The organism is Amphritea atlantica (assembly GCA_024397875.1).
Lineage (GTDB): Bacteria > Pseudomonadota > Gammaproteobacteria > Pseudomonadales > Balneatricaceae > Amphritea > Amphritea atlantica_B.
The window spans coordinates 1,520,760-2,443,505 of the sequence record CP073344.1 but is presented as its reverse complement, the minus strand read 5'-3'; the positions used below and the strand labels follow the sequence as shown (position 1 = coordinate 2,443,505).

The 922,746-nt window shown below is 50.3% G+C and carries 878 protein-coding genes, 19 tRNA genes and 2 pseudogenes (1 of these 899 cut by a window edge); 489 read left to right on the top strand and 410 right to left on the bottom strand.

Features of this window, described 5'->3' with window-relative positions; genetic code table 11:
* Positions 1-2 precede the first annotated feature (2 nt).
* The 6 genes from arsJ (at position 3) to KDX31_11300 (ending at position 5,722) form a co-directional block, all read left to right on the top strand.
* Positions 3-1,211 (top strand): organoarsenical effux MFS transporter ArsJ, encoded by a 1,209-nt coding sequence (gene arsJ / locus KDX31_11325; protein UTW05376.1) that lies wholly within the window; start codon positions 3-5, stop codon positions 1,209-1,211.
* Positions 1,212-1,381: 170 nt separating this feature from the next.
* Positions 1,382-1,903, top strand: coding sequence for a hypothetical protein (locus KDX31_11320; GenBank protein ID UTW01953.1), 522 nt, complete (start codon positions 1,382-1,384; stop codon positions 1,901-1,903).
* Positions 1,903-2,871, top strand: a complete 969-nt coding sequence (locus tag KDX31_11315; GenBank protein ID UTW01952.1) for an oxidoreductase — start codon at positions 1,903-1,905, stop codon at positions 2,869-2,871. The genes KDX31_11320 and KDX31_11315 overlap by 1 nt, the downstream gene beginning before the upstream one ends.
* A 12-nt stretch (positions 2,872-2,883) precedes the next feature.
* Positions 2,884-3,903 (top strand): DUF3445 domain-containing protein, encoded by a 1,020-nt coding sequence (locus KDX31_11310; GenBank protein ID UTW01951.1) that lies wholly within the window; start codon positions 2,884-2,886, stop codon positions 3,901-3,903.
* A 78-nt stretch (positions 3,904-3,981) separates the two neighbouring features.
* Positions 3,982-4,296, top strand: a complete 315-nt coding sequence (locus tag KDX31_11305; protein UTW01950.1) for a multidrug efflux SMR transporter — start codon at positions 3,982-3,984, stop codon at positions 4,294-4,296.
* Positions 4,297-4,591: 295 nt separating this feature from the next.
* Positions 4,592-5,722 (top strand): aminomethyltransferase family protein, encoded by a 1,131-nt coding sequence (locus KDX31_11300; protein UTW01949.1) that lies wholly within the window; start codon positions 4,592-4,594, stop codon positions 5,720-5,722.
* 310 nt (positions 5,723-6,032) lie between these two features.
* On the opposite strand, the gene KDX31_11295 is transcribed toward KDX31_11300, so the two are convergent.
* The 6 genes from KDX31_11295 to KDX31_11270 form a co-directional block, all read right to left on the bottom strand.
* Positions 6,033-6,527: a fasciclin domain-containing protein gene (locus tag KDX31_11295; protein UTW01948.1), complete on the bottom strand. Its 495-nt coding sequence runs from the start codon at positions 6,525-6,527 to the stop codon at positions 6,033-6,035.
* Positions 6,528-6,789: 262 nt separating this feature from the next.
* Positions 6,790-7,140 (bottom strand): DUF861 domain-containing protein, encoded by a 351-nt coding sequence (locus KDX31_11290; protein UTW01947.1) that lies wholly within the window; start codon positions 7,138-7,140, stop codon positions 6,790-6,792.
* Between the two features lie 54 nt (positions 7,141-7,194).
* Complete coding sequence (locus KDX31_11285) at positions 7,195-8,562, bottom strand: NAD(P)/FAD-dependent oxidoreductase (protein UTW01946.1); 1,368 nt, start codon at positions 8,560-8,562, stop codon at positions 7,195-7,197.
* Between the two features lie 99 nt (positions 8,563-8,661).
* Positions 8,662-9,447, bottom strand: a complete 786-nt coding sequence (locus KDX31_11280; protein ID UTW01945.1) for a PAS domain-containing protein — start codon at positions 9,445-9,447, stop codon at positions 8,662-8,664.
* Entirely contained in the window at positions 9,444-10,181 is a 738-nt protein-coding gene (locus KDX31_11275; GenBank protein UTW01944.1) for a response regulator transcription factor, read from the bottom strand. Before KDX31_11275 ends, KDX31_11280 begins: the two co-directional genes overlap by 4 nt.
* 42 nt (positions 10,182-10,223) lie before the next feature.
* Positions 10,224-11,378: a hypothetical protein gene (locus tag KDX31_11270; GenBank protein ID UTW01943.1), complete on the bottom strand. Its 1,155-nt coding sequence runs from the start codon at positions 11,376-11,378 to the stop codon at positions 10,224-10,226.
* 347 nt (positions 11,379-11,725) lie between these two features.
* On the opposite strand from KDX31_11270, the gene KDX31_11265 reads away from it, so the two are divergent.
* From KDX31_11265 to KDX31_11215, 11 genes are all read left to right on the top strand, one after another.
* Positions 11,726-14,044, top strand: a complete 2,319-nt coding sequence (locus tag KDX31_11265; GenBank protein UTW01942.1) for an aminomethyltransferase family protein — start codon at positions 11,726-11,728, stop codon at positions 14,042-14,044.
* A gap of 300 nt (positions 14,045-14,344) precedes the next feature.
* Complete coding sequence (locus KDX31_11260; GenBank protein ID UTW01941.1) at positions 14,345-15,697, top strand: ammonium transporter; 1,353 nt, start codon at positions 14,345-14,347, stop codon at positions 15,695-15,697.
* 11 nt (positions 15,698-15,708) lie between these two features.
* A complete protein-coding gene (locus KDX31_11255; GenBank protein ID UTW01940.1) occupies positions 15,709-15,876 on the top strand; it encodes a hypothetical protein in 168 nt (55 codons plus the stop codon).
* A gap of 103 nt (positions 15,877-15,979) precedes the next feature.
* A complete protein-coding gene (locus KDX31_11250) occupies positions 15,980-17,362 on the top strand; it encodes an ethanolamine ammonia-lyase subunit EutB (GenBank protein UTW01939.1) in 1,383 nt (460 codons plus the stop codon).
* A gap of 22 nt (positions 17,363-17,384) precedes the next feature.
* Positions 17,385-18,200, top strand: a complete 816-nt coding sequence (gene eutC / locus KDX31_11245) for an ethanolamine ammonia-lyase subunit EutC (GenBank protein ID UTW01938.1) — start codon at positions 17,385-17,387, stop codon at positions 18,198-18,200.
* A 288-nt stretch (positions 18,201-18,488) separates the two neighbouring features.
* Positions 18,489-18,827, top strand: a complete 339-nt coding sequence (locus KDX31_11240) for a P-II family nitrogen regulator (GenBank protein UTW01937.1) — start codon at positions 18,489-18,491, stop codon at positions 18,825-18,827.
* A 9-nt stretch (positions 18,828-18,836) separates the two neighbouring features.
* Entirely contained in the window at positions 18,837-20,090 is a 1,254-nt protein-coding gene (locus KDX31_11235; protein UTW01936.1) for an ammonium transporter, read from the top strand.
* A gap of 271 nt (positions 20,091-20,361) precedes the next feature.
* Positions 20,362-21,075, top strand: a complete 714-nt coding sequence (locus KDX31_11230) for a peptidase (protein ID UTW01935.1) — start codon at positions 20,362-20,364, stop codon at positions 21,073-21,075.
* A gap of 187 nt (positions 21,076-21,262) precedes the next feature.
* Complete coding sequence (locus KDX31_11225; protein ID UTW01934.1) at positions 21,263-21,673, top strand: hypothetical protein; 411 nt, start codon at positions 21,263-21,265, stop codon at positions 21,671-21,673.
* A gap of 408 nt (positions 21,674-22,081) precedes the next feature.
* A complete protein-coding gene (locus KDX31_11220; GenBank protein ID UTW01933.1) occupies positions 22,082-22,933 on the top strand; it encodes an NAD(P)-binding domain-containing protein in 852 nt (283 codons plus the stop codon).
* A gap of 28 nt (positions 22,934-22,961) precedes the next feature.
* Complete coding sequence (locus tag KDX31_11215; protein UTW01932.1) at positions 22,962-23,240, top strand: DksA/TraR family C4-type zinc finger protein; 279 nt, start codon at positions 22,962-22,964, stop codon at positions 23,238-23,240.
* Between the two features lie 79 nt (positions 23,241-23,319).
* On the opposite strand, the gene KDX31_11210 is transcribed toward KDX31_11215, so the two are convergent.
* On the bottom strand, positions 23,320-25,368 hold the full coding sequence (locus tag KDX31_11210; GenBank protein ID UTW01931.1) for an NADH:flavin oxidoreductase: 2,049 nt from the start codon (positions 25,366-25,368) through the stop codon (positions 23,320-23,322).
* Between the two features lie 243 nt (positions 25,369-25,611).
* On the opposite strand from KDX31_11210, the gene KDX31_11205 reads away from it, so the two are divergent.
* Positions 25,612-26,268 carry a TetR/AcrR family transcriptional regulator gene (locus tag KDX31_11205; protein UTW01930.1) on the top strand — a complete coding sequence of 219 codons (657 nt, stop codon included), beginning with the start codon at positions 25,612-25,614 and terminating at the stop codon, positions 26,266-26,268.
* A gap of 20 nt (positions 26,269-26,288) precedes the next feature.
* Here KDX31_11205 and KDX31_11200 read toward each other — a convergent pair whose 3' ends face one another.
* Entirely contained in the window at positions 26,289-26,864 is a 576-nt protein-coding gene (locus tag KDX31_11200) for a TetR/AcrR family transcriptional regulator (GenBank protein UTW01929.1), read from the bottom strand.
* Between the two features lie 92 nt (positions 26,865-26,956).
* Here KDX31_11200 and KDX31_11195 point away from each other — a divergent pair, with 92 nt between their 5' ends.
* Entirely contained in the window at positions 26,957-27,358 is a 402-nt protein-coding gene (locus KDX31_11195) for an MAPEG family protein (GenBank protein ID UTW01928.1), read from the top strand.
* 48 nt (positions 27,359-27,406) lie between these two features.
* Here the strand turns inward: KDX31_11195 and KDX31_11190 are convergent, their stop codons facing one another.
* Positions 27,407-28,291, bottom strand: a complete 885-nt coding sequence (locus KDX31_11190) for a LysR family transcriptional regulator (protein ID UTW01927.1) — start codon at positions 28,289-28,291, stop codon at positions 27,407-27,409.
* A gap of 109 nt (positions 28,292-28,400) precedes the next feature.
* Between KDX31_11190 and KDX31_11185 the strand changes: the two genes are divergently transcribed.
* Both KDX31_11185 and KDX31_11180 read left to right on the top strand, forming a co-directional pair.
* Positions 28,401-29,570, top strand: coding sequence for an FAD-dependent oxidoreductase (locus tag KDX31_11185; protein ID UTW01926.1), 1,170 nt, complete (start codon positions 28,401-28,403; stop codon positions 29,568-29,570).
* Between the two features lie 72 nt (positions 29,571-29,642).
* The gene (locus tag KDX31_11180; GenBank protein UTW01925.1) at positions 29,643-30,341 is read left to right on the top strand and encodes a hypothetical protein; all 699 of its coding nucleotides are present in this window, start codon (positions 29,643-29,645) and stop codon (positions 30,339-30,341) included.
* A 109-nt stretch (positions 30,342-30,450) separates the two neighbouring features.
* On the opposite strand, the gene yjeH is transcribed toward KDX31_11180, so the two are convergent.
* From yjeH to KDX31_11165, 3 genes are all read right to left on the bottom strand, one after another.
* Positions 30,451-31,725: an L-methionine/branched-chain amino acid transporter gene (gene yjeH / locus KDX31_11175; protein UTW01924.1), complete on the bottom strand. Its 1,275-nt coding sequence runs from the start codon at positions 31,723-31,725 to the stop codon at positions 30,451-30,453.
* Between the two features lie 256 nt (positions 31,726-31,981).
* Positions 31,982-32,398 carry a VOC family protein gene (locus KDX31_11170; GenBank protein ID UTW01923.1) on the bottom strand — a complete coding sequence of 139 codons (417 nt, stop codon included), beginning with the start codon at positions 32,396-32,398 and terminating at the stop codon, positions 31,982-31,984.
* A gap of 70 nt (positions 32,399-32,468) precedes the next feature.
* The gene (locus tag KDX31_11165) at positions 32,469-33,386 is read right to left on the bottom strand and encodes an AraC family transcriptional regulator (protein ID UTW01922.1); all 918 of its coding nucleotides are present in this window, start codon (positions 33,384-33,386) and stop codon (positions 32,469-32,471) included.
* A 229-nt stretch (positions 33,387-33,615) separates the two neighbouring features.
* Here KDX31_11165 and KDX31_11160 point away from each other — a divergent pair, with 229 nt between their 5' ends.
* From KDX31_11160 to KDX31_11085, 16 genes are all read left to right on the top strand, one after another.
* Entirely contained in the window at positions 33,616-35,109 is a 1,494-nt protein-coding gene (locus KDX31_11160; GenBank protein ID UTW01921.1) for a CoA-acylating methylmalonate-semialdehyde dehydrogenase, read from the top strand.
* 276 nt (positions 35,110-35,385) lie between these two features.
* Positions 35,386-36,543, top strand: a complete 1,158-nt coding sequence (locus tag KDX31_11155) for an acyl-CoA dehydrogenase family protein (GenBank protein UTW01920.1) — start codon at positions 35,386-35,388, stop codon at positions 36,541-36,543.
* Between the two features lie 79 nt (positions 36,544-36,622).
* Complete coding sequence (locus KDX31_11150; GenBank protein ID UTW01919.1) at positions 36,623-37,399, top strand: enoyl-CoA hydratase; 777 nt, start codon at positions 36,623-36,625, stop codon at positions 37,397-37,399.
* A gap of 21 nt (positions 37,400-37,420) precedes the next feature.
* Entirely contained in the window at positions 37,421-38,518 is a 1,098-nt protein-coding gene (locus tag KDX31_11145) for an enoyl-CoA hydratase/isomerase family protein (protein UTW01918.1), read from the top strand.
* Between the two features lie 50 nt (positions 38,519-38,568).
* Positions 38,569-39,459, top strand: coding sequence for a 3-hydroxyisobutyrate dehydrogenase (gene mmsB / locus KDX31_11140; protein UTW01917.1), 891 nt, complete (start codon positions 38,569-38,571; stop codon positions 39,457-39,459).
* A gap of 87 nt (positions 39,460-39,546) precedes the next feature.
* Positions 39,547-41,439: a propionyl-CoA synthetase gene (locus KDX31_11135; GenBank protein ID UTW01916.1), complete on the top strand. Its 1,893-nt coding sequence runs from the start codon at positions 39,547-39,549 to the stop codon at positions 41,437-41,439.
* Positions 41,440-41,809: 370 nt separating this feature from the next.
* On the top strand, positions 41,810-42,559 hold the full coding sequence (locus KDX31_11130; protein ID UTW01915.1) for an electron transfer flavoprotein subunit beta/FixA family protein: 750 nt from the start codon (positions 41,810-41,812) through the stop codon (positions 42,557-42,559).
* The gene (locus tag KDX31_11125) at positions 42,559-43,488 is read left to right on the top strand and encodes an FAD-binding protein (protein UTW01914.1); all 930 of its coding nucleotides are present in this window, start codon (positions 42,559-42,561) and stop codon (positions 43,486-43,488) included. Before KDX31_11130 ends, KDX31_11125 begins: the two co-directional genes overlap by 1 nt.
* Positions 43,489-43,748: 260 nt before the next feature.
* Entirely contained in the window at positions 43,749-44,942 is a 1,194-nt protein-coding gene (locus KDX31_11120) for a trans-2-enoyl-CoA reductase family protein (GenBank protein ID UTW01913.1), read from the top strand.
* 189 nt (positions 44,943-45,131) lie between these two features.
* A complete protein-coding gene (locus KDX31_11115; GenBank protein ID UTW01912.1) occupies positions 45,132-46,799 on the top strand; it encodes a methyl-accepting chemotaxis protein in 1,668 nt (555 codons plus the stop codon).
* Positions 46,800-47,308: 509 nt separating this feature from the next.
* Positions 47,309-48,805: a malate dehydrogenase (quinone) gene (mqo, locus tag KDX31_11110; protein ID UTW01911.1), complete on the top strand. Its 1,497-nt coding sequence runs from the start codon at positions 47,309-47,311 to the stop codon at positions 48,803-48,805.
* Positions 48,806-48,924: 119 nt separating this feature from the next.
* Positions 48,925-49,941, top strand: coding sequence for an IS110 family transposase (locus KDX31_11105; GenBank protein UTW01910.1), 1,017 nt, complete (start codon positions 48,925-48,927; stop codon positions 49,939-49,941).
* Between the two features lie 321 nt (positions 49,942-50,262).
* On the top strand, positions 50,263-50,847 hold the full coding sequence (locus tag KDX31_11100) for a sulfurtransferase (protein UTW01909.1): 585 nt from the start codon (positions 50,263-50,265) through the stop codon (positions 50,845-50,847).
* A gap of 27 nt (positions 50,848-50,874) precedes the next feature.
* A complete protein-coding gene (locus KDX31_11095) occupies positions 50,875-51,306 on the top strand; it encodes a DsrE family protein (GenBank protein ID UTW01908.1) in 432 nt (143 codons plus the stop codon).
* A gap of 106 nt (positions 51,307-51,412) precedes the next feature.
* The gene (locus KDX31_11090) at positions 51,413-51,979 is read left to right on the top strand and encodes an LON peptidase substrate-binding domain-containing protein (GenBank protein UTW01907.1); all 567 of its coding nucleotides are present in this window, start codon (positions 51,413-51,415) and stop codon (positions 51,977-51,979) included.
* Entirely contained in the window at positions 51,979-52,977 is a 999-nt protein-coding gene (locus KDX31_11085) for a class I SAM-dependent methyltransferase (protein ID UTW01906.1), read from the top strand. Before KDX31_11090 ends, KDX31_11085 begins: the two co-directional genes overlap by 1 nt.
* Here the strand turns inward: KDX31_11085 and KDX31_11080 are convergent.
* From KDX31_11080 to KDX31_11070, 3 genes are all read right to left on the bottom strand, one after another.
* Entirely contained in the window at positions 52,963-53,976 is a 1,014-nt protein-coding gene (locus KDX31_11080) for a diguanylate cyclase (protein ID UTW01905.1), read from the bottom strand. The two genes, KDX31_11085 and KDX31_11080, sit on opposite strands and share 15 nt — an antisense overlap.
* Positions 53,977-54,086: 110 nt before the next feature.
* Positions 54,087-54,404: a DUF3301 domain-containing protein gene (locus KDX31_11075; GenBank protein UTW05375.1), complete on the bottom strand. Its 318-nt coding sequence runs from the start codon at positions 54,402-54,404 to the stop codon at positions 54,087-54,089.
* Positions 54,404-55,204 carry a DMT family transporter gene (locus tag KDX31_11070; protein ID UTW05374.1) on the bottom strand — a complete coding sequence of 267 codons (801 nt, stop codon included), beginning with the start codon at positions 55,202-55,204 and terminating at the stop codon, positions 54,404-54,406. Before KDX31_11070 ends, KDX31_11075 begins: the two co-directional genes overlap by 1 nt.
* Positions 55,205-55,327: 123 nt before the next feature.
* On the opposite strand from KDX31_11070, the gene KDX31_11065 reads away from it, so the two are divergent.
* From KDX31_11065 to KDX31_11045, 5 genes are all read left to right on the top strand, one after another.
* On the top strand, positions 55,328-56,038 hold the full coding sequence (locus KDX31_11065) for a DUF599 domain-containing protein (GenBank protein ID UTW01904.1): 711 nt from the start codon (positions 55,328-55,330) through the stop codon (positions 56,036-56,038).
* Between the two features lie 117 nt (positions 56,039-56,155).
* Positions 56,156-58,063: a molecular chaperone HtpG gene (gene htpG / locus KDX31_11060; GenBank protein UTW01903.1), complete on the top strand. Its 1,908-nt coding sequence runs from the start codon at positions 56,156-56,158 to the stop codon at positions 58,061-58,063.
* Between the two features lie 142 nt (positions 58,064-58,205).
* The gene (locus KDX31_11055; GenBank protein ID UTW01902.1) at positions 58,206-59,369 is read left to right on the top strand and encodes an iron-containing alcohol dehydrogenase; all 1,164 of its coding nucleotides are present in this window, start codon (positions 58,206-58,208) and stop codon (positions 59,367-59,369) included.
* A complete protein-coding gene (locus tag KDX31_11050; protein UTW01901.1) occupies positions 59,353-61,134 on the top strand; it encodes a PAS domain S-box protein in 1,782 nt (593 codons plus the stop codon). The genes KDX31_11055 and KDX31_11050 overlap by 17 nt, the downstream gene beginning before the upstream one ends.
* Positions 61,124-61,477 (top strand): TraR/DksA family transcriptional regulator, encoded by a 354-nt coding sequence (locus tag KDX31_11045; GenBank protein ID UTW01900.1) that lies wholly within the window; start codon positions 61,124-61,126, stop codon positions 61,475-61,477. Before KDX31_11050 ends, KDX31_11045 begins: the two co-directional genes overlap by 11 nt.
* A 168-nt stretch (positions 61,478-61,645) precedes the next feature.
* On the opposite strand, the gene cobA is transcribed toward KDX31_11045, so the two are convergent.
* Positions 61,646-62,395 (bottom strand): uroporphyrinogen-III C-methyltransferase, encoded by a 750-nt coding sequence (gene cobA / locus KDX31_11040; protein ID UTW05373.1) that lies wholly within the window; start codon positions 62,393-62,395, stop codon positions 61,646-61,648.
* A gap of 335 nt (positions 62,396-62,730) precedes the next feature.
* Between cobA and KDX31_11035 the strand changes: the two genes are divergently transcribed.
* Positions 62,731-63,972: a nitrate- and nitrite sensing domain-containing protein gene (locus tag KDX31_11035; protein ID UTW01899.1), complete on the top strand. Its 1,242-nt coding sequence runs from the start codon at positions 62,731-62,733 to the stop codon at positions 63,970-63,972.
* A gap of 130 nt (positions 63,973-64,102) precedes the next feature.
* On the opposite strand, the gene KDX31_11030 is transcribed toward KDX31_11035, so the two are convergent.
* Complete coding sequence (locus tag KDX31_11030) at positions 64,103-65,431, bottom strand: hypothetical protein (protein UTW01898.1); 1,329 nt, start codon at positions 65,429-65,431, stop codon at positions 64,103-64,105.
* 171 nt (positions 65,432-65,602) lie between these two features.
* Here KDX31_11030 and hpaH point away from each other — a divergent pair, with 171 nt between their 5' ends.
* The 7 genes from hpaH (at position 65,603) to KDX31_10995 (ending at position 72,276) form a co-directional block, all read left to right on the top strand.
* Entirely contained in the window at positions 65,603-66,406 is an 804-nt protein-coding gene (hpaH, locus tag KDX31_11025) for a 2-oxo-hepta-3-ene-1,7-dioic acid hydratase (protein ID UTW01897.1), read from the top strand.
* Positions 66,407-66,415: 9 nt separating this feature from the next.
* On the top strand, positions 66,416-67,231 hold the full coding sequence (gene hpaI / locus KDX31_11020) for a 4-hydroxy-2-oxoheptanedioate aldolase (protein UTW01896.1): 816 nt from the start codon (positions 66,416-66,418) through the stop codon (positions 67,229-67,231).
* Between the two features lie 30 nt (positions 67,232-67,261).
* Entirely contained in the window at positions 67,262-67,915 is a 654-nt protein-coding gene (locus tag KDX31_11015) for a fumarylacetoacetate hydrolase family protein (GenBank protein UTW01895.1), read from the top strand.
* A gap of 14 nt (positions 67,916-67,929) precedes the next feature.
* Positions 67,930-68,703: a fumarylacetoacetate hydrolase family protein gene (locus KDX31_11010; protein ID UTW01894.1), complete on the top strand. Its 774-nt coding sequence runs from the start codon at positions 67,930-67,932 to the stop codon at positions 68,701-68,703.
* Between the two features lie 11 nt (positions 68,704-68,714).
* Positions 68,715-70,235 (top strand): 5-carboxymethyl-2-hydroxymuconate semialdehyde dehydrogenase, encoded by a 1,521-nt coding sequence (gene hpaE, locus KDX31_11005; GenBank protein UTW01893.1) that lies wholly within the window; start codon positions 68,715-68,717, stop codon positions 70,233-70,235.
* A gap of 363 nt (positions 70,236-70,598) precedes the next feature.
* Positions 70,599-70,988 carry a 5-carboxymethyl-2-hydroxymuconate Delta-isomerase gene (locus KDX31_11000; GenBank protein UTW01892.1) on the top strand — a complete coding sequence of 130 codons (390 nt, stop codon included), beginning with the start codon at positions 70,599-70,601 and terminating at the stop codon, positions 70,986-70,988.
* 556 nt (positions 70,989-71,544) lie between these two features.
* On the top strand, positions 71,545-72,276 hold the full coding sequence (locus KDX31_10995) for a divalent cation transporter (protein ID UTW01891.1): 732 nt from the start codon (positions 71,545-71,547) through the stop codon (positions 72,274-72,276).
* Between the two features lie 73 nt (positions 72,277-72,349).
* Here the strand turns inward: KDX31_10995 and KDX31_10990 are convergent, their stop codons facing one another.
* Together KDX31_10990 and KDX31_10985 are read right to left on the bottom strand one after the other, a co-directional pair.
* Positions 72,350-73,012, bottom strand: a complete 663-nt coding sequence (locus tag KDX31_10990) for a urate hydroxylase PuuD (GenBank protein ID UTW01890.1) — start codon at positions 73,010-73,012, stop codon at positions 72,350-72,352.
* Between the two features lie 264 nt (positions 73,013-73,276).
* Entirely contained in the window at positions 73,277-74,464 is a 1,188-nt protein-coding gene (locus tag KDX31_10985; GenBank protein UTW01889.1) for an FAD-dependent oxidoreductase, read from the bottom strand.
* 283 nt (positions 74,465-74,747) lie between these two features.
* Between KDX31_10985 and KDX31_10980 the strand changes: the two genes are divergently transcribed.
* The 6 genes from KDX31_10980 (at position 74,748) to KDX31_10955 (ending at position 79,162) form a co-directional block, all read left to right on the top strand.
* Entirely contained in the window at positions 74,748-75,230 is a 483-nt protein-coding gene (locus KDX31_10980; GenBank protein UTW01888.1) for a GNAT family N-acetyltransferase, read from the top strand.
* 417 nt (positions 75,231-75,647) lie between these two features.
* Entirely contained in the window at positions 75,648-77,195 is a 1,548-nt protein-coding gene (locus KDX31_10975; protein UTW01887.1) for a DASS family sodium-coupled anion symporter, read from the top strand.
* 103 nt (positions 77,196-77,298) lie between these two features.
* Positions 77,299-77,631, top strand: a complete 333-nt coding sequence (locus KDX31_10970; GenBank protein ID UTW01886.1) for a YnfA family protein — start codon at positions 77,299-77,301, stop codon at positions 77,629-77,631.
* 26 nt (positions 77,632-77,657) lie between these two features.
* Entirely contained in the window at positions 77,658-78,377 is a 720-nt protein-coding gene (locus KDX31_10965; protein ID UTW01885.1) for an SIMPL domain-containing protein, read from the top strand.
* A gap of 27 nt (positions 78,378-78,404) precedes the next feature.
* A complete protein-coding gene (locus KDX31_10960; GenBank protein ID UTW01884.1) occupies positions 78,405-78,788 on the top strand; it encodes a VOC family protein in 384 nt (127 codons plus the stop codon).
* A gap of 65 nt (positions 78,789-78,853) precedes the next feature.
* Positions 78,854-79,162: a DUF1272 domain-containing protein gene (locus tag KDX31_10955; protein UTW01883.1), complete on the top strand. Its 309-nt coding sequence runs from the start codon at positions 78,854-78,856 to the stop codon at positions 79,160-79,162.
* Positions 79,163-79,228: 66 nt separating this feature from the next.
* Here the strand turns inward: KDX31_10955 and KDX31_10950 are convergent, their stop codons facing one another.
* The 10 genes from KDX31_10950 to KDX31_10905 all read right to left on the bottom strand — a co-directional run bounded on the left by KDX31_10950 (position 79,229) and on the right by KDX31_10905 (position 91,168).
* A complete protein-coding gene (locus KDX31_10950; GenBank protein ID UTW01882.1) occupies positions 79,229-80,425 on the bottom strand; it encodes a multidrug effflux MFS transporter in 1,197 nt (398 codons plus the stop codon).
* A gap of 104 nt (positions 80,426-80,529) precedes the next feature.
* Entirely contained in the window at positions 80,530-81,870 is a 1,341-nt protein-coding gene (locus tag KDX31_10945) for an aspartate aminotransferase family protein (GenBank protein ID UTW01881.1), read from the bottom strand.
* A 202-nt stretch (positions 81,871-82,072) separates the two neighbouring features.
* Positions 82,073-82,783, bottom strand: coding sequence for a response regulator transcription factor (locus tag KDX31_10940; GenBank protein ID UTW01880.1), 711 nt, complete (start codon positions 82,781-82,783; stop codon positions 82,073-82,075).
* Positions 82,784-82,940: 157 nt separating this feature from the next.
* Positions 82,941-84,416 carry a tripartite tricarboxylate transporter permease gene (locus KDX31_10935; protein UTW01879.1) on the bottom strand — a complete coding sequence of 492 codons (1,476 nt, stop codon included), beginning with the start codon at positions 84,414-84,416 and terminating at the stop codon, positions 82,941-82,943.
* Positions 84,417-84,430: 14 nt separating this feature from the next.
* Positions 84,431-84,949 carry a hypothetical protein gene (locus KDX31_10930; protein UTW05372.1) on the bottom strand — a complete coding sequence of 173 codons (519 nt, stop codon included), beginning with the start codon at positions 84,947-84,949 and terminating at the stop codon, positions 84,431-84,433.
* Positions 84,950-85,079: 130 nt separating this feature from the next.
* Complete coding sequence (locus KDX31_10925; GenBank protein UTW01878.1) at positions 85,080-86,027, bottom strand: tripartite tricarboxylate transporter substrate binding protein; 948 nt, start codon at positions 86,025-86,027, stop codon at positions 85,080-85,082.
* Between the two features lie 28 nt (positions 86,028-86,055).
* Positions 86,056-86,538 carry a universal stress protein gene (locus KDX31_10920; GenBank protein UTW01877.1) on the bottom strand — a complete coding sequence of 161 codons (483 nt, stop codon included), beginning with the start codon at positions 86,536-86,538 and terminating at the stop codon, positions 86,056-86,058.
* 489 nt (positions 86,539-87,027) lie between these two features.
* Entirely contained in the window at positions 87,028-88,335 is a 1,308-nt protein-coding gene (tyrS, locus tag KDX31_10915) for a tyrosine--tRNA ligase (GenBank protein UTW05371.1), read from the bottom strand.
* Between the two features lie 77 nt (positions 88,336-88,412).
* Positions 88,413-89,825 carry an aldehyde dehydrogenase family protein gene (locus tag KDX31_10910; protein UTW01876.1) on the bottom strand — a complete coding sequence of 471 codons (1,413 nt, stop codon included), beginning with the start codon at positions 89,823-89,825 and terminating at the stop codon, positions 88,413-88,415.
* Positions 89,826-89,899: 74 nt separating this feature from the next.
* The gene (locus KDX31_10905) at positions 89,900-91,168 is read right to left on the bottom strand and encodes a hypothetical protein (protein ID UTW01875.1); all 1,269 of its coding nucleotides are present in this window, start codon (positions 91,166-91,168) and stop codon (positions 89,900-89,902) included.
* 213 nt (positions 91,169-91,381) lie between these two features.
* Here KDX31_10905 and KDX31_10900 point away from each other — a divergent pair, with 213 nt between their 5' ends.
* From KDX31_10900 to KDX31_10880, 5 genes are all read left to right on the top strand, one after another.
* Positions 91,382-92,086 (top strand): response regulator transcription factor, encoded by a 705-nt coding sequence (locus KDX31_10900; protein UTW01874.1) that lies wholly within the window; start codon positions 91,382-91,384, stop codon positions 92,084-92,086.
* 131 nt (positions 92,087-92,217) lie between these two features.
* Positions 92,218-93,525: an aminotransferase class III-fold pyridoxal phosphate-dependent enzyme gene (locus KDX31_10895; GenBank protein ID UTW01873.1), complete on the top strand. Its 1,308-nt coding sequence runs from the start codon at positions 92,218-92,220 to the stop codon at positions 93,523-93,525.
* Positions 93,522-94,544, top strand: a complete 1,023-nt coding sequence (locus KDX31_10890) for a phosphotransferase (GenBank protein UTW01872.1) — start codon at positions 93,522-93,524, stop codon at positions 94,542-94,544. The genes KDX31_10895 and KDX31_10890 overlap by 4 nt, the downstream gene beginning before the upstream one ends.
* Positions 94,545-94,677: 133 nt before the next feature.
* Positions 94,678-95,478: an SDR family oxidoreductase gene (locus tag KDX31_10885; GenBank protein ID UTW01871.1), complete on the top strand. Its 801-nt coding sequence runs from the start codon at positions 94,678-94,680 to the stop codon at positions 95,476-95,478.
* Positions 95,479-95,601: 123 nt separating this feature from the next.
* A complete protein-coding gene (locus tag KDX31_10880) occupies positions 95,602-97,065 on the top strand; it encodes an NAD-dependent succinate-semialdehyde dehydrogenase (protein ID UTW01870.1) in 1,464 nt (487 codons plus the stop codon).
* 115 nt (positions 97,066-97,180) lie between these two features.
* Here KDX31_10880 and hpaR read toward each other — a convergent pair whose 3' ends face one another.
* The gene (gene hpaR, locus KDX31_10875; protein ID UTW01869.1) at positions 97,181-97,603 is read right to left on the bottom strand and encodes a homoprotocatechuate degradation operon regulator HpaR; all 423 of its coding nucleotides are present in this window, start codon (positions 97,601-97,603) and stop codon (positions 97,181-97,183) included.
* 89 nt (positions 97,604-97,692) lie between these two features.
* Positions 97,693-98,535: an EamA family transporter gene (locus tag KDX31_10870; protein ID UTW01868.1), complete on the bottom strand. Its 843-nt coding sequence runs from the start codon at positions 98,533-98,535 to the stop codon at positions 97,693-97,695.
* A 179-nt stretch (positions 98,536-98,714) separates the two neighbouring features.
* Between KDX31_10870 and KDX31_10865 the strand changes: the two genes are divergently transcribed.
* Positions 98,715-99,278, top strand: coding sequence for a hypothetical protein (locus KDX31_10865; protein ID UTW01867.1), 564 nt, complete (start codon positions 98,715-98,717; stop codon positions 99,276-99,278).
* Between the two features lie 64 nt (positions 99,279-99,342).
* Positions 99,343-100,329, top strand: a complete 987-nt coding sequence (rlmF, locus tag KDX31_10860; protein UTW01866.1) for a 23S rRNA (adenine(1618)-N(6))-methyltransferase RlmF — start codon at positions 99,343-99,345, stop codon at positions 100,327-100,329.
* Positions 100,330-100,390: 61 nt separating this feature from the next.
* Here rlmF and KDX31_10855 read toward each other — a convergent pair whose 3' ends face one another.
* Both KDX31_10855 and KDX31_10850 read right to left on the bottom strand, forming a co-directional pair.
* On the bottom strand, positions 100,391-100,603 hold the full coding sequence (locus KDX31_10855; GenBank protein UTW01865.1) for a hypothetical protein: 213 nt from the start codon (positions 100,601-100,603) through the stop codon (positions 100,391-100,393).
* A gap of 147 nt (positions 100,604-100,750) precedes the next feature.
* The gene (locus KDX31_10850) at positions 100,751-102,184 is read right to left on the bottom strand and encodes a PLP-dependent aminotransferase family protein (GenBank protein ID UTW01864.1); all 1,434 of its coding nucleotides are present in this window, start codon (positions 102,182-102,184) and stop codon (positions 100,751-100,753) included.
* A 163-nt stretch (positions 102,185-102,347) separates the two neighbouring features.
* Here KDX31_10850 and KDX31_10845 point away from each other — a divergent pair, with 163 nt between their 5' ends.
* The 4 genes from KDX31_10845 (at position 102,348) to KDX31_10830 (ending at position 105,648) form a co-directional block, all read left to right on the top strand.
* Entirely contained in the window at positions 102,348-102,605 is a 258-nt protein-coding gene (locus tag KDX31_10845; GenBank protein ID UTW01863.1) for a DUF1127 domain-containing protein, read from the top strand.
* A gap of 86 nt (positions 102,606-102,691) precedes the next feature.
* Positions 102,692-103,300, top strand: coding sequence for a CBS domain-containing protein (locus KDX31_10840; GenBank protein UTW01862.1), 609 nt, complete (start codon positions 102,692-102,694; stop codon positions 103,298-103,300).
* Between the two features lie 136 nt (positions 103,301-103,436).
* Positions 103,437-104,600, top strand: a complete 1,164-nt coding sequence (locus KDX31_10835; GenBank protein ID UTW05370.1) for a type III PLP-dependent enzyme — start codon at positions 103,437-103,439, stop codon at positions 104,598-104,600.
* 142 nt (positions 104,601-104,742) lie between these two features.
* Positions 104,743-105,648, top strand: coding sequence for a GGDEF domain-containing protein (locus KDX31_10830; protein ID UTW01861.1), 906 nt, complete (start codon positions 104,743-104,745; stop codon positions 105,646-105,648).
* 165 nt (positions 105,649-105,813) lie between these two features.
* On the opposite strand, the gene KDX31_10825 is transcribed toward KDX31_10830, so the two are convergent.
* The 11 genes from KDX31_10825 to KDX31_10775 form a co-directional block, all read right to left on the bottom strand.
* Complete coding sequence (locus tag KDX31_10825) at positions 105,814-107,256, bottom strand: amidase (GenBank protein UTW01860.1); 1,443 nt, start codon at positions 107,254-107,256, stop codon at positions 105,814-105,816.
* A 175-nt stretch (positions 107,257-107,431) separates the two neighbouring features.
* Complete coding sequence (locus KDX31_10820; protein UTW01859.1) at positions 107,432-108,655, bottom strand: MFS transporter; 1,224 nt, start codon at positions 108,653-108,655, stop codon at positions 107,432-107,434.
* Positions 108,656-108,666: 11 nt separating this feature from the next.
* The gene (locus KDX31_10815; GenBank protein ID UTW01858.1) at positions 108,667-109,602 is read right to left on the bottom strand and encodes a transporter; all 936 of its coding nucleotides are present in this window, start codon (positions 109,600-109,602) and stop codon (positions 108,667-108,669) included.
* A gap of 94 nt (positions 109,603-109,696) precedes the next feature.
* Positions 109,697-110,665, bottom strand: a complete 969-nt coding sequence (locus tag KDX31_10810) for a helix-turn-helix domain-containing protein (protein ID UTW01857.1) — start codon at positions 110,663-110,665, stop codon at positions 109,697-109,699.
* A 118-nt stretch (positions 110,666-110,783) separates the two neighbouring features.
* Positions 110,784-110,924 (bottom strand): hypothetical protein, encoded by a 141-nt coding sequence (locus KDX31_10805; GenBank protein ID UTW01856.1) that lies wholly within the window; start codon positions 110,922-110,924, stop codon positions 110,784-110,786.
* A 382-nt stretch (positions 110,925-111,306) separates the two neighbouring features.
* A complete protein-coding gene (locus tag KDX31_10800) occupies positions 111,307-112,368 on the bottom strand; it encodes a histidinol-phosphate transaminase (GenBank protein ID UTW05369.1) in 1,062 nt (353 codons plus the stop codon).
* 569 nt (positions 112,369-112,937) lie between these two features.
* Positions 112,938-113,372, bottom strand: a complete 435-nt coding sequence (locus KDX31_10795; protein UTW01855.1) for a hemerythrin family protein — start codon at positions 113,370-113,372, stop codon at positions 112,938-112,940.
* A 278-nt stretch (positions 113,373-113,650) separates the two neighbouring features.
* Positions 113,651-113,956, bottom strand: a complete 306-nt coding sequence (locus KDX31_10790; GenBank protein UTW01854.1) for a hypothetical protein — start codon at positions 113,954-113,956, stop codon at positions 113,651-113,653.
* A 192-nt stretch (positions 113,957-114,148) separates the two neighbouring features.
* The gene (locus KDX31_10785) at positions 114,149-114,457 is read right to left on the bottom strand and encodes a hypothetical protein (protein UTW01853.1); all 309 of its coding nucleotides are present in this window, start codon (positions 114,455-114,457) and stop codon (positions 114,149-114,151) included.
* Between the two features lie 242 nt (positions 114,458-114,699).
* Complete coding sequence (locus KDX31_10780; GenBank protein ID UTW01852.1) at positions 114,700-115,767, bottom strand: nucleoid-associated protein; 1,068 nt, start codon at positions 115,765-115,767, stop codon at positions 114,700-114,702.
* Positions 115,768-115,866: 99 nt separating this feature from the next.
* On the bottom strand, positions 115,867-116,127 hold the full coding sequence (locus KDX31_10775) for a YkgJ family cysteine cluster protein (GenBank protein ID UTW01851.1): 261 nt from the start codon (positions 116,125-116,127) through the stop codon (positions 115,867-115,869).
* Positions 116,128-116,206: 79 nt separating this feature from the next.
* On the opposite strand from KDX31_10775, the gene KDX31_10770 reads away from it, so the two are divergent.
* A complete protein-coding gene (locus tag KDX31_10770; GenBank protein UTW01850.1) occupies positions 116,207-116,740 on the top strand; it encodes a YaeQ family protein in 534 nt (177 codons plus the stop codon).
* Between the two features lie 279 nt (positions 116,741-117,019).
* Here KDX31_10770 and KDX31_10765 read toward each other — a convergent pair whose 3' ends face one another.
* The 4 genes from KDX31_10765 to KDX31_10750 all read right to left on the bottom strand — a co-directional run bounded on the left by KDX31_10765 (position 117,020) and on the right by KDX31_10750 (position 120,284).
* A complete protein-coding gene (locus tag KDX31_10765; protein ID UTW05368.1) occupies positions 117,020-117,847 on the bottom strand; it encodes a ferritin-like domain-containing protein in 828 nt (275 codons plus the stop codon).
* A 683-nt stretch (positions 117,848-118,530) separates the two neighbouring features.
* The gene (locus tag KDX31_10760; protein UTW01849.1) at positions 118,531-119,502 is read right to left on the bottom strand and encodes a hypothetical protein; all 972 of its coding nucleotides are present in this window, start codon (positions 119,500-119,502) and stop codon (positions 118,531-118,533) included.
* A 77-nt stretch (positions 119,503-119,579) separates the two neighbouring features.
* On the bottom strand, positions 119,580-120,068 hold the full coding sequence (locus KDX31_10755; protein UTW01848.1) for a thioesterase family protein: 489 nt from the start codon (positions 120,066-120,068) through the stop codon (positions 119,580-119,582).
* Positions 120,069-120,080: 12 nt separating this feature from the next.
* Positions 120,081-120,284: a hypothetical protein gene (locus KDX31_10750; GenBank protein UTW01847.1), complete on the bottom strand. Its 204-nt coding sequence runs from the start codon at positions 120,282-120,284 to the stop codon at positions 120,081-120,083.
* A 167-nt stretch (positions 120,285-120,451) separates the two neighbouring features.
* Between KDX31_10750 and KDX31_10745 the strand changes: the two genes are divergently transcribed.
* Complete coding sequence (locus KDX31_10745) at positions 120,452-122,707, top strand: YgiQ family radical SAM protein (protein UTW01846.1); 2,256 nt, start codon at positions 120,452-120,454, stop codon at positions 122,705-122,707.
* 31 nt (positions 122,708-122,738) lie between these two features.
* On the opposite strand, the gene KDX31_10740 is transcribed toward KDX31_10745, so the two are convergent.
* The 3 genes from KDX31_10740 to htpX all read right to left on the bottom strand — a co-directional run bounded on the left by KDX31_10740 (position 122,739) and on the right by htpX (position 124,600).
* Positions 122,739-122,933 (bottom strand): hypothetical protein, encoded by a 195-nt coding sequence (locus tag KDX31_10740; protein UTW01845.1) that lies wholly within the window; start codon positions 122,931-122,933, stop codon positions 122,739-122,741.
* A gap of 243 nt (positions 122,934-123,176) precedes the next feature.
* The gene (locus KDX31_10735; GenBank protein UTW01844.1) at positions 123,177-123,362 is read right to left on the bottom strand and encodes a hypothetical protein; all 186 of its coding nucleotides are present in this window, start codon (positions 123,360-123,362) and stop codon (positions 123,177-123,179) included.
* A 341-nt stretch (positions 123,363-123,703) separates the two neighbouring features.
* Positions 123,704-124,600 (bottom strand): protease HtpX, encoded by an 897-nt coding sequence (gene htpX / locus KDX31_10730; protein ID UTW01843.1) that lies wholly within the window; start codon positions 124,598-124,600, stop codon positions 123,704-123,706.
* A gap of 162 nt (positions 124,601-124,762) precedes the next feature.
* Here htpX and KDX31_10725 point away from each other — a divergent pair, with 162 nt between their 5' ends.
* Both KDX31_10725 and KDX31_10720 read left to right on the top strand, forming a co-directional pair.
* A complete protein-coding gene (locus KDX31_10725; GenBank protein UTW01842.1) occupies positions 124,763-125,686 on the top strand; it encodes a class I SAM-dependent methyltransferase in 924 nt (307 codons plus the stop codon).
* Between the two features lie 39 nt (positions 125,687-125,725).
* The gene (locus KDX31_10720; GenBank protein UTW01841.1) at positions 125,726-126,202 is read left to right on the top strand and encodes a hypothetical protein; all 477 of its coding nucleotides are present in this window, start codon (positions 125,726-125,728) and stop codon (positions 126,200-126,202) included.
* A gap of 103 nt (positions 126,203-126,305) precedes the next feature.
* On the opposite strand, the gene KDX31_10715 is transcribed toward KDX31_10720, so the two are convergent.
* The 3 genes from KDX31_10715 to KDX31_10705 all read right to left on the bottom strand — a co-directional run bounded on the left by KDX31_10715 (position 126,306) and on the right by KDX31_10705 (position 129,114).
* Entirely contained in the window at positions 126,306-127,130 is an 825-nt protein-coding gene (locus tag KDX31_10715; GenBank protein ID UTW01840.1) for an HDOD domain-containing protein, read from the bottom strand.
* Positions 127,131-127,302: 172 nt separating this feature from the next.
* Positions 127,303-127,671: a hypothetical protein gene (locus KDX31_10710; protein UTW01839.1), complete on the bottom strand. Its 369-nt coding sequence runs from the start codon at positions 127,669-127,671 to the stop codon at positions 127,303-127,305.
* A gap of 225 nt (positions 127,672-127,896) precedes the next feature.
* Positions 127,897-129,114: a pyridoxal phosphate-dependent aminotransferase gene (locus KDX31_10705; protein UTW01838.1), complete on the bottom strand. Its 1,218-nt coding sequence runs from the start codon at positions 129,112-129,114 to the stop codon at positions 127,897-127,899.
* Positions 129,115-129,279: 165 nt separating this feature from the next.
* On the opposite strand from KDX31_10705, the gene msrB reads away from it, so the two are divergent.
* Positions 129,280-129,690, top strand: coding sequence for a peptide-methionine (R)-S-oxide reductase MsrB (gene msrB / locus KDX31_10700; protein UTW01837.1), 411 nt, complete (start codon positions 129,280-129,282; stop codon positions 129,688-129,690).
* Between the two features lie 3 nt (positions 129,691-129,693).
* The gene (locus tag KDX31_10695) at positions 129,694-130,362 is read left to right on the top strand and encodes a DNA-3-methyladenine glycosylase I (protein UTW01836.1); all 669 of its coding nucleotides are present in this window, start codon (positions 129,694-129,696) and stop codon (positions 130,360-130,362) included.
* A gap of 8 nt (positions 130,363-130,370) precedes the next feature.
* On the opposite strand, the gene KDX31_10690 is transcribed toward KDX31_10695, so the two are convergent.
* Together KDX31_10690 and syd are read right to left on the bottom strand one after the other, a co-directional pair.
* The gene (locus tag KDX31_10690; GenBank protein UTW01835.1) at positions 130,371-130,943 is read right to left on the bottom strand and encodes a hypothetical protein; all 573 of its coding nucleotides are present in this window, start codon (positions 130,941-130,943) and stop codon (positions 130,371-130,373) included.
* A 5-nt stretch (positions 130,944-130,948) separates the two neighbouring features.
* Positions 130,949-131,533, bottom strand: a complete 585-nt coding sequence (gene syd / locus KDX31_10685) for a SecY-interacting protein (protein ID UTW01834.1) — start codon at positions 131,531-131,533, stop codon at positions 130,949-130,951.
* 208 nt (positions 131,534-131,741) lie between these two features.
* Between syd and KDX31_10680 the strand changes: the two genes are divergently transcribed.
* From KDX31_10680 to KDX31_10575, 22 genes are all read left to right on the top strand, one after another.
* Positions 131,742-131,817: transfer RNA gene (locus KDX31_10680), tRNA-Val, on the top strand.
* A gap of 78 nt (positions 131,818-131,895) precedes the next feature.
* Positions 131,896-131,972: transfer RNA gene (locus KDX31_10675), tRNA-Asp, on the top strand.
* A gap of 139 nt (positions 131,973-132,111) precedes the next feature.
* Positions 132,112-132,187, top strand: a tRNA-Val gene (locus KDX31_10670).
* Between the two features lie 112 nt (positions 132,188-132,299).
* A tRNA-Asp gene (locus KDX31_10665) sits at positions 132,300-132,376 on the top strand.
* A gap of 139 nt (positions 132,377-132,515) precedes the next feature.
* Positions 132,516-132,591 (top strand) — tRNA-Val (locus tag KDX31_10660).
* A 112-nt stretch (positions 132,592-132,703) separates the two neighbouring features.
* Positions 132,704-132,780: transfer RNA gene (locus tag KDX31_10655), tRNA-Asp, on the top strand.
* A 139-nt stretch (positions 132,781-132,919) separates the two neighbouring features.
* Positions 132,920-132,995: transfer RNA gene (locus tag KDX31_10650), tRNA-Val, on the top strand.
* A gap of 112 nt (positions 132,996-133,107) precedes the next feature.
* Positions 133,108-133,184: transfer RNA gene (locus KDX31_10645), tRNA-Asp, on the top strand.
* Positions 133,185-133,323: 139 nt separating this feature from the next.
* A tRNA-Val gene (locus KDX31_10640) sits at positions 133,324-133,399 on the top strand.
* Between the two features lie 112 nt (positions 133,400-133,511).
* Positions 133,512-133,588 (top strand) — tRNA-Asp (locus tag KDX31_10635).
* A 437-nt stretch (positions 133,589-134,025) separates the two neighbouring features.
* A complete protein-coding gene (locus KDX31_10630; GenBank protein ID UTW01833.1) occupies positions 134,026-134,934 on the top strand; it encodes a sensor domain-containing diguanylate cyclase in 909 nt (302 codons plus the stop codon).
* Positions 134,935-135,122: 188 nt separating this feature from the next.
* Complete coding sequence (locus tag KDX31_10625) at positions 135,123-136,061, top strand: pyridoxal-phosphate dependent enzyme (GenBank protein UTW01832.1); 939 nt, start codon at positions 135,123-135,125, stop codon at positions 136,059-136,061.
* Positions 136,062-136,192: 131 nt separating this feature from the next.
* Positions 136,193-137,074, top strand: coding sequence for an NAD(+) kinase (locus KDX31_10620; GenBank protein UTW01831.1), 882 nt, complete (start codon positions 136,193-136,195; stop codon positions 137,072-137,074).
* An 11-nt stretch (positions 137,075-137,085) separates the two neighbouring features.
* Complete coding sequence (locus tag KDX31_10615) at positions 137,086-138,060, top strand: metallophosphoesterase (GenBank protein UTW01830.1); 975 nt, start codon at positions 137,086-137,088, stop codon at positions 138,058-138,060.
* Between the two features lie 27 nt (positions 138,061-138,087).
* Positions 138,088-138,927, top strand: coding sequence for a rhomboid family intramembrane serine protease (locus KDX31_10610; GenBank protein ID UTW01829.1), 840 nt, complete (start codon positions 138,088-138,090; stop codon positions 138,925-138,927).
* Positions 138,928-139,003: 76 nt separating this feature from the next.
* A complete protein-coding gene (locus KDX31_10605; GenBank protein UTW01828.1) occupies positions 139,004-139,270 on the top strand; it encodes a DUF1315 family protein in 267 nt (88 codons plus the stop codon).
* Positions 139,270-140,097 carry a DUF2797 domain-containing protein gene (locus KDX31_10600; GenBank protein UTW01827.1) on the top strand — a complete coding sequence of 276 codons (828 nt, stop codon included), beginning with the start codon at positions 139,270-139,272 and terminating at the stop codon, positions 140,095-140,097. Before KDX31_10605 ends, KDX31_10600 begins: the two co-directional genes overlap by 1 nt.
* Positions 140,098-140,201: 104 nt before the next feature.
* Positions 140,202-142,847 carry an aminopeptidase N gene (gene pepN / locus KDX31_10595; GenBank protein ID UTW01826.1) on the top strand — a complete coding sequence of 882 codons (2,646 nt, stop codon included), beginning with the start codon at positions 140,202-140,204 and terminating at the stop codon, positions 142,845-142,847.
* Between the two features lie 40 nt (positions 142,848-142,887).
* On the top strand, positions 142,888-143,274 hold the full coding sequence (locus KDX31_10590; GenBank protein ID UTW01825.1) for a hypothetical protein: 387 nt from the start codon (positions 142,888-142,890) through the stop codon (positions 143,272-143,274).
* A 12-nt stretch (positions 143,275-143,286) separates the two neighbouring features.
* Positions 143,287-144,102 (top strand): putative DNA binding domain-containing protein, encoded by an 816-nt coding sequence (locus KDX31_10585; protein UTW01824.1) that lies wholly within the window; start codon positions 143,287-143,289, stop codon positions 144,100-144,102.
* Positions 144,099-144,701 carry an HAD family hydrolase gene (locus KDX31_10580; GenBank protein ID UTW01823.1) on the top strand — a complete coding sequence of 201 codons (603 nt, stop codon included), beginning with the start codon at positions 144,099-144,101 and terminating at the stop codon, positions 144,699-144,701. The genes KDX31_10585 and KDX31_10580 overlap by 4 nt, the downstream gene beginning before the upstream one ends.
* A 76-nt stretch (positions 144,702-144,777) precedes the next feature.
* The gene (locus KDX31_10575) at positions 144,778-145,326 is read left to right on the top strand and encodes a hemerythrin domain-containing protein (GenBank protein ID UTW01822.1); all 549 of its coding nucleotides are present in this window, start codon (positions 144,778-144,780) and stop codon (positions 145,324-145,326) included.
* A 17-nt stretch (positions 145,327-145,343) separates the two neighbouring features.
* Here the strand turns inward: KDX31_10575 and KDX31_10570 are convergent, their stop codons facing one another.
* Both KDX31_10570 and KDX31_10565 read right to left on the bottom strand, forming a co-directional pair.
* Positions 145,344-146,486, bottom strand: coding sequence for a sensor domain-containing diguanylate cyclase (locus tag KDX31_10570; protein UTW01821.1), 1,143 nt, complete (start codon positions 146,484-146,486; stop codon positions 145,344-145,346).
* A 206-nt stretch (positions 146,487-146,692) separates the two neighbouring features.
* Positions 146,693-146,974, bottom strand: coding sequence for a hypothetical protein (locus KDX31_10565; GenBank protein UTW01820.1), 282 nt, complete (start codon positions 146,972-146,974; stop codon positions 146,693-146,695).
* Positions 146,975-147,290: 316 nt separating this feature from the next.
* Here KDX31_10565 and KDX31_10560 point away from each other — a divergent pair, with 316 nt between their 5' ends.
* Complete coding sequence (locus KDX31_10560) at positions 147,291-147,905, top strand: flavin reductase family protein (GenBank protein UTW01819.1); 615 nt, start codon at positions 147,291-147,293, stop codon at positions 147,903-147,905.
* Positions 147,906-147,930: 25 nt separating this feature from the next.
* On the opposite strand, the gene KDX31_10555 is transcribed toward KDX31_10560, so the two are convergent.
* Entirely contained in the window at positions 147,931-149,097 is a 1,167-nt protein-coding gene (locus tag KDX31_10555) for an N-acetyltransferase (GenBank protein UTW01818.1), read from the bottom strand.
* A 140-nt stretch (positions 149,098-149,237) separates the two neighbouring features.
* Here KDX31_10555 and KDX31_10550 point away from each other — a divergent pair, with 140 nt between their 5' ends.
* From KDX31_10550 to nadA, 15 genes are all read left to right on the top strand, one after another.
* Complete coding sequence (locus tag KDX31_10550; protein ID UTW01817.1) at positions 149,238-149,693, top strand: HIT domain-containing protein; 456 nt, start codon at positions 149,238-149,240, stop codon at positions 149,691-149,693.
* Between the two features lie 168 nt (positions 149,694-149,861).
* Entirely contained in the window at positions 149,862-150,089 is a 228-nt protein-coding gene (locus KDX31_10545) for a zinc ribbon domain-containing protein (GenBank protein UTW01816.1), read from the top strand.
* Between the two features lie 58 nt (positions 150,090-150,147).
* The gene (aspS, locus tag KDX31_10540; GenBank protein UTW01815.1) at positions 150,148-151,911 is read left to right on the top strand and encodes an aspartate--tRNA ligase; all 1,764 of its coding nucleotides are present in this window, start codon (positions 150,148-150,150) and stop codon (positions 151,909-151,911) included.
* Positions 151,912-152,023: 112 nt separating this feature from the next.
* Complete coding sequence (ruvC, locus tag KDX31_10535; GenBank protein UTW01814.1) at positions 152,024-152,539, top strand: crossover junction endodeoxyribonuclease RuvC; 516 nt, start codon at positions 152,024-152,026, stop codon at positions 152,537-152,539.
* A gap of 118 nt (positions 152,540-152,657) precedes the next feature.
* Positions 152,658-153,284 (top strand): Holliday junction branch migration protein RuvA, encoded by a 627-nt coding sequence (gene ruvA / locus KDX31_10530; GenBank protein ID UTW01813.1) that lies wholly within the window; start codon positions 152,658-152,660, stop codon positions 153,282-153,284.
* 30 nt (positions 153,285-153,314) lie between these two features.
* On the top strand, positions 153,315-154,331 hold the full coding sequence (gene ruvB, locus KDX31_10525) for a Holliday junction branch migration DNA helicase RuvB (protein UTW01812.1): 1,017 nt from the start codon (positions 153,315-153,317) through the stop codon (positions 154,329-154,331).
* Between the two features lie 107 nt (positions 154,332-154,438).
* Complete coding sequence (locus KDX31_10520) at positions 154,439-154,849, top strand: TraR/DksA C4-type zinc finger protein (protein ID UTW01811.1); 411 nt, start codon at positions 154,439-154,441, stop codon at positions 154,847-154,849.
* Positions 154,850-155,101: 252 nt separating this feature from the next.
* Positions 155,102-155,782, top strand: a complete 681-nt coding sequence (gene tolQ / locus KDX31_10515) for a protein TolQ (GenBank protein ID UTW01810.1) — start codon at positions 155,102-155,104, stop codon at positions 155,780-155,782.
* A gap of 19 nt (positions 155,783-155,801) precedes the next feature.
* Positions 155,802-156,218, top strand: a complete 417-nt coding sequence (gene tolR / locus KDX31_10510) for a protein TolR (GenBank protein ID UTW01809.1) — start codon at positions 155,802-155,804, stop codon at positions 156,216-156,218.
* Between the two features lie 7 nt (positions 156,219-156,225).
* A complete protein-coding gene (gene tolA / locus KDX31_10505; protein ID UTW01808.1) occupies positions 156,226-157,176 on the top strand; it encodes a cell envelope integrity protein TolA in 951 nt (316 codons plus the stop codon).
* 6 nt (positions 157,177-157,182) lie between these two features.
* On the top strand, positions 157,183-158,466 hold the full coding sequence (tolB, locus tag KDX31_10500) for a Tol-Pal system protein TolB (protein UTW01807.1): 1,284 nt from the start codon (positions 157,183-157,185) through the stop codon (positions 158,464-158,466).
* 196 nt (positions 158,467-158,662) lie between these two features.
* Entirely contained in the window at positions 158,663-159,169 is a 507-nt protein-coding gene (gene pal, locus KDX31_10495; GenBank protein ID UTW01806.1) for a peptidoglycan-associated lipoprotein Pal, read from the top strand.
* A gap of 24 nt (positions 159,170-159,193) precedes the next feature.
* Positions 159,194-159,976 (top strand): tol-pal system protein YbgF, encoded by a 783-nt coding sequence (ybgF, locus tag KDX31_10490; GenBank protein ID UTW01805.1) that lies wholly within the window; start codon positions 159,194-159,196, stop codon positions 159,974-159,976.
* 26 nt (positions 159,977-160,002) lie between these two features.
* The gene (gene queC, locus KDX31_10485) at positions 160,003-160,692 is read left to right on the top strand and encodes a 7-cyano-7-deazaguanine synthase QueC (protein UTW01804.1); all 690 of its coding nucleotides are present in this window, start codon (positions 160,003-160,005) and stop codon (positions 160,690-160,692) included.
* 190 nt (positions 160,693-160,882) lie between these two features.
* Positions 160,883-161,932, top strand: a complete 1,050-nt coding sequence (gene nadA, locus KDX31_10480; GenBank protein ID UTW01803.1) for a quinolinate synthase NadA — start codon at positions 160,883-160,885, stop codon at positions 161,930-161,932.
* Positions 161,933-162,028: 96 nt separating this feature from the next.
* On the opposite strand, the gene KDX31_10475 is transcribed toward nadA, so the two are convergent.
* Positions 162,029-162,460: a MaoC family dehydratase gene (locus KDX31_10475; GenBank protein ID UTW01802.1), complete on the bottom strand. Its 432-nt coding sequence runs from the start codon at positions 162,458-162,460 to the stop codon at positions 162,029-162,031.
* A gap of 392 nt (positions 162,461-162,852) precedes the next feature.
* On the opposite strand from KDX31_10475, the gene KDX31_10470 reads away from it, so the two are divergent.
* From KDX31_10470 to recD, 7 genes are all read left to right on the top strand, one after another.
* Positions 162,853-163,227: a hypothetical protein gene (locus KDX31_10470; GenBank protein ID UTW01801.1), complete on the top strand. Its 375-nt coding sequence runs from the start codon at positions 162,853-162,855 to the stop codon at positions 163,225-163,227.
* 170 nt (positions 163,228-163,397) lie between these two features.
* A complete protein-coding gene (locus tag KDX31_10465; GenBank protein ID UTW01800.1) occupies positions 163,398-164,003 on the top strand; it encodes a hypothetical protein in 606 nt (201 codons plus the stop codon).
* 156 nt (positions 164,004-164,159) lie between these two features.
* Positions 164,160-165,338, top strand: coding sequence for an MFS transporter (locus KDX31_10460; protein ID UTW01799.1), 1,179 nt, complete (start codon positions 164,160-164,162; stop codon positions 165,336-165,338).
* 364 nt (positions 165,339-165,702) lie between these two features.
* Entirely contained in the window at positions 165,703-165,969 is a 267-nt protein-coding gene (locus KDX31_10455; protein UTW01798.1) for a hypothetical protein, read from the top strand.
* 82 nt (positions 165,970-166,051) lie between these two features.
* Entirely contained in the window at positions 166,052-169,339 is a 3,288-nt protein-coding gene (recC, locus tag KDX31_10450) for an exodeoxyribonuclease V subunit gamma (GenBank protein UTW01797.1), read from the top strand.
* Positions 169,332-172,874: an exodeoxyribonuclease V subunit beta gene (recB, locus tag KDX31_10445; GenBank protein UTW01796.1), complete on the top strand. Its 3,543-nt coding sequence runs from the start codon at positions 169,332-169,334 to the stop codon at positions 172,872-172,874. The genes recC and recB overlap by 8 nt, the downstream gene beginning before the upstream one ends.
* Positions 172,874-174,757: an exodeoxyribonuclease V subunit alpha gene (recD, locus tag KDX31_10440; GenBank protein ID UTW01795.1), complete on the top strand. Its 1,884-nt coding sequence runs from the start codon at positions 172,874-172,876 to the stop codon at positions 174,755-174,757. The genes recB and recD overlap by 1 nt, the downstream gene beginning before the upstream one ends.
* Positions 174,758-174,768: 11 nt before the next feature.
* On the opposite strand, the gene KDX31_10435 is transcribed toward recD, so the two are convergent.
* Positions 174,769-175,017, bottom strand: coding sequence for a GrxA family glutaredoxin (locus KDX31_10435; GenBank protein ID UTW01794.1), 249 nt, complete (start codon positions 175,015-175,017; stop codon positions 174,769-174,771).
* 152 nt (positions 175,018-175,169) lie between these two features.
* Between KDX31_10435 and KDX31_10430 the strand changes: the two genes are divergently transcribed.
* Positions 175,170-175,649, top strand: coding sequence for a Crp/Fnr family transcriptional regulator (locus KDX31_10430; protein UTW01793.1), 480 nt, complete (start codon positions 175,170-175,172; stop codon positions 175,647-175,649).
* Positions 175,650-175,763: 114 nt separating this feature from the next.
* Here KDX31_10430 and KDX31_10425 read toward each other — a convergent pair whose 3' ends face one another.
* Positions 175,764-176,354: a TIGR04211 family SH3 domain-containing protein gene (locus KDX31_10425; protein UTW01792.1), complete on the bottom strand. Its 591-nt coding sequence runs from the start codon at positions 176,352-176,354 to the stop codon at positions 175,764-175,766.
* Positions 176,355-176,607: 253 nt separating this feature from the next.
* Here KDX31_10425 and KDX31_10420 point away from each other — a divergent pair, with 253 nt between their 5' ends.
* From KDX31_10420 to KDX31_10410, 3 genes are all read left to right on the top strand, one after another.
* A complete protein-coding gene (locus KDX31_10420) occupies positions 176,608-176,994 on the top strand; it encodes a glutathione S-transferase N-terminal domain-containing protein (GenBank protein UTW01791.1) in 387 nt (128 codons plus the stop codon).
* Between the two features lie 84 nt (positions 176,995-177,078).
* A complete protein-coding gene (locus KDX31_10415) occupies positions 177,079-179,067 on the top strand; it encodes a DNA topoisomerase III (protein UTW01790.1) in 1,989 nt (662 codons plus the stop codon).
* 240 nt (positions 179,068-179,307) lie between these two features.
* Positions 179,308-179,853, top strand: coding sequence for a cytochrome P460 family protein (locus KDX31_10410; protein ID UTW01789.1), 546 nt, complete (start codon positions 179,308-179,310; stop codon positions 179,851-179,853).
* A 69-nt stretch (positions 179,854-179,922) separates the two neighbouring features.
* On the opposite strand, the gene KDX31_10405 is transcribed toward KDX31_10410, so the two are convergent.
* Positions 179,923-180,393 carry a nucleoside triphosphate pyrophosphohydrolase family protein gene (locus tag KDX31_10405; protein ID UTW01788.1) on the bottom strand — a complete coding sequence of 157 codons (471 nt, stop codon included), beginning with the start codon at positions 180,391-180,393 and terminating at the stop codon, positions 179,923-179,925.
* Between the two features lie 225 nt (positions 180,394-180,618).
* Between KDX31_10405 and hutC the strand changes: the two genes are divergently transcribed.
* The 6 genes from hutC to KDX31_10375 all read left to right on the top strand — a co-directional run bounded on the left by hutC (position 180,619) and on the right by KDX31_10375 (position 188,888).
* Entirely contained in the window at positions 180,619-181,329 is a 711-nt protein-coding gene (hutC, locus tag KDX31_10400) for a histidine utilization repressor (protein UTW01787.1), read from the top strand.
* A gap of 677 nt (positions 181,330-182,006) precedes the next feature.
* Entirely contained in the window at positions 182,007-183,215 is a 1,209-nt protein-coding gene (hutI, locus tag KDX31_10395; protein ID UTW05367.1) for an imidazolonepropionase, read from the top strand.
* A complete protein-coding gene (locus KDX31_10390) occupies positions 183,208-184,188 on the top strand; it encodes a formimidoylglutamase (protein UTW01786.1) in 981 nt (326 codons plus the stop codon). The genes hutI and KDX31_10390 overlap by 8 nt, the downstream gene beginning before the upstream one ends.
* A 5-nt stretch (positions 184,189-184,193) precedes the next feature.
* On the top strand, positions 184,194-185,867 hold the full coding sequence (gene hutU, locus KDX31_10385; GenBank protein UTW01785.1) for a urocanate hydratase: 1,674 nt from the start codon (positions 184,194-184,196) through the stop codon (positions 185,865-185,867).
* A 97-nt stretch (positions 185,868-185,964) separates the two neighbouring features.
* Positions 185,965-187,497 (top strand): histidine ammonia-lyase, encoded by a 1,533-nt coding sequence (hutH, locus tag KDX31_10380; protein ID UTW01784.1) that lies wholly within the window; start codon positions 185,965-185,967, stop codon positions 187,495-187,497.
* A 434-nt stretch (positions 187,498-187,931) separates the two neighbouring features.
* A complete protein-coding gene (locus KDX31_10375) occupies positions 187,932-188,888 on the top strand; it encodes an AraC family transcriptional regulator (protein ID UTW01783.1) in 957 nt (318 codons plus the stop codon).
* Between the two features lie 83 nt (positions 188,889-188,971).
* Here the strand turns inward: KDX31_10375 and KDX31_10370 are convergent, their stop codons facing one another.
* The 6 genes from KDX31_10370 to KDX31_10345 form a co-directional block, all read right to left on the bottom strand.
* Positions 188,972-189,775, bottom strand: coding sequence for an IclR family transcriptional regulator (locus tag KDX31_10370; protein ID UTW01782.1), 804 nt, complete (start codon positions 189,773-189,775; stop codon positions 188,972-188,974).
* Between the two features lie 62 nt (positions 189,776-189,837).
* A complete protein-coding gene (locus tag KDX31_10365) occupies positions 189,838-190,548 on the bottom strand; it encodes an ABC transporter ATP-binding protein (GenBank protein UTW01781.1) in 711 nt (236 codons plus the stop codon).
* Between the two features lie 2 nt (positions 190,549-190,550).
* On the bottom strand, positions 190,551-191,309 hold the full coding sequence (locus KDX31_10360; protein UTW01780.1) for an ABC transporter ATP-binding protein: 759 nt from the start codon (positions 191,307-191,309) through the stop codon (positions 190,551-190,553).
* A complete protein-coding gene (locus KDX31_10355) occupies positions 191,309-192,274 on the bottom strand; it encodes a branched-chain amino acid ABC transporter permease (protein ID UTW01779.1) in 966 nt (321 codons plus the stop codon). The genes KDX31_10360 and KDX31_10355 overlap by 1 nt, the downstream gene beginning before the upstream one ends.
* Positions 192,275-192,285: 11 nt before the next feature.
* Positions 192,286-193,149, bottom strand: a complete 864-nt coding sequence (locus KDX31_10350) for a branched-chain amino acid ABC transporter permease (GenBank protein UTW01778.1) — start codon at positions 193,147-193,149, stop codon at positions 192,286-192,288.
* Positions 193,150-193,230: 81 nt separating this feature from the next.
* A complete protein-coding gene (locus tag KDX31_10345) occupies positions 193,231-194,415 on the bottom strand; it encodes an ABC transporter substrate-binding protein (protein ID UTW01777.1) in 1,185 nt (394 codons plus the stop codon).
* Between the two features lie 354 nt (positions 194,416-194,769).
* Between KDX31_10345 and KDX31_10340 the strand changes: the two genes are divergently transcribed.
* The 15 genes from KDX31_10340 (at position 194,770) to KDX31_10270 (ending at position 208,127) form a co-directional block, all read left to right on the top strand.
* Complete coding sequence (locus KDX31_10340) at positions 194,770-195,681, top strand: acetaldehyde dehydrogenase (acetylating) (GenBank protein UTW01776.1); 912 nt, start codon at positions 194,770-194,772, stop codon at positions 195,679-195,681.
* Between the two features lie 15 nt (positions 195,682-195,696).
* Positions 195,697-196,740, top strand: coding sequence for a 4-hydroxy-2-oxovalerate aldolase (gene dmpG / locus KDX31_10335; GenBank protein ID UTW01775.1), 1,044 nt, complete (start codon positions 195,697-195,699; stop codon positions 196,738-196,740).
* On the top strand, positions 196,740-197,546 hold the full coding sequence (dmpH, locus tag KDX31_10330; GenBank protein ID UTW01774.1) for a 2-oxo-3-hexenedioate decarboxylase: 807 nt from the start codon (positions 196,740-196,742) through the stop codon (positions 197,544-197,546). Before dmpG ends, dmpH begins: the two co-directional genes overlap by 1 nt.
* 23 nt (positions 197,547-197,569) lie before the next feature.
* A complete protein-coding gene (locus tag KDX31_10325; protein ID UTW01773.1) occupies positions 197,570-197,761 on the top strand; it encodes a 4-oxalocrotonate tautomerase in 192 nt (63 codons plus the stop codon).
* Between the two features lie 23 nt (positions 197,762-197,784).
* The gene (locus KDX31_10320) at positions 197,785-198,096 is read left to right on the top strand and encodes a 2Fe-2S iron-sulfur cluster binding domain-containing protein (protein UTW01772.1); all 312 of its coding nucleotides are present in this window, start codon (positions 197,785-197,787) and stop codon (positions 198,094-198,096) included.
* 18 nt (positions 198,097-198,114) lie between these two features.
* Positions 198,115-199,038 (top strand): catechol 2,3-dioxygenase, encoded by a 924-nt coding sequence (locus tag KDX31_10315; GenBank protein UTW01771.1) that lies wholly within the window; start codon positions 198,115-198,117, stop codon positions 199,036-199,038.
* Positions 199,039-199,133: 95 nt separating this feature from the next.
* The gene (locus tag KDX31_10310; GenBank protein ID UTW01770.1) at positions 199,134-200,594 is read left to right on the top strand and encodes a 2-hydroxymuconic semialdehyde dehydrogenase; all 1,461 of its coding nucleotides are present in this window, start codon (positions 199,134-199,136) and stop codon (positions 200,592-200,594) included.
* Between the two features lie 36 nt (positions 200,595-200,630).
* Positions 200,631-201,416 (top strand): 2-oxopent-4-enoate hydratase, encoded by a 786-nt coding sequence (gene dmpE / locus KDX31_10305; protein UTW05366.1) that lies wholly within the window; start codon positions 200,631-200,633, stop codon positions 201,414-201,416.
* A 745-nt stretch (positions 201,417-202,161) separates the two neighbouring features.
* Entirely contained in the window at positions 202,162-203,499 is a 1,338-nt protein-coding gene (gene benA / locus KDX31_10300) for a benzoate 1,2-dioxygenase large subunit (protein UTW01769.1), read from the top strand.
* A gap of 2 nt (positions 203,500-203,501) precedes the next feature.
* On the top strand, positions 203,502-203,993 hold the full coding sequence (gene benB / locus KDX31_10295; protein UTW01768.1) for a benzoate 1,2-dioxygenase small subunit: 492 nt from the start codon (positions 203,502-203,504) through the stop codon (positions 203,991-203,993).
* Positions 203,994-204,038: 45 nt separating this feature from the next.
* Positions 204,039-205,040, top strand: a complete 1,002-nt coding sequence (locus KDX31_10290; GenBank protein ID UTW01767.1) for a ring-hydroxylating dioxygenase ferredoxin reductase family protein — start codon at positions 204,039-204,041, stop codon at positions 205,038-205,040.
* A gap of 10 nt (positions 205,041-205,050) precedes the next feature.
* On the top strand, positions 205,051-205,836 hold the full coding sequence (locus tag KDX31_10285; GenBank protein ID UTW01766.1) for a 1,6-dihydroxycyclohexa-2,4-diene-1-carboxylate dehydrogenase: 786 nt from the start codon (positions 205,051-205,053) through the stop codon (positions 205,834-205,836).
* Between the two features lie 454 nt (positions 205,837-206,290).
* Positions 206,291-206,842, top strand: a complete 552-nt coding sequence (locus KDX31_10280) for a hypothetical protein (GenBank protein ID UTW01765.1) — start codon at positions 206,291-206,293, stop codon at positions 206,840-206,842.
* Positions 206,843-206,877: 35 nt separating this feature from the next.
* Positions 206,878-207,300, top strand: a complete 423-nt coding sequence (locus tag KDX31_10275; GenBank protein ID UTW01764.1) for a hypothetical protein — start codon at positions 206,878-206,880, stop codon at positions 207,298-207,300.
* Between the two features lie 77 nt (positions 207,301-207,377).
* On the top strand, positions 207,378-208,127 hold the full coding sequence (locus KDX31_10270) for a hypothetical protein (protein UTW01763.1): 750 nt from the start codon (positions 207,378-207,380) through the stop codon (positions 208,125-208,127).
* A gap of 213 nt (positions 208,128-208,340) precedes the next feature.
* On the opposite strand, the gene KDX31_10265 is transcribed toward KDX31_10270, so the two are convergent.
* From KDX31_10265 to KDX31_10255, 3 genes are all read right to left on the bottom strand, one after another.
* Entirely contained in the window at positions 208,341-209,180 is an 840-nt protein-coding gene (locus tag KDX31_10265; GenBank protein ID UTW01762.1) for a protocatechuate 3,4-dioxygenase, read from the bottom strand.
* A gap of 2 nt (positions 209,181-209,182) precedes the next feature.
* Positions 209,183-209,587: a protocatechuate 4,5-dioxygenase subunit alpha gene (gene ligA, locus KDX31_10260; GenBank protein UTW01761.1), complete on the bottom strand. Its 405-nt coding sequence runs from the start codon at positions 209,585-209,587 to the stop codon at positions 209,183-209,185.
* 242 nt (positions 209,588-209,829) lie between these two features.
* Entirely contained in the window at positions 209,830-211,017 is a 1,188-nt protein-coding gene (locus KDX31_10255; protein UTW01760.1) for a benzoate/H(+) symporter BenE family transporter, read from the bottom strand.
* 145 nt (positions 211,018-211,162) lie between these two features.
* On the opposite strand from KDX31_10255, the gene KDX31_10250 reads away from it, so the two are divergent.
* The 6 genes from KDX31_10250 to KDX31_10225 all read left to right on the top strand — a co-directional run bounded on the left by KDX31_10250 (position 211,163) and on the right by KDX31_10225 (position 219,202).
* Positions 211,163-212,047: a LysR family transcriptional regulator gene (locus KDX31_10250; GenBank protein ID UTW01759.1), complete on the top strand. Its 885-nt coding sequence runs from the start codon at positions 211,163-211,165 to the stop codon at positions 212,045-212,047.
* A 310-nt stretch (positions 212,048-212,357) separates the two neighbouring features.
* A complete protein-coding gene (locus tag KDX31_10245) occupies positions 212,358-213,254 on the top strand; it encodes a transporter (GenBank protein UTW01758.1) in 897 nt (298 codons plus the stop codon).
* Between the two features lie 15 nt (positions 213,255-213,269).
* Positions 213,270-213,818, top strand: a complete 549-nt coding sequence (locus KDX31_10240; protein UTW01757.1) for a twin-arginine translocation signal domain-containing protein — start codon at positions 213,270-213,272, stop codon at positions 213,816-213,818.
* Positions 213,819-213,837: 19 nt separating this feature from the next.
* The gene (locus tag KDX31_10235; GenBank protein ID UTW01756.1) at positions 213,838-215,385 is read left to right on the top strand and encodes a GMC family oxidoreductase; all 1,548 of its coding nucleotides are present in this window, start codon (positions 213,838-213,840) and stop codon (positions 215,383-215,385) included.
* Between the two features lie 14 nt (positions 215,386-215,399).
* Positions 215,400-216,854 carry an aldehyde dehydrogenase family protein gene (locus tag KDX31_10230; protein ID UTW01755.1) on the top strand — a complete coding sequence of 485 codons (1,455 nt, stop codon included), beginning with the start codon at positions 215,400-215,402 and terminating at the stop codon, positions 216,852-216,854.
* 365 nt (positions 216,855-217,219) lie between these two features.
* A complete protein-coding gene (locus tag KDX31_10225; protein ID UTW01754.1) occupies positions 217,220-219,202 on the top strand; it encodes a sigma-54-dependent Fis family transcriptional regulator in 1,983 nt (660 codons plus the stop codon).
* Positions 219,203-219,246: 44 nt separating this feature from the next.
* Here the strand turns inward: KDX31_10225 and trpB (KDX31_10220) are convergent, their stop codons facing one another.
* Both trpB (KDX31_10220) and KDX31_10215 read right to left on the bottom strand, forming a co-directional pair.
* Positions 219,247-220,449: a tryptophan synthase subunit beta gene (gene trpB, locus KDX31_10220; protein ID UTW01753.1), complete on the bottom strand. Its 1,203-nt coding sequence runs from the start codon at positions 220,447-220,449 to the stop codon at positions 219,247-219,249.
* A 158-nt stretch (positions 220,450-220,607) separates the two neighbouring features.
* Entirely contained in the window at positions 220,608-220,856 is a 249-nt protein-coding gene (locus tag KDX31_10215; protein ID UTW01752.1) for a hypothetical protein, read from the bottom strand.
* A gap of 110 nt (positions 220,857-220,966) precedes the next feature.
* Between KDX31_10215 and pdxB the strand changes: the two genes are divergently transcribed.
* From pdxB to KDX31_10185, 6 genes are all read left to right on the top strand, one after another.
* Positions 220,967-222,112 (top strand): 4-phosphoerythronate dehydrogenase PdxB, encoded by a 1,146-nt coding sequence (pdxB, locus tag KDX31_10210; GenBank protein ID UTW01751.1) that lies wholly within the window; start codon positions 220,967-220,969, stop codon positions 222,110-222,112.
* 107 nt (positions 222,113-222,219) lie between these two features.
* Positions 222,220-222,942 carry a flagellar brake protein gene (locus KDX31_10205; GenBank protein UTW01750.1) on the top strand — a complete coding sequence of 241 codons (723 nt, stop codon included), beginning with the start codon at positions 222,220-222,222 and terminating at the stop codon, positions 222,940-222,942.
* Entirely contained in the window at positions 222,943-224,055 is a 1,113-nt protein-coding gene (locus tag KDX31_10200; GenBank protein UTW01749.1) for an ATP-NAD kinase family protein, read from the top strand.
* A gap of 97 nt (positions 224,056-224,152) precedes the next feature.
* A complete protein-coding gene (locus tag KDX31_10195; protein ID UTW01748.1) occupies positions 224,153-224,404 on the top strand; it encodes a hypothetical protein in 252 nt (83 codons plus the stop codon).
* A 195-nt stretch (positions 224,405-224,599) separates the two neighbouring features.
* On the top strand, positions 224,600-225,166 hold the full coding sequence (locus KDX31_10190; protein ID UTW01747.1) for a hypothetical protein: 567 nt from the start codon (positions 224,600-224,602) through the stop codon (positions 225,164-225,166).
* Between the two features lie 463 nt (positions 225,167-225,629).
* Complete coding sequence (locus tag KDX31_10185) at positions 225,630-228,365, top strand: bifunctional acetate--CoA ligase family protein/GNAT family N-acetyltransferase (protein ID UTW01746.1); 2,736 nt, start codon at positions 225,630-225,632, stop codon at positions 228,363-228,365.
* A gap of 48 nt (positions 228,366-228,413) precedes the next feature.
* Here KDX31_10185 and KDX31_10180 read toward each other — a convergent pair whose 3' ends face one another.
* Complete coding sequence (locus KDX31_10180; GenBank protein ID UTW05365.1) at positions 228,414-228,722, bottom strand: winged helix-turn-helix transcriptional regulator; 309 nt, start codon at positions 228,720-228,722, stop codon at positions 228,414-228,416.
* 209 nt (positions 228,723-228,931) lie between these two features.
* On the opposite strand from KDX31_10180, the gene KDX31_10175 reads away from it, so the two are divergent.
* From KDX31_10175 to KDX31_10165, 3 genes are read left to right on the top strand one after another with little or no spacing between them, the layout of a single operon-like run.
* A complete protein-coding gene (locus KDX31_10175; GenBank protein ID UTW01745.1) occupies positions 228,932-231,490 on the top strand; it encodes an MMPL family transporter in 2,559 nt (852 codons plus the stop codon).
* Positions 231,483-232,289 (top strand): outer membrane lipoprotein-sorting protein, encoded by an 807-nt coding sequence (locus tag KDX31_10170; GenBank protein UTW01744.1) that lies wholly within the window; start codon positions 231,483-231,485, stop codon positions 232,287-232,289. The genes KDX31_10175 and KDX31_10170 overlap by 8 nt, the downstream gene beginning before the upstream one ends.
* A gap of 5 nt (positions 232,290-232,294) precedes the next feature.
* Positions 232,295-233,659: a hypothetical protein gene (locus tag KDX31_10165; GenBank protein UTW01743.1), complete on the top strand. Its 1,365-nt coding sequence runs from the start codon at positions 232,295-232,297 to the stop codon at positions 233,657-233,659.
* An 83-nt stretch (positions 233,660-233,742) separates the two neighbouring features.
* Here KDX31_10165 and KDX31_10160 read toward each other — a convergent pair whose 3' ends face one another.
* The 3 genes from KDX31_10160 to KDX31_10150 form a co-directional block, all read right to left on the bottom strand.
* Positions 233,743-234,303 (bottom strand): DUF5610 domain-containing protein, encoded by a 561-nt coding sequence (locus tag KDX31_10160; protein ID UTW01742.1) that lies wholly within the window; start codon positions 234,301-234,303, stop codon positions 233,743-233,745.
* 101 nt (positions 234,304-234,404) lie between these two features.
* On the bottom strand, positions 234,405-235,649 hold the full coding sequence (locus tag KDX31_10155; GenBank protein ID UTW01741.1) for a GGDEF domain-containing protein: 1,245 nt from the start codon (positions 235,647-235,649) through the stop codon (positions 234,405-234,407).
* A gap of 220 nt (positions 235,650-235,869) precedes the next feature.
* Entirely contained in the window at positions 235,870-236,274 is a 405-nt protein-coding gene (locus KDX31_10150) for a DUF2892 domain-containing protein (protein UTW01740.1), read from the bottom strand.
* Between the two features lie 251 nt (positions 236,275-236,525).
* On the opposite strand from KDX31_10150, the gene KDX31_10145 reads away from it, so the two are divergent.
* Positions 236,526-237,461: a universal stress protein gene (locus KDX31_10145; protein UTW01739.1), complete on the top strand. Its 936-nt coding sequence runs from the start codon at positions 236,526-236,528 to the stop codon at positions 237,459-237,461.
* 80 nt (positions 237,462-237,541) lie between these two features.
* Here the strand turns inward: KDX31_10145 and xthA are convergent, their stop codons facing one another.
* Positions 237,542-238,351 (bottom strand): exodeoxyribonuclease III, encoded by an 810-nt coding sequence (gene xthA, locus KDX31_10140; protein ID UTW01738.1) that lies wholly within the window; start codon positions 238,349-238,351, stop codon positions 237,542-237,544.
* A 230-nt stretch (positions 238,352-238,581) separates the two neighbouring features.
* On the opposite strand from xthA, the gene gorA reads away from it, so the two are divergent.
* Complete coding sequence (gorA, locus tag KDX31_10135) at positions 238,582-239,937, top strand: glutathione-disulfide reductase (protein ID UTW01737.1); 1,356 nt, start codon at positions 238,582-238,584, stop codon at positions 239,935-239,937.
* Positions 239,938-240,036: 99 nt separating this feature from the next.
* Here gorA and KDX31_10130 read toward each other — a convergent pair whose 3' ends face one another.
* Complete coding sequence (locus KDX31_10130; GenBank protein ID UTW01736.1) at positions 240,037-241,050, bottom strand: GGDEF domain-containing protein; 1,014 nt, start codon at positions 241,048-241,050, stop codon at positions 240,037-240,039.
* A 263-nt stretch (positions 241,051-241,313) separates the two neighbouring features.
* Here KDX31_10130 and KDX31_10125 point away from each other — a divergent pair, with 263 nt between their 5' ends.
* Complete coding sequence (locus tag KDX31_10125; protein ID UTW01735.1) at positions 241,314-242,972, top strand: SulP family inorganic anion transporter; 1,659 nt, start codon at positions 241,314-241,316, stop codon at positions 242,970-242,972.
* Here the strand turns inward: KDX31_10125 and KDX31_10120 are convergent.
* Positions 242,965-243,567, bottom strand: coding sequence for a YigZ family protein (locus KDX31_10120; protein ID UTW01734.1), 603 nt, complete (start codon positions 243,565-243,567; stop codon positions 242,965-242,967). The two genes, KDX31_10125 and KDX31_10120, sit on opposite strands and share 8 nt — an antisense overlap.
* Positions 243,568-243,592: 25 nt before the next feature.
* Complete coding sequence (locus tag KDX31_10115; GenBank protein ID UTW01733.1) at positions 243,593-244,756, bottom strand: cation transporter; 1,164 nt, start codon at positions 244,754-244,756, stop codon at positions 243,593-243,595.
* 415 nt (positions 244,757-245,171) lie between these two features.
* Here KDX31_10115 and KDX31_10110 point away from each other — a divergent pair, with 415 nt between their 5' ends.
* Positions 245,172-246,077, top strand: a complete 906-nt coding sequence (locus KDX31_10110) for a bile acid:sodium symporter family protein (GenBank protein ID UTW01732.1) — start codon at positions 245,172-245,174, stop codon at positions 246,075-246,077.
* Here the strand turns inward: KDX31_10110 and queE are convergent.
* The 14 genes from queE to ccoN form a co-directional block, all read right to left on the bottom strand.
* The gene (gene queE / locus KDX31_10105; GenBank protein ID UTW05364.1) at positions 246,060-246,683 is read right to left on the bottom strand and encodes a 7-carboxy-7-deazaguanine synthase; all 624 of its coding nucleotides are present in this window, start codon (positions 246,681-246,683) and stop codon (positions 246,060-246,062) included. The two genes, KDX31_10110 and queE, sit on opposite strands and share 18 nt — an antisense overlap.
* Before the next feature lie 205 nt (positions 246,684-246,888).
* Positions 246,889-247,803: a recombination-associated protein RdgC gene (gene rdgC / locus KDX31_10100; GenBank protein UTW01731.1), complete on the bottom strand. Its 915-nt coding sequence runs from the start codon at positions 247,801-247,803 to the stop codon at positions 246,889-246,891.
* 144 nt (positions 247,804-247,947) lie between these two features.
* Entirely contained in the window at positions 247,948-248,490 is a 543-nt protein-coding gene (locus tag KDX31_10095; GenBank protein ID UTW01730.1) for an adenine phosphoribosyltransferase, read from the bottom strand.
* 76 nt (positions 248,491-248,566) lie between these two features.
* Positions 248,567-249,346, bottom strand: coding sequence for a fumarate/nitrate reduction transcriptional regulator Fnr (fnr, locus tag KDX31_10090; GenBank protein UTW01729.1), 780 nt, complete (start codon positions 249,344-249,346; stop codon positions 248,567-248,569).
* Between the two features lie 87 nt (positions 249,347-249,433).
* The gene (gene hemN / locus KDX31_10085; protein ID UTW01728.1) at positions 249,434-250,825 is read right to left on the bottom strand and encodes an oxygen-independent coproporphyrinogen III oxidase; all 1,392 of its coding nucleotides are present in this window, start codon (positions 250,823-250,825) and stop codon (positions 249,434-249,436) included.
* 67 nt (positions 250,826-250,892) lie between these two features.
* Positions 250,893-251,567 carry a sulfite exporter TauE/SafE family protein gene (locus KDX31_10080; GenBank protein UTW01727.1) on the bottom strand — a complete coding sequence of 225 codons (675 nt, stop codon included), beginning with the start codon at positions 251,565-251,567 and terminating at the stop codon, positions 250,893-250,895.
* A complete protein-coding gene (gene ccoS / locus KDX31_10075) occupies positions 251,567-251,758 on the bottom strand; it encodes a cbb3-type cytochrome oxidase assembly protein CcoS (GenBank protein ID UTW01726.1) in 192 nt (63 codons plus the stop codon). Before ccoS ends, KDX31_10080 begins: the two co-directional genes overlap by 1 nt.
* Positions 251,759-251,785: 27 nt before the next feature.
* Entirely contained in the window at positions 251,786-254,254 is a 2,469-nt protein-coding gene (locus KDX31_10070; protein ID UTW01725.1) for a heavy metal translocating P-type ATPase, read from the bottom strand.
* Between the two features lie 6 nt (positions 254,255-254,260).
* Complete coding sequence (locus tag KDX31_10065; protein UTW01724.1) at positions 254,261-254,767, bottom strand: FixH family protein; 507 nt, start codon at positions 254,765-254,767, stop codon at positions 254,261-254,263.
* Positions 254,768-254,852: 85 nt separating this feature from the next.
* Positions 254,853-256,268, bottom strand: a complete 1,416-nt coding sequence (ccoG, locus tag KDX31_10060; GenBank protein UTW01723.1) for a cytochrome c oxidase accessory protein CcoG — start codon at positions 256,266-256,268, stop codon at positions 254,853-254,855.
* Positions 256,269-256,434: 166 nt separating this feature from the next.
* Complete coding sequence (gene ccoP, locus KDX31_10055) at positions 256,435-257,319, bottom strand: cytochrome-c oxidase, cbb3-type subunit III (protein UTW01722.1); 885 nt, start codon at positions 257,317-257,319, stop codon at positions 256,435-256,437.
* A complete protein-coding gene (locus tag KDX31_10050; GenBank protein UTW01721.1) occupies positions 257,316-257,504 on the bottom strand; it encodes a cbb3-type cytochrome c oxidase subunit 3 in 189 nt (62 codons plus the stop codon). Before KDX31_10050 ends, ccoP begins: the two co-directional genes overlap by 4 nt.
* Before the next feature lie 5 nt (positions 257,505-257,509).
* Positions 257,510-258,127, bottom strand: a complete 618-nt coding sequence (ccoO, locus tag KDX31_10045; GenBank protein UTW05363.1) for a cytochrome-c oxidase, cbb3-type subunit II — start codon at positions 258,125-258,127, stop codon at positions 257,510-257,512.
* Positions 258,128-258,150: 23 nt separating this feature from the next.
* Positions 258,151-259,581, bottom strand: a complete 1,431-nt coding sequence (gene ccoN, locus KDX31_10040) for a cytochrome-c oxidase, cbb3-type subunit I (GenBank protein ID UTW01720.1) — start codon at positions 259,579-259,581, stop codon at positions 258,151-258,153.
* Positions 259,582-259,955: 374 nt separating this feature from the next.
* Here ccoN and KDX31_10035 point away from each other — a divergent pair, with 374 nt between their 5' ends.
* Positions 259,956-260,567 carry an alpha/beta fold hydrolase gene (locus tag KDX31_10035; GenBank protein UTW01719.1) on the top strand — a complete coding sequence of 204 codons (612 nt, stop codon included), beginning with the start codon at positions 259,956-259,958 and terminating at the stop codon, positions 260,565-260,567.
* Positions 260,568-260,578: 11 nt separating this feature from the next.
* Positions 260,579-261,643, top strand: coding sequence for a 23S rRNA (cytidine(2498)-2'-O)-methyltransferase RlmM (gene rlmM / locus KDX31_10030; GenBank protein ID UTW01718.1), 1,065 nt, complete (start codon positions 260,579-260,581; stop codon positions 261,641-261,643).
* 67 nt (positions 261,644-261,710) lie between these two features.
* Here the strand turns inward: rlmM and KDX31_10025 are convergent, their stop codons facing one another.
* Positions 261,711-261,992: an antibiotic biosynthesis monooxygenase gene (locus KDX31_10025; protein ID UTW01717.1), complete on the bottom strand. Its 282-nt coding sequence runs from the start codon at positions 261,990-261,992 to the stop codon at positions 261,711-261,713.
* 154 nt (positions 261,993-262,146) lie between these two features.
* On the opposite strand from KDX31_10025, the gene tusA reads away from it, so the two are divergent.
* Positions 262,147-262,386, top strand: a complete 240-nt coding sequence (gene tusA / locus KDX31_10020) for a sulfurtransferase TusA (GenBank protein ID UTW01716.1) — start codon at positions 262,147-262,149, stop codon at positions 262,384-262,386.
* An 80-nt stretch (positions 262,387-262,466) separates the two neighbouring features.
* Entirely contained in the window at positions 262,467-262,916 is a 450-nt protein-coding gene (locus KDX31_10015) for a ProQ/FinO family protein (GenBank protein ID UTW01715.1), read from the top strand.
* A 72-nt stretch (positions 262,917-262,988) separates the two neighbouring features.
* Here the strand turns inward: KDX31_10015 and KDX31_10010 are convergent, their stop codons facing one another.
* The 5 genes from KDX31_10010 to phaC (KDX31_09990) form a co-directional block, all read right to left on the bottom strand.
* Positions 262,989-264,923 carry an EAL domain-containing protein gene (locus KDX31_10010; protein UTW01714.1) on the bottom strand — a complete coding sequence of 645 codons (1,935 nt, stop codon included), beginning with the start codon at positions 264,921-264,923 and terminating at the stop codon, positions 262,989-262,991.
* Positions 264,924-264,953: 30 nt separating this feature from the next.
* Positions 264,954-265,526: a transglutaminase-like cysteine peptidase gene (locus KDX31_10005; protein ID UTW05362.1), complete on the bottom strand. Its 573-nt coding sequence runs from the start codon at positions 265,524-265,526 to the stop codon at positions 264,954-264,956.
* Between the two features lie 228 nt (positions 265,527-265,754).
* Positions 265,755-266,837 carry a DUF3080 family protein gene (locus tag KDX31_10000; GenBank protein UTW01713.1) on the bottom strand — a complete coding sequence of 361 codons (1,083 nt, stop codon included), beginning with the start codon at positions 266,835-266,837 and terminating at the stop codon, positions 265,755-265,757.
* Complete coding sequence (locus tag KDX31_09995) at positions 266,813-268,180, bottom strand: MATE family efflux transporter (GenBank protein UTW01712.1); 1,368 nt, start codon at positions 268,178-268,180, stop codon at positions 266,813-266,815. Before KDX31_09995 ends, KDX31_10000 begins: the two co-directional genes overlap by 25 nt.
* 84 nt (positions 268,181-268,264) lie before the next feature.
* Positions 268,265-270,007, bottom strand: coding sequence for a class I poly(R)-hydroxyalkanoic acid synthase (phaC, locus tag KDX31_09990; GenBank protein UTW01711.1), 1,743 nt, complete (start codon positions 270,005-270,007; stop codon positions 268,265-268,267).
* Positions 270,008-270,440: 433 nt separating this feature from the next.
* Between phaC (KDX31_09990) and KDX31_09985 the strand changes: the two genes are divergently transcribed.
* Positions 270,441-270,698 (top strand): glutaredoxin family protein, encoded by a 258-nt coding sequence (locus tag KDX31_09985; protein UTW01710.1) that lies wholly within the window; start codon positions 270,441-270,443, stop codon positions 270,696-270,698.
* Here KDX31_09985 and KDX31_09980 read toward each other — a convergent pair.
* Positions 270,667-271,494 (bottom strand): TatD family hydrolase, encoded by an 828-nt coding sequence (locus KDX31_09980; GenBank protein ID UTW01709.1) that lies wholly within the window; start codon positions 271,492-271,494, stop codon positions 270,667-270,669. The two genes, KDX31_09985 and KDX31_09980, sit on opposite strands and share 32 nt — an antisense overlap.
* Positions 271,495-271,508: 14 nt before the next feature.
* Positions 271,509-273,560 (bottom strand): transglycosylase SLT domain-containing protein, encoded by a 2,052-nt coding sequence (locus KDX31_09975; GenBank protein ID UTW01708.1) that lies wholly within the window; start codon positions 273,558-273,560, stop codon positions 271,509-271,511.
* A 224-nt stretch (positions 273,561-273,784) separates the two neighbouring features.
* On the opposite strand from KDX31_09975, the gene KDX31_09970 reads away from it, so the two are divergent.
* Positions 273,785-275,671: an ATP-binding cassette domain-containing protein gene (locus KDX31_09970; protein UTW01707.1), complete on the top strand. Its 1,887-nt coding sequence runs from the start codon at positions 273,785-273,787 to the stop codon at positions 275,669-275,671.
* Positions 275,672-275,708: 37 nt separating this feature from the next.
* Here KDX31_09970 and KDX31_09965 read toward each other — a convergent pair whose 3' ends face one another.
* On the bottom strand, positions 275,709-276,149 hold the full coding sequence (locus KDX31_09965; GenBank protein UTW01706.1) for a universal stress protein: 441 nt from the start codon (positions 276,147-276,149) through the stop codon (positions 275,709-275,711).
* A gap of 96 nt (positions 276,150-276,245) precedes the next feature.
* Here KDX31_09965 and KDX31_09960 point away from each other — a divergent pair, with 96 nt between their 5' ends.
* Entirely contained in the window at positions 276,246-276,752 is a 507-nt protein-coding gene (locus KDX31_09960; protein UTW01705.1) for a hypothetical protein, read from the top strand.
* 18 nt (positions 276,753-276,770) lie between these two features.
* On the top strand, positions 276,771-276,998 hold the full coding sequence (locus tag KDX31_09955) for a DUF1653 domain-containing protein (protein UTW01704.1): 228 nt from the start codon (positions 276,771-276,773) through the stop codon (positions 276,996-276,998).
* Here KDX31_09955 and KDX31_09950 read toward each other — a convergent pair.
* Complete coding sequence (locus KDX31_09950; GenBank protein ID UTW01703.1) at positions 276,995-277,726, bottom strand: DNA topoisomerase I; 732 nt, start codon at positions 277,724-277,726, stop codon at positions 276,995-276,997. The two genes, KDX31_09955 and KDX31_09950, sit on opposite strands and share 4 nt — an antisense overlap.
* A 205-nt stretch (positions 277,727-277,931) precedes the next feature.
* On the opposite strand from KDX31_09950, the gene topA reads away from it, so the two are divergent.
* From topA to KDX31_09935, 3 genes are all read left to right on the top strand, one after another.
* Complete coding sequence (gene topA / locus KDX31_09945; GenBank protein ID UTW01702.1) at positions 277,932-280,586, top strand: type I DNA topoisomerase; 2,655 nt, start codon at positions 277,932-277,934, stop codon at positions 280,584-280,586.
* A 13-nt stretch (positions 280,587-280,599) separates the two neighbouring features.
* Complete coding sequence (locus KDX31_09940; protein ID UTW01701.1) at positions 280,600-281,124, top strand: hypothetical protein; 525 nt, start codon at positions 280,600-280,602, stop codon at positions 281,122-281,124.
* 150 nt (positions 281,125-281,274) lie between these two features.
* Positions 281,275-281,547: a hypothetical protein gene (locus KDX31_09935; GenBank protein UTW01700.1), complete on the top strand. Its 273-nt coding sequence runs from the start codon at positions 281,275-281,277 to the stop codon at positions 281,545-281,547.
* A gap of 102 nt (positions 281,548-281,649) precedes the next feature.
* Here KDX31_09935 and KDX31_09930 read toward each other — a convergent pair whose 3' ends face one another.
* Together KDX31_09930 and lexA are read right to left on the bottom strand one after the other, a co-directional pair.
* Positions 281,650-282,105 carry a cell division inhibitor gene (locus tag KDX31_09930; GenBank protein UTW01699.1) on the bottom strand — a complete coding sequence of 152 codons (456 nt, stop codon included), beginning with the start codon at positions 282,103-282,105 and terminating at the stop codon, positions 281,650-281,652.
* A 2-nt stretch (positions 282,106-282,107) separates the two neighbouring features.
* Positions 282,108-282,713 (bottom strand): transcriptional repressor LexA, encoded by a 606-nt coding sequence (gene lexA / locus KDX31_09925; GenBank protein UTW05361.1) that lies wholly within the window; start codon positions 282,711-282,713, stop codon positions 282,108-282,110.
* Positions 282,714-282,840: 127 nt separating this feature from the next.
* Here lexA and dinG point away from each other — a divergent pair, with 127 nt between their 5' ends.
* The 6 genes from dinG (at position 282,841) to sixA (ending at position 289,764) form a co-directional block, all read left to right on the top strand.
* Entirely contained in the window at positions 282,841-284,961 is a 2,121-nt protein-coding gene (gene dinG / locus KDX31_09920; protein ID UTW05360.1) for an ATP-dependent DNA helicase DinG, read from the top strand.
* 23 nt (positions 284,962-284,984) lie between these two features.
* On the top strand, positions 284,985-286,427 hold the full coding sequence (gene rhlB, locus KDX31_09915; protein ID UTW05359.1) for an ATP-dependent RNA helicase RhlB: 1,443 nt from the start codon (positions 284,985-284,987) through the stop codon (positions 286,425-286,427).
* An 18-nt stretch (positions 286,428-286,445) separates the two neighbouring features.
* Positions 286,446-287,885, top strand: a complete 1,440-nt coding sequence (locus KDX31_09910) for a YdiU family protein (GenBank protein ID UTW01698.1) — start codon at positions 286,446-286,448, stop codon at positions 287,883-287,885.
* A 98-nt stretch (positions 287,886-287,983) separates the two neighbouring features.
* Positions 287,984-288,211, top strand: a complete 228-nt coding sequence (locus KDX31_09905; protein ID UTW01697.1) for a hypothetical protein — start codon at positions 287,984-287,986, stop codon at positions 288,209-288,211.
* Positions 288,212-288,283: 72 nt separating this feature from the next.
* Positions 288,284-289,312: an NAD(P)H-dependent glycerol-3-phosphate dehydrogenase gene (locus KDX31_09900; GenBank protein ID UTW01696.1), complete on the top strand. Its 1,029-nt coding sequence runs from the start codon at positions 288,284-288,286 to the stop codon at positions 289,310-289,312.
* Complete coding sequence (gene sixA, locus KDX31_09895) at positions 289,312-289,764, top strand: phosphohistidine phosphatase SixA (protein UTW01695.1); 453 nt, start codon at positions 289,312-289,314, stop codon at positions 289,762-289,764. The genes KDX31_09900 and sixA overlap by 1 nt, the downstream gene beginning before the upstream one ends.
* On the opposite strand, the gene KDX31_09890 is transcribed toward sixA, so the two are convergent.
* Positions 289,706-291,553: an O-antigen ligase C-terminal domain-containing protein gene (locus tag KDX31_09890; GenBank protein UTW01694.1), complete on the bottom strand. Its 1,848-nt coding sequence runs from the start codon at positions 291,551-291,553 to the stop codon at positions 289,706-289,708. The genes sixA and KDX31_09890 overlap by 59 nt on opposite strands.
* A gap of 162 nt (positions 291,554-291,715) precedes the next feature.
* On the opposite strand from KDX31_09890, the gene KDX31_09885 reads away from it, so the two are divergent.
* The 4 genes from KDX31_09885 (at position 291,716) to KDX31_09870 (ending at position 295,493) form a co-directional block, all read left to right on the top strand.
* Positions 291,716-292,570, top strand: a complete 855-nt coding sequence (locus KDX31_09885) for an alpha/beta hydrolase (GenBank protein UTW01693.1) — start codon at positions 291,716-291,718, stop codon at positions 292,568-292,570.
* A gap of 28 nt (positions 292,571-292,598) precedes the next feature.
* Positions 292,599-293,447, top strand: coding sequence for a DUF4892 domain-containing protein (locus tag KDX31_09880; GenBank protein ID UTW01692.1), 849 nt, complete (start codon positions 292,599-292,601; stop codon positions 293,445-293,447).
* A gap of 53 nt (positions 293,448-293,500) precedes the next feature.
* Positions 293,501-294,406, top strand: a complete 906-nt coding sequence (locus KDX31_09875) for a patatin-like phospholipase family protein (GenBank protein UTW01691.1) — start codon at positions 293,501-293,503, stop codon at positions 294,404-294,406.
* Between the two features lie 175 nt (positions 294,407-294,581).
* Positions 294,582-295,493: a DMT family transporter gene (locus KDX31_09870; GenBank protein ID UTW01690.1), complete on the top strand. Its 912-nt coding sequence runs from the start codon at positions 294,582-294,584 to the stop codon at positions 295,491-295,493.
* Between the two features lie 97 nt (positions 295,494-295,590).
* Here the strand turns inward: KDX31_09870 and folE are convergent, their stop codons facing one another.
* Together folE and KDX31_09860 are read right to left on the bottom strand one after the other, a co-directional pair.
* Complete coding sequence (gene folE, locus KDX31_09865; GenBank protein ID UTW01689.1) at positions 295,591-296,130, bottom strand: GTP cyclohydrolase I FolE; 540 nt, start codon at positions 296,128-296,130, stop codon at positions 295,591-295,593.
* Positions 296,131-296,301: 171 nt separating this feature from the next.
* Positions 296,302-296,883, bottom strand: a complete 582-nt coding sequence (locus KDX31_09860; GenBank protein ID UTW01688.1) for a Smr/MutS family protein — start codon at positions 296,881-296,883, stop codon at positions 296,302-296,304.
* Between the two features lie 79 nt (positions 296,884-296,962).
* Here KDX31_09860 and prmB point away from each other — a divergent pair, with 79 nt between their 5' ends.
* The 6 genes from prmB to phaR all read left to right on the top strand — a co-directional run bounded on the left by prmB (position 296,963) and on the right by phaR (position 302,297).
* Positions 296,963-297,880 carry a 50S ribosomal protein L3 N(5)-glutamine methyltransferase gene (gene prmB, locus KDX31_09855; GenBank protein UTW01687.1) on the top strand — a complete coding sequence of 306 codons (918 nt, stop codon included), beginning with the start codon at positions 296,963-296,965 and terminating at the stop codon, positions 297,878-297,880.
* A gap of 52 nt (positions 297,881-297,932) precedes the next feature.
* The gene (aroC, locus tag KDX31_09850) at positions 297,933-299,021 is read left to right on the top strand and encodes a chorismate synthase (protein UTW01686.1); all 1,089 of its coding nucleotides are present in this window, start codon (positions 297,933-297,935) and stop codon (positions 299,019-299,021) included.
* Positions 299,022-299,140: 119 nt separating this feature from the next.
* Entirely contained in the window at positions 299,141-299,992 is an 852-nt protein-coding gene (speE, locus tag KDX31_09845) for a polyamine aminopropyltransferase (protein ID UTW01685.1), read from the top strand.
* A 187-nt stretch (positions 299,993-300,179) separates the two neighbouring features.
* On the top strand, positions 300,180-301,337 hold the full coding sequence (locus KDX31_09840; GenBank protein UTW01684.1) for an MFS transporter: 1,158 nt from the start codon (positions 300,180-300,182) through the stop codon (positions 301,335-301,337).
* A gap of 143 nt (positions 301,338-301,480) precedes the next feature.
* A complete protein-coding gene (locus KDX31_09835) occupies positions 301,481-301,744 on the top strand; it encodes a hypothetical protein (protein UTW01683.1) in 264 nt (87 codons plus the stop codon).
* Positions 301,745-301,811: 67 nt separating this feature from the next.
* Positions 301,812-302,297 (top strand): polyhydroxyalkanoate synthesis repressor PhaR, encoded by a 486-nt coding sequence (phaR, locus tag KDX31_09830; GenBank protein UTW01682.1) that lies wholly within the window; start codon positions 301,812-301,814, stop codon positions 302,295-302,297.
* Between the two features lie 54 nt (positions 302,298-302,351).
* Here phaR and KDX31_09825 read toward each other — a convergent pair whose 3' ends face one another.
* From KDX31_09825 to KDX31_09790, 8 genes are all read right to left on the bottom strand, one after another.
* Positions 302,352-302,702 (bottom strand): ribbon-helix-helix domain-containing protein, encoded by a 351-nt coding sequence (locus KDX31_09825; protein UTW01681.1) that lies wholly within the window; start codon positions 302,700-302,702, stop codon positions 302,352-302,354.
* Between the two features lie 161 nt (positions 302,703-302,863).
* Positions 302,864-303,430: a DJ-1/PfpI family protein gene (locus KDX31_09820; GenBank protein UTW01680.1), complete on the bottom strand. Its 567-nt coding sequence runs from the start codon at positions 303,428-303,430 to the stop codon at positions 302,864-302,866.
* Between the two features lie 255 nt (positions 303,431-303,685).
* The gene (locus tag KDX31_09815) at positions 303,686-306,145 is read right to left on the bottom strand and encodes an arsenate reductase (azurin) large subunit (GenBank protein UTW01679.1); all 2,460 of its coding nucleotides are present in this window, start codon (positions 306,143-306,145) and stop codon (positions 303,686-303,688) included.
* A gap of 17 nt (positions 306,146-306,162) precedes the next feature.
* Positions 306,163-306,681, bottom strand: a complete 519-nt coding sequence (locus KDX31_09810; protein ID UTW01678.1) for an arsenate reductase (azurin) small subunit — start codon at positions 306,679-306,681, stop codon at positions 306,163-306,165.
* Between the two features lie 477 nt (positions 306,682-307,158).
* Positions 307,159-307,974: an adenosylmethionine decarboxylase gene (gene speD, locus KDX31_09805; GenBank protein UTW01677.1), complete on the bottom strand. Its 816-nt coding sequence runs from the start codon at positions 307,972-307,974 to the stop codon at positions 307,159-307,161.
* Between the two features lie 122 nt (positions 307,975-308,096).
* Positions 308,097-309,170: a class III poly(R)-hydroxyalkanoic acid synthase subunit PhaC gene (gene phaC, locus KDX31_09800; GenBank protein ID UTW01676.1), complete on the bottom strand. Its 1,074-nt coding sequence runs from the start codon at positions 309,168-309,170 to the stop codon at positions 308,097-308,099.
* Between the two features lie 6 nt (positions 309,171-309,176).
* Positions 309,177-310,100, bottom strand: a complete 924-nt coding sequence (locus KDX31_09795; GenBank protein ID UTW01675.1) for a hypothetical protein — start codon at positions 310,098-310,100, stop codon at positions 309,177-309,179.
* A 53-nt stretch (positions 310,101-310,153) separates the two neighbouring features.
* Entirely contained in the window at positions 310,154-311,035 is an 882-nt protein-coding gene (locus KDX31_09790) for a LysR family transcriptional regulator (protein ID UTW01674.1), read from the bottom strand.
* Positions 311,036-311,202: 167 nt separating this feature from the next.
* Between KDX31_09790 and leuC the strand changes: the two genes are divergently transcribed.
* From leuC to KDX31_09715, 15 genes are all read left to right on the top strand, one after another.
* Positions 311,203-312,618 carry a 3-isopropylmalate dehydratase large subunit gene (gene leuC / locus KDX31_09785; GenBank protein UTW01673.1) on the top strand — a complete coding sequence of 472 codons (1,416 nt, stop codon included), beginning with the start codon at positions 311,203-311,205 and terminating at the stop codon, positions 312,616-312,618.
* A 20-nt stretch (positions 312,619-312,638) separates the two neighbouring features.
* Positions 312,639-313,286, top strand: a complete 648-nt coding sequence (leuD, locus tag KDX31_09780; protein ID UTW01672.1) for a 3-isopropylmalate dehydratase small subunit — start codon at positions 312,639-312,641, stop codon at positions 313,284-313,286.
* Positions 313,287-313,361: 75 nt separating this feature from the next.
* The gene (gene leuB / locus KDX31_09775) at positions 313,362-314,444 is read left to right on the top strand and encodes a 3-isopropylmalate dehydrogenase (GenBank protein ID UTW01671.1); all 1,083 of its coding nucleotides are present in this window, start codon (positions 313,362-313,364) and stop codon (positions 314,442-314,444) included.
* Positions 314,445-314,636: 192 nt separating this feature from the next.
* On the top strand, positions 314,637-315,752 hold the full coding sequence (gene asd / locus KDX31_09770) for an aspartate-semialdehyde dehydrogenase (protein UTW01670.1): 1,116 nt from the start codon (positions 314,637-314,639) through the stop codon (positions 315,750-315,752).
* Positions 315,753-316,187: 435 nt separating this feature from the next.
* The gene (locus tag KDX31_09765; GenBank protein ID UTW01669.1) at positions 316,188-318,833 is read left to right on the top strand and encodes a hypothetical protein; all 2,646 of its coding nucleotides are present in this window, start codon (positions 316,188-316,190) and stop codon (positions 318,831-318,833) included.
* A gap of 82 nt (positions 318,834-318,915) precedes the next feature.
* Complete coding sequence (gene truA / locus KDX31_09760) at positions 318,916-319,857, top strand: tRNA pseudouridine(38-40) synthase TruA (protein UTW05245.1); 942 nt, start codon at positions 318,916-318,918, stop codon at positions 319,855-319,857.
* A gap of 57 nt (positions 319,858-319,914) precedes the next feature.
* Positions 319,915-320,535 (top strand): phosphoribosylanthranilate isomerase, encoded by a 621-nt coding sequence (locus tag KDX31_09755; protein UTW05244.1) that lies wholly within the window; start codon positions 319,915-319,917, stop codon positions 320,533-320,535.
* A 25-nt stretch (positions 320,536-320,560) separates the two neighbouring features.
* Positions 320,561-321,748, top strand: coding sequence for a tryptophan synthase subunit beta (gene trpB / locus KDX31_09750; GenBank protein UTW05358.1), 1,188 nt, complete (start codon positions 320,561-320,563; stop codon positions 321,746-321,748).
* A 23-nt stretch (positions 321,749-321,771) separates the two neighbouring features.
* Positions 321,772-322,575 carry a tryptophan synthase subunit alpha gene (trpA, locus tag KDX31_09745; protein ID UTW05243.1) on the top strand — a complete coding sequence of 268 codons (804 nt, stop codon included), beginning with the start codon at positions 321,772-321,774 and terminating at the stop codon, positions 322,573-322,575.
* 30 nt (positions 322,576-322,605) lie between these two features.
* A complete protein-coding gene (locus KDX31_09740) occupies positions 322,606-323,502 on the top strand; it encodes an acetyl-CoA carboxylase carboxyltransferase subunit beta (protein UTW05242.1) in 897 nt (298 codons plus the stop codon).
* A 71-nt stretch (positions 323,503-323,573) separates the two neighbouring features.
* Positions 323,574-324,869: a bifunctional tetrahydrofolate synthase/dihydrofolate synthase gene (gene folC, locus KDX31_09735; protein UTW05241.1), complete on the top strand. Its 1,296-nt coding sequence runs from the start codon at positions 323,574-323,576 to the stop codon at positions 324,867-324,869.
* The gene (locus KDX31_09730; protein UTW05240.1) at positions 324,869-325,420 is read left to right on the top strand and encodes an SPOR domain-containing protein; all 552 of its coding nucleotides are present in this window, start codon (positions 324,869-324,871) and stop codon (positions 325,418-325,420) included. Before folC ends, KDX31_09730 begins: the two co-directional genes overlap by 1 nt.
* A gap of 68 nt (positions 325,421-325,488) precedes the next feature.
* Positions 325,489-325,998: a CvpA family protein gene (locus tag KDX31_09725; protein ID UTW05239.1), complete on the top strand. Its 510-nt coding sequence runs from the start codon at positions 325,489-325,491 to the stop codon at positions 325,996-325,998.
* Positions 325,999-326,052: 54 nt separating this feature from the next.
* The gene (gene purF, locus KDX31_09720) at positions 326,053-327,570 is read left to right on the top strand and encodes an amidophosphoribosyltransferase (GenBank protein UTW05238.1); all 1,518 of its coding nucleotides are present in this window, start codon (positions 326,053-326,055) and stop codon (positions 327,568-327,570) included.
* A 78-nt stretch (positions 327,571-327,648) separates the two neighbouring features.
* Positions 327,649-328,866, top strand: a complete 1,218-nt coding sequence (locus KDX31_09715; protein UTW05237.1) for an O-succinylhomoserine sulfhydrylase — start codon at positions 327,649-327,651, stop codon at positions 328,864-328,866.
* Between the two features lie 56 nt (positions 328,867-328,922).
* On the opposite strand, the gene thpR is transcribed toward KDX31_09715, so the two are convergent.
* Entirely contained in the window at positions 328,923-329,444 is a 522-nt protein-coding gene (thpR, locus tag KDX31_09710; GenBank protein UTW05236.1) for an RNA 2',3'-cyclic phosphodiesterase, read from the bottom strand.
* A gap of 47 nt (positions 329,445-329,491) precedes the next feature.
* Here thpR and KDX31_09705 point away from each other — a divergent pair, with 47 nt between their 5' ends.
* The 4 genes from KDX31_09705 (at position 329,492) to KDX31_09690 (ending at position 332,464) form a co-directional block, all read left to right on the top strand.
* Positions 329,492-330,427, top strand: a complete 936-nt coding sequence (locus KDX31_09705; protein UTW05357.1) for a tRNA-dihydrouridine synthase — start codon at positions 329,492-329,494, stop codon at positions 330,425-330,427.
* A 190-nt stretch (positions 330,428-330,617) separates the two neighbouring features.
* Positions 330,618-331,397 carry an AmmeMemoRadiSam system protein B gene (gene amrB, locus KDX31_09700; protein UTW05235.1) on the top strand — a complete coding sequence of 260 codons (780 nt, stop codon included), beginning with the start codon at positions 330,618-330,620 and terminating at the stop codon, positions 331,395-331,397.
* On the top strand, positions 331,384-331,974 hold the full coding sequence (gene amrA, locus KDX31_09695) for an AmmeMemoRadiSam system protein A (GenBank protein UTW05234.1): 591 nt from the start codon (positions 331,384-331,386) through the stop codon (positions 331,972-331,974). Before amrB ends, amrA begins: the two co-directional genes overlap by 14 nt.
* On the top strand, positions 331,961-332,464 hold the full coding sequence (locus KDX31_09690; GenBank protein UTW05233.1) for an O-acetyl-ADP-ribose deacetylase: 504 nt from the start codon (positions 331,961-331,963) through the stop codon (positions 332,462-332,464). The genes amrA and KDX31_09690 overlap by 14 nt, the downstream gene beginning before the upstream one ends.
* A 96-nt stretch (positions 332,465-332,560) precedes the next feature.
* Here KDX31_09690 and KDX31_09685 read toward each other — a convergent pair whose 3' ends face one another.
* The 4 genes from KDX31_09685 to hpaA form a co-directional block, all read right to left on the bottom strand.
* Positions 332,561-332,980, bottom strand: coding sequence for an Hsp20 family protein (locus KDX31_09685; protein UTW05232.1), 420 nt, complete (start codon positions 332,978-332,980; stop codon positions 332,561-332,563).
* A gap of 168 nt (positions 332,981-333,148) precedes the next feature.
* The gene (locus KDX31_09680) at positions 333,149-333,556 is read right to left on the bottom strand and encodes a DUF2185 domain-containing protein (GenBank protein ID UTW05231.1); all 408 of its coding nucleotides are present in this window, start codon (positions 333,554-333,556) and stop codon (positions 333,149-333,151) included.
* A gap of 189 nt (positions 333,557-333,745) precedes the next feature.
* Positions 333,746-334,690 carry a flavin reductase gene (locus tag KDX31_09675; GenBank protein ID UTW05230.1) on the bottom strand — a complete coding sequence of 315 codons (945 nt, stop codon included), beginning with the start codon at positions 334,688-334,690 and terminating at the stop codon, positions 333,746-333,748.
* Between the two features lie 219 nt (positions 334,691-334,909).
* Positions 334,910-335,836: a 4-hydroxyphenylacetate catabolism regulatory protein HpaA gene (hpaA, locus tag KDX31_09670; GenBank protein ID UTW05229.1), complete on the bottom strand. Its 927-nt coding sequence runs from the start codon at positions 335,834-335,836 to the stop codon at positions 334,910-334,912.
* A 385-nt stretch (positions 335,837-336,221) separates the two neighbouring features.
* On the opposite strand from hpaA, the gene KDX31_09665 reads away from it, so the two are divergent.
* Both KDX31_09665 and KDX31_09660 read left to right on the top strand, forming a co-directional pair.
* Positions 336,222-337,397, top strand: coding sequence for a flavin-dependent monooxygenase (locus tag KDX31_09665; protein ID UTW05228.1), 1,176 nt, complete (start codon positions 336,222-336,224; stop codon positions 337,395-337,397).
* Positions 337,398-337,562: 165 nt separating this feature from the next.
* A complete protein-coding gene (locus KDX31_09660) occupies positions 337,563-338,417 on the top strand; it encodes a serine protein kinase RIO (protein UTW05227.1) in 855 nt (284 codons plus the stop codon).
* 110 nt (positions 338,418-338,527) lie between these two features.
* On the opposite strand, the gene acnA is transcribed toward KDX31_09660, so the two are convergent.
* Positions 338,528-341,245, bottom strand: coding sequence for an aconitate hydratase AcnA (acnA, locus tag KDX31_09655; protein ID UTW05226.1), 2,718 nt, complete (start codon positions 341,243-341,245; stop codon positions 338,528-338,530).
* Positions 341,246-342,122: 877 nt separating this feature from the next.
* Between acnA and KDX31_09650 the strand changes: the two genes are divergently transcribed.
* On the top strand, positions 342,123-344,918 hold the full coding sequence (locus tag KDX31_09650) for a bifunctional aconitate hydratase 2/2-methylisocitrate dehydratase (protein ID UTW05225.1): 2,796 nt from the start codon (positions 342,123-342,125) through the stop codon (positions 344,916-344,918).
* An 803-nt stretch (positions 344,919-345,721) separates the two neighbouring features.
* Here the strand turns inward: KDX31_09650 and acnB are convergent.
* Positions 345,722-348,316: a bifunctional aconitate hydratase 2/2-methylisocitrate dehydratase gene (gene acnB / locus KDX31_09645; protein ID UTW05224.1), complete on the bottom strand. Its 2,595-nt coding sequence runs from the start codon at positions 348,314-348,316 to the stop codon at positions 345,722-345,724.
* Positions 348,317-348,742: 426 nt separating this feature from the next.
* On the opposite strand from acnB, the gene KDX31_09640 reads away from it, so the two are divergent.
* The 6 genes from KDX31_09640 (at position 348,743) to KDX31_09615 (ending at position 352,987) form a co-directional block, all read left to right on the top strand.
* Positions 348,743-349,195, top strand: coding sequence for a hypothetical protein (locus KDX31_09640; protein UTW05223.1), 453 nt, complete (start codon positions 348,743-348,745; stop codon positions 349,193-349,195).
* A gap of 42 nt (positions 349,196-349,237) precedes the next feature.
* On the top strand, positions 349,238-350,539 hold the full coding sequence (locus KDX31_09635; protein UTW05222.1) for a hypothetical protein: 1,302 nt from the start codon (positions 349,238-349,240) through the stop codon (positions 350,537-350,539).
* Between the two features lie 94 nt (positions 350,540-350,633).
* Complete coding sequence (locus KDX31_09630; GenBank protein ID UTW05221.1) at positions 350,634-351,269, top strand: hypothetical protein; 636 nt, start codon at positions 350,634-350,636, stop codon at positions 351,267-351,269.
* 53 nt (positions 351,270-351,322) lie between these two features.
* Complete coding sequence (locus KDX31_09625; GenBank protein ID UTW05220.1) at positions 351,323-351,685, top strand: roadblock/LC7 domain-containing protein; 363 nt, start codon at positions 351,323-351,325, stop codon at positions 351,683-351,685.
* 79 nt (positions 351,686-351,764) lie between these two features.
* Positions 351,765-352,235, top strand: a complete 471-nt coding sequence (locus KDX31_09620) for a PAS domain-containing protein (GenBank protein UTW05219.1) — start codon at positions 351,765-351,767, stop codon at positions 352,233-352,235.
* A 5-nt stretch (positions 352,236-352,240) separates the two neighbouring features.
* A complete protein-coding gene (locus KDX31_09615) occupies positions 352,241-352,987 on the top strand; it encodes a phosphate/phosphite/phosphonate ABC transporter substrate-binding protein (GenBank protein UTW05218.1) in 747 nt (248 codons plus the stop codon).
* Between the two features lie 62 nt (positions 352,988-353,049).
* On the opposite strand, the gene KDX31_09610 is transcribed toward KDX31_09615, so the two are convergent.
* From KDX31_09610 to KDX31_09600, 3 genes are all read right to left on the bottom strand, one after another.
* The gene (locus tag KDX31_09610) at positions 353,050-353,247 is read right to left on the bottom strand and encodes a hypothetical protein (protein UTW05217.1); all 198 of its coding nucleotides are present in this window, start codon (positions 353,245-353,247) and stop codon (positions 353,050-353,052) included.
* An 86-nt stretch (positions 353,248-353,333) separates the two neighbouring features.
* The gene (locus KDX31_09605) at positions 353,334-353,570 is read right to left on the bottom strand and encodes a hypothetical protein (protein UTW05356.1); all 237 of its coding nucleotides are present in this window, start codon (positions 353,568-353,570) and stop codon (positions 353,334-353,336) included.
* Positions 353,571-354,007: 437 nt separating this feature from the next.
* Positions 354,008-355,033 carry a TRAP transporter substrate-binding protein gene (locus tag KDX31_09600; GenBank protein UTW05216.1) on the bottom strand — a complete coding sequence of 342 codons (1,026 nt, stop codon included), beginning with the start codon at positions 355,031-355,033 and terminating at the stop codon, positions 354,008-354,010.
* Positions 355,034-355,492: 459 nt separating this feature from the next.
* Here KDX31_09600 and KDX31_09595 point away from each other — a divergent pair, with 459 nt between their 5' ends.
* Complete coding sequence (locus tag KDX31_09595) at positions 355,493-356,218, top strand: GntR family transcriptional regulator (protein ID UTW05215.1); 726 nt, start codon at positions 355,493-355,495, stop codon at positions 356,216-356,218.
* 54 nt (positions 356,219-356,272) lie between these two features.
* On the opposite strand, the gene KDX31_09590 is transcribed toward KDX31_09595, so the two are convergent.
* Positions 356,273-360,154, bottom strand: a complete 3,882-nt coding sequence (locus tag KDX31_09590; protein ID UTW05214.1) for a translocation/assembly module TamB domain-containing protein — start codon at positions 360,152-360,154, stop codon at positions 356,273-356,275.
* Positions 360,151-361,884 carry an outer membrane protein assembly factor gene (locus KDX31_09585; GenBank protein UTW05213.1) on the bottom strand — a complete coding sequence of 578 codons (1,734 nt, stop codon included), beginning with the start codon at positions 361,882-361,884 and terminating at the stop codon, positions 360,151-360,153. Before KDX31_09585 ends, KDX31_09590 begins: the two co-directional genes overlap by 4 nt.
* A gap of 401 nt (positions 361,885-362,285) precedes the next feature.
* On the opposite strand from KDX31_09585, the gene KDX31_09580 reads away from it, so the two are divergent.
* From KDX31_09580 to KDX31_09570, 3 genes are read left to right on the top strand one after another with little or no spacing between them, the layout of a single operon-like run.
* Positions 362,286-362,738: an ATP-dependent zinc protease gene (locus KDX31_09580; protein ID UTW05212.1), complete on the top strand. Its 453-nt coding sequence runs from the start codon at positions 362,286-362,288 to the stop codon at positions 362,736-362,738.
* 13 nt (positions 362,739-362,751) lie between these two features.
* Positions 362,752-363,669 (top strand): 30S ribosomal protein S6--L-glutamate ligase, encoded by a 918-nt coding sequence (gene rimK, locus KDX31_09575; GenBank protein ID UTW05211.1) that lies wholly within the window; start codon positions 362,752-362,754, stop codon positions 363,667-363,669.
* Positions 363,670-363,675: 6 nt separating this feature from the next.
* Positions 363,676-364,731 (top strand): succinylglutamate desuccinylase/aspartoacylase family protein, encoded by a 1,056-nt coding sequence (locus tag KDX31_09570; protein UTW05210.1) that lies wholly within the window; start codon positions 363,676-363,678, stop codon positions 364,729-364,731.
* A 79-nt stretch (positions 364,732-364,810) separates the two neighbouring features.
* Here the strand turns inward: KDX31_09570 and KDX31_09565 are convergent, their stop codons facing one another.
* Entirely contained in the window at positions 364,811-365,713 is a 903-nt protein-coding gene (locus KDX31_09565; GenBank protein ID UTW05209.1) for a helix-turn-helix domain-containing protein, read from the bottom strand.
* Positions 365,714-365,871: 158 nt separating this feature from the next.
* Between KDX31_09565 and KDX31_09560 the strand changes: the two genes are divergently transcribed.
* Both KDX31_09560 and KDX31_09555 read left to right on the top strand, forming a co-directional pair.
* Positions 365,872-366,273: a protocatechuate 3,4-dioxygenase gene (locus tag KDX31_09560; GenBank protein UTW05208.1), complete on the top strand. Its 402-nt coding sequence runs from the start codon at positions 365,872-365,874 to the stop codon at positions 366,271-366,273.
* Positions 366,266-367,111, top strand: a complete 846-nt coding sequence (locus tag KDX31_09555; protein ID UTW05207.1) for a protocatechuate 3,4-dioxygenase — start codon at positions 366,266-366,268, stop codon at positions 367,109-367,111. The genes KDX31_09560 and KDX31_09555 overlap by 8 nt, the downstream gene beginning before the upstream one ends.
* A 104-nt stretch (positions 367,112-367,215) precedes the next feature.
* Here the strand turns inward: KDX31_09555 and KDX31_09550 are convergent, their stop codons facing one another.
* Together KDX31_09550 and KDX31_09545 are read right to left on the bottom strand one after the other, a co-directional pair.
* Complete coding sequence (locus KDX31_09550; GenBank protein ID UTW05206.1) at positions 367,216-367,701, bottom strand: cyclic nucleotide-binding domain-containing protein; 486 nt, start codon at positions 367,699-367,701, stop codon at positions 367,216-367,218.
* A 68-nt stretch (positions 367,702-367,769) separates the two neighbouring features.
* Positions 367,770-368,111, bottom strand: a complete 342-nt coding sequence (locus KDX31_09545; protein UTW05205.1) for a DOPA 4,5-dioxygenase family protein — start codon at positions 368,109-368,111, stop codon at positions 367,770-367,772.
* A gap of 193 nt (positions 368,112-368,304) precedes the next feature.
* On the opposite strand from KDX31_09545, the gene KDX31_09540 reads away from it, so the two are divergent.
* Together KDX31_09540 and KDX31_09535 are read left to right on the top strand one after the other, a co-directional pair.
* Complete coding sequence (locus KDX31_09540) at positions 368,305-368,736, top strand: heme-binding protein (GenBank protein ID UTW05204.1); 432 nt, start codon at positions 368,305-368,307, stop codon at positions 368,734-368,736.
* Between the two features lie 14 nt (positions 368,737-368,750).
* A complete protein-coding gene (locus KDX31_09535; protein UTW05203.1) occupies positions 368,751-369,134 on the top strand; it encodes a hypothetical protein in 384 nt (127 codons plus the stop codon).
* Positions 369,135-369,149: 15 nt separating this feature from the next.
* On the opposite strand, the gene KDX31_09530 is transcribed toward KDX31_09535, so the two are convergent.
* Entirely contained in the window at positions 369,150-369,332 is a 183-nt protein-coding gene (locus KDX31_09530; GenBank protein UTW05202.1) for a hypothetical protein, read from the bottom strand.
* Positions 369,333-369,611: 279 nt separating this feature from the next.
* Here KDX31_09530 and KDX31_09525 point away from each other — a divergent pair, with 279 nt between their 5' ends.
* On the top strand, positions 369,612-370,787 hold the full coding sequence (locus KDX31_09525) for an MFS transporter (protein UTW05201.1): 1,176 nt from the start codon (positions 369,612-369,614) through the stop codon (positions 370,785-370,787).
* Between the two features lie 434 nt (positions 370,788-371,221).
* Here KDX31_09525 and KDX31_09520 read toward each other — a convergent pair whose 3' ends face one another.
* From KDX31_09520 to KDX31_09505, 4 genes are all read right to left on the bottom strand, one after another.
* Entirely contained in the window at positions 371,222-372,094 is an 873-nt protein-coding gene (locus KDX31_09520) for an amidohydrolase family protein (GenBank protein ID UTW05200.1), read from the bottom strand.
* A 61-nt stretch (positions 372,095-372,155) separates the two neighbouring features.
* A complete protein-coding gene (locus KDX31_09515; protein UTW05199.1) occupies positions 372,156-373,214 on the bottom strand; it encodes a 4-oxalomesaconate tautomerase in 1,059 nt (352 codons plus the stop codon).
* The gene (locus tag KDX31_09510; GenBank protein UTW05198.1) at positions 373,207-373,884 is read right to left on the bottom strand and encodes a 4-carboxy-4-hydroxy-2-oxoadipate aldolase/oxaloacetate decarboxylase; all 678 of its coding nucleotides are present in this window, start codon (positions 373,882-373,884) and stop codon (positions 373,207-373,209) included. The genes KDX31_09515 and KDX31_09510 overlap by 8 nt, the downstream gene beginning before the upstream one ends.
* A gap of 44 nt (positions 373,885-373,928) precedes the next feature.
* A complete protein-coding gene (locus KDX31_09505) occupies positions 373,929-374,945 on the bottom strand; it encodes an amidohydrolase (protein ID UTW05197.1) in 1,017 nt (338 codons plus the stop codon).
* 162 nt (positions 374,946-375,107) lie between these two features.
* Between KDX31_09505 and KDX31_09500 the strand changes: the two genes are divergently transcribed.
* The 7 genes from KDX31_09500 to KDX31_09470 all read left to right on the top strand — a co-directional run bounded on the left by KDX31_09500 (position 375,108) and on the right by KDX31_09470 (position 382,023).
* On the top strand, positions 375,108-376,388 hold the full coding sequence (locus KDX31_09500; GenBank protein UTW05196.1) for a LysR family transcriptional regulator: 1,281 nt from the start codon (positions 375,108-375,110) through the stop codon (positions 376,386-376,388).
* A gap of 201 nt (positions 376,389-376,589) precedes the next feature.
* Complete coding sequence (locus KDX31_09495) at positions 376,590-377,546, top strand: Gfo/Idh/MocA family oxidoreductase (protein ID UTW05195.1); 957 nt, start codon at positions 376,590-376,592, stop codon at positions 377,544-377,546.
* 36 nt (positions 377,547-377,582) lie between these two features.
* Positions 377,583-378,575 (top strand): aldo/keto reductase, encoded by a 993-nt coding sequence (locus KDX31_09490; GenBank protein UTW05194.1) that lies wholly within the window; start codon positions 377,583-377,585, stop codon positions 378,573-378,575.
* A gap of 96 nt (positions 378,576-378,671) precedes the next feature.
* Positions 378,672-379,694, top strand: coding sequence for a TRAP transporter substrate-binding protein (locus KDX31_09485; GenBank protein UTW05193.1), 1,023 nt, complete (start codon positions 378,672-378,674; stop codon positions 379,692-379,694).
* Between the two features lie 104 nt (positions 379,695-379,798).
* Positions 379,799-380,314, top strand: coding sequence for a TRAP transporter small permease (locus tag KDX31_09480; protein UTW05192.1), 516 nt, complete (start codon positions 379,799-379,801; stop codon positions 380,312-380,314).
* Positions 380,311-381,597, top strand: coding sequence for a TRAP transporter large permease (locus KDX31_09475; protein ID UTW05191.1), 1,287 nt, complete (start codon positions 380,311-380,313; stop codon positions 381,595-381,597). Before KDX31_09480 ends, KDX31_09475 begins: the two co-directional genes overlap by 4 nt.
* Before the next feature lie 12 nt (positions 381,598-381,609).
* Positions 381,610-382,023, top strand: a complete 414-nt coding sequence (locus tag KDX31_09470; protein ID UTW05190.1) for a hemerythrin family protein — start codon at positions 381,610-381,612, stop codon at positions 382,021-382,023.
* 561 nt (positions 382,024-382,584) lie between these two features.
* On the opposite strand, the gene KDX31_09465 is transcribed toward KDX31_09470, so the two are convergent.
* On the bottom strand, positions 382,585-384,180 hold the full coding sequence (locus KDX31_09465; GenBank protein UTW05189.1) for an isocitrate lyase: 1,596 nt from the start codon (positions 384,178-384,180) through the stop codon (positions 382,585-382,587).
* 174 nt (positions 384,181-384,354) lie between these two features.
* On the opposite strand from KDX31_09465, the gene KDX31_09460 reads away from it, so the two are divergent.
* The 9 genes from KDX31_09460 to KDX31_09420 all read left to right on the top strand — a co-directional run bounded on the left by KDX31_09460 (position 384,355) and on the right by KDX31_09420 (position 391,142).
* Positions 384,355-385,287 (top strand): LysR family transcriptional regulator, encoded by a 933-nt coding sequence (locus KDX31_09460; GenBank protein ID UTW05188.1) that lies wholly within the window; start codon positions 384,355-384,357, stop codon positions 385,285-385,287.
* A gap of 204 nt (positions 385,288-385,491) precedes the next feature.
* The gene (locus KDX31_09455; protein ID UTW05187.1) at positions 385,492-385,806 is read left to right on the top strand and encodes a YbjQ family protein; all 315 of its coding nucleotides are present in this window, start codon (positions 385,492-385,494) and stop codon (positions 385,804-385,806) included.
* Positions 385,807-385,814: 8 nt separating this feature from the next.
* Positions 385,815-386,282: a YbjQ family protein gene (locus KDX31_09450; protein UTW05355.1), complete on the top strand. Its 468-nt coding sequence runs from the start codon at positions 385,815-385,817 to the stop codon at positions 386,280-386,282.
* The gene (locus tag KDX31_09445) at positions 386,272-387,144 is read left to right on the top strand and encodes a M48 family metallopeptidase (GenBank protein UTW05186.1); all 873 of its coding nucleotides are present in this window, start codon (positions 386,272-386,274) and stop codon (positions 387,142-387,144) included. Before KDX31_09450 ends, KDX31_09445 begins: the two co-directional genes overlap by 11 nt.
* Positions 387,145-387,570: 426 nt before the next feature.
* Positions 387,571-387,867 carry an excalibur calcium-binding domain-containing protein gene (locus KDX31_09440; GenBank protein ID UTW05185.1) on the top strand — a complete coding sequence of 99 codons (297 nt, stop codon included), beginning with the start codon at positions 387,571-387,573 and terminating at the stop codon, positions 387,865-387,867.
* Positions 387,868-387,958: 91 nt separating this feature from the next.
* Complete coding sequence (locus KDX31_09435; GenBank protein ID UTW05184.1) at positions 387,959-388,345, top strand: tautomerase family protein; 387 nt, start codon at positions 387,959-387,961, stop codon at positions 388,343-388,345.
* A 631-nt stretch (positions 388,346-388,976) separates the two neighbouring features.
* Entirely contained in the window at positions 388,977-389,327 is a 351-nt protein-coding gene (locus KDX31_09430) for a hypothetical protein (GenBank protein UTW05183.1), read from the top strand.
* Between the two features lie 12 nt (positions 389,328-389,339).
* The gene (locus tag KDX31_09425) at positions 389,340-390,266 is read left to right on the top strand and encodes a hypothetical protein (protein ID UTW05354.1); all 927 of its coding nucleotides are present in this window, start codon (positions 389,340-389,342) and stop codon (positions 390,264-390,266) included.
* Between the two features lie 225 nt (positions 390,267-390,491).
* A complete protein-coding gene (locus tag KDX31_09420) occupies positions 390,492-391,142 on the top strand; it encodes a hypothetical protein (protein ID UTW05182.1) in 651 nt (216 codons plus the stop codon).
* Positions 391,143-391,335: 193 nt separating this feature from the next.
* On the opposite strand, the gene katG is transcribed toward KDX31_09420, so the two are convergent.
* On the bottom strand, positions 391,336-393,546 hold the full coding sequence (katG, locus tag KDX31_09415) for a catalase/peroxidase HPI (protein ID UTW05181.1): 2,211 nt from the start codon (positions 393,544-393,546) through the stop codon (positions 391,336-391,338).
* Between the two features lie 565 nt (positions 393,547-394,111).
* Positions 394,112-394,978: an SMP-30/gluconolactonase/LRE family protein gene (locus KDX31_09410; GenBank protein ID UTW05180.1), complete on the bottom strand. Its 867-nt coding sequence runs from the start codon at positions 394,976-394,978 to the stop codon at positions 394,112-394,114.
* Positions 394,979-395,091: 113 nt separating this feature from the next.
* On the opposite strand from KDX31_09410, the gene KDX31_09405 reads away from it, so the two are divergent.
* Positions 395,092-395,883: a helix-turn-helix transcriptional regulator gene (locus KDX31_09405; GenBank protein ID UTW05179.1), complete on the top strand. Its 792-nt coding sequence runs from the start codon at positions 395,092-395,094 to the stop codon at positions 395,881-395,883.
* Positions 395,884-395,935: 52 nt separating this feature from the next.
* Here the strand turns inward: KDX31_09405 and KDX31_09400 are convergent, their stop codons facing one another.
* The 3 genes from KDX31_09400 to KDX31_09390 form a co-directional block, all read right to left on the bottom strand.
* Positions 395,936-397,159 (bottom strand): FAD-dependent oxidoreductase, encoded by a 1,224-nt coding sequence (locus KDX31_09400; protein ID UTW05178.1) that lies wholly within the window; start codon positions 397,157-397,159, stop codon positions 395,936-395,938.
* Positions 397,159-397,482: a 2Fe-2S iron-sulfur cluster binding domain-containing protein gene (locus KDX31_09395; GenBank protein ID UTW05177.1), complete on the bottom strand. Its 324-nt coding sequence runs from the start codon at positions 397,480-397,482 to the stop codon at positions 397,159-397,161. The genes KDX31_09400 and KDX31_09395 overlap by 1 nt, the downstream gene beginning before the upstream one ends.
* A 71-nt stretch (positions 397,483-397,553) precedes the next feature.
* Positions 397,554-398,714 carry a cytochrome P450 gene (locus KDX31_09390; GenBank protein ID UTW05176.1) on the bottom strand — a complete coding sequence of 387 codons (1,161 nt, stop codon included), beginning with the start codon at positions 398,712-398,714 and terminating at the stop codon, positions 397,554-397,556.
* Between the two features lie 151 nt (positions 398,715-398,865).
* On the opposite strand from KDX31_09390, the gene KDX31_09385 reads away from it, so the two are divergent.
* Entirely contained in the window at positions 398,866-399,777 is a 912-nt protein-coding gene (locus tag KDX31_09385) for a helix-turn-helix domain-containing protein (GenBank protein UTW05175.1), read from the top strand.
* 37 nt (positions 399,778-399,814) lie between these two features.
* Here the strand turns inward: KDX31_09385 and nhaD are convergent, their stop codons facing one another.
* Positions 399,815-401,050: a sodium:proton antiporter NhaD gene (nhaD, locus tag KDX31_09380; GenBank protein UTW05174.1), complete on the bottom strand. Its 1,236-nt coding sequence runs from the start codon at positions 401,048-401,050 to the stop codon at positions 399,815-399,817.
* A gap of 468 nt (positions 401,051-401,518) precedes the next feature.
* On the opposite strand from nhaD, the gene KDX31_09375 reads away from it, so the two are divergent.
* Positions 401,519-402,952 carry an aldehyde dehydrogenase family protein gene (locus KDX31_09375; protein ID UTW05173.1) on the top strand — a complete coding sequence of 478 codons (1,434 nt, stop codon included), beginning with the start codon at positions 401,519-401,521 and terminating at the stop codon, positions 402,950-402,952.
* 106 nt (positions 402,953-403,058) lie between these two features.
* On the opposite strand, the gene KDX31_09370 is transcribed toward KDX31_09375, so the two are convergent.
* A complete protein-coding gene (locus KDX31_09370) occupies positions 403,059-403,964 on the bottom strand; it encodes an FUSC family protein (GenBank protein ID UTW05353.1) in 906 nt (301 codons plus the stop codon).
* A gap of 476 nt (positions 403,965-404,440) precedes the next feature.
* On the opposite strand from KDX31_09370, the gene KDX31_09365 reads away from it, so the two are divergent.
* On the top strand, positions 404,441-405,283 hold the full coding sequence (locus tag KDX31_09365) for a mechanosensitive ion channel (GenBank protein UTW05172.1): 843 nt from the start codon (positions 404,441-404,443) through the stop codon (positions 405,281-405,283).
* A 104-nt stretch (positions 405,284-405,387) separates the two neighbouring features.
* Here KDX31_09365 and KDX31_09360 read toward each other — a convergent pair whose 3' ends face one another.
* Together KDX31_09360 and folD are read right to left on the bottom strand one after the other, a co-directional pair.
* Complete coding sequence (locus KDX31_09360) at positions 405,388-407,523, bottom strand: FAD-dependent oxidoreductase (GenBank protein ID UTW05171.1); 2,136 nt, start codon at positions 407,521-407,523, stop codon at positions 405,388-405,390.
* A gap of 370 nt (positions 407,524-407,893) precedes the next feature.
* The gene (gene folD / locus KDX31_09355; GenBank protein ID UTW05352.1) at positions 407,894-408,745 is read right to left on the bottom strand and encodes a bifunctional methylenetetrahydrofolate dehydrogenase/methenyltetrahydrofolate cyclohydrolase FolD; all 852 of its coding nucleotides are present in this window, start codon (positions 408,743-408,745) and stop codon (positions 407,894-407,896) included.
* A 332-nt stretch (positions 408,746-409,077) separates the two neighbouring features.
* On the opposite strand from folD, the gene KDX31_09350 reads away from it, so the two are divergent.
* The 8 genes from KDX31_09350 to KDX31_09315 all read left to right on the top strand — a co-directional run bounded on the left by KDX31_09350 (position 409,078) and on the right by KDX31_09315 (position 414,176).
* Positions 409,078-409,153, top strand: a tRNA-Arg gene (locus KDX31_09350).
* Between the two features lie 30 nt (positions 409,154-409,183).
* A tRNA-His gene (locus KDX31_09345) sits at positions 409,184-409,259 on the top strand.
* A 59-nt stretch (positions 409,260-409,318) separates the two neighbouring features.
* Positions 409,319-409,403, top strand: a tRNA-Leu gene (locus tag KDX31_09340).
* 26 nt (positions 409,404-409,429) lie between these two features.
* Positions 409,430-409,505 (top strand) — tRNA-His (locus KDX31_09335).
* A 246-nt stretch (positions 409,506-409,751) separates the two neighbouring features.
* On the top strand, positions 409,752-411,083 hold the full coding sequence (tig, locus tag KDX31_09330) for a trigger factor (protein ID UTW05170.1): 1,332 nt from the start codon (positions 409,752-409,754) through the stop codon (positions 411,081-411,083).
* A 160-nt stretch (positions 411,084-411,243) separates the two neighbouring features.
* Positions 411,244-411,819, top strand: coding sequence for an ATP-dependent Clp endopeptidase proteolytic subunit ClpP (gene clpP / locus KDX31_09325; GenBank protein UTW05351.1), 576 nt, complete (start codon positions 411,244-411,246; stop codon positions 411,817-411,819).
* A gap of 165 nt (positions 411,820-411,984) precedes the next feature.
* Complete coding sequence (gene clpX, locus KDX31_09320) at positions 411,985-413,280, top strand: ATP-dependent protease ATP-binding subunit ClpX (GenBank protein ID UTW05169.1); 1,296 nt, start codon at positions 411,985-411,987, stop codon at positions 413,278-413,280.
* Between the two features lie 170 nt (positions 413,281-413,450).
* A complete protein-coding gene (locus KDX31_09315; protein ID UTW05168.1) occupies positions 413,451-414,176 on the top strand; it encodes a YebC/PmpR family DNA-binding transcriptional regulator in 726 nt (241 codons plus the stop codon).
* A gap of 281 nt (positions 414,177-414,457) precedes the next feature.
* Here KDX31_09315 and KDX31_09310 read toward each other — a convergent pair whose 3' ends face one another.
* A complete protein-coding gene (locus tag KDX31_09310) occupies positions 414,458-415,399 on the bottom strand; it encodes an integron integrase (GenBank protein ID UTW05350.1) in 942 nt (313 codons plus the stop codon).
* 388 nt (positions 415,400-415,787) lie between these two features.
* Between KDX31_09310 and KDX31_09305 the strand changes: the two genes are divergently transcribed.
* From KDX31_09305 to KDX31_09260, 10 genes are all read left to right on the top strand, one after another.
* Positions 415,788-416,120: a hypothetical protein gene (locus KDX31_09305; GenBank protein ID UTW05167.1), complete on the top strand. Its 333-nt coding sequence runs from the start codon at positions 415,788-415,790 to the stop codon at positions 416,118-416,120.
* Positions 416,121-416,211: 91 nt separating this feature from the next.
* Positions 416,212-416,724: a hypothetical protein gene (locus KDX31_09300; protein ID UTW05166.1), complete on the top strand. Its 513-nt coding sequence runs from the start codon at positions 416,212-416,214 to the stop codon at positions 416,722-416,724.
* 83 nt (positions 416,725-416,807) lie between these two features.
* Positions 416,808-417,110, top strand: coding sequence for a hypothetical protein (locus KDX31_09295; GenBank protein UTW05165.1), 303 nt, complete (start codon positions 416,808-416,810; stop codon positions 417,108-417,110).
* 92 nt (positions 417,111-417,202) lie between these two features.
* Complete coding sequence (locus KDX31_09290; GenBank protein ID UTW05164.1) at positions 417,203-417,508, top strand: hypothetical protein; 306 nt, start codon at positions 417,203-417,205, stop codon at positions 417,506-417,508.
* Positions 417,509-417,655: 147 nt separating this feature from the next.
* A complete protein-coding gene (locus KDX31_09285; protein ID UTW05163.1) occupies positions 417,656-417,892 on the top strand; it encodes a hypothetical protein in 237 nt (78 codons plus the stop codon).
* Positions 417,893-418,020: 128 nt separating this feature from the next.
* Positions 418,021-418,647, top strand: a complete 627-nt coding sequence (locus KDX31_09280) for a hypothetical protein (protein ID UTW05162.1) — start codon at positions 418,021-418,023, stop codon at positions 418,645-418,647.
* Positions 418,648-418,757: 110 nt separating this feature from the next.
* Positions 418,758-419,573 carry a hypothetical protein gene (locus KDX31_09275; GenBank protein UTW05161.1) on the top strand — a complete coding sequence of 272 codons (816 nt, stop codon included), beginning with the start codon at positions 418,758-418,760 and terminating at the stop codon, positions 419,571-419,573.
* A 479-nt stretch (positions 419,574-420,052) separates the two neighbouring features.
* The gene (locus KDX31_09270; GenBank protein UTW05160.1) at positions 420,053-420,469 is read left to right on the top strand and encodes a hypothetical protein; all 417 of its coding nucleotides are present in this window, start codon (positions 420,053-420,055) and stop codon (positions 420,467-420,469) included.
* Between the two features lie 144 nt (positions 420,470-420,613).
* Positions 420,614-421,861: a DUF4935 domain-containing protein gene (locus KDX31_09265; GenBank protein ID UTW05159.1), complete on the top strand. Its 1,248-nt coding sequence runs from the start codon at positions 420,614-420,616 to the stop codon at positions 421,859-421,861.
* Between the two features lie 161 nt (positions 421,862-422,022).
* Positions 422,023-423,120: a DUF4241 domain-containing protein gene (locus tag KDX31_09260; protein ID UTW05158.1), complete on the top strand. Its 1,098-nt coding sequence runs from the start codon at positions 422,023-422,025 to the stop codon at positions 423,118-423,120.
* Between the two features lie 467 nt (positions 423,121-423,587).
* Here KDX31_09260 and KDX31_09255 read toward each other — a convergent pair whose 3' ends face one another.
* Entirely contained in the window at positions 423,588-424,631 is a 1,044-nt protein-coding gene (locus KDX31_09255) for an IS110 family transposase (GenBank protein UTW05157.1), read from the bottom strand.
* A gap of 200 nt (positions 424,632-424,831) precedes the next feature.
* Between KDX31_09255 and KDX31_09250 the strand changes: the two genes are divergently transcribed.
* From KDX31_09250 to KDX31_09240, 3 genes are all read left to right on the top strand, one after another.
* A complete protein-coding gene (locus KDX31_09250) occupies positions 424,832-425,617 on the top strand; it encodes a PhzF family phenazine biosynthesis protein (GenBank protein UTW05156.1) in 786 nt (261 codons plus the stop codon).
* A gap of 293 nt (positions 425,618-425,910) precedes the next feature.
* A complete protein-coding gene (locus tag KDX31_09245) occupies positions 425,911-426,393 on the top strand; it encodes a GFA family protein (protein ID UTW05155.1) in 483 nt (160 codons plus the stop codon).
* A gap of 18 nt (positions 426,394-426,411) precedes the next feature.
* Positions 426,412-426,837, top strand: a complete 426-nt coding sequence (locus KDX31_09240; GenBank protein UTW05154.1) for a GFA family protein — start codon at positions 426,412-426,414, stop codon at positions 426,835-426,837.
* Between the two features lie 11 nt (positions 426,838-426,848).
* Here the strand turns inward: KDX31_09240 and KDX31_09235 are convergent, their stop codons facing one another.
* Positions 426,849-427,460, bottom strand: coding sequence for a LysE family translocator (locus KDX31_09235; GenBank protein ID UTW05153.1), 612 nt, complete (start codon positions 427,458-427,460; stop codon positions 426,849-426,851).
* Between the two features lie 215 nt (positions 427,461-427,675).
* Between KDX31_09235 and KDX31_09230 the strand changes: the two genes are divergently transcribed.
* Positions 427,676-427,867, top strand: coding sequence for a CPXCG motif-containing cysteine-rich protein (locus KDX31_09230; GenBank protein UTW05152.1), 192 nt, complete (start codon positions 427,676-427,678; stop codon positions 427,865-427,867).
* Between the two features lie 57 nt (positions 427,868-427,924).
* On the opposite strand, the gene KDX31_09225 is transcribed toward KDX31_09230, so the two are convergent.
* Positions 427,925-429,028 (bottom strand): phosphoribosylaminoimidazolesuccinocarboxamide synthase, encoded by a 1,104-nt coding sequence (locus KDX31_09225; GenBank protein UTW05151.1) that lies wholly within the window; start codon positions 429,026-429,028, stop codon positions 427,925-427,927.
* A 345-nt stretch (positions 429,029-429,373) separates the two neighbouring features.
* Between KDX31_09225 and KDX31_09220 the strand changes: the two genes are divergently transcribed.
* Both KDX31_09220 and KDX31_09215 read left to right on the top strand, forming a co-directional pair.
* A complete protein-coding gene (locus KDX31_09220) occupies positions 429,374-430,120 on the top strand; it encodes an SDR family oxidoreductase (protein ID UTW05349.1) in 747 nt (248 codons plus the stop codon).
* An 89-nt stretch (positions 430,121-430,209) separates the two neighbouring features.
* Complete coding sequence (locus KDX31_09215; GenBank protein UTW05348.1) at positions 430,210-431,622, top strand: MFS transporter; 1,413 nt, start codon at positions 430,210-430,212, stop codon at positions 431,620-431,622.
* Here KDX31_09215 and KDX31_09210 read toward each other — a convergent pair.
* Positions 431,619-432,437, bottom strand: coding sequence for a kinase/pyrophosphorylase (locus tag KDX31_09210; GenBank protein UTW05150.1), 819 nt, complete (start codon positions 432,435-432,437; stop codon positions 431,619-431,621). The genes KDX31_09215 and KDX31_09210 overlap by 4 nt on opposite strands.
* Before the next feature lie 176 nt (positions 432,438-432,613).
* On the opposite strand from KDX31_09210, the gene ppsA reads away from it, so the two are divergent.
* Together ppsA and KDX31_09200 are read left to right on the top strand one after the other, a co-directional pair.
* Complete coding sequence (gene ppsA, locus KDX31_09205) at positions 432,614-434,989, top strand: phosphoenolpyruvate synthase (protein UTW05149.1); 2,376 nt, start codon at positions 432,614-432,616, stop codon at positions 434,987-434,989.
* Between the two features lie 90 nt (positions 434,990-435,079).
* A complete protein-coding gene (locus KDX31_09200) occupies positions 435,080-435,769 on the top strand; it encodes a pseudouridine synthase (protein UTW05148.1) in 690 nt (229 codons plus the stop codon).
* A gap of 19 nt (positions 435,770-435,788) precedes the next feature.
* Here KDX31_09200 and KDX31_09195 read toward each other — a convergent pair whose 3' ends face one another.
* Entirely contained in the window at positions 435,789-436,913 is a 1,125-nt protein-coding gene (locus tag KDX31_09195) for a glycosyltransferase family 2 protein (GenBank protein UTW05147.1), read from the bottom strand.
* Positions 436,914-437,152: 239 nt separating this feature from the next.
* On the opposite strand from KDX31_09195, the gene KDX31_09190 reads away from it, so the two are divergent.
* Complete coding sequence (locus tag KDX31_09190) at positions 437,153-438,301, top strand: DUF2029 domain-containing protein (GenBank protein ID UTW05146.1); 1,149 nt, start codon at positions 437,153-437,155, stop codon at positions 438,299-438,301.
* Here KDX31_09190 and rrtA read toward each other — a convergent pair.
* From rrtA to KDX31_09175, 3 genes are all read right to left on the bottom strand, one after another.
* On the bottom strand, positions 438,243-438,950 hold the full coding sequence (gene rrtA / locus KDX31_09185; protein UTW05145.1) for a rhombosortase: 708 nt from the start codon (positions 438,948-438,950) through the stop codon (positions 438,243-438,245). The two genes, KDX31_09190 and rrtA, sit on opposite strands and share 59 nt — an antisense overlap.
* Positions 438,951-438,957: 7 nt before the next feature.
* Positions 438,958-441,090 (bottom strand): VWA domain-containing protein, encoded by a 2,133-nt coding sequence (locus tag KDX31_09180; protein ID UTW05144.1) that lies wholly within the window; start codon positions 441,088-441,090, stop codon positions 438,958-438,960.
* A gap of 136 nt (positions 441,091-441,226) precedes the next feature.
* Entirely contained in the window at positions 441,227-441,961 is a 735-nt protein-coding gene (locus KDX31_09175) for a helix-turn-helix domain-containing protein (protein UTW05143.1), read from the bottom strand.
* 198 nt (positions 441,962-442,159) lie between these two features.
* Between KDX31_09175 and KDX31_09170 the strand changes: the two genes are divergently transcribed.
* Entirely contained in the window at positions 442,160-442,732 is a 573-nt protein-coding gene (locus KDX31_09170) for a GNAT family N-acetyltransferase (GenBank protein ID UTW05142.1), read from the top strand.
* Here KDX31_09170 and KDX31_09165 read toward each other — a convergent pair.
* Entirely contained in the window at positions 442,667-443,533 is an 867-nt protein-coding gene (locus KDX31_09165) for a DMT family transporter (protein ID UTW05347.1), read from the bottom strand. The genes KDX31_09170 and KDX31_09165 overlap by 66 nt on opposite strands.
* 210 nt (positions 443,534-443,743) lie before the next feature.
* On the opposite strand from KDX31_09165, the gene KDX31_09160 reads away from it, so the two are divergent.
* The 5 genes from KDX31_09160 (at position 443,744) to KDX31_09140 (ending at position 448,505) form a co-directional block, all read left to right on the top strand.
* Positions 443,744-444,166, top strand: a complete 423-nt coding sequence (locus KDX31_09160; protein ID UTW05346.1) for a DUF1499 domain-containing protein — start codon at positions 443,744-443,746, stop codon at positions 444,164-444,166.
* Complete coding sequence (locus tag KDX31_09155) at positions 444,163-444,675, top strand: M48 family metallopeptidase (GenBank protein ID UTW05141.1); 513 nt, start codon at positions 444,163-444,165, stop codon at positions 444,673-444,675. The genes KDX31_09160 and KDX31_09155 overlap by 4 nt, the downstream gene beginning before the upstream one ends.
* 12 nt (positions 444,676-444,687) lie before the next feature.
* Positions 444,688-445,062, top strand: coding sequence for a DUF393 domain-containing protein (locus KDX31_09150; GenBank protein ID UTW05140.1), 375 nt, complete (start codon positions 444,688-444,690; stop codon positions 445,060-445,062).
* Positions 445,063-445,330: 268 nt separating this feature from the next.
* Entirely contained in the window at positions 445,331-445,750 is a 420-nt protein-coding gene (locus tag KDX31_09145; GenBank protein UTW05139.1) for a hotdog fold thioesterase, read from the top strand.
* A 178-nt stretch (positions 445,751-445,928) separates the two neighbouring features.
* Complete coding sequence (locus KDX31_09140; GenBank protein ID UTW05138.1) at positions 445,929-448,505, top strand: MFS transporter; 2,577 nt, start codon at positions 445,929-445,931, stop codon at positions 448,503-448,505.
* Between the two features lie 81 nt (positions 448,506-448,586).
* On the opposite strand, the gene KDX31_09135 is transcribed toward KDX31_09140, so the two are convergent.
* Complete coding sequence (locus tag KDX31_09135) at positions 448,587-449,738, bottom strand: PLP-dependent aminotransferase family protein (protein ID UTW05137.1); 1,152 nt, start codon at positions 449,736-449,738, stop codon at positions 448,587-448,589.
* A gap of 184 nt (positions 449,739-449,922) precedes the next feature.
* On the opposite strand from KDX31_09135, the gene KDX31_09130 reads away from it, so the two are divergent.
* The 4 genes from KDX31_09130 to KDX31_09115 all read left to right on the top strand — a co-directional run bounded on the left by KDX31_09130 (position 449,923) and on the right by KDX31_09115 (position 452,898).
* The gene (locus tag KDX31_09130) at positions 449,923-450,792 is read left to right on the top strand and encodes an AraC family transcriptional regulator (protein UTW05136.1); all 870 of its coding nucleotides are present in this window, start codon (positions 449,923-449,925) and stop codon (positions 450,790-450,792) included.
* 28 nt (positions 450,793-450,820) lie between these two features.
* Positions 450,821-451,228: a GNAT family N-acetyltransferase gene (locus KDX31_09125; protein UTW05135.1), complete on the top strand. Its 408-nt coding sequence runs from the start codon at positions 450,821-450,823 to the stop codon at positions 451,226-451,228.
* A gap of 76 nt (positions 451,229-451,304) precedes the next feature.
* Positions 451,305-452,192: an EamA family transporter gene (locus KDX31_09120; protein UTW05134.1), complete on the top strand. Its 888-nt coding sequence runs from the start codon at positions 451,305-451,307 to the stop codon at positions 452,190-452,192.
* A gap of 145 nt (positions 452,193-452,337) precedes the next feature.
* Positions 452,338-452,898 carry an acyl-CoA thioesterase gene (locus KDX31_09115; protein ID UTW05133.1) on the top strand — a complete coding sequence of 187 codons (561 nt, stop codon included), beginning with the start codon at positions 452,338-452,340 and terminating at the stop codon, positions 452,896-452,898.
* Here KDX31_09115 and KDX31_09110 read toward each other — a convergent pair.
* Positions 452,889-453,851, bottom strand: coding sequence for a LysR family transcriptional regulator (locus tag KDX31_09110; protein UTW05132.1), 963 nt, complete (start codon positions 453,849-453,851; stop codon positions 452,889-452,891). The genes KDX31_09115 and KDX31_09110 overlap by 10 nt on opposite strands.
* Positions 453,852-453,957: 106 nt before the next feature.
* On the opposite strand from KDX31_09110, the gene KDX31_09105 reads away from it, so the two are divergent.
* Positions 453,958-457,017 (top strand): FAD-binding oxidoreductase, encoded by a 3,060-nt coding sequence (locus tag KDX31_09105; protein ID UTW05131.1) that lies wholly within the window; start codon positions 453,958-453,960, stop codon positions 457,015-457,017.
* Positions 457,018-457,053: 36 nt separating this feature from the next.
* Here the strand turns inward: KDX31_09105 and KDX31_09100 are convergent, their stop codons facing one another.
* Positions 457,054-457,287 (bottom strand): hypothetical protein, encoded by a 234-nt coding sequence (locus KDX31_09100; GenBank protein ID UTW05130.1) that lies wholly within the window; start codon positions 457,285-457,287, stop codon positions 457,054-457,056.
* A 90-nt stretch (positions 457,288-457,377) separates the two neighbouring features.
* Between KDX31_09100 and KDX31_09095 the strand changes: the two genes are divergently transcribed.
* Positions 457,378-457,932, top strand: a complete 555-nt coding sequence (locus KDX31_09095) for a methyltransferase domain-containing protein (protein UTW05129.1) — start codon at positions 457,378-457,380, stop codon at positions 457,930-457,932.
* Between the two features lie 92 nt (positions 457,933-458,024).
* A complete protein-coding gene (gene rraA, locus KDX31_09090) occupies positions 458,025-458,516 on the top strand; it encodes a ribonuclease E activity regulator RraA (GenBank protein ID UTW05128.1) in 492 nt (163 codons plus the stop codon).
* A 71-nt stretch (positions 458,517-458,587) separates the two neighbouring features.
* On the opposite strand, the gene paaI is transcribed toward rraA, so the two are convergent.
* The 4 genes from paaI to KDX31_09070 are packed head-to-tail and all read right to left on the bottom strand — an operon-like array spanning position 458,588 to position 462,137.
* The gene (gene paaI, locus KDX31_09085) at positions 458,588-459,031 is read right to left on the bottom strand and encodes a hydroxyphenylacetyl-CoA thioesterase PaaI (protein ID UTW05127.1); all 444 of its coding nucleotides are present in this window, start codon (positions 459,029-459,031) and stop codon (positions 458,588-458,590) included.
* A 1-nt stretch (position 459,032) separates the two neighbouring features.
* Positions 459,033-460,547, bottom strand: coding sequence for a 3-hydroxyacyl-CoA dehydrogenase PaaC (paaC, locus tag KDX31_09080; GenBank protein ID UTW05126.1), 1,515 nt, complete (start codon positions 460,545-460,547; stop codon positions 459,033-459,035).
* A 14-nt stretch (positions 460,548-460,561) separates the two neighbouring features.
* Positions 460,562-461,353 carry a 2-(1,2-epoxy-1,2-dihydrophenyl)acetyl-CoA isomerase gene (locus tag KDX31_09075; protein ID UTW05125.1) on the bottom strand — a complete coding sequence of 264 codons (792 nt, stop codon included), beginning with the start codon at positions 461,351-461,353 and terminating at the stop codon, positions 460,562-460,564.
* 4 nt (positions 461,354-461,357) lie between these two features.
* Positions 461,358-462,137, bottom strand: a complete 780-nt coding sequence (locus KDX31_09070) for a 2,3-dehydroadipyl-CoA hydratase (GenBank protein UTW05124.1) — start codon at positions 462,135-462,137, stop codon at positions 461,358-461,360.
* 468 nt (positions 462,138-462,605) lie between these two features.
* Here KDX31_09070 and paaN point away from each other — a divergent pair, with 468 nt between their 5' ends.
* The 10 genes from paaN (at position 462,606) to KDX31_09020 (ending at position 471,548) form a co-directional block, all read left to right on the top strand.
* Positions 462,606-464,285, top strand: coding sequence for a phenylacetic acid degradation protein PaaN (paaN, locus tag KDX31_09065; protein UTW05123.1), 1,680 nt, complete (start codon positions 462,606-462,608; stop codon positions 464,283-464,285).
* A 27-nt stretch (positions 464,286-464,312) separates the two neighbouring features.
* On the top strand, positions 464,313-465,098 hold the full coding sequence (locus tag KDX31_09060; protein UTW05122.1) for an enoyl-CoA hydratase/isomerase family protein: 786 nt from the start codon (positions 464,313-464,315) through the stop codon (positions 465,096-465,098).
* Between the two features lie 129 nt (positions 465,099-465,227).
* A complete protein-coding gene (locus tag KDX31_09055; GenBank protein UTW05121.1) occupies positions 465,228-465,974 on the top strand; it encodes an SDR family oxidoreductase in 747 nt (248 codons plus the stop codon).
* A gap of 102 nt (positions 465,975-466,076) precedes the next feature.
* Complete coding sequence (locus tag KDX31_09050) at positions 466,077-466,739, top strand: HAD-IA family hydrolase (GenBank protein UTW05120.1); 663 nt, start codon at positions 466,077-466,079, stop codon at positions 466,737-466,739.
* A gap of 137 nt (positions 466,740-466,876) precedes the next feature.
* On the top strand, positions 466,877-467,782 hold the full coding sequence (gene sppA, locus KDX31_09045) for a signal peptide peptidase SppA (protein UTW05345.1): 906 nt from the start codon (positions 466,877-466,879) through the stop codon (positions 467,780-467,782).
* Positions 467,783-468,204: 422 nt separating this feature from the next.
* A complete protein-coding gene (locus tag KDX31_09040) occupies positions 468,205-468,591 on the top strand; it encodes a hypothetical protein (protein ID UTW05119.1) in 387 nt (128 codons plus the stop codon).
* A gap of 583 nt (positions 468,592-469,174) precedes the next feature.
* Positions 469,175-469,456 carry a hypothetical protein gene (locus KDX31_09035; protein ID UTW05118.1) on the top strand — a complete coding sequence of 94 codons (282 nt, stop codon included), beginning with the start codon at positions 469,175-469,177 and terminating at the stop codon, positions 469,454-469,456.
* A 70-nt stretch (positions 469,457-469,526) separates the two neighbouring features.
* Positions 469,527-470,072, top strand: a complete 546-nt coding sequence (locus tag KDX31_09030) for a GNAT family N-acetyltransferase (GenBank protein ID UTW05117.1) — start codon at positions 469,527-469,529, stop codon at positions 470,070-470,072.
* A gap of 41 nt (positions 470,073-470,113) precedes the next feature.
* A complete protein-coding gene (locus KDX31_09025; GenBank protein ID UTW05116.1) occupies positions 470,114-470,521 on the top strand; it encodes a GFA family protein in 408 nt (135 codons plus the stop codon).
* A gap of 109 nt (positions 470,522-470,630) precedes the next feature.
* Positions 470,631-471,548, top strand: a complete 918-nt coding sequence (locus KDX31_09020; protein ID UTW05115.1) for a cation transporter — start codon at positions 470,631-470,633, stop codon at positions 471,546-471,548.
* A gap of 9 nt (positions 471,549-471,557) precedes the next feature.
* Here KDX31_09020 and KDX31_09015 read toward each other — a convergent pair whose 3' ends face one another.
* From KDX31_09015 to KDX31_09005, 3 genes are all read right to left on the bottom strand, one after another.
* Complete coding sequence (locus KDX31_09015; protein UTW05344.1) at positions 471,558-472,136, bottom strand: hypothetical protein; 579 nt, start codon at positions 472,134-472,136, stop codon at positions 471,558-471,560.
* Between the two features lie 46 nt (positions 472,137-472,182).
* On the bottom strand, positions 472,183-472,782 hold the full coding sequence (locus KDX31_09010) for a hypothetical protein (protein ID UTW05114.1): 600 nt from the start codon (positions 472,780-472,782) through the stop codon (positions 472,183-472,185).
* A 211-nt stretch (positions 472,783-472,993) separates the two neighbouring features.
* Positions 472,994-473,902, bottom strand: coding sequence for a homocysteine S-methyltransferase family protein (locus KDX31_09005; GenBank protein UTW05113.1), 909 nt, complete (start codon positions 473,900-473,902; stop codon positions 472,994-472,996).
* Positions 473,903-474,140: 238 nt separating this feature from the next.
* Here KDX31_09005 and KDX31_09000 point away from each other — a divergent pair, with 238 nt between their 5' ends.
* The 5 genes from KDX31_09000 to KDX31_08980 all read left to right on the top strand — a co-directional run bounded on the left by KDX31_09000 (position 474,141) and on the right by KDX31_08980 (position 479,143).
* Complete coding sequence (locus tag KDX31_09000) at positions 474,141-475,361, top strand: cystathionine gamma-synthase family protein (GenBank protein ID UTW05112.1); 1,221 nt, start codon at positions 474,141-474,143, stop codon at positions 475,359-475,361.
* Between the two features lie 159 nt (positions 475,362-475,520).
* Entirely contained in the window at positions 475,521-476,327 is an 807-nt protein-coding gene (locus KDX31_08995; protein UTW05111.1) for a transporter substrate-binding domain-containing protein, read from the top strand.
* A 136-nt stretch (positions 476,328-476,463) separates the two neighbouring features.
* On the top strand, positions 476,464-477,417 hold the full coding sequence (locus KDX31_08990) for an amino acid ABC transporter permease (protein UTW05110.1): 954 nt from the start codon (positions 476,464-476,466) through the stop codon (positions 477,415-477,417).
* Positions 477,418-477,436: 19 nt separating this feature from the next.
* The gene (locus KDX31_08985; protein ID UTW05343.1) at positions 477,437-478,156 is read left to right on the top strand and encodes an amino acid ABC transporter ATP-binding protein; all 720 of its coding nucleotides are present in this window, start codon (positions 477,437-477,439) and stop codon (positions 478,154-478,156) included.
* Between the two features lie 72 nt (positions 478,157-478,228).
* Complete coding sequence (locus KDX31_08980; protein ID UTW05109.1) at positions 478,229-479,143, top strand: LysR family transcriptional regulator; 915 nt, start codon at positions 478,229-478,231, stop codon at positions 479,141-479,143.
* A gap of 9 nt (positions 479,144-479,152) precedes the next feature.
* Here the strand turns inward: KDX31_08980 and KDX31_08975 are convergent, their stop codons facing one another.
* A complete protein-coding gene (locus KDX31_08975) occupies positions 479,153-480,058 on the bottom strand; it encodes a LysR family transcriptional regulator (GenBank protein UTW05108.1) in 906 nt (301 codons plus the stop codon).
* 129 nt (positions 480,059-480,187) lie between these two features.
* On the opposite strand from KDX31_08975, the gene KDX31_08970 reads away from it, so the two are divergent.
* From KDX31_08970 to KDX31_08930, 9 genes are all read left to right on the top strand, one after another.
* Positions 480,188-481,174 carry a 2Fe-2S iron-sulfur cluster binding domain-containing protein gene (locus KDX31_08970; protein UTW05107.1) on the top strand — a complete coding sequence of 329 codons (987 nt, stop codon included), beginning with the start codon at positions 480,188-480,190 and terminating at the stop codon, positions 481,172-481,174.
* 60 nt (positions 481,175-481,234) lie between these two features.
* Positions 481,235-482,491 (top strand): aromatic ring-hydroxylating dioxygenase subunit alpha, encoded by a 1,257-nt coding sequence (locus tag KDX31_08965; GenBank protein ID UTW05106.1) that lies wholly within the window; start codon positions 481,235-481,237, stop codon positions 482,489-482,491.
* A gap of 2 nt (positions 482,492-482,493) precedes the next feature.
* Positions 482,494-482,964: an aromatic-ring-hydroxylating dioxygenase subunit beta gene (locus tag KDX31_08960; GenBank protein UTW05342.1), complete on the top strand. Its 471-nt coding sequence runs from the start codon at positions 482,494-482,496 to the stop codon at positions 482,962-482,964.
* Between the two features lie 86 nt (positions 482,965-483,050).
* Positions 483,051-483,365 (top strand): non-heme iron oxygenase ferredoxin subunit, encoded by a 315-nt coding sequence (locus KDX31_08955; protein UTW05105.1) that lies wholly within the window; start codon positions 483,051-483,053, stop codon positions 483,363-483,365.
* Between the two features lie 50 nt (positions 483,366-483,415).
* On the top strand, positions 483,416-484,381 hold the full coding sequence (locus KDX31_08950) for a TAXI family TRAP transporter solute-binding subunit (protein ID UTW05104.1): 966 nt from the start codon (positions 483,416-483,418) through the stop codon (positions 484,379-484,381).
* A gap of 30 nt (positions 484,382-484,411) precedes the next feature.
* The gene (locus KDX31_08945; GenBank protein ID UTW05103.1) at positions 484,412-486,328 is read left to right on the top strand and encodes a TRAP transporter fused permease subunit; all 1,917 of its coding nucleotides are present in this window, start codon (positions 484,412-484,414) and stop codon (positions 486,326-486,328) included.
* 90 nt (positions 486,329-486,418) lie between these two features.
* Positions 486,419-487,060, top strand: coding sequence for a maleylacetoacetate isomerase (gene maiA / locus KDX31_08940; GenBank protein ID UTW05102.1), 642 nt, complete (start codon positions 486,419-486,421; stop codon positions 487,058-487,060).
* Positions 487,061-487,084: 24 nt separating this feature from the next.
* Positions 487,085-488,116, top strand: coding sequence for a cupin domain-containing protein (locus KDX31_08935; GenBank protein ID UTW05101.1), 1,032 nt, complete (start codon positions 487,085-487,087; stop codon positions 488,114-488,116).
* A 26-nt stretch (positions 488,117-488,142) separates the two neighbouring features.
* Positions 488,143-488,844: a fumarylacetoacetate hydrolase family protein gene (locus tag KDX31_08930; protein UTW05100.1), complete on the top strand. Its 702-nt coding sequence runs from the start codon at positions 488,143-488,145 to the stop codon at positions 488,842-488,844.
* Between the two features lie 123 nt (positions 488,845-488,967).
* On the opposite strand, the gene maf is transcribed toward KDX31_08930, so the two are convergent.
* Positions 488,968-489,546 carry a septum formation inhibitor Maf gene (gene maf, locus KDX31_08925; GenBank protein ID UTW05099.1) on the bottom strand — a complete coding sequence of 193 codons (579 nt, stop codon included), beginning with the start codon at positions 489,544-489,546 and terminating at the stop codon, positions 488,968-488,970.
* A gap of 121 nt (positions 489,547-489,667) precedes the next feature.
* Between maf and KDX31_08920 the strand changes: the two genes are divergently transcribed.
* From KDX31_08920 to nhaC, 17 genes are all read left to right on the top strand, one after another.
* Positions 489,668-490,183 carry a DUF177 domain-containing protein gene (locus tag KDX31_08920; GenBank protein UTW05098.1) on the top strand — a complete coding sequence of 172 codons (516 nt, stop codon included), beginning with the start codon at positions 489,668-489,670 and terminating at the stop codon, positions 490,181-490,183.
* Between the two features lie 18 nt (positions 490,184-490,201).
* Positions 490,202-490,384: a 50S ribosomal protein L32 gene (gene rpmF / locus KDX31_08915; protein UTW05097.1), complete on the top strand. Its 183-nt coding sequence runs from the start codon at positions 490,202-490,204 to the stop codon at positions 490,382-490,384.
* A gap of 2 nt (positions 490,385-490,386) precedes the next feature.
* The gene (plsX, locus tag KDX31_08910; protein ID UTW05096.1) at positions 490,387-491,418 is read left to right on the top strand and encodes a phosphate acyltransferase PlsX; all 1,032 of its coding nucleotides are present in this window, start codon (positions 490,387-490,389) and stop codon (positions 491,416-491,418) included.
* 107 nt (positions 491,419-491,525) lie between these two features.
* The gene (gene fabD / locus KDX31_08905) at positions 491,526-492,458 is read left to right on the top strand and encodes an ACP S-malonyltransferase (protein UTW05095.1); all 933 of its coding nucleotides are present in this window, start codon (positions 491,526-491,528) and stop codon (positions 492,456-492,458) included.
* Between the two features lie 23 nt (positions 492,459-492,481).
* Complete coding sequence (gene fabG, locus KDX31_08900) at positions 492,482-493,225, top strand: 3-oxoacyl-ACP reductase FabG (protein UTW05094.1); 744 nt, start codon at positions 492,482-492,484, stop codon at positions 493,223-493,225.
* A gap of 160 nt (positions 493,226-493,385) precedes the next feature.
* Positions 493,386-493,619, top strand: coding sequence for an acyl carrier protein (acpP, locus tag KDX31_08895; protein UTW05093.1), 234 nt, complete (start codon positions 493,386-493,388; stop codon positions 493,617-493,619).
* Positions 493,620-493,707: 88 nt separating this feature from the next.
* Positions 493,708-494,946: a beta-ketoacyl-ACP synthase II gene (gene fabF, locus KDX31_08890; GenBank protein UTW05092.1), complete on the top strand. Its 1,239-nt coding sequence runs from the start codon at positions 493,708-493,710 to the stop codon at positions 494,944-494,946.
* Between the two features lie 40 nt (positions 494,947-494,986).
* Complete coding sequence (pabC, locus tag KDX31_08885) at positions 494,987-495,844, top strand: aminodeoxychorismate lyase (GenBank protein ID UTW05091.1); 858 nt, start codon at positions 494,987-494,989, stop codon at positions 495,842-495,844.
* Positions 495,844-496,875 (top strand): endolytic transglycosylase MltG, encoded by a 1,032-nt coding sequence (mltG, locus tag KDX31_08880; protein UTW05090.1) that lies wholly within the window; start codon positions 495,844-495,846, stop codon positions 496,873-496,875. Before pabC ends, mltG begins: the two co-directional genes overlap by 1 nt.
* A gap of 45 nt (positions 496,876-496,920) precedes the next feature.
* Positions 496,921-497,559, top strand: coding sequence for a dTMP kinase (locus tag KDX31_08875; GenBank protein ID UTW05089.1), 639 nt, complete (start codon positions 496,921-496,923; stop codon positions 497,557-497,559).
* Positions 497,552-498,571 carry a DNA polymerase III subunit delta' gene (locus KDX31_08870; protein ID UTW05088.1) on the top strand — a complete coding sequence of 340 codons (1,020 nt, stop codon included), beginning with the start codon at positions 497,552-497,554 and terminating at the stop codon, positions 498,569-498,571. Before KDX31_08875 ends, KDX31_08870 begins: the two co-directional genes overlap by 8 nt.
* 95 nt (positions 498,572-498,666) lie before the next feature.
* Positions 498,667-499,017, top strand: coding sequence for a PilZ domain-containing protein (locus KDX31_08865; GenBank protein ID UTW05087.1), 351 nt, complete (start codon positions 498,667-498,669; stop codon positions 499,015-499,017).
* 14 nt (positions 499,018-499,031) lie between these two features.
* Entirely contained in the window at positions 499,032-499,814 is a 783-nt protein-coding gene (locus KDX31_08860) for a TatD family hydrolase (GenBank protein UTW05086.1), read from the top strand.
* Positions 499,815-499,816: 2 nt separating this feature from the next.
* Positions 499,817-500,725 (top strand): radical SAM protein, encoded by a 909-nt coding sequence (locus tag KDX31_08855; GenBank protein UTW05085.1) that lies wholly within the window; start codon positions 499,817-499,819, stop codon positions 500,723-500,725.
* Positions 500,726-501,196: 471 nt separating this feature from the next.
* Positions 501,197-502,297: a malate dehydrogenase gene (locus KDX31_08850; GenBank protein ID UTW05084.1), complete on the top strand. Its 1,101-nt coding sequence runs from the start codon at positions 501,197-501,199 to the stop codon at positions 502,295-502,297.
* An 81-nt stretch (positions 502,298-502,378) separates the two neighbouring features.
* Entirely contained in the window at positions 502,379-502,783 is a 405-nt protein-coding gene (locus KDX31_08845) for a secondary thiamine-phosphate synthase enzyme YjbQ (GenBank protein UTW05083.1), read from the top strand.
* A gap of 319 nt (positions 502,784-503,102) precedes the next feature.
* Positions 503,103-504,614 (top strand): Na+/H+ antiporter NhaC, encoded by a 1,512-nt coding sequence (gene nhaC / locus KDX31_08840; GenBank protein UTW05082.1) that lies wholly within the window; start codon positions 503,103-503,105, stop codon positions 504,612-504,614.
* Positions 504,615-504,725: 111 nt separating this feature from the next.
* Here the strand turns inward: nhaC and KDX31_08835 are convergent, their stop codons facing one another.
* The 8 genes from KDX31_08835 to KDX31_08800 all read right to left on the bottom strand — a co-directional run bounded on the left by KDX31_08835 (position 504,726) and on the right by KDX31_08800 (position 509,206).
* Positions 504,726-505,280, bottom strand: a complete 555-nt coding sequence (locus KDX31_08835) for a chemotaxis protein CheW (GenBank protein ID UTW05081.1) — start codon at positions 505,278-505,280, stop codon at positions 504,726-504,728.
* 11 nt (positions 505,281-505,291) lie between these two features.
* Positions 505,292-506,068 carry a hydroxypyruvate isomerase family protein gene (locus KDX31_08830; protein UTW05080.1) on the bottom strand — a complete coding sequence of 259 codons (777 nt, stop codon included), beginning with the start codon at positions 506,066-506,068 and terminating at the stop codon, positions 505,292-505,294.
* Between the two features lie 27 nt (positions 506,069-506,095).
* A complete protein-coding gene (locus tag KDX31_08825) occupies positions 506,096-507,016 on the bottom strand; it encodes an NAD(P)-dependent oxidoreductase (GenBank protein ID UTW05079.1) in 921 nt (306 codons plus the stop codon).
* A 13-nt stretch (positions 507,017-507,029) separates the two neighbouring features.
* A complete protein-coding gene (locus KDX31_08820) occupies positions 507,030-507,365 on the bottom strand; it encodes a TusE/DsrC/DsvC family sulfur relay protein (protein UTW05078.1) in 336 nt (111 codons plus the stop codon).
* Between the two features lies 1 nt (position 507,366).
* On the bottom strand, positions 507,367-507,660 hold the full coding sequence (gene tusB / locus KDX31_08815; protein ID UTW05077.1) for a sulfurtransferase complex subunit TusB: 294 nt from the start codon (positions 507,658-507,660) through the stop codon (positions 507,367-507,369).
* Between the two features lie 2 nt (positions 507,661-507,662).
* Positions 507,663-508,031: a sulfurtransferase complex subunit TusC gene (tusC, locus tag KDX31_08810; protein ID UTW05076.1), complete on the bottom strand. Its 369-nt coding sequence runs from the start codon at positions 508,029-508,031 to the stop codon at positions 507,663-507,665.
* Between the two features lie 2 nt (positions 508,032-508,033).
* Positions 508,034-508,426, bottom strand: a complete 393-nt coding sequence (gene tusD / locus KDX31_08805; protein ID UTW05075.1) for a sulfurtransferase complex subunit TusD — start codon at positions 508,424-508,426, stop codon at positions 508,034-508,036.
* A gap of 99 nt (positions 508,427-508,525) precedes the next feature.
* Positions 508,526-509,206 (bottom strand): Bax inhibitor-1/YccA family protein, encoded by a 681-nt coding sequence (locus KDX31_08800; protein ID UTW05074.1) that lies wholly within the window; start codon positions 509,204-509,206, stop codon positions 508,526-508,528.
* 215 nt (positions 509,207-509,421) lie between these two features.
* On the opposite strand from KDX31_08800, the gene KDX31_08795 reads away from it, so the two are divergent.
* From KDX31_08795 to KDX31_08785, 3 genes are all read left to right on the top strand, one after another.
* Positions 509,422-510,195 (top strand): tRNA pseudouridine(65) synthase TruC, encoded by a 774-nt coding sequence (locus KDX31_08795; protein UTW05073.1) that lies wholly within the window; start codon positions 509,422-509,424, stop codon positions 510,193-510,195.
* A gap of 197 nt (positions 510,196-510,392) precedes the next feature.
* The gene (gene mtnN, locus KDX31_08790) at positions 510,393-511,151 is read left to right on the top strand and encodes a 5'-methylthioadenosine/S-adenosylhomocysteine nucleosidase (protein ID UTW05072.1); all 759 of its coding nucleotides are present in this window, start codon (positions 510,393-510,395) and stop codon (positions 511,149-511,151) included.
* Between the two features lie 67 nt (positions 511,152-511,218).
* Positions 511,219-512,400 carry an alanine--glyoxylate aminotransferase family protein gene (locus KDX31_08785; protein UTW05071.1) on the top strand — a complete coding sequence of 394 codons (1,182 nt, stop codon included), beginning with the start codon at positions 511,219-511,221 and terminating at the stop codon, positions 512,398-512,400.
* A 100-nt stretch (positions 512,401-512,500) separates the two neighbouring features.
* Here KDX31_08785 and KDX31_08780 read toward each other — a convergent pair whose 3' ends face one another.
* Positions 512,501-513,097, bottom strand: coding sequence for a TlpA family protein disulfide reductase (locus KDX31_08780; GenBank protein ID UTW05070.1), 597 nt, complete (start codon positions 513,095-513,097; stop codon positions 512,501-512,503).
* A 35-nt stretch (positions 513,098-513,132) separates the two neighbouring features.
* Here KDX31_08780 and KDX31_08775 point away from each other — a divergent pair, with 35 nt between their 5' ends.
* Positions 513,133-513,996 carry an NAD(P)-dependent oxidoreductase gene (locus KDX31_08775; protein ID UTW05069.1) on the top strand — a complete coding sequence of 288 codons (864 nt, stop codon included), beginning with the start codon at positions 513,133-513,135 and terminating at the stop codon, positions 513,994-513,996.
* A gap of 164 nt (positions 513,997-514,160) precedes the next feature.
* Positions 514,161-514,304 (top strand): hypothetical protein, encoded by a 144-nt coding sequence (locus KDX31_08770; protein UTW05068.1) that lies wholly within the window; start codon positions 514,161-514,163, stop codon positions 514,302-514,304.
* 97 nt (positions 514,305-514,401) lie between these two features.
* On the opposite strand, the gene KDX31_08765 is transcribed toward KDX31_08770, so the two are convergent.
* The gene (locus tag KDX31_08765; protein UTW05067.1) at positions 514,402-515,361 is read right to left on the bottom strand and encodes a DUF1853 family protein; all 960 of its coding nucleotides are present in this window, start codon (positions 515,359-515,361) and stop codon (positions 514,402-514,404) included.
* Between the two features lie 82 nt (positions 515,362-515,443).
* On the opposite strand from KDX31_08765, the gene KDX31_08760 reads away from it, so the two are divergent.
* The 7 genes from KDX31_08760 to KDX31_08730 all read left to right on the top strand — a co-directional run bounded on the left by KDX31_08760 (position 515,444) and on the right by KDX31_08730 (position 518,830).
* Entirely contained in the window at positions 515,444-515,764 is a 321-nt protein-coding gene (locus KDX31_08760) for an excinuclease ABC subunit C (GenBank protein UTW05066.1), read from the top strand.
* Positions 515,765-515,855: 91 nt separating this feature from the next.
* Positions 515,856-517,706 carry an excinuclease ABC subunit UvrC gene (gene uvrC, locus KDX31_08755; protein UTW05341.1) on the top strand — a complete coding sequence of 617 codons (1,851 nt, stop codon included), beginning with the start codon at positions 515,856-515,858 and terminating at the stop codon, positions 517,704-517,706.
* A gap of 55 nt (positions 517,707-517,761) precedes the next feature.
* Positions 517,762-518,310, top strand: a complete 549-nt coding sequence (gene pgsA, locus KDX31_08750; GenBank protein ID UTW05065.1) for a CDP-diacylglycerol--glycerol-3-phosphate 3-phosphatidyltransferase — start codon at positions 517,762-517,764, stop codon at positions 518,308-518,310.
* A gap of 112 nt (positions 518,311-518,422) precedes the next feature.
* A tRNA-Gly gene (locus KDX31_08745) sits at positions 518,423-518,498 on the top strand.
* Positions 518,499-518,544: 46 nt separating this feature from the next.
* A tRNA-Cys gene (locus KDX31_08740) sits at positions 518,545-518,618 on the top strand.
* 10 nt (positions 518,619-518,628) lie between these two features.
* Positions 518,629-518,715, top strand: a tRNA-Leu gene (locus tag KDX31_08735).
* A gap of 39 nt (positions 518,716-518,754) precedes the next feature.
* A tRNA-Gly gene (locus tag KDX31_08730) sits at positions 518,755-518,830 on the top strand.
* Positions 518,831-518,876: 46 nt separating this feature from the next.
* Here the strand turns inward: KDX31_08730 and gap are convergent.
* Complete coding sequence (gap, locus tag KDX31_08725; GenBank protein ID UTW05064.1) at positions 518,877-519,887, bottom strand: type I glyceraldehyde-3-phosphate dehydrogenase; 1,011 nt, start codon at positions 519,885-519,887, stop codon at positions 518,877-518,879.
* A gap of 187 nt (positions 519,888-520,074) precedes the next feature.
* Between gap and KDX31_08720 the strand changes: the two genes are divergently transcribed.
* The 5 genes from KDX31_08720 (at position 520,075) to KDX31_08700 (ending at position 524,895) form a co-directional block, all read left to right on the top strand.
* Positions 520,075-520,947: a DNA-binding protein gene (locus tag KDX31_08720; GenBank protein UTW05063.1), complete on the top strand. Its 873-nt coding sequence runs from the start codon at positions 520,075-520,077 to the stop codon at positions 520,945-520,947.
* A gap of 20 nt (positions 520,948-520,967) precedes the next feature.
* A complete protein-coding gene (locus tag KDX31_08715; GenBank protein UTW05062.1) occupies positions 520,968-521,423 on the top strand; it encodes a response regulator in 456 nt (151 codons plus the stop codon).
* Positions 521,424-521,500: 77 nt separating this feature from the next.
* Positions 521,501-522,166 carry a response regulator gene (locus KDX31_08710; GenBank protein ID UTW05061.1) on the top strand — a complete coding sequence of 222 codons (666 nt, stop codon included), beginning with the start codon at positions 521,501-521,503 and terminating at the stop codon, positions 522,164-522,166.
* Between the two features lie 51 nt (positions 522,167-522,217).
* Positions 522,218-522,496, top strand: coding sequence for a hypothetical protein (locus KDX31_08705; GenBank protein UTW05060.1), 279 nt, complete (start codon positions 522,218-522,220; stop codon positions 522,494-522,496).
* 1,172 nt (positions 522,497-523,668) lie between these two features.
* Entirely contained in the window at positions 523,669-524,895 is a 1,227-nt protein-coding gene (locus KDX31_08700; protein ID UTW05059.1) for a site-specific integrase, read from the top strand.
* 151 nt (positions 524,896-525,046) lie between these two features.
* Here KDX31_08700 and KDX31_08695 read toward each other — a convergent pair whose 3' ends face one another.
* The 6 genes and pseudogenes from KDX31_08695 to KDX31_08670 form a co-directional block, all read right to left on the bottom strand.
* Complete coding sequence (locus KDX31_08695; protein UTW05058.1) at positions 525,047-525,271, bottom strand: hypothetical protein; 225 nt, start codon at positions 525,269-525,271, stop codon at positions 525,047-525,049.
* 182 nt (positions 525,272-525,453) lie between these two features.
* Complete coding sequence (locus tag KDX31_08690) at positions 525,454-525,999, bottom strand: hypothetical protein (GenBank protein UTW05057.1); 546 nt, start codon at positions 525,997-525,999, stop codon at positions 525,454-525,456.
* 54 nt (positions 526,000-526,053) lie between these two features.
* Positions 526,054-526,296: a hypothetical protein gene (locus tag KDX31_08685; GenBank protein ID UTW05056.1), complete on the bottom strand. Its 243-nt coding sequence runs from the start codon at positions 526,294-526,296 to the stop codon at positions 526,054-526,056.
* A gap of 28 nt (positions 526,297-526,324) precedes the next feature.
* Positions 526,325-528,709 carry a DUF2075 domain-containing protein gene (locus tag KDX31_08680; GenBank protein ID UTW05055.1) on the bottom strand — a complete coding sequence of 795 codons (2,385 nt, stop codon included), beginning with the start codon at positions 528,707-528,709 and terminating at the stop codon, positions 526,325-526,327.
* Between the two features lie 10 nt (positions 528,710-528,719).
* Positions 528,720-529,070, bottom strand: a complete 351-nt coding sequence (locus KDX31_08675) for a nucleotide pyrophosphohydrolase (protein ID UTW05054.1) — start codon at positions 529,068-529,070, stop codon at positions 528,720-528,722.
* A 224-nt stretch (positions 529,071-529,294) separates the two neighbouring features.
* Positions 529,295-529,429: pseudogene (locus KDX31_08670) on the bottom strand (type I restriction-modification system subunit M N-terminal domain-containing protein).
* A gap of 404 nt (positions 529,430-529,833) precedes the next feature.
* Between KDX31_08670 and KDX31_08665 the strand changes: the two are divergent.
* Positions 529,834-530,796 carry a hypothetical protein gene (locus KDX31_08665; protein UTW05053.1) on the top strand — a complete coding sequence of 321 codons (963 nt, stop codon included), beginning with the start codon at positions 529,834-529,836 and terminating at the stop codon, positions 530,794-530,796.
* A gap of 56 nt (positions 530,797-530,852) precedes the next feature.
* On the opposite strand, the gene KDX31_08660 is transcribed toward KDX31_08665, so the two are convergent.
* Positions 530,853-531,194, bottom strand: a complete 342-nt coding sequence (locus tag KDX31_08660) for a hypothetical protein (GenBank protein UTW05052.1) — start codon at positions 531,192-531,194, stop codon at positions 530,853-530,855.
* A 306-nt stretch (positions 531,195-531,500) separates the two neighbouring features.
* Positions 531,501-533,819 carry a diguanylate cyclase gene (locus KDX31_08655; protein UTW05051.1) on the bottom strand — a complete coding sequence of 773 codons (2,319 nt, stop codon included), beginning with the start codon at positions 533,817-533,819 and terminating at the stop codon, positions 531,501-531,503.
* 483 nt (positions 533,820-534,302) lie between these two features.
* Between KDX31_08655 and KDX31_08650 the strand changes: the two genes are divergently transcribed.
* Positions 534,303-535,115, top strand: a complete 813-nt coding sequence (locus tag KDX31_08650) for an ion transporter (GenBank protein UTW05050.1) — start codon at positions 534,303-534,305, stop codon at positions 535,113-535,115.
* A 119-nt stretch (positions 535,116-535,234) separates the two neighbouring features.
* Entirely contained in the window at positions 535,235-535,717 is a 483-nt protein-coding gene (locus tag KDX31_08645) for a DUF1294 domain-containing protein (protein ID UTW05049.1), read from the top strand.
* A 26-nt stretch (positions 535,718-535,743) separates the two neighbouring features.
* Here the strand turns inward: KDX31_08645 and KDX31_08640 are convergent, their stop codons facing one another.
* The 7 genes from KDX31_08640 to KDX31_08610 all read right to left on the bottom strand — a co-directional run bounded on the left by KDX31_08640 (position 535,744) and on the right by KDX31_08610 (position 544,445).
* Complete coding sequence (locus KDX31_08640; GenBank protein ID UTW05048.1) at positions 535,744-536,382, bottom strand: cytochrome c family protein; 639 nt, start codon at positions 536,380-536,382, stop codon at positions 535,744-535,746.
* A gap of 13 nt (positions 536,383-536,395) precedes the next feature.
* Complete coding sequence (locus tag KDX31_08635; protein UTW05047.1) at positions 536,396-537,706, bottom strand: sulfite oxidase; 1,311 nt, start codon at positions 537,704-537,706, stop codon at positions 536,396-536,398.
* Positions 537,707-537,867: 161 nt separating this feature from the next.
* The gene (locus tag KDX31_08630) at positions 537,868-539,508 is read right to left on the bottom strand and encodes a fatty acid--CoA ligase (GenBank protein ID UTW05046.1); all 1,641 of its coding nucleotides are present in this window, start codon (positions 539,506-539,508) and stop codon (positions 537,868-537,870) included.
* A gap of 652 nt (positions 539,509-540,160) precedes the next feature.
* Positions 540,161-540,940, bottom strand: coding sequence for a DUF3465 domain-containing protein (locus KDX31_08625; GenBank protein ID UTW05045.1), 780 nt, complete (start codon positions 540,938-540,940; stop codon positions 540,161-540,163).
* Positions 540,941-541,053: 113 nt separating this feature from the next.
* The gene (locus KDX31_08620; protein ID UTW05044.1) at positions 541,054-541,476 is read right to left on the bottom strand and encodes a hypothetical protein; all 423 of its coding nucleotides are present in this window, start codon (positions 541,474-541,476) and stop codon (positions 541,054-541,056) included.
* A gap of 354 nt (positions 541,477-541,830) precedes the next feature.
* A complete protein-coding gene (locus KDX31_08615) occupies positions 541,831-543,288 on the bottom strand; it encodes a PAS domain S-box protein (protein ID UTW05043.1) in 1,458 nt (485 codons plus the stop codon).
* A 215-nt stretch (positions 543,289-543,503) separates the two neighbouring features.
* Positions 543,504-544,445 carry a LysR family transcriptional regulator gene (locus tag KDX31_08610; protein UTW05042.1) on the bottom strand — a complete coding sequence of 314 codons (942 nt, stop codon included), beginning with the start codon at positions 544,443-544,445 and terminating at the stop codon, positions 543,504-543,506.
* A 138-nt stretch (positions 544,446-544,583) separates the two neighbouring features.
* Here KDX31_08610 and KDX31_08605 point away from each other — a divergent pair, with 138 nt between their 5' ends.
* The 3 genes from KDX31_08605 (at position 544,584) to KDX31_08595 (ending at position 548,680) form a co-directional block, all read left to right on the top strand.
* Complete coding sequence (locus KDX31_08605) at positions 544,584-545,999, top strand: acetyl-CoA carboxylase biotin carboxylase subunit (GenBank protein ID UTW05041.1); 1,416 nt, start codon at positions 544,584-544,586, stop codon at positions 545,997-545,999.
* A gap of 103 nt (positions 546,000-546,102) precedes the next feature.
* Positions 546,103-547,908 (top strand): sodium-extruding oxaloacetate decarboxylase subunit alpha, encoded by a 1,806-nt coding sequence (gene oadA / locus KDX31_08600; GenBank protein ID UTW05340.1) that lies wholly within the window; start codon positions 546,103-546,105, stop codon positions 547,906-547,908.
* Positions 547,909-548,017: 109 nt separating this feature from the next.
* Positions 548,018-548,680, top strand: coding sequence for a carbonic anhydrase (locus KDX31_08595; GenBank protein UTW05040.1), 663 nt, complete (start codon positions 548,018-548,020; stop codon positions 548,678-548,680).
* A gap of 75 nt (positions 548,681-548,755) precedes the next feature.
* Here KDX31_08595 and KDX31_08590 read toward each other — a convergent pair whose 3' ends face one another.
* The 4 genes from KDX31_08590 to KDX31_08575 form a co-directional block, all read right to left on the bottom strand.
* Entirely contained in the window at positions 548,756-549,997 is a 1,242-nt protein-coding gene (locus KDX31_08590) for an MFS transporter (GenBank protein ID UTW05039.1), read from the bottom strand.
* A 169-nt stretch (positions 549,998-550,166) separates the two neighbouring features.
* Positions 550,167-551,084: a pseudouridine synthase gene (locus KDX31_08585; GenBank protein UTW05339.1), complete on the bottom strand. Its 918-nt coding sequence runs from the start codon at positions 551,082-551,084 to the stop codon at positions 550,167-550,169.
* Positions 551,085-551,272: 188 nt separating this feature from the next.
* Positions 551,273-552,184, bottom strand: coding sequence for a dienelactone hydrolase family protein (locus KDX31_08580; GenBank protein UTW05038.1), 912 nt, complete (start codon positions 552,182-552,184; stop codon positions 551,273-551,275).
* Between the two features lie 138 nt (positions 552,185-552,322).
* Entirely contained in the window at positions 552,323-553,171 is an 849-nt protein-coding gene (locus KDX31_08575) for a DMT family transporter (protein UTW05037.1), read from the bottom strand.
* 580 nt (positions 553,172-553,751) lie between these two features.
* On the opposite strand from KDX31_08575, the gene KDX31_08570 reads away from it, so the two are divergent.
* Positions 553,752-554,911 (top strand): IS3 family transposase gene (locus KDX31_08570; GenBank protein UTW05036.1). Its coding sequence is split into 2 segments (ribosomal slippage): positions 553,752-554,016 and positions 554,016-554,911, totalling 1,161 coding nucleotides; the frame shifts between segments, so codons are not numbered across the junction.
* Positions 554,912-555,459: 548 nt separating this feature from the next.
* On the opposite strand, the gene KDX31_08565 is transcribed toward KDX31_08570, so the two are convergent.
* From KDX31_08565 to KDX31_08545, 5 genes are all read right to left on the bottom strand, one after another.
* Positions 555,460-556,614: a DUF560 domain-containing protein gene (locus KDX31_08565; GenBank protein UTW05035.1), complete on the bottom strand. Its 1,155-nt coding sequence runs from the start codon at positions 556,612-556,614 to the stop codon at positions 555,460-555,462.
* Positions 556,615-556,689: 75 nt separating this feature from the next.
* The gene (locus tag KDX31_08560; protein ID UTW05034.1) at positions 556,690-557,598 is read right to left on the bottom strand and encodes a transferrin-binding protein-like solute binding protein; all 909 of its coding nucleotides are present in this window, start codon (positions 557,596-557,598) and stop codon (positions 556,690-556,692) included.
* 744 nt (positions 557,599-558,342) lie between these two features.
* Positions 558,343-559,185: a hypothetical protein gene (locus KDX31_08555; protein ID UTW05033.1), complete on the bottom strand. Its 843-nt coding sequence runs from the start codon at positions 559,183-559,185 to the stop codon at positions 558,343-558,345.
* 595 nt (positions 559,186-559,780) lie between these two features.
* Positions 559,781-560,716, bottom strand: a complete 936-nt coding sequence (locus KDX31_08550) for a glycosyltransferase (GenBank protein UTW05032.1) — start codon at positions 560,714-560,716, stop codon at positions 559,781-559,783.
* Entirely contained in the window at positions 560,710-561,693 is a 984-nt protein-coding gene (locus tag KDX31_08545) for an NAD-dependent epimerase/dehydratase family protein (GenBank protein UTW05031.1), read from the bottom strand. The genes KDX31_08550 and KDX31_08545 overlap by 7 nt, the downstream gene beginning before the upstream one ends.
* A gap of 238 nt (positions 561,694-561,931) precedes the next feature.
* Here KDX31_08545 and umuD point away from each other — a divergent pair, with 238 nt between their 5' ends.
* The 5 genes from umuD to KDX31_08520 all read left to right on the top strand — a co-directional run bounded on the left by umuD (position 561,932) and on the right by KDX31_08520 (position 565,519).
* Entirely contained in the window at positions 561,932-562,369 is a 438-nt protein-coding gene (umuD, locus tag KDX31_08540; GenBank protein ID UTW05030.1) for a translesion error-prone DNA polymerase V autoproteolytic subunit, read from the top strand.
* An 8-nt stretch (positions 562,370-562,377) separates the two neighbouring features.
* On the top strand, positions 562,378-563,640 hold the full coding sequence (gene umuC / locus KDX31_08535) for a translesion error-prone DNA polymerase V subunit UmuC (GenBank protein ID UTW05029.1): 1,263 nt from the start codon (positions 562,378-562,380) through the stop codon (positions 563,638-563,640).
* Between the two features lie 238 nt (positions 563,641-563,878).
* Positions 563,879-564,568 carry a YafY family transcriptional regulator gene (locus tag KDX31_08530; protein UTW05028.1) on the top strand — a complete coding sequence of 230 codons (690 nt, stop codon included), beginning with the start codon at positions 563,879-563,881 and terminating at the stop codon, positions 564,566-564,568.
* 166 nt (positions 564,569-564,734) lie between these two features.
* Positions 564,735-565,106 carry a VOC family protein gene (locus tag KDX31_08525; protein ID UTW05027.1) on the top strand — a complete coding sequence of 124 codons (372 nt, stop codon included), beginning with the start codon at positions 564,735-564,737 and terminating at the stop codon, positions 565,104-565,106.
* Positions 565,103-565,519 carry an EVE domain-containing protein gene (locus KDX31_08520; GenBank protein ID UTW05026.1) on the top strand — a complete coding sequence of 139 codons (417 nt, stop codon included), beginning with the start codon at positions 565,103-565,105 and terminating at the stop codon, positions 565,517-565,519. Before KDX31_08525 ends, KDX31_08520 begins: the two co-directional genes overlap by 4 nt.
* Positions 565,520-565,608: 89 nt before the next feature.
* Here the strand turns inward: KDX31_08520 and KDX31_08515 are convergent, their stop codons facing one another.
* The 6 genes from KDX31_08515 to KDX31_08490 all read right to left on the bottom strand — a co-directional run bounded on the left by KDX31_08515 (position 565,609) and on the right by KDX31_08490 (position 575,016).
* Positions 565,609-567,228, bottom strand: coding sequence for a BCCT family transporter (locus KDX31_08515; protein UTW05025.1), 1,620 nt, complete (start codon positions 567,226-567,228; stop codon positions 565,609-565,611).
* Between the two features lie 39 nt (positions 567,229-567,267).
* Positions 567,268-567,681: a universal stress protein gene (locus KDX31_08510; protein UTW05024.1), complete on the bottom strand. Its 414-nt coding sequence runs from the start codon at positions 567,679-567,681 to the stop codon at positions 567,268-567,270.
* Positions 567,682-568,411: 730 nt separating this feature from the next.
* A complete protein-coding gene (locus tag KDX31_08505) occupies positions 568,412-569,086 on the bottom strand; it encodes a glutathione S-transferase (GenBank protein UTW05023.1) in 675 nt (224 codons plus the stop codon).
* A gap of 214 nt (positions 569,087-569,300) precedes the next feature.
* Complete coding sequence (gene fadB, locus KDX31_08500) at positions 569,301-571,430, bottom strand: fatty acid oxidation complex subunit alpha FadB (protein ID UTW05022.1); 2,130 nt, start codon at positions 571,428-571,430, stop codon at positions 569,301-569,303.
* Between the two features lie 198 nt (positions 571,431-571,628).
* Positions 571,629-572,813 carry a beta-ketothiolase BktB gene (gene bktB, locus KDX31_08495; GenBank protein ID UTW05021.1) on the bottom strand — a complete coding sequence of 395 codons (1,185 nt, stop codon included), beginning with the start codon at positions 572,811-572,813 and terminating at the stop codon, positions 571,629-571,631.
* Between the two features lie 565 nt (positions 572,814-573,378).
* Positions 573,379-575,016 (bottom strand): fatty acid--CoA ligase, encoded by a 1,638-nt coding sequence (locus KDX31_08490; protein UTW05020.1) that lies wholly within the window; start codon positions 575,014-575,016, stop codon positions 573,379-573,381.
* A gap of 558 nt (positions 575,017-575,574) precedes the next feature.
* On the opposite strand from KDX31_08490, the gene KDX31_08485 reads away from it, so the two are divergent.
* From KDX31_08485 to KDX31_08470, 4 genes are all read left to right on the top strand, one after another.
* Entirely contained in the window at positions 575,575-578,364 is a 2,790-nt protein-coding gene (locus KDX31_08485; protein ID UTW05019.1) for a cache domain-containing protein, read from the top strand.
* A gap of 47 nt (positions 578,365-578,411) precedes the next feature.
* Positions 578,412-579,125 (top strand): response regulator transcription factor, encoded by a 714-nt coding sequence (locus KDX31_08480; protein ID UTW05338.1) that lies wholly within the window; start codon positions 578,412-578,414, stop codon positions 579,123-579,125.
* Positions 579,126-579,368: 243 nt separating this feature from the next.
* Positions 579,369-580,457 (top strand): site-2 protease family protein, encoded by a 1,089-nt coding sequence (locus KDX31_08475; protein ID UTW05018.1) that lies wholly within the window; start codon positions 579,369-579,371, stop codon positions 580,455-580,457.
* Between the two features lie 45 nt (positions 580,458-580,502).
* On the top strand, positions 580,503-580,673 hold the full coding sequence (locus tag KDX31_08470) for a hypothetical protein (protein ID UTW05017.1): 171 nt from the start codon (positions 580,503-580,505) through the stop codon (positions 580,671-580,673).
* Positions 580,674-580,807: 134 nt separating this feature from the next.
* On the opposite strand, the gene fahA is transcribed toward KDX31_08470, so the two are convergent.
* Complete coding sequence (fahA, locus tag KDX31_08465; GenBank protein UTW05016.1) at positions 580,808-582,118, bottom strand: fumarylacetoacetase; 1,311 nt, start codon at positions 582,116-582,118, stop codon at positions 580,808-580,810.
* Positions 582,119-582,440: 322 nt separating this feature from the next.
* Here fahA and KDX31_08460 point away from each other — a divergent pair, with 322 nt between their 5' ends.
* Both KDX31_08460 and KDX31_08455 read left to right on the top strand, forming a co-directional pair.
* A complete protein-coding gene (locus tag KDX31_08460; GenBank protein ID UTW05015.1) occupies positions 582,441-585,704 on the top strand; it encodes an EAL domain-containing protein in 3,264 nt (1,087 codons plus the stop codon).
* Positions 585,705-585,759: 55 nt separating this feature from the next.
* Positions 585,760-586,602 (top strand): SDR family NAD(P)-dependent oxidoreductase, encoded by an 843-nt coding sequence (locus KDX31_08455; GenBank protein ID UTW05014.1) that lies wholly within the window; start codon positions 585,760-585,762, stop codon positions 586,600-586,602.
* Between the two features lie 232 nt (positions 586,603-586,834).
* Here the strand turns inward: KDX31_08455 and KDX31_08450 are convergent, their stop codons facing one another.
* Positions 586,835-588,598, bottom strand: coding sequence for a hypothetical protein (locus tag KDX31_08450; GenBank protein ID UTW05013.1), 1,764 nt, complete (start codon positions 588,596-588,598; stop codon positions 586,835-586,837).
* Positions 588,599-588,861: 263 nt separating this feature from the next.
* Between KDX31_08450 and KDX31_08445 the strand changes: the two genes are divergently transcribed.
* Positions 588,862-589,884 carry a deoxyribonuclease II family protein gene (locus KDX31_08445; GenBank protein ID UTW05012.1) on the top strand — a complete coding sequence of 341 codons (1,023 nt, stop codon included), beginning with the start codon at positions 588,862-588,864 and terminating at the stop codon, positions 589,882-589,884.
* Positions 589,885-589,954: 70 nt separating this feature from the next.
* Here the strand turns inward: KDX31_08445 and KDX31_08440 are convergent, their stop codons facing one another.
* The 7 genes from KDX31_08440 to KDX31_08410 form a co-directional block, all read right to left on the bottom strand.
* The gene (locus KDX31_08440; protein UTW05011.1) at positions 589,955-592,132 is read right to left on the bottom strand and encodes an alkaline phosphatase family protein; all 2,178 of its coding nucleotides are present in this window, start codon (positions 592,130-592,132) and stop codon (positions 589,955-589,957) included.
* A gap of 167 nt (positions 592,133-592,299) precedes the next feature.
* Entirely contained in the window at positions 592,300-592,533 is a 234-nt protein-coding gene (locus KDX31_08435) for a hypothetical protein (GenBank protein ID UTW05010.1), read from the bottom strand.
* 362 nt (positions 592,534-592,895) lie between these two features.
* The gene (locus KDX31_08430; protein UTW05009.1) at positions 592,896-593,492 is read right to left on the bottom strand and encodes a hypothetical protein; all 597 of its coding nucleotides are present in this window, start codon (positions 593,490-593,492) and stop codon (positions 592,896-592,898) included.
* A gap of 10 nt (positions 593,493-593,502) precedes the next feature.
* Positions 593,503-594,240 carry a HupE/UreJ family protein gene (locus tag KDX31_08425; protein UTW05008.1) on the bottom strand — a complete coding sequence of 246 codons (738 nt, stop codon included), beginning with the start codon at positions 594,238-594,240 and terminating at the stop codon, positions 593,503-593,505.
* 260 nt (positions 594,241-594,500) lie between these two features.
* Positions 594,501-594,989, bottom strand: coding sequence for a hypothetical protein (locus tag KDX31_08420; GenBank protein ID UTW05007.1), 489 nt, complete (start codon positions 594,987-594,989; stop codon positions 594,501-594,503).
* 211 nt (positions 594,990-595,200) lie between these two features.
* On the bottom strand, positions 595,201-597,090 hold the full coding sequence (locus tag KDX31_08415; protein ID UTW05006.1) for a propionyl-CoA synthetase: 1,890 nt from the start codon (positions 597,088-597,090) through the stop codon (positions 595,201-595,203).
* 335 nt (positions 597,091-597,425) lie between these two features.
* Positions 597,426-597,860: an aspartate 1-decarboxylase gene (locus KDX31_08410; GenBank protein ID UTW05005.1), complete on the bottom strand. Its 435-nt coding sequence runs from the start codon at positions 597,858-597,860 to the stop codon at positions 597,426-597,428.
* A gap of 505 nt (positions 597,861-598,365) precedes the next feature.
* On the opposite strand from KDX31_08410, the gene KDX31_08405 reads away from it, so the two are divergent.
* The 3 genes from KDX31_08405 (at position 598,366) to metH (ending at position 603,593) form a co-directional block, all read left to right on the top strand.
* The gene (locus KDX31_08405; protein ID UTW05004.1) at positions 598,366-598,686 is read left to right on the top strand and encodes a cupredoxin domain-containing protein; all 321 of its coding nucleotides are present in this window, start codon (positions 598,366-598,368) and stop codon (positions 598,684-598,686) included.
* A gap of 19 nt (positions 598,687-598,705) precedes the next feature.
* Positions 598,706-599,533, top strand: a complete 828-nt coding sequence (locus tag KDX31_08400; GenBank protein ID UTW05003.1) for an FTR1 family protein — start codon at positions 598,706-598,708, stop codon at positions 599,531-599,533.
* A gap of 343 nt (positions 599,534-599,876) precedes the next feature.
* A complete protein-coding gene (gene metH, locus KDX31_08395) occupies positions 599,877-603,593 on the top strand; it encodes a methionine synthase (GenBank protein ID UTW05002.1) in 3,717 nt (1,238 codons plus the stop codon).
* Positions 603,594-604,042: 449 nt separating this feature from the next.
* Here the strand turns inward: metH and KDX31_08390 are convergent, their stop codons facing one another.
* From KDX31_08390 to mtgA, 5 genes are all read right to left on the bottom strand, one after another.
* Entirely contained in the window at positions 604,043-604,930 is an 888-nt protein-coding gene (locus KDX31_08390; protein UTW05001.1) for a helix-turn-helix domain-containing protein, read from the bottom strand.
* A gap of 253 nt (positions 604,931-605,183) precedes the next feature.
* On the bottom strand, positions 605,184-605,522 hold the full coding sequence (locus tag KDX31_08385; GenBank protein ID UTW05000.1) for a hypothetical protein: 339 nt from the start codon (positions 605,520-605,522) through the stop codon (positions 605,184-605,186).
* 434 nt (positions 605,523-605,956) lie between these two features.
* Complete coding sequence (locus tag KDX31_08380; GenBank protein ID UTW04999.1) at positions 605,957-606,769, bottom strand: transglutaminase domain-containing protein; 813 nt, start codon at positions 606,767-606,769, stop codon at positions 605,957-605,959.
* Positions 606,770-606,775: 6 nt separating this feature from the next.
* Entirely contained in the window at positions 606,776-607,006 is a 231-nt protein-coding gene (locus KDX31_08375; GenBank protein UTW04998.1) for a DUF350 domain-containing protein, read from the bottom strand.
* A gap of 141 nt (positions 607,007-607,147) precedes the next feature.
* Positions 607,148-607,846, bottom strand: a complete 699-nt coding sequence (gene mtgA, locus KDX31_08370; GenBank protein ID UTW04997.1) for a monofunctional biosynthetic peptidoglycan transglycosylase — start codon at positions 607,844-607,846, stop codon at positions 607,148-607,150.
* A 153-nt stretch (positions 607,847-607,999) separates the two neighbouring features.
* Here mtgA and KDX31_08365 point away from each other — a divergent pair, with 153 nt between their 5' ends.
* Positions 608,000-608,947 (top strand): 5'-nucleotidase, encoded by a 948-nt coding sequence (locus KDX31_08365; GenBank protein UTW04996.1) that lies wholly within the window; start codon positions 608,000-608,002, stop codon positions 608,945-608,947.
* A gap of 3 nt (positions 608,948-608,950) precedes the next feature.
* Here the strand turns inward: KDX31_08365 and KDX31_08360 are convergent, their stop codons facing one another.
* The gene (locus KDX31_08360; protein ID UTW04995.1) at positions 608,951-609,835 is read right to left on the bottom strand and encodes a DMT family transporter; all 885 of its coding nucleotides are present in this window, start codon (positions 609,833-609,835) and stop codon (positions 608,951-608,953) included.
* A gap of 70 nt (positions 609,836-609,905) precedes the next feature.
* Positions 609,906-612,812 carry an insulinase family protein gene (locus KDX31_08355; GenBank protein ID UTW04994.1) on the bottom strand — a complete coding sequence of 969 codons (2,907 nt, stop codon included), beginning with the start codon at positions 612,810-612,812 and terminating at the stop codon, positions 609,906-609,908.
* A 363-nt stretch (positions 612,813-613,175) separates the two neighbouring features.
* Here KDX31_08355 and KDX31_08350 point away from each other — a divergent pair, with 363 nt between their 5' ends.
* Entirely contained in the window at positions 613,176-613,832 is a 657-nt protein-coding gene (locus KDX31_08350) for a phasin family protein (GenBank protein UTW04993.1), read from the top strand.
* Positions 613,833-613,936: 104 nt separating this feature from the next.
* Here the strand turns inward: KDX31_08350 and KDX31_08345 are convergent, their stop codons facing one another.
* From KDX31_08345 to KDX31_08320, 6 genes are all read right to left on the bottom strand, one after another.
* On the bottom strand, positions 613,937-615,160 hold the full coding sequence (locus KDX31_08345) for a UbiH/UbiF/VisC/COQ6 family ubiquinone biosynthesis hydroxylase (protein ID UTW04992.1): 1,224 nt from the start codon (positions 615,158-615,160) through the stop codon (positions 613,937-613,939).
* A 233-nt stretch (positions 615,161-615,393) separates the two neighbouring features.
* Positions 615,394-616,665, bottom strand: a complete 1,272-nt coding sequence (gene serS / locus KDX31_08340; protein ID UTW04991.1) for a serine--tRNA ligase — start codon at positions 616,663-616,665, stop codon at positions 615,394-615,396.
* Positions 616,666-616,687: 22 nt separating this feature from the next.
* A complete protein-coding gene (gene crcB / locus KDX31_08335; protein UTW04990.1) occupies positions 616,688-617,062 on the bottom strand; it encodes a fluoride efflux transporter CrcB in 375 nt (124 codons plus the stop codon).
* Between the two features lie 3 nt (positions 617,063-617,065).
* Positions 617,066-618,412 carry a replication-associated recombination protein A gene (locus KDX31_08330; GenBank protein UTW04989.1) on the bottom strand — a complete coding sequence of 449 codons (1,347 nt, stop codon included), beginning with the start codon at positions 618,410-618,412 and terminating at the stop codon, positions 617,066-617,068.
* Positions 618,412-619,065, bottom strand: coding sequence for an outer membrane lipoprotein chaperone LolA (lolA, locus tag KDX31_08325; protein UTW05337.1), 654 nt, complete (start codon positions 619,063-619,065; stop codon positions 618,412-618,414). The genes KDX31_08330 and lolA overlap by 1 nt, the downstream gene beginning before the upstream one ends.
* Positions 619,066-619,070: 5 nt before the next feature.
* The gene (locus KDX31_08320) at positions 619,071-621,830 is read right to left on the bottom strand and encodes a DNA translocase FtsK 4TM domain-containing protein (GenBank protein ID UTW04988.1); all 2,760 of its coding nucleotides are present in this window, start codon (positions 621,828-621,830) and stop codon (positions 619,071-619,073) included.
* Positions 621,831-622,074: 244 nt separating this feature from the next.
* Here KDX31_08320 and trxB point away from each other — a divergent pair, with 244 nt between their 5' ends.
* From trxB to infA, 4 genes are all read left to right on the top strand, one after another.
* A complete protein-coding gene (trxB, locus tag KDX31_08315; protein UTW04987.1) occupies positions 622,075-623,028 on the top strand; it encodes a thioredoxin-disulfide reductase in 954 nt (317 codons plus the stop codon).
* A gap of 11 nt (positions 623,029-623,039) precedes the next feature.
* Positions 623,040-623,753 (top strand): leucyl/phenylalanyl-tRNA--protein transferase, encoded by a 714-nt coding sequence (gene aat / locus KDX31_08310; GenBank protein ID UTW04986.1) that lies wholly within the window; start codon positions 623,040-623,042, stop codon positions 623,751-623,753.
* Entirely contained in the window at positions 623,750-624,460 is a 711-nt protein-coding gene (locus tag KDX31_08305) for an arginyltransferase (protein ID UTW04985.1), read from the top strand. The genes aat and KDX31_08305 overlap by 4 nt, the downstream gene beginning before the upstream one ends.
* Before the next feature lie 301 nt (positions 624,461-624,761).
* A complete protein-coding gene (infA, locus tag KDX31_08300; GenBank protein ID UTW04984.1) occupies positions 624,762-624,980 on the top strand; it encodes a translation initiation factor IF-1 in 219 nt (72 codons plus the stop codon).
* 54 nt (positions 624,981-625,034) lie between these two features.
* On the opposite strand, the gene clpA is transcribed toward infA, so the two are convergent.
* Complete coding sequence (gene clpA / locus KDX31_08295) at positions 625,035-627,293, bottom strand: ATP-dependent Clp protease ATP-binding subunit ClpA (GenBank protein ID UTW04983.1); 2,259 nt, start codon at positions 627,291-627,293, stop codon at positions 625,035-625,037.
* Positions 627,294-627,306: 13 nt separating this feature from the next.
* The gene (gene clpS, locus KDX31_08290; GenBank protein UTW05336.1) at positions 627,307-627,663 is read right to left on the bottom strand and encodes an ATP-dependent Clp protease adapter ClpS; all 357 of its coding nucleotides are present in this window, start codon (positions 627,661-627,663) and stop codon (positions 627,307-627,309) included.
* A 247-nt stretch (positions 627,664-627,910) separates the two neighbouring features.
* Between clpS and KDX31_08285 the strand changes: the two genes are divergently transcribed.
* Positions 627,911-628,141 (top strand): cold shock domain-containing protein, encoded by a 231-nt coding sequence (locus KDX31_08285; protein ID UTW04982.1) that lies wholly within the window; start codon positions 627,911-627,913, stop codon positions 628,139-628,141.
* A gap of 170 nt (positions 628,142-628,311) precedes the next feature.
* On the opposite strand, the gene icd is transcribed toward KDX31_08285, so the two are convergent.
* Positions 628,312-629,565 carry an NADP-dependent isocitrate dehydrogenase gene (gene icd, locus KDX31_08280; protein UTW04981.1) on the bottom strand — a complete coding sequence of 418 codons (1,254 nt, stop codon included), beginning with the start codon at positions 629,563-629,565 and terminating at the stop codon, positions 628,312-628,314.
* Between the two features lie 131 nt (positions 629,566-629,696).
* On the opposite strand from icd, the gene KDX31_08275 reads away from it, so the two are divergent.
* Positions 629,697-630,401 (top strand): rRNA large subunit pseudouridine synthase E, encoded by a 705-nt coding sequence (locus KDX31_08275; GenBank protein UTW04980.1) that lies wholly within the window; start codon positions 629,697-629,699, stop codon positions 630,399-630,401.
* A gap of 13 nt (positions 630,402-630,414) precedes the next feature.
* Here the strand turns inward: KDX31_08275 and moaE are convergent, their stop codons facing one another.
* Positions 630,415-630,870, bottom strand: a complete 456-nt coding sequence (gene moaE, locus KDX31_08270; protein UTW04979.1) for a molybdopterin synthase catalytic subunit MoaE — start codon at positions 630,868-630,870, stop codon at positions 630,415-630,417.
* Between the two features lie 143 nt (positions 630,871-631,013).
* Here moaE and KDX31_08265 point away from each other — a divergent pair, with 143 nt between their 5' ends.
* The 5 genes from KDX31_08265 (at position 631,014) to KDX31_08245 (ending at position 635,787) form a co-directional block, all read left to right on the top strand.
* Positions 631,014-631,472, top strand: coding sequence for an NUDIX hydrolase (locus KDX31_08265; protein ID UTW04978.1), 459 nt, complete (start codon positions 631,014-631,016; stop codon positions 631,470-631,472).
* Positions 631,473-631,544: 72 nt separating this feature from the next.
* A complete protein-coding gene (gene mnmA, locus KDX31_08260; GenBank protein UTW04977.1) occupies positions 631,545-632,687 on the top strand; it encodes a tRNA 2-thiouridine(34) synthase MnmA in 1,143 nt (380 codons plus the stop codon).
* 17 nt (positions 632,688-632,704) lie between these two features.
* Positions 632,705-633,376 carry a high frequency lysogenization protein HflD gene (hflD, locus tag KDX31_08255; protein ID UTW04976.1) on the top strand — a complete coding sequence of 224 codons (672 nt, stop codon included), beginning with the start codon at positions 632,705-632,707 and terminating at the stop codon, positions 633,374-633,376.
* Between the two features lie 126 nt (positions 633,377-633,502).
* Positions 633,503-634,867 carry an adenylosuccinate lyase gene (gene purB, locus KDX31_08250; protein ID UTW04975.1) on the top strand — a complete coding sequence of 455 codons (1,365 nt, stop codon included), beginning with the start codon at positions 633,503-633,505 and terminating at the stop codon, positions 634,865-634,867.
* Positions 634,868-634,947: 80 nt separating this feature from the next.
* On the top strand, positions 634,948-635,787 hold the full coding sequence (locus tag KDX31_08245) for an alpha/beta hydrolase (GenBank protein UTW04974.1): 840 nt from the start codon (positions 634,948-634,950) through the stop codon (positions 635,785-635,787).
* A gap of 46 nt (positions 635,788-635,833) precedes the next feature.
* Here the strand turns inward: KDX31_08245 and KDX31_08240 are convergent, their stop codons facing one another.
* Positions 635,834-636,874: an MBL fold metallo-hydrolase gene (locus KDX31_08240; GenBank protein UTW04973.1), complete on the bottom strand. Its 1,041-nt coding sequence runs from the start codon at positions 636,872-636,874 to the stop codon at positions 635,834-635,836.
* 569 nt (positions 636,875-637,443) lie between these two features.
* Between KDX31_08240 and KDX31_08235 the strand changes: the two genes are divergently transcribed.
* From KDX31_08235 to KDX31_08195, 9 genes are all read left to right on the top strand, one after another.
* A complete protein-coding gene (locus KDX31_08235) occupies positions 637,444-637,860 on the top strand; it encodes a rubrerythrin family protein (GenBank protein UTW04972.1) in 417 nt (138 codons plus the stop codon).
* 60 nt (positions 637,861-637,920) lie between these two features.
* Positions 637,921-639,276, top strand: a complete 1,356-nt coding sequence (locus KDX31_08230; protein ID UTW04971.1) for a Fe-S oxidoreductase — start codon at positions 637,921-637,923, stop codon at positions 639,274-639,276.
* Between the two features lie 25 nt (positions 639,277-639,301).
* Positions 639,302-639,922, top strand: a complete 621-nt coding sequence (locus KDX31_08225; protein UTW04970.1) for a DUF3501 family protein — start codon at positions 639,302-639,304, stop codon at positions 639,920-639,922.
* Between the two features lie 364 nt (positions 639,923-640,286).
* Positions 640,287-641,060 (top strand): tRNA (cytosine(32)/uridine(32)-2'-O)-methyltransferase TrmJ, encoded by a 774-nt coding sequence (gene trmJ, locus KDX31_08220; GenBank protein UTW04969.1) that lies wholly within the window; start codon positions 640,287-640,289, stop codon positions 641,058-641,060.
* Entirely contained in the window at positions 641,057-642,214 is a 1,158-nt protein-coding gene (locus KDX31_08215; protein ID UTW04968.1) for a cupin domain-containing protein, read from the top strand. The genes trmJ and KDX31_08215 overlap by 4 nt, the downstream gene beginning before the upstream one ends.
* 554 nt (positions 642,215-642,768) lie before the next feature.
* Positions 642,769-644,364 (top strand): isocitrate lyase, encoded by a 1,596-nt coding sequence (locus tag KDX31_08210; GenBank protein UTW04967.1) that lies wholly within the window; start codon positions 642,769-642,771, stop codon positions 644,362-644,364.
* Between the two features lie 258 nt (positions 644,365-644,622).
* Positions 644,623-645,237 carry an outer membrane beta-barrel protein gene (locus KDX31_08205; GenBank protein UTW04966.1) on the top strand — a complete coding sequence of 205 codons (615 nt, stop codon included), beginning with the start codon at positions 644,623-644,625 and terminating at the stop codon, positions 645,235-645,237.
* A gap of 152 nt (positions 645,238-645,389) precedes the next feature.
* Complete coding sequence (locus KDX31_08200) at positions 645,390-645,704, top strand: cupin domain-containing protein (GenBank protein UTW04965.1); 315 nt, start codon at positions 645,390-645,392, stop codon at positions 645,702-645,704.
* 104 nt (positions 645,705-645,808) lie between these two features.
* Positions 645,809-646,648, top strand: a complete 840-nt coding sequence (locus tag KDX31_08195; GenBank protein UTW04964.1) for an enoyl-CoA hydratase/isomerase family protein — start codon at positions 645,809-645,811, stop codon at positions 646,646-646,648.
* A 7-nt stretch (positions 646,649-646,655) separates the two neighbouring features.
* On the opposite strand, the gene KDX31_08190 is transcribed toward KDX31_08195, so the two are convergent.
* The 5 genes from KDX31_08190 to cysS all read right to left on the bottom strand — a co-directional run bounded on the left by KDX31_08190 (position 646,656) and on the right by cysS (position 652,309).
* On the bottom strand, positions 646,656-648,431 hold the full coding sequence (locus KDX31_08190; protein UTW04963.1) for an ATP-binding cassette domain-containing protein: 1,776 nt from the start codon (positions 648,429-648,431) through the stop codon (positions 646,656-646,658).
* Between the two features lie 73 nt (positions 648,432-648,504).
* Positions 648,505-649,203 carry a hypothetical protein gene (locus KDX31_08185; GenBank protein UTW04962.1) on the bottom strand — a complete coding sequence of 233 codons (699 nt, stop codon included), beginning with the start codon at positions 649,201-649,203 and terminating at the stop codon, positions 648,505-648,507.
* 59 nt (positions 649,204-649,262) lie between these two features.
* On the bottom strand, positions 649,263-650,174 hold the full coding sequence (locus KDX31_08180) for a radical SAM protein (GenBank protein UTW04961.1): 912 nt from the start codon (positions 650,172-650,174) through the stop codon (positions 649,263-649,265).
* 9 nt (positions 650,175-650,183) lie between these two features.
* Positions 650,184-650,852 carry a DUF2064 domain-containing protein gene (locus KDX31_08175; GenBank protein UTW04960.1) on the bottom strand — a complete coding sequence of 223 codons (669 nt, stop codon included), beginning with the start codon at positions 650,850-650,852 and terminating at the stop codon, positions 650,184-650,186.
* 71 nt (positions 650,853-650,923) lie between these two features.
* Positions 650,924-652,309 (bottom strand): cysteine--tRNA ligase, encoded by a 1,386-nt coding sequence (gene cysS / locus KDX31_08170; GenBank protein UTW05335.1) that lies wholly within the window; start codon positions 652,307-652,309, stop codon positions 650,924-650,926.
* A 303-nt stretch (positions 652,310-652,612) separates the two neighbouring features.
* On the opposite strand from cysS, the gene nifJ reads away from it, so the two are divergent.
* From nifJ to KDX31_08150, 4 genes are all read left to right on the top strand, one after another.
* Positions 652,613-656,194 (top strand): pyruvate:ferredoxin (flavodoxin) oxidoreductase, encoded by a 3,582-nt coding sequence (gene nifJ, locus KDX31_08165; protein ID UTW05334.1) that lies wholly within the window; start codon positions 652,613-652,615, stop codon positions 656,192-656,194.
* Between the two features lie 146 nt (positions 656,195-656,340).
* Entirely contained in the window at positions 656,341-656,508 is a 168-nt protein-coding gene (locus tag KDX31_08160) for a hypothetical protein (GenBank protein ID UTW04959.1), read from the top strand.
* Between the two features lie 30 nt (positions 656,509-656,538).
* Positions 656,539-657,066, top strand: coding sequence for a non-heme ferritin (ftnA, locus tag KDX31_08155; GenBank protein ID UTW04958.1), 528 nt, complete (start codon positions 656,539-656,541; stop codon positions 657,064-657,066).
* Between the two features lie 291 nt (positions 657,067-657,357).
* Positions 657,358-657,891, top strand: a complete 534-nt coding sequence (locus tag KDX31_08150; GenBank protein ID UTW04957.1) for a hemerythrin domain-containing protein — start codon at positions 657,358-657,360, stop codon at positions 657,889-657,891.
* An 88-nt stretch (positions 657,892-657,979) separates the two neighbouring features.
* Here the strand turns inward: KDX31_08150 and KDX31_08145 are convergent, their stop codons facing one another.
* Positions 657,980-659,662: a glutamine--tRNA ligase/YqeY domain fusion protein gene (locus tag KDX31_08145; GenBank protein ID UTW04956.1), complete on the bottom strand. Its 1,683-nt coding sequence runs from the start codon at positions 659,660-659,662 to the stop codon at positions 657,980-657,982.
* 204 nt (positions 659,663-659,866) lie between these two features.
* Here KDX31_08145 and KDX31_08140 point away from each other — a divergent pair, with 204 nt between their 5' ends.
* The 3 genes from KDX31_08140 to KDX31_08130 all read left to right on the top strand — a co-directional run bounded on the left by KDX31_08140 (position 659,867) and on the right by KDX31_08130 (position 662,996).
* Positions 659,867-660,376, top strand: coding sequence for a peptidylprolyl isomerase (locus KDX31_08140; protein ID UTW04955.1), 510 nt, complete (start codon positions 659,867-659,869; stop codon positions 660,374-660,376).
* On the top strand, positions 660,376-661,092 hold the full coding sequence (locus KDX31_08135) for a UDP-2,3-diacylglucosamine diphosphatase (protein ID UTW04954.1): 717 nt from the start codon (positions 660,376-660,378) through the stop codon (positions 661,090-661,092). Before KDX31_08140 ends, KDX31_08135 begins: the two co-directional genes overlap by 1 nt.
* 311 nt (positions 661,093-661,403) lie before the next feature.
* The gene (locus tag KDX31_08130; GenBank protein UTW04953.1) at positions 661,404-662,996 is read left to right on the top strand and encodes a cation:proton antiporter; all 1,593 of its coding nucleotides are present in this window, start codon (positions 661,404-661,406) and stop codon (positions 662,994-662,996) included.
* A 24-nt stretch (positions 662,997-663,020) separates the two neighbouring features.
* Here KDX31_08130 and KDX31_08125 read toward each other — a convergent pair whose 3' ends face one another.
* The 7 genes from KDX31_08125 to KDX31_08095 form a co-directional block, all read right to left on the bottom strand.
* Complete coding sequence (locus tag KDX31_08125; protein ID UTW04952.1) at positions 663,021-663,392, bottom strand: VOC family protein; 372 nt, start codon at positions 663,390-663,392, stop codon at positions 663,021-663,023.
* A gap of 406 nt (positions 663,393-663,798) precedes the next feature.
* Positions 663,799-664,980, bottom strand: coding sequence for a 2-methylaconitate cis-trans isomerase PrpF (gene prpF / locus KDX31_08120; protein ID UTW04951.1), 1,182 nt, complete (start codon positions 664,978-664,980; stop codon positions 663,799-663,801).
* A gap of 214 nt (positions 664,981-665,194) precedes the next feature.
* Positions 665,195-667,804, bottom strand: coding sequence for a Fe/S-dependent 2-methylisocitrate dehydratase AcnD (acnD, locus tag KDX31_08115; GenBank protein UTW04950.1), 2,610 nt, complete (start codon positions 667,802-667,804; stop codon positions 665,195-665,197).
* A 69-nt stretch (positions 667,805-667,873) separates the two neighbouring features.
* Positions 667,874-669,004, bottom strand: coding sequence for a 2-methylcitrate synthase (gene prpC, locus KDX31_08110; GenBank protein UTW04949.1), 1,131 nt, complete (start codon positions 669,002-669,004; stop codon positions 667,874-667,876).
* A gap of 233 nt (positions 669,005-669,237) precedes the next feature.
* A complete protein-coding gene (gene prpB / locus KDX31_08105; protein UTW04948.1) occupies positions 669,238-670,128 on the bottom strand; it encodes a methylisocitrate lyase in 891 nt (296 codons plus the stop codon).
* 3 nt (positions 670,129-670,131) lie between these two features.
* Positions 670,132-670,836, bottom strand: coding sequence for a GntR family transcriptional regulator (locus KDX31_08100; protein UTW04947.1), 705 nt, complete (start codon positions 670,834-670,836; stop codon positions 670,132-670,134).
* Between the two features lie 193 nt (positions 670,837-671,029).
* Positions 671,030-671,893 carry an alpha/beta hydrolase gene (locus KDX31_08095; GenBank protein ID UTW04946.1) on the bottom strand — a complete coding sequence of 288 codons (864 nt, stop codon included), beginning with the start codon at positions 671,891-671,893 and terminating at the stop codon, positions 671,030-671,032.
* A 258-nt stretch (positions 671,894-672,151) separates the two neighbouring features.
* On the opposite strand from KDX31_08095, the gene pabB reads away from it, so the two are divergent.
* A complete protein-coding gene (gene pabB / locus KDX31_08090; GenBank protein ID UTW04945.1) occupies positions 672,152-673,546 on the top strand; it encodes an aminodeoxychorismate synthase component I in 1,395 nt (464 codons plus the stop codon).
* A 198-nt stretch (positions 673,547-673,744) separates the two neighbouring features.
* Here the strand turns inward: pabB and KDX31_08085 are convergent, their stop codons facing one another.
* On the bottom strand, positions 673,745-674,629 hold the full coding sequence (locus tag KDX31_08085) for a LysR family transcriptional regulator (GenBank protein UTW05333.1): 885 nt from the start codon (positions 674,627-674,629) through the stop codon (positions 673,745-673,747).
* Positions 674,630-674,749: 120 nt separating this feature from the next.
* Here KDX31_08085 and KDX31_08080 point away from each other — a divergent pair, with 120 nt between their 5' ends.
* Both KDX31_08080 and KDX31_08075 read left to right on the top strand, forming a co-directional pair.
* Positions 674,750-675,397, top strand: a complete 648-nt coding sequence (locus tag KDX31_08080) for an NAD(P)H-dependent oxidoreductase (GenBank protein ID UTW04944.1) — start codon at positions 674,750-674,752, stop codon at positions 675,395-675,397.
* Positions 675,398-675,631: 234 nt separating this feature from the next.
* On the top strand, positions 675,632-675,886 hold the full coding sequence (locus KDX31_08075; protein UTW04943.1) for a hypothetical protein: 255 nt from the start codon (positions 675,632-675,634) through the stop codon (positions 675,884-675,886).
* Between the two features lie 213 nt (positions 675,887-676,099).
* Here the strand turns inward: KDX31_08075 and KDX31_08070 are convergent, their stop codons facing one another.
* The 10 genes from KDX31_08070 to KDX31_08025 all read right to left on the bottom strand — a co-directional run bounded on the left by KDX31_08070 (position 676,100) and on the right by KDX31_08025 (position 682,498).
* Positions 676,100-676,303, bottom strand: a complete 204-nt coding sequence (locus KDX31_08070; GenBank protein ID UTW04942.1) for a hypothetical protein — start codon at positions 676,301-676,303, stop codon at positions 676,100-676,102.
* Positions 676,304-676,364: 61 nt separating this feature from the next.
* Positions 676,365-676,646 carry a hypothetical protein gene (locus tag KDX31_08065; protein ID UTW04941.1) on the bottom strand — a complete coding sequence of 94 codons (282 nt, stop codon included), beginning with the start codon at positions 676,644-676,646 and terminating at the stop codon, positions 676,365-676,367.
* Positions 676,647-676,776: 130 nt separating this feature from the next.
* On the bottom strand, positions 676,777-677,703 hold the full coding sequence (locus KDX31_08060) for a hypothetical protein (protein UTW05332.1): 927 nt from the start codon (positions 677,701-677,703) through the stop codon (positions 676,777-676,779).
* Between the two features lie 12 nt (positions 677,704-677,715).
* Entirely contained in the window at positions 677,716-678,066 is a 351-nt protein-coding gene (locus tag KDX31_08055) for a hypothetical protein (GenBank protein ID UTW04940.1), read from the bottom strand.
* A 588-nt stretch (positions 678,067-678,654) separates the two neighbouring features.
* Positions 678,655-679,110: a GNAT family N-acetyltransferase gene (locus tag KDX31_08050; protein UTW04939.1), complete on the bottom strand. Its 456-nt coding sequence runs from the start codon at positions 679,108-679,110 to the stop codon at positions 678,655-678,657.
* A gap of 89 nt (positions 679,111-679,199) precedes the next feature.
* On the bottom strand, positions 679,200-679,520 hold the full coding sequence (locus tag KDX31_08045) for a zinc-ribbon domain containing protein (GenBank protein ID UTW04938.1): 321 nt from the start codon (positions 679,518-679,520) through the stop codon (positions 679,200-679,202).
* A 100-nt stretch (positions 679,521-679,620) separates the two neighbouring features.
* Complete coding sequence (locus KDX31_08040; GenBank protein UTW04937.1) at positions 679,621-680,037, bottom strand: hypothetical protein; 417 nt, start codon at positions 680,035-680,037, stop codon at positions 679,621-679,623.
* A gap of 92 nt (positions 680,038-680,129) precedes the next feature.
* The gene (locus KDX31_08035; GenBank protein ID UTW04936.1) at positions 680,130-680,450 is read right to left on the bottom strand and encodes a hypothetical protein; all 321 of its coding nucleotides are present in this window, start codon (positions 680,448-680,450) and stop codon (positions 680,130-680,132) included.
* Positions 680,451-680,515: 65 nt separating this feature from the next.
* Positions 680,516-681,199, bottom strand: coding sequence for a YafY family transcriptional regulator (locus tag KDX31_08030; protein UTW04935.1), 684 nt, complete (start codon positions 681,197-681,199; stop codon positions 680,516-680,518).
* A 561-nt stretch (positions 681,200-681,760) separates the two neighbouring features.
* The gene (locus KDX31_08025; GenBank protein UTW04934.1) at positions 681,761-682,498 is read right to left on the bottom strand and encodes a hypothetical protein; all 738 of its coding nucleotides are present in this window, start codon (positions 682,496-682,498) and stop codon (positions 681,761-681,763) included.
* Between the two features lie 444 nt (positions 682,499-682,942).
* Here KDX31_08025 and KDX31_08020 point away from each other — a divergent pair, with 444 nt between their 5' ends.
* Both KDX31_08020 and amrS read left to right on the top strand, forming a co-directional pair.
* Positions 682,943-683,266 carry a ferredoxin family protein gene (locus tag KDX31_08020; GenBank protein UTW04933.1) on the top strand — a complete coding sequence of 108 codons (324 nt, stop codon included), beginning with the start codon at positions 682,943-682,945 and terminating at the stop codon, positions 683,264-683,266.
* 92 nt (positions 683,267-683,358) lie between these two features.
* Positions 683,359-684,456, top strand: a complete 1,098-nt coding sequence (gene amrS, locus KDX31_08015; protein ID UTW04932.1) for an AmmeMemoRadiSam system radical SAM enzyme — start codon at positions 683,359-683,361, stop codon at positions 684,454-684,456.
* A 73-nt stretch (positions 684,457-684,529) separates the two neighbouring features.
* Here amrS and KDX31_08010 read toward each other — a convergent pair whose 3' ends face one another.
* On the bottom strand, positions 684,530-685,105 hold the full coding sequence (locus KDX31_08010) for a CPBP family intramembrane metalloprotease (protein UTW04931.1): 576 nt from the start codon (positions 685,103-685,105) through the stop codon (positions 684,530-684,532).
* A gap of 152 nt (positions 685,106-685,257) precedes the next feature.
* Here KDX31_08010 and KDX31_08005 point away from each other — a divergent pair, with 152 nt between their 5' ends.
* The 8 genes from KDX31_08005 to KDX31_07970 all read left to right on the top strand — a co-directional run bounded on the left by KDX31_08005 (position 685,258) and on the right by KDX31_07970 (position 692,244).
* Positions 685,258-685,728, top strand: coding sequence for an SUF system Fe-S cluster assembly regulator (locus tag KDX31_08005; protein ID UTW04930.1), 471 nt, complete (start codon positions 685,258-685,260; stop codon positions 685,726-685,728).
* Positions 685,729-685,768: 40 nt separating this feature from the next.
* The gene (gene sufB / locus KDX31_08000; GenBank protein ID UTW04929.1) at positions 685,769-687,217 is read left to right on the top strand and encodes a Fe-S cluster assembly protein SufB; all 1,449 of its coding nucleotides are present in this window, start codon (positions 685,769-685,771) and stop codon (positions 687,215-687,217) included.
* Between the two features lie 134 nt (positions 687,218-687,351).
* Entirely contained in the window at positions 687,352-688,131 is a 780-nt protein-coding gene (gene sufC, locus KDX31_07995; protein ID UTW04928.1) for a Fe-S cluster assembly ATPase SufC, read from the top strand.
* Positions 688,118-689,482: a Fe-S cluster assembly protein SufD gene (gene sufD / locus KDX31_07990; protein UTW04927.1), complete on the top strand. Its 1,365-nt coding sequence runs from the start codon at positions 688,118-688,120 to the stop codon at positions 689,480-689,482. The genes sufC and sufD overlap by 14 nt, the downstream gene beginning before the upstream one ends.
* Positions 689,483-689,487: 5 nt before the next feature.
* The gene (locus KDX31_07985) at positions 689,488-690,765 is read left to right on the top strand and encodes a cysteine desulfurase (GenBank protein ID UTW04926.1); all 1,278 of its coding nucleotides are present in this window, start codon (positions 689,488-689,490) and stop codon (positions 690,763-690,765) included.
* 71 nt (positions 690,766-690,836) lie between these two features.
* Positions 690,837-691,307 (top strand): SUF system NifU family Fe-S cluster assembly protein, encoded by a 471-nt coding sequence (locus KDX31_07980; GenBank protein UTW04925.1) that lies wholly within the window; start codon positions 690,837-690,839, stop codon positions 691,305-691,307.
* Positions 691,308-691,334: 27 nt separating this feature from the next.
* Complete coding sequence (gene sufT / locus KDX31_07975) at positions 691,335-691,889, top strand: putative Fe-S cluster assembly protein SufT (protein UTW04924.1); 555 nt, start codon at positions 691,335-691,337, stop codon at positions 691,887-691,889.
* Positions 691,890-691,926: 37 nt separating this feature from the next.
* A complete protein-coding gene (locus tag KDX31_07970) occupies positions 691,927-692,244 on the top strand; it encodes a Rieske 2Fe-2S domain-containing protein (protein UTW04923.1) in 318 nt (105 codons plus the stop codon).
* 540 nt (positions 692,245-692,784) lie between these two features.
* On the opposite strand, the gene KDX31_07965 is transcribed toward KDX31_07970, so the two are convergent.
* Together KDX31_07965 and KDX31_07960 are read right to left on the bottom strand one after the other, a co-directional pair.
* Positions 692,785-693,186, bottom strand: coding sequence for a GFA family protein (locus tag KDX31_07965; GenBank protein UTW04922.1), 402 nt, complete (start codon positions 693,184-693,186; stop codon positions 692,785-692,787).
* A 120-nt stretch (positions 693,187-693,306) separates the two neighbouring features.
* Positions 693,307-693,642, bottom strand: a complete 336-nt coding sequence (locus KDX31_07960) for a hypothetical protein (protein UTW04921.1) — start codon at positions 693,640-693,642, stop codon at positions 693,307-693,309.
* 471 nt (positions 693,643-694,113) lie between these two features.
* Between KDX31_07960 and KDX31_07955 the strand changes: the two genes are divergently transcribed.
* On the top strand, positions 694,114-695,451 hold the full coding sequence (locus KDX31_07955) for a DEAD/DEAH box helicase (protein UTW04920.1): 1,338 nt from the start codon (positions 694,114-694,116) through the stop codon (positions 695,449-695,451).
* Between the two features lie 263 nt (positions 695,452-695,714).
* On the opposite strand, the gene KDX31_07950 is transcribed toward KDX31_07955, so the two are convergent.
* Both KDX31_07950 and KDX31_07945 read right to left on the bottom strand, forming a co-directional pair.
* The gene (locus tag KDX31_07950) at positions 695,715-696,191 is read right to left on the bottom strand and encodes a DM13 domain-containing protein (GenBank protein UTW04919.1); all 477 of its coding nucleotides are present in this window, start codon (positions 696,189-696,191) and stop codon (positions 695,715-695,717) included.
* Between the two features lie 66 nt (positions 696,192-696,257).
* The gene (locus tag KDX31_07945) at positions 696,258-696,674 is read right to left on the bottom strand and encodes a hypothetical protein (protein ID UTW04918.1); all 417 of its coding nucleotides are present in this window, start codon (positions 696,672-696,674) and stop codon (positions 696,258-696,260) included.
* Positions 696,675-696,903: 229 nt separating this feature from the next.
* Between KDX31_07945 and cbpA the strand changes: the two genes are divergently transcribed.
* Positions 696,904-697,863 (top strand): curved DNA-binding protein, encoded by a 960-nt coding sequence (cbpA, locus tag KDX31_07940; GenBank protein ID UTW04917.1) that lies wholly within the window; start codon positions 696,904-696,906, stop codon positions 697,861-697,863.
* Positions 697,860-698,156 (top strand): chaperone modulatory protein CbpM, encoded by a 297-nt coding sequence (locus tag KDX31_07935; protein UTW04916.1) that lies wholly within the window; start codon positions 697,860-697,862, stop codon positions 698,154-698,156. The genes cbpA and KDX31_07935 overlap by 4 nt, the downstream gene beginning before the upstream one ends.
* 283 nt (positions 698,157-698,439) lie before the next feature.
* Here KDX31_07935 and KDX31_07930 read toward each other — a convergent pair whose 3' ends face one another.
* From KDX31_07930 to paaY, 6 genes are all read right to left on the bottom strand, one after another.
* Positions 698,440-699,225 carry a slipin family protein gene (locus tag KDX31_07930; protein UTW04915.1) on the bottom strand — a complete coding sequence of 262 codons (786 nt, stop codon included), beginning with the start codon at positions 699,223-699,225 and terminating at the stop codon, positions 698,440-698,442.
* A gap of 1 nt (position 699,226) precedes the next feature.
* Positions 699,227-700,636 carry a nodulation protein NfeD gene (locus KDX31_07925; protein ID UTW04914.1) on the bottom strand — a complete coding sequence of 470 codons (1,410 nt, stop codon included), beginning with the start codon at positions 700,634-700,636 and terminating at the stop codon, positions 699,227-699,229.
* Between the two features lie 303 nt (positions 700,637-700,939).
* On the bottom strand, positions 700,940-701,899 hold the full coding sequence (gene rho, locus KDX31_07920) for a transcription termination factor Rho (GenBank protein ID UTW04913.1): 960 nt from the start codon (positions 701,897-701,899) through the stop codon (positions 700,940-700,942).
* A 240-nt stretch (positions 701,900-702,139) separates the two neighbouring features.
* The gene (locus KDX31_07915; GenBank protein ID UTW04912.1) at positions 702,140-702,835 is read right to left on the bottom strand and encodes a pseudouridine synthase; all 696 of its coding nucleotides are present in this window, start codon (positions 702,833-702,835) and stop codon (positions 702,140-702,142) included.
* Between the two features lie 166 nt (positions 702,836-703,001).
* Positions 703,002-703,619: a bifunctional phosphoserine phosphatase/homoserine phosphotransferase ThrH gene (gene thrH, locus KDX31_07910; GenBank protein UTW04911.1), complete on the bottom strand. Its 618-nt coding sequence runs from the start codon at positions 703,617-703,619 to the stop codon at positions 703,002-703,004.
* A gap of 280 nt (positions 703,620-703,899) precedes the next feature.
* Positions 703,900-704,499 (bottom strand): phenylacetic acid degradation protein PaaY, encoded by a 600-nt coding sequence (gene paaY / locus KDX31_07905; GenBank protein UTW04910.1) that lies wholly within the window; start codon positions 704,497-704,499, stop codon positions 703,900-703,902.
* 214 nt (positions 704,500-704,713) lie between these two features.
* Between paaY and KDX31_07900 the strand changes: the two genes are divergently transcribed.
* A complete protein-coding gene (locus KDX31_07900; protein UTW04909.1) occupies positions 704,714-705,907 on the top strand; it encodes a Bcr/CflA family multidrug efflux MFS transporter in 1,194 nt (397 codons plus the stop codon).
* Between the two features lie 187 nt (positions 705,908-706,094).
* A complete protein-coding gene (locus KDX31_07895) occupies positions 706,095-706,640 on the top strand; it encodes a hydrolase (GenBank protein UTW04908.1) in 546 nt (181 codons plus the stop codon).
* A 40-nt stretch (positions 706,641-706,680) separates the two neighbouring features.
* Here the strand turns inward: KDX31_07895 and KDX31_07890 are convergent, their stop codons facing one another.
* Complete coding sequence (locus tag KDX31_07890) at positions 706,681-707,595, bottom strand: LysR family transcriptional regulator (protein UTW04907.1); 915 nt, start codon at positions 707,593-707,595, stop codon at positions 706,681-706,683.
* Between the two features lie 300 nt (positions 707,596-707,895).
* Here KDX31_07890 and KDX31_07885 point away from each other — a divergent pair, with 300 nt between their 5' ends.
* Both KDX31_07885 and KDX31_07880 read left to right on the top strand, forming a co-directional pair.
* A complete protein-coding gene (locus KDX31_07885; GenBank protein UTW04906.1) occupies positions 707,896-708,597 on the top strand; it encodes a CoA transferase subunit A in 702 nt (233 codons plus the stop codon).
* Between the two features lie 75 nt (positions 708,598-708,672).
* Entirely contained in the window at positions 708,673-709,332 is a 660-nt protein-coding gene (locus KDX31_07880) for a CoA transferase subunit B (protein UTW04905.1), read from the top strand.
* Positions 709,333-709,500: 168 nt separating this feature from the next.
* On the opposite strand, the gene dsbD is transcribed toward KDX31_07880, so the two are convergent.
* Entirely contained in the window at positions 709,501-711,405 is a 1,905-nt protein-coding gene (dsbD, locus tag KDX31_07875; GenBank protein ID UTW04904.1) for a protein-disulfide reductase DsbD, read from the bottom strand.
* A gap of 274 nt (positions 711,406-711,679) precedes the next feature.
* Here dsbD and KDX31_07870 point away from each other — a divergent pair, with 274 nt between their 5' ends.
* Positions 711,680-712,747, top strand: coding sequence for a 3-deoxy-7-phosphoheptulonate synthase (locus tag KDX31_07870; GenBank protein ID UTW04903.1), 1,068 nt, complete (start codon positions 711,680-711,682; stop codon positions 712,745-712,747).
* A 283-nt stretch (positions 712,748-713,030) separates the two neighbouring features.
* Positions 713,031-715,259 (top strand): NADP-dependent isocitrate dehydrogenase, encoded by a 2,229-nt coding sequence (locus KDX31_07865; GenBank protein UTW04902.1) that lies wholly within the window; start codon positions 713,031-713,033, stop codon positions 715,257-715,259.
* A gap of 114 nt (positions 715,260-715,373) precedes the next feature.
* On the opposite strand, the gene KDX31_07860 is transcribed toward KDX31_07865, so the two are convergent.
* The gene (locus tag KDX31_07860) at positions 715,374-716,663 is read right to left on the bottom strand and encodes an NAD(P)/FAD-dependent oxidoreductase (protein ID UTW04901.1); all 1,290 of its coding nucleotides are present in this window, start codon (positions 716,661-716,663) and stop codon (positions 715,374-715,376) included.
* A 564-nt stretch (positions 716,664-717,227) separates the two neighbouring features.
* On the opposite strand from KDX31_07860, the gene KDX31_07855 reads away from it, so the two are divergent.
* The 3 genes from KDX31_07855 to KDX31_07845 are packed head-to-tail and all read left to right on the top strand — an operon-like array spanning position 717,228 to position 718,970.
* Positions 717,228-717,635: a PilZ domain-containing protein gene (locus tag KDX31_07855; protein ID UTW04900.1), complete on the top strand. Its 408-nt coding sequence runs from the start codon at positions 717,228-717,230 to the stop codon at positions 717,633-717,635.
* Positions 717,628-717,945: a hypothetical protein gene (locus KDX31_07850; protein UTW04899.1), complete on the top strand. Its 318-nt coding sequence runs from the start codon at positions 717,628-717,630 to the stop codon at positions 717,943-717,945. Before KDX31_07855 ends, KDX31_07850 begins: the two co-directional genes overlap by 8 nt.
* A complete protein-coding gene (locus KDX31_07845) occupies positions 717,942-718,970 on the top strand; it encodes an AAA family ATPase (protein UTW04898.1) in 1,029 nt (342 codons plus the stop codon). Before KDX31_07850 ends, KDX31_07845 begins: the two co-directional genes overlap by 4 nt.
* A 151-nt stretch (positions 718,971-719,121) precedes the next feature.
* Here KDX31_07845 and KDX31_07840 read toward each other — a convergent pair whose 3' ends face one another.
* From KDX31_07840 to KDX31_07830, 3 genes are all read right to left on the bottom strand, one after another.
* The gene (locus KDX31_07840) at positions 719,122-721,314 is read right to left on the bottom strand and encodes an OsmC domain/YcaO domain-containing protein (protein ID UTW04897.1); all 2,193 of its coding nucleotides are present in this window, start codon (positions 721,312-721,314) and stop codon (positions 719,122-719,124) included.
* Positions 721,315-721,502: 188 nt separating this feature from the next.
* Positions 721,503-723,302 carry a methyl-accepting chemotaxis protein gene (locus tag KDX31_07835; protein ID UTW04896.1) on the bottom strand — a complete coding sequence of 600 codons (1,800 nt, stop codon included), beginning with the start codon at positions 723,300-723,302 and terminating at the stop codon, positions 721,503-721,505.
* Positions 723,303-723,985: 683 nt separating this feature from the next.
* Positions 723,986-724,573 (bottom strand): CGNR zinc finger domain-containing protein, encoded by a 588-nt coding sequence (locus KDX31_07830; protein UTW04895.1) that lies wholly within the window; start codon positions 724,571-724,573, stop codon positions 723,986-723,988.
* A gap of 92 nt (positions 724,574-724,665) precedes the next feature.
* Here KDX31_07830 and KDX31_07825 point away from each other — a divergent pair, with 92 nt between their 5' ends.
* Positions 724,666-725,469 (top strand): alpha/beta hydrolase, encoded by an 804-nt coding sequence (locus KDX31_07825; GenBank protein ID UTW04894.1) that lies wholly within the window; start codon positions 724,666-724,668, stop codon positions 725,467-725,469.
* Between the two features lie 321 nt (positions 725,470-725,790).
* On the opposite strand, the gene rsgA is transcribed toward KDX31_07825, so the two are convergent.
* A complete protein-coding gene (rsgA, locus tag KDX31_07820) occupies positions 725,791-726,834 on the bottom strand; it encodes a ribosome small subunit-dependent GTPase A (protein UTW04893.1) in 1,044 nt (347 codons plus the stop codon).
* A 252-nt stretch (positions 726,835-727,086) separates the two neighbouring features.
* Positions 727,087-728,205, bottom strand: a complete 1,119-nt coding sequence (locus KDX31_07815) for an FAD-dependent monooxygenase (GenBank protein UTW04892.1) — start codon at positions 728,203-728,205, stop codon at positions 727,087-727,089.
* A gap of 104 nt (positions 728,206-728,309) precedes the next feature.
* Here KDX31_07815 and KDX31_07810 point away from each other — a divergent pair, with 104 nt between their 5' ends.
* The gene (locus tag KDX31_07810) at positions 728,310-729,191 is read left to right on the top strand and encodes a LysR family transcriptional regulator (GenBank protein UTW04891.1); all 882 of its coding nucleotides are present in this window, start codon (positions 728,310-728,312) and stop codon (positions 729,189-729,191) included.
* A gap of 160 nt (positions 729,192-729,351) precedes the next feature.
* Entirely contained in the window at positions 729,352-731,010 is a 1,659-nt protein-coding gene (locus KDX31_07805; protein UTW04890.1) for a diguanylate cyclase, read from the top strand.
* 34 nt (positions 731,011-731,044) lie between these two features.
* Here the strand turns inward: KDX31_07805 and KDX31_07800 are convergent, their stop codons facing one another.
* The 4 genes from KDX31_07800 to ylqF form a co-directional block, all read right to left on the bottom strand.
* Positions 731,045-732,223 (bottom strand): NAD(P)/FAD-dependent oxidoreductase, encoded by a 1,179-nt coding sequence (locus tag KDX31_07800; GenBank protein UTW04889.1) that lies wholly within the window; start codon positions 732,221-732,223, stop codon positions 731,045-731,047.
* 64 nt (positions 732,224-732,287) lie between these two features.
* Positions 732,288-732,536 carry a CDGSH iron-sulfur domain-containing protein gene (locus KDX31_07795; GenBank protein UTW04888.1) on the bottom strand — a complete coding sequence of 83 codons (249 nt, stop codon included), beginning with the start codon at positions 732,534-732,536 and terminating at the stop codon, positions 732,288-732,290.
* A gap of 90 nt (positions 732,537-732,626) precedes the next feature.
* Entirely contained in the window at positions 732,627-732,902 is a 276-nt protein-coding gene (locus KDX31_07790; protein ID UTW04887.1) for a hypothetical protein, read from the bottom strand.
* Position 732,903: 1 nt separating this feature from the next.
* Positions 732,904-733,860 carry a ribosome biogenesis GTPase YlqF gene (gene ylqF, locus KDX31_07785; GenBank protein ID UTW04886.1) on the bottom strand — a complete coding sequence of 319 codons (957 nt, stop codon included), beginning with the start codon at positions 733,858-733,860 and terminating at the stop codon, positions 732,904-732,906.
* Positions 733,861-734,034: 174 nt separating this feature from the next.
* Between ylqF and KDX31_07780 the strand changes: the two genes are divergently transcribed.
* On the top strand, positions 734,035-735,258 hold the full coding sequence (locus KDX31_07780; protein ID UTW04885.1) for an HDOD domain-containing protein: 1,224 nt from the start codon (positions 734,035-734,037) through the stop codon (positions 735,256-735,258).
* 54 nt (positions 735,259-735,312) lie between these two features.
* On the opposite strand, the gene maiA (KDX31_07775) is transcribed toward KDX31_07780, so the two are convergent.
* The 7 genes from maiA (KDX31_07775) to KDX31_07745 all read right to left on the bottom strand — a co-directional run bounded on the left by maiA (KDX31_07775) (position 735,313) and on the right by KDX31_07745 (position 741,900).
* On the bottom strand, positions 735,313-735,945 hold the full coding sequence (gene maiA, locus KDX31_07775) for a maleylacetoacetate isomerase (protein UTW04884.1): 633 nt from the start codon (positions 735,943-735,945) through the stop codon (positions 735,313-735,315).
* A gap of 104 nt (positions 735,946-736,049) precedes the next feature.
* Complete coding sequence (locus KDX31_07770) at positions 736,050-736,976, bottom strand: LysR family transcriptional regulator (protein ID UTW04883.1); 927 nt, start codon at positions 736,974-736,976, stop codon at positions 736,050-736,052.
* 332 nt (positions 736,977-737,308) lie between these two features.
* On the bottom strand, positions 737,309-738,325 hold the full coding sequence (locus tag KDX31_07765) for an IS110 family transposase (GenBank protein UTW04882.1): 1,017 nt from the start codon (positions 738,323-738,325) through the stop codon (positions 737,309-737,311).
* Positions 738,326-738,440: 115 nt separating this feature from the next.
* Entirely contained in the window at positions 738,441-738,923 is a 483-nt protein-coding gene (locus tag KDX31_07760; GenBank protein UTW04881.1) for a universal stress protein, read from the bottom strand.
* Positions 738,924-738,971: 48 nt separating this feature from the next.
* A complete protein-coding gene (locus tag KDX31_07755) occupies positions 738,972-740,300 on the bottom strand; it encodes a TRAP transporter large permease (GenBank protein ID UTW04880.1) in 1,329 nt (442 codons plus the stop codon).
* Positions 740,301-740,351: 51 nt separating this feature from the next.
* The gene (locus KDX31_07750; GenBank protein ID UTW04879.1) at positions 740,352-740,867 is read right to left on the bottom strand and encodes a TRAP transporter small permease; all 516 of its coding nucleotides are present in this window, start codon (positions 740,865-740,867) and stop codon (positions 740,352-740,354) included.
* Between the two features lie 10 nt (positions 740,868-740,877).
* On the bottom strand, positions 740,878-741,900 hold the full coding sequence (locus tag KDX31_07745; protein ID UTW04878.1) for a TRAP transporter substrate-binding protein: 1,023 nt from the start codon (positions 741,898-741,900) through the stop codon (positions 740,878-740,880).
* Between the two features lie 495 nt (positions 741,901-742,395).
* Between KDX31_07745 and paaX the strand changes: the two genes are divergently transcribed.
* Positions 742,396-743,316 carry a phenylacetic acid degradation operon negative regulatory protein PaaX gene (gene paaX, locus KDX31_07740; protein UTW04877.1) on the top strand — a complete coding sequence of 307 codons (921 nt, stop codon included), beginning with the start codon at positions 742,396-742,398 and terminating at the stop codon, positions 743,314-743,316.
* Positions 743,317-743,437: 121 nt separating this feature from the next.
* Positions 743,438-744,016, top strand: coding sequence for a DUF2889 domain-containing protein (locus tag KDX31_07735; protein UTW04876.1), 579 nt, complete (start codon positions 743,438-743,440; stop codon positions 744,014-744,016).
* Here the strand turns inward: KDX31_07735 and KDX31_07730 are convergent.
* Positions 744,009-744,893 carry a LysR family transcriptional regulator gene (locus KDX31_07730; GenBank protein UTW04875.1) on the bottom strand — a complete coding sequence of 295 codons (885 nt, stop codon included), beginning with the start codon at positions 744,891-744,893 and terminating at the stop codon, positions 744,009-744,011. The two genes, KDX31_07735 and KDX31_07730, sit on opposite strands and share 8 nt — an antisense overlap.
* A 117-nt stretch (positions 744,894-745,010) precedes the next feature.
* Between KDX31_07730 and KDX31_07725 the strand changes: the two genes are divergently transcribed.
* The 3 genes from KDX31_07725 to KDX31_07715 are packed head-to-tail and all read left to right on the top strand — an operon-like array spanning position 745,011 to position 748,140.
* Complete coding sequence (locus KDX31_07725; GenBank protein UTW04874.1) at positions 745,011-746,717, top strand: sigma-54-dependent Fis family transcriptional regulator; 1,707 nt, start codon at positions 745,011-745,013, stop codon at positions 746,715-746,717.
* The gene (locus KDX31_07720) at positions 746,718-747,137 is read left to right on the top strand and encodes a heme-binding protein (GenBank protein ID UTW04873.1); all 420 of its coding nucleotides are present in this window, start codon (positions 746,718-746,720) and stop codon (positions 747,135-747,137) included. It begins immediately after the preceding gene.
* The gene (locus KDX31_07715; protein UTW04872.1) at positions 747,127-748,140 is read left to right on the top strand and encodes an LLM class flavin-dependent oxidoreductase; all 1,014 of its coding nucleotides are present in this window, start codon (positions 747,127-747,129) and stop codon (positions 748,138-748,140) included. The genes KDX31_07720 and KDX31_07715 overlap by 11 nt, the downstream gene beginning before the upstream one ends.
* A gap of 17 nt (positions 748,141-748,157) precedes the next feature.
* On the opposite strand, the gene KDX31_07710 is transcribed toward KDX31_07715, so the two are convergent.
* The 4 genes from KDX31_07710 to rluC form a co-directional block, all read right to left on the bottom strand.
* Complete coding sequence (locus KDX31_07710; GenBank protein ID UTW05331.1) at positions 748,158-749,069, bottom strand: RluA family pseudouridine synthase; 912 nt, start codon at positions 749,067-749,069, stop codon at positions 748,158-748,160.
* Positions 749,070-749,139: 70 nt separating this feature from the next.
* On the bottom strand, positions 749,140-750,114 hold the full coding sequence (cysB, locus tag KDX31_07705; GenBank protein ID UTW04871.1) for an HTH-type transcriptional regulator CysB: 975 nt from the start codon (positions 750,112-750,114) through the stop codon (positions 749,140-749,142).
* 134 nt (positions 750,115-750,248) lie between these two features.
* Positions 750,249-751,355: a hypothetical protein gene (locus KDX31_07700; GenBank protein UTW04870.1), complete on the bottom strand. Its 1,107-nt coding sequence runs from the start codon at positions 751,353-751,355 to the stop codon at positions 750,249-750,251.
* A gap of 22 nt (positions 751,356-751,377) precedes the next feature.
* Positions 751,378-752,346, bottom strand: coding sequence for a 23S rRNA pseudouridine(955/2504/2580) synthase RluC (rluC, locus tag KDX31_07695; protein ID UTW04869.1), 969 nt, complete (start codon positions 752,344-752,346; stop codon positions 751,378-751,380).
* Between the two features lie 510 nt (positions 752,347-752,856).
* Here rluC and rne point away from each other — a divergent pair.
* Entirely contained in the window at positions 752,857-755,913 is a 3,057-nt protein-coding gene (rne, locus tag KDX31_07690; GenBank protein UTW05330.1) for a ribonuclease E, read from the top strand.
* Positions 755,914-756,017: 104 nt separating this feature from the next.
* Here the strand turns inward: rne and murB are convergent, their stop codons facing one another.
* The 8 genes from murB to KDX31_07650 all read right to left on the bottom strand — a co-directional run bounded on the left by murB (position 756,018) and on the right by KDX31_07650 (position 763,200).
* Positions 756,018-757,043, bottom strand: a complete 1,026-nt coding sequence (murB, locus tag KDX31_07685; GenBank protein ID UTW04868.1) for a UDP-N-acetylmuramate dehydrogenase — start codon at positions 757,041-757,043, stop codon at positions 756,018-756,020.
* Positions 757,040-757,585: a low molecular weight phosphotyrosine protein phosphatase gene (locus KDX31_07680; GenBank protein UTW04867.1), complete on the bottom strand. Its 546-nt coding sequence runs from the start codon at positions 757,583-757,585 to the stop codon at positions 757,040-757,042. The genes murB and KDX31_07680 overlap by 4 nt, the downstream gene beginning before the upstream one ends.
* Before the next feature lie 206 nt (positions 757,586-757,791).
* Positions 757,792-758,553: a 3-deoxy-manno-octulosonate cytidylyltransferase gene (kdsB, locus tag KDX31_07675; protein UTW04866.1), complete on the bottom strand. Its 762-nt coding sequence runs from the start codon at positions 758,551-758,553 to the stop codon at positions 757,792-757,794.
* 8 nt (positions 758,554-758,561) lie between these two features.
* The gene (locus KDX31_07670; protein UTW04865.1) at positions 758,562-758,747 is read right to left on the bottom strand and encodes a Trm112 family protein; all 186 of its coding nucleotides are present in this window, start codon (positions 758,745-758,747) and stop codon (positions 758,562-758,564) included.
* A gap of 35 nt (positions 758,748-758,782) precedes the next feature.
* Positions 758,783-759,805, bottom strand: a complete 1,023-nt coding sequence (locus KDX31_07665; GenBank protein ID UTW04864.1) for a tetraacyldisaccharide 4'-kinase — start codon at positions 759,803-759,805, stop codon at positions 758,783-758,785.
* A gap of 2 nt (positions 759,806-759,807) precedes the next feature.
* Positions 759,808-760,227 carry a biopolymer transporter ExbD gene (locus KDX31_07660; protein UTW05329.1) on the bottom strand — a complete coding sequence of 140 codons (420 nt, stop codon included), beginning with the start codon at positions 760,225-760,227 and terminating at the stop codon, positions 759,808-759,810.
* Between the two features lie 12 nt (positions 760,228-760,239).
* Positions 760,240-760,860, bottom strand: coding sequence for a MotA/TolQ/ExbB proton channel family protein (locus tag KDX31_07655; GenBank protein UTW04863.1), 621 nt, complete (start codon positions 760,858-760,860; stop codon positions 760,240-760,242).
* Between the two features lie 60 nt (positions 760,861-760,920).
* Positions 760,921-763,200, bottom strand: coding sequence for a DNA internalization-related competence protein ComEC/Rec2 (locus tag KDX31_07650; GenBank protein UTW04862.1), 2,280 nt, complete (start codon positions 763,198-763,200; stop codon positions 760,921-760,923).
* Positions 763,201-763,279: 79 nt separating this feature from the next.
* Between KDX31_07650 and KDX31_07645 the strand changes: the two genes are divergently transcribed.
* Entirely contained in the window at positions 763,280-763,918 is a 639-nt protein-coding gene (locus KDX31_07645; protein UTW04861.1) for a DUF2062 domain-containing protein, read from the top strand.
* 43 nt (positions 763,919-763,961) lie between these two features.
* On the opposite strand, the gene lolD is transcribed toward KDX31_07645, so the two are convergent.
* Positions 763,962-764,648 carry a lipoprotein-releasing ABC transporter ATP-binding protein LolD gene (lolD, locus tag KDX31_07640; protein UTW04860.1) on the bottom strand — a complete coding sequence of 229 codons (687 nt, stop codon included), beginning with the start codon at positions 764,646-764,648 and terminating at the stop codon, positions 763,962-763,964.
* Entirely contained in the window at positions 764,641-765,885 is a 1,245-nt protein-coding gene (locus KDX31_07635) for a lipoprotein-releasing ABC transporter permease subunit (protein ID UTW04859.1), read from the bottom strand. Before KDX31_07635 ends, lolD begins: the two co-directional genes overlap by 8 nt.
* Before the next feature lie 97 nt (positions 765,886-765,982).
* Between KDX31_07635 and KDX31_07630 the strand changes: the two genes are divergently transcribed.
* The 3 genes from KDX31_07630 to KDX31_07620 are packed head-to-tail and all read left to right on the top strand — an operon-like array spanning position 765,983 to position 767,728.
* Positions 765,983-766,555, top strand: a complete 573-nt coding sequence (locus tag KDX31_07630) for a PilZ domain-containing protein (protein ID UTW04858.1) — start codon at positions 765,983-765,985, stop codon at positions 766,553-766,555.
* Positions 766,542-767,390 (top strand): DNA replication terminus site-binding protein, encoded by an 849-nt coding sequence (locus tag KDX31_07625; protein UTW04857.1) that lies wholly within the window; start codon positions 766,542-766,544, stop codon positions 767,388-767,390. The genes KDX31_07630 and KDX31_07625 overlap by 14 nt, the downstream gene beginning before the upstream one ends.
* Before the next feature lie 32 nt (positions 767,391-767,422).
* Positions 767,423-767,728 (top strand): hypothetical protein, encoded by a 306-nt coding sequence (locus KDX31_07620; protein UTW05328.1) that lies wholly within the window; start codon positions 767,423-767,425, stop codon positions 767,726-767,728.
* A gap of 55 nt (positions 767,729-767,783) precedes the next feature.
* Here the strand turns inward: KDX31_07620 and sthA are convergent, their stop codons facing one another.
* From sthA to KDX31_07570, 10 genes are all read right to left on the bottom strand, one after another.
* Positions 767,784-769,184, bottom strand: coding sequence for a Si-specific NAD(P)(+) transhydrogenase (sthA, locus tag KDX31_07615; GenBank protein ID UTW04856.1), 1,401 nt, complete (start codon positions 769,182-769,184; stop codon positions 767,784-767,786).
* A gap of 120 nt (positions 769,185-769,304) precedes the next feature.
* Positions 769,305-769,544 carry a (Na+)-NQR maturation NqrM gene (gene nqrM / locus KDX31_07610; GenBank protein ID UTW04855.1) on the bottom strand — a complete coding sequence of 80 codons (240 nt, stop codon included), beginning with the start codon at positions 769,542-769,544 and terminating at the stop codon, positions 769,305-769,307.
* 10 nt (positions 769,545-769,554) lie between these two features.
* On the bottom strand, positions 769,555-770,592 hold the full coding sequence (locus tag KDX31_07605; protein ID UTW04854.1) for an FAD:protein FMN transferase: 1,038 nt from the start codon (positions 770,590-770,592) through the stop codon (positions 769,555-769,557).
* A 6-nt stretch (positions 770,593-770,598) separates the two neighbouring features.
* Positions 770,599-771,825 (bottom strand): NADH:ubiquinone reductase (Na(+)-transporting) subunit F, encoded by a 1,227-nt coding sequence (nqrF, locus tag KDX31_07600; protein ID UTW04853.1) that lies wholly within the window; start codon positions 771,823-771,825, stop codon positions 770,599-770,601.
* Between the two features lie 37 nt (positions 771,826-771,862).
* Entirely contained in the window at positions 771,863-772,471 is a 609-nt protein-coding gene (nqrE, locus tag KDX31_07595) for an NADH:ubiquinone reductase (Na(+)-transporting) subunit E (protein UTW04852.1), read from the bottom strand.
* Positions 772,471-773,130 (bottom strand): NADH:ubiquinone reductase (Na(+)-transporting) subunit D, encoded by a 660-nt coding sequence (locus tag KDX31_07590; GenBank protein UTW04851.1) that lies wholly within the window; start codon positions 773,128-773,130, stop codon positions 772,471-772,473. Before KDX31_07590 ends, nqrE begins: the two co-directional genes overlap by 1 nt.
* Before the next feature lie 3 nt (positions 773,131-773,133).
* Complete coding sequence (locus KDX31_07585) at positions 773,134-773,922, bottom strand: Na(+)-translocating NADH-quinone reductase subunit C (GenBank protein UTW04850.1); 789 nt, start codon at positions 773,920-773,922, stop codon at positions 773,134-773,136.
* Positions 773,909-775,120, bottom strand: a complete 1,212-nt coding sequence (locus KDX31_07580; protein UTW04849.1) for an NADH:ubiquinone reductase (Na(+)-transporting) subunit B — start codon at positions 775,118-775,120, stop codon at positions 773,909-773,911. Before KDX31_07580 ends, KDX31_07585 begins: the two co-directional genes overlap by 14 nt.
* A gap of 2 nt (positions 775,121-775,122) precedes the next feature.
* The gene (locus KDX31_07575; protein ID UTW04848.1) at positions 775,123-776,460 is read right to left on the bottom strand and encodes a Na(+)-translocating NADH-quinone reductase subunit A; all 1,338 of its coding nucleotides are present in this window, start codon (positions 776,458-776,460) and stop codon (positions 775,123-775,125) included.
* A 327-nt stretch (positions 776,461-776,787) separates the two neighbouring features.
* Positions 776,788-778,224, bottom strand: a complete 1,437-nt coding sequence (locus tag KDX31_07570; GenBank protein ID UTW04847.1) for a glyceraldehyde-3-phosphate dehydrogenase — start codon at positions 778,222-778,224, stop codon at positions 776,788-776,790.
* Positions 778,225-778,498: 274 nt separating this feature from the next.
* On the opposite strand from KDX31_07570, the gene mfd reads away from it, so the two are divergent.
* Positions 778,499-781,945 carry a transcription-repair coupling factor gene (mfd, locus tag KDX31_07565; protein ID UTW04846.1) on the top strand — a complete coding sequence of 1,149 codons (3,447 nt, stop codon included), beginning with the start codon at positions 778,499-778,501 and terminating at the stop codon, positions 781,943-781,945.
* Positions 781,946-781,947: 2 nt separating this feature from the next.
* A complete protein-coding gene (locus tag KDX31_07560) occupies positions 781,948-782,691 on the top strand; it encodes a hypothetical protein (GenBank protein ID UTW04845.1) in 744 nt (247 codons plus the stop codon).
* Positions 782,692-782,771: 80 nt separating this feature from the next.
* Here KDX31_07560 and KDX31_07555 read toward each other — a convergent pair whose 3' ends face one another.
* From KDX31_07555 to sohB, 6 genes are all read right to left on the bottom strand, one after another.
* A complete protein-coding gene (locus tag KDX31_07555; GenBank protein ID UTW05327.1) occupies positions 782,772-783,176 on the bottom strand; it encodes a DUF2750 domain-containing protein in 405 nt (134 codons plus the stop codon).
* A 62-nt stretch (positions 783,177-783,238) separates the two neighbouring features.
* Positions 783,239-784,345, bottom strand: a complete 1,107-nt coding sequence (locus KDX31_07550) for a mechanosensitive ion channel family protein (protein ID UTW04844.1) — start codon at positions 784,343-784,345, stop codon at positions 783,239-783,241.
* A gap of 21 nt (positions 784,346-784,366) precedes the next feature.
* Complete coding sequence (gene nagZ, locus KDX31_07545; GenBank protein ID UTW04843.1) at positions 784,367-785,383, bottom strand: beta-N-acetylhexosaminidase; 1,017 nt, start codon at positions 785,381-785,383, stop codon at positions 784,367-784,369.
* Positions 785,384-785,407: 24 nt separating this feature from the next.
* The gene (locus tag KDX31_07540; protein UTW04842.1) at positions 785,408-785,884 is read right to left on the bottom strand and encodes a L,D-transpeptidase; all 477 of its coding nucleotides are present in this window, start codon (positions 785,882-785,884) and stop codon (positions 785,408-785,410) included.
* A gap of 20 nt (positions 785,885-785,904) precedes the next feature.
* Positions 785,905-786,564, bottom strand: a complete 660-nt coding sequence (locus KDX31_07535; protein ID UTW05326.1) for a TetR family transcriptional regulator — start codon at positions 786,562-786,564, stop codon at positions 785,905-785,907.
* Positions 786,565-786,697: 133 nt separating this feature from the next.
* Positions 786,698-787,774, bottom strand: coding sequence for a protease SohB (gene sohB, locus KDX31_07530; GenBank protein UTW04841.1), 1,077 nt, complete (start codon positions 787,772-787,774; stop codon positions 786,698-786,700).
* 124 nt (positions 787,775-787,898) lie between these two features.
* Between sohB and KDX31_07525 the strand changes: the two genes are divergently transcribed.
* Positions 787,899-788,234: an SCP2 sterol-binding domain-containing protein gene (locus KDX31_07525; GenBank protein UTW04840.1), complete on the top strand. Its 336-nt coding sequence runs from the start codon at positions 787,899-787,901 to the stop codon at positions 788,232-788,234.
* Here KDX31_07525 and nudC read toward each other — a convergent pair.
* Positions 788,231-789,004, bottom strand: coding sequence for an NAD(+) diphosphatase (nudC, locus tag KDX31_07520; GenBank protein ID UTW04839.1), 774 nt, complete (start codon positions 789,002-789,004; stop codon positions 788,231-788,233). The genes KDX31_07525 and nudC overlap by 4 nt on opposite strands.
* A 247-nt stretch (positions 789,005-789,251) precedes the next feature.
* Here nudC and nhaB point away from each other — a divergent pair, with 247 nt between their 5' ends.
* Positions 789,252-790,751 carry a sodium/proton antiporter NhaB gene (gene nhaB, locus KDX31_07515; GenBank protein ID UTW04838.1) on the top strand — a complete coding sequence of 500 codons (1,500 nt, stop codon included), beginning with the start codon at positions 789,252-789,254 and terminating at the stop codon, positions 790,749-790,751.
* Positions 790,752-790,830: 79 nt separating this feature from the next.
* Here nhaB and dnaQ read toward each other — a convergent pair whose 3' ends face one another.
* From dnaQ to KDX31_07500, 3 genes are read right to left on the bottom strand one after another with little or no spacing between them, the layout of a single operon-like run.
* Positions 790,831-791,550, bottom strand: a complete 720-nt coding sequence (dnaQ, locus tag KDX31_07510) for a DNA polymerase III subunit epsilon (GenBank protein ID UTW04837.1) — start codon at positions 791,548-791,550, stop codon at positions 790,831-790,833.
* Between the two features lie 15 nt (positions 791,551-791,565).
* Complete coding sequence (gene rnhA, locus KDX31_07505) at positions 791,566-792,012, bottom strand: ribonuclease HI (GenBank protein UTW04836.1); 447 nt, start codon at positions 792,010-792,012, stop codon at positions 791,566-791,568.
* Complete coding sequence (locus tag KDX31_07500; protein ID UTW04835.1) at positions 791,996-792,781, bottom strand: class I SAM-dependent methyltransferase; 786 nt, start codon at positions 792,779-792,781, stop codon at positions 791,996-791,998. The genes rnhA and KDX31_07500 overlap by 17 nt, the downstream gene beginning before the upstream one ends.
* A 128-nt stretch (positions 792,782-792,909) precedes the next feature.
* Between KDX31_07500 and gloB the strand changes: the two genes are divergently transcribed.
* The 7 genes from gloB (at position 792,910) to KDX31_07465 (ending at position 801,331) form a co-directional block, all read left to right on the top strand.
* Entirely contained in the window at positions 792,910-793,683 is a 774-nt protein-coding gene (gloB, locus tag KDX31_07495; GenBank protein ID UTW04834.1) for a hydroxyacylglutathione hydrolase, read from the top strand.
* 125 nt (positions 793,684-793,808) lie between these two features.
* Complete coding sequence (locus tag KDX31_07490) at positions 793,809-795,401, top strand: LysM peptidoglycan-binding domain-containing protein (protein UTW04833.1); 1,593 nt, start codon at positions 793,809-793,811, stop codon at positions 795,399-795,401.
* 23 nt (positions 795,402-795,424) lie between these two features.
* Positions 795,425-795,673: a hypothetical protein gene (locus tag KDX31_07485; protein UTW04832.1), complete on the top strand. Its 249-nt coding sequence runs from the start codon at positions 795,425-795,427 to the stop codon at positions 795,671-795,673.
* Positions 795,674-795,752: 79 nt separating this feature from the next.
* Positions 795,753-797,573: an ABC transporter substrate-binding protein gene (locus KDX31_07480; GenBank protein ID UTW04831.1), complete on the top strand. Its 1,821-nt coding sequence runs from the start codon at positions 795,753-795,755 to the stop codon at positions 797,571-797,573.
* 5 nt (positions 797,574-797,578) lie between these two features.
* Positions 797,579-798,682, top strand: a complete 1,104-nt coding sequence (locus tag KDX31_07475) for a microcin C ABC transporter permease YejB (GenBank protein UTW04830.1) — start codon at positions 797,579-797,581, stop codon at positions 798,680-798,682.
* A gap of 5 nt (positions 798,683-798,687) precedes the next feature.
* Positions 798,688-799,740 carry an ABC transporter permease gene (locus KDX31_07470; GenBank protein ID UTW04829.1) on the top strand — a complete coding sequence of 351 codons (1,053 nt, stop codon included), beginning with the start codon at positions 798,688-798,690 and terminating at the stop codon, positions 799,738-799,740.
* Complete coding sequence (locus tag KDX31_07465; GenBank protein ID UTW04828.1) at positions 799,733-801,331, top strand: ABC transporter ATP-binding protein; 1,599 nt, start codon at positions 799,733-799,735, stop codon at positions 801,329-801,331. Before KDX31_07470 ends, KDX31_07465 begins: the two co-directional genes overlap by 8 nt.
* Before the next feature lie 203 nt (positions 801,332-801,534).
* On the opposite strand, the gene KDX31_07460 is transcribed toward KDX31_07465, so the two are convergent.
* The 8 genes from KDX31_07460 to nfuA form a co-directional block, all read right to left on the bottom strand.
* The gene (locus tag KDX31_07460) at positions 801,535-802,659 is read right to left on the bottom strand and encodes a hypothetical protein (GenBank protein ID UTW04827.1); all 1,125 of its coding nucleotides are present in this window, start codon (positions 802,657-802,659) and stop codon (positions 801,535-801,537) included.
* A 4-nt stretch (positions 802,660-802,663) separates the two neighbouring features.
* Positions 802,664-803,401 carry a hypothetical protein gene (locus tag KDX31_07455; GenBank protein UTW04826.1) on the bottom strand — a complete coding sequence of 246 codons (738 nt, stop codon included), beginning with the start codon at positions 803,399-803,401 and terminating at the stop codon, positions 802,664-802,666.
* A gap of 66 nt (positions 803,402-803,467) precedes the next feature.
* Positions 803,468-804,535 carry a glycosyltransferase family 2 protein gene (locus tag KDX31_07450; GenBank protein ID UTW04825.1) on the bottom strand — a complete coding sequence of 356 codons (1,068 nt, stop codon included), beginning with the start codon at positions 804,533-804,535 and terminating at the stop codon, positions 803,468-803,470.
* Positions 804,536-805,033: 498 nt separating this feature from the next.
* Entirely contained in the window at positions 805,034-806,914 is a 1,881-nt protein-coding gene (locus KDX31_07445) for a SurA N-terminal domain-containing protein (GenBank protein UTW04824.1), read from the bottom strand.
* 150 nt (positions 806,915-807,064) lie between these two features.
* Positions 807,065-807,141, bottom strand: a tRNA-Asp gene (locus tag KDX31_07440).
* Positions 807,142-807,180: 39 nt separating this feature from the next.
* Entirely contained in the window at positions 807,181-807,456 is a 276-nt protein-coding gene (locus KDX31_07435) for an HU family DNA-binding protein (GenBank protein UTW04823.1), read from the bottom strand.
* 127 nt (positions 807,457-807,583) lie between these two features.
* Positions 807,584-810,013 carry an endopeptidase La gene (gene lon / locus KDX31_07430; GenBank protein ID UTW04822.1) on the bottom strand — a complete coding sequence of 810 codons (2,430 nt, stop codon included), beginning with the start codon at positions 810,011-810,013 and terminating at the stop codon, positions 807,584-807,586.
* A 268-nt stretch (positions 810,014-810,281) separates the two neighbouring features.
* Positions 810,282-810,875: a Fe-S biogenesis protein NfuA gene (gene nfuA, locus KDX31_07425; GenBank protein ID UTW04821.1), complete on the bottom strand. Its 594-nt coding sequence runs from the start codon at positions 810,873-810,875 to the stop codon at positions 810,282-810,284.
* Positions 810,876-811,074: 199 nt separating this feature from the next.
* On the opposite strand from nfuA, the gene KDX31_07420 reads away from it, so the two are divergent.
* Positions 811,075-812,403 (top strand): MATE family efflux transporter, encoded by a 1,329-nt coding sequence (locus KDX31_07420; GenBank protein ID UTW04820.1) that lies wholly within the window; start codon positions 811,075-811,077, stop codon positions 812,401-812,403.
* Positions 812,404-812,481: 78 nt separating this feature from the next.
* Positions 812,482-813,651 (top strand): cation:proton antiporter, encoded by a 1,170-nt coding sequence (locus tag KDX31_07415; protein ID UTW04819.1) that lies wholly within the window; start codon positions 812,482-812,484, stop codon positions 813,649-813,651.
* 135 nt (positions 813,652-813,786) lie between these two features.
* On the opposite strand, the gene KDX31_07410 is transcribed toward KDX31_07415, so the two are convergent.
* Entirely contained in the window at positions 813,787-814,770 is a 984-nt protein-coding gene (locus tag KDX31_07410; GenBank protein ID UTW04818.1) for a glycosyl transferase family protein, read from the bottom strand.
* 219 nt (positions 814,771-814,989) lie between these two features.
* Here KDX31_07410 and rlmD point away from each other — a divergent pair, with 219 nt between their 5' ends.
* Together rlmD and KDX31_07400 are read left to right on the top strand one after the other, a co-directional pair.
* Positions 814,990-816,384 (top strand): 23S rRNA (uracil(1939)-C(5))-methyltransferase RlmD, encoded by a 1,395-nt coding sequence (rlmD, locus tag KDX31_07405; protein UTW04817.1) that lies wholly within the window; start codon positions 814,990-814,992, stop codon positions 816,382-816,384.
* Position 816,385: 1 nt separating this feature from the next.
* Positions 816,386-817,024, top strand: a complete 639-nt coding sequence (locus KDX31_07400; GenBank protein ID UTW04816.1) for an RluA family pseudouridine synthase — start codon at positions 816,386-816,388, stop codon at positions 817,022-817,024.
* An 18-nt stretch (positions 817,025-817,042) separates the two neighbouring features.
* On the opposite strand, the gene KDX31_07395 is transcribed toward KDX31_07400, so the two are convergent.
* The 3 genes from KDX31_07395 to KDX31_07385 all read right to left on the bottom strand — a co-directional run bounded on the left by KDX31_07395 (position 817,043) and on the right by KDX31_07385 (position 820,418).
* A complete protein-coding gene (locus tag KDX31_07395; protein UTW04815.1) occupies positions 817,043-817,996 on the bottom strand; it encodes a 2-hydroxyacid dehydrogenase in 954 nt (317 codons plus the stop codon).
* 139 nt (positions 817,997-818,135) lie between these two features.
* Entirely contained in the window at positions 818,136-819,524 is a 1,389-nt protein-coding gene (gene bamC / locus KDX31_07390; protein UTW04814.1) for an outer membrane protein assembly factor BamC, read from the bottom strand.
* A gap of 18 nt (positions 819,525-819,542) precedes the next feature.
* A complete protein-coding gene (locus KDX31_07385) occupies positions 819,543-820,418 on the bottom strand; it encodes a 4-hydroxy-tetrahydrodipicolinate synthase (GenBank protein ID UTW04813.1) in 876 nt (291 codons plus the stop codon).
* 225 nt (positions 820,419-820,643) lie between these two features.
* Here KDX31_07385 and KDX31_07380 point away from each other — a divergent pair, with 225 nt between their 5' ends.
* On the top strand, positions 820,644-821,111 hold the full coding sequence (locus KDX31_07380) for a peroxiredoxin (GenBank protein ID UTW04812.1): 468 nt from the start codon (positions 820,644-820,646) through the stop codon (positions 821,109-821,111).
* Positions 821,112-821,173: 62 nt separating this feature from the next.
* On the opposite strand, the gene KDX31_07375 is transcribed toward KDX31_07380, so the two are convergent.
* Together KDX31_07375 and KDX31_07370 are read right to left on the bottom strand one after the other, a co-directional pair.
* Entirely contained in the window at positions 821,174-822,259 is a 1,086-nt protein-coding gene (locus KDX31_07375; protein UTW04811.1) for an AI-2E family transporter, read from the bottom strand.
* A 14-nt stretch (positions 822,260-822,273) separates the two neighbouring features.
* On the bottom strand, positions 822,274-822,510 hold the full coding sequence (locus tag KDX31_07370) for a sulfurtransferase TusA family protein (GenBank protein UTW04810.1): 237 nt from the start codon (positions 822,508-822,510) through the stop codon (positions 822,274-822,276).
* A gap of 121 nt (positions 822,511-822,631) precedes the next feature.
* Here KDX31_07370 and KDX31_07365 point away from each other — a divergent pair, with 121 nt between their 5' ends.
* Positions 822,632-824,062 carry a M48 family metallopeptidase gene (locus KDX31_07365; protein ID UTW04809.1) on the top strand — a complete coding sequence of 477 codons (1,431 nt, stop codon included), beginning with the start codon at positions 822,632-822,634 and terminating at the stop codon, positions 824,060-824,062.
* Positions 824,063-824,148: 86 nt separating this feature from the next.
* The gene (locus KDX31_07360) at positions 824,149-824,754 is read left to right on the top strand and encodes a CBS domain-containing protein (protein UTW04808.1); all 606 of its coding nucleotides are present in this window, start codon (positions 824,149-824,151) and stop codon (positions 824,752-824,754) included.
* 152 nt (positions 824,755-824,906) lie between these two features.
* Here the strand turns inward: KDX31_07360 and KDX31_07355 are convergent, their stop codons facing one another.
* The gene (locus tag KDX31_07355) at positions 824,907-826,538 is read right to left on the bottom strand and encodes an acyl-CoA synthetase (GenBank protein ID UTW04807.1); all 1,632 of its coding nucleotides are present in this window, start codon (positions 826,536-826,538) and stop codon (positions 824,907-824,909) included.
* 223 nt (positions 826,539-826,761) lie between these two features.
* On the opposite strand from KDX31_07355, the gene KDX31_07350 reads away from it, so the two are divergent.
* Together KDX31_07350 and KDX31_07345 are read left to right on the top strand one after the other, a co-directional pair.
* Positions 826,762-828,276, top strand: a complete 1,515-nt coding sequence (locus KDX31_07350; protein UTW04806.1) for a PAS domain S-box protein — start codon at positions 826,762-826,764, stop codon at positions 828,274-828,276.
* A gap of 11 nt (positions 828,277-828,287) precedes the next feature.
* A complete protein-coding gene (locus KDX31_07345; protein UTW04805.1) occupies positions 828,288-828,896 on the top strand; it encodes a response regulator transcription factor in 609 nt (202 codons plus the stop codon).
* A 245-nt stretch (positions 828,897-829,141) separates the two neighbouring features.
* Here the strand turns inward: KDX31_07345 and KDX31_07340 are convergent, their stop codons facing one another.
* The 5 genes from KDX31_07340 to KDX31_07320 all read right to left on the bottom strand — a co-directional run bounded on the left by KDX31_07340 (position 829,142) and on the right by KDX31_07320 (position 832,513).
* Positions 829,142-829,621: a GNAT family N-acetyltransferase gene (locus KDX31_07340; protein ID UTW04804.1), complete on the bottom strand. Its 480-nt coding sequence runs from the start codon at positions 829,619-829,621 to the stop codon at positions 829,142-829,144.
* A gap of 125 nt (positions 829,622-829,746) precedes the next feature.
* Positions 829,747-830,181, bottom strand: a complete 435-nt coding sequence (locus tag KDX31_07335; GenBank protein ID UTW04803.1) for a hypothetical protein — start codon at positions 830,179-830,181, stop codon at positions 829,747-829,749.
* 94 nt (positions 830,182-830,275) lie between these two features.
* Entirely contained in the window at positions 830,276-830,683 is a 408-nt protein-coding gene (locus KDX31_07330) for a DUF2007 domain-containing protein (protein UTW04802.1), read from the bottom strand.
* Positions 830,684-830,773: 90 nt separating this feature from the next.
* Complete coding sequence (locus KDX31_07325; protein ID UTW04801.1) at positions 830,774-831,175, bottom strand: MAPEG family protein; 402 nt, start codon at positions 831,173-831,175, stop codon at positions 830,774-830,776.
* A 375-nt stretch (positions 831,176-831,550) separates the two neighbouring features.
* Positions 831,551-832,513: an AraC family transcriptional regulator gene (locus KDX31_07320; GenBank protein ID UTW04800.1), complete on the bottom strand. Its 963-nt coding sequence runs from the start codon at positions 832,511-832,513 to the stop codon at positions 831,551-831,553.
* 172 nt (positions 832,514-832,685) lie between these two features.
* Here KDX31_07320 and KDX31_07315 point away from each other — a divergent pair, with 172 nt between their 5' ends.
* Together KDX31_07315 and KDX31_07310 are read left to right on the top strand one after the other, a co-directional pair.
* On the top strand, positions 832,686-833,525 hold the full coding sequence (locus KDX31_07315) for an NAD(P)H-binding protein (protein UTW04799.1): 840 nt from the start codon (positions 832,686-832,688) through the stop codon (positions 833,523-833,525).
* A gap of 76 nt (positions 833,526-833,601) precedes the next feature.
* The gene (locus tag KDX31_07310; protein UTW04798.1) at positions 833,602-834,075 is read left to right on the top strand and encodes a DUF1772 domain-containing protein; all 474 of its coding nucleotides are present in this window, start codon (positions 833,602-833,604) and stop codon (positions 834,073-834,075) included.
* Here KDX31_07310 and KDX31_07305 read toward each other — a convergent pair.
* The 6 genes from KDX31_07305 to KDX31_07280 all read right to left on the bottom strand — a co-directional run bounded on the left by KDX31_07305 (position 834,068) and on the right by KDX31_07280 (position 839,873).
* The gene (locus KDX31_07305) at positions 834,068-834,871 is read right to left on the bottom strand and encodes an alpha/beta hydrolase (protein ID UTW04797.1); all 804 of its coding nucleotides are present in this window, start codon (positions 834,869-834,871) and stop codon (positions 834,068-834,070) included. The two genes, KDX31_07310 and KDX31_07305, sit on opposite strands and share 8 nt — an antisense overlap.
* Before the next feature lie 2 nt (positions 834,872-834,873).
* Positions 834,874-835,305 (bottom strand): PaaI family thioesterase, encoded by a 432-nt coding sequence (locus tag KDX31_07300; GenBank protein UTW04796.1) that lies wholly within the window; start codon positions 835,303-835,305, stop codon positions 834,874-834,876.
* Positions 835,306-835,332: 27 nt separating this feature from the next.
* Complete coding sequence (locus KDX31_07295) at positions 835,333-835,806, bottom strand: PaaI family thioesterase (GenBank protein UTW04795.1); 474 nt, start codon at positions 835,804-835,806, stop codon at positions 835,333-835,335.
* A 2-nt stretch (positions 835,807-835,808) separates the two neighbouring features.
* A complete protein-coding gene (locus tag KDX31_07290; protein UTW04794.1) occupies positions 835,809-837,464 on the bottom strand; it encodes an AMP-binding protein in 1,656 nt (551 codons plus the stop codon).
* A gap of 103 nt (positions 837,465-837,567) precedes the next feature.
* Entirely contained in the window at positions 837,568-838,707 is a 1,140-nt protein-coding gene (locus KDX31_07285; GenBank protein UTW04793.1) for a CoA transferase, read from the bottom strand.
* A gap of 8 nt (positions 838,708-838,715) precedes the next feature.
* Positions 838,716-839,873 (bottom strand): acyl-CoA dehydrogenase family protein, encoded by a 1,158-nt coding sequence (locus KDX31_07280; protein ID UTW04792.1) that lies wholly within the window; start codon positions 839,871-839,873, stop codon positions 838,716-838,718.
* Positions 839,874-840,144: 271 nt separating this feature from the next.
* On the opposite strand from KDX31_07280, the gene KDX31_07275 reads away from it, so the two are divergent.
* From KDX31_07275 to KDX31_07265, 3 genes are read left to right on the top strand one after another with little or no spacing between them, the layout of a single operon-like run.
* Positions 840,145-840,654, top strand: coding sequence for a DUF523 domain-containing protein (locus tag KDX31_07275; GenBank protein UTW04791.1), 510 nt, complete (start codon positions 840,145-840,147; stop codon positions 840,652-840,654).
* A gap of 47 nt (positions 840,655-840,701) precedes the next feature.
* Entirely contained in the window at positions 840,702-841,553 is an 852-nt protein-coding gene (locus tag KDX31_07270; protein ID UTW04790.1) for a mechanosensitive ion channel, read from the top strand.
* A gap of 42 nt (positions 841,554-841,595) precedes the next feature.
* On the top strand, positions 841,596-842,042 hold the full coding sequence (locus KDX31_07265) for a GFA family protein (GenBank protein UTW04789.1): 447 nt from the start codon (positions 841,596-841,598) through the stop codon (positions 842,040-842,042).
* 76 nt (positions 842,043-842,118) lie between these two features.
* On the opposite strand, the gene KDX31_07260 is transcribed toward KDX31_07265, so the two are convergent.
* Positions 842,119-842,625 (bottom strand): DUF3087 family protein, encoded by a 507-nt coding sequence (locus KDX31_07260; GenBank protein UTW04788.1) that lies wholly within the window; start codon positions 842,623-842,625, stop codon positions 842,119-842,121.
* A 112-nt stretch (positions 842,626-842,737) separates the two neighbouring features.
* Here KDX31_07260 and KDX31_07255 point away from each other — a divergent pair, with 112 nt between their 5' ends.
* The 5 genes and pseudogenes from KDX31_07255 to KDX31_07235 all read left to right on the top strand — a co-directional run bounded on the left by KDX31_07255 (position 842,738) and on the right by KDX31_07235 (position 847,769).
* Positions 842,738-844,159 (top strand): hypothetical protein, encoded by a 1,422-nt coding sequence (locus KDX31_07255; protein UTW04787.1) that lies wholly within the window; start codon positions 842,738-842,740, stop codon positions 844,157-844,159.
* 106 nt (positions 844,160-844,265) lie between these two features.
* Positions 844,266-845,987 carry a proline--tRNA ligase gene (locus KDX31_07250; protein UTW04786.1) on the top strand — a complete coding sequence of 574 codons (1,722 nt, stop codon included), beginning with the start codon at positions 844,266-844,268 and terminating at the stop codon, positions 845,985-845,987.
* A 94-nt stretch (positions 845,988-846,081) separates the two neighbouring features.
* Positions 846,082-846,810 carry a hypothetical protein gene (locus KDX31_07245; GenBank protein UTW04785.1) on the top strand — a complete coding sequence of 243 codons (729 nt, stop codon included), beginning with the start codon at positions 846,082-846,084 and terminating at the stop codon, positions 846,808-846,810.
* A 35-nt stretch (positions 846,811-846,845) separates the two neighbouring features.
* A pseudogene (locus KDX31_07240) lies at positions 846,846-847,147 on the top strand (antibiotic biosynthesis monooxygenase).
* A gap of 40 nt (positions 847,148-847,187) precedes the next feature.
* Positions 847,188-847,769, top strand: coding sequence for a lytic transglycosylase domain-containing protein (locus KDX31_07235; protein ID UTW04784.1), 582 nt, complete (start codon positions 847,188-847,190; stop codon positions 847,767-847,769).
* Positions 847,770-847,817: 48 nt separating this feature from the next.
* Here KDX31_07235 and KDX31_07230 read toward each other — a convergent pair whose 3' ends face one another.
* Together KDX31_07230 and KDX31_07225 are read right to left on the bottom strand one after the other, a co-directional pair.
* The gene (locus KDX31_07230; protein UTW04783.1) at positions 847,818-848,087 is read right to left on the bottom strand and encodes an acylphosphatase; all 270 of its coding nucleotides are present in this window, start codon (positions 848,085-848,087) and stop codon (positions 847,818-847,820) included.
* A 130-nt stretch (positions 848,088-848,217) separates the two neighbouring features.
* The gene (locus KDX31_07225; protein ID UTW04782.1) at positions 848,218-849,453 is read right to left on the bottom strand and encodes a virulence factor BrkB family protein; all 1,236 of its coding nucleotides are present in this window, start codon (positions 849,451-849,453) and stop codon (positions 848,218-848,220) included.
* A 123-nt stretch (positions 849,454-849,576) separates the two neighbouring features.
* Here KDX31_07225 and arsC point away from each other — a divergent pair, with 123 nt between their 5' ends.
* From arsC to KDX31_07205, 4 genes are read left to right on the top strand one after another with little or no spacing between them, the layout of a single operon-like run.
* Positions 849,577-849,924 (top strand): arsenate reductase (glutaredoxin), encoded by a 348-nt coding sequence (gene arsC, locus KDX31_07220; GenBank protein ID UTW04781.1) that lies wholly within the window; start codon positions 849,577-849,579, stop codon positions 849,922-849,924.
* On the top strand, positions 849,925-850,521 hold the full coding sequence (gene wrbA / locus KDX31_07215) for an NAD(P)H:quinone oxidoreductase (protein UTW04780.1): 597 nt from the start codon (positions 849,925-849,927) through the stop codon (positions 850,519-850,521). It begins immediately after the preceding gene.
* Between the two features lie 17 nt (positions 850,522-850,538).
* Positions 850,539-850,946 carry a DUF2069 domain-containing protein gene (locus tag KDX31_07210; GenBank protein ID UTW04779.1) on the top strand — a complete coding sequence of 136 codons (408 nt, stop codon included), beginning with the start codon at positions 850,539-850,541 and terminating at the stop codon, positions 850,944-850,946.
* A 15-nt stretch (positions 850,947-850,961) separates the two neighbouring features.
* Positions 850,962-852,644, top strand: coding sequence for a SufS family cysteine desulfurase (locus KDX31_07205; protein UTW04778.1), 1,683 nt, complete (start codon positions 850,962-850,964; stop codon positions 852,642-852,644).
* Positions 852,645-852,761: 117 nt separating this feature from the next.
* On the opposite strand, the gene tcdA is transcribed toward KDX31_07205, so the two are convergent.
* The 7 genes from tcdA to KDX31_07170 all read right to left on the bottom strand — a co-directional run bounded on the left by tcdA (position 852,762) and on the right by KDX31_07170 (position 857,805).
* Positions 852,762-853,568: a tRNA cyclic N6-threonylcarbamoyladenosine(37) synthase TcdA gene (gene tcdA, locus KDX31_07200; GenBank protein UTW04777.1), complete on the bottom strand. Its 807-nt coding sequence runs from the start codon at positions 853,566-853,568 to the stop codon at positions 852,762-852,764.
* 14 nt (positions 853,569-853,582) lie between these two features.
* Positions 853,583-853,798 (bottom strand): hypothetical protein, encoded by a 216-nt coding sequence (locus KDX31_07195; GenBank protein UTW04776.1) that lies wholly within the window; start codon positions 853,796-853,798, stop codon positions 853,583-853,585.
* Between the two features lie 13 nt (positions 853,799-853,811).
* Positions 853,812-854,507 (bottom strand): TIGR01621 family pseudouridine synthase, encoded by a 696-nt coding sequence (locus KDX31_07190; GenBank protein UTW04775.1) that lies wholly within the window; start codon positions 854,505-854,507, stop codon positions 853,812-853,814.
* 15 nt (positions 854,508-854,522) lie between these two features.
* The gene (locus tag KDX31_07185) at positions 854,523-854,759 is read right to left on the bottom strand and encodes a hypothetical protein (protein UTW04774.1); all 237 of its coding nucleotides are present in this window, start codon (positions 854,757-854,759) and stop codon (positions 854,523-854,525) included.
* A gap of 19 nt (positions 854,760-854,778) precedes the next feature.
* Positions 854,779-855,483 (bottom strand): DnaA regulatory inactivator Hda, encoded by a 705-nt coding sequence (gene hda / locus KDX31_07180; GenBank protein UTW04773.1) that lies wholly within the window; start codon positions 855,481-855,483, stop codon positions 854,779-854,781.
* Positions 855,484-855,633: 150 nt separating this feature from the next.
* Entirely contained in the window at positions 855,634-856,686 is a 1,053-nt protein-coding gene (locus tag KDX31_07175; GenBank protein ID UTW04772.1) for an AI-2E family transporter, read from the bottom strand.
* 39 nt (positions 856,687-856,725) lie between these two features.
* Entirely contained in the window at positions 856,726-857,805 is a 1,080-nt protein-coding gene (locus KDX31_07170) for a DUF2066 domain-containing protein (GenBank protein UTW04771.1), read from the bottom strand.
* Positions 857,806-857,977: 172 nt separating this feature from the next.
* Between KDX31_07170 and purM the strand changes: the two genes are divergently transcribed.
* From purM to KDX31_07140, 6 genes are read left to right on the top strand one after another with little or no spacing between them, the layout of a single operon-like run.
* Positions 857,978-859,036, top strand: coding sequence for a phosphoribosylformylglycinamidine cyclo-ligase (purM, locus tag KDX31_07165; GenBank protein UTW04770.1), 1,059 nt, complete (start codon positions 857,978-857,980; stop codon positions 859,034-859,036).
* A gap of 2 nt (positions 859,037-859,038) precedes the next feature.
* Positions 859,039-859,692 carry a phosphoribosylglycinamide formyltransferase gene (gene purN / locus KDX31_07160; protein ID UTW04769.1) on the top strand — a complete coding sequence of 218 codons (654 nt, stop codon included), beginning with the start codon at positions 859,039-859,041 and terminating at the stop codon, positions 859,690-859,692.
* Between the two features lie 3 nt (positions 859,693-859,695).
* Positions 859,696-860,400, top strand: a complete 705-nt coding sequence (locus KDX31_07155) for a DUF3108 domain-containing protein (protein UTW04768.1) — start codon at positions 859,696-859,698, stop codon at positions 860,398-860,400.
* Positions 860,400-860,666, top strand: coding sequence for a YfcL family protein (locus KDX31_07150; protein ID UTW04767.1), 267 nt, complete (start codon positions 860,400-860,402; stop codon positions 860,664-860,666). Before KDX31_07155 ends, KDX31_07150 begins: the two co-directional genes overlap by 1 nt.
* Positions 860,663-861,058, top strand: coding sequence for an immunity 22 family protein (locus KDX31_07145; GenBank protein UTW04766.1), 396 nt, complete (start codon positions 860,663-860,665; stop codon positions 861,056-861,058). Before KDX31_07150 ends, KDX31_07145 begins: the two co-directional genes overlap by 4 nt.
* A 29-nt stretch (positions 861,059-861,087) precedes the next feature.
* Entirely contained in the window at positions 861,088-861,573 is a 486-nt protein-coding gene (locus tag KDX31_07140; GenBank protein ID UTW04765.1) for a two pore domain potassium channel family protein, read from the top strand.
* A gap of 33 nt (positions 861,574-861,606) precedes the next feature.
* Here the strand turns inward: KDX31_07140 and KDX31_07135 are convergent, their stop codons facing one another.
* Positions 861,607-861,906 carry an MGMT family protein gene (locus KDX31_07135; protein ID UTW05325.1) on the bottom strand — a complete coding sequence of 100 codons (300 nt, stop codon included), beginning with the start codon at positions 861,904-861,906 and terminating at the stop codon, positions 861,607-861,609.
* 442 nt (positions 861,907-862,348) lie between these two features.
* On the opposite strand from KDX31_07135, the gene KDX31_07130 reads away from it, so the two are divergent.
* From KDX31_07130 to KDX31_07110, 5 genes are all read left to right on the top strand, one after another.
* On the top strand, positions 862,349-863,032 hold the full coding sequence (locus tag KDX31_07130; protein ID UTW04764.1) for a DUF3047 domain-containing protein: 684 nt from the start codon (positions 862,349-862,351) through the stop codon (positions 863,030-863,032).
* A 75-nt stretch (positions 863,033-863,107) separates the two neighbouring features.
* A complete protein-coding gene (locus KDX31_07125) occupies positions 863,108-864,862 on the top strand; it encodes a DEAD/DEAH box helicase (protein UTW04763.1) in 1,755 nt (584 codons plus the stop codon).
* Positions 864,863-865,121: 259 nt separating this feature from the next.
* On the top strand, positions 865,122-865,514 hold the full coding sequence (locus KDX31_07120; protein UTW04762.1) for a hypothetical protein: 393 nt from the start codon (positions 865,122-865,124) through the stop codon (positions 865,512-865,514).
* A 104-nt stretch (positions 865,515-865,618) separates the two neighbouring features.
* Positions 865,619-866,989, top strand: a complete 1,371-nt coding sequence (gene nhaA / locus KDX31_07115; GenBank protein UTW04761.1) for a Na+/H+ antiporter NhaA — start codon at positions 865,619-865,621, stop codon at positions 866,987-866,989.
* 301 nt (positions 866,990-867,290) lie between these two features.
* Complete coding sequence (locus KDX31_07110) at positions 867,291-867,884, top strand: LysE family translocator (protein UTW04760.1); 594 nt, start codon at positions 867,291-867,293, stop codon at positions 867,882-867,884.
* On the opposite strand, the gene KDX31_07105 is transcribed toward KDX31_07110, so the two are convergent.
* The 13 genes from KDX31_07105 to sdhC all read right to left on the bottom strand — a co-directional run bounded on the left by KDX31_07105 (position 867,846) and on the right by sdhC (position 882,290).
* Entirely contained in the window at positions 867,846-868,700 is an 855-nt protein-coding gene (locus KDX31_07105) for an AraC family transcriptional regulator (GenBank protein UTW04759.1), read from the bottom strand. The two genes, KDX31_07110 and KDX31_07105, sit on opposite strands and share 39 nt — an antisense overlap.
* A gap of 70 nt (positions 868,701-868,770) precedes the next feature.
* Positions 868,771-869,271, bottom strand: a complete 501-nt coding sequence (locus KDX31_07100; GenBank protein ID UTW04758.1) for a sulfurase — start codon at positions 869,269-869,271, stop codon at positions 868,771-868,773.
* A 5-nt stretch (positions 869,272-869,276) separates the two neighbouring features.
* Positions 869,277-869,555 carry a hypothetical protein gene (locus tag KDX31_07095; GenBank protein ID UTW04757.1) on the bottom strand — a complete coding sequence of 93 codons (279 nt, stop codon included), beginning with the start codon at positions 869,553-869,555 and terminating at the stop codon, positions 869,277-869,279.
* Between the two features lie 293 nt (positions 869,556-869,848).
* On the bottom strand, positions 869,849-870,865 hold the full coding sequence (locus KDX31_07090; protein ID UTW04756.1) for an IS110 family transposase: 1,017 nt from the start codon (positions 870,863-870,865) through the stop codon (positions 869,849-869,851).
* A 143-nt stretch (positions 870,866-871,008) separates the two neighbouring features.
* Positions 871,009-871,884: a succinate--CoA ligase subunit alpha gene (sucD, locus tag KDX31_07085; protein UTW04755.1), complete on the bottom strand. Its 876-nt coding sequence runs from the start codon at positions 871,882-871,884 to the stop codon at positions 871,009-871,011.
* 2 nt (positions 871,885-871,886) lie between these two features.
* Positions 871,887-873,053, bottom strand: coding sequence for an ADP-forming succinate--CoA ligase subunit beta (gene sucC / locus KDX31_07080; GenBank protein UTW04754.1), 1,167 nt, complete (start codon positions 873,051-873,053; stop codon positions 871,887-871,889).
* 159 nt (positions 873,054-873,212) lie between these two features.
* Positions 873,213-874,646 (bottom strand): dihydrolipoyl dehydrogenase, encoded by a 1,434-nt coding sequence (lpdA, locus tag KDX31_07075; GenBank protein UTW04753.1) that lies wholly within the window; start codon positions 874,644-874,646, stop codon positions 873,213-873,215.
* A 40-nt stretch (positions 874,647-874,686) separates the two neighbouring features.
* Positions 874,687-875,904, bottom strand: coding sequence for a 2-oxoglutarate dehydrogenase complex dihydrolipoyllysine-residue succinyltransferase (odhB, locus tag KDX31_07070; protein UTW04752.1), 1,218 nt, complete (start codon positions 875,902-875,904; stop codon positions 874,687-874,689).
* A gap of 47 nt (positions 875,905-875,951) precedes the next feature.
* Positions 875,952-878,783 carry a 2-oxoglutarate dehydrogenase E1 component gene (locus KDX31_07065; protein ID UTW04751.1) on the bottom strand — a complete coding sequence of 944 codons (2,832 nt, stop codon included), beginning with the start codon at positions 878,781-878,783 and terminating at the stop codon, positions 875,952-875,954.
* Between the two features lie 294 nt (positions 878,784-879,077).
* Positions 879,078-879,782 (bottom strand): succinate dehydrogenase iron-sulfur subunit, encoded by a 705-nt coding sequence (locus KDX31_07060; GenBank protein UTW04750.1) that lies wholly within the window; start codon positions 879,780-879,782, stop codon positions 879,078-879,080.
* A 12-nt stretch (positions 879,783-879,794) separates the two neighbouring features.
* Positions 879,795-881,570 (bottom strand): succinate dehydrogenase flavoprotein subunit, encoded by a 1,776-nt coding sequence (locus KDX31_07055; protein UTW04749.1) that lies wholly within the window; start codon positions 881,568-881,570, stop codon positions 879,795-879,797.
* Position 881,571: 1 nt separating this feature from the next.
* Positions 881,572-881,919, bottom strand: a complete 348-nt coding sequence (gene sdhD / locus KDX31_07050; GenBank protein UTW04748.1) for a succinate dehydrogenase, hydrophobic membrane anchor protein — start codon at positions 881,917-881,919, stop codon at positions 881,572-881,574.
* Positions 881,913-882,290, bottom strand: coding sequence for a succinate dehydrogenase, cytochrome b556 subunit (gene sdhC, locus KDX31_07045; GenBank protein ID UTW04747.1), 378 nt, complete (start codon positions 882,288-882,290; stop codon positions 881,913-881,915). Before sdhC ends, sdhD begins: the two co-directional genes overlap by 7 nt.
* 523 nt (positions 882,291-882,813) lie before the next feature.
* Between sdhC and gltA the strand changes: the two genes are divergently transcribed.
* Both gltA and KDX31_07035 read left to right on the top strand, forming a co-directional pair.
* Positions 882,814-884,094, top strand: a complete 1,281-nt coding sequence (gene gltA, locus KDX31_07040; protein UTW04746.1) for a citrate (Si)-synthase — start codon at positions 882,814-882,816, stop codon at positions 884,092-884,094.
* A 185-nt stretch (positions 884,095-884,279) separates the two neighbouring features.
* Complete coding sequence (locus KDX31_07035) at positions 884,280-884,693, top strand: hypothetical protein (protein ID UTW04745.1); 414 nt, start codon at positions 884,280-884,282, stop codon at positions 884,691-884,693.
* 116 nt (positions 884,694-884,809) lie between these two features.
* Here KDX31_07035 and KDX31_07030 read toward each other — a convergent pair whose 3' ends face one another.
* The 3 genes from KDX31_07030 to rlmKL form a co-directional block, all read right to left on the bottom strand.
* Positions 884,810-886,018, bottom strand: a complete 1,209-nt coding sequence (locus tag KDX31_07030) for an ammonium transporter (protein ID UTW04744.1) — start codon at positions 886,016-886,018, stop codon at positions 884,810-884,812.
* Positions 886,005-886,169 carry a hypothetical protein gene (locus KDX31_07025; protein UTW04743.1) on the bottom strand — a complete coding sequence of 55 codons (165 nt, stop codon included), beginning with the start codon at positions 886,167-886,169 and terminating at the stop codon, positions 886,005-886,007. Before KDX31_07025 ends, KDX31_07030 begins: the two co-directional genes overlap by 14 nt.
* 148 nt (positions 886,170-886,317) lie before the next feature.
* On the bottom strand, positions 886,318-888,504 hold the full coding sequence (rlmKL, locus tag KDX31_07020) for a bifunctional 23S rRNA (guanine(2069)-N(7))-methyltransferase RlmK/23S rRNA (guanine(2445)-N(2))-methyltransferase RlmL (protein ID UTW04742.1): 2,187 nt from the start codon (positions 888,502-888,504) through the stop codon (positions 886,318-886,320).
* 445 nt (positions 888,505-888,949) lie between these two features.
* Here rlmKL and KDX31_07015 point away from each other — a divergent pair, with 445 nt between their 5' ends.
* Positions 888,950-889,156 (top strand): ribosome modulation factor, encoded by a 207-nt coding sequence (locus KDX31_07015; GenBank protein ID UTW04741.1) that lies wholly within the window; start codon positions 888,950-888,952, stop codon positions 889,154-889,156.
* A 118-nt stretch (positions 889,157-889,274) separates the two neighbouring features.
* Here the strand turns inward: KDX31_07015 and KDX31_07010 are convergent, their stop codons facing one another.
* Both KDX31_07010 and KDX31_07005 read right to left on the bottom strand, forming a co-directional pair.
* Complete coding sequence (locus KDX31_07010; GenBank protein UTW04740.1) at positions 889,275-890,306, bottom strand: quinone-dependent dihydroorotate dehydrogenase; 1,032 nt, start codon at positions 890,304-890,306, stop codon at positions 889,275-889,277.
* A 64-nt stretch (positions 890,307-890,370) separates the two neighbouring features.
* The gene (locus tag KDX31_07005; GenBank protein UTW04739.1) at positions 890,371-890,589 is read right to left on the bottom strand and encodes a DUF2835 domain-containing protein; all 219 of its coding nucleotides are present in this window, start codon (positions 890,587-890,589) and stop codon (positions 890,371-890,373) included.
* 358 nt (positions 890,590-890,947) lie between these two features.
* Here KDX31_07005 and KDX31_07000 point away from each other — a divergent pair, with 358 nt between their 5' ends.
* Complete coding sequence (locus KDX31_07000; GenBank protein ID UTW04738.1) at positions 890,948-892,657, top strand: BatD family protein; 1,710 nt, start codon at positions 890,948-890,950, stop codon at positions 892,655-892,657.
* A 42-nt stretch (positions 892,658-892,699) separates the two neighbouring features.
* Here the strand turns inward: KDX31_07000 and KDX31_06995 are convergent, their stop codons facing one another.
* Positions 892,700-893,605: a TIGR01777 family oxidoreductase gene (locus KDX31_06995; GenBank protein UTW04737.1), complete on the bottom strand. Its 906-nt coding sequence runs from the start codon at positions 893,603-893,605 to the stop codon at positions 892,700-892,702.
* 81 nt (positions 893,606-893,686) lie between these two features.
* Here KDX31_06995 and KDX31_06990 point away from each other — a divergent pair, with 81 nt between their 5' ends.
* From KDX31_06990 to KDX31_06975, 4 genes are all read left to right on the top strand, one after another.
* The gene (locus KDX31_06990) at positions 893,687-894,298 is read left to right on the top strand and encodes a riboflavin synthase subunit alpha (GenBank protein UTW04736.1); all 612 of its coding nucleotides are present in this window, start codon (positions 893,687-893,689) and stop codon (positions 894,296-894,298) included.
* Between the two features lie 297 nt (positions 894,299-894,595).
* Positions 894,596-896,458: an indolepyruvate ferredoxin oxidoreductase gene (locus KDX31_06985; GenBank protein UTW04735.1), complete on the top strand. Its 1,863-nt coding sequence runs from the start codon at positions 894,596-894,598 to the stop codon at positions 896,456-896,458.
* Complete coding sequence (locus tag KDX31_06980) at positions 896,458-897,105, top strand: indolepyruvate oxidoreductase subunit beta (protein UTW04734.1); 648 nt, start codon at positions 896,458-896,460, stop codon at positions 897,103-897,105. The genes KDX31_06985 and KDX31_06980 overlap by 1 nt, the downstream gene beginning before the upstream one ends.
* Before the next feature lie 102 nt (positions 897,106-897,207).
* Positions 897,208-898,119 (top strand): DMT family transporter, encoded by a 912-nt coding sequence (locus KDX31_06975; protein ID UTW04733.1) that lies wholly within the window; start codon positions 897,208-897,210, stop codon positions 898,117-898,119.
* A 3-nt stretch (positions 898,120-898,122) separates the two neighbouring features.
* On the opposite strand, the gene KDX31_06970 is transcribed toward KDX31_06975, so the two are convergent.
* The 25 genes from KDX31_06970 to KDX31_06850 form a co-directional block, all read right to left on the bottom strand.
* A complete protein-coding gene (locus KDX31_06970) occupies positions 898,123-899,427 on the bottom strand; it encodes a DUF58 domain-containing protein (protein ID UTW04732.1) in 1,305 nt (434 codons plus the stop codon).
* Positions 899,424-900,407, bottom strand: coding sequence for a MoxR family ATPase (locus tag KDX31_06965; protein ID UTW04731.1), 984 nt, complete (start codon positions 900,405-900,407; stop codon positions 899,424-899,426). Before KDX31_06965 ends, KDX31_06970 begins: the two co-directional genes overlap by 4 nt.
* Positions 900,404-901,603, bottom strand: a complete 1,200-nt coding sequence (locus KDX31_06960; protein UTW04730.1) for a hypothetical protein — start codon at positions 901,601-901,603, stop codon at positions 900,404-900,406. Before KDX31_06960 ends, KDX31_06965 begins: the two co-directional genes overlap by 4 nt.
* Positions 901,590-903,104, bottom strand: coding sequence for a DUF4129 domain-containing protein (locus tag KDX31_06955; protein ID UTW04729.1), 1,515 nt, complete (start codon positions 903,102-903,104; stop codon positions 901,590-901,592). The genes KDX31_06960 and KDX31_06955 overlap by 14 nt, the downstream gene beginning before the upstream one ends.
* Positions 903,091-904,077 (bottom strand): stage II sporulation protein M, encoded by a 987-nt coding sequence (locus tag KDX31_06950; protein ID UTW04728.1) that lies wholly within the window; start codon positions 904,075-904,077, stop codon positions 903,091-903,093. The genes KDX31_06955 and KDX31_06950 overlap by 14 nt, the downstream gene beginning before the upstream one ends.
* Positions 904,074-904,775: an RDD family protein gene (locus tag KDX31_06945; GenBank protein UTW04727.1), complete on the bottom strand. Its 702-nt coding sequence runs from the start codon at positions 904,773-904,775 to the stop codon at positions 904,074-904,076. Before KDX31_06945 ends, KDX31_06950 begins: the two co-directional genes overlap by 4 nt.
* A 17-nt stretch (positions 904,776-904,792) precedes the next feature.
* Complete coding sequence (locus tag KDX31_06940) at positions 904,793-906,010, bottom strand: hypothetical protein (GenBank protein ID UTW04726.1); 1,218 nt, start codon at positions 906,008-906,010, stop codon at positions 904,793-904,795.
* 167 nt (positions 906,011-906,177) lie between these two features.
* Entirely contained in the window at positions 906,178-906,507 is a 330-nt protein-coding gene (locus tag KDX31_06935) for a hypothetical protein (protein UTW05324.1), read from the bottom strand.
* A 115-nt stretch (positions 906,508-906,622) separates the two neighbouring features.
* Positions 906,623-907,204, bottom strand: coding sequence for a hypothetical protein (locus tag KDX31_06930; GenBank protein UTW05323.1), 582 nt, complete (start codon positions 907,202-907,204; stop codon positions 906,623-906,625).
* 438 nt (positions 907,205-907,642) lie between these two features.
* On the bottom strand, positions 907,643-908,032 hold the full coding sequence (locus KDX31_06925; GenBank protein ID UTW04725.1) for a GFA family protein: 390 nt from the start codon (positions 908,030-908,032) through the stop codon (positions 907,643-907,645).
* 63 nt (positions 908,033-908,095) lie between these two features.
* A complete protein-coding gene (locus tag KDX31_06920) occupies positions 908,096-908,899 on the bottom strand; it encodes a methyltransferase domain-containing protein (GenBank protein UTW04724.1) in 804 nt (267 codons plus the stop codon).
* A 237-nt stretch (positions 908,900-909,136) separates the two neighbouring features.
* Positions 909,137-909,619 carry a cupin domain-containing protein gene (locus KDX31_06915; protein UTW04723.1) on the bottom strand — a complete coding sequence of 161 codons (483 nt, stop codon included), beginning with the start codon at positions 909,617-909,619 and terminating at the stop codon, positions 909,137-909,139.
* 389 nt (positions 909,620-910,008) lie between these two features.
* Positions 910,009-910,503, bottom strand: coding sequence for a gamma-glutamylcyclotransferase (locus KDX31_06910; protein UTW05322.1), 495 nt, complete (start codon positions 910,501-910,503; stop codon positions 910,009-910,011).
* Positions 910,504-910,721: 218 nt separating this feature from the next.
* Positions 910,722-910,967, bottom strand: a complete 246-nt coding sequence (locus KDX31_06905; GenBank protein UTW04722.1) for a DUF2164 domain-containing protein — start codon at positions 910,965-910,967, stop codon at positions 910,722-910,724.
* A 296-nt stretch (positions 910,968-911,263) separates the two neighbouring features.
* Positions 911,264-911,845, bottom strand: coding sequence for a hypothetical protein (locus KDX31_06900; protein UTW04721.1), 582 nt, complete (start codon positions 911,843-911,845; stop codon positions 911,264-911,266).
* Between the two features lie 52 nt (positions 911,846-911,897).
* Entirely contained in the window at positions 911,898-912,359 is a 462-nt protein-coding gene (locus KDX31_06895) for an isoprenylcysteine carboxylmethyltransferase family protein (protein UTW04720.1), read from the bottom strand.
* A 118-nt stretch (positions 912,360-912,477) separates the two neighbouring features.
* Positions 912,478-913,497: a sodium:calcium antiporter gene (locus KDX31_06890; GenBank protein ID UTW04719.1), complete on the bottom strand. Its 1,020-nt coding sequence runs from the start codon at positions 913,495-913,497 to the stop codon at positions 912,478-912,480.
* 156 nt (positions 913,498-913,653) lie between these two features.
* On the bottom strand, positions 913,654-914,127 hold the full coding sequence (locus tag KDX31_06885; protein UTW04718.1) for an MAPEG family protein: 474 nt from the start codon (positions 914,125-914,127) through the stop codon (positions 913,654-913,656).
* Positions 914,128-914,480: 353 nt separating this feature from the next.
* Complete coding sequence (locus tag KDX31_06880) at positions 914,481-914,861, bottom strand: cupin domain-containing protein (GenBank protein UTW04717.1); 381 nt, start codon at positions 914,859-914,861, stop codon at positions 914,481-914,483.
* Between the two features lie 196 nt (positions 914,862-915,057).
* On the bottom strand, positions 915,058-915,348 hold the full coding sequence (locus KDX31_06875) for a DUF1330 domain-containing protein (protein ID UTW04716.1): 291 nt from the start codon (positions 915,346-915,348) through the stop codon (positions 915,058-915,060).
* A gap of 184 nt (positions 915,349-915,532) precedes the next feature.
* The gene (locus KDX31_06870) at positions 915,533-916,111 is read right to left on the bottom strand and encodes a DUF1963 domain-containing protein (GenBank protein UTW04715.1); all 579 of its coding nucleotides are present in this window, start codon (positions 916,109-916,111) and stop codon (positions 915,533-915,535) included.
* 100 nt (positions 916,112-916,211) lie between these two features.
* Entirely contained in the window at positions 916,212-916,556 is a 345-nt protein-coding gene (locus KDX31_06865; protein ID UTW04714.1) for a DUF2834 domain-containing protein, read from the bottom strand.
* Positions 916,557-916,731: 175 nt separating this feature from the next.
* A complete protein-coding gene (locus KDX31_06860; protein UTW04713.1) occupies positions 916,732-917,442 on the bottom strand; it encodes a divalent cation transporter in 711 nt (236 codons plus the stop codon).
* A gap of 462 nt (positions 917,443-917,904) precedes the next feature.
* Entirely contained in the window at positions 917,905-918,555 is a 651-nt protein-coding gene (locus KDX31_06855) for an SGNH/GDSL hydrolase family protein (protein UTW04712.1), read from the bottom strand.
* A 96-nt stretch (positions 918,556-918,651) separates the two neighbouring features.
* Positions 918,652-919,188 (bottom strand): hypothetical protein, encoded by a 537-nt coding sequence (locus KDX31_06850; protein UTW04711.1) that lies wholly within the window; start codon positions 919,186-919,188, stop codon positions 918,652-918,654.
* 463 nt (positions 919,189-919,651) lie between these two features.
* Here KDX31_06850 and KDX31_06845 point away from each other — a divergent pair.
* Positions 919,652-920,811 (top strand): IS3 family transposase gene (locus KDX31_06845; GenBank protein ID UTW04710.1). Its coding sequence is split into 2 segments (ribosomal slippage): positions 919,652-919,916 and positions 919,916-920,811, totalling 1,161 coding nucleotides; the frame shifts between segments, so codons are not numbered across the junction.
* On the opposite strand, the gene KDX31_06840 is transcribed toward KDX31_06845, so the two are convergent.
* A complete protein-coding gene (locus KDX31_06840) occupies positions 920,739-921,614 on the bottom strand; it encodes a hypothetical protein (protein UTW04709.1) in 876 nt (291 codons plus the stop codon). The genes KDX31_06845 and KDX31_06840 overlap by 73 nt on opposite strands.
* 284 nt (positions 921,615-921,898) lie before the next feature.
* On the opposite strand from KDX31_06840, the gene KDX31_06835 reads away from it, so the two are divergent.
* Positions 921,899-922,746, top strand: a protein-coding gene (locus KDX31_06835; protein UTW04708.1) for an IS3 family transposase whose coding sequence is annotated in 2 segments (ribosomal slippage) — positions 921,899-922,163 and positions 922,163-922,746 — 1,161 coding nt in all (it continues 312 nt past the right edge of the window). Because the reading frame shifts where the segments join, the coding sequence is not laid out codon by codon here.

Here is a 922,746-nt window from a genome sequence, read left to right as displayed (position 1 = left end):
TGATCGCTGTCTTATCCCGACTGACGCCGCAGTTGCGTCAGTACCTTATTGTGACCGGAAATTACTGGGCGTTCACGCTGACCGATGGGGCTCTGCGAATGCTGGTGGTGCTGCATTTCCACCAGCTTGGCTACAGCCCCTTAGAAATCGCGCTGCTGTTTCTGTTTTATGAGTTCTTCGGTGTTGTTACCAATTTGTTTGGCGGCTGGCTGGGTGCCCGTATCGGGTTAAACAAAACAATGAACATCGGCCTGGCACTGCAGGTGGTGGCGTTGGGTATGTTGTTAGTCCCGGCTGCCATGCTCACCGTTCCCTGGGTGATGCTGGCTCAGGCGCTTTCCGGTATTGCCAAAGATCTCAACAAGATGAGCGCCAAAAGCTCGGTTAAACAGCTGGTTCCTGCCAATGCTGAGGGCACGCTGTATAAGTGGGTGGCAATACTCACCGGCTCTAAGAATGCGCTGAAAGGCGCAGGTTTTTTCCTGGGCGGTGCTTTACTCACCCTGCTGGGCTTTCAGGGGGCAATACTGGTCATGGCGGTTGCGCTGGGCCTTGTCTGGTTGTTAAGCCTGCTGTTGTTGAAAGAGGATCTGGGCCGGGCAAAAAACAAGCCTAGGTTCAGTCAGATATTTTCCAAAAGTGGGGCGGTTAACTATCTGTCGGCGGCGCGGATGTTTCTGTTTGGCGCCCGGGATGTCTGGTTTGTGGTGGCGCTGCCGGTCTATCTGGCCAGCACTCTCGGCTGGGATCACTGGTCGGTAGGGGGCTTTCTGGCACTCTGGATAATCGGTTATGGCATTATTCAGTCAATTGCGCCTTACCTGACGGGTAAACGTTCTGGCCGGCTTCCCGGTGGACGAGAAGCGTTTTTGTGGGCCTCCGGGTTGCTGCTGTTGCCGGTATTGATTGCCCTGTCGCTGACAAACAATGTCTATCCGCATATCGTTTTACTGGCCGGGCTGTTAATTTTTGGCGGCGTGTTTGCCATTAACTCATCGCTTCACAGCTATCTGATTGTTAGCTATGCACGGGAAGATGGTGCGTCAATGGATGTTGGTTTTTACTACATGGCCAATGCAATGGGACGGTTAATCGGCACGGTGCTGTCCGGTTATCTGTTTCAAATTGCCGGCTTAACCGCCTGTCTCTGGGTTTCAGCGCTGTTTCTGGCAACTGCAGCTGTCATCTCCCTGCGCTTACCGCGCGCCTGACCTTCTTATAAGACCAGACCGGAAGCGTTGTTGCTTCCGGTGCTGGGATTACCTCCTTTAGAGTACCTCTTCGTGACAATTGAGGGTTCTGTCTGCCTCTCATAATATTCTTAACAGGAATTTTATTTGCACATCATGATGCTAACCGGACCTTATGCAGGAGGGCTCAGATGCAGACAGAGCAGTTTAACGGGGTTGTCAGTAAACCGGCCTATCAGCCGGTAGAGCTGAATCCTAAATCCAGTTTTCACCTGTTTATAGCAGAACAGAGCGTCACGCCTGCGATGCAGTCACTTTATGATCATTGTAGTAAGGATAAAGCAGTCGCTGTATATCCCGATGCCAGTGATCCTGAGTTGCTTAAATCGCTGGCGAGTTTTCCTTTGGTGGGCACACTCTATCTGGCGGGAACCGAGCCCTTTATATGGCGGGTGGCCAGTCAGGCCCGACAAGCTGGCCTGCGTCCCGATCAGATTCGCATGCTGACGCCTGTAACCCGTGAACGTCATCTGTTCTGCTGTCATTGTCATCAGATAACCGAAGGGGTGACCTACTCACCGTTCATCTGTGCCGGATGCGGTCTCAGCCTTGAAGTGACGGACCATTTTGCCCGGCTTCACAGTGCCTATTTTGGCTATCAGGCGAATGCCGAGGACAGTGCCGATATGCCTGAAAGAAGGGAGGTTAGCTGATGAGTAATATCGATCAGATTCCCGTCAGGGTGACCGCGATCAAGCAGGTCGCACCGCTGATTAAAGAGTTTACGCTCGAACCGCAGGATGGCCTGTTGACGCCATTTTCGCCAGGGGCTCACATCGTCGTAGAGATGGTCAGTACAGGTTCCGGCACTGATAAGCACAGCTATCGTAATGCCTACTCTCTGATGAGCGATCCGCTGGATAGCCGTCAGTATCGGATAGCGGTACGCCTGCAGGACGATTCCCGGGGTGGCTCTGTCTATATGCATCAACAGGTTGAGGTCGGTACACAGCTAAAGATCTCGCCTCCGGCGAACCTGTTTGCCCCCGAGTGGATGGCCAAGAAACATGTGTTGTTTGCGGGCGGAGTGGGTATTACGCCGTTCCTGTCCTATCTGCCAGAACTGCAGCAACGTCAGGCTGAGTTTGAGCTTCATTATATGTATCGCAGCAAACAGACCGGGGCTTACAGTGCTGAGCTGCAAGAAAACCTGGGATCGGGGTGCAGTTGTTACGACGCTGACCTGGGTAATCGCTGTGATATCGCTGCGGTGATGTCGGGTCAGCCATTGGGGACACACTTCTACATTTGCGGCCCTGAGGCCCTGATAGACGCGGTGCGGGCAACCGCTGATGGGATGGGGGTTCCTGCCAGTGCGATTCACTGGGAGGAGTTTGCCGGTGCCAAACCGGGCCTGCCTTTTGTCGTTGAACTCAGTCGCAGCGGCGCAGAACTGGCCGTAGCGGCCGACAGCAGTCTGCTGGAAACCCTGGAAAGTGCTGATATTAACGTCCCTAACCTGTGCCGTGCGGGTGTCTGTGGTCAGTGTGTCTGCGATGTAGCAGAGGGGGAAGTAGAACACCGTGACAGCTATCTCAGTGACCGTGAAAAACAATCGGGTCAGGTGATGATGCCCTGCGTATCAAGGGCTGCAGGTGATCGGCTGGTTTTAGATATTTAGGAGAGCAGAACAATGCGTGTAGCACCGAAAGATATACAGAGTTTTCGAGACGATTTTACCTATAGCAACAGTGCTGAAGCGATTGAGCGTTTTCCTTTCCCATTCGCCGAGGATGAATATCGTTATTCGGTCAATATGGAGCCTCATCTGCCGAAAGGTGGGGAGGGCTCGGCCTTTGAAAAGTTTCTCGATATCGATGAGCACTATCTGTCAGAGATGGCTGAGCGGCAGAAGGTATTAAATGATATGCCGCAGCGTTGTCTGGCGATGCCTCATATGGATCTGGCCTGCTGGGATATGGTTGAACGGATCATGCTCTCTCTGTCAGCAGATTACCCGGACTACTTCAGCCTCACTCGTGAGGGTGATCTGTGGAGCTGGGAGAATAAACTATTGAATATTAAGGATCAGTTTACCTTTGGCGACAGCAGTTCACTGCCGATGCCGCCACTGGACTATATCGGCCGGCAGGTGCAGGGTGATTTTGCGTTGCTGGATCAGCGCGAAGGCGACCTCTTTCTGGATGCCGGCATTATTACCTGCCCGGCAGACTGGTCACTGGCTTTTGATGCCGGTATGAGTTTCAAAGAGTGGCATGGTCCGGTACCGATGGCCCACAGCGAAGGTATCTTTGAGCGGGCGTTGAAATATCTGATCGCGATTCCGGTGGGTAAACCGGTGCGCCGCCTTAACTGGACCCTGACCGTGAATGCACGGATGGATACCTCGCCGGAGAAATATCATGAGTGGGGCCACGAACGCGCTTCTGTTACGCCTGAAAACGTCGGTGAAAAGGTTTATCTGCGGGTCGAAGTGCAGGTGCTGGACCGGATGCCGCGTAGTAATGCGATGATGTTCAGCATTCGCACCTATCTGCTGAGCCTGGAAGACCTGGTGACTAACAAAGAGTGGGCGGTACGGATGCACCGGGCGATGAAAACCCTGCCCGAACCCCTGATCAATTATAAAGGTTTAACCCGTTTTCACGGTACGGTGGTGGATTACCTGTCACAGTTTGATCCGCTGAACTGACCTGTTCCGGCGTCAGGCTGCACAGGGTGCCGTCCGGCGTATTTTCAACACGGCCTGTGAATATAGGGGGGATGCACAATGGGTTGGCTTTATCTCTGCATCGCAGGTGTATTGGAGTGTCTTTGGGCGCTTGGGTTGAAGTATAGCGATGGTTTTACCCGCTTATGGCCCTCGGTGATCAGTATTACTCTGATCGTGATCAGTCTGGGGTTGTTGTCTCTGGCGATGCGCACTATTCCGGTAGGCACCGCCTATGCGGTCTGGAGCGGTATCGGTGCAGCCATGTTGGCGACCTACGGCATAATGTTTCTCGATGAATCGGGCAGTCTGATAAGGATCAGCTGTATCTTGATGATTATCGCGGGTGGCATTGGCCTCAAAGTGTTTGCCTGAGGGGGACTTACGATCGTGGGGCTCACGATGGGGCGATTGCGCTGATTTTCAGTTGTACTGAACTGAATCAAGGACGCCGGTTCTTTCTGCAACGCAAAGCCACTGAGGCTGTATTTATCCTCAATTGAGACATTCATCAGATCATTATTTTGTTGCCAGCTGAGTCTGTCAGTTTATCTCGACCAGCGGCAACGATGGTTTAAAAAAACAGGGCGTGTGACACAACATTTTTTTTCATTCTGGAAAATATAATTTCCTAGTAGTTGTTTTTATAAATAGATAACAGGAGCTTAATATGGCAACTTCATGGCGTTATTCTGCATTGGCAGAGAGGCATCGCGCATTAGGTTCAAAGTTGGAAGACTGGAACGGTATGGGGACTCCCTGGAGCTACGATAGTGACCTGTCGCTTGCTCATGAGGCGATTCGTACTCAAGCCGGTCTGATGGATGTATCAGGCTTAAAAAAAGTACATTTCGTAGGCCCTCATGCTGAAAGCTTACTCGAGTATGCCTGCACCCGTGATATCTCAAAGCTGTATCCTGGAAAGTCAGTGTATGCCACGATTCTGAATGAGTCAGGCAAGTTTGTAGATGATTGTGTGATCTACAGAACCGGACCCAATGCTTTTATGGTGGTATTCGGCGCGGGTAATGGTTATGAAATGCTGGTTCGTTCGTCTCAGGGACGTCAGGTTTCTGTGCTTTTTGATGACGATCTGCATGATATCTCTTTACAGGGACCTAACGCCGTCGAATTTCTTTCTGAGTACGTTCCGGGTATTCGCGATCTGCCATATTTTCACCATATGCAGACCCGTTTGTTTGAGCGGCCGGTGATGATTTCACGCACCGGTTATACCGGTGAAAGAGGCTATGAGATCTTTTGCAAGGCTGCCGATGTTGTCGAGATCTGGGACCGCATTCTGGAGCTGGGTGGCGATTACGGCATTATTCCCTGTGCCTTTACCGCGCTGGATATGCTTCGCGTTGAGAGTTATCTGTTGTTTTATCCGTACGATAATTCCGAGATGTATCCTTTTGCCGATGAAGCCGCTGGCGATACCTTATGGGAGCTGGGTCTGGACTTTACCGTGTCGAAAGATAAGACCGAATTTCGGGGTGCAACAGAGCATTTCCGGCTCAAAGATCAGCAACGGTTCAAGATTTTTGGCGCTTTACTGGAAGGTCATCAGGCCGCTCAGGAGGGGGACACTGTATGGGCTGACGGTAAACAGGTGGGTGTGATTACCTGTGCAATGTATTCTCGATTAACTGAAAAGTCGATGGCACTGGTGCGCTTTGATACAGACTATGCTGTACAGGGTACTCCGCTTGAGGTGAAAGGGAGTCTTAATGTCGCGGCGATTGCTCATTCACTGCCTTTTGATGATCCGGAAAAGAAAAAGCGCACCGCTAAAGGGTGATAGCAAAGAGCCTCCTGATTGAAAAAGCATCAGTGTGAATTTATTAGCTAATGCTATTCAATCATTGTTTCTGGATAAGTGGTGTCACAAAGATCAGTGCTTCAGATGCAGAGGATATTATCTGATACGGTTCTATATAGTGGAGTTGTTATAGTGCAGAGAAACAACTATCACCGGCCATTGCAGAAAACGGATAGTTCGCTGTGCAATCTGTCTTAGTAGCGATGGTACTTTTAACAGTGAGTTAAAATCAGATAATAAGAAGAGCCCATGTGGGCTCTTCTTATTTTCGATAATCATCGATTGTCAGTTATAGAACTGAGGGTGGCAGGATTACGGTGTCTATCACATGAATGACGCCGTTTCGGGCATCGATGTCTGCCAAAATAACGCTTGCATCATTAATCATGACCTTCTTTCCATTCATGCTGATGTTGATCTTTTCGCCCTGAACAGTGGCTGCTTCAGACAGTGTCATTGCAGTGGCAGCATCGACCTTGCCGGAAACAACATGATAGGTAAGCACTGCTTGCAGTTGGGCTTTGTTTTCAGGTTTCAGCAGGTTTGCCAATGTGTCAGCAGGGATTTTACTGAAGGTTTCGTTGGTGGGGGCAAAGACGGTGAATGGACCATCTCCATCCAGAACAGAGACCAGATCAGCCGCTTTAAGTGCTGTTACCAGCGTTGAAAATGAATCATCACCTGCGGCGATACCGACAATGGTTGGTTTCTCTTTCATGCCACCGGCGTAAGCGATTACTGGGATCAGGAACACTGCGCAAACAATACTTTTTATACTTTTCATTTTGATCATCTCCAAAGTTTGTTGACTTCATTCATATCGTCGGACGGTTTAGCGACCAGATGATGTTGAATTTGGGGATTGTTACGGGGAGTATTTGAAGGTAGATCAAAAAATGATCAAATGTTTTTTAATCAAAACCTGAGACAGTTAGAAACTAGTTAACAAAAATACAGTGAGGCTGGCGTGTAATTATCTGATTTTAAAAGCGTTAGAAATTAAAAAGCAGCCCTGAAAGCTGCTTAATAAAATGACAACAGAGATGTTATTTTAATTTAATCGCAAAGTGTTTAAATACCGGTTGAATGATCTCCCAGGTGCCGGTAAATCCCGCATCGACCATAAATGCATCGCCGGGCAGCAGGGTGACCGGATCCTGGCCATCCTGAGTGATGATGACTTCGCCTTCGATCAGATGGATGAACTCCCAGCTGGCGTAGCTGGCGCGATAGATGCCGGGTGTAGCAGACCAGCAACCGGTGATCATCGACTCATCCGGGCTGGTGTATTCGATCCAGGTGGTCATGGTGGGATTGCCTTCGACCTTCTCCCAACCATCCAGATCGTCGGTGATCGGGGTGACCGTTTTATCGATAATTTTTGTGACCAGATTCATGCTTAACTCCGTTTGAAAAGACGCAGGCCGGTAACTACCGGCCCTGATTAAGGTTTAAACGGCTTGTTTAACTTCGCTTTCGTCAGACAGGTAAGCTTCCAGAGAATCGTCCAGTGCATCGATCCACGGGGTGTGATGCGGCGGTGACATGGTGCCGGTCATAAGGGAGCGGAAGGAGAAGTCGCGGAAGGTCATGATGTTTTCCTTCTTGTGATGTTTCCATTCGAGGAATGTCTGACGTACACCTTCGATATCGAAGGTCGGGTAGTCGGTGGCCTCAATCAGTTCAAGGATATAGTCACCCTGAAACGTGAACATCTCTTCGGCGGTTTCCAGTGTCAGCTCGCGTTCGCGCCATTCCATGCTGTTGGCAACCATCTCCTCTTTGGTTTCTGGCAGAGTGATGGTGCCCATGATGACATCCCGAACATACCAGGCCTGGGCATCAAACATGTTGAAGGTGTACCACTGATCCTGCATGCCCAGATAGAACATCTGGGTGTTATGTTCCCAGACGACCCCTTTATAGAGATCCATCGCCCACAGACGGTTATCGGTTTTAAGGCGCAGAGACTCATCAATGAAGGGGAAGTGGTGCAGATATCCGGTACAGAGAATAATGGCGTCGATCTTGCGACTGGTGCCATCGGCAAAATAGGCGGTATCGGTATCAACCCGTTGCAGCAGCGGTTTTTCTTCCCAGTTTTCCGGCCACTTGTAACCCATTGGCGCCGTGCGGTAGCAACTGACCAGACTGCGGGCACCATATTTATAACACTGTGAACCGATATCTTCAGCGGAGTAGCTGCTGCCAACCAGAAGAATATCTTTATCTTTGAATTCCAGTGCATCACGGAAGTCATGGGCGTGCAGAATGCGGCCGCCGAAGGTGCTGAAGCCTTCAAACTCCGGTACCCGGGGGGTGGAAAAGTGACCGGATGCGCAGACAACATGGTCAAACTCTTCTGAGTAGACGGTATCGGTATTGTGATCGTGTACGGTAACGGTAAAGAGCTTGGTGGTGTCATCGAAGGTGATATTGCGGACCGGGGTGTTGAAGCGGATATAATCGCGAACTCCGGCTTTCTCTACCCGGCCTTTAATGTAATCCCAGAGGACTTCACGGGGAGGGTAGGAGGCGATTGGTTTGCCGAAGTGTTCATCAAAACTGTAATCGGCAAACTCGAGACACTCTTTCGGTCCGTTGGACCAGAGATAGCGGTACATACTGCCGTGAACCGGTTCGCCATGCTCATCTAAACCGGTACGCCAGCTGTAGTTCCATAAGCCCCCCCAGTCGCTCTGCTTTTCAAAACAGACCAGTTCGGGTATCTCAGCCCCTTTTTCCTGAGCTGATTGAAAGGCCCGAAGTTGCGCCAGACCACTGGGGCCGGCACCGATTATCGCTACGCGTTTGGTCATCTGAAATCTCCTGATTATTGACGTTCTTTTCATCAGGTTATTCAGATATTGAGGTGTGATAAATTCCCCAGAGTGGATAAGTCAAAAGGGGTAACCGGATTACTCTGAAGGGGGGCTGATATTAAGAATAATCCCTTCTATACCCAGCACTGCACCCGTTGAGGAGTATATGCCCTGACCTTTCTCATACACCTGACGGTATTGTCCATCGGCATGGAGTATCTGGTAGTACAGTTCAAAGCAGCGGTGTTGCTGCAGCGCCTGTTGGACTGTTTCCCAGACTCTTACTGCATCGTTGGGGTGAATCAGCCCGCCGATAGAGAGTTGCGTCTGATTGAGCAGTTGATCACGGCTGTAGCCGGTCAGATCAAGACATCCCTCACTGATATACTCCATGGTCCAGCGGGTATCGTTGCGGCCCCGGTAGAGCATCCCCGGTATGCGGTTAACTAAACCGGAGAGGCTGCGATGGCTGGCTTTGCTGATTTCATCATTGCGTACTTGCGGGGTGATGTCACAAAGCGTGGCGGTCAGTGGGAAAGGGCGGTCAGATTTCAATGGCTGTAAACGAATCTCACACCAGCGGACTTCGCTATCCTTACGGATTAAACGGAACCAGATACACTGACTGTCCTGAGTGTGGCTTATCTGTTGCGTGATTTCGATCCAGTTTTTGAGATCTTCCGGATGGATATAGTCACTGAAGCTGCTATGGATTGCCTCTTTACTACTGTATCCGGTGAGGGTTTTCCAACAGGCGTTCACATACTTGATTTCCAGAAGACTGTTGAAGACTAAAACGGCATCGCCCAGACTATCAAGCAGTTCCGACAGGTCGGGTTGTTCTGTTTTCGCAGGACGTCGAAACAGGTTGAGTACTGTCACAGGCCATCCTCCGAATCGGAATAGTGGGTGTCAGGCAGACTTGTATGAAACATACCTTCCTGAGACATATTGGCCTGAGACATATTGGCGTGAACCCATGCGGCCAGTTCCAGGCGCGTGTTCACGTTCAGTTTGCGTAACAGGTTTTTAACATAGACTTTAACTGTGCCATCACTGATTCCCAGCTCCCGGGCGATCAGCTTGTTGCTCATTCCGCGGGTGATCAGCTCCAGAGTCTGTTGTTCCCGCTCGGTCAGATCGAAGTTATTGGCGGCGGGTGTTTCCTTTGCCTGAATATCGCCTTTACTCAGGTGGTGTGCCAGCATCGTCACGCCGGTATTATCCATGGCGATATTACCGAGCATTACCGCTTTAAGACCGCTGATAATCTCTTCAGGTGCGGCGTCTTTCAGCAGATAACCGTTGGCGCCAGAGGAGATCGCCTGAAACAGCTCCGAGCTGTCATCTGAAGCGGTGAGAAAGACCACCTTCTGCTCAGCGCCCTGTTGTTTAAGCTGCTGTAACAGCTCCAGTCCCGACAACGCAGGCATATGCATATCCAGCAACAGCAGGTCTGCCTGGAGTTCAGGGAGTGCATCGAGTAGTTGCTGTCCGCTCTCAAAGTCCGCCAGGACCCTGAACTCACCACTGTCATTCAGCAGCTCAACGACACCGCGCCGAAACAGTGGGTGGTCGTCAACAATAATGATGTTTGTGATCAGAGTTTCATTCATAAGGGGCTCGCTTATCGGATCTTTATTCATAGTGAGTGCCGCTCATACGCTAAGATCAGGGATAATCAGCTCTATACGGGTACCGCCTTGCCTAGGGGACAGGATAAACAGGTTTGCCTGAATCTTTTCCGCCCGTTCCTGCATGATCTTCATACCAAAACTATCCTGTCGGGTCTGATCAGCACAGATCCCTTTACCGTTATCTTCAACCCGGATACGGATAGACGAATCATTCTGACGCAGTAGCTGCACCCGTGCATGACTTGCATGAGAGTGGCGCACGATATTGTTGAGTGCTTCGCGAATGATAAAAATTGTCTGGGAATCATCTTTAGTGATCAGCTGCGATCCCACCCGGTTGTCCAGTTCAAAGACTACAGCGCTGCGCTGTTCAAATTCACCGATCGCCTGACTGATGGCATCGATCAATTGTCCCTGTTCGATGGACAGTCGTGAGCAGGCGATCAGTTCCCGGGTCTGTCGATAGGCACACTGGGCCTGGTGGCACAGGTCTTCACTTATTTCTGCCAGTTCAGGTTCTGCTTTGCGCTTGCACTGGTCGGCAAGCCGGGAGGCTTTAATTCGCATATAGCCGAGAATCTGGGCCATTGAGTCGTGCAGCTCGGCAGCATGGGCTGCTTTTTCTGACGAAATGGCGGCACTTATCCGGGATTGCTGACGGTACCAGCCTCCCAGGCCTGCGTTCAGCGCTTCAGCAACCGGACCCGATATCCGGTTAATCTGCTCACTTTCCGGAAGTCTCTCTTTGAAACACAGCACCATCCAGCAGGCCGGATGGTTGATATCAAAGGGTAGCTGCAAAGCGTGAACCGATAATGAACTGCCGGGTAGTTTATAACGCAGTTCATTGGCATCGTGCACGCTGTGTTCGGTGAGCTGATAGCGGAGTTGTCCCGCAAGCCCTATCGGAGGGGTTATTGTCGATGCGTGCAACAGCTGATCCCTGTGGGGTGATGGCACTCCGATAAGAAAGATGTCAGCGTCAAGATGGAAGCTGACATAACTTTGTAGTCGGTTGAGAGTCTGTTCCAGGCTTTGCCGGATATCATCACTACAGGCCAGATCAACCACCAGTTGAGTCAGGGCTGGCGCGCAGACAGTCTCTTTTTGTTTCGCCGGTTGCTCGCGCAATAACCATGGGAAATTGTGCATCCACAGTGGAATCGATACCGCCATTCTAACCTCCTTACAGCTCGTCTTCCTGTGAGGGAAGCGTTCAGTTACGCAATGCGCAGTTATGAAGTGCTCTGTTATCACGTGCTCTGTTATTAGGTAATTAGTAAGCAGCATCTGTGCCACAGATGGCCGGGTACTCACAATGGATTACTCCTTCCTGATGATTGCGCCTGAAATCACTATGAGTAAATATTTTTAACCATCAAGAAACAATGTTTTGGCATCTGGTCTGCCGCTTCATCGGTTTGTTGAGTGCACCAGAATGGTTCCGGTCAACTGCTGCTGCACTCTGATGACGCTGAACAGAGGGTGTAAATGCCTTGCTAAATAGTGAATGGGGAATCTGTATGACGATTCAGCAACAATGTGCTCAGGATGCATTAAACAAAAGTAGCTCCCCCCGGTGGTATCGGGTTGAGGGACAGGGGGCTCTGCGTCTTGATCTGCATGTTGGAGACAGCGTTTGTATCACCTCGGCGGACAGCAATCAGGGATGTGAACTGCTGTTTATTGATGCCCAGGGCCAGCCTCTGGACTCATATCTGGCGCAAAATGATCTTGTCAAAGTATGTGCCGATAAAGCAGAGGGGGCTCTGGCTCAGTTAGATCAGCAGAGTGATTCGGCGTTACGCTTAAATGAGCTGTTACTGGCATGGGGCATCGGCGAGCAGGCTTTACAGCAGGCATTCCGCTTTGAGGCGCAGGCACTGCCTGACTTTGAAGTAACGCAGGAGGCCACTCTGATTGTTCTCTGTTGTGGCAGGGATATGCAGGTAGCTGATCAGTCTCCGGTGACTGAACTGCAGGTCGCACACTATACGGTGGCCGAAAGCAGCCTGCCACAGCCACTGGCGAGCCCCCGTAGTGAGTTTCGTGTGCCTCGCTGCAGTGCGACGAGCTATGAAGTAAAAGCCGGCGAGTGGATTCAGATTATTGATGTTGAGGGCAAGCAGTGCAGTGACTTTATTGCTTTCGATGCCGTAGCGCTGAAGGAGGGGAGAGAGGAACCTCTGGATGGGGTAGCGACCCGCACTCTGAACGGTCTGACGCTGCCGCAACCGGGGTTGCACTCAAAATTTACCGATGCCCGGCAGCAAACCATGCTTGAGGTGGTGCAGGACACAGTTGGCCGTCACGACAGCTTTCTGTTTGCCTGTAACAGCAAATATTATGAAGACAGCGGTTATTTCGGTCATATCAACTGTACTGAAAACTTTAACCGCAGTCTGAGCCGTTACGATATCGCTCCCCGTGCAGGCTGGCCTGCAATCAACTTCTTTTTTAACACGAGTGCCGGAGATTGCGGCACCATTGGCTTTCAGGAGCCCTGGTCGCGAGCCGGTGACTACGTACTGTTAAGGGCTAGCCGCGATCTGATCTGTGCTTCATCCGCCTGTCCCGATGATATCGATCCGGCCAATGGCTGGAATCCGACCGATATTCATATTCGCATCTATCCCGCAACCTGTGAGTTTCCCCGTTCAGTGGGATACCGGATAACACCAGAGGAACAATCCCGTATGACTAAGCCGACCGGTTTCCATGGCCGAACCTCCGCCCTGACCAAGCACTTTACTGAGTACCGGGGCTACTGGGTGGCTGCAGAATATCAGAACTATGGTGCCAGAGCTGAATACCTGGCCTGTCGGGAGCGGGTTGCCGTCATTGACCTGACGCCGCTGCGAAAGTTTGAAGTGTTGGGACCTGATGCAGAAACGCTGCTGCAGTATGCCCTGACGCGTAATGTTTGTCGAATGGCGATTGGTGAGGTGGTGTACTCAGCCGTGTGTCACAGCACCGGCGGCATGATCGATGACGGTACCCTGTTCCGGCTGGGGCAGCACGCGTTTCGCTGGATCTGTGGTGATTCCTATTGCGGTATCTGGTTACGCCAGTTAGCAAAGGAAAAGGGATTGCAGGTGCAGGTGAGGGAATCAACGGATCAGATACATAACGTTGCAGTGCAGGGACCACAAAGCCGTAACCTGTTACAGCAAATTATCTGGAACGGAGAAGCCTGCACGCCCGTGTCTGAGTTGGGGTGGTTCCGCTTTATGACCGGTCGGCTGGATGGTCCGGATGGTATTCCGGTGATGATATCCCGTACCGGCTATACCGGGGAGCTGGGCTTTGAAGTCTGGTGTCATCCCGCGAAGGCCGAACAGGTGTGGGATCGTATCTGGGAAACCGGTGAGCCGTATGGCATCGCTCCGCTGGGATTTGATGCACTGGATATGCTGCGCATCGAAGCGGGTCTGATCTTTGCCGAGCATGAGTTTTGTACAGAAACCAACCCTTATGAGGCGGGTATCGGCTTTACGGTTCCCCTGAAAACGAAGACCGATGATTTTGTCGGGCGTGAAGCGATAGCCGCTCAGAACCCTGCCAGTCGTAAAAAGCTGGTGGGCTTAATTATCAATAGTCAGGAACCTGTCAGTCACGGTGATGCTGTCTTTAATGGTCGCTTTCCCGTCGGTGTTATCACCAGTTCAACCTATTCGCCAGCGACTAAAAATCAGATCGCTCTGTGTCGGATTGAGCCACAGTTTTCTGAGTCCGGTACGGCGTTGGAAGTCGGTCAGCTGGATGGCCAGCGTAAGCGGATACCGGTCAGCGTCACCTCATTACCTTTCTATGATCCGGAGCGAACCCGGGTCAGAAGTTAATACACCACGTTCACTAACCAGAGGAGTAAGTTCTGAATCACAAATAGCCGAAGGAGGTTTTGCCTGACCCTGAATGATGCACTGCACCAAACGAGAGCGATTTAAAGCAATTATTTAAAACCAATAAAATGCCTGATAAATTTTAATTAATTGATTTTAAAGATAAAAGTCTTCGTTTGGTATGAAAAATGCTTTTCTTTAAGGGAAATAAAGTTTACTGGTAATAAATGGCTTTACAGCTACAAAAGCTACAGTTCTAACTAAACACGAAGAAAATTTAACAGATGAGAGGTTTCAGCAATGGAGCAGACAGCCCCAACACTTGCAGAGTTACAAACTCTGATTGAGATGACGGGCACCATCAATATGGAAGTTTTCTATTGGTGGTGTACCGGCCTGATGGTAATTATCCATGCAGGTTTTCTGGCGTATGAGATGGGTGCATCCCGCCTGAAGAACGCACTGGCTTCCGGTGTGAAAAATATTCTGGCATTCGCCTTTATTATCCCCACCTTCTTTTTCTTTGGCTGGTGGATCTATCTGGCAATGTATAACGGTTTTACCCCGGATTATGAAGCGGCCGCAGCCGGTCTGCCCTGGTCCACTAATATGGGGCCTAACCTGGCCGATAATGCCAGCGGTATCTTCTGGGGAGCATTCGTACTGTTCGCTGCAACGACGGCATCGATTTTTTCGGGTGCGGTGATCGAGCGTATCCGCATGAGTTCCTTCCTGATTCTGGCGATTATTCTGGGGTCTGTTGTCTGGATTCTGGGGGCTTCCTGGGGCTGGCACCCAACCGGCTGGCTGACCGTTGAGTGGGGCTTCCATGACTTTGGTGCGGCAGGTTGCGTACACATGGTTGCTGGTTTCTTTGCGTTGGGTGTCACCATCAATCTGGGGCCACGTATTGGTCGTTTCCTGGCAGATGGCACTGTGGTCGATATTAAAGGTCACAGCATGCCGATGACTATTATCGGTCTGATGCTGATTATCGTGGGTTTCTTCGGTTTCCTCGGTGGTTGTATCATCTATGCAGGCAGCGCTCAGTGGACCACTATTTTCGGTACCCCGGTGACGCTGTCGGCGGTTAGCTTCAATACTCTGATGGCATTCTCCGGCGGTATTATCGGTGCTTATTTTGTGACCCGTCAGCCATTCTGGATGATGTCCGGGGCACTGGCCGGTATTTTCTCTGCGGCCCCGGGTCTGGATCTTTACTACCCACCTCTGGCATTCCTGCTGGGTATTACCGGCGGTGTTGTTGCACCTCTGGCGGATAAGTTCATCACTAAGACGTTCAAAGTGGATGATGCGGTCGGTGCTTTCGCGGTTCACGGTGTTGGTGGTCTGATCGGTATTGTCGGCCTGGGTATCTTTGCCAGTGGTTTCCCGAATGTAATCGATGGTGCGCCTGATGTTTCCTTCACCGGTCAGCTGATGAGTGCCGGGGTTATGGCGCTGCTGGGCTTTGTACCAGGCTTCGGACTGTCCTACGTGATGGCGAAGATGAACTTCCTGCGAGTTCCGCCTAAAGCTGAAGAGATGGGACTGGATATTGTTGAGGTGCCTCTGGAAGCGTATCCGGAATCGGTACCTGCATATTCTTCAGAGATTCCGGCAACTAAAGTGACAGTAACTGCAAGCGCTTAAGGAGAAAGAGTATGAATACAAGTCCGATTACGACCTGGGAAGGTGCTGAAGCATATTTTACCTTTGCTGACAGTCCAACCGCGATGGTGGTTATTCTGGGGCTGGCGGTGCTGGTCACTGCCGGTGCCATCGTTGCCAGTGTTCTTCATGAAAATCACACTTATATCGACTATAAGTAGTGTTATACCGTCCGGGGTCGCCTGAAGCGGCCCCGGACTTTTTTCGGTTATTCAATTTCAATTCCTGTTTATCTGAAAAATGCTTTGTGGAGACCGATCTGTCATGACAGGTTATTCAGCAACCGCAGGTCAGCAGCGCTGGCAGTTTACTGATCTTAAAGATCTTCTGGCTAAAGCAACGCCGCTGCGTTCGGGTGATTGTCTGGCGGGACTCGCTGCGGGCTCTTCACGCCAGCGAGTTGCTGCGCAGATGGCTCTGGCCGACCTTCCACTGAAGACTTTTTTAAATGAACAGGTTATCTCTCCCGAAACGGATGAAGTCAGCCAACTGATTATTGACAGCCATGATCCGCTGGCCTTTGCGCCAGTCTCTCATCTGACTGTCGGTGATTTCAGAAACTGGCTGTTGTCAGATCAGGCCGATAGCGTAACGCTGAAGCGGCTGACGATGGGGCTTACACCGGAAATGGTGGCAGCGGTATCCAAGCTGATGCGGGTGCAGGATCTGATTCTGGTGGCATCCAGGTGTCGCAACGAAACCGCCTTTCGTAACTCTCTTGGGGGTAAAGGGGTTTTATCGACCCGACTACAGCCGAACCATCCGGTGGATGATCCGGCAGGTGTGGCGGCCAGTATTCTTGATGGCCTGATGTATGGTAGCGGCGATGCGGTGATCGGCATCAATCCGGCCACGGATAACTATGCGGCGGTGACCGAACTGTTAAAAATGCTCGACGATATCATCGAACATTACGCCATTCCGACGCAGTCCTGCGTGCTGACCCATGTGACCAATCAGATCGAAGCGATTAACCGGGGTGTGCCGATAGATCTGGTATTCCAGTCGATCGCCGGCACTCAGGCGGCCAACGACAGTTTTGGTATTAATCTGTCGATGCTGGCCGAAGCGAATCAGGCAGCACGTGAGCTGAAGCGCGGCAGTGTCGGCAACAATGTGATGTACTTTGAAACCGGACAGGGCAGTGCACTATCGGCCAATGCCCATCACGGTGTCGATCAGCAGACCTGTGAAGTCCGCGCCTACGCTGTCGCCCGGCATTTTGATCCGTTGCTGGTGAATACGGTAGTGGGCTTTATCGGTCCTGAATATCTCTACGATGGGAAGCAGATTATCCGCGCGGGACTGGAGGATCATTTTTGCGGCAAGTTGCTGGGGCTGCCGATGGGTTGCGATATCTGTTACACCAATCATGCAGAGGCGGATCAGGATGATATGGATATGCTGCTGACCCAGATGGCGGTGGCCGGTATCAACTTCATTATGGGGATTCCGGGAGGCGATGACATTATGCTCAACTACCAGACCACATCCTTTCATGATGCATTGTATATTCGTGAGGTATTGGGTCTGCGTCCTGCACCGGAGTTTGACCGGTGGTTGCAGCAGGTCGGTATTACCCAGGCCTCCGGTCGACTGGCAGACACTATGCCGGAAACCTTTAGTGGCCTGCTGACGAAGCTATAGCGGTCGGTTAAGGAGCTGTGTGATGAATGAGATAACGAAAACGGAGCAACATTCGCCTGTTACTGAAAATCCCTGGCGTCAGCTACGTCGTTATACCGATGCCCGGATAGCTCAGGGGCGCAGCGGGGTGAGCCTGCCGACTAAGGCGCTGCTGGAATTTCAGATGGATCATGCCAGTGCCCGGGACGCGGTTCATATTGCGCTTAAAACCGAAGCGCTGGCTGAGCAACTGAAGTCTGCAGGGTATGATGCCATCACACTGCACAGCCGGGCTGCTGACAGAACTGAATACCTGCAGCGTCCCGATCTCGGAAGGCGGCTGGATCTGCGTTCCGTTGAACAGCTGGAGGAATACCGACAGCAGCATCCGGAAAGTGCCAGTGTCGCCGTTGTTATTGCCGATGGACTCTCCTCGATGGCAGTACAGAGCCATGCGATGGCGATGACTCAGGCAGTATTATCCCGTTTGGAAAACCGCGGGCTGAAAAGTGCACCGGTCACTATTGTTAGTCAGGGGCGGGTTGCGGTGGGTGATGAGGTCGGCGAGCTTCTCGGGGTTGAGCTGCTTATTCTGCTGGTGGGTGAGCGTCCCGGACTCAGTTCACCCGATAGCCTGGGAATCTACTTTACCTTCCGGCCTCAGGTGGGGTTAACCGATGCCCGGCGCAACTGTATCTCAAATGTTCGTCCTGCGGGTATGAGCATCGCAGCGGCAACCGATAAACTGATCTGGCTGATCGATGAATCTCAACGGTTACAGTGTTCCGGTGTTGGCCTGAAAGATCAGTCGGTTTCTGCAACTATTAAGCAAACCCATAAGAACTTCCTGCTGCCCTGATACATATTGTCAGGATGGCGGTTTAACATTTCACACCCCCAAAAACCAGTGACGTCCTCCTCCGATGTCGCTGGTTTTTCGTTTCTACTGCGAATCTATCAGGTCTCTGAATGGTGCATCTCGGCGTGCAGCGTGTTGTTGCAATGCCCTGAAATTGTGCGTCGTTGTTGGGGGGATGTTCTAAATATTCATATAAGTGCATGAATTTAAATAATAAAAATATGTTGGCATGAAAATTACATATTCCTGTTAAGAATATAATATTCTCTATAAAAGACGAGTGAAACGATGAAACTATTAACAGCCATTATCCGGCCGAACATTCTGCAAGAGGTGAGAGAGCCTTTGCTGGCCATTGGCGTGTGTGGCCTTACTGTCACCGAAGCCAGGGGATATGGGCGCCAGCAGGGTCACACCGAACTTTATCGGGGCGCAGAGTACCGTGTCAGTTTTGTACCCAAAATAAAGTTGGAAATCGCGCTTGACGATGCACTGCTGGATCAGGCAGTCGAGGTGATATCCGGGGTGGCCAAAACCGGGCGTTTTGGCGACGGCAAGCTGTTTATTGCAGAGCTTGATCAGGTTTTAAGACTTCGCACCGGTGAGTCCGGTGTATTCGCATTATAGGAGAAACAGATGAGTAATCTACCGATTGAACTGTCATACGCGCTCGACACATTCTACTTTCTGATGTGTACCGTGCTGGTGATGTGGATGGCCGCAGGCTTTGCCATGCTTGAAGCCGGCCTTGTCCGGAGCAAGAACACCGTTGAAATTCTGAATAAGAACGCTTTGCTTTATGGTATCGCCTGTATTGCCTATCTGTTGGTGGGTTACAACATTATGTATCCGGCTGATCCGATCAGCCCGTACATCCCCGGTCTGGAGTTCCTGCTGGGTACCGACAACACAACTGAAGCCGTGATTGCGGGTGGCGATGACGCCCCGTATTACTCCAGCATGGCCGACTTTATCTTCCAGGCGGTATTTGCTGCAGCAACCATGTCGATTGTTTCAGGTGCAGTGGCTGAGCGGATGCGCCTCTGGCCATTCCTGATTTTTGCGGTAATTATGGTCTCTGTTATCTACCCGGTAGAGGGATACTGGAAATGGGGTGGTGGCTTCCTGGATGAGCTGGGTTTCCAGGATTTTGCCGGATCAGTTGTCGTTCATATGGCGGGTGCCGCAGCAGCACTGGCGGCGGTAATCCTGGTGGGACCACGGAAAGGTAAGTATGGCCCTAACGGTGAAGTACGGGCAATTCCCGGTGCTAATCTGCCGATGGCGACGCTGGGTATGTTTATCCTGTGGATGGGGTGGTTCGGGTTCAATGGCGGTTCTGAACTCAAAATAGCGAATGTTGAAGAGGCCAACGCGGTTGCTAAAATATTCGTTAATACCAACGCAGCCGCTGCTGCAGGTATGGTGGTGGCAGCCCTGTTTGCCCGTGCTTTGTTCGGTAAGACCGACCTGACAATGACCATTAACGGTGCTTTGGCGGGGCTGGTTGCGATTACCGCAGAACCACTGCTGCCGGATGCGGGTACGGCTTCACTGATCGGTGCCGTGGGTGGCCTGGTTGTGGTGGCTTCAGTACTGGCACTGGATAAGCTCAAGCTGGATGATCCGGTTGGTGCAATTTCGGTGCATGGTGCTGCCGGTATCTGGGGGATTTTTGCGGTACTGATTAGTAATGCTGACGCAACCTTTATGGGCCAGTTGATTGGTACGGCAGTCACCTTTGCATGGATGTTCATCGCTTCTTTCATCGTGCTGCTGCTTATTAAAGCCGTCATTGGCCTGCGTGCCAGCGAGGAAGAGGAGATGGAAGGTATGGATGTCTACGAGTGTGGTATGGAAGCTTATCCGGAATTTACGTCAGGTAAATAACCTTATATAGGATTCAGTCACGCTTTTGAAAAGCCATCTGTTTGTCAGCAGGTGGCTTTTTTGTATCTGTGCGTTTCGATTTCTGGTGATTACGCCTGTTGCTGAATAAAGGCAGAGGCTTATATTTTTTCTCACAGATTAAATAAATAATATTTCTCCGCTATAAAACTCATATAATCATCAGCATCACCCAAGCCTGGTCACTGCGGTCAGGCGAATTTAAGCGGTGCAGCACTTTCGTCCGGTATAACAGGTTATTTAGGAGAAGATAGTGACCTATTGTGTGGGTATCAGAACAAACGAGGCAACCATAATGATTTCTGACTCCCGCACCAGTGCCGGGGTGGATAACATTAGTACCTATAGCAAAATGTGGCGCTATGGTATTCCCGGTGCGCGCCAGTTTGTCATCTGCAGCGCGGGAAATCTGGCCACCACCCAGGCGGTGATCACTGCGATTGAACGGGATATTAAGAACACAGCAGAAACCAGTTTGCTGACCGTTACTGATATGCATCAGGCGGCTGAATATATCGGAAACATCAGCGCTGTGGTTCAGGAAAAGGCCGGCGGCGGGGCTGTTTTTGAAGCGACTTTTCTGCTGGCCGGGGAAATTCTCGGGTCGGTCAGCGGTCTCTATATGATCTATGCGCGGGGGAACTTTATTGCCAGTTCGCGTCAGGTGCCGTATCTGCAAATCGGTGAAATAAAATATGGTAAACCTATTCTGGACCGGGTGATTCAGGAAAGCACCACGATTGACCGGGCGATTGTTTGCGGCCTGATATCGATGGATGCCACGTTGAAAAGTAATCTGACGGTGGGTCCTCCTATTGAACTGTATATTCTTCAGCATGGCAGCCTCTCTTTAGGACGTTACCGCTCATTCGGCGAGGAAGATGAATATATGCGTGACCTGCGTAAACTCTGGAATAAAGAGATGGAAAGCGCTGTGGATGCTATGCCGAGGTTAACGCTGAGTTGATAGCAGAACCCCTGTTACCGTCACAACAAAAAATGCAGCCACCGGGCTGCATTTTTTGTATCTGGAACGGCAAAACACTGCTTCAAGTCAGGGTTTTGCCGCAGAAGTTGAGTAAACTGAGTAGTTGTTTACAGAGGCAGACAGACGTTATTGCTATCAATGCAACCGTCCTGATTGAGGTATCCAGATGAAAATAGCAGTCGCCAGCAGAGATGGAATTTCGGTCGCCGGGAATATAAGTAAGTGTAAGAGTTGGATGATTTTTCAATCAGACGCTGTCGGGTTTGGGCTGATGGATCAGCGGCAGATAAAGCTGGTAGAGATGATCGTGTTACCCAGAGAACAGGTGTTCCAGTACTACCTGGATGATATGCCTCACCCGTTAGCGGACTGTGATGGGGTCGTTGGCGCCAGTGCCGATGATGGTTTTGTCAGCCGGATGGCTCTGCGGGGTATCAATGCCATGTTGACGACTGAAGCGGATCCGGTAAAAGCGGTTGCTGATTATCTGAATGAGCAGATGGCTCCGCCGAAGTCCCGACCGATTAGCGGGCGGGTGAATAACGTCCGTAGTACGCTCGCTTCACATAACGGTTAAGGGTTATCTGCGGCGGGAAGCCCTGAGTTTTACCATTCCGAGACTCTCTTTCCGGGCTGTTCCATAGCTTTGGCTGCTGCCGCGCTCTTTTTTCCGATCTATTTTTCAGAGCTATTTTTCCGAGTTATTATTAAGAGTAGCTTTTTCTGTTGCTCTTCTTTTAAGGCGCTTTATTTTAAGATGCCTTATTAAAAGTGCTTTGTTCAAAGTACTTTTTTTAAAGTTTCTTTCCTTAACTGTTGTTTTAAACCTTCAGTTAAAATACCTCAGTTTTACCCGGTCGCTAAGCGAAAAATATCGGTCGTAAAGACCGCTACCAATCAGTAAAGATACGCTAGAATGGAGGTTATCTCTTGCTGTAGCGATCGCTGCACCCGCTTTATGTAAATTGATGGAGAGTGAAGCGCTATGACCCCAGATTTTTGTATCGGTATTATTGGTGGCACTGGTCAGCTTGGCTCCGCTATTGCACATGGATTGCTTCGCAACCGGTTTATTGCACCCGAGCGGCTGTGGATCTCCAGTCGTTCGAATAATGTCACCGCTTTTGCGTCTGAGGAACCCACAACCGGGTCAGCCGAATCAGGTGCGGCAATTCAGTTTACGACCTGCAATCAGGATCTTATAGACCACTGTGATGTTGTGATTATTGCGGTACCGCCACCGCTGCTAGCGGCTCTGGATATCAACGTAGAGTCACACAACGGTGTGCTTATCTCCGTGATTGCGGGTGTCACCATTGCGCAGCTGCAGCACTACACCGGGGCTAAGCGGGTGATACGGGCGATGTCCAATCCGGCGGCGGGAAAAGGGCTGGCTTACTCTCCCTGGTGTGCCAGCAGTGAGGTGACTGCTGAAGATCGTCGGGCGACTCTGGCGTTGTTTAACGCGGTTGGGCAGACCGATGAAGTCACGAGTGAGGATCAGATTGATCAGTTCACCGCGCTGATCGGTCCGGTGCCGGGGTTTGTCGCCTATTATGCTGACTGTATGGTGGACTATGCCGTTAACGCCGGTATTGATCCGCTAATCGCGGAACGGGCGATACGTCAGCTTTTTCATGCCAGCGGTGTTGTGCTGGCTACCGCAGAGGCTTCGCCAGCGGAGCAGGTTAAGGCTATGATTGACTATGCAGGGACCACCGCAGCGGGGTTAAATGCGATGCAGGCTTCACCACTGGCCGATGCTATCGCAGAAGGGCTGGAAGCCGCTTACAAAAAAGCACAGGTCATTTCGTCTACTGATCAGTCTGGTCAGTAAAGCGGGCCGTTTTATATAAGGTATTTGTATGGCAGGTGGCTGGGCGCGTGATGGCGCCGTTCAGGATCAGATTGATGCCAGTGTTGAAGATGCAGTCGCACTGGCCCGTAGTCGCTTAAATGCGGGCGCCAGTGTGGCTGAAAGCTTAACCCACTGTGAAGAGTGCGATAACCCTATTCCAGAGAAACGTCGCGAGGCGATCCCCGGTATCCGCCTGTGTATCAAATGCCAGGCTGAAGCTGAAAAGCAGCAGCTTAGTTCGGGAAGTATTAATCGCCGGGGCAGTAAAGACAGCCAGTTAAGGTAGCCCGTCTGAATCCCTGAAACGTGTCTCTGAAATCGGGGCAGGTTTAACATCTCAGTGAATAACCTGCCCCTCTTTCGATTCAGAGATCTTTTACCAGCCGTAACGCATCGTAGATTGCCGCATGGGTATTGCGCGCCGATACGGCATCGCCGATACGGTATAAGCGGAATTTACCTTCGCTGTTTTTTTCCAGCGTCTGGGGGCTGCCAGCAATCAGGTCGCTATAGTTCACTTCGCCCAGATTAACGGAGTGGGGTTTTAGATCGAAATACAGGTCGTCCAGCGGCAGGGTGCCGTGGTTGATCACCACCTGATCGATCCGGCGGCTCTGACTGAAATCGCGGCTGCCGTCATCGTAGTCACTGCCGACGGTAGCCACCAGATCATTGCCGTCACGGGTCACCGAGTGCAGCCGGTAGGTGACCGTAAAGGTGACCTCCTTTTGCTGCAGGGTGCGCATATACGGTACCAGGTTCATCGCCATCACCTCTGGAGCAAAGCTGCGATCCGGCGTCATAATTTCGACTCTGGCGCCGCTGTTGGCGATGACCTCCGCCGCCTGCAGCGCCGCGTGGTCACCGGCATCATCGTACAGCAGCACATTGGTGCCGGGCTTGACGCTACGGGAGATAATATCCCAGGTCGAAACCACCAGTTCATTGCCGCTATTCAGTACTTCGGTATCAGGCAGACCACCGGTAGCGATAATCACTTCATCGGGATCTTCCGCTAATACGGTGTCGGCTTCGGCATAGGTATTGAAGTGGAAGCTGACGCCCATCGCTTCACACTGCTGCATACGCCAGTCGATAATACTGATCATCTCATGGCGGCGGGGGCTCTGGGAGGTCAGAAGAATCTGGCCACCGGCATCACTGGCGGCTTCAAAAACGACCACTTCATGGCCTCGTTCTGCGGCGACCCGCGCGGCTTCCAGGCCTCCGGGGCCGGCACCTACAATGACAATCTTTTTACGCTGCTGTGCTTTTTGAATCTCGTGCGGCATGCTGAGTTCACGGCCGGTGGCGGCGTTATGGATACAGAAGGCCGCACCGCCCTGATAGATCCGGTCAAGACAGTAGTTGGCGCCGACACAGGGGCGAATACTGTCCTCTTTGCCGGCGATGATCTTGCGCACGATATGGGGATCGGTCATATGCGCCCGGGTCATACCCACCATATCGACCTTGCCGCTGGCGATAGCATAACGTGCGGTGGCAACATCGGGAATCTTCGCCGCATGGAAGACCGGAAAGTCGGTTGCCGAGCGGATCTCACCGGCAAAATCCAGATGCGGTGAGTTACGCATCCCCTGAATCGGGATCACATCGGTCAGACCGGCATCGGTGTCGATGTGGCCACGCACGACGTTGAGAAAGTCGACCATGCCACTGTCTTTCAGGCGTTGAGAAATTGACAGACCGTCATCAGCGTTCAGACCTCCCGGCAGCATCTCATCGCCGGTATAGCGCAGGCCGACAATAAATTCATTACCCACTCTTTGGCGGATCGATTTCAGCAGATCGAAGGTAAACCTGAGACGGTTATCCAGGTCGCCTCCGTAAGGCCCCTCCAGGGTATTGGTCAGGGGGGACCAGAACTGATCCATCAGATGACCGTAAGCCTGCAATTCTATGCCATCCAGGCCAGCGGCATACATGCGTTCAGCGGCGTCGGTGTAGTCTTTGATGATGCGATCGATATCCCAGTCTTCAATCTTTTTCGGGAATGCTTTATGCGAGGGTTCACGGTGATGCGATGGCGATACTGCCGGTAACCACTCGCCTTTATCCCAGCGGGTACGGCGCCCCAGATGTGTCAGTTGAATCATCACTGCCGTGCCATGCTCATGACACTCGTCCGTCAGATCTTTCATCCAGGGCACAATTTCATCTTTATATACCAGCAGGTTATCGAATACCGGTGGACTATCCAGCGAAACTGCAGCAGAGCCGGCGGTCATTGTCAGCGCGACCCCCGCTTTGGCCCGTTCAACGTGATAGGCACGATAGCGTTTTGTCGGCATGCCGTTTTCTGAGTAGGCCGGCTCATGAGAGGTGATCATAATACGGTTACGCAGACGAAGATGTTTGAGTTGATAGGGTTGCAGTAGTGGATCGTTGGACATTTCAGCCCCTCCGGTTAAGTTCACAATGACTCAGTAGAGTAAAAAATAGCTATAATGTACATACATGTCAATTAATTGTTCATTGGTGTTTTTTGGCTGTATCTCTCTTGCAAAAATGATTCTGGCCAGAGAAAAAACGCGCATAAAAGTCGATTGGTTTACATCGCTTCGACACTTATGTACATTTCATCAGCGTGGCCGGGCTATCCGGCTGTGTCAGAACAGAGGAAATATCCGCACCCTATGAGTAGTGAAAATGAAACTAACAGTGCTGAAACGCCCGCAGCCAGCGGGTGGCGTGGCTCGGCGGACCTCTGGTTACAGGCTGCCTACGATACTGTGATCGAGACCGGGGTTGATGCTGTGCGTATTCAGCCGCTGGCTAAAAAGCTGAAGCTGTCCCGTACCAGTTTTTACTGGTTTTTTAAGGATCGTAATGAGCTGCTCAATGCCTTACTGACGATGTGGCGGGAAAAAAATACCGGTAATCTGGTGGCTCAGTCGGAGGCCTATGCTGAGACGATTGCCGAAGCCATTCTGAATGTATTTGATTGCTGGTTGAGTCAGGATCTGTTTGATTCCCAGTTTGAATTTGCTGTCCGCAGCTGGGCACTGCAATCCGCCGAGGTAGCTGAGCAGATCGGTCTGGCAGATGAGACCCGTCTGGAGGCATTGCGGCAGATGTTTATCCGCTTCGGTTTTGATCCTCAAAAAGCCGATGTTCGCGCGCGCACCATCTATCTGACCCAGATCGGTTATATCTCAATGAAATCCGATGAAGATATCTCTACCCGATTGCAGCGGATCTCTGACTATGTCGAGATCTTTACCGGGCAGACGCCTGAATCCCGCGAACTGGAGCGCTTCTATGCGCGACATAAACAGGCAGGGGACGACTGAACATCGGGTTCTGAGGGAGTTTATATCCCTCCTAAAATCAAACGCGCTTGCTGGCGGCAGGATGATAAAATCTGCTGTACCTGTTGTTTATCCTCAATGGTTCTCGAAACCGCTACAGCACCGATGATCATTGATGTGAGCGAGAGAACATCCTGCGCATCTTTAACGGCGTCTCTGCCTGCATAGTCCAGAATCAGTTGATTCATTCTGCTATATACCTGGGCATAGGTTTTATTGGTTTCTTTATCCCGGGAGACGATATCGGTTGCCAGAAAAGCCAAAGGGCAGGGTCTTTCTCCATACACATGTTCAATACTCAGATAGCCATCCAGCAATACGCTTAGCCACTCGCGGGATGATAGTCCTTCAGGTTTTATATCTGCGAGTTTGCTGTTTGACGCGGCAAACTTCAGCGCTTTTTTATACAGTTCTGATTTACTTCTGAAATGTCCGTAAAAAGCACCACGGGTTAATGAGCAGTCCTGCATCACCGTATCCACCGTAACGTTGTCAAAGCCTTTGGTTGAAAATAACCGGTAGGCGCTTTGCAGAATTTTCTCTCTGCTTTTCTGTTTATGTTCACGTGAGTAAGGCATGCCGAATTTAATCCATGGAAAGCTAAATATGATCTTTATCATATATAGATTGTTGTTAGCATCAAGGTTTTCATCTAAGGGATATCTGAACCATGATCTATGCCATGTTTGCAGTCACTGTGCTAACCATTTTAATCGGCTTCTGTGCGGTAAGAGCGAGAATTACAAGTGTGCGTAACGGCGCGGTTCCGGCGGGTTATTTCAAGCTGATGCAGGGCGAGGCCGTGCCTGAAGTGCTTATAAAAACCGGACGATGTTACAACAACATGTTTGAGGTTCCCTGTCTCTTTTACGTGGTGTGTACCCTGTATATCGTATCAGGAACAGAGAGTGTTGCCGGTCTGTTCTTCGCCTGGTTTTTTGTTATCCTCAGGTCAGCCCAGGCGTATGTTCACCTGACCAGCAATAAGGTCAGGTATCGCATGTATCTCTACGGCGGAGGAATTTTATGTGTATTGCTGTTATGGATAAATCTGCTTATTGAATGGGCATAGATAAGCGTGAAATGGTTGGGGACGTACATGTTTTCAGCAGAAAGTTTTTCATGCTGTCCCTTCAAACCGGTCTTTATCAGCTTCTGCGGCGAGAACTAAATAGTCAAACAGTGCTTTAACGCGTGCGTTTCTGCGCATATCTTCATGGGTCGCAACCCATAATTCGCCAACCGGTTTGGTTAATGGTGTCATTACCGGCCTAAGATTCCGCCATTGGGAACCCAGCAGGCATGGAAGAGGTACCAGTAGATCGCTTTGTGCTGCTAGTTCTGCATTTATTATAAGGCTACTGGAGCTGATACTTTCTATGCTATGGGGTATTACCTCATCAAACCATTTACTGGCGGGTCCTCCAATCCAGTTGACAAATCCAAGCCCGGACAGTGAGGCTAAATTCTGAATTTTACCAACAGACCTCGATGTTTCTTTGCTGGCATATATTCCCCAGCGGATAGTTGCAATCTTTCTTGCAACAAGGGTTTCTTCCTCTGGCCTTTTGGGACGCAGTGCAAGATCTGCTTCCCGGCCGGCGAGGCTTAATAAATGATCATCTGACAGGATTTCAACGTTTATGCGTGGGTGAACGGTATGAAATGCGGGCAGATGTCTGGCGAGGAAGCTAATAGCAAGCGCATCAGTTGCTGTGATTCGTAAAACACCGGTTAGCTTCTGGTCGCGACCAGAAATGATGCGATCAGCATTCAGTGCTTCATATTCCATTCGTTCGGCTGCGCGTATAAGTTCGACCCCGGTATCCGTAGGTTCATAGCTGCCTCGTAGCCGGTCAAATAATCGTGTTCCCAGTTTATCCTCAATTCGTTCAAGGCGACGAAATACTGTAGATAGTGTGACTTTCAGGTTAGCTGCTGCGCCGGGTAAACCGCGGGCACGTGCTATAGCTAATACAAGACGGTAATCATCCCAGGTTGTCATAAGCTTGCATTTTTGTAAGTTTGATTATCAATATTACAACTATACTTGCGTTAATGTAATTATTATCTTTGCAGGCACCTATTAAGTTATTGCCATTTAGGAGTCTGTAATGAAAGAAATTCACATTTTGGGCGGAGGTTTTGCGGGAGTCTGGGCTGCAATGAGTGCCGCTGCAGAACGTAATTCCGAGTCTGCTGAAATGATCAGCATCGAATTAGTCAGTAAGACGCCTGACCTGATCATTCGTCCTCGACTTTATCAGGGGGCAAGTCAGGCTTTGAGTGTGCCCTTAGCACCTCTGATGAAAGAGATTGGCGTTAATTTTCGAGTGGCTGAAGTTAGAAAAATTGATGCTGAAGTAGGTAGATATCGTTGCTCTGGTGGAGAGGAGCGTGAATATGATCGTCTTATTCTTGCAACAGGGAGCGAACTGAAACATTTGCCTATATCAGGTATGCAAGAGTACACCTGGTCAATAGATAACTTTGAAGATACTGAAAGGCTGGACTTCCATCTTGACCAGCTTACGTCTGACGACCCCGCTGAAAATACGATTGTGATTATTGGGGCAGGTTTTACCGGACTGGAGTTGGCTACCGAACTTCGCAGCCGTCTGGGAGATAAAAAACGGATTATTCTGGTCGATCAGGCAGTACGGGCAGGTAATGAGCTTGGTCCAGCATTTATTCCCTTTGTCGAAGAGGCGGTAGCTCAATGCGGTATTGAAACGCATTTGGGAACAACCGTAAGTTGTATCTGGCCGGGGGCCATTAAGCTGGAAAATGGGAAGTTGATTGAGAGTCGGACAGTCATTATGGCCACCGGGCTGGTTGCCAGTCCTCTGACGCGTAGTATTTCAGGTGAATATGATGCGCAGGGGAGGTTAAAAGTTACTCCCGATCTTAAAGTGCCAGGTGCGGAGTCAATTTTTGTAGCCGGAGATACTGCACATACTTTTGCAGATGACAATCATGCCACTTTGTTATCATGCCAGCATGCAACTGAATTGGGACGTTTTGCCGGATATAACGCAGTGCATGATCTGTTGGGTAATGAATTACAGGCATACCGTCAGCCGTTCTATGCCACTTGTCTCGATTTGGGAGCGTGGGGGGCTGTATTCAGTACCGGCTGGGAGCGCGAGGTAAAGAAAGTCCGTGAGGAGGGGAAAGCGATAAAAACTCAAATTAATAATGAGTGGATCATGCCTCCAAATCCAGAACTAGGAAAACTAAAGATATTTGAGCAGATTGCACTGACTGTTGAGGTTGAGGTATGACGCTACTTTCAACGGCCGCGTCTATCTGTAGAAACATACTCTTCCTGATGAGTGTATCTGAGGAAAGTAGCGATGAATGCAATTAATCATGCGGCGACTGCGCTACTTATTAATAGGAAATGGCCAGGTGTACCGATTATTCCGGTTTTTATTTCGGTTCAGGTCGTTGAGTTCTTATGGGTTGTGTTAAATATTGCAGGGGTGGAGATCACTAACACCGAGCCGGTTGTCAGGGCGGTTAGTGACATCCACCTGACTCATATGCCTTACTCCCACTCTGTAGCAACGACTGCATTGATTGCGCTTGCTGTATGGTGGGTGGTGTCAAAGCCCTTTAATAAACCCGTTTGGGGGGCCGCTCTTTCGGCAGGGGTGATTTCGCATATCATTCTTGATCTTGCGACCCATGTTCAGGATATAGCGATTAGTCCGTGGAATGATTCTATGAAGCTTGGTCTGGGTTTATATGACATACCTTCTTTGGCTTTGTTCGTAGAAACGCTTTATGGGGTTTGGTGCTGGTGGGTTTTTCGTGGAACCCGAAAACTGTTGGCACTCATTATTGTGATGAACCTGGCGACGCTTTCATTTTATTCACTCGCTTTGAACGGTCCGGAGCAATTCTTTGCCGGGCGTGCTCAGCTCTTTGCAGCGTTTGTTGGAGTGCACATTATGGTCGCTCTGGGAGGCGTTGGTCTGCTGGCCCATTCAAGCTGGAGGACATCGGGAAGCGCTAAGGTTTCGTCATATTTATTGACTGAAACTCGATGAATGCACTAAGCGGGGAGAGGAATATCTGTCCCCGCTTAAAGCGTGTATCGTTTAACTCAGAGTTTTTATTTGTTTTTGAATTGAGCCTGGGCGAGATATTGTGAATGTGTTATAGCCCGGTCCCCTCGCTAGTTGGATTATTCCGCTGCCAAATTTTCTGCCTCAATAATACCAGCGTTATGAGCAGTCCGAGCAATACCGGGTAGAGCATAGCGGTACCGAGACAGTAGATAAACAGTCCGCAGGCGAACAGGCTAATAACGATCGCGGGCCTGCAGCGACGATCAAGCAGTTTCCAGGCGGCCAGCATGGATGCGCTATATACCACGACAAATGACCCATTGACCCAGTGGGCCATGACGGTGAAATCCATTTTTGCAAAATAGCTGACAATCAGCATCAGAGCAGAAAGGACCATAAAGGTGATAAGCGCGGTTGCTGGAACCCTATGCTGGTTGAGCGCTCGCAGCGGGTGAGGCAGGATGCCATCGTTACTGAAACTCCAGGCCAGACGGGAGAGGCTGGCCAGGTAGATATTGATAGTCGCTATGCCGCTGATAAAGCCTAAGCCGCCGATAATCCAGCGACCGCTGTTACCAAACTGCATCTCAAACAGGCCGACCATCGCCAGCGGATGTTCGGGGGCCTGCATGGCGAGCCAGGTGCACCCGATATAGATCAGTCCCACAAGCGAGACGCCGATCAGGGTTGCCGGGATGTAATCTTTTTTGACATCTTTGAATTCGCCCGCCAGATGGGTGATCGCTTCTATGCCAAGAAAGCTCCAGATAGCCAGGCCGATAGCCTGCATAATACCGCTGTAATCGCCAGCAACGACAGGCTTATGCATGACGGGAACGGCAGCGGTAGCAGGTGTCTGAATCAGCGTCATCACCAGCATCAGTATAACTATAAACAGAATCGTCAGGGTCAGTCCCATCTGAATGCGACCCGATAGCTGTAAGCCGCGGCGATTGATATAAAACAGGAGTAAAAACACCAGCAGTTCGCCGCAGAGTTGTTGTTCTGCTGACAGCGTGACCACGGGGTTCAGGAATTTGAACGTCATGACCAGTGCAGCGGCGGCGCCGGTAGGCACCGAGAACAGAAACAACAGTCCGATAACCCTGCCGGCCAGTGGTCCGAACGCCCGGTCAACAAAGTAGGCGGGACCGGCTGCGTGGGTGAAGCGCCGTCCCAGCTCTGCAAATACCCAGGTCAGTGGCAGAAGGCCCAGCAGCAGAATAACCCAGGCCCAGATCGCCTGATCACCCGCTTCAGCGATGGTCAGTTGTGGCAGAATAAATACGCCGGTACCCAAAAGCGTGGTGGCAATCAGTCCCATCCCTTGCCAGCGGGTAATTGTTTGATTTAGCTTTGCCATCCTTGCCATCCTTGCCATCCTAGCTTCCAGATCCGCTATATTGCCTCAGTAGAGTGTGTGCTGATACGAAAATCGTTACGTCGCGGTTTAATGTCGATCTGCAGGTTTTTCATTATTTTACAGACGTTTTGCTTGCTAAGGCTAATCTATAAATCGTTTTTCGATACGGTATTGCCTCAGGGGGCAAAAATAGTCACCCCGTATGGTGTTGCAAGCCCGGGAGCAAAGCCTGTGACAATAGACAGGCAGGGTTACCTCAGTCGTCGACAGAGCGTTTTTTGCTTCTCAACTCTACCGTATTTCCTTCAGGGTCCTGGATATAAATGGAGTCTCCAAAGCCTTCGCTGCCATAGCGCTTAGCGAAGTCCCCGACAGACACTTTATGCTGCTTAAGGTGCTCAGTGAGTTGTTGAGGTGATATCGGCTCCAATAACAGACAGAAATGATCCATGTTGTTTTCCGTTGCGGTGGGAGGACCTCCTCCTGCGCGTCCCAGCTCACTGTCGACCGGGACGATATCGATCAGGGCTGTACCGGCACGTAGCTGCACCAGCCCTGTTTCCGGGGGGAGTTCTCTTTCCACATGACAGCCGAGTACGTCGCAGTAAAACCGGAGCATTTTCTCCAGTTGAGAGGTACGCAATACGATGTGATCAATACCGGCAATTACCATTGGCTTATTAAATCCCTGAAGAGTCTCTACGGCTAAGTTTAGACACTAGCAGTGATTTTTAATAAATACTTTAAATCGTGTCCGTTTTGAAACTTTTATACGACCATGCTCCCACCTGCAGTTTCCGGTATTGGGTGGGTGAGATACCCATCACTTTTCTGAAGATACGCGAGAAGTAATAAGCGTCTTCATAACCCACCATAAAAGCCACTTCTGCAATCGTTTTCGTGCTGATATCCAACAGATGGCAGGCTCGTTCAATTTTCAGCTGAATAAAATGGTTGATCGGGGTGGTGCCGGTGGCATCTTTATATTTCTTTATAAAGTGAAACTTGGACAGGTTGACGCTGGCGGCCATGGTGTCGATATCCAGCTGTTCATGAATACGGGCCTGCATCAGGCTGTGAATCTTCTCCAGATTGAAACTGTCGGCATCCTGATTGCGAACCAGTGGTTGCAGTAGCGCAATATGGGTGAGTATCTGCCGCAGCTGGTTGGCTGCATTGATAAAGGCGTTCAGGTGGTAGCTGCTGTGACGGGCTTCCAGTAGTGCATCAAACTCACTCACCAGACTGCTGTGCAGCCCTAAGCGAACCACTGGCTTCTGTTTTGGGATCTGCAGGTGATCGATAAAGTGATCGGCCAGCTCGCCTTCAAAGTGACACCAGTAGATTGTCCAGGGGTAATTCAGGCTGGAAGCATACTGGTGAGCCGTGCCCCTTGGCAGTACGATCAGGTCGCCGCTATTTACCGCAATATTCTTCTGGTTGACCCGTATTTTACCTTTACCATCAAGACAATAGATGAGCAGATTATCATCATGTTCGCGACGCTCCATACGGTGTCCTTCCGCTTGCTTATAGTAGCCTGCACCAAGCGGATAAAGATCCTTTGAAAGCCTGTTATGGGCGAGTTTTTCGATGATCTTGTGGGGGATCACGAAGCGGATGCTCTGGGGGGGAAGAGGCCAGTTTGAAGGAGTGCTCATGGGGGCTGCTCGACTAAGGTATTAAGGGGTTATTAGGGTATTCATGTATTCAATAGCAATATAGTCCATTAATATAGCAACATTATCAATCATCTGCTGCGGGATGCTGTGCTTTAATAAAACGCATATGAGAACACTCTGTATAACAACAGTCTGTCCCGTTTTTAGCCGGGACAAGAACAAACAAGAACTGAATTATAAAAACTGAACAATAAAAAAGGTGCAAAACATGACTCAGCAAGTCCCTCTACTGATCAATGGTGAACTGGTTCAGAGCCACAGTGAAAACTGGATTCCGGTGACAAACCCCGCAACTCAGGAAGTAATTGCCCAGGTGCCTTGTGCCACCGCGGATGAAGTGGATCAGGCAGTTGAAGCGGCTAAAGCCGCATTTGAATCCTGGAAAGAGACTCCTGTGGGAGAGCGTGCCCGTCTGATGCTGCGCTATCAGGCGTTGCTGAAAGAGAATCACGATCAGATTGCTGAGTTACTGTCACAGGAAACCGGCAAGACCTTTGAAGATGCCAAGGGTGATGTATGGCGTGGTATCGAGGTAGTGGAACATGCCTGCAATATTGCTTCCCTGAGCATGGGTGAGACCGTTGAGAACGTCGCCCGTAAGATCGACTGTTACAGCATCACCCAGCCGTTGGGTGTCTGTGTGGGGATTACCCCGTTTAACTTTCCGGCAATGATTCCCCTGTGGATGTTCCCGATGGCGATTGCCTGTGGTAACACCTTCGTCCTTAAACCCTCAGAGCAAGACCCGCTGACGCCGATGCGCCTTGCAGAACTGTTTAAAGAAGCGGGCGCTCCGGATGGTCTGCTGCAGGTTGTCCACGGCACGAAGGATGTTGTTGATCAGTTGCTGACCCACAAAGACACCCCTGCGATCTCTTTCGTCGGCTCGGTGGCTGTCGGTGAGCACATCTACCGTACCGGTACTGACAAAATGAAGCGGGTGCAGGCGTTTGCCGGTGCCAAGAACCATATGGTCATTATGCCGGATGCGGCAAAAAATCAGGTCGTTAACAGTATTGCCGGTGCCTCTGTTGGCGCAGCAGGGCAGCGCTGTATGGCAATTTCTGTTGCAGTATTCGTGGGTAATTCCCGGGAGTGGATCCCGGAAGTACGCGATGCCCTGGCTAAAGTCCGTCCTGGTGCCTGGAATGATCCTGAAGCGGGATATGGTCCGCAGATCAATCCTCAGGCTAAAGAGAAAGTGCTTGGCTTTATTCAGCAGGGTAAAGATGCCGGTGCTGACTGCATTCTGGATGGTTCAGATGTCGTGGTAGAGGGCTATCCGGATGGTAACTGGGTTGGCCCGACGATGTTCCGTAACGTGACTACTGATATGTCCATCTATCAGGAAGAGATCTTCGGACCGGTGCTGATCGCCCTGGAAGTGGATACCATTGAAGAAGCGATTGCGCTGATCAACGAAAATCCCTACGGTAACGGTACCTCAATCTTCACCTCATCCGGTGCCGCTGCCCGTAAGTATCAGCACGAGATCAAAGTGGGTCAGGTCGGTATCAACGTGCCGGTACCCGTGCCTCTGCCAATGTTCTCTTTCACCGGCTGGAGAAAGTCGTTCTACGGTGATCAGCATGCGTATGGCAAGCAGGCGGTGAAGTTCTACACCGAAACTAAGACCGTTACGGCGCGCTGGTTTGAGGATGATATTGATACGGGTGTTAACACAACCATCCATCTGAAGTAATTTTTGTCGCCTGAGCTATTGTGCTTGGTGACTCTGCGTTAAAAGCTGGCTTAAAGTGCTCAGCGGCAGTTAACTGCCACAACGTCCGAAGGGCGGCCCGTAAGGGTGAGCTTTGCGAATATTTACAACAGTAAACTCCGCCTTTGCGCCAGCTTTTGCCTTGATTCACCGGCGCTCATTACGCTCAGCCAACAAAAATGGGATTTGTCGTTAAATACACTCTGACTCTTCAGAGTAATAATAAGAATCTGCCAGTGTGTTAAGTACGGAGCATTTATGGATTTTGAACTGAATGAGGAACAGGTGGCGTTTGCTGATATGGCTCGCGCGTTTGCTCAGAATGAACTGGAACCCAATGCCGGTGAGTGGGATCTGCATCAGACCTTTCCTGTTGATGTGCTGAAAGCCGCGGGGGAGCTCGGCTTTTGCGGCCTGTATTCCCATGAGGATGTCGGCGGTCTGGGCCTGAGCCGGTTAGATTCCAGCATTATCTTTGAACAACTGGCGATGGGGTGCACTTCGACCACCGCCTTTATCACGATCCATAATATGGCCACCTGGATGATCTCCGAGTTTGGCGCAGAAGATGTGCGTCAGCAGTGGTGTCCGCAGCTGACCGCCGGTGAGAAGCTGGCCTCTTACTGTCTGACGGAACCCAATGCCGGTTCCGATGCCGGTTCATTGAAAACCTCTGCCCGCCGTGATGGTGATGACTATCTGTTGAATGGCAGCAAAATCTTTATCTCCGGTGCCGGTGCAACCGACTGTCTGGTGGTGATGGCGCGCACCGGAGCGGAGGGCGCAAAAGGGATCTCCGCCTTTGCGGTTGATGCCAAATTACCCGGCATCACTTATGGCCGTAAAGAGGAGAAGATGGGCTGGAATAGTCAGCCAACCCGGATGATTACCTTTGAGGATGTGCGTATTCCGGCTTCTGCAATTCTTGGTCAGGAAGGCGATGGCTTCAGGATCGCGATGCGGGGACTGGATGGCGGGCGTATCAATATTGCCACCTGTTCGGTAGGAACCGCCCAGCAGGCGTTGAATAAAGCCACCGAGTATATGCATGAGCGTAAGCAGTTTGGCCAGTCGCTGGCAAACTTTCAGGCGTTGCAGTTTAAGCTGGCCAACGCTGCCACCGAGCTGGTGGCTGCCCGGCAGATGGTGCGCATGGCGGCATCCCGTCTGGATAATAACCATCCGGATAAAACCACCTACTGTGCCATGGCGAAGCGTTTTGCCACTGATGTAGGCTATAACGTTGCCGATGAAGCACTGCAGATTTTTGGTGGTAATGGCTATATCAAAGAGTATCCGATGGAACGCTTCCTGCGGGATAACCGGGTGCACCGGATTCTTGAAGGCACCAACGAAATTATGAATGTCATTATTGCTCGCCGGTTGTTAATGCAGAATGCGTCCGAGCTGCTGTAAATCGCGGGCTAAGTTAAACCGAACCGGGATAGCCTGTTGCCCGGATAATGAATAGAGCTGAACAGAAAGGAAGATCGGAATGACTGAGAAGCTGATTGTTGAGAAGCGTGGCAATATCGCTTTATTAACCATGAATAATCCGCCCGCTAACACCTGGACCGAAGAGAGTCTGAAGGCCCTTAAAGCGCTGGTGGAAGAGCTGAATGCTGATCGTAATATTTATAGCCTGGTCATTACCGGTCAGGGAGAGAAGTTCTTTTCAGCCGGAGCTGACCTGAACCTGTTTGCTGACGGCGATCGCAGTGTCGCCCGGGATATGGCACGTTACTTTGGTGAAGCCTTTGAAACCCTCAGCCAGTTCCGGGGTGTTTCGATTGCTGCGATCAATGGTTTCGCCATGGGCGGCGGTCTGGAAGTCGCACTGGCCTGTGATATTCGTATTGCTGAAGAGCAGTCACAGATGGCACTGCCGGAAGCAAAAGTAGGATTGCTGCCCTGTGCCGGTGGTACCCAGAATCTCACCATGCTGGTGGGTGAGGGGTGGACCAAGCGGATGATCCTTTGCGGTGAACGCATTAAAGCGGTCAAAGCTCAGGAGATCGGTCTGGTGGAAGAGGTTGTGCCTCAGGGACGGGCGCTGGAAAAAGCGCTCGAGCTGGCGGCGAATGTGGCTCAACAAAGCCCGACGGCGGTGGCGTCCTGTAAGCAACTGATCCAGAACAACCGTACCCATCACTGGGATGCCGGTTATATTCTAGAACGGGAGCTGTTTGTCGATCTGTTCTTTACCGAAGATCAGAAAGAGGGGGTGAATGCCTTTCTTGGTAAACGTGCCCCCGAATGGAAAAACCGTTAAGCGGCAGACAGGAGAGAACCGATGAGCTGTGTATTGTTTAATGAATACCCGACCCGTGATGGCAAAAAGATTGTTGAGATCAGGCTGAACGTTGAGCGCACTCTGAATGCGCTGTCGCTGGATATGATCGACCTGATTCAGCCAAAGCTGGATCAGTGGAAAACCGATGATGCGGTAGTGGCTGTGCTTCTCGACAGCGCTGGAGAGAAAGCATTCTGTGCCGGTGGAGACGTAGTTAACCTCTACAAGTCGATGAGCGGCGAGGGGGATCCGGAATTTCCAACCGATTTCTTTACCCGGGAATATATTCTCGATTACACCATCCACACCTACCCTAAGCCGATTATCTGTTGGGGTCATGGCATCGTCATGGGCGGTGGTATGGGGCTGATGAACGGCTGTAGCCACCGTATCGTTACTGAAAAAACCCATATGGCAATGCCGGAGGTCACCATTGGCCTCTATCCGGATGTCGGAGGCAGCTGGTTTTTGAATCATATGCCGGGGCGCACCGGACTGTTTCTGGGCCTGACCGGTAATCCGATGAATGCCGCCGATGCGCTGTTCCTCGGTCTGGCGGATCGTTTTATCGCGGCAGAACTGCGTAGCCAGATGATTGAGGGGCTGCAGAGTGAAAACTGGGGCGGTTGCGCGTATGCGGCAACCAACCGGGTGCTACGGGAACTGGAGGATGCTTCACAGGAAGCGTTTAATCCGGATTCTCCGGTACAGAATCACTACGGGTTCATTCAGCAAATTACTGATACTGATTCTCTGCCGGAGCTGGTTGAAGGGCTGTTGGCAGTCGACAGCGATGACAAGTGGATCAAACGGGCACAGAAAGCGATCAGTCATGGCAGTCCGCTGGCGATTCATATCATTAAGCAGCAGATGGATGTGACTAAGCAGATGTCACTGAAGCAAGTGTTTGAAAGTGAAATGATTCTGTCAGTGCAGTGCTGTAAGCACCGTGAGTTTCCCGAAGGTGTACGGGCACTGTTAGTGGATAAAGATGGCGCCCCGCAATGGACCTATAAGACAGTCGACGAGGTTGATCCGGCATTTGTTGATCAGTTTTTCGTATCCCCGTGGGAGGTTAACCCACTGGCGTCACTCTAATTTAGCCGTTTAACAAAAACGTTAATAAGAATTAAAAGAGGCAAAGTGTTATGGCAACTATCGGATTTATCGGTCTGGGCAACATGGGCGGCCCCATGGCGATCAACCTGCTTAAAGCAGGTCATGAAGTAAAGGCGTTTGACCTGTCTCAGGCAGCAGTAGAGCACGTAGTATCAGAGGGCGGCATTGCCGCTGCATCAGCGGTTGATGCGGCCACCGGTGCTGATTGTGTTATCTCCATGCTGCCTGCCGGGGTGCATGTTGAGGGGCTTTACCTGACAGGGGAGGCACCGCTGCTGGATGTGGTCTCTGACAGTGCGCTGATTATTGATTCCTCAACCATTGATGCGGCGACCGCTCAGCGGGTGTCTGCGGCAGCGGCGGAACGGGGACTGAGCTTTATTGATGCACCGGTATCCGGTGGTGTCGGTGGCGCTATCGCGGGTACGCTGGCGTTTATGGTCGGCGCAACCGATGAGCAGTTTACTAAGGCAAAACCGATTCTGGAATGCATGGGTAAGAACATCTTTCATGCCGGTCAGAGCGGCGCAGGCCAGATAGCCAAAGCCTGCAATAATATGATGCTGTCGATTCTGATGGCGGGTACCAGTGAAGCCCTGAATATGGGCATGAAAAATGGCCTCGATCCGGCGGTACTCTCTGAAATCATGAAGCAGAGCTCAGGCAATAACTGGGCGCTGCAGGTCTATAACCCGGTCCCGGGGGTAATGGATGGAGTGCCTTCTTCAAATAACTATCAAGGCGGTTTTCAGGTCGATCTGATGTTTAAGGATCTGGGACTGGCGATGGAGCTGAGTCAGCAAAGTAACTCTCCGGTGCCGATGGGATCAGCCGCGCGCTCACTGTTCTCGCTGCATAAGTCAAAAGGCAATGGTGGCCTGGATTTCTCCAGTATTTTGAAGCTCTATCAGGACAGCTGATTTTCTCATGATTTAACATCAGCAACCAATACTGCCGGTAATGCCTGCCGGCAGACTCCCTCTATAAAAACAAAACCGGAGTAGGTCATGGGTTACAACGACGAATACCGGGCTGCACAGCAGAACCCCGAAGCATATTGGGCTGAGCAGGCTAAACGCATCAACTGGTTTAAACAACCTGAAACGATCCTCAAAAAAACGCCTAATGGCACCTTTTGCTGGTATCCGGATGGCGAACTGAACAGTTGTTATCTGGCGCTGGATCAGCATTTGGAAACCCGGGGTGATCAGGTGGCACTCTATTACGATTCACCGGCGACCAACAGTAAGCAACAGATTACCTACCGCGAACTGCATCAGAAAGTTGCACTGTTCGCCGGGAGTATGAAGCGCCTGGGTGTCAGCAAAGGAGACACCGTTGTTATCTATATGCCGATGATTCCGGAAGCAGCAGTGGCGATGCTCGCCTGCGCCCGGTTAGGCGCGGTGCACTCGGTGGTGTTCGGTGGCTTTGCTGCCAATGAGATGGCGATCCGTATCGACGATGCGAAACCCAAACTGATTCTGACCGCATCCTGCGGTATCGAATTTGATAAGAAAATTGCCTATAAACCCCTGGTCGATAAAGCCATTGATCTGGCAACCCATCAGCCTGAGTATACTATTGTCTGTCAGCGGCCTATGTTGCAGGCAGAGATGAATCCGGAACGTGACCTGGACTGGTATGCGTGCCAGCAAGGCGCTGAGCCTGCCGATTGTGTCCCGGTGAAAGGCAGTGATCCCCTCTATATACTCTATACGTCCGGCACCACCGGTGCGCCGAAAGGGATCGTGCGGGATAACGGTGGTCACGCAGTAGCGCTCAACTATGCCCTGCACAATGTTTATGGCATGAACCCTGGTGATGTCTGGTGGGGAGCGTCTGATATCGGTTGGGTGGTCGGTCACTCCTTTATTGTTTACGGTCCGCTGATGGGCGGTTGCAGTGCGATATTTTTTGAAGGCAAACCTATTAAAACGCCTGATGCCGGAACCTTCTGGCGGGTCATCGATGAGTATCGGGTTAACTCGATGTTTTGTGCCCCCACCGCATTCCGGGCGATCCGTAAGGAAGATCCGGAAGGCGCGCTGGCGAAAAAATATGATCTTTCCAGTCTCAACTGGGTGTTTGTTGCCGGTGAAAAACTGGACTCTTCAACCTACGGCTGGCTTGATGCTCTGCTGCAGGTGCCGGTGATCGATCACTGGTGGCAGACCGAGACCGGCTGGCCGATGACCGCACCGATGATGGGCTGGGATAATCCTTCAGCTGCCCGGCTGGGGTCAACCAATAAACCGATTCCCGGCTACGATATTCAGGTTGTCGATGGCGAAGGTCAGCGGGTCGGGCCGAATGAAACCGGCAATATCGTGGTGACCCTGCCGATGCCACCTGGTGTTGCCTGGGATATCTGGAATCAGCCGCAACGCTTTACTGATTCCTATCTCACTGCTTTTCCGGGCTACTATCATACCGGCGATGGTGGTTTTAAAGATGAAGATGGCTACGTGTACATTACCGGGCGTACCGATGACGTGATCAATGTGTCGGGGCATCGCCTTTCAACCGGTGAGATGGAGGAGGTGGTGTCTTCCCATCCGGCCGTTGCTGAGTGCGCCGTCATCGGTGTTAACGATCCTCTCAAAGGACAGGTGCCCGCCGGACTGATTGTATTGAAAGCCGGAGAAGAGGTGGATGAGTCACAGCTGGAGGCTGAGCTGGTACAGATGGTGCGCGATCAGGTCGGGGCTCTGGCCTGCTTTCGTCGGGCTATCGTGGTTCAGCGTCTGCCGAAAACCCGTTCGGGTAAAATACTGCGGGCAATCATCCGTAAAATTGCTGCGAACGATCAATATAAGATGCCGTCGACGATTGATGACGAGAGCATTCTCGCCGAGATTACGGAGATGATGGATCGCGCCGGGATGTTGCGATCCTGAGAGCCGGGAGCGGCTTGTTTAATTGCACGTCAGGGTTAATGTTCATTGGTGATCATTATATTGACATTGGTGTACATTAATCTTATGTTTTAAATCAACAGGCTGATCAGGGGCTGTGTAAGCTGTAACGGTAACGTGGTTTTCAGATGCAATTGATCTCTGGCATTGTTGAAAGCCCCCTACACTGTAAGGGAAGTATCTCTGCGGATAATCATTATCTGATTATTCCGGGCAGACCCCGGATGCCCTTATTGGGTTGTTGTATATGGGCATTGGGATTGTAGAATGTTTAAAATTCCTGGCCCGACGGGTAGGGAATTGATACACATTGAATTTAATAAACAAAAATAGATGCAAAGGCGGTAGACAGATGAAAGTGCTGGTAACTGTCAAACGTGTTATCGACTACAACGTAAAAGTGCGGGTTAAGTCGGATAACAGTGACGTTGATCTGAGTAATGTAAAAATGGCGATGAATCCCTTTTGTGAGATCGCCGTAGAGGAAGCCGTACGTCTGAAGGAAGCAGGTGTCGCATCTGAGGTTGTCGTGGTATCACTGGGACCGCAGGCTGCTCAGGAGCAGATTCGCACAGCGCTGGCGTTGGGCGCTGACCGGGGTATCCTGGTTCAGTCGGATGAAAATCTGGAATCACTGACGGTTGCAAAACTGCTGGCTAAGGTGATCGAAGAGGAGCAGCCAGGCCTTGTGATCATGGGTAAGCAGGCGATCGATACCGATAATAACCAGACCGGTCAGATGCTGGCTGCGCTGACTGGTATGCCTCAGGGTACCTTTGCATCTGAAGTGAAAGTGTCCGGTGATAAAGTTCAGGTAACCCGTGAAGTGGATGGTGGCCTGCAGACGGTAGAGCTGAATATGCCAGCGATCGTGACCACGGACCTGCGTCTCAATGAACCCCGCTATGCGTCTTTGCCCAATATCATGAAAGCCAAGCGCAAACCGCTGGATAGCAAAACACCTGAAGATCTGGGTGTAGCCGTTAAAGCGCATACTCAACTGCTGAAGGTTGAACCACCCGCAGAGCGTAAGGCGGGTATTAAGGTTGCCTCCGTTGAGGAGCTGGTGGATAAACTGAAGAATGAAGCGAAGGTGATCTGATGGCTATTCTGATTATTGCTGAACACGATAACCAGTCACTTAAAGGTGCAACTCTCAACGCTGTAACTGCAGCCACTCAGATTGGCGGGGATATCCATATCCTGGTTGCCGGTGCCGGATGTCAGGCGGTTGCTGATGAGGCGTCTGCTGTTGCGGGGGTGAGTAAAGTACTGCTGGCCGATAATGCGGCCTATGAGCATCAGCTGGCAGAAAATGTCAGCCTGCTGGTAGCAGAGCTGGGGCGTGATTACGGTCACGTTATTGCACCGGCCACCACTGCGGGTAAAAACCTGATGCCCCGGGTGGCAGCATTGCTGGATGTGGCTCAGCTTTCTGATGTTCTTCGTGTTGACAGTGAAGATACTTTTGCCCGTCCTATTTATGCCGGTAATGCCATTGCGACCGTTAAATCTCTGGATGCGATCAAGGTGATCACCATTCGCGGTACCGGATTTGATGCGGCTGCAGCTGAAGGCGGTTCAGCGGCCATTGAGGCGGTTGCTGCGGTCCATGATGCCGGTATCTCAAGCTTTATCGGTGAGGAGATGGCCAAGAGTGATCGCCCGGAGCTGACCGCTGCGGGGGTTATTGTGTCCGGTGGCCGCGGCATGGGCAATGGTGAAAACTTTGCCCTGCTGGAGTCCCTGGCGGATAAGCTGGGTGCCGCCGTGGGGGCTTCCCGTGCGGCAGTGGACGCAGGCTTCGTGCCGAATGACATGCAGGTAGGCCAGACCGGTAAAATTGTTGCGCCGGATCTGTACATAGCTGTCGGTATCTCCGGGGCGATTCAGCACCTGGCAGGGATGAAAGATTCCAAAGTGATTGTTGCCATTAATAAAGATGAAGAGGCGCCTATCTTCTCTGTCGCGGACTATGGTCTGGTGGCCGATCTGTTTGACGCGGTACCTGAACTGGACGCTAAGCTTTAACCGGATTGCTCTTTCTGTTCCGGGCCAGGTGCGTCACTTAAGGGTGACAAACCCGGCTTTTATGGAGTTAAGGCCCGCTTTTTTCAGTAAAAGCGGGCTTTTTTTATGACTGTTTATAACGCTTTAACTGTATTAGAAAGTGAAAATCGGGTATCTTTACCGGCTGTTTCAGACGTCGATTTCAAGAACGATATCAAAAATCTCTGCAGGGGTTGAGTAACACAACCGGACAGAGAGAATGACAAGTAAAGTGGATCCATATGATTATCAAACCGAAGATTCGTGGCTTTATCTGTACCACAACACATCCAACAGGTTGTGAACGCAATATTCAGGAACAGATCGATTACACCAAGGCGCAGGGGCCGATTGAGAACGGGCCTAAGCGGGTGTTGGTGATCGGTTCTTCCAGCGGTTATGGCATGTCGTCACGTATCTCCGCAGCATTTGGTTGTGGTGCAGCCACCATCGGTGTGTTTTTTGAAAAGCCTGCGACCGAAAGAAAAACCGGTACTGCAGGTTGGTATAACGCAGCCTTCTTTGATCAGAAAGCTCATGAGGCCGGTCTCTATGCCAAGAGCCTCAATGGTGATGCGTTCTCCAATGAAGCCAAGCAGAAAACCATTGATCTGATTAAAGAAGATCTTGGACAGATCGATCTGGTGGTGTACTCATTGGCATCTCCGGTACGCAAACTGCCTGACACCGGTGAAGTGATTCGCTCATGCCTGAAACCTATCGGTGAAACCTACCGTTCAACTGCGATTGATACGAACAAAGATGTGATTATCGAAGCGGAAGTTGAACCGGCAACCGAGCAGGAAGTGGCGGATACCGTCACTGTCATGGGCGGTCAGGACTGGGAACTGTGGGTCAATGCTCTGGATGAAGCCGGTGTGCTTGCTGAAGGCTGTAAGACGGTTGCCTATAGCTATATCGGAACTGATATCACCTGGCCTATCTACTGGGATGGCGCGCTGGGCCAGGCGAAGAAAGATGTTGATCGTGCCGCAGCAGAGCTGAACAGTAAGCTTGCTGAAAAGGGCGGCAGTGCCAATGTGGCGGTACTGAAATCTGTTGTGACACAAGCCAGTTCTGCAATCCCTGTGATGCCTCTGTACCTCTCGATGGTTTTCAAAATCATGCGTCAGGAAGGCGTTCATGAAGGTTGTATGGAGCAGGTATTCCGTCTGTTCAATACTGCGATCGCCGGCGATAGCGGTAAGATGGATGATGAAAACCGGATGCGCATGGATGACTGGGAACTGCGGGATGATATTCAGCAGAAATGTCGTGAAATGTGGCCAGCCATCACCACTGAAAACCTGTTTGAGATGACCGATTATCAGTTCTATAAAGACGAATTTCTGAAGCTGTTTGGTTTTGGTATCGAGGGTGTTGATTACGACGCGGATGTCAGTCCTCTGGTTGAGTTTGATGTGATCGATATCTGAGTGTGTGAATCTTTTTAAAAAAGCGGCTTATTGCCGCTTTTTTTGTTTTGCGCGCTCATGGTGTTGTGTTTGATGGGCCGACTGAATTATAAACCTGCAGATTTACCTCGGAATGGTGACTCCATTTTTGTAAAGAGCTGAGATTCAATATGTAATAAGCCTATCCAACCTATAAAGAGATTTCGCTAAATGGCTCTGTCGATCAGTAAGCGTCTTACAATCATGGGGGCTGCCCCCATCATTCTGTTGGCTATCATCCTGCTAATTCTTACCGTTTTTGAGAATAATGAATTGCGGCGTGAGCAACTTGAGATTACCAAAAGCAAGCTTTTAGAAACGAAGCGTGCAGAACTGAAATCATTAAATGATATGGCGTTTAGCACCATTAAGCATATCTATGACGATGGCGGTTCTCTGCAGGAGGCTCTGCCAATCCTGCGAGCACTTAAATTTGGTGAAAATGGATATTTCTTTGGCTATACCGATAAGGGTGATCGGGTGTTTATGGGAAATTCAGACAAGGATCTGGGTAAAAATTTCTCGAATTTACAGGACTCTAATGGTAACTATCTTATCCGGGAGTTAGTCAAAGCGGGTAAGCAGGGAGGTGGTTTTGTCAGCTACTATTTCCCTAAGCCGGGCCAGGAGGTCGCGGAAGAAAAACTCTCTTATGCAATCTATCTGGATCGCTGGAACCTGATGATTGGCGCGGGTTTCTATCTCGATGACGTTGATGCGATTCTGGCTGATATCGATTCTGCCTCCTTAAACAGTCTTGATACTTTGTTGATCTACTTCGCTCTGGCGAGCTTGGCTCTGGTTGTGCTGGCAATCATCTTCAGTTCCATCGTCAAAGGTTCGGTGATGAGGCCGCTACAAAGTATTAATGAGTCGATGAAATCGCTGTCTTCGGGAGAGGGGGATCTGACTTCCCGTCTTAAAGTGGATGGTGATCATGAGCTGGCTGACCTTGCCCATAATTTTAACCGTTTTATCGACACCCTGCAGAAGATGATCGGCGAAGTGGTTGTGCTTTCTGCCGGAGTAACTCAGCGCTCTTCTGCGATCAGCACACAGATGTTGCAGGTATCGGATCTGCTGAATCAGCAACAGGTGCAGATCGAGCATTCTGCCTCAGCTATGTCGCAGATGTCTGCAACGGCCCAGGATATTGCGCACAATACGGCGGAAACGGCCAGCTCTACCAATGAGTCCCGGGATAATTTGAATCAGGCTGAAGGCAGTGTGGTTGAACTGACCGGTGCTGTAAAAACACTGGCGGAAGATGTGGCGGGCTCGAATGAGGCAATCTCTACGCTGGAAAGTAACGTGCAGGATATTATATCTGTCGTCGGCGTAATCCAGGAGATCGCGGAACAAACCAATCTGTTAGCACTTAACGCCGCAATCGAAGCTGCCCGGGCGGGTGAGCAGGGGCGTGGGTTTGCGGTGGTAGCAGATGAAGTGCGTACCCTGGCAACCCGTACACAGGCGAGTACTTTACAGGTGCATGACAGTATAGAAAAACTCAAGCAGGCGTCTGGTGATGCAGTCAAAACGATGCAGCATAGCTTTAAGCAGTCGGATCTGGCCGTGACTCAGTCAGAGAAAGGCATGACTGAGTTGTCGAAAGTGTCGGGGCACATGGATCTTATTCAGGAGATGTCTGTCGTGATTGCCACGGCAGCAGAAGAGCAGAGTCAGGTGTGTGAAAATCTGAATCAGACCGTTACAGAGATTGCGGGCCATTCGGAAATGTCCTCCCAGATTGCCAGGGAGAATAATCAGGCGGTTAAGGATCTGGCACAGGAAGCCGATAAGCTGCAGAAGCTGGTTGGTCGCTTTAAAGTGGTGTAATCGACCAGGCGTTTGTTATTTCATCAAGGAGCCGGAGGCTCCTTTTTTGTTTCAGCCGCAGATTTATCTGCGTAATGCAGTTAAAAAACAAGTTGTTGCAATCTGAATAGTTCAATCGTTTTTCAGGATAGGGGGGGGCAGTGTAAATACATTTAATCATCTGCTTAATTAGGAGATCTTCCTGTTGTAGCCCCAAGAGTAGAAAATCAGCCAAACTTATACCACTTTAGGATGACAATAAGCCTAAGGGATTATGACAATTTACCGCAACGCACAAGATTTTTTCGCAGGAATGCGTATAATCATCGACACAGTTTCTGCCTGAGATATGAGTTGTTCTGGAGATATTGAAGCGGGCAACTTATCTATCAAGGCTAGCTAAGATAGTTTCAGACTTATCAATGAGTTATACCCTTGTTTATTGTATTGATATAAAACTGTCAGGCCACAAGCCCGCCCCTGAAATTACCTTAGCCTCCATTATTTATAATTGAATGGCGAAGATTAGTATGACCTCAAAATCTGTTGATGTACTGCTGGTTGGTGCAGGTGCGATGAGCACGACTCTGGGGGTTCTGCTTAAGCAGCTGGATCACTCTCTGACAATCACTATGGTCGAACGGCTGGACCATGTAGCTGAAGAAAGTACCGATGCAATGAATAATGCGGGTACTGGCCATGCAGCTTATTGTGAACTGAATTATACCTCTCAGAACGATGATGGCAGCATCAATACCGACAAAGCTTTTGCTATTAACGCCGCGTTTGAGAAAAGTTTACAGTTCTGGTCCTATCTGGTTGAGCAGGGTGAGCTTCCTGAACCGCATAACTTTATCAATACTGTGCCGCATCAGAGCTTTGTTATGGGTGAAGAGAATGTGGCATTCCTGCGTCAGCGGTTTGAAGCACTGAGTGCGACTCCCCAGTTTGCTGAGATGGAGTATTCCGAGGATCCGGAGGTGCTGCGTCAGTGGATGCCTCTGATCATGAAAAATCGTGACACGGCTGAACCGGTTGCCGCGACCCGTGTGCGTTATGGCTCAGATGTTAACTTTGGTGCTCTGGCGCGTAATATGGTCAAGAGCCTTCAGCAGCAGGATGGTTTTGAACTGTTGCTGAGCCACTCCGTTGAAGGCATGTCTCAATACAGCGATGGTGACTGGCGGGTCGAGCTTAAGAACGGCCATACTGGCCAAAAAGAGCATATCCGGACTAAATTTTTGTTTTTTGGTGCCGGTGGTGGTGCCTTGCCACTCCTGCAGATGTCCGGCATACCGGAAGGTGACGGATACGGCGGCTTTCCTGTCAGTGGTCAATGGCTGGTGTGTAAAAAGCCAGAGATTGTTGAGCAGCATATGGCCAAGGTATACGGACAGGCCCCGATCGGTGCACCGCCTATGTCTGTACCCCATCTGGACAGTCGTATTATTGATGGCGAACGTGCGCTTCTGTTTGGTCCCTTCGCAGGCTTTACCACTAAGTTCCTGAAAAAGGGGTCTGCGCTGGATATGCCCCTGAGTATGCGGTTGAACAATCTCAAGCCTATTATGCAGGTGGGTGCTAAAAATATGGATCTGACCCGATACCTGATTAGCGAAGTGATGCAGTCGCACTCCGATCGGGTGGATTCGCTGCGCCGGTTTTACCCGGAAGCAAAGGATGAAGACTGGGAGCTTTCTTATGCCGGGCAGCGTGTTCAGATCATCAAAAAGAATGACAAGGGTGAGGGCAAACTAGAGTTTGGTACCGAGGTTATATCGGCTGCGGACAAACGACTGGCGGCACTGCTGGGGGCGTCTCCGGGTGCTTCTACCGCGACCCCAACGATGATCAACGTGATTGAGCGTTGTTTCCCTGAGCGTCTGGCAACCCCTGAATGGCAGGCGAAGATGAAAGAGATGGTACCCTCATACGGGCAATCATTAATAGAAGATGGTCAGTTACTGCGTACGGTGCGTCAACGCACACTTTCCACACTGCAACTTGATCAGGACTATCAGGCCTGACCAGTAGCAAATAAAGCAGGCTAATAAACCACTCTCACGAGTGGTTTAATGAGATGGTTCCCCTCGCTTTTAACCAGCTATGCTGGAAAGGCGACGAAACCAACAAGGAGAACCATCTCATGTCTATCAAAGTCCTTGGAATCGATTTAGGCAAGTCTTCTTTTCATTTAATTGGTCGTGATTCTCACGATAAGCAAGTCTGCAAAAAGAAACTCTCTCGTCATCAGCTCATTACTTTTATAGCACAACTACCGCCATGCATTATTGCGTTTGAAGCATGCGGTGGCGCGCACTGGTTAGGCCGTCTCTGCATGAGTTATGGTCACGACGTCCGATTAATCCCGCCTCAATATGTTAAACCTTTTGTTAAAGGTAATAAAAACGACTTCATTGATGCGCAAGCGATTACTGAGGCGGCAGGTCGTCCGGATATGCGGTTTGTCGCAGTGAAGTCAGTTGACGCACAAAGTCAGGTAGTCGTACATCGAGTACGTGAAGGCTTCGTAGCGGAGCGCACAGCTTGTATGTCACGTATTGGCGCGCTGTTATTGGAATTCGGTTTATCCCTTCCACGTGGTCACTCAGCGATGAAAAAGCTGTTTTCATGGCTAAGCACACAAAAAGTTACACTATGCCCAGCCATCATAGGTGAGCTTCAAGTGATGCATGATCACTACCGCTACTTAAATGAGCAAATAGCCGAACAAGATATAAAAATCGTTAGGCAGGTTAAGCAAAGCAGTCGTTGCCAGCTACTAAAAACCGTTCCTGGTATTGGTGATATGACTGCAAGCCAATTAGCAGCAGAAGTGGGCAATGCTCATCAGTTTAAAAGCGGTCGAGAAATGGCTGCTTGGTTAGGGTTGGTGCCGCGGCAATATTCGACAGGAGGGAGGTCGAAGTTATTAGGTATTAGTAAGCGTGGAAATAAACGCCTTAGATGCTTATTAGTGCACGGAGCCAGAGCGATCCTATCACGATTGGATAACTATCGGGGGCCGATGTATGACTGGCTAAGAAAGCTGAGAGCAAGTAAATCATTTAATACGGTCTGTATTGCTCTGGCAAACAAGCTGTCACGAATAGCGTATGCTGTTTTAAGCAAGAATGAGCCTTACCAGTCACAGCAGGTTTAATCAGGTTTGCAATAACAGAGCGTGATGATGAAAAGGGTTGACCGTCCGGGTAGTAAACCTGTCACAAAAAACAGCTGTTATAAGCTGTCGGTTTTTTAAGGGCTATCTGGCGCGGATGCTCATCGTGGAGCAGGAATGAAACATTCCTAATTAAAGACTCCGAATACATTAGCGCAAAACCACCTCATGATCACAAATCTGTGTTGCAATCATGAGGGGAACCATACATTTTTTGTTCTTTACATTGAATAAGAGTTTTCTTTATTAGATATTTCTAATATATTGTGTTGCTGTAATGGCAATCAGCTAATGGAGAGCGTGATGAAAACAACGATACTGGCCGCAGGTCTGCTGAGCTGCATATGTGCAGTCACAGCGGGTGCCGCTGAGAAACCTGAAAAAGTATCTGCACAAACCAATCTTGATCTCTATGCTACGGCATCCGAAGCCTGGGAGATGTTACAAAAAGACAGCTCTGCAATACTGGTGGATGTGCGTGATCCGGTTGAAATCAAGTTTACCGGCTTTGCCAGCCCAACCGCTATTCATGTGCCCTGGATGATCGCAAACCCGCGCGGCTGGAGTGATAAGAAAGGTAGCTGGGCGATGGTAAAAAATCCTCAATTTGAAACTCAGCTAAGTGACAGACTTAGCCGGGCAGGGGTAACTAAAGATACCCCCATTATCATGATGTGCCGTTCGGGCTCATCCCGCAGTGCTCCAGCCGTCAATGTACTCGCGGCTCAGGGGTATCGAAATGTATGGACAGTAGTAGATGGTTTTGAGGGAAGCACACTGCAAGAGGGGCGGTCAAAAGGCGTTCGTGCTGTGAATGGCTGGCGCAATTCCGGTCTTCCCTGGAGCTATAAGGTCGATCCTGCAGTTGCCTGGCATCCGTCTAATTAATCTATCGCTATTAAGGACTTCTTAGTAATGAAAAAAATTATTATATCCACTTTGCTGGCTGCAGTACTGTTTTCTCCGATAATGGCCGGCGCATCGGAAAAGGTTGATAAAGTGCTGATCACGCTGACCAGTACAGAGCAGCAAACCCGTGGGATGGCGATGGTGCTGGGTAATATGATGCAGGCTCAAGGTGCCAGTGTTAGTGTTCTGCTGTGTGACAGTGCGGGTGACATGGCGCTTAAAGGGCATCAGTCTGAGCCGTTGAAACCTAAGAATGTTACCCCAGAGCAATTGATGCAGAAGCTGATTTCTGGCGGAGCAAAAGTAGAGGTTTGCGCGCTTTACCTGCCGAATAAAGGTGTCGGTATGGAGGCTCTATTGGATGGCATTGGTGCAGCTAAACCGCCCGTAATGGCGGCCGCTTTGATTGATACAGATACCCGGGTGTTCAATTTCTGAATCTCCTGAGCCCGGGGCTAAAGCGCACTTACTGTTTATAACAGAAGGCGCTTTTTTTATCGCCAGACGCATCGTCGATGGAGGTATAACTCTCTATACTGAGAGCATGAAAACTCTGCCGTTATTCCCGCTGCCCGTGGTGCTGTTCCCCGGAATCCTGTTACCGCTGCAAATATTTGAGCTGCGTTACCGGCGTATGGTGAAAGAGTGCCTGGCGAGCCAGGAGCCGTTGGTTATCCTTCAGGCCCGCAATCCAGCGGCCCCCGATATCGATTTTTACAGCACCGGGACAACCGGCACTATTCTCGATTGGCAACCGTTGCCAAACCAGATGATCGGTATTGAGCTTAAGGGAGAACAGAAGGTCAGGGTATCTGAGATTCAGAAGGAGAGTGATGGCTTGTTAGTGGGGGACGTGGAGTATCTTCGCTCCGGTGATTTGCCCAGTACAGCGGAGCAATCGGCAAGGCTGGCCGAGATTACTGCTCATCTTGTACAGCATCCTCTGTTATCATTCAGCCCTGCCCGGGTTAATGATGAAACGGCCGATGCTTTCAGTTACCAACTGGCAGCTCTGTTGCCCTTTTCAGGCGCAGACAAGCAGCGTTTACTGGAACTGAATAATCCCGTGGCGCGGCTGGAATTGATTTACACTCTTCTCAAGGAATACTGATGCTCGATCTGATTCAAGCGGCGCTGGTTAGTCGCAGCGCGTTACTGGAAACTCTGCACGCTGAAAACAGTGACTGCTATCGTTTGTTTCATGGTATCAATGAGGGCGTTCCCGGCCTGACGGTAGACCGCTATGGCCCTCAGTTATTGATTCAGACCTTTCATGAGCCGATCAGTGGTGGTGATTGTGAGTTGATACATAGCGCGGTTGAAGCGTTTCTCGGCTGCCCCCTGGAGGCTGTATATAACGACCGCAGCTCGGCAAACTCCCGCCGTAGTGATGATTACCGTGTCGATGAATGGGAAGGTGTTGCGCATGAGCTGGGAGTCCGTTATCGGGTCAAGGGCAAGCATGAGGGACAGGATCCATTGCTGTTTCTCGATATGCGGGTGGGGCGGCGCTGGATACAGAATAATGCGGCCGGTAAGTCGGTCTTGAACCTGTTCTCATACACCTGTGGTGTCGGCGTAGTGGCGGCTGTTGCCGGTGCCAGCCGGGTATTAAATGTAGATTTCTCTACCCGCTCACTGGATATCGGTCGGGAGAATGCCCGACTCAATAACCTGAATGATCAGCAGATAGCGTTTTTTCAGAGTGATTTTTTTACCGCAGCCAAGCAGCTGGCAGGCATTCCAGTGAAGCAGAGAGTGGGACGGGGGCGTAAACCGAAACCGTTTCCGAAGATTCAGGCGGAGACCTTTGATCTGGTATTTCTCGATCCTCCGCGCTGGGCCAAAAGTGCATTCGGCACGGTGGATCTGATCCGCGATTATCCCAGTGTCCTGAAACCGGCACTGCTGGCAACCAAGCCTGGCGGTCAGCTGGTGTGTGCGAATAATGTGGCCAGTGTCGATTATGATGAATGGCTGGCTATTGTGCTTCGTTGTGCTGATAAGGCCGGGCGTCCGGTGCAACAGGTGACCCGGCTTGAGCCGGAGAGTGATTTCCCCTCTCCCGATGGCCGGTTTCCACTTAAGTTGTTATTACTGCAACTCTGAAGTGACTAATGTACCGTAACGGGTCAGCATGGTTTGAAATTCAGTGTTGATCTCTCCCAGCGCGATGCGTCGGTCTGCTGCTGAAAAACGGTCTATATCAATATATGCGCTGCGGTTGCGCCCCATGTGTTTGGCAAGATAGAGGGCTTCGTCGGCCCGTTTGATAGAATGCTCAACATCGCAATCATTGCATAGCTGGGTGATACCGAATGATGCGGTAATGGTAATCTTTTCCTGGCACAGCTCCAGCGGCGTTGCAGCCAGTTTACGTCGCACCCGGTCTATGCTGGCGATTGCTCCCTCCAGACTTATGTCGGGTAATACGAACAGAAACTCTTCCCCGCCAAAACGGGCTACGGTATCGCTTTGGCGTGTACAGGAGTGCAGAACCGAGGCGACCTGAGCCAGCGCATGGTCTCCGATATCATGACCATAGATGTCATTAACCTTTTTAAAGTGATCAATATCAACCAGCGCGATACAGCAGTGACTGGTTTTATTGCGCGACATCCGGTATTTCTCGTACGCAAGCACGGCATTAACACTGCGTCGGTTCATCAGCCCGGTAATTGAATCAAACTGACTGTTCGTGACGACACTGAACTCGAATAGGGTAAGCAGTTGAGCCGAAAGCATTTGTTGCGTCTGAATAAGCTGTTTATACAGGTTAATATCGACCGGTTGCTGGCTGTTCAGGTTATTGATCAGCTGGTTTGCGATGCGATGAAAGTTTTTATGTTTCTCATCGAGTTCAACAAAGAAAGGGTGTTGAAAAGCGGGGTTGTCTAAGGTGTTGCGGATCCACTGGCCCAGGGGGCAGAGGGTATGGGAACAGCAGCAATAATCCTCTTCGGAAAGTGTGGACTCTCGTGTTATCAGTGCAAGATTGAGAGCGTTAAACCAGAGTTGGTGTTGATCGAATGCGGTACGGATATCGGTAGATAGTCGGACAAACTCTTTCTGGTCAATCTTTTCTAACAGGTCGTCTAATACTGGCATGACGCAGAGCCTATCGATTGTCTGTGTTATTCTCTCTATCCCATGTTGATTCAGTCTACTGGGTTAAGTCAATGATTTGAAGGGGATATTCGGAAAGGCTTTGAGGATTTCTAAATACGATGAGCATCCAGTGTAATCCCGGTAACCCGGGGGCCCAGCAGGATAACCCGGCCGCGGGCACGGTCTTCGCCGGTCGCGGTAAACTCAAACAGGTAGGAGCGCCAGATTCTGATTTTGCCGTTATCATCCCGCTTCAGCCAGAGCCCCCGCAGATAGACACTCTGGTCCAGCAGCTGGAGGTCCAGTTCGCGGCAATGGTTGCTGGCCGCTTTGAGAGCGATCTCTTTAACTTTCAGTGACTGCCACCAGTGCAGTAGAAGCAGCACAATCAGTGTCAGCCAGAACAGATCTCCCAGATCAAGATACATCAGTTTTTCTCCCTTCCTAGCCATACCGAACCGATACCACCACTGATCACCAGTGCTGCACCCATAATTGAGATCATATCAGGAACCTGCTGCCAGAAAAGCCAGCCGAGCAGTCCTGCAAACAGGACACCAAAATAACTGATCGGAGCAATCACGGTTGCCTTAGCATAACTGTAAGCTTTGGTGTAGAGCCACATAGTGCACCAGATTGACAGGCTGATAGCGATCATCAGGGGCACGCTGATCAGCGGTATCGGTTGCCAGTCGCTTACTGCCAGTGGCAGGGAGAACAGTGCGGAGAGCGCAAAATAGTAAAAAAGGATACGGTTAGTGGGTTCTGTCAGCGTCAGTACCCGGGTGGTCACGATCGAGACCGATAGCGAAATAGCGGAAGCAACAGCGGCAATGTGCCATGGGTTAAAGTGGCTTCCTTCGGGTTTGAGTACCAGTGCTATTCCGATAAAACCGACCATGACCGGCACCCAATTCAACAGCGGCATCCGGTATTTGAGCCAGATTAAAACCAGTAGTGGCACCATTAAGGGTGCCGCATTACGTAACAATGCGGCCTCACCCAGTGGAATCTCATTCAGTGCCAGATAGTAAGTATAGAAGCAGAGCCATCCGGACAGGCCACGGGCCAGATGTAACCAGGGCTTTTCGGTCTTGAGTGCCGTGAGACCTTTGCGTCCCAGCCAGGGCAGCATAATCACTGTGCAGATGACGTATTGCGCCAGCACAATCTGTTCGATAGACACAAATCCTGCAGTGTACTTGGTTGCGGCCGCCGCCAGACTCATCACCAGGGTTGTGGCCAGTGCAAATGCTGCACCCAGAAGAAGCTTAGAATATTGGCTGGGCAAGGTTGTCTATCCTGTTGTTTTATTTACAATGACAGTACGTTTTTTATTCCGGGAATACGCATGGAACAGCTGATCGGCTTTCTACACATAAACTGGCTTAACCTGTTGTCTCTGTGCTGGTTTCTGCTCTGTTTTAAGGGATATAACGCCTATACCCGCAAACGCGCCAGAGATACCCATTGTCTGGCCAGTGTCATGCACAACTATCGTCTCGAATGGATGACCCGGATGTTGCATCGGGAGGTTCGAATAGCCGATACGGCTGCGATTGCCAATCTGGAGCGTAGCGTATCATTTTTTGCCTCATCCACCATGCTTATTTTAGCGGGCCTGATGACAGTGCTGGGGTCAACAGACAAAGCGATCGATATTATCGGAGACATCCCCTTTGCCAGTCATGCAACCAAAGCAGAGTGGGAACTTAAACTGCTGGTGCTGATTGGTTTGTTTGTTTATGCGTTTCTGAAATTTACCTGGAGTCTGCGCCAGTATGGATTCACCTCTGTCATGATCGGCGGCGCGCCTCAGCCAGATGATGCGGCAGAGCCTGAACTGAAATCTCATGCGACGCGGCTGGCGATTATGAGTTCAATGGCGGCAAACAATTTTAATCTGGGGTTGCGCACCTACTATTTCAGTCTCTCTGTTCTGGCATGGTTTATTAACCCCTGGCTGTTTATGCTGATGACGACCGGAGTGGTTGTTATCCTCTATCGGCGGGAATTTAATTCCAGCACTCTGCGTCAGCTGGTGATCAGCCGGATGGAATAAATTGTCGGGCATTTCCATTAAAGCCCCTTGAAAAGGGAGGGGCTGTCCCCATCTTTAGTGTCAACGATTTTCGTTTTAACAGTAAATCTTTGTAACCGTAAGATTGGGAATTGATAGATGAGCACAGAAACTCAGCAGGAAACTCTTGGCTTTCAAACCGAAGTGAAGCAACTGCTTCACCTGATGATTCACTCTCTGTATTCAAATAAAGAGATTTTTCTTCGGGAGCTGATCTCCAACGCTTCCGATGCAGCGGATAAACTACGATTTGAAGCGCTGTCCAACGATGACCTTTATGAAGGTGATGGCGATCTGCGTATTCGCATCTCATTCGATGAGGCGGCTAAAACCATCACTATTGATGACAACGGGCTCGGTATGACCCGTCAGGATGTGATTGAACATCTGGGTACAATTGCTAAGTCCGGCACCTCTCAGTTCCTTTCTCAACTGAGTGGCGACCAGAAAAAAGACTCCCAGTTGATCGGCCAGTTTGGTGTCGGCTTCTACTCTGCATTCATCGTGGCTAAAGAGGTAGAAGTTATTACCCGTCGTGCAGGTCAGCCCGCCTCTGAAGGTGTGCATTGGGTGTCTCAGGGAGAGGGCGAGTTTACCGTAGGGGGCGTCGAAAAAGCGCAACGCGGTACCACCATTATTCTGCACCTGAAAGATGAGGAGCTCGAGTTTGCCAACAGCTTACGTCTGCGCAGCCTGGTACGTAAATACTCTGACCATATTTCTCTGCCGGTTATCATGGAGAAAGAAGCGGAACCCGTTGAAGAGGGTGAACAGCCAGCGGCCCCTGAAGATGAAACGGTAAACTCAGCAACTGCGCTCTGGACCTGCTCTAAAAGCGAGATCAGCGAAGACGAGTATAAAGAGTTCTACAAGCACGTTTCCCATGACTTCCAGGACCCAATGAAATGGAGTCACAACCGGGTTGAGGGTAAGCTGGATTACACCAGTCTGCTCTATGTTCCCGCGCACGCGCCTTATGATTTGTGGAATCGTGATACCCCGCGTGGACTGAAACTCTACGTGCAGCGGGTCTTTATTATGGATGAGGCCGATCAGTTCCTGCCGATGTACCTGCGCTTTATCAAAGGCGTGGTGGATACGAATGATCTGTCACTGAATGTTTCCCGAGAGATTCTGCAGAAAGATCCGGTGGTTGATAAGCTGAGAACACAGCTGACCAAGCGTGCACTGGATATGCTGGGTAAACTGGCTAAGAACGATCCTGAGCAATACGCTAAATTCTGGACTGAATTTGGTGAAGTGCTGAAAGAGGGACCGGCTGAGGATCACGCCAACAAAGACACAATTCTCAAACTGTTGCGGTTCGCCTCGACCCATAACGATTCTTCTGAGCAGAGTGTAGCGCTGGAAGATTATGTTTCCCGGATGCAGGAAGGTCAGGACAAAATCTATTATGCCGTGGCGGAGAATTACAATACCGCGAAGAACAGCCCGCACCTCGAGATCTTCCGTAAGAAGGGTATCGAAGTTCTGCTGATGTCAGACCGGGTTGATGAGTGGCTGATGAGTCAGTTGTTCGACTTCGACGGTAAGTCATTCCAGGATGTCAGCAAGGGTGAGCTGGACCTGGGTGAAACCGAGAATGAAGAGGAGAAGAAGGCTCAGGAAGAGACCGCCAAAGAATTGGAAGGTCTGGTTGAGCGCCTCAAAAGCAGTCTTGATGCTCAGGTTAGCGAAGTACGTATCACTCATCGTCTTACCGACTCTCCTGCCTGTGTAGTCCTGGGTGCCTACGATATGGGTATGCAGATGCGCAAGATTATGGAAGCGGCGGGTCAGGCTGTGCCTGAAAGCAAGCCGGTCTTCGAGATCAATCCAGAGCATCCGCTGATCAGTAAGCTGGATAATGAAACCGATGAAGATCGTTTCGGTGAGCTGGCACTGGTGGTGTTTGAACAGGCGCAACTGGCCGCAGGTGGTCAGCTGGATGATCCGGCAGCCTATGTGAGCCGTCTCAATAAGCTGCTGCTTAATCTGATCAGTTAATCTGAAACTGTGTAACTAAAGGCGACCTCTGGTCGCCTTTTTTATGTCTGTTACACTGATATAATCGGTAGGTTACGCATCAGGAGATGATGCGGCAAAACAACAATTATACGAATAACGGAACGCCTGGACTGGATCTGAAATGAGTGAAGATATCGCTAATCTGCGAAAATTTGTGGCCCCTGAAATCGTCTTTGGGGCCGGTGCCCGAAAAACGGTAGCCAATTTTGCCCGCTCCTTTGGTGCCCGTAAAATTCTGTTAGTGTCTGATCCCGGCGTTCAGGCCGCCGGCTGGGTTGCTGAGGTTGCTCAGGACTTGCAGATGGCTGGCTTTGAATATGAGATTTTTACCGCGGTCTCACCAAACCCTCGTGCTGAAGAAGTGATGCAGGGGGCTGCTATCTACACCGCTCAGGGCTGTAATCTGATCGTGGCTGTGGGTGGCGGTAGTCCGATGGACTGCGCAAAAGGGATTGGCATCGTTGCGACTCACAAACGTCATATTCTTGAGTTTCAGGGGGTCGATACCATTGAAGTGGCGATCCCACCGCTGATCTTTATTCCCACCACGGCCGGCACTTCAGCGGATGTTTCGCAGTTTGCCATTATAAATGATCAGCAGGAGAGGATGAAAATCTCCATAGTCAGCAAAGCTGTCGTCCCCGATGTATCCCTGATCGATCCGGAAACAACCGTCACTATGGACCCGTTTCTGACCGCCTGTACGGGGGTGGATGCGCTGGTGCATGCGATTGAAGCGTTTGTGTCTACCGGCTCTGGACCGCTCACCGATATGCATGCACTGGATGCCATTAAGCTGGTGAATGACAATCTGGTGGCGCTGGTGCAAGATCCCACCGATCTGAAGCTGCGGGAGCAGGTGATGCTGGGCAGCATGAAGGCGGGTCTGGCGTTTTCGAATGCCATCCTGGGGGCTGTTCATGCGATGTCACATAGCCTGGGAGGCTTTCTTGATCTGCCCCATGGGATGTGTAATGCGATGCTACTGGAACACGTCATTGGTTTTAATTTTAAATCGGCAGAAGATAAATTCCGTGTTGTCGCTGAAACCATGAGAATTGATACCCGGGGAATGACGAACCAGATGGTACACAAACAGTTACAGGAGCGGGTGATACAGCTGAAGCTTGACGTGGGGCTGGTTGACGGACTTGCCTCTCGGGGCGTGAATCTCAGTGATATCCCGCACCTGTCTTCCAAAGCGATTCAGGACCCCTGCATTCTGACTAATCCGCGCAAATCCAGTAAGCGGGATGTCGAGGTGGTGTATGAAGAAGCGCTCTGAGGCTGAGCACTCTTCCAGTGATAAGCTCACCATAGAACGTCTGATGGGGCTGGGAGGGCAGTCCGCCCGTAAAAGCCACTACCCCGAGTTGGTTGCAAAACTTGAGGAGCTGGAGGAAGAGCGTAATCGATATAAGTCGATTTTTGAACACGCCCAGCATGGCATTTTTCAGGCCCGCCTCGATAGCGGTCTGATTGCAGCGAATCCGGCACTGGCGAAAATTTGTGGTTATACCGACCCGCAGCAACTGTGTAACCGGGTTGATTCCTTTGCCAACGGTCTTCTGTTTGATCCTGATGAATATCCGCTGCTGCTGCAAAAACTAAAGCTGTACGGCAAGCTGTTTGGCTACGAAACCCGGTTATTACGTCAGGATGGCAGTGCTGTTGATGTGTCGTTAAACGTGCTGTTAAAGACTGATGATCAGGACAGCCTGATAGAGGCGTTTGTGGCCGATATCACCGAACGTAAGAAAGCTCAGAATAAACTGAAGAAACTCAATGAAGAACTGGAGCAACGGATTGAGGGGCGTACCGGTGAACTGGTCTCGCTTAATCAGAAGCTGGTCTGCGAGATCAACGAACGCAGTCTCATTGAGCAGGCGCTTAAAGTTGCACGGGATACCGCAGAACAGGCGAATAAGAGCAAAGATAAATACCTGGCTGCTGCCAGTCACGATCTGTTGCAGCCACTGAATGCCGCCCGGTTACTGGTTTCTACACTGCAGGAGCGGGAACTGGCGGAGGAAAATAACCATCTGGTGGAACGGATTCATATGGCGCTGGAGGGGGCCGAAGAGCTACTGAGCGACCTTCTGGATATCTCTCGCCTGGACCAGAAAGCGGTACAGCCTGATCTGACCAGTATCCCTCTGGACTATCTGTTCCGTATGTTACAGGTGGAATTTCAGCCGGTAGCAGAGCAGCGATCTGTGTCGCTGCGTGTTCTCAGCAGTAGTCTTAATATTCGCACTGATATGCGCTTGCTGATGCGTGTGCTGCGTAACTTTCTCAGTAACGCCTTTCGTTATACTCCGGCGGGGAGGGTTGTGTTGGGGACGCGTCGTCGGGGAGACTTCCTTGAACTACAGGTGTGGGATACCGGTCCCGGTATTCCGGAGGATAAACTTGAGGATATCTTCAGGGAGTTTCAGCAGATCGATCATCAGTACCAGACCGGTCGCAAGGGGGTCGGGCTGGGACTGGCGATTGTAGAACGGATTGCCGGAATGCTGGAACATCCGATCAGCGTCAGCTCGGAGCCGGGCAAAGGGACTATGTTCAGCGTATTGGTGCCCATCAGCACTGACCCGGTGCAGCCGATGTTGCAACCGCAGCGGCTGCCGCAGCAGGATCTGAGTGGCCACCCGATTCTGGTGATCGATAACGAACCAGATATTCTGGTGAGTATGCAAGCACTCCTGAAACAGTGGGATTGCGAGGTTTGTGTTGCCACCGATGCGGATGAGGCGATAGAAAGCTATCTCAGTAAAGGGGTAAAACCGCAACTGATTCTGGCGGATTTTCATCTGAATAACGGTATCACGGGTGTCGAAGCGGTTGATCAGGTGCGTCAGTATGCCGGCTATGATATCCCTGCCGCCATTATTACCGCAGACCGTTCCCCGGAGGGACGAAAGCTGTTTCGTGAGTGGCAGTTGCCGGTGCTGAATAAACCGGTTAAACCAGGCAAGCTACGGGCGTTGATCAGTCACCTGCTGCATCTATCCGAAAAAGCCGATGGCTCACGTACCGATGAATCGTGATCAGCTGCGGCAGTGTTACGAAGCGCTGGAGAAGCTTAAGCAGGAGTTGAGTGAAGAGATCGCCAGTCTGGAGCAAAGTGCCCGTCCGGTTCAGCTGGATCAGCAGGCGGTCGGCCGGGTTTCACGGGGGGATGCTATGCAACAGCAGAATATGGCGCTGGCAAATCTGGAGCAGTGTCGTCAGCGGATGCAGGAGGTGCTACATGCCGAACAGCGATTCAGCGAGGATGAGTATGGCTACTGTGAAAACTGCGATGCTGTGATCGCGCTGCCGCATCTGCTGGCACGCCCCGAAAGCCGTTATTGTCTCAGCTGTCAGTCTGCGTCAGAGCAGCAAAAGTGATCACTTGGTAGCTGGCTCTTGTAACAAGCCTTTTTAATAAGTCCTTTTAATAAGTTCTTTGATTTAAAATATTCCTAAGCTGGTTTTGATGTTTTTGCCATTGTTAAAAAACATTAATTAACTGTATTAGTGACCTTGGCTTTAATTATCTTCGTCTCCGGACCGGTTTCATACCGTTATCGCTTTTACTCCGCTCTGAGCCCGCTCCCGGGCACCGGTGACAACCTGGCCAACGTAGATTAAAGCGGGGGCTTTAACCTGATTAAGGTTGATCGCCTGAGTCATCTGACTAAGGGTTGTTTCGGTTGCCCGCTGTTCCTTGTGAGTACCATTTTCAACGATCAATACCGGGTAGTCTTCAGGTAACCCCGCTTTGATTAGCTCTTTGCTGATCATTGCCGCTTTCGATACTCCCATATAAAACACCAGCGTTTCGTCGGTTCTTGCCAGATTACACCAGTCGATCTCGCGGGTTTTACTGAACTGGGCTGTTATTAATCTCAGGCGGGTCGATTTTCCCCGCTCGGTCAGGGGGAATCCGAGACTGGCTGCGCAACCGGAGGCTGCGGTAATACCCGGAACAATACTGTAGGGGATATTTTCGCAGTGGAGGGCATCCAGCTCCTCACCCAGGCGGCCAAATACCAGAGGGTCTCCACCTTTAAGGCGCACCACATGCTTACCTTCTAATGCAAGGTGCACCATAATAGAGCATATTTCGTCCTGTGTTGCACTGTGATCGCCCATCCGCTTGCCAACATAGATCAGCTCAGGCTGACCGGTTATACCGTCCAGTAGCTCGCGGCTGACCAGGGCGTCATACACGATGGTGTCTGCCTCATTGATCAGTCGCCAGGCTTTCAGGGTTAATAGTTCAGGATCCCCGGGGCCTGCGCCAACCAGATCGACCCGCCCCATGGGTGATGGTTTAAGGCGGCTGCGAAGCTTGAATACCTTGCTACTGATCCCGTCTCTGCTACCGATCCACTCACGCAGGTAGCGCATATAATCCAGACTTAACATGGTTGTTCACTCCATTCGATAAACCAAAAAAAGCCCAAAGCTCATACGAGCTTTGGGCTTCATTACCCGACGAAAACAGTTTCGCCATCTGTGGTTTTAAAAAATTAATAGCTAAGAGCTTAGCAAGGAGTATGCCTGATCTGCATAGACGCCACGCCAGACAGGAGTGGCACTGTACTTGCTATACTTGTAGCACATATAGCTTAACTGTCAGGTAAACGCTTAAACTGATGAAAGACCTTACCGTTTCCCCCGAATCATTTTTTCTGGCTGCCAAACAGTCAGAGATTAATACCATCACGGAACTGAAATCGATGCTCGGGTGGGTGAATCTTATCTGTGAGTTTATCCATCAGCTGCAGCGTGAGCGTGGTCTGTCAAACCGGCTGTTAGTGGGGGGCGGGGAAAAAACCCGACAGCAGCGGATTGAACAGTTACGGCAGACGGACCAGGCCCGGGATGCGATGAATACAGGGCTGGCTGTTGTTCAGCAAGCGGCAGGTGAGAGCACCGTGAGTGCCAAGTTACTCAACCTGATTGCGTCTGCACTACTGGCATTAGAGGGGCTGGAAGCACTGCGTGCCGACGTGGAGAAAGCCCGGTTGCAACCGGTTGACGCAACGGCATGTTACAGCCGGCTCATCGAAAATCTGTTATTAATTGTTTTTGAAGTGGCGGATCATGCCACTGATCCGGATGTGACACAGGGACTGAGCACGCTGTTTCACCTGATTCAGGCTAAGGAGCTGGCGGGTCAGGAGCGCGCCTGGACCGTAGTCGGGTTTGCCCGGGGGGGCTTTTCAGCCAGGCTGCGTGACCGGCTCGACAGGGTTAATCAGCAACAGCTTGAAATTTTCTGCGGCTTTCAGCAAACCGCAGGCAGCGAGCTGATTGCCGCCCTGGACAGAATTGAGCACAGCGATCTGATCGCCGACTTTAAGCAGATGAGAGCGCTGCGGGATAAACTTTGCGAAGGTCAGCAGGTGAATCCGGATCTGGCAGATACCTGGTATGAGAAAGCTACACTGTATCTCGATCAGCTGCATGGATTGGAGATTCAGGCAACAGAGCAGATTTTAACGCTCTGTGATAACCGGGTGGACCTTGCCAAACGCAACCGCTCGGTGGCACAGGATCAGATTGCGCAACTGACCAGTTTCGAGGTCGATTCAGAGGAAGCGGTTGGCAGTGGTTTACTCAATGCAGCCAATCCGTCACACCCGATACAGGCGCTTATTTTAGAGCAGCGTAAGCAGATCCAGGCGCTGACGACCGATCTGCAGCAAGCTAAAGAGGCACTTGAAGCGAGAAAGCTGGTCGAGAGAGCCAAGGCTATTCTTAAAGAGAACCTTAATCTGGATGATGAAGAAGCCTATCGAACGCTACAGAAAAGTGCGATGGATCAGAATCAGCCTATTCAACAGGTTGCGCTGAAGATCATTGATGCATTTAAGAAAACAACCCGCCGCTGATTTTATCGTTCTGTTACCTTAGCCTGGAGTGCCTGAGCGGGATATCGAGCCCCCTCAGGTCGTTTCATCTGTTGAACGACCTGAGTATTTCACAGCCGCAGAAATAATCCATCTGTCTGACCAGTATCGCCTAGCGGATACCCATCGCTTCCATCAAAAAGATAACCCCACAGCCCACCGCGATCATCACCAGATTGTAGGGCAGCTGATTGCGGATGATCTCTGAGTCCGTCGCAATAAAGCGGGACTTCATTATAAAGTTCAGGCCGCTGAAGGTACTGCCGGACATCGCCAGCGCCGTACCCAGGATATAGCTGATCGCCATCAGGTTAGGGGTGGTGGTGATATCCGCCAGCAGGCCTGCAAAGATAGCCACCAGTGCCAGCTGATGAATACCCAGATAGGCAAGGCCGACGATCATCATCAGCACCAGAGAGGCGACCCCGGCATTGGTTTCCGTAAACGGCAGACTGATCAGGCCTGCAGTGATACAGGCTTTAACCCCGGCTGCCAGTACTCCGGCACTCATAAACAGGGTGATCTCTGCACGGCTTTCAGAGAGTTTCTCGGTCACATGCTGAGAGACTTTTTCAGCGGACTGGGCGATGCCGGTACGCAGTATCAGCAGACCGACAGGGACAACAATAGAAAGCAGTGATACCAGAAACACTGTCGGTAGTTCAGGCTGCTGCCAGCTGAGCAGCAGAATCATCCCGATCAGAATGAAAGGCATTGCCAGGGTTTCTCTTTTCAGGGGGTATCCGGCATAGCTTTGTAAAGCCGCGCTTGCCCGGAAACGGGCTTCAATCATACTGAGAAGCAGGCCGGTGACGGCAATAGTGAGCGAAAAAGGGTAGACCTGGGATAGCTCAACCCCGGGAACCTGCTCCAGTACCAGTGGCAAAAGACTGAGAAAGGGAGACCAGAGGACTGCCATACTGAAGCCCCGGCTGAGCACCAGTTGCGACAGCTGATCGATACCCTCTTTTTTCTTAATCTGATCGCCCACAACAACGACTGAAGAAAAGTTCGCCACCGAGGAGAAAAAGTGCATGCCCAACAGGGTGGTAATAAAACTGCGGGCGCCGGGTTTACTGACATCGCAGCCAATCTGGCTGGCCATCCCAATAAAGCTGATGGCGGTAAGCAGCATCGCCAGTTTCAGATGTTCGCCGAACAACGCTTGCAGGTTGATTGCTGCACCCTGACTCCAGGCAAGAATCGCAGCAGCCACACCCGCGGTAAACAGGATGATAATCTGTTTACGTTGTTTCGGTTTAAGACGGGGGGCTTCAATCACGATATAGAGCCATGCCAGCAGGGTAGCGACACCGGCCAATCCCAGCGGAGCGACAATATTCAGCAATGTCAGCAGGCACATCGTTAAAACAATAAAGCCTGCGATACGCGCTCCAGGCCAGCGATTGCTTACATTTTCGCTAATACTATGGGTTGTCATTTGAAAGCCTGTAAATAAAAACTGGAAATTACTTAATATATTAATTATATTGTCGGCATATGTTACCGTTTACCTGTTGAGAGGTAAATGACTACACGATAGACAACGCTATTTTTAAGCTTCACTTTTTTGATTGCTGAGCTCAGCGCTAGCGAGGACGGAAGGTCAGATATGTTAACAGAACAGCAGATTAAAACAGCCGCAGAGAAACTCTATCAGGCAGAGAAGGATTGCACACAGATTCCTGCCCTGACGCTTGAATACCCTGAGATGACCATGGATGACGCGTATGCTGTCCAGAAGACCTGGGTGGATCAGAAGATCGCCAACGGCGCTAAGGTCAAAGGCTATAAAATCGGCCTGACTTCCCGTGCTATGCAGATGGCAGTGAATATTGATCAGCCTGATTACGGCGTGTTGCTGGATGATATGTTCTTCGCCGATGGTGCTGAGATCAAAGCGTCTGATTTTCCGGATCCCCGTATCGAAGTAGAACTGGCCTTTGTACTTAAAGATCGTCTGGAAGGTGAAGATATCACCATCTTTGATGTGTTGAATGCGACCGACTATGTCATTCCATCGCTGGAGCTGATCGCCGCCCGTTGTCATCGCACCGATCCTGAGACCGGCTATACCCGCAAAGTGTATGACACGATTTCTGATAATGCGGCTAATGCAGGAATTATTCTCGGTGGTCGTCCGATCAAGCCGATGGATATGGACCTGCGCTGGGCCGGGGCTCTGCTATATTTGAACGGTCAGATTGAAGAAACCGGCGTTGCAGCAGGCGTACTGGGACATCCTGCCAATGGTATCTGCTGGGTATGTAAGCGTTTTGCTCCTCACGGCGTCGCGCTGGAACCGGGTCAGGTGATTCTGGCAGGTTCATTTACCCGTCCGGTGCCGGTAAAGGCCGGAGATACCGTACACGCTGATTACGGCCCTCTGGGCGGTATCTCTGTGAAGTTTGTATAAGAGGTGGCTATGGAACTGACCGTTAATAAATTCAAGCAGGGCCTGCAGGGCGACAAGCCTATGTGGGGGCTGTGGCTGGGTCTGCCTGATTCAACCTGTGCCGAGATCGTTGCCGGTGCCGGTTTTGACTGGCTGTTGATCGACAGTGAGCACGCGCCGTTCGAGCTGGACTCTACTATGCGCCATCTGCAGGCGATTGCACCCTACGGTGTGCCTGCCATTGTGCGTCCGGAAGAGGGCAGAACAGCACTGCTGAAACGCATTCTTGATATAGGTGCGCAGACCGTACTGGTGCCGATGTGTGACACCGCCGAGCAGGCACGAGAGCTGGTAAAAGCGGTGAAGTATCCGCCGCAGGGCATCCGTGGTCTGGGCAGTTCACTGGCCCGTGCAGCCAACTGGAATCGTATTCCGGGTTATCTGCAAAAAGCCAATGATGAGATCTGTCTGATCGTTCAGGCGGAGACTGTTACCGCGATGGCTAATCTCGAAGAGATCGCTGCGGTTGAAGGTGTGGATGCAGTGTTTATCGGCCCTTCTGACCTGTCAGCCTCGATGGGGCATATCGGTAATCCCGACCACCCTGATGTGGTCGCGGCGATTGAGAATGGCTTTAAAGTGATCAACGAAGCCGGTAAAGCGGCGGGTCTGCTCTGTATCAATCCGGCTAAAGCCCGGCACTATGTAGAGAAAGGTGCCAAATTTGTCGGTGTCGGTGTTGATACTTTGCTGCTTGGCAATGCTGCCAAACAACTGGCTGAAAGCTTCAGCTCAGACGTCACATCGCAGGGACCGTCAGAAGCATCTCAGTCCAGCGGATATTAATTTTCAGGTACAAGTTTAGGTACAAATTCAATGAGTAATAATCCAATCGTGAAAGGTAAGTTAGTCTGTGTTGCGCTGAACGACGCTGAACAGTTCAATGCGATGCAGGCCGAATTCGCTGAGGCACCTTATAAAGGCGCGCCGCAACAGCCGGTTCTGTATTTTAAACCCCATAACACCTGGAGCACCGATGGTGCCGTTGTTGAGTGGGCACAGGTTGACGGATCACCCGTTGAGCAGATGGTTGTCGGTGCTTCTCTGGCGGTCGTGTTTGGCAAAGAGTGCTGTCGTGTCAGCGAAGCTGAGGCACTGGACTATGTAGAGGGTTACACCCTGGTGCATGATTTCTCTCTGGTAGAGCAGAACTACTACCGTCCTGATATCAAAGGTAAGTGTCTGGATACCTCTGCGCCAATCGGTGCTGCGGTGGTATCGGTTGCCGATCCTCAGGCGCTGACTGTGGTGACTTCGGTTAACGGCACTGTGGTCAGTGAAATGCCTGTATCACAACTGGTGCGCGGTGTGGCTGAACTGATCAGCACGATCTCGTACATCATGACGTTGCAGCCGGGTGATGTGATTGCCGTTGGTTTCCCGGGTCAGCGGGCTGCGGTTGCTCAGGGCGACAACGTTCGCTCTGTGATTGACGGCGTTACTGAACTTAACAACACACTTGGCCAATAAGGAGAACATTCAGAATGAAACACGCACGCGTACTTTTTAATGGTTCTGAACTGGATGTAACCGTTGAGGCCGATGGCCAGCTGAAATCAAAAACCGATGGTCAGATAATCAATGAAACCGATGTGACCTGGCTGTGCCCGGTTAAAGAACCCGGCACGATCTTCGCTCTGGGTCTGAACTACGCAGACCATGCCGCTGAACTGGCCTTTGAGCCGCCGAAAGAGCCACTGGTATTCCTCAAGGGTGCTAACACCCTGACCGGTCACAAGCAGAACGCTTACCGTCCGGATAATATCGAGTTCCAACACTATGAGTGTGAGCTGGTGGCGGTCATCGGTAAAGAGGGTAAGAACATCTCCCGTGAAGATGCGATGGATTACATCGCCGGTTACACCGTTTGTAACGACTTCGCGATCCGTGACTATCTGGAAAACTACTACCGTCCGAATCTGCGGGTTAAGAGCCGTGATTCCCTCTGCCCGATCGGTCCGTGGCTGATCGACAAAGATGACGTGGGTGATATCACTGATCTGAAACTGACGACCCATGTGAATGGTGAGCTGACTCAGGAAGGTACCACGGCGGACATCATCTTCGATGTGCCGTTCCTGGTGGAATACCTGAGTAAAATTATGACCCTGAAACCGGGCGATATGATCGCCACAGGTACCCCTAAAGGTCTGAAAGATATGCAGCCAGGCGACACTGTTGTCTGTGAAATTGAGAAAGTAGGCGCTCTGACTACATATATCGTGTCCGAGCAAGCGTTCTACGGCGATAAGTATTGAGGTATAGATTGATGAGTACACAACTACAGGAAAATATTGGTAAAGCAGAAGGCTACCTGGCACGTTTTAAAGACAACACTCTGGGCCATTACATCAACGGTGAGTGGACCCTGGGCAGCGGTGAAACGTTTGACAATACGACGCCATTCGACCAGAGCTTTCTGGGTAAAGTGGCGGCGGCAACTGAAGACGATGTAAACGCCGCCTGTGAAGCGGCTCAGGCGGCAGCGGCTGGCTGGGCGGCTACACCGGGTGCTGAGCGCCGTAAAATTCTCCATCGTCTGGGTGATGAGCTGGAAAAGCGTGCTGAAGAGATCGCCATGGTTGAGTCGATGGACTGTGGCCAGGCGCTGCGCTTTATGCGTCAGGCGGCGGTGCGTGGCGCGGCTAACTTCCGTTTCTTCGCCGATCAGGCCCCGGAAGCGCGTAACGGTCTCTCGCTGCATCAGGCGGAACACACTAACTTCACCGTGCGCAGCCCGCTCGGTCCGGTGGCCGTGATCACCCCCTGGAATACGCCATTCATGCTGTCCACCTGGAAGATCGCTCCAGCCCTGGCCGCAGGCTGCACCGTGGTACATAAACCTGCTGAACTGAGTCCGCTGACCGCTTCTATTCTGGCGGAGTGTGCCGAAGCGGCCGGTCTGCCAAAAGGCGTGTGGAACATGGTGAATGGTTTCGGTACTGTTGCCGGTAAAGCACTGACACAACACCCGGCGATTAAAGCGGTGGCGCTGGTGGGTGATTCTGCCACGGGTAAGCTGATTCAGGCGCAGACGGCACAAACCCTGAAGCGTCTGCATCTGGAGCTGGGCGGCAAAAACCCGGTGATCGTGTTTGATGATGCCGACTTTGATCGTGCCCTCGATGCGGTTGTGTTCATGATCTACAGTCTCAACGGTCAGCGTTGCACCAGCTCCAGCCGTCTGCTGATTCAGAGCGGTATCAAGGATAAGTTCCTGACAGCACTGAAAGCGCGCGTTGCGAACATTAAAGTGGGTCATCCGCTTGATCCTGAAACTGAGGTGGGCCCTCTGGTTCATACCGGTCATTACGACAAGGTAACCAGCTACTTTGAGATCGCCAAGCAGGATGGTGCCACCATCGCAGTCGGCGGTAAGTCACTGCGTGACGAGATGGGGCCGGGTAACTTTGTCACTCCAACTCTGTTTGTCGATGCGAAGAACGATATGCGTATCGCTCAGGAAGAGATCTTTGGCCCGGTTCTGACCGCCATTGAATTCGATACGGAAGAAGACGCGATCAAACTGGCTAACGAGACGGTATACGGTCTGGCCGGCTATATCTGGACCAGCAATACCGGTCGTGCAATGCGTATGGCACATGCGGTAGAAGCGGGGATGTTGTGGGTTAACTCCGAAAACAACCGTAACCTGCCATCACCTTTCGGTGGTGTTAAAATGTCCGGTATCGGTCGTGACGGTGGTGACTGGAGCTTCGACTTCTACATGGAAACCAAGAACGTGTGTATTGCACATGATACCCACAAAGTCCCCGTCCTTGGCCGCTAACCGTCTAAGCTACTGCGCTTGATCATACGGCGTTGGAAGCAGGTTCAAAGTGCTCATTTAGCAGGCTAAACTGCGCGCTTTTCACCTGCTTCCGTCTTGTCTGATCTGCGCTCGTGACGCTTAGACAAGCTATTGCGTTTGGTCGTATGGTGTTGAGAGAAGGTTTAAAGTACTTATTTAGCAGGCTAGACTGCGCGCTTTTCACCTACTCCCGCCTTGTCTGATCTGCGCTCGTGACGCTTAGTTGTTTATGTGTTTGGCTATAGGGTGTTAAAAGCTGGCTTAGAGTAATCTTAGCCAGCTTATGGCGTTAACGGCTGAGCACAAAATGCTTAGATTTATAGATTCAACAGAGGAAACTTTATGCCTCATTTTATTATGGAATACTCAGCCAACCTGGATGATGATCTGGATATCCCGGCGTTGTTTGAGAAGTTAAACGCTACTGCGATTGCCACCGGGGTTTTCCCGATTGGTGGTATTCGCAGCCGGGCGATTCGCTGCGAGCATTTCCGCGTAGGCGAGGGTGATCCCGACAATACCTTTGTACACCTGACCGCAAAAGTGGGGTCTGGGCGTACGCCTGAAGTGCTGAAAGCGGCGTCAGATAAAATCTTTGAAACCTTCAGTGAATGTCTCAAGCCGGTGTTTGACCGTCGCTGGATGAGCGCCGGATTTGAGATGATTGAACTTCATCCTGAACGCAATTACCGGATGAACAACATTCACAAGAAACTCGCCGATCAAGCCTGATCATATTCGCTTTTCAGTGATAATCAGCAGCGATTGTTAAACCCCGTATTAACTCAGCGTCCTCTGTGCTGAAGGCTCTACAACTTTTTTAAAACAGGTCTCACCACAGAGGACACCGAGAACACAGAGGTTGTATTATCAACTGATTTTGGCAAACGCCTGCTCTGGCTATTCTCAAAATTACCGCACGGCTTAGGGGGCAAGTCTTAATGTTATTTGACTCCGTTCATCTGGTTAGATAAACGAAAAGATTATCTCCGTGCGCTCTGTGTCCTCTGTGGTAAAACGCACTACTCTCCCTGGAACGACACCAGGGAGGCTATTTGTGAGTCTGTATGCTATTTTCTGGCTATGTTTATAGTGCTACAAGCCGCATAATTATTGCTTCAATACGTCAAAGAGTCTTGCCTAAATTTCATCTAGCTGAATAATCGTCGCATAACAAGGCAGACAGCATCAGTCGCTACATTCTCTGGACAGAACTGTCACTCCCGGTTAATGATATATCAATCATCAACAAGCCTGCCGTTATTGGCAGCGTAAGGCGTAAATAGAGATGTCTGAAATTCTCACATTAATTCTTTTGACTGGCGCAGCAGGTGCGTGTATCCCATTAGGGGGGGCAGTTTCTAGTGTTGAGAATTTTCGGCCGAACTGGTTAGAAAAAGAGTTAAGGCATTTTGTAATTGCATTCGGTGGGGGGATATTGCTCGGTGCGGTATCAGTCGTATTGGTTCCACAAGGTTTGGTAAGCATGGAAAATTCCATGTTCGCGATACCTGTCATGCTGAGTGGTGCGGTTGTATTTTTCATTCTGGAAAGATTTCTTGGATTGAGGCGCAGGGAATCCCCTCAATTAATGGGAATGGTGCTCGATTACGTACCCGAAGCTGTAGCGCTGGGTGGATTGGTAGCTGTTGGTTCGCCCCTTTCTTCACTGCTGGCATTTTTGATTGGACTGCAGAATCTGCCGGAAGGGTTTAACGCCTTCCGGGAATTAGAAGAACAAAACCATGGTAGTACAAAGGACACACTACTCATCATGCTGTTGCTGGTGCCGCTGGGGCCGGTTGCAGGGTTATGTGGCTATTACTTTCTTTCAGGTCACGAAAGCATATTAGGAGGCATTATGCTATTTGCGTCTGGAGGAATTATTTATCTTATCTTTCAGGATATTGCTCCGCAATCCAGGCTGGAGAAGCATTGGGCTCCTCCAATCGGGGCTGTATTTGGGTTCTGTCTGGCGCTTTTCAGTGAAATGCTGGTAAATAACGCCTACCACGTATGAACTGCCCCGGGGGTATTAGGTTATAAGGCTTGTTGCTCTGGCCCTTGTCGGTGGCCAGGGCAAGCGGGGGAGCTTAAAATGCCTCCAGAATGAGATACAGCACCAGTGTCAGCAGGAGGCTGTAGCCGATAGCGCCTTTGACGCTGGTTATCGGGCCTGTTTTTCCCCAGAGCGCATTTGCCTGTAATGCCAGAATAACCACGATGGCGATCACCATCGCTACGCTGCTGGCACCGCTTGCAATGGTATAGGCGCCGTCAGGAGCCATGCCGGCTGGCAGGTGGGTTGATGCGCCCATGAAAAACAACATCGGGGCAGAAAACAACGTATTGGTTCGTGATGCGAGTCCGGCTGCCGCTCCTGCAGCCGCCGCATCTGCAGCGCCGGCAATGACTTTTTTCTGGTTTGGCCAGATGATCAGCCATACGTTGAGAAACATGAGAGTGCCGAGTAACGCGCCGGTATAGATGTACAGGTTGGCAGCGGCGGCTTTGAAAAACAGCAGCACCAGGCCACTGAGGAAGGTGAACATCGCGGCCCAGCGGAACCACCACAATGCGCGGGGGGCGAGTTTTTGTAACACATCCGCTTTGGCATCGGGGTCGGCTACCTTGAAATATTCGGTTTGCACGAAGTTGAAGTAATACAACAAACCGACCCAGGTGACGCCGAAAAGAAAATGTCCCCAGCGGAACAGGTATTCGAGCCCTGATGCACTTAAGAGTGAAATATCCATTGAATATTCCTCATTGTTATTAGTGATGATTAGAGTATAGCCAAACTGGCATATTAATTACGCCGCAGGTTCTCCCTACTGGGGACTCTGTTGTGCTATCGCTCTCGCGCAGGCATTGGGGGCTGTATCTCCGGCTGCCAATATACGCGGCTCTATTCGCAATAAGTGCATCACCGGATGCGGGTTATAAAATTTACCTGCAACGGCCTTATGATCGACAGGCCACGCTAATCAAGTGGGATATGAATGGGTCGTACGTGTGGTTTAATCAGGAATAAATTCGTCATCAGCAGGTGTTAGCTTTAATTGAGCGGTATCGGCCAGTGCCGTCCGGGAAGGCAGCACGCTCTGCAGCTGATCAATCACCCGTGCTGCTGTGAGTCGATAGCCCGTGAGCTTCCCCCCCAGTATTGTGACAAAGCGAGGATTTTTCGGGTCGTTGACAGAAATAACGGTTTCGCGGGGCCGGTTGAAAGGCGAAGAGGCGGTTTTTGGCAGTACACGCAGTCCTGCCCAGGCGTCCAGAACTGTTGCGTCGTGTTCGGGAAAATAGTGTTGATAAATCGTTTGCAGGTAATCAATTGATGCCTGTGTGGGGGTGAGTTGATCAGGGTCGCCATAATAGGGCGTCTCGGTCGTACCAATCAGGGTACGGGGACCCCAGGGCAGGATAAAAACGCCACGCCGGTCGGTAGGCGATTCGACATAATAGGCAGCAGAGAGATTGTTGCCCGGACATTCGATGTGTGTCCCTTCAATGCATTCAAAGGGGTAGTCGGGTAGTGGTGGCGTGGTCCGGTTGGCCAGGTTGATACCCCAGGCGCCCAGAGCGTTGACGATGGCCAGACACTTCACCCTTTTCTCAATATCGCCGACCTGGTATTTGACCTGACAATGGTCGCCAAGAATTTCTGCCGAGGTAAATGTGGCAGGACAGCACAGTTCGGCACCGAGTTGCCGGGCGGAGTGCATCACTGCCCGGGTCAGAGCGGTATCGTCTGTCTGTGCATCGGAATAGGAAAAAACAGCTTTCAATCCCAGGGTCTGCAATCCGGATAAGTCGTCCCAGTCTGATCTGGGAAGACGGAATGATGAAGGGGCTTTTGTAAAGCCAGCCAACAGATCATAGGCCCATAAACCGAGGCGAACACTCAGGGTGTGTCGCGAGGACGCTTCATAGAGGGGGATGTAGAAGGTTGTACGATGAACCAGATCCGGTGCCAGTTTAAGCAGCAGCTCCCGTTCCCTGAGGTTTTTATGCACCAGATGGATCTGTCCACTTTCGAGATAGCGTAAGCCACCATGAATAAGCTTGCTTGAGCGGGATGAGGTGCCCGCTGCCAGGGCTGTTTTCTCGAGCAACAGCACCCGATAACCCGCCGCGGCGGCGGCCTGTGCCACACCAACGCCATGGATGCCACCGCCGAGTACAACCAGTTCAGTCTCTTCCATACAGTATTCCGGTCATGTCATCGGTTTCAAGAAAGCCTATCACTTCTTTTTCTAACAGAATTTACGCTGGAAAACCCAGACGTTACAGGTCAACCGGGGGCTGTTGTGTATCCTGTCGGCCCGTGACGGTAGGCAATTCTGTACTCTGTTTGGCCACTCGCTTCATCCAATGAGTATAATCACAATTGCCCGGGTAAGGACTATTAAGTGCGGAATCTCTCTGATATAAAACGCTGTAAGGAGCGTGGGTGGCAATAAGAGCCGCTGTAAATTGGAGTATGAAATGGCAATTATAGATATTAAAGAAGCAACTATTGAAGACTCAGCTTTGATTCTCAGATTTATTAAAGAGCTGGCGCACTTTGAAAAAGCCGCAGAACAAGTCAAGGCTACTGAGTCTGATATTAAACGCTCACTGTTTGGGCGTGATTCAACCACGCACGCCGTGATCTGTAGTGTTAACAATGAGCCGGTTGGTTTTGCCGTATATTTTTTCAATTACTCCACCTGGCTTGGTCAGCACGGTCTATACCTTGAAGATCTATATATTTCTCCAGAGTACAGAAGCAATGGTGCTGGAAAGGCTCTCCTGAAGCATCTGGCAAACATTGCGACTACTCAGCAGTGTGGGCGCTTTGAATGGAGTGTGCTTGATTGGAATGAAACGGCGATCAGTTTTTACCAATCGATTGGTGCAAAACCGCAAGACGAATGGGTGGGATATCGTTTAAGTGGAAAAGCCCTTGAACATTTTGCCAATAGTTAAGCGTATATCACCCCTGACTTCGCTGGGGGCGATGTGCCAGCCATTTTTAAACAATGGAATGATAGAAAGCAGCCCTCAGTAAAAACAGTGATTAGAGATGAGTATCGGTTGTAGCAACAATGGCGGCTTCAAATAAGCACGGTCTCATACTGCTTTACTGCGCCTGGCTGGCTGTTGTTGGGTATCAGCCTGAGCAACCGTCTTTTCTTAAGTCTCAAGGCTTATCTACCTGAAGATTCTTGATTATTCTGCAACCGCCTGATTTCAGATCAGGTTAAATGATCTTGCTTTGTCCTAAATGTCTGTTTTTTCATGGGATTCAGATGAATTCATCTGGTCTTTTTATTATCCCGGCCTAAGATTACAGACAACGTAAAAACCGTTTGATACATCTGCCACTCAGAGAGATACAACCCGATGACCAACGACGACAAGACTGCTCATGCTCCTGACGAAGATTCTCTTTCTTCCGGAGACCGCCGTGATCCTGATTATAAGGATCGGGCAGAGCCTGCCGGATCACCGGTAACCGGTCTGAAACTTGCCGGACTTCTGGGAGGACCGATTGCTGCAGCGATCATTCTGATGACCAGCGCGCCTGCCGGTATGCCACCCGAGGCCTGGCGCCTTGTGGCGATGGCCTCCTGGATGGTGATCTGGTGGCTGAGTGAGGCTGTGCCGATTCCGGCGACGGCACTGCTGCCGATTGTACTGATGCCGTTGTTAGATATTGATAAGATTAAACCGGTGGCAGCGAATTATGGGCATCCGCTGATCTTCCTGTTTCTCGGCGGCTTCCTGCTGGCGGCAGCGATGCAACATGTCGGTTTACACCGTCGTATTGCATTGCAGATTGTCAGTCGGGTGGGGACCTCGCCGTCGCGGATTATTCTGGGTTTTATGCTGGCGACCGCTTTTTTGTCAATGTGGATCTCTAACACCGCCACGACCATCATGATGTTCGCGGTGGGGCTGTCGGTGATCGATTTTGTCGCTCAGCAAACCGATGATAAGCGGATGGTGCGTAATTTCGGTGTCGCGCTGATGCTGGCAATCGCCTACAGCGCTTCGATCGGTGGTGTCGGCACCCTGATCGGCACACCACCCAATGCGCTGCTGGCGAGCTTCCTGCAGAGCAACTACAATATCCAGATCAGTTTTTTCAACTGGATGTTGCTGGGGTTGCCGGTGGTTGTCATCATGCTGCCGATCAGTTGGTTGTTGTTGACGCGGTTGTTGTTTCCCTCCCATCAGATTGCTATTAAAGACCCAAGTGTGGTGGTGCTGCGTGAACTGAAGGGACTGGGGATCATGAGCCGGGGAGAAAAACTGGTCGGCATCGTCTTTCTGGGGGCGGCGTTTGGCTGGATTTTCCGTAAATTTATTGTGGATCTGACCGGACTGCCTCTGGACGATACCATGATTGCGCTACTTGCCGCGCTGGTGTTGTTTGCCGTGCCAATCTCCCGTGTAAAAGGGGAATTTGCCCTGGATTGGGAAGCCGCCCGTAATGTGCCCTGGGGGGTACTGCTGTTGTTTGGCGGAGGCCTGGCTCTGGCAGGCGGCTTTAAAGGGACCGGTCTGGCAGAGTGGATCGGTAATTCTGTTGCCGGGGTGGATGTCAGTACTCTGGTGCTGATACTGCTGGTGACAGTGGCGATTGTTTATCTCACCGAGATCACATCCAATACGGCGTCAACGGCAACCTTCCTGCCGATACTGGCTGCGGTTGCGGTAGGGCTTGGACTCGATCCGGTGTTGCTCTGTGTTCCGGTGGCGCTGGGGGCTTCAATGGCCTTTATGATGCCGGTTGCCACACCTCCCAATGCGATCGTATTCTCCTACGAGCTGATGGAGCTACGGGATATGGTGCGTGCCGGTTTTCTGCTGAATATAGTGGCTATCGGGGTGGCCTTCGGGCTCTTTATCTTGCTGGCAGATCTGGTCTTCGGCGTCAGCATCTGAGCCTCTATCCGGTCTGCGTTGTGCGCCGGCCGGACGCTTCGCGTCTATGGTAAGCTATGGCTGTTGTTTGCCACTCTTCTTTCAAATGGAATTCACACTGTTTATGTTTGAAGTCAAAACTATAGCGTTGTTTATGATCACCGCTGTTGCTGAAATTGTGGGATGCTATCTGCCCTATTTGTGGCTTAAACAGGATAAGAGTGTCTGGTTGCTGCTGCCAGCAGCGATGAGTCTGGCGCTGTTTGCCTGGCTATTGTCGCTTCATCCAACAGCGGCGGGGCGTGTCTATGCCGCCTATGGCGGCGTCTACGTCTTTGTTGCTTTGCTCTGGTTGTGGCTGGTGGATGGCATCAGGCCAACCACGTGGGATATGATTGGTGCGCTGGTGGCACTGACCGGCATGGCGATTATTATGTTTGCGCCAAGAACAGTATAACGGATTAGTGGAGAAGGGAGATTGGCATGTTGAAGGACAGCAGAGTGGGTTGGATATTTATCGGACTCAGTCTTTTTTTGGGTCTGAGTTCACTGGGTTACCTCTTGGGTGATGCCGCGATCAGATTCAAAGAGTATGAGCGTACGGTGACTGTTAAAGGTTTGTCTGAGCGGGAGTATAAAGCGGATATCGTTATCTGGCCGATTCAGTTCACCACGGCCGGTAATGACCTGGCTAAGGTCTACAGCTCTATTGACCAGAGTACTGAAAATATCACTGCGTTTCTTAAACATGCGGGTATTGATGAAACCGAGATCTCCTTTTCCTCTCCAGCCATTACCGATAAATCGGCTCAGCAGTATGGCGGTCAGTCCCAGCCGGAATTCCGGTATACCGCTTCGCAGAGTGTTACGGTTTATTCTGCTAATATCGACACTGTCCGGAAGCTTATGAAGCGGATGTCAGAACTGGGTAAGCAGGGTATAGTATTTACCGGCGACAGCTATCAGTCCCAGATCGAGTATCTGTTTACCCGCTTGAATGAAGTGAAGCCTGAGATGATTGAGGAAGCGACCCGAAAGGCACGGGAGGTGGCTGAGAAGTTTGCCGCAGACTCAAAAAGTAGTTTAGGAAAAATTCGTTCCGCTTCACAGGGACAGTTCAGTATCAGCGAACGAGATAAGAATAATCCCCATATCAAGAAAGTCCGGGTAGTCTCTACCGTTGCGTATTATCTGTCGGATTAAATCGATTTAACTTAAGCAGGATACCTTATGCTTTCAGGAATCCACCACGTCGCGATTATCTGCTCAGACTATCCTCGGTCGAAACATTTCTATGTTTCCGTGCTCGGCTTAGAGGTGATCGATGAACATTACCGGGCTGAAAGAGATTCCCATAAGCTTGATCTGAAACTTCCCGATGGAAGCCAGATTGAACTCTTTTCCTTCCCTGACCGTCCACCCAGGCCTAGCTATCCGGAAGCTCTGGGGTTGCGCCATCTGGCGTTTTCAGTGAACTCCATTGACGCGGCAGTTATGCATCTAAAGGCACATGGTATTGCTGTAGAACCTGTGCGTATTGATGAATATACCGGCAGACAGTTTACCTTTTTCAGTGATCCGGATGATCTGCCACTGGAACTTTACGAGATTTAGGCTCTGCGTTTTAATAATAAGTGCTTTAGTTTATGAGCTTTACCCTGATTCAGAAGGATCTCTATATGCTGGAACTACGTCCAAACTGCGAGTGTTGCGATAAAGACCTGCCACCGGATTCAACAGAGGCCTGTATCTGCAGTTATGAATGTACCTTTTGTCGCGACTGTGTTGATCTTCAGCTGAACAATGTTTGTCCTAACTGCGGTGGTGGATTCAGCCCGAGGCCGGTTCGGCCCGCAAAGGTGTACAGAGAGGGGGTAGGTTTACACTACCACCCAGCCTCAACTGTGCGTGTTCACACGCAATACAGTGCCACCGAACTAAGTGAGTTCAGCGATTCAATCAAAACGACCAAAGCTGAAAACCGATAGCTTAACGGGTTATTGGTATACCTGATCTTCTTAAGGAATTCTGGTCTGCAAATGGGATGCACACCTTTATTCACTCTGACTGCCTTTAATAGCACAGACCGATGCTATCAGTGCCAGCCCTACCAGAACGGCTGGCAGCATATGGAGACTGATTCCAATCAGCAGAGGTGTCACCTGAGCGACCAGTGAGCCGATTGTCAGCTGCATGAAACCCAGCATACCGGTTGCGGTGGCGACGGCGCCTGTTGTCGATGCAACGGCTGCTGCCTGAGCATTGGGCTGAATCAGCCCGCGACCAAACGTAAAGATGGCCATCGGTAAAAACAGTGCGGTAAAACTGAGTGGCTGCAGGGTAAACAGGGCCAGCATTAACAGCGCGCCACCGCCTGATATGCCACATCCGAATAGCATCATCCGCCGGGTGCCGATGGTCGCTGAAATTCTTCCGGCCACCAGACTGCCGAACCAGAAGCCACCGGCCACCATCAGAAACCAGTTACCATAATCGGCAGAGTTTCCCTTCAGTATGGCGTCAACGATAAAGGGGGAGCTGTTCATAAAAACGAAGAAGCCCGAGGCAGCCATCGTGGCCGACAACGCACAGTAGATATAGCTACGCGAAGACAGAACGCTTTTGTAGCGGGTGAAGCTACTGAGCAGGCTGCCAGTGTCTTTCTTATGTCCGGCTGTTTCCGGTAAGCGAAACAGTGCACCCAGCCAGACAACGGTACCCAGTAGCATTGAAACCCAGAATACCGATTGCCAGCCCACCGCCAGGTTGAGATAACCGCCAATGGTGGGTGCCACTGCCTGAGCGGTTGCGATTCCCATGGTGATATAACCCAGCATTCCGGCGGCTTTATCTTTACCGTGTTGATCAAGAATAATACTGCGAGCCAGCAGCATTCCGGTACAGCCACCGGCTGCCTGAAGTATACGGGCGAGCAACAGGTGCCACGCTTCGAAAGCAAAAATACCGATCAGCCCCCCAATAATATGCAGCAGAAACCCCCAGAAAAACACCGGGCGGCGGCCATAACGATCGGCCAGAGGACCACTGATCAGTTGTCCGATAGCCAGTGTCAGCAGGTAAAAGGTATAACCCAGCTGAATGGTAAAAGGAGTGGTGTTGAACTGTTCGGCAAGCACTGGCATGACAGGAGCGTATACATTCAGTGCCACTGGACTGGCAATGGCCATACCGGCTAAGAGGAGGACAGGGGTTTTTATCTGGACAGATGAAGTGTTGGTGGCTGTTGGCATAATCTGTAACTAAAAAATACTTAATAAGTTAACAGAATACATGAGGGTGAGAGGGACCGCCAGTTATACTGGCGATTCCCCTGGTGCTGTTAATACAGCCGTGCTTAGCGGTCGACTTCGGTAAAGCCCTGCAGTAGTGCTGCAACCATCTTATCGACTTCCTCTGTACCAATCGTCAGCGGCGGAGAGATGATGATTTTAGTGCCGACCGGACGGGCAATAACACCTTCACGCAGTGCGACGGCAGCGATCTGGTTGGCAAAGCCACTCATCGGATCGACAGGGGTGCGGCTTTTCTTGTCGGTTACCAGGTCGATAGCAACCATCAGGCCTTTACCACGTACTTCGCCTACGGATGGGAATTCGCTGATTGTATTTTGCAGCTTAGTTAACAGATCTGCACCCTGAACAGCAGCGTTACCCGGCAGGTCTTCATCCTGAACGATCTTCAAAGAAGCAAGCGCGGCGGCACAGGCGACCGGGTGACCCGAGTAGGTGTAACCGTGCATCACAGCACCGCTAAAGTTTTCACAGCTCTCAATCCCTTTAGCAACCCGTTCGTTAACGACAGTGGCACCCAGAGGGATGTAACCGGAGTTAATACCTTTGGCAAAGCACTGAATATCCGCGGCAACGCCCCAGCCACGAACACCAAACATGCTGCCGGAACGACCGAACCCGGTAACCACTTCATCTGCAATCAGCAGTACGCCGTACTTATCGCAGACTTCGCGAATCAGCGGCCAGTAGTTAGCAGGAGGAACGATAACACCACCCGCACCCTGGACGGGCTCAGCAATAAAGGCTGCAACGGTTTCTGGACCCTGGAAGATAATCTCGGCTTCCAGTTGCTTGGCACAGAGTTGGCCAAGCTCTTCAGGGTCTTCACAGTTCCAGGGGTTGCGGTACAACCATGGCGCATCGATATGGACGCAACCGGGCAGTACTGGCTCATAGTTGGTCCGGAATACGGTATTACCATTGACTGAAGCACCGCCGAAATGAACGCCGTGATAGCCCTGCTTGAGAGAGATAAACTTATAGCGTTGCGCCTGGCCAATCGCTTTCCAGTATTGACGGGAAATTTTCAGTGCCGTTTCTACTGCATCAGATCCACCGGAGCTATACATTACCCGGGCCATGCCTTCTGGTTTGGTCATATCGATGATCAGATCAGAAAGTTCTTTTACACGTGGATGGGTAACGCCGTCAAAGATCTGGAAATATTCCAGCTCGTCCAGCTGGGCTTTAATAGCGTCTTTAACTTCAGTCCGGTTATGTCCTACGTTAACGTTCCACAGGCCACCCACACCGTCAACCAGCCACTGACCTTCGCGGTTCTGAACATAGTTACCGTCACCTTTGATAATTTCAAGAGTGCTGTGTGATCCTGGGACGCCCGGGTGTACCATCGGGTTCCATAACGTTTTTGATTTTTCACTCATAACATAACTCCGGATGATTCTTTTATTAATTCCGTAGCGATTCAGGGGTAGTGCTGAATGGTTTATTCAGTGCTACGGGCTTGAGTTAAGTATGAATGGAACTGTTCATCAGGGTATCAACCAGAAGGTTGATATAGATCTTCAGAAGGTTGATATGAATGTTACAGGCAGGCGGGCTCATCCATGAGCCTGTCAGTTTACTTTAGTGCTGGTTATACAGCTGTGAGGTGATCTCGGTTTTACTGTTAACGCCGGTTTTAGCAAAGATATGTTGCAGATGGGTTTTGATGGTTGCCAGGCTGCAGTCCAGCTGAGTGGCGATCGTTTTATTCGGTAGCCCCTGGCTTACCAGCTCAACCACCATGCGCTCTTTTGGTGTCAGCTGAAAGTTGCTACAGAAATCGTCAAACTGGTTGTGTCTAGGGGTCACGAGCGTTTGCTCAAGCGAGAACTGCATGAACTTGTGCAGCTGTTGAGCTTTACGCAGGTCTTCACTCAACAGTTCCGGCTGTTGCTTGGAGATAAACAGCGCAAAACCTGCGACCAGTTTGTTATCGACACGAAGAAACAGTTCCACGATGTCCTGCACGCCCCAGGGAGAGATGAAATCTTTGTAATAGGGATGGTAATAGCGCTCCTGTGTGGAGACCATGTCGTTCATTTTTACAACGGTCGCGTCATTGTTCTCGATAAATCGGGTCGGGTGCAATGGGTCAATTTTATAATATTTTTCTAGGTACTCCCGATGCATAGCCGGTTGAAGATGCCAGGTTTTATAGCAGATAGGCTTGCGTTGGTTGTCGACTAAGTATGAGGCTGCTTTCGATACGTTAAGTACACCCTTGAGCAGACCCATGCATTCATCCTGAAAACTATAGAGACCGGCAGGGTAGATACTGTTAGTTGTTTTCATTTTATATCGCCCGGTTATTGAATGACCATTAATCGAGATTACTGCATATTTAAAATGAAAACAAATTAATATGTTAACTTTATTTCTCTGGTAACTCTCTGAACGCTACCAGTATCCTACAGGCAGGCCCTGCCGGAGCGACCGGGCCTGCAATTGTTCAGCCGAATCTGCGGTACTTACTCCAGAGGAAGACTGTGATTGATAGTACGATCAGGGACAGCAGTGTCAGGCTGATAGGGCGACTGATAAAAATACTCAGATCACCGCCCGCGACTCCCATCGCCTGACGGAAACGTGTCAGGAATACAGGACCCAGTACCAGTCCAAGTATGATTGGCACGGCAGGAATATCGTTTCTACGCAGCAGATAGCCAAAGATGGCAAAGCCCAGTGCGATCAGGGCATCAGAGAACTGATAATTCTGGCTATAGCTACCGATAAAGCCCAGCACCAGTATAAAGGCACCGATAAAGCGTCCCCGGATACGGGTCAGGTTAACGATCCATTTGGTTGCAAATGTCAGGTAGACGAATACCACAATGTTCATCAGAAACAGTGATATGTACAAACCAGAAATGAATTCAGGACGTTCGGCAAACAAAGCAGGACCAGGCACATAGTTATGTACCATAAAGACTGCCAGGAGCATCGCCATCAGCGCATCCGCAGGGATACCAAAGGCCAGCAGCGGAATCATGACTGATGCGGTTACCGCATTGTTTGAAGTTTCTGAGGCGATTAGTCCCTCCGGAGCCCCCTGGCCAAACTTTTCCGGTGTTTTTGAGAATTTCTGTGCCAGAGTGTAGGAGAAGAACTGAGAGCCAAACTCACCGACACCGGGCAGCAGCCCCATGACAACACCCAGTGCGGCTGAGCGGATCACCGTAATTTTGTGCTTTATCAGCACCATAAAACCGGAAAACATTCCGTCGCCTTCCAGTTTGGTTACACTGGAATCGTTCCCCCGGGCTGACAGCAGAACAAAGGCCTGAGACATCGCAAACAGACCAATAACGGCAGGCACCAAAGGGATCCCATTGAGCAGCCACTCCTGATCGAAGGTGTAGACCTGAGTGCTGAAAGAGCGGTCGATACCGATAGTGCCGAGAAAGATACCCAGCCCCAGCATCATCGCCGCTTCAATCACATGCTTTCGATGCGCCAGAACGACAAAGATCATCCCCAGGGCAGCCAGCATGGCGAATTCGGCGGAACCAAACAGTGTGGCGATCTGAGACAGTATAGGAGCCAGTAACACCAGTGACAGAACACTGATAATGCCGCCAACAAAGGAAGAGGTGTAGGCGATAGAGAGCGCTTTTTTACCCTCGCCCCGGAGCGTCATCGGATAGCCGTCGTAGGTGGTCAGCACCGCTACCGGGGTGCCTGGCGTATTCATGAGAATGGCAGGGATTGCGCCGCCGTACCAGGCACCACCATATACCCCTAATAGCAGTGATACACCGGCCAGAGGTTCCATTGAAAAGCTCAATGGCAACAGGATTGCAATGACACCCGCAGGTTCGAGGCCCGGTATTGAGCCGATAGTGACGCCGATCAGTGCGCCGATAATAATGGCCAGCATCACATTCAGTGTGCCAACTTCTTGTAAACCTAATAATAGGGTTTCCATAGCAAACTCACGTCTTACAAATATTGGTTAGCAAAGTCAGCCCAGTTGTCCGGCAGCAGGCTGTACAGCCATACATCGGGAAGCCAGAGACTAACGCCAACCCGGAAAATCAGCACCATCATGGTCAGGGTGCCCAGTGTTGCCAGGAACCAGGTTTTGTCCAGAAGTCGGCACAGCCACAGCAGAGTGGTAACAAAGAGCAGTGTGGAGAGCAGAAACCCCAGCACAGAAAGGCTATTGATATAGACAAAAAACAGTATTGACGATATCACTGCTGTACGGCAGCCGCTGATGGTTTCAATCAGCGCGTCCAGAGGTTTTAGCTGTTTCAGATAACCGTTGTTAATCGACTCAATGACTCTGACAGATGTAAAAATCGCTAGCACGATCAGGCCCACAGAAGAGCCAAACATCGGCTGTAAAAACCAACCACGGCTGGTATGCACTAAGGGTGCCTGGAATGGCAGCAGGCAGAGTAATATCAGGGTACCAGCGAGGATGCACCAGTAGATACCATAGTGGCGTCGCTCCATGAAATCTTCAGTATCATTGTCAGAGGAATGTTGCAGCTGACTACTCATGTGTAATACCACGGTTAATTTTGTTATTAGACGTCTGATAGATTACAGCGGCAGTAAGGCGGCCGCTGTAATCTGAGACGGGTTACTCTTTCATGAATTCCAGCAGTGTTTTAGCCGCTTCGTAATCATCAGCGATGACTTTCTCTGCGTCTTTACCGCCAACCCAGTAGACACCTGCGCCAGTGGTTTTACTGATCTCTTTAACGCGATCGGTTGACAGGGCTTTCTGGGCGATCTCAGCGATACGTGCTTTGACTGCTTCAGGTGTGCCTTTCTTCACAAACAGACCGTTCCAGGTCGTCTGACTGATACCGGTTTGTTCATTCAGTGTGGCAACGTCAGGCGCGATACTCAGGCGTTCACGGGTCAGGGAGGTCAGAAGTTTCACCTCGCCAGAGTTAAGACATGCCAGTATTTGCTGAGTGGTGGTGTTAATGACATCGGCATCGCCATTGGCAAGTGTAGAACAGTCATTCGAATCGAATGCAGCATTAGAAGAGAATTTTATACCCTCTTGCTCAGCCACTTTAAATGTAATTGCCGTTGGCAGTGCCTGATAGCCAAAGTGCCCCAGAGAGATATCGTGAGTCTGAGAGTATTTGGCCAGTTCATCAATGTTGTTATACTCAGAGTCAGCTTTAGTCGCCAGTACAAATGGATAATCGAGGAAGATACCAACAGGCTCAAAGGTATCTTTCTCGTATGGAGCATTACCTGACAGCAGGTGAGTTGTCAAAATGTCGATTACAAAAGATCCGATGGTCAGTCCATCTGCACGTGCGCGAGCGACATCAGAAGCGCCTACAATACCGGCACCGCCAGGTTTGTTTACGACGGTCGCAGGCTTACCCGTTTCTTTCGCCATATCCTCCGCAACCATGCGGGTCAGGATATCTTCAAGATCTCCCGGAGGCCATGGCACTACAAATTTTACCGGGCGATTAGGATAGTCGGACGCTTCCGCAACAGAACCCATAAATGGAGTTGCTGCAAGCGCAGTCAGAGCACATACCTTTATTATTTTCTTCATAGAGATTCCTCAGGGACGGATCTTAGTTTTATTTAGTGTGTTTTTTTAATGGAACAATCAAAACAGGTATTTCACTGTGATGAATAACTTTCTGAGCGGTTGAACCCAAAAATACTCTGGAAACGGAAGAGACTTCACGATCACCCATAACGATCATGCTGGCATTCAGCTTTGATGCCGCTTTCAGGATGACCTGGTCAGGTTTTCCGGGAGATACCTGAATGATGGGTGGGTAGGGCAGTTCGAAGTCTTCTTCGAGCTCACTTTTAAGAAACGCTTTAATGCGCATGCCAATGCGTATTTTGAAGCTTTCGATCAGTTGGATCTTGTGCTTGAGAGAGGCATTTTCCGGTAAAAAATCTTCGATAAAGTCATCCATGGGCTCAAGCGCATGAAGAAAGACGATCTGTGCGTTGTTATTGATCGCTTGTTTGATCGCCATACGAAACGCAGGTCTGCTGCCTTCACTGATATCACTTGCGTAAAGAATTGTGTTGATCTCAGGTAGCATCTTAATCTTCCCGTTGAATTCCTCTTACATCTCATTACAAAGGAAAACTTTGTGACTGAGTATCAACCATATGGTTGACCGGCTTATTGAGAGGTTTTAAAAAAAAAGCCTGCTTAGCAGGCTTGAAAAATGTGCTTCATTACGAAGCACGGCCGCATTAACCTTTGAACAGGTTGCTCTCTGTCTGAAAATATTGCCTGTCTTTATATAATGATAGATAAACCCATTTAAGCAGTTTTTAACGCTGGCATACTATCGACCAAAGGGTTGATCCTGCTTGTTGAGTTCCGGGTGAAAAAAAAGAGCTTACCGGAGTAAGCTCTGAAAGATCTTCATGAGAGAAGAAGATGAACCAACACTGCTGACGTGGCGGTTGACAGGTGCCGAGTGGGTGCTGGAACTAATCTGTTAAGCCAGTGTAACAGACCGCTTTATTAGGCCCGCATCATGACCAGAGCGGTATCAGCCAAAGGGTTGAGGTTGTTTGTTTTAACGATCAGTATGGACCTGTTTATCACCTTCCAGGTTGTTCTCATTCAGACAGCCAAGCGCGAAGTTTTTCTTCCCCCTGCGTAGCAGCAGAAACCGTTCATGCAGCACATTGTCCACATTGATTAAATGGTCGGGTTCTTTAACGGCTTTACCGTTTAGCTGTACTGCACCCGCTGCGATAAATTCCCGCGCCTGACGTCGGGAGGAGGCCAGGGCTGAGGTCACCAGAAGATCTGTGACGGTCATCTCCGGGGTTGCTTCGCAGGCAGGCAAACCATCCAGCTCAAGCTGCCTGAATTCATCATCGCTGAGCGCATCGGCACGCCCGCTGAACAATGCTTCAGAGATTCGCCGGGCCTGTACAAGTGAGTTTTCTCCGTGCACCAGACGGGTCATCTGCTCCGCAAGAATGCGCTGAGCCTGCGGTTTTGATCCGCTCAGTTGGTCGGTTTGCTCAATCTGCTCAATTTCTGTAAGCGGTAAAAAAGTGTAATAGCGCAAAAAGCGATATACATCGGCATCGGCGGTATTGATCCAGAATTGGTAAAAACTGTAGGGCGAGGTCTTTTTTGGGTCCAGCCAGACAGCGCCGGATTCGGTTTTACCAAACTTGGTACCGTCGGCTTTGGTTATCAGTGGCAGGGTCATCCCGAACACCTGAGTACTATTGAGTCGCCGGGTCAGGTCAATACCTGCCGTAATGTTGCCCCACTGGTCATTACCGCCGATTTGCAGAGAGCACTCATAGCTGCGGTTAAGCTCGGAAAAATCGTAAGACTGCAGCAAACTGTAGGAAAACTCAGTAAAGGAGATCCCCTGATCCGGGCGTTCAATACGCTGACGTACGGATTCCTTGTTAATCATTGCATTCACCGAGAAATGTTTGCCGATATCTCGCAGAAAACTCATGATATCCATGCTGCCCATCCAGTCACGATTATTCGCGATCATGGCTGATTCGGCGCCGCAGTCGAAGTCGATAAAGCGGGCGAGCTGATCACTTATGCTCTGAATCCACTGATCAACCGTTTCAACCGTATTCAGACTTCGCTCTGTGGCTTTAAAACTGGGGTCGCCAATCATTCCGGTTGCCCCACCAATCAGTGCTATAGGCCGGTGTCCCGCCAGTTGAAAACGTTTAAGCATTAACAAGGGCACCAGGTGGCCAATATGCAGGCTGTCTGCGGTTGGATCAAAACCACAATACAGCGTTCGTGTTTGTTTCAGATGTTCAGTCAGTTTTTCGGCATCGCCGCTTTGCTGGGCGATCAGTCCACGACCTTTAAGATCGTCAATAAGGTTTATATCGGTCATCGTTTTTGTGTCATAGATATAGGAAAAAGCGGGGGGTATCTGCCCCCGCATAACCTCTGGCTGAGGGACTATTTATTGATATTGATAACCTGCATGCTGGTATATTCCAGCATCCCCTCTTCGCCGAATTCGACACCGAAGCCCGACATCTTACAACCACCGAAAGGTGCGTGGGGAAGTACTTCAGCGTGTCCGTTAATCCAGGCGGTACCGCATTCAAGCTGGCAGGCTATCTGCGTGGCTTTCTCAATATTTGCGGACCATACTGATCCACCCAGGCCAACATTGGCTGAGTTCGCCCGGGCCAGAGCATCTTCCACGTCGGTAAAGCGAATAACAGGCAGTACCGGGCCAAACTGCTCTTCATCGACCAGGCGGACACCGTCCGTGATATCGGCAACAATGGTCGGCGGATAGAAATAGCCATTGCCTTCCAGTGGTTCACCTCCGCAGAGGATTCGTGCACCATTGGCTTTTGCATCGTCTACCAGTTCGCTGACGATTCTGAACTGGTTGGCGTTTTGTATCGGACCGAATGTGGTTCCAGCTTCAAGACCATTACCAACAACCTGTGCCTGAGCAATCTCAGTAAGCTTGTTACACAGCGCATCATAGATATCGTCATGCACATAAAGACGCTTCAGGGCAGCGCAGGTCTGGCCCATATTCAGGAATGCAGTCTGGAAGATTCCTTCGGCAATGGCATCTACATCGGCATCCGGCAGGACGATGGCGGCATCGTTACCCCCCAGTTCCAGTGTCAGTCGCTTCAGGTTTGTTGCGGCACTGCTCATGATCCGCTGTCCGGTGGGGGTTGATCCGGTAAAGACAATTTTACTGATACCTGGATGGCTACTGATCCTGCCACCGATTTCGGCTTGTCCGGTTACCACGTTGACCACGCCAGCAGGCAGGACTTCGTTGATCAGCTCAACCAGTCGCAGGGTGTTTAAGGGCGTATATTCTGATGGTTTGCAGATGACGGTATTACCGGTGCGTAGTGCAGGCATGATGTGCCAGATAGCGATCATCAGCGGCCAGTTCCACGGAGTGATAGAGGCAACAACCCCCAGCGGTTTGTGGTGAGCCTCAATCCGTTTGTGTTCACTGTCCTCGATAATTTTTACCGGAATATTCAGGTCTGCATTGTAGCGGGTCCAGGCGACCGCTCCACCGACTTCTGCCTGGGCCAGAAACATCGGCTTACCTTGCTCCAGAACAATGATTTCCGCCAGTTCATCGGCATTGGCTTCAATCAGATCGGCAATCTTATGCATCAGAGACTGACGTTGTTCATCCGGGGTATGCTGCCAGGTTTTAAACGCATTAGCTGCCGCTGTAACTGCCTGATCAAGCTGCTCGACAGAGGCTAGTGGAGCCACGGCCGCTACGGTTTCAGTTGCGGGGTTAATAACATCGAAGTTTCCGGAGGCTCCGGCTAGTTTTTCGCCATTAATGGTTAATGAAAATGAGGTCAGCATCTTGATTCTCCTGAAGACAAGTAAGCCCTGCATAAACAGGGCTCTTTTATAGTTATATAGATAAAGCCTGTTTTTTAGAAAGGAACGATAGCGATGATTTGAGCATAGACGTTATCGTCGTTGGTATTCTGTGTAGCATTATCGCTATCGGGGGAGTAAACACCGATTAGTGGGCTGATGATCAGGTGATCATTCACTACCCATTCAGCGTACAGATCTACTTCCTGGCCATCGGAGTTTGCGCCAAACGTGGTTGAGTTGCTGAAATCAAAGAACAGCGCGCCAACAGACAGCATCTCAGTCGGAGAGGCTTTCAGCGCAATATGCTGGATCTCGGCAGATGAACCAAATGGACCGGCGTAGTTGGCTGCAACCTCACCCTGGAACCAGGTGCCGTAGCCGCGATTAAATCCGTAAAACAGGGAGTCGAAGTTATCTTCATACTTGGTATAACGATAGGTTAGTTGTGGAGACCAGGCGACATCGGCAAAGGTCCAGCCTGCTTCGGCATACCATGCGTTTGCGTCAGCGGAGTCATCGCCCTGAGTCTGATCGGCATACTCGGCAGACAGGAACAGATTTTCAACACCGGCATTACCCTGAAAGCGAACACTGACCGTTTTCTGACCATCGCGTGTAGCATTGTCCACAGCGTCAAGGCCTTTGATGTATGTCGCACCGAAAGTGCCTTTCTCGGTAATATACTCAATGTTTGCACCGCCCAGCTCTACTTCACTCTGAGCCTTATTATCTGACCCAAGGTAGAACAGGTCACCGCGTAACCCGTCTTCACCGCCAATGCGGGCGATTGCGGTCTTGTCGAATGCTTTACGGGCTGCCAGCCAGTATGCGCCACCACGGTTAGAGTCTGGGAATACGCCTTCACCCAGGTTCAGGGCGTCGCCGTTGATAAGGAAACCATCACCTATAGAAAAATTCTGGCGCCCGAAAGAGAGATCGACCATGCCATTACGGAAACCTATATAAGCATCTTCCAGTGCGGTACGACGTTCACTACCGTCACTGTTAGCACCAGCATCACCGTCACCCCAGGTACCGGAAGATACAACGTTAATACCACCATAAACAGCGGCTGAGTCGTTAATGTCGTGGCTGCCACTGAAACCCGCTTTCAGGTAGGCTTCCTGCCAGTTGGAGCCGTCACCGCTTTTACCAAAGTAGTTTTCATCGCTGCTGAACGTACCAACTATCGCTTCGATATCCAGATTCAGTTCAGAGCCGTTTTCGCTATAGAGGTTATAAGCAGAGGCAGAGCCTGAAGCCAGGGCAATGGCTGAGCCCAGAGCTACGGCAGAGAGCTTTTGTTTAAAGTGCTGTGTCATCGACATGATCCTCCGGGGGATTCTTGGTATTTTTTTTATGGCAGCGGTGGTTACTGAAGGGGGTAGATAACCACATATGCTGCAGCTTTATTCGACCCGTTATCCGGTTTAAAAGTAATCAACCATATGGTTGATAAGCAGAGTTTGTATTCCCGTTCGGGTTCTGACAGGATGCGGAAAGGGTTATTTATGCAGGGGCGGGCAGGTTAGTGTATGACACAGCATAAGAATGTTTTTCCTAATGAATTTCAGCGTAAGGCGCTGGAGTTAATGAATGACCTGATACCCCTGAGTGAGTCTGTTTTTTTTCTGATGGAACCGGATATGCATCACCGCGGGGCAGTGGTATACAGCCGAAGCACCGGTATTGAAAAACAGTACGATACAACCTATGGCAAAATGGATCCGCTTAGTCCAGAGCGATTCAGTCATACAGATGACCGGGTGGTGACGCTGGATTCGCAGATGTCGCCGCATATCCTTAAGCAGACTATTTATTACCAGGAATTTATGGTGCCGAATAATCACCGTTATGTGGCGGATATGTTTTTTCGTCATGAGGGCCGGATTATCGCCGTGTTATCTATGTTGCGTGAGGAGGCGATGGGCAACTATAACGGGGAAGAGTTAGTACTATTGCGTAAGTTACAACCGTTTCTCGAATATAGTCTCAACGCTGTTTATCTGCCGCAGCGTCAGCAGGAACGTAGCTCTATCACTGATAAATACGGACTGACTGAGCGTGAGCTGGATGTTATTGAGTTGTTATTGAGCGGTGCCAGTAATAAAGAGATTGCGGTTGATCTCGGTCTGGGGCTGGCAACGGTCAAGACTCACCTGCATCACATATTTCAGAAAGTTTCAGTGCAGTCTCGCAGCGAGCTGGTTGCTAAAGTCCTGCTTGACTTACAAGCCTAGATTTTCTTATTCAATTATCGGCCTATTTTTTCGACTCCATCCAATGGTGGATGCCGCATGTCGTTTATTCCTTAGATACTGCCCTTCAATTACAAATAGGGTAAGCCCCTGCCGTACTACAGGACGATATTATGTCAGCCATTACTAATACCGAATTATTACAGCGTCGTTACAATGTTATGGGTAAAAGCTCCCCGCTTTTTTACGAGAAACCGTTGCACCTGGTGCGGGGAGAGGGGGTGTGGTTGTATGACAATGACGGCAGAAAATATCTGGATGTCTATAACAATGTGCCTCATGTGGGGCACTGCAATCCCCGGGTAGTTGAAGCGCTGTATAAGCAGGCGTCGACACTGAATATCCATACCCGCTATCTGCACGATAATATCGTTGAGTATATTGAGCGTCTGACCACAACCTTCGACGATGGCCTGAGTATGGCGATGCTCACCTGTACCGGCAGTGAAGCCAATGAATTGGCACTGCGGATGGCCCGGTTTTACACCGGTAATCAGGGCATCATCGTCACCGATTTTGCTTACCACGGCAACACCGAAGCGGTTGCCGAACTGGGTACCGGATTTATGCCGGAAGCGAAGCATACTAAACGGGTGAAATCCTTTTCCATCCCCGATTCCTATCGGGGGATCAGCGGTGTGGCTGAAAGTGATCTGGCGGATGCATATGCAGCACAAGTACAGCAGGCTATCGATGAATTTGAAGCCGAAGGGATCAATGTTGCCGGTATGTTAGTGTGTCCCGATTTTGCCAATGAAGGTCTGCTAACGGTGCCTAAGGGCTTCCTGGAGAAAGCCGTTGCGATGGTGCGTAAGGCGGGCGGTGTGATGATTGCCGATGAAGTGCAGGCGGGGTTTGGTCGCAGCGGTGCGCATTTCTGGGCGCACCAATGGTATGACCTGACGCCGGATATTGTCACCATGGGTAAGCCTATGGGGAATGGCCATCCGCTGGCAGGGGTGATCGCCCGTGCCGATATGATTGAGGCGTTCAGCAAGGAGGCGATGTATTTCAATACCTTTGGCGGAACACCGGTCTCTTGTGCCGTGGGTATGGCGGTGCTGGATGCGCTGCAGGAAGACCGTTTAATGGAAAATGCCGTGTCCACCGGTGCCTATGTTACGGCGGGTCTGCGTAAGTTACAGGATAAGTATCCTTTGATCGGCGATGTGCGCGATCTGGGAATGTTCTTTGGGGTTGAGCTGGTGACTGACCGGGCGACCAAAGTGCCTGCCATAATAGAGTCTCGCCGGATCATTAACCTGATGCGGGAGCGGGGCGTGCTGATCAGCACCATCGGCGTCACCGATTCGATCCTGAAACTGCGTCCGCCGATGCCTTTCCAGCCAGAACACGCGGATCTGTTGATTGCTACGCTCGATGACGTGCTTGAAATCGTTAGCCGGGAGATGGCTGGATGAATCGTTTTTATGAGATAAGTCCGGCGCAGCAGTGTGAACGACTGCAACAACTAGCGCAAAAAGCGCTGTGTCACTGGCAGTTGGATGCCCGCAGTATTGAACTGATCAAATATCGGGAAAACGCTGTATTTGAAGTGGTGACGACCGCTGGTGTTCGCTACGCGCTGCGTATGCATCGCCCTGGATACCACAGTGATACCGCTTTACGCTCAGAGCTTCAATGGATGGAGGCGTTGAATAACGTCGGTGTTCTGGTGCCTGAAGTGATCCCTACCGCAGCAGGCGAACTGCTCATCACTGAAGCGTTAGACAGCATTCCTGAACCGCGGCAGATCGATCTGTTTGCCTGGATTGAAGGTGAGCAGCTCGGTTCAGTAGAGCATGGGCTGGGCGATAATGCTGCGCAGATCTCCGCCCTCTATTTTGCTATCGGTGAAACAGCAGGCCGGCTGCATAACCAGTCTGGCGACTGGCAGTTGCCTGAGGGGTTTGAAAGGCACGCCTGGGACTGTGATGGTCTGGTGGGCGAACAGCCATTCTGGGGGCGTTTCTGGGAGCTGGAATTGCTGACGGTTGAGCAGAAAGCGCTGATTATTGAAGTCCGGGAAAAAATCCGGCTCAGGCTACAGCAGTTAGATAAGTCGTCGCAGAATTACAGCCTGATTCACGCCGATTTCGTGCCCGAAAACCTGATGGCCGATGGGGCCGGGGTTCGACTGCTGGACTTTGATGATGCCGGTTTTGGCTGGCATATGTTTGAGTTGGCAACCGCGCTCTATTTTATTATTGAAGAGGAATGCTATGACATCGCTAAGCAGGCACTGTTCGATGGCTATCGTCAGCAGCGGAACCTGAGTGAAGCGGATCAGGGATTGCTGGAGCTGTTCCTTACGGCCCGGGGTTTTACCTATCTTGGCTGGATTCGCAGCCGTCAGGAGACGAAAACGGCACAGGAACTGGCGCCTGAACTGATCCGAATGGCCTGCCAGCAGGCAAAGCGGTTTCTGTCGCAGTCCTGATATTGCCCGGGGTTGCTTTAGCGACGCTTTACGACAAGTCATCGTACGCGGTGGCTTGTTTTTCGGCATCGACGACAGAGACAGTGGCTCACAGAGTTTTCTTGGTAGCCTAAATATTATTCAGGAGTGGATTATGCATATCGATCTGAGCGGTAAAGTTGCCATTATTACGGGGGCCGGACAGGGCATCGGTGAGGGGCTTGCGTATGCTTTCTCGGCCGCCGGTGCAGCGGTCGTTGTGGCGACCCGCACTGCTGCAAACGGCCAGGAGACGGTCGATAATATAATCAAGGCGGGCGGTCAGGCTGCGTTGATTCAGTGTGATGTGGGCAGCCGCATTGAAAATGAGAGCCTGGTTGATAAAGCAATAGCGCTGTATGGTCGCCTCGATATCGTTATTCATAATGCAGCGGTCTATCCGATGCAGTCCATCGAGACCTTAACGGATGAACAGCTGGATATGACCCTGTCTGTTAATCTGAAGGCCGCCTTCTGGCTGACTCAGGCGGCCTTACCCTATCTGCGACAGGCACCATTCGGACGAATTATTTTTACCTCATCGGTGACCGGTCCCAAAGTTGTGATGCCGGAAACAGCACATTATGCGGCATCCAAGAGCGGTCTGAATGGATTTATCCGCAGCGCTGCGATGGAGTTTGCCCGGGAGAATATAACCGTCAATGGCGTTGAGCCGGGTTATATTCTGACACCGGCAATGGGGGCGCTGGTTGATGAAACCGGTTTGCAGGAGATGGCCAGCCAGATTCCAGCAGGGTATCTGGGGACACCGGCTGATATCGCCCATGCGATGTTGTTCCTTGCTTCGGAGCAGGCCGCGTATATTACCGGCCAGACAATCACGGTCGATGGGGGCTCAACATTGCCTGAAAGCCCGGTGTTGATGGAGCAGTTTTACCGCTCAAAATCATCATAGCAAGATGGCTGCTTGAGTCAGAAAAATATAAAAACTTAACATGTTAAGTAGTGTTGTGTATTATATCAACAAGAATTGATTCCACCGGGACGCAGCAGCCCGACAATGTTAAAAGAGATAACTATGAAATTAGAACTGAAAGATTCCTCGTTGGTTAAGACTCAGGCGTTTATTGGCGGGCAGTGGGTTGATGGTGATACGGGTGAGACCTTTAAGGTGTTGAACCCGGCTACCGGCGATGTTGTGGCTGAAGTGGCCAGTGTCGGACAAGCTGAGACAGCCCGTGCCATTGCTGCAGCCAATATAGCTATGGCTGATTGGAAAGCGCTGCCAGCGGGGCAGCGTTCAGAGATTCTGGAGCGCTGGCACGCTCTGATTCTTGAGAATATCGATGATCTGGCGGCCATCATGACTATCGAGCAGGGTAAACCTGTGTTTGAGTCTAAAGGTGAAGTGCTGTACGGCGCATCCTATCTGAAATGGTTTGCCGAAGAGGGCAAGCGGGTTTACGGCGACGTACTGCCTTCCGCTAATGACCGGCGCAGTATTGTGATTAAGCAGCCGGTCGGTGTGGTTGCCGCCATTACGCCGTGGAATTTTCCTAATGCGATGATCACCCGTAAGGCTGCGCCGGCACTGGCAGCGGGTTGTGCAATCGTTCTGAAACCGGCGGCCGAGACGCCGTTGTCGGCACTGGCGCTGGCTGAGCTGGCTAATCGTGCGGGTCTGCCTGCGGGTCTGTTCAGTGTGCTGCCGAGTGCGAATTCTTCGAAGGTGGGGGGGGAGATGACCTCTAATCCGGTGGTTAAGAAGCTGACTTTTACCGGCTCCACTCCGGTCGGCAAACTGCTGATGAAACAGTGCGCCGATACCGTTAAACGTACCTCAATGGAGTTGGGCGGCAACGCACCGGTGATTATCTTTGATGATGCGGATCTGGATCTGGCGGTCAAAGGTGCGCTGGTGTCTAAATACCGTAATTCCGGACAGACCTGTATCTGTGCCAACCGACTGCTGGTGCAGGAAGGGATCTACGATGCCTTCGTGGAAAAGTTTGCCGCAGCAGTCAAAGAGTTCCGGCTGGGTTATGGCTTTGATGCTGATACGACTCACGGTCCTGTTGTGTCGAAGAAAGCGCTGAGTGATATCGATGCTATCGTGCAGAATGCGGTGAAGCAGGGGGCCAGCGTAGTTACTGGTGGTCAGCCTTCAGCGTTGGGCAACTGTTTCTACGAGCCGACTGTACTGACCAATGTGAATGACAGCATGAGTATCTTCTCTAAAGAGATCTTTGGTCCGGTGGCGCCGGTGTTTAAGTTCAGCACCGAAGAGCAGGCGATTGCGATGGCCAACGATACTGAGTTCGGTCTGGCGGCGTATGTCTACACCGAGAATGTCGGTCGTATCTGGCGGGTGTCAGAAGGGATCGAGTATGGCATGGTGGGCGTGAATGAGACGGCTATCAGTTCTGAAGTGATTCCGTTTGGCGGCGTTAAAGAGTCGGGTCAGGGACGTGAAGGCTCTAAGTACGGTCTGGATGACTATCTGGAAACTAAGTATATCTGTATTGGTGGTTTACAGCGCTGATAGCGTGTGTTGACAGGAGTCGCTTTGATTCTGTTACAGAGGTGGCGCTTGCGCCACTTTTTCTGTTTATTTTTCTTCCTCAAACACCTGACTGGCCGAATCAGGTTTTGGCTGCTCAGGCTTCCAGTTCAGTCAACTCTTTGAGTAGCCGGGTTAGCTGCTCGAGTTTTTCTTCACCGTAGCGTTCACTAAACGCTTTGTAGCGTGAATCAACATCCGGGCTGAGACGCTGAAACAGATCCAGGGCTTTATCTGTCAGGCTTAACAGTGTGCGACGCTGATCCTCTTCTGATTTTTTCCGTTTTATATACCCCTGCTGCTCAAGGCGTTTGATAATACCTGTCAGGCTTGGGCTGAGAATACAGCAATGTTCTGCCAGTTGTTTTGATTCCAACTCCTCATAGGCTTTGAGCGCTCTTAGAACACGCCATTGCTGTTCAGTGATGTTGTTTTCCTGAAGCAGTGGGCGAAAATATGCCATTGTCGCTTCCCGGGCTTTGAGTAGTTGCAGTGGCAGTGAGTCTTCGAATTTACGCATATGAGATTCTTAATATCTAAACTAGTTATCTTATTCTTACGATTCAGGGGGGCTGATGCAAATGTTTTTTTAAACAGAGTGATGCACACTTATTTTTGCCAGCGGAGATAGCCATGGATTAACAGAGTAAGTATGACCAGTGCGCCGCCTTGCAGTGCTGCCAAACTGGGCTCTTCATCTATAAATAGCCAGACAAGCAGCGGGCCGCAGGCTGTTTCCAGTAGCATCAGCATACCCACTTCCGCCGCCGAGATCCGGGTGGGACCCAGGGTAATCAGTACAAAAGCGATCGGCACAACAATAACACACAATAACAGCATCCACCCCCAGTCTGTGCCCGATAGTGCCAGAGGTGAGGCAAAGAACAGACTGGTCAGGCTCACTAGCAGACCTGAAGTGATCAGTGCAGGGGTCATATTACGATGTTTTACGGCGCGGTCGTTAACAAACTTAGCCGCGAGAGCGATGCCACAAAAGAGTGCCATCAGGTCTCCTTCGAGGTTGGGGCTGGACCAGGAGTCTTTCATGACCCAGCCGATGCCCAGCATGGAGATCACTATCGCGATCCAGGTAATGGGGGCCGAGCGCTCACCAATAAACAGCCGCGCGATAATCGCCGCAAACAGTGGCTGGGCACTGATGATAACCAGAACATTGGCCACCGAGGTGTGATGAACCGCGGTGACAAACAGTATTGAACAGATGCTGTAAAACACTGCTGAGCGGATGTAGGCCCAGTCGCGATAAAACAGTGGTTTTCCCGGGTATCGGTAGCGACACCAGAGAGCGACCATCAGACCCAGCAGCAGGCCGCGCCAGAACAGCAGACTGAAGGGCTCTGCCTGAATCAGCCTGATTAGCAGGGCATCAAAACTCAATATCAGCACACCTAGCGAGGTTAGCAGAAATCCTTTCAGGTATTCAGTATTCATTAAATCCCTTTTGTAACCTCAGGTTATTTTTATTTATGACTGGCACTAAGCAAGGTCAGGCATTGTATCCATATTGAGCTGAAAGTTCAGCGTTGCGAAGTAATAAAACAGTACTGAAGTACCATAGTGCTTCCGCTTCAGCCTCCTAAACTTGAAGAACAATAGTCAGGAGCGCCGTGATGAATAAATTATTTGCTGGATTGATGCTGCTTGTTTCGCTGTTTTTCCTGGTGACACCGGTTGGCGCGGCCAGTTTAAGCGAGGGCGTCAAACAGATCCATCTGCAACAGAAAGATGGCAGTGAGCAACGTATTGGCGAGCTGATATTGACCGCTGGTGAGAATGGTCAGTTCAGTTATAAGATCACCCTGGACCATCACTTGTTTAAAGACTACTTCCTCTCCATGAAAGAGATGAAATGCCTCGAAGGACCAGAACTCTGGTGCTTTATCCCTTACCCTTATGAACAGCCGAGAACCATCAGTGCTGATGATCTCAGATGGCTGGAGCATGATCTGCTGTTTATGTTTAAGAAGCCGGAAGCTTTTGGTGCAAATTTCTGGAACGGTATCTACTACAAAATGGCGTTAACAGATAATGGGATTCATGGCACCGCACAGGCACTGGATCTGAATCTGCTGGCGTCCCCACCAGACGATCTCAGCCAGCCGCCGGTTGGTGAGTATGATATCGACAGGGCTGACCTCGAGAAACGCTGGCTGCCTTTTATTGAGATCCGCTAATCGCTCATTTTCTGCCTGACTTAGGATACAATGCGTACAATTCAACGCAGGGTTATTCCAGGTTATGGTTAAAGCACAGCATCGTGAAGGGAAACAGTCGCCCCGATTGCATCCCAGAAATCCCCATCAGGGACGGTATGATTTTGACAGGCTCTGTCAGCTTTACGCTGAACTCAGGCCTTATGTCTCAGTCAACCGGTTTGGCAGTCAGACAATCGACTTTCATGACCCTGATGCGGTTAAAGCTCTGAACCAGGCACTGCTGATGCAGTATTATGGTATTCGTTTCTGGGATATGCCTTCTGGATATCTGTGCCCGGCCATTCCGGGGCGTGCAGATTATATTCACCACCTGTCAGACCTGCTGGCCGGAGATAATGCCGGTGTAGTGCCGCAAGGCCGAAAAATAAAAGGGCTGGATATCGGGACGGGCGCAAACTGTATCTATCCTATTATTGGTTGTCGGACTTATGGCTGGCAGTTTGTCGGAACAGATATCGACCCGGTTGCGGTGAATACTGCTAATCTGATCACTGACGCAAACCCTTCCCTCAGGGGACTGATCGAGAGTCGCTTGCAAGCGGATGGCAGAAATATCTTCAGGGGCGTTATAAAACCATCGGACCGGTTTGACTTCACCCTGTGTAATCCTCCCTTTCACAGCTCCGCACAGGAGGCTGAAGCAGGCAGTCAGCGAAAACTTCGCAACCTGGGAAAGTCCGCTGAGAACGTAAAACTTAACTTCGGTGGCAAGAGTAATGAGCTGTGGTGTGACGGCGGGGAACTGGCTTTTCTTAAACGGATGATTTTACAGAGTCGGGAGTTTTCTCAGCAGTGCTATCTGTTCAGCGCTCTGGTCTCAAAACATGAAAATATTATCCAGCTGAAGCGGGCCTTAAAAAATGCCGGCGCCCGGCGGGTGACGGTCGTGAGTATGTCCCAGGGGATGAAAGTCAGCCGTTTGTTAGCCTGGACGTTTCTCTCTGAATCTGAACAGTTGTCATGGCGGGAGTTATACTGGGACGCTAACCCGGCTATGCCTCACGGGTGAGTGTTTGGCATATAACCGGGTTTAGCGATAAGGCTTAGATATTTAAAGAAAACGGTTGGAACTAGTGCTGCTTAAGAAGTTCTGCGGTGCTCTCTAACTCTTCCAGATAACTAAGCAAATCTTCTGTTTGTATATCGGGGTGCGCGTTAAGAAGGTGTCTGAGTGTTTCCAATGGCGCAGGTGAGCCCTGTTGTATATTGTTGGTTATTGCCAGAAGCAGAGAGGTGAGTACCTCGAGACTTTTTACCCGTGACTCCAGATTATATCCATTCACATTCTATACTCCTCGGATCACTATAAAAAATGACAACAGCCCCTCCAGGCTATTGCCTCTTGACGTATGAGTAAAGTTTAGTCAAAAATCGCAGCCATGGGAGTGTATAAGACGAGATTTTTTCAAGTGCGTTTTAGCTGTAATAGTCTACTCATGAGGCAGCAGTGTTTGTACCATCATCTCTTTGCTGAGTAGCCCCAATGTTGTGATCGCTTTTTCCAGTGCAGGATTGGAACTGTTTACACAACAGATGCGCATAAAGTTCCGGTATTTTCCTGAGGCGGAGAACAGTGTTCCGGGAGCGATACTGATGCCCTGTGCTTTAGCACGTTTGTTCAGTTCATTGGCATCAATGTGATCCGGTAATTCCACCCATAAAAGATAGCCCCCCTGAGGATAGCTGATGCGGGTGCCTTCCGGCATATCCCGTTTTAACCAGCCGATCACCGCGTCACGATCACGTTGGTAGTCCCGGCGCACCCGGCGCAGATGTTTTTCGTAATAGCCCTGTGCAATAAACTCGGCCACTGCCATCTGAGTCAGTTTCGGAGTCGAAAGACTGGAGAGATATTTAACCATCATTATATGCTCCCGATAGCGGCCGGGGGCGATCCAGCCGACCCGGATTCCAGGCGCGATTGATTTTGAAAATGAGGAGCAGAGAATCACCCGACCCTGGGTATCGAACGATTTGATCGTTCTCGGCCGGGGCAGGGTATAGCTCAGATCGCCGTAAACATCGTCCTCAATCAGCGGCACATCGTAGCGGTTAAGTAGTTCCAGCAGCCGGAGTTTGTTCTGGTCCGGCATAGAATAACCGAGCGGGTTATTGTTTGTCGGTGTCAGCAGGCAGGCTTTAATGGGCCATTGTTCGAACGCCATCTCCAGTGCTTCAAGGGATATACCCGTTTTGGGATTCGTGGGGATTTCCAGTGCTTTTACACCGTTGATCTTAATCGCCTGTACCGAGCCAAAAAAACTGGGTGAATCAACCACAACAATATCACCAGGTTCTGTGACTGCTCTCAGGCTGCAGGACAGTGCTTCCTGGCATCCCGACGTGATAATGATTTCTTCAGGGTGGACACGGCAACCAGAGTCCACCATCACCCGGGCGATTTGGTGACGCAACAGGTCAGAACCCGCTGCCTGTTCATAATCGAGCACATGGCTGTCAGTATTACGGCTGAGTTCAGCCATGAGTCGTGTTAACGGTTTCAGGGTAGAGGCATTAGTGTCCGGCAGTGCCAGACTCAGTTTGGTAGTTTCTTGGCTGCCATATTCATTGATCATGTGTTGCAGCTTTTGCCATTGAGCCACCACCAACGGTTGTGGTGCCGGGTTGCTGGTGGCGGGGAGTTCTGGTGGAGCCTGACGTAGCAAAACGTAATACCCCGACTTGGGGCGGGACTCAATGATCCCATCATCAATGAGCAGACCATAAGCTTCCTGTACTGTCGAGATACTGACGCCGTGTTCCTGACTTAACCCCCGTACCGAAGGCAGTTTATCCCCCTGGTGGTAATAACCAAGATCAATCCGGTCTTTCAGCGTTGTGGCGACTTGTTCATACAGTTTCATCAGAATGGTCCCGTTCAGTGTAGAAAGCAGTACAGGTTTTTATCTTTAAACCATTACAGATAGAGATTATTTCTATCTGTAATGGTTTGTATTTAATGTTTTTGAATCTGTAATGGTATCAGATAAATCCATAAACTGAAGCCCTATTATGGAGGGTTTCTAAATGTCTAAGATGCTTATACGGTTAAAACAATACCGGCAAACTTACTACAGCAGGCGTTTGCTCCGTCAACTTGATGCCCGGACGCTCAGCGATATAGGCGTGACCCGGGCGGAAGCACTGAGGGAGTCTCGCCGCCCTTTCTGGGATAGCAGAGCTTACCAGGATGATGCAGACAATGAATCTGTTCTGGTTGCTTACAGTGTTGTTTCACTGATGTTTGTTGCCGGACTGGGGCTGACCTTTTATCTGAGTTTTTAAGGGTTTAAGGATCAATATACTGGCAGAGCACCCCAAAACAGAACTATGCTGATAAAACATTATAAAAATAAGATTTGGAGGTGCCTGTGTTTCAGGAATTTTATCCTTTACGTTTGCTGGACAATTGTGAAGTTGAACATCTGCTCACCCCTGATGTGAATCAGGAGCCGGTCAGCCTGCGGAGTCCTGCCAGTGAAGTGATGACCGATTTCAGTCAGACAGTGCCGATCACTGTAACCGAAGGCGTATCGGTAGACGAAGCCCTTGAGCGGATGAAAAACCAGCATGTGCGAATGCTGTTTGTCATTACTCTGGCGGGCAAATTCGTGGGTGTGATCAGTGCGCAGGATATTGCTGGCAGCAAAGTGATTATTTATATGCAGAACCACGGCGTCACCCGGAGTGAGGTGGCGGTAGGGCATATTATGCTGCATAAACAGTATCTGCGTTCACTGACCTTTGATCAGATCCGTCATTCCAGAATCGGCGATATCATGCTGACACTGAAGAACTCGGGGGATCAGCACCTGCTGGTGGTCGATGAAACAGAGCTGGGGATCAGGCGTGTCAGGGGTATCATTTCTGCCAGCGATATCTCACGTAAACTCAAGGTTGGGTTTGAGGTCATGTACGAGGCCAAGTCCTTCGCTGAGATAGAAAAAATTATAACACAGGGGGGCGAAATGGTTGTTTGATTATAAGCGTGAAATATATTTTCATCGGCTTAAAAATTCACTTTACAGAGGGGGCGTTTTAACTATACTGCGCTTTTTCTAATGGAGCTAACCCTCCTCTTTTCCGCCGGAGAAACCGGCAGGAGTACAGGTAAAAATAGTGATGAAACTTCCGGATCATATCTCTTCTGAAAAATGGGCACGCCTTAAACAGGCGGCCGATCAGTATCAGACTCCGTTCCAATTGATTGACCTGCAAACGGTTGCAGAGAAATATCAGGAACTGAAGAGCGGATTTGACTTTGCATCTATCTACTACGCGGTTAAAGCGAATCCACATCCAGAAATTGTGGGGCTGCTTGCGGATCTGGGTTCCAGTTTTGATATCGCTTCCATATATGAGCTGGATCAGGTGTTGTCGCACAATGTAACACCTGACCGGATCAGTTACGGGAATACGATTAAGAAGCGTGAAGATATTCGCTATTTTTATGAAAAAGGTGTGCGTCTGTATGCCACCGACTCCGAAGCCGATCTTGAAAATATCGCGGAATACGCACCGGGGTCACGGGTCTATATCCGTATCCAGACAGAGGGTGCAGAGGGCGCGGACTGGCCGCTTTCCCGTAAGTTTGGTTGTAACCCTGATATGGCGCTCGATCTGGCGATTATGGCTAAAAAGCTGGGCCTCGAGCCTTATGGAATCTCATTTCATGTCGGCTCACAACAACGCCTGATCGATGTCTGGGATGCGGCTATCGCTAAGGTGAAGGTTATCTTCGAACGGCTTCGTAGCGAGTGTGGTATTGAGTTGCGCATGATCAACATGGGCGGCGGATTTCCGGCACAATACCTGACCAAAGCGAACGATTTTTCTGTCTACTGTGAAGAGATTACCCGCTATCTGATGGAAGACTTCGGTGATAACCCGCCACTGATTATTCTGGAGCCGGGACGTTCTTTGGTGGGCGACAGTGGTTTGCTGGTCAGTGAGGTTGTACTGATCTCCCGCAAATCTCATACGGCACTGAATCGATGGGTTTATACCGATGTAGGCCTGTTTAATGGTCTGATCGAAACCCTGGGTGAGGCGATTAAGTTTCCGCTTGAAACGGAGCGTGAAGGTGACTCTGAAGAGGTTGTGCTGGCCGGGCCGACCTGTGACAGCATGGATATTATGTACGAAAACTATAAGTATGAGCTGCCACTTTCATTAGAGATCGGCGATCGGCTCTACTGGTTTTCAACCGGGGCTTATACAACCAGTTACAGCTCGGTTGAATTTAACGGTTTCCCTCCTCTCAAGTGCTACTGTATCTGAGTATGAACTTTCAGAAACCCGCTTCGGCGGGTTTTTTTATTTTAAATTGATTTATCTACACAGAATGGTAACGGCTCCTTCTGATAGATCTCCAGCCTGTGTTATAAGTGAAGCTTAACACCAATTTGTCATGGAGTTACGAATGAAAAATGCCAATATTCTTCAATCCCGAATTGATGCTCTGCTCAATGTCCTTTCTGAAGATGTGCTGATTCTGAGCCAGCTTGGCACGATCATTTTTTCCTCACATAACGAATCACCAATCCCCTGGGGAGAGGCTGATGAACTGACCGGTAAAAATCTCAACGACATTTTTCCCGGCGATATCGCCTCGATGTTGCAGGGGATGATTGATAAGTCTCTGAGCCTGAATCAGCTGATGGTCAAAGAGGTTTTGTTTGACCCGACTGTAATCGTTTACCTGCAACAGAGGGGAATGGCGGAATCATGCTGGGTTGAGGTTCGCATGGCTCCCTCGGCCGGGGATGAGCCCAGTGTGGTCTGCCGGATAGAAGATATCAGTCGGCGCAAAATGGCTCAGCGGGAAACCTCTCAGATACAAAGAGATCTGCTGACCGGTATGTACAACCGCAGGGCGCTTATGCCGGTGCTTGCTCAGTCCATCGCTCAGGCACTTCGCTATGACTGGACCTGTAGTCTGATGCTGATTAATGTCGATAGCCTGAGGCTGATTAACGATCAGCGGGGCTGGGATGTCGGGGACCAGATTCTCAAGCGTCTGGCTGAGTCGCTCAACAGTCTCAAACGCACAGCCGACTTTCTCGCCCGTGTTGGCGAAGATGGTTTTGCTATACTCCTGCCTGAAACCAATGCTGAACAGGGTATTCTGGCAGCCAAGCGGGTAAGCAGTATGGTCTCTGATCTGTCGGCTCCCCATTCGGGTACCGATATCCATTTTACTGTCAGTATTGGTGTTGCCACGCTATCAGGGGAGGTGGACAGCGCTGAATCGATGTTTAGCCGGGCAGAGGATTGCCTGCAGCTTTCTAAACAGCAGGGCGGAAACCGTATAAGCGGCAGTGAGTAATTCCGTTAGACTTAACGGTAGGATTCAGCCGTGATGCCTGGCTTAGCATGCCCCCCAAAGTAGTGCTCACCTGCTGTTGATCTTCAATAGCGTTTTTCTTCAGTCAATAACCCCTCGGGATACCGAAGGGTTATTATGGTCCATATTTTTCAGTCTCATTATGCATTAACGCATACAGGCATTCACCGGGGGAACTCTCTGATTCCAGGGTTGAAGTTGTTCGAGTTGCCGGGCGAGTTTAAACAGAGTGGCCTCATCACCGAAGCGACCAACAAAATGCGAACCGATTGGCAAACCGTTATTACTCCAATACAGGGGGACCGACATGGCCGGTTGACCTGTGCCATTGAATACTGCGGTGTAGGGTGAGTAGCTATGTGACAGCTCGATAAACTGCTCGAGCGACATCGATTCATCCAATACGTGCAACTCGCCTATCTGAGGCGGCTCCCTGACCACCGTCGGCGTTAGTAGCAGGTCGAATTTTTGCAAGAAAGCAGCCATCTGACGGCCTAAAGCATGTATTTGCTCAATGGATCTGACATATTGTACCGCGCTTATAGTACCTTTTTCCCGAACGATAATACGGGTCGCGGGCTCCAGCTCTTCATTCTGTACAGGCGCGCCGCGCATATCGCCAAGCATATCGACATAGCTTTTAGTATTCGGGCCAATAATATTAAAAGCAGCTTCAAAAAAGCTCAGCAGGTCTACCGGAAATTTAACCACTTCAACATGATGACCCAGAGTGTTGCAGAGTTTAGCTGCGTGTCGAACGCTGTCCAGAGCCGCCGGGGATACTGGCCATGGACCGGCGTCCTCAATTAGCGCTATTCGCAGAGGTTTAAGGGGGTCGTCATTCAATGACGCAGCAAAAGGTTTATTGTCCGTTGGGCTGGCATAAGGTGCTCCAAGATCTGCCCCTGAGACAATATCAAGCAGGGCTGCGCTATCGCGTACCGATAGGGTGATTGCATGAGCCGTTCCCATGCCGCCCCAGCCTTCTCCCACCAGGGGGCCGCTGGGCACTCTGCCGCGGGATGGTTTGAGGCCAAAAACACCACAACAGGATGCCGGTACCCGCAACGAACCGCCACCATCGTTGCCATGCGCAAAAGGAACCACGCGCGAGGCTACAATCGCTGCTGCACCACCGCTGGAACCTCCGGCACTGTGCTGAAGATGCCAGGGGTTATGGGTTGCACCAAAACGCGTTGACTCTGTTGTGTAAGAGGTGCCGAATTCCGGCGCAGTGCTGGTGCCGATAAAACGAATACCGGACTCCCTTAAACGGCTGACAACGGAGTCATCCAGCTGCGGACGGGCTTCCCCCAGCGCGATAGATCCATTCGTCATTCGTGCTTCTTTTACGGGCGCAAACAGATCTTTTACCAGTGTTGGGATACCTTCAAATACGCCGGATGTTGGTTCCGCATCTCTGGCGCTCTGATATAATTCTTCAGCGACGGCATTGAGAGCAGGGTTTACCTTTTCCAGGCGTTCTATGCTGGCTTCTAATAACTCTGTTTTTTTTACCTCACCCTGCTTAATCAAGCCGGCTAATGCCGTCGCATCACATTCGTCCATGAGTTTATGGATATCTTTCATACCGCTCACCTTTAAACTGGTTATTTAAGTGTTTATTGAGTTAGTTCAGTTGCCTGAGACGTCAGTAGGGAGAACCGACACACTGTCTTCAGTCCGACTAAGCTGGCTAGCGGAAACAATATGCCGTATTCATTTTTTAAGCGGTTAAGCGTTATCAGTCGATGTGACTGATGTGCTAAGCCGCAGGCTTATCTGCCATCTCTGTCCTTTTGTTTCCCTTGAAAAAACTCACAATGAGCCAGATAGTTGCGATTGCTGCGCTGGCTATGGACAGGCGTATAATAGCGCCTGGCAGATCTGTACCGGAGGCGATCAGAATCCCAACAATTATCGGGCTGATGAACTGCCCCAGATACAGGCATGAAGTAAAACCACCGATACCGCGTCCACGCACAGGTGCGGGTAGCGCATTCATTATGGCGGCCATGATATTTGGCACCATCAGTCCGGCACCCACACCGTGAATGGCGACCGCGATGATCACTTTGTTATAGGAGTTAGCATTGGCAAGGAGCCATAGCGCCACACCAATCAGTGCCATTAGCAGAGCATTACAGCCGGCAATACCAAATGAACGCCGGAAAACAGGCCAGAGCAGCGAGCCTGCCAGGGTGGCCAGCAGGCTCAGCCCTGCCGACAGTCCAATTTTGGTGGTTGAAACTACCCCGATGGAAACCAGTAAGGCGGGTGCCTGGATCGGTACAATAAAGTTGAGCACCATACCAAACATGATCATCCCATACCCTACGATCAGAGGCACAGTGGCCACCCGTGAGGTCGTATCATTGACCTGTTGAGCCGCGTGATGCTTGGGCTCCCAGAGTACCCGCATAAAAAATGGGATCAGCAACAGTGGTAGCAGGTAGAGATAGAAGGGTAGCCGCCAGGATTGTTCGCCTAACACCCCGCCAATCACAAAGAAAGCGGATCCGACTAAGCCAATGGAGACTACCTGTAGATTAACGAATTTAAGTCGTTCCTCTGCATGCCAGTAATCGGCAATCAGAGCAGTACAACAGGTCATGATGGCCGCCTCAGCACAGCCAAACAGCAAACGGGAGATTACAATTCCGTCCAGACCATTCAGGAACGCCGGCAGTACACCCAGTAAGGCATACAACAGAGTGGCAATAATAAGCAGGTTTTTTCGTCCGGTACGGTCTGAAAGCCAACCCGCTAAGGGGGCGCACACCGCGATCGCCAGTGCAGGACCGGTAATTGCCAGTGGTAATAACATCTCCGCCTGAGGGTGGGTGGGGCCGAATTCCATGCCCATTTTCGGCAGCATAGGTGCTACCATCACCGATCCCATAATGGTCAGGCTACTGCCCAGGGCGATCAGAACACCCTCGCGTCTTCCTGTGGCTGTCCGGACAGAACTACTATTTTGATTATCCATTTTTTTCACCCTCAGAAGCTCATCGCTATACGTATCGCTATGTTGTAGCCCTCAGCGCGATTTTCAGCATCGAACTCTTTGTAGGCATGCAGCCAGACGGCAGGCTTTCCGGGTGAAAAATAGCTCAGTGCAGGACCCAGTGCGGTAACGGTTCCCTTGTTACCATCGATCACACCCGGCCCTTCATCATCGGTTAACTGACGGTAGTAATATCCCCCCAGCCCAACTGTCCATGGGCCTGTATGTTTGCCGATACCAAACTCATGTCGATACTCAACGCCATTGGTATAATGCGTATCTGGGTTCTCAGAGCTGATATCCAGCTGGAAACTTGAGGATACCTCATAGCCAGCATCGGAAATGTATGACACACCATAGTTAGGCGAAATAACCCAGTGATTCAGGCCAGGCGATACCAGTCTGTTCTTATCGTAGTCTCCGGTTGGCAGCTGAATCTGCAACTGGGTATTCATGGCCAGATTCGGCGCTAAATTCCATTGCAGGATCAGTGGAATAATCTGCATGTCTCCCTGCTTGAATAGATCTGCGTGATCTTCAAAGACAACACCGACATTGGGAACCGAAACCGATAAATCAGCGTTCATATAAAGGAAGGGGAGGATAGCGGAGTAACCATACTTGGCACCGAGTATCTCTTCATCGGTCATTTTCAAATAGACCGCAGAAATCGAAAACACATCCAGTGACAGATCCTGGCCCGCTATTTTTTTGCCGTGGCTATCAACTACTTTATCTGTACTGTAATAGGCTGCCCGGCTAGCGAAAGTTCCTGTGGGAGTTGCGGGAGGCATAAAGCCAGTGCCAAACTCGAAAACACCCATCGGTGTGGTTGGAGCACCATTTTCACTGGCGTGACCAGGCAGTGATGCAATGGCTAAGGCAACACAGGTGCTATAGCATAACCCTGATAGAACTGAATTTTTCATAAGTTGCTCTCGTTATAATATGTGATTGTTATCTTTGTTCACATATTTACAGTACAGCGACTTAATATTATGGGTTATCCAGAATTGGCAAAGTTTATTGTTTGTTTCTCAATGTTTCAGAAGGTAGCTCTTTAAATAGTGTTTTGTACTCCGAAGAAAAACGACTCAGATGTAAAAATCCCCATTTGGCCGCAATATCCTGAACCGAAGTTTCGTTATTTTGATTTAATAAGTCTCTATGAGCTGCATTCAGACGAATAAGCCGTAAAAATGTTACCGGATTAATGCCCAGTGTATCTTGAAAACAGTATTGTAATTTACGTCTGCTGGTACCAATTATATTACATAACTCAATAATTGAAGGAGGCGCTTCAAGGTTTGAAAGTACGTATTCACGCGCTTTGTCGACCACTTTCTTACGTGCTACCGGGCCTAAATACTGCGCCTGTTTACGGTCGACGATGTCAATCAGGTGTTGGGATAGGGTCTCTTTTACGTTTTTCTGGAGGCTCTCATATTTTATAAGGGTATTTATATTGTCTTCAGATAGTACCTCTCTTAAATAACGAAGAAGGTCAAAGTTGGGTTTGAATTTAGTAATATAGTGCCCGTCTGAATTGCTATCTAAGTAGAATTCTATGTTTTGCTGCCTTGCAGTATTTATCAGTGTTTCTGTATTTACGGTTATGCAGATAATATCTAAATTCTCGGGTGTTAATAATTCCGGTAAACAGTCGCCTTTAGCGATTAGTATGCTATCGGGGGACGATAGATTGCCATCACAATAGAAGTGCTCAGGCAATGGCCTATAGGGTACGCTGAAACTTAATGAGCCTTCCCAGGCTCTGCCTGTCTTGACGATAGCCCTGTTTGAGCGGTCACGTACCAGTTGTAAGTCTTTTAAATTAAGCTCTGTAATATGACCGCTGAACTGTCCAGCCGACACTTGATCGTAACTGACCTGCCAGCCGCTCATACCATTGGCGTGCTGTTCAATATCGAATGTTTCAAAGCTACGATACAGCGTTTTATCAGCATGCGCTGGCGAACTATCTATTTGCATACAGCCTCCTACATCTACTGCCAATTGATTAACAATCCACCAATTTCATCATTCTGTAAAGGTCTGGGCCTGAATGTTGCCAAAATAGGATAGTCATAAATCTTCTAAAGAGAGCGTTTTACTGCATATCCACCGTACAAAGCCCGAACTTACGGGCATAGCCCGGGATGGGGAATTTTCTCGCTGATAGCTGGATGGCCTTCGGGCTGATCTCTTTTTTCAGTTGTGTCAGCAGACTATGCTGAAGTACAGAGAGCATCTTATCTCAGTGCTCTCTGTGCCCTAAGGGTAAATACTTTTTAACAACGTTTACAGATTTCATCGGAGTCACAGACAATCGTTTTCTTTATAAAAGAAGCGGTTATTGATCTACTTTCCTCTATCTGATTTTTGCTACCGAAGTAGAAGTAATAGTTGTCCTGAAACTGAAGCAGCAGAGTAATTCAACAGTGATCATAGCGTTTGGTGGGATAGTGCTGCTGTCTGTCAGAGGATCTGTACTATTGAGGAGGCGCCTGAATAACCATCATTTTGCTGAATAGAGGCAAATGCAGGGAAAGATACGAGCAATAAAAAAGCAGCCGTTTCCGGCTGCTGTTTGACGAGTCTGCTTTAACGGTAGTTCAATCACCGTTATTCAATCAGATCTGCGGATGCCGTTTCAGGGTTTCAATGAGGGTATTCATCTCATCGGAAGTGCCAATGGTGATACGCAGGAAGTTCTCGATACCCGGTTTGCTGAAGTGTCTGACCAGTAGATTATTACTGCGCAGATATTGCATCAGCTCGGTGCCACTGATCGATTTATGACTGGTGAAGACAAAGTTGGTTTTAGAGGGGATTACCCTGAAACCCAGTTGCTCCAGTTGGGTCGTGGTCCACTCGCGGCAATCGATTATTTTCTGGTTGGTTGTATTGAAGTAATCAGTATCCTCAAGTGCTGCAACCGCGCCGGCAATTGCCAGACTATCCAGTGGGTAAGAGTTGAATGAGTTTTTAACCCGTTCCAGTCCGGCAATCAGGTCTGGGTGTCCCAGGGCAAAGCCAATCCTAAGGCCTGCCAGGCTGCGGGATTTAGAGAAGGTCTGAATCACCAGTACATTGTCATATTTGCGGGTCAGCTCAACCGCGGAGCTGCCGCCAAAATCGATATAGGCTTCATCAACGATGACCAGAGAACCGCTGTTTTTTTGCAGTAGCGTTTCTATCTGATCCAGTGGTGTTTCCTGACCAGTAGGGGCATTGGGGTTGGCGAAGATAATACCGCCGTTGGGCTGATCATAATCACTAAAATTGATTTCAAAATCGTTTGTCAGCGGGATTTGACGATACTCAATGTCATACAGGTGACAGTAGACATCGTAGAAACTATAGGTAGTTTCCGGCAACAGCAGCGGCTTCTCCTGACGGAAAAAAGCCATAAATGCCAGTGCCAGTACTTCATCGGAACCGTTACCCACAAAAATGTTGTTGTATTGCAGCTGAAAATGATTCGCCAGTGCATTTTTAAGCGCTGTGGCATCGGGATCGCAATAGAGGCGCAGACGCTCTTTCGGATAGTTATTTATCGCTTCAGCAACCCTGGGGGAGGGCGGGTAAGGGTTTTCATTGGTATTCAGTTTAATCAGGTTATCAACCTTTGGCTGTTCACCCGGAACATAGGGGGTCAGCTGGCTGATGGCCGGGCTCCAGTATCTACTCATGATGGATGGCGTATCGCTATATAAGGAGTTTTCAGAAAGTGTGCCGCAGGGAGGGGACCGCTTTTCCCGGGCAGCAACTGTTGCGCTTAGCATACCAAATAGCAGCTCGTTCTTGCTATACCGTTTCAGTGCGCTATAAAAAAATGACATAAAAAACTGCCCGGAGGGAAGGGGGCCTCCGGGCAGTTAGGGTTTTACATATTACGTTGATGTAAATATATAGAGAGCGAAGCTGTGAAAAAGTTCAGCAAAAAATAATGTTTTGATATGAGTGTAATGATCTGGATGGGTGAGATAGGGGTGTTATAAAAACTGTGACCTATAAAAAAACTGCCCGGAGGGAAGGGGTTCCCCCGGGCAGTTCCGGTCTTGCATAGTACGTTGATGTATAAAGTTAGAGACACCAGTTCAGGTAAAGTTCATCAAAAATGTATTTTTTTTTAATTTTTTTCAAAAATGTCTTTAACATTATGTTTTTAAAGAGGTGATTTTCGTTTTTTGAGGCCCGAAAGGATTCCTGAGTAGCATCTTCCGGGGGGTATTCCTGGCTTTAGTTCAATAATACCGGATCAGGCGACAGCGTGATCGTATCGGCCGACAAACATGGCGGTAACGCTGTCCATGGTTGAGATATGGTTTATCAGCCAGTGACACAGCGTTGTGTTGAGGAAGTCATCAAGCTGCTCAATATCCTGGTTGTTCTGCCACTGTAACAGTACCTGATTGAGCTCTTCCAGCACCCGTTCATGCTCACCTTTATGACATTCATAAGCCGGAAAATTCACCCGCACCATCTCCGCTTCCTCATGAGCAAAATGGTGCTCACTGTGCGCGTAGATCTCTTTCAGGAGCGGCTCGATCTGTTGCTGTGATTCTTTATCTCCTTGACGAGTCTGCCGGATTAACTGATCCAGCTGGTTTATCTGTTCGGCCGCTGCTTGGTGGTCGTGGTTCATGAAGTCGAGCCCTACCGTTGGAATCTGTTCACGTTTTAACAGTGTCATCTGGCTATCCCTCAATTAATGGCTGGTCTCGATAATACGCTAACCGGATTATTGCTCCTTGTCCGATATCAAGAATCTCATTACCGGGAACGGGTGCTTCAACAGGTTGTGGTGTAGTGTCTGCCGCTCATATACCGCTGTTGTATCGGGTGGAGATAGCAGGGAGTGCAGAAGCAGAAGCAGAAGCTCAGACGCTGACACCGGGGGAGTAAGACTACTTTGATAGGGTAAAAAAAAAGCCCTGCATCAGCAGGGCTTTAAAGGGAACTAAGTGATATTTACTTAGTTAATTTAGTGACTTCAGCCATTGCTTCTTCACTTGCTGATTTAGCCAGCTCAGTGAATGCTTCGCCCTGTGCTTTCAGCAGTTCGAACAGGCAAGTGTTAGCTTCAACGTTGAATTTAACAACGTCTTCAGGGGTTTTCAGTTCTTTCGCTTTTTCAGCTTCAGTCTTGAAGAAAGCCGCCAGGTCTTCACCCGCTTTTTTCTGCAGCTCAACAGACTTAGTGATAGTCGCAGCCTGCATCTCCATCAGAGATTTTACTGATTCGAAAGACTTGCTGAAATCGATTGTGTTGGTCATGGTAGTTCTCCAGTAATTTATGTTGCAGTGCAACAATGAAGTCTATTGTAGGGATCTGGGTGGGGAAGTCAAATCTTTTTTTGTGCAGTGCACAAGAGATCTGTTGGGCTGTGGTTGTGTGACCTGATTTGCCTGGCTATAAAAAAACCCGGTCGTTTTCACAACCGGGTTTTTCATAATCAGATCAGCTATTTAGCTAGCCAGTTTCTTGATTTCAGCCATCGTCTCTTCGCCTGACTCTTTAGCCAGAGAGGTGAAGGCTTCGCCCTGTGCTTTCAGTAGTTCGTACAGCGCTTTATTAGACTCAACGTTGAACTTTACAAACTCTTCAGGAGTCTTCAGATCTTTCGCTTTCTCGGCTTCGGTTTTGAAGAAAGCAGCCAGTTCTTCAGCAGACTTCTTCTGCAGTTCAACGGTTTTAGTGATTGTAGATGTTTGCAGGCCCATCAGAGCCTGAGCAGATTCGAAAGGCTTTTTGAAATCAAAAGTAGAGTTGATCATAGTAGTCTCCGTTAGGTTATGATGCAGTGCACAATAAAAACTATTCTAGTTAAAAAAATAACATGGTCAAGCGTTTTGTGCGATGCACAAAGCTATTTATTGATTGCAGATTAGCAGCATAAGATGACTGTTCTGTGACGAATGGAAAACAGCAGAGTGAAAGTTTTTCGCCCTGCTGTTTCTGTTGCTGACAGAGGTGACGGCAGGGCATGCTTTATGCAAAAGAATGCATTGCTGGAAGATTAGTCGCTCAGGTCGAGTGCCTGTTTAAGCTGCTCTATGACCTTGGTTGAAAGTCGGTTTATGCGTATAGAGTTCGTTTGCGGATCAAACTCAATCTCACTGTTACTGTTCGGATGGCCAAGAGAGCGGCGGGAAAAATCCAGCTGCCAGTTGTCCATTTTTGCTTTCACCTGAGTGTAAGCATTTATGGTGCTGGTATGGGGCTGAAATTCCTGACTCACCTGATAATTTTCGGAGTTGGCAAATTTACTGAAGCTGCCGGTCGCCTGTTCTGCCTGTTCGGGTGGTATATGGCTGTCAAAGATCTTTTCAACATCGGGTAGATAGGCGGACTGCTTATCATCTCTCTGACGGGAAAGGTAGCTGACCACGTCTTCAACAATCTCTTCCTGTTTCTCCTGCAGCTGATAGTGACGGCAGAAATCTTCGCTTGCCTTGATCAGGTCAGACGTTGATTTTTTGGCAGGGACGACATCGGTGCAGCCCAGGGCGTTGGAAAAGTAGTGGGTAATATCCCCTTTACGCCGGGTGCCGATAAAGCTCAGATAGCTGTCGCTACCCTCTTTATAGGTGGTGATATTGATTTTGGCTGCCTGATGCAGTTTTTCCAGGTCCACTTCGATCACTTTTGTGGGGGTGAGCTCCTGATCAAAAGCAACGCCGGTTTTATCGCCGACCAGGCCGACCAGCAGATAATCGAAGACATCAGATGAGTAGTAGATAAAGATTACATAGCCACCGGTGGCGGCCCGGGCAGAGGGTTGCTGAAGGGAGGCCGCCAGTTGGGCCAGAGCCTGGTCGCATAGGGTCAGAAAAGTTGTTTCGTCCGGGGTGTTATCGATAAACTTCTTGAATCCGGAGATAAACGGATAGCCCTCGCTGTTCTCATCATTAAAGGAACCGTGGGTCAGTGCAGCACGACGTCCATAAGCGGACACCAGGGCATTAAACAGTTGCTGTGCCATTGGATCTGTAATATCGATAGCGCCCCCCTTTTCACTGATGGTTGCAACGCTGTCGTCAGCTTCTTTTATCAGTTCACGGATAGCTAAAAATTTAAGATCCATTGAGGCAGTTTCCGATGTTTTTAATGTACTGGTAAACGTGAGAGTTTATTAGATGGTTACTTACAGAGGTTGGCTAGTGTAGCGTATTGACTGGCGTGGTCAAATGTCAGGCGCTGTTTCGCTTTCCATTCGGGTCAGAGTGATGAGTGCCTGATGTCTGTTTGCACCGCAATGCTCTTCATCCGCCTGAAATGCGCGACACAAGGATGGATAGTCAGCATGATTCCAGATCGTGCAGTTGAACGATTCATCCAGATTAACACAGGCAACACCCGCAGGCTTTCCGTTCGGCATATTGGGGATGGGGGTGCTTATCTGAGGAGCGATACAGCAGGCTCCACAGCCGTTACGACACTTCATATAGCGATATTATCCTGTGAGTAAACCGCTATAATAGCGCATCAGAGCAGATAATTGCCCCAATAAAAGGTTTAATCTTATGGCGCTTAAGCCAACCATCTATAAAGTTGAACTGCAGTTAAGCGATACTGATCGCCACTGCTATGAAACCTGTAACCTGACCCTGGCTCAGCACCCCTCCGAAACACTTCAGCGGATGATGGTGCGTCTGCTTGTATATGGCATAAATTACCACCAGGATCTGAGCTTTACCCGGGGGTTGTCCAGCACCGACGAGCCGGAGCTTTGGCAGGTTGGCCCTGATGGAATGGTGGAGCACTGGATTGAGCTGGGGCAGGTATCGCCTGAGCGGTTGCGTAAAGCGGTCAGTCGGGCGCCTAAGATTTCGCTGTATGCCTACGGCAGAGAGGTTGATATCTGGTGGGATAAACAGGGCAGGACAATTGCTGAGCTGCCCAAGGTGAAAGCCTGGCGCTTTCACGATAGTGATGTCACTCAGCTGGATGCGTTTGTCAGCCGTACCATGCAGCTTTCACTGACCATTAGCGATGGTGAGCTGTTTCTGAGTGATAACAGCAATCATCTGAGCTTAAGGGTCAATGCTTTAGACTAAGTCTGTGATTTTATAGTGTGCTGAAAAAGACAAGAAGGGGGGGATGAGGATCCGAGCCCGCCTTCTAAGGGTAAGGCTCTGCTGGAGAGAACCTGGTGTCGGTCAGAGAAGGGCCCGGATAAGACTCAGTTTATATTGCTTTCCCGGAGATTCAATTTTTTCAGATAAACTAAATTTGAGAAATTGCCCAAATTGGGTAGCGCAATTATCTATACATCCCCGCTTTAAACTGTGATCTTCAGACTATATTTCGATCAGGCACTGATTTTGACGAAGGTATCAGCACCTGCTTTCCATAGCCTCAATCATCTGCATTTCCTGTTGAGAAAACCCAGCTTTTAATCTTATTTCATGGTTAAAAGGGCCTTTAAGTGGGCCTTTCATATACTTCCAAAGCAGATCTATAAAGGTTTTATCCGGATCCAGTTGCCGTTGCTGGCACTGGTAGTGATACCAGCGGGTTCCTGAACTGACATGTCCGATCTCCTCATTGGCGATCATTGTGAGTATATCGACCATTTTCTTATCACCCAGCTGATCAAACCGCTGGATCGTTTTTGGCACTACATCCAGCGCCCTGGCTTCAAACACCCGGTGTACGATCCCCATTCTTTCCAGCATGTCATCTGCGGTGTCGACCGCCATACTCCAGAGCTCGCCATGGGCTTTAAAGCTGCCATAGTCATACCCCATCTCCCGCAGTCGTCCGCGCAGTGCAATAAAGTGGTTAGCCTCTTCGCCGGCGCACTGCATCCAGTCGGCATAAAACTCCTCAGGCATGCCCCGGTAACGGTAGACCGAATCCAACGCCAGATTAACGGCGGTGAGTTCGATATGGGCAAGCGCATGGATCAAGGCCGCACGACCTTCCTCTTTACCAAACTTGCGCTTATTTACTTCAGAAGGCGCGACGATTTCTGGCTTATCAGGCTGACCAGGCTGGTTCAGCAATTCCGGTTCGTCACCCTCCAGCCATTCCAGCTCACCCGCATTCCAGCGGCTCACGGTCTGTTGGGTCAGTTCGATCTTCAGATCAGGATCTGCTGTCAGGAACGCTTGTTTTGTGTGTGCGTATAGGTTTTGCACTTGGATTACCGCCCGGCTGATAAAAACGAGTGCAATTGTACCTTCTGTCGGCTTTGCAGTGGAGAGCAAACCGCTAATTCATGACCTGAGTCGTCACGCCTACCAGTTGCCATATGAACGCTGGTGGTGAAATCTTCGACCTTCATGTTGTCGATGATGGCGCTTGATGATTCTCCGTTGCGGTGCGCGACGCTCTGAGTGATACCTGTGACCCGGTTGAACATAGTGTCTGTGGTATCGGTCAGAGTAAATTCTGGTCGGATAGGATCTGAAATAAGCACCAGAATGGTATCCTTCAGAGCGGTGATGTTTTGACCTGTGATGTCTCGAGTGACCGTAATAATGATTAGTATAGATATAACCACTGAGATAACGGTCACTGATAGTGAGTCGTAGTCCCCCTGTCTCGATAGAGATTCCGCCATGGATGCGGATATTGCTATCGGCATGACTGCTGAGGGGCAGGGCAAGCAGAGACAAGGACAATATAAGAGCCGGTAATTTATTTAAGCTACACATAATTTAACCTCTTTCTATGGTTAAATTTTAGTGCATGAAAGCGGTACCTAAGCTGAATAGCCGGGCTGTTTTAGCGGATGATTTTTCAGCATAAATATCGGCTTGATTAAGCTTTTATTCATCTGTAAGGCTTCCCAGATACCCGGGCAGGTATCTGAAAGAGTCATCTACTGGGTCGTGCGCTTTTAAATTTCAGGCACAAAGCGGGCAGGCCAGCTGCCGCGAAATGCTGCAAAAATAAGCCGTCTCAGTTTGTACCAGTAGGTCCCAAACAGGACAATAAATATGCCAAAGCCAATGAAGATCATTAAGGGCAAATTGCTGCTGTCGAGTATATTGCTGCTAACAACTTTAAATATTGCGTAGATCGCATATGAAAGGCTGGATACCAGCATCGCCCGGCGGTCAACGAAGAGTGCGGTCAGCAGAAATAGTATGAAAAATAGTAATAGTGCAATTTCACGGCTGCTGCCTGCGTCCAGTACGCCGGCATTACTGAATAACAGCGTGGTCATCATGCCGTGGACCATCAGCGGAGATGCCAACAGATGCAGCCAGAATCCGCAATCACTGGCGCGTCGCTGCCGTTTACGGTCCCGTGCATCAAAACTCATTGCCACCAGAAAGACGGTTAATCCAAGGGCACTGAACACTAACTGATGTTTCAAGATATCCACCCCGATGCTGCTGATTACCGCCGCTACCAGTCCTGCGGCGACAGGCAGCAGGCTAAAGGGCATGCGGTAACGCAGGTAAAACAGGAGTGAACAACCGCTGAGTGTCAGAAACTGCAGGGTTGCTGTTTCAAACTGGGAGATGTCCAGCGCTTTGCTGAGGAAATAGAGCGTCGATATCAGGATAGCGATACCCGGGAGTGCCAGTCTGCGAACACGTACCAGCCATTCAGCTGCGCCAAGAAACAGGACTGCGGGCAGCAGCCACTGCAACTGACTCAGATCCATTGCGGCAACAGAAAAGGCGACAAACAGAACGCCTAAGGTGATAAATATATCGCCAAAGTTGCGGACAAATCGAAGTTGCTCTTCGCCAGCCGGCTCGTCGCTATCTTCCGTAGCACTGAAGACGATCAGTTCCTGAAGTTGTTGATGGGAGATGATACCGCGCTGAGCCGCTCTCTCCAGGGTCTCTCTGTCCACTGTGCCTCCATACGTAAATGGCAATAGCTTAGCGCTATTTTGTCGCCGGGGTAAGGGGAGGGTGGTGTGACAAAGGCTTAGCGGCGGCGTATCCCGATTTTACGACCAATATTCGCCGGTTGTGTCAGTTCTGCCTGCAGCTCAGCCATTGCGTTAATCTGTTCAGCCACCGCGGGAGGAAACTCACAATTACTGCGGCTGTTAAGGTCAACGCACATCGCCATCTGCTCCAGAGTGGAAGCAAGGTATTCAACGCCGCTTTCGGTATGAGCGTACATCTCAAAGTAGAGGTGCAGACGTTTGCTGTCATGGTCGATCAGCTGGCAGCGTATTTCAACAGGCTGATCGAGAACCACTTCGTTATTATAGGTAATGTGGTTTTCCAGCACCATCCAGGAGATCCCGGTTTCTGCAGTGACCGCTTCGCTTAACCCCAGCTGAGTTACCAGCTCGACGCCTGCCTGATCGAAAATCAGAACATAATAGGCAACATTCATATGATTGTTGTAATCAAGCCACTCAGGTTTGATTCGGGTACGGTAGATAACCGGGGCCTTTGTATTCATGAGTACAGATTCCTATTCGTTATGTTCTGTTGCAGCGGCGTGTTCTGCAGCCTTGCGGATCGCTTTCTGCTCTGCGTTCCAGATGTTCAGCTCTTCATAATAAGTGTCCCAGACACAGGGGGAACATCCACTTTCACAGCACTCATAGTCGGCGGGTGGCGTGGGTTTTTCCCAGGTCGTAACGGTTACGGGTTGTGTGGGGTTTTCCTGGCTCATAACAGTTTATGGTTTTCTGGTCGCTTTTGTTTAATCCTGACTATTTTACTATGTTTATCGTTCTGCGCCCATCCAACATAGGTTGGATGTGACTTTTTCACTATATGTCAGCGGTGCTTTCTGCGACAATAAGCCCCCCCGAAATAAGTTGTCTCGCTGATATCCCCATGAAAAAAACCGCTCCTGATCTGTTTTCTTATCCCCGTTACTGGGCTGAATGCTTTGGTGTCGCGCCCTTTTTGCCGACTACCCGCAAGGAGATGGACCTGCTTGGCTGGGACAGCTGCGATATCATCATTGTTACCGGTGATGCATACGTTGATCACCCCAGCTTCGGAATGGCGGTAATGGGGCGGCTCCTTGAGGCGCAGGGATTCCGTGTAGGCATTATTGCTCAGCCGGACTGGCGCAGCGCAGATGACTTTATGGCGCTGGGTAAGCCTAATCTCTATTTTGGTGTCACCGCCGGTAATATGGACTCGATGATCAACCGTTATACGGCGGATCTGCGTCTGCGTCATGATGATGCCTATACGGCAGGCGGGAAGGGCGGAAAACGGCCGGACCGGGCGGTAATTGTGTATAGCCAGCGTTGTAAAGAGGCCTGGAGTGATGTGCCGGTTGTACTGGGTGGGATTGAGGCCAGTCTGCGACGTATCGCTCAATATGATTATTGGAGCAACAAGGTCCGTCGTTCGGTGCTGCTGGATGCGACCGCTGATATCCTGCTGTACGGTAATGCAGAACGGGCTATTGTTGAGTTAAGTCATGGTTTTGCTGCCGGTAAGAGTGTTGATGATCTCTGGAACCTGAGGGGGACAGTGCACATTCGCCAGCAACCGCCGGCAGGATTTGTCGAGCTGGATTCAACCCGCATAGACTGGCCCGGGAATATCGATAAACTGCCAAACCCCTATGACTTTGGTAACGACCAGAACGGCGTGGATAAGCTGATAGATCCAACGACTAAACGTTGTGGTGCTGATCGTTCGGCAGCCGTTACCGATGCGCAGGCAGAGGAGGATGTTACCCCGATTCGCATTATTCCAATGCCGCTCAAACGCAAAGAAAAACTGAACCCTGAGACTACCTATATTCGGTTGCCATCGTTTGATAAAGTCGCGAAAGACTCTGCACTGTACGCTCACGCGTCACGGGTCTTGCATCAGGAATCCAACCCTCACAATGCCCGTGCACTGATACAGAAGCACGGCAACCGAGAGATCTGGGTTAATCCGCCGCCGATTCCACTGGAAACAGAGGAGATGGATGGCGTATTCGGGTTACCCTATCAGCGGATTCCGCACCCATGCTATGGAAAAGAGAAGATCCCTGCATACGATATGATCCGTTTCTCGATCAATATCATGCGCGGTTGTTTTGGTGGTTGTACCTTCTGTTCTATTACCGAGCATGAGGGGCGAATTATTCAGAGCCGTTCCCATGAGTCAATTCTGAACGAGATGGCTGAGATACGGGACAAGGTACCTGGTTTTACCGGATCTATATCCGACCTGGGTGGCCCCACCTCCAATATGTATTTCCTCAACTGCAATGATGATGAGATACAGTCCAATTGCAGAAAGCTTTCCTGTGTCTACCCGACTATCTGTAAAAATCTGGATACTGATCATAGCCGCACGACGCAGTTGTATCGTAAAGCCCGGAAGATGGAAGGGATCCACAATATCGCGATCGCTTCCGGTCTGCGCTATGACCTGGCAGTAAAAGACCCTGAGTATGTGCGCGAGCTGGTGACCTATCATGTCGGAGGCTATCTGAAAATCGCACCGGAGCATAGCGAGCAGAATACCCTGAGTAAGATGATGAAGCCGGGTATGGACACCTATTATGACTTTAAAAAGATGTTTGACCGGTTCTCGCAGGACGCGGGTAAAAAGCAGTATCTGATTCCCTATTTTATCGCAGCTCATCCGGGGTGCGAAGATGAGGATATGCTCAGTTTGTCACTGTGGCTGAAACAGAATGAGGTCAAGGTCGATCAGGTACAGAATTTTTATCCGTCGCCAATGTCGCTGGCGACAGCAATGTACCATTCAGAGAAAAACCCGCTTAAGCAGGTCACCTATAAGAGTGAGACATTATACATCCCCCGGGATAAGGATCAGCGCAAGGCACATAAAACCCTGCTGCGCTATCATGATCCTGAAAACTGGCCGGCGCTGCGTAGCAAGCTGAAGGCGATGGGACGTGAAGATCTGATTGGCAGTCGTCCTGGACAGCTGGTTGCAGCGGAAGAGGAGCCTAAGCGCCGGGATAGTGGCAGAGGGAAGGCCGCACACGTCGAGCGTTCACAGGCAGCTGCAAGGCCGCCAGTGAGGGGTAAAAAAAGCGCTGCTTCACGCCCCGTTAAAAAACGTAAAGGCGCGGGTCAAAGCAGCGTTAAGAAACAGCAGCGCTGATCACTGCTGCAGGGCTGGGTGAAGCTTAAACTCAGAAAAATTCGTAAGATTCAGTGAGGCGACGCTTCAGCGAGCGTTCTTCCATATAATCTTCAATCATCTGACGTTTACGGTTTTTACGCCCGGCTTTTTTTTGCCGTTCAGGCTCGGGGCTTTTGAAAAAGTCGTTGTCCATCTCATCAAGGGCTTCTGTTGACAGGTCGTCCAGACGAATCTTGCTGCTCATAGATACTTACCAGGGTTGCGTTTTTTGTGATGAGTAAATAAAACCCTTTGTGGATGACGGTAGGGTGACGTATCTATGAAGCTTTCGTGGCAGAAATGTTGCTGCGGAACCGGTGCGGGAGTTGATGTGACTTTTATGACTGGCGTTATGGCGAAAGTGAGTCGGCAGAATCGGATACAAACGTTGATATGAGCACGTATATCCGCAAGTTTAGAGAAACAAAAAGGGCAGCGGATGCTGCCCTTAATCGTCGTAAAACTCGCGAAGTTCCCGCTCCAGTCTGCGCTGCTCCATTAATAGCTCTATGCGCTTTCTTTTTTCCGCATCACAGCAAAATTTTTTCTCTTTTGCATCAATCTCTATCTCATCATCTTCCCAGTCATCTGCCAGATCGAGAAGTTCAGTGTCTTTTTTTTCTTTTTCTGTCATGGCTCCGCTCTTCACATGCAAATTGGCCATAGATATCTCTTATCAAAATTAGCCAATATTAAGGAATTACATGATCAAACCCGCCTGCCCTGCAGGTTCGCGTCTATCCAGATTATGGGACAAGATACGCAGGCGTAAAATGAATTTTTCTACGCTAAATGATTTTTTGTATGAATATTTTGAAAGTACAAAAAATGGCGAAAAATGTAAAAAATGCTAAAGGAAAGTTTGCTCTGGCTGGCTCGCGGACTGCCTGAGGTTACCGGAAAGAGGTGGGGGCAGATGTTACTGATGCAGTATAAAAAAACGCCCCGTCAGGGGCGTCTGTCAGGGACGTTTAATCACTTAGAGTGATGACCGTTTTGCAGCGCTGCAATCCGGTCATCCAGGGGCGGATGCGTTGCCAGTAAAGCCATCAGGCCGCCTTTGATATGGCTGCTGATACCAAACGCGGTGAGTGTTTCCGGCATTTGGTCAGGTACGTTGTATTCAGCTTTAAGGCGTTGCAGGGCTCCGATCATCGCGTGGGGGCTTGCCAGTCGAGCGCCCATTTCATCCGCCCGGAATTCTCTTCGACGGCTGAACCAGGCAACGATTGTTGAGGCGAGGATGCCCAGCACTATTTCAGCCACAATCGTGGTGATGAAATAGCCAATACCGTGACCCTGTTCGTTCTTCAGAATTGCCCGGTCAACGAAGTGGCCGATAATGCGGGCAAAGAACATTACAAAGGTGTTTACGACACCCTGAATCAGCGTCAGGGTGACCATATCACCATTGGCAACATGACCTATTTCATGCGCCAGAACGGCCCGGATCTCCTCCCGGCGAAAGCGTTGCAGCAATCCCAGGCTAACGGCAACAAGGGCGTCGTTTTTATTCCAGCCAGTGGCAAAGGCATTGGCTTGCTGGGCCGGAAATACTCCGACTTCAGGCATACCGATACCCGCCTGATCGGCCAGTTCTTTAACCGTATCCAGCAGCCATTGTTCATCCGCTGTACGAGCCTGGCTTATGATTTCGGTTCCGGTACCCTTTTTAGCCATAAACTTAGATAAAAACAGCGATACAAAGGAGCCGGCAAAACCAAAAACGGCACAGAAAACCAGCAGGTTTCCCAGATCCAGGTTTACACCATTTGCCTGTAGTATTGATCCCACACCGAACAGGCTGAGTGTGATACTGGCGAGTGCAATGACCGCAATGTTGGTTAACAGGAAAAGACCGATTCGCATCATGATTGAGTTAGCTCTTTGTAATGAAGTTGATGTTATAGATATAGGCAAACACAATGAGTTTCAAGCGCTGTGGTGATCAGGGAGATAAAAAACTGGCTCCGTGCCCGGTGGGTCTCTATAATCGCGACTTTTTATATAAAGAAGTACCTGAGCGGGTCTCATATGCAGGTTGTTTTTGATTCTATCTCCACACAGCTTGGTTTATCCTCGGGCGAGGTCAGACGGTTGTTTCATGGTCGTGGTCGATGTTATCCAGGCTATGAGCAGCTTATTATCGATCTGCTGCCCCCGGTAGCCATTATCCGGCTGTTCAGCGAACACCCGGCCGAACTGGTTGAGTCGCTGAATCACTATTTTCTGCAACTCGACAGCCCGTTTAAGCCCGATGCGCTGATAGTGCAGCACCGTTACCGGCGGGAAAACAGTATTGAAGTGCTTTGGAACAATGGTTGCGAAGATCTTAAACAGGCATTGTCAGTGACTGAGCTGGGCCTGAAATATAGTGTCCAGCCTTTAAAAAATCAGAACAGTGGTCTGTTTCTGGATATGCGCGAAGGGCGACGCTGGGTTAAACATAACAGTCAGGGGAAAAGGGTACTGAATCTGTTTTCCTATACCTGTGGTTTCTCTGTCGCGGCCATGGCGGGTGGTGCTGACAGCGTGGTAAACCTGGATATGAGTCGTGGCGCGCTCACGACCGGTCGGCAAAATCACCGGCTCAATCAGCAGTCGCTGGAGCGGGTTAAATTTTTAGGTCATGACCTGTTCCGCTCCTGGGGTAAGCTGAAGCGTGAAGGTCCGTATGATCTGGTGATCATTGATCCGCCTAGTTTTCAGCGAGGCAGTTTCGTTGCCACCGATGATTATCGCAAGGTGCTTAAGCGTCTGCCCGACCTGACCGCAGAAAGAGGAGAGGTGCTGCTATGCCTTAATTACCCTCAACTGGGTAGTGACTTCCTCATGCAGCTGGTTGAGGATTGTTGTCCTGAATTTATCTTTTGTGAACGCATTGCTAACCCGGTTGATTTTCCGGACCAGGATCCCGAGCAGGCGTTGAAAGTTCTGTTATTCAAAAGGGCTGACTGAACAGTCTGCAAGTAAAGTGTGTAGTTAAACAGGAATGTTATGAATTTGATCTGCCTGGATTTGGAAGCGAGTGGGCTGGGACCACACTCCTATCCAATTGAAGTTGCCTGGAAAAGTACCGCCGATGAGAGTGATACTTTTTTGATAAACCCCGATACAGTGCCAGGCTGGACTTTCTGGGATGATTTTGCCGAGGAGCTTCACAGTCTGTGTCGCACTGAGCTGCGTCAGAAGGGCGTGAGTGCTGAATCTGCCTGCAACCGGTTGAATGAAGCGTTGCAGGGGTGTGAGGTTCTCAGTGATGCCTGGGAGTTTGATTCTTTTTGGCTTAAGCGTTTGTTTACGGCCGCGGGTCAGAAGATGGCGTTTCGCTTAGTCGGATTGCGAGAGCTTCTTAGCCCTGAGGAGATGATTCAGTATCAATTCATCACTAAAGCGCAGTTGCGCCGCCATCGGGCGATGAGTGATGTCGATCATATATTGCAGGCTGTTCACAGTGTCCGCTTTGACGAATGAATGTTACGTTTATGCGTCGCTCGGTTGATTAAAAAAGGCAGCTTTTACAGCTGCCTTTTTTAATGGCTCAGCTAGTCATCCGTGATGTTTCAGGTAACCCGATTTATAGAAGTCCCTCAAGGCCTGATTGCAGTTGCATTGCTTCCCCGGCGGTCGATGCGATATTGGCTGGCAGTCCTGCAAGTTCTGCATCTGCAGCAGGAAACATGGCGATAGCATCCGTGATGGGCTGGTTTTTTTTGATGCAGGCATTTATATAGCAGGCGATATTGACTATTGCACTCAGTGGATCCGGGTTCTGCGCATCGAAAGGCTGCTTATGATAACGTACGGCTTCTCCGAGACTGGCCGGGAACTGCCAGTATCGTAATAACGCCTGACCGGCTTCTGCTGTGGTGAATCCGAGCCTTATCATCTCTGCCTCGGAGCGGTCGCAGTCCGTTTCATCAACCAGCGTCTGTATCGCTTCAGCCAGTTTTGGCTTTGTAAGGTGAAGCAGTAGCCGGCCAATGTTGTGAATCAGGCCGACAGTGAAAGCGGTATCGGGATCTGCACAGTTGCTTTTATCGGCAAACCATTTAGCGAGTGTGGCAACCTGGAATGAATCTGTCCAGAACTGCTTAAGATCGAGTCCCTCAACCTCTTTAACTGAACCGGCAAAACCTGAGGCGATGACCATCGTTTTAAGTTGCACCATACCCAGCATAATGATGGCTTCATTGATTGACGATATTTTTCGGCTCAGGCCAAAATGGGCAGAATTGACCAGTCGCAGAATTTTCAGTGAGAGGGTTTGGTCGTGAATAACTTTGTCAGCGATAACGGCGTAATCAGCTTTGGGATTATTGAGTTGCTGAATCAGTTCGCGTACAACATCGGGAACGTTTGGAAGTTTATGGGTTTGTTGTAATAGTTCGCTGACTTCCATTGGCTCATCCTTATAAGTTCAGGCTGGCAGGCTGTCCCTGAGGAGGGTATCGCGTGTGCGCCGATCTTTTCAGAATCAGATGAAAGCGACTGTTTTGCAACAATAATGAATCCCAGTCTGGGAGGTTGCCGATCCGGCAGCGCTCACTTTGCTGCCGGATGGTTCGTAGGGATCAGAGGTTGAGTACGTGCTTTTCGATATGGGCACGTAGCTCTTCGTATTGCCCCATCTCTTCGGGTTTAAAGTAGAACTTGTAGAAGTTACGCTCAATAATACTGCCTTTTGAATCGCCGATTTTTTCTTTAGTGCTGGAGTAGTTGTACGCCATTTGCAGATGGATAACGCGGGTGTGCGGCGGCACGGTTATCTGATGATTTTCAAGATCGAAACGGGTTTTGGTCTCTTTGATGGTGTAGAAAGAGATCTCAGCTGCATGACCCAGATTGATCAGAAAGTTGCTGGTGACGGGCATGATATGGTTTTTTTCCATGCCGTTGTGTTCCATGTAGATGCCACAATTTTTCTTGATCTTAATAAACATACGGATTCCGCGAGTGTGAGTTGATTGTTAAGGGCGGTGCGAAAAATTCATTCGTGCCTCTGTCCGATGGTAGCCGCACAGAATTAATTGAACTTAATATTTTCCTGATACCGGAAAGCTGCAACGCCGCCAGATTATATGTCTGTTTTATAACAGAAATATGACTAAGTATAGAGCTTGTTTCAGAAATAAAAAAAGCGATCAGATGATCGCTTTTTAAAAGTGCTATTCCTGTGAGTAATTTTTCAGGAATGCTGCAATGCGATCAATGGCTTCACAGAGCTCATCTTCCCTTGGCAGAAAAACCAGTCGGAAGTGCTGAGTGTCAGGTACGTTGAAGCCGCTGCCCTGGACTATCAGCACCTTTTGTTGCTGCAACAGATCCAGTGCCATCTTCTCATCGTTTTTGATTGGATAGACTTCCGGATCCAGTCTGGCAAACAGATAGAGTGCTCCCTGAGGTTTAACGCAGGATACTCCCGGGATTTCATTTAGCTTCCGCCAGGCCAGCTCGCACTGATCATGAAGGCGTCCACCGGGCACTGTCAGCTCATTGATACTCTGGTAGCCCCCCAGCGCTGTCTGGATTGCATGTTGTGCCGGCACGTTAGCACACAGGCGCATGCTGGCCAGCATCTCCAGACCTTCAATATAATCACGGGCATGATGTTTGGGACCGGTCATAACCATCCAGCCAGAACGGAAACCAGCCGCTCTGTATGTCTTGGACAGGCCGTTAAAAGTGATGCACAGGATATCATCACTCAGCGAAGCCAGAGGAATATGTCTGGCACCGTTGTAGGTGATTTTATCGTAGATCTCATCAGCAAAAACGATCAGACCAAACTCTTCTGCCAGGCTGATAATCTGACGCAGAACCGCTTCCGGATAGACGGCGCCGGTTGGGTTGTTGGGATTGATAACGACGATTCCCTTGGTGCGCTCAGTAATCTTACTGCGGATATCATCTACGTCCGGTGCCCAGCCTTTCTGTTCGTCGCAGAGGTAATGAACCGGGTTGCCGCCAGCGAGGCTTGCTGCTGCGGTCCACAGAGGGTAGTCGGGGGCCGGAATCAACAGTTCATCATTATCATTCAACAGGCCCTGAGTCGCCATGACGATCAGTTCGCTGACGCCGTTACCCAGATAGATATCTTCAATAGCAACGTTGCGGATACCATTCTTCTGGCACTCTTGCATCACCGCTTTGCGGGCGGAAAACAGCCCTTTAGAGTCACAATAGCCCTGCGCTGAGGGCAGGTTATATATAACGTCCTGAACTATCTCTTCCGGTGCATCAAAACCAAAAGGGGCGGGATTGCCAATGTTCAGTTTTATAATGCGTTGCCCCTCTTCCTCAAGACGTTTCGCTTCCTGAAGGACGGGACCACGGATGTCATAGCAGACGTTGATCAGTTTGTTCGATTTTCTGATAACGGACATGGATTAATCCTGTAGTGGTGTCCTGTAATATTCTATTATCGGTAAGAGGCATAAAATTATGCGTGATAACAGCTTGCCGAAGGCTCGGAATAATACGCTGTTTCACGGATATTGCACAGTAACAGATTGATCTTTTCGTTTTACCTATCTGTATTGGAGTTTGTTATGGCAGGTGATGATTTTAAAGTAAAAAAAACTGAATCGGAGTGGCGCGAGCAGCTGACTCCAGAGCAATACTATGTCTGTCGGCAGAAGGGTACTGAGGGGCCAGGAACGGGTCAGTATGATCAGTTTTTCAGAGACGGAAAGTATCATTGTATTGCCTGTGGCGAAGAGTTGTTCAGCAGTGATAGCAAGTTTGATGCGGGATGTGGCTGGCCGAGTTTTGATGCCCCTGCGGTGGCTGAGAATATAACCGAAAACCGGGATGCCTCCCACGGCATGATCCGCACCGAAGTGGTGTGCAGTAATTGTGGTGCACATCTGGGGCATCTATTCCCGGACGGGCCAACCGAAACAGGTATGCGTTACTGTATCAACTCAGTCTCTATCGATTTTCACTCAGAGGAGAGCTGACCCGTGAAATCGTTTAAATGGATCTATGAGCATGTGGCGGCCCATAAAGCGGGACAGGATGTCGAGGCCTTGCTGCCACAGGTAAAGTCAGCGGAAGCACTCAAGGCGACGGGGGATGATCGGTTACTGTCCCAGCTCTGTCTGCGGGTATTCCGTGCAGGGATCAAGCATTCGGTGGTCGATGCAAAGTGGCCGGCGTTTGAGCAGGCTTTCTATGGCTTTGATCCTGATAAGATTATTCTGATGAGCGATGATCAACTGGAGAATCTGATGCAGAATGATCAGATTATCCGTCACTGGGGTAAGATTAAATCGGTCCGCGCAAATGCGATGATGGTGACCGAACTGGCGGCACAGCATGGCAGTTTTGCTAATTTTATTGCGGACTGGCCGGTGACCGATATTACCGGGCTTTGGGCTCTGCTGAAAAAACAGGGGCAGCAACTGGGCGGTAAGTCAGGTGCTTACTTTTTGCGCCAGGTTGGTAAGGATACATTTATTCTCACCGATGACGTGGTGGCGGCGCTTAAGGCGCAGGATGTTATTGATAAGGCGCCTACGGCGCAGCGGGATCTGCGAAAGGTGCAGGACTGTTTTAATCAGTGGCAGGAGGAGTCGGGCCGGCCGATGGCACACATCAGCCGGCTGTTGTCTTACACGGTGGGTTGGTAACTCCGCGGTTACCTGGCGAGGAAATTGATCAGCTTGGCGTCATTAAAAGCCCGGCTGATTGTCAGCAGCAGGATCTCATTGACCATCTTCTGATTGTCCTCCAGAGAGGGGGTGGCTAGATGCTGATACTCTTTCTGGGTACTGTAGTTGCCGCTGAGAAACTTACTGTTTTTCTCTGCGGTCACTTTAATTGTGGCATTCAGGATGACTGATTGCAGCGCGCTCTGTGTGGCGCTGTATTCCAGATTTGACAGTTCAACCGTTAGTCTGGTGTTGGCTGATGGTGCCGGAATCGCTCCCAGCTTTATCACTGCGGCTCTGGTGCCCTGTATCAGTGCTTCAGTGGCGGGCAGGGGAAGGCTGACCTCTGCCCGGTCGCTGAAACGACTGATACGGTAACCAATAATATCGGAGCTGCGCATATCTTTGCTGTGCACCTCTATCTGAAGGTTCGCTGGCAGAGCGGACTGCGATGTAATCGTCGGATTCAGTGGTTCAACTGATATCTGATGTGGCTTAAACGTACTGCATCCTGACAGCAGGAAGATGCTGGTGAATACCGAAATTATGGCTTTGCGCATGTTTGTTACTCCATGTCGGGGATCGGTTTGGGGGTTAGTTTCCCCAGAAAGGCTTCCAGTGAATCTGCTAGCTTCATTATCGGTTTTTTGCCTGGTTGTTCCAGCCATACCTCTCCGGTCTGGTTGTCGATTGATAAAAATTTCTCGCCATCGGGTTCGGTGCAGGCAAAAAACAGGGTAGCAGGTTGTTTTTGCTTCTGCTTAGTCAGCAAGTGGCCTATCAGGTTCCCACGCAGACGTTCACAATCTTTTTCGCTCCACAGAAAAAGCAGGCTCAGATCGCCCCAGTCAGAGGTTGCCGGAAGTGGATCAGACCAGTAACGGCTGTACCAGGTGCGAAGATCCTGGTGGATGCTGTATCCCAATGCTGCTTCCAGGCGATCTAACATATCATGGCAGGAATTGTTGTCCGGTGACTGCAGGACTGGCTTCCAGGGTATTTGATGGCCAGATTCAGAGGGCTGCTGGAGACATTCTGAGGGCCACTCCGGGTCGTGAATGGTTAAGGGCAGTCGGCCTGTCTGACTGAGTTGCAGGCTAAGCGCTTGTTCAATAAATAGATCAATTTTTTCAATCAGGGTCTGGCGCATCTTTGTCTGGTCCGCTACCGCAGTGGTTGGTCTGTTGAGCCGTAAGGCCATGGAGTTGTTGAGTTTACCAGAGTAAATGAGGGTTGGTGTAAAACATCAATGCATCTGACCCTTGGCTGGCAGGGGCGGGCATGCATGATGATGAAAATATTTTAAGATAAACGTTTGACATGCCAAACAAAATCCTTACAATTCGGCTCTCGATTTGGGGCGTGTAGCTCAGTTGGGAGAGCGTCGCCCTTACAAGGCGAATGTCGGGAGTTCGAGCCTCTCCACGCCCACCAGATCGAATACGAAACGTAAGTTTCATTGGCCGGTAGCCCGTCTGTCGCTGTAAGGTAGATGTGGTGGTCGTGCAATGCGGAGTGGTAGTTCAGTTGGTTAGAATACCTGCCTGTCACGCAGGGGGTCGCGGGTTCGAGTCCCGTCCATTCCGCCACTATTTGAAGATGAAAGGTTAGAATCCCTGCCAGTCATTTTCCATAGTAACGGCTCGCGGTGAAGTTCGCCCGATCTGCTACTGTATGTTTCTTTCTTTTCGAAGTGCTGAAAAGATCGTAAAAAGCCAAATGCTTAGTGGGCGTGTAGCTCAGTTGGGAGAGCGTCGCCCTTACAAGGCGAATGTCGGGAGTTCGAGCCTCTCCACGCCCACCACTAAGCTGAAGCGAAAGCTTCAACCACTGTAAAGTGGTGTTTCAAATGGTTCGATTGCCGGTCTGTCACATGTGTGGGGATGGTGGTCGCGGGTTCGAGTCCCGTACAATGCGGAGTGGTAGTTCAGTTGGTTAGAATACCTGCCTGTCACGCAGGGGGTCGCGGGTTCGAGTCCCGTCCATTCCGCCACTATTTGAAGATGAAAGGTTAGAATTCCTGCCAGTCATTTTCCGTAGTAACGGTTCGCGGTGAAGTCCGCCCGATCTGCTGCTATATGTTTCTTTCTTTTCGAAGTGCTGAAGAGATCGTAATAAGCCAAATGCTTAGTGGGCGTGTAGCTCAGTTGGGAGAGCGTCGCCCTTACAAGGCGAATGTCGGGAGTTCGAGCCTCTCCACGCCCACCACTAAGCTGAAGCGAAAGCTTCAACCACTGTAAAGTGGTGTTTCAAATGGTTCGATTGCCGGTCTGTCACATGTGTGGGGATGGTGGTCGCGGGTTCGAGTCCCGTACAATGCGGAGTGGTAGTTCAGTTGGTTAGAATACCTGCCTGTCACGCAGGGGGTCGCGGGTTCGAGTCCCGTCCATTCCGCCACTATTTGAAGATGAAAGGTTAGAATTCCTGCCAGTCATTTTCCGTAGTAACGGTTCGCGGTGAAGTCCGCCCGATCTGCTGCTATATGTTTCTTTCTTTTCGAAGTGCTGAAGAGATCGTAATAAGCCAAATGCTTAGTGGGCGTGTAGCTCAGTTGGGAGAGCGTCGCCCTTACAAGGCGAATGTCGGGAGTTCGAGCCTCTCCACGCCCACCACTAAGCTGAAGCGAAAGCTTCAACCACTGTAAAGTGGTGTTTCAAATGGTTCGATTGCCGGTCTGTCACATGTGTGGGGATGGTGGTCGCGGGTTCGAGTCCCGTACAATGCGGAGTGGTAGTTCAGTTGGTTAGAATACCTGCCTGTCACGCAGGGGGTCGCGGGTTCGAGTCCCGTCCATTCCGCCACTATTTGAAGATGAAAGGTTAGAATTCCTGCCAGTCATTTTCCATAGTAACGGTTCGCGGTGAAGTCCGCCCGATCTGCTGCTATATGTTTCTTTCTTTTCGAAGTGCTGAAGAGATCGTAATAAGCCAAATGCTTAGTGGGCGTGTAGCTCAGTTGGGAGAGCGTCGCCCTTACAAGGCGAATGTCGGGAGTTCAAGCCTCTCCACGCCCACCACTAAGCTGAAGCGAAAGCTTCAACCACTGTAAAGTGGTGTTTCAAATGGTTCGATTGCCGGTCTGTCACATGTGTGGGGATGGTGGTCGCGGGTTCGAGTCCCGTACAATGCGGAGTGGTAGTTCAGTTGGTTAGAATACCTGCCTGTCACGCAGGGGGTCGCGGGTTCGAGTCCCGTCCATTCCGCCACTTTTTTTAAAAAGATGAAAGGTTGGATCGTCTTTATTTCATCTTTCATAGTCACGGTTCGTGGTGCAATTCACTCTGATCCGTGAATTATCCCTTTCAATGATAACTGCCTGTCAGATATCGTTGCTACGGCTGTCGAATCCCGGCTCTGGGGTCTTTTAATTCTGCGCCTTTCCTTTGAAGTATGCTTGTGGGTCAGTTGGCATTGTTCCAGGGCTTGGCTTCTGGTTTTCTAGTTTGTTGCTTTTGCCCAGAAAATCTCGGTTCTTCTTTTTCTCAGTATACGTCGATCTTTCTGCCATTTTGAGTAATCAGTGCAGGCGCTTATTGGCTTAACGTGATATAAATGCCAGTTATTTTTTCCTCTGCCTGATTTGTTCATTACAAAAACAGCCGTTCGGTTGAGGTTTATCATAGTGGCTGCAGGCCTGAATCAGATGCATGTTAATATTAATCAGGCGGAATTGGTTTCAATTTGTCCTGATCCGGTTATCGCAATCAACCGTCGCGGAGTTATCTCTGTGTTTAATCCTTCAGCTGAAAACTTGCTGAGGTATTCGGCTGATCAGGTAATTGGGAAAATGAGTATACGTCAGATCTATCCCAGTGATGCTGAGGCAAGGAAAATCATGCGGCTGATGATGGATGAGTCGTTTTATGGTGTCGGGCGCATAGAGGGATATGAAACCTATGTGCTTAATAGTGATCGGGACAGAGTTCCTATCCGTCTTTCGGCGGCTGTGCTGATGAAGCAGGGGGAGTATCGTGGAAGTGTGGGTTTTTTTCATGATATGACGCGCCAGAAAGCGCTGGAAACCACCTTATTAAAGCAGTCAATTACCGATGATCTGAGTGGTTTGTATAATCAGCGTCACTTCTATGTTCAGGTTTCCAGTGAGATGATGCGTGTCAAGCGCTATGGTGGAGAGCTGAGTCTGGTGTGCATTGATCTCGATGGTTTTAAGCAGGTTAATGATAAGCTTGGGCATCTTGAAGGCGATCAGATTGTGCGTCTGATTGGCCGTGTACTCCGGGATGGGTTAAGGGAGTCGGATCAGGCGTTCCGGTATGGGGGGGATGAATTTATGTTGTTGCTGCCGAACACCTCACGGGACGATGCCTGTCAGTTGGCTGATCGGGTGCGACAGTTGTTTAATCTGGAGTGTAGCTATTCGCCGGCTTCGTTTCATCATGATGCGGTTACTGTTTCAATGAGTCTGGGGGTTGCATCCTGTTCGGGAGCGGAACCGGTTGATTTTTTCGTTCAGAAGGCTGATATGGCGATGTATAGCGCGAAACAAGCAGGTGGTGACTGTGTAAGGCAGTTTGCGGCCAGCCAGAATTAAGCTTAATTATTTGCTTCTGGGTTTACATCTCCTCCCCGTCGTCATATTCGTTATCATCTTCAAACTCTTCGTTGAGTCTTTCCAGCAGAAGCTCTTCTGTGTACTCTTCCATTTTATTCCTCCTTTCTTCGTGGCAGCTATCCTATGCTGGTTTGATGATGAAAATGTGTCAGGTTCTTTAACGCTTTATGAAAATTCACCCGGCAGCGCTGCCGCAATATCCCAATGTTTCTGTTACAACGGTTGATCTGCCGGACTTTAACAAGGCAGGGGTTCAGCTTGATCTGTTGCGCCTCGATCTCGTTCATCCTCTTATCAGTGGTAATAAGTGGTTCAAGTTAAAGTACGCGGTTGAAGCGGTGCTGGCTTCTGGTTGTCACCGGGTGCTCAGCTTTGGTGGTGCCTGGTCAAACCATATTCATGCGCTGGCCTTTGCTGGATATGAGCAGGGGATTGAAACGATCGGAGTGATTCGTGGTGAGCGGCCGGCTCAGCTCTCGCAAACTTTAATTGATGCAGCTGGCTGGGGGATGAAACTGGAGTTTGTTTCCAGAGCTGAATATCGTAATAAGAATGATCAGCAGTTTGTTGCCCGGATGCATGACAAATATGGAGATTTTCACTATTTGCCGGAAGGTGGTTCAGGTGAATGGGTGGTTGCCGGGTGCCGTGAGATTCTCTCTTTGTTTAATGCGGCCGATTATCATCTGATCTGTTGTGCCTGCGGTACCGGGGGGACTCTGGCCGGGCTGATTGCAGATAAGCCGAAAGGTGTTGAGCTGCTGGGGGTGTCGGCGCTGAAAGGCGGAGCGTTTCTCTATGAGGATATTCGAGGTCTTTTAGCTCAGGCCTGCGTGAGTGACCCGGGAGGCTGGTCGTTGGCGCTTGATTGTCACGAGGGTGGGTATGCCAGGGTTTCTGTGGAGCTGGCGCTGGCGATGAAGTATTTTGCTGAGTGTAGTGGTGTCAGGCTGGAGCCGGTTTACAGTGGTAAGGCGTTTCTGGCGCTGCAGCGGAAACTGATGCGGGGTGAGTTGCTCCCGGGAACCCGGGTAATGCTGATTCATACAGGCGGTATGCAGGGGTTAAGGGGAATGGAGGGTCTCCTGAATAAAAAGTTACTTTAATGTTGTGGGTCAGAATCCTGAGTTAAAAGGGTTGATGCGGGCAGCTAAACAGCTAAAAATATGAGTATAATGTTTAAAAACAATCGGATAGGCGTGATTGCGTTGTAATCATCGGTTTCAGTGGAGTGGCAATGGATAACTTTCGTAATATTGGTTTGATAGGGCGTCTGGGTAGCACCAAGGTTATTGATACCCTGAAGCATCTGATCCGCTTTCTTGATGAGCAGGGTCTGACTCCGATTCTTGATGAAAAAATCGCTGCGGTGATGCCTGGTCATGGACAGCAAACCAGTTCTTCCCGTTTGATGGGGGAGGTCTGTGATCTGGTGGTGGTTGTCGGAGGCGATGGTAGTTTGTTGGGGGCTGCCCGCAATCTGGCGCAATCAAATGTGCCGGTGTTGGGGGTTAACCGGGGTAACCTTGGCTTCCTGACTGATATTTCGCCGGCAGAGATCGAAGAGAAAGTCGGTGAGGTGTTGAATGGTCAGTATACTGTTGATCGTCGCTTTCTGATCGATGTGCTGGTGAAGCGTAATGGTGAGCCTATCGGTGAGTCAACCGGGTTGAACGACTGTGTATTACACCCGGGGAAGTCTGCCAGAATGATTCAGTTTGAACTCTATATCGAAGGCCAGTTTGTTTACACGCAGCGATCTGATGGCCTGATTGTCGCCACGCCGACAGGTTCCACAGCGTATGCGTTGTCAGGTGGTGGGCCGATTATGCATCCGCGTCTTGATGCGTTGGTATTGGTGCCAATGTTCCCCCATACCCTATCCAGTCGGCCTATTGTGGTGGACGGCAACAGTGAGCTTAAATTGGTTATCAGTGATAATAATGAAACCTATCCGACGGTCAGTTGTGATGGGCAGAAGCATATTAACTGTGCTCCCGGAGATACTATTACTATTCATAAAAAACCGCATAAGCTGAAGCTACTGCATCCTCTCAGTCATAACTTCTATAAGACCTGTCGGGAAAAGCTTGGTTGGGCGACCAAGTTGGGAGAGTAGCCGGGGTGCCTATGGGGAATCGTTATCAAGGGTATGACCTGATCGGAGATGTACATGGCTGTGCATTATCGCTTCAGTTGTTATTAAAAAAACTGGGTTATAGCAAAAAAGCGGGTGTCTATCAGCATCCACAACGCCAGGCTGTTTTTCTGGGGGATATTGTCGACCGGGGGCCGCGTATTCGAGAGGCGCTGCATATTGTCCGGGATATGGTTGATGCCGGATATGCTCAGATAGTAATGGGCAATCATGAGTTTAATTACCTCTCTTATCTGACGCCCGGATTGCCGGGATCTGGTATGGAATATCTGAGGACTCACAATCGGCGACATCTGCGTATTCTGAATGAAACGCTTGAGCAGTTCGCAAACTACCCGCAGGAGCAGAAGGAGTTTCTGCAGTGGATCAAGGAGATGCCTCTGTTTCTGGAATATGAACAGTTCCGGGTGGTGCATGCCTGCTGGTCTCAGCAGCACATAGACCAGTTTTTGCAAACGCAGGGGGGGAATCGGATTGATGATGATTATCTGCACCGTTCTGCCCATCATGATACGCCCGAGTGGGAGACAATGGATCGTTTGTTGCGCGGTACTCATCTGCGGATGCCCAATAACGAAGTTATGGTGAGTAAAGATGGTTATAAACGCCGCTTTTTCCGCACCAAATTCTGGTCAGAAAAGCCCCACTATTATGTCGATGTCGTGTTTCAGCCAGACCCTTTACCTGAGCATGTGGCGCGTATGCCGCTGACGGATCAGGACTATCAGGATCTGTTGTACTACAGTACCGATGAGCCACTGCTTTTTATTGGTCACTACTGGTGTGACGGTGAGCCCAGACCTGTTGCGCCGAATGTTGCCTGCATCGATTATAGTGCTGTTAAGTTTGGTAAATTGGTGGCGTATCGGCTGGACCAGGAAACAGAGATTGATCCGAAGAAGTTTATCTGGGTTGATGTGCTGAAGGAGATCAGAGATGAATCCTGAATACCCTCTGTTACACATTGTGATCGTATGAATGAAGTATTTCGGGTTTCGCTCGATCAGGATCTGTCTGGTTTTACTGCCATACTATGGCAGCATAAAATTCCTCACCGGGTGCTGGAACAGGGTGAAGAGCAGCTGTTATTGGTTCCCTACAACGTTAATGCAGAGCAGATCGCTCAACTGTATCAGCTGTGGCAACAGGGCGCTGATCTTTCCGGCTTGCAGGTTCAGCTGAATGACAGGCCGGGTGGGCTGCAAGTTGTTTTCAAAACCTGGCTGAGTCTGCTGCTGATCGCGGTGAGTGTCATCATTACTATGATGGTCTCCCTGGGCGATAACATACAGGTGATGAGCTGGTTCACCATTGTCGAGTTTCATGTGCAGGGAAATAAGGTCTATTACTCAGACCTACTGACATCGGTTTCCGGTGGACAGGTATGGCGGTTATTCACACCGGCTTTTATGCATTTTAATCTGCCGCATATACTCTTTAATCTGCTTTGGGTCTGGGTCGTAGGACGGCGGATTGAGATCTGTCTGGGCTGGCCGGTACTGCTGGGGTTGTTTCTGTTTTCTGCGCTGGCTTCCAATATTGCTCAGTTCTGGGTGAGTGGTCCGATGTTTGGCGGAATGTCTGGCTTCGTGTTTGCATTGCTTGGGTTTGCCTGGTTCTGGGACCGGCTCAGGCCGGCACAGATGATCGGTATGCCTCCGGCCTTGATGGGCTTTATGCTGTTATGGCTGGTGCTGGGTTTTTCCGGCGCGCTGGACGCTCTGGGGCTTGGTTCTATTGCGAATACCGCGCATCTGGCCGGGCTGATAGCGGGGCTTGTGGTTGTGCCCTTGGTAAAGCTGATCAAACGATGAAAAATTCGACGCAGAGTGACATCGAACTGCTGCCAGACCCTGTGGTAATATATCAGCCCACTGTGGAGGCTAATGAATGAATTTTAAAAAGATGATTGAGGCGATGACGCCTGAGGTGTACCAGAGCCTGAAGCGGGCTGTAGAGCTGGGTAAGTGGCCTAATGGCGATCGTCTGACCGATGAGCAGCGAGAAACCAGCTTGCGGGCAGTGATAGCCTATGATGAAACCAAACTGCCTGAGCATGAGCGTACCGGGTTTATCGAACGGACCAAAAAAGATGGCAGTCAGCACGGTTCCGATCCACTGGAACCGCAGGTTCTGAAAATCCTGAACGATAATTGATGGACGTTATAGCACAGGGGGCGCTGGTTAAAATGCCAGCTGAGATCGGCCCTCAGATACGGTATCAGCTGAAACTGGATGATCAGTTGGTTGATTTAAACAGCTATCTTGGACAGCCTGTAAAATTCAGTTTTCTGGGGCAGATTAACTGTACTCATTGTGGCCGGAAAACGAGTAAAAGTTTTGCTCAGGGTTATTGCTACCCCTGCTTTAAAAAACTTCCTCAGTGTGACATTTGTATTATGAGCCCTGAAAAGTGCCATTATGATCAGGGGACCTGCAGGGATCCTTCCTGGGGTGAGCAGTTCTGTTTTCAGAGCCATTATGTCTATCTGGCAAACTCTTCAGGCGTCAAAGTGGGGATAACCCGGGGAACTCAGATTCCGACGCGCTGGATTGATCAGGGGGCGATTCAGGCGCTGCCAGTGCTGCGGGTCGATACCCGTTTTCAGTCTGGCCTTGCTGAACAGGTTTTTGCCGCGCATGTGACCGATAAAACCAACTGGCGGGCGATGCTTAAAGGTCAGGTAGACCCTATTGATCTCTATGCTGAGCGTGATCGCCTGATGGCGTTGTGTCAAACCGGCTTAACGGAGCTGGAAGATCGCTTTGGCTTACAGGCGATTCAGCGTCTTCCCGAGGCCGAAGTGCTGGAACTTAACTATCCGGTGCTCAACTTCCCGGCTAAAGTGACCAGTCTGAGTTTTGATAAAACGCCTGTCGTTGAGGGCGTCTTACAGGGGATCAAAGGGCAGTATCTGATTCTGGATACCGGGGTGATCAACCTCAGAAAGTTTACTGCCTATCAGGTTGAGTTCAGCGCCTGAGGTTAGGGAAACCTTTGAGTGGGTATCGCGGTCTGAATCTTATCAGGCCGTATTCGAAGGTGCGTTTCTAGTTAATTGTTTGATTGTTATTGCAGGGTGTGTGAATGAGTCAGTCAGCTACAGAGCAACCGAGTGTTATCTATTTAAAAGATTATGAGGTTCCCGCTTTTCTGGTGGAGCAAACCGAGTTGCGTTTTGAACTGGAAGAGGAGCAAACGCTGGTTCGTTCTCAGGTTCGCTACTCCCGCAACCCTGATTCTGCGAACCGTCAGCACCCTCTGGTACTGGATGGACATGAGACACTTGAATTACAGCGGCTGAGTATCGATGGTGAAGTGCTCAGCGAAAAGGATTACCGCCGGCTGGGTGAGCAGCTGAGTATCCCGAATCTGCCAGACACTTTCACCCTTGAATGTATTACACGTATCGAGCCGCAGAATAATACTGCGCTGGAAGGGCTCTATAAATCTGATGGTATGTTTTGCACACAGTGTGAAGCAGAAGGCTTCCGACGTATTACTTTTTATCCGGATCGCCCTGATGTAATGGCGCTGTTTGAAACCACGATTGTAGCGGATAAACAGCGCTATCCGGTGTTGTTGTCGAATGGCAATATGGTCGATGCGGGTGAAGAGGATGATGGCCGGCACTGGGTCAGATGGCAGGACCCGTTTCCCAAACCAGCGTATCTGTTTGCCCTTGTCGGCGGTGATCTTGAGTTTATCGAGGATCGTTATACCACCTGTTCAGGACGTCATGTCGTGCTGAAGATCTTTGCTGAAGAGAAGGATCTGGATAAGCTTGAGTATGCCATGACCTCTTTGAAACACTCGATGAAATGGGATGAAGAGGTCTATGGTCGAGAGTACGACCTGGATATCTTTATGATCGTCGCAGTCGACTTCTTTAATATGGGAGCGATGGAGAATAAAGGCCTTAACATTTTCAATACCTCCTGCGTGCTTGCGCATGCTGAAACGACCGTTGACGCAGGCTTTCAACGGGTAGAAGGGGTTGTGGCCCATGAGTATTTTCATAACTGGTCCGGTAACCGGGTAACCTGTCGGGACTGGTTCCAACTGAGCCTTAAAGAGGGCTTTACTGTTTTCCGTGATTCGCAGTTCTCAGCGGATATGAACTCCCAAACGGTCAAACGGATCGAGGATGTTACCCTGTTGCGCACGGCGCAGTTTGCGGAGGATGCCGGTCCGATGTCTCATCCGGTTCGTCCCGCTTCATTTATCGAGATCTCCAACTTTTATACGCTGACAGTGTATGAGAAAGGTTGTGAGGTGGTGCGTATGCTGCATACCCTGTTGGGGGCGGAGACCTTCCGTAAAGGTTCAGATCTCTATTTTAAACGTCATGATGGCCAGGCGGTGACGACCGATAACTTTGTTCAGGCGATGGCCGATGTCTCCGGTCGTGATATGAGCCGGTTTAAGCTCTGGTACAGTCAGTCAGGAACGCCGAAGGTTTCTGTGACCGGTGAGTATGATGCGCAAAATCAGCGCTATACGCTGCATATGCATCAGAGCTGCCCGGCAACCCCCGATATGGCGACAAAGCAGCCGTTTTTGATTCCCGTTGCCGTGGGTCTGCTCGATAGCCAGGGACAGGATATACCGCTGCAGGGCGGTGCAAACACTGAGGTGCTGGAGTTTATTGCCACTGAGCAGAGTTTTGTTTTTGATAATATCCCGGTAGAGCCGGTTCCTTCATTACTGCGGGGCTTCTCTGCACCGGTAAAGTTGACGTTCCCCTACAGCCGTGAGCAGTTGGTGTTTCTGATGCAGCATGACAGCGATGGGTTTAATCGCTGGGATGCCGCACAGCAGTTGGCGGTAGGTATTATGAATGAGTTGATTACCGATCATCAGCAAGGGCGGGAGCTGATACTTGATCCGGCGCTGGTTGATGCCTATGAGCAGGTGCTGAGTGACACCACGCTGGATAGGGCGATGGTTGCCAAAGTGCTGACACTGCCGTCAGAAGCCTACCTCAGCGAGTTGGCTGAGGTGATCGATGTTGATGCGATCTACCGGGTTCGTCGTTTTGTCAGGGATTCCATTGCCAATCAGCTCGAGCCACTGTTCCTCAGGGTTTATCAGGACAACAATACCGCAGACCCCTATAGCCCTGACGCCGCCTCTGTGGCTCGCCGAAGCCTGAAGAGCCTTGCGTTGTCTTACCTGATGGCTACTGAGAAGCAGGAATATCTCGAGCTGGCGCAGCAGCAGTTCCGTCAGGCCGACAATATGACTGACAGTCAGACGGCGCTCACGCTTATTGTTCACTCCGGGTTTAAGGCGCAGGCTGATGAGGCGTTGGAAACTTTCTATCAGCGCTGGAAAAATGAATCGCTGGTGGTTAATCAGTGGCTGGCGGTTCAGGCAAGTGATCCTAAAGAGGGGGCGCTGGCACGGGTGCAGACACTGCAACAGCATCCGGCTTACGATGGCGCTAACCCGAATAAGATACGCTCGCTGGTATCGGTCTTTTGCGCCCAGAATATGCTGAATTTCCATAATTCTGATGGTAGTGGCTACCGTTTTCTGGCGGATCAGATTATTGTATTAAATAAACAGAATCCCCAGATCGCATCACGGTTGCTGACACCGCTAACTCGCTGGAAGCGCTATCCGTCTCAGCGTAGTGCGTTGATGAAAGCTGAGCTGGAGCGGATCAACCGCAGTGGCGATCTGTCCCGGGATGTTTTTGAAGTATTGACTAAAAGTCTGGCTGAATAAGGTTTTTATAAACTAAGGCCTGTAGAAAAAGGGTAATAAAATGGAACGTACGATCCCGGAACAGGATAAATTTGAACTGCAGCAGAACTATCGTCGTTATCTGAAGTATCAGGATCAGTACGATGATGCGTTTACTAACTTAAAACAGTCCCGGGCCAGCCGGGTCTGGCTGGCAGGACTGGTGGCATTGCTATTCAGTCCGGGCTCCGATTTTTTTCTGGGCGCCGCTGCAGCACTGTTCGGACTCTATTTTTACCGTATAGGCTCTGCCTGGTATTCCAGCTTTCAGATCGATGAAGGCAGGGAGGAGGTGTTGCGCTGGTTTTCCTCTAAAGGCCTGACCTTTGAAGGACGTATCCTTTATTTTCGCGATGACCGGGTGCTGGCAAATCCCATCGATCCCTTCGCCGATGAAATTTATGGCTAAAGGGTTCGTCTGATGCCGGTTAAGCGCGAATACAAGCGGATCAGCCGGCGGGCAAAGAGCCTGCTGGCAAAGCCTGAGGGGGTCGATGTTGATTTCAAACGCGAAATTAATGGTATAAAAAGTCGCGACCTGGTTTCTTTTGCTAATTCACCTCAGGGTGGGGCTATTCTGGTTGGGGTTGATGAGTATACCAACATCGATGGTTTGCAGCGGGGACAGGTGGTCGGTTGTGATGTGGACGACAGTGCCCGGCTCAGTCTGATCAATAAGGCGACCGACTGCTATCCCATCGTTGATATTGAGCTGGTGGTCGAAAATATCAGCAACAAACCCTTTTTCCGAATTGAAATCCCCTCAGGCAGTAAGCGGCCCTACTGCACTCAGCGGGGTGAATATGCTATTCGGGCCGATGCCCGCTCCCGGGCGCTCTATCCCGAAGAGCTGCTGGCGATGTTTATGGATCGTGAAGGTGAACTGTTTCTCACCCGGTTTCGTGAAGCTGTCGCGCAGTTAGAGCAGCGACTGGGGCAGATGGATCATGCGTTTGGATCCGGAATGGAGCACTTGGTGATTCATCTCGAAGAGCTTGATAACCAGGTTCGCCGGACGCTTACCCGGGTTGATCAGATGACCGACAGCGCGAAAAAACGCTCGCGCAATATGCTGCAGGCTTTGCGGGACTCCCAGGACAGTATTGCCGGGCTGGAATCATTGCTGCTGGCACAGAATGGTAACCCCGCGGGCCGGCTTGAAATTATGCGGGATATTCGTACCCGGCTGGATCAGTTGACTGAAAACCTCAATCCGGCGGATGAACACAACGAATGATTGAGAGTATCCGCAAGGCGGGCTATTGGGTATTTGATCTGGATGGCACATTGACTCATCCAGTGCATGATTTTGAGCAGATTCGTTCAGAGCTGGGGCTGCCGGCGGGATGTGATATTCTGGCGACCATCGCTGAAAGGCCTGAATCTGAGCAGAGCGAGCTGAATCATCAGCTTGATCAATGGGAGTATTTCTATGCTGATCAGGTGAAGCCTGCCATCGGTGTTAATGAGTGTCTGGAATTTCTGAAATCGCAGGGTTGCCTGTTGGGGATTCTTACCCGCAATAAGCGTGAGGTGGCGCTGCACTGTCTTGAGGTTATCGGAGTAAGCCACCTGTTTAATTCTGCTGCAGTATTGGGGCGGGATGATGCGCTGGCAAAGCCAGACCCACAGGGGGTAAATCTGTTGCTGAGCCAGTGGGGGGGCCGTCCTGATGAGGCGGTGATGGTGGGCGACTTTCGTTATGACCTGGAAGTGGGGCGTGCGGCTGGTGTGACTACCATCCATGTTGACCAGAGACGCGACCGGGAGTGGCCTGAGTTGACCGACCTCAGGGTTGGTACGCTGGCTGAATTGAACCAGTTGCTTAGAGCGTGAAGGGTTTCTGTTTGATTCCCGTCAAGACCCTTTAACAAAGCTGAGGTATAGTGTCTTTATCTCACAGGAGGTCGTTATGACATTATTGAATGAATTGCACCAGGATCATGTCAACCTTAATAAGTTGCTGGCTGTGTTGGGAAATAAGCTGGAAAAGCTGAAGCAGGGGGAAATGCCCAACTTTGTATTGCTTGCAGATGCTGTTGATTACATCACCAGTTATGCGGATGCTTATCACCATCCCCTGGAAGATCAGATGTATGCTTTTTTCAAAGATTCAGGTTGTCCTGAATTGGATCAGGCGATATCCGAGTGTGTTGAAGAGCACCGACAGCTGAAAAAAAGCAGTCATGAGATTATCGAAGCGGTTGACTGTATTCTGAGTGACGCAGTGGTGCCGATGGATCAGTTTAGCGACAAGCTTGAGCATTTTATTAATGATCAGATTGAGCATCTTAATCTGGAAGAGGGAACGCTGTTTCCGTTATTAGATGAGGTCGCCACTGAGGAGCAGTGGAAAGCGCTTGAGCCTCATCTGCCGAAGCGGAGTGATCCACTGTTTGGTGAAAAGCAAAAGCAGCGCTACATTGATCTCTATTCTGAGCTATTACGGGATATTCAGTAGCACTGAGCAGTACCCTGTTAAACAGATCTCAGGTCGCTGTTTATATTGCTGAACAGTTCAGGTTTCATATCAGGCAGGGGGCGGTATTCAATCCGGTTTCTGCCTTTTTCTTTTGCCTGGTAGACCGCCTCATCTGCTGCTTTTAACAGTGCATGTGCCTGAGCGTCCAGGTTGTCGAAGGCAAAACTTCCGTAACAGCAGCTGGTGACGCCTATCGATGCGCTCACTCTGAAGGGCTCATTATCGTTGTTGTGAATGACCATGTGGAGAATTTTATTGCGTAACTGGTTGCCTATTTCAATTGCTTTTTCGGCATCGCAATTGGGTAGCAGGATGGCAAACTCCTCTCCACCATAACGGGCGACAAAGTCGGTCTTTCGAAGGTTTTGCTTTAACAGCAGGCCAACGGAGCGGAGCACTTTATCGCCGACCTGATGGCCGAAATTGTCGTTCACCAGCTTGAAGTAGTCCAGATCAATAAACAGACAGCTCAGGGGCGTTTTATGCCGGCTTGCTCTGGATAGCTCCCTGATTATCTCCTGATCGAATGCGCGCCGGTTATTAACCTTGGTGAGCATATCGATAATGCTGAGTCGCTTTAGATTCTGTTGATTAATACAGTTTTCAAAACAGACTGAGATAACTGAAGCCAGATGACCTATATAGTCATAATCAAAGTGTTCACTGTAGCGGGCGGAGTCGTTACTGCCCAGATGCAGGCTGCCAATCAGACAGTCATGGCGAATAAGTGGTAGCAGGGCGCTGCTGATTACATGGGGATTACTGGGAAAGGCGACGCTCTTTAGCTGAGGGCTCAGCTTTCCGATTCTTAATTTGGGGGAGGGAAACAGACTTTTAAGCAGTCGTTGATTGGTTACAAAGCGCAGGCTGTGTCCCGGTTCCGGCGGAGTATACTCTTCCAGCAGGGCGCGGGCTGCGTTCTCCGGATCGAGCAGGATAAGGTTGACAGCAGTCAGTTGGAAATGCTGTTTAAAGTCAATCAGGATAAGATTGAGCAGTTCTGCGAGGTTACTGCAACTGAGTAGCCTGAGTTCCATCTCAAAAAATGAGTGTAAGATCGCTTCATTCCGCTCAACTTTGCTGGCTAGCAGGTGAAGTGATCTGCGCAGATCTTTGTTCTCTTTATCGGTCGGATCCATGAAACGCCTGTTTTGCGCCCTGAGTATGAAAGAGTTATCGGCCATCAGTGATAACTATAAAGGAAAAGGTCGATTGTAATAATAAAAAAGGGGCGGAAATGTGCGTTTGACAGAGATAAAGAGCAGAGAGGTTACGATTGATAGGGGGAAGCTAAAAGAGCCTGCTACTCATATCGAGTATAGGCTCTTTGAAAGATCTGGGTAATTCAGCTGGCTCTGGTTATTTTGCCGATTTGTTCTGGGTGGGTACTGACAAAGTGTTCCAACACCTTCCGAAGAACCTTTTCATGTGCTGCATCACCTCTGCGTTGTGCTTTAGCGATATCATCCAGTATGATCTTCCGTACTTTGCTCTCGCCATCATGGCAGCATAGGTAATGACCTATCGCCATGGCGATTATCGGGTCTGTGTGCTCATGTTCTGCTATGGCCTCAACCTCATCCTGAGTGAGGCCACTAAGGTCAAGGCACTCTTGGTAGGTTAGCATGATCGTGTCCCCTTTTTATTGTAATGTTTTTAAGTCAGTCTAAGTCTGGAGGTCCATATGAAAATATGTACTACGGACCGGTACTAATATTCTAGGCAACAGAGTCTGTTTTCTCTAATTTAAACCGGGTATTTTTTATATAGCTTTATTCTTACTGATGAATTATTGATATATCTCAGGGTTATATGTAAAAGTCGTTTATTTTGTATCATAATTCGCGACAGTCCCGATGGAAATATAAGTCAAATACAGATATCGCGGTTATCGGAGAACAGGTCTGTTTCATTAATTTAATCTTCTGTTTTGTAAGGTTTAAATGGATATTACGTTCGATACTATTTCCCCCTCTGAGGCCTATTTTGCCCTGACGCAGACAGTCATGCCCCGTCCGGTGGCCTGGGTTCTATCTGAACATCAGAATGCTGAGTATAATCTTGCGCCGTTCTCATTTTTTTCAGTGGTTTGCAGTGACCCGCCGATCATCATGATTTCTGTGGGCCATAAGCCTGACGGTTCCCTAAAAGATACCTATCGGAATATCGTTGAACGCAAGAATTTTGTGGTGCATCTGGCGCATAGCGGCCAGGCGCAGAAGATGACTCAAACAGCTAAAACGTTGCCGGAAGGTGTCTCTGAAGTAAGGGAGGCAGAAATAGCCCTGACTCCTTTTAATAATTCACCATTGCCGCGGGTTGATGGTTGCCGGGTGGCGATGGATTGTGAGCTTTATGAAACCCGGGAGATTGGAAATTCACCACAGTTTCTGATTTTTGGCCGGGTGCGCAATATGTTTATCGATGACAGCATTGTAAGCGTGAGCGATACAGGGCGACTGAACGTTGATGCCAGGTTGTTAGACCCTCTGGGTCGTCTGGGAGGCGCCGACTATCTCTCATTTGGCGATATCATTTCAGTGCCGCGAGAGCCTTAACCTGTGTGGTGGTTGGCGGGCCTCGCTATTCAGCTTGCTTGAAGGGTAGCCGCTGACGGAGATATTCCATCTCCTGTCGTAACATCTGTTCCTCTTCTTCGGTAAACCGTTTCACCGCCTTATGAAACCCCGGGTGCGCAAGCCAGTGGGCTGACCAGGTCTCTATTGGTTCGAACCCCCGCTGGATTTTGTGTTCTCCCTGAGCTCCCGGATCGAAGCGCTGTAACTGATGGCGAATACAGTATTCAATACCCTGATAGTAGCAGGTTTCAAAATGCAGGCTGTCATATTCCGCCAGAGCGCCCCAATAACGGCCGTAGAGGTTCTTGCTGTCCTGCAGAAAGAGTGCGCCGGCAACCGCTTCGGTTTCGCTGTGATTCATATCATAGGCAAAACAGATGATAACCTGTTCTGCCAGGGTGTTTTTCAGCAGGTGAAAGAAATCTTCTTTAAGATATCCGCTGCGGCCGCGTTTCAGATAGGTGATCTGGTAGAACTGATAAAATTCTCTGAGCATCGCATCGGTGAGTTGTGCGCCGCTGACAAACCGATGTTGAATATTGTGTTCAGCAATTTTGCTGCGTTCCTTGCGCAGGTTTTTACGTTTACGCGAGCTGAAGGTTTCAAGAAACGCATCGAAATTCCGATAATTGCGATTAAACCAGTGGTATTGAGTTCCCAGTCGATAGTGCAGTTCAGGGTATTTGTCTTTATCAAGCAGGCGGGAATCCTGATCCAGAAACAGGCCGTGCCAGCCCGACGCGTTGTATTGTGATGCCAGTTGCTGCATGGCGGCCACAACCTGTTGAGTCAGGCGTTCCTGCTGATCATTATCGAGGCTGCGGTGAAACATCAGGCGTGGGCCATAGCAGGGGGTGAAGGGAATCGCGGTCAGCAGTTTCGGGTAGTATTCTATTCCGTTGCGTTGATAAGCGTCAGCCCAGCTCCAGTCAAAAACGTACTCACCATAGGAGTGGCTTTTGAGATACAGCGGCATCACTGCAATCGCCAGATCAGCTTCTGTCACCACAAGGTGGCAGGGTTGCCAGCCCGTCTCCGGGGTAACGCTACCTGACTGTTCCAGTGCAAAGAGGAATTCATAGCTGAGAAAAGGGTAGTCGCTGCTCCTCAGGCTATTCCAGCGTTCGGCTCCGATCTGTTCGATTGCGCTATAAAAATTGAATTGCGGCATATTGTCCTATACTGTTCAGAGCGGTATTTGTTATCTAACTATCCGATAATAAAGCATTATCTTTTGCTGATGGGCGGTCGTATCCTGCCTTTCAATTTGTATAATAAGTATGCATCTGTATTTACGCTAGGAGAATAAAAATGGATGAGCTGGAGTTAGAGTTTAAACTGGATTCCCGCCTGGCTGATGATTGTATTACTCTGGGGGATTTCCCTTTGTCCCGCTTGTTGCTGATGAATGATGCCAACTATCCCTGGTTTATTCTGGTGCCGCGACGTGCTGAAGCTAGCGAGATCTACCATTTGTCACCGGCTGATCAGGCTCAGTTGCTGCACGAATCCTCATTTTTGTCGGAAAACCTTCACGATGTATTTGATGGCGATAAGATGAATATTGCTGCCCTGGGAAATATAGTCAAACAGTTGCATATCCATCATGTGGTGCGTTTTGAAAGTGATGTTGCCTGGCCTGCGCCGGTCTGGGGAGTTGCTGCTGCGAAGCCCTATACTGAGGCCCAGATCCAGGAGATTCATCAGAAGTTACAGATGATGATGCCTCAGGAGGTAAATTTTGTTGCCAGAGATCTGATCAGCTGATTTCTCTTCTAAAATCCATTAATTGGCCCTGTCAGGAGCCAATAATTCAGGTATAATTCGCCGTTTTCTGAGCAAGGCGGCTGATGTTGTCAGCTTTTGTAAATACAGGACTGAAACGAATCTGGTTGCTTTGCGGTGTACTCTATTTTCTGGGGAAAGCTGCTAACTATGCCGATCTTCGATTTTGAATGCCGTCATTGTGGTCATGAATTTGAAAAACTGGTGCTGAAATCTGATGCGCCGGCACCCACCTGTGCTGGTTGTGATTCTGCTGATGTGGTTAAAAAAGTATCCGCAGCAGGATTCAGATTGTCCGGCACCGGCTGGTATGAGACTGATTTTAAAACCGGTAAGAAAAAGAATCTGGCGGGTGGCCAGAGTGAATCCGGTAACTGATTTTTAATTGTCTGAATAAACACCGATTCAGCTTGCTAAGTAACAGGAACATTTAACTATGCGCAGTCATTATTGCGGTGATCTCAGAAAAGAGCATATCGGCGAAGAAATTACTCTGACGGGGTGGATTCACCGTCGTCGCGATCACGGTGGGGTTATCTTTCTGGATCTTCGTGACCGTGAGGGTCTTACCCAGGTAGTTTTTGACCCTGATCGCGAAGAGAGCTTCGCACTGGCAGACAGCTGCCGTAATGAGTATGTTGTTGAAGTCAAAGGTATTGTTCGCGGTCGTCCGGACGGTACTGTAAACCCGGATATGCCTACTGGCGAGATCGAAGTTCTGGGTAAAGAACTGGTTATCCTGAATAAGTCAGAAACCCCTCCTTTTCAGCTGGATGAGCATCAGCAGGTGGGTGAAGAGGTGCGTCTGCGTCATCGTTACATCGATCTGCGTCGTCCTGAGATGCAGGAAAAGCTGCGCTTCCGTTCTAAGGTGACTAATGCGATCCGCAGTTATATGGACGAGCATGGCTTTCTGGATATTGAAACCCCGATACTGAACCGTGCAACACCTGAGGGAGCCCGTGACTACCTGGTACCGAGCCGGGTGCATGAGGGACACTTCTTTGCACTGCCTCAGTCTCCACAGCTGTTCAAGCAGCTGCTGATGGTTGCCGGTTTTGACCGTTACTATCAGGTTGCTAAGTGTTTCCGTGACGAAGACCTGCGGGCTGACCGTCAGCCAGAATTTACTCAGATCGATATTGAAACCTCATTTATGGATGAGGAAGAGATTATGGGGATCACTGAGAAGATGATCCGCAAGCTGTTTCTTGAGCTGAAAGGCGTTGATCTGGGTGACTTCCCGCGGATGCCTTACTCTGAGGCTATGCAACGGTTCGGTTCAGATAAGCCAGACCTGCGTTACCCGATGGAGCTGGTTGATGTTGCCGATCTGATGGCTGAGATTGAGTTTAAGGTGTTTGCCGGTCCGGCTAAAGACCCGAAAGGTCGTGTCGCCGCACTGAAAGTACCGGGTGGCGCTCAGCTGACCCGCAAGATCATTGATGAATACACTAAGTTTGTCGGTATCTACGGTGCCAAAGGTCTGGCCTGGATTAAGGTCAACGAGCTTGAGAAAGGTGTTGAAGGATTACAGTCTCCAATCGTTAAGTTCCTCGGTGATGAGGTTGCTATGGCGATTATGGAGCGTCTGGGTGCGCAAAACGGCGATATCGTGTTCTTCGGTGCTGATAAAGAGAAAATCGTTTCTGAAGCACTGGGTGCACTGCGTATCAAGGCAGGAGAAGATCTGCAGATGGCTCAGTGTGAATGGGCACCGTTGTGGGTTGTCGACTTCCCGATGTTCGAAGAGACCGATAATGCTGGATTGACCGCGTTACACCATCCGTTTACCGCACCGAGTTGCACTGCGGAAGAGCTGCAGGCGAATCCGCTTGAGGCCCTGTCCCGTGCCTACGATATGGTTCTGAATGGTTGTGAGCTGGGTGGCGGTTCGATCCGTATCCATAACCGGGAGATGCAGTCATCAGTGCTGGAAATTCTGGGTATCTCTGATGAAGAAGCGGATGACAAGTTCGGTTTCCTGCTAAACGCACTGAAATACGGTGCACCACCTCACGGTGGTCTGGCATTTGGTCTGGATCGTCTGATTATGCTGATGACCGGCACCGATTCGATTCGTGAAGTGATTGCCTTCCCTAAAACGCAGAGCTCTGCCTGTATGATGACTCAGGCTCCGGGTGAGGTCAGTGCAGCCCAGTTGCGTGAACTGAATATAAAGCTGCGTAAGACCCCTTAAGTTATTTTTTCAGTTAATCATCAAGCCGTGCTCTGCACGGCTTTTTTTATGGTGAAATCTGGGGTATTGTACTCTGTATAAATAAACAGTACTTTGAGTTGATGATACGGCTATGTTGATTTTGGGAATAGATCCGGGCTCCCGGATCACCGGTTACGGTATTATCAATTCCATTGGCGCAAAGAACGAATATGTTGCCAGTGGCTGTATCCGAATCAAGGGGGATGAGCTTGCCGAACGCCTGAAGCAGGTTTATGCCGGCGTCACCGAGATTATTGAACACTACTGTCCCCAGGAAATGGCGATAGAGCAGGTGTTTATGGCGCGCAATCCGGATTCCGCCCTGAAGCTGGGTCAGGCCCGTGGAGTGGCTATCGTCGCCGGCGCTAATCAGGGGCTGGAGGTGGCAGAGTATGCTGCCCGAAAAGTTAAACAGGCGGTGGTAGGAAATGGCTCTGCGGATAAATCCCAGGTGCAGCATATGGTTAAATCAATTCTTAAACTTCCGGGCCTGCCGCAGGCGGATGCGGCGGATGCGCTGGCAATCGCTTTGTGTCATTCACATACCCGCAGCAGTCTGATTATGATGGCAGGCGCAAAAAGTAGCCGGGGAGGGCGGTTGCGGTGATTGCGCTCCAATGCTCGCCTGATTTTAATCGTTAGCGGTTTATAACTGCTTTAATCTGAGATAAAACAACATAATTGTAAGCCCTGTGATTCAGGGGCTAATCTGGAGTAAAAGGGCCGTGATAGGACGACTGAGAGGCGAGTTACTGGAAAAACATCCGCCGCAGCTGGTTATTGATGTGAGCGGCGTCGGCTATGAAGTCGATGCTTCGATGAATACTTTTTACCAGTTACCCGAAGTCGGACGGCAGGTAACACTGTATACCCATATGGTGGTGCGGGAGGATGCTCAGCTTCTGTACGGTTTTTATGACCGAACCGAGCGCTCTCTGTTTCGTACCCTGATAAAGATCAATGGGGTGGGGCCTAAGCTGGCCCTGACTATATTGTCGGGTATCAGTGTGAATGAGTTTGTCCAGTCTGTGCAGCATCAGGATACTGCGGCGCTGGTGCGTTTGCCTGGTGTGGGTAAAAAAACTGCGGAAAGACTTATTGTCGAGATGAAGGATAAACTGCAGGATTTCCACTTTAGTGATATTGATGAGTTCACACTCACTGATGGGCTTGGGCCGGTCACCAGTGGTCCGGCAACTGATAACCGGGCAGAAGCGGAAAGTGCGCTGGTTGCGCTGGGGTATAAACCGGTGCAGGCAACCAAGTCGATTGCTCAGGCAGAAAAAGGCCAGCCGGGGGCATCCAGTGAAGAGCTTATTCGTGCGGCGCTGAAAAGTATGGTGCAGGGGTGATAACTGAATGAAAGTGATAGGGTACAGACTATGATCGAAGCGGATCGCTTTATCTCTCCTGTTGTCACTGCACCTCAGGAAGAGGTTCAGGATCGGGCTATCCGGCCAAAATCATTGCAGGATTATGTTGGTCAGCCGGTCGTAAAGGAACAGATGGAAATTTTCATCGGTGCTGCGAGAAAGCGACAGGAAGCGCTCGATCATACGCTGATCTTCGGACCACCCGGGCTGGGGAAAACCACCCTTGCCAATATTATTGCCCATGAGATGGGCTGTGATATAAAAACAACGTCTGGTCCGGTGCTTGAGAAAGCGGGAGATCTGGCGGCAATGCTGACCAATCTGGAACCAGGGGATGTGCTGTTTATCGATGAAATACATCGATTGAGTGCATCGGTGGAGGAGGTTCTCTATCCGGCGATGGAGGACTACCAGCTGGATATCATGATTGGTGAGGGGCCTGCGGCCCGTTCCATCAAACTCGAGCTGCCCCCCTTTACGCTGGTCGGGGCAACCACCCGGGCGGGGTTGTTGACCTCTCCGTTGCGTGATCGCTTTGGTATTGTTCAGCGGCTGGAGTTTTACAATATTGATGATCTTACTTCAATTGTGGAGCGCTCGGCACGATTGTCAGGAAGTGGTGTGGATCGTGAGGGCGCAATCGAGATTGCCCGCCGCTCCCGGGGAACCCCGCGGATAGCTAACCGGTTGCTGCGCCGGGCCAGGGATTATGCGGAAGTGAAAGGCGACGGACGGATATCGCTGGAGATGGCTGACCTTGCGTTGAATATGCTCAATGTCGATGAGCATGGTTTTGATCATATGGATCGCAGGCTTTTGCTGGCGATGATTGAAAAATTTGGCGGAGGACCGGTGGGCGTTGATAGTCTGGCGGCGGCGATTAGTGAGGAGCGGGATACCATCGAAGATGTGCTTGAGCCTTACCTCATTCAGCAGGGGTTTATGATGCGTACGCCAAGAGGGCGGGTAGTCACAGATAACGCATATCGACATTTTGGTATTGATTTGCCTGATCGGGATCAATAGAAAACTGATCAGCCACGCATAACTGACTTAAATCAAAGCAGAATTTTAATTATAGGTTTAACTTTTAGTCTGTAGACATAAAACAATAATGTTTAGGGCGCTAAAGTATGAACACTATGAAACTCTGTTGCCTGAATCAGTCGCAACTAAAAGGTCTCAAGAATGAATTGCTGATCCTCCATGAGCAGTTACAGGCGGATCTGCAAGCGGAACAGAGCGATCAACAAGAGGAGCTTCGCCAGCTAAACTGCACTGAGGTGCTGGATCGTTCTGAAGCTGCGGCAGTAACCGGTCATAATCTGACCAGCTTGTCGCATATAAAACAGCTGGAGGAAGAGATTCGTGAATGTCAGAATGCCCTGCAGCGGATTGAGAGCGGGCACTATGGATGCTGCGAACAATGCGGTGAAGTGATTGAGTTGAATCGTCTGATGGCTAACCCCGCAGCAGTTTTATGTGTTGGCTGTCAGTCGAGAGATGAGCTGCATCGGACCCGTGGCAGCGCATCCTGCTTCTGAGTTAATTTGGGTTTTTCTCAGCCGCCTTCTTCAGGCGGCTTTTTTGTTTCGCTTCGATCACTTTTGTTGAACTTTTATAGACTTCTGTCATCCAACCGTCGGCAGCTGTTCAGGTGCTGTTTATCAAGCTGTATATAAAGTATCGAATCCGGGGGAGAATATGATTTTTTGTCGGAAAAAGAGCAGATTTTGAACGCTGATCTCGCTACTATCAGAACCAGTTTTTAGTTTTTTACAGAAGAGGTTATAAACGTGCCGGATAAAATGTCGATCTGGAGTCTGGTGGTTAATGCCAGTTTTGTTGTCCAATTGGTAATGCTTTTGTTACTGCTGGCATCAGTGCTTTCCTGGGTTATGATTTTTCAGCGTCATTTTGTCTTGCGACAGGCGCAGCGTAAATTAAGGGCTTTTGAAGATCGCTTCTGGTCGGGTGTAGATCTCAGTCTGCTGTTCCGGGAGGTAAACGCTGATCCGGATAGTGGCAACGGAGCTGAAAATATTTTCCGCGCAGGACTTAAAGAGTTCAGTCGACTCAGTCAGCAGTCGGGCGCCGATCGGGATGCCATTATGGATGGTGCGCAGCGCAGTATGCGTGTAGCTCTGGCCCGTGAGGAGGAAAAGCTTGAGTTGCACCTGCCTTTTCTGGCGACGGTGGGTTCAACCAGTCCCTATGTAGGCCTGTTTGGTACCGTATGGGGGATAATGAACTCATTTCGTGGGCTGGCAAATGTGCATCAGGCAACACTGGCTTCGGTTGCGCCGGGTATTTCCGAAGCGCTGATTGCGACAGCAATCGGCCTGTTCGCCGCGATCCCTGCTGTCATTGCGTATAACCGTTTTTCGGCAAAGACAGAAACGCTGATGAATAGTTATGAAACCTTTGCAGATGAATTTTCCAGTGTATTACATCGTCGTGTACACACTTCAAACTGATCTGTAACAGGCTGGTATTATGATTCGCAGAGTGAAAAAAAAACGCAAGCTGAATGCTGAGATCAATGTAGTACCTTACATCGATGTGATGATGGTACTGCTGGTCATCTTCATGATTACTGCGCCGATGCTGACGCAAGGAGTTGATGTTCAGCTGCCCAAAGCGGGGTCTGATCCGGTTGATACTCAGGATAGTGAGCCGTTGATTGTTACCGTAGATAAAGAGGGGCACTACTATATTGATGTCGGTGGTGATCCACTCGAAGCGATTACCGGAGAGGTTGTAGCGGACCGGGTCACCAAAGTCCTGAATAGCAATCCGAAGAAGTTGCTATTGGTGCGGGGTGATAAGGGCGTTGACTATGACCATGTTATTCAGCTGATGACGTTGTTACAGCAGGCCGGTGCGGAAAGTGTCGGGCTGGTAACTGAGTAGTGTGATTGTGAATTTTCGAAGTTACCTGTTCCCGGCGCTACTGGCACTGATTCTCCATTCAGTCATTCTTAGTGCACTTTTTTATAGTTGGTTCGGTTATGCCGAAGACGAGAAGCATCTTGTGCCACGGCATGTAAAGGCGCAGATAGTTGATCTCAAGTCTCAGTTAAAGTCCCAGCAGCAGGAAAAGCAGGCTGAAGCGAAGCGTAAAGAGGAAGCGCGTAAACAGGCCGCGCGTAAAGAAGATGCGCTTAAAGAAAAAGCCCGTAAGGAAGAGGCTCGTAAGGAAGAAGCTCGTAAGCAAGAGGCCCTGAAGCAGGCTCAGGCCAAGAAGAAAGCGGAAGAGCGAAAGCAGGCTGATGCAAAGCGCAAAGCCGAGGCGAAAAAGAAGGCTGATATCCTTAAGAAAGAAGCGCTTAAGCAGGAAGCTCTGAAGAAAGAAGCCGCCCGGAAGAAGGCCGAGGCAGTCAAACAGGAAGCGTTGAAGAAAAAACAGCAGGAAGATGCCCGTCGTAAAGCCGAAGCTGAGAAACAAGCGGAACGTAAAAGGGAGGCGCAGCGTCTTGAGCGTGAACAGCAGGATCAGAAGCGTCGGGAGGCTGAGCTGGCGGCCGCACTGGCCGCTGAAGAGAGTGAGATGCAGGCACTGGCCGAGCAGCAGGCGACCGCAGGCTATCTGGAATATATCGCTTCCGAAATTGAGAATAACTGGAGCCGCCCTCCCAGCGCCCGTAATGGTATGAAAGTTGTCCTGTCACTTCATCTGCTGCCTACCGGTGAGGTTGATAATGTTTATGTGGTGCAAAGCAGTGGTGAGAGCCATTTTGATGATAGTGCTATCCGCGCGGTTAAGCGGGTTGGACAGTTCACTGAACTGCAAAAAATGGACCCGGTATTGTTTGACCGGAATTTTAGGAAGTTAACACTTGAATATAAACCGTCAGATCTTCGCAGGTAATCAGTAATGCAGCGTATTGTCTTGTTTGTTTGTTTGTTTGTTTTCAGTCTGATTGCCCGGGCTGAACTGACTGTTGAAATTACTCAGGGGGTCGATGAACCAACGCCCGTGGCGGTGGTTCCGTTTTCCTGGAGCGGCGTTCAGGCACTGCCAGAGGACGTTGCGAAGGTGGTCAGTGATGACCTTTATCGCAGTGGTATGTTTAAAATGATGCCGCGGGAAAACATGCTCAGTTTTCCCTCTGATCGCAGTTCTCTGTTCTTTCGTGACTGGCGCATCAGCGGCAGTGACTTTATTGTCATCGGTCGTATCAAAGAAACGGATGGCCAGTTAACCGTCGCCTTTGAGCTCTACGATATTCTCAAGGAGGAGCGGATACTGGGTGAGGAGATAAAAGCAAACCGTAATAACCTGCGGGCGGTTGGTCACTACATCAGTGATAAGGTATTTGAGGCTCTGACAGGCGTGCGGGGGGCTTTTTCAACCCGTATCGTTTACGTAACAGCTAAGCAGCTTTCGCCGCCTGAGTACCGTTATCGCCTGATGCTGGCGGATTCTGATGGTCATAATCCGCGCACTATTCTTGAGTCAAAAGAGCCAATAGTGTCTCCGGCCTGGTCCCGTGATGGCAGTAAGCTGGCCTATGTTTCATTTGAGTCAGGCCGTCCCGCCATCTATATCCAGTATCTTGCTACCGGTAAACGGGAAAAAGTGCAGTCATTCCGGGGCTTGAATGGTGCTCCTGCCTGGTCTCCTGATGGCCGGCAGCTGGCACTAGTGCTCTCTAAGGACGGTAACCCGGAAATCTATGTGCTGGACCTGCAGCAGCGCCGGCTGTCCCGTATTACTCATCATTTCGGTATCGATACCGAACCATCCTGGTCTCCGGATGGTCAGTCGCTGATCTTTACCTCTGATCGTGGTGGGCAGCCGCAGATCTATTCAATCTATCTTCCGACCCGGGATGTCACTCGTTTGACCTTTGAAGGGCGGTATAATGCCCGCGGCCGCCTAACTCAGGATGGACGTTTTCTGGCAATGGTGCATCAGACTAATGGTTCATTCCATATCGCGGTGCAGGATCTTCGTACCGGTCGGGTGGATCTGCTGACGGAAACCTTTATGGATGAGTCGCCGACCATTGCACCGAACGGCAGCATAATCCTTTACGCAACACAGGAAGGTGTGCGGGGGGTGTTGTCAGCAGTTTCGCTTGACGGTCGTGTTAAGTTCCGTTTGCCATCAACGGATGGCGATGTTCGTGAACCTGCCTGGTCGCCATTTCAGTAAGCGTTTTCTGGCTTTCTGCCGCGGGGTGACTGCTCTGAGTGACAAGTTGACTGCGCATGGGTACAAAGTTAAATCAATTAGTTAGAAAAGTCGTTGTATTGTCATACGGCTATTGCAATCAGGTCTGGCAAGCTTTACTTTAGGCAGGATTGAGGTTTAATTCGCACATTATTGGCTAAATAATTAGGAGTGTTCGATGCGTGCTATGAATATTGGCAAAGCGACTGCTTTGGCTCTGACCGTAGTTTGGGCTGCAGGCTGTAGTACAACAAATACAACAGATACTGATACCATGGGTGGTGATACTGCTCCAGCTACAACAACTCAGGCAGTTTCTGATTCTTCAATGTCCGGCACTTCTATGGCCGATGTTAAGAATCTGGCAACTATTTTCTATTTCGATTTCGACAAGTCTCAGGTTATGCCCGAGGCGGTTACTGCTCTGCGTGGCCATGCGAAATACCTGGTAGCTAACCCTTCCGCTTCTGTTGTTCTTGAAGGTCACGCCGATGAGCGTGGTACCCGTGAATACAACATGGCTCTGGGTGAGCGTCGTGCGCAGGCAGTTGCCCGTGTCCTGACGGTCAATGGTGTTTCAAGCAGTCAGATTGAGCTGGTTAGTTTTGGTGAAGAGAAGCCGGTGGTAATGGGTCATAACGAAAGTTCATGGGCTCAGAACCGTCGCGTAGAACTGAAATACTAATCACCAGTCAGGTTGTTAGTTTCAATGCGCAAAGCATATAGCCTTACCGCGGCACTGGTGCTATTCAGCACCGGTGCTCTGGCGGCAGATCCTGTTCCGGTGATTGAGCTGCAGATCGAAGATGGCTCTGCAAACCGTTCATCCGTTAATACTCCCTCTGGACAGTTTGGTGGCGGCAGCGGTGAAACGCTGATGTTGCTACAGCAGCTGCAGGATGAAGTGCGTTCTCTGCGAGGAATGGTCGAGCAGCAGCAATATCAGATTCGTCAGATGGAGCAGCAGCAACGTGATCGTTATCGCGACCTGGATCGGCGAATTTCCGCACTACAGGGTTCGGGCTCCGCTCAGCAGTCTTCCGCGGGTGGTTCTGATCAGCTTCCGGTCACACCGACCTCATCCCAGCGCTTGCCAGTGCCTTTACCGGCTGCAGACAGTACCGCAACTGATGCGCAGGCATATCAGCAGGCATTTGGTCTGGTACGGCAAAAGGATTTTTCAGCTGCCCTGGATGCTTTCGATAAATTTATTGAGCTTTATCCCGACAGTGCGAGATTACCGAACGCATATTACTGGGTGGGCGAAGTGAATCTGGCGGAGCAAAAGCTGGAGCCGGCTAAAGCGGCCTTTGAGAAAGTCCTTAAAACCTTTCCCGAACACCGAAAGGCTGCAGATGCCTCCTATAAGCTTGGCGTGATCTATCATCAGATGGGTGATCAGGCTAAAGCAAATGATATGTTTAATGACACTATCTCACGTTATCCTGACAGTTCAGCCGCCAGTCTGGCGCGTGATTACCTGAAAAGATAACGACTGAAATTCCTTAAGGTTTTACGATGAGTACTCCCTCCAACAATGCTGTTGTATTGTTATCCGGTGGTCTTGATTCCGCTACGGCGCTGGCGATGGCCGTTGAACGTGGTTTTAACTGCTATGTATTAAGCTTTGATTATGGTCAGCGATCACAAACTGAGCTGATAGCCGCGAAAAAAGTTGCCGAAGACCTGAAGGTTAAGGAGCACCGGGTGGTGCGACTTCATCTTGAGGATTTTGGTGGGTCTGCACTGACTGATAACAGCATTGACGTTCCCGACCACGAAGAGGAGGGGATTCCGGTTACCTATGTGCCTGCGCGTAATACCGTCTTTATGTCGCTGGCACTGGCCTGGGCCGAGGTGCTTCATGCGCAGCATATTTTTATCGGGGTCAATGCGGTCGATTACTCGGGATATCCCGATTGCCGGCCAGAGTATATTGCTGCTTTCGAGCAGATGGCAAACCTGGCGACTAAAACCGGTGTAGAGGGTGAGCGCCTGACGATTGAGACGCCGCTGATCGATCTGACTAAAGCAGAGATCATCAGGGAGGGGACTCGTCTGGGAGTCAGCTATGGTCTGACCGTTTCCTGTTATCAGGCAGATGATGACGGCCGGGCCTGTGGTGTGTGTGATAGCTGTCGATTAAGGGCTAAAGGCTTTGAGGATGCAGGGATTGCCGATCCAACCCGCTATATCACTGGCGGATAGCTCTGTTGATCCGGGTAGCGGTTCGTTCGCCCATAAGAAATAATTAAAAAAAGGAGCCTGACGGCTCCTTTTTTAGTTACTTTTACTTATGCGGTGCAGAGAATTCACATTTCTGGTTTGCAGTGATGGTATAATATATATGGGTTTAAAGCCCGTTACCGTTTAATTACCTTATTAAGAATATTTGTTAATGTTGAATAAACAAGAGCTTTCAGATCGTATTCTGGTTCAGGAACATTTTGCGAAAGAGCACCTCCCCGGAGCGCTGGATCTGCAAAAACAGGAAGAGTACAAGAACCGTATCAAGCAGCTTCTTCAAGAGAAGGATGCCTGTCTGGTGGCGCATTACTATACCGATGAAGTGTTGCAGCAGCTTGCAGATGAAACCGGTGGTTGTGTCTCTGATTCTCTTGAGATGGCCCGTTTTGGTAATAACCATCCGGCAACAACACTGATCGTTGCCGGCGTTAAGTTTATGGGGGAAACCGCTAAGATACTTAACCCTGAAAAGCGGGTGCTGATGCCAACACTTGAAGCAACCTGTTCTCTGGATATCGGTTGCCCGGCTGATGAGTTTACCGCCTTTTGCGATGCCCATCCCGATCATGAAGTGGTTGTTTATGCCAATACCTCGGCTGCCGTTAAAGCCCGGGCCGACTGGGTGGTTACCTCCGGCATCGCCCTGAAAGTTGTTGAGCATCTTGCTGATCAGGGTAAGAAGATTATCTGGGCCCCGGATAAGCATCTGGGTGAGTATGTGCAGAAGCAGACCGGTATAGAGATGCTCATGTGGGATGCGGCCTGTATTGTTCATGAAGAGTTTAAGGCGCAACGTCTGCTGGATCTTAAAAAAGTCTATCCAGATGCTGCCGTTCTGGTGCATCCTGAATCTCCGGATCCTGTGGTTGAGCTGGCGGATGTGGTTGGATCAACCACTCAGATCATCAACGCAGCCCGGGACCTGCCTAATAAGCAGTTTATTGTGGCCACCGATCGCGCTATTTTTTATAAGATGCGTCAGGCAGCGCCGGATAAAGAGTTTATTGAAGCGCCTACCGGTGGTTCGGGTGCGACTTGCCGAAGCTGCGCGCACTGTCCCTGGATGGCGATGAACGGCCTGGAAAATGTGCTGCAGGCATTAGAGCACGGAACCGATGAGGTTATTGTGGATGCGTCGCTGATCGATGATGCCCGACGACCACTTCAGCGGATGCTGGATTTCTCTGCGAATAATGGCTGAGGCTTCTCAAACAGATAAAAAAGCCTGCTATATTCAGCAGGCTTTTTTGTATCAGGGCTTTTGCATCAGTGTTTTGGCATTCGGCTGGGCTGAGGGTCAGACCTTGCGCTTATCAACCATGAAAATACCGTAGCCGGTCGCAACAAGCTTGTCACCAACATGAACATCGGTACGCATTTTGACCCGGCGGCGCCTTTGATCAATCTCTTCAATGGTGCCGGTTGCTTTAGCGGTGTCACCAATATAAACCGGAGCTTTGAACTGAATGGACTGGTCGATATAAATCGCTCCGGGGCCCGGTAGCCGGGTTCCCGCTACCGTTGAGATCAGCGCAGCTGAAAACATGCCGTGAACGATCCGGTTCTTAAACTGAGTGGTTGCCGCGTATTCACTGTTGATGTGGATCGGATTGTTGTCTCCGGAAATGCCTGCAAACATATAGACATCGGACTCGGAGATCGTTTTGGCGTACGAAGCACTCATTCCCACTTCCAGATCTTCCAGGTAATAACCGTGCAGTTCATCCATTAGTAATTCCTCTCTGTATTGCAATGGGTTATGCCGCCATTGCTGCTTATCGGGCAGTCGCATTAGCCCCAGGCTGATGCGGGGTCATGGTTGACCGGAATAGGCGTAAACCCTAACCTAGTCTGGGTGCTGTTTCAATGAAGTATTCGGACAGTCACTTAGTAAATCAGGTTTTTGTTGCAGTGCGAAGACATTATTTGCCGCTGGTGTTATACAATGCCCTGAAAGGGTTGAATCAGCAGGCTTTATTGGGAAGAGCTGTATGCTGCAGAACAGGGTTTTTGGCGCGCTATCATGGGCGCTTTTGTTAACCGCTGTGCTCTTTTTGTATTGCAGTTTAAGCCGGGCTATGGACAATGAGTCACCTTTGACGCACACAGGTTAACCTGACGATGGTAACAAAAGTATTGCTGACACTGCTGGTGATCGTGGTGGCATATCTATATCTGCAGCGCAGGGTGAGCGCCAATAAGTCACGGACCCGAGGAGCAGACACAGAGCGCAGCTCTGCCGGGACGCCGGTCAGGGCTATCGCGATAGTGTTTCTGCTGGTTTCGTTTACATTGACAGTGGGATTCTTTGTCTATCGCTGGGTTGATGGTAATCAACTGCTCAGGATAACGCTCAGTTCGCCCCAGAGTAGTGAGCCGGCTTATTATCAGGTGCATAAGTCGGAGTTACAGGAGCGTAGCTTTACCACGACGGATGGCCAGATTATCCGTATTGGGGCTCAGGACCGGTTGCAGATTGAAGTGATGCCGGACTGAGACGGCTTTCACTGATGCTTTTAAAACACTAGCCGCTATAATGGCAGCCATCACAGATCACACCTGTTTATAGCGTGCTTCTGTTTCCCCATTTGTTCAGAGTCAGGCACTCATCTCTGCTGAGTTTTTAACACGAAAGCCAGCTCTGATCGGTGTTACAGGAATTTTTTATGTTTCAGCGTACCAGTCTTCACAGTCATAAAGAATTACCTTCGAGCATCAATAGTGATGGTGCTAACCGGCTATTGGCCAGCTCAGGTTATCAGCTGCCTTTATGCTGGTTGATGTTGTTTATTGAGAGTGACCTTCAGCTGCAAAAAGTGTACAGCTATGAAGGTGAGCAAACCTGTGAATACACCACCCTGATCTGTGCTAAAGCGGAGGCGCTGCAGCATTATCGGAGCGTTGTTGAGCGATTTAAGAGTCTGCTGGGGAATCACTGGGCCAGCTACTTTGATTACTGGCAGCAGTATCTCGAATATAACGCTGATGAGTATCTGTATCTCGATGCTACAGCGCTCTGGATGACCGGAGATGAGCAGGCATATATCGATAATCTGCGCCTCAGCCTGAGTGGTATCAGCTGGATAGGCTCCGACAATTGTCGCTGGAAGCGAAGCCGTCTGGAGTCGCTGCCATTTCTGGGGCGGGCCTTTGACCCGCTTGAGGCGGCACTAAAGCATGAGGGTGTGCGCCATCTGTTGATTCAAAGCGGCGTGCTGGATGCCGACGGCGGTATCTATATCGATAAAGAGGTGTTGCAGGGCAGCATCTGATGTACTCAGCCGTAGCATAAGCCGCCTTAAACTGCTGTACCCGGGGACTTTGCTTTAAAGCAAGTTGTAAAGAGCGTTGCGATGCGTTTTGCATGCGAACTTGTTAGGCGGGTTTTTCAAACGAGCTTTACACGAATCAGGACGATCGGGCTAATTATGAATATCACAGTTATTTTGCTGTCTCTCTGTCAGGCGTTGCTGACAACCGGTAATGTGCTGCTTATTTCAGTCAATGCACTGATCGGTCAGCAACTGGCGCCATCGCCAGGGCTGATTACACTACCGGTTGCGATGCAGTTTGTCGGCCTGATGTGTGCGACGATTCCGGCTTCTCTGGTGATGTCCCGGATAGGTAGAAAAAACGGCTTCTATCTGGGAAACTGCGTCGGTATAGCGGGCGCCCTGTGCTGTATTTTTGCCCTGCAGCAGGGCTATTTTTCACTGTTTTGTGGCGGTACCTTTTTGTTGGGTATCGGTATTGGCTTCGGTACTCTGTATCGTTTTGCGGCGATCGAAGCCTGTCCTGATGAGCAGAAGAGCAGCGCTATCTCGCTGGTCATGGCTGGCGGTGTACTGGCTGCCGTCATCGGACCCAATCTGGCGATCAGTAGTCGCAACTGGGTGGATGACGGCGTCTTTACCGGGGCTTTTATCGGCTTGTTAATCCTCTATATCACCGCGCTGATACTGCTCACTTTTGTGCGTATACCGGTCCTGGGTGGTTCGGCCCAGCCCCAACAGAGCAGTCGGCCGGTTCTTGAAATAATGCTTCAGCCGGTATTTATTGTCGCCGCGACCATCGGCATGGTCAGCTATGCCGTGATGAATCTGATTATGACGGTTACGCCGGTGGCGATGGCACGCTGCGGCTTCGACTTCAATACATCTGCCTGGGTTATCGAGTGGCATGTGCTGGGAATGTTTCTGCCTTCGTTTATAACGCCCCGGCTAATCAGCCGGTTTGGGCTGCTGCCGGTGATGTTGCTTGGAGCGGTGCTGATGTTACTTTGTATCGCATTAAACCTGCATGGCGTTAGTCAGTGGCATTTCTGGGCGGCGTTAGCGTTGCTGGGGGTAGGCTGGAACTTTATGTTTATCGGTGCCACTCAACTGGTAACCTCGGCATACCTGCCTGCAGAAAAGGCAAAAAGTCAGGCGGCAAATGAGTTTTTAATCTTTGGCATGGTAACGGTTTCAGCGTTCAGCTCGGGTTGGCTCGAGTCGGCTCTGGGCTGGCAGATGCTAAATACGCTGATGATTCCGGTACTGGTTTGGGTGATGCTGGTCGTTTATGTCTACCGTAAGCCGGTTAGCAGGCATCTGGCAGCAATATAAGTTGCAAATTCGGAGTCTGTTTAGTAAAAAAAAGGGCCACAAACGCTTGTCTGTGGCCCAATATATTGATGAATAAATGTTGATGAATTTACACTACGTTACAGGGGAATCCCCACCGTTGAAACGCTCTACTTTCCAATAGTCTATCACAACAACTATCCTTATCTCGCTGCACAGATTAATAGATCAACCCGTGTTTTTGCTTTCTGAAGGTGTGCTTCATTAGCAGGGATTTTTAGTATTGGCCGGGATCTTAAATTCGTCAAGAAAATTTCTGGTTATTCCTTCAGATCGGTTCCCGGGACTTGTGTCAGATTGCAAAGTGTAGTGCAATGCTCCCCATAACAGATGTTGGAAAAAGTCGATGAAAAGTTACCTCTTTACTACTGAGACAGATCGCGGTGGTGTCATGCTTTGTGAAATTGATGACTTTGATACGGCGGTTAACTACCTTTGTGAGCGTTTTGATGGCGTGGTGAAAATCGAATCGGCCGAGCAGGTATGGCAACTGCCTGAAGCGGATAAACAGGCCTCAGCGCCCTCAATTACAGAAACACAGCCACAGGACTCTGCTGCCGGTATTACAACCGCGGACGCCGAGGGTGAATCATCAGCTGACCTGTTTGGTTAAGCGATAAAGCCGGTTCATCCCCGGACCGGCATCAGGTATTCTTATAGTCCGTAAAATCAAAGGATTACACAGGGCGGGCTGAATGTTTCAGATCTATCATTCCAATAAGCTTGATCTGCAAAAAGATCTGTTGGTACGGCTGATCAGCCGACACCCCTTGAGCGACCCCTTTCAGCCCGAAACGATTCTGGTGCAAAGCCCCGGCATGGCGCAATGGCTCAAACTGGAACTGGCTGACACGCTCGGGATTGCGGCGAATATCGATTTTCCCCTGCCAGCCAGCTTTCTCTGGAGCAGTTTCACTGCAGTACTTGAAGATGTCCCGGCTCGTTCCGCTTTTAATAAAGAGGCATTGACCTGGGGGTTGATGGAATTGCTGCCTCAGCAGCTCAGCCAAACAGAGTTTGCCCCGTTGCAGCGTTATCTGGAGCAGGATGAGGGACAGTACAAACTGTATCAGCTGTGTGGCAAGGTTGCGGATATTTTCGACCAGTATCTGGTGTACCGGCCTGAGTGGATCGCCAGCTGGGAAAGTGGTGATGATCTGCCGGATATCACCGCTTCGCAACCCTGGCAGCCGATTCTCTGGCGTACACTGCAGCAGCATATTCTCGGGCTGGGTTTATCTCACTGGCACCGGGGTAATATGTTTAATGGCTTTGTGGCGGCGCTGAATGCCGGTAAGTTTGATCACACTGAGCTTCCCGCGCGGTTGTTTGTCTTTGGTATCTCGGCACTACCGCAAAACTTTGTTGAGGCTTTGCAGGCGCTGGGTCAGCGGATTGATGTTCACCTGATGGTGTGTAATCCCTGCAAGTACTATTGGGGTGATATTGTTGATCCTAAATACCTTGCCCGGATCAATCAGCGCTGGTTATCCAAGCCCGGTATGAGTGTCGCTGCGCTGGCGGAAAGTTACCACAGTCACGGTAATCCGCTACTCTCATCAATGGGCAAACTGGGTCGTGATTACCTGCATCAGATACAGGACCTGGCGGCGCCTGAGATCGAACTGTTCGAGGATTGTGAACGTACATCGCTATTGCAATCGGTGCAGCAGGATATTCTGGAACTTGACGATCCCTCATCGGAGAGAGTGCTCGATGCTGAGCAGAAGAGGGTGTTGCCGGCGGAAGACCGGTCATTGCAGTTGCATAGTGCTCACAGCCCGTTGCGGGAAGTCGAGATACTCTATGACCAATTGCTGGCGATGCTGGACGAGCACGCGGATCTCTCCCCCCGGGATATTATCATCATGATGCCCGATGTGGCGGCCTATGCGCCCTATATTGAAGCGGTCTTTGGTAATGCGCCCTTTGATCGTTACATTCCGTTCTCCATTTCCGACCGGACATTGCAGCAGGAAAGTCCGCTGTTACAGAGTTTTCTGCGCTTGCTGGGTCTGCCAGAAAGCCGGGTAACGGTGTCTGAAGTACTGGAAATTCTTGAAGTACCCGCCGTATTGCGTCAGTTTAATCTGGACAGTGACCGGTTTGAGCGTATCTGCCGCTGGATTGAAGCCTGTCAGATCCGCTGGGGCATCGATGCGGATCAGCGCGTTCGGCAGGGCTTGCCCCCGTTTGAGCAGAATAGCTGGCGCTTTGGTTTACGCCGGATGCTGGCCGGGTTTGCCATGGGGCAGAGTGACTCTTTGTGGCATGGCATCGATCCCTACGCTGAAATTGAAGGGCTGGAGGCCGAGGACCTGGGCCAGCTGGCGGAGTTTGTCGAACTGCTGGAGTTCTGTTGTGAACGGTTGCAGCAGGAAAAGCCGGTGGCCGGCTGGTTTGAGGTGATCAACGATATTCTGCAGCGGGCCTATCAGCCCGACGAACAGGATGAGATTCTGCTCAGCCAGATTCGTCAGGTGCTGGAGCAGTTGCAGCAACAGCTCAGCGATAGCCATTATCAGCAACCACTCAGCTGGGCAATTATGCGTGATTATCTGACCGCGGAGTTGGGCAGTAGTCGTGCCAGTCAGCGGTTTATGGTTGGTGCAGTTAACTTCTGTACCCTGATGCCGATGCGCTCGATCCCCTTTCGGGTGGTCTGTTTACTGGGGATGAATGATGGAGTTTATCCCCGTGCCATACCGCCGATGGGGTTTGACCTGATGGCGGAGCATCCCCGTCGCGGAGATCGATCCCGGCGGGATGATGATCGCTATCTGTTTCTCGAAGCACTACTGTCCGCCCGGCAGACGCTGTATATCAGCTATATCGGTCGCAGTGTTCAGGATAACAGCCCTAAAGTGCCTTCGGTGCTGGTAAGCGAGCTGATGGAGTACTGTCAGCAGAATTACCGACTGGACAGCGATTCTGACAATGCTACGCTGCAACAGCAGCTGCTGACCGAACACCCGCTGCAACCCTTTAGTGATCGCTACTTTACCCCTGAATCGTCTCTGTTCAGTTATGCTGAGGAGTGGTTGCCGTTGCTCCGTCAGCAGGGCAATACAGAGCAAAGCTTTATGACCCGGCCGCTCGTGGCGGAGCCACTGGAGGATCTGGAACTGACAGATCTGCTCGCGTTCGCCCGCAACCCGGTGAAGCACTTCTTCCAGCGACGACTGAAAGTCTTTTTCAATAGCGCTGGGGTTGAGCTGCAGGATGAAGAGCCGTTCCAGCTTGACGGCCTGAGCCTCTATCAGTTGAAGCAGCAATTGCTGGATGCCTCTATCAATGAGCAACAGCATCAGTGTTTTGAGCGGATGGTTGCTTCAGGGCAATTGCCGGTGGGTATTGCCGCGGAGTTACAAACCCGCAAACTACGCCATGATTGTCAGGAAATGGCGGATAAGATCCGCCCCTATATTAATGCCCCTGAGCGTATAGAGTGCCAGCTTATTATCGCGGGGATTCCGCTGAATGGCTGGCTAACAGGGGTTTACCCGGGCGCACTGGTGCGTTATCGGGCAGCCAATGCCAAGGGACGGGATATGGTTCAGTTATGGCTCGAGCATCTGGTGCTGTGTGCCAGCGGTTACCGGTTGCAGTCATACTTTTTCGGGCTCAATGGCCGTCACTGGTTTGACCCTCTGGAACAGGGGCGGGCGCTGGATTATCTTCAGGAATGGCTCAACGCCTATCGGCAGGGGCTCTGTGAACCCCTCCCGCTTCCTGCGGATACCGCCTGGATACTGGAATCGAAAACACTGGAAAAAGATCAGGATAAGGCGGTGATGGAAGCGCAGAAGTGCTTTAACATCGATTCTTATACGCAGCTGGGCGAGTCCCGCGATCTCTATATTAACCGGGTCTATCCTGATTACAGTTCGCTGGGACCGCGTTTTGTGGCGCTGTCAGAGTTGCTGTACCGGCCGTTAGCCCTGGCGTTGCAGCAGGGTGACGGGGAGCCGGATGATGAGTAAGGTAAAGATCCTCGATCCGCTGCGTTTTCCGCTGTCCGGACGTCGTCTGATCGAAGCCAGTGCCGGTACCGGTAAAACCTATACGATTACCGCGTTGTATCTGCGTCTGTTGTTGGGCACCGATGAGCCGGAGTCTGCTCTGCGGGTCGATCAGATTCTGGTGGTGACGTTTACCGAAGCGGCAACAGAGGAGCTGCGGGACCGGATCCGCAGCCGTATACAGGATGCCTGTCTGGTGTTTCGCGGCGCTGCAACCAGTGATCCCTTTTTACAGCAACTGGCTGAGCGACAGGATGATCTGCAGCGTTCAGCCCGATTACTTGAGTATGCCAGCCGCCAGATGGATGAAGCGGCTATCTTCACCATTCATGGTTTCTGCCAGCGCATGCTGCGTCAGCATGCCTTTGAAAGCGGCAGCCTGTTCGAAACGGAACTGATCACTGACACCGGCCCGCTGTTACGTCAGGCATTACTGGATTGCTGGCGTGAGTTGATCTATCCCGCCGATAATGAGCTGAGTGAAGCGATTCAGCAGGTCTGGCAAGGGCCGGATAAACTGCAGACCGAACTCAAACCGCTGCTGGGCAGACCGGAGCTGCAACTGATTCCCCGACTTGATACGACTAATTTGCTGCAGCAGTGGCAGGAAAGTCAGGCGTGGTTGGAGGTTTTTCGACAACAGTGGCTGGATCATCTGGAGCGGGCTGAGATCGATCTTGCGGAATTGATTCAGGCCTCCGGGGTGAATAAAAACAGCTATCGCAAGACCTCTGTGCCTAACTGGCTGGAAGCGATCTACCGCTATGCCCGGGGGGAGAGCCGGACGCTGCCGGAAACCGAGATCGGTAAGTTTTGTCAGTCACTGTTGGCGGACAAAACGCCGGCCGGGAAAAAAGTGCCTGAGCACCCGTTATTCGAACTGTGTGAGGCGTTTTTTGAACATCGTCTGCCACTACGTGAACTGCTGCTGACCTATATCCGCGAGCGGGTAGAGCAGCGCTTTCATAAGTTCAAGCAGGATTACCGCCTGCTCTCATTTGATGATCTGCTCAGCCATCTGGATGCAGCGCTGCAGCAGGATCGTAGCGGGCTGCTGGCAAGCGCCATCAATAAACAGTTTCCGGTGGCGATGATTGATGAGTTTCAGGATACGGACCTGCTGCAGTACCGGATTTTCAGCACCCTCTATCCAGAGAACGCTGATAGCGGCCTGTTTATGATCGGTGATCCTAAGCAGGCGATCTACGGATTTCGCGGCGCGGATATTTTCACTTATATCAAAGCCCGCCGGGAAGTGACAGACCACTATACGCTGGAGATTAACTGGCGTTCATCAAAACAGATGATCGCCTCGGTTAACCGGCTGTTCAGTCACAGCGAAGCGCCATTTATCTATAACGATGACATCCCGTTTCTGCCGGTTAAGGAAGCGGGTAAGGCGGATAAAACCCCCTTTACACTGTATGGCCGGGAGCCGGCTGCGCTGCAGTTCTGGTATTCCGGTGAAGATTTTGTCAGCAGACAGGATTACCTGCAGCAGATGGCTCAGGGCTGTGCCTGTGATATCGATGGTAAGTTACGGGCGGCGTCTGAGGGCGCCGCCCTGATCGGCGAGCAGCCTTTGCAAGCCAGCGATATTGCCATCCTGGTGCGTAACCGGGGAGAGGCCGCCGCGGTGATGGAAGCGCTCTCAGACCGGGGCATCCACAGTGTCTATCTGAGTGGCCGGGACAGTGTCTTCAGCAGTCGCGAAGCGTTCGATCTGCTGCTGCTGTTACAGGCGGTGGCTGAGCCGCAGGATGAGAGCCGTTTGCGGGCCGCGCTGGCGACTTCGCTGCTGAACTATCCGGCCAGCTGGCTGGACCAGTTGAGCAGTGATGAACAGTTGTGGGAGCAGTTGATCGCCGAGTTCAGCGATTATCGCGACAAATGGTTGCAGCTGGGGGTGCTACCGATGCTGCGGCGTCTGATGCGTCAGCGTCAGCTTGCAGAAACCCTGCAGCAGCAACCCCAGGGGGAGCGCAGACTCACCGATCTGCTGCATCTGGGCGAGATCCTGCAGCGTGCCAGTATGGAGCAGGAGGGAGTCTCTGCGCTGTTGCGCTGGTATGGCGACCAGCTGCTTAACCCCAATGGCGAAAGTGATGAGCAGCGCCTGCGGCTGGAAAGCGACTCGGGACTGGTTACTGTGATAACCGTGCACAAAAGTAAGGGGCTTGAATACCCGTTGGTATATCTGCCCTTTGCCTGCAGCTTTAAGAAAGCCCGCGATCCGTTATTCCATGATCACAATGATCGGCTCTGTTTCCATCTGGATCGTAAAGATCCGGACAGTCTGGCGCAGGCTGAGACGGAGCGGCTGGCGGAAGATCTGCGGCTGCTCTATGTGGCGCTGACCCGTTCGGTGTATGGCTGCTATATCGGTCTGGCGAGTATTGCTGATGGACAGTCCCGTAAAAGTGGTTTGCACCGCACCGCTCTGGGTTATCTGCTACTCAAGGGAGCTGATAGCGATACCGGCCTTCAGGAGCGTCTGCAACAGCTTTGTGCTGATAAACGAATGACATTTACCCGACCGCCCGATGGCGATCAGCAGCGGGGGCTGTTCGATCTGCCTGAAGCGCCTTTGCCGCAGTGTGACGTCCGCAGTTTTAAACGCCGCCTCAAACGGGACTGGCGGATCTCCAGTTACTCTGCGCTGGTCAGTCATCACAGTACGGCGCCTCCGCTCCCGGGGCTGGATCTGGAGGTTATTGATGAGAAAAATGCGCCTGAGACTGAGCCTGTTGAAGCGGTCGATGATATTTTCAGTTTTCCCAAGGGGGCGCAGGCGGGAACCTTCCTCCATGAACTGTTTGAGTCGATCGATTTTACCGACCATCGCAACGGTCTAGAGGGATTATTAGAGCAGAAGTGTCAGATCGCGGGCTATGAAACACGCTGGATACCGGTGTTACATCAGCTGCTGGATGATGTGCTCTATACCCCGTTGACGGCAAAACGACCTGTGTCAGATCACCGCGCACCCTGTCTGGCGGATATTGGCAACAGGCAGCGGCTGGTGGAGATGGAGTTTATGCTGCCGGCCAAAGGACTGGATGCCGGCAGGCTGAACCAGATTATCAGCCAGTATGACGCACTGTCTCAACAGGCGGGGACGCTGGAGTTTGATACTCTCAGAGGTATGCTTAAAGGTTTTATCGACCTGGTGTTTGAATATCAGGGGCGTTATTACATTCTTGATTATAAATCCAACCATCTGGGAAACCGGCCGGAACTCTACAGCGGTGCGGCGTTAGACAGCGCTATGATCGATCACCGTTATGATCTGCAATACCAGCTCTATACGCTGGCGTTGCATCGCTTACTGCAGAGCCGGATACCCGACTACCAGTATGAGACGCATTTTGGCGGGGTGTTCTATCTGTTTCTGCGGGGCATGAGAGCGGGTTCTCCCGATAGTGGCGTGTTCCATTGTCGTCCCCCTGCGGAACTGATAGACCAGTTGGACCGGTTGTTCAGGGAGGGGCACTAATGGAATTATTGCAACAGTTACGTCAGCTGCAGTTGATAAGACCGCTGGATCTGCAGTTTGGTCGTTTTATTCGCCAGGAAGAGCTGCAGGATAATCCTGTTCACGATAGCAGTGAACAGCTGTCCCTGCTGGCTGCGCTGGTGAGCCTGCAGTTGGGGCGTGGTGAGGTGTGTTTACCCCTGAATAGCTATGCTGTGCTCACCGAAAACTGGCCCGGAGCGCTACGGAGTCAGGCAGAACAGCTGCTCGCAGGGATCTCTGATAGTTGTTTGCTGTCGTTTTCAGTGATCTCAGATGGAGCTGATGAAACTCCGCTGGTATACAGTAACGGCCGTCTCTACCTCTATCGGTACTGGCACTATGAAACTCAGGTGGCGGCAAGAATCGGAGCCCTCACCGCGCCGGTTGAATCAGATCGTGTTGCCATTCGGACAGGCTTAAAGCGACTGTTTAATCCCCCTGATGTTGGTGAGACCGACTGGCAGCAAGTGGCGGTTGCAGTGGCACTCAGCCGTCGTTTCAGCGTGATTAGTGGCGGTCCCGGAACCGGTAAAACCACGACGGTGGCACGTTTGCTGGGGCTTTATGCCGAACTGTTCAGCGAGCGGATGGGCTATGCACCGCTGATCCGTCTGGCTGCCCCCACCGGGAAAGCAGCAGCCCGGCTGAGCGAATCTCTGGGGCGTGCGCAGCAGGGATTACCGGTAACCGATGCGGTGCGAGCTATGATTCCCGATCAGGCGGTGACACTGCACCGGCTGCTGGGGCCACGTCCTGACAGCAAAAACTTCCGTCATAACCGGGATAATCCACTTCATCTTGATCTGCTGGTGGTTGATGAGGCCTCTATGATCGATCTGCCGATGATCTATCGTCTGCTCGATGCGCTGCCCGCGCATGCGCAGCTGGTTATGATCGGGGACCGGGATCAGCTGGCGTCGGTAGAAGCAGGCAGTGTGCTGGGTGATATCTGTGCCTGGCAGCAGCAGGAGCCTTCCGCTGAGCTTTGTTACAGTCCGGCGCAGCTGGACTATCTGCAACAGGTGTGTGAGCTGCCGGGGCCGCCCTCTGTGCCGGGGAATAATCCGGTGGCCGATGCCCTGGCGCTGCTGCGAAAAAGTTATCGCTTTGATGAGCATAGCGGTATTGGCCAGTTGGCAAGGGCGGTTAACCGGGGTGACGGAGCGCAGGCGGCCCGGTTGTTCAGTGAAAACTGGCGTGATATCGATTTTGTTCCTCTGTCTGAAACCGGTTATCAGCAGATGGTGGCTGAGGTTGCCAGAGGCTACTCCGCTTATCTGCAGCAAATGCATGATGGCGAATCGCCAGGGCAGTTGCTGCAAACGTTTAATCAGATTCAGCTTTTGGCGGTGGTACGTCAGGGGGTATACGGTGTTGAGGGGTTGAACCTGGCGATTGAGGAACAGTTGCAGCGGCAGAAACTGATCAGCGTGGCCGGTGTCTGGTACAGCGGCCGCCCGGTGATGATTACCCGTAATGACTACCAGTTAGGCCTTTATAATGGTGATATCGGCATCACCGTTGCGGATCAGGACGGTAAGTTGCGGGTCTGGTTTGAACTGCCCGATGGCAGCATGAAAGGCGTACTTCCCGGCCGCTTACCAGAACACGAAACGGTCTATGCCATGACGGTGCATAAGAGTCAGGGATCGGAGTTTGAACAGGTGGTGATGATACTGCCTGCGGAGGAGAGCCCATTGCTAACGCGGGAGCTGATCTATACGGGCATCACCAGAGCAAAAGCTAAGTTTGTGTTGCATGCCACAACGGACACGCTGATTAAAGGAAGTCGCCGGCGGACTGAACGGGCCAGCGGTTTAAGCTGGCGCCTGTGGCAGTCTGCCGGGACATACGGATGCTAAGAGAGGTCGTCTCAGACTGCTGCTTCCTGCTCGTCAAGGAAAGCCGCAAGCTCGGTGAAGCCGCCGATATGCTCCTGGCCGTGAAAGATCTGTGGCACGGTATCAACTGGTTTACCCACGGTTTTTTCCAGATCCTGCTTGGTGATACCCTCTTCGTGGATATCGATGTAGCGGTGGTCCAGATTTTTCATTTCGCATAGTTGTTTTGCACGGGTACAAAAGCCACAGCCTTTACGGCCAAATATAGTAATTCGTTGCATATCCTGCTCTCCTTAAATCTGTTTGAATGTATTGAAACAGTTTACCAGGCACAACACCAATTGCCTTTTTTAATGTTTTAGATAGACAAAGGTTATCGTAAGAGATTTCTTAGTTTAAAATGATAGACACAACGAGATAAACGGGTAGCACTGTGCCAGAAAATATTCCGATCCACCGGCTTAAAGATATGCCGGTATTTGGTGGATTGCGTGAAGACATCGTTAAGTTAATTCTTGAGGGTAGCAACTACGTTGAGCGTGAGGCAGGCGAACCGTTCTTTCTTGAAGGAGAGCGGGGCGATTCTTCATTTATCGTAGAGTCGGGTAGCGCGGCCCTGTTTAAGGTAGGTGAGTCAGGACAGCAGTATCAGATCCGCTCGTTTTTACCGGGAGAGTGTTTCGGCGCGATGGCCTTGCTGGGTGTTTATCCCCGTAGCGGTATAGTGAAAGCTCTGGAACCCTGCCGGACGGTTGAGGTTAAGGCCGATCAGCTGTTTTCGGTGTATCAGGCAGACCCTGAACAATATGTTCTGATTTTTATGAATATGGCCCGGGATCTCAGCCGGCGTCTGCGGGATACTGATGATCAGTTAGTCGCGTGTCTGGAAGAGCACCTGCATACAGAGTTATAGCGTTAAGCGTTGTAATCGCAAAAGATAAGGGTGGCCTGAAGCCACCCTTTTCAATACCTGATTTTTTGGATCGAATGGATCAACGCTGTTCTAAAACAGCTTGTTAATCATTGCTTACCAGGAATCATGGCGCTTTCTGCGTTTAGGCAGATAAGGGATCATCAGTCCCAGAAGTAACCCTCCGAATGCAACTAAGCCGCCATAGGTGAACCAGCGCATCAGATTGCTCTCATCCATGCCGTTAATAGTGCGGTTGAGGCTGACGATTTCCTCCTCAAGGGCAGCAACCTTACCCGCATTGCCGGCATTTTCACCCGACAGGATCTGATTCTGCTGTTTAAGCGCAGCGATCTCTTCGGACTGAGCTGTGAGGCTTGCCTCATTCTGCTTCAGTTGTTCCTCCAGCTTGGGGAAGCGCTCAGTCAGACTGGTACCTGCTGAGACCAGGTCGGAGCTGATCCAGCCTGTTTTACCGCCAGGCGTTCTGATCTGCAGATAATCAGTACTTTCGTTGCGCTTCAGAACTGTGACCGGTGTGCCGCTGCGTATCCCGCCGGTAATCCGGTATTGGTTGCCCGGGCCGCTGCGGTAAAAAGTAGTGACATCATCACTGATGTAATTTGCCCCTTGCGCCGTTGCTGTTAGCGACAGCGCAAGCAGGCAGCCAACTATTTGTTTACTCGGGAGTTGTTTTAACAAATTCATGTTTTTCCTGTTTATATAGACGTTCAGCTTTCCCCCCCCTAAAACCGAAACCTGGTTTTCAGGTAAAGCTGGACAGGGTAGACCTGTAAGCGAAAGATAAGTTCAGCGAATTGTAGCCATAAATGAGCATTATACAATCAAACAGCTGCAGTTTAAGCCCTGTTTTTTATAAGGAAATTATTTTGCCGGGTAGTGGTATACTGTCGCGCGAATTAACCGGTTGCTATCCGGTCTGAATTGAGGAGTTATTAAAGTGGCATTTATTCGTTGGTTTCTGGGCAGGATTATCCTGCTGCTGAACTTCATTTTCAGTCCCCGTGCGTTTAAGAGGGATCCTGAGCAACAGCGTGAGCTGGATCTTCGCACCACGCATCTGTCGCTTTATCAATATGAAGCCTGTCCTTTTTGCGTCAAGGTGCGCCGGGCTTTGCGCCGTAATGGCCTGAATATTGAGGTGCGTGATGCTAAAAAAGTAGAAGAGTATCGCACTGAGCTGCTGCAGGGTGGCGGTAAGCTGAAGGTGCCGTGCCTGCGTATTGATGAAGGGGAAGGCAACGTAAGCTGGATGTATGAGTCTTCGGATATTATCCACTACCTTGAACAGACCTATATTGAATCTAATCAACAAAAAGCAGCCTGAGGCTGCTTTTTTTCTCTCAGGATGCTGGTGTCCCGGAAGATATTAAGATAACGTATCTGTATATTTAACCAGTACTCTTCCGATATGATCCTATACATTGCTGAGAAGCCCAGCCTGGCCCGGGCTATTGCTGATGTCTTACCTAAACCCCATAAAAAAAATGATGGCTATATTGAGCTGGGAAATGGCGACTGTGTCAGCTGGTGTCTCGGACACCTGCTCGAACAGGCCGATCCCGCTGACTACAATCCTGATTTTAAACCCTGGCGTTTTGAGCATCTGCCGATTATCCCGGATGAGTGGAAATTAAAGCCCAGGAGTAAGACCCGCTCTCAACTCGCGGTGTTGCGTAAGCTGATCCGGCAGTCAAAGCAGCTGGTTCATGCGGGAGATCCGGATCGCGAAGGTCAGCTGCTGGTGGATGAGGTGATTAACTATCTGGGCGCCAGTGCGACCAAGAAAAGAACCGCGCAGCGGCTGTTAATCAGTGATCTCAACCCCAAAGCGGTCAGCGCTGCACTTAGTGGGCTTAAACAGAATTCAGAATTTATACCGTTATCTGTATCAGCGCTGGCGCGCTCGCGCGCGGACTGGATCTACGGCATCAATCTGACCCGGGCATACAGTATTCAGGGGCGAAAAGCCGGTTATAACGGCGTGCTGTCGGTTGGCCGGGTGCAGACACCCTTACTGGGTCTGGTGGTGCGTCGTGATAAAGAGATTGAGAACTTTGTTTCCAAACCGTTTTATGAGGTTCAGGCGTTGGTTGAGACCGAGGCTGGGGAAAGTTTTAAAGCCCGCTGGAAACCGAGCGAGAATTGTCAGCCCTATCAGGATGATGAGGGCCGGGTATTAAACCGAAAACTGGCCGAAAATGTGATCGTCCGGATTAAGGGACAACCGGCAGAACTGGTCAAACTTACCCAGAAACGTAAACGGGAAAATGCGCCACTGCCTTTTAATCTGTCAGCTCTGCAGATAGAAGCAGCAAAGCGTTTCGGTATGAGTGCTAAAGCGGTGCTTGATACCTGTCAGTCGCTTTATGAACGACATAAACTGCTGACCTATCCCCGTTCCGATTGTCGCTACCTGCCGGAGGGGCATTATGCACAGGCTGCCGAGGTGGTTAATGCTATTACCGGTAATCAGCAGACGCTGGCTGCGTTTCTGCCGCAGATTGATACGTCCCGTCGCTCATCGGCCTGGAACGATAAGAAGGTCAGTGCCCATCACGCCATCATACCGACCACCCGGCAGGCTAATTTTGCCTCTCTGAGTCAGCAGGAAAGCCAGCTATATGATCTGGTAAGCCGTTATTATCTGGCTCAGTTTATGGCGCCCTACGAGTATGACGATACCCGGGTTGAACTGACTATCGCTGGCGGTCAGTTTATCGCCACGGCTCACCAAACACTGAATTCCGGTTGGAAACAGCTGCTTTCCGCGTCGGAAGCAAAGCACAGCACACTTCCGGTCTTGGCTGAAGGTCAGGCGTTACTCTGCACGGACGGCCTGCTGGAAGAGAAAAATACTCAACCACCCAAGTATTTTACCGATGCCACACTGCTGGCGGCGATGACAGGGATCAGCCGGTATGTGACCGACCCCGAAGTTCGTAAGGTTTTGAAAGAGACCGATGGACTGGGAACAGACGCGACCCGGGCAGGCATCATCGAACTTCTGTTTACCCGCGGTTTTTTTGTCAGAGAGGGAAAAACGATTCGCTCTACCACCGTTGGCCGTGCCCTGATCGACTGTTTGCCGGAAGGTGCCACGACCCCGGATATGACAGCGCTCTGGGAGTCTGAACTGAGCAGAATAAGTCAGCAGGAAAGCAGCTACAGCAGTTTTATGCAGCCGCTGACCGATCGTCTTCACGCGCTGATCGCTCAGTCTGCAGACGTAGTGATTCCTGAAACACTCAAAGCCTTAAGTCCTGCGCCTAAGAAAAGGCGTGCCAGCCGCAGCCGCAGTGGTTCTTCAGCTAAAAGCTCTGTCGCTAAAAAGCCTGCCAGTGGGAAGAAAGGCGCATCCGTCAGAAATAAAAAAATGGATAACAGTTCTGCCAGATGATTCTCTTAGTCGGTATGGCTAGCGAAAAGCGGTATGTTGCTAAGTAAAAGACACAAGCCTGCCTGCTGCTCCATAAATGGGGCGAATTATAAAGCCCGGTTAAGCGTAATTACGTGATCGCGGTCAAAGCGCAAATTTTCAGTGATGTTTCATAAACCGTGACTACGCTTTGGCTACAACGTCCTGCTATGTGTGAAAAAGGACTGATTCAGACGCTTCATGTTCTACAGGAGCTTTGATATGAAATTCAGAAATAAGATAATTACGTTCTCTGCAGCGGTGGTGTTATTGGGTTGTACCGCCATTGCTGCAGCCCCGTTCGGCGGTGATGATTCAGTGGACTATGCCAAAGACCTGTGGGCCTTGATGGTAAAACATAACCTTGCCGGAAAGGATGCGATTATGACCCGTCCGTATACCGGCATGCCTCCCCATGGCATGATCCTCGAATTGCTGGAGCAGAAAGTAACTTTGCATGATGTCACCGGTGAGCTGGTGGTGAAACGCAACTACGGTGGCGATGGTCTGATGATCGGGGATGTCATTAATAGCCCGGATAAGTATTTGCAGGCGATCACGGTGATGTTTCGTCGGGAAGCGGGTTACGACAGTGACAACAATGATTGGTTTTACGCTAAATATGCGCCTGATGGATCGTTGATGAATAATCCCAAAGGGATGGCGTTAGCCGGTCGTGTAGCCAAAGGAATGCCGACCGGCTGTATCGCTTGTCATCAAGGCGCTGAAGGCGGTGACTTTATCTTTAATCATGATCGTTATAAATAATCTAAAGCGTATCCGGTAATAAAAAAACGGTGCTCCAGGGCACCGTTTTTTTATTACCGGACTGCTCAATCAGTCGAGTTTGGGTTCATGCCAGTTGATGCATTTAAGAAACTTATGGGCCGGGTAGAACTTGCCATCTTTACCGGTCTGATCTTCTGACGATTTGATAAAGGCTTTAGGCAGCTCGCCGCCGCTGTATACATCCAGGCCGATCTCTGTACGGTAATAGGTCAGGGTTGCTTCAATCTCAGCTTCCGTTTTACACAGCTTTGACAGGTTGCTTTGCTGAACCGCGGACATATCTTTATCCGCATCAATCCCCAGCACGTGGGCCATACCGTAGGTCACCACCAGAATATCGGCAACCGCATCCCGTACTTCAGACATATCTTTATTCTGAATACCCTCAACCAGTTCCGCCAGTTCCTCCTGAATCAGATGCAGTTGCTTACCTGCTTTTTCCCAGTCAGGATTATCTAAGCTACCCAGCTGATTGCCAAATACAGTGTTCAAAAAGGAAACGTCGGTGAAATTACTCATGGTTGTATGCATACCGTTAACAGTTAAAAACGGTGTATATGATGAACGTTTAGACGGTTAAGCGCAATTTGAAATCTGCTGATCGCAGTCCAGACGGTGTAGGGGATCAGCAATAGCGTATCAGGCGTATGCTGCCGGCCTCTGTTTTTCAGAAACCAAGTAAATCTGACAACGGAGGTTTGAACCGATACAATCAATTTTTTTTGCACCATGATGAGGGAGCTTGTGAGCAACAGACCACGCTACCAGCAGATCAAAGGCTATATTCTGGACGGCATCAAGCAGGGGACCTATACCTCTGGCAGTAAAATTCCTGCAGAAGTCGAGCTGGCGAAACAGTTTGAAGTCAGCCGGATGACGGTCAATAAAGCGATCAGGGATCTGGTACAGGAAAATCTGCTGGTTCGCTACCCGGGCATGGGTACCTTTGTCACCGATGCTAAAGCTGAATCACCGCTAGTGGATATCCGTAATATCGCCGAAGAGGTGGTGCAGCGGGGTCATCGTTACAGCTGTTCGGTCATCAAACTGCAGGAAGCGGTAGCGGATGAGGTGATCGCAATGCAGATGGGTGTTCCGGTGGGCACCTCTCTGTATCGCTCGGTGATTGTGCATCGCGAAAACGATCTGCCCATTCAACTGGAAAACCGTTTTGTTATCGCTCGCTTGCTGCCGGATTATCTGAATCAGGATTTCACCGCCGGTACGCCCCACGAATATTTGTCAAAAATGTATCCGGTGTCCAATGTCGAACATATCGTTGAGGCGATTTTGCCGGATCCGAATGTGCAGCAACTGCTGGATATCGACGCCAATACCCCCTGCCTGCTGGTGAACCGCCGAACCTGGTCCGATGATCGTCTGGTCAGCTTCGCCTGCCTGACCTATCCCGGCACCCGTTATAAATTACGTTCGTTTGCTTCACCGGGTGTATAGACTTTCTGGTTTTGCGCATATCTACCTTTTTTTTTTCTGATGGATTATGTCGTTAATAATGGCTGAAAGCCGCACCGGACAAGTGCATTTCAGGTTGTTGCGGCTTTGGGGGTGTGAGGTTAAAGCTTAGCCTTAGGCTTGCCCGGGTAGAGTACTCAGGTAAAAAGCATCATTCGTTAGACGCGACCATTACTTTTAAAAGCTCTTCCGGCTCCACTTAAGTCCTGATGTACCCATAAGCGTACCAATTCCCGTTCCTAACACTTACCCGCCTGAATTGCCGAATGCGGAGGACATTTACAGCAACTCCGCCCAACTACCCGGGTTAACGATAGTGTAAGCAGGCTTCTGTTAGCTACGAATTTCATATATGTATATACATATGTCTGATCTGTTCATCTATCTTTAGGATTAACTCAAGCAGCTTTCTCCTGCCACCGATTGAAATCGTGTGGACCTTGACGGAAATTTATCTGCTCTGTTTATTTGACTAATAGTTATTTTTTATTTCTGTTATTCAATAGGTTACTCGTTTGTTTTTAATCCTCTTAACTTCTATTCAGCTTAAGCTCCCGGAGTATTAGTAAAAATAATTTGGTTTCCGCAACCCTTGGTGGTATATATATGTATATACAAAGTGCTGTTGAGGTGTTTCTGTGTTTAAACGCTGTGAAAGGATCTGGATCAATGCCAACTGTGCAACGCTGGATCCGAATGTCGAGGCCCCCTATGGGGGTTTAAATGATCAGGCGATCGGGGTCCGGGACGGCCAGATCGTGGCCATTGCACCGATGTCTGAGCTTGATCTGACCACTGTGACTGCTGAGCTGATTGATGCCCGGGGTGGCTGGATGACGCCAGGCCTGATCGATGCTCATACTCATCTGGTGTTCGCCGGGAATCGCGCCGAAGAGTTTGAACAGCGCTTGCTGGGGGTCAGTTATGCAGAGATCGCCCGTCAGGGCGGCGGTATTTTAGCGACGGTTAACGCGACCCGTAAGGCTACGGTTGATCAGTTGGTGGAGCTGTCTCAGCCCCGCCTGCAAGCGTTGATGGCGGAAGGGGTGACGACGGTTGAGATTAAATCCGGCTACGGTCTCAGTGTTGCGGCTGAACTGAATATGCTGCGCGCCGCTAAACAGCTGGTTGAGCATAACCCGGTCAGGGTGTCGGCGACTTTGCTGGGTGCCCATGCGCTGCCACCGGAGTTTCGCGATGATGCCGAAGGCTATATCGATCTGGTGTGCAATGAACTGATTCCTGCGGCGGCCCGTGAAGGGCTGGCTGATGCGGTGGATGTATTCTGCGAGACTATCGCGTTTTCTCCGGCCCAGTGCGACCGGGTATTCCGGGCTGCCCGTGCGCACGGACTGGGCATTCATGCCCATGCTGAACAGTTAAGTAATCTGCACGGGGCGGAACTGGCCGCCAGTTATGGTGCCTGGTCGGCTGACCATCTGGAGTGGTTAGATGAGGCCGGCGTCAGGGCGATGGCCGAACAGGGCACCGTCGCAACATTGTTACCCGGCGCGTTCTATTTTCTGCGGGAAACCCAGCTGCCGCCGATCGAACTGCTGCGTAACTATCGGGTACCGATGGCCATTGCCACTGACCTGAATCCTGGATCTTCGCCGCTGGCATCCCTGCAACTGATGATGAATATGGCCTGCACCTTGTTTCGGATGACGCCTGAAGAGGCTCTCGCAGGTGTCACCCGTCATGCGGCTCAGGCACTCGGCTCTGCGCAGGCGATCGGTATGCTTCGCCAGGGTATGCAAGCCGATATGGTGCTCTGGGATATCGCTCATCCGGCTGAACTGGCCAGTCAGTTTGGCGTCAATCCGATCCGACAGCGAATCGTCGCTGGGAAGATAACCCATGTCTGAATACTCAACGGCGTTTAATGCTATCTGGAAGGGCCGTATCGATACGGATGAATTGCCTGAACTGGCCTGTCGTCTGCATCAGCAGATTCAGCCGCTGACTGCCGGGACTGCGGCTGAGACATCTGACAGTGTGGCGATTATCGGTTTTTGCAGCGATGCTGGTGTGCGCCGGAATCAGGGCCGGGTCGGCGCTCGTCGAGCGCCGGATCTGTTACGCCGTTCGCTGGCGAATCTGCCCTGGACACTCACCCGGCCGGTCTGGGATGCGGGTAATGTGGTGTGCGAGGGCGAACAGTTAGAAGCGGCCCATCAGGCACTGGCTGATCAGGTAAGCGAATGTCTCAGTGCCGGTCACTTTCCGTTTGTACTGGGCGGTGGTCATGAGGTCGCCTATGGCAGCTGGTTGGGGTTAAGCCACTACTTGCAGGCACAGAGCGCAGCATCCGGCAACCCGCCCAGAATTGGCATTATCAACTTTGATGCCCATTTCGATCTGCGTCCGGATAGTAATGGCGCCAGCTCAGGTACGCCGTTCTATCAGATTGCTCAGCAGTGTCAGGCTAATAACTGGCCGTTTCAATACTGCTGTCTTGGTGTCAGTGAAATGTCTAATACTGCGGCGCTGTTCCATCGGGCCGATCAGCTGGATGTCACTTATCGTAAAGACAGTGAGCTGGATATTACCCACCTGACTGAAACACAGGCGCTGCTACAACAGTTTATGGCTGACTGTGATCAGCTTTATCTGACCATTGATCTGGATGTGCTGCCGGCAGCAGTCGCTCCGGGTGTCAGTGCGCCCGCCGCCCGGGGAGTGGGACTGGAGATACTCGAGCCCCTGATCGCAACGGTAGTGGCGTCCGGCAAACTGAAACTGGCCGATGTTGCCGAGTACAACCCTGAATTTGATATCGATAACCGGACTGCACGGGTTGCTGCGCGTCTGTTCCACTGTATTGTTAAACGAGGATAAGAAAAATGAATCAAAATCGTCATGATGCCAGCCGGATTATTAAAGCGCCGACCGGAACCGAACTGAGCTGTAAGAGCTGGCTGACCGAAGCGCCGATGCGGATGCTGATGAATAATCTGCATCCGGACGTTGCCGAGAAGCCGGAAGATCTGGTGGTCTACGGTGGTATCGGTCGTGCAGCACGTAACTGGGCGTGCTATGACAAGATTATTGAGGTGCTGCAGCGGCTGGAAGAGGATGAAACCCTGCTGATTCAGTCCGGTAAACCGGTGGGGGTGTTTCAAACCCATGCGGATGCCCCACGGGTACTGATCGCCAACTCCAATCTGGTACCACACTGGGCTACCTGGGAACACTTCAATGAACTGGATAAGCAGGGTCTGATGATGTATGGCCAGATGACCGCCGGATCATGGGTGTATATCGGGTCGCAGGGAATTGTCCAGGGTACCTACGAGACCTTTGCCGCGATGGCCAAGAAGCACTTTGCCGGTGATGCCTCCGGCCGTTGGGTACTGACCGGTGGTCTGGGCGGCATGGGTGGTGCTCAGCCGCTGGCGGCAACCATGGCCGGTTTCTCCTGTATTACGGTTGAGTGTGATGAAACCCGCATCGATTTTCGTCTGCGAACCCGTTATGTCGATAAAAAAGCCTATACCCTGGATGAAGCACTGGGCATGATTGATGCCGCTAAAGCCCGTGGCGAAGTGGTCTCAGTGGGCTTGCTGGGCAACTGTGCGGATATCTTCCCGGAACTGGTTGAGCGGGGTATCACACCAGATGTGGTGACCGATCAGACCAGCGCCCATGATCCGCTCAACGGGTATCTGCCGAAGGGCTGGACTCTGGAGTACGCAGCCGATATGCGCCTGAAAGATGAAGCGGCGGTGGTCGATGCGGCAAAAGAGTCCATGGCGCTTCAGGTGCGGGCGATGCTGGCTCTGCAAAGCCAGGGTGCCGCGACCACGGACTATGGTAACAATATCCGTCAGATGGCCTTCGAAAAAGGGGTCGAGAACGCCTTTGACTTCCCCGGGTTTGTGCCAGCCTATATCCGTCCGCTGTTCTGCGAGGGTATCGGTCCCTTCCGCTGGGTGGCATTGTCCGGTGATCCGGAAGATATCTATAAAACCGATCAGAAAGTCAAAGAGTTGATTCCGGATGATCCGCATCTGCATAACTGGCTGGATATGGCCCGTGAAAGGATCGCTTTCCAGGGGCTACCGGCACGGATCTGTTGGGTCGGGCTGAAGGATCGTCAGCGACTGGCGCTGGCGTTTAACGAGATGGTCAGAAACGGTGAGCTGAAAGCACCGGTGGTTATCGGTCGTGACCATCTTGATTCGGGTTCGGTTGCCAGCCCCAACCGGGAAACGGAAGCGATGCTGGATGGTTCCGATGCGGTTTCAGACTGGCCGCTGCTGAATGCCCTGCTGAATACCGCCGGTGGTGCCACCTGGGTGTCACTGCATCACGGCGGTGGTGTGGGCATGGGCTTCAGTCAGCATGCGGGGGTGGTGATTGTTGCCGATGGTAGTGATGCTGCAGAGAAGCGTCTGGCGCGGGTACTGCACAATGATCCTGGGACGGGTGTGATGCGTCATGCCGATGCCGGTTATGATATAGCCATCGATTGCGCCCGGGAGCAGGGGCTGGATCTGCCGATGCTGAATAAATAGAAAATCAACTATAACGAATAGTGCATCGTTCAGCGGGCCTGATGATTGTCAGGCCCGATACGATGCAGGCGATAATCATTTTTTAGGAACTATCCTGATGTATCAACTTACTGTTAAACCAGGGCATCTCTCCCTGGCTGAATTACGCCGAATTAACCATGAACCGGTGACGCTGTCTCTCGACCCGGCCTGCCACGAAATGATTCATGCCAGTAGTGCAGCGGTTGAAAGGGTCATCGAAGCGGGGCGGGTCGTCTATGGTATCAACACCGGTTTTGGTCTGCTGGCCAACACCCGTATCGCCGTTGAAGACCTGGCGCTGCTGCAGCGTAGTATTGTCCTGTCCCATGCTGCTGGGGTGGGTGAACTGATGTCTGAATCGACGGTGCGGCTGATGATGACCCTGAAGATCAACTCGCTGGCACGCGGTTTTTCCGGGATTCGTCTGGAAATTATAGAAGCGCTGATCAAACTGGTGAACGCTGAAGTTTACCCCTGTGTACCGCAGAAAGGCTCGGTGGGGGCATCCGGCGATCTGGCGCCACTGGCGCATATGAGCACAGTGCTTCTGGGTGAAGGTGAGGTGACTTACAACGGTGAGCGCATGTCGGGCGCAGAGGGCCTGCGAATTGCCGGACTGGAGCCGATCGCTCTGGCACCTAAAGAGGGATTGGCGCTACTGAATGGTACGCAGGCCTCTACCGCATTTGCACTGCAGGGGCTGTTTGCTGCCGAAGATCTGTTTGCTGCGGCGATTATATCCGGATCGCTGTCCGTGGAAGCGGCACTGGGTAGCCGTCGGCCGTTTGATCCCCGGGTACATGAAGTGCGGGGTCAGCAGGGCCAGATCGATGCGGCTAACGCCTACCGCCATCTGCTGGGTGAGCGTTCCGAGATTGGTGACTCCCACGAAGGATGTGAGAAAGTTCAGGACCCGTATTCACTGCGTTGTCAGCCTCAGGTCATGGGGGCTTGTCTGCAACAGATCCGTCAGGCGTCAGAAGTCCTGCTGGTAGAAGCCAATGCGGTGTCTGATAATCCGTTGGTGTTTATCGAAACTGACGAGTTTATCTCCGCCGGTAACTTTCATGCCGAACCGGTCGCCATGGTAGCCGATAATCTGGCCCTGGCCATCGCTGAGATCGGCTCGTTATCTGAACGGCGCATGGCGCTATTGATCGACTCCAATCTGAGCAAATTACCGCCGTTTCTGGTTGATAATGGCGGCGTTAACTCTGGTTTCATGATCGCTCAGGTGACCGGTGCGGCCCTGGCGTCTGAGAACAAGTCACTGGCACATCCCGCCAGCGTTGACAGTCTGCCAACCTCGGCCAATCAGGAAGACCATGTATCGATGGCCACCTTCGCCGCTCGCCGGTTAAAGGATATGGCGGATAACACCGCGGGTATTCTGGCGGTGGAGTTGCTGGCGGCTTGTCAGGGGGTCGATTTCCGGGCGCCGCTGAAGTCTTCAGAGCGGGTTGAAGCAGCCAAAGCACAGCTGCGTGAAGTGGTGCCTTTCTACGATAAAGATCGTTACTTCTCACCGGATATCGAAAATGCCAAGCAGCTGATTCAGAGTGCTGCCTATAACAGCTACATGCCGCCGCAATTGCTACCGAGCGTGTAAGTCACACTACTGTTACAGACGTTGTTGCGACGCTATCGGGTGATTCCGGTGAGCGTCGTGGCACAATTGTTTCAGGTATTACCCCTCAGATGCGGCAACAGAACCGTCCCTTTTTTACTGCCTTTCTCACTGCTTTTCTGCTGGATTTGTCTTCCGGTTTGAACTCTGCCCACACGTCCACTGCGTAACCAGGACCTTCCTTATTTAACGACGCTGTTTATCTCCTCTGCCTGAGGGGCAGAATCCGGGGGGCTGACGGCCTGGATTTTTGCAATGCCATATTCGGGTCACCGCTATGTATGAGATGAGTGTTAGCGTCAGAGTTGCAACATGTAAATTATTCAGTTTAAAGTCACAGAAACAGCGGGTAAATTGACAGCTATTTGTTTATTATATATAAACTGATTTATAAATAATAAAAAAGAGACGCTGTGATGTTTAACGAAGTGCTGCAGGGGAGTGCCATATATCAGGCGCAGGATCCCCAGGTTATATCTGACTACGTCAATCAACATATTGGAACCCATAGAATCTCTGTTAAGGGTGAGTGCGAGCGGAAAGCGTCAATCTGGCATCGTAATTTTTCCGACGTTGCGCTTTCACGGATAACCTATGGTGGTAATGTCAGAGTACAGTCTGCGGATCTCGAAGATATCTATCATCTGCAGATAGTCACCCGTGGCGTATGCGACTGGAGTCTGGCGGATAAAGACTTAAGAGTCAGTGCCGGAGAGGTTCTGCTGCTTAACCCTAATGACAGGGTCGATCTCAACTACTCAGCTGATTGCGAGAAAGTGATTGTTAAGATCCCCAAAAGTGTAATGATCTCTGCGTTGGCCGAAAAAGTCGCCTATCTGCCGAAGGATGGGGTGAAGTTTGATCATGCAGTACGGAAAACCGCAGAGCACCGTTCCCTGATCCACCTGCTCGAACTGATCTTTATGGAAGCGGAAGCGGCGCAATCAGACTTCTCGCAACTGGCGCCCTACAGCAGCCTTCTGGCGGTGAAACTGCTGGACTGCTTTTCAAATAATATTCAGATCCCCGATGAGATTGAGGCGCCACACTGCTTTTCTGCAATCGACAGCTACATCGCAGACCACATCAAAGATGATCTTTCCATAGACGACCTGGCTACGCTTAGCCGGGTCAGTCAGCGTACCCTTTATAATATTTTCGCCCGGCATAAGTCAGTCACTCCGATGCACTATATAAAGCAGCAGAAGCTGATGCATGTACATAAAATGTTGCAGGATGGCGAGGGTGGATGTCGTAATGTCACCGAGGTCGCCCTGGATTTTGGCTTTATGCATCTGGGACGTTTTTCCAGTGAATATCGGAAGATGTTCGGCGAACTGCCCTCAGAAACGTTAAAAAAGAGAAGTCATTAACGGGTTTGCAAATCTCTGCGTCGTAGCGGTCAGGAGAATAAAGGCACCTAAGGGTGCCTTTTTTGATGCATTGGAATAAAGGCTCAGATATAGCCTCTTAACTGTTGTGTGGCCGTCTGACAGGCATGGAGCACAGCCTGCTCATAGATGCTGCCTTTATCGACCGGCGTGTCACTGGTTTGACCCAGCAGGTTGATGATAGAACTGATATTGTTATCAACATCAAAGATCGGTGCACTGACGACGTTTATATCCGGCAGATAGTCCTGCTTGAAGCGACAGACTTTTTCCTCCCTGATCTCCTCAAGCAGTTTTATAAACTCACTTTTGTTCAGTGGTTGCCCCATATGTCTGGGCAGGGCGGGAGGGTTGTCAAAAAATTCATCGACGATCTCCAGGCGTCTTTGTTCCGGCAGAAACGCCAGAAATATGCGGCCAGAGGCGGAGGTAAAAGGTGATAGCTGTGATCCGAGGCGGATATTAACGTTGAGAGAGCGGCTGGAATCCAGCCATTTAATCACCAGCGGACAATTACCGTTCCAGATCGCTACGGTTATGGTTCTGTCATATTCCCGGTGCAGCTTCTCTGCACAGAGGAAAGCGCTCTGGATCGGGTCGATCAGACGCAAAGCCGAGATGCCGATCTTCAGGCTGCTGGTGGCCAGGGTGTATTTCGAGTCACTTTGCTGACTGATGTACCCCAGTTTTACCAGACTGACCAGATATTTATGTAACCGGCTGGGAGACATCTCAGCAAGCTCAGCGAGCGCTTTCAGGGTAACTGGCTTGCCATATTCAGCGATGTGTTCCAGAATTTTTAGCCCTAGTTCTAATGAGCTGATACCCTGTTTGTGATCTTTGGGAATGGTAATCGTTGTGTCGATCATACAGTGCTTCGTTCCTTATAGCAGGAGACCTTCTATTCTCTGGCAGGCCTCTCGCTATCGTATTAGACTGCCAGGCTTTGTTCAATAAACTCTTTATTATCATCAAGTGATTGAGAGTCCCCCTGAAACATCACTTTGCCTTTCACGATCAGGATATGTTTCTCGCAGAGTTCATTCAGCACTTTAATGTTCTTATCAACGATAATCGTTGATACGCCGGAATGTTTAATCTGTCTGATTACCTGCCAGATCTCTTTCCGGATTAACGGTGCGAGTCCCTCGGTTGCCTCGTCAAGGATCAGCAGGTCAGGATTGGTCAGCAGTGCGCGGCCGATTGCCAGCATCTGCTGCTCGCCGCCGGACAGCTGCGTGCCTTTATTGGTCAGTCGTTCTGTCAGGCGGGGAAACACTTCAAGAACCTGCTCATAGGTCCAGTTGGCTTCACCCCGTGAATTTTTCCGGGCCGCCATCTGCAGATGTTCTTTCACTGACAGATTGTGGAACATACCCCGTCCCTCAGGGACATAGGCGATATCCTGACGCATCCGTTTCCAGGTGGGAAGGCGGGTTATATCTTCACCTTTATAAATCACAGAACCGCTACGCGGTGGTGCGATTCCCAGAATTGACTTAAGGGTAGTGGATTTTCCCATGCCGTTGCGGCCCATAATACTGACCGTTTGCCCCGCTTTAACATCGAAAGATACGCCATGGAGAATATGGCTTTCGCCGTACAGTGTTTGCAGGCCGTGAACTTCAAGAATATTCTGCATGATTAAAATACCTCGTCATCGTTGCCCAGATAAGCATCCTGAACCAACGGGTTGTTGCGGATATTATCAACCGTATCGGTTATTAAGTGCTGGCCATCGACCATCACCGTCATCAGATCTGATAGCTCGAAAACAGCATCCATATCGTGTTCTACGAGTACAATGCAGTAGCGCTTCTTCAACTTTTTTAACAGGCTGATGATCGTCTGTGATTCTTCGTGGCCCATCCCGGCCATTGGTTCATCCAGCAGCAGCACCTTAGGACTGGTGGCGAGTACCATGGCGATCTCCAGCTGGCGCTGTTCACCGTAGCTGACCTCTGCTGCGCGGATATCAGCCCGGGCGCTTAAGCCTGCCTGTTCAAGCGCTGACCGGGCTATCTCGGTAATCTGTCGGTTTTTACTGCGCTTTCTGAACAGGTTAAAGCTACCGCCGATGCGTTGCTGGGCAGCGATACAGCAGTTTTCCAGGCAGGTCGCGTTATGGAAAATATTTGTTTTCTGAAAGCTGCGGCCAATACCTGCACGGCAAAATTCATAACTTTTCAGGTTGGTGATCGGTTTGCCGTGATACAGGATAACGCCGCTGGTGGCCGGGTAGGCGCCACACAGGGTATTTAACAGCGTGCTTTTGCCTGCGCCATTGGGGCCGACAATGCTGTGCAGCTGGTTATCTTTAAACTGTATATTCAGCTCATTCAGGGCTTTCAGACCACCCCAGAATTTACACAGGTTTTCGGCCTCAAGAATTGTCTGACTCATTACCGTTTACCTCCGCTCAGATTGTTGAGAAACCCTGCCATACCGTGCTTGAGGGTCAGCACCAGCACAATAATCAGCGCTCCCATAAAGAACATCCAGTATTCGGTCAGGTGCTCAATGTAGTAGTGCAGACCTTCATACATGAAACTGCCGATAATGGCGCCATACACCGACCCCAGTCCTCCCAGCAACGTCATCACCAGGGCTGTTGCGGATATGTCCCAGGACATCATGCTGGGGTTAACGAAGCCAAACTGCAGGGCAAACAGATAGCCTGCATAGGCCGCCAGTGATGAGGACAGAACATAGGCAATCAGGCGGAAATGGAAAATGTTGTAACCCAGTGCTGTCGCCCGGTCTGGGTTCTCTTTCAGTGCATCGACCACCCGTCCGAATGAGGAATTCATAATGACTTTAAAGAACACGAAGCAGTTAAACAGTGAGAGCAGGCAGAGGTAGTAAAAGTGTGTCTCATTTTCCAGGTCGAGGAAACTCAGCCCGAAAATACTGGTTTCCGGTTTGATGTAGATAAACAGACCATCCTGTCCTCCGTATTCAACCGAGTCAGCAAAGAAGTAGAAGGTCATCTGAGCCAGCGCAAGGGTGATCATAATCATATAGATACCACTGGTACGCAGCACAATCAGACCTACGATCAGCGCGATACAGCCGCTGATCAGCATCACATAGAAAGTATAAACCCAGAAGTTCACCGCCTCATATTCAGGCGCCAGAATGGTAAAGATGTACCCACCCAGCCCGTAAAACATCGCGTGTCCTAAGGTGATCATGCCGGTACGTCCCACCAGATAATCCAGTGACATAACAAAAATCGCCAGGATGATGATGGTTGAGAATTTATTGATATAAAAGGTGTTCCCCTCGAGAAACAGAGGTATAAACAGCCCGATAGCGAAAAACAGATAGATAAAAATCTTTTCTGATTTGTTGGAAAAAATAGACATCGTTTTCACCCTCAGTTTTTAAACAAGCCCTGAGGCTTAGCTAAAAGGATCAGTGCCATAAGCAGATAGATCGACATACTGGAAACCTGAGGCAGCAGCACAGAGGCATAGGTATCGACGATGCCGACAATCAGCGCCGCGATAAAGGCACCTTTAATTGAACCCAGACCGCCAATCACAACCACCACAAAGCACGAAATAAGCACGTGTTCACCCATACCCGGTACCAGGCTGACGATAGGCGCTGAAACAATGCCCGCAAGTGAGGCGAGGAATACACCAATGGCAAACACAATGGTGAATAGCTTGCTGATATCGACCCCGAGGTTTTCGACCATGGCGCGATCCGATTCACCCGCGCGGATCATCATGCCCAGCCTGGTCTTGTTGATGGTGAAGTACATGGTTGCTGCTACCACCAGACAGAGCAGCGATATAAACAGGCGATAGACTGGATACTCGATGATATCCGTCAGCCCGATTGAGCCTGACAGAATTGCTGGCACTTCAACGCCGAGAGGATCATTGCCCCAGACAAAACTCTGGGTGGCATTAAATATAAAGATCAGACCCACCGTGAGCAGTACCTGATCCAGGTGATCCCGCTTATAGAGATGAATGATCAGGCACCTTTCTATGATGATGCCAATCACCAGTGCAATGGCGCCGCTGATAATGAAGGCCAGCAGAAAGCTGTCGGTCAGGGTCGTGAAATAGTAGGCAAGGTATGCCCCAATCATGTACATGGAACCATGCGCCAGATTGAGAATGCCCATTACACCAAACACCAGTGTGAGTCCCGAAGCTATCAGAAACAGTAATAGCCCGTACTGTACTCCGTTGAGGAGTTGTACCAGGAAAAGAGAAGTATCCATAATACCTGCCTAAAGAAGAATCTTAAAAAGTCTCATGAAGGGCCTCCGCGAAGGCCCTTGATTGAGCTCCTGATCAGAGCGTTACAGCTTGCAGCCGCGGGCAGGGTCTTCCAGACCTGCATATGAGGTTTTCACCACAGTGTTCTGGCCATCAACAACCTTACGCAGGTAGATGGTCTGGATCGGGTTATGTGCTTTTGAAAAGTGGAATGCACCGCGGGGGCTGTCTATTTCCAGTTTGCCCATCTGTTGAATCAGGGCGGCTTTATCGGCGGTGTTGCCGTTCGTTGCGGTAACCGCATCAACGATCAGCTGACCGGCGTCATATCCCTGTACTGCGAACAGGTCGGCGGGCTTACCGTAAAGGGTTTCATAGTCCTGACGGAAACTTTTGTTTTTAGGAATATCCAGGGCATCGGCGTAGTGCAGGGTGGTCATCACCCCTTCAGCCGCCGGACCCTGTGCTGTGGTTGTACCTTCGGTCAGGAAGCCTGAGCCCAGTAGCGGGATCTTGCCTTTCAGTCCCATCGCATCGTAGTCCTTGACAAATTTTACGGCACCACCGCCCGCGAAGAAGACAAAAACCGCATCAGGTTTGATTGACGCGATCTCGGTCAGATAGGACTGAAATTCTGTTTTCGGGAATGGCACCAGCATCTCTTTAATCACTTCACCGCCGGCCTTCGAAAAGGATTCATTGAATGCCTCCAGAGACTCTTTGCCGAAACCGTAGTTCCAGCTCATGGTAACGATCTTCTTATAACCCATGTCATAGGCTTCTTTACCCATAGGAAACGCGGTCTGCCATGAGGAGAAAGAGGTACGGAATACGTTTGGCTGACAGAATGCTCCGGTAGCGGCGTTAGCACCCGCATTCGGAATGATCATGATGGAGTCTTTACCTTTGATGGTTTTGATCATCCCCATCGCGACTCCGGAGTGTACCGGGCCGATGACGAAATCAGCTTTCTGGTTATCGACCAGAGAGGAGGTGATTTCGGGTGCCCGGGCCGGTTTGGCTTCGGTGTCCATTTCGATAAATTCAACCGCTCGTCCTGCGATTGTATTGCCTTTCTCTTTCAGCGCCTGCTTCAGACCATTACGGGTTGATTCACCCAGACCGGCATAGACGCCACTGAATGGCAGCATAACACCCACTTTAATCGGATCACTGTCTGCAGCCATTGAGCCTGAGCTCATAGCGATCATGCAGGCGGCAATAGTGGCTGGCAGAACTGACTGGCATATCTTCTTTTTATTGTTCATCACTAATTTCTCAAAGTTAGAGGATTAAGTCGACTCAGCCTATGTCTGAAAGGGCCTTTCCAATAGCCACTGATTGCAAGCTTTGTCCATCTAGCGCATTGCATTCTGTTCGCTGCAGAAAATGGATACAGAGTTTCGCTGAGCGGATTTTTTTCCCCGGTGGCTGCGGAGATAGTAGAGACGTTAGAGACGCTCCTGGCTGATTTTTTGAACGTTATGAACCAATTGGTCTGGTCAGATAAGGGCGCAATATTAAAGATCGTCACCAACTGGTGAAGGCTGTAATCGTATGCTGTAACGGCTTGTCGCACTGCATGTATTAGCCAGGCGTCGGGTATTTTGGGATAGGGTGATATGAATAAAAAACTAAAAGCAGTGATTATCGGGCCGGGCAATATCGGCACCGATTTGCTGATGAAGATGCAACGTTCCGAATGGATTGAGCCGGTATGGATGGTGGGTATCGATCCCGAATCTGATGGCCTCAAACGCGCCCGGGAGATGGGCATTAAAACTACCTCTGACGGTGTCGATGGTCTGCTGCCGCACGTGATCGAAGACGATATCCGTATCGCCTTCGATGCCACTTCTGCCTATGTGCATGCCGAGAACAGCCGCAAGCTGAATGAGCTGGGGGTGATCATGATCGATCTGACTCCGGCGGCGATCGGTCCCTTCTGTGTACCGCCGGTGAATCTGCGGGCCCATGCGCAGAACCTGGAGATGAACGTCAATATGGTCACCTGCGGTGGTCAGGCGACGATCCCGATGGTGGCAGCCGTGTCTCAGGTTCAGCCAGTAGAGTATGGCGAGATTATCGCCACGGTGTCCTCAAAATCTGCCGGTCCCGGCACCCGTAAAAACATCGATGAGTTTACCCGCACCACCGCCGGTGCCGTGGAAAAGGTCGGCGGCGCTAAAAAAGGTAAGGCGATTATCATTATCAACCCGGCTGAGCCACCGTTGATGATGCGTGACACCGTGCACTGTCTCACCGAAGGCGAGCCGGATCAGGCGGCGATTACCGCCTCCGTTCACGCGATGGTCAAAGAGGTGCAGAAATATGTGCCCGGCTACCACCTGGTAAACGGCCCGGTATTTGATGGCAACCGGGTCTCCATGTTTATGGAGGTGGAAGGTCTGGGGGATTACCTGCCGAAGTATGCCGGCAACCTGGACATCATGACCGCAGCCGGACTGCGCACCGCCGAGATGTTTGCCGAAGAAGCAACCAACGGCAACATTACCCTGCCGGCACGCGGCTAAGTGGAGGAGAAAGCAATGAATCTGAAAGGTAAAAAAGTAGTCCTCCACGACATGAGTCTGCGGGACGGTATGCACGCCAAGCGTCACCAGATCTCCCTGGAACAGATGGTCAACGTCGCCACTGCACTGGATGAGGCCGGTATGCCGCTGATCGAGGTCACCCACGGTGATGGTCTGGGGGGCACCTCGGTGAACTACGGCTTCCCCGCCCACAGCGATGAGGAGTATCTCGGCGCGGTGATTCCGAAACTGAAAAACGCCAAAGTCTCCGCGCTGCTGTTGCCCGGGATCGGCACGGTCGATCACCTGCGCATGGCGAAAGACTTAGGGGTCAACACCATTCGGGTTGCGTCGCACTGCACCGAAGCCGATGTCACCGAGCAGCATATCGGTCTGGCGGCCAAATTAGAGATGGATACCGTGGGCTTTCTGATGATGGCGCATATGGCCAGCCCGGAAAAGATTCTGGAACAGGCGAAACTGATGGTCTCTTACGGAGCCAACTGCATCTACTGCACCGACTCGGCCGGTTACATGCTGCCGGATGAGGTGACTGAAAAGATCGGTCTGTTGCGGGCCGAGCTGGACCCGTCTATCGAGATCGGTTTCCACGGCCATCACAACATGGGGATGGCGGTGGCCAACTCCCTGGCGGCGATCGATGCCGGTGCCGGCCGCATCGATGGTTCGGTAGCGGGCTTAGGCGCCGGTGCCGGCAACACGCCACTGGAAGTGCTGGTGGCCACCCTGGTACGGATGGAAGCGGACCACGGTATCGATCTGTACAAGATCATGGATGTCGCGGAAGACTTAGTGGTACCGATGATGGATCAGCCGATCCGGGTCGATCGCGATGCCCTGACTCTGGGCTTTGCCGGGGTGTACTCCTCGTTCCTGCTGTTTGCCAAACGGGCGGAAGCTAAGTACGGCATTCAGGCACGTGACCTGCTGGTAGAACTGGGCCGTCGCGGCACCGTCGGCGGACAGGAAGATATGATTGAAGACCTGGCATTGACTATGTTTAAAGAAAAGCAGGCGAAAGAGAAGGGGTTAATCTGATGGCTGAGAATCAAACAAATACACTCACGGCGTCACAGATCGAAGAGCTGGCGATCCATCTGGAAAATGCTGAGCTGGAAGCTTACGAAGTCACCAAGATTACCGATGACTTTCCAGAGATGACCTACAAGGATGCTTTCGATATCCAGTGGGAGATCCGTCGTCGCAAAGAGGCGCGGGGCAATAAGATTGTCGGCATGAAGATGGGCCTGACCTCCTGGGCGAAGATGGCGCAGATGGGGGTTGAACATCCCTGTTACGGTTTCCTGGCGGACTACTTCTCCGTGCCGGACGGCGGTGAGATCAGGCATGATGAGCTGATCCATCCGAAGATCGAAGCGGAACTGGCATTTGTCACTAAAGCACCGCTGAAAGGGCCGGGCATCCATATTGGTGATGTCTTGCGGGCCACCGACTTTGTTATGCCTGCTGTTGAAGTGATCGACTCCCGCTATAAAGATTTTAAGTTCGATCTGAAGTCAGTGATCGCGGATAACTCCTCATCCAGTCGTTTTATCACCGGTGGCCGTATGGCACCTCCGGCAGACCTTGATCTGAAGACGCTGGGGGTAGTGATGGAGATCAATGGCGAAGTGGTACAGACCGGCGCGGGCGCGGCGGTGCTGGGTCATCCGGCGTCTTCTGTGGCGATGCTGGCGAATATGCTGGGCGAACGTGGCGAAGAGATTCCGGCGGGCACCTTCATCATGATCGGCGCGATCACCGCGGCGGTACAGGTTAATAAAGGCGACAGCTTCAGCGTACGCTATCAGGACCTGGGCACCATCAGCGGCAAATTCATCTAGATGCTCAGTAGTAGGGAAAAATTATGCCGATTATTCATGTGAACATAATTGAAGGAAGAACGGATCAGCAGAAAGAGCTGCTGATTCATGAAATTACAGAGGCGGTTAATCGCGCCCTTGATGCACCCCGGGAATCCGTGAGGGTCCTGATCAGTGATGTCCCTGCGCAACATTGGGGAATAGGTGGCCAGTCGGCAAAAACGCTGGGCCGGTAAGCGGTTATTAAAGGTTGCTGTTTATGCCCACCATTACTGTCGAAAACGCCACGCCGTGTCGGGTATTTGAGATAACACCTGGCGAAAGCCTGCTGATCGGTTCTGAAAAATGTTTGAGCCGGGCGATACCTGTGGGTTGTCGGGGCGGTGGTTGCGGCGTGTGCAAAGTGCGGATTGTAGCGGGTAGCTATCACAGTAAGTGTATGAGCAAAGCGCATATCTGCGAAAGTCAGGCCGAAGCAGGATATGCACTGGCTTGTCGGGTTTACCCTCTGTCGGATATGCGGATAGAGGTTGTCAATCAGTCACAGGCTGAAAAGGCCTGCTTAAAATAACAATAGAGGATTACCAAAATGAAAAAGGGTGTAATGCGTCCCGGTCATGTGCAGCTCCGGGTTCTGGATATTGAAGAAGCCGTTACCCATTATCGGGACCTGCTAGGCCTGATCGAAGTTGAACGGGATAGTCAGGGACGTGCCTACCTGAAAGGCTGGACCGAAGTGGATAAGTTCTCTGTGGTGCTGCGTCAGGCGGATGAGCCGGGTATGGACTTTATGGCCTTTAAAGTGCTCAACAACACAGTGCTGGAGCAGCTGGAGAGCGATCTTAAGGCCTATGGCTGCGAAGTCGAGCATATTGCTGCGGGAGAACTGAGTGGCTGTGGTCGCCGGATCCGTTTTGAAGCGCCGACAGGCCATCGTTTTGAACTCTATGCGGAGAAGGAACAGACCGGTAAGTGGGGCGTATCTAACGTCAACCCGGAAGCCTGGCCGATGGATCTGAAAGGGATGAAAGCCACCCGGTTTGATCACTGTCTGCTGTACGGGCCGAATGTTGAAGCCACCTATGAACTATTCCGCGACGTGCTGGGCTTTGATCTGGCCGAGCAGGTGGTCGATCCGGAAGGCAATCGTGTCGCCGCGTTTCTGACGGCCAGCATGAAAGCTCACGATGTGGCGTTTATCGACTGTCCGGAGCCGGGTAAATTCCACCATGCATCGTTCTTTCTGGAAACCTGGGAATCGGTACTGCGTGCTGCGGATCTGATCTCCATGACCAATACCTCTATCGATATCGGTCCCACCCGTCACGGCCTGACCCATGGTCAGACGATCTACTTCTTTGATCCGTCGGGTAACCGTAATGAAGTATTCTGTGGCGGTGATTATCATTATCCCGATCATGAACCGGTGACCTGGAAAGCAGAGGATCTGGGCAAGGCGATTTTCTACCATGACCGTGTTCTGAATGAGCGCTTTCTGAGCGTTCTGACTTGAGTGTTCTGACCTGATTGGTTCGGATCGCTCTGTCGCCCGGGGCTGAATGCCGGGCGGCAACATCTGCTAATTTGCTATTCCCCTGAGGTTTCAGAATGAAACAGTTTCAAAACTTTATTAATGGTGAGTTTGTCACTACGGCCAGCGGTAAAACCTTCGAAAACCGTAACCCGGTCGATAACAGCCTGCTGGGTCTGGTCCATGAAGCGGGTCAGCCCGAGGTGGATGCCGCGGTGAAAGCCGCTAAAGCGGCGATGAAAGGTCCCTGGGGCAAGATGACTCAGGCACAACGGATTCAGTTGCTGGATAAAGTGGCTAATCGCATTAATGAGCGCTTCGATGAGTTTCTTGACGCCGAGTGTAAAGACACCGGTAAGCCGCACAAAATTGCCTCCCATATCGATATTCCAAGAGGCGCGGCCAACTTTAAGGCATTCTCTGAGACTCTGGCGAACCATCCGACAGAAGCCTTTAAGCTGGATACCCCGGATGGCCGTGGTGCACTCAACTATGGTCACCGTACTCCCAAAGGGGTGATCGCGGTGATCAGTCCCTGGAACCTGCCGTTGCTGCTGATGACCTGGAAAGTCGGGCCGGCATTGGCCTGCGGTAACACCGTGGTGGTCAAGCCTTCAGAGGAAACCCCGGCCACTGCCACCCTGCTGGGTGAGGTGATGAACGAGTGTGGCGTACCTAAAGGTGTCTATAACGTGGTACACGGTTTTGGCCCCGATTCTGCCGGTGCCTATCTGACCGAGCATCCTGATGTGAATGCGATCACCTTCACCGGCGAAACCCGCACCGGTGAGATCATTATGCGCGCCGCTTCGGTGGGCCTGCGCAATATCTCGCTGGAGTGTGGTGGTAAGAACCCCGGTATCGTGTTTGCTGACTGCGACATGGATAAAGCGATCGAGGGCACCATGCGTTCAGCGTTTGTGAACTGCGGACAGGTCTGTCTGGGAACCGAGCGGGTCTATGTCGAACGTCCTGTTTTCGACGAGTTTGTTCAGCGCCTGAAGGAGGGGGTTGAGAAACTCAGGCTGGGGGTGCCGGAAGATCCGGAAGTGGACTTTGGCCCGCTGGTGAGTCAGGAGCATAAAGAGAAGGTGTTGTCCTACTACCGTCTGGCGGTCGAAGAGGGGGCTACCGTGGTCACCGGTGGCGGCGTGCCCGAGATGGGCGAAGCGCTGAATGCCGGCGCCTGGGTCGAACCGACCATCTGGACCGGCCTGGCCGATGATGCCCGTGTCGTGCGGGAAGAGGTCTTTGGGCCCTGCTGTCATATCCGTCCGTTTGATACCGAAGACGAGGTGATCGAACTGGCGAACGATACCAAATATGGTCTGTCGGCGGCGATCTGGACAGAAAACTCTGCCCGGGCGTCGCGGGTTGCCGAAGCGATGGATGTCGGTATCGCCTGGGTCAACAGCTGGTTCCTGCGGGATCTGCGGACCGCCTTCGGTGGCGCGAAAGAGTCCGGTATCGGCCGCGAAGGCGGGGTACATGGACTGGAGTTTTATACCGAACTGAAAAATGTCTGCATCAAGCTTTAATTGCTGAATCACTGACGAATAGATATTGAGAAGATGATGAATACAGAACAGATAAAGTTACTCGGTGATGAGCTCTACCAGGCACTGTGTCAGCGGCAGCAGGTACAGCCGCTGACCTCACGTTTCGGGGATATTACCATCGAAGATTCCTACCATATCTCCTTGCAGTTGTTGCAACACCGCCTCGATGCGGGTGAACGGATTATCGGTAAAAAGATCGGCCTGACGTCTAATGCGGTTCAGAACATGCTTAAAGTTGATCAGCCGGATTTTGGCTATCTGACCGATAAAATGGCCTTCAGTCAGGGGCAGGAGATGCCGATCTCCCAACAGCTGATCCAGCCAAAAGCGGAAGGTGAGATCGCCTTCATTCTGAAGAAAGACTTGCTGGGACCAGGGATTACCGCTGCCGATGTGCTGGCGGCAACTGACTGCGTGATTCCCTGTTTTGAGGTGGTGGATTCGCGCATCGATAACTGGCAGATCAAAATTCAGGATACCGTGGCAGATAATGCCTCCTGTGGGTTGTTTGTGCTGGGTGACCAGGCAGTGGATCCGCGCAAAGTCGATCTGGCAACCTGTGGCATGGTGGTTGAAAAAAATGGCCAGTTACTGAGTACCGGCGCCGGTGCCGCAGCATTGGGTAGCCCGGTGAACTGTGTTGTCTGGCTGGCCAATAAGCTGGGCGAGTTTGGTATCCCGCTTAAAGCCGGTGAAGTGATTCTGTCGGGCTCTCTGGTGCCACTGGAGCCGGTTCAGGCCGGCGATTTTATGAGTGTTTCCATTGGCGGAATCGGGTCGGCCTCCGTGCTGTTTACCTGATCCTGTACTTTTGTTTCTTTGCTCCCTTTCGCAATGTGTTTGGCCTCCTTTTGGAGGCCTTTTTTTGGTTTATCGCATGTTATGGGAGATAAAGAAAACCCGCTGTCTTGAGTCTGGATGTTTGATGCTAGAAAGGTTTTTACCACAGAGCGCACAGAGAACACGGAGAAGTGCTGTTTAGCGGTTTCTCTGTGCGCTCTGTGTCCTCTGTGGTGAGTTTGCTTTAGATGATGTCTCGGTCTTTTATCACGACAGAAGCCGCTCCAAAACCCGCTGGCTTGAGTCTGGATGCTTAACGCTATAAAGGTTTTATCACAGAGAACACGGAGAAGTGCTGTTTAGCGGTTTCTCTGAGCTCTCAGTGTCCTCTGTGGTGAGTTTGCTTTAGATGATGTCTCGGTCTTTTATCACGACAGAAGCCGCTCCAAAACCCGCTGGCTTGAGTCTGGATGCTTAACGCTATCAAGGTTTTATCACAGAGAGCACGGAGAAGTTCTGTTTAGCGGTTTCTCTGTGCGCTCAGTGTCCTCTGTGGTGAGTCTGTTTAAGATTATGAGACCGCCATTTATCGCGGCAGACTGCCGTTCTATTAGTCTCTACCCCGATAGTCCTTTCTTTGTCCGCAAAGACGCATTATCCGGTTTCTGCACTGCAGGTGCATAAATAGGATACAGGTCGGCATAAAGCGGATATTGAGTCACCCCTCTGTTGAGTATCTTTGAATAAAACAATAGAGGTGGCCCGAATGAACACAGCACTGTTTAATAAAATTGATTCGATGATGGAAGAGAATCCTGAGAAGGGTATCTATCGCTGCAAGCGGGATATGTTTACCGATCCGGAACTGTTCGAACTCGAAATGAAGCATATCTTCGAAGGCAACTGGATCTATCTTGCCCACGAGAGCCAGATTCCCAATAAAAATGACTTCTTCACCTATACCATGGGTCGCCAGCCGATCTTCATCACCCGCAATAAAGACAACGAGCTGCAAGCCTTTATCAACGCCTGCAGTCACCGTGGCGCGATGCTGTGCCGGACGAAAAAGGGTAATCGCGCGGCACACACCTGTCCGTTCCATGGTTGGGTATTCAATAATGATGGCAAGCTGCTGAAAGTTAAAGACCCTGATGATGCGGGCTATCCGGAATCCTTCAACTGCAAGGGTTCGCACAACCTTAAAGCGGTGCCGCGTTTTGCCAACTATAAAGGCTTCCTGTTCGGCAGTCTGAATCCCGATGTTGTTTCCCTGGAGGAGTATCTGGGAGAGGCGGCCAAAATTATCGATATGATCGTAGATCAGTCACCGGAAGGCCTGGAAGTGCTGCGTGGCAGCTCGACCTACGTGTATGACGGCAACTGGAAAGTGCAGGCAGAGAACGGCGCTGATGGTTATCACGTCAGCGCGGTACACTGGAATTATGTGGCAACCACCGGCCGTCGGGATAAAGAAACCGATAAAACCAAAGCGATGGATGCCAGCACCTGGGCGAAACAGAAAGGTGGTTTCTACGCCTTTGATCACGGCCATATCTGTCTGTGGATGGAGTGGCCAAACCCTAAAGACCGTCCAATTTACCAGCGCCGCGATGAGCTGATTGCCAATAATGGAGAGGCGAAAGCGGACTGGATGATCGGTAATCTGCGTAACCTGTGTCTCTATCCGAACGTGTTCCTGATGGATCAGTTCAGCTCGCAGATCCGCCAGTTCCGCCCTATCGATGTGAATAAAACCGAAGTCACTATCTACTGCATCGCGCCTAAGGGCGAAAGTGCCGAGGCCCGTGCTCAGCGTATCCGCCAGTATGAAGATTTCTTCAATGCCAGCGGTATGGCAACCCCCGATGATCTGGAAGAGTTCCGTTCATGCCAGAAAGGTTTTATGGCCACCAATCTTGAGTGGAATGATATGTGTCGTGGTTCTGAACACTGGATTCAGGGGCCGGATGACGAGGCTAAAAAACTGGGCATGAACCCGATTATGAGTGGCGCTAAAACAGAAGATGAGGGTTTGTATACCGTTCAGCACCGTTACTGGGTTGATGTGATGAAGCAGGCTGCGACTGAACAGGAGGAAAAATAATCATGTCTATTTCAATTGAGCAGGTAAATAAATTTCTCTTTGAAGAAGCCCGTTATCTTGATGATAAAGAGTGGGATAGCTGGCTGGAGATGTATGCAGAAGATGCAACCTACTGGGTGCCCTCCTGGGATGACACTGGTGAGCTGACGGAAGACCCGCAGACTGAAATTTCGCTGATGTATTATGCCTCGCGCAGTGGTCTTGAAGACCGGGTATTCCGGATTAACACCGATAAATCAAGCGCGACCAGTTTGCCCCAGCCGCGGACTTCTCACAATCTGAGCAATATAGAGATTGTCGAAGCGTCTGATGAACAGTGCAAAGTTCGCTTTAACTGGGTCAACTATGCCTATCGCTATGAGCATGTGTACACCTACTTCGGTACCAGTTTCTATACCCTGGATACGTCCACTGATCGTCCGAAGATCAAAGATAAAAAAGTCGTCCTGAAAAACGACTATATCCATCATGTGGTCGATATCTATCATCTTTAATAATAACAATAAGGTCCCCCGGGATACCGGGGGCCGGGATCGATTATGTCTTATAAAATTGCATTAAACTTTGAAGACGGTGTGACTCGTTTTATCGAGTGCAACGAGGGTGAACTGGTGGCTGATGCGGCATATCGTCAGCGTGTCAATATTCCACTGGATTGCCGCGACGGTGCCTGTGGTACCTGTATGTGTCATGCCGAATCAGGCAAGTACATACTGGAAGATTACATCGAGGATGCGCTGTCTGACGAAGAGGCAGAGCAGGGACAGGTGCTTACCTGTCGCATGGTGCCAACCTCCGACTGTGTCGTGTCAGTGCCGGTATCTTCAAAGGTCTGTAAGACGGTGACCGAAACTTATACGGTTGAACTGTCCGCCATTAATCGTTATTCAGATACCGCTATCGGATTCTCTGTCAAAGGTGACAAGCTGGCGAATCTGCATTTTCTTCCGGGTCAGTATGTCAATATCAAAGTGCCGGGCAGTGATGAAACCCGGGCATACTCTTTCAGTTCTCTGGTCAGCGATGACAATGAAGTGTCTTTCCTGATTCGGGTGATTCCCGATGGCCGGATGAGCAGCTATATGCGGGATACTGCTCAGGTCGGTGAATCACTGGAGATCTCCGGACCGTTTGGCAGTTTCTATCTGCGGGATATGAACCGTCGGGCCCTGTTTCTTGCCGGCGGTACCGGTCTGGCACCGTTCACCGCGATGCTGGAGAAGATGGAGCGGGACGGCCTTGAACACCCGGTACACCTTATCTACGGCGTAACCAACGATATCGATCTGGTCGAGGTCGACCGGCTGGAGCGTCTGGCGGCTTCACTGCCACTGTTCAGCTTCGCCACCTGTGTTGCCAGCCCGGAAAGTTCTCATCCAACCAAAGGCTATGTCACTCACTATATTGAAGCCGAACACCTCTGTGATGGTGATGTTGATACCTATCTCTGCGGTCCGCCGCCGATGGTTGATGCGGTTAACCACTATTTTTCAGAAAAAGGCATAACGCCCGCCAGCTTCCATTACGAAAAATTTGCCTGAGGTTGCGTTTATGTCTACACGTCGTTTTGAGGAAAAGGTTGTGCTGGTCACAGGGGCTGCTCAGGGCATTGGTCGGGAAGTGGCACTCAGAGCTGCGGCTGAAGGTGCGCTGCTGGTGCTGGTTGATTTCTCGCCCCTGGTGGAGGAGGTGGCCGGTGAGATCACCGGGCAGGGCTTTGCTGCGCCACTGGTGGTGCTGGCCAACCTCGAGCAGTATGCAGAGTGCTGCAAGGTCATGGATGCTGCCGTAGCTAAATATGGGCGTATCGATAGCCTGATCAACAATGTCGGGGGCACTATCTGGGTTAAACCCTATGAACATTATGAAGAGGAACAGGTGGAAGCGGAGATACGTCGCTCACTGTTTCCGACACTCTGGTGTTGTCACGCAGTGCTGCCCTTTATGCAACAGCAAAACTCGGGTGCTATTGTTAATGTCTCATCCATCGCTACAAAAGGACTCAACCGGGTTCCCTATGCCGCAGCAAAGGGTGGGGTTAACGCCCTGACTGCCTGTCTGGCCTGGGAAAATGGCAACCGGGGCATTCGCGTTAATGCAGTGGCACCGGGTGGCACCGATGTGGGCGAACGAAAAATTCCGCGCAACACGCAGCCGATGAGCGCAGATGAAAAGATGTGGTATCAACAGATCGTAGATCAGACCATCGATTCTACGGTGATGGGACGTTACAGTCAGCCCAGTGAACAGGCTAGCGCGATCCTGTTTCTTGCCTCCGATGAGGCCTCTTATATCACCGGAACTATCCTGCCTGTGGGTGGGGGCGATCAGGGGTGATTTGAATTGCACTTAAAAGGCAGCCAGTTGGCTGCCTTTTTTTATGCAGAAAATAACGTGGCTCGAACGATGCTTCGCATCTTGCTCGTTGCTCGACGGAAACTTCGTTTCCTTGCTCGAAAAAGCGTTTGTAGTAATCTACGTGGTGAGTGGTTATAGTTAAATCCGGTGGGTAACTGGAGTACCCGTATCGTAGTCTGTGATTTTGATGGGTCTGTGTAGCTTGGTCAGGCACTTAAGACAGTTCAGGCGGATATTCAGGATGAATACCATTATCCTTTTTTCCTTTCTGGCAGTCCTTACCTTTGCATATTGAGTCACATATTCCTGATACTTACGGCTTCTGCGATACATCTTTTACCCGTCCCTAGATATAAATGTACCTTACAAGGTAGCAGAGCTTGCAAGCTTTCCAGCCTTACAAGGGCAGACTATTAAATTGTTGGGTGACAAGATGAGCAGTGCTGACAAACTCGCTGAAGCCAGCTTTTTTCTGGAGCTGTTGGATGCTCTAGAAAATAGAAAGCGCCCGCTTACTAGCGGTGCAACGCCAGCGATGGAAGTCTCCTACTTGCTCGGTGCTGTCCTCAACTCTCTTTATTCAGCTCTTGAGCAGGCAAAGCCAGTTGCGGGAGTTGAGGCAGTCAAGGCATACAAGGCCACCCACTCGGCGCTACTAGGTGGCCAGGGAGTTCGCAACATCACCATTCACGAGAAGCATGTCGGCATTGATCATTCTGACTACATTCCGCCACCGGGTAACGCGGTTAACTTCGACTTCCGCAAAACGCCACGTTTAATCCAAGAAGAGCGAGCTGCTTCAAAGGGTGTCGTATTGCATATGGGCGCCAACCACTATATCGAGCATGAGGGCAAGCTTACCGATGTCACTGAGCTTTGCTTTCGCCAGTTTTATGAGCTGCGTGCATTCCTTAGCTCTCGCGGCATTGTCACCCAACAAGACGTTCAAGCGGACAGCCCCGCCTCCGGCGGGCCTGCTGCTTAGCTTCGGCGTTTTATGTTTTCAAGGAGTAATTAGATATGCCTGATATTGGCGCAATTTCAGCAGGAATAAGTTCAATAAAAGTTGCAATAGATATTGCGAAAGAACTTAAAGGAGCAACATCAGCGATAAAAGATGCTGAGGTTAAGCTTAAAATAGCTGAGCTTCTTGAGGCTATGGCAGAAGTGAAAATTCAGCTTGTAGAAGCTCAAGATGAAAACCTTGAGTTGAAGCAAACCATCAAAGAGCTCAAGTCGGCACTTTCCAAGCAAGATGAAGTAGTTTTTCGAGATGGTTACTATTATTTATCTGAGCCTCAAGATGGAAAGCCAGACGGACCGTTTTGCTCAAATTGTTTCACAACTAAAAATTTGGTATCTCTTCTTACAGAGGTTACAGGCACCTTCCGTAGCTTTGGGAGATATAAGTGTCCTAGCTGTGAGCAGCGGTTTGGTAAATAAACATAACAAAACAGGCAATCGGACTCGCTAACGCTTGCTCGTTGCTGTTGGCGTTACATCCTTGCCTAGGAAGCCTCATGATTAAAGCACCTAAAAGACCGGAAAAAGATAAGGTAATTTGGCGCTACATGAGTTTAGAAAAGTACTTGGACTTTCTACTCACTAAGTCAATAAAATTTACTCAAGTGAGTATCGCTGCCGATCAGCTTGAAATATCGTTAATGCTCAATCGCCTCGAGAAAAATGGAAGTCTTGTTGGAAAGGAGCGCATTTTAAACGGAACGAATTTGCACATCGACCGGATGAAAAAATCTCACTATATCAGTTGTTGGGCTGGCAAAGAGCACGAGTGTCGTTCCCTATGGTTTTCTTATTTAGGCGGATCGCACCTGGGAGTTGCTGTCAAAACAACGGTTAGGCAGTTTTTGGAAAGCGTGAACTGGGATGTCTACGGATATGATTATAGGGAAGTAGTTTATCGAGATGATTTTGAAGACCCTGAAGAATTGCAGATTAATACTACTTTGCTAAATGCTAAGGCTCGTGCTTATTCTTCAGAAGACGAAATTCGCTTTTGCGTAAGTGAAGACCTCATTAAACTCCCAGAGGGGGAATTTTCCTCAGAAAACCCTCCCGTGACAATTGATCCGGAAACCTTGCCGAAGGTGATTCCTTTAGAATTAAACCTGGAATCCTTGGTCAACGAGCTTTGGATATCGCCTTACTGTGAGGATTGGCAAATTGATACTATCGGCGAAATCACATGTAAATTAGCTCCAGAACTGAGAGAAAGGATGAAAAGATCAGATTTAAACGAATGGATATAACAAGTGACTGTGGTGTTCTGTCAATAATATCTGTTTGTTTTGAAAACTAGATCTTCTAGCTCATTACATCCTCTGTGAGAATGCCTGTTATCTATCTCAAGCTAAGTGACCTTCGGCATCGTTGAAAGTCACAAATGCCACGGTAAAGTGCTCAGGCCATAACGACTATGGCCTGAGAACAACACGAAAGTGACGTGTTAACCGTGAGACCGGTTATTCTGGCTTTAATACCAGATGGCCCACTGCGGTGTTGGAACCCGGTACATGATAGTGACGGTGTAGCGGTTTAACATGGTCACCTAATGCGCCGCGCATAATCAGCCACATCACCAGTTCAATGCCTTCAGAGCCTGCTTCACGCAGATATTCGATGTGGGGCATCTCTCTTAAGCGTTGTGGGTTAGCAGTCAGATCATCCAGGTAGGCGTTATCGAACTCTTTGTTAATGAGTCCTGCCCGTGGGCCCTGTAGTTGATGGCTCATACCACCGGTTCCCCAGATCTGTACATTGAGGTCTTCAGGGAAACTTTCCACTGCGCGGGCAATCGCTTCACCCAGCATCCAGCAACGGTTGCCTGTGGGTGGTGGATATTGCACAACATTGACGGCAATCGGCACTACTTTAACCGGCCAGGCGTCAGGCTGACCAAACATCAGCGACATGGGCACGGTCAGACCATGGTCAACATCCATTTTGTTAATAATGGTCAGATCAAATTCATCCAGGATGCAGGACTGGGCAATGTGCCAGGCCAGATCCGGCTCGCCAACCACGGGTGGTACGGGTCTTGGGCCCCAGCCCTCATCTGCTGACTGATACTCTTCAGCACAACCAATCGCAAAGGTTGGGATAATATCCATCGAGAAGGCGGACGCATGATCGTTATAGACCAGAATAACGACATCGGGCTTCTCGTCTTTGATCCACTGTTTGGTCCACTCATAGCCTTCAAAAACAGGCTTCCAATAAGCCTCTTCGGTCTTGCCATTATCAATCGCTGCACCAATGGCGGGTACATGGCTACTGGCGATGGCTGCTGTAATTCGTGCCATGATTAGTTCCCATCCTTTATTGAACGCAGGCCCTCAGGAGAGCGGCCACCGGCTATCATCATTGCCTGATAATCTTCCGGCGTCATGCCGGTCATGGTTCCGACCGCTTGCAGGAAGCTCAGACCGTCCGTTGAAAACACTTTCGCCAGAAAATAGATATTGCCGCCTTCATCGAGCGCCGCATTATAGTCACGGTCAAGAATGGTCTGCTTCTGAGCTTCAGTCATTGGCCATTCATCGAGGTAGGCGCGCTCATCGGCTTTAAAACGTTCGCGGTTTTCCGGTTTCATCAGGCTCATGCAAAACTGGTTTAACCAGTAACCTTTTCTGCCCCGCTGGGCGGTATACACCCGGGTACCCGGAATATCTTCGAACTCGGCAAGATACTCATGAATAGATTGTTTCATTATATTTTTCTCATTTTTTCACAGCTATAGAACGTGCATCGTTTGCCCCGAACATGGTCATGATCGATCTGATCAACGGGTTCAATTATTAACCCGCTCACTCCAGAAGTGTTCCCCCGAAGTCAGCCACAGAGTTAAACGATGAATGGAAATAGTATAGGGTATCGATTGGACTAACCCAATCGACGGGAGGCCGTATACGGCCTGTCAATCATTCAATTTTTGCGTCTCGCTATAAGTAATCAGCTCCGCTTGAACCATCCCATCATATTTTCCCGTTTCTGATACAGCACAGCGTAGCTTAGCAAGCCGATAATCACACCCCAGAACGCCGCGCCAATGCCCAGGTAATTCATCCCTGAAGCGGTGACGACAAAGGTGATAAGCGAGGCTTCGAAGTGAAAAGTCTCCTGTGCAGCCCCTAGCAGATTGCTGGAGATTGCGCCCAGCAGCGCAAGCCCTGCCAGTACCTCGACAAAGTGTTCAGGCAGTGCGGTCAGCAGCGCAATGATGGTGCCTGAGAAGGTGGCGCCAATCAGATAGAACACGCCATTGGATACCCCGGCTATATAGCGTTTTGCCGGGTCCGGATGGGCATCTTCTCCGGTACAGAGTGCCGCCGTGATGGCGGCAATAACCGTGGTAATGCCGCCAAACAGGGCGGTAATCACCGATATGGCACCGGTACAGATGAATATTGGGCGGGCAGGGGTGTTGAACCCTGAGGCTTTGAGGATGGCAAAGCCGGGTAGAAACTGGCCGCTCAGACTGACAATAACCAGCGGCAGGGCAAGACTGAGTGTCGCGTTGAAGCTGAACTCTGGTGAGATGGATATCGGTGTTGTGAAACTTAATTCGACAGACTGAAGATGGGTCTCACCTAATAGAATCGCCCCTGCGAGACCGGCGATGAGCAGCAACAGCAGGCAGTATTTTGGCAGCAGGCGCCTGGATATCAGGTAGCTGACGATCATCAGAATACTCAGTTCAGGCATAAACTGGATCGCCAGAAACGCTTTAATCCCGAACTGAAACAGTATACCCGCCAGCATTGCATGGGCTATGCCTTTGGGGATGGCGCCCATAATGCGGTCAAAATAACCAGAGAACCCCAGCACAATCAGAATAATGGCCGCAGTGATATAGGCCCCGACCGCCTCATTCAACGAGAGTCCGGGAAACAGCGTGATCAGAAGTGCGGTGCCCGGCGCAGACCAGGCGGTAATGATGGGGGCTTTAAACCAGATACTCAGAAAAATACCGGAGAGCGCTGCACCGATAGAGATCGCCCAGACCCAGGAGGCCATCATCTCGTTGCTGACACTGGCACTTTGTGCTGCCTGATAGAAAATCACCAGTGGGCCGGAATAGGAGATCAGTACGGCCAGCAGTCCGGCGGTGATCGCCGATAATGAGAGATCTTTATGCATGATTGGGGCTATCCCGATTCAGTGGATTATTGTTTAGTATACCCAGTATATATTCTGGATATATCGAGATAATCAGCGGTTTTAGAGATAGACTGTTTAGAAAAGCTGAATAATAGATTGTTGTTGAAAAATAAAGGGGTGAGAATTGGACAGACTGTTTTCTATGCAGGTTTTTACCCGCATTGTCGATAGCGGCAGCTTTACCCAGGCGGCCAAGGAGATGAATATCTCCAGGGCTTCGGCAACATCGATGCTCAAACAGCTGGAAAAAAGTCTGGGCGTCAGGCTGCTACACCGGACGACCCGGCAAGTGAATCCTACGGGGGATGGCCGGTTTTATTATCAGCGCTGTCAGAAAATACTCGATCAGGTTTCTGAAACGGAGGAGATTTTGTCCCAGGTTGCTGCTATGCCAAGGGGACCGCTGAGAGTGGATCTGCCCAATAGCTTTTCCCGATTGGAAGTGATACCCCGGCTACCTGAGTTTTGCGCCAGCTATCCCGATGTCGAGTTGTTGCTGAGTGCCGGAGACCGGGTGATTAATCTGGTAGAAGAGTCGGTGGATTGCGCCATCAGGATTGGTAAGCTGGCAGATACCTCATCGGTTTCACGGTCACTTAAACCTTTGCCGCAGGTGACCTGCGCCAGTCAACGCTATCTGAGTCAATATGGCACCCCTGAAGGGCTGGATGATCTGACACAGCACCGCTGCGTTGAATACCGTTCCTCATCGTCTGGAGAAGTAGAGCCTTTAGCGTTCAGTGTCAGTGGCGAACTGCGTAAAGTGAATCTGCCGGTTACCGTGTCAGTGAGTAATGGTGACTCCTATGTTGCCGCGGCCGAAGCGGGAATGGGGATTATTCAGATCCCTGAATATCATATTCGCCGACAACTGGACGCCGGCACACTGATTGAGATTCTGCCTGATATCCGGCCACCCTCATTGACACTCTCAGTGCTCTATAGCCATCACTCGCATATGAAACCGGCTTTAAGAGTTTTTATAGACTGGATGGTTGAGCAGTTTTAACAGGTATTCACTTTTAACAGACATAGATTTTAGCATCCTGATTGTGAAAAGGATAAAGCACCTAACTGTCTTTGTAGAGTAAGCTTTTAATACTTTTCAAAAAGTCTATCTCCTTTATAAGAGCCACTCTTGAAACTGTCCCATTTCGGGACAATCGTGCTAAATGACTGTCCCGGAGTCGGACAAAAAACTGTCTCGGTAAATTTAAATGGTTTTATAACTTACTAATATTTAATAGTTTTTTTGTTGTGGCACAGTCGCTGCAAATTATTCTGTACCAATATTAAAAAACAACAAAAATGGTATAAAAATGAACAAAAGACATTTAACTGTTCTTGCTGCAACAGTCCTTGCTACGGGTGTTTCACTTATTCCATCGATTGCTCATTCAGCACAAGTTGCTACCGATCCGGGTGACTACAGTCCGCTTCCTGCGGGTATCGATCTGGGTATTCTTTATGTCCAGCATACTGAGCATCAGGATTATTACGCTTCAGGCAAAGAGATATCCAGTCTTGCTGGTATTAACGAGCTGAAAACTGATATCGGTCTGCTGCGCTGGGTTCATTATATTGAAGCGGGAGGATATATCCTCGATCCGCAGATCATCCTGCCTTTTGGTAAGGTTTCACTTGATACCACTGCGGGCACGACCAGCAGTTCCGGAGTAGGGGATCCGATTGTTGGCGGTACTATCTGGGTGTACAACAACACTGAGACAAAGCAGGCTTTCGGTTTAACCGCCCTTGCTTCATTGCCTCTGGGTGATTATGACGGCGCTAAAGGCCCGGTTAATATCGGCGAAAATCGTTGGAAAATGATTACCCAGGCAGGTTATGTCACTCCTCTGACTGAAACGCTTTCTCTTGATCTGATTGCCGAATATACCTTCTTTGGTGAGAACGATGATTTTGGCGGCGCACGAAAAGATCAGCAGGATCAATACGGTATTCAGGCGCATATCAGCAAAAGCTTTGGTCCCGCCACAAAAGCGACACTCAGTTACTACCATGACTTTGGCGGTGAAACGAGCCTTAATGGCGTTGACCAGGATGATGAACTTAACAACAGCAGCTGGAACGCAACCCTCAGTCATTTTGTTGCGCCTGATCTGCAGGTGATGGTTGAGTATGGTCGCAGCCTTGAGGTTGAAAATGGTTTCTTTGAGGAAGACCGTCTTAACCTCCGTTTTGTCAAAGTATTCTAAGCAGGATGAACTCCTATGAAAGATCTGATGATTAGCCGAAGACATTTCATTAAAAAGACGGCAATGATTGCCGCAGCCATAACGGCGTTACCTGTCGTCAATGCGGTCGCTGGTGTGCTGACTGATGAGTCGCGCATGGACGACCTGGAGCGTGCGGTGTTTGCCAAAATGTTGAAAATTGCCTTGCCCACTGAGGGTAGCACTCTGATAGATCCGGCAACACTACCCGTACTGCCAACCATTGAAGGTGCGTTGTTGGCTGGTATGGAGCCGCATATTCGCCAGGGGCTTCGCGGAGGGATCAATTACTTTAATGAGGGGGCCATCAAAGCGTTTGGTGATCGCTTTGTCAATCTGAGTGACGTCGATGCCGTCCGGTTTGTAGATCAATGGAGTGCTTCCGCGGCTCCGCCTGAACGCGCTCTGTCCATGGGACTCAAGAAGCTCACGGTGCTTGCCTACTGGGCTATTCCAAATACCTGGGGGCCGCTTGGTTACGACGGCCCGGTATCGGACAAATGGAACCTTCCTTCGCTGGGTAATACGCCCGAGCCTAAGATATAACGATGACAGGTAGTAATTTATGTCTACACAAAATAATAAACTGAATATTAAAACGGCAAAGGATATCCAGGACGCGTCGTTGATTATTGATGCGGATGTGGTGGTTATCGGTTCTGGTGCGGGTGGCGCAATCAATGCCTATGAACTGGCTAAGCAGGGGAAAAAAGTTGTCGTGCTGGAAGCGGGTCCTTATGTGCCTTCGTCCGAGTTTAAAGAGATGATGGCGGTTGCCATGGGGTCTCTGTATCAGGACGAAGGTGGTCAGTCCAACACCCATGGTGATGTGACAGTGTTGCAGGGCGCCTGTGTGGGCGGTTCCACCGTCGTTAACGCGGCACTCTGTTTCAGGACGCCGGATTACTTCCTCAACCTATGGAAAGCAGAGCACGGTTTGGTAAACCTGACCCCTGAGCTAATGTCCGGTTACTTTGATAAGGTTGAAAAGAATCTGAGTATCGAGCCAAACGCTAAACATGAGACCAGTATCGGAGCCAATCTTATTCTCAATGGCTTAAATAAACTGGCTATTGAACCAGGCGTTGCCAAACGTAATATTCGTGATTGTGCGATGAGTGGTTTCTGTTTTTCCGGCTGCAAAACGGATCGCAAACAGTCGATGCTGGTGACTTATCTGCCCTGGGCCTGTAATCATGGCGCAGAAATCTATGCGGATACCCGGGTGATCCGTATTAACACTGCAAATGGTCAGGCATCCGGGGTTCAGGCTGAGGTTGTCGATCCAAAAACTAAAGTGGTGAAAGCTCAGGTAACGGTTAATGCGCCGATAGTGGTGCTGGCTGCCGGGCCGATTCAGTCGCCCATTATTCTGCAAAAATCAGGAATCGCTAACTCCAGTGGTCAGGTGGGGAAAAACTTTGCTTGTCATCCAAGCCTCTCTGTTACGGCAATGTTTGATAAAGAGGTGAATGACTTTCACGGTGCTACGCACTCACTGTATGTCGATACTCACACGCTGCCGGAAGAGGGCGGCTATATCCTGCTGAATGCCGTTCAGGAACCGGTTGAAGCCAGCTTTCAGGCAGAGCCGGGAACCGGGAAAAACTATGTTGCTTATATGGAAAAATATCGCAACAGCATCCGTTTGATCACCCTTGTTCACGATGAAAACGTGGGGGAGGTACGCTTCAAAGATGGTGTTAAAGAGATCCTCTATGAAGTGGATGATCATGACTTTGAAGCGATGAAAGCGGGTCTTAAATTCAATGCAAGGATCCTTTTTGCCTCCGGTGCGAGCTTTCTTTATCTGCCCACCTCTGATCGAACCGTCATTAATAGCGTTGATGAGATCGATTCGGTGATTGATCAGCTAAAAAATGAACCGGCCCGCTACCGTTACACATCCTTCCATCCGCAGGGGACTTGTCGGATGGGGGCTGACCCGGCGAACTCTGTGGTTAACCCATATGGTGAAAGCCACGATGTGAAGAAACTCTACATCTCTGATGCCAGCCTATTGCCTACCTCTATCGGTTATAACCCATCGGAAACGGTGTATGCGCTGTCGAGCTATATAGCCGATGAGATTATTAAAGCTAACTTTAGCTGAGCGAGGAGAAGAGTATGAATTTTTCAGAGATCTATAATGATAGCTGCAACTTTTCGTTGGATATGATGTTTTCCGGTGAGTTAATCGATGTCACGGAACCTGCAACAGGGAATCGTCTAGGTTCTTTTGCAGCGGCGACACTAAGCGAGCTGGATAGACTGATAGAAACAACTAGGGAGGCACAGGAAGGTTGGGCAAACACTGACTTTGACTCCCGGGCGAAAGTGATCCGTCACTTCGCTGCTTTATTAGAAGACAATGCCACGCTGATTAATACCTGGAATGGACGAGAGTGTGGTTCTATTGAAGGCAAATCACAATGGGAGTTGCAGGCATGCATCGACCAGGCCTATATGTGCGCAGCGCTGCCGATGAATCCCTACGGTGATATCTATCCATCAAATATTCCCGGACGTGAAAATCATTGTATCCGTGTTCCACTTGGGCTTGTGGGGGTGATTTCACCCTGGAATTTTCCATTGCTGTTGAGTTTGCGCGCGGTTTTGCCAGCACTGGCGATGGGCAACAGTGTCATTATAAAGCCAGATATCAATAGCACTGTCGTCGGTGGCTACCTCATTGTTGAACTACTGAAACAAGCAGGACTGCCCGAAGGTGTCTGTACTCTGGCTCCAGGTGGAGTGACCGTTGGTCAGCGGCTGGTTGAGCATCCTCAGGTCGATATGATCGCGTTCACCGGATCGACAGCGGCTGGGCAACAGATAGGGCAGGTATGCGGAGGAATGTTTAAGAAAGTGGCGCTGGAGTTAGGCGGTAACAACGCATTTGTTGTGCTGGATGATGCCAATATAGACGGTGCATCCTCCTGCGCTGCCTGGGGCAGTTTCCTGCATCAGGGGCAGATCTGTATGCAATCAGGGCGGCATATCGTGCATGAGGCTGTTGCGGATGCCTATGTTGAAGCCCTGTGTGTCAGGGCGAACAATCTTGCGGTAGGTAACCCGAATAAAGAGCCGGTTCATCTGGGGCCAATTATCAATGAGCGCCAGGCAGATCGTATTATGCGTTTGATCGAAGATTCTGTTGCAATGGGGGCCAGGGTTGTCTGTGGTGGCAAGCGGGAAGGTGCTTTTATCTATCCAACGGTAATGACACAGGTCACACCCGATATGCCAATCTTTAAGGAGGAGATTTTTGGTCCGGTTGCACCGGTGGTGACGTTCGCTTCAGATAATGAGGCCATAGCGCTGGCCAATGATACTCCGTATGGACTTGCCGCGTCTGTTCAGGGTGCTGATATGTCCCGCGCTAAGCGAATAGCCAGCCGCATTGATGCGGGTATGGTGCATATTAATGATCAGACGGTAAATAACGAGTATCAGGTGCCGTTTGGGGGTATGAAATCATCCGGCAATAGCGGTCGTTTTGGTGGCCCGGCCAATCTGGAGGAGTTCACTGAAAGGAAGTGGATCAGCATACGGGACGAGGCGCTTATTTACCCCTTCTGATAAGTATTATAAGGAGCACTTTGCTGGCTTTCGCCTCACTTCGGTGGGGCTTTCTTGTAGTTTTTTTGCCTCTCTGTCAGGTAGCCGTTTTTTGGGTAATCAGTAAGTATCTGATTTTTAAACCGCAATACTTCCCTATAATCTCCGTGTTTGCAGGAACTGCATAGTAGTTGCGGGAACTGTATAGCGATTTTAAGTGCGCTCTGACAGGATACTTCTGTCTGCACGTTGAAAGAAGCTCCGTTATCTATCTGCTTTGGCAAGGCTCCCTTTTTAACCGGATGAACTTTGTTTCTAAGCGCTGTATAGTTTCCTGAGTTATATAGATATCTAAAGACCTCATAATAACAATAAGAGGGGACCCTATGCTTCCCAGCATGTCTGTGGTTCGTCGCGATTTTGAACGCGGTGAGCATGATCTGGCGCGTTTGCTTGATCAACCGATCTTTGAGTCATGGCAGCGCTGCTATGCCAATAACCTGCAGATGGCGGGCCATGTAGATTATGGTTTTTTAGCGCCTGATCAGTTTAAAGATATCTTCCTCTTTCAGAAGCCGTTACTTGACTGTTCACGTAAACATCTCGATGCACTGTACCAATCCCTGGGCGGGGCTGGCTGGTCAGTTCTACTGACTGATAATTATTGTCAGGTGCTGGATGTCCGTCGCTCAAAAAATATTGCCGAGCCGAAAATAATGGATGCGTTCAGGCAGGGAGCCGTACTCTCTGAAGAACTGATAGGTACCTCTGCGATGTCCTGTGCGCTCACATCTGAAACGTTCGTCAGCGTGTTTGGTCCGGAACATTACAAAGAGTTTCATAAAAGTTTTAATTGTGCAGCAGTGCCTGTATACGACCCGTTAGGTGTTGTTTGTGCCACTGTGGATATTACCAATGAAGCCCCCAACCGGGATGCGGCTGCTTTTTACCTTCTCGAAGCCTGCGCCAGGAGTATTCAAAACGAACTGATCATGTCGATTCCCAATGCGATTGTTATTGAACTTCAGTCGGGAACGGGGCAGTTTGGTGCCAATAATATTGTGCTGGCATTTTCGTATGAGCAGATGGTGATCGGTGCCAACATCGTTGCGGAACGCTTTTTTAAACTGGATCTGAAACGTCAGAGTATCCATTTTGAGGGGCTGTTTGATGAATCATTCTCTGTTTTGTTCGATCAGGGCTTATTGAAAAACCAGTCTTTCAATCTGAACCTGTCGGGAGGCATCTCTCTGCAGGGAAGAGTGCTTAACGTTCCCCGCAGTGAACAGGGACGGCTGTTTCAGAGCGGTGAGCTGAACCCCGCTGAACTTAGCGAGGAGGGAAAAGGCCTTGAAGAGAATAGCCTTGAAGGTAAAAACAGCTCGCTTAAAAAACTCAAAAATGACAAAACTGAGACTTCTATAGCGAAGCCTTATTTTGGTGATCAGCGAATTCATGCCGCGATAGACAACGGATTGAAGGCGATTGGTCGTCTGCCCGTATTGATCCTGGGGGAGTCGGGTGTCGGCAAAGAGGTCGTTGCCCGATACCTGCATCAATTCAGCCCTGCCAGTAAGGGGCAACTGGTGTCGCTTAATTGTGCTTCTATACCTGAATCACTGATAGAGAGTGAGCTTTTCGGTTATGAGGCGGGCACATTTACGGGGGCAAACCGGGAGGGGCGTGCCGGGAAAATACAGCAGGCCAATGGTGGAACCCTGTTCCTTGATGAGATTGGCGACATGCCGGTTGCGTTGCAAACAAGATTGTTACGTGTACTTGAAACCCGGGCAGTCGTGCGTCTTGGATCAGCGAAATCTGAAACGGTACAGTTTCAATTGATCTGTGCCACGCATAGAAATATCTCATCGGCTATAGAAGCCGGTGCGTTCCGTCGGGATCTGTTCTATCGGATCAGTGGCTTTGAAATTACTATTCCGCCCCTTAGGGAAAGAAACGATATCAGTGGAGTAAGCAAGCTAATATTAGCGGATGAGTCCGGCGGGCAGCGTCAGTTAAGTGATGAAACATTGCACTATATCAACCGCTATTCATGGCCGGGTAACGTGCGTGAGCTGCGCAATGCGTTGATCTATGCCGATACCCTGGCGGAGCCTGGCCGGCCTATTGAGCCTGGAGACCTGCCGGATATCGTTTGCCCTAATCGTTCAGTCAACAATGAAACGAACAGTAAATTTAAAACCAGTAAGATTAAAGCAACCTGCGATGATATGATTCTGGACGCGATCGAATGCTTCGATGGAAATCTGAGCCAGGCGGCGAAGTATCTTGGCATTGCCAGGTCAACGCTGTATCGCAAACTAGAAAAGATTCAGAGTGAAGTGCTGATAAAAAAAGGCCGATCTTAACTAAATAAGATCGGCCCTTTAGTTTTTAGACTTACACTCAGCGTTTACAGCCCCAGCTTATCCGCCACATAGTCGGCGTCTTTATCGCCCCGGCCGGACAGGTTGATCAGAATACTTTTATCCTTACCCAGCTTTGGTGCTTCACGCATCGCCCAGGCGACGGCGTGGGCGCTTTCCAGCGCCGGGATGATGCCTTCAACCTGAGACAGGGTCATAAAGGCGTTGAGGCATTCGTCGTCGGTGACCGACTGATACTCAACCCGCTCGATATCTTTCAGATAGCAGTGCTGCGGACCGACACCGGGGTAGTCCAGTCCAGAGGCGATGGAGTGAACCGGCAGGGGTTCGCCATTTTCATCCTGCAGGACGTAACATTTGAATCCGTGGATCGCGCCCGGTGTTCCCAGTGTCAGGGTGGCGGAATGGTCTTTGGTGTCGAGGCCTTTACCGGCCGGTTCTACACCGACAATCTTCACCTCTTCATCTTCCAGGAAAGCGGTGAACAGGCCCATGGCATTGGAACCGCCGCCGACACAGGCGGTGATGATGTCCGGGTTTTTACCATGCCGTTCGTTGAACTGCTGACGCGCCTCGCGGCCGATAATGCTCTGGAAGTCGCGTACCATTTTCGGGAACGGGTGCGGACCAACGACAGAACCGATGGCGTAGATGAACTCTTCAGGGTTTTTCAGATACTCTTCGAAGGCGCTGTCTACCGCGTCTTTCAGGGTAGCGGTGCCACGGGTGACCGGTACCAGTTTGCAGCCCAGGATCTTCATCTTGGTGACGTTAGGGTGTTCTTTCTCGATATCCACCTGACCCATATGGATCTCGCAGGGGATACCCACCAGCGCACAGGCGGTCGCCAGAGCAACGCCGTGCTGACCGGCACCGGTTTCTGCCAGGACTTTCTTCTTGCCCATAAACTTGGCTAGCAGCGCTTCACCGAGGCAGTGGTTAATCTTATGGGCGCCGGTGTGATTGAGGTCTTCCCGTTTCAGGTAGATCTGTGCGCCGCCGAGTTTTTCACTCAGGCGTTTGGCATGATAGATCGGGCTGGGGCGACCGACATAGTCCTGATTCAGCAGCATCAGTTCGTTCTGGAACGCTTCAGTATGGCGGATCTCTTCGTAAGCCTGATCGATATCGTCCATCACTTTTTTGAGTTCCGGCGGGATAATCTGGCCACCGTAGTTACCGAAATATCCCTCTTTGTCTGGCATCGGGGCAAAATCAAACTGACTCATAAAACCTCTCTTAGCTCATATTTGACGGCTAGTAATGTGATACCGTCGGGCACGATTATTTATAATATTTGTATTATGTAGAGAGGAATATATCGCTGTGGCGAGCAGATGCCAACTGTTGGGTTTAATAAATTACCGGCTGATTGAGGCAGGGCAGATTAGCCGAAGTCCAGTTCGATCTGCTGTTCTTTGGATACGGTTTTTTTGAAGCCGAGGTTTTTCTGACGTCGGCTGATCTCTCTCAGCTTGCTGCGGGCTTCATGATAGCAATGAAAGATGGTGTGGTTGACTGAATCTTTGTTATTCAGCGTATTGCCCCAGGACTCGCTCAGCACCCAGTCCCCCATCAGATCCTGATAGAGTCGGACTATGAAATAATCCTGTTGTCTGCGCCAGCGAATAATCAAAAAACTACCTGAGTAAATTTGTCCGGAAATGATGTCAAACCGTAAGGCGCGCCATTATAATCGGCGTTTCGCCCCTAAACCAGCTGATTTTATAACCTTTGGAGTGATCATTGAAATCAACCGGACTGAACATCGTTGCCGACGAAAATATTCCTGCACTGGAGCGCTTATTTGGCCATCTGGGAGAGATTCGCAAACTACCAGGCAGAACGATTCAGAACAGTGATCTGCAACACGCAGACCTGCTGCTGGTGCGCTCGGTGACCCGGGTCGATCAGACTTTGCTTGAAGATACCCCCGTCCGGTTTGTCGGCACCGCGACTATCGGTACGGATCATATCGATACCGACTGGCTTAAGCGTAATAACATCGGCTTTTCCAGCGCGCCGGGCTGTAACGCTGATGCGGTGGCCGAGTATGTTATCAGTAATCTGTTGCTGGTCGCTGGCGAGAACGATTTCAGGCTGACCGATAAAGTGGTTGGCATTGTCGGGGTGGGTAATGTGGGCCGGCGTTTACAACAGCGGCTGGCTAAGCTGGGCGTTAAACTGCTGTTGAATGATCCTCCCCGTGCGGATGCCGGAGAAAAAGGGTTTGTTGCGCTGTCGCAGCTGTTACAGCAAGCCGATATCATCTGTCTGCATACACCGTTGACAAAGAGTGGAAGCCACCCCAGTTTTCATCTGCTGAATGAAGATAACCTCGATCTTATTAAGCCCGGTGCGATATTGCTGAATGCCGGACGGGGGCCGGTGATAGATAACAAGGCGCTGTTAGACTGGCACTGTAAACGCAATGATGTCACGCTGCTGCTGGATGTTTGGGAAGCGGAGCCTGTGGTTGATGCTCATCTGGCACAACGGGTTCGCATTGGCACCCCGCATATTGCCGGTTATAGCCTTGATGGTAAAATTCGCGGCACCTGGATGCTCTATCGGGCATTTTGTCTGCAACAGAACATAGTCCCTCAGATTGAATTGTCTGATTGCCTCGCGGAAGCCGGGCCTGAACCCGAGGTTCAGCTGCAGGGAGGCGAGACACTTACCGATATCGTGCACGCTATTTATCAGCCAGAAGCGGATTTTAAACATTTTATGGACTCGCTGGTGGATGCTGAATCTCAGCCGCTGGCGTTTGATCTGCTCAGGAAAAACTATCCGGTACGGCGGGAGTTTGTGGCGGCAAAACTGTCCGGCGCTAAGCCATCTGCCGAACTGGCAGAGCAACTGAGCGCGGTTGGCTTTTGTCTGGACTGAGCATTTTGTCCGGCATGCTTTTTTTATAAGCTTACATTGATCAGGTCAGCAATCTGATTGATCTGTATACTGTTTCTTTACATAACCCTGAACACGAAAAGGATCTGATGGCTCTGAAACTGGAACCCATTCAAACAGAAAAAAAACTGGCTGATCTGCGTCTGCAGATTGGTGAGCCGGTTCGGGTTGAGATCCGTATTCCCAGAGCAAAATATACAGCTAAGCTATTGGGGTATGCGGAGAAAGGGGGCATCATGATCTCGGCGCCGTCGTCGAAAAGCGGTGTGCCGACACTGATTAACGAAGGGAATCTGGCTAGCCTTCGCCTGATCAGCGGTAATCGGATCTGCACCTTCACCAGCAAAATACTCAAGCAGCATGATCAGCCCTTCAGTTACTGGATACTGGAGTATCCCGAAACCATTGAGTTGAGGCGGATCAGGGAGCACAGCCGGATTCCGGTGAGCCTCAGTTGTTCTATTGATGACTATGATGAGATGGCGGAGAGTGACGGTCTTCCCGTCAATGCATTGTGTGTTGATATCAGCCGGGACGGCGTCTGTCTGCAGCTGCCCTATGCGCTGGGTAGCGTCGGCGAACGTTTTTATCTGACGACACGTTTACAGATCGGCGATATCGATCAGGTTTTACTGGTACCGGTTGAGTTGAGAAATATTCACAGCAGGCCGGCCGAGGTGAGCAGTTTGTATAATCATGGTTTTAAGTTTTTGGATCTGGATGAAGATACCCAACTGATTATTACCGCTTTTGTTTATCAGCAGTTCTTAGTGGAAACCGGTAATCTCGACTACACCGGACAGGAGTTATAGATGTTTCGTCTTGGATTGATTGTGAATCCCCTGGCAGGCGTGGGAGGCAGCGTTGGTCTGAAAGGCAGTGATGGTGAAGATACCGCGCTGAAAGCCCTGGCGATGGGCGCTGAACCGAAAGCCAACCTGCGTACTCAGCAGGCTCTGGAGCCGCTGGCGGGACTGGATATTGAACTGATTACCTATCCGGGGGAGATGGGCGAGGAGAGTGCCCGCATTGCCGGTTTCCAACCGCGTGTGATCGGTACTATCACTGCGGGCCACACGTGCGCGGATGATACCGAACGGGCCGCCCGGGAGATGGCTGAACAGGGCGTTGATCTGATTTTGTTTGCCGGTGGTGATGGCACGGCCCGCAATATCTGTCACGCGATCGGCGATTCCACCCCGGTACTGGGGATTCCGGCGGGGGTTAAAATCCATTCGGGGGTTTACACGGTTACCCCAAAAGCCGCCGGTGAAGTGGTCGCGATGCTGGTGCGCGGGGAGCTGGTAACGCTGGCGGATCAGGAGGTTCGGGATATTGATGAGGTTGCGTTCCGTGAGGGGCGTGTGCGGGCTAAGTATTATGGTGAGTTGCTGGTGCCTGAAGAGGGGCGTTTTCTCCAGCATGTAAAAAATGGCGGACGTGAAGTTGAAGAGCTGGTGCTGGACGATATTGCGGCCGACTTTGCTGAGAACATGCAGGATAACGTGCGCTATATCATGGGTTCCGGCTCGACAGTGCAGGCGCTGATGGATCATCTGGGGCTTGAAAATACCTTGCTGGGCGTTGATCTGATCGAAAACGGTCAACTGATTGGGCAGGATCTGACCGCACAGCAACTACTGGATCTGACCGGGGGATATGACACCCGGCTGGTCATTACCGTTATTGGTGGACAGGGACATATTATCGGTCGTGGGAACCAGCAACTCAGTGCTGAACTGTTAAAGCGTCTGGGTCGCGAGAATATTATTGTGGTCGCGACTAAAAGTAAGATTAAAGCGCTGGAAGGGCGCCCATTGATCGTCGACAGTGGTGATGCTGCGCTTAATCATCAGCTTTCAGGGTTGATCCGTATTGTGACCGGTTATCGGGATGCCATTCTCTACCGGGTGGCGGACTACTGATTCAAACCTCACCGTATTTCTTCAAAGTGACGTGTCGGACAGGCAAAATTTAGATTCTTTGATAAGCTTTAAGAACGGCTTTCGAGGGAGTATCACTATGGGGTTTGAATTAATACGGTTCTATCTGTTGCTGATGTTGCCGGAATGGATGCAGGTCACACAACCGGATGGCAGTCACTTCTTCCGGCGTAAGTTTACTGCTGCCTATAAAGCCCGGTTGCGCTGGGTTTACCGTATCTGGCTCGGTTCCGGGTTGCTGATGCTGGCAATTCCAGCCCCACCGGTGGTGATTGGTCTGGGGCTGTTCACTACCTTTGTCTCCTTTTCACTGCTGGATGAAACTGAGTGAGTGACGCGGTTAAGAGCCGAGATTACCGGCTGATTTAAAACAGTTTTGGGTCTCGATGACCTGACTCTGTTGCTGTCACGCAATAGCAATAATTTAGCAACCTTGCTGTCATATTCCCTGTTTACCCTTCGGGTGGAATATTTTAAGTCTGGCGATAGATCGTTTCAGGCAATCCACAGTAAACCGGGGAAAAACATGTCCTTTCTGAAAAAAGCTGCTGTCGCTGCAGCGATCGCAGGTGTAACACTGTCACTGACTGCATGCCAGTCCAATGAAGTTAAGCAGGAGATGGTTAAGGCGCCTGAGCTGAATAACCAGGACCTGTATGAAGTTGATCACGAAGGACGTCATTATGTATTTGATGACTTTGCTGTTTATCAGGAGTTCCTCAACGTGGGTGAAACCTCGTACCGTAAGGTGTTCATCGGTTCAGGCCCTCATGGGGAGTCTCTGGTATTCGGTCTGCGCAGTGAAGATAAAAAGATGTTAGACGGTCTGGCCGGTGTTGAAATGTACAACGGTAAGATGCCTGCAGCTGAGGATTTCTATGGTGAGATGCGTGCAGAAGATGGCCGTTTATATGTCTTCAATACCCTGGAGGATATGCAGGAGGTGCGCAAAAACGGCGAAGCCGCCTTCCGTCTGACTCAGATTGGTGCCGGTCCTCAGGGACAAAGCGTTGTCTTCGTGCTGAACGATAGCAACAAGAAAACCTACCCGGCTGAACTGGTCGCCCGTTTTAAAGCGATGAACTCGCTGTAAGGGATAAACCCCACAGGTTCTCGGCGGGACGGTCTGACTGCCAGTGTTGCCAGAACCCGCAGCTACCAATATCAATAAACCCGCTGTCAGCGGGTTTTCTTTTATCAGCAGGTGAGAGGTCCGGTTCAGACTCGATATTTATATATACATACTCAGGTGGGGCTAAAAAGCTATTAATCGTGGCGGTTTGTCAGTGGCGTTACTCAAGTGGTTAGCGACGGCTGGCGATGAAACCTCAGCAAGCGTGGGAGGAGTTGCTAAACTAAACGGATAACTTTCTGGCCAGTTCCGGTTAAAACTGAAATAGAGATGCGTTTTTACCCACTTTGGCAGGGCTTTATGACTTTGATCACGATTATTCGATCAATAATGTTTGTGCTGCACTTGCGTAATATGGAAGATATAGACTCAGTCGTTCGATCAGCGTTACTGATCAGTTCTGAAAGTCTGCGGAGTAAGTCTCTTGAGTACAAAATATCTCAAACGTTTTTTTAAGCCTAAATCGATTGCGGTGTTCGGAGCCTCTGAGAAACAGAACAGCATGGGCGGTGTCGTGCTGCAAAACCTGCTGGATAGTGGGTTTGAGGGCAAGCTGATGGCGGTTAACAAACGGGGTTATGACACTGTTTTCGGGGTCACCTGTTACAGCGGCTTGAGCCGCCTGCCAGAAATGCCTGATCTGGCCATTATCTGTTCGCCCCCCGAGAGTGTTGCCGGCCTGATCCGCAAACTGGGCGCTAATATGGTCAAGGCCGCGATGATTCTCACGGGCGGTCTGTCGATTGCCAGTGAGTCGCTGGGTAAAAGCATGCGGGATGAGATCATGGAGGCCGCCAGGCCCTATGGTATCCGTATACTGGGGCCGGATTGTATGGGGATGCTGGTGTCTGGCCATAAGATGAATGCCAGCTATTCACACCTGAATATCCGCAAGGGTAAAGTCAGTTATGTAGGGCAGTCTGGTCTGTTAGGCACGGCGATGATCGACTGGGCCAACGGTCAGGAGATCGGCTTCTCTCACTTCCTCACGCTAGGAGAGGGGGTTGATATCGATCTCCCATCCATTATCGACTATTTCGCTCAGGACCCTTATACCCAGTCGATCCTGATTCAGCTTGATCATCTGGTCGGGTCTTCCCGTAACCTGCTCAGTTCGCTGCGCTCCGCTTCGCGCAATAAACTGGTGCTGGTGCTCAAATCCAATATGATCTTTGATGAGGATAAGGAAAATCAGCCCGCCCTGGGCATCAGGGATGAAGACCTAGTGTACGATGCGGCGCTGCGCCGGGCCGGTGTGGTTCGCGTGGATACGGTCGATCAGCTGTATAACGCGCTGGAAACCCTGTCGCGGATGAAGCCGATGCGGGGTGAACGGCTGGCGCTGGTCTGTAACGGTATGGGGCCCAATGCTCTGGCGACGGATCAGCTGCTGCGTAAGGGGGGAGAGCTTTCCGAACTGTGTGCCGAGACGGTGACGGCCTTACGGGAGATAATGCCGGATCACTGGAATCTGAAAAACCCGGTCGATCTGCACGCTGATGCGACTCCGGAGCGCTTTGCCCAGGTAACCCGACTGTTGACCAAAGATCCCAATGTGGATGCTGTGCTGGTGATCCATGCTCCCACGCGGATGGCTCCCGGAGTGGCGACTGCTGAAGAGATTATTACGGTGGCGCGGAATACGCCGCGCAATATTCTCACCTGCTGGATGGGGCGAAGTACGGCGATCGAGTCAAGAAACCATTTTAACAGCGCCGGCGTAACCACCTTTATCACCCCTGAAGAGGCGGTCGATGCCTTTATGCATATGGTTGAGTTTCGCCGCAATCAGGAAGTGATGAAACAGACCCCGGCGCCCTTTGAAGATCCAAATGAACAAAATCATAAGCGGGCTAAAGCGCTGATTGCGAATGCGCTGGCCGAGGGACGCGACTATCTGACCCATAATGAAGCGACAGATCTGTTAGACCAGTACGATATTCCTGTGTCGCATACCCACTATGCCGATGATGTTGACGGGGTCGTTGAGATTGCTAAAAAGCTGGGCGGTGCCGTTGCGGTAAAAGTGATCCATCGCGAGAATATCTACCCGTTTAACTACGATAATAAAAGCCATCCCCGCTGGAAAGACCTGGCGCTGGATCTGTTTTCATGTAATGAGGTTAAGCAAGCGGCGACTCAATTGACCTATCGGGTCAGGGAACGGTTTCCCGAGGATGACATCAAGGGATTTTGTATTCAGCAGATGAAGCGGGGCTTCCAGTCACTTCAGATCAATATGGGGATCACCCGTGACCCGGTATTTGGCCCACTACTGGTGTTTGGTAAAGGGGGGTATTCTGTTGATGTGCTGGCTGACCGGCAAGTGATGTTGCCCCCGCTTAATCTCAGTCTGGCACGTCAGCTAATCAGTACTTCGCATATATTCTCGGTGCTCAGAGAGAGCAGTGAACAACTGGAAAGGGATCTTGAGCAGCTTAGTAGTCTGTTGATCAAGTTGTCGCAGATGGTCGTGGAGCTGCCCAACCTGAAGGGGCTGGAAATCAACCCGATGCTGATGAACCGACGGGGTGTGCTGGCGGTTGATGTGGCGGTCTCCTTAGGCGAACCTTCAGTATTAGCGATCTCGCCTTATCCTGAGTATCTGAGCGAGCATATCTCGTTGCGTAAATCCGGCCGGAAGGCGATGGTGAGAGCGATACGGGGAGAAGATGAGCCGAACCATCTGGAGTTTTATAACCAGTTGAGTCCTGAATCGATACGCCTGCGTTATTTTTATAGCCGTGGCATACCAACTCATCATGAACTGGCAAACTGGACCCAGATCGACTACGACCGCGAGATGGCGTTTATTGTGACTGCGCCAAGACAGGGAGCACCTGGCTGGGAAACACTGGGAGTCGTCAGAGCGGTGACCGATGCCGATAATGTCCGCGCTGAATTCTCGGTGGTGATCCGCGATGATCTGCAGGGCGAGGGACTGGGTGTGGTGTTGATGCAGAAGGTGATCGATTACTGTAAAGCCCGGGGAACGTTGCTGTTGATGGGGTCGACCTTGACATCAAACAAGGGGATGCAGGGGCTGGCACAGAAGCTTGGCTTTAAAAACCATTACAACATGGAGGAGGATGTTGTCGAGATGGAGATGATGCTGAACGAGCCAACCGAAGACTGGCAACGTTATCGGTTGCAAAACTGAAGTCTGACTGAGTCATAAAAAACCACCGTTGTCGGTGGTTTTTTTCGTTCAGGCGGTTGGACAAAACATCTCATGCAGGGTGTGAATTATCCGGGTTGCTGTATCGCCAGAGAGGGAGTAATAGATCGTCTGTGACTCACGCCGGGTGCTCACCAGACCGTCTTTACGCAAAACCGCCAGATGTTGTGACAGGGCTGACTGACTCAGATCGAGGCAGTTGTTCAGTTCGGTGACCGAAAGCTCTTTACCGTCCAGATAACAGAGGATGAGGAGGCGACTCTCGTTGCCCAGTGCTTTCATCAGTTGCGCCGCTTTCCTGGAATTTATTTTCATCATAGCCAGCGTTTCGGGCGTCATCTGTTGGGTCGCTGTATTCAATCGGTTCTCCGCGTTTTTATTATTTTGCAGGCCTTTAATACGTGCTCAGTGACCTACAATACAAGGAAGTATTCTACTTTAGCGATGGTTAAATCTCAATTTACTAATGTAGTGCTTTTAAATATTAGTATATGCTAATATAATAAGCAAAATAAAGCTTTGGTTATATAGTGGAACGGGACTAACAGATGCTGCGAACTACGCTGGTTAACTTATCAATGAATCGTCCGAAATGGGTGTTTTTCGGAGTATTACTACTGACGGTGATAGCCGGTTTGCAGATTCCGTCCATTAAGGTGGATACCGATCCGGAAAACATGTTACCTGCAGATAACCCTGCACGGGTGTTTCATGACCATGTGAAAGAACGTTTCGGCTTGCACGACATGATTGTTGTTGGTGTGGTGAATGATTCCGCCGGGGGGATCTACAACCCGCAGAGTCTGTCTGAACTGCAACAACTGTCAGCTGCCATCGTACAGATGGACGGTGTCGTCAGTCAGGATCTGATGTCGCTGGACCGTGTTGACAACATCAGTCAGGAGGGGCCGGGAACGATCCGTTTCGAGTGGATGATGAAACAGGTTCCCAAAGATCAGACCGCTATCAATCAGATCCGTACTTCGGTTGAGCGCTTACCATTGCTGAACAACACGCTGGTGTCCGGTGATGGTAATGCCGCGGGTATCTATATCCCGATTACGCAGAAATCTGAAAGTTACCGTATTTCCGGACTGATTCAGACTGAGATCGGCAAGCTGAGTGGTAATAATCAGTATTACATATCCGGTTTACCGGTGGCAGAAGATACTTTTGGCGTTGAGATGTTTATCCAGATGGCAATCTCAGCCCCACTGGCAGGTCTTATGATCTTTGTACTGATGTGGGTTTTCTTCCGTAGTTTTTTGCTGATCACTGCGCCGATGCTGGTTGCGATGGGCGCGGTGATTATTACCATGGGGCTGCTGATCGGTCAGGGCTATACCGTACACATTATGAGTTCCATGATTCCCATCTTCCTGATGCCGATTGCGGTGGTGGATTCGGTACATATTCTGTCGGAGTTTGCTGATCGTCATCGTCCGGGGGAAGATCCCAAAACCGCTTTAAAAGAGGTGCTGGGGCATCTGTTCACGCCTATGTTGTACACCTCAATAACGTCTTCGGTGGGTTTTGCCTCGCTGGCTTTTACCCCGATTCCACCGGTGCAGATTTTCGGTTTACATGTAGCTTTCGGTATTATGCTGGCGTTTGTGCTCACCATTACCCTGGTTCCAGCGTACATCATCAGTTTGTCACCCCAGCGGATGGCACAGATGAAAGATCACAATATTAATGAGGACGATAACTCGTTTCTGGGGCGCTTACTGATCTCCACTGGCCGTTTTTCAATCGCCCGGGCCAAAGGACTGCTGGTGTTGTTTGTTCTGATTGTTGTGGGTAGTGCTTATGGTGTGGCGCAGATCCAGATTAACGATAACCCGGTGCGCTGGTTTAAACCTGACCATCCGTTACGAGTGGCTGACCGGGTGATGAACCATCACTTCCCGGGAACCTATAACGCCTTTCTGGTGTTGGATAAGACCAGCGACCTGCGTAGCGGACTCGAACAAGACCTTCTGGCGAGAGCCTCAGGTGAGGGCGTGGAGCTGCAGCAGCAGCTCGATAGCGTTAATGTTGATAGCTTTACCGAATACACTAATGCGCTGATCAATCTGTTTGATCAGCTCAGTTATGACGACAGTGTTAATGAAACCATGTGGCTTGACCTGCTGGAGATAACCGAGAAGGCTCAGATTGGCAGCAAGTATTTCATTACCCCCGATGCAATGAAATATCTGGATGAGCTGCAAACCTTCCTCGATCAGTCGGAATATGTGGGTAAGAGTAACGGTCTGCCAACGTTACTTAAAACCGTTTACCGCGAGCTTCAGGGGGGCGATGAGGATCAGTACCGCTTACCGCCTACCGCAGCTGCGGCCGCGCAGACGGTTTTGAGCTTTCAGGGTTCACACCGCCCGAATGACCTGTGGCATATGGTGACACCGGACTACCGTTCGACGGTACTCTGGCTGCAGTTAAGCAGTGGTGATAATCAGGATATGAGCAGAGTGTTGACGCTGGTTGATGACTACGTTGCCCAGCATCCGTTACCGGAAGGGGTAAAGCTCAACTGGGCGGGTCTCACCTACATCAACGTCGTTTGGCAGGATGAGATGGTCAACGGCATGCTGAAAAGCCTGATCGGGGCGTTCTTCATGGTGCTGGTTATCATGGTGGTGCTGTTCCGCTCAGTTAAAATAGGTTTACTGTCGATGTTGCCACTGACGGTTACTATCCTGTTTATCTATGGTCTGATCGGGCTGGTGGGTAAGGATTATGATATGCCGATTGCAGTGTTGTCGGCACTGACGCTGGGTCTGTCTGTGGATTTTGCGATCCACTTCCTCGAGCGTACCCGGGCCATTTATCGTCAGTGTGGCAACTGGGAACAGACGGTCGCTGAGGTCTATAAAGGGCCGTCACGGGCGATCAGTCGCAACGCCGTCGTGGTGGCCATCGGGTTCACCCCGTTACTGTTCGCTCCGCTGGTCCCCTATATTACTGTGGGCTTCTTTCTGGCAACCATCATGGCTGTGTCAGCGGTAGTAACGGTGATGTTATTACCAGCGGTTATGCAGATGATTAAAAATAAAGATAGCTTGTTTGGCGTAAAGTCTGACATGAAGGAGAGTATCCATGATTAAGCAACTGTTTTCGACGCTCTTGGCGGGGCTGGCGCTCAGTGGTTCAGCGCAGCTTTATGCGGCAGATCTCACCGATGTTAATGAAATCGTGAAACAGGCCAACCTGGCTGCCTATTATCAGGGCGAAGATGGCCGTTCAGAAGCACGAATGCTGATTCAGGACTCGCAGGGACGCCAGCAACAGCGACAGTTTACTATTCTGCGCCGGGATTATGAGGATGGTGGAGATCAGCAGTTTCTGGTTGCCTTCAGCCGCCCGGCCGATGTCCGGGATACGGTTTTTCTGGTTGAGAAGCATGCCCGGAGCGATGATGATCGCTGGCTCTATCTGCCGGGTCTGGATCTGGTAAAACGGATCTCAGCGGGTGATAAACGTACCAGCTTTGTCGGCTCTAACTATTTTTATGAAGATGTCTCCGGTCGTAACCCGGAAGAGGATAATCATCAGCTGATAGAAACGACCGGCGAGTTCTATGTGTTAGACAATACGCCTAAAGATCCAAACTCGGTTGAGTTTGATCATTATCGGGTGTGGATCGACAAGGTCAGTATGTTGCCGATGAAAATTGAGTACTATGATGTAAGTAATAAGCTGTATCGCCGGGTCGAAGTACTGGCGACTGAGAAGGTACAGGGGATTCCGACGGTGACTAAATCAAGAGTCAGTGATCTGATCAGTGGTGCCAGCACCACGATGGAGTTTCGTTTTATTCGTTATGACCTGGGGATGGATAGTGCTGTATTTACTGAACGTTCCCTGCGTAACCCGCCGCGTCAGTGGCTTAAACGTCCAGAGTGATTTTTATGCAGGTAAATAAAGTGATCAAAACTGGGGAGCGGGAAAGAACACTCCCTGAAAAATTCGTTCTGCTACTGATCGCTCTGCTGATCTCATCGCCTGTCGCCCTGGCGCAACAGACGGATGACGGCAGCAGTGATCAGGGCTGGGGAGATGATAGTTGGGCTGAAGAAACCCCGAGCAGTAACTGGCACGGCTTTATTGAAGGTGGGCTGGGTAACCGGCTGAACGCGGATCCTGCGCTGAATGATCGTTTTTCACCTGTCGATGATGCCACTTTGTCAGACCTTCGGCTGCGCCTGGAAACCACCGGTTTTGTGGCTAATGACCGTTATGCGTTTAAAGCGGATCTATACGCTGATGGCGTTGATCAGGGCGTGCGGGCTGATCTGCGCGAAGCGTCTTATACACTCAGTCCTGTCGAGCGTACTGATTTGAAACTGGGGCAGCAGGTACTCACCTGGGGGACCGGGGATCTGTTGTTTCTGAATGACCTGTTTCCTAAAGACTGGCAGTCATTTTTTGCCGGTCGGGATACTGAATATCTGAAAGCTCCCGTGTTAGCGGCTAAAGCCAGCTATTATGGTGATTCTGCCAGCCTTGATCTGGTATGGATGCCTGACTATACCTCCGATCGTTATATTAACGGCGAGCGTTTTTCCTGGTTTTCGCCGCAGGCCGGGCAGAACATCGCTGCCCCTGCAGGACGAATTGATGCAGAGGAGCCGGCAAACAGTTTTAACAATGGTGAATTCGCGGCCCGCTTTTCTGGCACTATCGAGAGTACGGAGTGGGCGTTGTATGGCTATCGTGGGTTTCAGAAGCAGCCCAATGCGCTGGATAGCGGCGGTAATCCCGTCTTCACCCGTCTGAATGTTCTGGGGGCCAGTGTCCGGGGAAATCTCGGTTCCGGGCTGGCGAATGCTGAAGTGGCGCTGCATATGGCTGAGGACAACGATGGCAGTGATCCATACCAGCCTAATAGCCAGTTTCGTTTTCTGCTTGGCTATGAGCGGGAGTTAGTGCCGAAACTTACCTTAGGGCTGCAGTATTATCTGGAACAGACGCTCGATTATGCTGCCCTGGAGGCTGCGTCTCCATCGCCCTATAACCCGGAAGAGTATCGTTATCTCTATACCACCCGGCTTAACTACCGGATGTGGCAGGATAATCTTGTCTGGTCGCTGTTTGCTTTTTACTCTCCCAGTGATGATGATCATTATGTCAGGCCATCGGTCAGCTATCGCTATAGTGATACGCTGAGCTTTGATCTGGGTGCGAATGTGTTTGGTGGCGATAAGGCGCATACTTTTTTTGGCCAGTTTGAGGATGCAACTAATCTATATGGCCGGGTACGTTATGCTTTCTGACAGGGTTTAATCTGTAAATACCAAAAAACCGGGCATTGCCCGGTTTTGTTATGTCTGTACGGTTAATCTGAGTCACAGGTCGTTTAAGGCTGTTGCTCTGAACCATTGTCAGCTGACTGTTCCTGATTCAACAATGTATCCATCAGCGTGGTTAGTTTCTCCTGTACCAGATCATAGGTCGTGTCGATATTGGTGGCAATATCACCTTCGAGAACCTGTAAACCATCGAGAATTTCGCGAGCCTCGGTAAAACCCTGGGCGATGCCTCCGGAAATAAGCGTGATAAAGGTTTTCACCTGCGTTTCGTAATCCATCTCCGGATGTTGTTCCTGATAGCTGCTAAAGAACTTCGAATTCATGGATATGATACGTTCCGCGGTTGCCTCAGGACTGACATCCACACCTGAATCATAGACCTGCTGAATAGCCGAAGGGCCAAGATCGGTTTCAAGGATTTTGTTTAATTCAGTCACCGCTGTACGATAGAGCAACGCCAGTGAGTCGTTACCCGAGGAGATACTGACATCCAGAGAGGCCTGTAACATAGCCTGGTTTTGTGCCAGCTTATTCCGTTGTGTCGGTGTTTGCTCTGCCGGTTTGCTGCGCTCAGTTGCCGACTGGCTGTTAATAGAATTGATCTCCATATCATCTCCTTGGCTCATATTGCAGGAGTTATAATTTTAGTAACTCCTGTCTTTCACGCAAGGTTATCGGCAGCAGAGGGCATTTTATACTTGAAAGTTTTTCATGACGTGGCCGCCCGGCGTGTGCGGGGCTGAGCAATGTGGCAGGCAACTGAGCGATTGCGTCCCTGCCGTTTGGCCAGATAGAGCGCTTCATCTGCCTGCTTTATCACCGCCTGACTGTCTTTGTGTGCCCGGGTTTTTTCACACAGGCCGATGCTTATCGTTACTTCTGCGGTGTCCTCTGATCGACCCGAACGTTGACGTAGCTGACGCCCCTGTTTTTCGTTTTCCGGGCGGTTTTTATCCCGGATTCGCATCGGATAAGCGGCAATAGTGGTACGTACTTTCTCAGCGATTTCAATTGCTCTGACTTCATCCATCCCCTTAAAGACGATGGTGAACTCTTCTCCGCCGTATCGGAATACCGTCGCGCCACGGGCCGCCTGTTTCATCTGACTGGCAACCATTTTTAGTACCTGATCTCCCACATCATGGCCGTAGGTATCGTTAAATTTCTTGAAATGGTCGATATCTACCATGCCCAGCGTATAGTGACGACCGGCACTGCGCAGTGTATTTTCAAGGGCCCGGCGTCCGGGCAGTCCGGTTAGCTCGTCGATAAATGCCATACTGTATGAATTAAACAGCACGGTAAATAAAATCAGTACCAATCCCAGGGTGCTGCAGAGCACAGAGATAGATGACTTGCTGAACAGTGCCAGCATAGCCGCTATAGTCACAGTGATGATCACCAGGCAGGCATCAGCCAGGGTGGCTCTGAACCAGAGAATAATAAGTCCCAGCAGGGTGGTAACCGCAAACAGGGACACTGCCCACTGGCTGAGCAGGTAGGGATCGGAATACATCTGAATCAACCCCATCGGCAAACCGTCGAACCAGTCAGACAGCAGGTGGTTTTGTGCCGCCACCCAGAAAAACAGATAACCACTGACGATAACAGGCAGATGCCTGATCAGCCAGCGGCTACTTAAACCGCGTTCAGGAATGAAATTGATAAATAGCTGTAACAACGGAAACAGCAGGCTTAAGCAACTGAATAAAACAAAATTAGCGGGCTGGCTCAGACTGCTCTGTAACTGATTCTGAATCAACAGAAACAGGCACAACAGGTTGACTGTTGTCAGCAGTAAACGGCCCTGATTGAAGCTGATGCAGAGAATGATGGCCAGCCCGCCAAGCAGAGGTGGCAGATAGCCGAGGAGCTGTTGCTGGATGAAAGTCAGATCGTGAAGCTGGCTATGAATAACCAGTCCGAGCAGCATGAGTATGATGCCAGGTATCATTAATTTTAAAGTTTTCTGCAGCTTGTAACGCGACACCCGGTGTTCTCCTCCTGAGCAGTATCGCTATCCTAACATGGCGTAAGGGATTGAAGTGAGTGCAGTTACCGGTTTGGGTAATCAGTTTATTGTGGGGGGATAGTCAGGGATATCGCCAGGGGGACTCTTATAAAAAATGCCGCACAGGGCGGCATTTTATCGATCGCTTGGTTAGATCTGTGGTTTATGCCGCTTTTTTAAATCCGAGCAGTGAAGCGACAGTGAAGGCCGGGCACCATCCAGTGAAGGCGGATTGCAGCAGACTGGCGCCGACAACGGCTGTGATATACAGCACCCATTGAGGCGCTGCGAAAAACATATAGGCCGCCACCGTAATCAGAACCGCTGTTCCGGCAATAATGTGTACCCCCTGATGGACGCTCATGCCGGAGTCGCACGTCTGTTCTTTGAGCTTTAACATGCGAAAGACCGTCATTGCCGGACACCACTTAGTGAAAGCGGATTGCAACAGGTTAAGGCCGACAAAGCCTGTGAGGTAATACCAGGCTGGATTGAGATAGGTTCCCAGTGCCAGGCTGATAAGAATAACAGATCCCGCCAGCAGGCGAAGAGCAGCGTTGAGAGTCATAGGGTATACCTCTTGGTTAATTAATGTGTCATAGCATCGCTAAACAGACATTCTGTTTAATATTATATATTAGTAATGTCTAATATTGAAGTTGTACGCCGTCTATAATTTGTCATCAGTGGCTGATCAGTTGTTATTTATTGTTTCAGGACAAAAACGGTATCGCTTGTTTGCGGCAGATCAAAATATTGTGTTGGCAAAATAGCGAGGCTGTCTCATGCTTAAGGGGTAAATACAGAGGAGGTTCTGTTGTGGATATCAGCAAAATTCTGGTTAATCTTGAGCATGGTAAAGATAACAGTCTGATCTTGGAGAAGGCATTAAGGCTGGCTGAGGGGAGCGGCGCTAAGGTTGAACTGTTCAGTTGTTGCTATAACGCATCACTCCGTAACAGCTATCTGCTGGATAAGGAGTCATTGATCAGAGCTGAGCATGGCTATATGCATCAGGTCGAGGCTGAGCTGGAGCGACTGACAGAGCCGTTTGAAGAACTCAACATTGAGGTAGATCTGGATTATTGCTGGCAGCGTCATCATGCTGAAGCCGTAGTGAGAAAGGTGTTACGTTTTCAACCCGATATTGTTCTGCATCAGATAGAGCAGCACAGTCGTCTGGGGCATTACATCTTTGATCAGAGCGACTGGCAACTCATCAGAGAGTGCCCTGTGCCGCTGCTGCTGGTTAAGCAGAAACCCTGGTCTGATGGCGGTCATGTGGCGGCTGCAGTCGACCCGTTTCATGAATGTGACAGTCCTGCGGTACTGGATAAAACCATACTGGAATGGGCGCGGCGCCTGGTTCAGACTCTGGAGGGGGATCTGAAAGTGATGCATAGCTTTAATGTGCTGCCACACTCCGCTATTTTTGATGAGCATCTGGTGACCGATTTTGAGAGTATGCAGCGTAAGGTGAGGGCAGAGCATGTGGCCGCTCTCGGGACGTTGCTGGAACCCTATGGATTGACTACTGACAGCCCCGCTGTGACTTTAAAAGAGAAAGAGACTCATAACGCTATCCTCGAATATGTGGATGAAGCGCATATTGATATTCTGGTGGTTGGCGCGGTTGCAAGGGGGTTACTGGATCGGATACTGGTGGGCAGCACTATTGAACGGATTCTGGATCAGCTGCATGCTGACCTGATGGTGGTGAAGTCGCCGGGGTTTGTCAGCTCGATTACCGAGTGATTCAGCGAACAGATCAGGGGCTGTTATGTTCATTACGCCCCTTCACATTTTACGCAAACCGCTGCTTAACTGATCGTGTATTAACTGAACTGGGCCCAGATCGGAGCATGATCTGAGGGTTTCTCCATGCCGCGGATATCATAGTCGATATTGGCATCAGTACAGCGCAGATAGAGCGATTCGGTGGCCAGTACCGCATCGATACGCAGGCCCCGTTTCGGTTCGGCTTCAAAACCGCGACTGCGATAATCAAACCAGCTGAACAGATTATCAGTGTCCGGGTGAATTTTACGGAAGGTGTCCTTCAAGCCCCAGCCTAATAAACGGGCCAACCATTGGCGCTCTTCTGGCTGGAAACTGGTTTTACCGGTTTTCAGCCAGCGCTTACGGTTCACTTCGCCGATCCCTATATCGATATCCTCCGGAGAGATGTTCAGGTCACCCATCACGACCAGTGGCTGATTAGGGTCGCACTGCTGTTCAAGATAGTTCTGCAGATCGTTATAGTATTTGCGTTTGGCGGGGTACTTAATCTCATGGGCAATGTTTTCCCCCTGAGGGAAGTAACCATTGAGTATTTTTACCCGTACCCCTTCGATATCGTACTCTCCGATGATCATCCGTTTCTGTGCATCTTCGTCGTCTCCGGGGAAGCCTTTTTCAAGACTGACAGGCGGTAGCTTGGATATCAGGCAGACACCGTAGTGGCCTTTCTGTCCGTGGTATTCCACATGGTAGCCAAGTGCGGAGATCATCTCTTCAGGAAATTCCTCATCATGAACCTTGGTTTCCTGAATTCCGATAACATCAGGCTGATGTTTATCGATCAGGGCTTTAATCTGGTGGGGGCGGGCCCGCAGGCCATTGGTGTTGAATGAGATCAGTTTCATGCTAAATCCAAAGACAATCTAAAAGAGGAGTACAGAGGCGCCTAACTTAACCTCAGCCCGGGCAAAGTGCAAATGCGACTGATTGAAAAACCCTATCACCTGTTTTGCCTATCTTTATTGGCATCATCGGACGACAACAGGTAGATTAAGCCGCATAGTTTTTATCAGGCCGTTCAGGTTATCCGGTTCAGTCTGTTTAGTTAATCGTTATCAGTGTTAAGGGGATTCCTGTGGCAGAGTTTGATTTTGATCTGTTTGTAATTGGTGCCGGTTCCGGTGGTGTTCGGGCTGGACGCATGGCCGCAGCAATGGGTGTCCGGGTCGGGATGGCTGAAGACCGCTATCTGGGCGGTACCTGTGTCAATGTCGGCTGCGTGCCAAAGAAACTTTTCGTTTACGGTTCACATTTCAGTGAAGAGTTTGAAAATGCTGCCGGATTTGGCTGGACGGTCGGTAAGTCAACCTTTGACTGGCCAACCCTGCGGGACAACAAGACAAAAGAGATTGAGCGACTCAACGGCATCTACCGCAATATGCTGGTTAATTCCGGAGTAAATCTGCTGGATGGGCGGGCGCGAATTACCGGGCCAAATACCGTTGAAGTGTCTGGTACGCAGTACAGCGCTGAACGTATCCTTATCGCGACCGGTGGCTGGCCCTATGTGCCGGAGTTCCCGGGCAGTGAGCATGTCATCAGTTCCAATGAAGTTTTTTATCTCGATGAGTTTCCCAAGCGGGCGATCGTTGTGGGTGGTGGTTATATCGCGGTTGAATTTGCCGGGATTTTTGCGGGTCTGGGGGCTGAAACCTCATTAATCTATCGTGGAGATCTGTTCCTCAGAGGCTTTGATCAGGAAGTACGTGAATTCACTGCAGAAGAGGTAGCCAAGAAAAATATCAGCCTGCGCTTTAACAACAATATTGAAAAAATAGACAAACAGGCAGATGGCTCACTGCTGGCACATCTGACGGATGGCTCAACTCTGGAGGCCGACACTATTATGTATGCCACTGGTCGGGTGCCGAATGTGATGGATCTGGGGCTGGAAAATGTCCGCGTTGAGCAGAAAAACAGTGGTGCGATTGTCGTTAATGATCAGTTCCAGACCGCCGAACCGTCAGTTTATGCCATCGGCGACGTGATCGATCGAATCCAGCTGACACCGGTTGCTCTGGCAGAAGGCATGGCGCTGGTGCGCAACCTGTACGCAGGTAAAAACCAGCAGGTGGATTACGATCTGATCGCTACGGCGGTGTTCTGTCAGCCTAATATAGGCACTGTTGGTTTATCTGAAGAAAAAAGTCGTGAACTCTATGAGAATGTCGATGTCTATAAGTCTACGTTCAGAGCAATGAAGCATACGATGAGCGGCAGTGACGAAAAAACCTTCATGAAAATGTTGGTTGATCGTGACACTGACAAGGTGCTTGGGGTGCATATGGTTGGCCCCGATGCTGGCGAAATTATTCAGGGCATAGCTGTTGCGCTGAAAGCCGGTGCCACCAAAGCGGTGTTTGATTCCACTATTGGTATCCATCCGACTGCTGCTGAAGAGTTTGTAACGATGCGTGAACCAGCAAGTTAAGTGACCTTCATCGACTATTCCCCCGGCTGCACTGCAGACCGGGGATTTTTTTGTCTGTCGCTTTAATCAGGGGGCTTTAAAGGTGAAATTGTTACTGCTCTAATTCGCCATCTGGACGTTATTGCGTCCCGCTTCCTTAGCTTTATAAAGCGCAGCATCTGCTCTGGCAATCAGGTTTTCCGGCGATTCGTCTGCCTCTAACCGGGCAACCCCGAAGGAGGCTGTAACAGAGCTGATAATGTCTCCACTCTGTTTCTGTTTGATACGGATAGCCGCAACTTTCTTACGCACTTTTTCGGCCAGCTTGCAGGCCTCTGCAGCTTTGATACCGGGGAGTAGCATGGAAAACTCTTCGCCGCCAAAACGAACCGGTAGCAACGGCTCGGAACACTCCTCTTTGATCAGTTGGGCAACATATTGCAGGACTTTATCGCCCATCTGATGGCCATAGCTATCATTAAATTTTTTGAAATAGTCGATATCCAGCATAACCAGCGAAACGTCAGGTTGCGGCAGTGATGCCAACTGACCGATCTCTGTATCAAATACCCGGCGATTATATAAACCGGTCAGGGGATCAATAGTGGCTTCCTGTCTGGACTGGTTCAGCTCTTTTTTAAGCTTACTGATCTCTGCCTGAGCCTCATCAATTTTCTTCTGAAACTGACGGGTGCTTTCGCTGATGGTTTCGGTATTCACGGTCAGGTTCTGAATTATGGACTCGAGACCCTGATTATCGTTTTTGTCTTTGAGTGCTGCCAGGCTTTCCTGTAAGACTTCATTGTAGGCTTCAGTATCCTGAACCGTTGATGAGGCCGAACTTTCCAGGTCTCCCATCACTGACAGCAGGGCTTGCTGCACAACTTCTGCGTTTTCAATCTCATCCTTAATCAGAAAATCACGAAACAGTACTTCACTGATGCGGTTCGGGCAGGTCCCATAAATCTCCAGCGTTTTATCCATCTGCTGGTTAAGCGCAGGCAGGGCTTTAGATACGTAGACGTACCAGAGGGCATAATTTAACGGGGTGGGGGAGATACCGCCTTTGACCATCAGCGGGATAGCCCGACGAAGATACTCAGTCGCTTGCTGGGGATTATCTGCGAACTTCATAGAACGTTTTTCCTATTTCGCGATACTGATAAGAGCTGAATCAGAACGACAGAAAGAATAACATTATTTTTCATGAGGGTAGATAGTTTGCTATCCAACTTTGTGCTGAGATCGAACAATTGTTTTAAAACATGCTATTAAACTGATCTGTGTCGACTAATTATTCATTGATTTGGCGATGTAAGTCGTGGATTGTTATAGGCACTTGCTGTTTTCCGATCTTTCCAGACACGAATAACAATAAATCTTAGTCAGGATCTGATATGCGACTGATTCATGGTCTTCATTTTCATAATCTCAAAGGCGACCTGTTAGGGGGACTGACGGCTGCAGTGGTGGCATTGCCGTTAGCACTGGCTTTTGGTGTTTCTTCAGGCGCCGGAGCGATAGCCGGGTTATACGGAGCGATCTTTGTCGGTTTGTTTGCCGCGCTTTTTGGTGGCACTCCGAGTCAGGTATCGGGCCCGACCGGGCCAATGACAGTTGTCATGGCGTCTGTTTTTACCCAGTTTGTTGCTCTGGATCCGCAAAGCGGGCCAGTATTTGCCTTTACCGTGGTCATTCTGGGAGGGCTGTTTCAGATGGCGTTTGGCCTGCTGAAACTGGGTAAGTATGTCACTCTGGTACCGTTTCCGGTGATATCCGGGTTTATGACCGGTATCGGCATTATTATCATCCTGTTGCAACTGGGACCGATGTTCGGTTTTCCCGCATCGGCAAGTGCCGGCGAGTCATTGCGACAGATACCGCAGTATCTGGCTGATGCGGATCTTGCGGCGCTATTACTGGGGAGCGTGACGCTGGCGGTGGTGATGTTCTGCCCTAAGAAGCTTGCTGTCGTTGTGCCACCGGCGCTGCTGGCACTGGTGCTTGGCACCGTTATCTATCAGTTGTTTCATGGCGATAAGGATCTGGCCATCATCGGTCATATACCCACTGGGTTACCTGAATTGCTGATGCCGCGTTTTTCAATGGAAATTCTCAGTGAGATGCTGTTTGCCGCGTTAATGCTCGCCGTGCTGGGGTCGATCGATTCTCTGTTGACCTCGCTGGTGGCCGACAGTATGACCAAAACCCAGCATGATTCGGATCGTGAACTGATCGGGCAGGGCGTTGGCAATATGGTTGCCGGCATGTTTGGCGGATTACCCGGTGCCGGGGCGACAATGCGCACGGTAGTCAATATTAAAGCCGGAGGCGAGACGCCGATCGCCGGGGCCTTTCATGCGCTTGTGCTGGTTTGCGTAGTGCTTGGGGCCGCACCGCTGGCAGAGAACATCCCCCATGCAGTACTGGCGGGGATCCTGATTAAAGTGGGGCTGGATATCATTGACTGGCGATTTCTGTTCCGCCTGCACCGGGCGCCGTTGTTTGTTGCCTGTCTGATGATATTGGTGCTGGTGCTGACGGTGATGGTGGATCTGGTGACGGCTGTTTTTGCCGGAGTTTTTATTGCCAACGTTGTGACGGTTAAACGGTTGGCAGATAACCAGTTAGACAGTATCCGGGTCATTGATAGCCATGCAGGAAATGATGAGGGCTTGAGTAAGCGGGAGCGTAAACTGCTGGCTGAAACTCAGGGACGAATTATTCTTTATCAGTTTGATGGCCCGGTCAGTTATGCTGCGGCGAAAGGGCTATCAGCAAAACTTCAGGGGCGGCGTCCCCATGATGCTCTGTTACTCGATTTTAGCCGGGTACCGTTGATCGATGTCTCAACTGCGCTGGCGATTGAAGATATGATTATCGAGGCTCAGGAGCTTGGGCGCGATGTACATATAATCGGCCTGAACCCTATTGTTAAGGATATTCTGAGCCGCCTGAAGATTCTCAGTCTGATTCCGGTCAGCTTCTGTCATGAGAAACGTAGCAGGGCGCTGGAAACGGCCTATGCAATGGTCTTCCGTGATGAACTTAACTGATGCTTAGCGTGATCAGGTGCTGGAAGGGCGTCAGGGCTTGTTGAAACTCTGTCAGCCGGTTTTCCTCGAGTTGTGCCGTTACCTCAAGCCCGGTTGCGAAGTTTCTCTCACAATCGCTCAGGTTAAACTGGCTGATCAGCTGTTCAAGCTCGCCTGTCAGGTTGTAGGGCGCTGTTAAACGGATAGTAATAGTCGCAACAACCGCTTCGGTAGACACGGTCTGTAAGGCCTCCTGAACGCTCTGAGAGTAAGCCCGCGCCAGTCCTCCGGTCCCTAGCTTGATTCCGCCAAAATAGCGGGTGACGACGGCACAGATATTACCCAGATGACTATGGCGCAGCACATTCAGCATCGGCTGGCCGGCGGTGCCTTTTGGCTCACCGTCATCACTGCAGTTCCATTGATGCGGGTCGTTGGGGGCACCGGCAATATAACCCCAGCAATGGTGGTTCGCTTTAGGATGGCAGGCACGCACTGATTCGATAAAGCGGAGCGCTTCCTCCCGGTCGCTGACCGGATGGATATCGCAGATAAAGCGGCTTTTGCGAATCTCAAGTTCGGTGCTGTGGTGAGCCGCCGGGCGCATATAGTCCATTAGTTAGTCCAACAGAGACGGTTCATTATAGCTTGGGCGGCTGGTATCCCTGCCACAGGCGGATACTTCTGAACCAGCTGTGTTGTTTGAACAGTCTGTCCAGTTCAGCTTCCAGTACTTTCATATCAATCTGCTGGTTGAATGGCGTATCGAGTAGCATCAGTTCGATCTCAACTGCGTCCCTGCGGTAATACAGTGCCAGCCGGCTGATCCCCAGCTCCGGATGGCCAGCCTGGTCAAGCAGCTCCCACAAAACTCCGCTGATCTCGGTTCGTACCGGCAGGCTGGTTGAGTTATCGAACTCCTCTTCATCATCGTAGGTATCGATATGGAAGATAATATGACCGATATCTTCAAACTTTTTCATCAGTTGCAGTACTGCTTTATCACCGATGTAGTGACCTTCTGAGGCACTCAGGTGGGGAGCAACCTGCAGATGCATCTCTAGGAGACTCTGGCTTCCCATGGTGCGGCTTTTGAAGCTGTGTACGCTGAGAATACCTTCTACCTCCATAATCACTTCGGTATAGGCTTGTGTTTGTTCTTCCGGAAGGGCGGTATCGACCAGTTCCAGAATACTCTTCCAGGTCAGATCCCAACCGACTTTTGCAATGATCAGTGCCACCCCGATGGCGGCGACAGCATCCAGCCAGGCCAATCCTGCCATTGCCCCGGCGACACCGACAAAAACGACAATGGAGGAGAACGCATCGGTACGGCTATGCCATGCATTAGCGATGATCAGGTCTGACTTTATCCGCTTACCAACGGCAAGGGTGTAACGAAATATAACCTCTTTAGCCAATACTGAGATTGCCGCGATTACCAGCGCAGGCCATTCGGGCAGCTGTATCACTTCGTTCCGTATAAGTGTCAGCAGGCTTTCATATGCCATTGCCCCGGCAACGGCGATCAGGATGCAGCCGAGAATAACGGTACCGATGGTTTCGAAACGTGCATGGCCCCAGGGATGTTCTTCATCGGGCTCCTGGTGGGAATATTTTATGACCCAGACAACCATGAAATCTGTCAGCAGGTCAGACAGTGAATGGATGCCGTCGGCGATCAGTGCGCTGGAGTGAGACAGCATACCGAAGATGATTTTAAGCACGCCGAGAATGGCATCGATAACCGAACCAATAATGGTTATGCGCTGGGCCTGTGACTGATTACTTCGCGTTTCTGACATGATTGAAATGAGTCCGGTTTTTTACGAGGGCAATATGTTAAGTGGAACCGATCAAATTGGCCAGATGAAAGGAACTTTTAATAATTATTTTTTACAAAAACTAGTTGACTTTTATCCGTCACAGCAGTGACGCGGAATTGAAACACTTCTTGGATAAGTTTGAGAAACTCTTCATTTGTCTCAGATTAATTTTATTTAAGTAACTGAAAAATAAGGAAAATAACATTTGGTTAAAAATTAACCATATTATAGCGAACGGCGAGACTCCGGGTCATCCGGAGGGGTAAGATGAGGGTACCCACAATGTTATCCACAACTTATGTGGGTAGATTGAGACAGCCCTTTAATTCTCTGTTATCCGGCGGTTGTCTTGAGTTACTCTGAACTCTACTATAGGCGCTCATGAAACTATCCGATGGAGTTGTTCTGTATGGCGGGTGGCAATGCACTTTCACTGTTATTACCGGTTGCTCTGTTTATTATTATGCTGGGCATGGGGCTGACACTAAAGCTGAGTGACTTTTTATCTCTGCGTCAGCGACCGCTGGCTATTGTTGCTGGTGTGTCACTGCAACTTCTGTTTCTGCCTTTGTTGGCGTGGCTGGTGGTGACTGTGCTGCAACTTCCCGCAGTTCTGGCTGCGGGATTGCTGATCGTATCCTTTGCCCCGGGTGGTGCTACCTCGAATATGATCAGCTATCTCTGCCGTGCTGATACCGCGCTGTCGATTTCGCTGACGGCGATTACCAGTCTGATCATACCCTTTTCGCTGCCCTGGTTCACCTGGATGACCCTGGAGCACCTTTTAGGCAGTGGGGTAATGGTAGAGCTGCCTCTGCTAAGCACCATTGCGAAGCTGGTTATGGTGACGCTGATTCCCGTGGTGACAGGACTGTATATAAACCGTCGCTGGCCACGGCTCTGCGATCAGCTACAACGGCCTATAAAGGTTCTCTCGCTGGTGTTTATGTTCGCCGTGGTGGTGATGATTAGCTGGGCTAATCGGGCGGTGTTACCTGAGCTGATGCCGTTGCTGAGTCCTGCGATTATTCTGCTTGCCAGCAGTGCTATGGTGTTTGCGATGCTGGTAGCCCGCTATCTGCTACGACTTAACACGGAAACGGCGCTGACGCTCGGCATTGAGACCGGGATTCAGAATGCCGGTACGGCATTAATGGTAACCGGCGCGATTCTGCAGCAACCGGAGATGTCGCTGACAGTGCTGTTGTATGGCATTCTGATGCAAGTACCTGCAGTGCTGCTGATTCTGTGGCGCAACAGCCCGGTGAGGTGGCGATCCGTGCTAGTCAATGCCAAGTAATTTATGGGTCTGCAGGCTTAGCTTCCACTGCGGGTTGCTCAGGCAGTAGCGGATACACTCCTGAGTATTGATGCGCTGCATCGGACCGTCCATTGGTTGCAGATAGAAATGTTTAAAGTGTAACTGTGTGAACTTTTCTGGCTGGGCCAGCGGTTGTGGATATACCAGTTTCAGTTCATCACCACTGAGCTGGACCAGTTGAGCATCCGCTTTCGGGCTGACACAGATCCAGTCAATCTGTTGCGGTACCGGGAGTGTACCATTGGTTTCTACAGCGATCTCAAAACCCTGCTGATGCAACGCTTCAATCAGCTCCATATCCAGCTGCAGCAGGGGTTCACCGCCGGTGCAAACCACATAGGGGCGCCCGGCATCGGCGGTCTGGCTTTCTGGCCAGAAACTTTTAATTTTCCTGGCAAGGGCATCTGCCGATTGAAACTTGCCGCCATTCTGGCCATCCGTGCCGATAAAATCAGTATCGCAGAAATTACAGACCGCTTTGCTTCGGTCCTGTTCCCGGCCAGACCAGAGGTTGCAACCGGTAAACCGGCAGAATACCGCCGGGCGCCCGGCCTGGGCTCCTTCACCCTGAAGGGTATAGAACATCTCTTTAATGCTGTAATTGTTACTCACTGAATGGTCCTGATCTGCTGGATGGGGGTAGTCTACACAGAGAGTGGCTAAGTTCAAACAGTAAGTTATTTTATTCAGTTCCACTTAGCCGCGGCGCTGAATAAAAAAACGCCGGTGCCCGAAAGAGATCAGTGCACCAGCGTTATATAGATCAATAGAATAGAGAAGTGTTAACTATTCAGGGGCGCTGAGCTTCACCGCCAAACGCTTCTGTTAGTGCCGGAATCAGACGGGTCATTTCCAGTGACATCTGCACAAACTCGGCATCAAACTGGGCAAACGCCTCATCGGGGCTGTCCTGATCGAGTTTCTCTTTCAGCTGATCTGACAACTTAATACGCTTTATGCACAGGTCATCCTGGAGGATAAAGTTGATGCTTTCCTGCCACTCCAGTGCCAGCTTAACCACCCGTTTGCCAGCTTCCAGGTGATGGCGTATTTCATCGCTATCGAGATCCTGGCCTTTGCAGCGGATGATGCCGGTCTCTACCGCGCTGTCTCTGAGTTCGCACTCATCCATCGGTTCCAGGCCTGTGTAACGCTCGCCAGGCTGCTCCAGCCAGTTAGACATGACAGCAGAGGGCGACTGGTTAACATCCGGCAGAACAACTGGCAGGGAACCCAGCAGGCTGCGCAGATGACTGAGCAGCTCTTCTGCCCGTTTGTGGCTGCTGGCATCGACAATTAACAGATTATGTTGCGGAGCAAGCAGCGCCCAGGTTGTCTGGAATTTACTGAATGCGCGGGGCAGCAGGTCCAGAACTATCTCATCTTTAAGCTGATCCTTCTCTTTCTTATAAACTTTTCGTGCCTGTTCGTCTTCGATCACTTTCACCCGGTTATCCAGTTGCTGACGGATAACCTGAGAAGGGATGATCTTGTCCTCTTTCTGGGCCGCGATAAGCATGAAACCGTTGCCTGCATGCACCAGCATATCAGACAGTCCGCCGCTGGGGCTGACCCAGCCAAAGCGGCTCAGTTCCTGGCTGCCGCAGGGGGTAAAGGCTTTCTCACTGAGCTTCTCTTCAAGGGCTTCGGGGGTATAGCTAAATGGCTGAGTGAAACGGTAAAAGATGGCATTTTTGAACCACATAAGATGAGCCCTTAATAACAGATAAAAAAAGAGTGGCTATTGTAAAGCGATAACCGACATGCGCTGACCGGTTAACCGATAGTCGGTAGTCAGCGCGAAAGTGATGGGTCAGGGGGCTATGGGTGCATAGCTCCCTCCGGGAGATCAGAGGCCTTCGTAAGCCAGCAGGGTATAGACCGGAATGCCTGCTTGCTGAATCAGTTCAGAGCCATGCAGGTCAGGCAGGTCGATCAGTGCCGCCGCTTCGTAAACCTCTGCACCGAGCTCTTTAATGATAGTGCTGGCTGCCAGAATGGTTCCCCCCGTTGCGATCAGATCGTCAAAGATCAGCACTTTATCGCCTTCAGAGACCGCATCGACCTGCATCTCCACTGCGGCAGTACCATACTCAAGCGCATATTCACGATGGATGGTTTTACCGGGAAGCTTGCCTTTTTTACGCACCAGCACCAGTGGAATATTTAACTGATAGGCCATAATGGAGCCAAACAGGAAACCGCGGGCGTCGATACTGGCAATATGTGTCACTTCAGTATCGATATAGCGCTGAATGAAAGAATCTGCAATCATTCGCAACGCTTTAGGGTCTTTAAACAGTGGGGTTATATCTCTGAACATTACTCCGGGTTCTGGCCAGTCCGGTATCGTGCGCATTACGGACTTGATATAACATTCATCGAAACTCATCAGGGTTACCTTAAAACACTAGGGCTATAAAAATAATACCCGCCTACCGCGGGTATTTTTCAATTCAAACAGAAGATCATGCGTGCGGACAGGACTTGTCTTCGCTGTAGTCGGCATCATGAGATTCGCCGGACAGGTTGTAGATCTCTTCCAGGTTGCTCAGCTCTATCTCTTTGCCATCAACACGGACTAACTCCATCTTCTGGAAGCGGGTGAAGATGCGGCTGACGGTCTCGACTGCCAGCCCGAGGTAGTTACCGATCTCATTTCTTGACATAGACAGGCGGAATTGGGAAGCCGAGTAACCACGTGCTTTATAGCGGGTGGAGAGCTTGACCAGGAACGTCGCGACCCGCTGCTCCGCATTCTTCTTACTGAGTAACAGCATCATCTGCTGATCATCGCGTATCTCTTTGCTCAGCGTTCGTAGTATCTGACGCCGTAGCTCAGGCATCTGACCCGATAGTTCGTCGAGTCGCTCGAACGGTATTTCACAGACGGTGGTGGTTTCCAGCATTTTCGCGGAAACAGGGTATTGCTCACTGTCGAAACCGCTCATGCCCACCATTTCACCCGGGAAGTAGAAGCCGGTTATCTGCTCCTCTCCTTCATTGGTGAGGGTGTATGTTTTTATTGTGCCGGCACGAATGGCATAAACCGAGGAGAACGGTTCACCCTGATGAAACAGATGTTCACCTTTTTTCAACGGCCGGCTCTTGTCGATAATATCGTCCAGCCGGTCCATCTCTGTCATATCCAGAGACACGGGCAGACATAATGAACTGAGACTACAAGTGTTGCAATGAACCTGCCTTAAGCTGTGAAGTTTCCCTTCAGATGCCTTATGGTTGCCCATAACTATGTCCTGTTTTCATTGTGATATTAGACTTTGCCTGCGGGTAATTATCTACTAAATTGCCAACCGGGTGAAGTATTTCCCGTATCAAATGATACGGGAGAACCCTTTGGTCGGTTGCTGCTTGGGTATATAGGCATCAAATGCCATACAGATACGGCGGATCAGCAGTCGTCCGGCGGGAGTTACTTCGATACTTTTTTCAGTCAGAATAATCAGTCCGTCACCGGTAAATCTATCCAGTTCCTGTAACTCATCAGCAAAATATTCACTGAAGCGGATATCGAACTGTTGTTCAAAGTCTTCCATCTGTAGCTGAAAGTGACAGATTAACTGGGTGATAACGGCACGTCGGATCCGGTCATCCCGGGTCAGTGTAACACCGCGTTTAATGGCATAGTGGTGATCTTCAACGGCCCCGGTGTAGGCGCTCATATCATGCTCATTCTGGTAGTAAACGTCACCGATCTGGCTGATAGACGAGACGCCCATCGCGACCAGGTCACAATCACTGTGAGTGGTATACCCCTGGAAGTTGCGGTGGAGTTTGCCGCTTTGCTGGGCCAGTGCCAGCTCATCATCCGGCTTGGCAAAGTGATCCATACCGATATAAACATAGCCTGCGTCACACAGTTTGCTGATGGTGGTTTCCAGGATCGCCAGCTTGGTTTCCGGACTGGGCAGGTCTTCAGCTTTGATATGGCTCTGGGAGCGGAACCGGTCCGGCATATGGGCATAGTTGAACACTGACAGCCGGTCGGGACTCAGCTCGATAATGGTGTCCAGCGTTTTGGTAAAGCTCTCCAGGGTCTGGTGTGGCAGACCGTAGATCAGATCAATATTGATTGAACGAAACCCGAGACGACGGGCTTCATGCAGTACGTCAGCGATCTCTTCTACTGGCTGAACCCGGTTGACTGCCTGTTGAACTTTAAGCTCGATATCCTGAACCCCAAAGCTGACCCGGTTAAAACCGATCTCGCGCAGTACTTTGAGCATTTCGTGATCCACTTCGCGGGGATCTATCTCGATAGAGTAGTCTCCGGAATCATCATCCAGCAGTTTGAAGTTATCGCGCAGCTTCTGCATCAGTTCGATCATCTGCCCGTTGCTGATGAAGGTTGGCGTGCCACCACCAAAGTGAAGCTGTTCAACGGTGCGGTCGTCTGCATACCACTCTGACAGTTGAGCCATCTCTTTATACAGAGTATCGAGATAGGGCTGAGCTTTTTTACGGTTACGGGTGATCACCTTATTACAGGCGCAGTAGTAACAAACATGGGCACAGAAGGGGATGTGAACATAGAGTGATAACGGTGCGCTATGATCGGCTGTTCGCTGGCCGGTGCTTACCAGGTCGGTAGCAGAAAGTTCAGGATCAAACTGAATCGCAGTAGGGTAAGAGGTATACCGGGGGCCAGACAGATCATAGCGGCGGATCAGGTCGAGATCCCATTTAATCAGATTATTCTGCGTCACAACATTTCTCACTTTTACTGCAAAGGCCCGATTATAGTGATTTTAACCGAACCGGTATTGATGTTTATCAAGTAAGGCCTGAAACCAGTCCCCGCCAGGGGATGGTGTACAGGCCGAACAGTATAATCAGTAGCCCGGCAATCGTCTGGGCTTTACGGTTTTTCAGTAGCGACTGAACCTGGCTGGCCAGCAGTCCGGTAGCCAGCATCGCCGGTATCGTTCCCAGCCCAAAACAGGCCATCAGCAGGGCCGAGGTTTGCCAGTCGCTGGCCGTGGCGCTCCAGATCAGTGTGCTGTATATCAGGCCGCAGGGTAGCCATCCCCAGAGGGCTCCAAGCGCGACAGCCTGAAGCGGGTTGCGCACCGGTAAAAGTTGCCGGCTGAGGGGCTGGATATGCCGCCAAAGCAGATTGCCCTGCTTTTCTAAATAGGCCAGAGCTTTCCAGATTTGCGCGACATAGAGTCCCATTAAAATAAGGATTACGCCCGCAAAGCAGCGTAAAAAAAGAGCCACTTCCGGTGAACGGATCAGCCAGCCAATGCTGCCGAGCAGAGCTCCGGCAAGGGTATAACTGGCGATACGGCCAACATTGAATCCGAGCAACAGCAACACCGGTTGCTGGTTTTTCCGATCAATACCCATGGCGACTGCACTGGATATTCCACCACACATGCCCAGGCAGTGGGCGCTTCCCAATAGCCCCAGGAGCAGGGCAGTGAGAGCCGATAACGGTTCTGTCATTACTGTTTTTCTACAGACTTTGGCGGCTTGGCGTCGTCGGGGATCAGGTGCTCATCATCGTCATATAAAATACTGTGGGCGGGAGATTCGAGGTCGTCTAACTGACCATTGTTAACCGACCAGAAAAAGCCCCAGATCGCAACGCCTGCAAGGGCAATGGCGATTGGAATAAGCAGGTAGATAATTGACATAGCAATACTTCACTCAGGTTGTTATAGCTATTCTAACCGATCCGACCGGTCAAGTTTAGTCAGGCGCAGGGCGTTACCTACCACTACCAGTGAGCTGGCGGACATACCGATAGCCGCCATCCATGGAGCGATCATACCGGCAGCAGCCAGTGGCAGGGCTATCAGGTTATAGAGAATTGCCCAGCCAAGATTCTGGCGGATATTCGCGCGAGTACGTTTAGCCAGTCGCAACGCCTGTGGCAGGCGCATCAGCTCGCTGGAGATGAGTACGGCATCGGCATTGGTTTTCGCCAGATCAGTGGCTGAGCCCATTGCAATTGATGTCTGGGCTCCGGCCAGTACCGGGATATCATTAATGCCGTCACCGACCATCACCAACTGAGCACCGTTATCCTGAAGCTGTTGGATATGCTGCAGTTTTTGTTCCGGACTGACACCGGAGATCACGGTATCGATCTTCAGCTGCCGGGCGATATGTTCAACGGCGGCAGAACTGTCACCGGTGAGCATCTGTACCTCAAGCCCCATCTTTTGTAACTGTTGAACCATGCTGGCCGCTTGCTTGCGGGCCGGGTCATTCAGTCCAAACCAGGCCAGTGGTTCAGTTTCACTGGCAAGCAGAAGCCATTGCCCCTGGCTGTCGGGTGCGTCGGCGAAATCCAGCTGTTTGTCGCAGAACTGACTGGCGAAACGGGGTTTTCCGATAAAGTAGCGCTGACCGTCAATACAGCCTTCCAGTCCCTGGCCTACATGATTATTGAGTTCCTCTGCGGCATTAACCTGATTTAACTGACTGATGCGGTGGAACGCCTGTGCGATAGGATGTTCTGAGTGGGCTTCCAGCGAAGCGGCAATCTCGAGGCACTCCTGAGCGGTCAGTGAAGAGAGCGGGGTAGTGCTCTGCAGCGACAGATTGCCCTCTGTCAGGGTACCGGTTTTATCGAAGACAATATGGGTCGCCCTGGCCAGGCTTTCCAGAACATGGCCCCGGGTAATCAGTAAACCGTGTTGGCGCAAGGTTCCTGTGGCCGCTGTCAGTGCCGTCGGGGTCGCCAGTGACAGCGCACATGGGCAGGTAACAACCAGAACCGAGAGAGTCACCCAGAAGGCGTGATCGGGGTTTATCTGCCACCATACCAGTCCGACGGAGGTCGCAACGATGAGCACCGCAGTGACAAAATAACCGGACACCGCGTCCGCCAGTCGGGCTACTTTGGGTTTCTCTTCATGGGCCCGTTCCAGCAGGCGCACAATAGAAGATAGCTGCGAGCTTGCGCCGACCTGAGTGACTTCAAGATCGATCGGATTCTCAACATTGATGGTGCCGCCAACGACCCGGTCCCCTGCGCGCTTAGTCAGGGGCAGGTACTCGCCGGTGAGCGCAGACTCATCGATGCTGCTGTTGCCCTTGATAATGATGCCGTCAGCGGGGATCGTATGGCCGGGCTTCACCAGAATCCGGTTGCCCTGCTGCAGCTCATTTGCGGCAACAATTTTTTCACCTTCATCGGTATAGAGGATTGCGCTGGCCGGTAGCAGGTTGAGTAGTGCGTTGCCCGCTTTCCCGGTTCTGTGACGGGCTTTCATCTCCAGGAATCGGCCGATCAGCAGGAAGAAGGTGAACATGCTGACAGAGTCGTAATAGACTTCGCCGCTGGCGGTGACAGTCGCCCAGATGCTGGCTATATAGGCTCCGCCGATTGCGATTGATACCGGCAGATCCATCGTCAGATGGCGGGTTCGGAGGTCTCGCAGCGCCGCCAGAAAGAAAGGTCTTGAGGCATAAAAAACCACCGGTGTTGCTAATGCCAGGCTGGCCCAGCGTATAAAGTTTTCATTATCGGCTTCGAGGCTTGCTCCGGCGCCGGTGTAAAGGGCCACGGCGAGCATCATAATCTGCATGGTAAAGACCCCGGCAATGCCCAGTCTGCGCATTGCCTGTTTAGTCTCCTGTTCCAGCAGTTGTTCTTCTTTGTCAGGGTGATAGGGGTGTCCCTGATAGCCGATACTGTGCATCGCTATAAAGATGTCGCTGAGATGGATCTTCTGTTCATCCCACTGCACCCGGGCACGATGATTAGTCAGGTTGACGCTGGCAACCATTACCCCTTCGAGTGAACTGATATGATGCTCAAGCAGCCAGACACAGGCGGCGCAGGTGATCCCTTCGATAACCAGTGTTGCCTGTTTGCTGCCATCCTCCAGTTCGGCAACAAAGTGCTGCTGTACACTGGGATGGTTATAAAGCTCGAACTCCGCCTGCAACTGCTCGCTGGCGCTGACAGATTCAGGCGACGAGGCTTCGGAGGTGCGGTGTTTGTAATAATTTTCCAGGCCGCCATCAGCGATGACCTGGGCAACTGCCTGGCAGCCCGGACAGCACATCTGACGTGCTTGTCCGCCTATAATGGTAAAGAACTGGCTGCCTGCAGGGATATCGAGACCGCAGTGAAAGCAGTCACGATGTTCGTGCAGATTACCTTCAGAGGCATTCATCACCGATTACAAATTGCCAAATGTGAAGTTAGTCTGGTCGTAAGGTGGTTCAGCTTCTTTTACCAGCTGCCACTCCTTGTTTACCGGGCTGATGATAAGTTTCTTATCGCCCTTGAGCGAGTTATTCAGCTCGCCGGCATAGTGGCCCGGTTTAAGTTGGTGCAGTGTGATATTGATATCAAGGCTGGCTTTGGTTGGGTGACCAAGGGTGAGTTGCAGCTGTTCTGGTAACGGCTCTCCTTTGGCACTGATCAGTTCCAGATTAATATCACTGGTCATCGTGTCAAATCTCAGTGTTGCACTCAGTCCAAGTTGCTGGGCAGCTTCATTAAGCCGGTTGTCTTTGTGGAACGCTTTAGCCTTTTTGGTGTATTCCTCAAGTACCACCCCATCGTTAGTAACAATCGATGCTGTAATGTACACGGTGGAGTAGAGGACGGTTGCAATCAGCGGGGCAAGAATAAACCACAGCCAGGGCTGTTTAAACCAGGGTCCGATTTGTTGATCAGTCATATGTTTCCTTAAAAAAGAAATAGCTGCACGGAGGTGAATCCGGCAGCTATTCTAACTCAGTCAAATGGGGGAGGGTAGGCTTTGCTTAGCGTTTCACAGGGCTAATAAAGCGATTGTCCTCTTCCACCAGAATACTCTCATCATCCAGCGCCTGAACCCGAAAGGTAATATCGTAGTTCGGACGTTCAAGGAAGCGGGGGTCTGCCTGAAGGCTGATAGGGTGTTCCAGCAGTTCGCCTGTACGTATCAGGACTTCGCGGTCACCTGCCATTGTAATTCCCTCTATGCCAGTGACATCGATGCTGAAACGGTGATCAGTCTGCGACTTATTGGCGAGTTTGAGAGTATATACGTTTTCAATCATACCGTTTGAGGCTTGAACATATAGTTGACCCCGGTCACGAATAATGTCCACTTCAAGTGGCACCCGGCTATAGAGGGTGTAACTGAAAGCGATGAACATCGCGCAGATAGCAATAAAGTAACCGATCAGTCGTGGCCGTAGGATATGGGTTTTGCCACCCTCCAGAGCGTGTTCGGTGGTATAGCGAATCAGGCCTCGCTCATAACCCATACGGTCCATGATATCATCACAGACATCGACACAGGCGCCGCAGGCAACACATTCATATTGCAGTCCGTCACGGATATCGATACCGACCGGGCAGACATGGACACAGTTATCACAGTCGATGCAGTCGCCCAGTCCTTCTGCCTTGTAATCGGCCCCCTTTTTACGCTTGCCACGATTTTCTCCGCGGATATTATCATAGGAGATTACCAGTGTGTCCTGGTCAAACATGACGCTCTGGAAGCGGGCATAAGGGCACATGTATATACAGACCTGTTCCCGCATCCAGCCAGCATTGGCATAGGTTGCTACTGTCAGAAAGCCTATCCACCAGGTTTCCCAGGGGCCCAGATCCCAGGAGAGTACGGAGGGGATCAGTTCGCGAATCGGCGTGAAATAGCCGACAAATGCGATAGCTGAGGCGGCAGCGATTATCGCCCAAATAGTATGTTTAGCTGTTTTGCGTGCGATTTTTTCGCCACTCCAGCCGGCTTTGTCCATCCGCATTCTCTGATTGCGATCACCTTCAGTGACACGCTCTGCCCAGATGTAAAACCAGGTCCAGACAAATTGAGGGCAGGCGTAACCACACCAGAGGCGACCCGCAAACACGGTGACAAAGAACAGGGTAAAGGCAAGGATGATCAGCAGCCAGGAGAGCAGCATGAAATCCTGGGGCCAGAAAGTGAAACCAAATACATGGAATTGCCGGCTTGGCAGATCAAATAAAACAGCCTGATGGCCATCCCATTGAATCCAGGAAAAGCCGTAAAACATTGCCAGCATTAAAAAGCCGGAGATAGTCCTCAGGTTCTTAAAGAGCCCTTTGTAGTACTTTACATAGATATGCTCACGTTTGGCATACAGGTCGTAGTTATCATCGCCTTTATTGCCCTTTGGAGTCACATCCTTAACTGGTATTTGATTCATACCATTCCTCACCATCAAGTAGTCGAAATACCAACACCAAAACCATTAGATTTAAGGTTCATTAGTGAATTTGAATATTATACCCGGTTTGATGCAGTATTTAAGCGGCAGTACAAAAAAAGGCGATATGACTTGCATCATATCGCCTTTATTATTGATCTAAGCCTTACTTGTTAGACAGGCTGTAAACGTAAGCGGTGATCAGAGTAATCTTATCGTCGCTCAGCAGATCTTTGTGTGCAGGCATAACACCATTACGACCCGTACGGATTGTGTGGCTGATCTGCGCGAAAGAGCCGCCATACAACCAGATATTGTCGGTCAGGTTTGGTGCACCCAGCGCCTGGACGCCTTTACCATCTGCACCATGACATGCAGTACACAGAGCCTGGAACTGTTGCTGACCACGGACAGCCATTTCAGCATCGTGCTCTGCACCGCTCAGTGACAAGACATAGCTTGTTACATCGCGCACGCCTTCTTCACCCAGAACCGGACCCCAGGCAGGCATAGCGCCCTGGCGGCCATTGGTAATAGTTTGCTTGATAGTCGCAGGTGCGCCACCGTACAGCCAGTCACCATCGGTCAGGTTAGGGAAGCCGTGTGCACCAGCACCGGTAGCGCCGTGACACAGTGAGCAGTTGTTTGCAAACATACGCTGACCAATTTTCAGACCGTCAGGCTGAGCCTGCAGGTCTTCGATGGACATTGCTGCGTATTTCGCAAATACAGGCTTGTAAACCTCTTCAGCGTGAGCCATCTCTTCTTCATACTGACCTGCAGAAGACCAGCCGTAAAAACCTTTTACGTTAGCCAGGCCGTAGAGACCGAGATAGGCAATGCCAAAAATTATTGTGGCAACAAACATCTGAAACCACCAGCCAGGAAGGGGGTTGTCATACTCTTCGATGCCATCGAAGGTGTGACCAAGCGTTTCTTCTGTGGCTTCCTTGTGCGTCTCGCCCTTACGTGTGGCAAGCAGCAACCAGGTACACCCCAGAATTACGACCAGGGTAATCGACCATACCCATATATTCCAAAAAGCACTCATTTTTCATTTCTCCCGTTATTGGTCGTATCTGTCTCTGCAGGGCTTTCATCCTCATCCGCAAAAGGCAGTTGTGACGCCTCGTCGAATCTCTTTTTGTTACCCGGCAAAAGCACCCAGATAAACAATCCGATAAAGGTGATCAGCATCAATGCTGGCAGATATGGGCCATAAACTTCGTAGCTCACTCGAATTACCGCTTATTGGTGTATTGAGAGTGGGTTTTACCAAGTGCTTGCAAGTAAGAGACCACGGCGTCGATTTCAGCCTTGCCTTCTACCTGCTCACGAGCTTTAGCGGCTTCTTCCTCGGTGTATGGAACACCCAGTTTAGCCAGAACACGCATCTTGGCAGCCGTATCTTCACCAGACAGTTTGTTTTCAAACAGCCATGGATAAGCGGGCATCTTAGACTCAGGAACTACATCGCGCGGGTTGTACAGGTGTGCACGGTGCCAGTCATTACTATAACGACCACCGACACGGGCCAGGTCAGGACCAGTACGTTTAGAGCCCCACAGGAACGGATGCTCCCATACGCCTTCATTGGAGGTTGAGTAGTGACCGTAACGCTCAGTCTCTGCACGGAAAGGACGAATCTGCTGAGAGTGGCATACATTGCAGCCCTCGCGGATAAAAATGTCCCGGCCTTCCAGTTCCAGCGGAGTATACGTCCGCAGGCCTTGAATTGGCTTGGTCGTCGCTTCGGTAAAGAACAGAGGTACGATTTCAGCAAGACCACCGCCACTGATCACCAGAATGATCAGCAGGATCATCAGGCCAATGTTCTTTTCAATCGTTTCATGTTTGATCATGTTATGTGCTCCTCTGATCCTTAAGCTGTCTGCGCAGATGCGTCAGCTACAGGAGCTGTGCTGCCTTTACGTACAGTCTGCCAGACGTTGTATGCCATCAGCAGCATACCGGCCAGGAAGAATGCACCACCAATAGCGCGCACTATATAGCCGGGATGGCTTGCTTCAAGTGCTTCAACGAAGCTGTAGGTCAGGGTGCCGTCTTCATTCACTGCACGCCACATCAGACCTTGCAGGATACCGTTAACCCACATCGCACAGATATACATAACTGTACCGATAGTGGCCAGCCAGAAGTGTGTGTTAATCAACGCAACACTGGCCATCTGAGTTTTACCCCAGAGCTTAGGAATCATGTGGTAAACCGCACCGATAGAGATCATCGCAACCCAGCCCAGTGCACCCGCATGTACGTGACCGATAGTCCAGTCAGTGTAGTGGGACAGAGCGTTTACGGTTTTGATAGCCATCATCGGGCCTTCGAAGGTCGACATGCCATAGAAGGACAGAGACACAACCAGGAAGCGCAGGATCGGGTCGGTGCGCAGTTTGTGCCATGCACCGGACAGCGTCATCATACCGTTGATCATACCGCCCCATGAAGGTGCCAGCAGAATCAGAGACATAACCATGCCCAGAGTCTGAGCGAAGTCAGGCAGAGACGTGTAGTGCAGGTGGTGACCACCCGCCCACATGTAGGTTGCTATCAGAGCCCAGAAGTGAACGACCGACAGACGGTAAGAGTAGATTGGACGCTCAGCCTGCTTAGGTACGAAGTAGTACATCATGCCCAGGAAGCCCGCAGTCAGGAAGAAACCTACCGCGTTGTGGCCATACCACCACTGTACCATTGCATCAACTGCACCCGGGTAAACAGAGTAAGACTTGAACAGCGTTACAGGCATCGCTGCACTGTTAACAATGTGCAGTACTGCAACTGTCAGGATGAAGCCCATGTAGAACCAGTTACCCACGTAGATGTGCGATGTCTTACGCATCTTCACAGTACCCAGGAACACGATAGCGTAGGCAACCCAGACAACAGTGATCAGCAGGTCAATTGGCCATTCCAGTTCTGCATACTCTTTTGAAGAGGTCAGACCCAGTGGCAGAGTGATCGCTGCACTCAGAATAACCAGCTGCCAGCCCCAGAAAGTAAAGGCGGCCAGCTTATCAGAGATCAGGCGGGTTTGGCTCGTACGCTGTACGACGTAATAAGAGGTAGCGAACAGTGCGCAGCCTCCGAATGCAAAGATAACTGCGTTGGTGTGTAACGGGCGAAGACGTCCGAAAGTCAACCAAGGAGTATCAAAGTTTAGTGCAGGCCATACTAACTGGGATGCGATTAACACGCCCACGGCCATTCCGACGATGCCCCATACCACTGTCATGATGGCGAATTGACGCACCACCTTGTAATTGTAGGTTGGGTGTTCAGCTGCTGTGCTCATATCAGGCTCTCATCAACAAGCTATTAGAAAGGTTTAGAAAGTAAATTTCCGCTGGCTATTATGTGGAAACAGCGACCACATTTCAATGCGTCAACGGTATTAGTTGCGACATACTGCCGCAGTGCAAAATGGATGATAATGTCGCAAATAAAACTCATTTATGTAAATTTATTTAGTGCAAGTGATTGAATTTAAACAGCTAATATCTTGTTTGTGGTTTTAATATGTTTACATCTATTGTTATTTAGTACTGTTTTTGTCGAAGGTTGAAGTTGCTCAAGCCAGTATCAAAAGTTACTAATTTGGCTTTTCTTGATATGGATCAAGTCTGGTTTGTCGCATAATTAGCTGTATTTCTGATCGGAGCGTGACGAATGATTATTGAAGGCCGGGCTGAAAAGGCCCGTATATTGCTGGCTCATGGTGCCGGTGCACCGATGGATAGCCTGTTTATGGCTCAAGTGGCAAGTGGTCTTGCTGCGGGCGGAGTAGAGGTTATCCGGTTTGAATTTCCCTATATGCAGCAACGCCGGATTGACGGCAAGAAACGTCCCCCGGACCGGCAACCAAAATTGCTTGAGTACTTTACTCATCTGATTGAACAATTCAGTGATACAGACCGGCCGCTCTGGCTGGCGGGTAAATCAATGGGCGGACGGATGGCTTCTATGCTGGCGGATCATCCCGCTGTGGCAGGGTGCTTTGTTTACGGTTATCCGTTTTATCCGCCCGGAAAGCAGGATCGCCCCAGAATCGAGCACCTGATCACTGTTACGAATCCGGTTCATGTTTTTCAGGGCAGTCGCGACAGCATGGGACGAAAAGAGGTGGTTGAGGAGTACCGGCTTTCCGCTTCTGTGACACTTCAGTGGCTCGATGATGGTGATCATGATCTGAAACCGAGAAAAATATCCGGAATTACTCAGGACGAACATATCGCAGATGCAGTAGAATCCACGCTGAAAATTATTAACTGCCATAATTGAGGTACTGTTCTGTGAATCACCTTTTACTCTATTGCCGCCCGGGCTTCGAGAAAGAATGCGCGGCCGAAGTGCGGGAGTTGTGTGAGCAACAGGGTATCTTTGGTTACTGTAAGCTTGAAGAAAACAGTGGTTATGCGCTGTTTATCAGCCATCAGCCTGACGGCGCTTCTCTGGCGGTCGAGACGTTGCGGTTTCATGATCTGATCTTTGTACGTCAGTGGATTGCATGTCTGCCATTGGTAGAATCAGTTAATACTGAAGACCGGATAGGGTCACTTATCGGTCACGTTAGCGGATTGCCAGAGTGCAGTGAGCTATGGGTGGAGCCTGCTGATACTACTGAGGGACGTGAGATGCAGCGGTTCTGTAACAGCTTTGGTTCGGCCTTTAGTCAGGTTTTGCGAAAACAGGGGGTATTGCTTCGCAAAGCTGCTAACCGACTGCATATTTTTGCCCTTTCAGGCAGTAGTTTCTATATCGGTTATGCGCCGCTGGCCAACTCTGCGCCCTGGCCAATGGGTATTATGCGGCTGAAATTTCCCAATCAGGCTCCTAGTCGTTCTACTCTGAAGCTGGAAGAAGCATGGCACTGGTTTATTCCCGAGCAGCAATGGCATCAGTATATTAGTAGTGGAAAGCGGGCAGTTGATCTGGGGGCTGCGCCGGGCGGGTGGACCTGGCAACTGGTGAATCAGAATATGTTTGTCACGGCGATTGATAATGGGCCGATGGCTGATTCACTGATGGAAACCGGTCAGGTTAAACACCTGACCGAAGATGCATTCACTTATCAGCCGCATAAGCCTTGTGACTGGATGGTATGCGATATTGTTGATAAACCTACCCGGGTTATAAAACTGATGACTCAGTGGCTTGTTGAAGGCTGGTGTCGCGAAACGATTTTTAATCTAAAATTGCCGATGAAGCAGCGCTACCCGGAAGTGAAAAGTTGTCTGGAGTATTTGCAGCAGAGCTTAGAGGGTGCCGGGATCGGTTACCGTATCGCAGCAAAGCACCTGTATCATGATCGGGAAGAGATTACGGTGCATGTGCGCCTGTCAGATCAGCGCAGCTAACAGCGTCTGATGCGCTGTTCAGAGACCCTCAGTCTTCTTCGTCTGAGGGCTTTGTCCGCCCGTTCTGTCAGTGTTCCAGAATGGTGACCTTCTCTTCAGTTTCCAGCATTGGCATAATCGCTTCCATGATCTGCTTGCGTTCTTCAGACGAGTGCCAGCGTTGCCAGTCCTGTATCGTGCGGAATGTTGCCATGACTACCCGGTGGTTAGGGTCATTACTATTTTTTAATGACTCTCCGGAGATAAAACCATGCGCTTGCATGGCCATCTGCAGTGTATTCCGGGCTGCTTTTTCGTAGTGTTCAGCAAGATCATCGGCGATATGGCGCTCTATGAGTACTCGAATCATCTTTGCTCTCCCTTAACGGAATAAAATTATTTTCATTTATTTCAATATAATAGCACTCTTGAAGCGGGTAAAATGTTATCAGATAAAAAGATGGGTTTTTCTATACCTCTGAATTTGCGACAATATGTCTCCCGATGTAGTCGAGGTGGAGTAGATGGTTGAAGTTAAAGCGGATCAGGTAATGGATGCAACCGGCCTGTTCTGTCCGGAACCGGTAATGCTGTTGCACAACAAAGTTCGTGAAATGGCTATTGGAGAGGTGTTGCAGTTAACCGCAACCGATCCATCAACTCAGCGCGATGTGCCTAAATTTTGTACTTTTCTGGGGCATGAACTGATTGACCAGAAAATGGAAGATAATTGTTTTTTTTACCTGATCCGTAAAGGGGAGTAGTTCTGCTTACCCGGGTTCAGGAATTATATTTTTAAACAGGCCCAGAGGGCCGTTAGATAAATGGTTGAGAGAAACTTACTGTGACAGCAACAGAAACTACGGATAAATCTAAATCCCGAACCCGTTCAAAAAACCGGGCCGCTAACCAGGCTGCTCTGCAACTGCTGTGTGATGCTTATCCTGAAGTGTTTAATCGGGAAAGTATGCGGCCATTGAAGATTGGGATTCAGGAAGATCTGATTGCTGATGAAAAATTAGCGAAGAATAAGATTAAACGGGCGCTGGCGTCTTATGTACGCTCTCCGTATTACTTCCGTAGCCTGAAAGAGGGGGCTGACCGGATCGGTCTGGATGGCCAGCCTGCAGGTACAGTCACCGAATCTGAAGCTGAACATGCAAAACAACAGCTGAAAGAGATTAATAAGCTACGTCAGCAGAAACAGCAGGAAGAGAAGGCGAAGCAGAAGGTTAAGGAGAAAGAAGATCGCCTTAACAACAAGCTTGAGATGCTGTTAACCAAACGGGGTTAAGAGGCTTGAATTATTTAAAAAAAACCGCCAATTGGCGGTTTTTTTGTGTCGGTCAGCTTATTCAGGAGGTTCTCAGAGTTGCTCCGGTTTGCCGTAAATCCAGCCCTGCGCTCCGTCAACTTCCAGCTGATGCAGAGCGCTAAGTTGAGTGTCCCGCTCGACATGTTCCGCATAGGCTTTTATATCCAGACTGTGGGCTACGGTTACCAGGCTTCTGACAAAGAAGCGGTCTTCAGCGCAGTTATCCAGTTCCCTGATCAGGGAGCCGTCGATTTTAATATAATCAGGATGAACGGTGTAAAGATAGCTAAATCCAGCAGGGTTGATGCCGAAATTGTCGACACCAAACCGGATACCCGCTTGTTTTAACTGGTCGCGGAACAGAGTTACCTGGTTGAGGTTATTCAGAACTGATGTTTCGTTGATTTCGATGCACAGCTGTTCTGGCCGGGGCAGGGTTGTTGCTGTGCTGATCAGCCAGTCGCAAAAATCAGAATCGCGGACCGATTCATTGCTCAGATTGACACCCAGAATCAGATCAGGCTTTTCCAGCAGACGCTTGATTGCGAAATTAAGTACCGATCTGTCCAGTGCAGCCATCAGATTTAACTGTTTTACCACACTGATAAACTCTCCTGCCATGCAGGGCAGGTTATCCTGGTTCAGTATTCGGGCGTAAACCTCATCATGGATAGTGTTCTGGCTGTCTGAAATGTGTTTAACCGGCTGACACTGGAGGAATATATCCCCGCTGACAATCCTGTTGCTGACATGTTGGTGCCAGCTACTTTGTCCCACGGTGTTGCCAGTGTTGTTGTAATAAATGGAGGTGTTATCCTGGCGAGCTTTTTCATTGGCCTGGCGGGCGTTAACAAGCAGTTCTTTGGAGCTGCTCTGTTCGGTATAAGCTGCAACGCCAATAAAGAATGGTACGTGCTCGGCGCTGTTGTTAAGTTGCTGATAGACCTCTGTCAGGTTGGTGACCAGTTTGTCTAACTCTTTTTCTAACTGATCAGGATTGGTAATGTCAGTGAGTAAAATAAACTCGGAAATGCTGATGCGGCCGATAACCGGATTTTCGGTTAGTCGGGCCAGTTCGCTCAGTTGATCGGCACAGGCGCGAATAAAGTTATTCGCTTTCTCTATTCCTAGTTGATTATTCAGTTGCTGAAGATCGGCCAGTTGCAGGTGAATCAGATGGCCATGGCCGAAATCCCGTCGATAATCGATGCGTTCATTCAATTGAGAGAAGCTTGCCCGCTGATTGGCCAGTCCTGTCAGGTCGTCCTGATATGCGGCACGGCGTATCTCTTCAATGTGTTTCGCCTGCTCGTCAAACATGGTGCGTACCCGTCGTACCATCATATTCATCGCCAAAACCACCTGCTTTAGTTCGCGGGTTCCGGGTATCAGGCTTTGCTCAATATATTTTTGTTGAGACAGGGCCTGAGCCTGCTCTTCGACCCCTTTCAGCGGGTTGAGTATGTAACGCATCAGCAGGCTTATAAATACGATGCTCAATAGGGAGAGGATTACAAACCAGACAAAGGTTTGTTCCGTACCCCGCCACAGCTGTTCATAGGCATAGCCCGCCCGGCTGCGGACAAAAATTGTGCCGGCTTTCTGCCACTGGTTAGTAATCTCCCGCGTCATCTCGGGTGGGGTGATCTCCACCAGGTGGATGAACCACTCGGGTACACTGTCACTGATCTGTGCAGTGGTACTTTTAACGAACAGCGGTTTGTTGTCTGCATCCACCACCCGGATCTGTTGATAGAAGCCACTGTCGAATATTGCGTTAACGGTGGTTTCAATTGCGGCGGTATCCCCGGCTGCCATATAAGGCGCCAGATAGAGACCAAGGTGGGTCGCTGTATCCTGACCATGGGACTCGAGCTGATGGACCAGCATCTCCTTTGAGCTATCTGACATCAGATAAACCGTGCCGGAAGCCAATCCGATCAGTACGGCTAACACGGCGGCCATTAACTGATTAACGATAGACATTTTCGATTCCTCATCTGCTCATTCATCAGGTTAGTAATCCTGATTTTCCATTCGTGACTGTAATTGTACCCAGGGCTTCAGCTGATCGGAGGTGCCGACCAGTGTACTGCGGCGGCCTTTTTTTGACAGCCACAGATTGTCACCGTTAAAACTGTAAACGTGTTGCAGGTCCGGGCGCCGGTTTGCGGGTTTTATCTCGGCTATCAGATTATCCAGTATCAGTGGTGTTGATTTTGGCGTGGCATAGTAGGTCAGTACCATATGTGCCTGATTCAGTCTGAGTGCTTTAACATAGGCTATGCTGAGTTTTTCTATCGGAATACCGACCTGACGCAGGGTGTAGTATTTAGCAATAGAGAAGTCTTCGCAGTCGCCGCCGTTAGTGATCAGAAACTCTACCGGGCTGGCCCAGTAATCTTTTTTATGCCAGTGATCAATGTCATCGACAAAGTTCATCTGGTTAAAAAAATCGTTAACCCGGGTAAGTTTTTCCTCGTCCTCGAGGTTGCCGATCTCTTTAATCAGGTTTTGCCAGCTTTGCAGCCGTCGTTCAGCCATCTCTCCATACTTCTGCCCCAGCGTCTTGATCTGGGCTTCGGGCATCAAAATATTGAATTCGGGGGCTGCGGTGAGGGTATAAGCCAGCGATAGCAGAATCAGGCCCGTAACCACGCTCAGGCTATTAAAAAAATGGCCTGCAAGCGAGTGTCGGGGTCTGTAATGAACGTCTCTGGACACAGTTAACCGCTGAAAAATAAAGGTAACTTTATTGTTTCACAGACCGCCTGGCAACTTCTTTGTTAGCTACTCAAAATGGTGTTAACCGGGTGATCATGTACCGGGCATCAGGTTGCACTGGCTGAGGAGTTGTTGCCACGCTTTAGTATGACGCTCTCTTGCTGACGTGTAGTTCTGCCACAGAGGGCCGTCCGGGTCGAGTATCAGGCTTTGATAGCGCTGCATGGCAGCGGGGATATCATTAAAGTTCTGCAGCAGGCTATGGTTCAGTTGCAGCCACTCCCGGCCTTCCCGGTCTATCCTGGCCATGTAGGGCTGTAGTTCTCCCGCATAGTATTTGTTGAAAACGTTTTTCACGATCAGTGCTTGTGGCGTCGCCCTATTGTTGAAGCAGAGTGGTCGTTGTTCGAGTCTCTGTTCAATTACCCGGGCAGTGTGGTCGAGGGTGTAGGTGATCAGATAGAGGGATCGCAGCCAGCGACTGCCAAAACGCAGCACGGACAGGGCCTGGTAGTGGGGTTCAAGCTGATCAAGATAGTCCGGTTCAGGCCATTCTGGCTGAAATGAGGCGGTAGCATTATTCAGGGCCGCCAGTTGGTTAAATATGAGCAGGGCCTGACGGCTCTGGCTGAAGCCATCATCGTCGGTCAGAGCAAGCGGAGGCTCTGACAATGAAAAGTTTCGCTCCATTGCTTCGCTGGTAAATATTCCATTCCAGAGCGCGGCTTCGAAGCTGGCTTTTTTGATCTGAAAAATATCTTCAATCTGTCGGATCAGCTGAGGATCGGCCTCTGCCTGGGGCTGCTTCAGGGTTTGCTGGCAGCGGCCCAGGCGGAAAAGTAGCCGGATCTCATACACCACTTGTCGCGAGGGAGGCATCACCTTGCCCAGTGAGCTGTTGCGCTCAGCGATTAGGTTGATGAGTTGGCAGTGGCGCAGGTTAAGAACTTCAATGAGTCCCTGGCGCAGGTCTGTCACAGGCTGTATACGTTCCCGGCGGCGGGGGTATGGGGGCAACTGAAGCGGTATATTAAGATCCAGTTCGGTATCACTGTCCAGGCTGTTAGCGACCCGGTTGCTGTACCGTTCCAGCATCGATTCAGCAGGGCGCTGATCGCAGCCCTGCAGCAGCGCTGTGGCGATCAGGATTATCAGGAGCCGGTAGCTATATTGCATTTTGATTTAATAGTCAGATAGCGCAGTAATAACAGTATAGCGCCCACTGACAGTCCGGCGACCATTCCCAGCCAGAACCCCCGGGCACCCGTTGCGGGTATGATGATGTCGGTGAGGCCGAGGACGTAACCTAAAGGCAGACCGATCAGCCAGTAGGCCGTGAACACGATCATTAGTGGCACGGCGGTATCTTTGTGTCCTCTTAAGATGCCTGCACTGGCGACCTGGATGGCATCGGGAATCTGAAAAATCGCTGCAATCAGCAGCAGGCTGCTGGCGAGCTGAACTATATCGCTGTCGCTGCTGTACAGAGAGGCTATCTGAACGGATAGCAATGCGATCAGTGAGCAGGAGATAACGGAACTGCAGCAGACAATGGCATAGCCATTGCGGGCCGTGATGGTTGCGCCGACGGGATCCTTGCTCCCGATAAACTGCCCGATTCGGATGGTTAGTGCCAAAGATATGCTGAGGGGGATCATAAAGACCATGCCGGTAAAGCTCAGCGTTATCTGGTGGGCGGCAATGACATTTTCCCCCAGTCGGGCAATCAGCAGGGCGATAACCGTAAACATGCTGACTTCGATCAGCAGGGTAAAGCCGATAGGCACGCCGATTTTAAGAATGGTGAGGAAGTATTTTGCTCTGGGTCTTGGCAGAGAGATCAGAAAGAGGCTGCGAAAGTGGCGGGAGTAGTGAAGGTAGCAACCGGTTGTTAACGCCATAATCCACATCACTATCGTTGTGGCCCAGCCGCAACCAACGCCACCCAGCTCAGGAAAACCCAGTTTGCCGTAGATTAGCAGGTAGTTAAGCGGGATGTTGCAGAGCAGAGCGAACAGGCCTATCTTCATCAGTGGCTTGGTTTTCCCCAGTCCTTCTGAATAACTGCGGGCCCCCTGATAAAGCAGCATGCCAGGTATGCCCCAGGAAAGCGCATCAAGATAACCCAGGGTTTTCTCTTTCAGGCTGCCGGTTACCTGCATAAGGTCAAGAACCGGGGCCATGTTTCGTAGGATCAGCCAGGCTGCAATGCCCGCTAAAAGGGCGATCAGAACCCCCTGATGAAATATCAACCGGGTTCTGCGTAACTGATCGCTGCCCGCATGATTGGCTACCATGGGGGTGACCGCCATCAACAGACCGCCCAGAGAGATAACTACGGGCAGCCAGATACCCGATCCAAGTGCAACGGCAGCAAGGTCTTCTGCACCATAGCGAGCAGCCATCAGCGTATCAACAAACCCCATTGCTGCTTGTGACAGTTCAGCTATAAGGATTGGAATAGCCAGTGCCAGAATATGACGACTCTCCTGAAAAGAGAGTGAAGAATGTGGTTTCAAAGGGTGTCAGATCACAGGTCAAGGAAGCGGGAATGAAAAAAAACCGGGGCACAGGCCCCGGCTTATTATCGGTGGTCAGGCAAATTAGTCAACGCGGCTGGTAACATAACGTCCCGGAGCCGGTTCAATGACTTTGAGTTCTGCATTGCCCAACTCTTTGGGTGCATCGACTTTCTTACCCGCTTTTGGCTTCAGCCACTTAGTCCAGTTTGGCCACCAGCTGCCTTCCTGGCGCTCAGCGGTTTCCAGCCAGTGATCAGGGCCTTGTCCGAGTTCCCCGCCAGTCCAGTAGTTGCGGCGGTTCTTCGAGGCCGGGTTGATGACGCCGGCAACGTGTCCGCTGGCGCCCAGTACGAATTCAATTTTACCCTGCATCATCTCAGTACCTTTGAAGGTGCCTTTCCATGGAGCGATGTGGTCTTCAATCGTGGAGAGGAAGTAAACCGGAATCTTGATATCGCGAAGGTCAATCGATTCGCCGCAGATAGTGAGGCCGCCCGGCTGGGCCAGTTTGTTATTGATATACATCTCGTTGATATAGAAATTGTACATCTTAGCCGGCAGGTTGGTGGAGTCCGAGTTCCAGTAAAGGATATCGAATGGTGCCGGATTCTGACCCTTAAGGTAGTTGTTGACAACGTAAGACCAGACCAGATCATTAGAGCGAAGCATATTGAATGCTGTTGCCAGGTTACGACCGTTCAGCAGTCCTTCGTCATCGACTTTCTGAGTCAGCTGTTTTACCTGCTGCTCATCGATAAATACGCTCAGGTCACCCGGATCGGTAAAGTCGGTCAACGTAGTCAGGAAGGTTGCTGAGGCAACGGATTCATCTTTACGCTTAGCCATGACCGCCAGAGTGGAGGCCAGAATAGTACCGCCAATACACCATGAAACGCAGTTAATCTTATCCTGTTCGGTGATCTTCTTGACCGCATCAATCGCTTTCAGGGTGCCGTTTTCGACATAGTCATCCCACGCCAGGTCGCGTTGATCTACAGTTGGGTTAACCCAGGAGATCAGGAAAACAGTCAGGCCCTGATCAACGCAGTACTTAACATAGGAGTTATGTTCCTGCAGATCGAGAATGTAAAACTTGTTGATGCAGGGCGGCACGATTAGTGTCGGGCGGCTGTAAACCTGTTCAGTGGAGGGCTTGTACTGAATAAGCTGAAGCATCTCGTTTTCGAAAACAACAGCACCTTCCGATGTGGCAATGTTTTCACCCAGAGTGAATGCGGCTTCATCGGTCATGGTGATGCGACCTTTCTCAACATCACCCAGCAGATTTTGCAGACCATCGACTAAGCTCTGACCCTTTGTTTCAAGTGCCTGTTGCAAGACTTCAGGGTTGGTCAGGGCAAAGTTGGTAGGTGACATCGCATCAGTATATTGCTGAGTATAGAACTCGAGCTTTTTCTGCTCACTATCGCTGAGTTTAGCGTTAGCTGCCATGTCGTTAAGCAGGTTGGACGTCAGTAGGTAGGATTGCTTAATGTAGGAGAAGACCGGATTTTGGCTCCACTCTTCTGCCGCGAAGCGACGATCACCTTTGAGTGGCTCAGCAACCGGCTTGTCGACCGCTTTTCCGGTCAGAATGTTCTGCCACAGGTTGATTTGTGCCTGCTGATAGTCAGTAATAGCCCGGACCCATACTGAGGGGTCTTCGAATGAGCGGGCGGCCAGCTCAGTCCAGGACTGGGTGAACTGCTTGAACAAATCTTCACTGTTACCCTGAGCGTAGATATCCAGAACCTTCTTGCTTTCCTGATTCAGGTAATTAATAAATTCTTGCGGGTTGGAGAGGATATTACTGTTATTTTCCATAAAACTGCCTTCTTGATGAAGCCTACCTTGAGTATGCGGTGCAAACTTCTTTGGTGAGCTGCCGCTAGTGGATAACTGGCTAAAATTATATAACTGTCTGATTGGCCGATGAGTTATGCGCAGAGCTGGAATGAGTCGGCTATTTTTCAAACAGAGTACCTGAGCATAGACAACTTGATGCGGCGCAGCAAGCCTCTATTGCACTACTTTAGTCAGATTTTCAGGGGTCTTTGTGCCTGTTAGCTGAAAATGTATCACCGATATGTTGCAGTATTTTGTAATTAAGCAGAAATAGCGCCTGTCAGCGATTTGCCCCGGTCGCAGTGTTCAGTGGCAGGGGAATAGTATCTCTCCATAAATATTCCTTCAGATACGATATAATCGGCCAAAACAGCTTCCAAATATTGGGGCAGACAGAGCGATAGGAGTCTGTATGCGACAGTTTTTACTCATGAGCAGTGTTGGTTGTCATTTGTGTGATGACGCTGCAGAAGTTCTCATTAACACGCTCGATCCTCAGCAACACCTGCTGGATGAAGTGGATATTGCCTATGACGATGCCTTGATGGAAAAGTACGCTGTGCTGATCCCGGTGTTGGTGGAGGAATCCAGTGGTGCTGAATTGCGATGGCCTTTTGATCACGAGGAGGTGAGGGGGTTTATTGCCCGGCTTCCTCCTTCGTCTGATTGAACCGGAACAGCCTCTGGCAATTGGCCTCCGTCTGCAGGGCCAGCTCTTGCGGATCACATGCTCTTTCCTGAGCTACCTGTTCGAGGATGTGTATCAGGTAGGCGGGCAGGTTACGGCGGCTTTTGGGCTTAGGGTTCAGGTTGCGGGGAATGAGGTAGGGTGCGTCGGTTTCCAGCATTAGCCGGTTAGCTGGAATATCTTTTACCAGACCTAATAGTTCGCCGCCTCGGCGCTCATCACAGATCCAGCCGGTAATACCGATATAGAGATCAAGGTCGAGGTAGTTATAAAGCTCTTTACGGCTGCCGGTAAAGCAGTGGGCTACGCCGCCATGCAGGTGATCTCTGGCGTGCCGGAGCATTTCAATCTGTTTGTTATGGGCATCCCGTTCGTGTAGAAACAGAGGCAGACCCGATTCTGCGGCCAGCTCCAGTTGCTGTTCAAATGCCCGGATCTGTTGCTCAGGGGATGAGACGTTGCGGTTAAAGTCCAGCCCGGTTTCGCCAACTGCACGAACTTCTGGCTGTTTAAGCAGTGCTGCCAGGGTATCCCGGATGGCCGGCGAAAACTCTTTGCTGTAGTGGGGGTGGACCCCTGCAGTGCAAAACAGCGTGTTAGGGTGCTGTTGGCACAGGCTGATCGCCTTTTCACTTTCGGCTGCCGTGGTTCCGGTGATCAGCATTCGTTTAACCCCGGCGCTTTCAGCACTCTGAATAACCGTTTCACGGTCGGCATCAAAGACTGAGTCAGTAAGGTTGATGCCGATATCGGTCAGTGAGTAGCGGGTTTTGTTCATCAGGAAGGCTGTTGTTAACGGGTTGTAGTGGAGTGGCGATTAAAACGGATGAAGTCTCTCAGCTGTTCTGCCTGAGTTGCACCGGTTGAATTTTGCAGCGCAACACGGAAGGCTGTTTGTCCCTCAATAATGTGCGACGGCTGTCCAGCCAGGGTTCTGTAAACCGCGTGGTAGGCCATGACGTTCATTACATAACGGCGGGTTTCGTTAAACGGAATGGTTTCGATCCAGATATCAACCGGCAGCGCTCCCCGTTGCTCAAGCCACCGCTTCACGCGATGGGGGCCTGCATTATAGGCGGCTGTAGCATATATCTGATTGTTGTCGAACTTTTCCTGCATCTCTGCAAGGTAGGCTACCCCGATATTGATGTTGGTCTCGGGTTGATACAGGTCGCTGCTGTTTTTGTACGGGATATTATGATGCTTTGCGGTTGATTGGGCTGTTTTGGGCATCAGTTGCATCAGGCCTCTGGCGCCCACACTGGAGCGGGCATAAGGCTGATAGGCGCTTTCCTGGCGTGCAATTGCCCGAGCCCAGTTGGTGTCTATCTTGTACTGTCCTGCCAGGGCGGAAAACGTTTCCGAATAGGGCATTGGGAAGCGCAGGGTAATATCATCCCAGTATTTTGCCTGGGCGACACCGATGATCGCCATATTGTGCCAGCCCCATCGGTGCAGAACTGTGGCAGCCGTGCGAAACTGATTGGCATCGTAGTCGCGGGTCAGTTGGTTCCACTCCCGGCGGGCGAGGTAGCGTTCATCCAGTTGATACAGCTCATGCATACGCCGCATCGCGGGGAGTTGTTGTTGCAGTGCAACCGCTTCTTCTGAAACTCTGTTTTGCTGCGGATTGAGGTGAAAACCAGTCTGCAGGGTGCGGGCGGCCAGTAAGCCATAGTAGCTGCGTTCCCTGCTGAGTTTTGTAAACGCCTCTGAGTAGCTGGGTTTGAGTCCCTCAATATGACTGGCGGCAAGGGTTTTCCAATAGACCCAGCGCTCTTCCTGCTGGTTTTTTGCAGGTAACTGGTCAATAAGCTGGTGGACTTTTTTCCAGTTTAGGCCGGTCAGCGCCAGCATAATGCGGCGCTCCTGAATCTCATCATCATGGGGTTGATTGAGTTGGCTGAGGAGTGTGTCGGTTTGCTGGTCAGGCCGGTAAGTCAGGCGTCGGGCAAGGTTTCGTGCCAGTTTTTGGCGATCATCCGGGGTGAATGAAAGAGTTGAGCCAATCTTTAACCATACCTGTGTTGCTGCCTGAGGGCTTTTTCTTGAAAGGCGGTCGATACCATATAGGTAGGTTGATCGGCTGGCAGTAGTGTCCCCAGGCAGATATTTCGGGCTTTGAACCAGAGAGGGGCTATTATGAACCGCAATGAAGCGCTCTGTCGCCTGGCTTTGCTGTTTCTGTTTTATGAAGCGTGTCAGATACTTAGCCAGTTTGATATTGCCTTTATCAATTGCTTTCCAGAAGCGCTGATACGCCAGTTTACCGGAGGGGGCGTTAGCGTTGCTCATCCAGTAGCTAAACACGGGATCACATGCGTTAGATATTGAGTGGCCGGTATTCCATAAGGTTTCAATTCCTTTGATCGCAAGGCTGGACTGGCCTGTTTGCAGCAGCGCGTTGCGATAGTTGCACTCATACTGCTCACTCTTAACGTCAGCGTTCCGGTAGGCTGAGATATACTGCTTCCAGCGCTGGTTGCCTGCCAGGTAATTCAGCCATTTCTGTTGTAACGGGTAAACCGTGGGAATCCCTTCGTAGGTTTTGCTGTAGAGGTTTATGTGGTGCTGAGCGATATTGTCGAAGTTGTGTACCAGCTCTTTTTGTTCAAGATATGGATACAAAGGGTATGTGGTTAACCGGGATTTAAGCTGGTAAAACGCTTCCAGGTTATCCCCGTTGAGCATATCGAGGGCCTGGATATAGAGATCCTGTGGTGACTGATCTGTTCCGGTAGGCTTAACTGGAGCGGCATTCGCCTGTGCCTTGCTCAGTGTGACAGTCATCAGCGTACAGAGAAAAATGCTGTGAATAATCCGGGGCCGTTTGGTTGCGCTCATTTTATAAAGCATATATCCATATTTCGTTAGTCACTGTTACTACAATCATAGCGGCAATTATGGCGCAAACTCGAGAGAAAAATATCCCTGTTTTATGAAATTTACTCAGCGACAGCTATATCTTGCTGTTCTGTAACGAGAACTGTAAATATATTTTCTTTGCGTATCACGGCCGCAAGGTTTTTCTGTAGAATATGCGGCCAACGTTTTTGGTGGATTTAAGCATGGCTCTGATCAGACTTGATAAGGTCTCTGTCGCATTTGGCGATAAACAACTGCTCGATCATATCGACTTTCAGCTGGATAAAGGCGAACGGGTTGCTTTGGTAGGCATCAATGGGGCGGGTAAATCGACCCTGCTGAAGGTATTGGCACGTCATCAGCCGACCGATGACGGTGATATCTGGCAGGATGGAGGGGCGCGCGTTGCTGAGCTTTCTCAGATGCTGCCTGCCGCAGATGAACGCCGGGTCCGTGATGTCGTTGCTTCCGGCTGTGCCGAGACAGTTGATCTGCTGAATCGTTACGAAACCCTTGCTATGAGCCACAGTGATGCTGATATGGCTGAACTGGAACGGTTACAGCATCAGATCGAACTGGTCGATGGCTGGCACTTGGAGCAGAAAATACAGCAGGTGCTGGAGCGCCTGGAACTCGATGGTGAGCAGCTAATGTCTGCGCTTTCAGGTGGCTGGAGGCGTCGGGCTGCTTTAGGGGCTGCGCTGGTTCAGTCTCCGGATATACTGTTGCTGGATGAGCCGACCAACCATCTGGACATCGAAACCATCGAGTGGCTTGAAAAGCAGATCATGGAGTTTCGCGGCGGTGTACTGTTTATCTCCCACGACCGTTCGCTGGTTGAGCGTCTGGCTACCCGGATTGTTGAACTGGATCGCGGAAAACTGACATCCTTTCCGGGTAATTATTCCGCCTACCTGACGCAAAAAGAGAAACTTCTCGAAGAGGAGGAGCGGCATAACGCGCTGTTTGATAAGCGGCTGGCTGAGGAAGAGAAGTGGATTCGTCAGGGGATCAAGGCGCGCAGAACCCGTAATGAAGGGCGCGTCCGCGCGTTGAAAGATTTGCGCGTTGAGCGTTCACAGCGTCGTGAGCAGCAGGGCAAGGCGAAGTTTCAGGTAGAGCAGGCCGACCGTTCCGGAAAGATCGTTATTGAATTGGAAAAGGTCAGTCACGGGTATAACGGTGAACCCGTTATCAGCGATTTAACTTTATCGGTGCAGCGAGGTGACAGGATCGGTCTGATCGGGCCTAACGGTATTGGTAAGAGTACACTTTTAAAAGTGTTGCTGGGGCAACTGGCACCTGATCAGGGGACGGTTAAGCTTGGTACCAGTCTGAATATTGCCTACTTCGATCAGTTGCGCGGCAAGCTGGATCCGGAAAAAACCATTATTGATAACATCTCTGAAGGACGTGAGAGTATTACGATTAATGGAAAGTCGCGACATATTATCAGTTATCTGAGCGATTTTCTGTTCTCTCCAGAGCGGGCCCGTACACCGGTCAAAGCATTGTCCGGTGGTGAGTGTAACCGGGTTATGCTGGCTAAACTGTTCAGTCAGCCATCTAATCTGCTGGTGCTTGATGAGCCGACCAATGACCTGGATATCGAAACTCTGGAGTTGCTTGAAGAGATTCTTCTGGAGTACAAGGGCACCTTGCTGTTGGTCAGTCATGACCGGGCGTTTCTCGATAATGTTGTGACCTCCACGCTGGTGTTTGAGGGCGGGGGGCGAATTCAGGAGTATGTCGGCGGATATGAAGACTGGCTGCGGCAGCGTGCTCAGGCCGTCACTACTAATATTGCGAAGGCCGAATCCAGGCCAGCCCCCGTGGTCGCAGAAAAAGCTGCCAGCGCGCCGGCTAAGAAAAAGCTGAGTTATAAATTGCAACGGGAGCTGGATATGCTGCCGGGACAGTTGGAACAGTTGGAAGGGGATATTGAGCAGCTGCATCTGGAAACCAGTGCAGCTGATTTTTACAATGGTGATCACGAGCATGTTTCAGCCAAACTGGCTGAGTTGCAGGCGAAAGAGACCCAGCTTGAAGAGCTCATGGAGCGCTGGGTTGAATTAGAGGCAATGCTGTAATATTCAGCCGCCGATAATCAGGGGGAAGGCGAAGCTTCTAGTCCTTCGCTTTAACCCTGATAGCGAGAACGTCGCACTTTGCGCCGTGGAGTACGCCATTCGCCGTAGAACCTAAGAGGAGCGCCAGGCCGTGGCGACCATGACTACCGACCATGATCAGGTCACAGCCCTGTTCTTCGGCAATCCGATGAATCTCAGTTTCGGTATGGCCGGAGACAACGTGACACTGTTTTACCTGATAGTCCAGTTGCTTGCGGTAACGGGTCATTTTGCTTTGGGCGTGTTCATCCAGTTGTGCCTGAATCGTTGTCAGGTCCATTGGGACATCACCGCCATAGGCAAAGCTCAGGGGTTCAATTACATGAATCAGAGAGAGTTCCGCTTGGGTGCATTCTGCTAGCTGTTTAACTTTGTCGATCAGCTGATCAGACTCTTCTGACAGATCGGTCGCCACTAAAATATGTTTATACAGGGACATGGGGGAAATCTCCTTTTGCTTCCTACTTAAGAGAGTAGCATATAGTTTCCGGTTTTAATTTTGACCGGAGTCAAATGAGTTCATCGAGGATTGTAAATGAAGTGGGCCATTATCGTTTTGATTATGATGTCGCTACTGGGATCAATGATGTGGGTTATGCCAAGTCCCCGGCAGCGTTTTTTAGCAAAACTCAGGCAGCAGGCATCCCGGCTTGGATTCCAGGTTCAGATCGTGCGTGTCACTCCGCCGCGGGCTGCTGGACAGGTTGAGCCTGAGATGCTGACCGCGACGGCATATCGGTTGCCCCGTTATAATCTGGAAAAGAAGCTCAGAGAGCGTTTTATTGAGTGGCAGGTCTTTCGGCAGACGGCTGTCGCCAATGAAGGGTTGCCAGAGGGGTGGTGCTGGGGGGCAGGAGAGCGCCGCCTTAATGAAAACCAGCAGGCAATTCTCAATACACTGATCAGTGAGCTGCCTGCCGGTGTTAAGTCGGTTGAATCGACCCCGGTACACATCTCACTGTACTGGGACGAAAAGGGTGATGAAAATACCCTGGAGCAGTTTAAGGCGCTGCTGCAGCCGTTCATCGATCAGCAATTCTGACATTACTAAGGCGACCGTATGACACTTAAGCCCGGCTTCTATCGGCATTACAAGGGTGCAGAATATCAGGTGTTGCATCTTGCCAGGCATTCAGAGACTGAGGAATGGCTGGTGGTTTATCAGCCCTGTTATGGTGACCGGGGTATCTGGGTTCGGCCTCTGTCAATGTTTACAGAAAACGTTACCGCAGCGGATGGTACGGTGGTACCCAGGTTTCAGTTTGTCCGGGGAGATCAGGGTACTTAACCTTGCTCCTCTTTGCTTTCTTTCGCGGTCAGTTCTTCAAGTGATGCCGCAAGGTTTCCGGCAGCCATAGCGCTACTGGGACGCGCCCGGTTAAGCAGATCTCTGATGGTATCGATATAGTCCTGTTTCTGTTTCTGCGGAACATTGGCCCGTGCAATCATCGCTTTGGCGTGTTTGTAATGGGACATTGCCAGCAGCTTATCATCCCGGTCAAGATAAGAGTTGCCCTGTTGAATATGGGCTTCCACAAAGACCGAGACATGCAGCCAGTAGAGGTCTTGCTGAAACTGCTTAGCCCTGGATACACTGAGTTTGCCGGACTGGGCCATCTCGATACATAGTTTTTCAGCATGTTGAATATGGATCTGGGCTTTCTTTAACGCCCGGTCATTATTAAAACCGCCGGGCACTGCGCTGACCCGGTCAGTGGTTTCTTTCTGGGCGCTGATGTCCTGCAGCAGATCAGAATCGGGAGCTAGTGAAGCGATCTCTTCAATCATGCTGACAACATAGCCGCTGAGTGCATCGGTAATTTCGGCACGGCAGTTTGCCTCCCGCAGTACAGCAAGGGATTCCATGGCTTCGCCAGAGGCTTTGTTCAGCGTTCTCAATCGCTTTGTGCGATATTCCTGTTGCTGTTCTCTGGTTGAGAAAAAGTTGTTAACCAGTAGTGCAACGAAGCCTATGCCGATCAACGAAAAAAGAAAAATCAGGTTGTCTTGCAACATATTCTCAGGTACTTGTAATTAAGTAACAGGCTAATCTTGGCGGCAGCATACTGTATTTAAGCTACCAGAAACATACCTTTATTAGCCAATGTTGTTAGTCAGTCAGCGTGTTTTTTTTTGGCAGAAGCTTGACCCTGCTGGATACAGCCCTTATATATGCACGCTGTTTTGTATTGTCACCTTGTCCTTTAAGGATTGTATTTATATGGGAAAGTCCCTAGTTATTGTTGAGTCACCTGCAAAAGCGAAAACCATAAACAAGTATCTGGGTAACCAGTTTGTGGTTAAATCGAGTGTGGGCCACATTCGTGACCTGCCCACCAGTGGCTCGGGTAACGCGGCCGGTTCCGATCCCAAAGAGCGTGCCCGTCAGGCAGCGTTGACCCGGAAAATGGCGCCGGAAGAGAAGATCCTGCATAAGGCTGAGAAAAGTAAAAAACAACTGATTGCACGAATGGGCGTCGACCCTGAACATGGCTGGGATGCCCGTTATGAGATTTTGCCTGGGAAAGAAAAGGTCGTTGATGAGTTGAGGCGACTGGCAAAAGATGCAGACACTATCTATCTCGCAACCGATTTGGACCGCGAGGGTGAAGCGATAGCCTGGCATCTGCGGGAAGCGATCGGTGGTGAAGACAGCCGTTATAAGCGGGTGGTGTTTAATGAGATAACCAAGAAAGCGATTCAGGAAGCATTTAAACAGCCTGGAGAGCTGGATCTGAACCGCGTTAATGCTCAGCAGGCCCGTCGTTTCCTTGATCGTGTGGTTGGATATATGGTTTCTCCGCTGCTATGGGAAAAGGTTGCCCGGGGGCTGTCGGCCGGTCGGGTTCAGTCCGTTGCCGTTCGCTTACTGGTAGAGCGTGAGAAAGAGATTCGCAGCTTTATTCCTGAAGAGTTCTGGGAGTTGCATGCCGACGTTGAGTCCGATCAAAAAGAAGCGTTACGCCTCCAGGTTGAAAAATTCAGGAATCAGGCCTTCCGTCCGGTTAGTGCATCGGAGACCGATGCACACCTTGAGCAGCTTAAGCAGCAAGCGTTCCGCGTAACCAACCGTCAGGACCGGCCAACCAGCAGCCGTCCATCAGCGCCGTTTATTACCTCGACCCTGCAGCAGGCCGCCAGCACCCGTTTGGGTTTTGGCGTAAAGAAAACCATGATGATGGCTCAGCGGCTCTATGAAGCGGGCTACATCACCTACATGCGTACAGACTCGACCAATCTGAGTGCTGAAGCTGTTGCTACCTGCCGGGACTTTATCAGTGAAAACTTTGGCAGCAAGTACCTGCCGGAGACTGCCAACTCGTATAGCAGCAAAGAGGGCGCTCAGGAAGCTCACGAGGCGATTCGTCCCTCGGATGTAACAATTGAGGCGACTTCGCTGAAAGGCATGGAGCGGGACGCTGAGCGGCTGTATGAGTTGATTCGGCGTCAGTTTCTGGCGTGTCAGATGACCCCTGCACTCTATACCAGTACCCGGATCACTGTCAGCGCTGGCGACTTCGAGTTGCGAACCAAGGGGCGGATACTCCGTTTTGATGGTTATACCCGGGTGATGAATAGTCAGGGTAAAAATGAAGATATTATTTTGCCGGATGTGCAGCAGGGTGATCTGCTGCAGTTAAAGCAGCTCGATCCTAAACAGCATTTTACCAAACCGGCACCCCGTTATACCGAAGCCAGCCTGGTTAAAGAGCTTGAAAAGCGTGGTATTGGTCGCCCTTCAACTTACGCGTCGATTATCTCCACCATTCAGGACCGGGGCTATGTAGAGGTCCAGAACCGCCGTTTTTACGCTCAGAAAATGGGCGATATCGTGACTGAAAGGCTGGTGGAAAACTTTACCGATCTGATGGATTTTGGTTTCACAGCACGTATGGAAGAGTCGCTGGACGATATTGCTACCGGCACTGCGGACTGGAAAGCACTTCTGAACCAGTTTTATGAAGGTTTCAGTAATCGCCTGCTGCAGGCTCAGCATCCGGAGTCGGGCATGCGCTTGAATGCGCCCACTGAAACGGATATTCCATGCCCTTCCTGTGGGCGAATGATGATGATCCGAACCGGTACTACCGGGGTCTTCCTGGGATGTTCTGGTTACGCTTTACCGCCGAAAGAGCGCTGCAAAACAACGATGAACCTGGTTCACGGTGATGAGGTGGTGAGTGTCGACGGGGATGATGAGGAAGAATCCCGGATTCTGCGCAATAAGCATCGCTGCAAGATCTGTGATACCGCTATGGACAGTTACCTGATCGATGAGCAACGTAAGCTGCATATTTGTGGTAATAACCCTGACTGTCCTGGTTTTGAGGTGGAAAAAGGCACCTTCAAGATTAAGGGATATGATGGTCCGGTTCTGGAATGCGATAAGTGTGGCTCGGAGATGCAGCTGAAAACCGGCCGCTTCGGCAAGTTCTTTGGCTGTACCAGTGAAACCTGCAAAAATACTCGTAAATTATTGAAAAGTGGTGAAGCTGCACCCCCTAAAATGGATCCGGTGCCAATGCCCGAGCTGCAGTGTGACAACGTCGAAGACACTTTTATTCTGCGAGATGGTGCTTCCGGGCTGTTTCTGGCTGCCAGTCAGTTCCCCCGTAAGCGGGAAACCCGCGCGCCTAAGGTAGCCGAACTATTGCCCCACAAGAGTGAGATCGATCCGAAATACAGTTTCCTTTTCAGTGCACCGGTGGCGGATGAAGAGGGTAATCCCACTATTGTTCGTTACAGCCGAAAAACAAAGGAACAGTATGTAATGACTGAAGTCGACGGTAAAGCAACCGGATGGCGGGCGTTTTACACGGGTGGAAAGTGGGTTGCTGAGGCCGCCAAGGCAAAAAAAGCAGCAACCAAGAAGTGAACGGAGGCCTACAATGAGTGGTGTGTACCTGACCCGTACCAATCAGAAGTTAAATTTTATCCGTATACATCTGGATGCGCTTAAAGCTGCTCAGGAATCAACAGGCTGGAGTAAGCATGCGTTGATTGATTCCTACAACGAGTCAGTACTGTTTCATATGGTCTCTGCGTATAGTTCTCTGCTGCGGGAGATCGCCGAACAATATCGCTTTGATGCTAACCGGATCAGTAAGCTGAGTCAGTTGACCGAGCAGATGGAGGCGCAGGGGCTGGAAGCACCTGAAGTGAAGGAATTGCAGCAGCTGCATGATGATACTGATAGCTGGTTGCATCACCTCCTGGCTGCGTATAAGGGGTGCTGGCGAGCAGAAGACCACAGTCAGTCAGCGGCACAGGCAGAGAGTGTCTCTGAGATACATGTTATGCAGATCAATCCTGATCATGCTGAAGATGCAGATATTCTTCGGGAGTATCAGAGCTGGTTTAACCAGTTTAAAATGTTGGTTGAGCGTCTGCGTACCGGGATGCAGGAGTGGTGAGAACCGATCGTGCTGGATTTTTCTGCACAGATGCAGTGTCTGAAGATATAAACCAGCAGTCGGGATCTGTATAGTAATCATGCTGAGGCATTTTGCCGGGCCCTTTAGCGGAGTTTTTCAGACCCGGGTGTTGTCTGGATTGAGATGAATATGTCAGATATGTTTTTGGAAATTATTGAGCTTGATGACGGGCAGATCGCACTGAAAAGGGCGGATTCTGACGATGAGCCTATTATGCGGATCAGCTTCTCCGAAAGTGTCAGAGAGCAGTTGGAGGAAGAATGCATTGATGTGGCTAAGGTGATGCTGACGGCGGGTATTCATATGATCTCGGATCTGAATATCAAAGCGGCAGAGACTGAAGGCAGCGACTTCGATGCTGATCTGGATGATGTCGACTCTCAGCCAAGGGTGATCCATTAACGGTGGTTTATTAACCGTTCTGTCGATGTAAAAAAAACAGCGCATAAGCGCTGTTTTTTATAAAAGTAAGTGGGCATTAAAAGGCTGTCATACGCTACCCGATCAGGTGAGGCGACGATCCCGGATGACGATGCCGTGGCTCTTGCCATTTGTCGCAGCGTCTTCCAGTCCTGCAAGTTCATCATTACTCAGAACCCCGGGCCAGCTAATGACCGCATGGCAGGTGCCTGCATTAAGTGCCTGACAGGCCAGTTGGTAGGTTGAGTGGCTTTGATCGGGCTGTAGTAGCATTACCTTCCTCAGGTCGATACCTGCGGCTTCCAGCAAGCTCTTTGGCAGAGCGGCAGGCGGAGCGATCCAGGCGAACCACCGGTCGTCTTTGCTCAATTGTGCAAGTAGCGGCAGTAACATGGTCATTTCCCCAAAATCACTACCTTGCAAAACAATTTCGGTGATCTTGCCGGCAAGCCCTGATTGATGTGGTTGTGCTGCTGTCGGACGAATAAGTCCAGGCATAACGGGTTCTGAGCTGTTGAAACTGCTAACTGCATGCAACATGATTACTGTCCTCTTCTGATAACCCCGACGCCGAGGCCTTCAATTGAGAGTTCCTGCGTTTGCAGGTCGACCACAATAGGCTCAAACTCTTCGTTTTCTGCGATCAGATAAACAAGGTTACCTTCGCGTTTAAATCGTTTAACGGTAACGTCGTTGTCGATACGTGCTACGACGATTTCACCATTTTTTGCATTCTGACACTGATGTACTGCGAGCAGGTCGCCATCAAGAATGCCAACATTTTTCATGCTGGTGCCGCGAACTCTGAGCAGGTAGTCAGCCTGTGGATGGAAAAAATCAGGCGCGATTGTAATCCGGTCCTCGACATTCTCCTGTGCCAGGATGGGCTCCCCGGCAGCAACCTGACCAACGATTGGCAGTCCGGCGTCATCATCAAAGCCGGGAATCCGGATGCCTCGTGAAGTACCGGGAATCATCTCAATGGCACCTTTGCGTGCAAGTGCCTTGAGGTGTTCTTCTGCAGCGTTAGCTGATTTGAACCCCAGTTCTTTGGCAATATCCGCACGGGTAGGCGGATATCCTGTAGTGCTGATGCATTTTTTTATGCATTCAAGTACATCTGTTTGGCGTTGTGTCAGTTTCATGATGAACTCTGTTTTTTTATCCAGTAGCTGTAACTATATACAGTATTTTGTTTTTGTAAACATTTTTTCTGTCTATTTATCCAGTATTATTGCTAGAATGTGCGTGGTTACAGTGTATCAGGGCGGTCAGGTGCTTTCAGAAGAGATTAAAAAAGAGATACAGGGAGCGTACAGGCGGTTTCTGGAAAGTCGTCAGCTTAAGCCCCGGATGGGTCAGAAGCAGATGATTGCTGAGGTGGCCAAGGTGTTGGGAGCGATTCTTGAGGATGAGAAATCTCATCGCCTGGGTGAGCAGCATGTCAGCGTGATTGAGGCGGGGACGGGTACCGGTAAAACGATCGGTTATCTTCTCGCGGTATTGCCAATCGCCAGGGCTAAGGGAAAGAAGGTTGTGCTTTCAACCGCGACGGTTGCATTGCAGGAGCAGCTGTTGAATAAAGACCTTCCTGAGGTTGCTGAACATGCCGGATTGTCTTTCAGTTTCGGGCTGGCCAAAGGGCGGGGCCGTTATTTCTGTATCAGTAAAGCAGAGCAGCATCTTGATGCCCATGGTGCGACCGGTCAGCAGGCGCTGTATGAAGACGAACTGTCACTACGGTTGGACAGTGATACCGTCGAGTTCTATAAAAGCCTGCTCAACGAGTTTGCTTCCGGGCGCTGGGATGGTGACAGGGATAACCTGACCCAGGATATCAGTGATCAGGATTGGATGCCGCTTACCAGTGACCACCTCCAGTGTACAAACCGGCGTTGCAGTAATTTTTCTGCCTGCAGCTTTTTTAAGGCGCGCAAAGACCTTGATCAGGCTGAATGTGTGATCGCTAATCATGATATCGTTCTGGCTGATCTTGCGCTTGGCGGCGGTGCGATTCTGCCGGACCCTTCCGAGACTATCTATATATTTGATGAGGGGCACCACCTGTCCGATAAGGCCAGTGGTCATTTTTCCTTTAATCTGCGCCTGAAATCAACTGAGCGCTGGCTACAGGGGACAGTCAAGCAACTGGATAAAATGCTTGAGCAAGCCGGTAATCCGCAGCTACTGAGTGATTATGTCCAGCAACAGCGAAAACCGGCAGAAGACCTTCAGGTTGTGTTGAATAACTGGGCTGAGCTGATCCGACCGATCCTGATGGATGATTCTTTTAAACGACCGAAAGAGCGGTTTCGCTATACCGGAGGGGTGGTTCCCGATGAGGTTAAGCAGTTCGGCTTGCAGGTTGAGCACCTCGGTGCCCGGATGGCGGCAAAGATGGAGATGATTCTTGATCTGCTCAAGGAGTCTCTTGATGGCGAGGGGGGGATTGATCGCCAACCGGCTGAAATCTGGTATCCCCGAGTTGGCATGATGGTTGCCAGGTTACAGAATATTACCGGTCTTGGCCGATCGATGGGGCATCCGGATGCCGAGAACAGCACTCCGACTGCCCGTTGGCTCAGCCTGGCAGAAACGGCTCAGGGGTATGACTTCGAATGTAGTACTGCGCCGGTATCCGCCGCTGAGATGCTGCGGATGAACCTTTGGCAGCACTGTTACGCAGCGGTGGTAACCTCGGCTACACTGACTGCACTGGGGCGTTTTGACCGGCTGCTGGCTGATCTTGGTTTGCCAGCGGAAACGTCCTGCTTTAGTCTGCCCAGCCCCTTCGATCACTACAATGCTGCTGAACTCTACGTACCGCCGATGAAAGTTGAGGCAAATGATGCTGAGCTACATACTCAGGCCGTTGCCGATTACCTCAATGCCGAACTGAATACCGATTCCGGCACTCTGGTGTTGTTCAGTTCCTGGCGGCAAATGAGATCAGTGCTTGCCAGTCTCGACGAAAAGCTCAACAATAGGGTGTTGTCACAGGGTGATTTCAGTAAAAATGAGATTCTGAAGCGCCATAAGACTGCAATTGACGAGGGGCGGGGGAGTGTTATCTTCGGCCTTGCTTCTTTTACTGAAGGGGTCGACCTTCCCGGTGACTATCTCACCGAAGTGATTATTACCAAGATCCCCTTTAGTGTGCCGGATGATCCGGTAGACGCCACCATGGCTGAGTGGATTGAGCAGCATGGGGGTAACCCTTTTATGGAATGGTCAGTGCCGATGGCATCGGTGCGATTAACTCAGGCCGCTGGACGGCTGCTGCGAACCGAGCAGGACAGGGGAAGAATCGTACTGCTGGACCGGCGTGTGGTAACCCGGCGTTATGGCCGGCAACTGCTGGACTCACTGCCACCATTCCGAAGAAATATTAGCTAACCGTTCGCACACGCGGATAAGGTATAACTTTGTTAAAGAAACTATTCAAACGTTCAGACGAAAGCGCATCTCAGGAAGATCAGGCAACACTTGCTGCACCTGCGGTAAAGCAAACCGCTGCGGCAACACCTGCAAAGAACAGCCGTGCCCCTGGGCCTTCAGGCCGCAGTGCTGACAAATCTGATCGATCCAACGCTTCAAAATCAGGCCGGGTACAGCCTGCAGTGGCTAAGTCTGAAGAGAAAAAACCTGCGCCAGTAACGCCCTGGCGGCGTGAAGATTTTGCAGTAGAGCCGGTTGAAGGCAAAAAACGCTTCCATGATTTTGATCTGCCCGATGATGTAATGCATGCCATTGCTGATCTGAATTTCAAATACTGTTCTGACATTCAGGCGGCAACGCTGGTGGAATCCCTCGAAGGACGGGATATAATCGGCAAAGCGCAGACCGGCACCGGTAAAACCGCCGCATTTCTGATCAGCATTATCACCGACCTGCTTGATTATCCGCTGGAGTATAAACCTGCTAAAGGTGTTCCCAGAGCTTTGATTATAGCGCCTACCCGGGAGCTGGCTCTGCAGATCGCTTCGGATGCTGAAGAGCTGGGCAAGTATGCCAATATCGGGGTGGTGGCACTGGTTGGCGGGATGGATTATGACAAGCAGCGTAAGCAGCTGGCTGCCCGTCCGGTTGAAATTCTGGTGGCCACGCCGGGTCGCCTGATTGATTTTGTGCGATCATCTGATGTCGATCTTGGTGATGTTGAGGTGTTGGTGCTGGATGAGGCCGACCGGATGCTGAGTATGGGCTTTATTCCCGATGTTCGAACTATTATTCGTCACACACCGCGTAAAGGTGATCGTCAGACACTGCTTTATAGTGCAACCTTCACCGATGATGTGATGAACCTTGCAAGCCAATGGACCATCGATGCGAAGGTGATTGAAATCGCTCCGGAGCAGAAAAGTACTGACTCTGTTGAGCAGTTGGTCTATCTGGTGTCGCGTAAGGATAAATACAAACTTCTGCGCAACTTCATGCAACTCAATCAGCTTGAGCGGGTGATTGTGTTTGGTAATCGTCGTGATGAAACCCGGCGTCTGGCGGAAAGACTACAGAAAGATGGCCTGAAAGCTTCATTGATGTCCGGTGAGATTACTCAGCAGAAGCGGGTTAAAACCCTGGAAGATTTCCGTAATGGTAAGATTAATATTCTGGTAGCCACCGATGTTGCCGGACGTGGTATCCATGTTGACGGAGTCAGCCATGTTATTAATTACGCATTGCCTGAGGATGCGGATGACTATGTTCATCGTATTGGCCGGACAGGCCGGGCAGGTTCTACCGGCACATCGATCAGCTTTGCCACCGAAGACGACTCATTCCTGTTACCCGAGATAGAGGAGGTTGCCGGGGTGAAGATGAAATGTGTCTATCCGGATCCAAACCTGCTTGAGCCTGTATAAAGGCTGAAACGGTAACTGATGATGAAGTGGTCTGGACTGGATCAGCTGCAACTCGGTGACCGGTTTGCAGAGTTGCCGGAATCATTTTACTGCAGGGTTCAGCCTCAACCTCTGAAAAATCCGCATCTGGTTGCCTTCAGCACGGATGCGGCCTCGCTTATCGGTCTTGATCCCAGTACGACCCCTCAACAGCTAAGCGAGTACTTTGGGGGGCAGCGGTTGCTCAATGGCAGTGAGCCATTAGCGACGGTGTATTCAGGGCATCAGTTTGGCGGATATACCCCTCAGTTGGGCGATGGCCGGGCGCTTTTACTTGGAGATCTGGCGGGAGGTGATGGGCAGCGCTGGGAACTGCAGCTGAAGGGCAGCGGCAAGACTCCCTTCTCCCGACATGGTGATGGTCGGGCAGCGTTACGCTCGGTCATTCGCGAATATCTCGGCAGCGAAGCGCTGGCTGCACTGGGCGTGCCTACAACCCGGGCATTGTGCATCATTGGCAGTGAAACCCAGATCTACCGTGAGTCGATAGAGTTTGGTGCTTCAATGGTGCGCCTCAGTCCAAGTCATATACGCTTTGGCCATTTTGAATTTTTCTATTACACCCGTCGTCCCGATCAGCTAAGGCAGTTGGCGGACTTTGTTATCCGGCATCATTATCCTCACTGCTCAGAAGCCGCTAACCCCTGTCTTGCAATGTACTCTGAGGTAGTTGAGCGGACTGCCCGGCTGGTCGCTCAATGGCAGGCACTAGGGTTCTGTCATGGCGTTATGAATACCGACAATATGTCTATTCTGGGGCTGACGCTGGATTACGGTCCCTTCGGTTTTCTGGATGAATATCAGCCAGACTATATCAGTAATCGCACCGACGAGCATGGGCGTTACGCCTATCATCAGCAGCCCTCCGTTGCGATGTGGAACTGTGTTTGTCTGGCCCAGAGCCTGACCGGTCTGGTGAAGAAGTCAGACCTGGAGGCGGCACTTAACCGCTTTCAGCCCATTTATGCGGTTGCCTATACCGAGCAGATGAAACGGCGCCTGGGTATCGAGGGCAGGGATGTGCAGGATGGTGCATTGATTGAGGAGTTTATTCAGCTGCTGGAGCAGGCTAAAGCTGATTATAATTTCACTTTCCTGGCGTTGGAGCAAGCGGTCGCAGGAGAGGCTGAAGCTATTACGACTCTGTTGGGAGATAATCAGCGGGTCAGTGACTGGCTTAGTCGTTATCTGGGTCGGATCAATAACAATGCGGCTGATCTGATGCGTCAGTATAACCCCAGGGTTGTGCTGCGTAACTATCTGGCTCAGCAGGTTATTGAACCGGCAGAACAGGGACGTTTTAGTGAGCTGGCTGAGCTGCACTCGGCACTACGGACTCCCTTTTTAGAGGGGGCGAACAGGTATTCTCAGCCGATTCCTGATTGGGGTAAAAATGTATCGCTCAGCTGTTCATCCTGAGTGTGGTTCGTGTCTGGGTTGACGCAATTGCGCCGGTACCGGGCCGTTTGGAATGAAAGGTTTTTGATAATTGCTTTATGAGAAACAAAGAGGATCTCATGGATAAACACAAGACGGGTCGCATCAGTCAGATTCTGGCAATTGTTGTCAGCCTTTTTTTTATTTTTATCGCCGTAAACGGCTATCAGCGAACCGGTGATATTGCCGTGGCAATGCTGTTCGGATTGCTTGCAGTGCTCGGGTATTTTATCGTTAAGCTGCTGTTTCTGGGGGTTAATAAACTGCTGGATTCACTGGATGATAAGCATAATGAGCGCTCAGAGTAGCGATGGTCGGTTTAAGCCAGGCGTGTAAAGCAGTACTCTTCAAGTAAATATATGATAAGTAAGGATTCTCTGATGACAGGCAGGGTAAAAGTTGCGGTGCTGGGTGGTGGCAGTTTTGGTACTGTGATAGCAAATCTGATTGGCAGTAAGGGCGAACAGGTTAACCTGTGGATGCGCAATGCCGAGCGGGCCGAAGAGATTAACCGTACCCACGAAAACAGTCGCTACCTTCCGGGTCGCCAGCTATCGGAAAATCTGTTAGCGACTGCTGATCTGCAGCAGGCGCTGGCGGATGCTGAAATAATATTTGTATCTATCCCCAGTCAGTCGTTTCGGGATGTGATCTGTCAGGCAAAGCCATTTCTACGATCTGATCAGATAGTCGTGAGCACCACCAAAGGGATTGAAGCCAACAGCTTTAGTCTGATGAGTCAGATTCTTGCTGAAGAGTTACCCGATAATCCCATCGGCGTGATCAGTGGACCGAATCTGGCGAAGGAAATCGTGCAGCAGCAGCTCACCGCTACGGTGATCGCCAGTGAGGACGAGCGGGTCCGAACCGCAGTGCAGGAGATTCTTCACTGTGCGTTCTTTCGCGTCTACGCCAGTACCGATATGTACGGTGTCGAGCTGGGAGGTACCCTTAAAAATATCTACGCCATCGCCTCAGGCCTGAGTGCTGCGCTGGGGATGGGGGAAAATACCAAAAGCATGCTGATGACCCGGAGTCTGGCGGAAATGAGCCGCTTTGCCGTACAGCTGGGAGCTAATCCGATGACGTTTCTCGGCTTAGCCGGGGTGGGCGATCTGATTGTCACCTGCTCATCCCCTCTGAGCCGCAATTATCGGGTTGGTTATGCGCTTGGTGAGGGGAAGAGTCTGGAGGACGCTGTGGAGTCGCTGGGGGAGGTTGCTGAGGGTGTTAATACGTTGCGCTATGTTAAGGAGAAGGCGGATGAACTGGAGATCTACATGCCCCTGGTCAGCGGCCTGTATGAGGTGGTATTCAATCATGCGCCAGTATCTCAGGTAGCGAAGATGATGATGCTGAATACTCAGAGTAGCGATGTCGAGTTTGTTCTGCCAAGAGCCGATATCTGATGCGCTTGCTTCTGTTGCGGCACGGTGAAGCAGGTTTTGATGCAACGACCGATGAGCTGCGCAGCCTGACTGCCAATGGTCGCTTGCAGCTGCGACAGATGTTGCTGCAGTACTCATTGGAACTGGCGGGGGTGCAACGTATTCTGCATAGCCCTTATCTCCGAACCTGTCAGACGGCTGAGCTGGTCCGGGACGTCCGGCCGGTTAACTCTGAATCTCTGAATCTGCTGACGCCGGAATCATCACCTAAGGAGGTGGTGGACTGGTTAAGCGTGCAGTCCGATGACAGTCTGCTTCTGGTAACTCACCAGCCGCTGATCGGTTTGCTGGTCTCCCTGTTGTGTGAAGGAAATCTGACCCGCCCGGAACCGATGTTACCGGGCGCTCTGGCGATTATTGAGCTGGAGTTTCCGGCTGCCGGGCTGGGGCAGCTGCAGAGGTTGCTACGCTAGTTGATATACTGGTAGTGGCCGTAGCACTGCTTTCTGCCGCTTGCGGTGTCATTCCTGCCGCTTTTTTTATCAACCGCACACTTTCATTCAATCCTTTATTTTTGGGGTAACGGGCCTGGCCGTCCTCAATGGTTTGCACCGCTTTCTCTTTTTCCCCGATCGCAATATACGCCCGGGAGAGATCTATATAGAGCTGGGGAATCGGGGCGTATTCAATATAGGGCACCGCCCACTGGATAAACTGAGGGGCGAAACGTCCATGCCCGGCGTTCAGTTCGCGTAAAAGCAGCGTGCGCATGAGATACAACTCGGCGGTGTCCTTGAAAAACGGGTTGCTCAAAGCAGGCTTCAGCAGTGCTGGCTCTGTCATGCGGCCCTGTAAAAAACGGATAATGCCGCTGTTGGCCTTCACTGTCTGAAGCATAACCAGCGTCACGCTCAGAAACAGGACGACAGCAGTTATTCCGGTGGTTATCTCGGCGGAACGGCTGAGTGTCAGGGGTGTTGTTTTAGTGCCATGTCGCAACACTAAAAAGATGAGGAATAGCATCAGGAACCAGGGTACGTTACTGATATAGAGGGGTAGCTCTACCTGGGTATGCAAACCAATTGGAATCAGTAGCGCAATATAACTCAGTCCGCGGCGCCAGCCGCACTTGAACGCGGCATAGATGACCGCAATAACGGAGATCAGAATACCCGCTATGGCGATCAGGCCGCCTTCCACCAGCCAGAACATCAGTTCATTATGCGGATGACTGAGACGGTCGGGAGGGAGGTTGGCGTCCGGAAAACGTTTCAGGTAATCCACTTTCTGGTCATGCCAGACTTTTTGAAAACTACCGATGCCGTGCCCGCTGAGGGGCTGCTGTTTAAACACCTCATAGGCTATTGTATAGATATTGATGCGGCTGTTAGAGCCAGCGTTGGCGACACCTTCACTGCTTCTTTTGGAGAGATCACCGAGCTTGGTTGTGCTGCGATCAAGCCCCTGATTGCCCATAAACAATGCGGCAGCGATGGCGATTATTACGGCGAGCATTAATGGTTTACGTCGCAGAAAGCTGCGCCAGTTGCAGATCAGCAGTATCAGAGTTCCGGCGATGGCAGACAGCAGACCGGTACGAGAGCCGGAAAATGCCACAATAAAGCAGCTCAGAAAGATGCTTGTCAGCAGTAACAGAATCACCATTGGCCGCGATTTTAAGGTAAGCGGCCGGCTGAGCAGGAACAATGCTACCATCAACATCGTTGCCTGAAACGATGCATGAATATTGATCTGTTGAAAAATACTGTAGGGGATTTTGTTGCTGGGCGTTATAACCAATGGCAGGATGCCGGGCCAGAGGATTTGCGAAATACCATACAGTCCGTGCGCAATACCTGCGATCAGTATGATGATCAGGCTCCGCTGAATATCTCTGGGCGAGAAACGAAACTGGAACAGGGCGATCACAAACATAAAGCCGCCCAGTATATAGAGCTGGCGGAACAGCCACTCGGTCGGCAGGAAATTTTCCACGATAAAACCGAGAAGAGTCATGCCAAGCGGCAGCGCTGCCATAGCCAGCCATAACGTCGGATAGTTAAACTGTTTGTCTCTCAGCATCAGCAGGGTGGCAGCGGATATCACTAAAACCGCAGCGATCCAGACAGAAATATTGTGTGAAATCGACATCCCTTCGCCACCAAGGTTTGGCTGAAAGAAGAGTGTCGCAGGAATAAACAGAATACCCAGGAGCCACAACCCCGCTTGTTGCGGTTTGATCTGTGATATTTTGTTAGTCATCAAAAGCCTCGGGGTCGGTGATTCATATCAGTCACTGTTTACTTAAAAAATTCGAAACAGTCTGTTTTTAAAAGAGAAAACAGTGCAGATACTACCTTATTTTTGTATCCTGATATATGCCGTGCGAGGACAATCTCGACGGCAAGCAAGGTTTATAAACAGATGAACAAGACTCCGGTTACGGAAGAGCTCAGGTTTGAAGTCAATGGCCACCAGATTGCGGCAAAGTGCTGGGGCGATCGTTGTGCCACTCCGGTGCTGGCACTTCACGGCTGGCTGGATAACGCTGCGACCTTTAATCGTCTGGCGCCACAGCTAAGGGGAATACGGTTGATTGCCCTGGATCTGATGGGGCACGGCTATTCTGACCACCGGCCAGCGTCAATGCCCTATTATATCTGGGATAATGTTATGGATGTGCTCGGCGTGGCTGATCAACTGGGGCTGGAGCAGGTCTCTCTGATTGGTCACTCCATGGGGGCCAGCATCGCATCGCTGATTGCCGGTGCTTTCCCCGAGAGGATCAATAAACTGGTGTTGATCGAGGGTATTGCACCGCTGGTAACCGATCCGCAAGACACTGCAGAGCAGATGGCGGTAGCAATTAAAAAACGTATTCGCCTGCAGGGGCGGGTACAGAAAGCTTATAGTGACTATGAATCAGCGGTTAAAGCCCGCATGAATGGCCGGTGGCCGGTGGATTCAGAGGCTGCCAAATGGTTGGTTGAGAGGGGACTGGAGCAACGCACTGGCGGATACTATTGGCGCAGTGATGCCAATCTGATGCTGCCCTCGGTAATGCGTATGTCAGAACTTCAGGTGGAAAGCTTTCTCAGGCGAGTAGTCGCTGCAACACTGCTTATTCTGGGTGAAAATGGTATACCTCAAAGTGATCGGCGAATCTCTCTTGTGCGTAACATCAGAACAGAACGACTGGCAGGCGGCCATCATCTGCATCTCGAGGAGCAGGCGGCCGGGCTAATTGCTACACTGATTAATGAGTTTAATCTGGATTAACCTAAGTTGAAGAACAAAAGGATTGTTAATGAGGATTCAAGCATTTTTACAGGTATTGTTGATGCTGCTGCTGAGCGGTACTGTTCAGGCTGAGAGTGATGTCAGTGGCAGTAGTGATCCCCGTCAGCTTCCCAGATTTCCGTTAAGCTGGATCGTCGGTTATAACACCCGGGTGGTTCCCGAATACGCCCTCGCGACCGGGCCGATGAGGAAGATTGAAGGGGTTATTTCGCCTGAACTGGATAAACGCATTAAGGGCGAGCTTACCCGTATTACCTACAGAGTTCCGGATATCCATACACCGGATCAGGTGTTCAGTTACTATCTGGAACAACTGAAAAGCATGCAGGCGAAAATTCTTTTCCAATGCAGCAGTCGCCAGTGTGGCAGTAGTAATCAGTGGGCAAACAACTATTTTGAAGTGGCTGAACTCTATGGTCTGGACCGGAGCCAGTTTTTTCTGTCGGCCAGTGCCGGAAATCTGCAGCTGGCCCTGTATACGGTCAAGCGGGGCAACCGGCGGGTCTATGTGCATTTTGATCTGATTGAACCGCTTAAACAGACCGCAGAAAGTGTGGCTGCGGATCTGCAACAACAGGGGTTTAGCTGGCTGAGTGATGCTGAACAGCTGGAGCCTCTGATCGATTTTATGATTAATAATCCACAACAGCAGATTTTAGTTGGGAGTTACAACAGGTCGGAGGGGAGTGCTATCGATGAGCTTCTGGAGCGCAGTAACAATGCCGCTCTGGAGGTTAAGGATCTGTTGATCGAAGCCGGTATTGACGCCGGCCGAATCGATAGCGTTGGCGTTGGGCCGGCACTACCGGTTGCTGATCGGGAGGAAGCTTCAGGGGTGTGGATTCAGTTACGTTGATCCTTGGAGTTGGTGTTATCGCTGTTATTGGGGTTCAGCAAAGGGACTAAACTATGAAAACCACAGTGTCGCTGGTACTGGGGAGCGGGGGAGCCAGAGGGTATAGCCATATCGGTGTTATTGAAGAGCTTAACCGGCGTGGCTATGAAATTATCTGCATCGCGGGCAGCTCTATGGGAGCGTTGGTGGGCGGAATATATGCCGCCGGGCGTCTTGAAGAGTACACCGACTGGGTAACGTCTCTGCGGCGTATTGATGTCTTTAAACTTATGGATCTGACCCTGAGGGGGGAGGGCACGATACGGGGAGAGCGGCTATTAGCCAGGTTACTTGATATCGCCGGTAATCCATTAATACAGGAACTGCCAATAACCTATACGGCAGTTGCCACCGACCTGACACATCAGAAAGAGGTCTGGTTTCAGAAAGGCCTTATGCTGGAGGCAATTCGGGCATCCATCGCCGTGCCGGGTTTTTTTACCCCGGTTATTGAAGAGGATAGGGTGCTGGTTGATGGAGGGGTGTTAAATCCGATCCCTATCATACCCACGGTGGCTGCCCATGCGGATCTGATTATTGCTGTTGATCTGAACGCTGAAGCGCAGCGGCACCGCATTGTGCTCCCTGAAACCCGTTACCTTGATCGCTCCGGATTTAGCGACGAATGGCAAGTTGACAGCAAACATGAGTCCAGGCTGAAAGCTATGAAAAACGGTCTGAAAGATGTATCTGCACATAAAGCTAATGGCCGGATAGATGTTCTGTTTAGCTCTGTTGAGGTGATGCAGGAGTCGCTGGGTAAGTACAAAGTGGCCGGTTATCCCCCCGACCTGTTGATTGGGATCCCCAAGGATACCTGCCGTTTTTATGAGTTCCATCGGGCCAGGGAGATGATAGAGTTAGGGCGTCTTATCGCTGAGGATAGCTTGCGACAGATGGAACAGTCGATGCGTTTATAAAAGGTCAGACGCAGAGTGTATATTCGGAATACGTATATTGAGTCCCTTTCAATAACCACCTATCCAGCGTCTTGTCAGTCGATCATAAAGCTCAATTGCTACCTGAACCCCCGCAGCACCTGAAAGTACCTGAAACACTGTAAACATTTATCTATAGCTTACTACTGAGGTTTATATGCCGTTGTCCCCTGCAGCCCGGGCCGATCTGCTACTGTTACTGGTCACTCTGATTGCTGCGGCAGGATGGATATTTTCTAAGCAGGCCCTGCAGGATTTTCCGCCCCTGCTGTTTATCGGGATACGCTTTCTGCTGGCAGGTTTGCTGCTGATGATTCTGGCATTCAACGATCTGCGCTCATTATTGAAGCAGCAGGTACTGTTTCCTGTCATGCGACTGGGTTTGCTGATGACCTGTGCGCTACTGTGCTGGATTTTGGGTTTAAAACATGGCAGTCACCTGGGTGAAGGCGCTTTTATTACCAGTCTGGGGGTGGTTTTGGTGCCACTGATGGCATGGCTGATATATCGGGAACAGGCGCAATTGAGTACCTGGTTCTCTCTGCCGGTCGCCATTGTCGGATTGATGCTGCTGTCGCTGGAAGGCGGCATCTCTCTGGCCGCGGGTCAGCTCTGGTTTCTTTCTGCTGCACTGCTGTTTTCGGTCCACTTTGTTTTAGTTTCCCGTATGGCGCTGGCGGTGCCTGCACTGGTTCTTACCGCAGTACAGCTGTTGATTGTTGGTATCGGTGGTATTGTTGTTTCTGCGTTTGTTGAGGTCTGGCCTGATTCGGTCAGCAACGCAGCGCTGGGCTGGTTATTCTCCAGCGCGTTTATCGCTACCAGTTTGCGTTTTGCACTGCAAACCTATGCTCAGAGTCTGGCCCCGGCCAGTCATGTTGCGCTTATTATGACTCTGGAGCCCGTTTGGGCCGCGTTGCTGGCGGGGATAATTTATGGTGAGGAGATGAGTTCCCTGCAGCTGGGAGGCTGCAGCCTGATCTTTACAGCGATGCTGGTGAGTCGCTGGCGATGGTTAAAACCACTGATGTTTGCCGTGCGCTACCGAACGCTCAGGTCTCAACGCTGAAGTAATAAAAAAGGGATCCCTGAACGGATCCCTTTATATTTTTATTTATAGCTGCGGTAGGCATGAGCCGCTTCCGCAGTCTGATCTGCGGTAGTGATCAGTTGATCAGCGAAAGGAACTCGCCGCGGGTTGACTGGCTCTTGCGGAATGAACCCAGCATCATTGAGGTCTTCATGCTGCTGTTCTGCTTTTCAACACCGCGCATCATCATACACATATGCTGTGCTTCGATAACCACGCCAACACCGTCAGCACCGGTTGCTTGCATGATGGCATCGGCGATCTGTTTGGTCATATTTTCCTGAATCTGCAGGCGGCGGGCGAACATATCCACTATCCGGGCAATCTTGGACAACCCGATGACCTGCCCATTGGGGATGTAACCCACATGGCATTTACCAATAAAGGGCAGCATATGGTGCTCACACATCGAGTACAGCTCGATATCCTTTACGATGACCATTTCGCTGTTCTCAGTGGGGAAGAGGGCACCATTGATTACCTCTTCCAGGTTTTGCTCATAGCCACGGGTGAGAAACTGCATCGCTTTCGCTGCGCGTTTGGGGGTGTCGATCAGGCCTTCACGGGTGAGATCTTCACCCAGCTGTTCGATTATGCTGGCAAATTCTTTTTCCATTACAGTGTGTAATCCTGTTTTGGCCTGTCAGATTCTCTGTCAGATATAACCGGGAATCGTGTCAGAATCGCAGTTTTGTGACAGAGCCGTTAAAAAATTGTGCTAACTTACGTGATTAGCACACAGAGGTAAAGTGTGCAGGCAAAGATTTAAGCGTTTAATCTGCGATTATTATTTCGCCCGTTTCAGCAACACATAGAGCGCGCCAGTTCCGCCATCTTTCGGTTGAGCTGAGGAGAAAGCGATTACCTGCTCCATCTGCCTCAGCCAGTCATTTACATAAGACTTCATCAATGCGTGCTGGCTTTCTACGCTGTTCGATTTGCCGTGGATCACCATCACACAACGTAGTTGGCGAAGACTGCATTCGCGAATAAAGCTGCTGAGCTCGGTACGGGCATCGTCAATGATATAACCGTGCAGGTCGAGACCCGCGTCCCAGGGGATATGCCCCTGCTTCAGACGTTTCATTAGTTTCAGCTGAACCCCGGGAGTGGCATAGATCAGCTCATCCTCCGTTTCAACCAGATTAATGACCTCTGAGCTGAGGCCGTCAACGATACTCTCTTCGTCCTGAACGGCCATTTGCCGTTTATAGCGGGTGGTCTCATCATTGGCCAGTTTAAGTTTTTTCGGGTGTCCGCGCAGGTCTGCCCGGTCATTTTTAATCCGGGTAACCCCCGTCATGGCTGAGGAAAAATCAATTTCAGTATTATCAGGGTGTTCGTTATCAGGCAGATCGTTATCAGACATAGCGTTCGCAAACATTATTCATTAACATACACGGCCTGCAATAAAGCAGGCACCAACTCGACGAATTATCCATCCATACATGACCATCAATCAAGCACAGACACTGAAAGAGCTGCATACGATACGTGATTTTATCCGTTTCAGCATGAGCAGCTTCTACCAACACGACCTCTATTTTGGCCACGGAACCGATAATCCATGGGATGAGGCGGTTCAGCTGGTGCTGGGTGCGCTGCATCTGCCCTGGAATAGTCATCCTGAACTACTGGATGCCCGGCTCACCGGCGACGAGAAGCTGCGGGTGCTGGACTTTCTCGAGCAACGGGTGATGCAGCGCCGGCCACTGCCCTACATTATAGGGGAAGCCTGGTATGCGGGTATGCCTTTTTATGTCGATGAGCGGGTGCTGATTCCCCGTTCACCGATTCAGGAACTGATAGAGCTGCATTTCAGTCCGTGGCTGAGGGACGGGCCGGTGGAACGGATTCTGGATCTCTGTACCGGTAGCGGTTGTATTGGTATTGTCTGCGCCTATGCGTTTGAGGAGGCCGAAGTCGATCTGGCGGACATCTCAGGGGATGCACTGGAAGTGGCCCGCCGTAATATTATCCGCCATGAGCTTGATGACCGGGTGACGGCTATTGAGAGTGATCTGTTCAGCAACCTGAAGGGGCGCCGCTATGATCTGATTGTCAGCAATCCACCGTATGTAGATAGTGCGGATCTTGCGGCTATGCCGCAGGAGTACCAGCATGAGCCCGATCTGGCGCTGGGATCTGGGCCTGATGGTCTTGATATTACCAGACAGATACTGCGACAGGCTGAACAGTTCCTGACAGAGGATGGTCTGCTGGTGATTGAGGTTGGTAATAGCGAAGTCCACCTGCAACAACAGTATCCTCAGATACCGTTTACCTGGTTGGAGCTGGCGCAGGGCGGCAACGGGGTATTCCTGCTGACGGCTGACGAGGTTCGACAGTATTGCAGCGCTGTGTGAGCGACTAGGATATAATTCACTAAATTTTTTGCTTTAAGATCGGGAACAGACGATGTCAGGAAACACCTACGGTAAGCTTTTCACTGTCACTACTTTCGGCGAGAGCCATGGTCCGGCGCTGGGCTGTATCATCGATGGTTGTCCTCCGGGCATTGAACTGACTGAAGCTGATTTGCAGCGCGATCTGGATCGCCGTAAACCAGGGACCTCACGACACACCACCCAGCGGCGTGAAGCCGATGAGGTAAAGATCCTCTCCGGCGTGTTTGAGGGCAAAACGACCGGAACCCCCATTGGTCTGCTGATTGAAAATACCGATCAGCGTTCCAAGGACTACTCCAATATCGCCGAGACATTCCGTCCGGCACACGCGGATTACGTCTACACCCATAAATATGGTTTCCGTGATTATCGTGGCGGCGGTCGCTCATCGGCCCGGGAAACCGCGATGCGGGTGGCAGCTGGCGCGGTGGCTAAAAAGTATCTGGCGCAGAAAGGCGTTGAAGTACGGGGTTATCTTTCACAGCTGGGGCCAATTAAGATTGAGGGGTTTGACTGGGATCAGGTCGATCAGAATCCGTTTTTTTGTCCGGATGCCGGTAAAGTGGCAGAGATGGAAACTTATATGGATGCCCTGCGTAAAGAGGGGAATTCTATCGGCGCAAAAATCTCTGTTTCCGCGACCGGGGTGCAAGTAGGACTGGGGGAGCCGATATTTGATCGTCTGGACGCTGATCTGGCCCATGCACTGATGAGTATTAACGCAGTTAAGGGCGTTGAGATCGGTGATGGTTTCGCCTGTGTTGAACAGAAGGGAACCGAGCATCGCGATGAGATGACCCCGGAGGGGTTTCTCTCCAACCATGCGGGTGGCATTCTCGGTGGTATCTCCACGGGTCAGGAGATCACCGCGCATATCGCCTTAAAGCCTACTTCCAGTCTGCGTCTGCCGGGACAGAGCATCAATAGCCGGGGGGAAGCGATCGAGGTGGTGACACAGGGGCGTCATGATCCCTGTGTGGGGATTCGCGCGACGCCGATTGCCGAAGCGATGATGGCGATTGTGCTGATGGATCACCTGCTGCGTCACCGGGCACAAAATGCCGATGTGGTGTGTGAAACTCCGGTGTTAAAAGGTTAAAATTACGCTTTTCTTTGAGTAACCCCTTGTTGCAGAATTGTAACTAAGGGGTTTTTATTTTTGGTTACTATTTATTTAACGACGGCGCAAAGCGTGCCTTTAGTTTTGGTGGATTAACTATGACAGTCTATAAAGAGACTCTTTACGATGGATACGGTCAGGCATTTGATGTGGAAGAAGTGCTGTTTGAACAACAGACCGACTCCTGGCATCTGATTATTTTCCGTAACCCTAAATTCGGAACTGTTATGGCACTGGATGGTATTATCCAGACCACAGAAAAAGATGAGTTTATCTATCATGAGATGCTGACCCATGTTCCGCTAATGGCTCACGGCAGTGCTAAAAAAGTACTGATTATCGGCGGTGGTGATGGGGGCATGCTGCGCGAAGTCCTGAAGCATCAGTCTGTTGAAAGTGTCACTCAGGTTGAGATCGATCAGGCGGTTATCGATATGTGTGTTGAATACCTGCCGAACCATTCTCAGGGCGCTTATGACAACCCGCGTGCCAATATTGTTATCGGTGATGGTATCGATTATGTCTGCCAGACCGAAGAGAAGTACGATGTGATTATCTCCGACTGTACCGATCCGGTTGGTCCCGGTGAAGTGTTGTTCAGCAGTCGTTTCTATGAAGGTTGTAAGCGTTGTCTCAATGAAGGAGGAATCTTCGTTGCCCAGAACGGTGTAGTCTATATGCAGCCTGAAGAGGTAGTCACCACCCGGCAGCGTCTCAGCCCATACTTCGCCGACCAGACCTTTTACACCGCAGCAGTACCTACCTATATCGGTGGTGCTATGACTTTTGCCTGGGGTTGTGATGATGCAGCCAACCGGCAGTTGAGTGTGGAAGAGGTTGCCGCGCGGTTTGCAGCCAGCGGTATTAAAACCCGTTACTATAATCCGCAGATCCATGTCGGTAGCTTTGCGTTGCCGCAGTATATTCTGGAGAAGCTGGGCGACGCGTGATTTTCAGGCTCCGCCAGCTTTGCTGTCATTCGCCGCAGCGGCTTATCTGAAAATCCACCGGTTGCATAAGCCGGTGGATTTTTACTTTCCAGAGCCCCGGTCTGAAGATCGGAAATGCATGATCGCTGCGGACAGGAGTCAAACCGGATCCCGATGAAACGACATCACCGATGAAACTGAACAGCTGATGCAACTCAATACGTATAGCCGCCTGTCGGGCTTTTACTTCTTTTACTTCTCCCTCTTAGGGGCTTTGGTTCCGTACTGGAGCCTCTATCTGAAGTCGTTTGATTTTAATGCACAAACGATAGGTAGCCTGATGGCCATTCTGATGGCGTCTCGCATTATTGCTCCGAATATCTGGGGCTGGCTGGCGGATCGCACCGGTCAGCGCTTGCGAATTGTGCGCTATGGAGCATTTTTCACCTGCCTTATCTTTGTACTGATCTTCTGGCAGGAGAGTGCTCTGGGGATTGCACTGGTGATGGCAGGCTTCAGTTTTTTCTGGAATGCGGTTCTGCCTCAGTTCGAGGTGCTGACCCTGACACATCTGAAGGGGCGCGAACAGCTCTACAGCCGAATTCGCCTGTGGGGCTCCGTTGGTTTTATTATTGCGGTAATAGGGATTGGCTGGTTACTGGATCTTGTCAGTATACGCTGGCTGCCCTGGATGATGCTCGGGCTGATGGTGATGATCTGGATAGCATCCCTGTTTGTTGAGGCTAAAACTGCTCCGCGCCGAAGTGATGAGAGTGGCTTTGTGCAGCAATTGCTGCGGCCGCAGGTGCTGGTGTTTTTTCTGATCTGTCTGCTGATACAGTTTAGTCACGGCCCGTACTACACCTTCTACTCAGTGCTGATGGACAGTCTCGGATACAGTCGTACCGAGATTGGTCTGCTGTGGTCAGTCGGGGTGGTTGCAGAAGTGCTGATCTTTATTCTGATGCCAAAGCTGATCGGCGGACTGGGATTGCGCCGGCTGATGATTATCAGTCTGCTGTTGTGCGTATTGCGCTGGCTGCTGATCGGACTGATTCCCGAAATTCTCCCGCTAATGCTGTTTGCTCAGACACTGCATGCAGTGAGCTTCGGTGTATTACATGCGGTGGGTATCGCGCTGGTGCATCATTATTTTTCCCCCTCAAATCATGGCCAGGGGCAGGCGATGTTCAGCAGTCTTGGCTTCGGTGTTGGTGGCGCACTCGGTGCTTTGTGCAGTGGAATGATGTGGGAATCATTGGGTGCATCTGCAACATTCAGCGTCGCTGCCGCGGCGGTTTTAATTGCGGCAGTGTGCGCAACTATTTGGATAAAACCGGAAAATTGTGCAGAAACGAATCGGTAAATTTGTTTTGCACCGCAGTTGGTATAGTATTAGATTAACAGCAGTTAAGTAATTGAATCACCATTGTGCAGTTTTACGCAGCGGTCATTCTGACAGGTGGTAATTTCTGGCGGATTAACCGGTCCGGCTGAAGAGAGGCGCTGATGAATTTCAAAGTAGATGTTGAAATGACACCCGAAGAGCTCCGCAAGGTGCTGGGGTTGCCGGATGTTGAATCGTTTCAGAAAGAGATGATGGGTAAAATTCAGGAGCGAATGGATGCCGGTGTTGATGGTTATGATCCGCTGACGCTATTTCAACCCTATATGGCCAGCGGTCTGGGGTCGATGGATGCTATTCAGAAGATGCTGATGAATATGATGACCTCATATACCAGCAGCAGTAAAAGCTCTGATAAAAACAAATAATACTGTTCCCCGCCACACTGCAGCAGAGTGTTGAATGCAGGAGCAGATCAGGTAGAGAGAGACTATTTTGAGAATTCTCAGAAAATACACAAATCGCCGTCTGTACGATACATCCCGTAGCTGTTACATCACCCTGGAAGATGTAAAGCAGTTGGTACTGAGTCAGGAAAACTTTCAGGTTCAGGATTCCAAAACCGGGGCGGATCTGACCCGCAATATACTGTTGCAGATTATCAGTGAACAAGAGGCGTTGGGGCATGGAACACTGCTGACCAATCAGGTGCTGCAACAACTGATCCGTTTTTACGGTGACAGTATGCAGGGGATGATGAGCCAGTATCTGGAACAGAGTATTGCCACCTTTATCGATCAGCAGGAGCGCATCCGCGAACAGATGCAGAATATGATCGGTGCCGCCAACCCGCTGAATATGATGAACAAGATCGCCGATCAGAATATGGCGATGTGGAATATCTTTACTCCGCCGGGGGGTGAAAAATCTTCCGACAATCCCGCCAGTAATGATGAAGGACCCACGAAAGAAGATAAGTAGTCTGCTTCGATTCAATCAGCCCGCTAACGATCCTTGCAGATATTAGCGGGTTTTTTAATGCCTCTTCTGAATCTCATTCGCCAAAATAGACTCCGCATCCAGGGTATTGATCGCGATCTCTCTGTTCGCAGGAATCTCACCAGTCAGTTGCAATGCCAGGTAGCGCATACAGCAGACTCTGAGAAATGAGGTGAAGTTGCCCAGGTCATGTCCGGCATCGATCGATTCATGATACAGGCGGGTGAGCATCTGGGGGATATTCATATGATCCCGTGCGGCGATCTCTTCCAGTGTGCTCCAGAAATAGTTTTCCAGCCGCACGCTGGTCACCATGCCATCAATACGCAGTGAGCGGGTGCTGCTCTTCCAGTGGGCTGTATCGCCATTGATAAACAGTTTGCACATAGTTCAATCCTGTCTGTCCGTTTTGAAAATAGAGCTATTCCTGCCTGCAATAAAACGGCTACCTTTTCAGATAGCCGTTGCGGAGCGTTATCAAAGATTAGTTGCAGGTTAAACTTTTTTGCTATTTCCTACACACTATTTCAGCAGCGCAATTTTACAGCTTATTTTAGCAGCGCTAAAAATTGCGATAGCCAGGCAGGGTGAGCGGGCCAGGCAGGAGCCGTGACCAGGTTGCCATCGGTGATGGCCGCATCGATGGCTATCTCAGTAAAGATCCCCCCCGACTGATTGATCTCAGGCATACAGGCCGGGTAGGCGGAACATTTCCTGTCTTTCAATACACCCGCCGCAGAGAGTATCTGTGCCCCGTGGCAGACCGCAGCCACCGGTTTGTTCGTTTCAAAGAAATGGCGCACCATGGTTAACACCGCGGGATTAAGGCGCAGGTATTCAGGTGCGCGGCCGCCGGGGATGATCAGTGCGTCGTAATCGGCGGGGTCGATCTCTGCAAAGGTGGCGTTAAGGGTGAAGTTATGGCCGCGTTTTTCGGTATAGGTCTGGTCGCCCTCAAAATCATGAATCGCGGTGGCAACTGAATCGCCACTGACTTTATCAGGGCAAACGGCATCGACACGGTGGCCTACCGTCAGCAGGGTTTGAAAGGGCACCATGGTTTCATAGTCTTCGGTGAAATCCCCGGTGATCATCAGAATTTTTTTATTACTCATAACGTACTCCTAGCTGTAGCTGATTGTTTTTATTTCTCAGAAGGTACTGGTTACAAGGTAGCAGCCTCGGTGAAGGAGGAGGTATTAAATGAATACTACAGCGCAACTTTGCGGGAGGGGGCAGCATAATAGATCTTTCTGAAATGGTTGCAGATTACCTATCTGATTCAGTCACTCTGTTTTCATCATGTAACAAGCCGGCCCTTGCGGGGCCGGCTTAAGCAGCAGGGCCGGGCTACCGCGATCACTCAGAGGTCAGGTAAAACGGCGACGCTTAAAGGACACGGTCTCCTGGTAGTTCCTCATAGAGCTGACCTTGCGGATATCGGCCCAGGTTCCTTTGTAATAGGGGATGTAGTTTCGATCAGTCCAGCTGGTGACGACATCACCCACGTTACCGTTGAAGTACCCGAACATCATGAAGGTGTGGCCTGGTTTCATGTCTGCTTCCAGATAGGCCATGGCAAAAGTGGAGCCGAAGTCGTTGAAGACTTCGACTACGTCGCCTGATTCGATACCCAGTTCTTTGGCATCTTCCGGGTTGATTTCGATCGGCGCCATAGGGTAGCGCCGGGTGCGAAAGTCAACGCGCTGGTCGTGATAGGCCGTCTGCCAGATATGGTTGGTGCGGCCGTTGTTAATCCAGAACCGGTATTTCTTGCGCTGGGATTCAACCATATCCGGTAAGCCGGTCCACTCGGCAGGCAGGAAGTGGGCCTTCCCGTCGGAGGTGCTGAACTTGTAATCGGAGTAAACCATCTCGGTGCCGACCAGCAGATCGTCTTTGTACTCCCTGACGGGCAGTTGCACTCCGTTGTTACCTTGCTGACGCAGCCGGTCATAGGTGACCAGATGCCCGGTTGCACCTCCCTGACTATCGATACCCTCGGGTTTACGGAAACCATCGTTGAAAGAGTCTTCCTCGGTCTTCCAGTCGAAGCCCGAGAAGCGTTCGGCCATCGTCTTGTTACCTTCTTTTTCGTACAGCGCTTTGATGGTGGTGGCAATTTTCGCCGCTATCAGGCAGTCCGGTATAGCTTCCCCGGGAGGATCCATGAACTTCTCAGACAGACGCATGCGGCGCTCACCGTTCATCGACGTGAGGTTCATCTCCCCAGGATGGGCTGCCGGCAGTATCAGATGGGATGCCTGAGCGAACTTGGTTGGGTATAAGTCGATGGTGGTAATGAATAACCCACCGTGGTTAGTAACCGCATCGATAATGGCATCAACCATGCTCTCCACGCTGCCCCCGCGGACCTGCGCCAGGGCATCCCGGACGATGTTCGCACGACGATATAGTGTCTGACGATACTCCTGAGCGTTTAGTGTGGACTGGAAGGCGTTGCAGGCCCACACGGTCAGCATCTTGCCATTGCCCTTGATAATTTCCTGATCAATGTAGACCGGCCGCTTGCCAGGATAGGGCGGACGCACATAGCCTTCCTGATGCCCCCCGAGACGACAGACACCGGTGCCGCGACGACCCACGTTGTGGGTGGCCAGCACCAGGTCCACCAGTGCAGACTGGATACGGTAATTGTCGTTGCCCCAGATGATACCCTTTTCATACAGATGGGCGGTGCGCGGGCGATGGCCGGACTGTTTCGGCTTATAAGCCCAGTCGGCGGCTTTTTCCAGGTCTGCCACAGATACGCCGGTGATCTGCGAGCACTGCTCCAGGCTCATGCGGTTGGCTTTCAAAGCCTTCTCGAAGCCGGAAGTGTGTTCAGCGATAAAATCCTGGTCGTGCCATCCCTTGTCCACCACGTAAGTCAGCAGACCGTTGAACAGTGCGGTATCGGTACCTGGATTGATCTGAAGGTGCAGCACCTGGTCCCTGGCGGTTTCCTCACAGATCGCAGTGGTCAGGGAGCGGCGTGGATCAACCAGAATGAAGCGTCCACTGTCGGCTGTTTCACCCTTGAACCATGCTTGCTTCTTCGCCACTGTCGCACCGGTCAGGTTCGGCAGGGCGTGAGCGAGAAAGTAATTGGTCTGGGTCTCGTAGGCGTTGGCGCCGATGAACATGATGGTGTCTGCCAGTTCGCTGTCCTCATAGCTATTATTCAGCTCGCCGATGCCCATATCACGGGTGGCGTGGCACTCCGAATTGTAGGCCGGGCGGTTATGGATACGTACCATCCGGGTTTTGAGCGCAGAAAACATTAACTTGCCGCTGCCCCAGGTGTTTTCGAAGCCGCCCCCGGCACCGCCATGGTCGAAGGCGTTGAACATGATCGAATCGGGACCGAAGGCGTCGAGCAGGCGCTTGGTCACCCCGGCGTAGACCGCCATGGCCTCGTCCCAGCTCACGTCCACCCAGTCATCGCCGGTGAACAGGCGCGGGTATTTGAGGCGGTCACGGGTGACTCCTTCAGCGTTGTACATAATTGTGGCCATCTGACCACCACGGGTGGAACTCAGGCCCTGATTAACCACGCATTCCCTGTCAGGCTGGATCATGATGTTGTATTTCTTGCCGCCTTCTTCTACCACGTTGACCATAGCGGGTGTCATCGTGCCGGACAGCGGTGGCTGCTGACTGCGGAAGTCTTTTCCCAAAGCGTTCTCGCTCGGCGCACGGCCGCCCTCGGCGCCATGGGGCCATTTGTACACATGGTAGCCACAGCCGACAATACAGAAGTGGCAGGTCATATTGGTTTTCTGAGCACCCACAGGGGGCAGTGGTACACGATCTTTATTATGAGACATGATATTTGCCCTCCGGGTTATAGGGTGTTGGCCTGGCGGCCGAAGAGCAGGCCATCAATACCCACAGCCGTAACCGAATCGCTGTTGGCATCGTACTCCAGGCGAATCTTGGGCAGGTTCTCTGTTGCCTGCCCCGTGACCATCTGGCCCATTTTCTCGCTGTCAAATACGCTAAAGTGACAGGGGCACTTGAAGTTACGTGAAGCCGGGTCGTAACTCACCGGACAGCCCATGTGGGTGCACAGGGTGCTGTAGGCAACGATATCCATGTCAGGCCCTACACCTCCAGGCACCGGTTGTCCCAGGCGAATTACTGCACAGGGGGAGCTTTCATCGGGATAATTGAAGTGTATTACCTTGTTCTGTGGCAGGGCCTTGGCCTTGGCAATGGCTATTTGCGGGTAAGGAAGCGTGGTAGCGCCCGGGTTGAATGATTCTGACTTAGCAAGCGCGCTGGCAGGCGTCAGCGACGTCACTCCGGCAGCAACACCCGCTCCCCCCAGTTTAATAAAACTGCGTCGACTGAGTTGATTCATAATTATCCTCTCCTCATATGGTTATCAGTTTTTTATTTTCTTAACATGCCAGCTCATCTCCCTAGGCTGAGCGTATTCAGTATAGGTAAGAATCATAAAGACCATACATAATATGTGTGGATAGGCTATGGAGGGGGTAGCGAAAAGTAGCCCCTGGGCGCTGGGAATTACCTTAAACAGAAAGGTTAATGCTAATTAAGGGAGAGGAGGGGGGGAGCAGCTTTCCCCGAAAGTTGTGCAACATTAACGCATGACGTAGCTCATCAAACGCAGGAATTCGCCATTAAAAGTATATGTATCGCCCGGATCTGGCAAAAAACGTTATCGGTATCTTACTGTTGATCAACAGGAAAAGAGATTATTCAGACAACGAGGAAGCGATGTTGGCCGCCGACAGGCGAGTGGTACCGTTGTAAGCAGCAAAAAGCCCGCGATGCGGGCTTTTTTATTTTGGCAGGCAGATTCTCAGGCCGGCAGTTACTTGTTTTTCATATCAGGTATGTTACGGCCGTAGAAGATCTCGTTCATTTCCTGATACAGGCGTTCGGTAATCTCTTCGATTTCACGGCCGGTCAGGTCGGCGGTGGTGGTGCCGAACAGGTAGGTGTTGAGGTCGACATCATTGAGCATCATCTTGGTGTGGAAGATGTTCTCCTGATAGACGTTAACATCGACCAGTTGATACTGATCGCGGATATCCTGGCTGATAAAGTTCTGGATCGAGTTGATATCGTGGTCGATGTAATGTTTAACGCCGTTGATATCACGGGTAAAGCCGCGCACCCGGTAGTCGACGGTCACAATATCGGAATCCAGTTTATGGATCAGATAGTTCAGCGCCTTCAGCGGTGAGATAATGCCACAGGTGGACACTTCAATATCGGCACGGAAGGTACAGATACCATCATCCGGGTGTGCTTCCGGGTAGGTGTGCACGCAGATATGGCTCTTATCCAGATGGGCAACCACTGACTCGGGCAAAGGGCCGGGTTTTTCAGTGGTATCGACGTTAGCAGAGTCTTTCAGTGGCTCTTCTGCCACCAGTATTGTGACGCTGGCGCCTTGTGGGTCGTAGTCTTGTCGGGCAACATTGAGTACCGTGGCACCGATAATGTCGCAGGCTTCTGTCAGAATCTCTGTCAGGCGATCGGCGTTATACTGCTCATCAATATATTCGATGTATTCGGCCTTCTGCTGTTTGGTCTTGGCATAGCAGACATCATAGATGCAGAAGCTGAGGCTTTTTGTCAGGTTGTTGAAACCCTGCAGTTTGATTTTCCCGTTGGATGGCAACTTCGTAAACTCCGGCTAAAAACCAAACGGTTTTTGGTTAACGACAAAAGAAAGGGCGGATTTTAGATGAGAAACCCAGCGGAAAAAAGTAAATTTTTAAATTATCCGGTTATTGTGCGGCGCTATTCATGCTGTTTTAGCCAGTCAGCAATGGCCGGGGCGACCTCGGTTTGTGATTTTGCCGAAACGAAGACGCCGATATGTCCGGACGCAACTTCATACTCTGAGTATTCACGGCTGTTGGTCATGCCTGATAGGGCCTGGGAAGCCGATGGGGGAACCAGGTGGTCAGAGCGACCATAAACGTTGAGCAGTGGTTGTGTTATTCGTTTAAGGTCGACCGGGCGGTCGTCAACGGCAACTGAATTGTTGATAAAGCCGTTGTCTTTAAAGAAAGTAGTCAGAAACTGGCGGAACATCTCACCGGCCTGGTCCGGGCTGTCATAGATCCATTTTTCCATGCGCAGAAAACTCAGCGCTGAGGCCTGGTCTTTAAGCTGTCGCGGCAGGTTGAGGTTTTTCTGCAGCCCCAGGCGCATCGGCATCAGGGCATTGTAGGCATCATTGAGCATCGCGCCGGGGATGTTGCCGTAGGTTTCAACCGCCAGATCGATATCGATCTGCTGGGCCAGATGGCTGAGCATATTATCCGGGGTTTTAAAATCCACCGGGGTAACCATGGTGACCAGGTTTTTAACGTTATCCGGGTTGAGGGTGGTATAGCAGAGGCTCAGAGTGCCGCCCTGACAGATCCCCAACAGGTTGAGCTGATCGTGGCCGGAATCTTCTAACACCTGATTAACGCAGTTGCCGATATAGCCGTTGATATAATCATCCATATCGAGATACCGGTCAGCAGCATCGGGGTAGCCCCAGTCGATCAGATAGATATCCAGCCCCAGCTCCAGTAGCCGTTTTACAAATGAGCGTTCCTGATCAAGATCAACCATATAGGGACGGTTAACCAGGGCGTAGCAGATCAGTAGCGGGGTTTTGCAACGCTTCCGGCCGGGTGTTTTCTCACTTTGATAGCGGAATAGTTGAAGTTTATCTTCACGATAGATGACCTCTTTGGGGGTCAGGCCAACGCTGACTTCATCGAGCTGCTGCAGGGTACTGAAGCTCTGCATCAGTTGTTCACTGAACTGACCCAGTTCGGAAGCGATCTTGTCCGGACTGAATTTAAATCCACTCATTCAGTGTTACTCCCGGCTATTGCGTTTTGGACTGTTCTGTTGCATCTGGATCGATGTGATGATCGTTTTTAACTCTTCGATCTCCTGTTGCTGTCGACGCAGTTGTTTACGCAGCTTATGCTGTTGACGGATGGTGCTGTCCAGCTCTTCTCGGGTGACCAGACCAAACTCTTTGAGCTTTTTGTCGCGGCTGTCGAATGCCAGTTTACGAACCCGGTTAAGGCTGTTGCTGATTCGCCCATGACAGGCCTGATACTGGTCGGTAAAGACCGTATCCCGATAGGCTTTTTCATAACACTCGATCCATAGGTTTTGCAGCACTTTAACACTGTCGATATCAGCAGTCTGCTGCTCCAGCAGTTGCTTCAGGTCTGCTCCGGTCCGGTTGAAAATCTGCTCGTATTGTTGCAGGTAATCTGCCAGTGCGTCCTGATAATCGATCATCGCCTGAGACAGTGAGCGTACCTGTGCCGGACTGTAAGAACCAGTGCCGATTTCCGGGGATTTTGCCAGTTGCTCCAGTAATTCCCGTAAGGGGGCCCGGGAAATTGCGTCGGGCTTCAGCAGTGCGTCTTTCATCAGTGCGGCAAAAGGCTCCGGCAGATTCCATTGCTGGCTGAGCAGTTCGTTGCATTGCTGCTGCATATAGCTTTGCATCTGATCAACTAACTGATCGGTACTGAGGGTGTCGCTGTGTTTATCACGGAGTGATTCGGCGAAATGGCTGAACTGTTCTGTCTGAGATTTGACCAGTCGCATCAGGTTGGCCTGCTGATCGCTGAAATCAGTCACCGCCCCGTGCTGAAAACTGTCGAGAAACTGCTGCCACTGCTCAGGTTTACTCTGCGTGAGTTGTTCCGCCATCTCCTGCCAGCGTTGTAGCTGTTCCTGAAGCCAGTTGTCAGTGCCGCTAGCAGAGCTTTGAGTCATCATCAGTCCCTAAAAGGTTATCTGTCTTAACATATTAATGAAGCGGATGAAGATTATGAACCCTTTTCTGCCGCCTGCTCCAAAAGGTGTATAAAGTGGCGGGCAGCATTACTCAGTGTGCGGTCTTTATGGATGATATATCCCAGCTCCCGGGTCACAGGGGGGACATCCACGTTGAGAATGCTTAGGCTGTTTTCGGTCATGGTTTCCGGTAACAGGGACCAGCCCAGACCGATCTCCACCATCATCCTGATAGTGTCCAGATAGTTTGTGGACATTGTGGTATCGGGTTGCAATCCCAGTTGTGAAAATTGCAGATTGGCCAACTGACGGGTGAATGTGGCGCTGCCTGACAGTATCGCCGGATAATCGCACAGTTGTTCCAGCGTTACCCGTTTAAGCGAGGCCAGTGGATGATCGGTTGCCACGACATAGTTGAGCTTATCGCTCCAGATCGCCTTTGAATGGATACTGGGGGCCGGATGGGGAGCGAGGGTGATCAGCGCGATCTCTAGATTGCCTTTAAGGACATTGTCGTAAGCAATCTCTGACTCATCAAAGCGCAGGTCCAGCTTTACCTGCGGAAATTCGCGGATGTATTGTCGCAGTATCGGCGGCAGACGGTGCAGGCTTATATGGTGACTGGCCGCTACCGAGAGTGTGCCGCTGACCTCGCCGCTGAGATTGCTCAGCGAGCGGCGGGCATCTTCAAGTTCCAGTAATATACGGTTGGCCCGGGGCAGCAGTTCATGGCCGGCTTCTGTCAGCCCGACTGTACGGCCGATGCGATCAAACAAGCGGCTGTTCAGTTGTTGTTCCAGTATCAGAATACGTTTGCTCATCGCTGACTGGGTCAGGAAGAGTTTCTCTGCCGCCCGGGAAAAGGAGCCGGTTTCTGCAACCGCTACAAAGGCCTGTAGTGCATTAGTATCCATAGGGTCTGTCCAGTTTCTGTTGCGAATAGTCTATCTATTCCAGATAGGAATGCAAAGCATAAAAATTATGAATTTGTTTTCTGGTAATGCGTGCACTAGGATTGCTGCATATATAAAGGCTGGCAGACCACAACGCCGGTTAAGAAGATACAGTGAGGTAATAACCCATGGCTGGAAAAACGTTATATGACAAACTGTTTGATTCGCATCTGGTGCGAACCAACGAAGATGGAAGTTCGCTGATCTATATCGATCGTCAGGTGCTGCATGAGGTTACCTCGCCTCAGGCATTTGAAGGGCTGAGACTGGCGGGACGCAAGCCATGGCGCATTGATGCCAATATTGCTACACCGGACCACAATGTACCTACAACGGAGCGTTCCGGCGGTGTGGATCTGATCGTCGATCCGGTGTCTAAAATTCAGGTTAAAACTCTGGATGCCAACTGCGATGAGTTTGGCATTCTGGAATTCAAGATGAATGATCACCGTCAGGGTATCGTTCATGTTATGGCCCCTGAGCAGGGCGCTATACTGCCGGGCAGCACGGCTGTCTGTGGCGACTCCCATACCGCGACTCTGGGAGCGTTGGGAGCGCTGGCCCACGGCATCGGTACTTCAGAAGTTGAGCATGTACTGGCGACTCAGTGTCTGATTACCAAGAAGATGCAGAATATGCTGGTGCGGGTGGATGGTGAGCTGGGTATCGGTGTGACACCAAAAGATGTAGTGCTGCATGTGATCGGTGTAATAGGTACCGCAGGTGGCACGGGCTACGCTATCGAATTCGGTGGTGATGTGTTCCGTAATATGTCGATGGAAGGTCGTATGACCGTTTGTAATATGGCGATTGAAGCCGGTGCGCGGGTCGGCCTGGTGGCGGTTGATCAGACCACTATCGATTACTTTGACGGTCGTCCTTTCGCGCCTAAAGGCGAGCACTGGAACGCTGCTGTTGCTGAATGGCGCGATCTGACCTCTGATACCGATGCTGAGTTTGATGCCGTGGTAGAGATTCATGCCGAAGATATCGAACCACAGGTGACCTGGGGAACTTCTCCTGAAATGGTTGTTGGGGTGTCGGGACAGGTGCCGAATCCGGACAAAGAGAAAGATCCGGTTAAGGTCGATGGCATTAACCGTGCGCTCAAGTATATGGGGCTGGCTGCGGATCAGAAGATTACCGATATTAAACTGGACCGCATTTTTATCGGCTCCTGCACTAACTCCCGTATCGAAGACCTGCGTGACGCAGCCAAAGTCGTTAAAGGGCGCAAAGTGGCGGATAACATTATTCAGGCTTTGGTTGTGCCGGGTTCTGGTCTGGTAAAAGCTCAGGCGGAGCAGGAAGGGCTGGACAAGATCTTTATTGAGGCCGGACTTGAATGGCGCGAGCCGGGTTGTTCGATGTGTCTGGCGATGAACCCGGATAAGCTGGGTAATGGTGAGCACTGTGCATCCACCTCTAACCGTAACTTCGAGGGTCGTCAGGGCTTCGGTGGCCGTACCCATCTGGTGAGTCCGGCAATGGCTGCTGCGGCAGCCGTGACCGGCCACTTCATCGATGTACGTGAGTTGATTTAATAAGGTATCGGGAGAGCGAGATGAATAAGTTTACATTGCACACAGGTATCGCTGCACCGCTGGATCGGGCTAATGTCGATACCGATATGATCATTCCTAAGCAGTTTCTGAAGTCGATCAAGCGTTCCGGGTTTGGTAAAAACCTGTTTGATGAGCTGCGTTATCTGGATGAAGGTCAGCCGGATCAGTCTTGTGAAGGGCGTCCGTTGAATACGGAGTTTGTATTGAATCAGCCCCGCTATCAGGGCGCAAGCATTCTGCTGGCACGGGAAAACTTCGGTTGCGGATCCAGCCGTGAACATGCGCCCTGGGCGCTGGATGATTACGGTTTTCGTTGTGTGATCGCGCCAAGTTTTGCTGAGATTTTCTACAATAACTGCTTTAAGAATGGCTTGTTGCCGATTGTATTGCGTGATGAGCAGATCGATCAGTTGTTCGCAGAGGTGGCTGAAACTGAGGGATATCAGTTGAGTATCGATCTGGAGCGGCAACTGGTGATCACCCCATCCGGTGAGGAGATGACCTTCAGCATTGATGGTTTTCGTAAGCACTGCCTGATAAATGGTCTGGATGATATCGGTATCACGTTGCAGAATGAAGCCGATATTCGCGCCTATGAAGAGCGCCGCCGTCAGCAGGCCCCCTGGTTGTTCGGCGCCATTAAGTAAGGCTTTATCAGTATCAAATGAACGAATTTAAGGCTGCAGAGCAGGCTTTGCAGCTGGGATTAAGGAACGAGAATAATGTCTAAAAATGTACTGGTTTTACCTGGTGATGGTATTGGTCCTGAGATCGTCGCGCAGGCGCGTCGTGTGCTGGAACTGGTTAATCAGCAGGATAATCTGGATCTGCAGCTGAGTGAGGCTCTGGTTGGTGGTGCGGCAATCGATGCCCATGGCGTGCCGCTGCCGGAAGAAACGCTCGACGCCGCTCGTGCAGCTGATGCGATTCTGCTGGGGGCTGTCGGAGGCCCTAAGTGGGACACTAACCCTGATTTCCAGATCCGCCCGGAAAAAGGCCTGCTGGGTATCCGCTCCAGTCTGGGGTTGTTCGGTAACCTGCGTCCGGCGATTCTGTATCCGCAACTGGCCCATGCCTCAACGCTGAAGCCAGAAGTTGTGTCCGGCCTGGATATACTGATTGTTCGTGAACTGACCGGCGGTATCTATTTCGGTCAGCCCCGCGGCGTGCGCCTGAAAGAGGGTAACGTTCGCGAGGGGTATAACACCTATGTTTACGACGAAAATGAGATTCGTCGTATCGGTCGTGTGGCTTTTGAAGCGGCCCGTGCGCGTGATAAGCGACTCTGTTCTGTCGATAAGGCTAACGTGCTGGAAGTGACGGTATTGTGGCGTGAGGTTATGGAGGAGCTGTCTAAAGAGTATCCTGATGTTGAGCTCAGCCATATGTATGTCGATAACGCAGCGATGCAGCTGGTGCGTGCGCCGAAGCAGTTTGATGTCATGGTCACCGGTAATATGTTCGGTGATATTCTGTCTGATGCTGCGGCAATGCTGACCGGATCGATCGGTATGCTGCCATCCGCTTCGCTGGATGTTGATGGCAAGGGTATGTATGAACCTTGTCACGGTTCGGCGCCGGACATTGCCGGACAGAATCTGGCTAACCCGCTGGCGACCATTCTGTCGGTTGCGATGATGCTGAGATACTCACTCGGCGCGGGTGCTCCGGCGGATCGTATTGAGGCGGCTGTCAGTCAGGTGCTGGATCAGAATCTGCGTACCGGCGATATCTGGTCTGAGGGAATGCAGAAGGTGTCTACCACCGAGATGGGTGATGCGGTTATCGCTGCATTGCAGGCGTAAAAGTCGCATTTTATGATGCTGGTTGATCATAAAATAGTCTGATTCAGATAGTCTATGTGACTAAATTGTTGCATAATTGAAGGGCTTCGGAGTGTCCGGAGTCATCACAGGCTGCTACAGATTCGTGTGGCAGCTTTGTTGTATTTATTCTCAGGAATCTGTTAGCAGGTTCAAATAGTTTTGGTGGAACAGATGAAGCGTGTAGGTTTTGTTGGTTGGCGCGGAATGGTTGGTTCCGTGCTGATGCAGCGCATGATAGAAGAGGGTGATTTCGACCATATCGAAGAGCCTGTCTTTTTTACAACGTCCCAGGCAGGTCAGCCAGGTCCGGATATTGGTAAAGATATACCGGCACTGAAAGATGCAACATCCATTGATGAACTCAAGCAGATGGATGCCATTATTTCCTGTCAGGGCGGTGACTACACGAAACAGGTTTACGGCGCTCTGCGTAACGCGGGCTGGGATGGCTACTGGATCGATGCAGCATCCTCTTTGCGTATGGCCGATGAAGCCATTATCGTTCTTGATCCGGTTAATATGAACGTGATCAAAGACGGCCTGGCAAATGGTGTCAAAACCTACGTTGGTGGCAACTGTACTGTGTCTCTCATGTTGATGGGGCTGGGAGGTCTGTTTAATGCGGGGCTGATCGAATGGATGACCTCCATGACTTACCAGGCTGCATCCGGCGGTGGTGCGCGTCATATGCGTGAGCTGATCTCGCAGATGGGTATTATCAAAGACTCTGTTGCTGCTGATCTGGCAAACCCTGCCAGTGCGATTCTGGATATTGATCGTCAGGTTGCTGAGACAATCCGTTCCGATGTCATGCCCACCGACAATTTTGGTGTGCCGCTGGCAGGTTCCCTGATCCCGTGGATCGATACCCGTCTGGACAATGGTCAGAGCCGGGAGGAGTGGAAAGCTTATGCTGAAACCAACAAGATTCTTGGCTTGAGCGACAATCCGGTACCGATAGATGGTACCTGCGTACGTATCGGTGCGATGCGTTGTCATAGTCAGGCATTCACCATTAAGCTGAAGCAAAATGTACCGATGGACGAGATCGAGTCGATGATCGCTGAAGCTAACGACTGGGTCAGTGTCGTGCCGAATGAGCGTGATATTACTGCCCGGGATCTGACTCCGGCGAAGGTTACCGGTACTCTGGGTGTGCCTGTCGGTCGTCTGCGTAAGATGAATTTGGGTGATGAGTTCCTCAATGCATTCAGTGTTGGTGATCAGTTGTTGTGGGGTGCGGCCGAGCCACTACGCCGTATGCTGCGGATTTTGCTGCAGGGCTAATCTCTGCTTTTGAAAGGTATAACCGGCTGATAAGGCCGGTTTTTTTATATTTGTGGGTGTGATTCAGGTCAACAAATTCGATATAAAGAGTTTCAGGTAACGTGATATCGGACAGTCACCAACTTAGGTAGTGCAAATTCGACTCTGTAGTTTGTTTGTGTTTACATTGATGTTGTTTCGAATATTGTTCATTAACATATTGAATAATATGGTTTTGTTTCTTTTTATTGTTTGGTTTGTTTTGTATGGGGTAGCAGTCTTTCGGTAAAAGGCTGTTTTAAATACTGAAGTTTAGCCATTTATGGCCGATCTGGGTTGTTGATTAAACGCAGGTTTTAATGAATACTTTGGCCATTAAAAACTGGATACGTAACTTTCTGAATATTGACGATTTTTGTTGAATTCAGGACCCGGGGAAATTAAGGAAGCGAAAATATGCTGCGCAAATTAGCCCTAAGTTTGGCAATTGCAGGTGCACTAGGAACCTCAAATGCAAATGCGCTTGGTCTCGGTGAAATCAAAATCACATCAGCCTTGAATGAGCCGCTGCAGGCAGAGATACAACTCTTGGAGATGCGGTCCGTTGATCCGCAACAGATTCAGCCAAGAATGGCCAATGTCGATGAGTTCGCTCTGGCCGGAATAGACAAATTACGCTTTCTCTCCGACGTCAAGTTTGAAGTGAAACCAGGGCCCTCGGGTCGCGGCACTATTATTCTGCGATCATCGGCGCCTGTGAAAGAGCCGTTTCTGAACTTTCTGGTAGAAGTGAACTGGCCCAGCGGTCGTCTGGTTCGTGAATATACCGTGTTGCTGGATCCGCCCATCTATGATCCTGCACCGGCTCCAGCCGCGGTTCAGCCTGCGCGTTCGTCTGCTGCCAGTGCTCCGGCGCCCGTAGCAGTAAAACCGATAGCACCGCAAACGCCGGTCAGTAATATCCGTACCCGCATGACTGATGGTCAGGTATATGTGGATGTTAACGACACATTGTGGGATATAGCCAGGCAGCATAAGCCCGCCGCTACTGTTTCTGAAGCGCAGATGATGCTGGCGTTACAGCGTAAAAACCCTGAAGCATTTCCCAATAACAACGTAAACCAGATGAAAGCTGGTGTTGTTATGGATCTTCCTTCGCTGGAAGAGGTTCAGGCTCTGAGTCATAAGCAGGCTAATGAGGAGTTCTGGCGACAAACTCAAATGTGGAAGCAGGGTATAACGTCTGCGGCTCAGTCAGAAGTAATGGGTAGTGCTGATAGCGCCGATAACGCGGAAAAGCAGGCGACTTCAGAAAAAAAGGGTGAGGAGGTTGCAGCCAGTTCGGCCCAGGGGCAACTGAAGATAGTCTCTCCTGATAGTAAGGCTGAAACGAGCACAGTATCAGACCAGGCGGCCGAAACGAATATAAGTCAGGCGGATTCCGCGCTGCTGGAAAAAAACAGGCAGCTGGAGGCTGATTTGGCTTCAGCGCTGGAGAGTGTTGATCAGATTCAGCGCGAGAATACGGAGCTTTCCAGTCGGGTTGATGCGCTTGCGCAACAGATGGAAAGTCTGCAGCGATTGCTGGAGCTGAAAGATCAGCAGTTAGCGGAGCTTCAGGCAGAGCTGGAATCTGCGAAGAAGCAGCCGGTTGCCAATCAGGTTGTTCCTGCAGCTGAGTCTCAGGCGAAGCCCAAAAGTTTACTGGAAGAGTTTGGCCTTTATATAGGTGCTGCTGGTGGCGCTCTCATCGCCTTTCTACTGGCGTTGCTGTTTATGCGCCGGAGTAATAAAGAGGATGCGTCAGCGTCAGATGGTCCAGGGCAGGCGAAAGCAGCTGAGCAGCCAGAAGCGGTTGCAGATGTTTCTGCTGATGATGCAACCGTCATTGCAGCAACTGCAGCTGCAGCGGTCTCTCAGGAGGCTGTGGTGGAAGAAACTGATCTGGATGAGCTGGATCTCGACCTGGATATGGATCTGGATAAAGTTGAAGATGCGGCTTCTGCTGATGCTGATGAGCAGGAGTTCGATCTTGGATTTGACGAGGACTTCGGCGAGCCTCCGGGTCCGGATCCAGAGCCTGTGGGACAAGCAGAAGATGAGCAGGTTGATGATGCCCTCGATTCCATCCTGGGAGAGGACAGTGAGTCCTTTGATCTGGATGATCTGACTGAGGAGTCTGCTACTGATGATCTGGCGGCGTTTACAGACGAGCCGGAAGAGCCTGAAGCTGAAAGTCTTGAAGCGCTTTTCGCTGCTGAGGATGTAGCGGCAGAAGCCGATGATCAGGATACTGATCTGGAGTTTGATATACAGCCAAGCGTCGATGTTGTCGAAGAGGAGGAGTCTGCAGATCGTCTGGACGACGATATGGATCTGGATTTTAGTCTTGATGATGTTGATGTTGATGTTGCTGATGAGGTCGAGGCCGCAGGCGAAGAAGAGGGTGATGCGCTCGACCTGATGGGCGAGTCAGATGCACTTGATCTGGTAGAGGACGATGCGAGCGGCCTGGTAGAAGACTCGGAAGAGACTGCTGTTGAGGATGAGTTTGAGGATCTTGATGCTCTGTTGGCTGAAGCTGAGGTTGAAGACGAAGGCAGTGCAATAGCTGAAGAGGATGCTTCGGATGCAGAGCTTGATGCGTTGCTTGCCGGTGTCGGGGAAACCGATATTGAAGAGCTGGATGTCACTGATAGCGATGCAGACCTGGATGATGATCTTCAGGCGATGCTTGATGGTGCTGTAGATGATGAAATTGTGCTGGATGAAGAGGAGTTTGTCGCTCCACAGTCGGATGATGGCTCGGCGCTTAGTCATGACCTTGATGCAGAGCTCGATTCAGAGCTGGAGATGCTCCTGAATGATGCGGGCAGCGATGAGCTCAGTCTTGATATGGCAGATGAGGATGAGGATGGCTCGCTGGATGGGTTGAACTTGCTCGAGGATGCGGACGAGGTTGAGACAAAGCTTGATCTTGCGCGGGCTTATATGGATATGGAAGATCTGGATGGCGCTAAAGATATCCTGGAAGAGATCGTGCGTGAGGGGAGTGAGGCTCAGCGTTCAGAAGCTAACAACCTGTTAAGCTCTATTAGCTGATAACTGATCGCCCTGGCAGCTCTGCAGAAGTGTTCGCAGAGCTGCCAGGGTCGTTTCCATTAACTTTGAGATAAGATGTAATATGCCGCGGGATATATCCCAGTTTGAACACCAGCAAGGGGCGACTTCGGTCGCCCTTTCTTATGATGTGGCCGATACGGTTTCTGGGGCTGTAAGGTCGGAGTCGACCGGTTCAGAACAGTCTGAATCTGATGCTCCAAAAACTAACCGCTATGCGCTCTGTGTTGAGTATGCGGGGGCTGCCTATCGTGGCTGGCAAACTCAGAAAGAGAAAGATGTTCCATCGATTCAGGAAACGGTCGAGAAGGCGTTGTCGAAGATAGCCAATGAGCCGGTTAAGGTTATCTGTGCCGGTCGTACGGATGCCTGTGTCAGCGGTACCTACCAGATTATTCACTTTGACACCTCTGTTCAGCGTCCCGACCGGGCCTGGGTAATGGGAACCAACACGAAATTGCCGGATGATATTGCAATCCGTTGGGCAAAGTGTGTCGATGATAGTTTCCATGCCCGGTTTTCTGCCCTTGAACGGCGATATCGCTATCTTATCTACTCAGCACCGGTTAAGCCGGGATTGTTGAGCCGTGGAGTGACCTGGACTCATAAGTCGCTGGAGATGTCGCGGATGCAGGCCGCCGCAGACTATCTGGTTGGTGAGCATGACTATACTTCCTATCGTGCCATCGGCTGCCAGGCCAAAAGCCCGGTGAGAGAGGTCAGGGCGATGGATATTTACCGGGCAGGAGAGTTGATTGTGATTGATGTGAGGGCTAACGCCTTTCTGCATCATATGATCCGTAATTTTGCCGGGGTGCTGATGAAAATTGGTGCTGGCGAAGCTGAGCCGGTCTGGGCAAAAGAGGTACTTGAAGCCCGGGATCGCACTCAGGGAGGGGTAACTGCACCGCCATACGGGCTTTATTTTGTGGATGTTAAGTATCCAGACCAGTATGAGTTGCCAAAATCAGAGCTGGGGCCCTATTTCCTGATGCAAAACGGTTAACCTCAGGCCCCGCTATCTGTTACTATTGGTCTCTTTCTGAATAGTCTGATCTAAGTGATGCGAACCCGCGTAAAAATCTGTGGAATTACCCGGCTCGAAGATGCTCTGGCGGCAGTTGAGGCTGGCGCTGATGCCCTTGGTTTTGTGTTTTATCCGCCCAGCCCCCGGTATGTTGATCCTGCTGTTGCAGAGGTGATTATCCGGCAGTTGCCGCCATTCGTGACCAGCGTAGCGCTGTTCGTGAATGAGTCTGCAGAGCAGGTTTGCGCGATACTGGATCAGACTGGCATCGATCTGTTGCAGTTTCATGGTGATGAGTCGCCCGAATACTGTGCTCAGTTCAGCCGACCCTATTTTAAGGCGCTGCGTATGTCTCCGGATATTGATGTGGCGGCTGAAACTGAACGTTTTGCTTTATCCCGTGCGATCCTTCTGGATGCATACCGTCCCGGAGTTCCCGGGGGTACAGGCGAGGCGTTTGACTGGGAGCGCATCCCATCTGATTTAGATAAACCGCTGATTCTTGCCGGCGGACTCGATCAGAACAATGTGGCAAAGGCTATAAGTCGGGTGAAACCCTATGCTGTTGATGTCAGTGGCGGGGTGGAAGCGGCTAAAGGCATTAAAGATAGTTCAAAACTAATATCATTTATGAATGAGGTAGCTCGTGCTAACTAAAGAAGATCTCGCGATCGCAAAGCAGATGCCCGATGCAGGTGGTCATTTTGGCCAGTTTGGGGGCCGTTATGTGTCTGAAACGTTGATGGCTGCTCTCCAGCAGCTTGAACAGACCTACGAAAAGCTTTGGCGGGATCCACAGTTTCAGGCTGAGTTTGACTATGACCTTGCTCACTACGTTGGTCGTCCTTCACCCCTGTATCATGCGGAGCGTCTCTCCCGTGAACTGGGTGGTGCGCAGATCTACCTGAAACGTGAAGACCTGAACCATACCGGTGCTCACAAAGTAAATAACACAATTGGTCAGGCTTTGTTGGCTAAATTTACTGGTAAGCCCCGGGTTAGCGCAGAAACGGGTGCAGGTCAGCACGGTGTTGCTACAGCAACTGTTGCTGCCCGGTTGGGGCTTGAATGTACTGTCTATATGGGCGAAGAGGATATTCGTCGGCAGGCTTTGAACGTTTACCGGATGAAATTGCTGGGTGCCGATGTCGTCTCTGTTACGTCCGGCACTCGTACGCTGAAGGATGCGATGAACGAAGCGATGCGTGACTGGGTTACCAATGTTGATAATACCTTTTACATTATTGGTACCGCCGCCGGTCCGCATCCGTATCCTAAGCTGGTACGTGACTTTCAGTCCATTATTGGTCGTGAGGCTCGTCAACAGTGTCTGGCGCAGACGGGCAAGCTTCCGGATGCATTGGTTGCCTGTGTGGGTGGAGGCTCTAATGCCATCGGTCTGTTTCATCCATTTATCGAAGATACGGATGTGCGCATGATAGGCGTGGAAGCGGGTGGTTATGGGATCGAAACCGGTCAACATGCTGCACCGCTGAGTTCGCATTGCAGGCCGGGAGTGCTGCATGGTAACCGTACATGTCTGATGTCGGATGAAGGCGGTCAGGTTATTGGTACTCACTCTGTTTCAGCAGGTCTGGACTATCCAGGCGTGGGGCCTGAGCATTCTTACCTGCAAGAGATTGGCAGGGCGGAATATACGGCCGTTAACGATGATGAAGCATTACATGCATTCCGTCATCTGACACTGACAGAGGGTATTATGCCGGCACTGGAGTCCAGTCATGCTGTGGCTGAGGCGATGAAAATGGCGCCAACAATGGACAAAGATCAGATTATTCTGGTTAACCTGTCCGGCCGGGGTGACAAGGATATCCATACCGTTGCCGAGATTGATGGCATTAACTTTTAAGCCCTGACTGAGTGAAGATTAAGATGAGTCGTATTACTGAGTGTTTTAATAATCTGAAAAGCCAGGGTCGTAAAGCGCTGATTCCCTATGTGACAGCAGGAGACCCTGAACCTAAAGTAACCCTGCCTTTAATGCATGCACTGGTTGAATCCGGTGCCGACATTATTGAGCTGGGTATTCCGTTCTCTGACCCGATGGCCGATGGTCCGGTTATTCAGTTGGCCTGTGAGCGTGCCTTGCTGCATGGTACACGTCTGATCGATGTGCTGGATATAGTGGCTGAGTTCCGCAAGACTAACCAGACTACCCCCGTGGTTTTAATGGGTTATCTGAACCCTATCGAAGTGATGGGTTATTCTGTGTTTGCAGATAAAGCGAAAGCGGCAGGGCTGGATGGTATTCTGACTGTAGATCTGCCACCTGAAGAGGCCGGGGAGTTTAACCGGCTGATGAAGGCATCTGATATCGATGTTATCTATCTGCTTGCACCAACCACTGAGGTGGAGCGGGTTAAACAGATCTGTGCGGCAGGCAGCGGTTATGTCTACTACGTATCGGTTAAAGGTGTAACCGGTTCTGCGTCTCTGAATGTTGCTGAGGTGGCCGAAAAGCTGGAAATTATTCGCGCGCATACCGATATGCCTGTCGGTGTGGGCTTTGGTATCCGTGATGATGCTTCAGCCCGGGCAATTTCGGAAGTGGCTGATGGTGTAATCGTCGGCAGTGTGCTGGTTAATAAGATTGCCGAGCTTGCCGGTAATCAGGAACAGATTCCTGAGGCGGTTGCAGCGATTACTGCAAGTATGCGTCAGGCAATGGATAAATAAGGGCTGCCACTGGCAGCAGCTGGAGTAATAATGAGTAACTGGCTGGATAAAATTGTTCCTTCTCTGGTTCGTTCCGAGAAGAAGCGAACCAATATTCCTGAAGGACTTTGGAAAAAGTGTCCCAAGTGCGAATCTGTGTTGTATCGTCCGGAGCTGGAAAAAAACCTGAATGTCTGCCCTAAGTGTGACCATCACATGCGCCTTACTGCGCGGGTCCGTCTGAATGCCTTTCTTGATGACGGTGCAACCCGTGAAATTGGCGCTGAAGTTGAACCGGTAGATCACCTGAAGTTCCGTGACACCAAGAAGTATAAAGACCGTCTGGTTGCAGCTCAGAAAGAGACTGGCGAGAAAGATGCGTTGATCGCCATGCGCGGTGAGGTGAATGGCCTTCCCGTTGTTGCCGTTGCCTATGAGTTTAAGTTTATGGGCGGTTCTATGGGGGCTGTGGTAGGTGAGCGTTTTGTTCGCGCGGCGAATATCGCTCTGGAAGAGGGGATTCCGATGATCTGTTTCTCTGCCAGCGGTGGTGCGCGGATGCAGGAAGCGTTGTTCTCGCTGATGCAAATGGCTAAAACCAGCGCTGCGCTGGAGCGACTAAAACAGGCGGGGGTTCCCTATATTTCTGTATTGACGGATCCGGTTTATGGTGGAGTTTCCGCTTCACTGGCGATGCTGGGAGATCTCAATGTGGGTGAGCCGGGCGCACTGGTCGGTTTTGCCGGTCCGCGCGTTATCGAGCAGACCGTACGTGAAAAACTGCCAGAAGGGTTTCAGCGCAGCGAGTTTTTGCTGGAGCATGGTCAGATTGATATGATCATCTCCCGGGGAGAGCTGCGGGATCGTCTTTCCTCAGTGCTGCGGATGATGCAGGGGCTTCCTGCGGTTCCCGGTACGGATTCTGAATCAGTTTCCGCCTCCGTCTGATCACAAACCTATGATAAGGCCGCTGTTGTTACTTTAGCGGCCTTTTTATTGTCTGGGATAAACTGACCATTATGACTGATGTACACTTTGAAACCCTGCCTCAATGGCTCGAGTGGATTGAAAAAAATCATCCGGTCGATCTGATAGAGCTGGGTCTTGATCGTCTGCGTAAAGTCTATCTGCGAATGGGCCTGGATCTGAGCGCCAGTCGAAAGGTTATCGTTGGTGGCACTAACGGTAAAGGCTCGACTATTGCCATGCTTGATCAGGTGCTTCGTGATCAGGGAAAGACCGTCGGATGTTTTACCTCTCCGCATTTTCTGCGCTACAACGAGCGGATCAAGCTTGCCGGGATGCCGGTCAGTGATGACCTTATTGTGCGGGCATTTGAAGCGATAGAGTGCGCGCGGGGTGATGTCAGTCTGACCTATTTCGAATATAACACACTGGCAGCATTGCATCTGTTTGCGATCGAAAAACCGGATGTGATGTTGCTTGAGGTTGGTCTGGGGGGGCGTCTCGATGCAATCAATATTGTTGATGCAGATATCTCTGTTGTCACAACGGTTTCAGTCGATCATGTCGACTGGCTGGGAGATGACCGGGAGCAGATCGGCTTTGAGAAAGCGGGTATCTATCGTGCCGGGTGTCCTGCTGTCTGTGGCGACCCTAACCCACCTCAAAAGTTACTCAGTTATGCTGACCAGATAGGTGCCCGGCTTTTCTGTCGTGGTCGTGACTTCAACTGGCTGCCGGCTGATAAAAATGGATGGGTGTGGCAGGGGGAGCAGGCCGATGGCAGTAAGATGACAATCTCGGGTTTGCCGCAGATCTATCTGCCAAAATCCAATGCGGCTACGGTTATGCAGGTGCTGAGTTTGCTGGAGATGATGCCCGAACCTCAGCAGCTCAAGCAGAGTCTGGCTAAGGCTTCGCTTACTGGAAGAATGCAGCAGTTTACCGTTTCCGATGTCGATTACATTCTCGATGTTGCCCACAATCCAGAGGCGGCGGAGTACCTCGCTGGTCAGCTTCGTGACGACCCGGTGGATGGTCGTACCCGGATGGTATTGGGAATGCTGGCAGATAAAGATATTGATCAGGTACTGGCTGAGCTTCAATCCGTCGTCGATCAGTGGTATCTGGTCAGTCTCAGCGGTGCCAGGGGGCAGTCAGCAGAAGTACTGTCAGAAAAGCTGACTGCCCTTGGGGTGGCTGTTACCCGGCTGGCGACTTATGATACTGTTGCCGCTGCACTGCAAGGCGTAGCGAATGAGGCGGCGCCAGGGGATCGGGTGGTTGTTGCTGGCTCCTTCCTGACTGTGAGCGATGCGTTAATCGCACTGAATATGGGTGGTAAAGAATAGTGAATGATGGCTTTAAACAGCGTTTGGCCGGTGGTGCAATTCTGATTGTGGCGGCGGCAATTCTTCTGCCAATCTTTTTTGATGGTGCTGGCTATCGTGAGCGCCAGCTTGAAAGTGCAATTCCTGCGCCGCCAGTTGAGCCGCAACTGGTGAGTATTGAGCCTGAGAATAAACCGTTACCAGACACTTCCGCACCCGCAGCACCAGCTAAACCGGTAACCGTTGCGGTGATGCCGAAGCAGGTTGCAGAGGCGGTGGCACAGCAGAAGCCTGTGATTCAGGAGCGTGAAGATCCTCCGGCACTGGATCAGGAAGGTGTTCCTGTTGCCTGGAGTCTGCAGCTGGCGAGCTTTAAGGATGAAGATAATGCTAAAGGGCTGCGCACCAGGTTGATTAAAGCCGGTTATAAGGTCTATATTCGCAAGACGGGTGATCTGGTGAGAGTGTTTGTCGGGCCGGATATTCAGAAAACCCGGTTGACTGCATTGCAGGACGATATTCAGAAAGAGTTCGGTCTGGACGGTATTATAGTCCGTTTCACGACACGATAAACATTGGGTTCGGCAGATAGCTCTGGTAGAATTCGCCCCTTATTCAGATCCTGAAGTAGACATTTAGTATGACACTCAACTGGGCCGATTGGGCAATCATCGGCATCATAACAATTTCCGGGTTATACAGCCTGCGTGGTGGCTTTATGAAAGAAGCACTGTCGCTGCTGACCTGGGTGGCTGCATTCATTGTCGCCCGACTGTTTGCCCCTTCACTGAGCACCCTGCTGGAAGGCCTGTTAGAGACGCCTTCGCTACGTATAGGTGCCGCCTTTATTCTGCTTTTCGTCGCCACCCTGATGGTGGGCGCTGTCATCAATAATCTGATTAATATGCTGGTTCAGGCAACGGGTCTGAGCAGTACTGACCGGATTCTTGGCATCGGTTTTGGGGTTGTCAGAGGCGGCCTTATTGTAATTGTTATTACTGCATTACTGGTGCGCTCACCAGTAACAGAAGATAGCTGGTGGGCAGAATCGCAACTGATTCCCCATTTTTTGCTGATGGAATCCTGGACACGGGAGACAGCCGCTGATATTGGCCAGATGATCTGGAATATCAGCGGTCAGAATAGCTAAACCAATTTTTCATTTATACTTGCTGTAACTAACTTAATACCTGAGGTAGCCTTAATGTGCGGTATAGTTGGCATCGTAGCCAAAAGTAATGTGAATCAGACGATTTTTGATGCATTGACAGTGCTACAGCACCGTGGCCAGGATGCCGCCGGTATGGTGACCTGTGAGGCAGACAGATTCTTTATGCGTAAAGATAATGGTCTGGTGAACGAAGTGTTCCGTACCCGTCATATGAAACGCTTAATGGGTAATGTGGGGATTGGTCACGTACGCTACCCAACTGCAGGCAGCTCCAGCTCAGCTGAAGCGCAGCCCTTTTATGTCAACGCGCCTTACGGTATTGCGCTGGCACACAATGGTAACCTGACCAATACAGCAGAGCTGCGCGAGCAGATGCGCAAAGAGAATCTGCGCCATATCAATACCACCTCTGATTCAGAGGTGTTGCTGAATATCATGGCCCATGAGCTGCAGCAGATTGGTAAGCTGATCCCGACCGCCGATGATATTTTTGCAGCGATAAAAGCGGTGCATAAACGGGTCCGGGGTGGCTATGCGGTCGTTTCTGTGATTACCGGTTATGGCATTGTTGCCTTTCGTGATCCCCACGGTATCCGCCCGCTGGTATACGGTCAGCGTGAAACCGCAGAGGGTACCGAATATATGGTGGCTTCAGAATCGGTTGCGCTGGATATCTCCGGCTTTACCCTGATTCGTGATGTCGCCCCAGGCGAAGCCATATTTATTACTCAGGACGGCGAAGTTCACACGATGCAGTGTGCCGAGAATCCACAGTTGCATCCCTGCCTGTTTGAATACGTTTACCTGTCGCGTCCGGACTCAATTATTGATGAAGTGAACGTGTATAAGTCCCGTATGCGTATGGGTGTGAAACTGGCTGAAAAAGTGATGCGCGAGCGGCCGGATCATGATATCGACGTGATTATTCCGATACCTGATACCAGCCGGACGGCCGCCCTTGAAATGGCTCACCATCTGGATGTTAAGTTCCGCGAAGGTTTTATTAAAAACCGTTATATCGGCCGGACATTTATTATGCCGGGTCAGACTCAGCGGACTAAATCGGTTCGCCGTAAACTCAACCCGATTGAGCTCGAGTTTAAAGACCGGGTAGTGATGCTGGTAGATGACTCGATTGTACGCGGTACTACGTCACAGCAGATTGTTCAGATGGCCCGTGAAATGGGTGCGAAGAAGGTCTACTTTGCATCAGCTGCGCCAGCGGTTCGTTACCCGAACGTGTATGGAATCGATATGCCTTCAGCTTCCGAGTTGATTGCTCATGGTCGTACTGATGATGAGGTGGGTGTTGAGATCGGCGCCGACTGGATGCTGTATCAGGACCTCGATGATCTGAAGGATTGTCTGCTGGCGGGCAATAGCTCGGTGACTGGTTTTGATGCTTCGGTATTTGATGGTAAATATATTACCGGTGATATTGACGAAGCTTATCTCGATCGTATTGATGCCGAGCGTAACGATATGGCGAAAGGCGGCGATAAGAAATCAGCTACTAATCAGAATGCAGATCTGCATGCGACCATAAGCTGATCGGGTCTGATTGTATGTTGGTAACTGTGCAATTTAAATAAGTACTGAACAGGTACTATGACGTAGGAACAAAGGCTGATGTCCAAGTCCAGTTTTGAGCGTCCCGAACGGATACAGTTTGTGGATGCTGACTACGAGTTCAGCACTCTGGCGATTCGTGCGGGACAACACCGGAGTGATGAGGGGGAGCATAACGATGCGATCTACCCGACCTCCAGTTTTGTCTACTCCAGTGCCAGAGAAGCGGCTGCCCGTTTTGGTGGCGAGGAAGAGGGGAATATCTATTCCCGTTTTACCAACCCGACCGTTAATGCTTTCGAGAGGCGTATGGCAGCTCTTGAAGGCGCAGAACGCGCTGTTGCTACATCGTCTGGTATGGCGGCAATTCTCAGCACCTGCCTGTCGTTACTGAAACAGGGCGATCATGTTGTCTGCTCGCGCAGTGTGTTTGGCTCCATTGTTTCACTGTTTGATAAGTATCTGAGCCGTACAGGTATCAGTGTTACCTATGTGGATCCTACCGATATAAACGCCTGGTCAGCGGCGGTCACACCCGCAACCCGGATGTTTTTTTTAGAAACGCCGTCCAATCCTCTGGCTGAGTTGGGTGATATAGCAGCAGTAGCTGAGCTGGCTCATCAGAATGATGCTCTGTTGATGGTCGATAACTGTTTCTGTACCCCGGCACTGCAGCAGCCTCTGAAGCAGGGGGCTGATATCGTGATTCATTCTGCAACTAAATACCTGGATGGTCAGGGGCGTTGTGTGGGCGGCGTGGTTGTCGGTCGCGATAAAGAGATGGAAGAGGTTTATGGTTTTATTCGCACTGGTGGCGCATGCCTAAGCCCGTTTAATGCGTGGGTCTTTATGAAGGGCCTTGAAACCCTGGAGTTGCGTATGAAAGCCCACAGTGCGAATGCGCTGGAGATGGCTCGCTGGCTGAAGCAGCAACCGGGTATCGATAAGGTTTATTATTCCGGATTGGAAGAGCATCCTCAGCACGCATTGGCGAAACAGCAGCAAAGCGCCTTTGGTGGGGTTCTGTCGTTTGAGGTGAGCGGTGATAAAGCAGCGGCATGGCGCTTTATTGATGCCACTCAGATGATATCCATTACCGGTAATCTGGGTGATGTGAAAAGCACTATTACTCATCCGGGCACCACTACCCATGGACGCATGAGTGCTGAAGCGAAAGCGGAAGCAGGTATCAAAGATAACCTGATCCGGCTTTCGGTCGGACTTGAATCGGTTGACGATATTAAGCGTGATCTGCTGCTGGGGCTGGCAGCAACCTGATTGGTTGTGGTTGCAGGGATGCCCGCCCGGTTATGACCGGAGCGGGCATTTTTATGTCACGCAAGAGACCACTCATCCAGAGTAGTATGTACCGCTCCGGTAGAATAAAGTTTGCTTTGTTTCAATAGGACGGATGATAAAGTAAAGCTAAATTCTTTATCGCAAAATGCCTCGCTGAAGTGACCGATCTGAGTTTGCGTAAGGGGTCTGCGAGTGCGCCCCAGTGTCAGATGGGGGTGAAAATTTCGCTGCTCAAACAACACTCCCTGTTGTTGCAGGGCATAGCTGAGACGCTGTTGAAGCTGTAGTAGCGGCTGCGGTGAATCGACACCGAGCCATATCACGCCAGAACTAAACTGCCCAATTCCCCGCAGTTGTACCCTGAAAGGTTCCTGGGAAAGCTGCGCGAATGCTCTGCTAACAGAATCCCGGATAGTGTGCGGCTGTTCGCCGAGAAACAACAGGGTCAGATGGAGCTGTTCGGCGGGCATCAGGCGCAGGCTTTTGAATTGTGGGCAGCAGTTGCGGATGGATTGGCGCAGCGCTGCCGGTGGATCAATTGAAATGAACGTACGCATAACTGAATACTAGGCGGGAAACCGGATTGAAGATAGTACTTGCTCCAATGGAGGGTGTTGTTGATGCACCGATGCGGGAGATACTCACCCGTATCGGCGGAATCGATCAGTGTGTTACGGAGTTTGTCCGTGTATCTGAGCGGGTATTGCCGGCGAAAGTGTTTCGTAAAATCAGCCCCGAACTATTTAATAACAGCTATACAAGTTCCGGTACTCCGGTGATATTGCAGCTGCTGGGCAGTGATCCTCAGGTTGTTGCTGGGAATGCCCGCAAGGCGGTCAGTATAGGCGCCAGGGGGATCGATCTGAACTTTGGCTGTCCGGCGAGAACGGTCAATAAGAGCAGGGGCGGGGCGATTCTGCTGAATGAGCCTGAGCTGGTACATAAAATAGTCTGGTGGGTTCGTCAGGCGGTGCCTGATCATATCCCGGTAACCGCGAAGATGCGTTTAGGTTTCCACGACAAATCACTTGCTTTGGATAATGCCGCCGCGATTGCCGATGCAGGAGCCTGTGGGCTGACGGTTCATGCCCGGACCAAAGAGGAGGGTTACCGGCCTCCGGCGCACTGGGAGTGGATTGCCCGTATCAGAGAGCATGTTGCTGTGCCGGTTACCGCTAATGGTGAGGTGTGGAACTGGCAGGATTATCAGCGCTGCCGTCAGGTGAGTGGCTGTGAAGATGTGATGATCGGTCGGGGATTGGTGGCCGCGCCGGATCTTGGGTTGCGGATTAAAGCCCTGCAGCGGGGTGATGATCCTGATCATCTGAGCTGGCCTGAGATGCTGCTTCTTCTGCAGCAGTTTCTGGAGATGGTGGAGCAGCAACTGGCACCCAAATATGTTCATGGGCGGGTGAAGCAGTGGCTGAAGATGATGTCCCGGGAGTATTCCGAGGCGATGCCGATGCTGCAACAGATGCGCACCCTGAAGCAGGTAGCCGAGGTACGACAGTTTCTGCATGAGTATTCATCACAGTTCTGATACTGAACGCTTTGTCATCGCTGCAGTGTCTTCGCTGTGAGCATTTTAGCTGAATCTGACAGGCTGTCTTCTACCTCTGAGCTCTCCGGCCAGAACTCAAACCGGCAGGCCTGATGTGCTGGCAGATCTCATTGGATTGATGGCCTATACTTAGAATGTTGTTGTGTTTGATATCTAAGGGGCTGTTTGTATGAGAATTAAGCAATCTGCTGTGGCGGGTATATTTTATCCGGATAATGCTGATGAGCTTGCTTTGATTGTCAGTCAGCTGTTGGCGAAAAATCCGCAACAAGGTTGTATGCCTGTCGCTATTCAGGTTCCCCATGCGGGCCTGATCTATTCCGGTGGTATTGCTGCCAGGGCGTATAACAGAATCCGCCGCTATCTTAACTCAATCAGTCGAATCGTGATTTTGGGGCCCGCTCACAGAGTTCCTCTTCAGGGGATGGCGGTGATGGATGCGGGGCTTTGGCAAACGCCGCTGGGGCAGGTTCAGTTAGACAACGTGTTGACTGATGCGCTGATCAGCGAGGGGCGGGTCAGTGTCAATGATATGGCCCATGCTCAGGAGCACTGTCTGGAGGTTCAGTTGCCATTCTTACAGGTGCTGGACGGCGAATGCCGTGTTTTACCGGTGTTAGTCGGTCAGACTCCGCTATCCAGTGTGTCTGCTCTGATTGGTAGGGTGCTCAAAGAACCGGGTGTTCTGGTGGTTATCAGCAGTGATCTGAGTCATTTTCACAGTTACAGTGAAGCGAATCTGATAGATCGGGCAACGCTGCAGCAGATAAACAGTCTGAACGTGGAAATTACACCGCAGCAGGCGTGCGGCTGTTATGCCCTCAATGGTTTATTGGCGTATGCGTCGGACCATGGTCTTAAGGCAGAAAACCTCGGGTACTGTAACTCAGGTGACACCGCTGGTGATAAGAGTAGTGTTGTGGGGTATTCATCCTATGCATTCTATTGAGCGTTATAGTAAGTCTGAGCAGCGCCTGCTGCTGGATCTGGCTCGGGATGCCGTTGCCTGTGGGGTACAGGGGCTCAAGCCAGAGCGCCCGGTCGGAGTTTCTGTTCCCGCTGCGCTTGAGAAGCAACGAGCCTGCTTTGTGACGCTTAAAATCAATGGCCATCTGCGCGGGTGTATCGGTAACCTGGAGGCGAACTGCTCTCTGGCAGATGCGGTTCTGAATAACAGTTATCTGGCGGCATTTCGTGATCAGCGTTTTGATCCGGTGAGTGCTGCGGAGCTGGATCAGCTTGAATATGAGATCTCGGTGCTGACGCCGCTGGTGCCACTGCCTGTTAGTAGTGAGTCAGATCTGCTGACAAAGATTCGTCCCTTTGTTGATGGTCTGGTGTTTGAAGCAGAGGGGCGGCGGGCAACGTTTCTGCCTTCAGTTTGGGATCAACTCAGGCAGCCAAAGCAGTTTTTGCGCCAGTTACGTCTGAAAGCAGGGTTGGCACCGGACTACTGGAGCGACGCTGTGAAATGCTGGACCTATCAGGCAATTAAGATTGGGGAAGCCGCCAGTGATCCGGGTTGAAACGGGTGATATTACCAGGCTTAAAGTCGATGCGATTGTGAATGCCGCCAATAGCGCTCTGCTCGGTGGTGGTGGGGTTGATGGTGCAATTCATCGGGCTGCCGGTCCGGATTTGCTGGCGGAGTGTCGAACAATTAAGGGGTGTCCTACCGGAGAGGCTCGATTGACACGGGGGTATAGGCTCCCGGCAAGCTATGTGATTCATACGGTGGGACCTGTCTGGCAGGGCGGGGGAAGAGGAGAGTCCCGGTTGCTGGAGTCGTGCTATCGCGAATGTATGAAGCTTTGTCCGGCTAAAGGGATTCAGCGTATCGCTTTTCCTGCCATCAGCTGTGGTATTTATGGATATCCAAAGCCCGAGGCTGTAGCGATAGCGGTCAACACCGTTTCCGCTTTGTATCAGACTTATGGGCTGGAAGAGGTGATCTTTTGCTGCTTTGATGAAGCGATGGCTGCTCTCTATCGGGCAGCGATCAGTATTAAGAAGTAGTGCCTGATTGCATAGGTCAGATTGAAATAAAAACAGGGAGTGATCGGCTCCCTGTTTCTCTGTTATCAGCGACCGTTGCGCCAGTGGTTAATTTTTTTAATTAATCGTGATAGTACGTGGTTTCATCGCTTCAGGAATTTCCTGTACCAGGTCAACATGCAGTAAGCCATTCTCCATTGAGGCATCGGTCACGCGCACATGGTCTGCAAGCTGGAATTTACGTTCAAACCCCCTGGCTGCGATCCCCTGATGCAGGTATTGGCGTTCAGTTTCTTCGGCTTTTTTGTTGCCGGTAACGGTGAGCATGCCCTGCTCAGTATTGATTGATACTTCAGACTTATCAAAGCCTGCAATTGCCATTGTGATGCGGTAGGCGTGCTCACTGATCAGTTCAATGTTGTAGGGTGGATAGCCGTTCTGGGTCTGTTCATTACGGTTGGCGTTGTCGATCATGGAGGCCAGACGATCAAAGCCAATAGCGGTACGATAGAGTGGAGCCAGGTCAAATTGACGCATAATAATATCCTCATAGAGCAATATGTTTTAAGGTGCCTATCACAATGATCAGGCGGGTAGCGGACCTCTTAAGAGCCTCCGTTAACAACTTTATAAGGACAAAAAAAAGCCTTTCAAGGGAAAGGCTTCAATTTTTTACAGTTGTTTCAGTCATTACTTGAAGGCGATTTAGTGTTTAAACTCATCCACATCGTTGGTGATCTCGACTTCCACCCGGTCGGCGGGAATTTTAAAGTCATAAACCCGTTCCCATCCTTCGGATCCGGGAGTGCGTTCCCATACGGTGCCGGCATTGAATTCCAGCAGCTCGGTAAGGGATGGGTCCAGTCTGATCATCTTTTCTACGGCGACTGGCAGAAGGTTGCTCAATTCGTCTTCAAGAAATTCCGGCGTTTCATAGCCTGTAAATAGCCGCCAACCGGTATCATTCAGGTGAGCGGGTACCGTTTTATACATAAAGCGTACCGGTAGCTTGTCCTCAAAAACCAGCTTCGATACCAGCACCAGAAAGCCATTTTTGGTTTGAGCGGTTTCATCTTCTTTACTTAAAGGATTATCGATATCTTCGAGACTCATAGCTGCTCCGCCCTGGTGGTTTTAAAGGCGGTTATTTTACGCTTTTTTATCGGGGAAGTTTAGAGCTTAGGTGTGATCGATAGCAGGTCGATGAGGTTCGAATATCTTTATCAGGAGAGAGCTAGTTGCCAGCGGGATGGTCGCTGACAACTACAGAGATATAAACCAGTGAAAGGCCAGGCTGAGTATTTAGCCGAGTTTTTCGATAAGTGCTTTCAGGCTGCTTTTAAGTTGTTCCGGATGACCGGCCGGGAGTTGTGAAAGCAGTGCTGACTCTTCTTCGATAGCCAGTGCCCTCAGTTTTGCTGCAATATCAGCGCCTTTGGCTGTGACTTTCAGGGTCTCGCTGTCAGCATACTCAACTAATCCTTTCTCCATCATCCAGTCTGCCGTCTGACGCAGGGCGATTTCAGGTTGCATTACCATGCCTGACAGGTCCTTGATGCTGATGGCTGGACAGCTGACCATGCGGGCCAGAATGCGCCACTCTTCAGGGGTAACATCGCATTTGCTCTGTAATTTAGGGTATAGCTGTGAGCTGAGGCCCTGGTAAACAGTGCGTAACAGGTAAAGCAGGTAGTCGCCTATAAAATCGCCATTCTGGGTGTCGTTGTCGCACGGTGCCGATGACTTAATCATCTCCGGGTGCTGTGCAGAAACGGCGTAACTTCCACGGGCAAATACCAGAGGCTCAATGCTGTCGTTATAGCGGTATTTAAGCACTTCACCCACCAGAATAAGGTGGTCGCCACCCTCATAAACAGCCCAGGTCTTGCATTCAAACTGAGCGGCAAACTCGGTAAGTAGTGGGGCATTGCCTAAGCCGCTACTGTAATCGATGTTGGCAAATTTATCCTGGCCGCGGCTGGCAAAGTTATTGGAGGTCGCAACCTGATCACGTCCGAGAATATTGACGGCAAAATGTTCAGCCTTTTCAAATGCTGCCAGGCTATGGGCACCCTTATCGATACTCCATAAAACCAGCGTCGGATCGAGAGATACTGAGTTGAAACTGCTTGCCGTAACGCCAACCGGGTTGCCTTCAGCATCCAGAGTGGTGATCACCGTTACGCCGGTTGGAAACTGCGAGAGGGCGCGACGAAAATCTTTTGGGTCGAATTCTGTCTGAGACATGGAGGGTCACCTTTTATCAATAGAGTAGCGATGTCATTATTATTGTATCTGCCGTTAATGTCGGCAGGTTAAATATTAATATGTTAATTAATTATAGTGGAAGCGCTATCGGTTGACATACAATTTCCACTGCTTTAATTGTACTTTTCATAAGATATTTATAATGTGTCAATAAATGGTAAATATTATCAGTGGTCCTTAAGTATTTGAAATAAATTGCTAATTTTTTTTGTCTCTGTATTGGCTTGCGGTTATGCCTGCATTTCTACGGAAGAAACGTGCGAAATACGCCGGGTCTTTGAAGCCCAGTTGATAACTTATTTCTGTGATGGGTGAGGAGGAGTATGTCAGCAGACGGCGGGCTTCCTGCATCAGTCGCTCCATAATCAGGCGCTTGGAGGGCAGGCCAGCCAGGCGTCTGCATATCTCATTCAGACGTGCTTCAGTGACGCTGATCATCTCAGAATATCGTGCCAGGGACAGATGCTCATGAAAATGAGCTTCAATCAACTCGTTGAAACGGTGGAATATGCGCACATCTTCTTTACGTATTTTTTGTTTCTGCTGTGTCTGATCTGAGAGTCTGGCAATATCGATCAGCACTAACTGTAACAGTGCTTTGAGTGCCAGCGAATGCTCCATGCTGTTGTGATCGTTTTCATCAGCCATCAGGCTTAACAGGTAGAGCATTCGTTTAGCCGTAGAATCTTGCTCCGGTGACAGAGCGACACAGAGCGGACTGTTCATAACGCCGTTGTTGCCCCAGCGGGTTGGACCCATTCCGCCCATCAGTTCCCAGACCAGTTGTTGTCTCGCTGTAATCACGTGACCGGTAGCATCATTATCGGTCACAAAAGCGTGCGGGATTGTCGGCGGTGTGAGGAAAAACATCGGGCCGTTGACGGTGTAGCTGGTTTCATCAAGGTGCACCCGCACCGTACCATTAAGAATGACATGGATCTGATAAAAGCGGTCGTGGTGATGAACCGGCATATTACGGCCGAAAAAATCCGCCAGTTTCTCGAGTTGCTCATAATGTATCTCAGCATCGATGTAGTGCTGATCGTAAGCTTTACCAATATCTATATTGGGGATATCAGCTGACGGGGTGTTGCTTTGGGCGATCGGGGTTGAGTTGCTGCTCATCTCATCTCTCGTGTCAGTTACGGTCACGATGCCAGAACTTTACCTAATTATAGTTGCTGAAAGTGAACCGGTAATATTGTCGTTGATGTGGGTGTATTTGTACAAGTTCTATCTGCCTCTATTGATAGCTATCGTATTGTATTTTTGTAAAATCGCCATTTCATAGGCTTTGTTCCATGTTTAATGCCCGTGTGTAGTAGGTATATGATTCACATGTTAACAATGAAAAGTGCAAGTTAGCCTGTGAAAGATCCATTTTATTCTGCCGGTATGTCATCAATAATGTATTCATCAATTTGGTAGATGGTTATGAGCTTAGGGTGTCAGTGAATACGGCTCAGAACAGCATCTGTCGCTACAACAATAATGAGAAAGGTAATGAGTAATGGAAAGACCAAATCCAATGCTGGATGAGCTCAAAAAGATTCTACCTGCTATCGCTGCAAATGCTGTTCAGGCAGAGAAAGAGCGTAAAGTGCCGGATGAAAATATCCGTCTGTTGAAATCAATCAAGCTTCATCGCGCATTGCAGCCTAAGGCTTATGGTGGTTTAGAGTTGTCACTACCTGAGGTAACCGATTGCGTCGCGGCGCTTGCGGGTGCCTGTGGTGGTACTGCCTGGGCTTTCAGTTTGCTGATTACCCACAGCCATCAGATGGCGATGTTCTCTAAGCAGGCGCAAGATGAGTTTTGGGGTGAAGATCCGGATGCGGTTGCCAGCAGCTCAATTGCACCTTTCGGTAAAACCGAAGCGTGTGAAGGCGGTGTTATCTTTAACGGAGATATGCGCTGGAGTTCTGGCTGTGACCATGCTCAGTGGGCCATTCTGGGGTTCCTGCGTGATAACAAAGAGACCGGTGAAAAAGACTACTGTTTCGGCGTTGTTCCTGCCAGTGATTATGAGATTGAAGATGACTGGTATTCTGCAGGCATGAAGCCTTCAGGCACCAAGACCCTGAAGATCAAGCCGAATACCTTTATCCCTGAGCACCGTATTGAGCGTGCTAAAGCGATGATGTCCGGTGAGTCTTCAGGTTTTGGTCTGTATCCCGATAGTAAGATCTATTACACCCCGTACCGTCCCTATTTTGCCTGTGGCTTTGCGGCTATGGCGTTGGGTATCGCAGAGCGGATGCTGACGGTTTATACCGAAATGACGAAAAACCGTACCCGTGCGTATACTCTGGCGAGCAGTGGTAAGGAAATTCCACCGCTGATGCGACTGGCTGAGTCAACTCATCAGGTTGCTGCGGCCCGTGCATTTATGGAAAAAACCTGGGATGAGCATAAAGAATTTGGTGAGCAGAAACGCTATCCAACGGATGCAGAGCTGGCTTTCTGGCGTACCAATCAGGCCTATGCAATTAAGATGTGCTGCGAGGCTGTCAATCGCTTGTTTGAGGTTGCCGGTGGCTCTACCTGGATTCATGATAATGAGATTCAGCGTCTGTGGCGTGATTGTAATATGACAGCTGCACATGCCTACACCGATTACGATGTGTGTAAGCAGGTTCTGGGTCGTTCTCTGATGGGGATGGAGCCGGATCCAACCATGGTGTGATTTCACACTTTTTAAAAAGCCCGCGAATTTTGCGGGCTTTTTTTTGTCTGATAATGATTAATATGAGGATCGGATACGGGCTAAAAAAAATCTTAAAAGTGTTAGTATTGCTAACTTAGTTTTGCCACTATCGGCTACAACAGGTTTTTTACAATACAGGTATGCATGAAAGCACCAAAATCTCTTCTGCCACTGATTGATGAAGGTTTGATCGACGAAGTTATTAGCCGGCTCATGAGCGGTAAAGAAGCTGATATCTATATCGTCAGCTGCTCCGGTCAGATTCGTTGCGCCAAGGTTTATAAAGATGCTGTGAAGCGAAGCTTTAAAAATGCCGCGCAATATCAGGAGGGGCGGAAAGTACGCAGTGGGCGCCGTGCCCGGGCGATGGAAAAGAACTCCGCGTATGGCCGCAAGCAGCAGGAAGAGATCTGGCAAAACGCTGAAGTAGATGCGCTGGCCAGGCTGCACCGGGCTGGTGTGCGGGTGCCTGAGACCTTTGGCTGTATCGACGGGGTATTGTTGATGGAGCTGGTGGTTGATGATGCGGGTGATGTGGCCCCCCGCCTGGGTGATGTGCTGCTCACAGAAGAGCAGGCGGTGGAAGATTATGCGCTGATGATGCACTACGTCAAGCTGATGCTGTGTGAGGGCATTGTGCACGGTGATCTGTCAGAATTTAATGTGTTGGTGGATGAGTATGGCCCGGTTATTATTGATCTGCCGCAAGCGGTTGATGCTTCTGCCAATAATAGTGCAAGGTCGATGCTGTTACGTGATGTAAATAATATGACCCGTTACTATTCCCAGTTTGCTCCGCTGCTAAGTCTTTCCCGCTATGGTGAAGAGATGTGGGCGTTGTATGAGGAGGGCGAGCTAAAGCCTGAAACAGAGCTTGCAGGTCTCTATGATGGTGATGCTGATGATGCAAATGTGGATTCAGTGCTGGAGGAGATCAAAGCCGTCATGCAGGAAGAGCGCGAGCGGCAGGAGCGCCTTAAAGAGGCTGAGGAAATTTAATTTGCGTTAAGCAGTCTCAGGCAGGCTGGCTCTCTAGAGGCTGTTGCTGAAACAAAAAAAACCGCCATCAGGCGGTTTTTTTGTCAGTATCTTTCGCTTAAGGTGTTCTGTTATGTATTCAAGGCGATAATATCTCGTAACACCATCGGTAAGATGCCTTTATGACGTATTTGATCCAGCTCTGATGAGGTATCGATACGCGAAAGCAGCTCTATTTGCTGAGATGAGCCATCCGCTCTGTGAATGGTCAGCTCCACAGATCCCCTGGGCTCAAGTGTATTGATACCATTCAAGTCAAAGGTTTCTGAGCCATCCAGATTGAGAGAAGCTCGTGTGACCCCTTGCGGTAATTGCAGCGGTAAAACACCCATTCCCACCAGATTGGATTTGTGAATACGCTCAAAGCTTTCAGCAATAATCGCTCTGACACCCAGTAAAGCAGGCCCTTTTGCGGCCCAATCCCGTGATGATCCGGTGCCATAAAGTTTGCCGCCAAACACGACGGTGGACGTGCCTTCTTCACGGTAACGCGCAGCGGCGTCGTAAATAGACATCTGAGCAGGTTCTCCTTCCGACGGGTGGTAACTCGTTACCGCGCCAGTGGTGCCTGGCAACATCAGGTTTCTGGCTTTACCATTGCCAAAAATACTGCGTAGCATCACGTGGTGGTTGCCCCGGCGTGCCCCAAGCGATGTCAGGTCGTCCTCTGCAACGCCTTGTGAGATCAGGTATTCGCCAGGAGGGGAGTCTGGACGTATACGGCTTACCGGTGAAATATGGTCTGTGGTGGTATTGTCATCACACATCACCAGCATACGTGCCCCTGAGATATTGTTTAACGCGTCTTGCGGTGTTTCCAGTGAGAAGCCGTCGAAGAAAGAGATTTCCTGAATGTAGGTTGAATCTGGATCCCAGTCATAAACGGGGCCGGTAGGCGATGCCAGGTTCTGCCACGTATCGGGACCGTCGAGTGAATTCTCATAGGTTTCCCTGAAGGCTTTCGGATCCATACATTCATGCATGGTCTGAGTGATTTCAGCGTTGCTCGGCCAGATATCCTTAAGGAAAATATCATTTCCTTTTGCATCCTGACCAATGGGCTGAGTGGTCACATCAATATTCACGTTGCCCGCAATGGCCATGGCAACAACCAGAGGGGGTGACATAAGGAAGTTGGTATCAACATCCGGATGCACACGACCTTCAAAGTTCCGGTTACCGGATAAAACAGACGCTGCGATAATATCGTGGTTTTGCAATGCTTCTTCAATGCTCGGGGCCAGGGGGCCAGAATTACCCACGCAGGTTGTACACCCGTAACCGGCGGTATTAAAACCCAGTGCATCCAGATGCTGTTGCAGTCCCGCCTTGGTTAAAAAGTCGGTTGCAACCGGTGACCCCGGTGCCAAAGATGTTTTAACGCCATCAGGTACTTTCATCCCAAGCTCATTCGCTTTCCTGGCAAGCAGGCCAGCGGCAATCAATAGCCCAGGGTTAGATGTATTGGTGCAGGCCGTAATCGCCGCAATGACAATATCACCGTCTTTTAACTCTCTCTCAGGCAGCGGAGCGAAAATACCTGCCTCATCTGCTTTCATTGGCGTCACATTAACGACTTCAGGCTTGCGTTCTCCTTCAGCTGCCGCTTTTCGGAAAACGTTGCCAAGCTCAGCCAGTGGTAACCTGTCCTGAGGCCTTTTAGGGCCTGCCACAGAAGGTTCAACCGTGGCCAGATCAAGTTGAAGAAGATCGGTATAGCGTGGAAGAGGCTGGCCTGGCGTCCAGGCCATATTTTGTGCTTTATAAAATGCGAGTGGCAGATCTCCATCCCTGCCGGTTGCTCTCAGGTACCCTGCTGAGATCTCATCAAATGGGAAGAAACCCATGGTTGCGCCATATTCAGGTGACATATTGGCGATGGTAGCCCGGTCAGGCAGGGACAGGTTGGCACAACCCTCACCAATGTATTCAACAAATTTACCCACAACACCGCCTGGATAGTTTCTCAACATCTCCGTGATTGTCAGTACCAGATCTGTTGCGGTAACACCCTCTCTTAGTGCTCCGGTTAGTTCAACACCAACGACTTCAGGAGCCAGCATCTGCATCGGCTGGCCCAGCATGGAGGCGCCGGCTTCAATGCCGCCAACACCCCAGCCCACAATACCTAAAGCGTTCGCCATTGGCGTATGGCTATCCATACCAATGAGGGTGTCCGGGACCATGAGTCCATTAATGTTGAGATAGCCCTGTGCCAGATACTCCAGGTTAACCTGATGAACAATGCCGGTTTGCGGTGGAATAATTCGGATGGTTTCAAATGCCTGCGCGCCCCATTTCAAAAATGCATAACGCTCTTTATTTCTGGCCGCCTCCAGCTCTCCATTGATTCTGAGAGACGCAGGACTACCGGTATTGTCCATTGTCACCGTGTGATCGATAACCAGATCAGCGCGTACCAAAGGCTCAATTATCGCGGGGTCCATGCCCATCCGCTGAACCGCTGAGCGCATAGCAGCAAAATCCACGATGGCTGGCGTGCCACTCAGGTCGTGCATAATGACGCGACCTGCAGTGAAAGGAATTTCGATCGGCTGTGTGCCCTGATGTTCTGTCCAGCCTCCAAGCGCCTGAACCTGTTCAGCGGTTACGCCGTTCTGGCCAACATTTCGGGCGATACCTTCCAGGATAGGGCGAAGAGAAAAGGGCAGTTCATCAAGCTTTATACCAAATAGTTCGGCGGTATCTGGAAGGCTATGGTAGCGGTATGCTGTTCCGGGCAGTGCTTTAATGGAACGAGATGGATCAAAATCGATAGGACTTGTCATATTTTATACCTCAAGCAGATGGGACGTTTCTGAACCTATAACCTTTTACGCACGAGCCTCCGGTCATTGTTGGAACTGCTCGATCTCCTTGTTAGTTATATATTCAGCCGTCAAACGAACCGCTATTACCTGCAACATGAATTGTTACTTTGTTATAATTGTCGACAATGTTAGCCAAGTAGTGTCTTAAATCAAGGCTGTTGGCGTTGTTTTTGTCTAAATTACATACAATCTACGACTATTTGCTAGTGCATATAGACATTTTTGAAAGTTTTTGAAGGGGGGGGCGGCTAGTTAATGCAATACAGAATGACTGTGGTGCTAGTTAATTGAGTGAATATTGAATGAATGAAGGATCAGGGGCTGAATAAGCATAGTGAAACCAAAGTGGCTGCTAAGTTAAAGTCAATGAGAGGAGAGGTCGCATGGATGGCGATCGCCAGTAAATTCTATGCATTTATGATACGACTATGCTCTTCTCGTTACTGCTCGCAGGTTCCATACCCTCTTGAAGTCACCAAGAATCCAGGTACGATTCATGGTGTTTGACAGATCGATTAAATCACTATAGACACGAGAGTCAGCCAACTGTGTAATAAAAACGATTGACCCACCTTGGCCAACCCTGAAAATTAAGCATCCATCCTGAATGATTATTATTTTTCAGCAAAGGAACTGTCCTACCATATTTGTAAAAACATGTATACCTACAACCAATGTATAGCATCTGAAACACTTTGATTTTGCTAGTATTTATTTTATGTATATCGACTATAAGCTTAATGTAAATTGTTTTCATTGAGCTGTTTGTCGCTTTTTCCTTATAATCTGTTACCGATTCATAATTAGAATTAACTGAGACGAGACGCTTTACGCTATGAGTTACTATTCTGACTACCTAGAAGAAATAGAGGTTCGCAAAAAGGACCTTGGCCTGAATCCAAAACCGATTGATAGCGCTGAGCTACTGTCTGAAATTATTGCCCAGATCAAAGACGCAGGTAATGAGCATCGCGAAGCATCTTTGAACTTCTTCATTTACAACACTCTTCCGGGTACTACTCCTGCGGCTGTCGTTAAAGCGGCATTCCTGAAAGAGATCGCTCTGGGTAAAGAAACGGTTGCAGAGATTTCTGCTGAGTTTGCGCTCGAGCAGCTATCTCATATGAAAGGCGGCCCTTCTGTTGAAGCTCTGCTGGATATAGCTCTGTCTGATGATGCACAGGCTGCTGCAGCGGGTGAAGTTCTGAAGTCTCAGGTATTCCTGTACGACGCAGACTACGCACGTCTGGCTGATGCTTTTAAAGCGGGCAACGCCATCGCTAAAGATATCCTTGAAAGCTACTCAAAGGCTGAGTTCTTCACCAAGCTGGATGATATTCCAGAGAAGATCAAAGTTATTACCTACATTGCTGCTGAGGGTGATATTTCCACTGACTTACTGTCTCCGGGCAATCAATCTCACTCGCGTGCTGACCGTGAACTGCACGGCCTGTGCATGATCTCGCCAGAAGCTCAGCAGGAAATCGCTGAGATGGGCAAGCAAAACCCAGATGCTAAAGTGATGCTGATCGCTGAAAAAGGCACCATGGGTGTAGGCTCTTCCCGTATGTCTGGTGTTAACAACGTGGCGCTTTGGGCGGGTGAAAAAACGTCTCCATACATCCCTTTCATCAACAACCGTCCGGTCGTTGCAGGTACTAATGGTATCGCTCCTATCTTCCTGACGACTGTTGGTGTAACCGGCGGTATCGGTCTGGACCTGAAAAACTGGGTTAAGAAAACCGACGCAAATGGTGAAGTTGTTCGTAACGCAAACGGCGATCCAGTACTGGAAGAAGTATACTCAGTTGCTACCGGTACCGTTCTGACCATTGATACTAAAGCTAAGAAACTCTACAACGGCGACCAGGAACTGGCTGATATATCTGATGCTTTCACGCCACAAAAAGTGGAATTCATGAAAGCTGGCGGTTCTTACGCGGTAACCTTCGGTAAGAAGCTGCAAACGTTCGCGGCTGAAACTCTGGGCGTTGAAGCGCCTGCAGTGTACGCACAGTCCAAAGAGATCTCTATCGAAGGTCAGGGCCTGACAGCTGTTGAGAAGATTTTCAACCGCAACGCAGTGGGTGTTACTTCTAAGACTCCTCTGCACACAGGTTCTGACGTTCGTGTTAAAGTGAACATCGTAGGTTCTCAGGACACTACCGGTCCTATGACCTGTCAGGAACTGGAAGCCATGGCTGCTTCTACTATCTCTACAAGCGTTGATGGTGCTTTCCAATCTGGTTGTCACACAGCCTCTGTATGGGATAACAAAGCTAAGGCAAACACGCCTAAGCTGATGGCGTTCATGAACGCGTTCGGCGTCATCACAGCCCGTGACCCGAAACACGTTTATCATTCAATGACTGACGTAATTCACAAGGTACTGAACGACATTACCGTTGACGACCGCGCAATCATCATCGGTGGTGACTCTCACACCCGTATGTCTAAAGGTGTCGCGTTCGGTGCTGACTCCGGTACTGTTGCGATCGCACTGGCGACGGGTGAGTCCGCCATGCCAATCCCAGAGTCTGTGAAAGTAACCTTTAAAGGTTCTATGAAGCCTCACATGGACTTCCGTGACATCGTACACGCGACTCAAGCACAAATGCTGAAGAAGTTCGGTGGCGAAAACGTATTCCAGGGTCGTGTAATCGAAGTACAAATCGGTACACTGCTGGCTGATCAGGCCTTCACCTTCACTGACTGGACTGCAGAAATGAAAGCGAAAGCTTCTATCTGTATTTCTACTGACGATACCCTGATCCAGTCTCTGGAACTGGCTAAGTCCCGTATCCAGATCATGATCAACAAAGGTATGGAAAACGAAGCGGGTATGTTGCAAGGTCTGATCGACCTGGCTGACAAGCGTATCGCTGAAGTGAAATCCGGCGAAGCGCCTGCTCTGGCTCCTGACGACAACGCTAAGTACTACGCTGAGCTTGTCGTTGACCTGGACGTAATCGATGAGCCAATGATTGCTGACCCAGACGTCAACAACGACGACATCTCTAAGCGTTACACCCACGATGTGATCCGTCCTGCTTCATACTACGATGGCCGTAAGGTAGACCTGGGCTTCGTTGGTTCTTGTATGGTTCACAAAGGTGATATGCAGATCATCGCTGCGATGCTACGAAACCTGGAGAAGAAAGGTCCTATCACCTTTAAAGCGCCACTGGTGGTTGCGCCACCTACCTATAACATCGTTGACGAGCTGAAAGCTGAAGGCGACTGGGAACTGCTGGAGAAATTCGCCGGCTTCGAATTCTCTGATGAGAATCCAAAAGAAGAAGCGCGTACCAAGTACGAAAACATTATGTACCTGGAGCGCCCTGGATGTAACCTGTGTATGGGTAACCAGGAAAAAGCAGAAGCGGGTGACACCGTACTGGCCACTTCTACCCGTTTGTTCCAGGGCCGTGTTGTAGAAGATACTGCAGAGAAGAAAGGTGAGTCTCTGCTGGGCTCTACGCCAATGGTTGTGCTGTCTTGCATTCTGGGTCGCTTCCCGACTCTGGAAGAGTACAAAGAATCGGTTGAAGGTATCAACCTGACGTCTTTTGCTCCACCTAGCGCAGACTTGAGCGTAGCACATACAGCTATCCCGGCTGCACGTATTTAATCACTGATAATGTGACTAACAAAAAGCCCTGATCATTCAGGGCTTTTTTATGTTTGCGGTTTGGTTTTTCATGCTGATCCAGGGTGATCAGAGTTTCGTTAGCCGAGCTTTTCGCCAAGCGTACCCCTGCATGAACACTATTCCAGTCGTCGCCCTGTGCCTGATGCGGGTTATGTACCAGTTATTACTATTACCTGCACAGCAATAGTCTGGCAGACTGCTTTACAGCTAATGTCGGATCAATCTCTGGCAAATACCAAAGCCGCTTCACGGGTCTCTCTTCGGATAACGTTGTATGTCAGTAGTATGCCCCACACCTCCTGACAGATCAGCTCAACCTTGTTATTGCGTAGGGTAATGCCATTGTTCTGCAGCTCTCCAGATATGGAAATCTCTGCAAAGCGATCTTTTGTGGGCGGTAAAAGCCTGAACTCTTGGCGTTGCAGGATACAGCCCCACAACCGGCGGGCGGAGACCTGGATACTTGACGCTGAACAGCAGAAGGAAATGATTTACCACAGTACCCAAAGGGCATGCTAAGTGCACAGAGGACGCGAAGAAACGCTATTTATAAGGTTCTCTCTGTGCTCTCCGTGTCCTCTGTGGTGAGTTTCTTTTAGGCTGTTGTATCGCTCCACAGAATATCAAATATGCTGACATCCTTTGCCGATAAAGCGCGATGAACCTAAAAAAAATCCGACGTTGCTATCAACATCGGATTTTCTATCAAGCCCTTCTATAGCTTAAATGCTTAAGTGAGCAGCATTGCACCAACAGGCCGGTTTTATCAGGCTATTTAACGGTTAGCCAGAAGCGATAACGTTTGATGCTTTGTCGATGTAAGAATCGATCTGATCGAAGTTCAGGTAACGATAAACATCGGCAGACATGCTGTCGATCTTAGTCGCGTAATCCATGTACTCCTGGACAGTCGGGATCTTACCCAGCAGTGCAGCAACTGCCGCCAGTTCTGCAGAAGACAGGTATACGTTAGCACCTGTACCCAAACGGTTAGGGAAGTTACGGGTAGAAGTAGAAACAACGGTAGACTTGTCAGCTACGCGTGCCTGGTTACCCATACACAGAGAACAGCCTGGCATCTCAATACGTGCACCCGCTTTACCAAAGATGTTGTAGTAACCTTCTTCGGTCAGCTGAGCTGCATCCATCTTGGTTGGTGGTGCAATCCACATACGGGTTGGGATAGATGCGCCAGACGCTTCCAGCAGCTTACCTGCAGCACGGAAGTGACCGATGTTGGTCATGCAGGAACCAATGAACACCTCGTCAATGTGAGTGCCGGCAACTTCAGACAGCAGCTTAACGTCATCAGGATCGTTAGGGCAGGCCAGGATTGGCTCTTTAACATCGTTCAGATCGATTTCGATAACAGCTGCATAATCTGCATCAGCATCGCCTTCCATTAGTTCGGGATTGGCCAGCCACTCTTCCATGCCCTTGATGCGACGCTCAATAGTGCGAGGGTCGCCGTAGCCTTCTGAGATCATCCACTTAAGCATGGTGATATTTGAGCTCAGGTATTCTTTGATCGGTGCTTCGTCCAGCTTGATGGAACAAGCAGCAGCAGAACGTTCAGCAGCAGAGTCAGACAGTTCAAATGCCTGCTCCACTTTAAGGTCTGGCAGACCTTCAATTTCAAGAATACGGCCGGAGAAGATGTTCTTCTTACCCGCTTTAGCAACAGTCAGGAGACCCTGCTTGATAGCGTAGTAAGGAATTGCGTTAACCAGGTCTCGCAGGGTAATACCAGGTTGCAGTTTAGTGCCCTTGAAGCGAACCAGAACAGATTCAGGCATATCCAGAGGCATAACCCCGGTTGCAGCCGCGAACGCCACCAGCCCCGAACCTGCAGGGAATGAGATGCCGATCGGGAAACGGGTGTGAGAATCACCACCGGTACCTACGGTATCGGGCAGAAGCATGCGGTTCAGCCAGGAGTGGATTACACCGTCACCAGGACGCAGGGAAACACCGCCGCGGTTCATGATGAAGTCTGGCAGGGTGTGGTGAGTCTGAACGTCAACAGGCTTAGGATAGGCGGCGGTGTGACAGAAAGACTGCATGGTCAGATCTGCAGAGAAACCCAGGCATGCAAGGTCTTTCAGTTCGTCACGGGTCATCGGACCAGTCGTATCCTGAGAGCCTACAGTGGTCATTTTCGGTTCACAGTATGTCCCCGGGCGAACGCCTTCGACGCCACAGGCTTTACCAACCATTTTCTGAGCCAGGGAGTAGCCTTTGCCGGTATCGACTGGCTGTTCTGGCTTGCGGAACAGGTCAGCAGGGGCCAGGTTCAGTGCTTCACGGGCACGATCAGTCAGGCCACGACCGATGATCAGAGGGATACGGCCGCCAGCACGCACCTCGTCCAGCAGTACCTGAGTTTTCAGACCGAATTCGCAAAGCGTTTCACCCGTTTCTGCGTTAACTGCCTTTCCTTCATACGGGTAGATGTCGACTACATCGCCCATGTTCATCTTGTCTACATCCATTTCGATCGGCAGGGCGCCAGCATCTTCCATGGTGTTGAAGAAGATAGGCGCGATCTTGCTACCGAAGCAGTAACCACCAGCACGCTTGTTGGGTACGTTCGGGATATCATCACCGAAGAACCACAGTACTGAGTTGGTTGCAGATTTACGGGAAGAGCCGGTACCGACAACGTCACCAACATAAGCCACGGGGTGGCCTTTGGCTTTAACTTCTTCAATCTGTTTCAGTGGGCCAACTGAACCTGGTTTAACAGGCTCAATCCCTTCACGCTCCATTTTAAGCATGGCGTTTGCGTGTAGTGGGATATCAGGGCGGGTGAATGCATCGGGAGCCGGAGACAGGTCGTCAGTGTTGGTTTCGCCGGGTACTTTAAAGACAGTAACGGTGATCTTTTCAGGCAACTCAGGTTTTGAGGTGAACCACTCACCGGCAGCCCATGATTCCAGTACCTGTTGAGCGAAAACGTTGCCTGCGTCGGCTTTTTCTTTAACGTCATGGAATGCGTCAAACACCAGCAGGGTGTGAGACAGAGCTTTCACTGCAGTCGGAGCCAGTTCGTCTTTATCCAGCGCGGCGATCAGTGGCTGGATGTTGTAGCCACCCAGCATAGTCCCGAGCAGTTGAACGGCTTTAACTTTGTCAATCAGTGGCGATTCAGCTTCACCTTTGGCGATTGCAGCGAGGAATCCGGCCTTAACATAAGCCGCCTGGTCAACGCCGGCTGGTACTCGGTTTTCCAACAGGTCCAGGATAAATGCTTCTTCGCCAACAGGTGGGTTTTTCAGTAATTCAACCAGTGCTGCAGTCTGATCTGCATCCAGTGGTTTTGCTGGTACGCCTTCTTGGGCGCGTTCTTCTAGATGTTTACGGTAAGCTTCAAGCACGATATACCCCTCATCTGTTATCTCTGTCAGACAACGCCGGTATGCGACTGTCTGACAGTCGGACGGTATAATCAAATACCGATCTTGAATTAGCGTGTGAATTTTAGCCTATATGCACTCTAAAGTTAAGATTTGTAGGATGTTTTACCGTTAGTACTCTCGGTTTAGGGATAGTGGTTAATTGGCTAAGTTAATGTAATTATAGTCAATTTAGATGATTAAAATGACGTGATGCAGATCAACGTTATCTCTTGTGCCTGACAAAAGTCTATGTCATTTATGTATGATGCCGCTTTAATCACTAAAATGTGTAGTCAATGATTACCCAAACGCTTGTATTTATATTAACGTTAGTTACTAATTGATCCGGTTGAGTAAAAATCCACATAGCGGATGTGTTATATCTAAGTAGCAGAGGGCGGACTTGTGAATTCACCAATTTGGGCTGCAGTTTCCGGCTGGGAGCTGAATGCTGAGCTTGAAGGGCTAAATGCGCTGAACATTGAGACTCTTTTCACTGCCTTAGAGGGCAAGGAGCTCATCTATGACGGACCGCACAAGTCTGTTTTGTTGCATCATCTAGGTCGTTTAGTTGCATCCCGCCCAAATAATCTGCGTAGTCAGGTGCAGCGGGTATATCTCTCTATTTTATGCCATGACGAAGCTGAGCTGACCGGAGCCCTGCTTGATCTTTATCTGACCCTTGATGGAAAAGGTCTGGCGCTGCGTAAAAGGCTTTTGGAGCAGGGCGCTGAACTGATAAGAGAAGAGGACCTTCAATTGTTTAATGCAACGCTGGTAGATGGAGATAACCACCGACTGTTGCAGTTAAGTAAGCAGAAATCAGTGCTGTGCAACGGTAACTTTTCACTACATTAATGCGTATTTTAAATTTCTCACTATAACGGGGTGTACGTAGTCGTGGGAGTATCTCATATCAAACTGAACAAGCGTGCTGCAAATAATGTCATCAAGCTGGCAATAGTCGGCTTTGAGTTGCAGTCTAAAACGGCGATGGACCTTTTCTTTATGCAGCATCAGGGCTCGTACGGCCTGGTGTCGGCTGAGCATGCAGATGTTCTTATCATTGATATGGAACATCCCGCCGTGAAACCGATTATTGAGCAATACCGGGATAGCCGGCCAATTATAGCGGTGACCGCGACCGAGAATCAGTTCTCGGGGTTCGAAACCCTGCGTAAGCCCCTTGACGGTAAACGCCTGATAAAAGCGATTGATCAGGCGGTTGATAATTATGCTACGGCTGGTGTGGCCAGTGACCAGAGCACGGTTAACAGCGTCAGCAGTGAAGGCGAAAAAGCTTTCCAGGAATATCAAAAGCGCCTCGCCACCGGTCGCCAGGCAATGGCCGACTACAAAACCCTTACGTCAGATCGCGATCTGAGCTCTTCTCAGGTGCGTAAGCGTTTTCAGCTTGATCAGGAAAATGCTTCAGTCACTCCGTATAAGACTGTCAGCGATGACGGAGTTGCCAGTGTTGAAACTGCAGACAGTAATGCTGTTGAGTCACAGCAGCCAGTCAGCGCCCCGGTAGAGGCCCCTGTTGAGCTGAAAACTGCAGAAAAGAGACCGCAGGATGTAAAAGCCAAGCTTTCATACCAGATGGTCTACGAGTGCTGTGGCAATGCCCCTGATGTTGATATGCATGAGCCGGATCAGCGCCGCAAAGTTTTCTTTAAAGAGGATTCCACACTGCTGGGACTTTTGCAGCAGGCAATCGCTGAAGGTGAGGCTCAGAATGTAGCCGTTGAGATAACCGGTTTACCGGGAACACTTGCGTATCTTAATGAGCATAAGAAGTTTATGTTCGACTTTAGCGAAGATCTTTTGATTCCCCTGGCGCTGACCCGGTTTGGCTATCAGGAGCTGACCCTTAAGGAGCGACCAGACCTGGATCTTAACCGTCCAAGCCTGACCGGATCAAAGGTGTCACTGATTGAGAGTGATGAAATGATATGGAAGCTGGCGCTGTGGACATCGAAGGGACGTCTCAATCGTGATATTGATCCAGAGCAGCCTTATCGTCTGACCAGTCCGCTGGATTTTGACCGGCTACTTGTCATACCTCATGCGACCACTATCAGCAGTTTGTGGGGCAGGCATAGCCTGTCAGCTCTGGAAGTGGTAAAAGTTCTGAAGATTCATCAGCGTTATGTATTTTCATTTATGACTGCAGCCTTTGCCCTGGGGGTATTCAGGTAAAAGAAAACCGCAGTTGACGACCCTTTATTTCTTCTGCAGTACCGTGGCGATAAGGGATTTTGTAACTTATAAAAACGTAGCCGGAGATATTTTGGTGGGAGATTACAATCAGGACTCCATTCGGTATATCGCTATAACCCCTAGCGGAGCCTATTTTGCCACATTGAATTCAGCCCCGGATGATGCGAGGGCAATGTTGATGCAGTTACTGTCAACTGATTTTCAACTGCTCTACTCACTGGAGCTGGTTTCTGAGCTGGCTGATCTTGACGAGACTCAGGCCATGGGGTTGTTTCAGCAGCTGCTTGACCGGGGCTTTGTGGCGCTGTCTGAATCGCCTCCCGAGATAAAGAGGGGACCGCTTGAAGATATACTGCCTGCTCTGCTGAAGCAGATATCTGATAGTGGTAAGGCGTTGTTAGCAGATGATCAGGGTTTTTGTCTTTCTTCGGCAGGTTATTCTGCCGAGCAATCTGAAAACCTGGCTGCGCTTGCGGCGGACCTGCTGTCCCTGCAGGAGCGTCATAAGCATATTTTAACCAGTGATCTGAGTGTGGCGGGAGACTCCTGGGGCATTATTAATGCTGCAGGCCAAAGTCAGCTTGGTTTTTGGGGGATATATATCGGTCATCAGCGTTTTACGCTGGTTGTATCTGATATGCCTAAGCTGAATCAGCAAGCCTTTGCTGAAATACTGGCGAGCCTTGCCCGTCGGTATCTCGATTACTAATTGATAGATTTAATGAACTCCCATACAGGGAAAAGAAATGGAAGGAGTGTTCTATGCGTTCTGAGATGCTGACCTCAATTTTGAGTGATCTCAACGGCACATCTGCTGATATCGAAGCCTCTGCGGTTATTTCTACAGATGGCCTGATGATTGCGGCGCTGCTGCCATCAAGTATGGATGAAGACCGTGTTGGTGCAATGAGTGCTGCCATGTTGTCTCTGGGTGAGCGTACAGCGAAAGAGCTGGCCCGGGGTGAGCTTGAGCAGGTACTGGTGAAAGGGGATGAGGGGTATATCCTGATGACCCATGCGAATCAGGACTCAGTTCTGACTGTTGTTGCTAAGCCGAATGCGCGTCTGGGTCTGATATTCCTGGACGTTAAGCGTGCGGCAGAAGCGATCGGTAAGATCCTTTAATCGTTAACAACTGGCACTGATTCAGGATCGAACTGCTAGCAGGGGTGATTCGCAGTGCCTGAGCGAAGAAGGCGTAAGTATGTCTGAGCAAGACACAGGAGAAGTGCGTACCGTTGAAATAACATATTTTGATGGTACCAAGCGCACGACAGATATCGTTGATCGGGAAGTTCCTTATCCGGATGGCAAACTGATCGTGTCCAGAACTGATCCGCAAGGCTTTATTACCCATGCGAATCAGGCATTTATAGATATGTCCGGTTACAGTGAAGATGAACTGATCGGAACTAATCATTACATTTTGCGCCACCCCGATATGCCTGCAGTGGCCTTTAAAGGACTCTGGGATACTATCGAACAGGGTACAAAGTGGCATGGTTATGTAAAGAACCTGCGTAAAGATGGTGCTTATTATTGGGTAAAGGCCACGGTTATACCAAATATCCGCAATGGTAAGCTGGTGGGTTACACCTCGGTTCGCCGTAAGCCTTCGCGTAGTAAAATTGAAGAGAGCGAAGCGCTGTATAAGACACTGATGGCTGAGGAGTGATAAAGATGACATATAATCTCACGGTCAGCCCTGACTTTGCGCCAGACCATATTTCAGGATGGTATTTCTTTAACACCTGGTTACAGCGTAAGCTGGATGTTGGTATCCATCTTGAACTGTATGATAACTTTGATACGCAGCGAACCGATATTCGTGCCGATAAGTTTGATCTGATTTATGCCAATCCGTATGACGCCTCTATGCTGGTGCGCGAGATGGGATTTCAGGCGGTTGTAAGACCTGCCAGTAAATCTGATGAAACGGTTATTGCGGTCAATGCTGAGTCTCCTTTTCAGACAGTTGAAGATCTGAGTTCAGGATGTCGCGTGGCGACCACAGACGATCCGGATGTGCATACCATGGGTATGATTATGCTGGAGTCTGCAGACCTGGATAAAAACAACACTGAGATAAAGGAATATAGCAGCTATGTTGTCGTCGCTAAAAACCTGTTAAACGGCGATGCTGATGCAGGATTTTTTCTTAAAGACGCATATGATGAACTGTCTGAACTGATTCGTTCGAAAATGCGGGTTCTGGTGAGTAGCCAGATCAGTGTTGTCCATCACAGCCTGCTGGTAGGCCCGAGAATGGCTGAACATATTCCTGCAATTCAGGCCGCTTTGCTGACCATGCAGGAGGATGAGAAAGGTAAGGGTGTGCTGGAAAGTATGGACATCGATAACTGGGAGCCGATGGACTCAGAGCAGACTGAGTTTATGATTGACCTTATCGACACGCTTATCGATTAAGCGGAATAATATTGGTCCAGAAAAAACGCCCCGGTTGGGGCGTTTTTTTATAGGGTGACTTATTAGTGACCGACTTTGAAGCGCTTCATTTTGCCATACAGCTCACTGGCGACCTGCTTCAATGAGATCGATATAGTCTGTGTATCATGGATGAGACCGCTGGAAACCCGGTTCTGATCATTCAGTTGGGTCAGGTTCTGGTTAATCTCCTCGGTGACCAGGCTTTGCTCTTCGGTTGCAGAGGCAATCTGGGTAGCCATATCGTTCACCCGCGATGCGGATGTCTCAATGTCATTCAGTAGCTCTTACGTGCTTTCAACCAGCTCGACAGAGGAATTTACCTGTGTTAGCCCTCGCGAACAGAGCTTACTGCCAGTCTTGCTCCTGATTGCAGTTTCTCTATCATTGTTTGTATTTCTTCGGTTGAGGTCTGGGTTTTACTTGCCAGCGAACGAACCTCGTCGGAAACAACCGCAAAGCCCCGCCCATGATCGCCGGCTCTGGCAGCTTCTATAGCGGCATTCAGGGCAAACAGGTTGGTTTGATCAGCAATCCCGCGGATTACGTCAAGCACTGAGGCAATGTTTTAAGATTCTCTGGCCAGGTCTGTAATCACCTCTTCAGAGTGAGTAACGGAGCGGGCCAGATTCTGAAATTTGATAACTGAGTTATTGATTATCTCTTTCCCTTTGTGAGAGATATCAACTGTTTTAGCCGTTTCTGTCGCGGTGTGTTGAGCATTTTCTGCGACATCCCGACTCGACACCCTGGCTCTGCTCGTTGGCAATTCTCATGCTACGCTCCGCAGACTGCTCCAGGTGTGTTGAGTTGCTGTTTATAGACTCCGCCTGAAGTCTGCGTTGTTCTGTTACGTAGCCTTTGATAGAGGAGGGCGCTTAGGCTGAATGGTGGGAAAAGAGATCTGCTGGGAAGGAGTCTTAATACCTCTGAACCGTTCATAGATGATGCGTCGGTTCAGAGGTCTCGGGCTGAAAGTTATTCCCGGATTCTATCCAGCGATCAGGATGGGCAGCTGGCAGCCAGCTCTTTTGCCCGGTTGTAAGTTTTTTCAGCCGGTAGTCCTTTTGCTTCCAGGGCTTCAATATAGCTCTTCGATGCTTTATCCAGAAGCGGTTTCCATGCCGGGTTGTTTACGCCTCCTTCGATGGTGTAGATCTGATGACCCGCATCTTCAGCCTGTTTTTTGCCTATGACATCCAGAGCGTCAAACACTTCGCCTGCTTTTTCAGCCCATGTGATGCCAGAGTTTTTATCGATTACGGCCTGCAGATCAGCTGGCAGGCTGTTATAGGTGCCTTTGTTCATCGTGACGATGAAGGATATTGTATACAGGCCACCTACTTCAGTGTGGGCGTTGGTTAACTCATTCAGGCGGAAAGAGGCCATCGCTTCCCATGGAAAGGCCACACCATCAATTACGCCCCGTTGCATTGAGGTATACGAGCCGGGTGCCGGCATACCGACCGGCTGTGCGTTTAGCTCGGTCAGGAGTTCTGCGACAACGGTGGTTGGACGGCGAATGCGCAGGCCTGACAAGTCTGATGGCACCTTGATAAGCGTATCTTTGGTGTGTAAAAGCCCCGCGCCGTGTGTATAGAGGAAAATAGGCTTGGTATCTTTATACTCTTGGGCAATGAGATTTTCATCAAGCAGGCTTTGCAAAATACAGGAACCATTAACCGCGTTTTTGGCGACACCCGGCAGCTCTACGATTTGTGTCAGCGGGAAACGATTTGCACTATAACCCTGCACCGTTGCTGTCGCATCCATAATGCCGTTTTTAACCGCATCATACTGAGCGGGAGGCTTAGCCAGGGTGCCTGAGGGGTAAACCTCAACAGAGATTCGACCGCCTGATTCCGCTTCAATTTTATCTGCCCAGGGTTGAATAAGGTTTTTGTGAGGGCCGGCAACTGCAGGCCAGAGATGACCCAGTCGAATAGTGAATTCTGCGGCCTGGGCGGTAGAAAGAAGTGCTGCTGATACCAGGCTAACGGCTGTTAAACGGGTCAAAAATTTAGACATTTTTTTCTCCTATACATCATCTTCATGATGCGCAGACTTTTACCGCATAACCCGGGCTTTCTTCTTTTCTGTATCCTCAGTGAGGAAGAGGGGGCCGGGATATTATCGGTTTTGCAGGTCTGCATCTGTTTATTGTTATTAGTAATATAGGTTTATGTACACTTGTTATAATGATTAAGTACTGTAGCTGCGTTGCTGGCTTATGTGCTTCCTGTGTCTGTCCTGAGAGTTCGGGATGTTGCTAAAGCTTCTTAGGAATATAGGTTATTGGATTCAAAAATGTAAAGATTTTTTGTTTGTGATATATTTTGTCTAATCTATTTTGTTTCTTTATTTCTTAAAAAACATAAGGATAAGTTGGTATTTGTTTTTGATGTTGGGTATAGGTTTTTGGTATTTGTGTCCAAGCTGGCTTGGTTGCCAGGTTTTGAATAAGCAGAAAGTTTATCGGGAGTCTTCATGAGTAAGCAGGGGCAGCGCGTTATTCTATCGTTACGGCAGATGATTGTTAACGGAGATCTCGCCGCAGGAGAACGGTTGCGTGAAGAGTCGCTTGCTGAGAGGCTGGGTGTTTCCCGAACCCCTATCCGGGTTGCGCTGAAGCTACTGGCACAGGAGGGCTTATTACAGACTGTTGGTGCGCGGGGATATGCTGTTCGCGAGATTAGTTCTGAGGAGATCAGAAATGCGGTTGACGTGCGCGGTGTGCTTGAGGGAATGGCAGCACGTTTGCTAGCCGAGGCTGGTATGACTGAGACTGTTCGTGAAACCCTTAAAAAATGTCTGGATCAGGGCGATCAGTTGTTTTCCCGTGGCACTATAGACGAGGAGGATGTGGTCTCGTTTCATGATCTGAATATGACTTTTCATAACACGATCATCGATAACTGCGGCAATAGCGCCGTTAAGAATGCAATCATGCTGAACGACCATATTCCCTTTGCATCGGTCAGTTCAATCGCAATTGATAGCTCAGCGATGGATCGGGAGTATTTACGGCTTACTTTTGCCAATGTTCAGCATCACTTAGTCTTCGATGCACTGATAAACAGGCAGGGTACCCGGGCTGAAGCACTGATGCGCGAACATGCTAATGCTGCACTGCGTTATGCTGATATCTTTGGCGTAGGTGGCGGTGATAACGCTGCGATCAAGATGTTGCGTAACGGTCAGCTATCTGACTAACGGCGGATCAGTAAGCCTGCTGAACCGACTCTTTTCTAGCTATGCGCTGAGTTGTTATCGCTCCATCGTATAGATAATATCGCCACCGTTATGTTCAGATGCGGTTTCGGTTTCCACGCTCCAGGCGTTATTCAGCTGATAGCGCATGAAGAAGGTATGGGTGGGTTCGAGCAATCCGACCCCATATTTAACATAGAGGCGCGGGGAGAGATATTTACCGATATACAAGGAAGTGTCCGTAGCGGTATTTCCGCCTGCAACGCCCAGTTCATCGATATTAAAGGTTTCGGATATCTGTTCCGCTATGGTGTTACCCCCTTTAAGGGTCAATGCAGAAGCCGCCTTAAACAGTAGTTCCTGTTCAGTCATTGAGCTGCCGCCAGCGCCAGGGGCGTGACCAAACATCAGATAGGAAAGCTGACTGCTTTCTGGCATTGCAGGCTCGGAGAACAGCGATAGCCGGGGATCATTGAGGGTTCCGGATACTTTAGCTCCGGCGGTAACATCTTGCACCTGGCGTGAGATTCTCAGATCCAGTCCGGGATTGTCCACGGGACCTCCGCTGTATACCAGGCTGCCCCGGTCGATATTCAGGTCTTGTCCATAGAGGCGATACTGACCCGAAGCGACCTGCATAATACCGGTGGCACGGGTTACCTGACGACCATCATCTTCAACCAGAACGCTGCCCAGTAAGCGGCCTTCAAACCCGAGTGCCTCCAGATTGACTTTATCCCCCAGAGTAATCCTGATCTGAGCATCCAGTGAGCGTTTGCTAATCGTCTCTGGTTCGCTCGGATTGGCCGGATCGACAATCACCACATCATCAGATACAGGTGAGGTGGCGGCGATGTCAGGCGGCTTTATAATGGCTTCCGGTATTTTGATCTCGCCTCGTAAAATGATTCGCTGAGGGGCGAGGCTTAATTGCACTGAGGGGGATATCCAGGCCTGAATATCCTCAGTTGCGATGGCCTCGAAGCGGTTACCTTTCAGTGAGATCTCACCGGTATCGGTCACCGGGTTGTACTGTCCGTTAAGTTGAACAGGGCCATTTCCGGAATGCATCTCGCCTTTAATCTGCAGGGCGTTGTCACCGGGTTTTCCGATCACTGAGAGATTGATCTGTTCCAGCTGGATACCCAGAGCGGGCAGGTCGGTACTGGCATTGCTCAGCGTCAGTTGTCCTTCAATCTGAGGCTGTTCCACTGAGCCTGTGAACGACATCTGCGAACTGACCTGGCCGGTGATTGCCTGTAACTCAGGTGTGAACAGCGAAATAAATCGGAGGTCATTCAGTGTCAGGTTCAAGTCGCCACTGAGTTTTTTGCTGCGGTAAGGATCATCTACCGTAATCCGTGCTGAAAGCTGACCTGTGGGTTGCTGCAGTGGCAGGTCAATATCTGCCCTGAGTCGATCATTCTCTCCCTGTAGCTGAAGGGTAATGTCGTCAGCGATGATCTGCAGGTCATCCGCTTCAAGAAAGAGCTTGGTGCCTTTGAGAACGGCGCGTCCTTCAACTACCGGAGGCAAGCCCGGTGATTGTGAAAATGTCACATCAGACTCAAGGTAACCACTTAATTGAGCCTGAGAGGGTATCCAGGGCTGCAGGTGAGTTAATGAGAGCTGTTGAGTCGTGATGGCACCCTGAATCCCTGCTGCCGAAGACCAGTTGGCGGTGATACACAGGGCGCTGTTTTCTGTGATGTCTGACCCGAGACACAGATTATCAAGGCGAGCGGCTGAGGCGCTCAGCTCTAGGGGCGCCGGGCGCTGTATTTGCCAGCGTCCTAATTCTGGCTGAATAAGATCCAGCTTACTCAGGGTTCCGCGCCATTGGGCATCTTTCCACTGGCCACTTAGGTTGAGTTCGAGATCAGCAGGTCCCTTATCCGTTGTCAGTGTCAGTTGGTGCTGATCAGTTGTACCGTAGCCATTGATTGTCAGCTGTTGCCACTGGTTGCCGGCAATATTAAGTTGTGAGGCGGCCAACTGAATATGTGATTTGGCAGCAGGGGTAAGGTCGATATCAAGGGCTGCACTTAGCCGGGTGGTTTGATAGGTCTCAAACGCCAGCTGCCGGCCCTCGAGTGTGGCGATCAGGCGGGGGGCGGTCTGGGTGCCTGTTAATGAGCCGGTTGCATCAACGCTGCCTGCAAGGCCGGGCAATAGCTGGCTGAGGTTCGGCGAGTGAGCGGTCCAGGACAGGTTGAGCTTTTCATCAAGGGTGCCGCTGGCGAGTATCTCTGTTGTTGCTACGTTTAGCCGTAGTTCAGGAATGGAGATGCTGCTGCCGCTAAGCATAATTTTGCCGTGGCTGCTGAGGGGGGCATCGCGCAGTACGCCGCTCAGTGATTCAATCGCTAGCTGAAGCTGCAGCGGTTGTGCCGGTGGCTGGCTACCCTGTACCGCTGCCTGAAAATTCAGCTTGCCAGGCCACTCAGGCCAGAAACTTCCGGGATTCAGCTGCTTACCCGTCGTGTTAAAATTCCAGCTCAGTTGCGGCCGCCAGCTAACTTTACCGTTGAGCTCAATACTGCCTTCAAGCGTATTTCCTGTCAGCAGTAGCGGGCCTGCTTCACGGTCGTTACCTGTGCCTGTAAGTGTCCACAGACCGGGAGGTATGGTGCTGCCAGCGACTGAGCTGACGACTGTAAACTGATAGTTTTGCAGATCACCGCTGATCTGCAGCTGTCCTTCGGGGCTTAAGTACGCTGCATTACCGGTAAGCGGATAGCGCAGATTGTTCCAGTGACCTTTTATATTAAAGCTGAGCGGGGTGCTGGCGATATTCACATCTCCGGTTAGCCGGAGATTTAAGGCTTTGCGCTTGTCGCCCTGGGGTTGTTCGGTCTGAGTCAGATCCAACTGGTCAATTTGCAGGGTGCTGTTTTCAAAGTGTAGCCGGAGTGATAGTTGTGTCTCGCCGATTTCAGGCAGGTTGGCCTGCAGCTGGCTACTGAGCCTGGCCTGATCGGTGTTACCTTCAGCGGTAACGGATCCTGTTAATCTGGTGTCCGTTAACTCAGGGATAAATTGTCCCAGATCGGTGTTTATCTCGTTAAGCGCTAGCTGTCCCTGCGGTTTTTCCAGCAGATTCTGCAGTGCTGCCGAAAGCTCTGTGTTGAGCAATCCGCTGAGTCTCTGTTGCACTTTTAAGGCATTTTTGTTGCCCTTAAGTGTCCCGGTTATCGTGCCTTGCCCTGCAAGTGGTTGTTGATCAGGCAGGCTTACTTGCCACTGGGTGTCCAGTGTCACAGGAAACTGACCGTTGGGTTGGAGCTGGCCACTTAGCTGCAGACTGGCCTGTGGGCTAACAATGCGCAGCTGATCAATAAACAACGTATCCGCAGCGGTATGAAGACTGACTAACACCGTTGATATTATCGTTGCTGCTGCAGGCTGACCGTCTGCAGTGATCAGGCTAAGCTCACTGATGTTCAGTGCATCGATCTGCAGCTGCAAAGGCAGGGTGATATCATTCAGCGCCGGACTGGCTGACTGACTGTCCGGGACCGTTTCTGCGGCTGCTGACTGAGTAATGACCGGTTGGTCTATGTCCAGTCTGATAATGTGTAACCTGCCGGTAAGCAGGGCGGCCGGCTGCCACTCCAGCGAGATACGGCTAAAACTCAGATCGGTCTCCGGATGTCTGTAAGTTATTTCTCTAAGATCGGGATGGTTGAGTATTGAGCCGTTAACCTGTTGAATCTCTAATCTGCCCGGCAACCAGTGCTGGCTTACTGAGATCAGTTGCTGCAGGCCGCTGTTGGTACCCGCCAGATAGAAAAAAGCAGCGCTTAGCAGTAAAACGATAACTGCGAGTAAAGATAACAAAAGCAGGGTCAGGCGTCGGGCGATCGATTGGGGCGTCTGCTGATCAGGTGATGACTCAGATGACGGTTCAGGCATGGGGGGCTTTGCGGATGTGCTCACAGATCAGCCCCCAGATTAAAATGCAGATGCACGCTATTGTCGTCACCCTTATCCAGGGGGGCCGCGAGATCCAGGCGCACCGGCCCGACCGGAGAGAACCAGCGCAGACCGATGCCCATGCCGGTATGCAGGCTGGCTTCGACATCATCAAAGGCGTTGCCGGTATCAATAAATGCCGCCACTCCCCAGTTCTCTTTAAGGCGGTAATCGATCTCAAAACTGCCAACTAACAGATTTCGCCCACCGACAACATCACCGCTGTCATTGCGTGGCCCCAGACTTTTGTAATCGTACCCCCGGACGCTGTTATCACCGCCGGCAAAGAATCGCAGGCTGGCTGGCAGGGCATCGAAGTTGTCGACCCAGGTGGTTCCCGCTTCAGCCCGTCCGAGCAGCCGGAATTTGCTGTTTAAGCTATAGATTCCCTTAGCGCTAAGGCGGGTTTGAACAAAATCTTCGGAGGAGATCAGCGCTTTGCTGCTGCCACGAAATTGTGCTGACAGGCTATAGCCATTTTTGACATGTAAACGGTTTTTTGTCGATATGGTACTGTAGTTGATCTGTGGGATAAGGAAGTAAGAGGTGTCTGTCTCGCCGCTGAAGGTTGACTCCTCTTGCTGATAATTCAGCGCAACAACCTGTTGCCAGCTGCCGCGTTGCTGCTGTCTGGATATGCCGACTGAGTAGTTACGTGTTTCAACGTTGTCTGAGTCCTCATCCAGCAGGCTGAAGAGAATGGAGTAGCGATCCCGGCGGGGGTTTTGACCCGGGATCGAATACTCTGCAGACAGGTTGGTGAGTATCTGTGAGGTCAGCAGCTGAGTATTGAACTGATGTCCCTGGCGATTTACCCAGCGCTTAGTCATGCCTATTTTTGCTCTTGCACCGGTATCGGTGCCATAGCCCAGGCCCAGCTGATATTTGGTTCTCTTGTTGGCTTCCAGATCGACATATACCGGCACCTCCGTGTCACTCATCTGGTTCCAGAGAGGCCTGACCTCGACTCTCTGAAAATAGTCAGTGTCGATCAGAGCCGATTGCAGGTCGATCAGACTCCTGTTTTGTACCGAATCACCGGATGTAAAGGTGGCATAGGATCTGAGATAGTCGTCATCAAACGGATTGGGCGCAAAGGTGATTTCACCGATATTGTAACGGGGGCCGCTGTCAAAATAGAGCATCACGGCTGCGGAATATGTCGCCAGATTAACCTCGACACGATGCCGGGTCAGTTTTGCCTGGAAGTAGCCCCGCTCAACGGCGAGTGAACTGAGCTGTTTCTTGAGTTGCTCATACTGGCTGTGAATCAGCGGGTTGCCCTGACGCAGAGAAGACTTTGTCAGTAATTGTTTGAAGGTCTGGTCGTCGCTTGCGGCGCCGCTGAGTTGTATATCAAGTTCAGATATCAATACAGGTTTACCGGGAGAGACTGTGTAGCGGGCACTCCAGCCCTGTTCTGATTTGCTTAGTTCAGTCTTAATCTGAGGCAGATAGAAGCCAAAAGGCTGCAGCGCTGTTCTGATCTCATTGTCGGCAAGGCTATGCAGGTAACGTAAGCGGCTGGGGCTGGCGACTTCCTGGTCGTTCAGTTGTTGAATACTTAAGACGCTGCGGATATTGAGCTCCTGTTCAGCGTTGACACCATCGATTGTTATCGTGAGATTATCTGCCAGAAGCTGTAGTGAGGTGCTGCTGAGAAACAGCAGGAGTATCAGGCGTATTAAAATCATAGTCCGTTTTCTGGCGCTGACAGGGAGCATAAGGGTCGATTATACCGGGTAATGCTGTTATTCATACTGCAATTCAATAATCATAATTAAGAGGCTTGTTTCTCTCATGATGCCTTGTTTCAGCACTTGCCGGATCGGAGCATAAAGCCTTTGACAAGTATTTAGTTGACCGGTTCTGAAAGATAAAGTTTGATAGAGGAGGTTGTGGCGAAGCGGTCAGGGCTTTTAACTGTTTTTTAACAAGTTTTATCAGTTGACTATATGTTTGTTAATGAATGGTGTATATCGTCATCGACAAAAACGTTAGCACACCGGTTAAGTGTGTATTTAAGTCGTATGACGACTGATTTTGGGGCCTCAGGTCATACTGTGATTCACAGCTTAGTGAAGGAGACGTTATCTTGAACAATAAGAATAAGCCGGTTATTGGCTGGCGTGAATGGGTGTCACTACCTGGCCTTGGCATTGAACGTATCAAGGTTAAGGTAGATTCCGGTGCCCGCACCTCTGCACTGCATGCCTTCAGGGTCGAGCCGTTTCAGAGAGAGGGGCAGGACTGGGTGAGTTTTGATATTCATCCACATCAGTATGATCTTGACACGGTTGTGACCTGTGAAGCGCTTATCAGTGATATCCGCACGGTTACCGACTCAGGAGGCCATCAGAGTCAGCGTTATGTCATACTGACTGACGTTTTAATCGGTGATCAGCAATACCCAATAGAGCTGACACTGACTAACAGAGACACAATGCGTTTTCGGATGCTGCTGGGGCGAACGGCAATGAACGGCCGTTTTCTGATAGACCCTGAGGGCGCATTTTTAATTTCACCAAGCATTCATCAGCTTGAATAATAAGGTTTATATTATGAAAATTGCCATTTTGTCGCGCAACCAGTCTCTGTACTCCACACGTCGTTTGATTGAGGCTGCTGAGGCGGCCGGTCATGAAGTCAGAGTGCTTGATGCTCTGCGATGCTATATGAACATTAATTCTGAAGAACCGAGTATTCACTACAAAGGCGAGGATCTTGGCAGCTTCGATGCTGTTATTCCGCGTATCGGTGCATCGGTCACCTTTTATGGTACGGCTGTCTTGCGTCAGCTGGAGATGATGGGTGTATACCCACTAAATGAGTCCGTAGCGATCAGCCGCTCCAGAGATAAGCTGCGTTCAATGCAACTGTTGTCACGCAAGAAAGTCGGCTTACCGATTACCGGATTTGCCAGCAAACCAAACGATATACCCGATCTTCTGGATATGGTGGGTGGCGCACCTGTGGTACTGAAGTTACTGGAAGGCACTCAGGGTATTGGTGTGGTGCTGGCCGAAACCCGAAAGGCAGCAGAGAGCGTGCTGGAAGCCTTTATGGGAATGAAAACCAACATTATGGTTCAGGAGTTTATTAAAGAGGCCGGAGGGGCGGATATCCGGTGTCTGGTTATCGGCGATAAGGTCGTTGCAGCAATGAAGCGTCAGGGGAAGGAGGGGGAGTTTCGTTCTAACCTGCACCGTGGCGGATCTGCTTCACTGGTCAGAATTACACCACAAGAGCGTGCCACAGCAGTTCTGGCCGCTAAAACAATGGGGCTGAATGTTGCCGGCGTTGACCTGCTGCGTTCAGAGCGCGGGCCTCTGGTGATGGAGGTAAACTCCAGTCCGGGTCTTGAGGGTGTTGAACGCGCTACAGGTAAAGATGTGGCCGCCAGTATTATTAGCTTTATTGAAAAAAGTGTCGCGGAAAAGAAAAAGCCAACCCGCACACGTACACGTGGCAAAGGGTAGATATTTATGGCGCAGCAGAATCAGCCAATAGAAATCGCCGGATGTATTGTTAAGCCGGGTGAGCGGAAAACAATCCACGTGGATCTGGCCCGTTTATATACCAATACGCATCTGGATCTGGATATTGAGGTGATCCATGGACGCCGCGCTGGTCCGACGCTGATGGTATGTGCTGCCATCCATGGTGATGAGCTCAACGGCGTAGAGATCTGCCGTCAACTGCTGAAATACAAGTCTCTGCAGCGCATTGCCGGAACGCTGATAATCGTTCCGGTTGTCAATATTTTTGGCTTTATTCAGCAGAGCCGATATCTGCCGGACAGACGTGACCTGAATCGCTGTTTCCCTGGCAGCGAAAAAGGCTCGCTTGCCAGCCGGATCGCCTACATTTTCCGGACACAGGTTCTCACCCACTGTACCCATGTGCTTGACCTGCACACCGGAGCGATACACCGCAGTAATATGCCGCAGATCAGGGCTAATCTGGATAACCCGGAGGCCAAAGAGATGGCCGATGCTTTCGGTGCTCCAGTGGTTATCGATTCAAAACTGCGGGATGGCTCACTGCGTCAGTGCGCTGACGAGGCGGGTATCTCCCTGATTCTTTATGAGGCGGGTGAAGCGCTTCGGTTTGATGACCGGGCAATCCGTGGTGGAATCCGGGGCGTATTAAACGTTATACGCTACCTGAAAATGTTGCCGCCACTGAAGCGACCTAAAAAAGTACTGGCGCCGGTGGTGGCAAATTCTTCGGCATGGATTCGTGCCAACTCCGATGGTGTTTTCAGATCGGTGGTCTCTGTCGGGCAACGGGTAAGCAAGGGCCAGCCTATGGGGATCGTAGCGTCTCCTTTTGGTTCTCAGGAGGAGGAAGTTATCGCGCCGAATTCCGGGATTATTATTGGACGGAACAATATTCCGGTGGTCAACGAAGGGGACGCCTTGTATCACCTCGCGCGTTTTGAATCGAGTAGTCTGGCGGCGGAGAAACAGGTTGGACGGATTACGGAAGAGATTGAAGCTCATCAGTGGCCTGAGGATGTCGATTTGAAATACCAGTAAATCAATTAGTTATTGGTTTTTATTAATGCAATTTATTAACTGTTATTTCGATTGATAGTAAACTATACCTACTGTGCATTTACCTGATAGTGGGTCTTATCTGATCGTCTGCGGCCTGTTTCTCTCTGAACTGTTTCGGCGACAGGCCCGTCAGGCGGCGGAAGAAACGGGTGAAATAAGCGGGATCAGTAAACCCCAGTCCGTAGGCGATCTCACTGATATTCTGTACGGTATAAATCAGGCTGCGTTTAGCTTCCAGAAGCACTCTTTCATGAACCATCTGCAGCGCACTTTTTTCCACCAGTTGCTGGCAAACCTTATTCAGGTAGGGGGCGGTGATACCCAGCTCTGCGGCATAGCTTTCAACTTTTCTATGACTATGAAAGTCGCGGTTAATCAGTGACATGAACTGGTTAAAATACTCTGCACTGCGACTCTGCTGACTGGCAGTATTAACCTTCTGCGGCGCATTGCGTTCCAGCCATATTGCCAACAGTTGTATGAGTGAACTGAGCACCAGGGCCCGAGAATCAGCAGGGGCATGATTATACTCATAATGTATCAGCTCGAGAATTGACTCCAGTTGCGGTTGCTCCCGGCGTACCGTCATGATCAACGTGGCACGGATTACCGGCTGTTCCTTCATCAGGACTTTTTCTATCGATTCCAGCAGGGGGTTGGCGACCGACAGCACACTGCCCTCAACATCGCTGGACCAGAGAAAGTCATGGATGCACATCTCACCGATCACAATGAGGCAGGGGGCTTTAACCGTGGTGGGATCGCCATCGATATTAGCTTCTCCATGCCCCCGTTTCAGATAGAAGATCTGACTGAGTCCGTGATGGCGATGGGGTTTGATCTTAAATTTATGGGCTTTGCTGCGGATGATAAGCGCTTCGCAGTGCAGCAGATCCGGAGTGACACCCAGCTCCTTCTGGCCGTATAAATGCACCGTTGGTATGGGCTGCTGATGTTTCATCGAAAATCCTGTAATAAATGCCGGTATATTCGAAAAGTACAATTATTTAATCAATTTGTCTCTTATTAATTTGTTATTAATGATCAAAAATACCTTCACGTAATGAGGAAGTTCTCATTTGACCGGCTAACCACTAACGATAATAAAGGGTAATCAGCATGGTTTGGCAAAAGCATGATTATGACGATATTCCCGGAACCTATGTCTTTGACGGCAAACGTTCCAACTCAGCTTATAACCTGAACAAGATGGCGTTCTCTTTCAACAGTGAAGACAACCGTAAAGAGTTTGCAGCAGATATGGATGCCTACTGCCGCAAGTTTAACCTCACCGATGAGCAACGTATTGCCGTACTGGAAGGTGATTTTCTGAAGCTGCTGCATCTGGGAGGTAATATTTACTATCTGGCCAAGATCGCCGTATTCCATGGTCTGGGTGTTCAGGACGCCGGTGCAGCGTTCCATAAAATTACAACCGATGAATTCAGACAGTTGTTGCGGGATAGCTCAGAAGGTTTCCAGGAAGAACTGCAAAAACGTGGAGGTTACTGGAATGGCTAAAGTTATCTGTGGTATCACAACATCTCATATTCCCGCCGTTGGCAATGCAATGTACGACAAGCTGGAAAACGATCCATATTGGAAGCGCTTCTTCGATGGTTATGCGCCTGTCATTGAGTGGTTGGAAAAAGAAAAACCGGATGTTGTTATCAACGTATACAACGATCACGGCCTGAACTTTTTCCTGGATACTGTACCTACTTTCGCAATCGGTTGTGCCGATAGCTATCAAAATGATGACGAAGGCTGGGGGATCCCGACGTCGGCCTCTTTTGAGGGTGATGCTGCTTTGTCCTGGCATCTGGCCGAATCCCTGATCAATCAGGGCTTCGATATGACCATGTGTCAGGAGATGAAGGTAGACCACGGTTGTGTTGTGCCGATGAATCTGATGTTCCGCCATCTGCCGACGTGGCCTTGTAAGCTGATTCCGCTGGCGGTAAACACGGTGCAACACCCTCTGCCTAATGCTAAGCGTTGCTACGATCTGGGTAAGGCTCTGCGTGTTGCAATCGAGTCCTATCCGGAAGATACCAAGATTGCGATCTTTGGTACCGGTGGTTTGTCTCATCAGCTTCAGGGTGAACGTGCAGGCATCATTGATGTGGAATTTGACCTTAAATGTATCGATTACATCATTAATGATCCTGATAAGATGTGCGCGTTCAGCAATACTGAGATCATGGATAAAGCGGGTACCGAAGGTATCGAAGTGATTATGTGGATGGTCATGCGCGGAGCTCTGGCCCCTAATGTTAACCTGTTGCATAAACACTATCATGCACCAATCTCGAATACCGGTGCGGGTGTACTGCTGATGACCGATGGTACCGACTGATACCGTGTAGGGGCTATCAGCGTAGTGTGTTCATGGTGAAAGATTGTTGTGAGTACTGATTTGATAGCCCTTTAGTCCCTGCCTGCAGGGGCTGTTTGCAGCTGTCAGTGTTTGATCGCGTGCTCAACCAGAGCATTACTGAGTTTACGGATGTTTCTGGCCATATCCCGGGCCAGGTTCAGGGTAATAATCCCGAAATCAAAAGGATAGTTCTCATGGATTGTGGCAAACAGATCTGAAGTGATTTCCAAGACACGACTGTCGCAGTTGGCAACGGCATAACCGACATGGTTGTGAAGGGCAATCATGGCCACAAAACCAACCTCTTCACCGAAATTAATATCGCGGGTGCTGTAGAGTTGGCCATCGTGCAGCTTTACAAAGCTCAGGCTGCCCTCCAGCACGACGTAGAAAGCGTTGCCGCTGTCACCACAGTCAAATACCTTCTCTCCGGGGGACAGTTCAAGAATCCGGCCCTCTTTAAGGATAAAGTTAATACAGTCATCGGTGAGTGCTCCAAAAAGAGAACCCTGGCGTATTTTTTCCTGAGGAAGGCTGTTATGAACAGCCTCTGCTGTTATCGTTTTCATGATTTCTTAATTATTGAACCGTTTAAGCTCAGCCTAGTACAAGTCTGCAGCTTGCGTGAAGTTCGTTGTTATAAAAACTGATCAATATTCAGCGGTTTGCTGTCGCCCAGCCACATAATGTATTTAGTATGGTCATCCAGATCATTGCCGGTGACCGGATGAATAAAGACAGTCAGGCCGTTTCGATTGAGAATCAGCCAGGGTAGGACATCACCGATCATCTCAGCATTAAAAGAGAGTTGGCAGCTCCACTCAGGGTGCGGGCCAACCAGTTTCTGGTGAACTCTGCCCATCGCTACTCCTAATGTATAACGGGCTTGCTCACAAAGTTCTTCCGCCTGTTGAACCGTGTCAGCATCGAAGTAGACGTGAGCGTGATAGGCAGTAATTTCAGAGGGCGATTTTGACATCATCTTTCCTGTGTGTTCTGTTAACGCTGATCATAGATGAAAGCTATTTCCAGAAGCAATTGTTATCTCAAAACTGAATAAAGAAAAAGAAAAACAGATAGGCTTTACCCTGGCATATCTGAGATCCTTTAGTTGATTTTTGAGGTGGAGTTTCACTTATAAATTAGCCAGTCGGCAAAGATAATGAGAGAGGATGATGAAGAAGACCTATCTGCAAGCTTCAATAACGCTGGATGCCGCTTTAGTGATTGCGAAAGCTGCTATTGATAAAGGTAATGAACTGGGTATCAGAATGAATGCAGTAGTGGTTGATATCGCTGGCAACCGACTGGTTTCACTACGGGAGCCGGGAGCACCGATGCCAGCGATGGATTTTGCTGAGAAAAAAGCGTATACCGCTGCTAATTTTCGCACCCCTACTGAGAAATGGGCTGATATTCTCGATGGGCGTCCCATTGTGGCGAATGGTCTGGCTCAGCATGAAAAAGTTGCCCTGTTTGGCGGAGGTTTGCCAATTTTGATTGATGGTGTCGTTGTCGGTGCTATTGGTGTATCCGGTGGGAAAGTTCCAGATGATATTCTGTGCGCTGAAGCGGGACTTGAAGCGCTTAGTTCGTTAACTTAAGACGGGGTCAGGGTGTGCTAACCTGGTTTGAGCGCTTTAAAAAAACCGAGCTTAAAAGGTTAATTATTATTGACGTTGGCTACGCCAGCCATCATCTCTCAAAGGCGCTGATTGAAACAGACCGGTATGAGGTGGTCGCATATATTGATGAAGAACCCTGGAATCATCTTAATCTGATGAATGGAGCAAAGATTCATTATCCGAGTGAGTTGTTAGCGCTGGCTGAGAGGCATCGTGCAGATGCGGTGATTAAGTTTGAAGGAGAGGGGTGGCAGCCTGATAGTGACTGTGTCTCTGATCTACAGAAAAAAAGAATAGCTTATATCTCGCTGGATGTGGCGATAGGGCCGGAAGAACAGTTGAATATTATTGTGGACCGGTTATCAGGTGAGAGATGAAGACGACTGGCTCTCTTAGCGGTGAGCCAGTGGTCCTGGAATGAACTCAGGCAGTTCAGCAGAAAGCAGACTGGATATTTTTTTAGCGATATAGGAAACAGTTTCTATCAGATATTCGGCGCGCATGCGGTCAGCTTCTGCAACAATTTTATTCAGGTCATAATCAGCAGATTGATCGGTATATATGTACTTGCTCATGGTCATATTCCTTTGTATGTTTAAGTTTAGACGCTATTTTAGACTTTGGTCTGACATCATACAAACGAGTAATTTTTGAATAATAGGTTAGAAAAACTCATCTTATTTTCTGAAATAAATGATTAAATAGAGGCCGGGATTCAGCAGGACGATAGCTAATCGAATTATTCTATTGCTATCGACATATATTGAGTCGTTTCCCTCAGGTCAGCTCACTATAATTGTCACTCAGCTGCGCTTTTGTCGTTCACCGCTTAATCTCTATAAGACAGGTTTATTGTGACCAGGATACTGCGTAAATTTTTTCTGCCAGTGGTTTGCCCCTCTGCCATTGTGTCCATTGTTCAGCAGGCGATGCTGGTTGTTTTACCCCTCTATGTGCTGGCTATTGGAGGAACACTGGCCCAATCGGCGATGATTATTGGCCTTAAAGGTATCGGGATGATGCTGGCGGATCTGCCTGCGGGTTTGCTACTGGCACGATTCGGTGATAAACGGGTGATGCTTGGTGCCGCGTTTGCCTCTGTTGTAGCACTGTTGCTGATGTCTCAGTTTCCGACGATGCCGGTATTAATTTCAACAGCACTGTTACTTGGGCTGGCTCATGGTAGCTGGCTGGTGGGGCGTATCTCTTTTATTACCGATGCCTCGACTATTGAAGAGCGGGGCAGAGTGATGGCCCTGTCTGCCGGAACCATTCGCCTGGGTAATGTTATAGGCCCGTTATTGGCTGGTATGCTAATTGCCGCACAGGGCTATCAGGTAACACTGGGAGTATTCGCTATCTGCTCGTTACTTGTGGTCTTGTGTGTTGTGCGCTGGGTTTCCTATACAAAACCTCAGGGGCATGACAGCCACAGTGTTATTGCACTGCGTGATGCTCTTGTCGATAACCGTAAGGTGTTTCTGACGGCGGGTGTTGCGTCATTTGCACTCATGCTGGTGCGTTCTTCAAGGGCGCTTCTGCTGCCTCTGACAGGGGCGGCTCTGATGCTGGATGAAACCAGTATCGGTATCGCCATCTCAGCGGGGGCCATCATTGATACGCTGCTGTTTTATCCGGCCGGAAGTCTGAGTGATCGTATTGGCCGTAAACCCATCTTTATTACCAGTCTTGTGCTGCTGGGTATGAGTATCAGCTTGTTGCCGTTAGCCGAGGGGTTGTGGAGCCTCATCCTGATCGCCTTGCTGATGGGCCTGGGTAACGGTGTTTCCGCAGGCGTTATTATGACTATGGGGTCAGATCTGGCGCCTCAGAGAAATCGTGGGGGCTTTATCGGCATCTGGCGTTTGTTTGCCGACGTGGGTGTGACTTCAGGTCCGTTGATCATAGGCTTTATGGTTAAGCTGGCCGGTTTGGCCGTGGCCACTTGTAGTATTGGCTTTCTTGGGTTGCTGGGCAGTGCGTTTGTGGTCAAAGCTGTTGCTGAAACGCATCGTAAACCGCCTGAGTAAAAGGGCAGACAGACCGCTGCTCAGGTTATGACAGTCTCCGGACATATCGTGCTGCCAGGTCGCTGCTGATATAGATTTTTCCTTCTCAATTGCGGGTTGAGTTTTAATAATCCTCTTCGGCGAATAAAAACCAGACGGTGTGGGTTCCATCGGCGTGGGTAAAGCACCCCGATCTTTAGATCCGTTTTTATAATAAATCTGAGTGATGGTGCCGCTACGCAAACATCGCTCTTCCTGATTCGCTTGCTGAAAAGGCTGTTGTTTGCAACTGTGCAGCGTTCCGGTTAGTAAGAAATGCATCACCATAAACGGTGTTGCGGGGCGGGAAAAACAATAAAAAGGCCTCTGAATCGAGGCCTTTAACACCGATACAACAGAGTGTATCAATGAGGGACACGGAGAATTAGTGTTTCCCGCAAGCGATCTAAAGGGGGTTATTCAGCCCAATAGAGTCGCATCGGGTTATCAATCAGTAACGCTTGCTGCAGTTCTTTTGTCGGTGCGATCATTGGGATAACATCGACCAGCTTGCCATCATCCGGCACATGGGATTTCATGTTTGGGTGCGGCCAGTCGGTTCCCCAGAGTACGCGATCGGGAAATTTCTCAACCAGGGTACGGGCAAAGGGGACGACATCGCTGTAGTCTGGTGCCTGAAGGGTCAGACGCTCGGGGCAGCTGACTTTGGTCCAGACGTTAGGATTGTCAGCCATCAGGCTGATAAAGCGCTGGAAGTCTTCGTGATCAACGCCGTTCGCAACATCCGGACGACCCATATGGTCAACCACGATGGTGGTGTCCAGCTGTTTCAGGAACGGGATCAGATCTTCAAGATCCGGTGCTTCAAAATAAACGACGATATGCCAGTCAAGCTGCTTAATCTTCTCTGCTACGCTGAGGAATACTTCTTTTGGCGTGCTATCAACCAGACGCTTAACGAAATTAAAGCGCACCGCCCGGACACCGGCTTCATGCATCTCTTTCAGTTCTTCCATGCTGATAGCAGGGTCGACAACGGCAACACCGCGAGCCAGCTCACCTGCAGTATTCAGTGCGTCTAACAGCGCCGCATTATCGGTACCGTGGCATGAAGCCTGAACGATGACATTACGTTCAAAGCCCAGATAGTCTCGCAGTGCGAAGAGTTGTTCTTTAGATGCATCACATGGCGTGTATTTACGTTTTGGGTGGTAGGGGAATTTATCCGCTGGTCCAAAAACGTGACAGTGAGCATCAACAGCTCCGGCGGGCGCTTTAAACGCAGGCTTGCTCGGGCTGGGGTGGAATGGAAGGTAATCGGCGTCCATTTTTTATTCCTGTTCTTGTGTTGTAAAAGGCGTGGTTTGCAGGGAGTCAGTTGACATAAACTCAGCTGGCAAACACTTCGCCATCAAACAGTTTGCGGGCGGTTCGTAAGATCGCAGCACTTTCTGCTTCGCCCTGTTCATTCATCGTCAGAATAACGGTCATCTCACCGATAGGGTGTTCAACCGGCATCGTTTTAGTTGTGCCCTCAGGAATGTCTGCCAGTACATGTGCTGGGGAGTCTGGCAGAATGCAGGCAGTCGCAACGCTGACTGCACCCAGTACACCTATCGAAGCGTGGCAACGATGGGGGATAAAGGTGCGGGTTGAGATTGAACCGCCCTGAGTTGCCCGGCTGACCATGCTCATTTTCGGTACCGATTTGTGGGTGACATCACCCAGATTCATCATTGGACCGGCCTGCAAGCGGATCGATTCGAGGCGTGACTTCAGTGCTTCATTCTGCTCCAGCTGTTCCCGTGTTTCGGTTCCGCTGATACCCAGATCTTCTGCCGCCATAACGACAACAGGCATACCGTTATCGATACAGGTGACAGGGACGCCATCGATGATGTCTACCTGGTTTCCCGTCGGCAGCAGAGCACCACAACTTGAGCCTGCGGTATCCTTGAACGTGACGGGGATGGCGCTTGCGGTGCCCGGGACCCCATCAATACGTGCATCACCCCGATAACTTACCTTACCATTAGGAGTCGGTACCTCCTCAATGGCAATCTGCCCGGTATTTTCCATATAGATTGCAACAGAGGTGACATCTCCGGTGACATCGACCAGGCCGCGCTCAATTGCAAACGGACCTACGCCAGCCAGAATGTTGCCGCAGTTCTGGGCATCTGTCACGGTTGCCTGATCGACAAATACCTGAAGGAAAAGATAATCGACATCAACATTCGGGCGTCCGGATTTTTTAACGACCGCGACTTTCGATGTCAGTGGGTCAGCTCCGCCGATACCGTCAATCTGACGAGGGTCTGGAGAACCCATGATGGTAAGCAGGAAGTTATCCCGCTCCACCGTATCCGATGGCAGATCTTCAGCGAGGAAGTAGGCGCCTTTAGAGGTACCGCCCCGCATCCACATGCAGCGCGCTGAATCAGACATATTTCAGACCTTTCTCTTCCAGCCGTGGGCGCATGTTGTAGATATCCAGTCCCAGTTCGCCGTTGGCCATACGGACGCGTTTTTCCTCTTCCCGTGCTTCGCGTGCCCGTGCTTCAGCCAGAACTTCTTCCGCTTCTTCGCGGCGAACCACAACGACGCCATCGTCATCGGCGATGATGATATCGCCTGGGTTGACGATCTCATCAGCGCAGACCATCGGAATATTGACTGAGCCCAGGGTTTCTTTGATGGTGCCCTGTGCAAAGACATGCTTTGACCAGACAGGGAAGTTCATCTTGCGCAGGTCGCGGGTATCACGCACACCGCCATCAATGATCAGGCCGACAACTCCACGAGCCTGTGCAGAGGTGGCCAGCAGATCACCAAAAAAACCAAAGTTTGATGGGGAGGTTGGGGCAAACACCATAATATCTCCCTCTTTGCACTGTTCAATCGCTACATGCATCATCCAGTTATCGCCAGCCGCACCTGAGATGGTAATAGCGGATCCGGCAATAGTGACGTCCATCTGAATCGGACGCAGATGATCGGCCAGCAGGCCACGGCGACCCTGCGCTTCATGTACGGTAGCAACGCCGCACTTTCCCAGTGCTTCTATAACCGCGGGATCGGCGCGCTCAATATTTTGTACAACGACATTCTCTTGCATAATTGTTCTCCTAAATCATCAGACCTGAATATGCCACGCTGTGATTACTCAACAATCTTCAGACGGCTGAATACACGTCGAGCGTTGCCTTCAAATATCATCTGCTTCTGTTCGGCTGACAGCAGGGCGTTATTGTCGATATAACGCTTGGTGTCATCGAAGTAATGACCTGTTTCCGGGTCGATGCCGCGAACAGCGCCGATCATCTCTGATGCAAACAGGATATTTTCTGTAGGAATAATATCCAGCAGCAGGTCGATGCCTTTCTGATGATAAACGCAGGTATCGAAATAGATATTTTTCAGGGCAGAGATCTCCAATGGCTCATAGCCCTGATCCTGCATCAGACCGCGGAAACGACCCCAGTGGTAAGGCACTGCGCCGCCACCATGTGGTATGATGATTTTTAGTTCAGGGAAGTCTTTAAACACATCTGACATGACCAGTTGCTGAAAGCCCGTTGTATCAGCGCCCAGGTAGTGGGATCCGGTGGTATGGAAGCAGTCATTGCAGGACGCACTGACGTGAATCATTGCCGGAACGTCAAGCTCGCACATTTTTTCATACAGAGGATAGAAGGAGCGATCAGCCAGGGACGCATCCTGCCAGTGACCGCCGGATGGGTCCGGGTTCAGGTTGCAACCGATAAAACCCATCTGCTCAACAGTACGTACCAGTTCAGCAACCGATTTCGCCGGATCAACACCGGGAGATTGCGGTAGCTGCGCAACCGGGGCAAAGTTTTTTGGGAACAGGTCGCAGACACGCTTGATCAGGTCATTCTGATGTTCGGTCCAGTACTGGCTGGTGTATTCGTTACCTATATGATGACCCATCCAGCTGGCACGTGGAGAGAATATGGTCAGGTCGGTGCCGCGCTCCTGTTGCAGGCGTAGCTGGTTATTTTCGATGCTTTCGATGATCTCATCATCACTGACGACTACTTTACCTTTTTCACCTTTGAATGATGGGTCCTTAGCTATAGCTGCTTTTTGCTGGTCGCGATATTTGCCTACGCCGGGAGGCGTTGTGGTGTAGTGTCCATGACAGTCGATAATCATCTTCGGTTCTCTCATACCTGTTTATTGTGTGCTGCCAGAATTACCTATAGGAAAAACCTGCAAGCGAGTTGCCTGATAGGCGTAGTCTACATAGGGAAACTAGCAAATATAACTCAAAGGTATTCTGAAACACCCACTTATGGCTATTCAGTTTTTAAAGCTATGGTATTAGTTTTTGATATAGACTATGTTTTATTAGTAGATTTTTGGAGGGCGTTGTACGTGTTTGAGATACCGAATATAAGACACCTCAGGGTTTTTCTCGAGGTCGTAGAGTGCAAAAGTATCAGTAAAGCGTCTGAGCGGGTATTTCTGTCACAGCCTGCAATAACGCAGGCGATTGCCAAGCTTGAGACCACGCTGGGAACCTCGCTGTTCAGTCGGCGCAGCGATGGTATGTATGTTAGCGAATCCGGAGAGGTTTTTGCGCTGCGTATCCGGCGGGCACTGGATATGGTGTTAGAAGGATTGCGGGGGGCGGTACGCTTAGGCGGCAGTAAATCCCAGCCGGCGCATCTGCTGCAGATGCTGACAACGACTCAGTTGCGGGCGCTGGTCGCCGTAACCGAAGCACACAACTTCAGTATCGCCGGGCGCAACCTCGGGATATCGCAATCTTCACTGCATCGTGCCGCCCGGGAGCTGGAAGCGCTGCTGGGTGTGGTTCTGTTTGAGAAAACCAGTACTGGGATTAGTTCAAGTAAGGCCGCCAGGGCGTTAGCGCGCTCCAGTAAGCTTGCATTTTCTGAGATTAGTCAGGGCAGGGATGAGATTGATGCGTTACATAACCGCGAGGTTGGTCAACTGGTAATCGGCAGTATGCCCCTTGCCCGGACATCTTTACTGCCGAAGGCGATTATAGCGTTTTCACGCAGCTACCCGGACTTCAGAATCCGGGTCAACGACGGTCCCTATGATGATCTGCTATATCACCTGCGACATGGTGATATCGATCTCTTGCTGGGGGCGTTGCGCTTTCCTGTGCCCGCCGATGATGTGATTCAGGAAGAGTTGTTTTCCTCGCCGGTTGAGATTGTAGCCCGCCCTGATCATCCACTTTGCCGCGAAGAACATGTCACCCTTGAAACGTTGCAGCGCTATCCGTGGGTGGTGCCGGGGCAGGGGACGCCTACCCGGGCTATTTTCGAGTCGACCTTCACCGAAGCCGGTCTGGATGTGCCTTCCAGACTGGTTGAAACTGGCTCTCAGGTTCTGGTTCGCTCCCTGTTGACGGGCAGCGATCGTCTGACGATGATTTCAGAGCATCAGATACAACATGAACTATCTATGGGCGTTTTTAAGGCAGTTCCTTATGAGGTTTCACACGCCTACAGGCCCATAGGTATTACGGTAAGAAGCAGCTGGAAGCCAACAGCGACGCAGTCTGTGTTCATTAAAATGCTGAATGATTCGGATCATGGCGTGGACCTTGAAGATCAATAAAAAAACAGCTCTATATAAAAAACGAATAGCTGTTCCGGTTAATGGATTATCCAGTTCAGTTGCCCGGTGGTAGTTTTGTTATAGTGTAAATTGGTATTTGTTTAATATGTTAAGCAATATCCCGTTCCTTATATGACGCTCTGGTATCTTCAGGTGGAATAAAACGGGATGGTCGGGTTAAGACAAACTGGAGAGAGTTCGATGAGAGTATGTATTGCAGGCGCGGCAGGCGCTTTTGGTATGAAGCATCTGGAAGCGATCAATGCCATTGAAGATGCAGAAGTTGTTTCCGTTGTTGGCAGCTCTAATTTAGAGAAAATTAAAGCCTTTGCCGCTGAGCATAACATCCCTCATTACACGACTGATCTGGCTGAGAGCCTTGCCCGGGATGATGTGGATTGTGTAATTCTGGCGACTCCGACTCAGATGCATGCGGAACAGGTTAAGCAGTGCCTGAAAGCCGGAAAGCACGTTCAGACTGAGATCCCGATGGCGGATAAAATTGAAGATGCTAAAGAGATCGTGGCGTTGCAGAAAGAGACCGGTCTGGTCGCGATGGCGGGCCACACACGTCGTTTTAACCCAAGCCATCAGTGGATTCATAATAAAATTCAGGCGGGTGAACTGAACGTTCTGCAGATGGATGTGCAGACTTATTTTTTCCGTCGAACTAATACTAACGCTAAAGGTGAAGCCCGTTCATGGACTGACCATCTGCTGTGGCACCATGCCTGCCATACGGTTGACCTGTTCCAGTATCAGACGGGCGAAACAGCGAGTCAGGTTCAGGCGATGCAGGGTCCGATCCATCCTGATCTGGGGATAGCGCTGGATATGAGTATCGGTATGAAAGTTCCAAGCGGTGCCCTGTGTACCCTTTCTTTGTCATTCAACAACGATGGTCCTTTCGGTACCTTCTTCCGCTATATCTGTGACAACGGTACTTATATTGCCCGTTACGATGACCTGGAAGACGGCAAGGGCAACCCGATAGACCTTTCCGGTGTAGCGGTTTCTTTCAATGGTATCGAACTGCAGGATCGAGAGTTTTTTGCTGCTATCCGCGAAGGTCGTGAGCCAAACTCCAGTCTGAGTCAGTGCTACCCGGCAATGGAAACGCTGGATCGCCTGGAAAAGTGCCTGGAAGCGGCACAGTAATACTGAAGCACAAAGAAAGCAGGAGGGAGTGTTTTCATGAAGACCCGCAAATTAGGTTCTTTTGAGTGTTCACCAATAGGCTTAGGTTGTATGAGCCTGTCACACGCCTATGGTACGCCACCTTCTGAGAAGGAGGCAGAGCAGATTCTGCTTCAGGCTCTCGATCTTGGTTACAGCATGCTGGATACCGCAGCGCTGTATGGTTTCGGTAATAACGAGACTTTGCTGGGCAAGGTGCTGAAAGGGCGGCGCAATGATTTTGTGCTGGCCAGTAAGTGCGGCATGTTTAAAAACGCTGCGGGTGTGCGTGAAATTAACGGTCGTCCTGAGGTGATAAAAAAGACCTGCGAAGACAGCCTTCGTCGTCTGCAGACCGATGTGATTGATCTTTATTATCTGCACCGCTGGGATAAAAATGTGCCTATTGAAGATAGCGTGGGCGCGCTTTCTGACCTGGTTGCTGCCGGTAAAATTCGTGATATTGGTTTATCTGAGGTCTCTGCTGAGACCCTGAAGAAAGCCCATAAAGTGCACCCGATTGCCGCAGTGCAGACTGAATACTCATTGTGGACGCGTAATCCTGAAATTGCCGTTCTGGATACCTGTCGTGAGCTAGGCACCACATTTGTCGCTTTCAGCCCGCTAGCCAGAGCATTTCTGACCGGCAAACTTCGTGATGTAAGTGCACTTGAAGAGAAGGATATCCGCCGGGGTATGCCGCGATTTTATGCTGATAATTATGCGGAAAACCTGCAGTTGCTGAGCCGCGTGGAGAAGGTTGCTGAAGCTGAAAATATGACTCTGGCGCAACTCGCGCTTAGCTGGCTGTTAGGGCGTGACGACAATATTGTCCCGATTCCAGGCACCACAAGGCTTGACCATCTGGCAGAAAACTTCAGTGCCGTTGATCTTCAGCTGAGCAGTGAAGCATTTGAGCAGCTGGATCAGATTATGAATCAGAAGACGGTCTCGGGCACCCGTTATAACCCGGCAACCCAGACCGAAATTGATACCGAGGAGTTTATGTAAGCGCCTCAACAACAGGATCTGTGCCGGTTAAATAAAATTATAAAAAATAAAAATACTAAAAAATCAGAATATAAAAATTTTACTGAGGAGTCTCACATGAAAAAGCCCCTGCTGAAAACAGCAATGGCGTTAACGGCTGCCCTGTTGATTCAGGTTCCAGCCCAAGCGGCTGAGTACACATTGCGTCTGGCGCACTTTTTCCCACCGGTTGCGGGCCAGCATAAAAATATCGCTCAGGCATGGGCGGATAAAGTTAAAGCGGATTCCGAGGGGCGTATTGAAGTTGAAGTCTATCCATCTTCAACCCTGGCGAAGCCTCCCGCGCAATATGATGCGGTTAAAAACCGTATTGCGGATGTCACCATGACGATACAGGGCTACACCGCCAATCGTTTCCCGCTGACTCAGGTGGTAGAACTCCCGGGTATTGCAAAAAATGCTGCCAATGGCTCCTGTATTATTCAGGGCCTTTATGATGAAGGGCTGATCGTGGATGAGTATAAAGAAACTCATCCGCTGTTCTTCTTTACGCATGGAGCGGGTCATATCCATACCACTGAAAAACTGATTCAGAAACCTTCGGATTTTGAAGGGCTGCGAATCCGTCGACCGACTGCAGTGGTTGCAAAACTGCTGGAAGGTCTGGGAGCACAACCCGTAGGAATGCCTGCACCACAGGCGTATCAGTCTGTTCAGCGTGGTGTTATAGATGGTGTTTCATTGCCGTGGGAAGGTCAGTTGGTTTTTCGTATAAATGAACTGGCACGCAACCACACTGAAGTGGGTGGCCTGTATACACTGTCGTTCCTGATGACCATGAACAAAGATGTGTATAACAAGATGCCTGCCGATCTGCAGAAAGTTCTGGACGATAATTCCGGCACTGAATGGTCACAGCGTGCGGCTAAGGTATTTGATGATCTCGATGTGAAAGGTCGCGCTCAGGCGGTTGAGAACGGCGATAAAATCTATTCTGTTGAAGGTGGTATTGATAACCCGGACTGGAAGCCGGTTATTGATCAGGCAATCGAAGAGTACCTGTCTGAACTGGAAGCTAAAGGGTTACCTGCACGTATGATATACGCTCGCGCACAAGAGTTGTCATCTGGCTGTAACTAAGTTCTATTCCAATCCCGGCTATTCTTAATGAAGAGTCGGGCAGGGGCTTGCCTGTAACATTTGGCCGAGCCCCGTCTCTTTTATTCCGGATAGTGGAGTATATTATGATGGCATTCAGCCGGCTGTTTGATCGGGTGACTCATGCAATGCATGTGATCAGCGGCGCGATTCTTGTCTCTATGATGTTTATCACTCTCGCCGACGTCCTGTCCCGTGCACTGTTTAAAGTGACGGAGGGATCTATAGATCTGACCTTTATAGGTGGTGTCGAGCTGATTAAATATGGGCTGCTTTTTATGGTTGTGTTTGCGCTGCCATACTCCGTAGGCCGTTCACAGGTAATTGTTGATCTGTTTACCGAGAATTTATCCTCTCGCTGGAAGGCCTGGCTCGAAGGCATTTATATGCTTGGGTTTGTGATGCTTGGCGGCGGTATGAGTTATCGCTTTTATCATGCGGTAGGCCAGGCTGAGATGTCGGGTGAGACAACTCAGGATCTCCTGATCCCGCTCAGTTATCTTTATGGCATTACCTCTTTTGCCACAGCTTTTCTCGCACTCGCGGCACTGCTGATCAGTGTTCGTCTGTTTTTCTTCCGTAAAGAGGTGCACCAGTCATGAGCGGATCACTTATTGGTTTTATCTGTATTATTGGCATGTTGGCGATGATCGCTATTCGGATGCCTATTGCTCTGGCGATGGCGTTGACGGGCTTTATCGGTTTTGGCTGGATCGTCGCGTTTGAGCCAGCACTGTCTATCCTCGATAGTGGTCCGTTCGAAACCTTGTCCAATTATAGTTTCAGTCCTATTCCTATGTTCATCCTGATGGGGGTTTTTGCCTCCAAGGCTAAAATGTCGCAGGAGCTGTTTGAGGGCGCACGTACGCTGTTTGGTAGCTGGCGTGGTGGTATGGCGCTTGCTGCGGTGACTTCATGTGGCATTTTCTCGGCTATTTCAGGCTCCTCTCTGGCGACCGCTGCGAGTATGTCTCGTGTGGCACTGCCGGAGATGGAGAAAAACGGATATGCCAAGTCGCTGGCGTCGGGTACTCTGGCTGCGGGTGGCACATTAGGTATTATGATTCCGCCCTCTATCGCGCTGCTGCTCTATGCACTGATTACGGAACAGTCGGTGGGGCAGATGTTTATTGCGGGTGTAATTCCTGGCCTGTTGGGGTTGGCTCTCTACTGCGTGACGATCGCTATTGTGGTGTTTCTTTTCCCACATCTGGCGCAGCCAGGGCAAAAAACCTCGCTGATCGAAAAACTGGCAGGTCTGAAGGGGTTGGTGCCTTTTACCGCTGTATTTGCATTGATCATTGGCGGTATTTACACCGGTTTATTTACGCCGACTGAGGCTGCGTCTGTTGGTGCTGCGGGTACTTTCTTTATCGCGCTCTTCCGGGGTATGGGCTTTAAGCAGTTTAAGGAAGCTGTAGAAGAAACCCTGTTTATGTCAGCAATGATTTTTTTCATGATCATTGGTGCTGAGATTTTCGGGTATTTTCTTTCCGTTTCGCGTATCTCATTTTCGTTGGTTGAGCTTGTCGATAGCATGCACCTGACGCCCTATATGGTGTTGTTCTGTGTTCTGCTGCTGTTTATCTTGCTGGGCTGTGTGATGGACAGTATTGCAATGTTGCTGTTGACCGTTCCGGTCGTCTACCCGCTGATACAAGCCGCTGGTTTTGATCCGATCTGGTTTGGCATCGTTGCTGTGATCACCGTAGAGCTGGGCTTGATTACACCCCCGGTGGGAATGAATGTGTTTGTTATAAAATCGGTTGCGCCGGATATCCCGATAAAGGATATTTTTAAAGGGGTGTTCCCGTTTGTGCTGTCAGATATCGTGCGACTGGGTTTGATTATCGCTTTTCCAATGCTGGCCCTCGGTCTGCTATAGGAGTCATAGGCTATGAATATTAACTGGACCAGTGATCTGAGTGTTGGTGATCACAGTATTGATGACGATCACAAAGAGTTGTTTTCGCTGATAGATGAACTTGATTCTGCGGACATGAGCCATGATTATATCAACTCGATTCTGGATCGTCTGAAAGCGTATACCCGTGGACACTTCAGCCGGGAAGAGGAGTACATGAAAAGCGCGGGTTTTCCCGGTTTAGAGGAACACCTGAAACAGCACGAAAGCTTTGTTGAGTGGTTGGAAACTATACGCTCAACCTACGCACGTTTCCCCCAGAGCCCATTTATTATTGGTGATTCGGTTAACGGCTATCTGCAGCGCTGGCTGCGTCAGCATATCCTCGAAGAGGATATGAAATATCGGGATTATATTCTCGGGCAGCAGAACGACGGTGCAGAATAGTTCTGCTATTGGTCTCTATCAGACTGAATAGTCGTTGCCGTGTTCAATGGCGGATAACAAGCTCTGGCAATAACATTGCCGGAGCTTTTTTTGCGTTGAGCAAACCTGGTCTGTTTGTTTGTAAGGCTTGCGGCTGTCGGTTGTATTAACCGCTGAGAACCGATAGCCGATACGCTTACCGGTACTGATAAATTCCATACCGGAATAACTGACGCGGCTTATCAAAGGCAGCCGCATCTTCAGAGCACACTGTCCCAGCCCCAAACAGCAGAGAAGAGTAACAACGCCTGAGAATACGGTTATCCAGTCATCGTGGATCTGCTTTGGGGGCGAAGCGGTGGGTGAGTTTGTCGAGATTGATGGTCGCATTAGCGATCTATCTACAGCGTATCAGATGTCGCTATTGCGGCTGAGAAAGGGCGCTGCTATGTGTTTGATGTCAGGTTTTGCTCAGACCGCATGAACCGACGATAGTCTTAATATTCACGCTAAGTTGTTTTTCAAAAAGTAAAAAAAAAGGACGCCGAAGCGTCCTTTGTTGTCATACAGTCGGGTCAGATATTAACCGAACTGGTTCATGGTGTTGTCTTCACCAGCGGCTTTCAGTGCAGCTTCACCGGCGAAGTATTCTTTGTGATCATCGCCCATATCGGAACCGGCCATGTTCTGGTGCTTAACACAGGCGATACCCTGACGGATCTCCTTACGCTGTACGCCAGCTACGTAGCCCAGCATGCCCTGCTCACCGAAGTACTCTTTCGCCAGGTTGTCAGTAGACAGCGCCGCGGTGTGGTAAGTCGGCAGGGTGATCAGGTGATGGAAGATACCCGCTTCACGCGCCGCATCGGCCTGGAAGGTACGGATCTTCTCATCGGCAATGGCAGACAGTTCAGTCTCATCGTATTCAACCGACATCAGGTTGTCGCGGTTGTAAGCCGATACGTCTTTACCTTCTTCAACCATCGCATCAAACACCTGCTGACGGAAGTTCAGTGTCCAGTTGAATGATGGGCTGTTGTTATACACCAGCTTGGCATTCGGGCAGACTTCACGGATACGGTTAACCATGTTGCCGATCTGGCCCACGTGAGGTTTTTCAGTCTCGATCCACAGCAGGTCAGCACCGTTCTGCAGCGAGGTGATGCAGTCCAGTACGCAACGGTCTTCACCGGTGCCGGCACGGAACTGGAACAGGTTGGATGGCAGACGCTTAGGACGCAGCAGCTTGCCGTCGCGGTTGAGTACCACATCACCGTTCTTCATATCGGCAGGGGACACTTCTTCGCAATCCAGGAAGCTGTTGTACTGGTCGCCCAGGTCGCCTGGCTCATTAGTCACAGCGATCTGCTTGGTCAGGCCGGCACCCAGAGAGTCGGTACGGGCCACGATGACACCGTCATCCACACCCAGCTCAAGGAAGGCGTAACGTACTGCACGGATCTTCGCCAGGAAGTCTTCATGAGGTACGGTTACCTTACCGTCCTGGTGACCACACTGCTTCTCATCAGACACCTGGTTCTCAATCTGGATACAGCAGGCACCGGCTTCGATCATCTGCTTAGCCATCAGGTAGGTCGCTTCAGCGTTACCGAAACCGGCATCGATATCGGCGATGATTGGCACGACGTGGGTCATGTGGTTATCAATCTTGTCCTGAGTGGCCGCTTCAGCCGTCTGGTCGCCCGCTTTACGCGCTGCATCCAGTTCACGGAACAGACCACCCAGTTCACGGGCATCGGCCTGACGCAGGAAGGTGTACAGCTCTTCGATCAGGGAAGCCACGGAGGTTTTTTCGTGCATAGACTGGTCTGGCAGGGGACCAAACTCAGACCGCAGCGCTGCTACCATCCAGCCTGACAGGTAAAGGTAACGACGGTCAGTGCTGTTGAAGTGCTTCTTAATAGAGATCATCTTCTGCTGACCGATGAAACCGTGCCAGCAACCCAGAGACTGAGTGTACTGAGAAGAGTCGTTGTCGTAACGTTCCATGTCTTTGCGCATGATCGCAGCGGTGTACTTAGCGATATCCAGACCGGTTTTGAATTTGTTCTGAGCACGCATGCGGGCAGCGTATTCAGGGTTGATCGCATTCCAGGCAGAGCCGTAGGTCTCTTTCAGTGCGGCAACTGTTTCGATATCTTTATTCAGAGTAGACATGGCGTTTCCTTCTCTCTTTTATTTGGCAGCTGTGTGTGCTGCTCTGTTATTTGGTATGAAATCTATTCTATGCCTGCTATTAACATAAAGGAAATAAATGGCTATTATATGGAGTATTCATTTTGTGAATGTTAATATTGAGATAAGCTGGGTAACAGTAATGGCGGACTTTGTATGAAACTTGATCAGATCGATCTGAATCTTCTGGTGTACCTTGATGTACTGCTCAGGGAGCGAAATGTCACCCGTTCGGCCAGTTTGCTGGGGATTACCCAGCCTGCCATGAGCAATGGCCTGCGTCGTTTAAGAGAGACGCTGGGTGATCCCCTGTTGGTCCGCACCAGTGAGGGGATGGCGCCCACCGAGCGTGCCCAGACACTTCAGCCACTGTTGCGGGAAATACTTGCATCGCTGGAGCAGGTTATCGAACCCAGCGGTGCCTTTGATGCGAGTACCAGTGACCGGGTGTTCCGGATTATGACCAGTGACTATGGAGAATCGACTCTGCTGCCGCGTTTGCTTAAACGGTTGCGTAAGCAGGCGCCTAATATCGTGCTGGATATTATGACCCCCAGCGATATGAGTTTTACCGAGGTAGAGCAGGGGCTGGTCGATCTGGTTATCAACCGGTTCGATACGATGCCGCAGTCGTTCCATCAGAAAACCCTCTGGACCGATAGTTTCTCCTGTTTGTTTGCCGTCGACAATCCGATATCGCACAACTTTTGTCTGGAGACCTATCTTCAGGCGAAACATGTCTGGGTGAGCAAAACCGGTATGGGGGCGGGGATGGGGATTACCCCGAAAGATATAAAACGCCTGGGGTGGGTCGATGAAGCGCTGGAGGCTGAGGGACATAAGCGACAGATTACCGTCTTTACCCGGCATTATCAGTCAGCGGTTTTGATGGCGCAGCAGAAAGGACTCATTGCTACAGTGCCAACCCGTGCCGCCACCGCTCAGTCGGATAACCCTCGACTGATTATAAAAAAGCCGCCGTTCCATATTCCTGACTTTGAACTGAAGATGGCCTGGAGCCCGCTGTTGCAACACAACGTTGCTCATCAGTGGCTGCGTAACCTGATTGGCGATGTGGCGGCGACTTAAAGGTGACTCCGGCACATAATAGACGGCTTCGCCGTGTAACCCTGAGTTTCAGGATTTAATATCGGAACCGGTTGCCCATCAGCGCCAGGCGTCAATATCAGTGTTGTGTGTTGTGCGGCAGATATAAACGAAGGGTTAGGCTATATAATTTTCGGACGGCTCAGACAGGGCGCACTATTCAGTTAACAGAATAAGGAGATCACGATGCTGATCAGCAATATGGAGATACTGCCGGGTAAACAGGTTAACACCCATCTCGGATTGGTTCAGGGTAGTTCGGTTCGCGCCAAGCATGTGGGGCGCGACATTATGGCAGGGCTGAAGAATATTTTCGGTGGTGAACTAAAAGGCTATACCGAGTTGTTGCAGGAGTCCCGCGAAGAGGCGATGGAGCGGATGCAGCAACAGGCCGCAGCGATGGGGGCCAATGCGATACTCAATGTCCGTTTTTCCACCTCCTCAGTGGCTCAGGGCGCCGCTGAGATCTATGTCTACGGTTCAGCGGTGATCCTGGAGTAATCCTCATGATGACGAATCTGATCATATTTCTGGTGCTAATGACCCTAGGCTATCTGGTTGGTCAGATGGCCGAGAAGCGCCATTACAAATCCATTATTCAGCGCGAAAAGCGTCTCAGCGGTATGCCAGCCATTGCCAGTCGCTTTCCTCCAACCGATAAACGGTTTGATCAGTGTCTGGTGACCGGTAATACCGTTGTCTCGGTAGACTACTTTAAACGTTTTATCGCTGCGCTGCGTAACCTTCTGGGTGGCAGGGTGACCTCCTATGAATCGCTGTTGGATCGTGCCCGGCGGGAATCGATGTTGCGCATGAAAGAGCAGGCGCAGGCGATGGGGGCTGACTATGTGTTCAACGTAAAGTATGAAACCGCGTCTATATCGAAAGGACGTAAGAATGCCATCGGTTCGGTAGAAGTACTTGCCTATGGCACTGCTCTTATCGTCTGTGACCGCGGTACAGGTCATGAAATTTGAACACCGTGAGATTCCTGAAGGGATAAACGTCACCAGCGTTCATCCTCTTCGGGAACTGGCGGTTCTGTTGAGCGGGGCGGTCGTTCTGATCGTTGCCGTGGTCTATATTCTGGGGCTGTCAGCTGGCTTTATGGCACCCTATATCCCCTTTGAGGTGGAGCAGAAACTGGCCGCATCCTTTCCGGTTGAAGAGCCTGAATCCATCGAAGTGGATGCCTACCTGCAGCAGGTGACCGGTCGGGTGGTAGAGGCGATGGATCTGCCTGAAGAGGTCGCTATCACAGTGCACTTTCTTCACGGGGAGAAGGTCAGCGGCGATACGGTCAATGCGTTTGCTACTCTCGGCGGTCACGTTGTAGTGTTCAGCGGCCTGCTGGAAAAAATTCCTAATGAGAACGCACTGGCCATGCTGCTGGCTCATGAGATTGCCCATGTAAAGCACCGCGACCCGATTGTCAGTCTGACCCGCGGCGTAACGATCAGCAGTGCTTTAGGCTTACTGCTGGGCTGGAGCGATCTTGATCTGATGGGTGAAGCGGGCGTCTATACGCTGCTGCACTTCAGCCGGTCGATGGAGCAACAGGCGGATACTGAAGCACTGCACGCGGTGTATAAACTTTATGGGCACACGCAGGGAGCCTCCGATCTGTTTGAGGTGATCAATGCCTGGCATCAAGCATCGGGCAGTGGCGAAGGGATCGAACTTATGCAAACTCATCCGCTGGATCAGAAACGGATTAAAGCTCTGAAAGATCTGGCAACAGCAAACCACTGGACTGAAGTGGGGGAGATAACTCCCTTGCAGCAACGTTTTGTTGATAGCTTGAAAGGCAGGGAAGGGATGCTCCGCTTTAATAGATAGCGGATTTCTCTGTGTCCTCCGTGCCCTCTGTGGTAAAGCACTCTTTGAAGAAGGTTCACCACAGTAAACACCGAAATCACAGAAATAAAGCCATTGCTGAGAGCGATAGTATTTTATATTTCTGTATTAACATCCGTAAACTGCCATGTGCTCAAAGGCTATGGCAATCGATTCCGTTTCTGCGATATAGTCCCAATCAATGGGGGTAACCGGAGTGCCCCGGTTGTAGTCTGTCATTTGTGCTCAGCTCAGCTCAGGTTATTAAGGCAGCTCAGACGGATATTCAGGATGAATAGCATTAATCCTCTTTTCCTCTCTGGCAGTCGGGCCTTCAGTATACTGAACCAAATGATTGGTTATTTTTATACACTTTTACTTGTGCCTGGCGCGGCTAATGGCAAGCGTTATAGCTGTATTTAGATAAGGATGTTTACGTTGAGAAAACTATTATTACTGACTTTAATTGCTGCTGCCGGGTGGCAGTATTACCAGAAGTCTACAACCACCTCTGATACGGCTTTCGCTGAAGTACTTCCGCAGCAGTCAGAGGAATCTGTTGGTTATACCTATACCCCAGAGTCACGCTTTTCATGCGATGGTCGTCAGCATTGCAGTCAAATGACCTCACGTGCGGAGGCTGTGTATTTCATCAATTATTGCCCCAATACCAAAATGGACGGTGATCATGATGGAATTCCTTGTGAAAATGACTCTCGTTTTTAGCCTATGAGCGATACTCAGACGCATTAAACAATGCGCAAGAAGTGGCGGAACAGACATTGTACGCCAGCGCTACTCGTATTGAGGACTCAGTATGATCGTGATTTATGGAATTAAAGAAAAACTTAACCCGATAAAGGCAAATCTATCGGATGTTATTCATGGTTGTATGCAAGCTGTTCTCGGCATGCCGGAGGACAAGCGTGCGCATCGGTTTGTGCCTATGGATAGGGAAGACTTTTATTACCCAGGCGGTAGAAGTGATGCTTATACGGTCATTGAAATAAATATGATGGCTGGACGTAAACCGGATACCCAGAAAGAACTCATCAAAGCTCTATTTCGGGAAATTGAAAGCCAGCTCGCTTTAGCACCCGTCGATGTTGAAATTACGATCAAGGAGCAGCAGCCATATCAGTGGGGCTTCAGAGGAATGACGGGTGATGAAGAAAATGACCTCAAGTACAAAGTCAACGTGTAATAAGTTGCTCACACATCGTTCCGGTAAAACATGGTCTCCACTTTCCCCGCTAAAGCGCGCCGTTTAGCAAGGGGTTAGTGCGACAAGCGAAGCTTGTCACAACTTGCAGGGTGAAAGTCCCTGTCGGGTAAGGTGTAGCCTGCCACCCGTATCGAGTCTTGCACGGTGTGCGGAGTTTGAGATTAGTGAGTCACTTTTCAGCGTGAGGGCGCAATCAGGCGAACAACCATCGTGAAGCGTAGACAGAGAATTATGTAGGCCATAGGGGGTGCCGTGCCCCTGAAGTGTTGGTATTGCTCCGAAAGTAGCGAGTCTCAGTTGACCAGACTTATAACGCAGTCGAAGTCCAAGCAAAGCAACCGATTAGGCGAGGTTGTGGCGAACTGGCGGAGTTATCAAACCGTGGCATGTATAAAGAGTTATGACAGGAACTTGTGAGATCCGGACGTGCTCCCAACGGAAATGGGTAGGGCTGCTGAGTAAAATACGAGGCGAACGAAGGCATCCCGGAAGTCGGATCAGCTCATAGTAGTTTGAGGGCGGGAAAGCCGTCTACATAGCGAAGGGGCTGACAGTAATATCACGGCGTTTAACAGATACATAGTCCGGACAACGTAGGGCTGGAGACACTATGACAACTGCCTTAAACGCCATAGCATTTAAAGCACACACCCACACGAAGCATCGATTTCAGAATCTTTATGGACAGCTGAAAGCCGACGCGCTGTATCGTGCCTGGGCACACCTCAATAAACAATCGGCTGCGGGTATTGACGGCGTTACGACGCAACAATTTGAGCACCGATTACCCGAAAATATCCACATGCTGGCGCAGCAACTTAAATCCAGGCAGTATCGAGTTGATGACATCAAGCGTGTGTACATCCCCAAAGCGAATGGCAAAGAACGGCCATTAGGCTTGCCCAGCGTTGCAGATAAAGTGGTGCAGCAAAGTGTCTCGGAGCTACTGCAAAGTATCTAGGAGCACGACTTTCTGCCGAACAGTTATGGCTATCGCCCGCATAAAAGTGCGCATCAGGCCATACACAGTTTGCAATTGAACCTTCAATTTAAAGGCTACGGGTATATTGTCGAAGCAGACATTAAAGGTTTCTTCGATCATATGGATCACACTTGGCTGATGCGCATGTTAAAGCAGCGTATTGATGACAAGCCGCTTCTCAATCTCATTAATCAATGGCTGAAGGCCAGAATTAAAGAGCCCGACGGGCGCTATCACAAGCCTGCTTCAGGCACGCCGCAAGGCGGCGTGATCAGTCCCGTGCTGGCAAATATCTACCTTCACTATGCTTTAGATCTGTGGTTCGAGAAGAAGATCAAACCCAAGCTTGAAGGCAGGGCAATGCTCATCCGTTATGCGGATGACTTTGTGGTGGCATTTCAATATCAAGACGAAGCGCGAGCCTTCTATGAGCAACTGGCTCCCAGGCTGAGAACCTTCAACCTGGACGTTGCGCCGGAGAAGACCTCGATTAAACGCTTTAGTCGCTTTCACCCTGGACAACAACGGCACTTTGAGTTTCTGGGTTTTCGTTTCTACTGGGAAATGGATTTTAAAGGCGAGCCGCGGCTCAGACGAAAGACCGCCCCGAAGAAACATAAGACGGCCTTGCAAACCTTTTATGCGTGGATTAAAGACAATCGCCATCGGCGACTGGATCACTGGATGCCACAACTAAAGCGCAAGATTATCGGATTCAGGAACTACTTTGGGTTACCGGACAACAGCTTGAGTGTGGGGCGGATCTACGGTCACATACTCAATAGTTTATATATCTGGTTAAACCGACGAAGTGGTCGGAAAAGTTACACGTGGTCAGGGATGAAAGAGATGCTAAGATATTTTGGAATCCAGCCCATGCGAGTGAGTAAAAGATTGCTAGCCGTGGACTGGTACTGAGGGTCTGTGTTTTACACGGGCAAGGATATTATTGAAGAGCCGGATGCGGTAATTCCGCACGTCCGGATCTGTGTGGGGTCGCCTCGGTAACGGGGCGCTCTACCACGACTGTGTCATAGAGTACTAAATAGTACAGGGAGTCAAAGCAAACTTTACCCTTGTAAGTACTGTAATGTTAGTTTTATTAAATACAACAAACCTGACCAAAGGATGAAAGGAGCAAGTATGAAGTATTTATGGGTTGTTTTACTCGTGAGTATTGTTACAGGATGTTCTGCCAATAAACCGTATGTAATAGATGAAACGTCTTCCTATGGCTCCGATGGTTCTGCATCTACCATTACTATTGTTGATGACCGACCCAGCAACGACAAGGAGTTTAGCTATGGCTCGTTTATGGTATTTAACTCAGATTATGGGATATGGACGTTAGGAGACGAACAGTTTTCACCAAATTTAGTTGACCTGATTAAGCTTGATGTACATAAAAAGCTATCAAAACTTTCAATTCAACCTGAGTCTGTAGAAATTACATTCGAGAGAATGATCGTACAAGCTAACCATCAGGCTGACATGTTGCAGTCTTCCAGCACGAGCGGTGGAATAGGACCATTAGGTGTGCTTATTGCCGAAGCCATGCACGGGAAGGAGTTTGAATTGGATTATGATAAAACCCGGCCTTTCGTGATCGGATTAATCAAAGCAAAGGTTAAATCAACATATCCCTCTGGAAAAGACGTTGTAAAAAATATAACTGTATCCAAAGCAGAAAACTTATTAAATCACATGGACTCAGCAGGGCGAGAAAAAGCTGCCATCTCTGTTGCCACCAATCTTACTGATAGCTTTACTAATGCTTTGATAGCGAAAAACTAATGCGCTGTTGAAGGTTGCTCTCTTTGGTCGCGGAGAGTGTTTGGCCGTTTTACTCAGGAATGTTATGCGCTTAACCGATGAATGATCAAGCAGCATCGCTTACCTGTCTGACACGACTGCAGGGTTTGACCTTTCATAATAAGGGCGCATTCAATGACTGAATGTGCCCTTAGTTGTTTTTGATATTTCAAGATCAGGAGAGATCAAAGCGATCTGCATTCATGACTTTGTTCCAGGCCGATACAAAGTCAGTGACAAACCTCTGCCTGGCATCACTCTGAGCGTAGACCTCGGCAATGGCCCGTAGCTGAGAATTGGAACCGAATATCAGGTCAACCCGGGTTGCAGTCCACTTCAGCTCGCCTGTGTTGCGGTCATGCCCCTCAAACAGCTCTTCCGCTGCTGAGGTTGCTTTCCAGATTGTTCCCATGTCGAGCAGATTGACAAAGAAGTCGTTGTTCAGGGTTTCCGGTTTATCGGTAAAGACGCCATGCTGTGATCGATCGGCATTTATATTTAATACCCGCAGGCCGCCAACCAGTACCGTCATCTCGGGGGCTGACAGTTTCAAAAGCTGAGCCTTATCAAGCAGTAGCTCTTCTGCAGAGATGCTGAAGCGGGCTTTCTGATAGTTACGAAAGCCATCCGCAGCGGGCTCCAGCGGCGCAAAGGAATCGATATCGGTTTGCGCCTGGGTTGCATCGGTGCGGCCTGGTGTAAACAGTACGGTTACTGGCTGTCCGGCGTCATTTGCGGCTTGCTCAATGGCGGCACTGCCGCCTAAGACGATCAGGTCGGCCAGTGAAACGTTTTTTTTGTTGCCATGAGTCGCGTTAAAGCGGGTCTGAATTCCCTCCAGTGTATGAATAACCGTGGCTAACTCTGCGGGCTGATTTACCTCCCAGTCTTTTTGTGGTGCCAGACGAATACGTGCTCCATTCGCGCCGCCACGCATGTCGGAGCCACGGAAGGTGGATGCGGAGGCCCAGGCGGTGGATACCAGTTGCGGGATCGACAGCCCGGACTCAAGAATCTCGCGCTTGAGCACCACAATATCCCGGTTGTTGATCAGTTCATGATCGACCGCGGGCAAAGGGTCTTGCCAGATAAGTTCCTCGGCAGGGATCTCCGGCCCCAGATAGCGGGAGAGGGGGCCCATATCCCTGTGGGTCAGTTTAAACCAGGCGCGGGCAAAGGCATCGGCAAACTCATCCGGATTTTTATGAAAATGTTCTGATATCCTGCGGTACTCAGGATCTTCACGCAATGCCATATCGGCAGTGGACATCATCGGTGCATGCCGTCTGGAAGCGTCATGGGCATCGGGAACGATGTCACTGGCTGAGGGGTCTTTCGGAGTCCATTGCGCCGCACCGGCGGGACTCTTTGTCAGCTCCCATTCATAGCCGAGCAGGGTGTCGAAGTAGCTGTTATCCCACTGAGTTGGTGTTGCTGTCCAGGCTCCCTCCAGTCCGCTGGTGATGGTATCGACCCCTTTGCCGCTGCCCATGCTGTTTTTCCAGCCCAGACCCTGTTCAGTAATTCCGGCGGCTTCCGGTTCCGGGCCAACATGTTCAGGATCTCCCGCACCATGGGTTTTGCCAAAGGTGTGACCACCGGCGGTGAGGGCGACGGTTTCATAGTCATTCATCGCCATGCGGGCAAATGTTTCGCGGATATCCCGGGCGGAACCCAGTGGGTCAGGGTTACCATCAGGCCCTTCAGGGTTTACATAGATCAGGCCCATCTGCACCGCAGCGAGTGGGTTTTCAAGGTCCCGTTCGCCGCTGTAACGGTTGTTGCCGAGCCACTCCCGTTCTGCTCCCCAGTTAACATCCTCTTCGGGTTCCCAGATATCCTCACGACCACCGCCAAAGCCGAAGGTTTTTAAGCCCATCGATTCCAGTGCACAGTTGCCGGCCAGAATCATCAGGTCGGCCCAGGAGATTTTGTTGCCGTATTTCTGCTTCACCGGCCACAGCAGTCTGCGAGCCTTGTCCAGGTTGCCGTTATCCGGCCAGCTGTTCAGTGGAGCAAAGCGTTGCGAACCAGAGCCGGCACCGCCCCGGCCATCACCGATGCGATAGGTACCTGCGCTGTGCCACGCCATACGGATAAAAAGAGGACCATAGTGACCATAATCAGCGGGCCACCACGCCTGAGAATCGGTCATGAGATCATAGAGATCCTGTTTCAGGGCAGACAGGTTCAGTGTTTTAAATTCATCGGCATAGTTGAATCCGTCAGGCATTGGACTGATCTCAGGAGCGTTCTGATGGAGCATTTTCAGGTTAAGCTGGTTCGGCCACCAGTCCTGATTGGCGCTGCCCCGATTACTCATCTGTGTTCTTGATCCATGCATGAAGGGGCATTGGCCTGCAGGGGTGTTGTTCTTATCACTCATCATAACCTCCTTGGTTCGATCAACTTATCACCTGATAATTAATAACAGCCTGGCCTAATGATTCAGGTGTGACTTATCTCTGACTGCTACGCGTTCTGATGCGGTGTAGACCATCAGGGGAACGGGTAGGTTGTTTGTCGCTTGCCATTAATATATAGCAGTCGTTCTGCGTAAAACTAAATTGGATATCCTCATGAGTGCGATAGCCCGGGTTTATATGGCAGTGCTCACTTTGTTTTATCAGCACTTATATCGGCACTTTTATAGATGCTGATGTAGGTAGATGTAGGTGCTTTTATCAGCAATTTTACAAGCCGATTTACGGTTAATTTAAGCCGGCGATTCAAGGCAGAATAGGCTGGTTTGAGGGGGGGAGGCGGTTATCAGAAAGTGGCGCTGACGTTATTGTTGGTAACGCCAGCGTTAGTGGTGGTCAGTCTCGCGTGTTGTTTTTAATGAACAGGGTTTGCGTTACCTTCATGTGTTTTTTGTTCTTATAAAATCATTTATAAATATATATTTATGACGGTTAGTTAATGTGATAGTTGTGTTCAAAAGGTGTTTGTTATTCGATCTTATAAGTATCAATTCGTTGTGAAAACATCATCGGTACATACAGCTGATCACCCTTCACTGAGATGTCCGCTGAATGTTTGCCGGCATTGAAGAGCAGTTGAACGGTTTCATCTTTGTATCCAAAAATATTGCCATTCATCCAGTCGCTGATCAGCAGTGAATCACCCGCATCAGCAAGGCCATCCAGATTGCCAAACTGCTGTGCATTTTTATAGGGAGTCAGGGTTGCCGTCTCTCTGTTAACGGCATACAGTCCACCCGGTGTCTCAGTGGTGAAGTCGTCTTTGATCCCTGTTCCCCAGGTCGCGACAATCAGTTCGTCATCCTTAAACATCAGGCCATTAGGGTGGGGTAACTGATCACCCGGAATCCATTGATCCAGAGTCTCATCGTGATAACGGTACAGGCCCCCTCCCAGCAGGTCGCTGATGTAGATTACGCCTGTGTCATCAATGGCGACATCATTCAGCATCACGCTGCTGTCTGCTTTTATCGATTTAACCAACACGCCCTGCTCAATATCAATAATATGCAGTTGCTGCATATCCGCTACATAGAGATTCTTAGAGTCTGTGGCCATGCCTTTTGGGGCATCCATACCCATAATCCATACATGACGGATTATGCGGCCTTCGCTGGAGAGTAAACTGATATAGCCTTTGCCATTTAACTCAGTGGGAGTACCGTTCATATTCGAGACGTACAGGAAAGGTTTGGTTGGATGCGCTAAAACAGACTCCGGTTCGTCAAAACCTTCCAGACTCCAGACTATCTCCGGTGCCGAGATTGCGGCCTGGGAGGATAGCGTCAGCATTGCTATCGCGCTGCGTAATACGGTTTGAAATGTTGTGTGCATGGGGTGCTCCTTGAGTTAATAGATCTCGATTGTGCTATATTTGATCCTTGTTTCCATTAAATTAATTTATGGTATCTTTTTTTTGATACTTTTTTGGCAAATCGGGTAGCTAAATGATAGATCTTGCGGTGGGTAATATAAAACAAAGCAGTGTCTCTGCTGCTGACGATCAGCAGCGTGAGAGTCTGTTTACCTTGCTCAAGCAGGCGTTGAAAGCCCGGGGGTACACCTACGCCAGGCTTGCCGCAGAGATGAATATGAGCGAGTTATCCATTAAGAGGCTGTTTAAAGATAAAGACTGCAAGATGAGCAGACTGTTTGAAATCTGTGCGATTATCGGTTTGAGCGTCGATGAGCTGATACAGATGCAGCAGCGCTTCAGGCAGGTGCCTGAGTTTTTGCCCGAGTCTGTTGAAGCGGCACTGGCCAAAGATAAGCATCTGTTTCTGATTTTGATACTGTTGGTGTCACAGTTGGATATCACCACCGTTCAGACGTTGATGCAGATTGATAAGGCCAGGCTTTATCAGCATCTGAGAGCCCTGGAGAAACTGGGGCTTATAGAACTGAAAACAGGGGAACGGTTTCGGTTTTGTGTGCCGCTGCCGATCCGCTGGCGCATGGGAGGGGCGCTGTCCGACCTGATTAAGGGGGTTAACAGACGCTATATCGTCCACTGCCTGGATAATGAGAGAGATCCCGAGTATGCATTCACAACAGCCAGTCGGTTGATGAGTAAAAGTAGCGCGCTGCAGATACAAAATAATCTTCGCAGAATACGGGAAGAGTTCGACTACCTGAGTAGCCAGGACCAGCTGTTTTTCAAAGCGGAAGAGTTACAGTTCTATAAGCTGGTGTTTGGTATGGGGCCGTTTTCAGTGGATGTGATTCTGGCGGATGAATAGTCCGGCATCGAATAAAAACCCGCCGGAACGGGCTTCTCTTGTCGATCTGCGACTATTTTTTCAGCAGGCTATTCAGCTTAAAGCCAGCATCTTCTATCTGTTCCTGAGTCGGTGATACCCCGGCAGTGATCAGCTTGCGACCGGCCATATGGTCGGCAGGGCGGTTAACCGTGTGAATCGCAATTAACCGGTCATCACGGAAGAAAAACAGTGAGAACTTGTCCTCTTCCCGCTCTCCCCGCTGATAGAAATGTGTGTAACCGTCGTGGATACCCACCATCTGCAGTTTGATATCGTACTGATCGGACCAGAACCATGGCACTGAGTGGTATTCAGCTTCCTGACCGGCAATGACCTGAGCGATGACTTTCGCCTGATCAACCGCATTCTGAACCGATTCCAGGCGGATCTCGGTACCGCTGAATGGATTGTCATAGCGGGCTGAGTCACCGGCGGCAAAGATATCAGGGTCGTTGGTACGACACTGAGCATCAACCACGACACCATCGTGGCACTGCAGTCTGGCACCTACGGCCAGTTCGGTATCTGCGGTTACGCCGATGCCGGCCAGAACCAGCTGAGCAGGGAGCAGTGTGCCATCTTTCAGTCGCACCGCCTCAACATTGCCGTTACCATCATCGGCGATATGATCCACCTCAGCAGCGAAACGGACATCGACCCCATGCTGGTGGTGGATGTCCAGCATATACTGAGACAGTTCAGGGGTGACGGCATTGGCCAGAATGCGCTGACCCCTTACCAGTACCGTAACCTTCTTGCCCAGTTTTGCTGCCGTAGCGGCAAACTCCAGCGCAATAAATCCGCCGCCGATGATAACCGCCTCTTCAGTCTGATTAAGGTGCGACTGTATGTAGCGGATATCGTCCAGGCTTTTGATATAGCCGACTCCGTTTAGCGTTGAGCCGGGAATATCAAGTTGTCTTAACTTAGCACCGGTAGCGATAACCAGCTTATCGTAGGCCAGTGTTTCGCTGTTATCTAAGGTCACTTGCTTTTCCGTACGATTGATCGATTCCACTCGATGGCCAAGTTTTAGATCGATACGATGATCATCGTAGTAGGCCTGAGTACGGAATAGCAGCGCGTCTTCACCGGTAGCGTTTAGCAGGTGGCTTTTTGATAGTGGTGGACGCTGATAGGGCAGATGGCCTTCGCCATCGACCAGAGTGATCGAATCTTCAAAACCTGCGCGACGTAGTGAATCAGCGCATTGGTAACCAGCGTGACCGCCGCCTACAATGACGACGCCACTCATTACTCCTGCTCCTCTGGCATATGAATAACGATACCATCCAGGTCGGCAGTGGCTTTGATCTGACAGCTCAGACGGCTGTTTGGTTTACGCTCAGAGGCGGTATCTTCGAGCATTTCATCTTCGTTTTCTGACATCTCGGGCAGCTTTGCTAACCAGGCATCATCGACATAACAGTGACAGGTCGCGCAAGCGCAAGAACCGCTGCACTCTCCCTCAATACCCTCAACGCCGTTCATTACGGCACCCTGCATGATGGTCATACCCTCGGTAATATCAAGCTGAGTAGACTGACCATCGAAACTTACATAATTAACGGTTGGCATAGATACGGTCCTCAAAATAGCACCCGCCTCTGAGCAGCAGTGGCGGGCTTTTTTTATGATTATATAAACACTTAAACTTTAACCTGCAGTTCCAGCGGGCTGCGGAAGTTTGTCGAAGACATCCAGCGCAGTTCCTGGTCTACTTTAGAGATATTCGGGAAGGCTTTCAGAAGCTCTTCCAGAAGGACTTTGCAGGCAAGACGTGCAATGGATGTACCCAGGCAGGCATGAACGCCACCACCAAAGCCAAGATGGCCCTTTGGCTTGCGGCTAAGATCATAGACGTTTGCGTTGGGGAATACCTCTTCATCGCGATTGGCCGATCCATAGGCGAGGATAACAAAGTCACCCGGCTTCATAGTTTGGCCATGCAAGGTGATTTCCTTATTAATGCAGCGGCGAAAACGTTGCGCTGAAGTGTTATAACGCAGGCTCTCTTCGATTGCATCCGGAATCAGGGATGGATCTGCCACCAGTGCATCCCGTACTTCCGGGTGGTCAGTAATATTTTTGACCAGCATCGTCAGGAAGCCTGAAAGCGACTCGATACCTGCCATGATCAGTGTGGTAACGGTCAGCAGAATCTCTTTGTCAGTTAGTTTTTCGCCGTCGATCTCAGACAAAATAAACTGACTCAGCAGGTCTTCGCCGGGATTTTTCTTACGCGCTTCAACGAGATTGGCGGCATATGCCTGCATCCACTCAAACGCTTCGATATGTTCCGGGCCTTTCTGCTTGGTCTTTGGATCTGTCTGTACCATCAGCACCGCTTTATCACGGACGGTCTGCAAGTTTTCGTCTGGCAAATCGAACAGATAGACAATCAGGTCAACGGTATACCTGGAAGATAGTTCGCTGACATAATCAAACTGGTCACGACCTTTTAGTGCATCAAGATGCTTTCGCATTGTGGCTCGGGCCGGCTCAATAATATGTGTCAGTGCGCGCTTGGTAACGGCTTTCTGAATCAGTGCCCGTAGACGGTCGTGACGGGGTGGATCGGTGGTGCCCAGAGTGGACCCCTGGCGTCCTGGCAGTTCACTGACCAGGTTGCCTTTGGCAGAGGAGAAGGTCTCCCAGTCGTTCAGGGCCATGACAATATCTTTATGACGGGACAAAACCCACATTTCAATATCTTCACTCCAGAAGCAGGGGTATTCAGCTCTGAGTGTGGCGTACGCGGGAAATGGATCAGCGTCTATCTCCGGCGAGTAGGGGTCAAATCTAAACATTCGCACTCCTCACAAATCATTTATCTATTTATTGTTTTGTAACTGTAGTCAGTGTAGGTCTATTGACCTAGTTTAAGAATGGATATTCAGTTCAAACTATTGTACTTTTATGACAGCTAATGGCCTCTAATACCTTATCGCGAATGAAAAGATGAATAAAATTAACAGTGACGCCAGTTCCGATCAGCTGATATCCACCTATTCACTGTACAGTGAAGAGCAATCCCTGGGTGATCCGGAGTTTATTCATATTGAGGATATCCGTACCCGGGCAGAGCTGTTTGACTGGACCATTAATATTCATACCCATCCGAAGATGTTTCAGATTATCTACGTGCGTAAGGGGCGTGCCAGAATTCATATAGATGGCCTGGAGCAGGAAGAGACCGGCCCCTGTCTGATTACTATTCCCGCAGGGGTTGTGCATGGCTTTGAGTTTGATCAGGATGCCACTGAGGGGGCCGTGGTGACAGTGTCCCAACTGCTCATGCTGGATGAGCAGTTTCAGCATCGTTTTCCGTTTAAAGAGGAGTTGTTGAGTAAGGCGCTGATTATCCCTCTCTCGGAAAGTGATCCTGATCAGGCTCTGATCGATCAGCAGGTCCGTGAGCTGAGGCGGGAGTATTTTGATAATCAGCCAGCCAAAGCGCTGATGTTCGAATGGCTGCTGTTCTCGCTATTGATCCGTATCGGCCGCAAGTTGCACTCGGCTTACAGTCGTTCAGATGTCGGCAGTCGTTATGAACAGCGCTATAAAGAGTTATGTCAGCTGATTGAGATGCACTACCGGGATCACCTGTCAGCCAGTCAGTATGCCGAAATGCTGAACACGACCCCGATAGGGCTGAATCGGGCTTGTGCTGCAGTTGCGGGGAAAAATGTCAGTGAGTTATTACAGGATCGGCTGATTCTGGAAGCACAGCGGTTTCTTATCTACACCGCCGCTCCGGCTTCCCTGATCGCGTATGATCTGGGTTTTAAAGACCCGGCGTATTTTTCACGTTTTTTTAAGCGGCGGGTAGGGCTGAGTCCGGGAGCATTTCGTAATCAGCGGGATAACTGATCCCGCTGATTACTTCATCTGGCTGCCTTACTCTGTATCAGAGCACCAGCTTAGTCAGTGCCATGACCGCTAGATAACCGCAGGTATAGGCGACCAACAGCCAGTGAATAAATCGCAGGTAGGAGATGAACGTGAGTGCTTCCAGCTTGCTCAGTGCGATAACACCGGCAGCAGAACCGACAATCAGGATCGAACCACCAACACCCACCGCATAGGTCAGTCCCAGCCACTCAGCCTGAGTCATGAGGATATCTGACTGGAGAATGGCGGCGGTTAGTGGCACGTTATCGACCAGTGCTGAAAGAATGCCAATAAAGTAATTGGCCACGACTGGTGGCATATAAGTATAGAGCTCGGGAAGTAATTCCAGTACAGACAGTTCTTTCAGCATACCCACCAGCAGTAAAACACCGAGGAAGAACAGCAGGGTATCAAACTCTATTTCACGGACATATTCGAGGACGTTAGGGTTCTGTTCTTGTCTGAAAATAATCCGGTGGACGATAAACATCAGCGCCAGGCCAAACAGGAAGGTCAGTACCGGTGGCACGGCAAACAGTACGCTCATCGCCAGAGTGCTGATAATGGTCAGCAGAAACAGTACCGCGATCAGTTTGTCGCCAGCAGCAATGGGTCGCTTGAATTTAGGCAGGGTGATCACCGCGTTGCTGCCCTGCATCAGGATCAGCGCCAGGATGGCTACTCCGGCGATGGCTGGCAGCACCAGTAACAGCAAATGGAGGATCGATACCTTACCGTTGAGGAAGATCATCAGTGTGGTTACATCACCGGTAATCAGCGAAACACCACCGGAGTTGACCGCAAAAACAATTAGCGCGGCAAACTTCAGTGTGTCTTTGGTTTCCAGCTTCAGCGAGGCCAGCAGTGATAACATAATCAGTGATGCGGTGATGTTGTCTGCCAGTGACGAGAATAGAAGCCCCAGCAATGCGATAAGTATCATCAGGGTGCTGAGTTTTAACTCGCTGGGCAGCATCCGGTATACCAACTGGGTGATCAGACCCTTTTCGTTGAGGTAGGCCACAAAGGTCATAGCAGCCATCAGGAACAGCCACAGAACAGCGATATCCAGAAGTTGCTCGTTGAGCGCCTCCTGAATCGCCTGAGGTGATTTTTCGGGAAAAACGAAGGCTAAAATCCAGACCAGCGTACCGATAAACAGTGTCGACTTTGCTTTATTCAGATGAACAACATCCTCAAAGACGATCAGTACAAAGGCGAGGATAATCAGGCCCAGTAACAGATAATGCATTGTTATTCTCGTTATCAAAATTTTATAAGGCGGCTATTTTCTACTTTTGTACAGGCTAATAACAATAGATATAACGTGTTATGGGATAAGAAAATTAGGATTACTACTTTTTAGCCCTCTATAGCCAACAATCAGCCCGCTGTTGTTCAGTTTTTATACAGAATTACTGTCGGATGGTTCTTTGCCTGCGAAATAGCAGAGGGATAATCACGGGCGACGGCGGAAAAATTTAATTAAATTAGTGGGTGGGGGGCTGAAAAAAACCAGCGAGTGGGCTAACTCAGCCACAGAGGCATCCCTGTGCACTGATAAACGTTTCGGCTCCAGCAGGGCCTGTAACATTGCGTTTTATACAGTGGTAACCCGCGTCATTTTAAATGATATCGGTGTTGCCGCTTGCACTATAGTGTTTATCAGGGCTATACCTGTTCTGTGTTTTCAAATTTGTAGAAAGAAGGAAAAGCAAAGATGTCTGATAAACGTCAGTTTTATATTGATGGCCGGTGGACCGCCCCGGCTCAAAGTAACGACTTTGAGGTGATTGACCCATCGACTGAGGAAGTTTGCGCCGTTATCTCTCTGGGCAGTGAGGCCGATACTGAGGCGGCAGTTGCTGCGGCACGGAGGGCTTTTGATCAGTGGAGTCAAACGTCCAGGGAAGAGCGCCTGGCGCTGCTTGAAAAGCTGCAGGAAATCTATAATGCGCGGTCTGAGGAGATGGCTGCAGCGATCTCTTCTGAGATGGGCGCACCGATTGCGCTGGCCCGCACGGCGCAATGTGGCAGCGGTGCGGCGCATATCAAAAGCCTGATCCGCACGCTGAAAAACTATGAGTTTGAGCAGCCGTTAGGTCCCCACGCTCCGGACAATCGTATTCTGCATGAAGCGGTTGGTGTTTGCGCACTGATCACCCCGTGGAACTGGCCGATGAATCAGGTCACCCTGAAAGTGGTTGCTGCGCTGGCCGCAGGCTGCACTATGGTATTGAAGCCATCCGAGATTGCTCCACTTTCATCTATGCTGTTTGCTGAGATGATCGATCAGGCGGGTTTTCCGGCGGGGGTGTTTAATCTGGTGAACGGGGATGGCGCCGGGGTCGGGTCAGCGCTGACAGGCCATCCTGAAGTGGATATGGTCTCCTTTACCGGGTCAACCCGTGCCGGCATTGCGATCTCTAAAAATGCCGCAGATACCGTTAAGCGAGTGGCGCTGGAGTTGGGTGGTAAGGGAGCCAATATCGTCTTTGCCGATGCTGATGATAAGGCGGTGATTCGGGGCGCGCGTCATTGCTTTAATAACAGCGGTCAGTCCTGTAATGCACCCACCCGGATGCTGGTGGAACGCAGCATCTATGAGCAGGCGGTTGAGACAGCCGCTAAGGTTGCCAGTGAGACCATGGTTGATCGTGCGGCGATGGATGGCCGGCATATTGGTCCGGTGGTGTCTCAGCAGCAGTATGACAAGATTCAGGGCCTGATTGAAAAAGGTATCGCGGAGGGTGGCCGCCTGGTGGCGGGAGGTCCGGGTAAGCCTGAAGGACTGGAGACGGGTTATTTCGTTAAACCGACCGTGTTTGCCGACATCAATAATCAGATGAGTATCGCCCGGGAGGAAATTTTTGGCCCGGTTCTGACCATTATTCCATTCGATACTGAAGAGGAAGCGATCGCCATTGCCAACGACACACCCTATGGTCTGACGGATTATATTCAGACTCAGGATAGCGCTAAAGCAGCCCGTGTTGCCCGTCGATTGCGTGCGGGGATGGTACAGATTAATGGTGCGGGTTTAGGTGCCGGCGCACCTTTCGGGGGGTATAAGCAGTCTGGTAACGGCCGAGAAGGCGGTGTCTGGGGACTGGAAGACTTTCTGGAGGTAAAAGCCGTCTCTGGTTGGAGCTGATGCTGTGATCTGAATAGCGTCATCAAAGGGGTTGCCGATGGGCAGCCCCTTTTTCCTCCCTGATGTTTTTTCTTTGTCAGATACTTTCCTCACAAAGCCGAGTGGGCTACTTCCCGGGTAACAGTTTATTAACGGATCGCACAAATGCCGGGTGATGTATTACCCAGCCGCCGACGCAGCCGATAATGCTGCCCAGGATGATGTCCAGCAGACGCGATAGTATCAGGTGACCAGTCTCTGTTCCTGCAAGGGTTATATCGGCAAATATTACCGTCAGAGGGGTGATAAATATCACCGCCAGACCATAGTTGCGGGTAATCAGAATTTCGATAAAAAAACTCAGCACAAAAATCAGCAGTGCCAGTTGCCACGGGCCGGGTGCCAGCGAAAAGATAACCCAGGCGATCCCCATGCCAATGGTTGTTCCGATTATCCGGTGGACATTACGATGCCATATTGCGCGGAATGTCGCGCCCTGCATAATCGCTGCAGTAGAAATGGGTACCCAGTAAGGGTTATCAAGATTTGCCGCGATAGCCAGGAAATAACCGCCCCCGACAAACAAGCAGGTTACCAGTGATTCTATCGTGATAGTGACTATGTTGTTGTCGACTTCTTCGGTTGGCCGGCTGACATAATCCTTGGAGAAATAGACCTGATAGATGCTGTAAATGAGTGCGAGTATGCAGGCGCTCATGGCGCCGAACATCAGAATGCCGGTTCGTTCTGCCGCCAGTGAAAGGTCAAATGGTAGCGTTCTGGCGAGACATGCGACCACGACAAAGAACAGTACGCCGGGCGGTGGCAGCGCGTAAAAACGACAAATCGCGGTTACCAGAAATACGTTCAGAGTCAGGGTTGCGGCTGACAGATACGGGTCGAAGCTTGTTAGCACGCCCAGGGCAAAACTAAGCGCAAAGCCGAAAGCGCAGGTTGCCAGTATCATCATCCGGCGGGAGATGTTTGTCTGGCGCATGTACAGAATTACCAGTCCTCCCATGCAGGCTAACATAGCCGTAGAGAGCTGACCTATCCAGGCGCCAAAGAGCGCTGGCAGCGCTACTGAAAAAGCGGATACAGCCAGGAAACCCAGCGGCCGTTTATGATTGCTAAGTTCGAATAATGGTTTAATAACACTCCAGAACCGTAACCGAAGAGGTCTTGCAGAATCGTTGTTACTCAATTGTTGTTCCTGATTTAAACACTATAGAGCGCTTGCCGGGTGTTGAAGAAAGATTGGCCGATGCGCTGTGCGTCTGATATCCGCTGTTTGAAAATTTGGCCTGCTCAGTGTACTGGATAGTAGGGAGGGTAAACAATATTTCATATAAAACAGTTCGGGTAAGCTTGCCTGAACACGGCGTGATAACTGCTTTTGAGCACTTGACTCAGAATTATTAGTGTTATTCACTGCTTAAGGCTTTACAGCCCGAAGTGAAATGAGCATCTTTCATCTTCTGAGGGAAGACAAACAGGGAAAACAAAACGATGTCGGAATTACTAGAACAAATAGATATTAACCAATACTTTCCAGCGGCGCTGGACTGGGCGAGTAACATCCTTCTGGCCATTCTAATTCTGCTGCTGGGCTTATGGTTTGCCGGCAAAGTTAATAAGGGGATCGTTGCTGCCAGCAAAAAGAATAAGCACCTTGACGATACGCTGTTCCGGTTTCTGGGCAGTGTGGCCCGTTATCTGATTATCGCTTTCGTGATAATCGCAGTGCTCAACCGCTTTGGTGTGCAAACTGCCTCGATTGTTGCGCTGTTAGGTGCTGCAGGTCTGGCCGTTGGTCTGGCATTGCAGGGGGCGCTCTCCAATTTAGCAGCAGGGGTTATGCTGTTGATTTTCCGACCTTATAAAGTGAATGATTTTATTGATGCGGCAGGGCGGTTTGGTAAGGTGACCGAGATCGATATGTTCACCACTATCCTGCAGACATTTGATAACCAGCAGATTATTGTGCCCAACAGTCAGATCTGGGGGGATCAGATTATCAATCACTCACATTATGATGTACGGGGCGTCGATATGCGCTTTGGTATTGCGTATGGCGAGAGCATCGATGAGGCGCGTGCGGTGATTGAAAAGGTGCTTGAAAATCATCCCCACGTGTTAAAGAGTCCTGCTCCCTTTGTTGAGGTTGAAACCCTGAATAACAGCTCGGTTGATTTCCTGGTAAGGCCGTTCTGTAAAGGCGAACACTATTTCAATCTGCTTTATTCTGTGCCTGAGCAGATCAAGAAAGCGCTGGATGAGAATGATATAGAGATCCCGTTCCCGCATCGTAAAGTCATTCTGGTGAATGAGACGACCAAAGAACTGGTGTAATAAATAACACTAGGTAAGTTATTTAAGTATCTGATACTTATTAAAAAGCCCTGCTATTGCGCAGGGCTTTTTTTATGTCGAAACTGAATGTAGCTTAGCCTGCTTCAGCCACGCTTCCAGCGGTGAAATTTCTCCAGCCAGCCGAGTAGCTTTTGCGGCGCATGTTTCTTTTTCCATTCACCGGCAACGAAACGATTCGCTTCATTCAGGGTAGGATACGCATGCAGAGTGCCGAGAATCTTGTTTAAGCCGAGCTTATTTTTCATCGCCAGGGCAAACTCTGGCAGCATCTCGGCGGCGTGTTCGCCCACCAGAGTGACACCGATAATCTTATCGCTGCCCGGTTTCAACAATACTTTCACAAAACCATAGGCCGCTTCATCGGTGATCGCCCGGTCGAGTTCTTCCAGGTTGTAGCGGACCGCTTCATAGGCAATACCCTTATCAATCGCCAGTTTCTCATTCAGGCCGATACGCGCCACTTCGGGGCTGGTATAGATAGTGAAAGGGATTAATCGGTAGTCCACCCGGAACTTCCTGAACTGACCAAACAGGGCGTTAACCGCTGCATACCATGCCTGATGACTGGCCGCATGGGTAAATCGATAGGGACCGATAACATCACCGCAGGCGAGGATGTTGGGCAGCCGTGTACGCAGGTAGTCATCGACCTGAATGGTGCCCCCCGGCTTAGCCGTAATGCCCAGAGACTCCAGACCGAAGCCAGTGACATTGGCGGTACGGCCGGTTGCCACCAGAAGTTTGTCGAAGCCGATACGTTTTTCCTGGTCATTATGGCGGCACACCAGTTCATAGCCTTTTGGGGTGACCTGAAATCGCAGCGGTATATGACCAGAGCAGATACGGATGCCATCCTGTCGCAGTCTTGTTTCGACAACGGCAGCGGCGTCCTGGTCTTCCCGGGTAAGCACCTGATTGCCTCTGAAGAGTATTGAAACCTCGCTGCCCAGTCGGGCGAAACACTGTCCCAGTTCGCAGCCAATAGCGCCGGCGCCCAGCACCAGCAGTCGTTCAGGGCGCTGACGCAGACACCAGATGGTATCTGAGGTCAGAGGTTCAACCAGTTCAATCCCGGGGATCTCCGGAATTGTCGGGCGGGCTCCAGTTGCGATGACAATGTTCCGGGTTGTAATGGTTTTGCCATTTACCTCGACTTCCCAGGGGCTGCGGATGAAGGCATCCCCGGTTACGCAGTCGACCCCAAGCGACTCATAGCGCGCGATGGAATCGTGAGGCTCAATGGTTTTTATGACCCGTTGTACGCGTTCCATAATCTCTGCGAAATCATATTCGACAGCGGCTTTGCGGATGCCCAGTTGTTCCGCGTCCCGTATATCGGCCAGAAAGTGAGTGGTGCGGATCAGCGCTTTGGATGGAACGCAGCCGGTATTCAGGCAGTCACCACCCATCTTGTGGCGTTCGATCAGGGTCACTTTCGCTTTGGTGGCAGCGGCAATATAGGAGGTTACCAATCCGCCGGCACCTGCCCCGATGACCACCATATTGGTATCAAACGTTTTCGGCTTTGAGAACCCCGTGTAGACTCTGCGCTGCTTGATCAGATCGGCCATCAAGCGGCCAATCCAGGGGAACGCTCCGAGCAGGCAGAAAGACAGGATCAGGCCCGGCGAGAGGATGTCTCCGGGCTGTTCGATAGCTGCCAGCTGAGTGCCTGCATTGACGAAAACGGCGGTGCCGGGCAGCATACCCAGTTGACTGACCCAGTAGAATGTCGGCGCTTTCATGCGGGTCATACCCATCACGGCATTGATAACAAAAAACGGGAACAGGGGGACCAGGCGCAGGGTAAGCAGGTAGGCGATACCATCTTTTTCAATACCGCGGTTGATAGGGTCGATATATTTGGAAAATTTATGGGTCAGGGGTTCCCGCAGCAGATAGCGGGAGATGAGAAACGCCAGGGTGGCGCCTATTGAGCTGGCAAACGAGACCAGCAGTAATCCGCTTAACAGACCGAATACTGCCCCGCCCACCAGTGTCATGACTGTCGCGCCGGGAAGGGAGAGGGCGGTTACCACAATATAGATCAGCATAAATGCTGCCACCGCGACAAAGGTGTTATCTGCTACCCAGCCTTGTAAGCTGTCCTGTTGTGATTTTACATATTCAAGGTTCAGGTAACTGCCCGCGTCCAGCAGGAAAAACGCACTGATCAGGGCCGCAATGATAACGATCAGAGTGATTTTTTTTCTATTCATAACAGGTTTGCTCAGCAGATGTTGGCAGTAGGTTCAGTTCTACCGTTTACGTGTTTCAGTTTCAGCGATTCAGCTAGGCTCTTTAGTAAAAGCTTTATGAGCTCAAGTTCTTTAGTTTCGGCGCTGAGTACGAATTTTTATAGGTTAAGCGTGAGAAGATAGTCCCATAGTAACCTGAAAATATCCTGAAATAGTGATTTTAACTTCCTCAATAGGTTCCGCTTTATTTTGATTAACCGATGATAATGTTTGATTCTGGTGGTGAATGTGACGCTGGTGGGCTGAGCTCAGAAGTTGTTGCCAATAAAAAAAGGCCTTTTATGCTCAGTTAATGAGGCATAAAAAGGCCTTTTTTAAAAAACGGATAATCTCAGTTGAGGTTGTTAGCCGCTTCCAGAGTGTTTTCCATCAGCGTTGCAACAGTCATCGGACCGACTCCACCGGGAACCGGAGTGATCCAGCCAGCCCGTTGGGAGGCCACATCGTAGTCTACGTCACCCACAAGCCGGCCATCATTCAGGCGGTTAATGCCCACGTCGATTACGGTCGCGCCGGGTTTAATCCACTCGCCTTTAACAAGGCCGGGCTTGCCAACACCCACAACGACAATATCAGCACGCCGTACATGGCTGGCAAGCTCCTTTGTGAAGCGGTGGGTCGTTGTTGTGGTACAGCCCGCCAGCAGCAATTCAAGCGTCATTGGCCGCCCGACAATATTTGACGCGCCAACAATCACGGCGTCTTTGCCGCGAATTGGTTCGCCGGTTGATTCCAGCAGGGTCATGACACCTTTAGGGGTGCAGGGGCGCAGAGCCGGAAGTCGCTGTGCCAGACGGCCCAGATTGAAGGGGTGGAAACCATCGACATCTTTCTCCGGACGGATGCGCTCAAGGATTTCATTCGCTTCCAGGTGACCGGGCAATGGTAACTGAACCAGTATGCCGTCAATATTCGCATCGCCGTTCAGCTCATCGACCAGATCCAGCAGTTGCTGTTGAGTGGTTTCAGCCGGCATATCATAAGAGGCCGACTCGATGCCTACCTCTTTGCAAGCATTTTTCTTGTTTCTGACATATACCTGAGAGGCCGGATCGAAGCCTACCAGTACAACTGCCAGGCAGGGGGCGCGTTTACCCTCTTCAATTCGGGCCTTCACACCCGCTGCTACCTTATTGCGAACATTTTGGGCAATCTGTTTGCCGTCAATTATCTGAGCGCTCATCTTACGAATGTTTTCCTCAGTCATGATTTTGATGGCGCGGATTGTCTCATGGTTGTCGTTTTCCTCCAAGGGGAAATGCGCCAGGACCTGTTTCTGTGCGTTCGGGCTGTCTATAAGGTATGCCAGGGGAGGGGGCAGGCCGATAAACATCAGTTTCATTACGACTATAGAAGGCTGGGGCGGAAGATTGCTAAGTGTTTTATTTTGTTAAAATTTTAAAAAAGGGTGTTGACGGGCTATGAAGCGATATATATTATGCGCACCACCTTGAAGGGAGGGTCATGACGCACCTCGTTGCAGATAACGCTTCTGACAAGGTCGGGCAGTGTCAGGCGCCCGTAGCTCAATGGATAGAGCACTCGCCTTCTAAGCGAGCGGTTGCAGGTTCGACCCCTGCCGGGCGCGCCAAAAAGGTCTGACAAAAGATGTATTGCTACGGTGGGCGTAGCTCAGTTGGTAGAGCTCCGGATTGTGATTCCGGCGGTCGTGGGTTCAAACCCCATCGTCCACCCCAATACATAGTCATCATGAATGTGGTACCTTGTACCCGTCGGATGACACAAGAAAGTTTATGCGAGTGTGGCGGAATTGGTAGACGCGCTGGTTTTAGGTACCAGTATCTTACGGTGTGGGAGTTCGAGTCTCCCCACTCGCACCATTTACTTTCTCAGAAGTATGCCTGTGGTGGGCGTAGCTCAGTTGGTAGAGCTCCGGATTGTGATTCCGGCGGTCGTGGGTTCAAGCCCCATCGTCCACCCCATTTCCCCTGTTCGATATTCTCTTTTTTATTTCCGATATTAATTTCATCAGAATGCGATCTTTGTGTTTGCTCTGTATACGTTGATATTCAACGCTTTTCACTTGACTAATAGTGCCGCTTCCCGGACAATTTCCGCCTTTAGAAATTCTGGCACCTGTTGTTACGGGCTTTGTGTTCACGCATAAGGGTAAACAGCGGGTCAATTTTCAGATTTGTAACGATACAAATAATTTTGTGAGGAATTCCATGCAAGTATCCGTAGAAACCACTACTGGTCTTGAGCGTCAGCTGACTGTTGTAGTACCTGCTGATCGTGTAGACGGCGATGTAGCTAAGCGTGTTCAGCAGACCGCCCGTACTGTTCGACTGGACGGTTTCCGTCCTGGTAAAGTGCCGGTTAAAGTGGTTAAAAAACGCTACGGTCCGGGCATCCGTCAGGAAGTGATCGGTGAGGTTGTACAGCAGAGCTTCTACGAAGCTATCCAGCAGGAAAATCTGACGCCTGCTGGTGGTCCGAATGTCGAGTTCAAAAACGACAAAGAGGGTGAGGACTTCTCATACACAGCAACATTCGAAGTATATCCAGAGATTGCACTGGCTGATTTCTCCAGCGTTGAGATTGTTAAGAACTCCGCTGAAGTTAAAGACGCTGACCTGGATCAGATGATTGAAACTCTGCAGAAGCAGCAGGCTGCGTTTGAAGAAACCGATAAAGCAGCGGCTGAAGGCGATCAGCTGAACATCGATTTCGAAGGTTTCATCGATGGTGAATCTTTCGACGGTGGCAATGCAACCGGTATGGATCTGGTACTGGGTTCCAATACCATGATTCCGGGTTTCGAAACTCAGCTGGAAGGCGCCAAAGCCGGTGATGAGAAAGAGATTAACGTCACTTTCCCTGAAGAATACCATGCTGAAAACCTGAAAGGTAAAGACGCTAAGTTCAATGTTAAAGTGAACAAGGTTTCTGCTCAGGTACTGCCAGAGCTGAACGAAGAGTTCTTTGCTAAGTTTGGTATCGAAGAGAAGACCGTTGATAGCTTCAAAGTTGAAGTTCGCAAAAACATGGAGCGTGAGCTGACTCAGGCGCTGAAATCCAAGCTGAAAGAAGCCGTGTTTGGCAAACTGGTAGAGCTTAACGCAATTGATGTACCTGCTGCCCTGATTGATGGTGAGATCGATGCAATGCGTCGTCAGGCTATCCAGCAGTTTGGTGGTGAAAACGCCAATATCGATCCAAATATGCTGCCTAAAGAGATGTTCTCTGAGCAGGCTGAAAAGCGTGTTAAAGTAGGCCTGCTGGTTGCTGAAGTGATTAAAGCGAACGAGCTGAAAGTAGACGAAGATCGTGTACGCACTACCGTTGAAGAGCTGGCTGCTACTTATCAGGAGCCTCAGCAGGTTATCGACTGGTACTACAGTAACCAGGAGATGCTGAATCAGATTAAGAACATGGTTCTGGAAGACCAGGTTATGGATCTGCTGCTGGATTCTGCTAAGGTGAGCGACACCGAGCTAAGTTATGAAGACGCAATCAAGCCTGCAGCACCTGCAGCTGAAGAATCAGAAGAGGCGTAATTGCCCTTCGCCTTAATTGCGTTTATAAAAGAACGGCTGTCGGCTTAGGGTCGGCTGCCGTTTTTTTTTCTGGACGTGTAGTAAGCACGTTGTTAAGGATTTAGGAGAGAATTCTATGTCGGATTTTTATAATGGCCCTACAGTAATTACTAGCAGTGGTCTGGTACCCATGGTTGTTGAACAGACAGCTCGTGGTGAGCGTTCTTACGACATCTACTCTCGATTGCTGAAAGAGCGGGTTATATTCATGGTTGGCCAGGTGGAAGATCATATGGCTAACCTGGTTGTTGCCCAGTTACTGTTTCTTGAGTCGGAAAACCCGGACAAAGATATTCACCTGTATATCAATTCACCAGGTGGTTCGGTTACCGCCGGACTGTCGATCTATGACACCATGCAGTTTATCAAGCCTGATGTGAGTACTATGTGTATTGGTCAGGCGGCCAGCATGGGTGCGCTGTTGTTAACCGGCGGTGCCGAAGGTAAGCGTTACTGCCTGCCGCATTCCCGTATGATGATTCACCAGCCTTTGGGTGGCTATCAGGGTCAGGCAACTGATATCGAGATCCACACTCAGGAAATTCTCACGATTCGTGATAAATTGAACACCATCATGGCCAACCATACCGGTCAGGATATGGCGACTATCAGCAAAGATACCGACCGGGATAACTTTATGTCTCCGGAACAGGCTGTGGCCTACGGTCTGGTCGATCAGGTGCTGAGCAGTCGTTAATGCGCTTCGATCGGGTGTGGATACTGATTCTGTCGTGTCTGTACAGAGAGCACCGCAGTTGACGTTTGATTCAAGCGGTGCGCATTATCCGCTATAATGTGCGTTAAACGAGAAAGAAATCAGAGGTCCGGGCCGGGCATGGCCGGGACAAACAGAGGTAGTTGAATGTCCGACGATATCAACGGTAAAGAAGGAAGTGATGACAGCAAACTGCTGTATTGCTCTTTCTGTGGTAAAAGCCAGGACGAAGTCAAGAAGCTGATTGCAGGCCCGTCTGTATTTATCTGCGATGAATGTGTTGATCTGTGTAATGACATCATCAAAGAGGAGATCCAGGACGCGGAAGAGACCCGGGAAGAGGGTGATCGCCTGCCGACTCCGACTGAAATTAAAGACAATCTGGATGCGTACGTCATTGGTCAGGAACGGGCCAAGAAAGTACTTTCCGTTGCGGTATATAACCACTACAAGCGACTCCGTTTTCAGCAGACTGCCGGTGATACCGATGTTGAGCTGGGCAAGAGTAACATTCTGTTGATCGGTCCGACCGGTAGCGGTAAAACGCTGCTGGCTCAGACGCTGGCAAGAATGCTCAATGTTCCGTTTACCATTGCGGATGCTACCACGCTGACCGAAGCCGGTTATGTGGGTGAGGATGTTGAGAACATCATTCAGAAGTTGCTGCAGAAGTGTGATTACGATGTAGAGAAAGCCCAGCTGGGTATTGTTTACATTGATGAGATCGATAAGATCTCCCGTAAGTCAGACAACCCGTCCATCACGCGTGACGTTAGCGGTGAAGGTGTGCAGCAGGCACTGCTGAAACTGATTGAGGGAACTGTTGCTTCGGTTCCGCCGCAGGGTGGCCGTAAGCATCCACAGCAGGAATTTTTGCAGGTTGATACCTCCAATATTCTGTTTATCTGTGGTGGTGCATTCGCCGGTCTTGATCAGGTGATCAAGCATCGCAGTGAGAAAAGCTCTATCGGCTTCAATGCGGCGGTTGTCAGCAAGGAAGAGACCCGAAAGATCACCGATGTTCTGGCAGATCTGGAGTCTGAAGATCTGGTGAAATATGGTCTGATTCCTGAGTTTGTTGGTCGTCTGCCGATGATCGCGACGCTGACTGAGCTGGATGAAGATGCTCTGATTCAGATCCTGACCGAGCCTAAGAACTCGCTGACCAAGCAATATTCAGCGCTGTTCGGTATGGAAGGTGCTGAACTGGACTTCCGTGAGGATGCACTTAAAGCGGTGGCTACCAAGGCACTTGAAAGAAAGACCGGTGCCCGTGGTCTGCGCTCCATTCTGGAAGAGAATCTGCTGGATATTATGTACAGCCTGCCGTCTCAGCAGGGGATTTCCAAGGTTGTTATTGATGAGGGCGTGATCAATGGTGACTCTGATCCGATTCTTATCTATGAAAACCTTGAAGCTCCGAAAGCTGCGGCTGAAGACTGATTTTATTCATTGATATGTAAAGACGCGCCCAAGGCGCGTTTTTTATATCCTGATCAAATGATCCTCGGTTAACTGATCCATTTGTTAACAATTTGGATGCACACACTAGAGCTTAAGCGGGTGAGCGATTAGAATTAGCCCCTGTCTTAACGTAAGAAAGAGATTTTCCAATGGGAAGAAAGTTTGAAGTACGTAAGGCTTCCATGGCTAAGACTCAGGGAGCTAAATCCAAGGTATATGCCAAGTATGGCAAAGAGATCTATGTTGTTGCCAAAAACGGTGGTGTCGATCCAGAGGGTAACCTGTCGCTGCGTCGTCTCATCGAGAAAGCCAAAAAAGATCAGGTACCAGCCCACGTTATCGAAAAAGCGATCGACAAGGCCGCAGGCGGCGGTGGTGAGGATTTCCTGCCAACACGTTATGAAGGCTTTGGTCCCGGCGGATGCATGGTCATCGCTGATTGCCTGACCGATAACAACAACCGTACTTTCGGTGATGTCCGGGTGGCTTTCAATAAAGGTAAAGCAAAGCTGGGCGGACAGGGCACTGTTGCCCATATGTTTGATCATCGTGCAGTGTTTGTCTTCCCCCACGACGATGAGGATGAAGTCCTTGAGTTGCTGATGGAAGCGGATGTTGATGTGGCTGAGATCGAGAGTGAGGATGGCAATATCACTGTCTACGCGCCGCATACAGACTTCTTCAAGGCTAAAACCGCGCTGCATGAAGCGTATCCGGATCTTGAATTTGAAGTAGAAGAGATCACCTTCATCCCTCAGACCTATACTGAGCTGGCCGGTGAAGACCTGGAACAGTTTGAGACCTTTTTAGAGATGCTGAACGATGTCGAAGACGTTCAGGAGGTCTATCACAACGTTGAGATGCCTGACGAATAACAGGGCATGCCTGGTAAGCTAAAAAGAGGCAGATGTTCATACATCGGCCTTTTTTTATGCGTGTCCGGAACTGTAGAACAGGTATGCCGAAGATAACTATTGACGAAATAAAGGGCTTTGACCCCTTTAATGGGCTCTTTTGCATAAGACTATTACACAATCACAGAACATCGATATCGGGATGAGCGTAAAGAGACTCTACGATCTGGATAGATAAAGGGTGGGTGGTCTTAGTTAGTTTTTCTTTAGAATATGCCTGTCCTGTATTCTTAATTTAATTTTTATAGCCTGTCTGATGGGCTGATGACGCCGTTTCCTCCACGATTTACTACATGAGTATAAATTTCGGTAGTTGTTACATCGGAATGACCCAGCAATACCTGAATTGTTCGAATATCATAGCCTGACTCTAAGAGGTGAGTTGCAAAACTGTGTCGAAAGCTATGGGTTTTAGCCGGTTTGTTAATCCCTGCTGTTTTGACGGCCCGAGTTACCTGCTTTCGTAATGCGGAAGGGTGAAGATGATGCCGCCGAAGAATTCCTGTGCGAGGATCACGGCCTATTTGGCTTGAAGGAAAGAGATACTGCCATGCTGTTTCTCTGGTCGCGCCCGGGTATTTTCTGTCGAGAGCATCAGGCATATAAACCTCTCCAAATCCCTGGGCAATATCCGATTGATGGAGATGCTCAACTTCTGTTATCTGATTTTTAAGTGCTGGGATGAGTCTTTGGGGTAGCATCGTTGTTCTGTCTTTATCTCCCTTGCCAGCGCGGACAAAAATATTATTACTTTCGAAGTCTATATCCTTAACTCTGAGAGACAGTAGTTCGGCGCTACGTAAACCTGTGCCATACATCAGTTCTACCTGAAGCCGGTGAACCCCTTTTAGGTTTGAGAGAATAGAAGAGATTTCTGCTCTGCTATAGACAACGGGCAGTCTCCGATGAGTGTGAGCCGGGGAGAAACTAAGATGAGATACTTCAACACCGAGAAACTTACGGTATAGGTACATCAGGGCATTTAATGCGATTTTTTGTGTGCTTACAGAGCAATGTTTATTGATAGCAAGGTCATTTAAAAATGCTTCAATATGTACTGCATCCATATCTTTGGGATGTTGTTTGTTGTGAAAGTAGATGAACCGTTTGATCCAGTGAACATAAGTCTGTTCAGTTCGATAGGCCAGGCCATTTATGCGGATATGTTGGCGAAGCTGCTCCATAAAGCGAGTAGGCTTGCTGGGTATCCTGTGTCTAATGTCATCCATGACAGAATCTCTGTTACTGTTTTTATATACAGTAGTGTGCAGGTGCTTATATGTCAATTATCCCAATTCAGGGGACCCCCTTTCCCTTGAACACTGAAAATATTGAACTAACTCTTTGATTTAACAGAAAGAGGTATTATGATTCAGACAATGTTATTGGCATGGATGCAGCCTCTACAGGCACTATAATTCTGTAAACTGCCTCTCGTGATTCTTGCTAACCTGCTGATATATAGTATGAATGTGAATTTTGGTCTATCGAATTTCCAGAATTATAGTGCCTGGGAGTTATAGTGCCAAAGGGCACTATAATTTACTGTTATGCACACAGGGAGTTCGTGCAATGAAGCTATTTATATCGGTATTTCTCTTATCAATTTTTCTTACCGCACATGCGGAGCCATTAGAGTGTAAGCAAGGCCCTGCAAATAAAGTATTCGGTGGGCAAAATTGGTATGTATATGCATGTAACGACAATGCATCTATTGTCATTGTTTCTGCCCCTGGAAATCCCGCCATGCCATTCTATTTTTCTATTTCACCTATTAACGGTAACTACGCAATCAATGGCGAAGGCACAGGAAATAAAGCAATAACTGAAGCCACATACAAACAATTAAAAGCACTTACAAAAGAGCAAGTTATGAGCTTATACAATGAGGCCAAGGGTGCATAACAAGTGCAGGCACGGCGACGCCCATTACATTGCGCCTTCGGCTCCATTTCATGGGCGCGCATGCTGCAAGCGTTATGGCTAAGGGAAAGTTATGCTCAAGGATATATATTTTTTTAATAGTCGAGGGCTCTCGGAAGAGCTTAAATCAGGGACGTTCTCTGAGGTTAGAGCTTTAAAACACTTGATCGTTACAGCAGTGATAGGGCGGTTTTCATTTGAGTTTCCTGTAGAAATTGCTTTTTCTGAATCTGAAATAAGTATGTGGAAGAGCTTAGCCTCACTATTAATACTAATAGTTTCAGGTGTTATTACTTACTATGGATTATGGCTAGCTTATCAGGCAAACGAAAAAGGAGACGGTAAAGATTTTTTCTTGAGACTAGCATCTTTAAGTTTACCAATTGGTCTTAAGCTTTTTATGTACTTTTTAGTTGCTGGTGTAGCTTTGGGTTTTACATCAACATTATTGATTAGTGGTTTAGGTTCGGTTGGTGCGGTAATTACTGTGGTTGCAATGTTTGTAGCAACACTAGTGTTCTACTCACTCTTCTATCTTCAGTTAAGAAATCATATAGCTATAATATCCGGCTATGAAAAAGTATAACAAGTTGCAGCAGTTCGCAGCCTACGGCTGCCGGACTTGCTACGCTCGCCGCAGTGCAAGGCGTTAACTGTCTAGGGAGAGTCATGAGCGAAGTCGTACAATCTAAAGGTAAGGCACTGGCTTTGTGTCTAGTTCCAGCTTTAATTCTGGTCTATTTCGTTGTTGGTGCACTATCAAGTGGTATATCTATTCCAGGTCGAGATGGTGCGTTTTCATTATCAGGGAAAGCTGCATGGATAGCTTGCTTATTTCCATTGCTTTGGTTGGCGGGTGATGTAATTCGTCACTATCCAGCACTAACAATATCTAGTGCTAAACGTAAAATCATTGGCACATTACTTACCGTTACTGGGGCAGGGTTGTTTTTCTATGCAATTATTCAGTAATCAACAGTTAACAAGCGGCTTAAATTCGTTCGCTACGCTCACCGGACTCGCCACTGCGTGGCTCTCCGTTTAGCCGGGCGTTATGTGTTCTGATGAGTAAGCGTACTTCTATAATTTGGCTGCCAGCATTACTCGGCATTATATTGGCAGTTGTTACTAAGATTGACCTATACCAGTTTCATAGTCAGTCAATCGATGTACAAACTATGTTGTCTAGAGAGATACCAATTGTCCTTTTCGGTATGTTGTTCGCTGCGGTCGTATTTATGAGTAGTTTTTATTGGCTACTAAAAAGAAATTGGGTTGTTGCGCTACAATCGGTAGTAAGCCCTTTAATATTTTTGGTTTTGTTTGGGGTAGGTGGCGCAATGGGCGGTGCGTTTCTAAATGCCACATAACAAGTTGCTCAAACATCGTTCCGGCCTCCACTGGACGCCCGTCTCGGCGCTTGGTTTTGCATTGGCTTCGCCAATATACGCAAAACCAATCACCAAGTCGTGCGCCGTTTAGCAAAGCGTTAAGTGGCTGAGTCGTAAAGGGAGCAAATGAACAGCGACAAGGAAGTAAGAAGGCAAACAGAACGGCTTATCTATGGGTTGATAGTCGTATGCGGTTTAGGTGCTGCTCTCTATCTATTCGGGACTAGTTTTGTCAGCCTGACCAATAAATATTTTGGAATTTTACTAACCAGAACTGATCTTGAAATCATCTATGTGGTCTTGGTCGTGATATTAGTAAAAGCTTCATTCTCAAGGATTGATAGGAAGTATCGTGGCGATTAGCAACACTTTCGAAACATATTCACTTAACAAACGGCTGTTGTCGCCACTACGTGGCTGGGACTGTCTCTCCGCTGCTTCGCCGCTACAAGTCAGCCCCAAAGCCGGGCGTTAGCCTTTCAAGGATAGATATGAAGAAAACTGCATCAATGATATTTGGTCTTGCGCTGCTGGCTGTGATGGGCTGGGGTATTTATTGGGTTATTGCTCAAATATGGGGGCAGTTCAAGCTCCTTGATCCCAAGGTGTCGGTTGCAATACTAACGGCATCTACAACCGTAATCGTAGCAACCCTTACTGTTGTACTCGGGAAGTACATGGAGCGTAAAAAAGACATAGAAGCACATTACAGGGAAAAGAAAACCGAAATATATGATGAGTTTTTATCAGAGTTCTTCAAAATCTTTCACTCTGATGATGAGAGCGCTGAGGATGAGGAAAATCCAGCACTAGTTGAGTTCCTGAGAGAGTGGCAGCGGAAGATGATACTTTGGGGTGGCCAAGATGTACTGTCTAAGTACATAACTTGGATGGGGCATCTAAAGAAGGGCAATCCTGATGCCCAAACAATGTTTATGATGGAAGACTTTTTTCTAGAAATACGTAAAGATCTCGGACATAAGAACAATAAGCTCAAAAAGGGTTCATTCATACATCTAATTCTACAAAATCCAGAGCTTTTCTTGGCAATGGCAAAAGAAAATCCAGATCTTACTTTAGAAGAGCTTGGTGAGGCAGAACGTGCACAGCAAGGCTAACAAGGCAATGGTTCGGACTTTTAAAAGCTCCGGCCAAAAAACGGCCTCCACTTTTAAAATCCGCACATTGCGGCGTTAAGTACTATTTCTACATCACGGATGAAACATTTATGTTTAACGAAACATTCAAGGCCCTGATCAAGGAAGCGCAATTTACCAAAGAAATCCTTGGTGCTGGCGCAACGCAAATTAGAAACGCAAACTATTCAAGGAAGGGTGTTTACTTTCAGTCCTTTACTAGCCTGTCTACGGGGTTGGAGCGGATCGGTAAATTATGCTTAATGCTAGATTATTACATCGATAATGACGGTGATTTTCCGGATTTCAAATATTTGAAGAACGATATTGGGCATAAGATCGATGTTCTCTATAAAAAGTCTATTACAGTAAAGCAGCAGCGAGGCTATTCTTTCAGGTTTTTAGATGAACTTGATGGCGGGATTCACCAAAATATCCTCAATGTCATATCAGATTTCGCTAAAGGTGATAGATATTCAAACATCAATATATTAGTTAACAGCAAGCAAAAGGGTGACCCAGTGTCGTCTTGGTACACTACTGTCGATAAGCCATTATTTGATCTGCACGTTTCAGACAGAAAAAAGAAAGATATAGCTCATAATGCTCGCGTAATTAATCAGATGGCCGGTCACCTAATGATGGTGAGACATACCTCCGAAACTGGAGAAGAAATTAGCGATGTTGAAGACGCAAGCAGCCGAACAGGAGTTCAGGAAGCAGTTGCTCCATATAGACAGCTTTATGTTATTCACATAATCCGCTTTTGGGTTGAACTGCTTGGTAAACTACAACGGGAGGCTATGTCGCTTAATAACGATGATATACCGTACTTTAGTGAGATTTTTGCTGGATTTTATAACCAAGACTCCTATATTCGTACTAGAAAAACATGGGACACGATTTGAATTCTGACTGCGTACTTAACAAGCGGCTGTTGTCGCCACTACGTGGCTGGGACTGCCTTTCCGCTGCTTCGCAGCTACATGTCAGCCCCAAAGCCGGGCGTTAAGACAACATGGAAAGTTATGAGCAAACACAAAGCTAGGCTATTTACTCTACTCGCGATAGAGGTTGCATTCATTGTGCTTCACAAATTACTCGCGGAGCCTGTTGGCTCGTACCCCACTGAAATAAATTTTGAATGGCATTTCATTGCTGCTTTGACACTAGGCATATTTATTGTTGTTTATGCCCTATCAATCAAATGCCCAAATCAAAATTGCAGAGAAAGGCAAGTGTTCCGGGGCTGGTCAATTTTTGACTTACGTTGGCCGGAAGAGAGGTGTTACAAATGTGGTTGTAGCATGGAATAAAAACTGGGGGTTGTCTTAACAAGTAGCTGTAGTGGATCGTCGCTACGCTCCTCCCCACTAAGCTAAGTGTTATGAGCCAAAGTGAATTCGTGGATAACTTCGAAATATTAAATGGGCCTGACCTAAAAGTAGTTTTTACTGGCCCCAAATTTTCTGATGATGGCTGGCTAGAAAGCTACATGTTTACCATTGCTGGTAATGGTATCGAGGCCAGTATCAGAGTCGATAACCCTCCCTATGGTCACTCTCCTTATGTATTATTCGAGCAAATGAATAATGAGTGGTCTGGGTGGAAAGAGCCAAAAGGTTGGGGTGCAATGGAAGGTGAGTATAACCTTAGAGCAACCTATGAACCCAGAGGGCATATTTTATTGTCCGCAGAGATTGTTAATCTATCGGGTAGTTGGTCTACTATTGCCAGTATAGATATTGAGGCCGGTGAACTTGAATCACTAGCACGTAGAGCAAAGGCATTCTTCGGATGCTAGCTCATAACAAGCGCAGCCATGTTCGCCCTTCGGGCTGGACCTCCGCAAACTGTCACGTTTTGTGCGGAGCACAAAAAGCGCCAATTTGCTCCGGCCCATGCTGCAGGCGTTAAGCACCAGGACTACGGTAGAGGACACTATTAGATGTCAGAAATCGATGCAGTACTACTAATTGATGCTAACAAGTATCTGGACCTGTATCGAACAGATAAAGGTCGTAAGTTACTGGCACCTTTATCCGAACAAGCATCTCACATTTTCGTTACGCAGCAGATAGTTGATGAGGTTCAGCGAAACAAGCTTCGTGCAGCAGCAGATTTCCTGCGAACGAAGAGCCAAGGCATGAAGCTTCAGGGCATTAATGTTCCCGATCATTTTTCCGGATCCGAAAGTGGCAAGAATCAAGAGATCCTTGGCCAAATGAGGGATATCAATAGATCTGTAGTGGCAGTGAATGCTGAGATAGACACTCACACGCATGAAATAATGACACAGGTGGCTGAATCCAAAGATGAAGTATCGAATGCTTTGACTCCTATCTTTTCTAAGGCAGTTCAGGCCACTCGCGATGAAATGAAACGGGCTCGAGAGCGAAAAGAGACTGGAAACCCTCCAGGAAAGGCAAACGATCCCCTTGGTGATGAAATTACATGGGAGCAGGTTCTCAGCCACTTCGCGGGTAAACGACGACTTTGGATAATTTCACGAGACGGTGATTATGGCACTGCATTTGGAGGAAGTTTTTTTCTAAACAGCTTCTTGAGAGCCGAACTTGCACAAATTACTAGTGACCCCATCGTGCATATATTCGAGGATTTAGTTGAGGGCCTGACGCATTTCGTCGAGACAACGAAAGTTGACGCTACCATAAAGCTCAGTCCAGAAGAGCTAACAGAAATCGAAACGGAAGAGAGGTCATTACCTCCGGTAGACTCTTCACGCTATTCGTCATCTTCAATTCAATCTGAGTTCTCGCTAGCTGAACTGGAACGGATTAAGGAGGCAATAGCGCCCACCGCTGAGATGCAGCGAGTTATGGAAGCAATGAAGCCCACCGCTGAGATGCAGCGAGTTATGGAAGCAATGAAGCCCACCGCTGAGATGCAGCGAGTTATGGAAGCGATGAAGCCCACCGCTGAGATGCAGCGAGTTATGGAAGCGATGAAGCCCACCGCTGAGATGCAGCGAGTTATGGAAGCGATGAAGCCCACCGCCGAGATGCAGCGAGTTATGAAAGCGATGAAGCCTACCGCTGAGATGCAGCGAGTTATGGAAGCGATGAAGCCTACCGCCGAGATGCTGAGGGTTATGGAAGCGATGAAGCCTACCGATGATATGCAGCGAGTTGTGAACGCATTGAAACCCTCAGTTAAGAAGCCAAAGGACGAATAGAACTTACATATGGCTTTGAAGCTTGCTTAACAAGCACAAGCATTGGACGCCGTTTCGCTCCACAGTTTTGGTGGTGGCGCTTCGCTTGTACCACCAAAACTACTCCACTACACGGCGCCAATGTTGCGGGCGTTAGGTGAAATCGGAGTTCGAAATCGAGCATGAAAAAAATCATTGATTTCTTCAGGAAAAAAAGCAAATACAATGATGTGATTGATTCTCCTGAAGATAGGGTCAAAGCGTTCATCTCGCACTGGTATGAGCAATGGTCTAAAGCCCAGAGAAAAATGGGCAATGATGTAGATTTTGAGTATTGGGGAGACCTTATATCAGATGTAGATGGGGCTCATTTTGCTGCTGGGAGTAGCTCGGGGTCTAGAAATTCATTTGGCTCGAAAGCCGAACACGACCCTAATGTAGAAAAAATCACCGAATGCGATATTCAAGGCAATGTTGCCAGCGTATTCACAGAGATTTACGAAGAGGCGCTTAAGTCATCAAAATATCACGTCTATGATCTTGAGTTTGACGCAGAGAAAGGTTGGAAAATAACAGCAATATCTACTCTTTTTCATCCTCCAAAGAGCCCTGCTGTTGATCCTGATAAACATGCAGGCATCTTTTCTATGAGCATCTCTAATGCTCCTTTCATGGGCAGGGAAGATCATATTGACCTCAATGAAAATACACTTTTTCAAGCAGAGCGTAACATCAATATTCCAAATTTAGACGAAGGAATGGCTAAGTTAGAGCGTATCGGAAAGCTTCGAATCACCTCTGGGGTGCTCGGGATCTTAGATTTCGGCTATGACATTTATGATTTTGAGCCTCTACAAAGAAAAGTGAACCCAGGGGATTATCCCGTTGAAACCGTAACAATACATAATCGAGTAGCTGGTATTCGAGTGAAGTTTAATGATAGCGAGCAACCTGTTAAATGGTATGCGGCTAATACGCCAAGTGGCAATGGTGTTTATGGTGTAGATGCCGGTAATTTAGCCATTTTCGATGTCGGCAATCTCATGGGTTTAAGCCGTATCAAAAAAGAACGGATCTTTAATGAATGGTGCCTTAACGGCAAGCCAGAATTAGTATCAATGGTAGATGAAGACGACTGCGTTATATCCACAAGTGGTTTCGGGGACGGTGCTTATCCGGCATTCTGGGGAGTTAATGCGCAAGATGAAGTGATCTCCCTATATATCGATTTCATGATTCTTGTGCGAGAAACGGAAAATGGTCTGTTTGAATCTGTCTAAATCACCTAACACATATGAGCCTTCCCGAAGTCAATAAACAATAACGCTCTTATCTGGCCGCGAAGCGGCCAGTGCTTTTCAATAAATCAGTCAGCCAGTTGTCTTCGTCTGTCATCGTGGTTGCCAAAACGAATTTGCAACAAACACATATTGAGACTCTCTTACCCCGTGCTCAACGGGTGCCAGCCTATTTATCGTCCCTGAAGCAGGCGGGGGTACTAGACATTCATCGGTTAACCTGAGAAAGGCGCTATTCAAAACTGTGGAATAGATTTCCAGTTAGTATCAGGCTCAGTTCAGGTGCAAACCGCTTTACTGATTATTCATGCACGCCAGTGAAGCGTCTAATCAAGGCCAGGGGCTAATGTGCCCGGACCAGAAGATCGATACTTCTGTTTAGTGATTACCCGATCTTCGACGGTCTCTGATATTTCCAGTTAGGTCTTCAGCTCACTCCACTGCGTGACTCACCCGGTTAAAAATTTTTGTTCATCAAATACCTGCTGGTTTTTAAGCATAAAATAAACACAACGCCCCAGTTTATGGGCCAGGGCGGTGAGCGCCTTCGCTTTACCCATACGTTTATGTAAGCGGGCCAGATATGACTGTGCTTTCTCATTTCCTCTTAGATAACCCACGGCGACTTCGCCAAAAGCCCATCTCAGGTGTGCGTTACCGATCTTATTACCCTGAGTACCGTAAATCTTCCCGGCGGACTCAGCCCGGCATTTGATCAATCGGCTGTAAGAGGCAAACTTCTGAACACTGTCAAAGCGGGTAATATCTCCAATCTCATACAGGATCGTGAGTGCCAGTATGCGTCCCATGCCGGGTAAGCTGGTTAAAATATGATAATCCCGGCCATTGTGATGTTTGGCGTGTTTTTCGATATAGCACTCGATAGAGCTGAGCTGCCGATGGTAAAAATCGATAATGTTAAGATCCAGATCGATACTTTTCTGCACGGACTCATCAGAGAACGTATGCCTCATCTGCTCTCGAGCACTGGGATAGCGTAGATTCAGGTTGTTCGGTGGCAGGTTGTACTGGCTGGTCGTGTTTTTAACATGGGCTTTCAGATCGGCACCGTGTTGTACAACCCGAGTTCGTCGGCGGAGCAGGTCGCGGGTTGCCCTCATCTCAGCAGGATAGACATAGGCTAAGGGGAAGTTTCCTCCCCGGATAAGATGTGCAATTTTGTAGGAATCGATCCGATCGTTCTTGGCTTTACCCCCATGGATCGCTTTCATATACAGGGCGTGACCCAGGATAAAATCGATGTTATGTTCATGGCAGAAATCTGAAATCCAGTACCAGCAATGCATGCATTCGACACCGACAACCACATTACCGAGGTAGGGTGTCAGCAGGTCTAACAGGGGTTCTGGTCTGGCTTTGATCTCTTTATGAAGCGCAGTTTGCCCATCATCATCTAAAATACAGACGTACAGGGAACGTGCATGCAGGTCGATACCGCAGTAAAAAGGATGATTATCAGTGTAAAATCTCATGGGTCTTCTCCTTTTGGTTTGGTCGCCTTCCAGCTTAGTGTGAAAACGGTAAGCTGGGGGGAGAAGGCTCTATGAGTATCAAGCGCCTGCAATCTGACCTCCGGCCACTGTCATCTTTTGTGCAAAAAACCGCACAAAAGGCGCCAGTAGCCTACGGCAGTTGAGGCGGGCGTTAGCTCAATGATATTCTGAGGTAGAAAATGAAATTGAGCATGTTCCAGGTTGATGCATTCACAGACATAGTTTTCGGGGGTAATCCAGCAGCGGTATGTCCTCTTGAACATTGGTTGCCTGATGAAACGATGCAAAGTATTGCACTTGAAAATTGTGTTGCGGAAACAGTATTTTTTATTCCTAAAAATGATGATTTTGAAATTCGTTGGTTTACACCGGAAATTGAAATGGATTTATGTGGCCACGCTACATTAGCAGCGGCTCATGTAATCGTTAGGCATTTAGCGCCTCAACGATCATCGGTGAATTTTCATTCTCGAAGTGGGCTGTTGACTGTAAAGGTCGAGGGCGACTTTTTAACGCTCGATTTTCCGTCCCGAAAACCGACTCCAACAGATGCGCCTCAGGTTATATTAGATGCTTTTCAAGTGAAGCCTGTCGAAATATTGAAATCACGAGACTATGTGTTGGTATTTGAAAATGAGGAAATAATTAGGAAGATTGCTCCTGATCAGGGGATCCTGGATCAGATCAATTTGGATCCTGGCGGAGTGATCATAACCGCCAGGGGTAACGACGTTGATTTCGTTTCTCGTTTTTTCACTCCTCAGGCAAGTATATTTGAAGACCCCGTTACAGGTTCCGCACATTGTTCACTTATTCCATACTGGAGCCAAAAGTTAGGTAAGAAGTCTATGTCGGCACTGCAGCTTTCATCCAGAGTGGGAAAACTTCAATGTGAAGATTTGGGAGACAGAGTTTTCATATCGGGACGAGCAATAACGTTTCTGGAAGGGACAATTACCATTTGAATCAATATAAAAGTGTAGGCTTACACGTAACGAATACAGGGGGCAAACTCATTTACTGTATGTAGGCATGATCGAAACGACTTTTCCTATTTAAGTCCTTTCCTGCGCTCTCAACGTCACCATTCCAATGCCATAGGAAATTAAGTCCAATTAAGGCTACAGTTAATCGGGAGTCAAACCTAATAAACCTGGGTGGTGCTTGCCGTCGTTGCTATTGGCGTACGCTGTAGAGTGCTGACGCTGCGTTCGTTAATTTGGGAATGCCTATACCACAAACATTGGGAGTGTGAGTTATGCAGCTCGAAGGTTCATGTCATTGCGGTAGCGTCCACTTTACCGTTGAATCCAGTCAGCCCTATCCATTTAATCAGTGCTATTGCTCTATCTGTCGAAAGACGGCGGGCGGGGGCGGCTATGCGATTAATCTGGGTGCGGATTACGCAACACTTGAGGTTGAAGGGGAGGAACAGGTCAGTGTCTACCATGCGATCATTAATGACCCTGAAACCGGAGGTAAGAAGGAAAGTCCCGGGCAACGGCATTTTTGTAAACGGTGCGGTAGTGCGCTCTGGCTATGGGATCCAAGGTGGCCGGAACAGGTGCACCCGTTTGCCTCCGCTATTGATACGGAGCTGCCCATACCACCGGAACGCACCCATATGATGCTGGGATCAAAGGCTTCATGGGTTAACGTCTCTAAGGCGCCTGCGGACAGTCTGTTTGATGAATACCCGCAAGAGTCGCTTGCTCAGTGGCATCAGCGGGTTATTAAGTAAAGTCATGGAATGATATGTATGACCGGTTCAGAAATTAACAGGGCTAGCTGCGTTTGTGGCAGTGTGAAAATCGAAGTGGCTGAGATCAACCCTAAGTTTACTGTCTGTCACTGTGACAGTTGTCGGCAGTGGGGTGGCGGGCCTCTGTTTGCGCTACAGTGCGGTACCACTGTTAAGTTTGAGGGTGCAGAGTCGGTGAAAGAGTATGACTCGTCTGCCTGGGCGTCACGGGGCTTTTGTTCTAACTGCGGCACCCATCTGTATTATCGCCTTAAAAAGACCGGTAGCTACAATATGCCGGTAGGCTTGTTCCCAGATCTGGAAAACCTGGAGATGAGCATGCAGTACTTCAGCGATAAACGCCCGGGGTATTACTGCTTTGCTAATGAAACAGCAGAGATGACTGAAGCGCAGATTTTTGCCTATTTTGCTGATCAGGTCTGAGTGTTCGACATTTACAGTGTGACTACTCTTGCCGCCAGTATAATGAGAATGCCTCCGGTGAGGCGATTTACCAGCTGACTACGGTTTTGCAGGGTTTTCAGCACCGGTCCATGGGATAGCAGGAACACCACCATGCTGTACCAGAGACCGTCTACCAGTGCCGCGGTCGCGGTCATAAGTAGCTGATCCGACAGGGTTGCATCCGGACTGACAAATTGTGAAAAGAGGGCGATAAAGAAGACTGCCAGCTTGGGATTCAGTATTGAGATCGCTGCCCCTTCTATACCCGCCGTTAATACAGAGACGTTTTTGCCTGTGTTTACTCTGAAAGCGGACGCTTTTCCGGCGCGTAATGCTTTTACCCCGATCCAGGCCAGATAGCCCGCGCCAAGCCAGGTGATGGCCCGGAAAGCCACTTCCGATTCTGCCACAAGAATGGCTAATCCTGAGATCGTTGCAAAGGCCCACAGGCCTACTCCGGCGGCATGAAACCAACTGGCAGCCAGGCCGTGGCTGCGAGTATTGGTAACGGTCTGTTTGAGTACCACGGCTAAGCTGGGGCCGGGTGACATCGCACCCAGGCAGCAGACGGCAAACAAAGAAAGCCAGGCAGTAAAGGTCATAACACATCCATGAAAACAAAAAGTCAGTAAACGAGATCATCCCAGGTCAGCGTGATCGGGAAAACCGGACTAAGCTGAGAGATGCAATTATATTGCAGGGAGCCGAGGACTGATAGTCAGAACGTTTTAGTCCGGATGTATAGCCTTTTAAGGTCTGCTGCAGATGATAAAAGAGGGCCTGTGGCCAATACGCTTTTGTAAGTGAGGAGCCGATCATGCAAAGTCTGGAAACTATTTCACGAAGCTGTCCCTATTGTGGAGAACCGATTGAGTTGTTAGTGGACTGTACCGCCGGAGATCAGCAGTATTTTGAGGATTGTCAGGTGTGCTGTAAGCCGATATCCGTTGATCTTAAAGTTGACGGTGCTGAAGCGGTTGTCAGTCTGAGGGATGAAAATGAGGCATAAAAAAACGCCGTATAACGATATACGGCGTTTTTGCGAAACAGGTCAGCAGATCGGCTGTCAGTCGATCAGTCCGTAATCGTTACGAAGGATCTCGATGATTTCTGCTTTTGGATTATCAGACAGTGTAAGCTTCTCGCCGATAATCTTTTCAGCAATGCCGACATAGGTGTCAGATACTTTCTGTAACAGGGCTGCAGGAAGGGCATTGTCTTTCGCCAGTGCGTAGCGCTCCTCCATACGATCTTTGTTGATCAGAATGTCGGGATCAGGGAAGAAGTTCAACAGCTCCTGACGGAATACCTCTTTGGAGTTTTCGACAACCTTGCCTTCACGGTAGGAAGGGCCATCCCAGATACGGGATGAATCCGGTGTGCCGACTTCGTCCATGTAGATCAGTTTTTCAGTACCCGAAGCATCGGTTACATAGCCAAACTCAAATTTAGTATCGACGAAAACCTGATCGATCTTTTCAAGCTCTGCACTGATGACATCAAAACCCTCTTTGAGGAGTTTCTCGTAAACGGCGATATCTTCTTTGCTGCGGAACTGGAACGCTTCGTGATTGTTAATAATGTCATCACGGGTGATATTCACATCATCAACTTCGGGGACACCCGGAATATCTTTGAGAATTCCCTTGGTTGACGGAGTAATCAGCAGTTCAGGCAGTTTCTGGTCTTTCTGCAGTCCATCAGCAATCTTAATACCACAGAATTCACGCTCACCCTTAGCGTAGGCGCGCCACATAGAGCCGGTGATGTACTGACGGCAGATCGCTTCGATCATAACCGGTTTGGCTTTCTGTACGATCCAGACAAATGGATGTGGAATATCCAGAATATGGCTATCAGCCAGGCCGTTTTCACGGAACAGTTTGAACCAGTGATTAGAGATGGCATTCAGAGCAGCACCTTTACCGGGTACGCCGTTCATGCCGCCTTCGCCATGCCAGATGCATTCGAATGCAGATATGCGATCACTGATGACCATGATCGCCAGTGGCGCATCTTCAGCGACATCATAACCTTTTTCATTGATCAGGCGGCGACTGTCGGCTTCGGTAAGCCAGTAAACGGAACGTACTTTACCACTGTGTACCGGCAGGTCGGTACGGATCGGCAGATCATTATTTACTGCCAACACCTTTTCAGCAAGACTCATTGCAAACTGTCCTGTATTTCTAAAATCGATTAATAATAACGTTCCAGAATGTCAGCGTTTGCCTGATGATGGCAGTGCAGTTCTGGCAAATGATAAAGCGGTAAACCGCCCTATATATCTGCCTGATTCTGGAACAGGGATAGTACACAGATTTGTAATAACCCGCTACATTTTGACCGGTCCTATTTTTCTCTTTCAGGCCCGGACCGTCGTTTCTTTTCGTTGCTTTCGATTAGCCGCATACGGCGAAAACCGGATTCTTGCTATATGCTTATATGGTGGCTGGATAGAAGTAACTCAATAATATTCCTCTATAAAAATAACAGCTGGAGGCCGCCATTGGATATTCATAAGGTTGCGCTGATTACCGGCTCTGGTCGTGGGATCGGTGCAGCAACCGCGCTAAAACTTGGACGGTTGGGGTATGCCGTCTGCGTTAACTACCAAAACAACCGGTCAGCCGCCGAAGCGGTGGTCGAACAGCTACATAGCGAAGGGATTACCGCGATAGCTGTTGCCGCCGATGTGTCTCAGGAAAGTCAGGTGTACGAACTTTTTCATCGGGTGGATCATGACCTGGGGCGGATTACTGCGTTAGTCAATAATGCCGGCATTCTGATGCCGCAGTGCAGGCTGGATGAGATGGATGCGCAAAGGATCAATCACCTGCTGATCAATAATATAACGGGATATTTTCTCTGCTGTCGCGAGGCGGTAAAGCGTATGTCTTCGCGTCATGGCGGTTATGGCGGGGTTGTTGTTAATGTCTCCTCTGTTGCTGCACGTACCGGGTCGCCAGGGGAGTATATCGATTATGCGGCCACCAAGGGTGCAATCGACACGCTGACGCGGGGATTGGCTTCGGAAGTTGCTGCTGAAGGGATCCGGGTGAACGGTGTCCGTCCGGGGTTTATCTATACGGAGATGCATGCTGCCGGCGGCGAGCCCAACCGGATTGAGCGGCTGAGAAGTTCTATTCCAATGCAGCGGGGCGGCAAGCCGGAAGAGGTTGCCGAGGCGATTGCCTGGCTGCTGTCGGATGGTGCTTCGTACATGACCGGAAGTTGTATCGATCTGGCGGGGGGGAGGTAACCGGCTCAGTCCGCAGTCGCTCTGAATTTGATGAATATATAAACTATCTCCTGCTATACTCCTTCACCTTACTTAAAGGTGTCGTCGTGATCGCATATTCAGACAATTCGTTCTATCAAGAGAATCCCCGGGCCCGCTGGTTCGTGCTTATCAGTATCTGTATCGCGCTGTTTCTTGTGCCAATGTCCTTGTCTTCAGTCAATATGGCTTTGCCGGCTATTGCGGATGCATTGCATGCTGATGCAGTGCTGCTCAGCTGGATTCCAACGGCCACTCTGTGGGGCAGTATAGTGCTTTTATTGCCCGCAGGAAGGGTGGCCGATTCTGTAGGCAGGAAGCCTATCTATCTGATCGGTGTATTGGGTTTTTTACTTGCCTCTCTGGTTGTTTTTGCTGTCAATTCAGTCGAGTTCTTACTGCTGGTGCGGGTTCTGCAAGGGCTGTTCAGCAGTCTTGTTTTTGCCACTGCGATGGCCATTATTGCGGCTGTCTTCAGTGGCACTAACCGGGGTACTGCGCTGGGGTTAACCGCGACGTCTGTTTATCTGGGACTCACCTGTGGCCCTCTGTTTGGTGGCTGGCTGACCGAGCATCTCGGCTGGCGCAGTGTTTTCTGGGGGCCGGTAATCCTGGCGCTGTTTGCTCTGCTACTGGCATTTATCTATATCAGGAATGATAGCAACGCTGAAAAGCAGTCTGATCCGCTCGACTGGTTTGGATCGCTGTTGTTTGTTGCTCTGGCTACACTGTTGCTGTTCGGTTTATCCGGACTGCCAAACCTCGCAAACGGATTAATGCTGATAGCGGGTATTGCGCTGGTGTTTGTGTTTGTACGACAACAGAATCGCTGTGAGTTCCCACTGGTACGCTTCAGTGTTCTGGCGGCGAACAGAGTAATGAATCGCTCCCTGCTGGCCAGTTTGCTGATGTATGCGGCGCACTATCCGGTGCTGTTTCTGCTAAGTCTGTATCTGCAGTATCTACAAGGCCTGTCCCCCAGTGAAACGGGGCAGATGATTCTGTTGCAAGCGCTTATTATGGCCTGTCTGGCACCAGTTGCCGGGCGTTTGTCAGATCGCTTTGAGCCTCGCCTGATTGCGACGATCGGGTGTTTGTTCTTCGGCGCGGGTTTTGCGGTACTGGTTTTTCTTCAGGCGGATAGCTCACTCAATCATGTGATCGTTGCATTGGTGTTGCTTGGGCTGGGCTTTGGACTGTTCTCCACCCCGAACAATAATGCGGCGCTTGGTTCTGTAGCCAAAGAACGGCTCAGTATTGCCTCCGCTTTGCTGAATCTGTCGCGTACCGCTGGTAATTTGTTCAGTATGGCGATCATTATGCTGTTGATGAGTGTTCTGCTAGGCAGTGAACAGATCAGGCCGGAGCGCTATACGGATCTGCTTGTGGTGGTGAAGTTAGGCTTTGCCAGTGCTTGTGGTTACAGTTTTCTGGCTGCCTGGTTCTCCTATAGCCGGGGTAAGGTAAGCCGTGAGACGGCTTAACTGATCCGGCGTTTAAGACCCATCTGAGCGATAATGCGGGTGGCAATCTCCTCTATCGAGAAGTGAGTGGTGTTGATATGTGGCAGTTTCTGTTTGCGGAACATCCGCTCCACCACCCTTACTTCATCCTCACACTGATCAAGTGACGCGTAACGGCTGTTTGGACGACGTTCATGGCGGATTGATGCCAACTGGAACGGGTCGATCGTCAGGCCGAAAAGCTTATCTTTGAAGGGGATAAGGACTTCAGGTAACGTTGTCTGGGTGAGGTCTGCATCGGTGAGCGGATAATTGGCCGCGCGGATGCCAAACTGCAGGGCCATATAGAGACAGGAGGGTGTCTTACCACAGCGGGAGACGCCGGTCAGAATAATATCGGCTTTGTCGTAATGCTGAGTCCGGGCGCCATCGTCGTTATCGATGGCAAAGTTTACCGATTCAATCCGATCCATATATCGGTTAATTTCATTGATGGAGTGTGACTTGCCCACGCTGTATGACGAGTGGCTGCCCAGCTCCAGCTCCAGTGGTTTCAGAAACGCCGAAAATACATCGATTTTATAAGCGGTACTGGTGGCGATGATTTCACGGGTGGCTTCATCCACCACGGTATCGAACACTATCGGTCGTTGCCCATCGGTGATACCCGCCTGATCGATGGTGTCGACCGCTTCAACGGCTTTTTCGATGGTATCGATATAGGGCAGGGTAACCTTATTAAATTGAATCGAACCAAACTGTGCCAGCAGACTATTGCCCAGTGCTTCCGCAGTGATACCTGTACCATCAGATATAAAAAAAGCTGTTCTTTTCATAAGGTTAAGCTGTCTCGCGTCACGAAATTGTATTTATCAGGGAGTATTATTACGGCATGCGCGCGCGCTGTATAGTTAACTATTGAATAAAGCCGGATATTCGTTAACACACTGACCTCGGTGAAGAATTACAGTATGATGCGTCTTATAACTAAAATTTAAAGGAGAACACGGTTTTGCAGGAATATATCGTTCGTCTGGATCAGGTGGGTATGGATGATATTGAGCAAGTGGGTGGAAAAAATGCCTCACTTGGCGAGATGATCTCAGAACTGTCCGGTGCCGGCGTTAAGGTACCCGGTGGGTTTGCGACTACAGCGTCTGCATTCCGTGATTTCTTAAAGCACAATAAGCTGGACCAGAAGATCAGTGATACGCTGGCTCAGCTCGACCCTGAAGATGTGAATGCGCTGGCTGCCACCGGTAGTCAGGTGCGTCAGTGGATTCTTGAAACGCCATTCCCTGAAACGCTCGATAAGGCTATTGAAGAGGCCTATGCCGGGATGGGTGGTCATGATGATCTGGCCGTTGCTATCCGCTCATCGGCTACCGCCGAAGACCTTCCTGATGCCTCCTTTGCAGGACAGCAGGAAACCTTTCTGAATATCCGTGGACTGGACAATATTAAAGCGGCCATTCATGAGGTATTCGCGTCTCTCTATAATGACCGGGCGATCTCCTATCGGGTTCATCATGGCTTTGAACACCACGAAGTAGCGCTGTCTGCGGGTGTGCAGCGAATGGTTCGCAGTGAAACCGGTGCCAGTGGTGTGATGTTCACTCTGGATACTGAATCCGGTTTTCAGCATGTAGTGTTTATCACTTCAGCCTATGGCCTGGGTGAAACCGTAGTACAGGGCGCGGTTAACCCGGACGAGTTTTATGTATATAAACCAACGCTGAGGCAGGGCGCACCTGCCATCTTACGCCGCAGCATGGGCAGTAAAGCGATCAAAATGATCTACGGTACGGAAGGCACAACACGCAGCGCTGTTGAGACTGTCAGTGTGCCAGTCGAAGAGCGGATGAAGTTTTCCATCAATGATGATGACGTCCAGTCGCTGGCAAAAATAGCGATGATCATCGAACAGCACTATGGTCGCCCGATGGATATCGAGTGGGCTAAAGATGGCGATGACGGTGAGCTGTATATTGTTCAGGCGCGGCCTGAAACGGTTAAAAGCCGTGATAAAGCTACTACCATTGAGCGATACCTGTTAACTGAAACCGGTAATGTGTTGCTGGAAGGTCGTTCTATCGGACACCGTATTGGCAGCGGGCCGGTACGTATCGTCGAAAGTCTGAGTGATATGGATAAGATTCAGCCCGGTGATGTCCTGGTAACGGATATGACCGATCCTGACTGGGAACCGGTTATGAAGCGTTCCTCCGCTATTATCACCAATCGCGGCGGGCGCACCTGCCATGCGGCGATTATTGCCCGGGAGCTCGGAATACCGGCGATTGTGGGTTGTGGTGATGCCACTGAACGACTCACTGACGGGCAGGAAGTCACAGTATCCTGCGCCGAAGGGGACACGGGACGTGCCTATGAGGGCCGGCTTGATTTCGAGCATCAGACCAATAAGGTCGACTCGATGCCGCCACTGCCATTCGACATCATGATGAATGTGGGTAATCCCGACCGGGCATTTGATTTTCAGTCACTGCCGAATGCCGGTGTGGGTCTTGCCCGCCTGGAATTCATTATCAACCGTATGATTGGTATCCATCCCAAAGCGCTTATCGAGTTTGATCAGCAGGAGGATAGCCTTAAGCGCACGATAGAGCGGCGTATAGCGGGCTATGCTAATCCGATTGAGTTCTATGTGGCGAAGCTGGTGGAGGGGATATCTACCCTGGCAGCAGCGTTCTATCCCAAGAAAGTCATTGTGCGGATGTCTGATTTCAAATCCAATGAATATGGTCACCTCATCGGCGGTGACGACTATGAGGCACATGAAGAGAACCCGATGCTGGGTTTCCGTGGTGCCAGCCGTTATATTGCTGAATCGTTCCGTCAGTGTTTTGAGCTGGAATGCCGGGCACTGAAACAGGTGCGCGATGTGATGAAACTCACCAATGTTGAAGTCATGATACCTTTCGTGCGTACTGTAGGTGAAGCCAAACAGGTAGTCGACCTGCTGGCGGAAAATGGCCTGCACCGTGGTGAAAATGGTCTGCGTGTGATTATGATGTGTGAGATTCCCTCAAATGCATTGCTGGCGGATCAGTTTCTGGAATATTTTGATGGCTTCTCCATCGGATCCAACGACCTGACTCAGCTGACTCTCGGCCTGGACCGGGATTCGGGTGTTATTGCTCACCTGTTCGATGAACGCAACGATGCGGTACGTAAACTGTTGGCGATGGCGATTGAAGCCTGCAAAGCGCAGGGTAAATATATCGGTATCTGTGGTCAGGGGCCCTCTGATCACCCTGATCTGGCGAAATGGCTTATGGAGCAGGGGATCAGCTCAGTTTCACTTAATCCCGATTCAGTGCTGGACACCTGGTTCTTCCTGGCGAATGAAGATAGCCCTGTTCAGTAATTTTATACCGTTATCTTTATTGGTGATCACGCATAAACTGAACCGGCCGGAATTTATACCGGCTGGTTGGGTTGTCGGCAGCGGAATGCTATGCGGCTGAGTCGTTTTATTCAGATCAATACCCGTTATGGCAAGCAGCAGGTGAGACTGTTGCTGGCACAGGGGCGGGTTTGTGTTGCCGGTCAGGTGACCACCGAGGCCGGTCTCGAGGTTGACCGGTTTGTCAGGGTGGAACTCGACGGCGAACTGCTTCAGGAGTCACAAAGCCACTATCTGATGCTCAACAAGCCTGCGGGGGTGGTCAGTGCTACAGAACATCCTGATCACCCGACAGTGATCGACCTGTTACCGGAAGGGCTGCGACAGGGAATCCATCTGGCGGGTCGTCTGGATCTTAAAACCACAGGCCTTGTGCTGCTGACAAACGATGGTAACTGGTCTCGTCGGGTCACTCAGCCTGAATCCCGAATTGCCAAGGTCTACCGGGTTACCACCAGGGATACTGTTGCTGCGGAAGCAGAAGAGGTGTTCCACAGGGGCATCTATTTCCGTTACGAAGATATCACCACCCGTGCGGCACAGCTTGAGCGAATAGACTGTTACAACTCCCGCCTGACGATCCACGAGGGACGGTACCATCAGGTTAAACGGATGTTTGGCTATTTTGATAACGAGGTCACCGCACTGCACCGTGAAAGCATCGGTGAAATAATGCTGGACCCGGATCTCGCGCCGGGTGAGTTTCGTTCACTCACCGCTGCTGAAGTAGCGCTGTTTTGATGGATCAGCCATCTTTGTTCTAGTGGTTATACTCCTTCTCCTCTTCAAGAATTTCTTCATCTAACTCTTTGAAAACAAAAATTCTGGCCATCATAAAGTTAAATCCCATACCCACTAAGACACCGAGTATCAGCGCGATAAATTTGTGATCGATAAAAAATGGTACATAGCTGGTCAGAGTAGTGTAGGTGCCGAAGTTCATTACAAAGCCAGCAAGTGACGTGGCCAGAAAAGATAACCACTGAGAAAGGTGATTGCTCTTCTCACGATCAGTGAAAGTAATTGTCCGATTCCAGAACCAGTTCCAAGTCGCCGCAGGCCAGAATGAGATAGCCCGTGAGAGGTTATGTCCGAGTCCAAAAAAAGCTTGAAGTGCAAAATAAATCAGGCTGTCTATTACAAACCCGGTGCCACCGACAAGGCCAAACTGGGCAAACTCTGATGTGATGGGGTATTTAAAACGGTACAAGCGGCGTAGATGTCGCAGATAAAGGAGCTGCTCTTTTAGGCTAAGTTTACTTTCGCCATGCTCGCGGTCCCTGAAGTGAATGGGATGCTCACCAGGCGAGCTGAATTCACCTTTGACCATTATCTCAAGGCCAATTTTATAGCCGGTAGGAGCAAGGTGCGCGCAGGCTTCAAACTGTTGACGTTCAAATGCAAAAAAGCCTGACATGGGATCTTTGATGTGACACAGTGGAAGTGCAAGCCAGGTTGCGATCTTGGAGTTTAGCAGTCGAAAGAAGCCCCAGTCATCGTCAAATGATCCACCCTTAATGTAACGCGAGCCGACGACGAAGTCGTTGTGACCTGACTCCAGTTTTTCAATCATGGGTAGAATTGCAGACGAGGGGTGTGACAGGTCACAATCCATCACCACCACATATTTTCCCTGCGCAGATTCGATACCGGTAATAACCGCTGTAGAGAGTCCACGCTCTTTAGTGCGCACAATTATCTGTGCTGGTATCTGGTTGGCAATATTGCTGACCGCTTCGTAAGACCCGTCCTGAGAGTTGTCATCAACAAATATAATTTCGAACGCTTCACCGGCAAGTGAAGTGTTAATCTGTTCACAAATCAGAGGAATGTTTTCAACTTCCTGATAGGTCGGTATTACGATTGATATCTTAATGTCAGACATATAAACACATCGCCCTGCATCGAATAAAAAATAGCGCAATCCTATAATTAACAAGAGAATTATGCAATTATTATCTGCTTGCGGAGCTGCTGTAGCTCTGCTGTAACATTATCGGAATATCAGCCCGACAGGTCTGTATAAGAGTAAGTGAAATGGGGCTTGAGATACATCCCCTTGTTATAAAATGGTCAACAAATTATTATGCCGCGCATCAATGCATAATTAATAAGTGGATTTGTATGCCTGCTCTCGCTCAATCAAAATTACTTGATGTTTTACTTTGTTTTTATGGGATAGTGGTTCTGGTTGCCAGTTTTATGGTTGCCCCTATGCATGACTATGCGCTCTATTTTGCGCATTGGGATCTGATTCTTCGCGGCGGTGATCCCTGGGCAAAAATTGATGCCCCTAATGCCTATGGCCCGTTTTATAATTTTTTGGCCTTGCCATATGCAGTGCATAGCCAATTGCCAAAGCTGATATTTTCCGCATGCTGGTTAGCGATAGTGCTGTATACCGTTCGTAAGTTCAGTACTCTGCAAGGGCTGGCTGTTAATGTAAAATGGTTGTTTGCCGTTTTCTGGTTATTAAATCCCTTCTTTATCGTTAGTACAGTTTTCTTTGGTTTTAATGATAGTCTGGTTGCGCTGCTATGCTTTCTGGCGGTGCTAATTGCAGTTGAAGGTAACAGAAAATCATCGTTGTTGATTATTACTGCCGGTGTTCTGACCAAAATCTATCCTCTTTTCTTATTGCCTTTCCTGAATAAAAGCTGGAAATCCGTAGGACGAAATATTCTTATTTTTGTCGTGTCTCTCATGCTGGTTTATCTGATTACTTATCTGATCTGGGGGCCTTCCTTTCTGGTCGCATTCGGTAAGGCCAACGGTCGTGAACCGACTTTGTTTTCTATTATGATGTTTTTTTCCGGTGATTTTTTTCCATTTAAGAGCGTCGGACATTTTTTGATTTCTCTTAATAAGTTGCTTGTTCTCGGAACTGTTTTTTATCTGTTTAAGCGGTTTCAGCGTGGAAAAATTGAGCAGCATACGGTGTTTCTTGCTGGTTTTACCGCAGTGTTGATGTTTTATAAAGCGGGACAGCAGCAATTCTATCTCTCCTTTTTTGCTATTTTTGCTGCCTGGGTGCTGATTGAGTTCCGCAAAGAGCTGCCAAATATGAAAGCATTTTATTCAGTAATCGCATTAGGTGTATGGATGATGTTGATGGCCGGTATTGTCTATCCACTTACCAGTTATATGAGTGGTGAATTTGAGTGGATCAGGCACATCATTGGCCTGCCAACGTTTGTCTTACTGTGTATTTCATTTAAATATCTTGTTTTTCCTGCTGACTTAAAACCTTTAAATCAGGGTGAAGCGCTCTGATATTGAGCTGTTTTATGTCAGTAGTTGTTATTCCAAAAGCGTTTTTCTCTAAATCGATTATCAACCATAGTGCCCCTCCAAGCGTGCCTGCTAGGTGCGCAGCGGGGTAAGGCGGCCAGGGACTCTCGCTTAACAGGGCCTGCTGACTGAACTGTTCCCAGATCAGTTTACCCAGACAGATCAGCATGGGTAACCAGCCATTTAACGAGTGTTGTTTTCTCGCAAATATAAACAGGCTGATAACCAACGGGGCAAACAGTAATCCGGATAGTCCTGCATAACGGGTCACCTCTGACCAGGTGGACAAAAGCAGCATATCGAGCATGATCAGACCTGCCAGCAGTGATGCCTGTAACACTCTCCGGGAGTGCAACTCCAGATAACCGGCGGCAACGGCGAATGCCAGCAGATCCCAGCCCAGATGGCTGATCGATGTATGACAAAGATGCCCTGTAACTAGTCTCCACAGTTGCCCCTGATGAATCAGGGACCGGTCAAAATAACTCAGTTGAAACAGATCCGCAGACAGACTTAGCGGCAGACTGCATAACAGTAGGGTGAGTGTTATCAGCGGTAGCCGGAGTATTCCTCCCGCTGTTGCGGGAGGCGTTAACCGGTTATGGCGATAGTTCATCGTGATTGGGCTCATAAGCGTCTCACGACTTTCTGCGATTACGGTGGTTGCTGTACTGAACCAGCAGTAAAACGCCGAGCAGCAGTAAAACCCAGTGTCCCACCGCGCCTGATCCACTGCCGCCAAGGGATGCTCTGTTGTTTGACTGATTGAACATCGGTTTCTGGCTGTCTGCACGCTGACTGGTGACCGGTTGTTGCAGTCGCTGCTGGCGGGCACTGTTCTCTGTTTCGGTACGCAGCTGATTGTTACGCTCGATATTCAGTTGTTTAAAGACCTCATCCCTGACGACCAGCATCGAGGTATAGTCGGTCACCAGGTCGTATTGTATGGCAAGGTCGGTAATCGCCTGTTTGGTATCAGCATTGCTGCTTTCATCAGCGCCTAAGTAATCCATTTTAGCCTGCATATTTTCGATACTGGCAAAGGCCCAGATTCGTTCCAGTTCGGGATGCAGTAAGCTTTGTTGCGGCAGTGTTATCTCCGTGGTGTAGCTGCGCAGCTGACCGCCGACCTTGCCCGTCAGGGATATCTGCACCGGTCCGGGTTTACGGTAATGTCCGAGAACGGTGAGTTGCTCGCCCCGGTAAACTGAGTTGATCTGCTCAGGGGTAAGGTCGGTCACCCGGCCACCATCGATCTTCAACTCAACATCTCTTAACGCCTGGTGGGTCATCTTGCTGGTTGCCAGCATCAGTTGACCGACAATATCGTCGGCATTGGATACGCTGATGGCAAATCCGTTGGAAACCTCGGTCATACCGTTCAACAGCGGGCGATTAGCACTATTGCCCATGACGAAAGTAAACAGACGGATATCGGCATTTTCCATCAGATCAAGAAACCGCTTCTTCTCAGTAACGCCTAAATTTGCCACACCATCGGTGACCAGAATCATCGCTGTGCTGCGGTCAGCATCAAGCCCTTTTAAGCCCTGAGTCAGTCCTGAATACAGGTCTGTGCCGTTGCCGGGCTGGTATTGTTGAAGCTGATTCAGCAGGGGGGTAATGACTGCGGCCGTTGCTGGCTGAAATCCGTGGGAGAAATCGGTGGCAGAATTATTAAACAAAACGATTTTAAAGCGGTCATCAGGCTGCAGTTTGGCTAAACCCTGGCGAACCCCCTCGACCAGTGTGGTGTACTTGCCCTGCATCGATCCTGACACATCGAGCACAAACACCCAGTCACGGCCTCCCTGCAAAGCGCCCAGGTCATCCCCTGGGGTCAGTGTCATCATAAAGGTGCCGGGAGTTGCTGCGGATGCCTTATAGCTGATCAGGTCCAGGCTGCCCGGCAGATTCTGGCTATGCCGCCAGTAAACCACAATGTCTTTGTCCAGGCTGGCTGCAGGCACGACACCCGCAGTGTTGAACTGCCCAGTCGACGGCTGTTGTGACTGTAGTTCTGCTGCATCGGGTTGATCATCGGTTGGCCCGGTATGCGACAGCACGCCGGACTGACTGGCCATATTAATCTGCCACTGGTTAGGGCTGATCTGTTGAATGGCTGCCTGTGCATGCTGGGGCAGGCGAATAGAATCGACAGGGTAACCTGAAGCGAGTCGCATCTCGAAACTGAACTTTTCATCGACGACTTCATTGCGGCTCCAGAACGAATTTTTTTGTACATCGACACCACCATCTTCCAGCGGGTACACATAGCGACCTACACCCGAATCCAGCTGGGCTGGCTGTATATACACCAGTTTTATACGGACATCGCTGTTCGGCTGTACCGGCGTAACACTGATATCGAATGTTTTATAGCTGTCTTTCTCAACCAGTGCGGCTTCACGTCCGGCGTTTTTTTCCTGTTCATAGATCTGTCGGGCCTGCTGCTTCTTAACCACTTCACCGGTGACCGGCTGACCATTGATCCAGTAGGTAAATTCACCCACCGCTGCGTGTTCCGGCACAGGGAAACTGTATATTGCTTCCAGGGCCTGTGCCGACGGGTTGTGAAATACCTGTTCTACGGTAGTTACGGCATAACTGTGCTCTAGTGCGACATTGACATGATGCTCACGGATACTGAGCTCAGGCAGGGTTGAGTTGACCGGTTTCAGTAACCCTGCGGCTTCGGCTGGTGGGGCTGCGGCTGTGAGTGTCAGCAACGTGCTCAGGGCAAGGGTGCCCGAGAGTGTTTTGATGTTCATAGCAATCCTCTGAATAGCGTTTGTTGGAAGTCAGAGTGATCATGGGGGCAGGGCGATGTGAGGGGGAGTTAAACTGCGAAGGTAGCGGATAGTGATACGCGAGGTTGAATAAGCTAACCGGGAAAGCGGCGCCAGGTTAGCTTTTGCGATAATTCTTGAACAGGCTGTATTGCCACTGGCGGATTGCCAGTACCATGGTATTGCCATGCTTTTGATCCATCGGCAGGGGGGAGTCATCGCGGATCAGGCTGTTAAACTCTTCGGCAATTCGCTCCATTTTTTTCTGCATTGCGAGGTTGGCTTCAGGGGTGAGAACACCGTTGAGCACGATCAGTTTCTCATGCTTTTTATCAAACCGGGACTGAAAGAAATCCTGTTCAACTTTCTGTTGGAAAAATTGCTGAATTGGTCCGTTGGGACACCAGCTAAAGTTAGGATCAATGAGTAACTTTATTCTGTTGTTCGGCTGAAGTTCGATAAGGCGCAGGCGGTCGAGCTGAGCCAGTTTACGGATGCACTGGTGTTCGGTGATATCGTAATGGGAGATGATATCTTCGAATCCGAACCCGTTAATGACACTCACGGCGACCAGCAGAAGTTCGAGGTCCGTTGCGATCTCCTGCTCTTGTTCACGGGTAAGCTGAGTCAGTCGTTGTTGCTCCTGAGCCATCAGCCGGAACAGCCCGGTTAACTCCAGACCCGCAATTTCTGCGATGCTCTCAAGTCTGTGAAGCGTGAAGTTTTGTTCCGAAAAAAGTCGTTTAACGGATGCTTCACTCAGGTCCAGTGCCTGAGCAACATCGAGGTAGGTCTTTCCCTGTGCTTTCAGTTGTTTCTTCAGGGTTTGCACCAGTGCTGCTGTCTGAGCCATAACGCTATCTCTAATCCATTGAAGTTGTGTTTTTAGCATATAACGGCAGTAAAAGCTGTGTCGATTAACGCTATCGTAGCCAACAATTATATTTATACCGTTATCTACTGGAGCGGCAACTTTAATTTATAGTCGTACCTTCAATGGGTATTTAGTAGAGTAGGGTGTAAGTAGAACAGACAGAATCAGGAATCAGGTGTGACGTATAAAATACCGGAATTTATCAGTACCTCCCGTTTAGAACTGGTCAGGGTGACAATAGATGACTGGCCTTCGCTGCATCATTTTTATAAAGATGTTGAGGCAACCCGCTATACAACAGGGTATCCACTGAGCGAAGGGGAAAGCTGGCGAATCGTAGCCGCGTTAATCGGTCACTGGGAGATTCATGGTTATGGCCCCTATACGTTGAAACTGAAAGGCAGCGGCGCTGTGGTCGGCATTGTCGGACTCTGGTATCCGGGGGACTGGCCCGAGCCTGAGATTATGTGGTCTCTGATTCCGGGATATACCGGACGGGGGTATGCCGGTGAAGCGGCATTGGCGGTCAGGCAGATGGCGGCTGAATATCTTCCCCGGTTGCAGCTGATCAGTCTGATTTTTGAGCAAAACATGCCTTCGCGAAAACTGGCCGAGTCATTGGGAGCGACCCTTGAAAAGCGTTTTCTGTTTCGTGATAAGGAGGCATTGATTTACCGCCATCTGTCACCGGATCACCCTGGTCAGGCCGATTCCCGTGAGAATTCCGATCAGTGCGATCAGACTGTTTAAGGAGACGGTTTCACCCAGAATAAGGGTTCCGGCAAAATAGGCGACCACCGGAATCAGGAAGTTACAGTTAGACAGAAAGCTTGGGCCAGCCCGGTTGACGACAATGAAGTAGATGATTGAGGCGGCACCCGCCGGCATACATCCCAGCCAGATAACCGCCATAATAGCGCTGGGCTTCGCGTCATAACGCAGCTCATCGAGGAGAGCATTTGCGTCAGAGAAGACAAAAGGGGATAGCAGCAACAGACCACAGAGCAACATTCCTGAGCCTGCGATTAACGGGTTGAATTTCGGTAGCAAGCGTATCAGAACGGTATTTAGCGCGTAGCTGCTGGCTGCTGTAAGGATCGCCAACGCACCTAACAGATCCACGCTGCCTGCGACAAAAGGGTTGAGTATAAAGATGACCCCGGAGAAGGCGAGAATCAATCCTATCATTTTATAACGGTTGAACCGCTCACCCTCTACAAAATAGTGGGCAATGAGCATCGTTACAAATGGCATAATCGCCATAAGTACACCGGTTGTCGCTGATGGGACCGATTGCTGTCCCCAGGTAATCAGCATAAATGGCAGCGCACTGCCAAACAGCCCCAGCAGCATAAAACTGGCCCAGCTTTTTACATCGAGGGGCAACCGCAAACCTCTTGAATAGGTAAACAGCGTTATGACCGCTGCGCCGAGGGATACTCTTAACAGTGTTATGGTGAGGGCCGACAGCCCTCCCTCGATAGCGATTGCAGTCACCATAAATGAGGTGCCCCAGATGATTACCAGAAAACTCAGAAGAAGCCAGTTGATCAGTTGAGGGCTGAGCACTATTCAAAACTCGTTTAGTATTGAGAAAGCGGGCTAGTTTATACTACTCTGAATTTTATTACCCTATGAGGTTTACTGGGCTGTGTGGCAAGCGCTTTACCGGCGTTATTCACGCTCTGACCGTAAACGTCCGAACTAGTATCGTAATCGATCAGGAGCTTTATGAAACAGCTGGTTATTGTGGGTGTCGTCATGCTGCTTATCGTGTCAGGCTATTTCGCCTTTCAGGGGTATCTGTCGCGCAGTCACAAAGGGGCAGGGCTGGTTGATGGCAGGTTGGCACCCTGTGGACCCAAACCGAATTCAGTTTGCAGTATTGACGCCAGTGATAAGGAACACTATATAAAACCGCTGGCGTTAAGTGTCAGTAGTCTGTCCTCTGTGACCACCGGGGTTGAGCGTTTAGGTGGCAAGATCGTCGCGGTTAATACAGACTATCTGGCCGCTGAGTTCAGCTCTACTGTGTTTGGTTTTGTTGATGACCTGGAACTGCTGCGGGATGCAGACGCCGGTGTTATCCATATCCGTTCAGCTTCCCGGGTGGGTTATTCAGATATGGGCGTGAATCGCAAGCGGGTAGAGGCGTTACGTAAACTGCTGGAGAATGGGCAATGAGCCGTAACCAAAAGAGCAATTTTTTATCCGGGTATTCGGCTGAATTGCAACAGCAGGCGGAAACGCTGATTGACTCGGGTAAACTTCCTGACTATCTGCGCAAGCGTTATCAGTCGGGCCATGCTGTTTCAAACTCGAAAGCGCTCTACCAATACACGCTGGACATTAAAAACAGTTACCTGCGGCAATCAGCCCCTCTTAGCAAGGTTGAATATGATGACCGTATCGATGTGATCCATAATGCTCTGGGGCTGCATACCCATATATCCCGTGTTCAGGGTAATAAGCTACGGGCAAAAAAAGAGATCCGTATCGCTACGCTGTTTAAGCAGGCGCCAGAGCCTTTTTTAAGAATGATTGTGGTTCATGAATTGGCGCACATCCGTGAGAAGGAGCATAACCGCTCTTTTTATAAATTGTGCCAGCATATGGAGCCGGATTATCATCAGCTTGAATTAGATCTCCGGCTTTACCTGACCTGTCTGGACCGGTTTGGTCCGGTCTACTGATGATGGCTGGGCGTGAGGATGTCTGACAGAGGCCAAATTACCGTATTTTATGATGGTTCCTGCTCCGGCTGTGTGCGTGACCGGCACTACTACGAGTCGCTTCAGGCAGAAGATGATCAAAGTGTAATCTGGTTTGATATCACTCATCAGGAGACGCAACTCAGGGCCTGGGGGATTGATCCTCGTAAAGCCCTGCTGGAGCTGCATGTCAGGGATGCGAATGGCATTATTCGGACCGAACTCGATGCCTATCGATTACTGATGTCACGGGTTCCCCGCCTCAAATGGCTGGGGTGGTTACTCGGTTTGCCGCTGATACGTCCGGTTTGCAGTCAGTTATATCACGTCTGGGTTGAGCGGCGGCTGCGTAGGGAGGGGCGTTTATAGCGTTTCTGAGAACTGCTTTTTCAAACGGTGATCGCGGAATCACCTTCCCGGGCCTTCTGCCACTACCGCCATCATCGATGAGAGTGCTTGTCGATGTCATTGTGATCACCTATGCGATCCGCTCTGTTTTGAGATTTGTTTTGACGATGGTTTAAACTTTTAAACATCGATTTCGATGCTGAGTATTCTTGTCACAATCCTGAGTGGAAATGTTATTTTCCGGCAGAGGCTGTGGTGATAGCTTAGTTGCTTTATAGAGGAGGCATTTATGTCAATCTGGAAAACTGAAAAGAGCGTCGACGAGTTACAGCTGTTTGCCCGAAACACGCTCATCGATCATCTTGGTATTAAAATCACTGAGATTGGTCCTGATTATATCAGTGCCTCAATGCCGGTTGATTGCAGAACACATCAACCGATGGGACTTCTGCATGGGGGCGCATCAGTCGTATTGGCTGAAACACTCGGTAGTGTTGCCGCACAACTGGCATCAGAACCTGGCCAGCGTTGTGTCGGACTTGAGATAAATGCAAATCATCTGTCGGGAATCAGCACAGGGCATGTTTACGGTACCGCATCACCCGTTCATATCGGTCGTTCAACCCAGGTGTGGGATATCCGAATCGTCGACGAAAAGGAAAAGGCGATTTGCGTTTCCCGGTTAACGGTAGCTGTATTAGGGAAGTAGTCTGATTTAGAAAAAGACCTTGTATTATGATCTGAATCGATACTTTAGGGGTGTATAAGACCGATTTAGGGTGTTAGACTGAGATCTTAACAAGCCGGCCTATTAAGCCGGCTTTTTGCATTTTTTAAAACCTTAATTTCTGCCCTGATTACATATATTTCTGAAGAGAGAAAGCTTCGTGCGTAAAGCTCTGTTGTCATTGTTTGCCCTGTTTAGCAGTTGCATAATCCTCTATCTGGGTGTCGGCCTGATGAACATTCTGGTCCCGTCACGAATGGGGCTGGAAGGCATCTCAACCGATACAATCGGTCTGGTGTTGTCTATGTATTTCGTGGGGATGCTGACCGGGGCTATCTATAGTAAACAGCTGGTTAAACGGGTTGGACACATCCGGGTGTTTGCCGGCAGCCTGGCTATCGAAGCGATCTGTATTCTGGCTTTTACACTGGATGCCAATGCGCTGCTATGGGGCGTATTGAGAGTTTTGCTTGGCTTCAGCCACGCCTGCCTGCTGACCGCGATGGAAAGCTGGCTCAGTGACAGTGCCACCGAAGAAACCCGGGGTAAAATCCTTGCGGTCTATAATGCCTGTATCATGGGCGGGCTGTTTGGCGGACAGTTCCTGATGGGGATTGCTGAACCGTCTGACAATATGCTTTTTGTTCTGGTGGGAATTCTGTTCTGCATGGCGACCCTGCCGGTGCTTTTCAGTCGCTCACAGGGCCCGGTTATCGAAACCGTAGCGCCTATGTCGATCATCTCTCTGTACCGGATATCACCCCTGGGTGTTGTGACCTGCTTAACCTCAGGTGCAGTTTATTCAGCCCTGTTTAACCTGTTACCGGTTTTCGCAGCTGAATTTCATATCAGTGGTTTCCAGCTATCGCTGTTCATGGGGTGTGCCATATTAGGTGCGTTTAGTCTGCAATTTCCGGTGGGCGCTCTGTCGGATCGTTTTGACCGGCGGACCATCCTGTTAGGTTTATTGTTGCTCTCATCCGTACTGGGTATCGCGATTGTGCCATTGGCAGCGATGGAGATGATGACCAGTATCTTTATTCTCTGCGGCCTGACTTCAGGAATGGTAGCCTGTTATTACCCCCTGAGTGTGGCTGAGGCGTTTGATAAGCTGAAAAAATCGGAAATGGTTGCGGCTATGGGAAGCATGTTGCTGGCGTTTGGTGTCGGTGGCGCTATCGGTCCCTATACGGCGTCGCTGGTCATGTCGGCCTTTGGTAGTTCCAGTCTGTTCTATTTTCTCGCGGTTACGCAGACTTTTCTGGCACTGTTCACGGTCTATCGTATGACTGTCAGCAAGGCGTTGCCGGTGGCAGATCAGGAGGACTTCGTTATGCAGGGTGAAGCACTGACCACGTCGGTACATCTGGATCCGCGGACTGAATATACAGAGCCTGAGGCTCCGCTGAGCTCCGAGGCCGAGATGGCAATGAGCATTGCTGAATCTGATCCTGCTACTGCGGTTAAACTGGCGCGTGCGCTGACCATTACCAATCCGGAAAGAGGCACCGAAGTGGCTGCAGCTGTGGCTAAAGTTCCGGGCATCGATGTGATGCGTCTGTATGAGGTCATGAAGGAAGCGGCGCCTTATCAGATACTGGAGATCACCCGGGCCATTGTGAAGGCTAAACCTGAGCTTGCCGCTGACCTGGTGTCCCGTCTGGCTGAATGGTATCCCCAGCAGGTGATACCGGTTGCAATCGAAGTGGGCCGGGTCTTTCCAGAGATGCGCATCGAGATGGCGCGTATTGCCGTTGCATCAGCGCCAGAATCAGCTACTCAGGTGGCCGAATACTATTCACGTCTGATTGCTGAAGAGCGGGAATCGATGCGGCCGGCTGACCGTGAAGATGATACCAGTGAGTCCGATGCGCTGAGTATGGCGACTGAACTCTGGGATGCTAATCCGGATCAGGCGCTGGATATCGCGGTAACCGTTGCGGAGTCGCTTCCGGAATCCGCGGTGGCAATGACTGAAGAGTATATGTCTCATTACGAATCAGAGACAGATAATGAAACCTCTGATGCGGACTCAGGCGGTACGGCTGAGAGTGAGGAACATGATTATCATGATGCCGTTGAGTGGGTCTCCAGGCTTTCTGAAGCGGCACCTGATCAGGCGATGGATGTCGCTGCAACTGTGGTAGAAGCAGTGCCTGAGTCTATGTATGAGGTTACTGAAGAGTATCTTTCTGCTACCGAAGATGAAAATGAAACGGTAGCCGATGACGACGAAACTCAGACTGTTGTCGCTGGTTCCGATTCTGATGACGCAGAAACGGTACTGGATGAGCATGAGAAAGCAATTGAGTGGCTCACCCGCATGTCTGAACTATCGCCGGAAATGTCACTCAATCTGGCGGTAAAAATTGTTGAAGCGGTACCGGAAAGCGCACAGTATGTGGCTGCAGAAGTTGCACGGCTGCTGCATGAAAGTTATCAGACGGACAATACCGGCCTGAATGCTGAGCCTGCCAGCGAAATTCGGGATGCGGTCGAGCTGGTAAACCGACTCCGAGAGGTATCACCGGATAGCGCTGAAGAGGTGGCGGTAGCGGTGCTTGAAAATATTCCTGAGGCGGCATCTGATGTGGTCGATGCCATCAGTGTCGGCGCCGAGTCCCGTGAGGGTGAGTGGGTCGATTCCATCGACAGGGACAGCGAAAAACAGGTCGATAATCGTCATGATCAGCTGGGTGATAACAGCGAAGACAAGCGTGGTGAAGCGGGCCGATAACGCCCCGAAGACGATCAGCCGAACCGTGAACGTTGAAATATGCGCCCGGTTCAGCTGATTTATATCTGTTCTTGCCGTTCTTTAACAACCCGCGCCGATTGCTCTTGCCAGTCGTGCTACTGCTTCCCGGACTAACGCGGTGTCAGTGTTACTGAAATTAAGCCGGATATGGCTATCCTCTGCAGTGGCTCCTTTCGCGTAGAATGCGGCGCCTGGCACCACCGCCAGCTTATGTGAAAGAGCCCTTGCCGCGATCTCCGTTCCACTTTTTCCATTCAACGATAGCCAGATAAACATTCCTCCCTCGACCGGGTCAAACTCGATTTGTTGCCCCAACTGTTGTTGCAGTTCACTACTCAGATGGTGGTAACGATTGCGGTAACCTTGCTGCAGTCGTGCCAGATGGTCCGGGTATTGCTGGTGATTCAGCAGCCGGTGAATGATCACCTGTTGCGGAATACCGGTGTGCAGATCCGTTGCCTGCTTAATCCGTTCTGCGAGGGCGATAAATTCAGCCGGGCCACTCATCGCTCCGACTCTGAGTCCGGGAAAGCCTGTTTTTGAAAAGGATATCAGGCTTATTGTTTGTTCCGGGTATAACTCACTCACAGGGCTGAGTTCTGTGCCGCTGAACCTTAACTGTCGATAGGGCGAGTCTTCAATCAGGGTGACACCATAGTGACGACACAGCGCGGCCACGGCAACCCGGGTCTCGGCAGACCACACCCGCCCGGTGGGGTTGTGAAAATCAGGAACCGCATAAAACAGCTTCACTGCCGCGGTTTTAAAATAATGTTCAAGCTGATCCAGATCCGGCCCGGCGGCTCCGCTGAGCAAAGGTAATAGCGAAGCACCGGTTAATTGAAATGCCTGTAGTGCGCCAAGATAAGCTGGAACTTCGGCAACAATAGGGTCACCTGTTTCCAGCAGTGCCCGGGCAATCAGGTCCAGACCTTGCTGACTGCCGTTGCAGATCAGCCAGGGCTGAGTAGACTGAGGGCTATGTTGTTCCAGGGTTTCTAGCAGCGGTTGATAACCCCGGCTACTGCCATACTGAAAAAACAGACTATTATCCGCCAGAGACGCGCAGGCGACACGGACAAGTTCCAGCGGTAGCAGGGAGGCCGCAGGTAGCCCTCCTGCCATGGAGATCATCTCTGGCTGGCTTGCTGCGCTGAGAATCTCTCTGAGATAAGACGCGTTCAGTGATTGCGCCTGTCTGGCAAATTTCATAACTCTGTCCTGGTGGTAAAACGACGCCGAAGGGCACCGTTATGAACGGCTGTTTATGAATCGAATGGGTAATTGCCAGAGTGTATGCTTGAGGCTTTGTTATTATTTATCCATTTATGCTTTACTAATTGTCTATTTATGATTATTTATATCTATTAACCGTTCCTGATAATGTCACCCGCCTATGCCCAGTGTTGCGCAACAAGCCCGTATCAATGATGTACTGCACTGTATCCATCGGGATCTGAGTGCACCGCTGACAGGCGCAGGTCTGGCCCGGGTTGCCGCCTACTCAGAGCAGCACTTTCACCGGCTGTTTCAGCAAGTGACAGGGGAATCTTTGCATCGCTATATCCGCCGGGTGCGGCTTGAACATGCGGCGAACCTGCTAATGTTTGAACCGCTCACCCCGGTGCGGGATATCGCATTAAAATGTGGTTATAACTCGCTGGCATCCTTTACCCGGGTGTTCAGTGAACAGTTTGAGATCAGTCCGGGGCGCTGGCGTCATCAGGAGAGGTCGCAGCACATCCCCTATATGAGTGATCCTGAAGTGGCTGCCGGGGCGGAACGCATTGCTCCACTGCCGCTGCCACAGCCCGATCTGATTGAACTTGAGGATCAGCCAGTTGTCTATATCCGCCATCAGGGCTATAACCGTTCGATTCGTTCAGCCTGGCAGATCCTGCAGGCCTGGGCCGCAGCTGAGCAACGCCCCTTTGTTGCACAGATAGGGCTGCATCACTCCAATCCCGCCTGGACTCCGCTGGAGCGCTGTCGCTATGTTGCCTGCCTCGGGGTTGATAGTCCGGTTCCCCGGCGCGGGGTAGTGAATGCGATGGTGATCCCCGGAGGGTTGCACGCCCGGTTTCGCTTCAGCGGACAGTATGGCGATCTGCTACCCTGGATCACCCGGTTGCAGAATGAATGGCTTGCGGGCTCTGGTCTCAAGACCGGCGCAACACCTGCCTTTGCGAAGTATCAGCGCAACCAGTTTATCGACCCTGAGGAAAGGTTTGAGCTGGAATATTATCAGCCGGTTACACTGTACTAACCGGTATTTTTTACAGGAGTAATTATTAATGGATATTGAGATTAGTCTGACCGACTCACCGGAACAATCTGAGGTTATCAGCCTCTATCGTGCTAATGAGTGGTCCGCCGCCGATAAGCCCGAACAACTGATGGCGGCGCTGGCCGGTTCGCACTCGCTGGTGACAGCACGGGTTAACGGGGTACTGATCGGGCTGGGTAACGCACTGTCAGATGGGCATCTGGTGGTCTACTACCCCCATCTGCTGGTCGCGCCGGAATATCAGGGGCAGGGAGTTGGTAAGCAGTTGATGCTGGCGCTGCAACAGCGTTACCAGGGCTTTCATCAGCAGATGCTGACAGCGGATGGTGAAGCGACAGGTTTTTACCGTGCACTTGGTTTCTCCCGGGCGGGTAAAACTGAGCCGATGTGGGTATATGCCGGAACCGATCATTAACGCTGTATCTGCGTTTAAATATTAGAGTTTTAACCAGACAAACAGTACAGTAGCGTTTTTAGAATTGGTGATCTGCGTGAGCCATTCCCGTTTTACCCAGTTGGTTCCTGTCCTGTTTGTGCTGCTCTGGAGCACGGGCTTTATCGGGGCGAAGTATGCTTTGCCCTATATTGAACCTTTCTATCTCCTCTTCATCCGGATGCTGCTGACGCTGGCAGTATTCACGCTGTTAGCACTGATCTATCGTTCCCGCTGGCCCTCACTGAGCCAGGGAGGGCATCAGGCCGTGACAGGATTTCTGGTGCATGCCTGCTATCTCGGCGGCGTATTTGCGGCGATTAAGTGGCAGATGCCCGCCGGGATCGCTGCCATTGTCGTCGGGCTGCAGCCGTTGCTGACTTCACTGATCGGCTGGCACTGGCTTGGCGAGCGTTTGCGCACAGTGCAGTGGACCGGTTTGGTCATGGGGCTTGTCGGAGTCGTGATCATCCTCCTTAATGGCCAGAACAGTGAGGTGGTTGTTTTAAGGCCCGAAGCGGTCGCCGCGGTGATTATCGCGCTTTTTGCTATCTCTTTTGGCACACTTTATCAGAAACGCTTTGGTGGAAAGGTCGATCTGCTAACCGGATCGATCTGGCAATATCTGTCAACCGCCGTGGCGATGGCACTGTTGGCGTTTCTGTTTGAAGAGCGTCAGGTTGAGTGGAATATAACGCTGCTCTTGTCGCTTGGATGGCTGGTGTTTGGTCTGTCGGTCTCGGCGATTCTGTTGTTGATGTTTATGATTCGTGAGGGTGAGGCGGCCCGGGTTGCCAGTTACTTTTATCTGGTACCGCCAGTGACCTCTCTGGAAGCCTGGGTTCTCTTTGGAGAGGATCTGAGCTTGATTCAGGTGATGGCTATCGGCGTGACGGTTGCCGGTGTGTATCTGGTGCTCAGGCCAGCAATAAAACAGCCGATATAATGTCACAGAGGACTGCCGTTGCAGGTGATGTCGATGTTGATTACATGACAGTTAAACCGCTAATCTTTTCTTTTTAGTCTGCATTTCTGTGGTAAAAATGTATCATCTGATAATCAATAACATAATAATCTGATAGGTTTAAATAATGAGTGATCGTGAGTACCGTACAGTGAAATCATCGCAAACGGTTTTGAAAGAACTGATGGTTCCTTCTTATGCTAATTTCGGCGGAAAGGTTCATGGCGGTGTGATTCTGTCACTGATGGATAAGATTGCTTATACCTGCGCGGCTTCCCATGTTAAAGGTTACTGTGTAACGGCATCGGTTGATTCGGTGAACTTCCTTAACCCGGTTGAGGTGGGTGAGTTACTGACGTTGTCAGCATCGGTTAACTATGTCGGTAACTCTTCACTGGAGATCGGTATTAAAGTTGTCTCTGAAGATTTTCGTCTGGGGATTGTGAAACATACCAACACCTCTTATTTCACGATGGTGGCGATGGATGAGGAGAGCCGTAAGCCGGTGCCTGTTCCGGGTCTGATTCTTGAGGACGAGGAGGAGATTAAGCGCTTTATCGAGGGCAAGATCCGTAAGCAGCTTAAATCGGAACACCGCGCTGAAATGAAAAAAATCCGCAGCAATCTCGACCTGATCAAAGAGATTAATGCGCTGGACGGTGAAAACTGTCGTCTCTATCAGTCCTGATCGGATAACGGTTGCGGGTCTGTGCTTTCCAGATGGGCTGGCAGCCTCATGGTGTAGAAATGTTGCCGGGCATAGCTTAAAAGCGTTGCCGCAGCCGGACTCAGTGAACGTCCCTTGCGGCTGACCAGACAAATTTCACGGCGCATCTCCGGTTCAATCAGCGGTATAAACACCAGCTCTTTGAAAGACTCGGTGCTGGCTGCCAGGGCGGGCAGTACCGAGATACCGATTCTCTGGCGAATAAGCGCGGCGATACCGGCCGGATTTGAAACCTCCAGTATCGCTTTCTGATCTGATAACTGAAGCTGGCCCGCCTGACGAAACTGGTTTAGTTGCGCGCGGATGCCGGTATCGGCCGAAAGAAACAGCAACTCCTCCCCGATCAGCGTCTGCCACTCAACTGATTCGGCTTCACAAAAGCGGTGTCCGTCAGGGACAACCACGCCATAACGGTCTGTCAGCACCGGCCGATAGTTCAGTTCCGGATGGGCCGAGTGATTTGCACCGATGCCAAAGTCTACATCATTGTTCAACACCCGCTGCTCAATCTGTCCAGCACTGTCATCCCTCAGGGAGATCGCAATGGCCGGAAATTGTTGACGGTAATCATCAATGACCGGCGGCAGCAAGCGGCTGATTGTTGAGGGGGACGCGGCGATCGCTACCTGTCCCTGCTGCTGTCCGGCGATCGCCTGAAGGTCACCAATGGCAGTATCGAAATCAGAGATCAGTTTCTCGGCAACCGGACGAAATTGTTCGCCCTGCAGGGTGAGTAATACCCGCCGTGTGGTCCGGTCGAACAGGGTCAGCCCCACCGATTGTTCCAGCTGTTTAATGGTTGCAGTGAGGCTCGACTGGGTCAGGTGAAGCCGGTTGGCTGCCTGAGTGAAGCTGCCACAGCAGGCGACCTCGGTGAAGGCTCGCAGATGTCTGATAGAAAGGTTTGTGTTCATTTATCAGTTTTAATGGTTAATCAATCATATTTTATCGTTTGAATGATAAATGATATTTCTGCATTATGGCTATATATTTATCCGCCAAGAAGTCACAGGTTGAGCGATGATCCCACGTATTGCCGAAATTAACACCACTCAGAAACGCTATCTGGACTTTATAGAGTCTTTAAAAAGCAGTCACTTTGAGGGTGAAGTGAATCCTGATTATGCAAGCAGGGTTGTTCTGTCTACCGACAACAGTATCTATCAGGTGTTACCTCAGGGGGTGGTTTTCCCCAAATCAGTTGAAGATCTGGTGTTGCTGGCAGGCCTTGCAGCGGAGCCACGTTTCAAAGAGGTGGTACTCAGTGCCCGTGGCGGCGGTACCGGTACCAATGGTCAGTCCCTGACGGATGGACTGATTGTCGATATCTCCCGGCATATGAACCAGATCCTTGAGATCAACGCCGAGGAGCGCTGGGTGCGGGTGCAGGGTGGGGTGGTTAAAGATCAGCTGAACGCTGCACTGAAACCTTATGGATTGTTTTTTGCCCCAGAGCTTTCTACCAGCAACCGGGCCACCGTGGGTGGCATGATCAATACTGACGCGAGCGGTCAGGGCTCATGCATGTACGGTAAAACCCGGGACCATGTACTCGAGCTGAAGTCGGTCTTTCTCGACGGTACGCTGTGGAGTTCGGCAGCACTGAGTGACGAGGAACTGGAAGAGATAAAGCTTCGGGATGACCGGGTCGGTGAAGTTCACCGGACCGTTGATCAGGTTTTCAATGAGCATCGTGATCTGATCGACGCTAAGTTTCCTAAACTGAACCGCTGCCTGACCGGTTACGATCTGGCCCATATCCGCGATGAAGAGGGACGCTTTAACCTTAACTCAGTGCTCTGTGGTGCCGAGGGATCGCTGGCCTTTATTGCCGAAGCGAAACTGAATGTCCTGCCGATTCCGAAATACTCGGCACTGGTTAATCTCAAGTATGCTGGGTTTCAGGACTCTCTGGAAGATGCAGCTGAGCTGATGGCCTGGGGACCCACCTCAATCGAAACCGTTGATTCCAAAGTGCTGAATCTGGCGATGAACGATATTATCTGGGACAGCGTTAAAGATTACTTTCCTCATAATGAGGGGGAGCCGGCGATTCAGGGGATCAACCTGATTGAATACACCGGGGATGATGAAGAGGAGCTGAGAGCGAAAATTGCCAGGCTAACCGAACATCTGGACAGTGTTGCCGGTCAGCCAGGCAAATCCTTCGGTTATACCGTTACCTTTGGTGCGGCTGAGGTGAATAAAATCTGGGGCATGCGGAAGAAGTCCGTCGGGCTGCTGGGTAATGGTGTGGGTGAGCAGCGTCCTATCCCGTTTGTTGAGGATACCGCCGTCCCGCCGGAAAACCTGGCCGCCTATATCAAAGAGTTTCGCGCTCTGTTAGATAGTCACAACCTGGCCTATGGCATGTTTGGTCATGTGGATGCCGGTGTGCTGCACGTGCGTCCGGCAATCGATATGAAAAATGAGGCGGAAGAGGGGTTGATCCGGGTGATTTCCGATGGCGTGGTTGCCCTGACTCAGAAATATCATGGCCTGATCTGGGGGGAGCATGGCAAAGGCGTCCGCTCTGAGTATGCGCCCGCTTTTTTTGGTGAACTTTACCCCCAGCTGCAGATAATTAAAGGCGCGTTTGACCCTGCCAACCAGCTCAACCCAGGGAAGATCTGTACCCCACTGATTGATGGCGCTGAGCTGCTGAAAATTGATGAAGTACCGACCCGTGGTCAGTATGACCGCCAGATTCCGGCAGCGGCCCGGGAAGAATATAGCCAGGGGATGTTCTGTAATGGTAACGGTGCCTGCTATAACTATGATCCCAACGACGCGATGTGTCCCTCATGGAAGGCCACCCGGGAGCGTAAGCATTCGCCTAAAGGGCGTGCATCGCTGATTCGTGAATGGTTGCGACTGATGGCTCTTCAGGGCGTTGATGTGGTCGCCGAGGGCAGTAAAACGCGCTATGGATCGTTTATTGCCAGTTTGCCCGGGCGCATAAAGAACAGCTGGAATAAAAAGCAGGGAGAGTACGATTTTAACAACGAGGTGCATGAAGCGATGATGGGCTGTCTGGCCTGTAAGTCCTGTGTCGCTCAGTGCCCGATTAAGGTCAATGTGCCCGATTTTCGTGCCCGCTTTCTGGAGGCCTACTACAGCCGCTATCTGCGTCCGGCTAAGGACTATATGATTGGTGGTCTGGAGTATATGATTCCCTATCTGGCGCGTTTTCCTGCGCCTTATAACTGGATGATGAATAATACTCTGATCCAGTCTGCCATGCGGCGCTGGGGGGGAATGGTGGATAGCCCGGCGATCTGTACTAACACCCTGAAACAGGGGATGGAGCAGCGGGGCATAAAATTTGCCACGCCGGATAATTTGTCCGCTATTCTGCCTGAGCAACGCGAACAATCGGTGATTATTGTTCAGGATGCCTTTACCAGTTTCTTTGAAACCCGCCTGGTGCTGGATATTATCGATCTGCTGCGTAAAACAGGCTTTAATGTCCTTGTAGCGCCGTTTAAGCCGAACGGTAAGCCTTTGCACGTGCATGGCTTTAAGGCGGCCTTCAATAAAGCGGCTGACGTAAATACTCAAATGTTACACGAACTGGCAACCAGCGGTATATCGATGGTTGGCATCGACCCTTCTATGACCCTGACGTACCGTCAGGAATATGTCGATGATGGCAATCGGCTGCAGGTCAGGGTAGAACTGATTCAGGAGTGGCTGGCCCGGCATTGCGATCTGTTAAATCAGAAAGCAGAGGGATTGCCGAAGAATGATTACAAGCTGATGGCACATTGCTCCGAAAAAACATCAGCCGCTGCTTCAATGGCGGACTGGAAAAAGATCTTTCAGGCGCTGGGGCAAACTCTCGAACTGCAGGCCACCGGATGTTGTGGCATGTCAGGCACCTATGGTCATGAGACTGAAAACTACGATACCTCCAGGAAAATCTATGATCTGAGCTGGTCTGAGGTTGTTAATGATCCGTCAAATGAGGGCCGGCTGGTTGCTACCGGATATTCCTGCCGCAGCCAGGTTAAGCGTCTTGACGAGCAGCAGTTGCTGCATCCGTTGCAGGTGCTGCTGCAGTTGCTAAAAGCGGCTTAGTCTCGAGCGGCTGACAGGTTTGCTTTCAGAGCCGGATTACTGATCAGTATTCCGGCTTTTTTCGTTCTTCGCCTGCAGATATTTCCGGTCCATTTCACCATACTGCCGTTCATAGGAGAGTGGATCAGACCGCCATAGTCGATACAGTTTACGATCGTTGCGTGCCATAGGCGGCGGGTTGAGTTTGCGCCGTCTTATTGCCTGCCATGTGACTGGTGCGAAGACCAGCACGACAAACAGGATCACAATGATGAGTTTATATTGTTCCATTTTCAGCCCGGGTTATGGATTAAGCCTGTTTAACACAGCTATAGTAACGCTTTCGCTGTATCTCTTTATATATTTTTGGACAGTTATTTAATGAGTCGGATCGACCACTGGAACAAGCGATACCTGAATAAAACCGCTACAGCATCAGTATTGCCCGCTGAACTGCAGCGCAAGCTTGACGATTTAGCGCCTGGACGAACTCTGGATCTGGCGTGTGGCGATGGCGCCGCAGCACTGTATCTGGCTTCTGCAGGGCATAATCTGATGGCGGTAGATTTTGCTGTTGAAGGGCTCAGGCGCCTGCAACAATTTGCTGCTGACGTTAATGTGGACGTGGAAACACAGGCGCTTGATCTGAACGATAGCGGCGCGCTCAGCGGGCTGGGGCGCTTTGATAATATAGTGATTCTGCGTTATCTGCCGGATCAGACACTCCTGGATACGCTGCCTGATCTGATGAAGCCCGGTGCCCGCCTGCTGATTATTACCTTCAACCTGGAATATCACAGGCAAACAGGGTTCCCTGAACGGTTTTGTTTACAGCCGGGTGAACTGACAGACAAGCTGCCCCAGCTTACCCTGAGCCGCTACGACAACGGCAGATTAAAGGGAAGTCTGTTCGATAGTTATCTTTTTACACTTTAATGTCGAATTTTCCGCCTATGGTGCAAGTGCAAAAAAACCTAAGATAGGTGATCATACAGACCCGTGAACGGTTTAATTTAAGGAGCATACTCGTGGACGATTTATTACCTGAACTTTGTGACCAGTTTCCCGATCTGGTACAGGTTGTAGAGCCGATGTTTGGCAACTTTGGTGGTCGTGAACGTTTTGGTGGCGAAATGGTTACCCTGAAAGCGTTTGAAGATAACTCCCTGGTACGTGAACAGGTTGCTTTACCAGGTGAGGGACGTGTGCTGGTTGTTGATAGTGGTGGCTCCATGCGTCGGGCAATGCTGGGCGATATGCTGGCGGAAAAAGCGGTGCTTAATGGCTGGTCGGGTATCATCATTTACGGCTGTATCCGTGATGTCAATGCGATCGGCGAGCTTGATCTGGGGGTTCAGGCGTTGGGGGCAAACCCGATGAAAACCGATAAGAAAGGGCTCGGTGAGCTGAATGTGGACCTGACCTTTGGCGGTGTAACCTTTAAGCCGGGCCAGTATGTTTATGCCGATAACAATGGCATCCTTGTCTCGCCGGAGAAGCTTGAACTGAGTGACGGCTGATTTAGAGTCTTGGTTGAGTATTAAATAATAAAAAGGCCGCTAATGCGGCCTTATAGTTTGCTTTCAAAGATTCACTCTTCCGGTATCAATGTGCCTTTGATCTGATAGCTCTTACCTCGGAAGAAGGCGAGCTCATCTCCCTTCTGGTTATAGAGGGTTATATCATATACGCCGGTACGACCGCTGCGGCTGCGTTCCTGGGCAACGGCTGTCAGAATGTCTCCTTCGAAGCCCGGCGCAATATATTCAATGCTGCAACCGCTGGCAACGGTTGAGCGGTTATAGGTGTTGCATGAATGTGCAAATGCCGTGTCGCACAAGGTGAACATACAGCCACCATGACTGATCGCATGCCCATTGAGCATATCTTTTCGCACGAGCATCGATAGTTTGGCATAACCCGGCGCGATCTCATCAATGATCATCCCCATCGCCTGAGCCGCCTGATCGCCACTGTGCAGTGCATCACTGCAGGCTTCAGCCAGTTGTTGTGCTGTCATCTCACTGGGTTTCATCTCAGGCACCTCCGGCCACTTTTCTCAGTAATAGGGGAGATGCCCGGTAACGGTCTTCACCGTAAGCATCCATCAGGTTATCCAGAACATCGAGCGCATAGCTGAGTTCGAGATTGTTCACCCATTCAATCGGGCCGCAGGGGTAGTTCACGCCGCCTTTCATGGCGATATCGACCGCCTGTTCATCACAGACCTGTTGGTTTACGGCATCGAATCCCTCGTTGGCCAGCATGCAGACCGTACGCATTACGATCATACCGGGTATATCATCAATAATGCTGACAGACTTGCCGATCGCCTGAAACAGACCAACGGCTGCCTGAATCGCTTCGGCTGATGCCTGATCGGCAGGTGCCAGCGCTATACGAGTGGCCTGGCTATAATTCAGCGCCAGATCAAAATTGATCAGGTTGGGACGCAGGGTTTCACCGGCTCTCATAGTGGTGAACTGGCCGTTTGTGAGCATTACCGTGGCGTCACCGACTGTGATCATCCCTTCCACTTCATCATTATCGATCCGGTTGACTCTGATACCGGCTTGTTCAAACAGTGAAACGAGAGGTTCGGCAACACCCAGAGCGCCCTCGACGGTGATTGACTCAGGTGCCGGGCAGGGATCAGCCGTTTTTACCGCGGGTTTAACCGCATTGTCACTGTAATCATAAAAGCCCCGTCCGGTTTTACGTCCCAGATGACCGGCATCAACCAGCTCTTTCTGGATCAGTGACGGCAGGAAGCGCTGATCGTTATAGAATGCAGAAAAGACCGAGCAGGTTACCGCGTAATTGACATCATGACCGATCAGATCCATCAGTTCGAAGGGCCCCATGCGGAATCCACCGCATTCACGCATCAGTGCATCGATAGTGGCGATATCAGCGCCGCCTTCCTGACAGATTCGCAAACCTTCAGCATAGAAGGGGCGGGCTACCCTGTTAACGATAAATCCAGGTGTTGACTTAGCCAGTACCGGTTGCTTCCCCCAGCTGGCTGAAAGCGCATAGATATCAGCGGCAATCTGTGGGTCAGTATCGAGACCACTGATCACTTCGACCAGTTTCATAATTGGCGCTGGATTGAAGAAGTGCATGCCCACCAGATTTTGTGGTCGCTGCAGTGTTGAGCCAATGGCGGTTACTGATATCGAGGAGGTATTGGTTGCGATGACGGTGCTCTCGGCACAGATCTCTTCCAGTTGACCAAAGACCTGCTGCTTAATGTCCAGGCGTTCGACAATCGCTTCGATAACCAGGTTGGCAGAAGCCAGGTCCGTTAGTGCATCAACAGGGTTTAAGCGGGCTAGCAGGGCGTCTGCGTCTGTCTGCGTGATTTTGCCCCGCTGAACCAGTTTAGCCAGCCCTTTAGCAGTATTATCAATACCCCGTTTGGCTGCGCCTTCAGCGGCATCATACAGCAGTACCTGATGGCCAGCGTTTGCGGCTACCTGTGCAATTCCGGCACCCATTGTGCCTGCACCGATAACGGCGATTACTGAGTCATTTGTAAAACGGCTCATATCTGTTTACTCCGTTACTTACCAGTAAATTGTGGCGGGCGTTTGGTCATAAATGCGCTGACCCCTTCACGGTAATCGTCTGTGCGTCCCGCCAGGGTTTGCAGATCCCTTTCCAGGTCCAACTGCTCATCAAAGCTGTTGTTGGCAGACGACTGCAGTGCGCGTTTAATCAGTGCAAGGCCTTTAGTGGGCTGGGTGGCTAACTGTTTAGCCATGCTCAGCGCCGCATCGCTCAATGCTTCAGGCTCGTAGGTTTTCCAGATCATTCCCCATTGCTCGGCCTGTTCTGCAGAGAGTTTTTCGCCCAGCAAAGACAGCGCCATGGCGCGTGGGAATCCGATTGCACGGGGCAATGTCCAGGTGCCACCGGAATCCGGAATCAGGCCGATCTTGCAGAATGCCTGGATAAAGCTGGCCGTTTTTGCTGCCAGCACGATATCACAGGCCAGTGCGATATTAGCCCCCGCACCCGCGGCTACACCGTTAACCGCGCATATTACCGGCATCTCCAGTGAGGCGATAGCGCGGATCATCGGGTTATAATTTTTTTCGATGGATTCACCCAGGTTTGGCACCTCTGCGTCGGGATCCACTGCCCGGTCGCTGAGATCCTGACCGGCGCAGAAACCCCGGCCGTTACCGGTTATCAGCAGGCAGCGAACAGCCTCATCTTTCCTTACCTGCTTAAGAACATCGCGAACCTCAGCGTGCATCTCAGTGTTGAAACTGTTGAGGCTTTCCGGCCGGTTCAGTGTCAGGACGGCGACCCCCTGGGTAATCTCAAATTCAATAGTGTTATATGACATCTTATTATTTTCCTCGAAAGTCAGGTCGACGTTTTTCCATGAAGGCAGCGATGCCTTCGTTTCTATCTTCTGTGGCAGCCAGCAGGGTAAAGGCCTTACGTTCCAGATTAAGTCCGGTTTCCAGCGTCGTCTCATAGGCTTTAAGCAGTGATTCTTTTGCCAGGCGCACGGCAAGCGGGGGTTTCCCAGCGATACTCTTTGCCAGCTTTAACGCCCGGCTATAACTCATTTCAGGGATCGTTATTTCGCTTACCAGGCCAAAATCACGGGCCTGTTCGGCACTGATAAATTCACCGGAGAGCACCAGTTGCATTGCCATCGATTTACCTACGGTTCGGAGTAATCGTTGCGTACCACCAGCACCGGGGATAATCCCCAGGTTTATCTCTGGCTGGCCAAACTGAGCATTGTCGCCCGCGATAACAATATCGCAGTGCATCATCAGTTCACAGCCGCCACCCAGGGCGAAGCCGTTGACCGCAGCAATAATCGGTTTAGGGTATTGTGCGATACGTCGCCAGTAGGTGGGGCGGATATCGTTCATTACTCCGACAGCATCCAGTTCAGCCATCTCTTTGATGTCAGCCCCGGCAGCGAAGACTTTTTCGCCGCCGGTGATAACCACAGCTCTGACGTTGTCATTGCTGATGGTGGCGTCGAGTGTCTCTGCTAACTCCCGTAGCAGGTTATTGCACAGAGCATTGCGTGCTTCAGGGCGGTTCAGGGTAATCGTTATTACCCCTGAATCAGGCGCCGTAACCAGAATATCTTGATAATCAGGCATGGTATTTCTCAGCATAGTGGGTATCGAAAGTGGCTGTCAGCCTAAGCCCGGCGGGCTAATGTCTATTATTTTAGTGGAGAACTCTGTTTGATGGTTTATGAACCAACAAACTGGAATCCTCCCGGTTCTGTGAGGGTGTCTGTCTTTGCAGGCATCACCATTTTAACCAGCAGAGCACAGGTTACCGTAAAACGGCAAAGGGATACAAATATATTATAGATAAATTGTCTTTTCGTATCACTTTGTTTAGTGTATCTTTTATACATACAGTGATTAGTCAGCCAGTTAAGCCCCGGTTGTAACAAAGTCTGCTTTAATAAAGCACAGTAAAGCAGACTTTGTTACAACCGGTCTGGGTGACAATGGTAGTCATAAAACCTATGCAGGCAGAACGGCCGAGTTCTACACAAGGCCGTTCTGCTAAGAGATAAAAGCCTTCCGGGCCAAATAAAAGAAAGAGAATCTGGTATGAGCCAAACCCTGTTTGATCTGCACAAAGCAAAACTTGATGCCGCGCTGAACGCGTTACGTACCCGTGATTATTACAGTGCATATGCTGAAAGCCCCAGCCCTCGAAAATATGGTGAAACCGCCGATAAGGACGGGCAGGCGGCATTCAAGGCGCACCTGAATGGTTCCTTTATGCTGGATATGCCTGGCATCACCGGAGAAGCGGGTAGTGAAGCCTCCCCCTATGGTTTTGATCTTGGAATCAAATATCCGACGGTTGATATCGATATTCTGCTGCCAGCGATGAATGAAGCGCGAAAAGTCTGGCGTGATATCGGTGTTGAAGCCCGTACAGGAATCTGTCTCGAAATTCTCAAGCGAATTAATCAGCGCAGCTTTGAGATCGGCTATGCGGTGATGCATACCTCCGGTCAGGGCTTTATGATGGCCTTTCAGGCTGGAGGTCCCCATGCTCAGGATCGCGGTCTTGAAGCGGTGGCTTATGGCTATGATGCGATGACCCATTCGCCTGCGACAGCAACCTGGACCAAGCCGCAGGGCAAGCATGATCCGCTGGTAATGAAAAAGACATTCACTGTAGCCGGACGTGGTGTGGCTCTGGTGATCGGTTGTTCAACTTTTCCGACCTGGAATACCTACCCCGGCCTGTTTGCGTCGCTGGTCACCGGTAATCCAGTGGTGGTTAAACCCCATCCGGCCGGTATTCTGCCTGCAGCGATCAGCGTTAGAATCGCTCAGGAAGTGTTGAGTGAACAGGGTCTGCCGCCCCATATCGTTTCTATGGTTATCGATGCCGATCCTGCTCAGCCCTGCACCAAGGAGCTGGCGCAGCGGGACGAAGTGAAGCTGATCGATTTCACCGGTAATACGCCATTCGGCGACTGGCTGGAGCATAACTGCCATCAGGCTCAGGTTTACACCGAGAAAGCGGGTGTTAATACCATCATTATCGACTCTACCGATAACTTTAAAGGGATGATTCAGAATCTTTCGTTTACTCTGAGTCTATATTCCGGGCAGATGTGTACCACGCCTCAGGATATCTTTATCCCGGCTGAGGGTATCGAAACCGATCAGGGGCACAAAAGTTTCGATGAAGTCGCTGAAGCGTTGAGCACCGGCATTACCCGTTTCCTCTCTGATCCGGAACGTGCCGGCATGGTGCTGGGTTGCATTCAGGCAGACGTTACAGACAAGCGAGTCGACAGCGCCCGCGAACTGGGTGAGCAGATCGGTACTGTGGTACGCGAATCTGATCGTCCTGAAAACCCGTGGTTTAAAGAGGGGCGGATGCGCAGTCCGCTGCTGATCGCTGTGGATGCAGATAAAGAGGATGCCTATATGGAAGAGCTGTTCGGTCCGATCAGCTTCCTGGTACGCACCGACAGCACCGCTCATTCTATCGAGCTGGCCCATAAGGCGGTAAAGAATCACGGTGCGATCACCATGGGGTGCTACTCAACCAGCGATGCCGTGCTGGAACAGATTGAAGAGGCGGCACTGGATTCCGGTGTTGCACTGTCTATCAATCTGACTGCGGGAGTCTATGTTAATCAGAGTGCGGCTTTCAGTGATTTTCATGCCACCGGCTGTAACCCGGCCGCTAATGCTTCACTGTCAGATCTGGCCTATGTCGCGAACCGTTTCCGTATTATCCAGAGCCGCAAACACGCATAACAGAAAAGTAACGGAAAAGGGCTGGTTATGAACTACCATTGCATTCTGACGGAAGTGAATCAGGGGGTTGGGATTATTACGCTCAACCGACCTGAAGTAATGAACGCGCTGAACGAAATGCTGTGTCGTGAAGTGGGTGAGGCGATTGATCAGTTTGAAGCCGATGAAGGCATCGGCTGTATCATCATCACCGGTGGCGAACAGGTGTTTGCTGCGGGGGCCGATATAAAGGAGATGAAGGGACAGTCGTTTGCCGACCTGCATCGTAAGGATTTTCCCCGGGTTCAGCGAGACTGCTGGCGTGCCATTGAAGATGCCCGTAAGCCGGTTATTGCAGCGGTCGCCGGTTTTGCACTGGGCGGTGGTTGTGAGATGACCATGGCCTGCGATTTTATAATCGCCGCTGATACGGCTAAGTTCGGCCAGCCTGAAATCGGCATTGGCACGATGCCGGGGGCCGGAGGCACTCAGCGACTCACTAAAGCGGTAGGCAAGGCCAAAGCGATGGAGATGTGTCTGACCGGTCGTATGATGGATGCGCCGGAAGCCGAGCGAGTCGGCCTGGTTGCGCGTATCGTACCGGCTGAATGTCTGGCCGAGCAGGCGCTTAAAACAGCGTCTAAGATTGCCTCAATGTCACAGCCTGCGGTTATGCTGATTAAAGAGAGTGTTAACATGGCAGTTAGCTGTTCTCTCGACGATGGTTTGCGGTTTGAACGCCGGGCATTTGAAGCCACTTTCGCCTTTGATGATTGTGCCGAAGGGATGAACGCCTTCGCAGAAAAACGTAAACCGGAGTTCAAAAACCGCTGATATAGAGCAGTTAAACCGTTCTGATAAAGCCGCCATGACATCGTACTGGCGGCTTTTGTGTTTCTGGAAGCGGTATACTGTTAGTCATCATTCAGATAAATGATCAGATAAATAAGCAGAGTTAATGTTATGAAGTTATCAGGTAAAACGGCCTGGATTACCGGTGCCAGTTCCGGTATCGGCCGGGCGACAGCAAGGTTGTTAGCCGCTGAAGGTGCCGATCTGGTGATCAGTGCCCGGCGTGAAGAACGGCTACAGCAGCTGGCGGATGAGATCGGTAAGCAGGGACGTAAAGTCACTATCGCCACTGTTGATGTATCAGACCGACAGGGGATGCAGACAGTGGCTGAGATGATCGCCTCGCTGGGCGGTGTCGATATCCTCATTAACAACGCCGGCACCATGCCGATCAGCCCGATCATCAATGGCCGGGTAGATGAGTGGGAGCAGATGATCGATACTAATATTAAGGGCGTGTTGTATGCGATCAATGGGGTCTATCCCGGCATGGCTGAGCGCAAGCAGGGACATATCGTTAATATAAGTTCGGTCGCCGCCCGGCTGACCTATCCCAGTGCGGGAGTCTACGCCGGAACCAAGCATGCGGTACGGGCGATCTCTGACACCCTGCGAAAAGAGGCGATCCGCTACGGTGTACGGGTGACTGATATTCAGCCTGGCTCGGTAGATACTGAGTTGCCAGACAGTATTGTCCATGAGAAGATCCGCGCAGCCGTGAAAGGCAATATGTATGGTGAAGATATGCTCAATCTCAAGCCCGAGGATATCGCCAATGCCATTCTGTATGCCATCACCCAGCCGGCACATGTGGATGTCAGCGAACTGCTTATCCGCCCGCTGGTACAGGAAAATTAAGCCGGCTTGCCCTGCTTAATTGTAAGCCTGAGGTTATCTTTATCGCGCTGTTAACGTAAGATCGGTTTACAGATTTGCGAATAACAGCTTGGGATATTTATTTTGTACAAGTTACTGATTTTTGACTGGGACGGCACCATCATCGATTCTGCTGCACGGATCGTTTCCAGCATGCAAAAAGCAGCGCGGGATCTCGATCAGCCTGAACTGACCGATGACGCTGTGCGTAACATTATTGGGCTGGGATTGCCTGAAGCGATTCGGGCGCTGATTCCTGATGTCGACGATGCCATCATCCCCCAATTGCGGGAGCGCTATGGCCATTATTATCTGAATGCTGACGACACGCCGACTGCGTTGTTTGAGGGTGTAGAAGAAACCCTGGTTAACCTCAGGCAGAAAGGCTTTCGGCTGGCCGTTGCTACCGGTAAAAGTCGCCGCGGACTGCAGCGGGTTTTTGGGGATACGGGGCTTGAATACCTGTTTGAAACCTCCCGCTGTGCCGATGAAACCACCTCAAAGCCCCATCCGCATATGCTTGAAGAGATTCTTGACGAGACTGGTTTAGCTGCAACTGATGCGGTGATGATCGGTGATACGGAATTTGATCTGGAAATGGGTGTCAGAGCAGGTATGGATACGATAGCGGTCAGTTATGGTGCGCATCATATTGACCGGTTAATGCAATACAACCCGGCACTGGTGATGCACCGTTTTCCTGAACTGGAAAGCTGGCTGACAGATGTATCACTGAATCATTCATAAAGCGATAATGAAATTTTAAGCACATTAAGGAGAACCGCGTGGGCTCAAATCCCTGGGAAGCTGAAGACAGCAAGGAAACTGAAGCTGCAAAACCAAGTGAGAGCAAAACCAAAGAGTGGCGATTGATAGAGAAAACCATGATGGGGCTGCAGAAAGAGCAGCGTGCGGCCCGTCGCTGGGGGATCTTCTTCAAATTGCTGACCTTTGGTTATCTGTTTGTGATTCTCGGCATTTATCTGTTTGCGGACACTTTCACCCCGGATATGGATGAGGGTGGGGAGCATACGGCAGTGGTACAGGTAAAAGGTGTGATTGCCGATGGCGAAGATGCCAGTGCCGATCATATTATTGGTGCGCTGCGCAGAGCCTTTGAAGATGAGGGGAGCAAGGCGATTATTCTGCGGATTAACAGTCCCGGTGGCAGCCCGGTTCAGTCAGGCTATGTCTACGATGAAGTAAAGCGTCTGCGGGCGCTGCATCCTGAGAAAAAAGTCTACGCCGTGATTCTGGATATTGGCGCATCAGGGGCGTACTACATTGCAGCCTCTGCGGATGAAATTTACGCCGATAAAGCCAGTTTGGTGGGCTCCATTGGCGTGGTATCTTCGGGCTTTGGATTTGTTGATCTGATGGAGAAGGTCGGCGTTGAACGTCGTAACCTGATCTCGGGTGAGAATAAAACCTTCCTCGATCCGTTTTCACCACTGAAGGATAAAGACCGGGCTTTTTGGCAGACGGTGCTGGATACGACGCATAAGCAGTTTATCGATCAGGTGCGTAAAGGTCGTGGCGACCGCCTGCAACAAAACGATCAGTTGTTCAGCGGTCTGGTATGGACCGGCGAACAGGCGCTGGATCTGGGCCTGATCGACGGTCTCGGCAGCAGCGGTTACGTGGCCAGGGAAATTGTCGGCGCAGAAAAACTGGTCGACTACACACCTAAAGGCTCACCACTGGAGCAGTTGATCGACCGGCTCGGCGTTACCTTTGGTAAAACCATCGCCAGCCAGATGGGGCTTAACAACTCAGTACAGCTGCGCTGAAAATCAGGCACTGAAAGTGAAGGCCGTTGCAGAGATGCAGCGGCCTTTTTTATTGTCTGTTTGCAGGTTCAACAGTGTCAACTTCCCATCTATGGCCTAAGCTGGTTTGATGAGTACCAACGGATTAGTGTTACTGAAGCACTGATACTTTCCTCATTTTAATACAGAAACAGTGTAGTTATTGCCTGTATAGCAACAGTTTAATCGTTTCGCAGACCAGAGAATCTGGCAGCTTAAGCTGGCTGTCACAGAGTCTGCACCTGAATCGCGCTTTGTCATGGATGAGTTTCATACAGATCCCCACAGCTAAGCCGCTGCGGCAGCAAAATGCGCCAATCAGGCTACCCGGTAGTTGTAGGCAGAATACAGTCTGCTTGACGACCCGGTAGCCATACTTACTTAACCGCAAAAAGGAAATCCGCATGCGAATAGCTAAACAAGACATTGATGTAAAAATGGAGATTCCCGGCGCTGTGATTCGTCAGCAAACGGAGTTTGGTGATGCCACAGGGCTGGGGAAAATCAGTGGAGAATACTTCACGCTTTCGGCCGGTGTCGATACCACTCCGCTGTTTCAGGGGCTGGATGGTAATATGTGTCAGTGTCCTCACTGGGGCTTCGTTGTAAAAGGTGAGTTGACCACCACCGATGCCAGCGGCAAACAGGAGACGGTAAATACCAATGACCTGTTTTACTGGCCTCCGGGCCACAACGTAAAGGTCACTGCCGATGCTGAGATCGTGATGTTCAGCCCTCAGAGTGAGCACAGCCATGTAATCAGTCATATGATCGAGAAAGTGAGTGGCTGAATCTGAATGTCTTCTTATCAGATCTGATTGAAATTTATTGCAAGCGCCTTGTAGTCACTATGGGGCGTTTTCTATATAAGCACCTGAAAAAAGGGGCAGGCGGTGCACTGATCAGATCTCCGGCTTTGTCCTCTATGCTCTTTTCTATTTATCTCCAGACAGTGGTTGGCATCGCTTTATAATGGCTGAAAGATTGTTTAACTTAAGGGGATACGCTAAAAGGTTTACCTGTAAATAATAAAAAATTACCCAACTGTGGCCTGTGTGATGCCAGTATCGTTTTGTTTAATAAAGTTTCTCAGCTGATTGAAGACGCTGCTTGGTGGCTTTGGAGAGCCGGATAAAGTTTACCGATTATTTTTGAGGTTGATGGCTTATATAACCAGATATCTGCCTTTACTGTTGGTTTCAGGCAAGGCGTTGTTAGCTGACGCATGGTCGTGGCACAAATAGGTTTCATGTTGAACGGTTGAGCTGCACTATATAGCAGCATCAGTTCCGGGTGGATCGGAACTGAGCATCAGAGGATCATACGCATCAAACACCTGAATAAGTTTTGATGCGCTTAACACAGAGGCTTTTAATGAATCTTGATAAAGCGAGAAAGCGTATCGAAAAGCATGTGAAGAAGGGTGAGCGAGGATATCCGCTGATCGCACTATGCTATTCCGGGGAGACCGCTGACTGTGCCACACAGGTAGCTATTCAGTTTATTGCTGAAGAAGGGGCTGAGCCTCAGGAGCAGACATTTACTGCTAAAACTGATGTCAGAAAGGATGAGGTTATCCAGACAACCGTGTTGAAAATTATTGAACGGGCGGAGGCAAACATGGTTACTGAAACAGAGTCTGTTGCTGTTATATAGCAGGCTCTGAGTTCGACGTCGAAACGACCCCGCAAGCCGGCCTCGCAGGCTATGAAAAGGATGGATCAATATGACAGGAATCTATCTGCAGCCAACGCTGACAGGAACCATGATAACCCTCCGGCCGCTGCTGGCGGAGGATTTTGATGCATTGTATGAAGCTGCATCGGACCCCGTCATCTGGGCGATGCATCCGGACTCGCTTCGTTACGAACGCGATATTTTTGAGCAGCGTTTTTTTAACGGGGCGATTAGCAGTGGTGGTGCGCTGGCCGTTATTGATAACAATACTGCCAGGATGATCGGTTCATCCCGCTACTATGACTGGAACCCCGAGTTGCGCGAAATTGCGATAGGTTTCACTTTTCTGGAGCAGGCCTGTTGGGGGAAAGGCGTTAACACCGAGATGAAAGCGCTGATGCTGAATCATATTTTCACCTATGCTGATAGTGTCTGGTTTCATGTTGCTGCAGAGAACCTCCGGTCGATCAGGGCGGTTGAAAAACTTGGCGCAACCTATTCGCATAAAGAGGGCCGGGCAGTAGAAGATAAGCCCTTTGTGCAGCTATATTACAAACTGACACAGCCAGCTTATCGCGCGGTATGTGGTTTATAAAAATTCAAATAGATTAATAGAAGACAGTCAGGGTGAACAGTATGACCTATCCAATCGAGGGTTCCTGCCAGTGTGGTGGGGTAAAGTATCGGCTTTTAAAAGAGCCCATGATGGTGGTTGCTTGCCATTGTAAAGAGTGTCAGAAACTCTCAACCAGCGCGTTCAGTATCACGGCGATGGTGAATGCCTCTGATGTCGAATTTGAAGGTGAAATGGCAGAATGGAGCCGCTTAGCGGATAGTGGAAATACCAGCGCTGCTAAGTTTTGTCCTACCTGCGGTAACCGCATCTATCATTTTAATCCTGCTGAGCCTGACAAAATTAAGCTCAAGCCATCCAATCTTTCCGATACCAGTATTATCAAACCTGCTGCGCATGTCTGGGTCAGTGAAAAACAGGACTGGTTCACCATACCGGAAGGCGTGAAGGTGTTTGATAAGCAGCCATAAATCGTCTCAGACTGGCAGAGACTGAATCAGGCAGTAAACACGACCTGAAGATGTAAGGGGGAAGGGGTAAAAATAGTTCAGGGATACGTCAGGCACATTCGGGAATTGTATGAGTCATAACCATAACCATAGCCATCAGGTCGGCGATTACAACCGCGCCTTTGCGATTGGTATCGCCCTTAATCTCATATTTGTTGTAATTGAAACGATCTATGGTGTGTTGTCTGACTCGCTTGCACTGATTGCCGACGCAGGGCACAACCTGAGTGATGTATTCAGTCTGCTGCTTGCCTGGGGGGCAAGTTATCTTGCTAAAAAAGCCGCCACCGAAAAACGGACCTATGGTTTGCGTAAAGCTACCGTCATGGCTTCTCTGGGCAGTGCGATACTTTTACTGATTGCGCTGGGCGGTATCGCCTGGGAAGCGGTTAATCGTGTTTCAGACCTGGCGCCAGTAGAGGGGATGACGGTGATAGTTGTCGCTGCTATCGGTGTTGTTATCAATACGCTGACCGCTCTGCTGTTTGTCAGCGGCCAGAAGAACGATCTGAATATCAAGGGCGCCTTCCTGCATATGGCCGCCGATGCAGTGGTCTCGCTCGGCGTAGTCGTTGCAGGTCTGTTTATTCTGTTTAAAGGCTGGTTATGGATCGATCCGGTGATCAGTCTGGTTATCGTAGTAGTCATTCTGATCGGGACATTGGGGTTACTGAAAGATTCTCTGAACTACGCCCTGGATGCGGTGCCGGACAGTATCGATATCCCTGAACTGAGGCAATATTTTATCGGTCTGGAGTCAGTGGAGCGTATCCATGATCTGCATGTCTGGCCGCTGAGTACTACTGAAATAGCGCTAACAGTTCATCTGGTTGTTAACGATACTGAGCTGGATAACCAGTTTCTGCGCAATCAGCAGCAGTACCTTCATGATCATTTTGGTATTGCGCATTCTACTCTCCAGATAGAGTCGTCCCGGGATCTACAGAACTGCATGCTGGATAATTGGAAGTTGCATAAGGGGCCATGAATATTACCGTTAAACCGAAGAGTAGATAGTGTTCAGCTGGGTATCGACAATCTGGCTTGCCGGGGTGAGTGTCAGACGCTGCCAGGGTACAAAACCAAAATACCAGCAATGCCATAGGCCTGACGAAGCCTGTGGATTTTGATTTAGCAGATTTTCCAGAGTGAGAATTTCGCCTAACCGAACCCCGACCGCGTCTTTGTATACCAGATAAACAAGCTTGGAGCAGAACAGACGATCTGAGTCGAAGTCGAACCCTGGGTGATAAAGCGTACCAATATGCTCGCAGGTTAGTTGTTTAAGTTTTTCAACCTGCTCAGTGGTTATCGGTTGCTTTAGGCGGCGCACCATAACCTGCCCGTTCCGGGTGCGCTGAAGGAATTTTCTTAAGGGAGTTTTGCAGACGAAAGGGACTTTGCTTTCTACCACGACCCACTGATTGTTTTCTTTAATGACAAACCCGACGTGAGAGCACCAGCTACCGGTTTCTCGTGCAACCTGTCGACATATTAAGAGGTCGATTGATGAGAAGATAAGATCTCCTTCCTTCAGCAGGCTGCTGACCTGACGTTCAAGCTGAACTGTGTTCATCTGTTTCATTTCCCCATCCTTTGATAACAGCTTTATGAGCTGTTGCTTAAACAGTACAAAAGACTGTATTCAGTTGCGGGTCATTGATCTGGCTGGCCGGGGTGAGTGTCTGACGTTTCCAGGGAATAAAGCCTAAGAACCAGCAGCGCCAGAATCTGACTGATGCCTGTGGGTTTTCCTGCAGAAGTTGTTCCAGGGTTTGTGTTTTACCCAGCTTAATACCGAGGGCATCTTGATAAACCAGGTGGACAAACTTAGAGCAGAACTGACGTTTAGAATCGAAATCGAATCCCAGGTGGTAGAGTGTGGTCGGAAGGCTGGCCGATAAGTTTTCTGCAGACTGCTTCAGTTGCCCGATCTCTGAAGGAGATAGCGGCTGCTTCAGGCGGCGCACCATCACTTCGCCGTTACAGGTTCGGCTGAGAAATTTGCGCAACGGGGTTTTGCTGACAAAAGGAACTTTACTCTCTACTACCAGCCATTGATTGTCTTCTTTAATGGCAAAACCTACATGGGAACACCAGCTGCCAGTACCTTTGGCAACCTGCTTATAGAGAAAAGCGTCGATAGAGATAAACAGAATATCGCCTTCCTGAAGCGTGGCAGACATTTGTTGCTCAAGGCGGTTAAGGTGGGTGTGTTTCATCTTCAGCTCCGGTGTTATGCAGTTCGATGGAGCTGATTCTGTGAGATTCCGGGCGTGTTATGAATCTGAAGCTAAAAAGTATTAAATACTAATACTTAACGGCGCAGATATGCGGTTGTCCGGGTGTTACTGCCGCTGTAAATAGCAAAAAAGCCGGTACCTTTCAGCACCGGCCCTGCATAAGTCTGATTATTTCCGTTGAATCGACGCGCTATTGTGTGAGTGTTTCACTCAATGCCCGGATATGATCCGGACCAATACCGCAGCAGCCGCCAATTAACTCAGCACCGAGCGCCTGCCACTGTTGCGCCCATTGCAGATAGGTTACAGGTGTCAGGTCGGCACGCAGCTCATCAAGGCCGTCATTTGCAGTGGCATTTTTAGGCTGAGGCGGGAATGCATTTGCATAGGCGCCAATTTTAATTGCTTTGGCATAGTGAGCCAGTTCCTGTTTGGTCACCTCAATCGCTTTGGCAATGATCTCCGGCTGGCTGCAGTTAAACAGGATTGCATCAACGCCAGCCTCAGCCATCGATTGAACCGCCGCACTGACGGTTTCACCGGAACGCAGCAGTGGCTGCTCGGTGGTTTCAGCGTCTTCAAGCGTGAAGGATACCCAGAACGGTTTGCGATCCGTATCGATGCGGTCGACCAGTGCTTTGATCGCCAGGGGTTCTGCAATCAGGCTTTGGGTTTCATTGAGCCAGAGATCAATATGGGGGTTAAGCGCTGTGATCAGCGGGACAGCAATCTCTTCGACCCGTTCGGGTTGATACAGATCGGCACGGTAGGAGCCAAACAGAGGCGCCACCGATCCGGCAACCAGCACATGATCCCTACCGGTTTCATTAATGGCTTCACGGGCGACGGTTGCCGCCTGTTCTGCCAGTGCTGCACCGCGTTCTTTAAAACAGTCTTCACCGATATGAAAAGGTACCAGCGCATAGCTGTTGGTGGTGATGATCTCAGAGCCCGCATCAATGTAGGCCTTGTGCACCTCTTTGACAATGTCGGGGGCTTCCATCATTGCCAGTGCTGACCACTCTGGTTGCTTAAAAGGTGCGCCCCGACGCTCAAGCTCTCTGCCCATTCCACCATCAAGTATCGTGACTTTTCTCATAGCACTTTTATCCAGTTAATTCAGAATTGGCGCAATTCTATCCTCACGGGAAAAGGATTCAAACAGGATTGGCCAGATTCACCCTGAATAATGCCAATTAGTTAATAGCCATTAAAAAAACAGACCCTAAGCCCCGGATAAGATGGCTACTCGACGCGTTGACTTTTGGCTATATTGGTTCTGCTGTTGGTGCACGCCGTTCATGGTGCCATTTTTATTTATTATATGAGTCGTATAAATGAAACACAGATCCATTGGGAGTGAGTTTGATAAAGCAGGTGCAGGCACAAAAACTGTGTGGGGCGGTGAGCAGGTTAACCATCCGTATAATGCGACCCAAGTCCCAATAGTGGCGAGCGCTGCGCATAGTTATGATGATGTTGATCACTGGTATAACGTAGCCCTCGGCGATGCGTCAGGGTTTATCTATAGCCGTATGGGTAACCCGACAGTCGAAGCGCTGGAAGCAAAACTCTGTGCCCTTGAGGATGCGCAATCTGCTGTTGCGTTCAGTAGTGGCATGGCAGCTATTAGTAGCGTGCTATATACCTTTTTATCTAATGGCAAAAGAGTGGTTTCGACGAAGGACAGCTACGGTGGAACCAACAAAATCTTTGAAGAATTTCTGCCCCGAATGGGGGTAAGCGTTTATCTTTGTGAGACCGCGGATCATGAAGCGATCGAGCGGGAGATCGTCCGAGGCTGTGATGTTCTTTATCTTGAAACACCCACTAATCCAACCCTGAAAATCATTGATATCAAGCGACTTGTGAAAGCTGCACAATCAGTTGGCGCGCTGGTGATCGCGGATAATACCTTCGCTACACCGCTGAATCAGCAGCCGTTATCGCTGGGCGTGGATCTGGTGGTTCACAGTGCGACTAAGTTTCTCAGCGGACACGGTGATGTGCTGGGCGGTCTCGTGTGCGGCCGGGAGGCGCTCATTAGTCAGGTGCGGCATTACCGGGAAATTAACGGTGCAACACTGGACCCGTTTGCGGCTTATATGATCATCCGGGGAATCAAAACCCTGGCGCTGCGAATACGTCAGCAGCAGGCCAGTGCACAGATGATCGCTGAGTTTCTGCTCACCGAACCGTTAGTCGCATCGGTCAACTATCCGGGTTTACCAGAACATCCCAACCATCCAATTGCCTGTGAGCAGATGACGGGCTTTGGTGCCATTGTCAGCTTTGTTGTTCATGGTGGCATGGACACGGTCAAGGTGTTACTGCCGCAGCTACAGTATGCGCATTGTGCCGGTAACCTGGGAGCCGTTGAAACTATCTATGGGCCGGCAAGAACCACCAGCCATGTTGAAAATACACTGGAGGAGCGGTTAGCGCTGGGTATATCGGAAGGGCTGGTGCGCATCTCCGTCGGGATTGAAGAAACCGATGATCTGCTGAATGACCTGAAACAGGCATTTGCCGCAGTAAGGCGCCAGCAACAAGGCTGATATATTCCAACTATCGATTCTCTGTCTGGTTAGATTTTATCCTGATCGACGGGTGCGAAAGCGGCGGAAAGTCGTTAAGATAGCGCGCTTTTTAGAAGCGCCGTCAGTGCAATGATCAGTCAGTTAATTATCAATACGTTAAACATGAGAGATCTGAAAATGAAAAAAATGATAGCGGCGGCCGCAGTGATATTCGCGGCAGGGACCGGTAGTGCATCTGCCACGGACCTGTGGGAACAATCGGCCTTGAATCAAGTGTTACAGCGCGGCGAATTGCAGGTATGTCTGGAAGCGGGTTATATGCCGTTCGATATGCGTAATAAGAAGGGTGACATTGTTGGCTTTGATGTTGATATCGCTAAAACTATGGCCAAGGCGATGGATGTCAAACTGGATCTGCGTAACACCGCCTGGGATGGCATCATTCCTGCGCTACTGACCGGTAAGTGTGACCTTATCATCTCTGGTATGACAATTAACCCTGAGCGTAACCTGAAAGTGAACTTTACCGACCCCTACATTGTAGTCGGTCAGACTATTTTGCTCAGCCCTGCGCTGAAGGATAAAGTTAAAAGCTATAAAGACCTGAATGATGAAAAGTACCGCATTACCACCAAGTTGGGAGCGACCTCTGACTACGCCACCAAAAAATATATGAGTAAAGCCAAGCTGAATCTGTTTGAAACTGAATCAGAGGCTGCGCTGGAAGTGATTAACGGAAATGCAGATGCCTTTATTTATGATCTGCCATACAACGCCATCTATTCATCACAGAATGTTGGTAAGGTGATCCATCTGGATCAATCATTTACCTATGAACCGCTGGGCATGGCCGTGCGTAAAGGTGATCCGGACTTTCTTAACTTCCTGAATAACTACCTGGCTCAGATTAAAGGCGATGGTACCTACGACAAACTCTACAATAAATGGTTTGTCAGTGACGCCTGGATTAAAACCGTTCAGTAAGCAGGCTCTTTTTACCCGGCGGGGGCGCAGAGATGTGTCACCCGCATACTCTCCGAAAAATGTTGGTGCGACACTTTATTCTGCCAACTAACCTAGTCGTTATCGTTAGTAATTATAAATGAGGCATCGCTCTGTAATGCAAACGCAATCTAACCAGCTTTTTTGGAAAGCGGTTTTTATTCTGATTATGCTTGGTTTAGGCGTTGGCATCTATGTGTCCAGTAAGTCCATCGATTATACCTGGCGGTGGGAGCGTATTCCCCAGTATCTAATCAGTATGGAACCGCTGGAGATTCGTGCCCCGTTTGATGGCAGTGTCTCCCAGGCGGATACGAAGCACCAACGCATTACCGTTGAATCGGATTATGGTGATGATCCTTTTATTGTTGAAAAATTCGATGATCTGAACGTCAGTGAAGGTGATACTGTATTTGAAGGCGATATCATAGCCCGGCAGGAACACTGGAATCTGGGGCCGCTCTCATGGGGGCTGATCATGACCCTCAAACTGTCTGTAGTCTCTTTGGTCTTTGCAATGCTTATCGGCCTGTTTGCAGGGCTGGCACGTATTTCATCCAACCCTGCACTGCGTTACCTGTCAGTCACGTATATCGAGTTGATTCGTGGCACACCTTTGCTGGTACAGATTTTTATTTTCTATTTCTTTATCGGTACCGTTCTGGATCTGGACCGGTTTACTGCTGGGGTTGCCGCGCTGGCGGTGTTTACCGGTGCTTATATTGCTGAGATTGTGCGCTCCGGTATTCAGTCGATTAATCCAGGGCAGATGGAAGCTGCCCGCAGCCTGGGCATGAACTATGTGCAGGCGATGATCTACGTGATTTTGCCTCAGGCATTCAAGCGCACACTGCCGCCAATGGCGGGACAGTTTATCAACCTGATAAAAGACTCCTCGCTGGTGTCCGTTATCTCTATAACCGATCTGACTAAAGCGGGACGTGAAGTTGTCAGTTCAACTTTCGCTCCATTTGAAGTCTGGTTTGCTGTCGCGTTGTTATATCTGGTGCTGACAGGAGGACTGTCATGGGCAATTCAAAAGCTGGAAAAGAGGTTGTCTGCCAGTGACTAATATAAGCAATGAAAACATAATTATCGCCACCGATGTCGACAAGATCTATCCCAATGGCTGTCATGCGCTTAAAAAAGTATCACTGAAGGTGGAGAAAGGTGAGGTAGTGGTGATTATTGGCCCGAGTGGTTCGGGTAAGTCCACTTTTCTGCGCACCCTGAATCAACTGGAAACCATTTCCGGTGGTTCGATTGTGGTGGATGGTTTTGATCTGACCAGTAAGCATACCAATATCAACCGGGTGCGTGAAAAGGTCGGCATGGTATTTCAGTCGTTTAATCTGTTCCCGCATAAGACTGCTCTGGGTAATGTGATGCTGTCGCCCCTCAAGGTTCAGAAAAAAACTCAGCCGCTCGCCGAAAAGGAGGGTAAGGATCTGCTGTATAAGGTCGGTCTGGCCGATCGCATGGATAACTATCCTTCTCATCTGTCGGGTGGTCAGCAGCAGCGCGTCGCGATCGCCCGGGCGTTGGCGATGATGCCGGATATTATGCTGTTTGATGAACCCACCAGCGCGCTTGATCCGGAAATGGTGGGTGAGGTTCTCGATGTCATGAAGAGCCTTGCCGCAGATGGCATGACCATGGTAGTAGTAACCCATGAAATGGGCTTTGCCCGGGAGGTAGCGGATCGCGTGGTGTTTATGGAAGAGGGAGAGCTGGTGTTCGAGGAACAGCCAGAACGCTTCTTTAACTCCGCTAATGCACGCTTGCAGCGCTTTCTGGGTCAGGTTCTCTGATAGCTTATCAGCTGATAAAGCTCTGTTCTGATCAGCAGTGACGATCCGGGCAGAGGTATTTAGGATCTGGCAATGAATCACAAGGCGTTACCTCCGTTAAACTGGCTCTGTACCTTTGAAGCGTCTGCCCGACGTTTGAACTTTACCCATGCCGCTCAGGAGCTCTGCCTGACCCAGGGTGCTGTCAGCCAGCAGATGCGTTTGCTGGAAGATCATCTGGGGGTAACGCTGTTTAAGCGCCTGCCCCGGGGGCTGAGTCTCACCGAAGAGGGACAGTCCTATCTGCCGGTGGTGCAGGATGCTATCTCGCGGCTGGCAGCAGGTACCAGTGAACTGTTTAGTCAGAGTGATAATCCACCCATTAAAATTCGCGGTAGTTTGTCATTTTTCATCCACTGGCTCGCCCCCCGGCTGGCTGACTTCAAAGCGCGCCACCCACATATTGATATTCGTTATATCAGTAATCTCTGGGTCAAAGACATTGATGATGAAGATGATCTCGAAATTCGCTGGGGCAATGGCCGCTGGCCCGGTCTGACAAGCAGCAGGCTGACCTGGGATGAGTTGTTTCCGGTCTGCTCACCGGCGTTAGTTGCCCGCTCCCCGATAACCACAACAGCTGACCTCGCCGCTCATACCCTGTTACATGTCATGGGTTATGAAGAGGGCTGGGGCTATTGGCTATCAATGGTCGGAGAAGACCGGGTAAATCCCTCCCGGGGGATGCAGTTTGATACCCTGTTGGCATCGTTACGTATCGCCGAGTTGGGTCAGGGTGTCGCGCTGGGCCGCTCTTCGATAGTGGAAGATCTGTTGCAGGAGGGACGATTAATCGCCCCTCTGAGCCAGCGGGTTGAAGCCGGGGAGTCATTCTATCTGGTACGTCGTTCGGGTATTGACCTTTCCCCCGACCCCGAACTTTTTTCTACCTGGCTAATTGAAGAGGCTATCCGGCCGATCAATACGCCGATCCCGGATCTCCAATAATTGCTTCTTTTATTCTGAGAATAGCTCGAAGATCAGGTTTCGAAACCAGATGTTGCCCGTGTCCTGATGGAAGCGACGGTGCCAGAAGGTGTTTATCTGTGCCGGTGGAATATCAACCGGATGAGGTCGAATTACCAGCCCCAACTTGTCTGCAGTTTGCAGTGCCAGTTTTTCCGTGACAGTGGCAATCAGGTCCGTTTCAGCAACGATGTATGGAGCGGAGATAAAATGGGGCAGTTTGAGTCTTGATATCCGATTGACGCCGCTACGCACCAGAATTTTTTCTACTTTTCCATGTCCCGTGTCCTGAGCATCGATGATGATCTGCTCTGCCTGAGAGAAACGTTCCAGCGTCAGTTCTCCCTCAGCCATAGGATGATTTTTGCGCATCAGACAGACATAGTCCTGATCAAACAAACGACGTTGATAAAAACCCGCTTCCAGCTGAGGTATTAAGCCGATAGCCAGATCGACGCTACCTGTCTCTAAATCCTCTTTGAGTGAACGCCCGGTGTCTCTTACAGTACTGATTGAGATGTTCGGTGCATGTACAGAAAGATAAGCCATTAACGTGGGGAGCATATAGATCTCACCCAGGTCGGTCATGCTGACGCAGAAGGATCGGTCACTTGAAAGGGGGTCAAAGCGTTCCTGATAATTAATGCCGTCCTGCAGTGTGCTTAGCGCATAGCCTATTGATTCCGCAATATTATCTGCAAAAGGGGTTGGGCGCATCCCACGGGCGGTGCGTTCAAAAAGCTCATCTCCAAGAGCAACGCGCAGTCTGGCTAGTGCATTACTGATAGCTGGCTGGGTTAGTCCCAGTTGCTCTGCCACCAGGCCGGTCTTGCGTTCCCGATACATTAATTGAAAAACAATCAGCAGATTCAGGTCGATATCCTGAAGTCTTATCATAAAAGAGATCTCACTATTATGAATATCATCTATTAACGATATTGTATGTCTGAATATTAGATCGCGCCCTATAGTGTTTGTAAAGCAGCAAAGCTTAACGATAAATAATAACTAAAGAGCAGGGCGCCGATGGATATTCTAGTAAAACCTATTAACAAGGCTATCTCTGTTTCGTCAAATAGCACACTGCTTGATGCCTTTATCACAAACGAAGTGCCAATCTCCTATAGCTGCATGTCAGGCCGCTGTGGTACCTGTCGCTGCAAGGTTGTGGAAGGAGAGGTGACCGGACCTTCTGCGGCTGATGGTCGTCTGGCGAGACAAGGGCAGTTTGTTCTGGCCTGTCAGAGTCATATTGAAAGCGACTGTATTATTGAGATCCCTGAGCCTGATGAGATCATTATCTATCCGACTAAAACATTGAAAGCCACGGTGACCCATTATGAATCACTATCGTTCGATGTCCGTCGGTTACGTTTAAAAACGAATAAACCTTTTGACTACGCGCCCGGACAGTTCGTCAATCTCACCTTCTGGCGCGAGGACGGTACCCGTTCCTATTCCATGGCCGGAGTTCGGAAGGATAACGAGCTGGAATTTCATATCCGGGTGGTTCCGGATGGACGGGTGACCTCCAGGCTTGATGAGACTTTAAAGGTTGGCAGCTCAGTTAAACTCAACGGTCCTCTGGGCGCTTCCTATCTTCGTACTACTCATGAAGGTCCTATGTTGTGTGTTGCCACCGGAACCGGCCTTGCGCCAGTGCTTTCCATTATTCGCGGCGCTCTTGAGTCGGGCATGCCTAACCCTATCCATCTTCTATTTGGCGCACGTACTCAGGCCGACCTATATGGAATCGATTTGCTTGAGCAGTTGAGTAGTGGCTACGAAAACTTTGAATACACACTGACACTGGATCACACCACCGAAAGTAAAGGTTACTTTCGGGGCCTGGTGACCGATGCGATCACGGAACTGTTCCCTGATCTCCGCGACTGGCGTATCTACCTGGCAGGAGCTCCTGCCATGGTTGAAGCTGCTTCTATTGCCTGCACATTGCGTCAGGCCAATATTGAACATATCTATGCGGATGCATTTTACCCAAGTGGAGTTTAGGTAAAAAAAGAGATTTAAGTAGTTGAAAGTAAATATAAAAATAAATCACAGGTGAGAAAAATGAATCAGGAAAACATGATTCCGATTAAACCAGTCTGGGGGTTTGATGATACCAGTCGAATCCCTTTCGAAGCCTATACCCGTGATGATATTCACCAGCAGGAACTCGATAAACTCTTCTATAACAACCACTGGTGCTATGTCGGACTTGAAGTTGAAATTCCGGAAAATGGCGATTTTAAGCGGACCGTTGTCGGTGAGCGATCAGTCATTATGGTGCGCGGTAAAGACGACGATATCTATGTCGTAGAAAACGTTTGTGCTCACAGAGGCATGCGTTTCTGTCGTGAAAAGCATGGTAATGCGAAGAGCTTTACCTGCCCTTATCATCAGTGGAACTACGATACCGAAGGTAATTTGCAGGGCGTACCTTTCCGACGTGGGGTCAGACAGGACGGTGAAGTTAAAGGCGGAATGCCTAAGGACTTCAAACCAGCCGATCATGGTCTGACGAAGCTGCGGGTTGCCCGGAGAGGCGGCGTTGTTTTTGCCAGCTTTGATTATGATGTCGAATCTTTTGAAGATTACGTTGGTCCGGAGATGTTGGAGTATTTTGATCGGATGTTTAACGGTCGGAAACTGACACTACTGGGCTATAACAAGCAGCGTATTCCGGGTAACTGGAAGCTGATGATGGAAAATATAAAAGACCCCTATCACCCCGGCTTATTACATACCTGGTTTGTCACTTTTGGTCTCTGGCGCGCAGATAACCGTTCTGAACTAAAGATGGATAAGCACTTCCGTCACGCAGCGATGATCTCTACACGGGGAGCTGGCGGCAAAGATGCTCAGACGACTAACGTCTCCAGCTTTAAAGACTCGATGCAGCTTAATGATCCAAGTTTTCTGGATGTCGAAGTAGAGCCCTGGTGGAACGGACCAACGGCGGTGATGATGACGCTGTTTCCCAGTGTCATTCTGCAACAACAGGTAAACAGCGTCAGTACCCGTCATATCCAACCCAACGGTCATGGTTCATTTGATTTCGTCTGGACTCACTTTGGTTATGAAGATGACAGTCCTGAACTGACAGAGCGCCGCCTGCGTCAGGCGAACCTGTTTGGCCCGGCGGGATTTGTCTCAGCAGACGATGGTGAAGTGATTGAGTTCTCTCAGGAAGGCTTTGAACAGAAACCGTCACATCATTCAATCGCAATGCTGGGTGGTCGCGAAATCGAAGATACGGATCATATGGTCTCGGAAACACTGATTCGCGGCATGTATAAATACTGGCGCAAGATGATGGGGATTTAATGATGAACACCGAGATGTATTTAACCGTTAGCCAGTTTTATCAGGACTATGCCGCAGCAGTGGATCAGGCCGATTGGCCGGCCTGGATCGCTCTGTTTGCCGACGACTGCGTTTATAAAATTCAGTCCCGTGAGAACTTTGATCGGAATCTGCCGATGGCGGCGCTGTCGCTGACCACTAAGGGGATGCTGAAGGATCGTATTTACGGCATCACTGAAACGATCTTTCATGATCCGTATCTGCAGACCCATGTGATTGCAGCACCACGGATTTTGTCTCAGACCGTCACTGCCATCGAATCACAGGCTAATTACGCTGTATATCGCACTAAAAACAACGGTATCGCTGAATTGTTTAATGTTGGGTGTTATATCGATCGCCTGCAGATGACTGACGCCGGTCTCAGGATTGAGTCGCGTATCTGTGTATTTGATAACGACATGATACTGAATTCACTGATTTATCCAATCTGAAGCGATTGGCGTAATGATGGCTGACGGGCCTTTGGGTGAGAAGTACCAGTCAGCCAGTTTAAAACTGATCTATCGAGGTAAAAAAGATGAGTGATAACTGGAAGAGTGCGGTGAGTGTTACTGATATTCCTGATGATGATGTTATTGGCATCAGCATCGGGGGGCATCAGATCGCACTTTATAAATATGAAAATGAGATCTTCGCTACGGATAACGTTTGTACCCATGGTCAGGCGCTGTTGAGTGATGGCTTTCTTGAAGATGGGGAGATCGAATGCCCATTGCATCAGGGGCGATTTTGCATAAAGAGCGGCAAGACGATGTGTGAACCCTTAACCGAAGATCTCAAAACATACCCGGCCCGGGTTGAAGAAAATCAGGTCTATCTGCTGCTCGACTGAATCAGTCGGGAAAAGCCCAACACAATAAATATAACTATCGGGAAACTATTATGAAAAAGTTACTAATACCACTGGTTGCTGCCTGCACCGTGACACTCTGTTCGGTCACTGCATCTGCTCAAATGCTGTCCATTGCCTCTCCGCCGCAGGGTTCCGTGTGGAATACCATGAGCAACTCCATTGCCAATGTAGCCCGGTCAGAGACAGGGCAGAATGTCATAGTGCAACCCTACAGCGGTAATCGCGCCATGATGGATGCGGTTGATCAGGGGCTGGCTGAGTTTGCCATAAACGACGTTAACGATGTCATCGTTGCCGTATCGGGTGAAGGGGATTACGCAGGAGGCCGTAAGCGTCAGAATCTGCGTATTGCTTTACGCATCAGCCCACAACCGATTGGTATCTTTGTTCGAAAGGATTCCGGGATTAATCGCATCGAAGATCTGGCGGGTAAAAAAGTCGCTGCCGGATGGAATGCGTTTCCAATTGGGCGTTCACATATGAGCGCTATGCTGGCTACCGGAGGCCTGACCTGGGATGACGTTGATCAGGTACCGGTTCCCGATCTTATCAGGGCTGCAGATAATCTTTCGTCCGGGCGTATTGATGCCACTTATTTTGCCATTGGAGGACCTAAAGTGGCTGAAGTTAATGCTGCCGTGGGTGGGGTGAAGTTTCTTCCCCTGAACAACGATGAAAAGGCGAAACAAGCGATGTTGAAAATACGTCCTGCTTTCTACTTCTCAGACGTTAAACCTGCGCCACATCTGGTGGGTATTGAAGAGCCGATAGCGATGCTGACCTGGGATAATGTACTGGTGGTTAATGCAGAGGTATCTGATGACGACGTTTATAAGTTAGTCGGGTCTATTCTGGGCAATAAGGAAGCACTAGTGAAGCTGTTTCCGGTTTTTCGTGGAATGAATGTCAGTGCTGCTAACAAGGCTTATCCGGGTGTTGAGTATCACCCTGGTGCCCTGCGTTATTTGAAGGAACATGGTCTATGGCAGGAATAATAATTAAACCGATAACCTGAGGACCTTGCCATGAAATCGGCACTTTCATTTCGACAACTGGTCAGTCTGTCTACTTTGCGGGCCCTGCTTAGCGCAGGTATCGCTCTGGCTGCCATCGCCTTTGCGTCTGACTCGTTCAGCCGGATGGGTATAGCAATTTACACTGAGCAATATCTTGCTGTGGTGCTGGCAACTAGTCTCGCACTGATATTTATAAAACCACAGAAAGATGGTGTTAAGCGATATTCAGATTCCCTGTTGGGCGCAATTGGCTTCAGCGCCGGCATCTACCTGGCGTTTGAATATCCAGTATTGGTTGAGCGACAGTTGGACCTGCCGTTAGATGCCTTGATTGTCTCTACTGTCCTCTTTGGACTGGTGCTTGAAGGCTTGCGCAGAGTGGTAGGGCTGTCTTTGGTTATCGTCGTCCTGCTCTTTATCGGTTTTGCATTATTGGGGCATAACCTGTCTGGCGCGCTACAAACACGACACCTGGATGCGGATCGCCTGATAGTGTATCTGGGGGTCGACACCAACGGTATGCTGGGGCTGACTCTGGGGGTAGCGGCAACCATCGTGATTGGCTTTATCCTGTTTGGTCAGTTGTTACTGAAGTCAGGCGGCGCAGATTTTTTTAATGATCTGGCGATGGCGCTAATGGGGCGGAGCAAGGGTGGATCGGGTAAAATCGCAACCATCGCTTCGGCTCTGTTTGGTTCAATTTCAGGTGTTGTCGTATCCAATATTGTGGCAACCGGCGTTGTCACCATCCGGATGATGAAGCAGGGTGGCTTTAAGCCACATACGGCTGCGGCGATTGAAACGGTCGCCTCCACTGGCGGGCAGATTATGCCGCCGGTGATGGGGGCGGTTGCTTTCCTGATGGCTGAATTTCTGCAGATCAGTTACAGCGCGGTGGTGCTTGCCGCATTAGTGCCTGCTGTTCTTTATTACGCCTCGCTTTATATACAGGTAGACCTGGAAGCTGCAAAAGAGAATATCAAACCGATCGATCCTGAGCTGATCCCAACTAAAAGAGAGGTTTTCAGTCAAGGCTGGGTGTTTGTTATACCTTTTGCTGCAGTTATTTTGGCGCTGTTCAGTTTTAATCAGCGTCCAGAAACGGCAGCTTTATGGGGAGCATTAGGTGCCTTAGTGGTAGGTATAATGTTTGGATACAAAGGCAAGCGTATGAAGGGCAGTGATATCTGGGCGTCGCTTGAAGAAACCGGCCACTCGATTGTTGATATCATCATGATTGGTGCGGCCGCAGGCTTTATTATCGGTATTCTGAATATTACCGGTCTGAGTTTTGGTTTGACCTACTACCTGGTTGGTTTGGGTGAAGGGAATCTATTCCTGCTACTACTGATCTCGGCAATCGTCTGCATTGTACTTGGCATGGGGATGCCTACTGTCGGTGTCTACCTGCTGCTTGCTGTGCTGGTTGCACCCTCGCTGATACAGGTTGGTGTTGAGCCTATAGCGGCACATCTGTTCATCTTTTATCTGGGGATGATGTCGATGGTGACCCCGCCGATTGCAATTGGTGCATTTTTCGCCGCAAGTATAGCAAAAGCAGATCCGATAAAAACCGCACTCACATCCATGCGTCTCGGCTGGACAGCGTACATCGTGCCTTTCCTCTTCGTCGCTTCGCCGTCGTTGCTGCTCATCGGTGAACCTCTGGATATTACCATCACAATAGTCAGTGTACTAATTGGTGTCTGGGCTGTTTCTGTTGGCTTCGCTGGCTACCTTGGAAATCGGTTGAATACTATCTCCAGATTAGTGTTCATTGTTATTGGTGGTTTCTATCTGTTGCCCAATCTCGGCGATAACACCTTCATCATCATTAAGTTGGCGGGACTATTATTGCTACTGCTGCTTTATTCCGTGAATTACTGCTCGAAGAAGCAGGCTGCACTGCAGTCGCAAAAAACCTGAATTAATTTAACCTATCTCTCTGGTGCTGAATGATTCCCCCACGGGAAGAGCTCGTCACGCCCAGAGAGCACTCAGGCTAAGGAGTGTTTGATGCAACTTTATAATTTTTTTAATAGTTCAACCTCATACCGGGTGCGTATCGCAATGGCACTGAAGGGGCTGGACTATACCCATCAGGGGATCAATCTGAGGCAGGGGGAGCAGTCATCCGCGGATTATGTCGCACTGAATCCCGCCAAAAGTGTTCCTTTACTGGTTGAGGATGATGGACGAAGCCTGAGTCAGTCTCTGGCCATCATTCAGTATCTCGATGACCGGTTTCCATCTGTTCGCTTAATTCCTGACGATATCGAATTAAAGGCCCGGGTATTAGAGGTGGCTTATCTGATCGCCTGCGATATGCACCCGGTCAATAATCTGCGAATTTTAGGGCACCTGACAAAAGAGCTGGAAGTCACCGATCAACAAAAAGCAGACTGGTACAAACGCTGGATTGGTGAGGGATGTGCTGCACTGGAATCCCTCTTGTGCAGAGCAGGCAGTGGTATCTATTGTTTTGGTGATACGCCGACTTTGGCGGATTGCTGCCTTGTTCCTCAGGTAGCGAATGCACTTCGGTTTGGTTGCGACCTGAGCGGTTATCCCAGGATGATGGCTGTTTATGAACACTGCTTGCAGCATTCCGTATTTAAAAAAGCAGCCCCTTCCGAGCAACCCGACTATGTCGACTGATTCTAAATAATGAGGAATGTGAACATGAATGCTTTAGGTACATTGGACGATCTGCCGCAATCCTATCGGGATCGGTTAACCGAATTGAACCTGGTCCCCCTGTGGCCAAGCATGCGGGCAGTACTGCCGTATAACGTGCCAACCCGGAAAACAGACACGCAGCTATGGGCGTTTGGACAACTGCGTCCGCTGCTGATTGAAGCGGGAGATCTGACGCCGATGGAAAAAGCTGAACGCCGGGTCTTGGTGTTATCTAATCCAGGCCATGGCCTTACTAACATGCAGGCTACGCCCAGTATCTATATGGGGCTTCAGCTCATACTAAAAAATGAAACCGCCCCAAATCATCGACATACACCTAATGCGGTAAGGATCATCGTCGAAGGCGAGGGCGCGTCGACCATCGTTGATGGTGAGCCCTGCATTATGGAGCGGGGAGATCTTATTTTAACACCCTCGGGTAAGTGGCATGAGCACCGTCACGACGGTGAAGATCCTATTATCTGGCTTGATATCCTGGATCTACCGCTGATTTACCAACTGGAAGGTTCATGGGCGATAGAAGGCGCCCCGCAAACACTCAGTTGCGAGCGTGATAAATCATTTGCGGAGTATTCATCCGCGGGTGTGGTGCCTGAGATCGACTTTCAGAGAGAGAGTCAGGACTCTCCAATGTTGCGCTATCCCTGGGCAAAAACACGGAGCTGCCTGCTTGAAATGGCACAACATTACGACAGCGGGTTATTGCGCATCGCCTATGTTAATCCTGAAAACGGAGCAAGCCTGTTTCCGAGTATCGGCTTTGGCGCAATCATGCTGCGGCCAGGTGAAACAATTAATTTGCCGAAACGTACCAGTGCCTGTGTGTTTCACATAGTCGAGGGTATGGGGGCATTAGAGGTTGATTGTCAAGATCGTAAAGCGTGGCAGGAGAGAGATACTTTGTGTGCCCCTGGCTATAGCGACATCGTTCTACAGAACCTCTCTGAGACGACTCCTGCATTTCTCATTACTGCCGATGACGCACCGCTGCATCGCTATCTCGGTATCTATTAATTTTCATTTCTCAACGGAGAATCATTATGTCTAATAATCTGCTATTTCCAGCAAACGAACCTGTTCTGGCACCCGTTCAGGGATCCGATGCGTTGTTCCCGGTTAACCGTATTTTCTGTGTTGGCCGTAACTACCTTGCCCACGCGACGGAGATGGGCGTCACGGTCGATAAGACAACACAGGAACCGTTTTATTTTCTTAAGCACCCAAGCTCAATAGTTCCCAGTGGAGCGACTATTTCATATCCCCCGCAAACGGCTAACTATCACTATGAGATGGAGTTTGTAGTTGCTATCGATAAAGCGGGCTTTGAGGTCAGTGAGGCAGATGCCGATGATCTGATTTTTGGCTATGCCTGTGGGCTTGATATGACCCGTCGTGATCTGCAACTGAAAGCAAGAGAGACAGGGCGTCCCTGGGATCTGGGAAAGGATTTTGAACAATCAGCAATACTGTCACCGATTGTTCCTAAAGCTGAAACCGGTGTTTTAACTGAAGGTAGTATTGAGCTGGCAGTGAATGGTGACGTAAAACAGTCATCAGATCTTAATCTGCTGATCTGGAATGTCAGGGAGGTGATTGCACACCTGTCGAAGTTCTACCATCTGCAGCCAGGAGATCTGATCTACACAGGCACACCTGAAGGTGTAGGTTCAGTTGTTATCGGCGATAAGATCACCGGTTACATCGATGGGGTTGGCGAGATAGACCTGAATATCACTGCATAAAACAGTGTATTCCTATTTAGCTCCATTACTCTGCTGATTACTGGAGCTAAATGCGCCGGGTGACTCTACCAAATGAGCTGAGCACAATGTTGAGTTGCAAAGTTTATTCTCTCAGACATTGTCTTAGATAATCCTGATACCCTGGTTTTCAAGCATCAGAATCAGGCGAATTAAAGGTAGTCCGATCAGGGTATTAGGGTCTTCACCCTCTAGTTTCTCAAAGAGGGCGATACCCATCCCTTCAGATTTGAAGCTACCGGCACAGTTATAAGGTTGTTCCGCTTTCAGATAGTTCTCAATCATTTCTGGTGTCAGTGTCCGGAAGTGAACATGAAACGGAACCACATCGGTTTCGCAGACGCCGTTGCTGCTGTTTAGCAGGGTTAATCCGGTCAGGAATGTGATTTTCCTGCCCGATGCATCCGACAGCTGTCGAAATGCGTTGTCAAAGTTTCCGGGTTTGCCGATGGTTTCTCCATTAATAATGGCAGTCTGGTCGGAACCGATAATCAGTGCATCCGGATACTCTGCCCGAAGTGCTTCGGCTTTTTCTCTGGATAGGCGGGCAACATAGTGTTGTGGTGTTTCCGATTCGAATCGTGTTTCATCGATATCAGGAGACACTGCCGCGTAGGGAAGGTTGATTTTATCCAGAATCGCTTTTCTGAATGGTGAGCTGGATGCCAGAATTAGCCGGGTCATGCCTGATTTTCTCCAAAACAGTAAGGGTTACGCTAAGCTGCAGATATTAGCCTGTTTTTTTCGCTTTAAAAGCCTTATTTCCTTTGACAGACTGGTTTTTGATCCCTAGAATTGCGCGCTTATGTCGAACGCCCCATTACCAAAGAAAATTGACCCGCGTAAGCTTGCTGATCGGGGAGTACGGATTGAAGGTGACGCCGAGCTTGCTCTGCTGCCAAATCTGGTCACAATGCTGACTGATTCGCAGGGAAAAGTCTCCGTTGATCTGCAGTTTGATCTTGATGAACTGCGTATCCGTACCATAAAAGGCACTGCTGTTACTCAGGTTAATATGGCCTGTCAGCGCTGTCTTGAGCCAGTTGAGATCGACATCGAAGCGAAGTTCAATTTGGCTATTGCTCCTACTGAGGAGCATGCAAAGAATCTACCCAGGTACTATGATCATCTGATTGTAGCGGGTGATGAGCTGGAGTTGTTACCGATGGTGGAAGAGGAGTTGATTCTGTCGCTTCCTATTGTGCCATTTCATGACGACTGCAGCGTGCAGACTTCCTTCGGTGAAGCGGCTACGACTGACAATGAAACTGATAAACCGAACCCTTTCAGTGTATTAGCCTCACTGAAGGCTGATAAGTGAAATAGGAGCTATATACCCATGGCAGTACAAAAGAGCAAAGTAACTCGTTCACGTCGCGGACAGCGTCGTTCACACGATGCACTGGGCAACCCAACTCTTTCCGTAGAAGCAACTACTGGTGAAACTCACCGTCGTCACCACGTAAGTGCTGACGGTTTCTACCGTGGTAAGCAGGTTGTTGCACAGCAAGACGACGAGTAAGCTTGTCTGACAGCTTTTGCATCGCGATTGACGCGATGGGCGGGGACTTCGGTCCCCGCGTTGTTATTCCCGCCTCAGTAGATGCTTTAAAGCGTCACCCTCAGCTGACCCTGCAACTGGTCGGTCAGCAAGCTGTTATCGCGCCGTTGTTAGCCAAGGCGTTAACTAAACGTTCTGATAAATCCCTGTTGTCGCGCCTCACCGTTATTGATGCTGAGAATGTTATAGCCAATGATGAACGGCCCTCTCATGCGTTGCGCAAGCGGGCAGACACATCGATGTTCCGTGCTATCACTCAGGTGGCTGAAGGCAGTGCTCAGGCCTGTGTCAGTGCGGGGAATACGGGTGCGCTAATGGCGTTAGGCCGTTTTACCCTGAAAATGCTTCCGGGGATTGATCGTCCGGCTATTATTACTGCGATTCCTTCAGATTGCGGTGTCAGTTATATGCTGGATCTGGGTGCTAATGTCGATTGCAGCGCCGAACATCTGTTGCAGTTCGCTATTATGGGGTCGGTGATGACTCGGGCGGTTGAAGCGATCTCAGAGCCACGTGTGGGGCTGCTGAATGTCGGAGCGGAAGAGATTAAAGGGAATGAGCAGGTTAAACTGGCATCTCGGCTGATTCGTGAGCATGGTGGGCTGAACTACGTTGGCTTTATTGAGGGCGATGATATCTTTACCGGCAAAGTAGATGTGGTCGTATGCGATGGCTTTGTCGGTAATATCGCCTTGAAGAGTAGTGAGGGGGTGGCGCGTTTGATTGGTCGCCAGTTACGGGTTAGCTTTAACCGCTCTCTTTTACGTCGGCTAATGGCGATGCTGGTCCGTCCGGTGCTTGAGGAGATTCGTGCGCATATCGATCCTGCTCGGCGTAATGGGGCGAGTCTGCTCGGATTGCAGGGGATTGTGGTGAAGAGCCATGGTTCTGCAAACCGCAAGTGCTTTGGCTATGCAATTGATCAGGCTGTCGCGGAGGTCAGGATGGATGTTCCCGGCAGTATCAATCGTCAGCTTGAATCGCAGATCGGCTGACGTTTCAATAAATATCTGAACAAAAAGACAAACGTTTTAATTCATAACGATTCCTGTAAACTACGTCCTTTAAATTGTTATGCGTTTATCTGTACATTGAGGTAACAATGCCACAACCCCTCGCTTTTGTTTTTCCCGGTCAGGGCTCTCAGCACCTGGCGATGCTGGCTGAACTGGCCGCAGAACACTCTGTTATTCAGGAAACCTTTGCCGAAGCTTCTGAAGTGCTGGGCTATGATCTCTGGGAATTGACTCAGAATGGTCCTGAAGCTGATCTGAATCAAACCGACCGCACTCAGCCCGCTCTGCTTACAGCTGGTGTGGCCTTATGGCGTCTTTGGCAGCAGCAGGGTGGTGCTGTGCCGGAAATGATGGCAGGGCATAGTCTCGGAGAGTATACCGCTCTGGTCTGTGCGGGTGCTATCGGCTTTAAAGATGCGGTAAACCTGGTTCGGCTGCGCGGTGAATTTATGCAGCAAGCGGTTCCGGCCGGAACCGGTGCGATGGCTGCGATTCTTGGCCTGGCTGATGATGCTATTCAGGCGGCCTGTGTTGCCGCTGCAGGTGATGAAGTGGTTTCGCCGGTTAACTTTAACTGTCCCGGGCAGGTGGTCATTGCCGGCAATAAGGCTGCGGTTGAACGTGCGATTGAAGGCTGTAAAGAGGCTGGCGCTAAGCGCGCAATTCCTTTGCCGGTCAGTGTTCCTTCACACTGCGTGCTGATGAAGCCTGCGGCAGTGCAAATGGCTGAAGAGTTAAAGAAAATTGACATCAGCATGCCTGACATCAAAGTGGTTCAGAACTTTACCGCCAAAGAGCCTGTCAGTGTGGATGAGCTGGTTGATAACCTGCTGGCACAGCTTTACAGTCCGGTTCTGTGGACCGATTCAGTGCAAAATATGATTCAGCAGGGTATTGAAAGCACCGTTGAGTGTGGTCCGGGTAAAGTGCTGTCCGGGTTGAATAAGAAAGTTCAGCGTACTCTGGCAGTTGCTGCGATTAATGACCCTGCAGGTCTTGAGAAGGCGCTCAGCGCGTAATCTCTGAATTAAAGGAAAAGAATATGAGTATCGAAGGCAAGGTTGCACTGGTTACTGGTGCTACTCGGGGTATCGGTAAGGCGATCGCGCTGGAGCTGGGTCGTCAGGGTGCTGTGGTTGTTGGCACGGCTACCAGTGATAACGGTGCAGCTGCTATTGCAGAATACCTTAAGAATGCGGGCGTAAATGGCGCCGGTTTATGTCTTGATGTCGGTTCAAATGAGTCCGTTGATGAAGTGCTGAAAAGTATTCAGGACCAGTTTGGTGCGGTAACGATCATCGTTAATAATGCTGGCATCACCCGCGATAACATCATGTTACGTATGAAAGAAGATGAGTGGGATTCTGTTCTGAATACCAATCTCAAATCTGTCTATCGTGTGGTCAAGGGCTGTTTGCGCGGCATGACTAAAGCGCGATGGGGCCGCATCATCAATGTTTCATCTGTGGTCGCTTCAATGGGTAATGCGGGCCAGGCAAACTATGCCGCAGCCAAATCGGGCATGGAGGGCTTTAGTCGGGCGCTGGCTCGTGAAGTGGCTTCTCGTAATATCACCGTTAACTGTGTAGCTCCCGGTTTTATCGATACAGATATGACCAGCGGGTTGCCTGAAGAGCACAAGGAAACGCTACAAAAACAGATCCCGATGGGCCGCTTAGGGCAGCCTGAAGAGATCGCTGCTGTTGTTGGTTTTTTAGCCAGCGATGCCGGCGGATATGTCACCGGAGACACGATCCATGTCAACGGCGGCATGTATATGTCGTAAAGATTTTCCCTAGGGAATTGTTTTTTTTGCAAAAGTGTTGATAATGAGCCGCAGCTCACTGGAGAAATGTCGCCGTCAGGCTTGATCCATAGCGGCGGATTCTAATAAAATCCCTGTTCACATCTTCGGGTGTGGATGTCGATAAATAATAGGAAGAGTTATGAGCAACATCGAAGAGCGCGTAAAGAAAATCATTGCTGAACAGCTTGGTGTGAAAGAAGAAGAAGTGACTATTGAAGCTTCTTTCGTTGAAGACCTGGGTGCAGACTCTCTGGATACTGTAGAGCTGGTTATGGCTCTGGAAGAGGAATTCGAAACTGAAATTCCTGATGAAGAAGCAGAGAAGATCACTACTGTTAAGCTGGCAATCGATTACATTAACGCACATCAGTAATCGACTCACCCAGATTACCGAGAAGCCGCAACTATAGTGATATAGTGCGGCTTTTCTTTTGTTAGACCGGTAAACCAGGAGGATTTTGATGTCTCGCAGAAGAGTCGTTGTTACTGGTATGGGGATGCTGACCCCGGTAGGTAGCACTGTCCAGGAGACATGGACCAATATTCTTAACGGTAAAAGTGGCGCAGCAGAAATTACCCACTTCGATCCTACGCCGTTTGGTACTCGTTTTTCCGCCTCTGTTAAAGAGTTTGATCTTAGTGCTTATATGAGCCCTAAGGACGCGCGAAAAATGGATCTGTTCATTCAGTACGGTATGGTTGCTGCTATTCAGGCAGTTGAAGATGCCGCACTGGATGTGACCGAAGAAAATGCTCCCCGTATCGGTGTAGCAATTGGTTCAGGGATTGGTGGCTTGCCGATGATTGAGGCGACCCACGATATCCTTAATAAAAGTGGCCCGCGGCGGATTTCGCCGTTTTTTGTCCCCGGCAGTATTATCAATATGATCTCAGGTAATCTGGCGATCAAATATGGTTTTAAGGGGCCAAATATTGCCATCACTACGGCCTGTACAACCGGTACTCATAATATCGGTTTTGCTGCCCGGATGATTCAGAACAGTGATGCGGATGTGATGATTGCCGGCGGCGCTGAGATGGCAACCACGCCTTTGGGTGTTGGTGGTTTCTCTGCTGCGCGGGCGCTGTCTACCCGTAATGATGATCCACAGGCTGCCAGCCGACCATGGGACAGAGACCGTGATGGCTTTGTTCTTGGCGATGGCGCCGGGGTGATTGTGCTCGAAGAGTACGAAGCAGCTAAAGCCCGTGGCGCTAAGATCTATGCTGAACTGGTGGGCTTTGGTATGAGTGATGATGCTTATCATATGACATCCCCGCCGGAAGATGGTGCTGGTGCTGCGATGTCGATGGCTAATGCAATTAAAGATGCGGGGCTTAATCCGGATCAGATTAATTACATTAACGCCCATGGCACATCAACACCTGCGGGGGATATTGCCGAGTCCAATGCCGCTAAGCTGGTATTGGGTAATGCTGCTGAAAATGTTCGTATGAGTTCAACCAAGTCCATGATCGGTCACCTGTTAGGGGCTGCCGGTGCGGTTGAAGCGATCTTTTCAGTATTGGCTATCCGGGATCAGGTGGCTCCGCCGACCATAAATCTGGATAACCCGTCTGAAGGTTGTGACCTGAACTATGTAGCGCATACGGCTCAGGAAGCGGAGATTGAGGCAGCGGTATCCAACTCTTTCGGTTTCGGTGGTACCAACGGTACCCTGGTATTCCGTAAGATCTGAGTATACGGGCGCGCTCTGAGCGCGCCCGTACTCCCTCCCTATGAGATCCTATATTCTTATTAACGGTCTGTCAGAGCAGTCTCTTCCGGTTACTGACCGGGGGCTTGCTTATGGACATGGCCTGTTCGAAACCGTCGCCGTTAATCTGTCTGTTCCCATTGCATGGCAGGATCATCTTGAGCGGCTCACAGAGGGCGCTAAACGTCTTGCGATCCCTCTGCCCGTCAATATTCAACAGCTGCTCGAGCAGGACCTGATAGCGCTTCTCGGCTTGCAGCAGAATGTTCCTCAGCGCCAGGTTCTGAAGATAACCATCACCCGTGGATGCGGTGGACGTGGATATGCTGTTGATGAGGCTGTCCCGATCAACCGGATCGTTCAATTGAATCCCTTTCCTGAATATCCTGATCAGCCTTCTCAGAAGGGCGTTGCAGTGACTCAGTGTCAGACGCGACTTGCGTTATCACCTCAGCTGGCTGGCATGAAGCACCTTAACCGGCTTGAGCAGGTTCTGGCCCGGGCGGAGTGGAATGATGCCCGCATTCGCGAAGGTGTGGTGTTGGATGGTGAGGGGTTTCTGGTTGAGGGAACCATGAGTAACCTGTTCTGGTCACAGGGAGGTAATCTCTATACCCCTCGGCTTGACCGGTGCGGCGTTAAAGGAATAGTTCGCCAGAAAATAATCAGTATCGCTGAGCAAAATGGCATAGTCGTTCATGAAGGTTTGTATACACCGGATTCACTTGCTGATGCCGATGAAGTTTTTGTCTGTAACAGCATTATCGCTATCTGGCCGGTTACCCGACTTAACTGTGATCTGCGCCAGTATCCGCAATGGGGAGTCGGACCGATTACCCGTATGTTGCAGTCCCGGTTGTCCGCTGAAGGAATTTATTAGTGCGTAAAGTTGTTGTCTCTTTTGTTATTACTCTGCTTGTGGTTGTGGCATTTGCGTATGGTGGGTGGCGATCATTGCAGTCCTATCTTGATGCTCCGCTGAACCTTACGCAGTCCCAGATTATTATGGTTGAGCCGGGCAGTAGCTTTAACCGGGTTGCCGGTCGGCTTGCTGCTGAAGGGGTTATGGAGAAGCCTGACTGGTTTGGTTTTTTTGTTCGCATAAAAAAAGCAGGTCATCTCCTGAAAGCGGGTGAGTATGAGTTGCTTCCCGGCACGACACCCAGAACCCTGCTTGCGCAGCTGGTTGAAGGAAAAATCATTTCATACAATTTTACTATTGTAGAGGGCTCTACTTTCAAACAGTTACGAGAGCAGCTTAAACTAAACCCGCAAGTTAAAATTACTCTGGGAGATCAGAGTGATGCCCAGTTAATGGCCTCTCTGGGGCTTGAAGGGCAGCACCCTGAAGGGATGTTTCTTGCAGACACTTACCAGTTTCACCGGGGTATGAGCGATTTCGATCTGCTCAAGCGTGCCAATGCATTACTATCCTCTGAGCTGGATAAGGCCTGGCAGGAGAGGGCTGAAGAGCTACCCTATACGTCTGCTTATGAAGCGCTTATTATGGCTTCAATTGTAGAAAAAGAGACTGCGCTGAGCAGCGAGAGACCCACGATTGCCGGTGTTTTTGTTCAGCGTCTGAATAAAGGTATGAAGTTACAGACTGATCCCACGGTGATTTATGGTATGGGGGAGCGCTATAAGGGAAATATCCGCCGTGCGGATCTGCGCCGGCCCAGCCCTTACAATACGTATACTATCAGTGGATTGCCACCGACACCGATCGCGATGGTCGGACGGGAAGCGATCCGCGCCGCTTTGCACCCTGCAAAAGAGAAGTGGTTGTACTTTGTGGCTAAGGGGGATGGCAGTCATCAGTTTTCGGCTACCCTGGCAGAACACAACAGGGCGGTCAGGCAGTATCAGTTAAAGCGTCGGAGTGATTATCGCTCCAGTCCGGATCAATAACTCCGGTGCCATTAAGTATTTGTTTGATTAGATGAGTTGGAAAGCATGAGTACAGGCCGTTTCATTACACTGGAAGGTACCGAAGGGGTTGGAAAGTCGACTAATCTCAGATTTATTGAATCTGTATTGCAGCAGCATCAGATCCGTTATCAGCTGACCCGTGAGCCCGGCGGTACACCGCTGGCTGAACAGGTACGTGAACTGTTGTTGGCTAATCGTGATGAGGACGTGGCTGACGATGCGGAGTTATTGTTGGTGTTTGCCGCGCGTGCGCAACACCTTGAGCAGGTCATTCGCCCAACGCTGGCTGAAGGCCGCTGGGTGCTTTGCGATCGCTTTACCGATGCCACCTTCGCATATCAGGGCGGTGGACGGGGGCTCAGTAAAGTGATGATCGGCCAGCTTGAGACCATGGTTCAGCGAGGCCTGCAACCCGATCTGACTATCCTGCTCGATCTGCCGGTTGATATTGGTCTGGCCCGTGCCCGCCAGCGCGGTGATCTGGATCGCTTTGAAAATGAGCGAATGGCTTTCTTCGAGCAGGTTAGAGACGCCTATCTGGAACGCGCTGCGGCAGATCCAGAACGCTTTGCGGTGATCGATGCTTCAGGCACGCTGGAGCAGGTGCAGCAGCAGATCGCTGCGGTGCTTGAACGTTACCTTCAGGAGCAGGCTGGTGAGTGATTCACTCTGGCAGGATCGACCAGTAGTATTGCCCTGGCTGAAAGGCCGGTGGGAATACCTTCTTGAACTGAAAGCGCAGAACCGTTTTCCCCATGCGCTGCTGATTAATGGCCCCGAGGGGATCGGTAAAGCCTGCTTTGCGCTGGCGCTGGCGAATTATGTGCTTTGCCGCAATCCACAGGGGGGCGCGGCTTGCGGGCACTGTCGTAGCTGTGAGCTGACCGGAAGTGGTGGTCATCCGGATCTCTATCAGCTTAAGCCCGACGAGCCGGGGAAGCCGATAAAGATTGACCAGATCCGAGAGCTGACCGACTTTATCTACTCCACCGCGCAGCAGGGTGGTTATCGTGTAGTGATTATCGATCCTGCCGACAGTATGAACATCAATGCTGCCAACGCTCTGCTGAAAATGCTGGAAGAGCCGGGCTCGAACACGTTGCTGATGCTTCTGACCCATCGTTTAGGGCAGATGCTGCCGACCATTAAGAGTCGTTGCCAGCGGGTTGATATGCCGCCAGCGGATATACCGCTGGCAACCCAGTGGGTTGCTACTCAGCTTGAAGTTGACGCCTCAGAAGCCGCTCAGCTGTTAGTCATTGCTCATAACTCTCCACTGCAGGCGCTGGCGTATAAGCAGGACGACCTTCTGGGGCTGCGGGCCAAAGTTCTCAAGGGGTTGGCAGATATTCTGAAAAGTCGCAGTAGCGCTGTTGAGGTGGCACAGTCGCTGTATAAAGAAGATCTTGAGCTGGTGCTTGGCTGGGTCTATAGCTGGACAGTCGATATCGCCAGGTCTGCCGAGGGGCAGGCTGATCCTGAATTGTTGCGGCACGCAGATGCCAAAAATATGCTGCTGGCACTGGCGCGTAAAGTCAGCAGTCGGAAACTCTACCGCTTTGCTGATCAGGTACAGGCTGCGCGCAAGGATCTGATGTTTCGTCGTAATCCGAATAAGCAATTGTTAATGGAGAAGCTTTTAAGTGAATGGTATTCACTGCCGCGGGCTAACTAACTGGGCTGACAGGATATACAGCAGCATAAAGCGATAGTAAGATATAGGCAGTGTCAATTTAGGATGAAATCAGTACTAGGGAGGCTATACGGCCTATGTCAGTTGTACCCCGCATGAGTCATGGAATTCTCTCCCTGGCAATTGAGACCAAGGAAGATCTCTATAAATCATATATGCCCTTTATCAAAAATGGCGGGTTATTCATTCCTACTACCCGAACTTATCAGCTTGGCGAAGAGGTGTTTATGCTGCTAAGTCTGATCGATGAAGACGACAAGATTCCGGTGACCGGCAAGGTTATCTGGGTCACCCCGCGTGCGGCTCAGGGAGGACGAATACCGGGTATTGGTATTCAGCTGTCTCAGGATGATGCTACGCTGATCTCCAAGATCGAAACCTATATTGCGACACAGCTGAATTCGGGCCGACGCACCAATACCATGTAATTCTGAGTTACCCCATGTTTGTAGATTCTCACTGTCACCTGGACAGGCTCGACCTGTCTGCCTGTAATAATGATCTTCAGTCAGTTATCGATGCCGCCACCGGGAAGAACGTTTCCCGGATGCTGTGTGTCGCTATCGATTTGCAAAACCTGCCTGAGATGCTTGAGACGGTTAATCGCTTTGATAATGTCTATGCGTCGGCGGGTGTGCATCCGCTGCATGTATCTGATGGGGTCCCGGAAGTCGCCACGTTGCTCGGTTATGCCGCCGATGCAAATGTGATTGCGCTGGGTGAAACCGGACTGGATTACTATTACCAGAAAGACACAGTAGAGCAGCAACGGGAGAGCTTTGTAAACCATCTCAAAGCATCGGCTGAAGCGCGCTTACCGGTGATTGTGCATACCCGTGATGCCCGTGAAGATACCATTAGCATATTACGTCAGCACGTTGATACGGACGTCGCTGGCGTGTTGCACTGTTTCACCGAAAACTGGGAAATGGCGCGGCAGGCGATGGACCTGAATTTCATGATCTCTTTTTCCGGAATCATCACCTTCCGTAATGCAGCAGAGCTCCGTGAGGTTGTCCGTCAGGTTCCGATGGAAAACCTGTTGATCGAAACAGACTCTCCCTATCTGGCCCCGGTGCCATATCGTGGTAAGCCCAATGAGCCGCAGTATGTTGTCGAAGTTGCGCAGTGTGTTGCCGATATCAAAGGTCTGCGGATCGAAGAAGTGGCCGAGATAACCAGCGATAACTTCGACCGTATATTTAATAAAGCGGTCACTGGCTGACAATGAACCGGTCTCTGGTAAACCCTCCGATAAGCTATATAGAGCCACTGTATCGTCCGCCCAGTGAGGCAAACTCTCTTATTCTTCAGGTGACCAATGGTTGTAGCTGGAACCGTTGTACTTTCTGTGAGATGTATATCGATCCACAGAAGCAATTTAAGCCCAAAAGTGAAGCTCGGCTGCTTGAAGAGATTATTCGCTGTGGTCAGCAATTACCCGGTGTAAGAAGAGTTTTTCTCGGGGACGGTGATGCGATGGTGTTATCGTTCCGGCGCCTTAAAACGATTCTGGAAGCGATCCGTACCCACCTGCCTGATGTTACCCGCGTGTCTGCTTACGCGCTGCCTTCAAACCTCAAGAATAAATCAGTTGAACAGCTTCAGGTGCTTCGTGATCTGGGGCTGAAACTGATCTACGTCGGGGCGGAGAGTGGCGATGATGATGTGTTGCGCTGCATTGATAAAGGCGAGACCTTTCAGAGCACTGTTGACGGGCTGCTTAAAGCCAGGCATGCGGGGATCAAAACATCGGTGATGCTGATCAATGGTCTGGGGGGTGTGCGTATGACTGAGCAGCATGCCCGGGCGTCGGCAACGCTGATAAACGCGGTTCAGCCTGAATATCTCGCGACTCTGGTGCTGTTTTCCCGACGCGGAAATCAGCGTGTCCACGACGGGTTTGGTGGCGATTTTAACGCCCTGAATCAGCGCCAGCTGTTTCAGGAGATGGAGCTGTTTCTGTCTGAACTCAAACTGACAAGCACCATATTTCGCAGTGATCATGCGTCTAATTTTCTGGTTCTGAAAGGCGTTCTAAACCGGGATCTTGATACTATGCTCAGGCAGCTGCGGACCGCAATTGAAACGCCTGAGCGGGTGTTTCTCCGACAGGATCATCAACGCGGCCTGTAATACCTTTCATCTGTTCATCCGTGGTGCTTTTAGAGCTGCCGGGATCCTGGTCTTCTGATATCGCTGAGGTGATATCTGCTAATCTGTGTTTATTCTGTTTCTGGTAAACCTGTAATCGCAAGGTCCTGGATCGAGTATCCAGGCAGAGGGCGGGCGATTTTTGCAGGCATCTGGGTGCTGTGTTTCGTCAGTATGCTGATTTGATTGATCTGCCGTCCGGTTTATTTAAAAGTATAAGGGTGGACGCTTTGAGAGTAGGTTTTGTGTTTTTTAGGCATCATCTAATAAGCTGTCTTCATTTATAATTGCCTTTATATATCAAACGTTATGAATCGCACTCGCTGTAATCTAACCATATAGCAATCGGTTATAAAAATACCGTATTTTGAAGTAGTTACATCCTAAACTCATTGCTTTATACTTTTGTATAAGTATAAGCTCTCATAAGCATAGAACAAAAGGTAATAAAAGATGAGAAGACCCGTACGGATTGCTGTAACTGGTGCTGCAGGCGCTATCAGTTATAACCTGTTATTCAAAATCGCCGCAGGGGAGATGATGGGGCGCGATCAGCCGGTTATTCTTCAGCTGATTGAGATTCCCGACGCGATGGAAGCCCTGCGGGGTGTTGCTATGGAGCTTGAGGATTGTGCCTACCCGTTGCTGCACACGATTACCCTTCACGACAATGTCGAAGAGGGCTTCAGTAACTGTCACTATGCGTTGTTAGTCGGTGCCCGGCCGCGTGGGCCTGGTATGGAGCGAAGTGATCTGCTTGAAGTGAATGCAGAGATCTTTGCCCGTCAGGGTAAGGCGCTTAACGACTTTGCCAACCGCGATGTAAAAGTGCTGGTGACCGGTAACCCGGCAAACACCAATGCGCTGATTGCCAGTCGTAATGCGCCGAAGCTTAGCCCCTCTCAGTTTACCTGTCTGACGCGTCTGGATCATAACCGTGCCAAGGGTATGCTGGCCAGTCAGTGTGGTGTCACTGCACTTGATATTCAGAATATCATTATCTGGGGTAACCACTCTCCGACTCAGTATCCGGATCTGCATCATGCAACGGTGTTCGGTCAGCCAGCGATGGGACAGATTGATACCTCCTGGTATCGTAATGAATTTATTCCGCGGGTGCAGGAGCGTGGCAGCGAGATTATTAAAGCTCGCGGCTTATCAAGTGCGGCCTCTGCAGCTCAGGCGATTGTTGATCAGATGCATAACTGGACTCAGGGTACTGATCCGGGTGAGATTGTCAGCATGGGGATTCTGAGTGATGGTAGTTATGGTATTGAGAAAGGAGTTTTCTTCTCCTTCCCGGTGCGCTGTAACTATGGTCGTTATCAGATTGTGCACGGTCTTGAGGTCAGTGATTTCAGTCGTAAGAAGCTGACGGCTACCGAGCTTGAGTTGCTTGAGGAAAAGGCGGTTGTCGAACACCTGCTGCCAAAAGAGACTGAAGAGTCGCATATGAATCTTACTATCTGCCTGAAGTCCGGTGTGACTCTCTATGCTGATGGAACAGGGCCAAGCCAGGAAAGTAAGTTCCTCAATAACAGCCGGGTACTCTGATCCCCGGTCTTTCTGATAAACTCAAAAAAAGCCCTGTCTGAGTCATTTCAGGCGGGGCTTTTTTATGATGGATAGATACCGATGGTAGAGATAATCAGCATAGAAACCCGGGGACAGGGATTATATGAATTTACCGATGAGATCAGGCGTTTACTGAACAGGAGCACGGTGCGGGAGGGGCTTTGTAGTCTGCTGATTCAGCATACCAGCGCCAGTCTCACCATCCAGGAAAATGCAGACCCAAGCGCTCAGCGTGATCTTGAAAACTGGCTGAACCGTTTGGTACCGGAGGGCGATCCGCTGTATACCCATGTGTTCGAAGGCCGGGATGATATGCCAGCTCATATCAAAGCAGTCCTGACGGCAACTACGCTCTCGATACCGGTCAAGAATGGGCAGTTGATGCTGGGAATCTGGCAGGGTGTTTATTGCTGGGAGCATCGTCACGGCCATCAGAAAAGGTCAGTTGCCGTGCATATAGGTTAGGGTGGCCATTAACTCCGCATATCTGCTCTGATCTCACTGGTTGTTCATATCAGAGTCTTTTGTTTTTTGATATTTAAAACCTCTTTTCACTACGATTAGTCTCAATCTCTATCTAAAAGATTATATATAGACATTTATTTGATCAAATGTAGGTTTTTAGGGCCATAACCTAGTCTAATTGTCTAATAATTAATCTGGTTGGGCTAATAAAAATAATATTCAGATTTGATCAACAGGAATGTCTCATAAACACCGGTCTAACAGACTTTTGGCCTGATTGGTGGAGTGTTGTGATATCTGTCAGAAGAGAGATACGTTTATGAATGATCATCTGCAAGTTTCTGACGTGAAAAAACCTCGGCTGGGATTGGCTCTGATCCCGGTTGTCCTGACCCTTCTGGTGCTGGGTATACAGCTGTTCTATTTCGGTGATTTTACCCCCCATATTCCACTGGCCATTGGGTTAGCGATAACCGGTTTAGTGGGCATCCGGCTGGGGCTTAAATGGAAAGATATTGAGGAGGGGGTTTTTCATGTAATTCATGTTTCACTGCCCTCGGTTTCGGTGCTGATCTGCGTGGGTATGATTATCGGCGTCTGGATCGCCAGTGGTACTGTGCCAACGCTGATCTATTATGGCCTGACATTGCTGTCACCGCAGATATTCCTGGCGGCAGCCATGGTGCTTTGCTCGGTTGTATCCCTCTCCCTCGGTACCTCCTGGGGAACGGTTGGCACCGTGGGCCTTGCGCTGATGGGGATCGGTGCGGGGTTTGATATTCCGGTTTACTGGACTGCAGGTGCGGTCGTTTCCGGCGCCTTTTTCGGGGATAAAATTTCACCACTGTCAGACACCACTAATCTGGCTCCGGCTGTTACCGGCACTGATGTGTTTTCCCATATCAAAAACATGATGCCGACTACTATACCCTCAATGCTGATCGCTTTTTTCATCTATCTGGTAGCTGGGTTTACCCTGATCGATGGAGACGGGGCATCATTTGAAAAAATTAATGCGATCACGACTGCGCTTGATGCAAACTTCACTATCTCTGTCTGGTTACTATTACCTGCGCTGCTGGTGATCGTGCTTGCCGTTAAGCGTATGCCGCCCATCCCATCACTGTTTGCCGGGGTTCTGGCGGGTGCCGTTGCAGCGATGATCACACAAGGGGCTGGCATCCATCAGTTGCTCACCTTTGCCAATAGCGGTTATTCAATTGATACGGGTATCAGCACTATTGATAGCCTGCTGAATCGCGGCGGAATACAGTCAATGATGTGGACCATCTCGCTGGTGCTGATTGCGCTGGGTTTTGGTGGTGCACTCGAGAAGACTGGCTGCCTGGAAGCTATAATTGCAGCGATTATGACCAGAATTAAAGGGTTTAAAGGCGTTCAGACGGCAGCGGTTTGTACCTCTATTTCGACCAATCTTGTTGCCGGCGATCCCTATCTGTCAATCGCTCTGCCAGGTCGTATGTACGCGCCGATCTATCGGGGTATGGGATATTCGACGCTGAACCTTTCCCGGGCAATCGAAGAGGGTGGTACGCTTATTTCGCCACTGATTCCCTGGAATGCCGGTGGTGCATTTGTAATCAGTGCACTGGGACTGGGTATTGCGGATGGTCATGTAGAAAATCTGCTGTACATACCGTTGGCATTTGCCTGTTGGTTATCACCGGTGATCGGACTGATCTATGCTCAGACGGGGTTGTTCTCACCTAAAGCGACAGAGGAGGAGCGCCGCATGTGGGAGCATCAGGGAGAGATTATAGCGACTGAAATGGCAGAGGACAGTTTCGCTCAAAAGAAAGTAGTGGTGTAGCGCTGAGAAAAACAGCCATCTGATAAACCCCGGCTTTGTCCGGGGTTTTTTATTACGCCTATCTGAAGGATAGGCGCGTTGCGCAGCCTCCTGAAAGGGGAGCGAGCTGTGTTATTGTTCCTGTTCAGGTTGTAAAGCTTTGAATCCCGCCAGCATCCGGTCAAGATCCAGCAGAATGATAAGCTGATCATCCCGGTAGCAAACCCCCTGAACAAACTGGCGCTGGGAGTCTTCGCGCATCACCCCGGGGGCCCTCTCTGTTTCGCTTTCCGGCAGGTTGAGAACCTCATCCACACCATCGACCAGAATTCCCAGAACCTCCTGGTCGTCAAATTCAGCAACCACGATGCGGGTGTTGTGATCGATCTCTTTATCTTCCAGCTTAAACAGTGTCCGGGAGCTAATCACCGTGACGACACTGCCGCGAAGATTAATGATGCCGAGAATGCCTGCTGGGGCACCCGGAACAGGGGTTATATCGGTAAAACGCAGCACCTCTTTGACTTGCATAACATCAATGGCATAAAGCTCATCGGCAATCGAAAAGGTTGCCCATTTACGATAAGCCTCCTGATTTTCACCATTTTTTTTATGCTGATCATGAACGTCGGAGCTAAGCTCTGCCTGAATCTGCTGTAGTTGTTTCGCTGCGTCTTCAAGACCCATAGGTTACTCTCTTATGCTATCTGTTTCAGCCAGCCAAGGCTTTCGGCGGTGCTGGCAGAGGGATTATATTCAAGGCTTGTTATACCGGAGTATCCCATATCATCCAGAGCTTTAAAAATATTGCTGAAGTTTAGTTCACCAGTTTGTGGTTCATGCCGTCCGGGAACATCAGCAAACTGGATATGGCCGATCTTATCCAGATTATCTCGCAGGGTTTGAATCACATTACCCTCCATAATCTGCATATGGTAGATATCATATTGCAGCTTGATATTGGTATGGTCAATCGCTTGAAACAGCTCAAATGCCTGGCGACTGTTATTGAGGAAAAAGCCCGGAATGTCCTGTGTGTTTATCGCTTCAACAAGCAATTGAATGTTCTCATTTGCGCATACCTCAGCGCAGAATTTAAGGTTATCAATGAAGGTTTCTCTTACAAGCTTGCTATTATAATTAGCTGGAGATATACCGGATAATATATTGATATTTGGGCAATTTAGTTTTTTTGCGTAATCGATGGCAAGGCTGACTCCCTGACGGAACTCAGCGACTCTGTCGGGATGGCATGCAATGCCCCTGTCGCCGGAAAACCAGTCACCGGCGGGCGCGTTTAAGAGTACCAGCTGCTGTTTATTGTGTTGCAGCAAATCGAGAATCTGAGCGGCAGGCAGTTCATAAGGAAACTGAATTTCGACCTTGCTGAATCCCTGTTCTGCGGCAGCGGAGAATCGTTCTGCCAAAGGAACCTCCGTGAAAAGCATACTCAGGTTGACGGCAAAATCTGGCATGACTTATCTCCCGGCTAATAGTCTGGATTATGAGTGATCGGATGGGTCGCAGGGTGAGGTGGTCGGTTTGTCATTGAGTGTTCGGTTGCCGTTGAGCATCTCCAGTTGCAGTAATAAGCCGCTGTGATCAATCTCTTCATACCCTTTGCTGACCAACTGCTGATACTGATCATAGGTCTGTTGTACCAGCGGCAGGGTAAGGTCTTCAGACTGTGCAGTATCCAGTATTGTACGCAGGTCTTTAAGCTGAACCCGGGATGTCGCACCGGGATTAAACTCCCGGTCGATCATGCGCTGACCATGCAGCTCAAGAATCCGGCTGCTGGCAAACCCTCCCAGCAGGGCCTCGCGTACGGCTGCAGGATCGGCACCGCCTTCTGCGGCCAGCAGCAGCGCTTCGGCAACCGCGCCAATGGTGATGCCGACAATGGCCTGGTTGGCGCATTTGGCGAGCTGTCCCGAACCTGCCGGACCGATATAGGTCGCTTTTCCCAGAGTGGTGAATATTGGCAGGCAGCGCTCGAAAACCGTTTTATCGCCACCCGCCATTATAGAAAGGGAGGCTTGTTGTGCGCCAACAGTGCCTCCCGATACCGGCGTATCGAGATAGTTAACACCGATATGTTTGAGGCGGGCAGCGTGCTGTTTAGCCAGCTTGGGGGGCACAGAGCTCATATCGATTACGGTGCTGCCCCGTTTAAAGGTGGCGGGAAATTCTTTGTTGAACAGGATCTGATCGACGATCGGACCATTTTCCAGCATGGTAATGGTGATATCCGCATCCGCTATTGCCTCTGCCGGAGTCTCTGCAACTTCAGCGCCCTGGCAGACCAGGGATTCAGCTTTGCTGCGTGTGCGGTTCCAGAGGGTCAGTTTAAAGCCTGAATTCAGCAGATTAACGGCCATTGGCTGGCCCATCAGGCCGATTCCGAGAAAAGCTATTTTCATCGAAAAGAGTCCGTTATAAACAGTTAGTCGGTTTTGGCAGGCCTGCTATCTTGCTGGCAAGTTTTGCCGGGCTGCCGGGGAAAAGGGACATCAGATAGATACTCTTACCTTTATCGCTGCCCAGCTTGGCGGCAACCGCTTTTATCAGGGGGCGCATCGCCGGAGACATTTCATAGGTGTGATAAAAATCACGCAGCAGGTGCAGAATTTCCCAATGAGCCTCGTTCAGCTCAATACCTTCCTGTTGTGCCAGTTGTTCCGCAACCTCACGATTCCAGTCTTCCAGATGGCGCAGATAGCCTTCGTTATCGACGGCTATTGCCTGCCCGTTTATATCTAAGTTTTCCATTTTAGAACCAGCTCACCACTTTGCTATAACGACAGCTCAGCTCGACAAATCCGTCATAGTCGATCTGACGAAACTCCTGATTGAGGTCTTTCAGGCCGCGGGCCTGAGCGTCATTTTCCAGCAGATAGCATTGCACTGATCCTGGCAGGCGGGTAAAGAGCGCTGCATAGCCTGGCAAAGCGGCGTACACACCGTTTTCAATCAGTAACAGGGCATCCCCTTCACTCATGGCAGACAGGCTGTCGCTGAGTGCGCTGCTTTCCGATGGGGTTTTGTTAATCAGATGAAGTGTCATAATCAGAAACTCAAAACCTGATCCTGTTGTTTGATCAGGGCGGCAATGCCGTTCTGATCCAGCAGGGTAATATTTAATTTGATATCGCTAGGGCGGATGCCCCGTTGTTCCAGTGCACGGCTACACACATAGAGCTGATCAATATCATACATCTCCAGCATCGCCAGATTGGCTGAAAGGTTTTTCTGGCCGATCGCTGCGGCGTTATGTTCCGGCAATAGTTGCAACACGCCGTCGTCTGAAAACAACAGGCTTAAGGGTTGTTCAAAGACCGAGATGGTGAGTGCGACATCCAGCGCATCCCGGGCGGCGCTACTGCCGTAAGGCGCTTTGCGATTAATAATCAGAAATGATTTTTTGCTATCGCTCATCATCAGGCTCCAAAAGTAACAACGCGGTCAGACAGAATGCCGGCCTCTACCAGTTGGCCCAGTCCGGAGAGGTTAAAATCGGGGCTCAGGTTATGGCCGTTTTTTTCATAGCGACGGGCCTCATTTTCATCCAGTACACCACGCCTCACGGCCGCCGCGATGCAGACTACCAGATCGAGCTCATGCTCGCGGGCCAGCTCAGCCCATTCGGCCGGAATGTTGCGTTCATCCTGAGGCGGGGCAGCCAGAGCTGAGCCGCTGTGGACGCCATCGGCGTAAAAAAACACCCGATGAATCCTGTGTCCCAGTTTCAGTACGCTTTTACTGAACTGTAAAGCGCTGGCTGATGCCTGGGAGCTATAAGGGGCGCCGGTAATAACAATTGAAAAAATCATAATATATGGATGTCTGTAAACTAAAAAAGCCCTGCAATCTTATCAGGATTGCAGGGCTTTGTGTGTTGTTTTCAGCAGGTGAAAACTAAACTGAAATGTTTAATCGTCGTTAAGGAAACCGACAAGGCTGAGCAGATGAACGAACAGGTTAAAGATGCTTGTGTACAAGCTGACTGTCGCCATGATGTAGTTGGTATATGTGCCGTTGACGATGTTGCTGGTGTCATAAACGATGAAGCCAGACATCAGCAGCACTACTGCGGCAGAAAAGGCCAGGTGCAGTGCCGGAATATGAACGCCAAAGAATGGCAGGGCGATCAGTACCACCATGGATACCAGCACCACCATTAAACCCGCTGCGAGGAAGCCACCCATAAAACTGAAGTCTTTTTTACTGGTCAGGACGTACGCAGACAGACCCAGGAAGGTCGCAGCGGTCATGCCCATCGCAGTCATAACGATCTGACCACCATTGTTCATGGCAAGATAGGTATTAAGAATCGGGCCCAGGGCAAAGCCAAACAGACCGGTAAATGCAAAAACCAATGGTAGTGCAGCCGCGCTATTTTGTTTTTTGTTGATAACAAAGGTTAGCACCATGCCGACGATCAGCGCTCCCAAAGATAAGATTACAGGAGGATTGATGACCATAGAAATGCCTGCGGTCATTGCGCTGAATACCAGAGTCATGGCAAGCAGCATGTAGGTGTTTCTTATCACCTTGTTGGTTGCCAGAACTGACGGTTCTGAACGGACGGTCATTGTATCGATATTACGCATCTTATCCCTCTGAATATTAAGGCTTTAGGTGCCGTTTAAGTTATTCGGTTACCCTATATATATAGGTTTTTTTCAATATATCAAGCATACAGGTATTACGTGTTAATAAGTATGACTGGATCATCTTGTATAGGTTCATATTATAGAGGTTCATAGGCAATCAGAAGATTTATTGTTAAGCTGCGCGCCTTGATCAGAGCAGGTAAGTTATAACGATGTACCCCATCCATATTCTTTTTGAAGATGAGCACTATTTCGCTATCGATAAACCAGCAGGGCTGCTGGTGCATCCCAGTCCCATCGAGCGTCGTGCGCCTAATGCGGTTGCTTTGATACGCGAGCAGATGGGGATCAAAGCGTATACAGTCCACCGTCTTGACCGGCCGACTTCAGGCGTGCTTATTTTTGCCAAAACCTCCGAGGCGGCCAATAAGCTGAACCTCTGTTTTGCTGAACGCCGGGTGCAGAAAACCTATCTGTGCGTGTGTCGGGGCTATACAGAAGAGCAGGGAGTGATCGATTACCCGCTGAAAGAGATTATTGATAAAGTTGCTGATAAGATGGCTAACCCGAACAAGCCAGCTAAAGAGGCTGTGAGCCGTTACCGCCGGTTGGCAACCGTTGAGTTGCCTATTCCTGTCAGCAAATACCCGGCAGCACGCTATTCGTTGGTTGAGGTTAAACCTGAAACCGGGCGTAAACACCAGATTCGTCGTCACCTGAAACATATTTTTCACCCCCTGGTGGGCGATACTCAGCATGGCGATGGTAAGCATAATGCGCTGTTTCGGAATAATTTCGGTCTGGACCGGTTGTTGCTGATGGCAACCCGGCTGGAGTTTATTCATCCATTTACGCATCAGGCGATTCAGATCAACGCCCCGGTGTCGCCCTGGGTTGACGAACTCTTTATGCAGTTTGGCTGGCAGGGGTTCTATCCGGCTCCGCCAATATCCAGTGTCACCGATGCCGGTCTCGCTCAGAATTAGGCTGGCTTTTCATCGTTGAACGCTACCCGCGGTTTACGCCTGGAGGTGTTCTGCTGTCCTGGTTGAGCTAAGCTCGAATAAAACTGATGGTTTTATTATCTTTTTCTGCTTTTTGACTATTGTCCACTGGTGTAATTTGCGTATCCTTAACGCTTAAAACTGATGCACTTTACTCTACCCGTGATGGAATCACCTGAATGACCAACAACACCTCCTTTGCTGAGCGCCTGCACGCTCAGTCTGATCAGCTTAAAATCGGTATTATCGGCGCCATGGATGAAGAGGTCGAGCTGCTGAAGCAAACACTGGAGGAGCGTCAGGAGCATTTGATTGCCGGCTACACCCTCTACACCGGAGCCATGCACGGTATACAAGTGGTTCTGCTTAAATCGGGTATAGGCAAGGTCAATGCTGCGATCGGTACAGCACTGATGTTGCAGGAGTTTCAGCCAACCTGTGTTATTAACACCGGCTCTGCAGGCGGCTTTGCCTCAGAACTGGAAGTCGGGGATGTAGTGATCTCATCTGAAGTCCGCCACCATGATGTGGATGTAACGGTTTTTGGTTATGAGCACGGGCAGGTTCCCGGATTGCCCGCTGCTTTTCTGCCTGATAGCTTCCTTGGCGATGTCGCACAGCGTTGTATCTCCCGGATGGCAGGTATTAAAACAGTAACAGGGCTGATTGCGACTGGTGATTCATTTATGAACTGCCCTGAGCGGGTTGCCAAAACCCGCGAGCATTTTCCGACGATGAAAGCCGTAGAGATGGAAGCGGCAGCGATTGCACAAACCTGTTATCAGTTTGATATTCCCTTTATTGTGATCCGGGCGTTATCAGATATTGCCGGTAAAGAGTCCAACCTGTCATTTGATCAGTTTCTGGTTGTTGCCGCGAAGCACTCCGCTGAGATGGTAATGGCGATTGTGCAGACCATCGCGGATGAAGCTGCCTGATTCAAGCGGCACGACCCTGAAGCGTTAACAGATACCCAGTAATACAACGATAAAAAGGCAACGGATTATGACCACCTCCTTCTATCCTCCCCAGCGTACCCTGATGGGTCCTGGTCCGTCTGATGTTAACCCGCGCGTTCTGGCAGCACTTTCCCGGCCCACTATCGGTCATCTCGATCCCGAATTTATCCGCATGATGGATGAGGTGAAACAGATGCTGCAGTACGCATTCAAAACCGAAAGTCCGCTGACCATGCCAATCTCAGCACCGGGTTCTGCCGGTATGGAGGCTTGCTTTGTTAATCTGGTTGAGCCGGGTGATAAAGTGATTGTTTGCCAGAACGGCGTATTTGGCGGCCGGATGAAAGAGAATGTCGAACGCTTCGGTGGTGTCGCTGTTATGGTGGAGGACGCGTGGGGAAAACCGGTTGATCCTGTCAAGGTGGAGGCGGCTTTTGCTGAGCACAGCGATGTTAAGGTGCTGGCTTTTGTTCACGCCGAAACCTCTACCGGGGTTCTTTCTGATGCTAAAACCCTGTGCCAGATTGCACAGAAACATGGTGCGCTTACGATTGTCGATACCGTGACCTCTCTGGGGGGGAGTGAACTGGATGTAGATGGCTGGGGCATCGATGCGGTTTATTCCGGTACCCAGAAGTGTCTCTCCTGTCCGCCGGGGATCTCTCCGGTCAGCTTTAATAAGCGAGCTGTTGAAGTGATTGAAGCGCGCCAGAGCAAAACGCCTAGCTGGTTTCTGGATCAGAAACTGGTGATGGGGTATTGGGGTGGTGGTGCTAAACGCGCTTATCATCATACCGCGCCGGTGAATTCACTGTATGCTTTTCATGAGTCGCTGGTGATGCTGGAAGAGGAGGGGCTTGAGAATGCCTGGGCGCGTCATCGTCACCATCACAACGCCCTGCGCGAAGGACTGGAAGCGATGGGAATCGGTTTTCTGGTAGAGGAACCATATCGTTTGCCGCAGCTTAATTCAGTGTTTGTACCAGACGGTATCGATGAGGCTGAAGTCCGTCGCCGGTTGCTGGCGGATTACAGTCTTGAAATTGGTGCGGGACTTGGTGCGCTGGCCGGAAAAGTGTGGCGTATCGGTCTGATGGGGGCTGCCTGTAACAAAAAGAATGTGCTGCTCTGCCTGAGCGCACTGGAGAACACGCTTTCAGCCATGGGTGCAGACATTCCGGCGGGTAAGGCGATTGCCGCCGCAGAAGCGGTCTATACCACTGAATAAACGAATGGCTCGTAGTATTTAACGCGTAGTATTTAAAAAGGGGGGCGCAAGCCCCCTTTTTTTAAATGCAGCGGTTTTCTAACACAGCTGAAATAAAAAACTAGTATTCAGGTGGCGCGCTGATCAGCTCGCGCACTGCTTTGACGTTGTCGGGGTGATCCCACTCCCGCGCTCCCACAATGGTTTCAATCCGATTACCGCTGGCATCCACCAGAAAACTGGAAGGCATCCCCTGAATGCCCAGCTGTGTAAACGCCTGACCTTTGCTATCAAGGTAGACAGGCAAACTGAAGCCGAAGGTTTGTTCTTCAAAAAAATGGTTAACCGTTGTCGCTGTCTGACCCAGGTTTACCAGCACAACACTGAATTCATCGGGATCAAACTGCTGCTGCAGTCGTTGCAATGAAGGCATCTCTTTGACGCAGGGTGGGCACCAGGTGGCCCAAAAGTTAATCAGTACCAGGCCGCCCCTATGCTGGTTAAAATCGACGCTGTTGCCCTTAAGGTCGGTCAACTGAAGATTGTCGTAGAGCGATTCTGCAGCAGAGGCTGCCGGTGAAAAGCTGCAAAGCAGTGAAAGTATTACGCCGACAAAGGCTGTTGCCGGTCCCTGCCTATAGTTGCCAAACTGCATTGCATGACCCTGAAAATTAGTGGTGTTTGAAAATATGCCTTTAGCATAGAATAAAGTGATCATAGCAATAGTCAGCCTTTGGGTGGAGAAGAAAACATATGAAAGTTGCATTTATCGGCCTGGGAGTGATGGGCTATCCGATGGCGGGGCATCTGGCGAATGCGGGTCATGATGTCACGGTATACAACCGGACGGCCGCAAAAGCTGAACAATGGAGCCAGCTGTATAAAGGAAGCCGGGCGGCTACTCCGGCAGAAGCTGCACGTGATGCTGATATTGTGTTTACCTGTGTCGGTAATGATGACGATCTGCGCCAGGTGGTCACAGGGACTCAGGGAGTCTTCAGCAGTATGGCTCAGGGTGCGGTTCTGGTTGATCACACTACCGCCTCTGCTGAAGTGGCCCGTGAGCTGGCTGTTATTGCTACCGAAAAGGGGCTTGAATTTATTGATGCTCCGGTATCAGGAGGCCAGGCGGGTGCTGAGAATGGTGTTCTCAGTATTATGATCGGCGGTGATCAGCCAGTGTATGAACGAATCGCCCCGGTGATTGATTGTTATGCGAAATCCGCCAGATTGTTGGGGCCGGCAGGTAGTGGTCAGCTGGCGAAGATGGTTAACCAGATCTGTATCGCCGGGTTGGTGCAGGGCCTGGCCGAGGGCGTCCATTTTGCTAAGCAGGCAGGGCTTGATGCTGCCGCTGTCTTTGATGTTATTCAGCATGGCGCCGCCGGTTCATGGCAGATGATTAACCGTCATCAGACTATGATCGACGACCAGTTTGATTTTGGCTTTGCGGTCGACTGGATGCGTAAAGATCTTAAAATAGCGCTGGATGAAGCACGGAGTAACGGTGCACAGTTGCCGGTTACAGCACTGGTCGATCAGTTCTATGCAGAAGTGCAGACGCTGGGTGGCAATCGCTGGGATACTTCCAGTCTGGTTAAGCGGCTTGAGCCATAGTCGGTCACAGGTGGGTTCACAGCCCACCTGACATTTATTAATACATCTTTTTGGCTATTGTGCCAGCGAAAGGATGCTCTATAATCGCGCCTTATAACTAAAACAGATATAACCACATAAATTATCCGTATTTAATTATTACGGTAACCAGTGAGGACAGTTCTATGGCCGATAAGTACAGCATGATCTCTTTCGTACCCAGCATGGCAATCGTTACAGCGATGGTTGTTGGTACCTTCGTAGCAGTTTACTACCTGCGTAAGTGTATGGCGAAAGATGCTGCGAAAGCTGCTCAGCGCGCTGAGTAATAAGCAGATTTTCTGAAAAAGCAGCCCTGAGCTGCTTTTTTTGTGTCTGTAATTTGCTCTGCCGGTTGATCTCAGGTCAGGAGTGATTGGGATCAGATCAGGTCTGCAGATTCCAGTTATCCGGCACGATGAAGCCCCGGTCGGTTTCACGCCAGAGGCCATCCTTAAACCCTAGCCGGGCGATCAGCATTGGGGTGGTAATACTGTCAGTCGCTTTTATCAGTTCAGCATTTGACAGGGTTTCCTGAAAGCAGCAGCGTGCCAGAGCCAGCCAGCGGGGTTTCATCAGGATAACATACTGATAATCATCCCCCAGCGAGTCCGCTTCTGCGGCTCTGATCCACCACCCCTTAAGATGTTCAGGGCTGATGGGGGCAGGGGGATTGTATTGCTGCCACTGAGGGTAGGGGTAAAACAGATAGCCCCGCAGCAGCAGTGAGTGACGATCCGGCAACAGGCCCAGTGCTATTGCCCGGTTTTTACCGGCATCTGTTTTTGACAGTTGTAGCTGATGACCGGTCAGCCGTTGCCATTTTCGATCGAGTCTGTCAGAGCGGTTTGGACCGATAAAATCGTTCAGGGTGCAGTGATTAATATCATCAGAAGTGCACAGATAAAACTTTACAGCGGCCTCAATATGCACCTTGATACCGTTTTGTAATGCCATGAGAAAATCATATTCTCCCACGGTAGTCTTGTCTCTGGAAACCTGGATATTGTATTTAAGATCAACAGGCTGAGTGAATATCTTTATGTAAAGCCTTACCAGATCTTCGAAATAATAGCCGAGTCTGAACTGAGCCTGCTGGCGCAGTTGGCTAATGAGTGGCTGGGGATTTTTGTCGAGGCTGGCAAGCTGAGCATCAATGTCAGGAGCAGTAAACAGCCAGTCAGATGATTCGGGGTCAGGAGTTGTCATCAGCGAGGGGCTGTAGATGAGCCAGTGCAGATCCCGGACCACCTCTTGCTGGTACACTGAACCTGACTCAAGTGAACCGGGCTTCGGAATCAAACCTTCAGCGGCGTGATCAGAGCGATGGCTTCGATTACTGCTCATAAAACATAATTCACATTGATGTGAAAAGCTCATAAAGTGATACGATACCAATAACTTTACTCTACTTTTATCAGGATGTCTCATGGCACCAAATACACGTTCTCGCGCAAATCAAGTTCAACTTATGCCTAATGAAAAAGACCGTCATCCTCTCATGAGTGATTCTGACATCAATACTATCATGCTCAATGGCGCTCAAATTTCGCTATCAAAGCTAAAGCGGGCACAAAAGTTTGATGCAAGGCTTTATTATTATGCTGAGATCAGTGTTTATCTCGAGGTCAGTTTGTCCCGTGGCGCGGGTATCGCCGATGACACCCGAAAAGAGCTGGAGAAAATTCATGCAGAAGCGACTCATTACCATATGGATGCCAATAAGTTATTGAATATTCTTGAGAAGTAGAAGGGTGCACAGTTAGAATACGCGGATGAATGAGATACCGGATAAAGACGCTAACATCACTGACCCGCATAACAGCGAATCGCTTGCAGAGCTGAATCAGCAGGAACATCAGGGTGATAGTCCATCGTTTGACAGTAAGAGTTTTCTTTCACGATTGACCCGCAGGCCGGGCATCTATCAGATGTTCAACAGCAGTGGTGAAATTCTTTATGTTGGTAAAGCGAAAAACCTGAAAAACCGGGTCAGCAGCTACTTTCGTCCCACGGGTCTGAATATTAAGACGCAGGCGCTGGTCAGTCGTATTGCCGATATCCAGGTTACGGTTACTAACAGCGAAACAGAAGCGCTGTTGTTAGAGCAGAACCTGATCAAAACCAACCGTCCGCCCTACAATATTCTGCTGCGGGATGATAAATCTTATCCCTATATCTTCGTTTCCACCGAGCAGGAATATCCGGCGGTTCGCTTTCATCGGGGAGCAAAGCGGCAAAAGGGGCGCTATTTTGGTCCCTTTCCCAGTAGCGGCGCAGTGCGCGACAGTCTGGCGATTATGCAAAAGGTGTTTCGCATCCGACAATGCGAAGAGAGCTTTTTCAAAAACCGTTCAAGACCCTGCCTGCAATATCAGATTAAACGATGCAGTGGCCCCTGTGTCGGCATTCCAACGCCTGAGGCATATCAGACAGATATTCGTCATGCGATGATGTTTCTGGAGGGCAAAAATAGCAAAATCATGGATGAACTGGCCGAGCAGATGGATCAGGCGTCACTGGCGCTGAATTTTGAAGATGCTGCCATCTATCGAGATCAGATATCCAGTCTGCAGCAGGTACAGGAGCAGCAGCATGTCAGCGGCCAGAGCGGCGATGCCGATGTAATCGGTTGTGCTCAGCAGTCTGGAGCGGTCTGTATGCATATGCTGTTCGTCAGAGGCGGGCGGATAATTGGCAGCAAGGTTTATCATCCCCGTTTTAGTATTGAAGAAACACCGCAAGAATTGCTCTCTGCGTTTATCGCACAATGGTATCTGGCAAGTGGCCGGGAGATTCCCCCGGTGTTGATTACGGTTGAAGAAGCTGTCGATCGTGAGGTGCTTGAAGAGGCGCTGAGTGATCGTAGTGGGCGTAAAGTCACGCTGGTTCATAAAGTGCGTTCCGATAAGGCTGGCTGGCAAAAGCTGGCTCAGACCAATGCTGAGCAGAACCTGCAAAGTCATCTGGCCAGCAAGCAGAATATCTACAACCGTTATCTGTCTCTGCAGGATGCGTTGCAACTGGATGCGATTCCGCAGCGGATGGAGTGCTTTGATATCAGTCATAGCTCAGGAGAAGCGACGGTTGCCTCCTGCGTCGTTTTTGATCGTAACGGCCCCCTGAAATCCGATTATCGCCATTTCAATATTGAGGGTATTACTGGCGGTGATGATTATGCCGCGATGCATCAGGCACTCACGCGCCGTTATACGCGCTTGAAAAAAGGCGAAGGCAAGCTGCCGGATATTCTATTGATCGATGGTGGTAAAGGGCAGGTTGCTCAGGCGGTCGAGGTCTTGGCAGAGCTGCAAATCGAAGAGGTTTTAATCGTGGGTGTCGCCAAGGGAAGCGACAGAAAGGCAGGGCTGGAAACACTTATTATGGGTGATAGCGGTGCTGAAGTAGCTCTGCGGGCTGATTCGCCGGCACTGCATCTGATTCAGTATATCCGCGACGAGGCGCATCGCTTTGCCATTACCGGTCACCGGGCCAGAAGAGGTAAAGCGCGACGCAAATCATCCCTCGAGGGTATTCCGGGAGTCGGGCCTAAGCGGCGGCGGGAATTGCTGAAACATTTTGGCAGTGTTCAGTCGATTGAAACCGCAAGTATTGAAGAAATTGGAAAAGTCTCTACTATAAGCCGCAAAATTGCCGAAGATATTTATGCTACCCTGCATCCTGATCCTTAATGGCAAGCTGTACACTGCCAAATCTGTCCCGCTGCAACAGGAAAACTGAACGTCGATGAAAATACCCAATATCCTGACTCTGCTACGCATTGTTCTGATTCCTGTATTCGTACTGATCTATTACCTCCCGTATGCCTGGGGGCCGATGGCGGCGGCGCTGGTGTTTGCGCTCGCGGCGATCACTGACTGGTTCGATGGTTATCTGGCCCGTAAGCTGGATCAGACCTCACCGTTCGGAGCATTTCTGGATCCGGTAGCGGACAAGCTGATGGTGGCTACCGCGCTGGTGTTGCTGGTTGATACCTACTCTAATTTCTGGATTACCGTGCCAGCCATCATCATCATTGGCCGGGAGATCGTAATCTCGGCGTTGCGTGAATGGATGGCTGAGCTGGGTAAGCGGGCGAATATTGCCGTATCCTATGTCGGTAAATTAAAAACGGCTTTGCAGATGCTGTCGATCTTTATCATGCTGGCTGCAGTGCCCTATACTTTATTCTCCTGGATCGGCATCGGAGCGCTGTATGTGGCATCAGTACTGACGCTCTGGTCTATGTATGTTTATCTGAAAGCCGCCTGGCCGGACCTGACAGACGATATCTGATCAATCGGTATACAGATCTAACTTATTAATCTGATTGCACTTTTTTACCGCTGAAAAGTTGTTGACATAAAAGGTGAGCTGTCTATAATACGCACCACTTCTTCGGAAGCATGCGGAATTAGCTCAGTTGGTAGAGCGGAACCTTGCCAAGGTTCAGGTCGTCGGTTCGAGCCCGATATTCCGCTCCAGTCCTACTTAAGGTAGGATTGAAAGGTATGTATGGTTTTACCTAAAGGCGCGGTGGCAGAGTGGTCATGCAGCGGACTGCAACTCCGTGAACGCCGGTTCGATTCCGACCCGCGCCTCCATATTTGCTTTGCCCGGATGATGGAATCGGTAGACATAGGAGACTTAAAATCTCCCGAAGGAAACTTCGTGCCGGTTCAAGTCCGGCTCCGGGCACCATTTACAGATCGTCCGATCTGGTATAAAAAGGTATGTGAGGCGGAATTAGCTCAGTTGGTAGAGCGGAACCTTGCCAAGGTTCAGGTCGTCGGTTCGAGCCCGATATTCCGCTCCATCTACACCCTTCCTTTATTATTTAAAACCCTCAATATTGATCAGTCCTATTGCTCATTTTTGAAAAGCTCCAGTGTTGTGTCCAGCATTCGGTTGGAGAATCCCCATTCGTTATCGTACCAGGCAAACACCTTCACCAGGCCATTCATGACGCGTGTCTGAGTGCTGTCAAAAATTGACGAGGCCGGGTGATGATTGAAGTCGACAGAGACCAGCGGTAATTCGTTGTATTCCAGGATGTTTTGCAGGCTGCCTTTCGATGCTTCCCGCATAAGCTGATTGATCTCTTCCACTGAGGTTTTTCGTTGCGGTACAAAACACAGGTCAACCAGTGAAACGTTGGCGGTAGGGACGCGCACAGCCATGCCTGTCAGTCTGCCTTTTAGTTCCGGCATTACAATACCCACCGCTTCAGCGGCCCCGGTACGGGTCGGGATCATCGACAGCGTTGCAGCCCGGGCGCGGTAGATATCGTTGCTGTAAACATCAGACAGGTGTTGATCATTGGTGTAAGCGTGGATGGTGGTCATAATACCCTCCGTGATACCAATAGTGTCATTCAGAATCTTGGCTACCGGTGCCAGGCAGTTGGTAGTGCAGGAGGCGTTGGAGATAACTTTGTGTTCAGGCCTAAGGATCGACTGGTTAACGCCATAAACAATCGTGGCGTCGGCGTTGCTTGCCGGCGCAGAGACCAGTACCCGTTTAGCGCCCTGATCCAGATGAACTGCAGCCGCTTCGCGGCTGGTAAACCGGCCGGTGCATTCGTAGACAATATCAATCTCCAGTTCGGTCCATGGCAGGGTGTGGGGGTCGGCTTCGCTGAGTATTTTAATACTGTCACCGGCGACTTTCATAATGTTACCCTCAGCGCTGACCGGGTAGCTGAAATGACCGTGTACGCTATCGAACTCGGTGAGGTGTGCATTAACCCGGCTATCGCCGAGATCATTGATTGCAACAATTCTAATCTGAGTGTTCTTACCTGATTCGTAAAGGGCGCGGAGTATATTGCGACCGATACGACCATACCCATTAATCGCGACTCTGATTGTCATGGCATGCTCCTTCTGTTGCATTGGTTTTGTTTCAGCATAAGGCGATAATGGCGGAAATCAAAGAATCAGCTGATATTCGCATGGGCGAGGGTTGCTGGTTTGTGTTCGCCAAAACTGATTTTACTGGTGGTTGTGTGGTGGCTGATATAGGATAAGTATCCAATATGTATTATGTATTTTTAATATCATGACTATGACTCCCAAGACCTACGAAAAAGTATTTGAGATCGCAGATAATCTGTTGGCTGAGGGGCGAAAGCCAACCCAGCAGATGGTGCGAAACGCGCTTGGGTCAGGCAGTCTGACCACAATCAATAAAGCACTGAATGATTGGTGGCAAGGGCTGGGTAAGCGCCTGATTGAGCAGAATTCCCGCCCGGAAATACCAGAACCGGTATTTAATAGTGCAAACACCCTCTGGCAGCAGGCGCTGGCATATGCTGAGCACCAATTGTCAGATCAGCGGGAGCAGCTTGAACAGCACTACCTGGAGTTGAAAGCTGAGCTGGAAGGGCGCAGCACTGATGCCCGCGATGATCTGCGTCGCCTTCAGGATTTGTCAGATAAGCTGCTCGATGAGAATCAGCGGTATCTCGAAACAATCGCCGAGCTGCAGAAAAAACAGCGGTTGCAGGATGAGCGCGAGATGCGGCTGGAGGCTGAGAATCGGGACTTCAGGCGTCAGGTTAAAGAGTTTGAAATCACACTGGAGCAGCTTGAACGCAAGGGTGGTGGTAATCAGCGACAGGAAATGCTGGAGTATCAGCATAAAAATCAGTACCTTGAGGGAGAGGCTTCGAGGCTTGAAAAACACAATCGTATTCTTCAGGATGAAAACCGTCAGCTCAGAGACTCGCTGCTTGAAGTTGAGCGGCAGAGTATCAAGGACAAATATCAGCTGGAGCAGGTAATCAGCCAGCAGGATATGCGCTATCGTGAGATGGAACAGAAGCTGGGTGCAGGGAACGCGGGTTCGCTGCTTGAGGCCCGGTTAAAGGACAAAGAGAGTGAGATTGAGCGACTCCACTCTCTATTGGAAAACTTTAAGTTAAAGTCATAACTACTTGAATATTTGAGACTATGGATACATATCTGGATAAGGGTTCATCGTACGAAGAGATTCTTGAAGGGATTAAAAGCTGTGATCCTGATGGGGCCGTTTGCTGTACAGATGAACCGGTTTTCAATCTTGCCAAGGTCGTTCTTGTTAAGGAGAAGCTTGCCGGCATCACATTGCAACTGGTCGATGAGCAGGGGTACGCTACCCGGCAGGTTACCAGTAAAAAACCATCCGATGATCAGCCCAGTGACCGCCACCTCAGCACTCGCCAGGCCGCAGTAATCAGAGCGCTTGAGAAAGTTCTGATGCATTGCAGGAAGGAGGGTATCAAGCTGATCGGATATAGTGATGAGCTGGTTGCCATACCGGTTGTCGTCAGTGCTGAGGATGTATCGCCTGCTGTAGCGTTGGATATTGATACCCATGGTGTGTATTTCGGAGCGGATAGTGTTATTGGAAGTGATAGCAATACTTAATCTAAACACTGCATTACTGCTCAGTGATCAGTATAATCAGCCCATCGATAGAATATTCAAACGGATCTGAACTATAAATGAGAGCTATCAAGGTATTGCTGGTTGATGATCACCCGGTTGTCAGGGCTGGTTTTCAGCGCTTGCTGGATAATGACAGTGGGATCGATATTGTTGCCGAGGCCAGTAGTGGTCAGGAGGCAGTAGCGAAGTATTTTTCTGTCCGTCCGGACGTGGTGATCATGGACCTGTCCATGCCTTCTCATGCATCTGATGGCGATGGCGTCCAGATTTACGGGGGGTTGGAAGCGATACGGGTCATTCGTGCTAAAGATCCTGATGCAAAAGTCCTGGTGCTGACTGTTATGGAAAGCGAGCCGTTTCCTGCTCATGTAGTTCAGGCCGGTGCCTCTGGCTATCTGACTAAGCGTTGCGCGCCTGATGAGCTTCTGAAGGCCGTCTACGAGGTTTCAGAAGGGCGAACATACTACGCAGAGAGTATTCGTGAAATGCTGGTTCCCGGCGCTGCTGATAGTCATTCACCCTTTAGTAAGCTCACCAAGCGGGAATTTCAGATATTTTCCTGTCTCGCACAGGGTCAGGCTGCGGCTCAGATCGCCGAAAAAATGTTCCTCAGCCCCAAAACGGTACATGCTCATCGCGCCAATATCCTGCGCAAACTGGGTATCAATAATAATTCTGAACTTGTACATATAGCGATACGTCATAATATTGTAGAGGCCTGAATACTTCATTCAGACCGCATATTATTCGCGTGCCAATTTGAGGCGTAGTCTATGTACGATCAGGATCAGTCTGAGCTTATTCTTGAAGCTGATTTTCTCTGGCGTGAAATTCACGTCGGAGATGAAATATATCTTGATGCCGATTTTTATAGCAGCAACCGGCGATTGCTATGCAGGGGGGCGCCTTATCAGGTGCTCGCAAAAATCGATAAAACATGTGGTGCGCAGGAGCTGATCGTTCAGTCATATCAAACCCATGAACTGGTAGCGGTTTCTCCATACCTGGTTTGTAGTTACGAATCTCCGGAACAGCCCATACTGATATCCTGATCTAAGACATCAGTTTTTTATCGTAATCTTCAGTGCATTTCAGACGGGCAGTAATCAGAGCAGGCGAGGCATAATCGCCTGTTTTTTTTCGTGCGGAGAATCCTCTCTGGCATCTACCAACAAAACCTTCAGATTTTTCACGTAGCGCACGCTATTTTTATCCCATTCTGTATTTAACGTAGTAAGCCTTAGCTAACACTGAGTAGCCTGAATAGCGGTAATTTCTATAAATTAAAGACTGCGTATAATGTATATTATGTTAAATAGGATGTTTATGGGTAGGATGCTCTGTAGCCCCTGGTAAATTCAGGGCAGCCCTGAGTTATTTAACGTAATCAGAATTATGGGTGCTGCTATAAGGCGCGGCTGGCAACAGCAATTAATGACTTCTCTGTGGATTCGAATGGAATGTGTTCTCGTGCGGAGAGCGTCGAAGAATTTAGTTTTACGGGTAATCCTGCCGCTGGATGAAATCTCCTGCGATGATAAATACTGCTATCAGTGCGATGTCATTTCTTCTGAAACCTGAATCTGAAACCTGGATCATGTCACGCTCGATTCCTTGAGCAAGGATGCGAACGGTTTTCTCAGTCCGGGACGACTCTCTGTATTTCATTGGCTGTTTTATTAAAGATTGTTTTATCAAACCTGAATGCTCAGTTTGTATTTAGCATCTGGGTAATTTCGTGCGGACAGCGCCTGAGAATTTAGTTTCGAAGGTAATCCGTCGATCCGTGTAATCTGACCGGTATGCTGTTCTGATAAATATGGCTTAAATAAACATGACCAGATAAACATGCCGGAAGCGTCGTTCTATTTTTCATCGGGCAGTTAAAAGTATTAGCGTTAATCTCAATTACTGGTTGCTGTCTGACAGTGTTCAATTTGATTCTGGAGTCGATGCTATCGATTAGTGCCGGATAGCCTTACTAGCGGTTCGACAGGCAGGACATAACGATGTTTCTATCTTGAGTTAGCTGGATTCAGTGGGAACTTATTTAAGACCTGTGTGCGTCTGAATAGCCTATGAGCGAATCCGGTACCGTTTATCCACGATAGGCGCCTTTATGTCTGCTTCTTGTGTTACCAGTAGTAGACACTACTGGTAATTGAAGTCACTAGTTCATACAATAACGTTCTTATCTCTGACAACTACTTAAGGTTCAACGCCCGTGTCGACTACAGACTTCTCTGGCCTCCCGCTGTTTGATTCCGCTAAGCACTTTAATCAGATCCCCCGAAATGTGGTGTTTCCCGATCAGGCGCCAGCCGTTGAAACGTTTGTGCTCGGTGTTGCTGTTGAGGGTGCGCTTGATGATTACCGCTACACCAAAGACTTTCTTTCCAGCTACAGCAAGAAGAGCCAGGACACCTATGAGAAGTTCAGAGGTGATGCTGAACGACTCTTACTCTGGACCTGGTTAATCAAAAAGAAATCCATTGTTGATCTGCGCAGACGTGATCTCGAGGAATATACGGACTTCGTCGCCAGCCCCGATGTGCACTGGCAGACTGAAACCATAGAAAGGCGTTTTACCACGGTAAACGGTGTGCGTGAGCCGAACCGAAACTGGCGCCCTTTTCGCGCTGCGGGGGCTGGCAAAGGGCGACTTAACACCAAGTCCTGGCAGGGATTGTTCTCTAATCTCAGTGTGTTTTTTAACTACCTGATGGCAGAAGATTATGCGCCGGGTAATCAGATTCCGATTGTTAAGAAAAACTGCCCCTATCTGAGACAGGAAACCGGTATCAATACCGCCCGCCGGTTGTCCGAATTGCAATGGGAATATTTGCTCAGTTCTGCTAAATCCCTGGCTGACGCTGATTCGCAGCATGAACGAACGCTGTTTGTGGTCGCGACGCTAAAGTCGCTTAAATTACGTATCTCAGAGCTCTCTGAACGGCCCAACTGGTTACCGGTTATGTCGCACTTCCATCGGGATCACGAAGGCAACTGGTGGTTCCGGGCCTATGGCAAAGGCTCTAAAGAACGCGATGTATCAATCTCCAATGAATATATCGAATTTCTTCAGCGCTACCGCATCCACAGAGGCCTGACTCCCCTTCCCTCAAAAGACTCCGCTGAGCCGGTCATCGAATCCCGGGTTAAAAATCGAGGCATTGGCAGTCGCCAGTTACGTAATATTGTCGAAGTCGCGTTGAATGAAGGTTGTCACTCCCTGATAACCGATGGCTTTGATGTCGAAGCCTCAGAACTTCGAGCCGCCACCACACACTGGTTAAGGCATACTGGCGCGTCAATGGAGGTCGCGGCAGGTCGTAATCTCGCTCACGTTCAGGCCGACCTGGGACACGGTAGCATCAGAACCACCGATGAGCTTTATGTGGATTCCGATAATATGGAGCGGGCTTCGAGCGCTAAGGGGCAAGAGGTTTAACGTAACTGTTAAGACGTACTCATTCAGACGTACTAACTAAGACTTGATTTGATCTTTGTGAGAGCCGTTATATAACTGCTTCAATCCCTTTTTTATCAATGACATTGAGCAAACGCAAAGCGGCTCCTTGGGGCTGGGTTTTGCCTTGCTCCTACTTTTTAACACTTTCACTGCTCATGTTAAGAACGGTCGCTAATACACCCTGGCTTATGTGCTCTCGCTGTCTTATCGATTTAATTCGAGTGGCTGTCATCTCTTCATTTTTAGCGCTCATGGCTAATGCATCAATTTTACGCATCGTTAATTGATCGATAGTACCGTTGTCATTAAAACGCTTTGCCATTGCGTGCATTTTGTCTAAACGTGTATCAACCATTTTTAACCTCTCTCAGCAAACCCGCTGTTATGTTTTGCCCGATCTGTTTATCTGTAAAGTTAAGGAAGCTATCACTCAATAGCCTGTCTGTTTCCAGTAGCTTATCGGGGATCTCTTTACCTTTATTTGGGACATCTGCCTTACGCCAGCCATCAATAAAAAATAAGATTATCTTTGACGAGCTAGTGAATGTTTATATCTGAATCAGGAAGGGCTTCAAGCAGGGTTCTCATCTCTCTTGCTGGCCACAGGCATTCTTTCTGACCTTTAACCGTGCATGGACGATCACAGAGGCTTCTGGACAAGGAATATGTGCCAAGATCCAGAATGTCAGTGCCATCCCAGGTGTATGACTCCAGTCCATCAATCATCAATCGAAGCGTGCCCTGAACTGAGCGGCTGCAATCGGTATCAAAAGACAGCTCACCCATCGCATCAAGTGCCTTTTGAATGAGCGCTTCCGGATAATCCATTTTCAGCATAGTGCTGGTCAGCATATCAGTTAACCAGAAATCCAGCTGCTTGATCTCTTTCAGGGTTACACCTGTTAATGCGACGGTAAAACGGGTTTGATCATGGGTAAACACTATGCACTGGCGGCGCTGTATGGTGGTGATATTGGCATGCCAGTCGCCCAGTGGTGATGGCTTATTGTCTGATTTAGCAGGCACGTCAAAGCCCGCTTTGTTTAATTTTCCAGCCAGTTTTTTAGTAACGTGAATTGTCATGTTGTTTCTATAAGCTACTGTTTCTATGTGTTATTTTTTCTAAGAAATTGATTGTTATAGCTTGCGGTTAATCAGTATATCAAATACCACTCGTGCAAGCCCTTGTGCCACCTGCGGGTTACTGAGTATCTGCATCATCTGGTTCTGATGAGCATCTGAGCTATCCATCACTGCTTCATCCAACGCCATTGGAAAATCACCCAGAAACGCCTGTTCTGAGGAGTTGTTTCTGATCTGGTGCATCACCTTCTCGTTCTCCCCCACTTTGTTAGCCACCGTACGGGCGTAGTTGAGCATGTCATCGTCCGTTTTGTAATGCTTAGGCTTAGTCACTAATCACTGTTAAATACTCACCTATTACTGTCAACTCCTCTCCATCATCTTCCAACTCAATGGATGAATAACCAAACGCATTCGTATCTGGCTTTAACACTATTCTTGTATTAATGATCATATCTCCCTCAATAGTTTTATCACTGTGATAAACTTTAACGGTATAGCTCCCGCCGTGATCGGGATCATCTATGTGCCTATGCTGAACTAAGACTACCTTACCGTTTCGCGTCCCTCCGGGATTTGACTTAAACAAGCACCAAGATCCATTAGGGATTCGCCGATTCATCGACTCACCCACTACGCGCATTACAAACATTCCTCCACTTACATTTATGTGCTCGGGTAACTCTACCCATTGAACTCCTTCAACCACTTGCGTCTCACTAAAGGAACCTGCGGCAGCATGTAAGTCATAAATAGGAACATGAGTCACATATGGACAAGCATCTTCAATAGATACTATAGGTAGATTTAACCCCTGATAGGGACTAAGTGAAGTGGACGTATTCTCTATAACAGATTGAGTTATATTCTTAAAATAATCCCCAGTCTCGGCATCTATGCAATAGATGTAGCATCCTTTTTGGCCACGAGTCATCAATGTACGATAGGTATTTTTAATTATCTCTGCTGTCAACTGAGCCGCCTTTTCAGGATCTTTCTTCAGCATAGTTTTAAAGCCCCGTATGGACTTATCATTAGATGAACGCTTACTTGCATCTGTAATAGCAACACCATCCCGGATAACAAAATCTTCCCCAATGATCACTCCGATATAATCTAGCTCCAACCCCTGACAAGTGTGAATGCAACCAATTTGATTGACTGAATCTTCTGCAATCATCCATAAACTGCCGTCTTCAGTCAGATTCCATTGAGCGTTAAACTCGTACTTAGGAAGTACAATGTCAAATTGTTCTTTATCTTTTTTACTAGCCCAGTCCCAGCAGTAGCCAGCAACTAGGCGAGCCTTATTAGTTAAACGGTTCTTCTCAAATATTTCAGCACGAAGTTGGTTAGGATCATCAAAAACCTTAACGTCATAATCAATATCCTCTAGGGTCGAATTAGCGGTTTCCCTAATCTGCAAACTGTTATCAACCCATGCTAAATATCCATCTGAACCATTGCATCTAAACTGAGATGCAAGCTCTAGTTCAGTAACCTCAGATTCCAGCTCATTTGCCCATCGCTTAATACTCTCGACAGTCCCAATATCTTGTAAAGTAACTCGTTGAGCCTCATCAATGAAAAATATATTAAAGCGTGAACTGACAATCAGTTCCTTGATTTGATTCTCTCCCAGATTTGCATATAGACCAGACTTCTCATTTAGACGATGGGCTTCATCGACTATTAAAGCCCCAAATTTGTTAGCTTCAATTTCGGTATAGGCTCCAGAGCCCTTGAACATCTGATCAATATGAGTTTTCTTCCTGCTGCCTGTCAGCTTCTTTTTAAAAACTTCTCGTGGTGCCGCATTCTTGGAAACATACTGTACCAAGAGTTCTCGTTTGGTTAACTCAGCAAGTAAGTTGATAGCTACAACTGACTTTCCGGTTCCTGGTCCACCCTTAACGATGAAAGTTTGTTTCCTGCCTTTTTGAGCTGTATGTGCAAGATCAAGAGCAGTCTCATATACTAATTTTTGCTCATCAATCATCAAGAACTCAGGGTTACCATTAAGCATGGATACTAAAGCGTCCGCCAAATTTTTTGATGGCTTGATAACCCCATGTTCAATCCGATACATAATGTTATCGCTATCACCATATTTGACATGATGCTTTAAAAATTCTGATAGTTTTATCGCGTCGGGTGAAATGAAGACAGGTGCTCTAGATGTGTGTTCCCCATAAAAAGGGTCATTAATAACATCCCGTGACTTCATATTATGGAGGTAGGCGCAAGGAAGAAGCCGGATAGATTCTTTTCGAACTGTATCGTTATAATCCTCAATCAAAGCTGAATAAGACCACGCTTGATATGAAGGATGATTTGTCTCTTGCTCTCCATGCTGGAAGCGTGTTTTGACAATGGCGTCCTTATTGGTTTTTTTAACTTCTTGCCATTGTTTTAATTCAATAATCACCGATGTATCGTTACGATCAGCATCTTTTCCTGTCAAGATGAAATCCACTCGACGATTCGTCATCGGAAGATTGTACTCGATAGCAACACCTGCTGCTGAAGGAATACCTTCATCCCAAAGAACCTGAGACATGTATTGTAAGGAGTTTTCCCAAGACAACCTTTCATTCCGAGGAGAATTACGATTTAATTTGCGTAATACTTCATTTTCTATAATTTCAGCAATTCGATTGGATCGAACATCCTCTACAAATTCACGCTTAGTTGCAGAATATACAATCATTTAATTTGCCTTATTTATATTCGGAATACTTCTTTGAGCTACCTTTGACCTTATCCACTGGATATTTCAATTCATTTTTCTCTATTTTTTTGTCGACTGCGCTACCTATATCAATACCGACTTTGTCTGCAAGTCTGACTAAATACAATTGAACATCTGCAATTTCATCGCTTATGTTTTCGAGTTGTTCAGGACTTAATGAACTCGACTGTTCTTCCGTCATCCATTGAAAGCACTCCATTAATTCACTTACCTCAACACTTAAGGCCATCGATAAATTCTTAGGTGAGTGAAACTTATCCCAATCTCGAGAGTATGAGAAATCACGCATAATTTGACGCATTTCTTCTAGTTCAGCCATTTTAAAAACCTTTATAAATATGATTTTTACTCTAAAATTGCCATGCAGTTTCAGACTATATACTTATAGCTTCGAGACATTATTTTTAGGAAGCTATGAACGAAGATGATCATTCTCAAACGTTAACTCAACAATAACACTTTGGGCGTCTACAAGCTTAGGGAGGCTTTGCCACGCTGTTTTTGAAGAATTTCGAACTTGTTAAGCTCAGCCTGTTTATCAACCTCCAACACACATTCCAGACGCCGCAGCAGCGTAAACGGCAGAATCACCCGCCCATACTGACTTTGTTTGAAATCACCACGCAGAAGATCGGCCACTGACCAGATAAATGCAGCCGTTTGAGAGAAGTTAGTCATGAAATCGCTTTGCCTTATTACAACGTATTAGCAGAGCCAGCGGGGAAAGAAATGAAGCGTCCGCTGCCTCAGTTTTGATTGGAAATCAGTGTACTACAGGGACGATGGCCAGGGTACTGCTGACTGACATAATGGGGGGAGGGAAAGAGAGCTTGTTATGCTCTCTTTATAAAACCAGGCTAGCAACTCACCACTATCTCTCTCTGAGTATCATGGCAACCTCACTGAGTACTTCGAAAGTCTGAGAACGCTTATACTTCGGTCTATTTTTTGATTTGATCGATTGCTGTACAAGAATTGATCAGCTAAATTGTTTTTTAGTTTCTGTCTTAGTTAAGAAACTCTGTGCTGCTTCAGGGAACGACGCTTTCTGTTTGATCGTTCCCATAACCTTCGGAGGTTGCATGATTTCATTACGCTGTTGCGCGACCTTCAATCATTTTGCTGCTCTGATTATCATTGCTGTCTTGTTGCTGTTGCCGGTTCATGCGGGGGCGAATGTTGCGCCACAACAGAGTAGCCATCCCCGCTTTCATCTTGAGGTTGCGCCCGGAGACTGGGGAGGTGTTAGTCCGCTTCAGGTTAAGCAGGTGCTGGATTGGGTGGCTGCGGATCTGATTGCCACCGTCGGCTTGCAAGAGACAGAGACACTGCAGTTAACTATTCTGCCCCGTAACAATGTTCCCCGGGTGTTGTATGAACGCGGGGTGAATGGCCAGTATCTGGTGCATCTGACGGCCAGAGGAGATCGGTGGTATCAGTATGTGTATCAGTTTTCGCATGAGCTGTGTCATGTCCTGTCTAACTATGATCATCGTGAACTCACCAATAATGCCTATAATATCCGCGCCGCCGACGGTAATCAGTGGTTTGAGGAAGCGCTGTGTGAAACGGCCTCCCTGTACACGCTGAGACATCTGGGGGCACAATGGCAGCAACAGCCGCCATCGCGCAACTGGGCCGGTTATGGGCGGATGCTGGAAGCCTATGCTGAGCATATCCTGCAGCAGCCACATCGTCATGCCATCAGTGATGCCAATATGCATGAATGGTTTAGCGAAAACAGACAGGCGCTGACAGACTCACCCTATCTGCGTGACAGGAATGAGGTTGTCGCAACGCATTTATTACAGCTGTTTGAGAGTAACCCAGAGCTCTGGCATGCCATTGTTTATCTCAACCAGAAAAAAACGGTCGCCAGTGAAAGTTTTGAACAGTATTTGCAGGCCTGGCTGGAAGCCTGCCCAGGCACTGAGCAAGCATTAGTGGAGCGAACCATTGAGTTACTCGGACCAGGAGCGGGTATTACTGGAAAGGAGCGTCGTGAAAGCCAAGTCCCCTTCTCTTCGCTTGCTGCTATGCTCTGAATCGTTAAAGAAAAAGCCAGTAAATACTGGCTTTAACGGTAAGATTCAGAGTCGCTCTAATGGTTCTGTTTTTCCCAGATAATGTGGTTGATGGCATCAACATATTCATTCATCCAGGAAGATCCGGTATCCGGCGCAATGAAGCCACTAATATAGCCGTCAAAGCCTGATAAAGGACCGTTAACACCTGCGGCACCATAGGCCTCATAGTTGTTACTGCTGGCAATATCCTGGTTCAGTTGAGCAATATAATAGTCAAACCAAAGCGATCCGGTATCCCGGCCGTGCATCTGGTTTACCATGCTGTCAAATGCCGCATCATCTGCGCCCTGAGATATTGCTGTAATGCTAAGCGTACCGATGGCACATGCTGTGATTAATACTTTGCTGAATTTCATGACATTTTCCTCCGAGCTGTTCTAGCCCTCCCTTCTTTGTTTGCAGGTTACGAGAATGACTGCTTTCTGATTTAAGTCCTGAGTTACTGGCAAACAGAAATCATCCTGTTATGACACTCTAAACCTAGTCGTAAATGTGAAGTTAAGGTAGCTGTGAAAAAGCGAGCTTTTCGTTTATTAAAACCACTGAATAGGTATGTCGTTCATTATTCAGCGTTTCTGATGAAATTAAGGCTATGAGATTCAACTTTAAAAGAAACTGTTTGAAAAAATATCAACCGCTGTTTTGGCATAGATTTGATTTTTCTACCAGGAGGATGCGACCCGGTTACGTCCTTCCTGCTTGGCCCGATACATGGCGTTATCGGCGTCTGAGATCATCTGGTTGATGGTGTGGTTGCTGCCGCTATCAAAATATAAGGTTGTAACGCCAAAAGAGGCAGTGACCGTAATCTCTTCATCGCGGCCCAGAGAAATTGTTGCAGCGGCGATTACCTGACGTAGTCTTTCGGCGCTTTGCCAAGCTTCGTCATGGCTGGTCTGCACCATCAGAACAACAAATTCTTCACCACCCAGTCGGGCAACAATATCGGTGGCACGAATAGTCGCGAGACTGACATCTGCTATTTTCTGCAGCACCATATCTCCGATCCCGTGGCCGTAGGTATCGTTGACCTGCTTAAAATGATCCAGATCGAACATAATAAGGGACAGAGGGTTGTTATAGCGGCTGGCAACCAGCACCTCCCGGTTCGCCAGTTCGAAGAAATGGCGGCGGTTGATAAGCTGGGTAAGGAAGTCGGAACGGGCCTGTTTCTCGAGTTTTTGTTCCATCTCCCGGTGCAGTGTTATATCCCGCCCGATTGCCAGCGCCCCGCTCCCGCCTTCATTCTCTTCACTGACGATATTGAACATCAGATAACAATATCCCGAGGCTATCGGTACCTGTATCTCTACCTGTTGGGGTTTGCCTGTGCTGATCACTTGATTGATGACTGAATGGTAGTGTTTAAGGCAACGCTCGTTCTCGAGCGTATTATGCATAAACAGTGCTGTGAAATTAGGGTTGGTATAGATCAGTTCACCCTTCCCGTCATAGCGTGCGATCGCATCCGGAGCATTTTCTGCCAGGCTGCGGTAGGCGAGTTCGCTCCTGATGAGCTCTTCACGGTTTTTAAGGCTTTCTATTGCGATCGATGCCAGGTTTGCCGCAAAGGAAATCTGCTCGATATCATCTGCATTCGGCGTGCCTGGGGTTTCATGATAGATCGCAAAGGTGCCCAGAACCTTATTGGTCGAAGAACGTATGGGCTCTGACCAGCATGACAGGAGGCCCGCGCGGGCTGCCAGTTCACGATAGGGTTTCCAGTATGGATGCGTTGCAATATCGTCAACGACAATCCGTTTTCCGAGATAGGCCGCAGTACCGCAGGAGCCTACCCCCTCGCCTATCTCAACCCCATTGATCGCTTCATTGTAAAAATCAGGCAGGCTCGGTGCTGCACAGTTTAAAAGGTGTTTTCCCTCTGCATCCAGCAACAGAATACTGCAACGCATTGAGGGATCATCTGACTCAATATCGGTTATCAGCTGATGCATTATACTGTTGAGTTGCTCCCCCTTCGCCACCCGCTCCATCATTCTGTTGCGGGTCAGGTTTTTTTGTTCACTGCGCCATTTTTCTGTGACATCAGAACAGATATAGAGCTGTTTATGGTTAATCGAAGATATCCGGTTAACCATGCGCCGGGTTGTTCCATCCTTACAGTGAATCGTAGTTTCAGTGGTTAAGGTGTCTGGGAACAGGCTATCGCTGTTGGCCTGTTTCTCCGTCCAATCTTTCCAGCGTAAATAGATTTCACGCTGGACGTCCGGGTCGGGATAGGCCTTTTCAAACCAGATATCTATGCTGGGAAGATCCTCAAGCGTGTAGCCGAGCATCCGGGTGAAAGTGTGATTTATATACTCAATCTTGCCCGCCTCATCACACCAGCTTATGCCTGCGGGGGAGTTATCAAGCAGGTCTTGCATCTCTATACGTTGTTTTTTGCTATGTATCAGGGCCTGCTGAAGATGCTGCTCTCTGATGGCACTCAGCGCACTCGTGGCCATCACAGTCGTCACATGAACCATATGGCCCAGTTGCTTTTCAATCTGTTCTTTCGGAATAACCGCTACCTGTTTAATGGCTGCTATATAGGCCGCCTTATCGTAATTGAACCTCTCTGCCTGTTGTTCAAAGTCCTCAAGATCAGGCGACTCATGCAGCAGCTGTCCCATAAACAGGGTGGCAATATGGTGGCCCTCAATCATGATGGGGGTGGCGTAGTCATAGAGTCCGTTCTTACAGAGGGAGTAGCTGATTGTTGTAGGACGGGCTTGTTCGAGCAGGCTGCAGTTACTTTCGATGCAGCGCCGGTTGGTTTCTTCGTTACCCCGGTGGAAATGGGTGCAGGCATCAATCCAGCCAGCCTGAGTAATCAGCTCTCCCTCAGGGCCGACGAGGCCATTAGGGATGCCGGTTGCCTGATAATAGCCTTCGAGAATTTCTGCAAAACTGGTTATATCGATCAGCTCTTCGATACGGTAATAGTCACTGGAACTGATAACCGGGATATGTTTCATTGGTTACATCTCAAAGAGCCATCCAGGCATTAATTATTGTGTGCAAGCGTCAACAGACGACCGCCTATCCATAGCCTTCTTCTTGTAGTACTGCGTGTAACATTAATTTGTCTATGTCAAAGAGGTCAACGGACAGCGCGGATTCTTTTGTCCTATATGTCTCAAATACGACCTTTTTCATAGTCTTCGCTATTTACATCTTAACACCAACGGTGTCTATAACCTGTCGTCTCCACTGTCTTTCACAGTACGGTTTGAGGTGTATCATATATTCTTCAGTTTGTGCTCCAGATCTGCTCAACGGCGGTTTCAATCGTGTCGTTACGCCCCCTCGTTTATCGGGTTTTGCGCTCTTAATGATGCAAAACAGTTTCTCTTATTCAGCTACTTTATTTAGAATGTCGCATTCACAAAAACCTTCAGTTACCTTTCTCCCAGTTGCACTCATTGATACGCATTGAGTGATTATGGAATCGTTTTCGCATGATAGATTTTGCCAGACTTCAGACTAACTTCACTGTACTTCGCAGCAACAAAGCCTTTGAGCTGTTTGTTGTGATCGTCATTATCAGCTCGGCGTTGCTGGTCGGTGCCAAAACCTATGAGCTATCCCCTTTAGCCATGTCGCTGGTGGTATGGCTGGACCGGTTTGTCACGTTTTTCTTTCTGACTGAGATCACTATCCGCTTTCTGGGTGAAGAAAATAAAAAGGATTTTTTCAAGAACCCCTGGAATGTCTTTGACACGCTGATTGTGACGATCAGTCTGATTCCTATCGATAATACCGATATGGCACTGGTTGCCCGTCTGGTGCGGGTATTCCGGGTGCTGCGGATGGTTTCGGTGATCCCTGAACTGAGGCTTTTGCTTAATTCTCTTGTTAAAGCGATGCCTCAACTAGGTTACGTTATCTTGTTGATGTTTATAATCTTTTATATCTATGCAGCGATCGGCAGCACGCTGTTTGAAAACATCAACCCGGAACTGTGGGGCGATATTACGATCTCGTTGCTGACCCTGTTCAGGGTGATGACGTTTGAGGACTGGACCGATGTTATGTACGAAACTATGGGGGTTTATCCTCTTAGCTGGGTCTACTATCTGACCTTTATCTTCTTCACTGCATTTGCGTTTCTGAATATGGTGATCGGCATCGTGGTGAACGTTTTAGATGAGGAGCATGCCAAGGTCAGAAAACAGGCTGCGATAGACGCCCATGAGCCCACGATTGCCGATCTTCAGCGGCAACTGGTGCAGATCCAGGCGCTGCTGGAAAAGCAGCAAAGCCCGAAATAAGTCGCGATGGCGTGATCAATAAGGGAGTGACCCGATGATGCCGCAGCAGCCCATCCAGCTGTCAGTGAGAACCGCTCATTGGTTGCTGAGAAAACATTGCTCAGGTGACACAGAGTTTAATGAACAGTGAACAATCAGCCCTGCTCATGCAAATAGTTGCTGGCCTCAGTCAAGTACTCATCCTCTGGGGAATCTTGTGGCTGACGCTGCGTGTCCTATGCTCCGGACTGGTTGCAATCTGGTTAACCAATGGATTGATTCTCACAGGTATTATCGCAGCACTGATAACGCATCTGGGGTTTGAGCTGAATCTGTATGACAGGCTGGACTCACGCGGTGTACTGATCACCGGGATAATGGCACTCAATCTGGTCGTTGTGCCGCTCTTTTACTGGCTCGATAAACGCAAAGCACGCCTTCAGTCCGTCATCCGGATTCCTGAGACGGTGCTTCACGGCTTGTCATTTATGGGCGGAGCTGGCAGTGCACTGATCGCGCAAAAACGTTTTCATCATAAGACCGCTAAGCAAGGCTTCAGGCGCAAAACCTGGGGTGCGTTGATTCTCAATGGCGCGCTGTTTTATGGGCTGCTGTTTATATAAATACCCGCCTGGTAACGGTAACAGAGCTATTGACCATAGTATTTCGCCAGATAGTCGAGAATACGTTCATGCTGATCCCCGGACAGTTCATCCATGCCCTGCTCTTCGACCATCCATACGAGCGTGTCGGTCCAGCGGGAGCGGCTCATGCCTTGCTGCTTAACCAGCATAATGGAATGACAGCGTGAACAGACGGCGTATACATCTTCCCGTCCTGTTCCTTGCTTCAGCCCGCCATAATCAAAGCTGCTTGACGCGCCGACCATTGGGCCATCCGATGTCAGAGTCTGCAGATAGGCAACCACTGCATCACGATCGGCCTCTGAACTGATTCCGGAAAACGCCATGTTGTTATTGGGGATGAAGGTTGCCGGAGAGGCCAGGTAGTGTTTCAGGTTTGCTACTGTCCAGCTGCCTTCGAACTGTTTGAACGCATCGGAGTATTCAAAGCCGGCGGCTGAGGCCACTTTTCTGCCGACAACATTCCAGAGGTTTGGCCCGATACTGTGCGGTTCCCCCTCTGCTAAGGTGTGACACCCCTTGCAGACCAGGACAAGCTGTTTGCCCCTGGCTGCAAGGTTGGCCTGATCTGCAAAGGCTGATTGATACCCAATAAGCCCGCTTAGCAGGCTGAGTATCAGTGCTGCCGTGAGTTGCCTGACCATATAAAGCTCCCTGTCAGCTAACCCTGACTGCAACCCGGTGCATACTGTTATTCAGATAGCCTTTGGGGTTCCAGGCGATTCCGAATGGCTGGCTGACACCCATATCATCGGTGGCTTTGGCCCACACCTCATAATAACCGGGCTCAGGGAACATCACCTGTGCTTTGAAACGCTGCCAGGCGCCAAAGTTAGGCTGATCTCCCAACTCAGCGGTGATCCAGGTTGCACCAAAATCAATGGAGATATCCACGCGGGTAATTTTGCGTTCACCGGACCAGGCGTTGCCACGTACTTCCAGTGACCTGTCGCTGAGCGCGGTGCCGGTGGCTGGATGAGTGATCAGGGATTTGACCGGCATCCGTTCAATAATCAAAAAATCCTCTTTAGCGACCTTTTCACCCGCCGCAACCGGGTGCCTCGGCACACGATATGCGGTACCGGTCATTTTGGCACCATCGTGAACCTGATCGCGGATATTGATCCGCTGCAACCACTTCTGCGAACAGGATCCGGGCCAGCCGGGAATGATCAGCCGCAGCGGCGCACCGTTCATCGGATGAATCGGCTGCCCGTTCATGGCAAAGGCAAGCAGATTGTTAGGGTCCATGGCTTTAGCGATTGGAACGCCGCGAGAGATCGCTTCTTTACCGGCCTGGCCGGAAAGGTGCTTATCTGCACTGTGGTGGGCGGTATAGACAGCACCGGATTGAACTCCGGCAGCCTGTAACACATCGGCTAAGCGCACCCCGGTCCATTCGGCACAGGCGACGGCGCCATAAGTCCACTGATTACCACTGGCAGGCGGATCGAAGGCTGCACGACCATTACCTCCGCACTCAACCACGACCGGGCGGGTAACGACTTCAAACTTATCCCGCAGATCTTTGATCGACAGCGTTAACGGCTTTTCAACCAGACCATCGATGCTCAGTTGCCAGCTATCGGCGTCAACGACGACCGGAGGAATACCATTGTTACGAATGAAGTGGCGACTGGTCGGTGTGACCGCATCGTCGAGCAGGTGTGCCGGGGTTTCTGCATTGACCGGCCGGTCGTTGAGAATGGTCAGTCCCTCTTTCCCTTCAATGGAAAATGGCGTTGTATCATCAGCCATTGCTGCGGGAATAAGGCCCTGAGGCATGTTGCGGTGGTAGGGGATAAATGACACACCCAGTAGCGCCGCCATACTGGTCAGGCCTGCACCGCGCAGAAAGCCCCGTCTGTCCTGATTGGCGACACGGCCGAAAACCTTCAGATCTGCGGTGACAGGATCGTCTTCATATAATGCGTGTAAGCCAGCGGTTTCTTTACTCTTGTCGTTCATGATTGCCTGCTCCGTTACTTATTTTCTTGAAGAGCCTCTCATTTGCAATATTCAAGATAGCTAATATAGCTTAGTAAAGAAGTCCGTAATTGTATAATTCAGGCTGAATAAAGAAGATCGCGCTGGCTCCGTCAAAGCCAGCGACAGAGTTGCTGTCTCGATTAACTGACCTGCATACGGATCAGTTTTTTGTTAAGTTTGCCAACGCTGGTTTTGGGTATTTCGGACACTACGCTGATCTTTTCAGGTATGGCCCATTTGTTTATCCGGCCACTTTCAACAAACTGCATCAGATGTGCTTGTAAAGCCCCGGCATCGACCGTTTGACCCGACACGGGCACAATCAGGGCGTAGGCCCGTTCACCCCACTTTTCATCGGGAATGCCGATAACCGCCACTTCTGCGACCTGAGGATGCTGACTGATCAGGCTTTCCAGTTCAATGGATGAGATCCATTCCCCCCCGGTTTTGATTACATCCTTAATCCGGTCTTTAATCTGCAGTACACCCGCTTCGTCTATGGACGCCACATCACCGGTATGTAACCAGCCGTTTTGCCACAACTCTGCACCTTTTTCAGGCTCCTTGTAGTAGCCCTGAGTCAGCCAGGGGGCACGTACCACAACCTCGCCCACGGATTCGCCATCATGAGGAACATCATTGCCGGACGGGTCTGCAACCCTCAGATCCACCATGGCGTTGGGGATACCGGTTTTAATTCTCAGCGCTAACTGATCGTTCATATCAAGCGCTTGTTCGGACGGATTCAGATATGTCAGTGTCAGCAATGGACAGGTTTCTGACATCCCATAGGCGGTATGGAAGAGAATGCCTTTGTCAGCCATCTGCTGAGCCAGCGCAAGTGTCGGGGCGCTGCCACCGGTGACCATTTTCCAGCCGGTCATATCGGTCGTTTCAGCCTCAGCACAGTTCAGAATCATCTGCAGTACCGTCGGCACACCATGGGAGAATGTTACCTTCTCATCGCGGTATAACTTAACTAATTTATTGGGTTCATAGCGGCCGGGGTACACCTGTTTAACACCCAGCATGGTTGCGATATAGGGAACGCCCCAGGCGTGCACATGAAACATCGGCGTCATCGGCATATAGACATCTTCCGAACGGAGCAACGGCTGACCATCATAGAGTCCGAGAGTCGCCGCCCCATTGATGGTATGCAATACCAGTTGGCGATGTGAGAAATACACCCCTTTGGGGTTGCCGGTTGTTCCTGTGGTATAAAACAGTGTCGCCACAGAATTCTCATCAAAATCAGGAAATTTATAGTGATCACTGGCCTTTTCCAGCAGCGCTTCATAGTCACCAAAAGTGTTCAATGATGTCGCTACGGGCTTGGCTTCATCGGTCAGTTGAATATAGCCTCGGACGCAGGGCAGTTGTTCGGTTAACTGTTCAGCAATAGCAACAAAGTCATCGTGAACCAGCACCAGACTATCTTCGGCGTGATTCATGGTATAGCTGATCTGATCAGGGCTGAGACGGATATTTACATGGTGCAGAATGGCCCCGATCATTGGTACTGCGAAGTACGCTTCCAGATAGCGGTGGCTGTCCCAGTCCATCACCGCAACAGTATCCCCCGCCCCGACACCCGCATCGGTTAATACATGCGCCAGCTTGCAGATGCGCTGATAGAGAGTGCGATAGTCATAGCGGAACAGGTCACTGTACACAATCTCCTGCGTGGGCTGATAGCGCTTACCCGATAACAGCAGGTTTTTGATCAACAGTGGGTATTGGTAGGCATTATCAGCCGATTCTATTATTTTTGTTTTCATATGATTCCCTCGGTTAAATTTATATTTCCCTCTGACCGTTACCTCATTACGGCTGTTGCAAACGTTATGTAAAATCCAGAAACCTATCGCTCAGTAATATAACCTGACCATGTTTCATAAGATTCTGATAGATAGACCCTTATAGCCTTTTTCGGAGCCGTTTTGAAGATAGAGTATAGTCATCAATCTGTCGGTTTCTGTAAATTTTGTGACAAACATCCGTATCACCAAATGTCTTCATGTTTCAGATATCTGTCACATCTCTGTCATCTGCATTAATTATGATATTCAAGATGGGAACGTCAGAGCACAGCTGGCTACGGTCTCAGCACTAACGGTGACGTATTTATATTTGCACCGGGACAGCTTAACTAATTGAAAATATTTGTATAAATAGGAATTAGTCCTAGTTACAAGTTTCGGCATAGGTCCTATTATGCAACCCATGTTCAGTGCAGTCAGGGATTTGATTGCGGAACTCAGCAACGTAGCCAGAAGGATTGCAGGATGCATCGGCTACATGGAAATGGATCGCTGAATTAAGGGGGCGTAGTACGGATACTACAACTCCCTTGCCTTTTCATCAGATAGCATCTGCCCTTCTCTTTATTTACTCCTCTGCCCCTTACTTATTTTCTTTTCAGTGTGTGGTTTATTGATATCGTTTGTTGTTATGTTCCAGCCAGCCGGCAACATGACGCCCTTGCGGATCATCATGGGTCCAGTGCACTACGCCTCCCTTATCATTCCACTCATATTCACCATAAAAGCGCACACTGTCGCCCTTTCTTAAAGACGGGATACGCGGCGCCAGATCGATATTATGAGCGATAAGAATCGTTATTCCAGACGATAGTCGCAGAATAAATCGCTGATGACGGCTGCCATCCAGATCGTCCCGAAGCAGTTTCACGACCACACCTGAGCCGCTGACCTGCAGATTGCTCTGATGGTTACGATAGGCCTGCAGGATACGCTGGTTATCGCTCTGTGAGGCTGACGCATTGGCAGTGCTGTTGTGACTGTTTTGCGCCGGTGCCGGGGCTGAAGCGCCCGGTAGTGAGGTATAGCTCATGATACCCATCACTACGACGATGATTCCAGCTAAAGCCACTGACGCAAGTCTGGGCCTGCGACGCTGTTGTGATCTCTGTTGGCGAGCGGTTTTGGGGGATGAGCCGGGCTGTGCCTGACGGGTATTCTGGCGGGCATTTCGGGTCACACCCGCAATCTGTACATCAGCGGCACGTAAACGTCCGTCTCGATCCTTTAATGGCTGGTAACTGATGCGATCGCCCACCCTGGGTTTCCGCGGGATATTGCCGAAATCCCGTATATGCACAAACAGATCGTTGCCACCCTCAGCGGGTTTGATAAAGCCAAACCCTTTATCGTCTTTCCAGGTTTTCAATATGCCTGTGTGGTGTTGCATGCGCTATCTCTTTCAGGAGGGGTTGTGGCTGATGGTGTTCACTGTCATGGTTTTGATCGTGTAATGAAAAAGGAGAAATTGCCAGCGACAGGATGTCTGCTGGCAAGGATAACTCAGACTTCGGCCATCGTCAGCCAGGTATCGTGCTTATTGCAGGTGCTTATGGCAAATAAAGCGCCGCTGTAACCATCGAGCTTAAACTCTGAACGCGGTTGTAAATCTTTGTCAGGATCGAACATATACTCAGCGATAAAGTTATAATCTTTATCCAGCAGGATATGTTTGATGATGTAATGCTCATATTGTTTCATTTCATGGGGGGTGACGACTTCCACTGCTGTTTGCCCGTCTCCTTTTTGTAATGTAATCATCGGTGCATGACCGCCCGCTTTTGCAGCCCAGCGCCCGGGTTGATCTTTGGTAAAATAGATTCCCCCCGCCCCGCTCATGGAGCCTTCTGCAAGTGACACACTGGGTACTATCAATCCACCGGCAGTGGCGGCGATTCCGAATCGAATAAAATTCCTTCTGTCCATCTCTATACTCCGGTTGTTTTATAGCCACATCAACCTGAATAAGGTGTCGTTACTCTGTCACCCTTTCCTTACAGACGGGCACCTCCCGATTAATGCTTAATGAAGAATAGACGCTAACCGGGGCTTTAGTGATGAATTCTGGTATTTATTCTGGTCTGGTTAACTCAATTATCAGGCACGGATACCTGGCAAAAGCGTCCGGCATGGAAAAGCCGTTAATGTTTGACGGTCACGGAAGGACGGATAGCTAAACAATCCGGACGATACAGTATTGTTGTACTGATCGACCGGAAAGGTAAAGGCCGGGAGGACGCTGCGTTATGTGCTACAGATACAAAAAAACGGCGATTCCAATCAATGTACGATTGGCAGCTGCATATGAAAGGTAGATCCAACCGCAGGATCTGAGGTGACCGCCATATGCCCCTGATGCTGTTCGGTGATGATGTAGTATGAAAAAGACAGATGCTCTCCGGTATCAAAGCTGTCAGCTTGACGGCTGCTGCTGAAATACGGTTCAAACAGTCCCATCTGCTCTTCACTCGTCAGGCCCAGTCCGTTATGCTGAATCTTAATCCACATATTATCGTAACTCTCGGAAAGAATTATTTTTATTGTGGGTTCGAAATTCTCGGTTCCGGTCTTCTTCTGTAGTGCAATACAGGCATGACGAAACAGACTGAGGAACACCTGTTGTAGCTCGGTGATATAGCAGGGAACCTGAGGCAGGCCGTTCTCAACATGCCATTCCAGCTTTACCTGTTTGAACATAAAGCCTTCTGAGACTGAAATAACCTCTTTACCCAGGTTGACGGTATGTTCCATTACATCAACGATATCAGCCATTTGCTTCTCAGAATGGCGATTGCGGGCAAAGGTCAGCAGGTTGTGAATTATTTTGGAGACCTGATCGCCTTTATCCGACATGTCATTGTAGATCGATTCCAACAGAGCTGTTTTATCGTTACCGCCCTGCTCCAGTGCCAGGTGGTTATCAGCCATAATGCTTTTAAACCGTTTCAGGTCCATCAGAATGGCCTGCAGCGGGATATTGATATCATGCGCCATTGAGGATGCCAGCTCTCCCATAAATGACATTTTATCATTATGGATCAGCAGGTTCTCCGCGGTGGTTTCCTTGGATACATCGTCTACCAGAATAACGACGCCCGATTCAGGGCCGTTCAGGGGGTAGATGGTAATATCAAAGTGAGAGAGGCTGCGCAGACTCTGTTTCAGATGGATGGTTTTATTCTGCTCAATCGCCTGCTGAATATGTTCTGGCACCACGGTCATGGTGGGATAGGCTTCCCACAGGGTTTTGCCCAGCGCTTTCTCAGCAGGGACGCCTGACAGCTCCTCAACCCGCCGGTTCCACTGGGTCACCCGTCCCTCTTTATCCAGACCGACCAGCATCAGTGGCATCGATGTCAGGATATCCTTGATATAGGACTCGGATGAACGCAGCTGGTTGGCGGTGATAACGTGTTGTGCGACTTCAGACTCCAGCAGATGGTTACTCTCGATGAGTTTGCTGTTCGATTCCTTAAGCGCCGCAGTACGCTCCCGGACACGCTGTTCCAGTTCATTTTTGATGGTGGTCAGTTCACGATTCGCTCTGTGAGCGCGGCGGCTGTATATCAGCAGATAGATAGCGGTAATCGACAGGATTATGATCAGCGTTGCGCTACTGAAATTGGCCAGGTGTTGCCATTTGGTTTTGCCGTTCTCATCTTTAAACCAATCGACGGCAGCAACAGCCCATGAGCTCTGCAGGCACAGAGCAAGTACAAAGAATGCGTGTTTAATCATATGTGTAATTAACTAATCCTGATGAAATAACAAAAAGCTGAACAACCATACAGTCAGGCTTGTCTCTGCCAGAGCAGAGGCGATCGGCGTAAGCTTTATATTTACCGCTGTAACCTGACTTTAATTACGCCCTATTCTATAGGATTTGCTGTAAATTTCGTTATTAACATTCGCTGATTTTACGAAAAAGCGTCTTAATCTCTTAATAATCGCATTTAACTGCTGAAAAACATCCGCTCAAACTGTTTGATATTTTGCTGCACATAATCGAGAAAGGCCTGCATTGCCGGAGTCGGGTGCTTGGCCTGGGGATGGACGACGCAAAAGCTTCGCCGCAATGGAAAGCCCTCAATGCTGGCGATTTTTAACCGCCCCAGCTCGAGCTCAGAGAGAATGCTGAGCTTAGGCAGTACGGCGACCCCCAGTCCTGCAATAACGGAATGCTTTAGCGCATCATTGGAACCTATCTCCATGTCCGGAGCGAATTGCAATCGGTGTTGCTGGCAGTGCTGCTCGAGCGCCAGCCGGCTGCCTGATCCCTGCTCCCGGACCAGCAGTTTACTGTTAAGAAACAGCTGGGGGCTGATCTTTGATTGTTTCAGCAGCGGGTGCCCCTGTGGCACAACCGGAATCAGCTCATTATCCAGAAACGGTAATGATGCCAACGGCTTGTCGGTCGGTACCATGCCCATAATAACCAGGTCATCATTGTTCTCATTCAGGCCCTGCAGTGCAGTCGCCCGATTCACCACCTTGATCCGCACACTGACCAGCGGGTGCAGATCGAGAAATGCCCGTAACAGGTAAGGCACCATATACTGGGCGGTATTCACCGCCACCAGCTTTAACTCACCGGCGACGCTGCCTTTCAGTGCCCCCAGATCAGTTTGCAGATCTGCCAGCTCAATAAAGATCGTATTGATACTCTCATACAGTCTTTCTCCAGCTGCGGTATAGAAAAGCCGCCTGCCGACATACTCAAATAATGGCTGTTCTACACCCTGCTCCAACTGACGAATCTGGCTACTGACCGCCGGTTGTGTCAGCCCCAACAGGTCACCTGCCTTGCTGTAACTTTGCAGTTCATAGACCGCCTTGAACACCTGAAGCTGGCGAAAACTGAGGCGACTGGTCATTTTTTTGATTGTAAGTGGCACGAACTCTGTCTCAATTGCATTTATCTATAAGCAATACCTTATAGATAAACTAAAAAATATCAATTTCTCCTGATCCGACAGAGCGGCTAGGATTTATTTATACACTACGGCAGCGAGCCGGAAGCTGAGGAGAGTTACATGATCAAAAAAGTACTGATCGCCAACCGCGGTGAGATTGCGGTACGTATCGTCCGCGCTTGTGCCGAGATGGGCATCCGCTCTGTGGCGATTTATACCGAACCTGACCGCTATGCACTGCATGTTAAACGCGCTGACGAGGCTTATTCTCTGGGTGATGATCCACTGGCGGGGTATCTTGACCCGCGCCGGATCGTCAACATGGCGCTGGAAACCGGCTGTGATGCGATTCACCCAGGCTATGGCTTCCTTTCAGAAAATGCGGAGTTTGCCCGTCTCTGCGAACAACAGGGAATCGCCTTCATCGGCCCCAAATCCGATGTCATCCATAAGATGGGCGACAAAACCCAGGCCCGTGATTCGATGCGCGCCGCCGGCGTACCCATTACGCCGGGTTCAGAAGGAAACCTTGCCGATGTTAATGAGGCATTAAAGCTGGCGGATGATATTGGCTACCCGATCATGATCAAAGCGACGTCCGGTGGTGGTGGCCGCGGTATCCGTCGCTGTGATACGCCGCAGGAGCTGAAGCTGCAGTATCCCCGGGTCATCTCCGAAGCAACTAAAGCGTTTGGCTCTGCCGAAGTCTTTATGGAGAAGTGCATCGTTGATCCCCGGCATATCGAGGTGCAGGTGCTGGCCGATAGCCAGGGTAATGTGGTGCACCTGTATGAGCGGGACTGTTCGATTCAGCGACGTAACCAGAAGCTGATCGAGATCGCCCCCAGCCCTCAGCTAACCCCGGAGCAGCGCCTGTATATCGGTAATCTGGCAGTCAAAGCGGCAGCGGCCGTTGGTTATGAGAACGCGGGTACGGTCGAGTTTCTGCTGACCGGTAATCAGGTCTACTTTATGGAGATGAACACCCGGGTACAGGTGGAACATACCATCACCGAACAGATTACCGGGGTTGATATCGTACGTGAACAGCTACGCATCGCCTCCGGCCTGCCGCTGAGTTATCGCCAGGAAGACATCTCCTATCGGGGCTATGCCCTGCAGTTCCGGATCAACGCTGAAGATCCGAAAAACGACTTTTTGCCAAGCTTTGGGCGTATCTCTCACTACTATGCACCGGGTGGTCCGGGGGTTCGGGTGGATACCGCGATCTATACCGGTTATGAGATCCCCCCTTACTACGACTCTATGTGTCTCAAGCTGGTGGTCTGGGCGCTGACCTGGGAAGAAGTGATCGCCCGTGGACAACGCGCACTGGATGATATGCGCCTGCACGGAATTAAAACCACCGCGAACTATTACCAACAGATTGTCGACCATCCTGAATTTCAGGAGGCCAACTTTAACACCAGCTTTGTACCGAACCATCCGGAACTGCTGAGCTATTCCGACAAACGCCATCCCAGTGAAATAGCGCTGGCGGTTGCCGCCGCGATTGCCGCCCATGCGGGTTGGTAAGCTGATATGTAAGTGTGTCGAACCGTTTGTCTTATAGCAAAGAAACCAATTTCAGCTGACCGCCAGAGCGGTTGCAGGAGAAACGACAGTGAGTACTGTAAACATGAACCAAACAAAGAAAATTGAAGTCACCGATGTGATACTGCGTGATGCGCATCAGTCACTGATCGCTACCCGCATGCGCACCGAAGATATGCTGCCGATCTGTGTAAAGCTGGATCAGGTAGGCTACTGGTCTTTAGAAGTCTGGGGGGGTGCCACCTTTGATGCCTGCGTGCGTTTTCTTAAGGAAGATCCATGGGAACGTCTGCGCCAGCTGCGTGCCGCCCTGCCAAACACCCGCCTGCAGATGCTGCTGCGGGGGCAGAATCTGCTGGGCTATCGCCATTATGCCGATGATGTGGTCGAAGCTTTTGTTGCCAAAGCGGCGCAGAACGGTATCGATGTGTTCCGTGTCTTCGATGCGCTGAATGATATCCGCAATCTGGAAACCGCCATGAAAGCGGTTAAAAAAGCAGGCAAACACGCTCAGGGGACGATCTGTTACACCACCAGCCCGGTGCACACGCCAGAGCTGTTTGTAAAACAGGCGATCGCTATGCGGGATATGGGCGCTGACTCCATCGCGATTAAAGATATGGCCGGTTTGCTCACCCCTTATGCGACCTATGATCTGGTTGCTGCGCTGAAAGCAGAGCTGGACCTGCCGGTTGTGGTTCACAGTCACTCCACTGCAGGCCTGGCTCCACTATGCCAGCTTAAAGCGATTGAAGCGGGTGCCGACCGAATTGATACGGCTATCTCATCATTCGCCAACGGCACCAGCCATCCGGCAACCGAAGGACAGGTGGCTGCGTTAAAAGATACTCCCTATGACACCGGACTGGATCTGGAACTGCTGGCAGAAATCGCCGACTACTTCCGTGAAGTACGGAAGAAATACCACCAGTTTGAAAGTGAATTCACCCGTGAAGATGTCTCTGTTCAGATTAACCAGGTACCGGGCGGTATGATGTCCAACCTGGCTAATCAGTTAAAAGAGCAGAACGCACTGGATAAGATCCGTGACGTATTTGCAGAGATTCCACGGGTGCGTAAGGATCTTGGCTACCCTCCTCTGGTAACCCCAACCTCACAGATCGTTGGTACTCAGGCGGTTTATAACGTGCTGGCCGGGGAACGCTATAAAACCATCACCAACGAGGTTAAGCGTTACCTTCAGGGCGGTTATGGTGCAGCACCGGCAGCCGTGGATGCGCAGCTGCAGAAAAAAGCGATCGGCAATGAAAGCGTTGAAACCGGCCGTCCTGCCGATCTGTTGAAACCCGAGCTAAACAAGCTGCGTGAAGAGATCGGTAAGCTGGCGCAGACAGAAGAGGATGTCCTGACCTTCGCAATGTTTCCCGATCTGGGGCGTGAGTTCCTGCAGCAACGGGCTGAAGGCACGCTGAAGCCTGAGGAGTTGTTAGCGGTTGATGCCGCCAAAGGGGCAAAACTGGGACCGGCCGGAGCCTCTGAGTTTAAGATTGAGGTTCATGGTGAGATCTACGATATCGCGGTCACCGGTGTGGGTGGGGTTGGCAGCGGCAAACGTAAGATCTACCTGTCGATGGATGGTATGCCTGAAGAGGTGATCTTCGAGCCGCAGAATGAATTTGTCTCCGAAGGCAGCAGCGGTCGCAAACACGCCAGCGAGCCGGGCCATGTTACCACCGCTATGCCGGGTAATATCTTTGACGTTTTGGTGAAAGAAGGTGATGTGGTAGAAGCGGGTCAGGCAATTCTGGTGGCGGAAGCGATGAAGATGGAGATGGAGATCCATGCCAATATAGCGGGCACCGTTAAAGCGATCTATGTTGCTAAAGGCGACCGCGTCACGCCCGGTGAAGTGCTTGCTGAAATTGAATAACGCGATCGCTTAAAAATATTTTTAAGTCTGCGTTATTCAGCGGTTATGGGTGTCAAAACCATCCATAACCGTTTATTTTAACCACTATAATAGCTAAGAGAATCTGTGCGTGGACAAAATCATAAAAGGCGTGATTAACTTTCGCCAAAACGTATACCCGGAACACAAAGATCTGTTCGGCAGCCTGGCAGATGGCCAGAGCCCTGATGTCTTGTTTGCAACCTGTTCCGACTCCCGTATCGATCCCAATCTGTTGACTGGAACCGCCCCCGGGGATCTTTTTATCTGCCGTAATGCTGGCAATATTATCCCACCTCATAGCAACGAGACCGGGGGGATGACCGCCTCAATTGAGTATGCTGTGGCGGTGCTGGGAGTGCGTCATATTATTATCTGCGGTCATACTGACTGTGGTGCAATCAAGGGCGCGCTGGATCTGAATGCGCTTAATGGCCTGCCCCACGTAAAGGAATGGCTGGGACACTGTCGCTCTGCGATGGAGATTGTGCGCGAACGCCATGATATCCCCCATGATCAGCCGGTCGGTTCTGAACACCTGAATGAAGCGATCGAAGAAAACGTCCTCCAGCAGGTGCAGCATATCCGTACCCACCCTGTGGTAGCAGCAAAGCTGGCGACCGGTAAAGTGGCAGTTCACGGCTGGGTTTACAACATCAAGACCGGTTCGATTCGCTGCTGCAGTCATAATGACATAGTGTTCAGAAACTTTGATGACCACTATGCTGAGCTGATTGAGCAGATTGAGGCCTGAATTAGTCGCTGTATCTCATGGGCTGCACGTTTGTCTGGGCAAACGTGCACTCTGAATCGCCCCGCCTTTTTCTGATTAGGCAGAGGCGCTTAACCTCCCTTCTCTCAGGCGCTTCACCGGACGTTCATCAATAAATATATGGATCACAGCTGTCAGTAAGGCGATCGCTGCAGCGGCCCACCAGACGCTGTTATAACTACCGGTCTGGTCAAACATATAGCCACCGACCCAGACCCCAACGAATGAACCTAGCTGGTGATTGAGAAAGACGATGCCATACAGGGTGCCCATATGACGCAGACCAAACATCTGCGCCACCAGACCTGAGGTTGCCGGAACTGTCGCCAGCCATAGAAACCCCGTGGCAATTGAAAACAGGTAAACGGTTGTCGTAGTGATCGGCAGCAACATAAACAGGGCGATCACCACAGCGCGTAACGCATAGATGATTCCCAGCAGGTTTTTCTTTGAATAACGCCCGGACCAGGAGCCAAATAGCAGGCAGCCGAATATATTAAACAGACCGATCAGCGAAAGACTGGTTACGGCGACCGTAGAATCAAACCCCTGATCGGAAAGAAATGAGGGCATATGTACCGTAATAAAGGCCAGCTGAAAGCCGCAGACAAAAAAACCTGCGATCAGCAGCCAGTAGTGCAGATGACCACCAGCTTCCTGCAGCGCTCCTTTTAAAGGTTGCGGAGATACGTCCTCTATTATCGTTTTGGGTTCGTCAACGTTACGAAAGGTGGTCGCCATGATGATCATCATCAGCGCTCCGCCACACATCAGTAAAAGTGCAGTCTGCCAGCCATAGATGCTAATAAACGCCTGAGCCACCGGAATCACCATCAACTGTCCTGCGGAACCTGCTGCTGTTCCTAACCCCAGAGCGAAAGCACATTTTTCCGGCGCGACCATCCTTGCCAGCGCAGGCAGAATAACGCCGAATCCGGTTCCGGCAATGCCCATTCCAATCAAAATACCGGCACCGCTGTGCAGACTCCAGACGCTGTCAGTGGTCGCGGTGATATAGATACCCAGGGCATAGAGCAACGCCCCGATAACCAGTGTCCTGAAGGTTCCAAAACGGTCTGCAAATGCACCGGTAAACGGCTGAAACAGGCCCCAGCAAAGATTTTGCAGTGCCAGCGAGAAGGCAAATACCTCCCGGCCATAACCAAACTCGCTGGAGATCGGTGCCATAAAGAAGCCCATCGACGAGCGCAGGCCAAAATTAAGCGCCAGGACCAGGCAGGACGCAACCACAAACAGACTGAGAAGCTTTACGTGGCCAGCGTTTATTGCAGTAGGCATAAGATCTATTTCGGCTTGGGTTTTAGGGTAAATGAGTAGAATTAGTAAGGTGGGCAGGCGTCATTATACAAACATGATATCGTCTCAGACAGATACAGATACTGCTGGAAACAGCGTAAATCTGCGCACTTCCGACAGGGTTAAGCCGGATAGTACACTCAGACTGCCATTACACCCTCTCAGATAAGCCGGCTGCCAGATTCAGTGTATAGCCACAATGGAATGCTCTGGGCTGCTGTGTCACCGGATCGATAAAGCGTAACTGCTGTGCCAACAGCTGCAAAGGCTGAGTAAAGTCATCGGCAGCCTCGGGCTGTAATGTGGGGTAATAGCGGTCGTGTAGGATTGGCCATCCAAGGGTCTGCATATGAACCCGCAGTTGATGTGTTTTACCTGTCACCGGTTCTAATTCAAACAGCGCTGAGCCCTGCAATCGATCCAGACAACGTATCCGGGAATGACTGTTGGGAGCCCCATCATAGACCCGCATCCGAAAACGGGGGTCAGCCGTTTGCAGCCGGTTAATGACCTCCCATTGCTGATTGATCAGCGGTTCGCTGTGGTCAGCATCAATCTTGCCGATCGCCTGGTAAGTTTTGCTGACGTTTCGACTCGCAAACAACTGGTGGTAAAGATGGCAGGTTTCCGGATTAACCGAAAACATCACCAGCCCGGCTGTGGCCCGGTCGATACGGTGCACGGCTTGCAGGGTTTGTAATCCCGTTTTTATCCGCAATCGGTTTTGCAGACACTCATTCACATAATTCCCTCCGGGCGTGACGGGAAGAAAGGCCGGTTTATAGGCCACCAGAATATCTGCATCTTCAAATAAGATCGTTTCGTCGAACGGAATAACGGGTTCACATTCAACTTCGCGATAATAATAGACACGCTGCTTTGGTCGATAAGGAGATTCTGAAGTAATGAGGGTTCCATCATGCCAATGCAGCTTTCCATCGTATGACCGCTGCCGCCACACCTGAGCGTCGATTTGTGGAAACTTGCCAATCAGATAGTCCAGGACAGTTTCAGCCCCGGGATTGATTTGTGGCAGAGTCAGTTTAGATGGAGACTTAGCAATGACCATCATCGAATCCTAAATCGCGATGATAAAGTTCATCATCGACGGTGTGAGTGAAGTACTGCGGTTGTGGAAACACTTAACTCTACTAGCTGAACTGTTTCTTTATAAGATCGACATCTATTACAACATAATAATGGGTTATGGTCTGAAAAGCCCCTCCCGCAAGGGCTTAGTATTCTTTTTAAATTCAGTTAACCCAGGTGTTGATGAAAAAACGCCAGCGTCCGGCTCCAGGCCAGTTCGGCGCTTTTTTCATCGTAGCGGGCTGTAGAATCATTATGAAATCCATGATTTACATCCGGATAGATGAATGCGGTGTAATCAATCTGTGCCGCTTTTAGCGCCGTCTCATATTTTGGCCAGAAACCATTAACCCGGTTATCCAGACCGGCAAAATGCAGTTGCATCGCGGCTTTAATATTCGTAACAGGACTATGTGGCGGAGTGCCGTAAAACGGTACGGCAGCGTCAATAATATCCGGCAGCAAGGCGGCCAGCTGGTTGGTCAGGTAGCCGCCAAAGCAGAAGCCAACCATCCCAAGCTTATCGGTTGTCAGCTCATATGCCGCCAGCATTCGCGCGGCGTCGGCGAAATCACCCTCTATTTTGCTGCGCTCCAGGGTTTTCTGCATCGCCCGACCGTCATCATCATTACCGGGATAGCCCCCCAGTGGGAATAATGCATCAGGGGCAAACGCAACAAAGCCGGATTTTGCCAGACGTCGGGCAACATCTTCGATATAAGGGTTCAGACCGCGATTTTCATGGGCCACCAGCACCGCCGGTGCCTGTTTTTCGGCACTGACACCCTGTGGCACAACCAGGTACCCCCGCCCTTTTTCATGACCTGTCGGTGCGTCAAACTCCAGATAGCGGGCTTTGATATCCGGGTCATTGAACGACACCTGTTCAGCCAGGGCATAGTCAGGCAGTAACACGCCAGAGAGTGTGCTCAGGGTTAGTCCGGCAATGCCCAGTGTTGCAAGTCGCTTGATGAAGGTGCGCCGATCAATGTCCCCATGGGCATACTCGTCATACCAGTCGAATGCTTCCTGAGGAATATCAATATTAGCAAGAGAGTCTTTATCGCTGCGGTTATTCATACTGCCTCCTGATGGTATGACCTGTATTTCTGGCTCCCGGTCATCTTTCGCAGATCACAGGGCCGCTTAGGCAATATAGACTATGCAGGAAAAAACAAAACCTTGGGAGCGATTGTCAGGAATTTTATCTTCCTCCTGTCAGCTGCGGTCAGCAATGACACGTTTCAGGCGACGGCTATAGAGGATATATATGCCGCTGCTGACAATCACGCAGGTGCCTGACAAGGTCATCAGGTCAGGCTGCTCATCAAAAATAACGATCCCCAGAATCAGTGCGAAGATCACCCGGGAATAACGAAATGGGGCAACCACCGAGACCGAGCCGGAGCGCATCGCAATGGTCAGCGCGTTATATGCAATGACACCAAACAGGATCGCCGCGGCAATCTGCAAAGCGGAAGAAGTATCGATTGCAAACGCTTTGTCTTCGGTGAGTGACAGGCAAGCGCCTGAGGCGATCAGCACCAGAAAGCCGTAAAACCCCAATTGATAATTGGACAGTTTGGGTGACGCTGCCCGGGTGGCAAGGTCGCGGCCGGCAAAGCCCAGAGTGCTGGCAACCGCAAAAAGAGAGGCTGGGTTAAAGTCGCCCGGGCCCGGGCGCACAATCATCAAGACACCAATAAAGCCCGCCAGGATTGCTAGCCAGTGCGATACAGAGATCTTTTCATTCATATACACAGCCGCACCCAGCACCACCACCAGCGGTGTCGCCTGGAGTATGGCGGATGCGCTGGAGAGCGGCATCAAGATGATGGCAAGCGCAAAACATGAACGCCCGATAATTTCACAGATCACCCGAACCAGCATCGCCTTGCTGCGCACATCCGCCGGCACGGTGGCTTCCCCTTTGAGTTGCATCAGGCCGAGGAATACCAGTGCGCCGCCAAGGCCGAAGGCAAGGATTGCATATCCGAGGGGCACAACCTCAACCGCGCTTTTAATGAACATATCTTCCAGAGAGAAAGCCGCCATTGCCAGGAGCATGAATATGCACCCGGTATAGTTTGAAGAATGTTCCTGAGTGTTTATCACCGAATTGGATCGCCTTATTTTAACTTGCTGTTTATGAGTGTAGCCATGAGAGTATCGAGTGGATGAGGCCAGTCTTACGGGAGTTATATCGTGATAGCCTAAATTAACGGCCCATTACAAAACAGGGGTAACTTAATAAAGTTCAATAGAGACAGCGAATTGTCTATCGCAGAATGTATACGAAAAATGATTAAGCTCTTCCACCCTGTTTAGTCTGTTTATGGGCTTATCACTGATTTGATAATACCTCCCTTATGCATCTGAGTTATAGCCTGATCGTGTGGATCAGAGCAATCAGGCCGCCGATGATATCGCCGCACTATTGTTCTCATCCGAACTCTCCAGACAGGCCTCTTCAGATAAACCTCTCCAGACAAACGAGAGTTCTGCTGCAGAAAAAGTGTTAACAATGATTGATTGTCCGGGTGTCTGCTATCAATGTTGCATAGCGTCAGAAGATCTTCTTGTAATGGTCTAATGACACCGGACACTTTAATGAGAGACTATAAACGTCAAACATTGAGGTGTAGGAATGGGACAGAAACGTAGTTACAAGCAATACCCGAAAGAGTTCAAAGAAGAAGCTGTTGCGCTGGTCATTGGCCAAGGTTACTCAGTGCCTGAAGCTGCTAAATCACTGGGTATTGCGGCCAATATGCTCTATCGCTGGAAACAGCAGTTTGAAGAGCAGCAACAAGGACAGACGCTGGCCGAGGATGAACGAGAAGAGCTAAAACGCCTGCGCAAAGAAAATAAAGAGCTGCGTATGGAGAAAGAGATTTTAAAAAAGGCTTCAGCCTTCTTCGCAAAAGAAATGAAGTAAAGTATCGCTTCGTTCAGCGCCAAGCCGCGATCTATCCAGTACGTGTTCTGTGCCGTGTAATGAGAGTGAGCAGCTCCGCATATTACAGCTGGTGTAAACGGCCAGCGAAGGTCATCAGCGCTGATACTCTGCACTTGTATCGCAGAGCCAAAGAGTTGTTTAGGGCTAGCCGAGAGAGCCTGGGCAGTCGAGAGCTGGCGAAAAAGCTACGTGAAGAAGGCTTTAGAATTGGACGTTATCGCACCCGCACACTCATGCGTAAACTGAAATTACAGGTTAAGCAGCGTACCGCTTACAAGGTAACGACTAAACGCAGACATAGCGATCAGGTGGCTGACAACCTGCTGAACCAGAATTTTAACCCGGTTGCTCCGAATGAGGTTTGGGCTGGCGATATCACGTATCTCAGAACTGCGGAGGGGTGGATGTATCTTGCGATCGTGATGGACTTGTACTCACGTCGTATTGTGGGCTGGCATATTGATAAGCGCATGAGTGCTGACCTGGTTTGCAGAGCGTTGATGAAAGCAGTTAATCTGCGTCAGCCGAAACAGGGCTTGGTCTTTCACAGTGACCGAGGTTCACAATATACCAGCAAACAGCACCGGCGCTTGCTGAAAAGCTACGGCCTCCGTTCATCTATGGGTGACGTTGGAGCCTGCTGGGATAATGCAGTCGTTGAGCGCTTCTTTGGTAGCTTAAAGCATGACTGGATACTGAAGGTTAACCAGCCAACGCGAGAGCATATGAGGCAGGATGTGGTTAAGTACATGAGATATTACAATCTGGAAAGGCTTCATACGGCGAACGGAAGTTTATCTCCGGTCAACTTTGAAAATTTACAAAAAAAGGTGTCCGGTTGGAGTTGACCAGTACATCTTAATATAGTAAAAAGCACTGAGGTCTTTTGTTTTCTTAGAGCTAATGATTAAGTTTTTTGCACATTAAACAAATACTTATATCAGTATCCTATAAAAATATTTAACTCTTAATAGCTTTTATTTATTGGGGTTTCAGGCCTGCTCTTGTGATAGAACCAGATCAGATGAGCTTTGATTTGAACTGCGAAAACAGAGCTGTAAATGATTGAGTAGCCATGAATCATCGCCATCAAAAATGGCCACATAACATAGTCACTGTAACTTTGTGAGATGTATTTGATAGCTGAACCGGCAGCTCCACGTGCTCCGGAATGGCTCAATAAATATACTGGCAATGGTGATAGCATCGCCTTGGCTTTCCTGGCCTATTCGATTTTCTTTATAACGGGCTGCCATTAACTTGATCCATGCAGCTATGGTGTGCCTTCTAGCTGGGAACATTGTCCGCTTATGGTTGTGGGTTCAATGAGTCAATGCAACACGCTATCTTTATTTCAAAGATGGAGTGCAGCAATGCGGCCAAAAGGACATCATTCTTAAAGGCTAAAAACAAAGCTAATTTTATCGTAAGAGAAGAAACCTAAAGAAGAATCATTCTGCTCATATATCACACCTATTTCAGGCATGAAGTTGAAGAACTGAATATTTTTGTTACTTACCATCAAGCCATAACGCTTACGCGTATCATCTCGCTTAGCACCAAAAAAAGGATCTATCCCCTCGTATAAGCGCTTACCTACTGAACCAAAGAGTTCAACGCCCCACGAATTTAGTGGAAGGTCAGCCCCAAATCCAACTGATCCTCCATAATAGGAATACGGCTCCTCTCTGGCGCGGGATTTTTCAATGCTGAGATCACCTTTAACCAAGACCCCATTTTTAAGTGCTCTAGTAAAATTTGTTGTTAGTGTGTAGTTATTGGCATTAAGGTGGGGGGCGCTGGGTACATCCAACCTGCCTATTTTGAACTCATGATTTAATCTGAATTGCTGTACCGGATCTGGGGTGTACAGTAGGCTGGTATATGGGAAATCATATTGCTTAGTGCCGCCTTGCTCGGAGTACTCGAAACCTGTGCGGCTTCTCAGCTGTGGTAATGACTCGAATGCGTAAATAAAACCAGTATCACCAGTCCATAGATCAAACTGACTTTGCTCAAAATCAGTAAACGATAGATTAAAGAACCCCAGCATCCTGCCATCATCAGAGAAAGACTTGCCGGAGGTCATCTTATAGCGAATCCCTCTTATTTCACGGTTATCTTCCAAAGGCACCACGTTTAATATTTGACCCGCGATCATTACCTCTTTGCTAGAAGTAAAATTGCGCGGATTTGAATCGCTGACGAATGACAACCCAAACTTTACAAAACCTAAAGTGCTATCTATCTCATCGAGGTAAAGTCTGACATTCTGCTTTACAGCCCAGGGTATGCTCCGCTCTGAAAGCACCTCCTGGAATACTTGTTTAGCGTGTTTGAAGCGGCGAGCCAAAAAAAGGGCTCTGGCTAACTCCAACTTCACGCGCGGGCTGTTTGTTTTACGCAGCAGATCACTGAAAATGGCAACAGCCGCTTCATAGTCCCTGTTGTTGAGCGCAATGCCCCCTAGTATAAATTGAGCTTGCAATGAATCTTGAACAACAAATTTTTGGTTATTAACGATTAGTTGAGATGATTCGTCATTCTCCATAGCATGAAGAGACCCTCCCGCAGTGAGACATAGCGAGAGGGTTAAACAAATGCTACGTTTTTGGCTCATATGACTTTACTGTGTTGCTCCATATCCTCCAATATAGCTTTCAATACCTGAGTCGGCACTCAGGCTGAACACACCACCCAGCTCTTGTGCACTTGGGCCATAGAAACGACCTTCAGCAGTACCGGTAAGACCCGTGGCACTTACGGGACCTGAGAACGAGTTCACACCAGCGCTATATCTCAACGTTCCTATCATATCCAGATTGTCGGCAGCTGATGAGATATCACTGTTCAGACTGATCTTTTCCGTGTTCCTGGTAGCAAAGGCTAAACTACGATTAGAGAAATCAGCCAATACCGTCAGTTCTCCTATTGCCATGTAGCCTTCACCTGAAGAATCAACATAAACTCCCGTGGATAAGCCAGTAAAAGTTGGAGTGCCAGTTTCGGGGATTGCACTCCCGGCCGTTGGGGAGCCTATACTCATAGTGCCAACTCTGCCAGAACCCGTATCAAGCCCCGTAATCCAAACACCAAAAGTCTGGTAGTCCCAGCCTGGTATTCCTGTGGGATCAATCGCGATACCGACATTAGTTCCCGCCGAATTTTCAGCACCTATGATTACACCGGAGAAAGTATCAATAGTATCGCCATCAGCGGTGTTCCAGGTAACCGTTGAATTAGGAGTGTTGATAGTTATTTTGTCCAAACTTCCACTGGAGCCATAGGTAAGAGTGGCCGAGGATGTCTGACTCACCCCTAAATCATTAACACTTGTTACAAGAAATGCCGGTGCGGGTGCACTATAGTCAGCCTCTCTGGTCATACCTGCAAAAGCGATCGCTTCGGGCGGATTAATTGCTGAGAATGATGAGAAAGACGTGGATCTAACCGATGCGCTACCTCCTCCGCATCCGGTGAGTAGCATAGACGTCGAGATCATACTTATAGAAACGAGCTTAAATATCTTCTTCATGATCATTCACCTAACTTAAAAAGCATCATGAATAGAGTTATCACTGCTCATATTTCCAGGTGAAGTGGCATCCAAAATCGTTAACTTAACGCCCTCTATGGTGCTTATAACTTAGGTAGCGGGCAAAGCTCCAAAATCAAAACTGCTTGAAAGTTACCGAACGCCCAAACTCTATCCAGCTTTTAAAATATAGTTGATGATTTTGTTCAACATCCATATTTACGCTTAATTACTGTGTTTGATCAGGGCATATATCAGTTGTTCTGTTTTATTGAGCATAAAATTAATCATCATGATGGGGTTGGAATTTATAAAGTATGAACAGCTAAGCCTCTCGAAGTCGGTATGGAATCATCGTGCTTCAGGGGACAATCGAGCGCCAAAGTCATCGATAAGTGGTATTCTGGGTGGCTGCTCTGTGTCGGAAGATGAGCTCTTCGGATAATTCTTTCCACTGCGGTGAGGCTCAGTTACAGAGCTATACCCCCCCCCAAGTGCTGACCAAGATGTAACTTTTTTAGGGACTAACAAAGCCTGGGAAGCCCACAGTTCGATGTTCTAGGCACTTAGCGTTGCATGCATGGCACGCTTCTTTATTGGTTACATTGCGACTGGCGTGGTGTGTGAGCGTGCCTTGCCGGTTTTCAGCAATGTGTCGAAAGACGACCTGGAGCCGCTCTTAATACTCTCTCAGGTCTGTTCCGTGCATTGCTCCAGTTAGAAGGCACACCATAGTTGCATGGATCAAGTTAATGGCAGCCCGTTATAAAGAAAATCGAGTAAATCATGAAGCCAACCACTATGCTCCACCACTCTATCAATATTCAGGAAACCAAATAATACCAATAGAGGAATAGGGAGAGTCGCAATCGCAGTCATCAACAGAAAGTAAGGCCAGGAAATTAATCGTTTACTCATTCCCGAAAGTAAAGATAGCCCCCCACCACCGCCAATCACGCTATTACCCGGAAAGTTCAAACACACAGCAAGAGTTACATAACGGTTTCGAAGGAGAGCTTCCCCAAAGCGACATAACCATGTTTCCCCTCTTACCATCTGTTCTAAGAGATCATCGACGTCTTCAATCTTATGCTGCAATCCAAGTTTTTGTAACCATTTTTGTAGCAGCGAAGTAGGTAATAGTCTTCCCGCACCATAGGCGAGACTAAGTCCAATCAGAGTGCCTACATAGGCGACTAATACCCCTGTTTCACCGAATATGGCCATGATCAATAATCCAATTTCTACTCCAGCAACAAAGGGCATGGCTAAAAACAGTGCATATATGCAGGCTAAAAGGATAAATCCAATCGTCCCCATCATATGCTGCAGTTGATGAAGAACCGCTTCTGCATTACTTTCGCCTATATGGGTCACACCATGCCCTATAACTATCAAGGTCGACCAGACCACAATCGTTAAACAACCCTTCCAACCTGGTCGCCCAACCTTCGGCAGGCTCCAAATGATAAAGTAAATCAAGAAGGCTAATCCTCCAACTGCGGCCAATAGTTTAAGGATGGGATGAGCAAGGAGCTTCAATACGAATTGAGAATGAGCGTGTAATGCGTGATGGGCCACAGCCATAATTAGAAGCCAGGCAAAAAGAATCAGACATAATCGCACACATACCATAAACCGGGTTTGGATCACTGCGTTATCTCCTGCATTTGTTTCCCAAGCGACTGTACAACGGTGCGTCTAAATAGACGTCAGCCGATTGTGTATAGACTAGAGCAAGTTCTTCGAAAACATCTCATTTTATTTAACTATCGGTTTAGCCCTGGTTTTGGGGAAGGCGCACAACTCACCATATCTACATGAAGCTTGCGGAAAACACTGACTTCAGCCATATCAGGCCTGTCAGCAGAAACAATACTGAACAGCAGGCTTAAAGCGCCTATTGCTGGCTTCAGTACAGCTAATGAATACGGGTTATAGAGTGTAGTCGAACAGACAGAAAGCGTATGTAGTAATAATGCATATCTGTAAGCGCAAAGGCTGGTCGACAGGTCATCAATATGGCAGTCACACCGTTTGGTATGTGGAGAAAATCCGCCTGAACAGTCTGAAATGAGTATTCAGGCGGAAGAGAATATCAAAAGTCACAGTTTCAAAGCTGATACAGTCTGCCGGGACTGGTTACGCTAAAAGCGTGTGACTTGATTTCATCTTCCTCAGGCTATTTTACTATCATAGCCTTAATTTTGTTTTTGTACTGCCAGCGCTTAAACAGGCTTAAATTGGATTGTTTCAGGCGAACCTTAGGATCATTAAAGACGCCTGCATAGCGCGTTAACAGAATTGATGGCTTATTGCCGGTAGCGGCTTCGTTTATAAACTGGTCGGCCCAGGTTCGTCCAATGGGAGGCTTGCTGCCATATTTAAATCGCTGGTAATACTCCGCTTTTAAACGCTCCCTTATCATTCTGTCTTTATAGATCCGATCACTACTCTGATGCACTCCTGCATAATGATTTTTTCCATGAATTCGGTATTTCATTAATGGCTCAGGAAGACAAAACTTACGATGCAGTGCAAGTGAACTGGCAAGGCATAGTGCGTTATCGGCGCAAATTTTCCAGTCGCTGATAAACGGCAAAGGAAAGATCTGGTGGGCTGCCTTTGCTCTAATGGACATGGCTGATGTCGGCTCACCAAGACTAATGTCTCTCGCTAATACCAGCATATTGCTAAACCCTAAATCAGTTAGTTCAGTCATGCTAAATGGGTATACAGCCTCCTTCTCCAAACCAAACTTTTCCAGCCCGGTATAAAGGAAATCGCATTCAGGTTTGGCGCTGTAAACCTCACTAATTTTTAGTAAAAAATCTGGCTTGTACAAGTCATCAGAATCAAGAAAAGCAATAACCTCTCCCGTAGCATTTTTTACTCCGGCATTAAAGGCTGCAGCCTGCCCTCCGTTTTCCTGAATGATTGCGCTTATTCTCCGGTCTTGTTTTGAAAGCGCTGTAATAATTGAATGGGAGTCATCGGTTGAACCATCATCGACAATAATCAGTTCCCAGTTTGTGTATGTCTGAGATAGCACCGAATTTACTGCTTCAGGCAAAAAGTGGCCGTAGTTATAATTATTTATAAGGACTGATATCAACATAGCGCTTCATGCCCGGTAAATGTTACAGGTACTGTCGCTTGGGTTTTATGCGTCATGAAGTAATCAATGGTTTTGAGCAAGCCACTTTCCAGGTCGGTGTATGGCATCCAGTCGAGCAATTCTTTAGCTTTACTGATATCAGCTTTTCGCTGCTTAGGGTCGGCTTCAGGTAATGGGTAGTACTCAATCGCTTTCGGCTGTCCGCGCAGTCTCTGAATGACCTGGGCTATTTCGGATACCGTAAGTTCATTATCATGACCGATGTTAATTACACTAATAGGGCCGCAATCATTCTCCATATACTTTATCAGGCCATCAACAGTGTCTGATACATAACAGAGAGAGCGCGTTTGTGAACCATCTCCATAAATAGTCAACGGCTCTCCATTTAATGACTGGTTGATGAAATTAGAAATGATTCGTCCATCTTCTGGACACATGCCTGGGCCATAAGTGTTAAATATTCGAGCTATTTTAATCTCCACACTATCGCTGTATTCATAGCATAGGGTTTCGGCGACCCTTTTCCCTTCATCGTAGCAAGCGCGGGGGGTGAGTGTGGATACATTACCAAAATAACTCTCAGTCTGAGGGTGCACTAAGGGATCACCATAGATTTCAGATGTTGAGCTGAATAACAGGGATGCGCCACACTTTCTGGCAAAATTCAAAACGTTTTTTGTACCTATATAACAGGTATCAAGCGTTTGTATCGATTTTTTCTGGTACTGGGGCGGGGATGCAAGACAGGCAAGATGATAGATCTTGTCCTGGCTTTTAATCAATGAAAAGTCAAAATCACAGATATCGGCTTCAATAAAGTTGATATCTGGAAAATCACTGATATTCGCCATTCGTCCTGACGATAAATTATCGATCACGGTTATTTCACAATCAAAGTTATAGATTAGATTGCGAACAAGGTTGCTTCCTATAAAGCCAGCTCCTCCGGTAACCAGAATTTTTTCTTTCGGCATACATCCCTCTTTATTTAGCCCGGCAAAAATAGCAGCAGTCTATCATAGTTCTTAAAAGGCACTGCTACCGCATAAAACTGTCGATTCTGTTTCACCAACAAAGTTTGACTGAGGTTGATACAAAAGATACATAATACATATTATGTATCTTTAGCTCAGAGGGCATGATTCACTTTACTCAGTGACGTTCCATCACTACTATACTGTTTATATATACAGTAGAGTGTTTTTTGTTACTATGCCTATTACATTACTGGGGCGTTATCTGCCTCCCTCTGCATCGGTTGCGCTACCGTTGTTTATGAACGCTGTCCCCGCTGGCTTTCCCTCACCGGCACAGGACTATATTGAACGGACTCTGGATCTGAATGAGTTATGCATTCAACACCCAGCCGCAACCTATTTTGTCCGCGCCGAGGGCGATTCGATGCTGGGGGTCGGTATCTTTTCCGGTGACATTCTGGTGGTTGATCGCTCGCTGAAGGCGGTGGATGGCGACGTAGTGATCGCCTGCGTAAACGGAGAGTTTACTGTCAAAGAGCTGCGCACCCGCCCTGCACTGCAGTTACTGGCGCATAATCCTGCCTATGCCCCGATCCTGTTTGGCCCGGACAGCACTCTTGAATTGTTTGGCGTTGTCACTACCGTTATCCACTCCGTACGGCAGCGCGGCTGAGTCGCCCGGTGTACGCCCTGGTGGATTGCAATAATTTTTACGCCAGCTGTGAGCGGCTGTTCCGGCCTGATCTGCAGGGGCGCCCTATTGTGGTACTGTCCAACAACGATGGTTGTGTGGTGGCCCGTAGCGCCGAAGCCAAACGACTGGGCATTAAAATGGCGGTACCGCTGTTTCAGGTTCAGGAGCAGATCGATCGGGAAAATATTGCGGTATTTTCCTCCAACTATGCCCTCTATGGTGATATATCCGCCCGGGTAATGACCGTTCTGGAGCAACAGGCTCCTGCCATTGAGGTCTATTCTATTGATGAAGCGTTTCTGGACCTGAACGGGCTTGAAACTAATTTTCCGCTGGTGGAGTATGGGCTGCAATTGAAGCAGCGGGTCTATCAATATACCGGCATCCATGTTTCGGTGGGTATTGCCCCGACCAAAACCCTGGCGAAACTGGCCAATCATGCGGCCAAGCAGTATCCGGCCACTCGGGGAGTGGTCGACCTGAGCGATCCGCTACGTCAGCGCCGCTTACTTGGCCTGTTGCCGGTGCAGGAGGTCTGGGGGGTTGGGCGTCGCCTGTCGCGGCGATTAAATCAGCAAGGGGTCAGCAGCGCACTGGCGCTGGCGGATTGTGATGCTGCCTGGATACGCAGTCACTACTCTGTCACGCTGGAGCGTACTGTGCGAGAGCTGAATGGTCAGCCCTGTATGGCACTGGAAGAGTGTCCGCCCCCCCGTCAACAGATCCTTTGTAGCCGCTCATTTGCCCGCCGCATTACCGAATACAGGGATATGCGTTCAGCGATCGCTCAATACTGCAGCCGGGCCGCGGAAAAACTGCGGCAACAGGGCGGTCTGGCCAGAGTCGTTACGGTGTTTATCCGCACCAATCCTCACAGTCAGTTGGAAACGTTTTACAGTCACAGCGCCAGTCGGATGCTGAGTATCCCCAGTGCGGATTCGCGTCTCCTGAGTGCAACCGCACACGCCCTGCTGCAGTCGATCTGGAAACCGGGTTTCCGCTATATGAAAGCGGGTATTATGCTATCGGATCTGTACCCGTCAGGCAGCTTTCAGCCGACGCTGTTTGATGCGCCGGAATCACCTGCGGCGATGCGGCTAATGCAGGCTGTCGACAATATTAACCGGAGTGGCCGTGGTCAGGTTCGTTTTGCCAGCGAGATGCTCAGCAGTGGCTGGCAGATGCAGCGCAACCGGCTGTCACCTGCCTACACAACACGCTGGGATCAGCTGCCAGTCGTCAGGGCTTAGCGTATGATCTGAACAGTTGGATACAATAAATAAACAAAGTATAACTGTTTAAAAACAATAGATTAATTATGTTATTTGATGTTTTTTAGAGATTTATGTGTCACGATAACGGGTGTGCATCTGCCTCTCTTTCAGCATTTCTTAAACCATACTAAAGCACGTAATAAAACCTACACTGTCATTTTTTGTCAGTATATCGCTATACTGAGAACCTCTGTTTTTGCATGGAATTAAACCGTTGTCACGCTCTCAACGCTTACTAAAACTGATCCATCTGTTGCGTAGTTATCGCTATCCGGCACCCGGTTATCGGCTGGCTGAAACGCTGGGAATCAGCCTGCGGACACTCTATCGCGATATCGCCAGCTTACAGGAACAGGGTGCCAGCATAGAGGGTGAACCGGGGCTGGGTTATGTGCTCAAGCCTGGCTTTATGCTCCCTCCCCTGATGTTCACAGAGGAGGAGTTAGAGGCGTTGGTATTAGGCTCCCGCTGGGTGGCAAGTCGCACTGATTCAGAGCTGAGTGAAAGTGCCCAGAGTGCTCTTGTGAAGATCGCCTCGGTACTGCCAAAGGATCTGAAAAACGCGCTGGATGAAAATACGCTGTTTATTGGTCCGTCAAAAGAACAGACTACAGAATCTGCTGAATTTCCGCAGATTCGCCAGGCGATCCGCGGGGAGCACAAGATCACTATTCGCTACCTGGATCTTAAAGAGCAGGAATCAACCCGGACGATCTGGCCATTTGCTCTGGGTTATTTCGATAACCTTCGCGTGTTAGCCGGATGGTGCGAGTTGCGTCAGGGCTTTCGTCATTTCCGTACCGATAGAATTTTACAGCTGGAGCTGAGTGAAGAACACTATCCCCGGCGTCGCCGGCAGTTACTCAGTGAGTGGCGTAAAGCAGAAAACATCCCTTCACAGTAAGCTCTGTATAAAGAGCTCCGCCACATTAAGCTCATCATAAAAACTCGTTAGAAAAAAGTATCTGCACCAGAACGCTGCTGACAAAAACTGACAGTAGCCTTCGGTATTCTGCAGATGTCGGGAGTCAAAAGACACTCTCTCTGCTTAATTACACAAGGATATCGTCATGCCAGATAGCAACTTTATTATCTTATATGTAGAAAACCCATCCCGCAGTGTTGAGTTTTATAGCGCTCTGCTGGAAAAATCTCCGGTAGAAAACTCACCTCATTTTGCCTTGTTTGTTCTGGATAGTGGCATGAAGTTCGGCCTGTGGCAGCAACAGGACGTACAACCCGCCATAGAATCACTCGGCGTCAGCGGAGAGATCGCCTTTCCACTGCCTGACATGACAGACGTTGGTAACACCTACAGTGACTGGAAAGATCGAGGATTAACGATGATACAGGAACCAACGGCAATGGAGTTCGGCTATACCTTCGTCGCACTGGACCCTGATGGCAATCGACTCAGGGTCTTTTCCCCTGCCGCATCATGAAACGTCACTGGATTGCTGTTGCTTCAGCAGACCATGTCAGAATAGGCAAGTCTGCAGGTTTTATGCAGGTTTGCCATGGCAAGGCAGCTCCGCTGAAACGGATCAGCCCGGGGGATTCTGTGGTTTATTACTCTCCTGTGGAGACTCAGGGCGATAAAGTCCGACTGCAGGCATTTACCGGCCTTGGATGTGTTAAGCCGGGAGAGCCTTATCAGGTTGATTTAGACGATGGATTTCAGCCCTTCCGACGGAATGTCTGCTGGTTTGATACCCGCGAGGTTGCCATTGTGCCGCTGCTGGATCAGTTGGAATTATCGGCAGGTAAAAAGCACTGGGGCTACCGGTTTCGGTTTGGTCTGTTACAGATCAGCGAACAGGATTTAAAGCTTATCTATGCTGCTATGGTCCGTTAACATTAACACCATAGGATCGGGAATCACCCCCGGTTCCCGGCTGACGGAGAGTCAGCCGGGGCGATTCCATCGATCCTGTCAAACGATCATCAGGCGGGTTCGGTACGCAGCCCCTTCCAGATGCAGTAGCACATCGCAACGGTCACAATTGCGAATGGGAAACCGGTAGCGATCGCCAGCGCCTGCAGTGATCCCAGACCACCACCCAGCAGCAGTGCGATAGCAATCAGGCCCTCGAAACAGGCCCAGAAAACACGCTGAGGCATCGGTGCATCGATCTTACCACCGGCACAAATGGTATCGACAACCAGTGAACCGGAGTCGGAGGACGTAATGAAGAACACCAGCACCAGCACGACACCAAGGACTGAAGTGATTTGAGGGATCGGTAACAGTTCCAGCATGGTGAACAATGACAGTTCAGGAGTCCAGTTGGCGATGGTCTGTTGCACACCGGTGTAGTTGTCGTTGACCAACTGGCTTATCGCGGTGCCGCCGAAGACGGCCATCCACATAACACAGGCAAGCGTCGGTATTATCAGCACGCAGAGAATGAACTCACGTACGGAGCGACCGAGGGATACACGTGCGATAAACATACCCACGAATGGTGACCAGGCGATCCACCAAGCCCAATAAAAGGTGGTCCAGCCGTGGAAGTAGTAGCCATCTTCACGACCGACCCAGTTGGACAGCGCAGGCAGGTTGACACCGTAGGCGATCAGGCCTTCGGCAAAGGCCTCCAGGATACCGGAGGTGGCACCGAAGATCAGCACAAACAGGAACAGCGCGAGCGCCAACAGCATATTAGCCTCGGACAGCAGTTTTACACCACCATCCAGGCCGCGAACGACGGAAATGACCGCTAACCCGGTGACCACAATAATGATCGTGACCTGAAGTTCAATGGTTGCTTCAATGCCGAACACGTAGTTCAAACCCGCTGCCGCCTGCGACGAACCATAGCCGAGCGATGTCGCCAGGCCCGCCAGTGTCGCCAGCGCCGCCAGAGAATCCAGCAGGTGGCCCGGCCAGCCCCAGACGCGCTCTCCCAGAATCGGGTAGAAAGCGGAGCGGATTGTCAGCGGTAGTCCCTTGTTGTAGGCGAAAATACCCAGAGCGAGGGCGACAACGCTGTAGCATGCCCAGGGGTGCAGGCCCCAGTGGAAGATGGTTGAAGCCATACCCAGCTTGATCGCGGCATCGACCGTTGCCGCGTCTGCGAGGTTACCGCTGGCATCCAGAATGCCGGGTTGATTAAAAGAGGGGGTCAGCGAGTGGTTCAGCGGCTCTAATACACCGTAGAACACCAGACCGATACCCATACCAGCGGCAAACAGCATGGAAAACCAGGCGGGATAGGAGTATTCAGGGGTGGCGTTCTTGCCACCGATCTTTATCTTGCCCAACGGCGATACTACAAGATACAGGCAGAAGATCACGAAGATATTCATGCTGATGGCGAATACCCAGTCAAACTGAGTCGTTAGCCAGGGACGTAGTGCACCGAAAGCATCGGCCGCTATTTCGTCGAATATGAGACAGAACAGTACCAGAGCGATAACCGAGCCGGCCGTCATACCAAATACGGGGTCGTGAATATCGACCTTGAGGGGGCCGATGCTGGGTTGGATGTTGTCCTGACCGATTTGGTAATCGGTATTTATTTCAGAGGATGATGCTGAAGGAGTGTGCGGTTCAGATGACATAGTCGTTTATTCTCCCGAATTCATAGTGCTTAGCTCGCATTACCTGACAACCAGAACAGAAATATTCGAGTGAGACGCCAGATGGCTGCCGTGTGATCCCGTCAGGTGGTCGGTAAAACCCGGCAAGTGTGACGCCACCACGACCAGATCAGCACCGATGGTTTTTTCGGCGTGTTCCAGTACGGAATCGAGATCGGCTGTTGGGTCGTGAGAAATGAGCGTGTGAGGTTCGACACTGATGCTGTTGGCGGATGCCTGTCCGTCGGCGAACGCCTTGAGTTTCTCGGCAAACTGGTCCGCGTTGTGGGCTATTTCGCTCGGCAGAGTGGTGGTTACACCAACGTAGTGCACCTTGGCTCCATAGTGCCTGGCGAGATCCGCAGCAACCTTTAACGCCTTATCTATCTGATCGATATGGGCCAGGCTGACCGGGACCATAATATCTGAATACATTGAATTTCCCCTGTTTAGTTTAATTATATGGGTGATGTTGTATCCGTTTTATTATTGCTATAGCGCGTCAACAAATAGGAGACGCAATTTATGGATACCTCATTGGGCTTTAGTGTCCACTGGCTACACCCTTATATCCTTTAATTGTGTTTGATCTTTCCTTCCTTTCTTTCTGGGGTTTGCTCAGCAATAATCTTCGGGGTAAGGAAGATAACCGCTGCTGTTATATTGAATGTGAACCTACGCCGTTTTAAACAATAAAAAGTAGGTAAAGATTAAAATACCCCGTGAGTATTACCCTAGTTGGCATCCCCCACTCCGTCAAACGCCGCTTTTGCCTGACTTCACATAACCTTACGTTATAAGTCCCGGACAAAGATGATCGACAGGTAGACAAATCATAGCGCCATGGAGAGCACCGCTGAGGCCCCCAGCTGCAGAAACAAACAGGTGAAGAGAGACTCTTCCGCGTGTCGAAGGCGATTACTTAGGTTCGGTCATACCGATCGACATGATTGGCTTCGGAAAGATATAGAGTGCTTTAGAGGCTGTCACAGCCTGGTAAATATCTTCGTTATAGAAGCAGGGACGTGCCTCTTCACAGATGATTAGCAGAATCGGGTGTGGTGATAAGACACCTTCCCTTCGCAGATCAGGCGCATGTGTGCTCGCTATGACTAATATGGGTCAACCCGGAGCCAGCATGCGAACACAACAAGAAGTGGCGTATTTAATCTGAAGGGAACATTATAACCTGACTACCCGGTTGCCACGGGGGATACTTCTTCATTACGTTCAGGAACAACTCAGCGTTCAGATGCTGATCCAGCCAGCGTTGTAAAGCAGGATAAGGCGCCCTATAGAACCACTCCCGATCCACATGGGCGAACTGTCGGATAAAGGGAAAGATAGCAATGTCTGCAATACTGCACGACTCACCCACAAGGTAACGGTGCTGTTCCAGCAGGCGCTCAAGTTTTATCAGCGTCACTTCACATTGTTCCCGGTAATTGCTTTGCGGCCGATCAGGGTATCGCTCAAAGTACTTGTAGCGATCCAGATGCTGCTTAAAGACAAAGTCATTCTCCTGGATTAAGGCCTCCGCCTGCCACAACAGACCGGGATCATCACTGCAAAGCCAGTTGTCCGGATCATTTTGCCGCAATGCCCAGCGCATAATATCCCGGCTCTCATCGATCACCCGTCCCTCTTTTTCAGTCGAAGCAGGCAGCACTAAAACCGGAACAGTACCTTTTGGCGAAGCCTTGAGCATTTCTGCAGGCTTATCTTTTAACACCACCACCCGCAGCTCGACTGACAGCCCGCTACGGGCGATGGCCAGCCGGGCACGAATCGCATAGGGGCAGCGTCGGAAAGAGTAAAGAATAGGATGGTCAGATGTCATGGCGGTAGTGTACCGCAGATGACGAAAATGTTACGTTTTTCGTGCATTTAACTCAGCTAAAAACGTGTGATTGTGGCCCCGGTTTATACTGGCACGAGAGTAATATAGCCAGAGGCAGTGTTTACGCTCGCTTTAATCCGCCTCCGGCCAGAACAAAAAAGGCAGCCTGGGCTGCCTTTTTGCTCATCTCATCAGATATGGGAGATAACGTCGATCAGGCGAAATATTTCTCACCAGCCTGCTGTCGGGCGATGAAACCTTCTGTTAACTGGTACAAGCCTCCCTGGTCGCTGTGCTGCCCGGCTATTGCGGCAAAGTGATCAAGCCCAACAGTATCGATATAGCGTAGCGGACCCCCTCTGAAGCGGGGGAAACCAAGCCCGAGAATCAGCCCCATATCAACTTCTGCCGGAGTTTCAACAATACCGTCTTCCAGGCAGCGTACAGCTTCAGTACACAGCGGAATCATCATTCGATCAATGATCTCCTGATCTGTCAGCGTTACGGCATCGTTCACTTGCGCAGCAATCAGCTCAACCGCGTGTCCGGAAACCTCTTTATAGCGCTGACCCTTTTCATCAACCCCGTACTGATAAAAGCCCTGACCATTTTTCTGCCCCAGGCAGCCGTCAGCCAGCAACAGCTCAATAATCGACTCGCCATCATGCTGCATACGCTCTGGAAAACCCTGTTGCATAACGGTATCCGCATGCACCATAGTATCGATGCCTACCACGTCGGCCAGATAGGCGGGCCCCATAGGCCAGCCAAACTGCTCCATTACCCGGTCAATGCGCTTAAAATCAATCCCGTCTTTCAACAACCGGTTAAAGCCATTGAAATAAGGAAACAGAATTCGGTTCACCAGGAATCCAGGACAATCATTGACCACAATCGGGGTTTTACCCATCGCCACAGCATAGGCAACGGTGGTCGCAATGGTCTCATCACTGGTCTTGCTCCCTCTGATGACTTCGACCAGCGGCATCAGATGCACAGGATTAAAGAAATGCATACCGCAGAACTGTTCAGGGCGCTGCAGATTCCCGGCCAGCAGATTGATAGAGATAGTCGACGTATTCGACGCCAGTACCGCATGCTCTGGGACCTGATGCTCGACATCAGCCAGAACCGAGGCTTTAACTGCAGGGTTTTCAACAACCGCTTCAACCACCAGATCGGCAGTGTTAAAACTGTCATAATCCAACACAGGATTTATGGCATTCAGCACCTTGGTTTTACCGGCCTCATCCAGACGGCTTTTTTCAACCTGCTTATCCAGCAGCTTTGTCGCTGTTTTAATGCCCAGTGCCAGCGCCTCATCATTGATATCTTTCATGATGATAGGCGTTCCTCTGGAGGCAGACTGATAGGCAACACCGCCGCCCATAATACCGGCCCCCAGCACTGCACTTTGCGCCACAGGGCGGGCTTGCTTTAACCATAAGCCGGCCTGCTTTTTCAGCAGACCATTATTCAGGAATAACCCCACCAGACTACTGGCAGTATCGCTTTTAGCCAGTTTTACAAAACAGGCGGTCTCTACCCTTAATGCGCTCTCAAATGGCAGATAAGAATGCAGGCTGACGGTTTCAATAATATTCTCTGCAGCGGGATAAAAAGGGCTCAGCTGTCGACAGTAGTGCTGCTTAAGCTGTTCAACATCTTCCGCATCACCACGTGCTTTTGATTTACGTGCTCTGTTTGTGGCGTAACAAACTTCACCGCTGATGGCTCGATTTAAAAACACCAGCGCCTCCTCACGTAAGTGATCGGAGCTGACAATCAGATCCACCGCTCCTGCTGACTTTGATTCTGCTGCGCTCTGGGGCTGTCCGCGAACGGACCAGTCCAGCGCGCCAGAAGCACCAATCAGACGACTTAGCCGCACGGTGCCGCCCCAGCCCGGACACAGCCCCAGACTGACCTCAGGAAACCCAAGTTTCGCGTTATCAGCAATTATCCGAAAATCGGCGGCGAGGGCAAGTTCACCCCCCCCCCCCAGCGCCATTCCGTTAATTGCCACAACCGTGGGGTATGGCAGGCTCTCCAGCTCGCAGAACAAACTATTTGTCTTGCCGATCCAGGCTGTTAATTGCTTATCCGGCATGCTGAAGTTGCTTGCAAATTCACTGATGTCCGCACCCACAACAAATGCAGGCTTAGCGCTACAAATCAGCAACCCCTTAACATCGGGCGTGCTTTTGAGCACAGCCATCGCTTCAGCCAGTTCACTCAGCGCTTGTTGATTCAGTATATTGACGGATGATTCTTTAAGATCCAGCTCCAGTTCAATCAGCCCTGAATCCAGTTTCTTCAGGCATAAAGCCTTGCCTTGATACATAAAATACCCCAACTTTTTAAACTGCTGCACCACCATTCACAGGCTTATACCTCCAGCAGAAGCGCAGGCCAGATATCAGTAACAACAGAGGAACGACAACAGAAAATAATGAGAACCACCTGCAACTCGCACAAATCAAAGAATTTGAGAAAGAAACCTTCGTCAAAAACGGCTGTTGTGCATGCAGGTAGTCGCTGATCAGGTACGCTCAAACAGAGCGGCAATGCCCTGCCCGCCGCCGATACAAAGGCTGACAACCGCATAGCGACCTTTGGTCCGACTCAGCTCATATAGCGCTTTCACAGTGATAACTGCACCCGTGGCGCCAATCGGATGACCCAGAGAGATTCCACTGCCATTGGGATTCAGCCGATCACGCGGCAGTTCTAATTGCTGCGCAACCGCTAAGGCCTGAGATGCAAAGGCTTCATTCACTTCGTACACATCAATATCATTTGGCGTCAGGTTATTGCGTTCCAGAATTTGCCGAATTGCAGGTACCGGACCGATACCCATAATTTTCGGATCAACGCCTACTACAGTGTAATCGACCAGCCGACCCATTATTTGGCGTCCTTCGGTCTCAGCCTTTTCACGGTCCATCATCACCACGGCTGCAGCTGCATCATTAAGACCTGAGGCATTACCGGCGGTCACCGTCCCATCTTTTTTGAACACCGGGCGAAGCGCTTCCATCTCTTCAACTGTGCAGTTCATACGCACATGTTCATCAGTATCAAACAGCAGAACTCCTTTTCGACTTTTCAGTTCGACAGGCATAATCTGCTGTTTAAAATATCCCTGTTCGATTGCATGCTGGGCACGAATGTGGCTCAGAACAGCCAATTCATCCTGCTGCTCACGACTGATACCGTATTTTTCTGCCACGTTCTCCGCTGTAATTCCCATATGGATATGATTGAAGGGACAATGCAGAGCAGCGACCATCGGATCCACCATCTGCCCATCGCCCATACGCTGACCAAAGCGTGCGGTTGGCAGATGATAGGGTGCCCGGCTCATCGATTCCGCGCCGCCGGCAACAACAGTATCGCAGATGCCCAATTCGATCTGCTGGGCCGCGCTCAGAATCGCTTGCAGGCCGCTACCGCACAGGCGGTTCAGAGTCAGTGACGGAGTGGATTCTGCCAGACCTCCTTTAATCGCAGCAACACGCCCCAAGTACATATCAGCAGGTTCTGAGTGAATCACATTGCCAAACACACTCTGACCTACCGACTCAGGGGAAATCCCAGCACGCTTAACCGCCTCCGCCACCAGCGCTCCGGCTAACTCACTGGGCTTGTGCCCCTTCAAACTACCACCATAACCACCGATTGCGGTACGTACACCGCTAACCACAACCACTTCACGCTTTTGCATAGGATTCTCTCTTATTTAGCGGCCACAACCGGCCAGCGAGGCATTTTTCTCAAGGGCGCTTTTGTCTGACAAACACACCTGACTGCACTAATTTTCCATCTAAAAGACAAGCAGGACAATAACTAAAAAAGCTCATTAATTGATATAATAGGACATGCATTCATAGATCATAAATTGATATAATAGGACATGCATTCATAGATCATAAATTGATATTCATCATTTAAGACTTTCGCTTAATACAATTAAAACCATCACTTAAATGAATATTTACTACATATAAATCAAGTATATTATGATACTGCTTTTACTTAATTCTGAGATCTTTAACGAACCAAAACCTATCCTTACAAGAGCCTCTTGTCTATCAAGAAGAAACAAAATAAGACCATAATCGGACATATAATTTAATATTTCAGAAGCACAAAAAATCAGGATTAAAAACAGTAATACGCTCAATATGATCAGGGAGTCATGCCTGGCAATCCGTCTCAAAAAAAACGACATTCACGATGGTAAAAGAGGGAGCGAACCGCTCCCCTTTTTACGACACAACAGCCCTGCTCTAGGCGACCTGAGTGCGGATCAGTTTCTTGTTAATCTTACCGACACTGGTTTTTGGTATTTCCATAACCACCCTGATCTGTTGCGGTATGGCCCACTTATTGATCTGACCGCTATCGACAAACTGTTGCAGGTAGTTTTGTATGGAAGCGGCATCAATCTCTTCGCCCCGGGCTGCAACAATCATCGCACAGGGACGCTCGCCCCATTTATCGTCCGGAACACCCACAACCGCAACTTCGGCGACCAGATCGTGCTGGCTGATGAGGTTTTCCAGCTCCAGTGACGATACCCACTCGCCCCCGGTTTTAATCACATCCTTGATACGATCCTTAATCTCCAGCACACTATTCTGATCCATTGACGCCACATCACCGGTATGCAGCCAGCCGTTTTCCCATAGTTCCTCTCCTTTGGCCTCTTCCTTATAGTAACCCTGAGTTAGCCAGGGAGAACGAACCACAACTTCACCGGTCGCTTCGCCATCATGCAACACCTCAGTACCATCAGGATTAACGATTCTGATATCGACCAGACCGATAGGCACTCCGGCTTTGATTCGCTGAGGCATCTGTTCACTTAACGCCAGATCCCGCTCCGGGTGTTTAAGAAATGTACACGTTAATATCGGACAGGTTTCTGACATGCCATAGGCAGAGAATAGTAAAATACCTTTTTTAACCATCTGCTGCGCCAGCGCCTGCGTTGCGGCACTGCCACCACTCAGCAGTTTCCAACCCGACATATCGGTATTCTCGGCTTCATCGCAGTCAAGTATCATTTGCAACACGGTCGGCACGCCATGAGAGAACGTTACCCCTTCCTCCCGACGTAAACGAAGCAGCTTGTTAGGATCATAACGTCCCGGATATACCTGTTTTACTCCCAGCATGGTTGCGATATACGGCACGCCCCAGGCATGTACGTGAAACATGGGTGTCATCGGCATGTACACATCATCGGAGCGCAGCAGTGGCTGCCCCTCATGAGATCCGAAAGTACTTGCACCGTTGAGGGTATGCAGTACCAATTGCCGATGGCTGAAATATACACCTTTCGGATTACCAGTCGTGCCAGTGGTATAAAACAGTGTCGCCACAGAGTTTTCATCGAAGTCAGGGAAGTCGTAATCTGCCGCTGCATCATCCAGCAAAGCTTCATACTCTCCAAATGTATGCAAAGACGTTGAAACAGGCTGATCATCCGTCATTTGGATATAGCCACGCACACCAGGCAGCTGCTCGTCGAGTTGCTCAGCAATGACAGCGAAGTCGTCGTGCAGTAATACCAGACTATCTTCGGCATGATTCATGGTATACCCGATCTGATCAGGGCTTAGACGAATATTCACATGGTGCAGTACGGCACCGGTCATCGGTACCGCAAAATAACATTCCAGATAGCGGTGACTGTCCCAATCCATCACAGCGACAGTATCCCCTGCTTTAACACCAGCGCTGGTGAGTACATTAGCCAGTTTACAAATTCGTTTATAGAGGGTGCGGTAGTCATAGCGAATCACATCACTAAAGACGATCTCATTATCAGGCTGGCAACGCTTACCCGATAACAAAAGACTCTTGATTAACAATTGAAACTGATGCGCATTTTCTGCAGGTTTAATAATTTTTGTTTTCATGTCGTTTACCTTCAGGTCATGATAATTCTGCGGATGCTTGTTGGTTACAATGGCATTAACCCATCAAACCGCCGATAAGATTAAATCGATGAGAGTTCTGCTCGTTCCGCTTTACATCTGGATAGCATCAGGGCATAGAAAAGCCGCTGATATCCTGATGGGGTAATGCTGATAGCATTGTCTAGTGTGAAGTTGCGGATTCTGTTAAGAAAACCAGGGCCGGAGTCGGATAAGAAACGTTTTCAACAGATTAAACAGGCTTACCTTAATAGCGCCTACCCCCTTTAATCTCTTAATCAGTGAGAGTGATATACAGATGTAGTTTTGGGTCATATGAAGATTCCTGATCCTGCCAGTGTATAACCAGACGGTTAGTTAATTATTTTTATACTTCACCAGAATCGTTCTTTCTGACTATAGAACATTCCGGGTTATGGCCGTATTAAACACTAAGATCTTTGCCAGTATTTGCCACAATCCCACCGAAATGTGCGCAGCTGAAGAATTTGTTGCGATTTCGATTTAGACTGGTATGACCCTCTACTGCGGAAAACTTTCATGTTCACGATGTCAAAGCTGTTCAGACGTTTCTTTTTTATTGTGCTGATGATTATTACCATGATGTTTTCAGCCATCTATCTCTACTCTGTCCCGCTGATTCAGGAACAGGTATTCGAAATAGAGAGAAACTCTGCCCGGCTGGCGCTGGATAATGCATTTCAGCTAGCCAATAAGATGCATGTAAATCTTGAAAACTATCGGGAGCAGGCACTCAATGCGCACAAACAACGACTCAAAGCGCTGGTTCAGCTAACCGAAGCCAATCTTCGGCAGGCTTATAAAGCATTACCCCAGTCCGGCTCATTTAAAAACAACCGGAATCTGGATGCTTTCAAGGTCCTGAATCATTTCTCCTATGACAATGACGGTTATATCTGGATCGCTGATAGCCAGGGAGAGTTCATAACACATCCATTGCCAAAATTTCGCGACAACACCCCATCCACTTTCGATACCGCAGCAGAAAAAGACATTCTTATGAGCAAGATCCGCTCCGTCATTTATGAAGGTGAAGGTTTTTACCATTATAAATGGCAACGTCTTAAAGACGGTCCTGCTGCGGAAAAGCTCACCTACATAAAGTATTTCCCCGAGTGGGATCTGGTGATCGGCTCAGGACTGTATCTGGATGATATTGAAACCGAAGTGGAGCAACGCAAACAAAACGCCATTACCGAAGTCCGGGAAGCGCTGAGCCAGGTCCGTGTCGCTAAAACCGGTTATCTGTTCATCTTTAACAAAGAGGGACTGCTTCTAACCCACCCTAATAGCAACATTGATCAGACCAACGCTCTCAGTCTGCGCAACCCGATAACCGGTCAACCCATCGTAAGCGAGCTGATTTCGGTCGCGGATACCGGGCAGGAACTGCGTTACAAATGGGATAAGCCGGACGATCCGGGAAACTATATCTATGACAAAATTTCGCTGGTTCGGACGCTGGATGGTTTTGGCTGGTATATCTGTTCGTCAGTATATGTTGATGAACTTAAGCACAGCTCTCAGCTACTGAGTCAGCGTATTCTCACGATTGCGCTGATATCAACGCTGCTTGCAATCTGTCTGGCCGTGTTTTTTATCAGCCGTATTACACACCCCATTAAGCAGCTGGCTGATACAGCAGAACGGGTTCGTGATGGAGACCTGAGCGCCAAAAGCGGCATCATTCGTGATGATGAAATAGGTTTGCTGGCCCAAACCTTTGACCGGATGGTGACGCGTTTAAAAAGTAATATTCAGACCCTCGATAGTAAGGTTAAAAGCCGAACCCTTGAGTTAGCGCAGCTTGAAGAAAGACAGCGACTGATTCTGGACGCCCTGCCCGCACAGATTGCCTATCTTGATGCAGACTTAAATTACCTCTTTGTTAATCAGGGATACGCAGATTTTTTTAATAAGAGTAAAGAGGAAATTATTAATCATCCTATCGGTTCAATACTTGCGTCCGGGATGATGGCGGATATTCAGGATAAAGTTCGCCGCTGCCTGACGGGCGAGAAGATAGTGTTTGAGTATCAGTTCAAAGACAGGCCGGTGATCACCAAACGGATGCTGATTCCGGATATTGATAATAATCACAACATCTGCGGATTAGTTAACCTTTCACTGGATATAACCGCTGAAAAAGATGCAGAACGTAAATTAATGGAAGCTCAGCGTATGAGTGCGACCGGACAGTTGGCAGGCGGTCTGGCGCATGATTTCAATAACCTTTTATCGGTTATTCTGGGTAATTTACTGGCCGCGACTGATCATTATAAAGATGCAACCGGGCTCGACAGATACCTCGCTCCGGCCATTCGCGCATCTCGTAGAGGCGCAGATATCACCGGCCGCTTACTCTCCTTTGCAAGGCGTCAGGCGTTAACCTCCCGTCGCGTTGATCTCGCCATATTATTACCGGATACGATAGAGTTACTGCAGGGGTCACTGCCTGAGAACATCAAAATCATCTCCACGGTTTCTACCCCGGCGATAGTCACCGTGGACCCGAATCAGTTAGAAAACGCTATCATCAATCTGGCACTTAACGCACGGGATGCGATGCCGGAAGGCGGTGAAATAGGGGTCAGCATAAGCGCCTGCAAATTAGCCACTGATTCAGCTGAATCAGGCTATGACGAGACGGTTCCTGCGGGTGAATATGTCCGGCTTCAGGTTAGCGACTCAGGGCATGGTTTCACTGCACAAGCCATGACACAAGCCTATGAACCTTTTTACACCACCAAAAGTTACAGCAATGGATCAGGGCTGGGCCTGAGTATGGTTTATGGGTTTATCAAACAATCCAGGGGCTTTATTTCAATCGCCAGCACACCCGGAAAGGGCTCTGCGGTCACTCTGCTTCTGCCCGTTAATACTCAGGCTGAGCAGCCTGGCGACAACACCCCGCCAACGGCTAAGCTGTTATCAAATGCTAACAGCAACCTGACACTTTTGGTGGAAGACGATCGGGATGTCAGGACGATTATTCGCAAGCAACTGATCAGCCTTGGCTATGCCGTCATTGAAGCTGCCGATTCCGACGAGGCCAGAAACCTGATCGAAGCACTGGATCATATCGACAATCTGGTTTCAGACATTAGTATGCCGGGGCCGCTGAACGGCCTTGAGCTTGCGGATCTGATGGCAGAGCACCACCCAGCCGCGAGTATTGTATTAATCAGTGGTTATGCATACGATCAGCTATCAGACAGAAGTGATTTGCCCTGCCACACTATTTTAAAAAAACCTTTCAGCAAGGAAGCATTGAAGAAAGCGATTAACAGCGCCGATAAAGCACGCTAATCCGGTTGTTCCGTTGACTGATCAGGCAGGTTATGAGTATCAGAAACATGCATAAGAAAGATCTTATTTATATTATTGATGACGATAGAGACATCTGTGATCTGGCCTGTTCAGAGCTTGAATACTATGGCTATGACATCCGCGTATTCAACACCGGAACGCTGGCCTTACAAGCCCTCAGAGGCATGACTCCTGCGCTTTGTATCATTGATCTGGGCCTGCCGGATATGGATGGAATGGCGCTGGTCAAAGCGCTTAGTGATAAACCGGACGTTGGCGTCCTGATTCTGTCCGGCAGAGGTAGTCTTCCAGACCGGGTGCTTGGACTGGAACTGGGTGGTGACGATTATATAACCAAACCCTTCGAGCCCCGGGATCTGGTTGCCAGGGTTCACAGTCTGATGCGCCGTTTAGGCCTGTCACAGGAAAACCGCACTCCCGGCAGAGGTGTCAGAAAAGCGCAATTTGCTCAATGGCTGTATATTCCAACGACGTTGACGCTCAGCCATAGCTCAGGAAAAAATTATACGCTTAGCACCGCAGAAGGCGACCTTCTCAATACCCTGTTAGGTTCGAACAAACAGATCTTATCCAGAGATCGCCTGCTGGGAGAGCAGGCAATACCCTATGACCGGAGTATTGATTCACGGATGTCCCGGCTGCGCAAAAAAATCGAAGACAACCCGAAAGAACCTCAGATTATTAAAACCGTCTACGGTGCCGGGTATATTTTTGCCGTCGATGTAAGCTGGATCGAATAAATCAGATTTAATCTAATTATCCACCGCTAACACTGTTTCTTCATGCATCGACACAGCCCCATTGCCCGGACATTCATGACATAAAACATTGAGAAACATGTCTTAAGGCCAGAAGACACGCTAACGTCGCAGGGCAATAAACACTTAATACCGTTATATGACTGTTTGCAGCAAGAAGTCACTTTAAACTGCCATCAAGTTATGCAACCATTCCCGCCGATATCTTTTTTGCAGGAAACGGAAGTGGAACTACTTAATCTGGATTGTCAGGGGCATAGTCTGCGCCTGGAAGGCTCAATGGCGGGCTGGCAGCTGCTGTACTGGAATAACACCCCGGTCTCCCGGCGTGATGCAGACAGCGACTTTGAAGGTCTCAGTGAGCACCAGTTTGAGTTGCAAAATAAGCAGGGAGAAACGCTGACCTGCCGGCTGGAGACGGAGGTTAAGTGGGATCCGGTCAAGGTCAGCTACCGTTTCTTTATGGGCGATCAGTTAATTACCAGTGGAGAGCATGGCCGCGAGGCGATGGAGAAGCAGGTGCCTCAGGCGCCGATCCTGCAGGAAAAACGCTCATTCAGTATTATCGGGCTGGGTGCTCTGGGCCTGAAACTGCTGAAAAGCGCTAAAGTCATTAAGGTGGTGATGGCCGGAGCTAGTCTGGCGGCCTACTCCTGGTTTTTCTCTTTGCCGTTTGCGCTGGCGTTGCTCTTCTGTCTGGTAGTGCATGAGTATGGTCACATCCGGGCGATGAAACACTTCGGTATGAAAACAAAAGGGATCTATCTGATCCCCTTTGTCGGTGGTCTGGCCCTGAGCGATGCCCGCATCAATACCCGCTGGCAGGATGTCTGTATTTCACTGATGGGACCGTTTTTCGGCTTCGGCTTATCCGTGCTGAGCCTTATCGCATACTGGGTGACCGGGTCGATATTTTTTGCCGGACTAAGCGCATTCAATGCTCTCCTGAACCTGTTTAATCTACTGCCCATTCTGCCGCTGGATGGCGGGCATGTGCTCAAAAGTATTGCCTTCTCGATGAACTCTCTGGCCGGCATACTGCTCTGCGGTGCGGCCGCAGCCGGGGGGATCTGGCTGAGTTACACCTTTGGTCTGGCGCTGCTCGGGTTTCTGCTGATTATCGGCAGTGCCGAGGTGTTTTTTGAATGGCGAAGCCGTCATCATAGCTTGCTATTGCCGCTGGATCGTTATGGTCAGATCGTTTCTGCGCTCTGGTATATTTTTACCGTCGTAGGACTGATCGCAATTATCTGGTATTTCCACGGCATGGGCGATGCGTTACTGGGGCTTCCGCTTAAGGTGCTACAGAGCTAAACTGCTATTAAGGGTGTCAGAAGCAGACATAAGAGTAGCGTAACTATGAGCGATAAAATTGTCGATATCAGCAGTAAACGGGACGATGTTCGTCATAAACGCAAAGAGAAGCAGTTAAACGATCTGAAGAACAAGTTTGAGAAGGCGTTGCCTACTGAAGAGCACGATCCGAAAAAGAAACTGCTGAAGCTGTTTAAAAAGAAACCGAAAAAATAGATCGCAATACAGACATTGCAATAAGCAAGGCAGCCCATGGGCTGCCTTTTTTGTTAACGAAGCTTTCTATTAATGAAACTTTCTATTAATGAAGCTTTGTGTGGACGAAACTGTATGTTGATGCAGCAGAGTCCTCAGCTGTTCGCCGGCAGCACAGTGCTGGCAACCTCACCAAAGCCGATACGGGCCGCACCCTCAGTTTCACAATACCCCCGCATCACCACGGTATCGCCATCCTCAAGGAAGGTGCGCTGTTCGCCATTTGGCAGCGTAATCGACTCTTTACCGCCCCGGCTGAGCTCCAGCAGCGAACCACCCTGTTCATGCTCTGGCCCGGATTGCGTACCTGAGCCAAAAAAATCGCCGGGACGCAGATTGCACCCGTTAACGGTATGATGAGCCACCATCTGTGCAACAGTCCAGTAGGAGTACACAAAATTAGACTCAGAGAGTTTAGCTGGCGACTCATGGCGGTTACGCATCTGCTGCGTCTGTAACAGCACCTCCAGCTTAATATCCAGAGCTCCCTCCCCGCTGTTACTGTCTGATGACAGATAGGGCAGCGGTTGCGGATCGGCAGCATCACGCTTAAATTCAGCCCGGTACGGTAACAGCGCTTCGTTGGTAACGATCCAGGGCGACACGGTAGAGGCAAAGTTTTTTGCCAGAAACGGTCCCAGTGGCTGATATTCCCAGGCCTGAATATCCCGGGCGGACCAGTCATTAAAGAGGCAGTAACCAAACACGTGCTGATCACTATCATCCAGCACTATCGGCTCACCGGGCGCATTACCCACGCCAATATAAATACCGATCTCCAGCTCATAATCCAGCCGTTTGCAAGGGCCGACACTGGGTTCGGCTGCATCAGCGGCCTTGATTTGACCCTGTGGTCGTTTGAATGTCTGTCCGGAAACATCGATCGATGAGCTGCGGCCATGGTAGCCGATGGGCACCCATTTATAGTTAGGTAGCAGCGGATTATCGGGACGAAACAGACTGCCAACCCGGGTGGCATGAAATACAGAGGTATAAAAATCGGTATAGTCACCAATCGTACATGGCAGGCTGTATTCCACCTCATCCTGAGGTATCAGGCAGGTTTCCAGAATACTTTGCTCAGCCGCGCCTTGCCGCAACACGCGGGACAGCGCCAGTCGCAGTGCCGACCACACAGGAGCCCCCAGCGACATAAATTCATTCAACGTCGATGCCGTACACGCCTGGGCACCAATCGCAGCAGTTTCACTGAACACCCCCTTAGCGGCTGCCAGATCCAGCACCTGATCACCGATAGCCACGCCCCCCCTGAAGGATTCTACTGAGTGCTTACGACGGAACTCAGCAAACGGCAGATTCTGGATAGGAAAATCTGTATCAGGGCTGTTTGCGGAGCTCACCCAGCTTCGCAAGTCGGGATTATGGGTTTCATTCAGTACAGGCATAGTCAGGTCTCAGTTATTCTTAATAGCAACGCAGGCTCACTGGCAGCATCCGCTGTCAGATAAGGATGTGCGCGAGAAGCCTGGCTCAAAACATAACGCTTCGCTGGTACATTAGCAGAAGTAGAGTCCGCATCAATTAGTCTGTGATAAATTGAGTAATTCCATCAAGGAAACAATGACCATAGGCGGTGCAATCTGTCTCTTAATAGTGACATTTCGAATCCTGATCAATACTATTCTATAAACACTGTGTTAACTTGATTGCCTGTCCCTAAAAACGAAGGGACGCACCTGTGTGGCTTATGTAAAGGAATCAGAAAGGATGTCGGAGCCAGAAATAACACTTGATACCATCTGCAGCATGAATGTGCTGTGTGCTCATCAAAGGGACACTGTGTTGACTGTCCTGCACCGGATGCGCAGATCGAATGTCAGCTCAATTGTCATTCTTGAGCAGCAGAAGCCTCTGGGTATCATTACCGAAAAGGATATTCTACGACTGGCCAGCACCACGGAGCTTGATCTAAGCCAGTTAACGGCTGCCGATATAATGGTCTCTCCGGTCAGGACCATGTACGGCGACTGCGATTTTCAACAGGCTTATGAAAAGATGCAGCAAGAAAAGCTGCGTCACATCGTCGTTGTTGACCGCCACCATACACTTCAAGGTATTGTCACAGAAACAGACTTTGTGCAGCACCTTGGATTTGAATATCTGGCTGAAATAAAACATGTAGAAGCAGTGATGGAGCGGGTTATTCTGTTTGTTGCGCCAGACAGCACCCTGCGCCAGGCATTCACAACCATGAATGAAAAAAAAATCAGCAGTGTGGTGGTGGGTAACGGCTATCAGGCCGATGGCATTCTGACCGAGAGAGATGTCGTACGCTTGCTTGATGATCAGATAGACCTGAACCAGGCGCTGGTAAGCCAATACATGAGTAGCCCGGTCGAGATCATCGATACAGAGACATCATTACTGCAAGCCCGGCAAATTATGCAGGACAAGACAATTCGTCGTCTGCTGGTGTGTGATTCTGACGGAAAGATAGCCGGCCTGCTGACCCGGCAACATCTGATCGATAGTTTGCAGACCCATTTTATTCAGATGATGCGGGATGCACTGGACAACCTTAACCAGCAGTTACACAGCAGTCGTAACAAGACTATCCACTATCAGGGATTTTTCGAAAATACCCCCCTCGCCTATCAGTCACTTGATACCAATGGCAATATTCTTGAAGTCAATGCCAGTTGGCGCAAGATGATGGGCTATGACAATAATGAAATCATCGGCACGCCATTCAGCAACCTGCTGGCCAAAGGGCAGGATGAACAATATTCGCAGGGTTTTACCGAGTTTAAGAAAAAAGGAATGATCACTGAGGCGCACTACCGGGTACTGACTAAATCGGGTGAGATGATTGAAACTCAGATTGACGGACAGTTCCTGCGTGATCCGTCAGGCAGACTTTCACAGACCCACTGTCTGTTGACCAATCTGACTGAGAAACACCGTATCGACTCCCAGCTACGTCTGTTTCGTCAGTTAATTGATCGTAGTAAGGATGCGCTGTTCGTTATCGATGTGGAAACATCCCGGATTATCGATACAAATCAGGCCAGCTGCGATTACCTGGGTTACAGCCGAAAGCAGCTGTTACAAATGCATGTCACCGATTTCAGCGACCAGGCCGACAATCAGGAACAGTGGCACACACGGGTAAGTGAAGTGCTCAGCGAGAATAACGGCGGTGTTTTTGAGGCGATTCACCGCACCGCCAATGGCCAGCGAATCCCGGTTGAGATTAGTACCACCCTGCAGATCGCAAACAACAGACAGATTCTACTCTCAACCGTCAGGGATATCACTGATCGGAAAAAAGCCGAGCAGAAGTCCAGAGAGGAGAGTGACTTTCTGCAGGCGGTGCTCGATTGTATTGGCGATCCGGTTATAGTCATCAATAGTGATTATCAGGTCATTAAATCGAATAACGCGGCCAGCGATTACTATTTCAACTGTCAGTCACAGCCGGACAAGCCCTGTTATCGTTCGGTCAATAATTCCTGCGACCCCTGCCAGGCATGCCCGCTTAAAAGCGCCATGGAAAATATGCAGCCGACGACACGGTTACATGAACAGATACTCAACACGGGCGAGAAACGGATCTATGAACTGATGACCAGTCCGTTGTATAACGCCGACGGTCAGGTAACCGGTCTGGTTGAATCAAGCCGGGATATAACGGAGCATATTAAGACCCGTGAAAGACTGCAGGATAAAGAGAAAAGCCTTGATTTTCTGGCCCACCATGACCCACTGACAAAGCTTCCCAACCGGCTGCTTTTTTCCGACCGGCTTAAGCAGGCGCTACGCCGTGCCCGGCGAATGAAAACCGGTCTGGGGCTGCTGTTTATTGATCTCGATGAGTTCAAGGAGATCAATGACAGTTTTGGCCACAACCTGGGTGATCAGCTGCTGAAAAAAGTGGCAATACGACTGCAGGAGCATATCCGGGAGAACGATACTTTAGCCCGTTTTGGCGGCGATGAGTTTACGATTATTGTTGAAGATCTGCTCCACCCGGAAGATGCTGCAGTGATTGCGCAGAACCTGCTGAATGCCTTTAATGATCCTATTCAGCTGGAAGAGCATTACCTGCATATTACGCTCAGTATTGGTATCAGCCTCTATCCGGAGGACGCCGATCAGCCAGAGGCGCTGATCCGCAATGTCGATTCGGCAATGTACCTGGCAAAGGCCTCCGGTAAAAATCGCTATGATTTTTATACTCAGGAGATGACCGATCAGGCGCTTGAGCGGATTCTGATGATAAGTGCGATCCGCAAAGCGATAGAGCAACAGCAGTTTATACTGCATTATCAGCCGCAAATCGATATCAGGGATAACCTGATTATCGGTGCCGAGGCGCTGATTCGCTGGAAAGATCCGCAACGGGGAACCATTGCCCCGGGACGGTTTATTCCTCTCGCGGAGAAGACCGGTATGATCCGGGCAATTGACCTCTGGGTACTGGATAGCGTATGTCGCAATATTGTTGAATGGCAACGGAATGGATATCAGGTCCCCTGTATCTCGGTGAATATTTCAGCAAGACACTTTGGCTCTAACTCACTGGCCCGTGAGGTCGAAGCTATTCTTGAGCGGCATAAATGTCCCGGCAACATGATTGAGCTCGAGATTACCGAAGGGGTTATTATGAATAATCCCACCCGTTCAGGCAGCGAACTTGCGCAGCTACGCGCGATGGGAATCCGTCTGGCGATCGATGATTTTGGCACTGGCTACTCCTCTCTGAGCTATCTGAAAACCCTGCCACTGGACCGCTTAAAGATCGACCAGTCGTTTATCAGTGATATTCCCGGGGATAAAAATGATCAGGCGATATCCAGAGCCATTATCGTGCTGGCCGCCAGCCTGGGACTGGAAGTGATTGCCGAGGGCATGGAAACCGAAGAACAACGACAATTCCTTATCTCCGAGGAGTGCTTTCAGGCCCAGGGATTTCTGTTCAGCAAAGGGGTTCCGGAACACAGATTCCTGTCAATGTTAAATAAACACTAGTGAAATCAATGGATCCCCCTTAGTATCGGCTCCTGAATATGATTGAGGGATGCAGATGAAAACAGTGTTGATTACCGGTTGTTCCAGTGGCATTGGCTATCATGTCGCACTTGGCCTGCAACAGCGGGGCTATCGGGTTATAGCCACGGCGCGGCAGTTGAAAGATGTTGAACGACTGAAGCAACTTGGACTGCAATCGACTCAACTTGATCTGGAGCGATCTGAGTCAGTGCAGCAGGCGATGGACTGGGTTGAAGCCGAAACCGGAGGGGAAATATTCGCCCTGTTCAATAATGGCGCCTATGGCCAGCCCGGGGCGATTGAAGACCTCAGCCGGGATCTGCTCCGTCGCCAGCTGGAAATCAATCTACTGGGTTGGCATGAACTCACCTGCCGGGTACTGCCGCTGATGCGACAACAGGGCTTTGGCCGGATCATTCAGAACAGTTCGGTTCTGGGTCTGATCACGATGCGCTTTCGCGGGGCTTACAACACCAGTAAATTCGCGCTGGAAGGTTATACCGATACGTTGCGGCAGGAGCTTTCAGGCAGTGATATTTATGTCTCGCTGATAGAGCCAGGGCCGGTCAGGAGTAAGTTCAGAGAAAATGCATTTAAAGCCTTCCGTGACAATATCAATATAGAGTCCAGCCATTTTTGTGACACTTACAAAAGAGTACTGAAACGCTTAAGTAAACAGGATGCGGGTGACGACCCGTTTACCCTGGGACCGGAAGCAGTACTGGATAAGGTCATTCACGCCCTGGAAAGCAAGCGCCCCAGAGCGCGTTACTATGTCACTTTCCCTACTCACCTGTTTGGTATTCTGCGCCGCATTCTGTCGACCCGGGCACTTGACTGGATATTGTTGAGAGCATCGGCATCGGAGAATAAATAGTAGAGCCGAGGTCCGGGGTCTGAACGCTACCTTGTCCGAAGTCAGAAAAAGCCGACAAGCGCAGCTCTCGGAGAAATGAAATGCTCGAACTTGCGTAGCGATCGGCCCCCCAACTCTTATGTAGGCGGCGTGCATATACAAGGCGGGCTTTAATCACGGGGACGAGCGACAAACCAGCAGGGACAAGCCTGGATAAAGGCTGACCCTGCATTATTCTCGCTTGTATACCGGCTTACTGCTGCGTGAAGGTAACCTGCAGCTCCTTGCCAACAATGGCAAAACTGGGTTCAACGCCATCGATGCTGTTGGCCTGAAACAGTTCCGGAGTCAGCCCGGAAAGCGCTGAGCATATCAGCAGTGTGTAAGGCTTATTGAAGGCAAATCCACCCTCTTTCTGCTTGCCGAGACGAAAAGTCACATGGGACGATTTGATCGACAACTCCCCCGTTACCGTTAGACCCGACACCTCAGAGCCAAGCTCAGTTGCAATCACTCCGCCAGTCATCTCCAGATTTCCGATAGTGACTCCGGCGGTGTGGTAGCCGATATCCAGCTCGCCATCGTCAAACAGGCAAACCTTAGCACTATCACCCGCAGATTCACCATAGAAAGCAATGCGGCCGCCATAGCCACCATTGGTGCCGCCATATGCGATCAGGGTGGCACCGCCTGCGCTGGATTGTCCTGAAAAAACCGTGTAGCCGCCAGCCGCTCTGGCTGTACAGCCACCCAGATTGAATATTGTTGCGTTTCCTGCGGTGGGAAAACTCTCACTGCCACTGCCACTGCCACTGCCATTCTGACTGCTGTAAACCGAAAACTCAGTATAACCGGCAGCGCCCTGCTCACCTGAGCCGGGGTGATTCCAGATCTTTGCATTGCCCGCCGTCGGAAAGTATTTGCTTGGCAGGTTGATGGAGAAAATTGTGTGACCGGCACTGGACTTGTTTTCAATAGCGCTACCATAGTTGACGATTGTGGCGTCCGCTCCGGTCGGAGAGCCGTACTTTGCACTGAATTCAAGGTGGCCGCCACCGCCCTGTTCCCCCTGACGTGCACCGTAGTTAAAGTAGGAACCATTACCGGCTGATGCACCCTGAGCGGCATCCATATAGGGAGGGTTGTTATTAAAACTGGTCACCCCGCCGTAGGCTCCGGCCACGACTGCTGCATGGTTGTAGAAATGCCCGTCACCACCACTGGCGGTACTGTCAAACGCCACATCGCCACCATTGGCTTTCTCGTGGGTTGCCCCCCAGTTGTTGTAAACACCACGGTCAGCGCTGGAACTGCCGTAGAACTGAGTATTACCGCCATCACCACCGGCGACCGTGCCGCCCACATTGGTAAAGGTAGCCTTACCCGCAGTGGCAGTATCATGGAACACCACATTGGCGAAGGTATCGCCGTCAATACCAAGGCTGCCGTAGATGGTAAAGTTGGCGCTGTCAGCCGAAGATGAGTTACTGAAGCTCACTTCGCCGCCGACGGTACTGGGGATGTTTTCTTTTCTGTACTGAGGTGGCGGCTCGGCGCCAGTCCAGACCTTAAACCGGGCGGAACCTGCTCTGGCATTGTCACAAAAACTGATGACACCACCGCCGTAGCCCTGTTCACTGATTGGGCCGGCGCAGTAATAGATATCGTCAGTGCCGGCTGTCGCATTATTGGTAAAGACAAGTTGTGGGTTATCATGGCCGCTACTGGTAGCCGCCACAATAAAACTCTGCTGCTTGCGCGAAGTATTGCTGACGCCCTGACCGCTAATGGTTAAACCAGGCACTTTACCGGGACCGAAGGTAAACGTGTAGCCCGCGGCGCTCTCACTAAACTCGATACTCTCCACTGCGGCATCGCTGTCCGCTGCGAAAGTAATTACTGTTTGAGCTGAACCGTTGAAAACAGCTTTACTGGCAGGCAGCTCTGCCGGGCTCCAGTTGACGGCGCTATTCCATTCGCCGGTAACCGGTTGGGTGTTCCATTCAGATTGTGACATCGACTACTCCTTTGTTAAGGGAGGGATACCTGCTCGGGCCATAAAACAATTGAGTATCCCCGTTGTTATTTTTAATGTTGGTCTGTCTGCGCTCACCGGCGGGTCATTGCCTGAATCAGATTCCCACTGAATTACTGTATCCCGGGAATTGACGAAAGCATTAACAGTACCGAAACCTGCCTGTAATGAATAGCCGTAGTGCTATCTGGTTTGTATCGTATACAATTGTTTTTTCAATTGAAATAACATGGAGATAACCGCCGATGCTAGGTGCAAAGAATCAACAGGGAATGCCGGTGGACTGGTGGTTTATCTATAAAACACCGGATCATACAGGAACCCCTGAAAACCAGGGCTGTGACTTCCTCTATTTTGATCCGGATAGCGAAGCCCTGGCGTTGTCACCCGTCGGTCTGGAGCAGAATAATCAGGCTCTCGCATACACCCTGGCTGAAATCTTTGACTCCCCTGAGAATGCCGGTTATATCGCCTACAACGATGAGCATGTCGACCACGAAAAAAACAAGTCGGAAAAAGGTCATTGCAAAGGGATTCTGGCCTTTAACAAGGCCACCGATTCAGCACTCTATCTGCTGCATTCAACCCCCAGATTTCCCGTCAATAAAGATGCGACCCTGCCAGAGGACGAGATGATCTATGGCCAGACCTTTATCTGCATTACCCTGCCCGATTACCACACCGCCAACCTCATCGCCCAACAGATGCTGTCCCAGCAGAACCCGCAGGTCCTGACAGAGTGTTCGCGTATTCCGCCGTCTCTGCAGGATGATGAACCGCTTGCGCGGCTGTTTCACGGAAACGGCGTAAACGAATCGGAAACACCTTCTACGCTGTCCTTTAAGTCCCGGGGAGGTAAAGACTTTATGTTGACGGCCAAGAGCCGCAAGTGGGGTAAGGATTTCTGGCTGGACCTGGTGTCACCGGAGCTGCAATGTGATCTGGTGGTAGAGACCTGGCGAAGAGGTGCAGTGACGCCTCTGCAGGACAGTTTATCCACCGAGTATGATGAAGACGCACTTACCCTGAATTTCAACATCTCCCCATCCCTGAGTTATGAGTGGCACTACACCAAGGATCATGCCAAATGGGCTGTGGCCCTGAAAAATGATACCTGCTCGTTACCCTGGGTATGTATTGCCGACCTCAATCGCATGGTCTCCCAGGAGAAGCGCGGCGGTGGCAGTCTATGCTTCCAGGACAGTCGCTTGTGGCAAGCGCTGAAAAACGCCGAAGAAAAACTGCACCAGTTAGCGCCAACCGCTTAGCGTAAAGCGCCGCGAATAATACAACTGAAGGCGGATGACGCTGTTTTTAGCGCCACCCGCCCTCTTTATCCTAACCTTTCGGTGGGAAGGATTTATCATAAGGCGGTGTTAACGTCGGCGCATCGGTTCTCGCCTGATCCGCCTGAAAGACTGTCTCGAAGGTCGGTGCAGTATCAATACGATCGCCCAGGCCCCACAACGGTTTGGGAACACCAAACCAGTCCAGCAATGTGGCGGCAAAAGAGGTTGAGTCGAAAGGGGTATCCCCCTCGGCCCTGACCACAGTCTGCTCTCTGATCCAGGGGGAGACCATAATGGTCGGGACTCGCGGTCCCATCAGGTCGTAGGCAAATCCGTTGTTGAGATCGTTGGGCCAGGGCTTCCTGGCGTAAGGCGGAGCGACATGGTCATAGATGCCGCCGTTCTTATCGAAGGTAACAACCAGCAGGGTGCTTTCCCAGCCAGGTCCGCTCTTGATCGCTTCGTAGATTTCGTTGAGCTCTCTCTCTCCGGGAACCAGATCACCACCCGGATGGTAGGAGGTGGCCCCTTTAGGCGCAATCCAGGCAGGTTCGAGATAACTGAATGCCGGCAGGTTTCCGTGTCGGGCATCCTGCTTGAACTGATCAATACTGGAAAGAAACTGTGTTGGGTTAGCGTCGACTGAAGGAACCTGACCCTGGAGGTACAGCTGGTAGGTAAAGACAACGTTTTCCCACAGCACCGAGTTATATATTTTCCAGTCTGTTATACCCTGACTCCAGAGAGTCTTCCAGATGGATTGACGGTGGGAGGATTCCGGCCAGTTTGCGTAGATGCTGCCCCCCTCCCAGGTGCCGAGCATGTTGAAGGCCGAACCGGTGACCGAGAAGGCTCGATTGACATCTGTACCGCCGGGCATTGAACAAAACCAACGATCAGAAATCCCGAAATGACGTGCCAGACCATTGAGTATCGGTAACTGTGCCGGGCTGAAGGTTTCCATCACCTGCGGATTGGCGTTATTGAGGATATATCCACCCATATCCGGCGTGGCGCGGCCCCAGTAACCGGGCTCTTCAGAGAACATTTGCTGCAGGTTGTCTGTGGTGTCGTGAAACGGGTCCTGATCGAGGGCGACGAGATTATACTCGGTACTCAGTTCACCTGCCTGAAACTTGCTGACGAAAACCCGGCTGTCACCGTCGTCATTAAAATATTCGCGGCTGGTGCCATCAAAGGGTTCCTGCGAACCGATGTAGTGACAATCTTGATTGCCATTCTCGTAAAGCCAGCCACAGACATTATCAAAAGAGCGGCTCTCCAGCATGTAATAGACCACATGCTTGATCTTCGAGCGCATAAAATCAATGTTTCCTGGCGTATCAGCCCGTTGTGCTTGCACCGGAATCCGGGGCTGATAGCCGGTCAGCATGGCATCAGCAGCAATACCCGACGGCAGTTTACCCTCGCGAACCGGGCCAATAAGCACGTCTGACTGTTGAGGGTCGAACCCCCACAGACGGAAGTGGCCCTTTGCAGCATTCCACTCCAGCACATGAGCGCCGATAGCGGTGAGTTCGCTGCTCTCATCAACCTTATCCCAGTTGCCTTCTTGCACCGCGGGTAGTGACAGGGGTGTTTCCAATTGCGGGTCGAAACTCCACAAACGAAAAGACTTTCTATCTGGCAGACGGTCCAATACATAATTGCCAATGGGAATCAACGTGTGCCCAGACTTAATCCGTGGAAAACCATTCTGGGGGCTATAGGGTGCAGGCAGTGGGTCGGGCTTAAAATCCACGATTCCCTGGGGATCGAAATTCCATAGTTCAAAGGTTCCACGCCCCTTGGCGGGAATCATACTCAGGATAAAACTGGTCATCGGAGTGAGGTCCAGAGTCTGGCCCTCATCCGGATTACTGCTATAGCTATGCCGGTAGTTGCCCCAGAACTTGGTTTTTTTCCAGAAGCCGCTCTCAATTGCAGGGCCACTCAACGGGTTGACGTCTTCCGGATTGAACGCTACCAGATTGAACCGATAACCCTCTTCCCCGTGCAGTTTGCAAAGAGGACTCCACTGCAAAAGATACCCTCCCACCTGCGCCATGCGCCAGCTGTGGTCAAAGGAAGCATCCGCAGACAACGGGATTGGACTGAACAACTCTGCCGCATGAGGATCTACCCGGTACAGCGCATAGGTGTCGTCTTGTTGGTTGCGGCAGATTAAAAAATCATAGGAGGGTTTTCTTTGGGGAGACAGGGTCATAGTGCTACTCTTTTTTATTGTGATATCTAAGATGCAGATGAAGAACGCTCTGCTAACCCAATAGGCGCAATATCTTATTGGCGCAGCGCTTGCCTGGCATCGTCTACCTCAAAAGGTTTTTTGAGACACGCTTGAGTGGGAATTAGCATAGTGTTCCCGACCGCATGCTAGTTTAATAGTCTTTTCTCTCTAAGCTCATCTGCTTCCTCTATCTCTTGCAAGCCATGCATGATTTCAGGAATCACTTTGATAATCTGGATAATACTAAAAACCAATATGCCGTGGTGGGTACCCAGCGTTAATTCATCCAGTGTGTGAACCGTTTCATATCCGGAAGTGATAAAAAGAATGAAGGCACTTAAAAGGATCAGGTAGGGGCTTTTGGTTATTTTTCTTAACATGTGGAATTTCCAGTTATTTTTATAGGTCACTAAGGAAAGTCAGATTAAGCCCTGATTTTAGATATAAGATCTTTATACTTCAATAGGTTATACGTTATGCCTAGAGTAAAAATATACTCATTCAGAGTTTCTGCCATATAAGGGCACGAGGATCCACACTGAAAAAAAACGTCGCACTGTGAAGTCGATGCGGAGCTGTAGTTGATCTGTATTTAACGGTAGTTGAGTGAAACAGCGGAATTAAGCACCTTCCCTCGCGCGCTGGACTGGTTGACGCTACGACTATTGTCGCCTGAGATAAAGTAAACAGTCGCACATTGAAATACGACCGGTGAGGACGCTAGACTCTGTGTGCTTGCGACTCAGGGTTTGTAGAGGTCTGCATAAAACCCGCTTATTTCCAAAAAGACAGTGACCGGTTCAGTACCATTGTTTTTCCAATACCAGCCATGCGTGCCTTCAAACGGAGCCTCAAAGGAGCCACTGGCACTGGACCTGCTGCGTTCCAGCCAATAGCTGGTAAATTCATCACCAGCATCTATCTGCTCCCCGTGCATATCGAAGTAAACATCCCCTCCTTCCGTTTTCCAGTTAAAAACAAAGTTTTCACCCGGCGTCATTCTGGCTTTAATTTCAGCGCCTTTTCCGGGTTGTAAAATCAAGGACATCTGATCAGAACGATAGGGAGAACTGCCTATCCAGACCGGTGGAACATAGGTGCTGAGTGAAGTGTTTACTGCAACAGAGGGCTGAGTATCAATGGTGGCCTTAGCAGGCTCAGCACTCATCCTAGTCAGCCCCATTTGATTACCCAGTCCGGTTGGGTCAATGCCATATTCTGCGGGCAAAACGATTAGCACAAGGATCACAATTGCCCCTGCAACAGCCGTAATCGTCGCTTTAATTAGGCTCATTGCCGATGGCATTTGGTCGTGATTCAGGTCAGCTATGTCGCGCATCTCAGATACCTCAGGAAAGTGTAAAGTAGCCCGTTAACTGATAACCAATCAGAACAAATCCAGCAGACATCAGCAGGATATTGGCAGAATAAGCCTGTCGGGCAAAATCATCTGTTTTCCGCCAGACATTCATTAGAATAAGAATCGCTGTGAGGGCCACTAGCTGCCCCAGTTCGACGCCAACATTGAAGGCTAAAATATTAGCCACCAATCCTTCCTCTGGTAAAGCAAAGTCCTGCAGTTTGGTGGCAAGACCGAAACCGTGAAAAAGACCAAAAACCGTCACCGCCACCTTATTATTAAGCTGAAAGCCAAACCAGCGCCTGAAGGCACCCAGATTATCTAACGCTTTATAAACAACAGAGAAGCCGATAATGGCGTCGATGATATAAGCATTAACCTGCACCTCACTCAGCACACCGTATAAAAGCGTGGCACTATGGCTGATGGCAAACAATGTCACATAGATGCAGACCTCTTTCATTTTATAGAGAAAGAAAATCACACCGGTCAGAAATAGCAGATGATCGTATCCGGTCAGCATATGTTTCGCCCCCAGATAGGCAAAGGGAAACAGCTGTAGCCCACTGGCCTGCTGAATAAACAGAGCATCACCGTCGGAAACGCCGTGTGCATAGCAGGATGATATAAATCCGGCGGATAAAAATAATATCAGCACCAGGCCGATCAGGTTCTGCATAGTTGTATAGGCCAGAGTCGTTCTCATATACGGTGATTTACAATACATAGGGTCTGTCTCAGTTATATAGCACTACAAACGTTCAGGGACGTTGGAGAAAAAATCGACATCCACTTGTATAACACTCTACCACTGACCCGATAAAACTACGGCAGAACTTTGGTGCTACTGTTTTCGTAGAAACGGCTCAGATGGGTACTACTTTCGGGCCTCTGTATGCTCTTAATCTGAGATATTGGCAAAACGATCAAACAGGCCAGATGCTACAGTGAGAGATAATAGGCTCTTGTCTATCAAGGACCTTCACATCAGATCTCAGATACGCGTTTTGAGCAGGAATACACCCCGCCATATGTGTCAGACCGGGCGACAAGCTTGGATTGAGTTAACTCAAGAATGGTTGACGACTCGCGAACGTTTTGTGGGAATAAACTTTCTAAATTAAGGATTTGATCCAACTCCGGATGACTCCGGTTCACCAGTGTAAACTCAGCCGACGACACGATAAGAGAGTTCGCTTTGATCTCCCAGGTTGAGCGATTTGAAAGGCTGTACTCCATTTCAGGAAAGTTTTGCATCCTGAGCCATACGGTTCCATTAGCACTGGCTTTGCCATCCGCTGAATAATTTATGTCATAGTCTACCTTCATCATTGACGCTGTATTTTCCATGGTATGTTTACAGTTCCAGCTGCCATGAAGGTTTTTCTGATCGAAGGCTTTTGCTTCATTGGCCCCAGCAGAACCTGAGATAGAGATAGCGAATGCAAGCAGAGATAAAGCGCTGATGTGTGGCATAGGAAACCTTTTGCAGAGAGACGACTGATATTCGATTATTGTGCATAGCCAAGCTTGCTGCCAGCTTAATTTTATTCGGATATCACTTTGCTCACTATCCTTAAACAGCGGATGGTGTAGAGTTTGCTTATGTGCGGCCAAACAACAAAAAAGGCAGCCCTGAGGCTGCCTGAAGGTAGTAAAACTGCTATAAGCTTAGCGGGTTTTCTTTTTAACTCACTAAGCCATTACGCCCCATAATCTCCTGAATCTCTGGTAAAGATGCCGGATCATCGATAGTCGAAGGCACAGTGTAATCCTGACCATCGGCTATCTGACGCAGCAATTTACGCAGAATCTTACCGGAGCGGGTTTTAGGCAAGCGCTGAACCACGATAGCGCGGCGGAAGCAGGCCACGGCACCGATCTCTTTACGCACCATCGCAACCAACTCGGATTCGATCTGTGCGTCATCAATCTCAACACCATTCTTAAGCAACACCAAACCGATCGGCTGCTGCCCTTTCAGCGGGTCATTGACACCGATAACCGCACATTCGGCAACGGCAGGATGGTCAGCAACGATCTCTTCCATTTCACCGGTAGAGAGGCGGTGACCTGCTACGTTAATCACATCGTCGGTGCGGCCCATGATGAACACATAGCCATCATCATCTTTATAACCGCCATCACCCGAGCAATAATAGCCCGGAAACTCTGACAGATAACCGGTGCGGAAGCGCTCGAAATCGCCCCATACGGTTGGCAGACAGCTTGGAGGCAGCGGCAGCTTAATTGCGATATTGCCCTGCTCGCCATTGGGTAGCTCATTACCCTCGTGATCGAGCACCTGCACGTTAAAGCCGGTGACAGGCACAGTAGAAGAACCGGGCTTAGGTTCAAGCATCTCAACACCGGTGAGGTTGCCGCAGATAGCCCAGCCTGTTTCGGTTTGCCACCAGTGATCGATAACCGGCTTACCCAGTGTTTCTTTAGTCCAGTGGTAAGTCGGTGGATCAAGCCGCTCACCTGCCATAAAGACTGTTTCCAGCTTGCTCAGATCATACTGCTTCAGAAGTTCGGAGTCAGGATCTTCCTTCTTGATTGCCCGGAACGCGGTTGGCGCAGCAAACAATGATTTGGCACCATACTCTGCGCAAACACGCCAGAAGGCTCCGGCATCCGGTGTTTTGATCGGCTTGCCTTCGTAAACGATAGTGGTGCAACCCGCCAGCAGCGGGCCGTAAACGATGTAGGAGTGACCCACGACCCAGCCAACATCGGAGGCCGCCCAGAACACTTCACCCGGCTCCATGTTGTATATCGCTTTCATACTGTATTTCAGCGCGACCGCGTGACCACCGTTATCCCGCACCACACCTTTAGGCTTTCCGGTGGTGCCGGAGGTGTAGAGAATATAGAGCGGATCGGTGGCTTTAACCGGGGTGCAGTCAGCCGGTTCTGCAGAGGCAACCGCTTCAGCCCAGTCGATATCACGACCTTCAATCATGGATGCGTTAACCTGCGGGCGCTGGAAAACGATACAACTTGAAGGCTTATGTGCAGACTTCTCAATCGCTTCATCCAGCAGCGGCTTATATTCAATCACTTTGGCAATCTCAATACCGCAGGATGAAGTAACCACAACTTTGGGCTCTGCATCGTCGATTCGAACCGCCAGTTCATGTGGTGCGAAACCACCGAAAACAACCGAGTGAATCGCGCCCAGTCGGGCTACACCCAGCATCGCAATAACCGCTTCGGCGATCATCGGCATATAGATTACAACCCGGTCCCCCTTCTCCACCCCTTGAGCTTTGAGAACACCGGCAAATTTGGCCACGGCATCACGCAGCTCAGAATAGGTGTAGCGCTGCTTGGTATCGGTAACAGGAGAATCGTAGATCAGTGCATCCTGATCCCCGCGACCGCTCTCAACATGGTAATCCAGTGCCAGATACGCGGTATTAAGTTCACCATCGGCAAACCAGCGATCAATACCATTCTCATCTTTACTCAGAATCGTCTCAGGGGCCTTAAACCACTTGATCGCTTCAGCCTTTTCCGCCCAGAAAACCTCCGGAGTTTCTATTGATCTTCTGTATTCTTCTTTATATGACATAGCACTGGCCCTTCGCTGTAACCGTTATTATATGTTTCAGACCGGCAGCACCTGCTTTTATAGGCCTATCATTGTTATCTGCAGGTGTAGCCTCATGTGACACACTCTAACTGAGATGTGAAAAGAATAAACTACTACAAAAGGCTAAATTGTCAACGATATACGGATATTCACTGGATAAGAGGCTTGTTTTCGACCTTTTTTGCTATCATAAAAAAATGACACAGATCAATTGTCGACAATCCTTGTGTTTATATTTTCATAAACAGGTTCTGAAAAGCATAAAAAAAGCTGCCATTTGGCAGCTTTAAGCATTCCTGACAGCGCGATACAGGTCAGTCACTTTCCTGAACTGCAATACTGTTCTTAATACCGGTCATAACATTACGCTGATGCAACTCTTCATCGCTGACCCGGTGAGCATCATTTTCATTCCTGGCGTTCTCGAAGTAACAGAGAGTTGGCTGAAAGTTATCCGCTTCCTGCTCATTCAGCTGTACATAAGAACAGATGATCAGCAGATCACCCTTAGAGGCCAGGTGCGCCGCCGCGCCATTCACCGAAATGATCCCGCTGTTGTCCTCACCACGGATTGCGTAGGTCGTAAAACGCTCACCATTATTGATGTTGTAGATATGTATCTGCTCATACTCTTTAATGCCTGAGCGTTCGAGTAATACACCATCAATGGCGCAGGAGCCTTCATAGTGAAGCTCGGCATGGGTGACCGTAACCCGGTGCAGTTTTGCTTTTAAGAATGTTTGCAGCATATTTAATGACCTGAGTCTCAACTAGCCGGATCAACCGGACTATCACCTTGCTGAAATAAATCAGCATATCCCCGCCAGTAACTGTCATATAGAGATTACTGGCACCAGGCCGCAAAGCTGCAGCCTCTTCACAGCCGCAGCTGTGGAACTGTTGTCAGACCTGTTATAGGTCTGAAACGTTATATCTGAATATATTGTTCAGAATAAGGTAAGCGTAAACGAAACCAAGGTTATGCTTTTGCTTACCTATGGGTGGCGGCAATTGTACCAGTATATTTTAAAATTTTAAGTGCTTTATCTGACGGTAACGTGAACAGATATGCTTTATAACAGGCTTAAGGAATACTACCCAATAGCTGAATTCTTATAAAACAACCGGTTAACCCGTAGATACTCATTTTTCAGCCGATTGATATTTCTCTCATAGGTATATTGCACTTGTTTTTACGAATCTATATGATAATCATTACTATTAAGGACTAACCAATCGCTGAGGTTCTCTTATATGAAGAAATTGCTTATCGCCGCTCTGTTTGTCACATCCACCACCGCAATGGCGACAGAAACCAGTTTTGATATTTCGATTAAAGATCACATGTTCTCCCCTGCTGAAATTACCATACCGGCTAATCAGCGGGTTAAACTGCTGGTGTCAAACGAGGACGCCACACCTGAAGAATTTGAAGGTGAAGATTTTACGCTGGAAAAAGTTATTCCGGGTAACAGTAAGGCATCCATTATGGTTGGACCCTTTGAGCCCGGTCGTTACGAGTTTGTGGGTGAATTTCATGAAGATACCGCTAAAGGCGTTTTGATCGTCAAGTAATTTCTGCTGAGGTAACCCTATGTTGAGTTCCGCCATTATTGTATTTCGTGAAGTGCTCGAAGCAGCGTTGATTGTCAGCATTCTGCTGGCTGCAACCTGCGGTCTTCCCCGGCGTACCTTATGGATTGGCGCAGGCCTTTTGGCGGGACTGGCAGGCGCCTGTGTAGTAGCGCTATTTGCCAGCTCAATCACCAGTGCTTTTGAAGGTACTGGTCAGGAGCTGATGAATGCCACTATTCTGCTGGTCGCCGTACTGATGCTCGCCTGGCACAACATCTGGATGTCACATCACGCCCGGGAACTGGTTGCTCACATGAAAAACGTCAGTGCCAGAATCACTGATGGTTCATTGCCTCTCTATTTCCTTGCAGTCGCTTCCGGCATGGCGGTATTGCGTGAGGGTTCTGAGGTTGTCCTGTTCATGTACAGCGTAACAGCCAGCGGCAGCTCTTCCACCTCCATGATCACAGGAAGTATTATCGGGGTTATCACCGGCATTCTGGTGGGACGCCTGATCTATAGCGGATTACTCCGTATACCTACCGGCCGGCTGTTCCAGTTTACCGGCTGGATGATTCTGTTGCTGGCGTCAGGGCTGGCTGCATCTGCCGCCGGGTATCTGATTCAGGCAGATATTTTGCCCTATCAGGCACCGCTCTGGGATAGCGGCAACATACTCTCGCAGAAATCGATATTTGGTCAGCTATTGCATATTCTGATCGGTTATCAGGAACGGCCAACCATTATTCACCTGACTTTTTACGTGGTCACACTATGCACCATTCTGATCGGTATGCGTTGGGTGAGTCGTCGCTCGAATCTCAGGTTACAGGCCTCAGAAGGTTAACCTCTCCCCCTCTGACCTGAGAATTCTTAGCCTCAGAACTAAAAGCAAATCATACTATAACCCGCTCAGTCGCAAAGATAACGACGTGCGGGTTTTCTTTTTATGTACTATCGGCGGGTATTAAATGCTGATGTCTCCCCCCTGACCGTCAGTCCTTTATTCCCTTGCAGCTGCGACCTACAACAGCTTCCGGACCGGTATTAAACGTAAACAACCGGGAATGAGCGGAGCCGCACACAACAAAACAAATATAATTCATCATCAAGTGAGAGTAACTCACCCACAAAGCCGATAAATTAGTTAAAATAGCCGCCTTTACAATAGGTTATTGGTAGGTTTACACGTGTCGGCACATACTTCTGTAGATAAAACAGCTCAACTTAAACAAGCCCTGTCAGAACGCATACTGGTTCTCGATGGTGGTATGGGTACGATGATTCAGGATCGTAAACTGAAGGAAGCTGATTTTCGCGGTGAGCGGTTTGCCGACTGGAATGTCGATCTGCAGGGTAATAATGACCTTCTGGTGCTGACACAGCCCGATGTGATCAGCTCTATCCACCGCGCCTATCTGGATGCCGGTGCCGACATACTCGAAACCAATACGTTTAACGCGACGACTATCGCTATGGCTGATTACGAGATGGAATCGATCAGCTATGAGATCAACCTGGTTGCTGCGCAACTGGCCCGTAAGGTGGCCGATGAAGTTACCGCGGAAACCCCGGACAGACCCCGTTATGTTGCCGGTGTTCTCGGTCCGACTAACCGTACCTGTTCTATCTCACCGGACGTCAACGATCCCGGATTCCGCAATGTCAGTTTTGATCAGTTAGTTGAAGCTTACACCGGCTCCATTGACGGCCTGATAAAAGGTGGGGCTGATATCATTCTGATCGAAACCATCTTCGATACCCTGAATGCCAAAGCGGCAATCTTTGCAGTCGACCAGTATTTTCAGGATAACGATCTGCGCCTGCCGGTGATGATCTCCGGTACCATCACCGATGCCTCCGGACGTACCCTGTCAGGCCAGACCACGGAAGCCTTCTGGAACTCCGTGCGTCATATCAAACCGATATCCATCGGTCTGAACTGTGCGCTGGGACCCCAGGAACTGCGTCAGTATGTAGAAGAACTTTCCCGTATTGCTGATACCTATGTTTCAGCCCACCCGAATGCCGGCCTGCCGAACGCCTTTGGTGGCTATGACGAGACGCCCGAGCAGATGGCCGCCGAGATTCGTGAATGGTCGCAGGCGGGATTCCTAAATATTATCGGTGGTTGCTGTGGCACGACACCGGCTCACGTAACAGCGATGGGCAATGCCGCCAATGAGCACCCTCCCCGCCAGATTCCGGAGATTCCTGTTGAGTGTCGTCTGTCAGGTCTGGAACCGCAGAATATTAATAAGGATACGCTGTTTGTTAACGTCGGCGAACGGACCAACGTAACCGGTTCAGCAATGTTCAAGCGCCTGATTAAAGAGGGAGACTACGAAACCGCACTGGACGTTGCCCGTCAGCAGGTTGAAAACGGTGCTCAGATCATCGATATCAATATGGATGAGGGGATGCTGGATGCGGAAGCCGCGATGGTCCGCTTCCTGACACTCATCGCCTCAGAGCCCGATATTTCACGAGTCCCCATTATGATCGACTCCTCTAAATGGGAAGTCATCGAAGCGGGCCTGAAATGTATTCAGGGTAAAGGGATCGTGAACTCTATCAGTCTCAAAGAGGGTGAAGAGAAATTCATTTATCAGGCCAACCTGCTACGTCGTTATGGCGCCGCCGTTGTGGTAATGGCGTTTGATGAAGACGGTCAGGCGGATACTGAAGAGCGCAAAATCCAGATCTGCGAACGTTCCTATAAAGTGCTCACTGAGAAGGTCGGTTTCCCACCGGAAGATATTATCTTCGACCCGAATATCTTCGCCGTGGCCACCGGTATTGATGAGCATAACAACTACGCTCTGGACTTTATCCGCGCTACCGGCTGGATCAAAAAGAATCTGCCCTACGCGATGATTTCCGGCGGCGTATCTAACGTATCATTCTCTTTCCGTGGAAATAACCCGGTGCGGGAAGCGATCCACTGTGTCTTCCTCTACCACGCCATTCAGCAAGGGATGGATATGGGCATCGTTAATGCCGGCCAACTGGCGATCTACGATGACCTGCCGGAAGAGCTGCGGGTTGCGGTTGAGGCGGTGATTATGAACACCTCCGATGAGGCTACGGAAAACCTGCTGGCGATCGCCGAAAAATATCGCGGTGACGGTGCCCAGGTAGAGGAGAAAACCCAGGAGTGGCGTAGTCTGCCGGTACAGGAGCGTCTGTCTCACTCCCTGGTAAAAGGAATCGCCGAGTATATTGATGAAGACGTTGAAGAGTGCCGTCATTTGTATGACCGCCCTATTCAGGTCATCGAAGGCCCACTGATGGATGGTATGGGCGTGGTGGGTGATCTGTTCGGCGCCGGTAAGATGTTCCTGCCTCAGGTGGTCAAATCTGCCCGGGTAATGAAGAAAGCAGTCGCCTATCTGATGCCCTTTATCGAAGAGGAAAAAGCCGGCGCTGCCAGCGAAACTGCCGGAAAGATTCTGATGGCCACGGTTAAAGGCGATGTTCACGATATCGGTAAAAACATTGTTGGCGTGGTGCTGCAGTGTAATAACTACGAAATTATCGATCTGGGCGTAATGGTACCGGCAGAGAAAATTCTACGCACCGCCCGTGAAGAGAATGTTGATATCATCGGTCTCTCCGGTCTGATCACCCCGTCCCTTGATGAGATGGTTCATGTGGCCAAAGAGATGGAGCGGCAGGGCTTTGATATCCCGCTGATGATTGGGGGTGCAACCACCTCTAAAGCGCATACCGCGGTAAAAATTGATCAGGCATATAATCGCGATCAGGTGGTGCATGTGACCAACGCATCAAGGGCGGTCAACGTTGCCAGTACTCTGCTGTCTAAAGAGAGAAAAGCGGCGTACGTTAAAGAGATACAAGATGATTATGAAACAGTACGTCAGCGTTATGCCGAACGTCAGAGTCAGGCGCGCCGTGTTTCACTGATTCACGCCCGGGCAAATAAGTTCAAGATTGACTGGGACAGTTACACCCCGCCGGTACCCGCACAACCGGGTATTCAGACCTTTGAAAATATCGATCTGAATGAGCTGCGCGACTACATCGACTGGACGCCGTTCTTCCACTCATGGGAGCTGGCGGGACGCTATCCGCGCATTCTCACTGACGAGATTATCGGCGAAGAGGCAACCCGTCTGTTCAATGATGCAAAGCAGATGCTGAATGACATCATCGATAATAAAAAGCTGGAAGCACGGGCGGTGATCGGTTTGTTCCCGGCCAACAGCGTTAATGATGACGATATTGAGCTGTATACCGATGACAGTCGTTCAGAGGTGTTGATGGACCTCCACCACCTGCGTCAGCAGGTTGAAAAAGTCGATGGTAAGGCCAATATGTGCCTCTCCGATTTTATTGCGCCTAAAGACAGCGGCAAAGCGGATTACTTCGGCGCCTTCGCGGTTACCGCCGGGATTGGTGATCAGGCGATGATCGATGCCTATGAAGCCGATCATGATGATTACCACAGTATCATGGTTAAAGCGCTTGCAGACCGTTTAGCCGAAGCGCTGGCTGAGTATATGCACGCCCGTACCCGTCGTGAGTTCTGGGGCTATGCTGCCGATGAGGCACTTGATAATGAGGCCCTGATCAGGGAGAAATATCAGGGTATCCGGCCTGCACCAGGCTACCCTGCCTGCCCTGAACATACTGAGAAGGGGCTATTATGGTCGCTGCTGGATGTTGAGAACCGCATCGGTATGCAACTGACCGATAGCTATGCGATGTTGCCGACCTCCTCTGTCAGCGGTTGGTATTTCAGTCATCCGCAATCACAGTATTTCGGTGTTGCCAAGATCGGTGAAGATCAACTCGAATCCTATGCTAAACGAACCGGTATGGAGAAAACCGAAGCAGAACGCTGGTTATCGCCTAATCTGGGTTACGAGCCGGATGACAGCTGACCTCAGGAGCTGAAGAAAAACCGCCTTCAGGGCAAGCCTGATACGGATAATTGCCTATAACAAGGCGTATTAAAATTGAAGCCCTTCAGCTACTTGTTGGGCTTCAGTTTTATTAGCTCTTTCTGATTAAGGTCATCTCTGACGGCTGTCAGTTTTTCTGATGCATGATTTTTGAAAAATTGATCAGTTGCTCAAAGCCAATTACCTTCCGTGTACAAGGAAGGTAGAAGAGCCCCTGCCAATTGTCTGGGTTTAGCATACTTATACGGTGTAAATGTCTGTACTCATACAAGGCGAATATCTAGTAAACGGTATCCGTTTTGTGCCAGCAACTGACATCGGCAGTTGCGTCTGGCCTGGCTTTTACTGAGGCAAAGCGGACGGTTTAGTTCTTTTTGATGGACACTCGGGAGTCCGTGAGAGCTAACATTATTGACTACATTTCTTACTTAGAAGGGTGACTTCACTTGTCTCATTTCTCTGGGAGTACGACCGAAACGCGCTTTAAATAAGCGGCAAAAATGTGCCTGATCATTAAACCCCCAGCGGTATGCGATTTCTGCCAAAGTGGTATGCCCCCTATCCGATTGAATATCATTCAGTGCCGATTGCAGACGCAGCTCCTTGATCCATTGGCCAACAGTCTGTCCGGAATCCTTAAAGAGCTTATGCAAATAACGACAAGATATCTGGCAGGCACACGCTATCATCTCTGGAGATAGTTCCGAGCGCTGAATATTTCCACGGACAAAATTCTCAATATTCAGTAAGTGAACTCGGCGTAAGCCCGACTCCCTGCTCATCAACACTCGATCATCGTTTTCCAGGCTATGAGCGAGTAGATCGATCAACTGATTGCTTAACACACTATGGCTAGCCTCGTCTGTATCGGAAGCCTGCTGTACTATGCTCTGCATAAATTGAAAAAAAACGGCCCCCATTCCTTTCTGCTTGTTGAACTCCATATACAAATAACGCTCAGGCTCACGAATACGGGTACGCAATTGAGATAACGGTACACGAATGACCCACAGGGCATTATCTTTACGATAGCTAAACTCGTAAGGTAGATCACTGCGTTCTAGAATAAACGCACCAGGGTTACATACCACTGAATGATTTGACTGGGAAAACTGTACTTGTTCCTGAGTTGGCATCGTAATAAGAAAATAGGGTTCCGATTCATCAATCTGACGGTCCACTCGCTTAAAGTTCGTAGCAGAACTCTCCAGCCTTGAAATGCCCAACTGAGCCAGCTTCCACTGGCTGAGATTCCCATGAAGCTGCTCTGGATTACGGAAATCTAACTCCAGAGGAAAGTACGCAGTATCAATCACATTTTTCCAGTAACGGTTGCGCTCCCGATAGGGTACCAAATGTGTACTGTAACAGCTGTGCATTTCAAAGCCCCACTGTCTTCTCTATATGACGCTTATTCCTTTTTAGTATTGGCTTTCAGGAGATCTATTTCAAATGACTTTCATTCAGGATAATGCTTCCTAAGCTTTTATAAACTCAGCGGCAACGACCTTTGATTGGCTACCGAATAGCTACCCGGACTCATCAAGTATTCACCATGAGTTAAAAATATTAAGCGTGTTCAGTGAGTGATTGAGTTACAAAGTCGGCAGCTTCTTGTCTGGTAAAGAAACGACCCAACTGAACAAAACCAGAAATTACTGTATTTTTAATCTTAACGACTCGCCCTTCCGGGTCTCGTTGTAGAATCCAGTTGTCAGGTAATCCATCCAGAATATGGCAAGGCGCAATTTGGCCATTTTGGAAACGAGATATTTCTATCTGGCCGGTGTTTTCATCCTTAAATGCGGGCATGAAATGAGAATGTCTATTACCTTCGCTTACTCCACCCGTTCCGCTAAACCTTTGGTTCTCTTCGGCCAATTTTGGTACGTGATTTTGATTGAACATTTTCACCACCTCTTTAATTGTTATCCATCCCCCTCTCATTCCTTTCTATGCAGTTTTACTATAGAACTCGGTAAAAAGTAGGTATTGATCGCTAAAGCAATGATTTTTGATCATCGGCGCACCACAATCCCATGACAGGAATGTCTTGGGTTGTTTCATAAGACGTGCAGTTAAAAAACACCAAATATATCAGACAGCTTCTGATATATTTCCCATTTATAAGGGCTATATCCGCGCCAAACTCCTGATGGATTTGCCCCTGAGAGAAATGGCCGTTCAAACAAGTTGTTCTCTCTTCGAATCGGAATGAAAAGTCGGTCTATTGATAGGTGATAGGTGATAGGTGATAGGTGATAGGTGATAGGTGATAGGTGATGCCTTCAGTATCTGATATTCAGTTTGAATTAGGGCAGGTTTCTTGCCCATTCCGGTCTCTATCTATCAGCTGAATAATCGCTTTCCTTAACCCAGTCAACTGATGCGTAATCTGTGGTAAACCGGGAGCCCCGGTTTTGCCAGAAAGCGGTATTATTAAACATATAGGTGGGATGGTATTTTGGCTGCAAGCTGGCCAGAGGAAAGGCTTTAAGGCGATTGACTCCGCGCTTTCGGGTTGCCTCAAGCAGGTACTCCTGCCCCTCTGCAAACAGCACTACCCAGGCATGCCCTGCACCATCATAGTCGCCCACAGCAACCCGGGCATCGTAGCCCAGTCCGATAAGCCAGTCGGCCAGCAGGATAGCGTGATCCTCACAATCCCCTACAGCTGAGTAAAACGCCTGCTGACTGCTTTGCCACACTTCAGAACGTCCGGGATAGGTTATATGGTCATACTGATACCTTTTGCGCCGGGCAACCGTGTAGAGTGCCAGTACCGGGTTCGCTACCTGGAACGGCAGATAACCATCGAAATAGCTATTCACCAGATGATAGTGCCGGTCGACACCCGGAGCGATCATGATAGATCCTCCCGTATCGCCCTGACCGAAAATATAGACGCTCTGTTTTTCCCGGCGTTTATTGAGAATTTTATCGATATCCGTCTGAGTCAGGGTGATACCCGGGGCTATTAACTGCAGCGTTCCACTGCGCAAGAGCCCCGGTGAGGCATCAGGATCAGACGGCACAGGCAGGTGTTGGATCGCCTCACTAATCGCTAGTTCCTGAGAATTTTCATGATTCTTAAGCACCGAAGCCAGTATAACAATGAGAATAAACAGCGCGCCCTGCCCCAGCCGTTGCAGCATTTCCGGCTACCCTTTCAGACCTGAGGCGACAATGATAGCGACAAAAATAAGTACCGTAGAGGCAAAAATTGAAACCGCGAGATTGCCCTTCTTCATCTCCTCCTCAATATCGATATTTTTAAGTAATCGCTTATCGATCCATAACAGAGCGTACACCCCCACCATCAGAGCGATAATGGTGTAACTGAGATTCAATAGAAGATTGATCAGTGAGGCACTGAAGAAATCCATTTCCATAGGGTAGATCCTTAGGTTGAGGGTGGCAGGAAGGAAAAACTTCCTGATAATCGGTTGTTGTACAGTGTTATTTTCTATCAGTAGCCGCCACTGATCAAGCGGCTTTCATCTGCCCGGTGTCACACTGGGAAAACCGTTTATTTAAAGCACGGGATTCCAGTGACTGGGGCCCAGCATGCGCATCTGATTGGTGATCCAGTGGGTGCGTTGCCAGACATAATGACTGGGGCGTGCGGCACTCATCCGATAGGGGTTGGGCAATACGGCGGCTAAGCGGGCCGCTTCGGTGGCCGAAAGATGATGCGCAGATTTATGGAAATAGGCCTGACTGGCGGCCTCTACCCCATAGATTCCAGGGCCAAACTCAACAATATTAAGGTAAACCTCAAGAATGCGCGGCTTATTCCACAAAGTCTCCATCAACACCGTCAGCCCGGCTTCAAGCCCTTTGCGAAGGTAGCTCTTTGCCGGCCAGAGAAACAGGTTTTTAGCGGTCTGCTGAGTGAGTGTGCTTGCGCCTCTGACCCGGCCACCGTTCTCATTGTCACTGAGCGCATCCGATATCGATTCCAGATCCAGCCCCCAGTGTAACGGAAACTTCTGATCTTCAGAGGCGATAACCGCCAGTTGCATAGCCGGAGAGATCTGCTCCAGGGGTACCCATATCTGCTGGCTATTTTCCGGGTAACCCTGCGGCGGATTAAGACTCCGCTGTATCTGCCACATCCATACTGCAGGGTCGATAAAACGTATCGCCAGTACTAACAGTACAGGAAACAAGAGTAGTGCCAGCAGCACCCGGATTGGCCACTTGCGAATTAATGAACGGGAAACTGTCAATGTAGGGTTACCGCAGAATTATAAATAGATTGAAAGAACGGTGATCATACCTAAAGCTGTGTGTTTTTTGAACAGTGCTCGCAGATGATTCACAGTCAGTTGTATGCTTAACTAGCAGAATGGATGAATTAATCATAATAAGCGGACAGCATAATGACATTTGCCTTTGATGAGGTTCTGGTAGTGGGTATTTCCAGCCGGGCGTTGTTTAACCTGGAGCATGAGAACCGTATCTACCAGCAACAGGATGTTGCAGCTTATCGCCGATACCAGTTTGAGCAGGAAAACAAAATTCTGGATAAAGGTACCGCTTTTCATTTGGTAGAAGCCCTGCTTAGTCTGAATACTCTCTCCGATGAACGTCTCGTCGAAGTGGTGGTGATGTCGAAAAACAGCCCGGATACTGGCTTAAGAGTGCTCAAGTCGATTCAGCACTACGGTCTTGATATTACTCGCTCTGCCTTTACCGGAGGTGAATCACTGGCCCCTTTTCTACAGGCGTACAGTGTCGATCTGTTGTTGACCCGCCACTCTGATGATGCTCAGGTTGCGATTGATACCCATGATTGTGCTGCGGCGCTGATCTACGATCCGCCCGAGCGTTTTCAGCCGGATCATGACACCATCCGGATCGCCTTTGATGCAGATGCTGTGCTGTTTTCTGATGAGTCGGAATATATCTATAAAACCGAAGGGCTGGAGCGGTTTCAGCAAAATGAATCAGACAATGAGGATGTGCTATTGCCTGATGGCCCCTTTGCCAAGCTGGTCAGAGTGCTGTCCAGACTCAACAGTAAACTGGGGGCGGATCGTTCCCCTTTGAGGCTGTCCATAGTGACTGCCCGAAATGGCCCGGCACACTTACGGGTGATTAAGACTTTGCGACAGTGGGGAGTCAATGTCGATCAGGCATTCTTCCTTGGGGGGATGAGTAAAGAGCCGGTGCTGAGTGCGCTACGCCCACATATCTTTTTTGATGATCAGCCTGCACATCTGCTATCCGCCTCCAAACAGGTGCCCAGCAGTCAGGTTCCCTATCGAAGTGATTCGCTGATCCAGACACTGCCTCACGCCTCACGGAATGAAGCAGAGGAAGATTAACCGCTAAAGCGCAGGATCGGTCACCGGCTTAACCGGTACTTCCCGCTTACCGATCATCGCAACGATACCGGCACAACTGACCAGCAGGATACCCAGCAGCGTATTCAGTCCGAGCACTTCACCCCATACAAGCCATCCGAGAACAGCAGCCATTGCCACCGAACCGTAGGTGTAGGGCGCCAGCTGACCGGCCTGCGCCATACCATAGGCTTTACTCAGCAGTAGCTGTGCAATAGTCGAGGTGGCCGCCAGCAAAATCAGCCAGCCGAACTGTATCAGGTTCAGCCCGGCGCCACTTAACCAGGCCGGTATGGCAGACAGCAGTGCAGCGAAAAATGCAAAATAGAACACAATCAGCTGCGGAGACTCGGTGTCACGCATTCGTCGCACGGTTACCTTTGCAAGCGCCCCGAGGCAGGCGCCAAACAGTGCGATCAGAATACCGACATTTACCGCGGTTTCGCGGGGATTGATAATGAAGGCGACACCGATAAAACCAACCAGAATGGCAAGCTTGACCTGCAGGTTTATGCGCTCCTTTAACCACCAAAAGGCGATCAGGGGCATGAAGAAAGGTGCGGTCTGTTTCAACAATGCAGCCTGAGCCAGCGGCAGGTGGCCCCAGGTGTAGAACAGACAAGTCATCGCTGTCACACCGACAGCGGCGCGCATCAGATGAAAACGTAACTTGGTTGTGTGCAGCACAGCAGTGCCCTTGCGCAGTAACCAGGGCAGAAATAGCAACAGCCCCAACAGGTTACGAAAGAACACGATCATCTCAGTAGGCAACTCGGCAGAGACCTGCCGGATCACCATACCAGATAGCACCAGAAACATTTCAGATACCAGTATCAGTGCCGCACCGATAAGAAAATTATTGGTTTTCATAAATAACAAAGCCCCTCTGTATCAAACAGAGAGGCCTGACAGGCTCCAAAAGTGATATTGGATGGTGAAATTAGAGGGCAATAATGTCGAACTGCTCACCCAGTTTGGCAGCCGCTGTCGGGCTGGTCACCACAGCAACACTTGCCCGTTCCGGTGTCAGATAGGTGGCCGCTACCCGCTTCAGATCATCCAGCGTAACCTTGAGAATACGCTGACGGAAGTTTTCCCGCTGCTCAGGCGTGCGACCAAACAGTGCGCTGTGATATGCCTGCTTGGCTTCACCTGCGGGTGACCCGGGCTTATCGATACTGCTAACGACTCCCAGAATCGCTTCTTCCAGCTTTTGCGCTTCCAGCTCACTCTCCTGCAACCAGCTCAGCGAGGCATCAAAGTCAGCCAGGGTTTCGCTCAACCGGGGGTCGCGATATGAGAAGAAACGGAACACTGCATCAGCGGAATCCTGACCTGCGCCACCGCCGTAAGCCCCGCCCTTTTCCCGTACAGTTCGGTGCAGGAAGCCGTTACGCAAAAAATCACCCAGCACGGTCAGTGGCGCTGCATCTGCATGCTCAACCGGCACTGTCGGATAAGCTTTAGCACAGAAATTCACCTGCGTACTGGTTGTCCAGGCCTGCGTTACACTGTTACGGGTTGCAGGTAGCTCAAACGGCGTAAAGTCACCATCCGTTTCTGCCATCTGCCATTGTGCCGCCAGGGTTTCAGCGACCTGCTGCTGATGTTCAGCCTCCGTGACAATCAGGAAGCGCCGGGGAGCATTTAACAGCTTTTGATGGAGCGCTTGCAGGGATTCGGCCAGTTGTTTCAGGTTATTCTCGTCACGGATACTTTCATCCAGTGCTTTTACCGCACGAATACTCTGCAGTCCCCGCAGGTTATGGGACAACAGTCCGCCGGGTGACAACTGACTGACCGCCGCCATGATGGCAAGACTGTGCCCCTGCCCTGTAACGCTCTGCTCTTTACGGGTACGTTGCTGGGAAACCAGCTCACGTATCCGGCTCAGCTCATCAAAACGAACACTGGTCAGGGTTTTATAAACCAGCTCGGTCATGTCTGCCTGTTTGCTCAGCAGGGCCTTGGCAGAGAGTGTCATATAACCACTGACCTTCTGTTCATCCTCAATGCTGCCACGCACCGACGAGTAGGCACTGATACTGCCGCAGACCTGCGACTGCCATGCCTGAGTATCCTGATAGCTTTTACCGTCACAGCCAAGCTCTGTCAGACAGTTACTGTACAGGGGAATCAGTTGCAGCTCTGCTTCACTGAGGGCGGGCAGATCGATAATGACCTGTTCGTAGACCAGTCCGTTGGTACCCTGAGGGTAAAAGTTATAGGTAAACCCTTGCAGAGACTCTTCGGTTCCGTGCGGAATATGCATCTTTCCAGGTACATCGGCGATAGTCACTTTTGGCAGTAGTGATTCATCGTCGATCTGATTTTGCCGTGCCTCCAGCGCCTTCGCCTGTTCGATAATGGTCTGCTTCTGTTCTTCATCAAGGGATTGGCGAATCTTTTCCAGTTTTGCTGTTTCAGCCGCATCACGTTTTTTAGCCAGTTGTGAATCAGGCCTTAACGTCAACCTTACCCGATGTGGATTAGCCAGCAGTTCGCGTACCATTGACGGAATAAAGTCCGGGTGGGTAATCTCTTCATGCAACTTTGCCAGCACCGGATCAAGGTTAAGCAAGGCAATCGGATCGCCACGATGAATCGCTGACGACAGTGATGCCAGAATCAGGCTCATCCCGTAAGGATATCCGTCACCGCTGATCTCCCGCTGGCTCAGTTCAAGCTGATGCAATGCGGCTTCAAGGTGCTCCTGAGGCACGCCATTCTCAGCAACCGCTGTCAGTGTATCCAGCACCAGTTGCTCAAACTCCGCCGCTTTCTCAGGTTCACTGCCTTCGATACCGCACATAAAGCCCATCTCGCGATTCGAGTCTTCCAGGCCGCAGAGTGGTGAAGGCGACATACCCAGATCAGTCGATTCAAGCGCATAACGTAACGGAGATGAACTATTGTCGAGCAGAACCCGGGACAACAGGTGAGCTTTAAGCTGCTGTTCAAGATCGATACTGGGACCCAACAACCAGGCCAGCACATGATGCGTCTTACCGCTTATATCCTCATCATCCAGAGCATAGGCCTCCTCTATTCTGACCGGAGAAAAGTACCGTTTTTCATCATCGACGGTGATCTCTTCACTGAGCTTTTCAAAGCTGGAGAGTGCCTGTGTTTCAAAGCGCTGCTGTAATTCTTCAACCGGAATATCACCAAAGGTCATAAACACTGCATTGGATGGATGATAGTGGGTCTTATAAAAATGCAGCAACTGCTCATAACTGAGGTCGGGGATCGCTTCGGGATCACCACCGGAGTTGTAGTGATAGGTCGTGGATGGAAACAGGTAGCGGGTCAGGGTCTGCCACAGATATGATACCGGGGAACTCATGGCCCCTTTCATCTCGTTGTAAACCACGCCTTTATACACCAGGGAGCTGTCCGCATTACCAGACTCACTGAACTCAACCCGATGACCCTCCTGAGCAAAGTCCAGCGGGTCCAGACGCGAGAAAAACGCCGCATCAAGATAGACATCCAGCAGATTAAAATAATCTTTGCGGTTCTGGCTGGCAAACGGGTACGCGGTCCAGTCACTGCTGGTGAATGCATTCATAAAAGTGTTCAGGGAACGCCGGCTCATCATGAAGAATGGATCCCGAACCGGATATCGGGAACTGCCACACAGCGCAGTATGCTCGAGTATATGAGCAACACCGCAGTTATCTTCCGGCACAGTACGAAACGCAACCAGAAATACATTTTCCTGGTTATCGGCAGCAATATGGTAATGAAGCGCACCGGTAATGGTATGCACATATTCCTGAACATCGATTCCCAGTGATTCGATTGTTTCGGTGCGCTTAAGTTGAAAAGCCGGCTGACAGGTCATAGCGTTATCCAATGTCTGTGATCTCAATTGTAGATATTACGGTCATTGTAACTAAATCAACCTCTTTTGACCCGTTCAGATCAAAGAAATCACGGATTAGTGACACGCCATCGGATAACTGAGCTAAAGTAATCCAGAGGAATCTCCCGGAGACGTTTTTTTTATCTGATGTCATGTTTATTTCATACATGGTCTTTAGATTAATAGGCTCGGGAACTTCTGCCAAACCGTTGTGTTCTTAGTAAAATAACGCCTTGCTGCAGTGCAACAACATAATTGACATTATTGTTTGCGCCGAATATAGTGAGTAAAATTGCTGCAACGCACAAAGATTGAAACTCTTGCGATCACAGGTGAAAAAACATGTACGAAGAAATGATGAAAGACGTTCAGGAAAATATGAAGCCAGTTGTTGATATGGCTGAAATCAACAAAAAAGCTGCAGAGAAACTGATCGAACTGCAGTCTGGTTATGTGTCTGACTTTGTTAACGCTACTATGGCGCAGATGCAGGCCCTGTCTTCTATCAAAGATCCGAAAGAAGCGATCGACCTTCAGGTAGAGTATGTTAAGACTCTTGAAGCAAAGCTGAGCAATGTTGCAGAAGAAGAGATGGCCGCTCTGAACGATGCGAAAACTGAGCTGACCGCAATTATTGAAAAAAGCTTTTCGGGTCTTGGTCTGAAAGATATGAACTACTTCGAAGACCTGAGCAAGTTCATGACCTCGGCAGCGCCTGCAGCGAAAGCCGAGACAAAACCAAAGCCAGCTGCCGCACCAAAAGCTGCTGCTAAACCAGCCCCGGCGAAGCCTGCTCCTGCTAAAGCGGCAGCACCTAAAGCTGAGCCTAAACCAGCCCCTGCTAAAGCGGCTGCACCTAAAGCGGCTGCCAAGCCGGCTCCAGCCAAAGCGGCAGCGCCAAAAGCAGCCACTAAGAAGGCAGCTGCGCCTAAGAAAGCCGCAGCACCTAAAGCCGCTGCGCCAGCCCCCGCAGCAGCAAAGGCTGATGAAGCAAAATAAGCTTTAACCCATAGATTAAAAAAACGGAACCCTAGGGTTCCGTTTTTATTTCTAGTCGTTTAAGTCAATTCAGCGGTACTGAACAACTCTCAGCGTTAAACGGGCTATGTCAGTCGTTCGCCCCTGGCAAGCGCCGGTAATGTGCCTTCCAGTCCCATCGCAAACCGCATCACTTTGTGTTTCGCTGGCGTGATTCTTTCAGCGGCACCTAACCCGAAATTACGCAATAGCCTTAATGGCAAAAAGTCATTTGAGAAAACCCGGTAGAAACCATCCATCAGCTGCATCATCATCAGATTATGATTACGTCTCTGCTGTTCATATTGCTGTAACAACGACAGATCACTGATCTCGACCCCTTCGCGGTAGCCTCTGAGAATAACCTCTGCCAGAGTCGCCGCATCCAGCAGGCCGATATTGACTCCCTGACCCGCCAGCGGATTTATCATGTGAGCAGCATCACCCGCCAGGGCAACCCCCTCTTTTACGTACTGCTGGGCATGCTGACGGCGTAGCGGAAAGGCGCCTCGCTCAATTACCGTCTCGATGCGCCCCAAGCGCTCGGGAAAGACCCTGGTCAGCTCATCAATAAACGTCGAGTTGTCCAGACTAAGCAGCCGCCTGACCTGTGAGGGGCGGTTATACCATACCAGCGATCCCCGGTGACCCGTAAGCGGCAGAAAGGCATGAGGACCATCAGGCGTAAACTGTTGCCAGGTAATGTCCTGCTGCGGCAGCTCTGTTATGACTGAAGCGACCAGTGCATGCTGATCGTAGTCCCAGCTATGTACGCCGATTCCGGCGGCCATTCTGACTCGGGAACCACCACCATCGGCGGCAATCATCAGCTTGCCAATCAGCTCACGGCCATCCGCCAGCCGCAGCAAACTACTGCCCGGAGAGTAATCAATATCAACAGTTTCAGCGGGACAGATCAGATCGATATTGTCAAACAGACTCAGGCGCTCTAGCAATGCCAGTTGGATTATTCTGTTTTCGACAATATAACCAAGGTGATCAGCGCCAATATCATCACTGACAAACTCTGTCGCGGCACGATTTTCATCACTTTCCCATACCTTCATCCGTCGGTAAGGACAGGCTCTGCGGGAGATAATTCCATCCCAGACACCGAGGGTTCTGAAAATCTGTTCCGACGCAATACTCAACGCTGAGACCCGCAAATCGTGTTCCGACTCAGCCTGAAATGATGGCGGGTATTGCTGCTCTACCACTGCAATTCTGAGGTCAGTATCACCCAGCGCTGCGGCGATAGTTGCACCCACCATACCACCGCCGACAATTAACAGATCATACCTGTTTTTCATTATTTCTCCGAAAGCGATATACAGTACATCACCGGTTCACAAAATAGCTCTGAATTGTACCTTTCAGCCTGCGGCTTCTAAAGCGGTTTTACAGAACATTCTTTATCGTGGCCACCGAACGACAGCAGAGCTCAGCCTCAACATGAATGAAAGCCGTTACAAAAAAAGCGCCCAGTGGCGCTTTTTCAGTTTTCGGTTGCTGAATTTAAAATCCGCAACGAATAGGCTTTAACTCACAGCTCAGTAATACCGCCCATATAGGGTAGCAATGCTTCAGGTACAGTTACTTTACCCTCGGCGGTCTGATAGTTCTCCAGAATAGCCACCAGCGTACGCCCCACAGCCAGTCCGGAGCCGTTCAGGGTATGCACCAGTTCAGGCTTACCTGTTTCAGGATTACGCCAGCGCGCCATCATCCGGCGCGCCTGAAAATCTTCCATGTTACTGCACGAAGAGATCTCACGGTATTTCTGCTGACCCGGAAGCCATACTTCAATATCGTATGTTTTAGCCGCACTGAAACCCAGATCGCCTCCACACAGGGTTACAACACGGTATGGCAAATTCAGCTTCTGCAGAATCTTCTCCGCATTACCAATCAGCTCTTCCAGTGCGTCCCATGACTTAGCTGGCTCAACAATGTGAACCAGCTCAACTTTTTCAAACTGATGCTGACGGATCATACCGCGGGTATCGCGACCATGACTGCCCGCTTCACTGCGGAAACAAGGCGTGTGAGCAACAAACTTCAGCGGCATCTGCTCAGCGTCAACAATCTCATCACGGACAATATTGGTAACCGGTACTTCAGCGGTCGGGATCAGATAGTAATCACGCTCACCAGGAACCTTAAACAGGTCCTCTTCGAACTTGGGTAGCTGGCCGGTGCCACGCAGGGAGTCGGCATTCACCAGATAGGGAACATACGTTTCCTGGTAACCATGTTCAGCCGTATGGGTATCCAGCATAAACTGAATCAGCGCACGGTGCATACGGGCGATACCGCCACGCAGAACCGCAAAACGAGCACCGGTTATCTTTGCAGCAGTGGCAAAATCCAGTCCGCCATTCAACTCGCCCAGGTCAACATGATCTTTTGGCTCGAAATCCAGTTGGGTAGGCTCACCCCATTTACGAATCTCAATATTATCATCTTCACTCAGGCCCGCAGGAACTGAATCATGAGGGATATTTGGCATCCCCATCAACAGCGCATCCATCTGTTCCTGTACCACTTTCAGCTGCTCTTTAGCGGCATCCAGCTGCTCACCCAGGGTGCTGACTTCTGCCAGCAGTGGTGCGATATCTTCACCAGCCGCTTTCGCTTTGCCAATATTTTTGGAGCGGGTATTACGCTCGTTCTGCAGACGCTCAGATTCAACCTGCACGTCACGACGCTGATTTTCCAGCGCATTAAACTCTTCAACCGGAAACTTATAACCTTTCTTGATAAGTAGCTGCGCTACCTCTTCCGGGTTAGAACGTATAAATTTAGGATCTAGCATAATGTCAGAAACAACCTTAAAGTCAGAACAGGCGAGTAAACCATAAGCCGCTATACAGGGCGACCATGCAGAGCACCACGCTCATTAATATGTAAATTGCGGCGGACATTATATGCCCTTCTTGCAGCATGGTCACGGCTTCAAGCGAGAAGGTGGAAAAAGTCGTGAAAGCTCCCAGAAAACCAACCATCAGAATCGGTCTTAACTCCGGGCTGATACGGGCCTTTTCCATGATCAGCACAAAAAAGATCCCCATCAGAAAGGAGCCCAGTACATTGCAAAGCATTGTGCCATACGGCAGCCGGAACTGCGCATTATTGACCAGGAATGCACTTACCCAATAACGGGCAAGGGCTCCTGCAGCGCCGCCTGCGGCGACTGAAAAAAGGTGAAGCATGGACTATTCCTTGTATCGTTGCTTATCACTGGATCGATCCAGCTCTTTAAGGCGTTCAAGTTTATCGCCGATACGAATTTCCAGCCCGCGGGGCTCCGGTTGATAATACTGCCGATCCGCTATCTCCTGCGGCAGATAACACTCACCGGCGGCATAGGCGTCGGGCTCATCATGAGCATAACGATATTCAGCCCCGTATCCAAGGTCCTTCATCAGGCTGGTCGGTGCATTGCGCAGGTGGTCAGGAACATCATAGCCCGCTTCACTGCGCACATCCGCCATGGCCTGATTAAATGCCCGGTAAACCGCATTGCTTTTCGGTGCACTGGCACAATAGATAGCTGCCTGTGCGATCGCCCGTTCGCCTTCCGCCGGACCTACCCGTTCAAACGCATCCCAGGCTGATAGCGCTACCTGCATCGCCCGGGGATCCGCGTTACCGATATCTTCTGACGCAATGGCGACCAGGCGCCGGGCGATATAGAGCGGATCACAGCCACCATCCAGCATGCGACAATACCAGTACAACGCACCATCGGGTGATGAGCCACGTACGGACTTGTGAAATGCTGAGATCATATCGTAGAACAGATCACCCTGCTTATCATAACGGCGGGCGCTGGACTTAAGCACCTCCTCAATAATCTGTGGCCCGATGGTGTATTCGCTGCCATCGAAATCAGCCAGATCGGCGGCGATCTCGAGCAGGTTTAGTCCCCGCCGGCCATCACCATCGGCAGCGGCGGCCAGCTGTTCCAGTGCATCCTCGGCAAATACCAGTGGCTGCTGAGGAATGCCTCGTTCAGGATCATGTAGTGCCCGTTGCAGGAGGGATTCGATATCGCTCAATTCCAGGCTGCGTAACAGATAGACACGGGCCCGGGATAGCAACGCATTATTCAGCTCGAAGGACGGATTTTCCGTGGTGGCGCCGACAAACAGAAAGGTGCCATCCTCGATGTATGGCAGAAATGCATCCTGCTGAGATTTGTTAAAGCGGTGTACCTCATCGACAAACAGAATGGTCTTGCGTCCGGACTGCGCCTTTACCTGCAGCGCCTGATCCACCGACGCACGTATATCTTTCACCCCGGACAGCACCGCAGAAAGAATAATAAAATGCGCATCGACCTGATGCGCCAGCAACCGCGCCAGGGTTGTTTTACCAACTCCAGGAGGCCCCCAGAGAATCATCGAGTGAACAGAGCCCTGTTCAAGGGCTTTACGCAGCGGCTTACCCTGCCCCAACAGGTGTTTCTGCCCGCAGTATTCATCCAGAGACCGGGGCCGCATTCTGGCGGCCAGGGGTTCATATCCTGGCTGCTGAAGCGCGTCAAAAAGGTCCGCCATCAGTTAACGGGCTCCGCTATGCTCTCAACAATAACATCAGTACCTTCAGGCGGAACAAACATAAAAGAATCCTCTGAATAGTCTGGATTAAGCTTTTGATTATTAAATAATATTGAGGTTTTCTGACCAAGAGAATCTTCCATTTGCAACTCTTTGATCAGGCCGTCAGTAAACAACAAACGAATACGGGTGAAAACATCGGCATCATGGATTGGCAGAAGCTCAAACAGTTGATTACTGTCTTTTTCCTGAAGTAATCGAATTCTGTATTGTGCCTTCAGTTCATCTATCTGGCCGTTCAGAATAAGCGCCGGCACCCCTGAATCACTTTCGGCTACTTTACGACGGGTTGCCTGCTCGAGATCCGGGTCATAGATCCACAGCGTATCACCATCGCTGATCAGTTTTTGTGCAAATGGCTCTTTAGCAATCCATCTGAACTTATTGGGCTTGGCCAGCAACAGGTTACCCCGGGAATTCTCCATCCGGCGGCTATCTTCGCTGCCGGAAACCTGATCAAAATCGGCACTGAAGCTGTCAAACTTCGCCAGCAGCGTGTTGAGCCGGCTACCGGCATTTTCCTGAATATCCGCGACGGCCGAGAAGCTCAGTGAACACCCCAGCAGCGCAACAACAGCTATCTTCTTAAACATCATTATCAATCCTTAGGCGGTGGCGGAGCCAGTACTTCACGGGCACCGTTATGACTGGCCGAAGAAACAACCCCTGCGGCTTCCATGGTTTCGATCATCCGGGCAGCCCGGTTATAACCTATCTTAAGCTTACGCTGTACCGAGGAAATAGAGGCCTTACGGGTCTCGGTGACAAACGCCACAGCCTCGTCATACAAAGCATCCTGCTCCTCATCCATATCCCCGGAAAAAGCACCACCGCCCCCTTCAACGACCTCTGACAGATCGGTAATCAGGTAATCAGGCGCGCCGATCTTCTTCCAGGATTCGACAACGCGATGCACTTCGTCATCGCCAACAAAGGCTCCATGAACCCGGTTTGGCAGACTGCTGCCGGCCGGCAGGTAGAGCATATCGCCGTTACCCAGCAGATGTTCTGCACCACTCTGGTCAAGAACGGTGCGTGAATCAATCTTAGAAGACACCTGAAAGCCGATCCGGGTAGGAATATTAGCTTTGATCAGGCCGGTAATAACGTCGACTGAAGGGCGCTGTGTGGCCAGTATCAGGTGAATACCAGCCGCACGGGCTTTCTGTGCAATCCGTGCAATCAGCTCTTCCACCTTTTTACCCACCACCATGATCATATCGGCGAATTCATCGATACAGACAACGATATAGGGCAGTGTCTCGAGATAGGGCGCAGGTGCATCAGACGGCAGTCCCTGCTCCTCCGGATTCCACAGCGGATCCAGCAACGGGGCACCCTTATCGCGCGCTTCGGTAACCTTATCGTTATATCCCGCTATATTCCTGACGCCCATTTTCGACATCAGCTTATAGCGCCTTTCCATCTCCGCAACACACCAGCGCAAGCCTCCAGCGGCTTCCTTCATATCGGTGATAACCGGTGCCAACAGATGAGGAATGCCCTCATAAACCGACAGTTCGAGCATTTTCGGGTCAACCAGCATCAGTCGCACTTCATCCGGGGTTGCCTTAAACAGCAGGCTCAGTAGCATCGCGTTGACCCCCACCGATTTACCCGAACCGGTAGTACCCGCAACCAGCAGATGGGGCATCTTCGCCAGATTGGCAACCACCGGATTCCCGGCGATATCATTACCCAGTCCCAGCGTCAGCTTGGAAGACGCTTCCTTATAGGGTTTTGAGTTGAGCACCTCACTCAGGCGTACCATCTGTCGTTCTTCATTAGGTATCTCAATACCGATAACGGACTTACCGGCAATAACCTCGACGACCCGAACGCTCATCACCGCCATAGAACGCGCCAGGTCTCTGGCCAGGTTGGTGATCCGGCTGGCTTTTACTCCCGGAGCGGGCTGCAGCTCAAACCGGGTGATAACCGGACCGGGGTTCACTTCCACAACCTCTGCCACAATACCGAAATCTTTCAGCTTGCTTTCCAGCAAACGTGACATCTCTTCCAACTGATCATCGCTGTAGCAATGTCCCTGCTTAAGTTCAGGGGCATCCAGCAGATCCAGTGAAGGAATTTTTCTGCGCGGTTCACGCCGGCGGGTTGCCTGAGGCAGATGATCAAGCCCCAATTCACTGTCTTTCATGGGCGTATGGGCTTCAGAAAGCGGCACCACCTTCACCCCTTTACGATCAACGCCGGCAAAAGCCTGATCGGTGTCAGGCACATAGGCCTGGCCACTTTGGGGTTCTGCATAGCGGGTCACCAGGGGAATATCTTCGACTTCAGCTGCATCATCAGACGTGGCGTAACTATTACGCTTAGCATCCACTGCCAGTTCAGAGATAAGCGGCGCATCCGCATACAGATTGTCGCCCGCAAATTCTTCTGAAGAGGGTTGCACCGGCGGCTGCTCAAACACGGGGTCTTTACGAGCCGCTTCACGTCGGAGAGGCTCTTTGCTTAATGTGTTCCGGGTGTGCTGATCATTATGTTCATGCGCATTAACCCCAATCACCGGTTCTGTGCGAGAGGTCACTGTTTTGTGCCCCTGCCGCGCGGCAACTCTGAGCAGGTTACGCTTCTCCTCATCTTCTGCAGCATAAGGATTGGCTTCTGCTTTCTCGGGCTTTTCACGAGCAGCAGGTTTAAATTTAGCGCCCAGCTCAAAAAAACCTCTACCCAGGCGTTCAAGCATGTGCGACCAGGAAAGCTCCAGCATTAAGGTGAATCCGAACAGCAGCACCGTCCAGATAACCACGGAGCTGCCAATAAGGCTGAATAACGATACCGCAAGATCAGATACCGCCTGACCAACCAAACCACCCATACTGAAGGGCAACTGAGCTGCAGCATTCGACAGATGGGTCGCAGCCAGAGTCGCCAGACACAGCAGCACCAGTATCGCGCCGGTAAAGCGCAACATCATGAAAGGAATACCATCCAGCAGCGATACCTGTCGCCGCACCATAAAACGCACTGCCGGGACAAACAGCATTAGCGGAATAAGCCATGCAGCCAGCCCGAACACTGACAACCCCAGATCTGCCAGCCAGGCGCCGACATAACCGGTAAAATTACGAGCTTCCGGCTGATAGCCCAGATGGGACCAGCCAGGATCCCTACTGTCATAGCCAAACAGCGCCAACTGCAAAAACACAGCAAAGCCGATAACAATAATCAGCCCACCCTCTTTGACTACCCGTGCGAGCAGTTCCGAAAACGTGGTAATTCTGGTTTCGTTAGCACCTGTTTCGACACTGGCTTCATGACTATTTGTTTGACTGCTATGAGACAAGAAAAATATCCTTACAACTATCCATAAAAAGGAGCTAAAAAATAACATATTTAGCCCCGGCTCCCCAGACACAATACCGACTTTTACACTCTTTATTCAGCATACCGCTCCGGACTGAGCATAAACTGAACAATAACAGCCGATACTCAGGGGCCTGAATGTTAAAAGCGGTTATAAAGAATGTCAGACCTGCTGCAGAATAAAAAATTCAGCATTAATCCCTGTTTTGTCCGCCCGGTGAAACGGGCATAATAGGCTTCAATACAATGTGTGAACAGAAAACGGATCACCAATGAGCGAAATACAACACCATAAATTGATTATTCTCGGCTCCGGCCCTGCCGGATACACCGCTGCAGTCTACGCTGCCCGCGCCAACCTGAACCCAGTTGTCATTACCGGCATGCAGGCAGGTGGGCAGTTAACCACCACAACCGAGGTTGATAACTGGCCCGGCGATGTAGATGGGGTTCAGGGACCTGAACTCATGCAGCGCATGCAGGCTCATGCTGAGCGTTTCGATACTCAGGTAATTTTTGATCACATCAGCGAAACCGACCTCAGTAACCGCCCGTTCCGTCTGAAAGGCGATATGGCAGAGTACACCTGCGACGCCCTGATCATCTGTACCGGCGCATCGGCACAGTATCTCGGACTCCCCTCAGAAGAAGCCTTTATGGGCAAAGGCGTCAGCGCCTGCGCTACCTGTGACGGTTTTTTCTACCGCGGTCAGAAAGTTGCTGTGATTGGTGGCGGTAACACTGCTGTCGAAGAGGCGCTTTACCTGTCAAATATTGCCGCTGAAGTCACACTGATACACCGTCGTGACTCACTGCGCTGCGAAAAGATTCTTCAGGATAGACTGTTCGAGCGTGCCGAAAATGGCAACATCAACATTATCTGGAACCATCAACTGGATGAAGTGCTTGGTGATCAGATGGGTGTGACCGGTATCCGGATTAAAGGCACCGAAAATGCTGCGCTGCGTGAACTGGAACTTCAGGGTGTATTTATTGCCATCGGCCACAAACCCAATACCGGAATCTTTACCGGTCAGCTGGATATGAACAACGGCTATCTGAAGATCAGGTCAGGCATTGAAGGTAATGCGACACAAACCTCTGTTGAGGGAGTCTTCGCCGCCGGCGATGTAGCCGATCACATCTATCGCCAGGCGGTTACTTCAGCAGGCTTTGGCTGTATGGCAGCCCTGGATGCAGAGCGCTATCTGGACGACCAGGCCTAAGCGACAATAAGATGATTCTGTGGCTCGATCCTAAAAGCAATCAATTCCCGCCGATCACCCGGGCGCTGGATGACCCTAATGGCTTGCTGGCTGCCGGAGGAGATCTGAGCCCGGAACGTCTTATTGCTGCCTACCGGCAGGGTATATTCCCCTGGTACAGTCAGGGAGAGCCTATTCTCTGGTGGTCACCGGACCCACGCTGCGCCCTGCCCCCTGAGCAGATACATATCTCCAGAAGCCTGCGTAAGTCGATTCGCAACACGGAATTTGAGATCACCTTTGATAACGCTTTCAGTCGGGTTATACAGGCGTGTGCCGCACCAAGAAGCTACAGTGACGAAACCTGGATCAGTGCCCCAATGCAAACAGCCTATACCGAGCTACATCGCCGGGGTTACGCGCATTCAGTTGAGCTCTGGCAAAACGGTGAGCTCACCGGAGGCCTCTATGGCATAGCAATGGGGCGGTTATTTTTTGGTGAATCGATGTTCAGTCGAACCACCAACGCATCCAAAATAGCATTCGTTTTTTTTGCCAGACAACTGGAAAAATGGGGCTATGCTTTAATTGACTGCCAGATTGAAAATGATCACCTGGTCAGCTTAGGAGCAAGCTCCATTCCGCGAGATGAGTTCAAGCGGTATCTTGATCAGAATCTGGAAGCAGAATTAAGTCATCGCTGGCATTTTGATATTGATAAAGAATACGTGGTAAGAACCGAGTGACCAACCTGAAGACCCTGCATTTTTATGCAACACCGGAACACGAATGCAGTTACCTTGAAGGATTTGAAGCTAAAACGCTGTTTGTTGACCCTCAGGAGGTTATCTCTTCTGACGCATACAGCCAGCTTTCAGATCTTGGGTTTCGTCGTAGCGGTAAACATATATATCGCCCCTACTGCAGTAACTGTCAGGCATGTATCTCTGTCCGGGTGAATGGACGGGAATTCAGGCCCAGTAAAAGCCAGAAACGAATCCTGAATAAAAACAAAGACCTGAAGGTTGCGACCGTTCCTCCGCAGTTTACCGACGAGTATTACGCGCTGTATGAGAAATACATCAACACCCGTCACCACGATGGCGATATGTATCCACCAACACCTGAACAGTTCAGTGCGTTTCTGATTGAAGGTGGGCAGAAAGGCTGCTTCTATGAGTTCAGAGATCAGAGTGGCAGACTGCTGTCATTGGCGGTAACGGATTACCTGACCCAGGGGCTGTCTGCAATCTACACCTTTTTTGATCCTGAAGAACAGCGTCGTAGCCTCGGCAGTTACGCAATACTCTGGCAACTGCAAGAGGTTAAGCGCCTGGAACTGGAGTATCTGTATCTGGGGTACTGGATACGGGAGTGCCAGAAAATGTCCTATAAGATCGCCTACAACCCTCTCGAAATGCTACTACACGGACAGTGGATCGTTGTCGACTAAGGGTTTATGCAATAGCTTCAGAAGCATTTATAGCCAGATTCCTTTTTCAGCGATAGACAGAAAGACATCACCTGCAAAAGCATCCGGCCTGAGCAATATCTTTTCGCACGCAGCGCGGGCTTCACGCAGTTCTCTGCCTGCCTGCCCGGCTGGAATCACAATACAATCCGGCTATATTAAAGATATGTTCAAGATTTGTTTGCTATTTTTGCCAAATCTCTTTGATATAGATAATAAAATAAGGCAAAATACTGCGCTGCAAAATGTAGTATTGCGATTAATTAACTCAGGTAGGTAATGAATGTCTAAAGAAGACAGCTTTGAAATGGAAGGCGTTGTGACCGACACACTGCCTAACACAATGTTCCGGGTAGAACTGGAAAACGGTCACGTTGTTACAGCTCACATCTCTGGCAAAATGCGCAAAAACTATATCCGCATTCTGACCGGTGATAAGGTTAAGGTTGAATTAACGCCTTACGACCTGACCAAAGGTCGCATCACCTACCGCGCGCGTTGATAAAAAAACGGCCTGAGGGCCGTTTTTTTTATATCTGACAGAAGGCTGGCGGTATTAAACCGCCACCTCTGCATGTATTTCAATATCATTATCCGCATTAACGGTAATATCCACTTCCCCGCCATCCTCGGCCAGCTCACCAAAGAGAATCATCTCAGCCAGCGGTTTTTTCAGCTTTTCCTGAATCAGACGCTTCATCGGCCGGGCCCCCATGGTTGCATCATATCCCTTATCCGCAAACCACTGACGTGCTGCGTCATCAATATGAAGCACGACGTTTTTATCATCCAGTTGCGCCTGAAGCTCTGTCAGGAACTTATCAACCACGCCGGTGATAACCTGTGGAGACAGCGACTTAAACTGAATGATTCCATCCAGACGGTTACGGAACTCAGGCGTGAACAGCTTCTTAATCGCCTCCATTCCATCGGTAGTATGATCCTGCTGACTGAAACCAATTGAGGCGCGCGTCATCTGCTCGATCCCGGCATTAGTTGTCATCACCAGAATTACATTACGGAAGTCAGCCTTGCGGCCGTTATTATCGGTCAGCGTACCGTTATCCATCACCTGTAACAGCAGGTTAAACACTTCCGGATGAGCCTTCTCAATCTCATCCAGCAGCAGCACAGCATGAGGCGATTTAGAGACTGCCTCTGTCAACAGGCCGCCCTGATCATAACCAACATATCCGGGAGGCGCACCGATCAGGCGGGACACTGTATGCCGCTCCATATACTCGGACATATCGAAACGGATCAGCTCAATCCCCATAATCCGTGCCAACTGAGTGGTTACCTCGGTTTTACCCACCCCGGTTGGACCGGAGAAAAGGAATGAGCCAACCGGTTTATTAGGCTCATTAAGCCCTGCACGGGAAAGCTTAATCGCAGCAGAGAGGGTATCGATTGCCTGATCCTGTCCCAGCACCACCATTTTAAGGTTGCCATCCAGCTTTTTGAGCTGCTCTTTATCGGACACGGATACACTTTTAGCCGGAATCCGCGCGATCTTAGCAACTACAATCTCGACCTCGGCTACATCGATAACGGTTTTGCGCTTTTCTGCCGGCATAAGCTGCTGATAGGCGCCTGCTTCATCGATGACATCAATCGCCTTGTCAGGCATATGCTTATCATTGATATAGCGGTCAGCCATCTCTGAAGCGGCTCTGAGCGCCTCATCGGTATACTTAACATCATGATGGACTTCGAAGCGGCTTTTCAGGCCCTGCAGGATTCGGTAAGTATCCTCAACCGAAGGCTCGAGGACATCCACTTTCTGGAACCGCCGGGCCAGCGCCCTATCCTTCTCAAAGATCCCACGGAACTCCTGAAAAGTGGTAGAGCCGATACAGCGCAACTGCCCTGAGCTCAGTAGCGGCTTGAGCAGATTAGATGCGTCCATCGACCCGCCGGACGCCGCTCCAGCACCGATTATGGTATGAATCTCATCGATGAACAGGATCGCATGCTCCTGGTCTTTTATCTCATTCAGCAGGCCTTTCAGGCGTTTTTCAAAATCCCCGCGGTATTTGGTGCCCGCCAGAAGCGCACCCAGATCCAGTGAATACACCACGCTGTTAGCGATAACATCCGGTACCTGCGCCTCAACAATAAGCTTGGCAAGGCCTTCAGCAATCGCCGTCTTACCAACGCCTGCTTCACCGACCAGCAGAGGATTATTCTTGCGGCGACGGGAGAGAATCTGCACCACTCGCTCAACTTCGTCATCCCGACCAACCAAAGGATCAATTCGACCCGACAGTGCCTGCTCATTGAGATTGACAGAGAAGTTTGCCAGAGGGCTCTTCTCTTTATCGGTTGAGTTTTCACCCTCCAGCAACCCCTCTTCACTAGGACGAGTGTCATTTTCCTCAATCCGGGATATACCGTGAGAGATGTAATTAACCACATCGATGCGCTCAATGCCCTGTTGATTCAGAACATACACTGCCTGGCTCTCCTGCTCACTGAAGATTGCTACCAGCACGTTGGCGCCGTTGACTTCAGCTTTACCGGAAGACTGCACATGGAACACAGCCCGCTGCAACACACGCTGAAATCCGAGTGTTGGCTGGGTTTCTACATCGGGAATATCCTCTGGCAGCAAAGGCGTAGTATCTTCTATAAAAGTACTCAGTAAATTCCTCATCTTATCGAGATCCACAGCGCAGGCATCCAAAACTGCACGGGCCTCGGAATTGTCAAGCAGAGCCAATAGCAGGTGCTCTACTGTCATAAACTCATGTCGCTTAGAACGCGCACTCTTAAAGGCAACGCTCAGCGTATCTTCAAGCTCTTTATTTAACATACTTAACGCTCCGCTACGCTTTTTCCACTTCACACAAAAGAGGATGTTTGTTCTCTCTGGCGCACTGATTAACCTGTGCCGCTTTAGTATCAGCTATATCGCGGGTAAAGACACCGCATACACCTTTCCCTTTAGTATGGACCGCCAGCATCACTTGTGTAGCTTTTTCCTGATTCATTCCGAAAAAACCCATCAGAATCTGTACTACGAAATCCATTGGAGTATAGTCATCATTCAGCAAGACCACCCGATACATCGATGGCCTTTTTAGTTCAGGTTTTGCCTCTTCAGTCACCACTCCAGTGTGATTATGATCCGTAAAATCATCAGCATCATCTGAAAGTTTAATCTCGCAAAGCTCTTGCTGCATATCATATCTCAAAAAAATTAATAGTTTTTTATGCACCATTTTGGGCACCCCTTGTTATCCGGGGTCTCCAGCCCGATGTTATACTTTTCATGGCAGGAGTTAAGAGTATGTGCAGTATCTGATATCCCTGCTGTCTGACCAGGAATAATCTCACTCATATTGCTTTATTGTAGCAAGAGAGTTTGTTGTGGTAACAGGCCCAAAGGCAATTCGGGCCGATGTAATTTGGATATTGGGGGGGACACCAATGCACACAGGGAAAGTTAAATGGTTTAATAACGCCAAAGGCTTCGGTTTTATAGTTTCACCGGACTTCGGAGAAGATTTGTTTGCGCATTACTCTGTAATACGAACAGAGGGCTACAAATGCCTCAAAGCGGGACAGTTGGTTCAGTTTGATACCACTCCGGGGCCGAAAGGCACTCATGCTACAAATATCAGACTATTAACGGTATCTGAAACTGAGGAAATAAATTAGCGAGACACACCTTCTCAAACCAGCAAACAGGTTGGTGTAAATATTACCGACAGGAATAGGAAAGGCAGTTGAAAGCTGCCCTCCTTTCCGCTTCAAATCCAGCTGTCGCTGACAGTTAAGCAGCCGCACTTAAACTTGCGGAGTAACAGATTAAATACCCGACTTTCCTCTCACATATGTTGAATGACCGCCTCGCCAAACTCAGAACTGCTGAGCAGCGTCGCCCCCTCCATTAAACGCTCAAAATCGTATGTCACGGTTTTTGCGGTAATCGCTCCATCCATCCCCTTGATGATAAGGTCAGCCGCTTCAAGCCAGCCCATATGGCGCAACATCATCTCGGCAGAGAGAATAACCGACCCCGGGTTAACCATATTCTTCCCGGCATACTTAGGTGCTGTACCATGAGTCGCCTCAAAAATAGCGACCTTGTCAGACAGGTTGGCTCCGGGGGCGATACCAATCCCCCCCACCTCAGCAGCCAGAGCATCGGAAATATAATCGCCGTTAAGATTAAGCGTGGCCACCACATCGTACTCCGCCGGGCGAAGCAAAATCTGCTGCAACATTGCATCGGCAATCACATCTTTAACGATCACCTGCTTACCATTATTCGGATTAGTCATACTCATCCAGGGGCCGCCATCGAGTAATTGCGCACCAAACTCATCCCTGGCGATCTCATAGCCCCAATCCTTGAAAGCCCCCTCCGTGAATTTCATAATGTTACCTTTGTGCACCAGAGTGAGTGACTGGCGATCATTATCGATAGTGTATTGCAGTGCCCTTCTGACCAGTCGCTTGGTCCCCTGCTCCGATACCGGCTTAATACCGATACCGCACATGGTATCGAAACGAATTTTAGTCACCCCCATCTCCTCCTTGAGAAAGCGGATGACCCTGTCCGCTTCCGGGGTGCCAGCTTTCCACTCGACACCGGCATAGATATCCTCGGAGTTTTCCCGGTAGATGACCATATCAACATCACCCGGATTCACAACCGGGCTTGGTACCCCCTTAAACCAGCGCACAGGACGCTGACAGACATACAGATCCAGTTCCTGGCGCAACGCCACGTTGAGTGAGCGTATTCCACCACCCACCGGTGTAGTCAGCGGTCCCTTAATGCCAACGGCAAACTCCTTAAATGCCTCCAGCGTCTCTTCCGGAAGCCAGGTATCCTGATCATATATCCCGGTCGCCTTTTCTCCGGCATACACCTCCATCCAGGCAATCTTGCGCTGCCCTCCATAGGCCTTGCTGACGGCAGCATCTACAACCTCCAGCATCACCGGAGAAACATCGATGCCGATACCATCTCCCTCGATATAGGGAATGATCGGGTTGTCTGGTACATTCAGGGAGTTATTGTCATTCACTGTAATCTTGCTACCCTGCGGAACCATGATCTTTGAATATGCCATCGCTGACCCTCCTTAAATACTGTAATTCTCATTTTGCAGGCAATGATCGTGCGACTATCAGCTTGCAGAAACAGTATAGACGCTGATAATCTGCCTGCCCGTACAACCCAGCTAAGTCACCGGAAAGTCCCATGTCCCGTATAATTCTGTTTAATAAGCCTTTTCAGGTACTGACCCAGTTTACCGACAGTGAAGGCCGGGCAACATTAGCAGAGTATATTCAGAGCAAAGGCGTGTATGCCGCCGGTCGACTGGATTATGACTCTGAAGGACTGCTGATCCTGACGGATGATGGGCAACTGCAGCACACCCTGGCAGACCCGAAGTTTAAGCTGGAAAAAACCTACTGGGCACAGGTCGAAGGCGACATTGATGAGGCTGCATTAACAAGGTTACGTCAGGGCGTGGAGTTAAAAGACGGCGTCACCCGGCCCGCCGGGGCAAAGAAAATTCCAGAACCGGCCGTCTGGCCGCGTAACCCCCCGATCCGGGAGCGAAAGAACCAGCCTACCAGTTGGATTGAGCTGAAAATCACAGAGGGGAAAAATCGTCAGGTGAGACGGATGACGGCCGCAGTGGGCTTTCCAACCCTCAGATTGATCCGTGCCGCCATCGGCAATTGGAGCCTGGAAGACCTGAAACCCGGAGAGCTCCGGACCGAAGAGGTTTTCATGCCGAAAACTCCGCGAAAAACACACCCGACCAGGCATAGCGGCAGCCACAGCAAAAAATCCCCGAACCGATCTGCAGCAGCGAAACCGGTCAGATCCGAATCCGGCGCGACTAAAGCACCAGCATCCAGGCCTGCGAACAAAAACAGGCGAAGGTCACGCTAAGCCCGGGCCATCCCTACCATTTATCAGCAGCGTCAAGGTCGCTCTGCTTCGCCTCAACCCAGTGTTCACCATCAACAGTAATCTCTTTCTTCCAGAACGGCGCATCACGTTTCAGGTAATCCATAATAAACTGAGCCGCCTCAAAAGCCGCCACCCGGTGAGCACTGCCAACGCCGACAAACACTATATTATCATTCAGCTCCAGACGACCGATGCGATGCACCACCACGACCCGACCCAAAGACCAGCGGCTTCGCGCCTGAAGGATAATCTCTACAAGCGCTTTTTCAGTCATTCCGGGGTAATGCTCGAGATACATCGCCTCCAGCCCGGGGCCGCTGGCAAGCTGCCTGACAATGCCGGTAAAGGTGACAATCGCACCGCTACTGGCGTCATCAGCCCTGATCTGTGCAGATAACTCAGCTATTGAAAAATCATCCGTCTGAACTGAAACAATATCTTTGAACAAAGGGCACTCCAAAATACAGCCAAAAGCGATCAAAAATGGTAAGGTTGGCCGCCAGAGGATGCTGCGGATAAAGTGAATCTGCAGACAGTCAATTCAATGGGGCTACTCATAAATTATAGGCCCCTTAATATACGGGATGAAGCATGCGTTGGACACCCCACGTCACTGTGGCAACCATCATTGAGCACGACGATAAGTTTCTGTGCGTCGAAGAGCAGTCGCAATCTCTGGGGCAGCTGGTTATCAATCAACCCGCAGGTCATGTAGAAGCGAATGAAACCTTTATCGAAGCCGCTATCAGAGAAACGCTTGAAGAGACCGGCTGGAGCGTCACCCCGACCGGATTGATTGGTATCTATATCTATACAGCTCCCGCCAACGGGGTGACTTATCATCGCTACTGCTTCGCAGCACGGGCGGAAAGTTATGATCCTGATCTACCGCTAGATACCGGTATTGAGCGGGCCGTCTGGCTGAGTCGGGCCGAATTAGAACAGCAGAAAGACCGATTACGCAGCCCCATGGTAACCCAGTGCATAGATGATTACCTTTCAGGCATCCGCTTTCCGCTATCGGTTATCGTAGAACCGAAAAATCATTAAGCCATTGAATTACGTGACTTCGGTCGCATATTAACTAGAACATAATCAGTTTTAAGGTCAGACACACGTCCTATGTCAGAAGCAGCTAAAAGTAATCCTGCAACAATCGATCCTGCAACCATCAAAGTCATTGTCGGTATGTCCGGCGGTGTCGACTCATCCGTTTCAGCCCTGCTACTGAAGCAACAGGGTTATCAGGTTGAAGGCCTGTTTATGAAGAACTGGGATGAGGATGACGGGACTGAATACTGTACCGCAATGGATGATCTGGCAGATGCTCAGGCAGTCAGCGATAAGCTGGGTATTAAACTGCATACCGCCAATTTTGCCGCCGAGTACTGGGACAATGTATTTGAGCATTTCCTCGAAGAGTATAAAGCCGGGCGTACGCCCAATCCCGATATCCTCTGCAACCGCGAGATTAAGTTTAAAGCGTTTCTCGAATACGCAAAGATACTGGGCGCTGAGATGATCGCCACCGGACACTATGTGCGCCGGGGAGAGATCAATGGCAAAGCCGCCCTGCTTAAAGGGCTGGATAACAACAAGGATCAGAGTTATTTTCTGCATCAGGTCGGCTGTGAAGAGCTGGCTCAGACGCTGTTCCCGGTCGGCGAACTGGAAAAGCCTGAAGTGCGTCGCCTGGCCGAACAACACGACCTTATTACCCATAACAAGAAAGACAGCACCGGCATCTGCTTTATCGGCGAACGCCGTTTTAGCGATTTTCTTAAGCAGTACCTGCCCGCCCAGCCAGGCAATATTGAAACACCGGAGGGTGATGTGATTGGTCAGCATCAGGGACTGATGTATCACACCATCGGTCAGCGACAAGGACTGGGGATCGGTGGTTTAAAGGATTATCCGGAAGAACCCTGGTTTGTTGCCGAAAAAGACCTGCAGCGCAATGTTCTGATTGCGGTTCAGGGTCAGCAGCATGACCTGCTGTTCAGCAACTGGCTGACCGCCAGTGATATTTTCTGGATTAGCGGTGACAAACCAGCCCTGCCTTTCCATTGTCGTGCTAAGGTGAGATACCGTCAGTCTGATCAGGGCTGCACGGTCATTAAGGATGGTGACGGTTACCGCATTGAATTCGACGAACCTCAACGGGCCGTTACGCCTGGTCAGTCAGTTGTGATATACCATAACGATATCTGTCTTGGCGGTGGCGTTATAGAAACGACCGGCAAAACAGATTCCGAAACCGCATAGAGAGATCGATCAACGATATGTCCAGAGCAGAAGATCAACAGGCAATCGCCCTGGCCGGGCTGTTTCAGGCCGCCAGTCTGGTGGAACAGATTGCCACCCGGGGCATGGTGTCACAAAACAGCTTTGAAACGTCACTTGCCAGCATCTTTGTCACCAATCCGCAGTCGACTGAAGAGATCTTTGGCGGTGTGCACGATCTGCCGATTAATCTCAGTCAGGGTTTTCGCGGACTGTCGGAGCTACTGGACAAGACCCGGGCAGATCAGAATAAGGATATGATTCGCTACGGACTCAGCATCATCCACCTCGAGCGAAAATTGAATAAACGCCCGGATCTGCTGAAAGTTATCGGAGAACGTATCGATAAAATTGCTCAGCAAGCCAGTTATTTCGCGGAAGCCGGCACCAGTCTGACCGATAACCCCACGGCGTACACTCACCCCAGCGTCGTGGCAAACCTGGCGAGCCTCTATCAGGATACGCTCAGTACGTTTAATTTCCGCATTCAGGTGACCGGTGAACCCCGGCATCTGCAAAATGCAGAAAATGCGGCCAAAATACGTGCCCTGCTGTTAGCGGGTATCCGTTCTGCCATGCTGTGGCGACAGGTAGGTGGCAAGCGCTGGCATCTGTTGTTTTTTAAATCCCGCCTGCGCCCATCAGTACAACAGATCAGTGGCCGTAACTGACGTTGTCAGTGCGGCTTTGCGCTGATCTTACCGACAGATAAATAAATTTCTGTCAGATTTTCCCTGCGAGGCTATTTTAGCTATAATTCGCGCTCAAAATTTAACCCAGTCAGGTATTTACTCGATATGGATCTTTCTTCTCTTTCCGCGATCTCTCCAGTTGATGGTCGTTACGGTAGCAAAACCGCTGATCTGCGCCCTGTATTCAGTGAGTTTGGTCTGATACGCGCCCGTGTAACCGTTGAAGTTCGCTGGTTGCAGAAACTAGCCGCACACCCACAAATCACTGAAGTTCCGGCACTGAGCGACGAAGCCAATGCTGTCCTGAACGCTCTGGTTGAAAACTTCGGTGAAACTGAAGCCAACCGGGTAAAAGAGATTGAACGGACCACCAACCACGACGTTAAAGCGGTTGAGTACCTGATTAAAGAGCACATTGCCGACAATGCCGAACTGGCCGCTGTCAGCGAATTTGTTCACTTTGCCTGCACCTCTGAGGATATCAATAACCTGTCCCACGCACTGATGCTGAAACAGGGTCAGGACGTTATGCTGCCGATCATGCAGCAGGTGACCGATGAGATCGCTCAACTGGGTCGTGACTATGCCACTCAGCCTATGCTGTCCCGTACCCACGGCCAGACAGCATCACCAACCACCGTTGGTAAAGAGATGGCAAACGTTGCTTACCGTCTGCAGCGTCAGATCAATCAGCTCAAGAAAGTTGAGTTGCTGGGTAAAATCAATGGTGCCGTGGGCAACTACAACGCTCACATCTCCGCCTATGCTGATGTCGACTGGGCGAAAAATGCTCAGGAGTTCGTTGAAAGCCTGGGACTGACATTCAACCCATACACGACCCAGATCGAACCACACGATTACATTGCAGAGCTGTTCGATGCAGTATGCCGCTTTAATACCATCATCATCGACTTTGATCGGGATATCTGGGGCTACATCTCTCTGGGTTACTTCAAGCAGAAGACCATTGCCGGCGAAGTGGGTTCATCAACCATGCCGCACAAGGTAAACCCGATCGACTTTGAAAACTCAGAGGGCAACCTGGGTATTGCCAACGCAGTGATGCAACACCTGGCGGCCAAACTGCCGGTGTCCCGCTGGCAGCGCGACCTGACCGACTCCACTGTACTGCGTAATATGGGCGTTGGTTTCGGCTACAGCCTGATTGCATACCAATCGAGCCTGAAAGGGATCAGCAAGCTGGAACTCAACCCAGCCCGCCTGGACGCCGATCTGGAAAATAGCTGGGAAGTTCTGGCAGAGCCAATCCAGACAGTGATGCGCCGTTACGCAATTGAAGAGCCGTACGAAAAACTTAAGGCCCTGACCCGCGGCCAGGAGATGAACAAAGCCACCATTATGGCGTTTGTTGATACTCTGGATATGCCTGAAGCCGCTAAAGAAGAGCTTCGGCAGCTGACGCCTCACAACTACATCGGCAACGCCGTAGACCAGGCTAAAGCGATCTGATTATCGCTGATTATAAAAAAGCAGAGCTTCGGCTCTGCTTTTTTTATTACTTTAACTTAAATCTATAAGTAACTGTAATCATGGAACAAATAACCGCTTATGACGGAGCAAAGATCCATTATCTGCGACTCGGTAAAGGCAGTCCGGTTATCTTCCTGCACGGCTGGAGTGCCAGCGCAAAAGACTGGTTGCCCTTCGCCTCAGCACTGGCCGACCATCACGAAGTGATCTGTTGGGATGCCCGGGGCCATGGCGGACATCAGCAGAGACCGGACACCAGCACTCATATCAGGGACATGGCAAATGATCTGCAACAGCTGATTGAACACCACCAACTCGAAAACATCTTACTGGTTGGCCACTCGATGGGTGCCCTCACCCTGTGGCAATATATTCGCGACTTCGGCTGTGACAAGTTGTCCGGAGCCTGCATTGTCGATCAGTCGCCCAGACTGGTTACCGATGAGCAATGGCACTATGGCATCTACGGCAACTTCGATAAGACTGCCAATGCGCAGCTGATCAGCAAATTGCGTGATGATTTTGCAGAGGGCTTGCTACAACTGGTTGCCAATGGCTACAACCGCAAGTCCTACGAAAACTATAGTCGCAACTCCCGTGGCTTTCAGCAGATGCGAGAGCACCTGCAAACGCTGGACAGTGAACCACTGGTACAATGCTGGGAGAGCCTCAGCGCAGCAGACTTCACCGATGTGTTGCCATCAATGGATATCCCCGCGCTGCTGATTTACGGCGATGAAAGTCAGTTCTATGCCCAGCCAGTGGCTGAGTATGTCCGGGATAATATTGCGGACGCCGAACTGCATATCTATGAAAACTCAGACCACTCGCCTCAGCTTTTCCACCGGGAGCGCTTTATCTGGGATCTGCAAAAATTTGCTCTCAGAATCAGCCAATAAAAGAAACTGGGAAGTCACTCTCCCGGCTACGGCCAATCTTAACACGTCAGAACGAATCCGGTTGAGCAAATACCAGCACATCATTTTCATCGTAATAGCATTGAAGACGTTTCTCTGCCAGCAGGTAGTGCAGATTGGCGAGGCACTCCCCTCCGGCCAGCAATTGATCAAACAAGTTTAACTTACGCTGATAGACTACTCCGACCAACTGCATCACGGTCAGAGGCTCTGAACAGATAGCCTCAACTCTGAGCAGGGTTTGCATATGCTCCTCAATCAATTCGGTAAGCCGCGCCTGGAGTCCATAAAAAGGCCGCTCATGAGCCGGAAGCACCAGCGTATCTTCGGGTAGCGCTTTTAATCCTTCTAACGACTCGATCCAGGACTGCATCGGATTAGCTTCAGGCTTCGCCGCCCTGACACTGACATTAGAGCTGATACGAGGCAGCACCTGATCACCTGAGATCAACACGCCCAGGGCCTCAGAATACAAACAGGCATGGGCCTCTGAATGGCCCTCCGAGACAATCACCCGCCACTGAACTTCGCCCGCCTGAACGCTCATCCCTGCTGTTAATTCCTCTATCCTGTCCGGCAGCGGATGAACCAGCGCGGATATACCGGTGAAAATCCCCATGATTCCTGAAACTTGTTGCTCATCCATCCCCAGCCGGTGCAGAAAATTATTAGCCTGAGACGAAAATGTGTCAGCGTTATCGCCTCGCAGCAGAGAATATTCTTCAGCCGTTGCCTGCTCACCGGCTGTAACCCAAAGCGGTGCACCCGTGTACTGACATAACCAGCCTGCCGCACCGATATGATCAACATGAGCATGGGTAAGGATTACTTTCTTGATCGGCCTGCCTTGCAGACTACTGGCAATAACATTCTGCCAAACGGTGCGTGTGTCTGAGTTTCCAAGGCCACAATCCACTACGATCCAGCCATCGATATCATCGAGAAGGTAGAGATTGATATGGTCCAGCTCGAAAGGCAGCGGCATTCTCAGCCACAAGACACCGGGCGCTACCTCAAGCAACTGACCGGACTCCGGGACCGAGTATTCAGCAGTAACGATTGAATTCACGACAACAACCTCAATGATCAGTATTAAGTCGAAAGCCTGAGCTTTCCTCTGGCCATTCAGGTTATCACGTTTAAATCAGACAGCGACGGCCTCAGATTTGCCTATACAGTCAATGTATTGACCTTTTCGGTCACACAGCGGCAAATCACTCGCACAGACAGCCGCCGGAATCTTTTACCGACTTATAAATTTCAGGGTAGACGAAAAAGAAGGCACGTTTTAGCCGGGGACGATAATGTCATTCATCGATCGTCCGCAGCCTGTTAGCTGCCATTTCAGTCAATCGAATTGACTCAGGGAATTGACTCAGGGGGTACATGGCGATGACATCCGGAGCCGTGCTCGGAGTTAACTAATATTCGCCAGACGCTGCTGCCAAACTCTGGCGTCAAACCAGTGCAGATGCTTTCCCTCCTGCCGCCGTGTTACTTCAATAACACCTCTTTGAGAGCGGTTAATAGCGGGAGTCAATCGTGCACATTAGCATCCTTTATTTATTAACCCAGATACCTGTGGTCTACGCTTATTTTGAGCTGTAGTGGTTTATTCTAAGTATTAGGAGGTAAGTTATGTCTCTCAAAGGTAGCCAAACAGAACAAAACCTGAAGGACGCCTTCGCAGGTGAGTCACAGGCAAATCGCCGGTATCTTTACTTTGCAGCAAAAGCCGATGTTGAAGGTTATAACGATGTCTCTGCGGTCTTCAGATCCACAGCCGAGGGTGAAACCGGCCATGCCCATGGTCATCTGGATTACCTTGAAGAAGTGGGTGATCCGGCAACTGGATTACCTATCGGTAGTACATCCAACAACTTAAAGGCTGCAATTGCCGGGGAAACCCATGAGTACACTGATATGTACCCGGGGATGGCAAAACAGGCACGCGAAGAAGGGTTCGATGAGATAGCCGATTGGTTTGAAACGTTGGCAAAAGCTGAACGCAGTCACGCCAACAGATTCCAGAAAGCACTGGATACGCTGGATTAACCCCGCCAACAGTCCAGGGCAGGAATACCTGCCCTGCTTTTGTAGCACTGGTATTCGCCTATGAAAGAAGCAAGCAAGCGTGAAGGCAGCCTGGAAGCACCTACCCGACATCCACTGGATTGGAAGAGTGAGCAGTTCTATAACCTCGATAGCCTGAATTCGGAACTCGAGCGAGTCTTCCATATCTGCCATGGCTGCCGACGCTGCGTCAATCTATGCGATGCATTTCCTACCCTGTTTGATCTTGTGGATGAGTCGGACACCATGGAGGTTGACGGAGTTGATCCTGCAGATTACATGAAGGTCGCAGATCAGTGCTATCTGTGTGATATGTGTTATATGACTAAGTGCCCCTACGTTCCGCCCCATGAATGGAACGTGGACTTCCCACACCTGATGCTCAGAGCCAAAGCTGTCAAACATAGCCTGAAGGGATCAACATTCAGGGATCGTATTCTCAGCAACACCGATCAGGTCGGTAAATGGGCAACTATACCTATCGTGGATGTGACAGTGAATGCTGTTAATCGCCAACCCTGGATTCGCAATTTAATGGATAAACTACTGGGAATTCATAAAGATGCCGTACTCCCTGAGTTTGACTCCAAAACCCTGCGAAAACGGGTCACGCCGATGCTGAAAACACTGGATGCAATACCGACCAGGCCCACGGCAACAGGCAGGAACACTACGGGTAAAGTGGCACTGTTTACCACCTGTTACTGCAATAACAACAGTCCGGTATTGGGAGAGCATCTGGTTGACGTCTTCCAGCATAATGATATTCAGGTAACGCTTGTTAGCAAGGAGCAATGTTGTGGCATGCCCAAACTGGAACTGGGTGACCTGAACAGTGTTGAGCAGGCGAAACAGGCCAATATTCCCGTCTTGGCAGCCATGGTCGATGAGGGGTACGACCTGACAGCACTGGTGCCATCCTGCGTGCTGATGTTCAAGCAGGAACTACCGCTTATGTTTCCCGATGATCCCGACGTCATAAAGGTGCGGGATGCTTTTTTTGATCCCTTTGAATACCTCTGGCTACGCCATAAAGAGGGACGTCTGAGAACCGATTTTTCAAACTCTCTTGGAGATATCAGTTACCAGGTTGCGTGTCATCTGCGGGTACAAAATATCGGTTTCAAAGCACGGGATGTTCTGCAACTGGTGCCCGGCACTCAGATCAGTGTCCTGGAGCGTTGTTCCGGGCATGACGGAACCTATGCGGTTAAACGTGAAACCCACGATAAAGCCGTGAAGATAGGGCGACCCGTTGCCCGCAAGGTTAAAGCGGCGCAGGCAGCGCACCTGAGTAGCGACTGTCCGATGGCCGGAAGCCAGATTGCCCATCTCAGTGAACATGAGGCCGGAGCCTTGCACCCTATAACACTGTTACATCGCGCTTACGGACTATGATCCGGACAGTTCGGAGGAATCACTAATGAAAATATTAAGTCGTGAGGAGCTATTGTCATTAGAGGCGTACGCGCAGTGCCGGGATCAGTTCAGACGTCAGGTGATGACCTATAAGACTGATCGCAAGATCCATCTTGGCGAGCATATCCGGCTGCTGTTTGAGGATAGAGCCACCATTCAATATCAGATACAGGAAATGCTGAGGGCCGAACGTATATTCGAAGCGGAAGCGATTCAGGAGGAACTGGATACCTACAACCCCCTGATCCCTGATGGTACTAACTGGAAAGCCACGATGATGATTGAATACACTGATACTGAGGAACGCCGCGAGGCCTTGTCACGTTTGATTGGTGTCGAGGACCGGGTTTGGGTGCAGGTGGATGGATACCAACGGGTCTATGCTGTCGCCGATGAAGATCTGGAACGTGAAAATGCAGAGAAAACATCCAGCGTGCATTTCCTTTCATTTCAGTTAACGCCTGAAATGATTGATTCGCTGGTTCAGGGTAGTTCACTTGCGATGGGCGTTGACCATCCTCAGATGCAGGTAGTCGAGTCGATACCCGAGAAAAACCGCCTGGCGCTGGTGAAAGATTTTGCAGACAATCCAGCAGCGCAGCTGCCTTTAAGTCAGGGCAATTAACGGATCCATGACGGCCCTGCTCTGAACCCGCGACCAGGGATATCAACTTTGAGGTGAAAGTTTAGTTTTTAAAAAGCGTGGCTTTTTAAAAACTGAAAATCACATTTTGCCTGTTCGCTTTATCAATATGGAATCATTCTGGATTGTCGCTTCAAAAATCATTAAACTTACGCCATTCTGAACACTCTGAACCAGCCACAACAGACCGCCTGAGACGCAGAAAAACCCTCTCAATTCTGGCAACAGGAACGCGGTATTTGCAATTTTCAGCAGATAATCAACACTCCGCAAACCTGATCTGAAACAATAACACTCAGGCCGTAACTGACTATGATAGCCGCCTGACCTGAATAACGATGACACTATGCTCGACAATATCCGTATCGTACTGATCAATACCTTTCATCCCGGCAATATCGGCGCCGCTGCACGGGCAATGAAGAACATGGGGCTGAGCCAGCTGTATCTGGTAGAGCCACGGGTTTTTCCCGATGAGGAGGCCGACGCCCGCGCGGCAGGTGCCAAAGACCTTCTCGAGAGTGCCGTCGTAGTCAGTACGCTGGATGAAGCGATTGCAGACTGCCAACTGGTGATCGGAACCAGTGCGCGAAACCGCACTTTTGATCTGCCGATTTTTGATGCTCACGACTGTGCCCGCAAAGTGGTCGGTGAAGCTGAGCACGGTAAGGTCGCCATCATTTTCGGCCGTGAAACCATGGGGCTGCACAACGCAGAACTACAGCGTTGCAACTACCACGTTTACATTCCGGCTAATCCTGAATATCCGGTACTGAATGTATCGGCCGCTATTCAGCTGGTGTGTTACGAGATCTGGCAGGCCCACAGCAAACAGAGCTACATCAAAAGTGATGAGCCCTACCCCCTGACCCGCGATATGGAGCGATTTTACGAGCACCTTGAAAAGGCTCTGCGTAAGACCCGCTTCATCATACCTCAGCATGAAGGCAAGGTGATGGATAAACTGCGGCGTTTCTTTAACCGCTCACGGCCAGAACGCACCGAACTGAATATGCTCCGGGGCATTCTTACATCGATAGACGAGACGACCTCTAAGTTAACCGCTGCTGAAGCTAAGCACGCCCCTATACAATCTCAGGATAAAGGATCTGATCAATGAGTGATTCACCTTTCGGCGACATCTCAGTCGAAGAGTTTCTGCGTGATTACTGGCAGAAGAAGCCGCTACTGGTTCGCAACGCGTTCCCAGATTTCGAAGCCCCTGTGGGTGCTGATGAACTGGCAGGTCTGTCGCTTGAGGAGGATGTGGAATCAAGACTGGTTGTTCAGAGTCCGGATGGCACTGACTGGCAGATACAGCACGGCCCGTTTGACGACGACACCTTTGCAAACCTTCCTGAGAGCCACTGGACATTGCTGGTACAGGCTGTCGATCACTGGGTTCCGGAAGCCAGTGAGATTATCGAACAGTTTCGCTTTATTCCTAACTGGCGTTACGATGACCTGATGGTCAGTTTTGCCAGCCAGGGCGGCGGCGTAGGCCCTCATTACGATAATTATGACGTATTTCTGATTCAGACTCAGGGTAAACGCCGCTGGGAAGTCGGCGGATTTTTCGATCAGAACTCTCCCCGTCGCCCGGATACACCGGTGATGATTATGACCGAGTGGGAGCCGGAACATAACTGGATTCTTGAGCCCGGCGATATGCTCTATATCCCGCCCCAGGTAGGCCACAACGGTATCGGTGCCTCCGATGACTGTATGACCTACTCGGTCGGTTTCAGAGCCCCCTCGCACGCGGAGATCATGCGCAGCTTTACCGATTTTATCGGTGAAAAACTTACCTCTGAATCCCGCTATACGGATCCCGATCTGACATTGCAGGACAACCCGGGCGAAATCCGTCCCGAAGCATTGCAAAAAGTACGCGAGATCTTTACCTCCTATTTGCAGGATGATGCCCGACTGGGTGAGTGGCTGGGGAAATTTGTCACCGATCCGAAATACCCGGAACTGGATCAGCGCCCGGAGCAGCCTGCTACCGTAGCAGAGATTCGCGAAGCGCTTAAAGAAGGCGATCTGTGCTTTATACGCAACGAAGGCAGCCGTTTCTCTTACAGTGCAGGTCAGGATGGCGAAATTCAGCTCTATGCGGACGGTAACTGCTTTAAAGTTTCAGGCAGCAGTTGCGCCTTAGTAACCAGCCTGTGTCAGTCACCACTGATCGTTATCAATCAGGGTGAATGGAGTGATCAGCAGTTGCAGTTACTGGCCGACCTCTATAATCAGGGCTCACTCTATACGGAATAACGCCCACCTCTATACCGATCTGAATTCTGAAGTACCCACCACTGATCAGTGTAATGAACGAAAAAGGCCAGATATCATGGTCTTTTTCTGTTTTAGTTAACTGATATTTATAACTTTTTTCAGATTCCTTTTATTTTTCTTAATTTTTGAAGTTTGTAGTCAATACAGGCTTATATCATTTAGCTATTAACAATTACCGTTCTTATAACTTAAGTTTTTTGTAAAAAGGCTGATTTCACCCCACTACAAAAGTAGCTAGACTTTAGACTATAACGACTCAAACCCCGATGAATTCTAGCTCTGCTGCATCGCAGCAAGCCACCCAGCATGTAGTTAAACTACAGACAATCAAACGGCGCTTATGTAGTACAGTTACAGCTTTGCTGCTGTGCACAAAAAAGCTTTGACCCCCCTTCGCAAAGTCAGCATTATGAGATCTCCGTGAGGCGTCTGCCACTTCGACAATTTGCTGACGCAAGATGTAAACCGCTCACTAATCCAGCACCCATAAAACATAACGCCTGGATAGAGAGCTACCAACAGAAGGATTCACCATGTCTACTCTGACTAAAGATATCGAAACAGTTGCCGCACTGAAAGAGACCTACGGCTCTGCCTGGAATGCGATCAACCCTGAATACGCTGCCCGCATGCGTGCTCAGAACAAATTCAAAACCGGTCTGGATATCGCTAAGTATACCGCTGCGATCATGCGCAAAGACATGGAACGCTACGACAACGACTCTTCTCAGTACACTCAGTCTCTGGGTTGCTGGCACGGTTTCATCGGTCAGCAGAAGATGATCTCTATTAAGAAGCACTTCAACAGCACTGACCGTCGTTACCTTTACCTGTCAGGCTGGATGGTAGCAGCGCTGCGGTCTGAGTTTGGTCCCCTGCCAGACCAGTCTATGCACGAAAAAACCTCCGTGGCTTCCCTGATCGAAGAGCTGTACACCTTCCTGCGTCAGGCCGATGCCCGTGAACTGGGTGGTCTTTTCCGTGAACTGGATGCAGCGCGTAAAGCGGGCGACCAAGCGGCTGAAGCGGCCACTCAGGACAAGATTGATAACCACATGACTCACGTCGTGCCAATCATCGCCGATATCGATGCCGGTTTCGGTAACGCTGAAGCGACCTATCTGATGGCTAAGCAGATGATCGAAGCCGGTGCCTGCTGTATCCAGATTGAGAACCAGGTGTCTGATGAGAAGCAGTGTGGTCACCAGGACGGTAAGGTAACTGTACCTCATGAAGACTTCCTGGCGAAGATCCGTGCAGTACGTTACGCCTTCCTGGAGCTGGGTGTGGATGACGGTGTCATCGTGGCCCGTACCGACTCTCTGGGTGCCGGCCTGACCAAGCAGATCGCTGTGACCAACAAGCCAGGCGACCTGGGCGACCAGTACAACAGCTTCCTGGATTGCGAAGAAGTATCCCCTGCCGATATGAAGAACGGTGATGTGGTACTCAACCGTGACGGCAAGCTGCTGCGTCCTAAGCGTCTGCCATCCAACCTGTTCCAGTTCCGTGCTGGCACCGGTGAAGACCGTTGCGTACTGGACTGCATCACCTCGCTGCAGAACGGTGCTGACCTGCTGTGGATCGAGACTGAAAAACCTCACGTGGGTCAGATCGGTAACATGGTTAACCGTATCCGTGAAGTCTGCCCGAATGCCAAGCTGGTGTATAACAACAGCCCATCATTCAACTGGACACTGAACTTCCGTCAGCAGGTGTTTGATGCGATGGTTGAAGAAGGTAAAGACGTATCGGCTTACAACCGCGACAACCTGATGTCGGTTGAATACGATGAGACTGAACTGTCTGCCATTGCCGATGAGAAGATCCGTACCTTCCAGGCCGATGCGGCGCGTGAAGCGGGTATCTTCCATCACCTGATCACCCTGCCGACTTACCACACCGCGGCGCTGTCTACTGACAACCTGGCGAAAGAGTACTTCGGTGAGCAGGGCATGCTGGGCTACGTAGCTGGCGTACAGCGTAAGGAGATCCGTCAGGGTATCGCCTGTGTTAAGCACCAGAACATGGCCGGTTCCGATATGGGCGATGATCACAAAGAATACTTCGCCGGTGAAGCTGCACTGAAAGCCGCTGGTGAAGACAACACCATGAACCAGTTCGGTTAATATCTGACCCGACTGTATGACAAAAAAGGACGCTTCGGCGTCCTTTTTTATGACATCTATCTGTCAACATCGCGGCTACGACAGCTCATTTAATTATCTATAACCATTCATAAAGTAAGTTTTTTTTGATCTGGCGCAATAGTCTCATCAGAGAATACTTTTAGCCGAAAAATACTGTTTTAAATCAATACATCTGCCAGACAATAAGCGTCAAATAGCACTACTTTTTGAATGTTGTTTAGCGTAAGGATGATCTTAATGAACAGAAAAACACTTTCCGTATTAGTCATGGGTGCATCACTGGTAGTCACAGCTAACTGTATGGCATACGAAGCAGGCGATATGATTTTACGGGTGGGTGCGGCGAACGTTGACCCCCAGACATCGAATAATACTGTCGTTGCAGGCTTAGATGTAGAAGACGATACCCAGATTGGTATTACCGGCACCTACATGCTTACCAATAACCTTGGTCTGGAGTTGCTGGCAGCCACCCCTTTCAAGCATGACATTACCCTTGATGGCGCAAAAGTAGGTGAAACCAAGCATCTGCCGCCCACCCTGTCCCTGCAGTACTACCCAATGGATAGCAGCTCCGCTTTTCAGCCTTATGTAGGATTGGGTATTAACTACACTGAATTCTTCTCAGAAAGTACCACCGGCGCTCTGGCTGGAACCAAGCTTGAACTCGATAGTTCATGGGGTCTGGCAGGCCAGCTGGGTGTCGATTATTCAATTAACGATCAGTGGCTGTTGAATGCTGCCGTCTGGAAAATGGATATCAATACCGATGTAAAAGTGAATGGAAGCAAACTAGGCGAGCTTGAAATTGATCCAATGGTGTATATGGTTTCTGTTGGCTACAAGTTTTGATATTACTTTTTTAGCATTCCTTATAAAGCACCATGCGCAGAGCATGGTGCTTTTTTACAAGCAGCCCAGCCCCATTAATCTCATCTCTTGCCTGAGTGAATAATCTGCGAAACTGAACTAATCTTGAGCTAACTTATAGTTGAGAGAGTCCGATGCAGAACCTGTTAACCAATATCCCGGCACAACTTCCCGGTGAGTTATTCACCACCCTTTTAGAAAACAACCATATCAAAATTGAACGGATCGTATCCCGGGGGCACCATTCTCCCGAAAACTACTGGTATGATCAGGATCAGCATGAGTGGCTTGTGCTGATTCAGGGCGCTGCACGGATAGGCTACCCTGACAGTCAGTCAACCGAACTGCAGTCGGGGGATTATCTCCATATCCCGGCTCACAGGCGCCATCGTGTTGAATGGACATCACCGACTCAGGATACCATCTGGCTGGCGATTCATTATGGCTGACCGGGCGGTATAATCCGTTCGCCCTGCCTCTGGCAGACTGTATTACAGAATAAAAATGGTTTCAGACATCGAAACAAAATAACGTATACAACAATGGAATAGCCATGGATCAAAATGTAGCACTTCCAGAACTGACTGACAGTGAATTAAGCCTGTCTGACCGTATCGCGACCCTGACGTTCAGGCGCCACGATGTCCGCAACGCTCTCACCGGCACCGGGCTGATTGACGATATTATTAGCGTGGCGGACTGGGTTAAACGTACCCCTGAGGTTTCGGTACTGATTCTCACGGGGGAAGGCAGTGCCTTTTCTGCCGGGGGTAATATCAAAGAGATGAGTGAGCGGGAGGGTATCCATAAAGACGGTGCTTTTGGCGGCGATGTCTATACCGTACAGGAGAAGTACCGGTTGGGCATTCAACGCATTCCACTGGCGATGACCGCAATTGATATCCCGGTGATTGCTGCAATTAATGGGCCGGCAATCGGTGCCGGATTTGACCTGACCTGCATGTGCGACCTCCGAATCGGTTCGAGTAAAGCCCTGCTGGGCGAAACATTCGTCAATCTGGGCATCATCCCCGGCGATGGTGGGGCCTGGTTCCTGCAACGTTTAATCGGCTACCAGAAAGCGGCTGAGCTGACCCTGACCGGCAGAATGATCGCTGCCGATGAAGCCAGAACGCTGGGAATATTACTGGAAGTGGTGGAACATGAACAGCTGATGGACAGAGTGATGGAGCTGGCACGACAGATAGCGGATAAACCGCCCCAGGCCTTGAGAATGACTAAAAGACTGCTGAAAACAGCACAGAAAATGGAGCTCCCCGAGTTTCTCGAACACTGCGCCCTGATGCAGGGGATCTGCCACAACACAGAAGACCACCTGGAAGCGGTCAATGCATTTATTGAGAAACGTACCCCGAGCTATCAGGGGAAGTAGCTGAATCCTACAGGACTGACTCCTGCCCGACGGAGTCGGTCTTAAACTGTAATTCAGCCAGACGTGCATACAGCTCTGAGCTTTGCAGCAACTGGTCATGGCTACCCTGCCCTACAACCCTGCCCCGATCCATCACCACAATCTGATCCGCATGCAATATTGTCGACAGACGGTGAGCGATGATAATAGTCGTTCTACCCCGCATCAGCGTATCCAGGGCCAGCTGAACCTTGTGCTCACTCTCGGTATCCAGAGCACTGGTCGCTTCATCCAGCAGCAGTATGCGCCGGTCATTGAGGATCGCCCGGGCAATGGCGATACGCTGCTTCTGACCACCGGAGAGACGTACACCCTGCTCCCCCAGATCACTGTAATAGCCGTCTGGCAGGCGTTCAATAAACTCATGGGCATAGGCGGCTTTTGCAGCGGCAATCACCTCCGCTTCAGTAGCATCGCCGCGGCCATAACGAATATTCTCGATCACATCAGCCGTAAACAGAGCCGGTTGCTGCGACACCAGTGCGATCTGCTGTCTTAGCTCACGGGGATCCAGATCACGCAGATCCACTGAGTCGAAACAGACCTGACCTTTGTGCGGATCATAGAAGCGTAGCAACAGTTCAAAAACAGTCGATTTTCCCGCTCCGGAGGGCCCCACCAGCGCGGTGATAGATCCTTCATTAAAGGTTAACGAAAAATCTTCCAAAGCGGCCTGATCCGGACGCGAAGGGTAATTGAAGCAGACATCTTTAAGGGAGAGTTCGGCCCTGAGATCAGTGGTGTCAGTGACCGGTACGGCACCGGTTTTACGCGCCCGGATCTCACTTTCTGCATCAAGCAATTCCATCAGCCGCTCGGTTGCCCCCACCGCCCGCTGTAGTTCACCATACACCTCAGACATTGTGCCAACCCCCATGGCGACAATCAGCGCATAAAACACGAAGGCGCCCAGCTCACCGGCGGACATTGCCCCGGTGATAACATCATACCCGCCGACCCAGAGCATTCCTGACAGCGCACCAAACACCAGCAAGATAACCATTGCCATCAGCATCGCCCGCTGCCGGATACGGTGCTGAGCGACCCTGAAAGCACTGTCCACCTCAACCCCGAACGCGCGGCTTTCATGGACCTCCTGAGTGTAGCTCTGAACCGTTTTAATCTGCTGAATCGCTTCACCGGCATAGCTGCCAACATCGGCAATACTGTCCTGACTTTTACGCGCCAGGGCCCGCACCCGGCGTCCAAAGATAAGAATCGGCAGCAGAATCAGCGGCACACCGGCGACAATGATCAGCGACAGTTTGATATTCGTCACGAACAGCATAATAAGTGCACCGGACGTAGTAACCAGACTGCGCAACGCCATCGAAAAGGAACTGCCAATAATCGATTGCAGCAAAGTGGTATCCGTCGTCAGCCGCGACATGATTTCGCCACTCCGGTTGGTCTCAAAAAAACTGGGGTGCAGACCGATCACATTATCGAACACCGCCTGACGAATATCGGCGGTCACCCGCTCGCCCAGCCATGACACCAGATAAAAACGGATAAAGGTGCCACAGGCCATCAGCACCGCCATTGCGATCAGAATCATGATGGCCTGATTCAACTGCGATACAGAGCCTGCCACAAAGCCATTATCGATCACCAGGCGCACCCCCTGACCGATTGCAAGCGTTATAGCTGCCGTAAACAACAGCGCGATCACCGCCCCGACCCAATATTTGCGGTATGGCAGCATAAACTTCAATAGCTGAGTCAGCGTTGATAATTTATTCATCAGTGAAAAGCCCGCATAGAAAGTCTCGCCGGAAGGTTTGTTGACAAACACCAATTCAGAAAAGCGCGTGTACTCAGGTATTTAACCATTTACTTTTCAACAGCAGCCAGAGTTGTGGCAGTGCCTGTCTGATCCAACAGAACTGATACCTCAGCGTCAGTCGCCCCCAGCCAGCACGCAAGTATTTACGGGCGCTGGTCGTTAGAGCGGCGCCGGTATTGGTTAATCTGACACCTTTCTGATGCGCGCGCCAGACAAACAAGTGGTCTTCACCATATACCGCTTCGACCGGATAACCGCCCAACCGTTCAAATTGCGCAACAGACAGACAGAACCCCTGATCACCAAAGGGCAAACCTAAATAACGCGAACGCAGGTTAGCGCCCAGGCTGTTAAGCCACATCGGCCCGTCACCGTCAGACAGAAAGCGTAGTTTGAAATAGTGCAGTGAGTCGGGTTGACGCGTCAGGCTCTGATCGAGCATCGGCCATTGAGTATTGGATAGTTGACTATCCAGATGGAGGAACCAGATGAAGCCAGATTCAACCCGCTGGGCCCCGGCATTAAGCTGTCTGGCACGGCCCGCTTCAACGGTCAGGGCATTCACCTGCCCGGTATCCGGTAGCTGTGCACTGAGATGTTCAGACCGGGGACAGAAAACAAAGATTACCTGCTCTGCCCGCTGCAGAAAATGTAACTGTTGCAGCATCGGCTCCAGACTTGTTTCGTCCGGCCCGACCGGAATAACGACGGAGATACTGTGTTTGTTCATCTGATTATTACTGTAAACCCGACACAGCCTGAACTTTAACGCGGTATGCGGGGTTCAGGCTAAGTTTCGCTGCATGATGCGCCATATTTAAAGCAACTAAAACAACGATGATGCTTCATACTGACCTGCTGCTCCAGTGCCTGACGTAAATTATCACCCATATCATATTCGGGATCATCATCCACCAGCGTACAGGCATAGATGCGCATCCTCCCGTTTTGTTTCACCACCATCTTACTGAATGCACACATAAAACTGTTACGGCTCTCTTCGGTGTGATATTGAGTCATGCAGTTAGTGGTGATATCCGGTCCATGGCCATGGCTGCCCGGCGGAAGAAAGTCAGGAAAGGCGACAAACTTAGTCTCTGCGGGAATACCGCGGGAAACCAGCAGATCGCGATACTGCCGTTCAACCTCAGCGCTGTCTTCACCCTCGGCCATATGCCGCGCAACAGAAACCTGAAAGCCCATATCATTCAGGGCTTTCATCCCCTTCAGTGCCAGATCAAACATCCCCTCACCCCGGCCCGCATCATGCTCCGTTTCAATAGGGGAATCGATGCTGATACGAAAACTCACCGGATAACGACTCTGCAACAGAGGCACGAGCAGATGCAGACGCTTCTGTAATGCATCGGTGCCGTTGGTCAGTACCAGACAGGGTGCATGCTCTGACGCCAGCTGGAGAATCCTGATCAGGTCTTTGGCCAGAAAAGGTTCACCACCGGTAAAAGAGAACTGTTGCACCCCCAGCTCAAGGGCCTGATCGATATAGGGCGACACATCCGCAAGCTTCAGCAATTCCAGCCGCTGATCTCCGGGGCCTGAACCCTCAAGACAGAAATCACAGCTAAGATTGCAGGCAGTTCCGGTATGAAACCACAACTCCTTCAGCAGATGGGAGCGGATATAACCCCGGTCAGCCCCATCAGCTGTTGTATACCAGTCACGACTCCGTATCCGTTCCATATTAACCTCTTACTTTTTGCTCAGTAACACGTGCAACAGTTGTAGCAGCTGTTGTCTGGCTGGCCTGGCATCATAGGCAAGTGAATCCAGCAGCCGATGCAGATCAGCTTCAGTATCCACATCGTAACCAACGGAACTGAAAGCAACCTGAAAACCCGCCTCTTTGCAGACTGCGGTCAACTGCTCACCCAGCTGCGGGGTGCTCCAGGGCAGATTGTCCAGCGCAGGCCAGGGACAGCGACCGCCCATCCCGGTGACGCCACCATCTTCGGCAGGCGCAAGAACAATATCATTATCGTTTAACAGCTGGTTAAACTCAGCATAGCGTTGGGCGTTGTGCTCAGGAGCATCGGTGCCGATAAACAGTAACCGTGAACTACCCTGCTGCCGCACTATCTGATCGACATAGTTGAGTTTTTTCCCCAGGTTTCCTGCGCATTGAGGTACAACCTGACATTCACATAACAACAGGTCTTCTGCCCATTGGCGATCAGCTTCACAACCAGGAGACAGCACCACCGGCCCCGGCCAGCTCCTGGCATCTTCAAGGGCGCAATTCAGTAACGCACAGGCAACCTGATAGGCAGCATCTTTACCCAGTGTCGCCGCTATACGCTGTTTACCCTGGCCATGCATGGGCCGTTTACAAAAGATGATCAGTGTTGTCTGTTGATTCATTCCGGTGTCCTTAGCCATAAAAAAGGCAGCTTACAGCTGCCTTAGCAATACTCATTTACGCTTGGGCGCATTCAGCCTTCACGGAACCAGGTCGTCCCTTCACGGCTGTCCTTGAGGATAATACCCTGTGCCACGAGGTCTTCACGAATCTGATCAGCGGCAGCGAAGTCTTTAGCCTTTTTCGCATCAGCACGCTGCTGAATCAGTGTTTCGATCTGTTCCGGGGTGATCTCCCCCACTTTACTCTCACCCTGCAGGAAGGCTTCCGGCTGCTGTTGTAACAGGCCAAGAACGCCAGCCAGTTGTTTCAGCTGAGCCGCCAGCGCAGGTGCTTTAGCATCCCCGGCACGGGTTGCCGTATTCAGTTCATTAACCAGTTCAAACAATACCGCCAGCGCTTTGGGGGTATTGAAATCATCGTCCATGGCCGCGTAAAAACGTTGCTCGTAGTCATTTTCCAGGGCCGCAGTGACCGGCTCTACGTCGTTAAGCGCCTGATAAAAACGTTCCAGGGCGCTGCGCGCCTCTTTCAGGCTGCTTTCGGAATAGTCGATATAGCTGCGATAGTGTACGGAAGAGAGAAAGTAGCGGACCACTTCAGCATCATACTTTTCCAGCACATCGCGAATGGTAAAGAAGTTCCCCAGGGACTTGGACATCTTCTCAGCATTCACCCGTACTGCGCCGGCGTGCATCCAGGTATTTACAAACTTAACACCATTCGCAGCTTCAGACTGAGCGATCTCATTCTCATGGTGCGGGAACGGCAGGTCGGGTCCGCCGCCATGGATATCAAAGGTATCACCCAGACAGCATTTAGACATCGCGGAACATTCGATATGCCAGCCCGGACGGCCCGCGCCCCAGGGAGAATCCCAGCTGACCTCATCCGGCTTTGCTGCTTTCCAGAGGACAAAATCCAGCGGACTCTCTTTGGCATCCTGTACCTCTACCCGGGCCCCGGAGCGTAACTCATCAACATTTTTATTGGTCAGTTTGCCGTAGTCAGCAAACTTCTCTACCCGGTAATAGACATCGCCATTATCAGCGGCATAGGCAAAGCCCTTATCAATCAGCACCTGCACCATATCGATAATATCCTGCATATGCCCGGTGGCACGGGGCTCCTGATCGGGGCGCAGCACGCTGAGTTTGTCTTCATCTTCGTGCATCGCATCGATCATTCGCTCAGTCAGCTGATCGGGACGTTCTCCGTTCTCAGCGGCACGTTTTATAATTTTGTCATCAACATCGGTGATATTGCGGATATAGGTGACATCCCAGCCACGGGCTCGCAGGTAACGGGTGATCACGTCAAACGCAACCATCACCCGTGCATGTCCGATATGACAGAAGTCGTATACGGTGATACCGCATACATACATGTTGATCTTGCCCTCTTCCAGTGGTTGGAACGGGGCTTTCTCTTTGGTCAGGGTGTTATAGATCTGCAACATCGGAATTCGCTTATGACTCTGGCTTAGGTGAAGTTCAGTGAAAAACAGGCTGACCATTATAGAGGAAACCGTCGGGGATTTAACAACCTGATTAAAATTACTTTTTCTGACAGAGCAGACACCGCGACTTGTCTCAAAATGAGGAACATAGCCATTGATCCAGAGCAGTTCCTGCAGTGATAGCTGCAATAATAGTTAAATCAACACAGACTATAAGAATAAACTAATATAGTAAGTTAAGTTTTAAGCGTGCCCGGGAGCATCATGATGAACAACCCAGTAAAGGATACCAGGCAAACACGGATGATGGATGGTAATGAAGCTGCGGCCTACATCGCCCATCACCTCAATGATGTCATCGCCATCTACCCTATCACACCGGCCTCACCGATGGGTGAGATGAGCGATAGCTGGAGTGCCGATGGTGTAAAAAATCTCTGGGGCGTTATTCCCGATGTTATTGAATTACAAAGTGAAGGGGGGGCTGCCGGTGCCGTGCACGGTGCTCTGCAGGCGGGCGCAAAAACCACCACCTTTACGGCGTCTCAGGGTTTGCTGCTTAAGATTCCGAACATGTACAAAATCGCCGGTGAACTCAGCCCGACGGTGTTTCATATTGCGGCCCGCTCTCTGGCAACTCATGCCCTGTCAATCTTCTGTGACCACAGTGATGTAATGGCCACCCGGTCCACTGGCTTTGCCATGCTTTCTTCCAACTCGGTTCAGGAGGTGATGGATATGGCCACCATCGCTGAAATGTCGACTCTGGAGGGGCGGATCCCGATACTGCATTTCTTTGATGGATTTCGCACCAGCCACGAAGTCAGTAAGGTCGAAGTGGTGACAGAGGCGATGCTGCGGCAACTGATCGATATGCAACAGGTGCGCAATTGCCGCAACCGGGCACTCTCGCCAGACCACCCGGTGGTGCGGGGCACATCGCAAAATCCGGATATTTTTTTCCAGGCGCGGGAAGCCTGCAACCCCTATTATGACGCCTTCCCTGAGATCGTTCAGCAGGCGATGAACCGGTTTGCTGAGGTCACCGGACGTCAGTATCAGCTCTACGAATATGAAGGGGCCGCAGACGCCGAGTCGGTGATTATCCTGATGGGTTCCGGGGCCGAAACAGCCACGGAAACGGTCGATTATATCAACCGTAACGGGGGCAAGACCGGCGTACTGAAAGTCCGCCTGTTCCGACCATTCGATGCGCAACGCCTGTTAAAGGCCCTGCCCGACAGTATTAAGCAGATCGCGGTACTGGATCGCACCAAAGAACCCGGTGCTGATGGGGAGCCTCTGTACAAAGATATCGCCACGGCGTTTATGCAATCGATGCTGTCCGGAAAGTTAACCGCAGATAAGCTACCGAAACTGCTGGGCGGACGCTTTGGTCTCTCCTCAAAAGAGTTTACCCCGGCGATGATCCGTGGTGTCTTTGATGAACTGGACAAACCCCATAGTAAAAACCTGTTTACCGTCGGCATCGATGATGACCTGACCCACACCAGTATCAGCTATGACCCGAACTTTATCACCGACGCCCATGACGATGCCTATCAGGCGGTATTCTACGGCCTGGGCGCTGACGGAACCGTCAGTGCCAATAAGAACAGTATAAAAATCATCGGTGATCAGGAAGGCTACTACGCCCAGGGACACTTTGTGTATGATTCGAAGAAATCCGGAGCCGTCACGGTGTCCCATCTGCGCTTCGGGCCTCACAAAATCCATTCGGCCTATGAGATACAGGCCGGGCAGGCGGATTTTGTTGCCTGTCATCAGCCGCGTTTTCTCAGCCTCTACCCGATGCTGGATAAAGCCCGTGATGGCGCAGTATTCCTGCTCAACAGCAGCGCCTCGCCAGATGAACTCTGGGATACCCTGCCCGAGTCTGTTCAGCAGCAACTGATCGAAAAACAGATCCGTCTGTTTGCCATTGATGCCTATCGGGTTGCGACCGAATGCGGAATGGGTAAACGGATCAATACCATAATGCAAAGCTGCTTCTTTAAGATCTCGGGTATTCTGCCGCTCGATAATGCAATAAGCCTGATCAAGGACGCAGTCAAAAAATCCTATAGCAGTAACCCGAAAGTTGTCGGGCTCAACCTTGATGCGATTGATGCCAGCCTCAGTCAGCTGCATGAGGTGAAGGTGCATGACAGGGCCACCAGCCGGATTCCGATGCATGAACTGAGCGCCAACACTGCCAATGACTTTGTCCGCCAACTGACTGCTGAACTGATTGCCGGTCATGGCGACCGGATTCCTGTGAGCGCCCTCTCAGCAGATGGTACCTGGCCCACCGGCACCACCGCATTTGAAAAACGCGATCTGGCGACTGAACTGCCACTGTGGGATGAAAACCTATGTACCCACTGCGGTAAATGTGTGCTGGTCTGCCCCCATAGCGTTATCCGCAGCAAGATCTTCGATAAGTCACTTCTGCAACAGACGCCGGACGGTTTCAGAGCGGTGCCGGTTAAAGGTGCAAAAGATTTCCCTGCCGACAGCTTCATCAGCTATCAGGTATCCCCCGCCGATTGCACCGGCTGCACGCTCTGTGTTGATATCTGTCCGATTGTTGATAAACAGAATCCGGCGCATAAAGCGATCAATATGGTACCGAAGGAGCAAACCTTCGACGTTGAAAAAGATAACTGGGAGTTCTTCCTGTCATTACCGGAGTTTGACCGTACCACCCTTAAAAAGTCGACGCTCAAAGGCTCTATGGTGTTCCAGCCCCTGTTCGAATTCAGTGGTGCCTGCTCCGGCTGTGGTGAAACCTCCTATATCCGTCTGGCCAGTCAGCTATTTGGCGACCGGATGCTGGTTGCCAACGCCACCGGTTGTTCATCAATCTATGGCGGAAACCTGCCGACAACCCCCTGGACCAAAAATCCGGAAGGACGGGGGCCGGCCTGGAATAACTCCCTGTTTGAGGATAATGCGGAGTTTGGTCTGGGCATGCGGGTGGCACTGGATAAACAGAAAGACTACGCCATCAGCCTGTTGCATGAGTTAAGCGATAAGCTTGATCCTGCACTGGTTGAATCGCTGCTGAGTGAAACAGAAGCGGATGAAGCGGGTATCGAACATCAGCGTCAGTCAATCGAGAAGCTGAAGCTCGCACTGGATGGTCTCAGCGATCATTCTCAGATCGGTGACAAAGCGGTTGAGCTGCGCCACCTTGCCGACCAGCTCAGTCGTAAGAGTGTCTGGATTATCGGCGGCGATGGCTGGGCTTACGACATTGGTTTCGGCGGCCTGGATCATGTGCTGGCATCAGGACGCAACGTGAATATTCTGGTGCTGGATACTGAGGTGTACTCCAACACTGGCGGACAGACCTCGAAAGCGACTCCGATCGGCGCGGTCGCCAAATTTTCCGCGTCCGGCAAATCGGTGGCAAAAAAAGACCTCGCCCGTATCGCGATGGATTATGAGCATGTCTATGTCGCCCATGTGGCCTATGCAGCTAAAGATGTTCAGACCCTGCGGGCCTTCCTTGAAGCTGAATCCTATGATGGCCCCTCCCTGATCATCGCTTACTCTCCCTGTATCGCCCACGGCTTTGAGATGAAGGATAACCATCTGCATCAGCAACTGGCGGTGGATAGTGGCCACTGGCCTCTGTTCCGCTACGACCCGCGTCTGGCGGACAAACACCAGAACCCACTGAAAATGGATTCCAGACCGCCCTCTATCCCCTATTCTGAATTTGCCCGCAGAGAAACCCGTTTCAACTCCCTGCTCAAAGCACATCCGGCAGAAGCCGCAGCTTTCCTGGAAAAGGCACAACACGATGTCAGCGAGCGTTATAAACATTATCAGCAAATGGCTGAGATGGACTGGGATGAGGCGCCGATACCGAAATAAATCAGACCATCAACGGACAGAATTAAACCGTTTGATTCTGTCCGGTCTGCCACATACGCACTATCGTTATGAGAATCATTAGCATTTACATCTGCCGAAAATTATTATATAACTCTTTCAGCATAATTTAACGGTAGGTAATGTTAATGGCCGATACACTGAAAGCTAAAAGCCTGTGTAAGCTTAAGAGAGAGATCATCTCTAAACACTTTGATGAGATTGCAGCGGTTACCCGTAATAGTCAGTACATCTGTAGTAAATGCGCGCGCACCTCTGAAGGTAAAAAATGGCTGTGTAAGCCTGTGACGCTTTAATTACCTGTTATTCCACCACACGGAGATCACATGCTTAGCGATAATATGCTGGAAAAGCTCAATAACCAGATCAACCTCGAATTTTACTCGTCGAATATGTACCTGCAAATGAGCTCATGGGCAGAATCAAAAGGGTTTGATGGCTGCGCAGAGTTTCTGTCTCTACATGCAGATGAAGAGATGCAGCACATGAAACGCCTTTTCACCTATGTAAACGAAACCGGCAGCATGGCACGTATTGGTGCAATAGAAGCACCTCCCGAAGAGTTTAGCTCGATCAAGGATCTGTTTGAAAAAGTCTATGAACACGAATGCCTGATCACCACAGAGATCAATGGCCTGGCCCATACGGCCTTTACTAATCAGGACTACTCTACTTTTAACTTCCTGCAATGGTATGTCGCGGAACAGCATGAAGAGGAAAAAACCTTCAAGGGCATTCTGGACAAGATAGAAATCATTGGTGAGGATGGTAAAGGCCTGTTCTTTATCGATAAAGAGATTGGGCAGATGAAAAGCGCTGGAATCGGTAGCATTATTCAGGAACCACAAGCCTGACCCCTCAGCCCCGCCTCATGTACAGATATGAAAAGCGGCTACAGTGCCGTTTTTTAGCGCTGTTGTCACTGCAACCACATCAAATATGATACATAATTGACCACAGTCATTTTATCTTCGTAACACAACGAATACCATTGAGTCACTCATACGGCTCCCTGCCGAATCAAAGACGCAGCTCAGATACCGCTTAAATCGAGGCTGCGGAAAATTCGACAGACCCCGTATAACCTCAATACTGCTAACCGTATGATATGGGAATAACCCCTGCCTGCGACAGAAGGTGAACACATGAGCACTCAACCACACAGCCCAACCGATGACTTTTCCCAATGTCATGTCTCTATCATTGAAAACTTCAAACAGCTGCGGGAACTGGGAAAATCAGATATAGCCGATCCAGTTCAGCCTGAGGTTCAGCAAAGCGCGAATAAACTGCTTAATTTTTACCATGAAGTGGTGCTCAATCATCACCATGAAGAGGAACAGGAGCTGTTTACCATTGTGATGGACTGCGCCAGTCCCGGTGAAGAGCTGCAGCAATCAGCAGCGATGGTTAAGCGGCTGACTAAGGAACATCGCAATCTGGAAAAAGAATGGAAAAAAATCGAAGCGGACCTGAAAAAGCTGGCGAAAGGTAAATTTACCCGGCTTGACAAGGATGCATCGGTCGCGATGGCAGAGCATTACCTGCTACACGCGAAATATGAAGAAACATTTTTCCTGCCACTGTCAGCCCGCATTCTCAAAAATACAGATCTTGAATCGTTAGGACTGAGTCTGCACACCCGGCATAATCTGCACAAAACCCCCGGTTATATCTGATATTAAAAAAAACGGTCACCCTGAGGTGACCGTTTTTCTTTGACGCAGTTTTATCAATTGAGCTGTTTTTAACTGGCTCATTTTACGCCTATTTTTTCCAGGTATCGCGAAGACCAATCGTCTTGTTAAACACCGGGTGTTCCGCTGAATGCTCATAGCGATCGGCTACAAAGTAACCTTCACGCTCAAACTGAAAACTGGTTTCCGGAGCGGCATCCACCAGACCGGGCTCGACCCAGCAGTTAACTGTTTCACTGAAGGAGTCCGGGTTAATATTAGTGAGGAAATCCTCCCCACCTTTATCCGGAGACTCAACGTTAAATAAGCGATCATAGATACGTACGGTCGCCTGCTTCCCTTCAGTAGCGGATACCCAGTGCATGACACCACGGGGCTTGATCCCTTCCGGTGGGTTTTCCCCTACGGTACCGGGAATCAGTGAAGCATGAACTTCTGTGATCTCACCATCGGCATCTTTAATCACCTCATCGGCACAGATCACATAAGCACTGCGCAGACGCATGTAGTCACCCGGCACCAGCAAGCGGAATTTCTTCCGTGACAGGGTCGAGTCCTCACTGAAGTCAGCGCGATCGATATACAGCTCACGGGTAAACGGCAGTTCACGGGAGCCCATCTCTTTCTGCGGATGAACCGGAGCACTGAGCCTTTCAACCTGGCCTTCAGGGAAGTTGGTTATAACCAGTTTCAACGGATTCATGACGCACATAGCGCGGGCAGCATTGTCATTCAGGTCCTCACGGATAAAGAACTCAAACTGCGCCATATCAACCGTACCATCGGTTTTAGACACCGCCAGACTGTCACAGAAATTGCGCACGGCCTGCGGACTGTAACCGCGACGACGCATCCCCTGAATGGTCGGCATACGCGGATCATCCCAGCCATTGACGTAGCCTTCATCGACCAGTTGTTTCAGCTTACGCTTGCTGGTCACTGTGTAGTTGATATTCAGGCGGCCAAACTCATACTGACGGGGCGTGCTCGGCACCGGTAGGTTTTCAATAAACCACTCATACAAAGGACGGTGATCGGCAAATTCAAGGGTGCAGATTGAATGGGTAACACCCTCAATCGCATCTTCCTGACCATGGGCAAAATCATAGCTGGGATAGATACACCACTTATCACCGGTCTGGTGGTGACTCTGCTTACGAATACGGTAGAGAATCGGGTCACGCAGATTCATGTTCGGCGATGCCATATTGATCTTGGCACGCAGTACCCGGCTGCCCTCATCGAACTCACCGGTCTTCATTCGCTCCAGCAGATCCAGATTCTCTTCTGCAGAGCGCTCCCGGAACGGGCTGTTCTTACCCGGCTCAGTTGCCCAGCCACGATACTCACTAGCCCGTTCGGGGCTGAGGTCACATACGTAGGCTTTGCCTTCATTAATCAGGTGCTGAGCCCAGGCATAGAATGTATCAAAATAATCAGAGGCGTAACGCACATCACCCGCCCAGTTAAACCCGAGCCAGCGCACGTCGTCCATTATTGCGTCGACGTACTCCTGATCCTCTTTGCCTGGATTGGTATCATCAAAACGCAGGTTACATTCGCCGTTATACTTTTCAGCGGTACCAAAGTTCAGACAGATCGACTTGGCATGACCGATATGCAGATAGCCATTGGGCTCCGGCGGAAAACGTGTAACCACTTTTCCCAGTCCCTGCTGCTGGTCCTGTTCGATTATCTGATGAATAAAATTGGTGGGCTGTTTAGCAGCGTTACTGGCGTCGTTATTGCTCATAGAGGCGTCTTAAACTTCCGTCTGATATCAAGTAGGGCGATATTATAGACAGATGGCCTGCAGACAACCATAAGTAAGCTGAAATTAATCAGTTAGTTATCAGATTAATTCTTTAGTATAATAGTGGCCATTGAATCGACACTAATAACTCTCATTCTAACTAACTAGACTAAAATAACTAGTTAAATCAAAGGGATCGTAAGCATGATCGTACTGCACACTAACTTCGGCGACATCACTATTGAGCTCGATTATGAAAAAGCGCCTAAGTCCGCAGAAAACTTCGAAAACTATGTTAAAGACGGCTTCTATGACGGTGTGATTTTTCACCGGGTTATTGATGGCTTTATGATTCAGGGTGGTGGTTTTGAGCCAGGAATGGTCAGCAAGAAAACCGCTGGCAGCATCGAAAACGAAGCGGATAACGGTCTGCAAAACAAGCGCGGCACGCTGGCGATGGCGCGTACCATGGATCCGCACAGTGCGTCTGCTCAGTTCTTTATCAACGTCAGTGACAACACTTTCCTCGATCATACGGCTAAAACCACCGAAGGCTGGGGCTATGCAGTGTTCGCTAAAGTAACTGAAGGTATGGACGTGGTCGATAAGATCAAAGGCGTTTCCACAACCTTCCGTGGCGGCCACCAGGATGTTCCTGCTGAAGATGTGATCATCACCTCAGCTGAAATCATGGAAGCAGATAGCGCTGAATAATGAGAACACTATTCATCTCTGATCTTCACCTGCATAGCGGACGCCCGGATCTTACCCGGGCGCTGCTTCATTTTCTTGCTTCAACGGCTCAAGAGTGTGACCAGCTGTATATTCTCGGCGACCTGTTTGAAGCCTGGATCGGTGATGATTTTATTCCTGAAGATCTGCAACCGGTTGTTGATGCACTCAATGCCCTGTCCCGCTCCGGCTGTGAGATATTCTTTCAGCACGGTAACCGGGACTTTCTGGTCGGCCAACGCTTTGCTGAGCTGACCGGGGTGCAGATTCTCGGCGACAGTGAGATCATTGAGTTAGCTTCAGGCCCCGCTCTGCTGATGCACGGTGATCAGTTGTGTACCGACGATCATGCTTACCAGGCCCTGCGCCAGCAATTGAGAAACCCTCAATGGCAACAAGCGGTGCTCGCTAAGTCAGTCACCGAACGACTGGAAATGGCAAAGCAGCTGCGGATGGCCAGCGAAACCCAGACCGCAGATAAGAGCACCGAGATAATGGATGTCAACCCGCAAGCTGTGCAGCAAGCGATGGCTACGGCAAACTCTGATCTGCTGATTCACGGACACACCCATCGCCCAGCAGTCCACTCCCTTGAAGCGGGTAAACGTCGCATCGTTCTGGGAGACTGGGATAAATCCGGCTGGTATCTGGAAGCATCAGAACAGGGTGAAAAGTTAATCGAATTTAATCTCAACTGATCAAAAGTTAAGATTATAATTATTAAATTATGTTTTTGATAATTCGGTTTTTCTTTGCCCGCCTGTTAAGACAAGCTCAACTCACTCCCAATATCTATTCCACTATAAAAACCTCAGCGACACCTGGATGAGAATCACCTTGCCCGAATCAGCATCCTCCGGTCGTCCTTGTACCATGCTATTAAATGATAATGAAATAATTTTAATCGATTATCAAAAGACAAATGCATATAAGGTTTTATGGCCTTATTAGTGTTAGCATAGCGCTATCTCGTATCAACAAACCTATGTAATTACAAAGACTTATAAATATGGATTTTATCTGGGTTCTGTTCGCCTTTCTCTGCGGGTTATCACTTAAAGTTATCGGAATGCCGCCGTTAATCGGTTTTTTACTGGCAGGTTTTCTGCTGCATTTCCTCGGTGTAGAGCCCTCCGACAGTCTTGATACCCTCGCCGACCTTGGCATCACCCTGATGTTGTTTACAATTGGGCTGAAACTGCATATCGGCGACCTGCTGCGGCGAGAGGTCTGGGCCAGTACCCTGAACCATATGCTGTTGTGGACTCTGCTATTTGGCTCTTTCGCTCTGATGATGGCTGCCGCGACTGCGTCCTATTACAGTAGTGTCGATCTGACCACGGCCGCACTGCTCGGCTTTGCCCTCAGTTTCAGCAGTACGGTTTGTATCGTTAAACTGCTGGAAGAGAGCGGCGAGATGAAAACCCGTCATGGCCAGCTGGCCATCGGCGTACTGGTTATGCAGGATATCGTTGCCGTACTGTTTTTGGTCGCGGCTACCGGGAAGCTGCCGTCGATCTGGGCGCTGTTGCTGTTCGCTCTGGTCTTTGCCCGCCCCCTATTGTACAAATTACTCGATAAAGCGGGTCACGGTGAGTTACTGCCGTTAACCGGTTTTTTCTTCGCGCTGGGCGGCTACGAGCTTTTCCAACTGGCCGGCGTCAAGGGCGATCTCGGTGCGCTGGTATTTGGTATATTGCTGGCCCAGCACAGTAAGGCCTCGGAACTGACCAAATCCCTGCTGAGCTTTAAAGACCTGTTCCTGATCGGCTTTTTCCTGTCGATCGGCTTTACGGCACTGCCAACCTGGTCAATGCTGGGTACGGCAACACTCATTTCTCTGTTTATTTGCATCAAATTCCTGCTATTTTTTGGGCTTTTCTCACGCCTCAGACTGAGAAGTCGTACCGCTTACCTGGCCTCACTTGCACTGAGTAATTTCAGCGAATTTGGCCTTATCGTGGCGGCGCTGAGTGTCGAGTCAGGCTGGCTCAGCCGTGAGTGGCTGGTAATTCTTGCTTTAGCTGTTTCACTGTCATTTATTTTCACCAGTGTCCTCTATCCAAGAGCACACGATTTCTACATGCGGCATAAAGATCACTTCAAGCGGTATGAAAGCAGTAATCGTCTAAAAGCAGACATCATTGAACAGTTTCCCCAGGCTGAAGTGCTGGTCATCGGTATGGGACGGGTTGGCAAAGGCGCCTATAAAGCACTGCAGAATATGATCGACTACAGGGTTGCCGGGCTGGATTCAGACCGATTCAGGGCTGCTGAGCTGCATCAGAAGGGCTTGAGTGTCTGCTTTGGCGATGGTGAAGACGCCGATTTTTGGGAAAGCTTCGATACCTCAAAGATCAAACTCATACTGCTAGCCCTCCCCTCTATCCAGGACAGCCGCAATATTACGATTCAGCTGGCTAACTGTGGTTACACGGGGCAAATTGCAGCGATTGCCAGGTATGAAGATGACCGGCAAAAGCTGCTGGATGCGGGTATCGATAAAGTGTTCAACTTCTACAGAGAAGCCGGTACCGGTTTTGCTGAAGACAGTCTGCAGATGATATCGAAAGATTATAAGCAACAGTCATCCGGCTTATAGACCTGCCTGTCATCTACTCGTTAGTCAGGCGTTTAATGCAGGCATATCAGACCAGACGCCAAACTCATTGCCGCCGGGCTCGGTGAAGTGGAACCGCCGCCCGCCGGGAAAGTCAAAGATCTCTTTACTGATTTCGCCCCCCTGGCTGTCAACTTTTGACCGGGTAGCTTCAAGGTCATTGCTGTAAAACACCAGCAGAGCACTACCTGCCGCCTGAGTCGCCGCTTTATTAGCAGCATAGAAGCCCCCCTCCAGCCCCTGCTGATCAAAGGCACAGTACTCGGGGCCATAATCGGTAAACCTCCAGCCAAATGCAGCGGTAAAAAACTCTTTAGTCGCTTCAAGATTCATCGACCCGAACTCAACGTAGTTTAGTTTCTCATGCTGGTTATCCATCTGCCCTCTCCTTTTCTTTAAACTGGTCTATCGTAAGATTATCGGCCTGAATTTAAGATAAAGAAAGACCATCAGGCTTCAGCGTGACACAAGAACAACAACTGAATCATTTTCCCGGACGACACCCAGAAGCCGTAACGACACCCAGAAGCCGTAACGACAATTGCGGCAAGCACCCAGAGGAATAGCCCCCCCACCCCGTAGGAGCTTCGTCCCGTCGCGATAACTCTCAGGAAACAGAGGACATCATTCATTAGCCAAAAAAAGGCCCTGCACTTTCATGCAGGGCCTAAGCGTGAAGTGAAACGATCAGCCCTTGATAGGGAGGTCTGAACGCCTGACTGCCACTTCGACATCGGTAGTATCCTGCGGCAACCCCACAGGACATATAAACGGCTTGCAGAGTTTAGAAAGCATCTCCCGGAATCCTCACGAACCCCTCCATCAGTACCCGTGCACTGCGGCTCATTACCGCCTTAGTCGCGCTCCAGTCACCATTAGCTTTTTGCTCTGCAGCTGCACCGACACGCAGGGTACCGGATGGATGGCCGAAGGTAACTGAATCACGTTCAACACCTCCGGCAGCCAGGTTAACCAGCGACCCAGGCACGGCAGCAGCAGTAGCGATCGCCACGGAGGCGGTGCCCATCATCGCATGGTGCAACTTGCCCATGGACAGCGCGCGGACACAGACATCAATATCATCCGCTGAGATCTGCTTACCACTGGACGAGACATAAGCGGTCGCCGGTGCAACAAAGGCAACCTTGGGGGTATGCTGACGGGCTACGGCTTCGGCAATATCACTGATCAGCCCCATCTTCACTGCACCATAGGCACGAATCGTTTCAAAACGCTCCAGGGCTGCGGCATCGGAGTTGATATCTTTCTGCAGCTCGGTGCCGGTATAACCGATCTCCGCCGCGTTCAGAAAGATGGTTGGGATGCCGGCATTGATCATCGTAGCCTTGAATGTGCCGATTCCCGGAACCTCAAGGTCGTCCACCAGATTACCGGTCGGGAACATTGACCCTTCACCATCGGCCGGATCCATAAACTCAATCACCACCTCAGCTGCCGGGAATGTCACACCGTCCAGCTCGAAGTCGCCGGTTTCCTGCACCTCACCATTAGTCATCGGCACATGAGCGATGATGGTTTTACTGATGTTTTTCTGCCAGATCCGCACCGTACAGATACCGTTTTCAGGAATCCGATCAGCCTCTACGAGACCATTGCTGATGGCAAACGCACCCACCGCTGCGGTCAGATTGCCACAGTTACCCGACCAGTCAACAAACGCTTTATTGATAGCGACCTGACCAAACAGGTAGTCGACATCGTGATCCGGCTGTTCACTCTTATCCAGGATCACCGTTTTGCTGGTACTGGAGGTTGCCCCACCCATACCATCGATCTGCTGACCATAGGGGTCAGGGCTGCCGATCACCCGCAGCAGGATATTATCGCGGGCTTCACCTGGCTGCTGAGCCGCTTCCGGCAGATCCTGACGACGGAAGAAAACACCTTTACTGGTCCCGCCACGAATGTAGGTAGCGGGAATTTTTACCTGTGGGACACATGCCATTTTTATATTCCTGTTTCTTTAGCGTCATTAAAGAATGACGCTTATTTTCAGAAAAACCTTAACAAGATCATCAGCATAAAGAATCTTGTTAAGAGCTTTCATTAAGATACTACAAGATAGCCTTTCCGGTAGTAACAAATGTTACTATTAAACTTCAATCAGATTAAATGCAGAGCCAGACAGCGGTTCTGTCCGGCTCTGCGCTATCAATCTTTTATGTATTGGCTTCCAGGAAATCCTGTGCGAAGCGCTGCAGTACACCACCTGCACCGTACACATGAACCTCTTCAGCAGTATCCAGTCGACAGGTCACCGGGATCTCAACAACCTCGCCATTACGGCGGGTCATCACTACGGTCAGATCACAACGCGGGCTGATCTCGCCAACCACATCGTAGGTCTCTGTACCATCGATAGCATAAGTATTACGGTTATCACCGGCTTTAAACTCCAGTGGTAACACACCCATGCCGACCAGGTTAGTCCGGTGGATACGCTCAAAGCCTTCCGCCACAATCGTTTCAACACCCGCCAGGCGAACACCTTTAGCAGCCCAGTCACGGGAAGACCCCTGACCGTAATCTGCACCGGCGATAATGATCAGCGGTTGTTTACGCTCCATGTAGGTTTCAATCGCTTCCCACATACGGCTTTCCTGACCTTCTGGCTCAATACGTGCCAGAGACCCCTGCTTCACTTCGCCATTTTCATCGCGACACATTTCGTTCAGCAGTTTAGGGTTAGCAAAGGTGGCACGCTGTGCCGTCAGGTGATCACCCCGGTGAGTTGCGTAAGAGTTAAAGTCCTCTTCCGGCAGCCCCATCTTGGCGCAGTATTCACCCGCCGCACTGGAGGCCTGAATCGCATTAGACGGAGACAGGTGGTCTGTGGTGATGTTGTCACCCAGTACCGCCAGCGGACGCATGCCTTTCATGGTGCGCTCACCGGCCAGGGCGCCTTCCCAGTATGGCGGACGACGGATATAGGTGGTCTGCGGACGCCAGTCATACAGAGGGCTTGGTGACCTCTCGGCCGCCCCCAGATCAAACATCGGGATATACACCTGATTAAACTGCTCAGGCTTAACCGCCTTAGCGACGATTGAATCGATCTCTTCGTCACTTGGCCAGATATCTTTCAGAGTAACCGCATTGCCATCTTTATCAGTACCCAGCACATCGTTTTCGATATCGAAACGCATTGTCCCGGCAATCGCATAGGCAACAACCAGTGGTGGAGATGCCAGGAATGCCTGCTTGGCATACGGATGGATCCGGCCGTCAAAGTTACGGTTACCGGACAGTACCGCGGTGGCATACAGATCGCGGTCGATAATCTCCTGCTGAATCACAGGATCAAGCGCCCCGGACATGCCGTTACAGGTAGTACAGGCGTAGCCAACGATACCGAAGCCCAGTTTTTCCATCTCAGACAGAAGACCGGCTTCTTCCAGATAGAGTTTGGCCACCTTGGAACCCGGCGCAAATGAAGTTTTAACCCAGGGCTTACGCACCAGTCCCAGCTCGTTTGCTTTCTTCGCTATCAGACCTGCGGCAACCACGTTGCGCGGATTTGAAGTGTTAGTACAGCTGGTAATTGCAGCGATGATAACGGCACCATCCGGCATCAAACCATCCGCTTCTTCTACCTTTGCCGCCGCCAGCATCTCGTCACTTGAAATGCCCCGCTCGTGCAGCGCCGAAGTTGGCAGACGACGATGTGGGTTTGACGGGCCTGCCATATTACGAACAACCGTAGACAGATCAAACTCCAGTACCCGCTCATACTGTGCATCAACCAGGTCATCCGCCCACAGACCGGTTTCCTTTGCATACCGCTCAACCAGTGCAACCTGTTCAGGCTCGCGACCGGTCAGTTTAATATAGTCAATGGTCTGTTCATCGATATAGAACATACCGGCAGAAGCACCGTATTCCGGTGTCATATTGGAGATCGTGGCACGGTCGCCAATCGACAGGGTCGCCGCGCCTTCACCAAAGAACTCCAGATAAGAAGAAACGACTTTCTCATTACGCAGGAACTCAGTAATAGCCAGCACCATATCAGTGGCGGTAATGCCCGGCTGACGCTTGCCAACCAGCTTAACACCGATAATGTCCGGCAGACGCATCATCGATGGACGTCCCAGCATCACGGTTTCAGCTTCCAGACCACCCACACCGATGGCGATAACACCCAGCGCATCCACATGCGGAGTGTGGCTGTCGGTACCGACACAGGTATCCGGGAAGGCAACGCCATCACGGGCCTGAATGACCGGAGACATCTTCTCCAGGTTGATCTGGTGCATAATACCGTTACCGGCAGGAATCACATCGACGTTATCGAACGCAGTTTTACACCACTCGATAAAGTGGAACCGGTCGTCGTTACGGCGATCTTCTATATCACGGTTTTTCTGAAAGGCATCCGGATCAAAGCCCGGCGCTTCAACGGCCAGCGAGTGGTCAACAATCAGTTGGGTCGGCACAACCGGATTAACCTTAGCGGGATCTCCCCCCTGATCAGCGATCGCATCCCGCAGACCCGCCAGGTCAACCAGCGCGGTCTGCCCCAGAATGTCATGACAGACAACACGGGCAGGATACCAGGGAAAGTCCAGATCCTGTTTACGTTCAATCAGCTGCTTCAGGGAATCGGTCAGCGCCTCGGGTTCACAGCGACGCACCAGCTGTTCTGCCAGTACCCGGGAGGTATAAGGCAGTGTTGCATAAGCACCGGGCTTAATCGCATCGACAGCCGCGCGGGTGTCGAAGTAATCCAGGCCGGTACCGCTTAAGGATTTACGGTATTCAGTGTTCATATAACACCTGTATTAGTCATTATCATATTCTGAGGGAAGGGATAACCCTTCCCTGCGTTGGCAGTGTGATTAAGGACGATCAGCGATATCGATCCACTCAGCACTGTCCGGACCGGTATAATCTGCAGACGGACGGATAATGCGGTTATTGGCACGCTGCTCCATCACATGGGCTGTCCAGCCTGCCGCCCGTGAACATACAAAGATCGGGGTAAACAGCTCTGTGGGAATCCCCATGAAGTTGTAAGCCGATGCATGGAAGAAGTCAGCGTTACAAAACAGCTTTTTCTCGCGCCACATCACCGCTTCAACCCGTTCGGAAACGGCGTACAGATACTCATCGCCAACCTGCTCAGAGAGCTTCTTGGACCACTCTTTGATGATCGCGTTACGCGGATCCGAATCACGGTAGATGGCATGACCGAAGCCCATGATCTTATCTTTACGCGCCAGCATCGCCATGATTTCAGCTTCAGCTTCTTCCGGTGAACGCCAGTCCTGGATCATCGCCATTGCCGCTTCGTTTGCACCGCCATGCAGAGGCCCGCGCAGGGAACCGATCGCCGCCGTTACACAGCTGTGAATATCAGATAGTGTTGAAGCACACACCCGGGCAGTGAAGGTAGAGGCATTAAATTCATGTTCAGCATAGAGAATCAGCGAGGCATGCATAACATCGACATGCAGCGGCTCAGGCTTCTTATCGTGCAACGTCCAGAGGAACTGTTCTCCGATAGAGTTGGCATCGGTTTCAACATCAATACGCTTGCCGTGGTGGCTGAAGTTGTACCAGTAGTTGATCATGCCCGGGAACACCGCCAGCATCCGGTCGATATGATCGTGCTGTTCGGTGAAATCCTGTTCGGTTTCCAGGTTACCCAGCATTGAACAGCCGGTCCGCATAACATCCATTGGATGAGCATCCGCAGGAATCTGTTCCAACACGGTTTTAAGGGCTTCGGGCAGTGCACGCATACTTTTCAGGCGAGCTTTATAGGCATTCAGCTCACCCTGATTGGGTAATTTGCCGTATAGCAACAGATAAGCGACCTCTTCAAACTGCGCCTTATCAGCCAGTTCTTTGATATCGTAACCACGGTATGTCAGACCGGCACCGCTCTGACCAACAGTACAGAGTGCAGTTTCACCAGCGGACTGACCACGCAGACCTGCACCACTTAATTTCTTCGCTTCTGCCATCCTATCTCTCCTTTCTGCTTCCGGGCGATGGGAATTGTGTTTGCCCGTTACAGTATTTTTAGTACTAACTGTTTTAAAATCTATCAACTGAATCGCTCCAGCGATGTTAGATTTAAAGCGTTATGAGCGCAGGATAGAGTAGGCAAAAATTTGTGAGACAGCGGAGCTTACTGTTGTAAGCGAGCATATCGAGTAAATCTTTAACAACCTCTTACCAAGCGCAATAGCTTTAATTACTTGTTCTTGCCTTCCTGAAACAGCGCATCTAACTTCTGCTCAAAGTCGTGGTAGTTCAGGAAATCGTACAGATCCATGCGAGTCTGCATGGTATCGACAACCGCTTTCTGGTCGCCATCACGCAAAATCGCTTCGAATACGTTCAGCGCAGCCAGATTAGCGGCACGGAAAGCCGACAGCGGGTAAAGCACCATTGATACACCGTTCTCAGCCAGCTCGGCGGTATTGAACAGCGGGGTGGCACCAAACTCGGTAATATTGGCCAGCAGATGAGCGCCGTTAATACCCTCGGCAAACGCTTTATAATCGTCCAGGGTGTGAACCGCTTCAGCGAAGATACCGTCAGCACCGGCTTCCAGACAGGCCTGGGCACGATCGACTGCAGCGTTAAGACCTTCCATCTGGAAAGCATCGGTGCGCGCAATCAGGAAGAAATCATCGTCGGTCTTGGCATCTACTGCTGCTTTAACCCGGTCGACCATCTCTGCAGTCGATACAATCTCTTTGTTAGGACGATGACCGCAACGCTTCTGAGCCACCTGATCCTCGATGTGACAGCCTGCTGCACCGGCTTTAATGGTTTCCTTAATCGTGCGGGCAATATTGAATGCGCCGCCCCAGCCGGTATCAATATCAACAATCAGAGGGGTTTCGACGGCACTGGACACCCGACGCACATCTTCCAGCACATCATTCATGGTAGTCATACCCAGATCAGGCAGGCCATAAGAGGCGTTCGCGATACCACCGCCCGACAGGTAAACCGCTCGGTGACCTACGCGTTCCGCCATCATCGCGTGATACGCATTAACCGTTCCAACGATCTGCAGTGGATTTGTCTCTTCTAGTGCCTTGCGGAAACGCCCGCCAGCGGTCAGTTTGCTCATAGGTTATTCCCTCTCTTCTTTGTTCGTTGGGTTCAGACGTTCTTCAATATTGCGGCGCGCCCGACCTATATGCCGGCGCATCAACAGTTCTGCCAGCTCACCATCCCTTTCTTCGATCGCATCCAGGATGCGGTGGTGTTCCTTCAGGGCGCGCTGCGGACGTGATTTAGAAACGCTGAACTGATAACGGTACATACGTACCAGGTGATAAAGTTCGCCACCGAGCAGTTCAAACAGTTTGGTATTTTTACTGGACTGAACGATGCGGTAGTGAAAATCAAGGTCTCCCTCTTTCTGAAAATAGGCGCGACCATCAATTTCCTGAATATTGCGCTCATGCTGATACAGCAGTTCCCGCAGGCTGTTGATTTCATCTGTTGACATATTTTCTGCCGCCAGACGGCAAGCCATCCCTTCGAGGGCCTCACGGATACGGTAGATTTCCACCAGTTCCTCGGGCGTCAGAGAGACTACCCGGGCACCAACATGGGGGATACGGACAACCAGACGCAACCCTTCAAGCTGACGGATCGCTTCGCGCAAAGGCCCACGGCTGATACCGTAGGTTCGCGCCAGTTCCGGTTCACTGATCTTCTGTCCGGGTGGGATATCACCGCGAACAATTGCAGTAATCAACTGCCCGCTGACCCGGTCTGCCAGGGTGCGCACTTCGCTTGAGCTTTCGGATAATTCTATGATTTCTGCCATTACAACCTTCTCGATGGATTGTCGACAATCTTGTTATTTGGCTTACAATACAGAGCAACTAATTGATCGTCAACTATACTAAAGACAAAAAGTGTCGACATACTACAAAAGTATACGGGTATATACTGATTCAGATAACAGGCCTAAAAAAGCCCCGTTAAACGAGGCTTACAGTCTAGCTCAGGAGTTTCGATCAGGCGAGAAAACGGCTCAGTTCAGCATCCATAATGCGGGCGATCTGACGCGGTTTCTGAAATGGCAGCGAGTGATCGGTGCCTGGCACCATGAAGTAGTGCCAGTTGGGCAGGCGCTCAGCCAAGTCCCGCTGATACTGATGCATCAGATCGACACTGTGCCCGCCAATAAAACTGGTGACATCGCCCTGAGCCGCCACCAGTGATTCACGATCAAGGGTGTTAATCGCTTCAGTGACACAGTTCAGGGCATTGGCAAAACCCAGTGGCCTGGCGGCGAGTCGCTGGATTGTCAACAACTCAGCCTTGGGTGCCACTTTCCGGTTAGGTGAGATGGTGTCCAGAAACGCGCGTATTCCGGTTTCAGCCGAATCCCCTTTCAAATGTTCCGCTGCTTCACTGAATTGTAGCCGCAGGTTAACCGTAGATTCCCAGCTGGGGCGATCCAGCACCGCCGACTCTAACAGGTACTGCTTCTTTACCCGCTCATGATAGCGCTGCTTATACAGCAGTGAGACCATCCCCCCCATGGAGTAACCCGCCAGATCAAACTGCCACCAGCCAAGATGATCCACCAGCGCACTGAGATCGTTCACCAGTTCATGCACGGTAAACGAATACTCTGCGCCATCGGGATAGCGGGTATTACCGGTGCCGCGCTGATCCGGTATCAGGATCTCATCCCAGGCGGTGGTGAGCATACTAATGGCCGACCAGGTGTCCTCTCCGGCCACGCCGGCACCATGCAACATAACAATACGCCGGGGCTGGCCGTCACAGGGTTTCTTATAGAGCTGATAACTGACCTGCTGGTCGGAAAGATTCAGCTGGTGCTGAGTAATCTTGAAGGGGTGTTTAATCATCGATCCTACTAACTGCGCTCAGACGGTTATTAAAATACGCATAGTACCCTGCTGGGCAGGATAACTCTCGTAGTTGCAGAGAGATTATAGCGTGGTAATTTGTTGAGAAAACTGCACTATTCTGCCTCGCTTTCACTATCCTGGGCGGATACAATCACCTTTTACCCTAAACCATCCCGCTTAACGTTAAACCGGCAGATGGCAAAACAACGTCCTATATTAGCTAGCTGAAGATAGGCAAAAATTAAGGTTCTTCGGGTGTACAGACTTTATTCACTCCCTTATCTGCAGAATACCACCCTCTATTTCGAGCGCATCCGGCACCTTCCGGCACCGGTGTTTCTCGATAGCGGTAAACCTGCTGGCCGTTATGGGCGTTTCGATATTATCTCTGCAGCCCCGGATGCCCGACTCAGTTATCAGGACAACGTTACTCACCTGAGTACCGCATCCTCCTATGAGCAGCTGAGTGGCAACCCCTTCAGCCATCTGCAACAACTGTTTAACCGCTATCAACAGTGCTGCCCTGAGCCGCAGCAAGCCGAGCTGAAGGCATTGCCTTTCTGTGGAGGACTGCTGGGCTATTTTTCCTATGACCTGGGGCGCAGCCTGGAAACACTGCCAGATGAGACCATCGCCGATATAGATCTGCCGGATATGCAGGTGGGGATCTACAGCTGGGCAGTGGTAGTCGACCATGAGAACAATACCGCTCAACTGGTCACCACCCCCCTGATCGATAGCGACCAGGCCGACACGATTCTGCAACTGCTGAACAATGATGCGCTCACCCGCAGCGGCGATTTCATGCTGAGAGCCCCCTTTCAAAGCAATATGAGCGAAGCGGAATACTACAACTCGCTCAACCGGATCGATCAGTACATCCACTCCGGCGACTGTTATCAGGTTAATTTTGCCCAGCGTTTCAGCAGCACCTATCAAGGTGACCCCTGGAGTGGCTACAAGTTGATTAGGGAGCACGCCCCCACACCTTATTCGGCCTATATTGAAACCGCTGATGGTGCCATTCTGTCACACTCCCCTGAGCAGTTTCTTGAAGTGTGCGACAAGCGGGTCACGACAAAACCGATCAAGGGCACACGGCCGCGCGGCAACAACCCGGCACTGGACGCGCAGTTAAAACTCGAGCTGCATGACAGCGAGAAAGACCGGGCCGAAAACCTGATGATCGTCGATCTGATGCGCAACGATATCAGCAAAGTATGTGAACACGGTAGCGTCAGAGTGCCAAAACTGTTTGCGGTTGAGTCCTATGCCAATGTGCACCATCTGGTCAGCACCATCACCGGCCAGCTGGCAGCGACTCAGAGCCCGATCGACCTGCTGGAACACAGCTTCCCCGGCGGCTCGATCACCGGTGCGCCAAAGATCCGCGCCATGGAAATTATCGAAGAGCTGGAGCCGCACCGCCGCTCTGTTTATTGTGGTTCAATCGGCTACCTCAGTTTCTCTGGTCAAATGGATACCAGCATTGCTATCCGCACCCTGATCTGTCAGAACGGCCAGATACACTGCTGGGCCGGCGGCGGCATCGTCGCCGACTCCGAAACCGCCGATGAATATCAGGAAACCTACGACAAGGTGAATAACCTGTTGGCGCCGCTGGAACGGACCATCAAAAGCAGCGGCTAGACCGCTGCTTCGCAGCTCGATAGTGGTTAGATGCGACTGTGTCGCTTGCTAGAACAAACGCTGATTTAGTGGGCAGGAGAGACTAGGGGTAAGAAAACAGATCTGCCCTTTTTCTTTTATCCTAAGATCGAAACGGCGGCTAAGCACACTCAACTTAGAGCCATTCTCCCCCCCCCAAAAAAATATCTATGTTTTTTGTCAGGCATACTCTGATAGCTCTTTTACCAGCCACTCTCTGAAAAGAGTGACTTTTCGTAAATTTTCGCTAACAGGCGATACCAATAAATAATACGTAAGACCAGGTAATGAGCAACCATCATCCAAGGCTTTCAACCAACCTTGCTGCAAGGCCATTTTAGCTAATACCGAGCTCACAAGAGCTATCCCCTGACCGGCTAAAGCGGCTTGAACAACATGATCTTCCTGATCAAAGTAACGTATCTTTGGGTCGGATATATTGGAGTTAAATGTTTGTAGCCACGTTTCCCAGTTTATCGACGGTAAGTTTTTGTTCTTCCATCGGGTCTCAATAAAAGTGGCATCAGTAAAATACTGACAACTATTTAAATAGTCCTCCGTCGCATAGCCAGTAAAACGCTCGGTCACCAGCTTTACAGAATTTGTATTTTTCTCCTCATCACTGCCATACCTGATTGCGAGATCAATACGACGATCTCGCTTGATATCGGCAAGCTCTTCTCCGGTTTTTATCTCAACCTGAATATCCGGGTGTTCTTTATAAAACCTTGCCAGATTGGGAACCAGCCACATTGATGCAAAAGACGTGGTTGTGGCAATCCTCAATACAGACTGCGCATTAGATATTTCTTCAAATGCAGCTGATATCTGCTGCAACGCCTGATGGGCAACATGTGCAAGCCTGGCGCCTTCGTGAGTCAGGATTATTGAACGGGTTTTTCGCTCGAACAGCAAAACCCCCAGCCGATCTTCTAAGCTTGAGATTTGGTGTGATATTGCTGTTGGAGTGACATTTAGCTCCCCAGCGGCAGCCTTAAAACTACCTAAGCGTGCAGCAGCTTCAAACCCCCTAATCTGATTCAGTTGAGGTAAGCGAGAAAACATAGACTTACTCATAGATGAAATTGGCTCATCTATAAGTAAATTTTTACCATTTGTCAACAAACCCGGTCTATCAAATAATCCTCCACACAGCGTAATTCATAACGGACCAAGGAGAATCTTATGACCGTCTTACTTCACATTGATGCGAGCGCACGCAAAGAACGTTCTATTTCGAGGGCTCTGGGCGAGACATTCAAGCATCAATGGCTCTCGTCAAAACCCGCGGATAAGTTTATCTATAGAGATATTGGCAGCACACCGCCAGACTTTATATCTGAAAGCTGGATTGCCGCTGTCTTCACCCCCGAAGGAAAAAGAACAGATGAGCAGAACTTATTATTAGCCTTGTCTGATGTGTTAATTGAGGAGCTAACTGAGGCAGACGTCATTGCCATATCCACTCCGATGTACAACTACGGTATGCCTGCATCACTGAAAGCATGGATTGACCAGGTTGTCAGAGTCAACAAGACCTTTACCTTTGATCTGAACCGTGGTGATTTTCCATTAGAGCCGACCCTGTCAGGCAAGTCCCTCGTGCTTTTGACATCTTGTGGGGAATTTGGATTTGGAGAAAACGGAACACGAGAAGATATGAATCATTTAGGGCCCCATATTCAAACAGTCAGTAAATATCTTGGAGTAGATGAAGTATATGAAATCAGTGTTGAATACCAAGAGTTTGGTGATAACCGGCATAAGCGGTCTATTGAAAGCGCTTATGAGTCCATTCCTGGAATGATCAAAAGCATTGCGACGAATACTTGATGCCACCCAGGAAATAACCCTGACTAACTGACAGGATTAAATGTAATCCGTTAAGCGTTTTTCAAACTCAATCATAAAGTGGATCAGGGCTGCCATCCCGTTTCTGAGAGGTAGATTCGCTTAAGTGCGGGCAGCCACTCCCTTCGGCGCTTTCATAATCTGGCGATGGTTAAAACCAACTCGACTATACTTTAGTTTCCACCATGACCCGGATACAGAATAGGAGGATCTGTCATGTTGAAACGTACACTTATGCTTGCAGCTGTAGCCGCTACGCTATCCATGCAGGCTTTTGCAGGTCACTGCCCGATGGACGCCAAAGCGATCGATAATGCTCTCCCGCGCAGTAATCTTAATGAAATGGAGAAGGCCGAGATACAGGCTCTGCGTGATGAAGGTATGCGCCTTCACGAAAATGGCGACCACCGTATGTCAGAAAAGAAAATGGCGACTGCCATGCGTAAGTTACTTGACTCAAGCCTGGAGTAAGCTTAATTCTGTCTCAACAGTCTCTGAAGTGATGTGATGGACGCCCTCCCAACGGTCGGCGTCCAGATCGGCAAATATCGCAGCGACGTAAGCGAGCTTAGCTCGCTATTGATAAGCGTTGCCTAAACAGCTGTTCTGCCTGGCGCTCATTGCCCGTCTATATTTCTGTAAGGTATTACTCTGACCCCAGATATCGTAAAAAACCTACCCTTCTTAACTTGCCCCTGCTGCGGCTTTACGCTCTCGCTCATACTCTTCATATGATGTGTTGGAACGCTCTACACATTCCTGATACTGAGCAGAAGGAACACTGTTACATTCCTGGCGATTGTTAAGCTGGATATTGTCGTATACAGCTTTATTACTACAGCCAGCCATCAAAAAAATTATTACAGGCGCAATCCAAATCTTGTTCACGGTTTATCTCTCCTACCTAGCATAACATTAAAAGGGTCAGAGCCCTTTAATGCAATGGTTATCAAATTTCACCTGCATACCACGCAATTAACGTTGCTGAGCCAATTAAGAAAAGTAACCCGACGACAGAAACCATGAACTGCTGGAATGAGCTTGCCTGTTCGTGCTCATTGATACTTTCTTCGGGGTGATGGCCCAGGCTCAAAATCCTGCATATTGGCCAACCGACATACCATGCGATTACCTCAAAAAACATTTCCCAAATCAACCAAAGAAGGGCTCGTATCACTACCCCGATTAATCGTAAAAATACTTTGAAGAATCCCTCAACGACTTCTTCCATAAATGATCACTTTAAGACACAGTCGTGGTAGAGCACCCCGTTACCGAGGCGACCCCACACAGATCCGGACGTGCGGAATTACCGCATCCGGCTCTTCAATAATATCCTTGCCCGTGTAAAACACAGACCCTCAGTACCAGTCCACGGCTAGCAATCTTTTACTCACTCGCATGGGCTGGATTCCAAAATATCTTAGCATCTCTTTCATCCCTGACCACGTGTAACTTTTCCGACCACTTCGTCGGTTTAACCAGATATATAAACTATTGAGTATGTGACCGTAGATCCGCCCCACACTCAAGCTGTTGTCCGGTAACCCAAAGTAGTTCCTGAATCCGATAATCTTGCGCTTTAGTTGTGGCATCCAGTGATCCAGTCGCCGATGGCGATTGTCTTTAATCCACGCATAAAAGGTTTGCAAGGCCGTCTTATGTTTCTTCGGGGCGGTCTTTCGTCTGAGCCGCGGCTCGCCTTTAAAATCCATTTCCCAGTAGAAACGAAAACCCAGAAACTCAAAGTGCCGTTGTTGTCCAGGGTGAAAGCGACTAAAGCGTTTAATCGAGGTCTTCTCCGGCGCAACGTCCAGGTTGAAGGTTCTCAGCCTGGGAGCCAGTTGCTCATAGAAGGCTCGCGCTTCGTCTTGATATTGAAATGCCACCACAAAGTCATCCGCATAACGGATGAGCATTGCCCTGCCTTCAAGCTTGGGTTTGATCTTCTTCTCGAACCACAGATCTAAAGCATAGTGAAGGTAGATATTTGCCAGCACGGGACTGATCACGCCGCCTTGCGGCGTGCCTGAAGCAGGCTTGTGATAGCGCCCGTCGGGCTCTTTAATTCTGGCCTTCAGCCATTGATTAATGAGATTGAGAAGCGGCTTGTCATCAATACGCTGCTTTAACATGCGCATCAGCCAAGTGTGATCCATATGATCGAAGAAACCTTTAATGTCTGCTTCGACAATATACCCGTAGCCTTTAAATTGAAGGTTCAATTGCAAACTGTGTATGGCCTGATGCGCACTTTTATGCGGGCGATAGCCATAACTGTTCGGCAGAAAGTCGTGCTCCTAGATACTTTGCAGTAGCTCCGAGACACTTTGCTGCACCACTTTATCTGCAACGCTGGGCAAGCCTAATGGCCGTTCTTTGCCATTCGCTTTGGGGATGTACACACGCTTGATGTCATCAACTCGATACTGCCTGGATTTAAGTTGCTGCGCCAGCATGTGGATATTTTCGGGTAATCGGTGCTCAAATTGTTGCGTCGTAACGCCGTCAATACCCGCAGCCGATTGTTTATTGAGGTGTGCCCAGGCACGATACAGCGCGTCGGCTTTCAGCTGTCCATAAAGATTCTGAAATCGATGCTTCGTGTGGGTGTGTGCTTTAAATGCTATGGCGTTTAAGGCAGTTGTCATAGTGTCTCCAGCCCTACGTTGTCCGGACTATGTATCTGTTAAACGCCGTGATATTACTGTCAGCCCCTTCGCTATGTAGACGGCTTTCCCGCCCTCAAACTACTATGAGCTGATCCGACTTCCGGGATGCCTTCGTTCGCCTCGTATTTTACTCAGCAGCCCTACCCATTTCCGTTGGGAGCACGTCCGGATCTCACAAGTTCCTGTCATAACTCTTTATACATGCCACGGTTTGATCACTCCGCCAGTTCGCCACAATCTCGCCTAATCGGTTGCTTTGCTTGGACTTCGACTGCGTTATAAGTCTGGTCAACTGAGACTCGCTATTTTCGGAGCAATACCAACACTTCAGGGGCACGGCACCCCCTATGGCCTACATAATTCTCTGTCTACGCTTCACGATGGTTGTTCGCCTGATTGCGCCCTCACGCTGAAAAGTGACTCACTAATCTCAAACTCCGCACACCGTGCAAGACTCGATACGGGTGGCAGGCTACACCTTACCCGACAGGGACTTTCACCCTGCAAGTTGTGACAAGCTTCGCTTGTCGCACTAACGCTTCAATCAGCCGACGCGTCAGCGGTCGGCTATATTGATATGCTAAGTTCTATTTCCATTGGTTGATATACCAGACCTGCTGATTCGCTTACTTCACCTTTACACTTAAAGCCGTACTTCCGGTATGCAGGTACTGAAGGTAAAGAAGCTTTGACGGTTACACACTCAACCCTGGCATAACTCAGTGCCGAAAAAAGTAACTTTCTGCCGATTCCCTTCTGTTGCTGCTCAGGATCAACAAACAACATGGCAACGTGACGGCCTTCTTTCAACTCGATGATACCCTCAATCTTCCCTTCATATTCAGCGACAAGCATCAGGTTATCTTCGTGCATCCTATTGCGAAAGGCATCGACTTGTGCAATTTTTGTGAAAGTAGAAACCCCTTCCGCAGACAGCGCTTCTGCAACTGACTTTGAAAATGCAGCCATACAGATTGAGCTGACGGCTTTAAGATCCTTCTCTTCCAACTTCCTGATAATCACGCATACCTCCAGAAACTTAACGCAGCGCTCACCGGTCGAGTGAAACGAGTTCCAGCATGCAATGATGACGTATATTGCGATGTTTGTTTTTATTTGTTTTTAAAAAAATTCTCATTTTGATGCTTAGGTTTCATTGCCATTTCTTCCATGTGACGTTTCTGCTCTTCTTTTAGCGCCTTTGTATGTGCTCTGCAGACACTGCAATACCTGGCGCAGGAATTAATAGTTTTACCCAATTCCTCATACCAATACTTTTGGTCAACCGCAGCCCAGGTTTGCTTCTTCCCGCAATCAGCGCATTCAAACTCTTCATCATAGTAATAGTCGGGTGGAGAAGAGTAAGTGTTGTCGTTCATTCCCCACTTATCTTTATCGACTTCAACCCTTACTTTAGGTTTGGTTCTACTCATCTTTCATTACTCTGAATGAGACACACAATGATCGGCACAGCTAAAAATGAAAGTTGAGACCGAAAGCCGGAGCTTACATTTTTCCGACTGCTGCGGTTTGTTATGCATTCATGACCTCAATGAACCACTTTGGCTGCATTTGATCGAAGTCCGTCCGGATGTTGGAAGGCAGGTAGCTTGCTGAATCTAAGACAACCTCTTGACCATCCAGACGTTTAAAAACAACCCAATGCCAGAAATTTTTGCCACTTTCCTGATGGTACTTGATGGATAGTAGTGCCAGATCTGGCAGAGTACCCCATGATTCAAAAGGAATTTCATCGGGAGATGTTTCAACTCCAGAACTGGACAACATTTCCCTGACATATTGGGTATCGGACCAAAGCGATTTATTTTCAGCATAGATACCCATAGCGTTAGCAACGGTCTTCATGTCCGAGTAGGTTTTGCCCAGAACATTGGCCACTGACGCAATTCCGCAGCCTGTAGCTTCTTCCTGTATTATGGGCTTTAGCACTGCTTTCTCCTTATTGAATTACGCTACCTCAACGGAAACGAAAGCAGCCCGAAGCGACGCTTTTGGCCTCCTGTGAGCCCTTTGTTAGGCTTTTAGTTAATTCTCGTCCAAAACGTCATGTTTACAGACTCTTTGTCGATAAGTTCTAGATATTCTAGAGCCACAGTGTTACTCAGCCACTGCTGGCAATACTCCTCTGCCTTCTCTTGTGAACGGGCGATCGCCACATCCGCATACATACCATCTTCGCCACGAACCAGAAAATGAAGAACAAGCTCATCTTGCTGACTAAGAAACTCTTTCTCTACGTTATTAGATAGTTCTACTAACCAGGCTTCTGTCACGCCGCCTTTAAGTCTGAAAGTCGCGAACTCCATGCCGCCAATGCTATCAATGTTGCCATTCTTTATCATGTTAGTGCCTCAGTTATTGGTTGAATGCCAACTGTAAGGCTTTGCCACTGACACCATTGTGTCAGTTAAATTTTGTTTTTAGACTCAATATATGCCGATAGAGAAACGCCTTCAGGTAAGGGAGTGGCATGTTCACAAAGATCTAGCTTAGTTATACGGTCGACCCTGAAATCTCTGTAGTCGCCGCGCAGATCGCACCAACTACCTAGAGTCCATCGGCCTCCCCAATAAAATAGCCCCAAAGGAAATACAGTTCTCGACGTCACAATCTCTGAAAGCGAGTTATAACCGATTTTCAGCCAACACTTTTTCACTATAGCTGAATGAGCTTTTCCCCAAACTTGATACGCTTCAGAATCACGATGGCTTGCCGGTACTCTAACCACTCGATCCTCATCAGGAATCAGCTTTGATGCCTTTGGCAATACAGCTTCGATCTTTGACAGCAGAGAGTGCGCTGAAGTAGCAAGATGTTTCCCAGTTAAAGATGCTGTGAAGCTAACCCCTGTGATGAGCGCCTCCAGCTCACCCGAAGATAGTTGTATAGGCGGTAACTCAAACCCCTCTGACAACCGGTACCCGACACCTGGCTCGCCATATATTGGTATTCCAGATAAAGATAAATCATCAATATAGCGATATATAGTTCTTTCAGACACCAGCAATTTCTCAGCTAAGTGTTTTGCGGTAATGGGCTGGTGCTTGCGCAGAATATTAGTTAATTGAAAAAGTCTGTCTGATTTTCGCACACTCTAACCATTCCTCTCCAGAGGCCTAACATGTTAATAGCTGGCAGGCGCATATGTATGCCAGGCAACATTTATACAAGGCATGATAACTATCAGATCTTAAAGAGGAAATTATGAACATCGCGATCTCCTTTAAGACAAAAACGAGAATACACATATGCATTCTTTACCCGGCTTACTATCCTTCCGGCGCTTTCTACCTATCCCTTTGCTTTTCTTCTGCTTTGCAAAATATCTGAGAAGCAAAACGAGCCTTTATCTAACGATAAAACGAGCATAACCCTTGGATAGGACAAAATAAACTATAAATATGTACACGGAAGCGCCAGTCCTCCGAATCAATGTGAATCAATAGGATCAGAGCAATTGGTTTTATTCTCACTATAGAAATACACAACATGATGACAAAGCGTCGCGTAGCGACACCCGAACTACGAGCAAGCCACGCTTTTTGTGACGTTCAACAACGAGCTAGGCTTCTAAGCTTTCCCTAGCGAGTCGCGTAGCGACGTTCTGGCAAGTGGCGAAGCCACGTCTGACCACTAGCGCTGCTTTTAACATTCAAGGTACTGATACATATAACCAATTATGATGCAGGAGAATCTGGATAAACACTTGCGGATCACTCAACTGTGTCAAATGGAGGTATGATTTCACCGCAAACCCCGTGGGATTAAATCCCATGTAAGTCACGCTTATTTCATCTCCGGGCTCCCAGGGGCCAGTCGCTTCAGTATGAATGATCTGCGCTCGTCTGGCGGCGGATAAAACCCCGAGCTGGGTAGCATGAGCAAGGTATTCCTGCGCGGCATTGGTCCACTGTTCCTCTATGTTTTTGGCGTTGTGCTGGAAGATGGCATGAGTGATCTCATGGGCTAAAGCGCCAACATAGTGCTCTTCGTCAAAGGGCATGTGATACATCTGCGGCGATTGGCTGCTGTGGAATATTGCAGGCAATGACATCATCAGAATACGGTCACTCTGGCGGTCATAACTTCCAACTGCCGTATAACCATCCCGGTTAATGATCTCTTCAATAATCTCTATCTCTATGGGTCTGTTCGGCTGCAACTTATACCGCCCAAGAAACCCGGTCGCCCTGTCAGCCGCATCACAAACATAATCGACCATACTGTCATTGGGTGCGGATATAAGAATCTCCGGTATCGCCTCACAGCGATACTGACTTGCCTCGACCATAGCCACCCAAAATGCAGGAACGATAACGCAACCATAACCAAAACAATAACCTAAACAAAGTATCGATATCTGGAAAATCTTCAGTTGACACGTTTTCATATACTCATGTCCATTGCTAACAACACGTTACGCATTTACACAGCCCATCAAGGAGATAGCCGGCCTGCTTTTCTGTCTCAATCAATATCATCCTTGCACCTGATATGCGCAAAATAATAGAGAAAAGACCTATCTTTCAGTGCTGCTCCTCTGCGCTCTCGGTGTACTCTGTGGTAAAAATCCCCTGAAACCGTACACCTTTGACGCATGGGTTAAACCTATCGCTACGAGTACTCGCCACTCCCGCAGACCTACTAACGTTAGTCCATTAAAATTGCTCTGTCCTGAGGCGGCTCTTCAGTTTTTTTCTAGCCAGCGGCGCAGCCACATATGGCCACTCGCTTACCGGCCTGCTTTTGTGCAGCAGGCAACTATACTGATCCATGAGGCTTGTTTAACCGCAACCAACCATCTGAACCGGCCTGTGGCCTGAAAGGATCTGTTATGACATTTGTAGTCACTGAGCCCTGCATCAAGTGCAAATATACCGACTGCGTTGAGGTCTGTCCGGTGGACTGCTTCTACGAAGGCCCCAACTTTCTGGTGATTAGCCCCGAAGAGTGTATCGATTGCGCCCTGTGTGCACCGGAGTGCCCGGTCGATGCCATTATGGAAGAGGAGGACGTACCCGCCGATCAACAGGATTTCATTCAACTCAATGCCGAACTGGCGCAACAATGGCCCAATATCGCCACAAAGAAACCCAGTCTGCCGGATGCGAAGCAGTGGGATATGATCACCCCTAAGAAGCATTTGCTGGAGCGCTAAACAGTCATTCACCCTCCCCTTAGTCTAATTTGCGACTGACGCGGACCGGCGAACTATACTGAGAGCGTAAACGGCAAAAGCGAGGCGGCGAGATGATTCCCGAATCCCATAGGGTATTACCCACTCAATACTGGCATACACTGGATGACGGTCGTATCCAGTGTGATGTGTGTCCTCGTGCCTGCAAACTGCGTGAAGGCCAGCGTGGATTATGTTTTGTGCGCGGCCGTGAGGACGACCAGATAATGCTATACACCTGGGGGCGCTCCAGCGGATTCTGCATCGATCCGGTAGAGAAAAAGCCGCTCAATCACTTCCTGCCGGGACAACCGATACTCTCCTTCGGTACTGCCGGCTGTAACCTGGCCTGCAAATTCTGCCAGAACTGGGACATGAGTAAATCCAGGGAGATGGACACTCTGGCCGATCAGGCCCTGCCCGAGGAACTGGCGGCCACTGCCAAGCAGTTGGGCTGTATCGGCATTGCTTACACCTATAACGATCCGGTGATCTTTATGGAATACGCCATGGATGTCGCCGATGCCTGCCATGAACTGGGCTTAAAGAGTGTTGCGGTCACCGCCGGATACATCTGTGCCGAGCCGCGCGCAGAGTTCTACCGCCATATGGATGCCGCCAATGTCGACCTGAAGGGCTTTACCGAGAGGTTCTATAAAAAGATCTGTGGCGGAGAACTCGCTGCCGTACTGGAAACCCTCGAATACCTGAAGCACGAAACCGATGTCTGGTTCGAAATCACTAACCTGCTGATTCCCGGTGAGAACGACTCCAGCGCCGAAATCGATGCCATGACCCAGTGGGTGGTGGAGCACCTTGGCCCCGATGTGCCCATGCATTTTTCCGCCTTTCACCCCGACTGGAAAATGCTCGATAAACCCCATACCCCACCAGAAACCCTTACCCGGGCACGCGACATCGCCCTGGCGAACGGCGTTCGTTACCCCTATACCGGCAATGTCTACGACACTAAGGGGGAGAGCACCTACTGCCACAATTGCGGTGCGACGCTGATTGAGCGCTGCTGGTACACGCTTGGCCATTGGGGTCTCACCGATGATGGCCGCTGCCAGCAATGCCATACCCCTCTGCCAGGGGTCTTCAACGGCCCGCCAGGCACCTGGGGACCAAAACGGCAGATGGTGCGCATGCACCACCGTTCAACCCGCTGAATATTGGGGCAGTTACGGAGTATTGCCGGCTATCCACATGCTTAACTAATTCTTTTTAACCAGGCCCTTTTAACTAATCTCTTCTAATAAGCACAACCAGCACGATGAAATCGTACAGCCCATGGGTAATAATCGGCACTAACAGGTTGTCACAGATGAGCAGCAGGCAACCCAGGTAGATACCGATCAGCGTTGCACTGATGACGTAAGCCAGCGAGAGGCTATGTACCAGACCGAACAATAGTGCCGCGATCAAAACACCGGCCAGAGGGCCAAAGTGAACCGCAAGGGACATTTGTATCACGCCGCGAAACAGCACTTCCTCACCCAGACCGGCGACACCGGCCACCAGCGCCAGATCCAGTAGTGAGGCATCACTGAAGAGCCGGATGATGTGCGCGCGACTTAAGCGAAACAAATCCTTAACGGGCGGGTATTCGAGAAAACCCGCACACAGCACCAGCAGCAATATCGGCAATGTCGCCAGTACGCCCTGGCTAACGCCGCGCCAGCTCAGCTGGAATTGCGCAAATGCTGGCGTATCCAGTAGCCACCCCAGCCCCAGAGCAATGCCAACCAGCCCTCCTTCGAACACCAGCGCCAGATACACCATCCGATAACCGCTTATGCGCTGTTTTCCTGACGCCATAACGCCACCCTGTTCTGTTGTTATTTAACCCCGGAATATCCTCCCCGTACCATTATCAGCCTAGTCGAGGCCAGCAGATAACAGGGTGAATTCTGCGCAGTCAATCCATATAGGACTATACTGGTACTGTATAAATAAAAAGGAAATACCCGATGTTGCGCATCAGCAAGTTTACTGACTATGGCACCGTGATCCTGGCCCTCATGGCACATAACCCGGCGTCCACCCACAGCGCCGCCAGTGTCGCACGACAGGTTGGCCTGCCCGGCAGTACCGTCAGTAAGCTGCTGAAGATGATGAGCCGTAGCGGTTTGCTGACATCCTGCCGCGGCAAACAGGGTGGCTACACCCTGGCAAAGGCACCGCAGGAAATCTCTCTGGCAGAGGTGGTCGAGGCGCTGGAAGGCCCGATAGGCGTGACGGAGTGCAGCCGCCAGAACGGCTTGTGCCAGTTAGAGTCCCACTGCGCGATTCGTCGCCAATGGCAGGGGGTCAATGGCGTCATCCTCAACGCGCTGCAACACGTCAGTCTGGCGGCTCTGCTGCACCCGCCAGTCATGACAAAGGCCGATGCCATTAACACAAACGCAGGCACAGCGGCCTGCACGGCAGAGAGTATTTAAGTTTGAACATATAAGCCCCTGAAAAGGGAGGAGTGCCCACATGGCTAAGTCAACGCCGCCACTCGAGCGAATGCTGGAACGCGGCTATAGTCAGGGATTCGTGACCGACATAGATAGCGACAGCCTGCCGCCGGGCCTCAGCGAGGCGGTTATCCGGCAGATCGTGGCGAAGAAAAACGAGCCAGAGTTCTTGCTGCAATGGCGCCTGCAGGCCTACCGCCACTGGCTGACCATGCCGCTGCCTACCTGGTCCCGTGTCCACTATGCACCCATCGATTACAACACCATCAGCTACTATTCAGCGCCCAAATCACGTCCCGATGGTCCGCAAAGTCTCGATGAAGTCGATCCGGAAATTCTACGTACCTATGAACGTCTGGGCGTGCCCCTGCACGAGCGTGCGCGGCTCGCAGGCGTCGCGGTAGATGCTGTGTTTGACAGCGTTTCAGTGGCAACCACCTTTCAGAAGGAGCTGGCCGACAAAGGCATTATATTCTGTTCCTTTTCCGAGGCTGTACAAAAGCACCCGGCGCTGGTGCAACGCTATCTGGGGTCCGTCGTCCCCTACACCGACAACTTCTATGCCGCCCTCAATGCCGCTGTGTTCAGTGACGGTTCCTTCTGCTACATCCCCAAGGGCGTGCGCTGCCCGATGGAGCTATCGACCTATTTCCGTATCAACGCCGCCAACACCGGTCAGTTTGAGCGCACCCTGATCATTGCCGAGGATGACAGCTTCGTCAGCTATCTCGAAGGCTGTACCGCGCCGATGCGCGATGACAACCAGTTGCATGCCGCCGTGGTTGAACTGGTGGCGCTGGAAAATGCCGAAATCAAGTATGCCACCGTGCAGAACTGGTATCCCGGCGATCAGGACGGCAATGGCGGGATATTTAATTTCGTCACCAAGCGCGGTCTCTGTGCCGGAGCCCACAGCAAGATTTCCTGGACCCAGGTGGAAACCGGCTCGGCCATTACCTGGAAATACCCCAGTGTCATCCTCAAGGGTGATTATTCAGTCGGTGAGTTCTATTCCGTCGCCCTGACAAATAACTACCAGCAGGCTGATACCGGCACCAAGATGACTCATCTCGGTAAGCACACCCGCAGCACGATTATCTCCAAAGGGATCTCAGCCGGTCACGGGCAAAACTGCTACCGGGGACTGGTCAAAGTCGGACCCAAAGCACTGGATTCACGCAACCATAGCCAGTGTGACTCCCTGCTGCTCGGCGATGCCTGCGGTGCTCATACCCTGCCCTATATTGAGGTCAGACACCCGATGGCTCAGGTAGAACATGAAGCCACGACCACCAAGATCAGCGATACCCAGTTGTACTACTGCCAACAACGCGGCATCGACACCGAAACAGCCGTCGCCATGCTGGTGAGCGGGTTCTGTAAAGAGGTGTTTCATAAATTACCCATGGAGTTTGCCGTCGAGGCCCAGGCGCTGATGGAAGTCAGCCTGGAGGGCGCGATCGGCTAGCGGAGGTTCAACATGATGACTGAACACAAGAAAGACAACTGGCTCAAAGCATTGCTTAAGGCTGTATGGCGTTTATGGCGGCGCCTCAGAGAATACCTGTTGCCCAACATCGATAATACTGCGGGGGACCCATCATGCTGAGTATCAGAAACCTCGGAGTACGCATCGATAACAAGCCGATTCTGCAGGGTATCAACCTGGAGGTCGCCGCAGGTGAGGTGCATGCCATCATGGGTCCCAACGGCTCGGGTAAAAGCACGCTGGCCCAGACGCTGGCGGGTCATCCTGATTATCAGGTCAGCCAGGGGCAGGTGTTGTATCAGGGCAAGGACCTGCTATCGCTGAATGTCGAACAGCGTGCCGCCGCAGGTATCTTCCTGGCCTTTCAGTACCCCGTTGAGATTCCCGGGGTCAGCAATATCCAGTTCCTCAAGAGTGCGCTTAACTGCCAGCGCAAGCTGCGTGGCGAGAGCGAACTCGATGCCCTGGATTTTCTGACTGACGTGAAACAGAAAATGCAGCAGATGCAGATGGATGAGGCGCTGCTTTACCGGGGCACCAACGAAGGTTTTTCCGGCGGGGAAAAGAAATCCAATGAAATACTGCAATTACTGGTGCTGCAGCCCCAACTGGCGATACTCGATGAAACCGACTCGGGGCTCGACATCGACGCCCTGAAGCGGGTCGCAGCCGGCGTCAATGCCTTCCGCAGTCCGGATCGCGCGCTGATACTGGTCACCCATTACCAGCGATTGCTGCAATATCTGGTACCGGACCGCGTTCATGTGCTGCAAAATGGCCGCATCATTCGTTCCGGCGGCGCAGAACTCGCCCTCGAGCTGGAACGACAAGGCTATGCCCCGCCCGCCGACCCGCGGGCTGAACAGCCGGAGGTGTCCGATGACAATGGCTAAGCGGTTCGACGAGCTGCATGCCTATGCAGCGCCTGCCAGCTCAGGCTGGCCCTGGCTGAATGCCTTCCGGGAACAGGCGCAACAAGCATTTGCAGCACAGGAGTTGCCGACGCTGCAGCAGGAAACATGGAAGTACACCAACATCAGGACACTCAGCGAAACGGCATTCTCTGACGCCCCGCCCCCTGCGGGAGACGAACAGGCGGAGGCAAAAAACGCCCGGCAAACGCAGGCTCTCAGTCTGCCCGGTCACCGTCTGACGTTCATCGCCGGTCATTTCCAGCCACAGCTGTCTCAGCTGGGAGACCTCAGCGGCGGCGCCAGACTGATGTCACTGAAGCAGGCTCTCGAGCAGGAACAGACCCTGATTGAGGCCCATCTTGGCGGTGCCGTGGAGTATTCCGGGCAGCCATTCGCGGCGTTGAACTCGGCCAGGTTTGAAGACGGGGTGTTGCTCTACCTGCCGCCTGGATGCCAGCTGAGTCAGCCGATCCACTGTCTGTTCTACACCCCGTCAGGGCACCACTCACATGCCTGCTATCCGCGTCTGCTGATTGTGCTGGAGGCGGGCGCAGAGGCTCAGCTGGTCGAAGAGTATCTGGGCAGCACCGCGCCGCAGGCCAACACCGCCGCGCAGTTCACCTGTCCGCTGAGCGAAATCATGCTGGCACGCGATACCCGGCTGCTGCACTGTAAAGTGTTACGTGAGTCGCCACAAGGGCACCATATCGCCGGCGTTCACGTCACTCAGGCAGCGCAGAGTCACTTTCACAGCATCAGCGTGACACTCGGCGGAGGCATCAGCCGCAATGACGTCCAGATCAGTCTCAGCGACGACGGCGCTCAGGCCCGGCTGGACGGACTCTATCTTCTTGCCGGGCGACAACACCTCGACAACCATTTGCGCATCGACCACCTGCAACCCGGTGGCCGCAGTGACGTACTCTACAAGGGCATTATTAACGACCGGGCCCATGGCGTCTTCAACGGCATGGCGATAGTCCATCCGGGTGCGCAGCAAAGTGATGCCCGGCAGATCAATAAAAACCTGCTGCTGTCTGAAAACGCCGAGATCGACACTAAACCCGAATTGCAGATAGACGCCGACGATGTTAAGTGCTCCCACGGTGCCACCGTCGGCCAACTGGATAAGGATGCGCTGTTCTACCTGAGCAGTCGCGGACTGGACCGGCAGACCGCCCGCGCCCTGCTGACCACCGCCTTTGCCCATGAAACACTCACGCATCTGCCGCAGGGCCCACTGCGTGAACAACTCACGGCTCTGACCGGTGCAACCCTGACGCGTCAGGCTGGCGACCAGCGGACGTCGGATACCGCGCCGCTATGGTGATCAGCATGAACAAATCCATCCCCCTCACCACTGCTTCGCCTCCAGGCCCCCGGGACAACAACTCGCGGTTTGACGTTAACGACCTGCGCAGTCAGTTCCCCATTCTCGAGCGCCGCATACAGGGTCACCCCCTCGCCTATCTCGATAACGCGGCCACCAGCCAGAAGCCCAGAGCGGTGATCGACTGTATCCAGCGATACTATCTGCACACTAATGCCAACGTGCACCGTGGGGTCTACCAGCTCAGTGAGGAAGCCACCCGCGCCTATGAAACATCCCGCGACAAGGTGCAGCAGTTCATCAATGCTCGCGAGCGCGCGGAGATCATCTTCGTCAAAGGCACCACCGAAGCCATTAACCTGGTCGCCCACAGCTATGCCAAACCCTTGCTCAGGCCGGGAGATGAGATACTCATCAGTACCATGGAGCATCACTCCAATATCGTGCCCTGGCAGATCATCTGCAACCAGACCGGCGCCCAGCTGCGGGTCATACCGATCAGCGATGTCGGGGAAATAGACATGCAGGCGTTCGGGGCTCTGCTCAGCCCCACCTGCCGGATGCTGTCCCTCACCCATGTGTCCAACACATTGGGCACCATCACTCCGATAAAGCAGATGATCAGCCGCGCACACCAGCACGGCATCCCGGTGCTGATCGATGGCGCGCAGGCGGTGCCGCACCTGACGGTTGACGTGCAGGCGCTGGATGCCGACTTCTATGCCTTTTCCGGCCATAAGGTCTACGGCCCGACCGGTACCGGCGTGCTGTACGGCAAACGCGAGATACTGGAGCAGATGCAGCCCTATCAGGGCGGCGGCGACATGATAAGCCAGGTAACGTTTGAGCACACCGAATACAACGAGCTGCCCTATCGCTTCGAAGCCGGCACGCCCAACATTGCCGGTGTGGTCGGCCTGGGCTGCGCGCTCGATTACATCCAGGCCATCGGGCTAGCACAGATCGGTCGCCATGAGCAGGCGTTGCTGGCGTACGCCAGCGAGGCGTTATCCGCCATCGAAGGCCTGCGTCTGATCGGCACCGCCAGCGACAAGGCTGGCATCCTGTCGTTTGTCATGGATGCCGCCCATGCCCACGATATCAGCACCGTACTGGATCAGGCGGGGGTAGCGATCCGTGCGGGACATCACTGCACCATGCCGTTGATGTCTCGTTTGGGGGTTGCCGCCACCGCCCGCGCTTCGCTGGCGTTGTACAACAATCAGGCCGATATCGACGCTCTGGTCGCTGGCCTGCACGAGGTAAACCGCATATTTAAATAAATCCGGATGGTCCCACCGCCCAGCATCGCGAGCAAAGACGATCATCACCACCGGAACAGGCAAGGTGCCATATGAATCAAGAACTACGCGAGCTATACCAGGAAGTCATCATTGACCATGGACGCCACCCCCGGAACTTCAAAGTTCTGGAGGACTACACCCACAGTCAGAAGGGCTACAACCCTCTTTGCGGCGACCGCCTGCAGCTGTTCCTGCGCATTCCACCCGGCCCGCAACCCGTCATCGAAGCAGCATCGTTTCAGGGTGAAGGCTGTGCCATCTCGATGGCCTCCGCCTCGCTACTGACAGAAAGCCTGAAAGGCAAGACCCCGGAGGACGCAAAAGTACTGTTTCAGCAGTTTCACCAGTTACTCACCGGCGACCACAATTGCACCGGACCAGACCTGGGGAAACTAGAGGTATTGACCGGGGTCCGCGCATTCCCGACCCGCATCAAGTGCGCCACACTCGCCTGGCACACCCTGCTTGGCGCCCTCGACCAGGGTGAAACCAAACCAGACAACTGGGTCAGTACTGAATAGCGCCCGTTAAACATCAGGAGGCGACACATGCAGCATACACAACCCATCAGGCTGCTGCGCGATTGCAGCGCCCTGCTGATCCCCTCAGGCGAGCCGGTCACCCTGCCCAAAGGCAGCGAAGTCAGCATTCAGCAAGCCCTGGGCGATACCTACACGGTTAGCACCGGCGCATCGCTGGCCCGCATTAACAGCGAGAATGCCGACGCCCTCGGGTTAATTCCCCTGCGGTCCGCGCCGCCCGCGGCCGAGCAGCCCGGTGAAGACGTTCCGGTAGCTGAAGAGGAGATCCAGCGTCAGCTGCGCAGCTGCTATGACCCGGAGATTCCGGTCAACATACTCGACCTGGGATTGATCTACAGCTGCCGCACCCAACCACACCCGCAAGGCGGCAGCCAGATTCATATCGACATGACCCTGACCGCCCCCGGCTGTGGCATGGGCGCTGTTCTGGCGAGCGATGTAGAAAGAAAACTCCTGCAGATACCCGGCGTACGTACCGTAGACATCCGACTTGTGTTCGATCCCCCCTGGGATGCAAGTCGTATGTCTGACGCCGCCAAGCTGCAACTTGGTCTACTCTGAAAGACAGTACACGCAACGCAATAGTGAGAAAGATCACATGGCACACTGGCATGATGTAAACGTTAATCTGGCTCCCGGCGAGCATACAGTGCTGACACTGGGGGAATTCAGTATCCTGCTGGTTAACACCGGGGGGGACTTCTACGCCGTCGAGAATATCTGCCCCCACGATGGCGGTGAACTCGATGGCGGCACCATCGACAACACAACCGTCACCTGCCCGCGGCACGGTGCCTGTTTCAGCCTGAAAAACGGTGCCGTCCTCAAGCCCCCGGCCTTCGAGGATATTGGCAGCTTCCCCGTGCGCACCCACGACGGGCGGCTGCAGGTTTACGACGAGCCTAGAGAGCCGTAGCCAGAACGCGGTTCTCGACTCTCGAAATTGTTATACGCGACTGCGTCGCTTGCTAGAGGTCGAAATGAACCGTAAGGCATTCGCTCCGGGACTAACCGTCTTCAACTGACCGGAACATCATGTATCGCCCTTCAGACAGACCATCCGGCAATTGCCGGGTGGCTTTTTATGTGCTCTCTCAGATAAACAACTGAATTTTATTCATTTGGCAATGCCTAACCAACTGGTTAGTATTTCATCTTTCAATTTAACCAAGAGCTATGTATTAAGCCCGGAGTAACGATGCAACTGATCAAAAACCTGCTAATACGCTGCTCCTTTCTTTATGGAGCATTGTCGCTCAGCATGTTTCTGTTCGGGTTTATCACCACCCTCCGTGCTGGCCTTAGTTAGTGATCCAACTCATCGTCTTAATCTTTTCCTGATATTTGGGAACAAAACAGATGACAGACGAAGATTATTGGCTGACTGATTAAAAGCCCTGACGACTTTGCGGCCAGATAAGAGCATTATTGTTTATTGATGTTATGCGATGGAAGCTCACTCTGGCAGACCCTCAAATTTTGGCACTTCCCCTAGCTCCCCATCCCACGTAGCTTTGCTAGATGAAAATATGTGTGCAGTTGGCAACATAGAGATTTCAGTGTCCAGACACCCTGCGGGAACGACGAGCAAACCTGCAATCTGAGTGTTTGGCAATGCCGAACCACACAACTTACAAAAGCTTTTGTTATGACGAGTGCCTGGGAGCGTAAAGGAAGTCACAGCATCTGCACCCGACTGCCAGACCAATTTAGCTGAATGCGAGAATAGATTTGCCGCATGAGCCGAACCTGTATCTTTCTGGCAATGCTGACAATGGCACAGGTAAAAGCTATCGAAATCACCTTTTACCTCAAAAACCACGGTGCCGCATAGACATGAACCGAAATGATCAGTCATTAGAACTCCTTCCATGACCTGTGGGTGAAGTACGCATAACGCCGCTCAGCACGCGCGGCTACGAAATGGAGGCGAAGCCGCAATGTAGTAGACGTCGCCGTGACTGGCTTGGTTATGTGCCTATTGCCAATCAACATCGAAAAATCCTTTCTGTTCACGACCGTGAATACTCCAGAGATCTTCATTTTTTCCTGTGGAAAGATAAATTTTTTGGTGCTGGCTGCAAATATATCTGACCCTATCAATAGTCATATTGTTATAGCTGGCTATAGCTCTTGTGGAACGAAAACTTTTCCCGTCCTCTGGTGAGGAGTTAGCAGATAACCATTTGTAGACTTTTCTGCTGTCAGAAAAATCTCGCCACTTGTTATGTATATATTGAACCAGGTAAACAGTGATTCCGGCGATTGCGCCTCCCGCTCCACCAATAAGTATTCCATCACTCACACCTGCCATAACTTCAACCTCGATTACACATAACAGCGAAATATACGACAAGGCATTTGGGGAAATGCGGCAAGTTATCGTATATCACTCTTAATTATTTTTTTAAATAAGCACTCTAACCCTATTAATTTAAAGGTATAATTTTTAGCGAGCTTGTTCTTTAGTTTGGGAAAAGACGACAGTATGTCATCTATCTGCAGGTAATCTTTGAAATGAGCATTAATAAAATTCATTCTCACTCTGACTCCCTGAGTCGACTCGTTCTTGTCCTTAGTTGATCCATATTCACATAGAAAACGACGAGATAAAAGAGCATTGGATCATGGTTTTATACACTTAATCTTTTCCTAGCGAGTCGCGCAGCGACGTTCTGGCAAGTGGCGAAGCCACGTCTAACGACTAGCAACGGCTTTTAATACTAGCGGCTGCTTTTAAGCTATACTCCTCCCTTCTCTCCTTTTAACACCTTCCCGAGCCTCTATGCCATTTTCAAACCTTGGATTATCTGCCCCCCTTCTATCAGCCATTACAGAGCTGGGTTATACCGCCCCTACCCCTATCCAGAAACAGGCGATTCCCCTCGTTCTTGCGGGTAAGGACCTGATTGCCACCGCGCAAACCGGTACTGGAAAAACGGGGGCCTTTGTTCTGCCGATATTGGAGTTATTTAACCAGGACCGGACATTGCGGGGGAAACGCATACGGGCGCTGATTCTGACCCCGACCCGGGAGTTAGCCATTCAGGTGGCAGCCAATGTCGCTTCGTACAGTAAACATCTTAATCTCAGCTCTCTTGCCGTGTATGGAGGGGTTGATTCCGAACCACAAAAAGAGCGTTTAATCGAAGGCGTCGATATCTTAGTGGCAACACCCGGCAGACTGCTGGATCTGGCGCACCAGCGGGCGCTGCATTTTGATGAACTGGAAGTGCTGGTATTAGATGAAGCCGACCGCATGGTGGATATGGGCTTTGCCGGGGATATCAATAAGATCATTGACCGCCTGCCCCAAGTCCGTCAGAACCTGTTGTTTTCTGCCACTATGTCCGATGCGGTTCGTGATATCGCCGATAGCTTTGCTGATAGTAAAGTGGGTAATCCTGCCGTTGAGATATCGGTGTCACCGAAAACCAAGGCTGCAGCCACAATCAACCAGTGGTTAATCACCGTCGATAAAGACACTAAATCCGCACTGCTGAGTCATCTGATTAATGAGCAGCAGTGGGATCAGGCTCTCATTTTTATCGAGAAAAAACATGCTGCCGCCAAACTGGTCGTCCAGCTGGCTAAACGCGGCATTGTTGCCGAAGCGATTCATGGTGACCGAAGCCAGGTGATGCGTGAAAAGATTCTCGCCGACTTTAAATCGGGCAAACTACAATACTTAGTCGCCACCGGGGTTGCTGCCCGTGGTTTAGATATTGGTGAACTGAGTCGTGTAGTGAATTACGACCTGCCATTCAAGCCGGAAGACTATATCCACCGCATCGGCCGAACCGGACGTGCAGGTGCCACCGGCGAAGCGATATCTTTTGTCGCACTGGGCGATTTTAAAAACCTGTGCGCCATTGAAAGTCGCTTAGACCAGCTAATCGAGCGAAAAGAGATTGAAGGTTTTCCGGTGAGAAAAGAGGTGCCGCTATCTGTGCTGAACTTTGTGCGCACAAGCAAACCACCCATGCCTAAAAGCTCATCATCAAAAAAAGCCCCGCCACCAAGCAGAGACAAAGCCACCCGCCCCTCAGGCAGCCGATCCCCGGCCAGGACATCCTCAGCCGATAATGACGAGAACAGACCCAACAAACATATCTGGGGCTAATTGAAAGGGCTTGATACCTGCAAAAAAAAGAGCGCCTGAATTACCAGAGCTGAGTATTTCCAAGGCTAAGTATTACACCTAAGCGCTCTTTTTTTCTGGAGGCCGGATGGATCCGGTCTTGTCTTGTGCATTTCCGCTCGCCACCGGCTTACCCTTAAGTCACTTATTCCGACATGCTCGCCTATCGCTTTCAGCCAGAATTGCTGACGATAACGATCTCGTAGCTTCCCTGTAACATTCAAAAAGTTCCAGATATTGCTTTATTATTGATATCTGGCTGAGGTAATAAACTGACCGAAAGCCTCACACCAAACAATAACGCTGGCGTATTTCGAAGGATCGATGTCTGGCGGTATTTCAACGACAAAGTTCTCAAACGTTTTAACATCGCCTACACGCTTCATAGTCGGCTTTAATCGGTTGAAGTCTGCTTCGGTCTCAACAAATTCTGGCGATAGATAGAGCTTGTAATCCGGGCCGGGTGCAAGCTTACCCATAAGAGTAATGGTGCTGGCACCAATGGAAACCGTACCCTCTCCCCAATGCAGCCTATCGCTGTCTTTAAGGTCTTTTCGGAACTGTGCGGTGTAGCGGGCCTGCGAAGACACGAGCCTTATCTCCTCGGCGCTGGGAGCCGGCGGAGCAGTCAGAATGGGAAGTAAATATATTCCGGCGCCGAACCCTGCAACAGCGACAACGCCATGGGTAACAAGAAGGAATGCGATAGAACGTATTTTCATAATGACTCTATTTTCAGAATGGCTCTGAGTATGTTTGTTTGCACCCAACACCGCAACATTGCGGTATCAGGGGGAATTTTTTGACCGGTATACACTATAGGGAAACAGGGCATATAGGATCAGTAAGACCACGTAAGCCAGACCCGCAAGCGAATACTTTGATTCTACATATTCGCTCACGGACAGATCTCGCAGCCATATCACAATCGAAAGCTCAACCACCAATAAATACAACAATGCCAACACGCCTACAGCCAGCATTTGCCATGCTACCACCCTGTTGCCAGCTATACTGGCAACAAAACGTGCAGAAAAAAAGCAGGCCAACAGCATTAATGGCATCTCTAACAGCTCAGCAGTATGCTCACCAAAATAGGGGACTAAAAGCAGAACTCTGATCGTGCCGAGCACAAACCCTACAGTGAAAACGATTACAAAATACAGACTTGAATAGTGCAGGATCTTTTTCATCTGTCTTTTCATCTGACTGTTCCCTTAACTTCTCGCCTAAAGCAGCCCAGGTCTACACAGTCAGTCTGGGCTTGACAGTTGTTGCTCATACTTTATCGCGTTAAATCAACTCTGACATCATCAAACCACGTATCGTTGTCTGGCGAACCCGCCATAGCAACCGCTGTTTTGGTCTATATTAAGCTCACAGGCTTTCCAATTCTGCCTATCTTAATAACCCTCTGGTGAGACCGGATAGATTATGGAATTCAAAGACTATTACAAGATTTTGGGTGTTGACCCTGAGGCTGATACGAAGTCGATAAAGATCGCTTACCGAAAACTGGCCAGAAAATATCACCCGGATGTCAGCAGTCATCATGATGCCGAGAACCAGTTCAAAGAGGTCAGCGAAGCCTATGAGGTTCTCAAAGATAAAACCAAGCGGGCGGAATATGACGAATTACGCCAGTATGGGGGGGCTCAGCATGAGTTTCGTCCACCGCCGGGCTGGCAACCATCGGGGGCGGCCAGAGGCGATGGCAGAGATTATCACCATCAGGATTTTTCTGACTTTTTCTCCTCTATCTTTGGCACGGAAAGCGGCGCGGGTGCCCGCGGTTTCAAAGATCGTCAGCCATTTAGCCAGCGGGGCCAGGATATTGAAACCGACCTGCCGGTTTTCCTTGAAGAGACGATATCCAAGGGTTCCAAAACAATCTCCTATCACCTGCCCCACTATGACGATGAGGGACGTGTTCGCGAGGTTAAGAAAACGCTCAATGTTAAGATCCCCCCCGGGGTCGTCGACGGTGAGCGTATCCGGTTGAAGGGACAGGGCGCGCCGGGGATCGGCAACGGTGCCTACGGTGATCTCTATTTACGCATTCGACTGGTCCCCCACCCGTTGTTCGATGTCGAAGGGCATAACCTGATTATTACCGTGCCTGTCGCGCCTTGGGAAGCAGCTCTGGGCTGCAAGGTGACTATGCCGACCCTGTCGGGTGAGATTAAATTGACCGTGCCCGCCAATAGCCAGAGTGGACAGCGCTTGCGTGTTAAAGGCCGGGGCCTGCCAGGCAAACAGATTCAGGGCGATCTCTATGCCGTATTAAAAGTCGTGATGCCGCCCGCCAGCAACGAGTCCATCAAGCGCCATTGGCAAGATCTGGCGGAACTCGCCCCTTTCGATCCCCGAGCCGAATGGAGTGACGCATCATGAACGATACCTATCTGAGTTTTACTGAAGTCTGCCTGCAAACCGGTGTGGCCGAAAATACGGTGGTAGAAATTATCGAGCAGGGTATTGTCGAGCCGATCGGTGATTCCCCCGGTGAATGGCGGTTTAGCCCGGCAATGCTGATTCAGACAAAAAAAGCTGTGCGTCTGCATCGTGACCTTGATGTGAACTGGGCGGGGATCGCATTGGCAATAGAGCTACTGAATGAGCTGGAAGAGTTGCAGGAACAGAATCGTTACCTTCAGCGTCGTCTGAAACGCTTTGAGGATTTCTAAATGGATTAAGACTGGTGACGGTGTGAAGCTGCCTGCAGGATGTTAAGGGGGCTGAAGGTTTGACATCCTTGGTTACGCGATTACGTGCGATACGAAGCTCACAGCAAAACACTATCCAGAAAAAGTAACTCGTAAACGCATGATGAATCAATTTGAAGCGGTCTGATGATCCCGGACTCCCGTACACTTAATCTTTCCGCAGCGACGTTCTGGCAAGTGGCGAAACCACATCTCATCACTAGCCACTGCTTTTAGAAGCGCTCAATTATTCCGTCAGGTTTCGTCAGACTTTATTCTTTGGCGTTTCATCGCCGTCCTGCCCGCCGCCAGTCCAGCGGTTGATCAGATCCACCGGTAGCGGGAAAACAATGGTGTGGGTATTCTGGCCGGCAATCTCGGTCAGGGTCTGCAGGTAGCGTAGCTGGATAGCCTGAGGCTGTTTAGCCAGGGTTTGGGCCGCTTGCAGCAATTGTGCCGCGGCTTCCAGCTCACCGATAGCATGAATCACCTTGGCACGCCGGGAGCGCTCTTCCTCAGCCTGACGTGCGATAGCGCGGATCATGCTCTCGTCCAGGTCCACATGCTTGATCTCAACATTGGCCACTTTGATGCCCCAGGCGTCAGTCTGCTTGTCCAGGATTCGCTGAATATCGGCGTTGAGCTGGTCGCGGGCGGCCAGCATATCATCCAGCTCATGCTGACCCAGCACAGAACGCAGAGTGGTCTGCGAAAGCTGACTGGTGGCCTCCAGAAAATTTTCTACATGAATGATCGCCCGCTCCGGATCGACCACCCGGAAATAGATCACCGCATTGACCTTCACCGACACGTTGTCCCGCGAGATCACATCCTGCGTTGGGACATCCATCACCACGGTGCGCAGGTCCACCCGTACCATCTGCTGAATCACCGGAATCACGATGATCAGCCCCGGTCCCTTGACCCGGTAGAAGCGTCCCAACAGGAAGATCACACCCCGCTCGTACTCTCGCAGGATTCGGAACATACTGATCAGCAGCAGCAGAATGAGTACTGCCGAAGTCATGATAAAATATTGTGTAAGCGCCATCTCACTTCTCCTGCTTGTCCACGACAAGCGTCAGTCCGTCCACCGCTTTGACCCGCACCCGGTCACCCACTACCAGAGAGTCGGCGCAGCGTACCAACCAGAGCTCCCCCTCGTAGCGGACCAGGGCCCGGTTGTCATCGCTTTGTTCTATGATCAGACTCTGATCGATCACTGCGTCTCTGCTGAAGTGACGCGGACGCCGGTAAGCCCGCAGTGCCAGCCCCAGGATTCCGAATACTAGCAGCCCGGTCACCGTGGATAGGGACAGAATTACCGGCAGAGCGATCTGGTAGGCAGGAATATCGGTATCCATCAGCATAATTGAACCCACCACAAACGCGATTAGCCCGCCTATACCGAACACGCCGAAACTCGGCATCATCGCCTCGGTGGCGATCAGTCCGATACCGAGGAACATCAGTCCCAGCCCCGCATAGCTGATCGGCAGGACCTGGAAGGCGTAGAGCGCCACCAGCAGGCAGGTCAAGCCGAGAATACCGGGCAATCCGAAGCCGGGGTTGGAGAACTCGAAAACCAGACCATAGAGACCGATTATCATCAGCATATAGGCCACATTGGGGTTGGTGATCACCGCCAGAAACTCGCTGCGCCAGTCCGGATCATGTATTACACGGGGAGCACCAGCCAGATCAAGACGGATCACCTGGGCGCCAATCTTGATTTCGCGCCCGGCCAGGGCATTAAGCAGCTCCTCGGTATCTGCAGCCATCAGGTCGATCACTCCAAGCTCCAGCGCACTACCGGCGCTCAGGCTGGCCCCCTCGCGTACCGCCCGTTCGGCCCAGTCGGCATTGCGCCCACGCAGTTCTGCCAGGCTGCGAATATAGGCCACCGCATCATTGATCACCTTGCGCTCCAGTGCACTGCCGGGCTGGATGACTGGTTCAAATTGCTGCGTGCCCCCCGACTCAGATCCCATCTCAGAGTTGGCCTTATCCTGCCCGGGCTCTCTGGGCGGCGATGGCGTCATAGGGGTACCGATAGAGACTGGCGTGGCGGCCCCCAGATTGGTAGCGGGAGCCATAGCGGCAATATGGCAGCTGTACATAAGGAAAGTGCCGGCACTGGCAGCCCGGGCACCGCCGGGGGCCACATAACAGATTACCGGAATCGGCGAGGCCAGTACGCCGGCGATCATATCGCGCATCGAACTGTCCAGCCCACCCGGGGTATCAATGCGGATCAGCACCGCAGCCGCCCGGGCTTCGGCCGCCCCCTCAATTCCGCGCACCAGATAATCCGCCGTTGACGGTCCCACCGCACCGTCCAGCTGCAGCATCCACAGTGCTCCCGGCGGCGTCTCCTCCTGAGCGGGCGTCGGCAACGAAATCGCCAGCACTGCAAGCAGCAGCGCGATCGTCAGGCTGAATTTTAGTGTTTGTGCATACATCACTCTCGACCTTTTCTACCTATAAGGTATAGCACTTCAGGCGCGGTACGGCCTTTTAGAAAAGCAAGACGATGATATTTTTGTATATTCAGGGTTAGTCAGTGCCGACGGTGGACAATGCCAAGACTACCTAAAGGAACAGTTATATTTTTAATGCGGCTTCTCCGTATTCACTGTGTCCCGGTGGTAAAAAACACCCTTTAAAAACACTTCTTAGAGAACATCGATGGCGCGGAGAACCACAGAGGATATATCTATGAGCTCTTTTACGCTGTTTATAGCAAGTGGCGTTGCTACTTCCAGCTACTCATCACTCGTCACTGCTTTTAAAAGCGCTTCATTGGTCGGGTATTGCTCAAGTAACTCAACCAGCTTCCGGGCGCCCTCTAGCGGTTTAAGATGGGTAAGACTTCTGCGCAGCACCCTGATCTTTTGCAGCTCGTTCTGATTCAGCAACAGCTCCTCACGGCGGGTGCTGCTTTTGGCGATATCCAGCGCGGGAAAGACCCGGTAATTGGCGGCTTCCCGTGATAGTACGACCTCCATATTGCCGGTGCCTTTAAACTCCTCGAATATCACCTGATCCATCCGGCTACCAGTATCAACCAGTATGGTTGCCAGAATCGTAAGCGATCCGCCGTTCTCGATCTTACGGGCAGAGCCAAACAATTTGCGGGGTATCTCCAGGGCTCTGGCGTCAACGCCGCCCGACATGGTCCGGCCACTGCTCTTGCGTTCGGCATTATGGACTCGCGAAAGCCGTGTGAGCGAGTCAATCACAATCATCACATCATGACCTTCCCCTGCTTCCTTTCGAGCGGTGTTCAGCAGCTCATCGGCTACACGGACGTGATGGGCATAGCTTTCATCTGAGGATGAGGCGTGTACTTCAGCCGGTACGCTGCGCTTAAAGTCCGTCACCTCTTCGGGCCGCTCATCTATGAGTAATGCATACAACTTTATTTCGGGATACGCCTGACCCACCGCCTGACAGATATGTTTTAACAGGGTCGATTTACCCGAGCCCGGTGGCGCAACAACCAGGCCGCGCTGCCCCATGCCGATCGGTGATATCAGATCCATCGCTCGCATGGAGAGCTGCTGAGAAGCGGATGCCAGACGTATGCAGGGTGAAGGATGGATAGCGACGCCATTTAAAAAACGCTTTTGCGGATCGCCATCGAACTGCTCCATGATCTCCTGATCGACGGACTTGGCATCTTCCTTTTTTTTCAGTTTCAGGCTCAGTGTTTTTCTTGTCATAGTATCTGTGTATGGCTCTGGTAAATTCAGGTTGTTTGGGTCTGATTACAATCGTCTGTTGATTGTTTTTAGATATCAGGTGCAAGTCGGCGTCGGGCGGCCCTGCAATATAACATGTTGAACGACGAACCTTGTAAGCTTTGCTACCCTGCAGGAAATCGCTTATCTCTGTGGCTCTGGTGCCGCAGGTTCTCTCTGTCGTAAATCTTCGCCGAAATAAATCAGCCCATCGATCTGCAGCTAATCGTCGACTGACAGCGCGTCCACTTCGGCCGGAGTTAAGCTGCGCCAATGCCCCTCATCAACATCCAGATTCAGGCTGCCGATCTGCTGACGGTGCAGGGATTTAACCCGATTGCCAATACCAGAGAACATCCGTTTCACCTGATGAAAGCGTCCCTCTGTCAGGGTTAACAAGACAGTATAGGGATCAATAATCTGTAATCTCGCTGGATGTGTCAGACGAGCTTCCCCCTGAAGCAGAATACCCTCTGCAAAACGTTGGGCGGCGTCAGGGGCTATAGGCCTGGACAGCAAAACTCTATACACCTTTTCGCACCGGTTTCCGGGCGATGTCAGATTGAAAGACCAGTGTCCATCATCGGTCACCAGTACCAGACCGGTCGTATCTGCATCCAGGCGCCCGGCTATGTGCAGTTCAGACACCCGCTCGACATCGAGGAAATTGAGTACCGACGGGTATTTCTCATCGACATTAGAACAGATCGTATCTACCGGTTTATTCAGCATGAAATACCGCGAAGGTCTGGGCGTTAAGATTTTGCCATCAAGGGCCACGACACTGTTTTTGTGAACCTGATGGGACGCCTCAAGCACAACAGAGCCATTGACCATCAGCAGCCTGTTTTCAATCAACTCCAAGGCCTCAATCAAAGCATACTCGGTGCTTTTACAGATAAATTTATCTAACCGCATAACATCGATTAAGGCCTGTCCTGTTGCATTGAAAGGAAAACATGCAGTTGCTGTAAACACTCTACAATAAAAAAGAGCGCCAAAGCGCTCTTAATCTTTATCTGGCGAATCGCGCAGCAACGTTCTGGCAAGTGGCGAAGCCAGGTCTAACAACTAGCGACTGCGGTTAAAGTGACAGATCACGATTGCTCGCTTTAATAAACTCGTTCTTAAGATCTTCAAACGTATGTACCGCCGGGAACTGCGGGAACTCATCGATAACGTTCTGCGGTGAATGGAACAGGATACCGGATTCAGCCTGAGTCAGCATGGTGGTATCGTTGTAAGAATCACCCGCGGCGATGACGCGGTAGTTCAGCAGCTGGAAAGCACGCACTGACTGACGCTTAGGGTCTTTCTGACGCAACGTATAATCGGTGATACGACCCCCTTCGTTGACTTCCAGCTTATGGCACAACAGTGTCGGATGACCCAGTTGCTTCATCAGCGGTGCGGCAAACTCATAGAAGGTATCGGACAGAATCACCACCTGGAACCGCTCACGCAGCCAGTCGATAAACTCACGGGCGCCTTCCAGCGGAGAGAGACGATCAATGGTGGCCTGAATCTGTGGCAGGGTCAGACCATGCTCATCCAGAATGCGCAGACGCTGTTTCATCAGCACATCATAATCAGGAATATCACGGGTAGTCGCTTTAAGCTCTTCAATTCCGGTTTCTTCGGCAAAGGCGATCCAGATTTCAGGGATCAGTACACCTTCCAGGTCAAGACATGCGAGTTCCACAAGCGACTCCTAAATAATGGCAGATGCGAATAGTATTGTTCGCATTTATTCGTAATAGGTGCGCAGATTCTACCCGATTGCACGGTTCTTGCAACGGCAAGAGCTGGTTTCAGAAAGATAACAATTTGACCCAAAGCATTGATCATCTGACTATTTAATACGAAACGTCCAATACGGAATCATGATGCAACATGACGACCATACGGGCAGCATACAGACAGATCCTTCCACTCAGCACGACTGCCTCTACAGCAATAAAACCCATATCAAAAAGGGATATTCAGGTCTTATATTTAGGCACCACTCCTTCTATCCCTACTTCCAGACGTGGCCGGTCGGCTTCAACTTCGGTGAGCGCCTCGACCTCCTGCATGGTATTCATACTCCGGATAGCCAGCTCCTGATACTGACGGGTCCCGGCTGATTTCCAGTCGATCTCTTTATCCGTCAGTTCTTTAATCACCCGCGCCGGGGAACCCGCCACCAAAGTTCGCGCAGGCACATCCATCGAGGCTTTAACAAACGACATCGCCGCGACAATGGCGGACTCACCGATCACGGCACCATCCATAATCACCGAGTTCATGCCTACCAGCGCATTTTTGCCAATCACACAACCGTGCAGTACCGCGCCATGACCGATGTGGCCATCCTCTTCCACAACGGTGTCGGTTCCTGGGAAGCCGTGCATCACGCAGGTATCCTGCAGATTAGCGCCTTTTTTGAGTTCCAGACGCCCAAAGTCTCCCCGCAGACAGGCTGCCGGACCGACATAACAGCCGGGGCCGATGATCACATCTCCGATAAGCACCGCGGTTGGATGGACGTAAGCAGTAGGATCAACTACCGGCGTAATGCCATCGATTGAATATACTTTCATAATGCTATTCCGTGATTCCTGATGAGCGAAATATTTGTGTAGGTGTTACTTTAGCGGATTTAAATATACAGGAATACCCCTATATTCATTTCACACGAAAAATAGTTAACTTGCTAACTACTTTGTACTGTGCAGAATGGTAAAACTTGCTGACTTAATTATCGCTGCACAATTAATCATTATTACCCCGTTAAATATAGAATACTGAGACCGGATGTTCAGACCCAACTCAACCGCCGTGATTGTTACGCTGGCCGCAGCCGTGGCACTAGGCCCTTTATCCACCGATATGTACCTGCCCAGCCTGCCGGGGCTGACCCAGGTGTTTAATACGTCGGTTGACCGGGTACAGGTTACCCTGTCCGTATTTCTCTATGGCTTTGCCTTTGCCCAGTTAATTTACGGACCGCTGGCAGATCGTTTTGGCCGCAAGCCCGTTATGCTTGGCGGTCTGCTGCTGTTTATCCTGTCCTCGATTGGTTGCGCGCTCTCAACGACAATTGAGCAACTGATATTGTACCGCTTCCTGCAAGCGCTGGGAGCCTGCGGTGGACCGGTACTGGGACGGACGATGGTGCGGGATATCCATGGACCGGTGAATGCCGCCAAAGTGCTGTCTATGATGGGCAGTATTATGGCGCTGGCACCCGCCGTTGCGCCGGTTATCGGTGGATATATGGTCGCGCTGTTTGAATGGACTTCAACCTTTATCTTCCTCTGTGTCTACGCTGTCATTGCGACCCTGTTGATTGTATTTAAAGTACCGGAATCCCTGGCAGCAGAAAACCGTAGTTCCCTCAGCCCATTAACCATACTCAACAACTTTGCAACGCTGCTGAAGCATCGCCAGTATCTGGGTTATACATTGTGCTGCAGTTTTATATTTTCAGGACTGTTTGCATTTCTGTCCGGAGCTCCCTTTGTTCTGATCGATTATTTTAAAGTACCCGCTGAGCACAGCGGTATCTTCTATGCGATAGCGTCCTGCGGTTTTCTTACTGGCACTATCATTGCCCAGCGGACCGGCACCCGTGCCGGTATCAATGGCATCCTCAGGCGTGGGACAACGGTTTCTCTACTGGCAGGCATGGCGATGCTGCTGCCTGCAGTGATGGATATTCATAATCTGTGGATTACCGCACTGACCCAGGTCGTTTACATGATAGGGGTGGGTATGGTGATGCCCCAGGCGATGGCCGGAGCGCTTGCCCCTTTCGCAACCATTGCCGGTACCGCCTCCTCGCTGCTGGGTTTTATCCAGTCAATCTGTGCCGCCAGCGTCGGAATGCTGGTAGGTCATTATCACAGTGGCACACCGACAACGATGGCGATCAGTATCGCCACAATGGGACTACTCTCTTTGCTGTCATTTATTTTGCTGATAAAACCCGGCGCAAGCAGACCATAAAAGCACATCTTCAACTGAGCCCCAAAGCGTAGCCAAAATTTAGATAAGGGTATATCCTTACTGGCTTTAATTGTCAGTGGTTGTTCCGATAGCGTGCTTCAGAACCACTCGATGATTTTTTTATATGTACTGAATTTGAATACTGTTTCAGGTACACATCTAAGTACTGATTTAGCTGGAGAATGTTATGTTGATCTACCCAAACTCGTCCTGCCTTCTGGTTGTCGATATTCAGGAAAAGCTGGTTCCGGCGGTACATGAGAGTGCAGCTTTGGTGAGTAATGTCCGCTGGCTGGCTGAGGTTGCCAAACTGGCCGGGGTGCCGGTTCTCACCTCCGAACAATACCCGAAAGGACTGGGACGCACAGTGCCCGAGCTGCTGGATGTATTGCCCGAAGAGGGCTTTATGGAAAAGCTGCATTTCTCCTGTATGTCGGATCCTGACTGTAACGAAAAGATTAACAGCATCCGTCCCAACCAGGTTGTGATTGTCGGTATGGAGGCGCACGTCTGTGTCATGCAGACCGCCATTCAGATTAAGCAGCAGGCACGTGAAGTCTATGTCGTGGCCGATGCGGTCTCGTCACGAAATCCGGCGGATAAAGAGATGGCACTGGAGCGGATGCGCCACTGTGGCATCCACATTGTCACCAAAGAGATGGTGGGCTTTGAGTGGATTCAAAAGTCTGGCACACCGGAGTTCAAGACCTTCAGCACTCAGTTTTTACGCTAATAAAAAAATAACATATGCAAGGCTCTGCGCTGATAACAGCTCAGAGCTTTATCTTTTCAGATAGCTCTTGCGCAGAATCCAGAATAATTTCCACCAAACTTCGGGCTGCTGTCGATAACGGATAGCGCTTGCGTGTCACCACCCCCACCGGACGCGACATAACCGGTGTATCCAGTTCCCGGCAAACCGCCCCCAGCTCACGCATCTGCTGAATACACAGGGATGGCACTGCGCTCACCCCGAGATCCGTTGCTACCATCCGGCCGATGGTGGCCAGTTGATGCGTTTCAAATTCCGGCGACACCTGCATCCCCAACTGACGCAGTTTAGCTTCGATCAGTAAACGGATACTGGAGGGCCGCTGCAAGGCAATGAAATCATTTTTCAGTAACGCCTGCCACGACACATGTGTCAGCTCTGTCAGCGGGTGACCGGGATGAACAACGGCCACAAAACGGTCCTCGAACAACGGCACGAATTCCAGATCTTCGGAGCGTCCGGGATCAAAGGTTATACCCACTTCAACCTGACCATTACGGACCATATCGACGACATCCTCGGCGATCACATCATTTATGGTGACACTGACGTTGGGATAAAGGGCGCGGTACTGACTGATGATTCCCGGCAGTAAACTACTGGCGAATGATGGCATCGCCGCCAGTACAACCCGCCCCCGATTTAGCGCAAAGCGCTGATTCAGATCATCCAGTGCCGTTTCACAGTCATGCAAAATTTTCTGCGCCACCGGATAAAACTCCTCGCCCTCCGGCGTGAGGGCGATCGCCCGGGTGGTGCGACTGAAAAGCGCTCCGCCGACCTCCTCTTCGAGGTTTTTAATCGCAATACTCAGTGCCGGCTGAGACAGATGCACCTGAACGCACGCCTCAGTAAAACTTTGGGTGCGGGCAACGGCAACGAACGCTCTTAGCTGTTTCAGGGTGATATTGACCATTATCCTGTTATCCAACGACTCATGTGAACACGTATATTTTTCTAATAACTGACTTTATACCGTGCGTTATATCTGAACTTATATCTGCACTTATATCTGAACTTATATCTGTACTATATATAAACAAATTTTATAAATAGTTTAAATCATTAAATTTGCTAAATAATACACCCTATATAAGACTTAACGTATTCGTTATTCAGGTATCGGGTGTTCCGGGAACGGAGCTGTCCCAGCCAGATACCACCCTCAAATATGAAGACCCCAATAATAAAGAACAGTAATTGCGGAGTTGCACACATGTCGGGTTTTAATAAAGTTGTAAACAGCTATGAAGAAGCGATGGCAGGCCTGGAAGATGGCATGACCGTTATCGCCGGTGGCTTCGGCCTTTGCGGTATCCCCGAAAATCTGATTGCTCAGATCAGAAAGATGGGCACCAAAGAACTGACGTTTGTCTCAAATAACTGTGGTGTTGATGATTTCGGTCTCGGCATTCTGCTGGTTGACCGCCAGATCAAAAAGATGATCTCGTCCTATGTTGGCGAAAATGCCCTGTTTGAAAAGCAACTGCTGGCGGGTGAACTGGAGGTTGAACTGACACCTCAGGGAACCCTGGCCGAAAAGATGCGCGCGGGCGGTGCCGGCATTCCGGCATTCTACACGGCTACCGGTTACGGTACCCCGGTGGGTGATGGCAAAGAGGTACGTGAATTCAATGGCCGTCAGTACATTATGGAAGAATCGATCACTGGCGATTTCGCCATTGTCAAAGGCTGGAAGGCAGACACTTACGGCAATGTGATCTACCGGAATACGGCACAGAATTTTAATCCGATGGCCGCAACGGCGGGGAAGATCACCGTGGTCGAGGTAGAAGAGATTGTTCAACCGGGCGAACTGAACCCCAGCGAGATCCATACCCCCGGGATCTACGTTAATCGTGTGATTAAGGGCAGTTTCGAAAAACGTATTGAGCAGCGCACTGTGCGCCAGGGCTGATACGACACACCGGTAATTTATTGAATTTCTGATAGCCCTGTCGTTTCACTGCTGTCAGAAAGAAGAGGAAAGACAATGGCACTCTCACGTGAACAGATAGCACAGCGTATTGCACGCGAACTGGAAGATGGTTTTTACGTTAACCTGGGAATCGGTATCCCGACACTGGTCGCAAACTATATCCCCGATGGCATCGAAGTGATGCTGCAATCAGAAAACGGCTTACTGGGGATGGGACCCTTCCCAACCGAAGATGAAATTGATGCCGATATGATCAATGCGGGCAAACAAACCGTAACCGCCGCCACCGGCGCATCGATTTTCTCCTCGGCTGAATCCTTCGCCATGATCCGAGGTGGTCATGTGGATCTGACCGTACTGGGAGCCTTTGAAGTGGACGTCAACGGCAATATCGCCTCCTGGATGATCCCCGGCAAATTGATCAAGGGTATGGGCGGCGCCATGGATCTGGTTGCCGGTGCGGAAAATATTATCGTCACCATGACCCATGCATCCAAACACGGCGAATCAAAATTGCTGACTAACTGCACTCTGCCCCTGACCGGTGCTGGCTGCATCAGAAAAGTTCTCACAGACCTGGCATTCCTGGAAATTAAAGATGGCGCCTTCCACCTCAAAGAACGTGCTCCCGGCGTATCGGTGGAAGAGATCATCGAAAAGACCGAAGGCAAACTGATTGTACCGGATCATGTACCGGAGATGACGTTCGCATAAAAGCAGTAGCGAGATGCGGCTCCGCCGCTTGCTAGTGGTTAGAAGAAGCGTATTGACATGGTGAAGACTGAACGTTTGTAGTAATAATCATTGGTCGATTTAGAAAGGCTGATACTTGATGTATCAGCCTTTTTTGTTTAGTGGTTGAAAGGAGCTTTAAGCTAGTTATTACAATCCTGCTATATGCCTGACAAAAACGTCGGGGTCTATCACCCCGATCAGTGTCATATTAGGATGATACTGGCCGGTACGGTCATAGAAAATAAGCGCCGGCGGACCGATTACACGGTAGACACTGCTTAGCTCTCTGGCCGCATCATCGTTTGCGGTGACATCAACTTTGATACGTTTAAAGTCACTGAGTCCCTGCTGGACTGAACGGTCGGCAAAGGTTACGTAGTCGAGCTCAACACAGGAAATACACCAGTCAGCGTAGAAATCCAGCATGACCGGTTGCTGCCTGGCTTTGGCTTCGCTGAGCATCTGATCCAGTTGCTGTTTATTCGTTACGGTGCTAAAGCTCAGCTCCGGTGCGACCGCGGCCTGCCCGCCGGCAACAGCAAAACCTTTTAACGGTTGTAGCAGACTTTTGCCGCCGGTCAGGGCTCCGATAAAGAGGATACCGCCGTAGAGCAGCAGTACGACACCGATCCCCTTCCAGAAATAGCTCCAGCCAGCCGCATTATCCTTTAACCGGTCGAGTGCTTTCATATGAACCGCTGCCACCAGCAGAATCACTGCATACAGCAACAAGGCAATATTATCGGCAATCACCCTGTCGAGCATCCAGACCGCCAGCAACAGCATCATAACGCCGAAACCGGCTTTAACACTTTCCATCCACAGACCCGCTTTAGGCAGCAACTTGCCCGCCGAAGCGCCCACGATTAACAGGGGGACACCCATGCCTAAACTCAGGCTGAACAACGCAGCACCTCCCAGGACCGGATCGCCACTCTGACCAATATAGATCAGCGCACCCGCCAGTGGCGCGGCCATGCAGGGGCCTACAATCAGTGCTGATAACAACCCCATCACCACCACACCCATGACGGTGCCGCCCTTCTGACTATTGCTCATGCTGTTCAGTCGGCTCTGCCAGCCGGAGGGCAACTGAAGCTCATAAAAGCCAAACATCGATAATGACAGCAGCACAAAGATCAGACTGAAAAAGCCGATTACCCAGACGTTCTGGAATGCCGCCTGAAGGTTTTCACCAAACAGCCCGGCAATCACACCAGCAACGGTGTAGGTCAGCGACACGGATAACACATAAATAAGGGATAACATAAATCCATGGCCAGCGGTGGTTTTATGCCCGTGTCCGGCGATGATACTGGACAGAATCGGTATCATAGGAAAAACGCAGGGAGTCAGTGCCAGCGCCAGCCCTGCGACAAAAAAGGCCCCCAGGGTCAGCAGCAGACTGCTGCCTGAGATCAGTGCAGCAAAACGATCCTGTTCACTTTGTATAATGGACATAGCCGCAGTTGTTTGCGTAGCCGCCGCAGTATCTGAACCCGACGGCCCCGGGGCCGCCTGTGTGCTGCCTGAATCTGCCGCCATTGCCTCAGTGTTACCCGGATTAACCGGTATTTGTTTCAGATTGACCGTTTTGGTGACTGGCGGGTAACAGATTCCCCCTTCCCAGCAACCCTGATAATTAACGCTAACAGCACTATCCACTGGCTGCCCGGTGGTACTCCTGAGGTCAAGATTGACTAACGCCTGGTTGTGATGCACCCACACCTGGCCAAACAGAGGATCCTCTTTCTGTTCTGCATCGGAGTAACGACGATCGAGCTCTTCCAGCTCCGGACCATAACTCAGCTGAATCTTATCCCGGTAAAGGTAGTAGTCATCGGCAATCGTCCAGATCAGTTGAACGGTCCCGTCTGCACCCTGCTCATAATCAAATACAAACGCCTGCTCGACCTGTAACGGGCCATCGTCTGAAGCAAAAGGATTGGCATTATCAAACAAACCAGCGCTGGCTGACGTACTGAACGGCATAAACAGTAACATCAGGATGGCGGTGACTGGCATGCTCAGTCGTTGAAACAGTAACGGCACGGTAACCCCTTAACAAATAAGTCTGATCGAACTAATTTAAGACAACACGCGGTCCGGGGAGTTCGATCCCGCCGGCAGAGAAACAGGCGGAAAACTTAGCAAAATATGAAAATAACCTCTGGCTTTACAGTAAGCCTGTCAATTTAACTAATTGTATCACCGGATAGCACGTATCAGCACTTAAACCTTAACCATTAATATGTTACAAAGAACCTCCTTTACGAACGCGCTAACGGGTGTACAGAGTAAAGGCTGTGCACTTTAGGAAATTGAGATGTCTGATAACCGAGTCGAAAACCTCAATATTGAGAGTAATACGGTTCTGGTCACACCCGACCAGCTGAAAACTAAACAACCCTTATCTGAAGCTGCAGCTGCCACTGTTATGGACGGCCGGCAGGTGATAAAAAACATTCTTAAGGGTGAAGATAAGCGACTGTTTATCGTGGTAGGTCCCTGCTCTATTCACGATACTAAAGCGGCAATCGAGTATGGTCATAAGCTGAAGCAGCTGGCCGAACAGGTTAAAGACACTCTCTATCTGGTTATGCGCGTATATTTTGAGAAGCCCCGTACCACCGTTGGCTGGAAAGGGCTGATCAACGATCCACATATGGATGACTCTTTTGAGATAGAAGAGGGACTGCATATTGGTCGTGAATTGCTGATTCAGCTGTCTGAGGTGGGCTTGCCACTGGCCACTGAAGCGTTGGATCCAATATCACCACAGTACCTGCAGGACCTTATTTCCTGGTCTGCCATCGGCGCACGTACCACTGAGTCCCAGACTCACCGCGAGATGTCCAGCGGCCTGTCCGGCGCAGTAGGCTTCAAGAATGGAACCGACGGCGGCCTGACTGTTGCGATTAATGCGCTTGAATCCGTGTCTCATCCACACAGTTTTCTGGGTATTAATGAAGAGGGACAGGTTTCTATCGTCCGCACCAAAGGCAATAAATATGGCCATGTGGTGCTGCGGGGTGGCAACGGTAAGCCCAACTATGATTCCGTCAATGTCACTCTGTGTGAACAGGAACTGGACAAAGCGGGCCTGAAGAAAAACATCATGGTCGATTGCAGCCACGCCAACTCCAATAAAGATCCTGCCCTGCAGCCTCTGGTCATGCAAAACGTCACCAATCAGATTATCGAAGGCAACAAATCGATTGTGGGTCTGATGGTTGAGTCCAATCTGGGCTGGGGCAATCAGAAAATGACGGATGATCCGGCTGACCTGCAATATGGTGTGTCGATTACGGATGCCTGTATCGACTGGGAGACCACCGAGAAAGCACTGCTGGATATGCACAACCAACTGAAACAGGTTTTGCCTCAGCGGTAATCACCTGCGTCTCATAAAAAAGGATCTTCGGATCCTTTTTTTTGTTCATAGGGCCGTAAAAGATGAAAAACCATGCTGCAGTGCGGTAATAAAACTACAGCTATACTATCTTTTAGTCGATATTCCCCCCCAGAGTATGCGTGACTACTTCAGTATTAGTAGTTTTTTAACGTATAATGCGCCCGCGGAATAATTAATTATAAGGCTTAAGCAAAGATGTTAAGGACAGCCACAAGCTGCCCTGTTAAGCCTCTGGCTACCAGCCAAATAACAAGGGGATAAAATGACTACAACGAATCAAACTATTTACTGGACCCTTACCGACGAAGCACCCTCACTGGCCACCTGTTCTTTACTTCCAATCGTAAGAACGTTCACCAAGGCTGCGGGCATCGACGTTAAGATCAGCGATATTTCTCTGGCAGCCCGTGTGCTCTCAGCATTCCCCGAAAACCTTACTGAAGAGCAGAAAGCAGAAGATGGTCTGTCTTTCCTGGGCGAACTGACTCAGGATCCACACGCTAACATCATTAAGCTTCCCAATATCTCTGCCTCTATTCCTCAGCTGAAAGCATGTATCTCCGAACTGCAGGCACAGGGTTGCGACATCCCGAATTACCCTGAAGCGCCGCAAACAGAAGAAGATAAAGCGATTCAGGCACGTTACTCAAAAATTCTCGGCTCTGCTGTAAACCCGGTACTGCGTGAAGGTAACTCTGACCGTCGTGCGCCTGGCGCAGTTAAAGCTTTCGTGCGTAAGTTCCCACATTCTATGGGTAAGTGGAGCAAAGCCTCACGTACCCACGCTGACTATATGCGCGATGGTGATTTCTTCTCCAGCGAACAGTCTGTCACGATGGATCAGGCTGGCGATGTTCGCCTTGAGTTCGTTGATAACGCTGGCAACGTTGAAGTTAAGAAAGAACTTAGCCTTGAGCAGGGCGAAATTCTCGACAGCATGCGTATGAGCTGCAGAGCCTTGCGTGAGTTCTTTGAAGAAACCATGCAGGACGCTAAAGAAAGCGGCGTAATGTGGTCTCTGCACGTGAAAGCAACCATGATGAAGGTGTCTCACCCTATCGTATTTGGTCACGCGGTCACTGTGTTCTACAAAGAGGTATTCGACAAGTACGGCGACCTGTTTGAAGAGCTGGGCGTGAATCCGAATAACGGTATCGGCAGCGTCTACGACAAAATCTCATCTCTGCCGCGTTCTAAGCGTGAAGAGATTGAAGAAGCTATCCATGAGTGCTTAGAGCACCGTCCGGAAATGGCGATGGTTGACTCTGTTAAAGGGATCACCAACCTTCACGTTCCTTCTGATGTTATCGTCGATGCCTCTATGCCTGCGATGATTCGTAACGGCGGTAAGATGTGGGGCCCAGACGGCAAGCCTAAAGATACGAAAGCGGTTATGCCTGAAAGCACCTATGCCCGTATCTACCAGGAAATGATTAACTTCTGCAAAACCAACGGTGCATTCGATCCTACCACCATGGGTACGGTGCCAAACGTTGGTCTGATGGCGAAAAAAGCAGAAGAGTACGGTTCTCACGACAAAACCTTTGAAATGATGGCTGATGGCATCATGCGGGTTGTCGCTGCTGACGGCACCGTACTGATGCAACACGATGTCGAAAAAGGCGATATCTGGCGTGCCTGCCAGACCAAGGATGAGCCGGTACGTGACTGGGTTAAACTGGCCGTGACCCGTGCCCGTCAGTCTGGCATGCCTGCTGTTTTCTGGCTGGACCACAAACGTGCCCACGACCGTGAACTGATCAAAAAGGTTAATACCTATCTGCAGGATCACGATACCGACGGTCTGGATATTTCCATCAAGACCTACAACCAGGCGATCCGTTTCAGCATGGACCGCATGATTCGCGGTAACGACACTATCTCTGTCACCGGTAACGTTCTGCGTGACTACCTGACCGACCTGTTCCCAATCATGGAACTGGGCACCTCAGCGAAGATGCTGTCTGTTGTACCGATGCTGAAAGGCGGCGGTATGTACGAAACGGGTGCTGGCGGTTCTGCGCCTAAGCACGTACAGCAGGTTGAAGAAGAGAACCACCTGCGCTGGGACTCACTGGGTGAATTCCTGGCACTGGCCGTTTCTCTGGAAGAGATGGGTATCAAGGAAAATAACAAGCGGGCAACTATCCTGGCAAAAACACTGGATGCCGCTACTGGTAAACTGCTGGAGCTGAACAAGTCTCCATCTCGTAAAACCGGCGAACTTGATAACCGTGGCAGCCACTTCTACCTCGGTATGTACTGGGCACAGGAAGTTGCTGCACAGACAGAAGATGCTGAACTGGCAGCACACTTCGCTCCACTGGCAAAAACCCTGAGCGATAACGAAGCTCAGATTATTGCTGAACTGAGCGCTGTTCAGGGCAAGCCTGCTGAGCTGGGTGGCTACTACCACGCTAATCGCGAAGACGTTAAGAAAGTTATGCGCCCAAGCGAAACGCTGAACGCAGCACTGGCAGCTCTTTCCTGAGAACCAGAGTGACAGGCTAATTACCTGTAAAAAACCGGATCAGTTAAACTGATCCGGTTTTTTTATGCCTGTGTGCTGTTAGCGATAACGGTTAACAATGACAGAGCCAGGGTGTTAATGCAGCTTCATTTTCGGCTTTACGGTACCGCTTATCTTCTGCGCCCAGTACACCGCAGCCGCTCTGAGCCAGCCATGAATCGCAATCTGGTGCATCCGGTAGAGTGAAATATACACCAGCCGGGCAAGCTTTCCTTCGATAAACATTGAGCCACTGGTGAGATTACCCATCAGGCTGCCAACAGTGCTATATCGACTCAGGTTAACCAGTGAGCCATGGTCTTTATAGATATAATCCTGCAACGGCTTACCCTGCTCCATGGCAATAATATTTTTATATACCTGACTGGCCATCTGATGTGCTGATTGGGCCCGGGGCGGAACCCAGCTGCCATCCGGTTGCTCGCAGGCGCAACAGTCACCGATGACAAACACAGAATCATCGACGGTGCTCTGCAAGGTGGGCTTAACCACGATCTGACCATTGCGATTGGTATCAAACAAACCGATTTGCCTGATAAAGTCCGGGGCCTTAACCCCGGCAGCCCAGACCCGAAGATCCGCACCAATCAGGGTATCCTCATGGGTCACAAAGCCTTCATCCGTCGCGCTGGTTACCCGTACATTCTCATGAATGGTAATGCCCAGAGCCATCAGCTCTTTTTTAGCCGTTGTCGCGATCCGAACCGGCAGTGCGGGTAAAATACGCGGTCCGGCCTCAATCAGGTCAATGCAGAGTCGTTTACCTGACATATCAGGCATACCGTAAATTTTAAGCATGTCGGCAACATGATAGAGCTCTGCCGCCAACTCGACACCGGTAGCACCGCCACCGACAATCGCCAGACGTAACTTGGCATCTGAGGACTTCTGGTTAATCCGTAAAAACTGGTTTAACAGCGCCCGATGGAAGCGCTCGGCCTGCTGGTGGGAGTCGAGAAAAAAGCTGTGCTCTGCAACGCCCGGCGTGCCAAAGTCGTTACTGACACTGCCCACCGCCATCACCAGAGTATCAAAAGTGATCTCCCGTTCTGGCAGCACCTCCTTGCCCTCATCATCTTTCAACGATTGCAACCGGATCGTTTTAGCCACCCGGTCCAAACCGATCATGGTGCCCAGCTGAAACTGATAATGATGCGCAGCCGAATGCGCCCGATAGACTACACCATCACTGTTCATATCCAGCGAGCCGGTGGCGACTTCATGCAACAACGGTTTCCATATATGGCTGCGGTTACGATCAACCAGAATGATATTGGCGCGTTTCTTTTTGCCCAGCTTGTGTCCGAGTTGTGTTGCTAACTCAAGACCGCCGGCCCCTCCCCCTACGATTACAATTGTTTTCATTACAAATCCTCAAAAAAGTCAGGTTAGCGCTCACGCATCAGCGCTAACCTGACTCAGCTGAGCAGTAGACAGCAACGTTACAGTATTAATAATCCCCCTGTTAACGGATATATATCAATGGTACACAACAGCAGATACTTTCGGGCAGATCCAACGGCATGGTCAGCAATGAATCCGTACCCGCCGCATCAAAATCTGATGCAGATCATAGATTATGTAGAAGACGGCCCTCAGAGTAAAACGTTTGCAACAATAAGCACGCTCCATTCCCCCAGAATAAGCGCCGCAGCTGTACTGATTCAAACAGTTGTTCAACTATTTCCTGTATCATCCCTTCCGGGAAGCGGAATCTTTTGCGGGTGATACCCATTTTAAGAGGTGGCTTGCTTGAGAAAGACCGTAAATATTGCTTATATGGGATTGATAAGCTGTATTTTTTAAATATCTTTAATTATAGACTTTTTGTGTCTTTCTCAGCTTTATCGGCCTCCAAATCAGATATGTACAGGGTCTGTCTGATTATATCTATGCGAGGATAGACATGGTTATCACAGAGGTTGTTCGATGAAACTCATAAATGATGACACTCTTGAATTTGAAGAAATTTCGAGTGACTCAGAATCAATACTTGTCTCCCGTAAATCATATCGCCTGCCTATTAAGGACAGGGATGCCAATTTTCTGGAAGCCAACGGCAAGACATACCCGCTGCTGGATATCAGCACCGAAGGAGTATGTATCGGTATCGAATCGGCCTCACCGTTATCATCTGAAGATATTCAGCCAAGCTGCAAGCTCACGCTGGGCGATGAGAATTTTGACGGTTTAGAAGGCGAAGTTGTTCATGCATCCCTTGATGGCGATGGCAACTGGATCTGCGGAATTCAGTGGTTGAAGGTCGACGACAATACCTTAAAGTCTTTAGAGAAAAAGTTAGCCACCCTCCGGAAAGAGATTTTTAATAATGCCTGAAAATGAAAAGTTAGACATTATGGGCCTGTTGCTGAGCGAGGAGGTCGGTGACGATATCGATGAGCTTCAGCAACTCAATAATATAATTTTTTGCGACACAGAAAGTACACCTTTAAACGGTTCCCGGAAGGATCAGGGTGAATTGATCTGGAAAACAGACAGTGATCAGTTTGAGATCCATGCATGGAAGCTGAAAGGAAAAATCAGTCTGAAATTTATCACCAAGTCCAATACAACCGTTTCAGTGGAAAGACTGGCTAAGATTGCCTTAAAAGCAATCCTGGAAGATCTTAAGAAGGCTAACCCATGACTATTATTGTTTGCCCAAACTGTTCTCGTAAACATCATGCTGATACCAGCAAGGTCGCTGCAAAGAAACGCTTCGTTGTGCGGTGTAAGGCGTGTGAGCATAAATTTCTGATCAATCTGGATAACAACGATGGTGTTCAGCCGACGCCTGCTGCTGCCGCCCCTGCGCCAACATCCCCTCAGCCTGCGGCGGGCATGTCAGAGCCTCAGGCGACCGGTGAACGTAAGACCCCGAGAAAAATCTGCGTTTCATTAAGCAAAGGTGGTGTGGGTAAAACCACCACAGCGGTCAGTCTGAGTGCGGGCCTGGCAATGGCCGGATATAAGGTATTGTTAATTGATACTGATACTCAGGGGCAATCCTCCTTTATGCTCGGCAAGAAGCCACCTGCGGGGCTGACAGAGTTGCTAACCGGAGAGCTGACACCGAAAGAAACCATTTTTGAGGCCAGACCTAACTTATGGCTCCTCAGCGGAGGCAGATCATTAGCCGGTGTCAAACGCATTATTGATAAAAAAAGTTTTGGTTCTGAATGGACCCTGTCTGAGGCACTGGACAGTATCGATAAAGACTATGACTACGTCATCATTGATACCTCTCCCGGCTGGGATCAGTTGACCGTTAACGTTCTTTTTTATGCCACAGAGGTACTCACGCCTGTCTCCCTTGAAGTGATGTCGCTTCACGGTCTGGCTGAATTTACCAAGAACCTCCATGCGATAAAGAAATATAAGGATATCGATCTCAATTATATCCTGCCGACCTTTCTCGATACCCGGGTGGAACAACCGAAAAATATCTACCGCAAGCTCCAGAGCCTCTACGGAGACAAGGTATGTACACCGATACGGTATGACGAACAGCTAAGCCGTTCACCCTCCCACGGAGAGACGATCTTTGAGTTTCTTCCGGATGGTGATGGGGCTGCGGATTATGCCGCGCTGGTAAGAACGATCAGCCGAAATAAAATGATTCTTCTGGGTGATACAAAAAATCACGATGAAACGGTCGTTCCTTCGCTATAACTGCGTAATAAATGCGGCGCCTCGGTGAGGCGCCGCACATACCAGGTGAATAACAGACAAATAAAAAGACAAACTTTCGTTTGTCTTTTTTTTTACTTCGCTGTTCAGGCTAGCGCCCTGTCCACAAGAAAGCGGTGCCGGGCAGCAACCTTCAGAGACTACTTTTTCTGGCTTGATGTAGCTTTTTATAGCTTTCAATCAGTCGCAGATGCTTGTCCAGACCTTCGAGTTTCATACTGGTCTTTGTCAGTCCGTGGAACCGCACCTCAGCGCGGACACAACCCACCACATCGGTCATAACCTCATCACCGAACATCCGCTGCAGATTAACCATAAAATCATCCAGCTGCAATTCGTCGTCCAGCAGAATCTCCAGTACGGCGCTCATCGCCTGATAGAACAGCCCCCGCTCGACGGTATTGTCGTTATACTGCAGGAAGTCCTGCACCAGCTCCAGCGCGTTCTCATGCTGCTGCAGGGCAAGATAGATCAGAATTTTCAGTTCCAGCACTGTAAGCTGGCCCCACACCGTATTCTCGTCGAACTCAATTCCGATCAGGGTGCGAATCTCGGTATAGTTGTCCTCTTCACTCTCCTCCAGACGCTCCACCAGCTCAGCCAGCTGCTCATCAGTCAGTGAGTGGATATTGAGAATATCCTCACGGAACCAGATCGCCTTATTAGTGTTATCCCATACCAGATCTTCAACCGGATAGATCTCTGAATAGCCAGGCACAACAATTCTGCAGGCCGAAGCTTCCAGGCCAGGAACCAAACCCTCAAAGGTGGTGACATACACCTCTTTATCTAACGCTTCAAGGATCGCCATCAGAGCGGCACTCTCCTCCTCGTTGCTGCCGGAAAAATCCCACTCAACAAAAGAATAGTCCGCTTTGTTACTGAAGAAACGCCAGGAGATCACACCGGTCGAGTCGATAAAGTGCTCAACGAAGTTGTTTGGCTCAGTCACCGCATGGCTGTTAAACGTCGGTTTTGGCACATCGTTCAAGCCCTCAAACGATCGTCCCTGCAGCAGTTCTGTCAGACTACGCTCCAGTGCAACTTCAAAGCTGGGGTGAGCACCAAACGACGCAAACACACCACCGGTTCGGGGATTCATCAGTGTGACACACATCACTGGAAACTGACCGCCCAGCGAAGCATCTTTAACCAGCACCGGAAAACCCTGTTCCTCAAGGCCTTGGATTCCAGCCTGAATTGATGGATATTTGTCCAGCACCGCTTTCGGGACTTCGGGAAGCACGAGTTCCTGTTCAATAATCTGTCGTTTGACCGCCCGTTCAAAGATCTCAGACAGGCATTGCACCTGCGCTTCATAGATATTGTTACCGGCACTCATGCCGTTACTGAGGAACAGATTCTCCAGCAGGTTTGAGGGGAAATAGACGGTCGCACCATCGGATTGCCGTATAAATGGCAAGGCGCAGATGCCCCGCTCATGGTTGCCTGAGTTAGTATCAATCAGATTGGAACCGTTCAGTTCGCCATCAGGGTTATAGATATCCAGACAGTAATCATCCAGCAAGCCATCAGGGATAGAATCAGTTGAGGTCAGCGGGAACCACTTTTCATTCGGATAGTGAACAAACTCAGCGTTGGCGTGTTCTTCACCAAAATACTGATCGTTGTAGAAGAAGTTGCAGCTCAGGCGCTCGATAAACTCACCCAGGGCAGAGCAGAGAGCACTCTCTTTGGTTGCCCCTTTACCGTTGGTAAAACAGAGTTCCGAAGCCGAGTCGCGGATATTCAGAGACCACACATTCGGCACGATATTTCGCCAGGAGGTAATCTCAATCTTCATTCCCAGCGCTTCAAGAATGCCGGTCATATTGACGATGGTTCTCTCCAGTGGCAGATCTTTCCCTTCAATCATGGTGTTCACACCATCATCAGGGATCCCCATCGCCATGATAGAGGCATCTGCGTCCAGATTTTCAACCGTTTCGATCTTAAATTCAGGCCCTTCCTGCACCACTTTCTTGACGGTACAACGCTCAATAGAGCGCAGAATACCGGTACGGTCTTTTTCAGAGATCGATTCAGGCAGCTCAACCCGGATCTGGAAGATCTGGTTATAACGATTTTCAGGATCAACGATATTGCTCTGAGACAGACGGATATCATCTGTCGGTATATCCCGGGCGTTACAGTAAACTTTGACAAAGTAAGCAGCACAGAGCGCTGAGGACGCCAGAAAATAATCAAACGGGCTCGGGGCAGAACCATCCCCCTTATACCGGATCGGCTGATCGGCGGTGACGGTGAAATCATCAAACTTAGCTTCGAGTCTGAGGTTATCTAAAAAATTTACTTTGATTTCCATCTGAATACTCTATCGGAAACTTTTATAAGGATATCGATATAACTACCGACTTAGAGATTGCGCAGACTTAGCCCGGTTACAGCCCCTGTTTTGGGCTGCATTTTACACTAATAGGCGGGTTAAAAACGAACTGATTCTGATTAATATCAGCAAAGGAGACGCGCACCGTCATCCGGTGCGCAGCTGGATCAGAGAGAAGCGTTTAACAACAACTCAGGCGGAAAAGCAGTACAGAAGTTACCCCAATGACGGCCATTGACGTAAAGCGGCACCGAGATAGAATTCAGGATTTCACCGGTATCCCGGATAAAGGTTAACAGCAGAAACGGTGAGGTCTGATTGGCCCGGCGTATCTCAGCCCGGCTACCATTGTAAATACGGCGATGCCGGCTAAGCTGGTTATCTTTATCAAAAACACCGGTCAGGGGTTTGGATACCTTGGCGTTATGCGCCGGGCAATAGCCATTCACATCAAAGGCCGAAGCAATCAGAAATGCAGGCTTATCCGCTATAAAGCGATCAAACAGCGGCTGCATGGCCCGTTCAAATTTATCAGTATAGCCAGTGTCGTATTTCTCCGGTTTCTGATCGGGATTTGTTCTCTTATACTGTGTATCAAAAACATTTAATCCAGCGCCAGCCAGCTTTTCTAACTCTCTCTGGATCTCGCCAGCCCACCTCGTTGCGGTAGTCACGATCTCTTCAAATCCACCATAACCAATACTGAACCGGGACAGCAGCTCCTGCATCTCCTCTGTTGCAGTTTCCAGATTGATTGAGTGTTCAGCAGATACCGTCATCTCTGACTGAATATAGTCCGACAGTTCAGTTATTTTAGAAACATGCTCGTGGGTACTGTTATTGGTATAAGACATCTCCTCAATAGCCGCACTGATCTCACTCATCTGACCATGCACCGTTTCAAAATCATCGATCATAACCACAAATTTATCGCTGGTTTGAGAGATAAAATTATCGGTTTCAGTAACATAGTTTTTAATTTTCGACGCACCAGAGCGGGTATCATCCACGAGAGTGACCATCTGGTGAATATTTTTGTCGATCTCCTGCGTGGCAGCATTCACCTTCTGAGACAGGCTGCGAACTTCATCTGCCACCACGGCAAAGCCGCGACCAGCCTCGCCCGCCCGGGCCGCTTCAATAGACGCATTCAGCGCCAGCAGGTTAGTCTGATCAGAAAACGCCTGCACCAGTTTCAGCACTTCAATAATGTTGCTGGAATTATCCGATAACTGCAGCACAACATTCTGAAAATCTGTCAATTGATCTTCAATCGCATGAATCTGACCTTTAACACGCTCCATATCCTGACCAGCAGTCCGGATCTCAGTCAGGTTAAGCTCATTACGATTAGCTATATTCTGGGTATGCTGAGCGATCCCCTCAATCGCCTGAGTGGCTTCCTGACTTGCCTGAAATACTTTTTGTGCCTGATCAACCTGTGATTCTGCGGTTTCTTTTGTTTCAAGCAGGACCTTCTGAAGCTGACTGACACTTAAAGAAACCCTGACACTACGCTCACGTGAGTCCGCAATAATCTGCTTCAGACTCCCGGAAAAACCATTGTAGTTTTCGGCCATTCCGGCAATCTCATCGAATGTTTTCACCGGCAATGTTGCCGATATATCACCCTCTTTATCTTTCACTGCGCTCAGTACGGTATTCATATCCCTAATAGGGGAAAGAAACAGGTGCCGCATAAAGTAGGTACTAAAAACAGTGACAATCAATATAAATATCGTCATCAACATGACAGCATTAGAAAGCGAGTGGGTGATCGACAATAACTCACCACTAATCACAAGATCTGCCCCTGATTGCTGCTGCAGAGTAAGCAGAGAGTCATATACCCAGTAACAGACCCCAAGCAGAAAAAAGCTGGGTAACTGCAAAAAAGCCACGTTGCCGATAATTTTCTTAGTCAATGTATAGAAGAAAGTCTTCTCAACCGTTTTATACATACCCACTTCTTCATCTCCATTATTATTTTTTTGTTACATATCACAAACAGAAGTAAACTCTGGCCGGTAAAACGTGAGATTTTTTAATCAAGAAAAACTGCCAAAATCCTCGATAAATCGAACAAAACGGTCATCTTGGCAAAAAAACCTAAAAAATACTGGATCAAACCATCATCTCACAATGATATATTTCCACCACCATTAATGACACACAAAAAACTTAGATGAGGATAAATTAAGTATCACTTAAAAGAAAGTTATTAGCAAAATTTCTGTATGACTGATTTAAAAACGATTACTCAAAATGAGTTATTCATAGCCATATTGAGTAAAGCCGAACCGGCCACGCCTCTGGAGACAACCTTCACGACTTATGCCTGGCGCGGACTAATATGGTTTTAACCATTGGAATTCATTCCATTGGAAAAGAGATAAGAAGACGATAGACTTTTGCTTAAGGGGATACTGAATATGAAGGGCCAGCTGTGGAGAACAGATGAGGTCATTAGAACGGACAGCGATGAACTTGTCCGGCTAATGCATAGCAGCCAGAATTTTTACGCGCCCTCCACCAAAGGAGGTAAAGCCTTTTTTCACCAATAGTACTCTTTGGAGAACTCAGTTTTACCTGCCCTACTTTAACGCCAAAAGGTCTCCCCCTTTAAAGTGCCGACAGCCTTGTTGAAAGGCTACTGTTTTCGATTTCTGAAAGATACAGACTTTGCCCGATTACCACATGTCCCCATGTTGCACCACCGTCGCCCCCTTCCCCGGCCTCTATTCAGGAACATCCATGAACAACGCCCACATTCTTTCAGCTTAGTAATGTCCTCGGAGCGCAGCAGACTCTCAATGGATAGCGTTAGAACGTCTATTACCCAGCTCGGCTTCGCCATGTTGGGTACCCATATATAGTTATTTTCTGCTAGCTTCAAAGACGAATTATTTATCGCCGTTCTTATACCGTCTTCAAGCTTTTGCAGCGCTACACCCGTTTTATTTTCTCCCGATACTATGCAGTTAAGCGCCGCATATGCTGTCTCCCTCAGTTCGTGAATATTCGTCAGCAAAGTGGAAATGTCTGCTTGTTGTATTTCATTTTCCAGCACATTCATCTGTTCTTCGCTGAAGACAGATGAAACCTGCGCCCATCCCAGAAAGCTTGCCCAGTCAGATATACGACTACTGTCTCTGCGCTTATCCTGATCTTCGACGGTGTTCACGAAATCAAGTGCTGGATGCCCACCAATGAACGCATCTTCGTTCCATAGCGTCATACCATAACCTATTATTTCAATTTAACGGTTGTTTAATTCTACCCGATTAACTAACCTATTATATCAAATTAAAGGTTACTAAGGGCCATTTTATGCTTAATTTATCGCATCGTTTCACATTTGAAGGTCAGGATATTGCCTGGGGAAGTATTGGTGAGGGTGAACCGCTGGTTCTCATTCACGGAACCCCCTTTTCCTCACAAGTTTGGAGGAAGATAGCACCGCTGCTGGCAAGGCGAAGAAAAATCTACTTTTTCGATCTGCTAGGATATGGGCTGTCAGAAAAGCGGGAAGATCAGGATGTATCACTTGCAGTTCAAAATACTCTATTTGCCGCTCTGCTTCAGGAGTGGGGAATCAGCAGGCCTGAAGTTCTTTGTCATGATTTTGGTGGCACAACAGCGTTGCGAGCTTACTACCTGAATGGTGTCCGCTATGCGCGGCTTACTATCATTGACCCAGTAGCAATAGCTCCCTGGGGCTCACCGTTTGTCAGCCATGTCCATGAATACGAAGAAGCATTTGCCGGACTACCCGCATATGCTCATGATGCTCTTCTACGCGCATATCTTCAGAGTTCTGCATATTCTGAACTGGGTGAAGAAACTCTTCAAATCTATATGACACCCTGGCAAGGCAAAGTTGGACAAGCGGCATTCTATCGTCAAATAGCGCAGATGGATCAGCGCTATACTGATGAAATAGAGAAGCTTTACGCCCCCATGGAAAACCCAGTTCAGATTTTGTGGGGCGAAAAAGATGAGTGGATACCTATTTCACAGGGCAAGAAATTTGCGAATCTGCTTACGACAGGAGTGCTAATCTCGGTTCCTGAATCGGGCCATTTGATGCAGGAGGACGCACCAGAAGCCATAGTAGCGGCGATGCTTGACTAAGATAAATTTCCCTTTTGAGAGTTACCGCTTGTGGGTTTAGTGGATCGTTGAACGCGCTGATTAATCTTTCAACTGGTGTTTCATAGTCTGGTGTTTTTCCTGGACACTCGTTTAGCTGACAGGCTATCTCGTTTAACCCTTCCAACTAAATTGATCAAAACCTTTTTTCACCAATAATGCTCTTTCGACATCCCTGTTTTACCAGTCCGACTTAAACTGTTAAAGGGCTTTGCCTCCTTAAACTAAAAACGAACTGATTCTGATTAATATCAGCAAAGGAGACGCGCACCGTCATCCGGTGCGCATTCCCGTCAGTAAAGGCTAATCGCCTTTTTTCAGCTTAACACTCTCATGCAGTACCTTACGGTAGTAACGGCTCAATGACCGGTCTTTCGCTCTGCTCTCTGCCAGCGTCTGACTATTGCGAGCCTGCTCGCGCATCAGTTTCAGGTAGTTAGTCAACCGACGCTGATCTATCAGAGATGCCTGCAGGGCCGCCTGAACAGCACAACCAGGCTCATCCTGATGCTGGCAATCAGTGAATCGACACTGTGATGCCAGAGCACTGATATCGGCGAACGTTTCATCGATACCGGCTTCACACCCGCTCAGTTGCAGCTCCCGCATTCCCGGCGTATCGAGCAGTACACCACCATCGGGAATCAGATGCAGTGAGCGAGCCGTCGTGGTATGCCGGCCCCGGTCATCATCGTCACGGGCAGCCTTAGCCTGCTGGACCGGACGCCCCATCAGGCTATTAATCAGGGTTGATTTACCCACACCAGAGGAGCCTAACACCGCCACGGTACTGCCCGCCCGACACCAGGGCTGTAATACAGCTGTACTCTGCCGGTCCAGTGCATTCACCGCTTCAACCAATAGCCGGCGATCAAGCGCCTGGACCTGATTGACCAGACTATCCGGGTCATCGAAGAGATCGGCCTTGGTAAGCACCACAAAGGCCTCAGCCTTTGCTTCCCGGGTCAAAGCCAGATAGCGCTCTATCCTGCTCAGTGAGAAGTTCTGGTTAAGGGAGCAGGTGACAAACACCGTATCTACATTCGCAGCCATCAGCTGCTCTGACACCCTGCTGCCAGCCGCCTTACGGGAGAAACAGGAAAGGCGCTCAAGCGCGCGATAAAAAACACCGTGACTGTCGAGTAACACCCAGTCCCCCACTGCCAGAGAGGGCAGGTTTGGTGAGATATGGAGGGTCTGTCTGCCCTGCTCGCTGTAAAGCTCAAACTGAGTACGGTGCTGTGCAGCCACACGGGCGGGCAGATAACCTGAAAGCTCTTCAAGGCTGAGTTGTTGCTGAAAAAAGGGTTTCCATCCCAGTTGGGACAGACGGAAAATAGTAGTCATAAGAACCCCTGACGCATACCTGAGTAGCGCCCTGAAATTAATTCATAGGGGCGGAAGAGCCCCGGTTCAGTAACCGGGCAGAGAAATCAGTATAACTGAGTTCAGCAGACTGCCCGGAAGGTTTTGACTACAATCATCTGTACCCTCCAGCGGTGTGTTATTCATAAAGAGATTTCAATCTAGCAGAAGCATACACTGAGTCAAGGTTCCACAGCAGAAAAGAATACGACAACGGTCAACGGCAAACTACCGTTACTCAACCTCTAATCCCTGCATCCAGAACTGAGTTAACTGCTCAACCGAAATACCTGAAACAGACGCAGGAGGCTCAGAAAGGGCTGAAAATATCCCCTGTGCTAACTGTCTTCCAGCCGCTTGTGCGGCAGACGTCTTGGCGATACGTCGTTGATAAAAAGCTGTCAGGGCTGTATTCAGCTCATCCTGTTCAGCCAGAATCCGGACAAGATGCCATGCATCTTCCAACGCCTGACACGCACCCTGCCCTGAAGTCGGCAAAGATGCATGGGCGGCATCTCCAATCATTAAAACGCTGCCCTTATGCCAATATGGCAGCGGATCAAGATCATGAACAAAAATGCGCCTGAGTGATGTTTTATCATAAGACTTCAGCACACGCTGTACCGGACCAGGCCAGTTCATAAAACGCCGGTGCATCTCTTCATACCAGGCAGATAAAGGCCGCTCTTTATCCATAGGCGTGCTCCATGCGGCAGCCCAATAACAGACACCGGGAGTAACCGGAACAATGCCAAAGCGCTCACCAAAGCCACGAAAATCATGAATGGCTTCATCTAAAGCCCCCTCCTCCACCTGACTGATACCAATAATATTGATGAAACCCTGATAACGGGGAGTTATCTTTCCCTGATATAAGACCTGACGCACCACCGTGTGCATTCGCCCATCGGCTCCAACCACCAGATCAAAGGTTTGCTTTAATCCTTCAATAGCCTGCGGCGTTATAGTGCAATTGAACTGTCTCTCAACACCCAGGTCATCTAACGCGCTGTCCAGTATGCTCATAAGATCCCGGCGTAATACCGTCACACTGATAAAGCCACTCAGACTATTCATAGTCTCAATATCAAGCTCACCCAACAGGACTCCCTGCTGATTAAACTGACGCATAAAACGGGGGGCTCCACCCAGATGCTTCAGCTCTTTTTCCAACCCCATCTGCTGCAGAATATAAACGGCGTTTGGCCATAAAGTGACACCCGCCCCCATGGATGAGACCTGACTATTACGCTCATACAGACTCACCTGATAACCCTGCTTTGCGGCTAGTATCGCCAGCGCCATCCCGGCAACGCCTGCTCCGACAATGGCGATTCGATCGATGTTGCTCATCTGCACTACCTCGTTAGTTAAACTGGGTAGTGATTGTCACAAAGCCATCATTCAGGATAAATAAGGTATTATTGGGTTATTAATCCCATTTAATGAGTTAATTAATGATTGATAAAATCGAACTTCGATGGCTACTCAGCTTCCAGACGGTATATCAACAGCTGAGCTTCAAGCTGGCGGCAGATCAACTGCAACTGCCAACATCTAACGTCAGTCGCCATGTCGCCTTATTAGAGCAGCAGTTAAATGTGCGATTATTGGAGCGCACCACACGCAAGATGATCCCAACCGCTGCAGGTAACCAGCTTTACCGTTCCATTACCCCCCTCATTCAGGCAATGAATGATGTACTTGAAGATGTTTCTCTGCAGGGCGACAGCCTGTCTGGCCACCTTAAAATCATCATGCCTGATCTCCCCTTTCTGGCTGAAAGCATCGCTGACTTTTGCTCGCTTCACCCGAAAATAAAGCTTAGCTGTGATACCCAGTTAAACCCGACGGAAGGTATGTTAGAGGGGTTCGATCTGGTGCTGCGCTTTGGCCGTGGCCCATTGGAAGATTCTGGCTGGGTCGCGAAGGAGATACTGCGCTGGTCAAGTTGCGTGGTTGTCGCACCCCGGTTACTTGAACATCATCCATTGCCACACTCTCTGGATGAACTGCGCAAAATGCCCTGTATAACCAGTCTCTCTGTACTACAGGGAATGCCCTGGCGATTTAAACAGAACCAGACCATTCAGGTGCAGTCCAGCTATAAGGTCAACAGTGGTAACATGGCCAAAACAGCCGCACTGAAAGGACTGGGCTTTGCCATCTTACCCACTCATGCATGCCAGGCAGAAATAGACAACGGCTCTCTTATCCAAATTGACCTTAACAGCGAACCGGAAGACCTTGTGCTATACGCATTTTACTCGGGGAGAAAATACCCACTGGAGAAAGTGAAAGTGTTTTTGGAACATTTACTATCGGGGCTTGGAGACTGATGAATAATAGTTCCCCCAGTAGCCTATTCTGAGCAAACTAATTCCGAACGTCCGGGCCTTTAAAACTAATGTCATCCGCTTGAAATACCTGAAACTCACTTGTAGACCAAGGCCCTATGAGCAATAATTGTTTTTCTGGAATAAGGATATTGAATCGCAAATGAAACATGGATTTGTAGTGCTGTTCAGTGTGCTGGTCATTATGCTAAACAGTGGCACATGTTATGCCCAAGACCCAATTTCCTTGTCTCAGCAACAAACATCCGCAATAGAAGAGCTTAATTTCTGGAGACGTGTTAATTCAGCTCCCACCCCCTCAACGCTTTCAGATATCAAGCACCTCTATCATGCTTCGCCAACGGTAGATTCCACCATCGGCATGCACGGGGCTTTTGTCACCAAATTCGTTATTCGCAATGCCAGCAATGCCGGAAAACTATGGTTTGTTAATCTACATGCTAACTATCTGGACCAGGGCCTGGCCTATTGGCAAAGCACTACCAATGATGTGGTTGATCAGGCAAACTTTAGCCAACGCTCCACGGCCAATCCTAAGTTAGCTCATGCGCAAGTTTTTCCGCTCTTTATTGAGAGTGGAGACACCGTTGAACTGTGGATTTATATTGAAGCTAAGCGATTTGCCGTCCCGGTAACGGTCAGGTTAATACCTGAATCTAAGTTTTATTATCAACAATTTAAGGACAATATACTGACAGCTATCAGCATTGCAGTGATGTTAACTTTGGCTGTGATAGCTGTTTTCACCTATGTACGCACTCGACAAATGATCATTCTGGCATGCGCTGGTTATGTGGGCTTGCATGGCCTTGGCTGGTTTGCAGCATCGGGGCAACTGGGTTATCTGTTTAACATTTCAGCAATTAACCCTGCTTATGCAGGCATACTGATTTTCCCCTTTGCCATTGCTGCTGCAAGCCTGTTCACCAAAATGTTATTTAACTGCCCGCAAGACTATTTAAGACTAAGCAGATTTTTGCACGGTGTTTCCATCACCAGCGTTGCTCTGGGCATATTGATGTGGGTGTTACCGTTTGCATCCAGTTACTTGATTTCACACATAATTGCGGCCTTTTGGATTCCCATATCAGTCAGTATTGGCTTCTTTATGCTGGGGAAAAGTGACTTTCGTGCTAAATATTATTTGGCGGGAAATCTGACCTATGGCCTGGCTTTGGGGTACTACGTGCTTTCACATACCAAACAGGTAAACGGGGACCTATTGCCTGAGCTCGTTGTATTGCTGGCTTTAACGGTTGATTGTATCTGTATTTTGTTGTCTTTATCTGAATGGATTCACATTCAGCAGAAGGAATATTACCGCAGTTACACTCTCTCGCGGATAGATCCATTAACCAATGTCGGTAACCGTCACTTATTTAGTGAAAGGTTAAGTAAGTTATCTTCACCTTATTATCTAACCTTCATCGATTTTGACGGTTTCAAACAGTTGAATGACACACTAGGACACGAACAAGGCGATAGGTTTTTAATTGAATCTGCAGACATAATGCAGCGTAAGCTGAAGGGAATCGGTGAAGTCTTTCGAACGGGTGGCGATGAATTTATCTGGCTAATAGTTAGAAAACAGAATGATAAAAACCTGCTGACAAAAATCTCGCAACTCATCGCTCAAACCGAGCAAGAGTTAATGCAGGCCGGCTGGCAACAAGCAAGCTTAAGTTATGGGATTGCAAACAGCCATGAATCTGACAACTTATCTGAGTGTTTGTCCTTGGCAGATAAACGCATGTATGAGCAAAAACGTTCAAAAAAGGAAGTCACTAGCGCTGCTCTGTAACGCCAATAGTCTTCGTTTTTAATACCCCAATACACTAAACCGCCTGCCCTGCGGCAACACCCGAAGCCCAGGCCCACTGGAAGTTGTGGCCACCTAAGTGTCCGGTGACATCCAGGCACTCGCCAATGAAATAGAGGCCAGGAAGTGTTTTTGCCTCCATGGTTTTCTGGTTGATCGCATCGGTATCGATACCGCCCAGTGTAACTTCCGCCGTACGGTAGCCCTCGGTACCCGACGGCTTTACCGTCCAGTTATGAAATGCAGAGGCGATGGCTTCCAGCTGTTTATTGGAAAAATTACCCATAACGCCCGTTAATTCAAACTTTGTGCAGAGTATTTGCGCCATACGCTTACTCATCTGCTGCGCCATAATAGTGGTAATCTCGGCCTTAGGCCGGCTATCACGCTGTTCTTTGAGCCACTCAAGCAGATCAAAGTCGGGAAACAGATCGATCTCAACCTCCATACCCGGCTGCCAGTAGTTCGAGATCTGCAGCATCGCAGGACCACTCAGGCCACGATGGGTAAACAGCATCATTTCGACAAAGCTGGTTTTGCCGATGCTCGCCCGCACCCGGTGAGAGACACCGGACAACTCACTGAGCTGCTCTTTATCTTTCGGTTGCAGGGTAAAGGGAACCAGTGCGGCTGATCGTGGTAAAACGCTGAGGGAGAACTGTTCAGCTATATCGTAGGCAAAGCTGGTTGCCCCACCATTTGGAATAGACAGACCACCGGTGGCGACAACCACGGATTTTGCCGCAATATTCCCCAAGGTGGTTTGCAACTGAAAACCGTTATCGGTTTGCTGTAGTTTATGCACCTGGGTTTCGGTTTTAATCTCAACCCCCGCCCAGTCACACTCAGTCAGTAAAACCTGCAGTATCTCTTTGCTGGATTCGTTGCAGAACAGTTGCCCCAGGGTTTTCTCGTGATACTCCACACCGTGACGATCAACCAGATCGATAAAATCCTGTGCGGTGTAGCGACTCAACGCCGATTTACAGAAATGGGGATTTTGCGAGAGAAAATTAGCCGGACTGTTGTGCATATTAGTGAAATTACAGCGGCCACCACCGGACATCAGAATCTTCCGGCCAATTTTGCCGGTATGCTCCAGCAGCAGAACCGACCGTCCCCGGTAGCCTGCTGTAGCAGCACACATCAGACCAGAGGCTCCGGCACCTATTATCACCACATCAACCTGTTGCAAGGTAAACTATTCCTGCTAGAAAAAAGAACCGCATTGTACCCAGTCAGGAAAACTCTAGCGAGTACTATTGGCTCTTATTGTGACTGCCGTCACAGAGGGGGGGTGTACCTGTTTGTTTACAGCGGCAGAGCAATACAGTTTCACTTTTGCGGGCGATAAATACCACCGGATCCAGCCCGGTACCCTGGTGAGAACCATCACAGAAAGGCTGATTAGCAGAACGACCACAGGCGCACCAGCAATAAGTCTCGCCCTCTATCAGGTCAACCCTGGCAGGCGCGTTGCCTGCACGATGAACATCAGCATGAGTCATAGTCTGATCTCCGTTTACCGCCTGCAGTTTATCTGCAGGCACCAGTAAACGTAGATGACGCTTTAGCGGAGATCAAACTCCGACAGGGATTTATTTCTCCTCTGCGGCCGCTTTACGAGCCTCTTCAGCGCGCTTCAGTCGACGAATCTTGTCCGCCAGGGGGGTATCGCGCTGTTGTTGAGCGGACTCTGCTGCCAGCTCAGCTTCGCGGGCTTTTTCATACACCGACTTATGTTTCTTCTTCTGTTCCTGATTGCGGCGCTTGCGGCTTTCATAGCTATCGGGATCAGCCAGTTTCTCGCTACGACGCGGAATATCCAGAAAAATTGGTTTTGGCGAGGTGCGTTTTTTCTTTATACGTGACATTTCAATTACCTTTATTACGGTGAGCCGAGCGATCACTCTGTGACTCTGCTTCTAACCGTTCCTGTTCTTCTCTTTCAAGCTCGAGGCGTTCAGCTTCAAGCCTTTGCTGCTCCCACTTTTCCAGCCATTCGCCCACGGATTCGTAAGTTATCTGACCCAGCTGCCCACCGCGCAACTCGTTGAGCAATATCTCTGAAGCTTTATGCATATCGATAACGCCACCGGGTCTCAGCCCTCCCCGCTTGCGGCCGATGGCTTCAAGCAGCAGATCTCCCCGCTCCGGTAACTGTTTCAGTTTATAACGATCCAGCAACAATTGCGGATAGTCCCTAAGCAAAAAGTCAGCGGCATAAAGGGCAACATCTTCAAACTCGATTGCGGTGTTTTTGATAGCACCACTGGCCGCCAGCCGGTAGCCGGAGTCGACATCTTCAATCTTTGGCCAGAGCATACCCGGCGTATCTGATAACGCCATACCGTTGCGCAGCGTAAAACGCTTCTGACCCTTTGTTACTGCCGGCTCGTTACCCACTTTGGCGATTTTCTTACCCAGCAGGGCATTAATCATGGTGGACTTCCCTACATTGGGAATCCCCATAATCATCGCCCGCACCTGACGGCCATTATTACTCCGCGAAGGCACCAGCTTATTACACAGGTCAGGTATGCTACTGATCAGCTTTTTCTGCGAATAGTCGATCATCAGCGCCTGCGTGTCCGGCAGACTATTATAAAAATCGACCCACTCCTGAGTACGGGCCGGGTCAGCCAGATCGCTTTTATTAAGCAGTTTGATAACCGGCGTCCCTTTTCGCAGCTGAGACACCATCGGATTTTCACTGGACACAGGCAGACGCGCATCAAGAACTTCAATCACCACATCGATCTCATCCATCACCTGGGCGATCTCTTTGCGGGCTTTATGCATATGGCCCGGGAACCAGTTAATTGTACTCATAATCACAGTCTGCTAAATCAGGGAGCAACATTATACCTGTAGCATAGAAAACAGCGACTTGTTTTGCTGTTTATCTAATATCTGATTACTTGTAATGGTGATAAAGGCGGCTGACAATAGACGCCGCTAATTATATGCTTACGTCAAAAGCAGTTTTAAATGGAAAACACCTATATGGAAACCACATCAGATTCACAAGTTCTGATGGCCCGACAGCCGATCTTTGATCGCACCCAGAGGGTTGTAGCTTATGAACTGCTCTACCGGGATGAGCAGGGCTCAGAGAACGGTCTGTTTCGCAATTCAGGCAGCACCAGTGAGGTAATCCTCAACTCCTACACCAGCATCTCAGATCAGGGTGAGCTTAAGCGGGTACCCGCGTTTATCAATCTCAGTCGTGACCTACTGGTCTCTGACGATTTTCCAGAGTTACCGCGCAAAAATATCGTGCTGGAAATTCATCAGAACATTAAAATAGATCGTGAAGTAATCGTTGCTATATACCACCTTGTTAAGGCGGGCTACCGGATTGCTCTGGATCATTTCACCTATAAACCCCAATATGAACCCCTGTTAAAGATGGCTCATATTGTAAAAGTAGATGTTCAGAATATGAGCTTTGAAGAGGTTGCAGAACAGGTACGCCTGCTGACGCCCTTCAAGGTCACCCTGCTGGCGGAAAAAATCCAGACCGTTGAGATGCTTGAAGAGTGTAATAAACTCGGTTTTAAACTGTTTCAGGGACACTTTCTCAGTAAACCCAAACTGGTTAAAGGCAAAAAAGTTGACCCCAACCAGGCAACACTGTTTGAACTGGTTCAGGAACTCCAGAATCCCAATACCACGCCAGAACGCCTTGAACATCTGATTATTCGCGATCCGGTACTGACCTATAAACTCCTGCGCATCGTTAACTCTGCAGCCTACTCTCTGGTCCGTAAGGTTGAATCCCTGACTGAGGCCGTCGTCATGCTGGGAATGACACAGATACGCAAGTGGGCCACTCTGATCGCACTGAACAATCAGAGCGGTAAACCGGAAGAGATCTGCCGCGGCCTGCTGGTCCGCGGACGAATGTGTGAAGAGATCGCACTGGCGACTAAACGCAGCAACCCGGGCAGCTATTTCATGACCGGTATGATGTCCAACCTGCATCTGCTGCTGGATATCGATCGCGAATCGATGCTCAGAGAGGTTCCGCTAAGTGACGAAATCAAAAATGCGATCCTCCTTAACGCAGGAGATATGGGTGAAACACTGATGTTTGTCGGCAACTACGAAGCCGGTGACTGGGATCTGCTGCCCACCGATTTCGATTCTAACCTCTATGAAAGCAGCTATCGCAAAGCGCTGGACTGGAGTAAAGAAGCGATGCAGGCACTCAACGACCTTGACTGACAGATCCAGCCCTCTGTTTATCTCCAGACACAGGCCGCATCCGCGGCCTTCTTTTTAAGCACCCGGTTGCAGATCGGGATGAGCATCGGCAAATGCCCTGAGCTTTAAGCAGTTCTCATTAACCCGGACGATATTGGGATAACTGTCGAGATTACACTTGAACCGGTTGGCATTAAACACCTGCGGAACCAGACAAAGATCTGCCAGAGTCACTGTGTTACCAAAACTATATTCACCGGCGGTGTCGCTGAGTGTCTGTTCCAGGGCATTAAACCCCTGATAAATCCAGTGCCGGTACCACTGCGTCTTCTGTGCATCGCTGGCACCTAATTCAGACACCAGGTAGTTAAGCATGCGCAGATTATTAACCGGGTGAATATCACAGGCCACCAGTTGCGCCATGGCCCTCACGATAGCTCTGTCGCCGCTGTTTTCCGGTAACAGGGGCTGAGCATTGGCACAGGTCTCATCCAGGTATTCACAGATCGCCAGCGACTGGGTTAACAGCAACTCCCCATCCTGCAACGCAGGAACCAGTCCTTGCGGATTTCTGGCCAGATAATCAGCTGAACGCTGCTCACCTGCGAGCAAACTGATCGGTACCTGCTGATATTCAACGTGTTTAAGATTAAGCGCGATACGGACACGATAAGCCGCTGAAGAGCGACAGTAATCGTACAAAATCATATTAACCACCATCATTAATTAATAATTATATTACAAACACTTAACCCAACAAGTAAAAGTTAATTATTGATTTAAAAGAGCCCGTACCTGTTGATACAGAAATGCTATAAATGCCCCGTAAGATCAAATTTCTGCTGAAGATTATCATCCAGCCACCCCTTAAAAAACTCAATAAACAGGCTTACTTTAGGGGCAATATATTTACGCTCGGGATAGATTGCGTACAGGCTGAGTCGCTCAGCCTGATAGTCAGGCAGCAACAACTCTAACTGCCCTTCTTCAACATATTTGCCGATCACAAAAGAGGCAAGATTAGCCACGCCCCGATGAGCCAGCGCGGCCTGCAATACCATAAGACTATTGTTTGCTTTCAGATCCCCGCCGACCTGAATGGTCTGACTTCCTGCAGTGTTTGTCAGGGTCCAGGTGTTGGTATTACTTGCCAGCATGAACACCAGGCAGTTGTGCTGCTTCAGGGCCTCAGGTGTCTGCGGGTGACCATGCTGCGCAAGATAAGCCGGGGTAGCACAGAGAAACAACGGTACGGATGCAATCTCGCGGGCAATCAGACTGGAATCGGGCAGTGAAGGATGGGTGATTCTTAACGCCAGATCGAAGCCGTCTTTGAGCAGCTCAACATCACTATCATCCAGAGCGACTTCCAGCTGAACATCCGGATAAGCAGCCATAAACTCAGGTATCGCTCTGGAAAGCAGTTGCTGCCCAAAGGTCATGTTAGCGTTAATCTTCAACACCCCTTTAGGTTTGCCCTGCAACTGAGACACAAGGTTTTCGGCTTCGTCCACATCTGAAAGAATAGCCTGACACTTTTCATGGTAGGCAGCGCCGACTTCGGTCACACTGAGGCGTCGGGTTGTTCGCTGCAGAAGCCGCGCACCCACATGCTGTTCCAGATGGGAAACCTGCTTGCTGACGGAAGAGCTGGAGATCCCAAGCTCAGCGGCGGCCAGAGAAAAACTCTTAAGGTCAACCACCCGTACAAAAACACCCATTGCCGCCAATACATCCATTCTCCGCCACTCCTCAATACCAATTGGGCTTTAACCTATCAGGGCACAACCCAAGACACAATATTAATTCCAAAAAGAGAATAATCATCCGACAGATACAAAAATGTATGGTTCCCCTCATGATTGCAACACAGATTTGTGATCATGAGGTGGTTTTGCGCTAATGTATTCGGAGTCTTTAATTAGGAATGTTTCATTCCTGCTCCACGATGAGCATCCGCGCCAGATAGCCCTTAAAAAACCGACAGCTTATAACAGCTGTTTTTTGTGACAGGTTTACTACCCGGACGGTCAACCCTTTTCATCATCACGCTCTGTTATTGCAAACCTGATTAAACCTGCTGTGACTGGTAAGGCTCATTCTTGCTTAAAACAGCATACGCTATTCGTGACAGCTTGTTTGCCAGAGCAATACAGACCGTATTAAATGATTTACTTGCTCTCAGCTTTCTTAGCCAGTCATACATCGGCCCCCGATAGTTATCCAATCGTGATAGGATCGCTCTGGCTCCGTGCACTAATAAGCATCTAAGGCGTTTATTTCCACGCTTACTAATACCTAATAACTTCGACCTCCCTCCTGTCGAATATTGCCGCGGCACCAACCCTAACCAAGCAGCCATTTCTCGACCGCTTTTAAACTGATGAGCATTGCCCACTTCTGCTGCTAATTGGCTTGCAGTCATATCACCAATACCAGGAACGGTTTTTAGTAGCTGGCAACGACTGCTTTGCTTAACCTGCCTAACGATTTTTATATCTTGTTCGGCTATTTGCTCATTTAAGTAGCGGTAGTGATCATGCATCACTTGAAGCTCACCTATGATGGCTGGGCATAGTGTAACTTTTTGTGTGCTTAGCCATGAAAACAGCTTTTTCATCGCTGAGTGACCACGTGGAAGGGATAAACCGAATTCCAATAACAGCGCGCCAATACGTGACATACAAGCTGTGCGCTCCGCTACGAAGCCTTCACGTACTCGATGTACGACTACCTGACTTTGTGCGTCAACTGACTTCACTGCGACAAACCGCATATCCGGACGACCTGCCGCCTCAGTAATCGCTTGCGCATCAATGAAGTCGTTTTTATTACCTTTAACAAAAGGTTTAACATATTGAGGCGGGATTAATCGGACGTCGTGACCATAACTCATGCAGAGACGGCCTAACCAGTGCGCGCCACCGCATGCTTCAAACGCAATAATGCATGGCGGTAGTTGTGCTATAAAAGTAATGAGCTGATGACGAGAGAGTTTCTTTTTGCAGACTTGCTTATCGTGAGAATCACGACCAATTAAATGAAAAGAAGACTTGCCTAAATCGATTCCAAGGACTTTGATAGACATGAGATGGTTCTCCTTGTTGGTTTCGTCGCCTTTCCAGCATAGCTGGTTAAAAGCGAGGGGAACCATCTCATTAAAGCGGCCTCGATGGCCGCTTCTTATCTAATAAAATCCGTGATTATAGTGGCACGATCAATACCGGCCGCTTCGAATTATGCATCACCTTATTTGCGGTTGAGCCTAACAGAAACTGACCCATCGCTGAGTGTGTCCGGGTGCCCATCACGATAACATCAGCATCAATCTCATCCGCCACCCGAAGTATTGTTTTCCAGGGAGTTCCCTCCTCAACCCGGGACATAACGGAACCCTCTTCCAGCATCTCATTCTGCTCAAGCTCAGTTTCACAAAAAAGTCTGATACGCTCTTCAATTTTTATCTTGAGATTTTCCAGGCTCTGATCATGCAGCTCATTCAAAGCATCCTCACTGATCTCGTTCTGTATGATACTCTTCGCCGAAGCGCTGAGTGGCTCGATGACATGAAGGTAGGTTATCTCAGAATGATAGTGGCCACACAGGCTCATCGCCGCCCGGAATGCAGGCCGTGAGCCTTTATCAATATCAGACGCATAAAGAATCTTTTTTACATCAGGTAGCATAGCGGTAACCTTCTGATAGATTTGGCCCCCGGAGGGGCCGGAAAAATATTATCGATACAGCAGTTCAGGCAGGAATAGTGATATCGATGAAATAAAGGTAATCAACGCAAGGCGTACAATATCAGCACACCAGAACGGGGTAACCCCTTTAAAGATGGTGCTGGCTTTAACATCTTTCAGCACCGCGCTTAACACAAACACGTTCATGCCAACCGGTGGGGTAATCAGACTGATCTCGGTTACTACTACCACCACAATGCCAAACCACACAAGATCAAAGCCGAGACTCTGAACCAGTGGGAAAAAGATCGGCACCGTCAGAAGCAGCATCGACAAGCTCTCGAACACCATCCCCAGCACAATGTAGATCGCCAGAATCACCAGAATAACGACCATTGGCGCCACATCCAGACTAGTCACCAGATCCAGGAGGTCCGATGGTAATCCCGCGCGGTTAATAAAATTGGAGAAGATCAGGGCACCGATCAGCACGCCAAAAAGCATCGCCGAAGTACGGGCGGTATCCGACAGAATATCAAACAGACTGCCAAAGGTCAGAGACCTGCGGTACAGGGCGATAATAAACGCACCTCCCGCACCGATACCCGCCGCTTCTGTCGGTGTAAAGATACCCAGATAGATACCCCCCATCACAACAGAGAACAGTGCCAGAACGCCCCAGACACCATTCAGAGCCTGGATCCTCTCAGGCCAGCTCATTTTATCACCGCAAGGGCCTGCCTCTGGTGTGCGCCAGACAACATACCGAACGGCAAAAAGGTAGAGTAAAATACCCAGAAAACCGGGGATAAAGCCCGCCGCAAATAACTCACGGATACTGGTCTCAGTTAACAGGCCATAGATAACCAGAATGACAGAGGGAGGAATCAGTATTCCCAGCGTACCACCGGCAGCAATGGATGCCGTTGCCAGAGAATCGGCATAGCCATATTTACGCATCGGTGGCATAGCCACCTTTGCCATGGTTGCAGAAGTAGCCAGACTGGAACCACAGATAGCAGAAAAGCCGCCACAGGCAACCACCGTCGCCATGGACAAGCCTCCCTTACGATGACCCAGAAAGGCGTAAGATGCCCTATAAAGTTCATGAGAAAGACCCGACTTGGTTACCAGGTTCCCCATCAGAATAAATAACGGAATAACCGACAGACTATATTCCTGAGCGGTATTGATAACCCGCTTGGAAGCCATAGACAGCGAGGAGTTCCAGTTAAAATCCATAATGTTTTCGAAGCTCAGGCCCTGCATATACGCAAACCCGAAGAAGCCCACCAGGCCCATCGCAAAAGCGATAGGCACGCGTACCACCACGATAAACAGCAATAAAATTACAAAACCAGTTAATGCAGTAATCATTCTTATAATACCTGTAACGTTGTCAGCGCATTTTTACCGGAAAATCCGGCATCAGTCCCGGGACAGGAAAAGTAGCCGGTAGATACCGTAGCTGATCATAAGCGCAGCAGTTGCCCAGCTCATAATGGCAATATATTCAACAATATAACCAACGGGGACTTGCAGAAACTCTGTCACCTCTCCCCGACTGTTTGAGCGCACTGCCAGCTCATGGATACGTACAGCGAGAAAATACAACGAAGTGGAGATAAGCAGCGCGGACAGCAGACCAAGCACTTTAATCACTGTACTGCCTAATACCCGGTCCAGAATATCGACCACAACATGACCACCGCGCCAGGTAATAACTGGCATCTCGGCAAAAACAAGAATAGCGAGACTCATTTCGGTTAATTCTGTTGCTCCATCAACAGCATTATCAAGAAAATAACGTCCAAACACATCTGCGCAGGTCAGCATCATCATAAAAAAAAGCGTGATAGCAGCAACCAACTCAAGGAAAAAGGCCAGCCAAACGACTGGCCCCTTCTCCTCGTAGTGCGCTGAAAGCCAGGCACTGAAGGACATAGCAGGCTCCTTATTTGTAGCTGCGGGCGATCTGACGCAGCTCAGCCAAAGCAGCTTTAGCGTCAACACCACGATCCGCTACAGCTTCGTAGAATGCCTCATCCATTCCCTTGGTCAGCCCTTTAAACTCCTCGGCCATCGGATCACCCTGTTTGACGATAGCAACGTTTACGCCGTTTTCCTGAGCGGCTTTAAGGCCTTCCACATCGGCCGCATCCCAGGCATTACCCGCCATTGCTGAGAGCTTCTCACCAGACACACTGAGAATCGCTTCACGATCTTTCGCATCAAGATCGGCGAGAAAATCGGGATTCATAAAGATAGCGAAGCTGCCTAAATACATGCCACCGGGGAGTGCAACCACGTTGCGAGCAACCTCATGCAGACGCAGAGACTTCTGTTCACCCATCGGAATGAATACCCCGTCAATAACCCCCTGCTGCATCATCTCATAGACTTTTGGTGCCGGAGCGCCTACAGCGGTAACCTCCATACGCTCACCGATCTCACCCTGGATGCCACCACCCAGACGAATCTTCTTACCTTTCAGATCCGCCAGTGACGAGATAGGGCCAGCCGTATGAATCTGACCCGGACCGTGGGTAAACAGACCGATCAGCTCGAGGCCATCATGCTCATTCGCCTTAGCGAAGTATTTCTGATGAACCTTCCAGTGCGCCACGGATGCAGCTTCAGCACTCGCTCCCAGCAGCGGCTGCTCAACCGCTTGTGTCAGTTTAAAACGACCCGGCACATAGCCGTGGTAACTCCAGGATGCATCGACAACACCATCTTCCACCAGCTCAAACATGGTTTTTGGATGGCCCAGTCCATACTCAATCTCAACCTTGACACGGCCTTCGGTGGCTTCTTCAACCCATTTAGACCAGGTCGGCCAGACAACCGCATTTTGTGGATGGGTAGGAGGCAACCAGCTGGCCACACGCAGTGTAGTATCAGCCAGAGCCGTAGCAGAGAGGGATGTGCCCAGCGCAATTGCAGCCGCACTTTTGAGGAAAGTCATTTTTGTCATTCGGTCTATCTCCTGGCTATCTCTTCGACGTTATACACGTCAGTAATTTTTATAAGAGATTATTGGGGCTTTACCCCTATTTATTATTTTCCGGGCATTGCTGCCCAGGGTCTTTCGAATCATAACTAACAAAATGATACAATTCTAGCTATACAGCAAAAGAAATGTGTATCAGTAAGGCATAGCGGTGGATTCCTGAACATTCAGACGATCACCTCTTTTAATTAACATGTTAACTTAATTACTTTTGTTCGTAAACAACTACAACCAACATTTCCCCTTTAACTGAAGGGTTTAAATAATCGTCCAGACTGTAGTACCGATGAACCACTACCATTGGTTACTAGTACTTATAGACTATTTGGCTTGAATTGCCTCTTCTCGGGTTAATGGGATCTTTTTGCAAATAAATTCTTTAACTTACTGGTAATATCCTCTGTTAACATGTCCGTTTAGTATGGATAACCCTTTCCGTTCAGATTTTATGAGTGCCGAATGAACAAACTTCGTTGTATTGAAGAGCTGGTTGATGACTTTAAGAACCAACGCCCCATCCGCGGTGGCTCTTTAATTATCACCATCTATGGCGACGCCATATCCCCAAGAGGCGGTACTGTTTGGCTGGGAAGCCTGATTAAGCTACTAGAGCCACTGGGACTCAACCAGAGGCTGGTGAGAACATCTATTTTTCGTCTGACAAAAGATGGCTGGCTGACCTCAAGCCAGGTCGGACGCAAAAGTTTCTACAGCCTTACTGACACCGGGCGGCGTCGGTTTGAAAGTGCATTCAGGCGAATTTATGCAGAGCTTTACCCGGAATGGGATGGCAAATGGGACATGATAGTCACCACACAACTCGATAATGAGTTGCGTAAGGTTGTCAAAAAAGAACTCGAATGGCTGGGATTCGGTAATATTGCGCCGAGTGTCATGGCACATCCCATGGCCGATATGACTGATGTCAGCACTACGCTGCAGGAACTCTGCGTACTCAATGATGTAATCCATATGAAATCGGAACTGGTAGGCAACCAAACCTCCATTCCACTCAAAGAACTGGTGCATGAGTGCTGGAACCTTGATCAGCTAGCCGAAGGATATCACGCATTTCTTGAGCGCTTTCGCCCTATTCTCAGAGCACTGGAGGGGCAGCCAGAACTGGACCCGGAGCAGTGTTTCCAGCTGCGCACCCTGATGATTCATCACTACCGCAGAATCCTGCTGAGAGACCCGCAACTACCTGAAAAACTGCTTCCTGCCGACTGGAGCGGAACATCTGCCAGAGTGCTTTGCCGGAATATCTACCGGTTAATCTATCGCGGTGCCGAGGAACATCTCTCTTCAACTCAGGAGACTGCCGATGGCTCATTACCTGAACCGGCTCCCCGCTTTTATAAACGCTTTGGCGGTTTGTAAGCAGCTGCAACAAAACGTTGCAACCTAAAACAGTTTATTGGTTTAATAGCTTATCAGACGGCCTGATAAACTGCTTGAAAGGCCGCCTGACAATCGATTACAACCAGAAAGAACTGATTCTATGCCATTACCCCAAGCCGCTGAGCGCAATAAGATTCACACCCGCACGGTTACCTGCCAGGGATTTGAAAGAGCTGACGGGCTCTGGGATATCGAGGGCCACCTGACCGATATCAAAACCGTAGCGATTATGCTGCGCGACAAAAGCGACAGTCCGGTTGAGCCGGGAGAACCGATCCACGATATGTCGATCCGGATTACTATCGATCTGGATTTCAATATTATTGATGCCGTGGCCAGCATGGAACACACACCCTTTACAGCCTGTCCTTCTATTGTGGATGCCTACAAACAGCTGATCGGATTAAGAATAGCGTCCGGCTTCACAAAACGCTGCAAGGAGCTGTTTGCCGGTACCAATGGCTGTACTCACCTTCTGGAACTTCTTGGCCCGGTTGCCACCACTGCGTTTCAGGCGACACATCAGGCAAGGGAGGCGATAAATCAGCACTCTGAAGAGGAGCGTCCACACACCCTCAATACCTGTCACACCTTTGACAGCTCGGGAGAGGTGGTTAAAAAATACTGGCCGCAGTTCTATCAGCCAGACAAGCTGATCGCCAGCAAAGAGATCAGTTAAACCGCCTTTCGTTCGCATGGAACATCACAAACTCTATAAACAGCCGCACCTTGCCGGGTATATATTTACGTTCAGGATATAACATATGCACTTCCCGCGGGTGAGGCTGCCAGTCCGGCATCAGCTTTTGCAGACGCCCGGCAGCCAGTGACTTCGTCACTACATAATCCGGCAGGTTCACAATTCCCAGTCCATTTTCCGCTGCCCGCGCAGCAATATTCAGCTCATCCACTTTCATACGGGCATCGCCATCTATTCTGACCATCTCATCCCCCTGGCTGAAACTCCATACAGGATTCCGGCGGGTTACGATCAGGGTATGCTGATACAGATCCTGCGGATGTTTTGGCGCCCCCCGGCGAAGCAGATAATCTTCGCTGGCACAAACACTGAAACTTGATTCCAGCAGCGGTCTGGAGATCCAGTTCGGCATCCGCACATCACCGATCCGAAACGCCACATCGATCCCCTCCTCTACCAGGTCGATGTTCCGGTTAACAACGATCAGTTCCAGATTAATACGCGGAAAACGCTCCATAAATTTAAAAAACCACTCCGCCAACAGATCGTTGGTCAGACTGACCGGCGCCGTAACGCGAAGCAGACCCGAAGGTTCAGCGAGTTCATCATCCAGCTCTTTAGCGGCAGACTCAAGTTCATTAAAGAGCGGCTGGCAACGGTTGTAAAATTTAACACCCGCCTCAGTCAACACCATTTTCCGTGCACTACGATGCATCAGCTTATAGCCCAGATCTTTTTCAAGCTGTTGCACCTTACGGCTGACGGTCGACGTCGGTACCGATAACGCTTCCGATGCTGACAGAAAGCTGCCTCTTTCAACCACTTTGAGAAATATAAACAAATCCTGATAGTTCATTTAATCACCATAAACCCATATATGGGATGATACATTACATTTCTACATCATCTTTTTATATAAGCAATGATATATGATGATTTGATCATAATCATAACAATACAGAGTGCTTATTTAATGAACATCGCCACCAAACATCTGAATATAAAGCATCCTGATATCAAACAACTGTCGAAGCAGGTGAGGTTCCGGAATAATGACGGCACCGTCTGGTTTGGCGAACAACGTATGCTGTTAATGCAGATGGCATCGCTGACCAACTTCCGCAAAGAACAGATATTAACGGTCGGCCTGGAACGGGCCAAAGGTTTTTTTATGCGCCTGGGTTACAGCCTGGGACAGAAAGATGCAGAGCTGGTTAAACGACTGGCGGGCGATATAGCACCCGAACAGCTGTTCCGCACAGGCTTTCAGCTGGACTCACTAAAAGGCTCGGTGAAAGTTGAAGAGCTTAAACTGGAGATTGATCCTTCAAAGCAGCACTTCTATGCCCTGCTGAATATGCATGACTCCTACGAAGCGGAAATGTTTATCTCCGAGCTGGGCCTGACTGATGGCCCGGCCTGCTGGGCACTGGTGGGACATACCAGCAGCTTCGCCTCAGCACTGCTGGGCCAGGAGATCATCTTTAAAGAGACACACTGCCGGGGCTGCGGTGATCATCAATGTCTGTTTGAGGGCAAGCCTGCAGCGGAGTGGGACGACTACCAAACCTACCGGAACTACTTCAAAACAGCCCCCATCATTGAAGAACTTTATGACCTGCAGAGTCAGGTTAGCGAGTTACGTCATAAGCCGGATGACAATGCCGGCCTGGGCAACTTTTTGGGTAAGTCGGCTGGCTTCAATCAGGTCTGCAAACTGGCGACAAAGGCCGCCAGCGGTAAAGTCTCGGTATTGTTGCTGGGTGAAACAGGCGTAGGTAAAGAGTTGGTAGCGAAAGGGGTTCATGATATATCAAGTCGCTCAGCTCACCCTTTTATCGCGGTCAATTGCGCCGCAATTCCTCCCGACCTGATTGAGGCTGAATTGTTTGGTGTAGAGAAAGGCGCCTTTACCGGTGCCACTCAAACCCGCGAAGGACGCTTCGAGCGGGCTCACCTGGGCACCATATTTCTTGATGAAGTTGTTGAGCTGAGTCCACGCGCCCAGGCCACTCTGTTGCGAGTATTACAGGAGGGTGAGCTTGAACGGGTGGGTGATTGCCGTACCCGAAAAGTTGATGTCCGCGTTATTGCAGCAACCAACGAATCACTATCAGAAGCGGTGAAGACGGGCCGGTTCCGGGCCGACCTGTATTACCGGCTCAATGTCTACCCAATAGATATCCCACCGTTACGCCAGCGGCGGGAGGACATCTCGATGCTGACAGCGCATTTTTTGCAGAAATATGAAGCAATCTACTGCAAAAAAACCCAGGGACTCTCTGATCTGGCAACAAAGGCTCTGCTTAACTACAACTGGCCTGGCAATGTCCGTGAGCTTGAAAACATTATCGAACGGGGACTGATCCTTGCTGAAAATGGCGAAAGCATCGATGCCGAATACCTGTTTCCGAGCCTGCGCCAGGACAGCAAAAGTCAGGTACTGTCCCGGTCAGGCGAGCTGATTGATTCCCCCTCTCTGCCATCACCGAGCGGCGAGGTAAGCTGGACACAGCAGGCCATTGAACAACTGGGATCAATGGAAAAAATAGAAGAAGCATTGGTGCGATATGCGATGTCCAAAGCGGAAAACAATGTCGCGGAAGCGGCCCGCTTGTTGGATATCACCCGCCCGACGCTGGCATACCGGCTTAAGAAACTGAATATAGAGGTTGAATAGATGTTATGTGAACAGAGCCAGCAACTGCTGACCATGGCGATCACCAGCGCCCGACATATTGATGTTAACGTGAATATTGCGGTCTGTGATCCGGGCGGTAACCTGTGCGCCTTTCAGCGAATGGATAACTCACCCCTTGGATCCGTTGAGATTGCCCAGAAGAAAGCCCGCAGCGCGGTGCTGTTCGGTGCCCCAACGGAAGCGCTCGGCCAGTTGGTACGGGAGCAACAACTGGATAGCTTTGAACAGACCAATGGCGGACTGATTCTGTTTGCCGGGGGCGAACCCGTATTCCATCAAGGCAAACTGATTGGTGCTATCGGTATCTCCGGCGGTACTGCAGCAGAAGATAAAATCATTGCGCTCGCGGCCATCGATCAGGCAGGTTTCAACTGCTCAGGAGTCACCAATGAAGCTTAAGCTCAGCGTTGTCGATCAGGCTCCGGCGCACAACGGTCAGTCACAGTCGCAGGGACTTCACTATTCGACCCGTCTGGCACAACTATGTGAAGAGCTGGGCTACCACCGCTTCTGGATTGCCGAACACCACGATACCGCCAGTTATTCCAGCTCCTGCCCGGAAATTCTGATCGCCCACATCGCTCAGAATACCGACCGCATAAGAGTCGGTAGTGGCGGCGTCATGCTATCTCACTACAGTCCGCTTAAAGTAGCTGAAGTGTTTCGCACTCTGGAATCACTGAATCCCGGCAGAATCGACCTCGGTGTCGGCCGGGCGCCTGGGGGTACCGACCTCACCAGCAGGGCATTAGCTTTCCCCAACAGGCCAAACACTGCCGAGCTATACCCTCACCTGCTGAGTGATCTGAGCGGCTTTCTGCACGACAACCTGTCCGCAGAGCACTACTTTTACGGCACAAAGGCAACGCCGGTCGGTACAGCCGCTCCGCAACTATGGACACTGGGCTCCAGCAGCGGCAGCGTAGACCTGGCGGCAGAGTTGGGACTGGGTTTTGTACTGGCGCTGTTTATCGGTACACATGAACGTCCGGCAGAGATATTTGCGCGCTACAAAGCGAAATTCCGCGCCAACGGCAAAGGGCTGGATCAGCCGCAGACAATCCTCTCAACTGCCTGCCTTTGCGCTGACAGCAAAGAGGAAGCCGCCTACCTGGCCGCTCCGAATATGTATTGGAAGGTAATGGCGTTCCGTCACGGTATCCGTGAACATATTCGCAGCCCTGAAGAAGCGCTCGACCTTTACAACAAACTACCACTGTCGGATCAGGATTATTATCAGGAGACCCTCGACTCAGTGGTGAGCGGCTCCCCTACTGAGTGCCGAGAAGAACTGGAACAACTGGCGCAGCACTATAACGCAGAGGAGCTGATGCTGGTAAATGTCACCCATGACTTCGAAGACCGGTGTAACAGTTACCGAAAGCTGATGGCTGCATTTTAAGCTGACAGGCTGCCAGTTCAGTTCTGAACAGGCAGCGCTATCTCGACTGGCAGGCCCTCAATATCCAGCGTCAATTCGACGGCCTGAAGCTGGTGATAACGGCTACCCAGAGCCTGATAGTCGCTGTCATCAAGCCCCTGCTCTATCCGTTTCAGATAGAAATGCCCCTGATGCCCGTAGATTTTATCGCCCACCACCGGATGGCCAAGATAACTCAACTGGGCCCGGATCTGATGCTTTCGGCCGGTATACAGCCGACACTCAATCAGTGTTCTGCCTGCTACTGTCTGTAACACCCTGAACGCTGTTTTACTATTACGGGGTTTAACAAAGCGGTCGATAGCATCCACCACATACACCTGGCTGCGGATGACACTGCCAGCTTTTTCTGACAAATCACACTCCATCAGCTTCGACTGCCAGCAGGGAATCCCTTCTACCCAGGCATGGTAGATTTTCTTACGCATCAGTTGATCCAGACGTGGCTTCCAGCGACGGTCTGCCATTGCATTCTTTGCCAGCAGGATCACCCCGGCGGTTTCAGTATCAAGCCGATGCAGCAACCGGGCATCCGCATAGGGCGTTTGCCGTCTTACCAGAGAGATCAGCGTATTGTATAGATTACGGGTAGTACGACTAACCGGCAGCAGATGCGGTTTATACACCGCCAGCAACTCGCTGTTTTGCCACAATATGCGCCAGTGGGTGTCTACCTCTTCTTCCTGGTGACCCGGCAGATACACGCAGATCCGGGACCCACCATTGAGCGTGTAATCAGCTGAAACGACCTCATTATCAACACTGATATAGCCGTTGGAAAAGAGTACTGGCAGGCGCTGGGCGTCTGCAGAAGTGAGACGCAAACGTAAAAAATCTAACAGGGCTATCCCACAGAACTCAGTTTCAGAACGTGCTGAGCAGTCAGTCAGATTAAATATAAGTTTAAAGGGTTCTGACAAGGGATCCGGCACCGGACTACAGGCTGAAAAAATTAGCTGATCAGAGATCGGGAAGCTGTTGGTGGGCAAAAATCTCCTCTACCTCAGCCCGATTGCTACAGGATTGCACCTGCCTGACCACCTCAGGCGTCAGATGAGGCGCAAACTGCTGGATAAAGTCGTACATATAGCCCCGCAGGAATGTTCCTTTACGGAAACCAATTTTGGTTGTGCTGTAGTCAAACAGATGACTGGCATCAAGACAAACCAGATCCTGATCCTGTTTTTCATCAAATGCCATGGTGGCAATAATCCCCACCCCCAAACCTAAACGCACATAGGTTTTAATAACATCAGAGTCAACGGCGGTAAACACAACTTTCGGTTCAAGCCCTTCCCGTTTAAAGGCGTCGTCCAGCTTGGATCGCCCGGTAAAGCCAAACACGTAAGTCACGATAGGGAACTGTGCGACATCCTGCAACGTCAGCTTCGATACCTGTGCCAGAGGGTGATCTTTTGGCACCACAACTGAACGATTCCAGCGGTAACAGGGCATCATAATCAGATCATTGAAATGCGACATAGCCTCGGTTGCGATAGCAAAGTCGACCGAGCCGTTTGCAGCCATCTCCGCTATCTGCATCGGTGTACCCTGATGCATATGCAGGGAAACATCCGGATAGTTTTTCATGAAAGTGTTAATCGTTACCGGCAGAGCATATCGCGCCTGGGTATGCGTCGTTGCCAGATCAAGACTGCCCATTTTTTCATCACTGAATTCCTGAGCAACCTGCTTGATGCTTTCGACTTTACGCAGGATATCTCCCGCCACCTCAAGAATCGCTTCGCCGGCAGGTGTGACACGGGTAAGGTGTTTTCCACTGCGGGCAAACACCTCAACCCCCAGCTCATCTTCCAGCAGACGTATCTGCTTGCTGATACCCGGCTGTGAGGTATAAAGGCTCTGCGCGGTGGCCGAGACATTCAGATCATGCCTGGCCACTTCCCAGATGTAACGCAACTGCTGCAGCTTCATTTATACCTCCAATAACGATAAAACCGTATTCTAATAACTATTGATTATAATACACCGTTATCTCTTTCAAAAACCTATCTTTAACAGTCTATCCGGAAACGCGTACCCCCGGCATTGCATGGGCAATCAGCTGATCAGCTCAGACGACTGCGCAACTTACGAATCTCTTCCTCAAAGGTCGTCACCTTCTTTTCCAGAGCCGCCTGCCGCGCTGTTGCTCGCATGACCTCCTCAGCCTTATCTTTTAACTGCCCCCGAAGCATGCTTTCACGGCGGGAGGCATCATTAACAGCCAGCGTGTTTTTCTGATCAACCCGCTTAAGCTCCTCCCTCATCTCAGCGACTTTATCCTCCAGGCGCTTACTGCGATTCTGTTCAGAAAGTAACTGACTGCTTAGCTGACTTCTTTCACGCAGGTTCTGGCTATCCTCACTCTTATAACGCTTGAGTTCAGTTTCCAGAGTTTTAATCTGCGTTTTAAGCATTTCCAGCTTTACATCTTTCTTTGCCACCTGCGCCTGCAGATTATGAATATCCTTGGTCAGAGCAGACTCTTTCCGGCCACTCTCGTCACGGAGTTTCTCCAAAGCACTGCGATAATGACGGGTATCTGCTTCAGCCTTGGCCACCTGATCCAGACCATGGCGCTGCTCTTCGATAATACGCTGATCAAATGTACGTTTTGAATCATCGATTTTTTTCTGCAGCAGATTCAGTTCCTGCTCAACATTCAGACGGCGCTGCTCTTCAGCTTTCTGCTCAGAAGTCACGGTAGAAAGATTAATTTTCAGTACCGATATCTCGGCGTCAAGCACCTCTACCTGATGCTTCTCTTCCAGCAGTTGCTGCTGCAGATCACGGAAGTGCTGATCCATCTCAGCCTGCTGACTCTGCGCCTTAAACAGCTGCGATTCAGACTGGCGGCGGGCATCTTCACTGGCCAGCTGCTGATACTGCTTATCGGTTGACAGCGCTGACTGAGCCTCCTGCACCGCCAGATGCCACATAGATTCAAAGCTATGAACGAGAGACTCGGGAAGTTGTGGCATTTTCGGAGATGAATCACCTAACATACGCATCCGATCAGGTAATACAGTCCACCACTGTTCCAGCAGAGCATTCAGCTGCTCTGGTTCTACTGCAAAAACCTTAGCCAGTTCCGCGGTACCCGGCGCCCTGCCAGTTTTCAGCATCGCATCCGCTGCTTTATTAAATTCTTCAGTGTTGATCTGTTGACTCATTAATAACGCCTTACCGGGCAGATCACTGCCCATCTATTTTTTGCAATTTTTTTAATCCGCTTTCCAACTCATCCCCAAGCGGGGCATGGAAAATTTTTCTGCCACCGGATGGCAGAGGTACACGTAATTCGGCGGCATGCAGAAACAGGCGACGAATACCGAAGTCTTTCATCTCCCGGTTCACCACATCGGTGCCGTACTTATCATCACCAATAATAGGATGACCCGCAAACTGGCAATGTACACGAATCTGATGTGTTCGCCCGGTGATAGGACGCGCCTCCACCAACGTTGCCAACCCGTCAAAACGCTGCAGCACTTTATATTCGGTCAGCGAAGGCTTGCCCATCGGGTGGGCTTTTACGACCCGCTCACCGGATTTCAGTTCATTTTTTTGCAGCGGCGCATCGACTTTAGTTTTTCTCGCAGACCACTTCCCTTCCACCAGGGCATGATAAATTTTAGTTATCTTCTTCGCCTGTAACGCCGCATGCAAAAACCTCAGGGCGCTGCGCTTTTTTGCCACCATGATACAACCGGAGGTGTCCCGGTCGAGCCGGTGAACAAGCTCGAGAAAGCGTGCATCCGGACGGATCTGACGAATTGTTTCAATTAGCCCGAGACTAATACCACTACCACCGTGAACAGCAAGACCTGAAGGCTTGTTCAGCACTATCAGATCATCGTCTTCAAACAGAACAGCGTTCTCAACCAGGTGTTTGAGGTTATCGCTGACGGTCGCCTGCGGTTTTTCCTCACTCAGCCTGATAGGCGGGACTCTGACAAGATCACCATCCTGTAAACGATAATCCGGTTTGATACGTTTTTTGTTAACCCGCACCTCCCCTTTTCGCAAGATACGGTAGATCAGGGTCTTGGGAGCACCTTTTAAACGGGTTCGCAGGAAGTTATCGATCCGCTGCCCGGCTAACTCTGAATCAATTTCAAACCACTGGACTGCGGGAGCAGATGCTTTTCTTTCTTCTGACATATTAATAGGATATCGGACCTTTCGATTGATGCTGTCTGTTTAAGCTGCTATATTCTAGCGCTGCTGCGAGCAGTTGGCTTTAGCTAATTTGAAATTCCCGGTTTATTTGCAATATTGTTCTTAGAATCAGGCAAATAATCGGTTTGAATCCCTTGTACAGCATCAATTTTAAGAGAATTACTACGTATTTTATCCAGCTGGCAATGCCCTGAATTGCAAAGCCAGTTGGAGGTGAAGATGTCAGTTGCCCGGAACCTGCCAATATACAGACGGCAGCAACAACCTGATCAGACTCGGAAGTAAGAAGTCGATATGAGGCAACTGTTTCCTTCACCGTCGATAAGACCTGGTCGCATATCTATGTAACCAGGCATTAAGTTGAACACATGAGTCGTTACGAAGACTTGGTTTTCTGTGTCTGTTTAGTTTCTACAGACACCTCTCTGTGCGGCTACCGGCTGGATGAAATACGTTAGTGTTATAAGAGAACGCTAACAAACAATGAAAAGAATGCTAATTAACGCAACTCAACAAGAAGAGTTGCGCGTTGCCCTGGTCGATGGCCAGCGCCTATATGATCTGGATATCGAGTCCAGTTCCCGCGAGCAGAAAAAAGCCAATATCTACAAAGGCAAAATCACCCGGGTTGAACCCAGCCTGGAAGCCGCTTTCGTAGAATATGGCTCCGAACGTCATGGTTTTCTGCCCCTCAAAGAGATCTCTCGCGAATACTTCAAGAAAGGTTCCGATAAAGGCGGCCGTCCGAATATCAAGGATGTCGTTGCCGAAGGCACTGAAGTTATTGTTCAGGTTGATAAGGAAGAGCGAGGCAACAAAGGTGCCGCACTGACTACCTTTATCAGCCTGGCAGGCCGCTATCTTGTCCTGATGCCCAACAACCCTCGTGCGGGTGGTATCTCCCGTCGCATTGAAGGTGATGATCGCAAACAGCTGAAAGAAGCACTGGATGGTGTAACCATTCCACCGAAAACCGGTGCCATTGTCCGTACTGCCGGTATCGGCCGCACGTCTGAAGAACTGCAGTGGGATCTGGATTATCTGATGACCCTGTGGGACGCGATCACCGGCGCTGCCGAAGAGCGTCGCTCACCCTTCCTGATCTATCAGGAAAGCAACGTTGTTATTCGCGCTATTCGTGATTATCTGCGCCAGGATATCGGTGAAGTACTGATCGACAAACCTGAAGTTTATCAGGAAGCGCTGAATTTCGTGCAACAGGTGATGCCGAGCTATCAGAACAAGATCAAACTCTATGATGAGCCGATCCCTCTGTTCAACCGTTTTCAGATTGAGAGCCAGATTGAAACCGCTTTCCAGCGTGAAGTTCATCTGCCTTCCGGCGGTTCTATCGTTATCGATCCGACTGAAGCACTGGTATCCATCGATATCAACTCTGCCCGCGCTACCCGCGGCAGCGATATTGAAGAGACCGCACTGCAAACCAACCTTGAAGCAGCTGATGAGATCTCACGCCAACTGCGTCTGCGGGATATCGGCGGCCTGATTGTTATCGACTTCATCGATATGACGCCGATCAAAAACCAACGGGAAGTTGAGAACCGGATGCGCGACGCGCTTAAAGTTGACCGCGCCCGCGTCCAGCTCGGTCGCATTTCCCGCTTCGGTCTGTTGGAGATGTCCCGTCAGAGACTTCGCCCTTCACTGATTGAGAGCCGTGGCGCCGTCTGCCCACGCTGTAATGGCCAGGGCACCGTTCGTGATACGGAATCACTTGCCCTCTCTATCCTGCGACTGATCGAGGAGGAGTCATCCAAAGACCGCACCGCACAGATTCGTGCGATTCTGCCGGTTTCCGTGGCAACCTTCCTGCTCAACGAAAAACGTCGTGAAGTTCATGAAGTCGAAATGCGTCATCAGGTTCGGGTTGTCGTAGTACCTAATCCAAACATGGAAACACCGCATTACGAAGTCGTTCGGTTGCGTGATGATCACACAGTCATCAATACCAACGATGCCAGCTACACCCTGCAACCGGAACCTGAAGAGGAGCAGGAAATTGAAGCAGCCAGAGTCCAGCCAGTTCGGGAGCGTGCCGCAGTAAGTACTGTTGCGCCATCAACACCCGCTCCCGCTCAGACAGCGGCACCGCAACCGGTACCGACACCGGTTCAGCAGAAGCCTGCAGCTGCTTCCCTGAGCAGCCGGTTCTTCAACGCACTGAGTAGCCTGTTTGGCAGTTCAGATGATGCCAAAGAGAAAGAGCGACTGGAGCAGGAAAAAGCGAAACAGGAGCAGGAACAGGAAGAGCGCAATAAGAAACAACGCGGCCGTAAACGTTCCGGCAACCGTCGGGACCGTGATCGCAATCGCAATCAGCGCCGGGACAGCGACAAGATTATTGATAACCTGTCAGATACAACAGAATCTCAGAGCTCACCTGATCGCGGTGATACCTCTGAAGATTCGGGTCGCGGGCGCTCTCGTAACCGTCGTCGCGGTGAACGGGACAAGAAACCGCAGCAGGATAAGACAGAAGAGCAGAGCAATACTCAGCAGAGCACCCCGCAAACCAGCAACGAACAGGATAAACCTGCTGAACAGAATGAGGATGGCCGCGCCCGTGGTGAACGCCGTCGCGGACGCCGTCGTCGCGGTGAGCGCAGCGGCAAACGTACAGCTGACTCCAATGTTGCAGAAACCAACGAACAGCTGAACACGCCTGAAGCAACAGAAACGACTGCTAAACTTCCTGCTGACGAGCCTGTAACAGCAGACGCTCAGCAGAATGAAGCTAAGCCGCAGAGTGACGTTAAGACTGGGGACGCTCCACGCAAACGCCGCCAGCGCCGCCGGGGTCCTAAGGCTGACGCGTCGAATGCAGCAAGCACTGATAACGCTCAGAGCACTGAGTCTTCTACAACGACCGACAATACATCGGCAAAGCCTGATGATACTGCGGCAGCCGATGCAGCCAAGCCTGTCGAAGTAGAAGCCGCTGTTACCGAAACGCCGGTGGCAACAGAGAGTCAGCCTTCAGACGCTGCAGCCGAGCCTGAACAGCCGAAGACTGAAGTGACTGCTGAACCTACTGCTGAAACAAAAGCTGAAGAGCCTGTCGCGGTTACGCCTGCAGCTGCAGAAGTGTCAGTTACAGAGACAGCCCCCGCTGCTGAGGAGCCTGCTGAGACTGAAGCACCAGCACAGGCTGAAGAGCCAGCCACTGCGGAACCTGCTACTGAAACAGTGAACGCCGCCGAGGTCACTCAGGCACCGGAGACACAGCCGGAAACTGCTGCAGCTGAAGCGGAGCAGACTGACGTAGAAGCAAAAGCAGAAACGACTGAAACTGAGGCTGAGGTTACTGAACAGGCCGCTGCTGAAGAGCAGCCGACCCCCCCTGCTGGTCGTCGTGTTCGCAAGCGTCCTGAGCTGACTACACCGGAGGTTACGCCGGATGAAGTAATGACCGCCCGCCCTCGCCGCGAAGCACCACCGACCAAGGCGCCTGAAGAAGCAGCCCCGCGTCAGCGTCGTCAGCGCCGCGCGCCTAATGATCCACGCTTGCAGGAAAATAGCGATAGCTGAGACAGTCATCACTGACAAAAAAGCCGGCATAATAGCCGGCTTTTTTATCGCTTCGTTTTGAGCACCCTGCGAAGCCATTCACCCAGATAACGAGACTTCAGAAGTCAGGGATAACAGCGCGGCTCTATCTCAAGCATAACACCATACTGCTTATAGACATCCGCCTGAATCTCGCCCGCCAGCTCAATAATATCAACTCCGCTGGCAGCGCCGTGATTTACCAGCACCAGCGCCTGCTTTTCATACACACCAGCATCCCCTTCACGACGGCCTTTCCAGCCCAACTGATCAATCAGCCAGCCAGCTGCTAGCTTGCTATACCCCGGTTTATCATCAAAAACCACCATCTGCGGAAAATCCTGCTGCAACAACGCTGCCTGCTGCACAGGTATAACCGGGTTTTTAAAAAAACTACCGGCATTTCCAAGCCTCCCTGGCTGAGGCAGCTTGGCATCACGCACCTCACAGATCAGATCACTCAACTGCAGCGGCTCGGGAGAGTCGATACCGCGAGCTTCTAGCTGCCCAGAGAGCCCTCCGTAATGCAGAACAGGCCTGAACGCATGACTCAAAGCAAAAGTAACCGAAGTGATCAGGTAGCGTCCGGGAAAGCGGCTTTTAAAGATACTGTCACGATAATCAAACTGACAGTCCCCACTGTCAAAGCAGACCTGCTCGCCGGTTTCCAGATCAAAAGCCTCAAGTGTCACCATGCGGTCTTTAATCTCCACCCCGTAAGCACCAATATTCTGAATAGGTGCGGCACCCACGGTACCAGGAATAAGTGAGAGGTTCTCCAGACCGTAAGCCCCCTGCTCCAGGGTCCAGCGCACAAACTGATGCCAGTCCTCTCCACCACCGGCTGTAACCAGAAGCTCGCCACTCTGAGCCTCGGTTATCTGCAACCCTTTAATACGGTTCACAACCACAAGCTGATCCAGATCCGCCGTCAGTACAAGGTTACTGCCACCCCCGATAAACAGCACAGGGATGCCGTTACACTGAACAAAATCCCGGATATCACTTAGCTGCTCAGCACTCTCAAGCACAGCAAAAAAGCGCGCTGAAACATCGAAACCGAAACTGTTATAGGGTTTTAGGGAGATATTCTCGTGAAATTCAAGGCTCATTGGTTCAGCTCTTTAGCAATACGCTCCAGGAGAGCCTCTGAAGCGACTTCCACCAGCTCAAGCACATGCTCAAAACCTGTAGCCCCTCCATAGTAAGGGTCAGGGACTTCGCATACCTCCAGCTCAGCCAGATCAAGAAACAAACCAAGATAGCCCTTAAAGTGCGGCGGACAGATCAATTTCAGCTCTGAGAGGTTCTCTTTATCCATAGCCATTATGTAATCATAGTGATCAAAATCCGCGGAGATCGCCTGACGAGCCCGCAAATCACTGAGGTCGTAGCCTCGCTGCAATGCCGCAGCCGCCGAACGATGGTCTGGCGGATTACCAACATGGTAAGCAGCAGTACCGGCTGAATCGATCTCAATCAGGTGAGCCATCCCACGCTGTTCCACCAGAGAACGGAATACCCCATGAGCGGTGGGTGAACGGCAAATATTGCCCAGACAAACAAACAGAACCGATTTTTTATCCTGATATCTCAAAGCACTCACTCTCAATAATTTAGTATGCGCAGATTTAACCTTATCAATACCGCTCATTATAAAACAAACTGCTACAAAATGATTTGTCCCGCTGGGATGCAACAGGTTCAGAAAACAGAGACAAAAAAAACGGCCAGAATGGCCGGTTTAATCTAAACACGCGTATTTTAAAGCGCATATTTGACATAGCGCTGCACAAAGCCACACGATGTCAGACAACATCAAACGGCGAGATCACAACAACACAAAAGCGCAGTAGCTTTCTACCCAAACAGATGCCGGATACGCTCCAGATCCTCCGGTGTATCAACGCCTGCGGGCGGCAGCTCATCCGCCTCTTCGACATGAATTACCGCACCATTCCACATCGCTCGCAACTGCTCCAGACACTCAGTCTCTTCAATTGGAGCCGGTGCCCACTGAACGAAATCATTCAGCAGCTTAACCCGATAAGCATAGATACCGATATGACGCTGAAAATTAACGCCCTCTGGCAATACCTCACGCCCTGCCTCTGTGGCAAACGCATCTCTGGGCCAGGGTATAGGAGCACGGCTAAAGTAGAGCGCCCGGCCTGTACGGTCAGCCACTACCTTAACGACATTGGGGTTAAGCAGCGAACCGATGTCATTGATCGGTTCACAGAGCGTCGCAATACTCGCCTCAGTTACCGCACTGAGGTTATGGGCAACCTGATTGATAACCCGTGGTGGAATCAGTGGCTCATCACCCTGAACATTGACGACAATATCATCAGCATAAAAACCCAGCGAATGAACGACCTCTTGCAGCCGGTCAGTGCCTGAAGGATGACCCTCAGAAGTCATGCAGACCTCTGCACCAAAGCTTTTAGCTGCATCCGCTATACGCTGATCATCGGTGGCGATAATAACCCGCTGCGCTTCACTCTGAATGGCCCGTTCGTATACGTGCTGAACCATTGGTTTGCCGGCGATCTCTGCCAGCGGCTTACCGGGAAAACGGGATGAACCAAATCGCGCGGGAATAACAACAGAAAAAGCCATATGGTAACCTATTTCGCCAGACGTTCATCAGTAGTCAGGGTACGTGCCTCGCTTTCCAGCATCACCGGAATGCCATCACGAACCGGATATGCCAGGCCGGAACTGCGGCAGATCAGTTCATTTGTCTCTTTATTCCATTCAACCGGCGCTTTTGATACCGGACAAACCAGGATATCAAGCAGTTTCTTATCCATCGTTAATGCCTCTGTGTGAAGTGCTTTAATAATTGTTACTCTGCGCTTTGAGCCGCAGGCTGCCAGCGACTAAGCAACCTGTCGAGAGTGGCCGAAAACCGCTCCTCCATTGCTGCATCAACTTGCAGATACCAGCCATTTTCAAGCTTTATATGATCGCATTTTACCGCATCTTTTTCAGTCATTATCAACGGCAACTGCTGCTCAAAGGATAGATCACTTTCACTGTAATGATGGTGATCAGGAAAACGTCGCAGCTGGGGAGTAAAGCCTAAAGTTTCAAGGGTTTTGCCAAAGCGTCCGGGATTGCCGATGGCAGCAACCGCATTCACCTGGCGGGAACCGCGCCACTGATCGGCGATTACTGCGCTGCCAGAGGATAATGATACCAGTTTGCCGGGCTGCAACGTCATCAAGAACGATTTCTCAACATGACCGGCATCCACTACAGTCTCAGGTAGTGCACCATTGACGACAACAAGATCAACCTCATCCAGTCGCCGCACCGGCTCTCTGAGCGGCCCTTCAGGCAGGCAGCGCCGGTTACCAAAGCCTCGGGCACCGTCAATTACTGCGATCTCAAGGGTTCGGTTGAGTGCATAATGCTGCAGGCCATCATCACTGATTATCAGATCACATCCGGACTGCTCCAGCAGCAACTTCGCGGCGGCAACCCGGTCGGGAGAGATCACCAGCGGCACAGCGGTCCGGCGGACGATCATAAGGGGTTCATCACCCGCTTCAGTTGCTGTTGAACCGGAGGTGACAAAATAAGGCGTTGTTGGAGGTGACGCGCGGTATCCCCGGCTGATGACTCCCGGTTTATACCCCTGTTGGCGCAGATACTCTACCAGCCAGATGACCAGCGGCGATTTACCTGTTCCACCTACCGAGATATTGCCGACCACAATCACCGGCACCGGCGCAGTCCAGCTCTTTAGCGCTCCCTCACGGTACCGCTGGCGCCGCCGGGCAGCGAGGCTACGGAACAACAGCTCCAGCGGACGCAGCAAACAGAGCCAGCGACTGCGTTTATACCAGCATCGCTCCAGCCCCATTGTTACTGCTCTACCGGTTGCTGGGTAGTAATGCTGAGGGCAGCAAACCCCAGCTTACCTGCGACATCCATAACAGTAACCACAGACTGATGCGGCGTTTTGGCATCAGCGGAGATAATAAAGGGAAGTTTACGGTTGTCGCCGGCCTGATCGATAATCGCTCTGCGCAACGTTTCCGGCTGACTGTTCAACAGGCTCTGCCCATTAACCGTATAACCACCATCGGCACCGATCAGCACTTCCAGGGTTTCTGCCTGAGTATCAGCCGCCTCCCCTGTCGCTTCTGGCAGACTGATCGCAAGGTGAGATTCATTGGTAAACGTAGTAGATACCATAAAGAATATCAGCAACAGGAAAACCACATCGATCAGCGGCGTCAGGTTAACGGAAACCTCTTCTTTGGGTTTACGTCTGAATTTCAGTCGACTCATCGGTTACTCAAAATCCACTTCACGTTCGCCGTGAACTACTTCAACCAGTTTCTGGCACTCCTGTTCCATCTCAATCAGCAGCGTCTCAACACGGCGTTGAAAATAACGGTGAAATACCAGCGTCGGAATAGCCACAGACAACCCCGCAGCCGTTGTAATCAGTGCTTCAGATATACCACCAGCCAGCACATTTGCATTACCCGTGCCTTGCAGCATAATCTCAGCAAAAACCTTGATCATACCGATAACGGTGCCCAGCAGGCCCAGCAGCGGCGTGATAGCTGCGATCGTTCCCAGCGAGTTCAGAAAACGCTCCATCTGATGCATGACATGATGCGCCGCCTCCTGAATACTCTCCCTCATAATCTCCCGACCATGATTGGAATTATTCAGTCCGGCAACCATAATCTGCCCTAAAGAGCTTGCATTACGGATAATCTGCAGACGCTCAGGGGTCATTTCACCACTGCGCACCAGCATCCAGACTTCTGATAACAAATTAGCGGGTGCTACCCGCTTCTTCTGCAGCACCCAAAAACGCTCCAGACAGATAGCCAGAGACAATATAGAACAGGCGATAATTGGCACCATCAGCCAACCACCCGATTGAATCAATTCGAACACCAGAACTCCTCCTTCAAACCGGCCCATACTCTAGCATAGAGTCTCGCGCCAGAGTAGTGATTAACCTGCTGACCAGTAACGCTTTTTCTGATCACGATAGGTTTCTGTCAGGCAACCGTCAGAACTGCTTTCAATAATCAAAGCCCCCTTGTCAGCCGTATTCAGCCAGTTCAGCTCTAAAGAACGCAGGCGCTCGATCACCTCAGTCGCCGGATGGCCGTATGGGTTGTCAAATCCAGCGCTAAACAGTACCCATTCTGGGTTTAACCGGCTAAGCCACTCAGACGGACTGGAAAATCGACTACCATGATGGGCCGCTACCAGCCAGTCAACATGCAGCGCCGGATGCTCTTGCAGAATCTGCAACTCAACGCTGCTTTCAATATCACCGGGAATCAGAAGCGAACAGCGGCTGGATTGCACCAGCAATACACACGAACGATTATTCTCAGTGGATGGTTTCAACCCGTCGGGCTGTATATAACTAAAGCGGACCCCCTCCCATTCCCATGAATCACCAGCCACACAGGGCCTGGCTGATAAACTGTGCTGAATTACCGGACTGCCTGAATCGGTGTCTGTTACAGCAATTGCGGCTACCATATCAGCATAGCCTCCGGCATGGTCATTATCTTTATGACTGATGATCAGACGATCAAGTCGACTGATATTGCGACTTTCTAACATCGGTAACAGAGTGAAACGGGCGATACTATGGCCCCGGTAAGCAGCGCCTACATCAAACAGAAGTGATTTACTGCCGGTCTCCACCAGTACGGCGAGCCCCTGCCCCACATCCACCACTGTCGCGCGGAAGCCCCCCTCTACAATCGACTTTTTTGGCGGGACAAGCAGTGCTGCCAGGATGAACAGTGAAAAAAATCCGAACCGGGTCCAGCGGGGAAGATTCAGCAATACGACTGCCAGAACCCCCAAAAGCACAGGTAATAGTGACGGACGACTGAAGAGCACGCCCTCTCCGTCTGCGGGGGCACACATTTGTAGCAGCCACCAGAAACTATCCAACAAGCCATTTAACAATCCGGCGCCCGACACAGGATCAATCAGACAGAGCATCAGTCCCAGCACCGTTCCGGGAATCAGAATAAAGGTGAGCAGTGGAATCGCCACTATGTTAACCAGCGGAGCGATCAAAGCGACCTGACCAAGCCAGAGCAATAGCAATGGAAACAATCCTAAAAACACCGACCATTGCGTAACAATAATGGCTTTAAAAGGACGCTTTCCGACACCCCCGGAGGACGACAGTAACAACGCCCCCACCGCAGCAAAAGACAACCAGAAGCCCGGCTGATAAAAGCTCAGCGGCTGTATCAGCAAAACGATCACCAGCGCGAGCTGATAACGCTGCCAGATCCCCATATGGCGATTAAGGAGCGCCGGAAGCAACATCGCCAACGCCATTATCAGGGCCCGCTGGGTCGGAATACTGAAACCGGCCAGCAACGCATACCCCAATGCAAGCAACAATGCAGGAATAATCCGGTAAGCGCGGATATCAGACTGCACCGGACAAAACCGTCCGGCCAGCCACTGTATCGCTCCACCCAACCAATATCCGATCAGGCATGCAATCGCGATATGCAGACCACTGATAACCACCAGATGAACGGTTCCGGTCTGTCGGAGAATTTGCCACTGCTCATCATTCAGACCCTGCTTGTCACCCAGCAGCAGCGCTCTGATCGTCGCCTCGGCGCTTTCGCCCAAAGATAACCGCCCCAGCCATTTGCCGGTCCGGTACCTTAGATACTCTATCCGCTGACGACTACTCTCCTCCGGGTCGTTAAGCAACCTGGCAGTCAGGAGATAACCCCGGGCATTAACCCGATCGGCAAACAACCGGGTTTCATAATCACTGCCGCCGGGGTTCATTAACCCTCTGGGCGGTTTCAGACGCACCATCAGCTGCCACTGCTGACCGGGTATGATTTCACGCTCAGGATTGTACCAGCTTAGCTGCAGATGCTTCAGATCAGCATCGGGCAATACCGGTGAATAACGCTCCACCGTGAATCTGAAACGGACCAGACCTGACCTGTGTTCTGGCATACCCGAGACAGTACCGGTTACCGAGAACGCCTGGGCTGGCATATCCAAGGGCATTCGCTGACTCAGATTAAGATAGCCCCAGCCTGAGGCATACACAAAGCCAAATATCAGACCCGCTATCTGTCTGCGTAAGGGGACGGATAAAAATCGTCTGCAAACAGGCAGGAAACATAATCCCAGCGCGACGATCAGCAAGGCGAGAATTGAAAAGGGCAGCAGCTGAGGCAACCAGGCCACCAGCAAAACACCAAAAGCTATACCAATCATCCATGATTTCCGGTTGGCTTAAAGATTGTAAGGGGGCATAATTACCACCTCCCATCAGCTAACTATAAGTTTCTCCCTGATGCCGCGCAAACTTATCAAGAAATATATGCCAGATGAGCATAAGCTCAAGTCGAACCGCTACCTTAGTTGGCTTGGCAGTCATATACATGATCCAAACCTCTGGCATCTGACTCGCAAGTCTGTCAGCAGGGCGTTTTTCGTTGGCTTATTTTGTGCTTTTATACCCCTGCCTGCGCAAATGGTCATCGCAGCTGTTGTGTCGCTGTTTGTACGCAGTAACCTGCCAATCTCGGTCAGCCTGGTATGGCTGACTAATCCGCTTACCATCCCTCCCATGTTTTATTTCTCCTACTGGCTAGGTACGCAGATCCTGGGAGTCGATGCTGTTGCGATCGATTTTGAGTTAACCATGGAGTGGATTAAAGCGGAGCTGGAACATATCTGGCTGCCTTTACTTGTAGGGTCAATGGTTTGTGCACTTGTCAGCGGCACACTGGGCTACTTGCTGATGCAGCGCTTCTGGGTCTGGCACGTGAATAAAAGCTGGCGTAATCGTAAAACCCGTAATTTTATTCTGCGTAAACTAAAACGGGATAAAGGCCTGCAAGACAGCAAAGAGAGCGACCTGCCGGATGATCATGAACCCCCACCCGACAATCACCCTGACCAGACGACAGACAGCAAAAAGCCGGAATAACTCCGGCTTTTTAAATAGTCAAACACTGCGAAGATAGACAGAATTAGCCGTGTATCTCCTGCAGCAAACCATCTTTTAGCTCAACGACCCTTCCCTGCTTTTCCGCGAGCTGAGGGTCATGGGTTACCACCACAAACGATATACCAAACTCGCTGTTCAGTTTATGCATGAGTGCCTGAACTTCCTGAGCAGTATAGCGATCAAGATTCCCCGTGGGCTCATCCATCAGAACACAGGCGGGATTGGTCACTAGCGCCCGGGCGATCGCCACCCGCTGACGCTCCCCTCCACTTAACATGGAAGGCTTATGTTTCAGGCGATGAGACAGACCCACCGAATGCAAAATAGCGGCCGCTTGTTCCCGCACGACATTGATAGCCTCCCCTCTGATCAACAAAGGCATCGCTACATTCTCAAGCGCACTAAACTCCGCTAATAGATGATGAAACTGATAAACAAAACCGAGAGAGCTATTACGCAACCGGGCCCGCTCCTCCTCGTTAATATCGAACAGCGACTGATCATCGACCCGTACATCCCCCGAACTCGGCAGATCAAGCCCACCCAGCATATTCAGCAGTGTGCTCTTACCTGAGCCAGAACTGCCGACGATAGCCAGAGTTTCTCCCCGCTTCACCTCCAGCTCTATACCCCGTAAAACCTCAACAGCAATATCGCCATCACCATAACGTTTTTGCAGATTAACACACTGCAGAACCAGATCACTCATAGCGCAATGCCTCCGCCGGCTGTGTCCGGGACGCCCGCCAGGCAGGATAGATGGTTGCCAGAAAACTGATTCCCAAGGCCACAGTAATAATCAGCATCACATCACTTAACTGCAACTGCGAGGGAAGATAACTGATGAAATACACATCCGCACTGAGAAACTGAATACCAAAGGTGTGCTCAACCCAGGCAATGAGATCTGTAATCGTCAGGGCCAGAGCAGTACCCAGAATAGATCCCAGCAAGGTTCCCATGACTCCGATGACCGTACCCTGCACCATAAAGATCCGCATAATTCGTCCAGGCGTTGCTCCCAGCGTCCGGAGAATGGCGATATCCCCCTTCTTATCAGTCACCACCATCACCAGTGTTGAGACAATATTAAAGGCCGCCACAAATACGATCAGAAACAACAGCAATCCGATCATTTTCTTTTCCAGCTGGATCGCCTGAAACAGATTGCCGTGAGTACGGGTCCAGTCACTGGCGCGATAGAACTCACCAAGATCAGCAATGATCTGCCTGATTCCCGTGGGTGCCTGAAACAGATTATCAAACTCCAGCCGGATGCCATCAACACCGCTGTCCATTCGCTTAATACGTGCCGCATCATCTATATGGATATACGCAAGATTTGCATCCAGTTCTGCCCCGACTTCGAACACCCCTACCACGGTAAATCGCTTCAGTCGCGGGATGATACCCGCAACACTGATTGACGCCTCAGGAAGCACCAGTGTCACCTTATCGCCGAGCGCCACCCCCATTGAGCGGGCCAGCAGCGATCCCAGCACAATACCGTAACTCTTAGGCTGTAACGCATCGAGGCTACCCGCTTTGATATGGTCATCGAGAATAGAGATTTTCTGCTCCAGCTCAGGCTCAATACCATTGATCAGAACACCCCGAACCACACCCCGGTTTGTCAGCATCCCCTGCGCCTGAATATAGGGCGCTGTACCGATGACTCCGGGCTGCGTATTAACCTTTGCAGCAACCGCCTGCCAGTTTTCCAGAGGCTTGCCGTAATCCGATATGGTCCCATGGGGAACCATCCCCAGAATGCGTTCTTTCAACTCACGGTCAAAGCCGTTCATTACCGAAAGCACAACGATCAGCGCAGCGACACCCAGCATCAGTCCCAGCATCGAGACCAGCGAGATAAATGAGATAAAATTATTGTTCCGTTTAGCTGCGGTATACCGCAGCCCAACATACAGAGAGAATGGTCTAAACATGGCCGCGATTAAATCACAGACTGATGAAATTCTCTAACAAAATCAGAATAATATTCGCTATACTCAGAAAAAGTGACAAATTCACGAGGGCTGTATTTTGAATCAGGAACGACGTCAGTATTTCCGCATTAATGGCAAAGTAGCAGTCGACTACAAAGTCATCACGGAAGATGAGATGCAACACGGCCGACTGCCTACGCAGTTTCAGGTATCGCCTTTCTTTTTACTGCTGACTCAACTTCACGAATTCAGCCATGATAACAGCTACCAGTTGCGCAAGATTGCCCAAAAAGACCCGATGGTCGCGTCTTATCTTGAGAACATGAACAATAAGATCGATGCCATCGCACACGCCATTGCCAAGAGTGATGTTGAGTTCGAAAACCTGTCTGCACAAGAAATCAACCTGAGCGAAGGGGGATTGAGTTTTTTCAGTAGCGAAGCGATCCCAGTGAACAGTTACCTGGCACTTAAGGTTGTATTTGAAGATACCTATACCGGCCTGCTACTCTACGGACAAGTGCTCTACAGCGGCGAACAGGAGGAAGACGGACAATATAAAATTGGTGTAGAGTTCAGTGACCTGCCCGAAAGCAGTCGCTTAATTGTTGCCCGTTATATTCTAACCAGCCAGTCCCGCGAACGACAGCAGAGTGATGAGCAGTACTAGCGCTGTCGAACTATTAGAAAGCCTGAATCAACTCAATCAGGAACTTCTCAGCTTTTCAGAACAACTACTCAAAAGCACACTTCCCTTTTGGTTACCGGGAGAAACTGCCTGCAACCTGAAACAGGCGGCGAGCCTATATACTGATATCTGGTATCGGGATGGGCAGGACGGACGGACTACAATCAGTCAACACGGAATAATTGGCGCTAATCCTGAACTGATTGAGGCCACTCAGAGACTTAATCACGCCAAATCCTGCTTTCAGCAACTCGCTACCCGCTATCGCTTAAGTCAGTCAGCCGAAATTCTGCAGACGTTACACAAAAGAAGTGAAACGATCGCCGCACTGCTGCATCGCCATGGCGCATCAAGAATTCATCTCAAGCAGTGTTATCGACAAATTCCTGTTTTTGATACCTGCCCCTCGAGAATAGGCTTCAGCTGGTATACCAGTGGCCGCAGCATTCGCAAACTAACGCCCAGGGAAGCTGAGGAAAAACTGCTTAAAATGGACACCAGCCAGGCGCATATTCAGATACAGTTACAGGCAGTTGGCCAGCTACACCCCGGAGATATGCTCGCACAGGTACAAAACCAGGTACCGGTCATGCGCGCCAATCCGGTCTGGAAACAGAAGGAACATACGCTGAGAAAAGCACAAAACACATCACTGCCGATTATTATCGCCCTTAACAGTGATAATCCCTCTTTGCCCGCGTATAATGAGCCTCCGCTTACCCCGCCTGAGGCCCGCAGCCGACTCGAGCGCAGTGATCTGAAGATCGATCCGCAACCGTTTCTGCCAAGCATCAGAGTACACCGTTACCTTGGATAATCAATTTTATGTCCGGAAGCTCAAACAACAACCTGAATGACAGCACACATAACAAGCTACTGCATCACATTGCAACCGGATTTGGTTTACTGTTTCTTATCGCGTATTACCTGATAATCGATAGCAGCGGATTTTATGACTGGGTGATGACCCAGATGCCAGAGAAATACTCAGGTGCCGGGTTGATGCTCGGCATTATGATCGCCATGACGCCAGCCTTCTTCATTTGGAAACATTACAACCGCTGGGTTGAAAGAAAACTTGGTGTAACCGGAAAATATTATGAAGATGGATTTTATAAGGCCCCGGAAAAGCCCGACGACAATAAAACTGATTAAGTAACAAACATAAAAAAACCGCCCTAGGGCGGTTTTTTTATCATCGCAGGGCGATTTACAGATTAGATATACGGTTCAGACCGGCAATTGCCGCTACCCGGTAGGCTTCAGCCATGGTCGGATAGTTAAAGGTGGTGTTAACAAAATAGTTGATTGTATTCGCCTCCCCCGCCTGATTCATAATCGCCTGACCGATATGCACAATCTCTGAAGCCTGATCGCCGAAACAGTGGATACCCAATATGGCCAGCGTATCCCGGTTGAAGAGAATTTTCAGCATACCCACCGGCTCACCCGATATCTGGGCGCGGGCTGTGTCTTTGAAAAAAGCCTGACCCACTTCATAAGGCACACACTCCTCTGTCAGTTGCTCCTCTGTCTTACCAATAGAGCTGATCTCAGGAATGGTATAGATACCCGTTGGTACATCGTTGATGAAACGGAAGTCATCAGCATTGAGCATGTCAGAGGACGCTGCACGGCCCTGATCAAGCGCGGCTGAAGCCAGCGCAGGCCAGCCGATGACATCACCACAGGCATAGATCCCTTCTGACTTGGTACGGTAGTGCTCGTCAACCTCAATCTGTCCCCGGCCGTTAGCCTCAAGACCAATATTTTCCAGCTTTAACCTATCGGTATTACCGCTTCGTCCGTTACACCAGAGGAATGCATCCGCACGGATCATCTTGCCAGAACGCAGTGTCAGGGTTACCCCGCGCTCATCAGCGACGACTTTTTCATAGACTTCATTATGACGAATCTTAACCGCATTGTTACGCAGGTGATAACTCAGGGAATCGGAGATCTCAGCATCAAGGAAAGACAACAACCGATCCATTGAGTCTATCAGGTCAACTTTGACACCCAGCCCGCTGAAGATAGAGGCATATTCTGAACCGATAACACCGGCGCCGTAAATAATCAGGGTCCTGGGGGTATGACTCAGGGTGAGTATAGTGTCACTGTTATAGATTCGTGGATGGTTAAAATCGATGTCATCCGGTTTATATGGCCGTGAACCGGTAGCGATAATGATATTTTTCGCCCGCAGGGTTTCATTACCCTTAACAGTACCGGTCACCAGCACCGTATTCTTATCAGCAAACTCCGCTTTGCCGAAAAACAGATCGATCCGGTTCCGGGCATAGAAGTTGGTGCGCATCATAACCTGGTTGGAGATCACTTTTTCGGCGCGCTTGAGTACTTTTGGAAAGGAGAACCAGCGTGGCTCTCCAATATCACGGAACATAGGGTTAGTATTAAACTCGATGATCTGCTTAACTGAGTGACGCAACGCCTTGGATGGGATAGTTCCCTTATGCGTACAGTTGCCGCCCACAGAGTCCTGTGACTCGATGACAGCTACACGACGTCCCTTCTTCGCCGCATTCATTGCCGCGCCTTCACCGGCGGGACCGGATCCGATTACAATGACATCATAGTCATATACAGCCATCACTTTCCCCTATTATCTATTAATTTTTATAAACTTTTTTAAGACTCAACGAAACCAGATACTTTTAAGCAGAGAGTCGACTCTGAATTAGCAGGCAGAAGTCCGATCTGATTGCCCGGCTTAGCGGGCATTTTTGGCATCATAGGCGAGATCAGCAATATCCTCTTTACGGCTCTGCTTATCCTGCTCTTCATCGCAGCGGTTCTGATCACCACCACAGATAGGGCACTCTTCATCGATCCCCACATTGGCCAGACCACCACAGGAGCCGGCAATCGGCTTACGCCCCATCATTACACCGACAGACATAGCGGCAACAACTAATATCAAAACAACAAAAGACAAAATCATAGTACTCATAGATCTTTCCTCACTCCACCAGGTAATCTTTAAACCCCGGTGTCATCTTCTCGATAAAGCCCTCATCGGCCTTTATAATCATTAACGCTTCAACACCTTGGTCTTCAGCGTAGGCTTCTGCCTTTTCAGGACCCAACACCATCATTGCGGTCGCCAGTGCATCAGCACTAGCACAATCACTGGCCAGCACGGTCACAGACGCCAGTTTATGACGGATAGGCATACCGGTTGCCGGATCTATTGTATGGGAAAAACGGATACCGTTTTCCTCGAAGTAATTGCGATAATCGCCTGAGGTGGCAATACCTACATCTTTAACTTCAATTATACGCTGAACCTGACGCTCACCGGAAACCGGAGCTTCTATCGCTATTTTCCAGTGACTGTTATCCGGCTTAACACCCCGGGCTCTCAGCTCACCACCAATCTCTACCAGATATGCGGTAATACCCGCGTTTTCGAGCAGCTCAGCAACCTTATCGACACCATACCCTTTAGCAATCGCAGACAGGTCAATATAAACGTTACGCTGCCGGTTTAACCGGTTACCGGAAAGCTCAATATAGTGGGAACCCACCCGCTGCTGCAGCAGAGTTATCTCCTGCTCATCCGGCGCATGAATAACACGACCATCCGGACCAAAGCCCCACAGATTAACAAGCGGTCCGACCGTGACATCAAATGCGCCGGCGGATGATTCGCTAATCTCTAAAGCTTTTTTTAATACCTGAGTCAGACCTTCAGACAGGGCGACAGACACACCTGCCGGCATCTGATTGATGCGGCTCAGTTCTGAATCCTTCTGGTAGGTAGACATACTGTTATTGACCGCAACCAGCAGCTGATCGATCTGTGCCGGTAGCCTTGCATCTCTATCAGCATCAGAAGACACCCACTTCACGGTGAAGCTGGTACCCATCGTCGGACCCTGATGGCTGACAATCTGAGGTTGTTTACTACACCCGGAAAGGAGCGTAAACAATAGAAACGAAGCGGCCAGCAGCAGAGCTGCCGGCCGTTTATTTAGTTGCCTGTTTAATTCAGACATCAATGATCAGCCACCGAAGTCGTCGAGGTAGATGTTTTCACGCTCAACCCCCAGATCAACCAGCATCTGGATTACAGCAGCATTCATCATCGGAGGCCCACACATGTAGTATTCACAATCTTCAGGAGCCTCATGGTCCTTCAGATAGTTTTCATATAACACGTTATGGATAAATCCGGTCATACCATCCCAGTTGTCTTCAGGCTGAGGGTCTGACAGCGCCAGATGCCACTGGAAGTTATCATTCTCTTCCTGAAGCAGATCATACTCTTCATTGTAGAAGCACTCACGTAGTGAACGAGCACCATACCAGAAAGAGATCTTACGCTTAGAGTTGAGACGCTTCAGCTGATCGAAGATATGCGAACGCATCGGCGCCATACCCGCACCACCACCGATAAAGACCATCTCGTTGTCGGTATCCTTGGCAAAGAACTCACCAAATGGTCCATAAACGGTAATCTTATCACCCGGCTTCAGGCTGAATACATAAGACGACATGATACCCGGTGGGTAATCTGTCCCCGGAGGTGGAGAGGCGATACGGATGTTAAATTTAACCACCCCACGCTCTTCCGGATAGTTCGCCATGGAGTATGCACGAATAGTGTTTTCGTCCACCTTCGACACATACCGCCACTGATCAAACTTATCCCAGTCACCACGATATTCCTCTTCGATATCGAAGTCTTTGTAATGCACTTCATGAGGAGGACATTCCAGCTGAACATAACCACCGGCACGGAAGTCTACGTTCTCACCTTCCGGCAGACGCAGGGTCAGCTCTTTGATGAAAGTAGCAACGTTAGGGTTGGATTCAACCGTACACTCCCACTTTTGAACACCAAAGATCTCTTCTTCCAGTTCAATCTTCATATCCTGCTTTACAGCAACCTGACAGGAGAGACGCCACCCTTCTTTTGCCTCACGCATAGTGAAGTGAGATTCCTCTGTTGGCAACATTGAGCCACCACCATCGAGAACCTGACACTTACACTGCGCGCAGGTACCACCGCCACCACATGCAGACGGTACGAAAATACCCGCATTCGACAGAGTCTGAAGCAGCTTATCACCAGCAGCAACAGTTACGCTCTTGTTTGGGTCATCATTAATGGTGATGGTCACATCACCACTGCTAACCAGTTTTGAACGGGCTGCCAGAATTACCGCGACCAGTGCAAGCACTACCGCGGTAAACATGACAACGCCGAGAACGATTTCTGCATTCATTAGCTTAATCCTTCTTTAGTTGATCATGCGACAGCAATTACAGCTGCACGCCGGAAAAAGACATGAAACCCAGGGACATCAGACCAACAGTGATGAAGGTGATACCCAGGCCACGCAAACCTTCCGGTACGTCGCTGTATTTCAGTTTTTCACGGATACCTGCCAGAGCGGTGATCGCCAACGCCCAGCCAAGACCCGCACCCGTACCATAAACAACAGACTCACCAAAGGAGTAGTCACGCTCCACCATAAACAGTGCCGCACCCATAATGGCGCAGTTCACGGTAATCAGCGGCAGGAATACACCCAGTGCGTTGTAGAGTACAGGTACATACTTATCCAGGAACATCTCCAGAATCTGTACAATCGCAGCGATTACACCGATATAAGAGATATAGCCCAGAAAGCTCAGATCAACTTCAGGATAACCGGCCCAGGCCAGCGCACCTTCACGAAGCAGCAGATTATAGATCAGGTTATTGATCGGTGTTGTGATCGCCAGAACCACAATAACGGCAATACCCAGACCGATAGCCGTCTGAACCTTCTTTGATATCGCCAGGAATGTACACATCCCCAGAAAGAAGGCCAGCGCCATGTTTTCAACAAAGATCGCCTTAACAGCAAGGCTGATATACTGTTCCATTACACAGCCTCCTTCTGAGTGTTCTTAGCAAGCTCGAACTCGGGCGCTTCAACCTGATCTTTCTTAAAGGTACGAACCAGCCAGATAAACATGCCGATGATGAAGAACGCACTTGGCGGTAACAACATCATACCATTAGCCATGTACCAACCACCGTCAGTGACCAGCGGTAAAACTTCGATGCCAAAGAGTTTACCCGCACCAAACAGCTCGCGAAGGAAACCAACAAAGATCAGCACTACACCGTATCCCAGTCCGTTACCGATACCATCGAGGAAGGCGATCCCCGGAGGGTTCTTCATCGCGAAGGCTTCAGCACGGCCCATTACGATACAGTTAGTAATGATCAGACCCACGAATACCGAAAGCTGCTTAGAAATATCATAAGCATACGCTTTCAGAATCTGGTCAACTACGATTACCAGAGATGCAATGATGGCCATCTGACAGATAATCCGTATATTGCCCGGGATCTGATTACGAATAACGGAAATAAACAGGTTTGAAAACGCTGTTACCACCGTTACCGCGAGGGTCATTACAAACGCTGTACCCAGGTTTGAGGTTACCGCCAGAGCGGAACAGATCCCCAGGATCTGCAGCCCGATCGGGTTATTGTTAAAAATCGGTCCAATCAGGACATCTTTAACTTGAGACATAATTTACGCCCCCCCTGCTTTCAGATTTGACAGGAATGGCGCATAACCATTCTCACCCATCCAGAATTTAACCAGATTAGATACACCGTTACTGGTCAAAGTCGCGCCGGCAAGTCCATCCACCTGATGCTTAGCAGAGGCAGAGGCAGGATTAACATTGCCTTTAACCAGTCCTAACGCTGGCACCATAGAACCGGCAGGATAGACCTGCTTACCAGGCCACAGCGCTTTCCAGTTTGGATTATCAACTTCGCCACCCAGCCCCGGAGTCTCAGCGTGTGAATAGAAGCCAAAACCAACAACCGTATTAAGGTCTGCTTCTAACGCCAGGAAGCCGTACAAAGTAGACCAAAGGCCATAGCCATGGACCGGAAGGATCAGTTTATCAAAGCCTTCACCGCCCTGCTTCTTAACCAGGTATACCGGCATCACTTTTGCCTGATACTTGATTGAAGCGATATCTACGCCGCGCTCCAGAGCAACACCAGTGTCACTCTCCTTAGCCGCTTTACGCGCATCGTAACGGGCAGGATCATCCACTTCAGTGTATTGACCGGAACGCAGATCGACAAAACGCTTTTCAATCAACTGATCGAATAGTGCTGGAATATCCTGACCTGCAGTGGCAATACCTGCTGCAGCAAGGATATTAGTCTGACGGTCAAGGTTCTTGTTAGCTACCTGTTTAGGCTTAAGCAGCACTGCTGACGCTGATACAACAACGGAGCAGACCACACAAAGCAAAACAGCAACGGTAATTGTTCTACCGATGGAATCTTTACTTGCTGACATTGCGTAGAGCCCTCCGCTTGATGTTCGCCTGAACGACAAAGTTATCGATCAGTGGCGCAAACAGGTTACCGAACAGAATCGCCAGCATCATCCCCTCAGGGAAGGCCGGGTTAACTACCCGAATAAGAACAACCATCACACCGATCAGTGCTCCAAAGAACCACTTGCCGGTATTTGTCATAGAAGCTGAGATCGGATCGGTTGCCATAAAGAACATACCGAAAGCAAAGCCACCCAGCACCATATGCCAGTAAAACGGTAAGGCAAACATCGAATTAGTATCGGATCCGATGATGTTAAACAGGGTAGCCATCACGGTCATACCCAGGAACACACCGGCGACAATACGCCATGCAGCCACCTTAGCAATCAGCAATACAGCGCCACCCAGCGCAACGGCAAAAGTAGACACCTCACCGACAGATCCCTGAATGGTGCCGATAAAGGCATCAAACCAGGTGATATTCTGCGCCAGAATAGCATCAACACCACCCGCAGCAGCAAGACCCAGAGGTGTAGCACCAGAGAAGCCATCAACGGCAGTCCAGATCGCATCGCCTGACATCTGCGCAGGGTATGCGAAGAACAGGAAAGCACGACCCGTCAGAGCGGGGTTAAGGAAGTTTTTACCGGTACCACCGAAAACTTCTTTACCAATCACAACGCCGAAGCTGATACCCAGTGCGACCTGCCACAACGGAATCGTTGGCGGCAAAATCAGGGCAAACAGAATAGAAGTAACAAAGAAGCCTTCGTTTACTTCGTGTCCACGCTTCATTGCGAACAGCACTTCCCAGAAACCACCGACAACAAAGGTCGTCAGATAGATAGGCAGCCAGTACATCGCACCGTGAATGATGTTATCCCACAGGCTGTCCGGGTTAAAACTGGTGAACAGCGCTGTAAGGCCACCCTGCCAGGTTGACGGTTCAGTGATTCCCAATGTTGCCATTGCAGTATTAGCCTGCAGACCAACATTGTACAAACCAAACAAGACAGCAGGGAAAGTACACATCCATACCAGGATCATCATTCGTTTAAGGTCAACTGCATCACGAACGTGGGCAGCTGTCTTAGTCACATGACCCGGAGTGTAGAAAATAGTATCGGCGGCTTCATACAGCGCATACCAGTTTTCATACTTGCCGCCTTTATGGAAATGCGGCTCCATTTTATCAAGAATATTTCTTAAGCTCATGATCAGGCCTCTTTCTCGATACGCGCCAGATTGTCGCGAAGGATTGGGCCGTACTCATACTTGCCCGGACAGGCAAATGTGCACAGCGCGAGGTCTTCTTCGTCCAGCTCAAGGCACCCCAGATCCATCGCATGAACGATATCGCCGGTCACCAGAGCACGCAACAGCTGCGTAGGAAGAATATCCAGCGGCATCAGTTCTTCGAACTGCCCCACCGGCACCATGGCCCGTTCGGAACCATTAGTCGTCGTGGTGAAGTTAAACTTCTTAGACGGACTCAGCTTGGAAAGGAACATATTCAGAACAGAGAACTTATTCGCACCCGGTACTATCCAGCCCAGCAGCTCACGCTGATCGCCCTCTTCCAGCACAGTCACCTGGCTGGCGTAACGGCTAAGATAACCCAAAGGTCCGGCAGAATTTCGGCCATTCCAGACAGAACCACTGATAACACGATTATTTTCACCTTCAGTACGTCCTGCCAGTAGCTCATCCAGGCTTGCACCCAAACGCGTACGTACCAGAGTAGGTTGATTAACCTGAGGACCGGCAATCGCAACAACACGATCGGTAAACAGCTCACCTGTCGTAAACAGCTGACCAAACGCGATGACATCCTGATAGCCGATAGTCCAGACAGTTTTAGTCGCTGATACCGGATCCAGGAAGTGAATATGGGTACCCGCGTTACCTGCCGGATGCTTGCCAGCAAACTCTTCGACCGTCACCCCGTCAGCTGTGGGTATGTTTGCTCCCTCAGCCTTACACAGAAACACTTTACCTTCAGTCAGGCGGGTTAATACCGTCAGACCATTAACAAAGGCTTCTGTCTGCTCAGCGATAATCACTTCAGGATTCGCTGCCAGAGGATTTGTATCTGTCGCAGTAACAAAGATCGACGCAGGCTGAGTGCCTGGCTGTGGAACCTTGCTGAATGGACGTGTACGCAGTGCAGTCCAGGCTCCGGATTTAACCAGATTATCCTGAACCTGCTCAGCTGTCAGCGAAGACAACTGAGATACTTCATATTTCGAAAATTGCTCTGCTTCGTTGCCATCAATTTCAACAACAACCGATTGCAGAACCCGTCGATCACCACGGTTGATCTCTTTAATCACACCCGCAGCTGGTGCTGTAAAATCCACACCTTCCGTTTTCTTATCGGAAAAGATCACTTGACCGAGTTTTACCCGATCTCCCACCTTGACCCGCATCGTAGGCTTCATGCCTGGATAATCGAAGCCGATCACGGCGACAGACGTAACCTCAACAGCTGCCGAAACAGTCTGCTCAGGAGTGCCTGTTATAGGTAGATCCAGACCCTGTTTGATCTTGATCATCCGCCTCACCCAATCTCTATTATAATTTTTTCAGGATCCCGTCCCGCAAAGCACGATGCCTCCGACTCTGCAACATTGTCCCCTGATGTCACAAACCAAAGCAAAAACCCTACAAAGCACGGGATAACCCCAACCCAAAAACCGGTTAAGTATAAAGATCGGGAGGTAATTTTTCTACAAGAGCGACCATTAAAGGTGACTTTTAGGTCATTAATCGCAAAGCATTGATAGAACTTTAAGATATATAAATATTCTTTTTATGCATATGAAGAAAAAACCAATAAAAAACCGCCTCTTAGGGCGGTTTTCCGTTAGCCTAAAGTCTTATCAGACCTTGGCTTTAGGGAACGCAGGCAGGGTGCATTTAGCCATACGCTGAGCCATACGAATCACCTGACAGCTGTAACCAAACTCATTGTCGTACCATACATAAAGTACGCAACGATTGCCTTCACCGATAGTTGCCAGAGCATCAACAACACCCGCAGCACGAGAGCCAACAAAGTCAGAAGATACCGCTTCCGGAGAGTTGCTGTAATCGATCTGCTTCTGCAAAGGAGAGTGCAATGCCATCTCACGCAGATACTCATTCAACTCTTCTTTATTGGTCTCAGAATCAAGATTCAGATTCAGAATCGCCATTGAAACGTTTGGTGTAGGAACACGGATCGCATTACCGGTCAGCTTACCCTCAAGCTGAGGCAACGCCTTGGAAACCGCTTTTGCAGCACCCGTCTCGGTAATAACCATGTTCAGACCGGCCGCACGACCACGACGATCACCTTTATGATAGTTATCAATCAGGTTCTGATCATTGGTATACGCGTGAACAGTCTCAACGTGCCCATTGGTCACACCATACTTAGCATCGATCGCTTTCAGTACAGGCGATATAGCGTTAGTTGTGCATGAAGCGGCAGACAGAATGGTATCACTGTCGTCGATATCGCCATGGTTAACACCCATAACGATATTCTTAATGCCTTTACCCGGCGCAGTCAGGGCAACCTTGGCAACACCTTTAGATTTCAGATGCAGTGACAGACCTGCTTCATCACGCCAGATACCAGTGTTATCCAGCACCAGTGCGTTATCGATACCGTACTGAGTGTAATCAACCTGATCAGGACCGTCAGAGTAGATAACCTTAATCAGATTGCCGTTAGCGATAATCGCCTGATTCTCTTCATCGACCTGAATCGTTCCGCGGAAAGAACCGTGAACAGAGTCGCGGCGCAGCAGGCTGGCACGCTTCTCCAGATCATTGGAAGCCTTACCCTTACGCACAACGATAGCACGCAGGCGCAGAGACTGTCCGCCACCGGTACGCTCAATCAGCAGACGGGCGAGCAGACGACCGATACGGCCAAAACCGTAAAGAACAACATCCGTAGGTTCTGAAGCAGCACCACCAATTGCAGGCGCCAGTTCAGTTGCCAGGAAATCTTCTACAGATACGCCATTGGCTTCCTGCTGGAATTTGACCGCCAGCTTACCCACGTCAACGTGTGCATTCTTAACATCAATCTTATCCAGAGCAGTCAGAATAGGATGCGTATCAATGACTGACAGCTCCTGCTCTTCAACCTGACGCACATAGCGGTGTGCTTTTATCACATCAACAACGGAACGCTTGATGATAAGACGACCATATACAGATGTCTCAACGTTCTTGTCACGGTACAGACGACCAACCAAAGGGATCATCTCTTCAGCTAATGCTTCGCGACCTTTCCAGTCAGCTAACACTTTATCTTGGCTCACGGCTCACTCCAAAAAGGTAGTAGTCAATATAGCAGTCAATTTTTGCTGGGCGCATTATCACCTTTTAACCCTCCGTGAGCAAATCAGAAACACTACACTTTAGGGCTATATTTCAGATTAATGTCACAAACATGTCGTATTAAGACAAATCCACCTCACCGCAGGACGGTGAGATTATAGGCTGTACTTTTGCCCCACGCGCCGTAAGATAAGCGGCCATATCACACCAGTATTTCGCACAGAAGCGCGTGCCCGTTCATGGAGTTTGTTGTCAGTGTTTAAAGATGAATATCAGTTACCCAAGTCAGCCGGTGACATCCGACGGATCGGCAACCTCTCTGGTAGCGGCCGCGGCATGCTGGCCACAGAGATTGCCAGTCAGCACTCAGGACTGATTCTCTGTATCACCAATGACAGTGACAGCGCCACACGGCTTGAATCTGAGATACGATTCTTTAGCAACAACGATGCCGAATGCATGCTGTTTTCCGACTGGGAAACCTTGCCTTACGATAACTTTTCGCCACATCAGGATATCATCTCAGAGCGACTCAACACTCTGTACAGACTGCCGCAGATGCAGCGCGGTCTATTGATTATTCCAGCCAGCACGCTGATGCAGCGAGTGGCCCCACAACAATTCCTCGATAGCAACTCCCTGATCCTCGATCAGGGCCAGTCATTCAATCTGGACGAGATGCGCCGCAAGCTCTCCGATGCCGGCTATCGTCTCACAGAAACCGTCTATGAACATGGCGAGTTCGCCATCCGCGGCTCAATCATTGATATCTTTCCGATGGGTAGTAGCACCCCCTACCGGATCGAACTGTTTGATGATGAGGTTGACACTCTGCGCAGCTTCGATCCTGAAAGCCAGCGCTCAGTAGATAAAGTCGACAAGATTCGCGTACTGCCTGCAAAAGAGTTTCCTTTCGATGAACTTTCAATTCGTAATTTTAAGCAGCGCTGGCGGGAAACCTTCGACGTAGACTATAAACGCTGCTCCGTATATCAGGATGTAAATGACGGTATCAGCCCGCCCGGCATCGAGTATTACCAACCACTATTCTTTGATGTCAGCGCAACCCTGTTTGATTACCTGCCGGATAATGTCCTGATTCTCACCGAAACCAATCTGGAGGATCACTGCACTCAGTTCTGGGGGGAAGTACAGGAGCGCTACGAGGAACGGCGCTATGATATAGAGCGCCCCATTCTGCCGCCTGACAGATTGTTTATACCCGCCAATGAGCTGTTTGGCACGCTGAAAAAAATGCAGCGCATTCAGCTGCAACAGAACAAAACCCAGGCAAGACCGGAGTCCGGCCGCTACAACCTGAGCCTGTCAGAACCACCCGAACTCACCATCAATGCCCAGGCGGCAAGTCCGTTGTCTGCGGTCAACAACTTCCTGTCGAAAACCCGTGACCGGGTACTGTTTTGCGCCGAATCCGCCGGACGCCGCGAAGCACTGATCGAGCTGCTCGGACGCATCAACATCAAACCCCACCCGGTTGATAGCCTGCAACAGTTTTTCAGTGATGGCTATCCGGTCAACATCTGTATCTTCCCACTGGAACAGGGCCTCAGCGCACCGGGCAAATTCCATCTGATCACCGAAACACAACTGTTTGGCCACCAGGTCTTTCAGCGCCGCCGCCGCTCCAGAGAGCAGGAGCAATCAGATCAGATAATCAAGAACCTGACCGAACTGAGTATCGGAGCACCGGTCGTCCATATTGATCACGGCGTCGGTCGTTATCGGGGCCTGGTTACGCTTGATCTCGACGCGCAAACCTCAGAATTCCTTAAACTTGAATATGCAAACGAAGCCAACCTCTATGTTCCGGTCACCTCGCTACACCTGATTAGCCGCTACTCCGGTGCTGGCGACGAGCTCGCCCCCCTCCACCGACTGGGTACAGAACAATGGAGCAAAGCGCGCCGCAAGGCCGCCGAAAAGGTTCGCGATACCGCTGCAGAGTTACTGGACATTTATGCCCGTCGCGCAGCACGCCGAGGCCACCAGTTCGATTCACCGGACGAACATTATGCCAGCTTCAGCGCCGCATTCCCTTTTGAGGAGACCGTGGACCAGGCCACCGCCATCCAGGCTGTCATAAAAGATATGCAATCGGAACAGCCTATGGACCGGCTGATTTGCGGCGACGTAGGCTTCGGTAAAACAGAAGTCGCAATGCGCGCTGCGTTTATAGCAGTACAAAGCAACAAACAGGTGGCCATACTGGTACCCACCACCCTTCTGGCACAACAACACTATGAGAATTTTCGCGATCGCTTTGCCGACTGGCCGGTGAATGTAGAACTAATCTCCCGGTTTCGCTCCGGCAAACAGAGCAACGCGGTCATAGAATCTCTCAAAGAGGGGAAAACCGATATTGTTATCGGAACCCATAAGCTACTGCAGGGTGATATCAAATTCAGCGATCTCGGACTGCTGATCATCGATGAGGAACACCGCTTTGGCGTACAACAGAAAGAGCGACTGAAATCACTCCGCTCGGAGGTTGATATTCTCACTCTGACCGCTACACCGATCCCCCGGACACTCAACATGGCAATGTCCGGCATCCGGGATCTGTCGATTATCGCCACCCCTCCCGCCCGGCGCCTGTCGGTTAAAACCTTTGTACGCCAGGCTGATAAAGCACTGAAGAAGGAAGCGATTCTGCGAGAACTGCTGCGTGGCGGACAGGTATACTACCTGCATAACGAAGTTAAGGATATCGAGCAGAGTGCTGCCGAAATAAATGAACTGGTGCCCGAGGCCCGGGTAGGTATCGGCCACGGACAGATGCGCGAGCGTGAACTTGAACAGGTGATGTCAGACTTTTACCACAAACGCTTTAATGTGCTGGTCTGCACCACGATTATCGAAACCGGTATCGATGTACCGAATGCTAATACGATCATCATCGATCGGGCCGATAAGTTCGGTCTGGCACAACTTCACCAGCTACGGGGACGGGTTGGCCGCTCCCACCATCAGGCATATGCATACCTGATGACCCCCCACCCTAAAGCGATGACCACCGACGCAGCTAAACGGCTGGAGGCGATTACCAGCGCCGATGAGCTGGGTGCCGGCTTCACCCTTGCGACCCATGACATGGAGATTCGCGGCACCGGTGATTTGCTGGGTGAAGGCCAGAGCGGCCAGATTCAAAATGTAGGTTTCTCCCTCTATCTTGAGATGCTGGAGCAGGCTGTTGAAGCGATACGGGAAGGAAAAACGCCCAACCTTGAAGCCCCACTAAAACAGGGTACAGAGATCAACCTACGCGTTCCCGCTCTGATTCCGGACGACTATCTGCCAGATGTCCACAACCGTCTGATCATGTATAAACGGATCGCCAACGGCAAAAACGAGACCGAACTGAAAGAGCTGCAGATCGAGATGATCGACCGCTTCGGCATACTCCCCGAGCAAACCAAAAACCTGTTCCGCCAGACACTACTGAAACTCCACTGCGAGCAGCTAGGTATCAGTAAAATTGACGCCGGAGACACCGGAGGACGAGTCGATTTCGAAGCTGACACCACGGTAGATCCATTCAAACTGGTTCAACTGGTACAACAACAGCCACAAAAATTTCAGTTTGGCGGCGCCAGTCAGCTGAAGTTCACGATAAAGATGGATAAAATAGAGCAGCGCTTTAAAGCTGTGGAACAGCTACTTCAGCAATTGACCGGGAATTAAAAATGACCAAGCTCACTTCAGGGATTGTACTGGCTCTGACCCTGATTCTGCTCAACAGCAGCACTGTTCAGGCCGATACCTCAGACTATAAGGTCGAACTGCTGATTTTCAGCCATAAATCTTCAGATGCATTGAGTGATGAGATCTGGCCGGACATCGATTCAATCCCACAACGCCGTAGCCGCTCTCTGAAGTACAATCAGCAGGGCCAGAACAGCGCGTATTTCACTCGCCTGCCAAAATCAGCACTGTCGCTGAGCAACAAACAGGCCAGCCTCAGACGTAGCTCACTGTACCGGGTACTTTTTCATGAAGCCTGGATCCAGCCCATCGGCGAGACAAAGGGAGAGCACGTGGTCAGACTCAATGGCGGCGAGATTCTCGACAATGGACTATATGAACTGGATGGCTACATCTCCATTGATAAAGCCCGCTACCTGCATTTTCGCAGCGATCTGTTCCACAGCCGCCGACTCAGTCCAGAAGAAAGCCTGATGCTGCTAAAGCCCTCACCCGGCCCGACTCTTACAACCAATACTGAAACAAGCCCTGAGACCATCACCGGAATGCCAGTCACGCAACTACAAGACAGCAGCACCAATGGCAACCGCTACCTGACTCAGACCCGCATACCGGATTTTATCACCGTAGAGATGGAAAGCGCCCGGCGGATGCGCAGAAACGAGTTACACTACCTTGATCACCCGCTATTTGGCATGCTGGTAATGATATCGCCAGCTGAATAACAAAAACGGAGCATTAAGATGCTCCGTTTTTTATTGCCTGAGTAATTTCAATTATTCAGCACACCAACCGACAGTCCAGATTATTTTTTCCGCGAGCGTTTTACCTCCCGGGTGAGCATCATATCAAGCTCCTCCGGCCAGACCACCAAGCCATCTTCATCCTCTCCGCCATCCGGCAGCGGGAAAACGACGACTGCAAAGCCATCATCTTCCAGACCCGGAGTCCAGCGGTGATTCCACTGTTTAAGCGTGATTGACATCGCCTCACACTCAGACCACTCGCCGGTTGCCCACTGCTCTGCAAACGCCAAATCAGGCCACACCGGCACACAATCCTCATCATCGGTATTCAGCATTACACTGCCATGCTCATCCGTCAGGATCCACAGCTCTCCGGTTTCAACCACCCGACCAATCAAATAATCGAAGCGCTGCTCCGCATCCAGTCCGGCAATCCGGTCCAGCTCATTCTGCTCAACAGCCACACAACCTCCAACGCCCTGTCGGGCAAACAAAGAAGCACCTGACTGGGGTGCTACTGTAAATATTATTGCGCCGGCTCAGTCTGAGGCTCAGCACTTTCGAGATGAATCGTCTGAGTAGGAAAGGCAAAATCAGCCCCGTGCTCATGAACAATCCTGATTATCTGACCCATCACATCCTGTTTCACTTCGTGAAAGTGCACCCAGTTTGTGGTTTTGGTAAAGGTATAGACGAAGAACTCCAGCGAATAGGCGGCAAAGCTGTTGAGGTTTACAATCAGCGTCTGACGCTCATCAATCTCAGGGTGATTAATCAGCATATCCCTGACATCATTAATAACCGCTTCGATCAACGCGGAGTCCTCATAACGCAGACCGATCTTTTCATAGATCCGGCGATTGGTCATCCGTGAGGGGTTTTCCAGCGATATACTCGCGAACGTGCCATTAGGCACATAGAGGGGACGCTTATCAAATGTCCGGATACAGGTCAGTCGCCAGCCAATACTTTCTACCGTACCTTCAATCTCTTTGTCGGGTGAACGCACCCAGTCACCGACTTTAAACGGCCGATCGAGGTAGATCATCAGGCCACCAAAGAAATTGGCCAGCAGATCTTTGGCGGCAAAGCCCACTGCTATGCCGCCGATTCCGCCAAAGGCAAGTACACCGGAAATACTGTAACCAAACGTCTGCAGCACGACTAAAACAGACGTAATGATGATGGAAAGCCGCAGCAATTTACCCAACGCACCAACGGTCGTTTCGTCCATCGGGTTCTTGACTTTTTCTTCACTCACCAAGGCCCCTTCAGCCTGACGGATAAAGCGGATCAGGAACCAGGCGATCATCACAATCACCAACCCCCTGCGTAGCGGTTCGACCACACTCACCACAATGGTGTCTGCACCCGGATCCGTCAGCTCGAATGCCAGACTAAGACCCAACACCCAGATAAGCAGGGCGATTGGGCGACGCGCAGCATGAAGTAAAATGTCATCCCAGACATTGCTGGTCTTTACAAGCTGCGCTTCTAGACGGCGAAACACCCGGTTAGAGATAAAATTTGCCAGCATAGTGAGAAAAACGACAACAAACACCTGTAAAACCCAGGCATCAGCATAACCGGACAAACCCAGTTGTGTGAAAATCTGCGAAAGCTGCTCCTGCATTATATCGCTCCGAAACGTCTATTAAATATTTGTTAACTGATGAGCCAAACCTGATGCACGCTGCCAGCGCTCAGTGCCGCGAATCTCATCAATAGTATAATGGTCTGTTGCACGCATCCGCTGAATTCGATTCGATCCCGGATGACCGGCCTCTTCCAGACACCTCAACACCTGAAGGGCTGCGGAGCGATTATTGCACACCAGCAACATGTCGCAACCAGCCTCCAGTGCCTGTGCTGCACGTGCCTCATAGCCGCCCGCTACGCTGGCCCCCTCCATGGTCAGGTCATCACTGAAAACAACACCATCAAAGCCCATTTCCCGACGCAACCGCTGACCAATCCAGTAAGGCGAAAAGCCTGCTGGCCGATCATCAACTTGCCGATAGATCACATGAGCAGGCATCAGCGCATCCAGCCCCTGCTGCATCAGGCTGGCAAATGGAACCAGATCCTGAGCCTCAATGTCAGCCAGACTGCGCTCATCAACCGGAATATCCAGATGTGAATCCGCCGCTACCCAGCCATGCCCCGGAAAATGTTTGCCGGTTGAGGCCATTCCCGCCTGCCGCATCCCTTTAATAAATGCGCCGGCTAACGCCACCACCTCTTCAGGCCTGGCAGAAAACGCCCGATCACCAATCACCTGACTAACACCAAAATCAAGATCAAGCACCGGAGCAAAACTAATATCAATACCATAAGCAACCAGCTCAGCAGCCATCAACCAGCCCAGCTCAGTCGCTACCTCCAGCGCATGATCCCTGTTTTCACTGTACAGCCCCCCCAAAACAGCCATCGGCGGCAAACGCACAAACCCCTCACGAAACCGCTGCACCCGCCCTCCTTCCTGATCAACGGCGATCAGTATCTGCGGAGCACAGAGACGAATCTCATGCACCAAGTCGGATAACTGCTGAGGGGACTGATAATTTCGGCTAAACAGGATAAGACCACCCACCTGAGGGTTCTGCAGAAGGTGTTTATCCTCCTCCGTCAGACTCAGACCGGCGATGTCCAGCATCAATGCTCCAGACATTGGTATTTTACTCTTCTGTTAAAACTATTCGATTACGACACAGGTACCAACGCTCACGCGCTCGAACAGATCGGCAATATCGCTATTGCGCATACGGATACAACCATGGGACAACGGCTGCCCCATCGGCTCACTGTCCGGCGTACCGTGAATGTATATATAGCGTTGCATTGTATCAACGCTGGACAACCGATTGCGACCTATTTCACAGCCAGACAACCAGAGAATGCGGGTTAATATCCAGTCACGCTGAGGATAACGCAGGGATAACTTCTCAGAATAGATCTCACCCGTATCACGACGAGCCACAAAGACGGTATTCAGAGGCTTATTCGCACCTATCTTTGCACGAATCAGATGCTTACCCCGGGGGGTGCAGCCGCTGTTTTTTTGCTCGCCTGCCCCATTCAAAGCAGTTGAAACAGGGTAGCGAAGAAGACATACAGAGTCCCGCCACAGCTCCAGGCTCTGACGGTTTATTGATATCCGGATATAACACATAAACCGGCTTTCAGTATCCGTCAAAGACGGCTGAATGGAGTATGTTCTGCACGCGCTTGCAGGCCTGCCACCAGCACTGGAATCATGCGATGCAGCGTGAGTTCAATCTCAGCCGACCGCTCAAATTCACGCATTTCAATTGCGACCAGCGTCTGGAAATTAGACAGGGTAAAAATGACTGACCCCATCAGAAAATGCAACCTCCAGAAGAACTCATCATCGCCCATCACTGCGCTGTCTTTTCGCAACAGCTCAATAAACTCTGCAAAAGAACCGCGGTAACGGGTGACCATCGCATCACGCAACTCCTCCTGATTCTTCATATAGATGAGCTCCAGTAACCGCATAAATACAGGTAGCGCATACTGTCTGGCCTTACCTAACTGAAGCAACGTGCGCATCAGCATTTCTAACAGCTCTTCCGAGGTTATAGTACCGCCCTTCTCATCCGCCTGACGCTCACTCAACAAGCGCTGCAAATCAGCCATCAATGGCGCGATATACTTTTCGGCGACCACGGCAATCAGACCCTTCTTAGAACCGAAGTGATAATTTACCGCCGCCAGGTTAACGTTTGCAGCGCTTGTAATTTCCCGCATCGTTGTCTCAGCAAAGCCCTGCTCGGCAAACAGAACTTCTGCAGACAACAATATCTTTTTTGCGGTCACTGACTGTCGCATTGATGCTCCCATATCCGGGTTGTGAATCTCAGCAGAATCACTCAAATAAAAACAGCTTCATATGTTTGAAACTTTTACAATCACATTATAGGTAACAATCAGGGAAATACTGGATTTTCCCCTACCAATTTGGTTACTTAGCCAATAAATGGGAATTTAAAATACGCCCTGCCCACTTCGTAAAAAGAGTGTCAGTTGTTTTAATCGACAGATCTGAAATACGATCTTGCAGCGTTTTCTTATACTCATACCGAACCGTATAGACATCAGCGTCCTCACATGCCTGGGTCAGGTATTCATCGCTGGTAGAGATTTCATCAATCAGATTCACATCCAGAGCCCGGCGACCAAACCAAACCTCGCCAGTAGCAACTTTTTCCAGATCAACCTGCGGCCGAAACTCGCCAACAAACTCTTTAAACAGGCTGTGTGTATCTTCCAGATCTTCAATAAACTTCTGCCGTCCCTTTTCGGTATTTTCGCCCATCACCGTCAGGGTGCGCTTATACTCACCCGCGGTAAGCACTTCATAGTCGATATCATGTTTTTTCAGCAACCGGTGAAAGTTAGGCAGCTGCGCCACAACACCGATCGATCCAAGAATAGAGAATGGTGCCGCAACAATCTTATCAGCCAGACAGGCCATCATGTAGCCACCACTGGCTGCCACCCTATCGACACAGACAGTCAGTGGCACACCCTGACGCCTGATACGCTCAAGCTGAGACGAAGCAAGACCATAGCTGTGAACCATTCCGCCAGGGCTTTCCAGACGAATAACCACTTCATCCTTCTCAGTCGCCATTGTCAGCACTGCGCTAATCTCCTCTCGCAGCGGCTCAAGTTCCGAAGCTTTAATGTCTCCATCAAAATCCAGCACAAACACCCGTTTCCGCTCCGGCTCAGATTCCGGCTGCACCTGACCTTTTTTCAGGGCTTTCTTGCGCGCTTTAGCAGCCTGCTTTTCCTGCTTCTCTTCAGCCTTCAGCTGCTGTTTATAGACCTCGCTGTCCAGCACTACCTCTTTCAGTGCGTGCTCCATATCCTCCAGCGTTTCATTCATACTATGGATACTGAGATACCCTTCTTTACTGTCTTTTTTATTCCGCGATGCTACCGCCCCTACTGCAACAATAACGAGGATAAACGCACCAACCACCGTCAGCGCTTTCGCCAGAAACAATCCGTAACTTGCCAGAAAATCGACCACCTAACACTCCAGATGTTTAAGCCCTTTTTGGGCAATTCAATATATTGATTTATGGTCGGGTAATGTACCATACAACCCACTGAGGCAATATCACTGAATGTAAAATTGGAGAGCTGAATCAAACATGTCTGATGTAATCACTGTCACCCGGGTTATCGAGAAGCTTTCCAGTCGTTTTATTCCGGAAAACACCGTCGCAGTAGTGGCCACCTTTCAGTTCTTACTCAGCGATGCCGATGATTTCTATTTCACCATCGCCGACCAGCAACTCACTGTCGCCCATGGAGAGCATCAGGACCCTGATATTACGCTGATTACCAATAGCGATACCTTTATTCGCGTGGTAACCGGTGAAAAAGATGGCATGAGCGCCTACCTGACAGGCAAACTCAGGGCCGAAGGCAATGTGATGCTGGCAACACAACTGGGCAAGTATTTCAGCAAAGAGAAGCGGAGCTAACCCTCCACTTCCCAGCGACTCCTGAACTCATCAATCAGATGACGGGAGATAGTAAAGGGCGGCGGAATCGGCGTCTCATCAAGCTCACTGTAATGAAACCAGCGCGCATCAACAATTTCACCGGGCTCCGGCACGATATCCCCGGACACATACTCTGCAAAGAACCCCAGCATCAGCGAATGGGGAAAAGGCCAGGACTGACTGCACTGATAGCGGATATTGGTTACTTCGACACCGACCTCCTCCCTAACCTCTCGCGCCAGCGCATCTTCCGCACTTTCACCCGCCTCAATGAACCCCGCAAGCGTGCTGTACCGGGGCTCTGTAAAGCGTATACCCTGAGCCAGAATGCAATACTCGCCACGAATCACCAGCGTAATAATACAGGGAGATAACCTTGGGTACTGAATCAGACCGCAACCATTACACTGCTTAGCCAGATCCTGAAGGTGGTGGGATAAAGCCCCTCCACAGCGGGGGCAGAAGCTGTGGTCCCGGCTCCAGGTCACTACCTGGACAGCCCTAGAAAGCAATGGAAACATCGATTCGCCGCAGCGCGATAACAGCTGCCGCAGGTTCAAACCCGAGGTCTCATGTCGCAATTGGTCATCCGGCATAACAACCAGCCTTACCTGACGTTCCGGCAACAAAGTCAGATCATACTCTTCCAGCGCGAGCCGATGATCCCAGCAGGGTTGAGCAAATAACCAGCACCCTTGCAGGTCAGACCAAATCTGTCCCCCTGCTGAATATATATATTCAATTTTCATAACATTTTGCAGAACCTAAACAAAAACAAACCAATAAACAGTGATTTCAGGCATATAAGCCACCTGAAAACTAAGGTATTCTTAACAGGTTAAGCAGACTTTTGATTTAACACAACTCCTGCTAACCTACGTCAAAATCATAATAACTATCACTACTTTACTTGCATTGGAAAGACTGTAATCACTAGAAATAACATGATGTACAGAAACTTTCCATAGGCCCGAATTGGCACAGGACCCCGTATCGATGACCACAACCCAGGCTCTTATAAAGAACTTCCTTGGCAACTCACCTATCTGGTACAAACAGGCCATTGTACTTTTTCTTATTCTAAACCCGATTCTACTCTATACCGTCGGGCCTGTGATCACAGGCTGGATGCTGATATTCGAATTTATCTTCACTCTGGCGCTGGCGCTGAAGTGTTACCCGCTTCAGCCCGGCGGCTTACTCGCCCTTGAAGCGATTATTATCGGACTGGCAAGCACAGAGACGGTATACCATGAAGTTGAAGCAAACCTTGAAGTAATCCTGCTGCTGATGTTCATGGTAGCGGGCATCTACTTTATGAAGAATATGCTCCTCTGGGTATTTACCAAACTCCTGCTGAAAATCCAATCCAAAATGCTGCTGTCACTGATGTTTTCGCTGTTTGCTGCGGTTTTGTCAGCCTTTCTTGATGCTCTGACCGTTACAGCTGTGCTGATCAGTGTTGGTGTTGGTTTCTATGCGGTGTATCACAAAGTCGCATCAGGCAAGCAGTTCCACCATGAAGCGCACGATCATGGCGATGATGAAACCGTACATATGGATCATCATGAAGCACTGGCACAGTTCCGGGCATTTCTGCGCAGCCTGCTGATGCACGGTGCAGTGGGCACAGCGCTGGGTGGCGTCTGCACACTGGTCGGAGAGCCACAGAACCTGCTAATCGCACAAAAGGCGGGCTGGGATTTTGTCGAGTTTTTTGTACTGATGGCTCCGGTAACGATGCCCGTTCTTGCTGCCGGCCTGATAACCTGCATGCTACTGGAAAAAGTGAAATGGTTTGGTTACGGCGCCGATATCCCTCTCTCTGTACGAACAATCCTCGAAGACTTTGCGGCGGAGCAGGACAAGAAATTAACCAAGTCTGACAAACTGGCGCTGTTTGTTCAGATTCTGGTAGCTATATTCCTGGTACTGGCCCTGGCTTTCCATCTTGCTGCCGTTGGCCTGATCGGACTGACGGTGATCATTCTACTGACTGCATTTAACGGCATTGTAGAGGAGCATCAGATTGGTAAAGCCTTTGAAGAAGCGCTGCCATTTACCGCTCTGCTGGTGGTTTTCTTCTCAATTGTTTCGGTGATCCACGAGCAACACCTGTTTCAGCCTATTATCGCCTCTGTACTGGCAATGGATACTCAGGTTCAACCGGGCATCTTCTTTATTGCCAATGGCGTGCTGTCAGCGATCTCAGATAATGTCTTTGTCGCAACGGTGTATATCAATGAAGTGATGGCGGCTCTGAATGAGGGCTCGATCAGTCGTGAGCATTTTGACCTGCTGGCGATCGCAATCAATACCGGTACCAATATCCCGAGCGTAGCGACCCCTAACGGACAAGCCGCATTCCTGTTCCTGCTAACCTCGGCGCTGGCACCGCTGATTCGGCTCTCTTACGGCACCATGGTATGGATGGCGTTGCCCTATACGGTGGTCATGAGCGTTACCGGCTATCTTGCAGTGACACACTTCCTGTAAACAAGCCAGTAAGCATCAGGACATACTGATACAAAAAAAGCAGGCTTAAAGCCTGCTTTTTAGTGTCCAACACAGACCCCTAACCGGCCTCAGGGGGCTGCTCCCCTATCTGACTCCAGATACTGCCGCCCTTGCTATCGAGGCGCCCGATATAACCACTGTGAGCCTCCAGCTCCTGGTTATCAGCCCGTATAACGCTCAAATTCATAGCTGAGGTATCAAGACGCCGTATCTGATCAACACCGTCATCACCATCTTCCTCACCAGCCAGCATTAGATTTTTCTGACCACCGGTGAGCATCAGATAAACATCGGCAAGAATCTCCGAGTCAAGCAAGGCTCCGTGCAGCTCCCGATGACTGTTATCGATACCGTAGCGACGACACAGGGCATCAAGATTGTTTTTCTGGCCGGGATGCTTCTTACGGGCAATAGCCAGAGTATCGGTCACCTGGCAAAAATCGTGGACACGCTCCTGGTGATTATTCAACCTCAGTTCGTTATCGATAAAGCCAACATCGAACGCTGCATTATGAATAACCAGATCGGCTCCGCGAATAAAATGCAGAAACTCATCCTGAATCTCTTCAAAGCGCGGTTTATCATCCAGAAACTCATTGGTGATACCGTGCACCTGAATCGCTTCTTCATCAATCAAACGATCAGGCTTCAGGTAGCGGTGATAGGTACGCCCTGTCAGTCGGCGGCCTACCATCTCGACACAACCGATCTCAATAATCCGGTGCCCCTCTTTCGGGTCTATGCCGGTGGTTTCCGTATCCAGTACAATTTGTCTCATAACTTATCTGTTCACTTACGCCTGTTGCAGGGCCTGTTCGACCCCTCGGTTCGCCAACTCATCAGCCAGTTCATTACCCGGATGACCACTATGACCCTTAACCCATTTCCACTGAATCTGGTGACGCGCAGTCTGTTCATCAAGACGCTTCCACAGATCATCATTTTTAACCGGTTTCTTAGCCGAAGTTTTCCAGCCATTACGTTTCCACCCTGCCAGCCACTCAGTAATCCCTTTACGGACATACTGTGAGTCAGTCGTCAGAACAATCTCACAGGACTCTTTCAGCGCAGCGAGCGCTTCGATGGCAGCCATAAGCTCCATTCTGTTATTGGTGGTGTCTAACGCTCCGCCAAACAGTTCTTTGGAATGATCACCATATTGCAGCACGGCGCCCCACCCACCCGGGCCAGGGTTTCCCTTACAGGCACCATCGGTATAAATATTAATTTTTTTCTTCACTCATTCTTCCTCGGGCACCGCGGGTTGTTGGCTCAACCAGCGGCAAATTAATCAGCTTTCGCTTCTTCCATACAGGCTCAATCGGCGTCATCCCACCGACATCCTTGCGGGCAACCTGCAACATAAAGGCACCGCAATGTGATGAACAACGTCGGGTGATCGCATCAATCAACCGGCTCCGCTGACGCCAGGACTCTTTCTCAAATGGCAGCCGATAGTAATCAGACAGCTCCTTGACCACCGTTAATTCGAGTAGCGCCAGCCAGTCATGCATGCGCTGCGAACCGATAAAATGCCCCTGCCAGGGCACCGTTTCCTTATTCAGTTTGAGAGCGCGATAGACTCCCCACCAACTGATCGGATTAAAACCAATGTTCAACAGATACCCCCCGGGGCGCAAAACCCGGGCAGATTCACGCAGCACCTGATGCGGACTCTGCGCAAAATCGAGTCCGTGGTGCAGCAGCACCACGTCGATACTGTTATGTTCGAATGGCAGCTCTTCGTTCCGGGCGATCACAGCACTGTCCGATAACCCCAGCTCAGTGACCGGATTAACAGGGATCTGGTGACGCACCGGGCTTTCCCGGGCGAGATCGAGCCGGTTATCAAAACTTATTTGCAGCAAATGATAACCAAACATGGTGGGGAGCAGACGATCAAGCAACTCCCGCTCAGATGCCAGCAACTGCTGGCCCAGTTCTGTATCAAACCAGCTGCGTAATGCCGGCAACCACTCTCCGAGCGGCGGCTGTTGTTTAAAACCCATACATCATTGACCCTTAACGCTCCGGTTTGAATAGGTTAATCTTATAGTCAACGGGATGCACACTAGCCCCTTACTCTGCTCAATATGCACTACTATATCTGACAAAACCGATACAGCCGAGGCCTAAAATGTTTAATGTCATGCCGATTCCAGCTTTTAATGATAACTATATTTGGGCTCTGACTGTACCCGGTAGCGACAAAGTCGCCGTAGTAGACCCCGGCGATGCTGAAGCCGTCAGTCGTTTTCTGAACGAAAATAACCTGCAGTTAACTACCATCCTTATTACTCATCACCATCACGATCACACCGGCGGAGTTGCCCAGCTTTGCGCTGAGCACTCAGTTACTGTCTACGGCCCTGCTAATTCGCCCTTTGAGGGTATCACACACAAACTGCGCGATGGTGAGCAGATCAACCTGATGGGCCTGACCCTGAATATCCGTGAAGTGCCGGGGCATACCTTAGACCACATCAGCTACTATCTTCCAGGCGATGAGCCACAGCTATTCTGCGGCGACACGCTGTTCCTGGCAGGTTGTGGCCGACTATTTGAAGGCAGTGCTGAACAGATGCACCGGGCAATGGAATATTTCAAACATCTGCCCGATTCAACTCAGGTCTACTGTACCCATGAGTATTCGCTGGCCAATCTGGCCTTTGCGGCAGCGGTTGAACCCACAAACAACCACATTAAAGAAGCGATACAGCACTGCACCCAACTGCGCCAATCAGGTCAACCGACGCTGCCGACAGACATCGCCACAGAAAAGCAGATCAACCCCTTTCTGCGCTACAGTGAAGCTCCCATCAGACAGTCAGCAGAGCAGTTTGCCGGTAAACCGCTCACCTCGGAAGTCGCCATCTTCGCGATGATCCGGGAGTGGAAAAACCAATTCTGATCCCTCTCGGCCTCCTGAATGAGGCCAGGCCTTGATCTACCGCAGCCAGCCCCCAATAACTGTTGACCCTCTGCAACTGGCCCCATAAAATGCACCCTTTTATATTTTACAGGGTGCCACAGGCAATGCAGCGGGTCAGAAAATTTGTTGTACTCACCACTGCCGGGTTTATCCTAGCCGGCTGTCAGACAAACCAGCTTATCAGCCAGCAGGCGGAGCAAAGCGTTTCTGCTCAGCAACTGCAACAAACCCAGGCACTCAAACCGGCGGCCTCTACCCCAAGCACTTCGCAGCAGGAACAAGCGGCGTACACAGCCGATCTCTGGCAACTCACACGGCAACATATGCAACTCGACCTGGACTATGATGAACCACGGTTGCAGGCACAATTCAACTGGTATAAAAAACATCCGGAATATATGCAACGGGTCGCCAGCCGTGCGAGCCGCTATTACTACTACATTCTCGGCGAGGTTCTCAAGCGTGACATGCCCGCTGAGGTTGCACTGCTGCCCATCGTTGAAAGTGCATATGATCCTTTTGCCTACTCCCACGGACGAGCCTCAGGTCCCTGGCAGTTTATCCCCGGCACAGCTAAACATTTCGGGCTGAAAACCAGTTGGTGGTATGACGGGCGTCGCGACATTGTCGCGTCTACCGATGCCGCCCTCACCTACCTTCAGCAGCTACACAAGCGCTTCGGTAGTTGGGAACTGGCCCTGGCCGCCTACAACTGCGGCGGCGGTAATGTTTCAAAAGCGATACGGCGCAACAAAGAAAAGGGACTTGCCACTGATTTCTGGTCACTGAACCTGCCAAAAGAAACCAGTGCATATGTGCCCAAACTTTTAGCTGTTTCACGACTTATCCGGGATGCAGCGCAACACAATCTCGTCCTTGAGCCTCTGGCCAACAAACCAGTTTTTGAACAGGTTGAACTGGACAGCCAGATCGATCTGGCGCAGGCCGCTAAGCTCAGCGCCATCACGACTCAGGAGCTGTACCAGCTAAACCCGGGCTTTAATCGCTGGGCAACCGATCCAGATGGCCCACACCTTCTGCTTGTTCCGGCCAACACGGCAGAGCAGTTCCGCAACCGGCTGGCAGCACTCCCGGCGGAGCAGCGGGTCAACTGGACGCGACACAAAATAAGCAAAGGCGAAACCATCAGCACCATCGCCCAGCACTATAAAACGACCTCTTCCGTCATTCGCGAAGCCAACAAGCTCAGCGGCAATAATATTCGTGCCGGCAAGTATCTGCTGATTCCAAGCGCTAAGCATGAGTCAAGCGAATACTCTCTGAGCCAGTCACAACGCTTCAACCGCAAACAAAATCAGCTGGCACAGAGTGACCGCAATAAGGTCAGCTATCAGGTTAAACAGGGCGATAGCTTCTGGAAGATCGCGAAGAATAACAACGTCAGTGTGCGTGAGCTCGCGTCATGGAATCAGATGGCTCCGGGGGATCCCTTGCGGGCGGGACAAACCCTGTCAATCTGGAAGGCTGAGACTCAGCAGGGCCTCAGTCGGAGCGATCAGCAGCTAATCCGCCGGATCGGTTATTCGGTTCGCAGCGGCGACTCTCTGTTTGCCATTGCCGACCGCTTCCGGGTGTCCATCAACGATATAAAGCGCTGGAACAAGCTCGAAAAGAGCAAATACCTACAGCCAGGACAGCGGCTGACACTCTATGTTGATATCACCAAGGCCCGTTAATACAGCACCTCTGGAGGCAGGACATGGATGCACTCAGTATCGGAATCATTATCTTCGCAACGGTGACTGCACTGCTTTTCAAATTTATTCTCTATCATAAGATCTGCAACTGGATGGATAAGGACCTGATCTCCGGCCTGGCGGCCGGTAACAGTGACAAGCATCGCTTTCTTACCGGGCAACTGAAGCAGATGAAAGACAATAAAGTAAAACGCAAACGACAGCATCAGCTGCTGACTGAACTGGCCGCAGAATTTGAACAAAACAGCTGATCCGTACTCATATAACTAGCTATAACCAATTCCGCCTGTTATAAATTAACAGGTTATCAATCTGGCTGGATAATTACGGATGAATTTCAAACAGTTATCTAAGCAGATATCAACGCTTTGCCTGTTATCTGCATCTCTGATCTACACTCTCTCAACTCCGCTACAGGCGGCCACACCGCAACATGGTATCTCCATGTATGGCGACCTGAAGTACCCCCCCGGGTTTGCGCACTTTGATTACGTCAATCCCGATGCGCCCAAAGGCGGCAGTGTCTCTGAAAATGCCCTGGGCACGTTCGACAGCTTTAACGGCTTTATCATCAAAGGAGCGGCTGCCGACGGTATTGGTCTGATCTATGATTCACTGCTGAGCAAAGCTCAGGATGAGCCCTTTTCACTCTACGGTCTGCTGGCTGAATCACTGGAAGTCGCAGATGATCGCAGCTGGATTATTTTCAATCTGAACCCCAAAGCCCGCTTCAGCGATGGTCAACCAGTTACCGCTGAGGACGTGGTATATACGTTTAAACTGCTGCGGGAACAGGGCGCACCTTTTTATCAGTCTTACTACCGTGACATATCCAACATCGAGGCGCTTTCCGAACAGCGGGTTAAATTCAGTTTCAGCGTAAGCGAAAACCGTGAACTGGCAATGATTGTCGGCGAGGTCAGCATCTTACCCAAGCACTACTGGGAAGGGCGTGATTTCAGCAAGCCAGGACTGGATATCCCGGTAGGTTCCGGGCCCTATCTGATCGACAGCTTCGATGCCGGACGAACCATCACCTATCGCAGAAACCCTGATTACTGGGGTAAAGACCTGCCAGTTAACCGCGGTCGGTTTAACTTCGCCAGTATCCGCTATGACTATTACAAAGACGGCAACGTAGCCCTCGAAGCATTCAAAGCTGGTGAATACGAATTCCGCCAGGAAACCTCATCCAAGCAGTGGGCTACCGGTTATACCGGTGCTGTGTTTGATGAAGGAAAGATTATCACCCGCAATCTGGTGCATGAAAATCCAACCGGGATGCAGGCATTTATACTCAATACCCGTAAGCCCTACTTCTCAGACGCCCGGGTAAGAGAAGCACTGGCATACGCCTTTGATTTCGAATGGACCAACCAGAATATCTTCTATAACGCCTATACCCGCACTCATAGCTTTTTCTCCAATTCGGAAATGGCGGCAACTGAGCTACCGACGGAAAAAGAGCTACAAATTTTTGAACCAATCCGTGACAAGGTGCCTGAAGAGGTATTCACAACAGTCTACAAAGCGCCCTCAACCAACGGCGAAGGCAATTTTCGCCGACAACTTCGTACCGCTCTGCGGTTGCTGAAAAGCGCCGGATGGGAACTGAAAAATGGCCTCCTGCTGGGGCCGGACGGACAGCAGATGACGTTTGAAATTCTGCTGATTCAACCGGCTTTTGAGCGCGTGGTAGCACCCTTTGCCCGCAATCTGGAACGCATGGGAATAAAGCCCACAATCCGTATCATTGATGCTTCGCAGTACATTAACCGGGTGCGCAGTTTTGATTTTGATATTATTGTCAGCGGTTTCGGACAGTCGACCTCCCCCGGTAACGAACAACGGGAGTACTGGCACTCTTCAACAGCGGACCTGCAGGGCAGCCGTAACCTGATCGGCATTAAAAACCCGGCAGTCGACTATCTGGTAGAGCAGATAATCCAGGCACCCGACCGGGAGCAACTGGTACTTCGCACCCGTGCGCTGGACCGGGTGCTTCAATGGAATCACTATGTCATTCCGCAGTACCACATCAACAGCTACCGGGTCGCTTACTGGGATAAGTTCGATTTTCCCAGCGTCCGCCCCAAATACTCTCTTGGGTTTGATACCTGGTGGGTTAAACCGGAAAAAATGGAGCCGTAATCTGAATGGCAGCTTATATCCTGCGGCGTCTGCTGCTGATAATTCCTACACTGCTGGGTATTCTGACCATCAACTTCCTGATCGTCCAGGCCGCTCCGGGCGGCCCGGTTGAGCAAACCATTGCCAACCTGCAGGGACTGAATGCCAGCGCCACCTCTCGCTTTGATGGATCGTCACAGTCGGATCTGAGCAGCGCAACCACATCATCTTCATCGGATAACAACAGCACCTACCGGGGAGCCCGGGGGCTTGATCCGCAACTGATCAAACAGATTGAAGCCCAGTTCGGTTTCGATAAACCGGCTCATGAGCGCTTCTTTCAGATGCTGAAAAACTATCTGGTGTTCGATTTCGGAGAGAGTCTGTTCAGTGGCAAGAAAGTCACCGACCTGATTATTGAGAAGTTACCGGTCTCTATCTCCCTCGGACTCTGGACAACCCTTATAACCTATCTGGTTGCGGTGCCTTTAGGGATTAAAAAAGCGGTGCGTGATGGCACACCGTTCGATGTCTGGACCAGTTCGATGATTATCGTTGGTTACGCGATCCCAAATTTCCTCTTCGCTATCCTGCTGATCGTATTATTCGCCGGAGGTACATACTTCAGCTGGTTCCCACTCAGAGGGCTGACTTCACCGGATTTCGACCAACTCACTCTCTGGGGACAGGTTAAAGACTATTTCTGGCATATCACCCTGCCGGTACTGGTGTCGGTGATTGGCAGCTTTGCCACCCTCTCGATGCTTACCAAAAACTCCTTTCTCGATGAGATTAACAAGCAGTATGTTATCACCGCACGGGCAAAGGGGCTGACAGAGAACCAGGTTCTGTATGGCCATGTATTCCGCAACGCAATGCTCCTGATTATTGCCGGCATGCCAGCCGCACTGATCGGTATCTTTTTCACCGGATCGATGCTGATCGAAGTGATATTCTCCCTCGATGGCATCGGTCTGCTGGGTTACGAAGCCGTTATTAAGCGGGATTATCCGGTTATCTTTGGCACGCTGTACATCTTCACACTGATTGGTTTGTTGCTTAAACTGGTCAGCGATCTGACCTATGTTGCGGTTGATCCCCGAATCGATTTTGAAAGCAGAGAGAACTGAGCAGTATGCTGAAGCGGTTCAAAACCAGAAAGATCAGCCCTGTTAACCAGCGCAGATTACAAAACTTCCGCAATAACCGGCGCGGCTACTGGGCGCTATGGATATTTCTCACACTCTTTCTGCTCAGCCTGTTTGCCGAGCTGATCGCCAACGACAAGCCGTTACTGATCCGCGCAGATAACAGTTTCTATTATCCGGTGCTGGTAAATTACTCAGAACTCGCCTTCGGAGGAGAGTTCGACAGCTTCGCTGATTACAAAGACCCCTATATACAGGACCTGATCGCCGATAAGGGGGGCTGGATTCTCTGGCCTCCGGTTCGCTTCAGCTACCAGACAATCAATCACGACCTGCCGGTTCCCGCTCCATCACCACCCAGCATGGACAATTTGCTGGGCACCGATGATCAGGGGCGGGATGTACTTGCCCGAGTGATCTATGGCTTCAGGGTATCGGTACTATTCGCCATCACCCTGACCCTGATCAGCTCAGTAATCGGGGTTGCCGCCGGCGCCGTTCAGGGCTTTTATGGAGGCAAGACAGACCTGTTTTTTCAACGTTTTATCGAAATCTGGTCGGGAATGCCGGTGCTCTTCCTACTGATCATTCTGGCCAGCATTGTGCAGCCCAACTTTTGGTGGCTTCTGGGAATTATGCTGCTGTTTTCCTGGATGCAACTGGTTGATGTGGTACGCGCTGAATTTCTGCGCGGCCGTAATCTCGAGTATGTCCGCGCAGCCAGAGCACTGGGCCTGAGCAACCGACTGATTATGTTCCGTCACATACTACCCAACGCCATGGTAGCAACACTGACCTTTATGCCGTTTATCTTCAATGGCTCGCTGGTCACCCTCACCGCACTCGACTTTCTCGGTTTTGGCTTGCCGCCAGGCTCGGCATCACTGGGCGAGCTGGTCGCACAGGGAAAAGCCAACCTGCATGCCCCCTGGCTCGGACTAACCGCCTTTATATCACTGTCAGTGATGCTGACGCTGCTGATATTTATCGGCGAGGCGGTTCGCGACGCTTTTGATCCCCGGAAGGTGATGAATGACTGAGACCCTGCTTTCGGTACGTAACCTGTCCGTCCGTTTTGGCCAGAACAACCACCGGGTTGATGCTGTAAAACAGGTCAGCTTTGACATTAAGGCGGGTAAAATTATGGCGCTGGTCGGCGAATCCGGCTCGGGCAAATCCGTCACCGCGATGTCGATTCTCAAGTTGCTGCCCTACCCTAAAGCCAGCCATCCCGGTGGGGAAATTTTATACCGGGGTAAAAACCTGTTACAGAACAGCGAGACTGAGATGCGCGCGCTACGCGGCGACCGGATTAGTGTGATTTTTCAGGAACCGATGACCTCACTCAATCCGCTGCACAATATCGCCCGCCAGATTGGCGAGACATTATTGTTACATAAGGGACTGACAGGCCTACAGGCCCGCGAGAGAACACTTGAGCTGCTAAACCTTGTCGGTATTAAAGAACCGGAGAAACGTCTTAACAGCTACCCTCACGAGCTTTCAGGAGGCCAGCGTCAGCGGGTCATGATCGCCATGGCACTGGCCAACGATCCCGAACTACTGATTGCAGATGAGCCCACCACCGCACTGGACGTTACCATCCAGGAACAGATACTCGAGCTGCTGCAATCGCTGCAGCAAAGGTTGGGCATGTCGGTACTGCTGATCACTCATGATCTGAATATCGTCCGCCGCTATAGTGATGATGTCTGCGTTATGTATCAGGGCTCAATTGTTGAAAAGAACAGCACCACTAAGCTGTTTGCCGATCCTCAACACGCCTATACCCTTAAACTGCTCAATGCCGAGCCTACCGGCCAGCCTCCGCCTGTGGCGAAGAGCGGCACGCCAATACTGCAGACAGATAACCTTAAAGTATGGTTTCCGGTTAAGCGGGGCATACTAAAGCGCACCGTTGACCATATCAAAGCGGTTAACCCCTGCAACATCCAGCTGCATACCGGCCGCACTCTGGGCGTGGTTGGTGAAAGCGGCTCAGGCAAAACCACGCTGGGACTGGCAATACTCCGACTGCTCCACTCAGAAGGCGGCATACAGTTCGACGGTACCGCGATTGATCAGCTCAACCAGAGCGAGATCAAACCACTTCGACGCAAAATGCAGATCGTGTTTCAGGACCCTTACGGCAGCCTCAGCCCGCGCATGTCGGTATCAGAGTCACTCAGCGAAGGCCTGGAGATTCATAACATTGGTTTACCGACAGAACGGGAGCAACTGATTATTGATGCTCTGCGGGAGGTCGGCCTGGAACCTGACGACCGGCACCGCTACCCCCATGAGTTTTCCGGCGGACAGCGACAGCGGATTGCAATCGCCCGGGCCGTGATCCTTAAACCGGAACTGATTATCCTTGATGAACCAACCTCTGCACTGGATCGCACCGTACAGGCGCAGATAATCGAACTGCTGCGTGAACTGCAACAGCGATACAAGCTCAGTTATATCTTTATCAGTCACGATCTGGCCGTCGTCAAAGCCCTCAGCCATGACCTGCTGGTGATGCAGCAGGGTGATGTCGTTGAGCAGGGAGCCGCCGCTGACATTTTCAGCAACCCGACCCACAGCTATACCCGCCGGCTACTCGAGGCCGCCTTTGCTACAGGCTAAACGCAACGCTCTGATTCCATAACGAAGAACAGACTAACTCCAGAGTACCGATTACGTTTTTGAACTACCCTACCACATACGGACAGGGCTCTGTTATTGTCGGGATCCAAAACGACCGATATCCGTTAAGCGATATCTATTTTACTCAGACCTGACGTTTAAAGAAATTCTGCTTATATCTGATGGATTGCTTAATCTATCAATTAGGAGTCACCACTGGAGTCCGGAAAAACAAGCTCGTCCAGCCATATTTCAAGCCGTCTGACCGCCATGTCATAACCACGACTATCAGCCTTATCACTTGCAGCAAACTCCACATCTGTATACAAGGCTTCGCATGCGGCATAAATACTGGCCGCAAACATTTCTGAATCACCCTGCCAAACGACAGTGCGGTGCCGCAAGCCAAGCTCTTTAGCACGCGCGGCATTACGTTGTTGCTCGGGCTGATCTGTCAGCACCAGAATGATTGGACGATCATAGACCTGAGCTATCGATAAGGCTGCCATACCCGGTGCTGAAATGATCAGTGAACTGCTGGCAGCGCGGGTTGCCCAGTCAGCATCTTGAGCCACCCAGCCAGGCCGGTTAGCCATCCCTTCGCCAACAAAGTGAGCAGTGAGACCTGTATCAGCAATGCCCCGCTCCAACGCTGCGGCTAGTGCGGCATCGCAAAAATGCGGATTCAGATACACCGCAACGTGCACTGGGGTTTGATCAGATTGAATATTTCCCGGCTTTACCACAGCAACTGGGGTAGGTATACGAATGGTGTTTCCTACCCGCTCTGCCGTGGGGCAGTATGCAAAATCATGTTCCAGACGCGCTCTGGCACGATTAATTTGGAACGCAATAATACGGCTGTACAGCCTCGCTACAATAGCTGGAATACGCCCATCAAAGTTAGTTTCCAATGCCTGCCGCAGACTGGCGCCATAGATGTGAACTACCTTGTGCCGCCAAATGGGTAAACATCCCATAAACAACAGGGCTGGATGAAATGAGTCATTGAGCACGAGGTCATTTTCACGAAGCACATGGCGTAGTTTAAATATGTCTCGCACCATGCGATTAGGGTGAAAGATATAGCCTGCTACATTAGCATCTGTTGCATCACGCAACATATTTTGCTGCATATCAAACTGCACAGAGTAATGACGCGACAACACTGTCGCAGTCAGGCCAAAGCCAGCTAAAAACAACTGACCTTCATCTGATGTGGTAATGAGCTGTACGCTGACTCCCCGGGCTTGCAGTGCATGAGTGAGCAACTGTGACCGCATCAGATGACCTCTGGCATCGGCTGTGGCCAGGTAGGCAATACGCATACACTTAACTCCTGTCCGGCCGCAGTCTAAAAATCAACCCGATTAAAAGCAGTCCAATAGCGCCAGTCACTGACCAGGAACGATCAATAGTACGGATCTCATCCAACATCTTTTTAAATGCCAATTGCTCATAGGGCTCTATCAGGCGGGTTAAAGTATCGCTGCAAAGTCGAACATGCCTGCCCTCGTCCGCCAGGACGCGAACCAATAACGGCTGCAAAGGGTGTGATTCGGGCATTTCATTGAGCAATAGGACATGACGCTCCAGCACGCGAGTCGCCATCTGTTCCGCGCACAACCCGATGGCAAATGCGGGTACCAGCAAGCCGTTAGCGAATGACGCCTCATAGCAACGGGCTATAGCATGCCATTGGGCTATTTTGCGGCGACTTAACCAGTCTGGCTGCGCATGACTGTAAGCCTCATTATCTTCACCACGCTCAGCCAGTGCCGCACCAAAGGCCCGAACATGCTCCTGCTCTTCAGCTAAGTGCTGATCCATTTGCTGCACCAACCAGTCTGGTGGCTCGGTGACGAGATCACGCTGAAGCGCTATCTCAGTTGCCTGTTCACCAATAAGATAGATACGCAGCAACAACCGCTCACCTGCGTTACTTGAATGAAGCTGGCGTAGCGCCGCTCGTTTGATGTCGTTTACCCATTGAGCTTGCAAACGTGGCCATCCGGGTAACGCGGGCGGGGCGAAGCTATCTTGCAATAACGGTGAAGTATCAGTATTCATAAGCATCAGGCTCCAAATATGCCAACGTAAATTCATCTAGCGGACTCGCGACTTTGTGTTTCAAGCTCATTTAGATGGACCATGATAGGATAAAGCCTGAACGTCACCACCGTCTTTGCCACGCGGAAGGCGCAACCCCAAACCGCGCATCAGAGCACCACTCATATCCAGGGCGGAGAAGCAGATAATTAAGAATATTGCAGCTATCCAGCGAAGCCCGGATACCGCTGGTTGATCCTGATTATTGAGGGCTCGCATGCTAAAACCCAATCGGGCAATCAATGCACATAACGGTCCGATAGGGCCACTTCGCGACAACCATTGCAGACCTGCAGGCATGTAGCTTTGCACCAGGAATGGTGTGAGCCCACAGGTGTCCTGCCCGCGCAACCATCTCAATTTAAGTATGTCACTCAAACTATCGGGAAAGCGATGAACAGTGTGAGCTTTAGCCGCGTAATGTAGCGTTATACCCTGCGATTGCAGCTGCAGACCGAGAACCTGACAATGAGCCCGGTAGACACTGTCTAAATCCTGGTAATGATATTCAGCAAAAACATCACGGCGAAAGACAACGTTATTGGCGTAGAAATTACGTGTGGCGCCCTCTGCCAGAGGGCTTGGAAAATACATAAAATCAAGCGTTGTCAGTGCTGTGCCAGCAAGATTAGATGCGTAGCTGGTACGGCCTGCCACCGCACCCAGAGTGTTATCATCTATAAATGGAGACAACAGCTCAGTTAACCAGGTCGGTGCCGGCACGCAATCAGCATCAGCAAAAACGACCCATTTACAGCGTTCAGGATTCGTGGCAGCAAACCCCGCATTCTTAGCATGATAGTAGCCTGTACTTGAATCTATCAGCACAAAATCGATGTGACGCCCGGCTATATCTTCCAGAACTCCACGGGAAGACTCATCCAAACCATCGTGTGTAATGACTATTTGCGCAAGTGCCGTCATTGGAATGCTTTGTTGTGTCAGTAGTCCGGTCACCCGTTTCAGGCTGCTCACCACCTGTTCATAATTTTCACCGCCGCGCAGGTTATTGGTTTCTAATACGAGCGCTGTTTGACTTGCCACATTATTCAGCGCTGTGTTTTTTTCTAATGCAATGCCGCTAATTGTTTCCATTTTCAGAATAAACTCCTTTTATAAAAGCGGTTGATCCATATTAGTCTTAGATCTTTAGAAATCAGGCCGTCTGTTAATTTGTCCTGACAAAGGACCGCTGCGATAAACAGTGTTACTACAATGTAATCAGAGGACCGGGGCTTTGCCTGTTTAGTTAAATCCGTTTGATTTCAGCCCATCGCAGCAACTGAATCCGCATATCCAAAGCTTTCAAGTTGTGTCTTTCCCTTTGGGAGAGTTTTATTGAAACTCACTGTCAGTAAAAATCACGGAGCTTAAGTTTTCGAACTCATCACGCTTTATGATTTAGCTGAAAGACTGAATGCTGCAGGACTTAAAACAAACCTTCCATAGTCTGTGGTTGCCATCTGATCTCCTTGGCGTGATTTTAATATTACACAATTGACCTATTATTGTAACTCCATACTTATAAACAATAACCCGGTGCAATAAAAAAGGCTGCATCCGCAGCCTTTTTACTATGGATTCCGAAACCAATCAGAGCCTTTCAACCTCGGCAGCCTCTTTGCGTGCTTCCGTCATCGCCTGGTAATCAAACTGGCCAGCACGCTGACTGAGAATATTACGCATCGCTTTTTTCTCATCATCCGATACCGCAGACAGATCAGGTTCGTTAACCGCAGTTACCGCAACGATTGCCCGGGCTCCATCATTGAGTGCGATCAAAGAGTAGGATGCGCCCTGCTCCGGCTTAGGCAGCTTAAACGCTGCAGCCATAACTTCTGCAGGCTGATCGCGATCCCCACGACCAACAGCCTCTGCCATCTGCCACTCAGTTCCGTTGATGGGCTTGCGCTCAGCACCCTGCTGCAGCTTTTCAAGCTCTGACGCCAGAGAGGCCTGCAACGCTTCGCCTGCTTTTTGTAGCGTCAGGATATCAGTGATCTGCGGCTTAACTTCCTCTTCACTCAGCTGACGCGGACGGATATGCTCTTTAACACGCAACACCATCGTACGACCCGAATCCAGCTCGATCGGATCACTGTTCAGGCCATCCCGAATCAGCTCCTCATTAAAGGCGGCGCGAATAACCCGTGGATTGGCAGTGATATCATCATTTCCGCCCTGACGACTAAAAGGAGCCGCTTCGACAATATTCAGCTTCAGCTCAGCAGCCGGTTCCTGCAGATCACCAGATGAGAATGCCAGATCGGTCAGCTGTCCAACCTGCTCAACGTAGATCTGCTCAACTTTATTTTCCATCTGCTCAGCGATAAGTTGGTCCTTAACCTCCTCGAATTCCGGAGCCTCTGACACTGTCAGACCGGTAAGCCTGATGATGTGATAACCGAATGCAGTACGCACTGGCTCAGACACCTCTCCAGCTTTCAGAGCGTAGACAGCCTGTTCAAACGGACCGTCGAGCATGCCCTGCTGATAAACCCCCAGATCACCACCGGCAGGAGCTGAACCAGGATCATCAGACTCAGCCTTTGCCAATTCAGCAAAATCTTCACCTGCCGCTAACCGCTTTTCAAGATCCTGCGCCTTAGCCAGCGCAGCGGCATCATCAACGCTGTCAGAAACTTCGATCATGATATGGGATACCATGCGCTGTTCTTCAGATTTGAATACCGCTTTCAGCTGCTCAAACTGCGACTGCAACTCAGCATCATCGATGGTTACCTCTTTTAGAAGGTCCGCCTTATTGATCAACAGGTACTCGATAGCAACCTGCTCATCGGTCATAAAGTCCTGCTGATGAGCATCGTAGTATTCGCTCAGATCCGCCGGAGTGAGAGAAACCCCTTCCATGTAATCCTGCAGTCCCACAGTAACATAAGCGATGTCACGGGTTTGCCGATCCAGCGCCATAACCCTTTCCGCTTCACTATCCAGAACAAATGCAGACAGCATATATCCGGAGCGCTCATAGCTGATAAGACTCTCTTTACGCAGCAGATTCTTATACATCATTGGCGTCAGCCCCGCATTTCGCAGTACCGCCTGGTACCGATCGGGATTAAATACACCATCGACTTTAAAATCCTCGGTATTGACGATCATCTGATCCAGTGCCTGATCAGCGATCTGCATATCCTGACTGGTTGCAGACTGCAGCAGAATCTCCTGTTGGATCAGATTGTCCAGTGTCGCCTTACGAATAAGATTATCATCCAGCAGGGTTGGATCTGCATTTTCACCCATCTGCGCCAATAGCTGACGACGTTGCAGGTCAGCTCCCTGCAACACATCCCGCTCGCTAATCTCTTCACCATTCACGGTAGCGGGGGCGTTTGAACCTGAGGTCAGACTGACCAGGGACTCCACCCCAAATAGTGCAAAGGTGACGATGATCAGACCAACAATGATCTTGGCAACGATTCCCTGGGAGTTATCTCGGATATTCTGAAGCATGATGCCTCTTGGCCTCTAAGGTAATGTACAAATAGAAAAAAAGGCGCATCCTGACAGGATGCGCCTTTTATATGTTTGGCAATACGGAACCGTTTGACCGGTTTTCGTTACCCAGAGAACACTAACCATAACTGTCAGCGATCTCACATTTGGCGGAACGGACGGGACTCGAACCCGCGACCCCCTGCGTGACAGGCAGGTATTCTAACCAACTGAACTACCGCTCCGGGTGCCAGCGATCCTTACGGATCAGGCGCTAGCTTTTCTTACTTATTTACAGCGTCTTTCAATGCCTTACCAGGCTTGAAAGTAGGCAGAGTCGCAGCAGCGATCTGAATAGGCTGACCAGTCTGAGGGTTACGACCAGTACGTGCAGCACGCTCCTTCACACCAAAAGTACCGAAGCCTACCAGTGCAACAGAATCACCCTTTTGAAGAGCGCCGGAAATAGATTCCAGTGTAGCATCCAGTGCGCGGCCAGCAGCAGCTTTTGGAATATCCGCAGAAGCTGCGATTGCGTCGATTAGTTCAGATTTATTCACATTGTTCCCCTTATATGAATCGTTTTTATATTCTGTAGCCCATGCCCAGCAAGTTGACGGACAATTTATACCAAGCCTGCAAATCAGGTGTCAAGCGGGTTGCAGCCAGATTTGCCACTATTTTGTGTTAATGTGGTTTTATTTGTCCCCGCTCATTTTTTGCTTGCTTTTTCTTTTCAGAAAAGCTTGCTTTTTGCTCCTCAGTCAGCGGTTCAGGACTGTATTTCAGGGCAATTTGCAATACTTCGTCTATCCATTTAACCGGACAGATTTCAAGGTCTGCTTTGATGTTTTCAGGAATTTCCTTCAGATCACGCTTGTTCTCATCCGGAATAATAACTGTTTTGATTCCACCACGATGGGCTGCCAGCAGCTTCTCTTTCAAGCCACCGATAGGCAGTACCTGCCCACGCAAGGTGATCTCTCCGGTCATCGCTACATCGGAGCGGACCGGAATATTTGTCAGGACAGATACTAATGCAGTACACATCCCGATACCAGCACTTGGTCCATCTTTTGGTGTTGCACCTTCAGGCACATGGATATGGATATCGTTTTCCTCATGGAAATCAGGATTAATACCCAGCGATTCCGCCCGGCTGCGAACCACAGTCATAGCGGCCTGAATCGATTCCTGCATCACCTCGCCAAGGGAACCGGTGCGAATCTGACGACCTTTACCAGGCACGACAGCGGACTCAATGGTGAGGATATCACCACCGACTGAGGTCCACGCCAGACCGGTCACATGACCGATACGATCCTGCTCTTCGGCAACACCGAAGTTGCACTTGCGTACACCCGAATAATGCTCCAGATTCCCGCTATTAGCGACAATCGAAGCGTTCTTATCGTCACCCAGTGCGATCTCTTTAATCACCTTCCGGCAGATCTTAGCGAGCTCTCTCTCCAGTCCCCGAACACCTGCTTCGCGGGTGTAATAGCGGATCAGATCGGTAACCGCTTCATCTTCGATCGTCAGTTCATTTTTCTTCAGACCATTCATCTTAATCTGCTTAGGTATCAGATACTTACGCGCTATATTAAGTTTTTCATCCTCGGTGTAACCCGGAATACGAATGATCTCCATACGGTCCAGCAGCGGGCCGGGAATATTCATGGAATTTGAGGTACAGACAAACATCACATCTGAGAGGTCGTAATCGACTTCCAGGTAGTGGTCATTGAAAGTGCTGTTCTGTTCAGGGTCGAGTACTTCCAGCAGTGCTGAAGCCGGATCGCCACGCTGATCCATACCCATTTTATCGATCTCATCGAGCAGGAACAGCGGGTTTTTAACCCCCACTTTAGACATCTTCTGAATCAGCTTGCCTGGCATCGAACCGATATAGGTACGGCGGTGTCCCCGAATTTCGGCTTCATCCCTGACGCCACCCAGCGCCATACGCACATACTCACGATTAGTTGCCCGTGCGATCGATTGACCCAGAGAGGTTTTACCCACACCCGGAGGCCCCACCAGACAAAGGATAGGCCCTTTAAGCTTACGCACCCTGCGCTGTACCGCCAGGTATTCAAGAATGCGGTCTTTGACCTCTTCGAGGCCGTAATGATCTTCGTTGAGAATGACCTCTGCACGCTTCATATCATGACGCAGTTTAGAACGCTTCGACCATGGGATCTGCAGCATCCAGTCGATATAGCCACGCACAACAGTCGCTTCAGCTGACATCGGAGACATCATCTTCAACTTGTTGTATTCATTGAGAGTTTTATCTAGCGCTTCCTTCGGCATACCCGCTTCATCGATGCGTTTTTTCAACTCTTCGATATCGGTATTGCCGTTTTCATCCAGGTCGCCCATCTCTTTCTGAATCGCTTTCATCTGCTCATTCAGATAGTACTCTCGCTGGCTTTTTTCCATCTGCTTCTTAACCCGGCCACGGATCCGTTTTTCAACTTCAACCAGGTCGATCTCAGATTCCATCAGCGCCATCAGATGTTCCAGACGCAGCTTATCATCCAGAATTTCTAATATTTTCTGTTTTTCATCCAGCTTGAGAGACATATGCGCGGCAATCGTATCCGCCAGACGGCCAATCTCATCAATCGAACCCAGCGAGGTCAGAACCTCAGCCGGAATCTTTTTATTCACCTGAACAAAACGCTCAAACTGATCCAGTGCAGTACGTTTATAAATCTCCGCTTCACTGTCACTGACTTCGCTGACCGGTAAAACAGTTACATCTGCAGTGAAGTGGGTATCAGTGGTATGCAGGGTTTCTATACGCGCACGATAATCACCTTCAACCAGAACCTTTACAGTGCCATCCGGGAGCTTCAGCATCTGCAGCACGCTCGCGACTGTGCCGATAGAAAACAGATCACCGCCTACAGGCTCATCATCCGAGGCATTTTTCTGAGCAATCAGCAGAATTTCCTTATCCTGCAGCATCGCGGCTTCAAGGGCCTGAATAGATTTTTCTCGGCCTACAAACAGCGGGATCACCATATGAGGGTATATAACAACATCACGTAGCGGCAAAACCGGCAACGTGGTGGTAGTGATCTCTTTATCATTCTCGAGTGGTGCCATAATGGACCTTACTCCTTTTTCGAAAGAAACTGCGGGAGAGACAGCAGTTACGGGCTGTATAACATATCGTTCTTAATGATTAATGGGGTTTAGACGGCAAAAAACAACCATGCCCCAGTAAAACTTACATAAAAAAGCAATAATCATTGTTAGCGTTATATCAGTTCATCCTGAGGCTAACAACGTACCAAAATGGTGGGCTGTCTGGCGGGTATCAGTTTTACAATCAAAAAAGCCCGGACAGGCCGGGCTTCGGGGCAGATCAGCCTTACTTGTAGTAAGCGTTGTCGGTTACTGTGTGGTCGGTTACATCGCGAACACCTGCCAGTCCCTGTATACGCTCAACCAGTGTTTTTTCAACACCATCCTTAAGCGTCATATCAACGGCGCTGCACCCCTGGCAACCACCGCCAAACTGCAGAATAGCAATATGACCCGCCTCCTCTTCAACCAGCTCAATCAGCTTTACTTCACCGCCATGAGAAGAGAGTCCCGGGTTTATATCAGCGTATAGAATATAGTTTATCTGCTCTTCCATCGGGCTGTCGTCAGAGACTTTAGGCACTTTAGCATTCGGTGCCTTGATCGTCAGTTGACCGCCCATTCTGTCAGTTGCAAAATCAACGGTTGCTTCTTCAAGGTATGGCAGACTGTTTTTTTCAAAATAAAACGTCACCTTCTCCTTCTTCATCACAACGTCATCTTCGACCACTTCATCAGGACGGCAGTAAGCCAGACAGGTTTCAGCGTACGGCGTTCCCGGCTGGGTGACGAACATCCGCACAGCAATACCTTCAACATTCTGTTTCTCAAGCAGCTCAGCAAGGTAGATTTCAGCTGACTCGGTGACTGTAATATTCATTAAAATTCCTGTTAAATCACTGTCTCAATATGACTGAAAGGATACACGTTTTCTAAACCTGAGTAAATTGCTCAGTTATTATCCAGAACATCGCCTATTCAATTCTGTTAAACTGCCCCGTTTTACACCTTTGTGGCAGTCCGCACAACATTATGATGGGCATTTTGCAGCCCATTTCGACAACAGGGAATCGGGATTTTTGAATCGCCTGCAACGCATTAAAACCATTCTCGTCCTGGGGCTGCCAATTATTGGCGGCATGCTGTCACAAAGCATTCTCAATCTGGTAGACGCCGCGATGGTGGGCCGCCTGGGTGAAACTGCGCTGGCGGGCGTGGGTATCGGGGGATATACCAACTTCGTTGCAGTCAGCCTGATACTGGGCCTCTCATCCGGTGTTCAGGCACTTGTTGCCCGCCGCCGTGGACAACAACTCGACTCAGAAACAGCTGCGCCACTGAGCTGGGGAGTCGTTGTCGCATTTTGCGCCGCTATACCACTAAGCATCCTGTTTTATATCAACTCAGAGTGGTTAATGACGCTACTGAGTGATGACATTCAGGCCCAGACCATTGCTGATAACTACTTCAGCTACCGTGTTCTCGCACTTCTGGCGGTCGGACTGAATCTCAGTTTTCGCGGCTACTGGAACGGCACCAACAGACCGATCGTTTATCTGCGCATCCTGTTGATGGTGCAAGTTCTCAACGTGCTGATCAGCTACATTCTTATCTTTGGTCATTTTGGTATTCCGGCCATGGGTGCTCCCGGGGCTGGCCTGGGAACAACCATTTCACTCTACCTGGGCTCGGCTATGTTCGCGCTGGTAACACTGCCATCTGCGGCCAGAAACGGCTTATTCAGCTTCAAGCACACCACACTTAACGAGCTAAGATCGCTACTGCGCCTGGCCATTCCTCACTCCATACAGCAATTTTTCTTTGCCGTTTCAATTATGGTTCTGTTCTGGATTATCGGACTACTGGGAACCGCCGAACAGGCAATCGGACATGTGCTGATAAATCTGGCACTGCTCCTGATTCTGCCGGCCGTCGGCTTGGGTGTAGCCTCCACCACGCTGGTCAGTCATGCGCTGGGGCAACACAACCCCGCACTGGCCAGCCGCTGGGGATGGGATGTGATTATCACGGCGGTTGTCATCATTTTCCTGTTCAGCCTGCCAATGTGGCTATACCCGGATCAGCTGCTGAGTCTGTTTCTGGCTACCGATAAAGCCATTAATCAAGCACATACCCCGCTGATGCTCACGGCACTGGCCATCTGTCTGGATGCCGCCGCCATTGTCTTAACACAGGCACTGCTGGGGGCGGGTGCAAACCGGTCTGTCCTACTCATCAGTACTGCAGGGCAATGGTTTTTTTATCTGCCTCTGGCCTGGCTGATCGGTCCATGGCTGGGTTACGGGCTCATCGGGATCTGGCTGTTACAGGTTTTTCACCGGGCAAGCTCTTCGCTGATTTTTATTTATATCTGGAAGCAGCGTAACTGGGTTCATATCCACATATAGATTGGTTAGACTGAAGGGGTAATCCGAATCAGCTCAACCGATCAATCCAGCCTTAATGTACAGGATGTTTTCTTATTTATGATGCAACAAAGTCTGGTGTTCTCTTTCTTTCTTATCTTTACCGGGGCAGCTGTACTCGCCTCGATTGCACTCTATACACGTCAGCCACTCCTTGTTGCATATATTGTGCTGGGTGCAGCACTGGGTCCCTACGGTTATAGCTTTATCCAGGATACCGCGCTGCTTTCAGATATATCCCATATAGGCATCATCTTCCTGCTGTTCCTGCTGGGACTCGATATGCAGCCCAGCCATCTTGTCCATATGCTAAAAAAAGCCACACTGGTGGCAATTTTCAGCGCCATCATCTTTATGGCTATCGGCTATGTGGTGGGCATCGCGTTTGGCTTTACCCGCACAGAAGCGATTATTATCGGTGTCGCACTGATGTTTTCCAGTACCATTATCGGTATAAAACTGCTGCCAACTACAGTACTGCACCACAAACATACCGGGGAACTTGTAGTGGGCTTATTGCTACTGCAGGACGTCATTGCGATTCTGGTACTGCTGTTTCTCAATAGCGGAGACGACGGTACCGATCAGCTCACAACCTTCCTTAAAACAGCTATCGCTTTACCCCTGATTATCGGCGCCGCACTGCTGTTTGTCCGCTATATACTACTGCCACTGATTCAGAAATTTGACCGTTTCCATGAGTATATCTTTCTGGTCGCTATTGGCTGGTGTCTCGGCCTTGCTGAACTGGCCCATACGGCGGGACTGTCGGCAGAGATCGGTGCCTTTATCGCGGGAGTCAGCCTTGCAACCAGCCCAATTTCTCAGTATATCGCCACCAGTTTACGGCCGTTACGTGACTTTTTCCTGATTCTGTTTTTCTTTTCTATTGGCGCCAGCTTTAATCTGGGACTTCTGGGACAGATCATTATCCCGGCAATGATACTGGCGGCCCTGGTTCTGATAATTAAACCTGTCGTGTTTCGCTTTCTGTTACAGAGTATCAGTGAAAGCAACAGGCTCGCCTGGGAAGTGGGTTTCCGGCTGGGCCAGATAAGTGAATTCTCACTGCTGATCGCCTACATGGCAACCAGCGCCGCAATGATAGGCCAGGAAGCCTCCCACGTTATTCAGGCAACAGCCATTCTGACTTTCCTGCTATCTACATACGTAGTGATATTCAACTTCCCAAGCCCGATTGCTGTATCGGATAAGCTCAGAAGAGATTGAAGCAGCAGAGCAGCCACCAGTCGCAACTTCGCTGCTTGCCAGAACGAAGTCTGCGACCCTGCTGGCGGCTCTGCCGAGTTTAACCGCTAGCAAGCCACCCAGTGACGTCTAGCCAGAAAAGCATGCTTCCCGATCTCAGAATCGTCCCTTATTCCGCCCTTGCCACATCTGCTCTGCCAGTTCGAAGCATCCGCCATCATCATCGGCTTTGTTCAGTAGCTTGAGTATCAGTGCCAGAGTTGAGATGACCGCACCTTCACCGTATTCATGAGCTGTTTCACCGCGCCATAGCCCTAACAGATCATCCGGATTAAGATTTTGCTTAACCAGGCGGCGTGGGTAGTAGCGCGGCCACTGAGAGGTGCTGTACTCACTGCTGCGAGTCCACTGCAAATCACACTCAGCATCCGGTTTCACCTCAGCTTCACCGCCATCGCCTTTAATTGTCAGGCCATTCTCAACCCCCAGCAGCTGGGATGTTTTCTGATGCATCGGGCCGTAAGCCGGGTGAAAAACACCATCAACTGTGTGCTGCGCGTGCAGGGGATTGATCAGCCGGCAAAGCGTGTGTACCGGCGACCTGAGTCCAAGCACCGGACGCAGGTTGATGATTCGACCCATCTCCGGGCTGAGCGTATTGATCGACATAAAGGCAAACTGCGAGGCCTCCAGCGACTCAGCGACCTCACTCCAGTTGTTGCAGGCAGTGATACCAAACAGTGTCAGACAGTCTTCGGTATAGATCCGTTCCGGTGTATGCCCCCGGGCACCATGCATAAATACCCGGATACCGTTTTCAGCCAGTATCAACGCAACCAGAATAAACCACGGCAACTGACGTTTCTTGCCTGCATAAGTCGACCAGTCCAGATCCACTTTCAACTGTTGCGGAGCTGCACAACGCCCCCTCACAGCCTCGATAAACCCGGCCAGCTCTTCAGGAGACTCCTCTTTCACCCGCAACAGCATGAGAAACGCACCCAACTGCTCTGGCTCTACCTGACCGTCTAAAATCATCTCCATCGCCTCGCGAGCCTCAGCCTGACTCAGTGAGCGGGAGCCCTGCTTTCCTTTTCCCAGAATTCGCACAAAGGGGGCAAACGGATGTTCCTGTGACATAAACCTGCTCTGCTCAATTGATAGTAGTTAGCACAATTTTATACCCGGACAGGCAGCCGTATGAAGCGTTAACCGCTTTAAAAAATGATATTATGACCATAAGTTTTAATAAAAATAACTTTCGTCCGGGGGAAGCCCTGTCGCCTCGGCGCTTTCGGCCGACTTTAATGCTTTAATCTCTCTTCACTGGTAGAATCCGCGCTTCGTCAGGAGAAGCACATGAAACAGAACCGTTCCCATACCCCAAACCAGCCCCCGGCCCGTAAGTCCGCTCACCCTTTACCGACTGAGCCGGTAGAGCTGAGTATCGAATCCCTCAGCTATGATGGCCGCGGTGTTGGGCGCTATCAGGGTAAAGCAGCGTTTATCGACAATGCACTCCCTGGCGAACAGGTTCTGGCACGACTGAGCGAAGAGAAAGCCCGCTTTTATCTGGGATACACCGAAACAGTTGTTGCCGCCTCAAGCCACCGGATTGATCCGGCCTGCCCACATTATCAACAGTGCGGCGGTTGTGACCTGCAACACCTGGATAACGATGCCCAGATCGAATTGAAACAGACTCAGGTACTGGAACAATTGCAGCGCATCGGCCATACCCAGCCAGAGAAGATCAGCACTGCGCTGACTGCAACCAACTGGAATTATCGTCGCAGCGCCCGCATCGGTATCAATCAGCTATTTGATGGCGAACCCATTGTCGGTTTTCGCCGGCGTGGCAGCCACCTGCTCTGCCAGATTGACAGCTGCGCAGTGCTCGATTCACGGGTAGCCGATATATTCAGCCGGGTCAGAGAGGCACTCAGAGACACGGGTGATATTAAGTATATTACTCAGCTGGATGTCGATCTGGGCGATCAGGGTGGCTATCTGTCACTAAGATTAAAAAAACAACTCAGCGATGAACATCGGGATGTTTTCACCGCGCTGGCCACACATTACGGGCTGAGTTTACAGCTGCAGGTGATCGGATCGGATTCAGACCCGGACATTGACAGCTTAACCAGCTACACGCTGAATCAGCTGGAACTTAAGTTTCGTCCCGGTGATTTCATTCAGGTAAATGCCGAAATCAATCAGCAGATGCTGCACAAAGCCTGCCAGTTGCTGGAGCTGAAGCCGGAAGACCAGGTACTCGATCTGTTTTGTGGCCTGGGCAACTTTTCACTTCCGGTGGCGCGCACCGGCGCATCGGTAACGGGTGTCGAGGGAAGCCTCTCGATGGTAGAGCAAGCCGAACGCAACGCGCTACACAATCAACTGCAGAACTGCCGCTTCTTCTGCGCCAACCTGGCAGATAATCTGAAGGGTTTACAGTGGTTCAGACAGAGCTACAACAAAATCATTCTCGACCCACCGCGCACCGGTGCCGCCACACTGATACCACAGATCTGTAGCCTCAGGCCGGAGCTGATTCTCTACATCTCCTGCAATCCGGGTGCTCTCGCGCGGGACAGCCGGCTACTCGGCGAAGAAGGCTATCATCTCAGGGAATTTCTGGTAATGGATATGTTCCCACAAACCCACCACATCGAGTCGATGGCACTGTTTGTCCGCGGGAAAAAGAAAGCCCGGAAAAAGAAACTGTTTGCCGGCAAGGGTATCAGCCGCTGAGATGAACGCCGGAACTGAAGCGAGTAACATCCTCTTTGCTGATGATGAGATCGTAGTTGTTAATAAGGCAGCTGACCTGCTATCGGTCCCCGGTCGTGGTGAGGCAAAGCAGGACTGCCTCTGGCGCAGAGTTCAGCAGCACTTCCCAACAGCCAGAATTGTCCACCGGCTCGATTATGCGACTTCAGGGGTTATGGTGTTAGCCCTGAACGCGCAAAGTCATCGCAACCTCAGCATCCAGTTTCAGGATCGCAAAACCGCTAAATCCTATCAGGCAGTTATTGCCGGCAACCTGCAGCAGCAATCAGGCAGTGTCAACCAGCCACTACGGTGTGACTGGGATAACCGCCCGCTGCAGATAATCGATCATCAGCAGGGCAAGGCGGCGCTGACCCATTGGCGGGTAATTGAACGGCTAGACGATGCCAGCCGGGTCGAACTGACTCCGGTTACCGGTCGCTCACATCAACTACGGGTTCATATGCAGTTTCTCGGCCACCCGATTCTGGGTGACCGCTTCTATGCTTCAGCCCCCCAGATCGCACGCTCTGAACGCTTACTGCTGCATGCACAGACTCTCAGTTTCAGCCACCCGGTCAGTGGCGAGACGGTCAAGTTCACCTCACCGGTTCCCTTTTAATGGCGCTAACGGGCCGGTCTAATTTACCATCCGGATCTTTTCTCCGGCTTTCAGCCCGGCAATGGTTTCAACCACCTGATCAACAATTCGCTGACGCGCCTGAATACTTCCCCAGGCGCAGTGCGGGGTAATAATCAGATTCGGGATATCATCCGCCAGTAGCGGATTACCATTCACAGGTGGTTCTTCGCTCAATACATCGGTGGCCGCCCCGGCAAGCTTGCCGCGGCGCAATGCATCCGCCAGATCCCTTTCATTAACAATTCCACCACGGGACGCGTTAATCAGAAAGGCACCGGTTTTCATTTTCTCGATGGCATTCGCATCGATCAGATCACGGGTCTGCTCGTTCAGCGGACAGTGCAAACTCAACACATCAACCTGCGGCAACAGTTCCTCCATCGACAACCGACCACCGACCGTATCGCCTCCGGCACGTTGCGCGACAACAACATTCATACCGAAAGCACCCGCCAGCTGCGCCACCCCGGATCCCAGATTGCCATAGCCAACAATGCCCAGTGTCTTGCCGCTGAGCTCCTGAATCGGATAATCAAGCAGGCAAAACTGTTCAGCACGGGCCCAGCGACCGTTGCGAGCCGCTTCGTTGTAAGCAATCAGATTAGTGTGCAACGCCAGCATCAGCGCCATAACATGCTGAGAAACCGACTCCGTACCATAGGCCTGGCAGTTCGACACCGTAATTCCCAACTCTGAGGCCGCCTGCAGGTCGACATTATTGGTGCCGGTCGCGGCAATACAGACATGTTTCAGCTGAGTGGTCGCAGAAAGCATCTCTCTATCCAGAACCACCTTATTGGTAATCACTACATCAGCACCGGCGATCCGCTTGACTACCTGTTGAGAAGCAGTCGCCGGATATGCCTGAAAACTACTGAACTGAGCTTCCAGTGCCGTCAGATTCAGATCATCACAATCAAGGCTGTGCAGATCAAGAAATACTGCTTTCATTGCTATTCACCCTTATTTTTCAGATATAAAAGCTTTCAACTAAAAGCTTATATTAAATCTCTTAAAAAAAAAGGGACCTGCTCTTCAGAAGGTCCCTTGTATTTTCGCTCTGAAAACCGGGCTCTGCCCGGTTCTGAAATCAGATCTGTTCTTTGATCTCCCAGAGGATCTCATCTGCAATCACCGCTGGCGCAGAATAACCATCCGGAGTCTTAACGGTCAGGAACACACCGTCAGAGGTACGATTCATATGCAGCTGATATTGGCCAACATGTTCATACTTTCCTGACTTGTCATTATAGACGCCATCCTGATTATCACCGAAGATATAGATCACTTCTCCGCCCAACCAGACCTTGAATCCCTTGCGGTTGGCATCATCAGTTTCATCATCAATAGTGTACTGCTGATCGCCATCGACAGCTTCAGCCCCCTCTACAGAGTACTGCTTGGAACTGTACGAAGGCTCATCAGGATCCTCACTACCACCAAAGCCTAGCACCTCGCCGACACGACCGGAATCGAAAGTAATCGCCTTACGGTCAGAGTGAAGCCACTCAAAGAAGCCCATCTTTTCAGTCTCGTCAAACGGCGTTGAGGTGGTGTAGGTCATATAGATAACACCGGTTTGCTGATCCCGGGTACCAACATCCAGCGCCGTTTTATCGATCGCGCTGTTGATCTGATTCCAGGCCTGATCAACCGGCACGGTAATCTTCAGCGCCGGGAAACCTTTGGAGTCGCGGCCCATCTGTGGCTGATCACTACGCTGACGCTGCATCTCCAGCAGACTGAGACTGGTAGCGGTATTATTGGTCGATTTGCTCAGGTAACGCAGCATTTCGAACATCATATCACTTTTATAACCAACATCCGCGGCATCAGTTGACCAGTTAACCGGCTGGTTCTTCTGTTCCTGAGGAACCCGTATATGCTGCATCGAGATAGTAGTACGGTCAAAATTATCAGCCACCGGACGCACCGATACCCGCAGTTTATCACTGACCGGACCCTCAATATCCTGGAATGTCAGATGCTTGATCATACTGTCGACGAAGCTTAACTCTTCACCTTCTGTATCGACCCAGTCTGTCTCCATCACACCCTGTTGAGGTGCAGACTTTGCCAGAGCAACATTGTTAAAACGCCAGAAGTCCTGCAATTGCACCCAGACATCGCCAACAGGCTCGTCGACAATCAGAACTTTTTCATCACCCTGACGTTTCAGGTTAACGGTGCTGCTACCGGCATCGGCATAGAAAAACTCAGGACGAGGCACAATAAACTCAGCGGTTCTCTCCGAAGCGGTCTGACCCGCACTCGGAATTTCCAGTATATCCTGCATCGCTTTAGAGCGGGACTGCATCGCCGGTGGCAGTTCCAGCCGTTTGGTTGCCTTAGCCTCTTCATAGTTCTGGCTACGATCGTTGATAAGTCCATTCTCGCCGTAAATCGGGTTTGAGTATGAACCACATCCGGCAACACTCAATACAGCTGCCGCCAGAGGCAACAAGGCAATTATTCTCATTATGCTCGTCCGTTAGTTTCAGATAATTTCGCAGGTTTTCAGGGCGTCACGCACCTGAGTGTGATACTGCTCAGACAGAACGGTCAGCGGTAACCGAATACCCTGCCCCATCAGCCCCATCTCAGCGACAGCCCATTTAACCGGAATCGGGTTGGACTCAACAAACATCGCTTTATGCAAAGGCATCAGCGAAGCCTGAATCGCACGGGCAGCTTCAGTCTCACCGGCAATAGCCAGGCGGCAAAGCTCACCCATCTGCGCCGGAGCAACATTTGCAGTCACAGATATATTTCCATCGCCCCCCAGCAACATCAGCTCAACCGCGGTTTCATCATCACCAGAGTAGATCGCGAACTCTTTTGGAGCAGCCTCGATTAACGCTTTGGCACGCTCAAGATTCCCCGTCGCTTCCTTGATTCCGATGATATTTGATACCTCAGCCAGGCGCAGAACGGTTTCCGGTAGCATATCGCAGGCCGTACGTCCGGGAACGTTATAAAGTATCTGTGGGATATCAACGGCTTCAGCGATGGCTTTAAAGTGCTGATACAAACCTTCCTGGGTTGGTTTATTGTAATAGGGAGTCACCAGCAGGCAGGCATCCGCACCAACACCCTTCGCCGCTTCAGTCAGCTCAATCGCTTCCCGGGTTGAGTTAGCACCGGTGCCGGCGATAACCGGGATTGCTCCCCCAACACGCTCGACGACCCGTTTGATTACCTGACAATGCTCATCACAACTCAGCGTTGCTGATTCGCCGCTGGTACCGACTGCGACTATGGAATCGGTACCCTTTTCCAGATGAAAATCTACCAGTTTATCCAGTGCATCCCAATCGACATCACCGTTAGTATTCATCGGGGTAACAAGAGCAACAATGCTGCCAGTAATCATCATGGTCTCCATCAAGAGGTATACAGAATGGTCTATGGTACTTGCCTGCGATATGCGGCTCAACCCATTTAAGCTCAATACGTTAGCGTAATCTGAATATTCAAAAAACGATGTTTTAAGAGGCTGCCAAAACTGTGTAATCTGTTATCGTATAAAAAGCGTATCATTCTAACTGATCTCGGTCAGATAAGCGTAGTTTTTAAGTCAGATTTTTAAGGAATAAGTATGAGCCAGCCAACGATTGATCAACCAGTAACCGACTTCACCGCAGCAGCCACCAGTAATACCACTGTGACGTTGTCAGAACTGAAAGGTTCCAACGTGGTCATCTACTTCTATCCAAAGGACAGCACGCCTGGCTGCACCACAGAAGGTCAGGACTTTCGCGATATGTACGCCCAGTTCCAGGCGGCCAACACACAGGTGTTCGGCGTTTCCCGCGACGGCATGCGCGCCCATGAAAATTTCAAAGCCAAACAGTCATTCCCGTTTGAACTGATCAGTGATCCCGATGAAGCACTGTGTAAACTGTTTGATGTGATCCAACTTAAAAAACTGTATGGCAAGGAGCATATGGGTATCGAGCGCAGCACCTTCCTTATTGATGCCCAGGGTGTACTGCGAAAGGAGTGGCGTAAAGTCAAAGTAAAAGAGCATGTCGCAGAGGTATTAGCCGCAGCCCAGACGCTCTGATCAGGAGTTAAATACCTGAATCTCAGAAAGAAAAAGCCGGCTGATGCCGGCTTTTCCTGTAATCAACCCTGCCCTGTACCGCCGCTATCCTGAATAAACGAGTGGCTTTTAGGCCAGGCGTTAAGTATGGCCTTGATGAGGGTGGCCAGTGGTATTGCAAAAAATACCCCCCAGAATCCCCAGATACTGCCAAACACCAAGACCGCAATAATAATTGAGACCGGGTGGAGGTTAACCGCTTCAGAAAACAGCAGTGGCACCAGTACGTTGCCATCCAGCGCCTGAATAATGCCGTAGGCCAGCATCAGGTACCAGAACTCATTGGTCCAGCCCCACTGAAAAAAGCCTATCAGCGCCACAGGCAAAGTCACCAGTGCCGCCCCGATGTAGGGGATCAGCACTGATAAACCGACCATGATTCCCAGCAGCGCTGCATAGTCGATCCCGAGAAGGGCAAAAGCAATATAGGTCACCGAACCGACGATAAAGATCTCAATCACTTTACCCCGTACATAGTTGGCAATCTGCTGATCCATTTCGGTCCACACCTGAGTCAGCATCTCCCGCTTCTGTGGCAGAAATGAAACCCACCAGCGCACCAGACTGCTGCCATCCTTAAGAAAGAAAAAGATCAGAATAGGTACCAGAACCACATAGATAAGCAGCGCAACCAGCCCGGTGATGGAGTTCAGGGAGTAGGTCACCACCATCTGCCCCACTTTTCTCAACTCGGTGGTCGCCAGATCAATGATCTGGGTAATCTGCTGCTCTGAAAAGATATCCGGATACTGCTGTGGCAGCAATAACAGGACTTTCTTGGCCTGACTCACCATCCCCGGCAACTCGTTAAACAGATTAACCGACTGCTTCCAGGCCAGCGGGATAATAAACAGAAGCAGAGACAGCAACACACTGATAAACAGAGTAAAAACCAGCATTACCGATGCCAGATGGGGAACATTGTGCTCTTTTAACCAGACGATCATTCCCTGCATCAGGAACGCCAGGATGATACTGGTAAACACCGGGGTCAACGCCTGACCCAGATAAAGAATAACCCCCAATGCACCTGCCAGCAGCACCAACAAAAGCATTACCTCCTCGTTTGAGAAGTAATTGTCGATCCATTTGCTGAAAATTTTTCTCACGCTCTGCTCCCTGTTTAGCCGCGCTGGATAATATAGGTATACTGACCATCAGCGCTGAACGATTCCAGCATCTGATGGTCAGACTGATCAACAAAAGCCTTGAAATCCCGCTGCGATCCGGCATCGGTCGCGACCACTTTAAGGACTTTACCCGGTTCCAGCTTATGTAACGCCTGCTTCGCTTTCAACAGCGGCAGCGGGCAATTCAGGCCGCGGGCATCGAGTTGTTCATCCCAGTGGGTCTCAGTCATGGAATTATTCCTGATACAGATAAGAGGTCTGCAATATATACCAAAAACCGGGTTATTATAATCCACAATTACGCTTAACTGTTTTTGTTACAGTGGTAATCTAAGTATAAGGATCAACGATTTGCGAACCGGACTTTCATGTTATCTGCTGGCAGGGATCCTGGCACTCAACCCAGTCACACCTGCTCAGGCCGACGACCTGCCCCTTATCGCCAGCAGCTCCGGCACCATCTCCCTCGAGCAGGAGTTCCAGCTGGGCCGTACCTGGGCACGACTGCTGCGTGGCCAGGCGCCTGAATATGGCGACCCGCTCATCGTCAACTATATTGATGGCCTGCTATGGCAGATTGCAGCCAGCAGTCAGTTGCAGGATCACCGCCTCGAACTGATTGTCCTCGACAACCCGGCGCTTAACGCTTTTGCGGTCCCCGGGGGCGTCGTCGGCATCAATGCCGGCCTGCTTCTCGGAGCCAAAGACGAGGCGGAGCTGGCTTCCGTAATCGCCCATGAGCTGGCGCACCTGTCTCAGCGCCACTATGCTCAGCAACTCGAGGAAAGCCGCCGCAACACACCACTGATGCTGGCCGGCATTCTCGCCAGTATTCTGGTCGCCTCCGCAGACGCTCAGGCGGGTATGGCTGGTATCACCTCATCAATGGCTGCCGGCCAGCAGGCCGGGATAAATTTCACCCGTAGGAATGAGCAGGAAGCAGACCGTATCGGCATGCTAAATCTGGTTAACTCAGGCTTTGATCCCTACGCAATGTCACGGATGTTCTCCCGTATCCAGCGTTCAGGGCGCTTCATAGGCCAGAAACCTCCGGAGTTTCTGCTTACCCACCCGGTCACAGAATCGCGGATTGCCGATGCTGAAAACCGTGCCAGCCAGTTACCAAAACCGGCGTTCAAACCCCAGCGATACAATTTTCAGCTGATCAGAAAGCGGATCGAAGTGCACTATACCAGCGACCTCAGACAGCTAATCAAAACCTATCAGGAAAGTGCCGAGAGTAACCCTATGAGCCGATATGGTCTGGCTCTGGCGCTGATGCAGAACAGAGATTTCCAACAGGCAACCCAGACCCTGAACGGTCTGCCGGATAACCTCCGTCAACACCTGTATGTCCGTCTCAGTTATGCCGAACTGGAGCTGGCTGCCGCTGAGCCGGAGAAGGCCCTGCAACGACTGGAGTTACTCAACAAACTCTATCCGGACAGTTACCCGGTTCGCCAACTGTACGCCAAAGCACTCAGAGCGAATAACCAGTTTAAAAAATCAGCCCGGATTCTCACCGAGCTGAGCCAGCAACATCCGTCAAACAGCTACATCTGGTATCAGTTGGCTGAGACTCAGGGACTGGCCGGCAATACTCTGGGCGTTCACGAAGCCCGCATCGAATACTTCCTGCTCATCGGTGCAACCGATAAAGCGCTGCGGCAGATAGACTTCGCATTGCGTGAAAAAGGCCTCACCAGCAGCGATATCGCTCAACTTGAAGAGCGCAAAAGAGAAGCGGAAGCGATAAGGGATCAGATCAAAAACTCACTGTAAACGGGCATTAGCTGATCTGAAACGGAGCCAAGCCCGTAACATCGTCCGGTGACATACACTTTATAAGTTGTCTGCGGAGGTAGCCAGTGTTCTCAATATATAGCTCCAACGGGCGGACATTTCACGACACACTCGAAGTCCTGTACAAAGCCCGATCCGCCGTGATTAACGACAGTGCCAGCCAGCAATCAACCACGCGGAGCCCGGCCACTGACAAAATTAACCAGAACGCACTTGATGCCTATCGCGAGCTGATCCATGCTCAGCCAAAAGATGAACTTCATCACCTTTACGAGGTGATGAGCCGGGCGTTCACCAACCTGCCAGCGGATATCTCAGCCTACAGCGCCCTTTTAAAAATACAGCAAAGTCCCTTTAATGAACTTCCGGTAGTTAATACACATAACTGCATTATTGGGATGATATCCTACGCCTCCGTGTTCGCTCAGTTAACGCAAACCGGTGAAGAGCTGGGCTTCCTGAAAATAACCACAGCACAGCAATATCTTGCAGGCGATGTTATCACTGCCGAACCGGTTACCAGTATTCGTCGGGCAGCCCAGGTGATGCATCATTACAACCTTGAAACACTGCCCGTGGTCGATAATTATGGAGCTACCGTAGGCATTGTCACCTGCAAAAGTATCGTGTCAGCAGTCTCGAATGACCCACCTCTGAGTATCTGGAGCTGAGTGCCAGATATGAATAGTCTCGGTAAAAAAAGAGATCCGAAGATCTCTTTTAAAATTAGCTATTGCTAAGCTATGCGCTGCCAACAACAGTGAGACTTACCCTCTGGCCTCTGACAAGATTCAGTGCTCGAATAGCAGCGACTAATCAGACATTATTTATCGTTAGCTTTATCCCGCAGCACAAACTTCTGAATTTTACCGGTAGAGGTTTTCGGTAACGGACCAAACACAACCTTTTTGGGCGCTTTAAAGTTCGCCATATTTTCGCGACAGAAGTCAATAATCTCCTGCTCGGTGACCTCGGCGCCCTCTTTCAGGCTGACAAAGGCACAGGGCACCTCGCCCCACTTTTCATCATCACGGGCAACAACCGCCGCTTCCATTACGCTGCTGTTGCGATACAGCACATCTTCCACTTCGATAGAGGAGATATTCTCGCCACCGGAAATGATGATGTCCTTAGAACGGTCCTTGATCTCGATATAGCCATCCGGGTGCCACACCGCCAGATCACCGGAATGGAACCAGCCACCGGAAAAGCTTTCTTCCGTGGTCGTTGGGTTTTTCAGATAGCCCTTCATCACCAGATTACCGCGCATAAAAATCTCCCCCATGGTCAGGCCATCCTGAGGCACGGGTTCCATAGTCACCGGATCGGCAACCATCAGACCATCCAGCATCGGCGCCCTTACCCCCTGACGGGATTTAAGCCTGGCGATCTCATCATCGGTGCGATCATTCCACTCCTGATGCCACTCACACACCACCGAAGGACCATAAGTCTCGGTCAGTCCATACACATGGGTGACCGTGAAGCCCATCTTCTCCATCCCCTGAATCACCGCAGCCGGAGGAGCGGCCCCCGCCGTCATCACTTTGACCGCGTGACCGATACCCGATTTCATCTCATCCGGGGCGTTATTCAACATATTCAGTACAATCGGTGCGCCGCAGAAATGATTCACTTTCTCCTGCTTAATAGCAGCATAAATATCATCAGCCCGCACATGCCGCAGACAGACGCTCACTCCAGCGGATGCCGCAAGGCTCCAGGGGAAGCACCAGCCATTACAGTGAAACATCGGCAGGGTCCAGAGATAGACCGGGTGATGCCCCATATCCCAGCAGACAATATTACTCATCGCATTCAGATAGGCGCCGCGATGGTGATAGACAACCCCTTTCGGATTACCAGTGGTACCGGAGGTATAATTCAGACTGATCGCGTTCCACTCATCATCCGGCATCTGCCAGTCAGACTCAGGATCACCTGTACCAATAAAGGCTTCATAATCACAACTGCCGATCAGGCTGCCTCCTTCGTAATAGGGATCATCGATATCGATCACCAACGGCTTGTGAGGAATCATTTTCAGCGCCTTTGCAATCACGTCGGAGAATTCCCGATCGACCATCACCACTTTCGCTTCACCGTGCTGCAGAATAAAGGCGATCGCTTCAGCGTCTAAGCGGACATTCAATGCATTCAGGACTGCACCACACATCGGCACCCCAAAATGGGCTTCAAACAGTTCTGGCAGGTTGGGTGCCATCACCGCCACCGTATCACCCTCGCCTATCCCTTTCTGGCTCAGCGCACTGGCTAGCTGACGACAGCGGTTATAGGTCTCTGACCAGGTTCGGCGGGTTTGCTGGTGAACCACCGCAAGATGGTTTGGATACACCCAGGCAGAGCGTTCAATGAAACTCAATGGACTCATCGCTGAGAAATTCGCGCTGTTTTTATCCAGCCCGAACTGATAGGGATTCGCGTGTTCTGACATAATAGTTAGCCCTGAAGCATACCGCGTCCGGGTTCTTCCAGCAGGCGCAGTAATATTATTTTATAAACCTATATTAAATACTCACAGACTAGGGTTTACCCTGATTGCATCGGTTATAATACGTAATTACCCTGACTAAACAAGCTAGTCTTAAGTCGAAAGCAGCGCAAGACTCAGCACCGGATAATATTTTTAGGGGTTTTTCCCTGATCAGCGAGCAATAATGAGTATAGAACAAGAACTGAAAGCGATCAGCGAAATGGATGAGGGAGAACGCTCCCGCTTTCTGGTTGAACAGTCCACCGATATGATCTCCCGCCACACGCCGACACCTGAATGGACGTTTCTCGATGTCAGCCCGGCGGTTGAACGGATGCTTGGCTATACCGTTGAAGAGATGATCGGCACCGCGGGCTATGATCTGTTTCACCCGGAAGATGCCGACAACCTTATCAAGCGCTCAGATTCGGTACGTTACCGTAAAGGAATGTACACCAATGTTTTTCGCTATAAGCATAAAAACGGCCACTATATCTGGCTGGAAACCACCAGCCGCACCCTGCGGGATTCAGACGGCAAACCGATTGAAGTGGTGTGTGTTTCCCGCGATGTGACCGAACAGACACTGGCCCAGCAGGCAACCCGCCGACTGGCACGGGTGGTAGAAGCATCGTCCGATATGATCATGTTCTGCAACCATAAGACCATGCAGCTGACCTATATGAATGAGGCGACCTATATCACCCTCGGTACCGAGAAAGAAAACCCGATGGTGTTCTATCTGGAGCAGATGTTTGAACCGAGGATATTTGCCACCCTGGTACAGGATGCGCTTAGTCATGCGGCGGCTCATGGCACCTGGTATGGCAGTATCAAGATGCAGCTGCCCTCAGGGCGGGACCGTACCGCTGAGATCCGTGAAGTTATCGCCCACCGCAACCTTAACGATGATATGCAGGTGGAGTACTACTCAATCATTGGCCGGGATATTACCCTGCGCCGTAAAGCCGAAGAGGAGATGAAGCGTAACCAGTTGGAGATGGCTCACATCGCCCGCCTGCTTTCCGTCGGTGAGATGGCCTCAGGACTGGCCCATGAGATCAATCAGCCGCTGGCCGCCATTCTCAATTACTGCCGTGGATCAATGCGGCGTATTGAAGAGGGTCGCATCACCACCGTCGAAGAGATCGGTAAATCGATGGAACTGATCACCCGGCAGGCCAAACGCGCCGCCGAGATCGTCAAGCGGATGCGCAGCTTCGTCAAAAAAACTGAATACCAGCGAATGGAGTTCTCCCTTAATGAAAGCTGTCAGGAGATCGCCGAATTTCTCAAACAGGAAGCGCTGGATCACAACACAACATTTCAGTTTGAACTGGAACATGGTGACCTGCCGATCCTGGCGGATAAAATTCAGATCGAACAGGTGCTGGTCAATCTGATCCGCAATGCAATCGAAGCTTATAACGACTGTGAAAAAAGTCATCGTCCCGTTATCATAAGCACCCGGAGAGCTAAAGATTATGTCTACATATCCGTTTCGGACCATGCTAATGGCATCAGCACCGAGATTTTAAGTAAGTTGTTTGAACCGTTCTTTACCTCAAAATCGACCGGTCTGGGTATGGGCCTGTCGATATCCCGCACGATTATTGAGGCCCACGGAGGACAGTTGTGGGCGGAAAGCGACGGTAAATCAGGCACTCAGTTTTATATTAAAATTCCAGCGAAAGGCTAGGACCTACAAACATGACCAGATACAGCGGCACTGTTTTTATTGTTGATGACGACGATGACTTTCGCGACTCCATGCAGTGGCTATTAGAAAGTGACGACCTTCCGGTCCAGAGCTTTTCCTCCGCCCGGGACTTTCTCAGCAACTATAAAGGCGATAAGGGCTGTATGCTGCTGGATGTGCGTATGCCAGAAATTAACGGTCTCGCACTACAGCAAATAATGCTGGAACGGGATATCCGTCTGCCGATCGTGGTGCTCAGCGGTCATGGTGATATTCCCATGGCGGTGACCGCAATGAAAAACGGTGCCATCGACTTTCTCGAAAAACCATTCGACGATGAAGTACTGATCCCGCTGGTGCAGAATGCACTGATTAAGGCGGATGAGATGTTTGCCGACCGCCAGCAACAGGAGCAGGTTCGCAAGCAGTACGAAACCCTGAGTCGGCGCGAGCGTGAGGTAATGTCACTGGTCGTCAGTGGCAAAGCCAACCGGGAGATCGCCGAAGAGCTGGGTATCAGTCCGAAAACCGTTGAAGTGCATCGCTCCCGGGTGATGAGCAAAATGCGCGCAGAGAGTCTGCCAGAACTGGTGAATCAGGCATCACAGCTGGAAGGCTGAGCGTTTTCGTCGGCTAGAAAACCAACGAGATAAACTGCAACGGCGTTAAAAGATCTGTTGCTGTGAAGCATCCCGAAGCCCTGGTCTCAAGTCAGATGATCTCTGGCGCTTTTCAAAGACTCTTCGATGCTGCGCTGCTCTTTAAATCCCTTTTTTCATTACGAGGACGCCTAACGCCGGCACAGCGGCGAGCGTTAGCAAGTCCAGGTCCAAAGGGCCGATGCTGCTGCAACTTGTTAGTAGTTTTATAACCCAAAACTCATGTACTGAACATCAAATGGAAGATGTGGGAAGGTCTTTATTTCCCCTTCTATAAACCCTAGTCTCAGATACCAGCTCTTAAGCCTTATATGCTCAGCAATAATACCGATGCTTACTATTTGAATATTCTTCGTTTCTGCATAGCTAAATACATGCCTTACCAGCTCTTCTCCTACTCCATTGAACCGATATTGAGGAAGCACGGAAAGACGATTCAAGTAGGTAACACCAGGCTTAGGGTTTTCAAAAGCTACACACCCAATACCAGCACCTCCACTTTTGTATATAAAATACTCTTCACCACGATCAAAATCAGCCAAGACCCAGTCTTTATTACAAAATGAGGGATGCTTTGGGTTGTTATCAATATTGAGGCCAAACTCTTTCGCAACATCCTTATTTGATTCGCTGATTATCCTTGAAAGAGCTTCAGCATCATTGATCGAAGATTTGACTATGCTCATGTGTTTCCTTTCACACTCATTGCTTGATATGAACTACTAACGCCTAATTTAGGGGCCGGAGCTGCGTAGCAGTGGAGGTCCCAGTGAGCAAAGCGCTCGGTTTTGAACCGCCTTGTTATAATTTTTTATTCTCGGGCTGCTTCAATGAGGTAAAAATTATCTATCGAGTACACGACTTCGGTGGAATCTTTAATACCATATTTAGATTTAGTATCTTTTATTAACTTATTGATAGCAGTCTCAATCGCTTTCTTTAAGTTACTGAGAGCTGCGGGTTCTATTGGCGGAGTATCAAGGATATTTTGAATCGCTAAGCCTTGCCACTCAACACTTAGCCTTGAGATCAATGCGTGGTATTCATCAGACTCATAAGGAGATTTTTCATAGGGTTCTCTGACGAATTGAACTGATACCGCCAGGTTAAAGAACCCTTGATCATTGATAACGATCGGGGCTACTACACCACCATCACTGCTGAAGCTTTCGTAGCTACTAAATCCAGCGAAACCAGGGGTTGACGCAAATAAAACCGTAGCTAACAGTATTACTCTGAAATTCATTTCTCGATACCTCCATGTAAAGTTATAACGGCTCGGCTCAGGCATCCCCCAAAAGCAGCCGCGCCGCATTTGAGGGGGCGCCTGGTGCCGATAGTTATGTTTGACTGAATTGCCCGCATGACTTGCACCTTATTCCGTGTCGGCAAAAGAACAGAGGAAAACCCAGCAACAGAAAGACAACGAATGCGGGCCTTTTACCTTTAGTAAATGGCTCAACGTCTGCACTACCGCATTTGGGGCACACAACCTCGTCTTTTCCAAATTCTTCGTCCAAAAGATCGGAATAGTCTTGCGCCAAAATAGCCTTGGCTTGATTGGCGAAACGGAGTGGCACCTGTACTTTTACCCCGCCGATCGCATTCGAATAAAGCCACTGCATATTCACCGTATATTCGTCCGCAACAAATACCGGAATACCACTGGCCTCCAACCTGGCCCTTGCCATATGCGCCTCATACGGGAACGAATATGAGGCAACCGTTACTAGTTTCGCATCATTCATGGTTCTGAACATAACGCAGCCAACACAAGGCCGAGCGTCAGCGAGGTCCAGCCCATGTGCTTTTGGTATGGCCGATTGTGCTTGGCTTTGTTAGGCAGCCACTTGCAGTACAAGCCAACCTCCAGCGATAATAAAAGCGATGTGTTGTATGAGCATGCCTATACCTCGAAGGAGCGGTGTGGACGTATAGAGCATTCCTCCAGCATGTATCAGCCGACTGATGAGGAAGGCACCAGCAAGACCGAGCACGAGAGTTTTTTCTCCTCCGCCGTACTCAACGAGGCCGAGTGCAATAAGCGCCGCGGGGGCGTACTCGATGAAATTGCCATGTGCCCTGATCTTGCGGCGCAGAGTTTCATCCCCACCATCGCCGAATGTGAGACCTCCAGAAATACCGCCGATCTTTGCGCGGCTCATCGAGATTTGAAGACTCAAAGGCACCATCAGTAACGTAAAGATGCCCGCTAGTAATGAAGTGACTGGCAAAGCCATGCTGATTCTCCTTTTGTCTGCCTAACAGCTAAATAGACGACAAGGCATTTGGAAAAATGCAACAAGTTGGCGTCTATTATGTTCAATTGAATTTTGAAAAATGTGCTCTTGCTCTAAGGCACTGATATTAAGGGCGCTATTTTTCGGGACTGATTTTTTCAGTATGGAGAAATACGACAACCTGTCGTCTATCTGCAGATAATCTTTGAAATGACCATTAATACGATTCATCATCGTTCTAATTCCCTGGATCAGTTGTGCTTATTCCTTGCCACTCGATGTTTACATAGAAACAATCACTATGGAATAGACTTTGTAAAAACAGTAAGTGGAAACATGAGGGGCAGTCCAATCCAATACGCCAGCCCCTGACTCTTAACCACTCGATACAGAGTCCTGCACCTCTCCCGGTGAAATACCCATCACCCGTTTAAAAGCACGGGAAAACGCAGCTTCCGAGTTATATCCCAGCTCTTCGGCCAGCACAATCAGCGGTACACGGCTCTGCCTGAGTCGCTGGTAGGCAAGCTTCATGCGCCACTCAGTCAGATAATACTTTGCACTATTACCCACCAGCTGCGAGAACCGTGCTGAAAAGCCTGAACGCGACATTCCGCACTCTCGGGCCAGCGAATCAACCGTCCAGTTTTTCTCAGGTTGATGGTGAATAGCACGCAACGCAGTGCCGATCTGCTTGTCGCGCAGAGCCCCTAGCCAACCCCGCTGTGCATCTGGAGACTGTTCCAGCCAGTGTCGAATCAGCAGGATAATCAGAATATCTGCCAGGTTGGTGATAATGGTTTCACCTCCGGACTTCAATTGCCGTGCTTCGGTCGCAATAAATGCCAGCGTACTGTTTAGCCAGCCCTGACCTGGCTGATCCAGCTGGTCGAGTAATAATACCGCAGGCAGCTGTTGAATCAGTTTCCGTCCGGCGACCTGATCGAAATCCATCACTCCGCAAGTCAGCTCTGTGACCGCGCCATCACCTCTGATCTGCAGTGTTTCATAGCGCTCACTGACCTGCTGAACGCCCGCTTCAAAAAGGGGGATTGCTGGTAGTTCCGGGTCACTGCTGATGATATGCCCCTGCCCCTGTGTCACCAGAGCAAGGGATCCCTGCTGCAACAATACTGCGGCTTCACCCTCCACCTGCAACCAACACTGACCTGAAGTAATGATATGAAACATCATCTTCCCGGGCAGTCGCGGCATCTCCAGCGACCAGTCACCACTCAGCTCCGAGCGACAGTAAAGGCTGCCATTCAGACGCAACTGGTGCAGCGCTCCTCCTAAAGGATCATTAGCCTCGGGGAACAATATTGAAGGGATATCCATGGTGGCCTCCTAAGAACGGCCTGAGTCTAAGGGTAAATCCCAAGGACCAAGCCTGGACGAATAATCAATTTATATAGCCAAAAAAGCATTAAATATCCATCCAAATTACACAATACTGTCAGTGTTGATTAAAACACAAGCTGAAACCCAAATACTTAAAAGGAACAATCCGATGAACCCCCATACCACACTAATCATTGGTAAACATGGTAAAACCGGGCGCAGAGTAAACGCTCAGTTGCAACGTGCAGGTTATCAGACCCGCGCAGTATCCCGTTCAACACTTCCCGCCTTTGACTGGCAATCCCCCGAAGGGTGGCCTGAAGCGATGCAGGGTTGCCAGTCAGCCTATGTCTGTTTTCAGCCCGATCTTGCTATCCCCCCTGCCCGTCAGGCGATTTCGAACTTCATTCGTTTGGCCAGAGAAGCAGGCATTCACCATATTGTACTGCTCTCAGGTCGCGGTGAAGATGGCGCACAGCAAGCAGAACAGCTGCTGATCAATAGTGGTCTGAACTGGAACGTAGTGCGCGCCAGTTGGTTTGACCAGAATTTCAGTGAAGGTTTTCTGATTGAAAGCATTATGAACGGCCAGGTTGCCCTCCCTGGCTGCGATATCCCTGAACCTTTTGTCGACGCCGAAGATATTGCCGAGGTGGCCTTTGCCTGCCTGACAAAGCCACAACTGAATAATCAGCTGTTCGAAGTCACCGGGCCGGAACTTTTAACCTTCAGTGATTGTGTCGGAATCATATCCTGTGCAATTCAAAGACCTGTTAATTTTGTCCCGATTACTATTACACAATTTTTGCAGGCACTCAGACATCAAGGCCTGGCAGATGACGAGCTGTGGCTGATGAATGAACTCTTTACAGTGGTAATGGATGGCCGCAACAGCCACACAACGCAGGGGGTTGAGCAGGCACTGGGGCGTCAGCCAGGCTCATTCCGTGATTACGTATTAAGAACGGTTGCGAGTGGAGCCTGGGCACATGCAAAAGAAACAAGCTGAGTAGCTGATGTAAAAAACAAGAGGGATAAACGCTGATAAATAACAACCAAGGGTTAAGTCAGAAGGTGTAACCATAATGATATCTGAATCTATTATCGAACCGGCCCTGTGGGCGGCCGCCATCAGTACTGGATTGATGGCAGGCATCTATTTCGCGTTTTCCATGTTTGTTATGACGGCTTTACAGGCACTTCCCTATCCAATGGGTATAGCCGCTATGAATAGCATCAACCGGGTGATTATAAAGTCCGCATTTATACCGCTGTTTTTTGGCTCAAGCGGACTTGCACTATTGCTGATACTGTTTGCCAGCTCTGTATCGCCGTGGGTACCCAGTGCTGGGGGTGTTTATCTGCTGGGTATGCTGGCCTGCACAATAGTATTCAACGTCCCGCTGAATAACCAACTGCGGGATATGGCTACAGATAATTCATCGCAGGTCTGGCAGCATTACCTCATCTACTGGACCCGCTGGAACCATATTCGCACCCTTAGCTCACTGACCGCCTGTCTGCTTTACTTACTGGCGCTGACACAGCACATCAGATAGCCAGCGACTCGATAAATTCTTTCATCGCTTGCAGCGTTGCGTCTCTCGCCTGCAGGTGTGGCACATGACCACAATCAGGTATAAACAGCGCCCCGGCCTTGTCACCTATGCCGCTGACAATATCCTCAACCTGTGACCGTTCGCCATACTGATCACCCTCCCCCTGAATAATCAGCGCCGGGCAGCGGATATCGTTTAAATAACCGCTCAGATCCAGCGGTTGAAACCGTTCCCGCAGCCAGGTTTCATGCCAGGCGCGGAACAATAGATCGGTGCGTTCACCATGATAGCGGGCCAAACGTTGCGGCAGATCGGTGCTGTTATAAAGTGCAACTGCCTCATGAATACCGGCGGTGGTTAATGGATCGATACGGATATGGGCCGCTTCGGTAATAATGGCTACCACCCTGTCCGGCAGACAGGCCGCAGCGACCAGAGCGATGGAACCACCATCACTGTGGCCCACCAGTACAACCTCATCCAATCCGGCAGCATCCAGCACAGGCGCCAGCCAGTCACGTCCCTCCTGCTCGAGATAATCATCGGGGCGTGGCAGGGTAATCGGTGATGAACGGCCATAACCACGGCGTTCATAGACCAACAGATCCAGCCCGGTTTGATCCGCCAGCTGTTGCGGAAAGTCCTTCCACATATCGATATGACCCAGCGCTTCATGCAGTAATACCAGCGTGGGCCGGTCCCACCCTTCGTTATGGTGATGCTGCCCGTGCACGGCAAATATCTCGGTACCATCATCCAGTGTCAGCAGCCTTTCCTGCCACCTGATATCATCCATGATCAGCACTCCGCAGATGCTGACGCCGGTATCGAATAGGTCAGCGTGGTATGCGCCACCAGCTCATCGCTGCCTTCAGAACGAATCCAGACTTCGCCGACGGCCAGTCGTTTGCCCACCTTCATCAGACTGCAGCGAGCCAGCAGATCAGCATCGGGCCGGGGCTTGCTCATAAAATTGATATTCAGGTTGGTGGTCACCGCCAGTGCTACCGGACCGATCCGTCCCAGCAACGCGGCATACATGCAGACATCCGCTAACGCCATCATCGACGGTCCGGAGACGGTGCCCCCGGGACGCAGATGTTCATCATCTACCGGCAGCTTCATCTCAGCCCAGTTATCCCCCAATCCGGTCAGCACACCGAATTTTTCACCCTGAGGAAAATGCTCAGCCAGAAAGCGGCTCATCTGTTCAATGGTCATTACAGGCATAGAGATACTCCGCCTCGTTATTATTATTTATGTTTTCTTTGCAGCCTCGACCACCGCCAGCGTCACTGTTGCCTTTGAAACCAGCTCTGCCCTTTCTTTATTAAGACAGTAAATCTCCGATTCGGCGATGATCAGACTCCTACCCGGTTTCAGTACCCAGGCGCGGCAGCGTAAACTTTCACCTTTAGCCGCCCGCAGCAGATTAATTTTAAACTCTGCTGTCAGCACGATCTGGCCCGGTGCCAGCAACGTTGCCCCGGCGGTACCGGCAGAATGATCCGCCAGAGTGGCCTGCACCCCGGCATGCACATAGCCGTCCTGCTGCAGATGTTTTTCCTGCAGTAGCAGTTCCGTTTCACAGCGCCCGGCTTCAAAGCTGATCAGCTTAAAGCCAAGATCCCTGACAAACGGCGCCTGGTAAAAAACCCGTTCGACCTCCGCCGCGAAGCCCGGATTGCGTATCCGGTACTCCGTCGGTAAAGAGTCCTGTTCAACGGCCATTCTCACAAACCATCCGCTTCATCTTTGGCCCGGTTACGCAGGATAAACCGCTGAATCTTACCGCTGGGGGTTTTCGGCAGTTCCGCCATAAACTCGATCTCGCGTGGGAAGGCATGGGTCGACAAGCGGCTGCGAACATGGTTTTTCAGCTCCGCTGCCAGCTCATCACTGGGATCATACTGTGATTTGAGCACCACATAGGCTTTGATGATCGCCCCCCGCTCCTGGTCCGGTTTACCGATCACGCCGCTTTCAGCAACCGCCTCATGCTCCAGCAGTGTGCTCTCAACATCCGATGGCCCGACCCGGTAGCCCGCCGTAGTGATGATATCGTCGTCACGCCCGTTGAACGAGTAGCTGCCATCACCGTGACTGATTACCACATCGCCGGTCAGATAGTATTTGCCGCGGAACGGGTTTTTCTCGCCCCAGGTATAGCCCGGGAAGAAAAACAGCGGTGACTTTTCCATATCCACTGCCAGCTCACCTATCTGCCCTTCGCCCAGCTCATTCAGATCGTTATCCAGGGCTACAACCCGGTGTCCCGGCATTGAGAAACCCATTGAACCCACCCGCACAATTCGCTGTTCCAGATCATGGTGGTTGCATGCGGTCATACCGGTTTCGGTCTGACCGTAATGATCCATCACCGGACACCCCAGACGGCGTTCGACCCAGCCGATCACTTCGGGATTAAGGGGCTCACCCGCACTGCTCGCCACACGCAGATCGAAACGGTCTTCCGCTGTCAGCAGACTGTCATTTGCCATCAGCAGACGATAGGCCGTGGGAGCTGCCGCCAGATTGGTTATTTTATATTTACGCAGCATTGCGTAAGTGGTTTCCGGGGTAAACGCGTTTTCATTGAAATGAGTGGTGTTGCCCAGCAACAAGGGCCCGACAACGGCATAATACAGCCCATACGCCCAACCAGGATCAGCCACGTTCCAGTATTGATCTTCCGGATGCAGTCCAATGGCGTAACGCATATACACATAAAAGGACAGCAGCGCCCGGGCAGGTACCGCTACCCCTTTCGCTTTGCCCACGGTACCCGAGGTAAACATCTGTAAAAAAGGATCATCGGCACCAATTCTTACGGGCTCAAACACCGCCTCCTGCGCCGCCAGTTCGGCTTCAAAATCGGCCAGCTCAGCATATTTCGCATCGGCACTGGCGCGGTTAAACAGCAGTACGGGCGGACAACCATTTACAGCATCCAGTTTGGCGACATTGTCCGGGTCTGTGACCACCAGTTTTGTCTCTGCCTGAGTGACACGGTACTCTATTGCCCCGCTACCGAACGCGGTAAACAGCGGCTGATAAACCGCCCCCGCCCGCAGAACCCCCAGCACAACCACCAGCAGTTCAGGCGTCCTTGGCATCAGACAGGCAACTCTGTCACCCTTGCCGATACCTCTGGCAGCCAGCAGATTGGCGAACTGCGCAGACCTTTGCTGAAGCTCCGCAAACGTGTGACTGGAAGCAGCCCGGCTGACCCCTTCATAGTTCAGCGCCACTCTGGATGGGTCTTCCGCCCAGCGGTCACAGATCTCTTCACAGACATTAAACCCCTGTTTCAGATCACCGATCAGTTGTTCCTCAATGAGGGAGGGAGTAAAGGAATCGTAGAATTCCTGATAGTTAGCAATAGTCATTTCTTGCCTCATTATTATGTTTATTAAGGCCCTGCTGAGGGAAAACTACATTTATCCCGCACACAGGTTCATCCCTTTATTTGCACTTTTAAATCATCTTAATCTAATCAAACAAACCATCATTTCTGAGGGTTTCAATTTCGCTGCGGCTATAGCCCAGCCGCTGCATAATCTGTTCTGCCTGTTCACCACTCAGGGGCGCGGGCCTGACCGGTTGTTTGTCAAATCCCAGCGCAGAGTCGATTTGCCGCTCGCCGTTGTCACGGGTGACAATCATATTCCGGGCGATAAACTGAGGGTGTTGTGCCGCTTCAGATACGCTTAACACCGGTTCAACGCAGATATCCAGCCCGGCCAGCAACTCGCACCAGCTATCCAGATCACGGTGAATAAATTTTTGTTGCAGTAATGTCTTAAACTGGCGATCTTGCAGTGGCGGGTTGTCCTGAATGTTCATAACCTGCGCCAGCCGCTGGCGAAACTGAGGTTCCAGACTGCCGACCGAGATATAACGATCGTCTGCTGTCCGGTAGTAATCATAAAAGCCGCCACCATTGAGAAAGTTTCCTTCCGGTTCGGGATCACTGCCGCCATTCAGCGCCGCGGGAACCATCAACGCCTGCAACGCGAGGGTGTTATCGGCCATTGAAATGTCCAGATAGCAGCCTTCACCACTGTTCTGCCGACCAATCACTGCAGCCAGTATCGCTATCACGGCTGGATGTGAACCCGCAGCGACATCAGCCACCTGCAGTCCCATCGGTGCCGGGCCTGAGGCTTTGCGCCCCATATGGCTGGCTGCGCCGGACAGAGCCAGGTAATTAATATCGTGGCCGGCCCTGTCGCGATAGGGGCCGGTCTGTCCGTAACCGGTAAGGGAACAATAGATCAGCTGCGGATTAACCTGCTTCAGCGTCTCATAATCCAGCCCCAGACGCGCCATCACCCCGGGACGAAACTGCTCGAGCAGAATATCGTATTCACCCACCAGCTGACTTATGACACCCACAGCAGCGGGATGCTTCAGATTCAGAGCCAGCGACTGTTTGCCTCGGTTCAGATAACTGAACGCTGCTGACTGACCATCGACCTGAGGCTTCATGCCCCGCACCAGATCGTGCCGGGATGCCGACTCCACGCGCAAAATATCGGCCCCCAGGTCAGCCAGCAGCATGCTCGCGTAAGGACCCGGTAGCAGAGTAGAAAGATCGAGTATCTTCAGGCCTTTGAGTGGTGTTTTCAAAACCGACCTCAACCCGCCGCCTGAAGAATTTCACGGGCGATAATCAAACGCTGTACCTCACTGGTGCCCTCATAGATTGAGGTGATCCGGACATCGCGGGTCATCCGCTCCAGTGGATATTCCTGCATATAGCCATAGCCTCCCAACAGCTGTAAGGCGGTGTAACAGGCCTGATTAGCTTTTTCACTGGCAAACAGTTTTGCCATCGATGCTTCTTTGGCGAAGCTCAGCCCCCGCTGTTTCCGGTCAGCGGCACTCATCAACAGCAACCTTGCCGCTTCCAGCTCTGTCATGCGATCAGCAATCATCCATTGCAATCCCTGAAAATCAGCGATTGGCTTGCCAAACTGTTTACGCTCTTTGGTATAGGCGATCGCATATTCCATAGCAGCCTGTGCCACACCAAGTGCCAGAGATCCGATACCGATACGTCCGCCTGCCAGTTCAGCCACGGCGATTCTGAAGCCATCATTCAGCTTACCCAGAATGGCATTATCCGGGACTTCACAGCCATCAAAATGCACTTCATTGGTGGCCGAACCATGCTGCCCCATCTTCTTCTCAGCAGGTCCGACTGTGATCCCGGCAGCATCGGCAGGCACCAGAAAACAGGTAATCCCTTTGCCTTTTTTTGCCTCAGGATCGGTCACAGCCCACACCACAAAAACACCGGCAAACTCAGCACTGGTGATCCACTGCTTAGTGCCGCTAATCGCCCAGCCATTGTCAGTTTTTACCGCTTTGGTTCGCATCGAAGCCGGGTCTGAACCGGCCCCGGCTTCAGTCAGACAGAAGCTGCCACTCAGATATTCACCACTACAGATTTTTGGCAGGTAGTGCTGTTTCTGCTCTTCGCTGCCAACCACCTGGATTACCTCAGCGACCATGTTGGTCACTGACATAGTGACAGCAGTCGATGCACAGGCCCGGGCGATCTCGGTGATAGCAAGACTGAAGGCCACTGTTCCCGCTTCAGTGCCGCCATACTGCGCATCGATGTTGAGCCCCATAAAGCCCAGCTCGGCGAGCTCTCTGCAGTGGCCGGTAAGAATGTTTCGATCTTTGGTTTGATCCAGCTGCTCAGCAACAGGCGCCAGCGCACTCTCCGCATAGCGGCGGGCGGCATCCTGAATCATCTGCTGCTCTTCGGTAAGATTCAGATCCATCGGGTATTCCTGGTTTTTATTATCTGCACCCCGCCCGGAAATCATCATCCGGAACCAAATAAGGGTATTCCCCTAAGTATATACCCCAAATAAGCGCGATTCGTAAACAAAAAATTGAAAAATTTTCGTGTTTCAAACGACCTGATGCGGCAATGAAACTGCCTCAGATCATACTAATGTCACCTTTAAGCGTTAGTTTCATTGCCCTGAAAGTATTAACTGTTAGAATCCGCACCGTTATAAACAGTCACACATATGCACCAACTGAATTATGAATAAGAAAAATAAAATACTGATCAGTGCATGTCTGTTAGGTTGCAAAGTCCGTTATGACGGCAGAGACAATCTGATAGATAGCGATTTCATCCAACGCATGCAGCAACAACAACGTCTGGTACCGGTTTGCCCGGAGCAGGAAGGTGGACTCCCTACCCCGCGCGCTCCCGCAGAAATTCAGGATAAATTCCCCCTGCGTATCACCAGCAATGAGGGCGAAGATGTGACCCCGCAGTTTCTCGCGGGCGCCGAGAAAACCCTGGAAATAGCACAACGTGAAGATTGCTGTTGCGCTCTGCTCAAATCCCGCAGCCCCTCATGTGGTAACCTCGAAGTCTACGATGGCAACTTCAGCGGCACGATAAAGGCGGGGTCTGGCGCGACCGCTGATGAGCTTATGCGAAACGGATTTCCGGTATACAATGAAAGGCAGCTCGATCAGCTGATCGAATTTATTGAGTTGCTGGATAGCGGTGAATCCGACTCCCGACGCTGCGCCAGCTAGATGACTTTGCCTTCATGATGAAGGCACCAGAAACAGGAGACCCGTCCATGATCAAGGACGAGCTGGCCACGCTGACGCAATTTTACACCCTGATTATTGATTTCTTTGTTAACTATAGTTTTCAGGTGATCGGTGCGATCATTATTCTGATCATCGGCCTCATCATCGCCCGCTGGATTGGCAAGCTGACCCTCGGGGTCTGCCTGAGACATAATGTCGATGTCACACTGAGTAACTTTATCAGCAGCACCGTCAAGCTGTTACTCATCGCCATGGTCGCCGTGATCTGTCTGGGTAAGTTTGGCATCAGTGTTGCCCCCTTTATCGCCGCTATCGGTGCCATATCCCTCAGTATCGGGCTGGCGCTCCAGGGCGTGTTTTCTAACTACGGTGCCGGTTTCACCATCATCCTCACCCGCCCTTTTGTGGTTGGCAATACGATCCGCTGCAATGATGTCTGTGGTGTTGTTGAAGAGATCCGTCTGGCCTATACCCAGCTTTCAACTGAGGATGGTGAAATTATAACCATTCCCAACAAGCATATTGTCGGCGAAGTACTGATCAATTCATTTGAAAATACCCTTGTCGAAGCATCCATCGGCATCAGTTACTCGGCCAGTCCTGACAGTGCTATCAGGCTAATCAGTCAGCAACTGCATGCCAACCCCGCTATCGTTCAGGACCCGGCCCCTCAGGTTGGCATCGCCGATTTCGGTGATTCATCGGTTAATATTGCCTATCGGTACTGGGTTCCGACCAAGCAGCAGTTTGAGTTACAGTTTCAGATCAACCGCGCAGTTTACACTGCATTCAGAGAGGCCGGGGTTGAAATTCCATTCCCACAACGGGAAGTCACACTGAAAACGTCCCGGCCCGAGGAAGAACCCAAAGTACTGTAATGCGGTAACCTGACAGCAGCAGAACAACACAGTGGAGCGGCTATGAGCACTATAACCAGCGCAGATAAGGCGACAGACGCAACAGTAAAAGGCAGCTGCCTTTGTGGTGCGGTAAGCTACCAGTTCAGCGGAACACCCCGCGGCTTTCAATACTGTCACTGCTCCCGCTGCCAGAAAACATCCGGCAGCGCCCATGGTTCATTCATGTTTGTGAAACCCGATCAGTTTAGCTGGCTCAGTGGGGCCGAACTGGTGACACGTTACGAGGTGCCTGAAGCTCAGTTCTATGCCTCCTGTTTCTGTAGCCGTTGTGGCTCATCCCTGCCTTGGGAGGTGAAAGGTGCCGACAACATTGCCATTCCGGCTGGTACTCTGGATCAGGATCCGGGTGTCCGGCCGCGTCGCAATATATTTTTCGACTACCGCGCCTGCTGGTATGAACCCGGCAGCGAACTGGAGTGCTTTTCCGAAGGCCCGGTTCGAAAGTAGAACGGCTCAGATCTACTGACAAAACTCAGTCAATAAAAAAGGCCCCTGGAGGCCTTTTTTACTGACTGAATTTTTATCAGAATTTATCCAGCATCTGCGGACTAAAGTCATCGGTTGTGACGCTAAAACCATGCTGTTCAATGGTCTGCTCCAGCTCTCTCATCGAGCGGTGCAGATCCTCCATCGTGATGGTATTGTTGTCCAGATTATAGAGTTGCTCAGAACCGTTATAACTCCAGTTCATGATCACCATCGCATCCCGGTCCCCGTTCTCAATGGCCGCTTTTATCTTTCTCTGCTTACGATAGATTTTGTTGAGCATCTGTTTCAGATCCCAGACATAGATCACTTCATACATATACTCATGATGACGGTAACGACGCAGGAGCGAAATCACGACAATACCCCCGACCACAACACCGCTGACATTGAGCCAGAAATTGCTGCCATCCGGACTGCCGGTCAGTTGAATCAGCAGAGTGGATACGGATAACGCTATCGTCGCAAGCAGGATTACGATACCGATCATAATCTGTTTGTAGTGTTTACTATAACGCTCTTTATTAATCTGTTTCAGCTGCATATTTTTTACCTGAATAAAGAATGCCGCGATTATAGTACCTGCAGAGAGTAGCTCCAAGGTAGCAGATCAACTATCTTACACAACACATGAAAATACCCGGAGAGCACTGTAAATGTACAAGGTCATCCTGATTCCGCTGTTTGTCTTTCTCATTGAAGGATGCAGTCTGAATCCGCAACCCGTACTGCCCGAAACAGCGGCCTCCGACAACTGCGTTTCAGCACTCACCGGGTTGCAACAACTGAGTCTGAGATATACTGGCATTCAGCAGGGGGAACTGGTCGCTGGCGCGCCCTGGCTGCGCAGCAACCGGCTGTTTGACTATTTTCGCCAGCAAGATCTCAGTGCACAACAGTTAAGCGACCTGCTCAGCAACATGTCGCAGCTGGCCGCAACCAGCCTTACGTTTGAAAGCAGGCTCCTGCCCACTTCCCAGCTGCAGCAGTGGCAGCACAACTTCAGTGTTGCGCACCCCGACAGTTTTATCGATGACTGCAGCCAGAAGCTGGCGCAACGCCAGATGCAGACGTCTGATGATACCCGTGAATGGCTGCAAAGCTTACCCGAAGACCACGACTATCAGCCTCTGGCCAGAATTGCCGGGCTCTATCCGCTGACCGCTTTACTGTTTAAACAGGGCGTCATACGCGAACATAACTGGCTACATCAACAACCGGAAAAGCTGAAAAACAGTGACTGGATCACCTATGGGCCGCCAACAACACCGACAACCGCACCCGATATGAACTCTGTCTCTCGCAACAGTCTGGGCATCCCCTCACTCACGCCTGCCCTGCTGCAGGCGCTGCTTGAATATCACGCCCCCCTGTGGCAATTACCCGATAATGCACCGGTTAACCGCCCGGGTACTCCCTACTGGGATAACGATGAACTCAGCGTGATACAGCAACCGGTCAGCTTTACCTATATCAGCCATGGCATCTACCGAAACCAGATCACCCTGCAACTGAACTATCTTATCTGGTTTCCTGAACGTCCCCCGGCAAACAGTCTTGATCTGGTAGCAGGACAGCACGATGCCGTTCTGTTTCGGGTACACCTGACACAATCCGGCGATATTCTGGCCTATGACAGCGTGCATCTGTGCGGCTGCTGGTACAGTCTTATTCTGCCAAAAGAGCAAAGCTATTCAGCTAAAAGCGGTGTCTACCGTGAACCCACCTTTGTATTACGCACCGACAAAGGCCGCCAACGTATCTCTCTGACCGCGGACTCTCATCTGCTCATTGCAAGCCAGAGGAATGATCAGCCCTCCCCTGACATTAAACAGTATCAGCTTGAGCCATTCACCGATTTGCTACAGCTGAAAAAAGCGGACGCCCGACACTCAATATTCAACCGGCAGGGCTTCGTACCGGGCTCTGAACGACTGGAACGCTGGCTATTCTGGCCTATGGGAATCAGCAACCCCGGGGCTTTACGGCGTCCCGGAGACCATGCCATCCGCTTTGTCGGCAATCTCCACTTTGATGACCCGCTGATTCTGGAAAAACTGGGTGTAGGGGGCGAATAAACCGGTTTTCTGCTTTTTTCCTTCTTTCCGACTCTTGTCCCAGGCCGGAGGGGGACATACAATGTTCGGCTAAAATTATCTATCCGATTTCAGGTTTATAAAATCTATGCGAGCCAGCCAATTTCTGATTGCCACACTGAAAGAAACCCCGTCTGATGCCGAAGTTATCAGCCACCAGCTAATGCTGCGGTCAGGAATGGTCCGTAAAGTGGCCGCCGGCCTCTATAACTGGCTGCCAACCGGTCTGCGGACACTGCGTAAAGTAGAACGGATTGTGCGTGAAGAGATGGATAAGTCCGGTGCTCAGGAAGTGCTGATGCCAGCGATTCAACCGGCTGAACTGTGGCAGGAATCCGGTCGCTGGGAAAAATATGGTCCTGAACTGCTGCGTGTGCATGACCGCCACAACCGTGAATTCTGTGTTGGCCCAACCCACGAAGAGGTGATCACTGATCTGGTTCGCAACGAGATTCACAGCTATAAGCAGCTGCCTGCAAACTTCTATCAGATTCAGACCAAATTCCGTGATGAGGTTCGGCCACGCTTTGGCATCATGCGTTCGCGTGAGTTTATTATGAAGGATGCGTACTCCTTCCATTGCAATCTGGAGTCGCTGCAACAGACCTATGATCTGATGCATCAGACCTACTGCAACATCTTTGACCGTATTGGCCTCGACTACCGTCCGGTACTGGCTGATAACGGCTCAATTGGCGGCAATTCATCCCATGAATTCCATGTTCTGGCGGATTCCGGTGAAGATGATATCGCGTTTTCCGACAGCAGTGACTTCGCAGCGAATATTGAGAAAGCTGAAGCGCTGGCCCCTGCGGGCGAACGTGCCGCACCGACCGAAGCGATGACACTGGTTGATACACCCAACGCTAAAACCATCGCCCAACTGGTGGAACAGCATGGCCTGCCGATCGAAAAAACCATTAAGACCCTGTTTGTAAAAGCGTCTGATGAGTGCGATGCAGAGTTTGTTGCCTTACTGGTGCGTGGAGATCATGATCTCAACGAGATCAAGGCGGAAAAACTATCACAGGTTGCAACGCCTCTGGAGATGGCTGATGAAGAGTCGATCAAAGCGCTGATCGGCGCAGGTCCGGGGTCTCTGGGCCCGGTAAATCTGCCGATTCCCTGCATTATAGACCGTACCGTTGCACAGATGTCTGACTTTGGTGCGGGTGCCAATATTGAAGGCAAACACTATTTTGGGATCAACTGGGATCGTGATGTTGCCCTGCCGGAAGTCGCCGACCTGCGCAACGTCGTGGAAGGTGATCCGAGTCCGTGCGGTAAGGGTAAAATCATCATCCGCCGCGGTATCGAAGTAGGCCATATTTTCCAGTTGGGTCAACAGTATGCCAAAGCCCTGAATGCTAATGTTCTTGATGAAAATGGTAAAGCGGTGACCATGGATATGGGCTGCTACGGTATTGGTGTGACCCGGGTGGTAGCGGCAGCTATCGAGCAGAATTACGATGACCGCGGTATAACCTGGCCGGAAGCGATCGCACCTTTCACTATCGCGCTGGTCGCGCTGAAGTATGAGAAGTCTGAAGCGGTGCGTGAACAGGCTGACAAGCTCTATGAAGCACTGACTCAGGCGGGTTACGAAGTTATTCTGGATGACCGCGCTAAGGTCAGCCCGGGCGTTAAGATGGCAGATATGGAGCTGATGGGCATCCCGCACCGGATCGTAATCTCCGACCGGGGTCTCGAAGCCGGCACTCTGGAGTACAAAGGTCGCCGGGATACTGATAAACAGGAGATCCTCCTGGCCGAGCTCAACGCATTCATCGAGCGCACGGTGACTAAGTAAAGCGAAAAGCAGGCCTCTGGCCTGCTTTTTTTTAACGCCAGTATTTCACAATGTCGCCCTGTGCGGTCAATAAATTCTGCTCCGGTATCTGCTTATGGATAAAGCCCGGCTTCTGACGCCACCCAATGATACCGCCCACGACTCTGAGCGCTGGTACGAATTTTCAATCTATCTGAGTCGTCACTGCAACCTCACTGTCAGCCCGCTGATCACCTCCACTGCAGAAGAGTTTCACCAACAAATACCCCACGCTGATATCATTTATTGTTCTCCTGAGCTTATCCCCAGACTGATACGGGATTTCAGTTTCAGTCCATTGATGCAGCCTGTCGGGGTGTATGAAGAAGTAGTGATTGTATCTGGACCGGCAGCCTCAGTTCATTGCTTAAATGGTATTCAGGATAACCCGCTGGGTGGCATTAAAGGTACTTTTGCCAACCGACTGGGACTTACTACGCTGACGCAGAAGCAAATTCGGCCAGCATCGATGGAAAACGCCGACAACTGGCTGCAGCTTCTTAAAGCGGTACAACAGGGTAACCTGCCCTATGCTCTACTGAGTAAGAACTTTATCGATCAGCTCTCATCGCTGAGCCTGACATCGGTTAACCTTCTGGCCCGCAGCAACCTTTGCAAAGCATTTCCCCTGCTGATGATCGCGCCACAGCTTAAACACCAAACAGGCTGTTTGCGGGAAGCGCTTGAAACCATGGCTGATGAGCCCAAAGCGGTAGCCGTTCTGGAGAAACTGAAGAACCAGGGCTGGAAAAAACCGTCGGAGCAAAGCATTATTAACATGATTAAAATACTGCGCGGAAAGTAATTTCCAGCGCACTGACAGAAAGGAACCAGACTCATATGTATATCGCAATGAACCGCTTCAGAATAAAACCGGGCCATGAGCAGGATTTTATCAGATCTGGCAAAACCGTGACAGCCATCTTGACTCGGTGCCCGGGTTTATCTCCTTCAACCTGCTACAGGGAGAAAGCACAGAGGATTACACGCTGATGTCTTCCCATGCTGTATGGCAGGATAAAGCTGCATTTGAAGGCTGGCTAAAATCCGACGCATTTAAAAAAGCCCATGCGAATGCGGGTAGCCGCAGGGATATCTACCTGGGTCCGCCACAGTTCGAGGGTTTTGAAACTGTTCTCTGAACAGCTACCGACGGGCTTACACGACGATAACAACTTAATCATGTTTACGATAGATAGGACTCTTTCTGTGCGACTGACAATAACATTTTTGTTGATGCTGCTCTCATTGCCGCTGTTGGCGGCAACACAGGAAGTTGATCCTCAGCTACGGGAGGCGCTTAAGCAGGCATTTGCTGAAAGCAGCAGCTTTGAAGACCGTTTTGCTGCCGAGGTCTGGCTCACTGATATGTCGGGTCGAACCCAGCGCTACGTTACCAGTGATCTCGAAAGAATAGAGATTCTCAGAACGGTGCATGCCGAAGCCCGGCGGGTCGAATTACCCGTGTCACTACTATTGGGCGTGATACACACGGAGAGTCTGTTTAATCGGTTTGCAGTATCCGTGGTCGGCGCTCAGGGGCTGATGCAGGTGATGCCTTTCTGGAAGAAAGAGATCGGCCGGAACGATGATAATCTGACCAACATCAAAACCAATCTGCGCTACGGCGCCACTATTCTGAAGTACTATCTGAAACGCTCCAAAGGTAATCTGACGGAAGCCCTGGCACGCTATAACGGCAGTTACGGTAAGGTCTGGTATCCGGAAAAAGTGTATCGCAATCAGCGGCGCTACGAAGACTGAAGACGAAAAAACCGACCATGTGCCGGTTTTTTTAGCAGTTAACTCCGTTCAACGAATGACAAATCCACTATATTCCTCAGTCGCCTCCACGCGTGCACCCTTAACCTCAGCAACGGTGGCCAGCTCGGGACCAATAGTTAACCAGGATTCAAGCTGCATCAGACCAGGCTCCTTACCACAGGCCATCACCTCAACCCGGCCATCGTCCAGGTTGCGAACCCAGCCTGTCAAACCATTTGCCTGAGCAACCTCCAGTGTGGACTGGCGAAACCATACGCCCTGCACGCGACCGCTCACCAAGGCATGTAAACACTGCATATTTGCGATCCCCCCATCTGATTGAGTTAAAAAATATTCAGTTAAAAAGTGCTGAGTTAAATACAGCCGAGCTTACTTTTTATTAATCAAGCCCATCAATTCTGCGACGTTCCGTAATTTTGCCCCCTACTCACCCGGCAGCCGTCTGGCTATGCGTAAAAAGCTCCTCGAGCGTCAGGTTCAGCTGCTGCTGCCGCTCCTTATTCAGAGTGCGTAAGCGTTTATTGAGCTCGCTCTGCCAGCCACTGGCCGCCTCCATTGTTGCGCTCTCGGGTAACGGCCAGGGAAGCAGCTGATTGAGCTGATCCAGCGTAAAACTGCCCATATCCCGGGCCAGCAGATAATCCCCGCGGTCAGTGCGACTGATCACCGCAGCATCCAGTAAAATAACGTTATAACTGTCCCACTCACTCTGTTCAAGCCCCTCCACCTGCTGCAACAACTGCCGGTCAGAAAGCGCCTCGCCTTTCTGTTGCGCCTGCCAGAGTCGCTGCAATACCGACACCATGGTATGCAGATGGGAAAAATGCCTGCCCCGCCGCTGATCGCGATAGACCGTCAGCGCCCGGCTCAACTCTGCGCCCAGCAAGATAATAGTCCAGGAGATAAAGATCCAGGCCAGAAACAGCGGTACGGCGGCGAATGCCCCGTAAATCAGCTCATAAGAAGGGAACTGGGTGACAAAAAACGCAAATGCCCGCTTTGCGGTCTCAAACAAGATGGCGACGACCAGGCCACCAATGACCGCATTGCGCAGGGGTACCTTGCAGTTCGGTACGGCAGCATAGAGCAATGTGAATGCCGCGGCGGACATCAGCAACGGTAATACCGCCAGTAATCGGGCCCGACCGACCAGTTCGGTGGCACTGGTAAACAGTGACAGCGAGGCGATATAGGAGCTGACCAGAAGTCCCACTCCGATCAGAAGAGGACCGAGACTCAGGACCGCCCAGTAAAGCAGAAAACTCGACATCCCTTTACGCGGCTCACTGACCCGCCAGATACGATTAAACGCTGCCTCAATATTTTTCATCATCATGATAGAGGTAATAAACAGAAAGATCAGGCCGACCGCGGTCAGTTTACTTGCCTGGGCGGCAAAATCACTCAGGTATTCCTGCACTACCGCACCGGTGGCCGGCACAAAGTTTTCGAAGATCCACCCTTGCAACTGCTCTCCGCCCCCCTGAAAAGAAGGAATTGCTGCCAGCATTGCATAGGACACCGTCATCAGCGGCACCACCGCAAACAACGTGGTATAGGTCAGCGCAGAGGCATTCAGCACCCCCTGATTACGGACAAACTGGCGCACAAGATAGCTAATAAAATGCCAGATTCCCCGCAGGGTAAACAGATGATTACTCATCACAACGATCCTGTGTCGATGAATTAAAACGATATAATACCCTGCTGCTCTTTTGGCGGGTAGCTAAGCTGTATACAATATCGCATTACCTATCTATCTGCCGTTACAAACAGGATAAGTTCCATGACTGTTGAAATCTATCACAATCCACGCTGCTCTAAATCCCGCGCAACACTGGCGCTGCTGGAAGAGAACAATGTCACCCCGCAGGTGCGCCTCTATCTGGAAAACCCGCCTTCGGCTGAAGAACTCACCGAAGTGATCACACAGCTGGGGATTACCCCCCGCGAGCTGCTTCGCAAAGGCGAAGATGAGTACAAAGAGAACAACCTGAAGGACACCGACCTGAGTGATCAGCAGATTATCGCTCTGATGGTACAGTTCCCCCGTCTGATTGAGCGCCCGATCGTGATCAGCAATGATAAAGCCCGCATCGGTCGTCCCCCGGAATCTGTGCTGGAGATTCTCTGAGTGTCGAACGCCTACGTTCTGGTGCTTTACTACAGTCGCCATGGTGCAACCCGCGCCATGGCCGGTCAGATCGCCCATGGTATAGAGCAGAGCGGAATTGAAGCGCGCCTGCGAACCGTGCCCGCCATCTCTGCAAATTGCGAGGCGACCGAAGACACTATTCCGGCAACCGGTGATCTCTACTGCACCGAAGAGGATCTGAAAAACTGCTCAGGCCTTGCACTGGGCAGCCCGACCCGGTTTGGTAATATGGCAGCACCGCTGAAATACTTTATCGATTCCACCAGCAGTCTGTGGCTCAGTGGCTCACTGATCGACAGACCCGCTGCGGTATTCAGCTCCAGCTCCAGCCTTCATGGTGGCCAGGAAAGCACGCTGTTAACGATGATGCTGCCACTGCTGCATCATGGCATGGTGATCTGTGGCCTGCCCTATAGTGAGCCTGAGCTGATTAATACCCAAAGTGGCGGCACCCCTTACGGGGCAACCCATCTGGCGGGTCAGCACAGTGATCAGCCACTGGATGATACTGAAGCCGCTCTCTGCCTTGCACAAGGTAAACGACTTGGCCGTCTGGCCCTTCAGTTACACGATTAAAACGTCAGGATCAAACAATGCACGAAACACTCGTAAAAAAAGTGGCCATCAGCCGCGCCGCCACTCTCTTCAGCTATTTCGGGCTGCTGCTGCTATTGACGGCATGGCATCTGGTACTTTCTCCGCCTGATAATGCCAGTCCCTATAGTATATGGGCGTTCCAGACGGTGCCCCTGCTGCTGTTTTATCCGGCCATTCTGAAAAAGCACCTGCGGGGTCATATCTGGTTATGCTTTTTCATCACGGTTTACTTTATGCATTCAGTCAATATCGCCATGTCCGCCCACAGCAGCGCTATGCTCGGTCTGGCAGAAACCCTGCTGGTGATGACACTCTTTATTGCGGCCATGATGTTTGCACGCTGGCAAAGTCAGCTGAATAAACTCCGCAACAGTGCACCTCAGAACAGCACAGCGAAAGACTGAAATCAGGAATAACTTGTGGATCTAGACTCAATCAGGCAACAGTTTCCGGCACTGCAACAGCAGGTAAATGACCATCCTCTGATCTATCTGGATAATGCAGCGACCAGCCAGAAACCGGAAGTGGTTATCAACGCAGTAGAGCGCTTCTATCGCTATCAAAACGCCAACGTCCATCGTGGGGCACACCAGCTGAGCGAGCAGGCGACCAGCGCGTTTGAAGCGGCCCGCACCACGGTACAGCAGTTCATCAATGCCGCTTCTGAGCAGGAGATCATCTGGACCCGCGGGACCACCGAGGGGATCAACCTGATCGCGCAGAGTTATGCCCGCCCACAGCTGAAACCCGGCGATGAGATTCTGCTGACGGAGCTTGAACACCACGCCAATATTGTGCCCTGGCAGATTGTCGCTGAACAAACCGGTGCGCTGATCCGGGTAGTACCGATCAATGATAACGGCGACCTTAATCTGCAACGCTTCAGCGCACTGCTGAACGACAAAACCCGCATCGTCAGCCTCACCCATATCTCAAATGCACTGGGGACCATCAATCCGGTCGCCGGTCTGGTGCGTCAGGCCAAGGCGTTTGGCGCGATAGTGATTATCGACGGAGCCCAGGCCGCTCCCCACCTTGAAATCGATGTGCAGCGACTGGGGTGCGATTTCTATCTGTTTTCCGGGCATAAACTCTTTGCGCCCACCGGCATCGGCGTACTCTTCGGGCGCAAGACGCTGCTGGAAACGATGCCGCCCTGGCAGGCCGGGGGCGAGATGATCAAACGGGTATCATTCAGTGGTACCACCTATAACGACCTGCCGTTTAAGTTTGAGGCGGGCACACCCAATATCAGTGGCGCCCTGGGGCTGGCGGAGGCGATTCGTTTTCTGACGGCGCTGGACCGTAAAGCACTCGCACACCATGAGCGGGCATTGATGAACAGGGCCGTTGAGCTATGCTCAGCGATCCCCGGTTTCAGTCGTATCGGCAACCCCACCGCCTGCGCGTCAATCCTCTCTTTCCAGCTCAGCAGCCATCATCAGCAGGATATCGGTCTGATGCTGGATCAACAGGGGATCGCCCTGCGAACCGGTCATCATTGTGCCATGCCACTCATGGAACGACTGGGCCTGCCCGGCACAGTCAGAGCATCCTTCTGCTTTTACAATACGATGGAAGAGGTGGAACGCTTTGCCCGCGTGCTCGAGCAGATTAGCCTGGGCCGCAGTTTTGCAGTAGCCGAAACCGTATCGGAGCAATCGATCTTTGACGATTCTCCATTTGGCAGGGAGATCCGTAACAGTGACATTATTTCACAGCTGACCCCACTAAAAAGCTGGAATGACCGTTATCGGGAGATTATGCAACTGGGCAAACAACTCCCCGCTTTCACCTCGACGATGAAGAGAGAGCAAGACCGCATTAACGGCTGTGAAAGCGATGCCTGGCTGCGGGTCAGTCGTGATGATAAAGGGGCTTTATGGTTTGCCGCTGATTCCGATGCCCGCATCATTCGCGGTCTGATAGCGCTGGTACTGGCGGCTCTGAATGGGCGCCAGCCTGATGAGATTCTGGCGTTTGATATCGAGGATTATTTTTCCCAGCTAAATTTAACCCGTCATCTTAGCCCATCCAGGGGCAATGGCCTGAAAGCCATTATAGAAGCAGTGAGAGAGAGTGCCCGGCAGGCTTCAGCCTAAGGACCTATAAGGAATGTCAGGCCCGCAACGCGTCAGCGACCATGATCGTATTACGTCTGAAGACCCTGATCTGAAAGGTCAACGCTCATCGCCAGCCAGCCTCTCAGATCAGTCTTATTAAGCTGAGCTACCCTGCTTTTCGCGCTCTGCCCTTTCCAGCATCTTTTGCAGCACGCGGGATACCGCGACAAAACCAAACGTAGCCGTGACGCAGGTGGAAGCACCAAATCCACCACTACAATCGAGACGGGTATTACCGTCAGCAACCGACTTCATCTGGCAGACACTGCCATCCGACTGAGGATAGACCAGCTGTTCAGTTGAATAGACACAATCCACCGCAAAACGCCGCCCGCTTTTACTGAAATTGTAATAACGTCTCAGTAACGAGCGTGTTTTAGCCGCCAGAGGGTCATGGTTGGTTTTACTCAGATCGGTAATATTGATCTGTGTGGGGTCTGTCTGGCCACCCGCACCACCGACGGTAATGACCAGAATTTTATTGCGTTTACAGTGGGCGATCAGTGCCGCCTTCTCTTTTACACTGTCGATACAATCAATCACATAGTTAAACTGATGACCGATCAGCTGTGGAATATTCTCCAGAGTAATGAAGTCATCCACCAGCTCAACCTGACATTCTGGATTGATCTGTCGAATACGCGAGGCCATCACCTCGGTTTTTGGCTCACCGATGGTGCTATCCAGTGCATGTATCTGCCGGTTGGTGTTAGTGATGCAGATATCATCAAGATCGATCAGCGTTATTTTGCCGATAGCCGACCGTGCCAGCGCTTCAGCCGCCCAGGAACCCACGCCACCAATACCAATAACACAGACATTCGCCTGGCGAAACAGCTCTGCTCCAGCCATCCCGTAAAGCCGCTGAATGCCGCCAAAACGTTGATTAAAAGCGTCAGACATATGAATAACAGGCCTTAGAAGTCATCGTCAGTCAGTTCTGTGAGCACAACATTAGCACAGCGATTGCACTCACCCTCGATAAACACAATCCCTTTATAGAGATATTCCTGCGGATTTTTCATCCCAAGATTCGCTTCCTGACAGTGATCACACCAGGTTTCCTGCAGAAACGCCTGCTGCTCTTCCTCGCTACGGGCACTGAAGTCCCGTTCAACTCGATCTTCTTGCATTGGATTCCTCAAATCATTTTTTCGATGCAGGCCAGGCCTGACTGGCAGGCGGCTTCCAGTTTTCGAGCTGTTGTTTTACCGCCTGCTGAAGAAATAGCTCACCGATATCCGGATCACACAGATATTCACATCGCTCACCCTGCCAGTCAAATGCCACGCCCCAGGCATGCAGATATCCCCGGTCGGTCTCTGTCGGTGTTGCACCATGATAACGCTGATCACCAAGAATGGCCGCACCGATGCTTTTCAGGGCAACCCGAAGCTGATGCGTTTTACCGGTCAAGGGTCGCAGCAGAAACAGCCGCAATCCAGGCGCTGGCGAACAACTAAAAAAACGGGTAACGGCAGGATTGCTCTGACCGGTAGAGAGTTTCCAGCTGCCCCGGCGCGTTCGCTCCATATCACCCTTGATCAGCCCCTGCTTTTTGCGTGGCTTCTGGTCGGACAGTGCAATATAGTATTTTTCTACCCGTCTTTCCTGAAACTGCCGGGAGAGTATAGAAGCGGCCTCAGCATGACAGGCCAGTATCAGTAAACCAGAGGTCATCTTATCCAGTCGATGGACAAGATAGAGGGGGCCACAATCAAGATCTGCCGAGATTTGTTGCAACAGGCCGGTATCCGCTTCATCACGATGAACCGAGATACCGGGCGCCTTATTAATAATCAGATAATCGTCAGTCTGAACGACCAGTGAATAAGCCTGCATAATACCTGTCTTCGCTTAAAACAGCGATACGTATGCCCGAAGGGAGTGACCACGCCAGTACAGGCCGGTCAGCCGACGGCTGACCCAGTGCGCTTCAGCATTACTGGCCTCGATAGTCAGAATAGCAACCGTCTGTTCCGGCAGATCACCCGGTATAACCTCCAACTCATCAACTTCAGCGTAACGAGACAACATCTCCCTCAGCTCACTTTCAGTCACATCAGATGTAAAGCCCGCCAGAATAATCTTCATAATACGCCGTATTACTGAATCAGAGACCCAGGACCTGCTTAACGAAGGGAATTGTAACTTTACGTTTGGCGCTGAGCGAGGCTGAATCAAGCTTATCCAGCAACTCAAACAGATCAGCCATACTGCGACTGGCGCGGTGGATCAGGAACCAGGCGACCTCTTCACTGATCGTAAATCCACGTCCCCGGGCGCGCAGCTGCAAGGCACGCACCTTGCCATCATCATCCAGATTATGCACCTGAAATACCATACCCCAGCTAAGCCTTGATGCCAGATCGGGCAGGTTGAGACTGAGTTGTCGCGGAGCACGGTCACCGGCCACCAACAGCCGGTTATTTTCTGCCCTGATACGGTTAAAAAAATGAAATACGCCCTCTTCCCACTGCTTATTGCCCGCGATGATCTGTATATGATCAAGGCAGACCAGATCAAGGTGTTCCATTCCCTCAAGTACACCAGGCCCCATATCCATCAGCTCATCCAGCGGCAGATACACAGCGGTTCGCCCAACCGGATCGGAGGCGTGGCAAACCGCTTGCAGCAAGTGAGAACAGCCGCTATCACTGTTACCCCATATATACAGATACTGCTCCCCTTCACCCCGGGCAGCCTGATCAAGGGTATTGCACAGCAGTTCGTTTCCCTGGCAAAGGAAATTCTCAAATCGGGCATCATCCCGCAGTGTGATACCCAGAGGTATCTGAAACGGTTCAGGACTACTCATCTATATCAATACTTATTAAGGCCTGCAGCTGAGCAGCGGGCCTTTTCTCATCGTTTAATGTTTCTGAATGTGTAAGCTTTAGCGTACTTTAAGCCCGCGATCTCAGAGCGCTGAACGTTAAATCACTGCATCGTATTCATAACTGACTGTTCAGCAGTCATAAAGTTTACTACTTTTGTATCCCTGATGCAGATGACGAAGGAGCACCATAATAACGGCCGCAACGGGAAGTGCAATCAAAATCCCCACAAAACCAAATAGCTGCCCTCCGGCCATTATGGCAAAAATAACAGCCACCGGGTGCAAGCCGATGCGATCCCCCACCAACAACGGTGTCAGCACCATTCCTTCCAGCGCCTGCCCCACGGCAAAGACAAGCCCGACCCATCCCAGCATGGTAATGTCATTAAACTGCAGCATGGCAGCAACACCCGCAGCAACGATACCGATAATGAACCCCATATAGGGCACGATGCTGGCAAGACCGGCGATCATCCCAACCAACAGCGCCAGATCCAGACCGACAGTCCAGAGCCCCAAAGAGTAAATAACCCCGAGTGCCAGCATGACTAACAGCTGCCCCTTTATAAAGGCACCCAATACCTCATCACACTCCTGCGCCCAGAGAGTTACCTTTCTTTCAACATTGCGCGGCAGAAGAACGCCAATCTTATCCATCATGACATCCCAGTCACGCAACAGATAAAACGTCACCACAGGAATCAAAACCAGATTAGCCACCCAGGCCGCCAGCGCCAGGCCCGATTGACTGACACTGCTAAACAGTCCTTTCAGCAGACTGCCGGTCTGCTGCCAGTGACCACTCATCAGCGTCTGCACGCTCTGAAGATCAAATTCAGCAAAGGATACCCCGACATATTGCTCCAACCACGGGATCCAGACAGTCTGAATCATAGTGAACACCTGCGGCACCATTTTCAGCATCACCTGCAACTGATAGCCCAGCTGGGGTATCAGCAGAATCACCAGTAACAGTAAAACTGCGGTCATCAACAGAAACACCACAACCACGGACAGCGTCCGGCTGAGCCCCCGCGCTTCCAGCCTGTCGGCCATCGGATCAGTCAGATACGCCAGAAGCGCAGCGACCAGAAAAGGGGTAAGAATCGGCTGTAGCAGGTAGAGAAGGAACCCGACTACCAATGTAAAAATGAGAAAAAACCACCGCTGCGAATCACTCATGTGCTTTCCTTTTCAACCGGTCGGTGAAACACCCGTCCATTATTGTTGCTGCCAGCGATAGGTATACACCGCTGCAGCACCATTAGTACTCAACCGCGACGTTGGCATCATCCGTGGATTGAGTCGAACCGCCTGCTCCAGCGTCCGAATCCCGCCCTGTAGCTCAACCCGAAACAATACCCGGTCAGCATCAACGCCACTGATCCGCACCGCATCAACCGGCGGCAACTGGCGCAGATAATCCATTAACTGCAGATAGTCCTCGATATCGACTATATTAGCGACCTCAAGTTGCAATCCTGTTTCGACGTAGTTAAAACTGGATGCCCCCAGCGAGGCAAGTGTAAAGTCTGCTGACTCATTTATCACCTGCTGTATCTGTTCGGACAAAGCCCCTGAGGGCGTGATTGAACGGGCCTGACCATCTTTGAGCAACAGCCATTCTGATTGCCAGCCACCACCCGTGCCCTGAATCAGCCGTCCGATAAGCACCCCATCGGGCTGATAACGCTCGGAAGCCTGGAGTATTGATTCACGAAAAAAGCCCCACACATCACTCACGTCGACTGCATTCTGATCATTCAGATCTAACAGAGGCACACTTAGTGGTAAGCCCCGCAGGTCTGCCTGCTTTAATAACTCTTGGTATATCTGACCTCCCTGCGGCACAAAATCCCGGGGCGCTGTTCCGCGTTGTTGCACCAGCCAAACCAACGTCACGGGCCGGGCATGTCCGATCGCTTTCATGCCGGATTTCTGTAGCAACTGGTCGACCATAACCGGATCAAACTCAAGCACCAGCCTCTGCCCCAGCACCTCGCGGCCATCACCGGCCGATACAGGTGTCCGGGTCGCCTGATAACTAAACTGGCTAAGCCAGCCAGCGGGCTGACGCAACGCACTCACGACAGCGGATTTATTGACGACAGCACTGCGTCCGGATACTTTGATAAGTACCGTTTTTAACCCGGCTTGTAACTGTTCACCGGATGGCTGAGAGTGCTGTTCAGGCACCAGCAACTCTGCTGTATAAAGTCCATTTACCGTAGCTGCCTGGGTCAGGCTGCCGAGGCCTGTAAATACCAGCACCAGCAGACAGCTACAAAGATTGCGTATCATGATCGTTCTTATACCCTGTTTTGCTGCCCGGACAACAATCCCGGCAGTCTGAAAAAAAGTGTCTCTAAAACGGCATAAACTTTAACACACAATAGCCGCCTCACCAGCAACCTGATAGAATACGCCTCAAATTTTTCTATCAGTAATCAGCCCGAACAGGTTCATACAAACTATGTCTGCAACTGACAATAACACTCCTATCAGCTATAAAGACGCCGGCGTCGATATCGATGCAGGTAACGCACTGGTTGATCGTATTAAAGGCGTTGCGAAACGCACCGCACGCCCGGAAGTTATGGGCGGCCTGGGTGGCTTCGGAGCCCTGTGCGAAATCCCTGAAGGTTACAAGAAGCCAGTACTGGTTTCCGGTACCGACGGCGTAGGCACCAAGTTGCGCCTGGCAATGGACCTGAAGAAGCACGATACCATCGGTATCGATCTGGTTGCGATGTGCGTCAACGATCTGATCGTTGCCGGCGCTGAGCCTCTGTTCTTCCTCGACTATTACGCCACCGGCAAACTGAACATCGACATTGCAGCTGATGTTGTAACCGGCATCGGTGCGGGTTGCGAGCTTGCAGGTGCTGCACTGGTTGGCGGTGAAACCGCTGAAATGCCAGGCATGTACGAGGGCGAAGATTACGACCTGGCAGGTTTCTGCGTTGGCGTAGTCGAGAAAGATGAGATTATTGACGGCTCCAAAGTCAGCGTCGGTGACAAACTGATTGCACTACCCTCTTCCGGCCCCCACTCCAATGGCTACTCACTGATCCGCAAGATCATTGAAGTTCGTGAAGCCGACCTGAGCGGCACTGTTGATGGCAAGCCTCTGACTGAAGCACTGCTGGAACCTACCCGCATCTATGTTAAGCCGGTACTTGAGCTGATCAGAAAAAGTCAGGTAAATGCGCTGTCTCATATTACCGGCGGCGGTCTGCTGGAAAACATTCCCCGGGTTCTGCCGCAAAGCGCAAAAGCAGTTATTGATATTAACAGCTGGCAGATGCCTGAAGTATTCCGTTGGATTCAGACACTGGGCAATGTTGATTCCCGTGAGATGTATCGCACCCTGAACTGCGGTATCGGCATGGTTATCGTAGTCCCAGCAAACACTGCCGACACTGCGCTGGAAATTCTCAAGGAAGCCGGTGAAGCTCCATTTATTGTCGGTGAGATCGCGACTGCGACTGAGGGCGAAGAGCAGGTAGAACTGCTGGGTCTGGAGGCCTGAGAATGGCAGAGAAAAGCATTGTTGTACTGATCTCCGGCAGCGGTTCTAACCTGCAGGCGATCATCGATGCTATTGCGAGCGGTCAGATTAATGGCCGCATCGCTGCGGTACTGAGCAATAAAGAGGGGGCATTTGGCCTCGAACGCGCAGAAAAAGCCGGTATCCCTCAAATCGTTATCAACCATCAAGCCTTTGATAGCAGAGAAAGCTTCGATGCTGCGATGATGGAAGCGATCGATTCCCACCAGCCGGACCTGATCGTGCTGGCGGGCTTTATGCGTATTCTCACGCCGGCCTTTGTGCGGCATTATCAGGGACGGATGCTGAATATCCATCCATCCCTGCTGCCAAAATACAAAGGGCTCAATACCCATCTGCGGGCAATAGAAGCCGGTGACTCACAGCATGGCTGTACCGTCCATTTCGTCACTGAAGAACTGGATGGCGGACCACCGGCACTTCAGGCACCCGTCGATATTCTGCCCACCGACAACGCCGATAGTCTGCAACAGCGGGTTCACAGCGCCGAACACAAAATTTATCCGCTGGCGGTGGAGCTGTTCTGCGCTGACCGCCTCAAGCTTTTGGCTTCAGGAGCGGTTCAGCTCGATGGATCTACTCTGACACCTGAAGGATTTCAACTCATTCAGGAGTAACTGATGCGTTTCAGCACACTATTTATCTCTGCACTATTGGCTGTTTCGTCAATTCCCGGGCATGCGTCTGAGCTATTCAAGCCCTTCCGGGCGGTCTACAAAGCCCAGTGGGACCTGGGCATCTCTTTTGGTGGGGATGCTGTCGGCGTGCTGAAAAGAAGCGGCGATCACTGGGTATCTTCCCTTAGCGCTGAAGCGCTGATCGCAAAGGTAAATGAGTTTTCTGAGTTCACCGTTCAGGGCCAGAAAGTCCAGCCACAGCGTTACGAATATCATCGCAAAGTTATCGGTGGTGATAAGGATGCAGTGCTCCGGTTTAACTGGGATAGCGGTACAGTCATCAACGATGTGGCCAAGAAACCCTGGAGCATCGATGTTGCTGAAGGCACCCAGGATAACCTCAGCTATCAGATGCAGCTGCGGCTTGACCTTGCCGCCGGTAAAAAGACGCTTATCTATAAAGTAGCCGACGCTGGCAAAATCAAGACCTACCCTTTCATCAATCTGGGTACAGAAACAGTCACTACAGCTATCGGATCCTTTGAAGCGGTTAAAATCCAGCGCGACCGCGGCACTGATAGCAAGCGCGACACCTACATCTGGTTTGCGCCTGAACTCGACTATATAGTGATCAAACTACAACAGGTCGAAAAAAGCGGCAAAGAATACAGCCTGCTAATCGATCAACTGGAATTTACGGACCCCTGATGACCGCATACGAACAACAGGCCGAATCAATCTATAACCGCCTGATCGAAATGGAAAATGGCGCAGAGCCCAATCAGCTGTTTCTCTGCAGTTACCTGCTTGGCCATATCAGTCTGGTGAGCGCTGAGCAGGGCGAAACCGCCACAGAGTTCGATCAGCGGGTCGAAACAAGCCTGGAAGATGCATTTAAAATTGACCAACTCAGCGCTGAGGATCTGCACGATATTCGCTCACTCTGGGTTGAAATTAGCGAGACTGCGAAATGAATTTCGAAAAAGAGGGCATCGTATCAGTCTGGTATTCGACTACCGACTATGCCAGCATTCCTGACAGCTACTTCGAAGAGGATGAGCAAGGGCTTGATCAATGGGCCAAAAATTACCAGATTAGCCGCTATGACCCTGAAAATATGGAAACCAACGGCTGCGAAACCGGCCGCGACGCAGTTCGCAAAATTATAGCGCCATGCTCATGGTCTTATTCATACGGCGAAGCGGTGATCAAAAAGATTGAAAAACTCGGCGACAAACAGATCAGCTGGCTGATACTGATGTTCGATTTTGAGTATCGCGCTAAAAAAACCCATATTTTCGAAGATGAATATGTACACTTCGTTGGCTGTTTTCCATACGATATGGATGCAGGCAATTTAGACTGAAACGCAAGATAGTTCTCGACGGGTCGCCAATGGTCAGACGCTATATCTATTCAACGGATGAGTACAATGTGCGTAACTACAGCACACTGTTTCTCGGCGTCCTAGCCTTCGGACTGCTTTACAGCCTGATTGCCCTACTCTCTTTCCCCCTGCTCTGGTTCGAACAGAATCATCCCGACGCAAATATACTTAGCTATGCTGATGCCTTCTGGGCGTTGCAAATGAGTGCCAGCACCATCGGCTTTGGTGACTTTTATCCGACAAGCCAGGGCGGCAGAGTAATCGTCGCACTGATGTTCTATATCGGCGTTGGCATCGTCGGCTTTATCGGCGCTCAGATTGCCAGTAAAATGGTGGGATTCGCGGATACCAATGTCCGCAACCGGGAGTTACGCCTTCAGAACGATGAGATTCTAAAACATAACAAAGAGTTAGAACGCAAACTTGATCTTTTGTTTAAACAGTTAGAGCGCTCATCTGCAACAGAAAAAAACCAGTGCGATAACACCCCATAAAGCGAACCTCAAACTAACAAGCGCCTGACCTACCTAACAGGCGCCATCGGGCTGCCAGCGAAACGTTGTCAGACTTATCCGGCCGTTTAACACGGCAACGCCCTCATCCTGTAATCTTTTGACCTGCCGCTTATAGCCATCACTTCCCACCGGGAAAGAGATCTTCCCACTGGCATTGATCACCCGAAACCAGGGCAACCGGGTATCTGCTGGCAGCTGGCTCAGACAGCGACCGACCAGTCTGGCAGCCCCGCTAACACCCGCCAGGCTGGCCACCTGACCATAGGTTGCGACCTTACCAGGAGGGATGGCCGCCAAGACCTGCCAGATCATCTCATAGACGGGATTCTGCACCACAACAACACTCTCTTAAAAAAATAATGTAATAGATAACAATGTTAGCTCAAAGCTCACAACATCTTACGAAAGAGCAACTTTGTCACGCAGACCTTTAGCGAGGAACTACGCTCACAAAACAGCCGCCATTTAAAAACATGCATTTAAATATCAGAAAGGGGCCTGGAATATACCAGGCCCCTTGAGTGAGCGAAGCGTAAAACGATGAACAGCCGTTACAAAAAGGGGAACATTATAACGGCCCTTTCGCCCGTAGTTACAGACCAATGTATTGCGCCGCAACTACCCATAAATTAGTAGCTACTGGCAACAGACCAATCCAGAGTACAGCCAGAAGGGGAAATGGCCTTTAAAACTCTGATACACTGATCTAAACGTACTTTTAGTATAGCCGAAACTGATAAGTGTAAAGCCAATAATGCCTGATATTTACTCAATAACGTACACACTCTTGCTGGCATTATTGCTTGGTATTGCTCCAGCCAGAGCCTCGTCAGAGCAACTGCCGGGTTTTGACCCGCAAGGTATCGCGCAGTGGGAAAACGAAAGCTTTGCCGGAGAAACCCACTATACCCTTATCACAGAAGGCGACAACCAGCTGCTTGAAGCCAGATCAGATCATTCAGCCTCCGGTCTTTACTATAAAAAAACCATTCCAATCAGCCACGACACACGCCTCAGCTGGCGCTGGAAGGTCAGCAAAGTATGGCCCGCTGCCGCTGAAACCACAAAAGCCGGGGACGATTTTCCGGCCCGCGTTTATATCATTGTTTCAGACGGGCCCTTTTTCTGGCAGAAAAGGACACTCGTTTATGTCTGGTCGAACAACCAACCCGTTAATGCCCGCTGGCTAAACCCGTTCACTCACAGGGCCGTGATGTGGGCCGTCGACAGTGGAAACAGCCTGACAGGCCAGTGGACGCAACATACACGCAACCTTCAGGATGATCTGAAAACCGTTTTTAACAAAACCTATAGAGAAATTGTAGCGATCGCTATCATGACAGACAGTGATAACGGAGGCGCAAGCTTTTTAAGCTGGTATGACGATATCCGCTTATCCGAAACGCCGTCAGCGCCAGACTCTGCACCTCTTCAATAAAAGTACGGGCTTTTATTCAATAATAGGCGTATAATTTTGCGTTTTACAATTCCATTCCTTCCGGTACCTTCAAATATGTCAGACACACAAGTCGCATTCAGCGACCTTGATCTCCCCTCTTCCGTTCTTAAATCCATAACAGAGCTTGGCTATGAAACACCATCCCCCATCCAGGCAGCTTGTATTCCGTTACTACTGAACGGTCAGGATGTTCTGGGGATGGCACAAACAGGTACCGGTAAAACAGCTGCTTTTGCCCTGCCCCTGCTTAGCCGTATCGACCTGAAACTCAATAAACCTCAGGTTCTGGTGCTTGCACCGACACGCGAATTGGCTGTCCAGGTGGCTGAAGCTTTTCAGGCATATGCTCGTCACGTTCCTGGTTTTCATGTTTTACCAATTTATGGTGGCCAGAGTTACACCCTGCAGCTGAAACAACTGCGTCGCGGCCCCCACGTAGTGGTTGGCACGCCTGGACGTGTTATGGATCACCTGGATCGCGGCACGCTGATTCTGGATGAACTGAAGGCGATGGTGCTTGACGAAGCAGACGAAATGCTTCGCATGGGCTTTATCGATGATGTTGAAACCATCATGGCTAAAACCCCGGCTGAACGACAGACTGCCCTTTTCTCTGCGACAATGCCGGAACAGATCCGCCGCATCACTAAGCGCTATATGCGCGATCCACAAGAGATCAAGATCGCATCCAAAACCACCACCATGGAAAATATCGACCAGCGTTGCTGGATCGTTTCCGGTGTGAACAAGCTGGATGCGCTGGTTCGGATTCTTGAAACTGAAGACTGTGGCGGCATCATCATCTTTGCCCGCACCAAGACCGCAACCACCGAGATTGCCGAAAAGCTCGAAGCCCGTGGCTACGCAGCCGCCGCACTGAACGGTGATATGAACCAGCAACTGCGGGAACGCACGGTACAGCGACTAAAAGATGCCAAACTGGACATTCTGGTAGCTACCGATGTTGCAGCCCGCGGACTGGATGTTGAGCGTGTGGGTATGGTGATCAACTACGATATTCCCTACGACACTGAAGCTTATGTTCACCGTATCGGCCGTACCGGTCGTGCTGGACGTGACGGTAAAGCGATTCTGTTCGTTGCGCCCCGTGAGCGCCGCCTGCTGAAGCAGATCGAACAGGCAACCCGCCAGCCAATCAAACAGATGGATCTTCCTTCACGCGACATGGTTCAGGACAAACGTCTCGAATCATTCCGCGAACAGGTGACCAGCATCTTCAATGATGAAGATATGTCAGTTTACCGCGAGCTGATTGATCAGCTCGCCGCTGATACTGAACTGGAAACCCTGGATCTGGCCTCTGCCCTGCTCTACATGGCACAAAAAGATAAGCCATTGATTCTGCCACCAGAGCCGGAACCACGTCCACGCCGCGAGCGGGACAATGAGCGCGATAGTGACCGCGGTGCGAAACGTGAACGCATCAACTATGCGGATCTGGATGTCTACCGCCTGGAAGTTGGTCGCAATGATGGCGTTCAGGTTAAGAATATCGTCGGCGCAATCGCCAACGAAGCTGACATCAACAGCCGCCATATCGGTGATATCCGCCTGTTTGATGACCACAGCACCGTTCAGCTGCCCAAAGGAATGCCTCCTGAGGTTCTGCAGCAACTGAAAGGGGTTTTCATCTGCCGCAAAAAGATCGAGATCAGCCTGATGGAAGGTGAAATCGCTCGTCCCGCACCACGCAAACCCCGCGGAGACTTTAAAGGCAAAGGACGTAATGATCGCGGCGGTAATGACCGTGGCGCTCCGCGCAAGCCGCGCCCGCGTCGCGACGCTTAAGACAGATCGCACCACATGAAAGAGAGCCTTATGGCTCTCTTTTTTTTGCTCTGAAGATAACACTCTCAGCCGGATTACAGACCTCTCCTTACTCTTTAACAACCTTAATAAAATTAGCATGATACGAAGACTGTGACTGGATAATCCTCTTCGCGATCTCTATTCTATGCAAAGCCGTACATTTAATCGGCCAGAGATCTGTTTCACCCGCCCGAAACGTATAAAAAGCAAAAAAACTGCACCGATAAGGAAATACACTATGAAAAAAACAATGACTTTAGTTTCCATACTTGCCGTTTCAGTCGCTTCACCCGTCTTTGCAGAAGACAATAGTAATAATGAAATCACTCCTGAGTATATTGCCGGTTTTCTGGCAGGCGCATCTCTCACTGATGGCGCTATAATTGATAACTTAAGCTCAGGAAATGAAAGTGAATTTATACAGCGCGCTTACAGAACCCGGCTGGGTGAAGAACATCCTGCTGCTCAGCCTACCTATCTGGCTGGTTTCTGCCTCCCAGAAGGCGCAACAGAAGACTCCGTTATCAGCAACATCTCAAATGAGCTGAAACACACGACTCAACCCGCTAACAGCCCGCGTGACATTACCCTCTATAACACAATCAAGTCACTCTACCCCTGCAACGATTAGCTTCTCCGGTCGAGAAAATATAAAACAACACATGCATAAGACTACGAATTAGATACAATGCAGCAAACCTATAAACAGCACATATCTGTAGTTTGGAGAGAACGATGAGACGGAGAAGCAGGATAGCGGGCAAAGAGTATATCGCCCCCTGGGAAAAAGCATTTGCAACTGTGCTGACTCCTTTTGAGGAGTTTATTCACCGTCAGACAACCAGTGGCATTCTGCTCATGTTGTTTGCAGTCGTCGCACTTGTTATTGCCAATAGCCAGCTTAATGACGGCTATCACCACTTTCTCCAGCAAGAGTTTGTCATCGGGATGGAGGGCTTCCAGCTCTCAAAAACGGTACACCACTGGATTAACGATGGCCTTATGGCACTGTTCTTTCTGGTCGTTGGACTGGAGCTTAAACGTGAACTGCTGGTCGGCGAACTGGCAAATATAAAACAGGCATCACTGCCAATCATTGCTGCCGCTGGCGGTATGCTGATGCCTGCCCTGATCTATGTCGCAATCAATCCGGAAGGACACACCCTGAATGGCTGGGGAATCCCGATGGCAACCGATATAGCCTTCGCACTGGGTGCGCTGGCTCTGCTCGGTAACCGTGTGCCGCAAAATCTGCTGATGTTCCTTGTCGCACTCGCGATTGTCGACGACCTCGGAGCAGTTATCGTTATCGCTGTGTTTTATACCGAAACAATCAATATAGCGGCACTCATGCTAGCCAGCGTTATGATATTTGTGCTGATCTGTCTTAACCTGGGCGGCGTACGGCGCATTCTGCCCTACTCGCTTATCGGTATCATCCTCTGGATTGCTATGCTGAAAAGTGGCGTGCATGCGACGCTTGCCGGGGTTTTGCTGGCCTTTACAATTCCAATGAAGCCTAAATATGATCCGAAACGCTTTTACTCGCTGGTACGTGACAGTGCTGATCATATTAAGAGCCTGTTTGCACAGAATGAAAACATCATCATCAATGATGCCTTACGGTCCCGCGTCAGAGCTCTGGGGGAAGGGGTTTATAAAGTTCAGGCTCCGGCACAGGTGCTTGAACACAACCTGCACCTGCCTTCGGCTTACCTGATCATCCCGATATTCGCGCTGGCAAATGCCGGTGTACCGATTAACTGGGCTGAGTTTTCCGATGTTATCGCACACCCTGTCGCCGTGGGCATAGGCGCAGGACTGATTCTGGGCAAACTGATCGGTATCGCCGGCTTTACCTGGCTGGCCGTAAAACTGAAAGTCAGTGACCTGCCCACCGGCCTTAATTTTAATCATATAGTTGGTGTCGCCTTTATGGGCGGCATCGGCTTCACCATGTCGATTTTTATCGCCGAGCTGGGCTTTGCCCAATACCCCGAAGATCTGTTGATGGCTAAAACCGGGATTCTGTTTGCATCCCTCATATCAGGCTTAATTGGATTTGCCTGGCTGTTTTTCAAAACTAAAAAATCCAATCCGAACTAAATCCTATATGCTTAAAAACCAAAAAAGAGAGCCCTGGCTCTCTTTTTTTATCCGTCGGATAATTCCCCCGCTATCATCACAAACCTTTCTAGCTTCAGAACAATCACTGAAGCCGCATCAATAACGATTCAGAGCCACCTTCGCCAACGAATCCATGAGCCCTGACGCCATAGACCATTATTTAACCAGCGACACCGGCAAATAGACATCTCATTCTTTATGAACCAATCATAACCTCAATTTTATTCAATACCTCCCCTCTGTATCGCGTCACAATCAGATTCACACAATGGAGGAAATAATGAACGTTTCGATGATTCTGTCAATGTCCGTATTTGCACTTGCTGCATCAGCCTCACCGGGCCCGGTTAATCTGGTCTGCCTGAGCAGCGGTAGCCAACACCCCATTACAAAAGGATTAGCCTTTGTCACTGGCGCGACTCTGGGGTTTATTTTCTTGTTTTTCGCCGTCGGCATGGGCCTGCTTTCGGTATTAGAACAGATACCCGCTTTAACCGGCCTGCTTCGCTGGAGCGGCATCTTGTTTCTGCTCTACCTGAGTATCAAACTGGCGCTCTACGACGGCCAGCTAGCGGACACTCAATCCGGCCGCCCCCCTGGCTTTATGACGGGTGCTCTGATGCAGTGGCTCAACCCAAAGGCGTGGCTGGCTTCAGCATCAGGAATAGGCGCATACACCAGTGGAAACAATATCGCGGAGATCATTATTTTTGCAGCACTCTACCTGCCGATCTGCTGGCTATCACTCGGCAGCTGGGTATATGCAGGTGTGTTTTTGCGTAGATACATCACTCAGCCTTCAATACTCAGAAGCATTAATCGTACACTTGCCGCATTACTTATGAGCAGCTGTATCTATCTTCTCTTTGACTGAGGATTGCCTGTACTCGTTCGGCGTTGCGGCTATCATCCGTTTAAAGGTACGCTGAAAATGGGGCTGGTCTGTAAAACCGGCACTTAATGCCGCATCCACAATCGACCTCCCCTGCTTTAATTCCCGCTGCCCCTGTTGAATCCGCCGATTTACCTGATAGGCATGGGGTGTCAGATTAAAATGCAGTTTGAATGTCCGGATCAAATGTCCAGCACTGTATCCGCAACGAAGACACATCTCTTCAATCGTAATCTCTTTTATCGCATTTTCATCTAAATAATCCGCCAGCTCACGGAGCACACCCGGCATTTTGTCAGGCAATAGAAGCGGCTCATCTTCCACTGACAGCATCACATCAGCAAGGTATTCACTAATCATTGCCTGCTTAACCGCGAGACTCTCCTGAGAATTCAGCAGGCAGGCGGCCAGATCACAATACCCCAGATAAAAGCGGCGCTCAGAGATAATCGCGGTGCCAATATCCTCCCACTCGGGCGCCTTTAGCAAGCCCAAGCGATAGCGCAAAGCTGTTAGCCATTGGGTATCAATATAGAGCATAAGATAAGCCCAGGGCTGATTATCAATCGGGTTACAAGCGTGAACCCAGTCAGGGTTTATCAATACCAGATCTCCCGCACCGACCTGACAGCGATCTTGACGGTAACAAAAGGTACTCTGGCCTTCTGTGATAGCGCCAATAGACCACTGAGTGTGACTGTGAGGCGCGTAACACACCTGCCGGCCATCAGCCACCTTACGTAGCTCAACATAGGGCATCCGTGAATCACGCCAGAACACTGGTTTAGGGATGACCATGCCGTTTCTCCTAGCAGTCAAAACATTATATCTCCTTGCCCCGACAGAGATATCAGCGCTTCAGGCAGACTCACAACGCGCTTTCCTGTGGTATCAACTGATCACCTAACCTGATCACGCCAGACTCTAGTATCCGCGCACACAGGCCGCCATACCCCAACATGGCGGCGGCGCCCCCCGGCCCCAGCGCCTGATTCATACGCACGCAAGGGTGACACAAAGCAGTCGCCTCAAAAAGCGCCGATCCAATTCTGAATTGCTGATGTCTTAAGGCATTCAGATTTATACCACTCACCACCAGATTACGGCGTAGCAGCGCAGGATTAATCTGCTCAAGGCCAGTATAGATTTCAATCAGACGGATAAACTCAACAGAAATCAGTGTCACCTGTCGGGCCGAGCCGGGTGTTTTAGCACAACGATGATCGCCTTTCAGCCCAAGTCCCGCAAGTGCCTCAACAGAATCGACAACCTCGGGTTGCTGTTTCCGCTTGGGCCGCACACCAATCCACTCAAGCCTGCCGGGCTTCAGATCATGTAAGTATCGGGCAAACAGCTGTTTTTGAGTCATAAAGGCTAAAAGATTCCATCACCCTGCTGATCGATCATCTGCTTCGCTTTACGTACCATCTCGGCGGCGCAGCTTTCACTGGATGGCAACATATCCGCGCGAATAAACCGATGGCTCTGCTCTCCTTTAGTAATCAACCCATTGACCCGATAACCGCCATCTTCCCGAATCGGCGCAGGTGTTATGGTAAACCCCTGATACTCTTCGGATGGCAAAGCTTCTGGCTCTTTTGAGTTACTTTCAGCAGGCGTAAACATCGATTTAATTGAAGAAAACAAACTCATAACAACTCCCTAAGAATATATATCAACAGAATACATCAAGTCAGTTCAATCCGCAGGCACAAAAATGTATGGTTCCCCTCATGATTGCAACACAGATTTGTGATCATGAGGTGGTTTTGCGCTAATGTATTCGGAGTCTTTAATTAGGAATGTTTCATTCCTGCTCCACGATGAGCATCCGCGCCAGATAGCCCTTAAAAAACCGACAGCTTATAACAGCTGTTTTTTGTGACAGGTTTACTACCCGGACGGTCAACCCTTTTCATCATCACGCTCTGTTATTGCAAACCTGATTAAACCTGCTGTGACTGGTAAGGCTCATTCTTGCTTAAAACAGCATACGCTATTCGTGACAGCTTGTTTGCCAGAGCAATACAGACCGTATTAAATGATTTACTTGCTCTCAGCTTTCTTAGCCAGTCATACATCGGCCCCCGATAGTTATCCAATCGTGATAGGATCGCTCTGGCTCCGTGCACTAATAAGCATCTAAGGCGTTTATTTCCACGCTTACTAATACCTAATAACTTCGACCTCCCTCCTGTCGAATATTGCCGCGGCACCAACCCTAACCAAGCAGCCATTTCTCGACCGCTTTTAAACTGATGAGCATTGCCCACTTCTGCTGCTAATTGGCTTGCAGTCATATCACCAATACCAGGAACGGTTTTTAGTAGCTGGCAACGACTGCTTTGCTTAACCTGCCTAACGATTTTTATATCTTGTTCGGCTATTTGCTCATTTAAGTAGCGGTAGTGATCATGCATCACTTGAAGCTCACCTATGATGGCTGGGCATAGTGTAACTTTTTGTGTGCTTAGCCATGAAAACAGCTTTTTCATCGCTGAGTGACCACGTGGAAGGGATAAACCGAATTCCAATAACAGCGCGCCAATACGTGACATACAAGCTGTGCGCTCCGCTACGAAGCCTTCACGTACTCGATGTACGACTACCTGACTTTGTGCGTCAACTGACTTCACTGCGACAAACCGCATATCCGGACGACCTGCCGCCTCAGTAATCGCTTGCGCATCAATGAAGTCGTTTTTATTACCTTTAACAAAAGGTTTAACATATTGAGGCGGGATTAATCGGACGTCGTGACCATAACTCATGCAGAGACGGCCTAACCAGTGCGCGCCACCGCATGCTTCAAACGCAATAATGCATGGCGGTAGTTGTGCTATAAAAGTAATGAGCTGATGACGAGAGAGTTTCTTTTTGCAGACTTGCTTATCGTGAGAATCACGACCAATTAAATGAAAAGAAGACTTGCCTAAATCGATTCCAAGGACTTTGATAGACATGAGATGGTTCTCCTTGTTGGTTTCGTCGCCTTTCCAGCATAGCTGGTTAAAAGCGAGGGGAACCATCTCATTAAACCGCCGATCGGCGGTTTTTTATCTAGCCACTAGCAAGGCGCAAAGCGCCCTCTAGCAACTCAGGCTGTTTATTCCCAGCCAGTCACTTCACGCAGGCCGTCAGCGATCTGAGCCAGGGAGCGAACAGTCTTAACACCCGCCGCTTCAAGTGCAGCAAATTTCTCGTCTGCAGTACCCTTACCACCAGAGATGATAGCGCCAGCATGACCCATACGCTTACCCGCAGGTGCTGTAACACCGGCGATGTAAGACACAACAGGCTTAGTCACGTTAGCCTTGATGTAGGCCGCCGCTTCCTCTTCAGCAGAACCACCGATCTCACCGATCATAACGATCGCTTCAGTCTGCGGATCATTCTGGAACATTTCCAGAATATCGATGAAGTTAGAACCCGGGATCGGGTCACCACCGATACCAACACAGGTAGACTGACCGAAGCCAGCATCAGTTGTCTGCTTAACCGCTTCATAAGTCAGAGTACCGGAACGGGATACGATACCCACTTTACCTGGCAGGTGGATGTGGCCTGGCATGATACCGATCTTACACTCACCCGGAGTGATAACACCCGGGCAGTTTGGTCCGATCAGGCGTACACCCAGATTGTCACATACAACTTTACACTCAAGCATGTCCATAACCGGAATATGCTCAGTGATACAGACGATCAGCTTGATACCGCTGTTCGCAGCTTCCAGGATAGAATCCTTACAAAAAGGTGCCGGAACGTAGATAACAGATGCGTCTGCACCGGTCGCTTCAACCGCTTCAGCAACGGTATTGAATACCGGCAGACCCAGGTGCTCAGTACCACCTTTACCAGGGGTAACACCACCAACCATCTTGGTGCCGTATGCGATAGCCTGTTCAGAGTGGAAGGTACCCTGACCACCAGTGAAACCCTGACAGATTACTTTGGTGTCTTTATTAATCAGAACGGACATTATTATTTACCCTCCGCTGCTTTAACTGCCTGCACAGCTGCATCAGTCAGACTGGTAGCGGCGATGATAGCCAGACCAGATTCAGACAGTAGCTTAGAACCCAGTTCCGCATTATTACCTTCCAGACGTACGACTACTGGTACTTCTACGCCTACCTCTTTAACTGCACCGATAATTCCTTCAGCAATCAGATCGCAACGCACGATACCACCAAAGATATTAACCAGTACGGCTTTAACCTTGTCGTCTTCCAGGATGATCTTGAACGCTTCGGTTACACGCTCTTTAGTCGCGCCGCCACCAACGTCGAGGAAGTTAGCCGGGAAGCCACCGTGCAGAGAGACGATATCCATCGTACCCATTGCCAGGCCTGCACCGTTAACCATGCAGCCGATGCTGCCATCCAGCGCCACGTAGTTCAGATCCCACTCAGCCGCGCGTGCTTCACGCTCGTCTTCCTGCGATGGATCTTCCATCGCTTGCAGATCTTTGTGACGGTAAACAGAGTTACCATCAATCGCTACTTTAGCATCCAGGCAGTGCAGGTTACCTTCGGTAGTAATAACCAGAGGATTGATTTCAAGCAGGGCCAGATCTTTTTCTTTGAACATCTTGGCCAGACCCAGGAAGATCTGAGTGAATTGCTTAATCTGAACACCTTCCAGACCCAGCTTGAACGCCAGCTCGCGTGCCTGGTAAGGCTGCGCACCGGTAACCGGATCAATGGTCGCTTTCAGGATTTTCTCTGGAGTTTCTTCCGCTACTTTCTCGATCTCGACACCACCTTCAGTGGATGCCATGAACACGATGCGGCGTGAAGAGCGGTCAACAACCGCACCCAGATACAGCTCATTAGCGATATCAGTGCAGTCTTCAACTAAGATTTTGGAAACTGGCTGACCATTTGCGTCAGTCTGATAAGTGACCAGGTTTTTACCCAGCCAGTTCGCTGCGAAAGCCTGCGCTTCCTCAGGGGAGTCGACCAGCTTCACGCCACCGGCCTTACCACGTCCACCTGCGTGAACCTGAGTCTTAACGACCCACTTATCACCACCAATTTTCAGAGCCGCTTCAGCAGCAGCTTCAGGGGTATCTACCGCGATTCCTTTAGAAACCGGCAGACCATATTCGGCAAACAACTGTTTGCCCTGGTACTCATGAAGATTCATGCTCTAATCCGTCGTTTTTTTCACACTTATGAGGACTCTGCAAAACGATATAGAGAAAGTATCTTTTTACAGCCCAATTGTTTCAGGTAATAAACAATCCACCCTCAACAATAATCGACCGGGGTTACCCGGTCGAAACTTCAAACAATTGTACAGCGATTAACGCTTTTTACGATTAGCCATATGGATAGCATGGCCGTCGACAGCAAGTGCAGCTTCATGCACAGCTTCAGATACAGTTGGGTGTGCAAATACAGTCAGCTGAAGATCTTCAGCAGTAGAACCAAACTCCATAGCAATCGCAGCCTGAGCGATCAGCTCGGAAGCGATACCACCTACCATATGAACACCCAGAATGCGGTCAGTCGCTTCGTCAGCGATCATCTTCACAAAACCATCGGTATCATCAGCGGCCATCGCACGTCCGGACGCTGCAAATGGGAATTTACCCACTTTAATAGCAACGCCTTCCGCTTTAAGTTCCTGCTCAGTCTTACCGACCCACGCCAGCTCAGGATGAGTGTAGATGATGTTAGGAATTACATCATAATTCATCTGCGCATGATGGCCGGCAATAATATCAGCAACCATAATGCCCTCTTCAGAGGCCTTATGCGCCAGCATAGGTCCGCGAACTGAATCTCCGATAGCATAAACACCAGGCGCTTCAGTACGGCACTGACCATCAACGAAGATGAAGCCACGCTCATCCAGCTTAACGCCGGAATCGTCAGACAACAGGCCCTGAGTCTGTGGGCGACGGCCTACGGCTACAATCAGCTTATCGACAACCAGCTCTTTATCACCTTCTGCATCGGTATACTTAACCGTCACTTCCTGACCGTTAACTTCAGTACCGGTACAACGCGCACCCAGTTTAATATCCAGCTTCTGCTTCTTAAAGATCTTAGCCGCTTCTTTAGCAACTTCTTTATCCGCAAGCGCTAAGAAATCATCCATCGCTTCAAGCACAGTCACTTCAGAGCCAAGACGCGCCCAGACAGAACCCATCTCAAGACCGATAACACCGGCTCCGATCACACCCAGACGCTTAGGCGTTTCATCGATATCCAATGCGCCTGCGTTGTCCAGGATCAGACCATCAGTCAATGGTGCAGGTGGAATATTAACCGGAACAGATCCGGAGGCGAGAATAACATTCTCAGCCGCATGAACAGTGGCAGAACCATCTGCAGCAGTCACCTGTACCTGCTTGCCAGCCAGCAGCTTACCCATGCCCTGCAGCAGGGTAACGCCATTAGCTTTAAACAGACCGGCAATACCGCCAGTCAGGTTGCCAACGATTTTATCCTTGCGGGCAACCATCTTCTTAACATCCATGGTGACATCACCGGTCTGAATGCCGTGCACATCCGCGTGCTGAGTCTTATGGAACTGATGAGTCGACTCAAGCAGCGCCTTAGACGGGATACAACCAACGTTCAGACAGGTACCACCCAGAACGGCTGCACCCTTATCATCCACCCATTTCTCAACGCACGCAGTTTTCAGACCCAACTGTGCAGCACGGATAGCAGCAACATATCCGCCAGGCCCTGCACCAATAACAATTACGTCAAATTTATCAGACATTTATTACCTACCTATCTATTCGTTCTAATAAGGGACCGACTCAGACTTCCAAAAGCATACGTGCAGGGTCTTCCAGAAGGTCTTTAATAGTCACGAGGAATTGTACCGCTTCCTTACCATCAATCATACGGTGGTCGTAGGACAGCGCCAGGTACATCATTGGCAGAATTTCTACCTGTCCATTCACCGCCATTGGGCGCTCCTGGATCTTATGCATACCCATGATTGCAGTCTGTGGCGGATTCAGAATCGGCGTAGACATCAGGGAACCAAACACACCACCGTTGGTGATCGTGAAAGTACCACCCTGCATATCATCAAGACCCAGCTTACCGTCACGACCGCGCTTACCGAAGTCAGCAATAGTAGACTCGACATCAGCCAGACTCATCGCATCGGTATCACGCAGAACCGGTACCATCAGGCCACGTTCCGTAGACACGGCTACACCGATATCCTGATAACCATGGTAAACCATATCGTTACCATCGATTGATGCGTTCACCGCAGGGAATCGTTTCAGCGCTTCAGTGGCTGCTTTAACGAAGAATGACATGAAGCCCAGACGCGTACCATTGTGAGTCTTCTCGAACAGTTCTTTATACTGCTTGCGCAGCTCCATAACCGGCTTCATGTTAACTTCATTGTAGGTGGTCAGCATCGCTGCATTCTGCTGCGCTTCAACCAGACGCTTAGCGATAGTGGCACGCAGACGGGTCATCGGAACACGTTTTTCAACGCGCTCACCAGATGCAATGTTCAGAGCGGCAGCATTATCAACTTTAACCGGCGCAGCAGGTGCTGCAGCTGGCTTGTTCTTGAGGAAGTTAACCACGTCCTCTTTGGTGATACCGCCATTTTTACCGGTACCCGGAATCTGATTGGCATCCAGACCATTCTCTTCAATCAGCTTTCGCGCTGCCGGGCCTACTTTCTCCGCATCGGTGCTGGCAGATGCGTCAGCGGCCGGAGCAGCGGCTGCCGGTGCAGAAGCCGCTGCAGGCGCTGCAGATGCTGCGGCACCCGCTTCAAAGATCGCCAGGACCTCTTCACTCAGAACCGTATCGCCTTCACCCTTGATAATCTCTTTGATCACACCATCAGCAGGCGCAACCACTTCCAATACAACTTTATCTGTTTCAATATCAACGATCAGTTCATCGGTTGAACAAGCCTCACCCGGCTGTTTGTGCCAGGTCGCTACAGTACCGTCGGCTACGGATTCAGGGAAGGTCGGCGTTTTGATTTCGATTGACATGTTTTTTCCTTTCTCAGTGCTACTAACAGGCGCTTTTATCCGGCCTGTTAGCCATTGATTGCTTCATTAACCAGTTTTTCCTGCTGCTCAAGGTGTACAGAGATGTAACCTACGGCAGGAGCTGCGGCGTGTGGACGACCCACACCTTCCAGATGAATCTTGTCATTGTGACGAGCCAGTGCATGGCGCATATGATGCTGAGAACAGTACCATGCCCCCTGGTTCATTGGCTCTTCCTGACACCAGACAACCGATTCCAGGTTAGTGTATTCTTTAATCGCGTCGAACATCTGATGCTCAGGGAACGGGTACAGCTGTTCGATACGGATAATGGCAACATCGTCTTTTTCCAGCTCAGCGCGACGGTTATACAGGTCGTAATAGACCTTGCCGCTACACAGCACCAGACGTTTGACTTTCTTCGGATCCAACTGATCCGTTTCCGCAATCACTGGCAGGAACGCACCTTCAGATAATTCTTCAAGGGATGATACCGCCTGTTTATGGCGCAGCAGACTCTTCGGCGTCATAACCACCAGAGGCTTACGCAAAGGCCGGACGATCTGACGACGCAACAGGTGGAAGATTTGCGCCGGCGTAGTCGGCACACAGACCTGAATATTATGTTCCGCACACAGTTGCAGGTAACGCTCCAGACGGGCTGAAGAATGTTCAGGGCCCTGCCCTTCGAAACCATGCGGCAGCAGCATTGTCAAACCACAGAGACGCGCCCACTTGTGCTCTCCACTGGTAATGAACTGATCAATTACCACCTGAGCACCGTTAGCGAAATCACCGAACTGAGCTTCCCAGATAACCAGAGCATTCGGCATCGTGGTCGCATAACCATATTCAAACGCCAGCACCGCCTCCTCAGAGAGGAATGAGTCATGCAAAGTCAGTCTTGGCTGATCAGCCGCGATATTTCTAAGCGGCTCATACACCTCACCACTGCGCTGATCATGCAGCACGGCGTGACGGTGTGAGAAGGTGCCACGGCCAACATCCTGACCGGTCAGACGTACCGGATACCCCTCAGCCAGAATCGAAGCATAGGCCAGTGACTCAGCCATACCCCAGTTCAGCTCCATGGCACCAACGGCCATACGCTTACGGTCATCGTAGATTTTCTGAACCTGGCGCTGAACCTGGAACCCCTCAGGGACTTCACAGATTTTGGTACCCAGCTCCTGCAGTAGTTTAGTGTCTACCCGGGTATCACACTCAAATGACCACTCATGGCCAAGATAAGGGGTCCAGTCTACAAACAATTCCTGATTCGGTTTCATCACCAGAGAATGGGTTACGTGTTTGCCATCCTCAAGATCTTTGCGGTATTCCTGCTCAATCTGCCTGGCCTGCTCTTCAGTAATCACGCCTTCGGCGATCAACTTTTGTGCGTAGATGTCACGGGTGGATTTCTGTACCTTGATCTGCTTATACATCAGCGGCTGCGTACCAGACGGCTCGTCCGCCTCGTTATGACCGCGACGACGGTAACAGACCAGATCAACCACCACATCTTTTTTAAATTCGGTACGGTAATCAACGGCCAACTGAGTCACAAAGCGAACCGCTTCAGGGTCATCACCGTTCACATGGAAAATCGGTGCCTGTACCATTTTAGCGATATCAGTACAGTATTCAGACGAGCGTGAATCTTCCAGTTTGTTCGTGGTAAAACCAACCTGGTTGTTCACCACGATGTGGATAGTGCCGCCGGTTTTGTATGCACGGGTCTGAGACATCTGGAATGTCTCCATCACCACACCCTGACCTGCAAACGCCTGATCGCCGTGAATGTTGACCGGAAGTACGGTTGTGCCAACAGGATCCAGACGACGGTCCTGACGGGCACGTACAGACCCTTCAACTACCGGTGCGGAGATTTCAAGGTGAGACGGGTTAAATGCCATCGCAAGATGAACTTCACCGCCCCCGGTCATAACGTTGGATGAGAAACCCTGGTGGTATTTGACGTCACCGGAGGTTTCCAGTGTTTTCTTACCTTCAAATTCACCGAACAGCTCCGCCGGGTTTTTACCGAAGATATTCACCAGAGTATTCAGGCGCCCCCGGTGAGCCATGCCGATCACGACCTCACGGGTACCCTGCTTACCAGCACGTTGAATCAGTGTATTAAGGGATACGATGAGAGATTCACCGCCCTCCAGACCGAAACGTTTAGCGCCGGCAAAGCGTGAACCAAGATATTTTTCCAGGCCTTCAGCCGCAGTCAGACGCTCAAGCACCATCATCTTTTTGTCGACATCGACAACCGGATGGGAGCGAACAGGTTCCAGACGAGACTGAATCCAGCGTTTCTCCTGAGTATCAACGATATGCATATACTCAGCACCCACTGTTGTACAGTAGGTTTTCTTGAGATCCTGAATAATCTCTTTTAGCGTCGCTTCTTCTGTACCGAAGAACAGAGAGCCCAGCTGGAATGTTGTATCAAAATCGGCTTCAGAGAGTTCATGGAAGCGTGGATCAAGATCCGGTACCGGTTCACGCTCCATCAGATTCAACGGATCGATATCCGCAGCCTGATGGCCACGCACACGATAAGCATTGATCATCCGCAAAACACGAATCTGCTTCTTCTCATGTTCAGAGCTCTGACCACTGCCTGCAGCAGGTGCCGCACGACGCTGGTTCTTAGCCAGATACAGAAAATGGTCCTGAACCGTAGAATGTGGAACATCTCGGGTCAGATTGTCGCCGACTTTTGGGAGTCGATCGAATTCTTCACGCCACTCCTGAGGAATCGCGTTGGGGTCCATCAGATAGGATTCATATAGCTGCTCAATGTAAGATAGGTTGCCACCGTATAGATGGGCATTCTTCCACATCAGCTCCATTATGCCTTCTTGCATTCTTGATCACCCTGGCTCAGGGGTACTATCGAAGTCCAGGATGCACCACGTCCCGTCCAACTGGCCTGTTCCGGCCGTCCCCTGTTTAGTTACCGTTTATTATTGCTCACGTATATAGCCTGATAGAGGTACAGGTATACGGGGCGTGATTCTACGCTTTTTAAAGCGAGGTTTATATATCAATGCAGAGGGAATTCTAAAAACTTTCCATACAAACAGATATAAGTCTTTTGACTAGTACATAGGTAAAAGTCAAAAAAAAGCGGCTCCCAATGGGAGCCGCTTAGTTTGCAATCAGGTCGCTTGTGAAATCAACATGTTGCGGATCTTTCCGATTGCCTTAGTGGGATTAAGTCCCTTAGGGCAAACATTGACACAGTTCATGATTCCGTGGCAACGGAACACACTGAACGGGTCATCAAGCTCAGCCAGTCGCTCTGATGTTGCAGTATCACGAGTGTCCGCCAGGAACCGGTATGCCTGTAGCAAACCAGACGGACCGATAAACTTGTCCGGATTCCACCAGAAAGATGGACATGCAGTTGAACAGCACGCACAGAGAATACACTCGTACAGCCCGTCCAGCTCAGCCCGTTCCTCCGGCGACTGAAGACGTTCGATAGCCGGCGGCGGGGTATCATTGATCAGGAACGGCTTAATCTTCTCGTACTGCTTGTAGAACTGACTCATATCTACAACCAGATCACGAATCACCGGCAGACCCGGCAGCGGACGCAGCACCAGCTTGTCGTTTTCAACAACCTCAGACAGCGCTGTAATACATGCCAGACCGTTCAGGCCGTTCATATTCATACCATCAGAACCACACACACCCTCACGGCATGAACGACGGTAACCCAGTGTCGGATCCTTATCTTTCAGTAGCTGTAACAGATCCAGCACCATGATGTCCTTGCCACCCGGGATATCAATATGGATATCCTGCATGTAAGGTGCATCATCAATTTCAGGATTATAGCGATATACACTTACCAGCATCGTAACAACCCCTTAGTAAGTTCGAACTTTTGGTGGAAATGCTTCGACTGTCTTCGGAGCAAAGTTAACATCACGCTTGGTGATCTCTTTGGTCTTCGGATCAAACAGTGAGTGGCACAACCAGTTTTCATCATCACGCTCGGTGAAGTCATTACGGGCATGCGCACCGCGACTCTCCGTACGGGTCAGAGCGGCGATAGCCGTCGCTTCAGCAACTTCCATCAGGTTCTCAAGCTCCAGCGCTTCGATACGTGCAGTGTTGAAAGACTGAGATTTATCTTCCAGATGCAGGTTCTCCACACGAGTGCGGATCTCCTTAAGCATCTCCAGCCCCTTCTCCATGCTTTCGCCTTCACGGAATACACCGAAGTAAAGCTGCATGGTTTTCTGAAGATCAGCACGAACCTCAGCAACACTCTCACCACCGGTGGAGTTGTTCAGGCGATTCAGACGCGCCATGGCACGCTCGATATCAGCTTCAGTCGCATTTTCAGCGGAGTAACCGGCTGCCATCTGCTTCTCAATCTGAATACCGGCAGCACGACCGAATACAACCAGATCAAGCAGCGAGTTACCACCCAGACGGTTAGCACCGTGTACCGACACACAGGCTACCTCACCACAGGCAAACAAACCGTCAATGATCTGATCATTACCGTCAGCATCACGACCAATAGCCTGACCACCGACATTAGTGGTAACACCACCCATCTGATAGTGACAGGTCGGAACGACAGGCACAGGTTCTTTAACCGGGTCGGCGTGGGCGAATGTTTTAGACAGCTCACAGATACCCGGCAGGCGAGACTGCAACACTTCCTCTCCCAGATGATCCAGTTTCAGGAACACATGATCGCCATTCTCACCACAACCACGGCCTGCCAGAATTTCCAGCACCATCGAACGGGCAACAACGTCACGACCAGCCAGGTCTTTAGCGTTTGGAGCATAACGCTCCATGAAGCGCTCGCCATCCTTATTGACCAGATAGCCACCTTCACCACGGCAACCTTCCGTTACCAGCACCCCCGCACCCGCTATACCGGTTGGGTGGAACTGCCACATCTCCATATCCTGAGCAGGAACACCTGCGCGCAGAGACATCCCCATACCGTCACCGGTATTGATCAGAGCGTTCGTGGTTGACTGGAAGATACGTCCGGCACCGCCGGTCGCAAGTACAGTGGCCTTAGCTTTAACGTAAACCGTTTCACCGGTTTCGATACAGATAGCGATAACACCAACAACCGCTTCATCTTTATTCTTTACCAGATCAACCGCATACCATTCATTCATGAATGTGGTACCGGCTTTCATATTTGCCTGATAAAGCGTGTGCAGCAATGCATGACCGGTACGGTCAGCTGCAGCACAGGTACGGGCAGCCTGACCACCCTCACCGAAGTTTTTAGACTGACCACCAAAAGGACGCTGATAGATACGCCCCTCTTCAGTACGAGAGAACGGCAGACCCATATGATCCAGCTCAAATACCGCCTGCGGACCTACGGAACACATGTACTCGATAGCATCCTGGTCACCGATATAATCGGAGCCCTTGACGGTATCATACATGTGCCAGCGCCAGTCATCGTTCGGATCAGCACTGGCAATCGCACAGGTAATACCACCCTGAGCAGATACAGTGTGAGAACGGGTTGGAAATACTTTAGTAATACATGCGGTATTCAGGCCACCCTGGGCCAGTTGCAGTGCTGCGCGCATTCCCGCGCCGCCGCCGCCAATAACAATACCATCAAAAGTCAGCGTACGTAGCTTGCTGCTCATCTTACACTCCCCACAGAATCTGAATGCCCCAAACGACGTAGATAAACGTCAGAAGACCACAAGCTGACTGGAACAAGAAACGAATGCCCGTTGGCTTAATGTAGTCAGTTGAGATTGACCACATACCGATCCATGCGTGTGCCGCCATGGATAACAAAGCCATGAGCGTAAAGACACGCATAGCGGTACATTCGAACAGCTCTTTCCACTGCTGATAATCCAGATTCGGACTAAACAGCATGTAACCAATCATAAAGACTGTAAAAGCAAGCAGCACAACAGCAGTTACACGCTGGATCATCCAGTCGTAAAGACCGCTTCGGCCAAAACTTGTAATTGAAGTTACCATATCCATACTCCTGCCAGCAGAATAGAAACAGCAGAGACGACCAGGGTAACCTTGGCAGCCATCTTACCGCTTTCCAACTCTTCAAAATGACCTAAATCCATCACCAGGTGTTTGATACCGGCAAAGAAATGATACAGCAACGCTGAAACCAATCCCCAGGCAATCAGCTTCGCAAAGAAGCTCTCTGTCAGCATCTGTGCAGCAGCTTCAAAGCCCTGTTCAGATTCAAGAGACATTCCAAGTGCATACAGCATAAAGAACGCGCCAAAGAACAGCGCCAGCCCCGTCACACGGTGCAGTATGGAAGTGATAGCCGGAAGTGGCTGTTTAATAGTTCGTAGATCTAAGTTTACGGGTCTTTTCTCGTTCACGGCTCTTGTTCACACTTATGTTAAGCCCAAAATTGCAGGGCCAGGTTGTTAAATGTAGTGTACAAAGACAAAGATAAGCACCTCGGTCCAGCGCCCGCCCCCCATCCCAAAAATGAGGAATGCAAGCTGGAAACGGAGTATACCAGCAAATTGTCGCAATACAATTAATCAACACCCTTTCTAAGTCTATTGTCTAGTGCTTTTCTAACTTAACACCGAAGAAAAACGACCTACAACTAAATGATTATTCAGCTGATTTCGGTTTCCTGATAAGCATCCTTTCAAACACATCAGACCTTTGTTGCACTGCGACAAAAGGAGGCTCGATTGAATTGACAAACGCAATCAACTCTCTATAGTGTCAGGGTCCTATTTCGAGCTAAAACTCATATATTGTGACTATAATAAAAGGGCAGCCAGTGGCTGTAGGTTTAACTGCAAACCCTGCTGTACGTGGCGAACGATCACCCCTTATACAATTTATAAAGTCATTCAGATTAAACAGAAATGATAGGAGCCTATAATGGCTGACAAGAAAGCACGCTTAACAGTCGACGGTATCGACGAGGTTTTTGAATTGCCGGTTTACACCGGAACAATGGGACCTGATGTTATTGATGTTCGCGCTCTGACTGGTAAAGGTATGTTCACATACGATCCAGGCTTTGTTTCTACTGCGGCTTGTGACTCCGCTATTACTTACATTGATGGTGGCCAGGGCGTACTTCTGCACGGCGGTTACCCAATTGAACAGCTGGCAGAAAAATCTGACTACCTGGAAGTTTGCTACCTGTTATTAAATGGCGAACTGCCAACCCCTGAACAGAAAGCAACGTTCATAGCGACAGTGAAAAACCATACAATGGTTCACGAACAGATGAACCACTTCTTTAATGGTTTCCGTCGCGATGCTCACCCAATGGCAATCATGGTTGGCGTTGTTGGCGCGCTGTCTGCATTCTACCACGACTCCCTTGATATCGATGATGCTCATCACCGCGAAGTCTGCGCCTACCGCCTGATCGCTAAAATGCCAACCATTGCGGCCATGTGTTACAAATACAGTATCGGCCAGCCATTCCAGTATCCACGTAACGATCTGGATTATGCAGACAACTTCCTGCAGATGATGTTTGGTAATCCATGTGAAACTTATGTAACCAATCCTGTCCTTGCCAAGGCGATGGATAAGATCTTCCTGCTTCACGCTGACCATGAGCAGAATGCATCAACATCAACTGTTCGCTTAGCAGGCTCCTCTGGCGCCAACCCATTTGCTTGTATCGCATCCGGTATCGCCGCTCTATGGGGGCCAGCTCACGGTGGCGCCAACGAAGCCGTTCTGACCATGCTCAACGAGATTGGCGATGAAGCCAACATTGAAGAGTACATTCAGCGCGCTAAAGATCCTGAAGATTCATTCCGACTAATGGGCTTCGGTCACCGCGTCTATCGTAACTTTGACCCCCGGGCTAAGGTTATGAAGCAGACCTGCGATGAGGTACTGGCAGAACTGGGTATCGAAAACGATCCTCTACTGAAGATCGCCAAGCGGCTTGAGCAGATCGCGCTGGAAGATGATTACTTCGTAGAGCGCAAGCTCTACCCGAATGTTGACTTCTATTCCGGTATTATCCTCAAAGCCGTTGGTATTCCAACCAACATGTTCACCGTAATCTTCGCGCTGTCCCGCACGATCGGCTGGATCTCCCACTGGAGTGAATTCCACAGCAGCCCGAACAAGATCGGTCGTCCACGTCAGTTGTACACCGGACCCGTTAAACGCGATTACCCAGCCAAGTAATCTGCCAAAACCAAAAAAGCCGCTCTTAGAGCGGCTTTTTTATTACCCAGAAAAAGCAATTAATACACCAAGCATTCACTTAATGAATTGTTTTCACCTTCGCAAGTAGTCAATCGCGCTACCGACAGACTAGTATGAGTAATGGACAGCGGGACTTAATCCATAATCTGCCACAGGTGAATGCTATGCGCCTTCCTACCCCGATATACGAAAGCATACCCTACCTCTGCTTTGCCACATGTTTACTGCTGGCAATTTTGTACAATCAAAACTCTGGAATACTTCTGACAGCACTAGTGCTCTACCTGGTCGGCAGTTCGATCTGGATTATGCGCTCAAATTATCGCCGCCGGGATCGGCGTGAACACCGACTCCTTGTCAGCCAGATAGCCCGGGGTAACGTCGAAGGCTACACCCCCGAATGGTTTTACGAAGGCCTGCCCTTTTTCTATCTTGCAGGCGGAGCAATCTGCTATACCCTGATAACAAACCCACTGGGCTTTGTCAGCGGCACCCTGCTGGTACTGGCAGGACTGATCGTGCTCAGAATCAGAATACACTGCCGACACGAACTTAAAACACCACCCTACAATGCATAAAAAAGCAGCGGCCGCACATTAACGCGAAAACCACTGCTTTTTTTGTGAGTCAGATTATTAATCTGAAAATAATACTACGAGGCGACAGCCCGCAGAATCCGAATCAGCGAGAGACTTCAGTCAACCGATACGGACTCGATATTATGAATCGACAGATCCGCACCGTTAAACTCCTGCTCCTCATCCAGCCGAAGACCCATGACAACTTTAATGGCGCCATAAACGATCACACCACCAACCACCGCGATCACTATCCCCAAAACAGTACCAATAACCTGCGCAGTCAGACTGACACCGCCCAGACCTCCCAGAGAGACCGAACCGAAGATACCCGCCGCAATACCGCCCCACGCACCGCAAAGCCCGTGTAATGGCCACACACCCAGCACATCATCAATCTTCCAGCGATTCTGCACCACGGTAAACATCCAGACGAACAGCCCCCCAGCAATACCCCCGATCATCAACGCACCAATTGGATGCACAATATCTGAACCGGCACATATCGCCACAAGACCCGCCAGAGGACCGTTATGGATAAACCCGGGGTCATTCTTACCCAGCAACAGTGAAACGATAATACCGCCAACCATCGCCATCAGGCTGTTGACTGCTACCAGACCGGAAATACCATCCAGCGTCTGCGCAGACATCACATTAAACCCAAACCAACCGATACTGAGGATCCACGCACCCAGCGCCAGAAAAGGAATATTCGAGGGCGGAAACGCAACCAGCTTTCCGCCTCTGTAACGCCCTTTTCGGATACCCAGCATAATCACTGCCACCAGACCGAGCCAGCCACCCACGGCATGAACCACCACGGATCCGGCAAAATCATGGAACGCCGCACCAAACGAGGCCTCCATCCAATCCTGAATACCATAATTACCATTCCAGATAATGCCTTCAAAAAACGGATAGACAAACGCAACGATCAGGGAAGAAGCGATCAGGAAAGGCCAGAACTGCGCCCGCTCAGCAATACCACCCGAGACAATTGCCGGGATCGCCGCAGCAAAAGTCATCAGAAAGAAGAACTTCACCAGTTCATAGCCATTCCCCTGCGCCAGGGTCTCAGCATCCTGAAAGAAGGTAACGTCGTAAGCGACCCAGTAGCCGATAAAAAAATAAGCGACTGCGGAAAATCCGAAGTCCGTCATAATTTTAACCAGCGCATTGACCTGGTTCTTCTGACGGACGGTACCCACCTCAAGAAAGGCAAACCCGGCATGCATCGCGAATACCATGATGGCGCCCATCAGGATAAACAGCGTATTTGAACTCTGGACGAGTGTTTCTACGGCACTATTAACGCTTTCCACGTAAATCTCCTGCAAACTTACGCACCTTTTTAATGCCAACAACCATAATTGGCACACTATTGGTGCGCTTTTTAGTTATTTGAACAATCCTGAATCCGGCATTGGTCGCCTGCATCAACCATATAGATAAGCCTGAGCTAAACCCAGCCATTCTTGCTCCAGAAATGTGCGTATTTATAAGCAGGTACTATGCCAATACATAATTCGCACCAATTAACAGCAGGTCATCCGCACCAAAAAAAACCACCTCGCGGTGGTTTTAATTAGAAGCGGCTTTTCGGGCTGCTGATACGCTCAAATTAAAGTGCTGAGATCTCGAAGCAGTGATGAATCTTACTGCTGCGCTTAAAATCAAGATCGATCGTTTTACGGGTAATGTCCACCACCTGATAACGCTCTGACAACTGAGGATCAATTTTAAAGCGCCGATAGTTATTGGAAAAGATCAGCTTACCCTCCGGGCGCAACAATCCCATCGCCAGATTGATCAGCTCAACATGATCTCGCTGAACATCCAGAACATCATGCATCCGCTTAGAGTTAGAGAACGTTGGCGGATCCAGGAAGATCAGATCATAGCTTTGTCCTTTCTGACTCTTTAACCACTTGATACAGTCCTCCTGGACAAAGTGGTTACGTGCTTCTGAGTAGCCATTTAAAGCGAAGTTCTTCTTAGCCCAGTTAAGATAGGTCGCCGACATATCAACACTTGTGGTTGACCGGGCACCGCCCTTAGCGGCATGAAGTGATGCGGTCGCGGTATAGCAGAACAGATTAAGGAAGTCCTTCCCCTTCGATTCTTGCTGAATCTGCAATCGCACCGGACGATGATCCAGAAACAAACCGGTATCGAGATAGTCTTGCAGGTTAACCAGAATACGACAGCCACCTTCGGTTATATCGATGAAATTCGCAGTCTGATCCTGTTTTTCATACTGACTTGTACCCTGCTGACGACGACGCTGTTTCAGAATGACATTGGCTGCCGGCACCCCCAGCACTGACGGCAGCACAGCAACAATTTCCTGCAAGCGGGCAAACGCTTTAACCATATCAACACTTTTAGGCGCCTGATATTCCTGCACATGTACCCAGTCGTTGTAGATATCAATCGCGGCAGAATACTCCGGCAGGTCGGCATCATATAAACGATAACAGGTTATATCCTGACGCTTTGCCCACTTACCCAGTTGCTTCAGATTTTTCTTCAACCGGTTAACCAGCATCTGCGCGCCATCACTTAATTCGACCGGCGCAACATCTGTAACGGCAGGTTCCCGGGCATCAGGTTCAGATTTGGCAGGCCTCTCAGGCACTTGAAGCTCAGCTTCTTTTCGTGCCCGGATATTAAAGATTTGTAACTGACTCGGAATCGCACCGTTATATAACTTATAGGTTTTATCCGATGCCAGCTTCATCATCCGGCAGAGCTCTGGATTACCGGTAAACACCGCCCCTTGCCAGCCGGCAAATTCAGCTTTAAGGCGCTCCCCCAGATGCTGATAGAGGAAGAACAGCGTTGGCTCATCTCCCAGACGCTCACCATAAGGCGGATTCGTTACCACCAGACCCTGGGCGTCTGTGGCCGGACGTGTCAGTCGCGATAGCTCCCGGCGCTCAAGGTGAAGCAATGACTCTACACCGGCTCTGCGGGCATTATCCCGCGCAATATTGAGTACTTTTGCATCCGCATCGAAACCTTCAAAACGGCTGCTGACAGCCTTCAGGCCCGTAGCACGACGCGCCTGAGCTTCTTCAATCAGGGATTTCCAGAGTTGACTGTCGTGCTGTGTCCAGTAAGTAAAGCCATAATCACGTCGCAGCAGACCCGGAGCGATATCGGCAGCCATCAACGCCCCCTCTATCAGCAATGTTCCCGAACCACACATTGGATCAAGCAAGGCCTGCCCCTGAGCAGCCTTCTCCGGCCAGCCACAACGGTAGAGCAAGGCCGCAGCAAGGTTTTCTTTCATCGGCGCAGAGCCGGACTGCAGACGATAGCCACGACGATGAAGACTATCCCCGGATAGATCAACGGCGATCGTTGCCTCACCACGCTGCAGGTGAACATTGACTCTCAGGTCCGGCTTCAGGCGCTCAACAGAGGGACGACGCCCGGTTTCATCACGGATCTGATCGACAATGGCATCCTTAACCTTTTGCGCCCCAAAGCGACTGTGGTTAATACCCTCGGACTGCCCCGTAAAATCGATCGTCAGAGTCCCTTCAGGACGCATATGCTCAAGCCACTTGAGTTGCTGCACTCCCTGATAAAGCTGATCGGCGGTTTCTGCCGGACAGCGGTGCAATTCAAGTAAAATACGATTGGCTACCCGTGACCATAAACAGGCGCGATAGGCCGCTTCCAGCCCGCCTGAAAAGTAAACACCCGCCAGGGTTTGTTTAGGTGCTTCAACATTCAGGGCCTGAAGCTCATCAAACAGTACAGGTTCCAGCCCTTTTGGACAGGTAGCAAAGAATTTCATACTCGGGGAATACCTCATTTAAGAACCGGCATATTAACGGCAAACGCTTTTAAGACCAATGGCTAAGATCCAATTTCAAAAAAAACTACAGTAAAGTGAATATTTTTCATTGAGGTCTGGTTGTTTCAAAACCCTTGTGCAAGCTATTGAAGTAATGCTCTTTTTGCACTTGCGGTTATGACATTTTTATTAAAAATCGATTCTTGATACTTTTTTTTAATTACACACCCTATTCCATTTGCGCCATTGTGGATTTCTGTGAAGTTCATATTTTAACCAGTCAACACATAAACCACAGGAGCAATTGAGTCACAGTAACCCGGATTACTGAGACGGCAGGGAAACAGAAAGTGTTATGAGTTTGCCTTGTAACCACCTTTCGCACCAATGGCCGTGGTATCAGTAATTTGCCTGAAAATATTAAGAACTAAATAGAGGCGTCTTTATGAAGAGACAAAAACGTGATCGTTCTTCAGTACTTTTCAATCGCGGCTTTACAGCCGGACTCGTAGGCAAATCAAAAGACGAGTGCCCAGTAACAATCGGAGACCTCAGAACCCAGTGGATGAGTGGGTGGCGAGAAGGTCGTGAAGCACACTGGAATGGTCAGTCGGGTGTCTCGGCTATAAACATTAATCCATCTTTGCATTAACCGAACCACCGAAAATTAATTAAAGTGGAAAGAACATAATAGGAAAGGCTCCCGAGGGAGCCTTTCTGACATCAGTCGTTTAGCCTGCCGCCCTATTTGCCGGATCCTGCCTTGTCTGTCACACCTTTCTATCAAGCTCAGCAATCGCTTTTACTGACTCAGAGACCAGCTCAGGGCCACGATAGATAAAGCCGGTATAGACCTGAACCAATGAAGCGCCAGCTTCAATCTTTTCTGCCGCATCAAAACCATTCGTGATACCGCCGACACCGATAATTGGCACTGCGCCATCCAGTTCACGGGCCAGGATACGGATCGCCTTGGTCGCCGCATTGCGCACCGGTACGCCACTCAGCCCCCCCGCTTCCTGCGCGACCGGCGAGTCTTCGACACCCGCACGGGACAGGGTTGTGTTAGTGGCGATCACACCATCTATCTCATATGACTTGAGTGAAGCCGCAACCAGGGCAAACTCCTCTTCGCTCATGTCTGGTGCAATCTTAACTGCAATCGGTACATATTTTCCGTGCAACTGAGCCAGTCGGGCCTGCTCGGTTTTCAGCGCTGCCAGCAACTCATTAAGCGAGTCTCCGAACTGCAATGTACGCAGCCCCGGTGTATTCGGAGAGGAAACATTGACGGTTATATAACTGGCCTTGTCGTACACTTTACGCATACAGATCAGATAGTCGTCAGTGGCTTTCTCGACCGGAGTATCAAAATTCTTACCGATATTGATTCCCAGGATGCCATCGTAACGGCTCTTCTCAATATTTTTCAGCAGCGTATCAACGCCCTGATTATTGAACCCCATACGATTGATAATCGCCTGACGCTCAGGAATCCGAAACAGACGTGGTTGAGGGTTACCCGGCTGCGGTCGTGGTGTCACAGTGCCTACTTCTATGAAACCGAAACCCAGCGAAGCCATACCGTCAATTGCGATACCGTTTTTATCCAGCCCCGCAGCAAGCCCGACCGGGTTTGGGAATTTAATCCCCATCACCTCAACCGGCTGACTGATTGTCTTGATACGAAAAAGTGAGTTTAATCCGATACAGGACATCAGGTTGAGACTGTTCAGCGACAGGTCATGGGCCGTTTCAGGGTCGAGCTTAAACAACAAAGATCGGGCAGCTTGATAGAGCATGGGATACCACAAGTAAAATTAAAGTGCGGGCATTATATGCAAAGCGGCAGGCGCTGTAAAAAAATCAGAGCCGTTCGATGGAACTGAATTTTCCCGCGTCAGTATATGAGATACGAAAACTCCCCTGAATTCCATTATGTAACAGATAGGGCTGCAACAGAGATGATGGAAATCGGACCCGCCGTCCATCACGACTGGTTGCCACAACGTCCCTTGCCTGCTGCGTATAATGAGCCAGATACTGCTCCTGAGTTAAACTTATATCGACGATTATCTGTTGCATAGGCTGATTTTGCAGGAAATACTCTTTATAGAAACTCAAGTTCAACGCTATTCTACTGCCCGCTCAGGGACGACGCCAGCGATAACCATCTAACCCCAGTCGCCCGCCTTAATTCCATTCTGCGAACCGCCAAATACCGGCAACCGACGCACCGGAACAGTGCTAAAACAACAGTTTATATCTATATAAAAGTTATCCTTTTGACCCGCTTTTCGGTTATGCTACTGCCACTGCAGACGTGGTATCTATTGGTACGGGCGTCTCTCTCTGCGAGCAACAGCAACAACTACAATCAGTCACAAGAGTAACCCGTAATAAGAGCTCTGGAGCCGGGTAGTAACCGGAGATAAACCCACTTATGTCGCATATGATTCACCATACCCGCTACCTTATTGCCGGTTTAATTGTACTGTTTACCTCCCCGGCCTGGGCACAGCTCAATGTTTTTCCTGACCGCTTTGCTATCACCGAGGGTGAAACCATCCAGCTCACGGTTGAGGTGGATCAGCGCACCTCAATCCGTCCGGATTTCTCACCACTGACCCAGGATTTTCACTTCCTCGGCAGCAAGCAGATGACGGTCTCCAGTTACGCCAACGGCGCCAACCAGAACATAACCCGCTGGAAAATACTCCTGCGGCCGCGTCGGGCAGGCGACCTGCAGATTCCAATGCTTCAGCTGAATAACGAATACAGCCAGCCGCAACTTATCACGGTAGAGGGTATTGCCGGGGCTGCCGCACTGATCAGCAACGATGCATTTTTGGAAAGTTCGGTAGACAGTAACGAGGTTTATCAGAACAGTCAGCTGCTTTATAGCGTCAGACTGTTCCATATTGATGAGCTGCCCCCCATGTCGACCCTGTCAGAACTGGTCATACCCGGTACCAGGACGATCCCCCTCGGTGATACACAGTTGTATAGCCGCCAGATGAAAGGCCAGACCTATCAGGTAACCGAGCAAAGTTACGCCATCTTTCCGCAACAGAGCGGCCTGCTGACAATTCCTTCAGCACACTTCAGTGCTGGTCCCGGGACCCCGGAGATGGATACTGATCCGATCTCTGTCGATGTATTACCTCGCGTATCTCAGGCAATACGTGGCTACTGGTTACCCGCCAGCAAGATAACCCTTGAAGATCTCACCGATGATGACAACAATCTGGTGCTGGGTGAAAGCCTGATACGGACCCTGAAAATCAGTGCCGAGGGGCTGCTGGCTGAACAACTGCCCGCACTGATGCCACTGCGTAATGAACTGGCGCAGATCACCGTTGAGGATGTCAGTCTGGAACAAAGAGTCACCGCCAAAGGGGTGATCAGCAGCCGTACGGAAACCATCCGTATCAGCCCTGCCGAGCGGGGTGAAGTGACCCTGCCAGAGATCATCATTCCCTGGTGGAATATCAATCAGGATAAAAGTGAAAAAGTCAGCTTAGCCCAGGTGATCCTCAGAGTTGAACCACCTTCTGAATCAGCACTCTCTCCCACAGTCACTGAGATGCCCGAAACAGAGGCTACGGTTAAACCGCTCAGTCCCCCCGTTGCCCCCTCCGACAGCAACAATATGCGTTTACTTATCTGGTTGTTAACCGCGATAGCCGTGATCTCCTCTCTGGGCTGGCTCTACAGCCACTCAGCTCAGCGGCGCAAAAATCTTGATATACACAACGCTGAGACTGGCGAGGTGGATGCTAATTCAGATACGCCATACCCTGCGTCGCGGAAAACCGGGCGGCATGAGAACTCCGCTCAGGAAACAATTAACACACGACTACAGAACGAGCAAAAGGCCTTCAACAATGCGATTGAAGCCTGTAACAGGGATATCCCGCTTGAAGCCCGATTGTTGATTCTGGACTGGGCAAGACTGTTCTGGCCAGGCACTCAGTTCTCTGACAGTCTCGATCTGAGTGAGCTCAACAACAGTAAAACACTGGAGTTGCTGCTGATTGATATGGAAAGCTATATCAGCGGCACTGAAGCTGATCAGTGGTCCGGAGATCTGCTGGCGCAGGCGCTGACACATATTAGGGAAAACCAGCTGACAGAGAGTAAACATGCCTGAAACAACCTCGGCTGTTAGCAAAGAGCCAGTGCGACAGTATAGTTAGTCGGCGGGCTCCAGTATCTGATTCAGAGCCGTTTTCAGATCAGGAAAAGCGAACTTATAACCGGCCTTAAGCAACCTGTCGGGATAGACTTTTTGGCCCTTAAGCAACAGATCGCTGCCCTCACCCAGCATAAGATCAATGACGACTGCCGGGACCCTCAGCCAGCAGGGTCGCGATAAAACAGCCGCCAGCTCCCGACTGAAAGCTGCATTGGTCACCGCATCTGGGGCCGTTAGATTATAAGCACCGTGAAACGCATTATGGGTGAGCATCATACAGATAACCTCAACCTCATCATCCACATGAATCCAGGACATCCACTGATCGCCTCTGGCGATCGGCCCGCCGAGACCCAGCCTGAACGCAGGCAGCATTTTTGCCAATGCGCCGCCGTGGCCCAGTACCACACCGGTTCTGATCAGGCATACCCTGACGCCCATCGTCTCAGCCCTGAGCGCTTCACTCTCCCAGCGTTGACACAACCGATGGCAATAATCGTCAACGATCTCACCATGTTCATCCAGCAACAGATCATCCGTACGACAGCCATAGAAACCGATAGCGGAACCACTGACCATCACCTCTGGTGCATGCTCAAGACGCGTGATCAGCGACATAATATCGGCAGTTGTTTTAATCCGGCTGTCGATTAATGCCTGTTTACGCTTTTCACTCCAACGCTTATCGGCAATCCCCTCCCCGGCCAGATTGATGATGCCGTCGATCTGCTCATCGTTGCTAATCTGATCAAGATCGGTAATCACTCTGACCGAGGAGCCAAACAACTTTCGGGCTTTGGTCCCGGAACGGGTCAGAACCACCGGTTCATGGCCGTACTCCAGTAATCGCGGAATTAAATGACGTCCAATAAAGCCGGTACCACCACTGATCAGAACCTTCATTTAGATCTCCTCAAAGGCATTGCAATCAAAGCTTTCTGTCTCTATAAACATAGTCCAGTGATAATTTAACAGGAAATAATTATGTTCACCGGTATTGTTCAGGGTACAGCTACGGTTATTACGACAGTCATGAAGGATCAGTTCATGCAGCTGACGCTGGAGTTTCCGCTCCCGCACTGTGACAACCTTCAAACCGGTGCCAGTGTGGCAATCAATGGTACCTGCCTGACCATAACCGCATTCAGCGCCAACCAGATCAGCTTCGACCTGATTATGGAGACCCTCAGAGTAACCAACCTGGGAGAACTCAAACCGGGAGACCAGGTTAACTTTGAACGGGCCGCCCGTATCGGCGACGAGATTGGCGGGCACCTGTTGTCCGGACATATCCATGGCATGGCAGTGATCGATCAGATTGAACAACCTCAGGACAACCGTATCGTATGGTTTGAAGCGGAGCCGGCGTTAATGAAATATATTCTGCCCAAAGGGTTTGTATCACTGAACGGCTGCAGCCTTACCATCGGAGAAGTGAAGGACAACCGTTTCAACGTCTATCTGATACCCGAAACCCTGAGCGTGACTATTTTTGGTAAAGCGTCAGTGGGAGACCGGATTAACCTTGAAGTCGACAGCCAGACGCAGGCGGTGGTGGATACCGTAGAGCGGTATATGCAGCAAAGAGATAGCTAAAATCGTAGTTCGTTGCTTATCCAATCAGCACAAATGTTTATTGTAGGAGCGGCTTCCAGCCGCTCCTATCAAGGCAAAAAAGGCTCTTCCCAACAACGGCCAAATCGTCCCTTTTGTAACGTTAGGACTACGAGCTCCTGATTCATTTACGACCAATTGACCACCGGTAATCGCCTATCGTTGACTCAGGTCAGCCTGTCATCGGCAGGGTTCGTTTTAGAATCACTCCTCTATGATTCATTTTTAAGCCAAAAAAAGTATAAAAACTATCAGGTTTAAAGCTGTAAGGAGCCTTTCTTGAACGCACCCCAACCGATCGAGAAGACTGCACGTAAGTTTATGTCCGGTAATGAAGCGGTGGCACAGGCCGCCAGAGATGCAGGTTGTTCAGTAGCGTCCGCCTATCCGGGTACACCTTCGACCGAAATTCTTGAGTTTATCGCCGCCTACCCCGACATCTATACCGAATGGTCGATCAACGAGAAAGTCTCGCTGGAAGTCGCTATCGGCGCTTCTCTGGCAGGCTCCCGCGCACTTTGCGCAATGAAACATGTCGGCGTTAATGTGGCATCTGATGCGCTGATGACCCAGACACTGATCGGAGCGGTTGGTGGGCTGGTGCTTGTTGTTGCCGACGATGTCGGCCTCTCCTCCTCGCAAAATGAACAGGACTCACGTTACTGGGGGCGGTTTGCTCACATCCCGGTGCTGGAACCCTCGGATGCTCAGGAAGCCTATGAGATGACCCGACTGGCCTTCAGCCTTTCGGAACAGTTTGACGTACCGGTCATGGTGCGCCTGACCACCCGGATCTGCCATGTAAAAGGGGTGGTGGTGAACAGCCCGGTGGAAGCCTATGAACGCAAGAACTTCACCAAAGACCCGGCACGCTATGTGATGGTGCCCGGTAATGCCAGAAAAAGAATCCCTCTGATGATGGCCCGGGACCAGAAACTCAGCCAAGCCAGCGAGGCACACCCACTGAACCGCATTGAAAGTGGCAGCGAGGACTGCGTCGGCTTTGTCACTTCCGGTGCTGCCTACTTCCATGTCAAAGAGGCCTACCCTGATGCGCCGGTCTTTAAACTGGGATTCAGTCATCCGGCGCCGATCGAAAAGATTCGTGAGTTTGCTGCAACCGTCGCCAAACTGGTCGTCGTGGAAGAGGTGGAACCACTGCTTGAGACCGAGCTTCGGGCCGCTGGGATCACGCTCTATGGCAAAGATGTTCTGCCAAGAATAGGCGAACTGGCACCACAGGTACTGACGCCCTGCATCGATAAGCTGTTGGGAAAACCCTGTCAGGATACACTCATTGAGACCACCGGATTGTTTCCCCGACCACCAACCCTGTGTGTCGCCTGTCCTCACCTGGGGATCTACTACTGCCTGTCCCATATCAAAAACACCATCATCGCCGGTGACATTGGTTGCTATACACTGGGAGCCGGGCACCCATGGAATGCACTGGATACAACCATCAGTATGGGGGCCTCACTCAGCGTAGCTCAGGGCATTGATAAAGGCCGCAGTGAAGCAGATCAGAATAAAAATGTGCTGGCAGTCATCGGCGATTCAACCTTTATGCATATGGGCATGCAGGGACTCCTGGATATCACCTATAACCAGGGTAACGTCACCGTCCTGCTGCTTGATAACCGCGCGGTGGGAATGACCGGGGGACAGAACGCCCCCTCCTCCGGTCTGAATATCCACGGCGAGCCAACCATGCAGGTTGATTTCCGTAAGCTCTGCGAAGCACTCGGGGTTAAACCCGAGCGGATTCACGAGGTCAATCCTTACGAACTGCCGACCCTGTTCAAAGCGCTGCGTGAAGAGGTCAAAATCAAAGAGCCGTCAGTGATTATCACCAATCAACCCTGTGTGCTGACCGAACGCTACAGCAAACTTCCGCCGCTGAAAGTGGATGAGGACAGATGCACCGGCTGCAGTAACTGTCTCGATGTCGGCTGCCCGGCTATTCTGGTACAACGCAGAGAGACGGTAATCAAGCCCAACGGCAGAGAGAAGCAGCTGGCGTTTGTGAATATCGACACGGCGGTCTGTACCGGCTGTAACCTGTGTACCAACACCTGCGCACCCGATGCAATTATACCAGCATTCAATATTGATAAGATCAATGCCGTGGAGGTTATCTGATGACGGCTAAGAAAAATTCCGCAGCAGGGAATACCGGCGTAGTAACCAACATTCTGGTGGTAGGTATTGGCGGACAGGGAATAATGACCGCCGCCGATGTTCTGTCGCAGGCAGCCCTGGCACTGGGGTACGATGTTAAGAAGACCGAGGTTGCCGGCATGGCCCAGCGCGGGGGCGTGGTTACCTCCCATGTACGCTTTGGCGAAAAAGTGTTTTCACCTGCTATCAGGCCCGGTGATACTGATATGATGATCGCCTTTGAACCGGCTGAAGCGCTGCGTTGGCAAAGCCACCTGAAACCCGGCGCAGTTGCTATGGTTAATGATTATCCGCTCAAACCGCCGGTTGTTTCAATCGGCCTCTATGATTATCCCGAAGCGCCGCTGGTTCAGTTAGCACAGAGCTCAGTTAAACTACACCATTTCAATGCCGGAGAAGCCGCGATAGAGCTGGGCGACCGGCGTCTGGTTAACTCGATTATGCTCGGCGCGATAGCCGATCATCTGCCCTTCCCTCCGGACATTCTTGAGCAGGCACTGCTTAACCGCTTTCAGCGTAAAGGTGAGGCACTAACAGTACTAAACCGCCAGGCATTTACGCTGGGACGAAGGGCTTTTAATAAGAACAACTATTCAGAAACAGCCTGATCAGTGATCACAAACACGCTGGCATTTTCTTATCGCCCCATTGCGTAAAAAGAACAGCGTTCTACAATAGCCGCTCTTTTCATGTTTTATGAGGTTCCATTGATGGAAACCCGAAATATGCGTGCCGACCTGACCCTGTTACTGGTCGCTGCGATCTGGGGCTTTGCCTTTGTTGCCCAGCGCCTGGGAATGGATCACCTCGGGCCATTCGGCTTTAACGGCTGCCGCTTTCTGCTGGGGGCTGTTTCATTGCTGCCGCTGTTATGGGTCTTTCCCCCGAAAACCGGCTCAACAGAGCCAGGGGCGATGCTCCGGGGCAGTGTCACGGCCGGTATCCTCCTGTTTCTCGGTGCGTCACTGCAACAAGCGGGTTTACTCTGGACATCGGCGGGCAATGCCGGGTTTATCACCGGACTCTATATCATTATCGTGCCGCTGATGGGACTACTGCTGGGCTATATCACCCGACTGAATACCTGGCTGGGAGGCTTGCTGGCCGTTGTCGGGCTCTACTTCCTCAGCGTAGAAACAAGCGCCGCTAACACCGTCACCATCAACAGTGGTGACCTGCTGGTGCTCGGCAGTGCCTTCTTCTGGGCTGCACATGTGGTGGTTATCGGCAGATTAGCCAGTCAGCTGGATAACCTGCGACTGGCGATCATCCAGTTTATGATCTGTGCGCTACTGAGTTTTATGGTTGCTCTGATCTTTGAGCAGGACAGTCTGACACTCTCCAATATCGCTCTGGCATGGCAGCCGATCGCCTATGCAGGCCTGTTGTCGGTCGGGGTCGCGTATACACTTCAGGTGGTGGCACAACGTAATGCTCCGGCTTCCCATGCCGCGATCATTATGAGTCTGGAAGCGGTATTTGCGGCGATCGGCGGTTGGTGGTTACTGAATGAAGGCTTCAGCAACCGGGCACTGATCGGCTGCACCCTGATGCTGGCGGGAATGATTCTGTCGCAACTGAATCTGTTCCGACGCAATCGGGTGGTAGTCACCAACGGGTAATATCTACAACTGCCCCGATGCTTTAACGGTCAGGTATTGGTTGACCAGCGCAACAGGCAACTGTTTTGCCAACAGGTCCATTGGCATAGCTCCCTGATGGCGAAGTTTCTCATGGTTCTGTGCGCGGCATTCCAGATATTCCTGTACACCGTGAAAACGCAGTGCCGAGTCAAAGTCTGACACCCGTGCAGCCTGTGTGCTGTCGAGAATCTGCTCACGCAGATCCGCCACCACAACCAGATGACGACGGGATAGCAACCGCACGGCGGTCACCAGATCATCGCTGTCTTCATCCCGGGTATTGGTGACTAACACAATCAGTGCCCGGCGACGCTGCAGCGGCATCAGCTCACGGGCCGCTTCGAGATAATCAGCCGCTTCCAGGGTAGCCTCAATGTCATAAGTGCCGGCAATCATCTGCCGCACCACCGCGCCCCCTTTAACAGGCGGGAACCAGCGTTTGACGCCCCCAAAGGTGTGAAAGCCTACCGCATCTCCCTGCTCTGCCGCCACGTAGGCCAGCAGTAACATCGCATTCAGCGCCTGATCCAGATGGCCGCCATCATCCTCCCGATGGCGCATACGCCGACCACAATCAAGTAAAAACAAAATCTGTTGATCCCGCTCATCCTGATATTCCCGGGAGATCAGTTTGTGATATCGAGAGGTCGCTTTCCAGTCGATCTGCCGTAAAGAGTCCCCGGCACGATACTCACGTAGCTGGTGAAAATCATTACCCTCACCGCGGCGCAGACGGTGCTTGATACCCAACTGACTCAGCTGATTATCGGTAGCCAGCAACGTGTACTGACTCACGGCCCTGAAATTAGGATAGACCTTGACGGTTTCTGGTAGCGGAACAAACTGTTTACGTTGCCAGCAACCCAACGGTGAAACACTGACCAGATCGACACCGTCAAACAGGCCATCACCGCGCTGATCCGGTCTCACCTGATAGGTCGCTCTGGCGGTGCGTTCAGCGGGCAGACTGAGTTGCAACGGTAACCCCTCAACGGCATATTCACTGGGGTGATGATCGTGAAGTGTCAGCCGCTGCGGTCGTCCGGTGCGGTTTGTCACCTGCAGTTTAACGTCACTCCAGACGCCGACAGGAATGCTGCCTTTCAGCTGCCGGGTTACCTCGGCAACCGGCTCACGCCGGAGCAACAACAGGTCCAGCAGTAGTCCCCCGGTAACGGTTGCCGCAACCAGATTACGCAGCAGTTCCAGCCCGGGCCAGAACACCGTCAGCAGAGCTAACAGCAGCACAACCGCTAGCAACATCACTGACCGGCGGGATGGAATCATACCCGCGGAGCCTGCACGTTACTGAGAATATCCCTGAGCACATCATCCGGCTGATAGCCCTCGATCTCAAGGTCTGCGCTGAGCTTGATGCGGTGACGCAATACCGCCGGTGCCACCGCCTTGATATCATCCGGAGTGACAAAACGCCGACCGGACAGCACCGCATTGGCACGGCCCGCCCTCAGCAGCGCTATACTGCCCCGGGGACCACTGCCGGTGTCAATACCGCTCCAGTCACGGGTTGCCCTGACAATACTTACGGCATACGCAACAATCTGTTCATCCACCCCGAGTGACGAGGTATAGCGTTGCAGGCTGATTATCTCTTCGGGCTTAAGCACCTCCTGAACCGATGACACGTCCAGCTTATCCGCTACCGAATCGGAGGTGATCTGTTGCACCATCAACAACTCTTCATCCATATCCGGGTAGTCGATATAGACCTTCAGCAAAAACCGGTCCAGTTGAGCCTGTGGCAACGGATAGGTGCCCTCCTGCTCTATCGGGTTTTGCGTTGCCAGGGCCAGAAACGGCAGTTGTAACTCATAGGTCTGCCCCTCGATAGTCACCTGCTGCTCCTGCATCACTTCCAGCAGCGCTGACTGAGTTTTAGCCGGTGCCCGGTTGATCTCATCCGCCAGCAGGAAGTTACAGAACACCGGCCCTTTGCGCACCCGGAACGAGTCGCTCTTACGGTCAAACATGATATGACCGCTGATATCGCTGGGCATCAGATCCGGGGTGAACTGCACCCGGTTGAACACGCCACCCACGGCGGCAGCCAGACTGCGCACCAGCAGGGTTTTACCCAGCCCGGGAACCCCCTCTACCAATACATGACCGCCCGCCAGCAGGGCAATGGTGGTATCGCGTATTACCTGACGCTGACCGATTACCGCCTTGCCGATCTCCTGCTCCAGCTGCCCGAGTTTGCGCAACACCTTATCTGACAACTGATCCTGTCCCTGCGATTCGTTCATCTTAACTCCCGCTGTTTTAAACCACTGGCCAACTGCTGCAGAACCAGTGTTGCTTTAATAAAATCCTGATCTTTGGCAATCTCATGATAAAGGCTGCGCTCAACAGCCGTCGCCACCATGCCGGTTTTCTCGCCGATCCACTCAGCGCGCTGACGGTTATCCATCGGGTTAAGCGTGGGATGACGCTTACGCCACGCCAGTTCCAGTGCCTTGCGATTGTTTTCAAACAGACTGTACCCCCTGTCGATACGCCAGGCATAATGCGCCGTCGCATCAATGTGTTCTAGCAGATTACGCCGCTGCTGGTTTTGCAGCTGCAGACGCGGGCCGGTATAGAGAAATAAACGCCAGCCCATCAACATCAGCAGTGCGACCAGAGCACAGAGAATGAATGGAATTTTCTGCCATAACAGTTGTGGCAGAGGCAGTGCATCAATACTGTATTGCAACCACACCTTACGACTGCCGGCGACCAGGTGACTCAGCAGAAACGCGTTATCATCTTCTTTGATTCGGTCATTACTGAACAGATCCAGATCGCTCAACACAATCACCCGTCCCCGGCCAAACGTGTACTTGAGATAGTGCGCTCCCAGAGCCGAATCGAAACGTTCCGCAGCCCACTGATCGCCATCTTCCAGAAAACGATCCTTCCGGAAACTGACGGTAACCGGCTCTGCCTCACGAGCCAGGGCAAGACTAACCGGCAGGTAACGCGATGGCTCAGATGCGTTGCTATCAGAATGCTCCAGGGAGTCCGCTTCCGGTTGCTGATCCTCTGTTGGCAGCATCCGCACACCAAGATATTGCAGAAACGGATCACTGTCGCCATCGTCCTGATAAAAGTATTCCGACGTCAGTATCAGTACGCCACCGGCTTCGATCCAGTTATCCAGGGTGTCAATCTGCTGATCACTCATCTGTGGCGGCATGCGGCGGACCAGCAGTGCATCGCCGGGAGGAGGCAGTGTCGAAACCAGATCACGGGCGCGGAAGCTTTCCGCGTCATATTCCAGTTGCTGCAAAAAACGCTCGGCCGCCAGAAAGCGATTGCGTATCGCTTCAGGAGAGCTATCGACCCGCTGTTCTTCTGTGACCCGTTGGTGATTATTCAAAAACCACTGGGTATACCAGACCACCCCGATCAGCAGCAATCCACCCAGCAGCCAGAGCATAACCCGGTTAGCAGTCGACATGGCCGTAGACCTCCTGCCACTGCTGACAAAGCGCAACAACGGGTTCTTCCGCCGGAACAATATGTCCATAGGCCAGCCGCAACCAGTGATGAGTCAGCGTCCGGAAATAGTCTGCTTCCTTAACACTGCGGTTATCTCTGACCAGTTGCTCACACTCCCCCTCTGTGGCACTGTCGGGAATCTCGATATGTTCCCGAGTCACCAGATATACCAACGCACCGCGATAAAGGAGACTCAACGCCTCTCTGAAGGCCCCCCGTTCGATCAGTTTCAGAGCTTCCTCAGCCGGATCATCCGGTAGCTGGTCAGGCCGCAGATCCAGACCAAATAACTCAACCGGCCGGCTTCTTCCTTTGCGAACCGGACTACGTTGAAAATATCTGAACCACTGACCGTTTTTGGCAACCTGATAGATAAGAAACACAGCCAAGGAAATACCGACAATCCAGATCAGGATTTTGCCAATACTGGCGCCTCCTTCCAAAGCAGCCTCCATTCCTTTAAACAGCTTTTCCAGCAGCAGAATAAACCAGTTATCTGAGTCACTGTCCAATGGTGTCTGACCGGTATATTTCCAGTAGTAGGTCTGCTCATAACGGCCGAAGGCTTCATCCGCCAGCACCTTTTCGATCAGCGGCCTGGCATCCTCAGCACTCACTTGCTGCCCGGCATCGGCAGGCGTACTGATCAGCGGTACCGCTAAAGCCACAAACGCGGTCAGCATCACTGCGGCAACGCTGCGCCGGGCCCGGCGGGAAGACTCGCCTTTAACCCGTTCGCTGATGCGGCGGAAGCTGATCTCGATATCCCAGGCTTCCAGCTCACTGCGACGATTGAGATAGAGAGCAAAGCCGGCTGCCACATAGAACGGCGCGATAACCGACATACACAGCAATCCTCCGGCCAGCTGCAACCAGTCACCAAACCGGCCAGGCGCAAGAATCAGGTCGCTGAAACTGACCCATCGCAGGTCTTCCGGAATCAACATAAAAACAACCGTAACAAACGCCATCTCCAACACCGTCTCCAGATGGATACCGATCACTGTCAGCCAGGTTGCCGCATGCTGATTTCTGCCCAGCACCCGTAAACGATCACGGCGAGCGCTCCCCTTTAGCTGTTCCAGCAGTGCCACCGGCAATGTAAAGGAACGGGAAGGGTTGAAACGACGCAAAGTCAGGTTAAGCAATAGCTGCGGCCTGACAACCGGCCACCACTGTCGCAGCACCGCTTTCACCGGCAATTGCTCACCAAACACCGCCCGGCTTAACCAGAACATCAGCGGGGGTTCATAGAGCGGTTTAAACCACCAGATAATCAGCATCAGCCAACCCAACTGATCATAGAAGACAAAGAACAGCACGATCCCCAGCGGAGCAGCGCTGCTGAGCCAGAGCAACCAGAGCGGCTTAAACCAACGCCGGGCCAGCGCAAAGCCCAGATCTATCGCCTCCCACGGGGTGCGGCGGCGCAGCGATATTTCGAGCTTATCGAGTTCCATCTGCCCCCCTGCCAGCGAAGATAAAATAGACAATCATAATGATCCAGAGGATGACACCCGCCCCATATTTAATGCCATTGGGCAGATTACTGGCAGACCAGAATGCTTCGATAAAGGCCGCCCCCAGCAACATCAGACCGGCGCCCATCACCAGAGGAATAGCTCTGCCCGCCTGAAGCCTGATCGCATCAAGTCGGCTGTAACGGCCGGGACTGATCACCCCTCGCCCAACCATCAGTCCGGCTGCGCCGCTGATGACGATAGCGGTCAGTTCCAGTGACGAATGACCAGAGACAAAAGGCCAGAAAGTGTCGGTATAACCCAGACTGGACAGGAACCCCGCTACGCCGCCAATCACGATACCGTTATAAAACAGAGTGAAAACCGTACCTATCCCTGCCAGAATACCCATCGCAAAGGTTCGAAAACCGATACCGATATTGTTGTAGATATAGAAACCAAACATAGCAAAATCAGAGTCGGCGCTGCGTTCGAGTGTGCGGCCGGGGCGGCTATTATCCGGCCGGTACATCTCCTCCATCTTGCTGACTTCGGTATCACTCATCAGGCTATAAATGAATGCATCGTCGATCATACAATAACCGCCCACCAGCAGTGCCGGCAGCAAAAACAGCGCGAGTGCGACCCAGAAATAACGAATATTGAGCCTCAGGCTGACCGGAAAATCACTGGCAATAAATGTCAGCAGTCGCCACAACCAGGCCCCCCGCCGGGTATAGAGCTGCTGATGGCCGCGCAATACCAGCCGGTGAAGAAACCCGACCAATTGAGGACTATAGCGACGCGCCCTGGAAAGTGCATAATGATTACACAGCTGACGATACAGCTGCGGCAGATCCGCTGGCAGTTCATCCGCAGAGCGTCTGAAGCGGAACTTTTCTAACTGATCTAACTGTTGCTCTATGCGTTGCCACACGGACTGATAGCGCTGTTCGAACTGCGCCTGCTTCATCGGTTCCCCCGGGTAAGCCAGGCGGCATATCCTAGAATTTCGTTCACGGCAGCCGGACCCCGTTTACCGGTTAGTGGATAGAGCGAGGCCGCCAGTTCGATCTGACGTTCCGGACTTAACTGCGGACAACGCTCGGCAAAGCGGATCAGTTCCCATTGTTCATCAACGCTCAGATCAACGGGAGGCCGCCGTCCCTCGGCCGCGGCGAGTTTAACCCGCGCCTGATCCGCTTCACGGTAAACAACCAGAGTACCCGCAGCCAGATCGCCCAGGCGCTGAAAGTTTCGGTTCATTAACATCGATAACAAACCTGCAGCATATAGAAATGGCAGAAAGTCGGCCGCCCTGAGCAGGTTGCGAATCAGTGAGGAAGCGAAAGTAACCGGCGTGCCATTATCCTGTATCACCACCAGCCCCATCGCTTTCTTTCCGGGTGATGCGCCGTTATACAGCTCAAACACGACCGGATAAAACCATTCAATGAGAAAGAACATGATCAGCATCATTGAGGTGCCAACACCGCCAAAAAAAGCAAATATCCCGGATACCAGTCCATACAGAATCACCCGGATCAGCATATCGATGCTCCAGGCGCAGGCACGTACCACCGGTCCGGCCAGCCGTAGCTCAAGCCGGATACCTTCGGGGGTTTCATGACTTCTGACGGTGTCAGTCAGAGGAAGAGTCTCTCGATCCATGATGTGGAGACTACAACTCAGTTGTAGAAAATATCCCGGTATGAGGTGTACATTGATGCCGCCAACATAGGAATGAGCACCAGTAATCCCAGACCGAACGGAATGGCGGCGATGATCAGCAGAACAGCAGCGATAATAGAATAAACTAATCCCGGCACGATATTCTTTAAGCAGGCACTAAAACTCATTTTCATTGCCGTGATTGCCGAAATACCGTTCAGAGCAACTAAAGCAGGGGCAAACCAGTAAGCCATTACGATTGGAATAATAAACAGAGCGCCAATCAGCATAGGTAATATCATCGCAGACAGCATACCGGGCCCCATATTGTCGGGGTTTCCGCCGCCCATCATGAAAACCGCCCCGCCCGCAAACATGACAATACCAACAACGACAACGATGACTGACACCATATACAGTAGCCCCACCAACATCAGTTGCCCGACATTGTTACTAAAGCCACTAAACAGGTGCGCTATACGAAAATCGCCGCCCTCCTCTTGCGAGCGGCAGCCAAGCATGAACCCTGCGCCAATAACCGGAGAAAGTATGGTTACTCCAATGGATCCAACCAGCGGAATCATACTCAAGACAGTAGACACTATTACCCAGATAACAATCGCAACTATCCAGGCGACCGGGTTCTGCTTAAAGTGTCCGAATCCCCCCACCAGCCAGCTCCACCCATGGGATGCCGGTACCGAGTCAGGACCACTGAGATCGCCCTCTTCGTACTCCTGGCTCAGATCGGCTTGCGGCGCCTGATAGGGATTGGCAGACGAGGCCGGGGAACTGTAATCAAAACCAGAGGATTGCTTATCTGAAGGCGCTTGCCCGGAAGCTGAGTGTTCGGAAGTTAAGTGTTCGGACGTCAGGTGCTCAGAAGATGCATTCTTTGAAGATGCAAAGCCTGAAGCGAAAGCATCGCCGGCTGGAGCATCAGTGTCGTCAGCAGACTCATCACCTTCGAGTTCCCATGCCAACGCGGGCTTAACCACAGGTTGCTGAGCCACCTGTTCAGCCTCGAGTCCCATTGCGGTTAGCACAGAACAATACTTTTCCGCTTTAGCTTTATCCAGATCACTTTTGATAACGGTTGCTTTACCTGCCAGAACCAGAGCACGGGCCTTGGCCTCACTGCATCTGAACTTTTCTGAAAATGCAGTGATAACTGTTTCAGGCTCGAAACCTTCAACTATATTGCCGCTGAACACGACTTTAAATTGATCTGACATATGCAAAACTCCCTGTTGCGCCCTGTTAGAGTGAATTTCATTCTAACGCCAACAAGATAATTCACAAGACTTCAGGTAAATAAAACAAAGCAGAAAAGCGTCTGAAATTAGAGAGTTACTCTCCGCTTCCACTGCAGGAAAACATTAAAGTCCTTCATGATGATAGATTACTGAGGCAGAGCAACCCTGATCTCAGTGCCGCCATACTGATGTACGGAATCATACGCCCTGACCTTCACGGTTGTAATACCTGCAGGGATCGCAACCGACCGGAGTGAACGGGTAAAGGGCTGTTCGCCAACATGGGGATGCAGCAGTGTCCGGGTGGCCAGAAGATTTCCTGCAGGATCGACAATTTCCCACTTACTGGCGTAGTGCTCCCAGCCACTATCGTCATGGCGTACCGTGACACTGAAATCATATTGATGATTGCCGCTGCGGGTGATGGTTACATTCAGCACATCGGCCTCTCCGGCAACCGACAAGCCAGAAACCATCAACCCTGCGGATAAAAGACAGCAACACAGACCGACTAACCCATATGTTCTGATCATAGTCTGAATATAGCTTATCGAAGCTTATAGACAATAAGTAGATTAACTCAACCGCATCTCAGGCAAAAACCATCCTCCGCCGGTAAGCAACGATCGTCAGTAAAACGGAACAGGCAAGGGTGATCGACAGGGGAAACAGCACGGTTGTCACCGAGTAGCTCTCCAGTGCCAGAATAGCAAAGCCGTTACGCAACGCAAGTGACAGGAAGAACAACTGGCTCTCCTGATGGGGAGACTCATAGGCTTTGCGAATTGTCGGACCAAACCCGAACAGATCAACCACCGTCAGCAGCACTACTGTCCACAGAGGGTCCGATGTTAAGTACCAGAACGGCAGCGATGCCAGTGCCGCAGCAAAGAATGTCCAGTCGGTTCGGGTGATGCTGATATCCGCGCGTTTAATAAATGCCAATACCGCCACCGCAACAGTGAGCACACCCGAAATACCGATTGGCCAGGCACCCATGCCCCCATCAGCTTCAAGCTGGGCCAGAAAAACGATCACCGTCGTAATTCCCCAGATAAACCAGGAAAAAACATGCGGCCGGGTTCTGCCTTTGAGTATGGAACGAACATAGGGAACAAAAGCGACAAACGCCAGAGTGATAGCCAGTCCGCTGAACAGCAGTTTAAACCCCATATCAACCATAGCTGTCTATTCCTTTGCTCTGTTAACGTCTTTTTCGTGGTTACCCTCTGCTATCCTGCTCACCAGAATAAAAGAAGCTGCAGCAGCAGTTTCGGGATACCACAACGCCTTCTTCAGAAGGTGAAACCTGACACTGCATGCCTTTCTGACATTCTCATAAACGCCGGAATAGCGTCAATGCCCGTTACCGACATCCCCGAGGCCAAAAACTCATCGATCAGCCTCCTTTCGTGACAGCCAACATTCTGAATAACGTTAACCAGAAAACAGCGGATCACACCGATAGTCACCTCATCGGTCGCCCGTCAGCGGATTGCATCGGTTGATGCTGAACAGCGGTGATCCAGGGCGCGGCACTCTGAGCCTATGAGTCGGATATTTCTGCCTCGTTCAACTCATACATAAAACGACATCACCCGATGCGACCCCTTAGTCAAATTCATCATATTCTGGCAGAGTATTTTTAATGGCGTACCAGGGCGCCCGCTGCGATACCCAGATATGCTTCTCTTCAGCCACCGCGGGATCATCATCCAGTGACCCCAGTCGCAAAATGATATGTGCGGTATTATCCCGCTTAGCATAGATCTGAGTACCACACTCAGGGCAGAAAAACCGGTATTTTCCGGGAGAGGACTCAAAGGATTTCAGCTCCCCGTCCCCCACCAGATAAAAGTCCTCATCCGCTACAGCTGAAACGCTTGAAAAAGCCGCCCCATGTGCCTTACGGCAAGTCTGGCAATGACAATGAACAATGGCTCCGGGGCGCCCGGTAATCGTGTATTTCACTTTGCCACACAAACAGCTTCCCTGAATCATCTGACCTCCTATTCCTGCTGTCTGCAGCTATATGTTCTGAATAATTGCTCCACTGCTGCAGCGTCAGACCTTAACACCGCTGGCAATGAGTGCCGGGGCGGTAAACTCAACCTGTCCCCCCGCCACTTTATACTTACTTAAAACCGTTTCAGCTTCATTGAGAATTAACGCTATCTGCGTCTCATGCAGCTGTACCCCCATCACCGGCAACCACCCCCGGAGATCGGCTTCAACCATTGTTTGAATATCGGGAAACCGGGCTGTCCCGTCATGAGTCACAATCTCAACTAAAGCGGCCCCGGCATCAGAAAGAAGCTCAGACACATGGTCTGGGTTGCCTAAAACAAAGGGGGCCCGCAGGGCGTCTGCAGCTGCCTGTCCGGCAAGCCGCTGCAGCATATCCACTTCATCCGGATAGGCTTGCGAGTTTACCAGTGCGTCCCAGACCGCCACAACAAGACGGCCTCCGGGAGTCAGCACACGCATCATCTCCTTTAACGCGGACCGGCGGTCCTGAAAGAACATCAAACCGAACTGGCTGACGACAGCGTCAAATGAGTTATCAGCAAATGGTAGAGACTCAGCCGAACCCAACTGCCAGTCAATAGAAGGCGCCAGTTGCCGGGCCATAGCCAGCATTCCGGGGGACAGATCAAGGCCGGTTACTGAGCCAGGTTCAGTAACCGTTGCGGCAACGGTTCTGGCTAAAATCCCGGTACCGCAGGCAACATCTAAGACCCGGTGACCTGAACTGATTTGAGCGGTGGATACGACAATAGGAGCAAACTGCCGGAAAAGCGCCGGCACATGCAGCTCTTCATAGGCTTTGGCAGCCAGCAACGCTTCATCAGATAATGAGTAATTCATACAACTTCTCCTGAGCGCCATTCAGTCTGTCGCTGCTTTCATCCGGTTAGCGGCGAAACAAAGCCTGTCAAAACACCAGAGAACCCGGCCCGGATTATGACAAAAAGCAGATTTATAATTGCGGGGCGCACATTGAAACTATAGTTTATATGCGAATAATTGAGGCCCCGGAATTCAACGCTGACAGATTGTCACAAGTGGCTTATCCATTATAACAATGAGAACAAAAGCAAACGCTTAAACCTTTTTACCCGCCACCGGTTCAGTAATATTTTCAATATCAACCAGATTCCAGGGCATCCCTTTTTGTCGATAGATCCGTTTATTCAGTGCGGTATAGTCCGCGACATCATGATCAGAACGCTGCCCCACCACGATACATTTGAGAATAGCTTCGCCATTATTGAGCAGTTTATGCGCTTCGCCACCCGCACGATAACCGATGAAATCCCCGGCACCGACCTGAAAGACTTCACTGCCAATGGTAGCCTCCGCCTCGCCCTCTAAGATATAGACGCACTCATCCTCATGGTAATGACGGTGCAGTTCGGTGGATTCATGGCCCGGCTGGATTTCAATCAGGTGAAAACCAAAGCCAGATAACCCGGTCAGGTCACCCAGAGAGCGATTTACCCTTTGAGCATTGCTATTCAGAAAATGGGTTTTGTTAATACCTTCATACTGCTCAATCTCAGCTTTGGTGACGATGTACTTGTCCATTCAGCCCCCTAAAAATAACCAGCCGTTTGCCTCTTTCTGAATCAATAGAAGCGGAACCGGCAAATATGTCCGTGTGTGAAACATAACATGATCCTCGCCCTGCAATGAAAGCCCTGCTCCTGCGTCAGACCTTATATCCGCAGCCTGACCGTTGGGCCGTATATTGCGTGGCTCTATAGCGTGGTCCTGAAGCCCGCTTCAGGAGTAATCTCATTTTTTCTGTCCCCCTATCGCAGAAAATTACAGCCCGGATAATCAGATGGATGTGTGCCGACATAACAACGTCTGTTTCACACAGGAGCAGTCTTATTTCGCAATCAGGACGGCTCAATTAACTCAGCATACCCTCAAACGGTTGCCACTGACGCACCGATGCAAAGCCGCTACGCTTAATCATGAATCGAACTCTCGCGGGAGTGACGTCCGGCATCAGGATCGTCGACACACTCAAACGCCATGATCCTTTCGATATACGCTGCAGGAAGGTTGGCTTCCCGGGCACCGATCAACAGATGATTTACATACCAGCCAAAAGGTTTCAGCGACGGGTCAATCTGCAGTGCGTAATAGGTTATCGCTTTAACCCGGTCACCCTGTTCATTGTGCAACAGCACCATTTTCTCATCATAACCCGCACCCAGCCCCTCAGCCCGATCCAGAACAGGTTTCTCAGATATAGCTATATCAAACAGCACACCATAGATCCGGTCGCCCCTGCCGGTATAAAAAGCATCACATTTGGCTGACCCATCCTGACCAGCCTTATGGCAACGCAGATCATGTCCTTCAAGAAAATAACGCCCTATAACGCTGGCATTGGGCACACGCTGCTGCAGCCGTGCCAGTGACATATTTGATCCGTATGCAAAATATTTCATAGATATACTCTGGGCCTGAAGCGCAACCACTGACAGAGGTTGCCGCTGTAATCCAGCCCTGCTTGCTCATGACTGCTTGTTCGTTACTGCTTGCTTAGCTCATCAATCAGCGTCTCAGCTGATAGTGTCGCTTTTAAAAATTCCCTCTGGCGTATACACCGCCATGCTGCCAGATCAGACCCGACAATCGCTTCAGGGAAGCGATACCGGAACAGCCTCACGCGTTAACTTATCGGCTTCTCCAGCTCTTCAATCAGATAACCGACCTCTTCTGCCTTTTCCGTAAATACAAGCCGGGCATCAGACAGCCCTCGATTATAGAAAGAAGGGCCGATCTCCCTGGCAAAGAAATCCAGTAAGAACTCAGCATCAAAACCACCTATCTCATGGTCCAGCTCGTCGATAAAGTATTTTTTTATATTACTTACGATCCGACCTGTCTCATCTTTGGAAAATTTTATATCACTCATAACGGCTCTCCTTTTCCTGATATTTCTATTGGACAACTGATCTGGAAATAATTCCACGCTCGAAAACAGTCTGACAGCCCGAAACAGATCGGTAAACAGGCATTACAGTGAACGTACATGATTAATGCAGCCGGCCAACGATTCGTCAGCGGCAGAGTAAAAATGGCTTAAAAAGAAACGAAGAGGGTGTTAAAAGGGATTTTAAAGAGAGTTAAGAGGGATACGCTGCGCTGTTCCGATAATTACAGGGCAGCTTACCCCATTATCAGTCCCCTCAGGATTGAAGCACACCGGGTTTACTGATGCCGGGCGTGAGGATTTACACCCGTTGCCATCGCCCAGTGATGCAACTGATGATGCCCACCAGACGCCATTAAACCGATATAGCCTAGCCCACGAATTTTACTCACCTCCCCGGGATTTTCAGTCGTGGTTGTCAAAGTATAACGGTCGCCGGTTTTAACAATCTGCATATCCCAGCCGGTGTCACGTTTTAATTGTGCGGGATGGGCTGTAAAAACCCTTTTCAGCGCTGCGGCAGACCGGGCGGTTGTGGGCTTAACGATGGCTACCAGTCCCTGCTGAACCGCTTTTTGCGAGATAACCTCTACATTCAGCGTCATATCATTCATATCCACCAGATGCTGTCTTAATGCCTCAATATTCACTTTGCTCCAGTCCGTATCCGGATTGCTATTCAACCGGGCAATAACTTCCTGAATGGTTCCGAAAGCATCATTCCCTGCCTCGCTTAAAGGGGCTTCAGTGGTTTCCACCGGATGCTGATGGTGCATCATTGTGGCCTGATTCTCTTCCGCGAAAGCCACAATGCCATGGGTTAACAGAGCAGAAAGAATTAACGGATTTAGCTTCATCATAACGCCTCTTTAAATAGCACCAAAAACATGCGCGGTAGCGATTGGCAAAGCCTCAGAGCCACCGGCGCACCTGCCCCACGTAACAATCGAAGTCGCTGCCAAACCTTGCTCGCATATACCTTTCCTCCGGCTCAATCTGGTATCGGTTCATATAGATAACAAACAGTGGCAGAAAAAGGAACGCAGCCACATTTGACAGGCACAGCGCCCAACCGGCCAGCGCCACCAGAAAGCCGACATACATCGGATTGCGGCTGATCCGATAGACGCCACTGATGACCAGCGCCTCAGATTTATGCGGCATGCGTGGATCAACCGTGGTACGCGCCTTGCGAAATTCGGCTACACCAAGCGCTGCCAGCAACCCTCCGATGGCTGCAATCGCAGCCCCCAAGGCTAAAGCTCCAGCCATGATGAAGTGGAGTACAGGTGTTATAGTTGACACGCCCCACATCAGCAAGGCAAAAACCGCCATCAGTACCAGCGGCGGAATTTTAAGCTCGAGGGATCTCACCGGATTAACTCCTGAAGTTTAACGCCACCAACGACGATCATTTGTAGAGAAGCTAAAGCCTGATCGATTCTGCCAAAATGGAAAACAGCTTCCCGGGTATTGCTATCAGCAGAGCAACTCAGGTCCCCAACACCACGACGCTAAGCGCGATAGCGTATACCCCAAGGATCAGAGCACTTTCGAAACCGATCCGACCAATCCCATAAGTCTGCCGTCGCACCAGTCCAAGTAACAGGATAGCGGTCATCAGGATACCCACCAGGCCCCACGTCATCTGCACCGGTGCCATATCATGGTAGATAGAGCCGTGAGAATAGCCTATGTCGGCTGCGGCAACAACGAGCATATTGAAGCAGTTGGTGCCGAAGATATTGCTGACGGCCAGAGTCAGCGCGCCTATCCGTATCGCCGCGATGGTGGTCACCAGCTCTGGCGTAGACGTTGCCAGTGCGGTGAATAAACCACCCACCAGCGTTTCAGACAAGCCGGCATGGTCGGCAATCCCCTTGGCCGCCTCCATCAGAACCCAGCCAGCGATACCGGTCACAACGGCCATGGCGATAAAGCCAGACCAGAGTCTGGCCGAAGGCTTATCCGGATGATGCCCGGGATCATCTGCAACGGTCTGGCGGGTCGGTCGGGGAAACCACATCGGTTTCGCCTTAGTACGGTGAATCAGGTGCAGGCCGAACAGATAGGCAGCGACAATCACCGGCGTGACCGGATGTATCCGCCACTGGCTGACCGTTGGCGTAAAAATGGCGAGCAGCGGCAACGTCAGCAGTACAATCAGCAATCCCGCCAGAATCAGATTGACGGGGGACGCAGCCGCATGTTCCAGATTGGCTTTGCGGTAGACAATATCAGCCACGCCAAGAAACATCAGGTTCGCCGCCATACTGCCCATGATGTTGCTCATCGCCAGATCGGGTCGGTCGTCTATTGCTGCGCTCAGGGTTGCGGCAAAGTCCGGCAGTGAAGTAATCCCCGCCAGCAGCAAGATGCCAAACAGCGCTTCCCCCAGACCCGTCTGGTCGGCCAGCATATCGGCCCAGCGGGCCAGCCTGCTGCCTGCGATAACGATCACCAGGGAGGCGAGACTAAAGGCGATGATACTGGGAATTAAGGAAGCAAACACTGAAACCCCGAATAGTTATGCCGTGTTTGGTTGTAGTCTATTACACCCAACACATATCAGCGAGCCCGGCTCTAAGCCCGGGAACTATAAACCGGTGGCGCCCGCTGAACACAGGGCCAGAGAGTCTCTATATGTGTTCGTTGACACCACGCCCTCTCAGAGCGTTATCGCGTGAATGAGTGTATACACGACCATCGTAACCACTGAAATCGAGCTCAAGGTCCAAAGGGTAGCCCTTACATCATGCAACTGCGCCGTGACATAAGCGAAGAAGTGAGCTGCACGTGACAGCACAAAGCCCCAGAAGAGCACATGCGCGAGTAGCAACGGCGGCTCTGTAAGCACAAACACTAATCCCGCGACAAGGAAGGCCGGTATGTTTTCCAGGTCGTTCAGGTTCATGCGACGAGATCGTTCGACATACTCATTCGGTGCTAACTGGCCTGGCTCAGGCTGCGGATTAAGAGGGCTTTTCTTCGCATCCTCCGGACTGCGAAACCCGCCACGAATTTTCATCATTCGGTAAACAGTCATCCAGGGCTGAAGCGTAAGCTTCAACAGCATGATCGATGCCGCGATAACATAGGCCAGAAATACTGGATTTTCAAAACTTAGTATCGCCGTTTCCATAAGTTCCCCCTACACATGAACCTGATAAGCGCTCTCCAGAGCAGCCTGAACATAATGACTCCCACGAGGTTCTGACTCCCGTTTTCGTGGGTTGGCTGAAAGCCAGCGCCATACGGTTTCTGTTACCAATTCCAGCCGGAGGTCAGCATGATTAACAGTAGTATAGTTTTTATTGGCTCAGACACTCACAAAGCGTGTGCTGAAGTCGCTTATGTCGAAGATAACAGGCAGGCAAATAGGACTCATTTGGAGAGGATATCCAGCGGTGAACATGACGGGCTGAACCATCGAACATTACTTAAGTCAGGCGGATTAAGAGGGCTCTCATATCGGGGACTTAATCAATAAGATACCTAAGTCCGATCTCTGTCCCACTCTATATTGCTTTTGGACCTGTCGAAATAAGGGGCAAATACGGAAAGTGCTGCAAAACGTTGTCCTTCTGCGAGCATCGGCCCGTGGAGTGTGTTTTGTGGAATAAATACCAGATCTCCTGGACTCACTCTCTTTACTTCGTTGCCCACTTTAAAATCAACATTGCCCTCGATAATAACGAGTATCTCGTCGTGTTGCTTCTGAGTATGAAGTGCATTGCCACTATCACGGACGATGCCAACATTGGCCGTTAAATGCTTGCCATCAAAAGCGAAAACTCTTTTGATCGGATCGTGTTTTGTCGATTCATCTGTATCGAGCGACTCAACAATCTGATTGAGATTTTTAAAATATGTCACTTTAGATTCCTCCCGAGACGTTACCAGGGCTCCTGAAACCCTTGCTCAGCGGATCCTGCACGAAGCCGAACATACACGATAATGCCGAAGGTATATGTACTGAGCCGCGGTAATCCTCCACGCTTTTGCCGATGATAAAAGCAAAAGCTAAGCACCCTTATAACCGCTTAAATTGCTCTTTAATCTGCAAATTACATTAGTTATCAATGCCATTGGCCAACGCAGCAATGCCATCGGCATTGTTCAAACGTAACTTGATAATGTTTTGGTATTCAGGTGACTGATACCATTTCTTTGCCGCCTCTTTTGAAGCAAACTTCAACACCACTGCTACATGCTTAACATCGCCCTCGATTGCTTCACTTTCAAAATCCGCAGCGAGTATTTCTCCGCCATATGCCTCAATGGTGTTTGGTACTTCAGCCAGATACGGATTGTATGCCTCACGATTATTAATCTGATAGTTGAAAACAAAATATGCTGACATCCTGGTTCTCCTTTGCTGTTCAGTGTCTACTCTGAACATATAGTTGAACCCTGACGTTTAAACCAGCGCTGATGCTCGCTTAACGAGACGAAGCGGTAGTCGGGGCAGGAGCTGGCCTTATTAGAAGAACCAGTCACTTTAGAGGGAACGCCCTTAAGCTATTGCTGCCTTTGCGTGTAATGTTTTAGCCGCATTGCCATAAAAATTTACCCTCTGTTGCCGACCTGTTCAGGAATACATACGCAATACCGGCATCACCAAAGTTAATCTCAAAAGGAAGTGAACATGAATCCAGCTGGGCCAAAAACCGCCACTCTTCTTTAGGTCCGGGATATTCCTCACTTTGCATAAACTCCGGCGTTCCGCCTAAACGCGACCCCTCTAGTTCGCCCTCTCCTATTTCAGTTGCGACAACCTCAACGCCAAACACTTCCCGCGACGGCCCGGACTCAAGGGCTTCAGTGGTTAAAGAATAGCCTCCCGATGGTTGAATAATGACAGCGTTTTCACCCCCATCAGGTTCCCACGTTCCGTCTATATACTGGTCATCATCTTCAGTCATAAACAGGTAGGCAATTTTCCCTTTGCACTCCGGAAAGACATCGCCAAGCGCTATCTGAGCAATAAACCGCATCGGCCCTTCCAGCTCTGGACTGATAGGCCATTGAGGTGTTTCCAGCCAATCTGGCTGACCACCAAATTTAGTTTTGGGGGAATCACCTGGCTCGAATTTAACAAATTTAAGTATTTTTTTGATTTCCATTTCTCACCTTAAATTAATTGGAAACGTAGCATCCCGGACAGCGGGGATGGATATTGCCGGAACTTTCCCGCGAGGCGGAAAAGCAAGCAGGGCGGCACTGTTACGAATCCGATTGACCCGGTTTGGTAGCGCTGGATGTTTCAGCGTGTAACTCTCTCATTAATAAAAACATCGGCAGCCCAAAAGACACACCGATCGCTAATGTGCCGCCAACAGGCAGCCATAATGTTGATATTCCTTGTCGCCGGCCTTCATAAATGATGAACGCGATTAAAGCTAACGCAGAAACGATAACATCAAGCCATGCAAATGCAGAGAGATGATCCTGACTGACTTGAACATATAGCTTAACCACGTTTAAACCGTTTATTGAAAGCCAGGGGATCAACATACTCAACGGTAAAACGATTCCAAGAATGCACAAAATTCCGTAAATGTATTTCAATTTATCATCTTCCCTGTAGCGCTAACGTCCTTAGCTGTGGATCACCTGTAGCGCCTGAAAATTCAATTCTTAAGGGTCAGGTTATGACACAGGCTGATATTTTAACGACTATTCAACTGAGTCGTCACCCGGAAAAAGGCAAGCGCTGGTCATGTTACTTTTTAACCCTTTGCCTTCATCCCAAAAGTTGCTTTCCAATCATACCCACAGCAAAGCCCAGAACGGCCCCCAGAGGTGGCAACCAATGTTTTCGCATCTTCGATTGCGGGGCGATGTCCTGAAATAGCAGATAAAGAATCCCCCCAGCGGCAAAACTCATGATTGCTGCAGTTAACATTGGTTGATTCTGCAGCCACAAGTGACCACTTAAAGCGGCCACCGGACCCAGAAAACTGATTCCGAACAGCCCCCAGAGTGCTGAGCGGGACGATACACCCGAGGTGCAGATTTCGCGAAAAGAATTAAAGCCCTCGGGCAGATTCTGTAATCCAATGAACAGGGCCAGGAGTATGCCGGCCTGATGGTTATGCCCAAACAAAGCACCAAGGGCAACTGCTTCAGGAATGAAATCCATGAGCATTGCCATGAATTGGGCTTTGCTTCCGCCATGCCTGCTCATGTATGCGTCCAGCACGCAGAAGACCAGACCACCGATGCAGAATGTTGCCGCAAGACCGGTTGTTGGCAGAACCAGAGTTGCCTCCGGTATCAATGCTAACGCAATTGCCGCAGTTAAAATCCCGCCCCCGAACGCAACAACGCCGTGTATCAGCTCGCGTTTCTGTACAGTGTTGGCTGATCCTTCATACTTAGCGCCAAGCCCGCCTACGAACGCAGCGATGCCTGCAAGCCAGGACACCACCATTACAATTATCAGTTCGTTCATATAGATTAGTTGTTCCGAACGCCTGTAACACTTAACTGTGAAAGCATAGTTTTTTGGGGCCAGAATAAACGGGGGTTGACCCCTTCTATTTCAGCCACATATCTATAGCCAGCCAAGTTCCCTGTACGTCTGTATATTAGATGATGGTGAACAAACTATGCTACATAAAGAGATTAAAACCAAACAAGAGTCTTTATTCGTTTTTCTGTGAGAATTGGGATCAGCGTAGAATCATTTAAATTTTCACACTGCCCCAAAATATCTAAAATTTATTTCTGTGGGCTGCGAACGAATAGGTGCGGGCAGGAATTTATGCCGTGCAATTACCGCGACCTCTACTATGAATAATGAGCGCAACCTTGTTTTGTACTTACTCATAACGTTCCATGTTGTCTTAACACTGCAGTTAAAGAGCCAAAAAACGCCTCTCCTGAGGTCCCAGTGAGCGAAACTAACGCCTTGTCAGACGTCAATCTCAGATAACAGGTGTTTTATTTCCTCAGCCAAGGCGAGCCCCAGTATCTCATGCTGATCTTCATCAAGATGCACTCCATCCACGCGGCTTGTGGACGTCACCGACCCAGCATCAAAGAAATGACAACCGGCATCGGCAGCCACGACCCGAATTGCCTCGGATAACCCTACTGTCCTATCCTCTGCCCCTTCAAATTTAGGCGCGATGCTGCCCTTCGCCTTCTGAATGGGCGGTGGCGCCACTACCAGAACGGCTGGCGCGGGCATGCCGGGCTCGATTGGAGCGCGCCGAATCGCCTGAACAATGGCATTGACACCCTGGGCAGATTGCCAGGCATTATGCGTATGCATTGATTGGAAGTCATTTGTCCCCAGTAACACAACCACCAGCGACAACGGGCTGTTCACCTCAATTCTTTGCTCAAGACCCACAAGTCCATTCCGACCTGGCTTGTACGGATCCTCCCACACTGTACGACGACCATTGAGGCAATCTTCTATTATCCGCGCCTGAATGCCGCATTTCCGTAGCTGATTCTCAACGACTCCGGGCCACCGCTGCTCAAAAGAAAACCGGCGACGGGTGTCTGGAATGATTCCCCAGCTTAATGAATCTGCATATATAAGTATCTGATGCACGATATTACCTCTCTTGGCACCTAACGCTTCAATAACCGGCTCAGCATGCTGCGTCCGGTGGAGGAACGAAGCCCCGTCACGAACTTGATTAACTTATTACGTAGCATTGGCATTGGCACGGGCCTGATGATTGAAAAATAGCACGAGTTTTTGCGGCGTTGTTATTTTACCGTAATAAGGATTATTTTTATGGCCGTCAAGACTGCGACCTGTTCTTTGCGCAATTTCCTCGACTAAATCTAAATCAAGATCATCTTCGTCAAGCTTCAATACATCGAATAGAGTATCAGAAGCCTTTATAGGCACACTCTGCTTGGTAGGGAGCGCAGCTTGAACTTGCTCATAGACCGCCCGAATTACCCATGTATCTACAACCTTTGGATCAAACTCTCTCGCAAATTCACAAATAGATAACCCATCACGCTCTTTGCACAGCTCTATAAAATGCCTTTCTACTTTAGGTTGATCAATTGCGCTCCAAACAATTACTAGTGCGGCTATTCCCGCAATAACAGCGAGAAACCAAGGCTGGTATATAACAACAGCTAGCGCAATTGCGAGAAAAGCAAACAGAGCAGGTTTGTTTGCCTTTCCGGGTTTGTACCTGGGCATAAAACGAGATGCTTGTTTCATACTTCACCTTGTGACTTAACGCTGCATTAAGGTGTGAGCAACGCTTCCACCTAACCTAAACCACTGCACCGTAAACACGAAACCCAACCTTGAACTGAAAATGCCAAGCGTTGGGAATCACTCTTAAATACTTTGTTAGAATTATTCTTCGCATTTACCTTTGAACAATGCGTTGTGATGCTCCATATATCGCGAAAATCGAGCGACTTCATCATTGGACATATGGCTAATACTGATCAAGTCGCCTACTAAGTCCTTATAGTATTTTGGAAGCTCCCCCATCACTGAGGGTGAAAATCGGATTTCAAACTCATTTTTTCTCTTATGAAAGAGAGTCATTAAATGTACGTCAAATAGTTTATCCAGAGTAGCTTCTAGTAATATGCCATTAGCACCTGTAATGGTCTAATGACACCGGACACTTTAATGAGAGACTATAAACGTCAAACATTGAGGTGTAGGAATGGGACAGAAACGTAGTTACAAGCAATACCCGAAAGAGTTCAAAGAAGAAGCTGTTGCGCTGGTCATTGGCCAAGGTTACTCAGTGCCTGAAGCTGCTAAATCACTGGGTATTGCGGCCAATATGCTCTATCGCTGGAAACAGCAGTTTGAAGAGCAGCAACAAGGACAGACGCTGGCCGAGGATGAACGAGAAGAGCTAAAACGCCTGCGCAAAGAAAATAAAGAGCTGCGTATGGAGAAAGAGATTTTAAAAAAGGCTTCAGCCTTCTTCGCAAAAGAAATGAAGTAAAGTATCGCTTCGTTCAGCGCCAAGCCGCGATCTATCCAGTACGTGTTCTGTGCCGTGTAATGAGAGTGAGCAGCTCCGCATATTACAGCTGGTGTAAACGGCCAGCGAAGGTCATCAGCGCTGATACTCTGCACTTGTATCGCAGAGCCAAAGAGTTGTTTAGGGCTAGCCGAGAGAGCCTGGGCAGTCGAGAGCTGGCGAAAAAGCTACGTGAAGAAGGCTTTAGAATTGGACGTTATCGCACCCGCACACTCATGCGTAAACTGAAATTACAGGTTAAGCAGCGTACCGCTTACAAGGTAACGACTAAACGCAGACATAGCGATCAGGTGGCTGACAACCTGCTGAACCAGAATTTTAACCCGGTTGCTCCGAATGAGGTTTGGGCTGGCGATATCACGTATCTCAGAACTGCGGAGGGGTGGATGTATCTTGCGATCGTGATGGACTTGTACTCACGTCGTATTGTGGGCTGGCATATTGATAAGCGCATGAGTGCTGACCTGGTTTGCAGAGCGTTGATGAAAGCAGTTAATCTGCGTCAGCCGAAACAGGGCTTGGTCTTTCACAGTGACCGAGGTTCACAATATACCAGCAAACAGCACCGGCGCTTGCTGAAAAGCTACGGCCTCCGTTCATCTATGGGTGACGTTGGAGCCTGCTGGGATAATGCAGTCGTTGAGCGCTTCTTTGGTAGCTTAAAGCATGACTGGATACTGAAGGTTAACCAGCCAACGCGAGAGCATATGAGGCAGGATGTGGTTAAGTACATGAGATATTACAATCTGGAAAGGCTTCATACGGCGAACGGAAGTTTATCTCCGGTCAACTTTGAAAATTTACAAAAAAAGGTGTCCGGTTGGAGTTGACCAGTACAACCATCAAGTCTTTCGGTAGAGTTTGAGCAGTCTTTCCATGCCTTAATATGTGAAGCGACCAGTACCTCACGAATAGAGTTAAGAGTCACAGCACAAACTTCACCACCCCAGACACGGATTACATTTTTTCGATATTTCCCCTGCCCAATACGTGCTTTCATCAGAACTTCTTTTTCGGTGTTTGAAATATCAGCATTCATGATTTCGGTTACATCATCTAGTAACTGATCGTCTGAATCAAAGCAAACATATAGCTGTTTTAAGTAGTGCTTGTTCTTGTAAAGATTATAGCGAGTTAGTTTGTGTAGAGAATGGAAGTCAGCGGTAGATAAAAATTTTACATCTTGAGGTTTAAAACGGACGTTGAAACAATTTATTGGAGGTAACGTAGTCAACAGGTTCTTGTTACCACCAACACTCTCAACATCTCTAACCATTGTATCTAATACTAATTTTTGATGCAGTTTATCATAAACCAACTTAGCATCTCTTTCAGTCAAGCACTCTACATTGGCTATTTTTGCTATAGATATATTTTCTGATTTGAACTTGTCATAAGCATACAAATGAATAGCGTACCGAAGCCCAGCATGTGCATTGTTTTTAGTGTTAACTGGTTGAAGAAAAGCGTACTTATAGCCGTCAACTAGAGTATCAAAATCAAATAACCATTCTTCAAACCCGAATCCATTTTTAGCTTCAAATAATTTTTCATTTTGACTCTTCCCATACTCGCCAGACGGTTTCTTCCAACCATTATCATTCCAACAAATTCGAGCTATCTTTTCTTCCACGCAAATACCTCAATAATTTGGTCCTACCCAAAGAAGCGGCGCATTTATGCGTCCGCCTTGCTTTGCTTGTATGGTTAATTCCGTTCCATTTCAGGGTAAATTGGAGGCCCACCCTCAACGGCCATTGAGGGTCTTTATGCAGTAGCTCGATTGTGCGCCGGCTCCTCTTGCGAGAGACCGATAACAAGTGGGTAGCGCTGCATAACTCCGAAGCAATTGTAATGGTCTAATGACACCGGACACTTTAATGAGAGACTATAAACGTCAAACATTGAGGTGTAGGAATGGGACAGAAACGTAGTTACAAGCAATACCCGAAAGAGTTCAAAGAAGAAGCTGTTGCGCTGGTCATTGGCCAAGGTTACTCAGTGCCTGAAGCTGCTAAATCACTGGGTATTGCGGCCAATATGCTCTATCGCTGGAAACAGCAGTTTGAAGAGCAGCAACAAGGACAGACGCTGGCCGAGGATGAACGAGAAGAGCTAAAACGCCTGCGCAAAGAAAATAAAGAGCTGCGTATGGAGAAAGAGATTTTAAAAAAGGCTTCAGCCTTCTTCGCAAAAGAAATGAAGTAAAGTATCGCTTCGTTCAGCGCCAAGCCGCGATCTATCCAGTACGTGTTCTGTGCCGTGTAATGAGAGTGAGCAGCTCCGCATATTACAGCTGGTGTAAACGGCCAGCGAAGGTCATCAGCGCTGATACTCTGCACTTGTATCGCAGAGCCAAAGAGTTGTTTAGGGCTAGCCGAGAGAGCCTGGGCAGTCGAGAGCTGGCGAAAAAGCTACGTGAAGAAGGCTTTAGAATTGGACGTTATCGCACCCGCACACTCATGCGTAAACTGAAATTACAGGTTAAGCAGCGTACCGCTTACAAGGTAACGACTAAACGCAGACATAGCGATCAGGTGGCTGACAACCTGCTGAACCAGAATTTTAACCCGGTTGCTCCGAATGAGGTTTGGGCTGGCGATATCACGTATCTCAGAACTGCGGAGGGGTGGATGTATCTTGCGATCGTGATGGACTTGTACTCACGTCGTATTGTGGGCTGGCATATTGATAAGCGCATGAGTGCTGACCTGGTTTGCAGAGCGTTGATGAAAGCAGTTAATCTGCGTCAGCCGAAACAGGGC

Bases quoted from the DNA above. Each gene is read 5' to 3' on its own strand.
- KDX31_06965 (UTW04731.1), bottom strand. From the start codon at position 900,407: ATGAACGAATCGCAGGGACAGGATCAGTTGTCAGATAAGGTGTTGCGC.
- KDX31_11195 (UTW01928.1), top strand. From the start codon at position 26,957: ATGATCTATGCCATGTTTGCAGTCACTGTGCTAACCATTTTAATCGGC.
- KDX31_08150 (UTW04957.1), top strand. From the start codon at position 657,358: ATGAGCACTCAACCACACAGCCCAACCGATGACTTTTCCCAATGTCAT.
- KDX31_07955 (UTW04920.1), top strand. From the start codon at position 694,114: ATGCCATTTTCAAACCTTGGATTATCTGCCCCCCTTCTATCAGCCATT.
- KDX31_09030 (UTW05117.1), top strand. From the start codon at position 469,527: ATGACAGGAATCTATCTGCAGCCAACGCTGACAGGAACCATGATAACC.
- tusA (UTW01716.1), top strand. From the start codon at position 262,147: ATGGTTGAAGTTAAAGCGGATCAGGTAATGGATGCAACCGGCCTGTTC.
- KDX31_08685 (UTW05056.1), bottom strand. From the start codon at position 526,296: ATGCTCAACTACGCCCGTACGGTGGCTAACAAAGTGGGGGAGAACGAG.
- nqrF (UTW04853.1), bottom strand. From the start codon at position 771,825: ATGAATGCAGAAATCGTTCTCGGCGTTGTCATGTTTACCGCGGTAGTG.
- KDX31_10805 (UTW01856.1), bottom strand. From the start codon at position 110,924: ATGCTCTCTGTACTTCAGCATAGTCTGCTGACACAACTGAAAAAAGAG.
- KDX31_09265 (UTW05159.1), top strand. From the start codon at position 420,614: ATGTCAGAAATCGATGCAGTACTACTAATTGATGCTAACAAGTATCTG.
- tcdA (UTW04777.1), bottom strand. From the start codon at position 853,568: ATGTCTGACGCTTTTAATCAACGTTTTGGCGGCATTCAGCGGCTTTAC.
- KDX31_08430 (UTW05009.1), bottom strand. From the start codon at position 593,492: ATGCGCGACATAGCTGACCTGAATCACGACCAAATGCCATCGGCAATG.
- KDX31_07965 (UTW04922.1), bottom strand. From the start codon at position 693,186: ATGACTGATCATTTCGGTTCATGTCTATGCGGCACCGTGGTTTTTGAG.
- KDX31_11135 (UTW01916.1), top strand. From the start codon at position 39,547: ATGGGTTACAACGACGAATACCGGGCTGCACAGCAGAACCCCGAAGCA.
- KDX31_10735 (UTW01844.1), bottom strand. From the start codon at position 123,362: ATGACAGAAAAAGAAAAAAAAGACACTGAACTTCTCGATCTGGCAGAT.
- KDX31_07090 (UTW04756.1), bottom strand. From the start codon at position 870,865: ATGTCTATCAAAGTCCTTGGAATCGATTTAGGCAAGTCTTCTTTTCAT.
- KDX31_07490 (UTW04833.1), top strand. From the start codon at position 793,809: ATGCAGCGGGTCAGAAAATTTGTTGTACTCACCACTGCCGGGTTTATC.
- KDX31_07450 (UTW04825.1), bottom strand. From the start codon at position 804,535: ATGGAAACAATTAGCGGCATTGCATTAGAAAAAAACACAGCGCTGAAT.
- purN (UTW04769.1), top strand. From the start codon at position 859,039: ATGGCAGAGAAAAGCATTGTTGTACTGATCTCCGGCAGCGGTTCTAAC.
- KDX31_11105 (UTW01910.1), top strand. From the start codon at position 48,925: ATGTCTATCAAAGTCCTTGGAATCGATTTAGGCAAGTCTTCTTTTCAT.
- acpP (UTW05093.1), top strand. From the start codon at position 493,386: ATGAGCAACATCGAAGAGCGCGTAAAGAAAATCATTGCTGAACAGCTT.
- KDX31_08330 (UTW04989.1), bottom strand. From the start codon at position 618,412: ATGGCGGACCTTTTTGACGCGCTTCAGCAGCCAGGATATGAACCCCTG.
- KDX31_10390 (UTW01786.1), top strand. From the start codon at position 183,208: ATGTCTGAATACTCAACGGCGTTTAATGCTATCTGGAAGGGCCGTATC.
- KDX31_08400 (UTW05003.1), top strand. From the start codon at position 598,706: ATGTTGAGTTCCGCCATTATTGTATTTCGTGAAGTGCTCGAAGCAGCG.
- benA (UTW01769.1), top strand. From the start codon at position 202,162: ATGAACACAGCACTGTTTAATAAAATTGATTCGATGATGGAAGAGAAT.
- KDX31_07680 (UTW04867.1), bottom strand. From the start codon at position 757,585: ATGAGCGGTATTGATAAGGTTAAATCTGCGCATACTAAATTATTGAGA.
- asd (UTW01670.1), top strand. From the start codon at position 314,637: ATGAAGCGTGTAGGTTTTGTTGGTTGGCGCGGAATGGTTGGTTCCGTG.
- KDX31_08415 (UTW05006.1), bottom strand. From the start codon at position 597,090: ATGTCATATAAAGAAGAATACAGAAGATCAATAGAAACTCCGGAGGTT.
- KDX31_09505 (UTW05197.1), bottom strand. From the start codon at position 374,945: ATGATTATCGACTGTCATGGACACTACACCACAACGCCTCCCGGCGTA.
- ccoG (UTW01723.1), bottom strand. From the start codon at position 256,268: ATGAATCAAATACCAGTTAAGGATGTGACTCCAAAGGGCAATAAAGGC.
- KDX31_09835 (UTW01683.1), top strand. From the start codon at position 301,481: ATGAATTTCAAAGTAGATGTTGAAATGACACCCGAAGAGCTCCGCAAG.
- KDX31_08080 (UTW04944.1), top strand. From the start codon at position 674,750: ATGACCGTCTTACTTCACATTGATGCGAGCGCACGCAAAGAACGTTCT.
- KDX31_07880 (UTW04905.1), top strand. From the start codon at position 708,673: ATGGCACTCTCACGTGAACAGATAGCACAGCGTATTGCACGCGAACTG.
- KDX31_10570 (UTW01821.1), bottom strand. From the start codon at position 146,486: ATGGATCCGACCGATAAAGAGAACAAAGATCTGCGCAGATCACTTCAC.
- KDX31_10190 (UTW01747.1), top strand. From the start codon at position 224,600: ATGTCCTTTCTGAAAAAAGCTGCTGTCGCTGCAGCGATCGCAGGTGTA.
- KDX31_09565 (UTW05209.1), bottom strand. From the start codon at position 365,713: ATGAAACATCAGCAGCCCATACCAACGGTGCATTTATACGGCCAGAAG.
- KDX31_08975 (UTW05108.1), bottom strand. From the start codon at position 480,058: ATGATAAGACTTCAGGATATCGACCTGAATCTGCTGATTGTTTTTCAA.
- KDX31_06990 (UTW04736.1), top strand. From the start codon at position 893,687: ATGTTCACCGGTATTGTTCAGGGTACAGCTACGGTTATTACGACAGTC.
- KDX31_09555 (UTW05207.1), top strand. From the start codon at position 366,266: ATGGCTAAAGTTATCTGTGGTATCACAACATCTCATATTCCCGCCGTT.
- KDX31_07170 (UTW04771.1), bottom strand. From the start codon at position 857,805: ATGATACGCAATCTTTGTAGCTGTCTGCTGGTGCTGGTATTTACAGGC.
- KDX31_11065 (UTW01904.1), top strand. From the start codon at position 55,328: ATGGAACAGCTGATCGGCTTTCTACACATAAACTGGCTTAACCTGTTG.
- KDX31_07025 (UTW04743.1), bottom strand. From the start codon at position 886,169: ATGGCTGGGTTTAGCTCAGGCTTATCTATATGGTTGATGCAGGCGACC.
- KDX31_10150 (UTW01740.1), bottom strand. From the start codon at position 236,274: ATGACTCTCAACGCTGCTCTTCGCCTGCTGGCGGGATCTGTTATTCTT.
- KDX31_10575 (UTW01822.1), top strand. From the start codon at position 144,778: ATGACATTATTGAATGAATTGCACCAGGATCATGTCAACCTTAATAAG.
- KDX31_10950 (UTW01882.1), bottom strand. From the start codon at position 80,425: ATGCCAACAGCCACCAACACTTCATCTGTCCAGATAAAAACCCCTGTC.
- KDX31_11080 (UTW01905.1), bottom strand. From the start codon at position 53,976: ATGCCAGTATTAGACGACCTGTTAGAAAAGATTGACCAGAAAGAGTTT.
- fabG (UTW05094.1), top strand. From the start codon at position 492,482: ATGAGTATCGAAGGCAAGGTTGCACTGGTTACTGGTGCTACTCGGGGT.
- tolB (UTW01807.1), top strand. From the start codon at position 157,183: ATGCAGCGTATTGTCTTGTTTGTTTGTTTGTTTGTTTTCAGTCTGATT.
- KDX31_08675 (UTW05054.1), bottom strand. From the start codon at position 529,070: ATGGCTGAACTAGAAGAAATGCGTCAAATTATGCGTGATTTCTCATAC.
- KDX31_11170 (UTW01923.1), bottom strand. From the start codon at position 32,398: ATGGTAATTGCCGGTATTGATCACATCGTATTGCGTACCTCTCAACTG.
- KDX31_10280 (UTW01765.1), top strand. From the start codon at position 206,291: ATGAGCAGTGCTGACAAACTCGCTGAAGCCAGCTTTTTTCTGGAGCTG.
- KDX31_07060 (UTW04750.1), bottom strand. From the start codon at position 879,782: ATGCTGGTAAGTGTATATCGCTATAATCCTGAAATTGATGATGCACCT.
- KDX31_08210 (UTW04967.1), top strand. From the start codon at position 642,769: ATGTCTACTCTGACTAAAGATATCGAAACAGTTGCCGCACTGAAAGAG.
- KDX31_10095 (UTW01730.1), bottom strand. From the start codon at position 248,490: ATGAGTTTCGATGAATGTTATATCAAGTCCGTAATGCGCACGATACCG.
- KDX31_11070 (UTW05374.1), bottom strand. From the start codon at position 55,204: ATGAGTCTGGCGGCGGCCGCAACCAAGTACACTGCAGGATTTGTGTCT.
- KDX31_07580 (UTW04849.1), bottom strand. From the start codon at position 775,120: ATGAGCTTAAGAAATATTCTTGATAAAATGGAGCCGCATTTCCATAAA.
- KDX31_09455 (UTW05187.1), top strand. From the start codon at position 385,492: ATGCTGATCAGCAATATGGAGATACTGCCGGGTAAACAGGTTAACACC.
- folC (UTW05241.1), top strand. From the start codon at position 323,574: ATGACTGATGTACACTTTGAAACCCTGCCTCAATGGCTCGAGTGGATT.
- KDX31_07345 (UTW04805.1), top strand. From the start codon at position 828,288: ATGACCAGATACAGCGGCACTGTTTTTATTGTTGATGACGACGATGAC.
- KDX31_11200 (UTW01929.1), bottom strand. From the start codon at position 26,864: ATGCCTTACTCACGTGAACATAAACAGAAAAGCAGAGAGAAAATTCTG.
- KDX31_10405 (UTW01788.1), bottom strand. From the start codon at position 180,393: ATGAGTAATTTCACCGACGTTTCCTTTTTGAACACTGTATTTGGCAAT.
- paaI (UTW05127.1), bottom strand. From the start codon at position 459,031: ATGAAACCCAGTGAGATGACAGCACAACAACTGGCTGAAGCCTGCAGT.
- KDX31_07370 (UTW04810.1), bottom strand. From the start codon at position 822,510: ATGACTGAGACCCACTGGGATGAACAACTCGATGCCCGCGGCCTGAAT.
- KDX31_10725 (UTW01842.1), top strand. From the start codon at position 124,763: ATGCAGGTTGTTTTTGATTCTATCTCCACACAGCTTGGTTTATCCTCG.
- KDX31_08770 (UTW05068.1), top strand. From the start codon at position 514,161: ATGGCCGATAAGTACAGCATGATCTCTTTCGTACCCAGCATGGCAATC.
- KDX31_10180 (UTW05365.1), bottom strand. From the start codon at position 228,722: ATGACGCCCGAAACGCTGGCTATGATGAAAATAAATTCCAGGAAAGCG.
- KDX31_11305 (UTW01950.1), top strand. From the start codon at position 3,982: ATGGGTTGGCTTTATCTCTGCATCGCAGGTGTATTGGAGTGTCTTTGG.
- KDX31_08025 (UTW04934.1), bottom strand. From the start codon at position 682,498: ATGAAAACGTGTCAACTGAAGATTTTCCAGATATCGATACTTTGTTTA.
- KDX31_10600 (UTW01827.1), top strand. From the start codon at position 139,270: ATGGACGTTATAGCACAGGGGGCGCTGGTTAAAATGCCAGCTGAGATC.
- ccoS (UTW01726.1), bottom strand. From the start codon at position 251,758: ATGTCAATTATCTACCTGCTTATTCCAATCGCCATTGCCCTTGCAGGC.
- KDX31_09860 (UTW01688.1), bottom strand. From the start codon at position 296,883: ATGTCTGATAACGATCTGCCTGATAACGAACACCCTGATAATACTGAA.
- KDX31_09290 (UTW05164.1), top strand. From the start codon at position 417,203: ATGAGTAAGCGTACTTCTATAATTTGGCTGCCAGCATTACTCGGCATT.
- KDX31_09650 (UTW05225.1), top strand. From the start codon at position 342,123: ATGAGTTACTATTCTGACTACCTAGAAGAAATAGAGGTTCGCAAAAAG.
- gap (UTW05064.1), bottom strand. From the start codon at position 519,887: ATGACAATCAGAGTCGCGATTAATGGGTATGGTCGTATCGGTCGCAAT.
- mtnN (UTW05072.1), top strand. From the start codon at position 510,393: ATGACCAACAACACCTCCTTTGCTGAGCGCCTGCACGCTCAGTCTGAT.
- aroC (UTW01686.1), top strand. From the start codon at position 297,933: ATGTCAGGAAACACCTACGGTAAGCTTTTCACTGTCACTACTTTCGGC.
- KDX31_10690 (UTW01835.1), bottom strand. From the start codon at position 130,943: ATGCGCAAAGCCATAATTTCGGTATTCACCAGCATCTTCCTGCTGTCA.
- fabD (UTW05095.1), top strand. From the start codon at position 491,526: ATGCCACAACCCCTCGCTTTTGTTTTTCCCGGTCAGGGCTCTCAGCAC.
- KDX31_09870 (UTW01690.1), top strand. From the start codon at position 294,582: ATGCCGTTGTCCCCTGCAGCCCGGGCCGATCTGCTACTGTTACTGGTC.
- sthA (UTW04856.1), bottom strand. From the start codon at position 769,184: ATGGCTGTATATGACTATGATGTCATTGTAATCGGATCCGGTCCCGCC.
- KDX31_08065 (UTW04941.1), bottom strand. From the start codon at position 676,646: ATGGAAGAAGTCGTTGAGGGATTCTTCAAAGTATTTTTACGATTAATC.
- eutC (UTW01938.1), top strand. From the start codon at position 17,385: ATGAATGAGATAACGAAAACGGAGCAACATTCGCCTGTTACTGAAAAT.
- KDX31_10745 (UTW01846.1), top strand. From the start codon at position 120,452: ATGAAAAAAACCGCTCCTGATCTGTTTTCTTATCCCCGTTACTGGGCT.
- rlmKL (UTW04742.1), bottom strand. From the start codon at position 888,504: ATGAAATTCTTTGCTACCTGTCCAAAAGGGCTGGAACCTGTACTGTTT.
- KDX31_07335 (UTW04803.1), bottom strand. From the start codon at position 830,181: ATGAATTTCAGAGTAATACTGTTAGCTACGGTTTTATTTGCGTCAACC.
- KDX31_08100 (UTW04947.1), bottom strand. From the start codon at position 670,836: ATGGCAGAAATCATAGAATTATCCGAAAGCTCAAGCGAAGTGCGCACC.
- fnr (UTW01729.1), bottom strand. From the start codon at position 249,346: ATGGGCAACCATAAGGCATCTGAAGGGAAACTTCACAGCTTAAGGCAG.
- KDX31_07465 (UTW04828.1), top strand. From the start codon at position 799,733: ATGACTGAGACCCTGCTTTCGGTACGTAACCTGTCCGTCCGTTTTGGC.
- KDX31_08645 (UTW05049.1), top strand. From the start codon at position 535,235: ATGAACAGTGAACAATCAGCCCTGCTCATGCAAATAGTTGCTGGCCTC.
- KDX31_07885 (UTW04906.1), top strand. From the start codon at position 707,896: ATGTCGGGTTTTAATAAAGTTGTAAACAGCTATGAAGAAGCGATGGCA.
- KDX31_10885 (UTW01871.1), top strand. From the start codon at position 94,678: ATGCATATCGATCTGAGCGGTAAAGTTGCCATTATTACGGGGGCCGGA.
- KDX31_07320 (UTW04800.1), bottom strand. From the start codon at position 832,513: ATGGATATCCCTTCAATATTGTTCCCCGAGGCTAATGATCCTTTAGGA.
- KDX31_09480 (UTW05192.1), top strand. From the start codon at position 379,799: ATGATGGCATTCAGCCGGCTGTTTGATCGGGTGACTCATGCAATGCAT.
- sufD (UTW04927.1), top strand. From the start codon at position 688,118: ATGACAATGGCTAAGCGGTTCGACGAGCTGCATGCCTATGCAGCGCCT.
- KDX31_08320 (UTW04988.1), bottom strand. From the start codon at position 621,830: ATGTTATTTTTTAGCTCCTTTTTATGGATAGTTGTAAGGATATTTTTC.
- KDX31_07830 (UTW04895.1), bottom strand. From the start codon at position 724,573: ATGACGCTATGGAACGAAGATGCGTTCATTGGTGGGCATCCAGCACTT.
- bktB (UTW05021.1), bottom strand. From the start codon at position 572,813: ATGCAAAAGCGTGAAGTGGTTGTGGTTAGCGGTGTACGTACCGCAATC.
- KDX31_08640 (UTW05048.1), bottom strand. From the start codon at position 536,382: ATGGTCAGGCAACTCACGGCAGCACTGATACTCAGCCTGCTAAGCGGG.
- KDX31_11185 (UTW01926.1), top strand. From the start codon at position 28,401: ATGAAAGAAATTCACATTTTGGGCGGAGGTTTTGCGGGAGTCTGGGCT.
- KDX31_11275 (UTW01944.1), bottom strand. From the start codon at position 10,181: ATGAATGAAACTCTGATCACAAACATCATTATTGTTGACGACCACCCA.
- KDX31_07670 (UTW04865.1), bottom strand. From the start codon at position 758,747: ATGGATAAGAAACTGCTTGATATCCTGGTTTGTCCGGTATCAAAAGCG.
- serS (UTW04991.1), bottom strand. From the start codon at position 616,665: ATGCTAGATCCTAAATTTATACGTTCTAACCCGGAAGAGGTAGCGCAG.
- KDX31_11030 (UTW01898.1), bottom strand. From the start codon at position 65,431: ATGACAACCCATAGTATTAGCGAAAATGTAAGCAATCGCTGGCCTGGA.
- tusB (UTW05077.1), bottom strand. From the start codon at position 507,660: ATGACACTTCATCTGATTAACAAAACCCCATCGGAAAGCAGCGCACTC.
- KDX31_07480 (UTW04831.1), top strand. From the start codon at position 795,753: ATGAATTTCAAACAGTTATCTAAGCAGATATCAACGCTTTGCCTGTTA.
- KDX31_10935 (UTW01879.1), bottom strand. From the start codon at position 84,416: ATGGAAACCCTATTATTAGGTTTACAAGAAGTTGGCACACTGAATGTG.
- KDX31_11295 (UTW01948.1), bottom strand. From the start codon at position 6,527: ATGAAAAGTATAAAAAGTATTGTTTGCGCAGTGTTCCTGATCCCAGTA.
- maiA (UTW05102.1), top strand. From the start codon at position 486,419: ATGCAACTTTATAATTTTTTTAATAGTTCAACCTCATACCGGGTGCGT.
- msrB (UTW01837.1), top strand. From the start codon at position 129,280: ATGGCAGGTGATGATTTTAAAGTAAAAAAAACTGAATCGGAGTGGCGC.
- KDX31_09840 (UTW01684.1), top strand. From the start codon at position 300,180: ATGCAACTCAATACGTATAGCCGCCTGTCGGGCTTTTACTTCTTTTAC.
- leuD (UTW01672.1), top strand. From the start codon at position 312,639: ATGAATAAGTTTACATTGCACACAGGTATCGCTGCACCGCTGGATCGG.
- KDX31_07475 (UTW04830.1), top strand. From the start codon at position 797,579: ATGGCAGCTTATATCCTGCGGCGTCTGCTGCTGATAATTCCTACACTG.
- hpaI (UTW01896.1), top strand. From the start codon at position 66,416: ATGGAACTGACCGTTAATAAATTCAAGCAGGGCCTGCAGGGCGACAAG.
- KDX31_08385 (UTW05000.1), bottom strand. From the start codon at position 605,522: ATGTTCAATCAAAATCACGTACCAAAATTGGCCGAAGAGAACCAAAGG.
- KDX31_11155 (UTW01920.1), top strand. From the start codon at position 35,386: ATGGATTTTGAACTGAATGAGGAACAGGTGGCGTTTGCTGATATGGCT.
- KDX31_11290 (UTW01947.1), bottom strand. From the start codon at position 7,140: ATGAATCTGGTCACAAAAATTATCGATAAAACGGTCACCCCGATCACC.
- KDX31_08775 (UTW05069.1), top strand. From the start codon at position 513,133: ATGAAAGTTGCATTTATCGGCCTGGGAGTGATGGGCTATCCGATGGCG.
- KDX31_08375 (UTW04998.1), bottom strand. From the start codon at position 607,006: ATGGAAATGGATTTCTTCAGTGCCTCACTGATCAATCTTCTATTGAAT.
- KDX31_07120 (UTW04762.1), top strand. From the start codon at position 865,122: ATGAAAAAAACAATGACTTTAGTTTCCATACTTGCCGTTTCAGTCGCT.
- KDX31_07290 (UTW04794.1), bottom strand. From the start codon at position 837,464: ATGACTATTGCTAACTATCAGGAATTCTACGATTCCTTTACTCCCTCC.
- KDX31_08710 (UTW05061.1), top strand. From the start codon at position 521,501: ATGAGAGCTATCAAGGTATTGCTGGTTGATGATCACCCGGTTGTCAGG.
- KDX31_10920 (UTW01877.1), bottom strand. From the start codon at position 86,538: ATGCTACCTGAGATCAACACAATTCTTTACGCAAGTGATATCAGTGAA.
- KDX31_09245 (UTW05155.1), top strand. From the start codon at position 425,911: ATGCAGCTCGAAGGTTCATGTCATTGCGGTAGCGTCCACTTTACCGTT.
- KDX31_10890 (UTW01872.1), top strand. From the start codon at position 93,522: ATGAATCGTTTTTATGAGATAAGTCCGGCGCAGCAGTGTGAACGACTG.
- KDX31_09005 (UTW05113.1), bottom strand. From the start codon at position 473,902: ATGAGAAAAGTCACGATACTTGATGGTGGAATGGGCAGAGAGCTTGAG.
- KDX31_09960 (UTW01705.1), top strand. From the start codon at position 276,246: ATGAAGTGGGCCATTATCGTTTTGATTATGATGTCGCTACTGGGATCA.
- KDX31_08930 (UTW05100.1), top strand. From the start codon at position 488,143: ATGTCTAATAATCTGCTATTTCCAGCAAACGAACCTGTTCTGGCACCC.
- KDX31_08470 (UTW05017.1), top strand. From the start codon at position 580,503: ATGAGCGATAAAATTGTCGATATCAGCAGTAAACGGGACGATGTTCGT.
- KDX31_10125 (UTW01735.1), top strand. From the start codon at position 241,314: ATGCGACTGATTCATGGTCTTCATTTTCATAATCTCAAAGGCGACCTG.
- KDX31_09485 (UTW05193.1), top strand. From the start codon at position 378,672: ATGAAAAAGCCCCTGCTGAAAACAGCAATGGCGTTAACGGCTGCCCTG.
- queC (UTW01804.1), top strand. From the start codon at position 160,003: ATGAGTACTCCCTCCAACAATGCTGTTGTATTGTTATCCGGTGGTCTT.
- KDX31_07415 (UTW04819.1), top strand. From the start codon at position 812,482: ATGATGCAACAAAGTCTGGTGTTCTCTTTCTTTCTTATCTTTACCGGG.
- rluC (UTW04869.1), bottom strand. From the start codon at position 752,346: ATGTCAGAAGAAAGAAAAGCATCTGCTCCCGCAGTCCAGTGGTTTGAA.
- recB (UTW01796.1), top strand. From the start codon at position 169,332: ATGAGTAAGGTAAAGATCCTCGATCCGCTGCGTTTTCCGCTGTCCGGA.
- KDX31_07230 (UTW04783.1), bottom strand. From the start codon at position 848,087: ATGCAGTGTTTACATGCCTTGGTGAGCGGTCGCGTGCAGGGCGTATGG.
- KDX31_07125 (UTW04763.1), top strand. From the start codon at position 863,108: ATGTCAGACACACAAGTCGCATTCAGCGACCTTGATCTCCCCTCTTCC.
- KDX31_10270 (UTW01763.1), top strand. From the start codon at position 207,378: ATGATTAAAGCACCTAAAAGACCGGAAAAAGATAAGGTAATTTGGCGC.
- KDX31_10160 (UTW01742.1), bottom strand. From the start codon at position 234,303: ATGGAGATCAATTCTATTAACAGCCAGTCGGCAACTGAGCGCAGCAAA.
- KDX31_07250 (UTW04786.1), top strand. From the start codon at position 844,266: ATGCGAGCCAGCCAATTTCTGATTGCCACACTGAAAGAAACCCCGTCT.
- KDX31_09235 (UTW05153.1), bottom strand. From the start codon at position 427,460: ATGACCTTTACTGCCTGGCTTTCTTTGTTTGCCGTCTGCTGCCTGGGT.
- KDX31_07455 (UTW04826.1), bottom strand. From the start codon at position 803,401: ATGAATACTGATACTTCACCGTTATTGCAAGATAGCTTCGCCCCGCCC.
- KDX31_07300 (UTW04796.1), bottom strand. From the start codon at position 835,305: ATGCCTGTAATGACCATTGAACAGATGAGCCGCTTTCTGGCTGAGCAT.
- KDX31_10225 (UTW01754.1), top strand. From the start codon at position 217,220: ATGCTTCCCAGCATGTCTGTGGTTCGTCGCGATTTTGAACGCGGTGAG.
- trpA (UTW05243.1), top strand. From the start codon at position 321,772: ATGAGTCGTATTACTGAGTGTTTTAATAATCTGAAAAGCCAGGGTCGT.
- KDX31_08935 (UTW05101.1), top strand. From the start codon at position 487,085: ATGAATGCTTTAGGTACATTGGACGATCTGCCGCAATCCTATCGGGAT.
- KDX31_08455 (UTW05014.1), top strand. From the start codon at position 585,760: ATGAAAACAGTGTTGATTACCGGTTGTTCCAGTGGCATTGGCTATCAT.
- KDX31_10810 (UTW01857.1), bottom strand. From the start codon at position 110,665: ATGCAAATAGATAGTTCGCCAGCGCATGCTGATAAAACGCTGTATCGT.
- rpmF (UTW05097.1), top strand. From the start codon at position 490,202: ATGGCAGTACAAAAGAGCAAAGTAACTCGTTCACGTCGCGGACAGCGT.
- KDX31_10930 (UTW05372.1), bottom strand. From the start codon at position 84,949: ATGGAGCGACGCCACTATGGTATCTACTGGTGCATCCTCGCTGGTACC.
- KDX31_09795 (UTW01675.1), bottom strand. From the start codon at position 310,100: ATGACTCAAAGCTCTGCTAGCGGCACTGACAACTGGCTTCAGGAACAG.
- KDX31_10170 (UTW01744.1), top strand. From the start codon at position 231,483: ATGATTAAGCAACTGTTTTCGACGCTCTTGGCGGGGCTGGCGCTCAGT.
- KDX31_08010 (UTW04931.1), bottom strand. From the start codon at position 685,105: ATGGCGTCAGGAAAACAGCGCATAAGCGGTTATCGGATGGTGTATCTG.
- KDX31_07935 (UTW04916.1), top strand. From the start codon at position 697,860: ATGAACGATACCTATCTGAGTTTTACTGAAGTCTGCCTGCAAACCGGT.
- KDX31_09510 (UTW05198.1), bottom strand. From the start codon at position 373,884: ATGCAAGAGAATGTCGTTGTACAAAATATTGAGCGCGCCGATCCCGCG.
- KDX31_11255 (UTW01940.1), top strand. From the start codon at position 15,709: ATGAATACAAGTCCGATTACGACCTGGGAAGGTGCTGAAGCATATTTT.
- KDX31_07770 (UTW04883.1), bottom strand. From the start codon at position 736,976: ATGGATGTATTGGCGGCAATGGGTGTTTTTGTACGGGTGGTTGACCTT.
- KDX31_07590 (UTW04851.1), bottom strand. From the start codon at position 773,130: ATGTCTCAAGTTAAAGATGTCCTGATTGGACCGATTTTTAACAATAAC.
- tig (UTW05170.1), top strand. From the start codon at position 409,752: ATGCAAGTATCCGTAGAAACCACTACTGGTCTTGAGCGTCAGCTGACT.
- queE (UTW05364.1), bottom strand. From the start codon at position 246,683: ATGTTCTATACCCTTCAGGGTGAAGGAGCCCAGGCCGGGCGCCCGGCG.
- KDX31_07140 (UTW04765.1), top strand. From the start codon at position 861,088: ATGGTCAGACGCTATATCTATTCAACGGATGAGTACAATGTGCGTAAC.
- odhB (UTW04752.1), bottom strand. From the start codon at position 875,904: ATGTCAATCGAAATCAAAACGCCGACCTTCCCTGAATCCGTAGCCGAC.
- cysS (UTW05335.1), bottom strand. From the start codon at position 652,309: ATGTTGCAGATCTATAACACCCTGACCAAAGAGAAAGCCCCGTTCCAA.
- ruvC (UTW01814.1), top strand. From the start codon at position 152,024: ATGTTGATTTTGGGAATAGATCCGGGCTCCCGGATCACCGGTTACGGT.
- KDX31_07190 (UTW04775.1), bottom strand. From the start codon at position 854,507: ATGCAGGCTTATTCACTGGTCGTTCAGACTGACGATTATCTGATTATT.
- KDX31_10900 (UTW01874.1), top strand. From the start codon at position 91,382: ATGACACAGCATAAGAATGTTTTTCCTAATGAATTTCAGCGTAAGGCG.
- KDX31_08205 (UTW04966.1), top strand. From the start codon at position 644,623: ATGAACAGAAAAACACTTTCCGTATTAGTCATGGGTGCATCACTGGTA.
- KDX31_08145 (UTW04956.1), bottom strand. From the start codon at position 659,662: ATGAGCAATAACGACGCCAGTAACGCTGCTAAACAGCCCACCAATTTT.
- KDX31_11095 (UTW01908.1), top strand. From the start codon at position 50,875: ATGAAAAAAATTATTATATCCACTTTGCTGGCTGCAGTACTGTTTTCT.
- KDX31_07015 (UTW04741.1), top strand. From the start codon at position 888,950: ATGAAGAGACAAAAACGTGATCGTTCTTCAGTACTTTTCAATCGCGGC.
- KDX31_10865 (UTW01867.1), top strand. From the start codon at position 98,715: ATGAATAAATTATTTGCTGGATTGATGCTGCTTGTTTCGCTGTTTTTC.
- KDX31_09395 (UTW05177.1), bottom strand. From the start codon at position 397,482: ATGCCAACCGTTAATTATGTAAGTTTCGATGGTCAGTCTACTCAGCTT.
- gloB (UTW04834.1), top strand. From the start codon at position 792,910: ATGTTTAATGTCATGCCGATTCCAGCTTTTAATGATAACTATATTTGG.
- KDX31_08200 (UTW04965.1), top strand. From the start codon at position 645,390: ATGCAGAACCTGTTAACCAATATCCCGGCACAACTTCCCGGTGAGTTA.
- KDX31_09680 (UTW05231.1), bottom strand. From the start codon at position 333,556: ATGAGTCTCGAAGATATCGATAATCCTTTAAGTAAAGAAGATGAAACC.
- KDX31_10755 (UTW01848.1), bottom strand. From the start codon at position 120,068: ATGAATACAAAGGCCCCGGTTATCTACCGTACCCGAATCAAACCTGAG.
- KDX31_08845 (UTW05083.1), top strand. From the start codon at position 502,379: ATGGTAGAGATAATCAGCATAGAAACCCGGGGACAGGGATTATATGAA.
- KDX31_08970 (UTW05107.1), top strand. From the start codon at position 480,188: ATGGATATTCTAGTAAAACCTATTAACAAGGCTATCTCTGTTTCGTCA.
- KDX31_06915 (UTW04723.1), bottom strand. From the start codon at position 909,619: ATGGACAAGTACATCGTCACCAAAGCTGAGATTGAGCAGTATGAAGGT.
- KDX31_07295 (UTW04795.1), bottom strand. From the start codon at position 835,806: ATGGCCGTTGAACAGGACTCTTTACCGACGGAGTACCGGATACGCAAT.
- KDX31_07445 (UTW04824.1), bottom strand. From the start codon at position 806,914: ATGCTTCAGAATATCCGAGATAACTCCCAGGGAATCGTTGCCAAGATC.
- KDX31_09430 (UTW05183.1), top strand. From the start codon at position 388,977: ATGACAACTGCCTTAAACGCCATAGCATTTAAAGCACACACCCACACG.
- KDX31_10035 (UTW01719.1), top strand. From the start codon at position 259,956: ATGATTATTGAAGGCCGGGCTGAAAAGGCCCGTATATTGCTGGCTCAT.
- KDX31_08860 (UTW05086.1), top strand. From the start codon at position 499,032: ATGTTTGTAGATTCTCACTGTCACCTGGACAGGCTCGACCTGTCTGCC.
- KDX31_10245 (UTW01758.1), top strand. From the start codon at position 212,358: ATGAACAAAAGACATTTAACTGTTCTTGCTGCAACAGTCCTTGCTACG.
- KDX31_07260 (UTW04788.1), bottom strand. From the start codon at position 842,625: ATGCAGCTGAAACAGATTAATAAAGAGCGTTATAGTAAACACTACAAA.
- KDX31_09665 (UTW05228.1), top strand. From the start codon at position 336,222: ATGGAAAGACCAAATCCAATGCTGGATGAGCTCAAAAAGATTCTACCT.
- KDX31_09495 (UTW05195.1), top strand. From the start codon at position 376,590: ATGAGAGTATGTATTGCAGGCGCGGCAGGCGCTTTTGGTATGAAGCAT.
- KDX31_06975 (UTW04733.1), top strand. From the start codon at position 897,208: ATGGAAACCCGAAATATGCGTGCCGACCTGACCCTGTTACTGGTCGCT.
- KDX31_07795 (UTW04888.1), bottom strand. From the start codon at position 732,536: ATGACTCATGCTGATGTTCATCGTGCAGGCAACGCGCCTGCCAGGGTT.
- KDX31_09545 (UTW05205.1), bottom strand. From the start codon at position 368,111: ATGTCAAAATCGCCCTCTGAAATTACTGCCTATCACGCTCACGTCTAC.
- prpF (UTW04951.1), bottom strand. From the start codon at position 664,980: ATGGCATGTGTCCCACAGGTAAAAATTCCCGCTACCTACATTCGTGGC.
- nhaC (UTW05082.1), top strand. From the start codon at position 503,103: ATGAATGATCATCTGCAAGTTTCTGACGTGAAAAAACCTCGGCTGGGA.
- KDX31_09100 (UTW05130.1), bottom strand. From the start codon at position 457,287: ATGGAACAATATAAACTCATCATTGTGATCCTGTTTGTCGTGCTGGTC.
- KDX31_09040 (UTW05119.1), top strand. From the start codon at position 468,205: ATGCGAATAGCTAAACAAGACATTGATGTAAAAATGGAGATTCCCGGC.
- KDX31_06940 (UTW04726.1), bottom strand. From the start codon at position 906,010: ATGTCAGATCAATTTAAAGTCGTGTTCAGCGGCAATATAGTTGAAGGT.
- KDX31_08835 (UTW05081.1), bottom strand. From the start codon at position 505,280: ATGGGTCTTGAAGACGCAGCGAAACAACTACAGCAGATTCAGGCAGAG.
- KDX31_07385 (UTW04813.1), bottom strand. From the start codon at position 820,418: ATGATTACTGGCAGCATTGTTGCTCTTGTTACCCCGATGAATACTAAC.
- KDX31_08055 (UTW04940.1), bottom strand. From the start codon at position 678,066: ATGACAACTGCCTTAAACGCCATAGCATTTAAAGCACACACCCACACG.
- hutU (UTW01785.1), top strand. From the start codon at position 184,194: ATGAATCAAAATCGTCATGATGCCAGCCGGATTATTAAAGCGCCGACC.
- KDX31_11315 (UTW01952.1), top strand. From the start codon at position 1,903: ATGAGTAATATCGATCAGATTCCCGTCAGGGTGACCGCGATCAAGCAG.
- KDX31_09000 (UTW05112.1), top strand. From the start codon at position 474,141: ATGAAACACAGATCCATTGGGAGTGAGTTTGATAAAGCAGGTGCAGGC.
- KDX31_08505 (UTW05023.1), bottom strand. From the start codon at position 569,086: ATGACATCTGACCATCCTATTCTTTACTCTTTCCGACGCTGCCCCTAT.
- KDX31_08875 (UTW05089.1), top strand. From the start codon at position 496,921: ATGAGTACAGGCCGTTTCATTACACTGGAAGGTACCGAAGGGGTTGGA.
- amrB (UTW05235.1), top strand. From the start codon at position 330,618: ATGAGAATTAAGCAATCTGCTGTGGCGGGTATATTTTATCCGGATAAT.
- KDX31_10340 (UTW01776.1), top strand. From the start codon at position 194,770: ATGAATAAAAAACTAAAAGCAGTGATTATCGGGCCGGGCAATATCGGC.
- KDX31_07065 (UTW04751.1), bottom strand. From the start codon at position 878,783: ATGCAAGAAGGCATAATGGAGCTGATGTGGAAGAATGCCCATCTATAC.
- KDX31_09475 (UTW05191.1), top strand. From the start codon at position 380,311: ATGAGCGGATCACTTATTGGTTTTATCTGTATTATTGGCATGTTGGCG.
- KDX31_08545 (UTW05031.1), bottom strand. From the start codon at position 561,693: ATGCCGAAAGAAAAAATTCTGGTTACCGGAGGAGCTGGCTTTATAGGA.
- KDX31_09145 (UTW05139.1), top strand. From the start codon at position 445,331: ATGTCAATCTGGAAAACTGAAAAGAGCGTCGACGAGTTACAGCTGTTT.
- KDX31_09465 (UTW05189.1), bottom strand. From the start codon at position 384,180: ATGTCTACTCTGAATAAAGATATCGAAACAGTTGCCGCACTGAAAGAG.
- KDX31_07815 (UTW04892.1), bottom strand. From the start codon at position 728,205: ATGAGCAACATCGATCGAATCGCCATTGTCGGAGCAGGCGTTGCCGGG.
- KDX31_08625 (UTW05045.1), bottom strand. From the start codon at position 540,940: ATGCAACACCACACAGGCATATTGAAAACCTGGAAAGACGATAAAGGG.
- KDX31_06920 (UTW04724.1), bottom strand. From the start codon at position 908,899: ATGAATTACTCATTATCTGATGAAGCGTTGCTGGCTGCCAAAGCCTAT.
- KDX31_10195 (UTW01748.1), top strand. From the start codon at position 224,153: ATGGGGTTTGAATTAATACGGTTCTATCTGTTGCTGATGTTGCCGGAA.
- KDX31_08580 (UTW05038.1), bottom strand. From the start codon at position 552,184: ATGAATAACCGCAGCGATAAAGACTCTCTTGCTAATATTGATATTCCT.
- KDX31_09305 (UTW05167.1), top strand. From the start codon at position 415,788: ATGAAGCTATTTATATCGGTATTTCTCTTATCAATTTTTCTTACCGCA.
- umuD (UTW05030.1), top strand. From the start codon at position 561,932: ATGCCTATTACATTACTGGGGCGTTATCTGCCTCCCTCTGCATCGGTT.
- KDX31_10475 (UTW01802.1), bottom strand. From the start codon at position 162,460: ATGGATGAACTGCACGGTTATTACCTGGAAGATCTGGAAGTGGGAATG.
- speE (UTW01685.1), top strand. From the start codon at position 299,141: ATGACAGTCTATAAAGAGACTCTTTACGATGGATACGGTCAGGCATTT.
- xthA (UTW01738.1), bottom strand. From the start codon at position 238,351: ATGAAACTGATCTCATTCAACACCAATGGCCTGCGGGCCCGCCCCCAC.
- KDX31_08425 (UTW05008.1), bottom strand. From the start codon at position 594,240: ATGTATTGTAAATCACCGTATATGAGAACGACTCTGGCCTATACAACT.
- KDX31_08565 (UTW05035.1), bottom strand. From the start codon at position 556,614: ATGGAGAATGACGAATCATCTCAACTAATCGTTAATAACCAAAAATTT.
- KDX31_07760 (UTW04881.1), bottom strand. From the start codon at position 738,923: ATGCTACCTGATGTAAAAAAGATTCTTTATGCGTCTGATATTGATAAA.
- ccoP (UTW01722.1), bottom strand. From the start codon at position 257,319: ATGAGTGCTTTTTGGAATATATGGGTATGGTCGATTACCCTGGTCGTA.
- KDX31_08435 (UTW05010.1), bottom strand. From the start codon at position 592,533: ATGTTAAGAAAAATAACCAAAAGCCCCTACCTGATCCTTTTAAGTGCC.
- KDX31_09820 (UTW01680.1), bottom strand. From the start codon at position 303,430: ATGAGTAATAAAAAAATTCTGATGATCACCGGGGATTTCACCGAAGAC.
- KDX31_09405 (UTW05179.1), top strand. From the start codon at position 395,092: ATGATAGATCTTGCGGTGGGTAATATAAAACAAAGCAGTGTCTCTGCT.
- KDX31_11130 (UTW01915.1), top strand. From the start codon at position 41,810: ATGAAAGTGCTGGTAACTGTCAAACGTGTTATCGACTACAACGTAAAA.
- KDX31_08445 (UTW05012.1), top strand. From the start codon at position 588,862: ATGCTAGGTGCAAAGAATCAACAGGGAATGCCGGTGGACTGGTGGTTT.
- KDX31_08405 (UTW05004.1), top strand. From the start codon at position 598,366: ATGAAGAAATTGCTTATCGCCGCTCTGTTTGTCACATCCACCACCGCA.
- purM (UTW04770.1), top strand. From the start codon at position 857,978: ATGTCTGCAACTGACAATAACACTCCTATCAGCTATAAAGACGCCGGC.
- KDX31_10750 (UTW01847.1), bottom strand. From the start codon at position 120,284: ATGAGCCAGGAAAACCCCACACAACCCGTAACCGTTACGACCTGGGAA.
- KDX31_08480 (UTW05338.1), top strand. From the start codon at position 578,412: ATGCATAAGAAAGATCTTATTTATATTATTGATGACGATAGAGACATC.
- KDX31_09230 (UTW05152.1), top strand. From the start codon at position 427,676: ATGCAAAGTCTGGAAACTATTTCACGAAGCTGTCCCTATTGTGGAGAA.
- rdgC (UTW01731.1), bottom strand. From the start codon at position 247,803: ATGTGGTTCAAAAATGCCATCTTTTACCGTTTCACTCAGCCATTTAGC.
- KDX31_07780 (UTW04885.1), top strand. From the start codon at position 734,035: ATGGAAACCACATCAGATTCACAAGTTCTGATGGCCCGACAGCCGATC.
- KDX31_07730 (UTW04875.1), bottom strand. From the start codon at position 744,893: ATGAACTATCAGGATTTGTTTATATTTCTCAAAGTGGTTGAAAGAGGC.
- KDX31_07645 (UTW04861.1), top strand. From the start codon at position 763,280: ATGCCGCGCAAACTTATCAAGAAATATATGCCAGATGAGCATAAGCTC.
- KDX31_09985 (UTW01710.1), top strand. From the start codon at position 270,441: ATGCGACAGTTTTTACTCATGAGCAGTGTTGGTTGTCATTTGTGTGAT.
- kdsB (UTW04866.1), bottom strand. From the start codon at position 758,553: ATGGCTTTTTCTGTTGTTATTCCCGCGCGATTTGGTTCATCCCGTTTT.
- KDX31_08705 (UTW05060.1), top strand. From the start codon at position 522,218: ATGTACGATCAGGATCAGTCTGAGCTTATTCTTGAAGCTGATTTTCTC.
- KDX31_09075 (UTW05125.1), bottom strand. From the start codon at position 461,353: ATGTCATATAACACTATTGAATTTGAGATTACCCAGGGGGTCGCCGTC.
- KDX31_09280 (UTW05162.1), top strand. From the start codon at position 418,021: ATGAAGAAAACTGCATCAATGATATTTGGTCTTGCGCTGCTGGCTGTG.
- KDX31_11150 (UTW01919.1), top strand. From the start codon at position 36,623: ATGACTGAGAAGCTGATTGTTGAGAAGCGTGGCAATATCGCTTTATTA.
- KDX31_10945 (UTW01881.1), bottom strand. From the start codon at position 81,870: ATGAGTGAAAAATCAAAAACGTTATGGAACCCGATGGTACACCCGGGC.
- paaY (UTW04910.1), bottom strand. From the start codon at position 704,499: ATGAAAGTATATTCAATCGATGGCATTACGCCGGTAGTTGATCCTACT.
- KDX31_08780 (UTW05070.1), bottom strand. From the start codon at position 513,097: ATGATCACTTTATTCTATGCTAAAGGCATATTTTCAAACACCACTAAT.
- tolR (UTW01809.1), top strand. From the start codon at position 155,802: ATGATTCGCAGAGTGAAAAAAAAACGCAAGCTGAATGCTGAGATCAAT.
- KDX31_10620 (UTW01831.1), top strand. From the start codon at position 136,193: ATGGATAACTTTCGTAATATTGGTTTGATAGGGCGTCTGGGTAGCACC.
- KDX31_09540 (UTW05204.1), top strand. From the start codon at position 368,305: ATGATGAAGAAGACCTATCTGCAAGCTTCAATAACGCTGGATGCCGCT.
- KDX31_06950 (UTW04728.1), bottom strand. From the start codon at position 904,077: ATGAAGCAGGCGCAGTTCGAACAGCGCTATCAGTCCGTGTGGCAACGC.
- katG (UTW05181.1), bottom strand. From the start codon at position 393,546: ATGAGTGATAAGAACAACACCCCTGCAGGCCAATGCCCCTTCATGCAT.
- oadA (UTW05340.1), top strand. From the start codon at position 546,103: ATGAACCAAACAAAGAAAATTGAAGTCACCGATGTGATACTGCGTGAT.
- prmB (UTW01687.1), top strand. From the start codon at position 296,963: ATGACCATCAATCAAGCACAGACACTGAAAGAGCTGCATACGATACGT.
- fadB (UTW05022.1), bottom strand. From the start codon at position 571,430: ATGTATCAAGGCAAGGCTTTATGCCTGAAGAAACTGGATTCAGGGCTG.
- sppA (UTW05345.1), top strand. From the start codon at position 466,877: ATGATGGGGCTGCAGAAAGAGCAGCGTGCGGCCCGTCGCTGGGGGATC.
- KDX31_09610 (UTW05217.1), bottom strand. From the start codon at position 353,247: ATGGCTACCCAGATTGCCTCTGCAACCGAAGAGCAAAGCCTGGTCACC.
- KDX31_08095 (UTW04946.1), bottom strand. From the start codon at position 671,893: ATGATTAAACACCCCTTCAAGATTACTCAGCACCAGCTGAATCTTTCC.
- KDX31_06960 (UTW04730.1), bottom strand. From the start codon at position 901,603: ATGTCGACTGCTAACCGGGTTATGCTCTGGCTGCTGGGTGGATTGCTG.
- ftnA (UTW04958.1), top strand. From the start codon at position 656,539: ATGCTTAGCGATAATATGCTGGAAAAGCTCAATAACCAGATCAACCTC.
- KDX31_09385 (UTW05175.1), top strand. From the start codon at position 398,866: ATGAATAAAATTAACAGTGACGCCAGTTCCGATCAGCTGATATCCACC.
- KDX31_07470 (UTW04829.1), top strand. From the start codon at position 798,688: ATGCTGAAGCGGTTCAAAACCAGAAAGATCAGCCCTGTTAACCAGCGC.
- KDX31_08525 (UTW05027.1), top strand. From the start codon at position 564,735: ATGCCAGATAGCAACTTTATTATCTTATATGTAGAAAACCCATCCCGC.
- KDX31_07185 (UTW04774.1), bottom strand. From the start codon at position 854,759: ATGAAGATTATTCTGGCGGGCTTTACATCTGATGTGACTGAAAGTGAG.
- mnmA (UTW04977.1), top strand. From the start codon at position 631,545: ATGTCAGAAGCAGCTAAAAGTAATCCTGCAACAATCGATCCTGCAACC.
- KDX31_08140 (UTW04955.1), top strand. From the start codon at position 659,867: ATGATCGTACTGCACACTAACTTCGGCGACATCACTATTGAGCTCGAT.
- KDX31_08135 (UTW04954.1), top strand. From the start codon at position 660,376: ATGAGAACACTATTCATCTCTGATCTTCACCTGCATAGCGGACGCCCG.
- KDX31_10265 (UTW01762.1), bottom strand. From the start codon at position 209,180: ATGGCACGAATTACAGCAGCCATCGCCAGTAGCCATGTACCCGCCATT.
- KDX31_07755 (UTW04880.1), bottom strand. From the start codon at position 740,300: ATGATTACTGCATTAACTGGTTTTGTAATTTTATTGCTGTTTATCGTG.
- KDX31_10285 (UTW01766.1), top strand. From the start codon at position 205,051: ATGTCTACACGTCGTTTTGAGGAAAAGGTTGTGCTGGTCACAGGGGCT.
- KDX31_10795 (UTW01855.1), bottom strand. From the start codon at position 113,372: ATGACACTGTTAAAACGTGAACAGATTCCAACGGTAGGGCTCGACTTC.
- KDX31_11220 (UTW01933.1), top strand. From the start codon at position 22,082: ATGACCCCAGATTTTTGTATCGGTATTATTGGTGGCACTGGTCAGCTT.
- trmJ (UTW04969.1), top strand. From the start codon at position 640,287: ATGCTCGACAATATCCGTATCGTACTGATCAATACCTTTCATCCCGGC.
- lolD (UTW04860.1), bottom strand. From the start codon at position 764,648: ATGAGTGATCTGGTTCTGCAGTGTGTTAATCTGCAAAAACGTTATGGT.
- purB (UTW04975.1), top strand. From the start codon at position 633,503: ATGGATCTTTCTTCTCTTTCCGCGATCTCTCCAGTTGATGGTCGTTAC.
- KDX31_08665 (UTW05053.1), top strand. From the start codon at position 529,834: ATGATTTCATTACGCTGTTGCGCGACCTTCAATCATTTTGCTGCTCTG.
- KDX31_10845 (UTW01863.1), top strand. From the start codon at position 102,348: ATGTCTAAGATGCTTATACGGTTAAAACAATACCGGCAAACTTACTAC.
- KDX31_07985 (UTW04926.1), top strand. From the start codon at position 689,488: ATGAACAAATCCATCCCCCTCACCACTGCTTCGCCTCCAGGCCCCCGG.
- KDX31_07325 (UTW04801.1), bottom strand. From the start codon at position 831,175: ATGGCTTTGCCAGTCACTTCATTACTAGCGGGCATCTTTACGTTACTG.
- sufB (UTW04929.1), top strand. From the start codon at position 685,769: ATGGCTAAGTCAACGCCGCCACTCGAGCGAATGCTGGAACGCGGCTAT.
- KDX31_11115 (UTW01912.1), top strand. From the start codon at position 45,132: ATGGCTCTGTCGATCAGTAAGCGTCTTACAATCATGGGGGCTGCCCCC.
- KDX31_10310 (UTW01770.1), top strand. From the start codon at position 199,134: ATGAAACAGTTTCAAAACTTTATTAATGGTGAGTTTGTCACTACGGCC.
- KDX31_10740 (UTW01845.1), bottom strand. From the start codon at position 122,933: ATGAGCAGCAAGATTCGTCTGGACGACCTGTCAACAGAAGCCCTTGAT.
- tusD (UTW05075.1), bottom strand. From the start codon at position 508,426: ATGATTTTTTCAATTGTTATTACCGGCGCCCCTTATAGCTCCCAGGCA.
- KDX31_07330 (UTW04802.1), bottom strand. From the start codon at position 830,683: ATGAATGATGCGAAACTAGTAACGGTTGCCTCATATTCGTTCCCGTAT.
- KDX31_11085 (UTW01906.1), top strand. From the start codon at position 51,979: ATGCTCGATCTGATTCAAGCGGCGCTGGTTAGTCGCAGCGCGTTACTG.
- KDX31_07355 (UTW04807.1), bottom strand. From the start codon at position 826,538: ATGTCAGAACACGCGAATCCCTATCAGTTCGGGCTGGATAAAAACAGC.
- hflD (UTW04976.1), top strand. From the start codon at position 632,705: ATGTCCAGAGCAGAAGATCAACAGGCAATCGCCCTGGCCGGGCTGTTT.
- KDX31_10290 (UTW01767.1), top strand. From the start codon at position 204,039: ATGTCTTATAAAATTGCATTAAACTTTGAAGACGGTGTGACTCGTTTT.
- nhaA (UTW04761.1), top strand. From the start codon at position 865,619: ATGAGACGGAGAAGCAGGATAGCGGGCAAAGAGTATATCGCCCCCTGG.
- KDX31_10960 (UTW01884.1), top strand. From the start codon at position 78,405: ATGCTTTCAGGAATCCACCACGTCGCGATTATCTGCTCAGACTATCCT.
- KDX31_10120 (UTW01734.1), bottom strand. From the start codon at position 243,567: ATGGACTATATGCGCCCGGCGGCTCACCACAGCACCGAACTTGAGATT.
- KDX31_07210 (UTW04779.1), top strand. From the start codon at position 850,539: ATGCACGAAACACTCGTAAAAAAAGTGGCCATCAGCCGCGCCGCCACT.
- dmpH (UTW01774.1), top strand. From the start codon at position 196,740: ATGGCTGAGAATCAAACAAATACACTCACGGCGTCACAGATCGAAGAG.
- KDX31_09530 (UTW05202.1), bottom strand. From the start codon at position 369,332: ATGAGCAAGTACATATATACCGATCAATCTGCTGATTATGACCTGAAT.
- KDX31_10010 (UTW01714.1), bottom strand. From the start codon at position 264,923: ATGTCTATCGTTAATCAGTTAATGGCCGCCGTGTTAGCCGTACTGATC.
- KDX31_07225 (UTW04782.1), bottom strand. From the start codon at position 849,453: ATGAGTAATCATCTGTTTACCCTGCGGGGAATCTGGCATTTTATTAGC.
- topA (UTW01702.1), top strand. From the start codon at position 277,932: ATGGGAAAGTCCCTAGTTATTGTTGAGTCACCTGCAAAAGCGAAAACC.
- sixA (UTW01695.1), top strand. From the start codon at position 289,312: ATGCGCTTGCTTCTGTTGCGGCACGGTGAAGCAGGTTTTGATGCAACG.
- KDX31_08655 (UTW05051.1), bottom strand. From the start codon at position 533,819: ATGAAACATATCCCGGTTATCAGTTCCAGTGACTATTACCGTATCGAA.
- KDX31_07945 (UTW04918.1), bottom strand. From the start codon at position 696,674: ATGAAAAGACAGATGAAAAAGATCCTGCACTATTCAAGTCTGTATTTT.
- cbpA (UTW04917.1), top strand. From the start codon at position 696,904: ATGGAATTCAAAGACTATTACAAGATTTTGGGTGTTGACCCTGAGGCT.
- KDX31_08360 (UTW04995.1), bottom strand. From the start codon at position 609,835: ATGAAAACCAATAATTTTCTTATCGGTGCGGCACTGATACTGGTATCT.
- KDX31_08950 (UTW05104.1), top strand. From the start codon at position 483,416: ATGAAAAAGTTACTAATACCACTGGTTGCTGCCTGCACCGTGACACTC.
- maiA (UTW04884.1), bottom strand. From the start codon at position 735,945: ATGATTTTGTACGATTACTGTCGCTCTTCAGCGGCTTATCGTGTCCGT.
- KDX31_08130 (UTW04953.1), top strand. From the start codon at position 661,404: ATGGATTTTATCTGGGTTCTGTTCGCCTTTCTCTGCGGGTTATCACTT.
- KDX31_08345 (UTW04992.1), bottom strand. From the start codon at position 615,160: ATGAAAAACAGGTATGATCTGTTAATTGTCGGCGGTGGTATGGTGGGT.
- KDX31_08195 (UTW04964.1), top strand. From the start codon at position 645,809: ATGGATCAAAATGTAGCACTTCCAGAACTGACTGACAGTGAATTAAGC.
- KDX31_09435 (UTW05184.1), top strand. From the start codon at position 387,959: ATGATCGTGATTTATGGAATTAAAGAAAAACTTAACCCGATAAAGGCA.
- KDX31_06885 (UTW04718.1), bottom strand. From the start codon at position 914,127: ATGGAAACGGCGATACTAAGTTTTGAAAATCCAGTATTTCTGGCCTAT.
- KDX31_09585 (UTW05213.1), bottom strand. From the start codon at position 361,884: ATGATTTTAATACGCCTGATACTCCTGCTGTTTCTCAGCAGCACCTCA.
- dmpE (UTW05366.1), top strand. From the start codon at position 200,631: ATGAATACAGAACAGATAAAGTTACTCGGTGATGAGCTCTACCAGGCA.
- rimK (UTW05211.1), top strand. From the start codon at position 362,752: ATGAAAATTGCCATTTTGTCGCGCAACCAGTCTCTGTACTCCACACGT.
- KDX31_08160 (UTW04959.1), top strand. From the start codon at position 656,341: ATGGCCGATACACTGAAAGCTAAAAGCCTGTGTAAGCTTAAGAGAGAG.
- KDX31_09600 (UTW05216.1), bottom strand. From the start codon at position 355,033: ATGTCTAAATTTTTGACCCGTTTAACAGCCGTTAGCCTGGTATCAGCA.
- KDX31_10470 (UTW01801.1), top strand. From the start codon at position 162,853: ATGGTAACAAAAGTATTGCTGACACTGCTGGTGATCGTGGTGGCATAT.
- KDX31_08765 (UTW05067.1), bottom strand. From the start codon at position 515,361: ATGAGCAGTAATCGAAGCCATCGCTCTGATCACGCCGCTGAAGGTTTG.
- thpR (UTW05236.1), bottom strand. From the start codon at position 329,444: ATGCGTACGTTCATTTCAATTGATCCACCGGCAGCGCTGCGCCAATCC.
- paaC (UTW05126.1), bottom strand. From the start codon at position 460,547: ATGAGCCGTTTTACAAATGACTCAGTAATCGCCGTTATCGGTGCAGGC.
- KDX31_11225 (UTW01934.1), top strand. From the start codon at position 21,263: ATGAAAATAGCAGTCGCCAGCAGAGATGGAATTTCGGTCGCCGGGAAT.
- KDX31_09225 (UTW05151.1), bottom strand. From the start codon at position 429,028: ATGAGTCTTGCTGAAAAGGTGTTGGCAGTAAATAATGATCTGCCGATC.
- KDX31_08075 (UTW04943.1), top strand. From the start codon at position 675,632: ATGTTGAAACGTACACTTATGCTTGCAGCTGTAGCCGCTACGCTATCC.
- purF (UTW05238.1), top strand. From the start codon at position 326,053: ATGTGCGGTATAGTTGGCATCGTAGCCAAAAGTAATGTGAATCAGACG.
- nhaD (UTW05174.1), bottom strand. From the start codon at position 401,050: ATGCATTATCTGTTACTGGGCCTGATTATCCTCGCCTTTGTACTGATC.
- KDX31_09070 (UTW05124.1), bottom strand. From the start codon at position 462,137: ATGCCTGATTATCAAGATATTCTGGTTACGGCGCCTGATTCAGGGGTA.
- KDX31_07350 (UTW04806.1), top strand. From the start codon at position 826,762: ATGAGTATAGAACAAGAACTGAAAGCGATCAGCGAAATGGATGAGGGA.
- ybgF (UTW01805.1), top strand. From the start codon at position 159,194: ATGCGCAAAGCATATAGCCTTACCGCGGCACTGGTGCTATTCAGCACC.
- KDX31_09160 (UTW05346.1), top strand. From the start codon at position 443,744: ATGCTGCTTATCGTGTCAGGCTATTTCGCCTTTCAGGGGTATCTGTCG.
- KDX31_09360 (UTW05171.1), bottom strand. From the start codon at position 407,523: ATGAATAGAAAAAAAATCACTCTGATCGTTATCATTGCGGCCCTGATC.
- KDX31_08175 (UTW04960.1), bottom strand. From the start codon at position 650,852: ATGAATCAACAGACAACACTGATCATCTTTTGTAAACGGCCCATGCAT.
- KDX31_08450 (UTW05013.1), bottom strand. From the start codon at position 588,598: ATGTCACAATCTGAATGGAACACCCAACCGGTTACCGGCGAATGGAAT.
- trpB (UTW01753.1), bottom strand. From the start codon at position 220,449: ATGAGTCAGTTTGATTTTGCCCCGATGCCAGACAAAGAGGGATATTTC.
- KDX31_07750 (UTW04879.1), bottom strand. From the start codon at position 740,867: ATGTCCTTCAGTGCCTGGCTTTCAGCGCACTACGAGGAGAAGGGGCCA.
- KDX31_08990 (UTW05110.1), top strand. From the start codon at position 476,464: ATGCAAACGCAATCTAACCAGCTTTTTTGGAAAGCGGTTTTTATTCTG.
- ligA (UTW01761.1), bottom strand. From the start codon at position 209,587: ATGAAACAATCTATTCATGAGTATCTTGCCGAGTTCGAAGATATTCCG.
- paaX (UTW04877.1), top strand. From the start codon at position 742,396: ATGAACAAACTTCGTTGTATTGAAGAGCTGGTTGATGACTTTAAGAAC.
- KDX31_09740 (UTW05242.1), top strand. From the start codon at position 322,606: ATGAGTAACTGGCTGGATAAAATTGTTCCTTCTCTGGTTCGTTCCGAG.
- KDX31_10955 (UTW01883.1), top strand. From the start codon at position 78,854: ATGCTGGAACTACGTCCAAACTGCGAGTGTTGCGATAAAGACCTGCCA.
- KDX31_08380 (UTW04999.1), bottom strand. From the start codon at position 606,769: ATGCTGCAACGGCTGGGGCAGGGCGCGCTGTTTATTCTCATTGTTATA.
- KDX31_10130 (UTW01736.1), bottom strand. From the start codon at position 241,050: ATGAAGTTCGCAGATAATCCCCAGCAAGCGACTGAGTATCTTCGTCGG.
- KDX31_08265 (UTW04978.1), top strand. From the start codon at position 631,014: ATGCGTTGGACACCCCACGTCACTGTGGCAACCATCATTGAGCACGAC.
- KDX31_07930 (UTW04915.1), bottom strand. From the start codon at position 699,225: ATGGCGCTTACACAATATTTTATCATGACTTCGGCAGTACTCATTCTG.
- KDX31_11045 (UTW01900.1), top strand. From the start codon at position 61,124: ATGAATCGTGATCAGCTGCGGCAGTGTTACGAAGCGCTGGAGAAGCTT.
- KDX31_11270 (UTW01943.1), bottom strand. From the start codon at position 11,378: ATGGCGGTATCGATTCCACTGTGGATGCACAATTTCCCATGGTTATTG.
- KDX31_08605 (UTW05041.1), top strand. From the start codon at position 544,584: ATGATCAAAAAAGTACTGATCGCCAACCGCGGTGAGATTGCGGTACGT.
- KDX31_09125 (UTW05135.1), top strand. From the start codon at position 450,821: ATGGATATTGAGATTAGTCTGACCGACTCACCGGAACAATCTGAGGTT.
- pgsA (UTW05065.1), top strand. From the start codon at position 517,762: ATGAAAATACCCAATATCCTGACTCTGCTACGCATTGTTCTGATTCCT.
- KDX31_07560 (UTW04845.1), top strand. From the start codon at position 781,948: ATGACCAAGCTCACTTCAGGGATTGTACTGGCTCTGACCCTGATTCTG.
- KDX31_09725 (UTW05239.1), top strand. From the start codon at position 325,489: ATGACACTCAACTGGGCCGATTGGGCAATCATCGGCATCATAACAATT.
- KDX31_09440 (UTW05185.1), top strand. From the start codon at position 387,571: ATGTTTACGTTGAGAAAACTATTATTACTGACTTTAATTGCTGCTGCC.
- KDX31_10720 (UTW01841.1), top strand. From the start codon at position 125,726: ATGAATTTGATCTGCCTGGATTTGGAAGCGAGTGGGCTGGGACCACAC.
- KDX31_07810 (UTW04891.1), top strand. From the start codon at position 728,310: ATGATTGATAAAATCGAACTTCGATGGCTACTCAGCTTCCAGACGGTA.
- aat (UTW04986.1), top strand. From the start codon at position 623,040: ATGATTCTGTGGCTCGATCCTAAAAGCAATCAATTCCCGCCGATCACC.
- KDX31_07650 (UTW04862.1), bottom strand. From the start codon at position 763,200: ATGATTGGTATAGCTTTTGGTGTTTTGCTGGTGGCCTGGTTGCCTCAG.
- KDX31_07130 (UTW04764.1), top strand. From the start codon at position 862,349: ATGCCTGATATTTACTCAATAACGTACACACTCTTGCTGGCATTATTG.
- KDX31_06850 (UTW04711.1), bottom strand. From the start codon at position 919,188: ATGAAACAAGCATCTCGTTTTATGCCCAGGTACAAACCCGGAAAGGCA.
- KDX31_08035 (UTW04936.1), bottom strand. From the start codon at position 680,450: ATGATAAAGAATGGCAACATTGATAGCATTGGCGGCATGGAGTTCGCG.
- KDX31_09685 (UTW05232.1), bottom strand. From the start codon at position 332,980: ATGCGTCAATTTGACCTGGCTCCACTCTATCGTACCGCTATTGGCTTT.
- KDX31_08460 (UTW05015.1), top strand. From the start codon at position 582,441: ATGTCGGAGCCAGAAATAACACTTGATACCATCTGCAGCATGAATGTG.
- fabF (UTW05092.1), top strand. From the start codon at position 493,708: ATGTCTCGCAGAAGAGTCGTTGTTACTGGTATGGGGATGCTGACCCCG.
- KDX31_10520 (UTW01811.1), top strand. From the start codon at position 154,439: ATGAACACTATGAAACTCTGTTGCCTGAATCAGTCGCAACTAAAAGGT.
- KDX31_06930 (UTW05323.1), bottom strand. From the start codon at position 907,204: ATGGGGTTTAAACTGCTGTTCAGCGGACTGGCTATCACTCTGGCGTTT.
- htpG (UTW01903.1), top strand. From the start codon at position 56,156: ATGAGCACAGAAACTCAGCAGGAAACTCTTGGCTTTCAAACCGAAGTG.
- KDX31_10325 (UTW01773.1), top strand. From the start codon at position 197,570: ATGCCGATTATTCATGTGAACATAATTGAAGGAAGAACGGATCAGCAG.
- leuC (UTW01673.1), top strand. From the start codon at position 311,203: ATGGCTGGAAAAACGTTATATGACAAACTGTTTGATTCGCATCTGGTG.
- KDX31_08185 (UTW04962.1), bottom strand. From the start codon at position 649,203: ATGAACAAACACAGTATCTCCGTCGTTATTCCGGTCGGGCCGGACGAA.
- KDX31_11240 (UTW01937.1), top strand. From the start codon at position 18,489: ATGAAACTATTAACAGCCATTATCCGGCCGAACATTCTGCAAGAGGTG.
- KDX31_09400 (UTW05178.1), bottom strand. From the start codon at position 397,159: ATGAGTGGCGTCGTCATTGTAGGCGGCGGTCACGCTGGTTACCAATGC.
- KDX31_09950 (UTW01703.1), bottom strand. From the start codon at position 277,726: ATGTTGCAAGACAACCTGATTTTTCTTTTTTCGTTGATCGGCATAGGC.
- ylqF (UTW04886.1), bottom strand. From the start codon at position 733,860: ATGAGTACAATTAACTGGTTCCCGGGCCATATGCATAAAGCCCGCAAA.
- KDX31_08960 (UTW05342.1), top strand. From the start codon at position 482,494: ATGAACACCGAGATGTATTTAACCGTTAGCCAGTTTTATCAGGACTAT.
- KDX31_07765 (UTW04882.1), bottom strand. From the start codon at position 738,325: ATGTCTATCAAAGTCCTTGGAATCGATTTAGGCAAGTCTTCTTTTCAT.
- KDX31_09970 (UTW01707.1), top strand. From the start codon at position 273,785: ATGGCTCTGATCAGACTTGATAAGGTCTCTGTCGCATTTGGCGATAAA.
- KDX31_07460 (UTW04827.1), bottom strand. From the start codon at position 802,659: ATGCGTATTGCCTACCTGGCCACAGCCGATGCCAGAGGTCATCTGATG.
- KDX31_10110 (UTW01732.1), top strand. From the start codon at position 245,172: ATGGAGTTGTTCTGTATGGCGGGTGGCAATGCACTTTCACTGTTATTA.
- KDX31_11265 (UTW01942.1), top strand. From the start codon at position 11,726: ATGACGATTCAGCAACAATGTGCTCAGGATGCATTAAACAAAAGTAGC.
- KDX31_08365 (UTW04996.1), top strand. From the start codon at position 608,000: ATGACATTTGCCTTTGATGAGGTTCTGGTAGTGGGTATTTCCAGCCGG.
- KDX31_11205 (UTW01930.1), top strand. From the start codon at position 25,612: ATGAGTAGTGAAAATGAAACTAACAGTGCTGAAACGCCCGCAGCCAGC.
- KDX31_07485 (UTW04832.1), top strand. From the start codon at position 795,425: ATGGATGCACTCAGTATCGGAATCATTATCTTCGCAACGGTGACTGCA.
- KDX31_10715 (UTW01840.1), bottom strand. From the start codon at position 127,130: ATGGAAGTCAGCGAACTATTACAACAAACCCATAAACTTCCAAACGTT.
- bamC (UTW04814.1), bottom strand. From the start codon at position 819,524: ATGAGAATAATTGCCTTGTTGCCTCTGGCGGCAGCTGTATTGAGTGTT.
- sufT (UTW04924.1), top strand. From the start codon at position 691,335: ATGCAGCATACACAACCCATCAGGCTGCTGCGCGATTGCAGCGCCCTG.
- KDX31_09450 (UTW05355.1), top strand. From the start codon at position 385,815: ATGACGAATCTGATCATATTTCTGGTGCTAATGACCCTAGGCTATCTG.
- KDX31_10415 (UTW01790.1), top strand. From the start codon at position 177,079: ATGATCCTATACATTGCTGAGAAGCCCAGCCTGGCCCGGGCTATTGCT.
- KDX31_07575 (UTW04848.1), bottom strand. From the start codon at position 776,460: ATGATCAAGATCAAACAGGGTCTGGATCTACCTATAACAGGCACTCCT.
- KDX31_10775 (UTW01851.1), bottom strand. From the start codon at position 116,127: ATGAAGTGTCGTAACGGCTGTGGAGCCTGCTGTATCGCTCCTCAGATA.
- KDX31_09620 (UTW05219.1), top strand. From the start codon at position 351,765: ATGTCTGAGCAAGACACAGGAGAAGTGCGTACCGTTGAAATAACATAT.
- KDX31_09285 (UTW05163.1), top strand. From the start codon at position 417,656: ATGAACAGCGACAAGGAAGTAAGAAGGCAAACAGAACGGCTTATCTAT.
- KDX31_07275 (UTW04791.1), top strand. From the start codon at position 840,145: ATGAATAAGAAAAATAAAATACTGATCAGTGCATGTCTGTTAGGTTGC.
- KDX31_10175 (UTW01745.1), top strand. From the start codon at position 228,932: ATGCTGCGAACTACGCTGGTTAACTTATCAATGAATCGTCCGAAATGG.
- KDX31_07720 (UTW04873.1), top strand. From the start codon at position 746,718: ATGTTATGTGAACAGAGCCAGCAACTGCTGACCATGGCGATCACCAGC.
- cobA (UTW05373.1), bottom strand. From the start codon at position 62,395: ATGGGGCGGGTCGATCTGGTTGGCGCAGGCCCCGGGGATCCTGAACTA.
- KDX31_07625 (UTW04857.1), top strand. From the start codon at position 766,542: ATGAGCAGTACTAGCGCTGTCGAACTATTAGAAAGCCTGAATCAACTC.
- KDX31_10825 (UTW01860.1), bottom strand. From the start codon at position 107,256: ATGAAAGATATCCATAAACTCATGGACGAATGTGATGCGACGGCATTA.
- KDX31_09250 (UTW05156.1), top strand. From the start codon at position 424,832: ATGAAATTGAGCATGTTCCAGGTTGATGCATTCACAGACATAGTTTTC.
- KDX31_10925 (UTW01878.1), bottom strand. From the start codon at position 86,027: ATGAAGAAAATAATAAAGGTATGTGCTCTGACTGCGCTTGCAGCAACT.
- KDX31_09130 (UTW05136.1), top strand. From the start codon at position 449,923: ATGCCCAGTGTTGCGCAACAAGCCCGTATCAATGATGTACTGCACTGT.
- KDX31_10275 (UTW01764.1), top strand. From the start codon at position 206,878: ATGCCTGATATTGGCGCAATTTCAGCAGGAATAAGTTCAATAAAAGTT.
- hpaR (UTW01869.1), bottom strand. From the start codon at position 97,603: ATGCGTAAATTCGAAGACTCACTGCCACTGCAACTACTCAAAGCCCGG.
- KDX31_07825 (UTW04894.1), top strand. From the start codon at position 724,666: ATGCTTAATTTATCGCATCGTTTCACATTTGAAGGTCAGGATATTGCC.
- KDX31_10425 (UTW01792.1), bottom strand. From the start codon at position 176,354: ATGAATTTGTTAAAACAACTCCCGAGTAAACAAATAGTTGGCTGCCTG.
- KDX31_07635 (UTW04859.1), bottom strand. From the start codon at position 765,885: ATGTTTAGACCATTCTCTCTGTATGTTGGGCTGCGGTATACCGCAGCT.
- KDX31_09880 (UTW01692.1), top strand. From the start codon at position 292,599: ATGAGGATTCAAGCATTTTTACAGGTATTGTTGATGCTGCTGCTGAGC.
- KDX31_08865 (UTW05087.1), top strand. From the start codon at position 498,667: ATGTCAGTTGTACCCCGCATGAGTCATGGAATTCTCTCCCTGGCAATT.
- KDX31_09300 (UTW05166.1), top strand. From the start codon at position 416,212: ATGCTCAAGGATATATATTTTTTTAATAGTCGAGGGCTCTCGGAAGAG.
- KDX31_07980 (UTW04925.1), top strand. From the start codon at position 690,837: ATGAATCAAGAACTACGCGAGCTATACCAGGAAGTCATCATTGACCAT.
- KDX31_10995 (UTW01891.1), top strand. From the start codon at position 71,545: ATGTCTGAAATTCTCACATTAATTCTTTTGACTGGCGCAGCAGGTGCG.
- KDX31_10610 (UTW01829.1), top strand. From the start codon at position 138,088: ATGAATGAAGTATTTCGGGTTTCGCTCGATCAGGATCTGTCTGGTTTT.
- pabC (UTW05091.1), top strand. From the start codon at position 494,987: ATGAGATCCTATATTCTTATTAACGGTCTGTCAGAGCAGTCTCTTCCG.
- KDX31_10820 (UTW01859.1), bottom strand. From the start codon at position 108,655: ATGGATAATCAAAATAGTAGTTCTGTCCGGACAGCCACAGGAAGACGC.
- KDX31_07970 (UTW04923.1), top strand. From the start codon at position 691,927: ATGGCACACTGGCATGATGTAAACGTTAATCTGGCTCCCGGCGAGCAT.
- KDX31_10985 (UTW01889.1), bottom strand. From the start codon at position 74,464: ATGGAAGAGACTGAACTGGTTGTACTCGGCGGTGGCATCCATGGCGTT.
- acnA (UTW05226.1), bottom strand. From the start codon at position 341,245: ATGACAAGTCCTATCGATTTTGATCCATCTCGTTCCATTAAAGCACTG.
- KDX31_08965 (UTW05106.1), top strand. From the start codon at position 481,235: ATGAATCAGGAAAACATGATTCCGATTAAACCAGTCTGGGGGTTTGAT.
- KDX31_07105 (UTW04759.1), bottom strand. From the start codon at position 868,700: ATGGTCATCCCTAAACCAGTGTTCTGGCGTGATTCACGGATGCCCTAT.
- KDX31_07315 (UTW04799.1), top strand. From the start codon at position 832,686: ATGAACCCCCATACCACACTAATCATTGGTAAACATGGTAAAACCGGG.
- KDX31_10435 (UTW01794.1), bottom strand. From the start codon at position 175,017: ATGCAACGAATTACTATATTTGGCCGTAAAGGCTGTGGCTTTTGTACC.
- KDX31_09755 (UTW05244.1), top strand. From the start codon at position 319,915: ATGCGAACCCGCGTAAAAATCTGTGGAATTACCCGGCTCGAAGATGCT.
- KDX31_09790 (UTW01674.1), bottom strand. From the start codon at position 311,035: ATGGATACTAATGCACTACAGGCCTTTGTAGCGGTTGCAGAAACCGGC.
- KDX31_09705 (UTW05357.1), top strand. From the start codon at position 329,492: ATGGAGGGTGTTGTTGATGCACCGATGCGGGAGATACTCACCCGTATC.
- KDX31_09240 (UTW05154.1), top strand. From the start codon at position 426,412: ATGACCGGTTCAGAAATTAACAGGGCTAGCTGCGTTTGTGGCAGTGTG.
- KDX31_10410 (UTW01789.1), top strand. From the start codon at position 179,308: ATGAAATTCAGAAATAAGATAATTACGTTCTCTGCAGCGGTGGTGTTA.
- KDX31_07915 (UTW04912.1), bottom strand. From the start codon at position 702,835: ATGCGGTTAGATAAATTTATCTGTAAAAGCACCGAGTATGCTTTGATT.
- KDX31_09550 (UTW05206.1), bottom strand. From the start codon at position 367,701: ATGAAAACGATAACAGCAGAGGCTGTTCATAACAGCCTTCCTCAGGAA.
- KDX31_06955 (UTW04729.1), bottom strand. From the start codon at position 903,104: ATGGAACTCGATAAGCTCGAAATATCGCTGCGCCGCCGCACCCCGTGG.
- KDX31_07500 (UTW04835.1), bottom strand. From the start codon at position 792,781: ATGGGTTTTAAACAACAGCCGCCGCTCGGAGAGTGGTTGCCGGCATTA.
- hpaH (UTW01897.1), top strand. From the start codon at position 65,603: ATGTTAACAGAACAGCAGATTAAAACAGCCGCAGAGAAACTCTATCAG.
- KDX31_10565 (UTW01820.1), bottom strand. From the start codon at position 146,974: ATGCTAACCTACCAAGAGTGCCTTGACCTTAGTGGCCTCACTCAGGAT.
- KDX31_08515 (UTW05025.1), bottom strand. From the start codon at position 567,228: ATGTCATCTGAACCGCACACTCCTTCAGCATCATCCTCTGAAATAAAT.
- KDX31_08590 (UTW05039.1), bottom strand. From the start codon at position 549,997: ATGCCTACTGCAATAAACGCTGGCCACGTAAAGCTTCTCAGTCTGTTT.
- KDX31_08560 (UTW05034.1), bottom strand. From the start codon at position 557,598: ATGAAGAAGATATTTAAGCTCGTTTCTATAAGTATGATCTCGACGTCT.
- KDX31_09980 (UTW01709.1), bottom strand. From the start codon at position 271,494: ATGAACAAAACCCGCTACTCACTGACCGATATCGGCATCAACCTTACT.
- KDX31_08085 (UTW05333.1), bottom strand. From the start codon at position 674,629: ATGTTTTCTCGCTTACCTCAACTGAATCAGATTAGGGGGTTTGAAGCT.
- KDX31_11180 (UTW01925.1), top strand. From the start codon at position 29,643: ATGAATGCAATTAATCATGCGGCGACTGCGCTACTTATTAATAGGAAA.
- KDX31_09515 (UTW05199.1), bottom strand. From the start codon at position 373,214: ATGTCTGATTCAGCGCGCTGCATGTGGATGCGGGGCGGTACCTCTAAA.
- KDX31_06870 (UTW04715.1), bottom strand. From the start codon at position 916,111: ATGGAAATCAAAAAAATACTTAAATTTGTTAAATTCGAGCCAGGTGAT.
- KDX31_10240 (UTW01757.1), top strand. From the start codon at position 213,270: ATGAAAGATCTGATGATTAGCCGAAGACATTTCATTAAAAAGACGGCA.
- KDX31_07900 (UTW04909.1), top strand. From the start codon at position 704,714: ATGTTCAGACCCAACTCAACCGCCGTGATTGTTACGCTGGCCGCAGCC.
- KDX31_07000 (UTW04738.1), top strand. From the start codon at position 890,948: ATGTCGCATATGATTCACCATACCCGCTACCTTATTGCCGGTTTAATT.
- icd (UTW04981.1), bottom strand. From the start codon at position 629,565: ATGGCATATTCAAAGATCATGGTTCCGCAGGGTAGCAAGATTACAGTG.
- KDX31_08125 (UTW04952.1), bottom strand. From the start codon at position 663,392: ATGGATAACCAGCATGAGAAACTAAACTACGTTGAGTTCGGGTCGATG.
- KDX31_07700 (UTW04870.1), bottom strand. From the start codon at position 751,355: ATGAGTCAACAGATCAACACTGAAGAATTTAATAAAGCAGCGGATGCG.
- KDX31_08550 (UTW05032.1), bottom strand. From the start codon at position 560,716: ATGTTGATATCAGTCCTTATAAATAATTATAACTACGGCCACTTTTTG.
- KDX31_09595 (UTW05215.1), top strand. From the start codon at position 355,493: ATGAGTAAGCAGGGGCAGCGCGTTATTCTATCGTTACGGCAGATGATT.
- KDX31_10355 (UTW01779.1), bottom strand. From the start codon at position 192,274: ATGTCTATTTTTTCCAACAAATCAGAAAAGATTTTTATCTATCTGTTT.
- KDX31_09715 (UTW05237.1), top strand. From the start codon at position 327,649: ATGTCCAAGTCCAGTTTTGAGCGTCCCGAACGGATACAGTTTGTGGAT.
- murB (UTW04868.1), bottom strand. From the start codon at position 757,043: ATGAGCCTTGAATTTCACGAGAATATCTCCCTAAAACCCTATAACAGT.
- KDX31_07870 (UTW04903.1), top strand. From the start codon at position 711,680: ATGTCTGATAACCGAGTCGAAAACCTCAATATTGAGAGTAATACGGTT.
- KDX31_11100 (UTW01909.1), top strand. From the start codon at position 50,263: ATGAAAACAACGATACTGGCCGCAGGTCTGCTGAGCTGCATATGTGCA.
- sdhD (UTW04748.1), bottom strand. From the start codon at position 881,919: ATGGTAACTTCAATTACAAGTTTTGGCCGAAGCGGTCTTTACGACTGG.
- KDX31_09275 (UTW05161.1), top strand. From the start codon at position 418,758: ATGTTTAACGAAACATTCAAGGCCCTGATCAAGGAAGCGCAATTTACC.
- KDX31_06935 (UTW05324.1), bottom strand. From the start codon at position 906,507: ATGGTTTCTGGCTTGTCGGTTGCCGGAGAGGCCGATGTGCTGAATGTA.
- KDX31_10375 (UTW01783.1), top strand. From the start codon at position 187,932: ATGTTTAACGAAGTGCTGCAGGGGAGTGCCATATATCAGGCGCAGGAT.
- KDX31_08795 (UTW05073.1), top strand. From the start codon at position 509,422: ATGTACCCCATCCATATTCTTTTTGAAGATGAGCACTATTTCGCTATC.
- KDX31_06970 (UTW04732.1), bottom strand. From the start codon at position 899,427: ATGATTCCATCCCGCCGGTCAGTGATGTTGCTAGCGGTTGTGCTGCTG.
- dmpG (UTW01775.1), top strand. From the start codon at position 195,697: ATGAATCTGAAAGGTAAAAAAGTAGTCCTCCACGACATGAGTCTGCGG.
- KDX31_10710 (UTW01839.1), bottom strand. From the start codon at position 127,671: ATGTTTATTAAGATCAAGAAAAATTGTGGCATCTACATGGAACACAAC.
- nqrE (UTW04852.1), bottom strand. From the start codon at position 772,471: ATGGAACAGTATATCAGCCTTGCTGTTAAGGCGATCTTTGTTGAAAAC.
- amrA (UTW05234.1), top strand. From the start codon at position 331,384: ATGCATTCTATTGAGCGTTATAGTAAGTCTGAGCAGCGCCTGCTGCTG.
- KDX31_11250 (UTW01939.1), top strand. From the start codon at position 15,980: ATGACAGGTTATTCAGCAACCGCAGGTCAGCAGCGCTGGCAGTTTACT.
- KDX31_09965 (UTW01706.1), bottom strand. From the start codon at position 276,149: ATGTCCCTGTATAAACATATTTTAGTGGCGACCGATCTGTCAGAAGAG.
- KDX31_10590 (UTW01825.1), top strand. From the start codon at position 142,888: ATGGAACGTACGATCCCGGAACAGGATAAATTTGAACTGCAGCAGAAC.
- lpdA (UTW04753.1), bottom strand. From the start codon at position 874,646: ATGTCTGATAAATTTGACGTAATTGTTATTGGTGCAGGGCCTGGCGGA.
- KDX31_10460 (UTW01799.1), top strand. From the start codon at position 164,160: ATGAATATCACAGTTATTTTGCTGTCTCTCTGTCAGGCGTTGCTGACA.
- KDX31_09295 (UTW05165.1), top strand. From the start codon at position 416,808: ATGAGCGAAGTCGTACAATCTAAAGGTAAGGCACTGGCTTTGTGTCTA.
- KDX31_08190 (UTW04963.1), bottom strand. From the start codon at position 648,431: ATGAATAAATTATCAACGCTGACTCAGCTATTGAAGTTTATGCTGCCA.
- KDX31_08830 (UTW05080.1), bottom strand. From the start codon at position 506,068: ATGCCAGATTTTGCCGTCAACCTGAGTATGCTTTTCACGGAGGTTCCT.
- KDX31_09135 (UTW05137.1), bottom strand. From the start codon at position 449,738: ATGAAATTTGCCAGACAGGCGCAATCACTGAACGCGTCTTATCTCAGA.
- KDX31_09260 (UTW05158.1), top strand. From the start codon at position 422,023: ATGAAAAAAATCATTGATTTCTTCAGGAAAAAAAGCAAATACAATGAT.
- KDX31_08485 (UTW05019.1), top strand. From the start codon at position 575,575: ATGTTCACGATGTCAAAGCTGTTCAGACGTTTCTTTTTTATTGTGCTG.
- KDX31_07175 (UTW04772.1), bottom strand. From the start codon at position 856,686: ATGAGTGATTCGCAGCGGTGGTTTTTTCTCATTTTTACATTGGTAGTC.
- KDX31_10800 (UTW05369.1), bottom strand. From the start codon at position 112,368: ATGAGTAGATACTGGAGCCCGGCCATCAGCCAGCTGACCCCCTATGTT.
- KDX31_09270 (UTW05160.1), top strand. From the start codon at position 420,053: ATGAGCCAAAGTGAATTCGTGGATAACTTCGAAATATTAAATGGGCCT.
- KDX31_08230 (UTW04971.1), top strand. From the start codon at position 637,921: ATGAAAGAAGCAAGCAAGCGTGAAGGCAGCCTGGAAGCACCTACCCGA.
- KDX31_08720 (UTW05063.1), top strand. From the start codon at position 520,075: ATGACTATGACTCCCAAGACCTACGAAAAAGTATTTGAGATCGCAGAT.
- KDX31_08955 (UTW05105.1), top strand. From the start codon at position 483,051: ATGAGTGATAACTGGAAGAGTGCGGTGAGTGTTACTGATATTCCTGAT.
- KDX31_07715 (UTW04872.1), top strand. From the start codon at position 747,127: ATGAAGCTTAAGCTCAGCGTTGTCGATCAGGCTCCGGCGCACAACGGT.
- ruvB (UTW01812.1), top strand. From the start codon at position 153,315: ATGATCGAAGCGGATCGCTTTATCTCTCCTGTTGTCACTGCACCTCAG.
- KDX31_08980 (UTW05109.1), top strand. From the start codon at position 478,229: ATGAATCACAAGGCGTTACCTCCGTTAAACTGGCTCTGTACCTTTGAA.
- KDX31_09200 (UTW05148.1), top strand. From the start codon at position 435,080: ATGCGGCTGAGTCGTTTTATTCAGATCAATACCCGTTATGGCAAGCAG.
- KDX31_11125 (UTW01914.1), top strand. From the start codon at position 42,559: ATGGCTATTCTGATTATTGCTGAACACGATAACCAGTCACTTAAAGGT.
- KDX31_07135 (UTW05325.1), bottom strand. From the start codon at position 861,906: ATGATCTGGCAGGTCTTGGCGGCCATCCCTCCTGGTAAGGTCGCAACC.
- KDX31_09015 (UTW05344.1), bottom strand. From the start codon at position 472,136: ATGAACACAGTTCAGCTTGAACGTCAGGTCAGCAGCCTGCTGAAGGAA.
- KDX31_06905 (UTW04722.1), bottom strand. From the start codon at position 910,967: ATGAGTGATATAAAATTTTCCAAAGATGAGACAGGTCGGATCGTAAGT.
- KDX31_08575 (UTW05037.1), bottom strand. From the start codon at position 553,171: ATGCTCCTGGCAATGGCGGCTTTCTCTCTGGAAGATATGTTCATTAAA.
- tusC (UTW05076.1), bottom strand. From the start codon at position 508,031: ATGAGCGATAGCAAAAAATCATTTCTGATTATTAATCGCAAAGCGCCT.
- KDX31_10880 (UTW01870.1), top strand. From the start codon at position 95,602: ATGAAATTAGAACTGAAAGATTCCTCGTTGGTTAAGACTCAGGCGTTT.
- KDX31_10465 (UTW01800.1), top strand. From the start codon at position 163,398: ATGTTTCAGCGTACCAGTCTTCACAGTCATAAAGAATTACCTTCGAGC.
- fahA (UTW05016.1), bottom strand. From the start codon at position 582,118: ATGCCTGTACTGAATGAAACCCATAATCCCGACTTGCGAAGCTGGGTG.
- truA (UTW05245.1), top strand. From the start codon at position 318,916: ATGCCGCGGGATATATCCCAGTTTGAACACCAGCAAGGGGCGACTTCG.
- KDX31_06980 (UTW04734.1), top strand. From the start codon at position 896,458: ATGACGGCTAAGAAAAATTCCGCAGCAGGGAATACCGGCGTAGTAACC.
- KDX31_09025 (UTW05116.1), top strand. From the start codon at position 470,114: ATGACCTATCCAATCGAGGGTTCCTGCCAGTGTGGTGGGGTAAAGTAT.
- recC (UTW01797.1), top strand. From the start codon at position 166,052: ATGTTTCAGATCTATCATTCCAATAAGCTTGATCTGCAAAAAGATCTG.
- KDX31_07010 (UTW04740.1), bottom strand. From the start codon at position 890,306: ATGCTCTATCAAGCTGCCCGATCTTTGTTGTTTAAGCTCGACCCTGAA.
- KDX31_11300 (UTW01949.1), top strand. From the start codon at position 4,592: ATGGCAACTTCATGGCGTTATTCTGCATTGGCAGAGAGGCATCGCGCA.
- KDX31_09370 (UTW05353.1), bottom strand. From the start codon at position 403,964: ATGTTAGCCTGCATGGGAGGACTGGTAATTCTGTACATGCGCCAGACA.
- KDX31_10455 (UTW01798.1), top strand. From the start codon at position 165,703: ATGAAAAGTTACCTCTTTACTACTGAGACAGATCGCGGTGGTGTCATG.
- KDX31_11310 (UTW01951.1), top strand. From the start codon at position 2,884: ATGCGTGTAGCACCGAAAGATATACAGAGTTTTCGAGACGATTTTACC.
- KDX31_07265 (UTW04789.1), top strand. From the start codon at position 841,596: ATGAGCACTATAACCAGCGCAGATAAGGCGACAGACGCAACAGTAAAA.
- KDX31_07255 (UTW04787.1), top strand. From the start codon at position 842,738: ATGTACAAGGTCATCCTGATTCCGCTGTTTGTCTTTCTCATTGAAGGA.
- KDX31_08855 (UTW05085.1), top strand. From the start codon at position 499,817: ATGAACCGGTCTCTGGTAAACCCTCCGATAAGCTATATAGAGCCACTG.
- KDX31_10630 (UTW01833.1), top strand. From the start codon at position 134,026: ATGCATGTTAATATTAATCAGGCGGAATTGGTTTCAATTTGTCCTGAT.
- KDX31_09660 (UTW05227.1), top strand. From the start codon at position 337,563: ATGAAAGCACCAAAATCTCTTCTGCCACTGATTGATGAAGGTTTGATC.
- KDX31_09900 (UTW01696.1), top strand. From the start codon at position 288,284: ATGACAGGCAGGGTAAAAGTTGCGGTGCTGGGTGGTGGCAGTTTTGGT.
- KDX31_07805 (UTW04890.1), top strand. From the start codon at position 729,352: ATGAAACATGGATTTGTAGTGCTGTTCAGTGTGCTGGTCATTATGCTA.
- prpC (UTW04949.1), bottom strand. From the start codon at position 669,004: ATGGCAGAAGCGAAGAAATTAAGTGGTGCAGGTCTGCGTGGTCAGTCC.
- KDX31_10830 (UTW01861.1), top strand. From the start codon at position 104,743: ATGAAAAATGCCAATATTCTTCAATCCCGAATTGATGCTCTGCTCAAT.
- KDX31_10990 (UTW01890.1), bottom strand. From the start codon at position 73,012: ATGGATATTTCACTCTTAAGTGCATCAGGGCTCGAATACCTGTTCCGC.
- KDX31_08630 (UTW05046.1), bottom strand. From the start codon at position 539,508: ATGAAAACAAAAATAATAGAATCGGCTGATAATGCCTACCAATACCCA.
- KDX31_06900 (UTW04721.1), bottom strand. From the start codon at position 911,845: ATGATGAAGCTAAATCCGTTAATTCTTTCTGCTCTGTTAACCCATGGC.
- KDX31_08245 (UTW04974.1), top strand. From the start codon at position 634,948: ATGGAACAAATAACCGCTTATGACGGAGCAAAGATCCATTATCTGCGA.
- KDX31_10205 (UTW01750.1), top strand. From the start codon at position 222,220: ATGGCTCTGAAACTGGAACCCATTCAAACAGAAAAAAAACTGGCTGAT.
- KDX31_07865 (UTW04902.1), top strand. From the start codon at position 713,031: ATGACTACAACGAATCAAACTATTTACTGGACCCTTACCGACGAAGCA.
- KDX31_10545 (UTW01816.1), top strand. From the start codon at position 149,862: ATGCCGATCTTCGATTTTGAATGCCGTCATTGTGGTCATGAATTTGAA.
- KDX31_07340 (UTW04804.1), bottom strand. From the start codon at position 829,621: ATGAGCATAGTCAAATCTTCGATCAATGATGCTGAAGCTCTTTCAAGG.
- KDX31_10940 (UTW01880.1), bottom strand. From the start codon at position 82,783: ATGAAAACAACTAACAGTATCTACCCTGCCGGTCTCTATAGTTTTCAG.
- KDX31_10080 (UTW01727.1), bottom strand. From the start codon at position 251,567: ATGACAGAACCGTTATCGGCTCTCACTGCCCTGCTCCTGGGGCTATTG.
- KDX31_09560 (UTW05208.1), top strand. From the start codon at position 365,872: ATGGTTTGGCAAAAGCATGATTATGACGATATTCCCGGAACCTATGTC.
- KDX31_09940 (UTW01701.1), top strand. From the start codon at position 280,600: ATGAGTGGTGTGTACCTGACCCGTACCAATCAGAAGTTAAATTTTATC.
- KDX31_08490 (UTW05020.1), bottom strand. From the start codon at position 575,016: ATGAAAACAAAAATTATTAAACCTGCAGAAAATGCGCATCAGTTTCAA.
- KDX31_08440 (UTW05011.1), bottom strand. From the start codon at position 592,132: ATGACCCTGTCTCCCCAAAGAAAACCCTCCTATGATTTTTTAATCTGC.
- KDX31_11010 (UTW01894.1), top strand. From the start codon at position 67,930: ATGAAACACGCACGCGTACTTTTTAATGGTTCTGAACTGGATGTAACC.
- phaC (UTW01676.1), bottom strand. From the start codon at position 309,170: ATGAGTGGATTTAAATTCAGTCCGGACAAGATCGCTTCCGAACTGGGT.
- aspS (UTW01815.1), top strand. From the start codon at position 150,148: ATGCGCAGTCATTATTGCGGTGATCTCAGAAAAGAGCATATCGGCGAA.
- KDX31_07745 (UTW04878.1), bottom strand. From the start codon at position 741,900: ATGACAAAAATGACTTTCCTCAAAAGTGCGGCTGCAATTGCGCTGGGC.
- KDX31_07725 (UTW04874.1), top strand. From the start codon at position 745,011: ATGAACATCGCCACCAAACATCTGAATATAAAGCATCCTGATATCAAA.
- KDX31_11090 (UTW01907.1), top strand. From the start codon at position 51,413: ATGAAAACTCTGCCGTTATTCCCGCTGCCCGTGGTGCTGTTCCCCGGA.
- KDX31_07400 (UTW04816.1), top strand. From the start codon at position 816,386: ATGAACGCCGGAACTGAAGCGAGTAACATCCTCTTTGCTGATGATGAG.
- KDX31_07150 (UTW04767.1), top strand. From the start codon at position 860,400: ATGACCGCATACGAACAACAGGCCGAATCAATCTATAACCGCCTGATC.
- KDX31_07855 (UTW04900.1), top strand. From the start codon at position 717,228: ATGAAACTCATAAATGATGACACTCTTGAATTTGAAGAAATTTCGAGT.
- KDX31_09810 (UTW01678.1), bottom strand. From the start codon at position 306,681: ATGAATCAACTCAGTCGACGCAGTTTTATTAAACTGGGGGGAGCGGGT.
- phaC (UTW01711.1), bottom strand. From the start codon at position 270,007: ATGGAAAATAACAGTAATATCCTCTCCAACCCGCAAGAATTTATTAAT.
- pepN (UTW01826.1), top strand. From the start codon at position 140,202: ATGAGTCAGTCAGCTACAGAGCAACCGAGTGTTATCTATTTAAAAGAT.
- KDX31_07925 (UTW04914.1), bottom strand. From the start codon at position 700,636: ATGTATGCACAAACACTAAAATTCAGCCTGACGATCGCGCTGCTGCTT.
- KDX31_07110 (UTW04760.1), top strand. From the start codon at position 867,291: ATGAACGTTTCGATGATTCTGTCAATGTCCGTATTTGCACTTGCTGCA.
- KDX31_07005 (UTW04739.1), bottom strand. From the start codon at position 890,589: ATGCAACAGATAATCGTCGATATAAGTTTAACTCAGGAGCAGTATCTG.
- KDX31_10255 (UTW01760.1), bottom strand. From the start codon at position 211,017: ATGCATAAAGATCTCTCATTATCGGCGATCACCGCCGGACTGCTGGCC.
- KDX31_07850 (UTW04899.1), top strand. From the start codon at position 717,628: ATGCCTGAAAATGAAAAGTTAGACATTATGGGCCTGTTGCTGAGCGAG.
- KDX31_09445 (UTW05186.1), top strand. From the start codon at position 386,272: ATGAAATTTGAACACCGTGAGATTCCTGAAGGGATAAACGTCACCAGC.
- KDX31_09675 (UTW05230.1), bottom strand. From the start codon at position 334,690: ATGTCTCAGACAGAATTCGACCCAAAAGATTTTCGTCGCGCCCTCTCG.
- clpS (UTW05336.1), bottom strand. From the start codon at position 627,663: ATGCAGCAAGAGCTTTGCGAGATTAAACTTTCAGATGATGCTGATGAT.
- KDX31_11035 (UTW01899.1), top strand. From the start codon at position 62,731: ATGAAAGACCTTACCGTTTCCCCCGAATCATTTTTTCTGGCTGCCAAA.
- KDX31_07895 (UTW04908.1), top strand. From the start codon at position 706,095: ATGTTGATCTACCCAAACTCGTCCTGCCTTCTGGTTGTCGATATTCAG.
- KDX31_10370 (UTW01782.1), bottom strand. From the start codon at position 189,775: ATGATCGACACAACGATTACCATTCCCAAAGATCACAAACAGGGTATC.
- KDX31_10970 (UTW01886.1), top strand. From the start codon at position 77,299: ATGTTTGAAGTCAAAACTATAGCGTTGTTTATGATCACCGCTGTTGCT.
- KDX31_09905 (UTW01697.1), top strand. From the start codon at position 287,984: ATGGATAAACACAAGACGGGTCGCATCAGTCAGATTCTGGCAATTGTT.
- KDX31_08620 (UTW05044.1), bottom strand. From the start codon at position 541,476: ATGGACAGAAGGAATTTTATTCGATTCGGAATCGCCGCCACTGCCGGT.
- KDX31_10785 (UTW01853.1), bottom strand. From the start codon at position 114,457: ATGATCAACTCTACTTTTGATTTCAAAAAGCCTTTCGAATCTGCTCAG.
- KDX31_07845 (UTW04898.1), top strand. From the start codon at position 717,942: ATGACTATTATTGTTTGCCCAAACTGTTCTCGTAAACATCATGCTGAT.
- rne (UTW05330.1), top strand. From the start codon at position 752,857: ATGCTAATTAACGCAACTCAACAAGAAGAGTTGCGCGTTGCCCTGGTC.
- KDX31_10910 (UTW01876.1), bottom strand. From the start codon at position 89,825: ATGCTGACCTCATTTTCATTAACCATTAATGGCGAAAAACTAGCCGGA.
- KDX31_11320 (UTW01953.1), top strand. From the start codon at position 1,382: ATGCAGACAGAGCAGTTTAACGGGGTTGTCAGTAAACCGGCCTATCAG.
- KDX31_08045 (UTW04938.1), bottom strand. From the start codon at position 679,520: ATGAGTAGAACCAAACCTAAAGTAAGGGTTGAAGTCGATAAAGATAAG.
- KDX31_09615 (UTW05218.1), top strand. From the start codon at position 352,241: ATGACATATAATCTCACGGTCAGCCCTGACTTTGCGCCAGACCATATT.
- maf (UTW05099.1), bottom strand. From the start codon at position 489,546: ATGACCCGGCTAATTCTGGCATCCAGCTCACCATTCAGAAAAGCGATT.
- rho (UTW04913.1), bottom strand. From the start codon at position 701,899: ATGACAAGAAAAACACTGAGCCTGAAACTGAAAAAAAAGGAAGATGCC.
- rlmD (UTW04817.1), top strand. From the start codon at position 814,990: ATGAAACAGAACCGTTCCCATACCCCAAACCAGCCCCCGGCCCGTAAG.
- KDX31_07380 (UTW04812.1), top strand. From the start codon at position 820,644: ATGAGCCAGCCAACGATTGATCAACCAGTAACCGACTTCACCGCAGCA.
- hpaE (UTW01893.1), top strand. From the start codon at position 68,715: ATGAGTACACAACTACAGGAAAATATTGGTAAAGCAGAAGGCTACCTG.
- KDX31_10555 (UTW01818.1), bottom strand. From the start codon at position 149,097: ATGCCGCAATTCAATTTTTATAGCGCAATCGAACAGATCGGAGCCGAA.
- KDX31_09500 (UTW05196.1), top strand. From the start codon at position 375,108: ATGGTATTAGTTTTTGATATAGACTATGTTTTATTAGTAGATTTTTGG.
- KDX31_07860 (UTW04901.1), bottom strand. From the start codon at position 716,663: ATGAAAACAATTGTAATCGTAGGGGGAGGGGCCGGCGGTCTTGAGTTA.
- KDX31_10870 (UTW01868.1), bottom strand. From the start codon at position 98,535: ATGAATACTGAATACCTGAAAGGATTTCTGCTAACCTCGCTAGGTGTG.
- KDX31_10790 (UTW01854.1), bottom strand. From the start codon at position 113,956: ATGACCAACACAATCGATTTCAGCAAGTCTTTCGAATCAGTAAAATCT.
- KDX31_08660 (UTW05052.1), bottom strand. From the start codon at position 531,194: ATGAAATTCAGCAAAGTATTAATCACAGCATGTGCCATCGGTACGCTT.
- KDX31_10580 (UTW01823.1), top strand. From the start codon at position 144,099: ATGATTGAGAGTATCCGCAAGGCGGGCTATTGGGTATTTGATCTGGAT.
- mqo (UTW01911.1), top strand. From the start codon at position 47,309: ATGACCTCAAAATCTGTTGATGTACTGCTGGTTGGTGCAGGTGCGATG.
- trxB (UTW04987.1), top strand. From the start codon at position 622,075: ATGAGCGAAATACAACACCATAAATTGATTATTCTCGGCTCCGGCCCT.
- KDX31_11235 (UTW01936.1), top strand. From the start codon at position 18,837: ATGAGTAATCTACCGATTGAACTGTCATACGCGCTCGACACATTCTAC.
- KDX31_09115 (UTW05133.1), top strand. From the start codon at position 452,338: ATGAGTGATCGTGAGTACCGTACAGTGAAATCATCGCAAACGGTTTTG.
- nagZ (UTW04843.1), bottom strand. From the start codon at position 785,383: ATGTCTGGAGCATTGATGCTGGACATCGCCGGTCTGAGTCTGACGGAG.
- KDX31_08760 (UTW05066.1), top strand. From the start codon at position 515,444: ATGGCACCAAATACACGTTCTCGCGCAAATCAAGTTCAACTTATGCCT.
- cysB (UTW04871.1), bottom strand. From the start codon at position 750,114: ATGAAGCTGCAGCAGTTGCGTTACATCTGGGAAGTGGCCAGGCATGAT.
- KDX31_11050 (UTW01901.1), top strand. From the start codon at position 59,353: ATGAAGAAGCGCTCTGAGGCTGAGCACTCTTCCAGTGATAAGCTCACC.
- KDX31_09210 (UTW05150.1), bottom strand. From the start codon at position 432,437: ATGAAAAGAACAGCTTTTTTTATATCTGATGGTACAGGTATCACTGCG.
- KDX31_09815 (UTW01679.1), bottom strand. From the start codon at position 306,145: ATGTCTCATAATAAAGATCGTGTACCACTGCCCCCTGTGGGTGCTCAG.
- KDX31_07155 (UTW04768.1), top strand. From the start codon at position 859,696: ATGCGTTTCAGCACACTATTTATCTCTGCACTATTGGCTGTTTCGTCA.
- KDX31_10850 (UTW01864.1), bottom strand. From the start codon at position 102,184: ATGAAACTGTATGAACAAGTCGCCACAACGCTGAAAGACCGGATTGAT.
- acnD (UTW04950.1), bottom strand. From the start codon at position 667,804: ATGAACACTGAATACCGTAAATCCTTAAGCGGTACCGGCCTGGATTAC.
- KDX31_07235 (UTW04784.1), top strand. From the start codon at position 847,188: ATGTTTACGATAGATAGGACTCTTTCTGTGCGACTGACAATAACATTT.
- KDX31_10815 (UTW01858.1), bottom strand. From the start codon at position 109,602: ATGAAAAATTCAGTTCTATCAGGGTTATGCTATAGCACCTGTGTTGCC.
- KDX31_09470 (UTW05190.1), top strand. From the start codon at position 381,610: ATGAATATTAACTGGACCAGTGATCTGAGTGTTGGTGATCACAGTATT.
- KDX31_09155 (UTW05141.1), top strand. From the start codon at position 444,163: ATGAGCCGTAACCAAAAGAGCAATTTTTTATCCGGGTATTCGGCTGAA.
- KDX31_10155 (UTW01741.1), bottom strand. From the start codon at position 235,649: ATGATACCTGGCATCATACTCATGCTGCTCGGACTGGTTATTCATAGC.
- KDX31_07605 (UTW04854.1), bottom strand. From the start codon at position 770,592: ATGTCTGAATTAAACAGGCAACTAAATAAACGGCCGGCAGCTCTGCTG.
- hutH (UTW01784.1), top strand. From the start codon at position 185,965: ATGTATCAACTTACTGTTAAACCAGGGCATCTCTCCCTGGCTGAATTA.
- KDX31_10705 (UTW01838.1), bottom strand. From the start codon at position 129,114: ATGTCCGTTATCAGAAAATCGAACAAACTGATCAACGTCTGCTATGAC.
- prpB (UTW04948.1), bottom strand. From the start codon at position 670,128: ATGAGCAAACTGACCGCTGGCGGGCGTTTCCGCAAGGCACTAGAAGAG.
- infA (UTW04984.1), top strand. From the start codon at position 624,762: ATGTCTAAAGAAGACAGCTTTGAAATGGAAGGCGTTGTGACCGACACA.
- nadA (UTW01803.1), top strand. From the start codon at position 160,883: ATGTTGAATAAACAAGAGCTTTCAGATCGTATTCTGGTTCAGGAACAT.
- syd (UTW01834.1), bottom strand. From the start codon at position 131,533: ATGCGCCAGACCCTGATTGAAAAAATTGATCTATTTATTGAACAAGCG.
- KDX31_11210 (UTW01931.1), bottom strand. From the start codon at position 25,368: ATGTCCAACGATCCACTACTGCAACCCTATCAACTCAAACATCTTCGT.
- KDX31_07525 (UTW04840.1), top strand. From the start codon at position 787,899: ATGTCTGATGTAATCACTGTCACCCGGGTTATCGAGAAGCTTTCCAGT.
- KDX31_09055 (UTW05121.1), top strand. From the start codon at position 465,228: ATGAAGTTATCAGGTAAAACGGCCTGGATTACCGGTGCCAGTTCCGGT.
- KDX31_08520 (UTW05026.1), top strand. From the start codon at position 565,103: ATGAAACGTCACTGGATTGCTGTTGCTTCAGCAGACCATGTCAGAATA.
- sucD (UTW04755.1), bottom strand. From the start codon at position 871,884: ATGTCCGTTCTGATTAATAAAGACACCAAAGTAATCTGTCAGGGTTTC.
- KDX31_09955 (UTW01704.1), top strand. From the start codon at position 276,771: ATGACACTTAAGCCCGGCTTCTATCGGCATTACAAGGGTGCAGAATAT.
- KDX31_10235 (UTW01756.1), top strand. From the start codon at position 213,838: ATGTCTACACAAAATAATAAACTGAATATTAAAACGGCAAAGGATATC.
- KDX31_11145 (UTW01918.1), top strand. From the start codon at position 37,421: ATGAGCTGTGTATTGTTTAATGAATACCCGACCCGTGATGGCAAAAAG.
- KDX31_11055 (UTW01902.1), top strand. From the start codon at position 58,206: ATGAGTGAAGATATCGCTAATCTGCGAAAATTTGTGGCCCCTGAAATC.
- KDX31_09375 (UTW05173.1), top strand. From the start codon at position 401,519: ATGTCTGATAAACGTCAGTTTTATATTGATGGCCGGTGGACCGCCCCG.
- KDX31_08020 (UTW04933.1), top strand. From the start codon at position 682,943: ATGACATTTGTAGTCACTGAGCCCTGCATCAAGTGCAAATATACCGAC.
- lolA (UTW05337.1), bottom strand. From the start codon at position 619,065: ATGTTTAAGAAGATAGCTGTTGTTGCGCTGCTGGGGTGTTCACTGAGC.
- KDX31_11165 (UTW01922.1), bottom strand. From the start codon at position 33,386: ATGAGCACTCCTTCAAACTGGCCTCTTCCCCCCCAGAGCATCCGCTTC.
- KDX31_08585 (UTW05339.1), bottom strand. From the start codon at position 551,084: ATGGTCATTGCTAAGTCTCCATCTAAACTGACTCTGCCACAAATCAAT.
- KDX31_10770 (UTW01850.1), top strand. From the start codon at position 116,207: ATGGCGCTTAAGCCAACCATCTATAAAGTTGAACTGCAGTTAAGCGAT.
- KDX31_09175 (UTW05143.1), bottom strand. From the start codon at position 441,961: ATGGCTCAGACAGCAGCACTGGTGCAAACCCTGAAGAAACAACTGAAA.
- nqrM (UTW04855.1), bottom strand. From the start codon at position 769,544: ATGAGTACTATGATTTTGTCTTTTGTTGTTTTGATATTAGTTGTTGCC.
- KDX31_09195 (UTW05147.1), bottom strand. From the start codon at position 436,913: ATGTCTGACATTAAGATATCAATCGTAATACCGACCTATCAGGAAGTT.
- KDX31_08820 (UTW05078.1), bottom strand. From the start codon at position 507,365: ATGGAAAACTTAGATATAAACGGGCAGGCAATAGCCGTCGATAACGAA.
- KDX31_10345 (UTW01777.1), bottom strand. From the start codon at position 194,415: ATGAACAATAAAAAGAAGATATGCCAGTCAGTTCTGCCAGCCACTATT.
- KDX31_08695 (UTW05058.1), bottom strand. From the start codon at position 525,271: ATGGTTGATACACGTTTAGACAAAATGCACGCAATGGCAAAGCGTTTT.
- KDX31_11215 (UTW01932.1), top strand. From the start codon at position 22,962: ATGGCAGGTGGCTGGGCGCGTGATGGCGCCGTTCAGGATCAGATTGAT.
- KDX31_11260 (UTW01941.1), top strand. From the start codon at position 14,345: ATGGAGCAGACAGCCCCAACACTTGCAGAGTTACAAACTCTGATTGAG.
- clpX (UTW05169.1), top strand. From the start codon at position 411,985: ATGTCCGACGATATCAACGGTAAAGAAGGAAGTGATGACAGCAAACTG.
- KDX31_09010 (UTW05114.1), bottom strand. From the start codon at position 472,782: ATGAAACACACCCACCTTAACCGCCTTGAGCAACAAATGTCTGCCACG.
- KDX31_11120 (UTW01913.1), top strand. From the start codon at position 43,749: ATGATTATCAAACCGAAGATTCGTGGCTTTATCTGTACCACAACACAT.
- KDX31_08005 (UTW04930.1), top strand. From the start codon at position 685,258: ATGTTGCGCATCAGCAAGTTTACTGACTATGGCACCGTGATCCTGGCC.
- KDX31_08850 (UTW05084.1), top strand. From the start codon at position 501,197: ATGAGAAGACCCGTACGGATTGCTGTAACTGGTGCTGCAGGCGCTATC.
- rlmF (UTW01866.1), top strand. From the start codon at position 99,343: ATGGTTAAAGCACAGCATCGTGAAGGGAAACAGTCGCCCCGATTGCAT.
- KDX31_06875 (UTW04716.1), bottom strand. From the start codon at position 915,348: ATGTCAGCATATTTTGTTTTCAACTATCAGATTAATAATCGTGAGGCA.
- KDX31_09020 (UTW05115.1), top strand. From the start codon at position 470,631: ATGAGTCATAACCATAACCATAGCCATCAGGTCGGCGATTACAACCGC.
- KDX31_11015 (UTW01895.1), top strand. From the start codon at position 67,262: ATGAGTAATAATCCAATCGTGAAAGGTAAGTTAGTCTGTGTTGCGCTG.
- KDX31_09825 (UTW01681.1), bottom strand. From the start codon at position 302,702: ATGTGCAAACTGTTTATCAATGGCGATACAGCCCACTGGAAGAGCAGC.
- KDX31_08410 (UTW05005.1), bottom strand. From the start codon at position 597,860: ATGCTGCAAACATTCTTAAAAGCAAAACTGCACCGGGTTACGGTCACC.
- KDX31_11190 (UTW01927.1), bottom strand. From the start codon at position 28,291: ATGACAACCTGGGATGATTACCGTCTTGTATTAGCTATAGCACGTGCC.
- KDX31_07395 (UTW04815.1), bottom strand. From the start codon at position 817,996: ATGAAAGCAGTATTTCTTGATCTGCACAGCCTTGATTGTGATGATCTG.
- KDX31_10550 (UTW01817.1), top strand. From the start codon at position 149,238: ATGGATGAGCTGGAGTTAGAGTTTAAACTGGATTCCCGCCTGGCTGAT.
- ccoN (UTW01720.1), bottom strand. From the start codon at position 259,581: ATGAGCACAGCAGCTGAACACCCAACCTACAATTACAAGGTGGTGCGT.
- KDX31_09110 (UTW05132.1), bottom strand. From the start codon at position 453,851: ATGAACACAAACCTTTCTATCAGACATCTGCGAGCCTTCACCGAGGTC.
- KDX31_07305 (UTW04797.1), bottom strand. From the start codon at position 834,871: ATGGATGATATCAGGTGGCAGGAAAGGCTGCTGACACTGGATGATGGT.
- KDX31_10360 (UTW01780.1), bottom strand. From the start codon at position 191,309: ATGAGTCAGACAATTCTTGAGGCCGAAAACCTGTGTAAATTCTGGGGT.
- KDX31_10615 (UTW01830.1), top strand. From the start codon at position 137,086: ATGGGGAATCGTTATCAAGGGTATGACCTGATCGGAGATGTACATGGC.
- KDX31_09910 (UTW01698.1), top strand. From the start codon at position 286,446: ATGATGAAGTGGTCTGGACTGGATCAGCTGCAACTCGGTGACCGGTTT.
- gltA (UTW04746.1), top strand. From the start codon at position 882,814: ATGGCTGACAAGAAAGCACGCTTAACAGTCGACGGTATCGACGAGGTT.
- KDX31_08680 (UTW05055.1), bottom strand. From the start codon at position 528,709: ATGATTGTATATTCTGCAACTAAGCGTGAATTTGTAGAGGATGTTCGA.
- rsgA (UTW04893.1), bottom strand. From the start codon at position 726,834: ATGACTACTATTTTCCGTCTGTCCCAACTGGGATGGAAACCCTTTTTT.
- KDX31_09105 (UTW05131.1), top strand. From the start codon at position 453,958: ATGATCCCACGTATTGCCGAAATTAACACCACTCAGAAACGCTATCTG.
- KDX31_08785 (UTW05071.1), top strand. From the start codon at position 511,219: ATGACCACCTCCTTCTATCCTCCCCAGCGTACCCTGATGGGTCCTGGT.
- KDX31_07270 (UTW04790.1), top strand. From the start codon at position 840,702: ATGATCAAGGACGAGCTGGCCACGCTGACGCAATTTTACACCCTGATT.
- crcB (UTW04990.1), bottom strand. From the start codon at position 617,062: ATGCTTCACCTTTTTTCAGTCGCCGCAGGCGGCGCTGCAGGAGCCCTT.
- KDX31_07145 (UTW04766.1), top strand. From the start codon at position 860,663: ATGAATTTCGAAAAAGAGGGCATCGTATCAGTCTGGTATTCGACTACC.
- KDX31_08420 (UTW05007.1), bottom strand. From the start codon at position 594,989: ATGCCACACATCAGCGCTTTATCTCTGCTTGCATTCGCTATCTCTATC.
- folD (UTW05352.1), bottom strand. From the start codon at position 408,745: ATGAGCGCTCAGATAATTGACGGCAAACAGATTGCCCAAAATGTTCGC.
- KDX31_09890 (UTW01694.1), bottom strand. From the start codon at position 291,553: ATGACTAACAAAATATCACAGATCAAACCGCAACAAGCGGGGTTGTGG.
- KDX31_10965 (UTW01885.1), top strand. From the start codon at position 77,658: ATGTTGAAGGACAGCAGAGTGGGTTGGATATTTATCGGACTCAGTCTT.
- KDX31_08715 (UTW05062.1), top strand. From the start codon at position 520,968: ATGGATACATATCTGGATAAGGGTTCATCGTACGAAGAGATTCTTGAA.
- KDX31_07280 (UTW04792.1), bottom strand. From the start codon at position 839,873: ATGGATCTGAATCTTACCGAAGAGCAGCAGATGATTCAGGATGCCGCC.
- KDX31_08650 (UTW05050.1), top strand. From the start codon at position 534,303: ATGATAGATTTTGCCAGACTTCAGACTAACTTCACTGTACTTCGCAGC.
- KDX31_08285 (UTW04982.1), top strand. From the start codon at position 627,911: ATGCACACAGGGAAAGTTAAATGGTTTAATAACGCCAAAGGCTTCGGT.
- KDX31_11160 (UTW01921.1), top strand. From the start codon at position 33,616: ATGACTCAGCAAGTCCCTCTACTGATCAATGGTGAACTGGTTCAGAGC.
- amrS (UTW04932.1), top strand. From the start codon at position 683,359: ATGATTCCCGAATCCCATAGGGTATTACCCACTCAATACTGGCATACA.
- hda (UTW04773.1), bottom strand. From the start codon at position 855,483: ATGAGTAGTCCTGAACCGTTTCAGATACCTCTGGGTATCACACTGCGG.
- KDX31_08690 (UTW05057.1), bottom strand. From the start codon at position 525,999: ATGACAATTCACGTTACTAAAAAACTGGCTGGAAAATTAAACAAAGCG.
- KDX31_10625 (UTW01832.1), top strand. From the start codon at position 135,123: ATGAAAATTCACCCGGCAGCGCTGCCGCAATATCCCAATGTTTCTGTT.
- KDX31_07100 (UTW04758.1), bottom strand. From the start codon at position 869,271: ATGACTCAAAAACAGCTGTTTGCCCGATACTTACATGATCTGAAGCCC.
- KDX31_07535 (UTW05326.1), bottom strand. From the start codon at position 786,564: ATGCGACAGTCAGTGACCGCAAAAAAGATATTGTTGTCTGCAGAAGTT.
- KDX31_07410 (UTW04818.1), bottom strand. From the start codon at position 814,770: ATGTCACAGGAACATCCGTTTGCCCCCTTTGTGCGAATTCTGGGAAAA.
- KDX31_07310 (UTW04798.1), top strand. From the start codon at position 833,602: ATGATATCTGAATCTATTATCGAACCGGCCCTGTGGGCGGCCGCCATC.
- KDX31_06995 (UTW04737.1), bottom strand. From the start codon at position 893,605: ATGAAGGTTCTGATCAGTGGTGGTACCGGCTTTATTGGACGTCATTTA.
- KDX31_09315 (UTW05168.1), top strand. From the start codon at position 413,451: ATGGGAAGAAAGTTTGAAGTACGTAAGGCTTCCATGGCTAAGACTCAG.
- dnaQ (UTW04837.1), bottom strand. From the start codon at position 791,550: ATGAGACAAATTGTACTGGATACGGAAACCACCGGCATAGACCCGAAA.
- KDX31_09490 (UTW05194.1), top strand. From the start codon at position 377,583: ATGAAGACCCGCAAATTAGGTTCTTTTGAGTGTTCACCAATAGGCTTA.
- KDX31_08180 (UTW04961.1), bottom strand. From the start codon at position 650,174: ATGGAACGGATACGGAGTCGTGACTGGTATACAACAGCTGATGGGGCT.
- KDX31_11075 (UTW05375.1), bottom strand. From the start codon at position 54,404: ATGTATCTTGATCTGGGAGATCTGTTCTGGCTGACACTGATTGTGCTG.
- KDX31_08945 (UTW05103.1), top strand. From the start codon at position 484,412: ATGAAATCGGCACTTTCATTTCGACAACTGGTCAGTCTGTCTACTTTG.
- sucC (UTW04754.1), bottom strand. From the start codon at position 873,053: ATGAATCTTCATGAGTACCAGGGCAAACAGTTGTTTGCCGAATATGGT.
- KDX31_10070 (UTW01725.1), bottom strand. From the start codon at position 254,254: ATGAATGCCTCTGAAGGTAATCTGCACGAACATCGTGACTGCTTTCAC.
- yjeH (UTW01924.1), bottom strand. From the start codon at position 31,725: ATGGCAAAGCTAAATCAAACAATTACCCGCTGGCAAGGGATGGGACTG.
- KDX31_07790 (UTW04887.1), bottom strand. From the start codon at position 732,902: ATGTCACGTATAAAGAAAAAACGCACCTCGCCAAAACCAATTTTTCTG.
- KDX31_09035 (UTW05118.1), top strand. From the start codon at position 469,175: ATGAATCTTGATAAAGCGAGAAAGCGTATCGAAAAGCATGTGAAGAAG.
- KDX31_09975 (UTW01708.1), bottom strand. From the start codon at position 273,560: ATGAGCGCAACCAAACGGCCCCGGATTATTCACAGCATTTTTCTCTGT.
- KDX31_09875 (UTW01691.1), top strand. From the start codon at position 293,501: ATGAAAACCACAGTGTCGCTGGTACTGGGGAGCGGGGGAGCCAGAGGG.
- KDX31_10975 (UTW01887.1), top strand. From the start codon at position 75,648: ATGACCAACGACGACAAGACTGCTCATGCTCCTGACGAAGATTCTCTT.
- leuB (UTW01671.1), top strand. From the start codon at position 313,362: ATGTCTAAAAATGTACTGGTTTTACCTGGTGATGGTATTGGTCCTGAG.
- benB (UTW01768.1), top strand. From the start codon at position 203,502: ATGTCTATTTCAATTGAGCAGGTAAATAAATTTCTCTTTGAAGAAGCC.
- KDX31_07960 (UTW04921.1), bottom strand. From the start codon at position 693,642: ATGGCAGGTGTGAGTGATGGAATACTTATTGGTGGAGCGGGAGGCGCA.
- trpB (UTW05358.1), top strand. From the start codon at position 320,561: ATGCCCGATGCAGGTGGTCATTTTGGCCAGTTTGGGGGCCGTTATGTG.
- KDX31_06925 (UTW04725.1), bottom strand. From the start codon at position 908,032: ATGATTCAGGGAAGCTGTTTGTGTGGCAAAGTGAAATACACGATTACC.
- KDX31_07585 (UTW04850.1), bottom strand. From the start codon at position 773,922: ATGTCAGCAAGTAAAGATTCCATCGGTAGAACAATTACCGTTGCTGTT.
- KDX31_09410 (UTW05180.1), bottom strand. From the start codon at position 394,978: ATGCACACAACATTTCAAACCGTATTACGCAGCGCGATAGCAATGCTG.
- KDX31_10165 (UTW01743.1), top strand. From the start codon at position 232,295: ATGCAGGTAAATAAAGTGATCAAAACTGGGGAGCGGGAAAGAACACTC.
- KDX31_08215 (UTW04968.1), top strand. From the start codon at position 641,057: ATGAGTGATTCACCTTTCGGCGACATCTCAGTCGAAGAGTTTCTGCGT.
- KDX31_08825 (UTW05079.1), bottom strand. From the start codon at position 507,016: ATGAAAATAGCTTTTCTCGGAATCGGCCTGATGGGCCAGCCAATGGCC.
- nhaB (UTW04838.1), top strand. From the start codon at position 789,252: ATGACCACAACCCAGGCTCTTATAAAGAACTTCCTTGGCAACTCACCT.
- KDX31_07095 (UTW04757.1), bottom strand. From the start codon at position 869,555: ATGAGTTTGTTTTCTTCAATTAAATCGATGTTTACGCCTGCTGAAAGT.
- arsC (UTW04781.1), top strand. From the start codon at position 849,577: ATGACTGTTGAAATCTATCACAATCCACGCTGCTCTAAATCCCGCGCA.
- KDX31_09520 (UTW05200.1), bottom strand. From the start codon at position 372,094: ATGGACGCCGATTACCTTCCATTCCACCCCAGCCCGAGCAAGCCTGCG.
- KDX31_10905 (UTW01875.1), bottom strand. From the start codon at position 91,168: ATGACACAGCACTTTAAACAAAAGCTCTCTGCCGTAGCTCTGGGCTCA.
- KDX31_10315 (UTW01771.1), top strand. From the start codon at position 198,115: ATGAAAAAGGGTGTAATGCGTCCCGGTCATGTGCAGCTCCGGGTTCTG.
- KDX31_09390 (UTW05176.1), bottom strand. From the start codon at position 398,714: ATGTTTAGATTTGACCCCTACTCGCCGGAGATAGACGCTGATCCATTT.
- KDX31_09180 (UTW05144.1), bottom strand. From the start codon at position 441,090: ATGAACATCAAAACACTCTCGGGCACCCTTGCCCTGAGCACGTTGCTG.
- folE (UTW01689.1), bottom strand. From the start codon at position 296,130: ATGGAAAAAGAATTTGCCAGCATAATCGAACAGCTGGGTGAAGATCTC.
- KDX31_07890 (UTW04907.1), bottom strand. From the start codon at position 707,595: ATGGTCAATATCACCCTGAAACAGCTAAGAGCGTTCGTTGCCGTTGCC.
- KDX31_07055 (UTW04749.1), bottom strand. From the start codon at position 881,570: ATGAGCAGCAAGCTACGTACGCTGACTTTTGATGGTATTGTTATTGGC.
- KDX31_10065 (UTW01724.1), bottom strand. From the start codon at position 254,767: ATGACTGATCAACAAATCGGACCCTGGTTTAAACAGCCCTGGCTGTGG.
- KDX31_09310 (UTW05350.1), bottom strand. From the start codon at position 415,399: ATGGAGCAGCTTCGCCAACATATCCGCATAAATGGCCTGGCCTATCGA.
- KDX31_10605 (UTW01828.1), top strand. From the start codon at position 139,004: ATGAATTTTAAAAAGATGATTGAGGCGATGACGCCTGAGGTGTACCAG.
- KDX31_07840 (UTW04897.1), bottom strand. From the start codon at position 721,314: ATGGAAATCAAAGTAAATTTTTTAGATAACCTCAGACTCGAAGCTAAG.
- KDX31_09935 (UTW01700.1), top strand. From the start codon at position 281,275: ATGTCAGATATGTTTTTGGAAATTATTGAGCTTGATGACGGGCAGATC.
- KDX31_10000 (UTW01713.1), bottom strand. From the start codon at position 266,837: ATGCAATATAGCTACCGGCTCCTGATAATCCTGATCGCCACAGCGCTG.
- KDX31_10780 (UTW01852.1), bottom strand. From the start codon at position 115,767: ATGGATCTTAAATTTTTAGCTATCCGTGAACTGATAAAAGAAGCTGAC.
- KDX31_09765 (UTW01669.1), top strand. From the start codon at position 316,188: ATGCTGCGCAAATTAGCCCTAAGTTTGGCAATTGCAGGTGCACTAGGA.
- KDX31_10560 (UTW01819.1), top strand. From the start codon at position 147,291: ATGGATATTACGTTCGATACTATTTCCCCCTCTGAGGCCTATTTTGCC.
- KDX31_08920 (UTW05098.1), top strand. From the start codon at position 489,668: ATGTCGAACGCCCCATTACCAAAGAAAATTGACCCGCGTAAGCTTGCT.
- KDX31_10350 (UTW01778.1), bottom strand. From the start codon at position 193,149: ATGGATACTTCTCTTTTCCTGGTACAACTCCTCAACGGAGTACAGTAC.
- KDX31_07540 (UTW04842.1), bottom strand. From the start codon at position 785,884: ATGTGTTATATCCGGATATCAATAAACCGTCAGAGCCTGGAGCTGTGG.
- KDX31_10230 (UTW01755.1), top strand. From the start codon at position 215,400: ATGAATTTTTCAGAGATCTATAATGATAGCTGCAACTTTTCGTTGGAT.
- KDX31_09930 (UTW01699.1), bottom strand. From the start codon at position 282,105: ATGTTGCATGCAGTTAGCAGTTTCAACAGCTCAGAACCCGTTATGCCT.
- KDX31_09625 (UTW05220.1), top strand. From the start codon at position 351,323: ATGCGTTCTGAGATGCTGACCTCAATTTTGAGTGATCTCAACGGCACA.
- KDX31_08635 (UTW05047.1), bottom strand. From the start codon at position 537,706: ATGAACGACAAGAGTAAAGAAACCGCTGGCTTACACGCATTATATGAA.
- KDX31_09060 (UTW05122.1), top strand. From the start codon at position 464,313: ATGAACTACCATTGCATTCTGACGGAAGTGAATCAGGGGGTTGGGATT.
- KDX31_08355 (UTW04994.1), bottom strand. From the start codon at position 612,812: ATGACCTGTCAGCCGGCTTTTCAACTTAAGCGCACCGAAACAATCGAA.
- mmsB (UTW01917.1), top strand. From the start codon at position 38,569: ATGGCAACTATCGGATTTATCGGTCTGGGCAACATGGGCGGCCCCATG.
- KDX31_10320 (UTW01772.1), top strand. From the start codon at position 197,785: ATGCCCACCATTACTGTCGAAAACGCCACGCCGTGTCGGGTATTTGAG.
- KDX31_06860 (UTW04713.1), bottom strand. From the start codon at position 917,442: ATGAACGAACTGATAATTGTAATGGTGGTGTCCTGGCTTGCAGGCATC.
- KDX31_07735 (UTW04876.1), top strand. From the start codon at position 743,438: ATGCCATTACCCCAAGCCGCTGAGCGCAATAAGATTCACACCCGCACG.
- KDX31_08235 (UTW04972.1), top strand. From the start codon at position 637,444: ATGTCTCTCAAAGGTAGCCAAACAGAACAAAACCTGAAGGACGCCTTC.
- nifJ (UTW05334.1), top strand. From the start codon at position 652,613: ATGATGGATGGTAATGAAGCTGCGGCCTACATCGCCCATCACCTCAAT.
- KDX31_08225 (UTW04970.1), top strand. From the start codon at position 639,302: ATGAAAATATTAAGTCGTGAGGAGCTATTGTCATTAGAGGCGTACGCG.
- KDX31_09885 (UTW01693.1), top strand. From the start codon at position 291,716: ATGAACAAGACTCCGGTTACGGAAGAGCTCAGGTTTGAAGTCAATGGC.
- paaN (UTW05123.1), top strand. From the start codon at position 462,606: ATGAGCCAAACCCTGTTTGATCTGCACAAAGCAAAACTTGATGCCGCG.
- KDX31_07195 (UTW04776.1), bottom strand. From the start codon at position 853,798: ATGCAAGAAGATCGAGTTGAACGGGACTTCAGTGCCCGTAGCGAGGAA.
- KDX31_11285 (UTW01946.1), bottom strand. From the start codon at position 8,562: ATGACCAAACGCGTAGCGATAATCGGTGCCGGCCCCAGTGGTCTGGCG.
- KDX31_07550 (UTW04844.1), bottom strand. From the start codon at position 784,345: ATGCAGGAGCAGCTTTCGCAGATTTTCACACAACTGGGTTTGTCCGGT.
- KDX31_10980 (UTW01888.1), top strand. From the start codon at position 74,748: ATGGCAATTATAGATATTAAAGAAGCAACTATTGAAGACTCAGCTTTG.
- KDX31_07665 (UTW04864.1), bottom strand. From the start codon at position 759,805: ATGGGGCTGGAGCGATGCTGGTATAAACGCAGTCGCTGGCTCTGTTTG.
- KDX31_08995 (UTW05111.1), top strand. From the start codon at position 475,521: ATGAAAAAAATGATAGCGGCGGCCGCAGTGATATTCGCGGCAGGGACC.
- KDX31_10585 (UTW01824.1), top strand. From the start codon at position 143,287: ATGCCGGTTAAGCGCGAATACAAGCGGATCAGCCGGCGGGCAAAGAGC.
- recD (UTW01795.1), top strand. From the start codon at position 172,874: ATGGAATTATTGCAACAGTTACGTCAGCTGCAGTTGATAAGACCGCTG.
- KDX31_06945 (UTW04727.1), bottom strand. From the start codon at position 904,775: ATGGATCGAGAGACTCTTCCTCTGACTGACACCGTCAGAAGTCATGAA.
- KDX31_07950 (UTW04919.1), bottom strand. From the start codon at position 696,191: ATGAAAATACGTTCTATCGCATTCCTTCTTGTTACCCATGGCGTTGTC.
- KDX31_10025 (UTW01717.1), bottom strand. From the start codon at position 261,992: ATGATTCGAGTACTCATAGAGCGCCATATCGCCGATGATCTTGCTGAA.
- KDX31_10895 (UTW01873.1), top strand. From the start codon at position 92,218: ATGTCAGCCATTACTAATACCGAATTATTACAGCGTCGTTACAATGTT.
- KDX31_09570 (UTW05210.1), top strand. From the start codon at position 363,676: ATGGCGCAGCAGAATCAGCCAATAGAAATCGCCGGATGTATTGTTAAG.
- KDX31_09460 (UTW05188.1), top strand. From the start codon at position 384,355: ATGAAACTTGATCAGATCGATCTGAATCTTCTGGTGTACCTTGATGTA.
- KDX31_08350 (UTW04993.1), top strand. From the start codon at position 613,176: ATGTACGAAGAAATGATGAAAGACGTTCAGGAAAATATGAAGCCAGTT.
- clpA (UTW04983.1), bottom strand. From the start codon at position 627,293: ATGTTAAATAAAGAGCTTGAAGATACGCTGAGCGTTGCCTTTAAGAGT.
- KDX31_08275 (UTW04980.1), top strand. From the start codon at position 629,697: ATGTCCCGTATAATTCTGTTTAATAAGCCTTTTCAGGTACTGACCCAG.
- KDX31_09190 (UTW05146.1), top strand. From the start codon at position 437,153: ATGCCTGCTCTCGCTCAATCAAAATTACTTGATGTTTTACTTTGTTTT.
- KDX31_08615 (UTW05043.1), bottom strand. From the start codon at position 543,288: ATGATTAAACACGCATTCTTTGTACTTGCTCTGTGCCTGCAGAGCTCA.
- nudC (UTW04839.1), bottom strand. From the start codon at position 789,004: ATGAAAATTGAATATATATATTCAGCAGGGGGACAGATTTGGTCTGAC.
- KDX31_10005 (UTW05362.1), bottom strand. From the start codon at position 265,526: ATGCCCGAAGCCCAGATCAAGACGCTGGGGCAGAAGTATGGAGAGATG.
- KDX31_08800 (UTW05074.1), bottom strand. From the start codon at position 509,206: ATGCGTAATATCGATACAATGACCGTCCGTTCAGAACCGTCAGTTCTG.
- KDX31_08555 (UTW05033.1), bottom strand. From the start codon at position 559,185: ATGGCTGTGGCCCATCACGCATTACACGCTCATTCTCAATTCGTATTG.
- KDX31_08510 (UTW05024.1), bottom strand. From the start codon at position 567,681: ATGTATTCAGATATTATGGTCCCGGTCAGCCTGGCCCATATCGATCAG.
- hpaA (UTW05229.1), bottom strand. From the start codon at position 335,836: ATGAGCAGCAACTCAACCCCGATCGCCCAAAGCAACACCCCGTCAGCT.
- KDX31_10200 (UTW01749.1), top strand. From the start codon at position 222,943: ATGTTTCGTCTTGGATTGATTGTGAATCCCCTGGCAGGCGTGGGAGGC.
- lon (UTW04822.1), bottom strand. From the start codon at position 810,013: ATGGCACCACTCGAGAATGATAAAGAGATCACTACCACCACGTTGCCG.
- KDX31_07245 (UTW04785.1), top strand. From the start codon at position 846,082: ATGGATAAAGCCCGGCTTCTGACGCCACCCAATGATACCGCCCACGAC.
- rrtA (UTW05145.1), bottom strand. From the start codon at position 438,950: ATGAGCCCAATCACGATGAACTATCGCCATAACCGGTTAACGCCTCCC.
- htpX (UTW01843.1), bottom strand. From the start codon at position 124,600: ATGATGCGAATCGGTCTTTTCCTGTTAACCAACATTGCGGTCATTGCA.
- sufC (UTW04928.1), top strand. From the start codon at position 687,352: ATGCTGAGTATCAGAAACCTCGGAGTACGCATCGATAACAAGCCGATT.
- KDX31_11000 (UTW01892.1), top strand. From the start codon at position 70,599: ATGCCTCATTTTATTATGGAATACTCAGCCAACCTGGATGATGATCTG.
- KDX31_09365 (UTW05172.1), top strand. From the start codon at position 404,441: ATGTCGGAATTACTAGAACAAATAGATATTAACCAATACTTTCCAGCG.
- KDX31_10365 (UTW01781.1), bottom strand. From the start codon at position 190,548: ATGCAGAATATTCTTGAAGTTCACGGCCTGCAAACACTGTACGGCGAA.
- KDX31_07035 (UTW04745.1), top strand. From the start codon at position 884,280: ATGCGCCTTCCTACCCCGATATACGAAAGCATACCCTACCTCTGCTTT.
- KDX31_09255 (UTW05157.1), bottom strand. From the start codon at position 424,631: ATGAGATTTTACACTGATAATCATCCTTTTTACTGCGGTATCGACCTG.
- pal (UTW01806.1), top strand. From the start codon at position 158,663: ATGCGTGCTATGAATATTGGCAAAGCGACTGCTTTGGCTCTGACCGTA.
- KDX31_09420 (UTW05182.1), top strand. From the start codon at position 390,492: ATGAAGTATTTATGGGTTGTTTTACTCGTGAGTATTGTTACAGGATGT.
- KDX31_10115 (UTW01733.1), bottom strand. From the start codon at position 244,756: ATGTCAGAAACGCGAAGTAATCAGTCACAGGCCCAGCGCATAACCATT.
- nfuA (UTW04821.1), bottom strand. From the start codon at position 810,875: ATGAATATTACAGTCACCGAGTCAGCTGAAATCTACCTTGCTGAGCTG.
- KDX31_09095 (UTW05129.1), top strand. From the start codon at position 457,378: ATGAGTCGGATCGACCACTGGAACAAGCGATACCTGAATAAAACCGCT.